The organism is Bradyrhizobium sp. USDA 4454 (genome assembly GCF_054822705.1).
This window is the reverse complement of record NZ_JBTRCN010000001.1, coordinates 5,840,348-6,745,821: the sequence shown is the minus strand read 5'-3', so window position 1 is coordinate 6,745,821 and position 905,474 is coordinate 5,840,348. Positions and strand designations below refer to the sequence as shown.

Below are 905,474 nucleotides of genomic sequence, written 5' to 3'. Positions count from 1 at the left end.
GCGTCCGGTGACGGCGGATGTCGCCGCTGCGTTCCACGCGAGCCTCGACCGGCTGGCCGGCCTTGGCGCGGAGTTGGAGGAATTTTCCGGTGACGGCTTTGACATCGAGCCGATTTGGCGTGCCATCAATCATACGGTCTGGCGCACCCGCTTCGAGAAGCTCGCAGCCGACCATCCCGACGACCTCAGCCCGACCTTCCTGAAACAGCTCGCGCTCGCCGCTCGGGTCAGCGGCGTTGACTACCAGCAGGCGATGTTCGACCGCACCGCGCTGTTCCGCCGGGTGCAGTCGCTGCTCGCGCGCGGCGACTGGCTTGCGATGCCGACCCTGACCCGCACGGCGCTGCCGATCGACCAGGATCTGTTCGGCAGCATCGACATCGACGGGCAGAGCTTCGACAGCGTGCGGCCGCATTGGTTTCCCTGGACCATGCTGTTCAACATGACCGGGCATCCCGCGGTCAGCATCCCTGCAGGCTTCGGCCGCGATGGCCTGCCGATCGGCCTGCATCTGGTCGGCCGCTTCCGGGACGATGCGGAACTGCTGCGCGTCGCGGCGCTGTTCGAAGAGGCGAGCGACCTGCTCGGGCGCTGGCCGACCGTCGCGTCGTGAACGGCGCTCTTCCACCAGCGATGCCGTCGCTTGACGCTTAGTCTCATTTTGCGTGCTGCGCCTGCGAAGGCGAATGTGGTCCGCGATCCGTGAAAGCTCCGGAAGCTCCCGATATAGCTTGGATTGATGTCAGCCTGCGTTCGCCGCATGCGGCTGCGCGAACGCCTCCAGTTGCGGCTTCGCATTCAGCGCATCGGTTGTCTTTGTGAAGGACGGCGCTAACATGGAAGCCATCCATCGATACCTGTCGTCGTCTTTTTTGATTCATCTATTGCAGCGCAACCAGGCCACGCGACGGTTCCGCGCTCGCTCCGGCGGCCAGGCCTCGAGGGGAAAGTAGCAAACACCCATCCCTGACATCGCAACCAAGAAATAACGGGGGAAGACATGTATGTGAATGGGCTTGCGGCATTTGCCGCCGCGGTCGGCGTTGGCCTGTTGTCGGGCGCCGCCATCGCACAGGAAGTCAAGCAGGAGAAGCAGTCGGTCCTCGGTAACGCCAATGTTTCACCGGTGACCCAGGAGCAGCTCAACGCCGCCGACAAGAACAGCAAGGACTTCCTGCTCACCAACGGCAATTATGCGCAGACCCGGTTTTATCCAGGCAAGCAGATCAGTCGCGACAATGTGAAGAATTTGCACGTCGCCTGGATCTTCCAGACCGACGTCAAGGAATCGCTCGAGACATCGCCGATCGTCGTCGACGGCGTGATGTATGTCACGACCTCGTTCAGCCATGTCTATGCGCTCGACGCCAAGACCGGCCAGCAGCTCTGGCACTACGCTCACAAGATGGGCCCGATCACCGTCTATTGCTGCGGTCCCAACAATCGCGGCGTCCAGGTGCTGGGCGATCGGGTCTATCTAGCGACGCTGGATTCCAAGCTGCTGGCGCTGAATGCCAAGACCGGCGAGGTGGTGTGGACCACCAATATCGCCGATCCTGAGCTCGGCTACAGCGAGACGATGGCGCCGACCGTGGTCAAGGACAAGGTGCTGATCGGCACCAATGGCGGTGAATACGGCATCCGCGGCTTCGTGCGCGCCTATGACGCCAAGACCGGCAAGCAGCTGTGGAATTTCAACACCATTCCGGAGAACTCGGTCGGCGTCTGGGCGACCAAGGACGCCACCGGCCGCGACATGCATCGCAATATCCAGGCCGAGAAGGACACGCTCGCCAAGATCGGCGATCCCTATGCCAAGCTCGGCGGCGGCGTGTGGCAGAACCCTTCGGTCGATCTCGCGACCAACCGGATCTACTTCGTTGTCGGCAATCCGTCGCCCGACCTCGACGGCTCGAACCGGCCCGGCGACAACCTCTACACCAACTCGATGGTCTCGCTCGATCTCGATACCGGCAAGTATGTCTGCCACTTCCAGTACATCGCCCATGACGTCTGGGACCTCGACGCGGTCAGCCCGACGGTGCTGGTCGACGTCAAGAACAAGGACGGCAAGACCATTCCCGGCGTCATCCATGCCGGCAAGACCGGGCACATCTATGTGCACGATCGCAAGGACTGCAGCCTGATCCGCTTCTCCGAGGCGATGGTGCCGCAGGAGAACATGTGGGTGCTGCCGACCAAGGAGGGTGCGCGCATGCTGCCCGGCGCCAATGGCGGAGTCGAATGGTCGCCGATCGCGACCGACCCGGGGCAGGAGCTGGCCTATGCCATCAACCTGCACCAGCCGATGACCTACCACGTCGAAAGCTCGGCCTATCCAAACGGCAAGCTTTGGCTGGGCGGCGCCTTCAAGGTGATCCCGAGCGAGAAGCAGTCGGGCAACATCACCGCGGTGAACTACAACAACGGCAAGATCAAGTGGCAGGTCAATACGCCCGAGCCGATGATCGGCGGCATCCTCGCCACCGCCGGCGGCCTGGTGTTCACCGGCGAAGGCAACGGCAAGTTCGCGGCGTATAATTCGTCGAACGGCAAGGAATTGTGGAGCTTCCGCGCCGGCGCCGGCGTCAACGCGCCGCCGTCGAGCTACATGGTCGGCGGCAAGCAATATGTCGTGGTCGGCGCGGGCGGCAACACCCAGCTCGACTACAAGCGTGGCAACAACATCATCGCCTTCACGCTCGACTGAGCGAGAGACAAACAATGGTGGCGAAGCGGGACCCGTCTGGTCCCGCTTCTGTTTCTTCGGACGAGCGATCAGGCCGCGTCATTGCGAGCACAGCGAAGCAATCCATCGCGCCGCATATGTGGAAGGATGGATTGCTTCGTCGCTGTCGCTCCTCGCAATGACGACTGCGCTTCAGGATGAGTGGATGTCTTGTAAATTATTGATCTGCGCTACCGCGCTGCTGTTGCTCGCAGCACAGGCGCGCGCCGAGACGATCGAGGACAAGGTCGCGGTCTGCGCCGGCTGTCACGGCGCGGACGGCAAGCCGGTCGACAAGACCATTCCGACGATCTGGGGCCAGCAGGCCGGCTACCTCTACATCCAGCTCCGCGACTTCAAGCGCGGCGATCGCAAGAGCGACATCATGCAGCCGATCGCAACCCAGTTCGAGCGCGACGACATGCTGGCGATCGCGGAATATTTCTCGCAGAAGCCGTGGCCTGACCTCGGCCAGCCGCGCGCGCCGAAGGACGTCGCAGCGAAGGCGATGACGGCCAGCGCTTCGGTCGGCTGCCCGGCCTGCCATCTCGATCGCTTCCAGGGCGACGGCACGGTGCCGCGGCTTGCCGGGTTGGGGCGGGATTATCTCGCGAAAACCATCGCCGATTTCCGCAGCCGCGCGCGCGGCAACAATCCCGGCATGTCCGATCTGATGCTGGCGACGTCGCCCGACGACCTCGCCGCGCTGGTGGAGTATCTGGCGGGGTTGTGAGCGGAGCGCCGTCTCAGCGCGGCGTCAGCTCTTCACGCAGCGCCGACAGGATGGTGAGGTCGGCGGCGTGCTTGCCGGACTTGTCGGCCAATGCGGCATCGGCGCCGCGGGCCAGCAGTGCCTTCGCGATCGCCGAGTGGTTGCCTTCGGCGGCGATCATCAGCGCGGTGCGGCCGCGCGCGTCGCGCTCGTCGACCCTGGCGCCGGCGTCCAGCAGATACGAGACGACCTCGAGCGCCTGCGCTTCCGGCACGGCCTCGTCCGGCCCGGCCGCCCACATCAACAGCGTCAGATCGTTGGCGTAGCGCGCGTTGACGTCGATCTCGCGCGCGAGCAGCTGCTTGACGATGCCGAGCTGACCGCCGGCGGCGGCATACACGACCGGCGGCTTGCCGGTGTCGTCAGCCTTGCGGCCGTCGGCACCATGCGCCAGCAGCATGCGCACCACCATGTCCCGGCCGGCATAGGCGGCGGCCGCGACCGGCGAGGCGCCGCTGCGTCCGGTGAGATTGACATCTGCACCGCGCTCGATCAGCCGCTGCACGATCGCGACATGGCCGCGTTCGGCGGCAAGATACAGCGCGGTCGATCCCGCGAGGTTGCGGGCGTTGACCGGCGCGCCGCGCGCCAGCAGCAGGTCGACCATATCGAGATGGCCGGAGCGGGCGGCATGGCTCAGCGGCCTGGCGCCGAGCCGGTCCCGCGCGTCGACCGAGGCGCCGTGGTCGAGCAGCTCGGTGGCAAGGTTGATGCAGTCGGCATTGGCGGCCGCGAACAAGGTCAGCGAGATCTCGATTGCGCTGAGCTGGGCCTTGTCGGTCTCATATTTGCGGATCAGTTCGCGGCACCGCGCCGGGTCGGGCGCCGCAAGGCTGCTGTGGACGTGGCCTGCGACAAGCAGCGCGGCGAGGGCGATGCGACGAACCAAGACGAGTACTCCGGATGGCTTGCCGAGCGCATCGCCATTCGATCGAGCCTGGCATGAACCTGCGTCGCTGCCAAGCCGCGGCCTAGGTGTGCCGCTAGCCGCTCTGCCCGCTGCTGGCATTGGCGACGGCGCGGGCGACGTTGGCGATCACCTCGTTGCACGTCTCCACCGAAGCGCTGGCTCCGGTCAGATAGACCGTCACCACGATCGGCTTGCGGCCGGGCGGCCAGAACACGCCGATATCGTTATAGGTGCCGCGCTCGCCGGTGCCGGTCTTGTCGCCGACCCGCCAGTCGCGCGGCACGCCGGCGCGCAGCCGGGCATTGCCGGTCTTGTTAGCGACCATCCAGTCCACTAGCCTCTCACGCGAGGCCGCCTGCAACACGTCGCCGAGCACGACGCGCTGCAGATCCTTCAGCATCGCGACCGGGCTGGTCGTGTCGCGCGGATCGCCGGGCACGGCTTCGTTCAGCGCCACCTCCCAGCGGTCCAGCCGGCTGACATTGTCGCCGATGGTGCGAAAGAAGCTCGTGAAGCCGGCAGGCCCGCCGATCTCGCGCAGCAGCAAATTGGCGGCGGTATTGTCGCTCAGCGTGATGGCGGCCTCGCAGAGTTCGGACAGCGTCATGCTCGATCCGACGTGTTGTTTGGCCACGGGCGCGTAGGCCAAGATATCCTTGGCCTCGATCTGCACGCGCTGGTCGAGGCTGGATTCGCCGCGGTCGACCCGGTGCAGCACGGCCGCCGAGGCCAGCGCCTTGAAGGTGCTGCACATCGGGAACCGCTCGTCGCCGCGCTGGCTTGCGCGCAACCCCGTTTCCGTGTCGAGCGCAGCGATGCCGAGCCGGCCGGTGGTCGCCAGCTCGATGCGCGCAAATTCCTGCTGCAGCCGTCGCGCCGCCTCGCTTGCTCCCGCCACGCTCTGTTCTGCCGCGGCGCTCTCTCCGGCCGCGGCGCTTGGCCGCGGCAGGGTGCACGACACCGCAAGGCCCAGCGCGCGCCATCCAAATGTCCGTCTCGTCAGCATGTCCATACTCCCGTTGGCGGCGCGAACCTGCCGAACGGCGTGACGGCCGACAAACAATCATTTATACAATGAGCCATGAGAAAAACTTGGTCATGACGCCGTGCGCCGGCATCTCCCGTTGAACGCGTTGCGTGCCTTCGAGGCCTCCGCGCGGCTGCTCAGCTTCACCCGCGCGGGGATGGAGTTGCGCGTGACCCAGACCGCGATCAGCCATCAGGTCAAGCAGCTCGAGGACACGCTCGGCGCGAGCCTGTTCCGCCGGCTGCCGCGTGGCCTCGTGCTCACCGACGAGGGGCTGGCGTTGTTGCCAATACTGTCGGACGCGCTCGACCGGATCGGGGCTGCTATCGACCGCATCGAGGCCAAGGGCACGCGCGAGGTCGTCACCGTCGGCTGCGTCACGACGTTCGCGACCGGATGGCTGTTGCAACGGGTCGATCGCTTCAAGCGCGCGCACCCCTATATCGACCTGCGGCTGCTCACCAACAACAACCGCGTCGACATCGCGGGCGACGGGCTCGACCTCGCACTGCGCTTCGGTGACGGCTCCTGGCACGGCACCGAGGCGATCCATCTGCTGTCGGCGCCGCTGTCGCCGGTGTGCTGCCCCGATGTCGCGGGCCGGCTGCGCAAGCCGTCCGATCTCGCGCAGGAATTCCTGTTGCGCTCCTATCGCGCCGAGGAGTGGCCGCTGTGGTTTGCGGTTGCCGGCGCGCCGTGTCCGAAGATCCAGGGCCCGATCTTCGACAGTTCGGTGGCGATGGCCGAGGCCGCCGCACGCGGCATCGGCGTCGGGCTGGTGCCGATCGCGATGTTCAACAACGAACTCGGGTCCGGCCGGCTCAGGCGGCCATTCGCGGCCGAGGTCCCGGCGGGGTCGTACTGGCTGACCTGGCTGAAGTCGCGCGAGGTGACGCCGGGCATGCGCGCGTTTCGCGACTGGTTGCTCGAGACGTTGCGGGCGGAAGTGAGTGAGGGGGAGGAGAAAGTGGATTCATCCGCTTCACGACCGAAGGCAAACACCAAGGCCAAACCGACGGCCAAGACGAAGGCCGCGAAGAAGCGGAGGCGTTAGTCTTCCGAGTAATGCTCTCTTTACCGTCATCCTGAGGAGCGCGCAGCGCGTCTCGAAGGATGCACGGCCCGGCTGGTGGCCGTCGACCCTTCGAGACGCGCTGCGCGCTCCTCAGGGTGACGGTGAGGGAGCGGAGTGCACGGCATGCAGTGTTCGCCGTTGTCGTGCGGTGCGATCCATCCTACGCCAGATGGCACGCCACCGCGTGCCCGTCGCTGCCTTCGCGCAGCTCCGGCGCCGATTGGCGGCAGCGCGCTTCGGCGATTGGGCATCTGGTGTGGAAGTGGCAGCCCTGCGGCGGATTCATCGGGCTCGGCACGTCGCCCTTCAGGCGGATGCGATCGCGCTTCGCCTTGGGATCGGCCACCGGCACCGCCGAAAGCAGCGCCTTGGTGTAGGGATGCTGCGGGTTGCGGTAGAGATCGCTGGCCTTCGCGAGCTCGACGATGCGGCCAAGATACATCACCGCGACGCGGTCGGAGATGTGCTCCACGACCGAGAGATCGTGAGCCACGAATAGGTAGGTCAGGTTCAGCTCGGCCTGCAAGTCCTCGAGCAGGTTGATCACCTGGGCCTGGATCGAGACGTCGAGCGCCGAGACCGGTTCGTCGCACACGATCAGCTTCGGCTCCAGCGTCAGTGCGCGGGCGATCGCGATGCGCTGGCGCTGGCCGCCGGAGAATTCATGCGGGTAGCGCCGCATGTGGTCGGCCTTCAGCCCGACCTTGACGAGCAATTTTGCGACGCGGTCCTCACGCTCGCTGGCCGAACTCACGAGATTATGGATGATGAAGGGCTCGCCGAGGATCGCGCCGACCGTCATGCGCGGATTGAGCGAGGCGAACGGATCCTGGAACACCAGCTGCATGTTGCGCCGCATGGCGCGCAAATCGCCGCCGCCGAGGCCCGTCACGCTCTGACCGTCGAACACGACGTCGCCGGAGGTCGGCTCGATCAGCCGCAGCACGCAGCGGCCGGTGGTCGACTTGCCGCAGCCGGATTCGCCGACCAACCCCAGTGTTTCGCCGCGGTTGACCGAAAACGACACGCCGTCGACCGCATAGACCTGGCCGACCTCGCGCGACAGCAGGCCGCCCAGCACCGGAAAGTGCTTCTTCAGATTGGACACGCGCAGCAGCGGTTCGCTCATGACGCGTCTCCGAGATGGCAGGCGATGCGATGGCCGGGCGCGATCTCGCGCAGCCGCGGCTCCTTTTCGGTGCAGATGCTCATGGCGTGCTTGCAGCGGGGCGCAAACCGGCAGCCGGGCGGCGGGTTGATCAGGATCGGCACCGAGCCGCCGATCGCCTCCAGCCTCGTCTTGTGCTCGGCGTCGAGGTCAATGCGCGGGATCGAGCGGATCAGGCCTTGGGTGTAGGGATGGCCGGGATTGCCGAACAATTCGTGGACCGGCGCCTCTTCCACCACCTTGCCGGCATACATCACGACGACGCGCTGCGCGGTCTCGGCGACCACGCCCATCGCGTGCGTGATCAGCATCACCGCCATGCCGAAGCGTTCCTTCATGTCCTGCAAGAGGTCGAGGATCTGCGCCTGGATGGTGACGTCGAGCGCGGTGGTCGGCTCGTCCGCGATCACGAGCTTGGGCCGGCACGCCAGCGCCATCGCGATCATCACACGCTGGCGCATGCCGCCGGAGAACTGGTGCGGATAGTGATGCACGCGGCCCGCGGCATTGGGGATCTGCACCAGCTTCAGCATCTCGATGGTGCGTTCCAGCGCCTGCTTCTTAGTTACCGCCTCGTGGCGGCGCAGGCTCTCGCTAATCTGCTCGCCGATGGTCAGCACCGGATTGAGCGAGGTCATCGGCTCCTGGAAGATGAAGCCGATTTCCTTGGCCCTGATCTCATCGAGCTGATGACTGGTCAGCGGCACCAGATCGCGACCCTCGAACATGATCTCGCCCGCGACGATTTTGCCCGGCGGCATTGCGATCAGCTTCAGGATCGACATCGCGGTGACGGTCTTGCCGCAGCCGGATTCGCCGACCACGCACAGCGTCTCGCCGCGCTTGATGCTGATATCGACGCCGTCGACCGCCTGCAGGATGCCGTCGTCGGTGGTGAAGTGGGTCTTCAGGCCCTTGATGTCGAGCAGTGCCATCAGATCACCTTGCGTGCATCGAGCGCATCGCGCAGCCCGTCGCCGATGAAGTTGATGGCGACCACCGCGATGAAGATGGCGCCGCCGGGAAACAGCGCCCAATGCGGGCCGATGTCGAGAAAATCCTTGGCGTCATAGAGGATGCGGCCCCAGGTCGGCGTATCCGGCGGGAAGCCGAGGCCGAGGAACGAGAGTGTCGATTCGGCGATGATCGCGGCGGCGACGTCGATCGTGCCGGCGATGATCACCGGGCCCAGTGCATTGGGCAGGATGTGGCGGATCACCTGGCGCACCGGGCTTGCGCCGAGCGCGCGCGCGGCCTCGACGAATTCCTTCTCGCGCAGCGACAGGAACTGGGCGCGCACCAGCCGCGCCACCGGCATCCAGCGCAGCCCGCCGATGACGAGCACGATCAGGATGAAGATGCCGCCCTCGGGCCCGAACGCCGCCTTCAGCCCGTCGCGGAACAAATAGATCAGCAGCAGCAGCAGCGGCAGCTGCGGCAGCGACAGAAATAAATCGGTGAGCCACATCAGCAGATAGCCGAGCGCGCCGCGCGACATGCCGGCGAGCGCGCCGATCAGCGTGCCGACGAACACCGAGACCAGCATCGCCGCCAGGCCGACTGCGAGCGAGATGCGGCCGCCATAGATCATGCGGGCGAGCAGGTCCTGGCCGAGATCGTCGGTGCCGAACGGATGCGCCAGCGACGGCCCCTGCAGGCCGGCGACGACGTCGACGTCGTTGATCGCGACGCGCCAGACCAGCGGCCCGATCACGACGGCCGCGATCAACAGCAGCAGCAGCACGGCGCTGATCACGGCCGGCCGGTGCCGGCGATAGCGCCGCCAGGTCTCGCGCCAGGGCGAGTAGGTGCGCCGCTCAGCGGAAGGAGATGCGAGGGTCAAGCCAGCCATAGAGGATGTCTGCGATCAGGTTGAAGAGCACGACGAGGCACGCGAAGACGAAGGTGACGGCCATGATGACCGGCGTGTCGTTGGCGAGGATGGAGGAAATCAGCAGCGAGCCGATGCCGGGGATCCGGAATATCTGCTCGGTGACGATGGCGCCGCCGAACACGGCGGGCATTTGCAGCGCGATCAGCGTGACCACCGGGATCATCGCATTGCGCATCACATGCTTGACGATCACCTTGGCCTGCCCGAGTCCCTTGGCGCGGGCGGTGGTGACATAGTCGAGCCGGATCACGTCGAGCATCGCCGAGCGCACGAAGCGGGTCATCGACGCGGCCTGGAACAGGCCCAGCACCATCACCGGCATGATGGCCTGGCGGATCGTCTCGAGCGCCCATTTGATGCCGCTGCCCGGCACGTCGGTGTAGACGAAGGGCAGCCAGTCCAGCTTCACGGAGAACACCAGGATGAACAGGATGCCGGTGAAGAAGGTCGGCAGCGAGAAGCCGATGAAGGCGAGGGTGTTGGCGAGCTGGTCGAACAGAGAATAGGGCCGGGTGGCGGCATAGACGCCGACCGGGATCGCGATCAGGAGCGCCAGCAGCTGCGAGGAGCCGACCACATAGAGCGTCGCCGGCAGCCGCTGCAGGATCAGGGTGTCGACGTTGACCCGGCTGACAAAGGAAAAGCCCCAGTCGCCATGCGCCATCGCCGCGAGCCAGTGCAAATAGCGGATGTAGATCGGGTCATCGAGCCCGAACTGCGTGCGCAGCGCGGCCTGCACTTCGGGCGGCACGTTCGGGTTGGTCGCCAGCTCCGAGAACGGGTCGCCCGGCGCGAGCGCCAGCACGACGAACAGCACGAGCGAGATGCCGAGCAGGCTCGGGATCGCGATCATCAGACGGCGCAGGATATATTGACTCATCGGGAGATCATCTGACTAGCGGTCTCGCGCGGGGCACGTTGAATTCACTTCCAATCGAAAGGCGATCTGCACCTCGCCCCAGGTGCGGGGAAAGGCCGGAATTCAGGCGTCCCTGAATTCCGGGTAAGGTCAGAGTGGGCTCTGCTGATCCCGCCCCCGCAGGCACGGGAGAGGGAAGAGCAAATCTCAAGCCAGTTACGGCTCAGACTTCCCGGTACCAGTCCTGGATATTGTCGAGGTCGTTGGCCCAGCCGCTCATCACCGGGCGCAGATTGTTGGCCGCCGCGCCCACCTTGATGCGATGCATGACGGCGATCATGGCGTTGTCCTGCCAGATCAGGTCGTTGCACTTGATGTAGAGGTCGGCGCGCTTGAGCGGATCGATCTCGATTTCGGCGGCGTCGACCGCGGCGTCATAGTCCTTGTTGACCCAGCGCGGGAAATTGTTTCCCTGCCACTTGTTCTCCTTGGTCGCGACATAGCGCGAATGGTAGCGCCGCATCGACAGCGCCGGATCGGGCTGCGTCATCGGGATCTGGAACATCTCGATGTCGGCATAGAAGTGGGCGTAGGTGTCGGGGTTGGCGACGTCGGAGGAGAAGAACACCGACGCGACGACCGATTTCAGCTCCATGTCGATGCCGGCCTTCTGGCAGGCCTGCTTGACGATCGCCTGGGTCTTCTGCCGCGGTCCGTTGATCGAGGTCTGGTACAGCAGCTTCAGCTTCTTGCCGTCCTTCTCGCGGATGCCGTCGGAGCCGACCTTCCAGCCGGCCTCATCGAGCAGCGCGCTGGCCTTCTCGATCGAGAACTCCCATTTGGTGTTCTTGGAAACGAACTCCTCGGGGCCGTTCAGATAATTGGCGGTGGTTCGCCCGGCACGGCCGTAGATCGCCTTCTTGATCGAGTCGCGATCAACCAGCAGCGCCAGCGCCTGGCGCACGCGCGGATCGGACAGGATCGGATGCTTGGTCTTCATCGAGGAGCGCTCGCCGTCGACCTCGGTGTTGGGATCGGTGAAGTTGATGGCGATGAATTCGATGTCGCCGCCGACGGCGTAGATGGTCTTGCCCTTGCCGCCCTTCTCGAGGCGCAGCAGCACCTCGTCCTCGACCTGCATGTTCCAGGCATAGTCGTATTCGCCGGTCTGGATAATGGCGCGCGCCGCCGAGACCGCATCGCCGCCACCCTTCAGCTCGATCGTGTCGAAATAGGGCCGGTTGGCCATGTGGTAATCGGGATTGATCTCGCCGCGGATCAGGTCACCCGGCTTGAACTCGACGAACTTGTAGGGACCGGTGCCGACCGGCTTGAGATTGTTCGGCGCCTCGCGCGACTTGCTGCCCTTGTAGTCCGCGAACAGATGCTTCGGGATGATGCAGCCATAGGCCCCGACAAAGGCGTTGGCCCAGAACGGGGTCACCTTCTTGAACAGGATCCGAACGGTGTAGTCGTCGACCTTCTCGATCTTGTCGACGTCAGTGTAGCTGGCGCCGCTGACGGCCGCGGTTGCGGTGTCGGTGGCGTATTCCCAGGTGAAGATGAGGTCGTCGGCGGTGAACGGTTTGCCGTCATGCCATTTGACGCCCTGCTTGAGCTTCCATGTCACCGATTTGGCGTCGGCGGTCAATCCGCCGTTCTGCAGCGAGGGGATTTCGGCGGCGAGGATCGGATTGAGGTGGCCGTCGAGATCCCAGCTCGCGAGCGGTTCGTAGAAGATGCGCGAGGCGTCCTGATCCTTGGTGCCGGTGGCAAAGTGCGGATTGAGCAAGGTCGGGCCCTGCCACCACAACAGCTTCAGCGGACCGCCGCCGCCGCGCTTGGTTGGCTTGTAGGGATTGGGGCTCTGCGCCATCGCGACGCCGCCGAGGCTGAGGATCTGGTTCGCCATCGGGGCGGAGAGGCCGACGGCAATCATTCGCTTGACGAAGGCGCGGCGATCCATCCGCCCGTCCTTCACGTCCTCGATCATGCCACGCAGATTGTTGTCGAACATTGTCCCCTCGGTCCGGCTCAAATGGTATTGCGGCGGGCCGTGGAACCGGCCGCCGTGTTGGCGGCAGATGGCACACCGAATGACCGCCGAGGTCAACGCCTCCCGGGGGTCGGCGCCTAGGTCTTTTGGCTATCGCTTGTGCAGAAGTTCTCCCGGTCGCCCAGGAGTTCGGCATTTCGGCCCCAAACCGTGGCTTAGGTCCCTCGCAGCTGCGGAAAATTTGCTCGTTATCCTTTGTTCTGAGATGCTTTTTTGCCGCGCATCCGCGTTTTCCCGCGTAGTGGCAGGTTCTTCGTGTGATGCAAAGGCCTCAAAAATCGAGAGCCCCGCTTCGATCGGAACGAGGCTCCCGCCGGATTTCGCGTCGAAAAAAGAGGCCGCCCTCAGGCGATAGACATGTCCAACGGCGGTGCAACATTGGCCGGCAGCGGGCTGACATAGGGCGTTCTTGCGGTCCGCTTCTTGAGGTCAGCCTTGGCGGCCGCGATCAGCTCCGGCTCCAGCAGCGCCTTGACACCGAGACCGGCCATCGCCTTGGCGGCCTGCACCATCGCCTTGTGCGCGGCCGGGGTCTTGCCCTGCGCCACAACCTGCCAGGTGTGGAACGGGGTGCCGATTGCAACTGTCGGTGCGTGAACCTGCACGGTCGGCACCACCCAGCTGACGTCGCCGACATCGGTCGAGCCGATCAGCGGATTGCGCTTGGCATCGATCGGCACCAGGAAATCGGCCAGCGGCCGGTCGGTCGGCTCCATGCCGATCGCGTAATACACCGAGGCGATGTCCTTGTCGGTCAGCGTCGCGCGGATCTTGCCGGCGAAATCCTTGTCGGCATCGTCGAAATGCGGCGGGCCGAGATCTTCCATGATCCGGTGCAGCGTCGCTTCCAGCGGCGTGTTGGGCAGGATGTTGGAGACCGCCGAGATGATCTTCATCTCGACCTTGGTCTCGGTCATCAGCGCTGCGCCCTGCGCGATCTTGTGCACGCGCTCGACCAGCTCGTTCATGCCGGGCAGGTCGCGGGCGCGGATCGAATAGCGCACGCGGGCATGGGCCTGCACCACGTTGGGTGCAATGCCGCCGGTGTCGAGCAGCGCGTAATGCACCCGGGCATCGCTCGGCATGTGCTCGCGCATGTAGTTGACGCCGACATTCATCAATTCCACCGCATCGAGCGCGCTGCGGCCGAGATGCGGCGAGGCAGCGGCATGCGAAGTTCGCCCGGTGAAGATGAAATCGGCGCGGGTGTTGGCGAGCGACGGCGTCACCGCGACTTCCCAGAAGCTGTGCGGATGCCAGGTGATGGCTATGTCGGCATCCTCGAACGCGCCACAGCGCACCATGAAGGCCTTGGCCGCGCCGCCTTCCTCGGCGGGACAGCCGTAATAGCGCACCCGGCCCGGCGCCTTGTTGGCGGCGAGCCAGTCCTTCACCGCGGTGGCGGCGAGCAGCGCGGAGGAGCCGAGCAGATTATGGCCGCAGCCATGGCCGTGGCCGCCGCTCTCCACCGGGCGGTGCTCGGCGATGCCGGCCTCCTGGCTGAGGCCGGGCAGGGCGTCATATTCGCCGAGGAACGCGATCACCGGACCGCCTTCGCCCCATTCGCCCATCACCGCGGTCGGAATGTCGGCGACGTTCTCGGTGATGCGGAAACCCTGATGGCGCAGTTCGGCCAGATGTTCGGCGGACGACCGCGCCTCGGTGTAGCAGACCTCGGGCATCGCCCAGACCCGGTCGCTCAATTCGATGAAACGCGGCTTGATCGCGTCGACGCCGCGCCAAACATCACTACGGTTGTCCATTTGCTCCGATCCTCGAGTAAGGCAATCTGAAGCGCGAAACGCTAGCAGTTTGCCGTGGAGCCGCCTAGCGTGTGCCGACAGACCTGCTTTTCCGAAAGTCACGTCTTGGTGTGCAGAAATATTTCTGCGTCAGGCGGCGCTGAGCCGCTCCAGGCCCTTCCAGTCGAAGGCGATGCCGTGTCCCGGCCGATCCGGCGCAATCGCCATGCCCTGCTCCAGAACTAGCGGATGCTCGATGTAACGATCAAGGCCGAAACCATGCGCCTCGAGATACGACCGGTTCGGGCACGCAGCCAGCAGATGCACGGTGATGTCATGTGCGCCATGGCTGGTTACCGGGATGTTGAAGGCCTCGGCGAGCCGCGCGATCTTCATGAAACTGGTCACGCCGCCGCAATTGGTGACATCCGGCTCGGCATAGGACAGCGCGCCGCCGGCAATATAGGACTTGAACTCCCATAGGCTGCGCAGATTCTCGCCCGCCGCGATCGGCACGCCGCCGGCTTGCAGGATGCGGGCGTGACCTGCGATGTCGTCAGGTATGGTTGGCTCCTCAAGCCAGGTCAGGTCGAACGGTTGCAGGGCGCGCGCGGCGCGGATCGCTTCCTCGACGCTCCATTTCATGTTGGCGTCGGCCATCAGCGGAAACCCGTCGCCGAGATGGCCGCGCATCGCTTTCACGCGTGCTACGTCGGATGCGAGCTGAGGGCGGCCGACCTTCATCTTGATGGCGCGAAAACCCTTGGCAAGATTGTCGTCGGTCTGCTTGAGCAAGCCATCCAGCGCCAGATCGAGATCGATGCCGCCGGCATAGCAGGGCACGCGGCGGTCGAAGCCGCCGAGCAACCGCCACAGCGGCAGCGACGCCCGGCGTGCCTTGAGATCCCACAGCGCGATATCGAGTGCGGACAGCGCAAGCACCGCCGGCCCGCCGCGGCCGCCATAATGCAACGCCCACCACACTTTGTGCCAAAGCTGCTCGGTGTCGTCGGCCTCCATCTCGCGCGCGATGTCGGGGATCTCGCGGCGCAGGATGTCGGCGACGGCGCCGCCATTGCGGCCCACCGTGTAAGTATAGCCGGTGCCCTCCGCGCCCTCGGCGTCGCGGACGCGGATCGTGACGAGCTCGAATGCCGTGATCTCGCCATGCGTACTGTCGCTCAACACCACCGGAAGCGGGATCTTGTAGAATCCGATGCTGAAGTCCTTGAGGATGGCCACGCCGGAACTCCTTGTCGTCGCGATGCAATGATCGACGCGACCTAGAATTCCAAAACCCATTGAACGCTGCAACCGTTTCCGGTGGAATAGCTGCGTTGAGGGATCATCTTGTCTTAGCCGGGCGCGCGCCTTTGTGCATGCTCCGTGCCGCGCTCAGTCGCGCTTTTTCGGCTTCTCCCGTCCCGCGCGCTTCAATGCGCGATCGATCAGCGTGCAGACCCGGCGCTGCGCCAGCAGGTCGAGCCGCGCGCGCGTGACGCCCTGCCTGGTCTTGCCGTCGATCTCGAATGACCAATTCCAGAGATCGGGTTCGATATTGGCGAGTGAGTATTCAATGTCCCGGTGACGATAGATCAGCTTCTTCATGCCGCTTCTTTTTGTGAGCTGAGCTTGCATAGCCAGATCGGCAACGCGTCAGTATCCGGTCGACTACTTACGCATTTGGTCTAAGCCTGGTCCGCAAGGCGGAATTTTCGCAAAGCTCGCGCAGATCATGTCGCGAGAATGCGAGTTATGCCACACATGGTGCGACACATTCACCGTCGTCCCGGGCTTGACCCGGGACCCATAACCACAAGGTGAAATTGTTGTGTGACGCCGTGGCCCCAGCGAAATCCGCTACACAGGGCGGTGGTTATCGGTCCCTTGCTTTCGCAGGGACTACGCGAGGAGAAACCGCGCCTGACCATCGATGACCCGCAGCCATCCCTCACAAATTAATCACCCCGCGGCGCGCGGCATGCGCGACTGCGTCGGTGCGGCCGGTGGCGTCGAGCTTGTCGAGCAGGGAGCCGACATGAAACTTGGCGGTGTGGACGGAAATCCCGAGCCGCTGCGCGATCATCTTGTTAGATGCGCCTTCGGCCAGCAGCGCCAGCACGTCGAGTTCGCGCGGCGTCAGCTCGAAGTCGCCGCCACCCGCGGCCTCGCGGTTGCGCGCGACGACTGCCGCTGTGGCCGGCTCGCCCGGTGCGGCAAGCCGCAGGCCGGCGACGCTGCCGAGCAGGGTCGCCAGCCGGTCGGCCAGCACGGGATCGTCGATCTCGAGCGCGATGACGATATCGGAGGCAGGCTCGCTGCTCACGTCTCGGGCCTCTCGCCGACCGTCACCTTGAAGCTCAACGGCTCGCCGCCGCGATGCACCGTCAGCTCGACGCCGCTGCCGACACTCTGCGGCCCGAGGCCGCGCGACAGCGCCCGCACGCCGGACAGTTTCTTGCCGTTGACGGCGACGATCACGTCACCCTGGCGGATGCCGGCGGCAGCCGAGGGCCCGGCCTTGTCGACATTCATCACCATCGCGCCGAGGCCGTCGTCGAGCCGGATCGGCTGCAACCCGACGCCCAGATATCCGCGCGCGATGCGGCCGCTCTTCTCGAGCTGGGCTGCGACCCGCTCGATGGTGACAGACGGAATCGTCAGCACGCGGCGCGGGCCGAGCACGGCCATGCCGAACGGCTCGCCCGCGGCATTCAGCGCCAGCCCGCCCTGCTGGCTGTGCCGCAGCCGGACGTCGAGCTCGATCCGCGCGTCGATCTCGCCGCCGCGCAGGCTGCGCCAGGACGGGCCCGACAGCGCGACCATGCCGAGCCGCGCGCTTGCCGCGCCGCGGTCGGCCGCGACGATCACCGCGAGCGATCCGAGCGGCGGGATTTCCGTCGACAGCTTGACCGGCGCGACATCGCCATCGACGCGCAGCAAGGCGATGTCGGTGGTGTGGTCGCGTCCGGCGACGGTGGCCGGCTTGCGGCTGCCGTCGGCGAACTGGATTTCGATCTCGCCCTCGTCGGCGAGCGCCTCGTCGGCGGTGACGATAAGGCCCGACTTCCAGATGAAGCCGGATGCACGGGCGCGATGCGAATCTACGGAGACGATCGCGGGCGCAGCGCGCGCGATGGTGTCCGCAAGGGCTGATGACAGCGAGGCGAGAATGTTCGGTTCGGTCATGGGAAACTCCGTTGGCTTCCCTCAATCTGGAATGATGCGGCTGGCTGCGAAACTGGCCGGATGGGCAGGGCCGGGACGCGCCGATCGGAACTGCCGCTCAGCTCAGCCGCTGCAGGGTCGCCTTCGGACTCTCGCCGAACTTGGTGCGATAGGCGCTCGCCATCCGGCTCAGATGGGTAAAGCCGAGGTCGAATGCAATATCGACGATGCGTTCGCCCGGCCGCGCCGTCTTGAGGCGGGCGTTGAGATGGGCGAGGCGGATGTCGAGCAGCATCTCGGAGACCGTGGTGCCGAAGTGGCGGCGGAAGCCGAGCTGCAGCGCGCGGATGCCGGTGCCCGCGATCTCCGCAAGCTCGGCGAGATCCAGCGGCTCGGTCGCGCGGCTCTCCAGATAGGCGCGCACGCGCTTCAGCGCCGCGGGCTGGGCCTCGGTGCGGCCGTTGAAGACACCGATCGCCGAACTCAGGCTGTGGCGCTGCTCGTTGAGCAGGGCGTTGAGAAACTGCTCGCGCCAGTCGGCTGCCGCGAGCGCAGACAGCGTGCGGCGTGGCCCGAGCTGCTCGGCTGTCGTCACGAGATGTTCGATCCTGGCCGAGAGCGTTTGCCCGAGCGGTCCGTTCAGCGCGACGGCGGGATCGAACTCGACCGGCCGGACCGCCACGCCGCCCAGCGCGGCGGCGCGATGCTCGACCAGCTTGCGATCGAGCAGCACGATGAGCTGGGCGCAGTCGCCGCGCCAGGTCATTTCGGTCGGAATGGTGGGCGACAGCAGCGAGGCGCAGTGTTGCGGCTCGGTGGTCAGCTCGCGCGCGGCGGTGCGCACCGAGGCTGAGCCGGACAGCGGCATCTGCAACAGGAAGAAGCGGTCCAGGCAACCGGGATTGATCGCGACCGATCCGCCATAGGCGACATAGTTGACGGAGAAGCCGTCGAAATCAGCGCAATTGTGGTGTGCGGAGAAATCGCGCTCGGAATGGTCGACCGGCGTCAGATCGTGCGGACAGAAGATACGGCCGATCGCTTCGGCCGCGTCGTCGACCCGCGCGGTCGCGACGCGCGCGAAATCCGTCAGCCTTGCCTTTGCAGGATTTACCCGGGCAGGATTTGCCCTTGCCGAAACCTCGTTGCCAACAGCAGTCACGCCGGCCGTCCGAGTTGTTTGAGGTCTAAAATATCTGGCAGCGTAATCCATTCGCCGGCAAAGGGGAACGCTGTTTTGTCGCGCAAACTGCCCGATCGGCGCGCAGGGGATGCGACCCCCTTGGGCAGAAGGCGCTCCCGCATTGCAGCATGATCGTATCAGGTGCGGATTCGTTTATCGGCTAGACAGCCCCACCGGCTGGCGACAGGCTCCGTGTCCGCAAGACGCATCCACACTGGAGAGGCTGCCATGGGCACGCTCGAAAAAGGCATTACCCGCACCGGCACCGGCTACGGCGGCAAGACCTGGAATATCCTGGGCCAGGTCTATTACCCGAAGGCGGTCACCGACTCGACCTTCGCGTTCGAGACCAACAGCGATCCCGGCCAGTTCGTGCCGGTGCATGTCCACCCGACCCAGGACGAGTTCATCCTGGTGCAGGAAGGCGTCCTCGATCTCAAGCTCGACGGCGTCTGGGTGCAGGCCAAGGCCGGCGACCTCGTGCGCATGCCGCGCGGCATTCCGCACGGCTATTTCAACAAGTCCGACAAGCCGGCACGTGCGCTGTTCTGGGTGTCGCCGATGCAGAAGCTCGAGGCGCTGTTCGAGAAGCTGGACAATCTGACGGACCCCGCCGAGGTGGTGCGGATTTCAGCGCAGCACGAGGTGGATTTCCTGCCGCCGGAGGCCAACGACTAGAGCATGATCCGGACCCGGAGGGCCGCGTTAGCGCAAAGTGCGACGCGGTTTTCTGAAAAGATCATGCTCAAACAAAAGAGCTAAAGCGAGCTGACGCTACGCATGCGAAGCGGCAATCGCCGGAGGAGGCTCCGGCGATGACGGTGACGTGTGCGCCCAAGGAAAATTGGATCGGTTCATTCATCGCGGAGGCGTTTCATGGTCAAGCAGAAGCATGTGTGCGTCATCGGCGCCGGCATTTCCGGGCTCGCCGCCGGCAAGGCCTTTGCCGGTCGCGGTCACCGGGTGACCATCATCGAGCGCAGCGGCGATCTCGGCGGCGTCTGGGAGCCGGCGCGCTCCTATCCCGACGTGCAGACCCAGAGCCCGAAGGAGCTCTATCGCTACACCGACAAAGCGATGCCGGAATCCTATCCGGAATGGCCGAAGGGCCCGCAGGTTCATGCCTACCTGCGCGACTACGCGCGCAGCCATGGGCTCGACGGCGCGATGCGCTTCAATACAAAGGTCGAGGGCATGACGCGCCGGGCCGACGGCCGGCCAGGCTGGACGCTGGCGCTGCGCTCGACCGATGGCGCCACCGGCCACGAGGATTTCGACTTCGTCGCGGTCTGCACCGGGCAATTCAACGAGCCGCAGTCGCTGCCGCTTCCCGGCGAGGATGGTTTCAAGGCGCAGGGCGGCCAGATCCTGCACTCGTCACAATATGGCGACCCTGATCTTGCCAAGGGCCGCAAGGTCGTGGTGCTCGGCGGCTCCAAATCGGCGACCGATATCGCGGTGAACGCGGTCAATTCCGGTGCCAGCGAAGTCACCATCGTGTTTCGCGAGCCGGTGTGGCGGATCCCTTATTTCATCGGCGGCCTCGTCAACTTCAAGCGCATCCTCTACATCCGCGCCCAGGAGCAGATGTTCGCGAGCTGGGGCATCGGGCCGATGGCCCGCCTCGCGCATGCCGTCGCCAAGCCGTTCGTCTGGGCGAACTGGCGCGGGCTCGAGAGCATGCTGAAGATGCAGCTCAAGCTGAAGCAGTGCGGCATGGTGCCGAAGGAGCGGATCGAGGACGGCGTCAATTGCTCGGTGCCGATCGCAACCCCCGGCTTCTACCCGATGGTGGCCGACGGCCGGATCAAGGCGGTGCTCGGCACCTTCGACCATTATGACGGCAACACCATCGTGATGCGCGGCGGCCAGCGTGTCGCGGCCGACGTCGCGGTGCTCGCGATCGGCTACAAGCTCGGCGTGCCGTTCCTGCCCGCGGAGTATCAGAACAAGCTGGTCGAGCCCGACGGGCAGTACCGGCTCTACCGGCTGATCGCCAATCCCGATCTGCCCGACATGGGCTTTGTCGGCTTCAATTCGAGCTTCTGCACCGTGCTGTGCGCGGATCTCGCCGCGAACTGGCTGGTGCGCTATGCCGACGGCCAGCTCGCGCGGCAGCCGAGCGCGGCCGAGATGCATGACAACATCGCGATGATGCTGAACTTCAAACGGGTCGAGCGGCCGGCAGCGGGCGTCTATGGCGGGTTGTGCGTTGCGCCCTACCACTTCAAGCATTTCGACGAACTGCTGGCGGACATCGGCACCAAGGCGTCGCGCCGCAACCCGCTCGTCGAAAAGTTCACGCCGCCTGACGCGGACGCCTATGCGCGCTTCCTGGCGACCGCGCCCGTGTACCAGGCGGCGGTCGCCTAGCGCATAATGAGCTTTGATTGGATCGGCTTGGCGGCCTTGCTTCACCTCTCCCCATCGGGGAGAGGTCGGATTGCGCTGGCGATGCGAAGCATCGTCCAGTGCAATCCGGGTGAGGGCTCTTGCTCTCTCGATAGACCGTAATCCCTCACCCGATTTGCTGCGCAAATCGACCTCTCCCAAGGGAGAGGTGAAGCCTCGGCGCCGTTCCAGCTCCGGCTAATCCCATCATGAGCTAATCGCGGCCTGCGTCGAGGAAGGCCTGCGCCAGGCGCTCCGGGTTGGAGAAGCACAGCTCGTGGCTGCCCGGCACCTGGACCAGGCGGAACAGCCCGAGCTTCTCCGACAGCCGCGGATGCCAGGGCAGGCCATGCGGCAACGCAGTGTCCTCGGTGCAGTTGACGTAGGACTTCGCGATCGGCATCTCGGCCGGGTTGGTCCGCAGCACGATCTTGTCCTGGAAGGTCTTCAGCGGATGCGGGTTGAGCACGTCATAGGCGCGCTGCGCGGTCGCGAGGTCGGCGTCGTTGATGAACGCCTCCCGCCAGATCGGGAACGGCAGCACCACCGAGCCATCGCCGCGCTCGGCATGGATGGCGTCGAACAGGCCGACATAATGCGGCGGCACCATGTCGTTTAGGGACTCGCCATTGTTCGGCACGAACGCGTTCCAGTAGACGAGGCGGCGGATGCGATTGGCGGCGGCATCGGCGACGCCGGTGATGACCATGCCGCCATAGCTGTGGCCGACCAGCACCACGTCCTTCAGATCGTGCTCGCCAAGATAATCCACGATCGACTGGATCGCCTCGGTGAGGCCGGAGTCCTTGCGGTCGCCGGGCCGGTTGCCCTTGATGGTCGGGGTGTGGACCACATGCCCTGCCTTGCGGATCGCAGCCGCAACCGGTTCGAACTCGGCGCCGGTATGCCAGGCGCCATGGACGAGAACATAGGTCGACATGGTGTGCTTCTCCAATTGTGCTTGTTCAAGCGGTTTGGTTAGATCGACGCTCGCTTCCTGTGATGGCGCGACGTTCGTGCGGCGGTTTTGTCGGATATTGCGGTAGCCGGACCGGCCGCGCTTGGCTGAGACTGCACTGGACTAGGCTCGGAGTGAACTGATGCAACAAATCGCTCGCCCGGACCGCGCGCCGGGTCTCGCCTGGAATACCGAGGATGTGCGGCCTGCCGAGCAGTTCGCCTACTACCGGGAGGCGATCTGCCAGGTGTTCATGAAGCTGACGCCCGAGCCGACGGACAGGTCCAGCTTTCCCGCGCGGATCGAACGCATCGGACTGGGCGCGGGCGCCATCAATCGGGTCACGTTTCCCGGTCACCTGGTGCGCCGCTCGGCGAGCGATATCGCGGCCTCGAGCAGCAGCTGCTTCTACCTCAATCTGAAACTTGCCGGACGCTGCCGGATCGATCAGGACGGGCAGGCCGTCGAATTGTCGCCGGGACAGGTCGGCATCTTCGACAGCGCGCGACTGTTCGCGCTGCATCACAGTCAAGGGCCTGCGCTGCAGGTCGCGTCGTTCTGGGTCCCGACGCAATTGCTCCGGGATCGCCTGCCGCCATCGTTCGAATTCGGGCCGGCGCGGGTGTCCGACGATCCGCTGGTCGGCCACCTCATCGTGGAGACCGCGCACGCCCTCAACTCGGCGGCGTCCGCCATGCCGGAAGCGGAAAGCGCGCGGCTGCTCGGCGTGCTGCTCGACCTCGTGGCGCTAAGCCTGTCGCGCGACGGCCGGCGCCGCGCGGACCCGATCAGCCTGGTGGAGGCGACCTGGATCGCGTTGCGCCGTGCGGTCGATAGCCGGCTGCGCGAGCCCGGGCTTAGCGTTGCCGCCGTCGCGGCCGCGATCGGCATCAGCGAGCGCTATGTCCACAAGCTGTTCGAGCGCGCCGGCACCACGTTCGCGAGCTACGTGATGGACCGCCGGCTCGATGGCGCGGCGCGCGATCTGAAGGACCCGGCGATCGCCGCGCGTGCGATCGGCGACATCGCGTTCGACTGGGGCTTCTCCGATCTGTCGCACTTCACCCGGCGCTTCCGGCATCGCTTCGGCTGCACGCCGCGCGACTGGCGCCGCGGCTGACCAACGGTTTCGGACGTCGCCATGCCGCAGTCCTCCACCTATCAGGTCAGCCCGATGCGGGTCGTGTTCGGGGTCGGCACCGTCGCGCAGCTGGCGGACGAGCTCGACCGCCTCGGCATCGCCCGCGCGCTGGTGCTGGCGAGCCGGCGGCAGCAGGCCGAGATCGGCGACCTCTCGGGCCTGACCGGTGGCCGCATGGCCGGCGTGTTCGATGGCGCGGTCGTGCACACGCCGGTTGCGGTCACTGAACGTGCCATGGAGAGGGTCCGCGAGTTGAAGCCCGACGGCGTGGTCGCGATCGGCGCGGGCGCCGCGACCGGCCTCAGCAAGGCGATCGCGCTGCGCACCGACCTGCCGCAGCTGATCGTGCCGACCAGCTATGCCGGCTCCGAGATGACGCCGGTGCTCGGCGAGACCGTCGATGGTGTCAAGACCACGCAGTCGTCGCCGAAGATATTGCCCGAGGCCGTGATCTACGACGTCAACCTGACGCTCTCGATGCCGGCAAAATTCTCGGCCATATCGGGCCTCAACGCGATCGCGCATGCGGCCGAGGCGCTGTATGCCCGCGATGGCAACCCGATCACCTCGCTGATGGCGGAGGAGGCGATCGCAAAGCTCGCGTCATCGCTGCCGGACGTGATCGCGCGGCCGCGCGACCTCGACGCGCGGTCCGATGCGCTCTATGGTGCATGGCTGTGCGCGGTCTGTCTCGGCACCGTCGGCATGGCGCTGCATCACAAGCTCTGCCACACCGTCGGCGCGCTGTTCGATCTGCCGCATGCGGAGACCCACGCGGTGCTGCTGCCGCACACCATCGCCTACAACACGCCAGCCGCGCGCGAGGCGATCGGCCGCGCCGCACGGGCGCTCGGCGCATCTGACGCAGCCGACGGCCTGTTCGATCTGTCGGCCAGGCTCGGCGCGCCGTGCTCGCTTGCCGAGATCGGCATGCCCGAGGACGGCATCGCAAAGGCGGCCGCGCTCGCAACCAAAAATCCTTACTGGAATCCTCGGCCGATTGAAGAGGAAGGAATTCGCGATCTGCTCCGGCGCGCCTGGTCCGGTGCGCGACCGCAGGCCGGTTAGATTACACCCTGATCGCGTTGCGCGCGATCACGTCACGGTAGAACGCCGCGCTCAGTTTCGGCACGCGGACCTGGGTCTCGAAGTCGACACGGTAGAGACCAAAACGCTTCTCGTAACCAAAAATCCATTCGAAATTGTCCATCAGGCTCCACAGGAAATAGCCGTGGACCGGGACGCCGTCGGCGGTCGCGCGCTGCAACTGGGCGAGGTAGTTGCGCAGGAACATGATGCGGTCGAGGTCGTAGATCTGGCCGTCCGGCTGCACCTTGTCCTCGCCGGACGTGCCATTCTCGGTGATATAGATGCTCTTGATGTTCCAGAGCTTGGCGGCGATCCGCGGTGCCCAGTAGATCGTCTCCGGCGCGATTCGCAACCAATCCGAATTCATGTGCGGGAACGAAGCCGGCATCGGCAGCGGCTTCCAGCCGGGCGCGCTGTCGGTGGCGAGGACATAGCAGTGCGGCGCGTAGATGTTGAGCCCGACGAAATCGTTGGGCTGCGCAATGATCTTCAGCTCCTCGGCGGTGAATTTGGGCGCGTCGGCGCCGGCATATTGCAGGAAGCCCTCGGTGTATTTGCCTTCGAGAACAACGCCGAGAAAGCCCGCGTTGAGCTCGCGCGTCGCGATCTCGGTGGCGCGAATGTGCTCCGGCGTGTTGATCGCTGGCACGCAGGCCGTGATGTTCTCGGCGGGACCGACCCGCGTGCCGGCGCGGCCCTTGGCGCGGATCGCCTGCACCGCAAGGCCGTGCGCCAGCGCGACGTGGTGGCGCGCCTGGTTCACCTCAGCCGGCGGCAGCTTCAGCCCCGGTGCGTCGACACCGAGCGCATAGCCGAAGGGCAGGAAACGCCCGACTTCGTTGAGGGTGAAGATGGTCTTGACCCGGTCGCTCAACCGCTGCGCCACATAGCCGGCATAGTCGCCGAACGCCTTCGAGGTGTCGCGCGAGCGCCAGCCGCCGACGCGGTCCTGCAGCGCCTGCGGCAGGTCCCAGTGATAGAGCGTGGCGTAGGCCTCGATGCCGTTCGCCAGCAACTCGTCGACCAGGCGGTTGTAGAAGTCGAGGCCTTTCGGGTTCGGCGTGCCGGCGCCATCAGGAAACACCCGCGGCCAGGCGATCGAGAACCGATAGGCTTTCGCGCCGAGATCCTTGATGAGGCGGACATCCTCCTTGTAGCGGTGATAGTGCTCGTTGGCGCGGTCGCCGGTCGAGCCGTCCTCGATCTTGCCCGATGTATGGGTGAAGGTGTCCCAGATCGATGGGCCGCGACCGTCTTCATTGACCGCGCCCTCGACCTGGTAGGACGAGGTCGCGGTGCCCCAGACGAAGCCGGCGGGGAAGTTCGCGCCGTCCGGCCGCGGCGCCCGGTTCGCGGCCTCGACAGGCGCCGACAGGCCGAGTGCCGAGAGGCCTGCAAGGCCCGCAAATTGCCGGCGCGAGAATTTTTCGAGCATTGTTGTCTCCGTCGCCGGTCGTCTCGGCTGGAATGCCGGCCGCAGGTTAGCCTCGCACTGCGCCGTTGAGCAACAAGGCCGGTGGAAGCAGCGCGGCGCGTGCGCGTCAATCGCCGCAAGTCGCTGCGACGTCAATGTCGCGGAGTTGTCAGTTTTGTGGTGACATTTTCTCTACTAGATTGCCTGCGAGGTCCGTCCGGAATGCCCTCCGAAAATCCCAGCGATCCCTGTGAGCCGCGCGATGAACAAGCCTGCAACCCATGTCCGAACCGCGCTGCTGCGTCGTCTTGCCACGGCAATCGGGGTGTTGTTGGTGGCGGCCGCTGCCGCGCAGGCCGAGCAAACGTTCTCGTTTGACGGCACACCGGGAAAGCTGCCCAAGACGGTCATCCCGCTGAGCTACGCGATCGAGCTGACGCCGGATTTCACAAGCCTCGCGCTTCCTGGTGTCGAGACCATCGACATCGAGGTGCGCGAAACCACCACGCGGCTGACGCTGAATGCGATCAACACGACCTTCAATGAGACCACGATCGATGACGGCGCGCAGCGCGCGGAGGTCGTGACCGACGCTGCTGCGCAGACCGCGACGCTGACCTTTGCCAAACCGCTTGCGGTCGGGCCGCACAGGCTGCGCATCGCCTTCACCGCCCAGATCAACAAATTCGGCACCGGCCTGTTCTCGGTCGACTATCCGACCCCGAAGGGAATCAAGCGGCTGATCTCCAGCAAGCTGGAGCCGGCCGATGCAAGGCGGATCTTCCCGTGCTGGGACGAACCGTCGTTCAAGGCGAGTTTTGCGCTGACCGTCGTGATCCCGCGCACCCTGCTCGCGGTCGGCAACATGCCTGTAACGAGCGAGCAGCCGATTGGTGGCGATCTCAAGAACGTCGTGTTCGCGCCGACGCCGAAGATGTCGAGCTATTTGTTCGTGCTCACGGTCGGCGAGCTCGAGCGGATCACGGCGGAGACCGGCGGCGTCACGGTCGGCGTGGTGACGACGGAGGGCAAGAGCGGGCAGGGCCGGTTTGCGCTCGACAGCGCGGTGAAGCTGCTCGGCTATTACAACGACTATTTCGGCGTGACATATCCGCTGCCGAAGCTCGACCTGATCGCGGTTCCCGGCGGGTTCGGCGGCGCGATGGAGAACTGGGGCGGCATCACCTTCTTCGAGAGCCGGCTCTTGTTCGATCCCGCGACCAATCCGGAGACCGCGCGGCGCGGCATCTTCGCCATCATCGCGCATGAGATGGCGCATATGTGGTTCGGCGATCTCGTCACCATGGCGTGGTGGGACAATCTCTGGCTCAACGAGGGGTTTGCCAGCTGGATGGCAACCAAGGCCTCGGAGCAGTTCTACCCGCAATGGCAGAACTGGCTGAATGGCTACGGTGCCAAGCAATTCGCCATGGCGCTCGATGCGCGCCGCACCTCGCATCCGGTGCAGCAGCCGATCGCCGATCACAGCGAGGCGATCACGGCGTTCGATGCCATCACCTACAACAAGGGACAGGCGTTGATCCGGATGCTCGAGACCTATCTCGGCGAACAGCCGTTCCGCGACGGTATCCGCAAATACATGGCCGCGCATGCCTACAGCAATTCCACCACGGCCGATCTCTGGCAGGCACTGGAAAGCGCCGGCGGCAAGCCGATCACCGGTATCGCCGCCTCCTTCACCGAGCAGAATGGCGTGCCGCTGGTCCTGGCCGAGACGGTCTGCGATGGCGCGGCACAGCGTCTGACCTTGCAGCAGGATCGCTTCGTGATCGCGCCCGCCAACGATCCGCCGCTGCCGGCGCACGGCTGGCAGATTCCGGTTGCGGTCGGGCCCGCGCATGGCAAGCCGTTCGAGGAAATCCTGCTGAAGGGGAGCGCCAAGATCCCGGCCGGTGCCTGCGGCGATGCGATCAAGGTCAACCTCGGCGACGTCGGCTACTTCAGGGTCGAATACGGCCCGAAGAACCGCGCCGCGTTGCTCAACGCATTCCCGCAGATGCCGGTCGTCGACCGGCTCAATGTCGTCACCGACAGCTGGGCGCTGGTGCAGGCCGGTCGCGCCGAGGCGCCGTCCTATCTCGCGCTGCTCGACGCGCTCGATGTCGGTGACCACCGTGCGGTGTGGGACCAGGTGATCTCGACATTCGCCACGCTCAACCGCCTGTCGCGCGACCGCGCCGAGCGGCCGGTGATCCAGGCCTATGCCCGCGCCAAGCTGCGCCCGGTGTTCGATCGGATCGGATGGGAAGGCGGCGGCTCGGGCGACGATGACACCGCGCTGTTGCGCGCAAGCCTGATCTCCGCGCTTGGCGACCTCGGTGACGCAGATATTGTGGCCGAGGCGAAGCGCCGTTTTGCGGCATTCCTCGATGACCCCAATTCGCTGCCGACCACGCTGCGTGATGCCGTCACCCACGTCGTCGGCATCACTGCCGATCGGAAAACCTATGATCAGCTACTGGCGCTCGCGCGCAAGAGCGCGGCGACCAATGAGCGGCTGCGCTACTATTTCGCGGTGGCGAGCGCCCGCGATGCCGAGCTGGCCCGCGCGACGCTGGCCCTGACGCTGACCAACGAACTGCCCGACACGATCATCACCGGGATGTTCAACGCGGTGGCGGGCGCGGCCGAGCAGCCGCAGCTCGCCTGGGACTTCGTCCGGACCAATTTCGATACGCTGCTGGCGAGGCAGGGGCCGAGCTTCCGCGATCAGTTCGTGCCGAATGTCATGACCAATTTTACCGATCAGGCCCACGCGGCGGAACTGGCCGCATTTGCGCCGTCGCAATCCACCACGGGCGGGCGGGTGATGGTGGCGCGATCCGTGCAGGCGATCGCGATCTCGGCCGATCTCGCCGCGCGCGTGCTGCCGGCCGCCGACGCCTGGATCAGGGCACACAAGCCGTGAGCTCGCGAGGGAGTTTCCGGCGGGGCGCGATGCGGCTATGCTCGGTGCGCGGCATGCAATCAACGAGGCGAGGCTGATATGGTCAAAGGTTCCGATTTGCTGGTCGCGGCCCTCGAGAATGAGGGTGTGGAACGGGTGTTCGGCGTCCCCGGCGAGGAGAATCTCGACGTCGTCGAGAGCCTGCGCAAATCCTCGATCAAGCTGATCGTGACCCGCCACGAACAGGCCGCTGCCTTCATGGCGGCGACCTATGGCCGGCTCACCGGAAAGCCCGGCGTCTGCATCACGACGCTCGGCCCCGGCGCGCTCAATCTGACCACCGGCGCGGCTTACGCGCTGCTCGGCGCGATGCCCATGGTGATGCTGACGGGCCAGAAAGGCATCCTGAGCAGCCGGCAGGCCAAGTTCCAGATCGTCGACATCGTCAACACGTTCCGTCCGCTGACCAAGCTGTCGCTGCAGATCGTCAGCGGCGCCACCATCCCGACCCTGGTCCGCGATGCGTTCCGGATCGCGACCCAAGAACGGCCGGGACCGGTGCTTCTCGAATTGCCGGAGGACATCGCCGGCGAGGAGATCGCGCCGGTCGAAATGATACCACCGCATCCGATCGAAATCCCGATCGCGCACGCCGCAGCGCTCGACCGCGCCGCCGACATGATCCTGAAGGCACAACGTCCGCTGATCATGCTCGGTGCCGCGGCTTCGCGCCCGCGCTCGACCGCCGGGATCGGCGACTTCGTGCGCCGCACGAAAATTCCGTTCTTCACCACTCAGATGGGCAAGGGCACGGTCTCCGGCGGCACCAACCAGTACATGGGGACCGCGGCGCTGAGCGAGCGCGACTACGTGCATGAGGCGATCGACCGCGCCGATCTCATCATCGCGATCGGCCACGACACGATCGAGAAGCCACCTTTCATCATGGGCCCGAAGGGGCCGCAGGTGATCCATGTCAGCTACACGCCGGCCAACGTCGAGCAGGTCTATTTCCCGCAATGCGAGGTGATCGGCGATGTCGGGCCGAGCCTCGAACTGCTCGCTGACCGGGTCGAGGGCAAGCTGCCGCATGCCAGCGCGCTGCTCAGCCTGCGCGAGAGCATTTTGGCGAAAATCACCGATCGCGCCACCGAGGGCCGCTGGCCGCCGACGCCGCAGCGCATCGTGCATGACGTGCGGCAGGTCATCCCTGAGGACGGCATCGTCGCGCTCGACAATGGCATGTACAAGATCTGGTTCGCGCGCAACTACCGCACGCTGCTGGCGAACTCGCTGCTGCTCGATAACGCGCTCGCCACCATGGGCGCCGGCCTGCCGTCGGCGATGATGGCGGCCATGCTCTATCCGAAGAGCCGCGTGCTCGCGGTGTGCGGCGACGGCGGCTTCATGATGAACTCGCAGGAGATGGAGACCGCGGTCCGCCTCAAGCTCAATCTGGTGATCCTGATCCTGGAAGATTCCGCCTACGGCATGATCCGCTGGAAGCAGGCGGTCGACAATTTCCCGGATTTCGGCCTGACCTTCGGCAATCCGGATTTCGTCAAATACGCCGAAAGCTATGGCGCCAAGGGCTCGCGGATCGAGAGCACGGAGGCGATCGTGCCGACGCTGGAGCGGGCGTTCTCCGGTGGCGGCGTGCATCTCGTCGTGGTGCCGATCGACTACACCGAGAACAAGCGGGTGCTGGTCGACGAGCTGCGTGAGAGGGTGCAGCAGATCGACGTCGAATAGAGATTGCCGCTGACGGCAGGGAACGAAAAGCCCTCGGCTTGATTGAACGTAAACCGCCATGGTAGCACGCTGCAACATCACCCGTTGTGCTGATGGTCGGCGATACCAGATCTGAGAGGCCATGTGACTGCACCAAATCCTGCCGCCGGCAAACCCATCGATCCCTCCCAGCTCGCCAATGTGCCGCGGCTGGTCACGGCCTATTTCGCCGGCAAGCCCGACCCCGGCGATCCCGCCCAGCGGGTTGCGTTCGGCACCTCGGGCCATCGCGGCTCGTCGCTGAAGAATTCCTTCAACGAGGACCACATCCTCGCCACCACGCAGGCGATTTGCGATTACCGGCGCGAGAAGGGTCTAACCGGTCCGCTGTTCATCGGCATCGACACCCATGCGCTGGCCGAACCGGCGCTAGCGAGCGCAGTCGAGGTGTTCGCGGCGAACGGCGTCGAGATCATGATCGACGCGCAGGGCGGCTACACCCCGACGCCTGTGATCTCGCACGCGATCCTGAGCTACAACAAGGGCCGCAGCACCGGCCTTGCCGACGGCGTCGTCATCACGCCCTCACACAATCCGCCGGAGGATGGCGGCTACAAATACAATCCGCCGCATGGCGGCCCGGCCGACACCGACGTCACCGCCGTGGTCGAGAAGAACGCCAACCGGTACATCGAGGCCGGCCTCAAGGGTGTCGCGCGGATGCCGTATGACCGCGCGCTCAAGGCCGCGACCACGCATCTGCACGACTACATCACGCCCTATGTCGCCGATCTCGGCAACACCGTCGATCTCGCGCTGATCAAATCCGCCGGCGTCAAGATCGGCATCGATCCGCTCGGCGGCGCGGCGGTACATTACTGGCAGCCGATCATCGCGCGCTACGGCATCAACGCGTCCGTCGTCAACACTGCGGTCGATCCGACCTTCCGCTTCATGACCGCAGATTGGGACGGCAAGATCCGGATGGACTGCTCGTCGCCCTATGCGATGGCGAGCCTGATCGGCATGCGCGACCGCTTCGACGTCGCCTTTGCCAACGACACCGACGCCGACCGCCACGGCATCGTCACCCGCTCGAACGGGCTGATGAACCCGAACCACTTCCTCGCCACCGCAATCGCTTATCTGTTCGCGCACCGGCCGCAATGGAGCGGGAATGCTGCGATCGGCAAGACCATCGTGTCGAGCTCGATCATCGATCGCGTGGCGAAGAAGCTGGCCCGCAGACTGGTCGAGACGCCGGTCGGCTTCAAATGGTTCGTCGACGGGCTCGGCAGCGGCGGCTTCGGCTTTGCCGGCGAGGAAAGCGCCGGCGCGTCGTTCCTCAAGCGCGACGGCTCGGCCTGGACCACCGACAAGGACGGCATCATCCTTGGCCTCTTGGCGGCGGAGATCATCGCCAGGACCGGCCGCGATCCAAGCGAATTGTTTGGCGAGCTGACCGCCGAGCTTGGCGTGCCCTATTACGAGCGCATCGACGTGGCGGCGACGCCGAAGCAGAAGAACGCATTGAAAGCGCTCGGGCCCGAGCAGCTCAACATGACGCAGCTTGCCGGCGATGCCGTGCGCGCGGTCCGCACCAAGGCGCCCGGCAACGATCAGCCGTTCGGCGGCATCAAGGTCGAGAGCGAAGCGGGCTGGTTTGCCGCACGACCGTCCGGCACCGAAGACGTCTACAAGATCTACGCCGAGAGCTTCCGCGGGCCGGATCATCTGAAAAGGATCCAAAGCGACGCGCAGGCCGCGATCGCCAAGGTGTTCTGAAGGCGCGGGGCGGGGCGGAATTCATGCGTGTATTGTTGACCGGCTCCTCCGGCTGGCTCGGCCGTTTCCTCGCGCCACGGCTTCGGCAGGCCGGCCATGATGTGACTGGCCTCGATATCGTCCCGGGCGAGGCAACCGATGTGGTCGGCTCGGTGGCCGACCGATCGGTGGTCGAGCGCGTGTTCGCCGATCACGGCATCGAGGCCGTGATTCATGGCGGCGCGCTGCACAAGCCCGATATCGCGCGGTTCGCGCCGCAGGCCTTTGTCGACGTCAATGTGTCAGGTACGCACAATCTGCTGCAGGCGGCCGTGGCCGCCGGCCACAAGCAGTTAGTCTTCACCTCGACCACCTCGCTGATGATCTCGCAGGCGATCCGCGACGAGGAGGGCCATGCGGCGGTGTGGCTCGACGAGGCGACGGGGCCGCTCGAACCGCGCAACATCTACGGCGTGACAAAACTCGCCGCCGAAAACTTGTGCCGGCTCTACAGCCGCGAGCATGGCCTGAATTGTGCGGTGCTGCGCACCAGCCGGTTCTTCCCCGAGGACGACGACACGATCGTTGACATTCACGGCGAGAACCTGAAGGCGATCGAGCTGCTGTATCGCCGGCTCACGGTCGAGGACGCCGCCGAGGCCCATATCGTGGCGCTGGAGAAGATCCGCGGCTTCGAGGTCTTTGTGATCAGCGCGCCGACGCCGTTCGCACGCAGCGACGTCGCCGACCTGAAGACCGACGCGGCCGCCGTGATCGCGCGCATTTTCCCGGATGCACCGGCGCTGTTCGCCCGGCGGGGCTGGCATCTGCCGACATCGATCGGCCGGATCTACGATGCCGGCAAGGCCGAACGGCTGCTCGGTTTCCGCGCAGTAACCGATTTTGCGGCGGTGCTCGGCGCCTTGCGCCGCGGCCAAGCGCTTCCCTTTGCGCACGATCCCGATTATGTCTCGCCGTCAACGAGGCTCGCAAATGGCTGACTTCCACGGCGTCTTCCCCTATCTGGTGTCCCCGGTCGATCCCGCAGGCCATGTCCGCACCGAGGTGCTGGGCCGGCTCTGCGATGATCTGATCAAGGCCGGCGTCCATGGGCTGACGCCGCTCGGCTCGACTGGCGAATTCGCCTATCTCAACAATGCGCAGCGCATGCAGGTGGTGGCGACCACGATCGAGGCCGCGCAGGGCCGCGTGCCGGTCGTCGCCGGCGTCGCCTCGACCTCGACGGCGGATGCCGTAGCGCAGGCCAAGGCCTATCAGAAGCGCGGCGCTGCCGGCATTCTCGCGATCCTGGAGGCGTATTTTCCGCTCGATGATGTCCAGGTGGAATCCTATTTTCGCGCCATCGCCGACGCCGTCGACATTCCGGTGGTGATCTACACCAATCCGAACTTCCAGCGCTCCGACCTGACGCTCGACGTCATCGCGCGGCTCGCCGAGCATCCGCGCATCGGCTACATCAAGGACGCCTCGACCAACACCGGCCGGTTGCTGTCGATCATGAACCGCTGCGGCGATGGCCTGAAAGTGTTCTCGGCATCAGCCCATATTCCCGCCGCGGTGATGCTGATCGGCGGCCATGGCTGGATGGCGGGTCCGGCCTGCATCATCCCGCGGCAGAGCGTCGAGCTCTACAATCTCTGCCGCCGCGCCCGCTGGGACGAGGCGATGGTGCTGCAGCGCAAGCTCTGGCGCATCAACGAGGCCTTTGCCCGCTTCAACCTTGCCGCCTGCATCAAGGCCGGGCTTGCGAGCCAAGGCTACGATGTCGGCGACCCCGTGCCGCCGCAGGCGCCGCTGACCGCCGAGCAGCGCAAGGTGGTCGAGACGGCGCTGGGCGATTTGGCCTGAGACGGGGGGCGAAACCGCACTCGCGCCGCGCTGCGATCGGTTCACTCTTTGCCACGATAGGCGCACCTCGCGTTGCGCCTACACGACTCTCAGGCCTTCCGGCGCTGTGTCGCGGATCAGACTCTCCAGATCGCTCCGTTCGAGCGTCTCCTTTTCCAACAGGTGCTTGGCGGCGCGGTCGAGGATGCCGCGGCGCGCAGTCAGAATGCCCTCGGTGCGCTGGAACACGTGGTCAACGATCGCGCGCACCTCATCGTCGATCGCGGCGGCGGTGTCCTCCGCATAGTCGCGCTCGCGCACCGGATAGGGCCGATCGGCGCCGGCCAGGAGGTTGCCGGGCTCGCGGTCATAGGCGACGCTGCCGAGCCTTTCGGACATGCCATAGCGCGTCACCATGCTGCGGGCGATGTCGGTGACGCGGCGCAGGTCGTCCGCCGCGCCGGTCGAGAGATGCCCGAACACGATCAACTCCGCGGCGCGGCCGCCGAGCAGGACCGCCATCTTGTTCTCCAGCTCCTCCTTCGTCATCAGGAAGCGATCCTCGATCGGCCGCTGGATGGTGTAGCCGAGCGCGCCGACGCCACGCGGGATGATCGAGACCTTGTGCACGGGATCGACGCCCGGCAGCGACAGCGCGACCAGCGCATGGCCCATCTCGTGGTAGGCCACGATCTCCCGCTCCTTCGGATTGAGCAGGCGGTTGCGCTTCTCGAGGCCGGCGACCATGCGCTCGACGGCGTGGCTGAAGTCGCGCATGCCGACGGCCTCGGCGCCGCGCCGGGTCGCCAGCAACGCCGCCTCGTTGACGAGATTGGCAAGGTCGGCGCCGGTAAATCCGGGAGTCAGCGCCGCCACCGCGTCGAGATCCACGTCGGCAGCGGTGCGGACCTTCGTCATGTGCACGCCGAGGATCGCAATTCGTCCTTTCTTGTCGGGACGGTCGACCAGCACCTGGCGGTCGAAACGGCCGGCGCGCAGCAGTGCGGGATCGAGGATTTCCGGCCTGTTGGTCGCGGCCAGGATGACAAGGCCGGTACGCGAGTCGAAGCCGTCGAGCTCGACCAGGAGCTGGTTCAGCGTCTGCTCCTTCTCGTCATGCCCCCCGGCGAACGCGCCGATGCCGCGGGCGCGGCCGAGCGCATCGAGCTCGTCGATGAAGATGATCGCCGGCGCCTTCTCGCTTGCCTGCTGGAACAGGTCACGCACCCGCGCCGCGCCCACGCCGACGAACATCTCTACGAACTCCGATCCCGAGATCGAGAAGAACGGCACACGTGCTTCGCCGGCTACCGCCTTCGCCAGCAGGGTCTTGCCGGTGCCGGGAGGTCCGACCAGCAGCACGCCCTTCGGCATCCGCCCGCCGAGCCGGCCATAATCGGTCGGGTTCTTCAGGAAGTCGACGACCTCGCGAAGCTCGTCCTTGGCCTCGTCGACGCCGGCGACATCGCCGAAGGTCACGCCGGTGTTGGACTCGACGTAGATCTTGGCCTTGCTCTTGCCGATCGCCATCAACCCGCCACCGAGACCGCCGCTCTCTGCGGCGCGCTTGCCGATGTACCACCACACGCCGAAGAACAGCAGCACCGGCATGATCCATGACAGCAGATCGCGCAGGAAAGTGCTCTCGATCTGCCCGGTGAAGCGGACGTGGTACTTGTCGAGCTCCTGTGCCACATCCTGGTCGACCCGCGTGGTGACGAACTGCTTCTGCCCGCCGGGCAGCGGCTCCTTCAGACTGCCCTGCACGGTACGGTCGGAGATTCCGACGGCGTCGACCTTCCCCTGGCGCAGCAGTTGCTGGTATTCGCTGTAGGGAATCACCGCGGTCCGGTTCACGGTCGAGATCATGTACTGGATCAGGAAGACCGCGACGACCGCCATGACGGCATATCCGATATTGAACCGGGTCTGTTTGGTCATGCCGAAAGCTCCGGTCAATACGTGATGGATTGCCGCTTGGGGCCGGGACGACCCGGCCGAAGCCGGCACAGCGGAGTGCGAGTCATGACGGAACAACTCAAAACCGGTCCCTCGGTTTCAATGGCCGTTTGCGCGACAAATCGCGCCTGGCCTTGTCATGGCCGCAAACAGTGGCATTTGTCGCACGGCGAGCCCAGCAACTTCCGACGCGTGGGTGCGTTTTCTGAGCGCATTTATCGGCGCAACCGAGTGAAGGCTCCATGAACCGACGTCATCTTGTGGTCCTTGCCATCGTCGCAGCCATCCTGCTGATCTTCGCGGCCGGCAACATCCGCCAGGCGCCGTGGAGCGGCTCGCCGGCGCGCGCGGTTGCAGAGCGCGGCGCGCTATCCGATCCCGAGAAGGCCAATGTCGAAATCTTCGCGAAGGCCTCGCCGTCGGTCGTACAGGTGGTGGCGCAAACCGCGGCCAATCCCCTGAGCGAGGAGCGGGAAGGTGGCGAGAGCGGCGCGGCCTCCGGCACCGGCATCGTCTGGGACAATGACGGCCACGTCGTCACCAACAACCACGTGGTGCAGAACGCGAGCCAAGTCGCGATCCGCTTTGCCTCCGGTGAGGCGGTGCGCGCCGAGATCGTAGGCACCGCCCCGAATTACGACTTGGCCGTGCTGCGCATCCGCAGCGCGCGCAACCTGCCGCCGCCACTGGCGCTCGGCAGCTCGGCCGATCTCAAGGTCGGCCAGTTTGCCTATGCGATCGGCAATCCGTTCGGGCTCGACCAGTCGATGTCGAGCGGCATCATCAGCGCGCTCAAGCGCAGACTGCCGACGTCCAACGGGCGCGAGATCTCGAACGTGATCCAGACCGACACCGCGATCAATCCTGGCAATTCCGGCGGCCCGTTGCTCGATTCCGCGGGCCGGTTGATCGGCGTGACCACGGCGATCCTGTCGCCGTCGGGCTCGAATGCCGGCATCGGCTTTGCGATCCCTGTCGACATCGTCAATCGCGTGGTCCCCGAGCTGATCCGCAACGGCCGCGTACCGACGCCGGGGATCGGCATCGTGACCGCGAATGAGGCGGTTGCCACGCGGATCGGTGCGGAAGGGTTGATCGTCGTGCGCACGACGCCGGGCTCGCCGGCCGAGCGCGCAGGGCTGCGTGGGGTCGATATGTCGACCGGTGAGCTCGGCGACGTGATCACCGCCGTCGATGGCAAGCCGGTCCATCGGCTCTCCGATCTGGCCGATCAGCTCGAGCAAATCGGCGTCGGCAGGAAAGTGCGCTTGAGCGTCAATCGCGACGGTTCGGCACGCGACGTCGAGGTCGCCGTCGTCGATATCGGCAGGACGCAATAATGTAGTCACTTGCTGGTCGAGTGCCACCGCTACGCGCTTGCGCCGTGGGACGGATGGACGTCCTCGGCGCACGGTTGTCAGGCGGCCAAAATCCGCTAAAACCCCCGCCAAATTCTTGCAAGCTCGAAGGACCCTCTGATGAACATTCTTCCCGGCAGTATGCGTTTTGGTGCGGGCCAGCCGGTCAAGCGTCTGGAAGACCAGCGGCTGGTCACCGGGAAGGGGCATTTCATCGACGACAAGCCGCAGGACGGTGCGCTCTGGCTGCACGTGCTGCGCTCGCCGCATGCCCACGCCAACATCAAGTCGATCGACGCCAAGGCGGCGCTTGAGATGCCCGGCGTCAAGGCGGTCTATACCGGTGCCGACCTCGTCAAGGACGATATCGGCACGCTGCCGACGCTCGCGATCTTCAAGCGGCCCGACGGCTCGCCGATGACGGTGCCGCCGCGGCGCCTGCTGGCGCATGAGGTCGTGCGCTACGCCGGCGAGGGTGTCGTGGCCGTGGTCGCGACCTCGCGCGTGCTGGCACAGACCGCGGCGGAGGCGATCGAGGTCGACTACGAGGTGCTGCCCTCGGTGGTCGATCCGGTCGAGGCGATCAAGCCGGGTGCACCCGTGGTCTGGCCGGAGGCGCCCGACAACATCGTCGCCGCGATGAGCTATGGCGATGCCGCCAAGGTCGAGGAAGCGTTCGCCAATGCCGCGCATAAGGTGTCGCTCGACCTCGTCAGCCAGCGCCTGGTGCCGTCGGCGATGGAGCCGCGCTCGACCATTGCCGAGATCGAGAAGAAGACCGGCCGGCTCATTCTCCACGTGCAGTCGCAGACCCCGGGCTCAACCCGCGATCTGCTCGCGGAATCGATCCTGAAGCGGCCGAAGGACAGCGTGCGCGTGCTGGTCGGCGATATCGGCGGCGGCTTCGGCCAGAAGACCAGCCTGTATCCGGAAGACGGCATCGTCGCCTATGCCGCGACCAAGCTGAACGAGAAGATCCGCTGGCGCGGCGATCGCACCGACGAGTTCGTCGGCGGCACCCATGGCCGCGACCTGACCTCGACCGGCGAGTTCGCGCTCGATGCCAAGGGCCGCGTGCTGGCCTATCGGGTGCGCTCGATCGGCGGCACCGGCGCTTACTCGTCGGGCACCGCCAACATCATCCCGCTGGTGCTCGGCCCGTTCGTGCAGACCGGCGTCTACGATCTGCCGCTGGTGCATTTCGAGGTGAAGTCGGTGATGACCCACACCGCGCCGGTCGGCGCCTATCGCGGCGCCGGCAGGCCCGAGGCGGTGTTCATCGTCGAGCGGTTGTTCGATGCCGCCGCGCGCCAGATCGGCATGGACCCGCGCACCATCCGCAAGGTCAACTACATCAAGCCGGCGCAACTGCCATACACCAACGCGGTCGGGCAGGTGTACGATTCCGGCGCCTTCGCCCACATGCTGGAGCGCGCGTCTGATTTGGCCGACTGGAACGGCTTTGCCGCGCGCAAGAAGGCGGCGAAGAAGAAGGGCCTGCTCTACGGCCGCGGCCTCACCAGCTACATCGAATGGACCGGTGGCCGCGCCCACACCGAGAACGTCTCCCTGCATGCGACCGCCGAAGGCCGCGTCATCCTGCATTCCGGCACCATGGCGATGGGCCAGGGCCTCGCCACCACCTACACCCAGATGATATCGGATACGCTCGGCATCGCCATGGACAAGATCGACGTCATCCAGGGCGACACCGATCTTGCCACCGGCTTCGGCAGCGTCGGCTCGCGCTCGCTGTTCGTCGGCGGCACCGCGGTTGCAGTCTCCAGCAACGACATGATCAACAAGGCGCGCGACAAGGCCTCCAATTTGCTGGAAGCATCCGTCGAGGACATCGAGTATCGCGACGGCTTCCTCACCGTGGTCGGCACCGACAAGCGCATCAGCCTGTTCGAGATCGCGGCTAAGGAAAAAGGCGCAAAACTCTCGGTCGAGAGCGAGGGCAATGTCGACGGGCCGAGCTGGCCGAACGGCACCCATATCTGCGAGGTCGAGATCGATCCCGAGACCGGCGTCACCCGCGTGGTGCGCTACACCACGGTCGACGACGTCGGCGTCGCCGTCAATCCGATGCTGGTGACCGGGCAGATACATGGCGGTGTCGTCCAGGGCATCGGCCAGGCGCTGTACGAGGGCGTGGCCTACAGCGAGGAAGGTCAGCTTCTGACCGCGAGCTATCAGGATTATTGCATCCCGCGCGCTTCGGATATTCCGCCGATCACGGTGACGCTCGATCCCTCCGCGCCCTGCAAGACCAATCCGCTCGGCGCCAAGGGCTGCGGCGAGTCCGGCGCGATCGGCGGTCCGCCCTGCATCACTAACGGCGTGATGGATGCGCTGAGCGAGCTCGGTATCACCCAGCTCAAAACGCCGCTGACGCCGGTGAAGATCTGGCAGGCGATCCGGGACGCGAAGGCGGGGGCTTAGGCCGCGCGTACTCTCTCACCACGTCATTCCGGGGCGCGCGTAAGCGCGAGCCCGGAATCCATCGTGCCTCAGAACACGCGGCTCGATGGATTCCGGGCTCATCGCTTCGCGATGCCCCGGAATGACGGCAAGAGAGAATTTACAACCCCAGCACCATCTTCGCGATGATGTCGCGCTGGATCTCCGACGAGCCGCCGAAGATCGTATACGCCCGCCCGTTGAGATATTCCGGCACCACCGGCAATAACTGCTCCGGGATCGGCGGCTCGTGATTGAGCCGGTAGAACGGCCGCGCCGGCTCGACGGCAAGCCCGTCCTGGCCGATCACGTCGACGCCGAGCCGCGTCACCGCTTGGCGGATCTCGCTGACCCTGAGCTTGATCAGCGACGACACCGCGCCGGGATTTTGCCCGGTCTGTAGCGCCGACAGCACCCGCAGCTCGGTCATCTCGAGCGCGTCGATGTCGACCTCGGCTTCCGACATCCGGATCGCAATGTCGGGATCGTCGATGGCGCGGCCGGTGACATCGGACGCCGCGAGATCGGCGATCGTCTTCAGCGCCTCCCGCAGTTTTGCCGACGCGATGCCGGAGCCACGCTCGAATTCGAGCAGGTATTTGCCGTAGGTCCAGCCCTTGCCTTCCTCGCCGACGCGGTTGGCGACGGGCACGCGGACGTCGTCGAAGAAGACCTGGTTGACCTCATGATCGCCGCCGATGGTCAGAATTGGCCTCGTCGTGATGCCTGATGTCTTCATGTCGATGAGGATAAAACTGATGCCGTCCTGCTGCCGCTCGCCGTCGCTGGTGCGCACCAGCGCGAACATCCGGTTGGCGTGATGCGCATGGGTGGTCCAGATCTTGGTGCCGTTGATGACGTAGTCGTCGCCGTCGCGCACCGCCCGGGTCTTCAGTGACGCCAGATCGGAGCCCGAACCTGGTTCGGAATAACCCTGGCACCAATAGTCTTCACCCGAGAGGATTCGCGGCAGGTAAAAGTTCTTCTGCTCCGGCGAGCCGAAGCCGATGATGACGGGGCCGACCATCTTCACGCCCATTACGTTGACATTGGGCACGCCGGCGCGGGCGCATTCGGCCTCGAAGATCCAGCGCTGTGCCGGCGTCCAGTCCGGCCCGCCATGCTCGACCGGCCAGCCCGGTGCGCCCCAGCCCTTCCGGTGCAGCGCGCGCTGCCAGGCCATGCCGATATCGGGGTCGGAGAACACCGACGGCGTCAGCGCGGTGGCGCGCTTCATTTCCGGCGTCAGGCTCTCGGCGATGAAGTCGCGGACTTCCTGCTCGAAGGCGCGTTCCTCGGCACTGAAGCTAAGATCCATGGGCGCTCTCCGTCAGGCGTGGACGCGGCCGCTCAACGCGGCGTGGCGGCGATAATGATGGGCGCTGCCGCCGAACAGTGTGTCGAAGGCCAGCAGCCGCTTGAAATAGGCGCCGATGTCGAGCTCCTCGGTGACGCCCATGGCACCGTGCAACTGCACCGCCTGCTCGGCGACAAAGCGCGCGCATTTGCCGATCTTCGCCTTGGCCCCGGACGCCGCGCGGCTGCGCGCCACAGGCTCGGCATTCGCCATCAGCGCCGCGCGCAACGCCATCGAGCGCGCCTCGTCGACCTGCATCGCGACGTCGGCGAGGCGATGGCGGATCACCTGGTTGGCCGACAGCGGCCGGCCGAACTGTTTTCGGATTTTGGTGTATGCGAGCGTGGTGTCGAGCAGCGTCTGCATGATGCCGACTGCCTCGGCGCCGAGTGCAGCCATCGCGCGGTCGACCACGGTTTCGATTCCCGGCAGCGCATCCTGGCCGTCGCCGAGCAGCGCGTCGGCGGGCAGTTGCACATTGCTGAGATCGAGATTGCAGCCGCGCCCGCCGCCGAGCCGCGCGTAGTCGCGCAAGCTGAGGCCCGCCGTTCCCGCCGGCACCAGGAACAGCGCAAGCTTGCCGGATGCGCCATTGGCATTGGCAAGGCGTGCCGAGACGATGATCTGGTTAGCGGCAGCGCCGTCGAGCACCGCGATCTTGCTGCCGTTCAGCCGCCAGCCATCGGCAGTTTTAGTGGCGGTCGTGTCGACATGGGTGAGGTCGAAGCGCGCGGCGCGCTCCGAATGCGCGAAGGCGAGCGTCAGCGCGCCCTCGGCAATCTTGGGCAGGATTGCCTGCTGCTGTGCCTCGGTGCCGCATTCGGCGACCAGCGCAGCGCCGATCACGACCGTGGAGAGGAACGGCTCGGACACCAGGCCACGGCCGAATGCTTCCATCAACAGCCCGACCTCGATCGCGCCACCGCCGAGCCCGCCATGGGCTTCGGCGATCGGCAGCGCCAGCCAGCCGAGCTCGGCGAATTGCTTCCAGATCGCCGGCGAATAGCCCAGCGGATCGTTCGCTGCCTTATTGCGATGCTCCGATGTGAAGGTCTCCGCCACGAAGCGGTCGGCACTTTCGCGCAGCAGGCGCTGCTCGTCGCTAAGAGTGAGGTCCATCTGGCCTTCTACACGTTGGCGGTTTTCTTGACGGAGGGATGCAGGCCCGCGGGGTCCACCACCATGCCGAATTCCTGCAGATTGTGGGCGTGGCAGAGCTGATGCAGCGCGAAAGCCTGATCGATTGCCGCGGGCTGCCCCATGATATCGATGGAGCGGTTCACCGCCTCCTTGCTGAGCTTCAGCGCAAAGGCGGGCTTGGCGGCGATCCGCCGTGCCAGAGCGAGAGTGAAGGAGGAGAGGTCGCCGCGCGGCACCACATGGTTGACCATGCCGAGGCGATGCGCCTCGTCAGCGCTCCAGGCGTCGGCGGTGAACAGCATCTCCTTGGCCTTGCGCGCGCCGAGCTCCCAGGGATGCACGAACCATTCGACACCGCAGACGCCCATCGTCACCACGGGATCGCAGAACTCGGCATCATTGCTCGCGACGATCAGGTCGCAGGCCCAGGCCAGCATCAGCCCGCCCGCGATGCACTTGCCGTGCACCTCGGCGATCGTCGGTTTTGCCAGATTGCGCCAGCGCCGCGTGATTTGCAGATAGATCTCCTGTTCGCGCGCGAAGCGGCCGTGGGCATTGGGTTCGGCAAAGCCGCCCCAATTTCCGACTGGCGGAAAATCGACGCCGGCCTGGTTCTTGGCCCCTGGCCTGAGATCGTGACCGGCCGAGAAATGCGGGCCGTTGCCGGCGAGGATGATGACCTTGACCGCGTCGTCCTGCACCGCCTGGTCGAAGGCCGCGTTGAGGTCGTAGGTCATTTGCAGGTTTTGGGCGTTGCGGGCCTCGGGGCGGTTCATCACGATCCGCGCGATCGCGGGCTCCGGCCGCTCGACAACAATCGTCTCGAATTGTTCAGACACCATGGATCCCTCCCAGGATCGATTTTTGCGCCATGATGAACGGCGCGGGGAGGGAGTGGCAAGGGCTATCGCCTGCAAAAGCGAGCGCGAAATCCGCCGTGCGGGATTATCGGGCGAAAATCTGCTACCTTGACGAGAGAATCCACCGGGAGGAGACCATCTTCATGCGCAAGCTTTGGACCGTGCTGGCAGCGCTGGCGACCTTGAGCCTGACCAACTGCGGCTACAACGCGATCCAGACCAATGACGAGCAGGTCAAGTCGAGCTGGTCGGAGGTGGTGAATCAGTACCAGCGGCGCGCCGATCTGGTGCCGAACCTCGTCAACTCGGTGAAGGGCTTTGCGCAGCAGGAGAAGGACGTACTGCTCGGCGTCACCAACGCACGTGCCAAGAGTCGGCAGCATCCAGGCAACGCCCGAGGTGCTCAACGATCCCGCGGCGTTCCAGAAGTTCACGCAGGCGCAAGGCGAATTGACCAGCGCGCTGTCGCGGCTCTTGGTCGTCACCGAAAATTATCCGCAGCTGAAATCGGATGCCTTGTTCCGCGACCTGATGGCCCAGCTCGAAGGCACCGAGAACCGCATCACGGTGGCGCGCAACCGCTACATCAAGTCGGTGCAGGACTATAACGTCGGCATCCGCACCTTCCCGAACAATCTGACGGCGATGGTGTTCGGCTACAAGGAGAAGCCCAACTTCACGGTCGACAATGAAAAGGAGATATCGACCGCGCCGAAGGTCGATTTCAATCCGGCGCCGTCGCCATCCCCCGCGCCGTCGAAGTAACGCCGGCTGCGCCTGTCGCGATGACTGCCGCACGCGTCATCCTGCTCGCCTTCCTGCTGGGCTTCATGTGCCCGGCGTGGGCCGAGGTCGCGGTGCCGCCGCTCGCCGGCCGCGTCGTCGACCAGACCGGGACGCTGTCGGCTGGCGACGTCGCGTCGCTCTCCGACCGGCTGAAGGATCTGGAGACCCGCAAGGGCAGCCAGATCGCCGTCCTGATCGTGCCGACCACGGGCGAGGAGACCATCGAGCAGTTCGCCATCCGCGTCGCGGAGGCCTGGAAGATTGGGCGCAAGAAGGTCGATGACGGCGCGCTGCTGGTGGTCGCCAAGAACGACAGGCATTTGCGCATCGAGGTCGGCTACGGCCTCGAAGGCGTGCTGAGCGACGCCGTCACCCACCGCATCATCGACGAGGACATCACGCCGAAATTCAAGGCCGGCGATTTCGCCGGCGGCATTTCCGCTGGCGTCGGCCGGATGATCCGGCTGGTCAATGGCGAGCAATTGCCGGCGCCGGAACCCGAGCATTGGCAGGCGCCCAATGTCGTCGACTTTGCCAATCCGGTGGTGATCTTTGGTGTCATCATCGTGGCGGGCTTCCTGCGCGGCCTGCTGGGACGGCTGCTGGGCTCGGTCGCGACCGGCGGCATCGTCGGCGTCTTCACCTGGATGGTGGCCGGCTCGCTTGCCACCGCGTTGGTGGTCGGGCTGTTCGCCGGTGTTGCGGCGCTGATCTTCGGCGGTTTGAATTTCGGCGGTCCGGCGGCCGGCTCGGGGCCGTACCGGCGCGGCGGCGGTTATTCCGGGGGCTGGTCCGGCGGCGGGGGTTGGAGCAGCGGCTCGAGTTCGGGCGACAGCGGCGGCTTCAGCGGCGGAGGCGGCACCTTCGGCGGCGGCGGGGCCTCGGGGAGCTGGTAGGCACATGAGCATCAAGCGCATCGGCAAGCATCTGCTCGAACACCGCTGGCGCGTGCGGCGCGAGTTTCCGCCGCGCGTGCTCGACGCCATCGAGCGGGCGATCAAGGCTGGCGAGGCCACGCATTCGGGCCAGATCCGCTTTGTCGTCGAGGGCGCGCTCGACGGCGTGCCGCTTTTCCGCAACCAGCCGGCGCGGGAACGGGCGCTGGACGTGTTCTCGCATTTGCGGATCTGGGACACCCATCACAACAATGGTGTTCTGATCTATCTGTTGCTCGCCGACCGCGACGTCGAGATCGTCGCCGACCGCGGCATCGACGCCAAGGTCGGTCACGCCGGCTGGGAGGCGATCTGCCGCGCGATGGAGATCGATTTCCGGGCAGGCCGGTTCGAGCAGGGCGTGATCAACGGCATCGCGGCGGTGTCGCGCGAGCTGGCGAAATATTTCCCGCGGGCCGACGGTGGCCCGAACGAGCTGCCGGACAAGCCGGTGGTGATTTGATGATCGTCATTCCGGGGCTCGCGAAGCGAGAACCCGGAATCTCACGCCATGATCTCTAGATTCCGGGTTCGCGCTGCGCGCGCCGCTGAATGACGATGCAAAGGCTGGCCTTACGCCTTCACCGACGGCCGCTCGGCGACACGGTTGAACCAGGCGACGATGTTGGCGTTCGAGGGGTCCAGCGGCTGGCCGACCTGGTTGCCGAAATCGATCCAGCAATACAGCAGCATGTCGGCAAGCGTGAAGCGCTGGCCGCAGATGTAGTCGCGGCCGTCGGCCATCTGGTCGTTGAGCCATTTGATGCGGTTGGCGGCGATCATCTTCAGCCCCGGCGAGGCCTCCGGCGCGACCGGGATGCGCTTCTCGAAGAACTTCAGCGCCTCGCCGAAGCGATAGCCATTGGCGAGCGGCTCGGCGATGTTGAGATCGACCCGGCGGGTCCACATCCGGCATTCCGCGCGCTCTTCCGGCGTGCTGCCGATCATCGCGGGCGAGGGGTGCTTCTCCTCGAGATATTCGCAGATCGCGGTGATCTCGGAGAGGTAGTTGCCGCAGTCGAGTTGGAGCGCCGGCATCTGGCCGTGCGGATTGCGCTTTAGATGTTCCGCCTCGCGGTTTTCGCCCTTGCGCAGGTCGACGGTCTGTTTGGGGATCTCGATGCCCTTCTCGGCCATGAACATGCGCACGATGCGCGGATTGGGCCCGATCGAGTCGTATAGCTTCATGGTCCTCGCTCCCTGTTGTTTTAAGCGTTGTTGTTGCCGCTGTTGAACAGGCCGCGCGGGGATTTGTCAAATGTGACGGCGAGCGAAGCTCAATCGTCGAGCTTGTTGAGGTCGCGCACCGACTGCATGATCGGCTCGAAATTCGAGCGCGCGTCGAGTGCATCGAACAGCTGCGCGGTATCCTCGAGCAGGCCATGCGAGCGTTGCAGCGCGATGCGCACATCGTCCTGCGGCGTGTCGGACAGCCGGCCATGGCCGGACAGCAGGATCTTCGAATTGAGCCCCTTGATCCGCTCCAGCGACTGGATGTAGTCGGCAATCGAGCCGGAGCCGAACACGCCGCCCATCACGCCGCCGGGCATCAGCGTGTCGGCGGCGAACAACAGGCCCTTGTCCTGGTCGAACAGCGTGATGCAGGCCGAGGTATGGCCCGGCGTGTACATCACGTTGAGACGGAAATTGCCGAGGTCGATCAGATTGCCTTCCTCGAGCCAGATGTCGATCTCGATCGGCACGTTCGGTTCGTTGAACATCTTGCGCAGCATCGAGAAGTCGTCGCGCAGCATGATCTTGTTGGCGGCGAGCCGGTGCGCGGCGATATAGGCCGAGCCGTGAAAATAATGGGCCGCGCCGATGTGATCGAGATGCTCGTGGCTCAGCACGACCATGTCGATCATCTCGGGCGTCACCCCGAGATGATTGAGGCAGGCGACCAGCGACGGATAATTGGTCGACAGCCCGACGTCGATCATGATGGTGCGCTTGCTGCCGCGCACGAGATAGGCGTTCGCGGCGCGGTTCTTGAAACGGATCTGGTAGACGTCGTCCGCCGCCTGGATCAGCGTCGCGACCTCGGCCTCGAACAGCGTCTTGAACGGGCTCGGCTTCCGGTCGCTCATGGCGCGCCTGCGGTTCGGTAAGTGACGGCGTTGGAGGCGCGCAGGCGTTTCGAGAGCGCATCCATCACCATCAGCGCGAAGGCCGGCTGCTGGCTGACCAGATAGACGAAGCGGGCGTGGTTGATCCGCATCACCCGTGTCGCCGGCGCCGAGGCGATCGCGGTTGCCGAGCGCGCCGAGCCGTCGATCACCGCCATCTCGCCGAAGAACTCGCCCTTGCCGAGGCTGACGATGACCGTTTTGTTTCCGCCATCGATCTTGGCGATGTCGACCTTGCCGTCGAGCACGACAAACAGCTCGCGGCCGGTCGAGCCTTCCTCAAAAATGACGTCATCGACACCAAATTCATTGATGCATTTCTCGATCGTCATAGCACTCCCCTGCCTTCTGGCTGGAAGATGGCGGTATGTTAATCGGGAAAGCGCTGCGCGCAAACGGAGCTGACGCAGATTGCCGCAGCGCCGCATCGCCCAAATCCGGCCCGGAAAACTCCCTAAAATTTAGGTAATGGCGGAGCGGGGTAACCATTTCGCAAGCAATAAAAGTTACCGAATTCTCAACCCAGTCTGGAGACTTTGAACGTGAGTGAGCAGCAGAGCGAGCCGGTCAGCGGTCAAACCGGCGCCGAAATGGCGGCGAAGAGCGAGCCCGCGATGGCCGCGGCCGGTGTCGAGGCTCCGCGGCTGGCGCCCGAGCAGGAAGAGACGTCGCCAAAGGCCGAAGCGCCCAGGATGGATGCGCCGAAGGTTGATGCCCCGAAGGTCGAGCCGTCCCGGCTTGATCCGGTGATCGAGGCCAGGATCGATGCGAAGATCGACCCCAAGATGGACGGCAAGGTCGAGCCGACCAAGATGGAAGTGCCTGAGGTCGAGACCGGCAAGCGCGAAGAGCCGCGCTTCCCGGGCAAGCTGATGATCATGGCGCCCGGTGACCGGAACTGGGACCACGAGGCGAGCGCATCCAGGCCGGGTGCCGAGCAGACCGCCAAACCGGCCGGCACGCGCCGGCTCGGGGCGATGGCCGCGGTGATTGCGCTGGCGACCGTGGCCGGCGCCATCGGCGGCGCGCTCGCGACCGCAGGCCTCGGCCATTTCGCCTCCCCCGCGGCTGCTTCCATTAGGGATGTGGCTGCCAAGGACGCCGCGGCCAAGGAGGCGGCCGATGCCGCGCTCGCCCGCATCGACTCCGAGATCGCAGCCCTGAAGGCCAGCGTCGAGCAGACCGCCAAGGCCGGCCAGGCCCAGTTCAGCAAGGCGACCGACCGCATCGAGAAGGTCGAGAAGGCCCAGGCCGAGCCGATCGCCAAGCTCAACAAGCTCAGCGAGACCGTCGAGAAGCTGCGCGCCCCGCAGACGACCGTCGCTGCCGTGACGCCCGCCCGCGAGGTCACGGGTTCGATCCCGCCGGCAACCGCGGCGGCTGCGCCGGCCGCGCCCAAGCCTGAGATCGGCCGCCTGCCAGTGGTCGACGGTTGGGCGCTGCGCGACGTCGGCAATGGCGGCGCGCTGATCGAGGGCCGCGGCGGCATCTACGAGGTTTATGCCGGCGATCCCGTCCCCGGCCTTGGCCGCGTCGACGCGATCCGCAAGCAGGACGGCCGCTGGGTGGTCGTCACCAGCAAGGGCCTGATCGTTTCGCGCTGATCTACGAAACCTGACAACAGCAAGGCGCTTCACCGCGATGTGAAGCGCCTTTTTTCTTGAATAGGATTTGCCGCGCGGTGTTAGTGGGGGCATGGGCCGCGTACTGAAATGCCTCCTGCTGATCTCCGTCCTGCTTGGCGGTGCCGTGCCGGCACATGCCGCCGAGGATCGCGCGCTCGAGCGCGGAACGGCGGTGATCGATCCCGCGCTCCTGCGCGAACTCGATCACAGCCGATTCAGTCTCGGCCGGATGCTGGCGCCGGAGCGTTCCTCCGATACGCCGCTGTCCAATCGAGAGCTGTTCGCCTTGGCTGCGCTGGTGCCGGTGCGCGAGGCGCTCGACCGTGAATTCGATCGCTATGTCGCAAGGCACAAGGCAAGCCTGCCGAACGAGAGCATCGGCGTCGGCGACGGTTTTGCGTTTCAGCTGTTCGATCGCGCGCTGTTCGAATCCCCTGATGTTCGCTTCGTGCTGGCCGGCATCGTCAACCGCATGGACCGCGCCTATGTGGCGCCCAAGGACTGCGGCGAGGTCCGGCTGATCTATCGGCTGACCCGCACCGACGTGCCGACAATTGGCGAGAACGCGGTGTCGCAGCGGCTGCCGATGACGCTGAACCTGGTGCTGAAGGCGAAGGGCGATGGCAACGACGCATCGCTGTCCTGCCGCGAGATCGCGCGGCGCTGGCTGGCAACCGGAAACGCTCAGCCTGCGTTGGAGAAATTGTTCGGCAAGGACGGCCCGCTCGAACTGGTCGATGCGCGCAATATCGATCGGATCGAGACCAACCTGCAGATCGCGCACGCGCCGAAATCCGCGGTGCGCGACTTCCGCACCGACTATCTGTTGAAGGTGTTCGACTATGACAGCGCGGCGAAACGCTTTGCCGAAGCGCCGCTGGAGAACCAGATCGATCGCGAGCGTATTTTCGCCGACGAGGCGCTGAAGCGCGACTTCAAGGCATGGCTGCTCGATCCCGGGCATTTTGCCGAGCTCGATCGCGGCACCTTGCTGATCCCCGATCGCTTTCTTGCGACATCAGCGCTCGCGCCGACGCCGACCGGTTTTGACGTCAGTGACCTGGAGCCCGAGTTCGGCCTGGTGCAGGGCGAGGAGATGGCCGGCACTGCGGTGTTCTCGGGGGATGACGTCGTCGGAGCCTTGAAGAAGGCCGCCGCTGACGGGACGAAGCTGCAAAATATCCAGTCGCTGGCCGGCTTCGAGCGGCGGCTCAACGACGTCACCTGCGCCGGCTGCCACCAGACCCGCGGCATCGGCGGCTTCCATCTCCCGGGCGTCGACTGGATGGCGGCAAAGCCGTCGAACTCCACGGTGGCGCCGGCCTCGCCGCATTTCTTCGGTGACCAGCCTCGCCGCCGCGACATCCTGACCAGCTTCCGCGACGGCAAAACCCCGGACTTCTCGCGCGGCTTCTCCAACCGGCCGCAGGTACGGGCCAGCGCCGAGCTTGCCGGCACCGAATACAGCGACGGCTGGGGCGCGCATTGCTATCTGCCGGGCGCGCGGCCGGCCGAAACCGACCGCAGCTTCCGCAGCTGGACCTGCGCCGAGGGGCTTGCCTGCCAGGTCGCGGGCAAGACCTCGCGGATGGGCATGTGCTTCGTGAAAGGGAGGTAGCTCCCGACTGGAACCGAAGCGTCTCCGCGTCATTATTTGACGCTACACTTGAGGTTGCTTAAAGCGCGACGAGATTTCGATACGCGCCTTAGCTTCTTGTTTGACCGGAGACCGGCCCGATGAGTGCTTCCGAGGACAACAAGCAACGCAACCGCGAGATCGCGGCCAACGAGGCCGAGCGTCAGGCGGTGAGCGCCGTCCGCGTCTCTAGCTGGGCGATCGGGCTTGCGGTCATCATCGGCATCGTCGTTGTGGCCATCGTCTGGGCCTGGATGAAACGCTGATCCGGATTTCGCTTCGCTTCATCATCGGGCTACAGAGGTTACGCCACCGCGCCGGATGCGCGCAGCTTCCGGATCGCGGCCTCGTCGTAGCCGGCCTGGCGCAGGATCTCGTCGGAATGCTCGCCGACCTCGGGTGGCTTGCGCGGCTGCACCTTCTTCGTGCCGTCGATGAAGATCGGGCTGTTGACGGTCAGCATGGTGTCGTTCTCGAAGCGCACCAGCACCTCGTTCTCGATCATCTGCTTGTCGTTCGGGATGTCGTCGAGGATGCCGACGACGCCGAACACCAGGCCGTTGCCGTCGAGGATCTTGCGCCACTCGGCGAGGTCCTTGCCGGCGAACACTTCGTCGAAAATCTTGATCAGCTCGACAGAACGCGCATGGCGATCCGCCTTGGTGGCGAAGCGCGCGTCGGCGACCAGGTCCTCGCGGCCCATGCAGCGCGCCAGCGTCGGCCATTGCCGATCTTCGTTGAGCAGTGACAGGATCAGCCAGCGGCCGTCCTTGCACTTGTAGTGGTTGGTGACGGCGTTGAGCGCCTGTTCGCGCGGCTTGCGCTTCTTGAACTTGGCGCCGGCGAGCTTGGCCTGCGCCAGCACCCCGTTGGCCCAAACGCCGTTGGCCATCAGGTTGGTCGAGACGTGCGAGCCCTTGCCGGTCTTCTCGCGCTGGAACAGCGCGGTGACGATCGCGCCGTAGAATGCCATCGCACAGGGATGGTCACCCATGCCGGCGACCGAACGGACCGGCGTGGTATCCTCGTCGGCGCGCACCAGGTCCATCAGGCCGGAGCGGGCCCAATAGGCGTTGGAATCGAAGCCGGACTTGTTGGCTTCCTCGCCCTTTTCGCCGTAGCCGGTGAAGGAGGCGTAGATCAGCCGGTCGTTGAGATGGGCGAGATGATCGTGGGTGATGCCGAGCTTGGCGCGCACCTGCGGCGGCATGTTGGTGATGAACACGTCGGCCTCGGCGACCAACTTGTAGAGCACCTCGCGTGCTTCGGGCTTGGTGAGGTCGAGCGCGAGGCTCTTCTTGTTGCGGGCCTCCAGCATCCACGCGAAATTGTGCTCGCTTGCGGGATAGCCGGGCAGATTGGGCAGGTTGCGGTAGGGGTCGCCGGCGCCGGGCGGCTCGATCTTGATGACGTCGGCGCCGAAGTCGGACAGCACGGTGGCGGCCGCGGGCGCCGCGATGAAGCTCGCGCAGTCCAGGACCTTGAGCCCGTCAAAAATGCCTTTTTCCATCGTGCCGTCGCTCCCGTGGCGCTTGTTGGTGTTTTTCCGGTAGCTGGAATTATCGCGTGTCGATCAATCCCGTTGAGCGGCCATTTGACCTATGTCCGGGGCACGATGCAACGGGTCGTTGGACCGTCATTGCGAGGAGCTAAGCGATGAAGCAATCCATGCCTTAGCTTGGCTCGCAATGACGGGCGCGTTACCCAACCCCCGCCATCAGCGCCGCGTTGCCGCCCGCAGCCGCGGTGTTGATCGTGATCGTTTGCTCGGTGGCGAAGCGCGTGAGGTAATGCGGGCCGCCGGCCTTGGGGCCGGTGCCGGAGAGACCGCTGCCGCCGAACGGCTGCACGCCGACCACGGCGCCGATCATGTTGCGGTTGACATAGATGTTGCCGACCTGGAGGCGGTCGATCACGTGCTCGATGGTGTCGTCGATGCGCGAGTGGATGCCGAGCGTCAGGCCGAAGCCGGTCGCTTCGATCGCAGCCAGCACGTCGCCGAGCCGCTCGGCGCGGTAGCGCACGACATGCAAGATCGGGCCGAACACCTCTTCGGTGAGCTGGCTTGCCGCCGACAGTTCGAAGATATGCGGCGCGACGAAATTGCCTGCCGGCGCCTCGCCGGCGAGATGCGCCCGCGCCTCCCTCTTCATCCGCGCGATATGCGCGTCGAGCCGCCGCTTGGCCTCGGCATCGATCACCGGACCGATATGCGTCGACGGCTCCGAAGGATCGCCGATCTTCAGTTCGCGGGCGGCGCCGGCGATCATCTCGATCATGCGGTCGGCGACCTCGTCCTGCACGAACAACAGCCGCAGCGCCGAGCAGCGCTGGCCGGCGGAGCGGAACGCCGAGGTCACGACGTCGTCGGCGACCTGCTCGGGCAGCGCGGTGGCGTCGACGATCATCGCATTGATGCCACCGGTCTCGGCGATCAGCGGCACGATCGGGCCGTCCTTGGCCGCGAGCGTGCGGTTGATCGACCGCGCCACCTCGGTCGAGCCGGTGAAGACCACGCCGGCAATCGCAGGATGGCTGACCAGCGCCGCACCGACCGCGCCGTCGCCCTGGACCAGATGCAGCGCCGACGCCGGGACGCCGGCCTGATGCAACAATGCGACCGCCTCGGCCGCGATTCGCGGGGTCTGCTCGGCCGGCTTGGCGATCACTGCATTGCCGGCCATCAGCGCCGCCGTCACCTGGCCGAGGAAGATCGCGAGCGGAAAATTCCATGGCGAGATCGCGACGAACGCGCCGCGGCCGTGCAGCTCCAGCACGTTGCTCTCGCCGGTCGGTCCCGGCATCGTCTCGCCCCTGCCGAACAGTTTTTCGCCAAGCGCCGCATAATAGCGGCAGAAATCGATCGCCTCGCGCACCTCCGAGAGCGCATCGTCGAGCGTCTTGCCGCCTTCGCTCTGCAGCAGGGCGAGGAAGCGTGCGCGACGCTGTTCGAGCAGGTCGGCGGCCTTGTCGAGGATCGCCGCACGTTGTGCGGCCGGCGTGGCGTTCCAGCCCCTGAAGCCACGGCGCGCAGCGGCGACGGCGGCATTCGCCTGCTCGGTAGCTGATGTGCTGACGACAGCAAAGATTTTCGGCTCGGCCGCGATCGCCGAGGTCAGCGCGTCCAGCGCTTTTCGCTCGCCGAATTCGATGCCGTGGGAATTCTCGCGCTGCGGCCGATAGAGATCGGCCGGCAGCGGAATCCCGGAGTGCACGGCATTGTTGTCGGCGCCGATGATCTCGGCCGGGCGGCGCAAGAGGTCGGTGATCGACACGCGATTGTCGGCGGCCAGCGCGACGAACGACGAGTTGGCGCCGTTCTCGAGCAGGCGCCGCACCAGATAGGCAAGCAGGTCGCGGTGGCTGCCGACCGGCGCATAGGTGCGGTGGGCGATCTCGGGCCAGTCCTCGCCGAGCTGGGCGTAGAGCGCCTCGCCCATGCCGTGCAGCCGCTGAAATTCGAAGCTTGTGGGATCGTCTGACAGTTCAAGGATGGTCGCGACCGTCAGCGCGTTGTGGGTGGCGAATTGCGGAAACAGTCGCGGCCGCAATGCCAGCAGCCTGCGCGCGCAGGCGATGTAGTTCAGGTCGGTCATCGCCTTGCGGGTGAACACCGGATAGCCGTCGAGGCCCCGCTCCTGCGCGCGCTTGATCTCGGTGTCCCAATAGGCGCCCTTGACCAGGCGCACCATCATCCGACGGTCGAGCGCGCGCGTCAGTGCATCGACATAGTCGATCACGTCGGCAGCGCGCTTCTGATAGGCCTGGATCGCAAGGCCAAAGCCGCTCCAGCCGGCGAGCGACGGGTCGGCGAAGGCCGCTGCTATGACGTCGAGCGACAGCTCCAGCCGGTCGGCTTCCTCGGCATCGACGGTGAAGTTGAGGTCGAACGCCTTGGCGCGGCGCGCCAGATCGATCAGCTGCGGCACCAGCTCGGTCATCACCCGCGCGCGGCTAATCGCCTCGAAGCGCGGATGCAGCGCAGAGAGTTTGACCGAGATGCCGGGCCGGTCGGGCAGGGGCTGATCGCCGGCCGCCCTTCCGATCGCCTCGATCGCGCGGGCGTAGGATTCGAAATAGCGGCGGGCGTCGTCGGCCGTACGCGCGCCTTCGCCGAGCATGTCGAAGGAATAGCGCGAGCCGCGCGCAGTGTGCGCTTGCGCGCGTGACAGCGCCGCCTCGATGGTCTCGCCGAGCACGAAATGACTGCCCATCAGCCGCATCGCCTGCCGCGTCGCGGCGCGCACCGCCGGCGCACCGAGCCGCTTGGTCAGCCGGCCTATCGTTCCCTGCGGTGTTTCACCGGGCTGGATCACGCGCGCCGACATGCCGAGCGCCCAGGCCGAGGCGTTGACCAGAAATGCGCTGGATTTGGTCTCGTGGTTGACGAAGTCGCCCTGGCCGAGCTTGTCCTCGATGAACTGGTCGGCGGTGCGCGCGTCGGGCACCCGCAGCAGCGCCTCCGCCAGCACCATCAGCGCCAAGCCCTCCTTGGTCGAGAGCGCGAACTCCCGCAGCATGTCCTCGACCCCACCGAGCGGATCGTCGTTCGCCCTGATCGCCTCGATCAGGCGGGTCGCGGTGCGGTCGATGCGGGCCTCCGCCTCCGCGCCGAGCCTAGCGTCCTGGCGCAGGCGGCCGGCGATGACGCCGTCATCCGGGGCATAGGGCGGGCTGAACGACGGCGGGAGCGGGGACGGATCTGGCATGGCGGTGGTTCCTGCGGGGTTGCACGGGAACACCTACGCGCCCGTGGACCGTAGTTCGATAGACAAATTAGCAGATTTGCCTTAGAAAATCAGGATCACTTCTAGTATTTCCGTAGATATGACAGAGATCGACAAGACAGACCGTAAAATCCTCTCGATCCTGCAAGGGGATGGAAGGATTGCCAATGTGGAACTGGCCGAGCGGATCGGCTTGTCGCCGACCTCGGTCGGCGAGCGGCTGAAGCGGTTGCAGCGCGACGGCTTCGTCGAGGGCTATGGCGCGCGGCTCAACCCGCACCGGCTCGGGCTCGGTCTGCTGGTGTTCGTCGAAGTGTTGCTCGACAAGACCACGCCCGATGTGTTCGAGCGCTTCGCCAAGGCGGTCCAGACCGCGCCGGAAGTGCTGGAGTGTCACATGGTGGCCGGCGGCTTCGACTATCTGGTCAAGGCGCGAGTCGCCAACATGACCGCCTATCGCCGCTTCCTGGGCGAGACGCTGCTGGCGCTGCCGGGCGTGCGCGAGACGCGAACCTACGCGGTGATGGAGGAAGTCAAGCGCGATGCGCCGCTGCCGGTCGGTTGAAGGCGGTTTGATGTGATCCACAGCCATGCGCCGGATGTATTGGCATCGTGACGCACCCGCGATAATCCTGTCGTGCAGCGTGGGGCAGTAGTTCATGAAAGACGCCGATCAGCCGATACGAACCAAGCGGGCCGGGTTTGCCGGTGCGCTTGCTGGGCTTATGCTGGCGCTGCCATCAGCGGCACCGGCCCGGGCGGCCGAACTCAGCTCCGGCATTATGCAACTCTATACCTCGGTCTCGATCTATCCACCTTCGGCGTCGACGATGACCGTTTGCTACGGCTTCGTCTGCCGGCGCCGCGAGATGCTCGACTTCAACGCATCCGACAGGGCGGCGCTGAGCAAGATCATGGCCACCGGCCGCGCTAACGCGGCCGCCGAACGTGCGGCCGTGCAAAAGGCGGTGATCTGGTTCGACCGCCGGATGGGGCCGATCCTCGGCACCGACAAGCGTGTGGCGAAAGCGGACTTCCGCGCCAACGACGACAAGCACAATTACGATTGCTGGGACACGACGCGCAACACGACCAGCCTGATGCTGGTGATGCAGTCATGGAATCTGTTCAAGTTCCATGACGTCGGCGATCCCCACTACCGCGGGTTTTCGCTGGGGCAGACGCCGCACAACACCGCCGTTCTGGTCGAGCGCGCCACCAAGGTGGAATGGGCCGTCGATCTCTGGCCGCGCGGCTATCTGCAGCCGCCAGACGTCATGACCGTCGCCAAATGGGTGACGGAAGATTGAACGGCCGAATGTTTTTGCCGCAGCTGTTCCGTTGCGTTCCATCCCATTCATTTGCAGGGATGCGCTGGAACCGGATACCCGTGGTTCCAAAAATACGTTCGGCCCCATCACCATAAGAACCAAGTGACGCGTTAACACGGGCCGCATTCGGTCAACCCGAGGCTACGATATGCGTTCACGTTCGACTTGCACCGCTGCCGCCAACGGCGGCATGCGTTTTCCTCCGTTGCTCGTGCTTGCGCTGCTGCTGTGGCCAGTGCTTGCCGGCCCGGCTCGCGCCGGTGATGTCGAGGATTGCAGCGGTCCGCCGACCGACAAGGCCGAGGCGGCGTGCTCTGATATCATCAATGATGCTGCACGCTCGGCGGAGGACCGTACCAAGGCTTTTGCGGGCCGCTCGCGGTTCTACATCGCCCGCAACAAGATCGATCAGGCCTTCAACGATGCCGATGCTGCGGTGCAATTGAGCCCGCAATTCGTGCCGGCGCTGATCGCGCGCGGCTATGTGCAGCAGCGCAGGGGCAGCCTCGATCAGGCGCGCGCGGATTTCGATCGCGCGATCGAGCTCGAGCCGAAGAACCCGTTCGGCTTCCTGGCACGCGGCAATCTGCGCGCCGACCAGCGCGCCTGGGCCGATGCGATCTCGGACTACAGCCAGGCGATCATGCTGCGGCAGGATCTGCCCGCCGCTCATGTCGGGCGGGCGCGGGCCTATGTCGAATCCGGACAGCCCGATGCGGCGCTGGCCGATGCCAACACCGCGATTGCCATCAACGCGAGCACGCCGAACGCGTTCTATTGGCGCGGCCAAGCCTACCGGCGCAAGGGCGACATCGATCACGCGATCGAGGATTTCTCGCGCGCGATCGCGCAGGCGCCGCAGACCGAGCGCAACGCCTATTTCGCCCGCGCCCAGCTCTACAGCGCCAAGGGCGACTACGTCCGCGCCATTGGCGACTTCGATTGGCTGTTGAAGGTTCTTCCCGACAACAAGGAGATCCAGCAGCAGCGCCAGCAGGCGCTCGCGATGCAGGCCGAGTTGGCGAAGGCCGGCGCGGCTCCGCAATCGCCGGCGGCTCCGGCCGGACCCCCAGCGCGGCCGTCCGCTCCGGTCGCGGCTTCGAGCAGTCAGCAGATCGAGCAGGCAAAGCAATTCATCGCGCAGGGCAATTTCGCCGGCGCCATCAGCAATCTCAGCCAGGTGCTCGGCGGCGATCCGCGCAACGAGGCGGCGCTGCGGCTGCGCGCGATGGCCTATTCACGGCTCAGCCGGCTGGCGGAGGCGCGCAACGACTTCAACGATCTGCTCAAGCTCAAGCCGAACGATCCCCAACTGCTGGCCTCCCGCGCGCTCAATGCCGCAGGCTTGCGGCAGTTCGACGAAGCCAGCGCCGACGCCAGCCGCGCCATCACGCTCAATCCGAACAATTCGCTGGCCTACCTGGCGCGCGGCCTCGTCAAGGCCAGCACCGGCAAGGTGCAGGACGCGCTTGCCGACTACGATCATTCGATTTCGCTCAATGCCAAGGAGACGCTCGCCTTCACCGAACGCGGGCTCGCCTATATCGGTCTCAACCAGCTCGACAAGGCGCTGTTGGATTTCGATCAGGCACTGGCGCTGGTGCCGACCAATCTGGTCGCCAAATCGTGGCGTGGACTTGCGCTGATGCTCAAGGGCCGCGCCGACGAGGGGTTGGTCGATATCAATGCCGTGCTGGACCGCAGCCCCAGCAATCCCACGGCGCAGCTCGGCCGCGGGCTCGCGATGCTGACCTCGTCCCAGTTCGACCGCGCCATCGCCGCCTTAGACCAGATCATCACGCGGGCGCCGAACGATGCCTTCCCCCGCGTGCTGCGCGCACGGGCCTATCTCGGGCTGAAGAAGCCGGATGATGCGATGAAGGATCTCGACTTCGTCCTCGCCGCGCGGCCCGATTTTCAGCCGGCGCTGACGCTGCGCGGCATCACCTGGTCGGCGCTGCGCAACTACGACAAGGCGGTCGAGGATCTTGACCGGGCAATCGCGCAGAAGGAGACCGTGGAGGGCGTATTCGCCCGCGCCAAGGCGCACGAGGCGCTCAACCATGCCGACAAGGCGGCCGAGGATTTCCGCAAGGCCACCCAGCTCACGCCGTCGAGCGTGTTCGACGTGCTCGCACAGGCCGAGTCGAAGCGGAAGATCGAGCAGCTGTCGAAGCGGGTGCCGTGCGGCAGCGGCCAGGGCGGCACCTGCCTGTGACGCGGCGGCCCGGCAGCCGCGGCGTCCTCAACGGGAAACAGCGAAGCGCGCGATCGATCGAGGCCGAAAAAGCTCAACCGCGGCGCGCGGGCATCGTGCCCGCCCCGCCGAACGTCACGCCGTGCAATGTTGGATCGGCCCCCACTCCCGGATGGCGTCCGAGAGTGCGCCGCCGGATCGATCTGGCGCTGACGCGCTAGACCTTGAGATTCTCGGCGGATGTCTTGCCGCGATTTGCAATTTCTTCGTATTCAACCGACTGGCCTTCGTTGAGGCTTTGAAGGCCGGCCTTCTGAACTGCTGAAATATGCACGAAAATGTCCTTGCCGCCCGATGCGGGCTGGATGAATCCATAGCCTTTGGTCGGGTTGAACCACTTCACGGTACCTTTGGGCATTCCAGTCGTCTCCGCGGAATCAATCGAAAACAGACCAGCCGGCCCCCGCACAAACCGGCTTGTCCGTACCGCACAGGATAGCAGTTTGAAAAAAGCTGGGTAGATCAAACCACGGTGTGTTTTTGCCCGGAAACAACCGGCTTTTAGGGGGTTTGGTGCCGGATTGCCTGTTTCGTGGTCAATTGATGCGCTGCAAAACGGTCGGTTCCGCCGAACCCGTATGGACACGGCTGCCCTGCGCGCGGGGGATCGATCGACCGCCTCTCAATAGGTCACGGAGAGATACTCGACGATCTTGCCGACGTCCGCTTGGTCGATCGGCGCGCCGTAGACCTTGATCATCTTGGTCACCTCGGCCTGCCAGAAGTCCTTCTTGAACTTCTCGCCCTGCGGCTGGGTCTTGACGTAGTCAGCCGAGTGGCAGCCGGTGCAATTGCTCTGCACCATTTCGAGGTTGGGGCCCGGCTTGAATGCCGCGGTTTCCTCGGGAAGCGTGTAGTTGACGGGCGCCGCCATCGTAGCCCCGATCGACAGCATCGCGATCGCGGCGAGGAAGGCAAGCAGCTTGCTGGTCATGATGCTTCTCCTCACGCCGCGGTGACACGCACGGTTTCGACGACGTTGCGCAGATAGCCGGCCGGATTCCACAGCGGATCCATCGGCTGGGTGTCGCCGGCATTGTTGGTGGCGCGCACTTTCAGCTCCGAGGGGCCGGCCGCGAGTTTCACGGGCAGCTTCCATTCACGGAACGCGTATTTGCCGAGGTCCTTGCCGAGCTTGGCCGATGTCCAGCTGTTGCCGCCGTCGGTCGAGACCATGACCTCCTTGATACCCTTGCCGCCGTCGAAGGCAATCCCGCGCAGCATGGTGCGGCCGGCCTTGACCTTGGCGCCGTCGGCTACGCTGGTGATGAACGAGCGTACCGTGAAACGGTTGATCGGGATCGTCGCCTTCGGCGCCGTGCCGGGCTCGACCGCGTTGTTTGGCGTGTCCGGTATCCGGTAGGCGGACTTCATCCAGAAGCCGTCGAACACGCTGTCGATCACGGTGATCTCGTTGAGGTGCTTGACCCAATAGGTGCCGTAATAGCCGGGCACCACGAGGCGGAGCGGGAAGCCGTTGAGGAACGGCAGATCCTCGCCGTTCATGCCCCAGGCCAGCATCACCTCGCCGTCGCGCGCATGGTCGATGTCGAGCGCCTTCACGAAGTCGGGCGTCGTCTCCATCACAGGCCCGTCCATGCCGTTGAAGGTGACCTGCTTGGCGCCGGCCTGCACGCCGGCCATGTCGAGCACGGTTTTCAGCGACACACCGTGCCAGCGCGCGCAGCCCATCGCGCCGTTGCCGAGCTGGCCGCCGGCGACGCGCGGATTGAAGAAGCCGCGGCTGTTGCCGGAGCATTGGTTGACGGCGACGAGCTCGGTGGCCTTCAGCTTGCGGATATCCTTCAGCGACAGCTTCAGCGGCTTGTCGACCTTGCCCTTGATCTCGAGCGTGAACTTGTCCGGATCGAGGTCGTAGGGGATGCCGGCAAGGTGATAACGGACGAAGAACGCATTGTTCGGCGTCAGCGGACCGTCGTTGAAGATCGCAAACGGCGTTTCCAGCTGCGGCGGCCGGCTGGTCAGGCCGATCATCGGGCGCTTCTGCGGGTAGCGCACCAGCGGCCGCTCGCCATTGCCGAACGGCAGCGTCACGGTGTCGAGCGCCAACGCGCCCCTTGATCCCAGCCCCGCCGCCAGCGCGGCCAAACCGGCGCGCTTCATCAAGTCTCGTCGATCGAGCATTCCGCTTGCTCCGAAGCTGTTTTGTCCCCGGCCGGTCATCACCAGGCCCGGATTGCCTTGCTTACCTTTGCGCGCCTTCACATCATGGACTGCGCGCGGCGACAAATGTCGCACCTGACAACTCCGAGTCAATTGAGCTTTCGCCGTGCTTACCGGCGTTGCGTCGCAACAACGAAAAGCCCCGATCGCATCAGGCGACCGGGGCATTTCGATTCCAGCTGGTCGGGTCGATCAGTAGCAGACGTTCACGGTGCGATAGCGATAACCGTAGGGCGTCAGCACCAGGCGGGTGACGTAGCAGCCGGAATCGACGAAGCCGACCGAGATGCCGGGGCCACCCCAGAAGTGGTGATGGTAGGGATGCCACAAGAACGGCTTGGCGGAGGCCGCAGTCGGCGCCAGCGCGGCGGCGGCAAGCGTTGCGGCGGTAGCGAGAGCAAGCGTGACTTTGCGAAGCATGGTCGTCTCCTTCAGATGCGCGTTGAACGCTGTCGCGGCGCGGTTGCAGTGTTACCCATCGCCAGTCAGTCGCGTCCGGCACCGGGCACGTTCGAGCATCGCCGCTGAACGCGCGTTCGGATGTGCGGAAAGTCACACTCGGAGTGGAAGCGATGGAGCCGGTCAGGCGGCGACGGCGCGGCGGTCGTCGACCAGCGCGGACAGCACGCGCGTCGTCTCGACCGTTCGCACCGTCATCGGCTCGTTGCGGCCGCGGATCGCGACCTCCTGCGCCGGCAGGGCATCGTCGGCGAGGCCCGCGGTAACACGCACCTCGTCGGAGATCACAGCCTCGCAGGCCAGCGCTTTCGTCATGTCCTGCAGCCTTGCCGCGACGTTGACGGCATCGCCGAGCGCGGTGAACACCATATGGTCGCGATAGCCGATATCGCCAACGATCACCTCACCGCCATGGATGCCGATGCCGAAGCGGATCGGCTCGCGCAGATCGTGGCTGAGGAACTGGTTCAGCTCGTCGATATTGGCCGAGATCAGCGCCGCCGCGCGCAGCGCCTGGCGGCAGGCCTCGTGCCGCTCGGTGCTGAGCCCGAACAGCGCCAGCATGCCGTCGCCGATGAACTGGTTGGGCCGCCCGCCGGCTTCCAGCACCGCCTGCGACACCGCGCCGAGGAAGCGGTTGACGATGAACACGGTGTCGAACGGCAGCCGCTTCTCGGCAAGCTGGGTCGAGCCGCGCATGTCGACGAACATGCTGACGAGATAACGCTCCTGGCCGACCCGTGTCGGATTGGCGGCGTTCGCCGACATCGTGCTCGGCAGGAACAGCTGGAAGAACGTCAGGTCGCAGGTCGGCCGCAGCTGACAGGCGAGCCGGATCGACGGATCGTCGGTGCCGACCCGGTGCAGCACGAAGGCCTCGCGCGGCGATGGCTCGGGCAAGGCGGCGTGATCGCCGATGATGCGGATGCGGCAGGTCGAGCAGCGCGCCCGGCCGCCGCAGACGCTGGCATGCGGCACGTTGTAGCGCAGGCTCGCTTCCAGCACGCTCAGCCCTTTCGGCACCCGCAGCGTGCGGCCGTTGCCGTAGGACAGCGCGATCATGCCGCCGCGGCGCTCCAGCAGCGCACGCGCGCCGCGCGCCAGCAGCACGAGGCCGAGCAGGCCGACATAGCCGATCGACAGCCCACCGGTGATCTTCTCGAGCATGGCCCCCTGCGCGGCCGTGCCGAGTTTCTGCACCGACAGCTCCTCGCGCCGCCAGTCGGGATCCTGATAGTCGGCCATGGTGGCGCGGCCGGCCTGATAGATGCCGAGCATGGCCAGCGTCGGGATCAGCACGGCGCCGGCAAGCAGGAACGGCGCGGCGCGCTTGAAGAATGTGCGCAGCCGCAGCCAGAAATACAGGCCGATGCAGCCATGCACCCAGGCGATGACAAGCACCGCCAGCATCAGCCACAGCCGGACCGGCGAGGCGATGAAGAACGTGTACAGCTCCTGCGGGTAGAGCTTCTCGTGCCCGTACAGAGTCTGGCCCAGCCGCACGCCGACGATGTGCACGATGATCAGCATCGGGATGCTGAGGCCGAGCACCAGCTGCAGCGGCTCGATCGCCTTCCAGTGGAACTCGCGGCGCTGATAGAGCGCCCAGATGCCGAGCGCGGTGTGCACCAGGCAGGCGGTGTAGAACACGATCGCGACCGGCAGGAACTGCCAGAACTCGGTGTGGTAGTGCACCCCGATCGCCATCGCCTCGGTCGAGATATTGCCGAGCGCGTGGTTGAGGAAATGGCTGATCAGGTAGGCGAACATGATCGCCCCCGTGACCAGCCGGACCTGCCGCAGGCCGACGCCGCGGGCCAAATCCTGGAGATCCTGCAGGTGCTCGCGCGAGGGAGAGGCCATGTGATTCATGATCGGCAAGTCTAGTGCTTAATTCCCGCGCTGAACACCACCGCGGGGCCGGTCGCACGCATGAGCGGGCCGTGCCGAATGTTGACACTCCGTTAAGAGTCGAACAAAAAGCGCGCCGTGACGATAGCCCCTCCCGATAACATCCGCGTCAAGCCGGCCCGTTCGCGCGCGCCGGACTGGCGTGGCGTCATTGCCGTGATCGTTGCGATGACCGTGATGCGGCTGATCTATGCCCACGCGCTGGATCTGCGCACCGACGAGGCCTATTACTGGACCTGGTCGAAGGAGAACGTGCTGTCCTTCCTCGACCATCCCCCGATGGTCGCCTGGTTCATCCGCTTCGGCACCGCCGTTCTCGGCGACTCCAATCTCGGTGTCCGGCTCGGTGGCATCGTGGCGATGCTGGCGACCCAGCTGCTGCTCGCCGACATCGTCCGCCGCGTCACGTCGAACAATGTCCGCGCCGTGATGCTGGCGCTGCTGCTGCCGGAGGCGGCGCTGTACTACGGGCTGCTGATGGCCAAGGTCGCGCCCGACACGGCGCTGATCCCGTTTTCGGTGGCGATGCTGTGGTCGCTGGTGCGGCTCGCGCAGAGCAACGACGGACGCTGGTGGCTCGCCGCGGGGCTGTTCGCCGGGCTGGCGCTGCTGTCGAAATTCACCACGATCATGTTCGCGCCGGCGGTGCTCGCCTTCGCGCTGCTGCCGGACTGGCGCCGGCGCTGGCTGCGCAGCCCGTATCCGTATCTCGCCGCGCTGATCGCGATCATCGTGTTCTCGCCGGTGCTGATCTGGAATGCCGAGCACGACTGGGCCTCGTTCCGCTTCCAGGCGGTGCGCGCCACCGCCGAGCGCGATCTCACCTTGCGTACCCTCGGCGAGTTCATCGGCATGCAGTTCGGCCTGGTCGGCTTCGTGCTGCTACCGGTGACGCTGTTCGCAACAGTGCTGACCGCATGGCGCGGCTATCGCAAGCGCGAGCCGGTCGCGATCCTGCTCGCGACCGCGGTGCTGGTGCCGTTTGGCTACTTCCTCTGGAAGTCGCTGACGCTCCGGGTCGGCGACACCTGGCCGATGTTTCTGTGGCCGGCGGGCTTTGCCGCGGTCGCCATCAATGTCACGCGGATGCCGTTCGAGGGCTGGTCCGTCGGGCTCGTCAAATCGACGGTGTATTGGGCAAGGACTGCGATTTCGACCGGCATCGTGTTCGTCGTCTGCGTCTTCCTCTACTACATGTTCGCGCCGTGGAATCTGATCGGTCGTACCGATCCGATCGGCACCGAAGCGGGCTACGACAAGGTGGCGGCGCGCACGCTGGCGCAAGTGCAGGCCGCCGGCGCGACCTGGGTCGCGACCACGGATTACCGCACCTATGCGATGCTGCGCTGGTTGCTGCACGGGAAGGTGCCGGTGATCGAGGTCAACGAGCGCGGCCGCTTCCAGGGCTTTGCCGATCCCGGCATGGACAAGATCCGCGATCACATCGGCATCTATGTCGGACGCGAACCCGAGAACAATCTGCCGCTATGGAGCGAGACATCAGCGGTGCGGCAGCCGCTGGAGCGCGTGACGCGGAGCTGGCGTGGCATGGTGATGGACACCTATGCGCTGGAGAAGGTCACCGGCTGGACTCCCGATCTATCGCCGCCGCCGGACACCACCTTCTTCCGCTGGCGCGTGCTGGCGATGCATCTTCCTTCTCCCCTGGCCAGGACGGACAGAAACGTGCACCCGTCTCTCACCCCGTCATCCTGAGGTGCGAGCGGAGCGAGCCTCGAAGGATCGACGGCCACCAGCCGGGCCGTGCATCCTTCGAGACGCCGCTTCGCGGCTCCTCAGGATGACGGTACGTGTAGCCGCGGGCGATGTGCTTGCGGAGAGAGACCACTTGCCCAAGCGAGTTCGTGGCGGACAGCTGGGCCGCCCTTTCGCACAACGGGAGAGGGCGCAATAGCGAGCGCCGTCGTGCTCTCGAAGAAGCCCCTGCTACTCCTCTTCCTCGCGCTTGCGGATCAGGTCTTTTGCCAGATCGGTCAGCGCGGGGCGCGGCAGGGCATTGAACGGCAGCGGGCGGGTGACGTCGATCGCGGCGAGGCCGAGGCGGGCGGTCAGCAGGCCGTTGAGCATGCCTTCGCCGAGCCGCTGCGAGAGCTTTGCCGCGATGCCGTGGCCGAGCATCTGCTGGATCAGGCTGTCGCTCGCGGCCATGCCGCCGGTGATCGCCAGATGCGCGATGACGTGACGTAGCAGGCGGATCATGCCGAGCGCGCCGGGCCGGCCCCCATAGAGCCGGGCCAGCTGCCGGATCATCCGCAGGCTCGCCACGAACACGAACAGCACGTCGAACAGCGCACGCGGGCTAACCGCGGTGACGACCGAGACGCGCTGTGCGGCTGACGACACCAGCCGCCGCGCCTCGTCGTCGAGCGGTGTCATCAGCTCGCGCTCGGCGAGGCGGATCATGTCGGCGCCGTCAATGATATCATCGGTGTGGCTCTGCAACGCGCTGCGGGCGCGGGCGAGCTGCGGGGTTTGGTGCGCGAGCTTGAGCAGGTCGGCGACAACAGCCCGGCTCGCGGCGCGGTCGTCGCTGATCAGCACCTCGCTAGCGCGCAGATGCAGCTTCTCGATGGTCGCAAGCCGCGCCAGGCCGACCAGTTCGCGAGTGGTGACGACGGCCAGCGCCACCGCCGCGATGACGGCGAGCGCCAGCCCGAGGACACCGAGGCCTTCGTTGCGCGCGAACAGATCCTCGACCAGGTTGAGGACGCCGAGCCCGGTACCGAGCACCACGAGGCCGGCGACGGCGCTCCAGAACAGCGTGCCCCAGCGGAAGCCGCGCCGCGCCGGCAGCAGCGGCGTGTCTGTCGGCACCGGCAATTGTGCCGGTTCGGCCTCGCGCACGATCTGGATCGTGCCGCGGGTGAGGCGGCCGGATTCGTCCGGATCCATCACGACCACGCTGGGATCGTCGAGCTTGAACGTCGCCGGCCGCCGCGGGGGCGTCTTCTCGTTCATTGCAGTCTGTCTCCGATCAGGAACTGGAGGGCGCGGTCAAGGCGGATGTGAGGCAGCGCCGGCTCCGCGTCGCCGTTCCGTTCCAGCTTCGGCGGGCGAAAGCGCAGGAAACGATAATCGGCCGCCTCGGCGTCTGAACTGGAGAGGCCGCGGAAGCCGCCATTGAACAGCTCCTCCGGATTGTCGGGCAGGTCGCCGGGAAAGGTCGCGACCTCGGTCTCGCCGTCGAGCCGCTCGCCGTTGGCGACCTCGCCGAGGGCCGGGGTGCCGATGATCGACGGCAGCCGGTCGCGGCCGCGTGCGACCTGCGCTTCGCGCGTGGCGCGCACCGCGGCGAGCGCCACCACGTCGATGCCGGCGCCGGCATATTCGGCACGCTCGGCGGCTTTCGCCACGATCCGCCGCAGCACGGCTTCGAGGCGGTCGTGGCTCTGATGGTGCAGATGGTCGGCCTTGGTCGCCGCGAACAGGATGCGGTCGATGCGCGGCCGGAACAGCGCGCTCAGGATCGTGCTGCGGCCGATCCGGAAGCAGTCGAGGATGCCGGCGAGCGCGGCCTCGAGGTCGTGCAACGCCTCAGGGCCGGCGTTGAATGCGGCGAGCGCATCGGCCAGCACGATCTGGCGATCGAGCCGCGCGAAGTGGTCGCGGAAGAACGGCCGCACCACGACGGCCTTGTAGGCCTCGTAACGCCGCCGCATCATTGCCCACAGCGAGCCGTCCGGCGCGCTGCCGTCGATGGGCACGTCGAGCGGCGCAAAGGTCAGCGCCGGCGTGTTGGCGAGGTTGCCCGGCATCAGGAAACGGCCGGGCGGCAGCAGGCTCATCGCAAAACATTCGTCGCGGCAGGCGCGCAGATAGTCGGTGAACAGCTTTGCTTCGGCGAGCGCGGCCTGCTCGTCCTCTTTGTCTTCGGGCTTCAGCGTCGCGAGATGCGCGTGCCATGGCGCGGCGAGCTTGGCGCGCAGCGGCTCGCGCGACAGCGCAAGGCTCTCCGCCGACCATTGCTCGTAGCTCTTGTTGAGCAGCGGCAGGTCGAGCAGCCACTCGCCGGGATAGTCGACGATGTCGAGGGTCAGTTTGCGGTCCGCGCCATTTTGCCGCTGATACTCGATGACCAGGCGGAGCTCCGAGATGTCGCTGGTCGAGCTCGGCCATGTCAGCTCCTCGATCAGGGTGCGGACATGGTTCTCATAGGCAAAGCGCGGCACCGCATCGTCCGGCTGCGGGGCGAGATAGGCGCGCGCGATCCGCCCCGAGGCGTAGGCCTCGAACACCGGGAAGCGGCCGCCGCGGGTCAGGCCGTGCACCAGCGCGGTGATGAATACCGTCTTGCCGGCCCGCGACAGGCCGGTGACGCCGAGCCGCAGCGTCGGGTTGAACAAACCCCCGCCATAGTCGCGCAGCGCCCGCGCCGAGAGACGGGCTTCCTCGACGATATCTCGAAACCTGGGGGGCATGGAGGGTAGACGAAAGACCCGGCAAGAGGAGCCAAAAGAGGCGGAGATCACCCCGCAAGGTGGCGATTATCGGGCCAAAATCAAGCTTCACATTTCCGGCGCCTTTGCAGGCGAGGGATTGAACGCGTCACGATCCCCGCGCTACCCATATTCTATCGGCACACAGGAAAGCCTGCATGACGGTCTTTCGCCTGAAGCAACTCGCCTCGAGCTCGATCCACGCGGCCGGCGCCGCACTGCGGAACTACGATCGTGCCGAGCTGATTGCCGACGGCGTCGTTCATCTCGTCGGCGTCGCTTTCGGGCTGGTGGCCGCCACTGCGCTGATCGTGCTGACCGCGGTCTATGCCGGCCCGTTCGACGTTGTCGTGGTGTCGGTCTATGTCGCCGGCCTGCTCGCGATGCTGACGCTGTCGGCGACCTATAACCTTTGGCCGGTGTCGCGCGCCAAATGGATGCTGCGGCGCTTCGATCACTCCGCGATCTATCTCTTGATCGCCGCGACCTATACGCCGTTCATCGTGGAACTGAAGGAAAGCTATTTTGCGATCGCGCTGCTGGTCGGTGTGTGGTGCGTCGCGATCGTCGGGATCTGGCTCAAGCTGCGTTATCCCGGCCGTTTCGACCGGCTCGCGGTCGGGCTTTACCTCGCGATGGGCTGGAGCGGCGTCATGCTCTACGACCGCGTCGTCAAGGCGCTGCCGGCGATGGCGCTCGGCTTCGTGCTGGCCGGCGGCATTCTCTACAGCCTCGGCGTGATCTTCCACTCCTGGCGCCGGCTCCGCTTCCAGAACGCGATCTGGCACTGCTTCGTGTTGTGTGGAGCCGCCTGCCACTATACCGCGGTGTTCGACATCGTGCTGGCGAGCTGAAGTTCTCGCCATCTGCGGTGGATGGGCTATCATGTTCTCGATAGGCCCATTCAGCCCCTCACCGTCACCCTGAGGAGCCGCGTAGCGGCGTCTCGAAGGGTCGACGGCCACCAGCCGGGCCGTGCATCCTTCGAGACGCGCGGAGCCTGTCATCGGGCCGCGCTTCGCGCGGACCCGGTGGCGCTCCTCAGGATGACGGGAGGCGCAGGGTTGGGTGAGCAATCGATAGTGTGCAAGCAAAGATATCGGGAGGATGGCCATGCAGGTGGCAGGTAAAGTGGTGGTGGTCACCGGCGGTGGCAATGGCATCGGCAAGGCGCTGTGCGAGGTATTCCACGCCGCCGGCGCATCCAAGGTCGTGGTGGTCGACCTCGATCATGCCGCGGCCGAGAAGGTCGCGGCCTCGGTCGGCGGCGCCGCTTTCAAATGCGATGTCGGGCAGGAGAAGAACGTCCTGCATGTGATCGAGGAGACCGAGCGCATGTTCGGCCCGATCGCGCTGTTCTGCTCCAATGCCGGCATCGGCGGCGGCTTCGATCCGCTGTCGAAAAACGCCGGTGGCACCTCGGACGAGCCGTGGTCGCGCAGCTGGGCGATCCATGTGATGGCGCATGTCTATGCCGCGCGGCATCTGGTGCCGCGCATGAAGGCGCGCGGCGAAGGCTACTTCCTCAACACGATCTCGGCGGCCGGTCTGCTGTCGCAGGTCGGCAGCCCGGCCTATTCGACCACCAAGCACGCCGCGGTCGGCTTTGCTGAAAACCTCGCGATCTCGCACCGCGCCGACAACATCAAGGTCTCGATCCTCTGCCCGCAGGGCGTCGACACCAACATGCTGCGCTCGATCCCGAAGGGTCCGCAATCCGGCGATGGCGACCTCACCGCCGAGCAGGTCGCGCAGGATGCGCTGAAGGGCATCGAGCAGGAGACCTTCCTGATCCTGCCGCACCCGCAGGTGCTCGGCTACATGCGCAAGAAGACCGAGAACTACGACCGCTGGATCGGCGGCATGGCCAAGATCCAGGCCAAGATGCGCGAGGCTTACGGGAAGTGAGCCTGTAGCCCGGATGGAGCGCAGCGGGTCGAACGTCGTGGCGTGAATCCCGGATCTCGCTGCGCTCCATCCGGGCTAAAGATTGATCGCGCAACTCGTCGCGACGTGAGGTGGGCACGCCCGTCAGGCTCCCTCCCCCCTTGCGGGGGAGGGTGGGGAGAGGGGTAGCCCCGGGCGAGATCATCGCCGCAAACCTTGCTATCGCAATTCCAGTCGCGCGCCCGTCCAGGCACAGCGAGAGAGCACCCGCGTGGCACCCCTCTCCCTAACCTTCCCCCGCAAGGGGCGAGGGAACCCTTCCACCGGTGGTCTCCTCACTGCCAATGCTGGAGTCCGCCACCTGATCGACGCGATCCTCATCCCTTCTGCGTGTAGAGCAGCGGCACCGCCGAATCGACCATCACCTCGATCAGGCTCGTGCCCTGATGCGACAGCGCGCGCTGGTAGGCGCCCGGAAGCTCGGCTGATTTCGTCACCCGCACCGCGTCGCAGCCCATGCCTTCGGCGAGCTTGACGAAATCGATACCGGGCAAATCGAGGCCCGGCACGTTGCGCACCTGCATCACCTGGCTGAACGAGCGCATCGCGCCGTAGCCGGAATTGTTCATCACGACGACGGTCAGCGGCAGCTTGCGCTGCGCAGCCGTCCATAGCGCCTGGATCGAATACATCGCCGAGCCGTCGCCGATCAGGCAGACCGTGCGTCCCTGGTGGCGGCCGAGCGCCATGCCGACCGCGGCCGGCAGGCTGTAGCCGAGGCCGCCGCTCGCCATGGTGTAGAAGCTGTCCTGGCCGCGCATCGGCATCGCCTTCTGCATCAGCGGGCGATGCGACGGCACTTCCTCGACCAGCGTATCATGCGGGCCCATCGCGGCCGAGAGCGCGTGCAGCGCGTATTCGGCCGGGATCGGGTCGCCAGCCGCGGGCGCCGGCGGCAGGATGCGGCCGGCCGGTGCGGTGCGCTTCGTCTCCGGCAGCAGTTCGAGCAGCGCCGTCAGCGCCGGCTTCATCGTCGCGACGATGCTGTGGCCGGTCGGCGTCATCGCGGCGGCATCGGGATCGTCGGTGATCTGGAAGATCGCGGTCGCGCCGTCGAAGATCGCGGCGTGGCCCTCGACATGGAAGGTAAACACGGGTGCGCCCACCACGACGACAAGGTCGTGCTCGCGCAGCGCATCGGAAAGCTGGCTAGGGGCGGCATGCAGGAAGCCGGCGAATTGCGGATGGCGTTCCGGAAACGAGCAGCGCGCCGAGAACGGACTGGCCCAGACCGCAGCCTTGGTCTTCTCGGCGACGTCAACCATGAGATCGACGGCTTGCGCGCGATCGACGGCGGGGCCGACAACGAGGGCAGGGCGCTTGGCCTCGCCAAGCGCGGCCACCAGCGCCTGCATCGCGGCCGCATCCGGGCCGATTTCGCGGCTGACCTGGCGCGCGTCGAGCGGCTGTGTCGCATGTCCCCAGTCGTCGATCGGCACCGAGACAAAGGTCGGCCCGCAGGGCGGCTGCATCGCGACGTAATAGGCGCGCGCGATCGCGGCTGGAACGTCTTCGGCGCGCGCTGGCTCGACCGCGAACTTCACGTAAGGCCGCGGAAACTCCGAGGCGCGCTCGGCATAGAGGAAGGCCTGCAGCGGCATGATCGAGCGCGCCTGCTGGCCCGCGGTGATCACCAGCGGGGTCTGGTTGCGATAGGCGTTGTAGATGTTGCCGAGCGCGTTGCCGACGCCGGCGGCCGAATGCAGATTGACGAAGCCAGCATTGCGGGTCGCCAGCGCATAGCCGTCGGCCATACCGACCACGGAAGCCTCCTGCAGGCCGAGCACGTAATCGATGTCGTCGGGCCAGTCGCTCAGGAACGGCAGCTCGGTCGAGCCGGGATTGCCGAACACGCGTCTGATGCCCCACGCGCGCAGCAGGCCGAAGGTGGCGTCCTTGACGGTGACGGTCTTGCCTTTGGCGGCGGGTTTGCGCGACGACATCGGGCGGCTCCCATTTCTGTCTTGTTTGGTTCCGTCATTGCGGGCAGCAAGTGCGGCCAGGCAATCCACCTGTCGATGGATTGCCTGGCGATGTCAAGCCGCCCGTCCATGGTTGCCGCGGCAACGGCTGAAAGGATGCTCAGCCCGCTAACCCACGTCATCCTGAGATGCGAGCGAAGCGAGCCTCGAAGGATGCCGTGGCCCGAGTGGGGCCGTCGATCCTTCGAGACGCGCGCCGTGCGCGCTCCTCAGGATGACGGGTTCCCCTTTCGCTGTATTCCTTAATTGGCCTTCTGCAACGCCGCGGTCTGCTTGGCGAGCTGCTTGTCGAAATCCTGCTCCAGCCCGGCCACATAGCTGGCGTTCTCGCCCGGCTTGACGAACGGGTTCGGCGCGCCGTCCTTCATCTGCGCGCGCTTGGCCTGCATGTCGTAGACCTCCGGATGCGGGCCGAGCAGCACGTCGACCTTCATCGCCTTGACCTTGGCGAAGGTCGCGCGGTAGTCGTCGACGATGCCGGGATAGGTCGGGCGGCCGATCAGCCGGTTCAGCGCCACCGTTCCGCTGCAGAAGAACAGCACGTTGCGCGTCTCGTTGCCGTCCTTCGCCGTCATCTCCCAGCTGGTGCAGCCGGGCGAATGGCCGGGCGTGGCGTGTGCGGTCAGCGTCACGTCGCCGAGCGTTACCTTGTCGCCTTCCTTGACGGTGCGATCGACCTTGACCGGCGTAAAGGCAAGATCGGCGTTGCTCTCGTCGCCCGGGTAATAGCCGCCCTCGAGCAGCGGCTTGTCACGCTCGCCGGCGATCATTTGCGCGCCGGTCTCCTGCTTGATCTCGGCAAAGCCGCCGGTGTGGTCGAGATGGGCGTGGCTGTTGAGAATGATCTTGATGTCGCCTTCCTTGAAGCCGAGCTTGGCGATGTTGTCCTTGATCATGCCGGTCGACTGCTGCATCGCCGTATCCATCAGGATCAGCCCCTGCGACGTCTTGATGATGTAGACCGCGATCCCGTCGGTGCCGACATAATAGATATTGTCGATCAGCTGGAACGGTTCGAAGGGCGCGGTCCATTTCTTCATGACCGTGGCCATGAAATCCTTCAGCGTCTGTGCTTGCGCACCGGTTGCGATCAGCGCGAGCGCGCACAGCGCGGCTGCGATCATCCTCATGGTTGCCTCCCTGCTTGTTGTTGTTCGTGCACGGGCGGCACTATGCGTGCGGGCAACGCGGATCGCAAGCCATGGACGGCAGGGTCCCAGTCAAGGCGCCCCGCCGCCCGGTGCATGCCTGTTCGGCGTTAGCTCGCGTATTGCGCGATGCCGTTGCCGAACGACCAGTTCTCCTTGGCGACCTCGACCAGGTTGATGAAGATGTCGTCCGGCCGGCCCTGCAACTGGCTCTGATAGTCGTCCACGATCCGCTTGTAGAACGCCTTCTTCATCTCGACCGTACGCCCGGCATTCATAGTGATCTGGATGAAAATGAGATCGTCGCTGTAGCTGTTGCCGAGATAGTTGTCGGCGTGGTTCAGGTCGCCGCGGTCATGCTCGGTGATGACCTGAAACTTGTCATTCTCGGGCACGTTGATCACCTCGCGCATCGCCTTGTAGACGATTTCGCCCAGGGTCTTGCGATAGTCGGCGGACTTGCCGCGCTTCAGGTCGATACGAACGAATGGCATGGTGGTCTCCTGTGTTGTGCGGGGTAGGCCCGCGTGATCGAAGTGCTCCGGCGGTGTGACAGCGATCGGCGGCCCGATGGGTTAGCGGCTCGCCTTGAAGGCCTCCCATCGCGCGTCGCGCTCTTTCTGGTATTTGGGCGCCCGCTCTCCGATCATGTCGTTGCGACGGACCGGCTCGCCGCAGGATTCGCAGACCGGTCCCAGTCCGGCCGGTTTGCCGCAGGTGAGGTGCGTGTAATTCATGGCGCGGCCTTCCTTGGGTGACTTGCACCAGGTCTCGCCCCACGCGCGCAGCGCCATCAGCACCGGAAAGAACGCCTCGCCCTTCTCGGTGAGATGATATTCGTGGCGCAGCGGCCGCTTGTTGTAGACCCGCCGCATTAGCAACCCGTCCGCTTCCAGCTTCTTCAGCCGCGCCGTGATCATTTGCGGCGTGCCTCCGGTTTGCGCCTGGATCTCCTCGAAGCGATGATTTCGCGCGAACAGTTCGCGCAGAACCAGTACGGTCCAGCGGTCGCCCACAACGGTTTCGGCACGGGCGACCGGACAGAGCGTTTGGTCAGTCATGTTGTCCTTGATTTTCGCCATCACGTTTTCTTCATCAGGCTTGTTACTATGATTTTCATAGCAATATGGCCTGCCATCATCGCGAATGCAATGGGGCCGTTCGGTCCGGTCCATCAGCGAAAGGGAGCGAGCCATGACCACGGAAAGCAAAGGTCAAGCGACAGCATCAGTCGATCTGAAGCTCGAGGTCGTCGTCATTCCCGTTTCGGACGTCGACCGCGCCAAGCGCTTCTACCAGGATCTCGGCTGGCGGCTTGATGCCGACTTCGTCAGGCCCGACGGCTCGCGCGCGGTCCAGCTGACGCCTCAGGGCTCGCCGACCTCGATCCATCTCGGCTCGGGACCCGCGCTGCCGCGCTTCCTGATCGTCAATGATATCGAAGCGGCGCGCGCCGAGCTGATCGCGCGCGGCGTGGATGTCAGCGAGGTGTTTCATCGCGGGCCGGAAGGCCGCATCAAGGGACCGGATCCGGAGCGGCCGAGTTACGGCTCGCTTGCGACGTTCAGCGATCCCGACGGCAATGTCTGGCTTTTACAGCAGGTGACGCAACGCCTGCCCGGGCGCGTCGACGGCAACAGCACGAACTTCTCCTCATCGGCGGACCTCGCTGCCGCGCTGATCCGCGCAGCCAAAGCCCACGGCGAGCACGAGAAGCGGACCGGTGGGCACGATGCCAACTGGCCCGATTGGTACGCTGACTACATTGTCCGCGAGCAGGCCGGCAAGCCGCTGCCGGAGTGAACCGAGCGCCATTGCAGTAAATCCAACCGGCCGGCTTATGGCCAGGGAGTGATCGATGTCCGAGTCCGTCTATCCACGCGAGCGAACCGCGCTGCTTCTGGTTGACCCCTACAATGATTTTCTGTCCGAGGGCGGCAAGGTGTTTCCGCGCATCAAGCCGATCGCGGACGAGGTCGGGCTGCTGGACAATCTGCGCCAGCTCGATCGTGCGGTCAGGGCCGCGGATATCCAGGTGGTGATCGTGCCGCACCGGCGCTGGGAGCCGGGTGATTATGAGGACTGGGATCATCCCAATCCCAGCCAGCGCGTGATCATGCAGCGTCACAGTTTCGCGCGCGGCGAATGGGGCGGGGAATGGCATCCGGATTTCGCACCGAAGCCCGGCGATCTGATCGCCCAGGAACATTGGGGGCAGAGCGGCTTCGCCAACACCAATCTCGATTTCCTGCTGAAGCAGAAGGGCATCACGCACGTGATCGTGGTCGGGCTCTTGGCCAACACCTGCATCGAATCGACCGCGCGCTTTGCGATGGAGCTCGGCTATCACGTGACGCTGGTGCGCGACGCCACCGCCGCCTTCTCGCACGACATGATGCATGCCGCGCACGAACTCAACGGCCCGACTTTTGCCCATTCCATTCAGACAACCGCGGAGGTGATCGCGGCCTTGCCGGCGGCCTCCGCATCCAAAGACGGTCAAATGACCACGACATCGAAGACAGCGGTTGCGATCGCGATGAGCCAACCGACCACGGAAGCGATCGACCACGACCGACGCAAGCTGCTCACGGGTGCGGCGTTGCGCCTTGCCGCGGTTGGAGCTGCCAGCCTGCTCCTGTACTGGCTGACCAATATCGCGATTTCCTCGGGGCGCCTGTACTGGGAAAACAAGACCAACCTTTATCTGCCCGCCAAATGTTGATATCCCCGCCGCCGTCACCGCGTTCCCCGGCGAGAGCTTTGTGGCGCCGCGGAGCTGGGCGGAGAAGGCTTATCACAAGTTGATCTACTACCATCAGGCCGAGGCCGGCGGTCACTTCGCGGCGTGGGAGCAGCCCGACATCTTCAGCAGGGAGGTCCGGGACGCGTTCCGGCCGCTCCGCAAGCTGACCTGAGAACCCAAGCCAAAAAGGAGCATCCGTCATGCCCAAACTTGCACTCATCGCCACTGTCGAGGTCGCGCCGGAGAAACGGGACCAGGTGCAGTCGCTGCTGTCGGCGCATGGGGCCCGCTCGCTCAGGGATGAGCCGGGCACGTTGCATTTCGAAATCCTGGTGCCGCGCGAGGATGCCGCAAAGCTCCTGATCTACGAGGTTTATCACGACGACGCCGCATTCGAGGCGCATCGCAATGCGCGATCGATCACGCAGTTCCGCGAGGAGAGCGCGGGGCTCGGCGTCAAGATCGGCGCGACGCGGTGCACGCCCGCTGCATAAGCGTCGCCACGCGCGGCGTCATGCCTGTTTGAGGCTGGCGCCCCGTTCGGACAAGACCTTCTCGGCTTTTGGCGTCAGCTCGTAGAGGTCGCCGTCCTTTGCGACGTATCCTTCCTTGATGAGCCGTTCGATTTCGCCCTGTACGTCGTCGGCAAAGGCAATCGATTGCGCGATGTCGCAGAGAACCGCGACCTGTTCGTCTCTAAGCATGGCGTCCTCCGTGGGCGGGGGAACGCGCAGGCCGGCTTTCGGTTCCAGCGGGTCGAACGATATGCCCGGTCTGTGACGCTCAGCCGCAACGCGCGGGTCACGTGAGCCCGGGAGTCACCGAGGACTGGTGTCGAACACCGGCGCGTAGCCACCGCCGTCTCGACGGATATGGGCGCAGCGGGCGCCGCGGAAGTGGGCGGGAACGACGAGCCGGCCGCTGTCCGCGGCCTCTGCCAGGATATTCGTACGTGTCTCACGCGCGAGTTGCTGGTCGACACAAGTTGATGTCGAAAGGCCGGGCTGAAAAACCTGCAGCGGGTTGTGTATGGCATCCCCGCAAAAGACCGCGCGATGCTGTGCGTAGTCCACCATCAGTCCCATTTGGCCACTGGTGTGGCCCGGCAAGGGGACGAGCCGCAGGCCCGGCCCCAATTCATGGCCATCGTCGACCAGATCGACGCGTCCTGCCTCGACGATCGGAATGACGCTCTGCTCCAGCGCGCGGTCGTGGATCGGTGCTGCGCGGCCCGTGTCGTGCAGCATCATCCAATCGGCAAGCTCGCGGCGGCCGAACAGATAGCGCGCGTTGGCAAAGGTCGGCTTCCAGCGGCCTTTGTCGTGGCGCGTATTCCAGCCGACATGGTCGACATGCAGATGGGTGCAGAATACGACGTCGATGGCGGCCGGATCGACGCCGCACGCATGTAACCGATCGAGGTAGTTGCTGTTACGCCGATGATGCCAGGCCGGAATCTCGGGGATATCCTTGTGCTCGCCGATGCAAGCGTCGACCAGCAGCGTTCGTCCGCCCGCTCGCACGACGAAGCTCTGGATCGCGAATTTGGCGAGACCCCGGGCGAGATCGATGAATTCCGGCTCCAGAGTATCGCGATGCGTGTCGATCAAGTCGCGATCGTATCCGGGAAAATACTCCGAGAGCCGAAGCGTAAAATCGTCGTCGTCGACGATGACGTCGACCGTTGCGTCACCGATCGCAAATCGCATGACCGCTCCTCCCCGGAGAACCGTGCATCTTGCCGCGCGGTCACTATGCAGGTTGGCGCCATTGATCGCAAGTTGTGAGTGTATGAGTATCCGGTCAGACGATGTCGCGCAGCAGGGCGATCAGGCGGCCGCACTCGTCGTCGGTGCCGACGGTGATGCGCAGGAAATCCTCGATCCGCGGCTTCTGGAAATGCCGGACCAGCACGCCGCGCTCGCGCAGCTTGGCGGCGAGATCGGCGCCGCGATCGCCGCCATGGCGGGCGAACACGAAATTCGCATGCGATGGCAGCACCTCGAAGCCGAGCCCAGTGAGCCCGCGGGTCAGCGCGTCGCGGCTTCGGATAATGCGTTGCCGGGTCTCGTCAAACCACGCCTCGTCCTCGATCGAGGCAACCGCGCCCGCGATCGCAAAGCAATCCAGCGGATAGGAGTTGAAGCTGTCCTTGACCCGCTCCAGCGCGTCGATCAGCGGGCGCCGGCCGATGGCGAAGCCGACGCGCAGGCCCGCCAGCGCGCGCGACTTCGACAGTGTCTGGATCACCAGCAGATTGTCGTGGTGCGCGACCAGCGGCACCGCGCTCTCGGCGCCGAAGTCGACATAGGCCTCGTCGACCACCACCAGCCGGTCCGGCTGCTCGGCCACCAGCGCCTCGATCGCGGCGCGAGGCAGCGCGATGCCGGTCGGCGCGTTCGGATTGCACAGCAGGATGGCGCTGCCCGGCCGCCGGTAGTCGGCGAGGTTGATCCGCATCGCGGCATCGAGCGGCACCACCTCGTAGTTGATGCTATAGAGGCGGCAATAGACCGGGTAGAAGCTGTAGGTGATGTCGGGGAACAGCAGCGGCTTGTCGTGCTTCAGCAGCGCCGGAAAGGCGTGGGCCAGTACCTCGTCCGAGCCGTTGCCGACGAACACCTCGTCCGCCGTCACACCGTACAGGCGCGCGATCGCCTCGCGCAGCGCGGTTGCGCGCGGATCCGGATAGAGCCGCAGCCGATCCGTGGTCGCGGTGATCGCCGCGATTGCGCGCGGCGACGGCGGGTAGGGGTTCTCGTTTGTGTTGAGCTTGACGAGGCCGTCGATCTTCGGCTGCTCGCCGGGAACGTAGGGCGACAGATTATGGACGACCGAACTCCAGAAGCGACTCATGATCCCGTAATCCGTGGCTGAATGCGATCACAGTAGAGGATGCGGGACGCTGGCGAAAGCGCGCCGTTCATCTTGTGTCGCAATCAGACTGCGCTCCGCACGGGCCTTACCAGGTCGCCGTGCCCTTCATGGTCGGCTGGCCCTCGGCATTCGCCGTCCACAGCTCCATGCCGCCGTCCTTGTCGTTGGCATTGATCGAGAACTCGCTGCCCTCGAACAGCGGCTGCAGGCCGCGATAGGTGAGCTTCTTCGGCGGCTTGCCGCCGCGGAGCTTCGCGGCGAGCTCGACGATGAAGGAGGCCTGCAGCGGGCCGTGGAAGATCAGGCCCGGATAGCCCTCGACCTTGGTGACATAGTCGCGATCGTAGTGAATGCGGTGGCCGTTGAAGGTCAGGGCCGAATAACGGAACAGCAGCACCGGGTCGGACACATGGCTCTCGCGGTACTGGGCGACCGGGGGAGGCGGCGGCGCCTTGGCGGGCGCAGCCGTCGATGTGCTCGTCATCTCGCGATAGACGATGTCCTGCCGCTCGCGCACCGCAAGCCCGCGCGGCGTCGTCACCTCGTGGTTGACCGAGACGAAGCACAGCGTGCCGGTCGAGCCGGACTTCACCGTGACGTCGGCAATCCTGGAAGTCCGCTTCGCCTCGTCGCCGATCCGCAAGTTGTCGAAGAATTCGAGCTCGCCGCCGGCCCACATCCGGCGCGGCAACGGCACCGGCGGCAGGAAGCCGCCGCGGGTCGGGTGGCCGTCGGGGCCGAGTTGCGACATCGGAAACACCGGCTGCGCCAGGCACCAATGCGTGGTCCACGGCGCGGCATCGCCGGCCTTCGGCTCGCCGATCTCCTGGAACAGCGTCGCGCGCAGCCCCATCACGAGATATTTGGTGACGACGTCGGAGGCCTCCGTGGTCTTGCCGATCCACTGGCGGAGATGATCGAGGTCGAGTTTGTCGGTCATGTCTGTGTTGCCCGGGCAGGAGAGATGTCAGGATCGTTTGGTGCGCTCGCCGATCGCGGGCACCTTGCCGTAGCGCCTGTCCTCGCCGACCACGATCGCGGCCGGCGCCGGATAGCTGACCTTGCCGTTCGGCGTGTCGACCTCGATGCGGCGCAGATGCGGATGCTTGGCAAGGTCGTCCATGCTGTTGACCTCGGCAAAGGCGATGTCGGCTTCCGCAAGCTTCGCCAGTAGCTCCTCGCGCGTCAGTCTGCCAAAACTGTCGCTGACGATTCCGTCGGTCTGCGCGCGGTTGCGCACGCGCTCGACCATGTTGGCGAAGCGCGGATCGTCGGGCAGGCCCGGCTGTCCCAGCACCTTGGCGCACAGCGTCTTCCACTCGCGCTCGCTCTGGATCGAGATCAGGATCTCCTTGCCATCCTTGGAGCGGAACACGCCATAGGGTGCGATCGAGGGGTGGGCGAGGCCGATGCGTTTCGGCGGCTTGCCGTCCTCGGCATTGAGCAGCGGTACGGTGAGCCAGTCGGCCATCACGTCGAACATCGAAATCCGGATATCGGCGCCCTGGCCGGTGCGGCCACGTCCGATCAGCGCTTCGAGGATCGCGGCATGCGCGGTGGCGCCGGTCGCGACATCGACGATCGACATGCCGACGCGCGAGGCGCCCTCGGGGCCGCCGGTGATCGAGGCAAGGCCGCTCTCGGCCTGGATCAGGAGATCATAGGCCTTGCGGTCGGCGTACGGGCCGGTGTCGCCATAGCCCGTGATCGTGCACATGATCAGGTCAGGATAATCCTTGCGCAGCCGCTCGCGCGAGAAGCCGAGCTTGTCCATCGAGCCCGGCTTCAGATTTTGCAGCAGCACGTCGGCGCCCGCGATCAGCTGTTCCAGCTGCGCGCGGCCTTCCCTGGTGGCGAGGTCGACGACGGCGGAATCCTTGCCGCGGTTGAGCCAGACGAAATAGCTGCTCTGGCCTCTCGCCGCGGCGTCGTAGCCGCGGGCGAAATCGCCCTCGGGCCGCTCGATCTTGATGACATGGGCGCCGGCATCGGCCAGGCGTGACGAGCAGAACGGCGCGGCGACCGCCTGTTCGACGGCGATCACGGTCAATCCCTCAAGCGGCAGCATGATCAGACAACTCAGTAGGAGCGGGGCATGCCGAGCACGTGCTCGGCGACGAACGACAGGATCAGATTGGTCGAGATCGGCGCCACCTGGTAGAGCCGGGTCTCGCGGAATTTGCGCTCGACGTCATACTCCTCGGCGAAGCCGAAGCCGCCATGGGTCTGCACGCAGGCATTGGCCGCTTCCCAGGAGGCGTCGGCCGCCAGCATCTTGGCCATGTTGGCCTCGGCGCCGCAATCGAGGCCTGCTTCATATTTGCGGGTCGCTTCCTTCACCATCAATTCCGCCGCGCGCATCGAGGCGTAGGCTTTCGCGATCGGGAACTGGATGCCTTGATTCTGGCCGATCGGCCGGCCGAACACGCTGCGCTCCTTGGCGTAGTTGGTGGCCTTGGCGATGAACCACTTGGCATCGCCGATGCATTCGGCGGCGATCAGGATGCGCTCGGCATTCATGCCGGAGAGGATGTAGCGGAAACCCTTGCCTTCCTCGCCGATCAGATTCTCCGCCGGCACCTTCATGTCGGTGAAGAACACCTCGGTGGTGGCGTGGTTCATCATGGTGCGGATCGGGCGAATTTCGAGGCCCTTGCCCTTCACCTCGCGCATGTCGACGATGAACACCGACAGCCCGTCGGTGCGCTTTCGCGATTGCTCCTTCGGCGTGGTGCGCGCCAAGAGGATCATCAGGTCGGAATATTCAGCGCGGCTGGTCCAGATCTTCTGGCCGTTGACGATGTAATGATCGCCGTCGCGGCGCGCGAAGGTCTTCAGCGAGGAGGTGTCGGTGCCACTGGTCGGCTCGGTGACGCCGAACGCCTGCAGCCGCAATTCGCCGGTTGCGACCTTCGGCAGATATTTCGCCTTCTGCGCGTCATTGCCATGCCGCAGCACGGTGCCCATCGTGTACATCTGGGCGTGGCAGCCGCCACCATTGCAGCCGGCGCGCTGGATCTCTTCCAGGATCGCCGCCGCGGCGGACAGCTTCAGGCCCGCGCCGCCATATTCCTCGGGAATCAGCACCGAGAGATAGCCGGCCTGCGTCAGCGCATCGACGAACTCCTTCGGATAGGCCATCTGGCGGTCGAGCTTGCGCCAGTACTCGCCGGGAAACTGGGCGCAGAGTTTTGCCACCGCGTCGCGGATGTCGGAGTGGTCGTCGGTGTGCTGTTCGTGTGCGGTCATTGTTTCGTCTTGCCGAGAGGTTGCGCCTGAGCATTTTCGCGCGAAACGGAAGCCGGTTCGCGTGAGGAAAACGCCCGCTGTTGTGGGGCCCCGGTTAACTCCCTATGCTGTTTTGTTATAGCGTATGAACCTGCCTTCCAGGATTGGCAAGTATGGATTTCCGCCAGCTTAGGACCTTTGCGTGCGTCGCGGAACTCGGGAGTCTGAGCAAGGCATCCGATACCTTGCGGGTCGCGCAGCCGGCGCTGAGCCGGCAGATCAAGCTCTTGGAGCACGAGCTGCGCACCGAATTGTTCACGCGCAACGGCCGCGGCATGGTGCTGACCGATGCCGGCCGGCTGCTGCTGGCGCGCACCAGCGGTATCGTGCGGCAGATCGACCAGATCCGCGATGATATCCAGTCCGCCGGCGGCGCGCCGTCCGGGCGCGTCGTGCTTGGCTTGGTGCCGACCGTGAGCTGCGTGCTGTCGGCGCGGCTGGCGCGGCGCACGGTGGAACGCTATCCCGGCATCTCGCTCTGCATCGTCGAGAGCTACAGCGGCCATCTGATCGAGTGGCTGCATCGCGGCGAGATGGACCTTGCGGTGATCTACGGACCGTCGGTCGATCTGCATCTGGCGGTGCAGAGCCTCGGCCGCGACTCGATCGTCGCGGTCGGCCCGCGCGGCAGCGGGCTGAGGCAGAAGAAGCAGGTGGATTTCGGCTGGCTGATGCGCCAGCGCCTGGTGCTGCCAAGTCATTCGCACGGCCTCCGCGCGCTGCTCGAACATGCCGCGGCGAGAAAGAAGATCGATCTCGACGTCAAGCTCGAGGCCGATTCGTTTCGGGTGCTGACCAGCCTGGTCGAGGAGGGGCTCGGATACACCATGCTGCCGCCGTCCTCGGTGCGCAGTGAGGTCGCGGAGGGCCGGCTCGAGACCGCCGCCATCGCGCGCCCGGCGCCGCGGCGCGAGCTGACCTTGGCTTCCCCGGTCGAGCATCCCGGCTCCAATGCGATGACGCTGATCGCAAAGCTGTTGCGCGACGAGGTCGCCGCGCTGCGCGCCGAGGGGCTCTGGGATATCCAGCTCGCCTGAGCGCGGTCTCGCATCAGCTCACCTTGAAGCCGAGATGGCCGCGGAACCGGTTCTTCAGATAGCTGCCGTCGCGCGGCGGCAGCGCTCGCTCGACTTCGCCGGCCGCGATCCGGATCCGTGCCAGCCGCGGGCCGCCGTTGAGATCGCGCAGGCCGTTGCGGAAGCTCTCGATGCCGGCCATTTCGGCGATCTCTGAGACATTGCGGATGCCCGCGCCATCAGCAATCACCTCGAGTTTCGCGCCGAGGCCGGAATGGCTGAGCTGCATGCCGGTCTCGCCGAAATGGCCGTTGTCGAGCACTGCGATCGAGAGGTTGCCGGGCTGCTTGGTTGCGATGGTCAAGAGGCTGCCGATCCCCATCAGCTGCTCGCCGTCGCCGGTGACGACCAGCACCGGCCGCTTCGGCTGCGCCAGCGCCAGCCCGAGCCCGACCATCGCGGCGCCGCCCATCGCGCCCCAGAGATAGAAATTGCCTGGGTGCTCGCCGGCATCGAACACGTCGTAGGAGGAGGAGCCGAGCCCGGAGATCACGAGCAAATCGCCGCGGTCGGCGAGCAATGCCTTCACGGCGGCGCGGCGGTCGAGGGTGCCTGTTGCTGCCGACATCAGTGCGTCTCCATGGTCCACTTCTTGCGGCCGATCATCCGCTGCGCGATCAGCACCGCGACCTGCTGGTCGCCGTCATAGGCGAGCGAGGCGGCGGCCGAGATTACCTCCTCGGCGTCATCGGGGTTCTCGAGCCGCAGCACCGACGTCCCCATGATCTCGAAGGCCTGCGGCGTCGCCCGGCCCATCGGGATCTGCCAGGGATTGAACTCGGCCCATTCGCCGCGCATCGTCACCAAGGTCAGCAGCGGAAAGCGGCAGCTCGCCATCAGCGACAGCATGTTGACGCAATTGCCGACGCCGCTCGATTGCATCAGCAGCACCGCGCGATCGCCGCCGAGCCAGGCGCCGGCGGATAGCGCCACGCCTTCCTCCTCGGTCGTCAGCACCGTGGTCTTGATGTCGGCATCGGCGTGCGACAGCTTGATCAGCCTGGAATGGCCGGCATCGGGCACGTAGGACACCTGCGCTACGCCAAAGCTCTTCAGCGTGCGGTAGATCGCAACCGGCCAGTCGGTGCTGGCGGCGCTGTCCTGGTGAACGGCAATCTGGTCCATGATGGCCTCGGCTCGGGGCGCGCAGTGGCGCGTCCTCACGCCGAAGGCTTAGCGCGCGAGCAGCCTTAACTCCCTTCGCATCTGGCTCGCGCAGCTATACCGGATTTGTATACCCGCGTCGCCGCGGCCGGCGACCTTCGAACTCAGGCATTCGGCTGCAGAAACGGGCCGTAGTGCTTCCTCGTGATGACCGCGGCGGCGGCCTCTCCGATGACGCGCATCGTGGCCATCATCGGCCAAGGCCCAAAGGTGATCCTGCGAACACCGACCCGGGTGAGCTCCGGGATTTCGGGAACGCCCCGCGTCACCATGATGTTGACCGGCAGCGGCGTGAGCTGAACGAATTTCTCGATCAGCGCGAGGTCGGTCAGTCCGGGTACGAAAATGCCGTCGGCGCCGGCATCGGCATAGACCTTCGCACGCCGCGCCGCCTCACTCAGGCATTGATCCGGCGAGCCGAACTTCAGCAGAAACGGGTCGGTGCGCGCATTGATGAAGAGACGGATTCCGAGCTGCTGCGCGGCGCTCCGCACCGCCTTGATCTTTGCGGCATGCTGCTCCGGGCTGACGAGTTGCCGTTTTCCGCCAACAAGCCCGTCCTCGATGTTGATGCCGATGGCGCCGGACTTCAGGATTCTGGCCGCTGAATGCGCGGCCGCCTCTGCCGTGTCGCCATATCCTGCCTCCAGATCGATCGATACTGGAACCGAGACAGCCGAGGTCATGCGTGAGACCAGGCCTTCGATCATCTCGAGCGGCGCATTTTCCCCGTCCGCATAGCCCAGTGCGGCTGCGACCGCGCCGCTGCTGGTCGCCACCGCCGGCGCGCTCTTTGCGATGGCCTTCGCGGTGGCGACGTCCCAGGCGTTGAACAGGACGAGCGGATCACCCTGTTTGTGAAGGGCATGAAATGCTTCGGCGTAGTGCCGCTGTGTCGTGGCGTCCATTGCGCGCACTCCTTTTGAAGGAAACGGAAAGATATCGGCTGACGTGGCCGCTGCTCGCGGTGCGCCAGTTCAATCGGCGTGGGTCTTGAACCAGTCCATGATCAGACTGGTGACCTCGGCCTCGCGCTCGAGGTGCGGGAAGTGCCCGACGTTGGGCAGGACAACGCGCCGATGCGGCCCCTTGAAGAGTGGCTCTTCCTTGATCGAATAGCGCGCTGTCGGGTCGTTGCCGCCATAGATCGTCAGCGTCGGCGTATGCATGTCGGTGATCGGCAGCCGGCCCGCAACTCCGGCATCGACCAGGCCGTTGTAGTATTTCAGCGCCGCCTTCATGGTACCGGGGGAGCTGAGCGTCTGCTTGACCGAGCGGATATGCGCGTCGTTCTCCAGGCTTGGCGACCACAACTTCCAAAGGTAGTCGATGAAGGGAAGTCCCTCGATGTTGACCGCCGCGTGCGCGCCGGGCACCGTGAAGAAATAGACATGGAAGACCGATCGAACCGCATCGGGATCGCTCCTGAGGCTCGGGATTGTGATCGGGTGCGCGGTGTTCATCACCACCGCGGCCTTGATCGCCGACGGCGCCGTGGCTAGCGCCTGGAAGGTCGACGTGCCGCCCCAATCCATGCCGACGACGCAGGCCCGTCCGTCGTCGCTCAGCGCCGCGATCAGCGCCTCGAGATCCCGGCCCAGCGCGATCGGGTCGAAGATGCCGTCGGCTGGAATCTCCGTCGGCGCGTAGCCGCGCAGAAACGGCGCAACCGCACGATAGCCGGCATCCGCGAACACCTGCAGCTGCTTGCGATACGACCAGGCATTGTCGGGGAAGCCGTGCATGAACATCACAAGCGGTCCGCTGCCCTGTTCGAGATAGGCAAATCGCACGCCGTTGGCTTGCACGTATCTCAGCACGGGTTCGCGGCCAGCGGCGTCCGGTGTTGCCTGCGCGGTGCTTCGGATCGTCATCGCTGCTCTCCATTTTCGTCGTCATTGCTCTCCCAAGTTAATATGTGCGCAGCGCACATATATGGTCAAGTTGTTTTTTGTGCGCAGCGCACATATTATTCTCGGCATGGAAAACGGAATCGCCAATCTGCTGGGCGCGCTGTCGCTCGCCGTCATGGATCGCATCGAGCAGGGTGCACGCGAGGTGGTCGGCCGCGGCGGCGAGACGCCTGCAGCGCTCATCGTGATCGGCTACGGCCAGGGCATGACCAACGACAAGCTGAGGCGGATCCTCGGCCTGTCGCATTCCGGAACGGTCCGGTTGGTCGACCGGCTGGTGTCGGACCGGCTGGTCGAACGCCGGGCGGGCAAGGACGGCCGTGAGGTCGCCTTGCATCTGACGGCGTCGGGCACCGCGTCCCGCAACGAATTGTTGGCGTCGCGAATATCAGCCGTGACGTCGTTGCTGGACGTGCTGTCGTCCGCCGAGCGAAAGCAGCTCGCAACGCTGATCCGCGAGCTGCTGGCAAGGCAGAACACGTCCGAGATGGATCGCTTCACGATCTGCCGGATGTGCGACGACCGAGTCTGCACCAATTGCCCGTTGCCGACCAACAAAGGTCAGCACGCGCGCTAGCGCCCTGCTGTCAAGGTGCGCTCTTTCGTGCCGTGAACACGTACATGTCCCAGAACGTCGCGGGATGGTCGATCTCGAAGCGGTGCCATTGATCGAGATTGGTCTCGTCGGCTGCGCCCGCGAACTGCTTGCGGAATTGGTCGAGCACTGACGGGTCGTCAAACGGCTCAAAGCCCTGGAACGTCAGGCTGTGGTCGTTGAGGAAGGCCGCGATCTCGGGGATCGTCAGGCGATGCTCCATGACGTTGAACATGAGATCGCGGCAGCCGCTCATGCTGTAGAAATCCCGGGCGCCGATCAGCGGCTTCCATTGCTCCGCCTCGCGGAAGATGTCCTGCCGGCACCGTCGGATGTCGTCGGCGGCGGCGCGATAATTGCGCCCGGTGATGCGGGCGCGAGCCTCGACGATGACGCGGCGCGCCAGCTCGCTGTACAGGCCGATGCGCATCGTGCCGCCCGGACGCAGCAGCGAGACCAGCACGCGCCAGCCGGCAAAGGGTTCGGCAAGGTGGTGCAGCACGCCGACCGATTCGATGCTGTCGAAGCTGCGATCGATCGAACCCAGTTCGAGGATATCCGCCTGGGCGTACTCGATGTTGCGCAAGCCGAGCTCGCGGGTCTTGCGCCGCGCATAGGCGAGGCTGGTCATGCTGATGTCGACCGCGAGCAGGCGCGCGTTCGGATAGACCTGCGCGATCTGGATCGCGTGCGAGCCGGTGCCGCAACCGGCGATCAGGATATCCCGCTCGGCCTGCTGCTCCGCCGTCGGCACGGATCGTCCCCGCGCCCGATCGGCCGCGAACGCCGTCAGCGGGTTGACGGTCCAGCGCGGATAGGGATTTTCCTCGTATTGCCGCATCACCTCAACGGAAACGTCGTTATGGATCGAGGTGAGCGTCGCAATGGCGCTGCGCTCGGCCATCTCTTCGCGCGGCTCGCGAAGCTGCACTCGCAACAGGCCGGAGATCGCCGCAGGCCAGTCCCGGCGCAGCAGCGCGTCCGCCGTGGGCAGGGTGTGAAGCGGGAAGTAGGCCGCAACCACCGCCAGCGTCAGTGGCGCGATCGCAGCGCCTGATGCAAGGTCTCGCAGCAACCGATCGCGCAATGCGGCCGCGCGTTCAGCTTCCGCCTCGGTCTGCCCGTAGACATATTCGTTGATGAAGCATTGCCGGGCGAGGGCGCAGGCAAAGGCAACGATGTCGTCCTCGACGTCGTCTTCGTTGTTCGCGAGCCGCAGCAGCTCGGCCCGCGCATGCCCCAGCAGCATCTCGAGCTGCATGCTGGCCAGCGTCGTCGCTTCCATCGCCGAACGCAGGAACAGATCGCTTGCAAGCGCGGCGATACCTTCGCTGCCGAACAATTCGGCGTTCGCGATCGGCAGCGGCCACTTGCCCGCAATCCGTTCGATATAGCGGCTGACGGTTGGGCTTTGCAGGATGAAGGCGACCGCCTTCGCATCCATGCCCAGCGCCAGCGCCTTGCCGAAATGCGCCGCCGCCTTGGTCCGGTTGCCCAGCGCCAGGTAGGAGTTGCCGGCATTGTAGTGGCAGGCGGCGTTCACCTCGTCTGACGCAATCGCCTTCGTGAACAGCTTCGCGGCGGCGCGGTGATCGCCGGCTGCCTGCGCCATCAGGCCGAGCAGGTTCAGGCTCTGCACATGGGCAGGCTCGCGCGCGAGGATTTGCCGACAGATCTCTTGCGCTTCGCCGAAGCGGCGCGTCGCGTAGAAGCGGCTGGCCTCGGCGGCAAGGCTGGCAATGCTGACGCCCGCGGAACCGAAAGCGGGTGCGTTCCTGGCGGAGGGGTCCCGCTGCTTACCGGCCGCGCGCCGTTCTTTTCGGTTCATGTTCCGTCAACTGGCCCCAACTGCAAGATGCGGCGCAAAGACATAGAGCCGATCGCATGTGTGGCCAAGGACAATCTCAGCTCAGCCTGGGATCCGCACCGGCAGGGTCTCGATGCCGCGGACGAAGCTGGAATAGACCCGCTTCGGTTCGCCGACCACCTCGATGCGGTCGAAGCGCTTCAGCATCTCTTGCCAGACGATCTTGAGCTGCAGCTCGGCGAGCCGCATGCCGACGCAGCGGTGGATGCCGAAGCCGAACGACAAATGTGTGCGCGGCCGGGCGCGGTCGATGATGAACTCGTTTGGACGCTCGATCACCTCGTCATCGCGGTTGCCCGAAACGTACCACATCACGACGCGGTCGCCCTTCCTGATCGTCTTGCCGCCGAGCTCGGTGTCGACAAGGGCGGTGCGCCGCATATGTGCCAGCGGCGTCTGCCAGCGGATCACCTCCGGCACCATGGTGTCGATCAGCGCTGGGTTTTCCTTCAGTTTCCTGAACTGCTCGGGATGCTCGTGCAGCGCCAGCACCGAGCCGCTCATGGTGTTGCGCGTGGTGTCGTTGCCGCCGACGATGAGCAGGATGATGTTGCCCATCAGATTGTCGGGGTCCATGTGCCGGGTGGCGTCGCTATGCGCCATCATCGACAGCAAATCGTTGCGCGGGGCCGAGTTGACGCGCTCGTTCCAGAGCCTGGAGAAATAGGCGTAGCACTCGTCCATCTCCCGCCGCCGCTGTTCCGGCGAGTCGACCACACCGCTCTTCGGCAGCGCGGTCGAGACGTCGGACCAGCGCGTCAGCTTGCGCCGCTCCTCCCAGGGGAAATCGAACAGCGTCGCCAGCATCTGGGTGGTCAGTTCGACCGAGACGCGCTCGACGAAGTTGAAGGTCTCGTTGCGCGGCAGATTGTCGAGCACGCTGGCCGAGCGCTGGCGGATCAATTTGGCCAGCTCGTCCAGATGATCGGGCGTGAACATCGGCGACACGGTCTTGCGCTGATGGGCGTGCTTCGGCTGGTCCATCGCGATGAAGCTCGGATAGTCGTAGCCGGGCGGCACGTCGCGGATCGAGATGCCGCCGAGCGTGGAATCGGAAGAGAAGATGCCGTGGCTGGTGTCGACATGCATGATGTCGTTGTACTTCACGACAGACCAGTAGGGCTCGATCGGGGCATTGGTGCAGTAGTGCACCGGCTCTTCCTTGCGCAGCCGTTCGAACCATGGCCACAGCGTGTCGTTCTGGAACAGCCGCGGCGCGCCGGGATGAAAGTCCTTCAGCGGGGTCGCATACGCTTCCTCGCGCGCCTGGCGCTCCAGTTCGGCCCGGTCGGCACGGATGGCAGTCTGGACGTTCATGGTCTCTCTCTACACGATTTTCCAAAGCCGCTCGGGAGGTAGTTGGGCTCTCTCCCCCCTTGCGGGGGAGAGTCCTCCCCCGCACACAAGTCGGGCCTGCCCGACTTGTGTAGATTGATGGTCCGCACCGGGGTAAACCCCGGTTGCGGAGGGGAGGGAACCCATCCGATCGTGCCACCCTAACTCAAGCCGAGCGGCGCAAATGTTTCAACACGACAGCCGACGCACCCTCACGCGGCGATGCGCACGGGCAGCGTCTCGTAGCCCTTGATGAAGCTGGAATACACCCGCTGCGGCTCCTCGACCACCTCGATGGTGTCGAAGCGCTTGAGGATCTCTTCCCAGATGATCTTGAGCTGCAACTCGGCGAGCCGCAGGCCGACGCAGCGGTGAATGCCGAAGCCGAACGAGATGTGGGTGCGCGGTCGGGCGCGGTCGATCAGGAACTCGTAGGGCTTCTCGATCGCCTCCTCGTCGCGGTTACCCGAGACGTACCACATCACGACCTTGTCGCCCTTCTTGATTTGGCGGCCGCGGAATTCGACGTCGGAGAGCGCGGTGCGCCGCATATGGGCGAGCGGCGTCTGCCAGCGAATCACCTCGGGCACGAAGCTGTCGATCAAGGCCGGGTTGTCGCGCAGCTTGCGGTACTGCTCCGGATGCTTGGCGAGCGCATAGATGCTGCCGGACAGCGTGTTGCGCGTGGTGTCGTTGCCGCCGACGATCAGCAGGATCAAATTGCCGAGGAAGTTCTTCGGATCCATGTTCCGCGTGGCGTCGCTGTGCGCCATCATCGAGAGCAGATCGCTCTTCGGCGGCTGGCTCGATCGCTCCTTCCAGAGTCGCGCGAAATAGCTCGCGCATTCCATCAGCTCGGCCTGCCGTTCGTCCTCGCTGGCGACGAGGCCGCCGGCGCCGGGCAGGGTAGTGGCGACATCGGACCAGCGCGTCAGCTTGCGGCGGTCCTCCCAGGGGAAGTCGAACAGCACCGCGAGCATCTGCGTCGTCAGCTCGATCGAGACCTTGTCGACCCAGTCGAACACCTCGCCGCGCGGCAAATTGTCGAGGCACTCGGTCGAGCGCTTGCGGATGTTGATGGCAAGCTCGTCGAGATGCGTCGGCGTGAACATCGGCGCCACCGTCTTGCGCTGCGCCGAATGGCGCGGCTGGTCCATCGCGATGAAGCTTTCGCGCCGCAGATCCGGCGGCACGTCGCGGATGGTGATGCCGCCGAGCGAAGCAGCCGAGGAGAACACCGAATGGTTGGTCTCGATGTCCATGATGTCGTTGTAGCGGGTGATCGACCAGTACGGACCGAACATCGAGTCCTTGCAATAGTGCACCGGATCCTCGCGGCGCAGCCGGTCGAAATACGGCCAGAACGTATCGGTCTTGAACAGTTCGGGATTGCCGGGATCGTAGTCCGCGAGCGGCAGCGTGTTGGCGCGTTCGCGCGCGGCGTCCAGATTCCTGTCGTCGACGAGATCGATGGTCCCGTGCATGGGCGGCTCCTCAACCGTTGCCGCGGCCGGGGCATCGCCGGCGCGGCATGTTTTACTGAATTACATTCCCATTCCGCCGTTCGCGCAAGGCCTGTCGACGCGCATTTGGCCGCATTGATGTCAGGCCAAGGCGGCCGAATCCGGACCTTATCCGGGGGCGGAACGTCAGTGCCGAGTGACCACGCCTGTTTGAAACGGTGTTTGATTCGGTTTCGATGGTATCGTGCGACGATGCCGCAGCCGCTTATTGACTGTCGTTTTTTTCGCTGCCGGCTTTCTCGCACGGGTAGGTGTCCTGCATGCCCCACAGCAGCAGGAGAGCGATCGCCATGTCGCCTTTCGCGGATCGCTTGTCGGCGGACTTGAGCATGATCTCTTCGACTTGCTCGCTGCTCAGTGCGAGGTCGCCGGGCATGCAGAACAGCATTTGGCCGCCATGCCGCTTCAGCCAGGCATTGGAGGCCATCAGGCCGCCCCTGACGCCGTCCAGGTACATATGATTGAAGATACGAAAGTTCTCGTTCTTCGGATTGCGATAGGACTCCAGCCGCACATCGACGGCGGCAGCGGGAGCTGCCGTCAGCGCAAAGAAGAACGTCGAGAAGCATGCCGACATGATCCACTTGTTCATCGCGACTTTCCTCGGTTGCGGCGACGTCTTGCTTGCAGCGCCTCATCCATAAGTCATCTGGTTCCCTCCTTGGGTTCGACGCTCACGCACGACGGGCGGGCAGGTGGCCCCCTTGCCCGACGGGGGATACCGGCGTCGGGGATCGCCCTGTTTCCGGCAATGCCGTTAAGGCATGGCCAACCGCATCCGGCCAAAAATCGCCCGGCGATCTCGACCTTGTGTGAAACCTGGATCACACTCGGAGCGACAAACCTGTGCTTTTGATGCGCAGAGATTGTCCCGTCCTGGAGCTGTCCCGTGAACGATATGAGTTGGACCCCGCTGGGGCCGCCCCCGCAACCGCCGCCGATGCCGGTGGCGTTTTCAGGGCACCGGAAGGAGTTCTTCCGCCTGGTGGCGCGTGGCGCCGGGCTCGAGATGATCACCGTCGGCTTCTATCGGTTCTGGCTCACCACCGACATCCGCCGTCACCTCTGGTCGAACACCCTGATCGACGGCGACGCGCCGGAATATACCGGCCGCGGCAAGGAGCTCTTGATCGGCTTCCTGGTCGCGCTGGCGATCCTGGTGCCGATCTATCTCGGCTACTTCCTGATCGGCATCGAGGCCGAACATCTCAAGGCGTTCGCCTCGCTGCCGCTGGTCGCCTTCTTCTACCTGTTCGGCCAGTTCGCGATCTACCGCGCGCGGCGTTACCGGCTGACCCGCACGGTGTGGCGCGGCGTCCGCTTCTGGATGAGCGGCTCGGGCTGGGTTTATGCGCTCAAGGCCTCGCTGTGGGGCCTGCTGGTCGTGATCACGATCGGCCTAGCGCTGCCCTGGCGCGAGGCGGCGCTCGAGCGCTACAAGATGCGGCATTCCTATTACGGCGACCTGCAGGGCTCCTTCGAGGGCCGCGGCTGGGAGTTCTTCAAACGCGGCTGGTGGCTGTGGTTGTTGATGCCGTTCGCGCTGTCGTCCTACGTCTTCGCGCCGTTCGCCTATGCCGCGTTCAAGGCGGTCGAGTGGCGCTGGTGGCTGTCCGGCATCCGCTTCGGCGAGGTGCGGGTCGAATCGACGCTGAGCCGCGGCGCGCTGGTCGGCCTCTACTGGAAGGTGATTGGCTGGATCCTGCTGCTTGTCGTGGTGTTTGCAGTCTACGCGGTGCTCTGCGTCTTCCTGGCCGCCAGCATCAACGGCTCTTCGATCGATGAGTTCTTCAAGACCGAGGCGTTCGCCAAGAGCATTCCCCTGATTGTCCTGCTCGCTATCGGCTATCTCGCCTTTGCGCTGGCGATGAATGTGGTGATGCGGGTCTATCTGATGCGCGATCTCTGGCTCCGGGTGCTGTCGTCGACCATCGTGCACGACATCGCTGCGGCGGCCAACGTCACCGCGCGCGGCGATCTCGCCAACGCGCTCGGCGAGGGCTTTGCCGACGGCCTCGATGTGGGCGGATTCTAGCATCATGGAATCCGATGCCGGCGCGACGAACTCTGCGGCGCTGCCTGATCCGGGCGGCGTCTTCTTCGACGGCCTGTCGAACCGGCGGCGCATCGTCGCGCTCAAACTGACCGATGCGCTGGAGATCAGGCAAGACGGTGACCTGCTGGCGCGCTGGGCGTTCCGCGACATCCGCCGCGCGGATAGCCCGTCCGGATTGTTGCGGCTGAGCTGCCAGAGCGCGCCGGCCTTGGCGCGGCTAGAGATCCGTGATCCTCAGCTGATCGCCGAGCTTGTCGCGCGCTGCGATACGCTCGAGGCCGATCTGCCGAACCGCAAGGGCGTCGCCGCGATCGTCGGCTGGTCGGTCGCGGCCGCGGTGTCGATCGTGCTGGTAGTGCTGTTCGGCGTGCCGCTCGCCGCCGAGCGGCTGACGCCGCTGGTGCCGGATTCCTTCGAACGCCGGCTCGGCGATGTCGCGGAGGCGCAGGTCAAGGTGGTGTTCGACGGCGAGCCGTGCAGCAACGCGGCGGGACAGGCGGCCTTCGCGAAGCTGGTCGGCAAATTGCGGGACAGCGCCGGCCTCGACAATTCGGTGCATTCGGGCGTGCTGGCGACGTCGGTGCCGAACGCCTTCGCGCTGCCGGGCGGCAAAGTCTATCTGTTCGACGGGCTGCTGGAGAAGGCGGAAAACCCCGACGAGATCGCAGGCGTGCTGGCGCATGAGCTCGGCCATCTCCGGCATCGCGACAGCATGCGCGAGCTGATCCACAATGGCGGCACGTCGTTCCTGATCGGGCTGTTGTTCGGCGACGTCACCGGCTCCGGCGCGCTGATCTTCGCCTCGCGCTCGCTGGTGACGTCGTCCTATTCGCGCGACGCCGAGACCAATGCCGACAGCTTTGCGATCGAGACCATGCACAGGCTCGGCCGTCCGGCGAAGCCGATGGGCGAACTGATGTTCCGCGTCACCGGCAAGGAAGGCGGCAAGGGCCTCTCGCTGGTCTCCAGCCACCCGCTGACCGAGGACCGCCTCGCGCGCATGGACAAGGCCGATGCCGGCAGCCGGCCGAGCGGCCCGCCGCTGCTGTCACCGGCCGAATGGCAGGCGCTGAAGGGCATCTGCGGATCCGGCAAGGGCAAGGTGTGAGGCAAGCTATCTCAGACCCGTAGCCCGGATGAAGCGCAGCGCAATCCGGGGCCGGTCCATCCGCGGAGAAGCGGATTGCGCTTTGCTCCATTCGGGCTACGTCTTTGCTGGCCGACGGCCGGTCGCGTCACTTCACCAGCCGGAACTTGCCGCCGTCGACCTTGATCACGAACGCCGACCGCTCGTCATAGCCGTTGTGGTCGGTCGGGCTCATGGTCGAGAGGCCGTTGTTCAGATAGACGTCCTTGCCGCGCTCGAGTTCATCGCGCAGCGCGGCGCGGAATTCCGGCGTGCCGGGCTTTGCCGTCTTCAGCGCGATGGCCGCCGCGCGCCTGAACAGCGTCACCGCGTCCCACAGATGCGCGCCGAAGATATTCGGCTTTTGCCCGTTGACCTTCTCATACGATGACACGAACTCGTCGCGCACCTGGCGGAACGGATCGTTCGCCGGCAGGTCGTCGGCGATGGTGAAGGCCTCGCCGGTGAATACAGCTCCTTCGACATTGGCGCCGCCGAGCTTGATGAATTCCTCCGACGCCACGCCATGGGTCTGGAAGATCTTGCCGGCATAGCCGCGGCTGCGCAGCGCCTCCTGCGGCAGCACGGCCGGCGTGCCGGCGGAGGCGATGAACACCGCCTCCGGGTTGGTCGCGATCACCTTCAGCGCCTGGCCCATCGCGCTGGTGTCGGCGCGCGCATAGACCTCGTGCGTGGTGAGGGTGAGGCCGAGCGACGGCGCCAGCCGCGACACCTCATTGTAATAGCCTTCGCCATAGCCGTCGGAGACGCCGATATAGCCCAGCGTCTTGATGCCGGATTTGGCGATGTATTTCAGGATCGCCGCCGCCATCAGATCGTCATTGGGCACCACCTTGAAGGCCCAGCGGCGGCGGTCGTCGATCGGTCGCACGATCGCGGTTGCCGCCGCGAGCGAGATGATCGGCGTCCTGGATTCGAAGGCGACGTCGAGCATCGGCATGGTCACGGGGGTGAGCGAGGAGCCGATCAGGATGTCGACGCCGTCCTGGATCACCAGGCGGCGGGCATTCTGCGTGCCCTTGGTGGGATCGGATTCGTCGTCGAGCGCGATATAGCTGACCTTCTCGCCGCCGATCTCCTTCGGCAGCGCCGCGATGGTGCGCATCTGCGGCTGGCCGAGCGCCGAGCCCGGTCCGGATGCCGACACCACGACGCCGACCTTGATGTCGGCCCGCGCATCCGGCGCAATCAGGACCGCACCCGCGAGTACCCAGAGTCCGGCCATGGCCAGCTTCATTGCAAATCCTCCCAGCAGGTTCTTTTTGTTTGATGCGCGGCCGATGATAGCCGACCGGCGTCCGGTCCCGCATCATATTGATTCCACTGGCTGTGTCTGTCCCCTTCGCGGGGGACATGATCGGCCGCGGCCCGGTTCTGAAACTTCGCGTTTACCACGTCCTTAAAGGCCGCGAGAACCAGTTTCCCTAATCGGGCGGCAACGACCTGCTGCTATTTATGGAGGAGAAGAGGGAGTACGAACCATGTTCACCATTGTTCGGATCCTGGTTTTGATCGCATGTGCGCATGCGGGATCCGCGTTCGCGGAAATGCCGTCTGACGGCTCGCGGCCTTTGCAAGCAATTGACGTCCAACTGGTCCGCGTCGATGCGTGAGCCTCATCCGATCGCGCCCGAGCACGCGCGCGCCATCTGCGAAGAGATCGGCGAGCGGCTGCGCCACGCCCTGCGCGGCGATTACGCCGATCTGCCGCCACGGCTGCAAGAACTCGTGGACCAGCTTGCTCTGCAGGATTGCGAGGCGCCGTCGCTGGTGCCGGCAATGGCTGATATGACGCGGCCGGTTGTCGTTGCGGCCTAGGACTGGCCGGCCGGCCGTTGCCGTGGTCTCGCGCGATCGAGACGTCAGCGACATTGAAAACCTTGACGACGCGCGCACGGCTGCGAAGTGCCGGCAGTCACATCGTGCCAGCCGCGGCGGGCACGGCAAGAGTATCATCCGCTACGCCTGGTAGGACGGCGCAGTGGTCGTTGCCGCCTAGCTCTGAATCGTGAAATCGCTCGCCGTCACGGTTGAGGCGGTCGCGCCGTTCAGCCACACCGCGGTCAGCGGATTGAGCTGGACCACGAAGTAGGCGCCGTTCTGGTAGGAGTGCGCGAGCACGTCGGCGAAGGACTGGAAGCCCGAGCCGTTGAGTGCCACGACATCCTGGCCTTCGGTCCAGTCCTGGATCACGTCGATGCCGCCGAGGCTGACATTGAACGTATTGGTGCCGAGGCCGGAACCCGGCCCGCCGCCATTGCCGCCGAAATAGTAGTTTACGCCGGTACCGCCGTCGAAATAGTCGTTGCCGGCGCCGCCGATCAGCACATCGGTGCCGTCGCCGCCGAACAGCGCGTCGTTGCCGGCGCCGCCATACAAATAGTCGTTGCCGCCATAGCCGTACTGAACATCATCTCCGGCGTCGCCGATCATGATGTCGTTGGCCAATGATCCCACGAACACGTCGCTGCCATCGCCGCCATAGGCGGTGCCGCCACCGGACGCCATGTAGAGATAGTCGTTGCCGCCGCCGCCTTCGAGCAAATCCACCCCAGCATCACCGACGAGAGTGTCCGCTGCGCCGCCGCCGAGGATCGTGTCGTTACCGGCCCCTCCGTACATGAGGTCGCCGTACACCCCGTATGGTCCGGTGATGAACAGAAGGTCCGCACCCTCGCCCCCGTAGAGGACGTCCCCGCCGTTTGCATAATAGGGGGTTGTGACCAGCTCGAGCGTATCGTTGCCATCGCCTCCGTAGAGGTACGAGCCCGTGGTTGTGTTCAGCCCGTCGATGACCTGAACGTAATCGTTTCCTGTGCCGCCGTCCGCATAGGCCGGCCCTCCGGTCCCATTGGGTGACTGCGCGATGCCTAGCAAGCTGTCATTGCCATCACCGCCATAGGCCCTGGCGGTCGACGAGATCAGATCGTTGCCGTTGCCGCCATAGGCGGTGGCGGCGAACCCGGAAAGCGTGTCGTTTCCTTCGCCGCCATAGATAACCGGATTTTTTGGTCCGTAGACCGCCGTCAGGCTGTCGTTGCCATCGAGCCCGTAATAGACGTCGTCGGAAGATGAAGAATACGTGTCGTCGCTGTTGGTCCCAACGTAAGTGGTCATGAAAAACTCCACAGCACATGGAGGCGCTCGGCGGGCTGTTAAAGAGCCGGCCAACCGCCAAAAATATCGGTTTCGGCAGCTCACTGACCAAAGCTCAAATGGGATATGGCCGGCGAGGTTCAGTCAAGACCCGGCGCGGAAGCATGACCAATGCGATTTGTTGCCAATTGTGTATCGAGACCGATCGCGTGGCGGCGGGCGGTTGAATCGTGCCTGTCCTGCAGCCCTGGATGGAATTGCTATGCCAATTTTTTGGTAGGATACAGGCATGAAGCGCTCGTCGCGCCGCGTCCCGAACTTCGCTCTCGCTCTGTTGCCGATCGTGCCGCTGTTGTGCGCATCAAGCGATCCGGCGCGGTCGCAACATCATTACCGGCCTCGCCAATCTCCGCAATGGTCCTGAGTGAATTGGCTATCCTTGGTCCGCCGACACGATCAAGGCGGCACAGCCGCGTCAGACGTTCTTCGCGACTTTCCTTGTCCGCGTCGGCCCGGCGCCGGCGATCGCCGGCTTGATATTCCACACCGCGCGCACCGCGGCGAACGCGTGGGCGATCACCGGCTCGTGGCGGCGGGCGGCGAGGCTGGCGAAGGAGAGATCGCAGGTCAGCTTCACTCGGTCGGCGACCACGAATTGATGCGGGCGCGCCATCCGTGGCGCCAGCACGCTATCGCGTGCGAGGCTGAGGCAGAGGCCGGATTCGACGAAGTCGATCATCGCCTCTTCCTGATCGGTATAGCCGACGCGCTTCGGCAATGCGCCGAGCGGGCGGAAGATGTCGTCGAGCAGCCGCCGGTGACCGGAATGCGGCGGTGTCGCAAGCCACGGCAGCTCGGCGAGTTCCGCCCAGCCCTTGCCGATCACCCGGTCCCGCCAGCCGATCGGCGCGATCACGCGGTAGTCGTAGCAGAGCAGCGGCGCCAGCTGATAGCGGCCGCCGGCGATGGTCCGTTCAGTGAAGCTGTGATGGACCAGCTGGTCCGCCGGCGTGGCGTCGACATAGTAGCCGACGTCGAGTTCGCCCCTGCCGATCTGGGCCAGTACGTCGTCGCTCACGCCATGGCGCAGGAACACTTCGGTGCGTTGCGAGGACATCGCAAGGCTGCGCACGAACGGTCCGAGCCGGGTGAATTCGGGGTCGAGGATGGTGCCGACACGCAAGGTGCCGCGCTGCGCCTCGTTCAGCTGATCCGCCATCGCCTTGAAGTCGGACGCCGCCGCCACCGCGCGGTGCGCCAGCGGCAGCAATGCGGCGCCGGCCTCGGTCAGCGTGAATCCGGCAGGTGTGCGGTTGAACAGCAGCAGCCCGGTGCTTTCCTCGAGCGCCTTCAGTTGCAAGCTGACCGCCGGCTGGGTCAGTTTCAGCATCGCGGCGGCGCGCGATACAGTGCCCTCACGGGCGACCGTGATGAAGCAACGCAAGGCCTGGGTACGGGGAAGCTCGGTCATTGTGTGAGCTTATAGCACAGTTTTTTGCCGCGCATCCGATCTGAGTCGTGCATTGTTGTATGATTATAATACAACTCATGCGAGAAATCAGGGCGGCCGCCACACGATCATGCCTTCGGTCCGCGCGCGCACCTCCGGCGAGGCGAGGCAGGTCGCGACCGCTTCATAGCCCACCGCGCCCGGAATGGGCGCGACGCAGATCGGCAGGCTGTGGTTGGCAGGGCACAGGATGATCGCGTCGTCGTCAGCGAGCGCGTCGAGGTCCAGGATCGCGTTGGAGCGCGTCAGGAAGAACAGCGGCCGCGCCTCCGGCCCACGCCGGCGCAGATGCGCGATCACGGCTTCCTGGCTCGAGGCATCGAGCCCGTGCTCGAGCATGTCGATCACGAGGATCGCGCCGTCGCAGGCCTCGAGCGCCGCGAGCAGGGTGATCAGCGCCGGTGAGTCCGTCGCGCCGTCGGCGAGCAGCACGGCAAGGCTCGCCTCGACCCGCGCTTTGTGCGCCGGGTCGGCATCGAGCCGTGCACGGACCGCCGCGCCGCCGTCGGCAGTGCGGTCGAGCCCCATGAAGCTGGCGCCCGGCAGCGCGTCCGCGAGCCGCTGCGCGAGGCGCGTCTTGCCGCTGCCGAGCGGGCCGACGATGTAGTTCAGCCCCTTGACGTCGCGCAGCTCGAAGCGCTCGCCGCCCCACGGCCACGGCAGATCGAACGCGACGCCGATCGCCGGCCGCGCTCTGACCGCACCGATCAGGTCGCGCGTCGCCGGCAGCTTGCCGCCGCCGAGGTCGGCGCGCAGCCGGCGTATTCTGGCGATGCTGTCGCTGCATTGGCGGATGCGCGCTTCGAGCGTGGCCTCGTGCGCGGCCAGGACGCGGCCGAGCACGACGGCGTCGCCGCCCAGGATCCGCGCCACGTCGCCGACGCTGAGGCCGAGCGCGCGCAGCTCGACGATTTCGGCGCCGCGCGCCATCTCGGCCGGACCATAGGCGCGCCATCCCGCCGGCGTGCGGCCGGGTGCGATCAGGCCGCGCTCCTCATAGAGGCGCAGCGCTTTCGCCGAGATGCCGAGCTGCCTCGCAGCTTCGGACGGGCTGAGGAAACGGGCGGCAGCAGCATTCATCGAATCATCTCGCGTCATCTGACCGCGCCTCTATGGAGGCGGCCGCAGGGACAAGGTCAAGCGCGGAGGGATGGTAATTCTCATGTCGCAGAATGACTGTGAGGGACGCACCAGTCGTGGGCTCCCTCTCCCATGCAACCGGGGTCTACCCCGGTTGCGCATCATAAATTCGCGCAAGTCGGGCAAGCCCGACTTCCGGCGGGAGAGGGTGGGGAGAGGGGTGGCCCCGGGCGAGATGAGCGATGAGGGCATAGCTCTCGCAATTTGGTTTGCTGGTCGCAGATGGAATACGGAGAGTGCACGTCGTGTGGCACCCCTCTCCCTAACCCTCTCCCGCAAGGGGAGAGGGAACCCTTCCGCCAGCGGCTCGCTCACGCGCGCATTGTCTGACATCCTGAAGCGAGAGCTATCCTCATCGTCGTCCCGGTGAAGGCCGGGACCCATTACCCCAAATGCGAATTGCTGCGCGACGCTGGGGCCACAATCTCGTTCACAATGAAAATGCGGTGATTACGGGCTTTTGCCAGGACGACAACGAAGAGTCCGGTCCACAACATCCGTCGCGAAGTATGGGTCCCGGCCTTCGCCGGGACGACAGTGGTGGGTGTGACGAGCATCTTGCGCCGAACGACCACGCCCTCACTCCAGATGGTTCACCTTCGCCACCCAGGCGCGGACGTCGGTGAGCACGGCGGGCAGAACGGCCTTGACCTCCTGCACGTTCATGCCGGGCTTGATGCGGGGGTCGTAGAGCAGGTTGAGCAGATATTGGTCGTAGACGTCGAAGAAGCCCATCGAGACGCTGTCGTTGAACATGGTCCACGGCACGGTCGCGGTGTCGTTGATCGGGCCGAGCGACTGCAACAGCTCCTCATAGGCGCAGTCGAGGAAAACGAAATCGCCGTTGTCGACGGTGAGGATCACGTCGGAATGCTCGATCTCGTAATTCTCGTTCTTGCGGAAGCCGGAGAGGCATTGCGGATCGAGCGAGGAGCGGATCTCCCTGGCGCGTTCCTGGCCGTAGAAGGTCGCGATGGTGCGGTAGAGCTCGCGGTCGCGCACCAGCTTGACCACGACATTGGCGGCATCCTGGTCGTCGGTCATCGCGATGTCGAGATGCTGCACCCTGGCGCGGATGTCGGCGATGACCTTGGCGAGCTGCGCCTTGCGGTCGGCGCGGCTGCCGTCGGCGAACACGCGCACCGGTCTGTCGTATTTGCGGATGCGGTCGACCCGTCCGGCAAGATGATACTCGGCGCCGAACGCGGTCTTCAGGAAGCCCTCGACGATCTCGGCGTCGGTGAAGACCTTCTTCTCGTTGCGCTGGCGCGCCGCGATCGCCGGCACCTCGGTGGCGGCCGCGGGCACGGTGGTGTCAGTGACGCATGCAGCGAGCGCTGCGGCGACAACGAGCAGGATCGAGAGGCGGGGCTGGGACATCGAGACAACGCTGCCGCAAGCTTTGCGGCAGCGCAAGGCGTGATCAAGGCGACGCCATCAACGATCGTGCCGGATCGCCGCGCCGGGTACCGGCGAAATCGGCGCGATCAGTTCTTGACCACCACGGTGGTACCGACCGAGACCCGATCATAGAGGTCCTGGACGTCCTCGTTGGTCATGCGGAAGCAGCCCGACGAGACCGCCTGGCCGATCGTCTCCGGCTCGTTCGAGCCGTGGATGCGGTAGAGCGTCGAGCCGAGATACATCGCGCGCGCGCCGAGCGGGTTCTCGATGCCGCCGTTCATGTGGCGCGGCAGGTCGGGGCGCCGGCGCAGCATCTGCGATGGCGGCGTCCAGGATGGCCATTCCTTCTTCGCGGAGATGCGGTGGACACCGCCCCAGCGGAAGCCGTCGCGGCCGACGCCGATGCCGTAGCGCAGCGCCGTGCCGTTGCCCTGCACCAGATAGAGCCGGCGCTCGGCCGTGTTCACCACAATGGTACCGGGAGCGTAGTTGGTCGGGTAGTTGACGATGGTGCGCGGGATCGGACCCGCGCCGCCACCGCCGCCGAAGAAGAAGGGCGAGTTGTCACCGTTGTAGCCCCGGGAGTCGAAGAACTGGGCCTGGGCCTGGCCGGCGGCTGCCAGGATCGTGAGCGCGGCAAACATCAAGGCAATCGGGCGCATGGTCGTCGTCCTCGCGAACAATCAAATATCTGCTCAGAGAGGCCACAATTGCCGGCGTTTCGCAAGCGACGATGCGGTGAGTTCAGGCACTTTCCGGCAACAGGGTTTAAAAAGGCAACAGACCGCAGGCGATACCTGCATTGTCCGGCCAAGCCTTTGACGAAGCGGATGAAGAATGGTTGATCTGGAGCGTTTTCAAGCGAAGTGTACCGGTTCGCGTCAAGAAAACGCGGCCAAACAAAAGGATAAGACCATGATCTGATTCAACGGATCGGATCATGATCTGGAGCGATCTCAAGAACACCGCGAAACGGGAGCGAGAGCATGAATGGTGCGGAAAGTCTGGTGCGGACATTGGTCGCAGGCGGCGTGGATGTCTGCTTTACCAATCCGGGCACCTCGGAGATGCATTTCGTCGCGGCGCTGGACAAGGTCCCGGGCATGCGCTGCGTGCTCGGGCTGTTCGAAGGCGTGGTGACGGGGGCTGCCGACGGCTATTTCCGCATGAAGGGAACGCCGGCCTCGACGCTGCTGCATCTCGGGCCCGGTCTCGCCAATGGCCTTGCCAATCTGCACAACGCCAAGAAGGCGCATTCGGGCATCGTCAACATCGTCGGCCAGCACGCCACCTACCACATCGGCTACAACGCACCGCTGACCTCTGACATCGAGGGCCTGGCACGGCCGATGTCGTCCTGGGTCCGCACCTCGCCGGATGCCAAGTCGGTCGCCGCCGACGGCGCGGCGGCGATTGCCGCGGCGAAGAGCGCGCCGCCGCAGATCGCAACCCTGATCTTGCCGGCCGACACCGCCTGGAACGAGGCCGACGGCACAGCCGAGGTGCCGGTTGATACGCAGCGCCCGAGCTACTCGCCACAGGCGGTCGACATCGCGGCGAAGATCCTGCACGGCGATGCCGCGCACACGCTGCTGCTGGTCACCGGCAGCGCGCTGAGCGAGCACGGGCTGGCGCTGGCCGAGCGCATCGCCGGCAAGACCGGCTGCACCGTGATGGGCCAGACCTATCACCCGCGGATGGCGCGCGGCCGCGGCCGCTTCTCGATCAACCGGATTCCCTATGTGATCGAGCAGGCGCTGCCGATCCTGAAGAATTTCCGTCACATTGTGCTGGTCGAGGCCAACGATCCGGTGGCGTTCTTCGCCTATCCGAACAAGCCAAGCATGCTGAAGGCGGAAGGCTGCGAGGTGCATCGCATGACCGCCTGGGGCGAGAATTCGGTCGCAGCCCTCGAGGCCCTGGCCAATGCGCTGCATGCGACGGCAAAGGACGTCAAGCCGCAGCAGCACCCGGAGCTGGTCAAGCCGACCGGCGCGCTCGACCACGCCACGATCGCGCAGGCGATCGCGTGCGCGATCCCCGACAACGCCATCATGGTGGACGAGTCCGTCACCACCGGCCGCGGCTTCTTCCCGCCGACGGCGGGCGCCGCGCCGCACGACTGGTTGCAGAACATGGGCGGCTCGATCGGCTTCTCGACCCCGGTGGCGACCGGCGCGGCCGTTGCCTGTCCGGACCGCAAGGTGATCTGCATGGTCGGCGACGGCAGCGCGATGTACACGATCCAGTCGCTGTGGACGCAGGCCCGCGAAGGGCTCAATGTCGTGACCATCGTGTTCGCCAACCGGATCTACCAGATCCTGCGCGGCGAGTTCGACGGTGTCGGCGCCGGCGAGCCGGGCAAGCGGGCGCAGGACATGCTGAAGATCGACCGGCCGACGCTCGACTTCGTCGCGCTCGCCAGGGGCATGGGCGTGCCGGCGGTGGCGGTCACCACGGCGGATGAGTTCAACAAGGCGTTGGCGAATGCCGTCGCCGAGCCGGGACCGCGGCTGATCGAAGTACAAATGTAGCAAGCGTTATCTCAAACGGCCGCGGCGGCGGTCTAAAGCGGGATGAGCTTTGATTGAATCGGCTTGGCAGAGTCTCGGTCCACCTCTCCCCGCCGGGGAGAGGTCGGATTGCGCCTGGCGATGCGAAGCATCGTCCAGTGCAATCCGGGTGAGGGCTCTTGCTCTCTCGATAGACCGTCACCCCTCACCCGATTTGCCACGCAAATCGACCTCTCCCAAGGGAGAGGTGAACTTTCGATGCCGCTCCAGCTCAACCTAATCTCATCAGGGTCCAGTCCAGTCGGAGGCGCCAATGCAGACCGAGCTGAACAAGGTGATCGCCGCCGTCGCGGAATTTTATGCGCAGGAGACCTTCCTGCTGGAGCGCGACCTTGGCGAGCGAACGCTTACTCACCGGCTGGCGGTCTATGTCGAGCGGCAGTTTCCGGGCTGGCAGGTCGACTGCAACTACGATCGGCTCGGCGAGCGCACGCTGCGACTGCCGCGCGGGTCGGGGAGTTCGACCGATGACCATCTCGGCAAGTCGATCTACCCGGATATCGTCGTGCATCAGCGCGACATCCCGAACAATCTGCTCGCCATCGAGCTGCGCAAGGACAGCAATCACCAGCCGCTCGAGCACGATCAGCGCAAGCTGCAGGCGCTGACCGACCCGAATGTCTGGTTTGCCTATGCGACGGGTGTTCTCGTGATCTTCGGGCCGAACGGCGTGAGCTCGTCCGAGGTCTATGCCGGCGGCGCCATCGACGGCGCCGCGTCCCGCTGGTTTGCGGAGCGGCTGCGAGAGAGCGGGCTTGCGGAGGGGCGCGACGGCGCGCCGCGTTAAGCCTGATCGATGAATCTTTCCGCGCATGGCAGTGATAGCCCGTTTGGATCATGCGCCGCCTCAGCACGCGCGGCAGAAATGAAGGTGCGGGAGGTGGAGCAATTCCTGGAGCCGGTGGTCATTTTTCAGAACGATCCGATGGCGGTGCGGATTATCGGCTCTGCGCCTCTTTCGCTCCCTCTCCCGCACCTCAATTTCGCTGGCCCAGCTCCCACTGGGCCGAGTTCTCCTGTTTCAAGCCGGCGGCGCAGTTGAATGCGACGTCACAGGCCGAGGCAGCATCCGCGCCGGGACAGTGAAAAGGCCGCCTTCGGGCGGCCTTTTCCTTGATCACTGGGTTTGCGATCAGCAATCGCGATTGTTTCTGTTTATTGCTTGGCGGCCGCATCGTCACCGGCCGCGGCGGCGCCGGCCTTGGTGCTCGATTTCTTGGCGGCTTTCTTGGCCTTCTTCTTCGGCGCCATTTTGGTCGCCTCGCCCTTGGCTGCCGTGTCACCGCTCTGTGCTGCGGGGGCCGGGCTGCTGCCTGCCTTGTCCTGCGCGAGCGCGGTGGACGAAACGAAGGCAAGCGCCGTGGCGGCGAGGATCAATGTTCGCATCGGATGGTTCTCCCAAGTTGGTTCCTATCGACGCCTCAACGAGACAGAATGTCGCAGGGTTCCGCTGGCCCGATCAGCAGTCCGTGAGCTGTGCGTGAACGGCGTGGCGGCCCGGAACCGGGAACCACGATGCGCGTTAGGCCGCCGGGCAGGAGTTCCGAGGAGAGACGCCATGCGCTGGCGGTCAATGACGGAAACCACCAACATCGTGCTCGACACCGCCCCGGAGAACACATTCTACGCGGTGGGCTGGACGGTCAGCGGCGTGGCGACGCTTGCCACCATCGTCGCGGTCTGGATGTTCGGGATCTGAGGCGGGCAGGTCCGTGCAGACGACCGGCTTGCCGCCGGCGGGCCAGGCGCGGCGCGCGGTGGCCGCTTACTTCCGCAGGATGGCCAGCGCTTCCCGGTAAAGCTGCGAGAAACTGACCAAGAGCGCGCTCGACAGCAAGAACATCGCCAGACTGTCGTAGTCGTCGGCGGTCGGCCAAGAAAACTCGAAATAAGGCGGCATGAACGCCCACCAAACGATCGGAACCGTGATGATCGTCGCAAAGGCGCCGGCGGGTGCGCCGCCCGCCAGGCCGGCGATCAGGATCGCCGGCACGAAGCCCGCGAAATAGAGCTGCATGCCGAAGCTTGCGAACATCTCCTGCGTCGCGGTGGCCAGCACCACGGCGAGCAATGCGACGATGAAGGTCGACAACGACCACGGCCGCAGCTGCAGAATGTAATCATTTCCCTTGCGCATCGAGACGTCCCGGCCTCCTAGCGAGTTCCGGGAAGGTAGCGGAGGAGGCCTGCAAACAAAACCCCGTATGACTCCGTGGGGCAGGGTTGTGCGCGATACAGTGATAAGGAACCGGCCCGGTCAAGTCGCTGCCGCATTGTCGCGCTTATTGCACTGCGGCAGGGTGATGGTGGGACAACACGATGCTCGAGCTCTTGATTGTCGTTCTCGTCGCCGGGATCGGGTTCGTATTGGGGTATGGCGTCCGCGCGCTGATCTCGCGCCGGAGGCGGCGGTCGCGTCCGCACGTTCGCACGCCGCGGCTTCGGGCCGCGAATGATGACGTGTCCGCCCGCGGCTGGCATCGGCCGACCAGCACGCAAGGCGCCGATCAAGCCACCCCGCCATCCGACGAGCTCGACGGCGCGGTGCGCGGCCTGCTCGGCGAACTCAGCCGAGGCACCGCCAACCCGTCATCCGCCCCGCACCGCCGCCGGCAATAAAACGGGGGCGAGCGGCGATCGGACGCCGGTATCTCGCGGATTGGTAGGAAGGGAATGGTGGACGCACAAGGGCCGAGCGTCATCGCTGCGAGTCATCGCCGTTACGCCACGGCTTTCTTCTTCGTCGTGCTCTTGGCCGGTTTTGCCGTAAGCCGGATTCCCATTGCCCCGATGATCCGCAAGATGGTTGCGAACTCACGTAGTCGTCCTGCCTTTTCCTCAGCACTGGCGCGTAATCCGATCGATGATCGGGCTTCGTAGGAGTTCTCGGACCGGACTATGGATCCGGTGCCCCCGTTTTGGCTCTAGACTAGGTCGTGTACTCACAAACGTCGGCTTCCGGCCACAAAGCAGAAGTCGCTCGGTTGGGCGGGCAAGGGCGGCCTTTTGACCCCGCGCAGAATTGGAAGCTGGTTAGCTCCCTAACTCGTTGGGTAGCTAAGGCTTAAATGGCCGGCTTCAGCGGAGGCGAGGCTTTTGCTATAATCGAAGTGGCGTCGGGCTAGAGAATGCTCGGGGCGGCCCCCGTGGAGGCGCGGGTTGGACGAAGTCAGATTTGAGCGACGGAAAACGGGAACCGGGTCGCACGCAATCAAGGTCGCGCGACAGCGACTCGTGCTCTGCCGTTTGATGATCGAGATAATGCGAAATCTGCATGGAGCTTACGCACCGAAGAGCGAGCCTTTTGGAAGCAGGCTCGAGACTTTCTTCATAGGCCTGTGCGTTGCTCTCGGGCAGTTCGATCAGAGGCCGTTTTCTGTAGCCAAGATAGCTGCTTTTATGAACGTTCCCCGCACGACGGTCATGAGAAGATTGGAACAGCTGCAGGGCTGGGGGCTCATTCAGCGACAGGGCACCAAATACTACATGGATGAGCAAGCCTTTAACTCGCTGCTCGCTTTGAAGAACTATCAGCTCATCCGAGGCCTGCTGGAAAAGGCGCGCGAAGAGCTAACCGTTTTGGACACTTTGCCGGATTGACCGAGCGGCCCTCGAAGGCGATGATTACCAAGTCGGGTAATGAGCGCCTCCCGGCCGAATTTGTCCCTCATCCTTTGCTCGTCGCAATCCGACAGCATCCAATCGGAGCCAGCCGATGCTGTTCGCGCGTGCGTTCTACAAAGCCAACTTGCTCAGCCACATTCGTCAATTTCGGCAAAATCGTCTCCGGGTATACGGCTCCGCATTCGGACTGGTTGCTGCCGCCAGCTTGGCGCGACTGGCGCTGCACCAAGAGCTATCCACCAGCGCACCATTTACGACCTATTCCTTGGCGGTGCTCTGCATGGCGCTCGCCGGCGGATTCTGGCCAGGCGTTGTGACGCTGGTCCTTTCGTTGGCCACGGGCTCAGTCCTGTTCCTTCCGCCTGCATTCAGTTTCGCTCTCGCGGATGGAGCGGGTTGGACCATGTTGATGTTTGCAGTGTTCGGGAGCATCAACGTCATTCTGGTTTCGGGCATGGTCGCCAGCATTTTGTTGCATGACGAGCATCAACAATTTCTGTTCGGAGAATTGCGACACAGGTCTAGGAATCTTTTTGCTGTCGTGCAGGGGATTGTTTCCCGAACCTTGATGGAAAGTCAGACGGTTTCGGAGGCAAAGCAGGCCGTCGAAATGCGTCTCGCAGCTCTGGCCCGCACACACGCGATGCTCGCAGATAACAGCTGGACCGGAGCGCCGCTCAATCAGATTGTTTCGGAAGAATTGGTAAGCTTTGTCAATCAAGTCAGCTGTGTCGGCTGCGATCTGGTTCTCAACACGCCTGCGGCACAGACGTTTTCACTCATCATCCATGAGCTTGCAACCAACGCGGTCAAGCACGGAGCGCTGGCACGACCGGAAGGTCGGGTCACTATCGAGGGCCACATTGACTCGTGCGAGGGAAATGACATGTTTAGGTTCGTATGGAGCGAGGCAGGAGGGCCTAAGGTCCAGCCGCCGCAACGAACCGGGTTCGGCAGTTCTATTTTGAACGGGATGGCTAAGCGATTTGCGCAGAATCTGGAACTGAATTATCGGCCGGAAGGTCTCATCTACGAACTTAAAGTCGTTCTCGCCTCGATCAAGGCAACTCCGACAACCGGATCAAATCCACGGCCTAGCAATCCCGCATTCCGCCAGCCGCAGAGACGAGTCGAGGCGACAATGGCAGCCGCGCCCGCAACGTCTGCACTGAGATAAAGACAGAGTCCGGAATTGGCCTTTATCGGATTAGTAAAATTCGGACATTGATTCACGCATGTGATTTCTGGAACCGCTACATGATTCGATCCTCTGAGAACTGGGCAGGCTTTTTCACTGAGATCGATTTTACTGGGCCCAGAGAGACGCCTAATTATTGCATCGGCGGTTCGGCAAAGCATAGGAATGGGAACGGCCCCAGCTAACCTCCTCGCTGGGGCCGTTTCTTTTGATGCACTCACGGGTCCGAACGACCGGGAGTAGATTAGGTCTACCGGTAGTTGCGGAATATTTATCTAGACGTCAATGCATCGTCGAATGCGCTTGGGTGAGCTGCTGTGAAGGAGTACCGCATCTACATTCTGGATAATGAAGGCCGCGTCGATGCTCCGTTAAAGAGGCCTTATCGGCCGCCCGCAAGTTCCTCGAAAAAACGTCGTCGAAGTTTGGCGAGGGGCGCATCGAGTCGATCGGCTCGTGCCAATTAAGCGCACCAGCCGCCATCTTTAGGGCATTGATGGGTTCGGCGGATCGGCTCATGTCGGAGACTCTAACCTAGGGACCACGCAGCCATTCGGTCATGCTTGCGCCAAGCTCAGCTTGCCGGGCCAGCTTCAAGAGCGCTTCCTTTTCGATACTTGGGGCTAGCATTGCGGCCTGATCGCGCAGCTCTTTGGCTCGCGCGATAAGACGCTCTTCAAGCGAATTGGTTTGTTTGACGCGACGACGTACTTGACCCATGCATTCCCCTCCCAGCTAGGTTCCTGCGCGGAACGGGAAGGTAAGTTCCATGTAAGCCGGAGGTTCCTCAATCTTTCGATCGAGCCGCCGCTTTTTATTCGGGCTCCCTTGCGCCGTTCCCATGATCCGAACAGCACCGGCGAGGCCCCGGATGGGGGTTCGAGACCTCGCCTTGCGGTAGGGGCAGCCGGCCTTGGAGGCGCCGGGCGGATGCTATCCCAAGCTTCTTTGGGCGCCCCGTCAAGAACTCGAAAGGATTCCACGAAGAGGTCGCTGCCCGGCTGGAGCATCCTCACGAACGTGCCGCTCTCGTGGTACTCGAGCCAGCCTTGCTCCCTGGCGTACTGCAAGCCGGCCCAATATTCGGCCGGCTTTGCCTTGTCCTGATAGATCATCGGATAGTTGATCTTCTCGATGTAGATCCGGCCGTCCTGGATCGGCTCGAACGCGCGGGCGTGCTCCATGATCCTGCGGGCGGCTTTCTCGGGGTCGGCGTAGGGACGCTCGCCCTTCATTTTCATCGGTGAATCCCAGCCCGCTTCGCGCGGCATAGATGTGTTGGCGGTGCGTGTAGCTTTCGGCCGGTCGGTGGCTATCAATGGTCGCGCCGCAGGGACAGCGCATCAGCGACGATGACTGTTGAGAGGGCAGCTTTTCGCCACGCTCCCACATCGCCTGCTTGCGCGCGGTCCAATCCCGGTGATCGCGCCAGGCCTGGAAGTCGTCCTCGGTCAGGGTCGGCCGCAATTCGGCCCATGCTTGTTCGAACCCGGCGCGCGCTTCATCGAAGGTGCCGGCCTGGCCGCCGGTCGCCCGACCGCAGCCGGGGTGGAAGCCGCATTTCCACTCCCACTGATCGACGTGGTTCGGTGCGCCGGCGCGCAGGCCGATCGATCCAACACGGACGTCGCCATAGAAATATTCCATCTTTCCCGGGCCGCCTCCTGATCGCGGCGGCGCGTCAGCTCTGCCATACTTCATCTCCGACCGGAGATCGGTGCCAGAGTTGCAGCAGCTCGGCTGATGGTCGCTTGCTGATCCTGGCGCACTTTTGGCAGCGGAGGCGTAGCCAGGTCGTGCACGCACGTCGTCGGCACACGGGGTAGCACAGCGAGATCGACCGCCCGGGGCATCTTACAGCGCGAGCAGCGGATCTCCAGCCACGGGTAGCCGGCGTTAATGGCCTGGTCGATCGACGGCGAGGGATCGACCGGACCCCCATCGGCCCACATGCGCTCGTTCCAGCTCTGGCAGAGCAGGTCGTCAGCCTCGCGGATCAGGGCTTCGCCGGCAGCGCGCTTCTCGGCCGATCGGGTGGCGAGGATCGTGGTGACCGCCCGGGCGCGCGCCACCTCTTTGGTCAGCGCCTTACGATCGTCGCCGGATAGCGGGGTGGGGTGGTGCTTGGGTGCCATGGATGGGCCTACTAAAGCCCAGAACGGGTGAAGAACAAATTCCCCGGGTTTTCCCCGGGCCTTGCCGCCATGTTCTGCCGTTTGGCGCCGCCCGACGCCGGTTCGACCTGGTTCGTAAAATGCAAAAAGCCCCGATTTGCGGGCTTTTGATGGTGGACGCACAAGGGATCGAACCTTGGACCTCTCCCGTGTGAACCACAATCCGTAGATCCAGGTTGACCCTGCGCGGCCATAGTATCGTCGAAATAATGCATTCTATTACATCGGCTTATAGTTGTTTTAGCCTCAAGGGGCCATAAGCGGCCATACCGCATTTTGTGTGCCCCGGTTGTGCCCGCCGCAGATTTTCCCTTGGGGCACACAAATCGGGGAGGGATCTGTGCGCCTCTATTCTTCAAGGCGCCGTCCTTCCATGACGGTGTGCCCCGGGGCGGAAAAGCGAAGGAAAGTCAATGCTAGTTTCCCGTCGCTTGGACGATCCGGGCGTCTACGGGGCACATCTCGATAAGGAGCGCAGAGACCATGCCGGAGCCGATCAATCAGCTAACACTCACCGACGCCGTGATCCGCAACGCTACGCTCCCGTCGGGCAAGGCACAGCATTATCTCCACGACGACAAGTTGCCCGGCCTCGCCCTGCGCATGCGCGTCACCGGCGGCCGGACCTGGGTCTACCTCTTCACCAAGCCGGGGGTGAGGGGAACCCAGCGTAAGACCCTCGGCCCCTGGCCCAAGTACAATGAGAAAGCCGCGCGCAAGGCCGCCACCATTGCCGCAGGCGAGGTGTTCAAGGGCATGGATCCTAACGACGCGAAACGCGAGGCGAGGCGACAACAGGCGGTTGAAAAGCAGCGCACCGTACTGGCTGACCTCATCGTTGAAGATGGTCCCTACCAGATGTCATTGACGGGACGGCAGGTCGTCAACTGGAAGCCGGCAATGTCGGCGCTGCGGCGCGGGCTCAAGGAGCACGCCGATAGTGGCGTCGGAGACCTGACGCGACGGCAAATCATGGCAGCGGTCGACAAGGTTACCAAGACCGGTAAGCGTGGCGCGGCAAAGGACCTGCGCAAACACACCCACACGTTCCTCGAATGGTGCGTCGGCGAGGGCTATGTCGACCACAATGTGCTTGCCGGTTATCGCGAGCCTAAGGAAACCCGTGCGCAAAGGGTCGGACGCCGAACGAAGGGCCGTGCCCTGACCGACGAAGAAATAATCAAATTCTGGCACGCATCCGGCAAGCTCGGGACCTTCGGGCTTCTGGCAAGGACGTGCCTGCTTGGTGGTCCGCGCCGGAGCGAGCCAACCATGATCGAGTGGTCGAAGCACGTCATGGAGGACCGCATTACCTTCGATGCGGCATGGACCAAGATGGGCCTACACCACGATGTACCGCGTACTCACCTCGTTGATGAGGTGCTCGCGGCCGCGAAACATTTCCAGCGGGCAACCTCAGACTATGTCTTCCCGTCATCGAAGACAGGCGGCCAGATGTCGGGCTTCACCAAGATGGTCAATCGTTTGGTTAAGGAAGCGGGGGTTGACAAGTTCACCATGCATGACCTGAGACGGAGTTTGCGCACCATCATGTCACGCTGCGGATACGACAACGAGATCCAGCGATTATGTGTCGGACAGAAGCCCGGCGGTATCGATCAGGTCTACAACCACGACGAACAGTGGATCATTCGCAAGATGGCGTTCGAAGCGGCGCATGACTACATCGCGGAACTGATCGGCGCGGCACGGGTCGGCAAGGTCGTGCGCTTACAGCGGACGAACCCCCTCGACCCCATCAAGGCTGAGCTGCTCGGTCGTCTTCGCGAGCACTATGCGGCTGGATCGGTTTAGAGATTTTATCGGAGCCGGCCAGATAATCCCGCACCGCATCCACGCGGTAAAGCGGGCGGCCGTCGACGTAGCGCCATTTCAGCGCGTGGTTCGGATCGCGCCGCCATTGCTCCAGAGCCCCGGGCGTGCGCCGGATAACCGCGGCCGCTTCCAGTGCCGTCAAATTTGAGCTGCCCGGCAGCGTATCGATATCGAACGTCGCGGGCGGTGGCATTCCACGGGTCTTGCGAGGGCGCTTCTTGCGACCGGGCCACTCGTTGCAAACTGTCTCATCATTGTGGCGCATGTTCCATCCCGCACCGTGACCGGTTTGAGCATTGAAATCGCGGGGCGATTCAAATTCAAGCGCATGGGATAGCGGTTGGGCGGCCGTGGCGTATAAATCGGACGAACTGCTTTGATAGGGCCGAGGAAGCACCCAGGACGGCCTATTTGCTTTCATCGGACCTTCGGCCTCATAACCTGAAGGTCGTAGGTTCAAATCCTATCCCCGCAACCAAACTTTTGATAAATCAATGAATTAGCCGCCTTCGGCGGGCTTTTTCATGTGGTACAAGCGATTTCCACGCCTTACGGCGAATTCCCTCATTTTACTAAGTAATATCAATATGTTGCGAGACGGCATTCCGATCGATTGCCGATCGTTACAATTTCCCACATGGCACATGTTTGGCACATGACGAGCAGTGGCACCGCGTCCGCCGTCGCCCCTTATCCCGGTGGATGTTCGGAGTAGACGCACTTTTGCGCCTTGTATTTTTCTAAAGACTCGGTCACGGTGTTCGCTAGTCAGAACTTTTTGTGACTCTTTAGAGGAGCCTCCCCTTGCCCCTGAACAACACAGAACTTCAGTATTACGATTCTAACGTGCTGCGCCTACCGGCCGACAAGCGAAAGGAATATCACGAGCAGGTTGACCGCCTGATCACCGAACTCAGCCGCACGGTACGCGAGAAGACCACGATCAAGATCACGAAGGTCGTAAAGGCGGGCTCCTTCGCAAAATTCACGATCCTGCGGAAGACCTCGACCGATCCGGTCGACGTCGATGTAGTCTTCTACATCTCGGGCCGCAGCATCGACCATGAGACGCTCCAGGGCCTGAACGACACCATCTACAAGCTGCTGATCGAGATCTATCCCAACAAGGATGTCGAGGACTTCGAGATTCAGCGCAAGGCCGCAACAGTCTCGTTCGTCGGCACGGGCCTGAGCGTGGACATCGTCCCCGTCATTGAAGACCCGCAGCGCGCCGGCTACGGCTGGCAGTTCGATTTGCAGGACGGCTCGAAGCTCCAGACCTGCGCGCCCTGCCAGATCAAGTTCGTGCGCGACCGGAAGAACAAGGACAAGGACTTCCGCACGCTGGTCCGCTTGATGAAGAAGTGGCGCAATCACGCCGAGCTGAAACCGCTCAAATCGTTCATCATCGAGCTGCTCGTCGCGCACGTGCTCGACACGGAGGGCAACACCGGGTCGATCGAGCAGCGGTTCCGGCGCATCCTTCTCTACATCGCGCAATCCGGTCTGAAGGAGCACATCCAGTTCGCCGAGAACACGCCGCCGTTCGGCACGTTCAACGACCCTGTCGTGATTATCGATCCGGTCTACAGCCTGAACAACGTCGCCAGCCGCATCACCGAGGCCGAGCGGCAGATGATCGTGGCAGCCGCGCAGAACGCCTGGGAAGCCGCGCACTTTGCTTCGGCAGAGGATGACACCGAGGTGTGGAAGGAAATCTTTGGACCCCGCTTCAAGATCGAGGAACCTGCATGACCCACTCTGCAACTGCCAGTCAGACCTATTCTTACACCAACGTCGACGTCGAGGCGGTGGCGCGGAGGTTTACGGCCGATCTCGTCATGATCGCCCAGAGCTCCGGCGCCATCACCGAAGCGAAGGCGCGGGAATATGCCCACGATGTCGAAGCCCTCGCCAAAAAGGGATTTCTTGAAAAGGTTGACGTCACCTTGCTCCGCGACTTCACGGTGGAAGTCTGTGCGGTGCAATACACCGTCAACACTGCCTCGGGCGATCTCACCATGAGCCGCCCTGGCGGAGTGATGTGGCCCAAGGTTGCCAACCCGTACTTGCGCATCATCCTCTATTACACCGACGACTACACCTCCGCCTGGAAGGTGGCGATGGGCCCCAAGCTGAAGATCAATTGGGGCCCTACAAGCGACGACACCAGTCACGCGACGCTGAAGTCGGCGGGCAACCGCGATTATGCCAGCAATGCATTCGGTATGCAGCGAAAGGACTTTGCCTCATGAACCAGCCTGCTCCCAAAGTTTTCGACAGCGAAACTCCGCTTCCGGACCCCGCACTAACCTCTAAAGCGAAGACGCTGCTCGGATTTGAGGAGCGATACAAGCGCGTTCACAACCAGCTTCGCCTCCTTTTGAGCCTCGATGAAATCGGCGCCTGGAACAAGAAGCATCATGGCGGCAAATTGCTGCTGTCCGAACTCGTCGCCGAACAGTATCCCCTCGCCATCTTTCACGGTGACGTGGGTACGGGAAAAACGGCAAACGCCGAATGCCTCGCCAACCGCATTGTTGCAGACGCGCGCGCAGAAGATTCGATCTTGTTTAAGCTCAGCAACCGCGTTCGCGGTACCGGCAAGGTCGGAGAGATGGGGACGCATCTCTCGGAAGCGTTTCACCGCGTGACACAGTCTGCGGGCCGCGGGCGGCGCGCGATCCTCATTATCGACGAGGGCGACTCGTTGGCCGCCTCACGATCTCAAGACCATAGCCACCACGAAGATAAAGTTGCCGTCAACACACTCATACAGGGGATCGACCATTTGCGCAGGTTCGGTGGCCGCGTCGTCACCTTCCTTTGCACAAACAGGCTTTCGATCCTTGATCCCGCCTTGCAAAGACGCGCGGCCATCGTCGAGGAATTCAAGAGGCCGACGGCCGACGAGCGCCGACAACTATTCAAGTTCGATCTGGCGGCCCTCGGTTTGCCGGACAGTCAAGTCGCGCAACTGGTAGCCGCGACCGAAGCAAAGAATGGGCAGCCGTCCTGGACGTACTCAGATATTCGCACGCGCCTTTATCCGAGTGCGCTGGCGCTGGCCTTTCCAGACCGCCCGCTCTCCTTCGACCATCTTAAGTCGGTCGTATTGGCCATGAAGCCATCGCCAACTCTGGAGGACCGCTGATGGTTAAATCGCCTCTGTTTGGACGTCGTATCCACATCGCGGGCAGCGTATCACTGGAGTTGGCCCATGCTTCGACGGCTGACGTGGCTCAGGCCCGCGAATTGCTGCAAGGTGTTGTGCGCGAGCTTGTCGCGCGGGGCGTAACCTTCGTGCTGCCGGTTGATGGCGATAAGCTTCGGCCAGTCGACAGCAAGCCGATCTGCTTCGATTGGTTGATCTTGGAGACAATACACAAGAATCTCGCCCGTCGCCCAACCGGCGCCCCAAATCCCCTCGTCGTTGCCGTGCAACACCACAAGACGGAAGAGCAAATCCCGGCAGAATTTCAGAGCCTTTGGGATGAATTGCGTTCTTCAGATCTCATCCAGATCGAGAACGTGTCCCACTGGAATATGAACAGTAAGCGGATGGAAGCGCAGGCCCGCTGGGGTGACATCCTCCTTACCGTTGGTGGTTCTGAGGGCGTGTTGTTCCTGGCTAACTTGTATCACGATGCGGGTAAACCGGTTGTACCCCTCGGCAACAAGATCACCCCGGCGGATCAAGGCTCGCGCCGGCTTTTTACCTTGGGTTTGTCAAGCAGCCAGGCTCCGCGCCTCTTTCGAACTGTGGCTCAAACCGCTCACACCTGGATGAATCGTATCAATTTCACGGCGCGTACCGATACGGCCGATCAGGTTAAGGGCATCATAGACCTTCTGGAAAATCTGGAACCGCCGCCCGCGTTCGTTGTTCGGCTTTTAAATCCAGGCCATGAGGACTTCGCCGATGTAGAGGCGTTTTTCCAGGTGGTGGTGCAGCCGGTAATTGAAGGAGAACTGGGTTACCGTATGGTTGTCGTGGACGGTCAGCAAAAATACGAGCACGCGCGCATCGATCAGGAAATCTTTGCTAAGCTGCACAGGAGCCGGATCGTCCTAGCCGACATTACGGGAATGCGACCCAATTGCTTTTTGGAGCTTGGCTATGCCTTTGGTCGGAGCCTTCCGACAATGCTGACCGTCAAGGAAGGGAGTGCTCATCCGTTCGACATCCACACCTTTGCGGGCCTGCATTGGAAAACGACAGGAACGATCGAAGAACGACGGCGAGCGTTTCGAGAGCATTGGGCTGCGATCCAAAGCCGACCACCCCTTGTCGCTACAGAGCCCCTAATCTCATGAACTCCAAACGCGAAATCTTCATTTCGATTGACGTAGAGGCGGCGGGTCCAATACCGGGAGAATACAGCCTTCTGTCAATCGGTGCCTGCGACGTGGACGAGCCGACGCGTGTATTTTCCTGTGAGCTACAACCGATCAACAGAAATGCCGACCCCAAGGCTTTGGAAGTCGGCGGTTTCTCGCTGGAGAAATTAGCTAAGACAGGTGTTCCTCCAAGGGAAGCGATGGCAAAGTTTGCGTCGTGGATTGAAAGCTTTGTGCACGAGGGGGATACGGCGGTGTTCGTAGGCTTTAATGCGCCGTTCGATTGGTCCTTCGTAAACTACTATTTTCACAAATTTCTTGGGAGGAATCCTTTCGGATTTACCGCGCTCGACATCAAAGCCTATTATATGGGCGCCACCGGATGTACATGGCGAGATACGCGCTCTAGCGCAATTGATAAGAAGCTAAGTCCCAAGTCAAAATCGGATCACAACGCCTTGCACGATGCTCAGTATCAAGCTGAACTGTTTCGTCTCATTCGTAAAAAGTTGGTATCTCGGTAGGCAGATAATGCCTGACAGTCACTCCAATTGTTACTCATAAAAGGAGAGACACAGATGTCCACAGCGCTCGGAGACAAGATCCGCCGCCTTCGAAAAGAGAAAGGCTTCAGCCTCGACAAGCTCGCCGAGCTTTCAGAGTCGAGTAAGAGCTACATATGGGAGCTAGAAAATAAGAATCCGCCTCGTCCATCGGCGGACAAGCTTGCGAAAATAGCGCATCAGCTTGATACGACGATAGAGTATCTTCTGGATGAAGGCGAGGCCCTCTCTACCGAAGATGCCGCGGACGCAAAATTCTATCGCCAGTACCGGCAGATGGATGACGTGACTAAGGCAAAGATACGGAAGATGGTGAAGCTCTGGGGTGATGACTCATGACCTCGCCGTTCTCTCCCGAGCGTTGGGCCTTTGAGATCACCCACGTTTTGAACGCGGTCTTGGGAGCAGAACACTTTCCAATTAACGTAACCGCGGTCGCCCAAGAATATAGTGCTCAGAAATTCCCGCGTGATCCGGTTTCACGGGTAGTCGGGGACAGTCTGCCCGGCTTCGATGGCGCTTTGTACAAAGCACCAGCAGGCAAGAAAGGTTGGGGTATCTTCTACAACAACCAAATCCGATCTGCAGGCCGGATAAATTTCACGCTCGCGCACGAATTCGGTCACTACCTTCTACATCGCCTTGCTTACCCCGACGGTATCCGATGTGGCGAGCAGGATTTCGTTCAATGGGATTCTGAGCACGGTCAGGTTGAGCACCAAGCCAACGTCTTCGCGGCCAATCTGCTTATGCCACTCGACGATTTTCGCCGCCTCGTTCCAACCAATGCCGCCATAGACCTAGATGTCATCTCAGACTGTGCTGAGCGTTACAGAGTCTCGCTGATTGCGGCCGCGCTTCGCTGGCTTTCCTACACGGAAAAGCGTGCCGTGCTCGTTGTCTCAAGAGACGGTTTTATTCTATGGGCTCGCTCAAGTGCAAAGGCACTCAGAACGGGAGCTTTTTTCCGTACCTCCCTTGGCCCAATCGCCATTCCGGTTGCTTCCTTGGCCGCACAGGGATTCACGGCAGAGCGCCAAACGACGCAGCAGCACGACGGCGGCATTTGGTTTTCAGAGCCTGTGCTCGAAATGACGGTGCTCTCGGAGCAATATGATTTTGCAATTTCGCTTCTTTTGCTCCCCAACGATCCTCCGCCCTTCGAGGATCGTTTCGGCAAATAGTTCTCTGGATTCGTGAATAGGCGACCAGACAACGGTCAATCACCGCGTATCGAGGGTAAAGTCATGCGTTGCATTTTTTGCCTGGAAGAGCGTCCGCCGAGTCAAGAACATGTCTTTCCTCGAGCGATTGGTGGATCCCTTACGATTCACCGGGTGTGTGATCAGTGCAATTCCGAACTTGGGACGCGCGTTGATGCTGCGCTGGGCGATTTTCTACCCGTTCGTGCTCGGCGAGCGAAACTCGGGTTGGCCGGCAATTCAGGGGTCGTGCCCAAGTGGTACGAGATATTTCTCGGCGATGCTACGCTCGTCGGAGAGGCGGCAGGGCGCATTCAGACAACATTCGACGAGGCTACGGGAAAACTCACTCACAGACAGCTTCACCGTGCAGAAAATGTCGAGCGGCCGGACGGCCAAAAGGTCCGTCAGATAACGTTGCACCCACGCGATAAAGACCAGATTCCCGAAGTCATCCGCCGCGAGCGGCTGCGCCACAAGTTGCGGCCGCTGTCCGATGAAGAACTTGAAGCGGAATCCAAGAATTTCACCGAGCGGACCGTTCAAACGCCAATCATCAAGAAAGATCCAGGTCAGCTTTGCCTACGTTCAACATGCGCTGCTTAAGATCATCTACGAGTTGGCGTTTCTCTGGCTGGGCGATGCCTATCTAGATGATCCTTGGGGCTCAAACTGCGGAATGCCGGAGCGTTGATCTCGACTCCACCAAGCCATGCGCGGGAAACGTTTTTGAAGCCAATAATTGCGCGATCTTTTCGAATTATTGGACGCCTCATGAGGCGCATCACATTGCATATAGTTCGGTCCTACCGGGCCAAATTGTCGTCGCCGTCCGACTGTTTGATCTTTACGCTGCCGCCGTCGTGGTAAGTGAAGAGACTGGCCGTTACTTCCGGTCGCAAGCCGATATGGCCAAACTCAAATTTCTGGCAATCGACTCCGTTTCCAAGAAGATGGTCCACACGGAGTTTGCAGAGGAGCGCCATCGTCTGGCGATGATGATGACAGCGGAGCGCCGCAGGCCGCCGTTTACAGATCCACTGTAGTCCTAGTCCCAGACCTTGGCTCCGCAACTGAATCGAAGATATTGCAAAATCGCCGCGCAAATGTCCGTATGGGAGCATTCTGATCGGGCTCCTCATCCCTTAGCCTATCCTTGGACGCTGCCCCATGCTCAGCACCGATGAACTTCTCAGTGGCCTGCCGGCCGACGAAACCTTGCGGCTCTTTGCGACGTTTGCCCGCTTTGAGTTCGCCATGAAGCAATGCGGCTACCCTCAAAGGACTGAGCAAGGAACGGTCGCGCTCGCATCTCGCGAGCGGTTGGCAGCGGACTTGCCCGCCGCCTTTTTCGTAACCATCCGGGATGCCGCCATCGCGCCGGTGCTCGTGGCGCGTCCGCCCAAGGATCTCTACGTGCAGGATGACGCGCAGCCGCAATTCGGCAATCAAGATCCTGCGCCCACGACGACGAGGAAATTGCTGAACGCCGTCTGGCGGGTTCGCAACAACCTATTTCACGGCAACAAGATGTATCCTTTCGACCGGGTCCGTGATGCAAACCTCATGCGCGATGCCCTCGCGGTCATCGACGCGATCATGCAACAGAGGGACGACTTGTCATCCGCCTTCCATGATCCACAGCAATTCTTTTGAGATGAGCGGTGTCGACTGACGGTGACTCTCACCGTACCGATGACACGGAAAATCCATTAGAGGCGATTTTCCGTTCGATGCGGATCAAGCGCGAGGAATACGAGAAGGAGACGCTGAATAACCGGCCGTTCCAGGATGGGTTGCGTTACCTTGAGGGTATCACGGCGGATTTACTGACGGCCCAGTCCTACATCCGCTTACAGGGCACGCGTTATGGCGCCGCCGAGGATTACCTCATGTTCCGCTTCGTCCCGCACCTTAGCGAGTCGGTCTTGGCGGTGACGATGAGCGCCAAGGAAGGCCTGCAGAACGCCGCGCGGCGGGAGTTGCGGTTCCTGCTGGAAGCCGCGGTCAAACTCTCTTCCCGCGATTTTCATACCGATGCAAAGACATTCGAGGCGCGGCTCGCCGGCCTTGCCGATCGGGGCAAGCGCTTCGAAGACTATGTCGGCGAATTGCGCTATTTCGACGAGTTCGAGAAGCCGCAGGAAGCCAACGGAGCCATCCTGTCGCTCTATGGCGATCTCTCGCTCTATGTGCATGCCGCTGTTCCGCAGTTCCAGCATGCGATGATCCGCACGGACAAGGGTGAAGATCCTGGCATGGAAAGTGTCGCCACGCTAAATCGCTTCAATAGCCTTGCTTTCCAGGTTTACGATCTCGTGCTGGTGCGGATGTTCTATGGCCTTGGCGTCAGCATGGCCGGCGACATCTTCACGACTGTGCTGGACGACGAGCCGAAGTGGCGTTTCCACAAAGGAAAGTTCGTGAGCCGCATGTCCCGCTGTTTCGACTACAAGCACGAGCGCCGGGTCCGGCGTGGTGAAATCTAGCGGATACGTTCTATGGCACTGCCTTGGCTAAATGATCAACTGGCGGCGTTTAAGCCGAAAGCACTCGATGATTTCTCGCGAACCACGATCACCGGTGCGCAGCACGCGCTTGGCGACTTCGACAATCCGCTGCGTCTCAATTTCTTCAGCACGGCCATGCGCATCCTGTTCGAGCACATGTTGGGAACGCTTGCGCCGGTCGAAGAAGTCGTTCAATCACAATGGTTCGTGTCCGAGCGTGAAGGAAATGTGCCGACCCGGGGCCAACGGATCGTGTTTGCGATTCAAGGCGGCTTGAGCGACGCCTTCGTTAGGGATACGCTTCAAATCGATATCGCGGCGATCCGGAAAAAGCTCATCAAGGCCGTCGATAATCTGAGCAAGCACGTTCACGGCCGCGAAGACACGATCATCGAGGGGCGCGACGAGCAGGACGCCGCAGCCTCAGGCGCGATCGAGGCGCTGGGAAACTTCCTCGATACCTATCACGAATGTCGAAAGACGCTTCTGGATGCCATCCAAGACGAATTAGACGATACGACCGTGAATGCGCTGATGACCGACACGATCCTGGAAGTAGATGAGCTGGCGACCCATCACTCCGTCGAAGAAGTCTATGTGGGGCGCGACATCGGTACGTTCGATCGGCGCGCACTTCATTACGTACCGCGCGACGGGGACGATCGCGGTGGGTCTGCAATGGGGATCGAATTCGGACATGAGGCGGGGCGACGGAGCCGAAGCCGATTTATCCTTTCCTTTCCATTGCGATATCCAAGTGTCGCTAGACGATCCGCTCAACATGGCCTTCAGCGAGACCGAGTACGCGGTCGATGTGAGTTCGTGGCGAGACGGCATGGCGCCGGACGACGACGATTTCGATGATTAGCTCGCCGCCCGCGTTCCCTCGTGCCTCGCAAAACGATCCATTCAAGCCTTCGGGGCAGCCGGAAAGGCTCGGTTCAATGCCTCGGTGAGCGCGCTAAGTCGCCTCTCGAAGTAAGCTAGGGATCGCCGTGTATGTCTCTCCCACTCGTCCCAGGCCATCGAATGGCCTGGCGGTCGCTCGGGATCATTTAGGATGGACGCGCGCGAGATGATCTGGGACCGCGTCGCGCGGATCATCTTAACCGTATCATCTAAGTTGATGTCGGGATCGGGTTTGAACGATTCGCTCAAAGTGTACTGGATGCTTTCCTCGTCCCGTGCTTCGGCCGCGTCCTCCATCGCCTGGAGCTTGCCTTCGGAAAGCAGCTCGAACGCCAGCGCATCAATGGCGCTAGCTTTCCGTCTCACTTCCCTTTCTTCCTCTCCATCTGGCAGCCAGCTTGCGGCCCTGCAAAGCGCACTGATGAACTGCAAACATTCGAAGAAGTTGGTTGGCTTATGTTCGGTCAAGGTCGGATGCGCGGCCATGAGTTCATTGATCGGCTCGCATAACCTGCCGAAATAAGACCGAAACAGCGCCGATTGGCCCGCCATGGGGGAGGGCATCCGGGCACCATCGAGCGCATTCATTTCCTCGATGTTGCTGGGGGACAGGATGCGTTGGCAGAGATCGTCGGTGACGTCATGGAAATGCGGGGATTTTTGCAGCCACGCGGGTGTCACCCTCATGGGGTTGACCGCCGGCGCGCCCGCGGTGCGAAAGGCGGCAGCGACAAGCGCCGAACAGAAGATACCGTCGTCCTTTGGCCGGAACCGCGGCGCATCCGGCAAGACAGATGCAATGGCGCGGGGCACCGAATAGCCCTTTGAAAAAAAATAGAAGCGCAGCGCTTGCGGCCGCCGCGCGATGGCGGGGTCAGAATACCGAAGGACGCGGATGTGCTTGAGGTCGTGAATGAAGCAGTTCTGCGCGTTCAAGTTCGTGACCCCGTCGCCGATCGCCTCGATGAGCGTCGGCGGCACCGTACACATCAACGCGTGGCTGTAGTTCCCGCGCGAGACGAACGCGATCAGGTCTGACGTGATTTTTCCTTTGCCGTCGCTGCCTCTGCGTTGCGGGTCAGGATGACGTCGCAAGGCTGCATCGCGCTCAAATCAAGTTTGAACACATGGAGCCCGTCATTTCGCGGATTCCTTTCAGTCATGCCCAACCTCCCGTATGGGGATGCCTCTCGTATGTCATCTCACTTATAGTATGTCGGAATACGTAACGGTCTTACAAGCGCTTGAGAGTTTCCTATAACCGGGACCCACGATCCGCGAACGAGCCTCAGTTGCTTGGTCGGCATGGTCTGTCTCAGAGGGTCGCTCGCCGGAGGCACCCGCGCAACGGGCTCGCCTTCATTTCATTCCGGCGCCGCTATCGCTGCCCGTTGCCCGGGTGCCTTCTTAACCGGTCTTCTCTAACCGGGGTCGGAACGTCAAGTAGCAAATCTGGTCTGATTACCCCATCGTCACTTGCCTTCCGAACCTCGCGTGGCGTCAAGCTATCCGGCGATCGCGCTTCTCTTCGAGGTCGGGATCCCCGCCTCATGATGATGTTCGTGAAGAAGTGGCGGGACCATCTCGGGAGCGCAGTCATGGAGCGATCGGCTCGCGCTGCAGACCGGTTAGGTTTGCGAGCTCATTAAGGCTGATGGGGCTCATGATGATAGCAACCTACCTCTAAGAGAGCGTAGCTGGTAGATGCTTAGCTCTCGGTGCCAAAGCGAAAGCCGCCTGACCTCAAGAGAAGGGCCACCTTCTCTTCAGCGATGCTGAGGATGCTCTTCCGCTCTACGCTTAACCGGACTGGAATCAGAAGCTTTGCCGGGCTTGTTAGGTTCTCGGCTTGGATCTCACACTCGAGCGCGCCTGAGACCATGTCCTGGTCAGGATTGAACCAAATATATCCCCAGAAACATTCAGGCGCACCCCCGTGCCGCCATTGCGCGCATTCGAAGATGAACTGAGGAACAGGAATTCCATTGTCCGGCCGCGGCTTCCAAAAGAACTTGTTTGGATCTCGTTTGTGATCTCGAAAATTGTGCAAGCTGTGTAAGCCTAATAGATCGAGCGGCCGTTGAGAAACCTCTGCCATTGCGGCAGCCCGTGTGAGAGCGGACAATGCGAAGCTGCCTTGAGGAATCCAGGTACCGACGGGCGCCGTGGGTGGTGGCTGGAACTCCGAGACTACTAGCGGTTCGTCATCATCCTTTTCGCGAGTGACGATTTCAAAGTTTCCCTTCGCTTTGACGGTCACGAGCACATCCTTAGCTGGTCGACTCCCGGTGTTGGATGCATAGAACGCAAACCTGTTGTCATTCAATTCAGCTTGCATGATGTGGTGCAGGCTTTTGAGAATGGATTCGCATTGTGAGATCCACGCCGGGTAGAGCTTATCTCTGTATCGCGCAACCGACGGCTTGCTCGGAGGTTCATATTGATACACCGAGTTGGAGAACGAGTGTCGCCCGACTTGCGGAAAGTTTGGCGTGGGCGTTGATGGTGTTGTAAAATCAGTGACCATAGGGAATTGCCGGCTAATTTTCCCCATCAATTCCGAAACTTCCGATGATGTGAGCGGCTGATAGACGATCACTTCGCCTTCAAGCCGCTTTAATTGCTGCTGATCGACATCAGCGCACGCGATTTTTATCTCCGGTTCTGATCGTTCGAGTTGCTTGATCTTGGTTTCCAGGGCCTTGATTATCTTGTCCTTCTCGGTCGACTCAGGTTCGAGCAGCCACTCGTCCGGAATAGGAGCGATCGTAACCCCTACCATTTTTGCGGATGCCATCGGGCCGGTATCGTGGGTGAGAACACGAACGTCCTCACCAGGATGTTCGTTGGCGAAGGCGTGAGCAATTCCGACGAGGACGTCGTCGTTATGCTCGTAGTCGAGCTGGTCCTTGAGAGTGGGATCCGGCTTTAGACTGTTGAGGATGAACAGCTTCACCGTAGGGGAGGGGCTGCCGACAACCTTATGATCTAACGGACTAAGAATAATCTCGCGGAACACGCTGGAGGTTGTTTTAGCGCGCCGCGCCAGGCGATCGCTGCCCTTGTTTTTTTGACGATCAATCTCAGCCTGAACCGGTCGGGAGACGATAAGACGAACTTCGTCGAAGTCTCCCCAGCGATTCCAATCTAGCTCTTCGAGTGCGCGGCATTGGGCAAAGAGATTGGTGTCCGGAAATAAATGTAGAGTCTTCGAAGTCATTTGAGTGTCCAGGCTCGGCGGGTGTCTCGCGATGAGCTACCGTTCGGTGCTACTTGGCGTTCGTGGGGCCCGTGTAGAGCCGCGGAAACCATCGATCCACAACGGCGAGCGGGAAGCCCAGTCTCACGGGTGCTCGTGAAGTCGGCGAGACAAGGAAGCCTTTTTCGATGAGCGTGTTAAGTACTGTCCTGGCTTGCCGTTCCTGATAGCCGGTGAGCTCGGAAGCCTTGCCACGGGCAAACTCGCCCGCAAGCAGGGCTTCGCGGAGGAGAGCCCAACTCTCTTTCGGGAGGCGGTCAGCCCGTGTCTCTTCCTCACACCAGATTTCCATGCGTCGCTGAAGCTCAGTGGGCTCAAACAGCGATTCCATGAACACGATCTGGTCGACGCAGCTCGACAGAAAGAACGTACAGAAATCCACCAGGCCAGCTTGAGTCAGGTTGCCTCGACCATCGAGATCGCCACGACGTGGCTCGTCGGCGGCTTGCAGGCCCGCCTTGTACTTGTCGACAGCCCGAGCAAGGCCGCGTGAAATTGACCAGAGGCTTGAACCGATGCCTAGCTCCCTAAGAAAGGCGTGTGAGAAGAGGCGCGTAACACGGCCGTTGCCGTCAGCGAACGGGTGAATCCACAACAGACGATGATGTGAGGCCGCTACACCGATGATGCGCTGGATTTTAGGAAGCTTGGTGTTTCCGTAGGCCTCCGCAAAGCGCGCCAGGAAGGGGGCCAAGTCTTCCGGTGCAGGTGGAATATGGCGCCCGACTTTTACGTGGACCTGCCGCAGTTCGCCCGGAATGACCTTCACTTCCTTGCCGGACTGGGGGTCTGACACGACAAGCAGGTTTTCCGGCAGTTGTTGGCAGAACTCCTTGTGCACCCAGCGGATGAACTCGGCGGAGGTGGAAGGCTGCGGCGCCAAGCCGAGGTCGATCTTTCGCTGCACGTCGATGTGCGCCCGGGCTTCAAGTTGCAGGTCGCGCTTTTCGGGCTCCGCGCTATAGTCGCCGGCCAGGGCCTTATCAATGTCGACTGGATGGGTGTGGTGACCCTCGATGAGATTGCTGTAGTAACAGTTCATTGAGCGGACCAGGTCGCCTATGCCCTCCTGAATGAGGGGATGGAGGCGTCCCGCCAGGGCATTGCTCTTTGCGACGAGATCTGTTGCAAGATCTGACAGCGCCTTGTTTTCCTCCGGAAAGAGAGGTTCCATCGCTGTAGGGGAAGTCATTTTTTTTGCCGCTTTCATTGCCGGTTATAATGTATACAAATCAATAGCTTATATAAAAATAAACTCTTGAAATTGCCGGTTATTTTGCCGGTTTCTTCGCCGGTTGGCAACGGGGATCGAACTGGCAGAGGGAGGAGGGCGCAAGCCCCGGCGGATGAGCTCGGTAGCGAGGCGATAGCAGACCATCCGTCCCGGCTAGGGACCTCGTCAAGATCGGTGCTTAAAAGTGTGACATATATCACACTCGGGTCGTCTAACTCGCTGATTTAGCACAAATGCTAGCACAAAAATAATTTCGGGCAGATTTAGTGAAGTATTATCAAACCATTGGTTCACTACCATCCGTCTCATAACCTGAACATCCTATCCTCCATTTGAACCTACGAGTTTGAGAGCCGGCTAGATGGAAACCCGGCGCTTCCAGGTCGAAACCGTCGAAACCGTACAGGCTGCGAAAGCAATCTGATTGCGGCCTGCTGTGCGATGGCGGCACCGAACATGCGCGGCTTTTCGAGTTTCCGCGAATTCAGCGGCTGCCGCCCCGATACTAAGATTCGTGGACTTTCAACGCACATCTCTAACAGCGAGCGTAAGAGCTGAGCCCGCTGCGACGCTCGTGAAATGCCTTATGCGAAGGATTGGATGAGATATCGCAGGTTTGGTTGGTGTGGGAAAAGGCGGTAGCGCTCCCCCGCTACCAATCCTGCGATTTTGTCGGCCAAGCTGCGATTTTCTGCGATTGTTCACTCCCGACGGCAGCGGACGGGTCCGGTGCAGGTAGTCCGGCCACGGACATACATCCCATGCGGGAGAAGGGAGACAGAAGCCGGCTGATCATTCGGAGCCTCAAGCCTTCCGTCGTCCTTCCGCATCAAAGCGGTGCTCGCGTCCAGCGTGCGGTGTTAGACGGACGCGGCTGCCGGCGGGGACCTCGGTATCGCCGTCGGCGCGCACGATCATCCGACCGACTTCCTCAACGCCCACACGTAGGAATGTGTCGTTACCGAGCCGCCCGGCGAAACACACGTCACTCATCCAGGCGCCGCCGGCGCCGACTTCGATGTGCTCCGGCCGGATGCCGTAGGTCACCGCGTCCTCGGATTCCGACACAGGCCTGGAGGTTCATCTTTTGGCGATCCGATGAAGCCGGCGACGAGCAGGGTCGCCGGATGATTGTGGAACTCGATCGGCGCGCTCTTGTTCAGCATGACGATCCGGTCGGTGAGCGTCATGGCCTCGACCTGGTCGTGCGTCACGTAGATCACGGTTGCGCCGAGGCGCTGGTGCATTTGAGCGAAGGCAATCCCGCCGTGTTGCTACTCGTTTGCCGGCGGCGCTGCTATGGCGGCTTCCCCCGGGCTTTGTTTGCCGCGGACCATCGCCTCTCGATTTCTTTGACTGCGACCTTCATGCTGGTCAGGTATTTCTTCGCGGCGGCTTCGGGCGTCATCGACGACGAGAAGAAGATCAGATTGATGCTGCCGAGCACGGGGCCACCGCCATGGATGGCGAGCGCGATGGCGCTGATGCCGGCCTCCGATCCACCGACCGACGAGGCGTATCCGTCCTCCTTCGTCTGCAATAGGATTTCATTGATGAAGCGACGGTCTTTCGCCAGGCCTGCGTCTTCCTCGACAAGTGAGGCCGTCAGCTCGAGCATCTCGCGACGCAGCGCAGGCGTCGAGGCGGCCAGGATGGCCTTGCCCAGGGCGCTCCGGATCAAGGATCTTCTGCGGCCCACCATCGAGCGGTGAACCGAGAAGGGGCTGAAGGGATGCGTGCTCTCCCGGATGAGGACCGAGCCGAGTTCGAAGACCCCGAAGTCGCTGGGCCACGAAACCTCGTCGAGCAGGCCGAACATCGCCGGCAGCGCAGCCTGGCTTGATAGGTCGCGTGAAGAAACGCCTTCGCTGAGGGTGCGCACTTGGGGCGTCAAACCGAACAAAGCGTTCGTTTCGTCGAACGTTACGTAGCCGTCTTCGCGCAGCGTATCGAGCAAGCGGTAGCAGGTCGTCCTGTTGAGGCCGGTCCTCTTCGCGAGCTGCACGACGTTCGATGGCCCGCTCGCATTGAGCTCATTGATCAGCGCCAACCCTCGGGAAAGGGCCCTGACGCTGCGGTGCATGATCGCCTCCGGACGTGTTCGCCTTGCGAACATTTCACAGACTCAGATGGAATCATAGTTCAATCGGCGGCAATCCATCGTCCGCACGCCCAAACAGGCGGCGAGGGGAGGAAACGATGGTTCATTCACGCTTTTATGTGTCCGCGGCCGTATGTCTTACCTTGGCTGCACCGGCGGCAGCGCAGAGTACCGGCGGCGCCCCGAACCTCAGCGATGGCAAGGTCAAGATCGGCGTTCTCACCGACATCGCCGGTCCGACATCCATGGCGAACGGGAAAGGCTCGGTCGTCGCCGCCCAGATGGCCGCCGAAGACTTCGGCGCCGGCCTGAACGTCGAAGTGATCTCGGCCGACCATTCCGGCAAGCCCGACATCGGATCCCAGATCGCTGGGCGCTGGTTCGACGTGGAAGGCGTCGATGCCGTTGCGGACATGCAGGGCTCGCCGATCGGCTTCGCCGTGCAGAACGTGGCCGCGCAGAAGAGCAAGATCATGCTGCTCTCGGGATCGACCTCGTCGGACTTCAGCGGCAAGGCCTGTTCACCGCTCACGGTCCAGTGGACGGTCGATACCTACAATCTGGCAAAGGGCGCTGCCAAGTCCGTGATCGAGGCAGGTGGAACCAAGTGGTACTTCCTGACTGTCGATCAGGCGTACGGCAATGCCCTCACGCGCGATACCTCGGAGCAAGTCAAGCTCAACGGCGGCCAGGTGGTGGGCAACTCCGTGTTTCCACCCAACACGTCCGACTTCGCATCCTTTCTGCTGACCGCCTCCAGCGCAGGCGCCAACGTCATCGGGATCGCGGCTTCCAGCGGGGATACCGTGACGGCGCTGAAGCAGGCCGATGAATTTGGGCTGAGCGCGAAAGCGAAGATCGTGCCGCTGCAATCGGTGCTCACGGACGTGCACGCGGTGGGCCTGAAGATCGCACACGATGCCTACGAAGTGTCCCCGTTTTACTGGGACCGGACGCCCGAAACGCGCGCCTGGGCCGAGAAATTCTTCGCGAAGGCGAAGCAAATGCCGACCAGCTTTCACGCCGGCGTCTACTCCTCGGTCGCGCACTACCTGAAGGCGGTCAAAGCGACGGGCACTGACGACGCACCGACGGTGATGAAGCAAATGGAAAAAGAGCGGGTGCACGACGTCTTCGCGGCCGATGGCTATATCCGCGAAGATCGCAAGATGATCCACGACATGTACCTGCTCCAGGTGAAGAAGCCCGGAGAGAACAAGGGCGCTTGGGATCTCTACAACGTCGTGCAGACGCTGCCAGGTGAATTCCTCAACCGCCCGCTTTCTGAAAGTCCATGCCCGCTGGTGAAGAAGTAGCCTGCCGCAGCCGTCGTTCGACAACTCAACTCGACGTTCGAAGGAATTCGACCATGTCAGCCGCCATCGTCTGCGCTTCCCATACTCCCCTGATGTACAAGGGGCCTGCCAGCAATGAGACCGAGCAACGTGTTCGAACCGCGTTCGGACGCCTCGGAAGCTTCGTGAAGGAGTTCGCGCCTGATTACATCATCCAGTTCGCGCCCGACCACTTCAATGGCTTCTTCTACGACCTGATGCCCTCGTTCTGCGTGGGAGCGGGAGCCGTCTCGCTGGGCGACTGGGGAGGCGGGACGGGCCCGCTGGACGTTCCGGAGAAGACGGCGCTCGAACTCATCGACCATTTGCGGGCCGAGGATTTCGACGTCGCGGTTTCCTACCGCATGCCGGTCGATCACGGCTTTGTCCAGTTGTGGGAGGCGATGCTCGGAGACTTCAAGTCGATTCCGATCTTGCCGATCTTCGTGAACGCCGCTGCGCCGCCGGTGCCTACCTACCGCCGCGCCCGCCAACTCGGTGAATCCGTCGGCCGCTTCGCGATGCGGTCCGGCAAACGGGTGCTGTTTGCCGCGTCCGGCGGACTCTCGCACGATCCACCGCTCCCGTCGATCAAGGATGCACCGCCCGAAATCCGCGAGCGGCTGATCAACGGCAGGAATCCGACCGCCGAGGCCAAGGAAGCTCGCGAGAAGCGCGTGCTCGAGGCAGGTGTTCTCGCCGAGGCGGGCAAGGGGCCGTGCCAGCCGCTCAATCCCAAGTGGGACGCGGAGTTCATGGAAATCCTTCGCAGCGGCCAGATATGGCGCGCCGACGCGCTCGATACCGGCAAGGTCTGCGAAGTCGCGGGACGCGGCGCCAACGAGGTCCTCGCATGGGTCGCCGCCTTCGGTGCCTTTTCGACAGGCGGTCACTTCAAGATGGACCAGGAATTCTACGAAGCGATTCCGGGCTGGATCGCCGGCATGGCGATGATGGCGGCCAAGCAGGCCGACGGCGCTCATTGATCGACTAACCCCGCGCGAATGCGGAAGCATCGCGGAGCAGGAAAATGGCATACGAAACGGACGTGCTCATCATCGGCGCCGGCCCCACCGGCTCGACGACCGCCCTGGCGCTCGCCAATTGCGGCGTTCGCAATCACATCGTGTCGCGTGGCAACTGGATGGCCGACAGCCCGCGCGCCCACATCACGAACCAGCGCGCCAACGAGGTTTTCCGCGATCTCGGGATCGCGGAGGACGTAGCCAGCTACGCGAGCCCCTGGGAGCTCATGGGCGACACGACCTTCACGACCAGCCTGGCCGGCTCCGAGCTGATCCGGATGCGGACGTGGGGGACCGGCGACGACCGCCGCGGCGATTATCTGCGCGCAAGCCCCTGCGGGATGGTTGACATCATCCAGCCGCTGCTTGAGCCAATACTGTTCCAGAAGGCGGCCGAGAAGGGCGCGACTTTTGCGTTCAACACCGAGTACGTCCGGCATGAGCAGGATGCGGACGGCGTGACGGCTACGCTGCGCGATCGCCTTGACGGGCGAGAGTACACCGTTCGCGCGCGTTACATGGTCGGCGCGGACGGCGCGCGCTCGATGGTCGTAGACCATCTGGGCCTACCGATCGAAGGACAGATGGCGCGCGCCGGCACCGTCTACACCGTCTTCAACTGTGACCTCACCAGATACAGCAAACACCGGCCGAGCATCCTGAACTGGATCGTGACGCCGGATGCGAGCTTCGGCGAGATCGGCATGGGCCTGCTACGCGCTGTGCATCCGTGGACGCAGTGGATCGCCGGTTGGGGCTTCGACATCAGCAAGGGCGAGCCGGACTTATCTCCGGAAGCGATCATTCCGAAGATAAAGGTTCTGATCGGCGATCCGTCCGTCGACATCGACATCGTGCGCACATCGATCTGGTACGTGAACCAAGCCTATGTGACCCAGTATTCGAAAGGCAGGGTGCACTGCGGCGGCGATGCGGTCCACCGGCACCCGCCATCGAGCGGATTGGGCAACAATACCTGCGTTCAGGACGCCCACAACCTCGGCTGGAAGCTCGCCTATTCGGTGAAGGGCTGGGCCGGTCCGAAGCTGTTGGAAAGCTACTCGCAGGAGCGCGCACCAGTCGGCAAGCAGATCGTGCTGCGAGCGAACCAGTCCCGGCTCGACTACGCCCCGCTGAACGCGTGCTTCAGGGTGCCGGGCGCGGAGAACCCGGTCGCCGCGGGTATCGCGCGTTTCCGCGATCCGGGGCCGGATGGCGTGGCCGCCCGAAAGGCGGTGCAAGCAGCGCTGGACCTGAAGCAGACGGAGTTCAATGCCCAGGGCACCGAGATGAACCAGCGGTACGAATCCTCGGCCGTGATTCCCGACGTCAATGCCAAGCCGGAGGAGTGGCGGCGAGATCGCGGCCTCTACAATCAACCGACGTCGCGCCCCGGTGCGAAGATCCCGCATGCATGGCTCGTCGATCGTGACGGCTTGCGCGTGTCGACGCTCGACGTGACCGGGAAGGGCCTGTTCACCATCGTGACCGGCCTCGCCGGCCGGGCGTGGAAGGAAGCGGCGCTGCGCCTCGATCTGCCATTCCTCCGCGTCGTGGTAACGGGCTCGCCGGATGCGCAGGACCTCTATTGCGAGTGGCAGCGCATTCGCGAGATCGAGGAAGCCGGAGTGCTGCTTGTTCGCCCGGATGGCGTGGTCGCCTGGCGCGACGTGGAGGGGACGTCCGACGCAAGCGCGGCGCTCGACCGGCTCAGTGCAGCCATCGGGACGGTCCTGGATCTTCCGGACCTCTCGGCGATCCCGCGGCAGAAACCATCTTCTGCGTCTAAGCCCAGCGGCACGCCGCTTTTCGCCTGACGTCAACGAACGAGATCCAGCTATGAGCGACAAAAGACCAGAGAACTTTTCCAGCGTCTGGGCCGATCTGAGGGGCGTTTCCTTCAAACAGCACTTCATCGACGCCGGCGGAATTCGGACCCGCTGCATCGAGTCGGGCGATCCGTCCAAGCCACTCGTCCTCGCGCTGCACGGCGTCGGCGGCCATGCCGAGGCATACTCCAGAAACTTCGGTCCACACGCCGATCACTTCTGGTTCGTGGCCATCGACATGCTGGGACACGGATGGACCGACAAGCCGGCCATCGACTACCAGGTCGCGGACTACGCCAATCATGTCCTCGCCGTCCTCAAGACGCTCGGCAGGGACAAGGCGATGATCAGCGGTGAATCGTTGGGCGGCTGGGTCGCCACCTATCTGGCCGTGCATCATCCCGCGACGGTCGAGAAGCTCGTCCTCAACACCGCCGGCGGCTGGACGGCGCATCCCCAGGTGATGGAGCGGTTGAAGAAGCTGTCCAACGAAGCTGCATCCGATCCCTCCTGGGAACGGATCAAGGCGCGTCTCGAATTCCTGATGTGCGACAAGAGCATGGTTTCGGACGATCTGATCGAGACCCGTCGCGCGATCCACGCGCAGCCCGGATTCGCCGACACGATGAAGCGGATCATGTGCCTGCAGGAGATGGAAATCCGCCGGCCCAACATGATCACCGCCGACCGATACCGGTCGATCGAGGCGCCGACCATGGTCGTGTGGACCTCGCATGATCCGACCGCGACGCCCGAGGAGGGGAAGCAGATCGCGGACATGATTCCGGGCTCGAAATTCGTGGTCATGAACCGCTGCGGCCACTGGCCCCAGTTCGAGGACGCCGAGCAGTTCAATCGGCTCCACATCGAATTCCTTCGGACCGGCAAATAAGGATCGTTCCGATGAACCAGCTAGCCAAGCAGAGCGAACTCGCCGCTCAGATCCGCGCCGCCTACGCGGGCAGGCCAATCGCGCCGATCCGGCCGCAGTTAGCGGACCTTGACGTCGATGGGGCCTACGCCATCCAGCAGGCGAACACCGCGCATTGGGAGAAGGAAGGTCGGCGCGTGGTCGGAAGCAAGATCGGGCTGACATCGCGCGCCGTGCAGAAGCAACTCGGGGTCGATCGTCCCGACTTCGGGGTTCTCTTCGCCGACATGATCGTGGGCGAGGACGAGCCCGTCGTTGCGGGGCGTGTTCTTCAGCCGAAGATCGAGGCGGAGGTGGCTTTCGTTCTTGATCGGGACGTCGAGGTCGAAGCGCCCACGATGGCCGACGTGCTGCGGGCGGTGGCCTACGCGATGCCCGCCCTCGAGATCGTCGGCAGCCGCATCACCAATTGGGACATCGGCATCGTCGATACCATCGCCGACAACGCGTCGTCCGGCCTCTTCGTTCTCGGAGGGCCCGCCCGCCGGCTGGATGGCCTGGATCTCCGTGCTCTCCAGATGCAGATGACGAGGAAGGACGAGGTCGTCTCGAAGGGGACCGGCGCGGCCTGTCTCGGCAATCCGCTCAACGCGATGGCCTGGCTCGCCGACGAACTGGCCCGCCGCAAGCGGCCGCTGCGCGCCGGCGACGTCGTGCTCTCCGGCGCGCTCGGCCCGATGGTACCGGTGAACCCAGGCGACACTTTCGAGGCCAACATCGCAGGGCTTGGCACCGTCTCGGCGCGGTTCGCCTGAGCACATCCGAAGGAACACAAATGAAGCTCGTCAGATTCGGCAATCCAGGCGCTGACAAGCCGGGGCTCGTCGACGATCAGGGGCGCCTGCGGGACCTGTCGAATGTCATCGCCGACCTCACCCCCGCCAACCTGTCGTGTTCGGCGCTACACAAGATCACTGTGCGATGGCCCCCGCAACGGTGCCGGTGAAGCTGCGTTGGACGAATGAGACACAGCAGACCCGCTGCAACGACTGGGTTTACCGTCGCAACCAACCGAAGAGAACGTCGTTGCCCTGCATCCGGCTACTATATCGCCATCTATCTCAATGCGGTGGAGCTGCTCGCGAAAGCGCTCTCGGCCAGCGATGCGAAGGCTGCGTGCCTCAAGCTGTGCGAACTCACCGATTGCATCGTCGTCGCGCCGCGGATCAGGCGCTTGATCGGTGTTCCGGGCGCCTTGCCCGACGCCCGCCTTCGTCACGGCATCGATGAACCGTCAATTTGGACAGGGTTGCCCGGCAGCGCCCCACAGGGCCATGTCTTTAACATGACCCTCGAAGGTACCCGGTGGCGTGGTGCGGCCTGCTCCGGGTGCCCATCCCCGCGGGATGAAGCCGTTTAGCGATGCATCGTGCCGCAAATGCTCGAGAAGACCGACGGCATCGCGACCGCCATTGCGTTTGGGATCCTTCAGTTGCGCACAAATCTCGGCACCGCTCTTGCCGAACCAGATGAACGCCACCGGGGCGAGCTGCCAGTCAATACCGGCGCGCGGCGGCGCCGGTGCCGGGTCGTTCGGTTGGCTGGAGGTCATGTGACAAGTCGAGCAGGAGATCGCCTCCGCCCCGATGCGGCTCTGTCCACCATGGATATTCATGCCGTGCACTCGGGGCTTTGATTCGCCCGCCGGCGTCCAGATCGGAATTGCATTGGCGTCGACATGGCAGTTGGCACAACGTGGATGCGTCACCACGGCTTCAATCCGTTTCCAGGCCCGCAGGCCCTCGGCGCGGCTGACGCTGCCCGGCGGAAGCGCATCCTTCGCCGGGTCCTTGGCGACGACAATTCCCGTGACGGCCACTGTCGATGAAGCGGCAAACGCAAGCGCGATCAGAGACATCTTCATGGCGCGCCCTCACACGAAATCGATGAACTTGTTGAAGGGCATTTCGCGGATGCGCTTTCCGGTCGCCGCGAAGATCGCGTTGGCGAGCGCGGGCGCGGCAGGAGGCACGGGCGGCTCGCCGACGCCTCTCACCTTGGGATCGTTCTCGAGCCCGCGCACCTCGATCACCGGACACTGATAGATCCGCATCGCTTCATGGTGATTGTAATTGGTCTGCTGTACGCCGCCCTTGGCATAAGTGAGTTCGCAATTGATCGCGTGGCCGAGCCCCCAGATCACGCCGCCCTGCACCTGGTTCTCGAAGTTGACGGGATCGACGACCTTGCCGACATCGACCGCGACCCAGACCTTGTCGATCCTGATGCCCTTGTCGGTCGCCGTGACCTCGACGACTTCGGCTGTCGGTGTCCCGAATGCTTCCACGAACGCGACGCCCCGGCCTTTGCCGTTGCCGAGCGGTCCCTTCCAGTCCGACATCTCCGCCAGCGTCTCCAAGAGCCTGCGGTAGGTCGGAACCGCGCACATCTCGATGCGTGCCTTCATGGGATCGAGCCCGGCCGCATGGATCATTTCGTCGATGAAGCTTTCGGTGAAGAAGCCGGCCGTCGAAGCGCCGACCGAGCGCCATGTGGTGCTTGGCGATAGCCCCCGCGCCTCATAGGTCGTGGCCCGGAAATTCGGGATGTCGTAATAGACGTTCCAGTGACCGGCGGCCAATTGGGCGTCGGGATCCTTCGAGGGGACGCCCGAACGCTCGAGCAGTCCGTTGAGCGGCGCAGTCGACGCCAATTTCAGGTCGGCCGCGACGATCTTGCCGTTCTCCACCTTGCCCTTGTGCCGGGCGATCGCAATCTGCCGCGGAATGTCCTGGATGAAATCCTCCTCGCGCGAGAACACCAGCTTAATCGGCGTTCCCCTCATTTGATTGGCGATCTCGGCGAGCACACGGACGTTCTCGTATTCGAGACGATGACCGAAACTTCCGCCGGTCCATTGATTGTGGAAGGTGACCTGTTCCGGCTTGAGGCCGATCGCATTCGCCGCGACCGACTGCACGAACCGAGGGCTCTGATGGCCGACCCAGATCTCCATGCCCTTGTCGGTGACGAGGCCGATCCCGTTGAGCGGCTCCAGCGGCTGATGCGCCACATAGGGGGCGCGATACTCCGCCTCGACCAGCTTGCCGGTCTTTAGCGCCGCATCGACATCGCCGATCTTCCGCCATTCCTTGCCGAGGAATTCCGGCTTGAACGAGTTCTCCAGCACCTTCCAGTGGCCGGCCTGTTCCGCGGGGTAGGTCGAAGGCGCCCATTTGCAATCGATCGCCGCGACCGCCTTCATCGCGTACCAGCTGTTGGTTGAGATGACAGCAACGCCATTCTTGATTTCGAGGACTTTCTTGACCCCCGGCATCTTCAGCGCCTTGCTGGCATCATACGATCGCAGCGGCTGCCCCTTGGCGGGGTTCAGCTTGACCGAGGCATAGAGCATGCCGTCCATCTTCTGATCGATGCCGAACTTCAGCTCGCCCATGACCTTCGATTTGATATCGAGGCGCATCATCGGCTTGCCGACCAGGCGCCATGTCGACGCCTCGCGCGGCTTCACATCAAGCACCGGCGGAATCGTCGCGGCTTCCGCGGCGAGCTGGACGTAGGGAATCTTCGTGCCGTCGGGCAGGATCACATCGCCGGACTGAGTGCGAATGTCGGCCACAGTAACGCCCGAACGTCTGGCCGCCGTCGCCTTCAGCGTCTCGCGCGCGACTGCGCCGGCTACCCGGCATTTTTCGTAGGTGTCTGGAATCGTGCTGGAGCCGCCTGTCATCTGCAGGCCGGTCTTTCTGAGATATTCGAGCGTCGCCGCGCGCGCTTCCTCAGCGGCAGGACTCTGGTCCGCCGCCAGGAACGGCGCGAACTCGTCCTTGAAACCGGTGTTGAAGTAGGCGGGCGAGGGCCCGGCAAAGCGGATTTCGAACTGACCGGGATCGAGATCCATCTCCTCGGCGATCAGGATCACCTGCGCGGAGCCGACGCCCTGGCCGATATCGGCGTGTTGTGCAATGAGCGTTATTTTTTCCGGGCTGATCTCGACCCAGGGATTGAAGGTCACGGAGTTGGGTCCAAGGCCAGCGGTCAATGGATTGCCGTTCGCGGTCTCGGCAGCCGCGGCGGCACTGTACGAGCCGAAAGCAATGCCGCCGGCTACGGCCGCGGAGCCGAAAACGAAGGCTCGGCGGGAAATGCGCGGTAAGTCGCCCATCCTACTTCTCCGCCATCTTTCTTGCGGCAGCCGCATGAATCGCAGCGCGAATGCGCGGGTAGGTGCCACAACGGCACAGATTGCCGGACATCACCTCGTTGATCTGCTCCTCCGTCGGCTTGGGGATCCTTTGAAGGAGCGAAATGGCCTGCATGATCTGGCCGGTCTGGCAATAGCCGCATTGCGGGACCTGATGCTCGATCCAGGCCTGCAGAACCGGGTGCTGGTCTCTGTTATCCAACCCTTCGATCGTGACGACCGACTTGTTCGCGACGTCGCCGATGCGCGATTGGCAGGAACGGACAGCCTTTCCGTCGATGTGAACCGTGCAGGCGCCACATTGCGCTACGCCGCAGCCGTATTTGGGGCTCGTGATGCCAAGCTCGTCGCGCAACACCCAAAGCAAAGGCATCTCAGGAACGACATCAACTTCGTGCCTGGTCCCGTTGACCGTGAGTTCGATCATGTCGATATGTCCCTTAGGGATGCTAACCCCAGCCTAGCTCAACTGTTTGCAGAGCGAAGGTAAAAGCAGGTTAAATCATTGTGGGCGTGCGACAGATGCGATCCCCGCTCCCTGCAGCTTGACGGCGCCGCGCTCTTTCGCGAGGGTTTTCGTCCGAAATCTTCCCGGGGGCTGAGGTCGGGAGAAGCGGCTTCGGGATTTGAAGGACAACGTTGCCAGCTGCCAACAAATTGCAGATCACGGCAACGCGCTCATCTCCTCAAATCTCTCGTGGAAGCGCCTTCGGCGAATCGCTTGAGGACCGGTCGCAGGAGCCGTGCCGCCTCTTTGTTGCGGCCCGAATCTGTGTAAAGAGACGCCAGATCGTTGACGATACGCAGTTCGAAAGAGACGGAGTTCATGCTGCGCGCCTCGTCTCGCGCAATTCTTAGCAAGCGTTCAGCATCGGAGTGCTTGCCGGATCGAACCAGCAGCAGGGCTTGAATTCGCTGTATTTCTGGTCGGCACCATCGCTCCCGCTGCTGCTCTTGGTGTCTCAGCGCTCTGATGATCGCTTCTTGAGCTTCGGGAATCTTGCCCTGCCGGGAAAGTACCTCAGCAAGATGCGCGAGATACATGCCGATGCGCATCAAGTAACGGCACTCTATCAACTCGGTGACGGCATCCCGCATCTCGAAAACGGCATCCCGATTGCCGTTCAAGTCTCGCACGACAGCCGCGAAAAATCTTTGAACGGGAACCCAGCGTGCGATATGTTCCCGCCTCAAGACGGATTGCAGTTGCAGGGTGTAGTTCTCGAGCGCATCGAGATCGCCTCTATAGAGCGAGACCGGGAGCGCGCCCAATCCCAACGCGTTGGCTTGCGAGACCAGGTGACCTGCGTTTGCGGACGCGACGACAGCCTCGCTGGCAACACTTGCGGCGTAATCTACATGCCCGCTCAGCCAGGCGACGATTGGCAGATAGAATCGTGTCGAGATGTAGCGATCGACATCCAGTTCCGCCATGCGGGTTCGCTTGTCGGGCTGACTGTAGGTCTTCGCTTGTCTCGAGAGGACGTCCCAGCTCCAAGTCAGATCTCCAGCATGCGCCTTTGCCCAGGCCAAAGCCCGATCGCCATCAGCCGCTCCAGGCCAATCCCCGTGAATTTGGCGTAGTGCGCGAAGTTCTTGGAGACGCTCAATGGCCTTGTCGATCTGTCCGATCTGCATCAGATAATAGGACAGTCCCAATAGGGCGCGCATTTGATAATCGGGACTGTTCGCGGAACGAGCATATGAAAGGGCGGTGATCCAGGCTTCCTCGTTCTCGTTCCGAAGTTTGCGCGCGTAGAACAAGCCCCACGCTCGGGAGCAGGCCAGTTTCGCCTTCGAAAGATCGTCGCATGGGACAGTGTCGGCCGCCTCGAGGGCCAAAGCCACCCATTGCTGCGACTCCGACAGCAAAGACATCTCCGACCACAGCGGGATCGCAGCCGCCGTGAGTTCGATGCCGAGTCCCTTTTCGTTTCCGTGGCCGAATGCCCACGACAAAGCCGCGCGCAAATCGGCGAGGCGCCCGCGGTACCGGGTCAACCAGTCGCGACCCTCACTCGATTCGCACTCATCTTCAGATCGTTTGAGCAGGGTCAGTATCCGACAGGCGTGGCAATGAAGAGCCGGTTTGTCGATCGAGTTCTCCTGCCGCCGCGCCGCCGCATAGCGCCGTGTGCTGTCGAGGAGTCTGTAGCTGAGTCCCTCTCCAATCACTTGTGCTGTGACGAGTGATTTGATGACCAAGCCGCCCAGGCCGGCAGCGACATGAACCGGCTTCAATCCGGCGACCGCTGCGATGGCGCCGATATCGTCCAGTTCGAAGGCGTCGGCGAAGACCGAGGTCAGCTGAAAGACCATTGCCTCGTTTTGCGATAGAAGCCTGAAGCTCCAGTCGATCGTTGCAAGTAGCGTTTCATGACGGGGCGTTGTGTCGCCAAGGTGAGGGTTTTGAAAACCCGCATGTTCATCCAGAATTGCAAGCAATTCGTCCGGGGCATAATGCTCCATTTTGGCTGCCACCAGCTCGATCGCGAGAGGAAGACCGTCGAGTGCGCGGCATATTTGTGTGATTGCGGCGCAATCTGAATCCACAAGTTCGTACCCGATCCACTCCGATGCCCGGCGTACGAACAGTTCGACAGCGGGAAAACATAGGGCTTGCTCACTCGTGATCGTGTCTACGACGTCGGGACATGCGAGTGGATCTATCCAAATGATGTGCTCGGCCGAGGTCTCAAGCGGTTCGCGACTTGTCGCGAGTAGCTTCGTGCTACCGCTGTCAGAGGCAAGCCCGCGAGCAAAGATCGTGACCGCTGGAAGTACATGCTCGCAGTTGTCCAGAATTACCAGCATCCGACGCTGCCGAACATAATCGAGAATTGCGCCGAGGGTATCTCCCGGATTACCGCGGAGCCCCAATGCGGCTGCAAGTGCGATGGGGACCAAGGATGGGTTGTCAATAATCGACAAATCGATAAAGCAGACGCCGTCCGGGTAATGCCGCTCAAGGGCGCGAGCAACGGCTATCGCGATAGTAGTCTTGCCGATTCCGCCGGCGCCGACCAATGTTACGTGATGCTTGTCGCGAAGTTCAGCCATGACGTTCGCAACTTCGGCTTCGCGTCCTACTATGTCGCGCTGCGCAGGGAGGCCGGATATGTCCTGCGACCTCTCAGGAATTCCCGGATCAGCGCGATCAGAAATGGTGGTCCGAACCGGAGCCACGAATCGGTAGCCATGACCGGCGATCGTCGCGATATAAATCGGGGCGGTCTGCACGTCGCCGAGGGAGCGACGCAGACTGCTCATGTTAACCTTCAAGTTGCTGTAATGAACGTAAACGTCGGGCCACGCGGCCGCGATCAACTCGGCCTTTCGAACCAATTGACCGCTGCGTTGCACCAGTAGATGCAGAAGTTCAAAGGAGCGGCCGCCGAGTTTGACGGGTTGGTCGCCGAGCAGCAACTGTTGGCGTTTCGGATAGAGACGAAATGGACCAAAGGAGAATACGAGTTCGTTCGGCATTGAACTATACCGGTTGTTCTTCGGTAGGCGCAGTCTGGTCATGCCAAGTCAAAAATCAGCATGCCTCCACAGGGCGATCTGCGACAATACGCTTGACGTTTTGCTGAATTGCTGGGGCACGATGCAGACATACCATGAAAACACTGGCGGAGCGATCTTTCCGACGCCTCGAGCTGCTGACCGCTTTGAGTGCAGCTAGACACGAAAATGATGCTTTCCGCGGCAGGAGGCCGCGCTTGCTGCGGGAACTCGGGACCATGTCGCATTGGTCGACGCCGGCGGAAGCCCGCCGACCGGGCTGTGCCGCCCTCCAATAAGGCGACAATCGAGCCTGCACTCGGCGCGCTGCCGTCAGCGCGCAACGCGGCCACCATCCCCGGCCGGCGCGATTGTCCACGCAGCGCCTTTTACATCTTTTAACTGGCCTGATTCCGACCAGACGCTTCTACTCGCGCCCAATCCCCCGCCGAATGAAGGAATGTAACTATGAAGTCCAGTAAAGGCGCATTGAGCCTGAGCCTTCTGACCGCGATGGTCGCGATCGGCCAACCTGCCCTGGCTGCCGAGCCGAAAGCCAAGACCGCAGTCCTCGTCCACGGCGCGTTCGCGGATGGATCGAGCTGGGAGAAAGTCATTCCATATCTCGAAAAGGCCGGGCTCAAGGTCCTCGCGGTCCAGAACCCGCTCGACTCACTGGACAACGACGTCGCCGCAACCAAGCGGGCAATCCGGAACGCGGACGGCCCGGTCGTCCTCGTCGGCCATTCATGGGGCGGTGCCGTCATTACCGAAGCTGGAAATGACGACAAGGTCAAATCGCTCGTGTACGTGGCGGCCTACGCGCCGGACAAGGGCGAGTCGGTAAAAAGCGCCACCTCGAAATATCCGGATCCGGAGAGCCTGAAAGCCTTCCTCAAGGACCCCGACGGGTACCTCACGATCAGCGAGGAAGGCATCAGGAAATATTTCGCGGCCGACCTTCCGCCCAAGGAACAGGCCGTCGTCGCTGCGACGCAGGGACCCTTCCACATCAGGACGCTTGCAGCTCCGATCAGCCGGGCGGCGTGGCGCGAGAAGCCGACCTTCATGGTCGTTGCGACGAATGACGCGATCATTCCGCCGCAAATGGAAAGAGACCAAGTCAAGGCCGCCAAGGCTACGGCGATCGAGGTGCTGTCGAGCCACGTCGCGATGTTGTCGTTCCCGAAGGAGGTCTCCGAGCTGATCATCAAGGCAGCGGAGTAACGCTGGCCGCAAGCGATCGGCCGAGCATGCATGACAGCCGTGTTGGTTGGTAGTCCAACGCGATCATCAACAAGGAGCAGTATCATGGCAATCAGAAACGTCGTTCTTGTGCATGGCGCGTTTGCCGACGGCTCTTGCTGGGCAAAGGTCATTCCGTTGCTCGTCAAGCGCGGGTTGAAGGCAATCGCCGTTCAGAATCCCTTGAGCTCGCTGGCTGACGATGTGACGGCTGCGCATCGAGTCATCAACGTGCAGGACGGCCCCGTTCTCCTGGTCGGCCACTCCTGGGGCGGCGCCGTCATCACCGAGGCCGGTAACCATCGACAGGTGAAGGGCCTCGTTTATATCGCTGCAGGCGCACCGGACGGCGGGCAGTCATTTGCGGATTGGTGGAAGGACTATACGCCCGCGCCCGGCGCGGCCGAAATAAAGCCGTACGGTGAGGGCTATGTCGCCTTGACGCCCGAGGGTGTTCGCAAGCACTTCGTGCAGGACATCCCGTCGGACGAGGCCGATATCGTATACGCGACCCAAGGACCGCTGGCGGTGAAATGCTTTGGCGACAAGGTCACCGAGGCTGCATGGCGCTCGAAACCGACCTGGTACATCGTCGCAGCCAAGGACGAGACCATTCCTCCCGATGTCGAGCGCGATTCTGCGGACCGGATGGGTGCCGAGACCCTCGTGCTGGAAAGCTCGCACGTCCCGATGCTGTCTCAGCCCGTGGTGGTAGCGGAGTTCATTGCCAAGGCGGCGGCGTCGCTCTGAGATGATCGAGATCGGGGCCGCTCAGGCGGCCCTCTTCCGTGCCGGATGGCATCGAGGCACCGCAGCCAGAGGCTTTCATCGAGTGGCGCAACGACTCGGCGCCGGATACGAGCCCACCAACCGAACCCCCATTCTCTGCGGACCTTGCTGAATGGCAGCCGTCGACGGCTCGCCAAGGGATCCCCAACATGTCCAGGCCGACCTGATTTCGGTGGAAGCGCAGAATCGCGACAGCGATCTTTGATGTCGTCGTGCTCAATCACGAACGGTGGGTTGGTGCGCTAAACTGGCGGGCATCATGGCTCGGCAGACCGCCTTTCGATTGGCGAACGCGAATGCGGGGGCGCTCACGCTCGCCTCGCGCAAGCTGCGTCAACCAGGACTCGACCTCTAGCTCCATCGACCGCTGCGGCATGGACGGCAGCATAAGACGAAGGCTGCCGTTCCCTCGGTGTCGAAAACACTCCTTGGCAATTGATCGCGTGGTCTGGATCGCGATGTGATGACTCTTGGCCGTGGGATCGGCTGTACGCCAGCCGTATGCGATGCGCCGCCGGCCCGCAGGGCGGTTTGCGCCAGGGCGCCGCGGCGGCGCAAGTGCCGGCGTCGGGCGCCTTCACGCATTTTGCGCGAAATGCGCAATAATTCTTGAATATTGCGCGATTTGGGCATATACGGCGCTTCACTTTATAGTAAAACGCGCAAAATGATCGGAAGTGCGCGTGCGCGGGAGGACGAAGAAATGCAGGTTCCAATTAAGCGGGCGATCGAGAGCGTGCCTGGTGGGATGATGGTGGTCCCTCTGTTGGTCGGCGCGCTTATTGCCACCTTCTTTCCCGATACCCCGAAGTTTTTTGGCTCCTTCACCGGCGCACTGTTCTCTGGCGCACTGACCATTCTCGCGGTGTTCTACGTTTGCATGGGCGCGAGCATCGACTTCCGCGCGACCCCCTACATTGTGAAGAAGGGCGGCACCCTGCTGATCGTGAAGGTTGGCGTGGCCGTTGTCCTCGGCCTGATCTTCGGCCGCATTTTGGGAGAGACGCCGGTCGCATCTGGCATGTTCGCGGGTGTCTCGACGCTCGCGATCGTCGCCGCCATGAACGACACCAATGGCGGGCTCTATATGGCGTTGATGGGCCAATATGGACGTCCGCGTGATGTCGGCGCCTACACCGTCATGTCGCTGGAGAGCGGTCCTTTCCTCACCATGATCACTTTGGGCGTCGCCGGCCTCTCGGCATTTCCATGGCAGACCCTCGTGGGCGCTATCCTGCCTCTGGTGGTGGGGATGATCATCGGCAATCTCGACAGAGAGATGCGCGACTTCCTGAGCCGCGCGGTGCCTGTGATGATCCCGTTCTTCGCTTTCGCGCTCGGCGCCGGCCTCGATCTGTCGAAGGTCTGGCAGGCCGGCCTGCTCGGCCTCGGCATGGGAGTGGCCGTGGTGGCTGTGACCGGCATCCCGCTGTTCCTCGCCGATCGCATCACTGGCGGGAATGGCGTCGCGGGTGTTGCTGCGGCCTCGACGGCCGGTAATGCGGCAGCCGTCCCGGCGATTGTCGCCGCGGCGAATCCGGCCTATGCGGACGCGGCGCGGCCTGCGACTATCCTCGTCGCGGCGTGCGTCGTGGTGACTGCGATCCTCGTGCCGATCGTCACGGCCTGGACAGCCCGCGTTGTTGGTCGCGACGTCGAGGAGCCTGCAGAAGAGAACAACGTGGCTTCTGCCGGCAAGATGCCTCCCGCGGCGCGCTCGGTTGTCACTAAGGCAAGTCACTGAAGCAAAGTCACTGAGGCAAAGTCACTGAAGCAGGTCGCTGAAGATGGCCCCTAAAGCGTTTTCGAGCGAAGTGGATACCGGTTCGCGTCAAGAAAACGCGTCGAGCCAAAGCTGGCTGATCGTTGCTGACGATCTCACCGGTGCCGCGGACTGTGCGATCGCCTTCGGCAGAAGGGGGCGTGCGGCTGCCGTGACATGGGGTGAGGTGACCGACGCGTCGGGCTACCAGCTGCCCGTCCTGGCCTACGATGCTGCGAGTCGAGGCCTTTCGGCCGGGGCCGCTGCAGCCCGCCATGCCGATGTGCTGGCGCGCCTGTGCGAAGGCGGACGTATTCTTTTCAAGAAGATTGACTCGACGCTGCGGGGGCAACCGGCAGCGGAGACTGCCGCCGCGCTTGCGCATCTCAAGTCACGTTCGGGTCCGGCCTTCGGCGTGTTCGCGCCGGCCTTTCCGGCCACCGGCCGCACCACCATCGACGGGCGTATTCTGGTCAAAGGCCGCCCGCTCGAGGAGGCCGAGCTCTGGCACCGCGACCACACCTACCCGAATGCCGATCTTGTCGACGTTCTTGCGACCGCGGGCGTTCGCGGTGAGAGGGTCAAGCTCGCTGCCGTGCGCGGTGGCGATCTCCAAGCCACGTTCGCGCGGCTCGCCTGGGAGGGCGACGTGGTCGCGGCCTGCGACGCCGAGACTGAACACGATCTGCGTTTGATCGCGGAGGCGAGCCTGCATGCATCGCCCGCAACCTTCTTCATCGGCAGCGCAGGCCTCGCGCACGCGCTGGCCGGCCTCGAAGTCGGCCATGCCGTCGAGCCGCTGCGCATTCCGACGAGCGCATCCGGTACCCTGATCGTGGTGGGCTCGCTCGCCGGCGCATCTCGCGCCGCCGCGCGCGAGCTGGAGGCGACCGGCACCGTGACGCATTTCCCGGTCGCGCCGGAGACGCTGCTCAACGATGGTGCCGGCCGGGCAGCGCTCGCCGCGGGCGTGATGAAACGACTTGCCGGCGGCGGCGACACGCTGGTTGAGATCATGATGGATGATCACCCCGACATGTCGCTCGGCCCGCAACTCGCCAAGGGACTCGCCGACGCTCTTGAGTCCGTCGCACCCGCGATCGGCGCCTTCGCTGCGACCGGCGGCGAAACTGCCGCCGCGATGCTGTCGCGCTTCGGCGTCAACGGCATCCGTCTTGCCGACGAAATCGAGCCGGGCGTGTCGCTCGGCCTTACTCTTGGCCGATTGTCTGTTCCGATCGCCACCAAAGCGGGCGCGTTCGGTGACGAGAACAGCCTCATCCGCATCAGCGAGCGGCTTCGCGCCGTCCGAACCAAAGGAAGTTTCAAATGACTCGTCCGACCATTGCGATCACCATGGGAGATCCGGCCGGTATCGGGCCCGAGGTGATCATGAAGGCACTGGCGCAGCCGCAGGTGCAGGCGATCTGCAATGCGCTGGTGATCGGCGACTCCAACCGACTGCGCAAGGCCGGTCAGATCGTCCGCGTGCCGCTTGAGGTCGATGCGTTGAGCGACGCGAAGCAAGCGAATTTTGCGTCGAAGGCCGTGCAGTGCATTGACCTGAAGCTGGTGCCGGACGACCTGCCGTTCGGCAAGGTGTCGGCGACGGCAGGCGAGGCCGCCTATCGCTATATCGAGAAAGCCGTGCAGGTGGTGCAGGCAGGGCTCGCGCAGGGCATCTGCACCGCGCCGCTCTCCAAAGAAGCGCTGCATGCGGCCGGCCACAAATATCCCGGCCATACCGAGCTCCTGGCGCATCTGACCGGCACGCCGGAAGTATCGATGATGCTGGTGTCGCCGAAACTCCGCGTCATTCACGTGACCACGCATATCGGCCTGCTCGATGCGATCGAGAAGATCGAGCCCGGCCTCGTCGAGCGTGTCATCGCACGCGGACATGACGTGCTGGTGCGCGCCGGCTTCGCCAATCCGAAGATCGGCGTCTGCGCCATCAATCCGCATGCCGGCGAGAATGGATTGTTCGGTCGCGGCGAGGAAGCCGCGAAGATCGCGCCGGCCGTGGAAGCCTGTCAGCGCAAGGGCTGGGACGTGCGCGGCCCCCTGCCTGCCGACACGCTGTTCTTCCTGGCCGGCCGCGGCGACTACGACATGGTGGTCGCGATGTATCACGATCAGGGCCATGGGCCCATCAAGGTGCTGGGACTGGAAGCCGGCGTGAACATCACTGTTGGTCTGCCGGTGATCCGAACCTCGGTCGATCACGGGACCGCCTTCGATATAGCGGGCAAAGGCATCGCCGACGAGCGCAGCCTGATCGAGGCGCTGCGGCAGGCGGTCGATCTCGCGCCGAAGAAGGCGGCTTGAGGGGCTGCGCGGGCTTCTCAGGACAAGGGGCGAGATGCGCGTTAAGTGCGGACATTGCGTGGCCGACGCATCGTGGTATCCATCGGCCGTGCTGCGAAGCCGATACGGTCGAGCTCGGCCGACGGCAATGAATCCGGGGGCTGAGGTTCAATGTCGATGCGCAGCAAGGAGCGTCACGCTCGTCTCTTGGAAGCACTGAACGCGGGGGAGATCGATGTCGACGATCTCGCGCGGCGCTTTGACGTCTCCGCCTCCACCGTGCGGCGCGACCTGCAGCATCTTTCCAGGAACAATGCCGTGCGCCGCACCTATGGCGGCGCCATTCTCACCGCCCACGCGAACGAGACGACGCTCGAGCAGCGCCTCGCGGTTCAGGGCAAACAGAAGCAGGCGATCGCGCGCGCGGCGATCGATCTAGTCGAGGATGGCGACACGCTGATTCTCGATGCCGGCTCGACGGTCGCAGCCTTCGGCCGACTGCTGCAGCAGCGGCGGCTACGCATCATCACCAACAATCTTGCGCTGCTGCCCTTCCTCGCCAAGGCTCCGACCATAGAGCTTGTGGTGCTGGGCGGCGCGCTGCGCACCACCAGCATGAGCACCATGGGGCCGCTCGCCAATGAGGCTCTGCGGCGCATGACCGCGGACCGCGCCGTCATGAGCGCCGACGGCGTGGTAAATGGCCGTGGCCTGTGCGAAGCGGACCTCGAACAGGTCGCGCTGAAGACGCTGATGATGCAGCAGTCGAAGGAAGTTATCGTTCTCGCCGATGCCAGCAAGCTCGGCCGCGCCGAACAGATGGCCTGGGCGCCGCTGCCGCCACGCTGGACTTTGGTGACTGATGTCGGCGCATCCGAGGAGCAGTGCAAGCGCCTCGCCGATGCGGGAGCGCGCGTGATCGTTGCCGGCGTTCGCTAAGCCGGCATCGCAATTTCACGTGACCTGAGAAAAATATTGACCAAGCAAGGCGGCCGGCGCTGAGGCGAAGCTTCGACAAGCTCGATCACCGACTGGAAACCGAGATCAAAGCGAAAGGTCGAGAGATATTCCTATAACTGCCTTCAGGTGCAGCAAGTGAATTTCGCAGAATTAGCGCCTCTGACACGATGGGCGGCACACCTTAGGGACGACCTTTCTTGGTCGGTACGACAACCAGTATGCTCCGAAGCTCATCGATCTGACGGGCGAAATCCAAGGCATTCGCTTTCAACATGTCCATGGCATGACCCCGGTGACCTTCATGTTCTAGTTCGGCGATCCGCTCGTTGAGTGCGTCCAGATCATCACTTAACTTTTGAATTGAACGTTGAATCGGAAAATTCCGACCAGGAAGCTTGGTAGTCTTCACTGGCCTCTCCGTCGGGGTTGCGAGCCGGTTGCCGATAGTTTGCCGCGGTGCCATGGCGCCTCTCAAATTACTCAGTCAACCTATTCCGAGTTGTGTGCTGAGTCGATTTCGGCGGCAAGCCCGCGCGGTCTGTTTCCGCAATTATCCTAAAAGAGTCAGCTTGGGGCGATGAGCTGGCGAAGTTTTCAGCAGCTCCACATTCTCCAATCTCTTCAAGACTTAAGACGCCAGCGCTGGACAAAGGAAATATATCCTAGTTGCAGCTTTGCCGGATTCCGTAGAATCGCGGTGTTTCGGGAGCTTCGCGTTTGACCACACTACTGTGATGGCGCCGAAGGCCCGCTATCGCGGAGAGCGCCCTCAACATTGTGGGTTGCTTCTCTCGGCTTGAGCGCGGTCGGAGATTCGGATTTCGCCATCGCGAATGCTCATTAGAGGCCCGGCAACTCCGGCTTCATCGAAGTCGATGACCGTCGGTCCGCCACTCGGACCTCTACTTTTCGCTGTCCCGTCAAAAGGCGGCCGCAGCCGATGCCCAGCAAAGGACTGGACCAGAAACCTATTAATATTTAGCATCTGGCATGGTCCACTGGCATTTTGGCTATGCTCCGGGAATGGAAGCTAAATCTTAAGCTCGGTCTGAGGCGCGGCGAGGGCGCCAGTCCGGTCTACCTTCAGATCGTCCATGGACTGATCGCGGAGATTCGCCGCGGCCGGCTGTCGCCGGGCGAGGTGCTGCCCGGATCGCGGGAGATGGCGGACGAGCTCGGCGTGAACCGCAAGACGGTGATCGTCGCCTATGACGAACTGATTGCGCAGGCCTGGCTGACATCGCGGGGGCACCAAGGGAACCTTTGTCTCGGAAAAACTGCCGGAATCCCGCAACCGGGCCAGCCGGCTCGCGCCCGACAGCTCCAGGGCACGCGCCGAGGGGCCGCAGTTCAGCCGCTTGGCCGCGCCGCTCGACGTCCCGGCGATCTTTCCGCAGCCGGGCATTGTGCTGATCGACGATGGCACACCCGATACAAGGCTGTTTCCCGCCGAGAGCTTTGCGCGGGCTTATCGGAGCGCGATGTCGCTCGCGGGCAAGGTCGGCAAGCTCGGCTATGCCGATCCCCGCGGCTCTCCGATGCTGCGGACCGCGATCTCGCGGATGCTGAACATGGACCGCGGCCTGGCAACCACGCCCGCGCGCGTCTGCCTGACGCGTGGAAGCCAGATGGCGATCTATCTCGCGTCCAGAATCTTGGTCAGGCCCGGCGATGCAGTGGTTGTCGATGAGCTGACCTATCCGCCGGCACGCGAAGCGTTTCGGGCCGCCGGCGCCACGATCGTGCGGGCGAAAGTAGATGAGGCGGGAACCGACATCGACAGCCTCGAGAAATTGTGCCGGCGTCATCGCGTCCGCGTTGTCTACCTGACGCCACATCACCATTTTCCGACCACGGTCCTGCTCAATCCGGACCGGCGCCTGCGCCTGCTCGCACTGTCCTCACAATTCGGCTTCACCGTCATCGAGGACGATTACGATCATGAATTCCATTTCCAGCATCAGCCGCTGCTGCCGTTGGCCTCGTTCGACCCGGCGGTACTCTACATCGGATCGATGTCAAAGCTGTTGTCGCCGAGCCTGCGGCTCGGTTACATCTCCGCCCCGCAGAAATTCATCGACCGCGCCACCCAGGAGATTCTGCTGATCGACCGGCAGGGTGACCAGGTCACCGAAGACGCGGTGGCCGAACTGGTCGATGCGGGAGAAGTCCGGCGGCATGCCAACCGCGCGCTGAAGATCTACGCCGGCCGCAGGGAAAAACTGGCCGTGATGCTCCGGGCGGAACTCGGTGGCATCGTCGATTTTCGCATGCCGGACGGAGGCCTGGCGTTCTGGCTGACCTTCGAAACGGCGTCGCATCTCGACCGGCTCGAGGCCAATGCATCTGTGTTCGGGTTGTCGTTTCTTCCAAGCCGGTGCTTCTCCGGACGGGACGACGGGCGACGCGGCATCCGAATGGGCTTTGCCGGACTCGACGATCAGGGCATTCGGGATACGGTCCGGCGCATCAAGGCTGCGATCGGCGCTTGACCGGACGGGCATTTGGCATCGTTCGGCAAAAAATCTGCCTGGACCACGCTGCTTCCCAAAACTGGATCACGTGCCGCCTTCGCCCGCCCCATACTGAGGAAGGATGAACCTGCGGCTGTCTTCACCCTCCGTCCGCTGCGCAACGGTTACGCTCGCCAGCGGGACCGTCTTCGAGGCGTCACCTGACGAGACCATCCTGCAAGCCGCCTCCAGGGCAGGCATCTGGTTGCCGAGCGCCTGCCGCACTGGGGTCTGCGGCAGTTGCCGGGCGAGCATATCATGCGGCGACTTCCAGCATATCGGGCCAACCCAGGCATTATCGGCAGCCCAACGTGACCGCGGGATAGCGCTGCTTTGCCGCGCGCACGCGACCGGTGACCTCCGGATTGATATCGCCGAGCTTCCCGAACCTCCACCAGGGGAACGCCCTGCGGTTCCCGCACGGGTGATCGGGCTGGTCCGGGAAAACGAGCAAGTTATGCGGCTGACATTGCGGCTGCCGTCGCTCGACCGACTCGAATTCATTTCCGGACAATTCGTCGGCATCCGCCACGCCGGCGGTTTCGATCGTCCGTTTTCTATCGCCAACGCGCCGCGGCAAGACGGAACCATCGAGCTCCACGTGGGCCGTGTGTCAGGTGGTGCCTTTACCGGGCACGTCTTCGACCACCTGCAACTGAACGATATTCTTCACGTCTCCGGACCGTTCGGCAATTTCACGTTTGCTGCAGAGCCTCGCGCATCGATCTTCATCGCGGGCGGCACCGGCATAGCACCGGTGCGGGCTATTCTCGAGGAGATCGCGGCAGGTTCATTCCATATCCCAATTACCGTCTATTGGGGCAGCCGGGCCCCCAGTGACTTCTACCTCGATCGCGAACTGCGCGAATTCTCGAGCACGCACGGCATCGGCTACGTTCCCGTGATATCCGGCCGCGACAAGACATGGGCCGGTCGCACCGGTCTGGTCCATGAGGCGGTGCTGCAGGACTTCGGCGATCTCTCCGGGTTCGACGTCTACGCCTGCGGCAATCCCGCGATGGTGGAGGCCGCTCGCGACGCGGCATGCAGCCGCGGTGCAAGCCCCGATCGCTTCTTCTCCGATAGCTTTTATCCGTCGGGACCTGCGGCGGACTCGCGGCTTGATGCAAGAAAGGAATCGTCATGATCAGGATCAAGGATCTCTATGTCTATCCGGTGAAATCCTGCAAGGGAGTTCGCGTAGACGAGACCACGCTTTCGCCGACGGGATTTCTCGGTGACCGGAACTGGATGGTCGTCAATGAACACGGCGTCTTCGTCAGCCAGCGCGAGCGGCCGAGGCTTGCATTGGTCGAGCCGAAGCTTGCGGACGACAGGCTCATCCTCAATGCGTCAGGCATGCCCGAACTGGTCATGTCACGCGAAGCGAAGGATGCCGAGCGGACCGAAGTCGAGCTGTTCGGTGAAAAGATTCCGGCGCTTGTCGCGAGCCATGCGGCTTCGTCGTGGTTCAGCAGCTATCTCGGCGACGACTATCGAGTCGTGACCTGCGACCCGGAATTCCTGCGCAAGGGCGGCGTCCAGTACCCTTCCCGCGACGATGCCCCGACAAGCTTTGTCGACAATTACGGGATCCTGGTGATCTCCGAGGCGTCGCACGAGGACCTCAACCGGCGGCTGGTGTCCGGCGTTCCCATGAACCGATTCCGTCCGAATATCGTGGTCGAGGGCGTCGATCCCTACGGCGAGGACTATTTCGCCTCGGCCAGCACGACCGACGTGACCCTCCGATTCATCGATATTTGCTATCGCTGCAACCTGACCACCGTCGATCAGGAGAAGGCCGAGTTCGGACAGGAGCCTCTCCAGACCCTGGGCCGGTACAGGAATTCGAAGGTCGGCGTCCGCTTCGGCAACTATGCCGCGGTGGCCGGCGGCGTCGGCAAGACGCTGCGCACCGGTAGTCCGCTCGAAATTGCGCTCAATTTCTGACGACGGACGAAGCCAGCGACCTGAATGCCGGCGACGGCACGGGCGCCGGCATGTCGGCTTGTCCGTGCTGGCCCAGTTGCCGGCGACATTTTGCTGGACCAGCAGGCCCGTTCAAACTGGAGGCCGATCAACCCTCATCATCGTGATGCAATCGCGGCAAAGCCGGGATCGAAACGCCCAAGGAACAACAGATCCGATTTTGCGCAACAAGGGGAAGATCCATGTACGACTCGACACTGAGAAAACACTGCCTGGGATTCGTGGAGTTGCTGGCACAGGGCATCGCGCTGATCTCGCCGACGATGACTGCCGCGCTGATCATTCCCGTGATGTATGGAAACACCGGCGACTGGAGTTGGCTTTCCTATGCCACGGGAACGGTCATGCTGGTCTTCGTCGCCCTCAATCTCAATCAGTTCGCGCGGCGTTCGACCACCGCCGGATCGATGTATCTCTATATCTGCCGAGGCCTCGGGCTGACCGCCGGTGCGGTCGGAGGCTGGTCGCTGATCTGGGCGTATCTTGGCATCTCGATGGCCGGCGTGACCGGCTTCTCGATCTTCGCCGACAAGCTGCTGGAGATGGCGGGGCTGCATCTGCCGTTCTCGCTGCTGTTTGCGATCTGTGTCGGCGCCGCGTGGTTCTGCGCATGGAAGAACGTACAGCTCTCGGCGATGCTGATGCTGTTGCTCGAGGGCGCATCGATGCTGCTGATCGCAATCCTCTGCGTTGTGACGCTCGCGCAGCACGGCTTCAAGATCGACCACGCCCAGTTCGACACCTCGTCTCTGCCGCTTTCGGGGCTCGGCCTGGGCGTCGTCGTCGCGATCTTCAGCTTGGTCGGCTTCGAATGCTGCACGGCGTTCGGCGAGGAGGCGCGCGACCCGCTTGTCACCATTCCGAAGGCGGTGGTGTGGAGCCTCGTGATTTCCGGCGGCTTCTTCGTGTTCGTGTCCTACGTCATGGTGATGGCAACCCATGGATCGGATCCGGCGCTGGACAAGATCGACGCGCCGCTCAACGTGATGGCGTCCCTCGCCCACCTGTCCGTGCTTCAGGCACCGCTCTCATTTGGAGCCATGGTAAGCTTCTTTGCACTCTGCCTGTCCTGCATCAATGCCGGAAGCCGGGTTCTGTTCGCGATGGGACGACATGGACTGTTCCATGAAAAGACCGCAGATTCCCACGAAACCAACGCCACCCCGCACGTGGCAGTGACGATCCTCGCCACGGTCGCCTTCATTGTTCCGGCGGTCTGCGTCGCGGTCGCCGGCCTGGCGCCGCTCGATCTCTTCAACTACGTCGGAACGCTGGCGGCGTTCGGCTTCATCGTCCCCTACATCATGATCACGATTGCCGCACCCGCCTATCTGAAAGAGATCGGCGAGCTTCGCGGTGTCGACCTCGCGGTCTGCGGTATCGCGCTGGTGCTGCTGATGATCCCGACGGTTGGCAGCGTCTACCCGGTTCCGGACGCTCCGATGTGCTACTTCCCGTACCTGTTCCTCGCCTATCTCGCCGTTGGCGCGGCGTGGATCCTGTTCGTCGGCTTCCGTAAGCCGGCGAACGCGATCATGATCCGGGAGCACATCGGCACGCTGTTGCCGACGGCTCAGCGCGCCGGCTGACCGCGGCGCCGTCCGAGTGGTTCTTCCGGGCCTCTCGGACGGCGCGTCGAGAGGGGATCTCCTGCACATGGTCATGGCATGGGTATCCCGTATCCAGATATTTCCGATCAAGGCGGGTAGGCGCCGAGCACACCGCCGCCCTGCAACAGCAGCGCCGATGCAGTCGAATGGAAGCTACGCTTGTGCGGATGAGAGCTGTGATGGAGGCTGGAAGTTCATGATGAGTTCGCTCTTTGATCCTTGATGGAAATGCTCGTGTTAATGGCGACTCGTGTCTTGCTTTCCGACCTTGAGAGGCTCGAGCAGAACCTCTTTCAAATGGTCCCCGGTGGCGACGACGATCACGAAATTGAGTTTGCCGTCCTGTCGGATCAGTCCGCCGGCCAGCGCGCTGCCGGCCGCCGCTTTCTCGGCAACCTGCACGGCATCCGACAATTCCTGCTTGATCCATCTCATAGCAAGGATCTTGGCGAGGTCTTCCCGATCGAGTTCCTTCAGTGAGGACGTCACCTCTCTGCCCGTGATGCTTCCGGTATTTGCGTCAATGGCGTTCTCCCACACATGTTCATTCCGGATCGTGCGAACACGGTAGACGGGTGGGCCGTCCACCTCGAAGCTGATGTCGGCGGTCTTCGAGCCATCATGCAGACGTTCCGCGATCGCCATCGCCCGACTGAGCGGGATGCGCGTGGTGCGGAATTCCGAGAGAACGCGCTGGATAGCTGCCTCCTCGGCATCGTTTTGCGCTCTCGCGCTGCGGCTGTCCGTCACCGCGGAATTTTGGACGTCCGCGACGGCGCCGGTGGCGGCGAGCGTGGCGGACCACATGATCAGGGCGAACAAATGCTGTCTGGACATCGGATCAGTCTCGGTCTGGTTGGTCGCCGGCAACGGGTGATGGGGCGACGACGGTCTCCTTATCGGCGGGCGCGGGCAGCGATTGGCTGGTATCGATCACCACGCGCTCCGGTAGCTTGACGTCGGAGTGAATGCGGATCTGAGGCCGCTCAGGATCCGGCTCCGCGGAGCGGCTTGTCAGTTGCGCCGGAAGCACCAAACCGGTCGCCCAAAGCAAGCCTAGCAGGGCGCCGCCGACCGACAGAAAATAGCCGCGCAAGGGAAGGGCGGTGTCGGTCGATCGGCTCGCGTGCACTGACATGACGGATCGGCGGCTCACGGCACGCGGCTCCCGACAAGGGCATCACTCTGTCGCATCGTCAGATACTCCAGGGGGCTCACCGCTGTTGGATCCACTTCCATCCCGTCAAAGACTTCGATGATCAGCATCTCGGTTCCAGTTCTCCCTCACGCCGTGTGGGTGAGGCGGTAGACTTCGTCGGGCGCAATGCCTCTGCGCGCGAGTTCGGACTCGATCACGTCGAACACGCATTCGACCGGCGCGATCCAGACGTTGACCCAATAGATGATGCAGTCGCGGGCGATCAGCAGGGCCAGCGTCATGCGACCGTCCTCCGGTCCAGCCGAACGGTGCCGGGCTGGCGCGTGGCGAGCGTATGAGCCCACGCGATCATCGCGATCGTGATGCCAAGCAGCACGCTCAGCGCCACGAGGCACACTGCGACAATGACGTTCAGCGATGCGACGGCGAGGCCGGGCAACGGATTTTCGCGCAACAAGGCGAACGGCAGGCTTGACATTCCGCGTCTCCTTAATAAAATACACCGTATAGTTCATATAAATCATGCGCCGTGATGGAAGTCAAGGCGAACGCCTCACAAGCGCGTGTGCGGATCGGGCGGGCAAGCTCCGCCAGCAAGCCAAAGTCTCACGCAGAGAAAGGAACTGACATGACGAGATTGATGCCGGCGTTGTTCGCAGCGGCCGTAGTCGCGCTTGGCAGCGCAGTAGCATTCGCGCAGGAGAACCAGGACACGGCAGAGCAGAGAGCGGCCTGCGCGCCCGACGCCTTTCGGCTGTGCAGCGCCTACATTCCCGATCCGTCGGGAGTCGAAGCCTGTCTGAGGCAGAGGAAGCCGAACCTGAGCGAAGGGTGCAAAGCGGTGTTTGACCAAGCCACCAGCGGCTTGGCCAGGGCCAGATAAGGATCGATGCTGCGACCGATGTGGCAGTGCTCCTGCTCTGAATTGCATCGGCATCGCGGTTAGGAGACAGGAGCGATCTTATGAGCACGGTCTATATCCCGGCCCTGGCTGCCTTCGGCGGCTCTGCCTTCGGCGCGCTCTCGACCATTGTCAGTGGATGGTTTAGCGGACGCCGAAGGCGTCGCGAGCTTCATCATGCCCGCTCGTTTTCGAAGCGCGAACAATTGTACCATTGCTTCATCGAGGAGGCGTCGCGGCTCTATGCCGAGGCTCTGGTCAATGATCAGGCCGAGATCCCGCAACTGGTCAGCCTCTATACCCTGGTCGGACGCATGCGGATCTTGTCGAGCAGCGAGGTCGTTCAGGCCGCCGAGCGAACCGGGCACCTGATCATCGAAACGTATCTGTCGCCAAATCGCACATTCGTCGATCTCCCAAGATTCATCGAGGAGATGGACCCCTTGCGCGATTTCGGAGAGGCCTGCCGCCGCGAGCTGATGAACATTCCGGCGCAATGAGAGACGTCATGCGCAAGCAGATTGATGATCGAACGAGGACCGCCCGCCGCAGGATCGTGCAGGCCGCCATCCATCTCTATGCCGAGATGGGTCACAGCAAGACCACCGTCACGGACATCGCGCAGAGCCTGTCGATGTCCTCAGCCAACGTCTATCGATTCTTTCCCTCGAGGCGGGCGATCGAGGAGGCTGTGGTGCAGGAGGTCCTCGAAGAGATGGTCGGTGCAGCGGCTGAGGCGGCCCGGAGCAGTGCGCCAGCGCTGCGGCGCCTGGCCGCAATCCTGAAGGCCATCGCCGACTGCAATGAGGCTCGACCGGCGAAGCATCGACGATTGCAAGACCTGATAACTCTGGCTGTCCGTCAGAACTGGACCGTCGCCCTCACCTACCACGACAAGATTCGAGGCCTGGTGCGACCGATCATCGGCACCGGGCAAGCACGTGGAGAGTTGCAGGGCGGCAGTCCGATGGTGCTGACCTGCTGCCTGCTGGAAGCCATGGATGTCCATCTCAATCCTTCGCGTGTCGGAGCCGCGACGCTGCGGCCAAGCTTCGACGAGATGTTGAGATTTTGTAGGGGTGCTTTGCGTCGCGCGCCATTCCTGCAGCCGGCCGAGATGACAGCTCGCGTGCAGCTCAAGGCCGCCGGCTAATGCTTCCAAGCCAACCGCCCAAAGCTGCTACGACCAGTCCGTCTCGCAGGCTGCCAGGAAAAAGCCGACGCGCTCGCGCACGAAGCCGGGAAGCTCCCTCTTCAAGTCCTTCTGAGTTTCACCGACGAGCGACCGAAACAGCATCGGCAGCAGGATCAGGTCGAGGAAGATCTGCGCGGTGGCGCGGCTTCGCTTGGCGCTGAAAGGGCCCCTCGGGGTGCGCGCGAGTTTCTGCGTGGCGTCGTCCAGCAGCTGGGACACTGCGGTCAGGGAGCGATCGCGCGCAGCGTCGTGAACGTTGCGGCTCAGTTCGGGAAAGCGCTGCGATTCCGCGATCGTCGCGCGCACCATGCCTAGCGAATCCTCGACCACTCGCTCGACGATGGCGGTCCCGAGGCTGATCAACTTGTCCTCGATGGTGCGGCCTTCGGGCGAGAAGCCCTCGAAGTCGGTCAAGCCGTCGATGGTGCGGGCCACCACCGCTGCGAACAGTGCTTCCTTGCCGGGGAAATGGGCGTAGATCGTCGGTTTGCTCGCGGGCGCGAGCTCGGAAATGTCGTCGATGCTGGCGCTACGAAAGCCCTTTTCCAGAAAAAGCTGCTGGGCCGCATCGAGAATGCGCGCCTGCGCGTCGCCGGCAAGATCCTTGGGCGGCCTGCCTCGCTTCGTCTTCTTCATTCTTGGTCCTCCGAAATCACGAGTCTGTGCGCCTCGCCTTCCCACTTGACATGGGCTGCGATGAAAGGCAATAAAAAGAAAATATACGGTATAGTTTATTAACTCGCCGAGCCGGCACAATCCACCAGCTTCGCGAGTGCTGCCAAACAATCGGGGCGCGAAGGTGAACGTTCGACCCCGATCGTCCGAGCCGAATGAGGAGAATGTCGTGATTGTTTTGAGCCCGGCCCCGTCCGGCTTGCAGGAGGGCGTGCTGCTGCGCGAGCTGAATCGCAGGGTCACCAACGGTGTTGCGTTCGCCATCGACCTTGTCTCCGCCGCGGCCATCCGGGTCGAGGGGACGGAAGCCAAGTGCGCGCTCAGCGATGTCGTCGAGCTGCTGCATGGCTACGCCGACGTGCATCGCGCGTTGGCCATGCCGGCGGGCGATACGCTGATCCACGCCGCGACCTACATTCGCAAGCTGGGCTGTGGCATGCGCCGGGCGGTCCTGGACCGGATGGGCATTCAATTGGCGTTCGCGACCCAGTCCCTCGCGCTTCAGCCGGAGCGCTGCTGGCACCTGGGGCTGATCGTCCATGAGCTCGTGATGCACGCGGCAAGACACGCCTGTTTCGACGCGCGGGCCGGGGAGATCAGGATCAAGCTGACGCGTACCGGTGCGCTGGTGAACTGCGTGATCCTGGACAACGGCTCGCGTCCCGCACGGGAGACTTCCGACCGCGAACTGCGAATTGCCAGGGATATTGCGCGGGCGCTCGGCGGTCGGATCGAGCAAGGTTTCGGCGCGGAATTCACCTCGATTGTCCTCTCGTTCCCGCTGACCGAGCGCGAACGGGACGTAAACTGGTCAATCGCAACGCGCCAGATGAGGGGCCCGCGCCGCACGAAAGCCAACGCTTCGAGCGAGGCGGTGCTCACGGGCGTAGCGACCGGTCAACGCCGGCCCACCGTTGAGATCGATTCCTTTGCGGGACGACTGCGCCAGCAAGAACGCGAATTGGTCGTCCCTCGCCAACCCGCCGATGCGCTTGGCGCGCTGTTGTCACCCTCCCTTCACACGGACGCGCCATGACAAGCCAATTCTCCAACCCCGTTCGAACGTCACATGTGGGGAAGGCCCTGGCCGCAGCGGCCGTGCTTGCCAGCATTGCGCTGACCGGTTGCAACGATCAAGTGGCACAGACGGCCACCAGGGCCGCGCTGGTCCGAACCACGATCGTGCAGCCGCGCGACCGGCAAGCCGCTATCACGTTGACGGGCGAGGTTCAGGCGCGCTTCCGCGCCGATCTTTCGTTCCGCGTCAGCGGACGTGTCGTTGCAAGGACCGTGGATGTCGGCGCTCACGTCAACAAGGGCGACGTCCTGGCCCGGCTCGATCCGGCCGAGCAACAGGCCGATGTGGATGCTGCGACGGCGGCAGTGGCTTCCGCGGAAGCCCAGCTGCGCGTGGCGAAGGCAACATTCGAGCGGCAGAAAGCGCTGATCGCAAGCGGCTTTACCACCCGGACCGTTTACGACCAGGCCCAGGAAGGCTTGCGAACGGCGGAGGGCGTGCTGGAAGCGGCCAAGGCGCAGCTCGGCACTTCGCGCGATGCGCTCGGCTATACCCTGCTGCGCGCCGAAGCGGACGGCGTCATCACCGCGCGAAATCTCGAGGTCGGCCAAGTGGTGCCGGCCGCGCAACCCGTGTTCTCGCTTGCGCAGGACGGCGAGCGTGATGCCGTCTTCGAGGTCTACGAATCTCTTTTCAATGGCCAGACAGACAGCCGTCGCGTGACGCTGGCGCTGGTCTCCGATGCCGGCGTGGCAGCAACGGGTGAGGTGAGAGAGATTTCACCGGCCATCGATGCGAAGAGTTCCACGATCCGCGTCAAAGTGTCCATCGAGAACCCGCCGGTTGCGATGTCGCTGGGCAGCGCCGTCTCGGGAACGGTCAAGGCGAAAGCTCAGAAGGAGATCACCTTGCCCTGGAGCGCGCTGATGGCCGCGGGCAGGAAGCCCGCCGTCTGGACCGTCGACCCGAAAACGCAGACAGCGTCGCTGAAACCCGTCGCGATCGGCGCCTATGAAGCTGGTCAGGTACTGATCAAGGGGGGCCTCGAGCCCGGCGAGCGCGTCGTCGTCGACGGCGGCAAGCTTCTGAGCGTGGGCCAGTCGGTCACTGAGGAGGGAGGTCGGTCATGAAGCGACAGGTCACGATGATCGCTGGCACGCTCGCGGCGGCCTCGTTGCTCACCGGCTGTCAGCAGGAGGCGAACGCGCCGGAGCCCGTGCGCCCCGTGCTCTCAATGGTGGCCAAGCCGAATAGCGGTGACAGCACGATGGCCGTGGGCGTCGTCGAGCCGCGCTACAAGACCAACCTTGGCTTTCGCGTACTCGGACGACTGACTTCGCGTCCGGTCTACGTTGGCGACATCGTCTCCGAAGGACAAATCATCGGGACGATCGATCCCACCGCGCTCGATCTCGCCGTTCGCGCGGCCAAAGCTCAGCTTGCGAAGGCTGAGGCGCAGCTTGCGACGGCAAAGGCCACGGAGGAGCGGCAACGCACGCTCATTACCAGCGATGCGACCACCAGGCAGGCGCTCGATAATGCCGAGCAGGCCCGCGCAGGCGCCGAAGCAAGCGTCGCGCGGGAGCAAGCGAGCCTGACCAAGGCGATCGAGCAGCTCGGCTATGCCCAGATCAAGGCCGACTTCGGCGGCGTCGTCACCGCCGTCGGTGCGGAAGTCGGTCAGGTGGTGTCGCCCGGTCAAACCGTGGTGACGGTCGCGCGCCCGGACATTCGCGAGGCGGTCGTCGATATCGGGGAGGACCTGCCTGTGCCGCTCGAAGTCGGTCTCCCGTTCACCATCAGCCTGCAGCTCCTCCCCACCGTTCACGTGGACGGCAGGATCCGCGAAATTGCGCCCCAAGCCGATGCGGTGACACGGCTGCGACGCGTCCGGATCGCGCTTGACAATCCGCCCGAAAGCTTCCGTCTCGGCGCGACCGTCACGGCAAAGCTCGGCAACGATCAGAGCAAGGTCTTGCGCCTGCCCGCATCGGCGGTGCTCGCCAGGGGTGGCGCCGATTTCGTCTGGGTGGTCGATCAGTCCGCCGGCACCGTGTCGCTGCAGAAGATCGATGGTGTCGCCGAACAGGCGGGCATCCGCATCACCGGCGGGCTTGCCGCAGGCACCCGCGTCGTCACTGCCGGAATTCACAGCCTCAAGCCGGGACAGCACGTCCGCATCCAACAGGATCAAGAGCCATGAAGTCGTTCAACCTCTCCGACTGGGCGTTGGGCCACCGCTCGCTCGTCTGGTATTTCATGATCGCCTTCATGGCGGCCGGCCTGTTTGCCTATCTCCAGCTCGGGCGCCAGGAGGATCCTGACTTCACGATCAAGACCATGGTGATCCAGGCGCAGTGGCCGGGCGCCTCGCCCGAGGAGATGACGCGCCAGGTCACCGACCGGATTGAGAAGAAGCTGGAGGAGCTCGAATCGCTCGACTACACCAAGAGCGTGACGGTCGCGGGTCAGACCACCGTCTTCGTTTACTTGCGCGATTCGACCAAGGCGGCCGACGTCAAGCCGACCTGGGTGCGCGTCCGCAACATGATCGCCGATATCAAGGGCGATTTCCCGCAAGGCGTGGTCGGACCCGGCTTCAATGACCGCTTCGGCGACGTTTTCGGCAATGTCTATGCCTTTACCAGCGACGGCCTGAGCCAGCGCCAGCTCCGCGACCAGGTCGAGGACATCCGCGCCAAGGTGCTGACCGTGCCCAACGTTGGCAAGGTCGACATTCTCGGCGCACAGGACGAGGTCATCTTTCTCGAATTCTCCACCCGCAAGACCGCGGCGCTCGGTCTCGACGTCCACGCCATCATGAACTCGCTGCAGGGCCAGAACGCGGTGGCACCCTCCGGCGTGTTGCAGGAGGGGCCGGAGCGGATCAGCGTCCGCGTCAACGGCCAGTTCACCTCGGAGGCGAGCCTGAGGGCGGTCAATCTGCGCATCAACGACCGCTTCTTCCCGCTGACTGATGTCGCGAGCATCACGCGCGGCTACGCCGATCCGCCGTCAACCCTGTTCCGATACAACGGTCAGCCCGCCATCGCGCTCGCAATCGGCATGAAGTCCGGTGCCAACCTGCTGCAGTTCGGCGAGGCGCTGAAGGAGGAGATGACGAAGATCGTCGCCGACCTGCCGATCGGCGTCGGCGTCCACCTGGTTGCCGACCAGCCCGTCGTCGTCGAACATGCGGTCTCGGGCTTCACCGAAGCCCTGTTCGAGGCCGTGATCATCGTGCTCGGCATCAGCTTCCTGAGCCTGGGCATGCGAGCCGGTCTGGTAGTTGCCATCGCAATTCCGCTCGTGCTTGCGATCACCTTCGTCGTGATGGCTTATTGCGGCATCTCGCTGCAGCGCATTTCGCTTGGGGCCCTGATCATCGCGCTTGGCCTGCTCGTCGACGATGCCATGATCGCGGTCGAGATGATGGTGGCGCGGCTCGAGATCGGCGATCCCCTCGAAAAGGCGGCAACCCACGTTTATACGTCGACCGCATTCCCGATGCTGACGGGAACGCTTGTCACGGTTGCTGGCTTCATCCCGATCGGGCTCAACAGCAGCAACGCCGGCGAGTTCACCTTCACGCTGTTCGTCGTGATCGCGGTGTCGCTGATCGTCTCCTGGGTCGTGGCCGTCTTGTTCACGCCGCTGCTCGGCGTCACCATTCTGCCGGCCAGGATGAAGGGACATCACGAGCAGAAGGGCCGCGTCGCGCAGATGTTCGCGCGCCTGCTGCTGTTCTGCATGCATCACCGTTGGAGCACCGTCGCTGTCACGGCCGGCGCCTTCCTGCTCGCCCTGTTCGGCTTGCAGTTCGTGCAGCAGCAGTTCTTCCCCTCGTCCGACCGTGCCGAACTCGTGATCGACTGGAACCTGCCACAGAACGCTTCGATCACCGAGACCAATACCCAGATGGCGCGCTTCGAGCGCGAGCAGTTGCAGGGCAATGACTCCATCGCGCACTGGTCCACCTATGTCGGCAACGGCGCGCCGCGCTTCGTTCTGTCATTCGACCTGCAGACCGCCAACACCTGGTTCGGTCAGCAGGTGATCGTGACCAAGGGCGGCATCGCCGCGCGCGACAAGCTCAAGTCGCAGTTCGAGGACTATTTGAGGAAGACGTTCCCGGGCACCGACACCTACGTCAAGCTGCTCGAGGTCGGCCCTCCCGTGGGTCGCCCGGTGCAGTACCGCCTCAGCGGCCCCGACATTGCTGTGGTCCGTGACCTCTCGCAGAAGCTTGCCGGCGTCATTCGCAGCAGTCCTGATCTTGGGAATGTGGTGTTTGACTGGATGGAACCGGCACGCGTCGTCAAGGTCGACGTGCTCCAGGACAAGGCGCGCCAGCTCGGCGTGACCTCGGAAGACATCGCAACCACCCTGAACTCGGTGCTGCAGGGCAGGCCGATCACACAGGTGCGCGACAGCATCTATCTCGTCGATGTCACGGGACGTGCGACCGCGTCGGAACGCGCCTCGATCGATACGCTGCGCGACCTGCAGATGACCGGGCTTGGCGGCCAATCGGTGCCGCTCGGGGCGGTCGCCAATCTGCGCTACGAGCTGGAGCAGCCCACGATCTGGCGACGCGCGCGGATTCCGACGATCACGCTGAAAGCCGGCGTCATCAGCAACGTTCAGCCGAAGACGATCGTCGACCGGCTTGCGCCGAGGGTGGCGGAATTTGCAAAGCAGCTGCCCGCGGGCTACGCGATCAAGATCGGCGGCTCAGTGGAAGAGAGCGCCAAGAGCCAAGGGCCGATCATCGCGGTCGTGCCCTTGATGCTGTTCGTCATGGCTACTGTGCTGATGGTACAGCTGCAGAGCTTCTCGCGCCTGTTCCTGGTGTTCGCGGTGGCGCCGCTCGCCTTGATCGGCGTCGTCATGGCCATGCTGCCGAGCGGAGCGCCGCTGGGCTTCGTCGCCATCCTCGGCGTGCTCGCCCTGATCGGCATCCTGGTCCGCAACTCCGTGATCCTGATCGTGCAGATCGAGGATCTCAAGAAGGAGGGCAGACCCGCCTGGGATGCCGTGGTGGAAGCAACCGAGCATCGCATGCGACCAATCTTGTTGACCGCGGCCGCCGCAAGTCTCGCGTTGATCCCAATCGCACGCGAGATTTTCTGGGGCCCGATGGCCTACGCCATGATGGGCGGCATTATCGTCGGCACCCTGTTGACGTTGCTGTTCCTGCCGGCGCTCTATGTGGCGTGGTTCAGGATTGAGCCTGAGCGCGGCGATGAATCAACGGCAACGGGGAGCGGGGAAGGGGAGCATGATGCCATTTGGCCACAGCCGGTTGCTGGGCAGCGCACGCCGACGCCCGTTCCGGAGCCGGCGCACGGTTGACGATCTCATCGCAAGCGCGGCATGGACATCGTAAGCGCCGGGTCATCCCGACCGGTTCGTTCTCGCCCGCGGCCTGCGAGCGCAGATGGCAACCGAATGTGTCAGTGTTGCGCCTCCTCGACGGAACTTCGATCGCTGGTCTTGTATTCGAACAAGGCGCATTCAAATGAGGGGCCGTCGGCGCGCAGATTGTCGATGCCATCCTTTCGCATCGGCGGCTCTCGAAACAGGAGGCGCGAGCCGAGGCCCTAAAGTTGCTGCGGGCGGTGCAGATCCGCGATCCGGAGCGGCGACTGGACGCCTATCCGCACGAGCTTTCCGGCGGCATGTGCCAACGCGTGATGATCGCGATCGCCATCTCCTGCAATCCATCGCTCCTGATTGCCGACGAGCCGACCACCGGCCTCGATGTCACGACCCAGAAGGTGGTGATGGACCTTTTGACGGGAATCGTCGCAGAGCGCGGCATGACGACAATCCTTATCACCCACGATCTCGGTCTCGCGGCACGCTACTGCCGGCGTGTGGTGGTGATGGAGCGGGGCCGGCTGGTGGAAGAGGGCGCGCCACAGACATTGTTTGGCGCGCCGCAGCACGCTTACACCAAGCGGCTCGTGACGGCATCGCCTACCGCGACATCGAGCGTTGCCGAGACCTCGTGCCTGTCGACGAAGCTCTGCCGGTTGTCGAGGTGAAAGAGCGGCCCGCGTCCATGCCGGGCACGCCGCCGCTACTGGATGTCCAGCACATCGTCAAGCGTTTTGACGCTGGCGCCGCCGCGGTGACGGATTTCTCGATGACCATGGCGGCAGGGGAGAGCGTCGGCCTGGTCGGAGAGTCCGGCTCGGGCAAGAGCACGACGGCACGAATGATCTGCCGGCTGATAGATCCCAGCGAAGGCGATATCCTGTTCGACGGCTATTCGATCGCACAAGTGCCGGCGCGCGATTTTCATCGCTCGCCGGTGCGAAAGGAGATCCAGATCGTGTTTCAGGATCCGCATGAGAGCCTCAATCCACGCTTTACCGCATTCGACTGCATTGCCCATCCGTTGCTGCGGCTTGCGGGCCTGCGTCCCGGCGACGCGCTGCGCTCGCGGGTCGAGGATGCGCCTCGCGCGTCGGCCTGCCGCGAGAATTTCTGTCGCGCTTTCCTCATCAATTATCGGGCGGCCAAAAGGCACGCGTCGGCATCGCCCGCGCAATTGCCTGCCGGCCGCGTTTGTTGGTGCTCGACGAGCCCACTGCGGCGCTCGATGTCTCGGTGCAGGCCGTGGTGCTGCAATTGCTCGACCGGCTTCGGCGCGAGGACAATCTCGCATTCCTGTTCGTCAGCCACGACCTCAACGTTGTGCGCATGATGTGCAGTCGTACCATCGTGCTGCGCGCCGGTGGCATCGTGGAGCAGGGCGAGAGCCAGGCGCTGTTCAGCAATCCGCGGAACGACTACACCCGCGAACTGCTCGACGCGATTCCGCAAATTGGCTCGCCGGCCTCGGTTGAGGGTGGTCAAAAGTTCCCTGCGTTCCTAAGAGCGGAGTGAAGATCGGTCAAATACCTCGTTCAAAGTCACCGCCGCTGTGCAGGATGTTTCGATTGATGAGCGCTCCAATTCAAGTTTGGGTGGCGGCGCGGTCAGCAATCTTGCCAGCAGCAGGAATCGATCCGTGAGCCTTGAGTGCCGTTGTGATGATGCGCAGTTTGGTGCTGCGAAAGGTTCGTGCCGACAGTTTTAGATATGAATTGCATGCCCGAGCGATTTCAGCGCGGCCTCGTGAAAGGCCTCGCTTTGGGTTGGATGCGCATGGATGGTCATGGCGACATCCTCCAGGCGCGCGCCCATCTCCAGCGCAAGACTGAAGGCGGCCGAAAGTTCGGCGATGCCGGCGCCTACGCCCTGTATCCCCAGCAAGAGATGGTTGTCGGCTCGCGCGACGGTCCGGATGAAGCCGTCTTCCCGATCGAGTGTCAGTGCGCGGCCGTTGGCCTTGAACGGAAAGAGGTCTATCTTGACATCGAAACCGTTTTCGATCGCCTCGCCCGGCGACTGGCCGACGGTCACGATTTCTGGATCGGTGAAGCAGATCGCCGGGATTGAAACCCGGTCCCAGGCGCGGCGTCGGCCGGCGATGATCTCGGCCACCATCTCGCCTTGCGCCATGGCGCGATGCGCGAGCATCGGCTCTCCCGTGACGTCGCCGATCGCCGAGATGCCGTGCATCGAGGTACGGCATCGGTCGTCGATGCGGATAAAGGGGCCGTCCATGTCGAGATCGAGTTGATCGAGGGCCAAACCGCCAGTCGCGGGTCTGCGGCCGACCGTCACCAGAATTCTTCTCGGCACCGAGCGTTGTCTGCTCGCCTGCAGTGGTCTCGATCGCGAGTGCCGTCCCGTCGGCGACGAGCGCATTTGCCTTCGCGCTGGTCAAAACTGTAACTCCGAGCGCGGCGAGGTGCCTGGCGACGGGCGCGCTCAGCTCAGCATCATATTGCGGCAGGATCTGCGGCGCGGCCTCGACGATGGTGACTGCCGCACCCATTTTCGCGAACGCTGTGCCGAGCTCGAGGCCGATATAACCGCCGCCGACCACGACCAGCCGCTTCGGGATGTCGGTAAGAGACAGCGCTTCGGTCGATGAGATCACGCGGCCGCCGTAGGGAAGAAACGGCAGCGGGACCGGCTCGGAGCCCGTCGCGATCACCACCATTTCGGCATGGATGGTTTGTGGGCCGGATTGGGTTGCGACCTCGACGGTCTTGCCGTCGCGAAACGAGGCGCGCCCCGTCACAGACCTGGCGCCGGCTCTTTTCAGCAGACCAGCCACACCGCCGTTTAGACGCCGAACGATATCGTCCTTCCAGGCGATGGTCTTGGCAAAGTCCAGCGTCGGCGTCGTCGTGGAAATGCCGAGCGCATTGTTGCCTTCTGCCGCGCGCGCGATGGATTCATATTCGCCGGCCGCATGGATCAGGGCCTTCGAAGGAATGCAGCCGACATTGAGGCAGGTTCCACCCGGCTTTTCGGCCTCGACGACGACCGTATCGATGCCGAGCTGGCTGGCGCGGATCGCACAGGTGTAGCCGCCGGGGCCGGCGCCGATGACGAGCAGCTTGCAGGTGATTTCGGTCATCGTCCTACGCGTCAATGAAAATCATGGCCGGCGTTTCCAGAAGCAGCTTGATGCGCTGTACGAATTGAGCCGCGTCGAACCCGTCGATGACACGATGATCGAAGCTCGACGACAGGTTCATGATCCGGCGCGGCACGAACGCCGTACCGTCCCAATGCGGCCGGATGGCGATTCGGTTGACGCCGATGATCGCGACCTCCGGATGATTGATGATGGGGGTCGTCGCAAGCCCGCCCAAGGCGCCGAGCGAAGTGATCGTGATGGTCGAGCCGGTGAGTTCGTCGCGGGTGGCGTTGCCGTTCCGGGCGGCTTCAGCGAGCCGGGCGACTTCGGCGGCGCAACGCCAGAGGTCGAGCGCTTCGGTGTGCCGGACCACGGGGACCACCAGGCCGGCCTGAGTCTGGGTGGCGACACCAATGTGCACGCCCGCGTGCTGATGTACGATCCCGGCCTCGTCGTCGAAATGTGCGTTCAGGATCGGCTGTTCGGCGATCGCGCGCACCATTGCGCGCATCAGGAATGGCAACAGCGTCAGCTTCGGCCGATCGGATCGTTGCTGGCCGTTGAGCTTGCTACGCAGATCCTCGAGCAACGTGACATCGATCTCCTCGACATAGGTGATGTGCGGGATCCGTGCGCTTGCAATCGACATCTTCTCGGCGATCTTGCGCCGTAAGCCGACGATCTTGATGTCTTCGACCGCGTTTTTCGCCTGATAGGCCGCCGCCATGGCGGCACGGCTGCGCGCCAGATGGCCATCGAGGTCATCGTGGGTGATCCGTCCAGCCGGGCCCGTGCCGCGAACCTGGCGCAGATCGACGCCTGCTTCGCGCGCACGAAGCCGGACCGCGGGAGCAGCCAACGGCCGTTCCCTTGCAGGCTCGAACGGCGTTGCGGCGGGTTGCGGCCGTAGCGGCACCGGCGGCGCGCTCGCCTGCGCGCGCAAGGCGCTTGCGGGATCGTCAGGCTGTTCGGCCGATAGGCGTGCTGTATGCGGCGTCGGCTCTTTTGTCTGCGTCACCGGCTCGCTGTTGCCCGTCACCTCGAGCCGAACGAAATCCGAGCCCACGGCCAGAACGTCGCCAACCTCGCCGGCGAGCCAGCTGACGCGGCCATCCGCGGGCGACGGAATTTCCACAGTCGCCTTGTCGGTCATCACGGCGCCGAGCACGGCGTCTTCCCGCACGACGTCACCGACCTTCACGTGCCATTCCACGAGTTCGGCTTCCGCAATGCCCTCGCCGACGTCGGGCAGCCTGACGACGCGCTCGGCCATCTCAGGCCTCCAGCGTTTCGATCAGCGCGCGTCCGATCCGCGCCGGTCCGGGGAAGTAGTCCCATTCCTGCGCATGCGGGTAGGGCGTGTCCCAGCCGGCGACCCGCACGATAGGGGCTTCCAGATGGTAGAAACACCGCGCCTGCACCAGTGCGCAGAGCTCCGCGCCAAAGCCCGAGGTCAACGTCGCCTCATGCACGATCACGCAGCGTCCCGTTTTCTTGACGGAAGCCTCGATGGTTTCGAGATCGAGCGGTAGCAGCGTGCGGAGGTCGATGATCTCGGCATCGATTTCCGTTTCGGTCACGGCGCTCTCGGCGACATGAACCATTGCGCCGTAGGCCAGGATGGTGACGGCGTTACCCTGTCGTCGAATCGCGGCGCTGCCGAGCGGAATTGCGAAATGTCCGTCGGCGACCTCGCCGAGATCGTGCTTGGACCATGGGGTCACCGGCCGGTCATGATGGCCGTCGAACGGACCATTATAAAGTCGCTTCGGCTCGAGAAAGATCACCGGATCCGGATCTTCGATTGCCGAGATCAGCAGACCCTTGGCGTCACTCGGGTTCGATGGCACCACCGTCTTGATGCCGCAGACATGGGTGAACAGCGCTTCCGGGCTCTGGCTGTGCGTCTGTCCGCCAAAGATGCCGCCGCCGGTCGGCATGCGCACGACGAGCGGGCAGGTGAACTGGCCGTTGGATCGGTAGCGCAACCGCGCGGCTTCGGACACGATCTGATCGTAGGCCGGGTACATGTAGTCGGCGAACTGGATTTCGACACAGGGTTTCAGGCCATAGGCGGCCATGCCGACCGCGACGCCGACGATGCCGAGCTCACTGATCGGCGTATCGAAGCAGCGGCTGGTTCCGTATTTGGCTTGCAGTCCCTGGCTTGCCCGAAACACGCCGCCGAAATAGCCGACGGTCCTCGCCGAACACGACGACATCGCCGTCGCGCGCCATCATGACGTCCATGGCGTCGCGGATCGCCTCGATCATGGTCCGTCGCGGCATGGTTCAGACTCCGGCCTCTTGGCGCTGTCGGCGCAGATGCGGGGGCATCTGCGAGAAAACGCCTTCGAACATGTCGCGCGCCGAAGGCCGCTGCTCGGAATGCAGCGTGCCGTAGGCTTCGGCTTCTTTCTGCGCCGCGACCACGGTGTCGAGGATCTCGGCTTCGGTCTGCTTGTGCCGCTCCTCCGACCAGGCGCCGCGGACGATCAGATGGTTCTTCAGCCGGATCACGGGATCTCCCAGTGGCCAGGCATCGGACTCTGTCTTCGGCCGATAGCCCGCTGGGTCGTCGGATGTGGAATGCGCGCCGACCCGATAGGTCACGTGCTCGATCAGGGTCGGCCCGAGATTGCGGCGCGCCCGCTCGCAGGCCCATTTCGCCACCGCATGAACCGCGAGGTAATCATTGCCGTCGACGCGTAGCGCCGGAATGCCGAAGCCGAGACCGCGCGCTGCGAACGTGCCGGAGCCGCCGCGCGCGATGCCCTGGAAGGTCGAGATGGCCCATTGATTGTTGACGATGTTGAGCACGACCGGCGCGCGGTAGGTCGAGGCGAACACCAACGCGGCGTGGAAGTCGGATTCGGCTGTTGCTCCATCACCGATCCAGCCGACTGCAATCTTGCAGTCGTTCTTGATCGCAGAGGCCATCGCCCAGCCGACGGCCTGGATATATTGGGTGGCGAGATTGCCCGAGATCGAGAAGAACCCGTGCTCCCTGGCGGAATAGAACACGGGAAGTTGACGCCCCTTGAGCGGATCGTGCGTGTTGGAGTAGATCTGACAGGCCATGTCGACCAGCGAATAGCCGCCGGCGATCAGGAGACCTGCCTGGCGGTAAGTCGGAAAATTCATGTCTCCCGGCAACAGGGCCTTGCGAAAGGCGCAGCTGACGGCCTCTTCGCCCATATGCTGCATATAAAACGACGTCTTGCCTTGGCGTTGCGCCATCTGCATGCGCGCATCGAACGCGCGCAACGTCATCATGTGGCGCAAGCCCTCGAGCAATTCGCTGTCCGAGAGCGAGCCGGCCCAAGGGCCGACGGCTTCGCCGTCGCGGTTGAGCACGCGAATGACGGAGAAGGCGAGGTCGCGGATCGTCTCCGCGTCGACGTCGACTTCGGGACGATCGACCTCGCCTGCGCTCGGGATTCGGATGTTCGAGAAATCCGGCGTGCCGCCGGGACGCACCGCGGGCTCCGGCACATGCAGTTGCAGCGGCGGGTGCTCCGCGGGTTGCGCCGCCTCGTGCTGCGGAATCATGGTGTCAGGCATGATGTTGGCGTCGGGCATTGGTGTTCGTCTCTCACCTCGATCGCATCGATGCAGAACAGCGCGCCGACGCGGCGGACGAGCCGTTCGATGACGTCGCGGTCCTTGACGTCTATGGAAGCCGAGATGCGGCATTCGTTCGCTTCCGCTCGAGCACTGACGGCCGCGAGCCGAAGCCCCGCAACGCGCGTCTGGTCGAGCAGGCGGCCGAGCGCAGCGTGCATATCGCTGGTCTGGAGTTCGAGAAGAAACACCGCAAAAATCTCGCTTTCTCAGCATATACGTACTGCTAAAGCTCGGGATTGTTGTTCCTTTTATCTGGGTGTATGTAGAATTCGCGATACGGAAATTCTGCATATGGGCTGCAGTCCCAGAATGGAGTTCTTGGTATGGTTCCGGTCGGACGTGCGGCAGCGCCGGTCAAGGCTTCGCGCAAGGACGCGCTTCGGCTCGATGAGATCGATCGCAAGATCCTGCGCGCCTTGCAGCAGGATGCGCGCCTGACGACGGCACAACTGGCCGGCAGGATCGGGCTCTCCACCACGCCGTGCTGGAACAGGCTGAAGCGCCTCGAGACCCAGGGTTACATCGATGGCTATGTCGCGCTGCTCAATCAGGACAAGCTCGGTCTGCCTGAAACGGTGATCCTGGAGGTGACGCTCGATCGCCACGACGAGGAGATGCTCGAGCGTTTCGGCCAACTGCTTGCCGAGTTGCCGGAGGTGATCGAAGCCTATCTCACCACAGGCGATTACGATTATCTGGTCAAGGTCGCGGTCGAAAGCACCGCCGGCTATGAACGCTTCCTGCGCGAAAAGCTCTATCGCATTCCGGGTATCCGCCACAGCCGGTCGTCGTTCGCACTGCGTTGCCTGAAGAAGCTGACGTCGGTTCAGGTATAAAGGTGCGGGAAGCGCCGCCTCAATGTGCCTGCGCCGCTGCGGGCAACACAGACGTCCGTGTTCCAGACTTGCACCTGTCCGCCGGATGGCCAAGCCAGAAAGGTATGCTCTCTGGCGCAAAGCGCCACGGTTACGCCGTCAGCGCTGCCCGTTGCGCCGGCCGATGCCCTTCGCGAGAGTCCACAATTGATGAAACAGGAGCGCAATGCCGTCGATTGGCTGCGCCGTCGCGTGCCCGGCTGCCCCCGAAAGCTGCTGCTCCAGATTGTGGGCAAAGTCTGCGGTCAGGCGTGCCGCGAGGTCTCGTACGAGCTTTTCACGCGCGATTTGAGCCAGGATGCCTTGCAGGCTGTAGCCGATCGATAATTCGACGCGGGTTGCGGCCCCGGCGTCGATCGGCACGAGACGGTAGCGGATCTCACCCTGGGTCGAGGAGCGGCTGCGCTGGTCGTCTCCCGTGCCGACGATCCGGCCAGTCATTGTCGCGGGATCACGCTCGATCCGGGCCGTGCCGCGGAAGGCCGCCGAAATCGGACCGAGCTTGACGCGAATCAGGCCTTCGACATGCTCCGCCGCCGGATTGCCGGTCAGCGAAACGCCGGGAAGGCAGGCCGCAACCTGCTCGATGTCGCCGAACATCGCAAAGACCTCGCCGGGCGGAGCGGCTATGGCGAAGCTCTGTTCGAACAGCTTGTCAGGGACGAAGTCCGCAATGGCAGCCTTGCGGCTCAGATCGTTCGGCAACTCGACGCGGGCTGCCGGTCGGGCCGCCTCCGAATCTGCAATGGCTGCGGCATTGCCCGAACCCACGGGTCCAAGCTGCTCGCGGCCCGCGCCCGACATGGGCCGAATGCCGCGCCTGCGCCGGTCCTCGATGACCGAACGCACGGCGCGGACGATCCCGACATAGCCGGTGCATCGGCAGAGATTGCCGCTCAATCCAACGCGGATTGCGTGGTCATCGGCGGCCGTGAGACGCAGCACGAGATCGCGTGCCGATATCAGCATCCCCGGCGTGCAATAGCCGCATTGCAGAGCGTGCTCGCGGGTGAAAGCGGCACGAAGCTCCGCCGCGATCTCATCCTCGTCGAGGCCCTCAATGGTCGTGATGCGCGCGCCGACGCAGGCGGCGGCCAACGTGATGCAGGACCGTGCCGGCATGTCGTCGATCAGCAGCGTACAGGCCCCGCAGACGCCATGCTCGCAACCCAGATGCGTGCCGGTGAGGTCGAGGTGATCGCGCAGGAAATCGGCAAGATGGGTGCGCGGCGCGACCGAGGCCTTCACGGGGCGCGTATTGACGGTGATGCCGATCGCCGTCACGCCGCGGCCTCATCGATCGCCCGGCGCAGTACCGTGACATGGATGTGGCGGTCGGCAGCGTTTGTCATCCCGGCCTGAGTCAGCAGCAGGTCGGCGGCGCGGGCATCGAACTGCTGCTTGAAATTGCGGCTGACGCGACCGCCGAACAGCTGCGTCGCGTCGCCCAGGACGATGGGGGCGGTCTCGATGGCGCCAATCACCACACGCGCCGTACCCGTCTCCGGATCGATCATCACGGCGGCGATCGCGTGCGCAAACTCACCCGGCTTGCGGCAAGCCTTGACGTAACCCCAGCGGGCCGACGCGCGCATCACCGGCACGCGCACGGCCGCGACGATCTCGCCCGCCTGCAGCGATGATTCAAGCGCGCCGGCGATGAAATCCTCGATCGCAAGGTCGCGGACGCCGTCTGTGCTGCGCAACGTCACCTTTGCGCCAAGGGCAGGCAGGGCCGAAACCCAGTCCGCGGCCGGATCGGCATGGCTCAGCGAGCCGCCGATCGTGCCGCGGTTGCGCACGGCGCGGTAGGCGATCGCGCTGGCCACGCGCTGCATGGCGCCGCGCGTGACGTCGGGGATGCGCCCGTCCTCGATGTCGCCGTGGGTTACGCAGGCGCCAATCACGAGTTCGTCGCCGCTGCGCTCCGCCTGTTTCAGCTCGGCAAGCCCGGAGATGTCGACGATCAGCTCCGGCTGGACAAGGCGGAGGTTCAGCAACGGGCCGAGCGACTGGCCGCCCGCCATGATTTTCGTCGATTCCGCCCCCTCCGCCATCAGGGCGATTGCCGATCTCAGGTCGGCGGGACGTTCGTAGGCAAAGGGGGCTGCCTTCATGCGGCCGGTCTTTCCGCCTCGCGCACGGCGAGAATGGCTTCCACGATCCGCCGTGGTGAGATCGGCGAGCGCAGAAGCTCGACGCCGAGCGGGCGCAACGCGTCGTTGATGGCGTTGGCGATCGCGGCCGGCGGCGCAATGGCGCCGCCTTCACCGATGCCCTTGACGCCGAACATGGTGTAAGGGGACGGGGTTTCCATGTGATCGAGCCGCGGCGCCGGGACTTCCGTCGCCCCGGGGAGCAGGTAATCAGCAAGCGTTGTCGCAAGCGGTTGGGCCGCACCGTCGAACGGCATTTCCTCGTAGAGCGCCGTGCCGATGCCTTGTGCGAGCCCGCCAAAGATCTGGCCGTCGACGATCATCGGATTGACCAGCACGCCGCCGTCCTCGACGATGACGTAGTCGAGCAGCTCGACTTCGCCGAGATCGGGGTCCACCGCAACGGCGACGGCATGCACGGCATAGCTGAAGGTGCCGCTGTCGCGCCGCGGCTTGTAGCCGCTGGTCGATTCCAGGCCTGCCGGATCGACATCGGGCGGCAGGTCTTGCGGCCGCCGATACCAGGTATGCGCGATCTCGGAAAGCGCGATGCTGCTGTTCGGTCCGCACACGCGGCCGTCGCGCAGCGAGACCGAGGCGGGATCAAGCTGCAAGAGCTTGGCGCCGATGCGTTTCGCACGCTCGGCGATTTCGGCGCAGGCCGTTCCGACCGCGCCGCCGGCCATCACCATCGAGCGCGAGCCCCACGTCCCGGTCGAATAGGGGGTCAGCGCGGTGTCGCCATGGATCACCCGCACTTTGGCCGTGTCGATGCCGAGAATTTCGTACGCCACCTGCGCCAGGGTGGTCTCGAGGCCCTGGCCGTGCGAATGCACGCCGACCCGGATCTCCAGCCCGCCGTCCGGAGTCATCCGCGCGGTGGCCTGCTCGTGGCCCGGCACCATCGGAATGCCCCAACCGGCATAGACGGAGGTGCCGTGCGCGGCCTGCTCGCAATAGACCGAAAGACCCAAGCCGATCAGCCTTCCGTCCGCTTCCTTAAGACGCTGGCGCTCGCGCCATGAAGCGACGTCGATTGTCGCAACGGCGCGCCTGACGGCTTGCGGATAATCGCCGCTGTCGAAGTGCTTCCTGGTGATATTGTCGAACGGCATTTCCTCGGGCCGGACCAGATTGCGCAGCCGCACTTCCGCGGGCTCCAGCCCTGCTTCCCGTGCCACCGCGTCGAGCATCAGCTCCAGCGCGAAGCAGACCCCGGTCCGGGCCACACCACGATAGGGCAGGATCGGGCACTTGTTGGTTGCGACCGAATATGTCCGGCAGCGATAGGCCGGCATGCGGTACGGCCCCGGCAGGATACTCGCGACTTGCGCGGCTTCGAGACAGGCGGAGAAGGGATAGGAGGAGTAGGCCCCGGAATCGACGATCGCCTCGCAATCAATGCCGCGCAAGGTGCCATCGCGGTCGGCATAGACGGTGATATTGTAGTGGTGTTCGCGGCAGTTGGCGCTCGCGGTCAAATGCTCGCGTCGATCCTCGATCCAGCGGACGGCAAGGCCCCGTTGCATTGCAAGCCATGCCAGGCACACTTCCTCGGGCAGCAGGATCCCCTTGTGTCCGAATCCTCCCCCGATATCGGGTGAGACAATCCGGATGCGTGCTTGCTCGATGCCGAGACAATCCGACAGGCCGTTACGCACGATATGCGGCATCTGCGCGCCGGTGTAGAGCGTAAGCTGATCGAGGCGATGATCGAAGGTGGCGACCACGCCGCGTCCTTCGAGCGGGGACATGCACTGCCGCGCCGTCGATATTTCGCGCGTCACCTTGATCGGGGCGTCGAGGGCAGGGGCGATGTCGACCTCGAACAGGGTTTCGAGGAAGACATTGTCGCCCCAATGCTCATGGACGAGCGCGGTTCCGGCGTCGCGCGCCTTGCACATGTCGTGCACGGCGGGCAGCGGTTCGAGCTCGAGGCCGACGGAGGCCGCGATATCTTCAGCTTCCGCCCTTGTCGGCGCCACGCACATGGCGACGAGCTCGCCAACATGCCGAACTTTTCCAGTCGCGAGCGCCGGCTGTTCCGAGATCTTGAATCCCGGCAGCCCGGACACGGCGCGGATCGGTGCGACGCCGGTGAGATCGGCGGCCGTGAACACGACATCGGAGAACCGCTCTGGCACGTGAATGGCCTTGATGCGTGCATGTGCCAGCGGACTGCGAACGAACGCGACGTCCTTCAGCCCGGCAATGCGGATATCGGCCACGTACTGGCCGCGCCCGCGCAGGAAGCGATCGTCCTCCTTGCGCGGCAATCGCGCTCCGACGCCCTGACCGGCGGTCACGCTCGAGGCGCATTCGACGTCGGACATTCGCGCTCGCCCCTGCTTGAGCTCGCTCGAAGCGGTCAGGCCGCCACGGCCTGCGGAAGGATAGGCGCGACCGCTTCATGGCGGACGCCGGCGCGCAGGCAGAACACCGGCTGCAGCAGCCGGTCCGCGACCACTTCGGTCTTCTCATTGTCGCGCAGGACATGGCGGCCGGGCTTCTCGGCGAGCACGCTGACATCGGCATCCATACCGGGCTTGAGCGCGCCGATCCGATCGGAAAGGCCGAGCATCTCGGCCGGATTCGAGGTCACCATGGGTACCACCTGCTCCAGCGTGAGGCCGAGCGCCATCATCGAGCTCATCGCCTGCACCAGGCTGAATTTCGCCTGACCCGCGAAAGGATGGTTCTCGTCGTCGGCGTGCTGATCGGGGGTGCCGGCCGGCGCCGGCACGTGGGTGTTGTAGCCGTGAATGTCGGCACCGAGCGTGGTCGGCACGATCCCGGACGCGATCGCCTTGCGCGCGAGGCGGTAGGAGAAGTGGCTGCCATGGCCGACATCGACGCGCAGCCCGCGGTCGAGCGCGGCCTGGATCACCGGATGCACCTCGCCCTCGCGATTGACGAAACCGCCGGGATGCCGCGTGAAGGGATGCGCCAGAATGTCGCCGGGCCGCAGCAGCGGGATGACGCGCTCCAGGATGGTGTCGACATCCTCGCCGTTGGTGCCGCTCTCCGGCAGGCCCCACAATTGTCCGAAGTGGACATAGACCGGAAGATCGGCGCGACGCCCGATCTCCGCCGCCATTTCGATGACGCGGATGCCCCAGCGCGCGAAGCCGCCGATCTCGGCATGGGCCTTGATGCCGCGGACGAGGTCGCGGTTCGCGGTCGCGGCCTTCACGGTGGCGTCGATATCGACGCAGTCGGGCCGGTAGAGGTTCGGGTAATAGTGTCCTTCCAGTCCGCCGACCAGATAGGCCGAGAGGAAGGCGTAGGTGCGCGACGACGATTTCTCGGCGATGAAGTAGCGGAAGCCGGGGAGCGTCATGCAGGAGGGGCCGCCCTGGTCGACCAGCGTGGTGACGCCGGACTGCACGCCGACCATGTCGGCGTTCATGCCGAAGCGGCCGGTGACATATTGATAGACATGGGCGTGGGTGTCGATCAGCCCCGGCAGCACGATCATGCCGCTCACATCGACGACTTCCCGCGCGCTGCTCGGCAGGATGTCGGATTGCACCGCGGCAATCTTGCCGTTGCGGATGGCGACGTCCTTCACGCCATCGACGGCGGAGGCGGGATCGATGACGCGGCCTCCGCGCAGAAGCAGGTCGAAGCTGGTGCTTACCGACATCGCCGATCTCCTCTCCCGCCGGCGGTGCCTGCCGCCGCAAAATTGCGAAGTATACTTCGTATTTTCTTACACCAGATTCCGTGGCATAGACAGCTTCAAATTCATGCAGGCGGCACAGCACCGCGCCGAGGAACGAACCGGATGGCAGCAAGAAGCGGGAAGACCAAAGGCCTGTGGCCGCTCGAGGAGCGACCGGGTTACCTGATCCGGCGGCTGCATCAGATCCACGTCGCCTTGTTCCAGGAAAGATGCGCGGCGTTCGAGATCACGCCATTGCAGTACAGCCTCCTTACCGCGCTCGCGAGGCGTGGAACCGCCGATCAGACGACGTTGGCGGCTGACATCGCGCTCGATCGCACGACGACGACAGGGGCGCTTAAGCGGCTGCAATCGCGTCGCTTTGTCGATCGAACGACCGCGGATCATGACCGTCGCTCGCAGGCCTGCCGCCTCACCCCGGCCGGGGCGGCGTTGCTCCGCAAGATCGAGCGGCCGGCGAGGCAAGCGCATCTGGAGACCGTGGCCGGTCTCGGCAAGGCGGACCAGAAGCGCTTCATTGCCATGATGCAGCGGATCGTGACGGCGCACGCGGGGTCTGTGGGCGCGCAAGGCGCGCTTGCCTGAGCCGATCGTCAAACGCGTCTCGCGATTATTATCTGTGCAGCTCCTGCCTAAAAAATCGCAATCGCGAGCCGTCGAGCAACTCCATCGCTCAAAGGTCATTCCGCAATTGCGAAGTATGCTTCGCATTGTTCCGCCTGTCAGTGATGCGGGAGGAAGATTTCCTCGCGATCTCCCTGCCTTTGGTCGAATGAGCCGCCGGGACGGCGCGCGATAAGTCGTCGCAGCCGTCGCGACCGATCTGGCATGTCCCTTGCTCCGCTGGTTACTTTGGCGGGAGGACCAGCTCAATGTCGGCCAGTTCGGAGGCGATCGCGCGACGGTTTGGCGATGGTGGTCCTTCGGGCGAGGGTGCCGAGGACAATGATCTGATCCGCCGTGTCTTGTCGCGGAAAACCGTGCGGCGCTACAGCGACAGGATGCCGGCCGAGGCGCTGCTCGACCTGCTCGTCGCCTGCGCCCTCAGCGCCTCGGCGAAATCCGATTTCCAGCAAGCCTCGATCCTGCGCGTGCGCGATCCCGAAAGGCGCGCCGCGATCGGCAAGCTGTTTCCGGCGATGCCGTGGATCGGGATCGCGCCGGTCTTCTTCGTCTTCCTCGGCGACGCCAGGCGGTTGCAACGCATCGGCGTGATGCGCGGCAAGCCGGTCGAGAACGGCACGCTGGAAGGCTTCTTCAACGCCAGCATCGACGCGGCGCTCGCGATGCAGACCATGATCCTCTCGGCTGAATCGGTCGGCCTCGGGGTCTGTCCAATCAGCGTGATCCGCAACGAGATCGACAAGGTCGCCGGCATTCTCGGCTTGCCGGACCTCGTCTTTCCCGTGGCCGGGCTCTGCCTCGGCTATCCGCAAGGCGAGGGCCATGTGAGTCTGCGGCTGCCGCGCGGCGTGACGGCGCATAGCGACCGCTATGATGACAGCGGGCTCGTGGCCGGCATCGACCATTACGACCGCAGGCGAGACGCGTTGCACGCGATCCCGAAGGAGCAGCAGCGCTCCAACGCCGAGTTCGGCGAGGCTGCCTTCTACGGCTGGTCGGAAGACAAGGCGCGTCAGGCGGCCAAAGCCGAAGGCGCGGCGTTTCCGCCTTATCTGCGCGCTCACGGATTTAGCTTCGACTGATACGCCAATGAAAGGGAGACTCATGATGACGACCTGTTCGCTCGCCCGCCTCAATCCGATCCCGGCACGCCTGGCGCTGGGCCTCCTGGCCGCACTCACTGTCATACCCCTGCTTGCCGGAACTGCGCAGGCAGGCAGCCTGGATGAGATCAAGAAGCGTGGACTGATCGTCGCGACCGAGGACGATTTCCGTCCCTTCGAGTTCGTGAAGGACGGCAAGCCGACCGGCTTCGACAATGAGCTGATCGAGGACCTGCGCAAATCTGCTCCGTTCGAGATCAAGCAGCAAATCCTGCCCTGGACCGGCATCCTCGCCGGCGTGAGCACCGGCAAATACGATGTGGCCATCACTGCCGCGATCATCACCAAGGAGCGCAAGCAATCCCTCGACTTCACGAGCCCGATCGCCGACGCCACGCACTATTACGTCAAACGCAAGGACGACAAGAGCATCTCCGCGATCAAGGACCTGAACGGCAAGACGGTGGGCGTCCAGGCCGGTAGCGCCCTGCTGGCGCGGTTGCCTGAACTCGGAACCATGCTGGAGAAGGAGGGCGGCAAGCTCGGCAAGGTCGTCGAGTATACATCCTATCCGGAGGCCTATCAGGATCTGGCGCTCGGCCGCGTCGATTATGTCGTCAACACGATCATCAATCTGCAGACGTTGGTTGCCGAGAAGCCCGGCGTCTTCGAACTTGGACAGGCCGTATCCGGAAAATCATTCCCGGCCTGGGCCGTGGCCAAGGGCAATACCGAACTCCTCGAATTCCTGAATGGCTTCATCGCCAAGGAGAAGGAGAGCGGCCGGTTCGCCGAGTTGCAGAAGAAGTGGTTCGGACAGTCGTTCCCCGATCTGCCGGTTTCGTTCCAGCCCGAGTTCTGACCCGTCCGGCGCGGATTGAGCGGACATGACCGGTGGCGACATATTGGCCATGCTTGGGGGTGCCGTGACCACAGTGACGTTGTCGCTCGTCGGCATCCTGATCGGTCTGCCGATCGGGCTTGGCCTCGCGGTGCTGCGCTGGGCCGACGTGCCGGTCATTGCACGCATCGTTGCCGTCTATGTCAGCATCCTGCGCGCGACCCCGCTCGTGACGCTGTTGCTTCTCCTGTTCTTCGCCCTACCCAACATCGGCATCGCCATCGGCCCGATCTCGGCCGCCATCCTCGCGCTGGTGATGAATACGGCGGCGTTCAACTGCGAGGTCTGGCGCGCGGGGCTGATGAATTTCCCGAAGGATCAATATGAGGCCGCGCAATCGGTCGGCATGGGTGCCGGATTGCGCTTCCGCCGCATCGTGTTGCCGCAGATCGCCCGCGTCAGTCTGCCGGGCCTCGTCAACGAGATGTCGCTCTTGATCAAGGTGACGCCGGTGCTCGCGGTGGTCGGCGTCGTCGACATCACGCGGGCGGCGGTCCGGATCGGGGCCGAGACCTACGATCCGCTGCCGCCGTTCCTGGTCGCAGTGGCGCTCTACGCGCCGATTGTGTTTGCGCTTGTCTCGCTGCAACGCTGGATCGAGCGACGCCAGCTCATGGCCGAGGCGGCTGCATGATCCACGATTTCGGCATTGTATGGAGCGAGCGCGAGCTTCTGCTCAGCGGGCTCGGCAACACCACGATCCTGTCGGTGCTGTCGGCAGTGGCCGCGCTGCTGGTCGGATTCGTCCTCACGCCGGCCTTGATGTCGAAGCAGCGCTGGCTTGCGGGCGTCGCGCGCGGCTTTGTCGACGGCATGCGCTGTGTCCCGTTCCTGCTGTTTGCCTATATCGTCTACTATGGGCTGCCGTCGCTCGGGATCAGGCTGGACAACTGGACCTCCGGCCTGATTGCCCTGACGATCTACAATGCCGCTTACATGGCCGAGATATTGCGCGGTGCCTGGATGGCCCAGCCGCGCGAGCCGGTCGAGGCGGGCGTGGCCTTCGGCTTCTCCTCCGTCGCGTTGTTCCGCCGCATCGTGCTGCCGCCGCTGCTGCTTGCCGCCGGGCCCGTGATCGGCAACCAGATGATCCAGATCATCAAGGACAGCGCATTCCTGACCATCATCGCATTGCCGGAGCTGACCCACGCCGCAAGCTCGATCCAGTCCCGGCACTATGTGCCGTTCGCGGCATTCATCACTGCCGTGTTTCTCTATTGGGCCCTGTGCCTCGTGATCGAGGCGGGCGTCGGCTCGATCGATCGCCTGGCCGCGGCGAGACGCTAGGTAACCGGGATGACAGAGGGGAGCAGGGTTCTCGATGTGGCCGGGGTGTCGAAGCGCTTTGGCGCGCTCGAGGTGCTCTCGGACATCAGCTTTCAGGTCGAGAAGGGCGAGACAGTCTGCGTGCTCGGTCCGTCCGGCTCGGGGAAATCGACACTGCTCCGCTGCATCAACTGGCTCGAGCGGCCCGACGCCGGGCAGATCTATCTGAACGGCACCCAGATCGGCATCAATGGCGCCGGGCTGGTGATGGGCGACCGCGAGCTGTCGCGGATCAGGACCCGGATCGGCATGGTGTTCCAGCATTTCGCGCTCTGGCCCCATCTCACGGTGCTGCAGAACCTGATGGAGGCGCCGGTGCAGGTCCAGAAGCGGCCCAAGGCCGAAGTGCGTGACGAGGCGCTGGAATTGCTCGCGAAGGTCGGCCTCGGCGACAAGCGCGATTCCTTTCCGGCGAAATTGTCGGGAGGGCAGAAGCAGCGCGTCGGAATCGCACGCGCGCTCGCGATGCGGCCCGATCTTCTCTTGTTCGACGAGCCCACCAGCGCGCTCGATCCGGAGCTTGTCGGCGAGGTGCTGGTGGTGATGCGCGAACTGGCCCGCGAGGGCAGGACCATGGTGGTCGTGACCCACGAGATGGGGTTTGCGCGCGATGCGGCGACGCGAATCCTGTTCCTCGACCGTGGGCGGGTCGTTGAGACGGCCGCGCCCGAGCCATTCTTCTCCAGTCCCGAGACCGAGCGCGCACGCCAATTCATCCAGCGCTACGCAGGACACGCCGCGAACGGCGGACGCTGAACCTTGATCAAGGAGGAAGGCCATGGATCCGATTTTCCATCGTTTGCCCGATGCACCGAAGCCGGTTGCACCCTATAGCCACGCGGTCGAGGCCGGACCGTTCGTGTTCGTGACGGGGCAACTTGCCACCGATCCCGATGATGACGACCGTCCGATTCCGCCGGGCATCGAGGCGCAGACGCGCAAGGTGATGGATAATCTGGCCCGTGTGCTCAAGGGCTGCGGGCTGACCTTCGCCAACGCCGTTTTCGTCCGCATCTACCTCACCGATTTCAAGCGCGACTACGCCGCGATGAACGCGATCTTCTCGAGCTACTTCAATGACGATCGCCGGCCGGGGCGGACCACGGTCGGTGTGACCGACCTGGCGCGTGGCGGGATCATCGAAATCGACATGATCGCCTTCAGGGCGTGAGGAGCCATTATGATGGAAACGCGCATCGAAATCCCGGCGCGCCGCGGCAAGGCTGCCTTTGTCGCTGCCGGGCAGACCATCACCGTCATCAACACCCATGGCGAACAGGTCGTCGACACCTGGGCCTTCAATCGCGGCGATCTCGCCGAATTCATGTCGAACGAGCACACCCGGGCCCATACGCTTCATCTGGTGCCGAAACCGGGAGATGTGCTGCGCACCAACAAGCGCCGGCCGATCCTGACCATGACTGAAGACACGTCGGGCGGCGTGCATGACACGTTGATCGCGGCCTGCGATCGCTATCGCTACAGCTTCCTCGGTGTCGAAGGCCACCACGACAACTGCACCGACAATCTCTTTGCCGGAATGGCGGAGCTCGGCCTCGTGCCGCCGGAGGTGCCGAGCCCGCTCAATCTTTTCATGAATATTCCCTGGAGCGCGGAGGGGACGCTCGGCTTTGCGGCGCCGCCACGGCCGGTGCCCGACGGCTATGTACGCCTGCGCGCCGAGATGGATCTGGTGATCGCTTTCTCGGCCTGTCCGCAGGACATCCTGCCGATCAACGGCAAGGCCGGAAGACCGGTCGAGGCACATTTCACGGTGACGCGCGAGCCAATCGGAGGCGGTTCGACGTGAGCCAGATGCAGCGGATCGAGGCCAATCGGCAGCGCTTGCTCGTGTCCGAAACGAGATAGTCCGGCAATGCAAGAGTGTCGCCAGTTTTGCAGACTGATCGATCCCGGAGCCATGGGAGCTCAAGTGAAGAAATCCTGCTCCTCCAGAAAGCGGGACGGCACGTTCCAGGTGATCCCGGAGATGTTGTTGTCATAGCCGTTGTGCGAGTGCGATTTGCACCAGGCGATCAACGACGTGCAGACCAGGCTCCGCCCGAAGCTGTCTCTCCGCAAGCCAGGTCGGCCTTCACGCGCGGCTTGACATCGGTTCCGGGTTCGGTGGCACGACGCCGAATTCCTCGTTGACGAGTAGCATCACCGGGGAAGGTCTATCGGAGGATCGCGTCGCGCTCAGCGGCACCCATTCGGGCGAAGCACGGGGCTGCCTCTGAAATGGTCAGTTGTGAATTCCGGGATGGCTCTCGTACTCTGGTCTAATCGGCAGAGAGAGGCTCACCGGTCAGGGTCCAGCTTGCTCCGTCAAATGTCGCGATCCGCAGCGTCCGGAACGGCGTGTAGTCGCCGGGCCGGGTGCTGATCGCGACGCCTGGCAGCATCATGGGCAATCGTTCGCCATTCAGCGATGTGGCCTGCTTCATGAGATTCTCGCGGGTCAGGTCGTCGCCGCATTTGCGCAATGCCAACTCCACGGCGTGCACGTTCATGTAGGCAACGAGCACAGAGTAGTCGTCCGGATTGGCTGAGGAGGCGTAGGTCTTCAGGAACTCCTTGTAGGCCCTGACTTCATCGTCATTGGCCCAGGCCGGGTCGCCTGGCTGCTTGAGGAATTGCGTTGTGACCAGTCCCTTCGATGCCTCGAGGCCTGCGGGCTTCAGGATGGTCTCGACCGACGCCGTCGAGCCGCCGATCACGTGCAGGGGTTTCCAGCCGAGCTCGTAGACCTTTCGGATCGATTGCGCGGCGGCCTTCGATGACGACTGCTCGATCAGCGCGTCGACGCCGGCGGCCTTGAGCTGGACGATTTGCGAGTCGATCGTCGGGTCGGCAAGTTCGTAGGAGGCCTGGGCAACGATTAACTCCGCCTTGGCGCCGAGGCCGGCGCGAAGCCCTTTGAGGTAATCCTTGCCGTAGTCGTCATTCTGGTAGAGCACGCCGATCCTGGCGTCGGGCTTTGCGGCCAGGATGTATTTGGCGACGACGCGGCCTTCGGTCTCGAAGTCCGGATAGAGCGGGATCGTCCACGGGAAGGTCTTGGGATCGTTGAACCGGCGTCCGCCCGCGGTGATGAAGAGCTGCGGTACCTGCTTGACGTTGAGGTATTTCTGGATCGCGACGTTGGGCGCAGTCCCGATCGTTCCGACCTCGGCCAACACGCCGACGTCTTCGATCAGCTTGCGCGACTGCTCAACCGCCTTCGGCGCGCTGTAGGCATTGTCGAGCTGGGTAAAGTTGATCTTTCGACCGTTGATGCCGCCCTTCGCGTTCAGCATCTCGAAATAGCCGACCACGGCGCGCCCGGCGCCGGCGCCGAACGCGGAAGCGGGGCCGCTCAGCGGCGTCGACTGGCCGAGCTTGATCTCGGTATCGCTGGCGCCGGGACCATAGGTCTTCTGCGCATAGGCAGGCGCTGCCAGCAGGGCGGACAACGTGACGGCCGCCAGCGCCCGATTGACGATATGGTTCAAGGTCGTTCCTCCGCGTCGTAATGGTTTGTTGTTGAAGTCGATCTCGGCTAGCGCAGCAGCTCGCGGGCGATCACCACGCGCTGAATCTGATTGGTGCCTTCAAAAATCTGGGTCAGCTTGGCGTCGCGCATCATGCGTTCAACCGGGTAGTCCATGGTGTAGCCATAGCCGCCGAAGATCTGGACCGCATCGGTCGTGACCTTCATGGCCATGTCGCTGCCGACGCATTTGGCCATGCTGGCAAGCACGTTGAGCCGCTTCCAGTCGCCGGCATCGCCGGCGCGGGCGCATTCGTAGACCAGCGCGCGCGCCGCCTCGATCTGCATCGCCATGTCGGCGAGCATGAACTGCACGCCCTGGAACTCGGCGATCGGCTGCTTGAACTGTCTGCGTTCCTTGGCGTAGGCGATGCAGGCGTCGAGCGCGCCTTGCGCGAGGCCGACCGACTGCGCGCCGATGGTCGGGCGGTTGAGGTCGAGCGCGCGCATCGAGGCGCGAAAGCCCTTGCCTTCCTCACCGACGAGGTTTTCGGCCGGAACCCGGACATTGTCGAAGAAGATCGGCGTGTTGGGGGCGCCGCGAAAGCCCATCTTGCGCTCGTGACGGCCGAAGGTGATGCCCGGCATTGTCTTCGGCTCGACAATGAACGCGCTGATGCCGTCGGCGCCGGCGCCGTCACTGGTTCGTGCCATCACGACGATGTAGTCGGCGACGACGCCATAGCTGCACCACTGTTTGCGGCCGTTCAGGACATAGCTGTCGCCGTCCTTGCGGGCGCGGGTGTTGAGCGCGGCGACGTCGGAGCCGGCCTGCGGCTCCGAGATCGCGATCGCAGTGACGACGCCGCCTTTTGCGATGATCGGCAGGTATTTCTGGCGCTGCTCTTCCGAGCCGAAATGCAGCAGCGGCATGATGAACATGGTATTGAGCGCGGCGATCGACGCGCAGGCAGGGGAAACCTTCGAGATCTCCTCGCGCGCGATGCAGGCCATGGTCAGGTTGCCGTTCGGGCCTCCATAGCGCTCCGGCACCCAGAGCTGCATCAGTCCCATCTCGCCGAACAGCTTGACCAGCTCCAGCGGGAAGCGGTCGGTCTCGTCGATCTCGGCAGCGATCGGCGCTACGTGCCTGGCGACCATCCTGCGCACGTTGTCGCGGAACGCGACCTGCTCTTCGGAAAAATTCATCCGGATTCCCCGTCTTTTCTTCTGCCGAAGCCCAAAAAGGGGCTTCCATTGAATGGGTGATCCATTTAATAATTCACCACATGAGCACCAAGTCAAGTCCTCGCGCGCCGCAGCGCTCCCGCACCGCCTCGCCGAACCGGCGGGAGCGGGCCACCGATCACCGTGCCGCCGGCTCCGCGGCCGCGCCGGCGTTCAAGCCGATCCACACCAGGCGGACCTTCGAGGAGATCTGCGAGCGGATTCGCGAGCAGCTGGCTCTCGGTGTGCTGAAGCCTGGCGACAAGCTGCCGGCCGAGCGCGAGCTGGCGCAGCAGCTCGGCGTCAGCCGCAACGTGCTGCGGGAAGCGCTGCGCAGCCTCGAAATGGCCGGCGTGCTGCGGCTGCAGAAGGGCGTCAAGGGCGGCGCCTTCATCCAGCAGGGCGACACCCGCCGCATGAACGAGGTGATGCGCGACATGCTGAGCCTCGGGACGATTTCGGTGCGGGAGCTGTCCGAGGCACGGGTCCACGTGCTCGATCTCGTAGTGCAGCTCGCATGCGCGAATGCGCGAAGGGCCGACCTCGATGCGCTGGAAGCCAATATCGAGCGTACGGAGCTTGCGACAAAAGAGGGCCGCTTGCTCGACCGGGTCGAGTGCTCGCGCGAGTTCTACAAGCTGCTCGCGGCCTCGACCCGCAACAAGGTGATTGCGATGATCGTGGACTCCGTCACCGAGATCCACATGCGCTTCGTCTACGCCAAGGTCGCCTCGAGCGGGGTCGCGATGGCGCGGCTGGCGGAGAAACGGCGGCAATTCCTGGCGGCGCTGAGTGAGCGAAACGTGGCGCTGGCGAGCCGGCTGCTGCGATCACACCTGGAATCCGTGCAGCGCATGCTGGAGCAGGATCCGGGGGCCATGTCGCTGCATGTCGCATTGGCCGACGTGCAGCCCGGGATGCGCCGCTAGCGCGCCGTTCTCGCGAACAGGTCAACACCCAAACGGCAATGACAATGGAGGCAAACGTGTCCAACTACGCCAAATATGAATGCCTGACGGTCGAGGTCGCGGACAAGGTTGCGACCGTGACCTTGAATCGCCCGCAGGCCCGCAATGCCATCAATCAGAAACTGATTCGTGAGTTGCGCACGATCTGGGACGACCTCGCTGACGATCACGCCGTCAATGCGGTGGTGCTGACCGGCGCCGGCGAGTTCTTCAGCGTCGGCGGCGACGTCAAGGCGATGTCGGAGCGACCGGGCGGCGACGTGCTCGAAGAGGGCGAAGTGCACGACCCCATGATCAGCCGGCGCGGCGTCACCCGCCAGCTCGAGCTGGACAAGCCGATCATCGCGGCGATCAACGGCGATGCCATCGGGCTTGCGGCGACCCATGCGCTGCTCTGCGACATCACCGTGATGGCGGAGGATGCGCGGATCGGCGACACCCACGTCTCGCGCGTCGGCCTGGTCGCGGGCGATGGCGGTACCGTGATCTGGCCGCTGCTGATAGGTATCAACAAGGCCAAGGAGTTCCTGATCCGCGGCACGCTCCTGAAAGGCACTGAGGCGGAGCGGATCGGGCTGGTCAACCATGTCGCGCCGCGCGCGGAGGTGTTGGCGAAGGCCCGCGCGATCGCGGTCGAACTTGCGAACGGTCCGACCTGGGCCATTCGCTGGACCAAGCTGTCGATCAACCAGATCGTCAAGGAGCGCGTGAACATGCTGCTGGAGGCCTCGATGGCGCTTGAGCAGGTGACGTTCGAGACCGCCGATCACAAGGAAGCGACCATGTCGTTCAAGGAGAAGCGCAAGCCCAGGTTTGGCCAGGCGTAGAGCGAGCAATGGCAGCGACAGGAGTGTCGGGCGACGATGTTACGGCGATGCTGCGCGACTCCTTGCGCGGTTTTCTCGACGAGCATTGGCGTCCGCGAGGGACGGCGGCGTTGTCTTCGCCGGACGAGATGTCCGCGATCTGGCGTAAGCTGGTCGGGCAGGGCGTGGCCGCGCTCGGTGCGGAGGCCGGCGAGGGCGGGCTTGCCGAGGTTTTCGTCGTCATGGCGGAGCTTGGCCGCGCCGGATGTCCCGCGCCGATGTGGTCTGCGGCGCTCGCCAATTTTGCGCTCGCCGGATTGCAGCTTGACGTCGTGGTGGATCTGCTGGAACGGCTGCATTCCGGGCAGGCGGTCGTCGCCTTCTCATTCGGCGCGCTGGATCCCGATCCCGGGACCAGTTCGATCGAGGTGGCGGACCTCAGGGCAAACGGCGTGCTCCGCTTTGTCGAAGCCGCGGGAAGCGCTACGCATCTTCTGGTCGCTCGCGATCGGTCTCACCTTGCGCTGATCGACCTCGGTGATCCCGGTGTCGAATGCGTCGCGACCCGCGCGCTGGGAGCGTGGGGGAGCTATGAGATCAGGCTGAACGCAGCGCCGCTCACACTGGTTCCCACTGGGGCGGTCGATCTGCACGATCTCCGCATCAAGGGCAAGGTCGCGCTGACTGCGCGTGCCTACGGCGCCGCCCGGCGAGCATTTGAGCTCGCCGTGGACTACGCCAAGGAACGGCATCAGTTCGGCCAACCGATCGGCAGGTTTCAGGCCATCCAGCACAAGCTGGCAAACTGCCTGATCGCGCTCGAGGGCGTCAGGCTCATCCTGGAGCATGTCGCCAGGCTGCATGACGGCGGAGACCACGACTGGCGCTACTTTGCGGATAGCGCATCGGCGTTCTCCGGCAATGCGCTGCTGCAGGTCTCGCTGGAGACCCATCACACATTCGGCGCGATTGGCTATGCCGAGGAGCATGAGGCACCGGTCCATTTCAAGCGTGTGCATCTGGATACGATTGCGCTCGGCGGTGCTTCGGATGCAAAGCGTCGACTGGCCGTGCAGCTGCTCGACGCCGGCGCAGGGCTGCCGCAATACGATCTTGGAGCGGCTGGAAATGCGTTGCGTGAGCAGGTCCGGCTCTGGCTCGCGCAAAACTGGAGCGGAGACGCGAAGGAAGCGTTCGACCAGAGGCCGTTCGCCAAGCGCGAGTTCGATGCGCCCTTCGCCCGCGCGATCGGCAAGACCGGCTGGATCGGCCTCGGATGGCCGGAGCAGTTCGGCGGCCAGGCACGCTCTCCGCTGGAGCAGATCGCCTTCATGGAGACGATGGAGCGGGCCGAGACACCGCGCATCGGCGCGGCGATCCAGGCCAATGCGCTGATGATGTTCGGTACTCCCGAGCAGCAGCAAAAATACCTTCCGGAGATCCTGCGCGGCGAAGCCATGCACGGCATGGGTTACAGCGAGCCGCAGGCGGGCTCGGACCTCGCGGCGCTGCGCACCAGCGCGATCAGGGACGGTGATCACTGGGTGATCAACGGCCAGAAGATCTGGACAACCACCTGGTGGGGCAAATACATGTTCCTCGCGGCGCGGACCGACAAGGATGCCAAGCCGCCGCACGCCGGCATCAGCATGTTCATCGTGCCGATGGATGCGCCGGGCATCACGATCCGTCCGTCTGTCACCATGTATGACGGCACGTTCGCTAACATCTTCTACGACAATGTCCGCATTCCCGCCGAGAACCTGGTCGGCGAGGTCAATGGCGGCTGGAAGGTGCTGACCGGCGCGCTGGCTTTCGAGCGCGGGCTGGTCGGCGGCGGGATTGTCCTGAAGGTCGCGCATGCCTTCGAGCAGTTGCGCGGCCATGTCATCGCTGGGGAAGGCGATCGGTCCCTGGCCGTTGATCCGATCGTCCGCGACAGGATGGCGACCTTGGCATCAGAGATCGAGATCGGCCGTCTCCTGATGATGCATTGCGCCGAGCTCGCTGCTGACGGCGTGACGCCGCCCGAATATGGCGCGATCAGCAAGGTGTTCTCCGGTGAGCTGATGGAGCGCTTCGGCGAGGCCGCGCTCGACATCCTCGGGATGCGCGCTGCGCTGTCCGAGCAGATGCCGGGTGCGATCGATAACGGCCGCTTCGAGCAGAACCTGCGGCATTCGCTGATGTGGGTGATCAGCATCGGGACCAATGAGATTCAGCGCAGCCTGATCGCGCAACGGGCGCTCGGGTTGCCGAGATAGGAGAAATCGGATGCAGAAGGATAACGACAGGGCGCCGCTCGCCGGCGTGCGGGTGCTGGACTTTTCCATCATGGTGGCGGGGCCCTATTGCGCACGGCTGCTCGCCGATGTCGGCGCCGAGGTCATCAAGATCGAGCCGCCGGATGGTGACGACATGCGGCTGCGGACGCCGCTGCGCGAAGGCCACAGCACATATTTCGGTCAACTCAATGCCGGCAAGCGCAGCCTGGCACTCGACCTGAAGAATGCCGATGCCATCAAGCTCGTGCATCGCATGGTGGCGGAGGCGGATATTCTCGTCGAGAATTTCCGCCCCGGTGTCATGGACCGCCTCGGCCTCGGCTACGAAGCGCTTCGCGAAATCAACCCGCGCCTGATCTATTGCTCGATCTCGGGTTATGGGCAGATGGGCCCCGCCGCCGAGCGTGCGGCGTACGCTATGATCGTGCATGCCGAGAGCGGATTCGATCACTCCCTGATGCGCTATGCAGGCGACCGCGAGCGTCCGGCCGCCGGCGCCATTTTTGTCGCCGACATCCTCGGTGGCATTTTCGGCTACTCCGCGATCCAGACCGCGCTGATCCAGCGTGCGCGCACCGGGAAGGGGCAGCGCGTCGATGTCGCGCTGATGGATTGCATGTTGAACCTGCTGGTCTACGAGCTCCAGGAAGCGCAATTCCCGATCCGCTCGCCGCGTCCGACCTATGGGCCGGTCCGCACCCGCGACGGTGATATCCTGATCGCCCCGGTCACGCCGCGCAATTTTGCGGCGTTGTGCGAGGTCACCGGGCAGGACGAGCTGGCGAACGATCCACGTTTCACCACCATTCCCGCGCGCGGCGCCAACTGGACCGCGATGATGCAGGTGATCGAGAAATGGACCGAGCGCCACACCTCCGCCGAATGTATCGCGGCGCTGGATCGCGCCGGTGTTCCCTGTGCCGAGTACCGAACGCCGGGCGCGGCGCTGAGCGATGCGCATTTGCGCCAGCGTGGCGTGTTCGGGACCGTCGCGGACGGCGCCGGCGAGTTCGTTGGCGTCAGTGCGCCGTGGCAGATGTCCGGGGCCGACACGCCGATCGGAAGCCACGTTCCCGGCATCGGCGCTCAGCGAGACGATGTGCTGTCGCGAATTCTCGGCCTGTCGCCGGACGCGATCGCAGCACTCGCCGCTTCGGGCACGTTCGGCAAGGCGCCGGCCTAGGCGGGCGTCGGCGATCTCAAGTATCGGATGGAGCATCCGGCGGCGGTGCCTTCGCGATCGCCAACAGGCATTTCAGGAAATGCGCGCGGTCTTCCTTGCGCAGCGGCGCCAGCATGATTTTTTGCAGCTCGGCCGCAGCCGGAATGACCGCCAGAAGGGCTTCCTCGCCCTTGGCTGTGATCTGCACCTGGAGCGAGCGGCGGTCGTCCGGGTTGTCCTTCTTGGAGACTAGCCGGCGCGCGACCATCCGCTTCAGCATTTCGCTGAGCGTGTTGCGGTCGCAACTGATCCGGTCCGCCAGCACCGAGGGGGTGAGAGGACCCAACTGATACAGTGCCATCAGCACGCCGAACTGTCGCGGCGTGATGTCGCTCTGCCGCGTCATGCTTTGATAGAGCCCGTCGTAGCGGGCCTCCAGCAGCCGCAGCAGAAATCCGACGCCGCCTTCCAGTTGCCAGTCGCGCGCAATGTCTGCGGCCGAACCAGTCTTCGTTGCCTTATCGGCTGCCATGCCGTCGTTGGACCCCAGCTGGAGTTTGCGAATTCGCGTTAGCCGTTAGCAGCTTGGCTGATTGACCTCAACCCCGCGGTGATCCGCCGCCCAAGCTTGCTGCCGAACGATGCGATCGCTCTCGGCTCTTGTCAGCCTCTTCATCATATAGTACGTATACGTATTATATGCGACGCGGAGACGTCGTGCAGGGAGGTTGAACTTGGACCTGCGTGAGCTGCTGTCGATTCCCTATCTGCTTGAGGCCGAGGCGGTTGAAACCGAACCCGGGCAGTGGCGGGTTCGTCTTGCGTATCCAGAGCTGCCCGGATGCACGGCCGAAGCCGCCATTGTTGAAGACGCTCTGTGCGAGCTCGAACGGCGACGCATCGAATTGATCATCGGCCTCGTGGAGGAGGGCAAGCAGCCTCCTGTTCCACGCAAGCCGCTCACCGCATCCGATCCGCTCTGGACCGCTCAGGATCTCGGGCTCTCCGACCGCGTCGCCGCGCTTCTCGGTGGCGCGGCGGGGCCGGCCACACGCAACTGAAGGAGGCAAACTCATGCTCTCGCGCGAGGACAATGAACGCCTTGTCAGGGTCGGCAAGGGCACGCCGCTCGGCGAGCTGTTTCGGCTCTATTGGATTCCCTTCCTGCCGTCGGCGGACCTCGCCAGGGACGGCCAGCCGAAGCGCATCCGGCTTCTCGGCGAGGATCTGGTCGCCTTTCGGGATTCCGAGGGCCGCATCGGATTGGTCGACCAGGCTTGCCCACATCGCGGCGCGCCGCTGATCTTTGCGCGAAACGAGGATTGCGGGCTGCGCTGCGTCTACCACGGCTGGAAATTCGACGTCACCGGCGCGGTGACCGACATGCCGGCGGAGCCGGTGCGCAGCCGCCTCAAGGAGCGGGTGCGGATCAAGGCCTATGCCTGCAAGGAACGCAACGGGATGATCTGGACCTATATGGGTCCCGACCAGGCCGAACTTCCGCCGCTGCCGAACCTCGAATGGAATCTGGTGCCGGCCGAGCAGGTGCACATCTCGGTTCGCGTCCAGGAATGCAACTGGCTGCAGGCGGTCGAGGGAGAGATCGACTCGGCGCACGCGCCGCTGCTGCACGGGCGGCTGGACGCCCACGGCACGACGAGCGCCTGGATCCAGAAGCGCGACCTGCGGCCGACCTTCGAATGCATCAAGCAGGACTTCGGCATGAGCATCGCCGCGCGGCGCAACTACGATGCCAACACGCTGTACTGGCGCGTCAACCAGTTCCTGCTGCCCTTCTACACGCTGGTGCCTCCGCTGTCGCCGTTCCCGGATCTGAGCGGGCACGCCTGGGTGCCGATCGACGACGCGAACACGCTCTGCATCATGTTTTCCTATCATCCGTCGGCGCCTCTGCCGGAGAAGACGCGGCAAGTGTTCGCCGAAGGACACAAGGGCCGCGAGAGCGGCCACGCCAGCCGCCACGCGCTTGTGCAACATCCGGTGACGGTCCCGTACGCGGGCTACTGGACCAGATACAATCCGCAGAACGGTTTCCAATTCGACTACGAGGCGCAGCGGACCACATGGTTCTCGGGCTTGCCCGGCCTTTGGGTGCAGGACGGCGCCTGCCAGAGCGGCGTCTCGCCGATCTTCGATCGCACCAGGGAGACGCTCTGCTCGAGCGACACCGGCATCGCGATGACGCGGCGCTTCATCCTGGAAGCGCTGGGCGCCTATCGTGATCACGCGATCAGGCCGAAGGGCGTGTCGGACCCCGACGTGTTCATGGTGCGGGCGGTGTCGCTGCGGTTGCCGCCGGAGAATTCCTGGGTCGACGTCGGCGCGCCGTTTATGCGGGCCAAGCTCGGTGCCGATTTCGGGTACGAGCTGTGAGCCCATCCAACCATATGGCTGACACGCAGCAGGTGCTGGTCAAGCGCATCTGCCTCGAGGCCGAGCGGATCAATTCCTACGAGCTGATCGCCCGAACGGGCACCGAATTGGTGCCCTTCACCGCCGGCAGTCATATCGACCTGCATCTGCCGAACGGCATGCTCCGCAGCTACTCGCTGGTCAACGATCAGCGCGAACGGCACCGGTATGTCATTGCGGTCAACAACGATGCTGAAAGCCGGGGCGGGTCCAGTTTTGTCCATGACACCGTCAGGGTCGGGGACATCATGACGATCTCGAAACCGAGCAACAATTTTGTGCTGCACGAGGACGCCGAGCATTCTATCCTGATCGCAGGCGGCATCGGCATCACGCCGCTGCTGTCGATGATCCGAAGGCTGGAGGCGCTTGGACGCAGCTGGGAGCTGTTTTACGCCGCGAGGACGCGCGCCGCCGCCGCATTCCTCGACGAGCTCGCGACGTTTCGATCCGATCGCTCGAAAGTGCAGGTCGATTTCGACGACGAGCGAGCGGGACGTCTCTTCGACCTGTCGGCAATTGTCAGCGGCGCGCCAGCCCACGTACATCTCTATTGCTGCGGTCCGGTACCCATGCTCGAGGCATTCGAGGCGGCGGCTGCCGGTCGCCCGGCCGATCACGTGCATGTGGAGTATTTCAAAGCGCGGGAAGCGCCCGCCGTCGAAGGCGGTTTCGACGTCAGGCTGGCGCGAAGCAACCGCACGATTGCAGTCGAGTCCGGCAAGACGATCCTCGATGCGTTGCTGGATGCCGGCGTTGCCGCGAACTACGCCTGCACGGAGGGCGTCTGCGGCACCTGCGAGACGCGCGTGCTCGAGGGCATCCCCGATCATCGTGACCAGTTTTTGAGCAAGGAAGAGCAGGCGACGAACCAGAGCGTCATGATCTGCTGCTCGGGCGCCAGGTCCCGCACGCTCGTGCTCGATCTCTAGAACAACGACATAACAAGGGTGGAAGCGATGAGGTATCTGTCGCGCATTGCCGGAATGACCATTCTGGCTATTTTGGCCTGTTCGTCCGCTTCGGCGGGCCTTGCGCGGTCCCTCAAGATCGGCGTGCTCAACGACGCGTCCGGCCCTTATTCGGACAATGCCGGCGAAGGACCGGTGACAGCGGCCAAAATGGCCGCGGAGGACTTGATGCGGCTGCATCCCGACTTCAAGGTCGCGCGGACGGCCGCGCTATCCACAACGTGTACATCTTCAAGGTGAAGAGCCCGAGTGCCTCGAAGAGCAAGTGGAATTTGATTGAGCAGGTCGGCGTGCTGTCCGGGCCAGAAGCGTTTCGGCCGCTCGATCAAGGCGGTTGCTCGATTGTCGAACCGTCGACGAGCAACTAACGACAGCCGCAGTCTCCGGATCAACACTTCTCAAACCAACGGACGTCCCGATGCTGGACCAGCTTGAAGCCGACTTTCCCGAGCACACGCCGCGTCCCTCCGATGCGCCAAAGGCGCTCGAGGGGATCCGCGTGATCGATTTCTCGCATTTCATTGCGGGACCGTTCGCGACCATGATCCTTGCCGACATGGGCGCCGAGGTGATCAAGATCGAGGCGCCGGGCCGTGGCGACGATCTGCGTCGCTATCCTCCGGTGCATCCCGATCTCGGGCACGGTGCGCCGTTCCTGTGGACCAATCGCAACAAGCGCAGCGTCGCCATCGATCTCAAGTCCCCCGAAGGCCTGAACGTCGCGCGCGAGCTGATCGCGACGGCCGACGTCGTGGTCGAGAATTTTTCGGCTGATGTGATGGCGCGGCTGGGTCTCGACTATGACAGCTGCCGCAAGATCAAGCCCGAGATCGTCTACTGCGCGGTGTCGGCCTATGGCCGTGACGGAGCGTTTTCAGACCGGCTCGGCTTCGACCCGATCGCGCAGGTCGAGAGCGGCTTTGTCTCGATGAACGGCTATGCCGATCGCGAGGGCGTGCGCGCATTGTCGCCGGTGATGGACATCAGCACCGCGATGATGGCGAGCAATGCGATCCTGGGCGCCTTGCTGGCGCGCGAGCGCAGCGGGCAGGGCCAGGCGATCGAGGTTTCCTTGTTTGAGAATGCGGTCGTGATGACCGGCTACGCGACCATGCAGTCGCTATTCAGCGGAGCCGATCCGAAGCGAAGCGGTAACACCAGCCCGGACACGTGCCCGTCCGGAGTGTTCCTTGCCAGCGATTGCTCGTTCTACATCAACTGCGGCAACGACAAGATCTTTCAACGCCTGATGGAGCAGGTGCTCGAGCGCAAAGACCTCGCGGCGGCCGAGATCTATGCAACCGGTCTCGATCGGATCCACCGACGGGAGGAGCTGTTCAAAATCCTCGGCGATGCCTTTGCCCAGCAGCCCTGGTCGCATTGGCAGTCGCGGATGCGGGCGGCCGGTGTGCCCTGCGGGCAGCTGCGCACCGTCGGCGAGGCGATCCGTTCACCCGAGGCAAGGGAGCGTGGGATCGTCACGCGGATCCCGCACGAGGCGGCCGGCTGGGTGCCGAATGTGAACCTGCCGATCCGCTATTCGCGGACGCCGATCGTCGATCCCGTTGCGGCGCCGGCGGTTGGGCAGCATACCGACAATGTTCTGCGTGAGGTGCTTGGCTATGACGAGGCGGAAATCGCGCGCCTTGCCGCAGGTGGCGCCTTCGGCAGCCGCACGGCGACATGGAAATAGGTGACGCCTTTGGGAAGATAACCGAGGGGTGGTGAGTGACGATACTCTTGCCGAAGCGGATAAGCCGGAACTGCTCGCGAACGCAAAGTATCTGAGCGAGATGGCCGCAAAAAATGAAGAACGAAACCCAAGCGTGCTGAAAAGCGTATTGCGCTCGATCTCCTGCGGTTCCGCATGCCAGAACGGCAAGCGTTGCGCGGCCGAAGCGCCATGATCGTTTCGGGCCTCGCGGCGCCGAACGCAGCAGCCGCAAATGCCGGCCGATCAGCCGCGGCACACCTTCAGGGACCAGCAAATCAGCACCTGCATCGGCTTTGGGCGTTAGTACGCCCGAACGCTGATCAATGAATTGCATCCGTCGTAGGCGGACTGCGCGCCGTGGGGCTGTCTTCAGCGCAGGTCTTGGACATCGCGCAGAGGCCCTGCCGCAAAATCGGTCAAAAACCACATTAGACAGGCTAATATTTACGGGGAATTCGGACTGGCACATCTCCTGCATGACCGTTTTGACCGATTCTCTGGTCATTGCAAAAAGAAGGGGAATGTCGATGCATCCGAAATTTGACCGCCGCCACTTTCTGAAGGGCGCGGCGGGAGCCGCGGTTGCTGCGGGCTACACGCAGATCAATCCAGACTTCTTCATCCGGCAAGCCCACGCGCAGGCCGGCAAGACCATGACCTTCCTGTCGGCCGAGAACATAACCGGCAATTGGGATCCGACCGCCCACACGACGCTGTCGCAGAAGAACATCGAAGGCTTCGTGATGGGCTTCCTCACCCGCACGCCGATGAAGCTCGAGAACCCCGGCGAGGTGGTCTATGAGCTCGCCACCGACATCAAGTTGCTCGATCCCAATCGCCTGCAGATCAAGCTGCGCCAGGGCGTGGTCTTCCACGACGGCAAGCCGTTCAAGGCGGAGGACGTCAAGGCCACGTTCGAATACGGCTCAAAGCCCGATCGCCCGGCGCAATGGTATCCCGGCCCGTCCGACACGCTGAAGATAGAGACGCCCGACGACTACACCGTCATCGTCGATACTTCGAAGGGCGGCTATCCGGCGCATCTCTTCATGTTCCTCGCGGCGTTCCTGCCGATCATGTCGGCGAAGGATATCGCGGCCGGCCCGGGCGGCGTGCTGTCGCAGCGGCTCAACGGCACTGGTCCGTTCAAGTTCGTCGAGCAGCGGGGCAACGATACCGTGATGAAGGCCTTCGACGGCTACTTCAAGGGCAAGCCGGCGATCGCCGGCATCAATTTCACCTTCACCGGCGACTCCACGACGCGCATGCTGTCGTTGATGAACGGCCAGGCCTCGATCGTCGAGCGCCTCGAGCCCGAGCAGGTCGATACCGTCAAGGGCAATCCCAACATCCACATCAACCGCGTGGTGTCCGTCGAAAACAAATATCTCTGGTTCCGTTGCTCGAAGCCGCCCTTCAACGATCCGCGCATTCGGCTCGCCGCCTGCCATGCCATCAACCGCGACCTCATTCTCGAGGTGCTGGGCTCGGCAGGGCATGCGTCGTCCAACTTCGTGTCGCCGGTCAAGTTCGGCTACATCGACCTCGAGAACTATCCGAAGTTCGACCCGAAGAAGAGCCAGGCGTTGCTCGCCGAGGCCGGCTTTCCGAACGGCAAGGGCCTGCCGCCGCTCGAATACATCACATCCGTGGGCTTCTATCCGAAGACCAAGGAGTATGGCGAGATCATCACCGCGATGCTCAACGAGCAGGGCTTCAATGTCAGCTTGACCGTGCTCGAGCCTGCCGCCTGGAACGAGCGGCTGTACCATCGCCCCGGCGGTGGCCCCGGCCACATGGTCGACTGCGGCTGGTCGACCGGCTCGCCCGAGCCCGACCTGATCCTGCGCACCCATTTCCACTCTTCCTCGCATCGGATCTGCGGCATCGAGGATCCGGCGATCGATGCCAGCCTCGACAAGGAACGCAGCGCCCCGACGCTCGAGGAGCGCAAGAAGATCCTCCAGACCGAGACGATGCCTTTGCTGGCTTCGAAGATGCCGGCGCTCGCGCTGTTCACGTCGGTGATGATCCACGCGATGCAGAAGGATTTCGAAGGCCTGTACATCTATCCGGACGGATCAATGGATGCCTCCAGGCCGGTCGCCTGATCACGCATGCTGGCCGCGTGCCGCGCTTGGCCGGCACGCGGTTTGCCTTGTCTCTTCCGGAGCTTGCGAATGTTCGTCCTGAATTTCCTGCTGCGGCGTCTGGCTCAGGGCGTCCTCATCATATTCCTGGTGTCGCTGCTGATCTTCACGCTGCTGCGAATCGTGCCGGGCGATCCGGTGCGCCTGATGGCGGGCGGCATGGCGCCGGAGGCGCTGATCGAGAAGATCGCGACCGACATGGGTCTGCGTGACCCGATCGTCGTCCAGTTCGGACGCTACATGGGCGGTGTCGTGCGCGGCGATCTCGGCCAGTCCTTCGTGCGGCCCGCCAACGGCGCCGCGACGGGCGGGGCGACCTTCAACGACACCACGCGCGGTGAGCGGGCAAAGGTCATGAGCCTGATCCTGGAAGCGCTGCCCATGACGCTGCAGCTCGCTGCCGTGACGCTGGTGATCGCGCTGATCTTCTCGGGTATCGTCGGAATTGCCGGTGGTCTCGCGATCGGACGATGGCCGGACAAGCTCGCATTCTACATTTCGTCGATTTTCATCTCGCTGCCGAACTTCTGGCTCGGAATCGTCCTCGCCTTGCTGTTCTCGGTCAAGCTCGGCTGGCTGCCGGCGATCGGCTACAAGGGGTTCGCCTATACGATCCTGCCGGCCATCGTGCTCGCCGTCGAACTGTCGCCGGTCCTGATCCGGACCCTCGTCAGCTCGGTGTCGGCGCAGATGACGGAGCCCTATGTGGCGGTGGGGCACGTTCGCGGCCTTGGCCGCGGCCGCATCATCGCAAACCATGCGCTACGCAATGCCTCGGTGCCGCTGCTCAATCTGCTCGGGATTCAGTTCTCGAGCCTGCTCGGCGGGGTGATCATCGTCGAGTACATCTTCGATTATCCGGGGCTTGGCCTCTTGACCATCAACGCGGTGCTGCAGCGCGACTTTCCGCTGATTCAGGGCATCGCCATCGTCACCAGCGCCATCTTCGTGCTGATCAACATCGTCGTCGATCTCGTCGCCACCACCATGGACCCACGGCTCGAATACTGAGGTTCGAATATTGATGTCAGTTGCAACTGCTGCCGATGCGCCGATCATGCGCAAACCGGCCCCCCGCTCCATCGCCCGACGCATCCTGGACAGAGCAGCGTCCACGCCCGGCTTCCGCGTCGGCCTCGGTATTTTCGTCGTGCTTGCGCTGGCGACGGCACTCTATCCGGAATTGAGCAGCCTCGATCCGACCAAGATGGACATCAAGGCCCGGCTTCTGCCGCCGCTGTTTCTCGGCAATAACTGGAGCTGGGCGCACCCGCTCGGCACCGATCAGATCGGCCGCGACATGCTGGTGCGCTCGCTGGTGGGCTTGCGCTACTCGTTCCTGATCGGCGTCGCGTCTGTCATCGTCATGCTGGTGATCGGCTGTGCGCTCGGCACGATCGCCGGCTATTTCGGTGGCCGAACCGACGCCGTCATCATGCGGTTGACCGACGCCCAGCTCTCGATCCCGATGATCATCCTCGCGATCTCAGTGCTTGGCGTCTCCCGGCCGACCATCCCCGCGATCATCCTGGTCCTCGGAGTGTCCAACTGGCCGGTCTATGCGCGCATCATGCGCAGCATCGTGATGACGGAACGACAGCGCGAATATGTCCGCGCCGCGAAGATCGGCGGCTCGACCGACCTTCGCATCATCCTCACTTTGCTGCTTCCCTTACTGCTGCCGCCGGTGCTGTTCACCTCCGTGCTCGACGTCGCCCGCATGATGATCTTCGAATCGACGCTCGGCTTTCTCGGGCTCGGCGTGCAGCCGCCGACCCCGACATTCGGCAATATCATCGCGGATGGACGCAAATACCTGCTGAACGCCTGGTGGATTGCCACCATGCCCGGCCTGTTCCTCGGATTGACCCTCACCAGCATCAACCTGATCGGGGCCTCGCTCGAACGCGCGCGCAACACGGTTCATGGAGGGGCGGAAGGATGACGCAGCCGCTGCTCGCACTCAGGAACGTCACAGTCGCCGCCGGCCGCGCGGGATCGGCGAAAATCATCCTCGACAGCGTGTCGCTGAGCCTTGCGCCGCGCGAGATCGTCGGCGTCGTCGGCGCCAGCGGATCGGGCAAGACCGTGCTGTCCAAGGCCGTGGTCAACTGGCTCGAGCCGCCACTGACCAAGCGATCCGGCGAGGTGCTGTTCGAGGGAGAGGACATCTACGCGATGCGCAGCACCGACATGCGCCTGTTGCGCCAGCGGGTATCCTATGTCGGCGCCAACCCGATGGGGGCGCTCGATCCGACCCTGCCGGTCGGCGTCCAGATCGTCGAGAAGATGCGCGCGGTCGTGCCCGGCGTGTCACGCCGGGAGGCCGAGGCGCGCGTCGTCGAGCTGCTCGATGCCGTGCGGATTCCCTCGGCGCGCAATCGTTTTCACGACTATCCCTCGCAATTCTCCGGCGGGATGATGCAGCGGGCGCTCATCGTGGACGCGCTGGTGACCAATCCCGCGCTGCTGGTGGCCGACAACGTCACGCAGCCGCTCGATGTTACCGTCGCGGCCCAGGTGATCCGGTTGATGAAGGAATTGACGGCGACGTTCAACACCGCTGTGCTGTTCGTCTCGTCGTCGCTGCCGGTGGCGCGCGAGGCCTGCTCGCGCATCCTGGTGATGGATGCAGGCCGCATCGTCGAGGAGCAGTCCAGCGAGGACCTGATCGACCGACCGGTCTATCCCTACACCCGCGAGCTGGTCCGGCAGACGCCGAGAATATGGGGTGAACCGGCAGCAATGCCGCGCCTCGACGCGCAGCGCGAGGTGGTGCTCAGCCTCCGCGACGCTTCGCAGATCTACAAGGTCAGGAAGAAGACCGGCTTCGGCGGGGTCAATCTGGTGCGCGCGGTGCGCAACGTCACCTTCGACATCCGCCGCGGCGACAGCTTCGCCATCGTCGGCGAATCCGGCTGCGGGAAGTCGACCCTGATGCGGCTGCTCAGCCGGCTCGAGCTGCCGAGCTCGGGGCAGATTCTCTGTGCGGACAAGGACATCGCGACGCTGAAGGGCAGGGCGCTGCTCGAGTTTCGTGGCAAGCTGCAGATGGTGCTGCAAGACCCCTTCGGTTCGTTGCCGCCGCGGACCGCGATCGGAACGATGCTGGAGGACCCGCTGCGCACGCACGGATGGCGCGACAAGGCCAAAATCCGCGAGCGCGTGTTGAAGGTGATGGCAGAGGTGGGGCTGCCGGCCGAGCTCTACGAGGAGCTGCCGCTGGGCTTGAGCGCGGGGCAGCGGCAACGGGTCAACGTTGCCCGTGCGCTGGTTCTCCAGCCGGAAATCCTGATCATGGACGAGACGCTGTCGGCGCTCGACCAGTCCGAGCAGTTCAAGCTGCTCGACCTGTTCCAGAAGCTGCAGAAGGAATACGACCTCACCTACATCTTCATCTCGCATGACCTCGCCATGGTGCGGAAGGCCTGCAATCGCGTGGCCGTGATGTATCTCGGCGAGGTCTTCGAACTGGCCGACAATGAGCGTCTCTTTTTGGATCCGGGACACCCCTATACGAAGGCGCTGCTGAGCGCGATGCCGACACTCGAACAGCGACGCTATCGGCCGGAGGAATGCCTGCTGGAGGGCGAGCCGCCGAGCCCGCTCGATATTCCCGTCGGCTGCAGCTTCAGGTCGCGCTGCCCGCAGGCCATGAACAAATGCGGCCGCCTTCAGCCGAGCCTGACGGTGCGCGAGCGGCAGGATTTCGCGGCCTGCCATCTGGTGGTGCCGTCGACGGCGTCCGGCAGCTTTGCCGAAGCGGGTGCCGCTGTGCCATGAGATGGGGCGTGAACGAAAACATGCATCGTGAAACGGCCGACAGTGCCGTGACAACCGGGGAACGGCCATGAGCTTTACGGAGCATCGGCTGGAGCTGATCCGCGATCTGCTGCGTCAGAAGCAGCGGGTTCACGTCAAGGATCTCGTCGATCAGTTCGAGGTTAGCGAGGAATCGATCCGGCGCGATCTCAGGGAGCTCGAGACCCAGGGCTTTGCCCGGCGCGTCTATGGCGGCGCGGTGCTCGACCGGCAGGAGAGCGACCAGCCGTTTGCCGAGCGTTTGCGCGTCGGCGCAAGGGAGAAGGCACGGATCGGCGAGGCCGCGGCTGCGCTGGTCAAGGACGGCATGAAGATCTTCGTCGACGAGGGCACCACAGCGCTCGCGTGCCTGAAGCATCTCGAAACCCGCAAGGATCTGACGATTGTGAGCAACTCGCTCGCGGTGGCGGCTCATTTCTACTATTCGTCGACTCCCAGCGTCCGCGTACTCGGCGGACGACTGCGGCCGGACTATCAGGCGACCTTCGGGCCGGAGACGGTGGCCGCAATGAAGGAGCATTTCTTCGATCTCGCGATCATCGCGATCAGCGCCGTTCATGCCGAACGCGGCTTCATGGACTACGACGAGGACGAGGCGATCATCCGCCGCGTTGCGCGTGGGCAGGCCAAGCGTTCGGTCATCGTTGCCGACGGCTCCAAATTCGGCCGCCTCGGCTCGATCCACACCTTCGGCCTGCACGACGTCGATGGGGTCATCACGGGCGGCACCCTGACCAAAGACTTCTCCGAGCAATTCCTCAAATCCAACGTGGAAATCATCTATGCCTGACATCGCCCCAAGCCGCGCTCCCATCAATCCATCGCGTCTCCAGGCGATGATGGACGAATTGTCGACGATCGGCGGCGGGCCGGACGGATCCATGACGCGGCTCGCGCTGTCCAAGGAAGACGGGGCGGCGCGCGACTGGCTTGGCCGCTGGTTCGCCCGCCACGGCTTTGCCGAGGCCGTCGACGCGATCGGCAATCAGTTCGGCAGCCTGTCGATGGCGGGCGCCAACGCGCCGGTCGTCATGGTCGGATCGCATATCGACAGCCAGCCCAATGGCGGCCGCTTTGATGGCGCCCTCGGCGTGGTCTCGGCCTGTGAAGCGGTGCTCGCCGTGTCCGAGCGATTGAAGGCGGAGAACAGGCTGCCGGTCTGCAATTTCCAGGTGGTGAACTGGACCAACGAGGAGGGCGCGCGGTTTCAGCCGAGCCTGCTGGGCAGCAGCGTGTTCGCCGGCGCGACGGAGCTCGAATGGGCGCTCGACCGCAAGGATGGCGACGGCGTGACCGTGCGCCAATCGCTGGCCGAGATCGGCTATGCCGGCAAGGACAGAGTGGCGATCCCCGGCGCGCTGATCGAGCTGCACATCGAAGGTGACAAGGCGCTGTTCGAGGCGGGCGAGAGCTTCGGAATCTTCACCCGCTTCTGGGGCGCAACCAAGTATCGTCTCGCCTTCCTCGGCCGGCAGGCCCACACCGGCGCCACGCCGATGGCGGAGCGCAAGGACGCGGTGCTCGCCGCCGCCTACCTTATTGCGGACCTGAAGCAGATCGCCGGTGAGCACGGCCTCGATTTGCACACATCCGTCGGCCGCCTCGAGGTGTTTCCGAATTCGCCCAACACAGTGCCGTCAGAGGCCGTTCTGTTCATCGAATTGCGTTCGGGATCGCCGCAGGTTCTCGCCGAAGCCGAACGCAAGATGAAGCTCCGGATCGAGGCCGCGGCGGAAAGGGCCGGCGTGACCTATCAGGTCAGGGCGGTCGACCGCCGCAAGGCCGGCGGATTTGCGCAAGGGCTGATCTCGCTGGCCGAGCGGACGGCGGCCGCACACGGCGAGACGGCGCGCCATCTCGATACGATCGGCGGCCACGATGCCGTGGCGATGTCCGATGTCTGTCACTCGGTGGTGATGGCCGTGCGCTCGCGCGACGGCGTCATCCATCATCCGACCGAGTTCACCGATGCTTCCGACCAGGCGACCGGAACGCAGATCCTGGCGGACATGCTCTACGCGATTGCCAGCGAAGGCCTGCAGGCGATCGATCCGATCGGTACGGCGGCATGAAAGCGCTCGGCGATCCCAACACGGCCCTTGAGCAGCGCGCCGAGCGCGCGATCAGGAGCTTGCCGGTCATCGATGCCGCGCGCGCGACCTATGCGGCGGCCGGGTTTCCGGTGGCCTCACCGTCCTACCATGCCGTCGAGTCGACCTCGTTCAACGTCGCCCCCGATGGCGGTGATGCGACGCTGTTCCTGCGGCTGGCAAACGACGAGGTGGCCGAGCTGGTCGACGACGAAGTGGCCTTTGCGGCGGCGCGCCGGCTTCACAGTCTCAATCTGTCGCCGCAGCCGATCGCGTGCGCGCCGGCGGAGAGAGCCATGCTGTTCGCGCGGCTGGGTGACGGCTGGCGCACGGCGAAGATCGACGATCTGATGCAGCAGGACGTGCTTGTCCGGCTCGTCGAGATGCAGAAGTTGATCGCCGCGGGCGAGCCATTCGGAAGGCCCTGGTCGGTTTTCGACGGCATCGACCGGCTGCGGTCGCTGGTCACCGCGGCGGGAGCCGTGCTTCCGGCCGATGCGGACTGGATGCTGGCATGGATGACCGCGATCCGCGAGGCGATTGCTGCTGCCGGGATCGAACTGAAGCCCGCGCATGGCGATCCGCATTCCTCCAACGTGATGCTCGGGCCGGACGGGGCGATGATCCTGGTCGATTTCGACATGGCCGGCGATCTCGATCCTTACTACCAGCTCGGCGTTCAAATGAACGAGCTGTTCCAATTCGAGAACCAGATGAAGCCGCTGCTGGAGATCCATGATGGGCGCTTCAGCGATCAGGCGTTCAGCCGATGCAGGCTCTATGCCGCAGCCGACGATCTGTATTGGGCATTGCGCAGCCTGCTGCAGCACGCGCGATCGCCGCTGCGCGGGGTCGAGTTCCTGAAATATGCGGAGTGGCGGTTCTTGCGCTGCCGGATGCTGCTCGGACATCCGGCGTTCGAGCAGCGCCTGCGATCGCTCTAGGGGAGGCAAGACAGCAACATGATCGAAATTGGCATGGGCCGGTCGGATTCGGAGCAGGCGCTCGAGGCCGCGATCGTTCAGGTCGGCGCCTGGCAAGGACGCCGCTTGTCGTATCAGCCGGTGTCGGGCGGCATCAGCAACACCAATTTCCGCGTCACGGTCGAGCACGATCCGGTCGGATATTTCGTGAAGATTCCGGGGCGTGGCACCGAGATGTTCATCGATCGGGAGGCGGCGCGAGCCGCCAGCAGGCAGGCCGAGATGATCGATGTCGGTCCCCGCACCTTCGATTTCCTCGACCATCTGGACATTGAGGTCTCCGAATTTCTCGACGACCGGCGGCCGTCGACCCATCGCGATTTCGTCGATCCGGCGTTCCGCGCCAATGTGGTGCAGATCTATCGCCGCTTCCACGAGGCGCCGCTGTTGCCGCTGACCAAGACCGTGTTCGACATGATCGAGGAACACTATGAGCAAGTGCGGCAACTCGGCGGTTACTGGCCCGAGGATCATGCCTGGCTCTATCGCCAGTATCAGCAGGCGCGCGCGGCGCTCGAGGCGGCCGGGCTCGATCTCGTTCCCTGCTTCAACGATCCCATGCCCGGAAACTTCCTGGTCGGCGCGGACGGTTCGGTCAAACTGATCGACTTCGAATATGCGTCCAACAATGAGCGGCTCTACGATCTCGCGATCTGGAGCAGCGAGCACTTCTTTCCCGAAGATGTCGAGAAAGAGATCATCGAGGCGTATTTCGGCCGCTATGACAAGCGCTGGCATGCGCGCTTCGTCGTCCACAAGGCGCTCGCCGACATCAAGTGGAGCACCTGGGCAATGGTGCAGAACCGGATCTCGACGCTGGATTTCGATTTCTACAAATACGGTATCTGGAAGCATATGCGGGCGCGCTCCGTCATCCACGACCCGCGATGGCCGCTGTTCCTGAAGGCGCTGTAATGGCCCAGCATGCCGTCACGGCCGACGATGCCGAGGTCTTTCTCTCATTTGCTGCCGAGCTCGCGGATTCGGTCAGGCCCATCGTGCTGTCCTATTTCCGCACGCCGCTGGATGTTGCCGCCAAGTCCGATGCCAGCCCGGTGACGATTGCCGATCGGGTGGTCGAGCTACGACTCAGGGAAAGGATCCAGGCGCGGTTTCCGAAACATGGCATCATCGGTGAGGAGATCGGAGCCAAGCCGGGGGGCGCGTTCACCTGGATCGTGGATCCGATCGACGGCACCAAGAGCTTCATCAGCGGCTTCCCGTTGTTCGGCACCTTGATCGCGCTGACCTATCGGCAGCAACCGTTCTGCGGCCTGATCGACGTTCCCTTTACGGGCGAACGGTGGATGGCGAAGCCCGGCTTGGCGCGGTTCGGCGGTGGATTGGCGCGGACCAGCGCGTGCGCGAGCGTCGCGGATGCGCGTTTCTACACCACGTCACCCGATATGTTCGTCAGAGGCGAAGCGGAAGCATTCGAGCGGCTGTCGCGCGCTGCGCGGATGCGCCGTTTCGGCGGCGATTGCTACATCTATGGCCTGCTCGCGTCGGGACACTGCGACATCGTTCTCGAAACCGGGCTTCAGCCATATGACTACATGGCGCTGGTGCCGGTCGTGCAGGGCGCCGGCGGCTGCATCACCGATTGGGAGGGACGCCCGCTCTCGATTCATTCGGAAGGGCGCGTCCTGGCGACGGCAACGCCGCGGCTTCATGCCGAAGCGCTCGCCTTGATCCAGGGGTAGCCATCATGCCGTACAGGACGACCATCGAAGGAACGGTATACGGCTTTGCCGACCTCAGGGATCTGCTTGCCAAGGCCACGCCCGAGCGATCGGGCGATCAGCTCGCCGGCATTGCCGCGGAGGGACCGGTCGAGCGGCTTGCAGCGCAGATGGCGCTCGCCGATCTGCCGCTCAAGACCTTCCTGGCCGAGGAGCTGATTCCAGCCGAGATCGACGACGTCTCGCGCCTGATCATGGATCGCCACGATCCGGCGGCCTTTGCGGTGGTCTCGTCGCTGACGGTCGGTGAATTCCGCGAATGGCTGCTCAAGCCGGACACCGGCCAGCGGCAGCTCGAGGCGGTGGCGCCTGGCCTGACGCCTGAAATGGTGGCTGCGGTTTCGAAGATCATGCGGTTGCAGGATCTGATCTCGGTGGCGGCGAAGCGGGAAGTGGTCACGACCTTCCGCTCGACGATCGGGCTCAGCGGACGGCTTTCGACACGCAACCAGCCCAACCATCCGACCGATGATTCCTACGGCATTGCAGCTTCGGCGATCGATGGGCTGTTGATGGGATCGGGCGACGCGGTGATCGGGGTGAATCCGGCCACCGATACGGTCGAAGACTATATCCGGATCGTCTCTCTGCTCGACGAGTTGCGCAGCCGCCTGTCGATCCCGACGCAGACGTGCTGTCTGGGCCATGTGACGACGGCTTTGAAAGCCGTCGCGGCCAACGCGCCGGTCGATCTCGTGTTCCAATCGATCGCGGGCTCGCAGAAGGCCAATGAAGGGTTCGGCGTCAGCCTCGCTCTGTTGAACGAGGCCCATGAGGCGGTGCGCGGGCTGGGGCGTGGCGCGGTCGGCGCCAATCTGATGTATTTCGAAACCGGGCAGGGCGCAGCCCTGTCGGCCGAGGCAAATTTCGGCGTCGATCAGCAGACCATGGAGGCCCGCGCCTACGCGGTCGCGCGCGAGTTCAGGCCGCTGCTCGTCAACACCGTGGTCGGGTTCATCGGGCCGGAATATCTGTTCAACGGCAAGCAGATCATTCGCGCGGGGCTCGAGGATCATTTCTGTGGCAAGCTGCTCGGTCTGCCGATGGGCGTGGACGTCTGCTACACCAACCATGCGGACGCCGACCAGGAGGACATGGACGCGCTGCTGACGTTACTCTGCGCGGCCAATGTCAACTTCGTCATCACGGTGCCTGGCGCTGATGACGTGATGCTGAACTACCAGTCGCTCGCGCATCACGATGCCGTCTATTGCCGAGAAACGCTGAAGCGGCCGCCGGCGCCGGAGTTCGAACGCTGGCTTGTCGAGATCGGGCTGACCGATCGGGCCGGCCGTCTGCTGGAGACGCCGCCGCGGCTTGCGGACTACATGGCGAACGCGCAACTGCCCGGTGCCTGACATGACCGAAGACCACGAACCGCCAGTTCCGGTATCATTCGACCTGCACCAGATGACCGACGCGCGGGTGCTGCTCGGCCGGTTCGGTGCGGGATTGCCGACGCGGGCGGCGCAGTCATTCCTTCTCGATCATGCGCGCGCGCGGCAGGCGGTCTGGTCCGAGGTCGATTGGGCTTCGCTGCGGGGCGCGTTCGACGGACTGAAGCTCGGCATCGTCGAGGTCGAAAGCCAGGCCGTCGACCGTGCCAGCTATGTCCGCCGTCCGGATCTCGGCCGCAAGCTCTCGGCCGGCGCGGCGCAGCGCCTTGCCGGCGTCGGATCGGGCGGCGCGATCGCGATCGTGGTGGCGGACGGATTGTCCGCCAGCGCCATCGAGGTCAACGCCGTGCCGTTGGTGCGGGCTATCGTCGAGCGGCTCACGGCGCGGCGGCTTGCCATCGCGCCGCTTGTGCTCGCGTCGCAGGCGCGGGTGGCGCTCGGCGATCCCATTGCGGAAGCGCTTGGTGCGCAGATCTGCATCATGGTGATCGGCGAGCGTCCCGGCCTCTCCGCGGCCGACAGCGTCGGAATCTACGTCACTTGTTCGCCGAAGATCGGTACCCCGGATTCGCGGCGGAATTGCATCTCCAACATCCGTGACGGCGGCCTCGCAATCGACGACGCCGCGGACGCTGTGGTGTCGTTGGTTTCGGATATGCTCAAGACAGGCATCAGCGGAGTTGGACTGAAGGATGCCCTGGAGATCTATCGCCGGGCAGCGGTCGTGGATGTTGCGGAGGCGCGCCTTCCGGATCGTGTGCCGTGATGCATTCGCTGCACGGTGGTTGTGTGGGGAAGGGCGGTGTGCTGCCGCAGGCAAGTGCCACCACGAATGGCTGTCTACCCGCGTGCCGACGTTCTCGTCGATCCGCTCCTCGAGGATACGGAGGAAGCGATTGAGGATGCGCGCACGTGACAGCGGCGGCGACTTGGCCCGGTCGGGAAAAAGAGGTCCGTGCGGCCGCGACGTCGTCCTCGTCGAGCAGAATATCGATTTCGTTCGCTTCGCGTCTCGAGAAGGGGCAGATCGTTGCTTCCGGCCCAATCGCCACTCTCACCGAAACGCTCGTTCACGAGCACATGGCCGTTTGACGGCGCCTTCCGGAGTACACCAATGACGACACCTACGAGCTACCGCGCCGCGACGGTTCAGTTCGAGCCGACCATGTATGAGAAGGAGCGCAATATCGAACGTTTGCTCAAGCTCTGCGCCGAGGCTGCAGGAGAGGGAGCGCGCCTGATCGTCACGCCCGAGATGGGAACGACGGGGTACTGCTGGTATGACCGCGACGAGGTCAAGCCGTTCGTCGAGACCGTACCGGGCCCGTCGACGGACCGTTTCCAGCGGATTTGCGAGCAGCACAAGTGCTACATCGTGCTCGGGATGCCCGAAGTCGATCCGGCAACCGAGCTCTACTACAATACGGCCGTCCTGATCGGACCGAACGGGATCGTCGGCCGGCATCGCAAATCGCATCCCTATATCGCCGAACCGAAATGGGCGGCGAACGGTGACGTCGCGCACCAGGTCTTCGATACCGAGCTCGGCCGAATCGGAATGCTTGTGTGCATGGACCTGCACTTTTTCGAGACCGCACGCATCGAGGCGGTCGCGGGCGCCGACGTGATCTGCCACATCTCGAATTGGTTGCAGGAGCGCGCGCCTGCGCCTTACTGGATCAGCCGGGCGTTCGAGAATTCCTGCTACGTGATCGAGGCGAACCGTTGGGGATTGGAGCGCACGGTGCAGTTCTCGGGCGGCAGCTGCGTCATCGAGCCGGACGGTCGCGTGGCGGCGTCGATCGATGTCGGGGACGGCATCGCTTATGCGCAGGTCGATCTGAGCAGGTCGCGCAAGCGGGAGGTGCTCGGTGAAAGGGTGTTCGAGAAACGGCGCCCGGAGCTTTACCCCGAGCTGATGACCAACAGCTTCACCTGGAATCCGGGGGATTTTTTCAAGCTATATGGCTATCAGCCCATCCCGAAGGGGAAGCAGTCGCAGCTCGCCGTCGTGCAGTTTTCGCCGGCAGACGATGTCGCTGCAAATCTGGCGATCATCGAGCGTCGCGCCCACGATCTTGTCACAACTGCCAAGCCCGACATGATCGTCTTTCCCGAATTGTCATTGACCGGGTTGACCGATCCAGCCGCGCGCGCCCAGGCGTTGGAGGGGCCTGCCGTCAAGGCGCTTACCAGGCTCGCCATGAAGCTTCGGACGTATCTTGTTGCCGGTCTTGCCGAGCGCGATGGGAAGGCCGTCTACAACACGGCGGTCCTCGCGGGGCCCGAGGGCCTCGTCGGGAGCTATCGCAAGATTCACCTCGGCAACGCCGATGCGAGCTGGGCGACGGCGGGCGACAGATGGAAGGTCTTCGATCTTGCCGTGGGCCGGGTTGGCATCGCCATTGGACATGACGCACTCTATCCGGAGGCCATCCGTTCCCTGGCACTTCGCGGATGTGATATCGTCGCTTGCCCGTCAGCGATCGCGGGCGTCTTCACGGGATCACATGCAGGAACTGCCATTCCGCACAACTATCCGATTCCGAAAGGCGCCGATCCATATCATTGGCACGCCTTCCGCACGCGCGGCGGCGAGAACAACGTCTATCTGGCATTTGCGAATGTGATCGATCCCGCGCGCGGTTTCCTGGGGGCGAGTGCGGTGTTTGGTCCGGACAACTTCGTCTTCCCGCGGCAAGAGTCTGCAATCCTCGATCAGGAGGAGGGGGCTGTCACGACCATCGATACGAGCAATCTCGATACGCCTTATCCAACCAACGTCGTGCGACGGAAGGATCTCGTCGCGATGCGCTTGCCGCATCACTACCTGCCCCTGGTGACCTGGCATCAGTAGCAGAGCGGAAATGCCCCCGTGTCGTGTGGCCATCGCTTGTCCTGCCGCCGACATGGGTAGCAGATCGTACCATGAGGCGTGGGTGACAGCCTCGTGCCGAACAGGTTGTCAGTGCACTTGTACGGAGGATGTGCGGCCGCAAGCGCAACCGGTCGGGCCCGTTGGCGCGGCGAGGCGGTGCCTGCGTGATTTCGGAATATTGGAAATATATTCCTGAGTTGCCCGACATGTCAAGCGGCCTCGTCGAACGCCGGCCGCCGTCCGCTCCTTTGCATGGGGTTGTTTTCAATATTTTGGCGGCACGCACCCCGCGCTGGCAATATCCCGAAGGACATGCCGTTCTGTCAAACTGTCGCGCGAGGAGTTCGAGCGGCGGTCCCGCAGCTGACGGGACGTCCGGGCCACGGTTTCGGCGCAACAGATCGGCCGTCACCAAGACAGGCTGGGCGATAGCAGGTTTGGCGATGTAGCGGACCTCGGCCAGCATGGGCTCGGAAGCTCCGAGCCCATGCGTGATTTCTCTCCGCGAAACTGCGGCGCCGGATCGGGCACCCGGACCTACTTCAACATCGCCGCGACGTTGTCCTTGGTCACGATGTCGAGACCGGTGTGGATGATCTGCGGCACCTTCTGCCCCTTCTTGATGGCAAGCAGCGTATCCATCGCCTTCTCGCCCATCTCGAACGGTCGTTGGCCGACCAGTGCATTGGCGTAACCTTCATTCAGCAATTCGAGCTGCATCCGGAGGGTGTCGGCGACAACAAGCGTGAACTTGCCGGCGTCGATGTCCTTCTTGCTCTTGCTGGCGAACGCCTTGAAGCCTTCCGGCGCGAACATCGGCCAGCCGCCGATCGGGACGATCGCCGCGAGATCGGGGGTCGCGGTGCGCAGGTCGGTCATCTGCTGGACGCCGAGCGCGGGGTCGTCATTGCAAAAGGTCGGCGAGCCCCCGACTTCGGTCCACTTCGAGCCCTTGAGCGCTTCACGGACGCCGTCGACGCGCTCGGCGAGGTTTTTCGCACCCGGCCCGCCGGAGATCATGGCGTATTTGCCGCCATCGGGCCGCAGCTTCAGCAATTGCTTGCCGAGCGCGACACCGAACTCCTTGTTGTCGGTGCCGATATAGGCAATCCGCTTCGAGTCCGGCGCGTCCGCATCGAAGGTGATGACGGCAATGCCGGCCGCCGTTGCCGCCTCGATCGACTTGGTCATCGCGGCAACGTCGGCGACCGAGATGGCGAGGCCGTCGACCTTCTGAGTGATGAAATCCTGGATGATCTGCGCCTGCGTCGCCGGCTCGTGCTCGACCGGGCCCTTGTAGATGCATTCGATCTTGCCGAGCTCCTTGGCGCGCTTCTGGCAGCCGTCGCGCGCGAAATCGAAGAACGGATTGTTCATCGCCTTGGGCACGATCACGAATTTGTAGTTCTGGGCAAAGCCGGGCGTCGCCATCATGGCGAGGACCGCGGCGGCAAGAAATGCCTTCCTCATTGCTTCCCTCCACATTGTTTTTGTGCCCATCCTTGAATAGCGCGACTCCCGGAGGCGGACGGGCGGACATTCATGATCCTCCGGGACGAACTTGTCAGGCCATGCGCGAGCGGAGGCGATCCACCAGCACCGCCGCGATGATGATCACGCCGACCAGGGTTTGTTGCCAGTAGGAGTTGACCTGCGCGAGCACGAGGCCGTTGCGGATCACCTCGAGCAGCACGCAGCCGACAATGGCTCCGAGCGGGCCGCCGATGCCGCCGGCGAGATTGGCGCCGCCGATCACCGCGGCGGCAATCACGTTGAGCTCGTAGGATGTCGCCATGTTGGCCGGCGCCGATCCCAGCCAGCCGCAGACGATGATGCCCTGCAGACCCGCCGCGAGCGCGCAGATCACGTATATCTCGATCTTTACCCGTATGACCGGAATGCCGGTGAGGGCCGCCGCCTTCTCGTTGCCGCCGACGGCGAAGACGTGGCGGCCGAAACCGGTGTGGTGCAGCACCACCGCCATCGCCAGCGCGAGGAGCACGAGATAGATGAACGGCACCGGCATGCCGAACACGACGCCGGACGTCAGTGTGTAGAAATAACTGGCCTCGGGGCCGCTCGGAAAGCTGCCGCGGCCGTTGGAGACGACATAGCCGAGACCGCGCACGATCGAGAGCATGCCGAGCGTGGTGACGAACGGCGACAATCCAAGCACCGCGATGCAGAAGCCGTTGACCAGGCCGACGATCAGCGCGACGCCGAGCCCGGCCAGCACCGAGACGAGCAGGATCAGCCCGGGCAGATTGGCGACCACGGTCTTGCCGTCGTCGGCCAGGTGCACGAACCACTCCGCGCCCGGCATGCCCGGTGTCGAGATCGAGGTCATGACCATCGAGGTGATCATCGCGGAAAAGCACATCACCGAGCCGACCGAGAGATCGATGCCGCCCGTGATGATGACGAAGGTGACGCCGAGCGTCGCGATGGCGATGAAGGAGAAGTTCTTCGCCACGTTCTGCAGATTGCCCTCGGTGAGGAAGTAGGGGCTGGCGAAGTTCATCACCACGAACAGCGCCAGCAGCGCCAGCAGCACGTAGCCGGTCTGCGACGCGAACAGGCCGCTCCGCCACCATTTGGCCTTGCCGATATTGCTGAAGGTGATGGGAGATTCCATCGGCGTTTCCATCACGCGGCCTCCTTCGCTCCCGTGATGAGGGAGGTGACTTCCTCGGGACTGGTGTCGCCGATCGGCTTATCGGCGCGCTTCTCGCCGCGGCGCATGACGACGACGCGGTCGCAGACCGCGAACACGTCGGGCATGCGGTGCGAGATCAGCATGACGGCGACGCCCTGTTCCTTCAGGCGATGGATCAGGCCCAGCACCTGCTCGACCTGGCGGACCGAGATCGCGGCCGTCGGCTCGTCCATCATGACGAGCTTGGCATTGGAGAGCCGCGTCCGCGCGATCGCGACGGCCTGACGCTGGCCGCCCGACATCTGCTTGACGAGATCATGCGGACGAGTCTCGGAGCGCAACTCGCCGAACAACTCCAGTGCGCGCGCCGCCATCGCCTTGTGGTCGAGCAAGGCGAATGGACCGAGCTTGCGCTTGAGCTCGCGGCCAAGGAAGACATTGGCCGCGGCCGTGAGATTGTCGGCGAGCGCAAGGTCCTGGTAGACCACTTCGATGCCGACCGCACGGGCATCGATCGGACGGGCGAAGTGGACCGGCTTGCCGTCAAAGCGGATCTCGCCGTGACTCGGCGGGAAGTTGCCGGCGATGATCTTGACGAGCGTCGACTTGCCGGCGCCGTTGTCGCCCATCAGGCCGACCACTTCGCCGGGCGAAATGCGCAGGTCGACGCCATGCAACGCGCGAATGGCGCCGAACTCCTTGCCGATGCCCTTCAACTCCAGGACCGCCAGCCCGGCGTCGTGAGGAGTTACCATGGCTGGCCTCCGTTCGGACATATGCTGCCAGCTCAGAAGTGCACCAGGGTGCGCAGGCCAAGGACCCAGGCATTGTCGGTCTTCACGCCGGCGCCGTTATAGCCACGCCCGCCCGGATTGATCACGTACTGGGCGTCGAACTTGAGGTTCATCCAGCCGGTCGCCTGCCAGCCGTACCAGGCTTCGATCGGAACTTCGTTGCCTCCGGCATTGGGCGTGAGCGCAGCCGAATTCACGTGGGTCGTACCCACGGCGATGCCGATCTCGTCTTCCGGACGCCAGGAGAATGTTCCGGTGTGCCTGAAGCCCAACGCGACCTGATAGTCCTGGTACGACGTCCGGTGATCGGCGACGGTCGTGTTGAGGAACATGTACCAGCCTTGCGCCTTTGCGCCCTCGACGGTCAGGCGCTGCAGGATCGATTCATAGACGCCATAGCGGCCGCGTGAATCCCCCAGATTCTGATCCGAGACACCGCCGATGCCCGGTGCGATCGCAATGATCCCCGGCAGGCCGCCGTCAATGGTCGATGCGCTGTCATACCAGCCGCCGAAGCGCCAGGTCCCGTTCAACGGACCGCTCGGCGCCCAGACCACCTCGACCGGCACCAGCACGCCGGAGGCCCGGCTAGAGTCGGGGACGCCCGGCAGGAAGTAGACGCTCGAGTCCGACGTCGTCAGATAATTCGGATTGGCGTCGTAGACGCCGACCGACAGCTGCCATTCCTTGGCGAAGTTGTAGTGGACCACGCCGGCCCATTGGCTCACCGGCCAGTTGTAGATGTAGCCACCCTGGATGTTGCCGGGCTGGCCGCCGCAGAACGTCAGGTTGATGAACTCGCACAGACCGAAGAAGAAGTCGGAGCCGACCGGGAGGCGGCCACCCTTGAGCTCAAGGCGATCATCGAACAGCTTCTGCGACCAGTAGAGTTCGGTGAGGCGCAGAATGTTGCCGCGGCCGAACACTTCGTTGGTCAGCTGCAGGGCCGGAATGCCTGCCTCGTCATTCAGGTTGCGGCCGAAGCGGTCGACCAGCGTGAGGCCGACGGTGGCGCCCTGGATGCCGGCGAGCTTTGCCATGTCGAACTTGGCCTGAAAGAACAGCTGACCGGCCTGGGTCGCGGTGTTCCTGTTGCCGCCCGACAAGTTACCGACGGCTTCGTCACCCAGCGTCAGGGCGAGCGAGATACCGCGTTCCTTCAGCTGCGTCCTGCCGAGATCGCCGAACAGATAGGGTCTGGTCCAGAAATCATCGGTCTCGACATAAGGCACAGGCGGAGCCTTCGTTAAGAGCTCGGCCGCATGCGCGCCGCCGCCGAATAGAGATGACAAGGCGATCCCCATGCCGCACGCCCACGCGGTGCTCACAGACCTTAGTGACATTTTCTGCACTCCCAGCGTCCCCGGCTTTGTCTGTTTGTGTCGTGTTCCGGCCCAAAGCCCTTCAGCCGGAACACCCCGTGTATCGATCCGTCAACTTGAGATAGAAACGGCGCGCACAGCAAAAGCGACCTTGTGCGTCAAATTCCCCCGCAAGCTCCTCTCCTCAAGTCGCCGCGACCATGTTTGCCGCTCCCCGGTCGCGGCATTTGCCTATCGTCCCGTCATACCTGCTCGCCCGTACCCGTCCGCACCGCGGCCGCGCTGAGCGTCGATGTGCTCGGCTTTCCCTGCCCGGATGGCGCTTTCGGCGCCGTGCGGGCGAGGCCGGCCAGCGCAGCCTTGCGCCGTCGGCGGGCCTGCAATTGCTGATCCGCCAGCACGCCGATCAGGATCACGGTCCCCATCACCGCGAAGTTCAGCGAATTGGGAATACCAAGGATGTTCACCAGATTCTGCAGCACCTGCAGCAACGCCGTGCCCAGCACGATGCCGAGAATCGAGCCTTCGCCGCCGCGCAGGCTGCAGCCGCCGAGAACCGCCGCCGCGATCGCATAGAGCTCGTAGAAATTGCCGAACGAGCTCGGCGAGACCGAGTTGGTATAGAAGACGAACATCACGGTCGACACGCCGGCGAGCACGCCGCTGATGACGTAGGCGGTTGCGATCACGAGGTTGGTGTTGATGCCGGAGAAGCGCGCCGCTTCCTCGTTCTTGCCCACGGCATAGAGCCAGCGCCCGTAGACCGAACGGTGCAGCAGCACGCCGAGGATCAGCGCAAGCACGATCAGGAAGATGAAGGTGTTCGGAATCCCCGCGACGTTGCCGGAGGCGATGTTGCTCAGCGTGCTGGCCTCGTCACCGTAGCCGAAGCCGCGGGTCGAATCGCTGGTGTAGTAGCGCGCCGCGCCGCGATAGATCAAAAGCCCGCATAGCGTCACGATGAAGGGCTGCATCTTCAGCCGCGTGATCAGGAAGCCCTGGATGCCGCCGAGCGCCAGCCCGCCCATCAGGACCAGCAGCAACGCGAACGGCCAGGGCACCTGATAGGTCGTCAGCAGATCGATGAAGACGACGCCGAGCAGCGCGAACATCGAGCCGAGCGAGAGATCGATGCCGCCGGTGATGATGACGAGCCCTTCCCCCAGTGCGAACACGCCGAACAGACCGATCAGATTGGCCATGTTCAGCAGGTTCACGAACGACAGGAAGGCCGGATTGATCGCGCCGGTGATGGCGGAGATCACCGCCAGCAGCAAGAATAGGCCGAGTTCCTTCTTCATCATGGCGCCGCGGCCTCCTGGATTTCGAGCGCCTGGCCGACCGCCAGCCTCAACACGTTGTATTCGCTGAACTGGTCGCGCTCGAGCACGCCGCTGACACTGCCCTCGTGCATCACCGCCACCCGGTCGGAGACGCCGATGACCTCCTCCATGTCCGAGGAGATCATCACGATCGCGACGCCCTGGTCGGCGAGGCTGCGCATCAGCGCGTAGATCTCGCTCTTGGCGCCGACGTCGATGCCGCGGGTCGGCTCGTCGAAGAACATCACGCGTGGCTGCATCGAGAGCCACTTGCCCAGCACCACCTTCTGCTGGTTGCCGCCGGAGAGCGTCACGGCTTCGATGTCGACACTCGGTGCCTTGATCGACAACCGCCTGGCCTGGTCATTTGCGATCTTGCGTTCGGCCGCGCCGTTGACCAGCCACATCCGCGCGTGATCAAGCAGGCTCGCGAGCGTCACGTTTTCCCGGATCGGCAATTCGAGCACCAGTCCGGATTTCTTGCGATCCTCCGGCACCAGGTAGATCCCTTGCCTGATCGCGTCCCGCGGCGAGCCGATGCCGACCGGCGCGTTGTCGATCCTGATTTCGCCACCCAGCAGTGCGTCGACGCCGAACACCGCGCGGGCCAGCGAGGTCCGGCCGGCGCCGACCAGGCCAGCGAGGCCAAGGATCTCGCCGCGCCGTACCGACAGGTTGACCTGCCGGTCGGGAAAGGCCGATGTCACGACGCCCTCGATGTCGCAGCCGCCGGGCTGCGGGGCGTGCGCCGGCGGCGTATACAACGCCTTCAGGTCGCGGCCGATCATCAGCCGGATCATCGCGGCATGGCTGAGCTCGTGCCGCGCCAGTTCGCCCACCGTGCGGCCGTCGCGCAGCACCACGACGCGATCGGCGCAGCTCATGATCTCGCCGAGCCGGTGGGAGATATAGATCACCGAAATGCCGTGCGCCTTCAGGTCGGCAATCACCTCGAGCAGCCGCTCGGTCTCGGAAATGGTCAGGCTGGAGGTCGGCTCGTCCATGATGATCACGCGGGCGTCGATCGAGAGCGCCTTGGCGATCTCCACCATCTGACGCTCCGCGATCGACAAATCCTCGACCAGTGTGTTCGGCGTGAAATCGGCGCCCAGCCGCTCCAGCAGCGGCGTCACGCGGGCGCGCATCTCGGCATTGTCCACCAGCTTCAGCGGGCCGCCGGCAAGCTTCTCGCGCCCGATGAAGACGTTGGCGGCGACGTCGAGATTCTCGAACAGATTCAGCTCCTGGTGCACGAAGGCGATGCCGCATTGCGTGGCCTCGGTCACCGTCATCCTTGCGTGCTCGTTGCCGCCGATCCGGATCACGCCCGCGCTCGGTTCGATCACGCCGGCTAGCACGCGCATCAGCGTTGATTTGCCGGCGCCGTTCTCGCCGATCAGGCCAAGCACCTCGCCGCGGCCGACGCGCAGATTGACGTCGTCCAGCGCCCGTACGCCGGGATAGGTCTTGCTGATTCCGCTGAGTTCGAGCAGCGTCTCCGCCATTCAGCATGTCCTCCTGCATCCGCCCGGCGGCCTGTAGCGACCGGGCGGTGATGCCGACTGAAGTTATTTCTTCAGCAATTCCTTCATCTGTCCGGCAAACTCCGCGACATTGGTCTTGCTGATGACCTTGGTCGGAACGATCAGTTTGCTGTCCTTCGGAATCCAGGACTTGTCGCCGTTGAGCGTCTTGATGATGTTGGTGGCTGAGAGATAGCCGAACTCGTAGGGCTGCTGCACGACCGTGGATTCGATCGTGCCGTCGGAAATACCGCGCAGCGTGCGCTGATCCTCGTCGAAGCCGACGATCTTCACCTTGCCGGCCTTGCCCGCGGCCTTGACCGCGTCATAGATCAGCGGCGTCTCGTAGCTCCACAGCCCGGACAACAACGCGATGTCGGGATATTTGACGAGCACGTTCTCCATGTTCGCCTTGGCCTTGGCGAAGTCCACCTGGTCGGTGAACACGTCGACCAGCTCGACCTTGGTGCCGGCAATCGCTTCCTTGATGCCCTGCACGCGCTCGCGGGCGTTGTCGGCATCCATCGTGCCGACGAACAGCGCGATCTTGCCGCCGTTCGGCAGCGCCTTCTTGATCTCCTCGCCGGCCTGCCGCCCGGCCGCGACGTTGTCGGTTCCGATATAGGCCAGGCGATTGCTCTGCGGCGCGTCGCTGTCGGTCGTGATCAGCACGGTCTTGGCCGCGACCTTGTTGAGCTCTTCGGTTGCATGCGGCGCATCGTCGACCGAGATCGAGATGCCGGCGACGCCACGCACCAGCAGATCGTCGAGTTCGCGGCGCTGGCCAGCCGCCGTCCCTTCATTGGTGACGATCAGCTCGATATTGTATTCCGGGTGCTCCTTCTGCGCCTTCTCGAGCCCGCGGCCCGCGATGGTCCAGAAGTCGGCGGCCACATTGGTCACCAGGGCGATGGTCTTTTTTTGCTGCGCCTGTGCTACCCCTGTTGCCATTGCGAGCGCGGCTGCGCCCGCGAGCAGCGGCACGATCAATCTTTTCATCGAGTCATTCATATGCACCTCCCTGACGACACCCCCTGTGAGGGGATTTCACGCTCGGCGCTTTTCACGCCTTATTTTATTCACGTAACTAATAAATTATCGCAACAAAATGTCCAGTCAAGGATGTTAATTCCGGCGTCTTCAAGCAAAAATAGTATGATGGTGATGTATTTTCGCCGCTATCTGCCATTTTTGACCAACTCCTGAGCCGCATACGTTGAATAATTTTATCAAGCGAATTAAAAAAGCCGGCATGAACGAGCAGTCTGAACCGCTGAGACGTGCTTCAAGTGTGGCTCGCGGATCGAGCCGCGGTCGTCTCGTCGAGGTCCTGCGGCGTCAGGGGCCATTGCCCCGCGTCGAGCTCGCACGCAGCACCGGGCTGAGCTTCCCGGCGATTTCGGCGATCACCTCGAAACTTATGGCGGAAGACCTGCTCTGCGAAGCCGAGCCGGATGCGGCGACGCTGTGGACCGACGATAGCGACGAGGACGACGCGGACGGGCTGAACGGCCGCCGCCGTGGCCGGCCGGCGGTGCTGCTTACCCTCAATCCCGAGTTCGGCCGGATCATCGCGGTCTCGCTGCGCATGAACCTGATCGAAACATTGATCGCCGATTTCAGCGGCTCGGCCCTGGCGCAATCGCGGCTTGAGCTGACGACGCGCGGCCTCGATGCCGGCGCGTTGTGCGATCTCGTGATCGCCCAGATCGAAGCCATGCTCGATGAGACGGCCACGCCGCGAGATCGGCTGCTCGGAATCGGGATCGCGTTGCAGGGGATCGTCGACGCCGACAGCGGCCGGCATTTGTGGAGCCCGGCGCTGTCGATCACTGACGTCGATCTGGCGAAGCCCGTGCGCGAGGCATTCGGCGTCCAAGTCGTGATGGCGAACGACGCGGTGGCCGTTGCGCTGGCGCTTGTGGCCGCCGAACCCGCACTGGCACAGGGCCTCACCGCCACGATCATGGTGGGCCATGGTGTCGGCATGGGCATCGTTGTCGATGGCGAAGCGAGCTGGAGAGCCGGCGCGGGCAGCGAGATTGGCCATGTCAAGTTGGCGATGAACGGTCCGCAATGCCGCTGCGGTCAACGCGGCTGCATCGAGGCCCATCTTGCCGATTATGCGCTCTACCGCGACGCCCGCACCTTTCTCGACCTGCCGCCGGCGGTGTCGCAGCAGCCGTCCGAAGCTCAGATGGCGCTGTTGCGGGCGCGGGCACGCGCCGGCGACCCCCGTCTCGAGCAGCTGTTCCGGCAGGCCGGCCATGCGCTTGCCGAGGCGGTCGCCACGACGATTTCGGTGCTGCGCCCGGATCATCTCATCCTCGCAGGTCCCGGCCTGGAGGCATTCGACATGATGCGCGGCGCCTATGAGGAGCGGCTCGACCGGGCGGTGTTGCCGTCGCTGCTCAAGTCCACGACGATCCATGTGCGTCCCAGCGAATCGGCGACGATTGTCGACGGCATGGTGCGGCGGACGCTGCGGGTCGTGGATCGATACCAGATGGAAACAACCGAGTGAAATCTCGGGAGCTGTGGCCATAGGTTTGAGCCGCGGCAACAACGCAACCGACGCGCTTCGGGCGTCCAATCGAGAGTATGCCAATGCAGGGTGCCATCTATCCAAGCCTCAAGGACCGGACCGTCCTGGTAACCGGTGGCGGTTCCGGCATCGGCGAGGCGATCGTCCGTCAGTTCGTCAATCAGGGCGCGCGGGTCGGCTTTATCGACATCGACGAGGCGGCATCAAAACAGCTGCTTGCCAGCCTGCCGGCGCAATCCCGCGTGCATTTCGAGCACGCCGACCTGCGCGACATCGCGGCCCTGCGACGCGCGGTCGCCGGCATCCGCGAGGCGCTCGGGCCGATCACCATCCTGGTCAACAACGCGGCGCGCGACGACCGCCACGCGATCGAGGACGTCACGCCGGAATATTGGGACGAGCGGTTCGCCACCAATTTGAAGCATCAGTTCTTTGCCGCCCAGGCCGTTGCACCCGACATGAAGCAAGCCGGCGTCGGTTCGATCATCAACATGGGCTCGGTGAGCTGGGTGATCGGCCAGGGCAACATGCCCTGCTACACGACCGCCAAGTCCGCGGTGCAGGGACTTACCCGTGCATTGGCCCGTGATCTCGGGCCGAACAATGTACGGGTCAATTCCATCCTGCCTGGATGGATCATGACGCAACGGCAACAGGATAATTGGTTGACGCCCGAAGGCGTCGCCGAGCTGATGCAGCGCCAGTGCCTCAAGCGCAAGCTGGTGCCCGATGACATCGCCCGCGTCGTGCTGTTCTTCGCCGCCGACGACAGCGGCGCCTGCACCAATCAGAACTACATCGTCGACGGCGGCTGGGTCTGACGCCTCAATGGGGACGGATCAGGTTATCCGTCCATTTGTCGGCAATGTGGGGAAGGGTCAGCCCTTGCTTTCGATCAAGCAGGAGTTCGAGCACGTGTGGCGGCGTCAAAGGTAGCGCCTGGACGCGCTTGCCTGTGGCGTTCGCAACAGCGCAGGCGACGGCGGCTGCGACATTCAGGATCGGCACCTCGCCGGCACCCTTGGTGCCGAGCGGTCCGATTGACGGCGCCCCTTCGTACAGACTGATCTCGACCGGCACGACGTCGAGCGCCAGCGGCACACGATAGGTCTCGAAGCCGTTCTGGCAGACGCGGCCGTTGTCGCCGATCGTGACCTCCTCGTGCAGCGCATAACCCAGCCCCTGCACGACACCGCCCTGGATCTGGCCATGGATGGCGCGCGGATTTAGCGCCCGGCCGACGTCCTGCACCACGCGATAGCTGAGCACCTCGACATGTCCGGTTTCCGCATCGACGGCGACCTCGCAGTCGTGGACGGCGAATACGGGGATGTCGATCGCGTCGATGAAATGACCTGCGACGCAGCCGGGCATCGCCGGCACGCCCGCACCGGTAAAGGCGCCGGTGCCGGAAACCGGGCCCGCGAGCGCCTGGGCGCGGGTCGCGACCTCGGCGACGGTGCGGCCGGAGCCCGGCGCGCCCGCGATCTCGATCCGCCCGTCGCGCATGACGAGATCGTCGGGCGCGGCCTCGATCATGTCGGCGGCGACCTTCAGGAGCTTGGTGCGCACCTCCTGCGCGGCCGACAGGCTGGCGGCGCCGAGCGAGACGGTGGTGCGGCCGCCCCCGACGCCGACATCGTAGCCGGCCGCATCTGTATCCGCGGCGCGGACGATGACGTGCTCGGGTGCGATGCCGAGCGTGCTGGCGACGATCTGCGGCAGGCTCTGCATCATCGAGCCGGATCCGATCTCGACGCCCGACGTGACCAGCGTCGCCGTGCCGTCGGCATTCATGTTCACGGCTGCCGCCGACGGGCCGACGAAGACGAACCAGGTGCCGACGGTGGTTGCGCGTCCATGGAGCCGGCCGTCGGTGCGCGCCGGCCGTCGCGTCGCCGCATCGCGCAGCGTATCCATCCGTTCGAGCATCGGGCCGAGCACGTTGCCTTCGAACGCCTGGCCGGTGGCGCCGAGATCCTTGTCGCCGAGCACATTGCGGCGGCGGAAGGCCAGCGGATCCATGCCGATCCGTGCCGCGATCTCGTCCGTGTGCCGCTCCAGCGCAAAGGTGTTGTAGACGCCGTTGCAGCAGCGGAAGGCGCCGTTCGGCGTCGTGTTGGTGTAGACCGCGCGTGAGACCATGCGCACGCTGCCGAGCTTGTAGTTTCCACCCAGCGTGTGCGCGGTCATGGTAGTCAGAAAGATCTGTTCGCCGCCATAGGCGCCGCAATCCATCAGCACGACCGCCTCGCGGCCCACGATGTCGCCCTCGTGCGTCACTGCCGAGCGGATCCGGATGTCGGCGTTCTCGCGGAACAGGCAGGTCAGCATCTCCTCCTCGCGCGAATTGACCAGGCGCACCGGCCGGCCGCTGGCGCGGGCGAGCAGGGCAGCGAAGGGCTCGACCGCCAGATCGAACTTGAGACCGAAGCCGCCGCCGACCGGCGGCACGGTGACGCGGACCTGCGATGCCGGCACGCCGAGCAGGCGCGCGGTCGCGTTGCGGATGCTCCAGGGAACCTGTGTCGACGTCTCGATGTGGAAGCGGCCGTCCTCATAGTTCGCGACCACCGCGCGCGGCTCGAAGGCGACATGGTTCTGCCGACCGACGCGAAAGCAGCTTTCGACGATCTCGACGTCAGGCCGGGCAAAGGCGGCATCGACGTCGCCGCGCACGACGGTCGCCTCCCAGGCGACGTTGCCGCCACGTGCGCCGCCTTCGAGCAGGACCTCGTAGCTGCGCCAGTCCGGATGGACCAGCGGTGCAGCCGGTGCCAGCGCATCCGCCATGGTCAGTACCGCGGGCAGCGGTTCGATCTCCACGTCGATCGCCGCCAGCGCGGCCTGCGCCTGGGCCAATGTGACGGCGGCGACCGCGGCGAGTGGTTCGCCGTCGTAGCGGACGATGTCGCGGGCGAACAGCGGGTGGTCGGCGATGCCGATCCCGATCATGCCGGGCGCATCCGCTGCCGTGACGATCGCGCGGACCCCCGGCATGCGGGCGGCCCGTGACGTATCGAGACGAACGATCCGTCCCGACGGCACACTGGCGCGCAGCACCGCGGCATGCAACATGCCCGGCAGATAGCGATCGATCGTGTAGCGCGTGCGGCCACGCAGCTTGTCGGCGGCGTCACGCCGGCGCAAATCCATGGTCGCGGAAACATCGGACATTTCTGCGTCTCCCGATCATCTCGTGGCCAAGGCGAGCAGGGCCGCCTCGACGATGCGTTCATATCCGGTGCAGCGGCAGATGTTTCCAGTCAGCGCGGCCCGGACGTCGTCACGGGTCGCGTCAGGCCGGGTCGTCAGGAGATGTGTCAAACTCACCACCATGCCGGGAAAGCACATGCCGCATTGGACGGCGTCGCTGGCCTCGAGCGCTATCTGGATACGGTTCAGTGCACCGTGCGGCGCGAGGCCTTCCACCGTGTGGATCTCGCGGCCATCGGCCAACGCTGCCGGCAGCAGGCAGGATGGCGTGGGCTCGCCGTCGACCAGCACCATGCAGGCGCCGCAAAAGCCCTCGCGACAGACCGGTTTCGCGCCGGTCAGATGCATCTCCTCGCGCAGGATGTCGACCAGCGGCGTGGCGGGGTCCGCCGCGCAGGAGAGACGATCGCCGTTGACGGTGAGGTTAAATGCCATGTCGATCCCCGCGGGTTCAGGAGCTGAGCGCCGCGATCGCCGCGCGGCGGACGAGGCCGGGCAGCACGCTGACGCGATACCAGGCCGGCGCATCGACGCTGTCGCGGCCGGCGAACTCGTCGCTCAGTTCGGCCGCTCCCCGAGCGGCTTCTGCGGCGTCGAGTGGACGTCCGAGCAGCGCCGCTTCCAGCCGTGGCCATCGCCGCGCGGTTGCCTCGATCGAGCCGACGGCGATCCGCGCGGCCTGGACACGGCTTGCCGCATCGAGGCTGACCGACATGCTGACGATGGCGACCGGGTAGTCGCCTGATCTGCGCAGCGGCAGCCGGACATGGGCCGTCTTGCGCTCGATCCGGGGCAGGATGATCCGTGTCACCAGGCGGCCGGGCGCGAGCGTTGACCTGATATTGAGGAAATCCGTCAGGCTGAGATACTCGCGACCGCCCCGGTCGGAGATCTCGACATCGGCATCGAGACAGAGCAGCGCCGGCACGCAATCTGCCGCCGCAAATTCCGATGTCGCAAGGTTGCCGCCGATCGTTGCCATCGCGCGGATCGCGGGATTGGCAGAGTGTCCGGCCGCCGCTGCGAGGCCGGCCAACTCCGGATGACCGGCGAGGGCCGCCGCCAAGGCGGCATGCGTGACGGCCGCGCCGATCTCGATGGCATCGCTGCCGATCCGGACCGCCGTCATCTCGGCTATTCTTCCGATAGCGACGTAATGCGTCTTGAGCGGCTGGTGCCGGAGCGGCGACCGCATGATCCAAGTGCCGCCGGCGAAGGGGGCGCCGGCTGCACCGTGTTCACTCAGCGCATCGAGCGCAGCGGTGAGCGAGGGGGCGACGTAAATCGATGTCGACGCATCGCGTGTCCCGACTGCGCTGTTCTGGACGGGTGATCCCGACATCATTGGCGTCGCTCCTGCCGCAGGCGATCCAGCAGGACGCCGATGATGACGATCGCGCCGAGCACGACCATCTGGACGTATCCGTCGATCCGGGTGAGGTTCATGCCGTTGGAGAGAATGGTGATGAACAGCGCACCGAGCACGGCGGTGCCGACCCCGCCGCGACCGCCTGCCAGGCTGGTTCCGCCGACCACGGCGCCGGCGATCGCCTGCAGCGAGAGCGCGCCGCCGAGGTTCGGTTCGCCCGAGCCGGTCCGCGCCGTCATCATGATCGCGCCCAGCGCGGCTAGTCCCGAGCACAGCACATAGGTCGCGACCAGAATGCGCTTGACCGGCAGGCCGGCGACCGCCGCGGCGCGCGGGTTGGTGCCGATCAGGTAAAGCGAGCGGCCGAACACGGTGCGCGCCAGCAACAGATGAAGCAAGACGCCGATCGCAACGGTGATCGCGATCGCCGCCGGCACACCGAACAGGCTGCCGCCGTAGAAGATCTGCGAGAACAGCGGCGGCACGCCCTGCACCGGACGTCCGGACGAAAGGGTGGTCGCGATCCCGATCGCGATATTGTAGCTGCCGAGCGTCGCGACGAACGGATTGACCCCGAGCAGCGCGATGACCACGCCGTTGAACAGGCCGCACGCGATGCCGAGCGCGAAACCGGCCGCGAGCCCGGCGAGCAGCACGGCAGCCGCGCCATGGCCCGACGCGGTGGCGCCGGCCATCGCCAGCGCAGTGCCGACGCTGACCATCGATACGGTGGGGCCAAGGGCGAGGTCGAAGCCGCGGGTCAGGATGACGACGGTCTGCGCCATCGCGAACAGGGCGAGGTAACTGGTTTGCTGCGCGATGTTGAGCAGGTTGGCCGATGACAGCACGCCGTGGTCGACCGTAGCAAAGCCGAGCAGCAGCACCACCAGGGCAACCGGCAGGATCGCGCTCCAGAACCGGCGGCTCACCGTCAGTTGCGGGCGATCGGGGTCCTTGGCACCGACAGCCAATTCGAGATCAGACACGCGGCTTGCTCCGTCGGCTGAGTTCGTCGAGCGCCACGGCTGCGACCATGATGACGCCGAGGAAGACCGGCTGAAGGCGGGAGTCGACGTGCAGCAGGTTGAGTGCGTTGCCGAGGATCGTCAGGAACAGCGCACTGACGGCGACAATCTCGACGCGCCCGAGGCCGCCGCGCAGGCTGACGCCGCCGATCACGGCGGCAGCGATCGACTGCAGCATCATCCGGTCGCCGCCGAAGCTGGCCTGGCCGGAGCCGACCTGCGCGGTCAGCAGGATGCCGGTCAATGCCGCAAGCACGCTTGAGACGACGTAGGTGCCGACGATATGGCGCTGAATCGTCACGCCCGACACCACGGCGGCATCGACATTGCCGCCGATCGCGTAGACGTAACGGCCGAACAGGGTGCGCCGCTGTGCGAACACCATCACGAGGATCACGATCAGCGCGACATGCACCGCGGTCGGCAGTCCGAGCGCCTGGGCGCGGCCAAAGCCTTTCACGAAGCTCTCCGGCATGCCGTAGATCGGGATGCCATTGGTGATCATCAAGCCGACGCCCGCCGTCGCCGACATCGTGCCGAGCGTCACCACGAAGCCGGAGACCTTGAGCTTTGCCACACAGAAGCCGTTGACGAGCCCGACCACGGCCCCCGAGCCGAGCCCGGTGACAACACCGCTTGCAATGATCAGGGCGTTGTTGCCGGGAAACGCGTTAGCCGTCGCCGCCATGGCTTTTGCGGTGACGACGCTCGCCAGCGCGACGACAGCGCCGACCGAAAGATCGAAGCCGCCGGCGATGATGACCAATGCCTGGCCGCAGGCGACGATCGCGAGCAGGGAGGCGTTGCGCAGGATGTTGAGGATGTTGATGATGCCGTAGAACTGCGGATCGACCGCCGACATGCCGGCCACGAGCATCACCAGCAAAGCCGGCAAGAATCCGATCCGGCTGGCGATTGATCGCAGGTTGAGCGTGCCATGCGGATTGGCGGTGACCAGCGCCGTAGTCATGCGACCTCCGCGGTGAGGTGATCGCGGAAGAAGCTCGACAGCACGTTCTGCTCGGTCTTCTCGGCTCCCTTGAGTTCGGCGGCGATGCGGCCGTGATGCATGACGTAGAGCCGGTTCGACAGCGCCAGCACCTCCGGCAATTCCGACGACACCACGATCACGGCGGCGCCGACCTCGATCAGGCGCTTCATGAATTCGTAGACTTCGAGCTTGGCGCCGACGTCGATCCCGACGCTCGGCTCGTCGAACAGGAACACGGTCAGTTCGCGCGTCAGCGCGCGTCCCAGCATCACCTTCTGGCGGTTGCCGCCGGACAATGCGCCGGCGCTGCGTTCGATGTTCAACGGCCGTAGCTGCAGCTGCTCCATGATGCCCGAAATCGTCATGCGCTCGGCGGCTTGCCGCAAGATGCCGAAGCGGGCGAAGGCGGGCAAATCGAGCCCGGTCATCGACGCGTTCTCGCGGATCGGTCGCGACAGCGCGAGGCCCTCGGCGATCCGGTTGGCAGGGAAATAGGCGATGCCGCGTTTGAGGCTTCGCCTGGGCGTCGGAAATTCGTAAGGCAAGCCGTCGATCCGGATCACGCCCGCCGCCGCGGGTTCGATGCCGTAGATCGCGCGGATCAACTCCGACTTGCCGCAGCCGACGAGACCCGCGATGCCGGTGATCTCGCCGGCGCAGGCATGGAAATTCACCTCCTGCACGCTGCCGTCGGCGAGCGTCAGGCCTTCGATGTCGACCATCACCTTGTCGGGGCGATGCGCGATGGTCGGAAACAGCAGGTCGATCTTGCGGCCGGTCATCAATTCCACCAGTTCGCCGTCCGTCGACCCCGCCGCGTCGAGGGTCTGGATATGACGGCCGTCGCGCAGCACCGTGACGCGGTCGGCAAGCGCGCGGATCTCGCGCATGCGGTGCGAGACGTAGATCAGCCCGACATTCTGGCTCTTCAGGCGCGCGATCAGCTCGAACAGCCGTCCCGTCTCGCGCTCGGTCAACGAGGCGGTCGGCTCGTCGAGGATCAAAAGGCGGACACGGCCGAGCAACGCCTTGGCGATCTCGGCCATCTGCTGGTGCGCGCGGGAGAGGTCATCGACCCGTTGCGACGGATCGAGGTCGAAGCCGAGCTCGTCGATCAGCGCCCTGGCGCGCTTGCGCATCTCGCGTGAGCGCAGCACCCCGCCATGGGTGATCTCGCGGCCAAGGAACAGGTTCTCTTCGACGGTAAGACTCGGGATCAGCGAGAATTCCTGAAACACCGGACTGATGCCGATCTCGCGGGCCCGTTGCGGCGTCAGATGGTGGATCTGCTCGCCGCCGAAATGGAAGGTGCCTTCGTCGGGTGGAAAGGTACCCGATATGACGTTGATCAGGGTCGACTTGCCAGCGCCGTTCTCGCCGAACAGCACGTGAAGTTCGCCGGCGTGGACATCGAGGTCGACGCGGTCGAGCGCACGGACGCCGGTGAATCGCTTCGATATCCCCCGCAATCGCAGCAGAGGCTCGGCCGGCTTCGGGGCGATCTCGACGTCCATCCGCTTCTCCGTGGGGTGGGTCGTGGGCGAAGGCGAGGGCGTTGCTCCCGCCTTAGGCCGGCTTACTTGAGCAGTTACTTGATCAGTTATTTGGCCTTGACCGAGTAGACCGGCGTCCAGCTTGCCGGCGCCAGCACGAGATCCATCTGCAATTTCGGCACGGTGGTCTTGTCGATCACTGCGGCCACCGGCTGGACCAGGCTCATGACCGGCTTCTTCTCGATGAGACGCACCGCCTGGTCGATGGCGATAGCGCCTTCGCCGACCGGATATTGGGTTGCGAAGGCGAGGATGTCGCCGCGGTTCAGCGCGTCGAGCATGGCCTGGTTCTCGTAGGACGACACGATCTTCAGATCGCTTCGGCCGGCCTCGGCCACCGCGCCGATGGCGGCCTCGGCGGTCGGCGCGGTACCCCAGATCACGTTCATGCCGGGATAGGCCTGCAACGCGTCCTGAATCAGCTGAAGCTGCACGGCGACGCCGGAGTCGCCGAACTTCTCAGCCAGGATCTTGGCGTTCGGGTTCTTGGCGACCGCCTTTTTGAACCCCTCATTGAACGACTCCGCCCAGCCCGAGCCGGCCGGACCGGGGAACGTCACGATGTTGAGCTTGTCGCCGGGCTTGGTCTGCGCCAGCAGGCCGTCGCCGGTGACCTCGCCCATGGCGACGAAGTCGACATAGTTGGCCGCAGGCAGCGCGTTGGGCGGCAGCGGGTTGGTGACCCCGACCACCGGCACGCCCTTGGCCTTGGCCTCCTCGAACTTCTTGCTGAGGCCCGCGCCGGAGATCGCGCCGACGATGATCGCGTCCGGTCCGCTCGCCATGCAGTCATCGAATTGCGACAGCTGCTTGGGCAGGTTCTCGTAACCTCCGGCCTCGTAGAGGTTCATGTTGACGTTCATCGTCTCGGCCTGTTTCACGATGCCGTAGGCGACCGCGACCCAGAAACTGTCCTTCATGTGCGGAAACAGCACACAGAGCTTGTAGGGCTTCTCGGCCTTCGGCAGCGGCGTGTATTCGGCCGGCTTCGGTGTCCCGGATGAGGTGTCATAAACCTTCATTGGAAACCAGGGCGTCTCGGCTGCCGCCAGTGCCGGAGTGGTGGCGCTGGCAAGCGCGAGGCCGGCGGCGATGCCGAGCACGGAGCGGATCGGCCGTTGTCGGTTGGGAGAAAGGCACGTCGTGATCGTCGTCATAGCGCAATCCTCATGGTTCGAATGAATTTGCAGGGGGCGGTGATTTCGAATCCTCTCTCGATAGACGGTCCGCGCCGCTGATGGCGGCGCGGACGTCGATGGCAATTAGCCCGGTCTCCACATCGCGACCGAGCGCCGCTCGAATGCCTCGCGGAATTGACGGGTGGACTCGGGAAGCAAGGCGCCGGTGCCCCAGTCGAGGATCACCGCGTGGCTGCGGATCACGTCGAGCGCGTCGATCTCGCCGCTCCGGTAGCGCTGCGCCACCTGCTCGGGATCGAGCCGGACATTGGCAACGCGCTCGGCGCGGATTTTTGCGCGCAGCGCCGCGGTCGCGACCTTGTCGACCTCGTAATTGCAGAGCTCGGCGTCGATGGTGTGCACCACGACGCCGTAGTCCTTGGCGGCGCGCGCGACCGAGACATAATCGTCCTTGATGTCCTCGATCACGAGGTTCGGATCGCGCTCCAGCGGGTCGCCAAAGCCGCCGCCGCCGGCAGTCGGACGCGAGAAGACGTCGCCTTCGCCGATCGGCACATCCGAGAAGATCGAGCCGAGCCGTTCCTCGGCCGTGCTGCCCGCGCGCTTCAAGGTGAGGCCGTGCGGCATCGACGGCAAGCCACCCTCGATGCCCCACACGATGGCGCGCTCGCGGTCGCAGATATAGGAGATCACGGTCTTCTCGGCCTGCAGCATCCGCGACGTCTTCATGACGCCAGCGCCGCCGCGCCATTTGCCGGGGCCGGGCGAGTCCCTGAGGATCTCGCATTCGGTGGTCAGGATCGGATTGGCGCGCTCCTGGCCCTCGACCGGTTGCGACATCAACCCGGTGCCGAAGCAGGCGGTCGTGACGTTGCTGCCGTCCTTGCCGTTGCGTCCGCCCCAGCCGCCGGGCAGCCAGTCGTAGAACATGAAGATCGGCTTGTCGGAGCTGCGCGCATCGAGGCCGCCGGTGAGCAGATATTCGAGATTGAAGGCGCAGGCGAGTGCGCGCTCCGGCATCAGCTTCGACCACATTTCGTAGATCGAGTTCATGATCTTCTCGAACGGCATCAGAAAGCCGGTGACCGCGATCGGCCATTTGGCGTCGACGATCGAGCCTTCGGGCGCGATGATCTCGAAGCAGCGGTAGAAGCCGGAATTGAGCGGCAGATCCGGGAAGAAGGTCTTCATGCCGGCGGCGACGGCGGAAAACGTCGCGCCGAACGCCGAGTTGTAGATCGAGCCGATGGTCGGATGGCTGCCGGTGAAGTCGTAGATCGCGCGGTCGCCCTTGATCGTCAGCTTGATGCGGATCGGGATCATGCCTTCGCCGCCGGCCGGGTCGCGGTCGATGAAGTCGACCGTCTCCCATTCGCCGTCGGGGAGTGCTGCGATGCGCTGGCGCGCCGAGCGCTCGACATAGTCCTGCACGGCGGCGAGCCCGGTCTCGACGGTATCGCGGCCGTATTTGCCGACCAGGCGCAGGATCTCGCGTTCGCAAACCGCCGTCGCCTCGGCCTGGGCCTGGATGTCGCCGATGATCGAGGCCGGATCGCGTGTGTTGGAGGCGATCAGATGCGCGACATCCTTGCGCAGCCCATTTTTGTCGAACAGGCGGACCGGCGTGATGCGCAGGCCCTCGCGGAACATCTCGCGGGCGGCGACGTCGAACGATCCCGGCACGCTGCCGCCGACATCAGACCAGTGTCCGTTGGACTGGCTGAAAGCGATGATCTTGCCGTCGGCGAAGATCGGACGGATGAGCCGCACGTCGGAGAAGTGCGTGCCGCCGGCATAGGGGTCGTTGATGGCGAAGACGTCGCCTTCATGCATGTCGCCCTCGAAATGGCGCATGACGTCCTTGCAGGTGAAATGCAGCGTGCCGACGTGGACGGCGATATCCTGGTTGCCTTGCGCGGCGCATTCGCCATTGGCGTCATGTAGCGCGCTCGAGAAATCGCGGTTGTAGATCACGAAGGAGTAGCAGGTCCGCAACACCTGCTCGCCCATCTGGTCGACGCTGGTGATGAAGGAGTTTTTCAGAACCTCGAAGGTCACGGGGTCGAGCGGGAGAGCTCCGGTCATGGCTCACTCCTTCACGCGGATGATGATGTTGAGATATTTGTCGACCTCGGCGCTGGCACCGGGCGGCACGACGGTGGTGGCATCGACCTGCTCGATGATCGCGGGGCCTTGAAAGGAGAAGCCGCAGGGCAGGTCGTCGCGCTGATAGACGGGCGTATCGAGCCCGCTGCCCTCGAACCAGACCCTGCGGCGGCTGACCGGCCCGGGGCTAGCGCCAGTCGGCGTGTGAATGGCGAACTCGGCCTTGGGCACCACGCCCACGGCCTTCAGATTGAGGCGGAAGAAGCTGACCGGCGCGCTGTCGCGGCGGAAGTTGTATTCGCGCTGGTGTTCGGCGTGGAAGCTTTGCACCAGATCGGAAATCGCTGCGATCGGACGCAGCGCGTTCACCGCGAGCGAACGCCACTGGCCGCGATACATCATGTCGATCGACCGCTGCAGCACGATGTCCTGCTGGGCGACGCCCTCATGGGTCAGACGTGCCAGCGCCGCTTTCTCGAGCTCGGCGAATTGCGCCTCGATCTCGGCAGCGTCGGCGTCGGCCGCATCGACCATGCAGCTCTGCGAGAAATCGTGCTGCACGTCGACAAGCAGGCATCCGAGCGCGGAGGTCACGCCGGGATTGGGCGGCACGATCACGACGGGAATCGCCAGCTCGCGCGCGACATCGACGCCATGCAGGGCGCCGGCGCCGCCGAACGCGACCAACGCAAAGTCGCGCGGATCGTAGCCGCGGCTGATCGAGATCAGCCGCACCGCATCCGACATGTTGGCATTGGCGACCTTGACGATCGCGTCCGCGGCCTCATGCAGGCCGAGGCCGAACGGCTTGGCAACGCCGTCTTCGACTGCCTGCGCGGCCAATGCGGGGTCGAGCTTGACCTTGCCGCCGGCGAGATCGGTGCCGAGGCGCCCCAGCGTCACATTGGCGTCGGTGTTGGTCGGCTGCGTGTTGCCGTTGCCATAGCAGGCCGGTCCCGGGTGCGCGCCGGCCGATTGCGGGCCGTTGCGCAGCGAACCGGCCGGATCCGTCCACGCCAGCGAGCCGCCGCCGGCGCCGATGGTGAGCACTTCGATCGAGGCAAAGCGGATCGGATAGCCGAATTCGATGTGCCAGTCCTTGGTGATGCGCGACTGCCCCTCATAAGCCAGCGACACGTCGGTGGAGGTGCCGCCCATGTCGAGGCCGATCGAGTTCGGAAAGCCGCAGAGGCCGGCGATATAGCGGCTGGCGATGGCGCCCGCGGCGATGCCGGAGCCGGCCAGGCGCGCCGCAAAATCCTTGACGCTTGCCGGCGTCATCACGCCGCCGCCGGTGTGCAGCAGCAGCAGATCGCGGCTGTAGCCTTCCTGCGCCAGGCGCTCGCCAAGCCGGCTCGTGTAGGTGACGACGACCGGGCTCACGACGGCATTGGCCACCGTGGTCGAGAACCGCTCGTGCTCGAAGATCTCGGGAAGCACCTGCGAGGAGATCGAGATCGGAATATCGGGCATTTCCGCCAGCAGGATGTCGCGCATGGCGCGCTCGTTGGTGCCGTTGAGATAGGCGTTCATGAAACAGACGGCGACCGCGGCGACGCCGCGACGCTTCAGGATGCGGGCGACGTTGCGCGCGGCGTCGACGTCGAGCGGCTCGATCACGGTGCCTGCGGCATCGACGCGCTCGGGGACGGTCAGACGGTCGCGTCGCGGCACATAGGGTCGGACCACGTCCTTGTAGGTGTCCCAGAGGTCTTCCTTGTTGGCGCGGCGGATCTCGATGACGTCGCGGAACCCTTTGGTGGTAACGACGGCGGTGCGCGGCAGGCGGCGCGTGATCAGCGCGTTGGTGGCAACCGTCGTGCCGTGCGAGAACAGCGCCACCCTGGACAGGTCGATCCCGGCCTTGGACACGCCGCCCATGATGCCGTCGATCGGATCGCGCGTGGAGGAGGTCTTTTCGATGCGGATGAGACCGGTGGTCTCGTCCATAATGCAGATGTCGGTGAACGTGCCACCGACATCGACAGCAACACGAAGGTCCTGCACCATGCGTCTTCCTTTCGAACAAGCGTTTCGCCGATCTTAGGCAGAGCGGCGGCTTGTCTTCTTGACGCTGAGCGCAGGAAGATTTGTGCGAGAGAGCGCACCCGCACCGGGGGCAGGGCTATCGCATATAGCCCGCCGCGCGCAGGGGCGCACTGCAAAACATCGAAAACAACCCCATGCAAAGGAGCCGGCGGCGTGCCGGCACTCGACGCCGCAACTTGACATGTCGGGCAAATCAGTGGCATAATTCTATTATTCAGAAGATTCGGATTGCCTGCACGGGGGCATCCGTGCCCGGAGCGGCTGCGGTTTGCCTAGGAAACGATCAGGCGGAGGCCGATGCCGCCGTCAGGCATTGGCGGTGCGCGAGGTGGCGCGTGCCTCGCTCGGGGTGCAGCCGAACCGGCTCCGATAGTTGCGGCTGAACTGCGCCTGGTCGGCAAAGCCCCATTGATAGGCGATTTCCGAAATGCTCTTGCGGCAGCTCGCATCGCGCAGCAGGGCGTCGCACATCGAAAGCCGCTGGTTGCGGATATAGGCGCAGACGGTCAGGCCTTCGCCCTCGAAGATCTGGTGCAGATAGCGCAGCGAAATGCCGCAGCCATCGGCGATCATCTGCGGCGTCAGCCGCATGTCGTCGAGGCGCGTGCGAATGAACTGCTCGCAGCGCAGCAGATGGCCGTTGCGCACCGAGGACGAATGGCCGGTCAGCACGCGGTCGTCGGATTCGATGGCCATCGCAAGCAGTTCGATCAGGTGCTTGCCCATCATCGCGCGCGCCGTCTCGTCCATTTCCTCGATGCGCTCGGCGGAGAGCCGCAGCGTGTCGACGAACAGCGCGCCGACGCTGCGGCTGGCGTCGAATTGCAGCGTGGCAAGGCGCTCGGGGCGGCTGATGCGGGCGCGCAGCACGGCGCTCGGGATCTTCAGGCACCACAGCGCCGTCGGATCCTGATGGCTGAACTCGTAGGGCAAGTGGCTGCGCTCGATCAGGAATGCGCCGGGACGGCAGTGCACGACCTTGCCGTCCTGCTCGAAGCGGATTTCGGCAAGTTCGGGCACCGTGATCAGGAAGGATTCCTCCCGCTCGCTCAGGAGGTGCCGCTCATGGCGCTTGTACAGCAGGCCATTGGCGATGTTGCGCGAGACCGACAGGGGACCCATCGACCAGGCGCCGAGGCGCGCATTGAAGTCGCGTGTGCTCGGGAAGCGCAGGTCGAGCGAGTAATAGGTTCGCGACACCACCTCCTGCCAGTACTGGCGGCGGCTCTGCAACGGGATGTCGTTGGTGGTGTAGGTGACTTGCATCTCTCACTCCCCGCCGCCGGCTGAGCCTCCGGTCGTCGTGTCCCCGGACAAAGTTTGGCGAGGACTGCCGGATCGCGTCAAGTCGAATAAAACGGAAACAGGTATTCTAGATTTCGATTGCCTCCTCGGCCTGGTGCCGGTGGTCGATGCTGACCGGCGGTCGGCCCGGGCCCACGCCGGCAACCGCAAAGCGCATGAAATCGCGGAATGCCATCGCGGCGTCCGACGGCTTAGTGTCGCGACGCCAGGCCAGGCCGATGTCCATGCTGGGCACCTCGTCCTCGACGACGCGGGTCTCGATCCGCTGCCCTTCCAGCGACCAGGGCCGGTAGATCAGGTCGGAGAGGATGGCGATCCCCATGCCGCCGGCGACCATCGAGCGCACGGCTTCGACTGAGGACGTGCGGAAGATCGTCTTCGGCTCGAGCGAGGCGTTGCTCCAGTAGCGCATCGAGGTGTGCTTGGCCTCGTCGACGGTGAGCATGACGTACGGATAGGTCGCGATCTCGGCGAGATGAACCCGCTCGGCGCGGGTCAGCGGATGTTCCGGCGCGAGCCACAGCCGGCGTGGTGATCGCAGCAACGTCTCGCTGGTGAGTTTGGCGTTATCGCGCAAATTGGAAACCAGCATCACCGCGAGATCGAGCGCGCCATCGACCAGCGCGCGTTCGAGCACGTCGCGCGGTGCTTCGAACAGCTCGATCGTGATGCCCGGGAAACTCGCCTGGAAGCGCTTCTGATGGCGCGGCAGGAAGTAGCCCGACACGGTATAGGTGACGCCGATGCGGATCGTCCCGAACAAGGGCCCGGCGGACATCTGCGTGCTGCGCACCGCTTCGGCGACGGTGGCGAGGATTTGACGGCCCTGTGACAGGAACCGGCTGCCCTCCATGGTGACGGTCACGCCGTTCGGCGTGCGTTCCAGCAGGCGCGCGCAGACGGTCGCTTCGAGCTGCTGAATGGCCGCGGTGACCGCGGATTGCGAGACATTGAGGTCGATCGCCGCCTGGCTGATCCGCCCGGTCTCGGCGGCGGCGACAAAGTAGCGGATTTGTTTCAGAGAAACGGACATCGCGGTTGTTCCGATGTTGCCTAACCCATGAGCGGTGTTCCTCAGCCCATCGGTATTCATTGCAACTCTCGTGCCGACAGGCCGGGAAATCGCAGTGATGCCGATTTCAGACGTGAGAGGCCGCAACCGACGGCAGAAGCGCAGGACGTCACCATGCGCGGTCACCGATCGATGACCGCGGGCGTTGGCGAACAGGGCAGTTGACTGGCGATTATGCCAGTGCGCTGTGCAGCCTGCCGAGCAACTCCGAGCGGCTTTTGCGGGCCGCGAGCGCCTCGTTCATGTCGACCTTGACGAATTTCACCGGCGTGTTGGGTTGCAACTGGCCGATCAGATCCATATCGGCGGCAATCACGGTGCCGACCATGAAGTAGCCGCCGCCGGAGACGGCATCACGATGCAGCACGATCGGCTCGGTGCCGCCGGGAACCTGGATCGAGCCGTAAGGATAGCAGGCGTCGGTGATGTTGGATGGATCGGAGCCCGCGCCGAACGGCGGTTCGCGCGGAACGAATTCGAGCGGCTTGCCGCCCTTGAAGCGGTAGCCGATCCGGTCCGCTTCCGGCGCGACCTTCCAGGTGTCGGAGAAGAACCCCGTGCCGGCCGCCTCGGTGATGCGGTGCCAATAGAGGCCAGGCATGGCGCGCAGTTCCGTAGGCATTCCCGCCGGTTGTCCGCGCAATTCCCTGGCAACAACGCGGCCGTCCTTGATGGTCGCAGCCGCCCTGCCGACCGGCAGCTCGTCGCCGGCCTCGAGCTTGCGGCCCTTGAACCCGCCGAGCGCGCCGAGCGCATAGGTCGAGCGCGAGCCGAGCACCACGGGCACATCGATGCCGCCGGCGACGGCGATGTAGCCGCGCGCGCCCTGCTTGAGGAAGTCGAAGGAGAGAATCTGGCCGCGCTTCACCCTGAAGCTGGTCCAGGTCTCGCGCGGCTCGCCGTCGAGCTTCGGCGGCAGCTCCGCGCCGGTGACTGCGACGATCGCGTCCTCGGTGAACTCGAGCTCGGGTCCCATGAACACGGCTTCGAGCACCGCCGCGCCCGCCTCGTTGCCGACCAGGAGGTTGGCTGCGACCAGTGCGTGACGGTCCATGCCGCCGGAGAGCGGAATGCCGATGTGATAATAGCCGGGACGTCCGAGGTCCTGCACGGTGGTGGCAAGACCCGGCTTCAAAACCTTAACGGCCATGGAGAACTCCATCGAGCTTGCTGTTGTAGCCATCGATGTCGCGGTTGAACTCGGTCAGCGAGAACGAGACATCACGGATGATTGGAGCAAAACGCCCGGCGTCGACGTCGGCGACCGCGGCGTCATAGGCCGGCCGGTCGATCGGCTTCCACTTCACGATGTCGCCCGGTTTGAACAGGCACATGAAGTCGCGCAGATAGCTGATGCTCTGGTTGGGATCGTAGATCGGCATCGGCGTGATGCCGAACATCTGATAGCCGCCGGCGCCGCGCACCGAGTAGATGCAGCTGAAGCAGCCGCCATGCCCGACAGTGAGTTTCGGCGTGTCGGTGCGCGGGCGAAGATATTTCGGGGCTTGCAGTTGCCGCTTGCGCTCGACCATCTGGTAGAGGAACGGAAGTCCGGCGACGAAACCGACCATCGAGACGAACCAGGGCGCGCTGGAATGCGCCTTGATGAAGGCGTCGACGCTGTCGAGGCCGTTGATGCGCGCGGCGTATTCGAGGTCGGTGCCTTCGGGATTCTGATGCCGCTCGCGGAAGCGCATCAGGGTCTCGTGCGTCCAGGGATCGTTGTAGAGCACGGGAATCTCGATGATCCGCGTCTTGATCACCGGCTCCGATTTCTCGGATGCGGAATCCAGCCGCTTCAGCTCGGCAAGCAGATCGTCGGGCTTGATCTGGTCGGGATCGAACTTGACCTGATAGGACGCGTTAGCCGGACAGATTTCCGTGACGCCCTTGATCTTGGCGTCGCGCACCGCATTGGTGATGAAGAGGCTCTTGAAAAAGGCCTCGAGCGACATCGCCTCGCCGACCTCGGCGAAGATGTGCTCGTCGCCGCCGAAGGAAAATCGGGTTTGCATGACTAGCGGCCTCCTGTTGCTGGCGGGGCGGATTGTCTCGTGATCATGAGGCGGCCTTTGCGGCCGATGGCGGTGGGGTGGTGGCAAGGGCTGCGGCATGGGACTCCAGCCACGGCTCGAGCCACGCCGTGTGGAAGCGTCCGGCCTTGACGTCGGCGTCGCGCGCCAGTGCCTGATGCAGCGGCTTGGTCGTGAAAATGCCGTCGACATCGAGCCCGGCCAGCGCGCGCTCGAGCTTGGCGATGGCGCTCGGCCGGTCCTTGTCGTGCACGATCAGCTTGCCGAGCAGGCTGTCGTAGAACGGAGGCACCGTGTAGCCCTGATAGAGCATGCTATCGAAGCGCACGCCGTCGCCGCCGGGCACGCCGAGCCCGCTCACCGTGCCCGGATTGGGCAGGAAATTCCTGGCCGGGTCCTCGGCATTGATGCGGACCTCGATCGAATGGCCGCTGACGCGCACCTCGTCCTGACGGATGCGCAACGGCTCGCCGCCGGCGATCCGGATCATCTCGCGCACGAGGTCGATGCCGGTGATCATTTCGGTGACGGGATGCTCGACTTGGATGCGGGTGTTCATTTCCAGGAAGTAGAATTCGCCGGTCGTTTCGTCGTAGAGATATTCAAGCGTCCCGGCGCCGCGGTAATGGACCGCCTTGGCCAGCGCCACGGCGGAGGTGCAGAGCTTTTCGCGCACGGCCTGGGTGAGCGAGGGCGAGGGGGCCTCTTCCCAGACCTTCTGGCGGCGCCGCTGCAACGAGCATTCACGCTCGAAGCAATGGATCACGTCGCGGCCGTCGCCCAGCACCTGGACCTCGATATGCCGCGCGCCTTCGATCAGCTTCTCGACGTAGAGCCCGCCATCGCCAAACGCCGCGAGCGCCTCGGCCTGCGCCTGCGGCATCAGATGATGGAATTCCTCCGTGGAGCGCGCGATGCGAATGCCGCGCCCGCCACCGCCAGCGGCGGCCTTGATCATGACGGGGAAACCGGTTGTCTCGACCAGCGCGAAGGCTGCGTCCGCCGACTCCAGCCGTCCCTCGCTGCCGGGGACCGTTGGCACGCCGGCCGCGGCGGCGGCCTTGCGTGCCGCGACCTTGTCACCCATCAGCCGGATCGATTGCGCGGTCGGGCCGACGAAGACCAGTCCGGCCGCTTCGACCGCGGCCGCGAACTCGGCATTCTCGGCCAGGAAGCCGTAGCCGGGATGGATGGCATCGGCGCCGGTGCTCTGCGCCGCGGCGAGGATAGCCGCCTGGTTGAGATACGATTTCGACGCCTGCGGCGGACCGATATCGATCGCTTCGTCGGCGAGCCGGACCGCGAGCGAGTCCTTGTCGGCCTTGCTGTAGACCTGGACGGTTGCAATGCCGAGATCGCGCGCTGCGCGAATGATGCGCACCGCGATCTCGCCGCGATTGGCTATGAGGAGCTTCTTGATCGCCATGGCTGGTCGGAATGCCCTAGACGTCGATTTCGGCGATCGGCTGGCCGGCCATCACGGCGTCCTCGTTCTCGACCAGGAAGCCGATGATCTTGCCGGTGACGCCGGCCTTCACCTCGTTGAACGATTTCATCACCTCAATAAGCCCGATCGTGTCGCTCTCGGCGACGACGTCGCCGTCGTTCTTGTAGACCGGCTTGTCGGGTGCGGGCTTGCGATAGAAGATGCCCGGGAGCGGCGAGAAGATCTGCTGGGTGGCCATGGTTTCCTCTTTGAGAATCTTTGGTTCGTTGCCGCGACCGTTCAGCGCGCGGTGAGATAGGGACGGACCGCCTCGCGGACGGCCTCCGCGATCGCGACCGCATTCGGCGTGTCGGAATGGATGCAGATCGAATCGGCGCCGACCACGATATCGTTTCCCGCCACCGTGCGCGTCTTGCCTTCATTGACGGCCCTCGCGCACCTTGTAGCGGCGTCGGCCGGATCCTTGGCCTCATGCTCGCGGGTGATGATCAGGCTGCCGTCGCCATTGTAGTCGAGGTCGGCATAATACTCGGCGACGAAAGCGTGGCCGCGCCGCTCGTAGATCTTCTGGTGCAGCGTTCCCTTCATGCCGAGGAGCGGCACCTTGTAGACATCAGCGGCGTCCGCGATGGCTTCGGCGATCTCCTCGTTGCGCGACGCCATGCCGTAGAGCGCGCCGTGCGGCTTGATATGATTGAGCGGCATGCTCTCGGCATCGAGGAACGCCTTGAGCGCGCCGATCTGATAGAGCAGGCAATTGGCCAGCTCCTCGCGGCCGATCTTCATCTCTCGACGACCAAATCCCTGGAGATCCGGCAGCGAGGGATGCGCACCGACCTTGACGCCGAACTGCTTGGCGAGCTGCACGGTCTTGCGCATGTGATTGAAGTCGGAGGCATGAAAGCCACACGCGACGTTCGCGACGTCGATATGGGGCATCAGCGCCTTGTCGTCGCCCATCTTGTAGAGGCCATAGGCCTCGCCCATGTCGCAGTTGATCACGACCATCTCCTTGGTTCCTTCCAGCAGCATTGCAAAAGTACGAAGGCTGCGCCGCCCCGGTTCGCAGCAGGTGCGGCCGGGCGCGGCGCGTTGCCGGCTTATTTCGACACCAGATAATCGAGTGGGATCTTCTCCGAGATCGTCCACTGGTCGATCACTTTCGGCTTGCCGGCCTCGGTGTCGACGATCAGGTAACGGCCCTGGTTCTGGTGGTGGATGTCCTTGCTGAAGGTGCGCGGCCCGAACAGCGTGGCCTCGTTGTTCATCTTCTCGAGCTCAGCCACGACGGCTGCCGCATCGGTCGACTTGGCGCGTTCGACCGCCTTGGCCCAGACGTCGATCAGGACGTAACCCGGATAGACGTACTGGCTGGACGGGTCGCCGCCGGTGACCTCCTTGTACTTCTTGTTGAACTCGTTGACCTTCGGGTTGGGATCGTCGCCATAGACCGAGCCCTGCACCGGAACATAGAAGTTCGACAGGTCCGGCACGGCGTTCATCCAGTAGCTGCCGTCGACGCCCGAGCCGTTGAGGATCATCGACTTGATACCGGCGGCGCGGATCTGCTTGATGGCGGAGACGGCGCCCGGCATCATCGTGCAGAGCATGATGGCGTCAGGTTCCGTCGGCAGGCTCTTGATCCGCGTGATCTGCGAGGCGATCGAGGCATCGTCGTTCTTGAAGGTATCGCTGCCCACCAGCTTGGCCTCCTTCAGGCGCGGCAGCATCCAGTCGAAGCCGTCGCAAATGCCCTTGTTGTAGACTGTCCAACTGTCAAGCAGCCGATAGAAGCTGCGCGCGTTCTTCTTGGTGTAGGCCCATTCCGACATCGTTGCGCCCTGCACCGCCGCCAGCACCGAGGCCGAGAACGAGAACGGGCCGACGCCGGGGATGCCGGCCTTGATCGACTCGGCGCAAAGGAAGAAGGAAACCTTGCCGGCGGCTTGCGCCTGCAGCGCCGCGGGCGCGCCGAAATCGTAGTCGCAGGAGACGATCACGAGATCGGCGCCCTGATCGAGCACCGCAAGACCGGCCTTGGCGCCTTCGGCCTGGTCGGTCTTGGTGTCGGCAAACACCGGCTTGATCTTCTTGCCGAGCAGGCCACCGGCCTTGTTGATCTCGTCGATCCGGATCAGCGCCGCGTCCTGCGCCGGCTTGTCGTAGGCCTGCATGAAGCCGGATGCCGCAGTGGCAAATCCGACGACGATCTCGTCGGCCGCCTGTGCCGGTGTGAACCAGAGCGTGGCTGCTCCGGCCAAGATGCCAAGTAATGTCGTAATGCGCATAACCCCACTCCTCCAGTTGTACAAACAAGCGTCAGTGCAGTTCCTTCAGTGCGGTCTGGACCGGCCGTGTCAGGCGCCGCTGCAACGGCCATCGACGCCAGGAGAACTCCCGGTTGCGGGTCAATCCCGTCGGCAGGTACATCAGGATCGCGATGGTGATGATGCCGATTGCGATTTCCTGGACGCCGTTCGGCAGGCCGATGGTGTGCCCGCCGAGGCTGACGCCCTTCTCGAGATCGCGGAACAGCTCGATCAGCACCGATATCGCGACCACGCCCGAGACGGCTCCGCTGAGGCTGTACATGCCGCCGACCACCAGCATCGACAGCGTGATGAAGGTGGTCCGCAGATAGAATGCGCCGGGATTGACGATGCTCAGGAAATGCGCATACAGCGCGCCGGCGAGCCCGATGATGAAGGCGCTGACGACGAAGGCGATCAGCCGCTCGCGGACGATATCAATGCCGGAGGCGCTGGCCGCGACCGATTCGTCGCGGGTGGCGCGCAGCGCGAGGCCCGAGCGCGAGATCGAATAGAGATAGGCGATCGCGATCGCCACCGCGCCACCGATCCATCCGGTCCAGACGTTCATGGTGGGCGGAATGCCGACAATCGAACCTTGCCCGCCCGTCACCGAGTCCCAGTTCGAATAAACGTTGTTGATGACGCCGAGCAGGCCGAAGGTCGCGATCGAGGCGGCAATGCCCGACAGGCGCATGATGACGCGCCCGACGATCAGCGCGAACAGTGCCGCAAACAGACCGGAGATCGGCGTTGCCACCCACATCGGCAGCTGGGTGTGGAGCAGCCATGTCGGCAGGCCCTTGAGCGTGATCGACTTCATGACCGGCGGAATGGTGAGCCAGGCGGTCATATAGGCGCCGAGGCACATGAAGCTGATATGGCCGAACGACAGCAGGCCGGAATTGCCGACGAAGACGTAGAGCCCGACCACCACCATGATGTTGATGAACATCTCGACCATGGTGCGGTTGAAGGCGCGACTGCCGAATTGATAGGACAGGGCGGCCATGATGAGCAGCGCCACGATCAGCACGATCGGCGTGATGATCGTTTGCCGGATGACGGACGGCCGCTGCGACATCGATCAGACCCTCTGCTTAGCGGATTTCGGTGCGAACAGGCCCTGCGGTCGCACCAGAAGGACGACGATGACGGCGCCGTAAACGAAGGCGTCGCGGAACACACGGGCATCATGCGGCAGGGTCGCCTGGAATACGACGCTGGCCGCACCGATCAGGAAGCCGGCCGCAACGGCGCCGGGAATGCTGCCGAGGCCGCCGATCACGGTCGCGATGAACGCGATCAGCATCACGTTGGCGCCCATGCTGATGTCGGCGGTGCCGGAATTGGTCGCCAGGATCAGGCCGATCGCCGCCGCCAGCATGCCGCTGATGGCAAAAGCCAGCAGGATCACGCCGTTGGCGCGAACCCCGAGCATGCGTGCCATGGTGAAATTGTCGGCGGCCGCGCGCATCTCGAGACCGTAGCGCGTGCGCTTGAGGAACAGAACGAGGATCACCAGCACGGCCAGCGTGATGATGATGGTCACAACCTGGAGCATCGGGATGTGGGCGCCGAGGAACTCGACCGGCAGGCCGAGGCTCGGCCACAGCGTGATCGACTTCGGCCGGCTGGAAAACAGCATCAGCAGGAGATGGCGGATGACGAAGCCGAGCGCGAAGGATGCGATCATCATCGTCGCCGGATTGGCGTTGCGGAAGCGGCGGAACACGACGATCTCCGACAGGATCGACAGCGCGGCGCCGATCAAGAGCAGAAGCGGGATCAGCAGGTAGAACGGCAGCTGGCCGGCAAACACGATCGCTGCCGCATCGATCGACGGCCACAGCATGGCGAAGACGCAAAAGGCGATGAAATCGCCGTGGGCGAAATTGACCAGCCGCATCACGCCGAAGATCAGGGCGATGCCGAGCGCGCCGAGGGCATAGAGGCTGCCGAGGCTCAGGGCGTCGAAGATGATCTGGAGCAGCTCGCGCATCTCAGTGATCTCCGAAGCCGAAATAGGTCTGCCTCAGGCGATCGTCCCTGACCATCTCGGCCGCGGGGCCTTCGAGTACGATGCGTCCGCCGCGGATCAGGACCATCCGTCCGCCCGTCATCAAGGCGCGCGTCGAGCTCTGTTCGACGATCAGGAGCGTGAGCTTGCGCTGGGCCCGCAACCGCAGCAGGATCTCATAGACCTGGTCGATGATCTTCGGCGCAAGGCCGAGCGACGGCTCATCGATCGCCATGATGCGGGGCGCCGCCATCAACGCGCGGCCGATCACCAGCATCTGCTGCTGGCCGCCGGATAGCATGCCCGCCGGAGTGTGGCGGCGCTCCGCCAGCATCGGGAATTCCTGGTAGACCCGATCGAGATCGCCGTCGATCTTCCTGCGGTCGGCCCGCATGCCGGTGCCGACCTTCAGATTTTCCTCGATCGTCAGCGCCCCGAAGACGTTGCGTCCCTCCGGCACCAGCGAAAAGCCGCGCCGGGCAATGTCCTCGGGCGCGGCACCCGTGATCTCCATGCCATCGATCATGATGGAACCGGACCCCGGCGGTACGACGCCCGCGATGGCGTTGAGCAGCGTCGACTTGCCGGCGCCGTTCGGGCCGGTCACAAACAGGATCTCGCCCTCGTCGACGGTCAATGTCACGCCGCGGAGCGCCGTGAGGCGCCCATAGCTGACCGTGATGTCGTCGACGGCGAGGGCGGTCATGATGCGACGGCCACTTCGGCAGTCACCTGCGCAATCAACTCGTCGCGTTGCGTGCCCATATAGGCATGCCGCACCGCGTCGCTGTCGCGGATCTGGGCCGGTGGGCCGACTTCGATGACCTCGCCGGAGTCGAGCACGAAGATGCGCTCGCAGAGCTCGAGCACGAGGCCGATATTGTGCTCGATCAGCAGCACGCCGACATTGAGCTCGCCCGCGATCCGGCGGATGATGGCGGCGAGCTCGTGGCTCTCGAGTTCCGACATTCCCGCCGCCGGTTCGTCGAGCAGCAGATATCGCGGCGTGCACATGATGGCGCGGCCGATCGCAACACGGCGCTCGTCCGTATAGGGCAGCGCGCCCGCAATGGTGTTGGCGAGATGCGAAATGCCGAGCCATGCCATGACCCGCTCGGCTTCGCTGATCGCGTCGGGCCGGCCCTGGCCAAGGCCGACGCCGGTCACTTCCAGGTTGTCCATGACCGGCAGGTCGCGGAATAGTCGACCCGACTGGAACGTCCGCGCCACCCCTTTGTGCCGCAATTTGTGCGCCGCAATGCCGTTGAGGGTCTCGCCCTCGAGCTCCACGGTGCCGGCGCCGACCGGCTGGAAACCGGTCAACACATTAATAAGGGTGGTTTTGCCGGCCCCGTTGGGGCCGATCAGCCCGGTTATGCGCCCGCGCGGCACGGCCAGTGTAACGTCGGACAGCGCCTTCAGGCCTTCGAATTGGACGCTGACATCGCGCGCGACCAACTCCAAACCGTCCGCCATCATCTCAACGCCTTTTCGCCCGCACCCAACAGATTGATCTTTCCGTTACGTCGGGGGATTGTAAAATTCGAAATATCGTTCGCTGATATCGGAAAATTTTATGTCTCTGACGTTCCGTCAGGTTCGGCATTTTATTGCGACGGCGGAGAGCGGCCGCGTTTCGGCGGCCGCGGCCGCGTTGAGCGTGACGCAGTCGGCCGTCACCTCGTCGATCAAGGCCCTCGAGGCCGAGCTCGGCCGCAAGCTGTTCGACCGCCACTCCAATGGCGTGACGCTGACCTTTGACGGCCACGAATTCCTGCAGCGCGCCCGCGCCATCGAGGCGAGCGTGTCAGATGCGATCCGGGGACCGCATCGCTGGGGAACTCAGGTTGACGGCACGGTCGACGTCGCCGTGAGCTACACCGTCGCCGGATATTTCCTGCCGCCGCTGCTGTCGCGGTTCTGGCGGTCCTTTCCGGGCATCACGGTCCGGCTGCACGAGTTTCAACGCGATGCGATCGAGCAGAGCCTGATCAGCGGCAGCGTCGATGCGGCGATCATGCTGATCGCGAACCTGCACGACCGCAACTCGATTCGCTCGCGGCTGCTGCTGCGCTCGCCGCGCCGGCTGTGGACATGCGTCAATCATCCGCTGCTGCGCAAGGACAGCATCAAGCTGTCCGACCTGGCGAGCGAGCCCTATTTGATGCTGACAGTCGATGAAGCCGAACGCTCGGCGATGCGTTACTGGCAACATACGGCGCATGTGCCGAACGTCATCTTCCGCACCCTGTCGGTCGAAGCGGTTCGCAGCATGGTCGCGACCGGCATGGGCATCACCATCCTTTCCGACATGGTCTACCGTCCCTGGTCGCTGGAGGGACATCGCATCGACCTCAAGACGCTCGACGACGATGTCCACACCATGGATGTCGGGCTGGCCTGGAAGAACGAGGCGAAGCTGTCTCCGGCGGCGCGCGCGTTCTGCGAGTTCGTCGCCCATTCCTATCCTGGCGCCGAGCCGGTCGAGTTCGACTGACGTCCGCGCTACGGCGGGTAACGGCTGCTCGCGGGGCCGTCACAACTCTCGGACGGTCATTTCAGGTAATCCGGCAGCGTAAACCCGTCATAGAACCGATCCGACAGGATCGCGGTCTTGAAGGTCTGCGATTTGTAGCCGGCAACGATATCCTGCGCCCACGCAGAATCCGCATTGGCCTTCTTCACCGCGACCACGTTGACATAGGGCGTCGTCATCTTTTCCAGCGCGAATGCATTGGTCAACTTCAAGCCGCTGTAGATCGCGAAGTTGCCCTGGATGGCGGCGAAGTCGACGTCGTCGAGTGCGCGGGGCGCTTGTGCCGCTTCGAGCGGCACGATCTTGATGCCGCCGGGATTCTTGATGACGTCGAGTTCGCTGACGTCGACTGGCTTGGAGTCGCGGATCTCGACGAGGCCGAGGTCGCGCAGGATCCAGAGCGCGCGCTGCAGATTGACGGGATCGTTGGGTACGGCCACGGTCGAGCCGGGCTTGATCGGCGAGCCCACCGCGTGCTTCTTCGAGTAGAGTCCCATCGGCGGCGTCGGGACGTGGACGATGCCGACGAGGTCGGTCCGCTGCCGTTCGTTGTAGGAGTTCAGGAAGATCGTGTGCTGCATGACATTGGCGTCGATCTCACCCTTGAACACGGCATTGTTGGCCTCCAATCCGGTCGAGAACTCGACATAGCGGATATGGTAGCCCTTCTTCTCTAGCTCCGGCGCGACGCCGACCTTGAACTCGTCGATGTAGGGGCCCGGCACAAAGCCCACCTTCAAATCTGACCTCGCTGATGTCTCAGCGTGCAGGGCTGTGCCGGACAGCACGATGAAGGTGGCGAGGGCCGACAGGAAACGGGTAAGCGCGGTGGTCATTGGAATCGTCAAATCCTTGGTTTCTGGGCAAATATCAACGCGACTCACGGACGCGTCAGGCGATCGCCTTGATCGATCCGGAGAACAGGCTTTCCGGCCGGTCCAGGCCGTAATGGTCACGCAGCGTCGTGCCGCGCATACTCGTCGCGGAACAGGCCGCGCTTGCGCAGGATCGGCACCACCTGCTCGGCGAAGAGATCGAAGCCGCCAGGCAGCCAGGGCGGCATCACGTTGAAGCCGTCGGCCGCGCCATTCTCGAACCAGGCCTGGATGTTGTCGGCGATCTTCTCCGGCGGACCCGCGATCACCCAGTGACCGCGCGCGCCCGCCAGCCGCTGCACCAGCTGACGGATGGTCGGCTTCTCGCGATCGACGATGTCGACCACGAGCTTGAAGCGGCTCGCCACCCCGCGGGCGCTGCCGGTGTCGATCAGATGGCGCGGGAAGGGCCCGTCGAGATCGAAGCCGGAGAGGTCGAGCCCGATCATCTGGCGCAGCTGGGTCAGTGAATATTCCGGCTGGATCAGCTCGTTGAACTCGTCCTGCAGCCGGTCGGCCTCGACCTGCGTGCTGGCGATGAACGGGCTGATGCCGGGCAGGATCTTGACCTGGTCGGGGTTGCGGTCGAAAGCGCGGGCCTGTCGCTTGATGTCGGCATAGAATTCCTGGGCGCTGGCCCGCGTCTGATGCGCGGTGAAGATCGCCTCGGCAAAGCGCGCGGCAAAGGCGCGTCCATCATCGGACGAGCCGGCCTGGACATAGACCGGCCGTCCCTGCGGCGTCCGCGAGATGTTGAGCGGACCGCGCACCCGGAAATGCTTTCCGACGTGGTCGATCGGGTGAATTTTGCCGGTGTCGGCGAATACGCCCGACGCGGGATCGTTCACCACGGCGTCGTCTTCCCAACTGTCCCACAGCCGCGTGATGACATCGAGATATTCCCGCGCCCGCTCGTAGCGTTCGTGATGCGGCGGGTGCTCGGGCAGGCCGAAGTTCTGCGCCGCCTGCGCCGTGCTCGTGGTGACGATGTTCCAGCCGGCGCGGCCGCCGCTGAGATGATCGAGCGACGCGAACAGGCGCGCAAGGTTGTACGGCTCGGTGTAGGTCGTCGATGCGGTCGCGATCAGGCCGATGCGTTTGGTCGCGACCGCGATCGCGGCCAGCCAGGTGATCGGCTCGAAGCGGAAGCGTTGCGCATAGCGGACATTGTCGGCGAGCGCCGGTCCGTCGGCGAAGAAGATCGCGTCGAATTTCTGGGCCTCGGCGCGCTGCGCCAGTTCCTGGTAGTAGGTGACGTCGAGGACGCGATCCGCGGCAGACCCCTTGTAGCGCCAGGCCGCCTCGTGATGCCCGCCGGGATAGATGAAGAGGTTGAGGGAAAGCTGCCGTTTGCTCATGTCGGTGCTCGCAGGTTCTGCTTGGTGTATCGGAGGGGGCGGCTCAGGCGCCGCTCGAGCTGTTTCGTGCGGTGGCCTGCGTCACAATGCTGTTGGGCGGCACGTCCTTGGTCAGCCAGACGTTGCCGCCGATGGTCGACCCGCGGCCGATCGTGATCCGGCCGAGAATGGTTGCGCCGGCATAGATCACGACGTCGTCTTCGACGATCGGGTGACGCGCGTCGCCCTTGATCACAAGGCCTTCGTCGTCGGTCGGGAAGTGCCGCGCGCCGAGCGTGACCGCCTGATAGACCCGGACGTTGTTGCCGATGATGGCGGTCTCGCCGATCACGACGCCGGTGCCGTGATCGATGAAGAAGCCCGAGCCGATCCGGGCGCCGGGATGAATATCGATGCCGGTCCTGGTGTGGGCGATCTCCGACATCAGCCGCGCCACCAGCCGGGCACCGATCTGGTAGAGCAGGTGGGCAAGGCGATGGTGGATGATGGCGGTCATCCCGGGATAGCCGATCAGGATTTCGGGAAAATTCCGTGCCGCCGGATCGCCGACGAACGCCGCCCGCAGATCGTTGATCAGGAGCCCGCGCACCTGCGGCAGCTGGGCGGCGAAGCCGCGCGTCAGTTCGATCGCCTCCTCTTGCACAAAGCCCGGCTCAAGCTCGTCGCCGACAAACAATGCGCCGCGATGAATCTGCGCACTGAGCGAATCCAGCGCCGTGCTCAGCGTGTTGCCGACGAAATAATCGATGTTCTCGCCGTCGAGATCCGATTGGCCGTAGTGACGTGGAAACAGCGCCTCGGTGAGGCCGTCGAGGATCAGCTCCAGCGCGTCGCGCGAGGGCGCACGGCGAGGCTCGCCGTCGCGCCGGATGCTGTGGGTCTCCTCGCGCGACGTGCGCAGCTCGGCCACGATCCGGTCGAGCTGCCAGCGACCCGGTGCTCTGCCGACCGTGCCGGCTGACGACGGAGGCGACGGTGGTGGTGTTTCGCGCTTCATGCGGTGCCCCTTCCTGCCCTAACGGACATGCGCCAAGGGAATGCTGACCTCGGCCAACAGGTCGAGATCGGCTTCGTGATCGATCTGGACATACTGTCCATTCCAGTAGGTGAGGCCGGATAGCCGATGCGACAGCTCCATGCTGGAGAGGCGGCCGACGATGATGCCGTGGGAGTGCCGCTCGATGATCTCCTCGACCTGGCATTCGACGACGGCAAGCGACCGCAGCAGCAGCGGCACGCCGGAGGCTCCATGCGTCCAGTCGGTGCCGTCGAAGCGCTCACGGCCTCTCAGCTGGCTGTTGCTGAAGCGCTCGGCCAGGGCCTGCTGGTCCGAGCCGAGGATGTTGACGCCAAACAGCCGATGGCGGGCGATCGGTGCGAACGACGAGGCCTGCCGGTTGATGCTGACCAGGAGCCGGGGCGGACTGGCGCTGAGCGAGGTCAGCGAGGTCACGGTCATGCCGGTGATGTCCTCGCCCTGTCCGGCGGTGATGATGCAGACGCCGCCGGGGAGGCGGCGCATGACAAGGCGGAATTGACGCTCGATCTCGTGGTCGGCGTCGACGAGATGGATATCCGGCTTGCTCATCGGGTGACTCCCTTGTCTTGCCGCGCCGGATCGGGCCTCGCTAGAAGAAGCCCTTGGCGGGCAGCGGCGTGCCGCTGATCTCGTATTGTCCGATCGAACGCGTCTTGAAGGTGTTCGGATTGTGCGACGCCAGCGTGCGCGCGTTGCGCCAGTGGCGGTCGTAGTTGGTCGCCTTCTTGGTGGCGGATGCCCCGCCGACGTCGAACAGCAGGCTGCCGCTCCGGATCGCGAACTCATCCGCGACGATCTTGGCCTTGGCCGACAGCAGCGCGGCCCTGTGCGCGGCATCGACGGCGTTCGCCTCGCCGGCATCGAAGGCGTCGGTGGCGGCATCGAGCGCTTCGGCGGCCGCCAGCACGACCGTCTCGGCCGCGAACGCGCCGCTCGCGATCTGGCCGACGGTTTGTTGCAGCAGCGGATCGTCCGCCGGAACCTCGCTCGGCGCGTAGTAGAAGGTCCGCTTGCGGGTCCGCACCAGGGCGGTGGCGTCCCGCAGCACGGCGCGCGCGATGCCGGCATTGATCGCGGTCAGGAACAGCTGGGCAAACGTGTTGGAGTAGGGGATGCCGTAGCCGGCATCCGGTGCATCGAACACGACTTCCTGCCGCTTGACGCGCACATTGCGGAAATGCGTGGTGCCGGTCGCCGTCAGCCGTTGCCCGAGGCCATCCCAGTCGTCGACCAGCTCGATGCCGTCGCGCGTGACCGGAATCAGCACGGCCGCGTTGGTCGCGGATGCATCGGCGGTGCGGACCAGCACGTAGTCCGAATACAGCGTCCCGGTGCTGTAGTATTTGGTGCCGTTGAGCAGGTAATCGTCGCCGTCGGCGGTGAGCGTCGTGTTCGGTGTGACATTGCCGACCTTTGGCGTGTCGAGCTCGGTCGCTGCAAGGCCGATGATCGCACCCTCGGCGACCGCTTTCTGCCACTGCCTGTGCTGCTCGTCCTTCGGCCGGCGCACCAGCCGTTCGACGACGCTGAAATGGTTGCGCAGGATATGCGCGACATTGGCGTCGGCTTCGCCGAGGCGTATGACGATCTCGAACAGGGCTCGGATCGACAGGCCGGCGCCGCCGGCCTCGAGCGGAAGCCGCAATGCGCCAAGGCGGGCCTTGCGAATGAGGTCGATCTCCGCAAACGGCAGCACGCGTTCGCGCTCGCGGTCGCTGGCTCCTTCCGCGATACGGCCGAGCAACGCGTCGATATCGCGCGCATGATTGCCGAGGCGGCCGGCGGGCTCCAGCGAAGTGGCGGTGACGGGCTTGTTCATGGATCTTTTCCGAATGGTGGTGATCGAGTTGACGGTCGTTGATCAGACCTGGGCCAGGTGGTCGGTGACCTTGATCGGCTCCGTGAGCACCTTGCGTGCGACCAGCCAGTCGGCAGCGCGTTGCAGCTCGGCAAGGAAGCTCTCGTCGTTGGCGGCGAAGTAGCGATACTGCCGGTTCAGCGCGATGAACCGGTCGCGGACCTGGTCGCTGTACTTGCCGGCCTTCTGCGCGATGTATTCGGCGTCCTTGCTGTTCTCGGAGATCCATTTGCCTTCGGCGCGGAAGGCATCATTGACGGCGCGGACCAGCGCGGGATTCTCTGTCGCGAATTTCCTCGTGGTCAGATAGGACGTGTAGTCGATCTGGAACTCGAGATCGCGGCCTTCCAGGAAGATGTCGTGCGCCTTGTATTCGAGCCGGGCGATATCGACGCCGGGGCTCCACATCGACCAGGCGTCGACCTTGCCGGAGGCCAGCGCCGGCGCTGCATCCGGCGGATTGAGATAGACGAACTTCACCTTGGAGCGGTCGACGTTGTGCTTCTCGAGTGCTGCGACCAGCAGGAATTCGCCGAGACCGGAGCGGTTCACCGCCACCGACTTGCCGACCAGGTCCTCGACCTTGGTGATGCCGGAGTCATCCCGCGCGATGATCGCGGTGGTGCGGGGCTCGTAGACCACGAACTGGGTGAACACCAGCGGCGAGCCGGCAATGATCGCGGCGAGCGCCGGCGTCGTGCTGCCGCCAAAGCTGAAATCGGCGCTGCCGCCGGTCACCGCCTGCAGCGTCGGGGCATGATTCGGAAACGGTCCCAGCCACTCGACCTTGATGCCATCCTTGGCCAGCAGCTTCTCGAACTCGCCGCGTTCCTTGGCGATCAGATTGAGCCCGCTCAGGCCCCAGGTCAGGCGGACCGTGTCGATGACGCGGCCGTTCGCCGCCTGCGCGGACTCGCAGAAGTCGAATCCGGCGAGCGCGCCGATGCCGAAGGCCGCGCCGCCAAGGAAGCTGCGACGAGTGGGCTTGGTGAGCTGGGAGGGAGACATCAAGTGATCCTCAAGCAGGGATGGGGTGAGCGGCGCCGACGCCGAGCTCCGCGAGCAGGTCGGTGCGTGCGATCGGTGCTGCGCCGTTGCGTTTCATGCGGTGCTCGAACGCGATCCGGCCTTCGCGCATCACCAGGATGCGGTCGGCAAGCGCGATCGCCTCGTCGACGTCGTGGGTGACCAGGAGAACGCCGGGCCGATGCGCGTCGACCAGCTCGCGCACCAGATCGTGCATGCGAATCCGGGTCAGCGCGTCGAGCGCGGCAAAGGGCTCGTCGAGCAGAAGCAGCTCGGGCTCCTGCACCAGCGCGCGTGCCAGCGCCACGCGCTGCGCCTGTCCGCCGGAGAGATTGCGCGGCCAGTCATCGAGCCGGTCGCCGAGCCCGACCTCGGTAAGTGCGGTCGCGGCACGCTGCCGGGCGTCGGTGGCGTTGAGGCCGAGCGAGACATTGCGCCACAGGCTGTCCCACGGCAGCAGCCGGTGCTCCTGGAACACGACGGCCGGCCGCCGCGGCGCCGTGATGCGCCCGCCGTCGATCGGATCGAGGCCGGCCAGCGCCCGCAGCAGCGTGGTCTTGCCGCAGCCGCTCTCGCCGAGCAGGACGACGAACTCGCCGCGCTCGATGCGCAGATTGAGGTTCTCGATCACGACGCGATTGCCGTAGGCGCGATGCAGGCCGGTCACCACGACGGCCGGCGCGGCCGCGCTCAATGAGGGCGCCACGTGCACGGTCATCGCGTGCCCCCATAGTTCGGATGCCAGGCCAGCAGCCGTCGCTCCAGGGCGCGCGCGATGCCGTCGGCGGCGACGCCGATCAGCGCGTAGACCACGATGGTCAACACGATCACGTCGGTACGCAGGAATTCGCGCGCATCCATCGCGAGGAAGCCGATGCCGGATTGGGCGCCGATGGTCTCCGCGACCACCAGCGCCAGCCACGCGGTCGCCAGCGCATAGCGGACGCCGGTCAGGATCGAGGGCAGGGCGCCGGGCAGGACAACGCGCCGGATCAGCTCAAATGTGCCGAGGCCCTGGACGCGGCCGAGCTCGACCAGTTTTGGGTCGACCTGCCGGATGCCAAGCGTGGTGTTGATATAGATCGGGAAGGCGACGCCGAGCGCGACCAGGAAGATCTTCTGCGCTTCGCCGACGCCGAGCCAGACGATCACCAGCGGCAGCGCGGCGAGGAACGGGATCGCGCGGATCATCTGAATGCTGCGGTCGATCGCAGCCTCCGCGATCCGCGAGAAGCCAACGAGGATGCCGAGCGCAAACCCGATGCTGCCGCCGATCGCAAACCCGGACACGGCGCGCAGCAGGCTGACGCCGAGATCGTTCAGCAGGCTCCCCGATGTTGCGAGCTTGAATGCCGTCCGGACCACCTTGCTTGGAGCCGGCAGCACCTGCGGCGAAAGCCAGCCGGCCTGCGCCAGCGATTCCCAGACGATGAGAAGCACGAGCGGAGCAAGCCACGACAGCAGCAGCATGCCGCGCCGGCCGATCTCGAATCGTGCCGTCCGCGCCGTCGACGCGGAGCGATCGCTGCGTTGCGCGGTATCGAAGGCAATCGATGCCGCGGCCTGTTCGAGGTTGCTCAAGTCTGTTCCGTCCTCGTTTCAACGCGCGCGAACATCATCGATCTCGCGCGGCGCGGCTCATCGTTCTCTCGCTCGACGGTTTGCCGTCGTTCGAAAGAGAGCGCCGCTATGCGACGCAAACTGTCCCACGATTTTTCGCGGACAGAAATAGAGCCGTATTCCAATTGTCGCTGCGTTCGGAGTTTTCTCGTTTCCCGGTGCGCGCGGCACGGCAAGGAAAATCTTTTGATGCGCCGCTGCTTGATCTGCGGGCATGCTTCTTCGAAAACACGGCGGTGTAACTGGAGATATCGGAGAGACGGCATGTCGGCACGACCGCTTCGCTTTGGCATCTGGGCGCTGGTCCATGGTTCGCGCGGTGCCTATCAGGATCCGGAGGAGCCGTATGATGCATCATGGGAGCGCAATCGCGATCTCGTGCTTGCAGCCGAGGCGCTGGGCTATGATTCCACGTTGATCGCGCAGCACACGATCAATCCGCATCAGGAGGATTTCGATCAGCTCGAGGCCTGGAGCGCGGCGGCGGCCGTTGCCGCATTGACGAGCCGGATCGAGATCATTGCGGCTATCAAGCCCTATCTCTATCACCCGGTGGTGCTCGCCAAGCTTGCGCTCGGGATCGAGAACATCAGCCGCGGACGCTTTGCGATCAACCTGGTCAATGCCTGGAACCGGCCCGAACTCGACAAGGCCGGCATCGGCTTTGCCGAGCATGATGCCCGTTACGCCTATGGACGGGAGTGGATCACGATCGTCTCGCGCCTGATGCAGGGCGAAAGGTTGACCTACAAGGGCGAGCATTTCGACGTCCGTGACTATCTGTTGCGCCCGACGAGCCGCTATCGGCCGCGGGCGTTGATCTATGTCGGCGGCGAGTCGGAGCCGGCGCGCGCGCTGGTCGCCGACCATGGCGATGTCTGGTTCATCAATGGGCAACCGCTCGAGGATGTCGCCGGCCTGATTGCCGATGTCGCCGCGCGGCCGCGGACGTCAGCGCCGCTCCGTTTCGGGCTGTCGGCCTTCGTCGTCGCGCGCCAGACGCAGGCCGAGGCGCAGGCTGCCTATCAGCGGCTGCTCGAGCTGTCGCGGCGGGACGCGCCGGTGAAGGCGATCCAGCGTCAGAACACCGATCCGAAGGTCGTGATGATGCAGACCATGCAGAAGTCGGAACGGGTCGGCAGCAATGGCGGCACCGCCGCGGGGCTGGTCGGCAGCTATGACGAGGTGGCGGCTCGGATCGGGGCGTTCCATGCCGCCGGGATCGAGTTGTTCATGCTGCAATTCCAGCCTTTCGAGGCTGAGATGGAGCGCTTTGCGAAGGAGATCATCCCGCGCGTTCGCGCCGCGTCATCTGTTGCAGCGACCGACACTCCGCCGCTGGCGGCCGGATCGCGCTAGCTGCGTTACGCGGTGGCCACAGTCCCGATCCGCCGCGCAAAGCGGCTGATCGGCCGCGGCAAGCCGAAATGCTCACGCAGGGTGGTGCCTGCATAATCGGTTCGGAACAGGCCGCGCCGCTGCAGGATCGGCACCACGCTATCGACGAAGACCTCGAGCCCGGTCGGCAGCACGTCCGGCATCAGGTTGAAGCCGTCCGCCGCGCCCGCCCTGAACCAGGATTCGATATCATCGGCGATCAGTTCCGGCGTGCCGACGATGATGCGGTGTCCGACACCGCCGCCGAGTGCGCGCAGCAGCTGGCGGACCGTGAGGTTGCCGCGCCGCGCGATGTTCACGGTACCCTGGAACATGGTGTGGTTGGCGTTGGCCGGCAGCGGCAGCGGATCGGGCAGCGGTTTGTCGAGCTCGAGGATGTCTGGATCGACCTGCAATGTGCCGGCGAGACGAGCGAGGCTGTATTCGATCGGGACCAGCTCCCACAGCTCATCCTGCCGCCGCTTCGCTTCGGCTTCGGTGCTGCCGATCACGGTGGCAAGTCCTGGCAGGATGACGATGCAGTCGCCGGTGCGGCCATAAGCTGCGGCGCGGGCGCGCAGATCGCGCGCATAGGCGACGCCTTCGTCGATCGTCTGCGCCAGCGTGAACACGGCTTCGGCCTGCGCGGCGGCCAGATCGCGGCCGTCGCTCGAGCCGCCGGCCTGCACGGTCACCGGGCGGCCCTGCGGCGAACGCGGCACGTTGAGCGGACCGGCCACGGCGTAATGGGCGCCGCGATGGGCGATCGGATGCACCTTCGACGTATCGACAAACCGGGCGGTGGTCTTGTCGCCGACAAAGGCGCCATCCTCCCAGCTGTCCCACAGCGCATGGACGACTTCGGCGAACTCCTTGGCGCGCTCATAGCGGGCCCTGTGCTCGAGCACGTTGTTGAGGCCGAAATTGCGGCCGGCCGCCGCGTCGGCGGTGGTCACCGCATTCCAGCCGACGCGGCCGCCGCTTGCGAGGTCCAGCGTCGCGAAGCGGCGCGCGATGTTGTAGGGCTCGTTATAGGTGGTCGAGGCGGTCGCGATCAGCCCGATATGGCTGGTCGCCGCGGCGACCGTTGCCAGCACGATGGTCGGCTCCATCGACATGAACGATCGATAGTCGATGCGGTCGGTGATCGCCGGCGTGTCCGCCAGGAAGATCGCGTCGAGCTTGCCGCGCTCGGCTATCTTTGCGACGCGCACGTAATGGCCGACGTCGAAGCAGGCGCGCGGATCGCTTTCCGGCAGCCGCCAGGCCGACGCATAGACGCCGGAGTGCAGCAGATTGACGTTGAGATGAAGCTGACGATCGGACATGGCTGCCACGCGGTGAATGAGATGGATTCCGAAATATCGCCTGTCGCGCGACAAGGGAACGAACGGCTGGCGCGTGCATGCAAAAAGAAATATCCGCCTCCGCCGCGTGGTTTGCGGACAAAACTCGTTTTCCTCTCCGGCGTTGGACGAAACGTCCGCCGCGCCGGTGCATGATTATTCTTCCCTGAGCTGCGGCAGGGGAAGCTTCGTCCAAGTCCGTTCAAATATCTGAAATTGCCAGAGCCGCACGCGCGCGTAAGCATATTGCTGCGGCGCATCGTAAGCGATCGGTGCCGCGTGGAGAGGCTGGACGATGACTTCCAACGATCGACGCGCCGAACGGCGGGCCGCAACGGACGGCTCGGTTGAGTTCGACGCCGATGTTCTGGTGATCGGCGGCGGGCCGGCGGGCACCTGGGCTGCGGTAAGCGCCGCTGAGCGCGGCGCGCGCGTTGTGCTCGCCGACAAGGGGTTTTGCGGCACGTCGGGCGCGACCGCGGCCGCCGGCACCGGTGTCTGGTATGTCGATCCTGATCCGGCGCTGCGCGAAGCCGCGATGGCCAATCGCGAAAAGCTGGGCGGGTATCTGCAGGATCGCCGCTGGATGGCGCGGGTGCTCGACCAGACCTATGAAGACAGCAATCGTTTGGCGGCCTGGGGCTATCCTTACCCGGTCGATGACAGCGGCAGGTCGCAACGCAATTCGTTGCAGGGGCCGGAATACATGCGCCTGATGCGCAGGCGCACCAAGCAGGCCGGCGTCACCATTCTCGATCACAGCCCGGCGCTCGAGCTGCTGGTCGACGATGACGGCGCGGTTGCCGGTGCCAGCGGCGTGCGCCGGCAGAAGCACGATCGCTGGATCGTGCGCGCCAGGGCCGTCGTGATCGCGACCGGCGGCTGTGCATTCCTGAGCAAGACGCTGGGCTCGAACGTGCTGACCGGCGATGGCTATCTGATGGCCGCGGAGGTCGGTGCCGAATTCAGCAGCATGGAGTTCTCCAATCCTTACGCGATCTCGCCGGCATTCGGCTCGGTGACCAAGACGCTGTTCTACGGCTGGGCGACCTTCAGCTACGAGGACGGCAGCGTGGTTCCCGGCGCGGCATCCAAGGGCGGCCGATCGGCGATCGCGCGCGCATTGCTGCAAGGGCCGGTCTACGCCCGCCTCGACAAGGCCGATGACGAGGTGCAGCGCGACATGCGCGCATCGCAGCCAAATTTCTTCCTGCCATTCGATCGCACCGGCATCGATCCCTTCAGTGAGCGGTTTCCGGTGACGTTGCGGCTCGAAGGCACCGTGCGCGGCACCGGCGGCCTTCGCATCGTCGACGACAGCTGCGCCACCAGCGTGCCGGGGCTCTACGCCGCCGGCGATGCGGCGACGCGCGAACTGATCTGCGGCGGCTTCACCGGCGGCGGCAGCCACAATGCCGCCTGGGCGATGTCGTCGGGGAGCTGGGCCGGCTGGGGCGCTGCCGGCTACGCCCGGCAGCTCGGCCCGGCACGCCAGCGCCGCCTGGCCTCCGCCGGCGCCGTCGCGTTCCGGAGTCGATCGCGCCGTCCGTTTGAGCCGGCTGCACTGGCGCGGGCGGTTCAGGACGAAGTCTATCCGTATGAGCTGAATTACTTCCGGCACGCGTCGCGGCTCGAGGGCGCGCTGGCGCGGCTCGATGCGGCGTGGGCCAATGCGTCGGCGGCCGACGCCGCGAGCAAGGATGATCTGCTGCGCGCCCGCGAGAGCGCGGCCATGCTAGCGACGTCGCGCTGGATGTATCGCAGCGCGCTGGCGCGTACCGAAAGCCGCGGCATGCATCGCCGCGACGACTATCCCGATCAGGACGATCGGCAACGCTACTATTTGACGAGCGGCGGGCTGGATGAGGTCTGGACCGCGGTCCGGCCGCACGCCGACGCCACTTACGCCGAGGCCGCGGAATGATCGAGGTGATCGACGCCGAACGCTGCACGTCCTGCGACATCTGCGTGAATGTCTGCCCGACCAATGTGTTTGACAAGACGGATGGAATTCCGGTGATCGCCCGCCAGAGCGATTGCCAGACCTGTTTCCTCTGCGAACTCTATTGTCCCGAGGACGCACTTTACGTCTCGCCTTATGCGGATACCCCTTGCCCGACGGATGTAGTCGCGCTACGGCAGACTGCCGCATTGGGCAGTTACCGGCGCGCGGTCGGCTGGACCGACGAGACGCGCGATCTCCGCGGCATCGACCGCAGCTATCTGCTCTTCGGTCATTGACTCCGGGCTGGGCCCGGCGACCGAAGCCATCTGCCAATTGGACCGATTGAATGAATGTACATCAATCCCTGACGACGGCGCAGCCCGTTGCGCCGCTGCCGTCGATATCGCCCGCATCGGGCACGAACGATGCGATGATCCGCTTCGAGGGCGTATCGAAGGTCTATCCGGCCTATCGTGACAAGCCGAGCGTGCATGCCTTGCAGGCGATCGATTTCGCGATCGCGCGCGGCTCGATCACCGGCGTGATCGGTCGCTCCGGTGCCGGCAAGTCGAGCCTGGTTCGCCTCATCAACGGGCTTGAGAAGCCGTCGACCGGCCGCGTCGTCGTTGATGGCAGCGAGATCTCCGCGCTGGCCGGCCGCGAACTGCGCCTGGCGCAGCGCTCGATCGGCATGATCTTCCAGCATTTCAACCTGCTGTCGTCGCGTACGGCGGCGGATAATATCGCGCTGCCGCTCGAGATCGCCGGCTGGTCCAGGGCCGACATTGCGGTTCGCGTGGAAGAGCTGCTCGCGCTCGTCGGCATCGCCGACAAGTCCGACCGCTATCCCTCCGAACTATCCGGCGGCCAGAAGCAGCGCATCGGCATCGCGCGCGCGCTGGCGACGCGGCCGAACGTGCTGCTGTCCGACGAGGCGACCTCGGCGCTCGACCCGCAGACCACGCGCGCGATCCTGGACCTGCTTGCCAATATCAATCGCGAGCTCGGTGTCACGATCGTGCTGATCACCCACGAGATGTCGGTGGTCCGCCAGCTCGCCAAGGAGGTCGCGGTGATCGACGGCGGCCATGTCGTCGAGCGCGGCCACGTCGCCGACATCTTCACGCATCCCCGGCATCCGGTGACGCAGGCCTTCCTGTCCGAGGCGATCGGCGACAGCGTTCCGGTCTCCCTGGCAAGCCGGCTGTCGCCACAGCCGATTGCCGGCAGCAAGGCGGTTCTGCGCGTACAGGTGCGCGGCACCGAAGCCGGCGACACGGTGGTGGCGCGTCTGTCGCGCGAGCTGTCTCATGACGTGGCACTGCTGTCGGCCCGGATCGACGAGATCGGCGGCCAGCATGTCGGCTCGTTGATCCTGGGCATTCCCGGCGGTGAAGCCGCAGCCAGGCAAGCCCTGGCCTATCTGTCTCAGCATGACATTCTGGTGGAGCGTCTCGGCTATGTCGCGTGAACTCTTCAACCTGATCGTTCAGGCTACCGGCGAGAGCCTGTTCATGGTCTCGGTCGCAGCCCTGGTTGCGACCGTATTGGGCCTGCCGCTCGGGATCTTTCTCGCCACCAGCGGGAAGGGCGAGTTGTTCGCGGCCCCACCCGTCAACGGCATTCTCGGCGTGATCGTCAATGCCACGCGCTCGACGCCGTTCATCATCCTGGTGGTCGCGATCATCCCGTTCACGCGCCTGATCGCCGGCACCTCGATCGGTTCGGGTGCCGCGATCGTGCCGCTCACCATCGCGGCGACGCCGTTCATCGCCCGTCTGGTCGAGGCGGCGATCCGCGAGGTCGACGCCGGCCTGATCGAGACGGCATCCTCTTTCGGTGCGAGCCCATTGCAGATCGTGTTCAAGGTCCTGATCCCGGAGGCGTTGCCGGGCCTGGTGCTGGCCCTGACGCTCGCCGTCGTCAGCCTGCTCGGCTACTCCGCGATGGTCGGAGCGGTCGGCGGCGGAGGTCTCGGCGACCTCGGCATTCGCTACGGCTATCAGCGCTTCATGCCTGAGATGATGCTCGCGGTCGTCGTCGTTCTGATCGCGCTGGTGCAGACCGTGCAGACCGCCGGCGACTATCTGGCGCGCCGCGTCAACCGCCGGCTGCGCAATCGCTGAGGAAACGGGCCGTCACGATCCCTTCGGCGCCCAGATCTTGACGTCGCTGGTATCCACCTTGCGCGGCAGCAGGGCTTCAGCCGTGAACGTATCGGCGATTGTCTGCTGCTCGGAAAGGCCGGCCGCGGTAACGATGCCGACCTTGTAGGAGCGGTGGCTGTTGGCCTCTTCCACCGTGGCGGCGTCGATACCCCAGAGGCTTGCGAGCTGCGCGGCGGCGTCTTTCGGATTGGCTTTGACCCAGGTGCCGGTCTCGACCAACTTGGCAAAAATGACGTTCAGCGCGTCGGCGCGCTTGTTGGCGAAGGCAGCTGAAGCGAGGTAGTAGCGCTTGTAGCTCGCAAGCCCCCCGCTGCCGTCGATCAGGATGCGCGCGCCGGACTGGCGTTGTGCGCTGCTCAGGAACGGATCCCAGGCGACCCAGGCGTCGACATTGCCGCTGACGAATGCCGCGCGGCCATCGGCGGGCGTTAGATAGGCCGGCGTGATGTCCTTGAAGGTCAGTCCCGCTTTGGCGAGCACCGCCAGCAGCAAGAAGTGACTGCCCGCGCCCTTCGTCACCGCAACCTTCTTGCCCTTGAGGTCGGCCGGCGATTTGATTGCGGAATCCTTCGGCACCAGGATCGCCTGTGCCGACGGCGAGGCGGCCTCTTCGGCGATGTAGGCGAGCCTGGCGCCAGCGGCCTGAGCGAAGATCGGCACGGTGTCGGCGACATCGGCGCCAAAATCGACGCTGCCGACATTGATGGCCTCGAGCAGCGGCAGGCCGCTGGTGAATTCATGCCACGACACGGTGATGCCGAGCGGCGCCAAGGCCTTCTCCAACGCGCCATTGGTCTTCAAGATCGCGGTCAGCGTCGACGATTTCTGGTAGCCGATGCGGATTTCCTCGGCGGCCGCCCGGCCGAACCAGCGAGGTCATCGCCAAAAGCCCGATAGCGGCAACCGCTAGGCGGCGCGATATCGCGGTCGGCGAGGGTACGGCCTGCGCTCGCAGGATGGGGCGGGTGAAGATGGGCATGGCAAGGCGTCCTGAACCGGTTCGATCTATTGCCATTTGTGTGCAGTCGGCGTGCTGGAGGCAATTGCGCAGAATGTGACTGAACGAGTGCAATTTTCTCTTCCAGCGAGGTCATCGAGAAAAGTATTTTCGGCTTGAACATCGCGCCCGGCCTGACCGGTTCCATTCTCTTTTCAACGCCGCCACGGCAGCGGCGCTTCGCGATTGAGAGAAAATTTGGATTCTCATTTCATTGATTTCGTCCCCGGCGCGGGCGATGAGCTTGAAAGCGTTTTTCAGTTCCATGGAGACCAAGATGTTGGTTCGAACCTTTCTCACGCTGGCGGGCGTTGTCGCGGTCTGGTCGGCCGCAGCGGCGGCTGAAACGATCAAGATCGGCGTGACGCCCGGGCCGCATGCGCAGATCCTCGAAGCCGTGAAGCCGATCGCGGCCAAGAGCGGGCTCGACCTCCAGCTCATCGAGTTCTCGGACTATGTCGTGCCCAACGCCGCGCTCGACGCCGGCGACATCCAGGCCAATTCGTTTCAGAACCAGCCTTATCTCGACAACCAGAAAGCCGATCGCGGCTACAAGATCGAGCAGGTGGGGCTGACGGTCAATTTTCCGATCGGCATCTATTCACGCAAGCACAAGAGCTGGGCCGACCTGCCTGAGGGCGCCAAGGTCTCGATTCCGAACGATCCGACCAACGGCGGCCGGGCGCTGCTCCTGCTGCGCGACAAGAGTGCGATCAAGCTGAAGAGCGATGTCGGGTTCAAGCCGACCGTCATCGACATCACCGACAATCCCAAGAAGCTGAAATTCATCGAGGTCGACGCCGCCCAGGCGCCGCGTGCGCTCGACGACGTCGATGCGGCCGTCATCAACACGAACTACGCGACGCAGGCCGGCCTCGATCCGGTCAAGGATCCGATCCTGCGCGAGGATCCGAAGGGGCCCTATGTCAATCTGATCGCGGTCCGCTCCGCCGACAAGGACAAGCCGTGGGTCAAGATCCTGGTCGATAGCTATCACACGCCGGAGATCAAGGAATTCGTCCTGACCAAGTTCAAGGGCGCGGTGTTGCCGAGCTGGTAATCGCCGGTCCAATTATCGAGGACAGACTGATGCGTATCGTGATGACCGCGCTCGCGGTTGCAGCGCTTTTGACCGGCGCGGCCAGGGCGGACACCATCCGGGTCGGCGTCACGGCCGGGCCCCATGCCGAGATCCTGGATGTCGTGAAGAAGGTGGCCGCCGGCCGCGGGCTCGACATCAAGGTGGTCGAATTCACCGACTATGTGATCCCGAACCAGGCGCTCGCGCTCGGCGATCTCGAAGCCAATTCGTTCCAGCACGAGCCCTATCTGAAGAACCAGCTCTCCAAGACCGGCTGGAAGATCGTCAAGGTCGCCAACACGATCGCCTCGCCGCAGGGCGTCTACTCCCTGAAGTACAAGAAGCTTGCTGATCTGCCGGATGGCGCCCGGGTGGCGATCGCCAACGATCCGTCCAACGGCGCGCGCGGGCTGATGATCCTGGCGCTGCACGGCGTGATCAAGCTGAAGGATCCGAACAACGTCGCCTCGACCATAGCCGATATCACCGACAATCCGAAGCAGTTGCGCTTCGTCGAATTGGATGCCGCGCAGCTGCCGCGCGCGTTGCAGGACGTCGACCTGGTCTCGATCAACAACAATTATGCGATTCAGGCCGGGCTCAATCCCGCCACAGACGCAATTGCGCGCGAGGCGGCGGATGGCCCCTGGGTCAACATCCTTGCCGTGCGTGAAGAGGACAAGGACAAGCCCTGGGTCAGGCAACTGACCGACGCCTATCACTCCGACGAGGTGAAGGCGTTCCTCGAGAAGCGCTTCAAGGGCACCTATATCGCAACCTGGTGACGGGCGCTGATTGCCGGTCACCGAGGGGTTCGTAAGCCGCGCTATTCGGCGGCGTCGGCGCGCGTGGCCGAGGGCGAGCGACGGAAGCCAGCGCCGGGATGCGTGGCGTCAAGATAGGGCCCGCGTCCCGGAAACAGCTTTTCGCGCAGCGTGCCTTCGCGATAGGCCGTCTTGTAGACCCCGCGTGACTGCAGTTCCGGCACCACCAGGTCGACGAACGACGTCAGCGATTCCGGCGCCACCAGGCGGAACAGGTTGAAGCCGTCGACATCGGTTTCGTCGACCCAGGCGATCAGCTCGTCCGCCACGTCCTGCGGCGAGCCGACCACGAATGGCGACCGCGCGCCAACCCGGCTCAGGGTGGCGAGATCGCCGACCTTGACCGGCCGGTCGCTGCGCACCGTGAAATTCTCGACCATCGACTGGATCGCGTTGCTCTCGACATATTGCACCGCCTGGTCCGGGCGATATTTCGAGAAATCGATGCCGGTCCATCCCGAGAGCAAGGCGAGCTGACCGGCCTGATCGACATGCTCCGCGTACTCCGCGAGCAGATCGTTGGCCTCGGCGCGCGTCGGTGCGACGATCACGGTCGCGCCGGCGAACAGGCGGATGTCATAAGGATCGCGTCCGAAGTCCCGGGCCGCCTCCCTGATCTCGCGCACGGCGCGGGCCAGGATCGGCTTGGTCTGGCCGTTGAGGAAGATCGCTTCCGCATGCCGGGCCGCAAAGGCGCGCCCGCGCTTTGAGGTTCCGGCCTGATAGAGCAGCGGGGTGCGCTGCGGCGATGGTTCGGCGAGGTGGATGCCGTCGATCTGATAGTGACGCCCCTGATGCCGCACGGGATGGATCCTGGCCGGATCGGTGAAAATCCGTGCCGCGCGGTCGCGGCGGACTGCGCCGTCCTCCCAGCTGCCCTCCCACAGCTTGTAGCTTGCCGTGAGAAATTCTTCGGCCGCCTCATAGCGCTCGTCATGCACGCGATTGGCCGCAAGGCCCATGCCGCGGGCACCGCTGTCGAGATAGCCGGTGACGATGTTCCAGCCGATCCGGCCACGCGAGAGGTGATCGAGCGTCGAGAAGCGGCGGGCGAGCTGGTAGGGATGCTCGTAGGTGAGGTTGGAGGTGATGCCGAAGCCGAGATGCCTTGTGGCGTGTGCCATGGCGGAGACGAGCAGGGTCGGCTCGGCGTTCGGCAGCTGAACGGCGTGGCGCAGCGCGGTCTCGGGGCTGTCGCCATAGACGTCGTAGATGCCGAACACGTCGGCCAGGAAAATGCCGTCGAGCAGGCCGCGTTCGGCCGTGCGGGCGTAGTCCACCCAATAGTCGAGCGTGTTGTAGTCGAGCGAGGTGTCGCGCGGATGCGACCACAGACCCGCCCAGTTGTGGCTCGGCGCCATCATGTTGAACGCGTTGAAGCGAAGCTCTCTCGGTCTGGTCATCGCGCAATTTCCGGCAATTGAGGACAGGGAGGTGATTTATCACGTCACCAGCGTGGCTTTATTTTCTATTCTGCGAAGCAGGATCAAAATCGTGCTCCGTCTCTGGTCCGGCGCAGCAGGGATGGTTCGCTCGACCTAGCCACGTTGTTCGGAATGACCGGCATGTCCGGCATTGCGCGCTGATTTGCGAACGCGATCGACGGGAAGATGAATGTGCCGCTGGTCTGCCGAACACGTGGGCGTAGCGAAAAAAATGCAATGTGAGCGGGGCACGGGCTGAAAAATTCGCGACGCCATCCGGCGTACCGCCAGCACGCGCATCGCTATTTTCTCCGACGTCTCGACAGCCACGGTGTCGCTGCGCATCATCCGCTTCCTTTGATGCTGGGTCCACGGATTTCGGGAGATTTGGAAATGCCGATCGAAACCAAGAATGTCGAGACGCTCGCCCTGCATGGCGGTTCATACCGGTCGGACCTGGCGACCGGCGCGGTGGCGGTTCCGATCTATCAGACGACATCCTATCAATTCGAGAGCACCGATCACGCATCGCGCGCTGTTCGCGCTGGAGGCGCTCGGGCAGATCTACACCAGGATCAAGAACCCGACGGCTGACGCGTTCGAGGAACGGCTGGCTGCGCTGGAGGGCGGCGTGGCCGCGCTCGCCGTGGCGTCAGGCCAGTCGGCGACGGCCTACGCGATCTTCAACATCGCGCAAGCCGGCGACAACATCGTCTCGTCGACCGATCTCTATGGCGGCACCTGGACGCTGCTGTCGCAGACGCTGAAGCAGTTCGGCATCGACGTCCGTTTCGTCGATCCGAGCGATCCGGAGAATTTCCGCCGCGCCACCGATGCGAAGACCCGCGCCTATTTTGCCGAGACCCTGCCGAACCCGAAGCTCAACGTATTTCCGATCCGGGAGGTTGCGGATATCGGCCGTTCGCTCGGCGTACCGCTCATTCTCGACAATACGGCCGTGCCGCTGATCGCGCGCCCGTTCGATCATGGTGCGGCGATCGTGGTCTATTCCACCACGAAATATATCGGCGGCCACGGCACCTCGATCGGCGGTGCGATCATCGACGGCGGCAATTTCGACTGGGCGGCACATGCCGAGCGCTTCCCGCTGCTGACGCAGCCGGACGATGCCTATCACGGCGCGATCTGGACCGAAGCCGCCAAGCCGCTCGGCCCGATCGCCTATATTCTCCGCGCGCGCGTAAAACTGCTGCGCGATCTCGGCGCCGCGATCGCCCCGCAAAACGCATTCCAGTTCATCCAGGGGCTGGAGACGCTGCCGCTGCGGCTGCGCCAGCACAATGAGAACGCGATCAAGGTCGCGAACTTCCTGGCCCGGCATCCCGCGATCTCGCATGTGATCTTCCCCGGGCTGCAAAGCGGGGAGAACCGGCGCCGCGCCGATCTCTATCTCAACGGCGGCTATGGTGCGCTGGTCGGGTTCGAGCTGAAGGGCGGCGTCGAGGCCGGCCGTCGCTTCATCGATGCGCTGAAACTGTTCTATCACGTCGCCAATATCGGCGATGCACGGTCGCTGGCGATCCATCCGGCGTCGACCACCCATCAGCAGCTCAGCGCCGAGGAACAGCTCTCGGCCGGCGTGACGCCCGGCTACGTCAGGCTTTCAGTCGGCATCGAGCATCCCGACGACATCCTCGCCGATCTCACCCAGGCATTGGCCCAGGCCGAGGCCGGCGGCAGCAGCCGCAAGGCGGCCTGATCGATCCCTGACAGGAGTTGAAACCGAGACCATGAGAACATTGTTGCGCCTGGTGCAGGCGGCCGGCGTGCTGCTTGCCATGACTGCGGCCGCTGTTGCCGACGAACCGCTCAAGATCGCGACCAGCGCGGGGCCGGTCGGTCAGCTGGCGGCGTTTGCCGCCAAGCTCGCCAAGGACAAGGGCCAGGACGTCAAGATCGTCGAGCTGTCGGACTGGGTCGCGCTGAACGAGGTGGTGAACAGCGGCGATGTCGACGCCAACCTGTTCCAGCACGCGACGTATCTCGCGATCCAGAACAAGCAGCGCGGCTTCAATCTGATCCAGGTCGACAAGGTCGGCGTGATTGCGCCGGTCGGGCTGTTCTCGAAGAAGATCAAATCGCTCGACGAGATCAAGTCCGGCGATAGCGTCGCGATCCCGAACGAGCCGCTCAACGGCGCGCGGGGCCTGATCCTGCTCGAACGTGCCGGGCTGATCAAGCTGACTCCGGGCAAGGGCTTTTCGGTGAGCCGGTTCGACATCATCGACAACCCGAAGAACCTGAAGGTCGTCGAGCTCGATCCGGCGCAGACCTACCGGTCGCTCGACGACGTCACGCTGGCGCTGGTCAACATCACCTATCTGATCCCGGCCGGCGGCGACCCGAAGTCGGCGCTGGTGATCGACCGCACCGTGGACGACGGCCTCGTGCTGCGCTTCACCGCGCGACCGGACAAGAAGGACGATCCGCGCCTGAAGGCCTTCATCCAGGTCTTCAACTCGCCGGAGGTCAAGCGCTTCATCGAGGAGAAGCTGCCGGCGTTCATCCCGGCCGGCTTCAGCAGCTAGAGGCGTGTGAGAGGCGGGGACGCGGCCAGGCCCTCAATGCGTTTTGCATTGGGGGCTTTCGCGCGTCCTGCAGCGTTTTCAAGCGAAGGGGATACCGGTTCGCGTGAAGAAAAGGCGTCAAACAAGAATTTGGGACCGCGAGACGGCGGCGCCATTCCAACTCAGCCATGGAATTCTCCGACCGGTTGGTCAATAAATGATCGTTCGGGATGCGGCCCGGTGCAAGCCGGACCGTGGTTCCAGAACTTTCACGGCGACTGGTGGAACGGAACGACATGGCCCGATCGCGCGCCAAGGACTATGACGACAAGCGCCTCTCGATGCTGCACCGCGCAGCCGAGCTGTTTGCCGCATCGGGATATGTCGGCACCTCGATGAACACGATCGCCGATGCCTGCGGGGTCTCGAAGGCGCTGCTGTATCACTATTATCCCGACAAGGAGGCGATCCTTTTCGATCTCCTGTCCTCGCATCTTGAAAAGCTGGTGGCGGCGGTTCGCAAGGCGAGCGCGTCGGCCGGCGATCCGGTCGAGCGATTCAGGGCGATCGTTGCGACCCTGCTCGAGCTCTACCGGCATGCCGACGCCGAGCATCAGGTGCAGATCGCAAGTCTCAGGCTGCTGCCGACGGACAAGCAGCAGCCGCTGCTTGCGAGCGAGCGGATCCTGGTCGGGATCATGTCGGATGCACTCGCCGCGGCGGTACCGGCGGCGAAGCAGAAGCGCGTGCTGAAGCCGCTGACGATGAGCGTCTTCGGCATGCTGAACTGGCATTACATGTGGTTTCGCGAGGGCGGGCCGATGACCCGCGCCGAATATGCCGACTTCGTCGCGCAGCTGGTGTTGGCCGGCGCGCAGGAGGCGGCCGCCAGCCGGCCGCGCAGCAAAGTGAAACCGGCCGGCCGCAGCCGGCAGGCCGAGTTGCGCTGAAGCAAGGATTTAAGCGCGCATCGCGTTCATCGTCAGCAGCTCGTAGGTCGCGGCGATCTCGCCGGTGCCGGTCGTGATCTCGACGTCCCAGCGCACCTCGCCATACTGCTTGTTGCGCGGCGTTTTCTCCTTCGCGGTCAGCCGCACCTGAATCGATTCACCCGGCTGGACCGGCTTCACGAAGCGCAGCGTATCGAGGCCGTAATTGGCCAGCACCGGGCCGTAGTCGGGATCGACGAACAGGCCGGCCGCAAACGACAGCAGCAGATAGCCATGCGCGACCCGGCCCGGGAAGAATGGGTGCCCCTTGGTCGCTTCCTCGTCCATATGGGCGTAGAAGGTGTCGCCGGTGAAATGTGCGAAGTGCTCGATGTCGTCGAGCGTGATCTGCCGCGACTTCGAGACCAGCGTGCGGCCGATCTCGAGATCGTCGTAGTGATAGCGGAACGGGTGCAGGTCGCCCTCGAGCACCGGACTGCCCTTGAACCAGCGGCCGCTGACGCCGCTCAGCATGCGAGGGGAGCCCTGCAACGCGGTGCGCTGCATGTAGTGCTGCAGGCTGCGGATGCCGCCGAGCTCCTCGCCGCCGCCGGCGCGGCCCGGGCCGCCGTGAACCATCTGCGGCATCGGCGAGCCGTGTCCGGTGTGCTCGGTCGCGCAATCGCGGTCGATGATCGCAATACGGCCGTGGAAACTGCCGATGCCGAACGCGAGTTCGGTCGCAGTCGGAATGTCGTGCGTGTAGACCGAGGCGACCAGGCTGCCGCCGCCGCGATTGGTCAGCGCGATGGCCTGGTCGAGATCGTCATAGCCCATCACGGTGCTGACAGGCCCGAATGCCTCGATCTCGTGCACCGCCGTTGCAGCGAGCGGTTTCGCGCAGTGCAGCAGCAGCGGCGGAACGAAGGCACCACGCCTCGCGTCTGCGTCGACCAGCAGGAAATTGTCGGCATCGCCGGCCACCAGCTCGGCCTCGGCGCGCAGCCGGGCCACATGGGCAAGCACATCGCTGCGCTGGGCGAGACCAACCAGCGGTCCCATCCTGACCTTGTCGTTTGCGGGATTGCCGATCGCGACCTTGGCTAGGCGGTCGCGCAGCGCGGTGATCACGGCGTCGAGCTGCGCTGATGGCGCCAGCGCGCGGCGGATCGCGGTGCATTTCTGCCCGGCCTTGACCGTCATCTCCTTCGCCACTTCCTTGATGAAGAGGTCGAACTCCGGGCTTCCCGGCACCGCGTCCGGCGCGAGGATCGCCGCGTTGAGCGAATCCCGCTCGGCGATGAACCTGACGGCCTCGCGCGCAATCACCGGATGGCGCTGCAGCTTTTGCGAGGTGTCGGCCGAGCCCGTGAACGATACCACATCCTGGCAGGTCAGGTGGTCGAACAGGTCGCCGGTCGATCCGACGATGAATTGCAGCACGCCTTCGGGTAGCACGCCGGATTCGGTGATCATCCGCACCAGCTCGTAGGCGACATAGGAGGTGACGGTTGCGGGCTTGGTGACGACGGGAACGCCGGCGAGCAGCGCGGGCGCCAGCTTCTCCAGCATGCCCCAGCAGGGGAAGTTGAACGCGTTGATGTGCACGGCGACGCCTTGCAATGGCGCCACGATATGCTGGCCGGCGAACGCACCGCCCTTGGAGAGCCCTTCGACGTTGCCGTCGAGCAGGAATTTGCTGTTCGGAAGCTCGCGGCGGCCCTTGCTGGCATAGGCGAACAAGGTGCCGATACCGCCATCGACGTCGATCATCGCGTCGGTGCGGGTCGCGCCCGCATGCACCGACAATTTGTAGAGCCGGTCCTTGTGCTGGCTCAGCGTGTCGGCCAGCGCTTTCAGCAGGCCTGCACGCTGGTGGAACGACAATTTGCGGAGGTTCTTGCCGCCGACCGTGCGGCCATAGGCCAGGATCTCGCGCATGTCGAGATCGCTCCGGGTCGTGAGCGCCACCACGTCGCCGGTCACGGCACTGTGAATCTCGGTGGCGGGCTCGCCCGCGCCGGACCACTTTCCGTGAACGAAGCTGTCGAGCTTCATGACGCTGTCTGCGTCGCTGGATTCAGGCTGTGTCATCGAACTGGACCCTTCTGACTCATGATCAATGTTGCGTCTTGCCTTGCCGGCGGAACGTTCAATCTAGACTCGTCCGCTGAAACGAGGCGCGCGCTTTTCAAGAAAGGCAGTAAACGCCTTCGGCATAGTCCGCCGACCGGCCTGCAGGTCGTGCTCGCGTTCGAACTGAGCGTCGAGCGTGTTGGTCGCGGATATCGGTCAACCAAATCGCTAACCATGATGACCTCCCGTTGCGCCTTCTAGGAACGAAGGACGCATGATCTGCGACCGGATTACTATTGACCGTCCGGTCAGTCAATTATAATGATCCGTGCTGCGGTGTGGACAGCCTCTTCGGCCTTATCGGAGCCACGACAATTTTAGTCCCGATCGCGAATTCGCGCGCGACAAACCCACATTCATGATCGAAGCAATTTTCGCTCGCTACACCAGGGCGCGTATTTGAGATGCTAATGCGCGACGCTTGACACTTGTCAGATCGAGCTATCGGCGGAACCCGGGACAGGTTCACGTTTACAGCCGCGCTGCATGGCCACCATGATCGGTGTGCACTGCCACAAATCGGCCTTATATGCCCGGCGATTTCCGCCGCCATGAGGGCGAGCCGATGACAATGCAGTCGGGCGACATGACGGGGTTCAGGTTCTCGACCGCGCACTTCGGCCCGCGCGACCGCTTGCCGATCTTCCGCGAGCAGATCGGGCGGATGATCGTGAAGCTCGATCCGGAACCGCTCGACGACGGCGTATTCCATGCCGAAGCGAATGTGCGTGAGTTGCAGGGGCTCGGCATCGGATCCTGGGCATGCAGCAATCTCAGGATTGCGCGGCCGCGCGAGCTGCTCGACGGCAATGACGATCTCGTGCTGACGATCATTACCAGCGGCAACGTGCGCGCGTCACAGCGCGGCCGCGACATCGAGCTCAGCCCGGGTCAGGCCGTGCTGCAGTCGAGCGCGGAAGCCGGCAACATGGTGGTCCCGGTGGCGCCGAGCCGCTTCGTCGGGCTCCGGCTGCCGCGCAAGGCGCTCGCCTCGCTGGTTCGCGATCCCGAAGGCATGCTGATCCGCCCGTTGCCGGCGAACACCGAAGCAATGCGGCTGCTTGCGCTCTACATCAGGGAGCTCGACGACAGCTACCAGCTTTCGACGGAGGAGCTGCGGCACGCGATCGTCAAGCATCTGAACGATCTCGGCGCGCTGATCATCGGTGCCAATCGCGATGCGGCGGTCGCCGCGGCAGATGGCGGGCTGGCGGCCGCGCGGCTTGCCGCGATCAAGGCCGACATCAATGCCAATCTCGGCTATGGCGATCTCACGCTGTCTGCGGTGGCTGCGCGGCTGAAGCTGACGCCGCGCCATATCCAGCGGCTGTTCGAGAGCGCCGGCTCGACATTCTCGGAATTCGTGCTCGGCCAACGCCTGGCGCGCGCGCATCATTTGCTGACTGATCCCCGCCACAGCCGCAGCACCATCGGCACGATTGCGTTCGAAGTCGGGTTCGGCGATCTCTCCTACTTCAACCGCACCTTCCGCCGGCACTATGGCGCGACGCCGTCGGATATCCGTGCGGTGCCCCGGCGTTCCTGACCGGACGTCGCTGGTCCTGGCCGCGCTCGCGCGGTGTGCATCCTAGGGCTCGCCACATCCGGGCACCCGCCGGATCCGTTCGATCAACCGCCCGTGGCGCTCCGCGGACAGCGCCCGCTCATTCGCGCACATCAACATGGCGACGCACGCGGCCTCCGGTTCGGCAGGCCAGGCGATGCTGCCGTCGATTGCGCCGTCGCATTTGAGATAGGCGTTCTTCGCATCCCAGCGCATCGCGCGCTTCAAGCAGGACCCCGATATCGAGATGCGCTCCGAGGATCTGTTCATCTCCGAAAAGCAGATCCGGATCGTCTATCGCTTCTTCAACACCTCGGCCGCCGACAAGACCATCATGATCGCGTTCCCGATGCCCGACATCGCAGGCAAGCAGGATGACGAGAACATCGGGCTCCCGACCGACGATCCAGAAAACATCTTTGATTTCCACGTCGCTGTCGACGGCAAGCCGGCCGCGCCTCATCTTGAGCAGACGGCGCTGGCGAACGACGTCGACCAGACCGCGTTGTTGCGGAAGCTTGGAATTCCGCTGATGCCGATCAGGGGGCGCGCCGGCGAGCTGCTCGACAAACTGCCGAAATCGAACTGGCCGGAACTTGTCAAGCTCGGTGTCGGTGCCATCGAAAACTACGGATCGGGCGGCCCGATGCAGGATCATCTGGTGCCGACCTGGACGTTGCGCTCGGCCTATGCCTGGACCCAGACCTTTCCCGCGGGCCGGGAGATCACGTTCGAGCAGACCTACCGTCCGAGCGTCGGCGGGTCCGTGCAGACCATCATCGGCGCCGACAACTGGCGCAGCAATCCGGAGGCGCCGGCGTTGCTTGCTTCATACTGCATCGACGATGATCTGATCCGCACCATCGAGCGGGCGCGTGCGACACGACGCGCGCCCTATCCGCCGTTCAGCGAGCGGTCGATCGCCTATGTGCTCTCGACCGGCGCCAACTGGGCGGCACCGATCGGCGACTTTCACCTCACCATCGACAAGGGCGAGCCGAATAATCTCGTCAGCTTCTGTGCCGACGGCGTCAAGAAGACGGGACCAACCCGCTTCGAGGTCCGCCATTCGAACTTCAGGCCGTCACGAGACCTGAAGATTGTCATCTTCGTTCCGAATCCGAATTAGCGCGGGCGCGGTCCAACCATGACGAAGCTGCTCGAATGGGTGTGAATCAGACCCTCTGCCTGCTGCTCTGGATCGGCGCCCTGGCCGACCCGGCATCGGCGCAGTCGATCGACCCGCATCGTCCGACGGTGCTCGGCCTTGGCGTCAATCGCGCCAACATCACCAATGATGTCCGTGGCCATTATTATACCTTCATGGCGGGGCCGGGCCATGTCGATGTCGAGCTCGCCTGGTGCGGCCGTGATCGAACGACCGTCAGCTATGTGCTGTCGCGCACACAGGATGATTCTATGCGGCAATGCACGGCAACGTGTTTCACATTGTTGTCCGATGTCGCATATGTCCAATCCCCCGTCGCCCCAGTCCGAGCCTGCTTGCCATCGCGCGCATAAAAGGCAGCCCCCGGTGATCGTCGCAGCCGGCGACCTGAGTCGATTGCGATGCATTGAGGCGACTTGAGACCATCGAGGAGAATGTGATGAAGTTTGCACTTCGAGAATATTTTCTTGCGCTCGGCGCGAGCCTGGCCTTGTCCAGTGCCGCCCTGGCGCAGGATATCAGCGTTGCCGTGGTCGGGCCGATGACCGGCTCGGAGGCGAGCTTCGGCCAGCAGTTCAAGAACGGGGCCGATCTCGCCATTGCCGACATCAACGCGGCGGGCGGCGTGCTCGGCAAGAAGCTGAAGCTGGAAGTCGGCGACGATGCCTGCGATCCGAAGCAGGCGGTGTCGGTTGCCGAGAAGATGGCAGGCGCGAAGATTCCGTTCGTCGTCGGGCACTTCTGCTCGTCGACCTCGATCCCTGCTTCGGACGCGTATGCCGAGGGCAATGTGCTGGAGATCACGCCCGGCTCGACCAACCCGCTGTTCACCGAGCGCGGGCTCTGGAACACGTTTCGCGTCTGCGGCCGGGACGACCAGCAGGGCATGGTCGCGGCCGCCTACATCATCAAGAACTACAAGACAAAGAACGTCGCGATCATCCACGACAAGACGACCTACGGCAAAGGGCTGGCTGACGAGACCAAGAACGCCATCAACGCGGCGGGCGTGAAGGAAAAGCTCTACGAGGCGTACACCAAGGGCGACAAGGATTTTGCCGCGCTGGTGTCCCGCTTCAAGAAGGAATCGATCGATTTCGTCTATGTCGGCGGCTACTACGCCGAGGCCGCGCTGATCCTGCGCCAGATGCGCGAGCAGGGCGTCAATGCGGTGCTGATGGGCGGCGACGCCCTGGTCGACAAGCAGTTCGCCGCGATCGCGGGTCCCCTTGCCGAGGGCTCGCTGTTCACTTTCTCGCCGGATCCGCGCAAGAAGGTGACCGCGGCGGCGACCCTGAAGAAGTTCAAGGACAAGGGCATCGATCCGGACGGCTACACGCTCTACAGCTATGCCGCGTTCCAGATCTGGAGCCAGGCCGCCACCCGCGCCCAGACCACGGATGCCAAGAAGGTCGCGGCCGCCATCAAGGCCGGAAGCTGGGACACCGTGCTCGGCAACATCAGCTACACGCCGAAGGGTGACATCACGCTGATCGACTACGTCGTGTACCGCCGCGACAAGGACGGCAACTACGCCGAGTTGCCGGCCGCCGGCCAATGATCGCTGGCCGCGACATCGGCGCACCTCCCTGATCGATGTCGCGGCCATGCCGGCTCACAGCGCCAACGGACCAACCCTCTGCCAGCCCCGGAGGTGTTGGCGCTGTGACGCCAGGCGGGACCACTCCCGATTGATTGACCCAACGACTGCCAACGCCGGACGTCGTTCGACGGCAACGGAAGAGAGCAACACGTGTCTGACATGAGTCTGAGCAATGGCGGCGGTCGTTCTGGCGAATGGCGCGCCGCGGGGCAATCCCCGGGATATTCCGAGGGATCACCTCAGGGGCCGTCGCATTCCTATCCGCTGTTGGTGCGCGATCACGGTCTTGGTACCGCGCTGAAGCTGCTGCTCGAGACTCTGCCTTACGCCCTGGCGCGATGGGGCGTGTTGCTGGGTTTCGCCGCGGCCTGCGCGATCTGGGCCATTGTCGCGGTCGGTGGCGCGGTATGGCTCGGCACCCACGTTGCCAGCGTGTTCGGCTATTGCTGGCTGCTCGGCATCCTGCTGCTCGGCGGATGGATCTGGGGTGCCATCCTGCGCTACACGCTGCACATGATCGCCTGCGGCCACGTCGCTGTGCTGACCGAGCTGATCACGCATGGCCGTGTCGGCAACGGCAGCGAAGGGCAGTTCGCCTATGGCCGCCGGATCGTGATGGACCGTTTCGGCGAGGTCGCGGTGTTGTTCGGGCTCAACGCGCTGATCCGCGCCGTGCTCCGCGCGTTCCACAATGCGCTCGATACGATTGGAGAATGGCTGCCGGCGCCGGGCATGAAGGCGATCGTCGGTCTGCTCAACACCATCCTGTCGGCCGCGACGCGCTATCTGGACAAGGTGGTGCTGTCCTACGATCTGGCGCGCGGCGGCGATGATCCCAGGCGCAACATCCAGGACGGGCTGGTCTATTATTGCCAGAACGCGAAGCCGATCCTGACCACGTCGGTCTGGATGGTCATCGTCGAGCGGATCCTGAGCATCCTGCTCTGCCTGCTGCTGCTGGTCCCCGCCGGCGTGGTGACGGTCTGGCTGCCGGAGGCGGTCAGGGAATATGGCGCCTTGGTCACCGTGTTCATCGCTGCCCTACTGGCGGTGACGGTGCGCGCGGCGTTCATCCAGCCGTTGTTCCTGATCTGCATGATGATCCGCTTCCACGCGCTGATCGAGAGCCAGCCGATCAATTCGACCTGGGTCGGTTATCTCGATGGCTTGTCCGACAAGTTCCGGCAGATCGCGCGCTGAGATCGGTCGGACCCGGGCGGGCCGAGCTGATGCTGATCGAATGTTGCAACGGAGAGTTCTGGTGACCGATATCGCGCTCGACAATGCCGGCGTCAGGCTTGCTGCTTCGGTTGACGGCCCTGTGGACGGTGAGCCGATCCTGTTCCTGCACGGATTGTCGTTGAGCCGGGATACATGGCAGGAGATAGGCGATCGGCTCAGCGATCGATACCGGGTCTGGACCCTGGACTTCCGGGGACATGGCCACTCGGACCGGGCCGCAAGCTACGCCCTCGCCGACTATGTTTCGGACGCGCAGACCGCGTTGGCCGCGATCGGGCGCCCGGCAGTGATCGTCGGGCACTCGCTCGGCGGCTGCGTTGCCGGTGTGATGGCGCAGCGCGGCGATGCCAATGTCCGCGCCGTCTTCCTCGAGGATCCGCCGTGGTATCTCGGGCAGCCCGGCGAGTGGGAGAAGTCGGCGTTTCCAAAGCTGTTCTCGATCGTCAGCGCGCGTCAGGCCGCATGGCAGCAGGCCCACGCGCCGCTCGGCACCTACCTTGCATTCCTTGCCGACTCGCCGACCCCGATGGGCGGGATCGGCCGCGATCATTTCGGTCCCCGTCATCTGTTGAGTCATGCGTCTGCGTTGCAGCGGCAGGACGGGCGGTGCTGGGCGGACGGCAACGTCGCGGGCTCCGTCCTTGCGGCGATTCCGACTGAGCGGGAATTCCTGTGCCCGGTCAAGATTGTTCAGGCCGATCCCGGATGCGGGGCGGCCTTTCTGCCGGACCATGATGCCCGGCTCGCGCACGCCAATCCGCGTGCCGACATCGTTCGCTACGCGGGTTGCGGCCATTCACCCCATCGCGCCATCGCGTTCGAGCAGCGCTTTGCGGCGGATCTGCAAGGCTTCCTTTCGAGCTTGTAGTCGCAGCGAGCAGGGGCGCAACAATCACAAACCGAAGGCGGGTACGCCCATGCAAGAGACGTCCGGCTACGATCCGAACTACGTGATGGGACGCTCGACCGCGGAGACCGACAGGCTCAAGCGGCAATCGCAGCTCTACGATGCCTCGACATGGCAGCTCCTGCGCGAGGCCGGGGTCTCGCACGGCATGAAGGTGCTCGATGTCGGCAGCGGAGCCGGCAACGTGTCCTTCATTGCGGCAAACCTGGTCGGGCCGAGCGGGGCGGTCGTCGGCGTCGACAGCAATCCGGCCATCGTCGCGGAGGCCGCGAGCACGGCGCGCGCGCTCGGCTTGAGTCAGCTCTCGTTCCGGGTCGGCGACATCAACTCGATCGCGCTGGAGCACGATTTCGATGCGGTCGTCGGCCGGCTGGTGCTGATCTATGTGAAGGATCCCGCGGCACTGCTCCGGCATCTGCTCGGGCACGTCAAGCCTGGCGGCATCGTGGCGTTCCAGGACCTCGACTGGGGCGAGGGGCCGATCGCCAATCCACCGTCGCCGCTGCTGTCGCAGGCATGGGCCACCGTGAAGGAGATGTTTCAGCGGGCCGGTCTCAACAACCGGATGGGATTGTCGTTGCACGGCGCCCTGGTGGCGGCCGGGCTTCCCGCGCCGCGCATGAGCCTGTTCGCGCCGGTAGGCGGCGGGGTAGATTTCGACGGCTACGACTACATGGCGAGCGGCCTGCGCAGCAACCTGCCGCACATCGTCAAGCTCGGTGTCGCCACCGAGGCCGAACTGGCGCTGGACAGTTTTGCCGAACGCCTGCGCGCGCAAGTGGTCGCCATGGATGGCGTGTTTGCGCTGCCGACCTTTGTCGGCGCGTGGTCGCGCAAGCCGCCGGGTTGAACCCTGGCTCAGCGAGGGCTGGTCACCGCCTCGATGAACGTCGCGGCTAAGTCCCGCAGCTGCTTGCGGCTGTAGCCGGCGCGCTCCATGACGGCCAGTCCGCGCGTGAACGTCACGATGACGCGCGCCAGCCGGGTCGCATCGACCGCGCTCCGTTTGTCCGGCGCCCGGCCGATGGCCTCGCCGATCAACTGTTCGAGCCGAGTGAGCACGCCCTGCACGCGCTGGCGCACATCCGCGCTTGAGATCGCCGCATCGAGTGCGGTGCGCGTGGTCAGGCAGCCCCTGGGCGGCGAACCATCCGTCATGTTGACGATGATCATGTCGAACAAGGTCTTGAGCCCGGTCGCTGCATCGCCCTGCGCCAGCGCGCTGCCGGCCACGTCCAGGAATTGCTCGGCATAGCGATCGAAGGCGCGCAGGAAGATCGCTTCCTTATCGCCATAGGCGTTGTAGAGGCTGCCGCGCTGCACCCCGGTGGCGGCGGCGAGATCCTGCATGGTCGCGTCGTGCAGGCCCTTGCGCCAGAACACGTCGAGCGCGGTCGCGACCACCTCGTCCTCGTCGAACTGACGTACGCCGACCATATCTGCTCGCTCCACCAATCATTCTTGACATCATCGTCAAGAATGACAATCATGTCAAGAATGATGTCACAGGAGATCAACATGATTACTGCCGTCACGTCGTTCAAATTGCCGAAGCCGATCACGCGCGAGGAAGCGCGCGCCATCTTCCTGAGCACCGCGCCGATCTATCGCGGCGTCCAGGGGCTGTTTCGTAAGACCTATCTGCTGTCCGAGGACGGCATGACCGCCGGCGGGATCTATTTCTGGAATTCGAGGGAGGAGGCGGAAGCGCTGTACACCAATGCGTGGCGCGGCCGCGCCCGCGACAAGTACGGCGCCGATCCGACGGTCAGCTATTTCGAGAGCCCCGTGGTGGTCGACAACGTCGCCGAGCAGGTTCTTTCGGACGCGTAGCCAAGGCGTTGTGGCGCGGGACTTTCGGCCGTTGTGGAACCTTCGGCCACCGGCCTGATCACGAGCGTCGCTCACGTGAGGCGCCGCGCGCTTCGGCTTGTGTGTGGCGTGGCCGCGAGGCTACTCTCTCTGCAAGCAAGAAGACTGCAGGGAGCCACCATGGTGAACCAATACCAATCTTCAGATCCAGCACAGGCACTGCCACGCCGCAGGCTTGGCCGCACCGGGCTTGACGTTTCCATCCTCGGTTTCGGTACTGCGCCGCTTGGCGATCTGTTCGCGCGGCTCGACGACAATGCGGCGATCGCGGCGGCGGAGCGGGCGTTTGCGCTCGGGGTCAATCTGCTGGATTCCTCGCCGCTCTATGGCCACGGCCTCGCCGAGCACCGCAGCGGCACCGCGCTGCGCCGGGTGGCGCGCGACGATATTGTCGTCTGCACCAAGGTCGGGCGCTGGATGGACCCGTTCCGCGGCCGCGGCGACGGTTCGAATTTCGTCGGCGGCGCGCCGCATCGTGCGGTAGTCGATTATTCCTATGACGGCACCATGCGCTCGGTGGAGCAGTCGTTGCTGCGGCTCGGCACCGATCGCATCGACCTGCTGCTGATCCACGACGTCGACGTCTGGACCCATGGCGCCGATGCCATCGAGGCGCGGTTTCGCGAAGCCATGGAGGGCGCCTATGTCGCGCTCGACAAGCTTCGCGCCGAGCGCGTGGTCAAGGGCATCGGGATTGGCGTCAACGAGGCCGACATGTGCGTGCGCTTCGCCAAGGCGGGAACGTTCGACACCATGCTGCTTGCCGGCCGCTACTCGCTGCTGGAGCAGCCGGCGCTGGCCGAATTCCTGCCGCTGGCGGAGCAGCAGGGCATCGGCATGATGCTGGGCGGCGTGTTCAATTCCGGCATCCTGGCGACCGGCGCGGTGGCCGGCGCCAAGTACAATTACAAGGACGCCCAGCCGGACGTGATGCAGAAGGTCGCCGCGATCGAGCGCGTCTGCCGCGCCCATGGCGTGGCGCTGCCGACCGCCGCGTTGCATTTCGCGGTTGGCCATCCGGCGGTCGCGAGCCTCGTGCTCGGCGCGCAGACCCCGCAGGAGGTCGAGCGCAACGTCGCCGCGCTGTCGTCACCGGTGCCCGCGGCCTTGTGGCGCGACCTGAAAAGTGAGGGGCTGCTCGACCAGCACGCGCCGGTAACGGCATGATGCGGATCGACGCCCATCACCATGTCTGGACCTTGGCGCGCGCCGACTATGGCTGGCTGACGCCGGAGCGCGGGCCGATCTACCGCGACTTCGGCCTGGCCGATCTCGCGCCGCATCTTGCCGCCGCCGGGATCGACGGCACCATCCTGGTGCAGTCCGCGCCGACCGAAGCCGAGACCGCATTCATGCTTGACGTCGCCAAGGGCGCCGAGCAGGTGCGCGGCGTGGTCGGCTGGATCGACTTCGACGCGCCCGATGCCGCGGCGCGCGTCGACGCCGTCGCCGGGCGCGAGCTGCTGGTCGGCCTGCGGCCGATGGTGCAGGACATCGCCGACGACGACTGGCTGTTGCGGCCGGAGCTGGCGGCGCCGCTCGAGGCCATGGCACGGCATGATCTGGTGTTCGACGCGCTGGTGCTGCCGCGCCATTTTTCGCGGCTCATCCAGCTGGTCGATCGGCATCCGGATCTGCAATTCGTGCTCGATCATTTCGGCAAGCCGCAGCTTGCCACCGGCGAGATCGCGGGCTGGAAGGACGACATCGCAAAGCTGGCAAGTCGATCCAACGTCGTCTGCAAGCTGTCGGGGCTGGCAACCGAGGCGGCGGCGAACTGGCAGATCAAGGATTTGCGCGAGGCCGTCGATCATGCGCTGGCCTGCTTCGGGCCGCAGCGGATGCTGTGGGGCAGCGACTGGCCGGTGGTCAATCTCGCCGGCGGCTATGCGCAATGGTTCGCGGCCGCAGAGAGCCTGCTGGCTGATTTGTCAAGCGACGCGAGGGCTGCGATTTTCGGCGGCAATGCGGCGCGCATCTATTTGTCAAGCCGCGGGCGGCCGGCATCCCTGAAATAGATTGCCGGGCGCGCCTCATTTGATCCACAGCGCGCCTTGATGAATCAATCCAGGATGGTTCATAAGCGGCGTCCGCGCCATATGCGGCGCGACGATTCAGAGAGACGAGCGTGGCAAAGATTCATCATCAGATTGCGCAGGAGCTTGGCGTTCGCGACGAGCAGGTCGAGGCGGCGGTCACGCTGCTCGACGGCGGCGCCACGGTGCCGTTCATCGCGCGCTACCGCAAGGAGCTCACCGGCGCGCTCGATGACGCGCAGCTGCGCACGCTGGAAGAGCGGCTGACCTATCTGCGCGAGCTCGAGGAGCGCCGCACCGCGGTGCTCAATTCGATCCGCGAGCAGGGTAAGCTCGATGCCGCGCTTGAGGCCCAGATCATGGCCGCCGACAGCAAGGGCCGGCTGGAAGACATCTATCTGCCGTACAAGCCGAAGCGCCGCACCAAGGCCGAGATCGCCAAGGAAGCCGGCCTCGAACCGCTCGCCGATCAGCTGCTGACGCAGCCGCAAAACGATCCGAACGAGGCCGCCGCGCCCTTCGTCAACGCCGAGAAGCAGGTCGCCGACGTCGCCGCCGCGCTGGACGGTGCCCGGGCCATCCTGGTCGAGCGCTTCGCCGAGGATGCCGACCTGATCGGCGCGCTGCGCGAGGAGATGTGGTCGAACGGCATCATGGTCTCGACCGTCCGCACCGGCAAGAAGACCGAAGGCGAGAAGTTCAAGGACTATTTCGATTTCTCCGAGCCGCTGACGAAGCTGCCGTCGCACCGCATCCTGGCGCTGTTCCGCGGCGAGAAGGAGGAGATCCTCGACCTCGCGATCAAGCCGGAGGCCGAGGCGCCGGCCGTAGGCCAGCCCGGTCTCTACGAGCTCCGGATCATGAACCGCTTTGCGATCTCCAACCAGGGCCGCAAGGGCGACAAATGGCTGACCGAGACGGTGCGCTGGGCCTGGCGCACCAAGATCCAGATCCATCTCAATATCGATCTGCGGCTGCGGCTGTGGACTGCGGCCGAGACCGAGGCGGTGCGCGTGTTCGCCTCCAACCTGCGCGATCTCTTGCTCGCGGCGCCGGCCGGCCCGCGCGCCACCATGGGGCTCGATCCCGGCTATCGTACCGGTGTCAAGGTCGCGGTGATCGATGCGACCGGCAAGGTGGTGGCGCACACCGCGATCTTCCCGCACGAGCCGCAACGGCGCTGGGACGAGGCGCTCGCCATTCTCGGCAAGCTTGCGATCGAGCATGGCGTCGAGCTGATCGCGATCGGCAACGGCACCGCCTCGCGCGAGACCGACAAGCTCGCGGCCGAGCTCGTGAAACGGCTGCCCGAGCGCAAGATAACCAAGATCGTGGTCTCCGAAGCCGGCGCGTCGGTCTATTCGGCCTCCGCCTTCGCCTCGAACGAATTGCCCGATCTTGACGTTACCATTCGCGGCGCGGTCTCGATCGCGCGGCGCCTGCAGGATCCCTTGGCCGAGCTGGTCAAGATCGATCCGAAGGCGATCGGCGTCGGCCAGTACCAGCACGATCTCGGCGAGGCCAAGCTGGCGCGCTCGCTCGATGCGGTGGTGGAAGATTGCGTGAACGCGGTCGGCGTCGATGCCAATACCGCCTCGGTGCCGCTGCTCTCGCGGGTCTCGGGCATCGGCGCGGGACTGGCGCAAAGCATCGTGCAGCACCGCGATGCCAACGGCCCGTTCAAGTCGCGCAAGGCGCTGAAGGACGTGCCGCGGCTCGGGCCGAAGGCGTTCGAACAATGCGCCGGCTTCCTGCGCATCAGCAATGGCGAGGACCCGCTCGATTCGTCCGGCGTGCATCCGGAAGCCTATCCGGTGGTGCGCCGCATCCTCGAGGCGACCAAGAGCGACATCAAGGCGCTGATCGGCAATGCCGACGTGGTGCGCGGGCTGAAGCCGCAATCCTTTGTCGACGACACCTTCGGTCTGCCGACCGTCACCGACATTTTGCGCGAATTGGAAAAGCCCGGCCGCGATCCGCGTCCGGCGTTCAAGGCGGCGGTGTTCAAGGAAGGTGTCGAGGAGGTCAAGGACCTCAAGAAGGGCATGATCCTCGAGGGCACCGTGACCAACGTCGCCGCGTTCGGCGCCTTCGTCGACATCGGCGTGCATCAGGACGGGTTGGTGCACATCTCGGCAATGTCCCGCAATTTCATCAAGGACCCGCGCGAGGTGGTGAAGCCGGGCGATATCGTCAAGGTCAAGGTCCTGGACGTCGAGGTTGCGCGCAAGCGCATCGCGCTGACGCTCAGGCTCGACGACGAGATCGGGCCGAAGAAGGACAATGCGGGACCGTCGCGCGATTTCTCGCGCGGCTCGGCCAAGATGACATCGTCCGCACCGCGCCGCCCGCAGGAACAGTCCGGGGGCGGCGCGCTCGCCGACGCGCTGCGCCGCGCCGCCGAGAAGAGCGGGCGCGGCAAGCCGACCTGAGCCGCGTTGGCGCCATCGGCCATCTCACGGCGATCGCAGAACGGTGGCGGATCACGCTTCGCGGATCCGCCACCGTTGTCTGCCCTGGAACGCCACAGCACTGCTGGTGACCTGCCGGCTACATCAGGCCGCGCGAGAGCCATGTGTGCGCGGTGCTATCCCTGAGCCTTTCGAGAGCTCGGTGAGCCGCGATGTGGTCGATCTCGCTGGGCGTCAGGCCGATATCCATCAGTTGCCTGTCGCTCAGGCCGCGCAAACTCACGCGTAACCTCTTGCGTTGCCTCCAGATGCGGAACGCACGCCAGCACCGCTGAAGCAAGCCCGGGACGCTCTCCGTCGCTGCGACCGGTGGTCCAGCCGCTTGCTTTTCCGAGAAAGCGTCTCTCCGCGCTGCGATGGAGGCATCCGGGCATGGCTCGGCCACAGCATCGCCCGTGGCGTCTATCGCCAAGGCGATGGCGCGGCCGAGCCCGGCGGCGTCGCGCCCGACTTCGGATGTGAAGTTCGTCTGTTGTGGTGGCATCGCATGCTCCTGCTGGTGTGCCGACAGGAGTGTGGCCAAACAAAAGGCCCCGTCCGATGCCGGCGGGGCCTGGTGAAAGATCGCGTCGTCGAATTCCTAGCGCACGACTCCTCCCACGGCCCAGCAAGAGTGGGTCATGTTTTTGCGGTTCGCGGTGCGCACGACGTTGATCATGCCGCTTGGCTATCACGGGGATCGCGCAAAATCAAGGGCTGTGCCTGCGCCACGCGCAGCCTGAAGGCGAGCGCGCCGGACTGACGCGAAGATCGTACGGGAGTTTGAACCGGACGCGCGGGGCTTGCCGCAAGCAGAAAACCTCGTGCCGATCCTAACTCCGCTGTCAGAATCTGGCGCATTTGTCAGTTGAAGTCGGCCTCACGCTTGCGTCTTCTGAGCATCCTCTGCTTGCGGCGACGAGAGTTCGCCGCGGTCCCAATCAGGGAGGATATCTCGATGACCAAGAGGCTTCTCAAATGTCTCGCGGCGGCGACGCTCGCGGTCGGCGTTGCGCTTGCACCCGCAGCCCTTGCCAGAGGCGGCGGTGGTGGCGGCGGCGGACATGGCGGTGGTGGTTTCGGCGGCGGCCACGGCGGTGGTGGCTTTGCTGGCGCCATGGGCGGCGGCATGCATGGTGGCGGCTTTGGCGGCGGCGGTATGCGTGGCGGCGGCATGGCGTTCGCGGCCATGGGCGGCGGCGGGCACTTTGCCGGCGGACACTTTGGCGGTCCCCGCTTCGTAGGTGCACCGGCAATTGGCCCGCGGTTTGCCGGCGCCGGATTCCACGGCGGACGCTTCTTCCATCACGGCGGCCCCTTCCATCATCACCGCTTCCATCGCTTCGCATTCTTCGGCGGGCCTTATGTCTATGCCGATTACTACGGCGGCTGCTACCGCAGGGTATGGACGGCTTACGGGCTGCAATGGGTCAATGTGTGCGGGGACTATTGGTGATCGCCCAACCAACCGCACCGTTGTCGCGGTCGTCGCCAGGCGTTCCATCCAGCCCCGGAATGGGATAGTCTGGCGGCGGCTGTCGCGGGGCACGCGCGCTCGGAGAGTTTGCGAACTCGACAGGGTTCAAGACAACTCGGAGAGTTTTGCACAATGACCGGTGCTCACCGCCGCATTCTCGTCGTCGAGGACGATCCGGAAACCGCAGGTCAACTCGTCGAGGAGCTCACCACCAGCGGCTATGAGGTGGATCTGGCTGCGAACGGCCGCGAGGCGCTGAGCCAGGGCGCGGCGCGTGACTATGCGGTGATCACGATCGATCGCATGCTTCCCGATATCGATGGCATCGCGGTGATGCGCCAGATGCGCGACGACGGCATCGCGGTGCCGTTCCTGATCATCAGCGCGCTCGGCGAGATCGACGACCGCGTTCGCGGCCTGCGCGCCGGCGGCGACGACTATCTGGTCAAACCGTTCTCCTTTGTCGAATTGCTGGCGCGGCTGGAGGCGCTGGGCCGCCGCAGCGAGACCGTAGCCAAGGAGACCATCCTGCGGGTCGGCGATCTCGCGGTCGATCTGATTGCGCGGACGGCCAGCCGCCGCGGCCGCAAGATTCCGTTGCTGCCGAAGGAATTCCAGCTGCTCGAATACCTCGCGCGCAACGAGGGCCGCGTGGTGTCGCGCGCCATGCTGTTGCAGCATGTCTGGGACCTGCACTTCGATCCCTCGACCAACATCATCGACGTCTACGTCGGACGGGTGCGCCGCAAGGTCGACGACCAGCAAGCTTATCCGCTGATCCACACCATCCGCGGCATCGGGTACTGCCTCCGTGCTCCTGGCTAAGACCCTCCGCTCATCGACATTCCGCCTGGCCTTGATCGCCATCGGCGTCTTCGGCCTGATCGTGTCCGCGATCTTCGCCTACGTCTACGGGTCGACGCTGTCCTATGTGCGCGACCGGTCCGACCGCGCCATCATGACCGAGCGGGCGAGCCTCGATGGGGCCTATGCGCGGTCCGGCCGCGATGGCCTGATCGCGTTGATCGCGCAACGCATCGCGGACAAGACCTTTGCCGACCACGTTTATCTGCTGGCCGGTCCCGGCTCCGTGGTCCTTGCCGGGAATCTCAAACAATGGCCGGCGGACACCGCCGGGCAAGGATGGGCCGAATTTCGCACCTCGCTGCCGGAGCTTGCCTCGGGACCCGCGATGGTGCGCGGCGTGACCGAGACCTTGTCAAACGGCGATCGGCTGCTGGTCGGCCGCGACATCAGCGATCTCGACGGCTTCATGACGCAGATCAGGGCGGCCGGCATCGCCGTCGTGTTGCTGATCATCGGCCTTGCGGCCGCGGCCAGCATCGGCGTCACGCGGCGAACGGTCGGCCGGATCGAGCAGATCAATGCGACCAGCCGCGCCATCATGCTCTCCGGCCTCGACCAGCGCATCCCGCTCCGCGGCAGTCACGACGAATGGGATCGCGTCGCCGAGAATCTCAATCTGATGCTGGACCGGATCCAGAGGCTGATGGGAGACGTCAAGCAGGTCGGCGAGAACATCGCCCACGACCTGCGCACGCCTTTGACCCGGATGCGCGGCCGGCTGGAGAAGGCCTATCACGCCCCGCGCAACCAGGAGGCCGACGCGGCGCTGATCGGCGATACGATTGCGGATCTCGACACGGTGCTCGGGATGTTCGCGTCGATCACGCGGATCTCCGAGATCGAGACGCGGGCCCGCAAGGGCGCGTTCCGCACCGTCAATCTGGTCGAGATCGCAGGCGAGGTGGTCGAGCTCTACGATGCCGCGGCCGAGGAGGTCACCACCCATCTCGATCTCGCCGGTGATCCCGCGGTGCCGGTCACCGGCGACCGCGACCTGTTGTTCGATGCCATCGCCAATCTCGTCGACAACGCCATCAAGCATGGCCGCCCGGGGGGACGGGTGACCGTGACCTGCGAGAACGACGAAGGTGGGCCGTTGATTTCGATCGCCGACGACGGGCCCGGCATCCCGGCCGGGCAACACGATCATGTCTTCAAGCGCTTCTACCGGCTCGAGCAGAGCCGCTACACGCCAGGCAACGGCCTCGGCCTCAGCCTGGTGGCGGCGGTCGCAAGCCTGCACGGCGCACGGATCGAACTGCGCGACAACGCGCCGGGATTGCTGTGCCGGCTGGTGTTTCCTGCGGCGGAGGCGTAGTTCGTTTGTCATTCCCGGTGCGCAATTGCGCACCTGAGGGCCCGCGAAGCGGGAGCCCGGAATCCATTTCGCCACGCGTGATGCGGTTCAATGGATTCCGGGCTCAGCCCTTCGGGCTCCCCCGGAATGACGAGGCACAAGAACGCCTCCAGCCATTTGCCCGATGGCGCAGGCGTTTGCCTTCAAAACCACCCCGCTATCTCCGCCAATCGCCGATGCGCGGCGTCGCGCGCGGTGCGGATCGGCTCGGCGGGCCCGGTGGTTGGGCCGATCGGCACGAAGCGCACGTCGCTGATGCCGATGAAGCGCAGCACCTCGCGCAAGTACGGCGTCGCCATGTCGATGCGGCCGCGGTTCATGCCGGTGACGAAGTCGCTGCCGCTGGCCAGGATCACGGCCGTCGGGCGGTCCTTGAGCAGCGGCAGGTAGCCCAGCGCCGGATCGAAGCGGAAGGTCAGGCCGGGCTGGATGATGACGTCGAGCCACTGCTTCAGTCTGTAGGGAATCGAAAAATTCCACATCGGCGTCGAGATCAGCACGCGGTCGGCCAGCGCGAGCCGCAGCGCGAGGCGCTCGGCGACTGCGAAGGCGTCGTGCTGGGAATTGGTGAAGCTCTTGCCGCCAATCCGGGCGTATTTCGCCTCGAGCAGATAACCCTCGAACTCCGGCAGCGGCTCGCGCCACAGGTTCATCGCGTCGATCTCCCAATCCGGCCGCGCCTCGCGGAATCGGTCGAGAAAGACGCGCGCGCCGGCCGCCGATTCCGAATCGGCGCGGGGAGAGCAGGCAAGATGCAGCAGCTTCGGCACCGCGCCTCCTCAGCCGAGTGCCTTGATGACGGTGTCGGCGTTGGTCACGACCGAGACGTTCTGCAGCGCGAAATTGATCGCGGCATTGTGCCAGTCGGCATTCATGGTCGAGCAGCAATCCTCGGGCACGATCATGAAATAGCCCTTGTCGGCGCCGGTGCGTGCGGTGTGCTCGACCGACATGTTGGTCCAGGCCCCGGTGTTGATGATCATGTCGCGGCCGGTCGCCTTCAGGATGGTTTCCAGCTTGGTGCCTTCCCAAGCGCTCATCCGCATCTTTTCGACCACGAAATCGCCCGGGCGCGGCTCGAGCCCGGAGACCGGTGCCGCGCCCCAGCTGCCGCGCACCATCGCCTTGCTGTCGACCAGCCCCTCGAACAGCGGTGCGTTCAGGGTGACACCGGGAGCGCCCGGCTCGACGACGAACCAGACATGGATGATGGCGACGCCGCGTGCTCGCGCGGCCTCGGCAACGCGGCGGACATTCTCGACGACATGCTGCTGGCGGGCGTGTGCCGGCGCGCCGGACTCCGCAAACGCGCCGCCATCCATGATGACGTCGTTCTGCATGTCCTGGATGATCATCGCGCAACGCTGCGGATCGATCTGCATCTCGCCGGCGGCGAGATTAGGCGCAGGCGTGGAGGACGATGCGCTGCCGCGCTTGCCGCTCATATAGGGTTCGTGGCGTGGCCCGACCTTGGTCGGGATTGCGTAGACCGAATGGGTCGCTGTCAGATAAAGCGTGCGGAAATCGGCGCCGCCCCAGGCGAGGTTGGCGACGAGCTCGGGGAGGCGGACCTTGCCGAGCAGATTGCCGCCGGGCGAATAGACCCAGACGCCGCCGGGCGCGGTGACCCAGACATTGCCGCGCTGGTCGCACTTCATGCCATCGGGCAAGCCGGGCTCGATCTCGGAGCGGATGCCCGAGGCGAACACGCGCGGATTGGTAAGCGCACCGTCGGCGCCGACGTCGAAGGCGCGGATCAGCGCCTGCACGGTGTCGTTGACATAGAGGATGCGTTCGTCCGGAGAGAAGCACAGCCCGTTCGGTTGCTCGAACAAATAGCGGTCGACCAGCAGCTTCGGCGCGCCTCCGCCCGGCGGCACGCGATAGACGCCCTGGAATCCGAGCTGCCGCGGCCGCTCGACGCCATAGACAGGCATCCGGCCGTACCAGGGGTCGGAGAAATAGATCGCGCCGGAAGAATGCACGCAGACGTCGTTCGGACTGTTGAGCTCCTGATTCTCGTAATGCGAGGCCAGCACCTCGCGCCGCCCGTCGGGACGCTCGCGGATCAGCGACGATGTCGCATGCTCGCAGACGATCAGATTGAGGTCGGCGTCATAGGTCATGCCGTTGCATTTGTTCGACGGCCGCTTGACCTCGACCACGCCGCGCCGCGCATCCCAGCGCCGGCGCACGTCGCCCGGCATGTCGGAGAACAGCAGGAAGTGATCGACCGGATGCCAGATCGGTCCTTCCGTGAAATCGAAGCCGGTGCCGACCTGGCCGACCGGCGCATAGGGATCGATCAGATCTTCGAACTCGCTACGCAGCGTGACATGCGTCATCGCATTCGTCCTCGCTATTACGCCGGGAACCAGTTGCGCTGCGGCAAGCTCTGCACGACAGGCCCCGGCACCTGATCATGCAGGCGGCCGACCACTATGCCGCCCTCGACCTTGGCCGGGCGATCATGCACCGGCAGCAGATAGCGCGAGCTGGAGAGCAGCTTCTTGATCGCGGCCTTCTCGGCGCGCTTGCTGGTGCCATGATTGCCTGTCGTGCGTGGCTCCCAATCGTGGATCTCGTTGAAGGGTGTGACGATCTGGTCGTTGAAATCGTAGATCACGTCGCCGCAGATCGTCGCGATCCCGTCGGCGGTGTGGACGTGGATGTTCATCGAGCCTTCCGTATGTGCGTTGGCGGCGTCGCAATAGACGCCCGGCATCAGCTCGACGGGGCCTGTGATCTCGAGGTCGAGAAAGCGCAACGCGCTCTTGGTGTGCAGCCGGTCGATCAGATGCTTGATGTCGGGCGCGGGATATTGCGGATGCATCAGTCCCGAGACGGAATATTCCAACTCCTTGCGGTTGAGGACGACCGTCGTGTTCATCGGGAACAGATCGTCCTTGCCGGCATGGTCGATGTGCAGATGGGTGTGGCAGACGAAGCGGACGTCGCCCATCCGCACGCCGTGGCGGGCAAGCTGGTTCTCGATCATGTTTTCGTGGAACTGGAGCCCGCGCATGCCGAGCGTCTCCATGATCTGGTTGGAGCGGTAGCCGGTGTCGACTACCACGGGGTAGGGGCCGCCGAGGATCAAGAAGCCGAGCGTCAGCACGCGCCGGGTGCGGCCGCAGTCGCGCCCGAGCACCAGAAAGCTCGATTCCAGCTCGATATCGCCATAGTCCAGGACCTTGATCTCCAGCGGCATCTCTCTCCCTCCAATTCATATTCGTTGTTGTGTTCGTGTCTGCGTCGCGTCTACGGCCCCAACCGATAGACCCGCGCCGCCGTGGCGCTGAAGATCGCCTCGCGTTGCTCCGCGCTGAGCCGCTCAGTGGCCGCCTTGAAGGCGTCGATGAGATCGCGGTAGCTGGTCCACAGCTTCTCGATCGGAAAATTCGAGCCGAACAGGCAACGATCGGCGCCGAAGATCGCGACCGTATCCATCACGACCCCGGCGATGTGTGCGGGATCGTTGCGATGGATGAAGGTGCCGAGCCCGGACAGTTTCGAAACCACGTTGGGGCATTGCGCGAGCCGTGCCATGCCGGTGCGCCACGCGGCGCGGCCCTGCGGCGACAGGTCCTCCAGCATGCCGGCATGCTGCAGGATGAAGATCACGCCGGGGTACGCTTCGGCGAGGCCTGCCGCATCGGCCATCTGCGGCGCGAACACCTGCAGGTCGAAACTCCAGCCATAGTCGGCAAGGTGACCGACATTGCGCCGGATCACCGGGTCGGTGCAGAGATCCGGACGCGCCGCGAAGCGATACAGCGGGTTGTCGTGCCAGTGCAGCTGCATGCGCACGCCGCGCACCAGCGGATAGCGCTGCAGGCGATCGAGCTGCGGCCGGACGTCGTCGACGGAAAAATCGGCATAGGCGACGAGCGCGTGCGGCCAGCCGTGCGTATCGGCGGTCTGCTGCACCCAGGCAGCCTCGTCCTCGAACCGGCCGTTCGGCCAGTTGGTCTGGACATACACCGAGCGGCTAACGCCGGTGTCCTTGAGGTCGTCGAGATATTCCTCGATCGGGTAGTCGCGGCGGATCGGCTCATAGGGGCCGAAGATGCGCGGCTGCATCGGGCCGGACAGCCAGGCGAGATCGGCCTGACGCCAGATATGATGATGCCCGTCGACAATGCCGGTCACGCAGCTCTCCTTGTTGCAAGCGACAGCAGATGCGCGACCACGGCCGCGCTCGATCCGCCGTCCACGAGATCATCGACGAAGCGCTGGATTGCGATCAGCGCCTCGGTCTGCGGCTTGAAGCCGGGCCAGGTCGCAAGCGGCGTCAGCCAGCTCACCCGCCAGGCCCGGCGCGACAGTTTTGCCACCGCATCGCGCAGCCCCGCCGGATCGCCGCGTTCGAGGCCGTCCGAGACGATCACGACCGCCGCGCCGCGGGCATAGCCGCCGAATCGCGGCACCGCGAGGAACGCCTGCAATGCGTCGCCGATGCGCGTGCCGCCGTCCCAGTCGCTGACCAGCAGCGAGGCCGCATTCAGCGCCTGTTCGCGCCGTTTCGGCCGCAGCGCAGGCGTGACGCGTGTCAGCCTCGTGCCGAAGGTGAATACCTCGACATTGCTCGCGGCCTGTACCAGCGCGTGCGCCAACCGCATGTTCTCCTCGGTGCGCGCCTTCATCGAGCCGGAGACGTCGATCAGCAACAGCATCTTGCGCGGGCGCTGGCGGCGGCGCATCCGGCCGAGCCGCAGCACCTCGCCGTCATTGCGCACGCTGTCACGCAAGGTGCGGCGCAAGTCAGCGAATGGGCCGCTGCGTGCGCGGCGGCGGCGGTGACCGCGCCGCCGCGGCAGCCGCCGCGCGGCCTCGCGCGACAATTGCCGCAGCGGATCGCTGGTTGGGACTTGCGCAAAGCGGCGTTCGACCAGCGCCTCGGCCCGCGCCGCGGCGAGGCCGGATTCGTTGGCCTCGTCGGCCAGCGGCGGCTCGTCCTCGCCACGGCCCTCCTCCTGCAGGAGGACGGTCTCCTCGTCCTCGCCTTCGGCCTGCTCGATCGCATCAGTGCCACGGAAATGGATGTCGAACAGCCGGTCATAGGTCGCGCGGCGCTCCGGCGGCGGCGCCAGCGTCGCGAGCCCAGCCTGACGGATATGCGCCAGGCTTCTTGGCCCGAGCAATTCAATTGCGGCGAGGAAGCTCGTGGTCTGCTCCGGCGCGACCGAGAAGCCGTTGGCGCGCAGCAGCGCGACAAAGGACACGAAGATCCACGCGGCGTGCGGCAGCTTAAGATCGTCGCTCATGCGGCCGCCTCCGCGATGATGGCATCGAGCCGCGGCGAGATGAAATGCAGATCCTCCTCGTCCTTCAGCGCGACGCCGATCGAGCGCTTGAACGCGTCAGGCCAGCGTGCGCCGCCCTTGTTGAGCAGGGTTGCGGCCTCCGCCCAGTCGACCGCTTCGGCGATTCCCGGCGCCTTGCTCAGCGGCTCGCGGCGCAGCCGGCCGACGGCGGCGACCACCGCGCGGGCGGTGGCTTCCGCAACGCTGGAGGCGCGCATCATCACGATCCGCGCCTCGCGCTCGGCATTCGGATAGTCAATCCAGTGATAAACGCAGCGCCGTCGCAGCGCTTCATGCAGGTCGCGCGTCCGGTTCGATGTCAGCACCACGACGGGATGTTCAGTGGCGCGGATGGTGCCGCGCTCCGGGATCGAGATCTGGAAATCGGAGAGGAATTCGAGCAGGAAGGCTTCGAACTCCTGATCGGCGCGATCGATCTCGTCGATCAGCAGCACCGTTGCGTCGGGCGCGCGCAGCGCCGCCAGCATCGGGCGTTCGATCAGGAACGACTCGCCATAGATGTCGATGCTCTCCTCGCCAGCCTGCCGGATCGCCAGCATCTGGCGCGGATAGTTCCACTCGTAGAGTGCCGCCGAAGCGTCGATGCCCTCATAGCATTGCAGGCGGATCAGTCGGCGTCCGAGCACGGCGGCGATCGCCTTTGCGGCCTCGGTCTTGCCGACACCCGGCGCGCCCTCCAGCAGCAGCGGCTTGCCGAGCGCGAGCGAGAGATAGGAGGCCGTCGCGATGCCGTCGTCGGCGAGATAATAAGCCGCACGCAGCGCTTTCTCCAGCGCTTCAGGACTGTCGATGCCGACGATGTTGCTGCGGACCGGCATGAAGCGACCTCAGCGCCGCGGCTGCGGCCGCGCGCCGCCCTGCGCCTTGATCGCGCGCAGCACCTTCTCCGGCGTGATCGGCAGATCGTCGATCCGCACCCCGACCGCATTGAAGATCGCGTTTGCGACAGCCGGCAGCACCGGATTGGCGCACATCTCGCCCGGCCCCTTGGCGCCGAACGGGCCGTCCGGCGCCGGACGTTCCAGCACCGCGATGTCGTGCGGGCAGATGTCGCCCGGTCCCGGCATCAGATATTCGACGAAGTCGCGCGGGCCGTGCACCGGCTCCGGATAGTAAGGCTCCGGCGTCTCGTAGAGCGCGTGGCTCACGCCCATCCAGGCGCCGCCGACCAGCTGCTGCTCGACCAGCCGCGGATTGAGCGCGCGGCCGAGTTCGTAAGCGGAATCCATCCTGACCATGTCGACCTCGCCGGTCTCGTCGTCGACCTCGACCTCGGCGACCAGGCAGGCATGCGCGTAACAGGTCGCCGGCGACATCTCGCCGGTCTCTGGATCGACATCGGACAGCGGCACCAGGAAAATGCCGCGGCCGGAGATCGTCTTGCCCTGCTTGAACTGGGCGGCGATCGCGACGTCCTTGGTCGAGATCGAGCGATGCGGCGCGCCCTTGACATGGATGTTACCGCGGCCGTCGGTCTCGAGATCGGCAGCGTTGACCTCGAGCTCCTCGGCGGCCGCCTCCATCATCACGCCGCGCGCCTCCCGCGCTGCCGCCATCACCGCGTTGCCGACGCGATGCGTGCCGCGCGAGGCGAACGAGCCCATGCAGTGCGGCCCGGTGTCGGAATCCGCCGTATCGACATAGACGTCCTCGACCGGCACGCCGAGCGTCTCGGCGCAGATCTGCCGGATCACCGACTTCATGCCCTGGCCGAGGTCGATCGAGGACAGTGCCACGGTGAATTTGCCGCTCGGGTTGGAATGCACCAGCGCCTGGCTCGGATCGCCGCCGAGATTCATGCCGATGGGATAATTGACCGACGCGATGCCGCGTCCGCGATGCCTGGTCATGGTCAGCGCCTCCTGGTGCCGAAGACAGAAGAGAAGCGGGTGGCGCCATGCGACGGCGCGCTCGGCCGTGGCGATGGCGATGATGGCGACGGCGAAGAAGGCGGGGGTGGCGTCGGCTCGCGGGTGGCGGCCGGCGCGCGGTCATATGTCGTGCGCTGCTGCGACGGTGCGGCCGCCGGCGCATGCGGCTCGCGCGGTGTCGGCGTTACGGCGGCACGCGCGCCGCCACCATCCTTGCACGACGACATCCGCTTGAACTCCTCGCGAAGCGGCCATTTGGCCTTCTCCGCGGCAACCTGCACGCATTCGATCAACGCCGTGTTCTTGGCCTCGCGGCGGTGCGCCTTCATGTCGCCGTCGCGATACGCATTGAGGATGCGGAACTCCATCGGGTCCATGCCGACGAGATGGGCGAGCTTGTCCATCTGGCATTCGATCGCGAAATCCATCGCCGTGACGCCGAAGCCGCGCATCGCGGTTGCGGGCGTGCGGTTGGTGAAGACGCAATAGACGTCGCCATGCACGTTCGGGATCGTGTAGGGGCCGGGCAGATGTGCGGCGCATTTCACCGCGGCATAGCTCGACAGTCGCGTATAGGCGCCGCTGTCGAAATAGGCCCGCACCTTGCGGGCGACGACCCGGCCGTCGCGCATCACGCCGTCCTTGATGTAGATGCGCTCGGCGCCGCGCGGCGGGCCATATTGCATCTCCTCCTCGCGCCCGAACACGTAGCGTACCGGGCGCCCGGTCAGCATCGCACCGAGAATGCAGAGCGGCTCGGTCAGCGTATCGACCTTGCCGCCGAACCCGCCGCCGACCGTGCCACCGATGAAGTGCAAGGTGTTGGAGGGCACGTCGAGGATCTTTGCGCAGGTGTCGACCGAGAAGAACAGTGCCTGCGTCGAGGTGTAGACGACATAGCGGCCGTTGGTGTCCGGTGCCGCGATCGAGCCGTTGGTCTCGGTCGGCGCGTGCTCGATCGGCGACATCTGGTAGCGCTGCTCCAGGACATGGTCGGCGGTAGCCAGCGCCCGGTCCGCATCGCCGAAGCGCAACTGCTGGCGATCATAGGTCTCGTGATAGGTGAAGGTGTTCTTGGGATAGACCTCGTTGACCACGGGCGCACCCGGCTTCAGCGCGTCCTCGACGTCGAACACCGCCGGCAGCGGTTCATAGTCGATCTTGACCTTCGCGATCGCCTCATAGGCCTCGCGCGGGCTGTCGGCGATGATAGCGACGATCGGCTCGCCCTTGTAGCGCACCTTGTCGACAGCCAGCGACGGCTCGTCGTCCTTGCCGAAATTGATCAGCGAGAGCAGCGTGTTCAGATTGCGCGGAACATCGGAGGCACGGATCACGCGCCGCACGCCCTGCGACCGTTCGGCCTCGGAGGTGTCGATCCGACGCAGCCTTGCGTGCGAATGCACACTGCGGACCACCTTCAGATGCAGCATGCCCTGCAGCTTATGGTCGTCGAAATAGGGCGAGGTGCCGGTGACATGACCGAGCATGTCCTGGCGCTGCGTACCCTTGCCGATCTCCTTCAGGTTGTCGTCGCGCTCGTCGGCGAAGATGTCCTTGCGCAATTCCAGCATGGCACTGTTCCCTTACGCGCGAGCCCGGCTGCCGGAAGCGGCAGCCAGCACGGCGTTGATGATCGGCTCATAGCCGGTGCAGCGGCAGATATTGCCCGAGATCGCCTCGACCACCTCGGCGCGGCTCGGCTGCGGATTGCGGTCGAGCAGCGCCTTGGCGGCCATCAGCATGCCCGGCGTGCAATAGCCGCACTGCGCGGCGAAATTGTCGGCGAAGGCGCGCTGCAGCGGGTGCAGATTGGGGCCGTCCTTGATGCCGTCGAGCGTTTCGACCGAGCGGCCGGCGACCGTTTCCGCGAGCGTCAGGCAGGAGAGGTGCAGTTCGCCGTCGATCAAGACGCTGCAGGCGCCGCAGCCGCCCTGGCCGCAGCCGAATTTCGGCGTCATGTCGCCGATCAGCTCGCGCAATGCGACCAGCAAATTGGTGCCGCCGTCGACGAAGATCGCGACGTCGCGGCCATTATGGCTGAATTGCAGAGGGGTCTTGGCCATGGCGCTCTATTCCTGACCGGACAGCAGGCGGCGAAGATGCACGCCGACGATCTCGCGGCGATACCAGGCGCTGGCGAGCGCATTGTCGCCGGGCGACGTTCCCTCGACGGCTGCCGTTGCCGCTGCGCCGATCGTGGAGGCGTCGAGCGCGCGACCTTCCAGCGCACGCTCGGCGCTGTGGGCCCGGATCGGCGTCGGCGCCATCGAGCCGAGCGCGACACGTGCGCCGACGATCCGGCCGCCGTTGACCGGCAGATGCGCTGCCAGCGTGATCACCGCGCCGCCCTTGGGCTTGATGCGCGCGATCTTGCGGTAGCGGAACGCATCGGCGCTGCCGGGTTTGGCAAGGGAGATCGCCAGAACGAGCGCGCCGGTCTGCCGGTCGCGCGATTGCAGGAATTCGTCGATCGGGATCTCGCGGCCGCCGAGGCCGCCCTGCACCGACACCATGGCGTCGAGCGCGAGCATCGCGACGGTGAAGTCGCCATAGGGCACCGGCGCGAACAAATTGCCGCCGACCGTGCCCATGTTGCGCACCGCCGGCCCGCCGATCGAGCGGGCAGGGCCGTGCAGGAAGGCGAGATCGCGTTCGGCCAGAATGCGGGCAAAGGTGACGCCGGCGCCGAGCGTGATGCGCGAGCCCGTGGCGTCGATCCGCGTCATCGCCTGGTCGCTGGCGCGCACGACGGTCGAGATCGAGATGTCGCCCTCGTTCAGCGCCCGCATCACCAGCGTGCCGCCGCCGAGATAGCGCGCGCTGCGATCCGACGACAGCGCTGCTGCTGCGTCGTGGGTGCTGGTAAAAGTCCTCACCGTGACTGGCATGATGTTTGTCCCCGCTTACGCGGCCTCCTTCAGATGCCGGCGGATGGCTTCGAAGCCGGCCTGGTAGATCTCTTCCGAGACCATCTGCGTGATCCGGTCCCTGTCCTCGGTCCGCGTCGTGAAGCGCGATTCCCAGTGCCAGAAGGTGCGGTCGCCGTCGGTGACCGGGAGCAGGCGGACATGCGCCACATAGTTGAACATCGGGATCGGCGTATCGAGCAGGCAATAGCTGAACGACTGCTCCAGATCGGACAGCGCCAGCAGCTGCTCGCGCAGCTCGGCGCCGTCCTTCAGCTTGAAGCGCCTGACGCAGCCGATCTTGTCGGAGGGCTGCGCGCGCTCGATGCCGCTGCTCGCGACCGCCGGGTGCCAGCGGTCATGGCCGTTGAAATCGCGCAGCACGGCCCACACCGCATCGGTCGGTGCATTCAGGATTGTGCTTTTGACGATATGCGGCACGGTCAGTGTCCAACGTCTGTCGTTTGCATCGATGTTGCCGCGTGCACCACGTCTCCCCAACGGGGAGAGGTCGGCATGCAGCGCCGGGTGAGGGGGCTCAGGCCCCACCAGGGACCACAACCCCTCACCCGGATCGCATCTGGCGATGCGATCCGACCTCTCCCACAAGGGGTGAGGTGCACTGTCTGCGCGGCGAAATTTGACAGAAGCATTTCGTCAGCCCCCAAACGCCCGCTTCAGCGCGTCGAAGCCGCCCTGGAACACGCCGCCGCCGATATTGTTGACGAGCTCGGTCTCGCGCTCCGGCGCGCAGTCGAACTCGGCGGTCCATTCCATGAACGTCTGATCGCCATCGGTGACCGGCGTCAGCCGCAAGGTCGCGACATAGTTCTCGACGCCCATCGGCGATTCCAGGATCGAGTAGGTGCAGAACATGTCGTAGTCGGACAGCCCCAGCAGCTTCTCCCTGATCCGGTCGCCGTTGCGCAGGCGAAAGTCCCTGATGCAGCCGATCTTGTCGGAGGGCTCGCCGCCCTCGATCCGGCTCTCGGCGATCGCGGGGTGCCAGTTCGGCAGGCCGTTGAAGTCGCGCACGCGGGCCCAGACCCGGTCATTGCGGGCGTTGACGACGGTGGAGACGTAAACCCGTGCCATGGCGTCAGCTCAGTCCTTCTTGCGCGGCGCGCGCTCAGGGCGCGGCGGCTCGCCGCCGGCCTCGGTTGCTGCCGGCTTGGCGTCGCCGCCGCCCTTGCGTGCGGAATCCTTGATGCCCTGCATGTCGCGGGCCTCGCGAATCAGGCCGGGCATTTTGGCGAGGCTGCCGCCCTCGACACCGATATCCGACAGGATCGAGTCGATCAGCGGCGCCTGCACGCGGTAGCGCAGTGCCGAATCGATCACCTCGTCGGTGGCGCTGCGGCCAGAACCACCGCCATTTCCATTGCCGTTGAGGCCGTCGACCTGGAGGATACGAATGCCTTCGATCTTCTCCATCGGCTTGACGCTCTCGCGCACGATGCCCTCGATCCGGTCGAGCAGCTTGCGGCGGAACAGCGAGTAGCGCGCCTGGTCGGTCAGGACGTTCTCGGCCTCGTTGAGCAGCCGCTGTGCCTCGGCCTCGACCGCGGCGCGGACGCGTTCGGCTTCGGCAGCGATCCTGGTCTCCTCCGCCTGCTTCTCGGCGAGCAGCACCTCGACCGTCTTGCGCCGCTTCGCGATCTCGCTCTCGCGGGCGGTCACGACGCGTTCGGCTGCTTCGGTGGCACGAATTCGCGCGTCCTCGGCCGCGGCGCGCGCCGCGGACTCTTCCAACGACTTCTGATGCAGCGCGATGGCCTTCTCCATCAGCGCGGTCTCGACGTCCTTTTCCCTGTTGACTTCGAGCTTGCGCAGCTCGCGTTCGCGGCCGATGCGGGCCTCGTCGAGACCACGGTCCGATGCGATCCGGGCGCGTTCGACCTCCTCGCGCGCGGCGATCTCGGCTTCCTGCAGCGACTGATTGCGGGCGACCTCGAGCTGCTCGATCGCGCGGCGCCGCGCGATCCGGGCTGCCTCCAGTGCCTGCTCGCGAGAGACGTCGGTGGTGTCGACTTCCTTGCGCGCCGTGATCTCTGCCTGCCGGACCTGCCGGTCGGCATCGATCCGCTCGGAACGCTTGGCGGCGAGCGCGATCACGCGCTCCTCGTCGGCAAGCTCGATCGTCTTCTTCTGGTCGATATTGAGCACTTCGCGGGTGCGCGACGAGGCGATCCGCTCGCTCTCCAGTGCCAGTTCGACATCGATGCGCTGCCGCTCGATGGCGTCGCGGCGCTTCAGCTCGGCGGCCTCGATCGCCTCGGTGCGCGCGACCTCGAGCTCGCGGGTCTCGCGCTCGGCCCGGATGCGTTGCGCGGCGACCGACTTCTCCTGTGAGATCCGCGCCGCCTCGATCGCTTCGCGTGAGGCGATGTCGGCTTCCTCGATCGCGCGGTTGCGGTCGATTTCGAGCGCGCGGACGTGCTCCTCCTGGGCAATCCGCGACGCCTCGGTGGCCTCGCGCGCGCTGATGCCTGCGATCTCGACGGCCTGGTTGCGCTCGATCTCGAGCTTGCGGGTGCTGTGGTCGGCCGCGATGCGCTCGGCAGCCAGCGTCTTCTCGCGGGCAATGCGGGCGGCCTCGACCGTCTTCTGCGCCTCGATCTCGGCTTCCTGGATGGTGCGCACCTGCTGGATCTCAAGTGCCCGGGTGCGTTCGTCGGAGGAGATGCGCTCGACATTGACCGTCATGGTTTGCGCGATGCGCGCCTTCTCGGTGGCCTCGCGGGCCGCGATCTCGGCCTCGTCGACGGCGCGGGTGCGCTCGATCTCGCGGGCGGCGGGTCTCTTCTTCATTAGCGATGCGGGCGTCGGTGACGACGCGGTCCTGCTGGATGCGGGCTTTCTCGATCGCCTCGCGGGCGGCGATCTCGGCTTCCTCGACCGTGCGCATCCGCTCGATCTCGCGCTGACGCACCTCGCGCTCCGACGCGATCCGCGTGGTATCGACCGAGCGCTGGTTGGCGATCCGGACCTTCTCGATCTCCTCGCGGGCCAGCAGCTCCTTTTCTTCGACCGCGCGGGTCCGCTCGATCTCCTTGTGCCTTGTCTCGCGCTCCGAAGCGATCCGGGCTTCGGTGATCGCCTGCTCATTGGCGATCCGCGCCTTCTCGATCGCTTCGCGGGCGGCGATCTGGGCCTGCTCGGACTCGGTCTCGCGCAGCGCGCGCTCGCGGGCGACTTCGGTGCGCTGCAGGGCGCGGCGCATCTCGATGTCGCGCTCCTGCTCGAGGCGGGCGGTCTCGCTCTCGCGCTCGATCTCCAGGGCCTGCCGCTCGGCTTCGAGATTGCGGGAACGGATCTTGATCATCGAGTCCTGCTCGATGTCGTTGCGCAGCTTGCGCTTGGCCTCGATATCCTCCATCAGGCGGGTCAAGCCTTCGGCGTCGAAGCGGTTCGAGGGGTTGAAATATTCGAGGTCGGTCTGATCGAGATCGGTGATCGCGACGGATTCCAGCTCGAGGCCGTTCTGCGCCAGCGCTTCGGCGGCATTGGCCTTGACCCGCGCGACATAGTCGCCGCGCTGCTCGTGCATCTGCTCCATCGTCATCTCGGAGGCGACCGAGCGGATCGCGGAGATGAACTTGCCGGAGAGCAGGGTATGAAGCTGCCCGGGCTCCATGGTGCGGCGGCCGAGCGTGGCGGCGGCGATCGAGACCGCCTCGCGGGTCGGCTGGACCCGGACGTAGAAATCGGCCTCGATGTCGACCCGCATCCGGTCGCGGGTGATCACGGCGTCCTGGCGCGAGCGCACGATCCCCATCGGCAGCACGTTCATGTTGACAGGCGTGTAGTCGTGGATGAACGGCAGCACGAAGGCGCCGCCATTGATCACCACGCGTTCGCCGAGGAAGCCGGTGCGGACGAAGGAAACCTCCTTCGACGAGCGGTGATACAGCCAGTTCACGACATAGACGATGATGACGATCGCGACGATTGCGACGATGAGCCAGAGGATCAATTCACCGACCAGCATCCCCGACATCTCTTCCTCCCTTGGTCACGGCGGCTCTAGCGCGCACCGATCGCCTTGAATTTGCGAACCTGGTCCGTCAGCGCCCGTTCCACCGGCAGACGCTCCATCGAGGAGGCGCCGTAGAAGCCGTGGCAGTTGCGGGTCTGCTTCATGATGAAATCGGCATCCGCCGGGTCCGCGATCGGACCGCCATGCGCGAGCACGATGATGTTCGAATTGACGCTGAGTGCGGCCTCGGCCCAGGCCTCGATGCGGGCAGGGCAGTCTTCAAGCTTCAACGCAGTCTGCGCGCCGATCGTGCCGCCGGTGGTCAGGCCCATGTGGCAGACGATGATGTCGGCGCCGGCGATCGCCATCGCGGTCGCTTCCTGCTCGCTGAACACGTAGGGCGTCGTCAGCATGTTCTTGTCATGCGCCTTCGCGATCATGTCGATCTCGAGCGCGTAGGACATGCCGGTTTCTTCAAGGTTGGCGCGGAAGGTGCCGTCGATCAGGCCGACGGTCGGGAAGTTCTGCACGCCGGCGAAGCCGAGCGCCTTGAGCTGGTCGAGGAACACATCCATGTCGCGGAACGGGTCGGTGCCGTTGACCCCGGCGAGCACCGGCGTATTGGTAACGACCGGCAAGACCTCGCCGGCCATCTCGACGACGATGGCGTTGGCGTCGCCATAGGGCATCAGGCCGGCGAGCGAGCCGCGCCCGGCCATGCGGTAGCGGCCCGAATTGTAGATCACGATCAGGTCGACGCCGCCGGCTTCCTCGCATTTCGCCGACAGTCCGGTGCCGGCGCCGCCGCCGACGATCGGCTCGCCGCGTGTGATCATGGCGTGAAACTTCTTCAGCAGTGCCGCGCGTTCAAACCGGGCCATGGGTTACCTCGCCACTCTCCGCCGGCCACCGGCGCGTCCGAGCAGCGGACGGAATGCGCTGACGATGGCGGCGGTGAACTCGGGATCGTTGATGTTGCGCTTGATGCGGATGATCTGCCGGTTGCCGGTCTGACGTACGGTGCGCTCCAGCGCGCCGAACAAGGCCGCGTCGGCATCGGGATCCCAGAACGGCTGGCCGGGCGCATCGAGCGCAGAGACGCCGCCTTCGGCCAGGAAGAAACGCACCGGCCCGTCCATCTGGTTGAGGCGCTCGCCGATCCAGCGGCCGATGCGCTCATTTTCTACCGGCGTGGTCCGCATCAACGTGACTTGCGGATTGTGGACGTGGAATTTGCGCTGCCGGTAGCGCTCCGGGATGGTGTCGGGTGCGCCGAAGTTCACCATGTCCAGCGCGCCGACCGAGCCGACATAGGGTACGCGGCTGCGGATGATGGCGCCGAAGCGATCCTCGGTCGCCGGGAACACGCCGCCCATCAGCAGGTCGCAGACCTCGGTCGTGGTGAGGTCGATGACGCCGGCGAGCTGGCCGGACTCGACCAGTTTCTCCATCGAGCGGCCGCCGACGCCGGTAGCGTGGAACACGAGGCATTCGAAATCCTCGCGCAGCTCGGCCGCGATCTTCTGCACCGCCGGCGTGGTGACGCCGAACATGGTGATGCCGATGGAGGGAAGCCGCACGCCTGTGTCGCGCTGCTTGCTCGCCTGTTCATCGAGCCGCGCCTTGACCATGCCGACCAGCGCGTGAGCGCCGTTGCCGAGCACCGTGCGCGAGATCGAGTTGAGGCCCTGCACGTCGGTCACCGAATACATCATGGTGATGTCGGCGGGGCCGACGTAGGGACCGACATCGCCTGACGCGACCGAGGAGATGATGAGTTTCGGCACGCCGACCGGCAGCGCGCGCATTCCGGGCGCGACCAGTGACGCGCCGCCGGAGCCGCCGGCGGAGATGATCCCGGCGACATCACCCTGACGGCGCAGCCATCGCTCGAAGGCGTCTGCCATCGCCGTCACGGAAGCGCCGCGATCGGTGCCGAACACACCAGCGCCGCCGCGGCCATGGTTCAGCGCAATCTCCTGCGCGGTGACGTCGCAGCTCGCCGCCTTGCCGCTGGTCGAGATGTCGACCAGCCGGGTGCGCAGGCCGCTGCCGGCAATGATATCGCGGATGAAGCGCAGCTCGGCACCCTTGGTGTCGAGCGTGCCGACAACCAGCACGACCGGTGGCCCCGCTGTCCTGGACGTCGCGGGTTCGCGCCGCGTACGGGTGGCCTCTTCAAGCCGCGTCACTCCGGCGGACTGCGTCCGCGCTGCCGCTTCGATGCGGGCGATCGACACCGGCTGCGACCAGCGCGTCGGCAGCACGGGATTGGAGACGTAGATGCGGGTCGGACCCCTGCGCTCCGGCTGCGGCGCGCCGGGTGCGTCAGCTTTCGCCGGTGCCGTCTCTGCATCGGTCTCATCCGAGCCGTGGGTGCCGACACCCAGCAACCGCTGTTGCAACTCGCGGTCGGTCGCAAGACGCGCGGAGTCGATGATGCGGTTGATCCGGCCATTGACCATGATGGCGACGTTGCGCGACACCGCAGTCGCTACGCCGATGTTCTGCTCGATGACCAGCACGGAGATGTCGCCCTCGTCGCCGAGGCGCAGCAGCATCTCCTCGACCTGCGCGACGATCACGGGCGCAAGACCCTCGGTCGGCTCGTCCATGATCAGAAGCTGCGGATTGGTCAACAATGCGCGGGAGATCGCGAGCATCTGCTGCTCGCCGCCGGAGAGCTGGTTGCCGCCGTTGGTCTTGCGCTCGGCGAGGCGCGGGAAGGTGTCGTAGATGCGCTCGATGGTCCAGGCGCCTCGACGCAGGCCGGCGGCCAGCGCCAGGTGTTCGTCGACGGTGAGCGAGCGCCACAGCCGGCGGCCCTGCGGCACGTAGCCGACGCCGAGCCGGGCGATCCGCGCCGGATTCAGCCGCGTGACTTCCTCGCCGCGAATCCGGATCGAGCCGCCGCTGGCGCGCGCCAGCCCCATGATGGCCTTGCACAGCGTGGTCTTGCCCATGCCGTTGCGGCCGACCACCGAGAACACGCCGGAGTCCAGCGTGAGATCGACGCCCTGCAGCGCGTGCGAATGGCCGTAATAGACGTCGAGGCCCTTGACCTCGAGCGCGGGCGCAGTGCGGCGGTCATTCATGGCCGCCTCCGAGATAAAGCTCCTGCACCTCGGGATCGGACTCGATCTCGCGCGGCAGGCCTTCCTTGAAGATGCGGCCGTTATGCATCATCGTCACGCTCTCGACCACGCGCAGCGCGACGTCCATGTCGTGCTCGATGATGATGTAGCCGATATGCGCGGGCAGCGACGTCAGGATCTCGATCAGCTCGCGCCGCTCGGTCGGCGACAGTCCGGCCGCGGGCTCGTCGAACAGGATGAAGCGCGGCGCGCCAGCGAGCGCCAGCGCGATCTCGAGCTGCCGCTGCTGGCCATGCGCCAGCTCGGCGACGCGCTGGTCCTTCACGTTCGCGAGATGCACCGCCTGCACCAGCGTTTCGGTCGCGTGCATCAGCGCATCGTTCTGCCCCGGACGGAGGAACGAGAAGCGGCCGCGGGAGACGCCGCGGCAGGCGAGATAGACATTGTCCTGCACCGTGAGGCCGGGAAACAGCGCCGAGATCTGGTAGGTGCGGCGCAGGCCGCGGCGGATGCGCTCATAGGGCGGGAACTGGGTGATGTCCTCGCCGAAGAAGCGGATGGTGCCCGAGGAGGGCGGGAAGTCGCCGGTGATGCAGTTGAACAGGGTGGTCTTGCCGGCGCCGTTCGAGCCGAGCACCGCGCGGCGTTCGCCGGGTCGCACGGTGATGGTGACGTCGGTCAACGCCGCCAACGCGCCGAACAGCCGGGTCACGCCGCGCAGCTCGAGCGCTGCGCCGGCGCCGACCACGGACAGCCGCTGCGCGACGCTATCCATGGCGGCCTCCGCCGGAACGTTGCGTCGCGGATGCATGGCGCCGCCGCCAGCGTTCCCACAGGCCGATCACGCCGTCGGACGACCAGAACACGATGGCGAGGAAGCCGAGCCCGATCAGCAATCGGAAGCGGTTGCCGTCGAGCCCGAACTTGATCAGCACGTCGAGCGCGAAGGTGCGCAGCAGCACGAAGATCAGCGCACCGATGAACGGGCCGATCGGCCGCGTTATGCCGCCGACCACGGCGATGATCAGCACGTCGATGCAGGCGCCGACGCTGACCGAGCCGGGTGAGATCTGCCGGTAATTCCAGACCTGCAGCACGCCGCCGAGTGCAGCGATGAAGGCGGCGAAGGCGTAGGCGGCGATGCGGTGCGCATTGGGATTGAAGCCGAGCGCCGCCATGCGGCGCGAATTGTCGCGCACGCCCTGCAGCGCGAGGCCGAATGGCGCGCGCGAGACATACTGGACGGCGAAGTAGCAGATCGCGGCGACGCCGAGCGTCACATAGTAGAAGGCGATATCGCTGCGCCAGTCGACGCCCCAAAACTGCGGTGTCGCGACGGTGTTGATGCCGGTGTGGCCGTTGAAGATCGCCCAGTTCTGGTTGGTGAAATAGTAGAACGCGGCGCCGATCGCCAGCGTGATCATGATGGTGTAGATGCCTTCGGTGCGCACCGCCAGCGCACCGCCGAGCGTGCCGAACAGCGTCGCCAGTGCCAGCGCCATCGGCGTTGCCAGCCACCACGGCCAGCCGAGGCTGATATTGGCGTTGCCGCTGATGCCGAACACCGCGACCATGTAGCCGGCGAAGCCCGCGATGGTGAGCTGCATCAGGCTGACCATGCCGCCATAGCCGGCGAGGAACATCAGGCTGAGCGCGATGATGCCGAGGATCAGCGTGGTGGCGAAGATCTCGATCAGGAAGAAGCCGTTGGCGATCAGCGGCATGATGACGAGGATCAGCGCCACCAGCCAGGCTGCCGGGTTCTGGAATTCCGGCCAGGCGCGGACCAGGCCGCGGCGGGTCGTGCTGGCGGATGGATCGGGGCGGAACTGGGTGCTCTGCAGCAACGACATCTCATCGCCTCGCGAGCAGGCCCTGCGGCCGCAGCGCCAGCACCAGCACCATGATCAGGAAGGTGACGACGATGGCGTAGGTCGGGATGTAGACCGAGCCGAGCTGCTCGGCGAGGCCAATGATGATGGCGCCGAGCGCGGCTCCCGGGATCGAGCCCATGCCGCCCACGATCACGACCACCAGCGACGCCAGCAGGAAGCGGGTGTCCTCGCCCGGCGACAGCGACTGGAAGGTGCCGCCGACCACGCCGGCGATGCCGGCAAGCCCCGCGCCTAGCGCGAACACCAGCACGAACACGAGCTGGATCCGCACCCCGGTCGCGGCCAGGATGTCGCGGTCGTCGACCCCGGCGCGCACGATCATGCCGATCCGCGTCCGATTGAGCGCCAGCCACATCGCGATCCCGATCACGACCGAGGCCAAGAAGATCACCAGCCGCACCAGCGGATATTGCAGATAGACGGGCTCGCCGGATGACTTGATCGCGGTGAGCAGCGGCAGCTGCACCGGGCCGATCAGCCAGCTCGGGGTCTGGACCTGGTAGAAGTCGCCGCCGAACACCCAGAGCATCAGGTCGGCGAACACGATCGAGAGCCCGATCGTGACCATGGTCTGCCGGAGGTCCTGTCCCTCCATGCGGCGGAACACGACGAGTTGCAGGATCACACCGACCAGCGCCACCGCGACGAACGCGACGATGAAGGAGAGTATCCACGACCCGGTCCAGGTGCTGATCGCGTAGCCGATATAGCCGCCGAACAGATAGAGCGAGCCGTGCGCGAGGTTGACGTTGCGCATCAACCCGAAGATCAGCGTGAAGCCGCTGGCGACCAGGAAATACAGCCCGCCGAGCGTGATGCCGTTCAGCACGGCATTGAGGAACACGCGCTTGCGGCCGATCGCGGCCTCCAGCCCCGGCGGCCAGATCGCGAACACCAGCCACGCGAGCACCGCGACCGCGATGATCACGATCAGCGCCCAGGCCGGATGGCGTTCGATGAACCTGGCCATCTCCGTCGCGTTCCCTCAACTGGTCGCGACCGTCTGCCGGGCCGCGTGTCCGGTATCCTATCGAGGGCGAAGGCTGCGGATTTGATCGAGAGTATCTTTTATCGTGTGGCGGGAACTCCCTTCACGGCCGCAACACCTTGGCGGCGCGGCGATAGTCGGTCGGCGCCATGCCGACATTGGCGGCGAAGAAGCGGGTGAAGCCGCTCTGCGAGGAGAAGCCGAGATCGAAGCCGATATCGGCGATCGGCGTCTCGGTCGCGACCAGCGCATCCAGCGCCTGCTCCATGATCAGCGTGTTCATGTAGAGGTGAGGGGTCACGCCGGTCTGGGTCCGGAACAGTCGGTAGAAATGCGGCCGCGACAACCCCGCCTCGCGCGCGATTGCGTCGAGCTCGATCTCGGCGCCGGGGCTTTCCGACATCAGCTTGATCGATTTGCGGACCCGGAAGTCGGTCACGGCGGCGGCGGCTGGCGCGCCCTCGGCGGCCTGCCAGCTCTCCTCGTAGCAGGAATCGATCAGCTGCCGGAGCTCGCAATCGAGGCTGCGCAGCGACGGCGCGCCGCACACCAGTGCTGCGGTGCGGCGGATCAGCCGGTCGAGTGCCTCGGTGCGGGGAAAGAAGGTGCGTCCGAACCGCATCGCCTGCGCGTTGGCGGGCTGCGCCGTGAACCATTCGGCGTTGACATAGAGCACGAAGAAGATCGCGCCGTGATCCATGTCGGTCGGCAGAAAATTGTGCGGCTCCCACGGGTTGACCGCGACCACGGTGTCGTCCTTGAGCAGCCAGCGCTGCTCGGCGACATCGATCTGCGCCGGCGTGCCGCCGACATGAAATATCAAGTGCCCTTCGCGGTGCGCATGCACGTTGAAGGGACGGTTCAACTGATAGACCGTCGCGCGGCCGAACCGGCCGTGGAAGACGGCAAGCGCCCTGCTCATGCCTCCCCTCCCGCGGGATGTTCTTGTCTTTTCGACAAGCGTTCATCATCCGCCCGCGGAAAGCAAGGGCGAGCAGGGCTCTCGATGCAACCGCGCGCCACGCCGCTGCCGTCTTGCCTGCACTGCAACAAATACGTCAGTACTTCTTGCACTCCGGAACCGTGCGGCTCGGCAGGCCGATCTTGGCGAACACCGCCGGATCGTAGCCCAGCGTCTGGTTGACGTTCGGGATCACCTTCACGACCTTGGAGAACAGCGCGCCCTTGCCGTCATCGACCACCTCGGTGACGAAATTGGTGCCAATCGCCTGGCGGTTGGCATCGAGCTTGATCTTGCCGTTCGGCGCGTCGATCTCGATCTTGGCCAGCGCCTCCTTCAGCTTGGCCTGGTTGTTGGAGAGATCGCCATTGACCTGCCGCAGCGCCAGGATCAGCGCCATGGTCGAGCCGTAATAGTTGGTGGCGAGCAGCGACGGGCTCGGGAAGCGTTTGCTCTCCGGGAACGAGTCCTGATAGGCCTTCACGAACTTCTGCCAATTCGGATCCTCCCAGGTATCGGCCTGGCCGCTGGCTGCGATGGTGCCGACCAGCGCGTTCTTGGCGCTGCCCTTTGAGGACAGGATGGTCTGGTCGATCATGATCGAGCCGCCCATCAGGTGCGCCTTGCCGCCGGCCTGCTGATACTGGTTGAGGAAGTTGACCGCGTCGGCGCCGCCGAGGCCGAGATAGATCGCATCGACATCGTCGGGCAGTGCGGCGATCACCGAGGCGAAATCCTTGGTGCCGAGCGGCACCCATTGCCGGTTGGTGACCTGGCCGCCGGCGGCGCAGAATTCCAGCACCAGGCCGAACACCTGGGTGTAGATGAAGGAATAGTCCTCGCCGACGGTCGCGATCTTGCGATAGCCCTTGGTCTCATAGGCGTACTTGCCAAGGCCGACCTGCCACTGCGCGCCGTCCATGTTGTAGCGGAAGAAGTTCGGCGCCGGATCGACATAGGTCGTCTCCTGCGCGCCGGAGGCGGCGTTGACGAAGGTCAGCTCCGGATGGGTTTTTGCAAAATTCTTCACCGCGATGCCTTCGTCGCCGGACAGCGGCGACAGCAGGATCTGCACCTTGTCCTGCTCGATCAGCTTGCGCACCGCGCGCACCGCGGAGTCCGGCGTCGCGTCGGTCGACGCGACGATGAACTCGAGCTCCTTGTCGCCGACCTTCTTGCCGAGCACGTTGAGCGCGGTCTGGTGGCCGCGCATGCCGTCCTCGCCGAGCACCGTATAGGTGCCCTCGAGCGTGGCGGTGACGCCGACCTTGATCTTCTCCTGGGCGAATGCCGTGTCCGAAAGCAACAGGCTGCTCAACGCAATCAGTCCCAAACTGCCCTTCAACATCGCTGTCCTCCCTCTGTGTTGTCGCCGGAATCCACCTGGCCTCGCATCTGGCGCGCGAAGGCCGATCGGCGTCCGGTTGTTGGCGGCAAAGCTAGCCGAAGGCGGGCGCGCCGCGGATGTCGTCGCTGCCGTCTGGCTTAACGGGCAGTCTCATTTTGATTGTTGCGCCGCAGCGCGGTTCACGGCGCAATGCTGCGGTGTCGTAACCATACCAACCCCGTCATCCTGAGAGGATGTGAAGCTTTGTCCTCATCCACTGTTGTCGTCGCCCGACTCGACCGGGCGACCCAGTACGGCGCGGCCTATCGGCTCAAGCACGGCCGTCTCCGTAATACTGGATCACCCGCATATGCGCGGGTGATGACACTGAGCAAGCTGAGTAAGCCAATTCCGTCATCCTGAGGAGCCGCGGAACGCGCGTCTCGAAGGATCGACGGCCACCAGCCGGGCCGTGCATCCTTCGAGACGCCGCTTCGCGGCTCCTCAGGATGACGGGGATACGTTTGCGCAAACATCCGCATTCTCGCGACATGATTTGCCCGAGCTTTGCATTTCGTTTCGCCGCTCCGGAAGACAGAGGGCGCAGGGAAAGCCGGGTGCCGATCGCACCCATGGGTCCGGTGCAATAAAAAAGCACCGGAGGTCGGACCACAGGTGTAACCGGAAACATCCCGGCTTTCCCTGCGCGATGGTTTTACGGCTTATACGTGCTCGCCCCGGTGAGACTGGGCTTGTTTGTCACCGTCGCTGCGAAACGCTTGCGCGTTCCGCTAGGAGACACCTGCCGCTAGGGCGTCAGGTCTGCACGACTTCGCCGTCCGCCACATCGCGCACGTCGTCAGTGCGCAACAGCGGCCACCGCATCTCACCGCAACACTCCTGACGATGCGCAGCGCCCCTCGATCGGGTGAGACGCGCATATTGAACATCTGAGTTGGGTGGCTTGTCAAGACAAATTCGGAAAAAACGAAGCGTCGTGATCGTGCGGTATGTGTGTCGTACGCGCAACGTCACAAGAGTTTCGTCGATCGGTGGGCCTGTTCGCGCTTCACAGCGTGGCCAATTCTCGGTCTAATCATGGCGGACCTGAGATGACTATTTTTATCCCAGAGACGTTCATTTGAGACCAGGTTCAAGAGGTCGCTGACCAGCGCCAGCGACCTCTTCGTGCTGCGTCAATGATTGCTGTCCGATGCCGATGCAGGTATGGGCTGTTGCGGCGTCGATCGGTTGGACGGCCGTCGTGGGCGTGACGCTGCTCTACATGATCTTCGGGCCTGGCTAACGCCGCGAGGGCGCGCCTTACTTCGCGCTTGCTTACTTCAGCGCTTGCCTACTTGGGTGCTTGGAGTCCCTTCGACGCAGCCCAGTCGTCCAGGTGCGAGGCCGTATCAGCCTGCCGTGCCTTCTTCAGAAGTGCGTCACGTTCTGCGCCGGGAGCGAGCTTCGCCGCTTCCGCGCGCGCCGCTTCGGCGAACGCGGCGAGCCGTTGCTGAAGGGATTCTGTCTGCGTAAACCGCCGTCGTTTCATGTTCTGAACTCCCTGTGGAGTGGTCGGGAGCGCAACCGGCGTCCTCATCACCGATGAAAGCCAGGGTCGTGCGGTGATGGAACCAGTATGGCAGGTCACCATGGAAAGGTATGTCCAATAGTGAACACAGGGCGAGGGTTTCTTCGTCGATCAGTTTCTGAACCGATCGTACCCGAAGACGCATTTCGCGCGGAAGATCGTGCCGCGCTCGTCTCTGACGCTCACCGAGAGCTCGCGGCCCGACTTGGCGCCAACCGCATCGGCCAGCGTGTCTCGTGCAAAATCGGCGAGGGCAAGCGCAGCCTCTTCCTGCGCCTCCATGACGTTGCGCAGGTCTATCCCTTCCTGGTCCAGGGACGCTGCCTCATCGTCTCGAAAATCGAAATAGTACCGGGGCATGAACCATCAACAGGTCATGTCGCGTACCGTTCCAATCGAAGTCCGTCTGGTACCGAGAGGTCGAGCCGGTATCGCCGCCGCTACGGCATGTGATGGCCGGCCGCCTGACCGCCGTCGACGTGCAGCACTTCGCCGGTGACGAATCCCGCGCCGTCGAGATAAAGCACCGCGTCGACGATGTCGGATATGTCGCCCATCCGGCCGACCGGGTGCAGCGCGGCCAACGCCGGGTGGGCCTCGCCCGGGTGCATCGGGGTCTTGATGATCCCGGGCGACACCGCGTTGACGCGAATGCCGCTCCTTGCATATTCGATGGCGAGCGCGCGGGTCGCGGCGTTCAGCCCGCCCTTGGTGAGCGAGGCGAGGGCGGCCGGCACACTGCTCATCGGCTGGTCGACCAGGCTTGTCGTAATCGTGACGACGTGGCCGTGACCCTGCTTGCTCATCAGTTCCAGCGCGCGCTGGGTCATGTGGAAGAAGCCGGTCACGTTGGTCGAGATGTAGCCGGCGTAATCATCCTGCGAGTAGGCCGTGAACGGCTTGGCCATGAAGATGCCGGCGTTGTTGACCAGTGTGTCGACGCGGCCAAAACGATCCAGCGCCGCCTTGAACACCTGCTCCGCCGTCTCGGGTGCGCCGACGTCGCCTGGCACCGCAACGAGATCCGCGTCGGTGCCCGGCTTGATCGAGCGCGATGTCGCAACGACCCGGCAGCCTCGATCCCTGAAGGCTTGGACGAGGCCGGCGCCGATGCCCTGCGATGCCCCGGTGATGACCGCGACTTTGCGCTCCGTGCTCATGATCGCACTCCTCTTAAAATGCAGGCTACGCTGCGCCGCTCGCCGCGAGCGGGCTGTAGTCGTTGCTCCCAAGCATCGTGTGCAGCTGCCGGCGTCGGATGCCGAGATTGCCGCCGTCGAAGATCGGCAGCGCCAGCGCGTCCTGGAGCAGGCGGCCGAACGGCGCTTCGTGGTCATAGCTGTCGATGCCGACGACGCGCATCAGATCGGTGATGACGCGCACCGCGGACTCCGAGCCGAAGATCTTGGCCTGCACCGAAAGCTCCTCGGCGGCCGGCGACTGGGTGTCGAGCGCATGGCAGGCGCGCCAGCTAAGAGTGCGCGCCGCCTCGATCGTGGTCTTGGCATCGGCGAGCGCGTATCCGACCGCCTGATGTTCGATGATCGGGTGAACGCCGCCGCGCTTTTCGGTGCGGGCAAAATCGAGTGCAAAGGAAAAGGCCGCGCGCATCAGCGCGACGCCGAAGATCCCGACCAGCGCCGCGGTGCCGGTGAACGCGGCTGCGGTCAGCGCGAGACCTGCGCCCTGCTGGCCGAGCAGATTGTGCAGCGGGGCTTTGACATTGTGCAGGCCGAACTGCGGGACCAGATGCGCCCGGTGACCGATGCTGTCGATCGCGCGTTCGAACACCAGCCCGCTCACCGGTCCCTGCACGGCAATGATCGAGATCGCGGCGTCGGCCGCGGCTGCGGGATCAGTGCGGCACACGATGGTCAGCAGATCGGCGCCATCGCGATTCCAGCCGGTGGCCGAGGACACCCATTTCTTGCGGCCGTTGATCACCCAATGATCGCCCTCGCGCCGCGCCGTGGTGCGGACGCCTTCGCCGGGCGGCGGCGAAGCGGCGTTGGCGCTGCCGCCCGGCTCGCTGGAGCAGAACGCGGCCAGCGGCGCGCCGCTGGTCTTCAGGAATGGTGCCAGCAGCCGCTGGCATTGCTCCGGCGTGCCGCCGAGCAGCAGCGGCAGCAGGCCGAGCACGCTGCCGAGCATGGTGAGCGTCACGCTCGGGTTCACGCTGTAGAATTCCTCGGCCAGGATCGCCATGTCGATCATGCCGGCATTGTCGCCGCCGGCCGGCGCCGGAATGCACTTGCGCAAATAGCCGGCCGCGACCATCGCCTCGTAGGTCGGCCTAGTGGCGAGAAAGCGCTGCTCCGGCGTTGCCAGCAACTCGGCCGACCTGGCCTCGGCCAGCACCTCCCGGGCGAATTTGCGGGACGCGAGTTGCAGCTCGCGCTGCGGCGCCGTGAGCGTGAAATCGATCGCCATGCCAATGCCTCCGTGTCGGCCGTTTGGGCAATGGCTATCGTGGTGCGGTCGGGAAATCTTGGACGGCAGCGCCAGATTTCTTGGCGCGGAGTGAACCGGGAAGCTGGATGCGATTGAGCGGAAACGTCATCGCGACGGCGCTGCGCTCCCTCGCCCCGTTCTTAGGGGAGAGGGTGCGGTGAGGGGCCGCACGCGGGGCGAGGTGAACCAGGTCGCGCTTCAGTGCGCGGCGCTGCGGCGGAATTCGCGCGGCGCGAGGCCGTTGCAGCGCTTGAACAGGCGGTTGAAATGCGAGATGTCGCGGAAGCCCGCGGCAAAGGCGATCTCGGCAATGGTCCTGTGGGCGGCGTTGCGGTCGAGCAGGGCACGCGTGCATGCGGCGATCCGCTGCTCGTTGACGTGCTCGCCGACGGAGCGGCCGGTGGCCGCAAACAGGCGGTGCACGTAGCGCTCGGAGCAGCGGAATTTTTTCGCCAGCGCCGGCGCGCCGAGCTCGGGGTCGTCGCTGTGGCGGGCGATATGGTCCAGCATGACAGACAGCAGCACCGGCGTATGCACGCGCTCGGCCGATAGATCGGCGAGGATATCGGGCGCGTGCGCGATCAATTCTGCGATATGCGTGCCGAGCATCGCCGAGGTTGTCGCGGGTTGGCGGCCGCCCAGGCAGAGCTCGGCATAGCTCGCCAGCGTCCGCGACAGCGCGCGGCCGGTTTCGGTCGCCGACAGGCTGAGCCGCGGACGATCGAACAGGGTGTCCGGCAACAGGCGCCGCGGCACCGCAAAGCAGAACAGCTCGAAGTGGTGCCGGTGGGCGATCTCGAACGGCCGCGTCGTATCGGCAACCGCAAGATCGCCGGGGGCGGAGATCTGCTCGTGGCCGCGCTGCGAGGTGCGCCCCAGGCCTTCGAGCTGGAGGTTGACGAAGCAGATGTCATCGGTGCTTGCAGCGATATGCGAGGCGAGCCGGTGCACGATGTGTCCGCTCGCCGTGACCCGCGATATCTGCAACGGCGCGGCATCGACCTTGCAGATCGCGCCGGCAAAGGACTCCTCGGCAATCCTGCGCGGCTCCAGCCGCACGAAGGCGGCTGCGAGGTCGTCTGCCCAACTGCCGAAGGGCTGATCCGGACGGGCCGGCCTGGTCGACCATTCCATGTGCGCCTCGTCACTGCGAAGGGCCCAGCCGGCGAAAGATATCGCCGGCCAAACCGGCGGTCAAATGCCGCCGGCGGCTGTTTCCCCTGCAAGGCGGAGGGCGATCGCATATGCAAAGCTCAGTGTCGTCCCGGCGTAGGCCGGGACCCATAACCACAGGGCCTTGTTGTTGAACAAGGCTGTGGCCCCAGCCCGCTTTTATCACCACGCCCTGTGGTTATGGGTCCCGGATCTGCGCTCCGCATCGCTGCGCTTGTCCGGGACGACGAAGTTCTTTTGCCATATGCGATTGCCCTGCTGGAAGGCGTGGCGCGTTCATGCGCGATCGGCGAAGTCACTTCGTGGTGTAGCCGCCGTTGACCAGGATGGTCTGCCCGGCCGCGGACGTAACTTGGCCTCGTGGTTCGAGACGCGCCGCAAGCGGCGCTCCTCACCATGAGGGTCTACCATTGTGCAGCAAAACAAGCCGTCATCCTGAGAGAGTGTGAATGAATTCAGTGTCGTCCTGGCGAAAGCCAGGACCCATTACCCCAATCGCCTGCTGTTGTGCGACGCTGGGGCCACTATCGCACTCTCAACGAACGCGGTGGTTATGGGTCCCCTGAGTTCACAAACGAAGTGCAACACTTCCTTGAGGAGGTGTTGCGATGGGGCGGAGTTACGAGCAGCTATCCCTGGACGAGCGATGCGAGATTGCCCGACTTTCAGCCAATGGCAGCTCGGTGCGGCAAATCGCGGCAGCTCTGGATCGCTCGCCATCAACGATCTCTCGGGAGCTGAACCGCAATTCTGGCGCCCAGGTCGGCTACAAACCCAACTATGCCCAGCAACAGATGCGAGCGCGGCGCTGGACGGGCGTACGCCTCGAACGGGAGCCCGGCCTGCGCCGCGCGGTCTTGGAGCGCCTTGGTCGGGGCTGGTCGCCCGAGCAGGTCGCGGGCCGGCTGGCCCGCGAACACGGCCGCAAGGTGATCTCCCACGAGACCATCTACCGCTTCATTTACGCCCAGATCCGACGCACCTCGGACTTCAGCTGGCGGCGTTATCTGCCACGCGGCAAGAGCAAACGCGGCTACCGCGGCAAGAAGGGCGGCAGTCCCGCAAGCTTCATCGAAGGCCGTGTTTCCTTGGATAAACGGCCCATCGAGGCCGACGATCGCAGCACCCCCGGTCATTGGGAAGCCGACCTGATGATGTTCTCCAAATACGGTCAGGCGATCCTGACCGTGCATGAGCGCACCTCGCGCCTGCTGCTCGGCATCCGCATCGCCAGCAAGCTCGCGCGCGGTATCGCCCGCCATCTCGTCCGCTTGTTTGCTGCCTTGCCGGAAGGCCTGTGCCAGACCGTTACCTTCGACAATGGCACCGAGTTCGCCTGTCACCTGGAGCTGCACCGCCTCGCGATCGAGACCTTCTTCTGCGATCCGCACGCGCCCTGGCAGAAGGGCGGCATCGAGAATGCGATCGGTCGGATGCGCCGCTTCATTCCGCGCAAAACCGATCTCGCGACCTTCCCGACGCGCCGCCTCCGCCAGTCCATCAACGCCTACAACAACACCCCGCGCAAATGCCTTGACTTCCAAACCCCTCTCGAGGCCTTCTCTCAAGTGTTGCACTTCGAGTGTGAATCCACCTCCTGGCTTTCGCCAGGACGACGGCGTGGGAAGGCCGCTCGCTACAATTTCTCAAACCGTCGTCCAGAGGAGCCCGCCAGAGGCCGGCGTCTCGAAGGATGGCCGCAGGGACGCTCCTCGCCAGATTATTCCCAAACGCGGTAGCCCCCGGGTCATCCACCAGCCCTCTGAGACCAGGAGATGAATCCAGATTCCCCGAGCCTGGCGATGTCACCTTACCGACAACGGGCTTCAGGAAGGTGGGCCGGATAGGAACGATCCACTGCTCGTCGCCTTATGCAGCGATGGATGATCTGCTCAAGCGAGCCGACCAGGCTATTGAGGACGGCTACCGCGTCAAGGAAGAGGCGATAGAGCACCTACTACGGGCCAGAAGGGCGGCCCGTGAGGTGAGAGCCACTATCGCTTGCGCCGCAAGCCATAGTCATCATCAGCTTGGGCTGGAAAAGCCTGAGGGGCAGGACGCTTTTCAGGAAAATCCTGCGGATATCTTACCGGCCGATCAGCGGCACTGAATTCGAAAAGTCGTCTCGCGGATATCAGATCCAGCAGGCGTTTACGCGCTGCAGCAACAGCCTCCGCCAGCTGTTTGGAACGCTGCATGGCGGCCTCGGCACGTGCGAAGAGTGTCTCCAGGTCCTGTGCCATGACGCCGGATAACGCGGGGGGGGGGTGCGGTTCCCGCGAAGGCGCCTTAAGCGCTTCGCTGTTTTCAGTCGCCCTAATTCCAATAATATGTCTTTGTCGCTTGCGGTTCCGCGTCCCCGCAACGGGCTTCCGCCGGTCACGAAGGCGCCCGCTATGGTGTTGCCAGCTTTTCGTATTTTCCGTCTCTCGTCTCTCGACAAAGAGCACGACAATCGTCGCTTGGCGTTTGGACGGGCGGCCATTGCGCTGGGCCGCAAAGTGCTTTCGGAAAATCCTAGACCTAACATTCCAAAGGCCCCGCAGCACGAGATCAAAAGACCATCCCCTCTGCACCCTGACGCCTTTCAGGTGCAAGCAACTGCCGAGAGAAAAAGGAAGGCGCAGGAGGAGCGGCAATCTTTTGAGCGGCAACAGCTATCTATTGCCGACGAGCACGTAGCGAAAGCTGAACGCGTGATCGGGGAGCAGGTGGCCTTGATCGAGAACCTACGACGCGACGGCCAAGATACGAAGCTCGCGGAGCAAACGTTGCGGGTATTCGAGGCCAATCTGCAGGTCATGCGCGAACACCGAGAGCTTATCGTTGGGGCCATCGAGGGGCTTCAAGGTGGGCACGTTTGGACTCAGTGGAGCTAAAACATGGATCGACAAGCCGAAGTCGAACGCCTCGCGCAGTCCGACAGGCATATCGCGACTGCCGAGCAAAACATCACGAAGCAACGACTTTTACTCGATAACTTGCGGAGGGACGGTCACGACACCAAAGTTGCGGAGGAGATGCTCACGGGCTTTGAGCACAATCTAAAGACACTGCGTGAGCATCGTGAGATCATTGTCAAAACGATTGAGCAGATCGACAACGGCCTTGCTTGATCACTGGACGTTGCTGGTCAGAGCAACCCGAAGGTTTAGCCGTTGTTCTCGATAAAGCTACCGATGCCGTTGTTCGCGATCCGCCCTTTGATCTAGATCACGGAATTTAATCTTGAGAGAACAGCACGGGCAGTGGAACGTGATACGATGCCACCATCACCGGCCAAGGCTCTGCCCGTAGGCGTCGGTGGCTGAGAGACCGAGCGCGCTCCCGCCTGCACAGGGAAGGGAGCGCGTCCATGCCGGATCACCTTCAATCCGCCCATCGCGAAAAACAGCTTCGTCATTTGGAGGAAGCCGAACGGCACGTTGCTCAAGGCGAGCGACACATCGTCGAGCAACAGGAACGCATTGAGGGGCTCGCCAGTCGTGGTCACGACCTGACCGAAGCTAAGAGGCTGCTGGATAACTTCTACTCTTTCCAAGCTCTGCACGTCCTGCACCGAGACCGCATCCTCAAAGAGCTAGCTCGGTAAGGCCGCCAGGCTGAGATGGCTTTCTTTTCGGGCTGTCGGAAGCCGACCCTCACTTCGGCGTCGTTCGACGCCTGCTTTGGAAGGTGATCCGGACCCCGCGATCCCACGCGCACGCGGGAAGCGGATTTATGAGTAGACGCCCAGAACCTCTGCCTGATGCCGGCGCAGAAGCCGCGGCGCATCATCGCTCGCTGCTAGCGGCGGTTCGAGCCCGTCCTCGTTGCGCGCTTGGCCTCGACCTTGGGTTGGAAGAACAGGCGGGGCGCCACCGAGACCAGTCCGATGGTCATTCCGAGGAATGCCAGGAACGTATCGAGAAAATTCATCTCCATTTCAGTTGTCTCCATTCAGCAAGCACTGGCCCTGGGCTTGGCCCAGTTCAATGCGTTCGATGAATTGGATATGGTGCGCGACACTGCTCGGTACAATGGAAAACATTGCTCTCGGAGCAATACTCTCATTGCTCCGCATCCGGGCGGCAATCTGGCCTCGCTAGAACTTCTGCGTGATGCCGGCATAGAAGCCGCGGCGCGGGCCGTATTGCGGCGCGAACACGCCGATGCCGGAGCCGTCGCGGATCTGGTAGACGGTGTCGAACAGATTGACGACGTCGAAGCGCAGCGTGGTCGGCTTGTTCGGCGCGACGATGGTGAAGTCGTGCGAGACACCGAGATTGACCTGCGTATAGGCCGGCACCGTGCCGGTGTTGGCGAAGCCGTCGCGCAGGCCCGATCCGTAGATCATCGAGGCGCTGAACTTGGTGTCGTGCCACTGGTACCAGCCGCCGACCGATGCGGTCAGCGTCTGGGCGTGGTCGGTGTTGACGTAATTGTTGGCGATATAGGCGAGCTCGTCGGGATCGAACAGATACTGGTTCGACACGACCTGGGTGGCGACTTGCCGTGCGATCGCGACATTGCCGTAGAGATGCAGATTGTCGTGGTCGTAGCTCGCCTTCAGCTCGACGCCTTCGTTGGTGCCCTTGGCATAGTTGAAGGCGGTCAGGACGTAGGCCTGGCCGAACTGGCCGTCGTCGAGCAGGTCGGTCGCGATCTTGTAATAGGCGTCCATGCCGACCTCGAGGCCGGGGATCGCATCAACCCTTTGCGTGACGCCGATGTCGAACACGTGCGAGCGCTCCGGCAGCACGGGATCGTTGGCGGTGACGCCCGGCTGCGCCGTCGTGTTCTGCACCAGCGAAAGATTGGTCGGCGCCGCCAGCACCTGCTCGGGCGGCGTGAAGTTGCGCGCATAGCCGGCATGGAAGGTGGTGCCATCAAAAGGCTTCCAGCTCAGGCTGATCCGCGGGCTGAGCTGGTTGGCATCGACATATTGCCACATCTGGTCGAAGCGCAGGCCTGCGTTGAGCGTGAGCTGGTTGGTGATCTTCCACTCGTCGGCAACGTAGGTGGAGAACAGGTAGCCGGTCTTGGCGCTGGAATCGAACACCGATATCGGCGCATCGATCGGGTTTCCGGAATCGTCGAGCGGCAGCACGGTCGAGCCGTTGTTGACCAGCGTGCGCTCGGCGCTGAACGACATGCCGAACTTCAGCGTGTGCGCGAAGCCCAGCCTGTAGGACGTATCCTCCTGGATGCCGTTGACGAGGCTCTGGCGATAGACGTCGGAGGCGACGCCGTTGAAGACGAGGTCGCCGACCGGATCGGGCATGAAGTGCAGCTGGCTGTAGCGGTTGAAATAGGCGACCTGGTAGTCGAAGCCGTCGCCGGATTTCTGATAGGCCACGACGTTGAACTGGTTGAACTCCTGCTGCCGCTCGTTAAGCAGCGCGGAATCGAAGTTGGAGACGCCGTAGGCGGTGAAGGCGGGAGCCTGGCCCGGATTGTTGGGGATCTGATAGGCGCCGTTGGAGACGCCGCCGATATAGGTCAGCCGGCTGGTCGGGTCGATCGCGGTCGAGACATAGGCAAAGCCCTTCTCCTGATCGGTGCGGTCGTGGATGGCGCCGTAGGCCGGCGTCGGGTTCTCGATGCCGACGTCGCTGCCGAAATAGCGGCCGGAGACGTAGTACTGGGTCTGTCCGACCGTGCCGCCATAGTCGAAGCTGGTGGTGAAATTGCCGTGGCTGCCGCCATAGACGCTAACGCTGCCGGAATTGTTGAAGGCGTCGGTCTTGGTCTGGATGTCGAGCACGCCGGCGGTGCGCAGGCCGTATTGCGCGGGCAGCGCCCCCGTGATCAGCGCCATGCTGCCGACGATGCCGGTGTCGATGATCTGGCCGAAGGCGCCGACGCCGTCCGGCAGCATGATGCCGTTGATGCGGTATTGCAGATTGGCGTGCTCGTTGCGGACATGCAATTCGCCGCTGGCGGCCGAATCCTGCGACACGCCGGGTGCCTGCAGCAGCGCCTTGTCGAGCGTGGTGTTGGTGCCCTGCGGCAGCGACTCGAGGGCTTGCTGGCTCATCTGGTAGCTGCCGGCGCCGGTCGGCGCGAGCAGCGCGGCACGGGCCTGGTCGAGCCGGTCGTTCTGGCCTGCGATGGCCTGCGCCTGGGTCCGCTCGGGGGATTCCGGCGTCGCCGAGACCGCGCCGGTTCGTCGCGCGCGATGGCCGCCACCGGCAGCTAAGCGGGTGTTCGGCTTTTTCGGCCCGGATGGCGCGTTGTGGTGCTGCGGCGCCGTCACCGTGATGTCCGGCAGGCTGGTGGTCGGCGCCGTCGTCTGCGCGAATGCGCCATTGATCCCGCAGGCGATCAGCGAAGCCGCACCGGCGGCCGCGTGTCGTCGGATAGTGCCTGACATATTGATTCCCGATCTCATGAGGCCGCGATCCGATCCGTCCGAGCAGGACGCGGTCGAACCCGCCGTCGCTCTGCGACGGCCCAATTCCGATGGATCAAACGCCAGCCGATCCGTGGCCGCGTTCGACGTTCAGTCGTGCAGGGAATTCAGGCGACCGGAGGCGCGCGCGGCTGATAGTGAAGCCGGCCGATCTCGACCGGCGCCGCATAATTGTCGATCTGCCAGCAGAGCAGAGTTGCGGCGTCCGGCAGTTGCAGCGCCGGCAATGCCGGTGCCGGCACCGCCGAGTTGACCATCGCCACGACGGCGCAGATCGCGCAAAGGTCCGTGGCCTGGTCGGAATCCGGATTCGAAGGCGGCGCGTCGCGCGCGGCGCGCTCGACATGCGCTGCGAATGGTGTCGTCGCCTGAGCCGCTGCAATGGCATCGAAATGTCCGAACGACAGCACGAACTGGATCGACAGCGCGAGCAGCGCCAGCCGAGTCCCATGCCTGATGTTCGAACGAATCCACTTCATGTCGACGCCATTGCCGCGTCGAGGGTCACAAGTCCGACGGACGGCACATGCGACGCGGTGTCGCACAGTTTCGAAAACGTGCTGGGCTGTCAATCCGCATTGCTGGGCGAGCTGATCAATTTCCAGGCGATCGGACGATTTTGCAACATCGCGGTGTCGGCACGAACACTGGTCCATGACCACGTCTCTGACGTGATCGCGCTGAAGTGTAAGGTGACTGTCAGGTTCGCGATGTCCCGCGACCAGGCCAGACGAGCCATGTCCGATCAGGCGGCGCGCTGGCATTGTCGATGTCCAAAGCGTATAGTTTCTGATCACGCGACGGTAACCTGATGTCCACTTTGGCAAGCAAGCTCGGTCTCGCGATCTTCCTCTCGGCGCTGTGCCTCGGCGGTCAGCAGGCCCATGCCCAGGCCGGCCCGGTGCGCTACTGGACGCCGGGGTCGCTGTTCGGCTTCGGCGGCAGCCTGGCTGATGGCCAGAAGGCGGACACCTACGGAAATTTTCCCGGTTTTGACGCGACAAGCGCGCAGGGCGACGCCGCCTATCTGAACGGCCGGCCGGACGGCTGGTTCGTCGGCAGCGAAGGCGGCCGCGCCGGCTGGAGCGCGCTCGGCCAATCGGCGGCGTTCGGCTCGCTGGAATATTCGGGCGCGCAGGTCGGCTACAATTTCAAGGGCGTCGGCAACACGCCCGTGACCTTCTTCGCCGGCTTCGACAGCCTGAAATACAATCCGCCCGGTGCCGGCGGGCCGGTGGCGCCGTTCAGCGGCAATCCCGGCGTCAGCGCCGGTTATTCGGCGCGCGCGGGCGTCGAGTTCCGCCCGACCTCGAATGTCACGCTGTCGCTGGGAGCGAGCTTCACCCAGCAAGGGGCGGAGCGGATGGACAGCGACATTCATTCGCAATTGCTGCCCGGCCAGTCTCCGGTTCTGTTCGGCGGCCGCTAGCGCTTCAGCGCAAGACGGCCGCGCTGCGGTCCTGATCCAACCAGAACTTCAACCAGAACGAAGAAGTCAGGATCGAAACATGGACATGCAGGGCAAGATCGCACTCGTCACCGCGAGCGCCTCGGGCGCCGGCCGCGCCGGCGCGCTCATCCTCGCGCGCGAGGGTGCGGCGGTCGCGGTCGTCGACCAGAACGAGCCCGGCGCGAAGGCGGTGGTCGACGAGATCAGGAGAGGCGGCGGACGCGCCCTGGCGCTGGCCGGCGATCTCCGCGACGACAAGTTTTCGCGCGAGATCGTCGCAGCGACCGTGAAGGAATTCGGCGCGCTCGACTGCGTGTGGAATCATCTCGGCATCCCCGGTCCGTCGGTGATCGACGATCTCGAGGGCTGGGATCTCAGCGTGGATCTCAATCTGCGCTCGCAACTGATCACGACCAATGCGGCGCTCGCTCAGATGACGGCGCGGCGCAAAGGCAGCATCCTGTTCACCGCATCGACCTCGGGCCTGGTCGGCTCGCCCTGGAGCCCGACCTATTCGGCGGCCAAGGCCGGCGTGATCGGCCTGGCGCGGGCGCTCGCCAAGCGCCACGCCAAGGACGGCGTCCGCGTCAACGCGATCTGCCCCGGCGCGATCGACACCCCGATGCTGCGGGTGTTCGTCAACCGGCCCGACCAGCCGGGCCACAACGAGGCCGATCCGGAGGAACTGATCAAGGCCGCGGTGACCCGCAATCCGATGGGCCGCGCGGCACGCCCGGAGGAGATCGCCGAGGTGGCGGTGTTCCTGCTGTCGGACAAGGCCTCGTTCGTCACCGGGATCGCGATGCCGGTCGATGGCGGCACGGTGGCGTAGGTGCAGTACGATTAGGCCGTGTACCCATAAAGCCAGGCGCGAGGCGATAGACGCAATGTCTGTTTTGCCTCCGAGCTTGTGCCGCAGCTCAATCGGTCGTGTCGGGCCATTGCGGACCGCTGATCGAGAGGTCAATCGGCCATCGTCGGAAAGCGCACCGTGGCAAAAAAGAAACGGCCCCAGCACCCTTGGAGGTGATGCTGAGGCCGTTCCTCATTCCAGCCTTGCCGAGCCGCCGATGCAATAATTAGGCGCCCTCTGGGCCATCGGTAAAATTGATCTTAATGAAAGGGCTGCCCAGTCCCGAGAGGATCGAATCAACAGCCGGTTCCAGAAATCACATGTGTGAATCAAACGTAAATAAATTTGCTACTTATTCCCGAGTGTCTGACAAGTGTCCTAATGCCCGGCTGCGAGTGTCCTAGTTAGGACAGCACCCGACATTGATGGCCCATGCGAGTGTCAGAGCCCCGATCAATGAGAACACCAGAGCGGTAAGCATGCTCCATCGCCTCCCGACAAGATCCGAGAGATCGTCCAGGAGGATCAGCGTGCCGACAACGAACAACGGACAGATCGCGAAGACGCTTGTCGTCTGTATAGGGGACAGCTCGTGCGTTCCATCATGACGATCCTCTCGCGTCTTGTCGCTCAAAGCTTCGAGCCGCCGTCCACCCGCAGAGTGTCTCCGGACACCCAGCGCGCGGCGTCGGAGGCGAGGAACGCGATGGCGCCCGCGATGTCGTCGGGCTGCGCCACCCGCTTTAGTGCCTGCATGGAGAGGGTGAACTCGCGGCCGGATTCGGTCCTTGCGAAGCTGGACATGTCGGTGTCGACGACGCCCGGCGCCACGGCGTTGACGCGCACGCCCCTGGCTCCGAGGATCAGGGCGAAGTGCTTGACCAGAGTATCGACGGCTCCCTTGGTGGCGGCATAGGCGGAAAGATTCCCGACCGCCGCGTGCGCTGCGAGCGAGGACGTGAAGATCACGCTGGACCCATCTTTCAGGATCGGCAGCAGTTGCTGAACCAGAAAATATGGCGCGCGGACATTGACGGCGAACAGCGCGTCGAAGTCCTCGACCGTGGTCTCCTCGATCGTTGCGGCTTTCGACACGCCGGCATTGGCGACCAGAATGTCGAGCCGTTCGCCGACGATGTCGCGTACCTTGGCGGCGAGCTTATGCGCGCCTTGAGCATCCGAGAGATCGAAGCCGATCGCCTCGGCCCTTCCTCCCGCGCTCTTGATCTGGTCGACCACCGAACGCGCGTCCGCGGCACCGCGTGCGTAGTGGACAAGGACCTGGGCTCCCGCCTTGGAGAGAGCCAGGGCGGCGGCGCGGCCGATGCCGCGCGAAGCTCCGGTGACAATCGCTGTCTTTCCGTTGCACGGCGTCATTGAATCACTCATGACCGCTCCTTACGCGTTGGTGCCGCCATCCACGGTAAGGCTTGCGCCCGTGATGTAGCTTGCATCGGGGCTGGCAACGAACGCGACCAGCGCGGCGACTTCATCGACCTTGCCATACCGCTTCAGAGCGGTGTTCGCGGTTTGAGGCTCGGCCCAATCGCCCGCAGCCGGATTGAGATCGGTGTCGATCGGACCCGGCTGCACGTTGTTGACGGTGATACTGCGGTCTCCGACTTCGCGCGCCAGGCTCTGCGTGAACATCTTCACGGCGCCCTTAGTCGCGGCGTAGGCCACCAGGCCCGGCGTTCCGTTGCGTTCGCCGACACAGGATCCGATGGTGATGATGCGTCCATCTTTGCGCAAGTGCTTGAGCGCGGCCTGAGTGGCGATGAACACGCCGCGAAGGTTGAGGTCGATGACGCGATCCATCTCTTCGAGAGTCGTCTCTTCGAAGGGCTTCGGGATCGCGGTACCGGCATTGTTCACCAGCACATCGAGAGACCCGAAGGTCGAGACGGCTTTGCCGATAGCCGCCTCGACGGCCTTCGGGTCGGTGGCGTCTGCCTGAAGGGCAATCGCCTTGCCGCCGGCCTTCTCGATGTCCTTCACCACCTGAGCGGCGGCATCGGCGCCCTGGGTGTAGGTGATGGCGACGCTGGCGCCGTCAGCGGCCAGACGCTTGGCGATGGCGGCTCCAATGCCGCGGGATGCGCCGGTGACGAATGCAGTCTTGTTGGCGAGCTTGGACATGATCAAATTCCTTATGGATGGTGGGTTTCGGTAATCGGCTGGACGATCAGGCTTGGTCGAGAAACATGGCGGTGTGGGCCACGAAGAGCTCCGGGTACTGGTTCTGAGGCCCGTGGCTCGAATCCGGATAGACGATGAGTTGCGCGTTCGGCAGACGCTGCTGCAACGTGAATCCGTTTATCGTGGGGATGATCAGATCGTTGCTGCCGTCGACCACCAGGGCCGGATGATGGATGTCGGCCAGGTAATCCCACACGCCGTGGGTCTTCTCGTTCGACTGGACGATCGCCGCGTATTGCGCCGTGGCGGACGCCTCCCTCACTTCGGGGCTGCGATCCTTGCGGCGGAGCTTGCGTTCGAGGTACTTCAGACCGGCCGCGCGGCCGGCTGCATTGGGCAGGAAATGCGCGGCGATCCAAAGATGTTCGGGAGGGTCGTAGGTCGTAGAGAATATCTCTGCGGATTTGCTGGCGGCGGTGTCGGCGCCACGCGGCCCGGTGCCCACCAGCACCAGCTTGCGCACCAGGTCGGGCGCCTGCACGGCGATCTCCTGAGCGACCTTGCCGCCGATCGAATAGCCGAGGATGTCGGCCTTGCCGATCCCGAGCGCCCTGATGAAGGCGATGGCATCCGTCGCCATGCCCGGGATGGTCGCCGGCGTCTGGCCCGAGCTGGCGCCGATGCCCGCATTGTCGAACAGGATGACTTCGCGTTGCGCTGCCAACCCGTCGGTCACGGCCGGATCCCAATGGTCCATGGTGCCGCGGAAATGGATGTTCATGACGATCGGCACGCCGCCTGTCTTGCCGAAACGTCGATAGGCGAAGCGGATTCCGTTGGCGTCGACGAACTGGGTGGGCGCAGTTTGGTGTGTATGGGTGGTCATGGCAGAACTCCTTATCCCTGAGACGATGTGATCGATCGGATTCAGCTCGCGGTCTTGCCGCCGTTGACCCGTACGATCTGGCCTGTGATGAAAGAGGCCTTCTCCGAAGCCACGAAAGCGACGGCCTCCGCGATTTCCTCTGGTCTCGCGCCACGCTTGAGCGGCACGGCGGCGTAGAAGGCAGTCTTCTTGTCCGGCGAGCCGGTCAAACGATCGAGCATCGCAGTCTCTGTCGGCCCCGGCGCCACCGCGTTGACGCGGACGCCGAATGCGGCCGCTTCGAGTGCCGCGGATTTGGTGAGGCCTTCCACGGCATGCTTGCTCGCCACGTAGAGCGACAGGTTGGCAGCGCCGCGCTCGCCCATGGTTGACGAGATGTTGACGATGCTGCCGGCGCCCTGCGGCTGCATGACCCTGAGTTCGTGCTTGAGGCTGAGCAGGGTGCCGAGCACGTTGGTGTCGAACATCGCGGCATAGCTTTCCAGCGCCGTGGAGGTCACCGGTCCAGGCGTGCCCTCTGTGCCGGCGTTGTTGACGGCGACATCCAGCCGGCCGAAGCGCGCGACCGTCTGGTCGACCAGGCGACGGATATCGTCCTCGCGGCGCACGTCGGCGAAAATGAACGCGGCCTCCGTGCCGAGGCCCCGGAGCTCGGTCTCCAGGGACCGGCCTTCGGCCTCTCGGCGGCCGGAGACGACCACGGTCGCGCCCTGTTTGGCGAAGGCGACCGCGGTGGCGCGGCCAATGCCGGTCAGCGCGCCGGTGATGAGGACTATGGGACTGGACATACGACGCTCCCCGATTCAGGCAAAAACCTTCCGTTCCCTGCCACGTAGGCATGGTCTCAGGTCATTGGCCGTTCAGCGTTGGGAGCTACTTATGGGGTGCTGGCCTATTCGAAAAAGACTTTGTAAGTTCCCTTCCCATACCTGAGGGGCATGGAATGGAGCTTCGTCATCTCCGTTATTTCGTCGCCGTTGCCGAAGAAGGCAGTCTCACCGTGGCTGCCGAGAAGCGACTGCACACGGCGCAACCGTCCCTAAGTCGGCAAATCCGCGATCTGGAATACGAAGTCGGCGTGCCGCTCCTGACCCGGAGCGTGCACGGCGTACAACTGACGGAGTCTGGTCGGGTCTTCCTCGATCACGCTCGATTGGCACTGATGCAAGCCGAAGCGGCCACCGAAGGCGCTCGGCGCGCGGCACAGCCGAGCAAGCAGGTTTTTGCGATCGGTTTCACCACCGGGCAGGAGGTCGACTGGCTACCACGTGCCACCAGCTTGTTGCGCAACGAACTGGCGGACATCGAAATTCGCGTATCCAGCGACCATTCGGCGACGCTGGCAGAGGAACTCGCGCATGGCAGGCTGGACGTCGCATTTCTGCGCGGTGAAAAGATGCCGGGCATCGAATTCAAGGTCGTGGCGCAGGAGCCGCTGGTCGCGGTTCTGCCCAGCGATCACAGGCTCGCGCAGCGAGAGACTTTCGATCCGAAGGATCTCGTCGGCGAAACCTATATCGGCATTTCGAAAGTGCCGCGCGTGCTGCGCGCGCTGATTGCCGAATACCTCGATCGCTGCGGCATCGAGATCACGCCGGCATTCGAGATCGACAACTATGCGATGGCGATCTCGCTGGTGGCCTCCAACCGCGGCGTGGCGATCTTGCCGGCATCAGCCAAGAATTTTCTGCCGTGGTCGGTCATAAGCCGCCCGCTCGACGGTGATGCGCCTACGATCGATGTTACCGTCGGTTTTCGTCGAGACAACGCATCGCCTATCCTGAAGACCTTTCTCTCGAGAATCGATGGCCTGAATGCGGCATAGACTTGCTTAGGCCAGGAGCGAGATGGCCTCTCGCTTCCAGGCGTCGGGCTTAGCAGTCGATTGTCAGAGACGGGTCGCCTCACTCGGAACGCATCTGGCGATGCGTCATAGCCGAAGCTCCGCTTCGGCGTTCTTGAGAACGGCCGCCGAAGGCGGCCTGCGCCGCTTCCCGCACGCGGCGCGAGTGAAGCGGAGTCCGCGCTACGCAGCTCGCGAGGTTACCCTAGAACTTCGCCCTGATACCCGCATACGCGGCGAGCGGCATGCCGGGCACGAAGGTGCGGGGATCGCTTAGCTGCGCCATCAAATTGGGGCCGCCGCCGGCGCTGACAAAGCCGCCGGTCTGATAGAACGCGCCGCTCAGATAATAACGCTGGTTGAACACATTGTTGATCAGGCCGAACACCTCGATGTTCTTCGTGACCTGGTACGACGTGTGCAGATTGACGACCGAGTAGGCCGGCACCTTCGGGCTCTGGTTGGTGTAGTCATGGATCAGCCACTGGCTGCCGACGACGTTGAGGTCGGCGCCGACCTTCCACGCATCGGTGACGTTGTAGTCGACGCCGGCCTTGAAGCGGTGCGCGGGAATGCCGGGGATGTGGTCGCCCGGAGTGACGTTGACATATTGCACGCCGCCGTCGCTGACCAGCGCGTTCGGATTGTTCGGCGAGGACAGCGTGATCGCGCTTTGATAGGTCGCGTTGACATAGGTGTAGTTGGCGTAGGCGTTCCAGCGATCGACGCGATAGTCGAGCTTGGCCTCGATGCCCTGGCGCAAGGTCTGTCCAGCGTTCTGGAAATATCCGAAATTGTTGACGCCGAGCGGGCTCGCCACCTGGATGATGTCGTCGTCGGACAAAGTGTGGAACGCGCCCAGCCCCCAGCTCAGCACGCCGGTCTTGACATCGCGGCCCCAGCTGCCGCGCAGGCCGGCCTCGACGGTGTGCGACACCACCTGCTTGAGCGGCGGGTCGGCCACCAGGAAGGTGTCGATCATGCAGGGATGGTTGGGATCGGAGCAGCCGAGCTCCAGCGGCGTCGGCGTGCGGTTGGCTTCCGAATAGCCGGCATAGGCGGTGAGGTTCGGCGTGATCTTGTAGGTGCCGCCGATCACCGGATTGAAGCGCTGGAAGCGGTTGCTGCTGTTGAGCAGGTCATTGGTCCCGGTCTGGTCCTGCAAATCGATTTGGGCGTAGTTGAATCGCCCGCCGGCGGTCACCGAGAACCTGTTGGTCACATCGAACGTATCGGTGAGGTAGACGCCGGTATAGGTGTTCGTGGCGCGCAGATCGACCGGGCTGAGACCGGCGTCAGGCTGGTTGATGAAGACCCCGGTGCCGGTGACGAACAAATTGTTGGGATCGATCGTGCCGAGCTCGCTGCTCGCCGTGAATTTCGTGTTGCCGTGGTCGACGCTGACGCCCATCACGACGTGGTTGTCGTGCCCGAACAACCGGCCCGAATTGGTCAACTGCGCGGTGCCGCCGAAGCTGTTGGTGGCGGCCCGGTTGCGATCGAGTTCGCCGAGGAAGGCATTGCCCAGCGTGTTCGGAGTCGCCGGGCCGTCGGTTGGACCGAACACCGGAAGGCCGTTGCCGATGCACAAGGTGGTGGGATCGTCGCAGGGTGCGACGTCAGTGCCGTTGCCGTCGGTGTGAGTCTGCCGGAAGCCGCGGAAGTAGGCGTTACCCTGGAACGACCAGGTGTCCGAGAAATTGTGGCTCAAGGTGGCGTTGACGAAGGCGAGTTGCAGCAGGGTCGATTGCGGCCAGGTGTAGACGCTCGACCAGCGCTGGCTGAGCAGCTCGACCGGCGTTGCCGCGACATTGCCGAGCAGGTTGCTGGCGCCGGTGAAGTTGACGTGGAATTCGGTCTGGTCGTTGCGCGCGCCGACGTCGATATACATCCGGTTGATGTGCGAGGAATTCGCATAGTCGCGCCAACCGCGATCGTAGGCGGATTCGAACGCCGCATAGGCGGAGATGTTGTCCCGCTGGCCGCCGGCCTGCACGCTACCCTGCACACGCCCGTAGGAGCCGCCGAACAGTTCGGCCTCCGAGCCCTGATAGGTGAATCCATTCTTCATCTGGATGCTGAGCGCGCCGCCGATCGCGTTCAGGCCGAAGATCGGGTTGTTGGGCACCAGCGAAACCCGATCGATCGCCTTCTCCGGGATGAAATCCCAGTTGACCACGTCGCCCCAGGATTCGTTGATGCGCACGCCGTTCTGATAGACCGCGATGCCCTGCGGCGTGCCCTGAACCGGCGAGGCGACGAAGCCGCGATAATCGAGGGTGCGCTGGAACGGATTCCCGGTCTGGTCGGTGAGCGTGACGCCTGGCAGCTTGCGGTTCACCGAGTCGAGGAAGTTGGTCGAATAGTTGCGGCTGAAATCCGCCGAGGTCAGCACCTCGGTGTTGGACGGAATCTTGTCGCGGTCGAGCAGGCTTGAGTCGCGGTCGGAGGGGCCGGGGACCCAGGCGCCGCCCTCCGGCGCCGCTGCGGTTTGCACCGGTGCGGCCCGGGTCCGCGCTGTCCGCGAGGGCCGCACCACCGGCCGGGCGGCCGGCTTGATGCTGCGGGTGCCCGACAGCGGCGAGGGGGCAATCACATTGACCGGCGGCAGTTCGGCCGGGGCGGGGGTCTGGGCATGCACCAGCGTCAGCGGCGCTGCGGCCCCGATGGCGGTGAGCATGGCCGCAGCGCCGCGCGGATAGACCGACGACGACAAAAACCGTGTTGCCGTACGCAACAACGTACCAGCCATGACGCCCACCCCGTTGTCCCGGTTCGAGTTTTATCCCCGACGAACCTCGCGACGAACCTCGCTACGAACCTTGGCTTCGAGACTGCGGGAGCGCTGGGGCTTTGGCAAACAAGATGTGTCCCGGGAGGGCGGGATTCTTTTCCATTTGTGATCGGGAAAAATTCCCGATGCCGATGCATCGGCGCGGTCATGACCGCCTAACCGCGCCAGCTCGACGGCTTTTTGCCGATGAATGCCCAAGAAGCGGGCATTCCCGCTCCCTGGGCCGCGGCAACGCGTCAGTCCTTGAACTCGCAGCCGAGGCGCTGCAGGGCCTCATCGACCCAGCGGCGGTCGCTGGTGCCGGCCAGGATCTGCTGGATCGCCTTCTCCTCGGTCGCCTTCTTGGCCTCGGTCAGCTTGCAGATGGCCTCGACGTCTTCATAGGGCACGCAGAGCACGCCGTCGTCGTCGGCGACGATGAGATCGCCCGGCTCGACGATCATGCCGTCGATCGAGATGGTGCAATTGATCTCGCCCGGGCCGTCCTTGTAGGGACCGCGATGGGCGACGCCGGCGGCGAACACCGGGAACGCACCGGTGCGGATCGCGCCGGCATCGCGGATCGAGCCGTCGATGACGAAGCCCGCGACGCCCTTCTTCTCGGCCAGCGTCGACATGATCTCGCCGATGATGGCGTTGACCAGCACGCCGCCGGCGTCGACCACAACCACGTCGCCCGGCTGCGCCAGGTCGATCGCCTTGTGCACCATCAGATTGTCGCCGGGGCGGGTCTTCACGGTCAGCGCCGGGCCGCCGAGCCAGCCACCTTTATGCATCGGCCGCAGCCGGTTGGTGCCCGCGATCCGCGACATCGAATCGCTGATATTGGCGACCGGCAGCGTGCGGTAGCGCGCGACGAGGTCGGGCGACACTTTCCGCTTCGCCTTGTGAATTGCAAATCCTATGGCCATCGGTTTTCTCCGGGAGATTGATTGCTTGAAGTCGGTTGTCGGTCTTACTGCTTGGTTAGATCCTCATGGTGAGGAGCGCGGAACGCGCGTCTCGAACCATGAGGGCCCGTCGGTGGCCTGCATCCTTCGAGACGCCGCTTCGCGACACCTCAGGATGACGGTCTGAGAAAATTGTAGCGAGCGGCCCCCCACGCCGTCGCCCTGGCGAAAGCCAGGACCCATAACCACCGAGTTCGATTGAGAGGGTGATAGTGGCCCCAGCGTCGCACAACAGCAAGCGGTTGGGGTAATGGGTCCTGGCTTTCGCCAGGACGACACTGAATACATTCACATCCTCTCAGGATGAGGGGTTAGAGGAAAGTGTGCCGCGTCCGTTCAATGCGCGCGGCGGTCGAGATGGGCGTTGAGGCGAGGATAGACGCGGCGGGCGTTGCCTTCAAAGATCTTGGCCTTGTCCGCAGCGCTGAGCGGCAATGCATCGATGTAGCGGCGGGTGTCGTCGAAGTGATGGCCGGTCTCGGGATCGATGCCGCGCACCGCGCCGACCATCTCCGAGGCAAACAGGATGTTCTCGACGGGGATCACCCGGGTCAAGAGCTCGATGCCGGGAAGATGATAGACGCAGGTGTCGAAGAACACGTTCTTGAGCAGATGCTCCGACAGCGGCGGCAGCTTCATGTCCTGCGCCAGGCCGCGGTAGCGGCCCCAATGATAGGGCACCGCGCCGCCGCCATGCGGGATGATGAAGCGCAGGGTCGGGAAGTGCTTGAACAGGTCCGAGGTCAGGAACTGCATGAAGGCGGTGGTGTCGCCGTTGAGATAATGCGCGCCGGTGCCGTGGAAGCAGGGATTGCAGGACGAGGAGACATGGACCATCGCCGGCACGTCGAGCTCGACCATCTTCTCGTAGAGCGGATACCACCACTCGTCGGTCAACGGCGGATCGCACCAATAGCCGCCGGCGGGATCGGGGTTGAGGTTGCAGCCGACGAAGCCGAGCTGGGTCACGCAGCGCTCCAGCTCCTCGATGCAGTTCGCGGGCTTGACGCCGGGACTCTGCGGCAGCTGGCAGACGGGGACGAAGTTCTGCGGGAACAGGGTGCAGACCCGGTGCACGAGGTCGTTGCAGATCGTGGTCCATTCCCGGCTGGTGGCTTCCTTGCCGACGTGATGCGCCATGCCGGCGGCGCGCGGCGAGAAGATGGTGACGTCGGTGCCGCGCTCCTTCTGCAAACGGAGCTGCGCGCCCTCGACGCTCGAGCGGATCTCGTCGTCGGTGATGCCGAGATTGGTGGTGAGCGGCCGGCGCGATTTGTCGGCGAGGCCGGCGAGCTGCTTGTCGCGGAAGATCTGCAGCTTGGCCGGCTCGGTGGTGTAGTGGCCGTGGCAATCGATGATCATGGTTGTTTCCTTATTGTCCCCTCGGCAGTGTCATGCGTGGGCGACGGATGACGGGATCGGCCAGCCCGCCCTGGCTGAGCGATCGGTCAGATAATAGAGCGTGAAGAGGCCGAGCAGAATGGTCGGCACGCCCCTGGCGATGAACATCCATTGCCAGCCATGGTGGCGATGCGGTCGAACGCCTCGCTGCTGCCGCGCCGGTTCGTGGAATGTGCGTTGCAGGCGGCCTCGCGCAGCGCACCGCCGCTGCTGCCCGAGGTGGCGGCAGTGGGCCGCTGATCGTGCCGCACGACCTATACTTTCGTCGGCGGTAGTCTTCCGGTACCCCGTCTGGCCCTGCTCTTGCATCGTTCGATCTCAGGTGCTGGGGCGCGCCAGCCCGTGTTCTCGCCCGCGGCGGTGATGTCGCGTGCGAACGATGCGTGACGCGCGCCCGCAGCGATTTGACATCTGCGGAGACGAGACGACATGCACGTCATCACACGTGCGGCACTGCTGCTTGGAGCGTTATTGCTGACATCGCCAACCCTGGCTCGCGACGACGGCCGCTACGCCAATTCACCCCTGAAACCCTGGTTCGAAAGCCTGCGCAGCGGCTACGGGCAGTGCTGCTCGGATGCCGACGGATATGTGGTCGCCGATCCCGATTGGGAGTCTGATCACGGCCACTACCGCGTGCTGATCGACAGTGAGTGGGTTGTGGTGCCTGACGAGGCCCTGATCACCGAGCCGAACAAGATCGGGCGAACCATGGTGTGGAAGCACTATATCGACGGCCATCCACGCGTGCGCTGCTTCATGCCGGGCAGCATGACCTGAGACGCGCTCACGCGGGCGTACGGCGCGTGAGAAAGCGCGTGACCACGCCGCCGAGCGCGGCGTGGTCGAGCGGCGCGGTGAGCGATGCCTTGGCGGTGTCGACCACGGCGTCCGGCGCGGGGCCGCGGCGCAGGTCGCACAGCGCGTCGGCGTAATCGGCGGTGAATTCCGGATGCGGCTGCACCGACAGCGTGGTGCCGTTGGCATAGAGCAGCCCGGCATGCGGCGTGAAGTCCGACGCCATGATGGTGCGCGCGGAGGCGGGCGGGGTGATCACCTGGTCCTGATGCGAGGCGGCCACTGCGATCGTCTCGCCGTCGAGCAGCCCGTTGTCCGGCGCTAACAGATAGACGTGGCGGCCGATGCCCCAGCCTTTTTCCGACTTGCGCACCGTGCCGCCGAGCGCCTGGGCGATCAGCTGATGGCCGAAGCAGACGCCGACCATCGGAACGCACTTGTCGTGGGCGGTACGCACGAAACCTTCGAGCGGCGCGATCCAGGCGACATCGTCATAGACGCCGGCCGCCGATCCCGTGATCAGGATCGCATCCAGTTTGGACGGATCCGGCAGCGCCTCGCCCGTGGCGAAGCTCACGACGTCGCAGGTCACGGACGGATCGGCTGAGGCCACCATCCGCTGAAACATCTGTGGATAGCTGCCGTGGCGCTCGCGGAATTGCGGGCTGACGAGCCCGGTTTCGATGATGGTGATGCGGGGCATGGCTGACGGTTGAGCAGTGATGATCCAGCCTTTACTCCGAAAGCGCTGAGGATCACAACCCGCTCGCGGCCGCCGCCGGTCAATTCCGCGGTGGCGCTTCCGCGTCGATCGTTGCGGTGTGCTGTGGCGCCGGCGTCGTCGCGACGATCGCAGCCTCGGTGCGGTAGTTCGGCAGCTGATCGGTAAGCGAATAGCCGACGCAGAGCGCGAGGCTCGACCACACCGCCATGCTGAAATACAGCGACATCCAGGCGATTTCCTCGCGCCATTCGGCGATGTCGTGGGTCACGATCCAGCGCCGGCTGACGTCGCGCAGGCCGTCGAGCGGATGCAGCAGCGTGCCGCCGGCGGCGCGGTTGGCGCGCCAGCGGTTCAGGTACATCGGAACGTCGACGGTCATCAGGAAGGCGAGGAACGCGGCGATGCCGACGATCGCGACGATGAAGGCCCAGCGCACCGGGCCGTGAAACTCCGGCAGCAGCCGGCACAGCGCGATCCCGACCAGGAAGAACACCACGGCCCAGATCGAGTTCTCGATCGCGTTGCAGAGATAGTGCGTGGTCAACACCGCATACCAGGAGAAGCATTCCGCGATCACGATCAGCGGCACGATGATCCAGGCGATATTCATCGTGGTCTCGGCGCCGGTCATGGTGCCGAGCTGATGCAGGATGATCGCCCATTGCGCGGCAAAGCAGACCTCGGCGACGGTGGCGACGCTGCGGCCGACCATCACGCTCGACAGCCAGTGATCGAACAGGCAGATGCGCTGCACGTCGGCGCGCGGCAGCACCGAACGGAAGGCGCAACCGAACACATAGGCCGCGCACAGCAGCATCATCAGGCCGATGCCCGAGGTGTTGCTGAAGCTGCCGTTGGCCTGCTCATGGAACTGGCGGTAGAGCGCGAACCAGACCGCGATGTTGGCGCCGCTGACGAGGCTCAGGAAGCCCCACCACCGGACCACTGGATTTGACCAAGCCAGCGAAACCGGCCGCGCCCGCCACTCCATGCTCATTCACCGCTCCGCGTGTAACCGAATTGATATCGAACTGTAGCAATTCTGTCATAGACGGCGGCGAATCACGACTAAAAAATGCGTGTGGCGCGGGCTCCGATTGTGACAGCGCGCGTGGACCGGGGGTTTTGTCACAGTGCGTCGCTCGGCGTTTGTGACAGTGAGCGCTTGGCGCGCGGCAACCTCTTTCGTCATTCCGGGATGCGCCGAAGGCGCAGGCCCGGAATCCATCGGGCCGCCGTGTTGCGGTTGAATGGATTCCGGGCTCGCGCTTCGCGCGCCCCGGAATGACGAGGGGAGAGAGTCGGGGTCCTCCCGCCTTCGCGATCGTGATCGAATATGACGCCGGCGCCGGTAGGCAGCTCGCTTCGATCCTCGATTGACCGCTTAGCGCAGCGCTGTCTCCGGAATGGTCCGGCGAACCACCTCGCGCATCGCGAAGCTGGAATGGATGCGGGCGACGCCCGGCATTCGCGACAGATGCTGCTTGTGGATGCGCTCGAAGTCGGCGATGTCGCGGGCGATGACCTGCAGATGATAATCGTCGCTGCCCGACATCAGATGGCAGGACACCACGTCGGGACAGCGCGCGATCGCGGCCTCGAACGCCGCGAGATAATCCTCGCTCTGCTTCTCCAAGGTGATGGTGACGACGACGGTCGTCACGAGCCCGAGCGCTGATGGTTCGAGGTCGACGCGGTAGCCGCGGATCACGCCGATCTCTTCGAGATGACGGATGCGCCGCGCGCAGGCGGTCGGCGACAGCCCGACCTTCTCGGCAAGCTCGATCTGGCTGGCACGGGCGTCAGTGACCAGCTCGGCGAGGATTCTGAGGTCGATACGATCGAGACCGTCCACGCAGTTTTCCTTCAAGAGCCGAGCCGAAAGTGAAGGATATGAGCGTGTCCTGCTGTGGGCAAGCCGGAATTCGCTGAGAAACGCCGTGTGACGGGGAATAGCCTTGAAGCCGGGAAACGAGTCTTCAAGGAGCGGACCATGCGCGTCGGGGTGCCCAAGGAAATCAAGGTCGAGGAATATCGGGTCGGGCTGACGCCCGCCTCGGTGCGGGAATACGTGGCCCACGGCCACGAGGTCGTGGTCCAGCGCGGCGCCGGTGACGGCATCGGTGCAGGCGACGACGCCTACATCCAGGCGGGCGCGCGGATCGCCGACACCGCCGAAGAGGTGTTCTCCGTCGCCGAGATGATCGTGAAGGTGAAGGAGCCGCAACCGTCGGAATGGATCAGGCTGCGCGAGGGCCAGATCCTGTTCACCTATCTGCATCTGGCGCCCGACGTGCCGCAGACTGCGGGGCTGATCGCCTGCGGCTGCACCGCGGTCGCCTATGAGACCGTGACCGACGCGCATGGCGGGCTGCCGCTGCTCGCGCCGATGAGCGAGGTCGCCGGCCGGCTCGCGATCGAGGCCGCGGGCGCCGCGCTGCGCAAATCCGCCGACGGCATGGGCAAGCTGCTCGGCGGCGTGCCCGGCGTGCCGCCCGCGCGCGTCGCGATCATCGGCGGCGGCGTGGTCGGTACCCATGCGGCGCGGATGGCCGCAGGCCTCGGCAGCGACGTCACCATCCTCGACCGCTCATTGCCGCGGCTGCGCGCGCTCGACGATCTCTTCATCGGCCGCGTCCGCACCCGCTACGCCACGCTGGAAGCGATCGAGCAGGAAGCCTTTGCGGCGGACGTGGTGATCGGCGCCGTGCTGGTGCCCGGCGCCGCCGCACCGAAACTGGTGTCGCGCGCACAGCTCGCCGGCATGAAGCGCCGCGCGGTGCTGGTCGACGTCGCGATCGACCAGGGCGGCTGCTTCGAGACCTCGAAGCCAACCACGCATCAGGCGCCGACCTATCTGGTCGACGACATCGTGCATTATTGCGTCGCCAACATGCCGGGCGCGGTGCCCGTGACCTCGAGCCACGCGCTCAACCACGCCACCCTGCCGTTTGGCCTGGCGCTGGCGTCGAAGGGATTGCGCGCGCTGGTCGAGGATCCGCATCTGCGCGCCGGCCTCAACGTCCATCGCGGCCGCGTCACCAACCGCGCCGTCGCCGAGAGCCAGCATCTCGCGGCGGTGATGCCGGAGGAAGCGCTGGCGTCGTAGGCGGGGCCCTTATATCCGATTGCGGTGCTGGTCTAACCTCCCCTTGAAAAGGGGAGGTCGCTTTGCTCGCCAGAGCAAAGCGGGTGGGGATCTGCTCTCTCCAGATAGAGCGTCGTGTGGCTGACCCCATCCCGACCTTCCCCTTTCAGTAGGGCAATCGCATATGACCCTTCGGCGGCCGCGGAGGTAACTGGGCCTCGTGGTTCGAGACGCGCCGCAAGCGGCGCTCCTCACCATGAGGGTCTACTATTGTGCAGCAAAACAAGCCGTCATCCTGAGGGGCCCGCCAGAGGGCGGGCGTCTCGAAGGATGGCCGGATGGCCGCAGGGACGCTCCTCGCCAGATTATTCCCAAATGCGAAAGCCTTCCCCCTTTCAGGGGAAGGAGAAGTGATCTCGTAGCCCGGATGCAGCGAAGCGAAATCCAGGGCCGATCTCCGCGGAGGGATTGACCCGGATTTCGCTTCGCTTCATCCAGGCTACGGCGCTCCGGCTACGGAGCTGCGTCTGTCAGCTCTTTCAGCCGGCTCTGCATCACTTCGATGATCTGCGCGCGCTTTGCCGCGATGCGTTCGATCGGGCCGCCGATGCCGATCGCGAGCGGCGCGCGTCGCTTCGGCAGCGGAACAAGCATGCCGATCGTGCTTGCGCCCGGCGTGGTGCGGCCGCCTGTCTCGGAGAAGCCGCGGCGGCGAATGCGCTCGATTTCTTCGAGAAACGCCGCTTCGCGAACCCGCGCCGATTGAATAGGCTCCTCGGCATTGTTGCGCCGGATAATGCCGCGAATCTTGGCGTTCGGCATTTGGCTCAGCAGCACGTGTCCGAGCGCGGTCCGAACCATCGGTCGTATTTGACCGGCATGTGCCGTGTACTGAAGCTGAGAGCCGCCGGGGACAACGTGCAGATATCGCATCCCGGCGGCGCCGGCCTGTTGCCCGAGCATGACGGTTTCGCCGCCCGTTGCGGTCCAGAGCTCCTCCATCAGGTCGGTGAGCTTTTTGTCACGGAACGGAGAACGACGGATCCAGTCGCCCAGCAGATTGACCCGGTAGCTCGGGATGAAGCGACGGGTCTTTCGTTCGTATTCGAGGTAGTTCAATTCAACCAGACTGCGGAGCAGCATCGACGTGCTCGATTGCGGCATCTGCAGCGCGGAAGCAATTTCGGTCACGGACGCTGCCCGCTTGGTTTCCCGAAAGAACTCCAGAACTGCAAACACCCGCATGGCCGATTTGACGATCGCCGTCTTATTCGCGTTCGGCATGGCTGTCTCCGACGCGGGTCATACCGCGCCTCCATCACATATGTGATGTTAGGCCGAAACTGCTTCACTTGACGACAACTTTGGCACAGATTGGCGCCAACAAGACCAAGACGCATGGAAACGCAGAGAGCAGGGGAAGGCGGATGCCCGGCCGAAGTTTGCTCGAGAAGATCTGGGACCAGCATGTCATTGCTCGTTTGAGCGAGGACACGGACCTCCTTCATATCGACCGCCATCTGCTGCACGATCTCGGCGGCTCGCGCGGCCTGCTCGATCTCAAGAGCCGTGGCCTCAGGGTTCACAATCCCGAACTGACATTCGCGACGCCGGATCACGCGCTGTCCACCGCGCCCGGCCGCGCCGGGACCAGCAAGATAGGCATGGAATTGCTGGCCGCGCTGCGGGTCGAGACCGCGGCGAGTGGCATCAAACTGTTCGATGTCGATCAGCCCGGCCAGGGCATCGTCCACGTCATCGGGCCTGAACTCGGCCTCAGCCTGCCGGGCGCGACGATCGTCTGCGGCGACAGCCACACCTGCACCCATGGCGGCTTAGGGGCGCTCGCCTTCGGCATCGGATCGAGCGAGCTCACCCATGTGCTGGCGACGCAGGCGCTGATCCAGAAGCGTCCGAAGACGCTGCGCGCGCGCTTCGAGGGCAAATTGCCGCTCGGCGTCACCGCCAAGGACATGATCCTGGCGCTGATCGGCCATATCGGCGCCGCCGGCGGCACCGGCTATGCGGTCGAATATGCGGGGAGTGCGATCCGCGCGCTGCCGATCGAGGGCAGGCTGACGATTTGCAACCTCTCGATCGAGCTCGGCGCCAAGATCGGCATGGTGGCGCCGGACGAAAAGACCTTCGAATTCCTGCGCGGCCGTCCCTATGCGCCGCAAGGCGAGATGTGGGATCTCGCGGTCAAAGCGTGGCGCGAACTGCCGAGCGATCCTGACGCGGTGTTCGACCGCGAGGTCGTGATCGATGTCGAAAAGATCATCCCGCAGGTGACCTGGGGCATCAGCCCCGAGCACGTCGTCGGCGTCGATGGCATGATTCCCGATCCGAAGGCGGTCGACGATCCCGCACGCCGCGCCGCGATCGAGACCGCGCTGGAATATATGGGCCTGCAAGGCGGCACGCCGATCGCCGGCACGCCGGTCGACTGGGTGTTCATCGGCTCCTGCACCAACAGCCGCTTGAGCGATCTGCGCGCCGCAGCCGAGGTCGCGCGCGGCCGCAAGGTCGCCGCAGGGGTCCGCGCCTGGGTGGTGCCAGGCTCGGAGAACGTCAAGCGCGAGGCGGTCGCCGAAGGGCTCGACAAGATCTTCATCGATGCCGGCTTCGAATGGCGCGAGCCCGGCTGCTCGATGTGCCTTGCCGCCAATGGCGAGGTGGTGGCGCCCGGGCAGCGCTCGGTTTCGACCTCGAACCGCAATTTCGTCGGCCGGCAGGGGCCGCGGGCGCGGACCCATCTGGCGAGCCCTGCGAGCGCGGCGGCGTCGGCGATTGCCGGCGCGATCGCCGATGTCAGGATGATGGGGCGCTAAGATGCCAAAACCGTTCGACAAGCTCACCGCAACTGCTGCGCCGATCATGCGCAGCAATATCGACACCGACGTGATCATCCGCATCGAGCGTTTGGTCGGCAACGGCATCCGCGGCACGCTCGGCAAATGGGCGTTCGGCTCGCTGCGCTATCTGCCCGATGGCTCCGAGAATCCGGACTTCATCCTCAATCGCGAGCCGTACCGGGAGGCGGAGATTCTAGTGACCGGACCGAATTTCGGCTGCGGCTCGTCGCGCGAAGGCGCGGTGTGGTCGCTGCAGGAGCGCGGCATCCGCGCCATCATCGGCTCCGGCTTCGGCGACATCTTCTTCGCCAACTGCTTCCAGAACGGAATTTTGCCTGTTGTCCTCGACAAGGCGGTGGTCGATCAGCTCGCCGCCGATATCGAGGCGACACAGGGCGCGGGCAAGGTCTCGATCGACCTCGAGGCGCAAATCATCGTGTCGCCGTCGGGCGCGCGGCATTCGTTCGAGATCGACCCACGGCGGCGCGAGGGGCTGTTGAAAGGGCTCGACGAGGTGGCGCTGACATTGCAGCGCGACGACGAGATCCACGCGTTCCAGGCTGCCGACCGCACCGCGCGGCCCTGGATTCATTCGACAAGGACACCCGTTTCAAGGACATCCGCATGAGCGCGCAATCCAACATGGTCAAGGTCGCCGTGGTCGGCGGCGAGGGCATCGGCCCCGAGGTCACCGCGCAGTCGCGCCGCGTGCTCGACTGGTTCGCGGCGAATCGTAACGTGCCGATGACCCTGCGCGAGGCGCAATACGGCCTGATCCCGTATCTGGCGACCGGCAAGGTGCTGCCCGAGGACACCGCAGAAGCGATGGACGAGGCCGACGCCATCCTGTGGGGTGCGACCGGCGGGCCCGAGACCACTGAAGTGCCGGCGGCCGCGCGCAAGGCCGGCAGCCTGCTGGGGCTGCGCAGCAAATACGATCTCTACGCCAACTTAAGGCCGATCGTGGCGAGCCCGGCGCTGTCGGCATCGGCGCCGCTGAAAGCCGACGTGCTCGACGGCGTCGACTTCGTCATCATCCGCGAATTGACCAGCGGCATCTATTTCGGCGAGCCGCGCGGCATCGAGACCTTGCCGGACGGCCAGCGCCGCGGCTTCAACACCGAGCAATATACCACGAACCAGATCCGCCGCGTGGCGCGCTCTGCGTTCGAGCTGGCGCGGACCCGGCGCAACAAGGTCTGCTCGGTCGACAAGGCCAATGTGCTGGAGACCAGTGTGGTGTGGCGCGAGGAGGTCATCAGGCTGCACAAGGAGGAGTTCTCCGACGTCGAGCTCACGCACCTCTATGTCGACAATGCCGCGATGCAGATCGTGCGCGAGCCGCGGCAGTTCGACGTGATGGTGACGGGCAACATCTTCGGCGACATCCTGTCCGACTGCGCGGCGATGGCATCGGGCTCGCTCGGCATGCTGCCGTCGGCCTCGCTCGGCCCGGTCGACCGCTTCGGCCGGCGCAAGGCGCTGTATGAGCCGGTGCATGGCAGCGCGCCCGATATCGCGGGCAAGGGCATCGCCAATCCGCTCGGCTCGATCCTCAGCGTCGCGATGCTGCTGCGCCTGACCTTGAACCGTCCCGAGGATGCGGACCTGCTGGAGCAGGCGGTGCAGACCGCGCTTGCTTCCGGCGCCCGAACGGCCGACATTGCGGAAGCGGGTGCGAAGAGGCTGTCGACCGTCCAGATGGGCGATGCGGTGCTCAGCGCGCTCGACAAGATTGCGGCCAGGGAGCACGCCTGATGGTGGATGTCGCCATGCCCCACATTTCGCGGCGGTCCGCCCTGACGGTGATCGCGGCGGGTGGCGTGGCGCTGGCGACGGGGCGGGCATGGGCGCAGCCGGCCGCGGGACGGGCGATCTATCCGGTCGCGGTGCCGGTCTATCAGACGCAGTTCGTCGCCGACCGCGTCGGCTTCTTCAAGGAGGCCGGGCTCGACTGCAAGCTGGTGCAGGGCGGCAGCGGCGTGAAGACCCGCGAGATCATCGCCTCGTCGCAGGGCGACATCGGCATCGGCGACGTCACCCATCCGATGCAGCTGACCAATCATGGCCGCGCCGCGCGCGTGCTGCTGCCGGTCGACACACGGTCGAACTCGGTGATGTTCATCCTGCGCAAGGACCTCAAGGACCAGGGCATCAACACGCTGGAGGCGTTCGCGCAATGGAAGCGGCCCGACGGCCGCAAGCCGATCGTGTCGGTGTCCTCGCTCGGCGGCACCAACCATGTCTGGTCGTCCTACTACATGGAAACCATGGGGCTCGACGACAAGGTGACCTGGATCGGCACCGGCAATGTCGACACCATGCTGGGGTCGCTGAAGTCGAAGCAGGTCGATATCCTGGTCTCGTCGCTGTCGCTGTTGAACGAGGCGCAGCAGCAGGGCTGGGGCGAACTGCTGTTCGACGGCACCGACGAGGCAATCTGGAACAAGCATATCGGCGGCAAGGTGCCGGTGACGGCGCATTTCACGCTGCAGGCGACCATCGACAAGGACCCGGCCAAGATGCAGGCCTATGTCACCGCGCTGTGGCGCGCCTCGCAATGGATCAAGGCGCACAAGCCGGCCGAGGTTTATGAGGCCATCGAGCCCTATGTCGGCAGCACCTCGCGCGATGCCAATCTGCTGGAGATCGCTGCGATCCAGAAGGTCGCGGACTATGAGGGCGTTGTCGACGCGGCGAGCTTCGCGCGCGGCGAAAAAGTCTGGTTCCGCGAGATGACCGGGATCAAGCCGCTCAAGATCGCCGACGTGATCAACTCGAGCCTGATCGAAGCGGCGCGAAAGGCTTATCCGGGTTGAGCGCGCTCGAGACGAGCGCAACCGTGTCGCCGCGCGCCGCGGCCGAGCGCCGCGTCGAGGTCAAGCGCCTGAGCAAGTCGTTCCAGCTTGCCGGCACCACGATCGAGGCGGTGCGCGACGTCAGCTTCGATGTGCGCCGCGGCGAGTTCGTCGCGCTGCTCGGGCCGTCCGGCTCCGGCAAGAGCACCGTGCTCAACATGATCGCCTCGCTGATCCGCCCCACCGGCGGCGAAATCCTGATCGACGGCAACCGCGTCGTCCCCGGCAGGGCGACGCCGGATGTCGGCTATGTCTTCCAACGCGACACGCTGTTTCCGTGGCGGACCGTCGGCGACAATATCGGCTACGGGCTGGAGTTGTCCGGCGTGCCGGCTCACGAACGGCGAGAACGCATCGCCGAATGCGTCGCGCAGGCGGGTTTGAAGGGATTCGAGAACGCCTATCCGTCGGCGCTGTCGGGCGGCATGCGGCAGCGCGCGGCGCTGATGCGGACCCTGATCGTCGAGCCGCAGATCCTCCTGATGGATGAGCCATTCGGCGCGCTCGACACCCACACCAAGATCGACATGCACGAGGTGCTGCTGCGGATCTGGGAGCGCGAGCAGCAGACCGTGCTGTTCGTGACCCACGATCTCGGCGAGGCGCTGACCCTGGCCGACCGCATCATCCTGTTCTCGGCGCGGCCGGGCCAAATCAAGGACATGTTCGCGGTCGATTTCGCGCGCCCGCGCGATGCGGTCAAGGTGCGCGAGACACCGCATTATGCCGAGCTGTTCCAGCACATCTGGCATTCGCTCGGCGAGGAGTTCGTCAAGGGTCGCAGCGCATGAAGAGGTACGGCACGCTCGGCACCGTCGGCTGGCAGGCCCTGATCTGCGCGGTGGTGCTGTCGGTCTGGCAATGGGGTTACGACCTGCGCGGAAAATTGCCGTGGCTGGTGCCGGATCTGCTCGATCCCTATTTCATCTCAAGACCGTCGATGATCTACGAGAATTTCCTGATCCAGAGCTGCCTGACCTCGAAGCTCGGCGCCTTCAATGGCTGGTTCAATGGCGAATTCGGCAAGTGCCTGGCGCGCAACGAGAACAATCTCTGGGCGGCGACGGCGATCACGCTGAAGAACACCTTCTTCGGCTTCGTCACCGGCGTGATCTCAGGCTTCGTCGCCGGGCTGATCCTCGGGCGATCCGACCGGCTCAGCGCGATCTTCCAGCCCTTCATCACCGCGGTGAATTCGATCCCGCGGATCGCGCTGGCGCCGATCATCGTGCTGGCGTTCGGGATCGGCGACATGTCGAAGATCGTGACCTCCTGGATCGTCGTCGTGTTCCTGGTGTTCTTCAACACCTTCGAGGGCGCGCGCTCGATCGACGAGGGCTTCACCAACGCCGCGCGACTGCTCGGCGCCAGCGAATGGCAGATCACCCGCACCGTGGTGATCCCCTCGACCATGGCCTGGGTGTTCGCCTCGCTGACGCCTGCGATCTCCTTCGCGCTGATCGGCGTGATCGTCGGTGAATTCATCGGCGCCGAGCGCGGTATCGGCCGGCTGATCATCGAGTCCGAGGCGCGCGGCGAGGCCTCGGGCATGATGGTCGCGGTCGTGGTCTTGATGCTGGTCGGCGTCGTGCTGTCGGCGCTCATCTGGCGGCTGCAGGCCTATCTGCTGCGCTGGCAGCGGCAGCGCAGCGCCGAATAGCAGAGGCCCGCGGCGGGGTCTGTCGCCACGGGCCTTCATTTAAGCTGCGGTTTCCGACGGCGAGGTCTCGCCGTCGAGCCAATCCTGCTCCTTGGCCAGCGCCCGCCAGGCTGCTTCCATGCGCTTGAAGCGGTTGTAGGTCGGGTCGTCGTTGGCGCGCTCGGCAAGCTGCGCGCAGTTCTCCGCATTGTCGAGGAATTGCTGCGATTGCTTCATGGAACGTCCTCCTGTTGATAAGGACGTGGGACATCAAATCCGGCAATTCAACGTGGGGAACTATGAGCATTTCGCCACACAGGTGAATGCCTGTTCAGCGGAGTTCCTTGCGCCGAAATCCGCATCCAAAATCCACACCGACGTGAGCATCTGCGGCAGCACCGACATAGGAACACTATGTCGCACCCGGCGTTCGTCTCTCGTCGCAACTGGAGGAGGAGAGACATCATGAGGAAATATCTGTTCGCCGCGGCCATGGTGACCGCCATCGCATCGCCTGCGCTTGCCGATGAAATCGGTGTTCGTGCAGGTCCCGTCGGCGCCGGCGTGACCGTCGGCCAGGCGCCCGAGTATCGCGACCGCGATCGTGACCGCACCACCGTGATCAAGGAGCGCGAGCCGCGCAGTGACCGCACCACCGTCATCAAGAAGCAGGACGAGTTCGGTAACCGCAGCAAGACCGTCATTCATCACGACGACGACTGACGACGATCGAAGCGATTTGGAACGAAGATGAAAATCCGCCGCCGACCTCGTCGCGGCGGATTTTTTCGTGTCCTGGTGAGAGGTCTAGCTCGCGGACAGGACGGCCGTCCGATCGTCCCGGCGTTCGGTGGCGATGCGGCTGCGGCATTCGGCGGCGAATGCGCGCAATCGCTCAACGGTCAGCGGATCCATAGCCGTGCGCGCCAGACGTTCGGCGCGGTCGGCTTCATCCTTGAGATGGTCAATTGTCCGGCTCATGGTTGCCTCCATGCCCAGACAATTTGAATCGAATTGCGGCGTTCCCCGGCCTCTGGAGACGTGGCTAACGGACGGTTAATTCGCCTTCCGAGCGTGCCTCAGGTCACCGGCGCGGGATTGAACAGCGTCAGATCGTTGTGGATGCCCCACCTGTCCGACCATGGCTTGGTGCGTCCGCTGGCGACGTCGAGGATCAGGCGGAACAGGTCCCAGCCGGTCTCCTCGATGGTCTTCTCGCCGGTCGCGATGCAGCCAGCGTCGAAATCGATCAGGTCCTTCCAGCGCCGCGCCAGCTCGCTGCGGGTCGCGACCTTGATGACGGGGGCGGCGGCCAGACCATAGGGCGTGCCGCGGCCGGTGGTGAACACCTGCAAGGTCATGCCGGAGGCGAGCTGCAAGGTGCCGCAGATGAAATCGCTGGCAGGGGTCGCCGCAAACAGCATGCCCTTCTGCCGCGCCTTTTCGCCGGGCGACAGCACGCCCGCGATCGGGCCCGAGCCCGACTTGACGATCGAGCCCAGCGACTTCTCGACGATGTTGGCAAGCCCGCCCTTCTTGTTGCCCGGCGTGGTGTTGGCGCTGCGGTCGGCGCCGCCGCGGGCTAGATAGGCGTCGTACCACGCCATCTCGCGGATCAGCGCGCGGCCGACATCCTCATTGACGGCGCGGCGGGTCAGCAGCTGGATCGCGTCGCGCACTTCGGTGACTTCCGAGAACATCACGGTCGCGCCGGCGCGCACCAGCAGGTCCGCGGCGAAGCCGACCGCGGGGTTGGCGGTGACGCCGGAGAACGCATCGCTGCCGCCGCATTGCAGGCCGACCACAAGATCGGCCGCCGGGCAGGTCTCGCGCGTGCGGGCGTTGAGCACTTTCAGCCGGGCCTCGGCCTGGGTCATGATCGCATCGACGATGGCGCCGAAGCCGTCGAAGGCTTCGTCCTGCATCCGCACGATGGCATCGCCGACGCCCTCCGGCACCAGCCGTTCCGGCGCGAGCTTCTCGCAGCCGAGGCCGATGACCAGGATCTCGCCGCCGAAATTCGGATTGAGCGCGAGGTTCTGCAAGGTGCGGATCGGCACTACGGCATCGGGCGCGGTAATCGCAACGCCGCAGCCGTAGGCGTGGGTCAGCGCCACGACGTCGTCGACGTTCGGATATTTCGGCAACAGCTCGGCGCGGATGCGCTTCACCGCATATTCCATCGTGCCTTTGACGCATTGCACGGAGGAGGAGATGCCAAGGATGTTCTTGGTGCCGACCGAGCCGTCGGGGTTGCGAAAGCCCTCGAAGGTAAAACCTTCGAGCGGCGGCAGCGCCGGCGGCACCGCGGTCGATATCTCAAGTTGATCGAGCGGCGGCGCGTCCGGCATGCGGATGCGCGCCTCGTCGACCCATTCGCCGGCCAGGATCGGCGAGATCGCATGACCGATCACCTCGCCATAGCGGATGATCGGCGCGCCCTCGGCGATGTCTTCGAGCGCGGTCTTGTGGCCCTGCGGCACGAAAGCGCGCAAGGTCAGGCCAGAGGCGAAACGGGAGCCTTTGGGCAGGCCGAAATCATTCACGACGATCGCGACATTGTCGCGCGCGTTGAGCTTGATGTAGCGGGGCTGCTCCTGCGCGCCGATCGACTGGTCCATGGGGGTTCCCTAAATTGTAGCGTGGGTTAGCCGAAGGCGTAACCCACCATGCTTGTTCGGTGGTCGTGACGGTGGGTTACGCTTGCGCTAACCCACCCTACGAACGTCATCTCAGCCCGGGAACGTGTAGGCCGTCTTCACCGTGGTGTAGAATTCGCGGGCATAGGCGCCCTGTTCGCGTGCGCCGTAGCTCGAGCCTTTGCGGCCGCCGAACGGCACGTGGTAGTCGACGCCGGCGGTCGGCAGGTTGACCATCACCATGCCGGCCTCGCTGTTGCGCTTGTAATGCGAGGCGTATTTCAGGCTGGTGGTGCAGATGCCCGAGGCGAGGCCGAATTCGGTGTCGTTGGAGATCGCCAGCGCCTCCTCGTAGTCCTTGGCGCGGATCACACAGGCGACCGGGCCGAAGATCTCCTCGCGGGCGATGCGCATCTGGTTGGTCGCCCCGGTGAACAGCGCCGGCTGCAGATAGAAGCCGGGTGCCTCGCGGTTCAACAGCTCGCCGCCCCAATGCAGGCGGGCGCCTTCGTCCTGGCCGCATCTTGATGTAGCGCAGGTCCTGATCGAGCTGGCTCTGGTCGACCACCGGGCCGACATGCACGCCGCTCTTCAGCGCGTCGTCGACCGAAAGCCCCTTCATGCGCTCGGTCATCGCATCGACGAAGCGGTCATGAATGCCTGATGTGACGATCAGGCGCGAGGACGCCGTGCAGCGCTGGCCGGTCGAGAAATAGGCTCCGTTGACGGCGACTTCGACCGCAACCTTGACGTCGGCGTCGTCGAGCACGACCAGCGGGTTCTTGCCGCCCATCTCGAGCTGAAACTTCTTCATCGGGTTGGAGAGCACGCAGGCCTGCGCGATCTTGCGGCCGGTCTGCACCGAGCCGGTGAAGGAGATTGCGGCGACGTCGGGATGATCGAGCAGGGTTTGGCCGACCACCGAGCCCGAACCGACCACGAGGTTGAACACACCCGCCGGAATGCCGGAGCGGGCGATGATCTCGCTCAATGCATGCGCGGTGCCCGGCACCAGCTCGGCCGGCTTGAACACGACCGTGTTGCCGTAGCACAGCGCCGGCGCGATCTTCCAGGCCGGGATCGCGATCGGGAAATTCCACGGCGTGATCATGCCGACGACGCCGACCGGCTCGCGGGTGATCTCGACGTCGAGGCCCGGGCGCACCGATGCGCCCTTTTCGCCCATCAGCCGCAGCGCTTCGCCGGCGAAGAAGGCAAAAATCTGTCCGGCGCGCGCCACCTCGCCGATGCCCTCGGGGAGCGTCTTGCCTTCCTCGCGCGCGAGCAGGCGGCCGAGCTCTTCCTTGCGGGCGAGGATTTCGACCGAGATCTTGGTCAGCGCGTCAAAGCGCTCCTGCGGCGTCGAGCGCGCCCAGGCCGGGAAGGCGGCCTTCGCCGCGGCGATCGCCTTTTCGGTCTGCGCCTTGTCGGCCTTGGCGTATTCGCCGACCACGTCCTTCGTATTGGAGGGATTGATATCCCGCGTGATGCTGGTTCCGTCGACCCATTCGCCGGCGATGAAGTTCTTCTGGTGAGCGGTCATGTTTCTCTCCAACTTTCTTGTTAGCGCACGAGGCAGGGACGCTTGTCGTCGAAGGTCCAGCCCGGGATCAGGAACTGCATGGCCAGCGCGTCGTCGCGGGCGCCGAGACCATGCTGCTTGTATAGCGCGTTCGCGGCGTCAATGGCACCGCGATCGAGCTCGATGCCGAGGCCCGGCCGATCCGGGATCGCGACCTTGCCGCCCTTGATCTGCAGCGGCTCCCGCGTCAACGCCTGGCCGTCCTGCCAGATCCAGTGGGTATCGATCGCGGTTACCTTGCCCGGCGCTGCGGCACCGACATGGGTGAACATCGCCAGCGAAATGTCGAAATGGTTGTTGGAGTGCGAGCCCCAGGTCAGGCCGTTGTCGCGGCAGGTCTGCGCCACCCGCACCGAACCCTGCATGGTCCAGAAATGCGGATCGGCAAGCGGAATGTCGACCGCGCCGAGTCGCAGCGCGTGGGAGAGCTGGCGCCAGTCGGTGGCGATCATGTTGGTCGCGGTCGGCAACCCGGTGGCACGGCGGAACTCGGCCATGATCTCGCGGCCGGAGAAGCCGGCCTCGGCGCCGCAGGGATCCTCGGCATAGGCGAGCACGCCATGCACGTTGCTGCAGAGACGGATCGCCTCGTCGAGCGACCAGGCGCCGTTCGGGTCGAGGGTGACGCGCGCTCTGGGGAAGCGTTTTGCGATCGCGGTGACCGCCTCGATCTCGGCTTCGCCCTTGAGCACGCCGCCCTTGAGCTTGAAATCGGCGAAGCCGTAATGCGCCTGCGTCGCCTCGGCGAGGGGCACGATCGTCTCCGGCGTCATCGCGGCCTGATGGCGCAGATTGAACCAGTCGGGCTTGCCGGTCTCGCCCTCGACATAGGGCAGGCTGGTCTTGCTGCGATCACCGACGAAGAAGAGATAGCCGAGCGTCTCGACTTCGGCGCGCTGCTGGCCTTCGCCGAGCAGCGCCGCGACCGGGAGGTTGAGATGCTGGCCGAGCAGATCGAGCAGCGCTGATTCAACCGCGGTGACCGCGTGGATGGTGACGCGCAGGTCGAAGGTCTGCTTGCCGCGGCCGCCGGCGTCGCGATCGGCGAAGGCCTGGCGCATCGAGGCCAGGATGTTGTTGCACCCTCCGATGGTCTGTCCGACCACGAGGTCGCGTGCGTCCTCGAGCGTCTTCCTGATCTTCTCGCCGCCCGGCACCTCGCCGACGCCGGTGTGGCCGGAATTGTCTGTGAGGATGACGAGGTTGCGGGTGAAGAACGGCGCATGCGCGCCGCTTAAGTTGAGGAGCATGCTGTCGCGGCCGGCGACCGGGATCACCTCCATCGCCGTGACGACGGGGGCGCCGGCAAAGCCGGTGCGGATCGTGTCTTGAATCATCTGCTCCTCCCTGCGTGCTTTGCGTTGTTATTCTGCCGCCTGCCGGGTCGCGGCCAGCGGCAACTTCGCCACCAGCGCCGCGAGTTCGGCGATCTCCTGCGCAGTGAGATCGGTGAGCGGCGGACGCACCGGGCCGGAATCGCGGCCGATCACCTTCATGCCGGCCTTGATGATCGACACCGCATAGCCCTTCTTGCGGTTGCGTATCGCGATCAGCGGCAGGATGAAATCCTTCAAGCCTGCATGGATGGTCTGATGATCGCGCCGGCGCACCGCGGCGTAAAACCTGGTGGCGAATTCCGGCACGAAGTTGAACACCGCCGACGAATAAGTCGTGACGCCCATGTCGAGATAGGGCAGCGCGAAGGTTTCCGCGGTCGGCAGGCCGCCGATATAGGTCAGGCGGTCGCCGAGCTTGGTGTAGACCCGGGTCATCAGCTCGATGTCGCCGATGCCGTCCTTGTAGCCGACCAGGTTCGGGCAGCGCTCGCAAAGGCGCGCCAGCGTATCCGGCTGCAGGATCGCATTGTCGCGGTTGTAGACGATGACGCCGATCTTCACTGATGAACACACCGCCTCGACATGCGCGGCGAGGCCGTCCTGCTCGGCATGGGTGAGATAGGGCGGCAGCAGCAAGAGGCCGTCGGCGCCGGCCTTCTCGGCGCCAACGGCGATCTCGCGCGCGATCGCGGTGCCGTAGCCGGTGCCGGCCAGCACGGGAACGCGGCCATTGGTCTCGTCGACGGCGATCTTCACGACATGGGGAACTTCAGCCGGGGTCAGCGAGAAGAACTCGCCGGTGCCGCCGGCGGCGAACAGGCCAGCGACGTCATAGCCGCACAGCCAGTCCATGTTGGCGCGATAGGTCGCCTCGTCGAACGAGTAGTCAGGCTTGAACGGGGTCACGGGGAAAGACAGGAGGCCGCCACCGATTCTCGCGGCCATCTCCTGAGGGGTCATCTTGCTCATGGCGCCACTCCTTGAATGATGTTGGGAAGGATGCGCGAGCAGCGCGCGTCCATGGCCGAATTTCTAGGAAATGCTTCGATGCGCGTCCAAGCCAAACGCGGTATCGAGCGATGCTAACTCTGCATCAATCGCCGCGCAGCTGCGGCGCTGCGATTTCGGTTGCGATCTCGATCAGGGACGGCAGCAGCTGGTTCTCGTGATCGCGCCGCCACACCATGAACAGCTCGACCGGCACCGCCGTGCGCAGCTTCAGCGGCTTCAGCCGGACATCCGATATCTTCAGGCTGGCGGCGGCCTCCGGCACGATCGCGATGCCGAGCCCGGCGCGCACCATGGCGAGGATCGAGTGGATCTGGCTGAGGTGCTGGACATAGCGCGGCAGCACGTCGGCGCGCGTGAACAGCGACACCAAGAGATCGTGGAAGTAGCGCGCCTCATAGGGCGAATACATCACGAAGGGCTGGTCGTCGAAATCCTTAATGCTGACGGCCTCGACTGCTGCCAGCGGATGCTTCTTCGGGATCGCCGCCAGCAGCGGCTCCGCGACAACGCGGCGGCTGGCGAATTCCGGCCGCGCGATCGGCGGGCGCAACAGGCCGACATCGATCTGGCCGGTCGTGAGCGCCTCGAACTGTTCGCCGGAGACCATCTCCTTCAGCGAGAAATCCACCTCGGGCAGGCGCGAGCGGGCGGCGGCGATCAAATCGGGCAGGAAGCCGTAGGCGGCCGCCGCCGTGAAGCCGATCTTGAGCGAGCCGGTCTTGCCGAGCGCGATGCGGCGGGCGACCTGCGAGGCCGACTCGGCGAGCTTGAGGATCCGACGCGCTTCCGGCAGGAAGCTGCGTCCCGCCGGCGTCAGCCGCACCGAACGGCTGGTGCGCTCCAGGAGCGGCGCGTCGATGATGTGTTCCAGCACCTGGATCTGCCGGCTCAGCGGCGGCTGCGTCATGTTGAGCCGCGTCGCGGCACGGCCGAAGTGCAATTCCTCGGCCACCGCGACGAAACAGCGGAGCTGGTTCAGGTCGAACATCGATGCTGGCCTGGAATGGATCGCCCTGGGATCTGTCCGTTCTAGCATCGATGCCTCCCACTGGCCAACGAGACAAACAAGAAGACATGCGGCCGCAGCCGCCGTTTGAGCTCTTTCAGTCCCTCATGGTGAGGAGGCGCGGCAGCGCCGTCTCGAACCATGCAGGCCCGACTGTGGCCTCATCCTTCGAGACGCGGCCGAAAGGCCGCTCCTCAGGATGAGGAGATCGGCTGTTCATCGCGGCCTGGCTCAGGCCGCGTTCAGCTGCACCCGCTTGATCTCGCCGACGATGAACAGATAGGCGATCGCCGCGACCAGCGCGTTGGCGCCGACGAACACCAGCGCGCCGTTGAACGAGCCGGTGGCGGCGAGGATGTAGCCGATGATGATCGGCGTGGTGATCGAGGAGAGATTGCCGAAGGTGTTGAACAAGCCGCCGGAGACGCCGCCGGCTTCCTTCGGCGAGGTGTCGGAGACCACGGCCCAGCCGAGCGCGCCGATGCCCTTGCCGAAGAAGGCGAGCGCCATGAAGCCGACCACCAGCGCCTGGCTGTCGACGTAGTTACAGGCGATGATTGCCATCGACAGCAGCATGCCGCCGACGATCGGGACCTTGCGCGCCATGGTCAGCGAGCCGGTGCGGCGCAGCAGATAGTCCGAGATCACGCCACCGAGCACGCCGCCGACGAAGCCGCACAGCGCCGGCAAGGTCGCGACGAAGCCGGCTTGCAGGATCGAGAGCCCGCGCTCCTTCACCAGATAGACCGGGAACCAGGTCAGGAAGAAGTAAGTCAGTGTGTTGATGCAGTACTGGCCGATATAGACGCCGAGCATCATGCGGTTGGCGAGCAGCTGGCGGATGTGGTCCCAGCCCGGGCCGGAGGCCTGCGTCTTGCCGGCCTTCGCCGCATCCATGTCGACCAGCGCGCCGCCCTCATTGATATAGTCGAACTCGGCCTCGTTGATCCCAGGATGGTCCTTCGGCTCGTAGATCGTCTTGATCCAGACGATCCCCATGACGATCCCGAGCCCACCCATCACGTAGAAGACGTGGCTCCAACCATAATTGTGCGCGATCCAGCCCATCAGCGGCGCGAAGATCACGGTGGCGAAATACTGCCCGGAATTGAAGAAGGCCGATGCGGTGCCGCGCTCATTGCCGGGGAACCAGGAGGCGACGATGCGGGCATTGGCCGGAAATGACGGCGCCTCGGCGATGCCGACCAGGAAGCGCAGCGCGAACAGCAGCACCACGGCGGCGCCGGCGGAGAGGAACCCGACCAGGCCCTGCATCGCGGTGAAGATCGACCACACGATGATGCTGATCGCATAGACCCATTTGGAGCCGAAGCGATCGAGCAGCCAGCCGCACGGCACCTGGGCGATTACATAGGACCAGCCGAAGGCCGAGAACACGTAGCCCATCGCGACGGGGTCGAGATGCAGTTCCTTGGAGAGAGCGGGGCCGGCGATCGAGAGCGTGGCGCGGTCGGCGTAGTTCACGGTGGTGACGAGAAACAGCATCGTCACGATCAGCAGCCGGACGCGGGATCGCCGCGCATCCGTGGCGGACACAATTGCGCTCATTCGCGCCTCCTTGGAAATTTCCTCGGGGTCTGTCCTAGAGAGATGACGGCAATGGGTCCAAGCCGAAACGGGTATTGATCCATACCGATTTTGAATGGATCGGTCCCGGTGTCATTCCACCTTCGTTGCTCTTGCTTCGGTTCCAAATTAGTGTACTATTCGTACAGTTATTGAGGGCGCACCGTCGCGTCCGCCGTTCGAGGTCGAATGCGCATGACTACGCCGCGCGACTATCAGGTGTTCGAGGCAGGTGACGTGACGCTGCAGGGCGGCGCCGTGTTTCCGCAGCTCAGCCTCGCCTACAAGACCTACGGCACGCTGAATGCGGCCAGAGACAACGTCATCCTGTATCCGACGTCGTTCGCTGCACAGCACACTGATATCGAATGGCTGGTGCAGCCGGGCGGCGCGCTCGATCCCGCGCGCTACTTCATCATCATCGCGAATCTGTTCGGCAACGGGCTGTCATCTTCGCCGTCGAATTCGACTGAAACGCTCGGCGGCGCGCCGTTTCCGGCCTTCACCTATCATGATGCGGTCGCCATCCAGTGGCGGCTGCTGGTCGAGCGGTTCGGCGTGACGAACCTTGCGCTGGTCTACGGCTGGTCGATGGGCGGCATGCAGGCCTATCACTGGGCCGCGCGTTATCCCGACATGGTGGAGCGCGCAGCGGTGGTCTGCGGCAGCGCACGATGCTCGCCGTACAATTATGTCTTCCTCGAAGCTGTGAAGGCTGCGCTCACCGCCGATCCGGCCTACCGGGATGGCCGCTTTGTCGCCAAGCCGACCGCGGGCCTTCGCGCGATGGGACGCGTCTATGCCGGTTGGGCGATGTCGCATGAGTTTTATCGCGAGGAAGTCTGGCGCGCGGCCGGCTTCAACTCGTTGGAAGACTACCTCGCGGGCTCATGGGATGGCGCCTTCGCGCGGCGCGATGCGAATGATCTGCTGGCGCAGGTTGCGATCTGGCAGGCCGGCGACATCAGCCGCTGCGATGAATTCGGCGGCGACTTCGACCGCGCGCTCGCCGCGATCAAGGCGCATGTGCTGCTGATGCCGGGACGTACCGACCGCTATTTCGACCCGCGCGACAATGAGGATGAACTCGACCGCCTGGTCAATGCGCATTCGGCGGTGCTGCATGCGATCCCATCGATCCACGGCCACCGCGCCGGCAATCCGATCAACAACGCCGAAGACCGTGCCTTCATTAACGCCGAGATCTCGGCGCTGCTGCAACGCTGACATGTGAGACGACCATGAGCACCGCAGAGACCACTGATACCGGACCCCGCTTCAAGCCGCTCAGCCCACTGGCCTTGCGCGACCTGTCGACCAAGTCGAATTTTGCCGGCGCAGTGCGCGCGGCAAGCCATTACGGGATGATCCTGATCGTCGGCACGCTGATCTGGCTGGTCGCGTCGCGCCATGGTCTCGCATGGGCGCTGCCGCTGATTGCCATCCAGGGCTACTTCGTCGCGTTCCTGTTCATGGTGGTGCATGAGACCGCGCACAAGACCGCGTTCCGCAGCCCGGCGCTCAATCTCGTCGTCGGCAATCTCTCGGCCTTCATGATCGGATTGCCCTACCAATATTACTGCCTGTTCCATTGGGACCATCACCGCTACACCCAGGATCCGGAAAAGGACCCGGAGCTGATCGTCGGTCCGAAGCCCGCGTCCGATACCCAGCTCGCGATCGCCTATTCGGGACTGCTGCAGGTGCTGGTTCGGATTCGGCTGATGTTTCGGCACGCGCTCACCGGAGAGGTGATTGTGCCATGGATTCCGAAGACCAAGCGCGCGGCGATCGTGCGGGAGGCGAGGTTCTATCTCGCCGGCTATCTGCTGCTGCTCGCGGCATCGCTCGCGCTGCACAGCACGATCCTGCTTTGGGTGTGGCTCGTGCCGCTGCTGGCCGGTCAGCTGATCCTGCGCCCCTATCTTTATGCCGAGCATACCGGTTGCGAGCGTACGCGGAGTGCATTCGAGAACACCCGCACCACCATGACCGGCCGGGTCATGAAATGGTTCGCCTGGAACATGCCGTACCATGTCGAGCATCACGCTTATCCGACGGTGCCGTTCCATGCGCTGCCGAAGCTGAATGCGATCGTCGATGGCCACATCGTCTATCGCGGCCGCAACTACCGCGCGGTGACGCGCGAGACCTGGGCCTGGTTTCGCCGCCAGCGGCAGCGCGCGGTCTAAGCGTCGGCGCGCGGCCGCAGCACCATGTTGACGAGGTTGCGGGCATAGGCCGCCGAGAGCGGCTTGATGCCGAAGACATAGCGATAGAACAGGCTGCCGTAGATCGCATCATAGATATCGCCGGGCACGCCAGGTGCCCCGATGCTGCCGTCGTTCTGGCCGGCGCTGATGATCTCAAGCATTCGCGCGCGGCGCAGGCCGAGATAGCGCTCGTAGAACAGCTCCGCCGTGCCGGTCTTGGAGATGCACTCCGAGATCACCGCAAGCTGCACCCGTCCGAACTCGCCCTGCAACGCCTCGACATAGGTCGCGACATGGCGGCGGATGCGCGCCACCGCACTGCCTGTCTCAGGCAGCGGCACGGCCCGCGAGGCCTGGTCGAGGAAGGCATCGATCAGCAAAGCTTCGCGCGACGGCCACCATTTGTAGATCGTCATCTTGGAGACGTTGGAGTGTTTGGCGATCGCATCGATGGTGGTGGCGGCGAGGCCGGTGGTCGCCATCAGCGTATAGGCGCTTTGCAGGATCGCGGCGGTGGTCGCGGCCGAGCGCGGCCGGCCGCGCCGCCCAATTGCCGCCTCCTCTGTCTCCGCCTTGCCCCTCGCCATGGCCTGATTGACGTCCCGCGTTTGAATCATCGTTTGGTGCACCGGCATAGCACGGAATCGAATCCTGGATGAGATCATCGCCGACGCTGGGCCGTCATGGCGGGACGCGGCGAGCTTGCGCGCTTGCAACCAAAGTCAGATCATGTAGTTGGCATTCGGCATCCCGCGTTGTACCGTCGTTTTATCGCGCTGACATCGGACGGAAAGTCCGATGTCGATCTCGGGCCCTTGCGGCTGGTCACCGATAGCTTCATGCTGGGGCGACGGCGCTTCGTCGAGGCGTTCGAGGACTGAACATGACATCAGCCAATATTGCGCGCGCGACCTACGGCGCATTGCACGACGGCACGGTGGTCGAGCGCGTGACGCTGCGCGGCGAACACGGCTTCGAGGCCGCCATCCTCACCTTCGGCGCCACGCTGCAAGCGTTGCTTGCGCCCGATCGCGACGGACAATGCGACGACATCGTGCTCGGCCATGACGAGTTCGACGGTTATCTCGCGCAGCGTAAATTCTTCGGCGCGACCATCGGGCGCTATGCCAACCGGATCGCCGGCGGGCGGTTCGTGCTCGACGGGGAGGCGGTGACGCTCGAGGCCAACAACGGGCCCAATGCGCTGCACGGCGGGCCAGAGGGCTTTGATCGCAGACTGTGGCGGATCGTCGAACTTTCAGACGATCCGGGGCCGACGCTGGTGCTCGAGCGCGAGAGCCCGCATGGCGAGGAGGGCTATCCGGGCAACCTTTCGACGCGGGTGACCTATCGCGTGCGCAGCGCGATGGAGCTTTCGGTCACCTATGAGGCGACGACCGACCGGCCGACCTGCCTCAACCTCACCAATCACAGCTTCTTCAATCTCGAGGGCGCGCGCTCGGGCGCGCAGATCCTCGATCACCGCCTGACGATTGCCTCAGATCATTTCCTCGCGGTCGACGCCACCGCGATCCCGCTGCCGGAGCCGCCGCGGCCGGTCGACGGCACGCCGTTCGATTTCCGCAATCCCACCGCGATTGGCGCGCGGATCAGGATGAATGACGAGCAGCTGCGGCTCGGGCGCGGCTATGACCACAATTTCTGCCTGGCGTCAGGCACCGGCCTTCGCCTCGCCGCGCGGCTCGAGGCACCGCTCAGCGGCCGCGTCCTGGAGCTGTTCACCGATCAGCCGGGGCTGCAGTTCTATTCCGGCAATTTCCTCGACGGCTCGACCGCCGGCAAGGGTGACCGGCTGTACCGGCAATCCGACGCGCTGTGTCTCGAACCGCATGCCTGGCCGGACACCCCGAACCGGCCCGACTTTCCGTCGGCGCGGCTCGATCCCGGCCAGATCTATCGACGCAGCATCGTCTACCGCTTTTCAACGGTGTGAGTGACGCCATGACCGATCGTGCCGCCGAGCCGCTTCTCGAAGAGGTGCCGACCTCCGTGCTGTCAGCCGAGCGCTGTCATCTCGGCGAAGGCCCGACCTATGACGCATCAACCGACACCGCCTGGTGGTTCGACATCCGCGAGCGGCGCCTGTTCGAACATCGTTTTGCAGGCGGCAACACTGTCATCCACGAGCTGCCGAGAATGGCGAGCGCGTTGGCGCGGATCGACGGCGAGCGGCAGCTGATGCTGACTGATGATGGGCTGTATGTCCGGCACGTCGACGATGGCCGCCTCGAGCTGTTCGCCGCGCTGGAGGCCGACAATCCGGTGACGCGCTCCAATGATGCGCGGGTGCATCCGTCCGGCACGTTCTGGCTCGGCACCATGGGACGCAACGCCGAGCCGGGCGCCGGCGCGATCTACGCGCTGCACCAGGGCCGCATCACACGGCTTTATCCCGGGATCACGATCCCGAATGCGATCTGCTTCTCGCCCGCGGGCGACATCGGCTATTTCGCCGACACCGCAACCAACGTGCTGCATCGGGTGCCGCTCGATCCGGCAACCGGGCTGCCGACGGGCGAGCCAACCGAATTGATCAGGCATCGCGGCGTCGGCGGGCTCGACGGCGCGGTCGTCGATGCCGACGGGCTGATCTGGAACGCACGCTGGGGCGACGGTTGCGTCGACATCTATGATCCGAGCGGCCGCCATTTGCGTTCGCTGAAAGTGCCGGCGAAGCAGTCGAGCTGCCCTTGCTTTGTCGGCCGCGATTTCTCGCGCGTGCTGGTGACCTCGGCCTGGCAGGACATGGACGCAGCGCAGCGCGTGTCCGATCCGAGGCACGGCCAAACCTTCTTGCTCGAGGCTAGCGCGCGCGGACGTGCCGAGCCGGACGTCAAATTGTCCTGACGGACGCGGGTGCGGGCCACCTTGTTGACGTGACCTGATGATTTGGACGATAGTACAAATATGGTCCGCAAGCCCGCCAAAAACGATATGAAGGCCGACGTGAAGGCCGCCGCCAGCACCCGCAAGCCGAACATGCGCGAGGCGATCCTCGCCGCGGCGGAGGAGTTGTTCTCGACCTACGGCTTCAACGCCGTCTCGGTGCGTGACATCGCGCAGGCTGCCGGCGCCAATCCGGGCAGCGTCACCTATCACTTCAAGACCAAGGACGGGCTGCTGCTGGAAATCTATCGGCGGCATTGCGGCCCGATGAACCGGCGGCGTTCCGAGCTGCTGGCGGCGGCGCGCCGGGTGCGCGACGTGCAGGACCGGCTGGAGGCGATCGTGCGCGCCTATGTGCTGCCGGCCTTCACCTCGGGCAGCGATCTCGCCGGCGGCGGCACGCGGTTCACACGGTTGCGCGCCATCATGTCGGCCGAGGGCAACGAGGTGGTGCGCAAGATCATCGCGCAGACCTTCGACGATACCAGCCATGCCTTCATCGACGCGATCCATGAGAGCTTGCCGCACATTCCGCGCACCGATCTGGTCTGGCGCGGCCACTTCCTGCTCGGCGCGCTCTACTACACACTGGTGACGCCGGAGCGCGTCTCTCGGCTGTCGCGCGGCAGCGCCGACGGCACCGACGCCGGCCATGCCATCGAGCAGCTGGTGCGCGCCACCGTCGCCGCGCTGCAGGCCGCGCCGCTCGATCAAGCCGCGCCTGCGCCGCGCAAGGCTGCCAGTGCGACTCCAGGACAAGCGCTGAGCTGACCCTGCGGAGTTGGTCACCATGGAGAAGCTTCGGCTGCGTACGGTGCTCGGCAATCACCCGCACATCCAGGCGGTGAAGAGCGGTGAGCTGCGCTCCGAGCTGTTCGACCTCGAATTCACCGAATTCACGCCGACCAATGCCGCGTTCAAGCCGATGGTGCGCGAGCAGGCGTTCGACGTCTGCGAGATGGCGATCGTGACCTATCTGATGGCGCGCGCGCACGGCAAGCCGCTGGTGCTGCTGCCGGCCGCGATGGTCGGCCGCTTCCAGCATGGCCATGCGCTTTGTCGCGCCGACCGTGGTACGCTCAAGCCCGCCGATCTCGAAGGCAAGCGGGTCGGTATCCGCTCGTTCACGACCACGACCGGCGCATGGATGCGCGGCATCCTCGCCAACGACCATGGCGTCAACCTCGACCGCATCAACTGGGTCACGTTCGAGGATCCGCACGTCGCCGAATATGTCGACAATACCGAGCGTGCGCCGAAGGGCAAAACCCTTATCCAGATGTTGAAGGACGGCGAGCTCGACGCCGTGCTGGGCGAGATCTCGAGCGATCCGGCGCTCAAGCCATTGTTCGCCGATCCGGCCGCAGCGGCGGCGCAGTGGTACGCAAAGCACGGCGTCGTGCCGGTCAATCATCTGGTCGTGGTGACCGAGCGGCTCGCGACCTCGCGGCCCGATGTGGTGCAGAGCCTCTACGATCTGCTGAAGCGCGCCAAGGCCGAGGCCGGCCCGCCCGGCGTGCCGGACATGGTGCCGTTCGGCGTCGAGGCGAACCGCAAGCCGCTCGCATTGATGATCGACTATTGCGCCCAGCAGGCACTGATCCGCCGGCGCGTCACGGTCGACGAACTGTTCGATGGCACAACACGGGACTTGAACTGATGACAATCTCCGGCGATCCCAGGCAATGGCAGGTCGGCATGCTCGGCTATGGCGAGGTTGGCCGCATCCTGGCGGAAGACCTGCGCCAGCAAGGCGTCAAGGTCTCCGCCTACGATATCAAGCTCGACCGCGGGCAAGGCGCGCCGCTGCGCGCCCATGCGGCGGAGATCGGCGTCGCGCTCGCGCAATCCCATACCGATCTCGCGGCGCGAGCCGATTTCATCATCTCGGCGGTGACGGCGAGCCAGGCGGTGCCGGTGGCGGAGGCCTGCGCGCCGGCAATCCGCAACGGCGCCTGGTTTCTCGATTTCAATTCGGCCTCGCCGGGTGCCAAGCAGCGCGCGGCGGCTCACATCGATGGCGCCGGCGGCCGCTATGTCGAGGGCGCGGTGATGACCTCGCTGCCGCCGTACCGGATCAAGGTGCCGCTGCTGCTCGGCGGCCGCGGCGCGCGGGAGCTTGCGCCGCTGCTGGTCGCGCTCGGCTTCGCGGCGAAGGTTGCGAGTGACGAGCTTGGCGTGTCCTCGGCCGTGAAGATGTGCCGCAGCATCATGATCAAGGGGCTGGAGGCGATGGTGATCGAAAGCTTCACCACCGCGCGCGCCTATGGCGTCGAGGATTCGGTGCTCGCCTCGCTCAAGGAGACATTTCCGGGCATCGACTGGGAGAAGCAGGGCGCCTATTTCTTCCAGCGGGTGATCGAGCACGGCCGCCGCCGCGCCGAGGAGGTCCGCGAGGTGGCGGAGACGGTGCGTGAGGCCCACCTCACACCGTGGTCGGCATCGGGCACCGCCGAGCGGCAGGGTTGGATTGCGGATCTTGCCGACGAGGGCGTGTTCGGCATCAAGGGAACGCCGGAGTTCGCCCGCAGTGCCGACTGGCGCACCGAAGCCGACCGGATTCTCGCGCACGTCAAGTCCTGAGGCCTCGCGCGGAGAATCCGCCGCGTTCCCTGCCGGCGCGCAATGCGCTATTGCTCCGTGAACAGTTTTGTTCTGGAGGCATTCCCATGAAGAATTCCGGCAAGGTCGTCGCCATCACGGGGGCGGCGCGCGGCATCGGCAAGGCCTGCGCGGCGCGTTTCCTGTCCGATGGCGCCAGGGTCGTCATCTCCGACGTCGATGCTGCCGGGCTGGTCCACGCCGCCCAGGACCTCGGACATGAAGACCGGCTGCGGGCCGTCGAAGCCGATGTCAGCAAGCGCGCCGACGTCGATCGCATCGTCGCTCACGCGGTGAAGGAGTTCGGCCGGCTCGACGTCATGGTCAACAATGCCGGCGTCGCGCGCAACCGCGACTTCCTCGACATCAGCGAGGCCGAGTTCGACGACGTGATGGGGATCAACCTCAAGAGCGCGTTCTTCGGCGTCCAGGCCGCGGCGCGCCAGATGATCGCGCAGGGCGGCGGCGGCGTGGTGGTCAACATGTCCTCGGTCAACGCGCTGCTCGCGATCCCCTCGCTTGCGACCTATGCGATGTCCAAGGGCGCGATGAAGCAGCTCACTTCGGTCGCCGCGGTGGCGCTGGCGCCGCACGGCATCCGCGTCGTGGCGGTCGGGCCCGGCACGATCCTGACCGAGATGGTGGCAACCGCGATCTTCTCGTCGGAGGACGCGCGGCGCGGCGTGCTGTCGCGGACGCCCGCCGGCCGCTGCGGCGAACCGAGCGAGGTCGCCTCCGTCGTGGCCTTCCTCGCCAGCGACGATGCCTCCTACATCACGGGACAAACCATCTATCCGGACGGCGGCCGGTTGATCCTCAACTACACGGTGCCGGTCACCGAGAAGAAGTAGGGCGCTGCCAAATATCGAGGAACAACCCCATGCAAAGGAGCCGCCGGTAACCGGCTGCCGAAGTTCGGTCGGGCTGGCATCGTCTCCCTTCGTCATTCCCCGGTGCGCAATTGCGCACCTGAGGGCGTGCGAAGCACGAGCCCGGAATCCATCGCGCGGCATCAATTGTGGTGGAATGGATTCCGGGCTCTCGCGGAGCCTGTCATCGGGCCGCGCTTTGCGCGGACCCGTTGGCGAGCCCCGGGAATGACGGGCGGATGGAGGAGCGCCATTTCTGCGACTACCACCGTCGTCATCCGGTTGAACAGGCGGTGACAAGCGAGGATGAGGCGCCGCTAGCGGCCCTCGAACCTTGGCTTGCGCTTTTCCATGAAGGCGTTGCGGCCTTCGCGGAAGTCCGCGCTGTCCATGCAGTCGATGCCGATCTGCCTGATCGCGGCCATGTCGCGGTCGGCGGGATCCTTCAGCACCTGTGCGATGGTGATCTTGGCGGCCTTGATCGCCAGCGGAGCGTTGCCGGAGATGGTGCGGGCGATCTCCATGGTCGCATCCCACAGTTCGGTATCCGGCAGCACGCGGTCGACCAGGCCGATCCGCAGCGCTTCCGCGGAGTCGATCCGCATGCCGGTATACATGAGCAGCCGCGCCCAGGACGGCCCGACCAGCGATACCAGATGGCGCAAGCCGTCATAGCCATAGGCGATGCCGAGCTTGGCGGCGGGAATGCCGAACTGGCCGCTCGAGCCGGAGATGCGGATATCGGTCAGCATCGCGACCTGCATGCCGCCGCCGAGGCAGAAGCCGCGGATGCAGGCGATCGTCGGCTTCGGATAGTCGGCGAGCAAGGCGCGCTGGGCGGCGCTGCGCCGCGAATAGTCCTCGGAAGCCGCGGCATTGTGCCTGGTCTTCTCGAACTGGCTGATATCGGCGCCCGACACGAACGCCTTGTCGCCGGCGCCGACCAGGATCACGACGCGGACCGCCGGATCGTCGCGCAAGGCGGTCAGCGCTTCGCCAAGCCCCTCCCACATCTCCAGCGACATCGCATTGCGCTTGTCCGGGTTGTTGAAGGTGATGACGCCGACGCCGTCGACCACGCTTTGCAGGATCTTGCCGTCGGCTAGCGATCGATCCGAGCTGTTTGGCATATGAGGGTCCAGTCTGATTTCAGTCAAAGCTAGCACCCGGTCGGGCGCCGGGGCAGGCGGTCCAGGGCACGGCGCGATTGCACCGGCGTGCGGCGATTCCTCCGGTAGTTGTACGGCTCGCAAAATAAACTGTCGAGAAAGGGTTGCGCGATTAGAGTGCGCCGCCCGCGTTCCGTGCCGGCTTAACGTTTTCCTAGTCTTTCGACGGTACGACCATACGCACCTGCGCGCAGGGATCACCCCGCGGCGCGCTGGGGCGCGTGCCACAGCCTTCCCGCTGCCGTCGCGTCGGTAGCGGATGTCCCACCACCGGACCGGCAGGGACGCCGGTCAACCCCGACCTCCGTGCACTCAGATCGCCCTGGGGCGAGGTCCAGTCGTGTCTGTCGAAAAGTTTCTCAAGCAACGCGGTGTCAGGATCACGGTCAACGGCAGCTACACGCTGCCGAACTGGTACGATGCGCAGGGCAAATTGCGCACCTTCGCCTGCCGCACCACGCGGGTGTCGCCATTCCGCATGATCGTCGACGTGCCCGTCGTCGGCAAGATCGGCGACCGGCTGACCTCGTATTTCGAGGAGTTCGGCAAGTTCCAGGGCTGCATCACCGACACGATGAGCGGCAGCTTCTTGCTCGAGCTCGAGATGACGCATGCGATGCGGGAGAAGTTCGCCGACAAGCTGACCTGGATCGAGAAGAAGCAGAAGGATCCGAGCGTCCGCGAGACGCGCAACAATCCGCGTTTCGTCCCCGCGGCGCCGCATGCCATGCTGACCTTGGCGGACGGCACCATGCAGAGCTGCTTCATCATCGACATGTCGCTGTCGGGCGCGGCGGTGTCGTCCGCGGTGCAGCCGCCGGTCGGCATGCCGCTTGCGATCGGCGCCTGCGTCGGGCGCGTGGTCCGGCATCTGCCGAACGGATTCGCCATCAAGTTCGTCGAGACCTACAAGCAGAGCGAGCTAGCGCGCCTGATCGCGCGCAAGTCCAAGGAGCTGCTGGTGGTGTCGGCGGAGACGGATCCGGTTGCTTAGGGCGAGTACTCACAAATCGGGGGCGTGCGTGCGGCAATAGCGAGCTCTCATCACCTTGGGAGGCCGGTCAGCAATGAAATCATTCATACCAAGACTGCGGTCTGCGGTGCTTGCTTCAATCGTGCTCAATGTTCTTATCAGCCTACAGGCCCCCGCTGACACGGTCTTCGTACAATCGACGTCCGTATTTGGGAGTATGAATGCGAAACTTCGATTGCAGTTTTCAACTTCACCAGCCCAGAAGGAAAATCTCCGCAACATTCTAAGGCAGTTTGCCCAGGATGAGGGATTCGATCTTGAAGATATCGGAGCCCAGATGCCCCCGAAAAGCGGGCGGCGCGTGTTCTGGATGAAACTGAGCAAAATGTCGAATGAGATTGAAGTACTAAACATTCGAAGAGAAGAGTTGATGTTCATTTGGGTATACGAACTTAAATCGAATGTGGGCCTCGAAGTCGACGTCTCCAAACTCAAAGAAGTTTTGCGGAAGGAATGGCCCGACCTCGCTCCCTATGAAGGCCAATAGGTCTTCGTCACGGTTAGCCGTCTCATTCGAGCCGCTACAAGCCGAATAGTAGCCAAGTTCCGAGGCGAAAGCGTTCAACGACGCGAAGTCCGCTTCGGGTCAAAAGCGGATGTCCGGCGCACCCGGCGGACACGTCAGCTATGGGCCAGAAGCTGACCCCACGATTTGAGATGAAGGCACGGCACTACCCCGGGAAACCAAAGCCACCATAGTCACTCCGGAAGAGGTAGGCGGTTGAACCAGGCGTCCATTTTCGCCTGATGCTCGGACTTTCGGAAGCTGGGATACATGGCGCGCAGTCGCCTACGGCTTAGGCCAGGGTAAGCGGATTGCACTCGCTCAAGCAACTTTTGGCCATCGTCGTTTCGTCCCTGTTGGCGGGCTATGTCGATCGCATCCAAGAGGGCGGCCAGATTGTTAGGGTCCAGCGCGAGCAATCGATTGACGCACCCCTGCCATTGATCTTGCCGCCCCAATAGAAAGGACGCCACGCTGATGCCGGGCAGGATTTGGGCTACGAGCATAACCTGGTCGAGAGGATTAAGCCTTACTGCGCGATCGAAGTCCTCGCAAGCCTGCTCTGGATCTCCCAATAGATTGTTGATCCAGCCCAGGCTTGCCCAACTGAAGGCGAGGTTTGGATTGAGACTGAGTGCCCGTTCTGTCAGAATCTTTGCGCTATCCAGATCGTCACTTAGAAGAGCGAGGGTGAGACCACACCGCGAGAGTATGGCGCCGTCATCGGGCGCGAGCTGGGCGGCTCGGACTGAGAGCTCAAGCGCCGTCGCTCGCTCGCTTTCATCAAGGACCCGACCATACCAATATTGCTGGACAACGAAGCAAATTGAGAGTGACGCGATGGCTGGAGCAAAGTCGGCGTCAAGCGACAGGGCCTCCTGATACTCTGCCTTGGCTTGTTCGAGTGCGGTCGCCGAAAACGTAAAAAGCAGCGAGTTGCCGCGAAGATATCTATCGTAGCAGCTCCATGTACTCGGTGGTTTTTGGATCGCAAGACTTATCTCGGACTGCAGAACTTTCGGCAGAATGGCGCCCACAACACTCTGCGTTACCCGATCCTGCAGCTCGAAAACGTCATCGAGAGCGCCATCAATCTGGTCTGCCCAAAGATGAGCACCCGTAACGGCCTCGATAAGCTGACCGGTGATGCGAACGCGCGCGCCCGACCTCCGAACGCTGCCCTCGAGCAGGTAGCGTACGCCAAGTTCGCGCCCGACCCTTTTAACGTCAGCTGCTCTCCCCTTGTAGGTGAAGCTGGAGTTGCGTGCGATCACGAAGAGCGACTTAAATCGCGACAACGCCGTGATGATATCCTCGACCATGCCATCCGCGAAATATTCCTGCTCGGGATCACCGGACATGTTCTGGAAAGGCAGGACCGCAATGGAAGGTTTGTCCGGGAGCGCAAGCAGTCTTGTTTCGGCAGCGCCTTTGACGCTTATGCCCGCAGGCGTCGATGACGACCTCGCAGCATAGAGCCGCACGGGACGGTCAATGTTCTTGAGCTGTCGCTCACCCAGGTCATCAAAGTCACACGACGTTTTCCCTCGGACATGCCGGAAGGCATCGTCTGATAGCCAAACCCCGCCCGGCTCGCATTCGTTCTCAACTCGGGCGGCTACATTGACGCCATCTCCGAAGATGTCGTCGCTGTCAACGATGATGTCGCCGACATTGATACCGATACGAAATGCAATCTTGGATCCGGTCTCATTGCGCCCATCCATCTGCTTCTGAACCGCCATGGCACAGGTTACGGCATCCACGGCACTGGCGAACTCAACCAGCATGCCGTCGCCGGTCGTCTTCACGATGCGGCCCTTATGGTTCCCGATGGCGGGATCGACGATGTCGCGGCGGATGGCTTTGAGCTCCTGCAGGGTGCCTATCTCATCGGCGGCCATGAGTCGGCTATAGCCAGCCACGTCAGCCGCCAAGATTGCTGCAAGTCGCCGCTCGACGCGCCCGCTCGTCACACTAACCCCCGGGGCCGACCTGAACCATCTCCATCAAACCATGGAACCTTTGAGGCTACCAGCCCGCCTGCCGGTTCCAAGCGCTCTCAATGTCCGAGTTGGGTCAAAGGCTGCTCCCGGCAGTCAGCATGCCCTTGGTCGGGTCACCTCTCGGAAGCGGACTTCGCCGCGCTCTGGGCTAAGGTCAGCGACGGGCCAAAAGTGGACATGATGTGCTAAAAGGTCGAGCCTCAGTCGGAGCAATTAAATGCACCAATTTCCGCCAAGTGCCGATCTACAATTTCTCTTGGGAGAGACGTTTGGCCACATCGCTTTAGACCCTTGGTCAATCCAATTTCGGTTTGCTGCTGGAGGCCAAATAACAGTGGAGGGGCGGATAGAACATATTGATGAGGGAGGTTCGATACATCCGCACGACTGTGAAAACCGTACCGGCGATGCGGTCTATCTGCACCAACTTCTCGAACATCCGATCACGGCCGTCGACGCTGAGCCACTTTGCTTGTCTCTGACGTTCGCCACCGGTGCGATCCTTCGTATCTTCACCGAAGTCGGCGGCTTCGAATGCGGGCAGATTTACCCGCCGAAAGGGAGCGGCCGAGGGTTCATCGTTTTCTAAACGGATCGGACTTCTCCAACACTACCCAACCCAGCAACAAATGACCCACCGCATGTCCGCTTCGGGTCAAGAGCGGATGTCCGGCGCCCCGGTGGACACGTCAGCTATGGGCCAACAGGCGACATTCCCTGGTTGCCCTGATATGAAAGAGGCCGGCAACTGAGGCGGACGAGCTGATGGCAGACGATACGTGGTGGCAAGGACTGCTGTGCGTTACGCACCCGATTAACGGGCGCCGTATCTTCGGCGCATGCCATGATAATCAGTGGCGTTGGATGACGTATATTAACGGACCGGCATGGCGGGATACTCATCTTCAAGTCATGTTCCATGCTGGCGAGACAGTCCAGCACGCGAGAGAGTTGGCCGAGATGCTCGGCCCAATTCGAGCGGATGAAGATGAAAGCGAGCGCGCGGAGCTGCTCGCCAGCCAACTTAGGACATCAGCTAGGTAGCGGGACATTCCGAGATACTGCGGTCTGCAAGGGGGGGCAAAAGCCGTCCATGGCGGCCGAGCCGAGGGACTTCCGGTTACCCTCGAAGAGCCGACTTTCCTGGTGGCCATGCAGACTGCCAGCTTAGGGCCATAAGCGGTCATAAGACTTTCCGCCCCCGCATGGATCACTGCGCGAAAACGATCAAATCTACCAAGTAATGCGCGAATGCCACCGGCCATAGCGCACCCGACCGCCGCAGCATTAGCATGAGGAAAACGCCTATTACCGTGGCGAGAAGAACATTGCCGAACCCGGCCCACCAATGATAGGCGCCGAATAGAATTGACGTGGTCAGGACGGCGAACATGCCGTTACCGACGAAGGGCTGGAATGCTTGCCGGATGTATTGGCGGAATATGATTTCTTCGCTGCCAGCGACCAGCGCCAGGCCAAAAACAAGATCGAATGCGTTTAGCCATCCAGTCGGCTGCGGATACGCACCGAGCACAGTTGCTGGGAATGCTGCATTGAGGAGCTGTCGCGGCCACTGGCCAAAACGGGCTAACAAGCAAATTACGACAATCCAGGCGACAATCTCAAAAAGGGAAATTTGACGTTTATCTGATCGGAAGGCTGCGGCACGCGCAGAAGGGACCGTCGCCAAAACGGTGAGTGCAATGATCCGACCCGCATAGTCCCAGAGAAGCCAACTTGCCGCTTGATGTTGATGCAGCCGCATAACCTGCGACGCAACTAGCGCCATAAGGGCCAGGACGAACCACCAAATCAACGGGCGCGTATCGGAGCGATTATTCCCACGCTCTTTGGACACGACGAAGGAGTGTTCTTCCATGCTCGCCTGTAGATTACCTTGGACTTGAACTTAGGACAGTTGGAACGAAGCGTCCATGTCGGCAATCGTTGGTTGCCGTCCCTGATGACCGCTTAGGCTCAAAAGCAGATGTCCGGCGCACCCGGCGGACGCGTCAGCTATGGGCCACAAACGGACCTTCATACGGACGCAGCTCGCTCTGTGTATAGGTCGAAATCAAGCTCGATGTTTCGGTCGGCCGCGAACCTGAGGATATCAGCAGGTATCGAAAATCCTTGATTTCTAGTTTCTAGATGGAGACCAAAGCTCAAACGAACTTGTGCCCCCGCAGGTAGCTGTTCCCAGACAGCGGGCGCTTGGGGGAAGCGGGCGATAAGCAGTCTAACGGCTTCCGCAATGTCCCATTCGTCGGTCTCTTCCGACGTTAGACGAACCGTCCAGGAACCGAACGTGGCGGGAGAAGCATTTGCCCTCGCCGAACGCGGTAGGCCTTTGACTTGTGAATGAGTCGGCTCAACAGCGAAGAGATGGGTGACGTGCTCCGGATGGAGATCATCGGCCCGAACGGTCAGCGAGATCGAGAACCAAGAAATCGGCCCCCCAAACCAAACCGCGTCTGGAGGCGCGTCTTTTGGGGGTTGCGGACGTGGTTGCTTCATTCGGCTACGGGTCCCAAGCGTCACACCCCGGTTGCATAACGCGAATTTATCTACTCTGCGTGCCGCGAAACGTTCAACTTTGAATAACCGATAAGAGGACCGCTTTGGGTCAAAAGGCGACATTCCTGTGGTCGGACCGCGAATCCGCTTTCTTGCGCCTCTGCAGACATGATCTAGGACTGCTCGCCCTGGCGTGTGGCCGCGCGTCCGTTCCGCGGGTTACATCAACTGTTCCGGATCGTCGGCCGCGCGCATCTGCGCGATAAGGTCTTCCGTCGCTGCGCTGCCTGCCGCCGCGATCGCGATCTCGCGGGCGAGATTGGTGCATTCAGCCCACAGCAGGAAGAACACCAGCGGCGGCCGCTCGCGTGCCTCCAGCAGCTGCCGGCAGCGTTCCACCGCGCCGTCGAGCGCCCACCACTGCCGCGCGACCACCATGACCTTGCGGAAGCTGCGCAGCGTGCCGGAGAATTTCTGCGGATCGGCCCCCACGATGGCGCCGCAATGGTTCAGCCAGTTCAGTGCCGCGTAGATCGCGATCCCGTAGTCCTCGATCGTGGTGCCGGTGAAATCGACGACGGTCTTGTCATGCGCACGTTGGCGCAGGAAGGCGTCGATCATCTCCGGTTGACGGGCCGGATCGACCAGCAGCGACGTGTCCTGCCGCGGCACCATCGGAACGTAGCGCATCGCTTCGAGCCGTGTGTGCTCCCAGATCGCCCTGCTATCGCCGAGCAGGTCGCCGGGCTTGCGCTTGCAGGCCGGATAGACCAGCACGCCGTTGTCGGAGAGATCGAGATAGCGCGGCACCACCTTGTCGAGCGCGGCGAGAAACGCCGATGGATCGGTCAGGCCGCGCAGGTCGCTGGCGGCATCCTCCGTTTCTGCAGGCTTGTTGCCGCGTGTCCAGCCGAAATTGGCCATCCCCGGACGCCCCGATCTCAACCTTGCCCGTCAGGTTAGATGGAAAATGCGACGAAGCAAATGCGGCATTTGCTGCTGCGCCGTCGTGCCTGTCCGTCGCTGCAGGTTGACGCCGAACTGCGCCGCGCCTAGCTGATGGTTAACAGGGCGCAACGCTAGTTGCTGCCGCCTTCGGGGCCGATGCCATGACCTCTTCTGATCGCCAATCGCATTGGCAGACCGTCTACCTGACCAAGGGCGAGCAGCAGGTGAGCTGGTCGCAGGCCGATCCGCAGCCATCGCTGCGCCTGATCGAATCGGTCGCGCCCAGCCGCGACGCGTCGATCATCGATGTCGGGGGCGGGGCCTCGCGCCTCGCCGACGCGCTGCTTGCGCGCGGATTCCACGATCTGACGGTGCTCGATCTCTCCGAGGCGGCACTGGCGAGCGCCCGGGAACGAATCGGCGCGGCAGGCGACGCGGTGCGCTGGATCGCCGACGATGCCACGGTCTGGCAACCGCCACAGGCGTTCGACATCTGGCATGATCGTGCGGCGTTTCATTTTCTCGTCGAGGCGACGGAGCGCGCGGCCTATCTGGACAGACTGCATCGCGGCGTCACGGCCGGCGGCCACGCCGTGATCGGCACCTTTGCGCCGGACGGTCCGGAGAAGTGCAGTGGCCTGCCGGTGCAACGCTATGATCCGACAGTGCTCAGCCGGATCGTCGGACCGGCATTCGAACTGATCGCGCAAGAGGCGCACCGCCACGTCACGCCCTGGGGCACGACGCAGTCGTTCCAATTCAGTGTGCTGCGGCGGACGTGACCGGCCGCGGAAGGAGAGGTGAGATGACGGACATGCCACGGACGATCGGCGAGATCGCGAGCTACCACGCCCATGTCTATTACGATCCGACCACCAGGCGCGGCGAAGCGGAACGGCTGCGCAACTGGCTGGGCGAACGGTTTCTGGTCACACTCGGGCGCTGGCACGACGTCAAGGTCGGTCCGCACGACCAGGCGATGTACCAGGTGGCGTTCGCGGCCGAGCTGTTTCCAACCCTGGTGCCGTGGCTGATGCTCAACCATGGCAGCCTGAGCATCCTGGTCCATCCCAACACCACCAATCCGCGCCGCGATCATCGCGACGATCCGCTCTGGATCGGCACGCCGCTCGCCGTCCATGCCGACAAGCTGCCCGAAGAGGCCGAGATGGAGCAGGCGCCGGCACCGAACACACAGCCGACATTGCGTCCCTGAGCGTCAGCGAGACGAGTCTCGAAGGATCGACGTCGTCCCGGCCTTCGCCGGCACGACACTGAATGTTTGGTGCCGCTCCTCTGTGAAGGCCGAGCACTCACAGCCTTCAGGGGCATATGCATTGCCATGCCGGTTGCCGGCTTGCGTAAAGTTTGAAGCGATTGTGTTACGACCAAGTCGTTTCAAACTCATCGCGTTTTGCAACGTGAGGTTAAGTCGCGATTCCTAGGCTGACCCGACAATTTCAGAGTCGGGCGCATTGGGCATGTTCTTTTCGTTTCGAAGCTGGTCGCTGTGGCGGGTGGTGGGGCCGCTGCTGGCGATCGTGCTGCTGCTGGCCGGCCTGTCGGCCGGGAGCCTGCAGGTGATGTCCGCGGTGCGGGCCTATGTGGCGGGCGAAAGCCTGTGGTCGAAGGGGCAGAAGGACGCCATTCACGCTCTTCAGATCTATGTCTCGACCGGCGCGCCGCTCTATTTGCAGAAGTTCGATGCCGCGATCGCGGTGCCGCTGGCGGATCGCACCGCACGGCGCGCGCTGGAATCGCCCGGCAACAATGACGCCGTGGCCCGCGCCGGCTTCGCCGCGGGAGGCAATCATGATGACGACATTGGCGGCCTGATCTGGCTGTTCAAATATTTCCGCACGATGCACCACGTCGCCGGCGCGGTGACGGCCTGGCGCAATTCGGATGCGTTGCTCGATCAGTTGATCGAAATCAGGAACGAGGCCGCCAACGATGTCGCGCTGCATGATCCGTCGGCTGCGACGATCAGGCGCTGGATCGAGCGGATCGGTGTGGTCGACGCGGCGCTGAGCACGCTGGCGGTCGATTTCTCCGATCATCTAGGCAAGGCGTCGCGCCAGGTCTCCGCGCTGCTGCTGCTGGTCAATCTCGTGATCGCGGCCTGCCTGGCCGGCATCGTGCTGTTCCACACAAGGCGGATGCTGTGGCGGCGCTGGCTCGCCGAGACCGCGCTTGCCGTCGAGAAGGAGCGCGCCCAGCTCACGCTGGCCTCGATCGGCGATGCCGTCATCGTGACCACGCAGGACGATCGCGTCGGCTACATGAACGCCGCCGCGCAGCGGCTGATCACGTCGGGCCAGGACGTCACCGGCTGGCAGCTCTCGTCGCTGTTCAGCATCGCCGAGCAGCCGGTGCGGGGATCGTTCCGGAGCGCGGAGGCCGACGATGAAAGCCGCCCGCAGCAGCGGCTGCTGGTGCGGCCGGACCATTCCAGCGTGCCGGTTTCGGTGGTCGAGACGGCGATCGTGCATGAAGGCGAACCGGCCGGCCGTGTCATGATCATTCACGACATGACCGCCGAGCGGCGGCTGGTCGAGGAACTGGCCTGGGCCGCCTCGCACGACGCGCTGACCGGGCTTGCGAACCGGCGGCAGTTCGAGTTCGAGCTGCACAGGGCGATGTCGGGTGTGCCGGCCGCGGGCGCCGATCTGATGCTGATCGACCTCGATCAGTTCAAGATCGTCAACGACACCTGCGGCCACATGGCGGGCGACCGACTGCTGAGGCAGGTGGCGCGACTGCTGGCTGCGGAGGTCGGCGACAGCGGGCTGGTGGCGCGGCTCGGCGGCGACGAGTTCGGCATCCTGCTGCGCGACGACGGCTCTGCCACGCACGATGTTGCGGCCGACGTCGCGGAGCGGATCAGGGCGGTGGTCGAGCAGTCGAGCTTCATCCATGAGGGCTCGAGCTTCCGGATCAGCGCGAGCATCGGCCTGGTCGGGCTTGCCGACAGCGCCGGGGTGCAGGACGCGTTGCGCCTTGCCGACGTCGCCTGCTTCCTCGCCAAGGACAAGGGACGCAACCGCGTCCAGGAGCACCGTCCGTCCGATACCGGCATGGCGGTGCGGGTCGCCGAGATGAGCTGGGTCAATCGTATCCGCAAGGGATTGGACGAGGAGCGCTTCTGCCTCTACGAGCAGGAGATCCGCCCGGTCGACGGCATGCTGAAGGGCAACGACCGGCGCGAGCTGTTGCTGCGGCTGCGCGACGAAAGCGGCGCCCTGGTGCCGCCCGGCAGCTTCCTGCCGGCGGCCGAGCGCTATGGGCTGATGCCGCTGATCGATCGCTGGGTGGTTCGCCGCGCCTTCGAGCTCATTGCCGAGCGCAAGCACCACGCGCGCAAGATCGCGAGCTATGCGATCAATCTGTCCGGTGCCACCATCGGCGACAGCGACTTCGTCGATTTCGTCGCCGCCCTGTTTGCCGAGCTTGATGTGCCACCGGCCGTGGTGTGTTTCGAGATCACCGAGACCAGCGCAATCTCCAATCTCGACGAGGCCCAGAAATTCATCGCGCGGCTGCGCGAGATCGGCTGCAGCTTCTCGCTCGACGATTTCGGCACCGGCATGTCCTCGATCGCCTATCTCAAGCACCTGCCGGTCGACATCATCAAGATCGACGGCTCGTTCGTGAAGGAGATCCTGAACAGCAAGGTCGATCGCGCGATGGTCGAGATGATCACCAAGACAGCCAAGATCATGCAGAAGCAGGTGGTCGCGGAGTTCGTCGAGAGCCTCGCGATCCTGGACGAACTGCGCCAGATCGGGGTCGATTACGTCCAGGGCTACGCCATCGGGAAGCCGGTGCCGGTCCTCACGCTTCGCGAGGAAAAGATCGCCTGAGCCGCCGAAATTGTCCCGAATCGGGACCTTTTCGGCCGTTTTGGCCGTCCAAAGCTGATTCTTCGGCACTTTCCATCCGAAAAACGTTTAAAAATCCTGTCGTTGCCCGCTTCGTCTCGATTATGCCTTACTCTAATTCCCTGATATGATGAGTGATCGGTGAATCCCATGTGGGCCGGCTAACAGGCTCCAGAGCACCGTACTTGGGGATGATGGGTCAACGTACGACGAAAGCTGCCGCGCGTCGGTCGAACCGCGGCATGTCAGTGGTGGGCAGCACGGCGTTCGCCGTGACGGCGCTCGTCCTGTCGTCTGGCTGTGCCGCCTGGGTGGTCGGCATCGACCCGACCGCATGGCTGCACGGACCCGCGTTCGCCAACACCACCGCATCGCTGAACTTCGACGATCGCTTCGGCTCGCGCTCCACGATCAACACGGCTTCACTGTATTACCCCCTCCGCCGCGGATTCCGTTCGAGCCGCGGCGATTTCAATTCCGAGTTCGGTCAGATCGAGGACGCGCTGGCCGGCCAGCTGCGCGACACCCAGACCGAGCTGCCGGTCAGCCAGCCGGCGACAGCGTCCGTCGCTGCCGCGACGCCGACCCCATCGACGTCTGCGGTGCCGATGCCGCGGTCGCGGCCGGCCGAAGCCAATCTGCTGGCGCGGAACGATCAGCCGCCGCCACCTTCGCAGGCGCCGCAGGGCGACAACCGGACCTTCCTGCAGAAGATCGCCGACATGATGCCGGGCAAGATCCAGCTTGCCTCGATCGATCCGAACGACGGCCTGCTGTCCGGACCGAGCCCCGACCTCGGCGCGCTCGGCTACGACAGCACCACGGCGGTCTACGACATCACCGGCCGCATCGTGTACATGCCCGACGGCACCAAATTCGAGGCGCATTCGGGTCTCGGCAATCTGCTCGACGACCCCGCGCATGTGAATGCCCGCAACGCCGGTGCGACCCCGCCCGGCATCTACGAGATGAAGCCGCGCGAAAAGCTGTTCCACGGCGTGCCCGCGCTGCGCATGACCCCGGTCGATGGCAGCGATACGTTTGGTCGTGTCGGCCTGCTGGTCCACAGCTACATGCTCGGGCCGAACGGCGACTCCAACGGCTGCATCTCGGTCAAGCACTACGACCGCTTCCTGCAGGCCTACCGCAACGGCACGATCAAGCGCATCGCCGTCGTGATCAGCATCAAGGACGTCAAGTCGGCCTCGACGCGCTCCGCGTCGAACTCGTAAGCCGCCAGTAGCGTCGCTGGCGACCGATCCATTTCTGCCTTTGTCGGTGTGGGCAGCTCGAGCGTGGTTGGACCACCGCCGTTACCACACGCTCGATTGTCATCACCCGCGAAAGCGGGTGATCCAGTACGCCGCGGCCTCTCGATTCAAGTACTGGCGCCTCTGGAATACTGGATCGCCCGGTCCCGTCTCCGCCAAGGCTTCGACGAGGCTCTCGCTTTCAGGCGCGCCGAAGCTTTAGCGGAGGCGGCGAGCCGGGCGATGACAGCGCGTTGTGCGGAGATGCTGCCCTGCATTTCTCCGGCCCATTCCTTAGCCGATCTCTTTCCTGACCACGGCAGCCGCGTCGCACATCGCCTTCAGCTTTCCGAACGCGACCTGCCGCGGCATGTACTTCATGCCGCAGTCCGGCGCGACCACCAGCCGCTCCGCCGGCACGTGCTTCAGGCCGTTGCGAATCCGGTCGGCGACGACAGTCGCGGGTTCGATCTCGGGATTGCCGAGGTCGAGCACGCCGAGCATGATCTTCTTCGATGATAGATCCTTGAGCACGCCGAGATCGAGCTTCGGCTGGGCCGCCTCGATCGAGATCTGGTCGGCGATGGTGTCGTCGAGCTCGGCGAGGAAGGAATAGCCGGCCGGCTTGGTCGAGCCCGGCACCACGGCCGCATAGCCGAAGCAGAGATGCACCACGGTCGGGATGGTGATGCCCTGCAGTGCGCGATTGATCGCCTTCACCGCATAGCGCTTCGCCAGCTCCGGATTGTTGCGCACCCAGGGCTCGTCGAGCTGGATCACGTCGGCGCCGGCCTTTTCGAGGTCGCGCGCCTCGGCATTGACGGCCTCGGCGAAGGCCATCGCGAGCTCCTCGTCGTCCTTGTAGAACTCGTTCTTGGCCTGCTGGCTCATCGTGAACGGGCCGGGCAGGGTGATCTTGGCGGCACGGTCGGTGTTCTTGCGCAGGAACTGCATGTCGTGGAGCTCGACCGGCCCCTTGCGCTTCACCGGGCCGACCACGCGCGGCACCGGCGTCTGCGTGTTGCCGGTGCGTGCGGTAATGACAGCGGGATTGTCGGCATCGACGCCGTCAAGCGCGGTAGAGAACCGATTGGAGTAGCTCTCGCGCCGGATCTCGCCATCGGTGACGATGTCGATGCCGGCGCGCTCCATGTCCCGGATCGCCACGATCGTCGCGTCGTCCTGCGCCTCCTCGAGATGCTCGGCCGGCAGGCGCCACATCGCGTGCATGCGGGTGCGCGGCACTGATTTCGACAGCATCGCGCGGTCGACCAGCCATTCCGGTTGCGGGTAGCTGCCGACGACGGTGGTCGGCAGCAGGTGCGTGGGCAGGTTCATGATGTCCTCCTTCTTGTTGGTGGTGCGGCCGGATCAGGCCGCGCGCGTCGCGCTTGCCGCGGTTTCGTCCTTCACCGGATTGCGCAGCACGCCGATGCCGGAAATCTCGACCTCGACGACGTCGCCGTCCTTCATCCACAGCGGCGGCGTGCGATAGGCGCCGACGCCGCCGGTGGTGCCGGTGACGATGACATCGCCCGGCACCAGCTCGGTGAAGGTCGAGCAATAGGCGATCAGGGTGGCGACGTCGAACACGAGGTCCGAGATCGGCGCGGCCTGCACCTCGACGCCGTTGAGCCGGGTCGCGATGTGCTGCTGGCTGATGTCGGTCAACTCGTCCGATGTCACCATCCACGGTCCGAAACTGCCGGTGCCGACGAAATTCTTGCCCGGCGCGAATTGCGAGGTGTGGCGCTGCCAGTCGCGGATGCTGCCGTCATTGTAGCAGGCATAGCCCGCGATATGAGCGAGCGCCGCCTCGCGCGGGATGCGGCGGCCGGCCTTGCCGATGATCACGGCCATTTCGCCCTCATAGTCGAAGCGTTCGGATTCCAGCGGCCGGATCATCGGCTGGCCGGCGCCGACCTGGCTGTTGGCGAAACGGGTGAAGATCATCGGATGCGGCGGCGTCGGATGGCCGCTCTCGGCGAGATGCGTCGCATAGTTGACGCCGATGCAGAAGATTTTGTCCGGATCGGGCACGGTCGGCAGCAGCTCGACATCGCTGAGCGCGTGATCGGCCGGCTCGCTTTGCAATGTCTTCAGCTCATCCAGCGAGCCCGTCGTCAGCAGCGCCTTCAGCGTCGGATATGCCTTCAGCCGCTTGCCGGCGTCGATCACCCCCGCATCGGTCACGATGCCGTAGCTTGTGGTGCCCGCCGCCTTGAAACTTGCGATCTTCATGGTCTCTCACTCTGTTCGATGGAGGAAACATAGGTCTGGATGGGAAGCGCGATCTCGCCGTTGCGGATCGGGACGCATTGCGGCGGAAAATCCTGCCGGAAGCGGGCGCCGTTCGCCGCGGCGCGATCGAGGAAGCGGCCGAGATGCGCCATCGCGCCGGTCGGCAGATCGTGCAGCACCAGCAGCGTCCATGGTTGCGCGCGGCATTGCCCGAGCGCGCGCTCGGTCCAGCCGTCGGGATCCTCCCAGTCGTGCGGGATCGCGTTCCAGAGCACGCAGCTATGCTTGTGGTGCGCGAGATAGTCGACCACGGAAGGCTTGAGCAGCCGCTCGTCGAGATTGCCGCCGCCGCCGAACGGCCGGAACCAGCGGTTGGGATGAGCGAGCTCGCCGATTGCGTCCTGAGTCCGGCCGATCTCGCGCTGCGCGGTGTCCGCGCCAGCTTGCAGGCCGAGCGGCGTGCTGTGCGTGAAGGTGTGATTGCCGATCCAGTGGCCGTCGTCGTGCGCACGGGCTGCGAGGCGGCGACGTGCGGGATCGGCGAGCTTCTCGCCGATCACGAAGAAGGTGGTCTTGATGCCGCGCTCGCCCAGGATATCGAGCACACGTGGCGTCACCTCGGGCTCGGGTCCATTGTCGAACGTCAGGGTGAGGTCGAACATTTCAGCGATCCGCTTACGTCGCCGGCTGCATCGCGCCGGAGCCGACCTCGTCGGCGGCACTCTGGCCGGCGCGCGTGCCGGTCTGCCAGATCGCGGCCTTGCTTTCGACCCATCGGATCGCGGTGTTGAAGGCGATCGCCATGAACAGCACCAGCAGCACGCCGGCGAACACGTGGGGGCTGTCGAGGATGGTGCGGTAGCGCGAGATCAGATAGCCGATGCCCGCCGATGAGATCAGCATCTCCGACACCACCACGCCGACGATGACCAGCGCGCCGCCGATCCGCAGGCCCGACAGCACGGTCGGAATCGCGGCGGGGATGATGACGCGAAGCAGCCGCTGGCTCAACGTTGCGCCCATGCTGCGGGCGGCGAGCAGCAGCTGTGGGTCGATGGTCTGGATCCCGGCCGCGGTCGCCAGCATGGTCGGCAGAAAACCGTAGATCGAGGCGAAGGCGATCTTCGACTCCGAGCCGATGCCGAACCACACCGTGAACACCGGATAAAGGATCACGAGCGGCACCGCATAGAGGCTCGAGACCATCGGCATGATCAGGAGCCGCGGGCGCGGCAGGCTGCCGACGACGGCGCCGAGCAGGATGCCGCCGCCGCAGGCAAACGCCATCGAGACCGCGACTTCGTAGACCGTCACCGCCAGCGCGTGGCCATATTCGGCCGCCTCGTTCCAGCCGGCGAGCAGCGTCGAGGACAGCGACGGCAGAAACAACTCGGGGATCAGGCCGGCGCGCGGCAACAGCTCCCAGAGCACGAGCAGGCCGATGATGATCAGATGGCGAAGGGTTTTCGCGCTCATCGCGGTCTCACGCCGATTTGCGGATGTGCCGCCAGATGCGGTCGCGCAGCGCACCGAAGGCATCGCCGCTCAGCATCTCGTAGGTCCGCGGCCGCGGCAGGTTGACCTGCAGCTGATCGACGATGCGGCCCGGCCGCGGCGACATCACGATCACCTCGTCGGCGAGATAGACCGCCTCAGTCAGGCTGTGGGTGACGAACACGACGGTCTTGCCGGTCGCGGCCCAGATCCGCAGCAGCTCGTCGCCCATCGTCATGCGGGTTTGCTCGTCGAGCGCGGCGAACGGCTCGTCCATCAGCAGCACCGGCGGATCCTGCACCAGGCCGCGGGCGATCGAGACGCGTTGCTTCATGCCGCCGGAAAGTTCATGAGGATGACGCTTCTTTAAGGTATGTCTTGCCGAAGCCTTCGAGGCCGACCAGCTTGAGCGCGTCCTGCGCCTTGGCCCGGCGCTCCGCCTTGGCGACGCCGCGCAGCGCCAGCGGAAACTCGACATTGTCCTCGGCCGTCAGCCACGGAAACAGGCTCGCTTCCTGGAACACGACGCCGACGCGGTTGGGGTCGGGCTGCGGAATCGGCGCGCCGTTGATGGTGATCGTGCCCGAGGTCTGCGCACGCAGGCCGGCCATCATCATCAGGAGCGTCGACTTGCCGCAGCCGCTCGGGCCGACCAGTACGACGAAGCGCCCCGGCTTGATGTCGAGCGAGACATCCTCCAGCGCGACGACGTCCTGCGACCTGGTCCGGAACACCTGGCCGACATTCCGCACCTCGATCGCGCCGGCGCGCGGCGCAGGCTTCAACGGTGTCACGTTCGCCAATGGCTGCATCGTGTTTCCACCCATCTGATCAGTTCGTTGAAGGTCATGGCGATCGCGGCGACCATCACGACGCCGGCGAGCAGCTGCTTCATCTGGAAGTTCTCGCCCCAGGTCGCGATCTGGTGGCCGATGCCGTCGCGCGAGGCGTACATCTCGGCGAGGATCACGCCGGTGAGGTTGAAGATCATCGAAATCCGCAGCGCTTCCAACAGCACCGGCAGCATGCTCGGCAGATAGACGCGGAACGCGGTTTGCGCGCGCGTGGCGCCGTAGGAGCGGGCCACCGTCAGGTGCTCGACCTTGACCGATTCCACCGCCGTCGTGGTCGACATGATCACGATGAAGATGGTCGAGAAGAAGCCGAACCCGACCTTCTGAGCGAAGCCGACCCCGAACACCAGGATGAACATCGGCAGGAAGATCGACTTCGGGATGCTGAAGGCGAAGAACAGCAGCGGCTTGGCGACATCGGCAAAATAGCGGTTCTCCGCGATCAGGAAGCCGATCAGCGCCCCCATCGGCACCGCGAGCGCGAAGGCAGCCAGCACCTCGGTCGCGGTCACCATCAGGTCGGTCCGGACGCTCGCGCGTTGCAGGAGATCGCCGAGCGTTGCGAGCGTGTCCGATGCCGAGGGCAGCAGGCGCGGATTGACGAGGCCGGTCCGCGACAGCAATTCCCACAGCGCGAAGATCGCGATCACGATCGCGACCCGCGCGAGCTTGATGGTGAGGGTAGCCTGCATCTTACGGCTTGGTCGGAACCGGCTTGAATTTGGTCGAGATCACGTCCTCGACCGGAACGATGTCCTTCAGTCCGCCGAGCTTGGCGAGGTCGAGCGACAGCTGCACCGCCGCCGGCACATTTGCCGCGCCCATGTCGCCGTCGGTCTCGAGCTTCATGATGGTGTTGTCGTATTCCATCGCGGCGATCTCGGGCGGCATCTCATAGAGGTCGGCGATCAGCTTCACGGTGACGTCGCGGTTGGCGCGCATGAACTGCACGGCGCCATAGAGCGCGTTGACGGCCTTCTGCACCACCTCCGGCTTGGCCTCGGCGAACTTGTCGAGCACGATCCAGCCCGCGGTGAGGTTCGGCGGTGCGGCGGTCGCATAGTCGAGGATGGTCTTGGCTTCGCCCGACTTGGCGACCTGGAAGCTGAGCGGCGAATAGACCACGGCGGCATCGACATTGCCGGCGAGCAGGTTCGGCACCAGCCCGCCGCCGCCGACCGGCACGCGGGTGAAGTCGATCTTCCTGTCCTGGATGGTCCAGAGCGCGAGCAGGTCGGAGCCGGAGCCCGCCGCGGTGATCCCAACCTTCTTGCCGTTGAGATCCTTGACCTCGAGCGTCGACTTGGCCGGCACCATCAGCTGCCAGCCGAAATTGCCCATCGCGGCATTGGCGACGATCCGCGACATCACGCCTTTCTTGCGGCCGGCCGATACCAGCGACGGCGGATCGAGGATGATGTCGGCGGCGCCTGCCGCCATGCCCTCGAAGGTCTCGGCGCCGCTGCGATAGACCGTGAGCTCCGCCTTGATGCCTTCCTTCTCGAACAGCTTCTGCCGCACCGCGGTCTCGGCGATCGTGGTCGGCCAATAGGTCTTGGTCGGCAAGCCGACGCGGATCGTGTCGGCGGCGATGGCCGGGCCGGCCAGCAGGGTGACGATCAGGGTTGCCAGCGCGCGGCGGCGCGTGATGCTCATGGTTCTGTTTCTCCCGGATATCGATTGTTATTGTTTGCGGCGCCTTGCGCGCCGTGGATCACGATGTGCCGTTGACCTCCGCGATGCGCGAAGCCGCGAGCTCGACGAAATCCCGGGTGGTGCCGAAGTGCTTTGACAATGCGCGAACTGCCGCATCCGCGTCGCGCGCGAACACCGCATCCACGATCGCGGCGTGCTCGGCCTCGACGTCGCGCGCTCTGCCGACCTCGCGGCGGATCGAAAGCCGCCGGTAGCGCTCGCTCTGCTCATGCAGCACGTCGCGGAAGCCGAGCAGCCATTGCGAGCCGCAGGCATTGACCAGCGCGCGATGGAAGACGCGGTGGCGGACCACCCATTCCTCGTAATGCACGGTAGGGTCGTCGGGATAGCGATGCGGCACGGCCTTCAGCGATTCCCAGGCCGTCGCGACCGACGACAGCCAGGCCTCGTCGCCGCGCTCGATCGAGCGCCGCAACGCAAGGCCCTCGATGTCGATCCGGGTCTGCGTGACATCGGCGAGATCGGCGAGCGAGACCGGGCAGACGCGAAAGCCGCGCTGGTCGGAAGCCTGCACCAGACCGTCGGCCACCAGGCGCGACAATGCCTCGCGGACGGCGGCGAGGCTGACCGAGAACTGCTTGGCGAGGCCTGCGATGTGCAGCTTCTGGCCGGGAAGCAGCCGGGTCGAGAGGATGTCGGCCCGCAGCCGCTCCTGAACCGCCGATGTCAGGCTTCGCGGCCCATCGCCGGCCAAGCCCTCGCGAAAACTCAACCCAATGTTCATGGCAGGGCAAGACTGGCGGACGCCCTTGTCGGCGTCAATCGAAAATCGATTTTATTTGGAGTCTGGTTCAGTATCACTGTTTATGTATACTGAGATGGCTCAAGCGGACGGAGTTATCTTGGATCTCACCGAAAATGCGGTAGCAATGTATACAATCAGAATGCAGAAATAGGGAGGATCTCGTGCCAAAGCCCTTTCCAATGAACGCCTGGTACGCGGCCGGCTGGGACGCCGAGATCAAGCACGCGCTGCTGCCGCGCACGATCTGCGGCAAGCGTGTCGTGATGTACCGGAAGGGCGATGGCGAGGTGGTGGCGCTCGAGGATGCCTGCTGGCATCGCCTGGTGCCGCTCTCCAAGGGCCGGCTCGAGGGCGACACCGTGGTCTGCGGCTATCACGGCCTGAAATACAATGCGCAGGGCCGCTGCACCTTCATGCCCTCGCAGGAGACGATCAATCCGTCGGCCTGCGTGCGCGCCTATCCCGTCGTCGAGCGCCATCGCTTCATCTGGCTCTGGATGGGCGATCCCGCGCTCGCCGATCCGGCGCTGGTGCCCGACATGCACTGGAACCACGATCCGGCCTGGGCCGGCGACGGCAAGACCATTCACGTCAAATGCGACTATCGCCTCGTCGTCGACAATCTGATGGACCTGACCCACGAGACCTTCGTGCACGGCTCGAGCATCGGCAATGACGCAGTCGCCGAAGCGCCGTTCGACGTCACTCATGGCGAGAAGACCGTCACCGTGACGCGCTGGATGCAGGGCATCGAGGCGCCGCCGTTCTGGGCCAAACAGTTGCAAAAGCCGGGTCCGGTCGACCGCTGGCAGATCATCCGCTTCGAGGCGCCGTGCACCGTCAATATCGATGTCGGCGTCGCGCCGGCCGGATCCGGCGCGCTGGAGGGCGATCGCTCGCAGGGCGTCAATGGCTATGTGCTCAACACCATCACGCCGGAGACCGAGAAGACCTGTCATTACTTCTGGGCCTTCGTCCGCAACCACCGCATCACCGAGCAGCGCCTGACCAGCGAAATCCGCGACGGCGTCGCCGGCATCTTCCACGAGGACGAGATCATCCTGGAAGCGCAGCAGCGCGCGATGGACGAGAATCCGGACCGCGTGTTCTACAATCTCAACATCGATGCCGGTGCGATGTGGGCGCGCCGCGTCATCGACCGCATGGTGGCGAAGGAGAATCCGCCGCCGCAGTTGCAGGCAGCGGAGTAGGCGGCATGGCGGAGCGCGAGGCCGATCGTGCAGTGTCGCAGACCGTGCGGGCGCAACTTGCGCTGCGCGAGCTGATCGTGTCCGGCGGCCTGCGGCCGGGGGAGCGCATCTCGGAATTGCAGGCGGTCGAGGTCACCGGGGTGTCGCGCACGCCGGTGCGGATGGCCCTGGTCCGGCTGGAAGAGGAAGGCCTGCTGGAGGTGATCCCGTCCGGCGGCTTCATGGTCAAGGCATTCTCCGAGCGCGACATCCTCGATTCGATCGAGCTGCGCGGCACGCTGGAGGGATTGGCCGCGCGCTTTGCCGCCGAGCGCGGCGTCTCGTCGCGCGATCTCGAGCCGCTGAAGCAATGCCTCGACGAGATCGACGGCCTGGTGCGGCAGGAGCCGATCTCGATCGAGGCGTTTTCGTCTTATGTCGCGCTCAACGCCCGCTTCCACGTGCTGCTGGCCGAGCTGTCGCGCAGCCCGCCGCTGATCCGGCAGATCGACCGCGCCTCGGCGCTGCCGTTCGCCTCGCCGAGCGGCTTCGTGATGGCGCAATATGCCTTGCCCGAGGCGCGCCAGATCCTGCTGATCGCGCAGGACCATCACCGCGTGGTGGTCGACGCCATCGAGAACCGCGAGGGCGCGCGCGCCGAGGCTGTTATGCGCGAGCATGCAAGGCTTGCGGCGCGCAATCTGCGGCTGGCGCTGCGCAACCGCACCCATCTCGATCTGCTGCCGGCGCTGGCGCTGATCTCGGCCGGCTGAACGGAGCGCGCCATGCGATTCATCGAAACCTGGACATCGGCCACGCTGCTTGCTGTGCGCGATCTCACGCCCGGCATCCGCGAATTCCTGCTGCGGCCCGACGATTTCACCGCCGCGCCCTATCCGGTCGGCAGCCATATCGATGTCGGCGTCACCATCGACGGCCAGCCGCAGACCAGATCCTATTCGCTGGTCGGCGAGGTCGATCCGCAGGGGTTCCGGATCGCGGTGCGGCATGCAGCGGATTCCCGGGGCGGCTCGCGCTACATGTGGTCGCTCGCGCCGGGGGCGCGGCTCAACATCACGCAGCCCGCCTCGCTGGTGCAGCTCGACTGGACCCGGCGGCAGTTCTGCTTGATCGCAGGCGGCGTCGGCATCACGCCGATCGTTGGCGCGGCGCAGGTGCTGGCCCGCCGCGACGCCGGGCTGACGCTGCACTATGCCGTGCGGACGCGCGGCGATGCGGCCTATCTCGATGCGCTCGAACGCCTGCTCGGCGACCGCCTCGTCGTCCATACCGGCGACGAGGGCCGGCGGCTCGACCTCGACGGCGTCTTCGCAAGTCTGCCGCAGGATACGATGACGTTGTTCTGCGGCCCGATGCGGATGCTCGATGCGGCGCGGCGGGCCTGGGAAGCGTCCGGCCGCCCGATGACCGATCTGCGTTACGAGACCTTCGGATCGAGCGGGCTGCTGCCGACCGAGGCGTTCCGAGTCCGGCTCAGGGACGAGGGCACCGAGTTCGTGATCCCGCACGACCGCTCGATGCTGGACGTGCTGAACGAAGCAGGTCACGAGGTGATGAGCGACTGCCGGCGCGGTGAATGCGGCGTTTGCGCGCTCGACGTGATCGATGTCGACGGCGAGATCGACCATCGCGACGTGTTCTTCAGCGATCATCAGAGGCGGGAGAGCCGCAAGATCTGCGCCTGCGTGTCGCGCGCCCGCGGCACCATCACGGTGGACACGCTGCATCGCGCCGACGCGCTGTAATGCGCAGGCGCGGCGCGGCCGTTCGATCGGGGCTAAAGCGTGATCAGATTAGGTTGAGCTGGAATGGCGTCGAAGGATCACCTCTCCCGTGGGAGAGGTCGATTTGCGTAACAAATCGGGTGAGGGGCTACGGTCTAACGAGAGAGCAAGAGCCCTCACTCGGATTGCTTCGCAATCCGACCTCTCCCAAATGGGGAGAGGTGAACCAAGACCGCGCCAAGCCGATTCAACCAAACCTCATCGCGCTTTACGCCGCGTGCACCGCGTGGAGCGGATCGTGGTCGAGCAGGGCGGTGATCTCACCGGCCGACATCGGCCGGCCGATCAGATAGCCTTGCACCTCGTCGCAGCTGGTCTGGCGCAGATATTCGAGCTGGTCCGCGGTCTCGACGCCTTCTGCGACAACGCCGATCCGCAGGTCCTGCGCGAGGCCGATCACTGATTTGACGATCGCGGCGCAATCCGGCTGGGTCAGCATGTCGCGGATGAACGACTGATCGATCTTGATGCGGCTGAACGGCAGCTTGCGCAGATAGGTCAGCGACGAGAAGCCGGTGCCGAAATCGTCGAGCGCGACCGTCAGGCCAAGCTCGAGCAGCCCGTTGAGGATCGCGGGCGCCGAACCGTATTTCGAGATCAGCATCGATTCGGTGATTTCGATCTCGAGCCGGTTCGGCGCGACGTTGGCTTTGGCGAGCGCCTCGACGATGGTCTGCAGGATGCCGACGTTCTGGAACTGGACCGCCGAGAAGTTCACCGCGATCCTGATGTCGTCGGGCCAGCGCGACAGCATCGCGCAGGCGCGGCGGATCACCCACTCGCCGAGCTGGTGGATCAACCCGCTCTCCTCGGCGATCGGGATGAACACGCTCGGCGGGATCAGGCCGCGCGTCGGGTGCTGCCAGCGCAGCAGCGCCTCGAAACCGGTGACGCGGCCTTTGCGGATGTCGAGAAATGGCTGATAGACCAGGAACAGTTGGTCCGCTTCGATCGCCTGTTCCAGATCGCGCTGCAAAGCGCGGCGGTCGCGCGCCGACCGGTCGTCGCTCGCCTCGAAGAAGCAGATCGTGCCGGGACCGGATCTCTTGGCCCGGTAGAGCGCGATGTCGACATGCTTGAGCAGATCGTGGGAGGTGTTACCGTCGCGTGGCGCCAGCACGATGCCGATGCTGATCGCGCTGGTGATCTCAAAACCGTCGATCGGGAACGGATCGGCGAAGGCCGCGACGAACCGTTCGGCGATCGCGAGCGCGTCCTCGGGTCGCGTCAAATTGGACATGATCAGCGCGAACTCGTCGCCACCGATCCGCGCGACATGCTCCGCCGCGCGGGTGCAGCGCTGCAACCGCGCCGCGACCTGCACCAGGAATTGGTCGCCGGCCGGATGGCCGTACCTGTCGTTGATCTCCTTGAAGCGATCGAGATCGAGCAGCAGCACGGCGAACTCCTCGCCCGAGCGCGTCAGGCGGCTCAGCGCGCCATTGAACGCCTCGTTGAAGGCAACGCGGTTCGGCAGATGCGTCAGCGGATCCTGCCGCACCGTCCGCTCGGCCTCATGCTGGGCGATGACCCGCCGCCTGAACTCGAAGGCATTGACGAACACGCCGCGCAGCAGCACGGAGCCGTAGACCAGCACCAGCACCGCCATCAGGAGATAGATGAAGTCGCCGTCCCGGCCGAGACAGATCGCGATTCCGACGAAGATCGGCGCAGTGAACGCGATCGCCGCGATCGGGATCGTCGAGAAGGCGAAGGCGCCGCCGGCGAGCATTCCGGCGCAAAGACACGTGATCACCAATTGCCCACCGCTCGATGCGCCGGCGAAGAAGGCGACCGGCACGACGCCCCAGGCCGCGCCGAGCGCCAGCGCATTGCACACCAGGCGGTACATGGTTCGGCGCGACACGAATTGCGGCTTGGCGATGCGGCGCGATGCGCGCGCCTGCAGCCCGAAGAACAGTGCAGCGCTGCTGACGGCGGCCGCCCATATCAGCGCAAAGAGCCAGTCCGGCGATTGCCAGAGCGCGGCCGCGAGCACCAGCGCGTTGCAGGCGTTGGCCAGCATGATGCCGAAGGAATAGCCGAGCACCAGCGACACCTGCTCGGCGCGGATGTGGCCGGCAAGCGCGTCATCCGTCGGTGGTGCGCCGAAGGCCGCGAGGTCACCCGCGAACAGGGCCGCGAAATATGATCTGAGATAGGTACGCATCTCACTACGCTGTCTGCGCGTCACTACGTCGCCTGCGCGGTTGGCCACGGCGCAGCAGCGAAGAATTCTCCGCAAACCTTTGACAAACTATGAACTATTGGAACCGACCGTGCCATCGCGGGCGCCGCTCAGGTTCCACCGGCGGGCATTGCTAACAAATCGATACAAATGCGTGACGCGAGGTCACGGACCGGCAAAGGTTGCCGCGCCGCTTGATCCCCCGATGCCAACGGTATCCTGACCGTGGTCGAGCGCGATCGCCGATTGGATGCGGCACCACGACGTTGCTGCGGTAATCGTGCGGCCCGACCGTTGCGTGTTCGGTGCAGCCGGCAACGCCGACCAGTTCAATATGCTTGTCGGGCAACTGCTCCAGAACCTCAGCGCAGGGCACTCGTCTTTTCAAGCCAGCGCTTTGTCTGTACCACCGGAACAAAAGACATTCCGGGGGAAACCAGTGAACACGAAGAATGATGCGGCCGAGTATGATTACGTCATCGTCGGTGCCGGCTCGGCCGGTTGCGTGCTTGCCAATCGCCTGAGCGCCGACGGCAAGCATTCGGTGCTGCTGCTCGAGGCCGGTCCGAAGGACTCCAACATCTGGATCCATGTGCCGCTCGGCTACGGCAAGCTGTTCAAGGAAAAATCCGTCAACTGGATGTATCAGACCGAGCCGGAGCCTGGCCTGAACGGCCGGCAGGTGTTCCAGCCGCGCGGCAAGGTGCTCGGCGGCTCGAGCTCGATCAACGGTCTGCTCTATGTGCGCGGCCAGCACGAGGACTACGACCGCTGGCGGCAGCGCGGCAATGCCGGCTGGGGCTATGACGACGTGCTGCCCTATTTCAGAAAGGCCGAGGATCAGCAGCGCGGCAGCGACAAATATCACGGCACCGGCGGTCCGCTGCCGGTGTCGGACTGGCGGCATCACGATCCGCTGTCGGAAGCCTTCGTGCACGCCGCGGCCGAGATCGGCATTCCGACCAACCCGGATTTCAACGGCGCCACCCAGGAGGGTGCTGGCTTCTTCCAGACCACGACGCGGCGCGGCCGGCGCGCCTCGACGGCGCGGTCCTATCTGCGGCCGGCGCTGACCCGCGGCAATCTGCATGTCGAGACCTCGGCGCTGGCGCAGCGCATCCTGTTCGACGGCAGGCGCGCGAGCGGCGTCGCCTACAAGCAGGACGGCCAGTTGCGCACAGCCAGGGCGCGCAAGGAGGTGCTGGTGTCGAGCGGCGCGTACAACTCGCCGCAATTGTTGCAGCTCTCCGGTGTCGGCCCGGCCGAGCTGTTGAAGCAGCACGGCATCGAGGTTCTGCTCGATGCGCCCGGCGTCGGCAACGATTTGCAGGACCACATGCAGGTGCGCATCGTCACACGCTGCGCGCAGAGCGTGACGCTGAACGACATCGTCAACCATCCGGTGCGCCGCGTCATGGCCGGCTTGCGCTACGCGGCGCTGCGCAAGGGGCCGCTGACGATTGCCGCAGGCACGTCGGGTGCGTTCTTCAAGACCAGCGCGCGGCTGGCCTCGCCCGACATCCAGATCCACTTCCTGCCGTTCTCGACCGACAGGATGGGCGAGAAGCTGCATCCGTTCTCGGGCTTCACGGCATCGGTCTGCCAGCTGCGTCCGGAGAGCCGCGGCTCGCTGAAGATCCGAAGCGCGGACCCCAGCGTGGCGCCGGAAATCCGCATCAATTATCTCGCGACCGAGGCCGATCGCCGCGCCTTCATCGACGGCATCCGCATCCTACGGAAGATTCTGGCCGCGCCGGCGCTGAAGTCGTACTCCGTCGGCGAGGTCGATCCCGGCGCCAAGGTGGTCAGCGACGACGACCTGCTGGATTTCTGCCGCCGCACCGGCAGCACGGTCTATCATCCGACCTCGACCTGCCGGATGGGCAACGATCCGCTCGCGGTGGTCGACAACAGGCTCAAGGTGCGCGGCATCGACGGCCTGCGCGTGGTCGACGCGTCGGTGATGCCGGACCTGATGTCGGGCAATACCAACGCGCCGACGATCATGATCGCGGAGAAGGCGTCCGACATGATTTTGGAGGATGCAAGGTAATAACTTGAACCGTCATCCCCGCGCAAAGGCTTCGCCTTTGTCGCTGGAGGTGCGAGCCTCGCGGCGCAATTGCGCCGCTGGGCGAGCCTCGAAGGATGCACGGCCACAGACGGGCCGTCGACCCTTCGAGACGACCGCTACGCGGTCTCCTCAGGGTGACGGTGATGGAGTGGGGCGTAGCCCGCAATGAAGTGGCGTAGCCCGGATGAAGCGAAGCGTAATCCGGGGCCGTCTATCTGGGCGAGAGACCCGGATTGCGCTGCGCTCCATCCGGGCTACGGCCTTAGCCCTTATACGCCCGCACCCGCGCGGCCATCTGCTCGACATGGGCGATCGGCGTCTCCGGCAGGATGCCGTGGCCGAGATTGAAGATCAGCCGCCCCTTGCCGAAATTCTCCAGCACGTCGTCCACCGCGCGGTCGAGTGCGGCGCCGCCGGCGATCAGGGCCAGCGGATCGAGATTGCCCTGCACCGCGACGCGGCCCTGCACGCGCTCGCGGATCATCGACGGCTCGGTCGCCCAATCGATCGAGACGGCATCGACGCCGGTCGCTTCGACATAGGCCGGCAGCATGCCCGCCGCGCCGCGCGGAAAGCCGATGATCCTGGCGCCGGGGACTTGCTTGCGCACGCCGGCGACGATGCGCCGGGTCGGCTCGATCGACCAGCGGGCGAATTCGCGCGGCGGCAGCACGCCGGCCCAGGTGTCGAATATCTGCAGGCAGTCGGCGCCGGCCTTCAACTGGCCGACCAGATAGTGGATCGAGTTTTCGACCAGCACGTCGATGATCCCAGCGAAGGCGTCGGGATGGCGATAGGCGAGCATCCGTGCCGGGGCCTGGTCCGGCGTGCCCTGTCCGGCCACCATGTAGGTCGCGACCGTCCATGGTGCGCCGCAAAAGCCGATCAGCGCGATCTCGGGCGCAAGCTCGCGCCGAACCCGGCGCAGCGCCTCGAACACCGGCTCGAGCTGGTCGAAATTGGCCTGCGCGGCCAGCGCGGCGATCTCGCCGGGCGTTGCCAGCGGATCGAGCCGCGGCCCTTCGCCGGCCTCGAAGCGCACCGATCGGCCGAGCGCATAGGGGATCACCAGGATGTCGGAGAAGATGATCGCGGCATCGAAATTGAACCTGCGGATCGGCTGCAGCGTCACCTCGGTGGCGAATTCGGGCGTGAAGCAGAGATCGAGGAAGCCGCCGGCCTTGGCGCGCAGCTCACGATATTCCGGCAAATAGCGGCCGGCCTGCCGCATCATCCAGAGCGGCGGCACGGCCTGGCGGTGGCCCGACAGGACCTCGATGAACGGCTTCTTGGTGTCATCCTGGGGCACGTGGCTAGTTCCTGAGCACGGTCAAATTTGCGCCCCTGATACACGCTGCGGCGCAATGGGCCAAGGCGGTTCTGGAACCCCCCTCTGCATCGGCCGTTGCCCTTAGAATGGAGGGACGAGATGACCGAGAAATTCGATCCTGCCCCGCATGACAAGCACGCCGAGAAGCCGCACGAGGCGCAGGCTGCCGACCGCAAGGCGCGCTCCCGGCTCAAGGAGGGACTGGAGGATACCTTCCCGGCGTCCGATCCGGTCAGCGTGACGCAGCCCGCGCCGTCGAAGCACGACGGCAATCGGGACAATTAGCTGGTATATCCCAGCGCTTGCTAACCACGATGCAAGATGAAGGCGACCACGCGGGGAACGATTGGCCGCGCAGCGGCGGCTCGACGCGCGCCGCGCTGGCGGTCCGGCGCCCAATGGTCGCGCGCGAATTGCCGTGATGCTGAGCCGACGCGGTATGCATGACGTGTTTGCGGGCGGCTTCGACTGGCGAAGCCGCCCGCATGTCGTGATCGTCGGGACAGGCTAGACCGGGCCGCTTTCGGGGCGCTGGATCCGGTCGAATTCGTAGGTCACGCCAAGCCGGCGCTCGAGACGCCAGACCAGAATGCAGTGCCGTCGGATCGGCTCACTCTCGATCGCGAGATCGAACGCGAACGGGATGGCCTCGTCGCTTTCCAGCGCGAGCCCGGCGCCGTCGGTCGAGATGTTGAGCACCAGGCATCCGACGCTGGCGCTGCGGAAGAGGATCGTTCCGCGCTTCATCAGGGGCGTCCGCTGGCTGTCGGTCTTGTATCTTCTTGTTGTTGTACTCACGGCAGTCTCCCTACCCCGACCTGATGCTCGGTTGCGATCGTTCCCCTCAGCGCATTAGTTCACCAGCACGGCACCGTCGCAGCGGATGCCCAGCACCCAAACGTCGACCTGGCCGAGCCCAATGCCGAGTGCCGAGAGCAGCGTCGCCAGCACCTGATCGATCGGGCCCGTCACGGCGCTCAGGATGCTCATCACCAGCGCGCCCAATCCCGGGAGCGGAATGCCCGCGATGTTGAGCGAGAGGTCGCCGAGCAGGGTGCTGGTCAACGACGTCAGGAAGTTTGTCGTCGTCACCGTCTTCTTGGTCCCCGCCTGGATGTCGCTGTAGCTGAAATTGACGTTGGTCGGCGTGGGGTTGCCCATGCCGGCATGGGCCAAGCCGGTGATCGGGATGCCCAGCACAGTGGCCAGCGTCGCCGGCGGCGGATTGGGTTTGGTCGTGAAGTTGGTCATGTCGGCAACCGTGACATTGCCGATCCAGGCATCCACGATCCCCGGCGTCACGCCGATCGTGACCTGCGAGGTGTTGATATTCGGATGGCCGCACGACACCGCATTGAGCGTCGCGGTCCCCGAGGCGACCTCGACATAGACCGGCAGATTGATCGACGCGATGCTGCCGGAGCCGAGCACATTGATGGTCGCCAGGATCCTGGTCTGCGCGGTGTGCACGCTCACGCCCTGGGTGCCCATCGCGATCCAGCTCGAACCGACCGGGCGTTCGCCGATCGTTGCGATCACGGAGACATTGGCGATGCCGGGCAGGCCGAGATTGACCGAAGTTGCAATCTGATGGTTGCCATTGGCGATCTGAGCCACCGTGTTGACGAGATCGAATACCGAAACGCTGGCGCCGACCTTCGGCTTCTGGCCCACCGTGAGGTTGGCAAAGGGGCCGAGGTCGATCAGGGTGCCGGGCGATATCTTGGTCGAGGAGCCGGTGACGGCCTGGGAGATCGTCGACAGCGCGGTCGTCGCGGCGTTCGCGCCGTTGGTGATCTGCTGCGTCGTCAGCGCGGCCGCGATGATGTCGCCGACCTTGATGTTGCTGCTCAGCAGGTCGCTATAGGTGACGCCGGTCAGGTTGACCCGGGTTGCCAGCGCCGACAGGAAATCCAGGGCGTCGATCTTGGCGCTGATCAGCGAGTTGTAGTCCATCACCGAGAGCGACAGCGTGGTGCCGAGCATCGAGCCGAGCAGCCCGTTGAGCACGCCGCCATTGACCGAAAGCAGCCTCGAGCCGATCGCGAACGAGGCCATTTCGGTCGATGTCGCGGTGGCGGTGGTCGTGATGTTGAAGCTGCTGGCGCCGGTCAAATAGCGCGCGAAATAGAGCGGGGTCTTGGTCGTCAGCGTGACGCGCGCGGCATTGGCAATGCCGACCGCCGGGGTCACGAAGCGGGACTGTGGCGCGATCGCGCTGTTTGCGCTGTAAGTCCCTGTCTCGACCTTGACCAGCGCGCTGGCTGGATAGTTGTTCTGTGTCACCGTCGCGGTGGCGGCGTTGACCGGATTGCTCAGATTGGCGGCGGCGACGATCGCGGCGAGGTCCGCGGTGCTCTGGGTCTTGCGCCGGTCGGCGAAGATCGTGCCGAGATCGATTGCAAGCCCGGCGCACCCGATCAGCAGCGTCATCAGGCCGGCCGAGATCATCGCGAAGTTTCCGCGTTCGTCGGCGCCCGAAGCGTCGCATCAGCATGAGGATGCCCGTCATGCTAGAACCCCCCGTACTGGATGGCCGCGGAGCGGACGATGGTGCTCGCCGGCGCGGGGACGAACGGCAGCTTGTAGATGAAGTTGCCGGCCGCGTTGTAGTTGACCGTCACGACGTAGACGTTGGCATTCGATGGCGACGGCGCCGCATTGACCGTGAGATTGCTGGCAACGAGCAACGGATAGGTCGCGGCGTTGGCGGTGACGTAGTTGGTCGCGAGGCTGTTGCGTTCGGTATCGGTCATGCCAGCGATCGACGATCGCGCCGCCTCGGCGGCGAGTTGCTGAACGCCATGCACCATGGCGAGATAGGAGCCGAATACGATGATGCCGAAAATGAAGGCAAGAAACAGCGGCAGCATCAGCGCAAATTCGACAGCAGAAGCGCCGCTTCGACAGCGAAAAAAACTGGTCATAGCAAACCTCGACACGCAAACTACGGCGTCACGTTGCGAGGCTTTGATTAAGGAAAACTATGAAAACGCTTTCGCGAATCGGTGACGTCAATTCAGATCAATGACTGCGTCGGTAGTTATTGGGTGCGCGATTTCTTATGAGGCGATCAAAATGTTTGATGCAGTGCCCGTAAAAATCCGGGTGTCGGTATCCCCCGATCACGCACGTGCGTGCAGATGTAACAGCCCCGATACCCGCGGCTATGCGGTGTAATGCACGTAACGATACATATGTGCTGCAATTGCAGTGGGTTGGCCGTTTATTGTGGCTAAACGAAAGTGCAACCAAATGTTAGTATAGCTGAATCACATACTATGGAGATCGTACTGCGTCCCGTGCTGAGATTGGAGCGCCCGCGATGCACAGAGCACGTCAGCATTTGAATATTCCTACTGAAATTGTTCGTACCGTCGTTGCGATTGCGGAGACGGGAAGCCTGTCGAAAGCTGGTGAACGTCTTGGCCTCAGTCAGCCGGCGATCAGTTCCCAGGTCAAGCGGCTGCAAAGCCTGATTGGCGGCGCGCTGTTCGTCAGAACTGCAAACGGCACCACGACCACTGAGCTCGGCAAGGTTGCCGTGCAGCAGGCCAGGCGAATCCTCGAAGCCAACGATCAGCTGCTTCGACTTGGCGGCAGTCATGAAGGGCCCCAGCCATTGCGACTGGGAATGAGCACGATGCTTGCCGAGGAATTCCTCAAGCTCCATCCGGCCGATGCGCTCACCGACGTGCTGGTTCACGCCGACATGTCGCCGATCGTCATCAGGGGATTGATCGACGGGTACATTGACATCGCCTTCGTCTACAGCAACCCTTCGCTCGAGAACGAAGACGAGGTGACCATCGCCGCCGAGGCCGACGAGCGTTCGGTCTGGGTACGGTCAAGGGATTTTGTGCTGCGGCCGGGCGCCCCGATCCCGATCCTGGCGTGGCCGGGTGACGATTGGATGATCCGGACGCTCACCAAGCACAACATCTCGTACAAGATCGTGTTCAGGAGCCCGAACCACCAGCTGCGACTCGAAGCCGCACGGGCCGGGTACGGCCTGACGGCATGCCCCGAGCGGATCATGCCGTCCTCGCTGGTCTCGGCGAAGGACTATTATCTTCCGGAGCTGCCGATCCAGAAGCGCCTGCTGTGTGTTCGCCCGGGCCTCGAAGGCAGCCGCGCAACGGCGATGGTGCAGCGTTTGTCCAGCCTATTCTTCAGCGGCGCGAAGCCGATGCGTCAGGTGAGCAACATGTAGTCCGGTGCCGCAGCAATCCTGCGGCACCGATCAATAGTGCGGTGGGCGCTCGTTGGCGGGCCCCGGCGCCTGGCGTTCGGCGTCCTGAAGCCGGTCGCGCAATTCGGCGAGTTGGCGTGTCAGCGCGTCGATCTGCTTCCATTGCGCTGTGATGGTCTGGTTCAGCGTCTCGATGGTTTCGTCCTGGTAGGTCAGGCGGACCTCCAGCGCGTCGATCCGTTCGCTCAGTCTAGCGTCACTCATGGACGGCGTCCCCGTATCCATGTTGGTGCAGGCCATGGCCGAGCGCGACACGCTCGTCGAACACAAAGCAGCCGCCGCGCCAGCGGCTGTCCTCTCGCGGAATGTCCTCGAGATATCTGAGGATGCCGCCCTTGAGGTGATAGACCTCGGTGAAGCCTTGCGCGAGCAGATAGGCGCTGGCCTTCTCGCAACGGATGCCGCCGGTGCAGAACATCGCAATCCTGCGGTGCTTCGCGGGATCGAGTTGGCGCGCGGCAAAGGCCTTGAATTGTCCGAAGCTCGCGATCTTGGGATCCACCGCGCCCTCGAAAGTGCCCATCGCGACCTCGAATGCGTTGCGCGTGTCGAGCACCATGACGTCAGGCGAGGTGATGAGTGCGTTCCAGTCGCTGGCGTCGACATAGGTGCCGACCTGCCGGGTCGGATCGACCGTGCCGTCGCCGAGCGTCACGATCTCCTTCTTCAACCGCACCTTCAGCCGTTGAAACGGCATCTTGGCGGCTTCGGAGAATTTCAGCTCGAGATTGCCGAGACGCCCGCCGAACAGCGGCCCGTCTCTGAGCTCCGCGACGAAGGCATCGATGCCGTCGCAGCTGCCTGCAACGGTGCCGTTGATGCCCTCATGCGCGAGTAGCACGCTGCCTTTGAGATCGAGGCCTGCGCAGAGCGCGCGCAGCGGCTCGCGCAGTGCGCGGAAATCCGGCAGCGCGGCGAATTGGTAGAAGGCGGCGACCTTGAGCGGCATGGTCCGGGGGTTTATCAGGCCGATCAGACCGGCGAAACCCCGCAAAGCCATGCATAATCGGGATAATTCCTCTGGCATGCCAGGCATTGCCCTGTCGGGGATGAATGTGCCATGTACTCTGCATCCCTTGCCAGCCATCCGCCGGGAAACACCTGACCCTCACGATCAAGCGAGCACTCCGTTATGAGGAATTTCCATTTCGCCGGCCGTTCCACGGTCCATGCCCAGAACGCGATGGTGGCGACCTCCCATCCGGAGGCGGCGCTGGTGGCCATCGAGGTGATGCGCGAGGGCGGCACGGCGGCCGACGCTGCGGTCGCGGCCTGCGCGCTGCTCGGCGTCATCGAGCCGCAATCGACCGGCATTGGCGGCGACTGCTTTGCGCTGATCCAGCCGAAGGGCGAGGGCAAGATCACGGCCTATAACGGCAGCGGCCGGGCGCCGATGGCAGCTACCGCCGAGTGGTATCTCGAACGCAAGATCCATTCGGTGCCGCTGACCTCCGCACATGCCGTCAGCATTCCCGGCGCCATCGATGCCTGGGACGTGATCCTCAGGGATCACGGCAAGTTCGGTTTCGACCGCCTGTTGCAGCCCGCCATCAAGGCCGCCGAAGAGGGCTACGTGGTCGCGCCGCGCATCGCCTTCGACTGGAAGAACGGCTTCGAGAAGCTGAAGAACGGCACCAATACCGAGCGCTATCTGCTGCCGCACGGCAAGCCCGCGGTCGCCGGCGACGTCATCCGCCAGCCCGAGCTCGGCAAGACCTTGCGCGCGATCGCGCAAAAGGGCCGCGACGCTTTTTATAGCGGCGAGATCGCCGCCGACATGGTCGACACGCTGCGCGGCATCGGCGGCCTGCACACGCTGGAAGACTTCGCGGCGCATTCGACCGAGACCACCGCGCCGATCGGCACCATGTACAAAGGCCACGACGTCTGGCAGTGCCCGCCGAACGGCCCCGGCATCACCATGCTTGTGATGCTCAACATCCTGTCGCGTTTCGACCTGACCAAATTCAAGCCGCTCAGCGTCGAGCGTTTCCATCTCGAGGCCGAGGCCGCGCGCATCGCCTACATGATGCGCGAGCAGCATATCGGCGATCCCCAGCAGGTGCATGTCGATGTCGCCGGCATCCTCGCCCGCGAATTCGCCGACGAGCACATCAAGAACATCCGGATGGACGGCCTGCTCGACCTGCCGAACGTGGCTCCGCCGATGAATCCGTCGACGGTCTACATCACGGTGGTCGACAAGGATCGCAACGTCTGCTCCTTCATCAACTCGATCGCGCATTCGTTCGGCTCGGCGATTGTCTCGAACAAGACCGGCGTCCTGCTGCAGAACCGCGCCGGCGGCTTCCGCATCCAGCCCGGCCATCCGAACTGCATCGCGCCGGGCAAGCGTCCGCTGCACACCATCATCCCGGCACTGGCGACCAAGAACGGCCGCTCCATGATGTCGTTCGGCGTGATGGGCGGACAGTATCAGCCGGTCGGCCAGACCCATGTGCTGACCAACATGCTGGACTATGGCTGCGACGTGCAGGAGGCGATCGACATGCCGCGCGGCCTGCATTACGAGGGCGTCTACCAGCTCGAGGACTCGGTGCCGGCGGAGATCGTCGAGGGCCTGAAGAAGATCGGCCACAAGACCACCAGCGTGGTCGCCCCGCTCGGCGGCGGCCAGGGCATCTGGATCGACTGGGACAAGGGCACGCTGACCGGCGGCTCCGATCCGCGCAAGGACGGCTGCGCGCTCGGCTATTAATATCAATCAGGGAAGGACGCCCCGGATGCAATCTTCACGACGCACGATCATCAGGACTGCGTTCGCCGGCCTTGCGGCGGCAGTCTCCACGTCCGTTGCCGGCGGAACGGCAACGGCTCAAACCGCAGGAAAGCCCATGACCACAGCCTCAGGCCTCCAGATCATCGACAGCAAGGTCGGCAGCGGTGCTTCGCCGAAGACCGGCCAGACCTGCGTCATGCATTACACCGGCTGGCTCTACGAGAACGGCCAGAAGGGCAAGAAATTCGATTCCTCCGTCGACCGCAACGAGCCATTCGAGTTTCCGATCGGCCAGGGCCGCGTCATCAAGGGCTGGGATGAAGGCGTCGCCACCATGAAGGTCGGCGGCAAGCGCACGCTGATCATCCCGCCGAACCTCGGCTATGGCGCGCGCGGCGCCGGCGGCGTGATCCCGCCGAATGCCACGCTGATGTTCGACGTCGAACTGCTTGGTGTAAAGTAAGCCACCGGCCGCCAAGTAACCGGCCCACGACAAGAGGGCGCAGCGATGAAGATCTCGATCCTCGACGATTATTTCGACACGCTGCGCACTCTCAATTGTTTCCACAAGCTCGACGGCCACGACGTCACGATCTGGAACGATCATGTCCAGGACGTCGACGCGCTTGCCGAGCGGCTCTCCGACACCGACGTGCTGGTGCTGATCCGCGAACGCACCCAGATCCGCACGCCGCTGCTCGAACGGCTGCCGAAGCTGAGGCTGATCAGCCAGCGCAGCGTCTATCCGCATATCGACATCGACACCTGCACGCGGCTCGGCATCATCGTGTCGTCGAGCCAGCATGCCGATACCCCGTCCTATGCGACCGCCGAGTTCACCTGGGGCCTGATCCTGGCGGCGATGCGCGCGATCCCGCAGCAGATGGTGGCGCTGAAGGCCGGCAAGTGGCAGATCGGTGTCGGCCATACGCTGCGCGGCAAGACGCTCGGCATCTACGGTTACGGGCGTATCGGCGCCGTGGTCGCGGGCTATGGCAGGGCGTTCGGCATGAACGTGCTGGTCTGGGCGCGCGAGGGCGCGCTCGCGAAGGCGCGCGCCGACGGCTACGAAACCGCGGCCAGCAAGGCCGATTTCTTCGCCCGCTGCGACGTGCTGTCGTTGCATATGCGGCTGGTCGACGCGACGCGCGGCATCGTCAAGGCGGAAGACCTCGCGCGGATGAAGGAGACGGCGCTGATCGTCAACACCAGCCGCGCGCCGCTGATCGAGCCGGGCGCGCTGGTCGACGCGCTGCGCGCCGGCCGTCCCGGCATGGCCGCGATCGACGTCTACGAGAAGGAGCCGCTGCGCGACACGGCCGACCCGCTGCTCAACATGGACAATGTGGTCTGCACGCCGCATCTCGGCTACGTCTCGCGCGACGAATACGAGATCCAGTTCACCGATATCTTCGATCAGATCGTAGCCTATGCGGCCGGTGCGCCGACCAATGTGGTCAACCCGGATGTTCTGGCACACCCGCATGTGCTGGCACATCCGGGCCCGCGCGGCTGACCAGCGTCGCGAATGCTCGAACGGCCGGCTCAACGGGCCGGCCGTCTCATCGTTCAGCGAGTCCGATGGGTCGCTGCGGTCACCCTGTCGACGGCATGTCTGACGATGTTCTTGATGCCGCCGAGCGCCTTCTGTCCCTTGCCCTTGGCTTCCAGGATCACGCCTCTGCCCTGCATCGCCGGAGAGCCGGTGAGCTTGCCAAGACGCCGCTTGAACCTGCCGACCGCCTCGTTGGCGGTACCCTTGATCTTGTAAGTCGTGCTACCCATGAAATGACTCCTTTGGAATACGCTGACCTAACGCGGGAATACGCCGACCTAACGCGCCGAGACATGGCGATGTTCCGGTTCGGCATTGTTCCGATTTTGCGCTCGCCTGTGCGCGTGGTTTTCGGTAGCGTTCCGGCCACGATATCTGGCCAATGAAAGCAAGAATGATGAGCGGTTCCCACGATCACACCCATTCCCACGACCACGGTCATCACCATCATGACGACGAGCGCTGGAAGCACGACGGCGTCCGCGTGATTCCGGGCAACCAGCTCGATCCGAACGTGCCGTCGACCGCCGGCATGGACCGCAAGGCCGCGATCAATTTCGCCCGGGTCGGCGCGCAGAAACTGTGGGCGGGCACCGTCAGCATCAAGCCGGACGCCAAGACCGGCGCGCATCATCACGGCCATCTCGAAAGCATCATCTATGTCGTGAAGGGCAAGGCGCGGATGCGCTGGGGCGAGAAGCTGCAATTCACCGCCGAGGCCGGGCCCGGCGATTTCATCTTCGTGCCGCCCTACGTCCCACATCAGGAGATCAACGCCAGCCCCGACGAGGTGCTGGAATGCGTGCTGGTGCGCTCCGACGGCGAGGCGGTCGCGATCAATCTCGACATCGAGCCGGTCGAGAAGCCCGAGAACGTGCTGTGGGTCGATCCGGTGCACCGGCATCCCGACGAAAAAAAATAATAAACCAGTAGTGTCATTCCGGGACGATGCGCAGCATCGAACCTCAGGTGCGCAATCGCGCACCGGGGAACGTCGGTGCCGAGAGGAGGCCAGCATGACGCTCGTTCGCTACGAGAGTGCCGACCATGTCGCGACCATCACGATGGATCGCCGCGACAAGCACAATGCGCTGAACAACGCGTTGTGTACGGAGCTCCGTGACGCCTGGCTACGGTTTCGGGACAGCGACGATCGCGTCGCGGTGCTGGCGTCCGCCGAGGAGAAGTACTTTTCCGTCGGCGCCGATGTCGCCGACCTTCCCGTCAATATGTGGCACGCGGTACCTGGCCTCGGCGTCGAGCTCGACAAGCCGGTCATTGCGGCGACGTCGGGCTGGGTGGTCGGCGGGGCCTTCGTGCTGGTCCAGATGGCCGATCTGTGCGTGGCGTCGGAGACCACGCGCTTCATCTATCCCGAGGGCAAGATCGGCACGACCGCCGGCGGCGTCTCATCGGTGATGGCACGGATGCCGCACAAGATCGCCATGGAGTTTCTGCTGGTCGGCGAGGAGATGTCGGCGGAACGCGCCTTCCAGATCGGTTTCGTCAACAAGGTCGCGCCGAAGGGGCAGCACGTCGCCATGGCGCAGGAGATGGCCGCCAAGATTGCGGGCAACGCGCCGCTGGTGGTGCGCGCGCTGAAGAAGCTCGCCCGTGACGCCATGCCGAAGGGGCCGCTGGAGACGGTCGCCGACGTGCGGCGGCTGCTCGATGAGGTCAAGGACAGCGAAGATCTCAGGGAGGGCGTCAAGGCCTTCGCTGAGAAGCGCAAGCCGAGGTTTACGGGGAAGTAGCGCTTTTTCCTTTCGTCATTCCGGGGCGTGCGAAGCACGAGCCCGGAATCCATTTCACGACAGAGTGTGCGGCCAGATGGACTCCGGGTTCTCGCTGCGCGAGCCCCGGAATGACGGGTGGAGAGACTACGCAAACACCGTGTGATCGATCGGCCTGTTCGGCACCACATAGCCGTAGCGCGTGTTCGACGGCTCTGGGCCGGCCTTCTCATACTGCGCCTTCATCATCGCGAAGCGATCGCCCTTGATGTCAAGCATCGCGCGCTTCGGCTGGATGTTGTAGAGCCGGGCGTTGTTGTCGCCGAAGATCGCGGTCTTCACCGGCCCGTCGGCGGGCCCGAGCGGCGCATAGCCGAACTTCTTCTGCATCATCTCGGGGATCTCCAGCCGCCGCAGGCCCTCGATCTGCCATTGCGGTGCGCCGGTCCACAGCGCGTCGGTGCCCCAGCAGACATGGTCGACGCCGAGCCCCTTGATCAGGGTGCCCATCAGCGCGGCGCAGACATTGGGCTCGGCGACCAGCGTGGTCGCGAACAACTGCCCGACATCGCCATAGACATTGTTGACGCCGTACTGCGCCGGGATGTCGGCGAGGTCGCTCGTCCAGGCGATCCGGCCGGTGCGTTCGAACTCGGCGAGCGCGACCTTCGGATCGCCGCCGACATGGCGATAGGCCGAGTGATAGATGATGAAGTTGAGCCGCGGCCAGTCCTTGGCCGCCTGGCCCACGTCGGCGACATCGGCGAAGCCGCGCAGGTTCGGATATTGCTTTTCGATCCCGGGCGGGAACAGTCCCTTGTGGACGCAGACATTCTTGATTCCCGCCTTCACCATCTTCTCATAGCCCTTGTAGGCGACCTTCTCGTCGTCCAGCCGCCACGGGTAGCGGCTGATCTCCTTGTGGGTGTTGTCGCCGATCGTGTAGCCCTTGCAGGATTCCGGCCTCAAGGCCAGGGCCGCATCGAGCTTGTCGAGCCAGCCGGGCTGTCCGGGCGTGAAGATCGCGTGACAGAACACGCGCCGCGAGCCGGCCTCGTCGTTCATCTTCTTGCGCGCGTCGGCCATCTGCTCGTTGGTCAGGAACCAGTCCTGCTCGATGTCCGAGGGCGCCGAGGAGATCAGCGCGATCTTGGTGTCGGAATCGAGAAACATCTCCTTCTTGTAGTTGTTGAACTTGAGATCCTCGACGGTCTGCTCGTGATCGTTGAGCTCCTTGTTCCAGCCGGCCTTGCCGACCGCCTTGCGCATTTCCACAAAGCCCATGATGCGGGTGTCGTCGCGCAGGAAATGCGTGTGCATGTCCATGATGAACTGGTCTTTCAGGGTGTTGGCGCGCTCCTGCGCCATCGCCGGCGTCGCGGCCTCGGCCGGCGTCACGTCGAACAGCTGCCCATAAACCTGGTTCATCGCGACGAAGGAGGCGGCCATGCCGGCGGCGGTCTGGAAGAATTTTCGGCGATCGAGGCCCTGCCTGCCGCCGAGATCGTCGGCCATCTCGAGCAGCCGCGCCTCGACCTCGCGCTGCCGTTCGTTCTGCGGATCGGGATAGAACTCGTCGCTGGAGACAATCTGGGTCGGGATCGGGGTCTGGTACCGGCACAGTTCGGAGGGCATCAAGGCGGCAAGTTCTTCGTCGGTGAGATTGCTGCTCATTCTTCACTCCCGCGTCTCGCCGGATATTTCCGGTCGGATCGCTGCGGAGACTAGGACCAAGTCCGTCCGCCGTCCGCGCCGATTGCCGCAAGCCGCTTTCACAAAATCGTGCATCGAATTTGTCATGGTGAGATACCGGCATCGCGTTTGCTCGCCGCGCCGCGCGCACGCTGCTATGTTCGATCGCACCGGATCGATAAGAAGAAATCCGGAAGGGAGGCGAACCATGACGTCGTCAGATCATTCGCGGCGCTTGCCGCCAATCGCGACCTGTTCTGGCACGTCGCGCGGGCGTTCCTGACCATGCCGGCGCCGATCGTGACCTGATAACACACCGTCGTTCCGGGGCGTGCGGAGCACGAACCCGGAACCTCGAGATTCCGGGTTCGATGCTCCGCATCGCCCCGGAATGACGGGCTAAAATTTCTTACAGCGGATGTCGGGATCCGGCTATCCGGTTCGTCCTCGGGGTACAACAACCCCGCCAACAGGAGTTCTTCTCGTGGCCAATCCCAAAATGATCTTCGTCAACCTGCCGGTCAGCAATCTCGCCCGTGCCACGGCGTTCTACGAGGCGATCGGCGCGACCAAGAACCCGCAGTTCTCCGACGACACCGCCTCCTGCATGGTGATTTCGGAGACGATTTTCGTCATGCTGCTGACCAACGACAAATTCCGGCAGTTCACGCCGAAGACCATCGCCGACGCCAGGACCAGCAGCGAAGTGCTGATCTGCCTCTCCGCCGAGAACCGCGACGCCGTCGACGGCTACGTGACCAAGGCGAAGGGCGCGGGCGGCAGCGCCGATCCGTCGCCGAAGCAGGATTACGGCTTCATGTATGGCCGCAGCTTCGAGGATCCCGACGGGCATATCTGGGAAGTGATGTGGATGGACCTCGAAGCCGCAACGAAGGGGCAGGCCGCAGCGGCCACCGCCTGATCGCTTCCCGCCATCACACGGAGCTCACGCATGTCCAAAGTATCTCCTTGCCTGTGGTTCAACGGCGAGGCCGAGGAGGCCGCGAACCTCTATGTCTCGCTGCTGCCCGGTTCCCGGATCGAGACGGTCCAGAAGAATGTCATCGACAGCCCCGGCGGAAAGGCCGGTACGGTGCTGTTGGTCGAATTCACGCTCGCTGGTCAGCGCTTCATGGCGCTGAACGGCGGGATGCGGATGGAACACACCCACGCGGTCTCGTTCGCGATCGACTGCGTCGATCAGGCCGAGGTCGATCGGCTCTGGGCCGCGCTGCTGGCGAATGGCGGCAAGGAGGAGCAATGCGGCTGGCTGCGCGATCGCTACGGCGTGGCCTGGCAGATCGTGCCGGCGGCGGTCCGCCAGTATCTCGGCGGGTCCGACGCCGCAGGCGCCGCGCGCGTGATGCAGGCCGTGCTCGGCATGATCAAGCTCGATGTCGAAGCGCTGCGGCGGGCCTATGAAGGCGAAGCGGCGGCCTAAGGCCACGCTGTTGGATCCGTCATCCCGCGCAATGGCTTTGCCATTGTCGCTGCAGGAGCGCCGACGGGGCCGCGCGAAGCGCGGCCCGATGGGCGCCTTTCGAAGGATGCACGGCCGGGCTGGTGGCCGTCGATCCTTCGAGACGGCCGCCTTGCGGCCTCCTCAGGATGACGGGTCCGATATGGTCGAGGCGGCAAGCTTGCCCACCTTCTCCTCTGGTGGGAAAGGTGGCGAGCCGGGCGATCGATGGTTCCATCACGTGACCGTGGCGACGGATCGCGGATGGAGCCGATATCGTATAAGTGTCGCAAGCTGCGTTCCTCTCGCACCGTGCTTGCCCTTTGAGTATCGTATCCAAATCTCCGCCCGTTCTGCTTCGTCCCGCCGCGCGCACCGCAATCGTTGCGGCCATCATCTTCGTCGTTGCCCATGTCGTGCTGCTGCTCGGGATCACGACGCCCGACAAGCTCTATTTCGACGAGGTGCATTACGTGCCGGCGGCGCGGCAGATGCTGTTGCCGGTGACCGAGGACCCGATCCTCAACCCGATGCATCCGCCGCTTGCCAAGGAGATCATCGCGCTCTCGATCAAGACGTTTGGCGACGGGCCGCTTGGATGGCGTTATCCGGCCGCGTTGTTCGGGGCGCTGGCGCTGGTCGCGGTCTATCTCGGCGCGCTTGCGCTGTTCGCATCGCAGGAGCGCGCGGTTGCGGCGGTGCTGCTCGCCGTCTTCAACCAGATGCTGTTCGTGCAGGCGCGGATTGCGATGCTGGATATTTTCGCGCTCGCTTTCTGCCTGTTCGCGGTCGCCGCCTTCATCCATGGCTTCAGGCAGCAACGGCCGCACACCGCGTTCGCGCTGGCGGGACTGGCCGCGGGGCTTGCGAGTGCGTGCAAATGGAGTGGCCTGTTCGGGCTCGCGACCTGCATCGCCATCGTCGCGGTGATCCGCCTGATGCAGGGCTGGCGCACCCGCTTTGCCGACGCCGGCGCGGAGGACTGGTACCGGCCGGACCTGTGGCCGGATTTCCGTCTTGCGCACTTCATCGCCTGTTTCGTGCTGGTCCCATCAGCGGTCTATCTGGCGACGTTCGTGCCGCTCTACGGTCTCTCATGGTCCGGCCTCATCGAAGCGCAGCGCCGCATCTTTGCCGACAACACCACGACCGCGATCGCAGGCCATACCTATATGAGCGCATGGCCGTCCTGGCCGTTGCTGGTGCGCCCGGTCTGGTTTCTGTTCGAGAAGGTTGGTGACGACGCCTTCGCCGCGATCGTGTGTCTCGGCAACCCGCTGGTGCTGTGGCCGGCATTGATCGCGCTGATCGTCGCGCTGCGCGACTGGATCGTCGGGCGCGGCCGTACTGCGTTTCTCGTGCTGGCGTTCTACCTCGGCCCGTATCTCGCCTGGGCGCTGCTGCCGCGCACGCTCGGCTTCATCTACTACTATCTTCCGGCGGCGACCACCGCGAGCTTCGTGCTGGTCTACGCCCTGACGCGGAAGGGCGCGCCGCGCTGGCTGTTATGGGCTTTCGTGGCGGTCGCGTGCGCAGGTTTCGTCGCTATGCTGCCGGTCACGGCCGCCGGTATCGGGACGTCGATGGCGACCTTCAATCGGCTGATGCTGTTCCAGAACTGGATTTGAACGCGTGGGATCAATCGATCCGCCTGCCGGGAAGCAGGCGGATCGCGCGCGGGTGATTATTGCTGCGCCGTCTTGGTATCCATGTTGACGACCTGCACGCGGCGGTTGGTCGGGTCCATTGGTGCGTTCGGGTCCTTCGGCCGGGTCTTGCCGTAGCCGACGGTCACGAGATCCGAGCCGTTCAGGCCGTAGTGCTCGACCAGATATTTCTTGATGGTGTCTGCGCGGCGCTCCGACAGGTCCTGATTGTAGGCCTCGCTGCCGATCGCGTCGGTGTGGCCGGCGACGACGAAGGTCGAGCCCCTCATGCTGGCATCCGACAGCGCCTTGCCGAGCTCCTGGACCGCCTGGGTCGAGCCCTTGGCAATGTCGGCCGAGTTGTAGTCGAAGCGAATCTCCAGATCGATCTTCGGCTTGTTGGCGGCGATGTCGGCGATCTCCTGACGCTCGCCCAGCGACAGCGAACGGGTCTGCCGGTTGCGGACGGTGTTGAGGAAGCTCGTCTCCCTGGCCATCGAGGCCGGGTCGGCCGGCGCGCCGGAGAGGCTGCGGGTGGCCGACTTCGGCTTCAGCGCATTGAGGATCTGGGCGGCCGGAACGGTGTCGCTGCCGGCCAGTGCAACGCCCGCCGTCATCGACAGCGCAGCGCCGATTGTCAAAAGAGACAAGGAAAAGGAGCGGGTCATGGGTTTTCGTCCTTAAATACGCGGCCAGCCGGTCTCGGCTTGCTGTCGTTTTGATGCCGGGAACCTAGGGCCGGTTCAAAGTCCCGTATGTGACGTAGGTCACGGTTCGATTTGCTGGAGCCCCTGCAGGCAGGTGGCAACGGAGAGGGCGAGCAACATGGCACAGCTCAATCGCGTGCTTCGCTCGATCAATGACGAGGATGCCGCGCGCTGCGTCGATATCTTCCTGCGCCCGGACGGGACCATTGGTTTCGAGGAGTATCGGCGGGACGTCGAAGACGGCAGCGGCTGGTTTCCGGTCGGCGGTCATGCATCCCGGGTCTTCAATCAGGAGGGCGCCGCGCTCGCGGCGGCGATACGCGACGTTCCCTGGTTGCGGCGGGTCGTCGGACCGGCATAGCCGGTCCTGCCGCGCGGCTGATTTCCCTCGCGCGGCTCTCCACAGCGCCGCGAATCTCACTACATTGCCGGGGCAATGCCCCGCGCCGCCGAACCGTTATCGCTGAACAACGCTGCCGCCCGCCACATCTGGCTGCGTGCGCAGCGGCTCGATATACAGGCGCCATTCGGCGTGGGGCCCTCAGCCGTGGCTGCCGCGGTCGACCATCTCGGCTATGTGCAGATCGACACCATCAACGTGATCGAGCGCTGCCATCACCACATCCTGTTCACCCGGATTCCGGACTATCGCCGCGCCGACCTCAAGCAGGCGCAGAGCCGGGACAAGAGCGTGTTCGAATACTGGACTCACGCGTTGTCCTACGTGCCGTCGAAGGACATCAAGATCTTCCTGCCGGCGATGAGGGCGCACAAGCGCGACGGCCATAAATGGTTCTCGTCGGTGACCCCGGCGGACACCCGCAAGATCATGCGGCTGCTGCGCGAGGGGCCGCTGACCATCCGCGACATCGACGACGACGTGCTGACCGAGAAGGAGCATCTCTGGCAGAGCCGGAAACCCTCCAAACGGGCGTTGCAACTCGCCTTCTATGGCGGCGTGGTGACGATCAGCGAGCGCAACGGCATGCTGAAGACCTATGAGCTGATGGGCAGGCATTTCGGCTGGGACAAGCCGCCGACGCCGGCGCCGGCCTCGGCCCGGACGGCCTATCTGCTCGACCGCGCGCTGCGCTCGCAAGGCATCGTCAGCCTGGATTCGATCTGCCACCTGGACGCGCCGAGCAAGAAGCCGGTGCGCAGCCTGATCGAGGCGAGGGTGCGCCGCAAGGAGTTGGTCCAGATCGCGCTCGATGGCGCCGGCAAGCAGGAGCATTGGGCGCAGCCCGAGGTGCTGGACGCGACCGGCGAGGGGGATCCGTCCCTGGTGCACGTCCTCTCGCCGTTCGACCCGCTGATCATCCAGCGTAAGCGCACCGAGCTGTTCTTCGGCTATGGCCACCGCTTCGAGGCCTATGTGCCGAAGGAGAAGCGCCTGTTCGGCTATTTCGCGCTGCCGGTGCTGGTCGGCGACGACATCGTCGCCGCGCTCGACCTCAAGACCGACCGGCAGAACAAGAAGCTCCTGATGCAGAAATGGAGCTGGGTCGGCAACGGCAAGAAGCAGGCCTCGCGCAAGGAGCTGAAGCGCCGCATCGAGGAAGAGCTCGACCGCTTCGAGCGTTTCCAGCTGGCGGATTGAGATCTGTTGCATCGCATCATTGCGAGCCAGCAGGACGCACGAAACGTGCTGCGGCCTCGACGAGGCGCAATGTTGCATGATGAATTGCGTCTTCGCGGCATCAATCGCAACGACGTTGCGCAATCCTACGCGTTCCTGCGCCGTTTATTGCGTCCTTGATCGGCGCGATTTTTTCGATTGCTCAAGCCGCTGCCAATCAATAATCGTCAAGGCAAGCAATATTTCGGGGGGATACAGATGAGCCAGACCGCGACCATCGTGCCTAGCAGCGGCGCCCGCAGCGAAGTCGAGACGTCGACGATCCGCGCGATTTCCTGGCGGCTGATCCCGTTCCTGATCCTGGCCTACTTCTTCTCCTATCTCGACCGCGTCAATCTCAGCTTCGCCGCCCTCACCATGAACGCGGAGCTGAAGTTCTCGCCGCTGGTGTTCTCGTTCGGCGCCGGCATCTTCTTCATCGGTTATTTCATCTTCGAGGTGCCGAGCAATCTGGCGCTGGAGCGGTTCGGCGCCAGCAAATGGATCGCCCGCATCATGGTGAGCTGGGGCATTCTCTCGGCCTTGATGGCGGCGGTCTATGACGAGCACAGCTTCTACGCGCTGCGCTTCTTCCTCGGCGTGGCCGAGGCCGGCTTCTTCCCCGGCATCATTCTCTATCTCACCTACTGGTATCCGGCCGAATATCGTGCGCGGTTCCTTGCCGCCTTCGCGATCGCCGTCCCGGTCTCGACCGCGATCGGCGCGCCGATCTCCGGGCTTCTGCTCGGGCTCGACGGTGTCATGGGCCTGAAGGGCTGGCAGTGGCTGTTCATCATCGAGGGCGTGCCCTCGGTGCTGCTCGGCATCGTCACCTGGTTCTATCTCACCGACCGGCCGGAACGGGCCGACTGGCTCTCGGCCGAGCAGAAAGCGTGGCTGAAGGCGAAGCTCGATGCCGAGCTCGCGGCCAAGCAGGCCGCCAAGCACTTCACGCTGTTCGAAGCGCTGGCCTCGCCGAAGGTGCTGGCACTCAGCGCGATCTATTTCGGCTTCGTCGGCTCGCTCTACGGCATGCAGTTCTGGCTGCCGCAGATCGTGAAAGCGTTCGGTCTCACCAACGCGCAGACCGGCTTCGTCACTGCAATCCCCTATGCGTTCGGCACGGTCGCGATGATCCTGTGGGCGCGGCGTTCGGACGCCACGCGCGAGCGCGTATTCCATGTCGGCGCGCCGCTCTTGCTGACCGCGCTGGCGCTCGGCGTCTCCAGCTACATCACCGATCCAACCACGACCATGGTCGTGCTGACGGTCGCCGCGATCGGCGTGTTCTGCACCTTTGCGGTGTTCTGGACGCTGCCGACCGCCTGGCTGTCCGGCACCGCGGCCGCCGGCGCGATCGCGCTGATCAACTCGATCGGCAACCTCGCCGGGTTCCTCGGACCCTATCTGATCGGCTGGGTGAAGGAGGCAACCGGCAGCATGTCGACCGGGTTGCTGGTGCTGGCGCTGCTGCCGCTCGCAGCGGGGCTGCTGGTGTTCCTGGGCAGCCACGAAACCAAGACTGAGTTCGCAGGCGCGAAGTAGCGACGCACCAATCCGGGACCGGCACCCTCGTCGCCGGCTCGAACAAAAAATCGAAAACAACCCCATGCACAGTGCGTAGCCGGATGGAGCGCGGCGTAATCCGGGGCCGCTCTCGCGTGGCATGAACCCCGGATTACGCTGCGCTCCATCCGGGCTACGCCGGACTTGCCCAGTCGCTTCGCCCATCCGCGCGAGATCCCCTTAAGTCCCGGCCGATCCCGGGCCCATCCTGGCCAACCTCACGAATTGGTTATCACTGACGAATATTGACATTCATCAGTGATAAATCGATACTCTTCATCAATCGTCAGCCCGATGGAGATTTCAGATGTTCGTTCGTTCCGTTTTGTCGAGCTACTACAGGCTCTTAACCGGAGCGGCGCTGGCTTTCGCGGTGTTCGCGCTGGCCGGCTGCAACGAAAAAGCGGCCGAAACCGCCGATCCGGGACGCCCCGTTCTGGTGGCGACCGTGCATTACGAAGCTGAAACCCCCGCGCGCAGCTTTGTCGGCACCATCAAGCCCCGTATCGAAGCCGATATGGGCTTTCGGGTTGCCGGCAAGGTGGCCAAGCGGCTGGTCGAGGTCGGACAGACAGTCGACGTCGACCAGCCCTTGGCCACCCTCGACGAGGTGGATCTGAAGCTGCAGGCCGAGCAGGCGGAGGCCGAATTCCGCGCCGCCACCGGCGTGCTGGCGCAGGCCGCGGCCGCCGAGCAGCGCGCCAAGGACCTGAAGGCCAAGGGCTGGACCACCGATGCCGCGCTCGATTCCGCCAAGGCGGCCGGCGACGAGGCCCGCGCGCGGCTGAACCGCGCCGAGCGTTCGGTCGAGCTGACCAAGAACTCTCTCTCTTATGCAACGCTGGTGGCCGACACCCGGGGTGTCGTCACCGCGACCATGATCGAGCCCGGCCAGGTGGTTGCCGCGGGCCAGGCCTCGATCCGTGTCGCCCGACTTGGCGAGAAGGAAGCTGTCGTCGCGATCCCAGAGACGCTTCTCGCTCGTGCCAGGTCGGGCGTTGCCACGGTGACGCTATGGTCGGACGCGAAGAAGACCTACGCCGCGAAGCTGCGCGAGGTCGCGCCGCAGGCCGATCCCGCCACCCGCACCTATCTCGCGAAATTCTCGCTGCCGGACGCCGACGACGCCGTCTCGCTCGGCATGACCGCAACCCTGACCCTGGCCGACAAGGCGAGCGAGCGCGTCGCCAAATTGCCGCTGTCGGCGCTGTACAGCCAGGGCGGCGATCCCTCGCTCTACATCGTCGACGACAAGGGCGACATCGCGCTGAAGCCGGTCAAGGTGAAGGCCTATGAGAGCAACAATGTCGTGATCACCGGCGGTGTCGACGACGGCGCCAAGGTGGTCGCCCTCGGTGTGCAGAAACTCGATCCGAGCCAGAAGGTCCGGGTCGTGTCGTCGCTGTCGTTCTAGTCCCGCGTCATTGCGAGGGGCCCGCGACAGAATTGCAAAGCAATTTTGCGCTGAAGCGACGAAGCAATCCACGTCGCCACATGCTGAGGAATGGATTGCTTCGCTTCGCTCGCAATGACGATTGAAGTCGAGACGATTTGGACCTGGAGAGTTCGATGAAGCGCTTCAACCTTTCGGCCTGGGCGGTCAGCCATCCGACGCTGGTACTGTTCCTGATGATCATCCTCGGCGTCGCCGGCTTCTTCTCCTATGAGAAGCTCGGCCGCGCCGAGGACCCGTTCTTCACCGTCAAGGTGGTGAACGTCTCGGTGATGTGGCCGGGCGCGACCTCGCAGGAAATGCAGATGCAGGTCGCCGATCCGGTCGAGAAGAAGCTGCAGGAGCTGCCGTTCTTCGACAAGGTGCAGACCTATTCCAAGCCGGGCTTCACCGCGATGCAGGTCTCCTTCAAGGATTCGACCTCGCCGAAGGACGTGCCCTATTACTTCTATCTGCTGCGCAAGAAGCTCGCCGACGCGCAGGGCGATCTGCCGTCCGGCATCCTCGGTCCCGTGGTCAACGACGAGTTCTCCGACGTCGATTCGATTCTCTATATGATGACGGGCGACGGCGCCGACTATGCGCAGCTCAAGAAGGTCGCGGAAGGTTTCCGCCAGCGCCTGCTGAAGGTGCCCGGCGTCACCAAGATCGACCTGTACGGCATCCAGGACGAGCGCATCTTCGTCGAGTTCTCGCATGCCAAGCTGGCGACGCTCGGCATCACGCCCCAGGCACTGTTCGATTCGCTCGCCAAGCAGAACAACGTCACGCCGGCCGGCACGGTCGAGACCTCCTCGCAGCGCGTGCCGCTGCGCGTCACCGGCGCGCTTGACGGCGTCAAGGCGGTTTCCGAAACCCCGGTCGAGAGCAACGGCCGCGTGTTCCGGCTCGGCGATATCGCAACCGTGAGCCACGGCTATGTCGATCCGCCGAGCTTCAAGGTGCGTCAGGAAGGCAAGCCCGCGCTCGGCATCGGCGTCGTCACCACCAAGGGCGCCAACATCCTGGAGCTCGGCAAGCAGGTCCAGCAGGCCACCGCCGAATTCCTGAAGGCGGTGCCGCAGGGCATCGACATCCAGCAGATCGCCGACCAGCCCAAAGTGGTCGAGCACGCCGTCGGCGAGTTCGTGCACTCGTTCGTCGAGGCGCTCGCGATCGTGCTGTTCGTCTCATTCGTCGCGCTCGGCTGGCGCACCGGCATCGTAGTGGCACTGTCGGTGCCGCTGGTGCTCGGCATCGTCTTCATCGTGATGAACGCGATGTCGCTGGACCTGCACCGCATCACGCTCGGCGCGCTGATCATCGCGCTCGGCCTTCTGGTCGACGACGCCATCATCGCGGTCGAGATGATGGTGGTGAAAATGGAGCAGGGCTGGGACCGCATGAAGGCGGCGTCCTTTGCCTGGGAATCGACTGCGTTTCCGATGCTCACGGGGACGCTGGTCACGGCCGCTGGCTTCCTCCCCATCGGCTTTGCCAATTCGGCGGTCGGCGAATATGCCGGCGGCATCTTCTGGATCGTGGCGATCGCGCTGGTTGCCTCCTGGTTCGTCGCGGTGATCTTCACGCCCTATATCGGCGTCAAGCTGCTGCCCAACATCAAGGTGCATCAGAACCACGATCCGCACGCGATCTACGAGACGCGGATGTATCGGGCCTTGCGCAGCGTGGTGCAGTGGTGCGTCGATCACCGCATCAAGGTGGTGGTCGCGACGGTCGGCGTGTTCGTCGCCGCGATCGTGGGCTTCGGCCACGTCCAGCAGCAGTTCTTCCCGCTGTCGGAGCGGCCCGAGCTGTTCCTGCAACTGCGCCTGCCGGAAGGCACTGCCTTCAACGTCACCGAAAAGGCGGTGAAGAAGGCCGAAGCGCTCTTGAAGGACGACCAGGACATCCAGACCTACACCGCCTATGTCGGCCAGGGCTCGCCGCGCTTCTGGCTCGGCCTCAACCCGCAGCTGCCCAACGAGGCATTCGCCGAGATCGTGATCCTCGCCAAGAACGTCGACGCCCGCGAGCGCGTCAAGGCGAAGATCGAGCAGGCCGCCGCCGATGGCGCGTTGAACGAGGCGCGGGTCCGGGTCGACCGCTTCAACTTCGGTCCGCCGGTCGGCTTCCCGGTCCAGTTCCGCGTGATCGGGCCCGACGCCAACAAGGTGCGCGACATCGCCTACCAGGTCCGCGACGTCATGCGTCAGAACAAGAACGTCAAGGACGTTCAGCTCGACTGGAACGAGCAGTCGCCCTACCTGAAGCTCGCCGTCGACCAGGATCGGGCGCGCGCGCTCGGCCTGACCCCGCAGGACGTCTCGCAGGCGCTGGCGATGCTGATCTCGGGCGCGCCGGTCACTACGATCCGCGACGGCATCGAGAAGGTCGGCGTGGTCGCCCGCGCGGTGCCGTCCGAGCGGCTCGATCTCGGCCGGGTCGGCGATCTCACCATCACGTCACGCAATGGTGTGGCGGTCCCGCTGCAGCAAATTGCGAAAATCGAATATGCGCATGAGGAGCCGATCCTGTGGCGGCGCAACCGCGACATGGCGATCACGGTGCGCTCGGATGTGGTCGACGGCGTGCAGGCGCCCGACGTCACCAACCAGATCTCGCCGAAGCTCAGGGATATCCAGGCCCATCTCGAGCCGGCCTACCGGATCGAGCCGGGTGGGGCGTTCGAGGAATCCGCCAAGGGCAATGCGTCGATCTTCATCCTCTTCCCTGTGATGGTGATGGTGATGCTGACGCTCCTGATGATCCAGCTGCAGAGCTTCTCGCGCCTGACCTTGGTGTTCCTGACCGCGCCGCTCGGCATCGTCGGGGCCTCGCTGGGGCTCAATGTCGCCAACCAGCCGTTCGGCTTCGTGGCGCTGCTCGGCCTGATCGCGCTCGCCGGCATGATCATGCGCAACACGGTGATCCTGGTCGATCAGATCGAGAGCGACGTGGCCTCCGGCCTGACCCGGCGCGAGGCGATCGTCGAGGCCACCGTCCGGCGCGCCCGGCCGGTGGTGCTGACCGCACTCGCGGCCATCCTCGCCATGATCCCGCTGTCGCGCTCGGCGTTCTGGGGCCCGATGGCGATCACCATCATGGGCGGTTTGTTTGTTGCGACTTTCCTGACCTTGCTGTATCTGCCGGGCCTTTACGCCCTCTGGTTCCGCAAGACCCTCGAGGAGAGCGGCCCCGAGCAAACCGATACTGCGCCGCAGCATGCGGGTCAGGGAGAACCCGCATTTCCGCTTGCTGAGGCGGCCGAATAATTGAAGATTGAGCAGGCCAACATGACATTGATCTCGGAACATAGCGAAACCGACACCCGCGAACGGATTCTCGTGGTGGCGGAGCGCTTGTTCCGGCAGATCGGCTACCAGAAGACCACGGTCGCCGACATCGCCAAAGAGCTGCGGATGAGCCCCGCCAACGTGTACCGCTTCTTCGATTCGAAGAAGTCGATCCACGAGGGCGTGGCACGCACCCTGATGGGCGGGGTCGAGGTCGAGGCGCAGCGCATCGCCCGGTCGGAAGGGCCGGCGGCGGCGCGCCTGCGCCAGATGATGACGACCATCAATCGGATGAACACCGAGCGCTATGTCGCTGATTCCAAGCTGCACGAGATGGTCGAGGTCGCGATGCAGGAGGATTGGGACGTCTGCGTCGCCCACATGCAACTGATCGGCCAGACTATCGGCGAGGTGATCGCGCAGGGCGTGGCCTCGGGTGAGTTCGAGGTCGGGGACCTTGAGGTCGCGGCGCTCTGCGCTTGCACGGCGATGATGCGGTTCTTCCACCCGCAGATGATCGCGCAATGCGCGACCAAGCCGGGCCCGACCATCGACCAGATGATCGATTTCGTGATCGCCGGCCTGTCGCCGCGCGCCCGCGCCCATTGAGCGCCAGGGCTGACATTTTCGTCAGTTGACTCCGTCGTCATTCCGGGGCGATGCGTAAGCATCGAACCCGGAATCCCGAGATTCCGGGTCTGGTCCTCACGGACCATCCCGGAATGAAGACGGAGAGATTCCCCCGTGACCGACAAAGACCTGCATTTCTACGAGCCGAAGAACGGCCATGGCCTGAAGCACGATCCGTTCAACGCCATCGTGGCGCCGCGGCCGATCGGCTGGATCTCGTCGCGTGACGCGGGCGGCAACGTCAACCTCGCGCCCTACAGCTTCTTCAACGCCTTCTGCTACGTGCCGCCGATCATCGGCTTCTCCTCCACCAACTGGAAGGACAGCGTCGCCAACATCAAGGACACCGGCGAGTTCGTCTGGAATCTGGCGACGATGGATCTGGCCAGGCACATGAACGCGACCGCCGCGCATGTCGCGCGCGATGTCGACGAGTTCAAGCTCGCGGGTCTGACGCAGGTACCCGGCAAGCTCGTCAATGTGCCGCGCGTCGCCGAGAGTCCGGTGTCGTTCGAATGCAAGGTCAGCCAGATCATCCAGCTCCAGGGCGCCGACGGCAAGAAGGCCGAGGCCTGGCTGACGCTCGGCGAGGTCGTCGCGGTCCATATCGACAAGGCCTTCATCAAGGACGGCGTCTACCAGACCGGTCTCGCGCACCCGATCGTCCGCGCCGGGCGGAGAGGCGACTATTTCGAGATCAAGCCGGAAAACATGTTCGAGATGATCCGGCCGGATTAGGTCTCTCGTTTTTGCCACTGCCAGTATTTCGTCATGCCGCCGGGCATGACGAGTTCGTGGAACCACGCGGCACCACAACAATGTGAAATTTCCGCCCGTGGTGATGAAAAACGGTCACTCGCAACCTCGGGGCGAGCAGTCTAACCTCCCGCGCGCCAGGCCGGATCAACGGCCGGCCAACAGAGTGGGAGGATGCGATGACGCGTCACGAGCAGAGCGGTCAGAAAGAAGACCGGCGCGATCCGAACGTTTCACGACGAACACTTGTCCAGGGGCTTGCGGCCGGGGCGGCCGCTGCCGCAGCCGGCGTCGGCAGCGCACTGGCCCAGAACCCACCGGCTCCGGTCGGGCCGCCGACCACGATCACCAGCCCGCCGCGCGACTTCAGCCCGCGGGGTGCGCCGACCACCTATTTCTGGGACCCGGACATCATCGCAGTCGATCCGTCCTTCAACGATCTGGCCCAGCCCAACACGTCGATCAAGCGTCTCCACACCGGGCTGCTATGGGCGGAGGGCCCGGCATGGAGTTCGCAGGGCCGCTATCTCCTCTGGAGCGACATCCCGAACAACCGCCAGATGCGCTGGTCGGAGGATGACGGCCATGTCAGCGTGTTCCGGACGCCGTCGAACTACTCGAACGGCAATTCGTTCGACTTCCAAGGCCGCCAATTGTCCTGCGAACATCTCACCCGCCGCGTCACGCGTTACGAAAATGACGGCACCGCGACGGTGCTTGCCGACAACTATCAAGGCAAGCGGCTGAACTCGCCGAACGATATCGTCGCGCATCCCGACGGCAGCTACTGGTTCACCGATCCGCCCTATGGCGGCCAGCTCTATGAGGGCGAGCCGGATGCGGCCGGCGGCCCGAGCAACTCCGCCGGCAAGCTCAATCCGCGGATCGGCCAGCCGGCGGGCTTCGTGCCGGCCAAGCGCGAGCTGCCGACCAATTGCTATCGCATCGATCCCTCCGGCCGCGTCGATCTCGTGGTCAGCGAGGACCAGGTGCCGGACCCGAACGGCCTCTGCTTCTCGCCCGACTACAAGAAGCTCTACGTGGTCTCGACCGGCAAGGGACCGGGCGATACCGGCGCGGGCGGCAAGGGCGACGTCTTCGTGTTCGATGTCGGCGCCGACAACAAGCTCTCCAACGGCAAGCGGTTCAGCGATTTCACGATCGACGGCGTGAAGTGCGGACCGGACGGCATCCGCTGCGACGTCAACGGCAATGTCTGGTGTTCGAGCAATGCCGGCCGCGCGGTCGGCTACAACGGCGTGACGGTGTGGTCGCCGGACGGCAAGCTGCTCGGCCGCATCCGGCTGCCTGAGGTCTGCGGCAACATCACCTTCGGCGGTCCCAAGCGCAACCGCCTGTTCATGGCCGCAAGCCAGTCGCTCTACGCGGTCTATACCGCGACCCAGGGGGCAGGACCCGCCTAGCACGCGCATGCAGGGCGCCGGCACGATCTGCCGGCGCCATCCTCCCGCTACCTCTTTGTCGCAGCTCAGCTTTCGGAACTGAACGCGCGGCCTGCCGTTAACAAACGGCGGCTGGGCCGCGTCAATTTCGCTTTATTTGAACAGCGAAGTGTTCACCGGTGAACGGCACTTTCCGATAAGGTCACCTATCCGCGCCGCCGTTTCATGAGGACCCGCCATGAGCTTCCGCCGCGACTATATTACAAAGCCGATCTTCTCCTGGGCGCGCGGCGTGCTGCCGACGATGTCGGACACCGAGCGCGAGGCACTGGAAGCCGGCGACCTCTGGTGGGACGCCGATCTCTTCACTGGCAATCCCGACTGGTCGAAATTGCTGGCGTTCGCGCCGGCCAGACTGACCGACGAGGAGACCGCCTTCCTGCACGGTCCGGTCGACGAGCTCTGCACCATGCTCGACGAGTGGAAGATCAACTGGGAATGGCGCGATCTGCCGCCCGAGGTCTGGGCCTTCATCAAGGCCAAGAAATTCTTCGGCATGATCATCCCCAAGGAATTCGGCGGCCTCGGCTTCTCGCCCTACGCGCATTCCGAAGTGGTGCGCAAGATCTCGTCGCGCTCGCTGACCGCAGCCGTCACCGTGATGGTGCCGAACTCGCTTGGGCCGGGCGAACTGTTGATGCGCTTCGGCACACGGGAGCAACAGGACAAATGGCTGCCGCGGCTTGCCTCCGGCCAGGACATTCCCTGCTTCGGCCTCACCAGCCCGGAGGCCGGCTCGGATGCCGCCTCGATGATCGACAGCGGCATCATCTGCAAGGGCAATTTCGAAGGCCGCGAGGTGATCGGGCTCAAGCTGAACTGGCACAAGCGCTACATCACGCTTGGCCCGGTCGCGACGCTGCTCGGTCTTGCCTTCAAGGCCTATGACCCCGATCACCTCGTCGGCAATCAGGACGAACTCGGCATCACAGTCGCGCTGATCCCGACCCATCTGCCCGGAGTCTCGATCGGCCATCGGCATCTGCCGGCGATGCAGGTGTTCCAGAACGGCCCGAACTGGGGCAAGGATGTCTTCATCCCGCTCGACTACATCATCGGCGGCAAGGAGCGGCTCGGCCAGGGCTGGAAGATGCTGATGACGGCGCTTGCTGCCGGCCGCGGCATCTCGCTGCCGTCGCTGTCGGCCGCGGGTGCCGCCTATGCCGCGCGCACCACCGGCGCCTATGCCCGCATCCGCGAGCAGTTCGGCATTTCGATCTCGAAATTCGAAGGCATCGAGGAGCCGCTGGCGCGGATCGCTGCGACCTCCTATCTGCTCGACGCCGCGCGGCGGCTGACCTGCGCGGCGCTGAACGAGGGGCATCATCCCGCCGTCATCTCGGGGATCATGAAGCTGCACGCCACCGAGCGGATGCGGATCGCGATCGACGACGCCATGGACATCCATGGCGGCAAGGCCGTCATCGACGGACCGCAGAATTATCTCGGCGGACTCTACCGCTCGGTGCCGGTCGGCATCACGGTCGAGGGCGCCAACGTCCTGACCCGCAATCTGATCGTGTTCGGGCAGGGCGCGATCCGCGCGCATCCCTTTCTGTTGCAGGAAATGAACGCGCTCGGCGAGCCCGATCGCGACAAGGGCCTGACTGCGTTCGACACCGCATTCTGGAAGCACGTCGGTCACAGCTTTGCGACCATGTTCCGCGCCTGGGGCCGCAACTGGAGCTTCGGCTTGTTCGCCCCGGCGCCGGATGCCGGCGATGCGACGGAATTCTATCGCCAGCTCTCGCGCTACTCGTCGGCGTTCGCGCTGTGCGCCGACATGGCGCTGCTCACCCTCGGCGGCGCGCTGAAGCGCAAGGAAATGCTCTCGGCGCGCTTCGGCGACATCCTCTCCGAACTCTATCTGCTCTCTGCCGCGCTGAAGCGCTGGCAGGACGAGGGACGACAGAAGGAGGATCTGCCCGCGCTCGAATGGTGCATGGCATCCGGCTTCAAGACCATCGAGAACCGCTTTGCCGAAATCCTCGCGAACTTGCCGAACCGGCCGGTGGCATGGCTGCTGAAATTCCTGATCCAGCCGTTCGGCGCCCGCGTCACCGGTCCGTCGGATCGCGTCGTGCATCTCTGCGCGCAGCTCGTGCTGTCGCCCTCAGCGGCGCGCGACCGCCTGACGCCGGACCTCGCCTTTGTCGAGGACGACGGCGGCATTGCGCGGCTCGAAAAGGCCTTCCGTCTCGTCACCGAGGCCGAGGACGCGGCCAGGCAGCTGCGCGCGGCGCGACTGCATGACTGGAGGGAAGGCGTGAAGAAAGGCGTCATCACCGAGGCCGACGGCGAGAAGCTCGCCGCCGCGCACGAGGCCGTCACAAAAGTCATCGAGGTCGATGATTTTGCGCCGGAGGCGTTGTCCCCGATTTACAAGAAATCCGCCGACGTGCATCAGTTCTTCCAGGAGCTTGGTGAGCAGAGGGCGGCGAGCTGATGGCGCGACCAGTCTTTATCGTCGACGGCAGCCGGACGCCGTTCCTGAAGGCGCGCTCCGGTCCCGGCCCGTTCACTCCCGTGGATCTCGCCGTGCAATGCGGCCGGCCGCTGCTGGCCCGGCAACCCTTCGCACCCACTGCCTTCGACCAGGTGATCCTCGGCTGCGTCAACGTGATCGCCGACGAGATGAACCCGGCGCGGATCGCGGCGCTGCGGCTCGGCATGGGCGAGCAGATGGTCGCCTTCACGGTGCAGATCAATTGCGGCTCCGGCATGCAGTCGATCGACACCGGCTATCGCTACATCCGCGAGGGCATCTCCGATCTGATCCTTGCCGGCGGCGCCGAAGCGTTGAGCCACGCGCCGCTGGTCTGGCCGAATTCCGGCGTGCGCTGGTTTGCCGGCTTTGCCGGAGCCAAGGGGTTGGGCGCCAAGATCGCCGCGGCGCTGAAGGTGAAGCCGAGCTACTTCAAGCCGATCATCGGGCTGGAGCGTGGGCTGACCGACCCGATCACCGAGCTCAATATGGGGCAGACCGCCGAGAAGGTCGGCCATCTCTTCGGCATCACCCGCGCGCAGTCCGATGCCTACGCCGCCGAGAGCCATCAGCGGCTCGCCAACGCGCAGAAGCAGGGTTTTCTGAAGGGCGAGGTCGAGACCGCGTTCTCGCGCGACGGCAAGTTCTACGATTTTGACGACGGCGTTCGCCCGGATTCCTCACCGGAGACGCTGGCCAAGCTGAAGCCGGTGTTCGAGCGTCCGTGGGGCCAGGTCACCGCCGGCAATTCCTCGCAGATCACCGATGGAGCCTCCTGGGTGATCCTGGCGTCGGAGACGGCGGTCGCAAAGCACGGGCTGACGCCGAAGGCCGTCATCCTCGACAGCCAGTGGTCGGCGCTCGATCCCTCGATCATGGGGCTTGGTCCGGTGCTGTCGGCGAGCGCACTACTCAAGCGCAACAGCATGACCCTGCAGGATGTCGAGACCTGGGAGCTCAACGAGGCCTTTGCGACGCAGGTGCTCGGCTGTCTTGCAGCCTGGAACGATGAAAAATTCTGCCGCGAGATCCTCGGGCTCGACGGCGCGGCCGGCGAGATCGACCGCGCCAAGTTGAACGTCGACGGCGGCGCGATCAGCCTCGGCCATCCCGTAGGCTGCAGCGGCAACCGCATCGTGCTGCATCTGGTCAATGCAATGAAGCGGCTCGGCACCAGACGCGGCGTCGCCACCGAATGCATCGGTGGCGGGCAGGGCGGCGCGATGTTGATCGAGACGGTGTGATCATGGATTCACGGATCATGGACCTTCTCGCCGACCGCGTGCCCGAGCTGGGGCCGACCCCGGCCGCGGACAGCCCGTACAGGAATTTCAAGCTGACGCGCGACGAGGACGGCATTGCCTGGCTGCTGTTCGACCGCGCCGGCGCCAGCGCCAACACGCTGTCCGCCGACCTGCTCGAGGAGCTCGATGCCATCGTCACGGCGCTGGAGACCCAGCGGCCGACCGGCCTCGTGGTGCGCTCGGCGAAAAAAAGCGGCTTCATCGCCGGTGCCGACGTCAACGAGTTTCGCGGCGCCACCGATTCCAGCGCAGTCGAGACCGCGATCGGACGCGCGCATGCGGTGATCGATCGGCTCGAGGCGTTGCGTGTGCCCTCGGTCGCGGTCATTCACGGCTTCTGCCTCGGTGGCGGCCTCGAGGTCGCGCTGGCCTGCCAGATGCGGATCGCGATCGACGATGCCCGGTTCGGTTTCCCCGAGGTGATGCTCGGCCTGCATCCCGGCCTCGGCGGCACGGTGCGCCTCACCGAGCTGGTCAATCCGATGCAGGCGATGACCCTGATGCTGACCGGCAAGACGATCGATGCGCGCCGCGCCAAGTCGCTCGGCCTGGTCGATGCCGTGACGCAGGAGCGCCATGTCCGCAACGCGGTGAAGGATGCGGTGTTCGGCCGTCTCAAGCGCGCCAGGCCCGGCGCGCTCAATACGCTGCTCAATCTTGCTCCGGTCAGGGGCTTTCTCGCCTCGCGGATGCGCAACGAGGCCGGGAAGGCGGCGCCGCGCAAGCATTATCCGGCGCCCTATGCGCTGATCGATCTCTGGGAAAAGCACGCCGGCAACCGCTCGGCGATGCTGAATGCGGAGAAGGCCTCGTTCGCCAATCTGATGGTGACGCCATCAGCGCAGAATTTGATCCGCGTGTTCTTCCTGCGCGAGCAGATGAAGAAGGTGGCAGGCTCCGGCAACAAGGTTGCGCACGTCCATGTCATCGGCGCCGGCGCAATGGGCGGCGATATCGCGGCCTGGTGCGCCAACCAGGACATGCGGGTCACACTCGCCGATATGAAGGCCGAGCCGATCGCGGGCGCGATGAAGCGCGCCGCGGATTTATTCGGCAAGATCATGCGCAAGAAGATCGACCAGCGCGACGCGCTGGACCGGCTGATCCCCGATATGGACGGCGAGGGCGTCCGCAATGCGGATGTGATCATCGAGGCGGTGCCAGAAAAGCTCGAGCTGAAGCAGAAAGTCTATGCCTCGCTGGAGCCGAAGATGAAACAGGGCGCGATCCTTGCAACCAACACCTCGAGCATACCGCTGCAGGATCTGCGCACCACGCTGGCACGACCGGAGCGGCTGCTCGGCCTGCACTTCTTCAATCCGGTGTCGCGGCTGCAGCTCGTCGAAGTGGTCAGCCATGACGGCACCGATGCCGCGATGCTGAAGCAGGCGCTGGCCTTTGTCGGGGCCATCGATCGCCTGCCGCTGCCGGTGAAGAGCTCGCCGGGCTTCCTCGTCAACCGCGCGCTGACGCCCTACATGCTGGAAGCGATGATGATGCTGGACGAGAAGACCGACCAGCGCCTGATCGATGCGGCGGCGATCGAGTTCGGCATGCCGATGGGCCCGATCGAGCTTGCCGACCAGGTCGGCCTCGATATCTGCCTCGATGTCGGCGACATGCTGCGCTCGAAGTTCGGCGACGCCTTGCCGCCGACGCCGGCTTGGCTGCGCGAGAAGGTCGCCAAGGGTGAGCTTGGCCGCAAGACCGGCAAGGGTTTCTACACCTGGAAGGACGGCAAGGCGGAGAAGGCGCCGTTGCCGGAGACCGGCCCGAAGGTCAGCGACGAGATGATCGACCGCCTGGTGCTGCCGATCTCGAATGTCTGCGTCGCCGCCTTGCGCGAAGGCATCGTCGACAATGCCGACATGGTTGACGGCGCGATGATCTTTGGCACCGGCTATGCCCCGTTCCGCGGCGGCCCGCTCAACTATGCGCGCAGCCGCGGCGTCGATGATGTCGTGTCGACGATGCAGACGCTGATGCGCAAGTTCGGCGGACGCTTTGCGCCGGATCCAGGCTGGGAGGCTTTCAAGTGACTGACTCGCAAGCGACTGGCACGCATGTTCATGCGCCGCCGATCAGCGGCAACGAGCCGCTGGGCGATCTCTGCATCCGCACGCTGGCGATGCCGGCCGACACCAACGCCAATGGCGATATCTTCGGCGGCTGGCTGCTGAGCCAGATGGACCTCGGCGGCGGCGTGTTCGCGGGCAAGGTTGCGAAGTCCCGCACCGTGACGGTTGCGATCGAGGCGATGAATTTTCGCAAGGCCGTCTATGTCGGCGACCTCGTGTCGGTGCACGCCAACCTGGTGCGCGTCGGCCGCACCTCGATCACAGTGCATCTCGAAGCCTGGGTGCTGCGCCGCCGCGAGCAGCAATCGATCCTCGTCACCGACGGCAATTTCACCTACGTCTCGATCGACGACCAGGGCCATCCGCAGCCGATCCAGCGCGATGGTGCGACGATCGCCACGTGACGCGGTCCAGGGGACGCCGACTCATCCACACGACCCCGCCAAATCAGGACTGAAGGCAGTATTGGATCGCCTCAGAACTATTACGCCGCAGCGCATGGCGCCGCAGCAGCGACCAGGAACAAATCCGTATCGCCTCGGTTATCGGCCCGGAATAAGAACCGAGGCTAACAATGTCCGACAGTTACGTGATCGAAGTGAGTTCGAAGACCGCGGGTATCGTGGTGCGCGATAAACGCGGCTATCAGTTCTTTGCTGCATCGCAACTTTTTTCCCGGCTTGAGGGCCATATCTTCCGCAACGCGCGTGAGGCCGAGCGCGCGGCGCGCCGGCTCCTCGCCGGCGACAGGTTGCAACTGGCGTCGTAGCCGCTACGCTGCGGCGCAATGACTCTGCCGCGGCCGCGCCGGTTCCCCGCACGTTGACCTCCGCGCCGAACGGTCGCACCATGGGCGGATCGCCGTTTCAAGGGGGCCGCCGTGGCCGGACTCTCCCACCGCCAGACTGAAATCCTCAACATCGCGCGCGCTTTCGGCCGGGTCATGGTCGAAGACCTCGCCAAGCGATTCGAGGTGTCGGCGCAGACCATCCGCAAGGACCTCAACGATCTCTGCGACGAGCGCTCGCTGACCCGAATCCATGGCGGCGCGATCATTGCCTCCGGTGTCGAGAACCTCGCCTATGAGGCGCGCCGCTTCGTCGCCGCCGAGGAGAAGAAGGCGATCGGCGCCGCCGCGGCGGCGCGGATACCGAACGGCTGCTCGCTGTTCATCAACATCGGCACCACGACGGAAGAGGTCGCGAGCGCGCTGACCTCGCATGAGGACCTGCTCGTCATCACCAACAACCTCAATGTCGCGATGCTGCTGTACCGCCATCCGCGCATCGAGGTGGTGGTTGCCGGCGGCACGGTGCGCCGCGCCGACGGTGCCGTGGTCGGCTCCACCGCGACTCAGCTGATCGGCCAGTTCAAGGTCGATTACGCCATCATCGGCGCATCGGCGATCGACGAGGAGGGCGCGCTGCTCGACTTCGACTATCGCGAGGTGCAGGTCGCGCAGGCGATCATCGCCAATGCGCGCAACGTCATGCTGGTGTCGGATGCGACCAAGCTCCGCCGCAGCGCGCCGGTGCGCATCGCGCATATGAGCCAGATCCAGACCTTCGTCACCGATTCACCGCTGCCCGCGGGCCTCGCCAATATCTGCCACAGCCGCGGGATCGAAGTGGTCGTCGCGATGGACAAGCCGGCCGTCGATATCGACGACAACGCAGACGCGGCACCGGCAACGCTGCGCAGCGCGTAGTTCCAAACTCTCTGATCGAAGTTTTCGCCATCAGACCCGTCACCCTGAACTATCAGACCGGTCACCCTGAGGAGCGCATAGCCCGTCTCGAAGGGTCGACGGCCAGTGGGGCCGTGCACCCTTCGAGACGCCGCTGCGCGGCTCCTCAAGGGTGACGGGTCAGGCAAGTCTTGGCGCATGACGGCGAGAGACTCTGGACCCTGCCCCTGTCGCGAGCATTCCGCCCAAAAAATCCCCAGCTAAAGTTCCCTGTTTTCGCTTTGCTTTCGTTTTTGGTTGTGATCTACTCCAATCCGAAAGTAAAACCGTCAAAGCGAAGGCGGTTGCCGGGGGAAGCGTTCTTTGGATCGAATTTACGAGCTCGCCATCATCGGAGGCGGCGTTAATGGCTGCGGCATCGCGCGCGATGCGGCGGGCCGGGGTAACTCCGTTTTCCTTTGTGAAATGAATGACTTGGCTAGCGGGACGTCGTCCTGGTCGACCAAGCTCGTGCATGGCGGTCTGCGCTATCTCGAATATTACGAGTTTCGTTTGGTGCGCGAGGCGCTGATCGAGCGCGAGATCCTCTGGCAGATCGCGCCCCACATCATTCGGCCGCTGCGTTTCGTCTTGCCGCACCACGCAGGGCTGCGTCCGGCCTGGCTGCTGCGGCTCGGCCTCTTTCTCTACGATCATATCGGCGGCCGGCACCTGCTGCCCGCGACGCGCTCGCTCGATCTGTCGCGCGACGTGGTCGGCAAGCCGCTGATCCCGGGCCGCTACACCAAGGGTTTCGAATATTCCGACTGCTTCGTCGACGACGCGCGGCTGGTGGCGCTGACCGCGCGCGATGCCGCCGATCGCGGCGCCGAGATCCGCACCCGCACCCGCGCGGTCGAGATCAGGCAGGTCGACGGCATCTGGCACGTCACGGTCGAGGACACGACCAACGGTTCGCGCGAGACGATCAAGGCCCGCGTGCTGGTCAATGCCGGGGGTCCCTGGGTCGAACAGGTGCTGGCGTCAGGCGTCGGCGTCAATGCGCGCGCCAAGGTGCGGCTGGTGCAGGGCTCGCACATCGTGGTGCCCAAGCTCTACGATCACGACCGCGCCTACATCTTCCAGAACGCCGACGGCCGCATCATCTTCGTGATCCCCTATCAGAACGACTTCTCGCTGATCGGCACCACCGATCGCGACTATGACGGCGATCCGGCCAAGGTGAAGGCGACGCAGGAGGAGATCGCGTATCTCTGCGCCTCCGCCAGCGAGTATCTCGCCAAGCCGGTGAAGCCCGAGGACGTGGTCTGGAATTACTCCGGCGTACGTCCGCTCTATGACGATGGCGCGAGCGAGGCCAAGGCCGCGACCCGCGACTATGTGTTCGAGCTCGATACGCCCGGCGGTGCGCCGCTGCTCTCGATCTACGGCGGCAAGATCACGACGTATCGCCGCCTCTCCGAAGAGGCGCTGGAGCGGCTGTCGCCCTATCTCCGCGGCACCAAGGCGCAGGAAGGCTGGACCGGCAAGGCGCCGCTGCCCGGCGGCGACATGGACGTGTCGGCGGTCGCCGCGCTGAGCGCCGAACTGGTGCGCAATTATCCGTTCCTCGCGCCGTCGCACGCCAATCGTCTCGCGCATGCCTACGGCACGCGCGCCAGCAAACTCTTGGGCAATGCAGCATCGGCAGCCGATCTCGGCCGATCCTTCGGCGCCACCTTGACGGAAAGTGAAGTCCGGTACCTGATGGCAAACGAATGGGCTCGGACTGCGGACGATGTCGTCTGGCGACGATCGAAGCTGGGCTTGCGGATGACGGCGGGTGAAATCGCCGCGCTCGACGAGTGGATGGCCGCCAATCGCGTGTCCGGTGAACGCCCCCTCCGCGAAGCGGGAGGACGGGCATGAGCGTTACACTGCAGAATGTCACGCGCACCGTGGATGGCGTTCCGACCATCCGCGATGTGTCGCTGACGCTGGAGCGTGGCACGCTCAGTGTGCTGCTCGGGCCGACGCTGTCGGGCAAGACCTCGATCATGCGGCTGCTCGCCGGCCTCGACAAGCCGGCCTCCGGCCGCGTGCTGGTCGACGGCAAGGACGTCACCGGCGCCGACGTGCGGCAGCGCTCGGTCGCGATGGTCTATCAGCAGTTCATCAACTATCCCTCGCTGACGGTCTACGAGAACATCGCTTCGCCGTTGCGCGTACAGGGCAAGCCCAAGGCCGAGATCGAGAAGCGGGTGGCGGAGGCGGCCGCCCTGCTGCGGCTCGAGCCCTTCCTGAAGCGCACGCCGCTGCAACTCTCCGGCGGCCAGCAGCAGCGTACCGCGATCGCGCGCGCGCTGGTCAAGGGCGCCGACCTCGTGCTGCTCGACGAGCCGCTCGCCAACCTCGATTACAAGCTGCGCGAGGAGCTGCGCGCCGAGCTGCCGCGAATCTTCGAGGCCTCGGGCGCGATCTTCGTCTATGCCACCACCGAACCGTCGGAAGCGCTGCTGCTCGGCGGCGACACCGTCTGCATGTGGGAAGGCCAGGCGCTGCAGATCGGCGCGACGCCGCAGGTCTACCGCCACCCCGGCACGCTGCGCGTCGCGCAGGTGTTCTCCGATCCGCCGCTCAACGTCATCGGTATCGAGAAGAAGGGCGACCTCGTGATCTATGCCGGCGGCGAGCAGGCGCCTGCGACCGGGCTCTATGCCGGTCTGCCCGACGGCGTCTACCGGACCGGTTTCCGCGCGCACCAGCTCGAGGTCGGCAGCGCCGCGGCCGGCCGCCACAAATTTTCCGCCACCGTGACGGTGACCGAGATCACCGGGTCGGAGAGCTTCGTGCATGTCCATGTCCATGACTCGAACTGGGTCGCGGTGCTGCATGGCGTGCATGAATATGAACCTGGGCAGGTGCTCGACGCCGCGCTCGATCCCGACGACATCTTCGTGTTCGACGCGGCCGATCGCCTCGTCGCTTCACCCGCAACCAATTTCTCGAAGTGAGGGAGATGCTTCATGGCCCGCATTGACCTCGTCGACCTCGCGCAGTCCTACAACGGCAATGACGCGCCGCTGGAGTCCTTCGCGCTGAAGCCGGTCACCATGACCTGGCGGCAGGGCGGCGCCTATGCGCTGCTCGGGCCGTCCGGCTGCGGCAAGACCACGCTGCTCAATCTGATTTCCGGCATCGTGACGCCGTCGCGCGGCCAGATCCTGTTCGACGGCCGTGACATCACGCCGCTGTCGACGCAGAAGCGCAACATCGCGCAGGTGTTCCAGTTCCCGGTGATCTACGACACCATGACGGTCGGCGAGAACCTGGCCTTCCCGCTGAAGAACCGCGGCGTCGCCAAGGCCGAGGTCGATGCCCGGGTCAGGCAGATCGCCGACCTGCTCGACCTCACGCCGCATCTGAACCGCAAGGCGACGCGGCTCACCGCCGACGCCAAGCAGAAGATCTCGCTCGGCCGCGGCCTGGTGCGCTCCGACGTCGCCGCCGTGCTGTTCGACGAGCCGCTGACGGTGATCGATCCCGAGCTGAAATGGCAGTTGCGCTCCAAACTGAAGGCGCTGCATCGCGAGCTCGACCTCACGATGATCTACGTCACCCACGACCAGACCGAAGCGCTGACCTTCGCCGATACCGTCGTCGTCATGCATGACGGCCGCGTGGTGCAGAGCGGCACGCCGGCCGAATTGTTCGACAAGCCGCAGCACACTTTCGTCGGCTATTTCATCGGCTCGCCCGGCATGAACATCGTGCCTGCCGAGGTCTCGGGGCACGAGGCGCGGATCGACGGCCATGTCATCGGCCTGCATCGCAACTATGGTGTGCTGCCGAAGGCTGCGAAGATCGAGATCGGCGTGCGGCCTGAATTCGTCGATGTCGCGGCGCCCGCCTCGGGGCTGCTGTCGGCGAAGATCGAGCGGATCGACGATCTCGGCCGGATCCAGTTCGCCCGCGTTCGGGTCGGCAACACCAAACTCGCGGCGCGCGTGCCGCCGGGCTTCTCGGTCTCCGGCGATACCGCCGGCCTGATCTTCAATCCAGCCTACGTTCACGTCTATGCCGACAGCCATTTGGTGGAAGGGATCGCCTGATGGACAAGACCATCAACCAAAAAGCCTGGTTCCTGGTGCTGCCGGTGTTCCTGGTCGTGGCGTTCTCGGCGGTGCTGCCGCTGATGACCGTCGTGAACTATTCGATGCAGGACACCTTCGGCAACAACCAGTTCTTCTGGAACGGCGTCGGCTGGTTCAAGGAGCTGCTCGATCCCTCGACCGATCTCGGTGGCCGCTTCCTGGCCTCGCTCGGCCGCAATTTGTTCTTCTCAGCCGTGATCCTGGCGATCGAGGTGCCGCTCGGTATCGTCGTCGCGCTGTCGATGCCGCGCGAGGGCTGGAGCGTCGCAGCCTGCCTCGTCATCCTCGCGCTGCCGCTTCTGATTCCGTGGAACGTGGTCGGCACCATCTGGCAGATCTTCGGCCGGCCCGATATCGGCCTGCTCGGCTATGTGCTGAACCATCTCGGCTTCAACTATAACTACGTGTCCAATGAGGTCGACGCCTGGGTCACGGTCATCGTGATGGACGTCTGGCACTGGACCAGCTTGGTCGCGCTGCTGTGCTACGCCGGCCTGAAGTCGATCCCCGACGCCTATTACCAGGCGGCGCAGATCGACGGCGCCTCGCGCTGGGCAGTGTTCAAGGCGATCCAGCTGCCGAAGATGAACCGCGTGCTCCTGATCGCGGTGCTGCTGCGCTTCATGGATAGTTTCATGATCTACACCGAGCCGTTCGTGGTCACCGGCGGCGGTCCGGGCAATTCCACCACCTTCGTGTCGATCGAGCTGGTCAAGATCGCGCTCGGCCAGTTCGACCTCGGCAAGGCCGCGGCATTGTCGCTGGTCTACAATCTGATCATCCTGATCGTGTGCTGGGTGTTCTACACCGTGATGGTCAATGCCGGCTCCGAGCGCCCGGTCAAGGAAGGAGCCGCGTGATGCATTCGATCCCCGGCCGCCGCCTGATCATGGCGCTGTTCCTGATCTTCCTGCTGTTGCCGATCTACTGGCTGGTCAACATGAGCTTCAAGACCAACGCCGAGATCGTCTCGACGATGACGCTGTGGCCGCATACCCCGACGCTGCAGCACTACAAGCGCATCTTCACCGACGAGAGCTGGTATTCGGGCTACATCAATTCGCTCGAATATGTCGTGCTCAACACCATCATCTCGATCGCGGTGGCGCTGCCGGCGGCCTATGCGTTCTCGCGCTACCGTTTCCTCGGCGACAAGCACCTGTTCTTCTGGCTGCTGTCGAACCGCATGGCGCCGGCGGCAGTCTACGCGCTGCCGTTCTTCAACCTGTATTCGGCGATCAGCCTGTTCGATACGCCGTGGGCGGTCGCGCTGGCGCATTGCATCTTCAACGTGCCGCTGGCGGTGTGGATCCTCGAAGGCTTCGTCTCCGGCGTGCCGCGCGAGATCGACGAGACCGCCTTTCTCGACGGCTATTCGTTCCCGCGCTTCTTCATCAAGATCCTGGTGCCGCTGATCGCGAGCGGCATCGGCGTCGCGGCCTTCTTCTGCTTCATGTTCTCCTGGGTCGAGCTGCTGCTGGCGCGCACGCTGACCTCGGTGCAGGCCAAGCCGATCGCGGCGATCATGACGCGCACGGTCTCGGCCGCGGGCATGGACTGGGGCCTGCTCGCCGCCGCCGGCGTGCTCACCATCATTCCGGGCGCGCTGGTGATCTGGTTCGTCCGCAACTACATCGCGCGCGGCTTCGCGCTCGGCCGGGTCTAGCGTCATGACGAAGCAACCAGGCACCATCTCGGCGTCGCGCTTCACCTCTCCCAAGGGGAGAGGTCGGATTTGGCGCGAAGCGGCAAATCCGGGTGAGGGGTGCCGCTCGATCGATGGACCGTACCCCCTCACCCCAGCCCTCTCCCCATGGGAGAGGGAGCGCACCGCATCGTGTGGAGGGATTTGAGCTATGGAATCCATCGCATGGATGGCCTGGACGCTGCCGACCGCGATCTTCTTCGTGCTGCTGGCCTCGACGCTCGGCGTCATGACCTGGCTCGCGGCTGCCTATCCCGAGGCCGAGCGGGTCGGGGTGCTGCGCATTCCGACCACGCGCGGCGATCGCTTGTTCATTTCGCTGGTGCTGGCGGCGGTGATCCACCTGGTGTGGATCGGCCTCGTCGGCACCGATCCGATCCTCACCCTGCCGATTGGGGAGGGTGTGGAAATTTCGAGCCTGTGGCTCGCAACGCTGATTTCGCTTCTTTCAGCCGTGGCGATCTTTCGCACCGTCTGACGCAAGCGAAGAAGAGCAGATCCGGGGTCTACCCGGACCTGGGGTTTTGTTTGTCGCTGCAACCGGAGGAATCATAATGCGACATTTGAGAACGACAAAGGATAGTCTTTTGACTATGACCAGCGCCGCCGCGCTGATCGCGGCCTCGCTCGCGATCGCCGTGCCGGCCCGCGCGGCCGACGACGCCGTGATCCAGAAGTGGATCGCGGAATTCCAGCCTTCGACGCTGTCGAAGGAAGACCAGAAGAAGGAGCTCGAATGGTTCGCCAAGGCCGCCGAGCCGTTCAAGGGCATGGAGATCAACGTCGTCTCGGAAACGATCACGACGCACGAATACGAATCGCAGACGCTTGCGAAGGCGTTCTCCGAACTGACCGGCATCAAGCTCAAGCACGACATCATCCAGGAAGGCGACGTCGTCGAGAAGCTGCAGACCCAGATGCAGTCCGGCAAGAACGTCTATGACGGCTGGATCAACGATTCCGACCTGATCGGCACCCACTTCCGCTACGGCCAGACCATCATCCTGTCGGACTACATGAAGGGTGAGGGCAAGGACGTCACCGATCCGATGCTCGACGTCGACGACTTCATCGGCAAGTCGTTCACCACGGCGCCGGACGGCAAGCTCTACCAGCTGCCCGACCAGCAGTTCGCGAACCTCTATTGGTTCCGCTACGACTGGTTCACCAATCCCGAGTACAAGGCCAAGTTCAAGGCCAAGTATGGCTACGAGCTCGGCGTGCCCGTGAACTGGTCGGCCTATGAGGACATCGCCGAGTTCTTCACCAACGACATCAAGGAGATCAACGGCGTCAAGGTCTACGGCCATATGGACTATGGCAAGAAGGATCCCTCGCTCGGCTGGCGGTTCACCGACGCCTGGCTGTCGATGGCCGGCAACGGCGACAAGGGCATCCCGAACGGCCTGCCGGTCGACGAGTGGGGCATCCGCATGGAAGGCTGCCGCCCGGTCGGCTCCTCGGTCGAGCGTGGCGGCGACACCAACGGTCCGGCCGCGGTCTACTCGATCACCAAGTATCTCGACTGGCTGAAGAAGTATGCCCCGCCGCAGGCCCAGGGCATGACCTTCTCGGAAGCAGGCCCGGTGCCGGCGCAGGGCAATATCGCCCAGCAGATCTTCTGGTACACCGCCTTCACCGCCGACATGGTGAAGCCGGGCATCGCCGTGATGAACGCGGACGGTACGCCCAAGTGGCGTATGGCTCCGTCGCCGCACGGCGCCTACTGGAAGGACGGCATGAAGCTCGGCTACCAGGACGCCGGCTCGGTGACGCTTCTGAAGTCGACCCCGCCGGATCGCCGCAAGGCAGCCTGGCTCTATCTGCAGTTCATCATCTCCAAGTCGGTGTCGCTGAAGAAGAGCCATGTCGGCCTCACCTTCATTCGTGAGTCCGATATCTGGGACAAGTCGTTCACCGAGCGTGCGCCGAAGCTCGGCGGCCTGATCGAGTTCTACCGCTCGCCCGCCCGCGTGCAGTGGACCCCGACCGGCAACAACGTGCCCGACTATCCGAAGCTGGCGCAGCTCTGGTGGCAGAACATCGGCGATGCGTCGTCCGGTACCAAGACGCCGCAAGCTGCGATGGACGCGCTGGCCGCGGCCCAGGATTCGGTGATGGAGCGTCTTGAGAAGTCTGGTGTGCAGGGTGCCTGCGGACCGAAGCTGAACAAGAAGGAAACCGCCGAGTTCTGGTACAAGAAGGCCGAGAAGGACGGCACCATCGCTCCGCAGCGCAAGCTCGCGAACGAGAAGCCGAAGGGCGAGACCGTCGACTACGACACGCTGATCAAGTCGTGGCCGGCCAACCCGCCGAAGCGCGCCGAAGCCAAGTAAGGCGTAGCACGATCCGAAAATGCAGAAGGCCGGGAGCGATCCCGGCCTTTTGTCGTTCCCAAGTCATTCCGGGATGGTGCGCAAGCACCAGACCCGGAATCTCGAGATTCCGGGTTCGATGCTTCGCATCGCCCCGGAATGACAGTAATGAGGAATCGGCTCCGTTACTCCGCCGCTTCGGTCGCCTTCAGCGTCGGATAGTCCGTGTAGCCCTTGGCACCGCCGCCGTAGAAGGTCGCCTTGTCCCACTCGTTGAGCGGAGCGCCGGCCTTCAACCGCTCGACCAGGTCGGGGTTGGAGATGAACGGCTTGCCGAACGCGATCAGGTCGGCCGCACCGGCCTCCAGCACCTTCTCGGCGAGAGCGAAGTCGTAGCCGTTGTTGGCGATATAGGTCTGCTTGAAGCGCTTGCGCAGCGAGGCGTAGTCGAACGGCGCGTTGTCGCGCGGGCCGCCGGTCGCGCCTTCGATGACGTGGATATAGGTCAGCTTCAGCGCGTTGAGCTGGTCGACGATGTGGTCGAACAGCGGCTGCGGGTTGGAATCGGAGACGTCGTTGGCCGGCGTCACCGGCGAGATGCGGATGCCGGTGCGATCGCCGCCGGCTTCGCCGACAACCGCCTTGGACACTTCCAGCATCAGCCTGGCGCGGTTCTCGATCGAACCGCCATAGGCGTCGGTGCGCTTGTTGGTGCCGTCCTTGGCGAACTGGTCGAGCAGATAGCCGTTGGCGCCGTGGATCTCGACGCCGTCGAAGCCGGCGGCGATCGCGTTCGCGGTGCCGCGCTTGAAATCATCAATGATGCCCGGGATCTCCGACAGCTCGAGCGCGCGCGGCTCGGAGACGTCGGCGAAGGTGCCGTTGACGAAGGTCTTGGTCTTGGCGCGGATCGCGCTCGGCGCCACCGGTGCTCCGCCGTTCGGCTGCAGCGCGACATGCGAGATGCGGCCGACATGCCATAGCTGGATGAAGATGTGGCCGCCGCGCTCATGCACGCGATCGGTGACCTTGCGCCAGGCCTCGATCTGCTCCTTCGAATAGATGCCGGGCGTGTCCTGATAGCCCTGGCCCTGCTGCGAGACTTGGCTCGCTTCGGTGATCAGAAGGCCAGCGGAGGCGCGCTGGCCGTAATAGTCCACCGCGAGCGGACCCGGCGCGAAGCTCGGTGCCGGTGCGCGGTTGCGCGTCAGCGGCGCCATCACCAGGCGGTTCGACAGGGTTACGGGGCCAAGCTTGAACGGCTCGAAAAGTTTGGTCGATTGGCTCATGAGGCAATGTTCCAGGAAATGACGGATGGACCAGACTTGTGCATTGCGGCGAGAAGCGCAATGGCCGGGCCATGCGTACCGTGCGGGCTAACCACGCACGATCCCGCCCATGTGGCCGGCATCGAGGAACAAGGTGTGCGCGTTCACATAGGAGGATTCATTCGAAATCAGGAACAGCGCAGTATTGGCGACCTCCCAGCCGGTGCCCTGGCGGCCGAAAGGCACTGTCACGGCGCGGTCCGACCGCCTGCGGCTGGCATCGCGGCCCACCCGCGATGATGTGCCGGCCGGTGAGGCGGCCGTGATTTTCGCGAGTCAGGCAGCAGCAGCATGGCAGGGAGCGTGGGGCGAAAATGCCGCGGCGGGGAATATTGATTGGAGCCCGTCATTCCGGGGCTCGCGAAGCGAGAACCCGGAATCTCGAGCCGTATAACCTCTGGATTCCGGGTTCGATGCTGCGCGTCGCCCCGGAATGACGCGCTAAGCGCGTCAGCTCACGCCGAGGAAGTCGCGCTTGCCGATCTCGACGCCGTTGTGGCGCAGGATGCCGTGCGCGGTGACGGCGTGGAAGTAGAAGTTCGGGAACGAGAATGCGTTGAGGAATTGCTGGCCCTTCAAGGTCATGGTGCGTTCGGGGCCGATCGGGAAGGTGACGTCCTTGGCTTCGCCGCCCTCGAACTGCTCCGGCTTGAACGACTTCACATAGCTGATCGTGTTGGCCAGCCGCTGCTTCAGTTCACCGAAGGTCGTCTCGGTGTCGGGCGTCGACGGCACCGCGCTGTGGGTCAGCCGCGCGCAACCCCTGGAGGCATGGTCGCAGACCAGCTGGATCTGCTTGGCCAGCGGCAGCATGTCCGGATAGAGCCGCGATCCCAGCAACACCTCGGGCGCGATCTTCTTGGCCTCGCAATGCGCCTCGGCCTTGGTCAGCTCGCCGGTGAGGCTGTTGAGGATCTGCAAATAGGCCGGGACGACGGCGTCATAAAAGGACATGTGATGCTCCCTATTTTGATGAAATCCGGATGTTACCGAACGACGATGCTGCAGGTGGGGGCGCAAAGGGAAGAATACAACTGTGGGGGGCTACAACAGTTGGTCAAATATTTTCTGCGGCGCGCGCCCTCTCAATCCCGTCATCCCCGCGCAAAGGCTTCGCCTTTGTCGCTGGAGGAGCCGCGAAGCGGCGTCTCGAAGGATGCACGGCCACCAGCCGGGCCGTCGACCCTTCGAGACGGCCGCGTTGCGGCCTCCTCAGGATGACGGATCGCTTGAGGTGCGTAGTCCGGATGGAGCGCAGCGCAATCCGGGATTCTGCGCGATCGAGTGAGCGGTCCCGGATTTCGCTTTCGCTCCACCCGGGCTACGGAACATGGGCGGCGCCTACCGTGCCGGCACCGTTGCATCCGCGGCCGGCTGCATGCGGCCGCCGCCGCGCATCCGCGCCAACAGCTCCGCGGTCGGCCAGGAATCCGCGGGCAGGCCGTATTTGATCTGCATCGCTTTCACCGCGCTGCGGCTCGCCTGTCCGAGCACGCCGTCGATCTTGCCGACATCATAGCCGGCGCGCGCCAACAATCCCTGCAGCTCCTTGATCTCGCCAAACGGCAATTGCGCGACCGGGCCGTGCGGCCGCTGCATCGGCGGCGCGCCGGCGATGCGGCCGGCGAGATAGCCGGCGGTGGTCGAATAGATCAGCGAGTTGTTCCATTCGGTGTAGGCAGTGAAATTCGGGTAGGCCAGAAACGCCGGACCCATCCGGCCCATCGGCAGCAGCAGCGACGCCGGTAGCTGGTCATCGGCGAGCGGCTTGCCGTCGGTCAGGGTGACGCCGAGCGCCGCCCATTTCGAGCGCGGCAGCTTGATGGTGAGGTCGGCCTGATCCCAAGGGAAGTTCGCGGCCTGCGGCACGCGCACCTCCTGCAGCCACGGCTCGCCGCGCCGCCACTTCAATCCGTTGGCGATGTAGTTCGCGGTCGAGCCGATCACGTCCGGTCCGCTCTGCAGCAGATTGCGATGGCCGTCGCCATCATAGTCGACGGCATAGTTGAAATAGTGCGTCGGCAGGAATTGCGTCTGGCCGAGCTCGCCGGCCCATGAACCGATCATCTCGTCGGGCGAGAGATCGCCGCGCTCGATGATCTTCAGCGCCGCGATCGTCTCGCCCTGGAACATCTCCGAGCGGCGGCAGTCATAGGCCAGCGACACCAGCGATTTCAGCGTCGGCAGATTGCCCATCTGGACGCCGAAATCGCTTTCCAGTCCCCAGAACGCGGCGATCACCGCCGGCGGCACGCCGTACTCCTTCTCGGCGCGCGCGAACGCGGCCGCATAGGTTCGGATGTATTGCTGGCCCTGCTGCATGCGGTAGTTCGCGGCCATGCGGCCGGCGAACTGGGTAAAGATCTGCCCGAACACGCGCTGGCCGCGGTCGCGGTTGACGATACCCTGGTCGTAGACCAGGTAGGGCGCGGCTTCCGCGATCGTGCGCTGCGACACGCCGGCGGCGACCGCCTTCTGCTTCAACTCGGCAAGGAAGCGATCAAAGCTCTGTCCGTTGTGGCAGGACGCTGCGCGCGGCGAAGCGACCGTGGCCGGGCGCGCCCGGACCGGGGCGGTGCCTGCGGGATTGGGCAGCGGCTGCTGTGCCGAGGCCAGCTGGGAGAGCACCAGCGCGCCTGCGATCGCTGCGATCGTGATCGGGGCGCGGAGGGGAGATGCTGGCATCGATGTCACCGGCTTGAATAGGGGATAAAACCGATCCTGCATACACCATGGCGACACCGGGCAACAACGGGGGTGCGCCTGTTAGACCAATTGGGCTTCGGCAGGTTGATTAGCCGCCGCTATGATCGGGCCAAGTGATTCGCGGGCAGGGGTGTCGGCGGATCGATCACGCCCGGAGGGACCCATGTGGAGTTTTCTCGAGCGTCTGTTGGATTCGTCGACGTTTTCACCACACGGCATCTGCCTGTTGTGGGAGCCGGAACTGATCTGGCTCCATGTGATTTCAGACGCACTGATTGCCGCTTCCTATTTCTCGATCCCGTTTGCGCTGGCGATCCTGGTCTCCAAGCGGCGCGATTTCCAGTTCGGCTGGATGGCCTGGCCGTTCGCCACCTTCATCCTCGCCTGCGGCCTCACCCATGTGCTCTCGATCTACACGCTGTGGGTGCCGATCTACGGCCTCGAAGGCCTGCTCAAGGCGCTGACCGCGGTCGCCTCGATCTTCACCGCGGTGCTGCTGTGGCCGCTGATCCCGAAGATCCTGGCGATCCCGAGCGAAGCGCAGCTGCGCGAGGCGCATGTCGCGCTCGCCGAAGAGGGACGGCAGCGCCAGCGCTCGGAATTCCTGCTCGAGCGGTTCCGCGAGGCCGAGGCCAATGAGAGCAAGATCCGCCAGGCGCAGAAGATGGAAGCGGTCGGCCAGCTCACCGGCGGCATCGCGCACGACTTCAACAACATCCTCACCGTCATCACCGGCACCATCGATATCCTGTCCGATGCGGTGACCCACAACCGGCAGCTGACCGAGATCACCGGCCTGATCCGCGACGCCGCCGATCGCGGCGCCTCGCTGACGCGGCATCTGCTGGCGTTCGCGCGCAAGCAGCCGCTGCAACCGAGCGACGTCGACGTCAACGCGCTGATGGTCGACACCATCGAGCTGCTGCGGCCGACCATCGGGGACCATGTCGACATCAACTTTTGCCCGATGCCCAATCTGCCGCGCGCGCTGGTCGATTCCAACCAGCTCGTCACCGCGATCATCAATTTGGCGCTGAACGCCCGCGATGCGATGCCGAAGGGCGGCCGGCTCCGGATCGAGACCCGCACCGCCGAGCTGAAGCCTTCAGACGTGCACGGTCATGACGGGCTTGCTGCCGGCGACTATGTCGCGATCGCGCTGATCGACAATGGCCAAGGCATCGCGGAGGCCGATCTGGCAAAGGTGTTCGAGCCGTTCTTCACCACCAAGGATGTCGGCAAGGGCACCGGTCTCGGGCTCAGCATGGTCTACGGCTTCGTCAAGCAGTCCAACGGCCACATCGCCCTCGACAGCGAGGTTGGTCGCGGCACCAGGGTGATGCTCTATCTGCCGCGCGCGGCAGTGGCCTCGCCCGCGGCGGTGCCCGAGCGACGACAGCCGGACGTGCGCGGCGCGCAGGAGATCGTGCTCGTCGTCGAGGACGACAGACTGGTGCGCTCCTACGTGCTGACGCAGATCGAGAGCCTCGGCTACACGACGCTGTCGGCCAACAACGGCTCTGAAGCGCTCGCCGTGCTCGACAGCGGCACGCCGATCGATCTGTTGTTCACCGACGTCATCATGCCCGGCGCGATGAACGGGCGCGATCTCGCCACCGAGGCGCAAAAGCGCCGCCCCGGCCTGCGCGTGCTGTTCACCTCGGGCTACACCGATGACGCGATCGATCAGGACGGCAAGCTGGAGCAGGGCATCCTGTTCCTGGCCAAACCCTACAGCCGCGCCCAGCTCGCCCGCATGCTGCGCATTGCGCTGCGCGAGGAGCAGACGCAGCTCGCGCAGCAGGAGCCGGCGGAGTAGGGCACGATGCCGTAGCCCGGATGAAGCGAAGCGCAATCCGGGAACTGCTCCGCGGCGGGACTACCCCGGATTTCGCTACGCTCCATCCGGGCTACAGTCGACTACCTATAGGATGACCAGTCGTTAATCCGCGCCGCGTCGCTGCGACGCACGCGGCTCCCCTTGCGACCGCAGCGGCAAAATCCCTACCTCAGCGGCGTCGATTGTGGCAGCATTCCGTCTGCCGTCAGGGAACCACGATGAACTATTTTCGTACCGCGCTCCTGCTTGCCGGCCTCACCGCTCTGTTCATGGGGGTCGGCTATCTGATCGGCGGCGGCACCGGCGCCGTGATCGCGCTGATCGTCGCGGCTGCGACAAATCTGTTCGCCTACTGGAATTCAGATCGCATGGTGCTGTCGATGTACGGCGCCCATCAGGTCGATGCGCGCTCGGCGCCAGAGCTCTATAATCTTGTCGCCGAGCTGGCGCAGCGCGCCAGCCTGCCGATGCCGCGCGTGTTCGTGATGGACGAGGCGCAGCCCAATGCGTTCGCGACCGGCCGCAATCCGCAGAATGCGGCCGTTGCCGTCACCACAGGCCTGATGCAGCAGCTCAGCCACGAGGAGCTCGCCGGCGTGGTCGCGCACGAGCTTGCGCATATCAAGCACCATGACACGCTGACCATGACGATCACGGCGACGATCGCCGGCGCGATCTCGATGCTGGCGCAGTTCGGCATGTTCTTCGGCGGCAACCGCAACAACAACGGCCCCGGCATCATCGGCTCGATCGCGATGATGATCCTGGCGCCGCTCGGCGCCATGCTGGTGCAGATGGCGATCAGCCGCACCCGCGAATATGCCGCCGACAATTTCGGCGCGCGCATCGTCGGCCAGCCGATGTGGCTGGCGTCCGCGCTCGCCAAGATCGAGAACGCTTCGCATCAGGTGCCGAACATGGAGGCCGAGCGCAATCCGGCCACGGCGCACATGTTCATCATCAACCCGCTGTCGGGCCACGGCGTCGACAATCTGTTCGCCACCCATCCCTCGACCGCGAACCGCATCGCCGCACTCCAGCAACTCGCCGCCGAACTCGGTACCCAGACCGCGCCGCGCCCGGCTGGGGCTGCGCCGCGCAGCCCGTGGGGCAGATCACAGGGCTCATCGAGCCCGCGCGGCCCTTGGGGTTAGGGATCCTGAGGCTGAAGATGCGGCGAGGTCACGCCGTCAGCACCACGTCGTCCATGACCAGTGCGTCGATGCCGGACTTGCGGAACGTGACGATTGCATCCATGGGGGTGCAGACGATCGGCTCGCTGTCATTGAAGGACGTGTTGACGACGAGGGGCACGCCGGTCTTGGCGTGGAAGCAGGAGATCAGTTCGTGAAAGCGCGGATTTGATCTGCGGCTGACGATCTGGACCCGGGCGCTGCCGTCGCGATGCACGACTGCCGGGATGAGATCGCGCCGATCCGGCTTGACGGGACACGCAAACAGCATGAATGCGTGACTGGCCGTGGGCGCGCCGATCTCGAACCATTCCTCGGCCTGCTCGGCCAGCACGCTCGGCGCGAACGGCCGGAAATCCTCGCGGTGCTTGACCTTCTGATTGAGGATATCGCGCATGTCCGGCCGCCTCGGGTCGGCGAGCAGGGAGCGGTTGCCCAGCGCGCGTGGTCCGAACTCCATGCGGCCCTGGAACCAGGCGACGATCTTGCCGCCGGCGATCATCTCGGCGGCATCGCGCGCCGGAGATCTGCTGCGCGCCGCCTTGAGCCCGGCCGATTTGACCGCTGCCAGAATGTCGCGTCCCTTGAATGCGGGGCCGAGATAAGGGGTGTCGTTGCCGCGCTCGGGCGGACGCTTGTGCTTCGCGCAATGCACGGCAAAGGCGGCGCCGATCGCCGTGCCGGCGTCATGCGGCGCGGAGGGGATGAACACATTCCTGAATTCGCCGGAACGCCTCACCCGTTCGTTGGTCACGCAATTGAGTGCGACGCCCCCGGCAAGACACAGATTGTCCGATGGCACCCTGCGCTTGAGACGCCGGACGGCGGCGATGACCGCGGCGTCCGTCGCCTCCTGCAACGCCGCCGCCATGTCGGCGTGCCGCGGCAGGATTTCGCCGTCCTCATAGCGCGCCGGGCCGAACACGGCTTCCATTCTGGCGTAGCGCGCCGGGCTGTTGCCGAGATAGGCCGGCGACACCCCGTAGTTCACTTCGTCGGAACGCATGATCGACTGGAACTGCCGACGATAGACCTCCGGATCGCCGTAGGCCGCCAGGCCCATGACTTTCGACGCATCGTAATGCGAGAAGCCGAGGTAGCCGCTGAACACCTCCCAGATGAAGCCGATCGAATGCGGATATTCGAAGGTCTCGACATTCTGGATGCGACTGCCAGTTGCCTTCGCCAGCGAGGTGCCCGCGGTCTCGCCGATCCCGTCGATGGTCAGGATGGCCGCGCGGTCGAAGCCCGACGGGAAGTAGGCGGATGCAGCGTGCGCCATATGATGGGGCACGAAATGCAGTCGCTGCCGCAGCGAGCGTCCAAGCAGGTCGTCGATGGCGCCCGGCACTTGACCAAGCCGGAGCCGAAAGGTCTCCTCCAGTCGCGGATCCCACCATTCGGCGCGATATCGCTTGCGGCGCTGAGCGGGATCGAACGAGTAGGCGACGTGATCGATGTCGCGCGCGGTGAGCCCGGCGTGGTTCAGGCAAAACCGGATCGCGCGTTCGGGGAGCTGATGCGGATTGTCGAACTCGGCCGGCTTGCCGTGCTTGATGCGATTGAACCGCTCTTCCTCGACAGCCACGACGAGCCTGCCGTCAACCAGCAGCGCGGCGGCGGACTCGTGATACACCGAGTTGATCCCAAGGATGTTCACCAGCGTCTCCCCCTACGCCTGGAGCCGTCTTCCGTTCCGATCACATCGGAACGGAGCAGACGGCGCAAGCTGTCCGGAATAGTAAGGCGATATCGAGGCTGCGCGTTGAAGGCCAAAAGCCGCAGTTCACGCCGCTTGAGAACGCGCTACGCGCTCGCGGCATCCAGCCGTTCGACCTGGGCCTTGCTCAGCCCGAGCCTGGTCGCGGCGACGAGCGTTCCGACCTGCTCGGGCCTGGTCGCGCTGGCAATCGGCGCGGTGATCGAGGGTTTCGCCATCAGCCAGGCGAGCGCGACCGCGGCAGGCTCGGCACCGGTTTCCGCGGCGACCTCATCGAGGCCGGCCAGGATGCGCATGCCGCGCGGGTTCATGTATTTTGGAATGCTGCGTGCGCCGCGCGGGCTCTTGGCGAAGTCGGCCTCCGAGCGATATTTGCCGGTGAGGAAGCCGGCGGCCAGCGAGAAGAACGTGATCACGCCGACGTCGTTGTCCTCGCAAACCTGTTGCAGCGCGCCTTCGTAGCCCGACCGCTCCGCCAGGCTGTATTCGGGCTGCATGCTCTCGTAACGGGGCAGCCCGTTCGCCTTGGAAATATCGAGAGCGGCCTTGAGCCGCGCCGGCGAGAAGTTCGAGGCGCCGATCGCCCTGACCTTGCCGGCCCTGATCAGTTTATCGTAGGCCGCGAGCGTCTCTTCCTGCGGCGTCGTCTCGTCGTCCTTGTGTGACTGGTAGAGGTCGATGAAATCGGTCTGCAACCGCCGCAGCGAGTCCTCGATCGCACGCGCGATATAGTCCGGCTTCAGCCCGACATTGCCGCCGCCCATGTCCATGCCGACCTTGGTGGCGAGGATGATGCGATTGCGGTTGCCGCGCGTCTTCATCCATTTGCCGATGATCGTCTCGGACTCGCCGCCGCTGTGGCCCGGCACCCAGCGCGAATACACGTCCGCCGTATCCAGGAATGTCAGCCCCTGATCCAGCACGGTGTCGAGCAGCCGGAACGACGAGGCCTCGTCCACCGTCCAGCCGAACACATTGCAGCCGAAGCACAAGGGAGGGACGGTGAGGCCGGAACGGCCGAGCGCACGATGCTTCATGAGTTTTCTTTCGCTTGTTCTTGGCGGGAGGCACCGACACTGAGGCAGATCGCCCACGTTTGCAAGACGCCGAGGCCGTGCGTCAGGTCAGGTACGCTGCCCCTCAGTGCGCATCGTCGCGCAGGAATGCGATTTCATTTGCGCGGCGGTTGATGTAGATTGCGCGGCGAGCTGCCACCGGTCACGCCGAATTCCGGAGAATGCGCGGCAGCGTCAATGGCCATCGGCAGGCCTTATGGTCTCATTTTCAGTACGAAAACTCTTCTGCCTGGGCCGCGCCCGGGTGAGTGTCATTTCCATTCCAGCCAAACGGAGCAATTGCCATGCATTTCTGCTTCTCTGGTGAATACACCCCGCGTGCGCTCAACAACATCATGGAGAACCCGAACACCAATCGCTACGAGGCCGCAAGGAAGCTGATCGAGGCGGCCGGCGGCAAATTGATTTCGATGTACAGCATGGCGGTCGATGGCCCCAGCGTGATGGTGATCTTCGACGTGCCGGATCCGAGCTTCGCGCCTGCGATCAGCGGCGTGGTCGTTGCCGCGGGCACCATGCAGAACGTGAAGCTGACCCGGCTGTTCACCCAGGACGAGATCAAGGTGGTACGTCAGCACGCGGCCAAGCTCAAGGCCGCCTACTCGCCGCCCGGCAGCTGACAGGGCGGACGATCAAGAACCGCAAGTGGTCTGACGACTGCTGTCACTCGCGCGCGGCGCCGCTTTCCAGCGTGCCGCGCGGAGACGGGGGCCGTTGCGCGCCACTGATCCGGGGCGCCGTCAACGGATGGGCGGTAGCTCAGGCGGATGTCGCGCGCGCATGCCGGCTCGCATAGCCCCGGCCGGTTGTGCCGTCGCACGACGTCCGCCGCCTCGTACGGCAAGCCGGGTCCGCCGGCAGATCCTGGCCGCGAGCAAGGCGTGGTCGACCGCTCGCGGTGCGCGCCTGGCTCAATCCGGACGGCACCGTCGAGCGCGTCACGTCTCCCGCCTTCAATGACGCCGGCGCGACCGAGGGCCTGCGCACCATCTTGAAATGGTGGGCACGCTGGCGCTTTGCCCACCCTACGCGTTACGCTCGCCTACAGCTCCCGCGCATTCGAGAACGCGAACGACGACACCCGCCGCGTGGTCTCGTCCAGGATCAGGGTGCGGGTGATCGGCGGCTCGGCGCGCTGGCTGCAATTCTCACGCTCGCATAGCCGGCAGTTGACGCCGATCGGCGTGCCCTCGACCTTCTCCAGGTCCATGCCCGTCGCATAGACGAGCTTGGACGCATGGCGGATCTCGCAGCCGAGCCCGATCGCAAAGCGCGGCTGCGGCTGCGGATAGGGCGCCACCGGCCGGCGCACCATCTGCGCGATCGAGAAATAGCGCGTGCCGTCGGGCAGCTCGATCACCTGGCTGAGCAGGCGGTCCGGCATGTCGAAGGTGGAATGCACGTTCCAGAGCGGGCAGGTGCCGCCGAACTTGGAGAACGGGAAGGTGCCGGAGGAAAACCGCTTCGACACGTTGCCGGCATTGTCGACGCGCAGCAGGAAGAACGGCACGCCGCGCGCGTTCGGCCGCTGCAGCGTGGTGAGGCGATGGCAAACCTGCTCGAAGCCGGCGTTGAAGCGCTGCGCCAGGACGTGGACATCGTAGCTCAGGGCTTCGGCGGCGGAATGAAATGCCTGGTACGGCATCATCGCGGCCGCCGCGAAGTAGTTGGCGAGCGTGATGCGGTAGAGCCGGCGCGCGGTATCGTCGAGCGGGCCGGCGCGGCTGACGATCGTATCGATCGCGGCGCCGCATTCGACAAAGCCGATCTGCAGCGCGAGCTGGAAGCTGCGGCCGGAACTGTCCACGAGCTCGGAGATCAGCAGTTGCCGGCGATGCCGGTCGAAACGGCGCAGCGTCTCGCGCATCACGTCGACCGGCATCACGCGGCAAACGATCGAATGCTTTTCCCGCAGCCGCGTGGCCAGCGCCGTGAACAGGCCCTCGGTCGGCACGTTGAGCTCGTCGCGCAGATTTTCCGCCGCGGTCTCGAGCTCCGGAAAATAGTTGCGGTTGGCCTCGATCAGGTCGCGCACCCGCTCGATCGGGTTGGCGTCGAACTGCGAGCCTTCACGATCGGCCATCTGCGCCGCCACCAGCGTCTCGCCGCGGCGCGCCTCGGTATAGGCGGCGTAGAGCCGTTGCAGCGCGTGGGTCACGCCGGGGCAGAGCTCGGCGAGGTCGCGCAGCTCCTGTTTCGGCAAATCGATCTGGCGAAACAGCGGATCGGAGAAGATCTCGTTGAGCTCCGCGAAGAAGCGGTCCTCGTCGGCGGTGGCAAGGTCGCGCAGGTCCAGGTCGTACGTCTCGGCCAGCCGCAACAGGATCTGCGCCGTCACCGGGCGCTGGTTGCGCTCGATCAGGTTGATGTAGGAGGGCGAGATGCCGAGCCCTTCGGCGATCTGGGTCTGCGACAGCCCCAATTGCTGGCGGATCCGCCGGAACCGCGGGCCGACGAACAGCTTTTTTCCGGACTCGCCCGGCATGGCAGCTTTCCTGACCTATATTGTGACAAAATTTACAAATCGACATTTATTACAAGTTCAGATGTTACATGACATCACCAATAAAAAACAAGGCATCTATCCGAACTTCGCCTTTTGGCGTTTATCTCCTGACACGCACTTCGGGATGATCTGTCAAGAATGTCGATCTGACGAACAGGCTGCGGAGATCAGAATTCAGGCGGCCGGGCCAAGGCAGCCTTATCTTTTGAAGGAGACTGACGATGAGCAAGGGCAGCAATTTCTGGGTGATCGGCGGCGAGTTCGGCTCGATGAACTTCCACAAACTCGTCGAAGGCTCGGCTCAGGTGCGCGGTCCGTTCAAGACCCGCAAGGAAGCCGAAGAGTGCTGGAAGGAAGTCTCCGAAGAGAGCCGTCACAAGGCCGGCGTGCGCTTCTCGATCGTCGAGGAGCCGTCGCGGGTTTCGGCGTAACGGCCAAAATCACCAGAGCTAAGAAAACGTCCAAGGACGGCGGCCCCATCCGGTTCATCCGGGTGGGGCCGACCGTTTTTGGCACACTGCCAGGGCTTTTGAACTGGGGATAAGTGGCAGCCTAAGTGCTTGGGAACCAACGTCCTTTGCGGACGTCATGGTTGCTGATAGGTTAATGCATAGGAACCATCAGTACGAGGCCGCAAGGCATGTCCGATCCGCAGAACACCGGCAGCGAGGCGCGCGAGATGCGGCCGACCCTGCGAGAGGCGCTGCGGCGGGCGCGGATCGAGGCGGCCGACCGCACCGGCGTCGTCGTCGAATTGCGCGATGCCGAGGTGGCGCGGCTCGAGATTCTCAACGATGCGCTCGATCCGCTGTTCGCGCAGGTGCCGGAGAAGGTCGATCTGTTCGACCGCGGCATCAGCCAGGGCGAGACGCCGCGGCTGTGGATCGACGTCGTCGCCCATGTGCTGATGGGGCGCGACAAGCGGATCTACCGCTTCGTGCAGGACACCCGCTTCGGCCGCATCGTGCTCGCCGAATCGCACGACGTGGCTGCGATCGTCGATGCGGTCACCGACTATGTCGCGCGCCGCATGATCGAGCGCGAGCATGCGATGGTGGCAACGCCGCTTCCGGTGGCCGAGCCGGCGGCGCCGCCGCCCATGCCGGTGGCGCCGCCGAAGCGTCGCGGCGGGTTCGGCATGTTCGTGCTCGGCTTCGTCCTCGGGGCACTCGCGCTGTTCGGTTTCGCGCTGCTGGCGAGCTTGCAGAACTACTGAAGCATGATCCGGAAAAGTGCGAAGCGGCTTTCCCTGCGGCAAACGCGAAGCGTTTGCGCGGAGATCATGCTCAAATAATGGAAGGGGCGGGGGCATCGTGGTCATAACACCCGCCTCGGCATTTTTCGGCGTGCTGGCCGCGGCCGCGGTGGTCGGCAGCGCGGTGCTGTTCGGCAAGTGGCAGACGTTGCGCCGCGCCGAATACATCCGCACCTTCAAATGGCCGGCGGGCCTGTTGGCCCGGCTGGAGAAGCATCACCCCGGCTTCTCCCGCAAGGACAGCGCGCTGGTGTCGCGCGGCCTGCGGCAGTTCTTCCTCGCCCATCTGATGAGCGGCAAGCGTTACGTCTCGATGCCGTCGCAGGCGGCCGACGACCTCTGGCACGAATTCATTCTCTACACCCGCGAATACGACGCGTTCTGCCGCCGCGCCTTCGGCACCTTCCTGCATCACACGCCCGCGGTCGTGCTGGTGAAGGAGCGGCGCCGGAGCAATGAAGGACTGCGGCGGGTCTGGTGGTACTGCTGCAAATACGAGAACATCGATCCGGTCCGGCCGACACGGCTGCCGCTGCTGTTCGCGCTCGATGCCAAGCTGAACATCGCGAACGGCTTTATCTATCACACCGACTGCGAGGCCCTTGCGCCGCAGCGGCATCGGCGGCAGCAGCCCGTATTGCGGCGGCGATTTCTCGGACTCATCGATCGACGGCTCGTCGGCGGGCTTTGGCGATGCCGGCAGCGATGGCAGTGGCGGCGGCGATGGAGGTGGCGGCGACGGTGGAGGCGGCGGCGACAGCGGAGGCGGCTGCGGCGGTGGTTGTGGTGGTGGCGGTGGAGACTAAAGCGCGATGAGATTGGGTTGAATCGTCATCGCGCTTTAGCTCCTTGTTTGAGCATGATCTTTCCGGAAAACCGCTTCGCACTTTTCCGGATCATGCTTTAGGACAGCCGCACTTGCTTGATCTCGCGAATGCCGTCGTGATTGCCGAGTCCGCGCACGATCTGCTCGCAGCGCCAGCCATTGCCGTCGCGCTCGATCGCGAACAAATTATAGGCCGCCGCCGGATAGTGCTTGCGCGCCAGCGCCGATGCCGACGGCACGCCGATCGCCGGAATCTTCCGCTCCGGGCCGTCGAACCACATCGTCGAATGGACGTGGTCGTGGCCGTGCAGCACCAGCTCGACGCCGTGCCGCTTGAGCAGCGCCAAGAGCTGATGCGAATCGGTCAGCCGCTTGGCGCGGCCTTCGGAGTGCAGCGGGTGATGCACCAGCAGGACGCGGAAGGCGTCCTCCCGCGATAATTGTCCGAGGATCGCATCAAGCGCGTCGAGCTGGGCATGGCCGAGCCATCCGGTCGCCATCAGTGGCGGCGTCGGCACCGCCGAGGAGACGCCGATCAGCGCCACCGGGCCGCGGCGGCGCACGAACGGAAAATGCGTCGCGGCGCCATCGGCGTCGCCGCGCAGATAGTCGCCGAAGTGACTGACGAAGCGATGCCTTGTCGCGCGCACATAGGCGTCGTGATTGCCGGGGACGACCGTCACACCGACGGGATCGCCGAGGCCTTCCAGCCATTGCCGTGCCGGATTGAACTCGGCATCGAGTGCCAGGTTGACGAGGTCGCCGGTGACGGCGACATGGTCCGGCTGCTGCGCCTGCATGTCCGATACCAGTGCGTCGAGCACGTCGCGGCGGTGGTATTTGTGACGGTTGCGCGTCCAGTTCAGATAGCCGAGGGCGCGCTTGCCGGCCAGATCGCGCAGCGGCGCCGCCGGCAGCGGCGGCAGATGCGGATCCGACAGATGCGCGAGACGGAACGCCGCCATCAGGCAATTTCCTTCGGATTGTCCGCGAAAAGTGGCCGGCAGCCGGTCATGTCGTGCTATCCCGAACGTGCTGCCTTTGTATTGGCAAGAGCTGCGCGGCCGCGCAAGGATCAAGTCAAGCATCAATGCAAGGATCAAGGCACGGATCAAACGCCATGATGTCGAGGGTTCAGTGACGATCCTTGAGGACTTACGCAAGCGCTACGAGCCGCAGATCAGGTGGGTGTTTCATTTCTACTGGCGGTTGGTCCGCAGCATGACGCTCGGCGTCCGTGCCGTGGTGCTCGATGCCGACAACAGGGTGTTTCTGGTCAAGCACAGCTACGTCCACGGCTGGTATCTGCCCGGCGGCGGGGTCGAGGTCGGCGAGAGCTTTATCGAATCGCTGCGGCGCGAGCTGGTGGAGGAGGGGCGGATCGAGCTCGTCGGCGAGCCGGTGCTGCACGGCATCTTCCACAACAGCCACGTCTCGCCGCGCGATCATGTCGCGGTCTATGTCGTCAGGAACTACCGCCAGGACCGCCTGCCGGAGCCGAATCGCGAGATCGTGGCCTGCGGGTTCTTCGATCCGGCCGATCTGCCCGAGGAGACCACCCCCGGGACGCGGCTGCGGATATCAGAGGTGCTGGAGGGCAAGCCGCCGCCGGCGACATGGCGGTGATGTCGCCGACGGCGAAGTGGCGGTGATGGACCGCGCCCGCGCCAGATGCTATCCCGCGCCCCACAATGACCGAACTGTCCCTGACCATCCTGCCCGAGACCCCGAAAGACGCCCAGGCGATCGAGCGCCTGCACGAGCGGACCTTCGGGCCCGGCCGTTTCGTGCTCAGCGCGTACCGGCTGCGCGAGCATGTCGATCATCTGCTCGATGTCTCGTTCACGGCGCGGATCGGCACGCTGCTGGTCGGCTCGGTGCGCCAGCTGCCGATCACGATCGGCGACACGCCGGCCCTGATGCTCGGGCCGTTGACGGTGGAGCCGCCGTTCCGCAGCCGCGGCGTCGGCCGGGCGCTGCTCGAGCGTGCGATCAATGATGCCCGCGCCAAGGGCCACCGGTTGATCGTGCTGGTCGGCGACGAGCCGTATTACGCGCGGGTCGGCTTCAAGCCGGTCCCGAAGGGGCGGATGACGATGCCGGGCCCTGTCGACTACAGTCGCCTGCTCGTCATGGAGCTGGTCGACGGCGCGTTCGAGGGCGTATCCGGGGCGATCCAGCCGGACTGGAGCAAGGCAATCTGACGTTCCCGCTGATGTCGCGGGAACGGTTGCGCGCTATCGGAAACTGAAGCACAGTTGAGGCAAGCGCCGGGACAAGACCGGCGCATGTCATATCAACAGGGAGAGTGCGCGCCATGATCAAGGTCAGTGTGATGTATCCGAACAACCCCGGCGCGCGATTTGATCACGACTATTATCGCGACAAGCACATGCCCCTGTTGAAGGCGCGGCTCGGCGACAAGTGCAAATACTACACCATCGACAAGGGCCTTGCCGGCGGCGCGCCCGGCGCACCCGCCACCTATGTCGGGATGTGCCACATCTTCTGCGACTCGGTTGAGGACTTCCAGACCGGTTTCGGGCCGCACGCCCAGGAGATCTTGGGCGACATCCCGAACTACACCGATCTGCAGCCCGTGATTCAGATCAGCGAAGTCGTCGTCGGGCACTGAAGCCTGTACACAGAAACCCGTAGCCCGGATGGAGCGAAGCGCAATCCGGGGAAAGTGTTCCAAGCCGATTCAGATCCCGGATTGCGCTGCGCTTCATCCGGGCTACGTGACCATAAATCCCTCTGCCGCTGACGGCAGAGGGATGCGCTTGTCTCAGAACTTCAAGTTCGCAAAAGCCCGCACGCCGAGACCCGGCATCAGCACCTCGTCCTTGGTGTAGGACACGGAGTTGCGGATGTTCTGGTTGAGAAGGTTGTTGCCGACCAGCCCAAGCGTCATCTCGCGCGCGCCGATCCACGACGAATTCAGCTTGGTGTTATAGGTCACCTCCGCGTTCAAGAGATTGTAGCCCGCGGTCGGGGTCTCGCCGATGACCGCGATGTCGTTCTGCGCGAAGGCGTGCACCAGGTTGACGCGGGTGAACCAGTTGCTGTCGCGCCAGTAGACGCCGCCGCCGAGCCGCACTGGTGGAATCCGTGGCACGTTGCTGCCGTCGGTGAAGGTGGCGCGCACCACGTCGAACTGGTTCTCGATGCCCCAGATGCCGCCGTTGAGCGGGCCGACATCGAACTGGCTCTGGAACTCGGCACCGCGGAAGATCGCGTCACGCTGCGCGTATCTCGCCTGGTTCAGCTCAAGCTGGTCCGGATTGGCTATGTCCACGCAAGCCGCACTGTCGCACGTGTTGCCGGTCAATTGGCGGTAGATAAAGCCGTTAAACTTCGTGTAGTAGCCGGTGAGTTCGAATCGCAACGGCCCCGTCGCCCGCCGCAATCCCACTTCGATCGACTTTGCCGTTTCAATGCCGAGATTGGGATTGCCGATGTCGAAGGTGGCAGTCGCGTCATGAGCGCCGCGCGAAAACAGCTCTGCCGGTTTCGGGGCACGTTCGACGTATTGACCGGTAATGCTCGCAACCAGATCCCACGGCAGGTTCTGGATCAGGCCAATGCTCGCGCTTTTCGGCGTGAAGCGCGGATTGCGCGGAGTAGCGGGACCAACACTGGCAGGATCGATGTTGACGTCGAACACGTCAGGTATGAATGCCGGCGTTGTCCCGGAGAGGTTGACGTGTTCGATGCGCCCGGCGATCTGCGCCTTGGTGGTCTCGCTGAATTTCAGCTCATTGAAGACGTAACCGGCGACTCTGTTGTTGTTGTTTGGGTCCCACAACCCGTTGAGCGGGCTGCCTGGATCGTCCGGACTTGGGGCTGTCAATTCCTGGTGCCCGCCCTGCATGCCGAATGCTGTGGTCACGGTTGCAAAACGTGCGTTGAACGGCATCATCTGCACCTCGACGCGGGCTTCCTGCTCCTTGTTGGTGAACGTCTGCCGCACGCCATCGCTGGTCAGGTCGGCCGGATCGGCGAGCCCGAGCTCGTTGTGGCGATAGTCGGTCGCGCCGACCCAGAACCGCACCGCGTCGATCGCAGCCGCATCGGGCCGGTACTCACCCTTGATGGCGATCTTGGTCTGGTGCGCATCGATCCGGGTCTGGTGATCGGCGCCGTCGATGCCGGGGATGTGGTAGAGCGAGTCGTTCTGGGTGATCGCCGCGCCGATATAGCCGCCCTGGAAGAAGTACGACGCGCCGACCGAGGCGCCGTCCGACTGCGTCGCGGAGTTCGGCTGGCGGCCGCCCACCGGCCGGGTCTGGTCGAACAGATACGGATAGCTCGGGATGCTGTAGTCGCTGGTGGTGCGGCCATAGACGTCGGCATGTACGGCGACATTGTTGCCGCCGGCGTCGAGCAGCATGCCGCCTTCGACGCCGCGATTGACCGAGCTGACCGAGGTGCGGGTCTCGACATTGAGGCAACCCGGGCCGCCGGCATCGGCCAGCGGCGCTTTCACCGGCAACCCGTAAGTCTGGAACGGCGTCGCCGCGCAGGTCGGCATCGCGTCCGGGATGCGGTTGTTGGTGGCGCTGACCACACCGCCGATCGAGGTCGAGCCGTAGCGCAGCGCGGCAGGTCCCCGCACCACTTCGATCTGGTTGGTCGAGAATGGATCGATCGGGACGAAATGATCCTCGCCGAGATCCGAGGCGCCGCCGCCGGCGAGACCGTTCTCGACGATGCCGACGCGGTTGACGTCGAGGCCGCGGATGATCGGCCGGCTCGAGGCGCCGGGCGCGAAGCTCGAGCCGGTGATGCCGGGCTTGGAGAACAGGAGATCGCCGAGCGTGGCGCCGCCGGAGCGCCGCAGTTCCTCGTTCGGCACCACGGTGACGGTCGCGAACTGGTCGGTGACGACCGGCAGCACGCCCTGCTGCGGCGCCGGCGCCGTTGCGACAGGCGCCGGTTGGGCCGCGGCAGCGCGTTCGCGGTTGCGGCTCGGCGCGGCCCGGACCACGTGGGTCGGCGTGCGTGTCGGCACGGTGCGGTGGCGCTGGATCGGGCTCGGTGCCGTCACGGTAATGTCGGGCAGTTGCGCCGGCGGGTCGTCGGCCAGTGCGGCGCTGTTCATTGCGCCAAGCAGCAGCCAGCTCGCGCCTCCGATGTGAAGTGCTCGTTTCGTCTGAAGTGTCATTGTCCTGGTCCAGCCCCGTCGAAATGACGGATCGATTCCGATTTGCCCTGTTGGAGCTGGCTGCAATCGTGGCGCGGCCGTCCGCTCAGGGCGTGCAATCAGTCGATGTCAGGACAGAGGAGGTGCGCGGGAATGGAACGCCGCAGGCGCCGGCTTCAGATGGATGAATTCGGCATTGGTGGTGCGGAACAGGAGCTCGACGGCGTCCGGCAGCAGCAAGACCGCCGGCGCCGTGAACAGCATGCTGCTCGCGAGCGAGATGGCGGCGCAGATCGCGCAATTGTCCGCCGGATGCCGATCGTTGTCGTGCCGCGTGGGCGCCTCGGGCGCGGTGACCTGGGCCGCGAGATCGGGCGTTGCCGAGGTCCCGACATAGGCGAGATCGAGCAGCGACAGGCCGCTCTGGACCGCGGGCGCGGCTTGCGCGGCCGCGATCGGGTGGAAATGTCCGAACGACAGCACGAACTGGACGGCGAGCGCGAACAGCGCCAGCCGCGAACCCGTCCTGATGTGTCTCCGGAACCAGTTCATGCCGATTGAGCCACCCGATCGGGACGGCGCTCATCCCCGGCCGCCCGATGTTACATTATAACATCGGAGGGAGACCACGATGTCAACGGTGGTTCAGACACACTGTGTCGATCCGTTGCTGGTGTGTGATTGAAGCAACGGGGGCGATCGGACATCGCGCGATATCGGGCTCAGCGTCCCTCACGCAGCCAGGTCGCTGCGAATGCGCCGAGCAACAGCAGCAGGCCTACCAGGCCGGCGAACATCGGCAGCACGCCGACGCCCTTGACCACGCTGGCGTCGCGCATCTTGACGCCGAGCCAGCCGTCGCCGCGGAAGATCGTGGAGGCGCGCACCGGCACGACGCGCGGCATGTCGAGACTTGATCCGTCGACGATGCGGCGTGCGTCGCCGCCGGTTGCCTGCGCCAGCGGCTTCAGCATGTCGGTGGTCGAGGTGACCTCGGAGAATTCCTTCGGGTTGGTCGGGCCGACATTGATCAGCGCTTTCAGCGTGCCGTCGGTGGCCTGCCACAAGCCGAGTTCGTTCGCGGGCAGCGTGGCGCGCCATTCGCCGGGATCGCCGGCGGTCAAGCTCAGTTCATGGGTGGCGCCGCTCGGCGACGTCACGGTGACCGGCGCGACGGTGTCGGCCATGGTCTGGCGCACCACCATCAGGTCCTTGCCCTGCACCCGCATGCGCAGCGCCTCTTCGTCGAGATCGGGCTGCTTCATCAGCCAGTGCGACACCCGCCGCAACAGGTCGAGATGCGGGCCGCCGCCTTCATAGCCGCGCGCCCACAGCCAGATCTGGTCGGACAGCAAGAGCGCGACGCGGCCTTCGCCGAACCGCGACAGCAGCAGCAGCGGCTTGCCGTCGGCGCCGGTCATGACCGGCGGGTTGATCGCGTTGCGGGTGTCGACGGTGCGGAAGAACCGGCTCCAATGCGGCGGCTCGGCGCTCGAGCCTTCCAGCCCGCGGGTCACCGGATGGCGTTTCCCGGCATCGCTGAGGTGCGCATAGAACGGCTTCTCCGTGACGCCGACCGGCTCGGCCGGCAGCACCGAATCCAGCGGCGTGCGCCAGATGCTGGTGGTCGAGGCGTAGTCCGGGCCGGCCGACACCAGTACCGCGCCGCCGGCACGGACATAGCGCGCGATGTTGTCGAAATAGGCGATCGGCAGCACGCCCTGGCGGGCATAGCGGTCGAAGATGATCAGCTGGAATTCGTTGATCTTCTGCTGGAACAGCTCGCGGGTCGGAAATGCGATCAGCGACAGCTCGTTGATCGGCGTGCCGTCCTGCTTCTCCGGTGGACGCAGGATGGTGAAGTGCACGAGATCGACGCTGGGGTCGGACTTCAACAGGTTGCGCCAGGTGCGCTCGCCGGCATGCGGCTCGCCGGACACCAGCAGCACGCGCAGCTTGTCGCGCACGCCGTCGATCGCGACGACGGCGCGGTTGTTGACCGGGGTCAGCTCGTTCTCGAGCGGCGAGGCCTCGATCTCGACGATGTTCGGACCGGCATGCTTGATGTCGATGTCGACGCTCGAGGTCTGGCCCGAGGTCAGCGTGCGCTCGTTGATCACCTCGCCGTCGCGGCGGATCGTGACCTTGGCGCGCTCGCCGGTGACGCCCTGGTCGTCGAGCCGGTAGGTGATGGTCTGGGTCTGGCCGACGATGCCGAAGCGCGGCGCCGCCGTGATCGCGATGCGGCGGTCGCGCTCGTCCTTACGGCCGGTGATCAGGGCGTGCACCGGTGCCTGGAAGCCGAGTGCCTGGGCGTTGGCGGGAATGTCGTGCACGCGGCCGTCGGTGATCATGAACGCGCCGGCGACGCGCTCGACCGGAACATCCGACAGCGCCGACGTCAGCGCGCCGAACAGTTTGGTGCCGTCGGTTTCGCCATCGGCCTGGCCGGCCTCGACGACGCGGACCTCGAGGCCCTTGATCTGCTTCAGGCTGTCGACCAGCGCCTGCTTGGCTTTCTCGGATTCCTGGTTGCGCGTGCCGAAATTCTGGCTCGGGCTCTTGTCGACCACGATGGCCGCGACCGAGCTTAGCGGCTCGTGGTCCTCGCGGGTGAAGGAGGGATTGGCCAGCGCCAGCAGGATCAGCGCCAGCGCGGCGACACGCACCGCGGCGCCGCGGGCGCGCGACAGCAGCAGTAGCGCCGCGATCACGACGATCGCGCCGAGCCCTAGCCACAGCACGATCGAAGGAACCAGCGGTGTGAACGCGATACCGTAGTTCATCTTATTGCCCCAGCCGCTCGATCAAGGCAGGCGCGTGCACCTGGTCGGCCTTGTAGTTGCCGGTCAGCGTGTACATCACGATGTTGACGCCGGCGCGGAAGGCGAATTCGCGCTGCCGCGGCTCGCCCGGCGTCAGCGGCAGCATCGGCTGCCCGTCGGGGCGGATCGCCCAGGCGCCGGCAAGGTCATTCGATGTGATGATGATCGGCGAGACGCCGTCGCCGCCGCGCGCCGGGCGCTGCGCGGCTTCGTCGTCGTCCTCGCGCGGCAGCGTCTCGACCCAGGTCTGGCCCGAGTTGAAGCGGCCGGGGAAGTCGCGCAGCAGATAGAAGGTCTTGGTCAGCACGTGCTCGCGCGGCACCGGCTCGAGCTCGGGCACGTCGAGGGTCGACAGCAATTCGCGCAGCGCCTGCATGCCCGGGGTCTGCGACGAGCCGTTGTCGCCGGGCGGCGCCTCGACGGCGTCACGGGTGTCGAAGATGACGGTGCCGCCCTGCTTCATGTAGGCATCGATCTTGTTGAGGGCGTCCTGCGGCGGCTTCGGCGCGCCGGGCACGATCGGCCAGTAGATCAGCGGGAAGAACGCCAGCTCGTCGCGCGCGGGATCGATGCCGACGGGGTCGCCGGCCTCCAGCGCGGTGCGCTGCCCGAGGAACAGCGTCAGGCCGGACAGCCCGGCCTTGACGATGGAATCGACGTCGGCATTGCCGGTCACGACATAGGCCAGCCGCGTCTGCGTGACGGCCTTGATCGCGAACTCATCGCTGGTCTCGGCCCGCGTCGAGGACGGTGCGATCGACACCAGCGTGAACGCGGAGGCGAACATCAAGGCGAGCACGGCCGGCGCGGCGCGCCGCCGGATTAGCGCGGCGAGTCCGCCGCCGAGCATCGCCACCACGATGGCATCGAGCAGGAACAGCGCGAGCGCGGTCGACAGCATGATGCCGCGGAGATCGCGCGGCTCGGCGTTGGTATAGGTCGCGCGTTTGGCGCGCAGTCCTGAGGTGTCGAGCGGCGCGATGCGGTCGGCCGAGGCCAGCGTGTTGACCGCGATCGGGCTCTCGGCGGTGCCGTAGAAGCCGGGTGGATGATCCGCGGTGCCGCGATCGCGATAATCCGCCGGCATCGGCTTGGCGGTCGAGGGCGGCGGGCCGAACGCGCCGAAGCCGTCGAGTGTGCGCAGCGGCGCAACCATCTCGGCGGTGGGATCGCTGGCGACGCCGGGGCCGGGCTTCGAGGTATAGCCGGACATGTCGATCAGCCGGCGCAGCATCTCGACGAAGGTGCCGGACATCGGCAGATCCGACCAGCGCATGTCGGCGCCGACATGGAACAGGCTGACCACGCCCTTGCCGCGATGCTCGCCGGTGACGAGCGGTGTGCCGTCTTCGAGCGAGGCCCAGCTCTTGGTCGCGAGCACGGCGTCGGGCTCGGCCAGCACCTGACGGCTCACGGTGATGTCCTTCGGCAAGGTGAGGCCCGCGAACGGACCGTCGGCGGCGAATGAGGCCATGTGTTGCGGCTTCTCCCAGGTCAGGCTGCCGCCGAGCGTGCGTCCGCCGCGGCGCAGCTTGACGGGAACGAGGTCGTCATCGGCCTGGGCGAGGCGGGGACCGGCGAAGCGCACCAGCACGCCCCCCTGTTCGATCCAGGCGTTGAGCCGGTCGCGAATCTCCGGCGACAGCGTGCCGACATCGGCCATCACGATCATCGGCAGCCGTTGATCGAGGAATTGCCCGATCACCTGCTGCGGCGCGCCGCGATCGCCGAGCCTGACATCGGCGAACGGCGACAGCGCGCGGGAGAGATAGAAGGTCGAGGCCAAGAGCGGCTGCGCGGTGTCGTTGCTCGCACCCGAGACCACGCCGATCGCGCGGCGGCGCCAGCGCCGGTCGAGCAGCTGCACGGCGCCGGCGGAGTGCTCGCCGGAGATTTCGAGCCGCGCAATGTCGTTGCGCAGTTCGACCGGAAGATCGAATGCCGCCTCGGTCTCGCGCTCCTGCGGGCCGAATGTGTAGCGGGCCTCGCCGATCGGCGAGCCCTTGGCGTCGACTGCGCGCACCGTACCCGCCGCGATACCGGTCTCGGTGCGCAGCACCTTCACCGTCATCTTGGCGGCGGCATTCTCGGCGGCGACCAGCGCCTGCGCAGATTGCGCGCCACCGGCATAGATCGTCAGATTGCGGCTCTCGATCACCTTGCCGAGACCTTCGGTGAATTCGCTGCCGCGGCCGGTGTCGACTCCGTCGGACAGCCAGGCGATGTCGCAGTCGCCGGTCGATTTGAGGAAACGCTCGAGCGCAGCCAGGGTTTCAACGCGATCGACCGAGTAGGGTTTCGGCGCGAGCTGGCGCAGCGCGACGCGCGCGGCACCGGCCGGCATCAGCGTGATGTCGCGCGCAGGCTCCGACAGCGGCACCAGCGCGACGCCGCGGCGGTCGCTGTCAGCATTGGTGATCAGTTCGTCCGCAGCCTTGATCCGCGCATCCCAGCTCGAAGCCGCGCTCCAGCCGTCGTCGAGCAGGATCACCAGCGGCTGCTTGCCGGCGGCAACGCCGGTCTGCGGATTCCAGATCGGCCCGGCGGCGGCGAAGATGACGAGCGCGGCGGCGGCGAGCCGCAGCAGGGTCAGCCACCATGGCGTGCGCGACGGCGTCTCTTCCCTCGGCGCAATGTCGAACAGCAGCCGGGTCGGCGGGAATTCGACCCGGCGCGGCCGCGGCGGCATCACGCGGAGCAGCCACCACAGCACCGGCAGGCTGACCAGTCCCAGCAGCAGCAGCGGTTCGGCGAAGGAGAGGGGGAGGCCTGCGATCATGCGCTGCGTCCCACCTTGACGGTTGAGCGGCCGCCGCCCTTGCTCACCATCATGCCGGCATGCAGGAACAGCAGCAGCTCGGCCGCGGAGCGGCTGGTGGTGTGGGTCGAGAACAGCCAGTCGAGCCGGTTGGTTTCGGCGCGGATCTGGTCGCGATGCAGCGCGACGCGGGCGACATAGTCGCTCGCCCAGCTCTCGGCGCGGCCCGCAGTGATGACGCTGCCAATCTCCGGCTCGACGAACTCGACGCGGCCCGAATAAGGGAAGCTCTCTTCAGCCGGATCGACGACCTGGATCATGGTGCCGTGCGCGCCCGAGGAGGAAAGCCCGGCCAACATCGTCGTGATCTCCGCGATCGGCGACCAGAAATCCGACAGCACGACGACTTCGGCCAGCGACGATGGCACGAAGGACGGCGGCAGGCTCGCGCGCGTCTTGTCGTCGTGCAACATCGCTTCCGCCATCTTGTCGATCACGTTGAGGCTTGCGGTCGGGTTCAGCAGGCCGGGAATGCCGACGCGTTCGCCGCCGGCAACCAGCAGCTCGGCCAGCGCGAAAGCCACGATCAGTCCGCGCTCCAGCTTGCTGTCGCGCGCCTCGCGCGAGGCAAAGGCCATCGAGGGCGAGCGGTCGGGCCAGATCCACACGGTGTGCGCGGCCTCCCATTCCTGTTCGCGGACATAGAGATGATCGTCGCGCGCCGAGCGGCGCCAGTCGACGCGCTGCGCCGGCTCGCCGGAGACGAAGCGACGGTACTGCCAGAAATTCTCGCCTGCGCCGGCGCGGCGGCGGCCGTGCAGGCCATGGATGACGTTGGCGGCGACGCGGCGAGCCTCAAGCACCAGGCGCGGCAACGATGCGGCGAGCGTTCGGCTTTCGCCATCGGCACGTCGAACCGCCAGGATTTCCTCGTTCTGGTGCCTGTTGTCTGCCGCCATCAACCAATCCGCGTCTTCAATTGCTTGATCACGTCCGGAATTGTGCGGCCCTCGGCGCGCGCCGAGAAGGTCAGCGCCATGCGATGCTTGAGCACGGGCTCGGCGAGATCGAGCACGTCGTCGATCGACGGCGCGAGGCGGCCGTCGAGCAGCGCGCGGGCGCGCACCGCGAGCATCAAGGCCTGGCTGGCGCGGGGACCGGGTCCCCAGGCGATCAGCTTGCCGGCTTCGCCGCCTTCGGTGCCGGGGCGCGCGGCGCGGACCAGCGTCAGGATCGCCTCGACCACGGAATCGCCGACCGGCAGGCGCCGCACCAGGCGTTGCGCCGACAGCAGCGTCTCGGCGTCCATCGACGGCTTGGCATGCGCCTCCTCGGCGCCGGTGGTTTCGAACAGGATGCGCCGCTCAGCGTCGCGATCGGGATAGTCGACGTCGATTTCCATCAGGAAGCGGTCGAGCTGCGCTTCGGGCAGCGGATAGGTGCCTTCCTGCTCGAGCGGGTTCTGCGTCGCGAGCACGTGGAACGGCTTCGGCAAATCGTGCCGTGCGCCGGCAATGGTGATGTGCTGCTCCTGCATGGCTTGCAGCAGCGCCGATTGCGTGCGCGGGCTGGCGCGGTTGATCTCGTCGGCCATCAACAGCTGCGCGAACACCGGACCCGAGATGAAGCGGAACGAGCGCTTGCCCGCCGAACTCTCGTCGAGCACTTCGGCGCCGAGGATGTCGGAAGGCATCAAGTCGGGCGTGAACTGGATGCGCTTGGCGTCGAGCCCGAGCGTGACGCCGAGCGTCTCGACCAGCTTGGTCTTGGCGAGACCGGGGACGCCGATCAGCAGCGCGTGGCCCCCGGACAGGATCGTCACCAGGGTGTTTTCGATCACCTGGCCCTGACCGAAGATGACCGTGGACACCGCTTCCTTGGCGGCCTTGATCTGGCCCGCGACCTGCTCGGCCGAACGGACGATCACATCCTCCAGTTTCTCGACGCTGTCTGCACCAGCCATTCGATCCGCTCCTTCTCGACGATTGCGCGATTCCCGCGTCGTCATCTCATGACCCTCATGCTAAACCTGCACGAAGGCCATGTATTCGTTGAATTAAACTATCCCCACCTTATCGGTATTTCAGGGTATGAACGGCATCACGATGTGGCGAGAATGTCATCCCGACCACATCTCAGGATACGTGCACCAAACGTGCCAGATTGAAGGTAGGAAACTTTAAGGCAAACAATGGCGAAGCAAGGGCAGAGCGATTCCGGCAGTGAAACTAAGGGGCTCGGAAGCAGCGGCCTCGAAGGGCTCACCACCGCTGCCAATCAAGCTGCGACATCGGGTCCTGCCGGCCGCAAGGGCCTGCCGCCGGTTCATTTGTGGAATCCGCCGTTTTGCGGCGATCTCGACATGCGAATCGCAGCCGACGGCACCTGGTTCTACCTGGGAACGCCGATCGGCCGCCCCGCGCTGGTGCGGCTGTTTTCCACCATCCTGAAGCGCGAGGACGGCAAGCACTTTCTCGTGACACCGGTGGAGAAGGTCGGCATCCGCGTCGACGACGCGCCGTTCCTTGCCGTGGAAATGCGGACCGAGCAGGACGCACGCGGCCGGTTGCTCAGGTTCCGCACCAATGTCGACGACTGGGTCGACTGCGAGAAGGGCCACGGCCTCAGATTCGAGGCCGCCGACGATGGCGGGCTGACGCCCTATCTGCATGTCCGCGCCGATCTATGGGCGAAGGTGACACGTGCGCTCTACTACGATCTGGTTGACATGGGCGAGGAGCGGATGGTCGATGGTCGGGAGATGTTCGGCATCGAATCCGGTGGCGAGTTTTTCGCGATGGCCGATGCCAGTCAGGTGAGGGGCGCACTTTGAACGAGCCGTTGCTGAAGGTGAAGTCGGCGACGATCAGCTCGACGGAATTCTTCGCGCGAGCCCGCACGCGGCTCAATTTCGAAGTGCCGCCGGGCCTGGTCGATCCGCATATCATTCCGCGCACCGGAGATTCCGGCAACGACCGCATGCTGGAGATCGTCGCCCAGGAGCAGCCGGTGCGGCCGGCAGCGGTGCTGATCCCGGTGGTCGATCATCCCGAGCCGACCGTGCTGTTGACGCAGCGCTCGCCGCATCTGTCGAGCCATGCCGGCCAGATCTCGTTCCCCGGCGGCAAGATCGACGCCACCGATGCCTCGCCGCTCGATGCCGCGCTGCGCGAGGCCCGCGAAGAAGTCGGGCTGAAGCGGGAATTCATCGACCCGGTCGGCTATCTCGACCTCTATGGCACTGCGTTCGGCTTCCGCATCCTGCCGACGGTTGCCAAGGTGCAGCCCGGCTTCACACTTGAGATCAACGAGGCCGAGGTCGTCGATGCCTTCGAAGTGCCGCTCGCCTTCCTGATGAATCCCGAGAATCATCAGATCCACACCAAGGAATTCCGCGGCATGGACCGGTCCTATTATGCGATGCCGTTCGCCGAGCGCTACATCTGGGGCGCGACCGCGGGCATCCTGCGGGTACTGTATGAGCGGATCTATCTGTCATGATCCGCACGGTGTTGACCGAGATCGGAATCTTTCTGATCCCTTTCGCGGTCTATGCCATCTTCCTGATCGCGACGCGGTCCGGCGTGACGCTGCCGGCGTCCTGGCCGCTCCATATGATCGCGAAGCTGACGCTGGCGGCGCTGGTGATGGTCATCGTGAGTTTCGTGCTGCTGGCCGAATTGACCGGGGCGCCGCCGAACTCGACTTACGTTCCCGCCCATATCGAGAATGGCAGGCTGGTGCCCGGAGTTGAGCGATGAGCGAGGTGCGCCTGCTGTCCGACGCGCCATGGCTCGCTTCGGGGCCGGCGGCGCGCGTGCTCGGTTTGCTCAATGCCGATGGCGAGGAGGCGCGGGTGATCGGCGGCGCTGTGCGCAACGCGCTGATGCGAATTCCGCTCGCCGATATCGACATCGCCACCACGGCGCCGCCGGAGGAGGTGATCCGCCGTGCCAAGCGGGCTTCCATCAAGAGCGTGCCGACCGGCATCGAGCACGGCACGGTGACGCTGGTCGTCGACGGCCAGCCGTTCGAGGTGACGACGCTGCGCGAAGACACCGAAACCTATGGTCGCAAGGCCAAGGTGGCGTTCGGGCGCGATTGGGTGCGCGACGCCGAGCGGCGCGACTTCACCATCAACGGTCTGTCGGTCGACGCCTCGGGCGTGGTGCACGATCATGTCGGCGGCCTCGCCGATATCGAGGCACGGCGGGTGCGCTTCATCGGCGATCCCGCGCAGCGGATTGCCGAGGATTATCTGCGCATCCTGCGCTTCTTCCGCTTCCATGCTGCCTATGCTGCCGGCGAGGTCGATCGCCTAGGCTATCTCGCCTGCATCAGTGGGCGTGCCGGCCTGACCGGTCTCTCGGCCGAGCGCATCCGCATGGAGATGCTCAAGCTCGTGGTTGCGCCCGGCGCAGCGGGCGCGGTGGTCGCGATGGGCGATGGCGGGTTGCTGCAGCCGCTGTTCGGCGGCATCGCCTATACCGGTCCGTTCGCGGCGATGATCGAGATCGAGCAGCTCATGGCGCTTGCGCCGAGCGCGATGCGCAGGCTTGCCGCACTGACGGTTGCGGTGACCGAGGACGCGCGGCGCATCGCAAGCCGGCTGCGGCTCTCCAACGCCGAGGCCAAGGCGCTCGATTCGATGGGCCATCGCTGGTGGCGCCTGCCCGGCATGGACGAGGCCCATGCCAAGCGCAGGCTCTACCGGCTCGACGAGCAGCCCTATCGCGATCGGCTGCTGCTCGCCTGGGCGCGCAGCGGCGCGGGCCGCGCTGTCGAGCAGTGGCGCGCGCTCGCCACGCTGCCGCAACGCTGGCGCGCGCCTCACTTTCCCTTGAGGGCGTCGGATTTCATCGCGCGCGGGATTGCCGAGGGGCCGGCATTGGGGCATGTCCTGACCTTGGCCGAGGATGCTTGGCTAGCCGCGGATTTCCCGCTCGATCCGCAGGTGTTGTCCGGCATCGCCGACCAGACCGTAGCCCGTTTCACCCGCGATCATCGGCTTTGAATTTCCTCTCCGGCTTCGCAGACATCTCGCTCCTTCAAATTCTGCTTGTCGCGGTCGTTGCGCTGTTTGCTTCCGTGATCGGCGGTCTCGCCGGCTATGGCACCGGCGCCTTGATGCCGCTGGTGCTGGTGCCGATGGTCGGCGCCGAGCCGGTGGTGCCGATCATCGCGATCTCGTCGATCTTCACCAATTCCAGCCGCTTCATCGCCTTCGTCAGGTTTGCCGACCGCCGAAAGGCGATCATCGTGATCGCGGCGGCGCTGTTCTCCACGGCGCTCGGCGCCTACGGCTATACGCGGCTGACCAGCGCCGGCGCGTCACTCGTGATCGGAAGCATGCTGATCCTGAGCGTGCCGCTGCGGCGGCTGCTGCGCAGGCACAGCGTCAGGATCGGCGAGCGCGGACTAGCCGCGGGCGCGGTCGGTTATGGCGTCGTGGTCGGCGGCACCGCGGGCTCCGGCGTCATCCTGCTGTCGCTGTTGATGGCAGCGGGCCTCGAGGGGGCGGCCGTGGTCGCAACCGATGCGGTGATTTCGCTGACCAGTGCCGCGGTCAAGATGACGGTGTTCGGCCTGACCGGCGTCATCACCGCGCAGGTGCTGGCGCTTGCGCTTCTGATCGGCCTGGTCGCGATTCCCGGCGCGTTTCTCGCCAAGGCCTTTGTCCAGCGGATGCCGGTGCATATCCACACCGCGATCCTCGATGCCGCCGTGATCACCGGCGGTGCGGTGATGATAACGAGCGCGTTGCGCGCGCTCTGAGTGGAAGCGGAGACGATGCTGCCGGCGCTTCGCCAGACAGCATCGCCTGAGAAATCTGACGCAGCCCTGTCAAGCGGCTTTGCGCTTCTTGCGGCCGCCGTGATCGTCGTCGTTCTCTTCTTCCTCGTCGTCCTCTTCCTCATCATCCTCTTCGTCGTCGTCGCCTTCCTCGTCATCTTCCGGATCGATCTCGGTCGATTCGAGCGCGACGAGCGGCAAGGTCTCGCGAAACAGGTCGCCGTCCGTGCCCATCCACAAACACTCGACCTTGTCTTCCTCGACTTCGACGACCGTGATCGGATGGCCGCCGGACTTCAGCATGACGACATCGCCTGGTTTCAGTTCCATGATTTTCCCTCCGCGCTGGATGACGCGGCGGCAGGCTAGCGACCGGCGAATGACAGTCCGATCACGGCCGGCGCCAGATTCGATGGAATGGACGTGGAAAACAGCCGTGATGTTTGTTTGAGCATGATCTTTTCGGAAAACCGGCTTCCACTTTTCCGGATCATGCTCTACTGCGCAGCGGGAACCAGCTCGCTCAACGAGCGGATGATGCGGTCCGGCTTGATGGTCGATCCCGGCGGCAGCCCGGCACCGTGCACATCCATCCAGATCGCATAGATGCCGAGCCGCTGCGGCGCCACGACTTCCCATTCGAGATTGTCGCCGATCATCCAGGTGTCGGCTGCGGTGACGCCGAGTGCCTGCATCGCGTGCAGGTAGGCGCGCTCCTCCGGCTTGCCGAAGCCGTGCTCGCCCTCGATCTGGATGTGATCGAAGCGATGGCCGAGGGCGAAGCGTTCGACCTTGGCGCGCTGCATGTCGGCGGCGCCGTTGGTGACCAGGGCGAGCTTGATGCCGAGCGCCTTGAACGCATCGATCGCTTCATGCGCGCCGGGGAAGACGAACATCTCCTCCTCGCGATAGGCGGTGAAGCGATCGGCGATGCGGTCCGCAAGTTCGTCCGGCAGCGCGCGGTGGCCGGCTGCCGCAAGCTGAGCGAAGCCGCCCCTCACCGTGAGTCGCCGTGCCTCGCCGAGCTTGATCCGCCAGATCGGCTCGGCGGTCGACCAGAATTGCCGGGCAGAGGCGAGCAGCGCAGTCGCGACCTGACCCGGTGGCAGCGGCGCGAGCTCGGCGGCGAATTCGGTGGCGATCGTGTTCCAGGCGATCTCGGGGCGTCCATAGGCCGACAGGATGGTGTCATCCATGTCGATCAGCATCGCGCGCGGCAGTTTCATTACGGCCATTTCACCTCCGGCGGCAGCGACGACAGGATCGAATCGACATTGCCGCCGGTCTTCAGGCCGAAGATGGTGCCGCGATCGTAGAGCAGGTTGAACTCGACATAGCGTCCGCGGCGGACCAGCTGCTCGTCGCGGTCCTCCGCGCTCCAGGCACTTGCGAAATTGCGCCGTACCAGGTCAGGATAGATTTTCAGGAAGCCGCGCCCGACGTCCTGGGTGAAGGCGAGATCGGCCTCCCAGTCGCCGCTGTCGTGCCAGTCATAGAAGATGCCGCCGACGCCGCGGGCTTCCTTGCGGTGGGGCAGATAGAAATACTCGTCGCACCACTTCTTGTACTTGTCGTAGTCGGCGACGCCGTTCGGCCCGCTGCACGCTTCCTTCATCGCGGCATGGAAGGCGACCGTATCCGGATCGTCCTGGGTGCGCCGCCGGTTCAGCACCGGCGTCAGATCGGCGCCGCCGCCGAACCATGCCTTGGTGGTGACGACGAAGCGGGTGTTCATATGCACGGCGGGCACGTTCGGATTGCGCAAATGCGCAATCAGCGAAATACCCGAGGCCCAGAACCTCGGATCGTCGGCGGCGCCGGGGATCTGGGCGCGGAATTCAGGGGCGAACTCGCCATGCACGGTCGAGCAGTGCACGCCGACCTTCTCGAACAGCCGGCCCTTCATGATCGACATCACGCCGCCGCCACCGGGCTTGCCGGTGTGGTCGGTGCGATCCCACGGGGTGCGCACGAAACGGCCGGCATCGCCGGGATAGAGCGCGGAGGGGGCGTCGTCCTCGAGCTTCTCGAAGGCCGCGCAGATCTCGTTGCGCAGCGCCTCGAACCAGCCGCGCGCGCGCGCCTTGCGGTCCTCGATGATGGCGGGGTCTGTTGGCAGCATGACTAACCTTGCGGGCCGAAATAGGTGCAGCTCTCGTTGCAGCTGTCGCGATGGACGCTGACGCGGGTCAGCCTGCCGGCGTGCTGCAAGCGCTCCCAGATGAAGCGCGACAGATTTTCCAGCGTCGGCACGCCGATCGCCTCGATCTTGTTGAGGAACTTGTGGTCGAGCGTCTTCTGCACCTCGGCCATCGCGCGCTCGAGCAGGCCGAGATCGATCACCATTCCGGTTTTCGGGTCGGGCGTGCCGCGGACGGTCACCTCGGCTCGAAAGGAGTGACCGTGAATCTCCTCGCTGGCGGTGCCAAAGGTCGTTCCGGACAGCGCATGCGCAGCCTCGAACCGAAACGCTTTCGTCAATTCCCACATCTCGTTCAACTATCCAGTTCAGCTTAGGTCGGGTTCATCGAATGCCGAGCGTCTTGTGCGTCTGCACGCTTAGCCGCCATTGCGGGTGCTTCAGGCAATAGGCGATGGCCCGCTCGGTGTTCTCGATCACGTCGGGTCCGTCCATCGGCTGCAGCGAGAAGCGCTCGAAGGAAAGCCCCGCAAAGTCCTCCGGCGCATTCTCCGGTTGCGGATAGACCAGCTTGAGCTCGTGTCCCTTGCGCACCACGAGCTCGGAGCCGGCCTTGGGGCTGACGCAGATCCAGTCGAGCCCGTCGGGCGGGGCGATGGTGCCGTTGGTCTCGATCGCGATCGCAAAGCTGTGGCGGTGCAGGGCCTCGATCAGGGCGGTATCGACCTGCAGCAGCGGCTCGCCGCCGGTCAGCACCACGTAGCGGTCGGCCTCGCGCCCGGTCCATTGCGCGGCGATGGTGCCGGCGAGCTGTTCGGCGGTCGCGTAGCGGCCGCCGAGGGTGCCGTCGGTGCCGACGAAATCGGTGTCGCAGAACCGGCAGACGGCGCCGGCGCGGTCCTGCTCGCGGCCGCTCCACAGGTTGCAGCCGGCAAAGCGGCAGAACACGGATGCGCGGCCCGCATGGGCGCCTTCGCCCTGCAGGGTGAGAAAGATCTCCTTGACCGCGTAGCTCACCAAAAATCCCTTAAGTTACCGAACCGGCGATTCCTGAACCGGCAAATCCTGAACCCGTCTGCCGCAGTGCCTCACCGACGGCCATGGCTGCCGTGACCGCCACATTGAGCGAACGCATGGTCGGCCTGATCGGAATCACCAGCCGCGCATCGGCAGCCGCCACCACCGCGTCCGTGACCCCCGCCGTTTCGCGCCCGAACAGCAGCACATCGGAGGCCGTATAGGCGAAATCAAGGTAGGATTTCGCTGCCTTGGTCGTGAACAGCACCAGGCGGCATCCGGCCGCAGCCCGCCAGTCCTCGAATTTCGACCATGAGTCGTGACGCTTCAACCGCACATGGTCCAGATAGTCCATACCCGCCCGGCGGAAATTCCGGTCGGACGTGTCAAATCCCGCCGGTTCGATGATATGGGCCGACACGTCGAGGCAAGCACAGAGACGCAGAATCGTCCCGGTATTCTGGGGGATGTCGGGCTGGAACAGCGCGATCTGCATGGTGCGGACGACCCGTGAAATCCGGATGAAATTGTCTCAATAAAACATCGCTCGGCGGGGATTTCGCGCATTGCACGTTTGCGAGCCGATAGCGGGCTTGCGCTCGTCCGGCAAGGGTGCCAATAGAACGATTCTGGACTGCTGTTCCGCCATTTGGGGTGGGGAATAGCGGTTTTCTGCCGCCGCGGGGGCCGCGGGCGCCGGCAGCCTTTCTTGGGGCGCTTCCCGGCGTCTCTGGGGCGGTTCCACCGGCTGCAGAAAAGAAAGGGCTAGGAATCGTGACGACAGCGTCTTCGGCGGACCATCCGACACGCCGTGATTTTCTCTTTGTTGCAACCGGAGCCGCCGCCGTTGTCGGCGCAGCCGCCACTGTCTGGCCGCTGGTTGCCCAGATGAACCCGGATGCCGCGACGATCGCGGCCGGCGCGCCGATCCAGGTCGATCTGACCCCGATCGCCGAGGGCCAGGACATCAAGGTGTTCTGGCGCGGTAAGCCGATCTACATCAGCCACCGCACCAAGAAGCAGATCGAGGAGGCCCAGAAGGTGCCGCTCTCGAGCCTGCCCGATCCGCAGCCCGACTCGGCCCGCGTCAAGGCCGGCCACGACCAGTGGCTGGTCGTGATCGGCATCTGCACCCATCTCGGCTGTATCCCGATCGCCCATGAGGGCAATTACGACGGTTTCTTCTGCCCCTGCCACGGGTCCCAGTACGACTCCTCCGGTCGTATCCGCCAGGGGCCGGCGCCCGCCAACCTGGCGGTGCCGCCTTACGCCTTCCTTTCCGACACCAAAATCCAGATCGGCTAAGTCCCGGACCCGCCGGGACTTCGGCTTCCCCTTGGACCCATCGCGTCGTTTTTCTTCTCAGGATCGCATCAATGAGCGGACCATCTGATTTCCAGCCGAGCAACCCCGCCTTGAAGTGGATCGAACGGCGCCTTCCGATCTTCGGCCTGATCCACTCCTCCTTCGTGGCCTATCCGACGCCGCGCAACCTGAACTACTGGTGGACGTTCGGCGCCATCCTCTCGATGATGCTGGGCTTGCAGATCCTGACCGGCGTGATCCTGGCGATGCACTACACGCCGCATGCCGACCTCGCCTTCAAATCGGTCGAGCTGATCGTCCGCGACGTCAATTACGGCTGGCTGCTGCGCAACATGCATGCCTGCGGCGCGTCGATGTTCTTCTTCGCCGTCTACATCCACATGTTCCGCGGCCTCTATTACGGGTCGTACAAGGAGCCGCGCGAGGTGCTGTGGATCCTCGGCGTCATCATCTACCTCCTGATGATGGCGACCGGCTTCATGGGCTACGTGCTGCCGTGGGGCCAGATGAGCTTCTGGGGCGCCACCGTCATCACCAATCTGTTCTCGGCCGTGCCGTATTTCGGCGAGAGCATCGTGACCCTGCTGTGGGGCGGTTATTCGGTCGGCAACCCGACGCTGAACCGCTTCTTCTCGCTGCATTACCTGCTGCCGTTCGTGATCGCCGGCGTGGTCGTGCTGCACGTCTGGGCGCTGCACGTCGCGGGTCAGAACAACCCGGCCGGCGTCGAGGCCAAGACCGAGAAGGACACCGTTCCGTTCACGCCCTATGCGACCATCAAGGACGCGTTCGGTGTGTCGTGCTTCCTGATCTTCTTCGCCTGGTTCATCTTCTACATGCCGAACTATCTCGGCGACGCCGACAACTACATCCCGGCGAACCCCGGCGTGACCCCGGCGCACATCGTGCCCGAATGGTACTACCTGCCATTCTACGCGATCCTGCGCTCGATCCCGAACAAGCTCGCCGGCGTGGTGGCGATGTTCTCGGCGATCATCATCCTGTGCTTCCTGCCCTGGCTCGACAGCGCACGGACCCGGTCGTCGAAGTATCGTCCGCTGGCCAAGCAGTTCTTCTGGATCTTCGTGGTGGTCTGCATCCTGCTCGGCTATCTCGGCTCGCAGCCGCCGGAAGGCATCTATGTGATCGCCGGCCGCATCCTGACGGTCTGCTACTTCGCCTACTTCCTGATCGTGTTGCCGCTGCTGGCCCGTATCGAGACGCCGCGCCCGGTGCCGAACTCGATCGCCGACGACGTGCTGGCGAAGAGCAAGGGCCGACCGCAGCCAATGGTCTCGACCATGATCGCCATCATGGTTGCAGGCGGCCTCGTGTTCGCCGGCAGCATCCAGAGCGCCAAGGCCGAGGAGGGCGGCGACGCCCCGCCGGCACAGAGCTGGTCGTTCTCCGGCCCTTTCGGCAAGTATGACCGCGGCTCGCTGCAGCGTGGCCTGAAGGTCTACAAGGAAGTCTGCTCGGCCTGCCACGGCCTGTCCTATGTCGCGTTCCGCAACCTCGCCGATGCCGGCGGCCCTGGTTACTCTGAAGCGCAGGCGGCCGCGTTCGCCTCCGAGTACAAGATCAAGGACGGCCCGAACGATCAGGGCGAGATGTTCGAGCGTCCTGGCCGCCCGGCGGATTACTTCCCGTCGCCGTTCCCGAACGAGCAGGCCGCGCGCGCAGCCAATGGCGGCGCGGCGCCGCCGGATCTGTCGCTGATCACTAAGGCTCGGTCCTACAAGCGCGGCTTCCCGCGGTTCGTGATCGACTTCTTCAGCCAGTATCAGGAGCAGGGGCCGGACTATGTCGACGCCATTCTGCAGGGCTTCGAGGACAAGGCCCCGGCCGGCGTGACGATCCCGGAAGGCTCGTACTACAACAAGTACTTCCCCGGCCACGCCATCAAGATGCCGAAGCCGCTGTCCGACGGCCAGGTGACCTTCGACGACGGCTCGCCGGCGACGGTCAAGCAATACGCGCATGATGTCACCACTTTCCTGATGTGGGCCGCGGAGCCGCACATGGAGGAGCGCAAGCGGATCGGCATGCAGGTGTTCTTCTTCCTGGTCGTGTTCGCGATCCTGATGTACTTCACCAAGCGCAAGGTCTGGGCCGACGCCCACTGAGCTCAGCCATCGCGCGTTTGAGAAAGCCCCTTCGGGGGCTTTTTTGCTTCATAAGGTCAGCCCGGGTTCTGGTGCTGACGCACCATCCCGGAATGACGGTGTCGTCAATTGCGTCCGCCACCGAGTACGGACAAGATGCCGGCCAATCAGCCGGCAAACATTGCGGAGGAACTCATGGGTACCAGCATCACCTTCAAGCGCCCGGACGGCAAGGAAGCCTCGGGCTATCTCGCCAATGCGGCGCGCGGCAACGCGCCGGGCGTGGTCGTGATCCAGGAATGGTGGGGCCTGCAGGACCAGATCAAGGGCATGTGCGACCGCTTCGCGCGGGCCGGTTTCGATGCGCTGGCGCCCGATCTCTACAAGGGCAAGGTGGTGCCGTATCACGACACCGACGCCGCCGCCAAAGAGATGAACTCGCTCGACTTCATGGACGCCACCACGCAGACGGTGCGCGGTGCCGCGCAATATCTCGCCAAGAACGGCGCCAAGGTCGGCCTGACCGGCTTCTGCCTCGGCGGCGCGGTGACCATCATCGGCGCCACCAAGATCCCGGAATTGACGGCCGGTGTGGTGTTCTACGGCATCCCGCCGGAGCAGGCCGCCAAGCCGGCGGACGTCAAGATTCCGCTGCAGGGCCATTTTGCCACCAAGGACGACTGGTGCACGCCGGCGCTGGTCGACGGCTTCGAGAAAGCGATGAAGGCCGCCGGCAAATCGCTGGAGCTGTACCGCTACGACGCCGACCACGGCTTCGGCAATGAGCAGCGCCTGTCGGTGCACGACCGGCAGTGTGCCGAACTCGCGTGGGACCGGGCGACGGAGTTCTTCAGGAAGCATCTGGGGTAACCTGTAGCCCGGATGGAGCGCACGCTCCATCCGGGCTACGTGTTTCAATTCTTGTCGCGCACCCCGTCCCACCACGGGCAGGTCCCCGACATCAGCCTGAAATTGCCTTCCAGCACCTGCACCGGTGCGCGCTTGCCCTCGGCGGCGGCGCGCATTCGCATCTCGCGCGCGACGGCGCGGTCCGCCGGCGACAGCCAGACCCGTTCGTGGCCCCACAGGCTCGGGCCGTCAACCATCTCGAACGGCGTCCAGTTCGCAGGGTCGATCTCGCGACCGCCCCAGCCGCACTCGACCATGAAGGCCGACGGCGACTTGGCGTAGAACGACGTCATCAAATCGTTGGTGTGGCGGCCGAGCGTGACGTTGATCCGGTCCTCCTGCTGCGCGATGTCGTAGGCTTGGCCGACATCGTCAAGCGAGAACAACTCCACCATCAGATGATGCATGCCGTTGGTGCCGGTCTCGATCAGCGCCAGCGAGTGGTGGCGGGCATTGACGTGGAAGAAGTAGGCGCGGAACGGCTTTTCGATGTAGTCGCTGAGGCCGAAGCCGAGCACGTCGACATAGAAGCTCATGACTGGAACGAGATTCTCGACTGTCAGCACCGCGTGGCCGAGGCCGAGTGCGCCGGTGCGGAAGCCGGAGATCGAGCGTCCTGGCTTGAACGGCGTGTCGTCGATCTCGGAGCCGTGAAACGCCTCGAGACGGTTGCCGCCCGGATCCCGGAACGAGATCAGCCCGCGCACCCGCCGGCTATCTGCCAGCGCCTGCGGCTCTGATGTCACGGCGACACCGGCGCGCTCCAGCCGCGCCGCCAGCGCGTCGAGAGCAGCGGCATCCGCGACCTCCCAGCCGAAGAACCTGGTGCCTTCGCCTTGGGCGCGGTCGATCACGATGCGTTGCTTGCGGTCGTCCATCCGGAACGCGAGCAGCGAGTTGCCGCGCTCGATGGCCTGCAGCCCGACCAGCCCGGTGCCGAACTGCCGCCAGTCGTCGAGCGCATCCGAGCCGAAGCCGGCATATCCGAGACCCAAAATCGCCATCTGCGCCTCCGCCATCTGTCTGTTTTTTCGAGCGGCCGCCATTTCCGCAAATCCTACGCGGATTCCCGGCCGCTCAAAGCCCCAAGATGCCGTCCAAGGGGCGTCCCGCCTTGGGGCGGGGCTGCCGGGCCGTCCCTTGACACGGCCCGCGCCGGGTGGTGTGTAGCGCCCATGAGCACCGTTTCCAGTCCATCCCGTCGTTGGTGGCCCACCTTCTCATAGGTGGCCGGTGCGTTTTCATTTTCTCAAAAACGTCGAAGGTCGCCATCGCAGTGCGACGGTCCCCTTCGTTTGTCCTGTGTGGCGCTCTCTTCCCAAGTCTCGTAAGAGGATCACATGAACAGGACAGTCTTCTCCCTGCCGGCTCGAAGCGAATACCTGACCAATGGCGGCCTTGCGGTCGCGCGGGTGGTCGAGCAGTTCACCGGCGGCGCGAACCGCCTCGACGACCTGATCGCGCTGCTCGACCGCCGCCGCGGCGTGGTGCTGTCCTCGGGCACCACCGTGCCGGGCCGCTACGAGAGCTTCGACCTCGGCTTTGCCGATCCGCCGCTGGTGCTGGAAACCTCAGGCACCGATTTCGCGTTGCAGGCGCTGAACTCGCGCGGCGAGGTGCTGATCGCTTTCCTCGGCGACGTGCTGCGCGAGCCCTGCGTCGTGATCTCGGAGCGCAGCGCGACGAAGCTCTCCGGCCACATCATCCGCGGCGCCGCGCCGGTCGAGGAAGACCAGCGCACCCGCCGGGCCAGCGTGATGTCGCTGGTGCGCGACATGGTGGCGGCGTTCGCCTCGAATGCCGATCCGCTGCTCGGCCTGTTCGGTGCCTTCGCCTACGACCTCGTGTTCCAGATCGAGGACCTGGTGCAGAAGCGCGCCCGCGAGGCCGACCAGCGCGACATCGTGCTCTACGTGCCGGACCGGCTGCTGGCCTATGACCGCGCCACCGGCCGTGGCGTCGCGCTCAGTTACGAGTTCTCGTGGAAGGGCAAATCCACGGCTGGCCTGCCGCACGAGACCGCGCCGAGCCTCTACGCCAAGACCGGGCGGCAGGGCTTTGCCGATCACGCCCCCGGCGAATACCAGGCGACGGTCGAAGTGGCGCGCGCGGCCTTCGCCCGCGGCGATTTGTTCGAGGCGGTGCCCGGGCAGCTGTTCGCCGAGCCTTGCGAGCGCTCGCCGGCGGAAGTGTTCCAGCGGCTCTGCCGCATCAATCCGTCGCCCTATGGCGCGCTGATTAATCTCGGTGACGGCGAATTCCTGGTTTCGGCGTCGCCGGAGATGTTCGTGCGCTCCGACGGCCGCCGGGTCGAGACCTGCCCGATCTCGGGCACCATCGCGCGCGGCTCGGATTCGATCGGCGATGCCGAGCAGATCCGCAAGCTCCTGAACTCGGAGAAGGACGAGTTCGAGCTCAACATGTGCACCGACGTCGATCGCAACGACAAGGCACGGGTCTGCGTGCCCGGCACGATCAAGGTGCTGGCGCGGCGGCAGATCGAGACCTACTCAAAGCTGTTCCACACCGTCGATCACGTCGAGGGCATGCTGCGGCCGGGCTTCGATTCGCTCGACGCGTTCCTGACCCATGCCTGGGCGGTGACGGTGACCGGCGCGCCGAAGCTGTGGGCGATGCAGTTCGTCGAGGACCATGAGCGGTCGCCGCGGCGCTGGTATGCCGGCGCGATCGGCTGCGTCAATTTCGATGGCAGCATCAACACCGGCCTCACCATCCGCACCATCCGCATGAAGGATGGTCTCGCCGAGGTGCGGGTCGGCGCGACCTGCCTGTTCGATTCCGATCCGGCGGCCGAGGACCGCGAGTGCCAGGTCAAGGCGGCGGCGCTGTTCCAGGCGCTGCGCGGCGATCCGCCGAAGCCGCTGTCGGATTTCGCGCCTGACGCCACCGGCTCGGGCAAGAACGTGCTCTTGATCGATCACGACGACAGTTTCGTGCACATGCTGGCGGATTACTTCCGGCAGGTCGGCGCCACCGTCACCGTGGTCCGGCACGTCCATGCACAGGACATGCTGAAGAAGCAGGGCTGGGACCTCTTGGTGCTGTCGCCCGGGCCGGGCCGTCCGGAGGATTTCGGCATCGCCAAGACCATCGACACTGCGCTCGAGAAGAAGCTGCCGGTCTTCGGCGTCTGCCTCGGCGTGCAGGCGATCGGCGAATATTTCGGCGGCGAGCTCGGCCAGCTCGGCCAGCCCGCACATGGCCGTCCCTCGCGCGTCCAGGTGCGCGGCGGCCGGCTGATGCACAATCTGCCGAATGAGATCGTGATCGGCCGCTACCACTCGCTCTATGTCGAGCGCGACAGCGTGCCCGACGTGCTGACGGTGACCGCGACCACCGAAGACGGCGTCGCGATGGTGATCGAGCACAAGACCCTGCCGGTCGGCGGCGTGCAATTCCATCCGGAATCGCTGATGTCGCTCGGCAACGAGGTCGGCCTGCGCATTGTCGAGAATGCATTCCGGCTTAACGTGAGTAGGAATTGAAGGCAAAGTTTAACCATCGTCATTCCGGGATGGTGCGCGAGCACCAGACCCGGAATCTCGAGATTCCGGGTTCGATGCTTCGCATCGCCCCGGAATGACAGCCAGAGCGAGACCAATGACCTTCGACCACGACATCAAGGCGACCGTTCGCACCATCCCGGACTACCCGAAGAAGGGCATCCTGTTCCGCGACATCACGACCCTGCTCGCGGACGCCCGGGCCTTCCGCCGGGCGGTCGATGAGCTGGTGCATCCCTGGGCTGGTGCGAAGGTCGACAAGGTCGCGGGCATCGAGGCCCGCGGCTTCATCCTCGGCGGCGCGGTGGCGCATCAGCTTTCCGCCGGCTTCGTGCCGATCCGCAAGAAGGGCAAGCTGCCGCACACCACGGTGCGGATCGCTTACTCCTTGGAATACGGCCTCGACGAGATGGAGATGCATGCCGACGCCGTGCTGCCCGGCGAGCGCGTGATCCTGGTCGACGATCTGATCGCGACCGGCGGCACCGCGGAGGGCGCGGTGAAGCTGCTGCGCCAGATCGGCGCCAATGTGGTCGCCGCTTGCTTCATCATCGACCTGCCCGATCTCGGCGGCGCCGCGAAACTGCGCGCGATGGATGTTCCCGTGCGCACGCTGATGGCGTTCGAGGGGCATTAAGCGCAAATCCCACCACTCGTCGTCCCGGCGAAAGCCGGGACCCATAACCACGAATGGTGGTCGTGGAGCGACGCCGCGGCCCCAGCCTTCGCCAAACGCGCTGCGGTGGTTATGGGTCCCGGCCTTCTGCCGGGACGACATTCATCCCCGCTGCAACAGCACGCTCAGCTCGAGATCCCGGAACGTCGTGTAGTTCTTCCGGATCCACTGATGCAGCTCGGTCGATGAATCCTTTTCCTGGCGCAGATAGCCGGTGAAGGAGAAGTTCAGCCGGTCGATATAGGTTTTCAGGAACACCGGCAGCGCGCGGAAGCGCAGCACCCGGCTGGCGGTCATCACCGGCGGCAGCTCGCCACGCACCACGAATTCATTGTCGATCACGACGAGCCCGTTCGGCGGGATTATGCCGGCCAGCGTCTGGTAGCCGCGCACCGAGGCGCGGTCGGTATCGGCGACGTACAGGATGACCGGCGCGACGCGGCGGCGCAGCGCCTCCTTCATCAGTCCGATCTGGTCGCACATCTTGAAGAATTCGTCGAAGGCGTGATAGCCGAGGTCGATCACCTTGGCGACGCCGTCATTGACGATGACGCGGTCCATCAGCTGCATCTTGCCGTAGGTGTCGATCACATCAGCGGTTTCCGTGACCCGCGGCAGATAGTCGAGCAGCGACGGCTCTTTCAGGTTGATGTCGTAGCAGACCACATCGCCGTTCTTGAGCACCAGGAATTCGCCGAGCAGCCGCGCGATCAGCGTCTTGCCGACCTGCGGGCGGGGCGAGCAGATGATGTAAACGGGCGTGGATGACATCGCCCGCTATATCAGGCCAAATTTTCGCCTAATCCAGCCCCATCGCTGCCCCCAAGGCGCGATTTTTTCGCTGCCGGGCGCGACTTTTTCGCTGCCTGGCGGCGACTATTTTTCGCCCTTGGCCGACTTGGCGCCGACCAGGTCGGTCAGCTTGATCCGGTCGTACTCGCTCCAGACATTGGCGAGCCAGTGCCGGACATAGCCGCGCAGCACGAAGGAGTAGTTGGCGGCGTCGTCGTTGATGCCCTTGTTGGCGACGAATTTCAGGAACGGCACCGAGGAGACCTCGACCTGCTCGTAAGCCATTTCGTTCAGCTTGGGGATCGTGAGGTCGGTCGCATCCTTGATGCGGTGGAAGTAGGAATTGTAGGTCGCCTGGTCCCACTGGAAGAACTGGGTGTCGTTGATGAAGTTCTTCACCAGGAAGTATTTCGCGCCGCCCATGAAGCCGGCGGTCTCGGCGATCTCGTCCAGCGAGGCGATCGACGGGCCGAGGATATGGAACACGGCGAAGGTGATCTGGCCGGAGCGCGCCGCGTCGAGGAAGCCGATGTCGCGCAGCGAGGCCAGCGCCGGCGACAGCAGGCCGGCGCGGACGTCGATCACGGTGACCGAGGGCCCCGAGTTCAGCGTATCGAAGATCTTCATCTGGTCCGCGGTCGTCGTCATGTCGACGATCTCGGTGATGTCGGGGTGGAAGCGCTTCAGCGTGCCACGCGGCGATTCGGTGTCGAACGCCCGGGTCTGCACGTTGTTGGCACTGAAATAGTCCAGGAGCGTCCGCGAGACGGTGGTCTTGCCGACCCCGCCCTTGTCAGCGCCCACCACGATCACAACCGGCTTTGCCATGGAAATCCCTTGAAAGCGCGCTCCCGACCGCGACGGCGATCGGCAAGTCCCCACACTGCTTTGGGCGCGAACATGGCAGAAACGAGGGAGAATTCAATTCCTTAAGGCGAACATGACCGGTTTGGTGGGGATTTCCTTAATGGATTGAGGTGCCTAGCGCGCCATCAGCGGTGCCTGCCCCAAGGTCCTTGAAGCGGTCCTTGCAGCGGGCCCTGGAGCGGCCCGAACGGTCCCTGCGCGGGGCCCGTGCCCGGCAGCGGCGGCGGACTGTTCGGCTGCGCGGGCGGATCGCCCCACGGGCCATGGGTGACCGGCGGGGGCTGGCCGCCCGGCGCGGACGGTTGGTCCTCCGATGTCTCGTCCGGCAGCGCCAGCGGTCCGGGATCGCGGCCGCCGGCATATTTCACCAGGGCATCGACCCGGGACTTCACCGAGGGATGGGTGGCAAACAGGTCGGCAAAGCCCTCGCGCGGGTTGTCGACGCAAAGTTCCATCACCGCCGAGGTGGCGTCGGGCAGCTCGCCGCGGTTCTCGATCTTGCGCAGTGCCGAGATCATCGCATCGGGGTTCTTAGTCAGCTCCACCGAGCCGGCATCGGCGAGAAATTCGCGCGACCGCGACAGCGCAAGCTTGACCACCTGCGACATCAGCCAGGCCAGCACGATTAGCGCGACCGCGATGATGATGACGACGATCGCGCCGCCGCCCGAGCCCTTGCTGTCGCGGTCCGAGGAAGACGACGACCGGGAGGATGACGAGGACGACCAGCCGCCTCCGCCGCCGCTCGAGTTCCACGACAGGTTTGTAAACAGGCGGAAGAACAGCTCACCGAAGAAGCCGACCACGCCGGCGATGATCACCGCGATCACCATCAGCTGCACGTCGCCGTTCCTGATATGGGTGAGCTCGTGGCCGAGCACGGCCTCGATCTCCTGATCGTTCAGCGCCTTCAACAGCCCCGTGGTGACGGTGACGGCGTATTGGCTTTGGTTCAGTCCGGTCGCGAACGCATTCAGCGCCGGACTGTCCATCACCTTCAGCTTCGGCATCGGGATGCCGCGCGAAATGCAGAGATTTTCCAGGAGATTGTAGAGCCGCGGCTGCTGCTGCCGCGTCACGCTCTCGCCGCCGGTGACGGCGTCGATCATCCTCTGGTGGAAGAAATAGGCGATCACGATCCAGGCCGCCGCCGCGATCGTCGCCCACGGGAACGCCGACACCAGGTCGCGCGACGCCCGCGTCAGGTAGTCGTCGACCGTGCGGCCGCTATCGATCATCACCTCCGCGACCAGCGCGCCGGCATAGACCAGCACGTAGATCAGCAGGAACAGGCCGGCGAGCAGCAGCATCGAACGAAACTTGTTCGATGCGATATGTGTGTAGAGACCATAGGCGGCCATGACTAACCATCGTCATTCCGGGGCACGCCAGACAAGTCGGCTGTAGCCGACTTGGCCAACAAATCTGCCGAACTCAGGTAAACCTGAGTTCGGGCGGCGTGAACCCGGAATCCAGAGGTTTCTTGGTCGATCGAGATTCCGGGTTCGATGCTTCGCATCGCCCCGGAACGACGGGGCTGGCCTGATGTCATGCGATCAGAACTTCACGCTCGGTGCCGCCTCGACCTCCGTGCGGCTGGCGCCGAGGTCGAAGAAATCCTTGCGGGTGAAACCGAACATGCCGGCGAACAGCGCGGCCGGCATCTGCTGGATGCCGGTGTTGTATTCCTGGACCGCATTGTTGAAGAAGCGGCGGCTGGCGGCGATCTTGTTTTCGAGGTCGGACAGCTCGGAGGCGAGCTGCTGGAAATTGGCGTTGGCCTTGAGGTCCGGATAGGCCTCCGACAGTGCGATCAGCCGGCCGAGCGCGCCGGAGAGCTGGTTCTCGGCCGCCGAGACCTGGGCCGGACCTTGCGCCGAGATCGCCGAATTGCGCGCCTTGATGACGTCGTCGAGGGTGCCGCGCTCGTGCGCGGCATAGCCCTTCACGGTCTCGACCAGGTTCGGAATCAGGTCGTGGCGCTGTTTGAGCTGCACGTCGATGTCGGCAAAGGCCTGGCTGACCCGCTGACCGAGCGCAACGAGGCGGTTGTAGGCGCCGAACGCAAACAGCACGAGAAGGACGATGACGCCGATAACGATCCAGCTGGTCGACATGACAGGGCAACTCCTGATGGACGAGACGGCGCCACCGTAGCCCAGGATCGGGGCGCAGCGCAGCCCGCCGCGAAAAGGTGGGCACGTGTTGGTCGGGGAAAGCCACGAACTGGTTCAACAATCGTCGTCCCGGCGAAGGCCGGGACCCATACGCCGCGGCCCGTGGAAAGGGCACAAGCGGCGTCGGCTTTGCTTCACAATTGTGATCGGTGACTATGGGTCCCGGCCTTCGCCGGGACGACCCGCATCGGATGTCATGACGCCATCACCCCAGCGCCATTTGCGGGCGCGGGCGTAATCGGCCTTGGCGCGGCGCGGCACCCTGGTGACGACGATGCCCTCGGGCGTGCAGAGCTTGGCCGCTATCTCGACCTTGCCGACATCCGGCTGCGCCAGCACGCGGGATGGACGCGCCGCGACCTCGGTGCGGCTCAGCGCGACATAGGCGAAGCGTTCGTCCTCGAACGGGGCGTCGGCGCCCTTGACCTGCTTGTGCGCGCGCGAGCGTTGCAAGCGCTGCGAGAAATGGCACCAGTCCGGGGCAACCAGCGGACAGCTGCCGTCATGCGGGCAGGGGGCCGCGACATGCGCGCCGGCGGAGATCAATCGTGCGCGCAACGCGATGATCCGCGCATAGCCCGCGGGCGTGCCGGGTTCGACGACCAACAGCGTGTCCCGGGTTTTTGACCACAGCGCATCGGCCAGCGCCGCGCGCTCGGCGTCGCCGAGCTCGCCGATCATGTAGCTGGCAACGACGAGATCGGCGGGCTCGGCCTTGTCGAGCAGGGCGCGAGCCTGGCCGAGTTGGTAGCTGATGTCGTGCAGGCGAATGCTGCCGTCAAACAGCCCCTCGGCCAGCGTCCGCAGCGCGCCATTGGCGTCGAGCAGGGTAAAACTCCTGAGCGAAGTGAATGTCTCCGCGGCGGCCCAGGTCGCGGTTCCCGGCCCGGCGCCGACATCGAGCAGACTTGCCGGCACGAACTCCGGCCTGATCTCGGTCAGCGCATTGAGGCTCGCCACCACGGCGGCGTAGGTCGCCGGCATCCGCGCCAGCGCGTAAGCCAGCGCATCGGTCTCGGTCCTGATCGTCCCGGAGCCGCCGCCGTCGCGGTAGGTCTGCGAGATCACCGCGGCGCGGCCGGCGGCGTCGCTGCGCGACAGCCCTTCGAGCTTTGCGTTGAGCGCGGCGCGCAGCTCGGCGGGAAGATCGGGTGAGGTCATCGTTTGCCGTCATTTGCACGTCATTCCGGGGCGGCGAAGCCGAGCCCGGAATCTCGAGATTCCGGGTTCGGTGCTACGCACCGCCCCGGAATGACGGCACGGTACCCTACGCCACGTTCTGGTCGAGGATATCGACCGCGCCCTGCAGGTCGACCGAGACCAGCTGCGACACGCCGCGCTCGGCCATGGTGACGCCGAACAGCCGGTTCATCCGCGCCATCGTGATCGGGTTGTGCGTGATGATGATGAAGCGGGTGTCGGTCGAGCCGGTCATTTCGTGCAGCAGGGTGCAGAACCGTTCGACGTTGTGGTCGTCGAGCGGCGCGTCGACTTCGTCCAGCACGCAGATCGGCGACGGGTTGGTGAGGAAGACCGCGAAGATCAGCGAGAGTGCGGTCAGCGCCTGCTCGCCGCCCGAGAGCAGCGACAGTGTCTGCGGCTTCTTGCCCGGCGGCTTGGCGATGATCTCGAGGCCGGCCTCGAGCGGATCGTCGCTCTCGATCAGATGCAGCGCGGCTTCGCCACCGCCGAACAGCTCGGTGAACAGCCGCTTGAAGTGGTTGTTGACGGTCTCGAACGAGGTCAACAGCCGCTCGCGCGCTTCGCGGTTGAGGCTCTGGATGCCTTGGCGCAGCCGCTTGATCGCCTCGACGAGGTCGTCGCGTTCGGTGGTCAGCGCGGTGTGCTGGGTCTCGACTTCCTTGAGCTCTTCTTCGGCGCGCAGATTGACGGCGCCGAGCCGCTCGCGGTCGCGGCGCAGCTTTTCAAGCTCCTCCTCGACCTGCGCGACCGGCGGCAGCTCCGCGCCGGGCTCGATCTCGGCCATGCCGACCACCGCGCTGGGCTCGACCTCGAGCATGTCGTGGATCTCGCGCTCGATATCGGCGAGGCGGCGGCGGGTGCCTTCCATGCGCTCTTCGGCGCGGGCGGTGGCTTCGCGGGACGACGACAGCGCTTCGAGCGTGGCCTTGGCGACCCGATCGGTTTCCGCCATCGCGGCTTCCGCCGTCGCCAGCGCGTCGGCGGCGATGCGGCGATCGCTTTCGGCGTGCTCGATCTCCGAGATCAGCGCGCTGCGCTTCTCGGCGAACACTTCCGGCGCATTGGCCAGCTCCTCGCGCTCGGCCGACACCTCGGCGATGCGGGCCTCGACGGTCTCGACCTGCGAGGCGGCGCTGGTCTTGCGGTTCTGCCACTCATTGCGCTCGGCAACGATCGCCTGCACGCGGCGGTCGGCCAGCTCGGCCTCGCGGGCGAGTGCCTGCGCCTCGGCGCGGACCTGCGCCGCGGCACGGCGCTGGTTGTCGATCTCGGAGCGAACCGCGGCGAGCTGGGCTTCGGTCTCCACGCCCGGCGGCAATTCGGCCAGCGCGGCGACCGCGCTCTCATGCGCGGCCTCGGCCTCGGCGCGATCGGCGGCGACACGGCTGTGCGCCTCGGTCAAAGCCGATTTGCGCGCCGAGTGACGGTTGATCTCGCGCTCGGTCGCGGCATGGCGCTCGCGCGCGGCGTCGGCCTCGCGGCGGGCGGTGCGCACGGCCTCGCGCGCGGCACCCTCGGCGGCGGACGCCGAGCGCAGTTCTTCTTCGGCCGTCTCCAGCGCCTGGCGCTTGGCAGCGGCATCGATGCGGGCCTGTTCCAGCTCATGCTCGATATCGACCAGGCGGGCGCGCTCGGCGAGCCGGCGCGCGGCGCCGGTCGGGGCGTGCGCGTCGGCGACAAAGCCGTCCCAACGCCAGACGTCGCCTTCGAGCGACACCAGCCGCTGGCCGGTCTTCAGCTGTGCCACCAGGGCTGCGCCGCGTTCCTTGGCGACGACGCCGATCTGGGCCAGGCGGCGCGCCAGTTCCGGCGGTGCCTGGACGTGATCGGCCAGCCGCTCGACACCGTCGGGCAGCGAAGGATCGCCGGGGGCCTCACCGACATTGGTCCAGCGCATCGGCGCAGAGGAATCCACCGGAGCATCGAGGTCGTCGCCGAGCACGGCGCCGATCGCCTTCTCATAGCCCTTGGCGACCGTGATGCCGTCGATGATCGGCGGCCACAGATTCTTGGTCTCGCTGGTGACCAGCTTGGAGATGGTGCGGGCTTCGGTCTCGAGCCGCTGCACGCGCTTCTCGGCCTCGACCAGCGGATTGCGCGAGGCTTCCAGCGTCTGCCGCGCGGCGGCGTGATGCGCCTCGCTCTCCTGCACCGCCGCCTCGGATTCGGCGAGCGTCTGCTGCGCCATGTCCATGGCGGCGGCGAGCGCGTCGATGTCGCCGAGATTGCCGGTCTCCTGCGCGAGCTTGGATTCCTCGGCCTGGACGTTGGCGATCTCCTGGTCGAGCCGGGCCAGCCGGTCGCGATGGGTGCGGACGCCGGCCTCGAGCTGGTTGCGCTTGGCGGTGAGGTCGGCGAGCTGCGTGGTCAGCTCGGAGAACTGGCGCTCGGTCGCGGCCAGGATCTCCTCGGCCTCGGCGACGCGCTCGTCGACGCCGGAGCGCTTCTCGACCCGCGACTTGATCTCTTCCTTCAGCTCGGCGTCTTCGGTGTCGAGCCGCTGCAGCGCGATGTCGGCATCGGAGGTCTGCTGCTGCTCGCGCGCGATGTCCTGGGCAAACTGGGTCAGGCGGCGATCGAGTTCGCCGACGCGTTCCTTGGCGCGCTGCTCCTCGCGGTCGAGCATCTCGCGCGCATTGGTCAGGCGCTGCAGGCCGGCGGCGGCGCGCGCCTCGGCGTCGCGCAGCGCGGGCAGTTCGGTGGCGCGGATCGCCTGGATGCGCGCGGCTTCCGCCTGATGCTGGGTGCGCTCCGCCATCTCGCGCACAGCGAGATCGTGGGTGTGCGCGGCGTCGTTGACGTCGGCATTGGCCTCGATCCAGCGCAGGTGGAACAGCATGGCCTCGGACTTGCGCACCTTGGCCGCGACCTCGCGGTAGCGGATCGCCTGGCGCGCCTGCTTCTTCAGGCCTTCCATCTGGCCGGTGAGCTGACCGATCACGTCCTCGACGCGGGTGAGGTTGGTTTCGGCCGCCTTGAGCCGCAGTTCCGCCTCGTGGCGGCGGGCATGCAGGCCGGCGACGCCGGCGGCGTCTTCCAGCACGCGGCGGCGCTGCTCCGGCTTGGCCTGGATGATCTCGCCGATCTTGCCCTGGTGGACCAGCGCCGGCGAACGCGCGCCGGTGGCGGCGTCGGCGAACAGGATCTGCACGTCGCGGGCGCGCACATCGCGGCCGTTGATGCGGTAGACCGAGCCGGCCTCGCGCTCGATGCGGCGCGAGATTTCCAGGATCTGGCTGTCATTGACCGCGGCCGGCGCCGAGCGATCGGAATTGTCGATCGTCATCACGACTTCGGCGTGGTTGCGCGCCGGACGATTGCCGGAACCGGCGAAGATCACCGCGTCCATGTCGGCGGCACGCAGCGATTTGTGCGAGGTCTCGCCCATTGCCCAGCGCAGCGCTTCGACGAGATTGGATTTGCCGCAGCCGTTCGGTCCGACGACGCCGGTCAGGCCCGGCTCGATCATGAAATCGGTGGGTTCAACGAACGATTTGAAACCGTGCAGGCGGAGGCGCGTGAGCTTCATGTACACAAATCTCGTTTGGCCGGGCGCGAATCTCCCTGCCGTGACAATACCATGGATGGCAATGTCGGTGTCTGGGTTGAATAGCTGCGTGCAGCTCTCATGAGCGGCGACAATGGCGATGCCTGTGCGTCAGGGCAACCGCTTGACCAAGCTTTTCCCAAGGGATTTACATGGGTTTTACAAGGGATTTGCAGGGGTTTTGCGGCCTCTGCATGTCCTCGGAGATTCGCATCACGCGAATCAGGTTTTCAACAACCAATTCATGCGACGGTCGCGTGCCGTGACCGCAAGTCATCCACAACTATCGTGCCCGACTCGGAGGGGCACGACGTCGTCAGGCATCGAAGACGCGCGATCAGCTCTTCAGCAGCGGATCGATGTGCTTGCTGAAGTCCTCGAACGAGGTCTCGCCCTTCAGCATCTCGCCATTGACGAAGAAGGTCGGCGTCGAGTTCACCTTCAGCACGTCGTTGGCGTATTTCTGGTCGGCGGCGATCTTGTCGAGCAGCTTCTGATCCTTCAGGCAGTCCTCGACCTGCTGCTGGCTGAGGCCGGCCTGCTTGCCGATCCGCGTCAGCGTCTCGGTGGTGTTCTTGACCACCCAGTCGTTCTGCTGGCGGAACAACAGGTCGATCACGGCGAAGAACTTCGGTGCGTCGTCCTTGGCGATGCAGCGCGCCAGCATCGAGCCGGCGGCGGCCTTGATGTCGAGCGGGAATTCACGGAACACGTAACGGACCTTGCCGCTGTCGATGTAGGTCGACTTGATCTTCGGGAACACGGTCTCGTTGAAATTGGCGCAGTGCGGGCAGGTCATCGAGGCGTATTCGACGATCGTCACCCTGGCGTCCTGCGGGCCGAGGCCCATGTCCGGCAGCGACTGCGGCTTGGCGACCTCGGCGGCGGTCTGCGCGAAAGCCTCAGAGACCAGGCGCAACGGCGACAGGCCGGCGAGGGCGGCAAGCCCGGTCAGCGAGAGAGCAGTGGTGAAAGCGCGGCGCGTGATGATCAAGGTCAGCTCCCGGATTGGCGCATGCGCGCCAGAATGAAGGGGTCCCGAAAAGAAGCCTTCGCTAGCTTGAAACCACCATTGTGGCAATGCCGCGGTCTCGCGGCCGCCCCCGCGAAAAGCGTCAATTTCGCTTGATCGTGGCGCCCAGCCGGGCCAGCGCCGCGCGCAGATCGTCGTCCTCGACGGCTGCGAGATTTGCCGCCTCCCGGGCCACGAGTTTGGCGTCGGGCGGGCGCGGCCGTGCTGGGCGGCTGCGGCGCGACAGCGGAGCCTGGCGGATGGTCAGGCGGCCGACTGCGTGCCAGCCGAAGAAGCGGTTCACCCGCTCCAGGATGACGTCGGAGGAATGCTGGATCTCCAGCGCCATCGGCCCCTCGACCCGCAGCACCAGGGTGGCCGGCTCCTGCGGCTGCCCGTCCACGGGCCGTGGCCACTGGATCTTCATCGGCTCGCAATAGGGCGCGATCCGGTCGCCCGCGATCTCGGACCAGCGCGTCACCAGTTCGCGCGCGGCAAAGCCCTGCTTGGCATAGGCGTCCTTGAAGACGTCGCTGAGCAGGATCGACAGGGGCTTTGCGCTGATCGGGCCGGGTTTGGACATAAGAGGGTTATAGCAGCGGTGGCGACGTGGCTGAAACCTTGTTCATCATTGTGGCCGCGCTTCGGTCTGGACAAAGAAAGACGTGGATGCCCGGGTCAAGCCCAGGCATGACGTGCCGGGATTTGCCTTAAGATACATTCATGAGCTCGCGCACGGCCGCCAAAACCAAATCGATCGACCACCAGACCGACCGCCCGGCGCGGCTGCTCGCCTGGTATGACCGGCATCGCCGGCAGTTGCCGTGGCGTGCGGCGGCGGGGGAGCTCGCCGATCCGTACCGCGTGTGGCTGTCGGAGATCATGCTGCAGCAGACCACGGTGCGGGCGGTCGGGCCTTATTTCGAGAAGTTCGTGTCGCGCTGGCCCGATGTGACTGCGCTCGGCCGCGCCTCGCTCGACGACGTGCTCAGGATGTGGGCCGGGCTCGGCTATTATTCGCGGGCGCGCAATTTGCACGCCTGTGCGGTCGCTGTGCTCCGCGACCATGGCGGAGCCTTTCCGGACACCGAGGAGGGCCTGCGGGGGCTGCCCGGCATCGGGCCGTACACGGCGGCGGCCATTGCGGCGATCGCGTTCGACCGCCGCACCATGCCGGTCGACGGCAATATCGAGCGCGTGGTCACGCGGCTCTACGCCATCGAGGAGGCGCTGCCGCAGGCCAAGCCGCTGATCAAGGCGATGGCGGCGACCTTGCTTGGCCCGTCCCGCGGCGGCGACGAGACGTCTCGCGCCGGCGACAGCGCGCAAGCCCTGATGGATCTCGGCGCCACCATCTGCACGCCGAAGAAGCCGGCCTGCGCATTGTGTCCGCTGAGTGACGATTGCGCGGCCCGCAGCCGCGGCGATCAGGAGACCTTTCCGCGCAAGGTGCCGAAGAAGAGCGGTACCCTGCGCCGCGGCGCCGCCTTTGTGGTCACGCGGGGCAGTGAGCTCCTGGTGCGCTCTCGCCCGGAAAAGGGGCTGCTTGGCGGCATGACCGAAGTGCCGGGATCAGAGTGGCTTGCCGGGCAGGAGGATGCGGCCGCGCTGGCGCAGGCGCCGGAACTCAAGGGCGTCACCCGCTGGCACCGCAAGACGGGCGTCGTGACTCACGTGTTCACGCATTTTCCGCTCGAGCTGGTGGTCTACACCGCCAGCGTTCCGCCGCGGAGCCGGGCGCCGGCCGGCATGCGCTGGGTGCCGGTGGCGACGCTGGATGGCGAGGCGTTGCCGAACGTGATGCGCAAGGTCGTGGCGCACGGGCTGGATCTCTAGGAGATGATGACCTGCTGACACCATGCTGGCAGCAGCGCTCGGCTACGACTTCCGGAACAACGAGGCCGCCATGACCGCAACCGCGCTCGACCGCATCCCGAAGCCGCCTGTCGCCAAACTGCTCGGCTGGCGCCTGATCGATGCGCGTCCGCAGGACGGCTGGATCAGGATGGCCTTCGACGGCAAGCCGGAGTTTTGCAATCCGGCCGGCTTCATCCAGGGCGGCATGCTGTCTTCGATGCTCGACGACACGATGGGGCCGGCGGTGTTCGTGATGACCGAAGGCCGGCTGTTCACCACGACGATCACGATGACCGTGAATTTTCTCGCGCCGGCCAGGCCCGGGCCGATCACCGGCGAGGCGACCGTCACGCAGCTCGGCAAGACCATCGCGTTTGTCGAGGGCCGGCTCGCCTCTGAAGATGGCGCGCTGCTCGCGACGGCGAGCAGCAGCATCCGCCTCGTTGAAGCGTCGCGGGCGCTGCGCTGATGCTGCTTGCGCTCAAGTTTATTCCGTCATGCTGAGGAGCGCGTATCTCGCGCGCGTCTCGAAGCATCGACGGCCACCGGCCGGGCCGTGCACCCTTCGAGACGCCGCTGCGCGGCTCCTCAGGGTGACGGATCGGCTTCGCGTTCAGCTCACCTCAGCCCGCCCGCTGCACGATCGGCGGCTTGGCGTTCAGGCCCTCGACCTGGAAGCCGGCGACGCGCTTGTAGTTGGCGGCGATGTCTTCCAGCTCCTGCTGCGACAGCACCTCGGTGACGACGCCGAAGCCGTTGGGTGCGCGCTCCTCGACCAGCTGCATCACCTGTTCCGGGCCGTTGCGGCGGTTCAGCATCACGAGATCCGTGGTCGCGGGCCGCCGCTCAGCCTCATAAGCCGCAAGCGCCGCCTGCGCCGGGCCATGCGCCAAAATCTCGCGCGTCAGCGTGCGCGCATCCAAAATCGCCTGCGAGGCGCCGTTGGAGCCGATCGGGTACATCGGGTGCGCGGCATCGCCGATCAGCGTGACGCGGCCGAAGGTCCATTGCGGGATCGGGTCGCGATCGACCAGCGGATACTCATAGGCATGCGGGCAGTTGCGGATCAGGCCGGGCACGTCGAGCCAGTCGAAATTCCAGCTCTCGAACCACGGCAGGAACTCGTCGAGCTTGGCGGTGCGGTTGTAGTCCTCGCGGCGCCACTGATAGGTCGGCGGCATGTGCCGCTCGGCGACCCAGTTGATGTCGAACTTGCCGTCGGCGCCAGCCTCTTGCGAGATCGGATAGCAGACGAATTTCAGGACCTCGTGGCCGGCCATGATCATGGTGCGGCCGGTCAGGAACGAGTTCGCCCGCGTGATGCCGCGCCACAGAATGCGGCCGTTCCAGATCGGCGGCCCCTCCTGCGGATAAAGCTTCTCACGCACCGCCGAATGGATGCCGTCGGCGGCGATCAGCACCGCGCCGTCATAGCTTCCGGCGGGCTTGCCGGTGGCCTTGTCGATGAAGTCGGCGCGGACGCCGTCGGCGGTCTCGGTCCAGCCGGTGAGGTGGTGGCTGGTCAGGATGTTGTCGGCGCCCAGCCGCTCGGTCGCGGCATCGAGCAGCAACTGCTGCAGCCGGCCGCGATGGATCGAGAACTGCGGCCATTTGTAGCCGGCCTCGAGCCCGCGCGGCTCGCTCCAGATCGGCTTGCCGTGCTTGGAGAAATAGGCGAGCTCGCGGGTTCGCACCGCTGAGGCGTCGAGCACGTCGTGGAGGCCGAGCTCGATCAGTTCGCGTACCGCATGCGGCAGCACGTTGATGCCGACGCCGAGCGGTTTTAGTTCGGGCACGCTTTCGAACACGCGGCAGGGCACGCCGATCTGGTGCAGGCTGAGCGCCAGCGTCAGCCCGCCAATTCCGCCACCTGCAATGAGCACCGTCATGAAAAGCCCCTCTCGATTGGCCATGGTCATCGCATGGCGGCGGTGCCGCGGGCAAGGTCTGCGGCACCGCGCGGGGTGGACGGCAAGGGGGGCTGCCGCTAACGTCCGCTGCATCTCATAAAAAGCGAGGGCCGGGTTCGCCACGAACCGACAAGGCCCGCAGAGGACATCGACATGTTCAAGCTCTATACCGCCCCCGGCACCTGTGCGCTTGCGTTCCACATCGCGCTGGCCGAGGCCGGCGCGCCCTACACGGTCGAGCGGCTCGATTTCAAGGTCAACCAGCAGAACAGCCCGGAATATCTCAAGATCAATCCGAAGGGCCGCGTGCCGTCGCTGGTGACCGACCGCGGCGTGCTGACCGAGACCCCGGCGATGCTGGCCTACATCGCGCAGACCTATCCGCAGGCGAAGCTCGCGCCGCTCGACGATGCCTTCGAATTCGCCAGGCTGCAGGCCTTCAATTCCTATCTCTGCTCGACCGTGCATATCTGCCACGCCCACAAGATGCGCGGCGCGCGCTGGGCGACCCAGGAGACCTCGTTTGCCGACATGAAGACCATGGTCCCGAAGACCATGGGCGCCTGCTTCAACCTGATCGAGCGCGACATGCTCAGGGGACCATGGGTGATGGGCGAGAATTACACGGTCGGCGATGCCTATCTCTACACGCTCACCCTCTGGCTCGACGGCGACGGCGTCGACATCGCGACCCTGCCCAAGGTGAAGGCGCATCGCGCGGCGATGGAACAGCGGCCTGCTGTGCAGAAGGTGCTGGCCGAGGTGAAGGCGTAGGGCACCAAAAACTTGGTGTCGCAAAAAATCGGTGTCGTCCCGGCGAAGGCCGGGACCCATAACCACAAATCTCAATTGTGGCGCGACGCTGGGGCCACGGCCCTTCATCTCCAATTCACAACTGTGGTTATGGGTCCGGGCCTGCGCCGGGACGACGTGGGGTGAGAGCGTGCGCTACACCTTCCGCGTCTCTAGCTCGCGCCCCGTTTCCAGCATCAGCTTGCGCAGCCAGATCGAGCCCGGATCCATCTGCGCCCGGGTCGGATAGAACATGTGCTGCTCGTCGATCCCGGGATCGAGCGGCGGGGTCACGATCGCCAGCGACAATTGCTTCGCCAGCGCCGCGATCAGCCGGCGCGGCACGAAGGCGACGAGGTCGGTGCGCGCGGTGACGTGCAGCGCCTCGATATAGCCCGGCACCACCAGCGCGATCCGCCGCTCGATGCCCTTGGCGCGCAGCCAGGTGTCGATCAGATCCTCGTTGTGGCCGCGGATGATCACGGCGACGTGGCGCGCGGCGAGGAACGCCTCGCGTTTCCTCAACTTCGCCCCGGCGGGGTGGCCGCGCCGCACCGCGAGCGCATCGATGTCGGTGTAGAGCCGCTGGCGGTGAAAGCCCTTGAAGGAATTGCCGATCGAGATCACGAGATCGATGGTGCGGGCGAAGTCCGGCGTGAAGATCGTGGAGCTCCGCCATGGCACCACGTCGATGGTGACATGAGGCGCGAGCCGCGTCACCTTCTCCATCAGCGGCGGCATCAACAGCTCGACCGCGAGGTCAGGCATCATCAGGCGGAAATGCCGCTCGCTGCGGGCGGCGTCGAAATCGTCCGCCACGAACAGCGTGCGCACCTGGTCGAGCGCCTGCGCCAGCGGCGAACGCAGCGCCTGCGCCCGTGGCGTCAGCTCCATCCGCGCGCCGTTGCGCACCAGCAAGGGATCGCCGATCAGGTCGCGCAGCCGTTGCAGCGCATGGCTGGTCGCCGGCTGCGACAGATTGAGCCGCAGCGCGGCGCGGCTGACGCTGCCGTCGCGCAGCAGCGCGTCGAGCGCGACCAGCAGATTGAGGTCAAGCGAATTCAAATTCATCAGGTGAATATATATCATACAACCTATCGATTGGAAGAATGGCTGTCGCGGTCGCAGGATTGGAAGGCAAGGCGATCTCATGCGAAGCGGACGGCGTTTCGCGTGCGGAACGCTGCACGTCAAAGCCAACCCATCGCAAGGAGACGCGCCATGAGCGCAGCCGACAACAAGAAACTGGTGCAGGAGATGTTCGTGATCGCGGGCAGCCCCGATCCCGCGGTGCGCGAGAAATCGCTGTTCATGGCAAGGCTTGCCGACGACGCGACCTGGACCGTGACCGGGCAATATTCCTGGTCGCGTACCTTCACCGGCAAGCAATCGATCATGACCGATCTGCACGGCCATGTCCGGTCAAGGCTGGTCGAGCGTGGCCGCACCATCGCGCATCGCATCATCGCTGACGGCGACATCGTCGTGGTCGAAGCCAAGGGCAACAACCTCACCAAGGAAGGGCAGCGCTACGACAACGATTATTGCCTGGTGTTCCGCTTCGACGGCGGCAGGATCAAGGAGGTGAGGGAATATTGCGACTCGGTGCTGACCGAGAAAGCCCTCGGTCCGTTTCCGGCCGCTGAGGTTCGCGCCGCGGGTTGAAACACCCATGGCCGCATTCGCAGCGGCGTGGATCCGGTTCAGGCAGTGGCGTGAGAACCGGCGTGCATGGCGGCAACTCGCCGCCATGAGCGAGCGCGAGCTGCAGGACATCGGCGTCTGCCGTGCCGATATCTGCCAGCGCCGCAGCGACGATAGGCGCAGGCTCTACTGGCCGCCGTAACAAGAATTCTCGTCATTCCGGGGTGCGCGCCAGCGCGAACCCCAGATGCGCATCGCTCATCGGGGAATCTCGAGATGATGGATAAAGATTCCGGGTTCACGCGCGTTGCGCGTGCCCCGGAATGACGACCCGCGCTACGCCACCTTGGTCTTGAGATGACCGAACATGATGTCGCGTGCCGCGTCATCCATCTCGGCCTTGAAGGTGTGCTTGTCCTTCAGCGCGAGCGCGCGCGCCGCCGCCGGGCGCGCCGAGATCTCGTCGACCAGCCGCTTGACGTTAGGATATTTGGCGTAGCCTTCCTCGCCGAGGATGAAGGTCGCCATCCGCGCCCAGCCCCAGAACGCCATGTCGACGATGGTGTAGCTGTCGCCGACCATGTAGCGCGACTTGGCCAGATGATCGTCGAGGATCTTGTAGTGACGATGCGCCTCGTACTGGTAGCGGTTGTTGGCGTAGTCGAGGTCCTTCGGCGCGAAATGCTTGAAGTGCACGGCCTGGCCGGAATACGGGCCGAGGCCGGTCGCGATGAACATCAGCCAGGACAGCGTCGCGGCGCGGTTGGCCGGGGTGTTGGCGGGCAGGAACTTGCCGTGCTCCTCGGCGAGGTAAAGCAGGATGGCGTTCGAATCGAACACCTGCACGCCATCATCGTCGATCGCCGGCACCTTGCCGTTCGGGTTGATCTTCAGGAATTCCGGCGCGAACTGCTCGCCCTTGCGGGTGTCGACCGGGATCGCCTCGAACGGCAGGCCGGATTCCTCCAGGAACAGGGCGACCTTGGTCGGGTTCGGCGCGCCATTGAAATAGAATTTGATCATGAAGGGACTCCCTTGATTCTTGTGGCCGGCGAGTTCGGGACGCGGCGGGGAAGGCCGCACGGCCCCTCATGCGCAAACTTTGCTGCGATGCGCAAGCGACGAGTTCGTGAGTCAGGGTCGCGTGGCGCGCTGGTCAGCGGGCCGGGTTCAAGAGGGCGTCATCTCTCTATCTGTCATTCCGGGGCTCGCGCAGCGAGAACCCGGAATCCATTAGGCCGCGGAGCAAGTGGAGCAATGGATTCCGGGCTCGCGCCAAGAGGCGCGCCCTCAGATGCGCAATTGCGCATCGGGGAACGACGAAGCAAAGATTGTTCGCTAGCTCAGCCCACCGCCATCTCGGAGCGGATCTCGGCGCGCAGCTCGTCGATCAGCTTGAGGCCGTTCTTGGTCTCGACGTGCCAGAAGGTCCAGCCGTTGCAGGCGCCGGAGCCTTGGGCCACCGCGCCGATGCGGTGGATCGAGCCGACCTTGTCACCGAGCATGATGGCGCCGTCGGCGCGCACCAGGGCGCCGTGGCGTTTCTTGGCGTCGACCAGTCTGGCGCCGGGTACGATCATGCCGCGCTCGATCAGCTCGGAGAATGCGACGCGCGGCGCCTCGCGCGCGGTCATGAACGGCGCCAGCGTTGCCTCCGGCAGCGGCTCGATCGCGGCGATGCGGGCTTCGGCGGCGGCAGCATAGGTCTTGTCGCGCTCGAAGCCGATATAATTGCGGCCGAGACGCTTGGCGACGGCGCCGGTGGTGCCGGTGCCGTTGAACGGATCGATCACGAGATCGCCCACCTTCGACGACGACAGCAGAACGCGGGCGAGCAGCTGCTCGGGCTTCTGGGTGGGATGTACTTTCTTGCCGTCATCGCCCTTCAGGCGCTCCTCGCCGGTGCACAGCGGGATCAGCCAATCGGAGCGCGCCTGGACGTCCTCATTGGAGGCCTTCAGCGCTTCATAATTGAAGGTGTAACCCTTGGCCTTCTCGTCGCGCGCGGCCCAGATCATGGTCTCGTGCGCGTTGGTGAAGCGGCGGCCGCGGAAATTCGGCATCGGATTCGACTTGCGCCACACGATGTCGTTCAGGAGCCAGAAGCCGAGGTCCTGCATGATGGCGCCGACGCGGAAGATATTGTGATAGGAGCCGATCACCCACAGCGTGGCCGACGGCTTCATCACGCGGCGGCAGGCCAAGAGCCATGCGCGGGTGAAATCATCATAGGCAGCGAACGAGGAGAACTTGTCCCAATCGTCGTCGACGGCATCGACATGCGATTCGTCGGGACGCTTGAGATCGCCCTTGAGCTGCAGATTGTAGGGAGGATCCGCGAAGACCAGGTCGACCGAGCCGGCCTGAAGCTTCGACAACTCGGCCACGCAATCGCCAACGACGATGTGGCTCGACGGGGCACTCTCAAATTTAGTGCGGGGCGCCCTTGCAGACGCCCCGCGACGCGACACTACCATGACTCAAGAACTCTGACTCAGGCGACGCTGTCGGCGACGCGGGACTAAACAACCGACTGGCGTCACATTGACCCGGCAAAGTAAAAATCGACTTAATTGGAAATCTTCATGCAAAAGATTGCAGCATCTTTTGAACGGTGTGGCGCATCGTCATCCGCGTTGTGCTGCAACATCAGCGCGTTCGGCGAAAAATTTGCGGATCATCAAACCGGCACGATTCAGCCGGTAGATTCGGTCTCATCCGCAGCCGTTTGCACGGCAGGCGATGCGCGTCTTCCGGACTAGGCAATTATTGCCGGGCAGGATATTGATTAACAGAATGGAAATTTTAAGTTGGTGTGTCCCACGTTGGGTCGCCGGCTGGAATGAAGGGAAACCGCCATGCGCTATGATGATTTCCGTCGCAGCGACGACATTGAAGACCGTCGCGACGACAGCGGCATAGGCGGCGGTGGCGGCGGCTTCGGCATTCCGATGGGCGGCGGTGGCGGCCTCGGCATCGGCACCATCATCGTGCTCGGTCTGCTCGGCTACGCCTTTGGCATCGATCCGCGCATCCTGATCGGAGGCGCCGAGATTCTCACCGGCGGTGGCCAGGCGCCGACCTACCAGACCGACCGGCAGGCGTCGGGCGGCCAGGTCAAGCGCGGCGCCCCGACCGACGAGATGGGCAGCATGATATCAGGCATCCTGGGTGAGATCGACGATCGCTGGAGCGAGATCTTCCAGGCCTCGGGCCAGAGCTACACCGGTCCGAAGATCGTGCTGTTCCGCAACGCCACCAATGGCGGGCGCTGCGGCATGGCGCAGTCGGCGATGGGGCCGTTCTACTGTCCGCCGGACAAGACCATCTTCCTCGACACCGGCTTCTTCCGCGAGGTCGAGACCCGCTTCCGCGGCTGCTCGGGCAACGCCTGCAAGTTCACTGCGGCCTATATCATCGCGCACGAGGCCGGCCATCACATCCAGAACCTGCTCGGCATCATCCCGCGCGTGAACCGTCTGCAGCAGCAGGCCGGCAGCAAGGCCGAAGCCAACGCTTTGCAGGTCAAGGTCGAGCTGCAGGCCGATTGTCTCTCCGGCGTCTGGGTCAACCGCGAGGAGAAGAAGCGGCCGGGCTTCCTCGAGGCCGGCGATATCGATGCCGCGCTGACCACGGCGAACGCGATCGGCGACGACACGCTGCAACGGCAGGCGACGGGCAGGGTGGTGCCGGATTCCTTCACCCACGGCTCCGCCGCGCAGCGCAAGCAATGGTTCATGACCGGCTACCAGCAGGGTACCGTGCAGGCCTGCAACACGTTCGGCGGTGGATAGTCGCCGACCGCCGGCGGGGCGAGGGGCAATGGTGCTCCGCTAGCAATGGCGTCATCCTGAGGTGCTCGCCTCTTGGCGAGCCTCGAAGGGTGACGGAGCCCGTGGCCCATCCTTCGAGGCGCGCTGCGCGCGCACCTCAGGATGACGTCAGTGTATGAGGTACACGATGTCTTCGATTGACGAGACCAAAACTTTCGTCCCGCTCAACATCGCGGTGCTGACGATCTCCGACACCCGCTCGCTGGCGGATGACAAGTCGGGTACCACGCTGGCCGATCGTCTCACCGCCGCCGGCCACAAGCTTGCCGTGCGCGAGATCGTGACCGACGACGTCGAGGCGATCCGTGCGGTGATCCGGCGCTGGATCGCGGACCCGGGCGTCGATGCCGTCATTACCACCGGCGGCACCGGCTTCACCGGCCGCGACGTGACGCCGGAGGCGGTCGAGCCGCTGTTCGAGAAGCGGATGGACGGCTTCTCGATCGCTTTCCACATGCTGAGCCACGCCAAGATCGGCGCATCGACGATCCAGAGCCGCGCCACCGCGGGCGTCGCCGGCGCGACCTTCATCTTCTGCCTGCCCGGCTCGCCGGGCGCGTGCCGCGACGGCTGGGACGGCATCCTGGCCGCGCAGCTCGACTACCGCACGCGGCCCTGCAATTTCGTCGAGATCATGCCGCGGCTGGATGAGCATCTGCGCCGCCCAAAGGCGAAGGGCGCGAGCGTGTAGATGTCTCCGTCATTCCGGGGCGTGCGAAGCAAGAGCCCGGAATCCGTTGCGCCGCAGGTTATGTTGCCTGATGGATTCCGGGCTCGCGCTGCGCGCGCCCCGGAATGACGAGGAGAAGGTGTGACGCCCTACAGCTCCAGCTCCCAGGTCTCGCCGACCAGGTCGACGCCGAAGCTGTGATGCTTCTCTTCCTTCACCTTGCGGAATCCGGCGCGGGCGTAGATGCCGCGTGCGGCGACCAGAATGCTCTGGGTCCACAGTGTCATTTTCTTGTAGCCCATGTCGCGGGCGGCGCGGATGCATTGCTCGACCAGCGCGCGGCCGACGCCACGTCCGCGCGCCGCCTCCTCGACCAGCAACAGCCGCAGCTTGGCGACCCCGTCGCCGCCGTTGACCAGGAAGATCGAGCCGGCCGGCTCGCCGTCGACCTCGGCGATCCAGCAATGCTCGCGGGCCGGATCGAACGATCGGATGAATTGCGCGCAGATCTCGGCCACCAGTGCCTCGTAGCTGATGTCCCAGCCATATTCCTCGGCGTAGACGCGTCCCTGCCGCGAAATGACCCAGCCGATGTCGCCGACGCGATGGCTGCGCAGCAGGAAGCCGGCCGGCTTGTTCGCCGGCGGCTCCAGCGCGTGCTCGATCGTGCCCATCGCACGCACCACGGCGGCGCGGCGCTTGCCGTCGATCTGCCTGAGCAGCGCCCCGACCTCGTTGCGCGAGCGGCGGTCGAGGTCTGCGGCGGCAGCCCGGCCCTTGGCGGTGAGCGCCACCTGATTGGCGCGCCTGTCGGCCTTCGACGGCTTGCGCGTCACGATCTGGCGGCGTTGCAGCGCCGCCAGCATGCGGCTGACGAAGCCGGCATCGAGGTCGAGATCGCGCACCAGATCGGTCGCGATGCAGCCGGGGCGATGCGCGAGCTCGTAGATGATGCGGGCTTCCTGCAGCGTGAACGGGGAATGCAGCAGCTTCGGCTCGATGATGCCGAGCTTGCGGGTATAGAACCGGCTGAAGCCGCGAACCGCGGCGACCTGGCTCGCCAGCGAAGCGTCGTGGGAATTTGATGTCATCAAACAGATTATTTGACGCAATCAAGTAAATCGCAAGCGCCGTCCGCGAGGCGCTACGCCACCATGATCCGGCTGCGCAGCATTGTGCGCGAGGAGCGGCCGAGCCGGCGCAACAGCCGCGCCTCGGATCGGCGTGCATCGGGCCGGTAGCCGCCGATCCGCTCGTAATGCTCGCGCGCGATCAGGAGGCCCTGTTCGGCTGAGGGCCCGGTGATCATGCGGGCGACGAATTTGAGGCCGTCGCGCAGGCCGGGGTCGGTGTAGGGCGCGCGGGCGTACCGGAAGATGCCGGCGCGGTCCTTGCCGCTGGCCGCCACCATCTGGATGAACTGGGTGGTCTCCTCGATCCAGCCGGCATCGAGCACTGCGCCCGGATGCAGGAACATCAGCCAGGGCGAGCGCGCCTGCTTGGCACCGGCGGCCAGCGCCGCGGCGCGCGTGCCCTCGAACCGCAGGAAGCCGCAGCCGGCCACGTCGGCGACGCGCTCAATCACGTCGCTGTCGGAACGGTCGACCAGCAGCACCTCGCGGACGACGCCGGCGGCCGCGCCCGGCACCAGCGCCGCCAATGTCGCGACCGCGGTGCGCTCGATGCCGTCGGTTGGAATGATCACGCTCAGCATGATTTGAGGCTTCGGTGGCTCAAACGTTCTGGAAACTCCGGCCGTGTTATCACCTTGTCATATTCAAAGCAGCCTGTTCGCTTGCAGAATTTTGCAGCAAGGTTCTGTGGAATTTCTCCGATCGCGTTCTTGATTTGTTCTCACGCTGTGCTAGCTTCACAGCATGAGCCGAGCATCCTCTCATGCCCTCAAGCACCCGCCGGTAACGGCGCCCTCCGATAACCCGGCGGGTGCACCTTCACCTGTCCCTGCCCCTTTTCCCGAGCTTGCGGTCGCGATCGAGCGCGAGCGGCGGCGCGGCCGCGGCGCGCAGTCCAACGCCAGCGGCCGTTATGAAGCCGAGGCGCGGGTCGCCTTCGATGACGGCTGGCAGAGCCTCGACGACCTGCCGCCGTTCACCACCAGCGTGACGCTCGACACCTCACGCAAGGTGATCACCCGCAACGACTCGCCCGATATCGGCTTCGACCGTTCGATCAATCCCTATCGCGGCTGCGAGCATGGCTGCGTCTACTGCTTCGCGCGGCCGACCCACGCCTATCTCGGCCTGTCGCCGGGGCTCGACTTCGAGTCCAAGCTATTCGCCAAGCCGGACGCGCCGGCGCTGCTCGAGAAGGAACTGGCGGCCCCGGGCTATGAGGCGCGGATGATCGCGATAGGCACCAACACCGATCCCTACCAGCCGATCGAGCGCGAGCGGAAAATTATGCGCGGCATCCTCGAGGTACTCGAGCGCGCCGGGCATCCGGTCGGCATCGTCACCAAGTCGGCGCTGGTGACCCGCGACATCGATATCCTGGCGCGGATGGCCAAGCGCAACCTCGCCAAGGTCGCGTTGTCGGTGACGACGCTCGACCCGAAGCTCGCCCGCACTATGGAGCCGCGCGCCTCGACCCCGCCCAAGCGGCTCGAGGCGATCAAGCGGCTGACCGATGCCGGCATCCCGACCACGGTGATGGTCGCGCCCGTGATCCCGGCGCTGAACGACTCCGAGATCGAGCGCATCCTCGATGCCGCCGTGCATGCCGGCGCCAAGGAGGCGAGTTATGTGCTGTTGCGGCTGCCGCTCGAGGTCCGCGATCTCTTTCGCGAATGGCTGATGGCCAATTATCCCGACCGTTATCGCCACGTTTTCACGCTGATCCGCGATATGCGCGGCGGCCGCGACTACGACTCGCAATGGGGCACGCGGATGAAGGGCACCGGCCCGATGGCCTGGATGATTGGCCGCCGCTTCGAGATCGCCTGCGAAAAGCTCGGCCTCAACAAGCGGCGCACCAAGCTGACCACCGATCATTTCGCCAAGCCGAAGCGCAACGGACAGCAGCTCAGCCTGTTTTAGGCGAGGGCGCGTAGCCCGGATGCAGCGCAGCGAAATCCGGGAAATCTGTGGCCGCGGATAGAGATCCCGGATTGCGCTTCGCTGCATCCGGGCTACGAAGATAACAATGAGTGAGTGCAACAAATGAGTAACGCCCCGACCGCACGCTTCACCGTCCTCACGCTCGGCGTCGGCGACATGCGCGCCAGCATCGCCTTCTACGAGAAGCTCGGCTTCACCAGGAAGATGCGCGCGACCGGCGAGGAGGTCGCCTTCTTCGAGACCGGCGGCACCGTGCTGGGGTTGTTCCCGTGGCATCTGCTCGCGGCCGATGCCGGGCTGCCGGATCAGCCGCGGCCGTCAGCCTTCCGCGGCGTCGCGATCGCCTGGAACTGCAACGACGATGCCGAGGTCGATCGTGTGATGGCGTTCGCGCTGTCGAAAGGCGCCACATTGCTGAAGCCGGCGCAGCCGACCAGCTATGGCGGTTATTGCGGTTATTTCGCCGATCCCGACGGCCACGCCTGGGAAGTGGTGCGCGCGCCGGGTTTTGCGGTGCTCGAGAACGGGCTTGTGTCGATCCCGGACTAGTGTGCTGAATGCGATCGTGCGATCTCGCGGCAGCCACCTTCACGAACTTCGCATTCATAAAGCACACTAGAATCATGAGTTTGCTAGTGTCCTTATCGAATCTGAAGTTCGCTCCAAAGGTGCGGCAAATGATGCGAACTTCAGATTCGGGACACTAGCTCCGGCCGAAATTGAATAGTGGGGACGGCCGGTTGGTTCCTGGTTGCGCTGCGGGGCTTGCTTGATCACGATCCCCCGCATGATTCGGGACAAATCCAAAAGCGCATCAGAGACCTCGTCGAAGCAGGCGCCGGCCAAGTCAGCCGTGCCGGCCAAGCGCGTCATCGCCGTGACCCGGCCGAGCTTCCGGCGGGAGCGCGCGCTGATCAAGCGCGGCGTCTGGCCGGTCGCCGGCTGCGACGAGGCGGGGCGCGGTCCGCTGGCAGGGCCCGTGGTGGCCGCCGCCGTCGTGCTCGATCCCGCCCGCGTTCCAAAAGGCCTCGATGATTCCAAGCGGCTGACCGCCGAGCGCCGCGAGGAGCTGTTCGAGGAGATCTGCGCCACCGCTGCATTCTCGGTCGCGGTGGCCTCGCCGGCGCGAATCGACCGCGACAACATCCTGCGCGCCTCGCTGTGGGCGCTGGCGCGCGCGGTGCATGCGCTGCCGGAGATGCCGAAGCACGTCTTCGTCGACGGCCGCGACAAGCTTGCCACGCCTTGTGACTGCGACGCCGTGATCGGCGGTGACGGCATCGTGGCCTCGATCGCGGCCGCCTCGATCATCGCCAAGGTGACGCGCGACCGCCTGATGTGCGCGCTGGCGCTGGATTGTCCCGGCTACGGCTTCGAGCAGCACAAGGGCTATGCCGTCCCCGAGCACCTCGAGGCGCTGGACCGGCTCGGGCCGAGCAGCCATCACCGCAGCTTCTTCGCCCCCGTCGTCGCGGCGCGGCTGAAGCACTTTCCGGTCCCGGGCGAGCCCGACCTGTTCACGGTGGATGCGGAGAGCGAAGCCGCGGCATCCGAAGCGGCGTAGCGCGACGGCGCCGATCATCCCCGCTGGTCATCCCCGCGTATATGCGGGAATCCAGTATTCCAGAGGCAGTCGTTTTCGATCGAGAGGTCGCGGCGTGCTGGATGCCCCGCCTTCGCGGGGCATGACGGCTGTGTGTGGCTTTGCACCGCCGACTCATCCGGCGCCGGTTGCCTCCACCGTCGTCGCCGTTTATCAAAACCTTCGGGATCAGATGACGCCGCTGACATGGTGGCTGGGGCATTTCAGGCGTTTCATGCGGTTTACCTCCCTGGTTGTCGAACTGATCCGCGCCCGGCCGCGCCTCGTGGTGTGGGTCGTGGTGCTGGTGCAGGCCGCGATCTGGCTGCTGCTGCCGCTGATCGTCTACGGCAGCCCGCCCGGCAATCTCGCCACCATCCTCGCCTTCGGCCGCGAATATCAGGTCGGCACCGACATGGGGCCGCCGCTGGCATTCTGGCTTGCCGACATCGCCTTCCGCGCCGCCGGCAATCACGTGTTCGGCGTCTATCTCTTGGCGCAAATCTGCGAGATCGCCACCTTCATCGCCTTCTACCGGCTGGCGCGCGCCATTGTCGGCGGCCCGCAGGGCGTGCTGGCGGTCTTGCTGTCGATGACGGTGGTGGTGTTTTCCTCGCCGAGCGTCGAGTTCGGCCCGCTGATCCTGGCCCGTCCGCTGTGGGCGCTGCTGCTGCTGCATTCCTGGCAGTTGATCGGGCAGAACCGGCGCAGCGCCTGGTTCGCCTGGTCGATCGATTGCGGGCTGCTGCTGCTGACGACGCCGGCGGCGATCGGCATGATCCTGCTCGTGGTCGGCTTTGCGCTGGCGACCGAGCGTGGGCGGCGCACGCTGCGCGCGGTCGATCCGCTCTATGCGGTGCTGGTTGTCATCGTGCTGGCGCTGCCCTATCTGATCTGGCTGGTCCGCGCCGATGCGCTGGCGCTGCCGGCCTTGCCTGGGATCGCCGACCTCAGGGAGCGGGCGCTGCGCTGGGGCGTCGTGCTCGGCGGGCTGATCGTGGCGACGGCCGCGATCGCGGTGCTCGCGATTCTCAATTCGCGTTGGTTCGCCCGCGCCGCCGAGGACGCGCCGATCATCTACCGTCCGCGGGTCAGTCCGCTGGCGCAGCAATTCGTCTATTTCTTCGCGTTCGCGCCGGCGATTTTGAGCAGCTTCGTCTCCGGCCTGTTCGATCTCGACCGTGCCTTCGGCGGCGCCGGCGTGGCGCTGTTGATGTCCGGGCTCGCCGCCGTCGTGGCGACCGGCGACCTGATCCCGCTCAGGCGGCAGCGGCTGTTGCGTTCGGTGTGGGCTTTCGCGGTTGCGGCGCCCGCCGCCGCCGCGCTGGCGGCGGCACTGTTCCTGCCGTGGATCAGCGCGACCGAGGCGCCGACCTCGCTGCCGGCAGCCGCGATCGGTCGCTTCTTCGACGACAGTTATGAGCGCCGCACCAACCAGCGCCTGCGCGCAGTTGCCGGCGATCCCGAGATCGCCAGCCTGATCGCGATGAACGGCCGCCGTCCGCATCTGCTGCTCGACGCCGCGCCGCAGCGGACACCCTGGCTGTCGATCGCGAAGTTCAACGAGACCGGCGGCGTCGTGGTCTGGCGCGCGCAGGATACCGCCGGCACGCCGCCGCCCGAACTCGCACAGCGCTTCCCGGGCCTCGTGCCGGAAGTGCCGCGCGCGTTCGACCGCCTGATCAATGGCCGGCAGCCGGTGCTGCGGATCGGCTGGGCGATCGTGCGGCCGAAGGGGTAAGGTCAGATCCGTAGGGCGGGTTAGCCGAAGGCGTAACCCGCCGTTCTTTCCGTGATGAACAAAGTCGGCGGGTTACGCTTCGCTAACCCGCCCTACGAAGCGACGCTACGCCGCCGCCGCTTGCAGCACCTTCGCGATCGCGCGCAGATCCTGCCACGACAGCCGCTTGTACGACGGCGAGCGCAACAGATAGGCCGGATGGAAGGTCGCGACGGCGCGGATCGTGCGCGTGCCGGTGTCGTAATCGACCCATTTGCCGCGGGTGCGCATGATGCCTTCGCGGGTGCCGAGCAGCGCCTGCGTCGAGGGATTGCCGAGCGTCACCAGCACGTCGGGATTGACCAGCTCGATATGGCGCTGGATGAAGGGCAGGCACACCTGCGTTTCCTGCGGCGTCGGCGTGCGGTTGCCCGGCGGCCGCCACGGGATCACGTTGGCGATATAGGCCGTGCTGCGATCGAGCCCGATCGCGGCGATCATGCGGTCAAGCAGCTTGCCGGAGCGGCCGACGAACGGCAGCCCCTCGATGTCCTCGTCGCGGCCCGGCGCTTCGCCTACGAACATCACCCGCGCCTGCGGGTTACCATCGGCGAATACCAGCCGGGTCGCGGTGTGCTTCAGCGCGCAGCCGTCGAACGTCTCCATCAGCGTGCGCAAGGCTTCGAGCGTCGGCGCGGTGCGTGCGGCCTCGCGTGCGGAGGCGATCGCGGCCTCCGGCGCCACGGTGATTTCGCTGCGCGGAACTGAAGGCATCGGCGGCGGGCGCAGCGGGTTGAGCGCGACCAGCGGCCGCGGCGGCGCGGGCGCGGGAACTGGCTCTATCTCTTCCAGCCGGTTGATCGGCGCATCGCCAAGCGCGCAATCGACCCCGGCCTCGAGGTAAAAGGCCAACAATTGCTGCAGTGTAGGGGAGGGCTCGGGCATCATGATGGGGGCAATTTAGAGCATGGACGGGAAAAGTGGAGGCTCGATTTCGGAAAAGACCATGCCCCTGCGTCCTCGGAGCCGCGCCAAACCTCGCCGAGCGCAATTCCATGGTTGTCCTTCTCCGAAAAATCGGAAACAACGACCCCTGAAAAGCTTAGAAGCGTTCTCGATGGGCTGAGATCAAAGATCATGAGTGCTGAAGACCTAAATGCCGAAGGCCTGCCTCCGCGCGAGTCTATGGAATTCGACGTCGTCATCGTCGGTGCCGGCCCGTCGGGCCTGTCGGCCGCGATCCGGCTCAAGCAGCTCAATCCCGAGCTCTCTGTTGTCGTGGTGGAGAAGGGCTCCGAGGTCGGCGCGCACATCCTCTCGGGTGCGGTGATCGATCCGTCCGGGCTCGACAAGCTGGTGCCCGACTGGCGCGAGGATGCCGATTGTCCGCTGAAGACGCAGGTCACGAGCGACCGCTTCTATTGGGCAACGTCGCAAGGCTGGTTCCGCATTCCGAACTTCATCATGCCGCCGCTGATGAACAATCATCACTGCTACATCGGCTCGCTCGGCAATGTCTGCCGCTGGCTGGCGCCGAAGGCGGAAGCGCTCGGCGTCGAGATCTATCCGGGCTTTGCCGCGGCCGAAGTGCTCTATGACGACAAGGGCGCGGTGCGCGGCATCGCGACCGGCGACATGGGCATCGCCAAGGACGGCAGCCACAAGGATTCCTACACCCGCGGCATGGAGCTGCTCGGCAAGTACACGCTGTTCGCCGAGGGCGCGCGCGGCTCGCTGTCCAAGCAGCTGATCGCCAAGTTCAAGCTCGACGCCAACTCCGAGCCGCCGAAATTCGGCATCGGCCTCAAGGAGGTCTGGCAGATCGATCCGGCGAAGCACAAGAAGGGCCGGGTGCAGCACACGCTCGGCTGGCCGCTGAACGACAAGACCGGCGGCGGCTCGTTCCTCTATCATTACGACGACAACCGCGTCGCGGTCGGCTTCGTCGTCCACCTGAACTACAACGATCCCTATCTGTCGCCGTTCGACGAATTCCAGCGGATGAAGACGCATCCCGATATCCGCGAGCTGTTCGAGGGCGGCAAGCGGCTGGCCTACGGCGCGCGCGCCATCACCGAGGGCGGCTACCAGTCGGTGCCGCGGCTGACCTTCCCGGGCGGCGCGCTGATCGGCTGCGCCGCGGGCTTCGTCAACGTGCCGCGGATCAAGGGCGTCCACAATGCGATGGGCTCCGGCATGCTCGCCGCCGAGCATGTCGCCGCCGCGCTCGGCGCCGGCCGCGCCAATGACGAAGTCATCGAATACGAGAACACCTGGCGTTCGTCGGCGATCGGCAAGGACCTGTTCAAGGTCCGCAACGCCAAGCCGTTGCTGTCGAAGTTCGGTAATCTGCTCGGGATGGCGCTGTCCGGCTTCGACATGTGGTGCAACACGCTCGGCTTCTCGCTGTTCGGCACCCAGTCGCACGCCAAGCCGGACCGCAAGACGCTGGATCCGGCCAAGCAGCACCAGCCGATCGCCTATCCGAAGCCGGACGGCAAGATCACGTTCGACAAGCTGTCGTCGGTGTTCCTGTCCAACACCAACCATGAGGAGGACCAGCCGGTCCATCTCAAGGTCGCCGACATGAACCTGCAGAAGACCTCGGAGCACGACGTGTTCGCCGGTCCCTCCAATCGCTATTGCCCGGCCGGCGTCTATGAGTGGGTCGAGGAATCCTCAGGCCCGCGCTTCCAGATCAACGCCCAGAATTGCGTCCACTGCAAAACCTGCGACGTGAAGGATCCGAACGGCAACATCACCTGGGTTCCTCCGGAGGGCGGCGGCGGTCCGAACTACGAGGCGATGTAAGGTGAGGGTGGGGCGAAGGCGGCCGACCACATTTGCGTGAGGTAGATTCCGTCTGCGCCGCAACCAGCGCTGTGCCTCTCCCCTTAGATTGCACCGACAGATGCAATCCGGGTGAGGGGTACCGGTCCATCGAGGGACTTCGATCGACGGATAGACCTGAACCCCTCACCCGGAATTCAAGCTTTCGCTTGAATTCCGACCTCTCACACAAGGGGAGAGGTGGAACTGGCCGCGTGGCGAACCTCCCCAGGGCTCTTTTTGCTTCTGTACGCGAATATGCGCGGCCCGGTCACGATACCGCCATAGTGGAAGCGTCTTGCGGGGGTTGGCTGATCGGCGGGTCTAAAGGCCTAATCTGCCAAATGATTCGTCATGGGTACCGGTTGAGCGATCCTTGCGAATAAACGCCAAAAGCGGCATTGTCGCCCCGCCGTGATGCCGACGCTTGGGTTCGCATTTTGAGACGGATCGCAAGATCTTGGCCGTAAAATCCATCTTGGCGTAAATCCCTGGAGCAAGGCGACCGTGATGCTGTCCACCCGATTCCACCGCCTGACGATTGCCGTTCTCGCTGCGGCGGCGCTTGCCGTGCCTGCGCAGCTTGCAGCGCAAACGCCGGACCATCCGACCGACAATACCGCGCAATTCCCGTCCAAGACCGACCTGAAGTCGCTGACCACTGCCGGCAGCTACCTGGCGGCCCGCCACGCCAGCGTCGAGCGCGATGCGTCCTCGGCGGCAGCGTTCTACCGTTCGGCCCTGCGCACCGACCCGAAGAATTCCGAGCTGCTCGACCGCGCCTTCATCTCCTCGCTCGCCGACGGCGACATCGAGGAGGCGGTCAAGCTCGCCGACCGCATCCTGACCCAGGACAAGTCCAACCGCGTCGCCCGCCTCGTCGTCGGCGTGCGCGACCTCAAGCTGAAGAAATACGCCGCCGCGCAGTCCAACATCAACCAGTCGGTGCGCGGCCCGATCACCGACCTGGTGGCCACGCTGCTGTCGGCCTGGGCGGCCTATGGCGCCGGCGACAAGGGCGCGGTCGCCTCGATCGACAAGCTGACCGGCCCGGAATGGTATCCGATCTTCAAGGATCTGCATGCCGGCATGATCTACGAGCTGTCAGGCAAGGAGAAGGATGCCGGCGCCCGCTTCGAGAAGGTCTACAAGCTCGACGATTCGATGCTGCGCACGGTCGACGAATATGCGCGCTGGACCTCGCGCAACAAGGACGCCGCCGCTGCGACCGCGATGTACGAGGCGTTCGACAAGAAGCTGCCGCGCCATCCGCTGGTGCTGGAAGGCATCAAGGAGACCAAGGCCGGCAAGAAGCTGCCGCCGCTGGTCGATAGCCCGCAGGCCGGCGCCGCCGAGGCGCTGTACGGCATCGGCGCGACGCTGACCCGCCGCGGCGGCGAGGACCTCGCGCTGGTCTATCTGCAACTCGCGCTCTATCTGCAGCCGAACCATCCGCTGGCGCTGCTCTCGCTCGCCGATCTCTACGAGTCGGTGAAGAAGCCGCAGATGGCGATCAAGGTCTATGAGCGGATGCCGGCGTCCTCGCCGCTGAAGCGCAACGCGCAGATCCAGCTCGCGACCAATCTCGACGCCGCCGACCGCAGCGACGAGGCAATCAAGATCCTGAAGGAAGTGACGTCAGATCAGCCGAAGGACATCGAGGCGATCCTGGCGCTCGGCAATATCGAGCGCGGCCGCAAGAAGTTCGCCGACTGCGCCACCACCTATTCCCAGGCGATCGATGCGCTGCCGGCCGGTAGCGGCGACAAGAATGCCTGGGTCACCTATTACTACCGCGGCATTTGCGAGGAGCGCTCCAAGCAGTGGAACAAGGCCGAGGCGGACATGCGCAAGGCGCTCGAGCTGCAGCCCGAGCAGCCGCATGTGCTGAACTATCTCGGCTATTCCTGGATCGACCAGGGCATCAACCTCGACGAAGGCATGAAGATGATCAAGCGTGCCGTCGATCAGCGCCCTGACGACGGCTACATCGTCGATTCCCTCGGCTGGGCCTATTACCGGATCGGCAATTACGACGAGGCGGTGAAGAACCTCGAGCGCGCGATCGATCTGAAGCCGGAAGATCCGACCATCAACGACCATCTCGGCGACGCCTATTGGCGCGTCGGCCGCACCCTGGAGGCCAAGTTCCAGTGGGCGCATGCGCGCGACCTCAAGCCCGAGCCGGAAGAGCTGCCGAAGATCCAGGCCAAGATCGACAACGGCCTGCCGGATGACACCTCGAACGCCGCCGCGGCCGACAAGAAAAAGGACGATGACGGCAAGGGCGGCTAGGCCGCCTTCCGCTTGCTGAGCTGCCTCCATTCCCTCTCCCGCTTGCGGGGGAGGGCCAGGGTGGGGTATCTCCGCGAAGAGAAGTCTTTCGGTGGGTAGAGCCCCCACCCGGATCGCATCGTTCGATGCGATCCGACCTCCCCCGCAAGCGGGAGAGGTGAAGGCAGGGTGATGTGCGGCACCCCAACTCCCGGAATTTCCATCCAAACAAAGGGATAGGATCGTGCGGCGATTTACGCTAATCGCAGCACCAGTTTGTTTTTTAGGGGGTTACTCGCCGTGCCGGCGCTGATTGAAGAAGGGCGTGCCAAGGTCAACCTGACGCTCAGGGTTGTCGGACGGCGCGTCGACGGGTTTCACGACCTGGAGAGCGTCGTCGCGTTTGCCGATTGCGCCGATCGTCTGACGCTGGAGCCGGGGCCCGAATTGTCGCTCTCGATGTCGGGGCCGCTGGCCGATGCCTGTGGCGATACCTCGGACAATCTGGTGCTCAAGGCGGCGCGGCTGCTCGGCGAGCGCGTCGTCGACCTCGAGGTCGGCCACTTCACCCTGGAGAAGGTGCTGCCGGTCGCGGCCGGCATCGGCGGCGGCTCGGCGGATGCCGCGGCCGCGCTGCGACTCCTGGCGCGGCTCAACGAGCTCGCGCTCGACGACAGCAGGATCATGGAGGTCGCGCTGGCGACCGGCGCCGACGTGCCGGTGTGCGTCGCCTCGCGCGCCTGCGACATGACCGGCGTCGGCGAAGGCCTGCTGCCGCTCGATCTGCCGAAGATGCCCGCCGTGCTGGTCAATCCGCGCGTGCCGGTTGCGACCAGGGATGTCTTCAATGCGCTCGGCCTGCGCCATGGCGAACTCCTGATCGGCGCCACCGATGTCATGATGCAGGCGCCGTCCTGGCCGGAGGCCGGCCGCGCTGTCGACGACTGGATCGCGGCACTGTCGCGCGGCACCAACGATCTCGAAGCCCCCGCGGCGCGCATCGAGCCTGTCATCAGCGACGTCTTGTCCGCGCTGCGCGCGACCGCGGGCGTCCGCCTGGTGCGCATGTCGGGCTCCGGCGCGACCTGCTTTGCCGTGTTCGCCACCGACGCCGACGCCGAGGCCGCCGGCGAGAAGCTCCGCGCCGCGCATCCCGGCTGGTGGGTGCATGCGGGCTCGCTGAGCTAGCGCGTGGCGCGCGTTCCCAACTTCAACTGTCATCGCCCGGCTCGCGGGTGATGACACCGTTGGCTATTCGGCACGATTCCGAGCGATGTTGCCGCGCCATCCCACCCCAACGCCGGGCAGCCTTGCACCCCCGGTTGCTTGGCAAGCCAAACCCCGTTTGCCATAACAGATTGAAACAACACGTTGCGCGTGCGGGGCCGTTCGGAGACCGCCGGCAGCCAAAGAGCCGGGAGGATGCCATGGCCAATATCCGAGTTCTCGCCACCGATCTGGAATTTCCCGAGGGTCCGGTCGTGATGCCCGACGGCTCGGTCGTGCTGGTCGAAATCCGCGGCCAGCGGCTGACGCGGGTTTATCCCGACGGGCGCAAGGAGATCGTCGCCAAGGTGCCGGGCGGCCCGAACGGCGCGGCGCTCGGTCCCGACGGCAAGATCTACATCTGCAACAATGGCGGCTTCTCCTGGATCCCGACCAGGAACATGATCATGCCGGGACCGCAGCCGGAGGATTATCTCGGCGGCTCGATCCAGCGGGTCGATTTGCAATCCGGCAAGGTCGAGACCGTGGTGACGAAGTGCGGCGAGCATGAGCTGCGCGGGCCGAACGACCTGGTGTTCGACAGACAGGGCGGCCTGTGGTTCTCCGATCTCGGCAAGCGCCGCGCCCGCGACATGGATGTCGGCGCGTTCTATTACCTGAAGCCCGGCATGAACGAGATCGTCGAGGCCGTGCACGGCATCCTGCCGGCCAACGGCATCGGCCTGTCGCCGGACGAGAAGACCGTCTACATCGCGGAGACGCCGACGGCGCGGCTGTGGGCCTATGAGGTGTCCGAGCCCGGCACCATCAAGCCGCGCGACGTGATCTATCGCGGCGAGCGGGGAAAGCCGATCGCCGGCCTCGGCGGCTACCAGATGTTCGACTCGCTTGCGGTCGAAGCCAGCGGCAACGTTTGCGTCGCGACCTTGGTCTCAGGCTGCATCTCGGTGATCGCGCCCGACGGCACGGTGGTCGAGCAGGTGCCGACCGGCGACCGCGTCACCACCAACATCGCCTTCGGCGGCCCCGACCTGAAGACCGCCTACATCACGCTGTCGGGCAAGGGCGAGCTGATCGCGATGGACTGGCCGCGGCCCGGATTGCCGCTGAACTTTCTGAACAAGTGACGATTGCGCGAACGCGCAATCGTCACTTGTCATTCCGGGATGGTGCGAAGCACCAGACCCGGAATCTCGAGATTCCCCGATGCGCAATTGCGCATCTGCGGTTCGATGCTTGCGCATCGCCCCGGAATGACAACAACGGAGAGATCTTGAATGCCCTGGCTTGAACCGGTCACCCTTCGCGGCGCGCATGCACGGCTCGAACCGCTGTCGCATGATCACGCCGGCGGCCTGGTCGAGGCCGCGAAGGACGGTGATCTCTCGAAGATCTGGTACACTGCCATTCCGCAGCCGGAGAACATGGCCAAGGAGATCGACCGCAGGCTCGGCTTGCAGAAGGCCGGATCGATGCTGCCCTTCACGGTGTTCGACGCCGAGGGCCGGGTCGCCGGCATGACCACCTACATGAATGTCGACGCGCCGAACCGTCGCGTCGAGATCGGTTCGACCTGGTACGCCAAGCGTGTGCAGCGCAGCGCGCTCAATACGCAGTGCAAACTGCTGCTGCTGACGCACGCCTTCGAGACGCTGGATTGCATCGCGGTCGAGTTCCGCACGCACTTCTTCAATCACCAGAGCCGGCGCGCCATCGAGCGCCTGGGTGCAAAGCAGGATGGCATCCTGCGCAGCCATCAGATCGCGCCCAACGGCACGTTGCGCGACACCGTGGTTTACAGCATCATCGCCAGCGAATGGCCGACGGTGAAGGCGCATCTCAACTACCAACTCAATGAAAAGCCGCGCTGACATCTTGGTCGGCGCCAGAAACGAGACGATGGAAACGTTCGATTATGTGATCATCGGCGCCGGCTCCGCCGGGAGCGTGCTGACCAATCGGTTGAGTGAGGATGCGGGCACGAGGGTGTGCGTGCTCGAGGCGGGGCCGAGCGACTGGCATCCCTACATCCATCTGCCCGCCGGCTTCATCAAGACCTTCCACATGAAGAGCGTGAACTGGGCCTACCAGCAGGAGGTGGGTCCCTACACCGGCGGGCGCAGCATCTACGCACCGCGCGGCAAGACGCTCGGCGGCTCGTCCTCGATCAACGGCCACATCTACAACCGCGGCCAGCGCCAGGATTTCGACACCTGGGCGCAACTCGGCAATCGCGGCTGGGGCTATCCCGACGTGCTGCCGTATTTCCGGCGGATGGAGCGAAGGATCGGCGAGGGCGACGACACCTATCGTGGTCGCAATGGCAATCTCACCGTCACCACGATGGACTGGCAGGATCCGCTCTGCGAGGCTTTCATGGCGGGCGCGGTCTCGCTCGGCATTCCGCGCAACCCCGACTACAACGGCCAGATCCAGGAGGGCGTGTCGTACTGCCAGCGCACCATCCTGAACGGCCGCCGCGTCAGTGCCGCGACCGCGTTCCTACATCCGGCGCGGAAGCGGCCGAATGTCGATGTGCGCACGCATGCCCATGTCACCGGCATCATCTTCGAGGGCAAGCGCGCGGTCGGCGTGCGCTATAACCGCGGCGGCAAGCACGGCGATCCCTTGGAGATCCGCGCCACCAGGGAGGTCATCCTCTCGGGCGGCGCCTACAACTCGCCGCAGCTGTTGCAGCTCTCCGGCGTCGGCTCGCCCGATCTGTTGCGGTCGCACGGCATCGAGGTGCGCCACGCGCTGCCGGGTGTCGGCGAAGGCCTGCAGGATCACTACGCGCCGCGCTCGGTGGCGCGGGTCAAGAACATCCGGACCATCAACGAAATGCGCCGCGGCCTCAGCCTGTGGGGCGAGGCGATCAAATGGGCGACGACGCGGCGCGGTCTGCTGTCGCTGTCGCCGACGATGGTCTACTGCTTCTGGCATTCCGGCGAGACCACCGAGAGCTCCGACTTGCAGCTCACCTTCACGCCGGCGAGCTACAAGGAAGGCGTGCAGGGCCAGCTCGAGGACGAGCCCGGCATGACGGTGGCCTCATGGCAGCAGCGGCCGGAGAGCCGCGGCTATGTCCGCATCCGCTCCGCCGATCCGTTCGCGCCGCCGATCATCCAGACCAACTACCTCGCCGAGGAGATCGACCGCCGCGTCGTGGTCGCCGGCATGAAGCTGGCGCGCCGGCTGCTCGCCTCCGAGCCGCTCGCACCGTATTACGCCTATGAGGATTTTCCGGGCCCGAAGGTGCAAAGCGACGACGAGCTGCTCGCGGCCGCGACCCAGCGCGGCACCACCACCTTCCATCCCGGCTGCACCTGCCGGATGGGACCGGCCGATGCACCGTGGGCCGTGGTCGACGACCAGCTTCGGGTCCACGGTATGGAGGGCCTGCGCGTGATCGACGCCTCGATCATGCCGCGGATGATCTCCGCCAATCTCAATGCCTCGACCCTGATGATCGCCGACAAGGCCTCCGACATGATCCGCGGCAAGACGCCCGAGGCGGCCGCGAAACTGCCGGAGTATGCGTGAGGGAAGAGGTGCGCGCGTCGCTCGGTTTCGGTCAGCGCGCTTATCCATCACCGTCATGCTGAGGAGGCCGCGAAGCGGCCGTCTCGAAGCACGACGGCCCGACTGGGGCCGTGCATCCTTCGAGACGCGCTGCGCGGGCACCTCAGGATGACGGGATCGCCACTCCTCAGCCGTAGACGAACGCCTTGTCCTTGAGGTCGATCGCCGGAAATTCGTCCTTCTCGGCCCAGTAGTCCTGATTGTGTTGCCACTCCGGCTTGTCGCCGCGTTTCGGCAGCAGATGCATGCCGCGCATCATGTAGCTGGGGTTGAAGTTCTCCGGATCGATCCACGGCAGCAGCGGCATGTTGTGGTCTTCGGGGCGCAACTGCGGCGTCACCTTCTTCGCGCCGGTTGCCTTCATGTGGCTGAGCAGGCGGCAGACGAAATCGGCGACCAGGTCGACGCGCAGCGTCCAGCTGGCGCGGAAATAGCCGAATACCCAGACCAGGTTGGGCACGCCGGTGAACATCATGCCGCGATAGGTCACGGTGTCCTTGAAGTCGAGCGGCTTGCCGTCGATCTCGAAGTCGATGCCGCCATTGGCGGAGAGATGGAAGCCGGTCGCGGTGATGATGATGTCGGCCGCGAGCTCCTTGCCGGATTTGAGCAGGATGCCGGTCTCGGTGAAGCGCTCGATCTCGTCGGTGACCACAGAGGCCTTGCCGCCCTTGATGGCCTGGAACAGGTCGGCGTCCGGAACGAAGGCGATGCGCTGCCGCCACGGCCGGTAGCTCGGCGTGAAGTGCGTGGCGATGTCGTAGTCCTTGCCGAGAACGGCCTCTACCGCGGCCAGCAGATCCTTCTTGGCGCCCTCGGGGTCGGCAAAGGTCCGCTTGGTGAACGCATCCTGCTCGAACAGGATCTTGCGGCGCGTGATCTCGTGGATCCAGTGCTCGTCGACCTGCAGCTTGCGCAATTCCTCGGCGATCTCGATCGCGTTGCGCCCGGTGCGGAAATAGGTCGGCGACCGCTGCAGCATGGTGACATGCCCGGCGTCATTGGCCATTGCCGGAATCAATGTCGCAGCGGTGGCGCCGGAGCCGATCACGATCACCCGCTTGCCCTTGTAGTCGAGATCGTCGGGCCAGGTCTGCGGATGCACCACCGTGCCCTTGAACTTCGCCATGTCGGTCCATTCCGGCGTATAGCCCGCGTCGTGGCGGTAGTAGCCCTGGCACATCCAGAAGAAGTTGGTGGTGAAGCGCAGCCGCTCGCCGGTGTCGATCCGCGTCGCATCGATGGTCCAGAGATTGGTCTCGTTCGACCATCTCGCCGCGGTGATGGTGTGGCGATAGCGGATGTGGCGGGCGAGGTCGTTCTCGTCGATCACCTCGCCCATGTATTTCAGGATCTCCTCGGCGCTGGCGATCGGCGCGCTGGTCCACGGCTTGAAGCGATAGCCGAAGGTGTGCAGGTCGCTGTCGGAGCGGATGCCGGGATAGCGGTGGGTCGACCAGGTGCCGCCGAAGGTCTTCTGCGTCTCCAGCACCACGAAGCTGGTGCCCGGACATTGTGTGGTGAGATGGTAGGCGGCACCGACGCCGGAGATGCCGGCGCCTGCGATCAAGACGTCGAAATGCTCAGTGGTGACGGGCTCGGCGGCACGGATCTGGGTCTGGACGTTCATCTTCCCTGGTCTTCTTGTTGGTTGAGGCTGAGAAGCAAAACGCCGGAGCCATCGCCCCGGCGCTTGTCGATATCGAATTTTAGACTTCGCGGCGGCTGAGGAACGCCAGCCGCTCGAACAGGTGCACGTCCTGCTCGTTCTTGAGCAGCGCGCCGTGCAGCGGCGGGATCAGCTTGCGCGGGTCGCGCTCCCTGAGCATCTCGGGCGTGATGTCCTCGTTAAGCAGCAGCTTGAGCCAGTCGAGCAACTCGGAGGTCGAGGGCTTCTTCTTCAGGCCCGGCACCTCGCGGACCTCGAAGAAGATTCGCAGCGCCTCTTCCACCAGGCGCTTCTTGATGCCGGGGAAGTGCACGTCGACGATCTTGCCCATGGTGTCGGCGTCGGGAAACTTGATGTAGTGGAAGAAGCAGCGGCGCAGGAAGGCGTCCGGCAGCTCCTTCTCGTTGTTCGACGTGATCATCACGATCGGGCGCAGCTTCGCCTTGATGGTCTCGCCGGTCTCGTAGACGTGGAACTCCATGCGGTCGAGTTCGAGCAGGAGGTCGTTGGGGAATTCGATGTCGGCCTTGTCGATCTCGTCGATCAGCAGCACCGGGCGCTTCTCGTGGGTGAAGGCCTCCCACAGCTTGCCGCGCTTGATGTAGTTCTTGATGTCGGACACGCGCGCATCGCCGAGCTGGCTGTCGCGCAGCCGCGACACCGCGTCGTATTCGTAGAGACCCTGCTGCGCCTTGGTGGTCGACTTGATGTGCCAGGTCAGAAGCGGCGCGTCGATCGCCTTGGCGACTTCCTCGGCCAGCACGGTCTTGCCGGTGCCGGGCTCGCCCTTCACCAGCAGCGGGCGCTCCAGCACGATGGCGGCATTGACGGCGACCTTGAGGTCATCGGTGGCGACGTAGTCCTTGGTACCCGTGAATTTCATCTATCTGTTTGCCTTGCTTGATTCGTCGGCGGCCCGCGCCCCCACACGAAACGACCGCTCTCGCAGCGGTCGCATGTCCTGCCCAATGTCTTGTCCGGCACAATTCTAGTTGAAAAAGCCGGGCGGTCTAGCGTGGATTCCGCAGCGCAGCGGTGTCGGATGCGGGCTTTCGCATGGAATGTCAGGCGTCATCTTTCCGCGCAGCGGAATGATCGCCGACGCGGTGCGACCTCGCGGTGACGGTGCTGGCGCCGCCATAGGGCGCGCTGGCAGGGCAACCGGGTGAAAGTGGATGGCTGATCTCGGGATCAAGCACGGCTGGGGGCCCTTGACGCCACCGGCCCCGCGGGCGATCTAGGTGGGTATGTTCCTGCAGTTCTTCACATCGCTGCGCGACGCCCAGGTCCCCGTGACGCTACGGGAATATCTGACCTTGATGGAAGCGCTTGACGCCGATCTCGCCGAACAGACCGTCGAGAACTTCTACTATTTGTCGCGCGCCGCCCTGGTGAAGGACGAGCGCAATCTCGACAAGTTCGATCGCGTGTTCGGCACCGTGTTCAAGGGGCTCGAGAGCCTGCTCGACGCCATGGGCAAGGCGGAGATCCCCGAGGAGTGGCTGAAGAAGCTCGCCGAGAAATATCTCACCGAGGAAGAGAAGAAGCAGATCGAGGCCATGGGCTGGGACAAGCTCATGGAGACCTTGAAGAAGCGCCTCGAGGAACAGAAGGGCCGCCACCAGGGCGGCAGCAAATGGATCGGCACCGCCGGCACCTCTCCCTTTGGTGCTCATGGCTACAATCCCGAAGGCGTCCGGATCGGCCAGGAGAAGAACCGCAACAACCGCGCCGTGAAGGTGTGGGACAAGCGCGAGTTCAAGGATCTCGACGGCAATGTCGAGCTCGGCATCCGCAACATCAAGGTCGCGCTGCGGCGGCTGCGCAAGTTCGCCCGCACCGGCGCGCCCGACGAGCTCGATCTCGACACCACGATCAAGGAGACCGCCAACCACGGCTATCTCGACGTGCACATGCGCCCCGAGCGGCGCAATGCGGTCAAGGTGCTGGTGTTCTTCGATATCGGCGGCTCGATGGATTCGCATATCGAGCAGGTCGAGGAGCTGTTCTCGGCCGCCAAGAGCGAATTCAAGCACATGGAGTATTTCTACTTCCACAACTGCCTCTATGAGGGCGTCTGGAAGCAGAACAAGCGGCGCTTCACCGATCGCACGCCGACCTGGGACGTGCTGCACAAGTACCCGCACGACTACAAGGTGGTGTTCGTCGGCGACGCCTCGATGTCGCCTTACGAGATCATGGTGCCCGGCGGCTCGGTCGAGCACGTCAATGAAGAGGCCGGCTCGGTCTGGCTCGATCGCGTCATCCGCACCTATCCGCATGCGGTGTGGCTCAATCCAGTGGCGCAGAAGCACTGGGACTATTCGGAATCGACCACCATCATCCGTCGCCTGTTCTCCGAGCGCATGTATCCGATCACGATCGAGGGTCTGGAGAACGCGATGCGGGAGCTGGTGCGCTAGACTGCGCCCGTCATTCCGGGGCGATGCGAAGCATCGAACCTCAGATGCGCAATTGCGCATCGGGGAATCTCGAGGTTCCGGATCAGCCGCTTCGCGTCTGTCAGGAATGACGGTGGCGAAACACAAAGACAAACGGAGAGCCCCATGCCCCAGACCATCCACCGCGGCATCAAGGTGATGATCGACGAGGCCAATGCCGAGATCGAGACCATCAGCGCGACTGACGCGATCACGATGATCGGCAAGAATGACGTCGTCATCGTCGACATCCGCGATCCCCGCGAGATCGAGCGCGATGGCAAGATCCCCGGCGCGTTCTCCTGCACCCGCGGCATGCTGGAGTTCTGGATCGATCCGAACAGCCCCTACGCCAAGCCGATCTTCCAGGAAGACAAGAAATTTATCTTCCACTGCGCCGGCGGCATGCGCTCAGCGCTCGCTGCAAAGACCGCGCAGGACATGGGCCTCAAGCCGGTTGCCCATATGGGTGGCGGCTTCGCGGCCTGGCGCGAGGCCGGCGGGCCGATCGAGGCCTGGGAGGCGAAGAAGAAGGGCTGACAATCGTACCTCTGTCGTCATTCCGGGGCGCGACGCAGTCGCGAACCCGGAATCTCGCAAGACAACCTCTGGATTCCGGGTTCTCGCTGCGCGAGCCCCGGAATGACGAAGGAAATAGGGAATGACCACAACCGACGATCCGCTCGTTTCGACCGAATGGCTGGCCGCACATCTCGGCGATGCCAATGTCAAGGTGCTCGACGCGACCTTCAAGCTGCCCGGCGTGCTGCCGCTGCCGAAGGATGATTATCTTGCCGCGCATCTGCCCGGAGCGGTGTTCTTCGATGTCGACGCGGTGTCGGATCATGCCAATCCGCTGCCGCATATGTTTCCGAGCGCCGAGCAGTTCGGCCGCGACGTCGGCGGGCTCGGCATCGGCAATGCCGATACCGTCGTGATCTATGATGCCGGCGGCTGGGTTGCCGCGCCGCGGGCCTGGTGGATGTTCCTGTCCTTTGGACATCGCAATGTGAGGATCCTCAACGGCGGTCTGAAGAAATGGCGCGCCGAGGGCAGGGCGGTCGAAAGCGGTGAAGTGAGGCCGAAGCCCGCAACGTTCAAGGCGAGCTACGATCCGAAGCGCGTGCGCAGCATCGAGCAGATGATCGCCAATGTCGAAAGTCGCGCCGAGCAGGTGATCGATGCGCGCGCCGCCGATCGCTTCGAGGGCCGCGCGCCGGAGCCGCGGCCGGGCATCCGTGCCGGCCACATCCCGGGCGCCCGCAACGTGCCCTACAACCAACTGTTCGATGCCGCGACCGGCGAGATGAAGCCGCTCGACGCGCTGCGCGAGTCGTTCAGTAGCGCCGGCGTCAAGCTCGATGCGCCTGTTGTGACAAGCTGCGGCTCGGGCGTCTCGGCCGGCGTGCTGACGCTGGCGCTGTACCGGCTCGGCGTCACCGACAGCGCGCTCTATGACGGCTCGTGGTCGGAATGGGGCCAGGCCGGCGGCCCGCCAATCGCGACCGGGCCGGCCTGATAAATATCCTTTAGCGCCGCGTGACCGGCACCGGGATCGGGTTGCCGAACGGGTCGAGCTGTTGCTGCTGTACGACCGGCCGAACCGGGCGCGCGCGGACAATCCGCCGTCGCTCCTTGCGGTGTGCCGGCTTGCTGGCCGCACTCCGCTGCGGCTTCTTCGCCTTGCTGGCCTTTGGCACAGTCGGTGCTTCGACGACGACTTCAGGTCCGCCCAGCGTCGCGATCCTTGTCGCGGCCGCGATCGCTTCCTGTGACGGCGGCGGGGCGGCCTCCGCCGCAACCATCGCTGGTGCCGGTGTGGCAGGCGCGGGTTCGCTGGTTGTGGTGGGATCAGCGACCGCAGCGACCTTGGTATCCGCGGACGCTTGTGTCGCTTCGGCGGCAGCGGGTGTCGGCTCCGATGCCGGCGCGGGATCCGGGGTCGGAGGTTGCACTGCCGCGTCGGCGGATTGAGCTGGCGCGGAGGTCTCCGCAGTTTGGGTTTGGGCTTCCGGCTTCGGCGGGGCTGATGGCACCGGATCATCGGCCTTCACGGCGGCGACCTGCTCCGCTTGGGCCGGAGCAGCAGCCTCGGCGGGAGTTGCCGGCTCGGCCGCGGCGGGCTCGGTCGCGGTCGAAGGTGGCGGAGTATTGGTCACCGCCTTGTCCGCAGCGGGCGGATCGACCCGTACCATCGCGAGCACCGGCAGTGCCTCGGATGGCTGCGCGAATTGCGGCTCCGCCGGCGCGCGGCGGGCCGGAATGCTGGCAAATTCCTCATGCGCCGCGCGGAACAGCGCGGCCGCCCCGAGCCCAAACACCAGAAGCGAGATCGCCAGCACGGTCGCAGCGAACAGGAAACGAAGGCCGGGGAGCATGGGCGCGGGTTCCCCCTTCTACGGGAGGGTGCAGATTCAAGGGAACGCGGTGACCACACGAGAAAGCCGGCATCGCGAGCGCGAATCAGGCCGATTCGAGAATATCGCAACGCCCTGAGACTGTTTGTTACAAAATGCGGGCGATTGATGACTTTGGCCACGTAGACAGAGTTTGCCGGGCCATGAGACATCTTTGCCGCAGCGCTGGCTGACATCACAAATGCCCGAAATCACCCGGGTTTCGCGGATTTGTCTTGAATGCGCCGCTATCTTCCTGCATTGGGCCGTTAACGGTCCGGTGTGGCTTGGGGACTATAACAGAGCAATGATGATCAACCGCATTCTGACGATTTGCGCTGCCGCGGCTCTCGGCTCGGCAGGAACCTCGCTCGCGCATGCGCAGCAGGCTTATCCGGCGCCGGGGCAGGTCTATTCGGCCGCGCCGCAGCCCTATCCGCAGGGCAGCATGCCGGATTTCGATGCGATCGACGATGACGACGCGCCACGCAATTCGGCCGCGCTGCCGCCGCCCGGCCCGGTGATGTCGCCGGACGACCCGCGTTATGGCCGGCCGATGAATGCGCCGCCGGTCTACTCTGAACGTGCCCCGACCGGCCCGGTGATGTCGCCGGACGATCCGCGCTACGGCCGCCCCATGAATTCCCAGCCGGTCTATTCCGACCGCGGCGCGCCGACGGGCCCGGTGATGTCGCCGGATGATCCGCGCTATGGCCGGCCGATGGGGCCGCCGCCGGTGATTTATGGTGATCGTCCGGGCACGCAGCAAGCCAGTCGCGACAATGGCGTTCCCGCGGCCGGCGTTTCCTATGGCGACGACCGCGGCGGCATGCGTCCGCCCGAGGGCGTGACTGGAGCCGTGCCGCAGCAGCAGGCGCCGGTCGACGCCAGTGGCAAGCCGGTGCAGATCGCAGCGCTGCCGCCGGACGAGCAGCCCGAAGCCGGTCCGGCGCAACTGGCGCCGAACCTGCGCCGCCAGGAAGTGGCGTTCGCGACCAAGGAGCCGGCCGGCACCATCGTCGTCGACACGCCGAACACCTACCTCTATTACATTCTCGGCAATGGCCGGGCGATCCGTTACGGCGTCCGCGTCGGCCGCGACGGCTTCACCTGGACCGGCGTGCAGAAGATCACCCGCAAGGCCGAGTGGCCGGATTGGCATCCCCCGACGGAAATGATCGAGCGCCAGCCCTATCTGCCGCGCTTCATGGCCGGCGGTCCCGGCAACCCGCTCGGTGCCCGCGCGATGTATCTCGGCTCGACCGTGTATCGCATCCACGGCACCAACCAGCCGTCGACCATCGGCAAGTTCGTCTCGTCCGGCTGCATCGGCATGCTGAACGAGGACGTCTCGGATCTGTTCGATCGCGCCAAGGTCGGCACCCGCGTGGTCGTGCTGCCCGGCGGTGCCGCTCCGGGAACCACGACGGCTTCCGCGGCGCCGCCGCCGAACCCAATGGCGCCGGCTCAGGCCGCGCCGCTGCCCGGCGCGCAGCCGACCTCGGTGCAGCCGCTGCCCGCGCCGGTCACGGTGCGCTAGGTCAAGGGCAATTCATCATGAAAAAGGCGCGCCAACGGCGCGCTTTTTTGTTGCCGGTGTTGCACGACAAATTCGGATCGAATCGGTTCGGCCACGGATTCGGTTCACCTCTCGCAGTGGGGAGAGGTCGATTTGCGCAGCAAATCGGGTGAGGGGCCGCGGCGCCAACGAGAGACCTCCGTAATCCCTCACCCGGCGCTGCGCGCCGACCTCTCCCAAGGGAGAGGTGAAACTCCGCCAACTCGACCTAATCTCATCACCTCTCAGACCAACCGCCGCGGCGGCTCGTCGCCCTTGGTGAAGGCGTCGATGCACGCGACCATCTGCTGATAGTGCGTTTGCAGGCCCTCGCGGGTCGCGTAGCCGAGATGCGGAGTGATCACGACATTGTCGAGCTTGCGCAGCGGGTGATCCGACGGCAGCGGCTCGACCGCAAACACGTCGATGCCGGCGCCCGCGATCTTTTTCTCGCGCAGCGCCGCGAGCAGGGCGTCTTCGTCCACGATCGGCCCGCGCGCGGTGTTGACGAGATACGCCGACGGCTTCATGCGGGCGAGATCGGCGGCGCCGACCAGCCCGCGCGAGCGCGGGCTCAGCACGACATGGATGGTGATGATGTCCGATGTCGCAAACAGTTCGTCCTTGCTGGCGTAGCCGACGCCGGCTTCCTTGCACTTTTCCGGAGTCAGATTGGGGCTCCAGGCGATCACGTTCATGCCGAACACCTTGGCCATGCCGGCGACCTTGCTGCCGAGCTTGCCGAGGCCGATGATGCCGAGCGTCTTGCCCTCGATCTCGGTGCCGGCAAAGCTCTGCCAGGCTTCGCCGGCATGCATGCGCGCATTCTCGCGGCCGATGCCGCGGGTCAGTTCCAGGATCAGGCCCATGGTCAGCGGCGCGGTCGGATCGCGGCTATATTGGGTGCCGCACAGCACCACCTTGTGGTCCTTGGCGGCCTCCATGTCGATCGCGGCATTGCGCATGCCCGACGTGATCAGGAGCTTCAGTTGGGGCAGCGCATCGAACAGGCTGCGCGGGAACGCCGTACGCTCGCGCATCGCGCAGATGATCTCGAAATCCTTCAACTTCGCGGCGGCGTCTGGCTCGCTCGTGAACGGCTTGTCGAACACGGTGACCTCGACGCGATCTTCGATCGCCGGCCAATCGGCGAGCGAAAGCGCGATGTCGAAATAGTCGTCGAGGATTGCACAGCGGAGCCGCGTCATCGGAAAGGTCCATTCAGGGTGAGGACGACGGCGGGAGATCAACCGTCAGGATACCCGTTATGGTCGCGCGCATTCGGCAGGCGCGCAAGCGGCCGCGCTTTCACATCGGGGCGATTGTCACGCCGGCCGGGATGGCTGCTGTGCCTTCGCGGTGCGGATATCGGCGAGCATCGATCGGACCGCCGGCGACAGCGCCATCTGCTTGGCGCGGCAGGCCGGACCCGGGCCGCGCATATAGTGCAGTTCCGGACGGTAGGGATTGAAAGCCCTGGCAACGAAGGCCCGCCAGAAGGCGCGGAATTCGGCAAATAGCGTTGCCTCGCCTTTGATCGCCGGGCGCGAAAGGGGAGCTGAAATGATGCTAGCCATGACGTGGCCTCAACTGTTCTGGTCGCGGATTTGCCGCGAAAATCGCCGTTTTCGGCGTTGCGAACGAGTTTTGGCCTGATTTATTAAAAGATGGTTTCAATTGTCGTGATTCCGCGCACGGATGGCGGCCAACCCGTAATGACCCGTGGTGAATGGCCGCAACGTGGTGAACGGATGGAAAACGCCGGCGCTGCGGTTGCGCTTTCGGAGACCGGCCGTTACATCGGCGGCAGCAAAATTTCCTCTAAATCGGATCAATTCCAGGGACAGCGGATGGCTCGCCAGTTCATCTATTTCATGCAGGGTCTGACCAAGGCGTACCCGACCCGCAAGGTGCTCGATAACATCCATCTGAGCTTCTACCCGGACGCCAAGATCGGCGTGCTCGGCGTCAACGGCTCGGGCAAGTCGACCCTGCTCAAGATCATGGCCGGCCTCGACAAGGAGTATAGCGGCGAGGCCTGGGTCGCCGAGGGTGCCCGCGTCGGCTACCTCGAGCAGGAACCGCACCTCGATCCGAACCTCTCGGTCCGCGAAAACGTCATGCAAGGCGTCGCCAAGCAGAAGGCGATCCTCGACCGCTACAACGAACTCGCGGTCAACTATTCCGATGAAACCGCCGATGAGATGACCAAGCTGCAGGACGAGATCGAGGCCCAGGGCCTGTGGGATCTCGACAGCAAGGTCGACCAGGCAATGGACGCGTTGCGCTGCCCGCCCGACGACGCCGATGTCACAAAACTGTCGGGCGGTGAACGCCGCCGCGTCGCGCTGTGCCGCCTGCTCCTCGACCAGCCGGAACTGCTGCTGCTGGACGAACCGACCAACCATCTCGACGCCGAGTCGGTGTCGTGGCTGGAAGGCCATCTGCGCAACTATCCGGGCGCGATCCTGATCGTGACCCACGACCGCTACTTCCTCGACAACGTCACCGGCTGGATCCTCGAGCTCGACCGCGGCCGCGGCATTCCCTATGAGGGCAACTACTCGTCCTGGCTGGTGCAGAAGCAGAAGCGGCTCGAGCAGGAGGGCCGCGAGGAGGCCGCGCACCAGAAGACGCTGGCGCGCGAGCAGGAATGGGTGGCGTCCTCGCCGAAGGCGCGCCAGGCCAAGTCGAAGGCGCGCTACCAGCGCTATGAGGAACTGCTCAAGCAGGCGAGCGAGAAGCAGACCCAGACCGCGCAGATCATCATCCCAGTCGCCGAGCGGCTCGGCGCCAACGTCGTCGACTTCGAGGGGCTGAGCAAGGGCTTTGGCGATCGGCTTTTGATCGACGACCTCAGCTTCAAGCTGCCGCCCGGCGGCATCGTCGGCGTGATCGGCGCCAACGGCGCCGGCAAGACCACGCTGTTCAAGATGATCACGGGGCAGGAGGCCCCTGACAAGGGCACCATCACGATCGGCGAGACCGTGCATCTCGGCTACGTCGACCAGTCGCGCGACGCGCTCGACGGCAAGAAGACGGTGTGGGAGGAGATCTCCGGCGGCAACGAGCTGATCCTGCTCGGCAAGAAAGAAGTCAATTCGCGCGGCTATTGCTCGTCGTTCAACTTCAAGGGCGCCGACCAGCAGAAGAAGGTCGGTGCGCTGTCGGGCGGTGAGCGCAACCGCGTGCATCTCGCCAAGATGCTGAAGTCCGGCGCCAACGTACTGCTGCTCGACGAACCGACCAACGACCTCGACGTCGACACACTGCGCGCGCTGGAAGAGGCGCTGGAGGATTTCGCCGGCTGCGCCGTCATCATCAGCCACGATCGCTGGTTCCTCGACCGCATCGCGACCCACATCCTGGCCTTCGAGGGCGACAGCCATGTCGAATGGTTCGAGGGCAACTTCCAGGACTACGAAAAGGACAAGATGCGCCGGCTCGGCCAGGACAGCATCATTCCGCACCGCGTGAAGTACAAGAAGCTGACGCGGTGATTTGATTGCGCGCCCGGACGCGGCCCATCGCGCCGCGTTCGAACGTCTCCTCATTTGCAAGATCGTGACGGGATCGCGGCGCAATCTGCGGCCAGTTGTCGCTTTTCAAGAGCGTGGGAATGCGTAGATAGGGTGCTCCGCAATTTCAATCCTGCGAGCACTCCAACATGTCCGCTATTTCCGAGGCGCGCGTCCCCGCGAAGGGCCGGTCGCTGCGTCCCGTTCCCATGCTGATCTTCGGGTCGCGCTGGCTGCAATTGCCGCTTTATGTCGGCCTGATCATTGCCCAGGGCGTCTATGTCGTGCTGTTCCTGAAGGAGCTGTGGCACCTGTTCGCCCATGCCTTCGATTTCAGCGAGCAGCAGATCATGCTGGCGGTGCTCGGCCTGATCGACGTCGTCATGATCTCGAACCTCTTGGTGATGGTGATCGTCGGCGGCTACGAGACCTTCGTGTCGCGGCTCAATCTGCAGGGACATCCGGACGAGCCGGAATGGCTCAGCCATGTCAACGCCAGCGTGCTGAAGATCAAGCTGGCGATGGCGATCATCGGCATCTCCTCGATCCATCTGCTGCGCACCTTCATCGAGGCCGGCGCGTTGTCATCCGGAAAAAGCACTTACACCGAGACCGGCGTGATGTGGCAGACCATCATCCACTGCGTCTTCATCCTGTCTGCGATCGGCATCGCCCTCGTCGACAAGCTGTCGAACGATTCGATCGAGGGCGCCAAGCAGCAGGCGGGGCACTAGAGAAGGCGCAGCGTCAGCGCGCCGCGCGCGAGCCGAACAATGCCGGGGCGGATCTGCCGAGCCATTCGGGGATCTGCGCCGCGCCGCGCGGAAATCCGCGGGCCATGGCAAGGATGAATGCGGTCTGCCAGACGCCAAACAGAAGAAGCCAGACCAGCAGGGTCGGCAATCTGACGATCGCGCCGTAAATGGCACCGGCCGCGATGACTGCGATCCAGGTCACCACGACGCTGTCGATCCGCCGGAATCCGGGATTGGTCAGGAGCACGCCGAGAATGGTGATGGCGCCGCCGACGCCGCCACCAATGGCGCCGATCAGATAACCCATCATCGGGTTGTTGCCGAGTGTCTCGGTGACCTGGGCCGGGTTCGCGGCATTGCCGTCGATCGGGACCGTCTTCGCATATTGGCCGAGCGCCTGCAGCGTAACGGCGCTGGCATCGTAGGCCGCAATCCACGCCGCCGTCGTGATCGCGACCACCAGCGCTAGCTGAAACTTGTCCTTGGCGCCAAACATCACATTGCAGGTCGCAACCGCCACGCCGAATATAGCGCCGGGCACGATCGATATGCCGCCGGCATCGGAGACGACGAACGAATATTGCAGAAGGTTGAACGCAAAGGTCATCACCAGGCTGCACAGGATGGCCGACGCGAGCGCCAACGCGATGAACGGCAAACTGGATCGGCCACGCGACTGCGCGCGTTCGGCCGCCAGCATCCGATCCACTGCGGCGCGCGTTTCGGCCGCCGCGCTGCCCTGCGGCTCGAGGATCGTGACCGCCTTGAGATAGGTCGGAACCTGGTCGAGCGGGGTCGGCGCCATCATCACCGGCAGCACGCGATTGCTCGGGTTCGGCCATTTGGTTTTGGCAAACGCAAGCTCGCTCAAAGTGTAGCGTCCCCTGGTCACCGATTCCGGTGAGATCAGGAACACCATAAAATCGCTGCTTTCGATGGCTTTTTCGACCCGCGCATCGAAGCTGTCGCCCGGCGGAAGATCGTCGTGCGAAAAGAAAACCTCATGGTCGCAATTGCGCAGGGACTGGGCGATGCTGTCAGCCTGCGATTCCAGTTCGGAGGGAAATGACAAAAATATGCGCATGGCAAAACTTACCACCCAGAATTGAATTCTGACAATCGCCGAATCCGCTTCGCAAGGCGTGTTTCCGCAGGATGAGACCGATCATGAAAAGGCCCGCCACCATTGTCGCACTGGCGCTGCTGTTGTGTGTGCCGTTGCTGCGGCCCGCCTACGCCGCCGACGCCGCGTTCACGGAGTTCATTGCCTCGCTATGGCCGGAGGCGAAAGCGGCCGGCGTGTCGCGTGACACCTTCGATCGGGAAACGCACTCCCTCGAGCCCGACTACAAATTGCCTGATCTGATCCTGCCCGGACGTCCCAAGACCGGCGCGCCGGCGCAGGCCGAGTTCGTGCAGGTGCCGGCCGATTACATCAAGGAAGCCTCGATCGCGCGGCTTGCCGCGGAGGGGCAGCGGCTGCTGCAGAAGTATCGTTCCTCGCTCGATGCGATCGAGAAGCGGTTCGGCGTTCCCGCAACCATCGTGCTGGCGATCTGGGGCCGCGAGACCGATTACGGCCGCTATTCGCTGCCCTACGACACGCTGCGCGTGGTGGCGACGCAGGCCTATGTCGGCCGCCGCAGGGATCAGTACCGCACCGAATTCATCCTCGCGCTGAAGATCCTCGGCGAGGGCGTGGTGACGCGCAAGGAGATGCGCTCGTCCTGGGCGGGGGCGACCGGCTACACCCAGTTCCTGCCGTCGGAATATTACAAGCACGGCGTCGACCTCGATGGCGACGGCAAGGTCGACATCTGGCACTCGGTGCCGGATGCGCTCGCTTCCGCCGCGCAGCAATTGGTCAACAAGGGCTGGCAGCCTGGCGTGCGCTGGGCCTATGAGGTCGCGGCACCCGCCAATGTCGATTGCACGATCGGTGTGCCCGAGGTGACAAAGCCGATCAGCCAGTGGCTGCGGGCGGGCTTCGTGCCGGTGCGCGGGCAGAAGCTCAGCGCCAACGAGCAGGCGCAATCGGCTTCGCTGCTACAGCCGGAGGGCATTTACGGTCCGGCCTTCCTGACCACGCCGAACTACTTCGTGATCAAGGAATATAATTTCTCCGACCTCTACGTGCTGTTCGTCGGCCATCTCGCCGACCGCATGACCAGCCCGCAGCCGTTCGCGACGCCGTGGTCGGCGTCGAAGCAACTCCGCTCCGCCGATGTCGAGGCGATGCAGCAGCAGCTGACGAAGCTCGGGCTCTACAAGGACAAGCTCGACGGCAAGGCCGGGATGCAGACCCGCGCGGCGCTCGGCGCCTATCAGAAGCAGGCCGGGCTGAAGGTCGATTGCTGGCCGAGCGAAGCAGTGCTGCGTGCGATGCACGGGCAGCGCTAACCCAAGTAGGCCCGCACAGTGACGCAAACAAAAACCCGGCCGCAAGGCCGGGTTTTCGAGTGTGATGCTGAACCCGTCGGTCGATCAGTCGCAAACCTGGATGCGACGGAAGCGCCAGCCGTAGCCGTCCCAGAAGCGCTCACGAACCCAGCGGCACGGAGCTTCTTCGACATAGGTCGGGGCCGGTGCAACATAGACCGGAGCCGGGCGAGCGCCGGCGATCGCGCCGCCGCCGAGCAGGGCGCCGCCGATCAGGCCGCCGGCAACGCCGGCCGCGACGGCGCCGCCGTCACCAGCCTTGGCAGCCGGAGCAACGGCCAGCGAACCGGCAATCGTGGTAACGGCGACAAGGGCAGCTAAAGTCTTCTTCATGTCTTTGGCTCTCCTGGAAAGGTGGTGGCGCCGTGGCTCGACGCCGGGTTTAGGTGACTCGCACGCTGATCTCGAACTGCTGTCTTGCTAAACAGCGCAGAACAGTCAACCGAAAGTAAACGTCCGGAGGCTCATCGCGCAGAAAAGCGGTTTTTTCTGGCCATCTACAGCTGACGTCCCGGAGAACAGTCGGTTTTCCCGGACGTTTGGTTCGATTTAATCGAGATGAACGGCGATCAATTGCAAACGCGGACGCTGCGGACGCGCCATGTGTAGCCGTCCCAGAAGCGCTGGCGCTGCCAGAAGCAGTCGGGGCCGTAGCCGGGTTCGGCGACATAGGCCGGGCCGGGCGCGTAGTAGCCATAGCCGGGACCGTAATAATAGCGGTTCTGCGAAGCGATCGCGCCGCCGACGATGGCGCCACCGATCAATCCCGCAGCGACGCCAGCGGCGACACCGCGTTGGGCCTGGGCGGGGGCGGGCACCGCCACAGCGGAAAGCGCCAGCGCGGCGACGGCGCAAAGCGCCAGCAATGTCTTCTTCATGACCTCACCTTTCTCACGGGAGCAGCGACAGTGTGCGTGGGCGATCTGTCTCGCCTGAAGGGTTCCATATTCCGCTTGAATGATCAATGAACGACGCTGCCGTATTGGCGTCCAAATGCTTGCAGCTTTTGCAATATCTTGCAACGCACAGCTGATTGTGGCGATCGGGTTGAGGGGGGTCAGCGCGGCAGGACCCCGGCGGGCTTGGTAGTCCCGAAAGCGCTAGCCTGTCGATTTAGATTCATTCCAGAATGAATCCCGCATCAGTTTGGAATTGCTACAAGAACCGCTTTTTCCTTTTGCATCCCGCCGGGGCCGACAATATCCATATCGGCAAGCATCACCCGTTGGACCCCGCCTCTTCTGATGATTGTCTGTTCCTGTAACGTCCTCAGCGACCAAGATGTCCGCAATGCCGTCAACGGCGGCGGGGCCGTGACCCGAAATGCCAAGCAGGTGTATGGCTGCCTCGGCTGCAGTGCCGAATGCGGCCGCTGCGCGCGCACCATCAAGGCGATCATCGACGAGGCGCTCGGTCCCTGCGCCAAGGCCTGCTGCTCCGGCTGCCCCCACAGCGACCATCCGCACGCCGCCAACGAAGATGCCGAGCCCGCCACCGAGTTCGCGCTCGCGGCCTGCTGACGACGCCAAATCCCCCCGAATCCGGTTATCCACGCGCTGCTTCCGCGAAGGGTTGCCCTTGCCGGTAATCTGATTTAGAAGCGTTCTAAATTCAGGCCGGCCACGGTGGCCGCGACAGGTGGAGTGGATCATGCAAGGCGACCCGAAGGTCATCGATTATCTGAACAAGGGGCTGCGCAGTGAACTGACCGCCATCAATCAGTACTGGCTGCATTACCGGATGCTCAACAATTGGGGCCTCCTGGAGATGGCCAAGGTCTGGCGCAAGGAATCCATCGAGGAGATGGAGCACGCCGACAAATTCGTCGATCGCATCCTGTTCCTCGACGGCTTCCCGAACCTGCAGGTGCTCGATCCCCTCAAGATCGGCCAGGACGTCAAGGAGATCATCGAGGCTGACCTGGCCGCCGAGATCGGCGCCCGTGCGCTGTACCAGGAGGCGGCGACCTACTGCCACGGCGTCAAGGACTATGTCAGCCGCGACCTGTTCGAAGAGCTGATGAAGGACGAGGAACACCACATCGACTTCCTCGAGACCCAGCTCGACCTGATCAAGCGCATCGGCCTCGAGCTCTACACCCAGAAGCACGTCGGGCATCTGCAAGGCGAGGATCACTGAGCCGCGGCTTCGCGCGCGGAGAGGCTTGCCAAAAATACGAGAGGCCGTCCTTGCGGGCGGCCTCTTTGTTTTCCCGATCCAATGGCGCGCTCGGTCAGTAGCACCGCGTGATGTTGATGGTGCGGTCGCCGCCGCGTCCGGGCACCGTCACGCTCTCGGTGGGGCAGCTCGACACATAGGGACGATCCGACGGCACCACGGCGGGCGGATAGCGATGCGCCCAGTCCCAGGGCACGTCCTGGGTGTAGGTGTAATGGACGTCGTTCGAGGCCGGCGCCGGCACTTCGGTGGCGAGCGGCGCGGCAGCCAATGCATCATCGTAATATCCGCCCGTTCCGGGCAACACGATGCCGGGCACCCGCAGGTGGTGGCGGAAGGCGGGGTGATGCGCGGAGAATGTGCCGCGCGGCGCCGCTCCGGATGCCGTTCCGGATCTCGCATAGGTCTCGGTGGAGCACGCAAGCAGCAGCGCTGCAACGCCAAGGGACGCCATCAGCGCCCCACTCATTTTACAGGCCATTGTTGGAAGGGGCATGGCACGCACCAACTCGCGGTTACGGAGCACTGTGCGGACGCTAGGCCGGCCCGCGCTGCGCCCGCAAACTCATCCTTAACACTTGGTTAAAAAGTAAGGTTAACAGGGAGTAATTGTTTCAAATTGACGCGATCGCGCCCGCAGGTCCGCGCGCGCCGCTCAGACCGCGTCGGCGGGGACGAAGCAGCTGATGACGATGTTGCCGCGGTGATGCACGTACCACACCACGGCCTCGCCGACCGGATTGCCGCGATCGCGGATGATCGCGCGTTCCGGCACCATCATCCATTCGCCCTCGATCGGCACCCAATAGGCGCCGCCCCGAACGTCATAGCTCGTCCGATGGCCGTCGGCGATGTCGCAGCACGGCACGCCGTTCGGCGCCATCACGCTCTTGAACCAGGCGCGGATATCGGGCGGCACGTTCTCGTACTGGCCGTTGTCGAACGCCAGGGCTGCGCCCGCCAACGTGACGAGCGACGCAAGCACTGCGACATGCGCGAGCCTTCGCATTGCCTTCCTCCGGCGAAAACTTCTGCGTGATCCGCGCAACGTCCCTCGCGCGAATCCGGTGTTGGCGCGATTAGGCACGAACCGCGCGCGGGATGCATGCTCAAAGAATCGGCGAAGCGGCGGCGTGCGTCATGATGCAGTGCGGGATCGCGATGCTCAGGACGGCGGCCGGCGAAGATGTGTCCGGCTAAGGTCTGATGGGATCAGTCGCGCACTTATAAATTTGTCGCGTCCGCTCTTGTCCCCGAAGCTGACGTTGAAGCCGACGTCACTGCATGTCGGCCTCGGGCCATGAGCCGACATATTTCGCAATTCGTGTGCTACGCGATACGATGCGGCAGTTTACCGGCATCGGTACGACCATGCCGTCGGGACACGCGAGATTCTATCATTGCGAGGGAGCTTGTGCATGTCAGCGGATTCGACAAACGCGCGTCAGGTGCAAGGGTATTGCAGTCTTTGTATCGCCCGCTGCGGAACAGTCGCGACGTTGACAGATGGCAAGTTCACACGTCTCGATCCCGATCCGACACACCCCACCGGCGCGGCGATCTGCGCAAAGGGCCGAGCGGCGCCTGAACTGGTCTACCATAAGGACAGGCTGACAAGACCACTGCGTCGGACCCGGCCGAAAGGTGATTCCGATCCGGGTTGGGAGGAAATCACATGGGATGCGGCGCTCGACCAAATCGCCGCCGCGATGCGTCGCATCGCCGAGGAGCACGGACCAGAAGCGGTAGTCTTTAGCCAATCCTCCGCCTCAACAACTGCTATCGCCGATTCGGCTGTTTATGTCCGGAGACTGATGAACGCATTTGGTACGCCAAATTTAGTATCTGGGCTCGACCTATGCGGTTGGGGACGCGGGTTCGCCACACGCTATGTGTTCGGCGTTGGCACCGTTGCGACGAACCTTGGCGGCGCAATGCCCGACATCGCCGAATCCGGCTGCCTTATCCTGTGGGGCTATAACCCGTCATTTTCACGCATCACGCACGCGACAGCGACCGTTGCGGCCCTGAAGCGCGGAATGAAGCTGATCGTGATCGATCCGCGCAACGTTGGGCTGGCCAACAAAGCCGACGTCTGGTTGCGCGTGCGCCCAGGAACTGACGGAGCGCTCGCATTGGGTCTGGCCAACATTATGATCGAGCGAGGTTGGTACGATGATGAATTCGTGCGCGCATGGAGCAACGGACCTCTTTTGGTGCGGTCGGATACCAACAGATTGCTTACGGCAAACGAACTGGCTTCCGGGGGTGGCTCAGACCAGTTTGTGGCCTGGGATTCATTGGCCAATCGCACCGTAAGCTATGATCCGTCGGCCGGTTGCTACGAGGCGACCGCCGGGCATCTTGCCCTGCGAGGCGAATTCACTGTCGCAACCATCCATGGCGTCGTCAGCTGCCGGCCGGTCTTTGATCGCTACGCAGAGCTATGCAGGAAATATTCGCCCGAAGCGATTGAGCGTACCTGCTGGATTGCACCGGGGCAATTGGAAGAAGCCGCACGCACGATCTGGCAGGCCCGGCCGGTCTCTTACTACGCCTGGAGCGGGCACGAACATCACGCCAACAGCACGGAGACGGCGCGGGCGATTGCGATGCTCTATGCGTTGACCGGCAGTTTCGATGTGGCTGGTGGTAACGTCCTGCTGCCAGCCGTGCCTGCCGCTTCTATGACCGGGGAAGACCTGCCTGCGGCAAAGCGCCTGGCTCCCGCAATCGGCTTTGTCGAACGCCCGCTGGGACCGCCGCGCTGGAACAATGTCTCCGCTCGAGACTTTTGCAGCGCTGTCCTGGAGGGTACTCCCTATCCTGTGCGCGGACTGGTTGGGTTCGGCAACAATCTACTGCTCGCTTATGGCGATCCCGCTCGTGGACGGGCCGCCCTGGCAGCGCTCGAATTTTATGCCCATGCCGATCTGTTCATGACGCCGACGGCTGCGCTCGCCGACATTGTACTGCCCGTCGCATCCTGCTTCGAACGCGAGGCTCTCAAAATCGGATTCGATATCAACGCCGACGCGCAATCGCACGTTCAACTTCGGCAAGCGATTGTTGATCCGCCCGGTCAGGCGCGTTCCGACACGGATATTATCTTTGACCTTGCCACGCGCCTTGGCCTTGGCGAGCATTTCTGGGACGGCAAAGTCGAAGCCAGTTACCGACAGCAGCTCGGCCCAAGCGGCATCACACTGGAGCAACTTCGCGCGGAGCCGGCCGGGTTGCGGAAACCGCTGACCACGCGATACCGCAAGCACGCCGAACGCAATGTCAAGGGAAACCCACAAGGATTTCCGACGCCTTCGCGAAAAATTGAATTCTGGTCCGAGACGTTTCTCGATCGCGGCTACTCGGCCATGCCGGACTTCGTCGAGCCACCGGTCGGCCCTGCCACTCGCCCTGATCTGACGGCATCCTTCCCCTTGATCCTGACCTGCGCCAAACCCAGTCTGTTTTGTCAGACTCAACATCGTGCCCTGCCGAGCCTGCGCAAGCGTGCATTGCACCCCGAGATCGAACTGAATCCCACGACCGCTGCGGCTCGCGGGATCAAGAACGGAGACTGGGTTGACTTGCGGACCCCCGCAGGCGGAATGCGCGCCAAGGCGCGCTTCAGCGAAGAACTCGATCCGCGTGTCGTCGTCGGCGAGCACGGCTGGTGGCAGGGTTGCGATGAGCTCGGGATCTCAGCGACCGATCCGTTCGATGCAACCGGCACCAATTTCAATCTGACAGTCGACGCTGCGGTCCGCGACCCGGTCAGCGGCACGCCAGCCCATCGATCCAATCTTTGCGAGGTTCAGCTGGTGCGGGAATTTCGTTGAGGCGAGTTTCGGAACGGCGATTCCAACTTAGGCAGAAGACCAGCGCCTCCGGTCGAAGTCCGCTCTGGGTCCAAAAGCCGCCCCCAGCGGCCAGACTGGGCGACTTCTGCTTTTTGGTCGCAAGCCGAAGTTTATAAGTACACGACCTAGGTTGAGCTTGAGCAGCGTCGAAAGTTCACCTCTCCTTTGGGAGAGCTCGATTTGCGAGAGGGGTGACGGTCTATCGAGAGCGCAAGAGCCCTCGTCTGCGCCGGGCCAATTCAACTCAATCTCATCGCGCTTCAGCGCCCGTCCTCGACCTCGGTCTCCGGGCGGTCGTTGCCCGAGGCGGTTTCGGTCAGCCATTTGCCGTCCGAGGTCTCGTACTGGATCGCCTCGGTGCGCCCGGGAACACGCTGCTCGTTGGCGGCGCGCCGGGCGGCAGCGAGCGCCGCGGCATGGGTTGGAAACGGTTCCGAGAACACCCCGTTGACGGTATAGGCCCAGCCGCCATCGTGCTGGACCACCTTGTAGATCACGTGGCTCATCCGGAACCTCGCTTCCGTCGTGAACGATGAGGCTGCCAGAATAGACCACGATGTCGTATTTTGCAGCAGCCGATCGTCCTCGAGCATGATCCGGAAAAGTGGAGGCCGGTTTGCCGAGAAGATCATGCTCAGACATCGAGACAGACGCCCCGCTGCCGCGGGCGAGGGAGACCTATATGTGCCGTAATATCAAGACGCTGTTCAACTTCGAGCCGCCTGCCACCGAGGACGAGATCCACGCCTCGGCGCTGCAATACGTGCGCAAACTGAGTGGCTTCAACAAGCCGTCGCAGTCCAATGAGGCGGCCTTCAATCTTGCCGTGACCGAGGTCTCCGACGCCGCGCGCAAGCTGCTGATCTCGTTGCAGACCACCGCGCCCGCGCGCGCCCGCGAGATCGAGGCGGAGAAGGCGAGGGAGCGTTCGCGGCTGCGGTTCGGCTGAGGCCCAAGAAAGATACAAGAGGCGAAGTCCAGGATAAACCGTGACGCAGGTCACGGTACCGCGTCGCCCGTCCGGGCAACATGGTCGTTCAGCCGACCTGGAGCCGCGCCATGAAGCCTGCCGTCCTGCTTCCATTCTGTTCGATTGCGTTCGCCATACTCTGGACTTGCGGCATGCTGTGGTCGAGCGGCACGATCGACGTTGCCAATATCATCATCCTGTCGGCCTGCGGCGCGTTCGGCGGCGTCGCCTGGTACTACGCGATGCCCTGGGTGTTCCAGTTGATGCAGCTCGCCCGGCCGTCCGATCCTCCGACCACGCCGGGCGCAGAGCGCTGAGCTGCGCGCACGACACGAATTTCGCTGGCCGTGTCATCGCGCGAGAACAAGAAGGATTACTTCTTATCCTTCTTGCGGTGCTTCTTCTTTTTCTTGCGATCGCCGTCTTCGTCGTCTTCATCGGCGAAGTCGACCGCGTCGACGTCGAGCGCAATCGCCTCCGCAGCCGCGCGCTCGGCGCGCTCCGCGGCTTCTCGTTCGGCGAGCTCGGCCGCTTCACGCTCCCTGGTGCGCTTGTAGTCTTCCCAGGCGTCGAAGATCATGTGTAGCCACGGCATCACCTGCTCGATCGACGGCAACTGGCCGGGCGGGCCGGCTTCACCGCGCGGCCCGGCCGGACCTTGCGGTCCCTGCGGACCGGCTTCGCCGCGCGGACCCTGCGCGCCTGGCTTGCCCTGCGCGCCCGGCTTGCCCTGAGGGCCTGCCTTGCCTTGCGCGCCCGCCTTGCCCTGCGGCCCCGGCTTGCCGCGCGGACCTTCCGGCCCCGGCCGCCCCGGATGTCCCTGCGGACCAGGCTTTCCCGGCTCGCCCTGACGGCCCTGCGGTCCCGGTGCCCCTCGTGCCCCCCGGCGGGAAGTTGTCTCGTCAGCCACTGACATGCTCCGTCGCGATGTGAAGCCGCTTGTAACAGAGGTTGGACGACGGCTTCAATTCTGCCTGACGGCACCGATGCGAGCGATCAACAGTCATAATTCGATGGGCATTGTGACGATGGAGGACGCATTGCGGGTTCTTGACGGCAGCTATGGCGACGGACCGCAAGCGCTCGACATCGTCGTGACGCGACACGATGTGCTCGAAGAAGCGAGCTTTTGCAGCAGCGGCGCGCTCGAGCTCTATGAGCAGTTGTTTTCCGCGCGCGAGCGCGACAGCACCGACGACATCGTGCGCTGGCTGTTGTCGGATGATGTCGGCGAGCCGAGGCGACAATTCAGCGCCGGTTGCTGCGAGATGTCCCGTCGTCTAGAACCGCGCCGCTTCATCCTGCGTGCTGCGGCGGATCGCGGCAACCGACGTGCATTTGGCACGCTGTCGCGGTGACGATGACTGCACGTGGTTGTCGCGCCGGCGATGTCTTGCGATCGACCCGCCGATCCAGGACATGATCTGCAAAACTGCGCAACGGTCGTCCTCCGCGGCAAGCGCAAAGCGTTGCGCGGAGACCATTCCCAAACAAGACGCTAAAGCGCGATGATGATCCGACCCGACCTCATCACGCTTTAGTGCGCTACGCCGCGGCGTGCTCGCTCAAAGGCACGTCGATGCCGTCGGCCGAATATTCGCGGATCTTGTTCCGCAAGGTGCGGACCGACAGGCCGAGCACGCGCGCGGCGCGGGTGCGATTGCCGTCGCAGCGCGCGAGCGTTTGCAGCACAAGTTCCCGCTCGACTTCATCGACGGTCGCGCCGATCAGCAATGGAACGATTTCATTTGGAGCCAGCGACGGCAGCAGTGCTTCCGGCGACGGTACGGTGGACGCGTATGACATGAACTCCTCCCGATCAACGCCCGCTTCGTCGATGAAGCGTAGACATCGAGAACCAACTACCCCGTAGATCCACGGTGTGCCGGTTTGGTTAACAAGACCTTAACGCGCCGCTAACTCCCTGCCTTGTAAGCAAAATACCCAGAAATCGCCACGATTGCGGTTCCATCGTTCACAATGTCCGGTAGCCGCCATCGACCATCACGATCGATCCCGAGACATAGGCCGAGAGATCCGAGGCGAGGAAGATCGCAGGCCCGACGATGTCTTCTGGCTTGCCGGGGCGGCCGAGCGGGGTGTGGTCCATGAAGGCCTTGACGAGGTCCGGATTGGTGGCGCGCACCTTTTCGTTCAACGGGGTCTCGATGAAGCCGGGGCCGATCGCATTGACGCGCACGCCGTCCTTGCCGAGCTCGGCCGCCAGCGCCTTGGTGAAGCCGAGCACGCCGTGCTTGGAGGCGGTGTAGGCCGGCGAGCTCGGGGTGCGCAGATGCACAAAGGACTGGATCGAACCGATATTGACGATGCGCCCCTTGTTCTGACGCAGGGCTGCGAGGAAGGAATGCGTCACGTTGAAGACGCCGGTGAGATTGATCGAGATGATGTCTTCCCAATCCTTGATCACGGCTTCCTCGGCGCCGAGCATGCCGTTGCGGCGCGCGATGCCGGCATTGTTGACCAGGATCGAGACCGGCCCGACCTTGGCGGCGACCTGCTTGGCGATCGCGACGCAGGCGCCGCGATCGGTCACGTCGAGCGCGAAGCTGTCCGCCTTGCCGCCGGCGCCCCTGATCTCCTTGGCCGATTCCGCCGCCGCATCGCCGTTCATGTCGAGCAGCACCACGCGCGCGCCCTCGCGGCCGTAGCCCAGTGCGATGGCGCGCCCGATGCCGGAGCCCGCACCCGTGATGACGGCGATGTGATTGTCGAGAAGGGCCATGGTGTTTCCTCGTTCTGATTGTTGATGTTGTCGACAGCACTATTCAAAACTGCGCCAAGCGAAACGCCAAGCCGTGTTTGCGCGTTGCTGTCATCCGGATTCGGATGACAGCACGGACCGATCATGGACCCGCAGATCAGACAATGGAAAGTTGCGATCGCGCGGTTCTGCGCTGCGCCGGATCCTGATTATCGCGAGATCGCCAAATTGGTCGCCGAGATCGCCGCGACCGAGATCGACGAGACGCTGCGGCATGCGGCCGCACAGGTGCTGCCGATCCTGCGCCAAGCGGCGCAGAAATCGGCCGACCGCCGCACCAGATCGATGGCGCTGCGTCGTCTCGGCATCGTTGCCGACGCGCTGCACATGCTGTCGGTGCCGCGGTTCGGCCGGCGCGGCTTGACGCCGAAGCCGCTGACGGAGGACGAGCGCCACCGGCAATTGCTCGGCCTGCCGTTCGGCCGCCATCTCGCAGCGACCGAAATCCACCAGGCATTCAAGCGCGCCGCCAAGACGGTGCATCCCGATCGCGGCGGCAACGGCGCGGCGTTCCTCGAACTTGCCGCCGCGCGCGACGCCCTGATCAAGCACCACTGATGCATCAAGCATCACTGAGCGCGATCGCGTAACGCCCGACAGCACAAGGGCGGACGACGCGTTGTTGCCGCGTGCCCGCCCGCGCGCGTGATCGGCGATCGCTCAGAACGAGCAGGTGCCGTTGTTCAGGAGACCGGTCTTGTAGCTGAAGGCGGCGTCGAAGGTCGGCAGCTCTTCGCTGACGACGGCGAAGTTCGCGGGCCATGGCGTGGTCGGGATGCCCTGGTCCCAGATCTGGCAGAAGCCGGTGTCCTGCCAGCGGATCAGATGATACGGGTTGGCGCTGGCGGGGCTTGCCGCGGCAAGCACGGACACGGTGGCAGCAATGGTGGCGCAGGCAATCGCAAGACGACGCATGGGAAATCTCCGCTTTGAATGTGTGAATGCTCCGCGGGGCAATCCTGGAGCTCAGGGGCCGATCGCCCCGGACATGCAGTGAGTGTTGCAACCCCGGGAACAGGTTCAACGCCGGTACTGTGTCAAATTGCGCCGGATCGTGTGCTTGCTACAGTCGGCGCGTTGCGATTCGTGGCTGCGTCGCGCCGCGAGCCGATCGACGCGAGTGAGCCGCTGTGAGCCAATCGCTGTGAGTAAACCTTGGGGAGACCGCACATGAAACTTTCATCCACCCTTCGCGCCGGGCTGGTCGCGCTGATGGCGTTCACCGGACTTGCGTTCTCTTCGGCGGCCCGCGCCGACAGCGGCTTCGTGACGCTCACGATCTACAAGGCCGGCTGGATCATCGGCGGTTCCGGCGGCGGCGGCGTGCTGACGTTTCGCGGTCGCTCCTACCGGCTGTCCACCGGCGGTCTCGATTACGGCCTGGTGTTCGGCGGCTCCAAGACCGTGCTGCGCGGCCGCGTCAGCAACATCAATCGTCCGTCCGATGTTGCCGGCGTCTACGGCGCAGCGGGCGCGGGACTTGCCCTCGGTCGCGGCGCCCGCGCGATCGTGCTCACCAATCAGAAGGGCGCGGTGCTCGAGCTGACCGGCCACCAGGTCGGCCTGATGGCCAACGCCGATCTGAGCGGACTTGCGATCACGATGCAGTAGGGCATTCAGTGTGTTCAACCTATCCCCGTCAACCTGAGAGATGCGAATGTATTCAGCGTCGTCCTGGCGAAAGCCAGGACCCATTACCCCAACCGCTTGCGGTTGTGCGACGCTGGGGCCACTATCGCACTCTCAATCGAACTCGGTGGTTATGGGTCCCCTGGCTTTCGCCAGGACGACAGCGTGGGGACCGCTCGCCACAAATTCTCAGACCGTCATCCTGAGGAGCCGCGAAGTGGCGTCTCGAAGGATGCACGGCCCGGCTGGTGGCCGATTCATCCTTCGAGGCTCGCCAAAGAGGCTCGCACCTCAGATGACGGGGCTTAGCGCAGGCGCGCGCCGTGAGACTTCTGAATATTAGAAGCGTATCCCTGAGTTGCCCGACGTGTCAAGTCAAGCGCTGGGCACCGCCGGCTCCTTTGCATGGGGTTGTTTTCGACATTTTGGTTAGCGGACGCCTGCGGGAGGCAGGCTATCAGCCTGATCGCGCGTCCGGGCACAAGCCGAGGGCGGCGGTGCTTACCTGAACAGATACAGCGCGGCGTATTGCAGCAGCATGATGGTCTTGGCGTCGACGATGCGGCCGTCGCTGATCATGGCGAGCGCGTCGTCGATCGCAAGCTCCAGCACCTCGATGTCCTCGCCCTCGTCGGCGAGCCCGCCGCCGTCAGCGATGCGCATCGCGGCGTCGTATTCGGCGACGAAGAAATGCAGCTTCTCGGTCACCGCGCCCGGCGTCATGAAGGCTTCGAACACCTTGCGCACGTGGTCGAGCCGGTAGCCGATCTCTTCTTCCGCCTCGGCGCGGATGCGTGCTTCGGGCTCGGCGTCATCGAGCATGCCGGCGGCGGCCTCGATCAGCAGGTCGTCATAGCCGTTGGCGAACGCGGGGTATCGGAACTGGCGCGCCAGCACCACGCTGCGGGCCTTCAGATTGTACGGCAACAGCACCGCGCCATTGCCGCGGTCGTAGACCTCGCGTACCTGGGTCTGCCACTCGCCATTGCTGCGGCGATAGTCGAACGTGGTGCTGGTGAGCAGGTAACGGGCCTTGGAGAGGACGCGGACGTCCTTGACGCGAACGCGGTCGGCGATGCTCATGCGTTACCCTTGAACTCCCCTTACGGTGTCGCCTCGCGGCCGTCGAGCCATTTCGCCAGCATGACCGAGGTCGATTCCTCATAGCCGAGCGTTTGGTAGAATGCGCTGGCCTTGGCGTTCTCCCGCCGCACCAGCAACTGCAGCTTCGGCACGCCGGCCGCACGCAGCCAATTCTCGACCGCTTCCATCATGGTGCGGCCGAGGCCCTTGCCCTGGCGGCTGGGGTCGACCGCGACGTAATAGACCCAGCCGCGATGGCCGTCATGACCGACCATCGCGGTCGCGACGATCGCGCCGGCATCGCGGCCGACCAGCACGGCCGAATTCTGTCCGCGCCGCGCCAGCGCGATATCGGAGGCGGGATCGTTCCATGGCCGCGTCAGGCCGCAGGCCTGCCACAGCGCGATGACGTCGGCGACGTCCGTATCGGTGATCTCTGCAATGGCGAGGATGGCGGAGGGCATTGTCGCTTGCACGATCACAGCACCTTGCCCGGGTTCATGATGCCGAGCGGATCGAGCATCGCCTTGATCTGCCGCATCAGCTCGATGGCGACCTTGTCCTTGACGTCGGGCAGCTCGTCGCGCTTGAGCACGCCGATGCCGTGCTCGGCCGAGATCGAGCCGCCCATCCGCAGCACGATCTCGAACACGACGGCGTTGACGTCGTGCCAGCGCGCCAGGAAGTCGGCCGCGTTGGCGCCGACCGGCTGGCTGACATTGTAGTGGATGTTGCCGTCGCCGAGATGGCCGAACGGCACCGGCCGCGCGCCCGGGATCAGCTTCACGACCGCCGCATTGGCCTCCGCGATGAAGGCCGGTACGGCCGCGACCGGCACCGAGATGTCGTGCTTGATCGAGCCGCCCTCCGGCTTCTGCGCCGCCGACATCTCGTCGCGCAGTTTCCAGAACGCCTGGCGCTGGCTCAGATTGGCGGCGATGACGGCGTCATCGACGATGCCGTCCTCCATGCCCTGGGCCAGGATCGCCTCCAGCGTGTCGCGGGCGTCGTCGCGCGACGACGACAATTCCATCAGCACGAACCAGGGGTGCTTGCTGGTCAAGGGATCGCGGATATCGATGCCGTGGCGGATCGAGAAATCGACGGCGATGTCGGCGAGCAGCTCGAAGCTCGTCAGCGCACCTGCGGCCTGATTGCGCGAGATCGACAGCAGCTTGAGCGCCGCCGCCGGCGAGGCCAGGCCGACATAGGCGGTCTCGACGGCACGCGGCCGCGGAAACAGTTTCAGCGTCGCCGCGGTGATGATGCCGAGCGTGCCCTCGGCGCCGATGAACAGGTTGCGCAGATCGTAACCGGTATTGTCCTTCTTCAGCTTCGACAGCGCGTTCAGCACGCGGCCGTCGGCCAGCACGACTTCGACCCCGAGCGCCATTTCGCGCGCCACGCCATAGGCGAGCGCGCCGGTGCCGCCGGCATTGGTCGAGAGATTGCCGCCGATGGTGCAGCTGCCTTCGGCGCCGAGCGACAGCGGAAACAGCCGGTCGACGTCGGCGGCCTTCTGCTGGGCGATCTGCAGCACCACGCCGGCCTCGCAGGTCATGGTGTTGGATTCGACGTCGATGTCGCGGATCTTGTCGAGCCGGCGCAGCGACACCACGACCTCGCCATTGTGCGGCGTCTGGCCGCCGACTAGGCCGGTGTTGCCGCCCTGCGGCACCAGCGCGATCCTGTGCTCGCTCGCAAGCTTGCAGATATCAGCGACTTCGGCGGTCGAGCCCGGGCGCAGCACCAGCGGCGAGCGGCCGTGAAACAGGTCGCGCTCCTCGGTGACGTAGGGCTCGATGTCCGCGGCGTCGGTCACCGCATATTTTTCGCCGACGATGGCGCGGAATTTTGCAAGCAATTCGGGTGGAAGCGGCGGCACCGCGGACTGGACGATGTTCATTTTTTCTTGGTCTTTCACGTGGGTCGGGATTTACCGCCCAACCGCTGCGCGGCGCAGCCGGTCATTGATGGCTTCGCCCAGCCCGTCCTCGGGAATGGGCGTCACTGCAATAGCATCCGCGTTTCTCTTGTCGAGCGTGCGAAGATAGCCGAACAGATTTGCGGCGGCTTCGGCGAGATCGCCGCGCTCGGACAGGTTCATCTCCACCGAGGCGCATTCGCGCCGTGCCACCTTGGCCGGTCCGAACGTCAGCAAGGCTTCGCCGACATGGACATCGCTGGCATTGAGCCGGACCGGGGTTCGCGGCGCATAATGCGAGGCGAGCATGCCGGGGGCGACCGGCTGGGCGTCGCTCTCGGCGTCCTGCGGCGGCGACTGCAGGGGATGGCCGAGCACGCGCTCGATCTCGGCGCGCGTCAATCCGCCCGGCCGCAGCAGCACCGGATCGGAGAAGCAGCCGACGATGGTGGATTCGACGCCGACCTCGACCGGGCCGCCGTCGACGATCAAATCGATCCGGCCGTCGAGATCGCCGTTCACATGCTCGGCGGTGGTCGGCGAGACATGGCCGGACAGATTGGCCGATGGCGCTACCACGGCACCACCGAAGGCCTTGATGATGTCGCGCGCCACCTTGTGGGCCGGAATGCGGATGGCGACCGTATCGAGCCCTGCGGTCGCGAGTTCCGCGACCGGGCACGACAGCGCCTTCGGCAGCACCAGGGTCAGCGGACCCGGCCAGAACGCGTCCGCCAGCCGCAAAGCCTCCCCGTTGAACAGGGCGATCCGGCGCGCGGCGCCGAGATCGGCGACATGGGCAATCAGCGGATTGAAGGCCGGCCGGCCCTTGGCTTGGTAGAGCCGGGCGATTGCAGACGCGTTGCCGGCGTCGGCGCCGAGGCCGTAGACCGTCTCGGTCGGAAACGCGACCAGGCCGCCCTCGGCCAGCACACCGGCGGCGGTGGCCGTGGCGGCGGCGCCGGCAGGCAGAATGTGCGTTTTCAGGCCTGTATCCACTGTGACTAGATTCCTCAATTGGGTGCCTTGTCGTCCCTTGCAGTCCCCGAAACCCGACGCTATAAGCCCGGCTCTTAGTCGGAGTGTGGCTCAGCCCGGTAGAGCACTGCGTTCGGGACGCAGGGGTCGCAGGTTCGAATCCTGCCACTCCGACCAGATTTCCTTAGGTTTTTTCTTCTCATCGGTGGCTGTTCCCAAGTCAACCACCGATTTGACCAGCGAAACATACCGCGCTTTCTGGCCAATGGCTGCCGCGGCCCCATGCAAATGATCGGGATGGTGATGGCCATAGGTTTCCTGCAGGACCCTCCGCCGACATGCCGAGGAACCCGGCTGCCTCCCAAGTCGGCACGCCGCGCTGCATCAACCAGGTCGCTGCCGTGTGGCGCAACGTGTGCGGAGTGACTTTCCCGGGTAACCTGGCCAGATCCACGGCAGATTTGAAGCCTTTCTTGACGGAAGCGACCGGCTTGCCATTGAACTCGACGAAGCAGGTGTTGATCAGCTTCCGGTCTTGCCAACGACGCAAATGAGCCAATAGCCGGGTGGGAGCGGGGCTGGCGTCTGACGCTTCTTGGTGGCTCGCTTCCCGATCGGCCTTCGGTAGAAGATACCACGCTCGAGATCGACGTACGAGTGTCCAAGCTCGGGGTAAGGCGATGCCGCCGCGATTGCCCCGGCCCTGGTGCCGGTGTAGAGGCCGATCAGGATAAATCTGGCCACGTGTCGCAGCGCCCGGCGGTCTATCCGGACCGGGTCGCCCTCTGAGCTGCCGGCATGGACGGTCTGCTTTTCGCGATAGCGCCAACATTGCCAAATCAGGGCCGCCGCCTCGCTGCGTGTCAGCCATCGGTCGCGTGCCTCACCTTTTGCCGGGAGGGAAACGCGACCGTGCCCCGGTGAAAGCCCTCTTTTGCATGATGGTTGATCGCGGCACGAAAAGTCTCGAGGTCACGACGCGCGCCGCCCCGGCTGCCGCGATGTTTAACGTAACCGGCACAGGTTTGCGCGTCGACTGCTGCCAGCTTCTTGCCGCCCCAGAAATCGTTGAGCCGATCGATCCTCGCTTCAATTTCAAACTGATCACCGGGCTCACCGATATCGGTCAGATAGATCGACAGCACGTCGGCGCAAATCGATGTCGTCGATATCTCGTCGGCTGCGCTCCGGTTGGTATTTTTGCGCTATGTAGTTTGCTAGCGCTTGCTCTGCTTTCTGCGGAGGCTTTGTTTCAGACGCGCTCGCAATGCATCCTGTGGCGATATGCCGGTCGCCGTCTTTGATAATCCAAACGGACTGGGCGACGAGGTCGCCTCCGCGATACCGTGCTTTGCGTCTGTAGAGCCGGGCTCCTTTGCTTGGACGCGGCATAATTCCCTCATTCTCTCTATATGAGAGAGTGTCGTGTAATCCTTGCCTGCAATGCGCTCGATGACGAGCCTTCCGCGAGAACTCTCTCTGCGCAACCCGGGGGCGGTCATCGAACCATCGGGAAATGCCACGGCCGCTGCTACAGAAAGCCGAAGCGGATCGTGAAGGCCGATGCTCTCGGGGCGATTTGACGCGTCGATCATATTAGCGAAATCGTGATCTGCGAAGCACTAAAGATGATTGGGTTTTCAGCGAACGACTTCGGCGCGTTCTATTCGTCCGAAGGCGGGCTCATTGTGAAGTTCCGTGCGGGTACGAGGATGAAGGGGAGCCAGGGTGACGCTGATCATGGATAAGAACTCTGCTTAGCGCAGCCGCTTTTAGAAATCGTTCGAGGTCCGAACGGCTCGTCAGTGCCCATTGGCACATACAATCAAGCCGCGGACGATCGTTCAATTGTGATGAGCTGCTGTTTGGGCTGGCATGGTCGGGCGCGGAGAATAACCAGAGCAAGCGCGCCAACGACATCATAGGTGCGGATATCGATCACTTTTGCGATATGCCTCATAGCGCTTGGGCTGCGTCAAACTTGCCCACGTCAGACTTCCTCACATTCGAGTGCTCGATAGCCGGGGCCTGGGTACGGTTGCCTAGTTCGCAAGCAACGACGGGTATTTTGTCGTGCATGGCTTTGAGATAGTTCGACCTGTTTCATCAATCCTTGCAAGCGGTAAACCGGGTGGGCGTTTCGTGATGCTGCGCTCCTGACTAAGCTGCTTGAGCCCGTCATTGGAAGGTCGGAGATAGGACTCCCGAGCACGCTTCAGTGCCATGGAAGGAAGCCAGCATCATATGAACAGAGATGATAATTCCGGCGGTTGGTGTCAGGTCGGTCGATTGCCATCACAGATGAGCCCGACCGGTCGCTTGACGGGTGGCGAGAGGCGGGGTGGGATTCATAGCCGAGCCAACACCAAGCATTTCAGACGTCGACATATCCGGGCGTGTGATTGCCCCTTGGCTGAATTGTTTGGGATGCGGCTCGGGCAGCCGTCTGCTCGGGATCCGCGTGGCGAATTTGAACCGCTCTGCCATTCATGGCACATTCTGCCGATATCGGAGGTTACGATGCGCTGGATGATGTCAATCGGAGCCGTGCTCGTTGCCGGAGCTCTCTCGGCAGGCGCGGCTGCCCCGCGCTATCTTAGCCTTCAAGGGAGCGATGGAAAGGGACGCGTCCTCATCGGTGGACCTCGAGCTTGTTATTGCCGTTGATGTTTCTTATTCGATGGATTTGGACGAATTGGCCGTTCAGCGCGATGGATATGCCGAGGCGATCTGCTCGAAGGAATTCCTTCAAGCCCTTAAACAGGGGCCGATCGGCAAGATAGCCATCACCTACTTTGAGTGGTCGTCATCGAGCGACCAGAAAGCTATTTTTCCTTGGCGAGTAATTGATGGGCCAGAATCCGCGTATGCAGTCGCGGACGAAATTATGAAAGCCCCACTGCACCGCGGTTCACGCACATCAATCTCTGGTGCGATCAATTTTGCCGTCCCTCTATTCGACCTCAACACGTACATGGGGTTGCGACGCGTGATCGACATTTCTGGCGATGGCCCCAATAACAATGGTGCGACGGTCACAAGTGCACGCAATGCCGCACTTGAGAAAGGCATCGTCATCAACCGCCTTCCAATCATGATCAAGGAGCCGTCGACGAACGCAATGGATATCAACAATCTCGATTGGTACTACGAAGATTGCGTGATTGGAGGGCCGGGTTCGTTTGTGGTTTCGATCAAGGCGCGAGACGAGATGAAAGAGGCTATTCGAACCAAGTTGGTCTTTGAAGTAGCGGGTCGGATGCCAAAACGGCTCGTTGTTCCGGTGATAGAGGACGAGCCGCGTGTACCTAGTTGGATTGGAGAGAAAATTTGGCAAGACCGTTGGGGGCGATAGATCGGTGCCGAGCCCGGTCCGTTACCGCGTAGTCGTAGCCTGATTAATGCCACTTAGGGAGAGGTGATGGGCTGCGAGCCTGCCGAAGCAAGGCGCCGCCCGACCAACTGTTCGATTTTGCTGGACTAAGCATTAGTTCAGTGGAAACAGGAGATGAAGCAGATTGGATGGCCGCGATTGCGCTTTTTGCGGAATTTCGGCCCACTTGCCGTGCCTCATTGCAGCTTTCTGATCAAGTGGGTTCGTCGCTTGGGCGCGCAGCCAGATTCCACACATGCCAGCGCAACAGTCTGTCACGCTTTGTGCATCGGCTGCTCCGGTCAGCTCGATTGATCATAATTAATCCGGCACCAAATAATCTGGCGTGATGGCTTGGCCATCCGCCTGACCTGAATATCTTCTAGGCCAGGTTTGCGGTTCGCGATCCAGACGGCTGGGAGATCACGGAAGAGGGACGGCGATTCCTCTCCGCCCTTCAAACGGCGGCTTCCGTTCAAAGGTCGCCACTTCGCTCGGTCGCCGATCCGCCCACGAGCGAACCTGCCCTAATGAATGTGACGAAGATGTCTGATTGTCCTCGTCGAGACAGGCGCGGAGGGCCCCGGCGCGGCCGCGGGAAGGGTCGATCCGGTCGACGTACAGCTTGAAAGGGCATGGCTAGCTTTCCGGTTAGTAGAAGCATTCTCACGCCGAATCGATCTTTGCGCGGACCTTGCAGGCCTCGCCGAGCTAAGCCGATCCCCTCATGGCGTCTGTTGCAGTTGCAGATCACAAGGCGCGACGCGCCGTTGTTCAGCCGAAAACGCGGATCGCGATCGCATTGGCCTGCCGGCGATACGTTCGCCGATTCGTCCGTTGTGTCCTGTTCGTCGATCGATAGACCGCACCAATGCGCCGCAGATCAGGGATAATTGACGGAACAGGACGAAGCTGGTCGCAATGTGCAGCGGCCTCGCACATTGAGGTTCCTGTTGCGGTCTGTCCGGCTCCTGAGGTCCATCCGTAAACCACCGGATGTAGTTATCGGTAGTCGTCGTCAAAGTTGCTGGTCCCGTGCGGTCGTCTCCGCACGCGCCCTCGTTACCCATCTGCACCGCGTCGCGGCATTGGCCTTCGACCCATTGCGCAAAAGATTAGTTTATAATTGAGTCGCTCGCCGGAGGCACTCGCCCGCAGGCCCCGCCGTCATTGCATGCCGGCGTCGCTATCACTGTCCCGCGTTCGGGTGCCTTGTTAACCGGTCTCGCGACTGCAGTCGCCTCGGTGCCCGCGGGCATTGCATGCCCGCGTCGCTATCACTGCCCTCCGCGGATAAGAGGCGAACAGGTTCAGCTCCAGCAAGTGATGGTGAATTTGATTACGAACGCAATTGACTCCATGGCCACGAAGAATGGGGAGCGAGTCCTATCCATAAGGTCTGAAGTCCATCACTCCAGATACGTGATGGTATCGGTAGAAGACACGGGGGAAGGTCTAGAGCCCAGCGGCGCCGTGGATCGGATATTCAACCCGATGTTCACGACCAAAACGGACGGCATGGGCATGGGGCTGTCAATCTGCCGGTCGATCATTGAGGCGCATGAAGGGCAAGTATGGGTGACCGCCGATAAGGGCCGCGGCGCCATTTTTCACTTCACGGTGCCGGTAGACTCGGAGAGCCGATCCTAAATGGCCGCCTGAGTCCGACTTTGGCCCGAGGCCGCCCTTTGCTCAGAAAGCCGCGATGTCCGCTTCCGGGAGGCAAGCCGACCAAGGTCAAGTGGGGCCACCGCGGTCGGCTTTTGGCCATAGCGGGCATCAGATGGGACCAGTTTCACGTCCACTTACAGAGGTTGTGCGGACGAGGGAAGGGAGACAGCCACTAACCCAACCGAGGTTGGGTTTGGAAGTATAGGTCGCCTAGGCCGTATCCTGCGAGCGCTGCCCCGCCCGGATCGGCTCGCCTCGTCGAGAGTGAGCCAGCCGGACGTCTACCAGCACCTGCTCGTCGTCCTACTGAACTCCCACCAGCAGGCCCGTCCGCTGGGCAGCTGGTTCCGTGGTGTGGTTGGTTTGCGTACGGAAAAGCTCAGCTAGCTCAGCCCCTTGCGCCTTTAGCCACGCCTTGAATAAGGTAATGCAAGTCCGTCGTGTGTGGGGAAAGGCGGTAGCGTCCCCCGCTACCATTCGCCGTCTTGCTGGATTGGCGGGTCGGTAATGCTCAACGAAAATTTTGGACTGATGCCGCGTCCGCCCCAGCACTTCCCTTCAGTTTAGAAGCTGACTGGCCGCGAGCCTCTGGGAGCGAGCGACAAAAGACGCCCGGTCCGCTCACCGTCTCGGAAGCGATCTGTTGACATCGTCGGATAGCCTGCGCACGAACGAAAAGTGGACGTATCTGGTGCGGTTTCTGGTGCGGTGGTCGTTCTGCGGGCAACGAGGGCCCAGTAAGATATTGATCTCATTGGTGGGCCCGGCAGAACTCGAACCTGCCACCAGACCGTTATGAGCGTTCCTTAGGTGCCCATCAACCCGCGAGTTCGAATGCTCGACAGGTTTAACGCTCGTCGGATCACTGATAAGGTTGGCTGCAAATCTTATCAATCGCCGGGATCCCACGCGCAATACGGGCAGAGATCGTACGGCGTAGACGCGGACGGATTTTTGCACCTCCACATTTGGCACGAAGCCGAATTTTCAGGCGGTTCGCCTCTCGTCGCCCAATAACCTAACGGCGACATTCGACGCCTGGAGTGATCTCCAGGTTCCGTCATGGTCTTCGGATGCTAGCCGGGGAAGTCGCGGAACTCCTTGACCAGATTGAACGGAATTTTCCACCCGGCGCCTCCCCTGCGCATCAGCATCTTGATGTCTTCCGCCCTGTCTTCTTTTCTGGTTTTTGGATCAATCTCCAGGGTGTGGCCTTCACTGTCCCAGGGCTTGGTCGCGCTCTTCGAGTAGTAGCCGAGAAAATGCCCGGCTTCATGGGCAGACGTGTTGGGCCCGCGTTGCGAGCTGATGAAGGCAAGGTCCAGCGATCGAGCAAACGAGCCGTTGGGAAAGCCGTCATTGGACTTAAGCTTATCGACGCAGAAAATGGTGAGATGGGCGCCCGGCACTTTGTGTTTGACAAAGAAGCTCTTCAGTTTTTCGACCTCGATCACATCGGGAAAGGTCGCCAGGCTCGCATCCTTCATGCCTGTGGCATTGGCGAGCTCCTGTTTGACAGCAGCCTGCGAGTCGTCGATGACGAGCCAGTCGCTTGGCACCCGCTCGAATCGGATGTTGGCCTGCGGCCTCCATATGTTGTTCATCGTCAGCAACTCATCTTGCTCGTTGCAGGGCTTCTTGGCGTGAAACGCCGGAGCGTCACCGCTCCCCGGAACCATGACGTTGCGGAATGCCACCTTGATGGTGATTTCTCGCAGCACGGCGACATGGAGCTTGGCTTCGATCTTCCGGCCAGCCGACCAAGCCAGCACTTCCAGGCCGGGAAAGCCAATCGGCTTGATCCGGCCATTGATTTCGAAGAAGCGCGCATCGCCATTGAAGGTGGCGGGAAGTGACGCCGCCCTGAGCTGGGGATCGATATCGGGTGCGGAGAAGGTTTCTCTAGCTTGCATGAGGCGTCTAAGGGTGTCGGCGCCATCGATCTCCTTGATTCCGAGAGCATGGGGGTTGGGATCGACTTTGAGCCGTCTTCCGGGATCGATCAGCGCCACGATGTTGGAGCCGCCGAACGGCACCACCATGCCCGGCGGGCTGCGGCGCTCATCGATGCCGGAGCGGCGGAAAACCTCTTGAAAGGCGGCCATGTCTTGTTCTCCAAGGCCATGAGTTCGCGGCTACCTGGATCCGGATATTGAGACCGTTAGCGTACGCCTTTCGGCTTGGAGCCGAGCAGATCGTGCGTCCCGCTGACGCTTAACGTCCCCGAGCACTCGAATCCTCCAAAGATTCCGCAAGACCCGGTGACGGTAACGCGCAGGTCCTTGCGCTGATACAGGTCGACCGAAACGCCAAATCGCGAAAAATCATTCGTGCTGTTCGGCAGGATGAGGTCGATGTGATCGATCGCCCAGCGCGGCAAATGAGGGTTGCTCTTCCAGAACAGTTCATTGATGGCATGGTGCCCGAAATTTGGTCCGACGGTGAGGGCGCCGTCTGCGCCCTCGAACACGAAGCCCGTCTCGTCGATGTGAACGTTGACGCGGTCGGGCGCTACTGCGAAATGTAGCGACGTGATGTCTTGCGGCTGCGGGTCCTTGCCGAACTGGGCACTATAGTCGTCGCTCCACTGCCCTCGGCCGCGGCCGAGCCCGAATCCGTGCCGGCCCGGAAGGTCTCGCGTCGAGAGCGGCCGATCGGATAGCTTTGGGCGCCAGATCTCGCGAAATCCTTTGCCGATCGTGGCTGCCATCGACAGATCGAGCGCCCAATGCGACGGTTTCTCCGGGCTTTTGCCTTCGGCGAAGGCGTCGAATCCATCTGACGTCTTGGCAATGCGCAGCGTCTTGATCAGGTCTTCCCAGTTCTTCGGCAGGAACGTGACACCGTCGAGGGTGCTGGTCGCGGCCGCCACGCCATATTTCTCGAGCTGGCGTCGGATGTAGGGCTTTTCGTCGTAGAGTCTGACGTCCGGATTCGGACCCGCGAAATATTTCGACAGATCGATCTGTGGTCGGAGCATGGTTAGCCGCGCAGCGATCTTCCGGTAGGTGTCGGTCGTGGTGGGATTGGTGGTCGTCACGGGGCGCCTCCGGGTGTAAAACCTGCCTTCGATTGGTCTGATCCGGGCAGGGGCGGGTTCAATGAACCTCCTGACTGGAAACGCCGACCACCATCCGTGGAGCAGTCTCAAGAGCAAGGACGATCCGATGTCACTCCGGAGCAGGGTGCTGGATGTACTCAACGGCTCGGCGGTCGGACGCATTCGTTTCCGTTTTCCGATCCGGGGCAGCCACGTGACGATTGCGCCGCAAACGTTCCACCACGTCGCACGCGCGATCCGGTTGGGACAGGTCAGCGTGAGAGTTCCGACGGACCTCGCGGCAGGTGTTGCGGCCCAATATAACGATGTCGCGCGAACGCGGGCGGATGGCACGGTCGTCGCGGCAAATACTTTGGAAGTGGTGTCGGCGACGGGGCGCCTTGACGAAGCCTATATCGTCCACGAGGCCTTGCATGCGGCTTACGACCTGCTGCGCACCGGCCTTGACGGGAATGCGGAGGAGGCGTCCGCTTATGTCTGCACTGCGCTCTACTGCCGCATGACGGGTCTGCCGCGACCCCGCTGGGCGAATGGCCCGATCTACGCCAATGCCGCGGAGGTCGCCCGGACGTTGCTGTCGCAATATCAGAAGGGCGATCCCGGCATTCCCTGGGTCGGCGAGCATGAATGGCGGATGCTGCGCGCCGGTGTGGGCCTTAGTGCGGTCTATGCCAGTGGACCCGGCGGCATTTTCACCGGTTGGCTCCTCGGCCAGCAATATACCCACGATGGCTGACGCGACGGGGGCATGCCCGTGCCACAAAACTCCGCTGGCGGCTATCTGCCGGCTCGTGCTTGCCGAGGTCGACGCCGATGAAAGCGTCAGGCAACCAGCAAGCCCAGTTTGCCGACCGTTGCGAGCGAACGATCAACGCCTTGTCGGGTTGAGAGCAGCAGCGGCTCGGCAGGCCGCCCGGCATCATCCATTTGCTTGACTTCGATAGCCGGCCCGAATGTTTCGGTCATTTCGGCGGCAATCTGCTCGAGCGTCCGGGAGCCGTCGAGCAACTGCAGGAAGTGGCGCGTCCGATCGTCGTCCAACTGCACGGTCTGGTGGAGCAAATTGGTGACCAACGATCCTGTCTGCGCCTGTCTGCGGGCGAGCAAGCTCGCCTGCGGGCGATCCGTGACTTCTTTCACGAGAAAGGGCCGTGATTTCAGAAAGGAGATCTCGCCGCTGCAAGCCAGGATATACAGCGCTTCCGTCAATAGCCGTTGGTCATCGCCTGTTTGCCGGCCCTCCAGCAGCGTCCGGGCACCATCGAGCAGTTCACTGAATGAGAGTGCGCGCGGCCAGGCCCGGCCGAGACAAAGATGGGCAGCCTTCAACAGTGAATTGGAAACCGTAACCCGGCTGCCGTTCTGATTCTCGTACTCCATCCTGGAATCATCGGTCAGGCAGAAGTCAGGTCGGAGTGGGCTGGTGCTGCTGAGCAGATAGAACTGCGTGACGAAGTCGAGCGCGACCGTGCGGTTAAGGGCGATGCTTTCGTGGCAAAATAGAGTGCGCCGAAAACCATTGCCGTCGATGAAGTCCTGGTACTGATCGCGCGCCATGAACTCGCTTTCCGGGAAGCCCTGTAGCGTGGCGCGGACCTCCTCGGAGTAGCCGGCCAGGTAACGCCGCGAGAAATCGGCGTCGCTCAGATACTGCAGGCCGTGTCGGCCAGCATCTTCGACGACTTCATGCAACAGGAAGGCCGTCGCGCCCTGGTCAAGATCGTCGTGAAACAGCAATTCGTCAGGGGCCTTGAGGACGCGGTTGCACTGGTCGCGCATGACCGCGCCGTGCACCGTATCGGACTTCGATCCCTCGCTGAGAAATTTCAAGATCGCGCGCGCTTGTCCCACTTTCTCCTTCATCCCGCTGATGCGCCGCGTGTGGTAGCGCATCATGTCGCGGACCATGTCGCGAAGATGCGAGAACGGGTGCGCGTTGTAGCTGACGTAGCAGATCCCCTGCGGGGCCAAATTCTGCTTGAAGATCGTCAGCATCTTCTCGCGCACGCTCGGCGGCACCCACGAATATACGCCGTGCGCGATGATGTAGTCGAACTGGCCGAAGCTCGGGTCGACATCCATGATGTCGCAATGCAGAAGCCTGATGTTGGTCAGCCCCAACGCGGCGATGTTTCGCCGGCCGCGCTCGATCGTAACGCTACTGAGGTCGATGCCGATGAACTCGCTGTCTCGATATTGGAAAGCCATCGGCAGCAGGTTGCCACCGACACCGCACCCGAGCTCAAGCACCCGGCAGCGCTCGACAGCGGCCGGGCGCATGCCGTAGACAGTCCCGATCGTCGCGAGGTGGTTTGGATGCGTGAGTCCGTAGACATGGCCGGGATAGTACACCTCGTCGTAAGGCGTGGTGCCGGTGGTCGGCTGGCCGTGCTCGGTCTGGATGTTCATCGCAATCAATTCCACGAATAAGCAAACTTGTCGTTCAGAACCGAAACGTGGGTCTGCTTGACTTCCTCCTTGGCGAGAGACTTTCTGAGGAATTCACGTGAGAGTTCGGGCAGCAGCGTGTTGGTAATGATATTGTCGATCATACGTCCGCCGGAATCCGGGTCGTTGCAACGGGATACGATATGCTCCACGACAGCATCATCGTAGCCAAAGGCGGCGTTGTGATTGTCGCGCAGGCGCTGTCCGATCCGGTTGAGCTGCAACCTGACAATGCCGGCCAGCATCTCGTCCGATAGCGGAAAGTAGGGGATCGAAACGATGCGCCCGAGCAGGGCCGCGGGGAATACTTTCAGCAATTCCGGCCGTAGCAGCTTGGCGAGTTCTTCCGGCTCATTGCGATACTTCGGATCGCGAGCCAGGCCCATGATGAGGTCGGTGCCGACGTTGGTGGTCAGAATGATCAAGGTGTTCTTGAAGTCGATTCTTCGGCCGTTGCCGTCCTCCATGACCCCTTTGTCGAACACTTGGAAAAAGATCTCATGGACGTCGGGATGGGCCTTTTCCACCTCGTCCAGCAGGATGACGCTGTAGGGCTTGCGCCGGACCGCTTCCGTGAGGCGACCGCCTTCACCATAGCCGACGTAGCCCGGAGGCGCACCCTTCAGGGTCGAGACCGTATGCGCCTCCTGAAACTCGGACATATTGATCGTGATCATGTTCTGCTCGCCGCCGTAAAGAGTTTCGGCAAGCGCCAAGGCAGTTTCCGTCTTGCCCACTCCGGACGGCCCGGCCAGCATGAATACGCCGATCGGCTTCGACGGGTTGTCCAGCTTGGCCCGGCTGGTTTCGATTCTCTTGGCGATCATCGTCAGGCCATGCGATTGGCCGACGACGCGGCGATTGAGAATTTCCGGCAGCTTCAGCACGGTTTCGATTTCGTCCCGCATCATTCTGCCGACCGGGATGCCGGTCCAGTCGGACACGACTGATGCCACCGACTGCTGATCGACGTGAGCATAGATCATCCGCTTTTCCGGATTGATGCTCTCGAGCGTCTCGAACTTGCCGCGCAGCTCGGCGCGCTTTGCCGCTGGATCTTGCTCACCCTTCTCGGACAAGATTTCGCGAATGCTACGGATGTCCTTGACGATCTCCTGCTCCTTGGCCCAATCGGCCTCGAGACTGGTCAGCTTGTCCTTGAGCGTTGCGATGTTGGCTTCGATCGCAGTGACGCGGTCGGTATTCTCGTCCCCGAGCTCGCCGTCGCTGACCAACGCTGTTCTTTCGGCCTCGCGTGCCGCGATGGCAACGCGCGCGTCCTCGATCAGAGCCGGCGTCGCGCTTTGGCTGATGGCCACGCGCGCCGAGGCCGTATCCAGCAGGCTGACCGCCTTATCCGGCAGCTGTCTCGACGGAATGTAGCGATGCGACAGGTTGACGGCGGTCACGATCGCGGCGTCCGAGATGCGGACGCCGTGGTGCTTTTCCATCGGACCGAGCAGCCCGCGCAGCATAATGCAGCAGGTCTCGACATCCGGCTCATCGACCTGGATCGGCTGGAAGCGCCGGGTCAGCGCGGGGTCCTTCTCGATGTACTGACGATACTCTGCCCACGTCGTGGCCGCGATCGTGCGCAGCGTGCCGCGGGCGAGGGGCGGTTTCAGTAGATTGGCCGCATCGCCGGTCCCAGCCGTGCCACCGGCTCCGATCAGGGTGTGGGCTTCGTCGATGAACAGGATAATGGGGGTAGGCGAGCTCTGGACCTCGTCGATCACGGAGCGGAGGCGCTGCTCGAACTCGCCCTTCATCGAGGCGCCGGCCTGCATCAGACCAATGTCGAGAGCACAGAGCCTGACGTTGCGCAACGGCGGCGGTACCTCACCGGCAGCAATGCGCTGCGCGAATCCTTCGACCACGGCGGTCTTGCCGACGCCGGCTTCGCCGGTGAGAATTGGATTGTTTTGCCGCCGGCGCATCAGCACGTCGATCAATTGGCGGATTTCGTCGTCTCGACCCAGGATCGGGTCCATGTCGCCCGACCTGGCCTTGGCCGTGATATCCTGGGAGAAGCGGTCGAGCGGCGTGGTACCCTTGGGACCTGCCCGGTCCGCGCCGTCGGTGCCGGCACCGGGCAAGCCGGAGCCGTCCATCGGACGCATGGTCTCCTCCTCGGAGCCGGCCCAGATGGCGCGGTGCTCCGCGGCCAATACGTCCACGTTTATCTTGGCGAATTCCTGCGAGATGTTATTGAGCGCCCGACGAAGATCGTTCGACTTCAAGCCCGCGACCAGCAGGTGGCCGGTGCGGATCTGTGTTTCGCCAAAGAAAAGCGTGGCGTAATGCCAGCCGCGGTCCAGGATGTCGATGACCGAGTTGGCGACGCCCGGCATGTCGGTCTCGTTCTTGCGGAAGCCGTTGATGACGCCGGCGAGGTCGGACAGCAGTCGCGCGCGGTCGAGCTTGTAGTGATCCACCGCCAGGCCGAGATCAGTCCTTTCCTGCTGCAGGATGTGAAACAGCCAGTGTGCGAGCTCGACGTTACGGTTACCGGCGCTCTTGGCGTGGCGAAGGGCCTGTATGAAAGCATCGTAGCCAGCGCGATTCAGCTTCCCGGTTACGGATTCAAGGCTGATGTCGGTCACGGTGCTGCCTCCTGGTCACTTCGCTCGGCGATGCCCGGCTCATCGTGGAAATCGGCTCGAATTCCATGATGTTAGGACAATCGGAGCGGTGCATAGGTTCAAAGCGGCGCGGCGTCAGTTGTGGCGCTGCGCCGAGCTCTCAGGCGCTCGGCGAGGTGAAAGCGCGCGTCCCGCCGATACTCCTCGGTGGAGGCCCAGTTGGGTGAGATCCAGCCGGTCCAGCCAAGGCGCCCGCTCTGTCCGAGCCTCATCGGGACGACCGCTCCTGCGGGAATGGCGAGTTCCACCTCCCACTCGAACTCGTCACCAGTATAGAAGTAGACGGCGTCGGCCAGGGGCTCTGACAGGTTGGGCACTTCGGTGGGCAGGAACTGTTGGTATTGCGCAAAATCCTTGACGTAAACCCGAACCCTGATCTTGTCTTCGACACTGAACACGCGCGAGCCCAGAAGTGCGTCGTGGCCAAGCCTCGCGTGCGCCGCGCCAAGGCGGCTGCAATGGCTGGCATCGAACGCCAGCCATGTGCCGACGAACTCGTCGATCTCGACCCTGACATCGAACAGGCCTTGCAGCAGCCGCTCCAGTCGCGACGCGGATTTCGCCTTGGGCGAAACCAGCCCGGCGAAGCTCAGCTTCGCCATGTCCGGCACGGTATCCCGATCGCCAAAAATGGCGGAGCCGAGGCCGGCGAAGGAGCCGACATAGGCGATGAAGCGGTCTTCCGATGGCCGATCATGCTGGGCGATCGGCCGTGCGTCGGCCCAGGCCCGAAAAAACAATTGGAGGAAGCGTCCATTAAGGAGGTCGAGAAAGCGCGGAAAGGCGTCGTCTCGCATTAACTGCCAGCCGACGCTCTCATCGGTGGTGGCCAGCGGCAGTGCTCCCTGCGGGCCGAGCAGACCGAGGAATTTGACCAGAATTCTGAGTCTGCCGTCCCGGTCGTCGACAGAGCTGAGATTGGACGCGGGAAACTCCAGATAGGGAGCCTGCCCGAGGTCGACGAATTCCTCGCGACGCGCAGCACTGTCGCCGATCCGCGGCCGGCCCGGATTGGATCGCTCGAGCTGGCGCAGGGTCTGGAAGAAATCGAACCGCCAGGGCTCGGCTTTCATCTGGTCGATCAGCGTCACAGCGGCCTCCTTGTGCCCATGCGCGCCGGCCAGCGCATGATCTCCCCGCGTTCCGGAGTCGAGATGACGGTCTGGGTGAAGGTGTTGAAGCCCGAATAGTCGGCGAAGAAGCGCTCCAGCACGGCCCCGAGCAGGAACGCGCCGCTGCCTTCGAACGCCTTCTCGTCGAGCGTGACGGTGATCTCGAGACCGCGCGCAGCACCACTGCCGGTACGCTCGCGGACCCGCCGAACCACAGGCCTGCTCTCGACGCTGCGCACGCCGCGAATCTTCCGCTCCGTCGCATCGTCGAACTGGTCGGCGAATAGCGACAGCATTTCGCGCAAGGCTCCGGCGTTCCTGCCGCCGCCCCGTTCGACAAGGCCGAGATAGTTCAGGCTCAGCATGTTGATCAGCCGCCAGCTGACGATGCCGCTATTGGCGATTTCGCTGCGGCTGCGCAACTGCGCCACCACCGGCTCGCGCGGCCGGGTGGGGCCGGCGATGCACATCAGCTCGAGCGAGGTGTCGTCCAGCAGACGGAAATCGGCTCCGCCCTGGCCGACCGGAAGATGCTCCGTGAGATGCCGGTTTGAGCACAACGCGCGGACACTTAGTTCAGCGGCGGATTTGTCGCCGCTCAGGTCGCCCGGCTCGAGCAGGGAAAGGAACATGTCCGTCCCGGTGTAGTCGGAGGCGGCGCCATATGTCTTCTCCTCCACGGTACGGCGCCGCGGCAGCCGACGAACGGTAAAGTAAAGCCCCTCGACCGACTGGGTTGTCCGGTCGACCGCGGCGGAGTACAGCGGACGAACGTGCCGCTTGTCCTTTTCTGCCGGAAAATGTGCGTAGACCTCCAGCACCTGATGGGGCTCGTATTCGAGATAACGGCTCCGGTCAGGCACCACGTGGTACTCGTGGGTATTCGATTTGACCGGGATGCGATCGCTCGTCTTCTCGAACAGGTTGATTGCCGGGGCGGTGTAGAGGCTGAAAGTCTCCGCCCGAACCGAGGCGGCAAGGCGCGAGTTGTGCTCATTGAATGCGAATACGATGTCGACCGACCTGCTGCGCAACCGCGGCATCACGGCGCGAAGTGCCGTCAGGTTGACGCCGAGGAACTTGCGCGGAAACACGAAGTATTCCCGCAGTAACTCCGAGCCGCGAAACACCCGGTTGTCGTTTGGAAACAGGGATTCGTTCTCGCTGAAGCCGACTTGCTGTACGCAGTCGTTCGGAGCCCTGATGACCACCGGATCGCCGAAATTGTCGAGATAACGAAAATAGATGCCGGCGCAGTTCGAAATCAGTTGCTCGTAGAGCGCGATGGCGTCGGATTCAGCGCCGGTCAGATAGATCGGCAGTTCGCTGGTGCGGCAACCGGCGAACCAGGTTTCCGGCTTGTTGCGAGCCGCCGCGTCCGCCGGCTCTTCGTCCAGCCGAGCGGCGATGCGATGGGTCAGGGAGAGCCTGAGGCCCGCGATAACCTCCCCGCCGACCGGAATTCCAAGCGCCTGCAATGCACCTGCCGTCGCGAAATATTCCGCGCCGGTGACGTCAAAGGGCCAAAGGACGATGTCGCGACAAAGCCGGAATCGGCAGGCAAGGCTTCGCTCCCTTTCGCGATAGGTCGCATCGAAATAGGCTCCCCGCGCAATCTTCCTGCCGTCGCGTAACGCCGGATCGGCATAGGGCGGCTCGGCCTTGACCAGCATGGCAGACGGAGTTGGCGCCAGATAATTCGGAACCAGCTGCTCGAGCAGGTTCGCCGTGAACTCTGGAAACTCGTGCTTGAGTTTGAGCTGAACGCGAGCGGCAAGGAACGCGGCGCCTTCCAGCAGGCCCGAAATCATCGGGTCGGATCGATCGCGGATCAGGCCACCCAAGCGCTCAGCGATGCCAGGATATTCCTCGGCGAAATCCTCCGCATGCTCGTAGAGCAGCGACAGTTCGCGGTTGTATAAGTCGAGAAACTCGCGATTCATGCTACATTCGATTGATCTGGATATCGCCGCTATCGAGATCGACGTCGGCGACGAACTCCACGGGAACGTTGAGCGGCTCGCACTTCAGTTCGGTATGAACGATGAAGCGCAGCTTGAGCTGCTCGGGGCCGACCGAGGTGTCGCGCCGGACCCGGATGGATTTGCGATCAAGCCTGGGCTCATACCTCGTGAGCGCCGTGCGCAGGCCGTCGCTGAGCTCTTCGTCCGTGACCTCGTCGATCGAACGGTTTGCGATATCGGGAAATCCGTAGTTCAGGATCGAGGTCCGGACACAGTCGCGGCCGGTCAGGTCCAGGCTCGATTCGAGAGCAATGGTATTAAACAGGGTTTCGAGATCCTGCGAGACCTCTCGCCTCAGCAACGTTTCAGAGATCGGAAAACGACCGGCACTGCGCCGACCCGCTATGACGCGCTCGCCAAACTGATCGCGCAGTTCGATCTTCTTGCGCGCATCGCGGGCCTCGTGGGCCGCCCGAAAGGCCAGCATCAATGGTGGTGAAAGCCGGTCCTTTTTTTGCGTCGGAGTCATAAGCGGTCCCCGCACGAACCGGTGCCGATTGCCGAGACAGGCAATCGACACCGGACACGAGATTGGTGATCAGGCCCATTCCTTGTTGGCCGGAACGTCCCAGCCGAAGGTCGGCGATGCGCCGGCGCCGCCCTTCTCCGTCTGGGTCTTGTAGATCATCTTCACCTTGGCGAAGTTCAGGCTCACGTTTTCAGTAAGACGATCTTCGCCGTGCGATCCGCCGGTCGATACGCTGGAGACCAGGACGTGCTTCATCTCGATCTTGAGATATTCCAGAGGATTTTCGCCGGCCTTGCGGACAGTGAGGATCGCGGTGTCGATGTGCTTGCCGTTGGCGCAAACCTTGAAGAGTTCAGGCGTTGCCTTGTCAACGAAGTGCGTGAAGTGGAGATCCTGCATGTTGACCTTGCCGGCGCCGCCGCCCGAGCCGCTGTGAAAGGTGCCGCTTTGGCTCTCGCCAAACGACCAACTCAAGATGTCAATCTCGTCCTTGTGTTTGTCGTCGAGCGATTCGCCCTTGATGGGATCGAGCTTCAGAAAGATGTCGACGGCCATAGGATAGTCCTTTCAGAAAAAGTCTGGATGTTTGACGGTCGCGATAACGTGGGATCAGGAACTTGGGCCTGGCAGGCGCGAAACAAGGCTGAGGCCGACGTCCATCGCTTCCAGTTGAAAATGTGGACGGAGAAAGAAGCGCGCGTTGTAGTATCCCGGGTTCTCCTCGTTTGCTATAACCTCGACTTTCGCAGCGGCGAGCGGCTTGCGCGCTTTCTGCGCCTCTGAAGAAAGCGCTGGGTTGGCATCAACGTACTCGTTGATCCAGGTCTGCAGCCAGACCGTCAGCTCATCCTTCTCCTTCATGGATCCGATTTTGTCGCGAACCATGCACTTCAGGTAGTGCGCGAAGCGGGACACTGCGAACATGTAGGGCAGGCGTGACGACAGATTGTCGGATGCGGTTGCATCGACACCCTTTTCACCGAAGTATTTCTTCGGCTTGTAGACCGACTGGGCACCGATGAACGCTGCCTTGTCGGTGTTTTTGCGATGGATCAGCGGGATCAGACCCGCCTTTGCCAGTTCGTGCTCGCGGCGGTCACTGATGGCAATCTCGGTCGGACACTTCAGGTCTACTCCGCCATCGTCGGTCGGGAAGGTGTGTGTCGGCAGATTGATCACCTCGCCGCCGGACTGGACGCCGCGAATGCGCGTGCACCAACCGAATTCCTTGAAGGCCCGATTGATGTTGACGGCCATCGCGTAGGCCGCGTTGATCCAGCCGTATTTGTCGCCGGTGTGTCCGTCGGTTTCCTCTTCGAACGCGAATTCCTCGACAGGTTCTGACTTCGCGCCGTAGGGGAGGCGACCCAGCACGCGCGGCATGCACAGGCCGACATAGCGGGAGTCGTCCTGGTCGCGCAGTCCCTTCCAGGCGGCATACTCCGGCGTGTCGAAAACCTTGCCGATGTCGCGTGGATTGGACAATTCGGTCCACGAGTCCATTCCCATCAGGGTCGGCTCGGCGCCGGCAAAGAACGGAGCGTGTGCGGCGCCGGCGATCTTGCTGAGATCACGCATCAACTGCACGTCGGTCGGAAGGTGACTGAAATAGTAGTCGCCGATCAGGCAGCCGAACGGCTCGCCGCCCAGCTGTCCGAACTCGTATTCGTAGATCTGCTTGAACAGCGGACTCTGATCCCACCGCGCGTCGGGATAGAGTCGCAGGTTGCGATAAAGTTCGGTCTTGGAGATATTCATCACGCGAATCTTGAGCGTGGCGTCGGTCTCGGAGTTGAAGACCAGGTAGCTCAGCCCACGCCAAGCGCTTTCGATCGCCTGGAACTCCGGCGCATGGAGGATCTCGTTCATCTGCGCGGTCAGTTTTTGATCGATCCTCGCGATCATTTCCTCGATGGTGTCGAGCACGTCGGACTTGATGACGCTGGTGTCCTTTAGCGCCTCTTGAACCAGCGTTGAGACCGCATTTTCGACTTCGGTCGCGGCGCGTTCGGTCCGCGGCTTGAAACTCTGCTTGAGGAGAGCCGAAAACTCGTCGGCCTCGACGGTCGCTACCTGGGTGGTGGTTTCTTTCTGTGTGACTTCCTTTGCCATGGTCCCCGCTCCTTCCTCAGCTCTCGGCATCCGGTTCAGCAGATTGGGTCGTTGCCCGCTCGCGCAGCGCGGCCATCAGCTGCGGATCGCTAAGAAGCTTCTTGAGTTGATCCTCGGCGGCTACTTTGCCGTCCATATAGCGCAGCAGGTTCGCAAGCTGTTCGCGTGCCTGGAGCAGCTTGGCCGTCGCCGGCACCTGGCGGGCGATTGCGACGGGCGTGAGGTCGGCCATCTTGTTGAAGCGCAAGTTGACGGACATCTTTTCGTCGGAGTTCTCGCCGAGTCGATTGGCGACGCGCATCGTGACGCCGGGTTGGATCGCGGCCATGCGGCTGTCGAAATTATCCATGTCGAACTCGAGGAACTTGCGCTCCTCGACCTTGGGCTTCTCGACACCGGGATTATTACCGGAAAGATCCGACAGAACGCCCATGACGAACGGCAATTCAACCAGCCGGTCCGCATCGTAGGGATCTTCGTAAGTGATATGCACGCGCGGTGCGCGATTTCGCCGAATGAATTTTTGACCGCTGTCGGTTGCCATTGGTTGCCCTCTCCAAAAAATCTCTTCGGAAGCCGGCTTGCGCGACGCAGGCTAGTAAGGTGCTTCGGTCTTTCGTCAGCGGAGCTGCCTTCTGCTTCCTTAGTCCCGTCGAACGGAGGGCGGGTTCAATTCGATTTATCGATCGTTTTCAGAGCGCCCTCCGGCAGGACTTCATTCAGCAAACTGAGGAAGTCCCGTTGCGCGAGTTCGCGTGCGCGATCGACCAGGAACGGGATCGGACTGGACGGCTCAGCGGCTCGGAAGAAGGATGCAACCTTGCTCAACAGGTCCAGCGCCTGGGCTCTGTTTTCTGCTGTGAAAACAAAATCTTGAGTGGCCTCTTCGGCAGCGGTCGGGAGCGCTGCGGCGAGTTCCGCCATGCGCTCGATCGGCAGGTCGAACACTTTGTCGCGACCAATATTGATGGCGGCGCTCTCCACGTGTGAAGGCACCAGCATCCGCATCACTTCGATAAACGATTTGCCAACCATGTCCTGCGCCTGCCGTACAAGCAAGAGCGCCGGACTCGACGGTTCCCTTCGCGCCAAATAGTCGGCCGCGGCAGCGAGCGCCGCGGACGCCTGTCCGGGCGAGGTCACTGCGCCGCTCGTTTCAATCGGCAGTTGCGGATCATCGTGAGCAGTGTCGTCCCGGGGCAGGATGGCCGCGGCCGGATCGCGTGCGCTGACCAGACCCGCGAGCCATCCGGCCATGCCGTTGGCGACGGCGGCAAGCCTGTCGAGGTGGATGGGCTGCCCCGAGTTCAACTTTTCGTGCCAGATCGATTTGATGGCCGCAATCTCGGCGGCGACGGCGGAACAGCGTGCACTCACCGATTTGAGGGTGTCGAGGTCGGTCTCGCTGATGATCCGCTCGATAGTTCCGATGTCCGGTACGTCGGCGTCGGCGGCCGGAATCTCGCCTTTGGCAATCTGATAGGCACGGTAGTTGAGGGTGCCGTGCCTGCGATTTTCGATCAGGGGAAGGAATTGGAGTGGGTTGATCACCGTTGGAAACACGTCGATCGCTTCGACGGTGACGGCTCGAAAGGCATAGTCACCGCCTTCGCCCCTCGGATGAACCGTCTCCCATCGTTCGCGCAGCAGTTGGGTGGTCGCCTTCAGGCAGCTGAGAAAGCCGTCCAGATCGCGGTTCAGGATGGAAAACTTGGCGAGTAGCATGGTCAGCCGCAGATCGCGGGTGCGAGCCAGGAGCGGCTGCGCTGCGGCGAGCTGGCCGGCAATATCGATGGCCTTTGGATCGAAGCGTCCGCGCTCTCCGTTCGCGTTGACCACCTCGAAATACGACATCGGGAGCAGCGATTCCGCAGCTGCGAAGAAATTCAAGTATTGGACATCGCCGGTGGCATCGAGGTCCGGCCCGCAGGGATCGTCCGGGTCTATGGGCTGGGTCAGAGATGTTACGTCGAGCATACGAGGATGATCCGTCTGGGAGGCCCCTGTCCCTCTGCCAGGTCCGTGACCTCTGGCGGATCACGCGGGGGATCATGATCCGCTTACCAGTTAGGTCAGATCAACGCGGGCCTCGGTTCATTCCCGGCGATGATGGCAGTTTCCCGTGAACCAGCAAGCGCTTGGGGCCGACTACATGAGTGCTGCGGTGGTTCCGTCGGCCGCGCACTTTGGCGCGTCAGGATGGGACAACATCGGGCGGACCTCTCGGTCATTTCCCGACGGCCGGCCGGCGCGGTTTCGGTTGTTCTTGCTTGACGGCCTGATCTGCCGGTTGCGCAGACCTTGCGGTCAACGAAGGAGATTGGCGCTCACATGGGCCAGCTTACCCAGGATACCCGCCTCTGCGAGCTCAAGACCCCCCTTGGCAAGGACGTTCTGGTTTTTGCCGGGTTCGAGGCCTCGGAAGGCCTGAGCGAACTTTTCGAATACCGCATCGAGTGTCTCAGCGAGGACGCCGATCTCGACTTCGATCGGGCCATCGGCCAGCAGTGCACGCTCACCATCAAACTGCACGAAAAGGAGCGTGAGTTCAGCGGCATTCTCACGGAGGCCCAATGGGTCGGGGTCAAGAACGACTATTTCAGCTACCGGATCGTGCTGAGGCCATGGTTGTGGCTGCTGTCGCGCACGACCGACTGCCGGATCTTTCAGGACAAGAAGGCGCCCGACATCATCAAGGAAGTCTTCAACGAGCGCGGCTTCACCGATCATGAGTTCAAGCTTACCGAAGAGGGCTCGTGCCCAAAGCTTGAATATTGCGTTCAGTACCGCGAGACCGACCTGAATTTCGTTTGCCGCTTGATGGAGCAGCATGGCATCTACTACTTCTTCAAGCACGAAGGGGGCAAACACACGCTGGTGCTGGCGGACTCCAAATCGTCTCACAAACCGATCGACGGCCTCGCCAAGATCCCCTACATCCCGCTGACCGGTGCCGACCGTCGCGGCGAGCAGCACATCTATGAATGGGTATCCGAGCGCCGGTTTCGTACTGGAAAGATCGAGCTCAACGACTACAACTACCTCAAGCCCAACGCGAAGATGATTAGCGACGCCAAGGGCTCCGAGAGCTACACGCGATCGGAGATGGAGTTCTACGACTATCCGGGCAAGTTCAAGGAAAAATCCGACGGCGAGCGATACGCCAAGATCCAACTCGAGGCGGAACAGGCGATGGATCGGCGCCGCCGGGGCAACGGCGATGCCATCAACCTGTTTCCGGGTGGACTAACCAAGCTCGAGAAGCACTCGAAAGATTCGCAGAACGTCGAGTATCTGGTGGTGCGGGCGGCTCACTCGTTTTCCATCGAGTCCTACCGCACAGGCGGTCCCAGCGACGCCGGCCAGCACGTCTACTTCGGCAGCTACGAATTTCTGCCCAGTGATCGGCCGTTTCGCGCTCCGATGATGACGCCGAAGCCAAGGATCAACGGAATTCAAACAGCGAAGGTCGTGACCAAGGACGACAATTCGAGCGAGGAAATCGACGTCGAGTCGTTAGGCGAGATCTATGTTCGCTTTTTCTGGGATCGAAGGAAGAAGCGGTCGTGCCGGTTGCGCGTAGCTCAAGTCTGGTCGGGCAAGCGTTGGGGCGGGCAGATCATCCCGCGCGTCGGGCAGGAAGTCGTGGTGGAATTCCTGGAGGGAGACCCCGATCGGCCCCTGGTGATAGGGACCGTCTATAACGATGAATACAAGCTGCCCTACGATCTGCCGTCCAAAAAGACGATTGCGGGATTGAAGTCCGACTCGACCAAGGGAGGAGGCGGCTATAACGAGTGGAACTTCGAGGACAAGAAGGGGTCCGAGAAGATCACCCTACATGCTGAGAAAGACTACGATGTCACGGTCCGCGACACCGAGACGCGGACCATCGGCGAGGCCGCATTCGGTGGCGATACCCGCAAGACCACGCTCAAGAACGGCAATGACAAGCTCGATATCGAACTGGGCGGTCAGCACATCAAGCTGGCGATGGATCAATCCGTCGATGCAGGCCTGAGCATTACCTTGGCGGCCAACGTCAATATTACTCTGCAGGTCGGTCCAAGCCAGATCATCATGTCCCCCGCCGGCATCGTCATCAACGCGCCGACGATTACCATGACTGCGCAAGCAACCATGGCGCTCGCTGCCGGCGGCCCGTTGGTCGCCCACGGCACGCCAACGCTTGTCGGCTGACGGCCATGACACAGGTTCGGTTCAGCACAGTCCGCGATTTGTTCGAAGCCTATCCGCTGGCGCGCTACGACATCGGCAAGGCGGCCCCGGAGAAGCCGTCGCTGGATTTCCTGCAGGACGCCGCCAATGCAGGCAACTGGCACCAGGCCGTGTCCTTCTGCGCGTATCTGTTGCCGCGGCGCGTGGCCGTCGCTTGGGGATGCCGTTCGTTGCGGCAGATGTTCGACCATTTCGATGCCAACGAAGACAGGTCGCTCAGCTTTACGGAGACCTGGGTCCGGCAGCCGGACGAGCAATCACGAAACAAGGCGCTGGCAGCCGGAAACGCCAACGATCCCGAGCAGCCGGCGACATGGCTGGCGCTGGCCGCCGGCTGGTCCGGCGGAAGCGTGGTTCCGGCGGAATTCGCTCCGGTCGAAGCCAAGCCCGATCAAACGGCAAGGGCAGTACGCGCAGCCTTGCTGATCGGTCTTTGCCAGCTGTCCCACGCCTCCCGGGACAGGATAATGACGGCATGCCTGGAGGATGGTATTCAATTGGCACGCGGCGAACCGCGCCCTCCGCGCTGACGAGACGAGGTGATGGTGCTTCGCTTCAATATCGAGAACGAGCCGAATCTCCCCGACGGTGGTCCCGTGTCGTTTACGGTTACCGGGAGGCGTTCCGTCGACATTGGTCGCGACCGTCATCTCGACTGGACCTTGCCCGATCCGGCACGGATGATTTCGGGAAAGCATTGCGAGGTGCACTATCGCGATGGCGGCTACTGGTTGCACGACGTCTCGACCAATGGCACGTTTCTCAACGGCGCCGATCAGCGCATGCGCGGGGCGCATCTGCTGCGCAACGGCGATCGGCTCGTCATCGGCCATTATGTCATAAGTGTCTCGGTGGACCCGAATGAGCCGGGCGAGGCCATGCCGGACCTTGGCGCGCAGCGGCAAGCGCCCGCCGCGCAGCAGCATGCCGATTACCAGCAATTGTGGGCTTCCGATGGCGACGTGCCGCCGCCGATCGACCCGCAGCAGTTGAGAAAGTCGCGCGAGGCTGCGCGACCTGTCAATCCGGAATTTCTGGACTGGGCGGCGAGCGTTCCGCCGGCGGGCGTCGACCCGTTCCGGCATTCGTCGCAGATGCCTCGACGCGAGGCGCCTGTGCATGACGACATGAGCTGGGCGGCCGGTCCGGTCGCAACGCCGAAGCCGGCAGTCGACGCACCGCACGCGATGCCGACGCCGCGTCGTCCATCGGTATGGACTGACGATGAAGCAGCTGTCGCGCCAATGCCATCGTCGGTACCGGCAGGGCATGCGGAGACGCCGCGGCAGCAGGCGGCGGGCCCACCGCCGGTTGCGTCGGCCAGCAACGGCGAATTTGCGCGTCTGGTGGCACGCGCGGCCGGACTCCCAGACAACGTCTTTGCCGACAAGACCGAGGCCGAACTCGCGCAGCAATTGGGCATCCTTCTGCGCATGACCGTGGAAAACCTGATGGCCCTGCTGCAGGCACGCACGCAGGCCAAGCAGCTGACGCGCAGCACGAATCAAACCACCATCCAGGCCATCGAGAACAACCCGCTGAAATTCTCGCCGACCGCGGAGGATGCGATGCGCATCCTGTTTGGACCGCCGACGCGCAGTTACCTCGATGCGCCGCACGCATTCGCTCAGGGTTTCAACGATCTCAAATCCCATCAGTTAAAGACCTACACTGCGATGCAACACGCAGTCAGGGTGCTTGTCGCCAGTGTTGATCCAATTTTGATGGCGCGCGAGCTTGAGCTTCAACGCGGCGCAAGATCCCTGTTCGGCTCGAACAAGAGCAAGCTGTGGGACGAGTTTTTGTCGCGCTGGAAGGCGCATCTCGGTCGCGACGAGAGCGCGCCGATCGATACCTTCATGCTGCATTTCTCGGAATATTACGACCGCGCCGACAAGGCTGGTTCAAAATGAACTCTCGGTGACGACCCCGTCGCCGACCATTGTATGTGGATACAGGAATGTCTTGGTACAGCAAGGTTTTCTGGTCGGAAGGTCTGTTTCTGCGGCCGCATCATCTGCAGCAGAACGATCGCTATCTCGAGCACCTGCTGGAAAAGCGCGTTCGCTATACGACGCCCTACCCCTGGGGCTTTGCGCAGCTCGAGATCGATAACGATCTCACCCATCAGAGCAAGTTCGCCGTGCGCAATGCAAGCGGCGTCATGCCCGATGGAACGCCGTTCGACATCCCGGCGGACAGTCCAATCCCGGAGGCGATCGAAGTGCCGGATTCGGCCGCCGGCCAGATCATATGGCTGATGATGCCGGTGGCGGCGCCGAACACACGCGAGGTGGACGAGGATCGCACTGACAGCGCCAGTCGTTACGTGCGCACGTCCGAGACGTTCATCGATTCGACGTCAGCTCTCCGCATCGAGGAAGAGATCGACATCGTCTACCCGCGGCTGTCGTTCGAGCTGCGCAAGACGGCCAAGCCAGGATACATGGGTCTCGGCATCGCCCGCATCCTTGAGGTGCGCGACAAGAATATCCTGTTCGACGACAAGTTCGTGCCGCCGATGCTGGTCTGCGCCGCGCATCCGGTTGTCGATGGCTGGCTCAATCGCATCATCGGCTGGGTCGAAACCAAGCTTGACGAGCTTGCGCGCTACGCGGTCGATCCTTCGTCCGGCGGCGGGTTGCAGAGCGTCGACTATCTAGTGCTGCAGGTGCTGAACCGGACAATTCCCGTACTGATGCATTTCAAGCGGTCCGGCAGCGTCCATCCCGAGCGGCTGTACGAAGAATTACTCAGGTTTGCTGGCGAGCTTGCGACCTTTGCGACGACGGAACGACGCGCGCGGGACTACCCGGCATACGATCACGACAATCTCGAGTACGTCTTCACGCCACTGGTGCGCGACATCCAGGACTTCCTGAGCGCGCGGCTTGGCAGGCGTGCGATTCGTCTCGAGATCATCGAACGGGCCCAGAATGCATTCGTATCGCCGATCCGCGACCGGGCGCTGTTCCGGAACGCGACCTTGGTGCTGGAGGTCGCCGCGCGGCGGCCTCTTGTGGAGATTCAGAACGAATTCCCCCATTTGTTTAAGGTCGGGCCCAACACCAAGATGACCGAGATCGTGCACGCGAACCTGCCGGGCTTGACGCTGGTGCATCTGCCGACGCCGCCCGCCTCACATCCGCGCCATCACGGACCACGTCTATTTCTATCTCGATCGCAAGTCGGCGCTGTGGCCCGAGTTCAGCACGGCGGCCTCGATCGGAATGCATTTTTCCGGCGACTGGCCGGAGCTTGAGTTGTATCTTTGGGCCATCCTGGAAGAGCGGCCATGACCGACAGGGACAAGCCGGTTAATCCTTTCGGTCGGGGTGAACGGACGATCATCCGTCCGAATCCTGGCGGGAGGGTGCCGTCGGCTCCGCCTCCTCAATCTCCTGCGGGCGAGGGGCCCGCGCTGCGGCCGGCCTACTCGCCGTCGCCGGTGGCATCGCCCGGTACCGCTTCGCCACCACCGTTTGCTCCTGTGCCGCCAGCTCCGAGCTACGCCGCCCCGCCGACCAGCCAGCCGTCCGAGGATTGGATCTCGACACCGGCGCAGGCCCCGGCGCCGCAAGCAATGTTGCCGCCCGGACCGCCCCTGCGGGTCGACGATCTGGTTGCGCCGAACGCCAATCCGGTGATGCGCGCCGGCGGCCCGTTGCTGCAGTTGCTTGGCCGGCTGCGCGTCGCGCTGATGCGGGCGTCGTTCGCCAGCCTGATGGAACAGGTTGCCGACGCCATCAAGTTTTTCGAGAAGGACATCCGCTCGGCCGGGATTTCCGAGCACCAGGCCAATACGGCAAAATATATCCTGTGCGCTACCGCCGACGATATCGTGCAGCACATCCCGACCGACGATCGTCACGTCTGGGCCCAATACTCGATGCTCAGCCGTTTCTTCGGCGAGCGCGTCGGCGGCGTCCGCTTCTTCGAAATCCTCGACCATTTGAAGGCCGATCCGCTGGTCAATTATCCGGTGCTCGAGCTGCAGCACGCCTGCCTGGCACTTGGGTTCCAGGGTATTCACCGGACCTCGGCGGGCGGACTTGCGAACCTGCAACTGATCCAGCGCAATCTCTATGAAACGCTGCGCCGGGTTCGTCCCAAGCCGACCAACGATCTGTCGCCACACTGGCGCGGGCAGGCGCTGGCCGGTCGGCGCAAGCACCTGCGTGTTCCCGTCTGGCTGGTGGCGGCGGTGGTCGCCGCGCTGCTGACCGGATCCTATTTCGTTCTGCGGACGTTGCTCGCTGGCCGTGCAGAGAGTGCTGCGCAACTCGCGCTGGCATTGCATCCCAGCGATCCGATCGAGCTCAAGCGCCGCGTCGTTGCGCCGCCACCGCCGCCACCTCCGCCGCCGCCGCCGGACCGCATCACCCAGCTGCAGCGCATCCGCAATGCGCTGGCAAAGGAGAAGACCCCCTGCGACATGACCGCGGACCAGACGGCGAGCTTCATCGTCATCAGGGTCTGCGATCTCGCCTTGTTCGCCTCGGGCCAGGCAACCATCCTCGACGGCTTCAAGCCGATTGCGGCCCGCGTTGCGGCGACGCTCGACAAGGAGCCCGGCCGAATCCGGGTGGTCGGCCACACCGACAGCTCGCCCATCCGCACCGTGCGTTTCCCCTCGAATTTCGAATTGTCGGTCGAACGCGCCAAGGCGGTTGCCGCCGCACTGAAGCCCGGTCTGGCCGATGGTTCGCGCGTCGACGTCGAGGGCAAGGGCTCGGATGCACCGATTGGCAGCAATTCGACGCCCGAGGGGCGCGCCAAGAACCGTCGGGTCGAGATCTTCATCGAACGCAGCGAATAGGCACGCGCCACTGCTCACGCGATAGGCGACAGGTAGGGTCAATGCTCGCTAAGGACATTCTACGCATCGTTCTCTATGGAATCGGGCTCAGCTCGCTCGGAGCGGTGATCTACCTTGCTGGTCCCTTCGTTGCCTTCGGCGACTGGAGGCCGCTGGAGAACCACATCATCCGCCAGATCGCGATCCTGCTGCTCGGCGCGGCCGCAGCTGGCATCGCCGGGCTTCATTTCTTCAGACGGCGCAAGAATACCAATCAGATCGCCGAAGGCATCAGCGGTACGGATCAGCCTGTCAGCGACGAGCCCGTGCTCAAGGAGCGTATGAAGGACGCTCTCGCGACGCTCAAGACCGCAAGCGGCAACAAATCCGGCTATCTCTACGATTTGCCCTGGTACGTCATCATCGGTCCGCCCGGTGCCGGAAAAACCACCGCGCTGATCAATTCGGGGCTCAAATTTCCGCTCGCGCGAGGGGCAACGCCTTCGGCTATCGCGGGCGTCGGCGGTACCCGCTACTGCGATTGGTGGTTTACCGACGAAGCTGTACTGATCGATACGGCCGGTCGGTACACGACCCAGGATTCGAATAGCAAGGCCGACAAGGAAAGCTGGCTGTCCTTCCTGGATATCCTGAAGAAAAACCGGGCGCGCCAGCCGATCAACGGTGTTCTCGTCGCGATCAGCCTGGAAGACGTGCTGACGCTGCCGAAGCAGGAACTCGCGCTTCATGCCGATGCCATCAGGATGCGGCTTCTCGAGCTTCATCAACGGCTGAAAGTGAGCTTCCCGGTCTATGCGCTGTTCACCAAAGCCGACCTCGTCGCCGGCTTCACCGAGTATTTCGCGTATCTCGACGAGGCCGGGCGGCGCCAGGTCTGGGGCGCCACTTTCCAGACCGGCGACAAGACCCAGAATCTGGTGGGACAGATCCCGGTCGAGTTCGATCGCCTGCTGGAGCGGCTGAGCGAGGAAACGCTCGACCGTCTGCAGGACGAGCCGACGCCGCAGCATCGCGTGCAGTTGTTTGGTTTCCCGGCGCAGATGGCGCGGCTCAAGCCGCAGATCCACGATTTCCTCAACCAGATTTTCGAGCCGACGCGTTATCATGTGAATGCCAATCTGCGCGGATTCTACTTCACGTCGGGTACCCAGCAGGGCACGCCGATCGATCAATTGATCGGATCGCTGGCACGCACATTTGGCGCGGAGGAGGTGGGTGCAGGATCCTACTCGGGGACTGGCAAGAGCTTCTTCCTCGGCGATTTGATCTCGAAAGTCATCATCGGCGAGGCCGACTGGGTTTCGACTGACCGCGCCGCGGTGCGTCGGGCCTTGATTCTCAAGACCGCGGCGTTGTCGGTAATCGGTCTGGTAGCGATCGGACTGATCGGCGCGTGGCTGACCAGCTACAAGCGCAACTCCGATCTGATCGAGCAGAGCCTGCAGGCGGATAGCGAGTATGCCGCCGCCGGTGCGCCGCTCATCAAGCAGACATTGATCGCCGATCATGATCTCGACAAGGTGCTGCCGCTGCTCTACCGGCTGCGAAACGCCCCTGCCGGCTATACCTCGCGGAATGAACCGGTGGCACTCTCGGCGCGCTACGGTCTCAGCCAGCACGCCCGCCTGCTCTCGCCCACAAAGGCGGCCTACCACATCGCGCTCGAGCGCATGTTCAGGCCTCGCTTGCTGTACCGCCTGGAAGAGCAGCTCAATGCGCGCATCAATGAGCCTGCCTTCGTCTATGAGGCGTTGAAGGTCTACCTGATGCTCGGCGGCCTGCAGTCACCGGACCGGGAGCTCATCCGCTCCTGGATGCAGCGCGACTGGGCGGACAACCTCTATCCTGGCGCCACCAATGCGGAAGGCCGGCGTCTGCTCGATGAAAATCTCGTGGCAATGTTCGACCTCGAAACCGAGCAGCCGCCGCTGGTCGAACTCGACGGCCGTTTGATCAAGCAAGCCCAGAACTCACTGGCGCGGCTTAGCGTGTCGCAACGCGCCTACGAATTCCTGAAGTCGGAGGCGCGCGGGTCGGCTGGCGGCGACTGGGTTGTCAGCCGCCGCGGCGGACCGGACGTGGCGATCGTGTTCGAAACCAGCAATGGGCAGCCGCTTGACAACGTGCGGGTGCCTGAGTTCTTCACCTACAACGGCTTCCATCAAGAATTCATCGCCCGGCTGCCCGGCTTGTCTGATCGCATGAAGCGGGAGCGGTGGGTGCTGGGTGACGCCGGGCAACAGTCGGCGATCGACCAGCAATATGACAACCTGGCCGGCGATCTGCTCAGCATCTATTCGAATGATTTCGTCACGACGTGGCGCACTGCGCTCGGCAGCCTGCGTCTAAGAAAATTGCTGGCCGACAAGCCGAAGTACGAGGTGCTGCGCGCGCTTTCGGCGCCGACCTCGCCGATGCGGCAGATCCTGGAATCGGTACGCGACGAGACGATGCTGACCAAGGAACGTCCCAAGCCGGCAAGCGCCGGCGCACCCGCAGCGGCGCCTGCAGGGACGACGCCGGCGCTGTTCAACAATGCCCAAGACGGGACGCCCGGCACGTCGATCGAGTCGCAGTTCAAACCGTACCATGCGGTGCTTGAAGGGGAGAGTACGCGCCGGCCGATCGACTCAACGATAGCAAACCTGAACGACATCGCACAGAACCTGACGCTGATCGTCGAGAATCCGCAGTTGACAGCACAGGCAACCGCGGGGCTGCAGACCCAGGTTGCGGCGCTGCGCAACAATGCCTCGCGCATGCCGCCGCCCTTCTCCGACATGCTGCGAGCCGCGGCCGGTGAGTTCGAGGGAAGCATCGCCGCGTCCACGGCGGGACAGATCCTGCAGTCATTGCGCGATCAGGTCACGCCGGCCTGTCAGCAGACGGTGACGAACCGCTACCCGTTTGTCCGGAGCAGTAGTCAGGAAGTCCCGCTCGCCGACTTTGCCAAGCTGTTCAGTCCGAATGGCATCATGGACAAGTTCTTCGCTCAGTTCCTGGCGCCTTATGCCGATACGTCGCGCTCGGAGTGGGTCTGGCGCAAGGAGAGTCCCGTGGGACGATCGTTCTCGCCCGATACGCTGAAGCAGTTCCAGAATGCCGCCTATATCCGCGACGCCTTCTTCCAAACCGGTGGCGCTGTGCCGGCGGTATCCTTCGCGATCCGGCCGCCCGGTGCGAGCGGGCCCGGCATTACAGTCAAGACCGAGATCGGCGGCACGACGATTACGAGCCCCACCACGCCCGGACCGGCCGCCGCTCCCTCTGCGTTCGGCACGCCGCCGCCCGCCCCACCGCCGCCGCCACAGAGCAACTCGCCGACCACGGTCCTCTGGCCGGGTGCATCGCCGCGAACCGCAATCTCGGTCAGTAACGAAGCCGGATCGCCGTCTGTCCTTGAGCGCACCGGGCCATGGTCGTTGTTCCGGATGCTGGAGGCGGGCTCGCTGGTCGCGAAGGCGGAAACTGCCAGCGCGACTTTCATCGTCGCCGGACGAGAACTCAATTATCAGATTTCTACCGGATCGCTGCGCAATCCGCTGAACTTGTCAGTGCTCCGCGAGTTTCGTTGCCCGACCGGAATATGACCATGCGATGCGGCTTATTCGGCAAGATCGGCGCCAAACGTGATTTCATTGCGATTGCGACGCCGCGCAGCTTCCTGGAGGCTTGGGAGCCGTGGGTGCAGGCAAGCATCTCTGCGAGCCGACATCAACTTGGTCCGGCGTGGCAGCAGGCATTCCTGACCGCGCCGGTTTGGCGATTCTGGCTCGGCGCCGCGATCTGCGGCACCGCCGTTACTGGAGCGATCATGCCGTCGCTTGACGGCGTCGGGCGTTATTATCCGTTGACGCTTCACGCAGTGACGGATGCTGACGCCGCGTTGCCGCCGCCTCACATCGATTCACAGGACGAATGGTTTGGACAAGTGGAGACGTTTCTTCTTTCGACCCTGGACCGGGCTGCGACGTTCGAGCAGATATCCGACGCGCTGGATCGTCTCGTACCCCCGCGTCTGCGGACGTCGGCGACCGACGGACGGTCAATCGTATCGCTGGGCGACGGCGCGCTGGGGATGGTCCCGGCGGGCGATGAATTTTCTGCCTCGTTTGGCACGCTTTGCGGTGCGAATCCGCAAATCTATGCTGCGGCTAGTTTCTGGTGGACCGCCGGCGGCGAGGGGTTCTCTCCTATCGCGCTCTGTTGCCGCGGATTGCCGGATCCATTTCACTATTCCACGCTGCTGACCGGCGACGTCGGTCGTGCGGCATCCGCGACCGGATGACCGCAATGGTACACATCTCATCCTTGTTCGATGTCGGCAGCGTCACCCATGCCGGACGGGCGCGAGCCCGGAACGAGGATTCGTGCTTGGTTCGAACCGACGTCGGCTTGTGGGCCGTCGCCGATGGTATGGGCGGTCATGAGGCGGGCGATCTTGCTAGCCGCATTGTGGTACAATCGCTTGATGCAATCGTCGCACCTGCCTCCGCGGCGGACCTGTTGGAGCAATGCGAGGCGCGTCTGTTCAGCGCCAACCAGCAGATCCTGGCACTGAGCGCAGCAAGACAGGGCGCCACTGTCGGGACTACGGCGGCGGTCTTGCTTATACGCGACGGACATTATGCCTGCATATGGGCCGGTGACAGCCGTGTGTATCTGATCAGCCGCGAAGGTATCACGCAAGTCTCGCATGATCACAGCGAGCTTGAGGAGTTGATCGCCGGCGGCGCGCTCTCGCGCGAAGAGGTCCAGGACTGGCCTAGCAATGCCATCACCCGGGCCGTCGGCGTTGTCGCCGAGCCGGAATTTGAGGTGGTCACCGGTCCGGCCGAGCCGCAAGACATCTTCGTGATTTGCAGTGATGGCTTGACCCGGCACGTGCAGGATGACGAGATCCAGGAGCATGCGGCTACGCGGAGTGCCCAGGCGGCCTGCGACGACATGCTCGCGCTTGCTCTCGATCGCGGCGGGCTCGACAATGTGACGATCGTGATCGTTCGTCTGCTGGCAGCCCGATCCTCGGAGACCACAAGGACACCGCTCGATCGGGAGCCGCGCGCATGACCGCGAACGATCCATTCCGATCATCCTATCGCGGAGTGCCGGCCGGAACGCGGCTCAACGGCATCTACGAGATCGAAGCCATGATCGGGGCGGGCGGCATGGGCGAGGTCTACCGATGTCGCGAAATCCAGACCGGATCGCCGGTCGCGGTGAAAATGTTGTTACCCGAGATGGTCGACAACGAGGCGGCGCTTGCCCTGTTTCGCCGGGAGGCGGCGGCGCTTCACAACCTTCCGCATGAAGCGATCGTTCGCTACTTTCTCTTCACGATCGAGCCTGTGCTGCAACGCCCCTATCTCGCAATGGAATTCGTGAATGGGCGCTCGCTCTCGAGTATGCTCGACGATGGCCCGCTGACCTTTGAAGCCCTGATTAAGCTGATGCAGCGGGTCGCCTCCGGCCTGCATGCTGCTCACGAGCATGGCATTATCCATCGTGATGTGTCCCCCGACAACATCATCGTGCCGCTGGATGACGTGAGGCGGGCGAAGATCATCGATTTCGGGATCGCCCGGTCGACCCAAATGGCCGACAAGACCATCATCGGCTCGGGTTTCGCCGGCAAGGACAATTATGCGTCACCGGAACAGGTCGGCCTGTACGGCAATGACGTCACTGCAAAGTCGGACGTCTACAGCTTCGGCCTCGTGCTGTTCCATGCCTTGACCGGGCAGAAGCTCGACATGGGCGGGAGCCAGTTTCAACTGGTCGAGAAACGTCGGCGCGTGCCGGATCTCGGCGCAGCAGACATGCGCATCAGACCCCTTCTCGAGAGAATGCTGCAGCCAGACCCGGCCTTGCGTCCGACCATGGCGGAGGTCGCCAGCTGGTCGCCGACGGCCTCGGCCGGGGCGTTTGCAGCACCGCTGCACGGCTTCGATCCGTTGGCACAGCCGGAGGCGGAAACGTCAGCGCAGCAGGCGCGAGCGCCATCGACCACGCGGAGTTGGCGCGGCATCTGGTTCGGCGTCGGCATCGCAGGGCTGCTGCTTCTGCTGGGGGGAGGAGGGTATAGCCTCTATAGATTCGTCTGGTCGACCTCGGGCTCAGCGGCCTTGCCCCCGCCTCCGAAACTTGCCGGCACGCCAGTGCCACCAAAGATCGAGCCGGCGCCGCCACAACCCGGGCGTCAGGAGCCGCCGACGCTGTCGCCTCAGCCGACCGCGACGCCGTCTCCGCCGGATGGTCCTGGCCGCGCCGAGCGTATCAGGAAATATGTCGCGCAATATGCGGGGGGCGACTGTTTCTTCATCCTGCCTGTTGCGGTGAGCTCAAACGCGGCCGTCATCGAAGGATTTGGCGCCTCCACCGCCCCGTTCGATACGTTCGACAAGGCGTTTCGAAAGGAGCAGGGATTTGAGGCGTCGGTCGGTGTCCGGCAGGTGACGCAGGCCCAATGCCCGGCTGTCAAGTTCCTGGGTCAGGTCGGGAGCGATCAAGCCCGTGCGCCGCGCATCAACCTGTCGGCGACGGAGCTGAAGGCGGGCGAAACCCTGAACGGTACCATCGAGAATTTTGCAAACCGGGTGGTGGAACTGCTCATGGTCTCGGATCGCGGCGAGGTGCAAAGCCTGTCCTATCTTCTGAAGCCGGGCATCGATTCGCTTTCCTTTGCGCTGCCGATGGCGCGTGCCGGCGGCCCGCAACTGCTGTTGGTCGTGGCGGCCCCGCGGGTCCTGGACTCGTTGCGCCAGCCACGACCGATGGCGGCCGACACATTCTTCCTGCAGGCGATGAGCGAGGCCCAGCGCGGCAATGTGACCCTCACCGCAGCCGCGCGCTATGTCATGCTCACGAATTGAGCGCATTCAGAACTTGCCGATGATCAGGATTTTCAGGTCGGCATCCGGCCTGAAGTCGCTTGCCGTGAATTGACGCGCGTTGCCGGCAGAGGACGGCTTGAGCCGCCCGGAACAGAAGCTGACGAGCCGGTCGTCGCCGCCCGAATCGATCGTCAGCGTGAAGGACCTGATCGGGCCCGCCCAGTTCGCGCCCGTCTTGAGCACATAGGAAATCCGCCGTTCCTGCAGCTTCGCCACATTGTCCTGGCTGTTGCCCGTGCGTCTGTCCAATTCGGCAAGGAACATATCGGTGACGCAATACTGCTTCCTGTACCGCTCGACTTCCGAAGCCAGCGCTGCGCTGCCGCGCAGGCCCAAGCGCAGCACCGTGTCCGGGCTGGAGCCGACGCTCGGGCGATACTGGTGTTCGACCATGACGGGGCGGGCGGGTGGAAACACCTGCTCGCGGACGGCAGAAGTTCGGGTTATCCAGCCGGGCGTGTATTGCTGGCGACCGTTGTCGCTCATGCCGGCAGGCATCAGAAGGCCGGCATCGATCAGCTTCGTCCGGGTGGTCGCCGGCAACTCGGCCACGCGAATCTCCCGATCGCCGAGCGGCAGCAGCGGCAGCTTGAGCTGACGCAGAAGTGCTGTGACGTCCTTATCGCCGACCATGGCGCGCTGGTCGATGGTCAGCGGCGCCGGGTTGCCGTCGATCTTGGTCTCGAACTCGACGAAGTTGACTGGATTGCTTGAGGGAAGGGCGATGTTCTCGGCTTCGGACAAATCGATGTCGGGCAGCGGAAAGGCGACGGTGAGCGCAACCGGCTTGCTCGTCTGGTTCACGAATTGATAAGTCACTCTGACTCTGTCCAGCCCGATATGAAGTTCCTCGCTCGCCATGGCCACATCCTTGGTGCGAACGAGCTGCAGTCCGCCGATGGACAATTCGGCGGCGGAATCATTTGCCCGTGCGGACGAGCCGGTCGCGGCCAGCAGTGCAATCATCAAGGCTAGCGACCTCGACGACGGTCCGCTTAACGCTCCCTTTACCATGCCGGTCTCCATGTGGGGTTGCGGCGTCTCAGGTCCGGGGTCAATCGATCGCCTGGTAGAGCTCTCCCCACTCCGCCTTCCAGATGCCATCCGGGTCGCAAACCACGATTGCGAGCTTCATGTCATTGGCGAGCCGGATTGCGCCACGGAAGGCATCCTGAGCCGGCATCTGGGCGCTGACCTGGTCGCTGCTCAGCCGTCCGCCGCTTGCGGCGGCCGGCAATACGATCGATCCGGAGGCGCCCCCTTCTTCGCTCCTCAACACCAGGGTAATGGCGTCGGGCTGGATTTCGTCGACCTGCTCAAATCTGTTCTTGGTCATGATTTTGCACTGCAAGCTGAGAGGGTTCGGACCATCACCGTCCAGTGAAGAATTGAACGGGATCGGGGTTGCTCGCCACTAATTGACGCCGCATTTCGCGCGGTCCTGGATTAGTCGGACTGACGCTGCATTCGGTTCGGTACACAGAGGCGGGATATGCTGCTTCGATCTTGCTGGATCTGGCCCTTCATCGTCGCCACAACCGTCGCCGCCACCGGCGCAAAGGCCGACGATGCCGTCGTGCGGAGCTTTGCCGGCGGTTCGGCTGCCGCCATGGTTGGGATCGTTCCGGCGAGCGAAGACGTCGAGCTCGCGGGCCCGCAAGCGCTCAGCGCCGACGGGCAGGGAAACCTGTTCGTACTCGATCAGATCAACGGGCGTATTCTGCAGTTCGACCCCAAACAACCGAACACGGCGCCAGACATCCTGAAGATGCCGGGTGATGTCCAACCCACCGATCTCGTCGTGCATAATGACGACATCATGGTTTGGGACGGCGGCGTGCGGGTCCTGAAGGCGGCACCGGGGCAATCCACACGCGGCCTTGGCGGAGACGTTATCCAGCTCGAGGAGGTCTCGTCCCGCGGTGCGGACGACCAGATCGCCATTTCCGCGTTCGCCCAGATGGGTTCGCAGGCCCTTAGCAGTCCGACCGAGCTGCTCGATCAGAATACGCGCGCGGCCATCGTGAGGACGACGCGACAGTCCGACCGCCAGTACATCGCCTCGCGCAGCAAGGGATCGGTGATCGCCGATATTATTCCCGACAAAGGCAATACCAGCGTCCGGATCGAGATCCAGACCATGGTCACCAACGAGACCATCGGCCAGCTCGGCCTGCGTGTCCGCAACCAGCTCGGCACCGTCGAGTTCCTCGAGATCGACAACAGTGACCGCTTCTACGTGCTGGCCGAGGATATTCCGCCGTCGGGCAAGAATGCCGCCACGTTCGTTGCGCGCTTTGCGGCGAACGGGCGCCTTGAAGGCATCTATGAGTTGCCCCTGGAGAACACCCCCGTGACCCGGCGGTTCGTGACCGTCTCGGGCGACGGCGACGTCTATTTTCTCCGGACCAAGCCGGAGGGAATCGAGGTGGTCGGCGTCGGCTTCCGGCCCTTGGAAAGGGTATCCGTCATTGACGTCAGGCCATCGCGTACGGCGGCCACTCCGGCGGCGAGGGCTCGGCCGGACACCAAATTCAATGCGACCGCGGCTGTGCGTCCGTCCAACCGACAGCAGGCGATCGAGACCGCGTTTGCCTTCGAGGGCATTCAGTGGCGCTTGACGCCGGCGAATTACGGCAGCGATCCCGACAGTCAGTGCTCCGGTTTCAGCCGCATTCGCCGGCCCTGGTATCTGCAGGGAAAAGTCAACCAGGAAGTGCGCGGCGTGCCCTACTGCTGGGGCTGCCACGGTTCGCTGGCGAACTTCCGACAGCGGATCGAAAGCGGGACGCTGGCGGGCAATGTCTGCACCCGCAACGCGCCACGGCCGGATGTGGCCGGTGTCGACTGTTCGGCATTCGTGAGCGCCACCTGGGGACTTTCCGTCCACTACACCACTGCGGCGATCCCCGCGATCGCCTCACCCGTCGGTAACCCATGGGACCTTAGGCCCGGCGATGCCCTGAACAAGCCGGGTTCCCACGTGATGTTGTTCCTGCGGTTCACGCCGGATCGCAAGGCCGAGGTGATGGAATCCTCGACGGGAGGCTGCAACGGCCGGGTCTGCCGCAATGTGTACCCGCTGGCGAGCCTGCTCGCGCGGGGTTACGTTCCGGTCCGGTTTCGCGCCTTTGCCGACGATCAGACGACTGTTTCGGCCAATGCCTATCAAGAGACCGAGGCGCCTGCCGGTCGAAAGGCAGCGACCAAACGGCGCTGAACCTGGGGTCTTGCCGGGGCTACAGATGAACATGGCTTTCCGCCTGCAAGCTGCGCTCCGCCCGGTCTGGACGGCATTTCGCCAACTTGCCTCACCGGCGCGGCTCGGGGCCCGGTTTCCTGTTTGATGTCGAGGTGAACGACGATGCGAAGGCTCAGGGGCTTTGATCAAAAGACCGGTTGGCTGTTTGCCATCCTTCTGCTCGCTATGCTGCCGCTGCAGCGCGCGGATGCGGCGGAAGAATTGTCAATCAGCAATCCGGATGGTGCTTCCTTCCGGGCGCTCGTCATCGGCATCGACGACTACCAGAACGTACGCAAATTGAAGGGGGCGGTCGCGGACGCCAATGACATCGTGTCCAGCCTGAGGACGATGGGCGTAAGCGACGTGGTCGAGCTGACCAACGCACAGGCCGACCGGGACAGCGTGCTGCGTGAGATCAGCTCATTGGTGGAGCGGACCAGGAGCAACGATGTGATCTTCCTGTCAATCGCCGGTCACGGCACGCAGGAGCCGGAACGCATCAAGGGCTCCGAACCGGATGGTATGGAAAACGTGTTCCTGCTGCCCCAGTTCGCCACCACGCCGGCCGGATCGGCCCAGCGCATTCTGGGCAGCGAATTCAACCATTTCATCCGGCAGTTCGAATTGCGCGGCGCGAAAGTGATCTTCGTTGCCGATACCTGCCACGGCGGCGGAATGGTGCGCGACATCGATCCGCGTGCGGCGGAGATGAGCTTTCGGCAGGTGCCGCGCTACACGCTGCTGGTCGACGAATTAAAACCGGTGGCGAGCAGCGATGATCCGAAGTCCGAGTTCGACTTCGACCACACCGCGTTCCTTGCGGCGGTCGATCGTTACACTAAGGCCCCGGAAGTGCGGATCCCCGGGATCGACAGCCTGCGGGGCGCTCTGAGCTATGCGGTGGCCCGGGCCATGGAGGGCAGCGCGGACATCAATCACGATGGCAAGGTGACCCTGAAGGAGCTCTTTAGCAATGTTCGGCAGGTGGTCTATCAGCTGTCCGACCAGCGCCAGAACATCGTAACAATCTCGTCGCAGGCCCAGACGCCGGAAACCGAAATTGCCTTTGAATTGACGCGGGGCGTGGTGCTGATCCAAGGGACCACTGCGAGAGCGGCATCCGGTCAGGTTGCGACCGCCGCCGAGGGAAAACCGCCGGCCACGCCGGCCGTTACGGCGACATCACCGACTGCTCCGACCAGCGCCGCTGCGACCAGTCCGGCCGCGCCCAATGCCGCGCTCCCGCCCTTCCGCCTCACCGCGCCGATCCGTTTGGCGGCCCTTGACGGCAACATGGACTACTTTACGAGCGTCAAGCCGCAGGATGCCACCGTGCAGGCCGTGCAGCCGACCGACAATCCCGATCTGATCTGGGACCCCGTGTCCCATGACGTGATCGCCTGGGGCGATGTGGTCGCCTACGGGATCGAGGTTGCCGGATTGAACACAGTCATCAACAGAACTGCGGCCATCCGGGAGCTCAAGCGCATGGCGACGCGGTCGCCGCAGCTGATGCGCATCTGGCCGGACGATCGGCAGCAGCGCAGCGGCCAGACCGTCGAGGTCGAGCTGTCCGATGTCAGTTCGCGGGCGGTGCTGCTGTTCAACGTGTCCGGTGATGGAACCATCCAGATGCTGTATCCGGTGGGATCTGACGCCGCGCTGGCTCGATCGGCGAATTTGCGGCTGCCGCTTCGGGTGGGCGAGCCGTTCGGCGCCGAGCAGATCGTTGCAGTGACCTCGCAGCAGCGCATGATCGATCTCGAGACGGTCCTGATGCAGCTCAACCGGCGCCGCGCTTCGGGGCAAGTGATCAAGAGCCTCGAGCGCTACCTGCCGGCGGACGCGCGGATCGCGTCGATCGGCTTCTTCAGCGTTCCCTGACGATCCCGGAACGGCGGACCATGGCGCCAGCGAAACCGGTTTGCGGCAAGCAATCATGGCTCGCACTCGTGCTGTTGCTGGCGGGAAGCGGGGCCACGTCCGCAGCGCCGCTGCCGCCGGCATTGCCATCTGCAAGCGGCACGGGCGCTGCATTGGCCTGGCCGGTGCAGGCCTCGCGCGGCCAGTCCAATGCCGCCAGCGTGTCGCTTGAAATTCTGCCGGGCCCGACCGTCAGCATCGGCGGCAAGATATCGTTCGGCGTAACCACCAGGAAGCTGGGCTATCTTATGCTGGTGGATGTCGATCCGGACGGACGCATGTCCCAGATCTTTCCGACCGTCGAGCTATTGGCGCAGTCGGACGGGCGCGACGTGAACCTCGTCAAGCCCGGCGTACAGTTTGTCGTTCCGACCCCGGCGGCGCAGCAACGCGGCTTTGAGTACGTTGTCGCGCCACCGGCGGGATCCGCTGTCATCGTCGCGATCCTGAGCGAGCGGCGCGTGCAATTGCTCGACCTGCCTGACGTGCGGCGCAAGCTGCAGGGGCCGGCCGAGACCTTGAACTATCTGTCGGATTGGACCAGTCAGCTGCGTGTACCGGACGGCGGCGGCGGAAAGCTGGCGCCGAACAAATGGTCGTTCGACATCAAATCATACTCCATCAAGTAGCTCGGCGAGGTTACAGCTTGCTCAGGCGGCTGTAGAAGCCGCCCCGCGCGATCATGTAGTGGATGTCCTTCGGGAAGGGAAAGGCTTCGCGAACGTTGGAAATGGCCTGCTGCAGAAACTCCCCGTGCTGGGGCACCGGCTTGTGGCCCAGCCGGGGTTGATCGGCGACTTGCGGGATCATGAAGCGATCGACGAAAGCAGTGTCCAGATCGTTGACCCGGACCATCTGCCCGAAGGCAGGAAATACGTCGTAATGGCCGAGGCTGACGTTCAGATCCTTCAATGCAGGGCGCTGCGTCTGAGTTCTATTGCCGTCAATCGTCGCCAGGCCGCGCCCGATCAGGTCGAGCTTGACGGATTGCGGGAGTGTCGACGGGCCGTACACGATCTCGAGCGCACAACCGCTGTGTCCTGATAGCCAATTGTACCAGAATGTAGCGTCATCCGGCTGCGCCTTGGCGCCGTAGAGGCAGTCGAATCCCCAGCATGCGCTCAGCTTTGACTGATACTTTCCGAGGGTCCCGACGAGATTGCGCATGGCGCCCCCGCCGCCGGAATGGCAGGCAATGATGAGCCTGCCGACCTGTAGCTGCGGAAGTGAGACCGAGCCACCCAAGAAGTTGGCAAGGGCTCCAAGAACTTCTTCAAGGTATCGCTCACCCCATTTCGGGGTTGCAAGATCCTTTACGCTGTAGTTTCCAGCAAAGCTGTCGCCAACCGCATATTCGTAGCCCAGGAACGGTGCAATGAGCACCACATCCTTGCCGGAGTCCCGAACCTGTTCGCGCAGCCGCGCAGGATCATTGCGGAACAGGAACTCATGGTTCCTGACGTAGAAGCCGTGCAGCCAGATCACGATATCGAATTTGGTGGCGGTGGTTACGTGCTTCGGCGGCAGATAGACCGCGGTCGGCTTCATGCCGGGTGCCGTCTGTTTCGTGAACAGCGTCACGCCCGGGAAAGTGTTGTCCTTCTGCTCCAGCTCACTCGCCACGCAGGTCGCTCCGCTGCAGCCAGGCCCGACTCGCGCACAGCCGATCCGAGATTGACCCTGCCTTGCCGTGCCTTGTCAGTCGCAGACCTCGACATTGCCGGTGCCGCCGCCGGGGCCTCCGCCGCCACGGTAGTCGAGACGGCATCCGCGGCGGACCGGGCGGCACAGATAGGCATCGCAAACGATCTGGCCGGACGGTTTGGCTGTCGCCTGTCGGCGGGGAACGTCGGCTTGCGGCGCGGGCCTCTCGCGCACCGGACGTTCGGTTCGCGACGGCCGTTCTTCCGCATCGCGCTTTGCGACCGGTTTTTTCGCACGGCGCTTCTCGCATTGGTTGTCGTCGTTCAGGAACGAACCTTCTGCGCAAGTGATCTTGCTGCACTGATCGCCGTTCGGCTTGTAGCCATGTTCGCAGATCAGCGGACAGACCCGCGACGGCTTCAGCTTGATGGCGTCGAGGGCATCGAGGCTGGCAAGCTTGGCGTCAAACTTGGTTCCGGCGTGCCGGTTGAACAGCGTCAGGGAGCGACGGGATGCCGCGTTCCATTCGCCGTCGATTGCCCCGGTAAAGCAGCCGACGCGGCTCAATTCAGTCTGCACCGACTTGGCAAGGTCGACTTGTGGCGCTTCCGTGCTCAAGGCGGCGACCTTTGCGTTGTCGCTATTCTGGACAGGAGCTGCGACGGCAACACTATCCGGCGTAGCGCTGTCGACGACGGGGGAGTTGGCTGAGAGCGCAGCGACCGCCGAGGACTGGGATGCAATCCGCTTCCGTTCGGCCTCGCTCGCCTGTTGCTGCGCTACCTGCTTCGTCTGTTCGGCCGCAATGCGGGCGTCTTCCGCAGCCTTCAAATCTGCGGCCGCTTTTTCCTGTTCGGCGCGGTGGGCACCTTCGGAGGCCAGCCGGGCGCGCTGCTGCTCCGCTTCCTGCGCCTTTTGGGTTGCAGCAACACGGGCGTCCTCCGCATCGATCTGGTTGAGCTGAAGCTTGGCCAGATTTGAGTAATAGCCGTCGGGATGCTGGGCGAGAAAGGCGCTAATCGCGGCCTTGTTGCCGAGCTGCAGGGCCAGCTCGTAGTCGCGACGGATCTCCGCCGATGCATTGGCGGGCGGCGGCGCCGGCTGTGCAGCAATTGGCACGAGCGCAATGTCGTCGCCGCCCAGCGAGCCGTAAACGTAAGGCTCCTGCCGATTACCCGTCGCCTGCAACACATCATCGCGGATGAAGCCGAACGCCCTGCGCAAGTCGAGGCCGGGCTTTGCGATGTATTTTACCAGCGCCGTCGCGTACGGGCTATTCTTGCTGTTGCCATCGAGTGCCGTCAGTCCGGCTTTCGCGGCAAATGCGATCAGCGTATTGGACATCGCGGGCTCCACCCGCGCCAGCCCGCGGCTGATCGCGCGCGAGGCGACGGTCCGCTTCATCGAATCGGCGAAAGGGTTGTTGCGGCAGGCGTCGACGATCACGACACGCAGTTGCCGCGCGGGCTCGATCGCCAGCAGGACGCGATCGAGCGAGAAGGCTTCGTCATAGATGTCGGTGTCGCGTTCAAGTCTGGCGTCCGTCGGGATCAGATAGTTCGTCCCGTCGATCTCGATTCCATGGCCTGCGTAGTACACCACGGCGATATCTGCATCACGGACTTGGTCGGCGAAATCTCTCAGGGTTCGCCGCATGTCGGTGGCGGCCAAGTTCAGCCGAGACTCCACCACATCGAATCCGGCGCCCTTCAGGGTTGAAGCGATAGCGGCGGCGTCATTGGCGGGATTTGGAAGCAGCGGTGCGTTTTGATAGCTCGAGTTCCCGACCACCAGCGCCACGCGCTTCGTTGCCCAGGCTGGCTGGGAAGCCAGGAGAAGTGAAGCGGCGAGGAGAACACAAACTCTGAGGTGCGTGTACAAGCTCATGGTGAACGTCCAGCATCTGCCTAAGACAACAGTCGCTTCATCGCGGAGGGCTGCGCAAAAACTCCAGAGCAATCAAACGGTATGGCGCCCGGTTGCTTCGGTGCAGTATCAAGCTCGAACCCTATCCATTCCTCTTGTTGTCGTTCAGCGGACCGGAGACGTTCAACCGTGCACGGAAGAGTGCCGGGGCGTATGGTAGGTCGCCGGGGAGCCTAGCAAGGAATTAAATTATTGATATAATTGATCTTATTTATGTCATGGCGTCCGGACCGGCGCTTGCTGGGCAAAGGTTCCATCGCTCGATAGTGAACGTCACTGCGGGATGACGTCAAAACGGTCGTGGTTACGGCGGGCGGCCGGCATCGTCGCCCCGACGAATCAGCGGCGCGCTAGGGCTTCGCGGCGACGTACCCGTAATAGTTTTCGAGGAACTGGCCGACCGTCAGCGGATCGCCTTGCGGTACCTTGTAGTCCCCATCGCCCCAGGTGAAGATGCTCATCTTCACGTTCCCGCCGGAGCGATCGATCTTCGACCGGAGCACGACCCAGTGACGATCCCTGAGCACGGCCGAGCCCGACTTGGTCTGTTTGCTGGCGTAGAGCATGGGGTCATCGATCAGCAAGCAGACACGGTATCCCGCGGAATAGAGCCGGCTGGCTTCATCCATGTTGTCGGTGTCCCGCTGGTGGCGGGTCAAATTCGCGTCCTCCCTGATATCGGTATAGCCGGCCTGGTCGAACCACCATGCCATTTCCATCTGGGTCGTCGCACCGGAAAGTGTTCCGTCGGTCGAGTCGAAATGGATGAACCAGTCTTCCGAGTTGCGCAGGCTCGACATCGTCAGCCAGTCAACCGGATCGGTGGCGCCGGCGGGAAGCGCATATGAGCGCAGCGCGCCGCTCGGCTTGATCAGGAAGCGATGGATTTTCGCTGCTCCGTTTTCATACATATCGAGCGCATACTTGGTGTATTCGCCGGGTTGATCCAACAAGAGATTGAAAAGGTAGGCGGCTGGCCCGCACAGGTTTGCATCGCCCTGACGAAGCAGCGATGGCTTCGCCAGCCGCAGCAGCAAACCAATACCGACTTCGTCACGATCAAGATGCGGCCAGTAGCCATTTCCGCGCCGCCTGAGGAAATCGCAGACCATGCCGGACGCGAACACATGCACCGCGGACGGCAGCTTGTAAGGCCCGTATTTGGTGATCTTGGATCTGGCCTGATCGACGAACAATTTCAGCATCGCCTTTGGCCGGTCCGCAATGGTGTTGGATTTCTCCGCCACCATCTCGAGGTCATCTAGTTCGCTCGTGCTCACGGTTCCATTGATGAGGGTTGCGCGCAAAACCTCCACCGCCTCGGTGTGGTCGAGGGAGTGGTCGACCGCCACAGCCTTGGCGAGCGCGCGCGGCACCGACCCGCTCCTGAACTCCCCCCAGGGACCCGTCTTCGGCGGCGGTGTCGGTGCAGGTGCCGGGCGCGCTGCGAGTTGCTCCAGTCTGGCGAGGACGACGCCGCCGGGATCGACGAAGCCCGATTTCTGCTTCGGAAAATGCTGTTCCTGAAAGCGCAGGATTGCCTTGTAAAGGCTGTCGCTCGAGACCCCGGGGACGACGCGACCAGCAATGCTGGCGCTGGCGCCGCCATCGGTAGTGGGGATCAGGTTCAAGAGCGCGATCACCGTCTGCTGGTCATCCGCCCAATTCTGGCACTGAGCGCCCGTCGTGGCGTGCCGACCGACTCGTCCACGCAGCGGCATAGGCAACCCCTGAGCTCCAACAGTGGTGCGTTGTTGGTCGCTGCGGCGGCGAAAAGGTTCAAGCCGATCTTCTCGGCTGTTTGTCGCAGTCGCGAGCCTTCCATGGCACTGCAGAGTGCGGCTATCTGAGCCCGGAGACATCTCATTCGTTGAGTGGAACGACGCGAGTCCAAAAGAGCATCGACTGCTCCTCCGGGATACCGTGCGTGATTTGCAGTCGCGCATCGGAGCTGTCGTGAAATGTCTGGAATTGGAGATGGACATGCCTATCCCGCTGAAAGTCTACATCACGCCCTTTGCCGAGAAGGGTGTCGCTGAACCCGCAAAATGGAGCAACGATAGCGCCAAGAAGGCGCTGGACGTGGTCAACAAGATCTGGGCGCCGGCCAAGATCACGTTCGCGATCAATGAATACCTGACCGACAAGCCGCTCGATATGGCAAAGAGCGCGCGCAACAATGATCAGCGCGTCTTGGATGTTCTTAGTTTCCGACATGCCCCTGACAACGCGGTTCACGTCTACCTCGTCAATCCGATCACCAACCTGGCGGCCGGCGGCGGCTCCTACCTTCATAGCGATCCCGAGCCGGCAAGCTTTGTCCAGTGGTACGGCAACGACTTCGCCAACGGACGCGCCTGGGCCCATGAACTTGGTCATCTGATGAGTGTTGACCACCTCGAAGTGGACTATTCCAACGAGAAAGAAGCCACACAGCGCAGCAAGAACTTGATGACGAAAGGGTTGAGCTTAGGGAGCGATCTGACCAGTCAGCAGATCAGTACCGCCAAAGGCTCGAAGCTGGTGAAACGATTTGGCGGCTGACGATCTTCTTAGGCCCTGATGGAGCTTGTAACCAAACGTGGCTGATAATTTGGCCGAATTAATCTCGCCATCGGCGCAGAACCGAGCTGTGTGGCTCCATACCGGTATCGCCGGCTGGCTCGCCGAACTTCCAATTAGCATCGAAGAGGCCTCCGTTTGGGAATAGTCTGCCGACGATTGTGCCTCGCACGCGCGGAGTCGCATGGCCCATCGCTTGTCGCCGATCAGAACTCCTGTCTGGAATGCGGCAGCACAATCGTCAGGGCAGGAAGAAGGGCATGAAGGGCACCGCGCCGCCCTCGCCCTTCTTGGATGCGCTGGCCTCGGCCCTCGGCCTTGCGGGTCTTGCCGGGGTCTCCTCCTCAGGATCCCTGGTCCGGCGTTCAACCCTGGCGGACGGAGCACGACGCGCCTTGCGCTTCTCGCATTCGTCGTCGTCATTGAGGAAATAGCCAGCAGCACAGGTGATCTTGACACAGTGATCGCCATCTCGCCTGAGACCGGATCCGCAAGTCAATGGGCAAACGCGCGCCGTCTTGAGCTTGATCGCATCAAGTGCGTCGGCGCTGGCAGCCTTGGCGTCGAACTTGGTGCCGGCGTTCTGGTTGTACCGTTCAAGGGAGCGCCGTGATGCCGCATCCCAATCGCCATCGGTTGATCCCGCGAAGCAACCGACGCGGCGCAATTCGGTCTGAAGGGATTTTGCAAGCTCAGCCGGCGCTACCGTCGGTACGGGGGCTTGCGGACTCGGCAGCGCGGCCACCTTCGTACCGGCATTTGAATCGGCATCCAGCGGCCGGTTTTGCGCGAAGGGAGCGGGCGCGCTGGTCTTTGCGGCACCCTCAGCTGCAAGACGCCGCTGTTCGGCCTGAGCCGCCTGCTGTTGCGCGGCTTCCTTGGCGGCTTCGGCTGTGGCTCGAGCTTCCTGCGCGGCCTTCAACTCCGCGGCGGCCTTCGCGAGCTGCGCTTGTTGAGCGCCCTGGTTGACGAGCCGGGCCTGCTCCTGTTCGGCCTGGCGTGCTTTTTCGGCCGCCGCGGCACGCTTCTCCTCCGCCTCGATCTTGGCGAGCTGAAGCTTTGCCAGATTGGCGTAGTAGCTATCCGGATACTGGGCGATGAAATAGTTCAATGCGTCCCTGTTGCCGACCTGCAGCGCGAGTTCGTAGTCGTGCCGCATTTCGGCACGTGGCATCACTGCTGGCGGAGCTTCTCGGGCAACTTCCTTGATCGCTTCCTTGGCGGTATCCTTGGCCGGCACCAGCGGCACGTCTTCGCCGCCAAGCGTCCCGTAGACGTACGGCTCCTGCCGATTACCGGTCGCTTTCATCACATCGTCGCGAACGAAACCGAACACCCTGCGCAGATCCAGGCCGGGAGTTCCGATGTATTTCACCAGTGCGGCTGCGTAGGGACTATTCTTGCTGTTGCCGTCCGATGCGGTCGAGCCGGCCTTGGCGGCGAAGGCCACCAGCGTGTTCGAGCTTGCCGGTTCAATGCGGGCAAGGCCGCGGCTGATCGCCCGCGAGCCCACCGTTCGTTTCATCTTGTCCGAGAAGGGATTGTTGCGGCAAGCATCGAGAATCACAAGCCGCAGTTGCCTTGCCGGTTCAACGGCCAGCAGGACGCGCTCGAGCGAAAACGCCTCGTCGTAGACGTCGGTATCGCGCTCGAGCGTAGCGTCGACGGGGATCAAATAGTTCGTGCCTTCGATTTCGATGCCGTGACCGGCGTAATAGACGACAGCGACGTCAGCGTCGCGAGACTGGTCGGCAAAATCGCGCAGCGCGCGCCGCATCTCGGCGGCTTGAAGATCCAGGCGAGTCTGGACCACGTCAAAACCTGCGTCCTTCAGGCTCGTCTCAACCATCTGGGCGTCGTTAACGGGGTTTAAAAGGGGCGCCGCGTTCTTGTATGCGGAGTTGCCTATGATGAGCGCGACGCGGTTTCCAGCCGATGCCGGCTGACAGCACAGCAGCACGGAAAGAAAAATGGAAATTTGGCCCGCTCTGAAAAAGCCGTGTGCGTGCATGGCGACACTACTGTTCAAAATGAATACCCTTTATGTGCGTGTCGCGACCGCCAAAACGGTTCAATCAGGTATCGGTGATCCGCGCGGCTCCCGCGGAAACCGGAACGAACGTGTCGGCAGGAGGGGATGAGATGTCGGCCAATTGACCTCCCCGGAGGCATGGCCTTTAGTAGTCCTGATATTTGAACGGGCGAGATCAGTGCGGTGACTGACGGGAAGCTCGGCCAGGTACCCACAGGCAGTAACGGGATCGCCAGTTCCGGCATCGATCCTTGGTTGGATTGGACCGCCAGAGCTGCACTCATCTTGATCTATGGCGGGGCCGCCCTTCTGGGCGTCGCAGGCATTCCTCAGCTATTCCCACTGGAGAGCTTTCGCGAACTGGTGATGGCAGCTGCCCACATGGCAAACGTGCTCTTCCTTGGCCTGGTTGCAGTGACGGCCGTGACCCGGCTGGTCCCCATCATGAAGTCGAAGGGCATTGAAACGCGAATTTCGGCGCTGCTGGGGACTTTTCTGAGTATTGTGCTCGCCTTTCTGCCAAAGGCAGAACTCGATCCGGTTTGGTCGATCCTGTCTACGGCGTTGGTCCTGGTGGCGACCTCGCTGTGCATTGTGGTCCTGCGCTGGTTGGGCAAATCCTTCAGTATTCTGGCGGAGGCAAGGCAGCTGGTAACGGACGGGCCTTACCGGATTGTACGGCATCCCCTTTACCTTTGTGAGATGGTCGCCCTGGCCGGCGTGACACTGCAGGTACTTTCACCGCTTGCCGTGCTGGTCGCGATTGCAGTCGTGTCGATTCAATGCCGGCGCATGTTCAACGAAGAGCGGATTCTTCGGCTGGCTTTCCCTGAATACGAAGCTTACGCGGAGCGAACGCCCTTTCTGATTCCGGCATGGCTGATCCCCGCAGGGATAGGGCGATTGGCTCATCGGGTGACGCAGAAGCTGAGCAAGGGTGCTGATCCGCGACGCTGACGCCGCGCGGGCGGGATCAGATGCCGGCCCCTGGGGCCGGCGCAACCGAGGAATTTTCCAACCACCGATTGACCACCGAAACCCTGCGAATAGACGGCAAAAAAGGTGGTCGAAGACAGGCAACCTTCATTGTTTTTGTTGAATTTTTCGCTCCCTACTTACGTTCGGGACGCAGGGGTCGCAGGTTCGAATCCTGCCACTCCGACCAGATTTCCTTGGGTTTTTTCTTCTCATCGATGGCTGTTCCCAAGTCAACCACCGATTTGACCAGCGAAACATACCGCGCTTTCTGGCCAATGGCTGCCGCGGCCCCATGCAAATGATCGGGATGGTGATGGCCATAGGTTTCCTGCAGGACCTCCGCCGACATGCCGAGGAACCCGGTTGCCTCCCAAATCGGCACGCGCGCCGCATCAACCAGGTCGCTGCCGTGTGGCGCAACGTGTGCGGAGTGACTTTCCCGGGTAACCTGGCCAGATCCACGGCAGATTTGAAGCCTTTCTTGACGGAAGCGACCGGCTTGCCATTGAACTCGACGAAGCAGGTGTTGATCAGCTTCCGGTCTTGCCAACGACGCAAATGAGCCAATAGCCGGGTGGGAGCGGGGCTGGCGTCTGACGCTTCTTGGTGGCTCGCTTCCCGATCGGCCTTCGGTAGAAGATACCACGCTCGAGATCGACGTACGAGTGTCCAAGCTCGGGGTAAGGCGATGCCGCCGCGATTGCCCCGGCCCTGGTGCCGGTGTAGAGGCCGATCAGGATAAATCTGGCCACGTGTCGCAGCGGCCGGCGGTCTGTCCGGACCGGGTCGCCCTCTGAGCTGCCGGCATGGACGGTCTGTTTTCGCGATAGCGCCAACATTGCCAAATCAGCCGCCGCCTCGCTGCGTGTCAGCCATCGGTCGCGTGCCTCACCTTTTGCCGGGAGGGAAACGCGAACCGTGCCCCGGTGAAAGCCCTGTTTTGCATGATGGTTGATCGCGGCACGAAAAGTCTCGAGGTCACGACGCGCGCCGCCCCGGCTGCCGCGATGTTTAACGTAACCGGCACAGGTTTGCGCGTTGACTGCTGCCAGCTTCTTGCCGCCCCAGAAATCGTTGAGCCGATCGATCCTCGCTTCAATTTCAAACTGATCACCGGGCTCACCGATATCGGTCAGATAGATCGACAGCACGTCGGCGCAAATCGATGTCGTCGATATCTCGTCGGCTGCGCTCCGGTTGGTATTGTTGCGCTATGTAGTTTGCTAGCGCTTGCTCTGCTTTCTGCGGAGGCTTTGTTTCAGACGCGCTCGCAATGCATCCTGTGGCGATATGCCGGTCGCCGTCTTTGATAATCCAAACGGACTGGGCGACGAGGTCGCCTCCGCGATACCGTGCTTTGCGTCTGTAGAGCCGGGCTCCTTTGCTTGGACGCGGCATAATTCCCTCATTCTCTCTATATGAGAGAGTGTCGTGTAATCCTTGCCTGCAATGCGCTCGATGACGAGCCTTCCGCGAGAACTCTCTCTGCGCAACCCGGAGGCGGTCATCGAACCATCGGGAAATGCCACGGCCGCTGCTACAGAAAGCCGAAGCGGATCGTGCAGACCAACAGCTTCGCGGTGCTTTGTGTCGATCATGTCAGCGGCATCGCAAAATCGCGAACGCACTGACGATGATCGGGCCTTAGGCGAGTGACATTCTTGTTTCTCTGATTGTTTAGAGCGTGTGTTTGTCGCGTGGGTGACGGGAGCCGGACACGTGATCCTGCATTGATCAAAGCTGCGGTCCTGATCAGCGTTGCCGCTTTTGATCAGCCGCCCCGTGGTGCTGGACGTCTCGGGATTGTCAGAGCCCATCGGCACACACAATCAACCCGTGGACGGCAACTCAATTGCGACGAGCCGCAGTTTGGGCCGACATGAGCGGGCAGGAAGAATGCCTGGGACGGAAGCGCCAGCGTTATCTTAGGTGCGGATATCGATCACTTTTGCGAAAGGCCTCATTTTCACGTTGTTCGCTTCGGCTAAATTCTCAGCTGGTCAATCTTTGCTACCGTCAACAGTGCGGGCGAAACAGGCTCGACGAAGTTGGCCGCTGACCTGGCTATGCGGAGCGATTCACACGCCGGCCGATAGGTCTATCCGGTTCAACTAGATTCTATCGGGTCGGATGTTTTGCCGCTACTGGTAGATTTGACAGGTGGAGCTCGGCCTGACGAACCTATGAGTGCGCTTCGATTCGGGATCCCGGTGCGCTCGATGTCTGTCTTGCCGCTGCTTCAGGGACGATTTCCCTGCTCATGGCAGTACGACCTATGGCAACCGTCTCGCCGCCCGAAAACCCTCGCATGCTTCTTTTTTCCCCGCCGGCAAGCCGGCTCCTCGCGGCCGCTTCGCTGCAAAAAAGGCGCGAGCTCGGGTGCGCCGCTGACGCTTCGCCCCAGGGGTTCGGCGGCGTTCTGGCCGCCACAATGCAGGTAGGAAGATGTAGAGCTGAGCTGTTTCCAACTTAAGAACCGCCCTATGCGCAAACTTGAGGAAGGCATGGTAGGTTTGGTTGCTGTGGGAAAAGGCGGTAGCGCCCCCCTGACTTGACCCCCCGGCTATTCAGGGTCCGCTTTCCTCGCGCGGGCTGATCAACCAAGGCCCGTCATTCCGACAAAGGAAGAATCCATTGAAGGGTCAATGCAGGTCTGGCGGTTCAGTTGTCGGAATGGACGTTGATTTTCCTGCCAAATCATCGGGCTCTTAATCAGCGGCTATAGCAGAATCCTTCTCGCGTGACCGGTCAGAGCCGGCGTGTGCGCGCCGGCCGATAGTCGACATCTTCGACGTTGTCGCGATCCGGGCGGCGGGCCTCCGTTGAATAAGCGTTGTTCGAACTGGGTAGATCGTCTGAGCGAAAACCTGGGAGCGCTCATCGAGCAGGCCGGCAAAGGACGAAGTCGCAGGACTTGCGAGCTTGCGCCGGCGCCTTGGCCGATCGAGCTTACCGCTTCGCTTCCAGCCGATCCCACCGGCGTTGGATCGTCCCTTGGACGACAGCGCAAGCTCCATTCAATCTCTAAGCGAATTAAGGCAACCGGATATTTACGGGGCGACCGTTAACGCTGGTGCGCGGCACAAAGGCGGGGGTCTTGCCATGGAGCCATTTGGTCAGTTTACTTGAAAGATTGCAGTTACGTTAATTGTTTGAGAGCGCATTTCTGATGAAGGCCAAAGAGCCGATTGTTGCGGGCACCGTTTTGTTGAAGCATCGCCAGGCCCTGGAAAAGCTGAGGCACCATCGTCAGCACTTGCTGGATGATGTCCGGATGTGCAGCCTGCCAGGGTTCAAGCCGTCGATCATGAGCGACATCCTCTACGAGGAGATCGCCTTCATCGAAGACACGCCAGCGCGTGTAGATGAGGATCGACCATAGTCATGAGCAGAAACTTCGATGAGATCGAGACATTGAGACCAATGACCTGCGGTGCCATCACCGATGCCAGCCTGAGGATGATATACGAAACCATCCGTAGCGCGCTCGAGGCCGACGATGAATGCGAGGCAAGCGGCGAAGATCCGAAATTCAAAGTCCGGTCGACGGCCGAATGGAAGCGGCATGCCGGCGATCTTGAGGCGGAGATGCTGAAGCGAGGACTCGCGTTCGACGCTATCGATTGGACGAACAGTCAGAGTGAGCGGCGAGGAATTCAGTGAAGGTACCGGCAAGGTGGCGAGTTCCTACGTCGTCCAGGCCGATACACTACCGTTCTTCATTTGTAGACGCCGTTGCGGTGGCACCAACGGACAAACGCGTAGATGGACCAGACGCGCGACCAGTACATGCCGGGCGCTCCGTCGAGAAAGGCCCGCCACAGTCGCTCGACCGCGGCGGGATTTAGGCCTGTTGGTGCGATCGCCTGCGGATCGCGCATGGTCCGATCCATGGCATCCTTCAATCCGCGGCGAATCCACCGGTCAAAGGGCATGACGAAGCCGGTCTTTGGGCGCTCGAAGATCGCGGGATCGAGCCCGCGCAATCCGCTCCGCCGAAGCACATCTTTGCGCCCCAGGGGCTGATATCGCGCCTGGTCCGAAAGGGCATCGACGCTTTCAAACAAGACGTGATCGACCAGGGGTACGCGCTGCTCGAGCGAACTCGCCATGCTTGCTGCATCATTGTCGCGCAGGAGTCGTTCACCCAGAAAGAGGCGTTGTTCCATTACGCTAATGGCTGAAACAGCGGTGCGGCCTGACGTTTCGGCCATCAACCGCCGGCGCATCGCGTCGGGAAGGCCGTCCGCAAGCGCGCCTGCGAAATCTGGTGCGAGCAGTTCGCCCTGAAAGCCAGGCAGAAAGAGCGCGTAGGCCATCTGGTATAGCGCCAGCAAATCTTCGCTACGCTCGACCATGTCCGGAAGCTTCGCCCAGCGCGTCTGAGGCGGCACGGGGTGAGAGGATCGTCGCATGGGCCAAGTCAACATGGCTGCAGCCTTGGCTTGCCATTTTCTGGGAAACGCGCGGGCGCGGTGACACCACTGCTGCAAGATCGGAAGTTGGCGATAGGTCGGATAACCGCCGAACAGTTCGTCGCCACCAGTTCCTGACAGCGCGACGGTGAAGCCCGCTTCGCGAATAGCCCGCGAAATGAAATAGGCGTTCAGTCCATCGAACGTGGGCTGATCAAGACTATCGAGGGCGTCGTCTAGGCTGTCGACGAACCGCTGCTCAGACAACATCACCTCATGATGCTGGGTGCCGATTGCCGCCGCGGTCCGCTTTGCGAACGGCGCTTCGTTGAACCGCTGATCCTCAAACGCGAGTGTGAAAGTATGAACCGGAGCGTCAGCTGTCAATTGCGCGAGATTCGCCATCGCGGAAGAATCGATGCCGCCCGACAGGAAAACAGCAAGTGGGACGTCACTGGCGAGATGAAGCTTCATCCCCTCTTCGAGGATCGAGGCAAGCATCGCTTCGTCCATTGTCGGTTTGGGCGACTCTCCAGGGATGCGCCAGAAATCGTCCTCACCTACTTTACGGCCTGTCCCGTCAAACTCGACGTAGTGGCCTGGCGCAAGTAGTTCAACACTCTGAACGGCGGTGCAAGGGCCGACCACAAAGCCGTTCCAAACGCTGCTCGCAACCGCCTGCGGATCAAGGCGCGGCGTTCCAAGCAAGCCTGAGGCCAGCAATGCACGCAGTTCAGATGCGAATATCAGCGACCACTTTGCGTTCGGATCGCTGGACTGTGCAATATAGAGCGGCTTGATACCGAGTTGGTCGCGCGCAAGCAGAAGTCGCCGCTGCAGTGGGTCCCAGCTTGCAAATGCGAACATGCCGCGCAGCCATCCAACTGCCTTCAGGCCATGCAAGCCGAGTGCGCGCAACATGACCGCGGTATCGCCGCTGGATCGAAAAGATTGCCCTTCGTTCTCGAGCCGTTTGCGCAGGGCGATGTAATTGTAGATTTCACCGTTGAACGAAATGACGTGTCCGGTAGTGTCGTCCAGCATCGGTTGAGCGCCGGCCGTGGAGAGATCAAGGATCGAGAGGCGGCGGTGATCGAGCATGACACCCCAGCCGCGAGCATCCGGCGTCGAGGTCCATGTGCCATGGCCGTCCGGCCCACGATGGATCATCGCCTTGCTCATCCGAGCGAGCGCAGCCCGGTTGTTGTCGTCAAGCCGGCCGATGATACCCGAGATACCGCACATTCAGTCGTCGCCTTTGCGCCTTGGGCTGGCCCGCACGAGGTGACGCCGCGGGGAGCTACCAAGACTGCTTCGGCAATGCTTTTACGTCGAAAGCCTATCCGGATAAATGGACGTCTCACCTTTCTATCATTGTTTCGTTAAGACGAACGGCCAACCGTTAACGCTAAACTCCGCTTAAGCATTGAGTAATTCGAGCTATGAGAATGTGGGCTCCCAGCGAGCATCTCAGCGCCAGCCGACGGCGGCAGGCAGGTTTGGATCGATGCACTCAGACCGCTTAAACGTTCTTTTTGTCTCACAGATGCCTGCGAGCCCGCCGCGCATAGGCGCGCAGGCGCGCATGCACGGTTTGATGACAGAACTGGCCCAGCGCCATGATCTGACGGCAGTCATGCTCGTGGATGCCGAGCACGACATCGAAGAATGCCGGACTGCCATGCAAGCCTACTGCCGCAGGGTGGTGCTCGTGCGCAATCCGCTTGGTCGCGATGGGATGCCGAAGCGCCTGCTTCAGCTGCGCTCTCTGGTGTCGCCCCTCAGCTTCGAGCGCTTGCGAATCACGGCAGACGTAGTGCGGCAGACGTTGGACGACTTGCTCGGGTCGACGCGCTTCGACGTGGTTAATCTCGAGTTTACATTTCTTGGTCACTACGAACTGCGCAAGGCGCCAGCCGGAGAGAAGCTCCCGGTGTTGGTCGTGGACTCTCACAACATCGATTACGACCTCGCTCGCCAGTACGCTCAAGGTGGCGACAGCCTGCTTCGTCGCGCTTATTCCGAAGTCAATTGGCGCAAGCTTCGGAAGGAAGAGCTCGGGACCTATCGTGACGCAGATGGCGTCTATCTGTGCAGCGTTGCCGACGAACGACGCCTGCTCGAAGAAGTGCCGGAAGTCACCACTGCCGTCATTCCCAACGCGGCGGATATCGAGTTCTATCGCCCGCGTGCCAACGATCCGAAGCCCGACGGGCGCACTGTCGTGTTCTTCGGCCTTTTGTCGTATGCACCGAACGTCGACGGTGTAATCCACTTCGTCAATGATATATGGCCGCGCATCGCGGCCAGTCACCCGAATGCGCGTTGCAAGATCATCGGCGGGTCGCCGCCCCCCGCTTTATTGGCACTGGCAAGTCCCCGCATCGAATTCACTGGATTCGTGCCGGATCTGAGACCGCATCTTGCCGAGGCCGCGGTAGTCGTCGTCCCTCTGCGACTAGGAGGCGGGACGCGGCTCAAGATTGTCGAGGCAATGGCTATGGCCAAGGCAATCGTCTCAACAACCTTGGGCGCCGAGGGGATTGAGGCCGTGCCGGATCGTGACATCGTGATCGCGGACGATGTCGAGAGCTTTGCCGCCCGTGTCGGCGATCTGCTGAGCGATACCGATCGCGCCGTAGATCTCGGACGGGCTGCGAGGCGTTTGGCGGAAAGCAAATATGCCTGGAGTTCAGCAGCTCGCGCGCTGGAGAGCTTTTACCGGGCGAGACTGGCCATCAGCCGCGGTGCGGATGAGAAGGCGCCAGGGCATCGCCAGTAGCAACGGGGCGCCGAGCGTTGAAGAACCGCTTCAGTTCCAGGAAGCGCTTTTCGAACAATTCATAGCTCAGATAGGCGATCAGCAGTGAGACGAGCACGCCCGCCGTTGCCTGTATTGCAACGGCTGCGCTGTGAGATCCCAGCCGTTCGCCGAGTACCAGTTCGGTTCGATGAGTCACGAGGTAGTATGAAATGAAATGATGGTAGACGTACAGACCGTAGCTATAGGTCCCGAGAAGCATGAGTGGCCGGCTGCAGAACAGGCGCGATACCAGCGAATGCTTTGGAGCAACAAGCACCCACATGAGGAGACAGGCCAGCAGCACAGTGATGATGGAGGACCGAACCGGAAGGACGAAAGTGTTACCTTGGTCAGTCACCAGGCGCGTCCAGATGAAAGTCAGGGAAAGCAAGGCAAATGCAGTAATTGCGACGTAGGGGAGAGCGCCTACGATTCGCTGAAGTCCGCGCGGCAGTCGGACGACAACGGCCAGAAAGGCGCCAAGGGCCAGACCGTCCAAGCGAAATGGTGTCAGAACATAAGTTGTCCACCAGCTAAGCCCGGCCAGGGAGCCGCCCAGGCGAGCGAGCATCGCGGCAGCAGATAGGCCAAGGCTGACCGCAATCAACTTTTTGGGGTGCTTGGCGACCAAATATACGACGAGCGGCCAGAAGAGATAGAAATGTTCTTCGATACAGAGCGACCAGAGATGCTCCAGATACGAGAATGACCAGTCACCGCTCCATGCGATGTAGATGTTGACGCCGTACAGCCAGGCCCAGGCCTGACGATCCATCAGGTAGTCGAGGCTCGGACCGCGCAGTGGGGCCAGCAGCGGAGCGACGAAGAAGACGAGGGCGAGCACGCCATAGTAGAGCGGAAAAATCCGCAGCACGCGCCGTATATAGAAATTGCGAAAGAAGCTGGGATCCTCCCGTGAATCATAGAGGATGCCGGTAATGAGAAAGCCGGACAGGACGAAGAACAATTCGACGCCGTAGGAGCCGTAGTTGGTGATTCCGACAACGATTTTTTCGACAGCGTTCGTGGGCAACGCGTTGCCGACGAAGTGCAGCAGCATCACCATGACGATGGCAAGCCCCCGTACTCCGTCGAGCGCAGGAATGTGTCCCTGAAGGCGGGGCCACTGGTCGCGGGCAGTTGCCTCGGCGGATTCGGTCGCCGGCAGCACACGTGCCGCGGGAGCCGGTTCCGCCAGGCCGATGGTTGTCATCGGGTCGACGTAACGACGGTGGTCGCGCCGGAGATGGTGCCGGTGGCGAGCCCCTTGAGCGTGTAGACATCGATACCGGTTACGATTGGATCGCTCACGGTGCCGATGATCATTCGAAGGTAAGTCATGAACTTGGTCGCTTCGACAGAGTTTGCATTGGATGCGAAGATGACATCTTTATTCCGCATCTCGAATTGTGTCGCGATGAAGTAGCCGCCGGGATCTCTCAAATCGAGAATATAGATAACGGGGACGAGGGGCCCGCTGTAGGGCGTGCAGTCGACGCCGAGCTGCTTGGCGACTTCGGGCGGTTCACCACGGTAAATAAACACGGACCCGGGGTCGGCGTGATCATCCTTGAGACCGCCGGCCTTCGCCATAGCTTCGGCCAGTGACAGGCGCCAGGCTCCAAACGAGAACTGTCCCTGTTGCCCGGAGGCGCCCATCGCGAGGAAGGTTTGCGGCTGCGTATATACGTAGACCGTATCCTGTGGACGAACAAAGATGTTGTTTGCCGGTTGGCTGAGCAGCGATCCGAACGGTGCGGTACCGTGCCGTCCTTCGCGTTCGAGGGCCACCCAGGTATCGAAGCCGGGATTTTTGGGGCCGCCTGCGCGCGTGATGATGTCGAGCAGCCGCTCGCCGCTGGCGCTTGCCGGCAAGCGCGAAGGCGTGTTGACCTCGCCCAATACGCTGATGGAAGTTGCCTTCTGGTCCACCAGCGCAACCACCGCCTGTGGCTCGATCGCCCGGTCCTCCAGCGACTTCACGATGGCATTCTGGACTTCATCCGGGGTGCGGCCCGCAGCGCGGATGGAGCCACCGTACGGCACCGTGATGTTGCCTTTGTAGTTCACGGCCTGATTGGGCAACGTAACGTAATTTCCCTGACGTGTTCCGGCTTCGGTCGGCGTAAACAGGCCGCCGGCCATCGATTCAAACAGCGTCACGCTGACCGTGTCGCCGACGCCAAAGCGAATCTCGGGCGGGGGGCGGCGATCCGTGAAAACGCGGTCGATCCGCGTGGAGTTGCGCACCAACACCTTCTCGGTATCGGCCGTCAGGCGCACCAGAGCATAGTGCACGCTATCAGGGTCGGTCTGTCCCGCGCGAACATAGGAGCTTGCCGGTCCCGAGGTCGGCATGGTCGAGCAGCCGGCGAGCGCGATGGTCGTTGTGACGACCAGGGCGGCCAACAGGCGGCCACCGAAACGCGAGGAATTGCCAGGCGAACGCACCGACGCCACTTCGCGAGTGGTCAGGCACGACGTTCGTCGACTGCTCTCGCCTGCGGTTTTCGGCACGACATTGAGCCCTGGTTAACGAAGATTCATGAATGCGGTCTTGGTAAACGTCGGTTTGCTCGTCGAGCTTGCCTGTCCGCAGCTTGCAATCGGCGCCGGTTCGTCTGTGCAGCCGTACCGCCGGGCACGGGCCCGGAAGAAATCTGCGCGGGCAAACATGGACTTGCGTGGCATCTGCAATTCCCGGAATATCAAGTGACCAGACGAAACAGCCCGCTCCGTGCGCCACGCTAGGGGACAAGCGTTAACGAAGCGTTTACTATAAAAATTCAGGAAGTTTGACGGATTCCTTGGTGTTCGGAGCCGCCTGAGGACATGTTGCCGCCAGTGCCGTCGAGAAGCTGCTCGTATCGCTGCGCGGCCCCGCGATTGGGTAAGACAGGCGATTAACGATCGGCGTGCTAGGACGGCCTTCGCGACCGGAGTTGACGGGCACCGAGCATGTACGAAGCCGTATTGCGTTCGCAGCGACCAGGCTTGGCGGCTCCGTCCGGCCGGGTCGACGGATACGCGATCATCCCGCTGCTGGCCTGCATCTATGCCACGATCGCCTTTCCGCTGATCCTCGTGACCTGTAGTCCGACGGACTCGGCTTGTCTCCTGGAAGCTCGACCGGAGAGCAAGATCTTTTGGCCGATCCTGTCCGCAGTGGCGCTCGTCGTTGCGCTGCGCAATCGGCCGCGACTCTGCTTTCCGCCGATCCTGATCACGCTGTTCGTCTATCTCGCGCTGGCGGGGGCAAGCGTTGCCTGGGCATTCAAGCCGGAGGCTTCGTTGATCAGGTTTTTGCAGCAGGCCATGATCATTGCCTCGATCGCGCTCCCGGCGATCGTCGCAACGCGATCGACCGACCTGCTGCGCGGTCTGTTCTGGTGCTTTTTCATCGCTGCCGTCCTGAACGTGCTATTCGTCATGGGCAGGCCGCCGATCGACGTGAAGTTCGCCACATGGGGCTACCCGGGCTATTTCTCGGGCAAGAACTATCTGGGTGAATGCGCCGCCGTGGCCTTCCTGCTCGCGCTCCATGAGTTGCTTCATTTCGGACGGCGGCGGATTCTCGGCATCGTTACCGCGCTCATGTCCGTTGCGCTGCTGCTACTGAGCAATTCAAAGACGGCGCTTGCCCTTGCGGTGGCTGTTCCGGCGTTAGCCTGGATATTGCTCAAGCTTTCCAAAGCTACCGGCGTTCCGGTGTGGGTGATTGTCGTATCGTTACCGATCTGCTGGATGGTCTTTTCGTTCGTCAGCGGCTTCAGCATGAATCGCGTATCTTACATTCTGTATGGCGATTCGACCTTCACTGGCCGTACCATCATCTGGGATTTTGCAAATCTACAAATCGCCAAGAAGCCGCTGCTGGGCTGGGGTTATCAATCGTTCTGGCTGGTTGGGCCCGACGCTCCGAGCATCGTGGAAGCGCCCGGTTGGGTAAAGGACATGCCCAACGCCCATAATGGGTATGAAGACACATTGCTCGAGCTTGGCTATGCGGGATTTTTGCTGCTTATCGCTTTCATCCTTGCGACGATAAGCGGCATTGGTCGCCTTGCGCGCTTTGATTTTTCGCGGGCATGGATCCTGCTGTCGATCGTTCTCTACGTAGCCATTACCAACGGTCTCGAGAGCACGTGGATGCGTGGCTTTGAAATGCTCTGGATCGTGTTCGTCATCGCTGCGGTCGAAGCCGCCAGATATTGGGGGCAGACGCATCCCGCGGTCGCCCTGGGTAGGGCGCGGCATCCGGCAATACGTCGCATCCAGGGGCCGCGGCCAAGCCGCCGTCCACACCCGTCAATCGTCGTGAGGTCACGCTAGCGCGCGCGAAGCCAACCGGCTCGGCACTGCAAGTCAGAGGATGCATGTTCAACAGGAAGGTCATCGCGACGCGGCGCAACCCTGGTCGCCAGACGCTGCGAACGGCCAAGCGACGGCCTTGGCAGTGCTTGGCTGCAACGATGATCTTCGTTGCTTGCTCAAGCCATTCGTCCGCACTTGCTCTCGATTCGATGGCAATACTGCCCTCGGATCGCGCGACGACCTGGCAGCCCGGCCTGATCGCCGAGGGTGGGATACCCTTCCGAAAAACCATCTGCGCCACGCTGTCGCCTCGTGGCGGCACACTCGATGACGCCGCGGCAATCCAGGGCGCAATCAATGCATGTCCTTTAGGGCAGGTCGTGCAATTGGCTCCGGGACGGTTTCTGATCAATGGCGGCAATTTCCTGCTGCTCAACAAGGCAATCACGCTGCGCGGCTCCGGTCCTGATCGGACGACACTCGAAAAGCAGGACGGCGCGAAACCTTTCAATGCGGCAGTCGGTGCCAAGCCGTCGCCGCTCGTCTTGGTAGGGCCGTCGCTATTTTCCAGCACGAGCGATACGGTCAATGCCGTGCGATCGGCGAACCTTCGCAATGATGCAATCAAGGGCGAAAGAACCGTCGAGGTCGACGACGCTGCGGGCTTCCTGCCTGGACAGATCGTGCTGCTTGACGAGGCGTCGGGCGCTGATTGGCGTCTCGACCCGCAGGGACGAGGCGAGGTCTGGGCATCGGAAGACTTCATGGTTGTGTGGCAAAAGCACAAACCTGCAATTCAGTTTGTCGATGACTTTGCTCCCGCTGCGTTTCCATCGACGCCACAAAGCGCAGGATCGTGGTTCGGGAGACCCGATCGGCCCGTCGCAGAGGTCAAGGAAATCAGGGCAGTCTCAGGCTCCGCCATCACCTTCACGACTCCAATTCACATCAGTTATCGGAAAGCAAACGCCGCTCAACTATCACGGTTCGCGCAGCCGCATGTGAAGCACGCGGGCGTCGAAGATCTGGCGCTCAAGGGGGGCGACGTGGGCAATCTTCGCTTCAATTGGGCTGCTTCGTCGTGGGCGAAAAACGTCGACAATTCGGTTTGGCACGGCGAAGGCTTCGCAGTTCACAGTTCCTTTCGAGTCGAACTGCGCGAGTTCTACGTTCATGACGCGGCCTGGGCCCAGCCGGGCGGAGGCGGCTACGCCATCAGCCTTTCCGCGGGATCCTCGGAAGTTCTGATCGAGAATGGAATTGCCGTGAGGGCCAACAAGCTGATCGTGGCGCGTTCCGCCGGGGCCGGGTCGGTGGTCGGCTACAACTACATGGACATGGGCTACATCAATACGAATGGAGCCTGGATCGAAACGGGGCTCAACGCCAGCCACATGGTGGGCGCCCATCACGTCTTGTTCGAGGGCAACTACGCACAGAACGCCGACAGCGACGACACGCACGGCAACAGCATCTATCATACGTTCTTCCGGAATTATCTACGCGGCACCCGCGCCGCGTTCGACAATCAGGCCGGCGGGACGATCGATGACATGTCGCAGCCGCGCAATGGGCCGCGTCGCGCCGCCGGCCTGATGGCATATTCGTACTGGATGTCGTTCATCGGAAATGTGCTTGGGGCGCCCGGTCAGATGGACGGCTGGTCGTATGAAACCCACTTCACCGATGCAAAGCCCGGCGTCTGGATGCTCGGCTGGGACGCCGTGAAGCCGTATCCGACGGACGCGAAGGTTGCGATGTCCACGATTCGGTACGGCAATTTTGATTACCTCACCAACACAACGCATTGGGATTCCGGAAGCGAAGATCGCGCTTTGCCTGCGTCGATGTACCTCACAGGCCGCCCCGCGTTCTTCGATGCCGGGCGCGGATACGCCTGGCCCTGGGTGGACCCGGTCGGAGAGACAAAGCTTCACGTGCTTCCGGCCAAAGCGCGCTATGACGCCGGTACGCCGTTTGTGCAGCCGAACTTGGATGAATTAGTCCGCAAAAATTCGCAGTGAATACATGGCGTAAGACTATGATTAAATATGTTTCGAACAGGTGCGACATTGCGTCAATGCGTCACCTGACCAGCGGACGGGTTCCAGAGCTAACTAGGCGGGCGCCTCGATAGTTCAAATACCGTCGTTAACTACAGCAGAGGCCGTTCCCGCGCGGATGTTGGGCATTCCGCATTTTTGGTTTAATCGAGGTAATATTTCGCTGTCCGGTTGTCTCCGGAAGAGGAATTTGATGCGCAAGTCGGTCTTCCACGAGGATTGGTGGCTGAACGCGTTGGCTCCGGGTAGCTGGCGCGAAGTCACGTGTTCGCGCGGCGGGCGCGTCGTGGGTTCTCTTCGGTTCGTCGCGCGTACTGAAGGCGGGATGAATATCTGTGAGATGCCTCACATTACGCGCTTTCTCGGACCGACGGTCACGCTGCAGTCCGGAAAGACGGAAGCGCGCATGCGGTTGGCCCATGCGGTCATCACTGACTTGCTGAAGCAGGTCGCGGATTTTGATCACGTCGAGATGACGCTCGACACCGGATTCAGCAATGTGGCCGCTTTCCTCGCGTGCGGCTACGAGGTGCGCGCACATCCGACCTTCATGCTGAAATGCTCGGTCCCTCGGGACGAGCTTTGGTCCGGATTGCGCGACAAGACGAAGAACGTGATACGACGCGCACGTGAGCGGCTCGCCATTCGCGAGGTCACGTCCCCAAAATACTTCGTGAAGTACTACCAGGCCAATCTGGAGGGGACGAAGTCGTATTTCGACCTCTCTGGATTGGAAGCTGTTTATGCCGCCGCCAGCGAGCGACAGCAATGCAGGATCCTCGCGGCGGTGGACCCGAACAACAACGTCCACGCCCAGGTCTTCTTCGTCTGGGACCACCAGTTCGTGCACTATTTCCTGTCGTCACGGGACAGGAGCATTGCGCATCCAGGCGCAGTAAGTCTGCTGCTCTGGAGTGGCATCGAGCTGGCGCACGAGCGTGGCCTTCATTTCGATTTCGATGGCGGAATTGAAAACGAGGCGCGATACAAGTTCGTGGTGGCCTTCGGCGGAGAACTGGCCAATCGCTTCGACGTCAGCCGTTCCACCGCTCGCTACCGGCTTCACCGGCAACTACGCAGAGTACCCCAAGCGCTCCTGCGGCGCTTCTCGGCTGGCGTTGGCGCCAGCGACATCAACGATCGTGGTGTACGGCTTAACCATTTTCCGTCTTCTTGAGCCGATAACTCCTGCAATTTCAAAGCGCACCATTAACTAAAGTTTTACAAACGCGTGCCTCCGCGGACGATTTTGAAATAGGTTGTCGGCCGAAAACAGAACAAATTCGGAGGCGTTAAGATGCGTGTTCTCGTGAGCGGACATCTCGGTTATATCGGAACGGTACTTACTCCGATGCTGCAACGTGCCGGGCACGATGTCGTGGGTCTCGACAGCGATCTGTATTCCCGCTGCACATTTGCAGAGGGCGGCTCGATCGTCGATGTGCCCTCCATCCGCAAGGATACGCGAGACGTCGAGCTTGCGGACCTCAAGGCTTTCGACGCAGTCCTGCATCTTGCCGCGCTATCAAACGACCCGCTTGGCAATCTGAGGCCTGGGCTTACCGACCAGATCAATCACGTAGCCAGCGTGCGCCTCGCACAACTGGCCAAGCAAGCCGGCGTGCAGCGGTTCGTGTTTGCATCCTCCTGCAGCAACTATGGCAAGGCGGGCGAGGGGATGATCGACGAAACCGGAGCGCTCAACCCGGTGACCGCCTATGGTGAATCCAAGGTGCAGTCCGAGCGGGATATCGCCGGCCTCGCCGGCGACGGATTCTGCCCGGTCTACCTGCGGCCCGCTACGGCTTATGGAGTATCTCCCCGGCTCCGATTCGACGTCGTGCTGAACAATCTCGTCGCCTGGGCGGTGACAACGCGAAAGATCTTCTTGAAGTCGGACGGCACGCCCTGGCGGCCTATCGTTCACATCGAGGACATTTCGCGCGCCTTCATCGCGGCGATGGAAGCTCCCGAGGCCGCGGTGTTCAACGAGGCGTTCAACGTAGGCCAGACGGCACACAACTACCAGATCCGCGATCTCGCGAAGATTGTCGCCGGTGTTGTCCCCGGCTGTCAGATCGAGTTTGCCGATGACGCCGGTCCCGACACCCGGTCCTATCGCGTGAGCTTCGAAAAGATCCGAACCCGGCTGCCGGCGTTCAAGCCGCAATGGGATGCGAAGATGGGCGCGGAGCAGCTCTATAAGGTCTACCAGGCCTCGAGCATCACGCTCGAGCAGTTCGAAGGTCCGAGATATCAGCGCATCGGTCACATCAAAAAGCTGCTGGCGGACGGCATTCTGGATGCGGATCTCCGCCATGCAAACGTCGAGCAGTCGGCCCTGGCCGCGTCCTGATACCCGCAGGCGCCGATCGGTTTGACGCACCAGGAGGACGGCGTGCCTGCGGCAAACGATCTCGCAAGTTCGGGCGCGAAGATTTTCGCGCTTGCTGAGAAGATCTACCCGATCTGCCGCAGCATTACCGGCAACGGTGTGCGGCAGACGCTTCGGGAGATCGGCGCGCAGATTCCTCTTGATATCCACGAGGTGCCCACCGGTACTCCCGTCCTCGATTGGGTCGTGCCGCGTGAATGGAACATCCGGGACGCGTACATCAAGGACCAGCGAGGCCGGAAGGTCGTCGATTTCAATGAATCGAACCTGCACGTGATGAGCTACAGCGTGCCGGTGAGCCGCACGATGCCGCTGGACGAGCTGAAGTCCCATATCTTCACGTCGCCCGATCAGCCGGACCTTGTCCCGTACCGCACGTCCTACTACCAGGAGAACTGGGCGTTTTGCATGGCCCACCGACAGTTGGAGCAACTGCGGGACAATACCTACGAGGTCGTGATCGACGCGACTCTCGCTGACGGACACTTGACCTATGGTGAGTATTTTCACCGAGGAGAGTCAGAAGACGAGGTGCTTCTGTCGGCCCATGTCTGCCATCCCTCGCTCGCCAATGACAATTGTTCGGGCCTTGCACTGCTTGCGGAGCTCCTGAACCACATCGCCCAGATGCGAACGCGATACAGCTATCGGTTTTTGTTTGCGCCAGGAACGATCGGCGCGATCACCTGGCTCGCCCGCAATGAGCACCGTGTGCACCATATCAAGCATGGTCTCGTGGTATCAATGGTCGGAGACGGCGCTGGTCCGACATACAAGAAGAGCAGGCGGGGCGATGCTGAAATCGACCGTGCGATGATACACACGCTGCAGCATTCTGGACTAACGCCGACGATATTGGAGTTTTCGCCCTACGGATATGATGAGCGGCAATACTGTTCGCCCGGGTTCAACCTGCCGGTCGGATTGTTTCAGCGCAGCCGCTTCGGCGCGATCCCCCAGTATCACACCTCGGCTGACGACCTGAGTTTTATTCGGCCGGAGCACCTCGGGGAGTCCTTCCGCATCATTTGCGAAGTCATTGACCTGCTTGAAGGCAACCGCAGCTACCGTAACACGTATCCGAAGGGTGAACCGCAGCTCGGCAGACGCGGGCTCTATGGCGCGATCGGCGGCGACAAGGATGCCGCTGCAGCCAACATGGCGATGCTCTGGATTCTAAACCTGTCCGATGGACATCATTCACTGCTTGATATCGCCAGGCGAGCCGACCTGCCGTTCCCGGTCATTCTGAAGACAGCCAAAGTGCTCGAGCGCCACGAGCTCCTCGCGCCGATATGCTAGGCGCGATCATGCGCCCTGAAGCGGCCAGTTTTGGTCCTTGTCGGAGATCGTACTTACGGCCAGAGGCCAGCTGATGCCGAACATCGGGTCGTTGTATCGGACGCCGCTGGCAGCCAAGGGCTGGTAGAATTCCGAAATCAGGTAGCTGACCTGAACGTTGTCGCTCAAGGTTTGAAAGCCGTGTGCGAACCCCTTGGGGATATAGAGCTGCGATCCGTTCTCCGCTGAGAGCTCGAAGCCACGCCACTGACGAAAGGTGGACGAGTTCGCACGTAGATCGATGATGACGTCCCAAATCGATCCGTTGAGGCAGCGCACAAGTTTGACCTCGCCGTGCGGATCTTTCTGGAAGTGCATGCCTCGCAATGTCCCCTTACGCGAGGAACTGGAGATGCTGTGCTGGGGGAATCTGGTCTCGATCCCCTGCGCGCGAAACTCGTCTTCGCAGAAAGTGCGCGCAAAAAAGCCGCGCTCATCGCGCGCAGGGTCGAGCTTGACCAGCCATGCTCCGTCTAGTCCCGTTGCTTCAAATCGCATTTAACGTCTGAGCTCCCGAGGCAATCTCCGATGGCTGTTTCTATACAATTTTATTAAAATTGTCAGCATTTAGTGTGGTTTACCTTGTTGCTCGATATCGCTTCATATTGTTCGCTTTCATACGATAGAACTCGATCCTGCAAGCGCAGCTTAAGCGTCCGAAAATCTCATATTCGACCAATCTATATTCATGGTGCGGCTCCAATGAACGCGCATTCGAAGTTTGAATCGATCCGATCGAGATCTTCCCACGGCAATTGTCGTCTGTGCAGCGCGACGTTGAAGTCGACGTTTGTCGATCTGGGAATGTCGCCCCTATGCGAAAGCTTTCTCACGGTCGACCAGACCGACGCCATGGAGCAGTATTATCCGCTGCACACCGTGGTTTGCGAGTCCTGCTTCCTGGTGCAGCTCCAGGAATATGTCAAACCGGAGCACATCTTTAGCGAATATGCCTACTTCTCGTCCTATTCGACATCGTGGGTAGAACATGCGCGGCGCTACTGTGAGATGATCAAGGACAGGCTAAACCTTGGTGCCGGGAGCCGCGTCTATGAGATCGCAAGCAACGATGGCTACCTGCTGCAGCACTTCCTGCCGCTTGGCGTGCCGGTCACGGGAATCGAGCCGGCGGCCAACGTGGCCGAAGTCGCTAGGCAGAAGAACGTCCCGACAATGGTCGAGTTCTTTGGCCTCGAACTCGCGCGCAAGCTGGTGTCGGATGGCAAGCGGGCCGATCTGATCATCGGCAACAACGTACTGGCCCAGGTTCCGGATCTGAACGACTTTACCGCCGGAATGGCGTTCCTGCTTGCGCCGCAGGGCGTGATTACGCTCGAATTTCCGCACCTTGAGCGGCTCATCGACGAAAATCAGTTCGATACTATCTACCACGAGCACTTCTCCTATTTCTCGCTGGTGACGATCGATCGCCTGGCGCGACGGCACGATCTGAAGGTCTTCGACGTCGAGCAGATCCCAACCCATGGCGGCTCGCTGCGCGTCTACCTTTGCCGCGCCGATGCCGGTCACGCCGCATCCGCCGCCGTGACCGCACTGCTGACGCATGAGCGCCGGATCGGCCTGGAAGACATCGGTCAGTACGAGCAGTTTACATCGCGTGTTCATCACACCAAGCGCGAATTGTTGTCGTTCCTGATCGAGAGCAAGAACAAGGGGGCGCGGATCTGCGGCTACGGCGCTCCCGGCAAGGGCAACACGCTGCTGAACTACTGCGGCATCGGTACCGACTTCCTCGACTTCACGGTGGACCGCAACCCCTACAAGCACGGCCGCTATACGCCGGGGATGCACATTCCGATCCTCCCGGTCGAAGCCATCGACGAGGCCCGTCCCGACTACCTGTTCATTCTTCCCTGGAATCTGAAGAAGGAAATTGTCGCGCAGATGCGGCATGTCGGAGAGTGGGGCTGCAAGTTCATCATCCCGATTCCCAACGTCGAGATCATTGACCCGCGTGAGGTTGCGCCATGAAGGTTGTCCTTTTCTGCGGCGGCCTTGGCACGCGGATCCGCGAGTATTCGGAGAGCATACCGAAGCCGATGGTCCCGATCGGCCATCAGCCGATCCTCTGGCATGTGATGCAGTACTACAGCCAATACGGCCACAGTGATTTCGTGCTGTGCCTCGGCTACAAGGCGAACGTGATCAAGGACTACTTTCTCAATTATCGTGCCACGGCAAACAGCGACTGCGTGATTTCGGAGTACGGCAAGAAGGTCGAGCTGATCGGCGAGCATCAGCCGGACTGGCGGGTTTCGCTGGTGGATACCGGGACGTGGCGCAATATCGGGCAGCGCTTGTTGGCTGTCCGACATCTCGTCCAGGACGAGGAAATTTTCCTTGCAAACTACAGCGATGGACTGACCGACGCGCCGCTGCCCGACATGATCCAGAAGTTCAAGGAAAGCGGAAAGATCGGCTGCTTCGTGGCGATCCATCCGCCGATCAGCTTCCATCTTGCCGAGTTCGATGCGCAGGGATCGGTGCAGCGGATTCGCTCCAGCCAGGAATCCGAGATCTGGATCAACGGCGGATACTTCATCTTCCGCAACGAGATCTTCGACTACATCAAGGAAGGTGAAGAACTCGTCCAGGAGCCGTTCAGCCGCCTGATCGAGGGCGGTCACCTTATGGCCTATCGCTATGAAGGTTTCTGGCGCGCCATGGATACCCTGCGCGATCGTCAAGTGCTGGAAGACATGGTGGAGCGCGGCGACACGCCCTGGCGATTGAGCCATACGTCGGTGGCCAGCGCGGCGTAACGGACATGAAAGCATTGCAGCTTGCCGGGCCCGGGGATCATCTATCGATCCTGTGCCTTGGCGCACATTCGGATGATATCGAAATCGGCGCGGGAGCGACGCTGCTGGGTCTGATCGAGCGCGGTATCAAACTGAACGTGCAGTGGTGCGTTCTGAGTGGTGGCGCCATACGGGAGGCCGAGGCCAGAGCATCGGCCGCCGACTTCCTGTGCGAGGCTGCATCCGCGAATGTCGAGGTGCTGTCGTTTCCCGACGGATTTTTCCCGGAGAGGGGAGAGGCCATCAAGGAATGGTTCGAATCGCTGAAAAGGCGGATCGAACCGGACGTCATTCTGACGCATCGCAGGGATGATGCCCATCAAGACCATCGTCAGGTCTGCCGTCTGACCTGGAACACGTTTCGCGATCATCAGATCCTGGAATACGAGATTCCGAAGTGGGATGGCGATTTCGGTCAACCCAACGTTTACATGCCGGTGTCGGCGGCCGCGCTCGACCGCAAGATTGAACTGCTGCTCAAGCATTTCGGGACGCAGCGATCCAAGCAGTGGTTCGATGCAGACACCTTTCGCGGCCTCGCACGGATTCGGGGCATGGAGTGCAGGGCTACGGAACGCTTCGCCGAGGCATTTTTCGGGCGAAAGTTGACATTGATTTGACCATGGTTGCGCGGACGTCGCGCAACCGGTTCCTAATTGCAGGATGGATCTGAAGGCGCACGATATGAGCACGCTATTCTCAAGTGTCTTTCGCGCTGGCGACCTGGTGGAGGTCAGAAGCAAGGAGGAGATCCTCGCGACGCTCGATGCCAACGGTCGCCTGGACGAAATGCCCTTCATGCCCGAGATGCTGAAGCATTGCGGCAAGACACTTCGCGTCGGCAAACGAGCTCACAAGACCTGTGATCCCGCTCTCGGAATCGGCGGGCGCAAGATGCTGAATGCGGTGCATCTGGAGAACATCCGCTGCAGCGGCGCGGCTCATGATGGCTGCGAGGCGGCCTGTCTGATCTTCTGGAAGGACGCCTGGTTGAAGCCGGCGGGAGAGATAAGTCCATCGCCAAACGGCGCAGCCAAGCCGTCCAGCTCCGGTGGCTGCAGCGAAGCAACGCTGTGGAGCACGGTCAAGCATCCGCCGAAGGCCGGCGAAACCGAGCCGACCTACGTTTGCCAGAACACGCAGGTAAAATTCGCCACGCAACCCCTGAAGTGGTGGGATCCGCGCCAGTATGTCGAGGACTACGCTTCCGGTAACGTTCGGCTGCAGGAGCTTGTCGCCGGATTGACGTTCTCGGTCTGGCGTACGGTCACTGAAGCGGGGCTCGGTATTGGTACCGCGATGCGCTGGATCTACGACAGGTTCCAGCGCATGAGAGGTGGCGCACCATATCCGATCAGGCCCTTCGGTGTCCCGGAGGGTGCCAAGGTCCCGCAGTCCCGGCTTGATCTGCAGGTGGGCGACGTCGTGCGCGTCAAGCCGTACAAGGACATCCTCGAGACCCTGGACTGCAACTACCGCAATCGAGGCTTGTATTTCGATCCGGAGATGGTCCCGTTCACCGAACGCGAATACGAGGTCGAGAGGCGTCAAAAGCAGATCATCGACGAGGGGTCTTGCAAGATGGTCCGTTTCAAGACGGACGCGATCATCCTGAAAGACGTCGTGTGTGAGGCGCGCTACGCCATCTGCCGCCGGTTCTGCCCTCGGGCCATCTATCCTTACTGGCGGGAAATCTGGCTTGAGCGAGTACCGCAAGGCCAGAATCCGGCGAATTGAACGGAACGACGCGTGCATCGGGACCAGCGCACCAATCAGTATTTTGCGGATAACAAGCCATACTCTGGCCTTGGCCGCAGGTCGCTGCACAGCGGCGTCGCGTTCATTGCTGCGCGCGGATTGAATATCTTCGTTCAATTGGCCTCGACGATCGTGCTCGCGCGACTGCTCGGACCGCATGATTTCGGGTTGGTGGCGATGATGCTGGCCCTGATCGGCTTCGCGCCCCTCTTCGTCGATCTCGGGATGAGCGAGGCTTCCGCCCAGCGGAGCAGCATCTCGCGTGCCGAAGTCAGCACGTTGTTCTGGTTGAATGTTCTGATCGGCGTCGTGCTGGCCGTCGTGCTGGCTGCGTCCGGTCGATGGATCGCGCGTGCCTTCGGTGAGCCATCGCTTGCGGGTATGGCGTTGGCATTGTCAGTGACCTTCCTGATGATGGCTTTGTCGACGCAGCATTATGCGCTGATGCGTCGGGCAATGCAGTTTCGCCGCATCGCGATCATCGACATATCGGCAAACATCATCGGAAGCGCCGCAAGCGTCGGACTTGCGCTTTCGGGCTGGGGCTACTGGGCGCTGATCGCCAAGCCGATCATAACGTCGGCCTTGACCGTCGCCGGAGCATGGACTGCCTGTCGATGGATACCGGGCAGGCCCAGGCTTACGCCGATGGTCAAGGAACTGATGCGGTTCGGGCTCGGAGTTACCGGCTTCACCATGACGGACTATTTCGCCCGTGCGGCGGACAGGATCGCCATGGGCTATTTCCTCGGTGCAGGGCCGCTTGGCTATTTTCAGAACGCCTTCACGATCTACAGCAACTTGCTGTCGATTCTCAGTGAGCCGCTGCATAACATCGCGGTTTCCGGACTGAGTAAACTCCAGAACAATGCGGCCGAACTGAAGCGCGCCTGGGAAGGCGCGCTGTCACTGCTTAGCTATTTTTCGGGGCCTGCCTTCGCGGCCCTGGCCGTGAGCGCTCATGACATCGTGATCTTGCTGCTCGGAGAGAAATGGTCTCCCGCGGGCCCCTTGCTTTGCATCCTTGCAATTCGGGGCATTGCCGATTGCATCGAGCGAACTCTTGGCTGGGTCCACGTTGCTGTCGGACGTCCCGATCGATGGATGCGATGGGGTATCTTCAGTGCGGTCTGCCAATTGATCGCGCTTGCGGCCGGATTGCCGTTCGGCGTGATCGGAGTGACGATCGCCTATACCGTCACCATGTTTGCGCTGTTCGTTCCCGCGCTCGTCTATGCCGGCAGGCCGGTCGGGATCACAATCGGGGACGTCCTGCGCGCGACGGCGCCGCAAACGACTGCTGCACTCGTTGCCGTCGTGGTCGCCTTCTCGATCCAGGAAGCGTTCTTGCAGGAGTGGCCACCGCTGCTGCGAATCCCGGCCTCGAGCTTGATCTGTGTGACAGCCCACCTGACCGTCGTAGTTGGGGTCTTCAGGATCACGCGGCCGCTGCAGCTCGCCTGGTCTGTCCTACGCGATTTCGGCATCGTACGACGACTGCAAGTCAACTCCTGATTACTGGATATACCGATGACGGCCTTTGAGCGCTTCCTGATCAACTTGGACACCTGGCCCGCCGGGGCATTCCTCAGGATCGGCCTTGGTCTTTGCATTCTGCCTGTCTTCCGGCTGCTGTCGGGCGGTGACGATCGCATCGCGGTCGCGTTGACGATGTTTCTTGCCCTGCTGCTCGCGCTTCGCCTTGTGCCGGCGGTGTGCCGACGCATTCTTCCGTTTTCTCGCAAAGCGAAGGACCTGTGGTTCAAGCGTCGCAATCTTGGCAAGAGGTACGATTCCTGCCAGTGGCAGAAGCTCTTCTGGATCGGTCTGGGTATGCTGCCTTACGCGATGATCTCTCGTGGATTGGGACGTGGAGAAATCGTGCTGCTCGCGATCTGCATGATTGGCGGCGGAGCGGGATTGCTGCTTTGGCGCAAGACCGACCAGCCGGGTGTCGGTGCCGCCACTGCGAAGGCTGCGAAGTTGCCGCGGACCGCAATCGCGTCAACGCCGCAGTGAAGCCGGGTCACTCCTACATTACGGGAGCTTGCGGCACTCGCTGAACTTTTCGCCGTCCTCCGTTTCCGCCCTCTCGAGGCAATGAGCTTTGTCGGTCACCGCGCCGGCTACGACAAAGCCGTAGGCCTGGTTCTTGAAGACCAGCAGATAACGGCCGGGCGAGAGAACGAGATCGGGGTTCTCCGGCTGCAACTCGACCATTTCGCGGTTTTCAGGGACCGGGGCTACGGTGAGGTCGACGGAAACGGATCGGATCGCCCAGGTATTATTGGCCGCCAGTTTGCCGCTCGCCGGTGACGACGGTGCCCGCGCCACTTCGGCGACGATGCGCAGTTGCGCGTTGTCGGGCGCGCTTGTCATCAGCTCTCGCTGATATGCGACAAACGAAAGCGGGCCGTGCGGCACCACAACGGTGGGTGGCTTGGTGATCAATCCCACGGCGATCCGGCTGTCGGGAAGGCGGATATTCATCGGTTCGAGCCGGATCATTCGCCCGCCGCTTGACGCAAAAATTCCATATGTCGTCGGCAGCGTACGTGTAGGCGGTGCGGTTGGGGCCGCTTCGATCGACGCCCTATGCACGAACGTCGGAGCTGCCGGTTTCAGCTTGCGTCTAATTTGTGGCGGCGACTGAACGGGCGCCGCCTCCCCATTGGTGATGACTACGTGGGATCTAGCGTTGAACAAGGATACGAGATTGCCGCACAACAGTAGTCCGGCTCCGACCGCTAACAGAATCGTTATCGGAGCGAGGAGCCCAACAGGGTTGCGCACCTTCCATGCGTTGGTGACGGAGTGTCGGTCCGACGGCGTATCCTGAAGGTCGTCCGCGATCCGCCTCTCGATCAGTGTGGTCCGCGGATCTTGCACTACGAAGCCTACCCCGGCGGCACTGGTGTGCATGGGCGGTTGCAGTTGCGGCGGCGCTGCGGGAGGAGTCGATTCCGGCGGCCTCGAGTCCGGCGTGCTCAAGTCCGAACGTTGATCCGCAGCCGGACTCAATCCCTCTCCTTCATCTGTCCCAGACGCGTACGCAGCCGTGGCAGGCTCTGGTCCCGTGTGCCAGTCCGATGGCGCTGGTTGCGTGTGGTTGCCGCATTCCGTCGCCCGAACATCGCCTGGCTGGAACGCAGGATCGACGGACCCTGTATCCGGTCCTGCACCGGGCCGGTCCACATTCGACTTGCGCCCGATGCTCTCTGCGGCCTCATTCAGGCGCCGACTGACGTCATCCTGTGGCCACGCGATCGGCTGGGGGGAATCCTCCGGGACGAGGAGCGGATGAACCTCATTCGTCGGCTCTCCGCTCGGCAAGCTCGGAGCGTCGGCGGGGCCTGCCGGTTGGTCGTCGATCGGACTGCTCGGCGGCTCGGCGAGATCTTGCTCTGGAAATACGGGCTCGCGCAGCCGGGCTTCGACGAATTGCGTCCAGGCGCCACGCCGTCGCAGCGGTGCAGCAAGTCGATCCGCCTGACGTAGCGACGGGGACGCATTCAGGATGACCGCCTGAGCCGAGGGGAGCTGATTGGAGCGTTTCATGCCTAGATACGCAGCTTTGCGTCGGTCTGCAGTTGCAAACGTTCGCGACGACCCGGGCGATCATTTGATCCGGGATCGCCTACTGCAGGGATGTAGCAGCCGTGGCTTAACAGGCCGTTAACCATAAAATGGCGGAAATGCCCGCATTGATCCGCATCACGTGAGACGACGTTTTTAAGCGGCTGCCGGGAGATCGAAGGATTCGGCCATCTGGCGCAGGCGGTCGGCTCGCGCGCTCATCTGGTCGGTGTGAGCAATGCCGAGGACGTCGAAGACCGTCTGTATCCGGTAGAGCCAATCATGCCTGAGCGCGGCTTCCCGCACGTTAGCGACCTGAACCGCGCGCAGTCGCGCAGGGTCTGTGTTGAGCTCTTCGAGGATCCGACAGATGTCAGGCGAATCGAACGGCACATGAATGACAGCATCGGGCCAGTCGAACTGGCGCGCAAACTCTTCGGTGCGCGGCGCTTCACCAATCATCACCGCTCCGGCTGCTGCTCCTTCATAATAGCGTGCGGAGATCTCGTCATGGCCAGCCGTGAACTCCGGGTTGTTGACGTGGCTGCGATTGGCAATGAAATAGCGGCTGCGCTGCAGGATATTCGCAATCATGATGCGATGCTCTCCCGGATTGTCGACCCGGAATGTCCTTTCCTTCCGGTTCGAACCGCTCGCGGCCACAGTGTCGTAGTAGTAGAAGAAGCGCTCTCGCTCGGCGCCGGCCAGCAACGCGGCGTGAGTCGTCTCCGAACGGCGTCCGATGTTGCACACAGCAATCGATCGCGGTTGCGCGGGCTTCGGCGCAAACCGCTCCACGTCGACCGCCAGCGGCAGATAGCTGCACGGTCGGCCCGCTATCCGCGCGATGCGTGGAACGCAGTGATGCAGTCCGACGAATATATGATCAAATCCGGACAGGAGCTCGACCAGATACTCCGGGATGTCGTCCGCCCAGACTTCAGTGATAAAGCATGCCGCTTTGCGACACCGTTTGCGCCAGTCGGGTATCGCGGCGAGCGCGTGAAGTTGATAGGCATTGCTGAAGACCGGGAAAAACAGTTCGTAATCGCGTTGCAGCCGCAGCCGCGGCGGATACAGCGCCAGCGTACTTGCCAGCTTGGCCGATCCCGAGGTGAAGCGTGCCAGTTTGTAGATTCGTCGCGCGAATTCCAGTGCCGCGCGATCCTGAACATCGAAACGATCGGCACCCGTCATCGCCGCCAGATTGTCCTCGAATTCATAGCTGAGGCAAAACGCGACCAGGTCGGAAATCCGACGCTGCGAGAGGAGTAGAACCTTGCCTTCCACGAGGCGTTGTCTCCGACTTGCTAGATGCCGGGGCGTGCCGGCAACACAACCTCCGCATTTCCTCGACCGGGAGCGGATCGCCACGTCCAATGGCGCCAAATGAACATAGTCCACATACGCCCATTCAATTACGTTGAGTCCAAGTTTTATTGAAATTGGCTAATGCGAGTGGGCTCATTGCGCGCCTCTTGGCATTCGGGCCAAGCGGTAGCGAACGCTAGTGCGGGATTGCTCGACGAAGACTGTGAGCAGGACAACCACTGAGTGCGCGTTAACTCGAAAAAGTTAAATCTGGAACCGCACGATAGCGCTCAGCAGTTCCGACAATTAGCTATAAAGTTCATTAAATCTGCCTGCAGCCCAAGTGGGCGATGAATGCGTCGGGAAATTCCGGTAGCGTGCCGCATCATTTCGGAACGGAAAAGATTTTCAACAAAGCAAATTCTTGAACACGGGCAGCGTTGGGCGTGATGCGTATTCTTAGCGTGTTTGGTACTCGTCCGGAGGCGATCAAAATGGCGCCGCTTGTGCTGGCGCTGGGCGAAGCAGCGGGAATCGATGCGCGCGTCTGCGTAACGGGCCAGCATCGTCAGATGCTCGACGATGTGATGTCGGCCTTCTCGTTGAGCGCCGACTACGACTTGAACATCATGCGACCCAACCAGTCGTTGAGCGAAGTGTTCAGTGCGGTCATGGCTGGAATCGATCCGATCATCGCTGACTACAATCCGGACTTCGTTCTTGTACAGGGCGACACCGCAACCAGTACGGCGGCCGCGCTAGCCGCCTTTTTCCGGTCGGTCAGTGTCGGACACGTCGAGGCGGGATTACGAACTGGCAATCTCATGAGCCCATGGCCGGAGGAGGCCAATCGGCGGGTCACTGCCGTCGTTACGACGCGGCATTATGCACCGACGCTGCGGGCACGTGCGGCGCTACTGAAGGAAGGTTATTCGCCGGACGCCGTCATAGTCACCGGCAATACCGTGATCGACGGACTGCTTCGCATGGCCGCAAATATCTCTCAACCGGGCACGCTTCGACGGTCGCTTGAGAGGAAATACTCATGGCTCGATACCTCCAAGCGACTTGTTCTCGTGACTGGACACCGGCGCGAGAGCTTTGGATCCGGGTTTCGGCAAATTTGCGAGGCATTAAAGACGATCAGTCGGCGGGATGATATCCAGATCGTGTATCCCGTTCATCTGAATCCCAACGTACGCGGGCCGGTATTCGATCATCTGCGCGATGCGCGTAATGTCTTCCTGATCGAACCGCTTAACTATCCCGAGTTCGTCTACCTCATGACGTGCTCGTATCTCATACTTACCGATTCCGGAGGAATTCAAGAGGAAGCGCCGGCGCTTCGCAAACCTGTGCTCGTCATGCGGGATACGAGCGAGCGCATGGAGGCAGTCGACGCCGGCGTAGCCCGCCTGGTTACCACTGATCCGGCTCGCATCGTCGCAGGCGTAGAGCGCTTGCTCGATGTGCCGGCGGAACACGAAGCCATGTCTCGCGGCGCCAACCCGTTCGGTGACGGTCGTGCAAGCAAACTCATCGTGCATGATCTTCTGAATGTCGGTCGGCCGAAGCATCCGGTCGAACAATTAGCGAGCGTCAGTATCTTGTCCGATGCCGAGATGCATTCGCGGGCGGTATCACCGCTCTCTCAACCGACGCACTGAACAAACGAAGCCATGGACACAAGAAGCAATCAATTGGCCATTCCTGAATACGGCAAGCTGCTTGCTGAAGAGTACGCTGCGCCTGCGGCAGGCCGCCCCGCGTTCGGCTTGTGGGAGATTATCGACGTTCTGCGCCGCGAATGGCGGTTGCCCCTTGTCGGACTGCTGATCGGACTGACGGTGGCCGTCTCTGCTCTTTTCGTCATGAAAGCGCCTTACAAGAGCAGTGCCCGTATCCTTATCGATCGGAGTCTCAATCGTTATCTGCAGACCAACAAGATCGTAGATCAGCCGACGATGGACGAGGTTGAGGTCGGCAGTCAGCTCTATGTCCTTTCATCCGACAAAGTGTTGCTTCCGGTCATTCGCTCGCTGGGATTGGCCGACGATAGCGAGTTTGGTGGCCGCTCTGCGCTTGCGAGCTCCGCCGACGGGAGCACCGGCACGGCGGCTTCGACGGCGGCCGCTGAGCGGGCGGCTCTCGAGACTCTGTTGAGACGCGTGACAATTGCACGTGAGGATGTTGCGAACGTCATCAATGTGACGGTCGAGTCGCAGAGCGCGGAGAAGGCCGCCAAAATCGCCAACGGCATCGTGGATAGCTATCTCGCCTCCTTGCAAGACGCAAAATTCAAATCAACGCAGAAGGTCAGTGCGTGGCTGCAGGAGCGGCTGATCGAATTGAAGAAGCAGGTGGCCGATGCGGACAAGGCCCTCCAGGACTTCAAGACGGCCAACAGCCTCAGCAGCACCGGCGCGCAGGATACCGAACTCCTGGCAAGTCTGAATACCCAGCTGATGAATGCCAAGTTCGCCGCCGTCGAGGCAAAGGAACGCCTCGACCGTATCAAGCGGACCGAGGCGAACGGAATTCCGTCTGCCGTGTCGACGGATGCACTGTTCAATGACAAGCGAGCGGCTGTCATCAACTTCGCGCTAAATAACAGCGAGCTTGCCCGCCTCCGTACGCAGAAGCGCGATCTTGCGTCTCGCCTTGCGGAAATGGAAGCTCGCGTTGGGAAGAAGCACTCGGCGGTCGTCAAGCTTCGGGCGCAACTCAACAGCATCGAAGCCGCCATCCAATCCGATGAGGGGCGAATTACCGATTCCTACGCCAGCGAATACGAGGTGGCCAAGGCACGGCAGACGGAACTCGAAGGCACGGCCGCAAAGCTTTCCGCGGAAACTGGAAGCCAGCTGCGTGAACTCGAAAGCGCCGCCGAGGCGCTGCGTAATCTTTATAGCGGCTTCCTGCAAAAGCATAAGGAGATCGAAGCGGCGCAGGCGGAGACTCTTCCAGCCCAGAGTGCGCAGATCATCACAAGAGCAGTTCCGCCGCTGACAAAGAGTTCAAAGAAGACCCTAATCGTAGCGGCAGGCAGCACGTTTCTCGGTCTGCTTCTCGGTATGGGCTGTGCCTTCGGTCGTGAGTGGATGGCGGACGTGCTCCGTACGCCAAAGGCCGTCGAACAAGTGACAGAAACGCCTTGCGTCGGGCTACCGTTTGTCTACGCCGGTCAATTGCCAATCGAGGAGCACGTCCTTGCTGCCCCGTTCTCGCGTTTCGCGGAAGGTCTTCGCAATGTGAAGGCGATGCTCGATCGGTCACCCGCCTCGGCCGGGAGCAAAGTTATCGGTGTCGTGTCGGCGGTTGCGAAAGAGGGAAAGACGGTGGTTGCCGCCAATCTTGCCGCACTCATATTGTCCTCCTCCGGAGCCCGCACGCTGCTGATCGACGCCGACCTTCATCTGAGGAATCTCACGACTGCACTGCTCCCCGATGCGAAGGTTGGGCTTTTCGAGGCGCTGGAAGAGCCCTCCCGCCTTAGTGAGTTTGTTTCCAAGCGGCCGCATTCGGGGCTGGATGTCCTGCCAAGTGCGTGCGCCGTCAGAATTCCAAATGCCGCCGAACTCCTGGGTTCGCAAGAAATGGAAAATCTGCTTGCCGTTGCGCGGAAATCCTATGACTACATTGTTGTGGAAGTGGCGCCGATCATGTCGGTCGTCGACGCAAAGCTGATCGAGCGGTTCATCGACGAGTTTGTCTTCGTTGTAGAATGCGGGCAGACCAAGCGTACGAGCGTGCTCGAAGCCTTGTCGGTAACGCAGCTGATCCGCGACCGCGTGTCGACAATCGTGCTCAACCAGATTGATCCTCTCGAGCTTAAAACCATCGAGGCGAGAAATGGGGTCAGGTCTGAAGGATATTACCGTGAGTAGACCTGTGGACGAGCTTAACACCACCTCGGGGGCTCCGCGCAGGTATGTGCTGGTTTCGCCGTGCCGTGATGAGGGGGCCTACCTCCGACGCACGCTGGACAGCGTGGCTGCACAATCGGTGCCGCCGGGGCTGTGGATTGTCGTTGATGATGGATCCACTGACGAGACGCCACAAATTCTGGAAGAGTACGCGGCGCGGTTGCCCTATCTGCGTGTCGTGCGCCGGCAAGACCGAGGCCACCGGCGTGTAGGGCCTGGGGTGATTGAGGCGTTTTATGATGGTCTTGATCATGTGTCCCTCGGCGACTTCGGCTATTTGTGCAAGCTTGATATGGATCTCGACTTGCCGCCTCGCTACTTCGAACTGCTGATGCAGCGGATGGAAGGCAACCCACGGATCGGGACCACTTCCGGCAAACCCTGGTTCGTCCATCCGCAGACCGGCGATCTTGTGCCCGAGGTCTGCGGCGACGAAATGTCGGTTGGGATGACGAAATTCTACCGGGTCGAGTGCTTTCAGCAGATCGGGGGGTTCGTACGACAGGTCATGTGGGATGGTATCGATTGCCACCGCGCCAGGATGCTGGGTTGGATCGCCGAGAGCGTCGATTCAGAACCAGTTCGATTCGTCCATCTTCGTCCGCAAGGGGCCAGTCACAAGAGCATCTGGACCGGCCGAATTCGGGCTGGTTTCGGCCAGTATTTCATGGGGACCTCGCCGCTCTATTATCTGGCGGTGGCGGCCTCTCGTCTTCGCGCGCACCCAATGTTCATCGGAAGCGTCGCGATGCTTTGGGGATACTTCAGCAGCTGGGTGAAAGGATTGCCGCGCTATAACGACCCCGAATTCAGGCGTTTTCTTCGCACCTACCAGCACGCGTGCCTGAGACTCGGTAAGCGGGCTGCTACGGCTCGGCTGGACGCCGAGCAGATGGCTCGGTGGCAAGCCAATCGGCGATCGCCGCAAGGGGAGCTGAGCAGATGAAGGCGAGCCTGCTGGGCGTCGAATTTGATGCGGTTACGCTGGATGAGGCGGCGAGGCGTTGTATCGATATTTGTCGCCGCTCCAACAATTCTCACGTCGTCATGACGATCAATGCATCGCATCTCTGCATGATGCGGCGGGATGCTGAATTGGCGCAGGCATGTTCCGCGGCCGACATGACGGTAGCTGACGGCATGCCGGTGGTTTGGGCAATACGCGCGTCAGGCCAGCATATGCCGGAACGCGTGGCCGGCATCGATCTGATGGAAGCGCTTTTGAGGGGTGCGGCTTTAAACGGACTTGCTGTCTATTTTCTGGGAGCACGACAGGAGGTCGTAGAAAAGCTCGCTCTCGACTGCGAGACGCGCTTCGCGCAGCTGAAGATCGCTGGTCTCCGGAATGGTTACTTCGGTCCGGACGAGCACGAAGCTATCGTCGACGAGATACGAGCGAGCGGCGCCCATATTCTCTTTATCGGCCTACCATCCCCGTTCAAGGAAGTTTGGAGCGAGCGCTATCGAGATCGGCTGGAAGTCCCCGTCATTCTGGGGGTTGGCGGCAGCTTCGACGTCTTGGCCGGCTTCGTCAGGCGCGCTCCTCGGCTATTCCAATCGCTCGGTCTCGAGTGGTTCTGGCGGCTGATGATGGAGCCGCGCAAATTATGGCGGCGATATCTATCCACCAACAGCGAGTTCATCTGGCTTGCGCTCCGCGAAGTCGTGGTGCGTAGGGCTTATGCCGCCCGGCGGCACGGACGACCAATTGCCGGATCGGCAAGCTCAGTGCGCAGCGACGGCCGAATAGTGAAGTCAAAACGCAGTGGGGCAGATCGGAGAGTTCTTGTTAGGCGAAGGAGTAACGTGCGGAATTTGCAGGTTCCGATACCCGATCGCCGCCGCGGTACAGAGCGACGTGTCTCTGAGCGTCGGGTGCGGACGTCTCTAGGGGATTGAGAAATAGTCGAATGACCAGTCATGATCAATCATCCGAAGCGGGCAGCTAAGCGAGTTGCTTCATGGCGCAGGCGCGGAAGGCATTAAAGTGATTAGACCGCCAAGCTGCACCGATTCTTTCGGGTACGATAAGGCAGACCAGCCTATAGTCGTTAAGCTGAAGCCTGATGTGTATGTATTCGGGTACGAGTTTTGCCACGTCCTGCAAACGCTTATTAAACACGGGTGCGTGCCCGTCGAACTCATCTATGAGGATGGGAGCGCGTTGATCTTTATTTTTGATCCCGATGAGAAGAAGACGGAACTTTGGTCAGGATCGTGGAGGTACGACAAGCCCAACATTTACTCCATCATGGATCCGGAGCATCGCGGGCTCGTGCGTCAATTATTTGAGACCACGGAAGCTTTTATTGAGTTTTCCAGGTCTCAATCCCCCCGAATTGAGCTGATCCCGGGGCAGATCCAAAAGATTTAAATGCACGACGCGGCGTTCTCCACGGCAACGGGTGATCATCGGGCCTACATCATAGGCGGGGCGCCGAAAAATCACTCGAGATCATCTGATACCAAGGTACTCCGTGACCTACGGTTTGGAGCAACCAGCCGGGGGAGACAGCTGACTGGTAGGCTTTCAGACGTTATCGGTCGCCTCTGGCTGATCTGAGGCCGCGCCGGAGTGCTGGACATCCGCTTTTGACCCTGGCTGTGTGAAAACGCCGTGCCGCTGTTATGATTCTCCTGTGATTCTTTTGTGGAATCGATGAGGCGCTTCGTTGAGGAGGCGGATCGTGGGCAATGGACGTTGTTTCCCGAATGCCTCGATGATTTCGTTGACGAGGGCACCCCAGTTCGGGTGATTGACGTATGTAAGCGTGAGGTCGCAGGTTCAATCCCATGCTGCGGGCACCACTCAACCAGCAAGTTTTCCTTGCCGGTTCGCTGTCATGGCTCATCGGGTAGAGCGCGTCCAGGCGCCCGGTTCGAGCCCTGGTGAACGCCCCCGCTAGCTGAACTTGAACATGCTCGCGTCGAGCTGCCCCGGCGCCACCCCGATCAGCCAGACGGCGCTGCCGGCTGCATCGGTGATGATCGTGGTGTTGATGCCAGCCGCATAGAACTCGGCCGCCTGCACATCGGCAAACGAATGCAGCGATGTGGCGACGAAGTTCATGAGGTCGTTGACGCCGTCGGCGTTGAAGTCCTGGACGACCATAACCTCCGGGATGGGAGTGCTGTCGCTGATCTTGAAAGTGTCGGAGCCGCCGCCACCCCACGCGTAGTCGACGCCGCCGCCGCCGCTGATGAGGTCGGCTCCGCTCCCCATCAGGAACACATCGACGTTACGGCCGCCGGTGACGGTGTCGCCCCCATTGGAGCCATAGACGTAGTTCTGGCCCCAGCCGCCGTAGATGACGTCGCCATCGGTCTCGCCGGAGGAAATGAAGATGTTGAGATCTTCGCCACCTGCCATGATGTCAGTGCCGGCGCCGCCGTAGAAGTAAATCGTGCCCTGGCCACCGTAGAGGTCATCGTCACCATTGCCGCCATACATGACGTTGACGTCGGAGCTTGTTGTGTCCACCCCGTCTCCTAAGAGAACGTCAGTGCCGTCTCCGCCGAACAGATAGTTGAAACCGGAGTCACCCCTGATGGTGTCGTTGCCGGCTTCACCTAGCAGAACGTCCGCGCCATGGTCGCCGAACAGCACATCATTGCCGCTCCCCGCATAGACGTAATCGTTGCCATCGTCGCCGGAGATGGTGTCGTTACCGTCTTCACCGAGCAGTACATCCGCGCCGGCGCCGCCGGACAACCAATCATTGCCGCTGCCCGCGTAGACATAATCGTCGCCGTCACCGCCATCGCAGTCATCATTGCCGGCGAAGCCGACGAGAACGTCATTACCGGCAAAGCCGGTAAGGGAATCGTCGGCGAGGCCGCCATAAATCAGGTCGTTGCCTGGGGTCCCGCGACCAATGATTGGCAGGTCGCTGGCGTTCAGAGTCATGTCCGCAAATTGCAGATGTTCGACGTTGGTCAGATCATCGAAAGAGGCGCCAAACACCCGGATATCAGTGCTGAAGTCCTCGACGATATAGTCGTTTCGGTTGCCCGAGAACACGACGGTGTCGTCCCCGGCGCCGCCGTCGATGCTATCGGGACCGGCTCCGCCGGCGATGGTGTCGTTGCCCGCGCCGCTCGACAAATGATCAGCATCGGACGAGCCGGTGATGCCGTCGGCACCCCCGAGGATGCCGGCGAAGAAGTGTCCGGGCTGGTATCCGAGGGTGATGTTAGTGATGCTTTCGAGCACTGTGGTCCCGTCGGCCGCGACATGATCGACCGATGTCAGCGTCGCCCAGGTCGGGTCGCTTGAAATCGTCAGGCCGGTCCCGTTGAGATAGGTAAAGGTGCCGTCGGCATTGGTGAAAATCAGCCGGGTCGATGTGGAGTTGACCGGGTCGATTGTACCAAGGGCATCGGCGCCCCAGAATAAATCCGTTGTTCCATGAAAAGCAGTCCAAATCGCCACGATCAACCTCGCGCCGCGCCTTCAATCTCAAGATGTAGTTACTGTGTCAACACAACGCGATCAAGTCGAATGTTGTCGTTCTGCCGGGCGCACGGCAAATGATGCCCGGGTCGCGTTCTCTGTGTCACCGAAAATTGGCAGTCCAACGGGTCCGCCACAGGGCGGCCCGAGTGGGACGATCGAGCGGAGGAGAGAATGGACTGATAAGCTTTCATACAAAAGCTTATCAGCGCCAAAATCGTCACGGCTGTTCGCCCATCGCATTTGCGTCCAAGCTATGGCGGTGACAACTGACCATGCGTTGTGGCGCCCTAGCCGCGCTGAAGATTGGCACGGTAGGTGTCATCAGGTTTGGCAGGAAAATGCGCAAAGTAACCTCTCGACTGATGGGCTTAAAAAAGGCCTATCAGTCGATGCCTGCGCTTGGCACGTGAGCGTCAGCCTGATCGACCGTCAACGATCAAACGTGCTGCTAGACGGGCACAAGCGGCGGTGATGCCATGACGCCATTTACGGAGATAGCGGGTGCAGACGCCGCGTCTGAGTCGGCTGTAGAAACCGCGTAGTTGTCCCATCGGCCTAGATCGAACGAGCTCGTAGTGCCAATTCGGTAATAAAGCTTGCTACTGTTGCGCAATGCCGCCCAAGCGTAGGATGGCAAGCTATATGTGGCACCAGTAAATCGCGACTTGACTTGTGGGTCGTTCCATGAGCCATAAAAGTTGTTGGCAGTTCGTTGTGCAGGATAACCAAAGCAGTTTGGATCGCTTGCAATCTCAAATACGTAGTACGGGTTTGCGCCTGGCTTCACGTTGAACACGGGACCGCGACTCTGCAAACGATCATAGGCCTGGGGGCCGATTACCACCGGACCTTGCTGCCCGGTCGGCGGTTTGGCTGGCTGACCCGTCGCCGACGTGCGCTCGTCTACCACAACGGTGAGTGGCTTTGAGTTGGTGAAGACATCATCGTCGACGCCGACCGTAAAGTAATTCGGTGTCTGTTCGGGCGGCATCAGCGCCAGGATCGCTTGATGGAACTGCGGCAGCGAGCCGCTGAAATTGCCGCCGTCCCAGACTGACAAGAGCTTCTCGGTAAAGAGCCCGTTGCTCTGGCCGTCCTGCGATTCCTGATTGTCCTGACAGCCCGAGATCAGGATCACCGAAGCGGTAATCTCGCCTCGCTTGCGGGTCCACTGCGCAGCTTCGTACATCGGCATGTCGCGCTCGAAGACATCGAGTGCGACCGAGGGAGGAATCGACCGCTTTCGCATCGCTGCAACGTCAGGGGCGGGACCGCGCGCACGCGTATTGGCAGCACGACCGTAAACGGACTTGAGGTTCTGTAGTCCGCGGCCCTGTGGGAAGATTGGAACCGCCTTGCGTTTCGACTGCGGCCATCGGATGCCGGTCGGGATGAACAACTCGCGAATGACGGTGCCGCTGTGGCAACTGTCCGAATAGACCTCGATGCGCACGTTGGCCGCAAATTGGCCCCACAGATTGTAGAGTTCGTGTCCCAGGACCATGCGGTCGTAAGCCACCCAGGTGTCGTCAAGACCGGTGGGCGAGTCTCCGGTCGTGTCCGGGACCTGGCCGCCGTGACCGGAATAGGAAATGACGCAGGTATCTCCGGACTGCAAATTGTACGCAGCCTGGCCGATGGCTCCGAGAATGGCGTCGGCGGTGGCCTCACCGTCGAGAAGCTTTTGCGTCGTGAAACCCTGCGACTGACAAATCGTCTCCATCGCATTGGCATCGTTGATGCAGCCGGCCAGCGTGCCCGCCCAGCCGTTGTACTTCGATGCATCGACGCCGTTCAAACCAATATGTAGCGAAAAGCCCTGACTCATAACACTCTCCATCTTAAAGAAGATCAGCGGTAATTCCGATGACGCTACCCTTGTTAAGGTCCCAACTGCGCCAGGCGGTCGTAAGCGTGCCGCTTGCTCGGGTCTCGACCAGCGCAAACTGCAGCGTCTGATGTGCCAGGTAGTCGTTGATCGGCAGCGTAAATGAAACGTCGGCCGTGCTGGCTTCGGCCAGACTGACAGTTTCGATGTGGCTGCTTCCCTCGAGGCGTGCCTGGACCGCAAGAGCAGTCAATTGGTGGTTAGAAAAATTGAGTTGATTGATGAATGTCACGGTGCTTGAGACGTCCTCGACAAACACATCAAGCTCCTCGATTGACGTCGCGGCGACCGCAGTGGCGTTGGCAAACGCCCGCGTGGTCGCCGGATCGACCTTCGCGGTCACGGTTGTCCCTGGCGCCAGCGTGGTGTTCACGGCGACAACCGTGTTTGTCCCGTTTGCTGTCGACGTCACGAGGTCAGTGACGTTCATGGCCTGCTGTGTAAGATTCGTAAGTGTCGTGGTATCGCCGTGCAGCGCCACTGTGACCGGTCCGGATTCGGGAGGTCCGATCACATTGCTGTCGACGATCAGCGCGGCGTTGACGCTGCTGCCGTCCGGCAGGGTGAAGGTAACGCCGCCCTGAATGCCGCTGCGATCGAGCACGGCGGTAAGCAGCGCGGCATTCGCCAACGGCAGGCTGAGGGTGATGGTAATTGCGTCGAGAACGGTGAGTGCTTGCGGCGTGCCCAATTCGGCCGGCAGCGCCCACGAATAGCTGGCGGTGGCCGCGACGAATGGATCCGTCGGATAAACGATCGTTGGTATGCTGCCCGACGGTGTCAAGGTAACAAGCTTCGCGCCGAGCTGCAGCAACGCCCCGGGAGAGACGTCCGGAATCAGTGTCGTGGTCAGGGCGTACCGGTTGTTCGCCGGATCGACGTCGAGCAGGCCGTACAGCATGATCATCGGCCGGAAGGCCTTGCTGCCGCTTCCAGCGCCGAAACGCCCGACCCGGTACGCGATCGGCGCGACCATGAACCGCCCTGGCTGTTGCAGCGAGCGAAACACGCGGAACGCCGGATCACGCAGCGCGGTAACTTCATCGAACGCCTTCAGGGCGGTTTCACCGAGCTTCAGGGAATCCTGGCAGCCGATCGCGGTAACAACCCCGGCGTCATAGCGCTGGAGATAGAAGTTCCCGTAGCTCGCACACGGTAGCGAAGCATCCGTGTTCTCCTCGCGTACCACCGAACGCGTCACCAGCGTCCGGTGCGGGCTGGTTGTTGCCGGGATGAGATGTGGCTGAATGTCCGCAGGCGGTATTGGCGTGACGCCAAGATGCGGAATGGCCGGTGTCGCTGGGGCCCGTCCACCAATCGAAGGACTCTCGCGGTCGAACTGCACCGACCCCGTCGGACTCACGATCTTGAGGTCCTGCTTGACCAGCGTCGGCCCGCGCACCTGCGCCGGCAGATCGTTGACGGTGGCCACCTTGGCAATCTGGTGGACCAGGCCGCCTCCGATCACGTGCAACGCCAGGGAGCTGTCAAAGATGTACTGGTAGGAGGTGAAAGCGTAGGAGACGACGACGAGCGGCGGCTCGCCGGTTCCGGGAAATGCCAATGCCGCATAGGTCAGCCGCACCCAGTCGTCGAGCAACGCGACCGTGATCGTGATCCGGTCGCCGGTCTGCGACACCGTCCCGGGAAATCGCTGGGATAGAGCCTCGCTGCTGCCGGCACGGCGATACGGGATCTGCAGCGCGCATGACAGATTCTGCAGCGGGACCGCTTGCAGCTTGCGTTCCGGATTGGCGGCGGCGGCGGCGGCCGTCTCTGGTGTCATCGCGGCCTTGACGGTGAGCCGCACGGTGGCAGTCAGTCCGGTTCTTGCGGTGCCGTCCGAGCCGAGCACCGAGCCGGTTTTTGCCAGCACGAAGGAAAACGTCGCGCTCGCGGCATTGTCGCTGGCCGCGGGCTTCATCAAGGTGAAGGTTGGCGCATACCAGCCGGCCTTCGGGTCGAGCGCATCGGGCCACCAATACGCGGCGACGTCGGACACCAGCGGGTAGTTCTGGGTAGGCGACTGGGTATCATCGAGGTGCAGCGGCAGCACGTGCATGTCGTTACCAATGAACGTATGCGCGTGCGCATTGAGAGCGATGCCCTGGCTCGTGGCGCCGCCCGATATCAGTGCGGCCGCCGAAGGCTGGGCCATGTGGCTTGGTGTCATGGCGAACGGTAGAGAGGTGAGCCGGTTGTTCATTGCAACAAGTGGCACCGCCGCCGGCGCCGCCCGCAATGCCGTATCGGCTCCCGGCAGGTTCTTCCGCAACGGCGGCACCCGGTTCGCGGTGCCGTCGGCATTCACGACCAGCAGGGACAAATAAACGTTGCGATCTAGGCCATCGAGAATCCCGCCCAGCAAAAGGTCGAGCGGCACGTCGTCGATCGGCGGACCGTCGACGATCTCGGTCATCAGCCGAAGCCGCGACGACCGCCGGTCGAACGCGTAGAGCACATCGAGCGCGGCTTCTGAAGGCAGAGACGTCGCGATGACGCCCTCCACCCGTGTCCCGAACAGATCGGCTCCGGCATATCGTGCGCGACCGGCACGCAGGCAGCACCGGCCGGCACGCACGAACAGCCTCCGGCAGGGTGCGTCGAGCCGCGAGGCGAGGGCCGCGATGTCCTGATCCGGGGTATCGAACGCAATCACCAGCGACAGTGAACCGCATGTCACCAGTGGCGCGATGGAGGCATCGTCGAGCGTCGGCATGCGCGACAACACCAGCGTCAATGCGACCCGCGGGCGGTCAGCAGCGTCGCGCGCCACTCGCGGATAGCCCGAGAGATGGTCGTAACCATCTCTCGTGCGCCGGACCAGGACCGATGCTGGACCAGGCAAATCAAGCCTGCTCCAGCCGGATGTCGTGCTCGCCGCGACGCGTGACCCAAGGGCAGACATGGCTGCTCCGCCCGACTAGACTGGTTCGAAGCTCGAGAACACAACATCGTCCTTTGGAGCGGGTGCGCCCTTCGATGCGCCGCCATCTCCGGGGGACGCCGCCCAGCCGCCGACTTCGCCATATCTGCCGGATCCAGGCGCGCCCTTGCCAGTCGGCGCAGGCTCCGTTGGTTTCAACGTACTGGGCGGCGGTACGGCGTGACCGGTCGAGGGCGGCGGCGTTGCGGGCGCGCCTTGTTGAGGTGTCGTTGATGCGATCGCAGACAATGGGACATCCTTCTTCGTGACGTTGGGATCGTCCGGCGTTGGTACCGTCACCATCAGGCCGCCGCTGCCGCCCGTCGAGATCGGAGTCGTCGTCGACCATTCCTGTCCGTGGGTGAACAGCGTGCCCTTGACCACGACGCGAACCGAATATTGGAACTTCGGCACGAAATTCTTCTGCCCAGTGTAAATCAACCAATAGCGCGGCACGTTTTGATCTGCGAACTTGAAAGTGAACTTGACCGGGTCCCGGTCATTGCCGTCGTCGCGCTTGCCCAGCGCCTGCATAGTCACTTCGACGTATTGGGTGTCGTCGGTCAGATTGGCGCCAAGTAGGATCGGGCCGACAGAGAGTGTGCCGGCTTCCTCGACGCGGATTTCGACAGCGATTGTGTTGTCAGGCGTTCCGAGGGGGCTTGGATCGAGATCGACGATGTCCTTCTCGACCTGCACGCGCGCATAGGGATTCTCGAATTCGCTCGGCGGCTCGGTAAAATGGATCTGCCGCTTCAGGAACATCTTGTCCGGCTCCCAGCCCGCCGGCGGATGGGCAACATCGCTCTTCTGCTTCATGAACGTCGCGGTATCGAAATGAGCGTCCGGCCCGTCGGACGGATTGAATACGTGTCCATCCCATTGCAGGGCGCCGTCCGCGTTGGGATAGCCGACCTGACAGGACAGGAAGGCTACGGGTTCGCCCACCCACTTCTGCGTCCGGTCCGGCCAGTTCACCACCGGCTTGAAGACGCGCGCGACCTTGCGGTCCCAGTCGCCGATATCGACCGTAAGGAAGTAGACCTTGTCCTTGGCGGGGTTGGCCCGGATCTCATCGGCCACGCCGTCGAGCGTGCCGCCGACCTGATAGTTCTGCAGGTAGGCGATCTCCTTGGTCTCGTGATACTCCAGATCGAGGTTGGTGCGCTGCTCGCGCAGTTTGAATGCGGCGCCGCCGCCAAAGCCGAGGAAGCCGCCACTGGCCTGCGCCGGTTGCTCGTTGAAAGGCGCCGGGTCGAAGATCACCTGCTTCGCCAGATCCATGAACTTCTGGAAGATCAAGTCGCTCCGCTTGTCCATGTATTCCTGCAGCTTGTCCGCGCCAGGCAGCGACTGGTCGACGAATGTATGGACCTCGATGTCGCCGGATTCGCGGAGGCTGTCGTATTGGGCTTGAATGTCGGCGCTCCAGAACAGACCGCCGGCGTGCGCGGCACCTGAGAAGTGATCCTGGATCCTCGACCAATGACCGGTGATATCGATCGTCATCAGCGGACTGACCACCCGGACCATCATGTTCTGCGTCACGTTCATCACGCCGGTGCCAAGATTATGAAAGCCGTTATAGGCGACTGCCGCCGGAATGCTGCCGAGCAGCGCGCTGTAAGCTTTCTCCGCGCCCGGATCGATGGTGCCGGGGCCTTGCCCTGACAGCTTCACGAACATCGGGTCGATGTTGGTGCCGCGATAGCTCTGCGGCACCGTGCGGGGCATAACTCCCGTCGGCAGATAGGAGCGGTTGAGTCCGATCGTCGGTGCGGCTCCTGCGATTGGGCTCTTGCTCGACATCACGGCCGGAATGCCCCGGCTGTCGCCCGGCAAGGTGTTGGAGAGCACGCACTGATTGCTGACGATGGGAATGAAGGTAAACCAGGGCCTTTGATTCGAGGTGTATCGCCACAGCGGGTTGTCGTGGCTGCGAACCTGATCGATCAGCGCCGCATGGGCGTCAGCCAACACGTTGTCCGGCGGCGCCGCTGTCGTGGCGAAATTGATCAGCCCACCTGCCACCTCGTTATCGGAACTGGTTTCACCGACGGTGGTGCCGCTCGATCGCACGCCGGCGAAGTGGATCATGCTGAACTTGTAGTCGCCGTTGGGCTTCCGCGCGAGATTGACCTGCTCGGGTAGCCAGTAGTACACCGGCGCTTGCCCGGCTGCCTGCAGTTGCTGGTTGTGCGCATCAACCCAATAGCTGATGCGCCACCCGGACTTTGTCACGACCTGATTGCCAACTGCGAATAGTGGTCCAACTGGCGTTACCATTACAGTGCTCCGCTTGGTTGCGGCGAGCGACGGCAACGAGAGAGGTGTCAAAACCGCCTCGCCGTATGAAATGTGCCTAGTTCTTCCCAGAAGTGCAGGTGCTTAGAAAATGCGATGTACGCTCAGTTTCTCGGCGCTGCGAACATACGGATAGTCGGTCGAAGCTGCAGTTCGTGCGGTGAGAAGGTCGAAGAATTTCGTACGATTGACAATTGCGATTCGCGGTTTGGCGGCGTGGTGTCACGAAGCAACGGAAACAATAAAAGTATGTTCGAATTGTTCGCCTTGCATGCCCCTCGGGCCCTACCACTGGCCTTCGGAATGGATGAGACTATTACAACAGTTTTCTCGATTGTTGCTCAAGCATGCTAGACCCGCTGTGATCGTTCGGTTGTGATATCGTTCACCGTTGTAGCGACGACCTGAGGATTTGGTAAACAGTTGCCGATTTAATCCGATCCACTTCGTCGAGCATGGAGTTCACATTTGACCTCTATCTTGAACTAAATCTGATGTGCTAGAGTTCGTTTGGGAAAAGTCACTGGATCATCACGACAGTGTTGGTCGATCGTGACCTCTCAACCATCCTGGAATTTTCTGGAGATCGGCTGGAAGCCCACTGTCGGATGCAAACACTCGTTGTCAGGCCGAATTGAGCTGGTTCGCTGCTGATAAGGACTGTGCGAAACCTTATCAGTTCGATCTACGGTCCGAGGACTGCCGAGCTCACCAAGCTATTCGGAGAGCGTCGTACTCGGCCCGAAAGGTCAGCCCTCGTGAATACGGCGCGAGCGTTCCTCGAAGGCAGCGACTTCACTTTGCGGGAGCCTCTCCAATCGAACTGCTACATGCTTGTGGTACGGCGTCGCCGCGATCGGATCGCAATTGCCGCTGTCGGTTAGGGCGTTGACGCGGGGGCCGTTGCTGAGCCGTTGGCCATCGCGGGTCGGGTGGCTCTGGCCGTAGCCATGCGGCAGCGCGAGCTGACCCTGGCGCAAGCTGTCGTCGGCCTTGCAACGGACCACGACCCGGCCCGCCGCCGACTCCACGGCTATCCACTCACCGTCGCTCGCGCCGAGCTCGTCGAGGTCACGTTTATTGATCAACAGTGCGCCATCGGGATCGTCACGCCGCCAAGCTGGGTCGCGGAAGATCTGATTGGCGTTGAACATGCGCCGCTGGCCAGCGGCGAGCACGAAAGGATAGTGTTTAGGTCGTTGCGTCGCCGCCGGATCGAGTCCGCCGAGCCATTCGAGAAGTGGTGCAATGGCAAGATGCACCTTGCGATCGGGATGGCTGATCAGCGACCACACGTCTTCATAACCGTGCTCGGTGATGGCAACGCCGCTCCGCGCGCTGACGATGGCATCGAACAAGGCGTCGCCAAGACCGGCGTCCGGTATCTCGCCACGTGGTCCGAGCGCGCGTCGAACCGCCTCGGGCGAGCGCTTGGCGCAGGCTTGCGCCGCCTGCCAGAGCGGCGCCGCGGCCGCCGTACCGTCCGGCAAGGTGGCCCCTATGGTATGATAGAGAACGAGCGCGCCGACTGCGGAGCTTTGTGGATTGGCAGCCATGAAGGCGCGAAATGCTTGCGCGAACGCGGGCCGCGAATGGAAGGCGGCTTCGCGGAGCGGCGCCAGAGCGTTGTCGCCGGGCAGGAGTCCGAGCGCGCGGGCGAGCCGCGTATAGATTTCCGGCTCGGGCAGGGTGCCTTGCAGCGGTGGCACCGCGCCTGAACGGACGTGAAAGAAGTTCTTGGGGAATTCGAAATTGAACAATGTGAACTCTGTCTTCTCATACTGTGAGGCTGCGGGCAACACGTAATGGGCGAGCCGGGCCGTTTCGGTCATGGCCACGTCGACGACGACGCAAAGGTCAAGCGCATCAAGCGCCTTTTCCACTTCGGCCGTATTCGCCGCGGTGTTCGCCGGGTTGGAGCTGTCGATCCATACCGCGCGCAGCCGGTCGGGATGGTCGTTGAGCACCGCCCTCGGAAAGATGTTTGGCGGCAAGAGCCCGCCGATCACTTCGGTATCGGTCGCGGCGAATTTCTGGTTCGGCGAGTTGCCCCAGAGCGGCATGAGCCAGCTATGGAGCTGGTTGGTGCCTGGCCTGCCGAAGCTTCCGGTCAGCATGATCAGGAGCTTTTCCAGATAGGAGTTGAGCGTCGAATTGACGCCCTGCTGTATGCCGAGCTCGACACGGACCGTCATCGCCTTGGCCTCGCCGATCATGTCGGCGCAGCGTTCGATCTGGTCGAGCGGAATGTCAGCTGCCGCGGCCCACTCCATGACAGGAATGCGGAGCAGGGCGTCCTCGACCTCGGCGAAGCCCGTCGTATGCGCGGCGATGAATTCATGGTCCAGCGCGTCGCGTCGCAGCAGGGTGGCGAGGATCGCTCCTAGCAGGAACGCATCCGTCCCGGGCCGCACCGCGAGATGCAGATCGGCCATCTCGGCGGTCTCGGTTCGACGTGGATCGATCACGATCAGCTTGCGGGCTGGGTCCTTCCTGATCTGGTTCAGATGGTCGCGCGCATTAGGGAAGCCGTGGGCGATCCAGGGGTTGGCGCCGATCACGAATAGGAGATCGCAGTGATGCACGTCCTCTGCGGTGTGGCAAGTCTGGCTGCCGAACAGAAAGCCGTTGACCCAGAAATCGCCGGTCTTCTCCTGTGACAGCGCGTTGAATACGTGGCGCGAGCCGAGTGCGCGCAGGAAGCCAGTTGCGTAGGCGCCGCCGGCGTGATTGCCCTGACCGCCGCCACCATAGAGGGCGATGCTCTTGCCGCCGTGGCGGTCGACGACATCCTGGAGCCGACTTGCGATCTCGGTGATCGCAGTATCCCAATCGATGGGGTCAAAGCCTCCATCGGGACGTCGCCGCAATGGCGCCGTCAACCGGTCTCGATGATGAACATAGAAGGGAATGCGTGCCGCCTTGTTGCAGAGGTAGCCTTGCGACTTCGGATTGTCGCGATCGCCTCGCACCTTAACGATGCGATCGTCCTCGACAAGGACCTCGACTCCGCAATTGACGTAGCAGATGTTGCAAGCGGTTTTCTTCCACCCTGCGTTCGGCATCGCACCTTCCTTCCGGATCGGTTGACGCGGGATATTATATGATAGGTGTAATAAAACAACTTGGAAAGCGTGGCTTAGGGGATTGGATATAGCGAGCCTGCGCATGGCACCGATCTCGACAAGTGCCCTTCCGGAAAGATACAAATCCGCCACCATAAGCGTCCTCAAACGACGTTTCTATATTTCTGCGGCTCTGATTGAATGACCGCCCCTAGTGCAGACGCGCCAGCTACCCGATTTCCGTCAACGTCGCTGTTTCGCAGGCGAAGTGCATCTGCGTCGTGGTCGCATCGCCGGACCTGTTCGAGGCCGACCGGACACCTCGCCAGATGCAACTACAAATTCGTTCTATCGGTATATCGAGCTAGCACCGGCGCCTTGATACACCGCCGCGCCTAGAGGCTCCGTCCTTCTTGATCAAGCGACGGAAGCGCTTAGTCGGGTGCGCCCTCACAACCGCTAAGCCTTTGGACTGGTTCTCGGGTGCGGAACTTGAGCTCCGGCAAAATTTTAAGGGGCGAGCCCTTCAAAGGTCCCGTTGCGTTCGAAACGAACGGTATTCTTCGACGAAGCTTTCGCTGAAATCGCTGCAGATGCGACTGCCGTCCGAGCGCACCATAAGCTAGCCGCGCGGCGCCCCCGTCGCCGGCTAGCTTTTCGATCGAAACCTGCTCACCTTCAGGACTCAACGGCACCGTCGTGGACCTGCCTGCGTAGTTGTCGGTTTGATTCAGATCAAGCTACAGCGGGCTTCCATGTACTGTCTTTCGTGCGAGATCCCGGGTCGATGGGGGAGCGCCGTGGAAGCCAAGATGCACGCTTTGAGAGTCCTCAGCGCGCTATTTTCCGATGCCCGCGTAAAGAGCCGGAATGCCCCGCAGTGCTGTCTGGATCTGCTCGGATTGGCGATGCGGCCTTGTCGTGGTCCCTCGACGCCGGCTACCGCCCTCGTCTTGAACATCGCGGTCGCATTGCTCGCGACGAACTGTCTCGCGATGGAATTTTCCCGTGTCCCTGGGTGCTTCGGCGATGTCTTGAAACTCAGGGATGACATTCGGGATGGGGACTTTGTCCATTTCCGCGGTTACCTTGGTGCAGAGCGGCGGATCGTCGGCCTTGATCTCGATTCCGGCGGAGGCTCTCTCTACGAGGGTTTCCGGATCGCCATGCTTGTGCACCAGAAACAGATCGCCACTTACGTTTCGGGAGAATGCGACTCGGCATGCGCTTTTATCTTCCTCGCGGGCGCGAAGCGTTACGTGGCGCCGGACGGCAAGATCGGCGTCCATTCGGTTTCCAACATGCATGGCAACGAAGACACTGGTACGCTTCGGGACACGATCAAGCTGGCAAGGCTATCGGCCAAGCTCCGTGTTCCTCCGTCGGTGATTGGAAAGATGGTGATGACCCCGCCAGGAAGGATGGCGTATTTGAATAGGGAAGAGCTCGCTTCGCTGAAGGTTGTAGAACGGAACCCGTTTGATCGCGTCGCTCGCACGGCGACCTCTGGATCAAAGAGCTCCATGTGTGGCGCGATGCCCTCGAAGAGCGCATCGCAAGAGAAACGTCCGACGCGGATTACCGCAGACTCGAAAGGAAGTTAGAGACGGACCTCCGTCAAGCGAGAAGCGAGATGTCCCGAGATCTGGCGTTCCGGCTTGAGCGATCCGGCTCTGGTGGTGGGCCGCCACCCCTAATGCATTGTCTCAGCATGTTGCGCCGGCGCCAGGCCGCCCGCATAGCCAAATTGGGTCATCGAATCTGCCGCATCTGGGCTTGATGGATTGGCACAAGCTGCACTGGTCATCCTGTTGCACCATGATCTACAGTGGCAATCATGGGGTGCGACCGCGATATGTTTTGGCGAGTGCATGGCGCAGGCCGGCAGGCTGGCGTTCGCAACCGGCTGCGTGCTTGGTTCAACGTGGTCGACGGTGATATTGCTTTCATGGTCGTGGTCATGACCGCCGGGATGCTGTCGAGTGTGGCGATCGCCTTTGGATTGCTGTCATCCTGAACGCTACCTTATTTGAAGTTGAGCGACCTGATGTCAGCGACGAAATGCGCATCATAGCCGATCTGGTCAATCATCGGGGCGATCATGCCGATCAGGATGTCGACCGGCCGGCGCTTGCCGCGATCGCCTCATCGATAACCGCGTCGCTTCGCAAGCTGCGCATAATCCGTGCGTGATGCTGAAATCGCCGTATTCAGGTGCTTCGCCCGCGAAGCTCCGGCAATATGAGCAGCATTTCAGCACGACACGGATCACTCCCGGCGGCAAGGGATGCGCTTCAGATTAGCTGCAAATTCGATCGGACGTCGAGGTTGGCCGGTCGCAAGTTTAAACGTCAGGGCTTGGGCCGCAATCGTCCTGCTTTGCTGCGCACAACAGGCGATTGCGCTGCCGCTGACGCCTTTCCGGTATGAGGCTCAGGCCCAGCGGCATTGCCCCGGCGATAGCGTGGTCTGGCTCGATTTTCGCCGCGGTCGTTATTATCTCAAAGAGCAGCGACGCTATGCCAAGGGCTTTGGTGGCAGCTTCGTGTGCAGGAATGAAGCGCGCGAGAGCGGCTATCGGCGTTCGCTGCTCGGCCTTCGGTGACATCACCGAAGGGCCGGATGCGCTGGCCTACCAGCCGTAGTAATGCGGTTGGTAGTAGCCGTAGCCTCCGCCGGGCGGGCAATAGCCGTATCCGGAGCCATAGCCGTAACCATATCCGGTGCCGTAATAGGGATATCCACCGTAATAGGCCGAGCTTGCGATGGCTCCGCCGACGATCGCGCCAGCAGCAGCCGCGCCCCAACCGCGATAACCCCATCCTCGATATCCGCCCCAGCCGCCATAGCCGCGCCAACCGCGGTAGCCCCAGCCGCTGCCCCAGCCACCCCAGCGAACCTGAACGGTGGCATTGTCGACCGCGCCCTTCATCGCGGCGATGTTGGTCGGTAGCGGGGCCGCCTGGCCCGCGCCAATACTGATCGTGCTCGCGAGCAGGGTGAAGGCCAGCAAGGTTCTGGTGTTCATCATGACGTCCTCCACATCGGGTGACACAGGCAGTCGTGATCGCATGGTAGCCGAAACGAAAGCCGGCTTTTCGATCATGCGCCCCAAGCATCGCAGCCTAGCGCGAGCCCGCGCTTGATCTGGATCAAGCCGTACGTGGCAGGGCGATGGCACCGATTCCTGCGTGCCTGCTGACGCTCAATCGAAAGCACGCTCTTGAAAACCCTTCGCCAGCTCGTGGCCGGAGACGAGTTCATCCAGCTCGCAATTCGCCTCGGATTGCTGGCGCTGCTGATCACCTGGTCGTTCGTCCTGGTTCGGCCGTTCGTGCCGATCCTGGCCTGGAGCGTGGTGCTGGCGGTCGCGCTCTATCCTGTCTTCAATTGGCTTGCGGGCATGCTCGGCGGCCGCGCCGGCATCGCGGCTCTCGTCTTGACCTTGACCTCGCTGGGTGTCGTCATCGGGCCGGCGACCTGGCTCGGTATTGGAGCCGTCGAGGGGGTGAGGGAGCTCGCCGGGCAATTGAGCGCCGGGAACGTTGTTGTGCCGTCGCCGCCGCCTGAGGTGAAGGATTGGCCGCTGGTCGGCGGCCCGCTTTATGATGTCTGGGATCGGGCATCGACCAATCTGCGCGCCGTGCTGCGCGAGGTTGTTCCGCATCTGAAGCCGTTAGCCGGGACCCTGTTTGCGTTTGCGAGCAATGCCGGGGTCGGTATGCTGAAGTTTCTGCTGGCGGTCGTGCTCGCAGGGTTTCTGTTTCCGCATGGCTTGCAGCTTGCCGCGGCGTGCCGAAGCTTCCTGTCCCGCATCGTGCCGGAACAGAGCGAGCACTTCCTCGACCTTGCAGGCACGACCATTCGGGCGGTCTCCCGGGGCGTCATCGGCATCGCCGTCCTGCAGTCACTGCTGGCCGGTATTGGCTTCAAGCTGGCCGGAATTCCGAGTGCGGGACTGCTGGCGTTTGTCGTGATGCTGCTGGCGATCGTGCAGATCGGGGCGGCGATCGTGCTCGTTCCAGTCATCATCTGGCTGTGGTCGGCCAAGGACTTCACGACGGCGCTTGCCTTGACGTTGTTCTTCCTGGTTGTCGGTGTCCTCGACAATGTGCTGAAGCCGCTGGTGATGGGGCGGGGCCTGACCACACCGGCACCCGTCATCCTCGTCGGGGTGATCGGCGGCACACTGGCCCATGGCATCGTCGGCCTGTTCATCGGTCCAATCATTCTCGCGGTCGCCTGGGAGTTGATCACGGCGTGGATACGGGACGATCGCGCCCGGCTGCTGGGAGAGCGGTGATGCTGTTTCAGCTCCTCGTGGGATCGGCGGTGAGTGCGATCAACATCGTGATCCATTCGCTGTGGACCGTTGCGGCCATCCGATGGCTCCGCAACGTCGGCTTGACTGCGTCTGGCCGGGCGTGGCTACAGCTCAGCGGCGTGATGGTCGCAACCGCGCTTGCGCTGATGCTGGCTCACACGCTTGAGATCGTGGTGTGGACTTTGGCTTATTGGCTGCTCGGCGCAGCACCCGACGGCAGCAACCTGCTCTATTTCGCCTTCGTGAATTACACTACGCTTGGCTATGGCGACATCACCCCGGTCAAGCAGTGGCAGCTCGTCGGGCCGATGGCGGCCATGAATGGCATCCTGATGTTCGGCTGGTCGACGGCGGTCCTGTTCGAAGTGCTGCAAAAGACCATCGAACGCCAGGGGATGCTCGCGAAATCCTCGTAACGCCGCGCTCAGTTGTCCAGCCTGGCCAGCTGGTCACGGTCGACCAGCATGATTTCGCGCTGGTTCGAGCCGAGGAAGTCGAGTGCTCCATAGCTGTGCAACTTGGACAGCGCACGCGATACCGTCTCCAGGGTGAGCCCGAGGTAGTCGGCGATATCGCGCCGGCACATCGGCAAGGCGACGACGCCGACCCCGGTCAGCCGGCGGTCCATTTCGAGCAGGAACGCGGCAACCCGCTCCAACGCGGTCTTGCGGCCGAGCAGCAGCATGTGATCCTCGGCGTGCCGCAGGTTGCTGGTGGTCATGATCAGCAGGTTGCGCGTGAGGTTCGAGTCGAAATGAGCCACGCGCTCGAGGCTCATCCGCTTGATCAGGCGCACATCAGTGTCGACGATGGCCTCGGCCGTGAACCGGTGGGTTTCGGCATTCTCAAGGCCGAAAATGTCTCCGACGAGGTGGAAGGCGCCGATCTGGCGGCGTCCGTCGGACAGGAGCTTGTAGCTACGGACTGCCCCTGAAACGACCTGGTAGACGTACTCCGCCGGCTCCTTCTCCCCGTAGATCTCCGTGCCCTTCCGGTAATGGAATTCGCTGGTGATGCATTTGGTGTGCTGGGTGGTCAGCCCGCCGAGGATGCTCGGTATATTGGCCGGTCTGACATTAACGCGAGCGAACATGGACCAACTCTCTTGGGTAACGACTGTTGCAGCGTCCGTGGCAGCTCGAAATGCTTGCCCGCGCGCAATCTCTACGACAGGGCCCGGCCAGTCTCTATTGGTCCTGAGGTCATTGTCCCAAAGGACAGGGTGCGCGAAATGCGGCAATTTTCTCGTAATTGATGCGCGCCGTTCTAGACTACTTTTTTAATTTTCACGCCGATAACCGGGTGCTAGGTTTTCAATCCGTTGGTCTCCGGCTCCGAGCGCCATGGGCAGTGCAATTCGGGTCTCTGGACTGATCATCCTGCTGGCTATGTTGTTGGCGCCGGCCGGTCTGCGGGCGCAACAGATGCGCCCACATTCCATGCTGGTGCTGGACCAGTCCGATCGGCGTGGGCCCTTCTATTACCAGGTGTTCGTTGGGCTGAGGGACGCGGTGAGCGCCCACGGTCACGCGTCGACTACGGTCTACACCGAGAGCCTCGACCTCAATCGCTTCGGTGGTGAAGCCTATCAGGAGGATTTCCGGCGGTTTCTCGAGGCGAAGTATCGCGATCGGCCGATCGGCGTCGTGGTCGCGGTTGGCGCGGCGGCGCTGGAGCTTGCGATCCGCTGGCGCTCGCAGCTTTGGCCCGACACCCCGATCGTGTTCGCACTGGTCGAAGAGGCTGATTTCAAGCGATTGCGGCCGCCGGCCTATGTCACCGGCGGGATCGTGACCTCGAAGCTCAGGGACGCCGTCACGGTCGCCCGCGCCGTGGTGCCGGGTCTCAGGTCTGTGGTGCTGATTGGTGCGGAATGGGATAGGCAGGTTCTATTCCGGAATTGGAAGGACGAGGCTACGGCCGGCATTCCGGGTCTCGACATCATCGAGATTGTCGGCCATCCGATGTCTGACGTCGTTGAGCGCGTCAAGGCGCTCCCCGATCATAGTGCGATCATCTACACGGGCCTCTATAGCGACGGCAAAGGCAATTACTATCCGCCCTCGGACGCCCTCGCGTTTGTCGCAGCAAGAGCAAATCGGCCGATCATCGTTGCATCGGAAACTTTCCTCGACGCAGGCGGCATCGGCGGATTCACCATTGTCCCCTCGCTGATCGGCGCCGAGGCGGCGCGGCGATCGCTACGAATTCTGGATGGTGAGGCGCCGGAAAGCCTGCCCCCGTCGGTGGTCGATGCCGTGAAGCCGATCTTCAACTGGCGGCAGATGCAGCGCTGGAATGTCAGCGAAGCGAAGCTGCCAAAAGGCAGCGATATTCGCTTTCGTGAGCCGACCTTCCTGGAAAAATACCGCTGGCGGGCGATCGCCCTTACCACTGCACTCGTGGTTCAAACCACACTGATTGCATTCCTGCTGCACGAGCGGTTCATGCGGCGCAAGGCCGAGGTCGAATCCCGCAATCGTCTGTCTGACCTCGCCCATATCAACCGACAGGCAACTGCGGGAGAACTTTCGTCCTCGATCGCCCATGAGCTGAACCAGCCGCTGGGCTCGATCCTGACCAATGCCGAGAGCGCGGAGTTGATCCTGGCCTCGCCAGCGCCCGACCTCCAGGAGGTGCGGGAGATCATTTCCGATATCAAGCGCGACGATCTCCGTGCAAGCGAGGTGATCCGCAGGATGCGCAGCTTGCTGAAGCGTGCGCCATTTGAGAAAAAAGAGATCGATCTCAACCAGACCATGCGGGAAGCATTCGATTTCCTCAAGTTGCAGGCCTCAGCGCGCAACGTCGCAATCTATTTGCAGACTTCACCGCAGCCGCTGCGGGTGAAGGGGGACCCGGTTCAGTTGCAGCAGGTCATTCTCAATCTGGTGGTCAATAGCATGGACGCGATGGCCACGATGCCGTACGGGCGCACGATCATCGGGCGCACCGAGGTCAACGGGGACGCGTCGGCCGTGATTTCCATCTGCGATTCCGGCCCGGGAATTCCCCAGGACAGGCTGAACGAGGTCTTCGATCCGTTCTTTACCACGAAGGAGCAGGGCATGGGGGTCGGCCTGTCCATCGCGCGGACGATCGTTCTGGCGCATAGCGGCCAGATTTGGGCCGAGAACCAGTCCGGAGGAGGAGCGGCATTTCACCTCTCGCTGCCACTGGCAGCGTAGTGTGTTTGGGTCTTGCTTGTCTGGTTGCAAGGTTCAATTTACGACGAACGCAGCATTTTCAGATTGCCGCTGATCATCATTCTACAGATAGCGGCGATCATCCGGCGGTGGAGCAGTAATGCACGCTTACGTGCACATAGTCGATGACGATGCCTCGTTTCGCGCAGCGCTCGAGCGTCGGCTCAAGCTCGCGGGCTATCGCGTTGCGGCGTATGCATCGGCGCGGGAATTGCTCGACCGATTGCCCGACGACGAGAAGACCGGCTGTATCCTGCTCGACGTCCGCATTCCCGGAATCAGTGGCCCGGAGTTGCAGCGTCGTTTGAACGAGCTGGGGTCGACGCTTCCGATCGTATTCCTGACCGGACATGCCGACACCGCGACGACTGTCCAGGCCATCAAGGCCGGTGCCGAGGATTTCCTGACCAAGCCGATCGCCTCCGACCAGCTGATCGAGGCAATCAATCGTGCCGTCGCGCGGCATGAACGAGCGCTTGGCCAGCGAAACAGGCTCGATTCACTCCGCGCGCTGCTCGCGAAGCTGACCCCGCGCGAGCGGCAGGTGTTCGATCTGATCGTGTGCGGCCGGATCAACAAGCAGGTTGCGCACGAGCTTGGCACCACCGAACGCACGATCAAGGCGCATCGTCACCAGGTCATGGAGAAGATGCAGGTGCAGTCTTTGGCCGAGCTGGTTTCGATCGCGGAGCGGCTCGGCACGCGCGCATCCGGTGATGAAATCAAGGCTTGATCTAGCGGGAGCTCTGCCCGTCCCTGTCCCACGGTACAATATGAAAGCTCTGTGACGGAGTGTATCTCCGCCATTGGCGGCGACGATGTTGCACGCCGATAGCCGCTTGACATGTCCCTCGTCCAAGGGAGGACGAAGGTCATTCAGCGATCAGGACGAGGCCTCAGGATTTGCCGACCGCGAAATTCGTCTTCGTCGTGGATGATAATCCCTCGATGCTCCGTGGAATCGGACGGCTTCTGCGGCAGTATGGATTTGCATCCAGGCTGTTCGAGACCGGGAGCGCCTTGCTGAGGGATGGCGGCCTTGAAAGCGCAGTGTGTCTGGTCCTGGACATCAATCTCAGCGATGGGTCCGGGATCGAGCTGCGGCACCGACTGGCGGATCTGGGCATCGACGTCCCGGTCATCTACATCACCGGAAACGACAACCCGGCGACTCGCATGGCCGCGATGGCATCGGGATGCGTGGCCTATCTGACCAAGCCGTTCACCGCCAATTCGCTCATTCAGCCGATCGAGCGGCTGTTGGCGGGCGTCGCCTAGCGATTGCGGGTCACGATCACTCATCAATGGCCTGATCGAGCGTCAGCGCCGGGGCGCCCTTGTGCACGGTCGCAAAGCGGTCAAGCGGCACCGAGGTCGTCATCGTCAGAATGCTGCTGTCGACGACCTCGATCGAGAGCGCCTTTCCGCGATCCATGTCCTCGAGCAGCTTGGGATCGGCGACATCTGCCGCAATGCACATGTTGCTCACGCACCAGGTATAGGGCACGCGATAGACCTGCTTCTGGTCGACCGATAGTTTGACCCCTGCCTGCAAATACATCCCGACCGGGATGAAGAGCTGGACGCGGTCACTGCCGTCTTCGCGCTCGACCAGATCGACGCGAACGGCGGTCTGTCCGGTGGCGAAGGTGCCGGTGATCGTCGTTCGGCATAACGTCTTGGCGCCGGCGGCGTTGAAGCAGATCTTTCGCCACTCGCCGTACTTGATGTCCCGGACCGGCGAGCGCGTTCCCCGCGGAGCCACCTCGCCACCGTCCTTGACCGCAGCGGGCGGTGAAGGCGCCTGTTGGCCGAGAGCCGCACTGATACCGGCCGCGAACAGCGCCAACTTGGCCAAGACTCCATATCGGACCATGGATGCTTCTCCGGCGGGGGCGTGGCTAGCTAGCGAACGTTGCCCAGAAATCGTTCGACCAATGGCGACCAGGTGGGAATGGAATCGGGAGAACCGATCAGGAAGTGCCCTTCGTCCCCGAACGGCGGTAACAGATGGTACTCGGCACGGCCGCCGGCGGTCGTGAAGGCCTCGTACATTCGCTTCGACAGGGCCGGCCCGAAGAACGTATCGTTCTCGATGTAGAGCCACAGCATGGGCACCCGCGAGGTGTGGCCGAACGTGCCGGTCGCCTCGACCAGTTTGTCGGGATTGCAATTGTTGTTGGGTTTGCCGTCGACGCGGCCGCCGCGGCCCGCCGCGAAGGTGATAATGGCCTTGACCTGCGGCGGATTGAGGCTCGACAGTGCGATCGCCGCCCAGCCGCCGGCCGATTGTCCGACGACGATGACGTCTTTCGGCACGACGCGCTGCTCGGCGGCCATATAGTCGATGATCCAGAGATCGACCTGCGCGACGGCGAGGCCCGCATCGTGAAAATTCGGATTGCTGCATTTGCCGATCTTGGAGAAGAACGGGCCATAGATCCCGCGTTCGGGAATATCGATCGCCGCCGCGCCATACCCGGTCCCGACCGGCGCCACCACGAGGTAGCCGCGCCGTGCGAACCACATCGCGGCATCGCGGAATTCGACCAGCGGGAAGAAGCTGCGATCCCTTGGATTCAGCGAGACGCCATGGTTCATGATGACCAGCGGGAACGGGCCGTCGCCGATCGGACGAACCAGATAAGCAAACATCGGCAGCGGAAGCGGCAACACCCAGATCTCTTCCTGGAGGCGCTGGGATGAGCCCTGGTCGTCGACGCGCGCAGGAGAGGTCAGGCCGAGCAGCAGAAGCGCGCCGATTGCGAGGGTCCGTAAGCGGTGCTGACGCATGCCACCTCATCCAACGGTCATCGAGCTGGGCACGATAGCAGCCACGTCACCGACCGCGAGGCCTTGACCTAAATCAACGCGTATCGGCTTCGCCGGCGCAACCGCATGCAGTCACTGCGGCTTCATACGGCGGGCTTGATGTCGATCCAGGGGAAGGCGAGTGGGTGCACTGATTTCCGCCGGCGAACTAGCTCGCTAACCATCGTGCATTCTGGCTTGGGCCCGATCCGGCTGCGGCTTGACTTGGATCAAAGAGCACGATGAGCGCGGTTCTTACGATGGGACAGCACCAGCGCTAAGATCGGGAGACAATAATGGCAAACGAGGCGAAGCCGGCACAGCAGCGCATCGACCAGTTCTTCTCTGGACCCGGCGGGCGAGCCGACAATTGGCGCGATCTCGTCGAGGCGGCCAAGATGTGGAGAAGCGGTGGCGACCGTGCGGCGTATGAGGCCGCGCTCTCGGCGCTTGCGGTGACGGAGGAATTTCACGGCTACCCGGGCTTGCGTTTGATGGCCGCGCTGAAGGAAGCCGCGGTAGCAGGCGACGCCGCTACGTCGCATATGCTCGTGGCGCGGATCGCCCAAGCGCTGCAGACCAAATCCTTCCGCCAGCACGCCAGCGACTGGAGCACGCAGGATGACGGCAACGGCGACGTCCCCGATCTGCTTCCGCCAACGCTCGGGCAATCCGCGGCGCGCCGGCCGTATTTCGAGACCCTGATCGTGACCGGGGTGCCGGCCAGCAATTGGCCGGGACTGCTGGCGGAGTGGCGCAAGCTGCGGCGTCCGGTCGATGCCTTCATCTATGAGCCCGTCGTGGTGGGCAGCCTCGAGGACGCCTTCTGTGCAGCCATGCTCAACCCCAACATCGCGGCTGTGGTGATCAATGACGGCTTCGGCTTGCGCTCGCGCCACGATGCGCCCGTGCTTCGCGCCATGACGGCCGCGATGGGGCTTGCCGACGAGCCGGATGCGTCCGCGCTGCGGCTGGCCCACATCCTGAAGCGGGTTCGTCCCGAGCTTGACCTCTACCTGATGTCCAACCGCGACGTCGAGGAGCTGGCAGGTAATCCCGAGGCGGACGTTGTGCGCCGGGTGTTCTACTCGGTCGAGGATATCCTCGAATTGCACCTTTCAATTCTGGAAGGCGTCCAGGACCGCTTCGACACGCCGTTCTTCGACAATCTGAAGAAATACGCGCAGCGGCCGATCGGCACTTTCCACGCGTTGCCGATCGCGCGCGGCAAGTCCGTGTTCAAGTCGGACTGGATCCGCGACATGGGCGAATTTTACGGGCTAAACCTGTTCCTCGCGGAGAGCAGCGCCACCACCGGCGGCCTCGACAGCATGCTGGAGCCGACCGGCAACATCAAGAAGGCGCAGGAGAAAGCCGCGCGCGCGCTCGGCGCCGACCGCGTCTACTTCGTCACCAACGGCACCTCTACGTCGAACAAGATGGCGGTGCAGGCGCTGCTGGGTCCCGGCGACATCGCGATCGTCGATCGCAACTGCCACAAGTCGCACCACTACGGCATGGTGCTGGCCGGCGCGCAGCCGCTCTACGTCGAGGCATTCCCGATGACGGAATATTCGATGTACGGCGCGGTGCCGCTGCAGACGATCAAGCAGGCGCTGCTGAACGCCAAGGCCGATGGCCGCCTGGACCGGGTCAAGATGATCGACCTGACCAACTGCACGTTCGACGGTCACATCTACAACACGCGGCGGGTGATGGAGGAATGCCTCGCCATCAAGCCGGACCTGATCTTCCTGTGGGACGAGGCCTGGTTCGGCTTCGCGCGGTTCTCACCGTTCCTGCGGCGACGAACCGCGATGGGGGCGGCGAACGAGATCGAAGCCTGGATGCGCGATCCGAAGTCGGTCGCCGCCTACGAGAAGCAGCAGGCCGAGCTCGGCAAGAACCCGTCCGACGAGGTTCTGCTCAAGACCAGACTGATCCCCGATCCGCGCCAGATCCGGTTGCGGGTCTATCAGACCAACTCGACGCATAAGTCGATGTCTGCGATCCGGCAGGGCTCGATGCTGGCCGTCAAGGATATCGAATTCCACACCGTCGAGGCGCAGTTCAAGGAGGCGGTCTTCACCCACGCTTCGACCAGCCCGAACCAGCAGCTGATCGCGAGCCTCGACGTCTCGCGGCGGCAGATGGAGCTCGAGGGCTATGGACTGGTGGCCAACGCCATGGAGATCGCGTTCGCGATCCGCAATGCGGTCAACACCAATCCGCTGATCTCGAGGTATTTCCGCGTGCTCGGCGCCGATGCCATGGTGCCGAAGCAGTATCGCCAGAGCGGCTTCACCGACTATCTCACAGCCGGCACGAACTGGGCGAGTGCGCTGAAGAGCCTGAACGACGACGAGTTCTGCCTCGATCCGACCCGCATGACGCTGGTCTGCGGCACGGCCGGCTACGACGGCACGTCCTTCAAGGGGCTGCTTGCCAGCCGCTATAACATCCAGGTCAACAAGACCTCGCGCAACTCGGTCCTGATCCAGTCCAACATCAACAATACGCGGAGCGATGTCGCGCATCTGGTCCGGGTGCTGGCTGAAATAGCCGGTGAGATCGATCGCGGGCTTGCCAAGGGCGGCGCGACCGCCAGGGTTGACTTCGACATGCGGGTCAACAGTCTGATGAAGGACGTGCCCGACCTGCCGAACTTCTCGCATTTCCATGCCGCCTATCGCAGCAATGCCGGCACGAAGACAAACGAGGGCGACATCCGCTCCGGATTCTACGCGGCCTATGATGCCGCGGGATGCGAATACATTCGCCTGAACGATCCCGAGATCGACAGGCGTCTGAAGAACGGGCCCGATCTCGTCTCCGCGAGCTTCGTGATTCCCTATCCGCCGGGCTTCCCGATCATGGTGCCCGGCCAGGTGATCACGCAGGAAACCATCGATTTCATGCGCAAGCTGGATGTGAAGGAGATCCATGGCTACGACGCGGCCGAGGGCCTGAAGCTGGTGAAGACCGAGGCTTTGGCCAGGATGGGCAAGCCGAAGGCGACAGCACCGAAGCTCAAGGCTGCGTCATAGAGTGTCAACACAACAGGTCCCTGGAGGGAACATGAGGAAAGCGGGTTTGATCGGAGCTCTTGCTGCACTGGCGATCGGCGTGGCCGGATTCAGCGCGCCAGCGCTGGCTGAAACCGGCTCGGTCGCTGTGATCTTCACCAAGGGTGGTTTCATCGTTGGTGTCGGAGGCGGCGAGGGCGTCCTGACGCTGCGCGGCAAGCATTATCCGTTCACGGTGTCGGGCATGAGCGTCGGCTTCACGATCGGCGCCTCGACGACAAAGCTTGTCGGACGGGCCCTCAACCTCCGGGGGCCGGCCTCGATCGAAGGCTCCTACAGCGCCGCGGGTGCCGGTGGGGCGATCGCCGCCGGCGCAGGAGGCGTGCAGTTGCAGAACGCCAATGGCGTGATCCTGCAGCTCAGCGGCCCGAAGGTCGGCGCCGAAGTCTCAGCCGCCGTGGGCGGCGTTTCGATCCGCTTGAAATAGGTCTGAAGGATCCAGGCCGCGCATCCCGCGTGGCCTGGCCTTTCAGTAGGCTTCCTCGACGAATTTCATCCCGCGCAGACCGGCCTGATCGTTGTAGCGGCCCTTGGTTGAGCGCTTGGGCAGCTTGACCTTGTCGCGCTTGATCCGTCCGTGCGGAATGTTCTTCAGCAGGAACGAGATGCAGTTCAACCGCGCCCGCCGCTTGTCGTCGGACCGGATCACGTTCCAGGGCGCGTGCTTCGAGCTCGTGGCCTTGAACATCAGGTCGCGCGCGCGCGAGTAGTCGTACCAGCGCCGGTAGGATTCGGTGTCCATCGGGCTCAGTTTCCACTGCCGCATCGGATCGTCGATCCGCGCCCTGAAGCGCCGTTCCTGCTCGTCCATCCCGACCTCGAGCCACAGCTTGATCAGAATGATGCCGCCCTCGATGATGTATTGCTCCATCTGCGGGCAAAGCGACAGAAACCGCTTGTGCTCCGCCGGCGTGCAGAACCCCATAACATATTCGACGCCGGCGCGGTTGTACCAGCTGCGATCGAAGATCACGATTTCCCCGCCGGCCGGAAAGTGCTGCATGTAGCGCTGGATGAACAGCTGGGACTTCTCGCGATCGGACGGGGCCGGGAGGGCGACCACGCGAAACACGCGCGGGCTGACCTTCTCGGTCAGGGCCTTGATCGTCCCGCCCTTGCCGGCGGCGTCGCGCCCCTCGAATAGGATGATGACCCTGAGCTTGTTCGCCTGCACCCAATCCTGGAGACGGCAGAGCTCGACCTGTAGCTTCTGCAGCTCTTCTTCATACTCCTTGCGCTTCATCTTCTCGGCGGATTTGTCTTTCGCCATGGATATGCCGTCCATCGTTTGAGCTAGTCGCCCCAGGCAATGACGATGCCGATGTCGCCGGGCATGCCGCCGGGGTAATCGACGACCTGGTAGAGGATGCGATAGCCGCGCGGCTGCAGGTAGTCCGCCCAAAGCTGGTATATCTCCTTGGGGATTCCTGTCAGCGTCTTCTCCCAGCCGGCCTCCATCTGATTGATGGCCCGCCCCTTGTCGGTGCACAGCGAGTTCGGGAAACGATAGACCTGCACTTGGCTGAGGCCGTTGCGCACCGCGCGCTGAATCACTGTCGATGCCAGCTTGACCTTCTCGTCCTCGGTGAGCCCGGACGGCTTGCTCAGCCGCTCGATCAAGGCGAGTTTCTCGGCTTCGATGATGGCCGCACGTTTGGCGTGCTCCTCGGCCTTCTCGGCGTCCTTGAGCGCGGCCTGCTTTTGGATCTCGTGCGCGTTCGGGATCAGGTCATCGATCTTGTCTCGCATGGCTGGGACTCCTAGGGCCCGATCTTCCACCTTGCGCTTAAAAAAGTAGGGACCAGCCAACCGCCATCCTTGATCCAGATCAAATCGGGGCGATAGGAGGGCACCCAATGTCGCTCAAGGGTAGCGGCGATTTGATCGCCGCAGGGAGGCTTGGCTTGAGCGAACAGATGCATCCGCTGGCTCCACACCATCTGCCGTTCTTCATTCCCGGCGCCGACGGCTCGGACACTCTGACGGTCGTGATGGGCATTTTCCTTGTCGCCACGGTATTATGGGTCGGCACCCTCTACTGGAAGCTGCACAGCCTGCCGGAGCGCATGGCGCACAAGTCTCAGAAGCTTCAGTTCGAGATCGTCGGCGTTCTCGGCCTGATTTCGCTTTTCACCCATATGCATATCTTCTGGATCGCCGGCCTGCTGCTGGCGCTCATCGACCTGCCGGATTTCGGCACGCCGATCCGCAGCATAGCCGACTCCGTCGAGCGCATCGCCGACGCCGCTCCGGGCACGCCCGCTGTCGAATCCGACGCCGAGGTACCCGGCGGCGGTCCCGACGTCCGAGCATCGGCAAAGCAGGAGGTGCTCAACCATGCTTGAGCTCATGATCTGCTCGCTGGTGACGATCCTGCCGGATTACCTCTACCGTCGCTATCGGCAGGGCAAGCGGTTCGGCAAGGAGATCACGTTCTTCTCCATCTGGTACGAACTTCGGTGGGGTATCACCGGCTGCCTGATGCTCACGATCTCGCTGATCACGATGATCTTTTACTTCCATCCCTCGACTACCAACGCAGCGATCTATTTCAGGACCGTGCCGATCTTGCCTGAGGGTTCCGGCCGCGTCGTCGAAGTCAACGTCGACTTCACCGCGGCGGTGAAGAAGGGAGACGTTCTGTTCCGGCTCGATGGTTCGAAGCAAGAGGCTGCCGTCGAGACCGCCAAGCGAAAGATCGCCGAGGTGGATGCGTCGTTGATCGCGGCGCAGGCTGACGTCGTGAAAGCGGACGCTCAGATCGGCGAGGCGAAAGCCTCCCTGCAGCAGGCCAAGGACGAGCTGGACGTGAAGAGCGAATTGCAGCGCCGCAATCCCGGCATCGTGCCGCAACGTGACATCGAGAAGCTACAGGTTCTGGTTGATCAGCGGCAGGCGGGCGTCGATGCCGCCAGCGCCGCGAAGGAGTCGGCGACGTTGCGCGTCTCCACACTGCTGCCGGCCGAGAAGGCGAGCGCCGAGGCCGCGCGCGCACAGGCGCAGGTTGATCTTGACAAGACCTTCGTCCGGGCCGGCGTTGACGGCCGCGTCGAGCAATTCCTCGTTCGTCCCGGAGATCTCGTCGCCCAGATCATGCGGCCGGCCGGAGTCATGATACCCGAGGAAGCAGGCCGCAACAGGCTGCAGGCTGGGTTCGGGCAGATCGAGGCCCAGGTGATGAAGCCCGGTATGGTCGCGGAAGCCACTTGCATGTCGAAGCCCTGGGTTATCATTCCGCTGGTCGTCACCAGCGTGCAGGATTTCATCGCCGCCGGACAGTTTCGCGCCAGCGAGTTATTGATCGACCCGCAGAACCTGCAACAACCAGGTTCGATCCTCGTGTTCCTCGAGCCGCTCTACAAGAACGGCCTCGACGGCGTGACGCCGGGCAGCACTTGCATCGTCAATGCCTACACGAGCAACCACGACCAGATTGCCGATCCGAAAACCGGCGCGTTGAAGGGCTTCGCCCTGCACGCCGTCGATGCGACAGCCCTCGTTCATGCGTTGCTTCTTCGGATCCAGGCTCTGCTGCTGCCGATCAAGACGCTAGTGCTCAGTGGTCACTGACGGGGCGAGAACAGGGAGACGCCAGATGAAGCCGGGCCGCAAGCTTCGCGCAATCGTGGCGACGGGCATGACCTTCGCACAGCCGGATCATGCGCTGGCGTTCGATCTTACAGGAGCCTGGGCGACGAGTGCCGAGCAGTGCCGGAAAGTGTTCGCGCACAAGGGCAGGGCGAACCAGCTGACTTTCTCGAACTTCTCGGGCGTCTACGGCGGAGGATTCATCGCCGAGCCGGACCGCCTGAGAGGCAAGTTCGAGAACTGCAAGATCAAATCGCGCAAGGACGACGGCCAGAACATCAACATCATCGTCGGTTGTGCGTCTGGAATCATGGTATCGAATGTGCAGTTCTTCCTGAAGGCTGTCGACGACGATACGATCACGCGCCAATTCCCGGGCATCGAGGGGATGGAGGTCAACTATCACCGGTGCAAGTTCTAGAGACGTCCGGCCCCCGCACCGACTCAGTCTATAAGACCGTTGTTGGCTGACACCGAACCGATGGGGTGACGCGACATGGATCCGAGCAGGTTGCCGAGGTCATTGCGCATCGCCCTTGTAATTGGGCTTGTCCTTTTGGCAGCCGGCGCCGGCCTGCTGGGCTACCGCTGGTATGAGCAGCCGACCACCCTGACGATCGCGGTGGGGTCGCTGGATGGCGAAGCCGGCAGGCTGGTCTCGGCGATTGCCGCAAAGTTCACGCAGTCGAAAGCGCCGGTCCGCCTCAGCCTGGTTCAGACCCCGGGACCGCTCGAGTCCGCCACAGCCTTCGCATCCGGAAAGGTCGACCTCGCCGTCGTCCGCGGCGATGTCGGTGATCTCTCGCAAGCTCAGGCAGTCATCGTGTTGGCGCACGCCACCGTGCTGATGATCGCGCCGCCCGGCGCGTCGACGTCCGATGTGGCGGAGCTGAAGCGCACCTCGATCGGCGTGATCGGTGCCGAAGCCAATCAGAAGCTGATCAAGGTGCTGACCGATGAGTACGACCTGACGCGCGCGGGCGTGACGTTCAAGCCGCTGGCCCCCGCGGACGCGCGCCGGGCGCTCGAGACCAAGGAGGTGCGGGCGATCCTGCTCGTGCTGCCCTTGACCGAGAAATACCTCGCGCTGCTGCGCAATGTCTTCCCGCATACCGGGAAAGCCGGCCCAGTCATGATCGCGATCGAGTCCGCGGGTGCGATCGCCGAAAAGGAGCGCGCATATGAGAGCTTCGATGTACCGAAGGGAACCTTGCGCGGCTCGCCGCCAATTCCTGCTGACGACCTGACGACGCTGCAGACATCGTTCTATCTGGTGGCGCAGAAGAAGCTCGGGAACGACGTAATCGGCGACCTCACGCAGTCGATCATGAACGCGCGGCGGGACTTGCTCGCCGAACTGCCGGCGCTTTCCCAGATCGCCACGCCCGATACTGACGCGGGTGCGTATATCCCCGTGCATCCTGGGGCGGCCGCGGTCTACGAGGGGACCAGGGAGAGTTTCCTGGACCAATGGGGCAATGCGATCTTCCTGGCACCGATGATCGCAGGTGCCCTTGCGTCCGTGCTCGCGGCGGCATGGAAATTCCTCCGCTCGAGCGAAGCTCCGAGCCGCAAGGAGGCGCTCGATACACTTTATGCACTGGCGGCACGGATTCGGGTGGCCGGGCAGGAGGCGGAACTGACAGAGATCGAACGCGAAATCGACCAGGTATTGCGGACGCAGCGCGAGGAGCCGGTCGCTGACGACAAGGCCGAGCGCGCAGTGACGGCGGTCAACGTTGCGGCTCATCGGCTCGAGAACCTGATCCACGATCGCCGCATCCACCTCGCGTCGCAGCAACCCGGCCAGATCGGAAGCTGAGCGGACCGACACTTCCTTGATCTCGATCAAAGAGGGCGCATGGCCGTGGCCGATGCTGTCGACCGTTGGTGTCGATGGAGGTCGCGATGGTCCGTTGGGGCACGAGTCTGCTCGCAGTTGTGCTGGTCTCGATGACGTCAGTCGCCGCATTGGCGCAGACGGCTGACAAACCGACCGCCCAAACCAGTCAGCCCGTTCAGGCCAACCAGCCGGCCGCGGCGGCGACACAACCGGCCGACCAGCTGTTGAAGCCTGAACAGCTGGAAGCGCTGGTCGCACCCATCGCTCTCTATCCGGATTCGCTGCTGGCCAACGTGCTGGCGGCATCGACCTATCCGCTCGAAGTCGTGCAGGCCGATCGCTGGCTGAAGGAGCGCAAGAGCCTGAAAGGAGACGCGCTGAAGAACGAGGTCGACAAGCAGGCCTGGGACGACAGCGTCAAGGCACTCGCAAGCACCGCCGATGTGCTCGCGATGATGAGCGACAAGATCGATTGGACCAAAAATCTCGGCGATGCCGTGTTGGCCCAGCAGGCCGACGTCATGGATGCGATCCAGCGGCTGCGCAGCAAGGCGCAGGCCAACAACAAGCTGGTGACGACCAAGCAGCAGAAGGTCAGCGTCCAGACCCAGGAGAACAAGCAGGTCATCGTCATCGAGCAGACCGATCCGAACACGATCTACGTACCCTATTACGATCCGGCTACGGTCTATGGCGCGTGGCCCTATGCGGCCTACCCGCCGTATTATTTCGGCTATCCGTCCTACATCGGCGCCGGCGTCGTCGCGGCAGGCCTTGCCTTCGGCGCGGGATGGGCGATCGGGCGCTGGGGCAACTACTGGGGCGGCGGCTGCAACTGGGGCAATCGCAACGTCTATGTCAATCACCGGACCACCAACATCGGAAATGGCTGGCAGCACAATCCCACGCATCGGCAGGGCGTTCGCTACAACAACAGCAACGTGCAGCAGCGCTTCGGCGGCAACAACAACCGGGCCGGTGTCAGCGACCGGATGAATTATCGCGGCCGCGACGGTCAACAGGTCCTCAATCCGGGCGGTGATCGCCAAGGTGCAGATCGTGCAGGTGACCGGGCGGGCGACCGCGGTGGCGACCGTGCAGGTGATCGCGGCGGAGACCGCGCCGGAGATCGTGCCGGTGATCGTGCCGGTGATCGTGGAGGCGACCGCGCCGGTGATCGCGGCCGAGGTGGCGACCGGGCCGGTGCGGGCGATCGCGCCAAGGGTGGCGACCGCGCGGGTGCGGGCAACAGGGGCGGTGGCGATCGCGCAAAGGCCGCCAACCGCGGCAATGCAGGTAACCGCGCGGCTGCGGCGAATCGTGGCGGCGGCAATCGCGGTGGCGCGATGAATGTGTCATCCGGGCGGGCAGCCGCGGCGGCATCGGCGCGCGGGCGATCGAGTATGGCCAGCATGCCGCGCGGCGGCGGCGCCAGTTTCGCCGGCCGTGGTGGCGGTGGCTTCGGTGGAGGTGGCGGTGGCTTCCGCGGCGGAGGCGGAGGTGGTTTCCGCGGCGGTGGCGGAGGTGGCGGTTTCCGTGGCGGCGGCGGAGGCCGACGTTCCGACATCGCGCTCAAGCATGACATCGAGCTGCTTGGGTATCTCGCCAACGGGCTCGGCTATTACCGCTTCAGTTATCTCGGCAGCAGCAAGGCCTATGTCGGCGTGATGGCGCAGGAGGTCGAGCAGGTGATGCCGGCGGCGGTAAAACGCGGCGGCGACGGCTATCTCAGGGTCTATTACGACAAGCTCGGGATCAAGTTCCGCAGCTATCACGACTGGCTGGTCGGCGGCGCGAAGATTCCATCCTGGTCGGAGACATCACGATGACAAGCGCTTCGCGATTGAATCGTATTGCTGCCATCAGCATGGCTGCAGTCACGGCGCTTGCCGTGCTGCTGTCTCCGGCTCGTGCCCAGCAGGGCTTCCCCAACCCTGAAGACGCGGCGTCTGCCCTGGCAGCCGCTGTCAAGGCCGGCACGAGCCGGGCCATGCTGAAAGTATTGGGCCGCGATGCTACCGACATCATCGAGTCCGGCGACGATGTTGCAGACGCCAATGCGCGAGCGAGCTTTCTTTCAGCCTACGACGCCAGGCATTCGATCAAGGCCGACGGCAACAAGAGGGCTATCCTGATTCTGGGCACGGACGATTTCCCGTTCCCGATCCCACTCGTCAACAACGCCGACGGCTGGAGTTTCGACGCCGATGCAGGTCGGCGCGAAATCCTCTACCGCAGGATCGGCCGCAACGAGCTGGCCGCGATCCAGACCTGCCTGGCCTATGTCGACGCCCAGAACGAGTACGCTGAGAAGGATCGCGGCGAGGGCGTCGGCGCCTATGCCCAGCGCATCGTCAGCAGGCCGGGCAAGACCGACGGATTGTTCTGGCGTGACGACAAGGACCCGAGCCCGCTCGGTGCGTTGGCGGCCCAGGCCGCGGCGGAAGGCTACAAGGTCGGCGAACAGCCCGAGCCGTACCACGGATACTACTATCGCATCCTGAAGGCGCAGGGCTCCGACGCTCCGGGCGGTGCGCTGAACTATGTCGTCAAGGGCAAGATGATCGGCGGATTTGCGCTGGTCGCCTGGCCTGCCGAATACGGCAATTCCGGTGTCATGACCTTCCTGGTCAATCACGCAGGCACGGTCTACCAGAAGGATCTCGGCTCACGCACCGATTTCCTCGCCAAGCGCATGATCGTGTTCGATCCGGATCACACCTGGAAGAAAGTCGAGCCGACAAATCCTTGAGAAGGGCCGCAACGATGCGAGGCATTCGTCCCGTCATAATTGCGCTTGTCGCGATGGTCCTGCTGATCGCGCCGTGCTTCGCGCAAGCGACCGGCCACGTCCAGGTCAAGTTCGTGAAGGCCGCGCTCGTCTTGGGTGGTGGCGGCGGGACCGGCACGTTGATCTACCGCGGCCGCCATTATCCGTTCATCGCGTCAGGCTTCAGTCTCGGCGTATCCGCCGGCACCTCCGTGAGCTGGCTGGAAGGGACCGCCTCCGGCATCAGGGACGTCAACGATTTCGCCGGCAGCTACGCGCTGGTCGGCGCAGGCGGTGCATGGGCCGCCGGCGTCGGCGGGGTAACGCTGCGAAACGAGCACGGCGTGGTGCTGGTGCTCAAGGGACCGAAAGCAGGCCTGGAATTTGCGGCCAATCTGGGCGGGCTGACGATCTCGCTGAGGTGAATTCAGGCTCCGCTTGCCTCAATATCGAATGCTATTTCGGAAGACATTCCACATTGTACGCAATGATGATCTGCGCCGGGTCAGCCTTGCCGATGCTTTTCAAGTCTTCCATGCCGCTTCTTAGCTTGGCTCCCGCCTCCTTAAGGCTGCCCTCGAGCGTAGACTTGGCGGTGCGGCATCGCTCCTCACTTGTGAACTCTTGAAAGACCACGGTTGGCAGGAGCCTCCATTCCGCCTTGTCGCTGGTAGCAGCCGGGTTGACCGAATAGGAGAACACATACATCAGCACCCACATCTGCGTGCGCCCGTTCTGATGCGAGACCGCTACGGCTCGCGAGCCTTCGCTGTCGTAATCTCGCGACCAAACTCCATGCGGACCATGACCTAGATCAAGTGTCCGAGCCGATCTGCGTGATTTGGCGACCGGAGTTGCTTTGGCTTTGGGTCCATTGAAGGCATCCGGCGGCCGCGTGCCGGGCAATCGATTGATCTATCTCAAGACCAAGTCTGAAGCAGAGGCTCAGCCTACATTTTGGTAGGCAGTAATAATCGGGAGGTGGAGGCATGTACCGGCACATTCTCATTCCGACAACGGGTCGGAACTGGCGGAGCGCGGGGTGACGAGGGCTGGCGCTGGCGAAATCCGTCGGTGCCAAAGCATCGGTCATCTTCGTTGTGGAGCCGCTCTCGGAAATCGGAGGCCAGTACCGTGAATTGCTCGCGAGGTACACCGAGATGCGCAAGGAAGAGGCCACGAGCGCGCTGGATAGCGCCGCGCGCGCGGCCAAAGAAGCCGGTGTTTCCTGCGAGACGAGCCAGGTGGAGAGCGGGCGACCCGATCAAGCCATCATCGCAGCGGCCAAGGACAAGGGCTGCGACCTCATTGCCATGTCGTCGCACGGACGCAGCGGGCTTTCCGCCATTCTCATCGGCAGTGTGACCAACAAGGTGCTCACGCAAGCGAAAATCCCGGTCCTTGTTTGCCAGTGAACGTGCCCGCTTACGCCTGCCACATTGCATGAAATTTGGGAGCAATTCATGAAGAAGACCGCGGTGTGTCTGGGGGAGAGACAACAATGAAGCCATCAATCTCTGCTGTTGCGATCGTTGCACTCCTCGCCACGACCGATTTGGCCAAGGCCCAAGTCGTCGTCGATCTGTCCCTCATCACCTGCAAGCAACTGCTGGAATCGGATAAGGACAGACAAACGCTGATCAGCTCCTGGATGTCGGGATATTTCAGCGCATCGAAGAACCTGAGCGTGGTCGATTTTCGCTACGTCGAGCGGAACGGCAAGGTCGTCGGCAATTACTGCAAGTCGCACAAGTCGGACACCGTCATGAACGCGATGCAGAAGAACTGGCGCTGAATACCGCCTCTGCGAACGTGCTGGCTTTGGACAGCCTTCTTGTCCTACTCGCGTCGGTGATGACATCGGCAACGCCAGTCGTCGCCAGGCTCGCCGCGCATGTCCGGCGAGGCGCTTCCATCTCAAGCGAGTCCGTCTCGTCTCCCGTATTTCTACGGATGGAGTGGTCTTGACCAAGATCAAGAGGTGATCAGCGGCGAGATGGTGTGTCGCCTGAGGAGTCCGTTCTCTTCGGTGTCGCCGTGTCGGCCATCTGGTATGTGACTTTCGAAATCCGCCAGCGCGGCCTGCTGCATCAACGGACGCGCAGCCCTCGCGAGACCAGAACATTTGCCACCGAAGCGGAGGCAAAGGAGTTCGCACGGTCGAAACTGGACGAAGGGCTGGTCGTGTTCGCCGGCACGCTCAATCCGTATCTTCCAAGGCAATTGATTCCTTCGCAGCGCATTGCCGATTGGCTCGTCGAACCGTGAACCTGTCCCGGCGACCTCGCGTCGGGGGTATTGGCGGTACGCGCTACCCTTAACCAGGACGCTCCAGCAACAATTTGGACACGCTGTATTTGATTGCCCTTGAGTGTTGCCATTTTGGCACGCGCTTTTTCGTGGCTCGCATCTAGGCTTCGATCTGTGCCCGATTGGGTGAGCGTATTGACTGCTGCTTTCGATTGATGCGAAGAGACCGGGAGATCATTCCATGAAGAAACTTTTGCTTTCCGTCGCCGTGCTTCTTGGCATGGCCACGCCGGCGTTGTCGGCTGACATGGCCGTCAAGGCGGCACCCGTACCGCTTCCTCCGCCGGTCTACAATTGGACTGGTTTCTATATCGGTGCCAATGGCGGTTGGGGCGAGAGCCGCACCTGCTGGGATTTCATCCCCGTCGCTGGTGGTGTTGTGCCTGGCGGCTGCAGTTCGCGCTCGGGCGGCGTTTTCGGCGGTCAGCTCGGTTATCGGTGGCAGGCGGGCCAGTTCGTTTTCGGCCTGGAAGGACAGGGCGATTGGGCGGATTTGAAGAGCTCGCGCCTCAGCCTGATCAATCCGGCGTTCTCGACGACGACGAAGACCGATGGGCTCGGCCTTTTCACCGGCCAGCTCGGCTGGGCCTGGGATGCCGCATTGTTCTACGTGAAGGGCGGTGCAGCGGTCACCAGCAATCGCTATGACATCTGGACCACGCTCGGCGGAATCGGGGTGGCGTCGGCAACGTCGACCCGTTGGGGCGGCACCATCGGCGTGGGCTTCGAATATGGCTTCACCCCGAACTGGTCGGTTGGGCTCGAATATGACCGTCTTTTCATGGGTGATGCGAACAACACGTTCTCGGTGGTCAATCCGATCGTAGCCGGGGCTGCCAACCGGATCGGGCAAGATGTGGATCTGCTGACGATACGGCTGAACTATCGGTTCGGCGGACCGGTCGTCGCGAGATACTGATTTCGTAGAGCATGTCAAAAAAGCCCCGGCACGGTCGCCGGGGCTTTTCTTTGGCTTCAGCGCTGCCGGAACAGCCTCCTGGCGTGCGTCAAAGCATCGCAGCGTCACCGCTTCGCGGCTCCGCCCTTCGCGGCGTCGTAGGCGTCGCGATAGCCCCTGGCGATGGTCCGGACGCCGCGTCCGATGTCGTCATAGACATCGTCAGGCAGGTTCGCGAGCGACACGCGAAGCGACCATTCTGGCGCGTCGAATCCGCCTCCGTTCAGCAGCACGATCCCGTGGGCTTCGGCCAGCCTGAACGCGAGGTCCAGCGGGTGAACGTTCTTCTTCAGATATTCGACGGCATCGTCGCCGATGTTCTTGCGGGCCCAGAATTCGAAATCGATCAGGGCGTAATAGGCATCATAGTTCGGATTCGGGCTCAGCTTGTCGGCCAGCCCGAGCCCGTCGAGCATCGACCACAGGCGCTTGTTGACGATTTCCATGCAGGCTGCCTGATAGGCCTTGTTCACGTCTATCATCTCCGCGAGCGAAAACAGGCTCATCATCACCTGCTGCGGCAACGACAATCCGGCGGTGTGATTGAGCGCCACGTCGCGGCTGTCGGCGACGATGCGGTCGATCAGCTTCAGCTTGCGCGGCTCGAGCGTGAGCGGCCCGTAGCGCTTGTCGAGCGCCTTCACGGCCTCGTCCGGGAGATTGGCGATCTTCTTGTCGAAGATGTTGTCTTCGTGGATCGCAATGGCCCCTAACCGCCATCCCGTGCAGCCGAAATACTTCGAATAGGAGTAGACGCCGATGGTGTTGTGCGGCAGCTCGCCGAGCAGCGAACGGAAATTGTGCACGAAGGTTCCGTAGACGTCGTCGGTGAGGATCATCAGGTCGGGACGCTTGGTCCTGACCAGATTGGCCAGCTTGGCAACCGTCTCCTTGCTCAACGCCATCCCCGGCGGGTTGGATGGATTGACGACGAAGAAGGCCTTGATCTTCGGGTCTTCAAGCTTCCTGATTTCCTCGTCGGTGAATTGGAATTTGTTTTCCTGCGGCGCCCTGATCTGAACGACCTTCAGGTCGTAGTCCTCAAGGTGCGTCATCTCGATGTAGGGCGTGAAGATCGGCGTCGCCAGCGCAATCGTATCGCCGGGCACCAGCAGCCGATTGGCCTTCAGCGACTTGAACAGGTAGCACATCGCCGCGGTGCCGCCCTCGACCGCATAGATGTCGAACTTGCCGGCGGGCCGCGGCTCGCCACAGACCGCCCACATCAGGTATTCGTGCACGATCCTCTCGTTGTGTACCAGCATGCGGTCCGGCACCGGGTAATTGTCGCCGATGATCGAATCGACAAGTTCATGGACGAACGCATCGGGATCGAAGCAAAATTTCTTGACCGTAAAGGCCAGCATTTCGGTCAGGAAGCTCGCGCCGGGCATGTCGTGGTGCTGCTTGAGCCAAGCCTCGAACCGTCCGGCGATGCCTTTTGCCTGAGGCATACCGCCGATGCCCGCGGGGTGTTCCATCACCCGCTTGCTCTCGGTGATGGCGAATTGCCCCAGCAAGAAGAAGCCTTCGCGCGGCGTCGTGGCGACCCAGTTCGGATTGCCGCGCCCGGCGTTCAGGAAGGGCATCTGACTTCGCTTCGAATTGGTCTTGGCGAGGTTGATCAGCTCGTCCTTGATCTCGAAGGGGCTCAGCGCCTCGAATTTCTTTAAGGTCAGAAGATCGGCCATTTTGACACTCCCGGGGCGATGCAGGCTGCTGGATTGGAAGCGACAGGCTCTGTTGCCTGCGCGATCGCGCGCAGCATGATCGGCAGCCGGTGACGGCCCTTGATCTATGTCAACGGTCTCGCGAGCGTCATGCACGCACCGAAGGACGGTCGCGTCGGGCTGCACGGAGAATCCATGCCTGTGACAAGACGATGGAGCTGCAAGGTAATCGCCCGTTGTGATTGACATAGATCAACATCCGTCTTGCCGGCCGTTGCCTGATGTCCCCGACACGATCGCTTCGCCCTGCTTCGGCGCGCCCCGCGCTGGATCGAAGCGGGCGCAAGCCGAGGCTCCGGGACAGCATCAACGGGTGACATCATGATCGATTGGCTTTTCCAGACTCTCCGCACCTATCCCGAAATCGCGATCTTCCTCTCGCTGGCGCTGGGCTATTATTTCGGATCCTTCACCTATAGAGGCCTCGGACTCGGCGCGGTCACCGCGACGCTGATCGCTGCCGTCATCATCGGCCAGATCGGAATCACGATTTCAGGTCCGCTGAAGCCGTTCTTCTTTCTGATGTTCCTGTTCGCCATCGGTTATGGCGTCGGACCGCAATTCGTGCGGGGCATCGCGCAGGACGGCGTTCCGCAGGCGATTTTCGCGGCCGTGGTCTGCGTCTTCTGTCTGCTGTCCGCCTATCTCGGCGCCAAGATCGCCGGCTACGACGTTGGATCAGCGATCGGGCTCTACGCCGGCTCGCAGACGATCTCCGCGTCGATGGGGCTCGCAACCGACGCCATCAACCGTCTTGGTCTGCCGGCGGACGAAGCCAAGAAGCTGCTCGATGCCATGCCGGTCGCCTATGCCGTGACCTATATCTTCGGCACGGTCGGCTCGGCGATCGTCCTGGCCCTGCTCGGACCGATGCTGCTCGGGATCGATCTCGAGAGCGCTTGCAAGAAATATGAGGAGGAGCATGGCGGCAAGAAACAGCTGGGCGGCCCCGGCACGGCCTGGCACCAGTTCGATGTGCGCGCCTATCGCGTTCATGAGCGCGGACCGGTCGCCGGCAAGACGGTCGGGCAGGCCGAGGCGTTGCTTCCCGACCATCGTATCTTCGTCCTCCGGCTGCGGCAAGGCGGCAAAATCGTTGAGGCAACCTCGGACACTGTCATTCATGCCGGCGACATCGTCGCCGTTGCCGGCCGCCGCGACGTGCTCGTGCAACTAATCGGCGAGCAGGCCGAGGAAGTCGACGATCGCGAGCTATTGGCGGTGCCGATCGAGGGCGTCGATGTCTACGTGACCAGCAAGGACGTCGATGGCAAGACGCTCGAGGAGCTGGCGAAGGAGCCGGCTGCCCGGGGCGTCTTCCTGCGCAAGATCGCCCGCGGCGCGATCGCCGTCGAGATTCCGATCCTGCCGAACACCAAGATCAACCGGGGCGACATTGTCACCCTGGTGGGGCGCACGTCCGATGTCGCTGCCACCACGAAGATGCTGGGCCGGCCGGACCGCGCGACCGACGTTTCCGACGTCGCCTTCATCGGGGCCGCCATTGCGATCGGCGCCCTGGTCGGCGCCTTCGTCTACAAGATCGGAAGCGTGCCGCTCACGCTGTCCACCTCCGGCGGTGCGCTGATTTCCGGCCTGTTCTTTGGCTGGCTCCGATCGGTGCACCCGACCTTCGGCCGCATCCCGTCGCCCACCGTGTGGTTCATGAACTCGGTCGGCTTGAACGTCTTTATTGCCATTGTCGGCATCTCCTCGGGCCCGGGATTTGTCGCCGGCCTGCAGAAACTCGGCTTCAGCCTATTCCTCTGGGGCGTCGTCGTGACCACGGTGCCTTTGATCCTGGCGATGTTCGTCGGCAAGTACGTATTTAGATTCCACGACGCGATCCTGCTGGGATGCTGCTCCGGCGCGCGCACGACGACTGCTTCGCTTGGCATGATCAACGACCGGGCAAAGAGCCAGATTCCCGGCCTCGGCTATACCGTCACCTATGCGGTCGGAAACACGCTGCTGACGATCTGGGGCATGGTGCTGGTCATGATGATGACATAGCCGCGGCTCGACGATGTTGGAGTGGCTGCAGCAGTTTCTCGTCCGCTATCCGGAGCTCGCGCTGTTCCTGGTGATCGCGGCCGGCTACTGGATCGGAAGCTTCAGGATCGGCGCTTTCAGCCTTGGACCGGTGACGGGCGCGCTGTTCGCCGGCCTCGCGATCGGCGATTTCGCGCACGTCCCCGTCTCCGGCATGACCAAATCGTTCCTGTTCCTGCTGTTCCTGTTCGGCGTTGGCTATTCGGTCGGCCCGCAATTCGTGCTGGCGATGAAGCGCGATGGGCTGAAGCCGATGCTGATGGCCGTCGTCGTGAGCCTCACCGGCCTGGCGGCAGCAATCGTCGTGGCACGCGTGCTGCGACTTGACCCGGGCTTTGCTGCCGGGCTGATGTCCGGGGCCCTGAGCCAGAGCGCGGCAATGGGAACGGCGACCGACGCAGTCAATTCACTACCGGTGTCCGAAGCGCAGCGCGCGCTGTTTGTCTCGCACATCGCAGTGGCCGATGCGGTCTGCTACATCTTCGGCTATGCCGGCGTGATTACATTCTGCACCCTGATCGTGCCGGCACTTCTGAAGATCGACCTGAAGACCGAAGCACTCAAGCTGGAACAGACCCTCGGCATCACGCGCGCTAAGCCTGGCCTGGCGTCGGCCTGGCGCAAATTCGAGATGCGTGCCTACCGGCTGGATGCTCGGGCGGGGATCGTCGGACTGACGGTTGCTGCCGCCGAAGCCCGCGTGCCCGGGCAACGCGTGTTCATTCACCGCATTCGTCGCGGCGAGCGCGTCATCGAGACGGAGCCCGCAACGAGGCTTGCCGTCGGCGATGTCATCGCGTTGTCGGCGCCGCGCCAGACCATCGTCGAGCTGATCGGGCCGCATGGTGAGGAGGTGGAGGACCGGGAACTGCTCGACATCGCGCTGATCTCGGTAGACATATTCCTGATCAACCCAGAGCTCGCGGGCAGCAGCCTCCAACAGGCGTCGGAGCAGAGCTGGGCTCGCGGCGTCTATTTGCGCTCGTTGAGCCGGGGTAGCGAACCACTCCCGGTCGCGGCCGGCATTGTCCTGCAGCGCGGCGATATGCTTCGCATTGTCGGCCCTGAAACCGCGGTGCAAAACGCGGCCAAGAGCATCGGCGTCATTGTCGCGCCGAGCACAACCATCGACTTCGTGGTGCTGGGGCTTGCGATCTTCTTCGGCGGCCTGGTCGGCGTTCTCCTGAGTTTTTCGGTTGGCGGCATCACGATCTCGCTGAGCACCAGCGTCGGCACGCTGCTCGCCGGACTTCTGGTCGGTTATCTCCGCACGCGTTTGCCGTATTTCGGACGGATCCCCGACGGCGCCATCAGCCTAATGACGTCGCTCGGACTGGCGGCGTTCGTCGGCCTGACCGGAATTCATGCCGGGCCGATCTTCCTTTCCGCGATACGGGAGTCGGGCATCGGCCTCCTTCTGGGCGGCATGATCGTCACGCTGCTGCCGCAGGTCGTCGGCTTCTGCTTCGGCCATTTCGTGCTGCGTATGAGCCCGATCCTCTTGCTTGGCGCATTGACCGGAGCACAGACGGTAACGGCCGCGATGGCCGCCATTCAGGAGCGCTCGGGCAGCTCCGTGGTGGTGCTTGGCTACACGCCCGCCTATCCGATTTCGAACATTCTGCTGACGACCTGGGGATCCGTCATGGTCGTCGTCTTCGCTGGTTGAAGCGCCAGGCATGCCCGGCCTTGTTTTGTAATCGCAGCGAAAGGCGATCGCCTCCCGTCGTCCCGCAAACCATAGCTGAGAAACACGCTGCATTAGCCTGCGGTTCGCCGATCCCATCCACTCCGCAGGCCAACCAAACTTCAGCCGCCTCCGTCTCCCGAACGGACGACTCCCGAGATTCGTTACCTAGTCCTCCCAATCTTCCCATTCGACCTTGTTGATTTCCAAATAGCCGGAAACCGCCGAGCCGATCGTCGGGAAGAAGTAGCCTTCGCCGAGCTGCGCGAACAGTCCAAATCGCTTCAGCTTGTCTTTGACCGGGTCCTTGAGTTCAGCAAAGCAAAGTTCGATCCCTTTCTCGTGCAAGGCTTCGTCCAGTTCAGCAACGGTATCGCAGGCCGTGACGTCGACGCTGGTGACTGGCTCTGCCGCGACGACCAGCCAGCGAACCGGCGTGGGCGACGTCGCCACCGCGTGCAGGACGCGTTCCTTGAAGAACTCGGCATTGGCAAAGAACAGCGGCGCATCCCACCGGAATAGGACCAGCCCCGGGATTCGGCGCGCATCGGGGTATCGGGTGATGTCGTGATAGCCCTTGACGCCGTGGGCACGGCCCAGCACCGCGGAATGCGGTCGCCATCCGTCCCACAGGAACTCCGCGATGGCCACGGCGATTGCAAGACCGATTCCTGGAATCGCGCCGAACACAGCCACGCCAACGAAGCACAGCACGATCAACCAGAACTCCCATCTCTGGATGCGATAAATTCGCTTGAGGTCGGTGATCTCGAACAGGCCGATCGCCGCGGCGATGACGACGGCGGCCAATGCAGCGTTGGGCAAATGCTGCAGAAGGTTAGGCGCCACGACGAGAAGGAATGCGATGGCGAGCGCGCCGACGACGCTGGTCAGTTGGGTGCGAGCACCGGCGGCCTCCGCCACCGGAGTGCGAGAAGAGCTGCTGCTGATCGGGAAGCCCTGAAAAAAGCCGGTTGCCAGGTTGGCGGCGCCGAGCCCCACCATCTCCTGGTTCGGATCGACCTTGTCGCCCAGTCGCGCGGCGTAGGTTCGCGACAGCACACTGGTGTCGGCAAATGAGACGAGCGCGACGGCGCTTCCGCCGATCAGTACCGGAACCAGATCGCCGTAGCTGATCCAGGGAACGGCAAGCGCCGGCAGACCTTGCGGAAGGGGGCCCAGGACCTTCACGCCGTAGCTGGCCCCCAGATCGAGCGCACCGACGACGAGAGTTGCCCCGACAACGGCAATCAGAATACCCGGCAGCCGCTTGTTGTCCTTGAGCAGCAGGATGACGATCAGCGTTGCGAGCCCAACCGCGAAAGCAACCCAGTTTGTCCTGCCGTCGAGGATCGCGCCGCCGATTCTCCACAGGTCCCGCAATGGTCCTTCGTTCTCAATCGAGAATCCGAGGAGCTTTGGCAGTTGGCTGATCAATACGGTCAGCGCAATTCCGTTCATGTAGCCGTAGCGGATCGGCTTGGAAAGAAGCTCGGTCACGAAACCAAGCCTCGCGAAGCCTGTCAGCATGAGCACTGTTCCAGAAACGAGGGCCATCATGGCGCCGAGTGTTGCCGCGCGAAGGGGATCGCCACCGGACAGTGGGGCGACCACACCGAGAATGACAGCTGCGAGGGCCGAGTCCGGTCCGAGCACGATTATGCGGCTTGGGCCGAACACCGCGTAGGCCAGGAGCGGGATGATGGTCGCGTAGAGACCGTGGATGCCCGGCAGGCCCGATGCCGCCGCATAGGCGATACCAACTGGGACCAGCATTGTTGCAAGGACCAGGCCGGCAAAGATGTCGTGCGGCAGCCACGCCGCCTCGTATCGGCGGAGGGTGCCGACGCCGGGCATCCAGCATATCCAACGGCTCATTTGGCGAGCACTTCCGGGCTCGGTCGAGCGCATGGCAAACACTCCCAGTCCGGCCGGAGTAGCCGCGCTGTTAGGCAATCGGCCGGCGAATTGACCGGAAGGCCAATTTGCACCAGCGTTTGCCAGGCTGAGCGTTGATCTATCTCAAGCCGGCTCGCCACGGACACGGCGGGTCTCGCTCAGCAGAACGTCGAGGAGCTGTTCGTCCGCCGGCATTGCGTGCAGCACACCCATGACGAACTGGACATGGGGGAACGCCTCGTACGTCGATTCGATCTGTTCGGTGGGTGTCACCGGCAAAGCCGGATTATCACTCTTGCGCGGCACTGAGGCGGTGATGGTGACCGCAACGACGACGGGTTTGCCAGACAAAATGATCAACGCGTGCACGGCTTGCATATGTGTTTCTGCACCGCGCCTCGCACAATTCATCATTTTCTTTTCGCGCAGCTTAGAGACACTCCAAGCAATGATGGCTGGCGCGACGACTGCAGTTTGCTGGGCTCGCGGTTTGCGCACTATCGCTTCTGGGAGAAACTCCATGTCGATGATGACCCGCCGCAATTCGCTGGCCGCCGGCGCGGCGCTTCTGGTTGGGCCGAACGCCGCAAGGGCCGAGCCGGCGCATATCTGGAATTTGGAAGGCGCGGAGTGGGGTATTTTTTGAGGAGCGTCGGCCTAGCTCTGAGCACTGGAGCAGCCACGGAATCAGGACGTAACCAATCTCGAGCCGCTCGATGTCCGCCTGGCGCAGGACTGGACCGCGGGCCACCCCAATTCGGGCCCCGTCGCCGCGATCTCCCATTGACAGGGCGCCTGATGTGATAGAATTATAACACAATAAGTTGTAAAAATAACAACATGTCATCATCGTACCAGCGCCTGGCGCGGGTAACGGGAGGAAATTGTGGAATTGCCCGGTTCGAACGCCGCAGAGCCTCGGCCGTCGACGGCGCTTCTGTTGGTCGATGGCATCAACAAGCGCTTCGGCGGCGTGCGCGCGTTGCGCGATGTCAACCTCGAGGTCCGCCCCGGCGAGGTGCACGCGCTGCTGGGCGAGAACGGGGCCGGAAAATCCACGCTGATCAAGATCCTCAGCGGGGTTCATGCGGCCGACAGCGGCACCATCGAGATCGCCGGCAAGCCGGTCGCGTTCGACAGCCCGGCACGATCGCGCGAGGCGGGGATCGCGGTCGTGTATCAGGATCTCAGCCTCGTTGAATCGCTCAGCGTCGCCGACAATCTGTTGCTCGGGCGCGAGCCGCGCGCGCGGTTCGGCTTTGTCCGGAAGCGCGAATTGATGGCCAGGGCCGAAGCGTTCCTGGGCGAGCTCGGCATTTCCCTCGACCCGAAAGCTGCGGTCGGCTCGCTGCCGTTCGCCTACCGCCAGATGACCGAGATCGCCAAGGCGTTGATGGGCGAGGTGCGGCTGTTGATCCTCGACGAGCCGACATCCTCGCTGACGTCGGATGAAGTCCGCATCCTGTTCGACGCGATCGGCAAGGCGACACGCCGCGGCATCGGCGTGATCTATGTGACGCATCGGCTCAACGAGGTGTTCGAGATTTCGCAGCGTGTCACGGTGCTGCGCGACGGCGCCAATGCCGGCACCTTCGTCACCGCCGAGACCGACATGAAGCGGCTGGTCAACGCCATCATCGGAACCGATCGATCGGCGCCGGCCGCGTCGCGCGCCGCGCCCGCGCGTGCGTTCGATTCGTCGCCGGTTCTATCGCTTTCGGGCGTTTCCAATGATTGGCTATCGGCCGTCGACATGTCCGTGATTAAGGGCGAGATCCACGGCCTCGCCGGATTGATCGGCAGCGGACGCACCGAGATTCTGGAGACCATTTTCGGACTGCGGCCGGTCGAGAGCGGCACCCTCGAGATCGAGAGCCGGCCGTGGCTGCCGAAGGGCGCGGCCGATGCGATCGATCACGGCGTCGCGCTGGTGCCGGAAGATCGGCACGTGCAGGGTCTGGTGCTGGACCATTCGATCGAGCGCAACATCACGCTGCCACGGATTCCGCATTTCTCGCGCTGGGGCTTCATGCAGCAGGGCGCTGCCGCCAGGCGCGCGGAAACGGCGGTCGCGCGGCTTTCAGTGAAGGCGCAGGGCGCCTCCAGCCTGGTCCGGACCTTGTCCGGCGGCAACCAGCAGAAGGTCGTGTTCGGAAAATGGAATGATCCGCGGCCGCGCGTGCTGCTGCTCGACGAACCGACGGTCGGCGTCGACGTCGGCGCGCGCGAGGAAATCTATGGCGTGATCCGCAACGCCGCCCGCGACGGCAGTGGCGTGCTGGTCGTCTCGTCGGATCTCGTCGAGCTGATCGCGCTGTGCGACCGCATCTCCGTGATCGTGGATGGTCGCGTGGCGCGAACGCTTCAACGCGGCGAGATCGATGATGCCGAAGAGCTGCATCATCTGCTGCAGATGTACCAGGCTTCAGAACAAGGCGTATTGCAAGAGCTGCCCGCATGACCGAACTGACCGCGCCCAATGTCGTCGCCGCGCCGACCCGATCCGATCGACGCCGCAAGCTGCTGCAGAACCTGCTGCGCGGCGAGCGGCCCTACATGCTGTACATCGCCTTTATGGTGCTCTTGGTGGTGTTCAGCCTGTCCTCGCCCTGGTTCCTATCGGTCGACAATTTCATCAACATCGGGCGCCAGACGACGCTGGTGTCGATCATCGCGGTCGGCATGACCTTCGTGATCATCGCGCGCCAGATCGATCTCTCGGTCGCATCGACACTCGCGTTGTCGGGCATGGCCGCCGCGCTGGCCATGAGCCAGATCAACAACAGCTGGATCGTCGGCGCTGTCGCAGGCCTCGGCACCGGCGCGCTGGTCGGGCTGCTCAACGGCATCCTGACCACGCAGCTTTCGATCCCGTCCTTCCTGGTCACGCTCGGCTCGCTCAGCATGGCGCGCGGTCTCGCGATGATGGTGACCAACACCAAGCCCGTCATCATCACCAACGAGACCTACTTTGCGATCTTCGGCGAAGGATCATTTCTCGGCATCCCGGTGCCGATCGCCTGGACGCTGGTGGCGATGATCGTCGGCATCCTGCTGCTGCATTACAACGTGTTCGGCCGCCGCATCTATGCGGTCGGCGGCAATCCGACCGCGGCGCTCTATTCCGGCATCAACACCAAATGGGTGACGACCGCGGCCTTCGTGCTGACCGGCACGCTGGCCGGGCTTGCGGCGCTGGTGCTGTCCGCGCGCTCGCATGCCGCGCGGCCCGACGTCGTGCAGGGCATGGAGCTCGACGTGATCGCCGCCGTGATCCTTGGCGGCTGCAGCCTGTTCGGCGGGCGCGGCTACATCCTGGGGACGCTGTTCGGCAGCCTGATCATCGGCACGCTCAACAACGGCCTCGTGCTGCTCGGCGTCAGCTCGCCGCTGCAGCTCGTCATCAAGGGAGCGATCATCGTGGCCGCGGTCGCGTTCACGAAACGCTAGAGCATGATCCGAAAAAGTGTGAAGCGGTTTTTCGAAAGATCATGCTCCAGCAACAAGCCAGATCCGATGCGGCGCCGGGGCCGGAGGGCCCCTGCATTGCGGCAGTAGGGGCAAGGTCGCCGGCCTCCGGTCAATCGGCGACCACAAAGGGAGGAAAACAATGAAGCCAATCTTGCGACAAACCCTGCCGTTGACTGCGCTAATCGCGGCGACGGCCATCTCGATCGCGACCTCGGCCCGTGCCGAACTGCCGGCAAGCTGCGTCAAGGGCGTCGATCTCGCGACGCTTGGACCGAAATCGATCGTCGGCCAGGGGCCCCACGGCGAGAAGGCCGCATCGCCCGAAGTGCTGGCGCTGTCGGATGCCGAAGCCGCCAAGATCAAGGAGAAGAACTTCAAGGTCGGCATCTCGATGCAGACCGTCAACCTCGACTGGGCGCAATTGCAGATCCAGGGCATCACCGACACGTTGAAGAAATACGGCGTGACGGTGACCGGCGTCGCGTCGGCCGAATATCAGGTCGACAAGCAGATCGCCGATATCGAGAACACCATCCAGCAGCATCCGGACGGCATCATCTCGATCCCGGTCGATTTCACTGCGACCGCGCCGACCTACAAGAAGGTCGCCAAGGCCGGTATCAAGCTGGTGCTGATGGACAGCATCCCGACCGGCCTCAAGCATCCCGAGGAATACGCCTCGATGATTTCGGCGGACAACCTGGGCAACGGGCAGATCGCGGCGCAGATCCTGGCGTCCTGCATGGCGCAGGGCGCAACCATTGGTCTGGTCAATTTCGGCGTCGACTATTTCAGCACCAACGAGCGCACCAAGGGCGTTCGCGAATGGATGCAGAAGAACCGGCCGGACATCAAGATGAAGCAAGTCGACTTCACCGACCCGCCGAAAGTGTCGCAGATCGCGGGCGACTTCCTCACCGGCAATCCCGACGTCAAGGGCGTGTTCGCGGTCTGGGACCAGCCGGCGCTGGATACGCTGAGCTCGATGCGCGCGCAGGGCATCGATATTCCGGTCACGACCGTCGATCTCGGCCTGCAATCGGCGATCGAGATCGCAAAGGGCGGACCGCTGAAGGCGACCGGCTCGCAGCGTCCCTATGATCAAGGCGTCGCGGAGGCGATGGCGATGATGAACGCGCTGCTTGGCAAGGAAACGCCGGCCTGGGTCGGTGTGCAGTCGCTGCCGGTGACGCAGTCCAACGTGCTGGAATCCTACAAGACGGTGTTCAAGAAGGAGCCGCCGCCGGAACTGACCGACGCCTGCAACAAGGCGAAGCCGGCCTGCAACTGATCTTTGGCCAGCGATGCGCGGCGTCGCAACGGCGTGCATCATGGACGAAGCTGACCGGGCGAGCCAGCCCCCGTCCGGGTCAGAGCGTTTTCGAGCGAACAACCGTTCCGATTCAATCGGAAAGAAAAGGCTCCGGTGTTATGTCTCTGACAGCCTATTCCGTCATTCCGGGGCGCGACGAAGTCGCGAACCTCAGATGCGAATAGCGCATCGGGGAATCCAGAGATCGTGGATCGAGATTCCGGGTTCTCGCTTCGCGAGCCCCGGAATGACACTGAGTGAATCACTCTAGCTTGCGCTGGTCACATATTCGACCGGAAGGCTGCGGAAGTGCTTGCGCATGTCCGATGACGCCGCGCCGCCGACGATGATCCGCGAGAACGCGCCGATGTCGGAGAAGAATGCCGATTTGAGACTGCCGAGCTTGCTGGCGTCGATCACCAGGATGCTCTCCATCGCGGTCTCGATGACGGCCTGCTTGACCGCGACCTCGTGAAAATTCGAGCAGCTCGCGCCGCGGGTCCAGTGCACGCCGCCGGCGGAAATGAAGGCCTTGTTGATCCCGAGCCGCCGCAGATAGGACAGCCCGTCGTCCGATGCAAAGGACTGCGACGACGGATGGTAGAGGCCGCCCATCAGCATCACCTGCGTGGCGGGCCGCCGCGTGACGATCGAGGCCACGTTCATCGAATAGCAGATCACCGAAAGCGGCAGGTCCTCGGGCAGGCAGTCCGCCAGCGACTGCATCGTGGTGCCGCAGTCGATGAAGATCGTATCGCCTTCCCTGATCGAGGCGGCGGCAGCGCGGCAGGCGAGCCGCTTGTCCTGGGTGTGCTGGTCGATCTCCTGCTCGAACGCGTATTTGATGCCGGTCGGCGACGCTGCATTGACCACATAGCCGCCGAGCAAAGCGAGGGCGGCCTCCGGACCGGCAAGGTCGCGCCGCACCGTCATTTCCGAAACCCTGAGAAGCTCGGCGGCGTCCTTCAGATGCAGCGCGCCACTCGATTCAACGGCGCGGCGCAGCCTCTGCAGGCGCTGGACGCGGGTCTCGCTTGGTCGTGCGTTCGAGGTTTCAGCCATTTTGATCGCCGAGTTTGCTTATCCGATTGACAATGATCTTACAATGTTGTGAGTTTATCAACGTCAGTTTGTTACAATAATAACATCGCGGTCTGAACCGGTGTCGGAACGATCCCGTTCCTCGGCAATCGGCAAACCCAGCGGCGAGGTCAGAGGAGGATCACATGTTGCGATCTGCACATTCAGTCTATCTGGCGATCTCGTCGATTCGCTAGGACCGCACGGCGCCTCCCATGACGCAGAGCGTCCTCGTCCAGAATCCGTCCCCATTGGCCGTGCAGACGCCTGCTCCCGGCGGCGAGCATCCGCATGCGATCCCGCGCAACAGCGGCCGTGCGCTCGAGATGGAATGGGTCGACGACATCAGGATCAATCTCTCGGCCGCCGAGCGGCGCGTCGCCAGCCTGCCCGGCCGGCGAACCGTCAAGAAGGACGCCCAGGCCGCATGGCTGCTCAAGGCGGTCACCTGCATCGACCTGACGACGCTCAATGGCGACGATACGACCGAGCGGGTGAAGCGCCTCTGCGCCAAAGCCAAGGCGCCGGTGCGCAGCGACGTCATCGAGAAGCTCGGCTTTGCCGGTCGCGATCTGCATACCGGAGCGGTCTGTGTCTACCATCGATTCGTCGCGACGGCGGTCGAGGCGCTCGGTGGATCCGGCATCCCTGTCGCTGCGGTCTCGACCGGATTTCCCGCGGGTCTCGTGCCGCACGATCTGAAGCTGAAGGAGATCGAGGCGTCGGTCCGCGACGGCGCGCAGGAGATCGACATCGTCATCACGCGTGAGCACGTGCTGACCGGTGATTGGCGTGCGCTTTACGCCGAGGTGCGGGATTTCCGCGCCGCCTGCGGCGACGCGCATCTCAAGACGATCCTGGCTACCGGCGACCTCAAGACGCTGCGCAATGTCGCCAAGGCCTCGATGGTCTGCATGATGGCCGGTGCCGACTTCATCAAGACCTCGACCGGCAAGGAAGGCGTCAACGCGACATTGCCGGTGACGCTGGCGATGCTGCGGATGATCCGCGTCTACCAGGAGCGCACCTGCTACCAGATCGGCTTCAAGCCGGCCGGCGGCATCTCGACGGCAAAGGACGTGCTCAACTACCAGTTCCTGATGAAGGAGGAGCTGGGACGCGACTGGCTCGAACCGGACCTGTTCCGCATCGGCGCCTCCAGCCTGCTCGCCGACATCGAGCGGCAGCTCGAGCATCACGTGACCGGCCACTACTCGGCTTTCAACCGCCACCCCGTGGGATGAGATGAGCGTCGCAAACTATTTCCAGACCATGGAGTATGGCCCCGCGCCCGAGGCGGACGGCGAGGCGCGCGCCTGGCTGGCGCGGCATGACGCCACGTTCGGCCATTTCATCGCCGGCAAGTTCACAGCGCCGCATGCCGGCGAGCATCTCACGACGAGCGAACCCGCCACCGGCAAGACGCTGGCGCGCATCGCGCAGGGCGCTGCGGCCGATGTTGAGGCCGCGGTCAGCGCCGCGCGCACCGCGCAGGCCGCGTGGGCCAAGCTTGGCGGTCACGGCCGCGCGCGTCATCTCTATGCATTGGCGCGCATGCTGCAGCGTCACGCCCGGTTGTTCGCCGTGCTGGAGGCGATCGACAACGGCAAGCCGATCCGGGAAACCCGCGATCTCGACGTGCCCCTCGCCGCGCGCCATTTCTACTATCACGCCGGCTGGGCGCAGTTGCAGGAGCGCGAATTCGCCGATCAGGTGCCGATCGGCGTGATCGGGCAGATCATCCCGTGGAATTTTCCGCTGCTGATGCTGGCCTGGAAGATCGCACCTGCGCTCGCGGCAGGCAACACGGTGGTGCTGAAGCCGGCGGAGTTCACCTCGCTCACCGCGCTGCTGTTCGCCGAACTCGCAGGCGAGGCCGGCCTGCCGCCCGGCGTGTTGAACGTCGTGACCGGCGACGGTGCGACCGGTGCGTTGCTGGTCGAAAGTCCCGGCGTCGACAAGATCGCCTTTACCGGGTCGACCGAGGTCGGGCGGCTGATCCGTCAGACGACCGCGGGCACCGGCAAATCGCTGACGCTGGAGCTCGGCGGCAAATCGCCGTTCATCGTGTTCGACGATGCCGATATCGATGGCGCCGTGGAAGGCGTGGTCGATGCGATCTGGTTCAACCAGGGCCAGGTGTGCTGCGCCGGATCGCGGCTGCTGTTGCAAGAAGGGATTGCGGAGACCTTCCGCCGGCGGCTGATCCGCCGCATGGAGACGCTGCGCGTCGGCATGCCGCTCGACAAGGCGATCGACATGGGCGCGGTGGTCGCCCCCGTGCAGCTTGAGCGGATCACGTCGCTGGTCGAGACCGGGGTGAAGGAAGGCGCGGAGAAATACCAGGCGTCCGGCGCGATCCCGGCGGAAGGATGCTTCTACCCGCCGACCCTGCTCTGGAACGTGCATCCATCCTCGACGGTTGCGACCGAGGAGATCTTCGGCCCCGTGCTGGTGGCGATGACGTTCCGCACGCCCGACGAGGCCGTCATGCTCGCCAACAACACGCGCTACGGCCTCGCCGCCAGCGTGTGGAGCGAGACGATTGGTCTTGCGCTCGACATCGCGCCGAAACTCCTGGCCGGCGTGGTCTGGGTCAACGCCACCAACCTGTTCGATGCCAGCGTCGGCTTCGGCGGCTATCGCGAGTCCGGCTTTGGCCGCGAGGGCGGCCGCGAAGGCATGTATGAATACCTCAAGCCGAAGGCTTGGAGCGGGCGCAAGGCACGGGCTAAGGCAGCGCCTCTTCCTACGGCGGAAGATGCCCGCAGCGGCTTCGATGTGCCGCCGATCGATCGAACCGCAAAGCTATTTGTCGGCGGCAAGCAGGTGCGTCCGGACGGCAACTATTCGCGTGCGGTGCTCTCGCCGAAGGGCCGGCGGCTCGGCGAGGCGGGCGAGGGCAATCGCAAGGACATCCGCAACGCGGTGGCCGCGGCACGCTCCGCCGAGTCCTGGGCGCGGGCGACGGCGCATAATCGCGCCCAGATCCTTTATTACCTCGCCGAGAATCTGTCCGCGCGCGGCGACGAATTCGCCCGCCGCATCGCCGACATGACCGGTGTATCAGGCGCAAAGGCGCGTACGGAAGTCGATGCCAGCATCGAGCGGCTGTTCAGCTATGGCGCCTGGGCCGATAAATTCGAGGGATCGATCCACGCGCCGCCGCTGCGCGGCGTGGCGCTGGCGATGCATGAGCCGATCGGGGTGGTCGGCGTTGTCTGTCCCGACGAGGCGCCGCTGCTCGCCTTCATCAGCCTGGTCGCGCCGTTGATTGCGATGGGCAACCGCGTCGTCGCGGTGCCGAGCGAGCGGCACCCGCTCGCGGCGACCGACTTCTATCAGGTGCTCGAGACCTCGGACGTACCGGGCGGTGTGGTCAACATCGTGACCGGTGACCGCAACGATCTGGTCAAGGTGCTTGCCGAGCATGACGACGTCGACGCGCTCTGGGCGTTCGGATCGCAGGAAGCTTCGGCGGCAGCCGAGCGGCTGTCGATCGGCAATCTCAAGCGCACGCTGGTCGATCATGGTCTCGCGCTCGATTGGTACGACAAGGCCGCGAGCGAGGGCCCGATCCTGCTCCGCCATGCCGTGCAGGTGAAGACCATCTGGATTCCGTATGGCGACTAAGAAGGTCACCTTGCGGTGATACGGATTGAGGATCCGGACCGACAGAGTCCGGCGAAGACGAGGGAGGGACGCAACATGCTCAAGGGCATCAATCCACTGCTCAATGCCGACGTGCTCTACGCCCTGCGGGCGATGGGGCACGGCGATCGCCTGGTGGCGTGTGACACCAATTTTCCGGCCGACTCGATCGCCCGGCAGACCGCGTTTGGCGAGCTGCTGCGCATCGACAATGTCAGCGCCGCCAGGGCGGTCGAGGCCGTGCTCTCGGTGATGCCGCTCGACACATTCGTCGACGATGCCGCGATCCGCATGGAGATCGTCGGCCAGCCGCAGGAATTGCCGCCGGTGCAGCACGAGGTGCAGGCTGCGATCGATCGCGCCGAGGGACGGTCCTGGCCGCTGGTCGGCGTCGAGCGTCACGCGTTCTACGAGAAGGCCAAGACGGCCTATTGCGTGATCGCAACCGGCGAGCGGCGCTTCTACGGCTGCTTCCTGTTCAGCAAGGGCGTCATCGCGCCGGACGGGGAGTGACGAGATGAGCAAGAATGGCGTCGCCGTCCTCGGCGTGTTCGTCGTCGACCTGGCGTTCCGCGCCGGCAACATGCCGGCGATCGGCGAGACCATCGCCGGATCGGGATTCGCGATGGGCCCCGGCGGCAAGGGCTCCAACCAGGCTGTCGCGGCCGCGCGGGCCGGCGCCAGCGTGAGCTTCATCTCGCGGATCGGCAGCGACGCCTTCGGCGAGCTCGCGCTGAAGACCTGGGAGACCGAGGGAATTCGTCCGCGCGTCGCCAGGACGGCCGAAGCACCGACCGGCGCGGCGTTCATCTATGTCCACGAGACCCGCGGCGACAACGCGATCATCGTGGTGCCGGGTGCGGCGGGCGGGATCAGCCCGGCCGATGTCGACGCCGTGGCGGACGCGATCCGTGACTCCCGCGTGTTCGTGACCCAGCTCGAGCAGCCGGTCGATGCGGCGCGGCGCGGGCTCGAGATCGCGCGCGCCGCCGGCAGCATCACGGTGTTCAATCCGGCGCCGGCGATCAAGTTCGACGATGATGGCCTGTTCGCGCTCTGCGATTACGTCGTTCCCAACGAGACCGAGGCCGAAGGGTTGACCGGCATCGCGGTCGGTGATCTCGCCGGCGCCCGCCGCGCCGGCGATGCGTTGCTGGCGAAAGGCGCCGGCACCGCTTTGATCACGCTCGGCGAGCGCGGCGCGCTGTTCCATGCGCGGGATCGCTCGCTGCACGTGCCGCCGTTCGCGGCCGGCAAGGTGGTGGAGACCACCGGCGCCGGCGATGCATTCGTCGGCGGCTTTGCCGCTGCGCTCGCTGATGGCGCCGATCCGCTGGAGGCCGCGCGGTTCGGATCGGCCACGGCCGGAATCTCGGTGACCCGACCGGGCACTGCGCCCGCGATGCCGCAGCGCGCGGAGATCGACGCGCTGCTGAAGGGATGACCGCGCGATGCTGCGGAACGATCCGATCAAGCATGTCTTCATCTGGCCGGCGGTGCTCGTCGTGCTGGCGATCTCGATCTTTCCACTGATCTATTCGCTGACCACGAGCTTCCTCAGCTATCGCCTGATTCCGCCGATCCCGCCGCGCGTCGTCTGGCTCGGCAATTATGCCACGCTGTTGCAGGAGCCGCGGTTCTGGAGCGCACTCTTCACCACGACGCTGATCGCCTTCATCGCGGTCGGGCTGCAATATGCGATCGGGTTCGGCGTCGCGCTGGCGCTGAACGCGCGGGTGCCGGGCGAGCGGCTGTTCCGCGTCGCCCTGCTGCTGCCGATGCTGCTGGCGCCGGTCGCGGTCGCGCTGGTGGCGCGGATGATCTTCAATCCGACGATGGGACCGCTCAACCAGTTCCTCTCGAAGTTCGGGCTGGCCAATCTGCCGTTCCTGACCAACGGCCATTGGGCGCTCGCCTGCATCATCGCGGTCGAGGTCTGGCAGTGGACCCCGTTCATCGTCCTGATGATGCTGGCCGGTTTGCAAACGCTTCCCGAGGATGTCTATGAGGCCGCCGAGCTCGAGAATGCCAGCGCCTGGCAGCAGTTCTGGGGAATCACCTTTCCGATGATGCTGCCGATCTCGGCCGCGGTCGTCTTCATCCGCCTGATCGAGAGCTACAAGATCATGGACACGGTGTTCGTGATGACCGGCGGCGGGCCGGGCGTCGACACCGAGACGCTGACCTTGTTCGCCTATCAGGAAGGCTTCAAGAAGTTCAATCTGGGCTATACCTCGGCGCTCAGCTTCCTGTTCCTGATCGCGATCACGATCATCGGCGTCACCTATCTGGCGCTGCTGCGGCCGCATCTGGAGAAGCGCCGATGAGTGGGCAGGGCTTGACCGGGTTGTCGCCGTGGAGCCGCCGCCTGGTCGCAGTCGGTGTCCTCGTCTGGTGCCTGATCACGGTGTTTCCGCTCTATTGGGTGGTGGTGACCGCGTTCAAGACGCCGCCAGGCGTCGTCGGCGGGCCGACCTACATTCCGTTCGTCGACTTCACGCCGACCTTGCAGCCCTTCATCGACCTCTATCAGGGGATCCGCGGCGAGTTCTTCCGCACCTTTCTGAACTCGACCATCGTCGGCCTGTCCGCAGCCGCGATCGCCACCGCGATCGGCGCAATGGCGGCCTATGCGCTGGTGCGGTTCGAATTCAAGGTGCGGCTTGGTGCGGGCCTGGTGTTCTTCCTGCTCGCGCTCGGCGGCTATCTGCTGTTCAACGCGACGTTGGGATTGACCCGGCCGCAGGCGCTGCTGCTCGCCTTTCCGATCGCGCTGATCGCGGCTGTGATCGCCAATCGCCTGCCGTTGCCCGGACCGATCCTCGGCAACGAGGACATCCTGTTCTGGTTCGTCAGCCAGCGCATGTTCCCGCCGATCGTCACCGCGTTCGCGCTGTATCTGCTCTACAGCGAGATCGGCCGGCTCGGCTTCCAGCTGATCGACAGCTTCGTCGGCTTAACGCTGTGCTACGTCGCGTTCTCGCTGCCGATCGTGGTCTGGCTGATGCGCGACTTCTTCGAGGCGGTGCCGATCGAGGTCGAGGAGGCCGCGATGGTCGACAACGTGCCGAGCTGGCGCATCTTCTTCGGCATCGTGGTGCCGATGTCGATGAACGGCTTGCTGGCGACGTTCATGATCACGCTGGCCTTCGTCTGGAACGAGTTTCTGTTCGCGCTGTTCCTGACCAATTCCAGATGGCAGACGCTGCCGATCCTGGTGGCGGGACAGAACAGCCAGCGCGGCGACGAATGGTGGGCGATCTCGGCCGCGGCGCTCGTCGCCATCGTTCCCATGATGATCATGGCGGGCCTGCTCAGCCGGATGATGCGATCGGGCCTGCTGCTCGGGGCCATCAAATAGCAAAAAACCTTTGTAGGGAGGACTAGACGATGTTGCGACGGACGTTCCTGATGTTGACCACTGCGCTTGCGATCGCGGGCGCTGCGAGCCAGGCGAATGCGGCCTGCAGCCCGGATTATATCGGCGTCACCCTGACGGTGGCGTCGCAGACCGGACCGTATATCGCGTCCGCGCTCAAGCTCGGCGCCGACGAATGGGCCAAGAAGACCTGCGGCAAGGTCAATGTGGTCGAGTTTCCCTGGTCCGAGCTCTATCCGAAGATCGCGACCTCGCTGACCGCGTCGGACGCGACATTCGACCTGGTCAGTTTCGCGCCGGCCTGGCTGCCGGACTTCGTGCCTTATCTCAGCGAGATGCCGAAGGAGATGCAGTCCGGCAAGGACTGGGACGATATCGAGCCGGCCTATCGCGAACGGTTGATGGTGTGGGAAGGCAAGATCTACTCGCAATCGATGGACGGCGACGTCCATACCTATACCTATCGCACCGACCTGTTCAGCGATCCCAAGGAGAAGGACGCGTTCAAGGCCAAATACGGCTACGACCTCGCGCCGCCGAAGACCTGGAAGCAGTATCTCGACATCGCGGAGTTCTTCCAGCGGCCCGACAAGGGCCTGTGGGGCACGGCGGAAGCCTTCCGTCGCGGCGGTCAGCAGTTCTGGTTCTTCTTCAGCCACGCGGCGGCCTACACCAACAATCCGAACTATCCGGGCGCGATGTTCTTCGACCCCGAGACGATGGACGCGCAAATCAACAACCCGGGCTGGGTGAAGGGCCTCGAGGAATATATCCGCGCGTCGAAGCTCGGGCCGCCGAACGCGCTGAACTTCTCGTTCGGCGAGGTGAACGCCGCGGTCGCCGGCGGCCAGGTGGCGGAATCGATCGGCTGGGGCGACACCGGCGTCATCGCGGCCGACCCGAAGCAGTCGAAGATCTCGGGAAAGGTCGGCTCGGCGATGCTGCCGGGCTCGGACGCGATCTGGAACGCCAAGACCAAGGCGTGGGACAAGTTCCCGAGCGCGCTGCCGGGGCCGTTCATGGCGTTCGGCGGCTGGCAGATCGCGGTGCCAAAGGCCGGCAGGAACCAGCAGGCGGCGTGGGACTTCGTCAAGACGCTGACCAGTCCCGACGTGTCGGGCCAGGCGGCGATCACCGGCGGCAGCGGCGTCAATCCCTATCGCAAATCGCACACCGCCAATTTGCAACTGTGGAGCAAGATCTTCTCGCCGCAAGAGGCCAAGGAATATCTCGGCGCGCAATCGGACTCCATCAACGCCAAGAACGTCGCGCTCGACATGCGTCTGCCCGGCTACTTCTCCTACACCGAGGTCGTGGAGATCGAGCTCGGCAAGGCGCTGGCCGGCCAGACCACGCCGCAGGCGGCGCTCGACGCGATGGCCAAGGAGTGGAATCGGCTGACCGACGAGTTCGGTCGGGCCAAGCAGCTCGCGGCCTATCGCGCGGCGATGGGCCTGCCGCCCAAGAACTAGCTTTCAACCGAGACGTCCCGGATGATGCGCAAGTGTCATCCGGGACTTTATCTGCCGTCGACGAAGGGACGGAAAAGGATTCCATGGCGCACGTCGAGATCGAGAACGTCAGCAAGGCATACGGGCCCTACAAGATCATCGAGGGGCTCGACCTCAACGTGGCCGACGAGGAGTTTGTCGTGCTGGTCGGCCCGTCCGGCTGCGGCAAGACCACGACATTGCGCATGATCGCGGGGCTGGAAGCCGTCACCAGCGGCACGATCCGCATCGGCAACCGCGACGTGACGCGGCTGCGCCCGGGCTTGCGCAATTGCGCGATGGTGTTCCAGAACTACGCGCTCTATCCGCATATGACGGTCGGTGAGAACATCGGCTACGGCATGAAGGTGCGCGGTGAATCGCGCGCCAGCATCGAGAAGGCGGTCAACGACGTCGCCCGCGTGCTTGACCTCGAGCAGTATTTGCAGCGGAGGCCCAAGCAGTTGTCCGGCGGCCAGCGCCAGCGGGTGGCGATCGGCCGTGCCATCGTGCGCAGCCCTGATGTGTTCCTGTTCGACGAGCCGCTGTCCAATCTCGACGCCAAGCTGCGCATCGAGATGCGGACCGAGATCAAGGCGCTGCACCGCCGCCTCGCCAAGACCATCGTCTATGTCACGCACGATCAGGTCGAAGCCATGACGATGGCCGACCGCGTCGTGGTGATGAACAAGGGCCGGATCGAGCAGGCGGCCGATCCGATCACGATCTACGAGAAGCCCAGCAATCTCTTTGTCGCCGGATTCATGGGCGCGCCCAGCATGAACTTCATCCATGGCGAGATTGTCGCCCGCGACGGCGCGCTCACCTTCACCGAGCCGTCCGGCACGGCGTTGCGATTTCCGAAGTCGCGTGAGGCAGCCTATGCCGGCAGCGTCGGCAAGCCGGTGGTGCTCGGTGTGCGGCCCGATCATGTGTTGCGCGAGGGCGCCCCGGTGGGCTCTTCCATCCGCATCCTTGTGAAGGATGTGGAGCCGCTCGGGCCGCACACGCTGGTGATCGGGACCGTCGGCGCATTCGCGTTCACGGCGCAAATGCCGGTTGGCGTCGCCGCCGAGCCGGATCATGCGATCGACGTCGCGCTCGATCTCGAGCGAACGCATCTGTTCGACAAGGCGTCGGGGATGGCGATTTGCTGATCGGCCGGGCTGCTCAACGGCTGCTTGCCTAGAGCGCATAAGATTAGGTTGAGTCGGCTTGGCGCGGTCTCGGTTAACCTCTCCCCGCGGGGAGAGGTCGGATTGCGAAGCAATCTGGGTGAGGGCTCTTGCTCTCTCGATAGACCATAACCCCTCACCCGATTTGCTGCGCAAATCGACCTCTCCCAAGGGAGAGGTGAACTTTCGATGCCGTTGCAGCTCAACCTAATCTCATCATGCGCTAGCTGCCGAAGCCTCGTATGCGCCGGACGGCATCGGACGGATACAGGCCGAAAGCCGAGCGGTACACCGCAGCGAAACGGCTCATATGGGTGAACCCCCACTTCAGGGCAACTTCGCTGACCGGAAGCATGTTCTCCGGCCGCGACAGCTCATCGTGGATTGCCTCGAGACGAATTTGCCGCAACTGTGTGAACGTCGACAAGAAACTCGGCACGATCACCACCCAGCAGGAGACCACCGGATCCGGCCGGCCACAACCGTTGCAAGTCGTCGTCCGCAAGGACGGCAAAGGCAGCCGCGTCGATGCGACCTTCATCTTGCCGCCTGGACAGCTGGCTCCAGGTGTCGGCGATAACCTCTGCCGCGTCGTGAATGCAGCAGGCCGATGAACTCCCCCCATCTGTGAAGCAAGGCTGACGCGCGAATCGCAACCGGCCACGCGTGCAAGGGTGTCGTCCGGTCCAGGACCGGGCGAGCCATCCATGTTGAGGGAGTTGGGACGCCGGTGCCGGCCTGCGCCCACAGCAATGAAGCAGGAGATATGATGCGTAGGGCTCGCTTTCTGAAAGTCGTTTTGACGGCCACCGCCGGCGCTATGATGTTGTCCGCCTCCGCGATCTCGGCTCCGCTCCGGCACGGCGCCGGTGTTGCGGCCGCGGTGTCGGCAGTGACCGAGAAGGTCTGGTGCCGTTACGGGAATTGCTACGACAATGGCGGCGGTGCGGCCGTCGGCGGACTGGTCGGAGGCCTGATCGGCGGCGTCATCGCGGCGGGAGCAGCCGATGCCGCCGCGCAGCAGGAAGCTGCTGCCGCCCAGCAGCACGCGGCGTCTTGCGCTCAGCGTTATCGCTCATACGATGCGGCGTCGAATACCTTCCATGCAAAGGACGGCCGGCGGTATCCCTGCCAGTAAGCGTTCAAGCTTTGGTCGCGACCCGTGCGGAGTCAGTCCGCCGAGAAGCCGAACGGAACGCTCGAGGTCCTGAAATCGTCGGGCAGGATCTCGCGCCCGATCGGGGGCGCCGACCGCGCCGCGCATCGCGGGCGATGGCAGACCCGGCAGGCGACGCCGATCGGGGTCGGCTCGTCCGCGTTCGGCCCCCGTCCATCGCGGGTGTAGATCAGCTGGCTGGCATGCTCGGCGGCGCAGCCGATCGCGATCGCCCGTTCGACTCGGATGGCGCCGAACGCGCCGCCGCCGGCGGTCACGGTGCGGGCGATCGAGAAGAATCGCTGACCGTCCGGCAATTCCAGCCATTGCGTGACGATCTGCCGTGGCGTCTTGAAGATGTCGTGGACCGACCACAGCGGACAGGCGCCGCCATGCTTCGCAAACGGGAAGCCGGCACCATCGAGCAGCTTGGAAATGTTGCCGGCCGGATCGACCCGGATCAGGAAGAACGGCACCTTCTCGAGACCCGGCCGCTGCAAGGTGGTGACGCGGTGCGCGGTCTGCTCGAAGCTGGTGCCGAATTGACGCGCCAGTGCCTCCAGATCGTAGCGCCGCGTCTCGACCGCTTTCGCAAACACGGAATAAGGCATGATGAGCGCTGCCGCGGCGTAGGCCGCGAGCGCACGGCGAGCCAGCAATTCGGCGCTCTTGCTGGTGAACTTGCCGTCTTCCACCGCCGCGCTGATCTCGCCTTCCAGTTCCAGATAGGCGAGTTGCTTGGCGAGCTGGAAATTGAGGCCTGCGGTATCGAGCGAGTCCTCGAGCAGCAATTGCCGGCGATGCAGGTCCAGCCGCCTGACCGAACCGAGCATGACGCTCGGCGGAAGATAGCGGACCTGGAGCTTGTGACGCTCGCGAAGCCGCTCGATAAATCCGGCTGGTCCGGCCGGTTCGTGGACCAGGCGCTCGGCGGCGTCGTCGAGGTTGGCGAAATTGTTGCGGCGTGCGGCGAGGAAGCGCCGGACTTCCGCAACGGGATCGTTGGCATCAAAATTCTCCTGACCCGGTGATGCGCCCGCCAGGTCCGGCGCCCGTCGCTCGGCCAGCGCCAACTGCTCTTCGCGATAGGCGGTGTAGAGGCGCAGGAACGCCTCGGTCATTCCGGGATAGCTGACCGCGAGGTCGCTGACCTCGAGCGCGGGGATATCGATGTCGGCAAACATCGGTTCCTTCAGGACCGACTGCATGCGCGCGGTGTGGTCGGCGCCGCCGTCGCCGGCGAGATCGGCCAGATCGATCTTGTAGGTGCGGGCGAGGCGAAGCAGCATGTCCGCCGTCACCGGCCGCTGGTTGCGTTCCAGCAGCGCGACGTAGGGGGCGGAGATTTCGAGATCGGCGGCCATATCCGCCTGGGTCAGCCCGAGGTCGCGCCGCAGCCGGCGCAGCCGGGGGCCCATGAAAACGGAACGGGCGGTTGAGGTGACCATCGCCTAATCCATGTAAGATTCTTACAACAATACAACGGTTTCTTGTAAGTTATGACAAGTTTTCCGCGCCGGGTCTAGCTCCCGATGACGCCGCGCGTCACAAACGGTGCAGTTATTTCGTCACCGAAGGGATCACGGACATGAACTTCCAACCGCGCGGGATCAGCGACCGGGCCATTCAGGGGCCGGCTTCCTATCAGAGCGAGATCGAGGCGGCCGAAGCGCTGCTGAAGACCAAGGACACCTGGAACGGCGTCACGGCCGAAGCCGTGGCGCGCATGCGCCTGCAGAACCGCTTCAAGACCGGTCTGGATGTCGCCCGCTACACGGCTGCGCTGATGCGCGCCGACATGGCCGCCTACGACGCCGACAGCACCAAGTACACCCAGTCGCTCGGCTGCTGGCACGGCTTCATCGCCCAGCAGAAGCTGATCTCGGTCAAGAAGCATTTTGGCAATACCGACCGCCGCTACCTCTACCTCTCCGGCTGGATGATCGCGGCGCTGCGCTCCGAGTTCGGCCCGCTGCCGGATCAGTCGATGCACGAGAAGACCTCGGTGCCGGCCCTGATCGAGGAGCTCTACACCTTCCTGCGTCAGGCGGATGCGCGTGAGCTCAACGACATCTTCCGCGCGCTCGATGCGGCGCGCAAGGAAGGCGACAAGGCCAAGGAAAAGGCGCTGATCGATAAGATCGACAACTTCAAGACCCACGTCGTGCCCGTCATCGCCGACATCGACGCCGGCTTCGGTAATGCCGAGGCGACCTATCTGCTCGCCAAGAAGATGATCGAGGCGGGTGCCTGCGCCCTGCAGATCGAGAACCAGGTCTCCGACGAGAAGCAGTGCGGCCACCAGGACGGCAAGGTTACCGTGCCGCATGAGGTGTTCATCGCAAAGATCCGCGCCTGCCGCCATGCGTTCCTCGAACTCGGCGTCGAAGACGGCATCATCGTGACCCGCACCGACTCGCTCGGTGCCGGCCTGACCCAGCAGATCGCCGTCAGCCACAAGCCCGGCGATATCGGCGACCAGTACAACAGCTTCCTCGATTGCGAGGAAGTGACGGCTGCCAATGCGCGCAACGGCGACGTCATCATCAACCAGAACGGCAAGATGATGCGTCCGAAGCGGCTGCCCAGCAATCTCTACCAGTTCCGTCCCGGCACCGGCGCGGATCGCTGCGTGCTCGACTGCATCACCTCGCTGCAGAACGGCGCGGACCTGCTGTGGATTGAGACCGAGAAGCCGCATATCGAGCAGATCGCCTCGATGGTCGACCGCATCCGCAAGGTCATTCCGAACGCCAAGCTCGCCTACAACAACTCGCCGTCGTTCAACTGGACCCTCAACTTCCGTTGGCAGGTCTACGACGCGATGAAGGAAGCGGGTCAGGATGTCAGCAAGTACAACCGCGCCGAGCTGATGAAGGCGGAGTATGACGACACGCCGCTGGCGAAGGAAGCCGACGAGCGGATCCGCACCTTCCAGGCGGATTCGGCCAAGCGCGCCGGAATCTTCCACCACCTGATCACGCTGCCGACCTATCACACGGCTGCGCTGTCGACCGACAATCTGGCGCGCGAGTATTTCGGCGAGCAGGGCATGCTCGGTTACGTCAAGAACGTGCAGCGCGCCGAGATCCGTCAGGGCATCGCCTGCGTCAAGCATCAGAACATGGCGGGCTCCGACATCGGCGACGATCACAAGGAATACTTCGCCGGTGAGGCCGCCCTCAAGGCAGGCGGTGCCCACAATACGATGAACCAGTTCGGCTAACCGAACGGATCATTCCGACCCTCGGCCGGACAGGCTGGCTTGCGAGCAGCCACCCGTCCGCCGGCTTGACGGGGCGATTTCGACGACTGGTCGAGATCGCCCCGCAATGTTTTGCAGAGCGGTTTAGTCGCGATCCGCGGCAGCATTCAAGGCTGTCGTCCCTGCGAAACTATCAAATCCGTCATCCTGAGAGGATGTGAATGTATTCAGTGTCGTCCTGGCGAAAGCCAGGACCCATTACCCCAACCGCTTGCTGTTGTGCGACGCTGGGGCCACTATCACACTCTCAATCGAACTCGGTGGCTATGGCTTTCGCCAGGACGACGGCGTGGGGGGGGGCGCTCGCTACAATTTCTCAGACTTCATCCTGAGGTGCGAGCGGAGCGAGCCTCGAAGGGTGAACCGGCCACAGGCGGGGCCTGCATCCTTCGAGACGCGCGGAGCCTGTCATCGGGCCGCGCTTCGCGCGGACCCGTTGGCGCTCCTCAGGATGACGGTATAGGATCTGATCTAAGCGCGTGTCCCGTGTTGGCAAGCGAAATAAGCTCATTCGCCCGGAACGAGGTGGCCGACCGGCGGCCGCGCGAGGCGGCGGTGCCTCCGGCGGGACAGATAGAGCAGCAGGCCGGTCACGGCGAACAGCGGCATCATCGCGGCCGCCAGCATGAAGGCGAGCTTGCCGGGCCAGCCCAGGACGGCGCCGCGGTGGATGTCGAGCACGCTGGCTAGCACGCGCTCGCCGAAGGTCTTGTCGGCGTAGCGATCCGAGGAGATGACGCGCCCGGTGACCGCATCGATGCGGAATTCGTCGCGCACGCTCTCGAGCGACGAATCCCGCGGCCAGGACCGCACACGCACCGCCGTGCCCGCGCCGGCTGGCAGGGTCAGCAGCGCCCGTCCGTAATCGTTGTTCTCCTGCTGCAGGAACGCTGACCAGACGTGATCGAACACGAGCGGTTTTGCCTCGGTCCTCGCTTCCGCCCTGGCTTCACCCTTGCCCTCGGCAGCCGCGCCGCGCGGTGATTTGGGCTGCATCGCTGCGGCCGTGGCCTGAGGCCGCGCCAACAGCCAATTGGCGCCGGCCTTGTACCATTCGAACGAGTACCAAAGCCCGGTCAACGTCATCACCAGATAGACCGGCAGCACCCAGGTGCCGACGACGGCGTGCAGCGAGCGGTGCAGGCCGCGCCCGCGCAGCCCGAGATTCGGCTTCAGCCACATCTTTACGCTGCGCGCGCGACGCGGCCAGCGCAGCACTAGGCCGGACATCAGCATTACGATCAGGCAGATTGCGGCCGTACCGGTGATTTTGCGGCCGACGCCATTGCCGTCGCCCGGCAGCAGCAGCCAGCGATGCAGCTTGCGGACGGTGGCGAAGAAGTCCTCGCCCCGCGGCGAGCCGAGCACATGTCCGTCATAGGGATCGACATAGACCGAAGACGGCCGCGCGCCGCCGTCGCTGCGGGCAAAGCGGATACGTGCCGCGGCCGACGGATCGCTGGACATGGTGACGGCCGAGACCTTGCCGAAGTCGCCGGCCGCTTGCAGCCGCGCGACCAGTTCGTCCGGCGTCAGCCGCCGTGCGGCGCTGGCGTCGACGTGCGTCATGTGGCTGTTCAGGCTGGCCTCGATCTCATCTTCGAAAGCCATGGTCGCGCCGGTCAGCCCGACCACGGCCCAGAGCAGGGCCAGCACAAGGCCAACGACGGAATGCACCTGCAACAGCGCGGCCTTGATCGGGCGTCGGAGGTCACTCATCGAATCCGGCCTTTTGAATCAGGGCGATGGCGGCCGCTTGCTGCGCGGCGATCTCATCGACAGGCAGCCCATCGGCGGAGAACGATCCGATTGCTTCGACGATTGGCGGCCGCTTTGCCGTCGCAAGCGCGGGATATTCCAGTTCGGCGGCTGCAAAGATCGTCTGCGCCTGGGGCGTGATGAGGAATTCGAGCAAGGCACGCGCGGCGGCCGGATGCGGTGCGTGCCGGGCGATCGCCGCGCCGGTCAGGTTGACGTGACTGCCGCCGTCCGTGAATGCGGTCGGCACCGCCTTCACGGCGTCCGCCCACACGCGCCGGTCATTGCCTTCGCGGCCGTCGCGGAGCTGTGCCAGCGCGACCGTGTTGCCGATGCCGATAACGCAGCGACCTTCGGCGATATCGCGGACCACGTCGTTGTCCTTGCCGGCCGGCTTGCGGGCGAGATTGGCATTCAGCCCCGCGAGCCAGGTCTCCGTTGCGTCCGTCCCGTGATGAGCGAGAAAGGCTGCGATCAGCGCGACATTGTTCTGATGCGTAGCCGGCCGCATGCATAATTTGCCGCGCCATTTGGCATCGGCGAGGTCTTCATAGGTGATTGCGGCGAGTGGATCGTCGTTGCGTGCGAACACCACGCGCGGGCGGATGGCAAGCGCGATCCACTGGCCGCTGCTACCGCGCAGGTTCGCCGGCACCGCCTGCTCAAACGTGGGCGATGCAAGCGCCTGCGTCAGCCCGCGCGCGGCAAGCTGGGTTGTCTTGTCGAGACCGATGGTGAGCAGCACATCCGCCGGCGAATGGTCGCCTTCCGATGTCAGGCGATTGACCAGGCTGTCTTCGATGAAGACGGTCTTGACGTTGATGCCGCTCGCTGCCGTGAAGGCCGCGATGACAGGCGCGACCAGATTGGCTTCCCGGGTCGAGTACAGCGTGAGCTCGTCGGCGCGGACGCTGGTGGCGAGCGCGGTCGTGGCCAGGACGGCGAGCAGTCCGATCGCTGTCCTAACTGCGCGCATGCTAGAATTTCACCGTCGCCGAGAGCGAGAAGCGCCGCGCGTCGCCCATCGCGACCGACAGGATGTTATTGGCGGACGGATAGTAGACGGTGTCGAACAGGTTCTTGACGTTGAACTGGTAGATCACCGGGAAGCTCTGGACCTTGGTCTCGTAGGTCGCAAACACATCCGCGACGGTGTAGGCCGGCGGCACGAAGCTGTTCGCTGCATCTCCGGGCCGGTCGCCGACATAGCGCGCACCGCCGCCGAGACGCAGCCGGCCGGGCAGGGTGGTGCCGAAATCATAGACCAGATAGAGCGAGGCGGTGTTGAGTGCGACGTTCTGCAGGGCGGTGCCGGCGAGCGTCGGATCCTCGGTGACGCGTGCATCGGTATAGGCATAACTGCCGATCATGCTCCAGCTGTCGGTCAGCCTGCCGGTGACGTCGAACTCGACGCCGCGCGAGCGCACCTTGCCGGCGGTGCGGTACTCGACGATGCCCGCCGTTGTGTTGAGCTGCGAGACCAGCACGTTCTTCTTGTCGATGTCGTAGAGCGCAAGCGTGCCGGAGATCCGCTTGTTGAAGTCGAACTTGACGCCGGTCTCCCACTGGGCGCCCTCTTCGGGCGCGATGTTGGAGCCGATCACGACACCGCCGGTGAGCGGCGCGATGGTCGAGGTTGGCTTCAGCGACTGCGTGTAGCTTGCATACAGCGAGACCTCGTCGGTCAGCTTGAGGATCGCGCCGCCGAGCGGGAGAACCTTGTCCGCCGACACGTTGGTGTTGGTGACAAAGGGCCGGCCCCTGCCGGCGATCTGGTCGTAGTCCATGTAGCGTACGCCGCCGACCAGCGCGAAGCGTTCGGTCAGGTGCAGCGTGTCCTGGAAGAACAGCGACCACTGGCCGAGCTTGTCGGTCTGGGCGCTGTCGCTGGCGGATACCGTGGTGCCCGGCGAGATCAGGCCGTAGACCGGGTTGTAGAAATTGAAGCTCGGCGTCGCCTGCCGGATCAGATTGTCGCGATAGATCGTGCGGTACTGGCCGTCGCCGCCGAACAGCACCTCGTTGCGGAAACCGCCGAGCCAGACATTGCCCAGCAGATAGGAAGTGCCGTAGCTGGCATTGCTGAGTGAGCCCTGCGTGCCGTCATTGCTGCGGGTCTCGACACCGGTCCTGGCGTTGACGCCGGTGATGCGGAGCTGATTGGCGCTGAAGCTCTCAGTGTTGTAGCTGTAGGCCGCGAACAGCTTCCAGTCCTGGTTCAGCCGGTGCTCGACCGAGGCCTGCATCAGGTCGGAGGTTCCCCACATGTTGTTGAAGGGCTCGTCGAGCCGGCGCGTCGGCGGGATCGCCAGCGGTGCCTTGGTCACGGGATCGAACGCGGTGCCACGGTCGAACGGCGTGATGAATTCGCGGTGCTCATAATTGAGCTGCACGGTGGTGTTGTCGCCGTACCAGGCCAGCGACGGCGCGACCAGCATCTCGCGATGCCGTCCGAAATTGCGCCAATAGTCTTCGCTCACGCCATAGCCGATGAAGCGGTAGGCGAGGCCGCCGTCGCCGATCGGGCCGGTGATGTCGACCGTGCCGTCGGCGCCGGTCTTGTTGTTGGCGTAGGTCGAGCCGAGCAGGGTCACCGAACCGTGCTGATAGAGCTCGGGGCGCTTGCTGATCGTGTTGACGATGCCGCCGGGATCCATGATGCCGTAGAGCAGCGACGCCGGGCCTTTCAGCACCTCGACGCTTTCGACCGCCGCGTTGAGGCTGCGGCCCTGCACCAGCGGCATGCCGTTGCGCATGATCGAGCCGTCGCGGTTGTCGCCGAAGCCGCGGCGCATCACCGCGTCCTGGGTGCCGGCCAGCGTGTTGCCCTGGGTGACGCCGCTGACATTGGCCAGCGCGTCATCGAGATTGCGCGGCAGCTGATCCTTCAATACCTGCTCGGGCACGACATTGACCGTCTGTGCGGTGTCGAGCGGCGAGGCACCGCTGCGCAGCGTGGTCGAGCTCGGCATCGCGCGATAATGCAGCTTGGCTTCGTTCAGCACCGCGGCGGCGGCTGCCGCGCGCTGCGAGGGAGTCGGTGCCGTTGGTTGGGCATTGCGGGCGCGCTGCCGTGCTGCGGCGGCCGCCTGCGTCCGTTGCGCCGACCGTGCCGAATTGGCTGCCGGCTTGCGCTTCTGCGTCGGCTGCTCTACCGTGACCGGCGGCAACGGCACGCTCGATTGCGCGCTCGCCGGGGTCGCCGCGGAAGAGACGTCGGCGAGCAGGAATGCTGCGCCGATCAGCAGGTGGGTGCGGCCCTTTTCGGCGGCATTTCGACGGTCGCCGACAACCCGGCGATCAGCATTCACAGGCACTGGACTTCCGATTCACGCGAAACTCATTCACGCCGCGCCTCTAGCAGTCGGCGCGCGCGAAAAGAACCGGAGCAGACTTGAATCCCTCTAACCGGGCTGGATTTGAATCGTTCTAAGACGCTGCGGGGCTCGCGTGTGCGCGAGCCCTGCACGTCATGACTTCGTTGTCGCGATGACCTGGTTGTCGCGTCAGCGCGTCAATTGGTCGCGCGAGTTTGGCGAGAACCGATCGTCGTCGTCCTGTCACGCCTCAAGCGTAGTGTAGCCCGTGTGGCGCGATGCGCCTCACGACATCGCCAGGCTGACCGACGTCTTGCCGACCATTCCCGTGCTGACGCCGCCGCGGGCCATCGATTCGATCTCGACCCAGTTCTCGCGGAAGATTCGCGCCGCCTCGTTGGCACTTTCCGCCTGGATCGTCAGACTGCACGCGCGTCGCGTGCCATTGCTCGCAAGCTGAAAGTAAAGGACGTAGCCGGATGAGTCCGCGGTCCGCGCGGCCAATGGTGCCTGCTGCATGTAGGTTTTCCCCAATAGTGTTCTTGTTGCGCCACCGGTAGTCAGCATTGGACCGCGATGCGGCACAGTCGTGGTCGCGGTCACGCCAGGCTGAACGTTTGTTCATTTTGTTCGCCGGTGTTGCCGGGATTCAACACGCGATGGAACCGGCGATGGCGGCGGCTGCAACTCAGACGCGATCGGGGCGCGGTCTGAAATCGTCGCCCGGCCTACCATCGTCGTCCGGATGCACCATCAGGGTTTCCTGGATCGAGCTCGCAAGCATCGACCCATTGCGATCGTGCACGCGTGCGATCGACAGCCCGCGGCCGCCATCGGCGCACGGGCTTTCGGTCTCGACATGCATCCAGGTGTCGGGCGAGAACGCGCGATGAAACCAAATGCAATGGTTGAGGCTCGATAGATAAAGCGGCGTCCGCGCCTGCAAGTCCTGGAGATGGCCGCCGACACTGGAGAAGTTGAGCCACCAATCCGAGAGATAGGCGAACACCGCAGCCTGGGCGCGGGAACCCGCGGCGAGCGGCTGCCGGCTTCTGATCCAGAAGCGCAGCCGCGGTTCTGCGGTCGCGGCCGAGAGCTGACGCTCGATCTCGGGGATGCGAAAATCCATGCTCGGCTTGATGTGCTGGGAATAGGGGCCGAGCGGCCGCAACTGTGCCATCAACGCGTCAGGGATCATGCTGAGATCCGGCAGGCTTTCGGGATCCTCCGAGCGTGCGAACGACGCGGCATGCCGCGGACCCGGTTGGGCTGCGCAGAACGTGGCCTGCGCACTCAATACGGTATGTCCGTCGACCTGGCTGCCGACAACGCGCCGCGAGGAGAAGCGCTTGCCGTCCTGGAGAACCTCCACGTCAAACGTGATGCGCCGGGCGGGATCGGCGCCGCGCAGGAACAAGAGCTGCAACATCGCGGCCGGACGATCCTCGGGCGCGCCGAGGGTCGCGGCCATCATGGCCTGGCCGAGGATCTGGCCGCCGTAAGAGCGGCCGTTGAGATTGCCGTCGCCGAAGCGGCTGCGATAGCGCAGAGGGGCGACGGTCTCGAGCGAGACCAGCGCCTCGGCCGCCTGGTTGTCCCACGACTCGCACGCGTCGTTATCCTCTGCGATGCGATCCTCTGCGATGCGGATGCCTTGCCCGTCCATCACATTGCCGGGAATTTCTGCGGTCCCGGATAGAGCGGATAGCCGGCGGCCACGCCATATTCGCTGATGCCAAAGCCGGTCTCGTTGCCGCTCTCGAGCCGGACGACGTGATCGGACAGCGTGCGCGCGATGGCGCGTGTCCCGGCATCGTCCAGGTTCCAGATGTCGTGCGCGGCATGGTTCTCGCCGCGGTCGTCGCCATGGGTCCAGCCCTGCAGGCCGCCATACATGCCGGCCTTGAGATAAAATCGCGTCGGCAACCCCAGCATCCTGACGTGACGCGGCTCGCCGTGCTCGAAGGTGAAGGTGAAATCGGCTGCCGCGATGGTCTGGCCGAGCGGATCGTCGGCCCACTCGATCTTGTGTTCGACCGAGGTGACCTCGCGATGAGACACCGATCCGTCCGCTTCGCGCCGGAACTCGGTGCCTGAGAGGTAATGCGGCTTGCCCGGCGTGCGCTCCTTGATGAAGATCGACAGCGCGGACTGATCAAACTGGAACATCGACCAGGTCCAGAAGAAATTGCGATGGGTCGCAACCGGGGGCCTGGTTTCGTCGGTGCGCATTTCGGAGCGCAGGCCCCAGGAACGGTCGCGCTGTCCCCACCACAACTCCGGCTCAATCTCGCTGCGCTTGCCATCGGCGACGATCCAGCCGCGCCAGCGGCCGAATTGCGAGACGCGGGCAAGGTCCTCCTCGACGACGCCATTGCGCTCGCGGAAATTCTGCTTCTCCTGCGCCGCCGGAAAGCTCGCCTTGAATTCGAGGTCAAAGCTGATGCCGGACGGGTTCTCGGCAAGCGACAGCCGATGCAGACCCATGCCCTCGACGACCTCGATCCTGAGCCCGCCGACCTCGGTCTCCAGCGGACGCGTCCCGAGCCGGCGCGAGGCGCGGAAATTGTGCTGGCGGCGGCCGATCGTGATGCCGGCAAAGCCGTCCATCACGTTGCGGTTCGGGTAGTAACCGAGCCCGATATCGATCAGCAGCTCGCTGCCGTCGATCGGATGCGCGGTGTACCAGTAACGCTCGGTGAAGCGGATATCGCCGCCGCCCGCCTTGGCAAACGGCTGGGGAGTCTGGTGGCCGATGAGATCGTCCTGGGCTGTCAGCATTGTTCTTGTCCTTGTGGTTGAGCCGGGGATACCAAGCGCGAGAGATCAGTCTTTGACCGGACCCGCGCCGACGATGTCGCCGAACAGCACCCAGGTCTTGCCGTCGAAGCGGGCGAAGCGGCGTTCGGTGATCGCCGCGTAATCCTGCGGCGTGGTCTGGATCGTGATCCCCGGGAGCAGCATCGGCAGCTCGATGCCGCTGAGGTTGGTAGCCTGCTTCAGTACGTTCTCCCGGCTGAGATTGTCGCCGCAGCGTTGCAGGATGATCGCGCCGAGCTGCGCCGTGGTGTAGCCGGTCACGGCGATCACGTCGTTCGGGTCCATCCCCGGCATGTATTTCGCGGCGAAGGCGAGATAGTCAGTCATGCCCTTATCGTTGGCCCACGCCGGATCGTTCGGCGTCTTGTAGGAAGTTGTGGTCAGGATGCCGGTCGAGGCTTCGATCCCTGCCGGCACTAGCACGCCGGCGATCGAATTGGCGGTCGAGCCGAGGAAGATCAGGGGCTTCCATCCGAGCTCATGGATCTTGCGGATCGCCATCGAGGCGAATTTGTTCTGCGCCGCGATCAGGATGGTGTCGGCGCCGGACGCTTTCAGGTTCACGATCTGCGAGTCGATCGTCGGCTCGGTCGACTGATACGTCGCTTCCTTGACGATCATGGTGTCGGCCTTGGCGCCGAGCCCTTCCTTCAGGCCAAGGACAAAGTCCTTGCCGATGTCATCGGCCTGCAAGAGCACGCCGATCTTTGCATCCGGCTTCTCGCGCAGCACATAGCGGGCGATGATCCGCGACTCGTTGACGTAGGTCGGCGAGTAGGGCGTCGTCCAGGGAAACTGCTTCGGATCGTTCCAGCGCGTGCCGCCGCTCTGCACCAGCAATTGCGGGACGCCGTTGCTGTTGAGGTATTTCTGGATCGCGGCGTTGGTCGGCGTGCCGAACGGCGCCATGATCGCGAGCACCTTGTCATTCTCGACCAGCGCGCGCGTCACCTCGACGGTCTTGGGCGGGCTATAGGCGTCGTCGCGGGTCAGGAAGGTGATGTGGCGGCCATTGATGCCGCCCTTCTCGTTCAGCATCGTGAAATAGGCGAGCATGGTCTTCGGGAAGCTCGCATAAATCGAGGCCGGCCCGCTGTAGGGCGCATTGGCGCCGAGCAGGATCTCGGTATCGCTGACCCCGGGACCATAGGCCTTCTGGGCGTTCGCTGGTCCGAGCGCGCCGGTGAGCGCGAACGCCCACACTGCAAGCGTGACGATTGGCTTCCGCATCTTCCCCTCCCATGACGCCCTCTTTTGCGGGGCTCGATGATCCCACCGGCGGTGCCATCACAGGCTTTACCCGTCGCGGCGGCTATGCAATAATAGACCGTCTGTCCGGATTATCAACCGGAATCTCCGGGCGGCAGATCGGCATCACGCAACGACGGAAACATCCGCAGGCGTGCGCGGCCGCGTGACGGCGAGGAGGAAACATGAAGCTGACGCAGGCGCTCATCTCGGCAGTGCAGTTGCGCAAGGATGCGCCGGGCACCATCCATGCCGGACGGTCGCGGAGCTGGAAGGAAATCGGCCGGCGCGTCGCCTGTGCCGCGGGCGGGTTGCGGCGGCTCGGCATCGAGGCCGGCGATCGTATTGCGATCCTCGCGCACAACAGCGATCTCTACATCGAGGCGCTCTATGCCATCGCCTGGGCTGGCGCAGTCGCGGTGCCGCTCAACACGCGCTGGGCGCTCGCCGAGAATGCCTACGCGATCGACGATTCCACGCCAAAACTGTTGCTGGTCGACAAGGCCTTTGCCGAGATCGCGTCGGGGCTGCGCGGCGCGAAATCACTCATCGCGATGGTCTATCTGGATGAGGGGCAGGTCCCCGATGGCATGCAGAGCTACGACGAGCTCGTTGCGCACGCGCCGGTCGAGGATGCCTCCGGCGCCTACAACGATCTCGCCGGCATCTTCTACACCGGCGGCACCACCGGCTTCCCCAAGGGCGTGATGCTGTCGCACGCCAACATCATCTATGAATCGCTGGTCTGGATCTATGCGCTGCGCTTCCGCGAAGACACCAGGTATCTGCACTCGGCCGGCATGTTCCATCTGGCCGGCACCTCGCCGATGATCGCGCTCACGCTCGTCGGCGGCACCCATGTCACGATCCCGAAATTCGAGCCGGAACTCGCGATGAAGACTATCGCCGAGCACCGAGTGGATTACTGCCTGTTCGTGCCGACCATGCTCAACATGATGCTCAATCATCCGTCCTTCGGTGCGTATGATCTGAGTAGCGTCAAGGATTGCGAATATGGCGCCTCGCCGATGCCGGATGCGCTGCTAGTCAAGCTGATGCGGGTGCTGCCGGGTTGGCGCTTCCATCAGGGCTACGGCATGACCGAGAGCGCCGCGCTGGCGACGATCCTGCCCTGGGAATACCACGCGCTGGAAGGGCCGCTGGCGAGCAAGCGCAAATCAGCGGGACGGGCGGCGCCCGGCGTCGAGATCCGCATCGTCGATCCCGCGGGCAACGAAGTGCCGCGCGGCACGGTCGGCGAGATCGCGATCCGCGGCGCCGGGGTGATGCTCGGCTATTGGCGCAAACCCGAGGAAAGCGCCCGCGTGCTGCGCAACGGCTGGCTGCGCACCGGCGACGGTGCCTGGATGGACGAGGACGGATTTGTCTATATCGTCGACCGGCTGAAGGACATGATCGTCTCCGGCGGCGAGAACGTCTATTCCGGCGAGGTGGAGAACGCGATCTTCCAGCATGAGCAGGTCAAGGAGTGCGCCGTCATCGCGGTGCCCGATCCGCAATGGGGCGAAGCGGTGCACGCCATCGTGGTGCCGAAGGATGGCGCGCGGCTGGATGCCGACATGGTCATTGCGCACTGCCGCACCTTGATCGCCGGCTACAAATGTCCGCGCTCGGTCGACATCCGTCTCGAACCTTTGCCGCTGACCGGCTCCGGTAAGATCATGAAGTCGGCGCTGCGCGAGGAGAAGTGGCAGGGCTATACGAGGTCGGTCAACTGATGCCGGAGGCCGCGAAACAATCCGACGACGTACGAGTTGTCGCTCGTCCCGTCGTGGTGAATGATGACGCGGTGCGGACGGCGCTCGCGCTGCATCTGTCGCGGATATCCGGAAGCCGGACCGAGATTGCAAGCTTCGGCCGTAAATCGTCGGGCTTCTCGTGGATCACTTACGCCTTCGCGGCGCGTTCCGCCGCTCAAGGAGATCGCAAGCTGATCCTGCGTGTCGGTCCGCCGAACGGGTTGTTTGCGCCGTATTCGGTGCTGCCGCAGGTTTATGCGCTGCAGGCGCTGCATGGCAGCGGCGTGCCGGTGCCGGCATTGGTGTCATCAGAACAGGACGGTGCCGAAATCGGCTTTCCCTTTTTTATCTGCGCACACATCGAGGGTGATGTTCCCGCGCCCTGGGCGGCGAGCGAGCTCGATCCGGACCACAAGCGCGCCATCGCCCGGCAGTTCGTCGAGATCCTCGCGTCGCTGCACCGGATCGATCCGGGCACAACCCCATTCGCCTCGCTGCAACAGGGCGAGCAACGCGCCGAGCTGCGCGCGATCGCCGGCTGGCGCGCGTCCCTGGCGCGTCCGACGGCACGTTACTATCCGTTGCTCGATTGGGGTGGGCGCTGGCTGCACGACAATTGTCCGCAACCACCGCGCCGTACCATCGTGCATGGTGACTACCGGATCGGGAATTTCATCGAGCACCAGCGGAGGATCGCCGCCATTCTCGATTGGGAACTGACTCACCTCGGCGATCCCCATGAAGATCTGGCCTGGGCAATGATGCCAACCTTCAACGCCAGGAGCCGGAAGCTATATGGCGTGCTCGAGCGTGCGGAGGTGATCGATCTCTATCAGCGCGTCTCCGGCATTGCTGTTTCGGACAAGAGCCTCGCCTTCTATGAGGCCTATGCGCTGTATCAGGCCGCCGCAATCCAGATGTGCGCGGTGCGAGCGTTCGAGGTTGACCGTTTCAACGATATGCGCCTTGCGGTGATGGCAAGCCAGATGCCCTCGATCGTGCGGGCCTTCGACCGTGCATTGGAGGCCGCGGCATGAGTGCATCCTTCGAGCGGCTGATCGACGGCATCATCGATGCGCTGCAGAGCCATGTCGTGCCGAACAGCAACGATGATTTCGTCCGTGGCCAGGTGTTCTCCGCAATCTACGCGCTGAACGGCCTGAAGCTCGCCGCCGATTGGAAGGCCGGGCCCCTGCTGGAGCAAGTGCGTCTGCAGGACGATAGTTTCGCGGCGGCCAGGCGATTTGCCGATGGCATGGCCTGTCCGGAGATCCCCGCCACACCACGCATCCAGGCCGACATACCCAACGTTGCCGCGATCGAGGCGTTGCGCGACGATGGCGATCGTCGGCTGGGGCAGCTTCTGCTGTGGGTGAGCGGCGAAGAAGCACGTGCGGCCAATCCCAACGCTGCTGCCGAGATCGAGCGCCTGCTGCGCCGGGCGATCTGCGACCAGCTCAAGATCGAGCTCGCAACGACGCCGAAATCGATGTTGCAGCAGATCGCCGGCGGCGAACGCGAGGGTGGCGCGGCGCACGGCTGAGACGGTTGCGCCGCCGGCTACCCGGAATTGCATCTTTGCACGCTGCTCCGGATCCGCCTCGACGTTCGGAAAGAAGCTTGCCGCCCCGCGGAGCCCGTGCTATTAATTCACCGAACGGTCGTTCGGATTATTATTTGAACGGTCAGCAAAGACATCCGCGGCAAGCGGCCGGCCAGGGAGACGGAACGATGAACATGATGACCGGCGTCTCGCCATGGGAGCGGCTGATCCGGCCCGACCGGGTGCATGGCTCGCTCTACACCGATCCGGAGATCTTCGAGGCCGAGCTCAAGAACATCTGGTACCGGACCTGGGTCTATGTCGGGCACGAGAGCGAGGTGCCCAACGCCAACGACTACGTCGTCAAGTCGATCGGCCCGCAATCCGTGATCATGACACGTGACGAGCAGGGCAGGGTCAATCTGCTGCTCAACCGCTGCTCGCATCGCGGCAACCAGGTCTGCTCGTATGAGCGCGGCAATGCGCGCTCTTTCACCTGTCCGTTCCACTCCTGGACCTTCGCCAATGACGGCCGCCTGGTCGGCTACGCCTTCCCCGACGGTTACGAGGGGCAGGACAAGTCACACCTTGCGCTCGGGCGGGTGACCCGCGTCGAGTCCTATCGCGGCTTCGTGTTCGGCTCGTTCGCGGCCGAAGGGCCGACCCTGAAGGAGCATCTCGGCGGCGCGGCCGAGACCATCGATCGGCTGGTGCGGACCTCGCCGGAGGGCGAGGTCGAGATCACCGCGGGCTTCCTCAAGCATCGCGTCAAGGCGAACTGGAAGTTCATCCTGGAGAACGAGTGCGACGGCTATCACCCGGCGTTCGTGCACAGCTCGATCTTCGGTGTCGCCGACAGCATGATCGGCAAGCTCTATGGCGGGGCGTCGACCGCGCTGACCCGTGACTACGGCAACGGCCATACCGAGATCGACCTCCGGCCCGAGTTCCGCAAGCGCGATGCGCCGATGAGCTGGTTCGGCACCAGCGAGGAGCGGCTGCCCGACTACACCGCGCGGATGAAGACGGCCTACGGCGACACCGCGGCGCGGGAGATCATGGTCGACGGCACGCCGCATGTGATGATCTTCCCGAACCTGTTCATCGCCGAGATCCAGATGTTCGTGATCCAGCCGCTCGGCGTCGACGACAGCGTGCAGCACGTCACCGCGCTGCAATTCAAGGGCGCGCCGGATCTGAACCGGAGGCTGCGCCAGCAGACCATGGGCTCGGTCGGCCCGGCCGGCTTCCTGCTCGCGGATGATTCCGAGATGTACGAGCGCTGCCATCGCGGCGTGCTGGCGCGCAATCCGGAATGGATATTCCTCGGCCGCGGCGAGAAGCGCGAGCGGCAGGACGAACTCGGCTTTACGGTCGGCCACGTCACCGACGAGGTGCCGTCGCGCGGCATCTGGACCCATTATCGTAAGCTGATGGAGCCTAACTGATGCTGTCGCGCGAGAGCAGCGCCACCTTGATGAACGCCATCACCGCCTTCCTCTACCGTGAGGCGCGGCTGCAGGACGAGCATCAATACGAGGCCTGGGAAAAGCTCTGGACCGATGACGGCGTCTATTGGGTGCCGGCCAACGGCGCCGACATCGACCCGGAGCGGCAGATGTCGATCATCTACGACAACCGCTCGCGGATCGCGCTCCGCGTCCGCCAGTTGATGACCGGCAAGCACTTCACCCAGACGCCGCAGTCGAATTTGCGCCGGCTGATCTCCAACATCGAATTGATGGACGAGCAGCCCGACGATGGCGACATCGCGGTCGCCAGCAACAGTCTTATTTTCGAGTCGAGCCTGCGCGACGACACGCTGTGGGCGGCGCGCAATGAATACCGGCTGCGCCATGTCGATGACGAATTGCGGATGGCCAGCAAGAAGGTCATCCTCGTCAACAACGACAAGGCGATCTACACGCTGTCATTCCTGGTTTAGGGAAGGTCTCGCCATGATCGACAAGGGCCCCGTCCTGCTCGACATCACCGACGGCATCGCGCGGTTGCGGCTCAACCGCCCCGACGCGGCCAACGGCATGAGCGCCGAATTGCTCAGCGCGCTGTGCGACGCCATCATGGTCTGCCACGGCCATCCGGATTTGCGGGTGGTGCTGCTGAGCGGCGAGGGCATCAACTTCTGCGCCGGCGGCGACGTTCGCGCCTTCGCTTCCAAGGGCGAGAAGCTGCCGGACTATATCCGGCAAGCCACCGCGTATCTGCAGAATGCGGTGACCGGCCTGCTGCGGCTGGAGGCGCCGGTCATCGCTTCGGTGCAGGGTTTTGCGGCGGGCGGCGGCGGCTTCGGCCTGGTCTGCGCCTCCGACATCGTGATCGCGGCCGACTCGGCAAAATTCCTCGCCGGTGCGACGCGGGTGGCGATGGCGCCGGATGCCGGCGTTTCCGTGACGCTGTCGCGGCTGGTCGGCCTGCGCCGGGCGATGTCGATCCTGCTGACCAACCCGGTGATATCAGCGGCCGAAGCGCTGCAGATGGGCATCGTCACCAAGGTGGTGCCCGATACCGAGCTCGCCGATGCATCGTTCGCCATGGCGCGTGAGCTCGCGGCCGGTGCGCCGAAGGCACTGGCGGCGACCAAGCGATTGGTCTGGGCCGGCACCGGCACCAGCATCGAGCAATGCCTGTCGGAAGAGGCGCGCACCGTTGCCGAGCTCTCGGGGATGGCCGACGCCCGCGAAGGGCTTGCCGCCGTGATTGAGCGGCGCAAGCCGGTCTTCACGGGGCGCTGAGGTGGCGACCTTGCCATTCGGGCGTCTCGACGGCCGCCGTGCCTTCGTCTCCGGCGGCGCGCGCGGCATCGGTGCCGCGATCGTGCGCAGCTTTGCCGGGGCCGGCGCCAGGGTCGTGATCGCCGATCTCGACGTCGCCGCAGCCTCCGAGCTTGCGCATGAGACCGGTGCTGTCGTCGCCGGGCTCGACGTCAGCGATGCCACCGCGGTGCAGACGCTGATGGCGCAGGACGGTCCGTTCGACATTGTCGTCAACAATGCCGGCATCGATCAGCACGCCTTCTTCACCGACACGACGGCGGAGGATTGGGCGCGGCTGATCGCTGTCAATCTCACCTCGGTGCTGGCCTGCACCCACGCCGCATTGCCGGCGATGCAGGCGGCGCGCTTCGGCCGCATCATCAACATCACGTCGGAAGCAGCACGGCTCGGCTCCAGGGGCGGCGCGGTCTATTCCGCGGCCAAGGGCGGTGTGATCTCCTTCACCCGCAGCATCGCGCGGGAGAACGCACGCTTTCGAATCACCGCGAACGCGATCGCGCCCGGTCCGATCCGCACGCCGATGCTGGAGCAGGCGGTGGCAAGCGGCGGCGACAGGATCTTGCAGGCGATGACCGGCGCGACGCTGCTTGGCCGGCTTGGCGAGCCGGAGGAGGTCGCGGCGGCCGCGCTGTTCCTGGCCTCCGACCAGGCCGGCTATATCACCGGCGAGACGCTCGGCGTGTCCGGCGGCATGGGCATCGGCGGCTGAGATGGCGGGCGCGAGCGACGATATCGCCCCCACGCCGGTCGATCGCGCCATCGCGCGCCTGCGCGCGATCTATCGCGGCTGGTCCCGCGAGACATCGCTGGCGCAGATGCGCAGCGACTGGGACAAAGCCTTTGCCGCCTGCTCGGTGCCGGTGAGCTGCCGGCCGGTTTCCGCCGGCGGGGTCGACGGCGAATGGCTCGAACCGGCGGGCGCGCCGCGCGACAAGACGATCCTCTATTTTCACGGCGGCGGCTTCCGCATCGGCTCGGTGGCGTCGCACCGTGATCTGGCTGCGCGGATTGCCGATGCATCCGGCTGCCGCCTGCTCTCGATCAATTATCGTCTCGCGCCGGAGCATCGCTTCCCTGCGGCGCTCGACGATGCGCTGATCGCCTACCAGTTTCTGCGCGATCAGGGACTGCGTCCGGCGGATATCGCTTTCGCCGGCGACTCTGTCGGTGGCAATCTCGTGCTCGGTACAATGCTGGCGGCGAGGGACCGCGGTGTGCCGTTGCCTGCGGCCGGCGCACTGATGTCGCCCTGGACCGATCTCGCTGCGACCGGCGCAAGTTACGAGAGCCGGGCCGAAGCCGATCCGATCCACCAGCGTGCGATGATCCTGGTGCTGGCGAAGAATTATCTCGGCAAGGATGGCGATCCCCGTGATCCATTGGCCTCGCCGCTCTATGCCGATCTCGCTGGCCTGCCGCCGCTGCTCCTGCAGGTCGGCGACCGCGAAACCGTGCGTGATGACTCGACGGAATTGGCGGCAAAGGCGAAAGCGGCCGGCGTCGACGTCGAGCTGGAGGTTTGGGGCGGCATGATCCACGTGTTCCAGATGTTCCCGGAAATTCCGCAGGCTGGGGAGGCGATCGCATCTCTGGCGAATTTTCTGCGCAAGCATCTTCACATCGGCCATGAGAGGGCGCCACAATGAATGTCATGACCTCGGATCCGCGCCAGCTCTCTGAGACCGAATTCCACTTCACGGAGCAGCCCAATCTGCCCGAGGAGCTGCGCATGCTGCGCGAGCAGGTCCGCCGCTTCATCGAGAAAGAGGTGGTGCCGCATGCCGAGGCCTGGGAGCGCGACGGCAAGATCCCGCGCGAGATCTATCGCCGCATGGGCGCACTCGGTTTTCTCGGCATGCGCCACGCGGCCGAATATGGCGGCACCGACATGGGGCCGCTGGCTTCGATGGTGTTCGCCGAGGAGCTCGGCCGCTCGAGCTTTGGCGGCTTCACCTCATCGATCCTGGTTCATACCGACATGTCGGCAGTGCACATCAGCCTGCGCGGCACGCCCGAGCAGAAGCGGAAATACTTGCCGGCGATTATCAGCGGCGAGACGGTCTGCTCGATCGCGGTGACCGAGCCCGACGCCGGCTCCGACGTCGCCGGCCTGAAGACGCGCGCACGGCGCGATGGCGATCATTGGGTGATCAACGGCGCCAAGATGTTCATCACAAACGCGGTCTATGGGGACATCCTGATCGTCGCCGCGCGTACCGATCCGCACGCCAAGGGCAGCCGCGGCATCTCGCTGTTCATCGTCGAACGCAACACGCCCGGCATCACGGCGACCAAACTCGACAAGCACGGCTGGCTCTGCTCGGACACCGCCGAGCTCGGCTTCCAGGACGTGCGCGTGCCGGCAGAGAATTTGCTCGGCGAGGCGAACAGGGGCTTCTACGGCATCATGGAGACCTTCCAGAACGAGCGCATCTGCATCGGCGGCATCTGTGCCGGCGAGTCGGCCAAGGCGATCGAGCTGACGACGAACTATGTGAAGACCCGGCAGGCGTTCGGCGGCCCGCTCTGGAACCAGCAGGGCGTGCGGCTGAAGCTCGCCCAGCTCGCCGCCAAGGCCGCCGCCGCGCGCGCACTGGCCTATCAGGCCGCCGAGCTCGCCGCGGCCGGAAAGGACTGCTTGCGCGAAGTGTCGATGGTCAAGGCGCTGTCGCCGGAGGTGCTGCACGAGGTCGTCCACGGCTGCCTGCAATTGCACGGCGGCTCGGGCTTCATGCGCGGCACGCCGATCGAGCGCATGGTGCGCGACGCCCGGGTACTGACGATCGGCGGCGGCGCCACCGAAGTGATGCTGGAGGAGGTCGCCAAGCGGATGTGAGGGCTCGCGCTTACGGCGCTACCGGTTTGCTTTGGCCGACCGTCCGCGCCGCGATCCCCGGCTTCAGTCGCCAGTCCGCGCCAAAGTCCGCCAGCGGATGAAAGAACAACGGCTCGGTGCTCTCGATCTGCCGCAGCCGCTCCGTGTAGTCGTCGAGATAACGGTGCCGTGTGGCCTCGTCGACGAAGTTCACCGAATACGACACGAAGGGCGGCAGCACCTTGCAGCCGGCATAGGCCAGCATGCCGTTCTGGATCGGCCACAGCACCACATCGAGCGCGCCGACCAGCCCGTCGGGCGCGCACATGCCGGGATAGGCGGCGGTCGAGGTCACGACCATCGCGCGGCGGCCGGTGAGGCCGCCGGTGTCGTAGCGGCGTCCGCTGCCATAAATCGCGCCGTTGACGAACACGCGGTCGATCCAGCCCTTCATGATGGCGGGGACGGAGAACCACCACAGCGGAAACTGCAGGATCAGGAGGTCGCACCACAATAGCTTCTCGATCTCGGCGGCGATGTCGCGGCTGAGCGTGCCCTGTTGCAGGTTGAATTTCTGCTCGCGGTCATATTGCAGCCGGCCGGGAAACCGCCGTTCGCCGAAGTCGCTGGCGGTCGCCACCGGATTGAAGCCCATGGCGTAGAGATCGGAGATCCTGACCGTATGCCCGAGCGCGGCAAGCTCCGCCACCGACCGCGCCAGCAGCGCTGCGTTGAAGGATTGCGGCTCCTGATGGGCAAAGACGATCAGGACCTTCATGTTCTCTCTCCGCGAATTTGAAGCTACATATCGCCGCGACGTTGCTCTGCCCGCTCTCCCGCTTGCGGGGGAGGGCGGACGTGGGGGTATTTCCACAAGCGACAGCTTTGCGTGGAGAGAGCCCCCACCCGGATCGCATCTTCGATGCGATCCGACCTCCCCCGCAAGCGGGAGAGGTGAGTTCACGGAGGCGGCTCACTTCACCGGCTTGAAGCTGAGCGTCGCGGCATCGGCCTGCATGATCTGCAGCTTCTGGTTCGAGAAGCGGACGCCGGGGCCGAAGCTGATCGGCGCCATCACGCCGGTCTCGACATTTTTGGTCTTCTCCAGCTCCGAGATGGTGCAGGCCCAGGTCGGCTGCTTGCCGCAGCGCTCGATCGCCGCGATCAACACTTTCGCCGCGGCGTAGCCGGTCATGGTGTAGCGGTTGATGCCCTTGAACTCGGCCTCCGAGACCAGCGGCTTGGCCTTCTCCAGGAATGCCTTGCCGGCGGAGCCTGCGAACGGCTCGACATAGTCGACGGCATAGATGCCGTCGCCGGCCGGACCCATCAGCTTCAGCACCGGCTCGATGCGGCCGGGCCAGAAGATGCCGGTCACCGGCTTGATGCTGAGCTTTTCGAGCTCCTTCATCATCGCGATGTTCTCGGCGATGATGCCGCCGGCCAGAAACACCTCGGCGCCGGATTCCTTCAGCTGCAGCATGTCGGACGAGAAGTCCTGCTGGCCCTTCTTGTAATTGCCACTGTAGACGACGTTGAGCTTCTTGGCCTTGACCACGGAATCGAATCCGTCGCGGACCGTTATGCCGTAGTCGTCGTCCTGGGTGATTAGCCCCCATTTCTTGCCGGGGTTCTTGTCGGCGAGAAAGTTGACGAGGTGAATGATGCCCTCCTCGTAGGACTGCCCGACCACGAACACGTTCTTGCGCGCCGGCTCCCACAGGAATTTCACCGGCGCGACGTCGATCACGGTCGGGATGCCGGATTTCTCCAGCACCGGCATCACCGCGATCGATTGCCCCGAGCCGGAGATGCCGAGCATCGCAAACACCTTGTCGACGTCGATCACCTTCTTGACGCCCTGAATGGTGCGCGCGGTGACATAGCCGTCGTCTTCCAGCACATATTTGATCTTGCGGCCGTTGATGCCGCCGGCGGCGTTGGCTTCGGCGATCGCGATCTTGTGGCCGATCGAGGCGGCGACGCCGAGCAGGGCCGGTGGGCCGGTCAGCGGCTCGACGTCGCCGATCAGGATCTCGCTGTCGGTGATCCCGGGGTCGGCGGCCGCGGCGGGGCCACTGGCAAGACAGGCCACAGTGAATAGCAGCGAGGCCGCCGCCAGATGTTTGATCATCGTCTCCTCCTCATGGTGTGTTTCTTTTTTTGTTAGTAGCGCAGCGGCCAGTGCACCCAGGTCCGCTTGATGTCGTGCCAGGCACCGACCAGCCCCCTCGGCTGGAAACGCAGGAACAGGATGATGACGAGGCCGTAGAGCATGCTCTTCAGCTCCTGCGCGCCGGTCGTGAAGACAGCGTCCATCTGCGTGCTGAACAGGCTGAAGACGAGCCGTGTCGCCTCCGGCAGCAGCACGATCAGGATGGTGCCGAGCACCGCGCCGAGCGCCGAGCCGAGGCCGCCGACGATCAGGATCGCCAGCGCCTCGATCGAGAGCAGGAATGGAAAGCCCTCGACGCTGACGAAGGAGAGGTAAATGCCGTAGAGCGCGCCGGCGATGCCGGTGATGAAGGCCGAGGTGACGAAGGCGAGCAGCTTGTAGGCGTGCAGGTTGATGCCCATCACGCGGGCTGCGGTGTCGTTGTCCCGGATCGCGACGAAGGCGCGGCCGACCCGGCTGCGGCGGATGTTGAGGGTGGCGAACAGCGCCAGCGCTGCGACGGCGAGGCAGAGATAGGTGAAGGCGGCATCGCTGTCGAAGCTGATGCCGAAAATCTCCGGCCGCGGCACCTGGATGCCGCGGGCGCCATTGGTGAGCCAGCGCATTTCCAGGATCACAGTGTTGATGATGAAGGAGAACGCGAGCGTGGTGATCGCGAGATAGAGCCCCTTGAGCCGCAGCGACGGCGCGCCGACGATCAGGCTCGCCAGCGCTGAAACCACGCCGGCGCCGAGGAAGCCGACCAGCGGCGGCGTGTGATACTTCGACACCAGCACCGCATAGGCATAGGCGCCGGTGACAAGGAAGCCGACATGGCCGAGCGAGATCAGGCCGGTGTAACCGGTCAGGATGTTGAGCCCGAGCGCGCCGGTCCCCGTGATCAGGATGATCATCAGAAACGACAGCGCGTAGGAGTTCAAGGCAAAGGGCGCCACGATCAGCGCCAGCAGCAGCACCGCCGACCACAGCCACACCGGCGGGGAATCGATCAGCGCGACCAGCTCGCCATAGCTCTGCTTGTAATCGCCCGTGCGCATCAGACCCTCTCGATGTCGCGTTCGCCGAAGATGCCGAACGGGCGGACCATCAGCACGACGATGATCATGGCAAAGCCCGCGACTTCCTTCATGCCGGAGCCGAGATAGCCGCCCGCCAGGTTCTCGGTGATGCCGATCAGGAGGCCGCCGAGGCCGGAGCCGAGCACCGCGTCGAGCCCGCCCAGAATGGTGGCCGGAAACGCCTTCAGCCCGAGCTGGAACATCGCCGGCGACAGATCGTAAGACAACGCGAAGAACACGCCGCCGATGCCGGCGATCACCGAGGACGCGGCCCAGGCCAGCGCATGGACCTTTGTGGCGCTGATGCCCATCAACAGCGCGGTGCGGTCATCGGCTGCGACCGCGCGCATCGCCACGCCGACCTTGCTGTAGCGGAAGAAGGCCCAGATCGCGGCGAGCAGCAAAAGCAGCGTCGCGATCACCGCCAGCTGGCCGGTGCGCACGCCGATGCCGCCGAGATAGACGATACCGCGGCCGATGCCGAGTTCGAGGCCGTGCGGATAGGCATCCCAGATGAAGTTGATCGCCGAGCGCAGGATCACCGCGAGCCCGATGGTCACCATCACGGTCGCGAACACCGGCTCGCCCAGCATCGGCCGCATCACCAGCCGCTCGACGATGAGCCCGAGCAGGACCGCGGCGCCGATCGCGCCGATCGCAACCACGAACACATTGCCGCTGACCGTGGTCGAGATCGTCCAGGCGATATAGGCCGTGATCATGGTCATTTCGCCCTGCGCGAAATTGACCAGCCCGGTCGACTTGTAGATCATCGCAAAGCCCATCGCGATCAGGCCGTAGATCGCGCCGATCGCGAGCCCCGAGATCAGGAGCTGGATGAGATACTGCATTCAGCCCTCCGCCTGGTAGATGATCGCGAGCTCGCGCGCGAACTTCTTCTCGATCATGGCGCGGCGCACCTTTTGCGTCGCGGTCAGCTCGCCGTCGTCATGATCGAGCTCCTTCGCGAGGATGGCGAAGCGCCTGATGTTCTCGACCCGGGCGAAGCGCTTGTTGGTTTCATTGACGATGCGCTCGACCAGCTCGTGCACTTCCGGCAGCTGCGACAGCGACTTGTAGTTGGTGTAGGCCAGCGCCCGGTCGCGCGCCCAGCGGCCCACATTGTCGTAATCGACCTGGATGATGGCACCGAGATACTTCCTGGCCTCGCCGACCACGATCGCTTCCTTGATGAATTCGGAATCCTTCAGCGCGTTCTCGATCTCGGACGGGGCGATGTTCTTGCCGCCGGCGGTGATGATGATCGCCTTCTTGCGGTCGACCACGGCGATCTCGCCATTGTCGAGCACGTCGACGATATCGCCGGTGCGTAGCCAGCCGCCCTGCTCCAGCGATGCGGTGGAGGCCTTCTCATCGAGGAAGTAGCCTTTGAAGACGCCGGGATTGCGCAGCAGGATCTCGCCGTCGCTGTCGAGTTTCCATTCGGTCTGGGGCAGCGGCACGCCGCAGCCGCCGATCCGGTGATGGCTCTCGGTCTGAATGAAGGCGACGCCGCCGCTCTCGGTGAGGCCATAGCCCTGCGACACCGGACGGCCGATGATGTCGAAGAACCGCAGCGTTTCCGGCGAGATCGAGGCGCCGGCACAGAGCCGATGCCGGCTATAGGCGAAGCCGAGATGACGCTGCAAGTTGCGGAACAGCAGGAGATAGAGCAGTCCGTAGGCCACGCGATCGAGTACGTTGGCCTTGCCGGCCTGCCGGCGGTCGGACAGCGTACGGCCCCAGGCAAGGCAGGCTTTGGTGAAGCCTTGTCGCAGCCGGCCGCTTTCGCCGAGCCGGAACAGAAAGCCCTGCTGCAGCTTTTCGTAGATGCGCGGCACGCCGACAAAGAAAGTCGGCGCGATCTCGCGGATGTTGATCGCGACCGTGTCGATCGATTCGGCGAACGAGACGGTGCCGCCGAGCACGAGGTGAGTCACCGTGCCGTAGCAGCGCTCGGCGACGTGGCACAGCGGCAGATAGCTCACCGCCTCGAACGGCTTGTCGGCGATCCCGACGGTCCTGGCGTAGGCATAGGCCGCGTAGACCAGATTGCGATGGGTCAGCATCGCGCCCTTGGGCGGACCGGTTGTGCCCGAGGTGTAGACCAGGATGCAGACATCGTCGGGCGCGCCCTGGGTGATCAGGCGGTCGAGCGTTGCGTTGGCCTCCGGGTTCGTCTCGGCATAAGCCTTGCCGCGCGCGCATAGTGCGTCAAACGAAATCAGCTCGGACTGGCGGTAGTGCCGCAGGCCCTTCATGTCGATGCAGACGATGGCCTCGAGATCCGGCAGGCCGCCATTGCCCACCATCGCATCCAGCACCTTGTCGGTCTGCTCCTGATCGCCGGTGACGACGACGCGTGCGCCGGAATGCTTGACGATATATTGCAGCTCGACCCAGGGATTGGTCGGATAGATGCCGACCGCCACCGCGCCGATCATCTGGGCGCCAAGATCGGCATAGAACCATTCCGGCGTGTTCTCGCCGGCGATGGCGACGCGGTCGCCCGGCTTGATGCCGAGCGAGAGCAGGCCGAGCGCGACCGCACGCGCGGTCTCGTAATAGTGCCGCCAGGAATACGGGTTCCAGATGCCGTAGTCCTTCTCGCGCAGCGCCAGCGCATCGCCATGCACGGCGGCGCGCTGCCGCAGCAGTTGCGGGATGGTGATGGCGGCATCCGCAAGCGCGGCCTGGAACGCGTCGGCGCTCGTTGCCGGCGGGTTGCGCGGCGTGCTCGCCTGCAACGGCGGATGAGCGGTGCGGAAACTGTCCAGCGTCGACATCATGCGCCCACCTTCATAGCTTCGGCGCGCTGCCCGCCAAGATAGGCCTCCGCCACGGCGGGATCGCGCCTGATCTCGTCGGGCGTGCCTTCGGCGATCTTGCGGCCGAAATTCAGCACATGAATGCGGTCGGAAATGTCCATTACGATGCGCATCTCGTGCTCGATCATCACGACCGTGATGCCGAGCTCGTCACGGATATCGAGCACGAAGCGGGCGATGTCCTCGGTCTCCTCCTGGTTCATGCCCGACACCATTTCGTCAAGCAGCAGCAGCTTCGGCTCGCAGGCCAATGCGCGGCCAAGCTCGACCCGTTTCTGCTGGCCATAGGACAACGTGCCGACCACGGCGTCCCTGATATGCTCTATCTCGAGGAATTCGATGATGTGCTCGACGCGCTGTCGGGCCGCGATCTCCTCGTTCCGGGTGCGGCCGAAGAACACCACGGCATCGAGCACGGTCGAGCGCAGATGGGTGTGGCGGCCGGTCAGGATGTTCTCGACCACGGTGCCGTACTTGAACAGCGCCAGATTCTGGAAGGTGCGGCCGATGCCGACGGCGGCGAACTTCCACGGAGAGATGGTCGCAAGGTCGATGCCATCGAAGACGATGCGGCCGCCGCTCGGCCGCAGCACGCCCGAGATCATGTTGAACAGCGTGGTCTTGCCGGCGCCGTTCGGGCCGATCACGCTGCAAATCTCGCCCGGCGAGACTTCGAGGCTGACATCGGCGACCGCCTGCAGGCCGCCGAAGCGCTTTGACAGGTTGTCGACCCTGAGCAACGCGGTCACGACAGCCACCGCTTGCGACGCTTGTAGTGCTTGACGTCGCGCAGGCTCTTGCGTCCGCCGGAGGAGACGCCGAGGTAGAATTCCTGAACGTCCTCGTTGGCGGAGAGCTTCTTGGCCGTGCCATCGAGCACGACACGCCCGGTCTCCAGGATGTAGCCATAGTCGGCGATGTCGAGCGCGCGCTGCGCGTTCTGCTCGACCAGCAGCACGGTCATCTTCAGCTCGTTGCGCAGCCGGACGATCACCTCGTAGATCCGGTCGATGATCAGCGGCGCGAGGCCGAGCGACGGCTCGTCGAGCGCCAGCAGCACGGGATCGGTCATCAGCGCGCGGCCGATCGCGAGCATCTGTTGCTCGCCGCCCGACATGTAGCCGGCGATCTGGTGGCGCCGCTCATGCAGCCGCGGAAACAGCGCGAACACCTTGTCGCGGCGTTCGCGTGCCGCGGCGCCGGTCCTGGTGTAGCCGCCCATCTGCAGGTTCTCGTCGATGGTCAACGCCGCGAATACGCGGCGGCCCTCCGGCACCTGCACGATGCCGCGGCGGACCAACTCGTCCGGCGCAAGGTGATGCACTTCGTCATTGCGGAAGCGGATGCTGCCGTTCTCGATCACGCCTTCCTCGGTATAGAGGATGCCGGACATCGCTTTGAGCAGCGTCGACTTGCCAGCGCCGTTGGAGCCGAGCAGGGCGACGATGTTGCCTTCGGGAACCGCGATCGAGACGTCGCGGATCGCCTCGATCGCGTTGTCGTAGACGATCCGGATGTTGCGGAATTCGAGCAGGGCATCCTGCGCCGGCTTGGCCTGCGGCGTCGGATGCGGGATCGTCGTCGGCATCGTGCTCAGCCCCGGCCGGCCGAGCGGCGCGGCCGCGCAGCGAGGATCGTGTCGGTGACGATCTTGGCGGTCTCGGCGCAAGCTTGCGTGCCGCCATTGCCGTATTGCTTCACCGCGTCGCCGACGCACCACAGGCCCTCGATGCCGGTCTCGCGCGGCAGATCGTAGCCGGCGCAACTGCGTTGTGCCGGCCAGTCGTCGCGCATCACCCGGATCGACAGGATTTTTGCCTGGTCGAAATTGGCGAACTGCTCGCGCAGATCCTCGAGCGCCAGCGCGACCTCGGCATCGCCATCGAAATCGCCGAGCGCGGGCACCGGCACCGCATAGGCGACGTAGAGGTGCCAGCCGGGCGGAGCCAGCTCCGGACAGGTCGCGGAGAGGTTGGCCATGTTGCAGAGCCGGCGCGTCTTGCCGAAGGTGACGATGCCGGGATGGTTGATCAGCGGCTCGCGGCTCGCGATATTGATGACGATGTTGGCGGCCGGGCGAAGCTCGTTCTTGACCTTTGCGATATAGTCCGCCGGAAAAGCCTCACTGCCGGCGAGCGCGACGGTCGCCTTCGGACCGGCATTGCTGATGACGAGGTCGGTGTCGATCCGCACCTTCTCGCCGTTCCTGAGCACGGTGACGCCCTCGACCTTGCCATTGCTCGCGTGGATCGCCGTCGCCGGTGTTTCCAGCCAGATGTCGCCATTGCGCCGGACAGCGCCGCCCAGGCTGTTCCAGACACCGATCGTGCCCTGCGGGCAGAAGCCGAACTTCTTGAATGCGCCCTTGCTGGTGAAATAGGTCAGGAAGGCGCGGGCCGGCAGCTCGGCGGCGTTGCAGGCGAAGATCGCGGCGCAGAGGTTGCGGAACAGCGCATGCACCGTGGCGTTGCTGGTGTAGCCTTTCAGCCAGTCCTCGGTCGACTGCCGCCCGTCAGGCAGATTGCCGGAGCGGGCGTCGGCGAATTTCTCCAGGATGCGCGATGCCTGCTTTGTGAGCTGCCCGAGCAGCAGCGACCAGCCGCCGCGGCCGACATCGATCACCTTGCCGTCGATGAAGAACGAACTCGCGGGCTCCGGCGCGCGAATGTCCAGCGGTGCGCCCACGGTTTGGAAGGTCTCCTCGAACACGCCGCCGAACTCGATCGCGATCGCGCCGATATTGACCTTGAAGCCGTCGATCTCCTCGGTCGAGGCGCGGCCGCCGAGCCGGTCCTTGTCGTCGACAACCAGCGTATGCAGCCCGCCATGGGCGAGGCGCGCCGCGGCGCACAGCCCGCCGGCGCCGGCCCCGATCACGACAGCATCGACCTTGTGAGCATCCACGTGCAACCTCCCTCGATGCCGCCGGGTTTGTCCCGGCGTGCGCAATCCGCTTGCTTGACGGCAGGCACCCTAATATAATCCGACTGGTCGTTCAATTTATTTTTTGACGCACGCCGCCGCACGGCGCGCGATAGAAGAGTTCTGGTGGATGGTTCCCGCAAAGGGGAGGAGGGCGCGGGGCGGCCGTAGTATAGAGAGACAGGTGTCGCCCGATTCCGGCGATGCCGATGGTGCACGAAAGAGACGGGTATGGCGCGGACGCGCTCGGAAAATTACGACGAGATCCAGCAGGGCATTCTCACCACCGCCTGCGGCCTGTTCGCGCGGCAGGGCTATATGCGTGCCTCGATCGCCGACCTTGCGGATGCCTGCAAGCTGTCGCGCGGCGCGCTGTATCACTATTTCGATTCGAAGGAAGCGATCCTGTTCGCGATCCTCGATGCGCATATCCGCGAGATGATCGCTGACGTCGACGCCGCGATGGCCGGCAAGGCGACGACGCTGGAGCAGTTCCGCGCCGCGATCCAGGCCATCGTCGCGCTCAATGCGCGCTCGAGCGACGAGCAGCGGGTGATCCTCAACGACCTCTCGTTCCTCGGCGAGACCGAGCAGGACGCGATCAAGGCGCTGGAGCGCCAACTGGTCGACACGATCGCTGATCTTCTGGTCAGGCTCGACAGGGAAGGCAAGATCGTCAAGCGCACCAAGAAGATCTACAGCATGATGCTGTTCGGCATCTTGAACTTCAGCCACACCTGGTACGACCCGAAGGGCGGGATCGATCCCACCGAATTCGCCGACATGGTGGTGGACCTGTTCCTGTACGGTTTCACTATGCCGGTGCCTGCAAAAGACGCCGCGCGGCCGCTGCGCCAGCGCGCGTAGCGCCGTCACGGCGCCTGGCGACAGCCTCCATCACGTCACCCGCACATCCTTGTGAAGGCGGTGACCGCGTCCCTCGCGTAACGCACGCGCGGCGCGCTGCGTAGTCCTGCCACGAGCGCCGCAACAGCGGCCGACGATGGCAACGCAGCGAGGGAAGAAGCATCCACATGAATCTGTCGTTCAACATCGCCGAACGAGGCGAGGGGTCTTTTCGTCTGCTCGCGATCCTGCGCTGGGTCATGGTGCTGATCTTCGTGTCGTTCGGCATGCAGAAGTTCACGCTGCAATCGGCACAGGGCATCGTGCAGTTCATCAGGAACAGCCCGTTCATCTCGTGGCTGTCGGTGTTCGGTCTCCGTGGCGAGGCCTATGTGCTCGGCGTGGCCGAGTTCGGCATCGCCGTGCTGCTTGCCGCCGGCATTCAGCCCGATGCTGTCCGCGATCGGCGCGCTGATGGGCGTGATCACCTTCGCGGTGACGTGGTCGTTCTTCTTCACCACGCCGGGCGTGGTCACGTGGAGCCTGTCGACCGATCCGATGGCTTGGAACCTGGCCGGCGAGTTCCTGTTCAAGGACATCGTGCTGCTCTGCGTCTGCCTCGTGCTGCTGCTGGCGTCGTTACCGGGGCGGATGGTGCGTTCGCGCGCGGCATAGCCCCGTCCTCGCGCGGCCGATGGTTAACCCATGCTTAATCATGGCATCGCGCGCATCGGGCATCTGGAACAGGACAATTCGTCGCGGGCAGCAATGTCTTGTCGCTCGAATCCGATGCGGCTATGCAACCGTTGATTGACTAATTGTTGCTAGGAGGAAACGGTCCCCGGTTGGGAGCTGAATGTGACGAAATCAGACATGTCGACGGGCGACCCGGCAAGCGTTGATCTTGTCCGTCTGTCGAATCCAACTCCCGGCATTTTCAAACGCCCTGCATTTTTTGATGTGATTGCAGTTCCCGCGCCGTGGCTGGAGTGGGAGGGCGGTCGCGATCGCGACGTCCGGCAGTGACCGCCGGAACCACGATCGGGCCGCCCGTTCCCCAGCCAGGGCGGATCACGGTGGAATGCGCGTAATCGTGAATGCAGACCGATCGGTTCCATCGCTAGAATCGCGATGTCGCCATCTCTTGATGGCTGAATGAGTCCGCCTGCGGATCACATCGCAACATCGTCCCGATTTCAGTTTTTATGAGACAATGGCTTCTCGTCCGGATCGTCACCGTCCTGCTTGCCGCAGCTGTTAGCGCGCTTGCGACGGCGCGCGCGGATTCCGACATGGATGCGCAGATCAGGGATATCGTCACGTCGGAACTCGCGCCGACCGCGAGGGCCGCCGATCCCGGTGGGCTGGCCGCGGCGGTCTATGCTGGCGGCCAGGTCTCCTTCTTCAATTACGGTTTCGCCGAGCTTGCACGCAAGCAGCCGGTCACCCCGGACACGCTGTTCAACCTCGCCTCGCTGCGCAAGCTGTTCGAGGCGGCGCTGGTCGCGCTCGGCACCGTGCGCGGCGAATTGCGGCTCGACGATCCCGTCGACAAGTATCTGCCCGAGTTGCGCGGCGACTATATCAGCCGCGTCACCGTCGGCGAACTCGTCAACCATACGTCCGGGCTGCTGCTGCCGACTGATCATCCGCCATGGCCGAACGCGACTTTTGACCGCGATCAGTTCGTCGCGATGCTCAATGCCTGGACGCCGCCTGACGGCGTAGCGCCCGGCAAGCAACGCATCTACAGTCACGCCGGGTATGTGCTGCTGCAACTGGTGCTGGAGCGGCGCTACGGCATGCCGATCGCAACGCTGATCGAGAGCCGCATCCTCACGCCGCTCGGCATGACCTCGACCTTCGTTCCCAAGCGTGCCGAGGACAACCGCGCGGTGCTGGCGCCTGAGATCATGCGGCGCATGGTCCAGGGCTACTCGCATGACGGCACGCCGATCGGGCCGCCCGGCGATCAGCAGAGCTATTACGATTTTGCGGGGACCGGCCAGATGTTCTCGTCGGCACGCGATCTCGGCATCCTGCTCGGCGCCTGCCTCGATGGCACGGCGATCGATCCGGAATTGCGCGCGGCATTGCAGACGACCATGCGCGAGAGTTTTCGTATCGATGCGAGGTTCGGCCAGGCGATGGCGTGGGAGCATGTGCGGCTCGACGGCGTCACCGTCATCGACAAGCCCGGTGGTCTCAACAATGCTTCCGCCTATATCGGACTGGTGCCGGCGCGCAGGTTCGGCATCGTGCTGCTTGCCAATCGGGGCGACTATCCGCACGAGATCGCGCGCTACAGGATCCTGCCGGCGCTCGCGCGGCTCTGATCAAACCACGATGTGCTAGCAACGCTGCGTGCCAGCCCGATGACATGGCCTGCGCGGCAGCGTAGGGGGATGCATGCAAAAATCGTCATGGCACGGAACCATGATCGGCTGTATAAGCCGGTAGCTTCTTCTCCATTCTGAAGAGGCTGCTATGACTGATCTGCAAAATTCCGATTTGCACGCTCCTGATCTTCAAATTCCCGATTTGCATACTTGGCTTTCGCGACAGCCGCACGGCTTGCGAACCTACCGAACCCTCCAGGACAAGCTCGAGACCTTGAGCAGGCATCAGCCCGAGCAGCGGGCGATGTGCCGGCTGCTGAGCGGCCTCGTCGGCAATTACGTCGAGGCGTTCGATGAGGAGCCATTGCCGGTGGCGGTCGCCGACCGCGCCTATGGCCGGCTGCTCGATCTGGTCGCGAGCCTTGATTTCAAGGGGAATTCCGACCGCCGCCTGGCCGACATCAACCGCATCGCGTCCTGCGATCTCTTGAACTGATCGCGGCTCGCGTTACTCGAGCATGATCTCGGCGCAAACGCTTCGCGCTTTGTCGCGGGAAAACCGCTTCGCACTTTTCCGGATCATGCTCTAGCTGCGCGCCGCGGCGAGCTCGCGATAGAGCGCGGCGTAGTGGCCGGCGCGATTGCGCCACGACACATCGGTGGCCATGCCGGCCTGTTGCAGCCGGCGCCATGTCACCTTGTCGTTGAACAGCAGGTTCGCCGTGCGCAAGCCATGGGCGAGCGCTTCCGAGGTGACGGGGGCGAACTTGACGCCGGTCGCGGCATTGCCTGTGATAGCGGCTTCGTCGAAGCCATGCACGGTGTCGGCAAGGCCGCCGACATTGGCAACGATCGGCACGGCGCCATAGCGCAGCGCGCAGAGCTGGGTGAGGCCGCACGGCTCGAACCGCGACGGCACCGCGAGCGCATCGGAGCCGGCCTGGATCAGATGCGCCAGCGCCTCGTCATAGCCGATCACGACGGCAATCCGTCCGGGATTGTCGTGCGCCAGCGCCGTGAAGCGGTCCTGCAAATCGCGATCGCCGCTGCCAAGCAGCGCGAGCTGGATGCCCTCGCCGAGCAAGGTCGGAATGTTCTCGAGCAAGAGGTCGAGGCCCTTCTGCCACGACAGCCGGCTGATGACGCCGAGCAGCATTGCCTCCGGTGCTGGATCGAGCCCGAAGCGCCGCTGCAGCGCCGCCTTGTTGGCGGCGCGCTCGGCGATCTGCCCGGCGCTGAAGCGTGCCGCGATATCGGGATCGGTGGCCGGATTCCAGACGTCGATATCGATGCCGTTGAGGATGCCGCTCAGCACGTCGGCGCGTTCGCGGAGCAGGCCGCCGAGCCCCATGCCGCCTTCGTCGCGCTGGATCTCCTGCGCATAGGTCGGCGACACCGTGGTGATCCGGTCGGCGAATTGCAGTCCGGCCTTCAACAGGCTGATCGTGCCGTAATATTCGACGCCGTGCAGCGAATAGGCTTCGTCCGGCAGGCCGAATGCGGCGAGCATGTCCGGCGAGAACTGTCCCTGATAGGCGAGGTTGTGCACGGTCATCACCGTGCCCGGCTGCTTCGGTCCAGCATAGTGCAGATAGGCCGGCGCGAGGCCGGCCTGCCAGTCATGCGCATGCACGATGTCGGGCACGAAGGAGGCGATCGCACCGCGGCCGATTTCGGCCGCCATCCGCGACAGCGCTGCGAAGCGGATGCCGTTGTCGGGCCAGTCGCGTCCGTCGGGGCCGACATAGGGATTGCCGGGGCGGGCATAGAGATGCGGCGCGTCGAGCGCGAACAGGTCGAGGCCGCCATGGCTGCCGCCGAGCACGCGGATCGGCCCGCCGTAGAATTCCTCCCGGTGCAGTAGCGGCTCCGCGGAGGCCAGCCCGTCGAGCACGGCGGGATAGCCGGGCACCAGCGTCCGCGTCGCCACGCCATGCTCTCGCAGCGCCGCCGGCAGCGCGCCGACCACGTCGGCGAGGCCGCCGGTCTTGACGATCGGATAGACTTCCGAGGCGACCGCGAGGACGCGCAGCTGCGTCATGTCCCGAGCCTGTCGATCATCGATTGGGTGATCAGCGTGATGCCGTGCTCGGTGGTGCGGAAGCGCTTGCCGTCGAACTCGGGATCCTCGCCGACCACGAGCCCCTCCGGAATCCGCACGCCGCGATCGATCACGACGTTCTTCAGGCGGGCGCCGCGGCCGACATTGACATAGGGCATGATCACCGCGTTCTCGACATTGGCGTAGGAGTTGACGTGGACGCCGGTGAACAGCAGCGAGCGGCGCAGCGCCGCGCCGGAGATGATGCAGCCGCCCGAGACCAGCGAGGTCACCGCCTGTCCGCGCCGGCCGTCCTCGTCATGGACGAATTTGGCGGGCGGCGTGATCTCGGCATAGGTCCAGATCGGCCACGCGCGATCGTAGAGATCGAGCTCCGGCACCACGTCGGTGAGATCGATATTGGCGGCCCAATAGGCATCGACGGTGCCGGCATCGCGCCAATAGGCGCGCGGATCGTCGCCGGAGCGGACGCAGGAATCGTTGTACTGATGCGCAATCGCGCGGCCGTGCTTCACAATGTAGGGAATGATGTCCTTGCCGAAATCGTGGGCCGAGTTCGGGTCGGCGGCATCGCGGCGCAGTTCGTCGAACAGGAATTCCGAATTGAAGACATAGATGCCCATGCTGGCGAGCGACTTGTCCGGCTTGCCCGGCATCGGCGGCGGGTCGGCCGGCTTCTCCAGGAAGGACTGGATCAGGCCGTTCTCGTCGACATGCATGATGCCGAAGCCGGAAGATTCCGCCCGCGGCATTTCCAGGCAGCCGACGGTGACGTCGGCGCCGCTCTCGACATGCTGCTTCAGCATGATCTCGTAGTCCATCTTGTAGACGTGGTCGCCGGCCAGCACCAGGATGTACTTGGTGCCGTGCGCCTCGATGATGTCGATGTTCTGGTAGACGGCATCCGCCGTGCCGACATACCACATCGTCTCCGAGACGCGCTGGCTTGCGGGCAGGATGTCAAAGCTCTCGTTTCGTTCCGGGCGGAAGAAGTTCCAGCCGCCCTGCAGGTGCCGGATCAGGCTATGCGCCTTGTACTGGGTCGCCACCGCGATGCGGCGGATGCCGGAATTCACCGCATTGGAGAGCGCGAAATCGATGATGCGCGACTTGCCGCCGAAATACACCGCCGGCTTGGCGCGTCGGTCAGTGAGCTCCTGAAGTCTGCTGCCGCGTCCGCCGGCCAGCACGAAGGCGAGGGCGTGACGCGACAAGGGTTCATTTCCAACGGTTCTCATGGTCTCCTCCCAGAACTTCAGGCGTGGCCCCGCTGCCTTCTCTTGTCCGGAAGGCCTGATCGGGCGCCAACGGGGCCGATTGGGAACGTAGCAAGCGCGCCACGGTTGAGCAAAGCGGATGATCAACTTTCGTTCCCCTGACCCGGCTCGTGAAGATCGGGGTTGCAGGCGGGTGAAGCCTATTGACGAGGCGCGATTTCGGCCTAGAGCAGGTCTGCGCATATCCCGCCCAAGGTCCGCATCTCATGACAGTTTCTTCGGTGACGCCCCAGACCGTCCGTGCAACGCTGCTGCTGCGCAGGGAGATCGCGCTGCTCGACGTCCGGCACGAGGCGGAGTTCGCCACTGGCCATCCGCTGTTCGCCGCCAACATGGCCGCGGGCCGGATCGCGCTCGAAGCCGGGCTGCGCTTGCCGCGCAAGGACGTGCCGATCGTGCTCTACGACAATGGCGAGGAGCTGGTCGCCGCCGCGGCCGAGCAGCTGCGGGCGCTGGGCTACAGTAACGTCGCCGCGCTCGCGGGCGGCTTGCAGGACTGGAAGGCCGCCGGCTACGAGGTGTTCGAGGACGTCAATTCCTATGCCAAGGCGTTCGGCGAGCTGGTCGAGGCGCGCCGGCATACGCCGTCGCTGAGCGCCGACGAGGTCGCGGCGCTGATCTCGGACAAGGCCAACATCGCGATCCTCGATGTGCGTCGGTTCGACGAATACGCCACCATGAACATCCCTGGCTCGGTCAGCGTGCCAGGCGCGGAGCTGGTGCTGCGCGCAGGGAGCGCGGCACCCGATCCCGACACCACCATCATCGTCAACTGTGCCGGCCGCACCCGCTCGATCATCGGCACGCAATCGCTGATCAACGCCGGGCTGCCGAACGAGGTGCGGGCGCTGCGCAACGGCACGATCGGCTGGACGCTGGCGAAGCACGATCTCGAGCACGGCGCCGGCAAGCGCGGCGCGGTCGGGCCGTTCGAGGGCGCCGCCGACAATGCACGCGACGTCGCCTATCGCGCCGGCGTGCGCCATATCGGTCCGGCCGAACTCGCCGCGCTGGAAGGCGACGCGCAGCGCACGCTCTATCGCTTCGACGTACGCGACGCCGAGGAATATGCGGCCGGCCACCTGGCCGGCTTCCGGCACTACGCGGGCGGCCAGCTGGTGCAGGAGATCGACATGGCCGCGCCGGTGCGCGGCGCGCGCATCGTGCTGACCGACGACAAAAGCATCCGCGCCGACATGACGGCGTCCTGGCTCGCGCAGATGGCGTGGGAGGTCTACGTGCTCGAAGGCGGCTATGACGGCCGGCTCGAAGTCGGACCGCCGCGCGTCGTGCCGCGGCCCGATCCCGCGCATCGCTATCGGCGCCCCTATGAGGGCACCGGCGTCGCCGAGCAGGCGATGCAGGCCTATCTCGATTGGGAGTACGGTCTGGTCGAGCAGCTGCGCCGCGACGGCACGCACGGGTTTTATGTGATCTAAGGAGCGGTGAGATGCGGTCGAGCTTTGACCGCAAAGAGAGCCCCGTCATTGCGAGCGCAAGCGAAGCAATCCATCTATCCGCGAGCAAACGGATCGATTTGCTTCGTCGTATCAGCGCAAAATTGCTTTGCAACTTTGTCGCGATCTCCTCGCAATGACGGAATGACTAACGACGGGACTCAATCCGGGCTGAACGCGTCGTAGACCAGCTTGCGGAATGCCGGCGTGATGCGCTGGCGCTCGTTCTGGGTCTGCTCCAGCATGATGTAGATCATGTCGAGTTTCGGATCGACGCCGAAATAGGTGCCGCTGCCGCTGTCCCATTTCAATTCGCCGATCGAGCCGGGCGGCGGCGGCTTGGCGATGCCGGGATCGGTGCGCACCGCGATGCCGTAACCATAACCGAAGCCGTCGCCTGGAAAATACCAGTAGTCGCGGCCGACGCCCGAGCCCGGCCCGATATGATCCGTCGTCATGGTCTTGAAGGCCGCGGGGCTGAGGTAGCGCTTGCCGTCGAGCTCGCCGCCGTTGAGCAGCATCTGCGCGAAGCGCGCATAGTCGAGGATGGTCGACACCAGGCCGCCGCCGCCGGATTCCCATTCCGGATGCGCGCGCCGGTCGTTCTCGCCGTCGATCAGGATCGTGTCTGACGGCAGCGGCTCGGCCAGCCGCGTCCGTTCCGTCTCCGCATCGAGCACGTATCTGGTGTCGGTCATCCCAAGGGGATCGAAGATGCGCTCCTTCTCGAATTGATAGAGCGTCTTGCCCGAGACGATCTCGATCACCCGGCCGAGCACGTCTGTGGAATGACCGTAGCGCCACAGTGTGCCGGGCTGCCGCGACAGCGGCAGCTTGGCTAGCCTTGCTGTGAATTCCCTGTTGTCGAATTTGCCGTCGAACAGATGGCCCGCGTGGTAGATCTTCTGGATCCAGTCGGCGCCGATATATTCGTAGGTGATGCCCGAGGTGTGCCGCATGATGTCTTCGATTGTCACCGGGCGGATCGGCGGCACCAGCTCCACCTTGTCCGGATCGTTGCCGCCATCCGGTTCGATCGCGACCTTCACGTCGGCGAACGCCGGAATGTATTTCGACAGCGGATCCTGCGGCGACAGTCTGCCCTCGTCGACCAGCATCATCGCCGCGGTGTTGGTGATCGGCTTGGTCATCGAATGCAGCGCGAACATCGTGTCGGGCCGCATCGGCGATTTGGTCGTGACGTCGCGATAGCCGAAGGTTTTCAGATAGACCGGCTTGCCGTGCTGCTGGATCAGGATGACCGCGCCGGGCAGCTTGCCGCTGTTGACCTCATTGTTGAAGAATTCGGTGATGCGCTCGAGCTTCTCCGGTGACGGGGCAGGGGCATCGTTGGCACGCGCGGCGCCCGATATGACAAACGCAAGACACGCGATCGCGGTCATTACCCCCCGAGGCGTCCGCACGGCAGGGAGGATCGCCCGATCAGATCCACATGACATTGATAAGCCTGCCCCTGCCTGATGTCCTGAACGCCGCATGTCTAGCGCAGGCGCCCCCGCACCATAATCATTTTTGCACGAGTTTATTCCCGAACGATGGTCGAATTTTAAACAATCTGCGTGGCGCCGACCGGCGTGCGCACGGCATTCGACAGCACCTGCAGCGCCTGGCTCAGTTCGGCGCGGTTGCGTGCGGCGCCGAGCGAGACGCGCAGGCCGCGCGGCGCGGCATCGCTGGCCGCAAACGCATCTTCGCCGACCACGGCAAGCCCGTTGCGCATCAGATGCGACAGCAAATCGGTGCCGTCGAAATGTTTCGGCAGCGGCATCCAGAGATGGTGGCTCGCCGGCCGCGCCGCGTAGCTGACGCCCTTGAGGAAGCGGGCGGCGAGCTGCTGGCGCGCGGCGGCTTCGTTGCGGATGGCGCGGATGATATCGGCGGCGACGCCGGAGCGCAGCCATTGCGTCACCAGCGCGACCATCAGCGACGGCGGCATCTGCATGGTGGCCTGCATCCCGGCGCGCATGCGCTGCTCGGCGCCTGCATCAGGCGCCAGCAGATAGGCGACGCGCAGGGCCGGCGCGATGCATTTGGCGATGCTCGCGGCATAGTAGGTGTGCTCGGGGATCAGGGTCGCGATCGGCGCCATTTGCGGTTCGAGCGGACCGTAGACGTCGTCCTCGATCAGGACAGAGCCGCGCTTTCGGATGATGTCGGCGATCGCCTTGCGCCGTGCCGAGCTCATCGTCGCGGTGGTCGGGTTCTGCTGTGTCGGCACCAGATAGACCGCCTTCGGTCTGTGCTTGCGGCAGGCCTCGTCCAGCGCCTCGGGCCTTGCGCCCTCCGCGTCCATCGCCACGCCGATGAGGCGAACATCGAGCCGTGCCGCCGCGGCCTTGATGCCGGGAAACGTCAACGCCTCCGTCAGCACCACGTCGCCGGGGGATGTCAGCGCCAGCAGGGCGTTGAAGATGATCGCCTGCGAGCCCGGATAGATCACGATGCGCTCGGCCGATGCATGCGGCACGCGCGGCTGTAGCCATGCGGCGCCGACCTCGCGCTCCTCGGCAGTGCCGCCGGGACGCGTATAGCCGAGATAGGCGGAGAACCCGGCGTCTGAGCGGATGGTCGCAAGTCCCTGCGCGATGCGCAGGTCGAGATTGGCCTCGACCGGCTGCGGCGGCAGGTTCATCGACAGGTCGATGTTGACGGGGTTAGGCAGGTCGGACGCTGCGCGCGCGGTGGTCTCCGAGACGAAGGTGCCCTGGCCGACGCGGGCGTCGAGCAGCCCGCGCCGCCGCGCCTCGCCATAGGCGCGCGTCACCGTAGTCAGATCGATGCCGAGCGCGGTCGCCAGCGCGCGATGGGTCGGCAGCCGCTGGCCGCGCACCAGCCGGCCGCTTGCGATGTCGGCGGCCAGCGCATCGACAATGCGCAGGAACATCGGGCCGTGCCATTCCGAAACTGTAGGGATCCAATCCATGCAATTCGGCGCTTTGTCTTTGATTGTATGCTATTCGAGGCATATTGTATGGATCATCAGATCAGGTCAAGGACGACGACCAAGGACGACTACGATGACCGAGACGGTTTCCCTGCCAAAGGCAATGTTGCGCGGCTTCACCATGAGATGCCCGAACTGCGGGCGCGGCCATCTGTTCGGCCGCTTCCTCAAGGTGGCGGATCATTGTGAGGTGTGCGGCGAGGACTTCACCCCGCAGCGCGCCGACGATTTCCCGGCCTATCTCGTCATCGTCGTGGTCGGCCACGTCGTGGTGCCAGCGCTGCTCTGGATGGAGATGACCTACTCGCCGCCGGCCTGGCTGCAACTGGCGATCTGGCTGCCGGTGACATTGTTCAGCGCGCTCGCGCTGTTGCAGCCGACCAAGGGCGCGATCGTCGGCCTGCAGTGGCAACTCGGCATGGAGGGGTTTGCGGCGACGCGGCGTGCGGTGGCGCGGGCGCGGAGCGCCGTTGGGCGAACTCGCCAAGCCTGACGTGATGTCGTAGCCCGGATGGAGCGAAGCGAAATCCGGGGCTCATGCCGCGGGCAACACTGTCCCGGATTGCGCTTCGCTGCATCCGGGCACGGATCATCAAATCGGATGGTGGTGGGGCCGGAACACGCGGCCCTTCTCTGTGACAAGCACCACCGCGAGCGCGGCCAGCGTGCAGAGAAGGAATCCGGTCGCGAATGGCAGCAGCGTGCCGTCGTAGTCCTGGCCGATCGTGGTGCCGATGCCGATCCCAAGCAAGGTGGTGATGGTGCCGTAAAGCGAGGAGGCGGTGCCGGCGATCTTGCCCTGCGGCTCCATCGCCAATGCGGTGAAGTTCGCCATCATCAGCCCGAACGCGAACATCATCAGGACCGACAGCACCATGAACAGTGGCAGCGACAGCGTGTCGGTCTTCACGACGATGAACAGTGCCGCGGCGACCACGGCGAAGCCGGTCAGCGCGGCGTGCGAGATCACCCGCATGCCGATGCGGCCGACGATGCGTGAATTGAGGAAGCCGGCGATTGCGACGCCGACCGCGCAGGCGGCGAACGCGACCGGGAAGTAATGTCCGAGCTTGAAGACCTCGGTGAAGATCTGCTGCGACGAGAACACGAAGGCGAACAGCGAGCCCTGCACGCCGCCCGCGGCGAGCGCATAGCCGAGCGTCTGGCGGTTGGTCACGGTCTGACGGAACGCGGACAGCACCTCGGGGATCGCCAGCGACTTGCGCAGCTCCTTCGGCAGCGTCTCCGGCATCCGCATCGCGCTCCAGGCCAGCGCGATCACGCCGTAGATCATCAAGAGCACGAAGATGCCGCGCCAGTGCGTCATCAGCATCACGGCCTGGCCGAAGGACGGCGCGATCACGGGCACTGCGATGAACACCATCATCGCAAGCGACATCACGCTCGCCATCCGCCGTCCGGCGTAGCAGTCGCGCACGATCGAGGTGGCGATCACGCGGGTTGCCGCGGTGCCGAGCCCTTGCAGCGCGCGCGCCAACAGCAGCGTCTCGAACGAGGGCGCCATGATCGCGAGCAGGCCGGCGATGGTGTAGACGGTCATGCCGCCGAGCAGCACCGGGCGGCGGCCGAAGCGGTCCGACAGCGGGCCCATCACGAACTGGCCGACCCCGAAGCCGACCAGGAAGATCGACAGCACCATCTGCGGCCGGTTGGCGTCGGCGATCTGGAACGCGGAGCGGATGTTCGGCAGCGCCGGCAGCATCATATCCATCGCTAGCGGGTTCAGCGCCATGATGGAGGCGATAACGACGACGAATTCCGGAAAACCCATCGGGCGGTGGCCTGAGGACACCCAGGCATCGGCATTGATGTCAGACACTTACGACCTCGTGGAGAGCCCGGATCATAATGCCCTTGCTGCAATGCACAATCGGCATTTTGGGATGGGAGACCGTCGGCGACGGGTGAGGTAACGGGGTCATGGAACCGGCCGCGCAGGGCGTCGGTCGTGGCTACACCGTTGCTCCTGCAACTATTTTGCTCGTGCCGCACGGCAAGCTCTGCTATCCCGGCACCAGCACCCGTGCGGGGCAGGCGCAACGCGGCCGATCACCCCACACGGTAAAGACGTTTGGGGAGGCCACATGTCCATCGAACTATCCGCGCGCTCGCGCGGCGCTGACCTGTCGGACGAGGAACGCAAGGTCCTCACCGCAACGCTCGTCGGCACCACCATCGAGTGGTACGACTTCTTCGTCTACGCCCAGGCCGCCGGCCTGGTGTTCGGCGCGCTGTTCTTCGCGCCGATGAACGCCAACAATCCGCTGCTGGCGCAGATCGTCTCGTTCGCGACGCTCGGCCTTTCCTTCCTGTTCCGCCCGCTCGGAGCCATCGTCTGCGGCCATCTCGGCGACCGCTTCGGGCGCAAGAACATGCTGGTCGTCACGCTGCTGTTGATGGGCGCCGCGACCGCGCTGGTCGGCCTGCTGCCGACCTATGCTCAGATCGGCGCCTGGGCGCCGGCATTGCTTGTTGTTCTGCGCATCCTGCAGGGCTTCTCGGCCGGTGGCGAGTGGGGCGGCGCGGCGCTGATGGCGGTGGAATCGGCGCCGGTCGACAAGCGCAGCTTCTTCGGCTCGTTCCCGCAGGTCGGCACGCCGCTCGGCATGATCCTGGCGACCGGCGTGCTGTGGGTGCTCACGGCGACGCTCGGCAAGCAGGCGATGATCGAATGGGGCTGGCGGATTCCGTTCCTGCTGTCGATCCTCCTGATCGTGGTTGGTATCGTGATCCGCCGCACCGTGGAGGAATCGCCGGTGTTCCAGGCGATGCAGCGGCGGCACAAGGAATCCTCCGCGCCGCTGCGCGAGTTGATGCGCAATCATGCCAAGGAGATTCTGCGCACCGCCTTGATCTTCATGGCCAACAATGCGGCCGGTTATATCCTGATCGCGTTCATCATCAGCTACGGCGCCAACACGCTGAAGCTGCCGTCCGAACAGCTGCTGCTGGTCGGCACGCTGGCTGCGGTGAGCTGGTTCATCTTCACGCTGCTCGGCGGCATCCTCGGCGATAGAATAGGCCGCGTGCGCTGCTTCCAGATCGGCTACACGCTGATGGTGCTGTGGGCGGTGCCGATGTGGTTCTTGATCGACAGCAAGAACTTGCTGCTGTTCTTCATCAGTGCCGTCGGCCTCACCATCGCGCTCGGCCTGTCCTATGGCCCGCAGGCGGCGCTCTATGCCGAGCTGTTCCCGGCCAAGGTGCGCTATTCCGGCGTCTCGATCGGCTACGCGCTCGGAGCCATCTTCGGCGGCGCCTTCGCGCCGATGATCGCGCAATGGATCATCGGCACCTATGGCGAGTCCTGGCGGGTCGGCGTCTATATCGGCCTGCTGGCGCTGATCTCGCTGATCACGGTGTCGACGATCAGGGATCCGCAGGGCGTTGATCTCAACGTGAAGGACGGGAATGCGTAGGCGAAGGACATGCGTAGGTCGGATTAGCCGCAAGGCGTAATCCGCCACGGTCCTCCCGTTTTGGTGGATTACGTCCACCGCGCTCCACGCTTCGCGCGGACCCGATGGGCTAATCCACCCTACGCGGCGGTGCTCACTTAGATCCGGGCGCCGCGGTTGTAGCCGTCGACGAGCTGATTGTAATCGCGCATCAGCCGCGCTGGCGATCCTTCCACCATCCAGCCGGCGCCGGCATTGCTCAGCATCATCTTCTCCCCGGAGCTGTAGGGCAGCTTGTCGCGCATGCGGCGCATCAGCTGCTTGGCGGTGGTGAGGAATGATTTGGCGCTGCCGATGAACATCGAGCCGAGCTTGACGTCGCCGTCCTTGCCCGAGGCGTCCTCGGTTGCCTTCACCGTCGCTTCATAGTCGTTGAGCGCCTGGGTGATCGCGTCGAGGTCGGGCTTGTCGGCCTGCTCCGCGCGAAGCACGCGCTTGGCCTGAATCATCAGGGCCTCGACATAATAATGCGACTTGCGGCCTTCGCCCGCCTCGATCGCGGCCAGCTGCTCGGCTGAACGCTTGTCATTGATCGCCTCGACGCCGGCGCGCAGCGCCTTGTCGGCGCCGGCGAATGCTTCCCATGCCGCGACCAGGCGCGGATGCAGCGCCTTGCCCTTGGCCATCTTGTCGTCCTTGTAGTTCTCCTGGGTGTAGTACTCGTCAGCCTCCTTCAACAGCGGCTCGAGCGTGGTCACGGCGGCAACATAGGCATTCGCAGCCGCCTCAAGCCCGGCATCGTGCGGGGCCGCCGCATTGGCGGCCGCGACGCTCGTCTTGCAGTCGGAGGTGTCGTAGATCGTGTAGGTGCCGTAGATGATCCGCTCCTTGCCGGTGGGACCGCTCCTGGCGGCCCAGGAAAAGTAGCGGTCGCGGGATTCGTAGGATCGCGACGACAGACGGTTGATGCACCCGACATAGGCGTTCATCTTGTGCGTCAGTTGCGCGGAAGCGGCGCTCTCCGATGACGCAGGCGGGGCCTGTTGGGCGGCGGCCGGTTCGAGAAAAGCAGCGATAGCTGCAATCACAAGGAAACGGGTCTTTCGCATCGGGAGTTTGCCCTCATCTCGGCCGCAAGTTGGCCGCCCCCGCTTGGAACGATTGTGTGACGGCAGACGGTGACGTCACACGCGCCTTCGCCGAGGCCGCGCCGCACACTATCGATAGACTGGTTTGTCGGCTACGGCCAGAAGCCCGCCTTGCGGACCGTGCGCCGTGCGCGCAGCCGATGCTTTCCCTTCGTGCTCGATGAGACCGGCTCCGTCGGGCGTGTGATCGGAAACGTCTCGCGCATATGCTCCGCGAGCATTGCACAATAGTCGGTCGCGAAACGAGGCAAGGGACGTCGTTTGTCCCACGAGATGGTCAGGGGCTCCTGCAACATCCGGCGCCTATGCGTGAGACCGACGATTCTCAATTCGTAACGCTGGCATTGCAGCTGGGAGGGAACGATTGCTACGCCGTGCCCCGCTTCGGCAAGTGCCAGCAAAGTGTGCGGGTTCCTGCTCTCGAACATGATCGCGGGCTTCAGTCCGGCCATTCGGCTCGCCGCATCGAAAGCACGGCGAAATCCGAACCCGCTATCCATCAGCAGCAGCGGAAACTCAGCAAGGTCAGCGACCTCGATCGTCGTCTGAGGCCCGAGCCGCATTGAGGGATGGCAGGCAGCCAGCAGCTCTACGGATCCAAGCGAAAGACTGCCGAAGTGCTGCTCGTTCAGCTTGACTGCATGCAGCAGGTTTTGGCCGAGATGAATTTCACCACGTTCGAGCATCGCCAATATTTCGTTGCCCGTCCCCTCCCTGATCCTTACTTCAACCCGGGGATAGCGCTTCGCATACCGATGCAGGAATCGGGACAGGACACTTTCGATGTGTTGCGGCGACCCGGCTATCTTGAGAACTCCGGGGTCTCCCCGGCGGAGCAACTGAGCCTGCTCTTTCAGTGAGCTGGCGCTGTTGAGCAGCAGCCGGCAGCCTGCGATCAACTGCTCGCCTTCGCCGGTCAGCAAAAGGCGGCGCCCGACACGATCAAACAGCCGCAGCCCGAGCTCCTGCTCAAGTGCGATGATTTGCCTGGACAGCGCCGGCTGGGCGACCCGCAACCGCAATGCGGCCTTTGAGACGGTGCCGAGCTCGGCCACGGTCAGGAACGTGAGGGCCTGTCGCAGGTTCATGCCCGCTTATACCACTTTGGCATGAACTTTCAGAAGATATATGCATTGGACACATTTTGGGCCGAGGCGGAGAGTCCGGTGCAGCAGCGGTTCGCGACAGCAGCGAAACATGGAGGGAGGCCCGCATGAACGCCCGAAGCAAGATCGGTCTGGTTGTGCTGACATGCGCGACGTTGTGTGCTCTGGGCTGGGAGGCATTGCATGGCGAACCCGGGCCTCCCGCCTATCTGATCGGCCAGATCGACGTCGTCGATCCCGATGGCTATGCCAGGGAATATTTGCCCAGGGCGCGCGAGATCATCAAGGCGCACGGCGGGAAGCTGGTTGCGGCCGCGGGCGCGGCGGCGGCCGGTTCGCAGGTCGTTGCCGTCGACGGAGAGCCGCCGAGACGCGTGGTCATCTACATGTATCCGAGCATGGCAGCGCTTCTGGCTTGGCGAAACGATCCAGCCTACGTGCAGGTCCGAGCCATTGGCGAAAAATACGCCAAGTATCGCACATTCGCTGTCGAGGGCTCGGTGGCCAATTAGTCCCGATCGTCTCGCGCAACGGGATCAGGAAAGCAAAAGTTCTGCGCGATGGATGTGGCGACATAACCTGGCAGCGTCCCATTCCCACGCGGCCACACATGCGAGTATCAGCCTAGCTGGCTCCGAGCATCGCCTTCAGCTTCTTGACCGCGCTGTCGGGCGTCGTCAGCACCTCGCGGCCGGTGATTTCGGCGACGCGTGCGGCGGCCGGGGCCATGCTGTACTGGGCGAGCGCGATCAGGTCGCAGTCGCGCAAATCGCGGCTGGCCTCGACCACGATGCGGTCGTGCTCGGCGCGGTCGCCGCGATCGAGCGCGGCCAGCGCGCCGTCCGCGAGCTTCGGCACCAGCGTCACCGACGACGGAAATTCCGGCGGCATCGACGCCAGCGTCGGCGGGAAGGTCGAGAGCAGGCCGATGCGTTTTCCCTTGGCGACCGCCTGTTCGATCATCGCCTCGTTCGGCTTCAAGACCGGCATCGGCGCCAGCGCGCGCGCCACCGCCTCGATGCAGGGTCCGAACGCCGAGCAGGTGAAGAGGATGCCGTCGGCGCCGGTGCTGGCCGCATAGTGCCCCATGGCAAGGAAGCGCTCGGTCATCCGGTCGGTCAGCTTGCCGTCGCGCGCGAGATCGGCCGAGAGAGAGTCGTCGAGCAGGTTCATCAGCCGCGCTTCCGGCCAATGTTTTGTGAATGACGCCTCGATCGGGACGATCGAATGCTTCAGGGCGTGAATGAGGGTGATGCGCATGATGCGATCTCTCTCGGGTAGGGTGGGCAAAGCGAAGCGCGCCCACCATCACGTGCACGAGCAAGAATGGTGGGCACGTCGCTAACGCTCCATTGCCCACCCTACAGCTCCCGCAGGGTGAGTTGACTTCGATTACTTGAACGGGATCGCGTACATCAGGCCGCCCTTGCTCCAGGTGCCGTTGAGGCCGCGCTCGAGCTTCAGGGGGCTTGCCTTGCCGACATTGCGCTCGAAGATCTCGCCGTAATTGCCGCCGGCCTTGATCGCCGCGACCAGCCATTTGTTGTCGAGGCCGAGCCGCGAGCCGAGATCGCCGGATGCGCCGAGCAGGCGCTGGATCGCCGGCACCTGCGACTTCGTCATCTCGTCGACATTGGCTTGCGTCACGCCGAGATCTTCGGCCTCGACCAAGCCGTAATGCAGCCAGGTGATGATGTCGCTCCAGACCTCGTCGCCGTTGCGGGTGAACGGGCCGAGCGGCTCCTTGCTGATGGTTTGCGGCAGCACGACATAGTCGTCGGCCTTCGGTGCCGCGGTTGCGACCGCGCCGGCGAGCGCCGAGGCGTCCTGGGTCATGGCATCGCAGCGGCCGCCGAAGAAGGTCTGGTACATCGTGTCGGGACGATCGAACACCAGCGGCTTCCAGTCGATGCCGTTGGCGCGGCCGTAATCGCCGAGCGTCACTTCATGCGTGGTGCCCTGCGCGACGCAGACGGTGGCGCCCTTGAGGTCCTTCAGCTCCTTCACGCCGAGGTCCTTCTTCACCACGAAGCCCTGGCCGTCGTAGAAATTGACCGGGCCCTGGCGCAGCCCGAGCGTGGTGCCGCGCAGATAGGTCTGGGTCGAGTTGCGGTAGAGCACGTCGATCTCGCCGGATTGCAGCGCGGTGAAGCGGTTCTGCGCGGTCAGCGCGACGTAGCGCACCTTGGCTGGATCGCCGAGCACGCCGGCGGCAAGCGCCCGGCAATAGTCGACGTCGAGGCCCTTGAAATTGCCCTGCGAGTCCGGCGCCGAGAAGCCGGCAAAGCCGGTCGAGACGCCGCACACCAGCGTGCCGCGCTGCTTGACGGTGTCGAGCGTCGCCGCGCTTGCGGTTGAAAGCCCTGCGACGAGCAGGCTCGCCGCGATCAATACGTGCTTCATTCTGTCCTCCTCCTAATTTTTGAGCATGATCTTCTCGGAAAACCGGTGCCCACTTTTCCGGATCTGCTCAGTGACCGATGTCCTTCAACGCGCTGTCGACCGCAGCGCCGAGCCTTTCGACGATCATGTCGATGTCGCCGGACGTCGCGATATAGGGCGGGGCGAGCAGCACATGGTCGCCGCGCTGGCCGTCGGCGGTACCGCCCGACGGATAGCAGCCGAGGCCGCCGGCAAACGCTGCGGACTTGATCCGCTGATGCAGCTTCAGCTTGGGATCGAATGCCTGCCGCGTGCCGCGGTCGGCGACCAGCTCGATCCCCCAGAACAGGCCGCGGCCCCTGATGTCGCCGACATGGCGGTGATTGCCGAAGCGCTCGATCAGCCGCTGTTCGAGCTGGCGGCCGCGCTCCTTGACCTGGTCGAGCAGTCTTTCCTCGGCGATTGTCTTCTGCACCTCGAGCGCTGCGGCGCAGGCCAGCGGATGCGCCAGATAGGTGTGGCCGTGCTGAAACGCGCCGGAGCCGTTGCGCACGGTGTCGACGATATTGCCGCTCGCGAGCATCGCGCCGATCGGCTGATAGCCGCCGCCGAGGCCCTTGGCGATCGCCTGGATGTCGGGCGAGACGCCTTCCTGCTCCCACGCATGCAGCGTGCCGGTGCGGCCCATGCCGCACATCACCTCGTCGAGGATAAGAAGCGCGCCGTGGCGATTGCAGATCTCGCGCACCGCCTTGAAGTAGCCCTCCGGCGCCGGCACGCAGCCTGCGGTGGCGCCGACCACGGGTTCGGCGATGAAGGCGGCGACATTCTCGGGGCCGAGCCGCTGGAATTCAGCCTCCAGCTCGGCGGCGAGCCGGCCGACGAACGCGGCCTCCGATTCATCGTCGCGCTTCTCGTGATAGGCGAAGGCGGGGGTGACATGGCTGAACGAGGGCGACAGCAGCGGCGCGTAGGGCTCGCGGCGCCAGGCATTGCCGCCGGCCGACAGCGCGCCGAGCGTGTTGCCGTGATAGCTCTGGCGGCGGGCGATGAAGCGGGCGCGCTGCGGCTCGCCGCGCTCGATGAAATATTGCCGCGCCAGCTTGATCGAGGCCTCGATCGCCTCCGATCCGCCGCTGACGAAGTAGACATAGCCGAGCCCGCCGGGCTCGTGCCCGACCAGCCGCTCGGCGAGCTCTTCGGCGGGCTCCGACGAGAAGAAGCCGGTATGCGCATAGGCGATCTTCGACGCCTGCTTGGCGATCGCGGCAAGAATGCGTGGATGCTGATGGCCGAGGCAGGACACCGCGGCGCCGCCGGAGGAATCCAGAATGCGGTGGCCATCCTCCGCGATCAGCCAGACGCCTTCGCCGCCGATTGCCTTGGGCGGGGTCTCGCGCAGGCTACGGTGCATCACGCGGCTCTTGGAGGCGGCTGTCATGACACTCATCCTTTCTCGACGGTATTTGCCTATTGCGACATCCTGGCAAGCCGGCTTTCAGTCTCTTCCAGCGTGCGTTTTGCCCCGGCGCCGCCCAGCGTGAAGGCGACCGCGGCGAGCGACTGGGCGACTGCGATCGCGCCGGTGAGGCTCGGGAAAAAGCCGGGCGAGGCGGCGGCCTCGAACAGCAGCAAATGATCGGCCCCCTCGGCCATCGGAGCTGTGATGGTGTCGGCGATCGCGATCAGCGCGGCGCGCGCCTGATGCGCCGCGCGCGCGGTCTCGACGCTGACCAGCGTGTAGGGTGCAAAGCCGATCACGACCACGGCGTCGTCAGTGTGGAAGGCGCCATGATCGAGATCGAACGGGCCGGAACCGCCGACCAGATGCACCGCATCGGGGCGGAATAGGCGAAGCTGATAGGTCAGCAGTTCCGCGACGCTGCGGCAGCTGCGAAAGCCGGATATCCAGATCCGGTTCGCCGAATGCAGCGCACGCGCGGCGTCCGCAATCGCGTTCGCGGAGATGCGCGCGAGCCCCGCGGCTTCGGCTTCCAGCTTGTCGTGCACCAGTTTGACGTCGGCATTCGGCCCGCCGCGGCGGCTCTTGGCGCGGCCGGAGAACGGCGAGCCCTGCGCGGGCCGTCGCGCCTCGGTGAGTGCGGCGCGCAATTCGTCCCAGCCGGAATAGCCGAGCGCCTTTGCCAGGCGCGTAAAGGAAGCTGGGTCGGCGCCGGCGACGGCGGCGAGCTCGCGCATCGAGCGGGTGGTGGCGTCGTAATCATTGGCTGCGACAAACCGCCCAACCTCCTGCAAACGCGTTGGCAGCGACGGCAATGCGCTGCACAATTCGTTGAGGGGCGATGGTTTCGGCTGAGCCTGGGCCATGAAACATATGTTGCATGAATCTTAATTTGGTGCAACATATGATGTGCGCATCCTCGAATAGACGCCTGCGCATGGCAGAAGATCGCTTCTGAGGGGATCCTGTGCTGTGACGACATCGACGCCGAAACGCCCTCCCGCCCGCAACTGGCGGCTCTCGCTCAGCGATCCCCGCGTCGCCGGCCTGTTCTGGCAGGTCCTGGTGGTCGGTATCGCGGTCGCCATCGTCGCCTTCCTGTGGTCGAACGCGCTGCATAATCTCTCGGCGCGGCGGATCTCGACCGGCTTTGCCTTCCTCGGCCGCGAGGCCGGCATGCCGATCGCGGATTCGTGGATCGACTACACGCCGAAGGACACTTACCTGCGCGCCTTCATTGTCGGCGTCGTCAACACGCTGCGCGTTGCCGTGATCGGCATCGTGCTGGCGACCGTGATCGGCACGCTGGTCGGCATTGCGCGGCTGTCGTCGAACTGGCTGTTGGCGCGGCTCGCCGCCGTCTATGTCGAGGTACTGCGCGACCTGCCGCTCTTGCTGCAGTTGTTGTTCTGGTACGTGCTGATGCAGGGCCTGCCGGCGGCGCGCCAGGCGTTCAAGCCGGTCGAAGGCGTCTATCTCTCCAATCGCGGCCTGATCCTGCCGTCGGTCCCGCTGCACGAGGCCAATTGGTGGACCATCCTCGCGCTGATCGCAGGCTTGGTCGTGTTCACTTTCGTCAGGCGCGGCCTGATCGCGCGGCAGATGCGCGACGGCCGGGCGCGGCCGGCCTGGCCTTACGCGCTCGGTCTCGTCGTCGCGTGGCCTGCGCTGGTGTCGTTCCTCTCGGGCGCGAGCTGGGGCATCACGCTGCCGGAGCTGCGCGGCTTCAACTTCGTCGGCGGGCTGACCCTGGCGCCGGAATACTTCGCGCTCCTGATCGCGCTCGTCACCTACACCTCGGCCTTCATCGCCGAGATCGTGCGCAGCGGCATCCAGGCGGTGCCGCGCGGCCAGTCCGAGGCCGCCAAGGCGCTCGGGCTGAAACGCGGTTTCGTGCTGCAGCACATCGTGCTACCGCAGGCCCTGCGCGTCATAATCCCGCCGATGACCAGCCAGTATCTCAACCTGACCAAGAACTCCTCGCTCGCGGTCGCGGTCGGTTACCAGGACATCGTTTCGATCGCCAACACCACGCTGAATCAGACCGGGCAGGCGATCGAGTCGATCGCGCTGATCATGATGGTGTTCCTCACCATCAGCCTCGGCATCAGCCTGTTCATGAACTGGTACAATGCGCGGATCGCGCTGGTGGAGCGCTGACATGAGCTCGGTCGCCCACCTCCCGCAGGATCCGCTACCGATCGGCCCGCGCCCCGCGCCGCGCGCGCTCGGCGGTCATCTCACCGCCTGGCTGCGCGCCAATTTGTTCGCCTCGATCCCGTCCGGCATCATGACCTTGCTGCTGCTGTTCGTGCTCGGCAAGGCCGGCATCGCGTTTTGGCAATGGGGCATTGCCAACGCGGTCTGGATCGTCTCCGGCAACGACACTGCCGCCTGCCGCGCGCTGCGCGGCGTCGGCGCCTGCTGGGCCGTCGTGCCCGAGAAGTACCGCTTCATCCTGTTCGGCACCTATCCGTATAGCGAGCAGTGGCGGCCGGCGCTCGCGGTCGTGATCTTCATCGCGCTGTTCGTGGTGTCGAGCCGCCGCAGCTTCTGGCGCAAGGAATTGTTCCTGCTGTGGGCGGCGGCGCTGATCGTGATCGGCTGCCTGATGTGGGGCGGCTTCCTTGGCCTCACCTTCGTTACCCAGGACCGCTGGGGCGGGCTGCCGGTGACGCTGATCCTCGCGACCTTCGGATTGGCGCTCGGCTTCCCGCTCGGCATCCTGGTCGCGCTCGGCCGCCGCTCGAAATTGCCGGCGATCCGCTCGCTCTGCGTGCTCTATGTCGAATTGATCCGCGGCGTGCCGCTGATCAGCCTGCTGTTCATGGCGAGCGTGATGTTCCCGCTGTTCATGCCCGACGGCGTCAACATCGACAAGCTGTTGCGCGCCCAGATCGCCTTCATCCTCTATGCCGGCGCCTATCTCGCCGAAGTCGTGCGCGGCGGCCTGCAAGCGGTGCCGCGCGGACAATATGAGGCGGCTGATGCGCTCGGCCTGTCCTATTGGGAGAAGCACGCGCTGATCGTGCTGCCGCAGGCGATCCGCCACGTCATCCCGCCGCTGGTCAACACCTTCATCGCCTTCTTCAAGGACACCAGCCTGGTCCTGATCATCGGCATCTTCGATCTCTTGACGACCGCCAAGACCGCGATCGTCGATCCGGCCTGGCAGTCCTTCAGCGTCGAGGTCTACGTGTTCGTCGGCGTGATCTATTTCGTGTTCTGCTTTGCGATGTCACGCTACAGCCGCGGCCTCGAGGCGCAACGCACGCACGGCTGAGCGATCGTCGCTCGCCAATTCCTGAACATTCGGTCCTGCCGTCCTCCCCAGGATAAGCCCCCGGGGTAGGCGACCCATGGGGGCGATCGCCCCTTGCCAAGCCGGCTCGATCCTATTTATGATCATAAAATGGATAAATCGGCTTTGCCCACCCTCGACCCCTCGCGGCGCGCGGCGATCAAGCGCAAGCGCTCGGACGCGGTCGCCGATCTGATCCGCAGCCACATCTTCCAGGCCGGCTTGCAGCCCGACGACCGGCTGCCGCAGGAGGGCGAGCTGATCGCGATGTTCGGCTGCAGCCGCTCGACCATCCGCGAGGCACTCAAGTCGCTGGAAGTGCAGGGGCTGGTGCAGAACACCACCGGTCCCGGCGGCGGTGCCCGGGTGGCGCCGGTGTCGATCAACCGGATCGTCGGCCTGCTCAGCAACTACTTCTATTTCCAGTCGGTCAATGCCGCGCAGATCTACCAGATCCGCCGCCTGATCGAGCCGGAGCTCGCCTTCAGCGTGGTCGGCCACCTCACCGCGGCGCATTTGGCCGCGCTCGACAATGCGATCGCGGTTCAGGAGCATCACCCCGGCGGTGAAGCCGATTGGGACCATCATCGCCACGCCGAGATCGATTTCCACGACATCCTGATCGAGGCCTGTCCCAATCCGCTGCTCGGCCTGATGTGCCGGTTCGTCAACGAGGCGATCCGCCATCTGATCGGCAAATTCGGCGCGCAGGAGTTCTCGTCGCGCTTCACCTGCGAGAACATCGAATTTCACAAGCGCCTGATGGCCGCGTTCCGCTCCGGCAACGCGGCGCGTGCCCGGCGCGTGATGCTCGATCATGTGCTGAGCGCCGAGGCGGTCGTCGTTCCCAGAGAGGACCGGCGGATGGATCAGCCGGTCTTCTACGAGCCGTTGCGGCTCGACTGAACCCAACCAGCGAGAACCAGTGGAGGACAACACGTGACGAATGCACCGATCTGGCAATGGTCGGCCGTGGAGACGGCTGCGGCGATCAGGAACGGCGAGGCGACCTCGGAGCAGGTCGTCCGCGCCCATCTCGACCGCATGCACCAGGCCAACCCGGCACTGAACGCCGTCGTCGTCGATCTCGGTGACGCCGCGATGAAGACGGCGAAGGCCGCGGACGAGGCGCTGGCTGCCAGCAAGCGCGGCGGCGGTGCCGTCGGGCCGCTGCACGGCGTGCCGGTCACGATCAAGATCAACATCGACGTCGAGGGCCAGGCCAATTCGAACGGCGTGGTCGCCTTCAAGGACAATATCGCGCCGGGCGACTCGCCGGTGACGGCCAACCTCAAGAAGGCCGGCGCCGTCATCATCGGCCTCACCAACACGCCGGAATTCTCGCTGCGCGGCTTCACCGACAATCCGCTGCACGGCCTGACGCGTAATCCCTGGAATGCCGAGGTCACCTGCGGCGGCTCCTCGGGCGGCGCCGGCGCGTCGATCGCGGCCGGCATCGGCACCATCGCGCATGGCAACGACATCGGCGGTTCGCTGCGCTGGCCGGCGCATTGCAACGGCATCGCCACCATCAAGCCGACCCAGGGCCGGATTCCGGCGTTCAATCCCTCGGCCACCGCGGAGCGGCCGCTGATGGCCCAGTTCATGTCGTCGCAGGGCCCGCTCGCACGCCAGGTCGCCGACGTCCGTCTCGGGCTTGAAGTGATGGCGCAGCGCGATCCGCGCGATCCCTGGTATGTGCCGGCGCCGCTGACGGGGCCGAAGCCCGCCGCGCCGGTCAAGGTCGCGCTGGCGAAGATCCCCGAGGACATGGTGACCGATCGCGGCGTGATCGCGCTTCAGCGCAAGGCGGCCGATCATCTGGCCGATGCCGGCTATGCGGTCAGCGAGGTCGAGGTCCCCGAGCTCAACAAGGTCTGGCAGCTCTGGTGCGACCTGATCATGACCGAGACGCGGGTGTTGCAGCAGGACCAGATGCTGGCGACATCAAGCGCCGACTTCCAGAAGACGTTCCACGGCTTCATGGCGCTGGCCAACCCGCTCGATCAGGCCGGCTACATGAAGGCGATCGCCGAGCGGTCGCGTCACATCCGGGCCTGGATGGGCTTCCTCGAGCAATATCCTGTCGTGCTGATGCCGACCACGGTGCGCAAGACGCCGGAGGTCAATGCCGATCTCGGCGGCGACCAGCGCATCAAGGATTTGTTCTGGAACGACCTGCGCTTCATCTCGTCGATCAACGTGCTCGGCCTGCCGGCGGCCGTGGTGCCGGTCGGCCTGCATGAAGGGGTGCCGGTCGGCGTCCAGATCGTCGGCTCGCGCTATCGCGAGGACATGTGCCTCGACGCCGCCGAAGCGATCGAGCGCAAGGTCGGTATCCTCACAAGGCAATTGTGGGAGCGGCGCTGAGGCGATCGCGACCTCATCCTTCAGTCGTATGATCTAGAGCAGGATGAGTTTGAATCGGATTCTCGGACTCGGTTTACCTCTCCCCATTGGGGAGAGGTCGATTTGCGCAGCAAATCGGGTGAGGGGCCGCGGCGCCAACGAGAGAGCGTAACCCCTCACCCGGCGCGGAGCCTGTACTCGGACGGCGCGAAGCGCCGATCCGGGTGCGCCGACCTCTCCCAAGGGAGAGGTGAACCGCCGTCGTCAGATCAACCTTCTCTCATCATGCTTCAGGGCACGCCGCGGCGAAATCTCGTCGCGGCGTTCGCATGACCTGCGATGCGCGAGCCGACGCATGCGTCGCGTTCCTCCTCCCGGAATTTTGCCGCGGAATCGCAGAGCGCCATGCCGGCGAACGGGGTTGTCGGTGATCCCTGATTGCTTCAGGAGTTCGTCGAACCATCCGAACTATCCGAAACCTTTGGGAATGAAATGTCCATCACGAAACGCTCGCCCGTCCTTGCCGCCATTGCCGCCGCGTGTCTGTCATTTGCTGTCGGCGCGGCCCGCGCGGAGGATAGTGTGCTGCGCGTCGGCATCATCACCGACATGAGCGGGCAATATTCCGACGGCAACGGGCCGGGATCGGTGATCGCGGCGCAAATGGCCGCGGAGGAGATCGGCGGCACGGTCGCCGGACGCAAGATCGAGATCATCTCGGCCGATCACCAGAACAAGCCTGACGTGGCGACCGGCATCGTGCGCAACTGGATCGACACCAAGGGCGTCGACGTGATCGCCGAAGGCGTCAACTCGGCGGTGGCGCTCGCGGTCCAGACCGTGACGCGCGACCGCAAGAAGCTGTTCCTGATCTCGGGCGCCGGTTCGTCCGATCTCACCGGCAAACAATGCTCGCCGACCAGCGTGCAGTGGACCTACGACACCTATGCCTCCTCGAACGCGACGGCGAAGGCGGTGGTCGCGCGCGGCGGCACGCCGTGGTTCTTCCTCACCGCGGACTACGCGTTCGGCCAGGCGCTGGAGCGCGATGCCAGCAAGGCCGTGACGTCGGCCGGCGGCAAGGTGCTGGGCGCGGTCCGTCATCCCTTCGATACCGCCGACTTCTCGTCCTTCCTGCTGCAGGCGCAGTCCTCCGGCGCAAAAATCCTGGCGCTTGCCAATGCCGGCTCCGACTTCCGCAATGCGGTGTCGCAAGCCGACGAGTTCAACATCCGCGCCAGCATGCAGCTCGTCGCGCTGCAGGTGACGCTCACCGACGTGCCGGCGCTCGGGCTGGCGCATGCGCATGATCTCCTGTTCACCGATTCCTTCTATTGGGATCGCACGCCCGAGACCCGCGCCTTCGCCCAGGAATTCTTCAAGCGGCACGGCGCCATGCCGACCGCCTACCAGGCCGGCGTCAACTCGGCGCTCAGGCACTATTTCAAGGCGGTCGCCGCCACCAACTCGGTGGATTCGGAGACCGTGATCGCGCAGATGCGCAAGACCCCGGTCAATGACTTCTTCGCCCAGAACGGCGTCGTGCGCGAGGACGGCCGCATGGTGCACGACATGTACCTGATGCGCATCAAGAAGCCGGACGAGTCCAAGAGCAAGTGGGACCTCTACGAATATCTCGCGACCGTGCCGGGCGACCAGGCCTTCCGTCCGCTCGATGATGGCGGCTGCCCCTACGTCGCCAAGGCGCATTAGGAGTGAGGCGACCGAGGCCGACGTTCTGGTGCGGTTATTGTGGAAGCGGCGTTGAGGTGAGCACACTTCCCGGGCTCCCTCTCCCCTTGCGGGAGAGGGTGGGGAGAGGGGTGGCCCCGGGCGAGTTGATCGATGGACTGCACATCCTCGCAAGTTGCTTCCTTACCGTTGCGCGGTATTCGGAGAGCTCACGTCGTGTGGTACCCCTCTCCCCAACCCTGCCCCGCAAGGGGGAGGGAGCCCTGCCGCCGGTGCCCGCCTCACGCGCGCGCGTGCCACTGAGTTGCCCGACGGCGCAAGCCCTCGTGACAAAAATATTTCGCTTTATCCGAAGCGCAACGCGGTGTATAAATCTCCCCGTCTCACCCGATACGAGGGGCGCTTCGCGGTCGTCACGAACGCGGGTCGAGATGCGGTGGACGCCGATTGCGCAGTTGACGAACGCGCATGAGGCGGACGGCGAAGTCGTGCAGGCCTGACGCCCTAGCGGTAGGTGTCTTTTCGGATTGCGCAGATGCGCGTCGCGAAGACGGTGACAACAAAGCCAAGTCTCGCCGGGGAGAGCACGTATAAGCCGTAACCCGTCGCGCAGGGAAAGCCGGATTGCTCCGGTTACACCTGTGGTCCTACCCCCGAGCTTTCTACCCTTTTGCTCGGGGCCCATGGGTGCGATCGGCACCCGGCTTTCCCTGCGCCCTCTGCTTTCAGAGCGGCGAGACGAAGAGCAAGACTCGGGCAGGTCATGCCGCGAGAATGCAAAACTGCGTCCTCATCTACAACTGTCATCGCCCGGCCTCGACCGGGCGATCCAGTACGCCGCGGCTTCTCGGCTCAAGCACAGCCGTCTCTGGACACGGCCTGTTTCGCCGGGACGACGATTGTGGCCGGTCGCGTGACGCATCAAAAGCGCGTGTGGCTGGATGTGGAAGCGTGCGGCCTTTCTTGACACGGATCGCGTCAACCGTTTCCCTTCGCCATCGACGTCAGCGGCTGGGTGGGCGCGGGTGCAGAACGAATCTGTGATCAGGCGGCGGGACCTGCTGACGCTGATCGGGACCATTGCCGGCAGCTCGGCGATGTATCACGCGATGACGAGCCTCGGCTTCGCATCGGAATCCGCCTACAAGGGGCCGGTCAGGCTCGCCGGCGATGTCAAGGGCGCCTCGGTGCTGATCCTCGGCGCCGGGCTTGCCGGCATGACGGCGGCGCTGGAATTGCGCAAGGCCGGCTACAAGGTCCAGATCCTCGAATTCAACAGCCGCGCCGGCGGCCGCAACTGGTCGATCCGCGGCGGTGACAGCTTGACCGAGCTCGGCGGCTTCAGGCAGACCTGCCAGTTCGAGCAGGGGCTCTACCTCAATCCCGGCCCGTGGCGGATTCCCTATCATCACCGCGCGCTGCTCGATTACTGCCGCAGGCTCAATGTGACGCTGGAACCCTTCATCCAGCTCAACCACAATGCCTATCTGCACGCGACGCGCGCATTCGACGGCAAGCCGCAACGCTTTCGCAGCATCAAGGCGGATTTCCAGGGCGGCGTGTCGGAGCTGCTCGCAAAAGTCAGCCAGCAGGGCAGGCTCGACGAGTTCGTCGGCAAGGAAGACCAGGAGATCCTGTTGCAGGCGCTGCGCGACTGGGGCGCGCTGGATCGCGATTACAAATACAATGCCAACCTCGGCTCCGCCGAGTTTCGCGGTTATGCCCACGATCCCGGCGGCGGCCTGATGCCCGATCCGTTGCCCAGCGAGCCGGTCTCGCTGCAGGAGCTGCTGCGGTCGCGGATGTGGCGCTATCTGCAGACCTTTGCGCGCTACGACTTCCAGACCACGATGTTCCAGCCGGTCGGCGGCATGGACATGATCGGCAAGGCGTTCGCGCGCGAGGTCGGCGATCTCATCCGCACTAACGCCAAGGTGACGCAGATCCAGCAGAACGGCTCCGGCGTCACCGTGAGCTATGTCGACACCGCCAATCCGTCCGCGGTGCAGCAGGCGACCGCCGACTGGTGCATCTGCACCATCCCGTTGCCGATCCTGAGCCAGCTGCCGATTGATGTCGGCGCACCGATGAAGAGCGCGATCGAGGCCGTGCCCTATGCCGCCTCGGTGAAGATCGGGCTGCAGTTCAAGCGGCGGTTCTGGGAAGAGGACGAGGCGATCTATGGCGGCATCAGCTACACCGATCTGCCGATCCGGCAGATCGCCTATCCGAACACTGGCTTCAACCGTGGCGGCCGCGGCATCCTGCTCGGTGCCTACATGTATGGCGGCGCCAATTCGTTCGAGTTCACCGCGATGACGCCGGCCGAGCGGGTCGCGAGCGCGGTCGAGTTCGGCTCGGCGATCCATTCGCAATACCGAAGCGAATTCGAGAACGGCGTCGCGGTGGCCTGGCATCGCGTGCCGTTCACGCTCGGCTGCGCCGGCGAATGGACCGAGGCCGCGCGGGCGCAGCACTACCGCAATCTCTGCCAGATCGACGGGCGCATCGCGCTGGCCGGCGAGCATGCCTCGCTGCTGCCAGCCTGGCAGGAGGGCGCGATTCTGTCCGCGCTCGACGTGATCTCCCGGCTGCACGAACGCGTGGTGAAGACGTGACGATGCGGACGGGACCATCTGCCATCGCCCTGTTGGCGCTGCTCGCGGCGTCCGCCGCCGCTGCGCAGGACGGTATAGCGGGCAAGCGCACCTTCTCCTCGGGCTACCGCTTCGTGGAGATGACCGGCGAAGAGCTGTTCGCCAATGTCTGCCAGGGCTGCCACATGCCGGACGCGACGGGCGCGAGCGGCGCCGGCACCTATCCCTCGCTCGCCGGCAACAAGAATCTCGAATCCGGCAGCTATCCGATCTTCCTAGTCGTCAACGGCCGCCGCGGCATGCCGGCATTCGGCGACATGATGACCGATGGTCAGGTCGCCGCCGTTGTGAATTATCTGCGGACGCATTTCGGCAACAGCTATCAGGACGCGGTGACGACCAAGGACGTCCAGGACGCCCGCCGCTGACAGCGTCGTCTCGTCATTCCGGGGCGCGGGCAAAGCCCGCGAACCCGGAATCCAGAGCTGGTGTAGTCGGAGTTCCGCAACTTCGAGATTCCGGGTTCGCGCTGCGCGCGCCCCGGAATGACGGATTGAACGATGTGTGCCACGCGAGCGGCTATCAAGTCATGGGAGATATTATGAGATTAGCAACTATCGTGTTGGGCGCCGCGCTGTCGGCGATGGCGAGCGCCGCCTCGGCCGACGTGGTCAGGCATCCGATTCCCAACTCGACATTCCCGATCGCGCAGGCTGTGACGGTCACCGGCAACACCACGACGGTTTATGTCAGCGGCCAGGTGCCGCCGGTCGTCAGCAAGGATGCCGATCCGTCGAGCCCTCAGGCCTATGGCGACACCAAGACCCAGACCGTCGGCGTGCTCAACCGGATCAAGGCGATCCTGGAAGGCCAGGGGCTCGGCATGGGCGACGTCGTCAAGATGCAGGTGTTCCTGGTGCACAGCACGGCGGCGCCGATGGACTTCAAGGCCTTCATGGAGGGCTACACCCAGTTCTTCGGCGGCAGCCAGCCGAACCTGCCGGCGCGCTCGGTGGTCGGCGTCGCGGCGCTGGCCAATCCCGGCTTCCTGGTCGAGATCGAGGTGATTGCGGCCAAAGACGCCAAATAAGCACTCCAAATGGCGTGCGCGAAACTGCGGAGCATGCGCGCGGAAATTGAAGGGCTTGCCGTCTTGCCAAAGCGCGTGTCGCCTGTCTGAATTCGTTGCAGTGGAATTCTGGGAGAGCACGATGTCGTACGAGGTGAAAGACATGGTTCGATCGCTGCGGCTCGCGGTGGCGCTCGGCGCGCTGCTCGCAACAGGCGCCGCGGCGGAGGGATTGACCGAGCAACAGCAATTTGCCCGCGGCATCTACCAGGAACTGGTCGAGATCAACACCACCACCGCGACCGGCGACACCCAGAAGGCGGCGGAGGCGATGGGCGCGCGGCTCCGCGCCGCCGGCTTCCCCGAGGCCGACGTGCATGTGTTCTCGCCGGCGCCGCACAAGGGCAATCTGGTGGCGCGGCTGCGCGGTTCCGGCGCGCGCAAGCCGATCCTGCTGGTCGCCCATATCGATGTGGTCCCCGCGCTGCGGGAAGACTGGACGGTCGATCCGTTCAAGCTCACCGAGCAGGACGGCTATTTCTACGGCCGCGGCTCGAGCGACGATAAATACATGGCCGCCTCCTTCGTCACCAATCTGATCCGCTACAAGAAGGAAGGCTACAAGCCGGACCGCGACATCATCGTAGCGCTCGAGACCGACGAGGAGATCCTCGATTCCAACGGCCTCGGCATGCAGTGGCTGATCAAGAACCACCGCGATCTGATCGATGCCGAGTTCGCGCTCAACGAAGGCGGCGGCGTAGGCCTGAAGAACGGCAAGGCGATCCGCAACAGCGTGCAGACCAGCGAGAAGGTCTCGGTCGGCTACCAGCTCACCGTGAAGGATCGTGGCGGCCATTCGTCGCTGCCGCGCAAGGACAATGCGATCTACCGGCTCGCCGAAGGCCTGGTTCGTCTCTCCAAATACGACTTCCCCATGAATCTCAACGAGACGACGCGGATCTATTTTGCAAAGACCGCCGAGACCGAGAGCAAGGAGAACGCCGACGACATCAAGGCGATCCTGGCGCCGCAGCCCGATCCGGCGGCCTTGGCGCGATTGTCGGACAAGCCCGGCTACAACGCCCAGCTCCGAACCACCTGTGTCGCGACCATGCTGGAGGGCGGCCATGCCATCAACGCGCTGCCGCAGCTGGCGAGCGCCAAGGTGAATTGCCGGATCCTTCCCGGCGAGCCGGTCGACGGTGTCCAGGCGGCGATCGAGCGCGTGCTCGCCGATAAGCAGATCGAGGTGACGGCGACCGGAAAGGCGGTGCTGAGCCCGCCGTCGCCCTTGAACGAGGAGATCATGGGTTCGATCGAGAAGCTGTCGAAGGAGTTCTGGCCGGATGCGGCGATCGTCCCGGTCATGAGCACCGGCGCGACCGACGGCAGCTATCTGCGCAATGCCGGAATCCCGACCTACGGCCATTCCGGGCTCGGCGCCGATGTCGACGACAACCGTAACCACGGCAAGGACGAGCGCGTGCTGGTCAAATCGTTCTACGAGGGCCAGGAGTACCTCTATCGCCTGGTCAAGATGCTCGCTGGCGGGAAATGATGGCTGACAGCGAGACAAGGACACGGGTTGCGGTCGCCGGCCTCGGCGCGATCGGCGCCGAAATCGTCAAGGCGCTCGATCAGGGCATCGAGGGACTGACGCTGGTTGCGGTGTCGGCGAACAGTCCGGACAAGCATCGCGGCTGGGTCGCGGAGCTCGAGTCCGCGCCAGAGCTGGTGCCGATCGAACAGCTCGCCGATGTTGCCGACATCGTGGTCGAGTGCGCGCCGAGCAAGGTGGTGCGCGCGATCGTGGCGCCGGTGCTCGAGCGCGGCAAGACCGCGGTCGTGCTCAGCGTCGGCGCGCTGTTGCAGAACGAGGACCTGGTCGATCTCGCGCGGGCCCATGGCGGCCAGATCATCGTGCCGACCGGCGCGCTGATCGGGCTCGACGCCGTGACCGCGGCTGCGGTCGGGACCATTCATTCGGCGAAGCTCGTGACGCGGAAGCCGGTCGCGGGCCTGCTCGGCGCGCCGCATCTGGTCGAGAACAACATCGAGATCGAAGGGATCACCGAGCCGCTGCGCATCTTCGAAGGCAGCGCGCGCGATGCCGCAAAGGGCTTTCCGGCCAATCTCAACGTCGCGGTGGCGCTGTCGCTCGCCGGCATCGGCCCCGACCGGACCCGGGTCGAGATCTGGGCGGATCCGAGGGTGACGCGCAACACCCACCGCATCGAGGTCGATTCCGATTCCGCGCGGTTCTCGATGACGATCGAGAACATCCCCTCGGAAAATCCCAAGACCGGCCGCATCACCGCGCTGTCGGTGATCGCCTGCCTGCGCAAATTGCGCGCGTCGTTACGGATCGGTACCTGATGAAGATTGAGCCCGACGATCTCCTGCTGATTATCGACGTGCAGAACGATTTCTGCCCCGGCGGCGCGCTGGCGGTTGCCGACGGCGATGCCGTCGTGCCGGTGATTAACCGGCTCGCGGCGCTGTTCGACCATGTCGTGCTGACCCAGGACTGGCACCCGGCGGGCCACAGCTCGTTTGCGACCTCGCATCCGGGCGCGGCGCCGTTCTCCTCGATCACCATGCCCTATGGGCCGCAGACGCTGTGGCCGGATCATTGCATCCAGGGCACCGCGGGCGCGGCGTTTCATCCAGGCCTCGCCACCGATCGCGCCGAGCTCGTGATCCGCAAGGGGTTCCGGTCGGCGATCGATTCCTATTCGGCGTTCTTCGAAAACGACCGCACAACCCCGACGGGGCTCTGCGCGAGCGCGGCCTCACGCGCGTCCTGATGGCGGGGCTGGCGACGGATTTTTGCGTGCAGTATTCGGCGCTCGATGCGCGGCGGCTCGGCATCGAGACGGTGGTCTTGTTGCCGGGCTGCCGGGCCATCGACCTCGGCGGTTCGCTTGCAGCCGCCATCGCAGCGATGCGCGAGGCCGGCGTGGCGCTTGTCGAGGAGATCGTCTGAGCCTCGCCAGGCGGGGCAAAAACCATTGTTTTGACTGGCCTTTTGTTCTAATCCCCAGCCGTTGATGATCACGCGCAGCGGAGCTTTCGTGTCGGGACAGGTTTTGCGGATCGGGACGCGCAAAAGCGCGATGGCGCTCGCGCAGACGGACGAGGTCGCGCGGCTGCTGCGCGCCTCGGCGGGCGACCTTGCCGTCGACATCGTCAAGCTCGAGACCCGCGGCGACCAGGACCAGACCAGCAAGCTGCTGCGTCACGGCGGCAAGGGCGGCGCCTTCGTCGCCGAGATTCGCGAGGCGATGCGCGCGGGCACCTTGCAGGCCGCGATGCATTCGCTGAAGGACGTGCCGGGCAACGAGGAGACGCCGGGTCTCGTCCTCGCGGCGATGCTGGCGCGCGATGCCGCCAATGACAGCCTGGTGCTGCGGCCCGGCCTGTCGCTGGAGACGCTGCGCGCCGCTCGCGGCAAGGGCTTCATGATCGGCACCAACGCGGTGCGCCGCGCCGCCTATCTCCGCCGGCTGTTTCCGGAGGCGACCGTGATCCATTATCGCGGCGCCGCCGACACGCGCGTTGCAAAACTCGATCGCGGCGACAAGCAGCGGCTGCCGGACGGTGGCGAGGTCGGTCCGGCGGATGCGCTGGTGATGGCGCGCTCGGGACTCGAGCGCATCGGCATGACCGCGCGCATCGCGCATGATTTCTCGGTCGACGAAATGCTGCCGGCGGTTGGCCAGGGCATCGTCGCGGTCGAATGCGTCGCGACCGACTGGACGACGCGCGCGCGTCTTGCCGCGATCGACAATGCGCCGTCGCGGTTTGCCGCCGAGGCCGAGCGCGAGGTGCTGTGGGTGCTCAATGGTCATTGCAACTCGCCGATCGCCGGCCACGCCACGTTCGCCGGAGGCGAGATGACGCTGCGCGCCTCGGTGCTCGACGAGCTAGGTGCCGGCTTCATTGAGGTGACGCGGCGCGGACCTTCGGATCGGCCGCGCGAACTCGGCCGCGCCGTCGGGATGGAGCTGTTGGAAAAGGGCGCCGCCGAGATCATCGCCCGCACAAGGGTGGAGGAATAGCGTCCGTTAGCGCGCGCGCAAGGGCCAGCTGCCGATGATCCGGAACCGGGATGTGCTATCGGCTTGCTTGAACAGCGCGATGCGGTCGATGGCGAGTGTCGCGAGATCGATCGCCGTGAACCGTTCGCGCAAACGCGCCACGATCGGGCCGCGCCGTTCGTCGCTCAACCGCCCGGTCAGCGTCATGTGGAAACGGAATTCCTCCATGACGTAAGGATAGCCCCAGCGGTCGAGATAGTCGCGCTGCCGCTCCGTGAGACGTTCGGGCTTGCGCCGCGCGCGATCGTCCGGTGTCAGCGGCGCGCGAAACGTGTCGAATTCGGTGACGCAGTCGGCGGCAAGCTGCTGCAATTCGCCCGAGTGGCTGGCCGGGATCACCGCAATGAAGCCACTGATGGCATCGACCACCGGTTCGATCACGGGAATGCGCCGCGCGCGGCCGGCGAAGGCGGCGCAGGCGTCAAGAAGTTCGGACTCGCTCCTGCCGTCGGCGAGTGCGGTGGGCGCCTTCAGCGTGGCGTGAAAACCGTATTTGCGCGGATCCGCGGTCACCTCGCGCCAGTCGGGCGCGACGCCATCGGGCAACGGCAGGTCGTTGCCATCGACGGCATCGTAGCCGAGCAGCATCGAGCCGAAGCGATGCAAGGTGCTGTCGGGGGATGGCGCGTAGTAGATCGCGTAGCGTGGAGTGTCGGCCATGGCAGCAATACGGGTCCGGTTACACCGCCGCAACCGTCTTGCGCGGCGCGAGCGAATGAACGAGGCAGCTCGCGTCTGCCAGATGCACCAGCCGCCCGGCCGCGATCACCGCGACGATGCGCGGCCGCAGCGGCACCTTGTCGTCGACGACGATGATGTCGGCGCGGCGGCCGGCGGCGAGCACGCCGCGATCGGCGAGCCCGGCGGCGCGCGCCGGCGCCGACGAGATCAGGTCCCATGCCTTGGCGAGCGGCAGGATGCCGTCGGCGGCGAGCCGGAACGCCGCGAGCAGCTGCGCCGGATAGTAATAATCGGACGCCAGCACCGAGCAGAGGCCCTGCGCGATCATGTCGGAGGCTTTGGTCCAGCCGGTGTGGCTGCCGCCGCGCACCACGTTGGGCGCGCCGAACACGATGAAGTCCCCCGCCGCCGCGGCATCGCGCGCGGTCTCCTCGTTGACGGGGAATTCGGCGATCGTGGCGCCCAGCGCGCGAAACTCCTGACGCATCGCCGGGCTGTTGTCGTCATGCGAGAGCATGCGGATATCAGCCGCGCGTGCAGCCGTGGCCAGCCGCGTGATCGAGGCCGGCACCTCGGGACGGCGCGCCACGATCCGATCGAGCATGTCGTTGACGGCGTCGAGGGAGAGTCCGGTGCGTTCGGCGAGCTGGTTGCGCTTCTTCGGCTTGACGTTGCTGTGGTCGTTGAAGGCGAAAAGGTCGATGCGGCCTTCGGTGAGCCATTGAATGATCTCGGCCTCGGCGTCGAGATTGTGGGTCTCGTGACGCAGATGGAAACGGGTGTCGGCGGCGAGCTGCGGCCGCAGCGCCTCGATCGCATCGAGCAGCTTGCGCGCATTCGCCGCGCTGCGCAGGCCGGGCTCCCACGACCAGGTCGTGCCGTGGAACACGGTGGTGATGCCGTTGGCGATCGCCTGCCGGTCGCTGTCAACAATCGCCACGTCGGTCGGGAAGTCGACACCCGGGCGCGGCATCATCTGCCGCTCGAACGCATCGCCGTGCAGGTCGATGATGCCGGGCAGCACCAGCAGGCCCCTGGCATCGACATGGAGCGCGGCGCGACCCTGCTCGGCGTCGAGTGCGCCGATGTCGCGGCCGGCGGTCCGCAGCGAGGTCTCGACCAATGCCCCGTCAACCAGCGCGCGTCCGCCTTCGATGAAGATATCCGTCACGATGCGGCGCTCCGATGTTTGTCCTCTGATTGGGATACGGCCTAGGCCTCATACTTGTCGAGGAATTCTTCGGCCGCGAGCTTGCGAAAATCGGGTAGCACACGACGAAGTGTTTCGTGATCCCAGTCCCACCACCCGAGCGTCGTGAGGCGCTCCGCCGTGGTCTCGGAGAAGCGCCGCTTGACCGGGCGCGCCGGATTGCCGGCAACGATCGTATAGGCGGGGACATCCTTGGTCACGATCGCGCCGGCGGCGACCACAGCGCCGGTTCCGACGTTTCGTCCCGGCAGCAGGATCGCGCCGTGACCGATCCAGACGTCATGGCCGATATGCACGTGATGCGCACGTCGCCAGTTGAAGAAATCGATGTCGTCGCTCTCTCCGGGGAAATAGGCGCTGGCGCGGTAGGTGAAGTGCGCCTGCGTCGCGCGATGCATCGGGTGGTTGCCGGGGTTGATCCGGGTCATCGCCGCGATCGAGCAGAACTTGCCGATCGAGGTGCAGGTGATCTGGCTGTCGTTCACGACGTAGGAATAGTCATCCATGCTGACTTCAAGCAGGATCGTGCGCGCGCCGACCTCGGTGTATTTGCCGAGCTTGCTCTCGCGCACCGACGCAGTCGGGTCGACAGTCGGTACAACCGAGAGTGTTTTTCCGGCCATCAGGGCCTCCGCAAATATCGAAGAATCTTGGGCTTCCGGAGGACGCACGCTCGTCATCGGGTCGCTTGATGACAACATCATGACGTTGCGATGACAGCAAGGGAGCGACGAGCGAGGGTGTGGACGATTGCCGCAGCGCAGCGCAACCGTCACATAACTGTAAAACGCCGGGGATAGCGATGGCCCAACGAGACGCGGTTGGAGCATTGCATGCTGGTGGTGGAAGGTTTGACGTGCCGCTTCGGCACGAAAGCCGCAGTCGACGACGCGTCGTTTTCGATCGCGCCGGGCAGCTTTGTCGGCGTGATCGGCCGCTCCGGCGCCGGAAAGTCGACCCTGCTGCGGATGATCAACCGTCTCGCCGATCCGACCTCCGGCCGCATCCTGTTCCAAGGCACCGATGTCACCGCGCTGCGCGGCAAGGAGCTGCGGCAATGGCGGGCGCGTTCGGCGATGATCTTCCAGCAGTTCAATCTGGTCGGGCGGCTCGACGTGCTGACCAATGTGTTGATGGGCCGGCTCGCGCAGATTCCGTCCTGGCGCTCGCTGGCGCAGGTGTGGCCGGAGCAGGACAGGGCGCTCGCGATGTCCGCGCTCGATCAGTTCGACATTGCCCAGCTCGCGTCGCAGCGCGCCGACCAGCTCTCCGGTGGCCAGCAGCAGCGCGTCGCGATCGCCCGCGCGCTGGTGCAGGAGCCCGACATCATCCTCGCCGACGAGCCGATCGCCTCGCTCGATCCGCGCAACACCAAGATCGTGATGGATGCGCTGCTGCGCATCAACAAGCATTTCGGCATCACGGTGCTCTGCAACCTGCACTCGCTCGAGCTCGCGCGAACCTATTGCGACCGCCTGGTCGGCATGGCGGCCGGCCGCGTGGTGTTCGACGGCGCGCCGGCAGCGCTGACCGACCATATCGCCCGCGAGCTTTATGACCTCGAGGCCAATGACGTCATCGGCGCGGCGCCGCTGCCCGCGCCCGACGGTGAAACCGCGCCGGCGCTCGGCACCGCAGCCGCGGCCTGAGCGTCGCGCATTTTTCTCTGCGAGGCTGGGCGTTTTGCCCGGCCAACAGGTGTAACCACAAAGAGGGGTAGTCATGTTCACTCGTCGCATCGTTCTGGCCGGCGCCGCCATACTGGCGTTCACCGGTTCGGCATTCGCGCAGGATTGGAAAGCAAAGTATCCGGAGCTCACCTTCGCAGTGGTGCCGGCCGAGAACGCCTCGGGCGTCACCGAGCGCTGGACGCCGTTCGTGGCGTATCTGTCGAAGGAGCTCGGCGTGAAGGTCACGCTGCGCATTGCCAATGACTATGCCGCCGTCATCGAAGGTCAGCGCGCCGGCAACATCCAGATCGCCAGCTACGGTTCGGCGTCGTTCGCCCGCGCCCGCCTCACCGGCGTCAAGACCGACGCCTTCGCCAACGACATGAACCAGGACGGTTCGACCGGCTACTATTCGGTGTTCTACGTGAAGGCGTCGAGCCCCTACAAGAAGGTCGAGGATCTGAAGGGCAAGAATCTCGGCCTGGTCGATCCGAATTCGACATCGGGCAACAACGTGCCGCGCTTCGAGCTCGACAAGATGGGCATCCCCGATGCCGAGGGTTATTTCGGCAAGGTCGTGTTCACGGGCAGCCACGAGAACGCCGTACTGGCGCTGGCGCAGGGTACCGTCGACATGGCGGCCAATCAGTGGACCAACGACGACGATTCGACGCTCGCCCAGATGCTGACCAAGGGCATGCTGAAGAACGCCGACGGTTCGGCGATGAAGAAGGACGACTTCCGCATCATCAACAAGTCGTCGCCGATCATCAACGGCCCCTACGCATATAACTCCGACCTTCCGGAAGACCTGAAGGCGGCGATCGCCAAGGCCTTCTTCGACGCGCCGACCAAGGACAAGGCCGCTTTCGACCGTCTCTCCGACGGCCAGAAGAAGGGCTTCCATCCCGCCACGACCAAGGACTGGGACAGCACGATCGAGCTGATCAAGTTCGTCGACAGGCTGCGCAAGAAGGCGAGCTGATTGCACCACGGAGACACGCGGGGCCGGGTTTCATAACCCGGCTCTTTCCGTTGAACCTCCAGCCCGACTGATCAACACGATGGCAACTGCCGTATCCATTCTTCCGGCTCAGCAACTGGCGGTGCTGGAAGACGCCTACCGCAAGGCGGTTGCACGCAAGCGGCTCAGGAGCGCGCTGGCGACCGCAGCGTTCTGCGTCGTCCTGGTCGTCGCCGCGTTCGGCGCCGAGGTGAACCTGCGCACGCTGTTCACCTATTTCGGCAACTTCGTCAGCTATTTCGATCGCATCCTCACGCTCGATTCGGACGCGCGGGTCTGGACCGACCCAGCCGAATGGTTCTGGGGCTGGCACAAATGGCTGAGGATGCTCGGCGAGACGATCCTGATCAGCTATGTCGGCACGTTGACCGGCGCGGTGTTCGCCTTCGCGCTGAATTTCTTCGCTGCCCAAAATACCTCGCCGGGACCCCGGGTGCGCTTCATCATCCGCCGCCTGCTGGAATTCGCCCGCACCGTGCCCGGCATCGTGTTCGCGCTGATCTTCGTGATCGCGTTCGGCCTCGGGCCGATGGCCGGCGTGCTGGCGATCGCGATCCACACCACAGGCGCGCTCGGCAAGCTGTTTGCCGAGATCGTCGAAAATGCCGACATGAAGCCGGTTGAGGGCATCCGCTCGACCGGCGCGAGCTGGCTGTCCTGCATGCGCTTTGCCGTGCTGCCGCAGGTCTCGGCCGGATACGCCAGCTATGCGCTGCTGCGCTTTGAGATCAATGTCCGCGAGGCGTCGGTGATGGGTTTCGTCGGCGCCGGCGGCATCGGCCAGGAGCTCGTGGTCGCGATCCGCAAGTTCTATTACTCGGACGTCAGCGCCATCCTGGTCACCATCATCCTCACCGTCTTCATTATCGACATCTCGACCGGCTGGCTGCGCGGCCGGCTGTTCGGCGAGGAGACGCGCCGATGAGCCAGATGCCGAAGCCGGATGCCGCCGAACTCCGTGCGAAATATCCCGATGCCTTCGAGCGGCCGGCATCAGCGCGGCTGGCATTGCCCGCGATGATCGCGGTCGCGTTCGCGATCTTCGTGTTCGGCCTGGTCGATCTCGACTTCTCGCCGTCCAAGCTGATCTCGGGCGTCGGCCAGCTCGGCTGGATTACCATGCTGATGATCCCGCCGAATCCCGGCGCATCATTCCCGCTCTACATGCAGGCGCTCGGCGAGACGCTGTCGATCGCGCTGCTCGGCACCACGCTTGCGGCGCTGCTGGCGCTGCCGGTCAGCCTGCTGGCGGCGCGCAACATCATCCCGTCGAACTTGATCCGCTTCCCGGTGCGGCGCTTCCTGGACACGATCCGCGGCGTCGATACGCTGATCTGGGCGCTGGTCTGGATCAACGTCGTCGGGCTCGGCCCGTTCGCCGGCGTGCTCGCGATCATGGTCTCCGACTTCGGCGCATTCGGAAAACTGTTCTCCGAGGCGATCGAGGCGGCCGACCGCAAGCAGGTCGAGGGAATCCGCGCCGCCGGCGGCAATGCGCTGCATGAGATTCGTTTCGGGCTGCTGCCGCAGGTGCTGCCTGTCATCGCCGGGCAGGTGCTCTATTTCATCGAGTCGAACACGCGCTCGGCCACCATCATCGGCATCGTCGGCGCCGGCGGCATCGGCCTGCAACTCGCCGAGCAGATCCGCATGCTGGAATGGCAGAAGGTGTCGTTCCTGATCCTGATGATCCTGATCGCGGTCGCCGCGATCGACTTCATATCGAGCAAGCTGCGGTTTGCGATCATCGGCCAGCGTGCCGTGATCTAGCTAGAGCGTTTTCGAGCGAAGCGGACACCGGTTCGCCTGAAGAAAACGCGTCAAGACAAGAATCCGGAGCTTCGGTTCTGATTCAATCCGAACCGAAGCTGCTCTGGAATCGCCTCGCGCCGGCCGTTCGATTCCGCTGATCAGTTCGATCCGAACCGGGACACCAGGCCTGGAACAGGAAAAGCGCGGCACACCTCGACACACTCCGACCTGAGCCGCGCGACGACCGCATCGTCTGCTTTCGCCTGCAGGGCTGCGGCAATGAATTCGCCGATGCGATGCATTTCCGCGCCTCCCATGCCACGCGTGGTCGCCGCGGGTGTGCCGAGGCGGATACCGCTCGGCCTGAGCGGCGGGCGCGGATCGTCGGGAATAATTTGCTTGTTTGTGGTGATGGCGATGGCGTCGAGCAGGTCCTCGGCTGCTCGCCCGTCCAGTCCGGTATCGATGACCATCATGTGATTGTCGGTCCCATCCGTGACCAGCTTCATTCCGCGTTCCATCAGCGTTGCTGCCAGAACCTTGGCGTTGCGCAAAACCTGCCGCGCGTAGGTCTGGAAATCCGAGGTCGCTGCCTTGTTCAGAGTCACCGCGATACCGGCCACGACGTTCATGTGAGGTCCGCCCTGCAGGCCGGGAAAGACGGAAGCATCGATCCGACCGGCATGTTCCCTCCGGCACAGAATGATTCCGCCACGGGGGCCGCGCAACGTCTTGTGCGATGTCGTCGTCATAACGTCGAACCCGGCATCAAGCGGATTGCGCATGACATTCGCGGCGACCAGTCCGCCATAGTGGCTCACGTCGGCCATCGTGAGCGCGCCAACCTCGTCGGCGATGCTCTTGAATGCTGCATAGTCAAGGTCGCGCGGATAGGAACTGTAGCCGCACAACACCATTTTCGGACGCGCTTCACGCGCTGTCGCGCGCAACCCGTCGAAATCGATTGCTCCGCTCTTTGACGGGGCCGTCTTGTAGCGAATGAAGTTGAACAGACGTCCCATATGGGACACCGGCGCGCCGTGGGTGAGATGGCCGCCATGCGACAGGTCCATGGCGAGAATGGTGTCGCCCGGATTCAACAGGCCGAGATAGACGGCCTGATTCATCGGCGACCCGGAAAGAGGCTGAACATTGGCGTGCTCGGCGCGAAACAGCGAGCAGGCCCGCTGCCGCGCGAGGTTCTCGATCTGGTCCGTGAACTGCTGACCGCCGTAGTACCGGCGTCCCGGATAGCCCTCGGAATATTTGTTGGTGAAGACGGATCCGAGCAGTTCAAGCACCTCCGGGTAGGTGTAATTCTCGGATGGAATCAGTTCGACGCCGTCTTGCTGACGGCGCTCTTCCCCCGCAAGGGCGGCGGCGATCTCTTGATCGTTGATGGAAAGTTCATCGCGAAATGACGGCATGCTCGGGCTCCTCAACACGCTGTTGTTTCAGCAGATTGGTGCCCAGGCGATCGGCGCTAAAACCTTCGCGCTTCCCCGTGGTCGATTCCACGTCAGCTCGCCAGTCGCGCGACAGGACGAATGAGCACAGCGGCTCCTCGCGATGCAGCTTTTAGCCGATCTGCCGATCTTCCGCAACGGCCGTTGGCGTGGACTTTGTTGAGAGGCTTGACGTCGCACCTCGGATTGTAGAGGGGATCGTCAGCCGTTCTCGACCAGAAACTCGACGCGCTCGGCGGCGAACCGCGAGCGCTTGGTCACGAGCGGCTGGTCCAGCATGTCGACATCGGTTGCATCGACCACCAGCACCGGCCGTCCCAGCGGCAGGTCGAGCCGCGCCGCATCGGTGGCATCGGCAATCGCCGCGGTGATCCGGGTCGAGGCGCGGTGATAATCCTTCACGCCGTAATGTCCGAGCAGCTTCGTCATCGAATGAACGTTGGCGAACACGTTGCCGGCATCGGGAAATCGCTCGGCTGACAGCCATGTGGTGGAGACGCAGATCGGTGTCCGGTCGGCAAGCCGCACCGCTTCGATGCGGATCAGCGGCGCACCGATCTTCAGGCCCAGCTCGCGCGCGATGTCGCGGTTGGCAATATCCTCGCCGGCCTCGATCAACTGGCCGCGCGGCTCGTGGCCGCCGGCGCCGACGATTTCCGAGAAGCGCGTGCGCGAGCGCAGCGGATAGGCGAGGCGCTGGGCTTCGACATAGGTGCCGCTGCCGCGCTCGGCGCGCACCAGTCCGCGCTCCGCCAATGCGGCGAGCGCCCGCCGCACGGTGTGGCGATTGACGCGGTAAGTCTCGGCGATCTCCATTTCGCCGGGCAGCTTTTCGCCCGCGGTAAAGCGGCCGTCAGCGATGCCGCGCTCGATGCCGTCGGCGACCTGCCGCCACAAGGCGACGCCGGAACTTTCCTGCATGCTCATCGCGCGGTGATATCAGAAATCTTCAGTTTGTCACGAAACAGTCATGGCGCTCCGCTATCAAGTTGTCTAGTATCATAGACAACTTGATACAAGCAAGGTTGCCAATGAGTTCGATCGGACTAAACAGCAAACAAGCCCAGCGCAAGGCTGCGATGACGGTGCTGGCGCACTCAGCGGCTGCGGATATCGCAGGCCGGCTGGCGGCGATCGCAATGCCTGCGCACGAGAACCTCCGCGAGCCGGAAAACGGACTGGTGATGCTGCGCGGGCGGATCGGCGGCGACGGCGCGCCGTTCAATCTCGGCGAGGCGACGGTGTCGCGCGCGGCGGTGCAGCTTGCCACCGGCGAGGTCGGCTTCGGCTACACGCTCGGCCGCGATGCTGAGAAGGCGCGGATGATCGCGCTCTGCGACGCGATGGTGCAATCGGCGGCGTTGTCCGGCGAGGTGGAGACCAAGGTGATTGCGCCGCTGCGTGCCGGGATGAATGCCGAACGCGCCCGCAAGGCCGCCGAGACCGCGGCGACGCGGGTCGATTTCTACACGATGGTGCGCGGTGAGGGGTGATGCAATGACGACGATTGCCGAAATGCCCGCAGGCTTTGCCGACAAAGTGCTGTCGGCGCAATCCACCTTCCGTTCCGTGATGGATGCGATGGCGCGCCCGGGCAGCGTGCAGCGCGTCGCAGCAAGCGTCGGGGTGCCCGCCGGCATGATGCGCGGCGCGGCCGCGATCGCGCTGACGCTGTTCGATCACGACACGCCGATCTGGCTCGACAGTGCAATGTCGGCGACGCCGGACGTCGCCCGCTGGCTGAAATTTCACGCCGGCGCACCGGTGGTTGGGGACTCCTCGATCGCAAGCTTCGCGCTGATCGGCGAAGCCGCGAACCTGCCGGCGCTGGAGCGCTTCGCGTTCGGCAGCAGCGAATATCCGGACCGCTCGACCACGCTGATTCTCCAGGTCGACAGCCTGACGCAGGGGCCGGCCTTCGAGCTGAAAGGGCCCGGCATCGACGGCAGCGCGCTGCTGCAGGCGATGTTCAAGCCGCGTGACCTGTTCCAGCGGCTTGCAATCAACGAAGCCCTGTTCCCGCGCGGCATCGATGTCGTGCTGGTCCATGACGATGCCATTGTGGCGATCCCGCGCACCACGCGGCTGATCGCAAGCGGAGTGTGAGCGATGTATGTAGCCGTCAAGGGAGGCGAACGCGCCATCGAGAACGCTCATCGCCTGCTCGCGCACGAGCGGCGCGGCGATCGCGATGTGCCCGAGGTGACGCTGGCGCAGATCTCCGAGCAGCTCGCGCTCGGTGTCGATCGCGTGATGACCGAAGGCTCGCTGTACGACCGCGAGCTTGCGGCGCTGGCGATCAAGCAGGCGCGCGGCGATATGATCGAGGCGATCTTCCTGGTCCGCGCCTTCCGCGCCACGCTGCCGCGCTTCGGCGCCACCGAGCCGGTCAACACCGGCGAGATGCAGGTGCGGCGCCGGATCTCCTCGACCTTCAAGGACGTTCCGGGCGGCCAGATCCTGGGGCCGACCTTCGACTACACCCATCGCCTGCTCGATCCGCAGCTCGCGGAAGGTTTTGTGCCGGAGCAGCCGGCCACAGCGGAGGCCTCGTCGGCGGCGACGCCGCGGGTCACCGATATCCTCGGCCGCGATGGCCTGATCGAATCCTCGCCGCAGGCAGATAGCAACGCGCCGGTCGGCGACCTCACGCGCGAGCCGCTGAGCTTCCCGGCCGATCGCGATCTGCGGCTGCAGAACCTGGCGCGCGGCGACGAGGGCTTCCTGCTCGCGCTCGGCTATTCGACGCAGCGTGGCTATGGCCGTAATCACCCCTTCGCCGGCGAGATTCGCTTCGGCGAGGTCGAGGTCGAGCTGTTCGCCGAGGACGTCGGCTTCGCGGTGCCGCTCGGCTCGATCGAATTAACCGAATGCCAGATGGTCAACCAGTTCAAGGGCTCGACATCAGAGGCACCGTGCTTCACCCGCGGCTATGGCCTCGCCTTCGGCCAGAGCGAGCGCAAGACCATGTCGATGGCGCTGGTCGACCGCGCGCTGCGGGCACGCGAGCTCGGCGAGGAATCGGCGGCGCCGGCGCAGGACGAGGAGTTCGTGATGTCGCACTCCGACAATGTGCAGTCGACCGGCTTCGTCGAGCATCTCAAACTGCCGCACTATGTCGACTTCCAGTCCGAGCTCGGCCTGCTGCGCAAGCTGCGGCAGGAATTCGCCGAGGCCAATCAGGCGCTCGAACTGCAGGAGGCCGCGGAATGAACGCGCCGACATACAATTTCGCCTATCTCGACGAGCAGACCAAGCGGATGATCCGCCGCGCGATCCTCAAGGCGATCGCGATCCCCGGCTATCAGGTGCCGTTCGCCAGTCGCGAGATGCCGATGCCGTATGGCTGGGGCACCGGCGGCGTGCAGGTGACGGCCTCGATCCTCGGTCCTGACGACGTGCTGAAGGTGATCGACCAAGGCTCGGACGACACCACCAATGCGATCTCGATCCGCAAGTTCTTCGGCAAGACCGCTGATGTCGCGACCACGACCTCGACCACGGACGCGACCGTGATCCAGACCAGGCACCGCATTCCCGAGGCAACGCTGCACGCCGGACAGGTGCTGGTCTATCAGGTGCCGATCCCCGAGCCGTTGCGCTTCCTGGAGCCGCGCGAGACCGAGACGCGGCGGATGCACGCGCTCGCCGAATACGGGCTGATGCACGTCAAGCTCTACGAGGACATCGCGCGCTTCGGCCACATCGCGACCGCCTACGCCTATCCGGTGAAGGTGAACGCACGCTACGTGATGGATCCGTCGCCGACGCCGAAATTCGACAATCCGAAGATGGACAATTGCGCGGCGCTGCAGCTGTTCGGCGCCGGCCGCGAAAAGCGCATCTACGCGATCCCGCCCTACACTACGGTGGTGTCGCTGGATTTCGAGGATCACCCGTTCACGCGCTACCGCTTCAACGCGCCCTGCGCGCTGTGCGGCGCCGACAATTCCTATCTTGACGAGATCGTCACCGACGACAGAGGCGGGCGGATGTTCGTCTGCTCCGACACCGACTTCTGCGAGCAGCGCCAGGCCGCCGGCCATCACGGCACCGAGAGCGCCGCGCCGCACAAGGAGAAGGCGCATGTCTGAGCTCGCAAGCCTCGACAACGACCAGCCGCTGCTGGTGGCCGAAGGGCTCGCCAAGAATTACGGCCGGCTTCCTGCCTGCCGCGACGTCTCGTTCGCGCTCTATCCCGGCGAGGTGCTGGCGATCGTCGGCGAATCCGGTTCGGGCAAATCGACCTTGCTGCAACTGCTCTCGGCGCAGCTCGCGCCCAGCGCGGGCCGGGTGTCGTACCGGATGCGCGACGGGGTGCTGCGCGATCTCGCCGAACTCGGCGAGGCCGAGCGGCGCTTCCTGTTCCGCACCGACTGGGGTTTTGTGCATCAGGATCCGGCGCAGGGCCTGCGCATGGGCGTTTCGGCCGGCGCCAATGTCGGCGAACGGCTGATGGCTGTGGGGTGGAATCACTACGGCCGGATCCGCGACACCGCATCGACCTGGCTGGAGCGGGTCGAGATCGATGTCGGCCGCATCGACGATGCGCCGAAGACCTATTCCGGCGGCATGCGGCAGCGATTGCAGATCGCGCGCAACCTCGTCACCGAGCCGCGGCTGGTGTTCATGGACGAGCCGACCGGCGGCCTTGATGTCTCGGTGCAGGCGCGCCTGCTCGACCTGATGCGCAACCTGGTCAGCGAGCTCGGGCTGGCCGCCATCGTGGTCACCCATGATCTTGCCGTTGCGCGCCTGCTGTCGCATCGCGTGATGGTGATGAAGGGCGGCCGCGTCATCGAGACCGGTCTCACCGACCAGGTGCTCGACGATCCGCGCGAGCCCTATACGCAGCTGCTCGTCTCCTCGATTCTGCCGCCATGAGCTTGCCAATGACCGCGATGATCGAACTTGCCAACGCCGAGAAGACCTTCACCATGCATCTGCAGGGTGGTGTCGAGTTGCCCGTGGTGCGCGGCGTCTCCTTCCACGTCGAGCCAGGCGAATGCGTGGTGCTGTCGGGCCCGTCGGGCGCCGGCAAATCCTCGATCCTGAAGATGATCTTCGGCAACTATCGCTGCGACAGCGGCCGGATCGGCATCCGCCACCACGGCAAGGTGATCGACCTTGCCACTGCCGAGCCGCGCCAGGTGCTGAGCATCCGCCGCTCGACCATCGGCTATGTCAGCCAGTTTCTGCGCGCGGTGCCGCGGGTGGCGACCATCGACGTCGTCGCCGAGCCGCTGATCGTCAACGGCGTGACGCGCGAGGAGGCCCGCGAGCGCGCCGGCCGGCTGTTGCGCCGGCTCAACATCCCGGAGCGGCTGTGGACCCTGCCGCCCTCGACCTTTTCCGGGGGCGAGCAGCAGCGCGTCAACATCGCGCGCGGCTTCATCTCGGACCTGCCGATCCTGCTGCTGGACGAACCAACCGCTTCGCTCGATGCCGCGAACCGCGCCGTGGTGGTCGAGCTGATTGCGGAGAAAAAGACCAAGGGCGTCGCGATGGTCGCTATTGTCCATGACGACGAAATTCGTCATCTGATCGCCGACCGGATCGTCGACGTCACCTCGTTCGCCGCTGCCGCCTGAAGGACTGTTTGAAATGACCGCCAAGCAAGACGCCATCATCGGCAACGCCCGGTTGGTCCTCGCCGATCGCGTGATCGAGCAGGGCTGGGTCGCGATCGTGGATGGCAAGATCGCCGAGTACGGCGAGGGCAGGGCGCCGGATGCTGCCGAGGATGCCGGCGGCGATCTGCTGATGCCCGGGCTGATCGAGCTGCACACCGACCATCTCGAGATGCACTACGTGCCGCGGCCCAAGGTGTTCTGGAATCCGGTCGCCGCCGTGATCTCCTATGACGGGCAGCTCGCGACCTCGGGCATCACCACGGTGCTGGATTCGCTGCGCGTCTGGCGCGAGGACGGCGCCGAGGATGTCGACGGCCGTGCTGGCGTGCTGGCGGCGGCGATCTCGGCCGCGCGCGAGGAGAATCTGCTGCGCGCCGATCACTTCCTGCATCTGCGCTGCGAGGTGCCGATGCCGGACGTCGTCGCCGAAGCCAAGGAGCTGATCGACCGGCCGGACGTGCGGCTGATGTCGCTGATGGACCATACGCCGGGGCAGCGCCAGTTCCGCGACGAGGTCAAGCTGCGCGACTACTACCGCGGCAAGGGCGGCGGCATGACCGACGCCCAGCTCGACGTGCTGTTCGCGCGGCGCTTCGCCTACCAGAAGGAATATGCCGTCGCCAACACCCGCGCGATTGTCGCACTGGCGCATGCGTACAAGATTCCGCTGGCGAGTCATGACGACACCACGGACGAGAACGTGGTCGACGCCGTCAACGACAAGGTCGCGGTCGCGGAATTCCCGACCACGATGGAAGCCGCGCGGGGCTTGCACGCCGCCGGCATCGATATCCTGATGGGCGCGCCCAACGTGGTGCGCGGCGGCTCGCACTCCGGCAATATCGCCGCGGTCGATCTCGCCAATGAGGGCATGCTCGACATCCTGTCGTCGGATTACATCCCGTCGAGCCTGTTGATGGCGGCGTTGCAATTGCCGCGGCATGTGCCGGCGATCGATCTCGCCTCTGCCGTCCGCACCGTGACCAAGACGCCGGCGGAAGCCGTCGGGCTCACCGATCGCGGCGAGATCGCGGTCGGCCGGCGCGCCGACCTGATCCGCGTGCATGTCGCGCGCGACCTGCCGGTGGTGCGCAGCGTCTGGCGCGAAGGGGGGAGGGTGGCGTGACCGACGTGTCCGTCCTCGCCGGGCAACATGCCAGCACGATCGGTCCCGGCCGGTTGATCCTGGTGGTCGGCCCGAGCGGTGCGGGCAAGGATACGCTGCTGGGACTCGCGAAAACGGCCTGCGCCGGTGATCGCGACATCGTGTTTCCTCGCCGCCTGATCACTCGCCAGGCTTCGGCGTCGGAAGACAATGAAGAAGTCAGCGCGGACGCCTTCCAGCGCGCGGTTGCCGCCGGCGACTACGCGATGCATTGGGAAGCGCACGGCCATCGCTATGCGCTGTCGCGGGCGATCGATGATGAGATCCGCGCGGGGCGCACCGTGATCGCGAACGTCTCGCGCACCGTGATCGCGGCGGCGCGGCGCAACTATGCCAACGCGACCGTGGTGTCGATCACGGCGCCGCCGGACGTGCTCGCGGCGAGGCTGGCTGCGCGGGCGCGCAGCAGCGACGGCCTGCTCGCACAGCGGCTGGCTCGTACCGTCGACGAGAGCACCGCGACGCCCGATTTCACCATCGTCAATTCCGGCACCGCCGAATACCACGCGCGACAGCTGGTCCGCATCATCAAGGGCGAGCGCTGGGACGAGTAGCAGCAGAGGAGAACAACACGAATGTCGGTGATCACTACGATCGAGCAGCTTGAGGCGATCTACGGCTTCCCGAACGACGCGTCGACCGTCAAGGTCGCCGATCACGTGACGCCGCTCTATCGTGTGCTGATCGAGAAATCGCCATTCGTGTCGCTTGCGACCTCGGGCCCCGAGGGGCTCGATTGCTCGCCGCGCGGCGACCTGCCGGGTTTTGTCCGCATCCATGATCCGAAGACGCTGATGATGCCGGACCGCCGCGGCAACAATCGCTGCGATTCGCTGCGCAACATCGTGCGCGACCCCCGTGTCGGGCTGCTGTTCCTGATTCCGGGCTCGGGCAGCACGCTGCGCGTCAACGGCCGCGCCCATGTCACCGCCGAGCCGGAGCTGATGACCTCCTTCAAGATGGAAGGCAAGGCGCCGCGCACCGTGATCGTGATGACCGTGGACGAGATCTACTTCCAGTGTGCCCGCGCGATCGTGCGCTCCGACCTCTGGAATCCCGACAAGCGGGTCAATCCGAGCGCCTTGCCGACGCCGGGCCAGATCCTCGCCGAGATGAGCGAGCACACGGTCGGCGGCGAGAAATATGATCGCGAGTGGCCGGAGCGCGCGCGGCAGACGATGTGGTGACATTTTTCTCCCTCGCCCCGCTCTCTTGTCCGCCGAAACCCGCCTTCGGGCGAAGGCGGATGCGGGGAGAGGGTTGGGGCGAGGGGCCGTGCCGCCGTGATGGTGAGAGTTGTGCTCGCGGCAACTCCCCTCACCCGAATTCGAGCCAGGCTCGAATTCGACCTCTCCCCGCAAGCGGGGCGAGGTGACTTCCGACGGCTGCGCCGAAGTTGCTGCTGAAACAGCTTAGCCCTTCGTCTGCTCGTCGAAGGCCTTCAGCGACACCGCTGCGATCTCGCGCAGCGCGTTGCGGTCGGCACCCGAGGAGGCCATCACGCACATGCCTGATGTCACCGCGGAGAGATAGCGCGCAAGCGTGGCTGGATCGACGCTCTCGCCCAGATCACCTTTGGCCTTGGCGCGGACGAAGCGCTCGCGCAGCTGGTCCTCGGTTCGGGTGCGACGCGCAGCCAGTTCAAACGGAACGTTCTCCGAGCCGGTGCCGCAGGCAAGGCCGCCCTGCACCAGCAGACAGCCGGGCGGGTTGGCGGGGTCGGTCTGGGCGTCCGCGTGCTCCATCAGGAATCGTTCGGCCACCTCGTGCGCGGTCGGGGCATCGAGCACCCGGTCCATCCAGGCGTCGCGCTTCTCGGTGTAGCGGTCGAGCGCGGCCTTCAGCAGGCCTTCCTTGCTGCCAAAGGCGGCATAAAGGCTCGGCGGATTAATGCTCATCGCCTCGGTGAGCTGCGCGATCGTCGCGCCCTCGTAGCCGTGGCGCCAGAACACATCCATGGCCCGGTCCAAAGCGGCGTCCGCGTCGAAGGCGCGGGGGCGTCCCATTCCCATTTGTCGTTGCTCCGTAAGCCGGGTGCCGTTCTGTGACGGATTGTCCCTGGCTTATCCTTTTGTTGCACCTGATGTTTTTCCGCGTCTTCCCATTTCCCCACGAATGAGATAAGAAATTCATAGTGCTCGATACATAAGTATCTTGCGAACCGGCGTCCAGCTCCACATCTGTAGCGAACACTACAGATATCTGGAGCGCGTGAATGCCCTCGTCAACCCAAAATCCCCGTTCCGGCCGTTTCCGACGCGTCATCGGCGGTGTCGTGATCCTTGGCGCCGTCGCGGTGGCCGGTTCGATCGCGACCGGCCATTATTTCCATGCCGCCCAGGCGACCGCGACTGCCGCCGCCGCCGCTGAACCGGCGGTGCCGGTCACCGTGGCCGTGATCCAGCCGCGGCCGACCACCCTGTTCGATGATTTCTCGGGCCGGCTCGAGGCCGTCGACCGCGTCCAGCTGCGTCCGCGGGTGGCGGGCGCGATCCAGTCGACCAACTTCACCGAGGGCGCGCTGGTGAAAGCCGGCGACATCCTGTTCAAGATCGACCCCGCGCCCTATGCGGCCGAGGTCGACCGGGCCCAGGCCCAGCTTGAGGCCGCCAAGGCCCGCGCGGTCTTTGCCGCCAACGAGGTTGAGCGCGGCGCGCAACTGGTCGGCAACAACATCGTGACCAAGCGCGATTTCGACCAGCGCGACAACACCAATCGCGAGGCGATCGCCAACGTCAAGGCCGCCGAAGCCGCGTTGCAGACCGCAAAGCTCAACCTCGATTACACCGAGGTACGCGCGCCGGTCGATGGCCGGGTCGGCCGGATCGAGGTCACGGTCGGCAATCTCGTCGCAGCGGGGACATCTTCGCCGGTGCTGACCTCGCTGGTCTCGGTCAATCCGATCTATGCGAGCTTCGATGCCGACGAGGAGGTGGTGCTGCGCGCGCTCAACTCGATCGCGGATGCCTCCGGCAAGCGCGGCAATCTCGACCAGATCCCGGTCGACATGGTCACTTCAGGCGGCCTCAGCGCCAAGGGGCACATCCAGCTGATCGACAACCAGGTCAACGGGCAGAGCGGCACCATCCGCGTCCGCGCAGTGTTCAAGAACGATGACGGACGATTGATCCCGGGGCAGTTCGCGCGGGTGCGCATGGGCCAGCCCAAGCAGCAGACGCTGGTCTTGATCGACGAGCGTGCCATCGGCACCGACCAGGACAAGAAGTTCGTGATGGCGGTCGGCGACGACGGCCGCGCGGTCTATCGCCCGGTCACGCTCGGCGGCGCGGTCGATGGCCTGCGGGTCGTCACCGGCGGCCTGAAATCCGGCGACCGCATCGTCGTCAACGGCCTGCAGCGCGTGCGTCCCGGTGCGCTTCTGAAGATGGAAGTCGCCGAAATGGGCGCGCGCGGCATGCAGCAGGCATCCACTGAAACCAACCAGCACGTCGTGCAGCGCTAGGCGCTGCACGCGGGGGCGAAGCCATGAATCTCTCCAAATTCTTCATCGACCGGCCGATCTTCGCCGGCGTGCTGTCGATCGTGATCTTCCTGGCCGGCCTGATCTCGCTGCTGGCGATGCCGATCTCGGAATATCCGGATGTGGTGCCGCCGTCGGTCGTGGTGCGTGCGACCTATCCCGGCGCCAATCCGAAGGTGATCGCGGAGACGGTGGCCACGCCGATCGAGGAGCAGATCAACGGCGTCGAGGGCATGCTCTATATGTCGAGCCAGGCGACCACCGATGGCGCGATGACGCTGACGGTGACGTTCCGGCTCGGCACCGATCCCGACAAGGCCACCCAGCTCGTGCAGAACCGGGTGCAGCAGGCCGAGCCCCGCCTGCCGGCCGTGGTGCGCCAGCTCGGCATCATCACCAAGAAGAGCTCGCCCGACCTCACCATGGTCGTGCATCTGCTGTCGCCGAACAACCGCTACGACATGACGTATCTGCGCAACTACGCGGTGCTCAACGTCAAGGACCGATTGGCGCGGATCGACGGCGTCGGCGACGTCCAGCTCTATGGCGCCGGCGACTATTCGATGCGGGTCTGGGTCGATCCGCAGAAGGCGGCCGAACATAGCCTGACCGCGAGCGACGTGGTGCGCGCGATCCAGGCGCAGAACGTCGAGGCCGCCGCTGGCGTGGTCGGCTCCTCGCCGAGCGTCAAGGGCCTCGACCTGCAGCTCTCCGTCAACGCAGAGGGGCGGCTGTCGACCGAGGAGCAGTTCGGCGACATCGTGGTCAAGACCGGTGCGGCCGGCGAAGTGGTGCGGCTGCGCGACGTCGCGCGGATCGAGCTCGGCGCCTCCGAATACGGCCTGCGCTCGCTGCTCGACAACAAGCAGGCGGTCGCGATCCCGATCTTCCAGGCGCCGGGATCGAACGCGCTGGAGATCTCCGACCATGTCCGCGCCACCATGGCCGAGATCAAGAAGAACATGCCGGAAGGCGTGTCCTACCAGATCGTCTACGATCCGACCCAGTTCGTGCGTTCCTCGATCGAGGCCGTGATCCACACCCTGCTCGAGGCGATCGCACTCGTCGTGCTGGTCGTGATCCTGTTCCTGCAGACCTGGCGCGCCTCGATCATCCCGCTGATCGCGGTTCCGGTGTCGATCGTCGGCACCTTCGCGGTGATGCATGTGTTCGGCTTCTCGATCAACGCGCTCAGCCTGTTCGGCCTGGTGCTGGCGATCGGCATCGTGGTCGACGATGCCATCGTCGTGGTCGAGAACGTCGAGCGCAACATCGAATCCGGGCTGTCGCCGCGCGACGCCACCAACCAGGCGATGCGCGAAGTGTCCGGCCCGATCATCGCGATCGCGCTGGTCCTGATCGCGGTGTTCGTGCCGCTCGCCTTCATCTCCGGCCTCACCGGCCAGTTCTACAAGCAGTTCGCGCTGACCATTGCGATCTCGACCGTGATCTCGGCGATCAACTCGCTGACGCTGTCGCCGGCGCTGTCGGCGCTGCTGCTGAAGGGCCATCACGAGCCGAAGGACTGGCTGACCCGGATCATGGAAAAGTCGCTGGGCTGGTTCTTCCGCGGCTTCAACAAGGTCTTCACCAAGTCCTCGGAGAACTACGGCCGCACCGTCACCAAGGTGATCTACGGCAAGGCCGTGGTGATCGGCCTCTACGTGCTCTTGATCGGCGTGACCGGCGTGCTGTTCAAGCAGGTGCCGTCGGGCTTCGTGCCGGGTCAGGACAAGCAGTACCTGGTCGGCTTTGCCCGGCTGCCCGATGGCGCGACGCTCGACCGCACCGAGGAAGTGATCCGCAAGATGAGCGACATCGCGCTGACCCAGCCCGGCGTCGAGAGCTCGGTGGCGTTCCCCGGCCTGTCGATCTCCGGCTTCACCAACTCCTCCAACGCCGGCATCGTGTTCTCGACCCTGAAGCCCTTCGACGAGCGCAAGGATCCGTCGCTCTCGGGACCCGCGATCGCGATGGAGCTGAACAAGAAGTATGCCGGCATCCAGGACGCCTTCATCGCCATGTTCCCGCCGCCGCCGGTCAACGGCCTCGGCACCATCGGCGGCTTCAAGCTGCAGATCGAGGATCGTGCCGGTCTTGGCTATGAGGCGTTGAACGACGCCACCAGGGCGTTCATGGCGGCGATGCAGAAGGCACCGGAGATCGCCGGCGTGTTCTCGAGCTTCCAGGTCAACGTGCCGCAGCTGTTCGCCGACATCGACCGCACCAAGGCGTTGCAGCTCGGCGTGCCCGTCACGGAGGTCTTCAACACGCTGCAGATCTATCTCGGCTCCTACTACGTCAACGACTTCAACAAATTCGGCCGCACCTATTCGGTCTATGTACAGGCCGACGCGCCGTTCCGCGCCCGTGCCGACGATATCAGGCAGTTGAAGGTGCGCTCGTCGTCCGGCGACATGGTGCCGCTGTCGGCGCTGCTGAAGGTCCGCCAGAGCGCAGGCCCGGAGCGTGCGATCCGCTACAACGGCTTCCTGTCGTCGGACATCAACGCAGCGGCCGCGCCCGGGTACTCCTCAGGCCAGGCGCAGGAGGCGGCGACGCGGATCGCGGCCGAGGTGCTGCCGCCGGGCTTCGCCTTTGAATGGACCGACCTGACCTATCAGGAGTTCATCGCCGGCAATTCCGGGCTCTGGGTGTTCCCGCTGGCGATCCTGTTGGTGTTCCTGGTGCTCGCCGCGCTCTATGAGAGCCTGGCGTTGCCGCTCTCGATCATCATGATCGTGCCGATGGGCCTGTTGGCGGCGATGTTCGGCGTCTGGCTGTCGAAGGGCGACAACAACGTCTTCACCCAGATCGGCCTGATCGTGCTGGTCGGATTGTCGGCCAAGAACGCCATCCTGATCGTCGAATTCGCGCGCGAGCTCGAATTCGCCGGGCGGTCACCGATCCGCGCTGCGATCGAGGCGAGCCGCTTAAGGCTGCGGCCGATCCTGATGACCTCGATGGCCTTCATCATGGGCGTGCTGCCGCTGGTGCTGTCGACCGGGGCGGGCTCGGAGATGCGGCGCGCGATGGGTGTCGCGGTGTTCTCCGGCATGATCGGCGTCACGGTGTTCGGCCTGTTCCTGACGCCGGTGTTCTATGTACTGCTGCGCAGCCTCACCGGCATGAAGCCGCTGACGCAGCACGGCGAGGCGACGATCCCCGGAAAGGCACACGCGGCATGATGCCGCGTGTGTAACTTCTAGTGAGTTTCAAGAGGTCAGGCTGCGATATCGAGCAGCAGCAGCGACGAACCGCGGACCAGCACCTTGCGGCCCGCGGGCGTCAGCTCAAACGAGTCGCCGCGCACGGCGACATAGCCGAGCGTGATCAGGCTTTCCACGGCAAATCGATTCAGCCGTGACGGGTTTGCTGCGGGAGCCCGCAGCGCCTTCAGCGCATCCCACTGATCGGGTCTGAGTTCGAATTCTTCGCTCATCGTTCCTGGCACTCCAGAAGTTCTTGGCGTGCGAGATACCGAGCGCAGATGAATTTCGTGCGACCACAACGAGTCAGGATTTCGATTTATGTGGACGCGCCGTCACATCGCCGTGTCATTGGAATACTTCAATTTTTTCGAATCATTGCGGCGCAATAACGCGTGATTGCGTCACAGAGATTAACTGCACGTGGTCACATAGGTTAATCATCGGGGTTAACCGCGCCGCACGCTTGCACCGCCGTCGACCGGCAACGTGACACCGGTCACGAAATTCGCCTCATCAGAGGCGAGAAACAGCGCGGCGTTGGCAACATCCCAGCCGGTGCCCATCTTGTGACGCAGCGGTACCTTGCTGTCACGCTCGGCCTCGACCTCGGCGCGGCTCTTGTTGAATTCGCGCGCCCGCGTGTCCACCGCCATCGGCGTGTTCATCAATCCTGGCAGGATCACGTTTGCGCGAATGCCATATTGCGCATTCTGGTAGGCGAGCTGTTCGGTGAAGGCGATCATCGCCGCCTTGGTCGCCTTGTAGGCGACGTAGGGATAGGTCGTGATCGCGGCCATCGACGAGATGTTGATGATCGAGCCGCGCTGCTGCTGGCGCATGATCGGGATCACGTGCTTGGCGGCGAGGATGCAGCTCTTCAGGTTGATCGCCACGCAACGGTCGAAGGCTTCCTCTGTGATATCGAGCAGCTCGGCGTCGCCGCCGGACAGGCTGACGCCGACATTGTTGTGCAGGATATCGACGCTGCCCCAGCGGCCATGCGCTTCCGCCACCATCGCCTTGATGTCGGCATTCCTGGTGACGTCGGCCTTGACGGCAACTGACGTGCCGCCCTTGGCCGCGATCAGGTCGACGGTCTCCTGCGCCGAAGCCAGATTGTGATCGACGCACAGCACCTTGGCGCCTTCGCGGGCGAAGGTCAGCGCGGTGGCGCGGCCGTTGCCCATGCCCTCGCCGGGGCTCTGGCCGGCGCCGACGACGATGGCGACGCGATCTTTGAGGCGCATCTCACTTCACTCCCGGGATCGGGTACTGTTGCAGTACCTCTTTGTAGGTCGGCTCGTTGTCGATCTGCATTGTGGCGAGCACCCGCACCACGGCGCAGTAGAACGCGATGGTCAGTACCAAATCGGTCATGTGCTCGTCGGACAGCTCCCGCTTGATCTCGGCGAAGGTCGCCTCCGACATTGCGAGCTCGCGCACCATCTCGCGGGCGCCCCTGAGGACCGCTTTCGCCAGCGGTTCGAGCGAACGATGGCTGGCCGTCGGTCTCGGCGATCAGGCCCTTGATGTCCTCGTCGGTGACGCCGAACTCCTTGCCGATCTTCACATGATGGGTGAACTCGTACTCCGACTTCTCGAGCCAGCCGACCTGCAGGATCGCGAGCTCGCGCAAGCGCGGGTCGAGCTTGCTCTTGAAGCGGATGTAGCCGCCGACGCCGTTGAAGGCGCGCGCCATCTCGGGCGAGTTCACCAAGAGCTTGTGCAAATTGGTGTTGCGCTTGAGCATGTCGCGGTATTCTGACGCGACCTGGTTGGCGAGATAGGGCAGGCGGGCCATTGTTGTTGTCCTTGGTTCGGCGGCTTGCGAAACAGGCGGCTACTGCCTCAGCCGTAGAGGGCTTTGTGCTCGCGCTCGTAGTTGGCGTAGGAATCCTTCATGCTGGCGCCGTTGAGCAGCATGGTGGCGACGACGGCGTTGTCGGCATCGAACACCGTCGAGCGCACCCACATGCTCTCGGTGCGCTTGCTGCCCGAGAGCGCCACGACCTCGCGCTCGACCCAATAGGTCTCGCCCGGGAATAGCGGCCCGCGCACAAGCCGGATCTCCTGGTCCGCGAACAGCCCGACCGCGGGACCCCGGACCGGCAGCCGGTCCTCGCGGGCGCGGTACTGGAACAGCACGCTCAGCATCTCCATCGGGATGATGGCGCGGCCCCACGGATTGTGCTCCAGCGAATAATAGTCCGATGGTTCGGTGATCACCTTGAGCTTGTCGGTCAGCGAGAACGGATAGAGGTCGCCCATGTTCTGGTCGAAATCCATCCTGATCGCCTGCCGCTGCGTCTTCATGCCGACCTTGATGTCGGCGAGGATCACCGGATCGGCCAGCGGCTTCAGTTCGCCGAGCCGATGGCTCAGCGCGGTCTCCGTGCCGTCGCCGTCGATCGAGGCGGTGCCGCGCAGGATCTCGGTGCCGTCGCGCTTGATCATCCCAATTGTGCAAACGGTCTGCGCCGGCTTCGGCTTCTCGATCTGGGCCTGCACCTCCTCGCCCTCGAACACCGGGTTGCGGTAATGCGCCGACAGACAGCCGGTGATGAACCAGGCGCGGCCCCAGATCCGCTCGCACAGCGGCGCGAACTGGCTGAAATGGGTCGGTCCCTCGATCGTGCCGCCGCGGAAGCCGAGCTTCTGCGCGGTTGCGTCGTCGTGGATCGACGCGTGGGAGTCGTAGGTCTGGGCCTGCAGCATCTGCTTCGGGCTGCGCCAGGGACCCACCAGCAGACCGTCCTTCTCCACGATTTCCGTCGTGAATGCGGTTTCGACTGTAATCATCCTTGGTCTCCCTTGTCCGCCACCGTTTCAAAGATGCCGGGGTTCGGCAAGCCTCGCAGAGCAATAAGGCTCGGTATGAGCAACAAGGCCTCGCACGCGCAGCACGAGATATGTGCTGCGGCCATGGAACAGGGCTGTTCATGCATAACAAAATCAGTGCATGCTGATGCATGATCATTCGCAGAAAAGACCGGTTCGGACCGGCATGACTTAACCGACGGGGAGCCTGATGGCGTTGATGGAAGTTGGACTGGACGACAAGTACCGGTTGGACACCAAGCGAATCTTCCTCTCCGGTACCCAGGCGTTGGTCCGATTGCCCATGTTGCAGCGCGAACGCGACCGCGCGCACGGGCTGAACACCGCCGGCTTCATCTCCGGTTACCGCGGCTCGCCGCTCGGCATGTACGACCACGCGCTATGGCGGGCGAAATCCTTCCTGAAACAGCATGACATCGCCTTCGTTCCCGGCCTCAACGAGGACCTGGCGGCGACCGCGGTCTGGGGCAGCCAACAGGTCGGCATGTTCCCCGGCGCCAAGGTCGATGGCGTGTTCGGCATCTGGTACGGCAAGGGCCCCGGCGTCGACCGCTCGCTCGATGCGCTCAAGCACGCCAATTCGGCAGGCACCTCGCCGAATGGCGGCGTGATCGCGCTCGCCGGCGACGACCATGGCTGCCAGTCCTCCACGCTCGCGCATCAGAGCGAGCAGGTGTTCGCCTCGGCGCTGATGCCGGTGGTCAATCCGGCCACGCTGCAGGATTATCTCGATCTCGGCATCCTTGGTTTCGCACTGTCGCGCTATTCCGGCTGCTGGGTCGGCTTCAAGGCGATCTCCGAGACGGTGGAAAGCTCGGCCTCGATCGTCAGCGATCCCGACCGCATCAGGATCATCATGCCCGGTGATTTCGAGATGCCGCCGGGCGGGCTCTCGATCCGCTGGCCGGATCCGCCGCTGGAGGCCGAACGTCGTCTGCACGGACCCAAGATGGAGGCCATCGCGGCTTTCGCCCGCGCCAACCGGTTCGACCGCATCGTGCTGGATTCCAAGCCGGCGCGGCTCGGCATCATGGCGACCGGCAAGGCCTATCTCGACCTGCGCCAGGCGCTCGCCGATCTCGGCATCACCGATGCCGAGGCGCAGGCGCTGGGCCTGCGCATCTACAAGGTGGCGCTGACCTGGCCGCTCGAAGCCAACGGCGCGCGCGCCTTCGCCGAGGGCTTGCAGGACGTGCTCGTGGTCGAGGAAAAGCGCGGCTTCATCGAGGACCAGCTGGTCCGCATCCTCTACAACATGGACGCTGCGAGGCGTCCGTCGGTGGTCGGCAAGCGCGACGAGAGCGGCGCGCCGCTGCTGCCGAGCGAGGGCGAGCTGACGCCGACCATGGTCGCCGCCGCCGTCGTGGCACGGCTGCGCAAGCTCGGCCATCGCAGTCCGCTGCTGGAGCAGCGTTTGGCAAAACTCGAGGCGTTCGATCGCCCGGCCGAGGGCACCGGCACCGCGAAGCTGCAACGCACACCGTATTTCTGCTCGGGCTGCCCGCACAATTCGTCGACCAAGATTCCCGAGGGCAGCCGCGCCATGGCCGGCATCGGTTGTCACGGCATGGCGTTGTCAGTGCCGAACCGCAACACCCAGACCATCTCGCATATGGGCGCGGAGGGCGTGAGCTGGATCGGGCAGGCGCCGTTCACCAGCGAACAGCACGTGTTCCAGAATCTCGGCGACGGCACCTATACGCATTCGGGCCTTCTGGCGCTGCGCGCGGCCGCGGCCGCCGGCGTCAACATCACCTACAAGATCCTCTACAACGATGCGGTGGCGATGACCGGCGGCCAGCCCGCCGAAGGCGGCTTCACGGTATCGCAGATCGCGCATCAGGTCTGGGCGGAGGGCACCAAGAAACTTGCGATCGTCTCCGACGATCCGGACAAATATCCCGCCAATTATTTCCCGCCGGGCGCCACCATCCACCATCGCCGCGAGCTCGATGCCGTGCAGCGCACCTTGCGCGAGATCGAAGGCCTCACCGTCCTGATCTACGACCAGACCTGCGCCGCCGAGAAGCGACGCCGCCGCAAGCGCGGGCTGTTTCCCGATCCGGCCAAGCGCGTCTTCATCAACGAGCGCGTCTGCGAAGGCTGCGGCGATTGCTCGGTGGCGTCGAACTGCGTCTCGGTGCAGCCGCTGGAGACCGAGCTCGGCCGCAAGCGCCGCATCGACCAGTCGAACTGCAACAAGGATTTCTCCTGCATCGAGGGCTTCTGCCCGAGCTTCGTGATGGTGCAGGATCCCAAGCTGCGCAAGGCCGACCGCACCGCGGCCGATCCGAAGGCGTTGTTCGCCGACCTGCCGACGCCGACTGTGGCCGCGTTGAGCAACCCCTACAACATCCTGATCACCGGCATCGGCGGCACCGGCGTTATCACCATCGGCGCGCTGCTCGGCATGGCCGCACATGTCGAGGGGCTGGCCTGCTCGACGCTCGACTTCACCGGCCTGTCACAGAAGAACGGCGCGGTCGTGAGCCATGTCCGGCTGGCGCCGACCTCGGACATGCTGACCACGGTCCGCATCGCGCCGGGCAATGCCAATCTGATCCTCGGCTGCGATCTCGTCGTGGCCACCAGCGTGCCGGCGCTGAGCCGCGCCGAACGCGGCGTCACCCGCGCCGTCGTCAACGCCGATCTGCTGCCGACGGCGAGCTTCGTGATCGATCCCGATATCGATTTCGAGGCCGGCTCGATGCGCGATGCGCTGAACGGCGCCGTGACGCCCGGCGATCTCGACATCCTCGACGCCACGGGGCTTGCCACCGCGCTGATGGGCGACAGCATCGCGACCAACGCCTTCATGCTCGGCTTCGCGTTCCAGCGCGGCGCGATCCCGCTGTCGCTGGAGGCGATCCTGAAGGCAATCGAGCTCAACGGCGCCGCGATCGAGATGAACAAGACCGCGTTCTCGTGGGGGCGGCTTGCCGCGCATGACCTGCAGCGCGTGGTCAGCGCCGCGCGCTTCAAGAATGCGGGCACAGCTCCTGCCAAGAAGACGCTCGATGAGGCGATCGCGTTCCGCGCCAAATTCCTCACCGACTACCAGGACGCGGCCTACGCCAAGCGCTATCTCGACGACGTCGCGCGCGTCCGCACGGCCGAGGCCGCGGCGGCGCCGGGCTCGCAGCACCTGACCGAGGCATTTGCAAAAGGCCTGTTCAAGCTGATGGCCTACAAGGACGAATATGAGGTCGCGCGGCTCTATTCGGATGGCGAGTTTTCGAAGGCCTTGAGGGAGCAGTTCGAGGGCAATTCGGGTTTGAAGGTCTTGCTGGCGCCGCCGCTGCTGGCGCAGCGCGATCCCGTCACCGGGCGGTTGCAGAAGCGCGAATTCGGCCCGTGGATCTTCAAGGCGTTCGGCTTGCTGGCCGGCCTGAAGGGCCTGCGCGGCACCGCATTCGACATCTTCGGCTACACCGCCGAGCGCAAGATGGAGCGCGCGCTGCCGGTCGAGTATTCGGCGATGATCCTGCGTCATCTCGACGGCAACAAGCCGCTCGATCTGCCGCGGCTGGTAGCGCTGGCCAAGGCTGCGGACCTCGTGCGCGGCTACGGCCACATCAAGGAAGGCAACGTCGCCCGCTACCGCACCGAATGCGCGCGGCTGGAGCGTGCGATCGGCCAGCCGCTGGCGCAGGCGGCCGAATAGGGGAACTTTCCCCGGCCGCCCTGGTTGACCGGTAACCCTGCCCGCAACCAGCGGCTGGATTCGCGCGGCCGGGTTCCTACATGATGGCTGTTCTGTTCGAGTGATTTCAGGAGGCCCTTTTGACGGTCCTGAAAAACGTTTTGGTTGCAACTGTTTGCGCTGCGTGCCTGGCATGGGGTGGTGTGGCGCTGGCCGATGACTACCGCCCGAGCGAGTTCTTCAGCCTCGATCTCTCCCGGGCCGTGCTGTCGCCGAAGCCGCTTGGCCCGCCGGCGCAGTTCGAGCCGGTTCCGGTCGAGGCGAAGGCCGACCATGGTCCGGATCAGCGTGCAGCCGCCGAACCGAAGGTTGAGGAGCCGAAGGTCGAGCGGCAGAAGCCGGTGTGGACCACCAAGGTGACGACGCCGCGCGAGACGGCACCGCGAGAGCGGAAGCGCGCAGTCGCGCACGTTCCTGCTCGCGCCAAGCTCGCGCGTCGGCATTCCAACCCGCTCGATGCCGAAGCCCGCGATACGCGAATCCAGACCTGGCCGTGCCGCACCGGCGGCATCTGCAACTGGCAGCGGTGAGAGGCGGCGGCGCTTCTGGTTGTCTCATTCGCCTGGACAGCTATCCCGTCATCCTGAGGTGCAGCGGAGCGAGCCTCGAAGGATGCACGGCCCCGATCTAGTAGCCGGGCGCCGGGCCGTCGATCCTTCGAGACGGCGCGACGCGCCTCCTCAGGATGACGGGTTTGGCGCGTGAGCGCTCGTTGCTCGATGCCATTCCCAGAATCCCCTAAGTCATCCCGCCGTCGTAAAACCGTCGGCCGAGAGTCAAGAAACCGTCAGGGCGGAGTCAAACGGCGCAGGCAAAACCTTCGTTGCGATTCGACGAAGGTTGTTCGATGCCGACAGCGATCTCCGCAAGGGGGCGAGGCCTTACAAGGCGTCAACTTCTGGTGCGCTCGGCGTCGACGGCTGCGCTCGCTGGATTGGGCGCGCTGGCAAGGCCCTATCTGAGCCGGGCCGTGGATCGGCCCGTGATCGCGGGGATCCAGTCCGGCGACGTCGCCGGCGATTCCGCTGTGATCTGGGCCCGCGCCGATCGCGCTGCGCGCATGCGGATCGAATGCGCTTCCGTCGAGAGCTTTGGCAGCATCCTGCGCAGCGCGACCGCCGACGCGCTGCCGGAACGCGACTTCACCGCAAAACTGCTGCTGGATGGCCTGCCGCCGGGGCAGGACCTGTTCTATCGCGTCAGCTTCGAGGATCGCGACGGCCTTGTCGGCGAAAGCCGCATCGGCCATTTCCGCACCGCGCCTGTCGACCGCCGCTCGGTCTCGTTCGTCTGGTCCGGCGACGTCGTCGGCCAGGGCTGGGGCATCGACCCCGCGCGCGGCGGCCTGCGGAGCTATCGCACCATGCTGAACGAGCGGGCGGACTTCTTCATCCATTCCGGCGATCACATCTATGCGGATTGCACGGTGCCGTCGGAGCAGGCGCTGCCGAACGGCGAGATCTGGCGCAACATCGTCACCCCTGAGAAATCCGTCGTCGCGCAGACTCTTGAGCAGTTTCGCGGCAACTACAAATACAACTGGCTCGACGAGAATTTCCGCGCCTTCCATGCCGAGGTGCCCGTGTTCGCGCAGTGGGACGACCATGAGGTGGCGGACGACTGGTCGCCGATCGGCACCGCCGACGCGACCGGCTACGACGCCGACGGCAATGCGAAGCTGGTGGCGCGGGCGCGGCGTGCGTTCCACGAATTCATGCCGATGCGGCTGATGCCGGAGCGCGATGGCCGGGTATATCGCAAGATCGCTTACGGGCCGCTGCTCGACGTCTTCGTCATCGACATGCGCTCCTACCGCGATTCGAGCTGGAACAAGCAGGGCGATCCAGAGCAGACCTTTATTCTCGGCGAAAGCCAGCTTGCCTGGCTGAAGCGCGAGCTGGCGGCATCGGACGCTGTCTGGAAGGTGATCGCGGCCGATCTGCCGATCGGCCTCATCAGCCTCGATGCGGTTGCGCTCGGCGACGGGCCGCCCGAGCGGCGCGAGCACGAGATCGCCGATCTGCTGTCTTTCATGAAGCGCGCCGGCATCCGCAACACGGTGTGGCTCACGGCGGACATGCACTACACCGCGGCGCATTACTATGATCCGAACCGCGCCGTGTTCCAGGAGTTCGAGCCGTTCTGGGAGTTCGTCTCCGGCCCGCTGCATGCAGGCACCTGGTCGCCGGGCGCGCTCGACAACACCTTCGGCCCGAAGGCGATTTACCAGAAGGGCTGCACCGCCGAGCAGGGCGACAATCTCGCGCCCTGCTTCGGCCTGCAATTCTTCGGCCGCGTCGACATCGACGGCAAGACCGGTGTGATGACGGTGACGCTGAAGGACGTCGACAACCACGATCTCTGGTCGGTCGTCATCGAGCCAAGGCCGGACGCGCGGCCCGGCCAGATCATGGCGCAGCACATCTAGTGTGCTGAATGCGAAGTTCATACGGTCTCGCGGCAGCCACTTTCACGAACTTCGCATTCATAAAGCACACTAGAATCATAAGTTTGCTAGTGTCCCTATCGAATCCGCAGTTCGCTCCGAAGGTGCGGCAAGTGATGCGAACTTCAGATTCGGGACACTAGCCCCACCACCAGTCCCGTCGCGACATCTTGATTGCTTGCGCCCTTGCCCGAAGGGGCGGTTTGCGGGCAGACTGTGCGCTGGCAGTCCTGCCAATTTCATTCCCACGAAACGATTTGCTGGCGTGACGTCGTCGATTTCTTCGGCGTCCCACGCGTCAGGAGCTATCCATGGAAAATCTGCAGACACAGGGCATCAGCCTGCCGCGGCTCGGGCTCGGCACTTTCCGCATGCAGGGCGATGCCTGCCGCGCGGCGGTCGAGAGCGCACTCGGGCTCGGTTACCGGCACATCGACACCGCCGAGATGTACGCCAATGAAGAGCCGATCGGCGCGGCGATCACTGCCTCAAATGTCCCGCGCAAGGACCTGCATGTCACCACCAAGGTCTGGCACGAGAATTTGGCGCCGGATGCGATCCGGACCGCGTTCGACGCCAGCCTGAAGAAGCTGCGGCTCGACCATGTCGATCTCTATCTGGTGCACTGGCCGTCGAAGAATATGAAGCTGCCGGCGGTGTTCGAGACACTGATGCGACTGAAGCAGGAGGGCCGCGTCCGTGCCATCGGCGTCGCCAATTTCACCACCGCGCTGCTCAAGACCGTGGTCGAAGAGATCAAGGCGCCGATCGCCTGCAACCAGATCGAATATCACGCGATGCTGGACCAGACCCCGGTGCGGACATATCTCGCCGCGAAATCGATCCCGCTGGTGGCCTATTGCCCGCTGGCGCAGGGCCGTTTCGCGACCGACGAGACGCTGGCGAAAATCGGTAGGAAGCATGATGCGACCGCAGCCCAGGTGGCGCTGAAATGGCTGCTCGATCAGGACGGCGTCGCGGCGATCCCGAAAGCCTCGCGTGCCGAAAGCCAGCAGGCCAATCTCGACGCGCTGAAGGTCAGACTCGACGACGACGATCGCAAGGCGATTGCGGCATTGCGCAAGGACATGCGCTGCGTCAATCCGGGATTTGCCCCGGCGTGGGACTGAACCCGTCGACCACCGAACAAGAAAGCTGAAAAAGAAAATGGCTCCGCGAGGAGCCATTTTCCGTTGTGTCGGACTCTTGGATGTGTCGGTGATTAGTAGCGATCGCGCCGGATCACGACCGTGCGGTCATGGTCGTGATGCCAGCCGCGATGCCAACCACGGTCATGGCGCATCTCGGCGCGCGCACCCCAGCCGCGATCCCAGTGATGGTGATGGCCGCGCTTGATCACGACGGTCTCGGCGCTCGCGATCGACGGAACGGCCACTGCAAGCGTGCCAATCGCCGCAAGAACAAAACCAATCTTTTTCATGTCATCCTCCTCAAATGATGTGACGAGAAAACCGTGCAGGCATCGAAACGTTCCTCCGGAACTGGACGAGTTTTCTGAACGCTTGTTCAGCAACTCTTGCGGTGCAGCGCTCGCCTTGCGATCGCTGCACAACCGATAGGTAAGCGTCATCGCCTCCTTCGGCGGCCTTGCCTAACTACTGCGTCCGACGCATCATCGCACCAGAAAATCAATGTTCGGGGGGACGTTGCGGTGAGCGAATTTTCACGCCGGGATTTCTTGAAGGGTACGGGATCGGCGGCTGCTGCCGCCATTGCTGGGCCGGCCGCAGCCGCGATGGGGCCGGACGACAAGTTCGACCTCGTGATCAAGAGTGGCGACGTGATCGATCCCAGCCAGTCGCTGCGCGGCAAGCGCGACATCGGCATCCGCTGGGGCCTGATCGAGGGGATCGAGGACGAGATTCCGGCCGCGCGCGCCAGCAAGATCATCGACGCGTCGGGCAAGCTCGTGATGCCGGGCCTCGTCGATCTGCACTGCCACGTCTACCCCTATGGATCCGCGATCGGCATTCCCGCCGACGAGCTGGTGCAATTCCAGGGCACCACTACCGTGGTCTCGGCTGGCGACGCCGGCGTCAACAACCTCGCGGCGCTGCGACGCTTCATCGTGGCGCAGTCGCGGACGCGGATCTATGCTTTCGTCCACATCGCCAATAACGGCCTGTCGGCGTTCCCGGTGGCCGAGCTCTACAACATCGACAACGCCCAGGTCGAAGCCTGCGCGATGGCGCTGGCCGAGAACCCGGACTTCCTGATCGGGGTCAAGGTGCGGATGTCGGAGAACGTCATCTTCAAGCACGGCATCGAGCCGCTGAAGCGCGGCATCCAGGCGTGCGAGATGTGCGGCTGGCCGGCGCGGATGATGGTGCATATCGGCGGCGTCGAGACCAAGGAGCTGATGTCCGACATTCTCGATCTGCTGCGGCCGGGCGATATCCTCACCCATGCCTATTCCGGCGCGCCGAACATGTCCGGCGCCTTCACCAACATCGTGCAGGACGGCAAGCTGTTGCCCGCAGCGCTCGCGGCGAAGCAGCGCGGCGTGCTGTTCGACGTCGGCCATGGCGGCGGCAGTTTTGACTTTACGGTGGCCGAGATCGCAATTCCGGCGGGCTGCACACCCGACACGATCTCTTCCGACATCCACGTCTTCTCCGGCAATTCGCCCGGCATCCCGTTCCTGCCGAACGTGATGAGCAAGTTCTTGGCGATGGGCTCCTCGCTGGATCAGGTCGTCGCGATGGCGACCTCGGCGCCGGCGCGGATCATCAACCGGGCGCCCAAGATCGGCACGCTGCAGCGCGGCGCGCCCGGCGACGTCGCGATCATGGATCTCGTCGAAGGTCCCGTCACCTTCGTCGACACCCGCAACAACAGGCGCGACGGCAATCAGCACCTGAAGCCGGTGCAAACCGTGGTCAACGGCGTGCCGTTCGGAAGGCCCTATCAGGCGCCGTTTTCGGTGAGGTGAGCGCGGATCATGAGCCGCGCTTCTCGACATTGCTGCTACGCGCGGGCACGCCGAATTCCTTGCGGCACACCTCGGCCAGCACCGCGACACCCTCGCGAATTTGCTCGTGCGAGGGGCTCGCGAAGCAGAGCCGCAGCCGGCTGCCGGAATGCGCCTTGCTGGTCGACCATTCCGGTCCCGGATTGATCGAGACGCCGGCCGCAAGTGCGGCCTGATAGAGCTTCAACGTGTCGACATTGTCGGGCAGCTTGACCCAGAGGAAAATGCCGCCCTTCGGTGCCTCGAACTCGGCCGCAGTGCCGAACTGCTCGTTGAGCGCCTCCATTAGCGTGTCGAGTTTTGCGCGCAGTCCTCGCGTCAGTTTGGGCACGTGGGTCGCGAAATGCGGCGCGCAATATTCCGCGAGCACCATCTGCTCCAGCGCGCCGGAGCCGGCATCGGTCTTCAGCGGCAGCATCCGCGACATGATTTCCCACGGCGCGACGATGAAGCCGACCCGCAGCGCCGGCGCGATCGATTTCGAGAACGAGCCGATATGGATCACGCCGCCATGCGTGCTCATGGCGTAGATCGCGGGCGGCCGCTGACCGTTCCAGATCAGATCGGCATAGCAATCGTCCTCGAAGATCGGCACGCCGTATTCCTTCGACAGCTTCAGCATCTCGGCGCGTCGGCTTTCGGGCAGGATCGAGCCGGTCGGGTTCTGCACGGTCGGGATGGTGTAGATGTATTTCGGCGTGATGCCGCGCTGCTTGTGATCGGCGAGCGCGGCCGCCAACGCATCGATCCTGATGCCATCGGCGTCGAGGGGAATGCCGACCGCGTTGACGCCGAGCCGCGTGAGCCGGTTCAGCGAGCCCTGATAGGTCTCCTGCTCGATCAGCACGGTGTCGCCCTTTGCGAGCAGGGTTTGATTGACCAGATCGAGCGCCTGCAGCGAGCCGGAGACGATCATGATCTCGTCCGGCGTGCAGGCAATTCCCGCATCGCGCTTCAGCTTCTCGGTGAGGAACTGGCGCAGCGGCAGATAGCCTTGCGGCCCGTGCGCGAGGTTGTAGGTCGCGAGATTCCGCCCCTCGCGCTTCAGCACGGCGTTGACCGCCTCCAATAGTCCGTCGACCGGGACCTGGTCGGGATCGTTGTTGCCGCCGACGAAGCTGTATTTGGCGAGCCCGGTCCAGCGCGCGGACGGTGCAGGCAGGCCAGCCGGGAGCAGTGATGCAAAATCGAACTGGGCTGAGGTGGACATGGGACGTTTCGCTCCGTGTTGTTATCGTTGAGAAGGCCGCACGTCGGCGGCCGTCCGTGAAGTCAATTCTTGCCGGTCAGTCTGATCGGGCGGCCCTGGCTGATGAAGGCATAGTGCCCGGCGCCGACGCTGCCGACCATCAGGGCCTCGACTGCCGGTTCCGCGATCTCGCCGGCGGCGGCCCAATCGACCACGAAATTCGCGCCGGTGCCGCCGCGGGTATCGGTGGTCGCGATCGCGACCTCGACGGTCGCAAACGGTTTTAGCGCGATCGGCGATTTGAGGTAGCTCTCCACCATCTTGCCTGATGTGTCGAAATAGGCGATCCGCTTCAGCACCAGCGGCTTGGTCTCGGAGGCGTTGTGCACGCTCAGCGTCACCGAGAAATCGGCCCTGAGCTTGCCCTGGCTCATCGACACGCTGGAATACACCGGCACGTAGAACGCACCGCCGGCAGTAAGGCCTTCCGGCACCGCCGTCAGCGAGTTCGCAAAATTTTGTTCAAGACCCGCCGAGGATTGTGCTAGCGCCTCCGTCACCCGCACGGTGAGCAGGCAGAGCAGAACTGCCAGAAAAATGCCGCCTGCGCGGATGTGACACATTGCTAGGTTGATCCTCACGCCCGGCCCTCTAGGTTGCGGCAAAGGAAGTCTTTGACGCATGCATGAACTGATTCCCGATATCACGCTCTGTATCCTGTTTGCCTGGGGAATTGGGCTATTGGCCCATTTCTCCAGGCAACCGCTGATACTGGCTTACCTTATCGCCGGCTTTTTCATTGGTCCATTCGGCATGGGCTGGGTCAAGTCCCAGGAATCGATCAGCGTCATCTCCGAGCTAGGCCTGATCTTCATGCTGTTCATGATCGGGCTGGAAATCGACCTCAAGAAGATCATCCGTGCCGGAAAGGTCATCCTGTTCGCCGGCGCCGGCGAGCTGATCGGCGGCTGCCTGATCGGCGCCGCGTTCTTTGCCGGAATCGGCCTTGCGATCGGCGGCGGCAAGTTCGACGCGGTGTATCTCTGCGTCGCCTGCGCGCTGTCCTCGACCGTCATCATCGTCAAGGTGCTCTACGAGAAGCGCGAGCTCGATACGCTGCCGGGCCGCATCACGCTCGGCGTGCTGGTGCTGCAGGACATCTTTGCGATCCTGTTCCTGGCAGTGCAACCGAGTCTCGACAATCTGCAGATCAGCGTCGTGCTGCTGTCGATCGCCCGCGTTGCGGTGCTGGTCGCGACTGCGCTCGTGCTGAGCCGCTATGTGCTGCCGCGGCTGTTCCACCAGATCGCGCGCCGGCCCGAGCTCGTGCTGCTCGGCGCGCTTGCGTGGTGCTTCCTGATCGGCGAGATCGCCGAGCGGCTGCATCTGTCGCGCGAGATGGGCTCGCTGGTCGCGGGCGTCTCGATCTCGACCTTTCCCTACGCGCTCGACGTCACCGCCAAGGTCACGACGCTCAGGGATTTCTTCATCACGCTGTTTTTCGTCGCGCTCGGCATGACGATCCCGATCCCGGGCTTGCAGGTGATCGGGCTTGCGCTTGTGATCGCGGCGTTCACGGTGGTGAGCCGCCTGGTCACGACATTCACGCCGCTCTACCTGATGAAGCAGGGGCTGCGCGCCAGCCTGCTGCCGGCGATCAATCTGGCGCAGATCTCCGAATTCTCGCTGGTGGTGATCCAGACCGGTATCGCCGCCAACCATATCGGGACCGCGACCGCGAGCGCGGCCTCGTTCGCCTTCGTGGTGCTGGCGGTGCTCTCAACCTTCGCGATGGGGCGCAGCGACCAGATCGTGCGCGGCCTGATCGGGCCCTTGAAGCGGATCGGGCTGCGCGATCTCGACCATGTGGGCGAAGGCCGCGGCGAGGGCGGCCAGGAGGGTGGACATGGCGAGATCCGGCGCATCGTGATCCTCGGCTTTTTCCGCGCGGCGAGCGCGCTGATCAGCCAGATCGAGCGGCAGAACCAGTCGCTGCTCGAGCAAATCAGCGTCATCGACTTCAATCCGCTGGTGTTCCGCACGCTGTCCGACCGCGGCATGCACGTGATCTATGGCGACATCAGCAATGTCGACACGCTGGTCCATGCCGGCATCGGCAAGGCCGAGATCATCATCCTGAGCGTGCCGGATTTCCTCTTGGTCGGCGCCGACAATGAGAAGCTGGTGCGCCATGTCCGCGCGCTCAATCCGACCGCGCGGATTGTCGCCACCGCGGATCTCCTGAGCGGCGTCGACGACCTCTACGCGGCCGGCGCCGACTACGTGACCGTGACCCGGCTCAGCGACGCTGCCGAGCTCTATTCGGTGATCGAGGCGGCCGATGCCGGCCTGCTCGACGACAAGCGCGCCGAGCTGGACGCCCAGCTCGCCGATCGGCGCGAAGTGCTGCCGTAAGGGAGCTTTCTCTTACCTCTCCCCATCGGGGAGAGGTCGCGCTGAAAGCGCGGGTGAGGGGCTCAGGTCCCACGAGGGTGCGCGGTCCCTCACCCGGATTGCATCTGACGATGCAATCCGACCTCTCCCTTTGGGAGAGGTGAAGCGGCGTGGTATGCCTGCCAAACGCATGGCGGGTTGCATAATGATACTGGCGCTGCCATCGGAACCCGGCTAATCCACTGCCTGCATAAAGCGAGATGTCAGGACAATGGCCGATACGATCCAGGAAGTGCTGCAAGCCTTTGCGAAAGGTGAACTCGTCGTTGTCACCGACGACGACGATCGGGAAGGCGAGGGCGATCTGATCGTCGCGGCGTCGTTCTGCACGGCGGAAAAGATGGCTTTCATCATCCGCCACACCTCCGGCATCGTCTGCGCGCCGATCACCACCGAGGATGCCCGCCGGCTGCGGCTCGACCCGATGGTGGCGCACAACGAATCCAATCACACCACGGCCTTCACCGTCTCGATCGACTACAAGCCCGATGGCGGCACCGGCATTTCGGCCGAGGAACGCGCTTCCTGCTGCCGCGCGCTCGCCAATCCCAATGCCGGCGCCAACGACTTCGCGCGCCCCGGCCACATCTTCCCGCTGATCGCTCGCGACGGCGGCGTGCTGCTGCGCTCAGGCCATACCGAAGCCGCGGTCGATCTGTGCCGGCTCTCGGGCCTGCCGCCGGTCGGCGTCATCAGCGAGCTGATGAACGACGACGGAACCGTGATGAAGGGCGAGCAGGTGGCGAAATTCGCCGCCCGCCACAAGCTCAAGCACGTCACGATCGCCGACATGATCGCCTACCGCCAGGCGCGCGAGAAGCTGATCGAGCGGGTCGCGACCTTCACCACCGAGAGCCCGATCGGCCCGCTGCAGGGCTATGCCTATCGCTCGCCGTTCGACGAGATCATGCATGCCGCCTTCGTCTATAACGGCATCGGCGACGGCCGGGACGTGCTGACGCGGCTCCACAAGCCCAACATCGTCAAGGACCTGTTCACCGGGCCGGCGCGCATGGAAGCCGTGTTGCGACACTTCGAGGCTGCCGGCCGCGGCGTGTTGGTCTATCTGCGCGACGGTGCCGCCGGTGTTCCGGTCGAGCCGGTCGGCGAGCAGAAGTCGGCGGAAGCCGATCGCAACAAGCAATGGCGCGAGGTCGGCGTCGGCGCCCAGATCCTGCGCGATCTCGGCATCACCTCGATCCGGCACCTGACCTCGTCGGTGCACGACTACAAGGGGTTGTCCGGTTTCGGCATCGAGATCGTGTCGAATGAGAAGCTGGAGACCTAGCACGCGTCATTCCGGGGCTCGCGAAGCGAGAACCCGGAATCTCAAGCCTCCTAACCGCTGGATTCCGGGTTCACGCTGTCACGTGCCCCGGAATGACGGTGAGAGGATCACCAATTGCGCTCCGCAGCTGAGCGCTTTAATTTATCCGCCAATTTCCGAGTGATCATGCGAAAGGATGTTTCATGAGCGTGCGCCCCCAGTCCAAGGACAAGCCGGCTGCCGCCAGCTTCCAGTGGGATGATCCCTTCCTGCTTGACGACCAGCTCACCGAAGACGAGCGCCTGATCCGCGACACCGCGCGGGCCTATGCGCAGGACAAGCTGCTGCCGCGGGTCACCAAGGCCTATCTGGAAGAGAAGACCGACCGCGAGATCTTCAACGAGATGGGCGAGCTCGGCCTGATCGGCGTGACGCTGCCCGAGGAATATGGCTGCGCCAATGCGAGCTACGTGGCCTACGGCCTCGTCGCCCGCGAGATCGAGCGCGTCGACTCTGGCTATCGCTCGATGAACTCGGTGCAGTCGTCGCTCGTGATGTATCCGATCTACGCCTATGGCGACGAAAGCCAGCGCAAGAAATATCTCCCCAAGCTCGCGACCGGAGAATGGGTCGGCTGTTTCGGCCTGACCGAGCCGGATGCCGGTTCCGATCCCGGCGGCATGAAGACCCGCGCCGAGAAGGTCGCCGACGGCTACAAGCTGAACGGCGCCAAGATGTGGATCTCGAACGCGCCGATCGCCGACGTGTTCGTGGTGTGGGCCAAGTCGGCCGCGCACGACAACCAGATCCGCGGCTTCATCCTCGAGAAGGGCATGAAGGGCCTGTCGGCGCCGAAGGTCGGCGGCAAGCTCTCGTTGCGCGCCTCGATCACCGGCGAGATCGTGCTCGATAACGTCGTGGTGCCGGAAAGTGCGCTGCTGCCCAACGTCTCCGGCCTCAAGGGCCCGTTCGGCTGCCTCAACCGCGCCCGCTACGGCATCTCCTGGGGCGCGCTCGGCGCCGCCGAGGACTGCATGCACCGCGCCCGCCAGTACACGCTCGACCGCAAGCAGTTCAACCGGCCGCTCGCCGCCACCCAGCTGGTGCAGAAAAAGCTCGCCGACATGGAGACCGAGATCGCGCTCGGCCTGCAGGCCTCGTTGCGCGTCGGCCGCCTGATGGACGAGGGCAAGATGGCGCCCGAGATGATCTCGATCGTCAAGCGCAACAATTGCGGCAAGTCGCTCGACATCGCCCGCATGGCGCGCGACATGCACGGCGGCAACGGCATCCAGATCGAGTATCACGTGATGCGGCACGCCGCGAACCTCGAGACGGTGAACACCTATGAGGGCACGCACGACGTCCACGCGCTGATCCTCGGCCGCGCGATCACCGGCATCCAGGCGTTCTCGTAAGGAATCAAGTCGTCATTCCGGGGCGCGCATAAGCGCGAACCCGGAATCTCGAGCCGTATTCTTTTCCCTCACTTCGGGATTCCGGGTCTGGCCCTGACGGGCCATCCCGGAATGACGCCAAGAGGTCCCCATGGCCGACAACGACGACATCCCGTTCAACCGCGATTTTCCGCTGAAGCCCGGCGTGGTCGAGCACGTCCGCCCCGGCGTGCGCCGCGTCCTCTGCAACAATCCGAGCCCGTTCACCTTCACCGGCACGGTCAGCTACATCGTGGGCGAAGGCAAGGTCGCGATCATCGATCCCGGTCCCGACGACGAGGCGCATGCCAGGGCGCTGCTCGATGCGGTCAAGGGCGAGACCGTGACCCATATCCTGGTCACCCATACCCACCGCGACCATTCGCCGAACACGCCGCGGATCAAGGCCGCGACCGGCGCGCCGGTCTACGCCGAGGGGCCGCACCGCGCCTCGCGGCCGCGCTTCGAGAGCGAGAAGCATAATCCGGAATCCGGCGCTGACCGCGATTTCCGGCCCGATGTGCAGGTCAAGCACGGCGACGTCATCGAAGGCAGTGGTTTCACGCTGGAAGCCGTCGCCACCCCCGGCCACACCGCCAATCACCTGGCCTTCGCATGGACCGAGCGCAGCATCAATTTCGTCGGCGACCATGTGATGGGCTGGTCGACCTCGATCGTGGCGCCGCCCGACGGTTCGATGATCGACTACATGGCCTCGCTGGAGCGGCTGGAGCAGCGCCCCGAGCAGCTCTATTTCTCCGGTCATGGCCCGGAGATCCCGGAAGGCCCGCGCTACGTCCGCTTCCTGGCGCGGCATCGCCGGGCGCGCGAGGCGTCGATCCTGCATCGGCTCGGCAAGGGCGAGGCCGACATCCCGACCATGGTGCGGGCGATCTATATCGGGCTCGATCCGCGCCTCGCCAACGCCGCCGGCTATTCGGTGCTGGCGCATCTGGAGGATCTGGTCGCGCGCGGTGTCGTGGCGACCGACGGCGATCCGGTGATCGGCGGCACGTACCGGTTGGCGTAGCCGTCATTCCGAGGCGTGCGAAGCACGAACCCGGAATCCATCAGGCCGCAAACTCTTTGGTGAAATGGATTCCGGGCTCGCGCGGAGCCTGTCATCGGGCCGCGCTTTGCGCGGACCCGTTGGCGCGCTCCGGAATGACGCTATCGCGTCACTTCTTCACCGTCTTCGCCGGCGGCGCCTTGGGTGCGACCGGAACCGCCTTCTTCGCCGGCTTGTCCTTGTCGTTTTCGGCGGCGGTGTTGAGGTCCTCGATCAGCTTCTTGACCCGCGCGGCGTTGCTGCCGAGATCGGTGTCGAAATAGCGCGAGGCCGAGCGGATATCGACACGTGAATCCTCGTCGTCGGGCGTCACGCGGATCGCGACGTCCTCGCGAAAGCCCATGATCGGCGTGCGCGCCACCGCCTCGATACGACCGATATTGCGCGGCGGCTGCGGGGCGCGGGCGTCGATGACCAGCCATTTACGGCGGTTGACCAGCCGCAGCGCCAGCTCGTAGGCGCGGTCGGCCGGGACCTCGAGCTCGACAGTCTCAATGTCCGGATAGGCGGCGCGCTGCCGCTCGGCCGAAGCGAGGCCGGCGTAGGCGGCGGGATTGGTGCCTTCCCCGGTGCGCAGCCGCGCCAGCGCCTCGAATCTCGGCGGGTCGATCGCGTCGGTGGTGACGTCGTAGAGCCGCGGCAGCTTGCGGTACTGATAGGTCAGGTAGGCCGGGTAGGCGAGGATCGCGGCGTCGATCAGGAACGCGAGCAGGATCCGGCCCATGCCGCGGGTGCCGTTCTGCCAGATCGCGGCGAAGGCGGCCAGCCCGAGCAGGACCGACAGGCCGGCCAGGCCCAGCGCGCCGAAGAAGGTCGCCAGCGCCGGCTTGACCTCCAGGAACCCGAAGCGGACGATCAGGATCGAGACCACCACCGCGACGACGGAGAAGATCGCAAGGTTGCGCGACCAGGTGGCAAGACCGGACACGGGCTCCTGCTGGTAGGGAGCGGAAAACCTGCGCGCCATCGTCGGTAAATCTGCCGGTTGATGTCCTCGGGCGACCTCAGCCGCCGCCAATCATCGTGTGAGACCACGGAGCTGCGGCGAATTCAAGGGACTTGGGCGGTGTTCTTGTCTCCCCTGGAATGGGCGCTATCGCGTCTAGCCTGCCTCCGCGGGGGCGCACCGCCAAAATATCGAAAACAACCCCATGCAAAGGAGCCGGCGGCGTGCCGGCCCAACCTCGGTCCGCACTCCGCTGCGGGTCATGCGACCCGATCCCGGTGCGAGCTTCGCTCGTCTCGTCCCCCTCCAGGGAGGGTGAAGCATCACGCCGCGGCGGTCGGGAAGGTATAGTCCTTGAACTGGTCGCGCAGCGCGGTCTTCAGGATCTTGCCGGTCGCGGTGTGGGGAATGCCGTCGACGAAGGCGACGTCGTCGGGCATCCACCATTTGGCGATCTTGCCGTCCATGAACTTCAGGATGTCCTCGCGGGTGGCGCTCTGGCCCTGCTTGAGCTGCACGATCAGGAGCGGCCGCTCGTCCCATTTGGGGTGATGAACGCCGATCACGGCGGCTTCCGCGACCGCGGGATGGCCGACCGCAAGGTTTTCCAGATCGATCGAGGAAATCCATTCGCCGCCGGACTTGATCACGTCCTTGGAGCGGTCGGTGATCCGCATGTAGCCGTGCTCGTCCATCGTGGAGACGTCGCCGGTGTCGAAGAAGCCGGCCTCGTCGAGGATGTTGGCGTCGACCCGGAAATAGGCCTTGGCGATCGCGGGACCGGAGACCTTGAGGCGGCCGAAAGTCTTGCCGTCCCAAGGCAGCTCCTTGCCGGCATCGTCGGTGATCTTCATCTCGACGCCGAACGGCGGATAGCCCTGGGTCTGCAGGATGTCGAGCCGCTCCTCGCCAGTGCGCTCCGTGAACGGCGGCTTCAGCGTCGCCAGCGTACCGAGCGGGCTCATCTCGGTCATGCCCCAGGCGTGGCGCACCTGGCTGCCCATGTCGAGGAACGCCTTGATCATCGAGCGCGGCATCGCCGAGCCGCCGCAGATCACCATCTGGAGGTCAGGCAGCTTGAGATTGTTGGCGGCCATGTATTGCAGCAGCATCAGCCACACCGTCGGCACGCCGGCGGTATGGGTCACCTTCTCGGTCGACAGCAATTCGTAGACCGAGGCGCCGTCGAGCTTCGGACCGGGCATCACGAGCTTGGTGCCCATCGACGGGGCCGAGAAGGCGATGCCCCAGCTGTTGGCATGGAACAAGGGCACCACCGGAAGCATTGTGTCCGATGCGGAGGTGCCAAGCGCGTCCTTTGAGTTGGCCATCAGCGCGTGCAACACGTTGGAGCGGTGCGAGTACAGCACACCCTTTGGATCGCCCGTCGTGCCGGAGGTGTAGCACATCGCCGCCGCGGTGTTCTCGTCGAAGGTCTTCCACGCGAACTTGCCGTCGGATGCCGCGATCCAGTCCTCATAGGCGACCGCGTTCTTCAGCGTGGTCTGCGGCATGTGCGCCTTGTCGGTCAGCACCACGTAGCGCTCGACGCTCGGCAGCTGGCTTGCGATCTTCTCCAGCACCGGAACGAAGGTGAGGTCGGTGATGACGATGCGATCCTGGGCGTGGTTGACGATCCAGGCGATCTGTTCCGGAAACAGTCGTGGGTTGACCGTATGGCAGATCGCGCCGATCCCCATGATGCCGTACCAGACCTCGAGGTGGCGCCAGGTGTTCCAGGCGATGGTGGCAACGCGGTCGCCGAGCTTGATGCCGTCGCGCTCCAGGCTCTGCGACACCTTCAGCGCGCGGGCATGGATCTGGGCGTAGGTGGTGCGATGGATCGGGCCTTCGACCGACCGCGTCACGACTTCCTGCGTGCCGTGATATTTCGCGGCGTGCTCAATAATCTTGTGGCACAGCAACGGCCAATCTTGCATCAAGCCAAGCATACGCAAATCCCTCCTCGATCCTCACGCATGATCTGCCGGCATCTTGGACGGCCGGCAGTAAAATCATGGAACTGACATGAACTGTAGCGCGGAGAAAGCAAGCCGAAAATGGCCTGGTGGCGCGTTTAGTCGCGGCTGCGCGGCAATGGTTACCGCTGCCGCCGCGCTGCTGTGCCTTGGCATGCAAGCGGGCCCCGCGGCGGCCGCCCGCGGCGCGCCGAGCTTCCCGTGGGACGATTTGTTCGGCACCCGGCCGCACCGGGCGCACAAGGCCGTGCGCCGTTCCGCAGCGGTGCCGCTGCCGAAGCCGCGTCCCGCCGAGGCGCCGGCGACCGCTGAGCCTGAACAGCCTGCGGCGGCGACGCAGCGGCCTGCCGCACCTGCCGAAGCCGCCAAGCCTACTGAAGCCGCCAAGCCTGCCGAAGCGGCCAGACCGGCCGAGCCGCCTAGGCCGCAGTTCTCGGCCTGCCGGCAGGCGCTCACCGAGGAGATCGCGATCGCGCCGAGCATTCCCGATATCCACGGCGCCGGCGGTTGCGGCGGCGAGGATCTGGTGCGGCTCGAGGCCATCGTGCTGGCGGACAAGCGCAAGGTCACGGTCAAGCCCGCGGCGATCCTTCGCTGCAAGATGGCCGCCGCGGTGGCGGACTGGGTCCGCACCGATATCGCCCCGCTGGCGCAGAGCCTCGGCGGCGGGATCAGCGAGCTCGACAATTTCGACTCGTTCGAATGCCGCGGCCGCAATCGCGTCGTCGGCGCACAACTTTCCGAACATGCCCGCGCCAATGCGCTCGACGTGCGCGCATTCGGTCTCGCCAACGGCAAGTCGATTTCGCTGACCGACCGCAGCGTGCCGCGCGATCTGCGCGAGACCGTGCTGCATTCGGTCTGCGCCCGCTTCTCCACCGTGCTAGGTCCGGGCTCGGACTGGTACCACGAGGACCACATCCATCTCGACCTGATCGAGCGTCGCAACGATTACCGGATCTGCCAGTGGAACGTATACGACCCGCTGCCGCAGGTCGCGCCGCTGTTGCCGGCCGAGCGGCCCGAGGAGGCGCCGCCGCGCGAGGTCGCCGCAAAATCGGACGTGTCCAAGCCGGACGCATCGAAGGCCGACCGCGGCAAGGCCGATGAGCCGGATGCGGCGAAATCAGACGATGCGGCCGCGCCCGATCGCGCAGCCGAGACCAAGCCGCAACCGCAGCCAACAAAAAAGCGCCGGCACAGCCGGCGCTTTTGATCTCGTCCTCGTATCTGGTGCGTTTCAGTAGGTGACGTTGCCGCCACCCTGCAGCGCCATTTGCGGCTTGTAGGGCGAGTCGCCATGCTTCGGCTCCAGCACCACGACGATGGTGCCGAGCTTGACGCGGTTGTAGAGGTCGATGACGTCCTCGTTGGTCATGCGGATGCAGCCCGAGGAGATCGACGAACCGATGTATTCCGGCTGGTTGGTGCCGTGGATGCGGAACAGCGTGTCCTTGCCGCCCGAGTAGAGATACATCGCGCGCGAGCCCATCGGATTGTCCGGCCCCGGGGCCACGAAGGTCGGAACGCCGAGGCGCGAGATCTCGCCGGGGGTGGGGTGCCAGGCCGGCCATTCGGTCATGCTGCCGACCTTGGCGATGCCGGACCAGGCCATGGCTTCTTCGCCGACGGTGATACCGTAGCGGATCGCCTTGCCGTCGTTCAGCACGTAGTAGAGGTAGTGATTGTCGGAATCGACCACGATGGAACCGGGTGCTTCCTTGCGGTGATACTCGACGATCGCGCGGCGGAACGGTTCGGCGACCGGCGTCTTCACGTAGGTGGTCTTGGCCAGCAGTTCCTTGTCACGCGGCTTGAACGCAGCGGTATTAGTTGCCTCGTAGGTCGTGGCCTGCATGCAGCCCGACAACATCAGGCCCGCGGTCAGGATCCCGAGGGTAACTTTGAGCGACGACATGATTACATTCCAATCGAAAATCCGCGCCCGAAAGCGCTAACATTACGCCTCAAACGCCACGATTCCATGAACGGCAGTATCGCTGAAACCCGCCGTTCTTCCCAGACTTTAGATGGCTTTCCCGCATCGCGGGATGTGATCTGTGGCTTTTTTGCCGCAACTGTTCTGGTGTGGGTCGGTTTTTTGTGCAAACAGGCAACGGTCGTCGAGTCGAAGCCTTCCTCACTGCCACCCGGCCGCCACAAATATGGACGCCCGGTTAATGCCCCGGTCATGAAGCGCCAGCCAGAATCGCGCTAAGTCGGCGGGTCCTGCCCAATCCTGTTCCCAGCCCTGTATCTCGGAGTTCGTGATGCTGTCGGTGTTCGTCCCCTCCGATTTCTCCCTCAAGAAGGCCGCCACCAACGACCTCGACGCGCTGCCCGAGGGCGCAGTCTGGGTCGATCTGGTGAACCCGACGGTGGAGGAGGACCGGGCCGTCGAGAAGCTCGCGGGGATCGCGGTGCCGACCCGGGAAGACATGCAGGAGATCGAGATCTCCAGCCGGCTCTATATCGAGAACAGCGCGCGCTACATGACCGCGACGCTGATGTGCCAATCCGACACCGACATGCCGCGCACCACGGCGGTCACCTTCATCCTGACCAGCCATCGCCTGGTCACGGTGCGCTACGACCTGCCGAAACCGTTCGCGCTGGTCGAGAACAAGCTGGCCCGCGCCTGTTCCCCCGGCATCACCGGCGAGCAGGTGCTGATGGAACTGCTGGACGCCGTGATCGACCGTTGCGCCGACCTGCTGGAGCGCTGCGGCGCCGACATCGACCAGGTCTCGCACGACATCTTCGAGCCGGAGAGCGAGCGCCACGGCCACGCCAAGCAATATTCCCAAATCCTGATCGCGATCGGCCGCAAGGGCGACCTGACCTCGAAGGTTCGCGAAAGCCTGGTCTCGATCGGACGCCTCGTCACCTTCCTCTCTGCGGTCGTGGAAGGGGTGAAATGGTCCAAGGACATGCGCGAGCAACTCAAGACCATGCAGCGTGACGTGGCCTCATTGACCGACCACGCCTCCTATCTCTCCAACAAAATTACTTTCGTGCTCGACGCCATGCTCGGCGTGGTCAATTTGGAACAGAACAACATCATCAAGCTGTTCTCGGTGATGGCGGTGGTCTTGATGCCGCCGACGCTGATCGCCTCGATCTACGGCATGAATTTCAAGATCATGCCGGAACTCGAATGGACGCACGGCTATCCGTTCGCGCTGATGCTGATGCTGATCGCGGCGATCGTTCCGTACTGGATTTTCAAGTGGAAGAAGTGGCTGTAGCGCTTGTTCCATCGTCGCGTTTTGGGACGCGCTTTTCTGCCTTATTTCCTCTCCTAAAATTTGATCGTTGCGCTGAACGTTTGGGCGAAACTTGTCTGCGATAACGCCCGCCTCGAAGCCGGAGGACAGCAATGGTTGAGAAGATCATAACGCCACGGCGTAACGTCATCGACTTTGCGCGCTATCAACAGGACCGCGCAGCAGGCAAGGTGCAGGCGATCTCGCCGAGACTTTGCCGATACTGTGGCGCTGCGCTGCTTGATGGCGAGGACGAAGACGACTGCTCCAGCGCGTTGAACGACATCACGCTGCGGCAGACTGAGAAGAAGTCACGTCGGTTCTATGCGGACTGAGGGCCAGCGCCCTTTTGGAGGCAGAAGCCTCGTCTGCGTGTTAGGCCTGCACCTGAAGCAATCCCAGAACGGCCGCGGCGGCGGCCGGGATCGCCTCGAAGCTTCCTTCCCCGAAATGTCGATTTGTGTTCGCCTTTAGGATGGCGGCGAATTGTGCCGCACGATCCCCGTCATTGCGAGCGAGGCGAAGCAATCCATCACGCGGCAAGCACAGACATGGATTGCTTCGTCGCTATCGCTCCTCGCAATGACGACGCGGCATAGATTGACAGCCCCTCAGACGTGCTGGCCACCATTGATGTGGATCTCGGCGCCGTTCACGTAGGAGCTGGTCTCCGTGCACAGCACGTAGATGATCTTGGCGACCTCGTCGGGGGTGCCGAGGCGATGCATCGGGATTTGCTGGTCGACGATCTTCTCGGTGCCGGGCGACAGGATCGAGGTGTCGATCTCGCCCGGCGCGATCGCGTTGACGCGAACGCCGACGCGGCCGAAGTCCGATGCCATCTCGCGTGTCAGCGACGCAAGCGCTGCCTTCGAGGTCGCATAGGCGGCTCCCGCGAACGGATGCACGCGCGAGCCGGCGATCGAGGTGACGTTCACCACGGCGCCCTTGGCGTGCTTCAGCTCCTCGATCAGCCCGCGCGCGATCATGACGGGTGCGAAGAAGTTGACGTGGAAAACATGGGTCCAGGTCTCGATGTCGGTGTCCATGGTGCCGAGCCGGCTGCCGTCGGGCGCCTTCGGCGAGATCGCGGCATTGTTGACCAGCGCGTGCAGTTCGTCGTTGTCGAGCCGCCGCCGGATCTCGGAGATCGCGCGCACCGTGTCGTCATGGCTGCCGAGATCGACCTCGATGTGGTCTTCCGGCCCGGCGCCCCAGGGACAGACCTCCGGGAACGCATGCCGCGACAGGGTGATGACGCGCCAGCCGGCGGACGAGAATCGGATCGCCGTGGCATGGCCGATGCCGCGGCTCGCGCCGGTCAGGAGCAGCGTGCGCCGGGGCGCATTGGAAGGGCGGGTCATCGACGGGTTTCTTTCGTTTTCGTCATGCGCGGCATCGTGCCGGGCATCGACGTCCTTGAACGATGGAAGATCAAGCCGTCGATGGCCGGGGTCATCTTACACGAAGACGTGCTTCGTACTTTCGCCCTGCCATGACGGTCGCGGTTTTTCAGGGATAGAGCCGCACCTTCGACCAGGCGCTGCCGGCGCCATCGCGGCGGAATTCGATGCGGTCGTGCAGGCGATACGGGCGGTCGTGCCAGAACTCGATGCGCTGCGGCGTGATCCGCCAGCCGCTCCAGCCCGGCGGCCGCGGCACCTCGCCGATGACGTATTTCGCGCCGACCTTGGCGATCGCCTGCTCGAAGGCGAAGCGGCTCTCCAGCGGCTGCGACTGCTTGCTGGCCCAGGCGCCGATCTGGGCCTGCTTCGGCCGTGTGGCGAAATAGGCGTCGGCCTCGGCATCGGTGACCGGCGTCACGGGGCCGCGGATGCGCACCTGGCGACGCAATGATTTCCAATGGAAGAGTAAAGCCGCCTTAGGATTTGCGGCCAATTCGCGGCCCTTGGCACTGGCGATGTGGCTGTAGAACACGAAGCCATCGGCATCGAAGCCCTTCATCAGCACCATCCGCACGTCGGGCAGGCCGTCGGGATCGACGGTTGCGAGCGCCATCGCGTTCGGATCGTTCGGCTCGGACTTGACCGCTTCCGCAAACCATTCGCCGAACAGGGCGAACGGCTCCTCCGCCGCGGTGAAATCACCCGATGTTAACGGTGTCGGGTGTTTGATGGAGGTCGTGTCGGTCATGTCAGGAGTCCCGATTTGCATCCGCCCGCGTCACAGAGCGCGTTACTGGCCCTATATAGGGCATGGGGGCGCGTTGGCCTATCGGTGATCCGCCCCGCGGGCGCGGTGGTGACATTGATCGTGGTCGGCGGTTGCAGCCTGTCGCGCACCGATGCCTTCACCAAGATGGACGACAAGGATATGACGGGCTCGATCAGCCCGACCTTGGTCAACGCGCCGACCGACAGCGATCTCGCCTTCGCCCGCAACGCTGCCTCCGACGTGCTGACCAAGGGCGACAAGGATTCCAGCCAGCCCTGGGAAAATCCCGAGACCGGCGCGCGCGGCTCAGTGACGCCGCTGGCCCAGGCCTATTCGGGCGAGGACGGCAAGACCTGCCGGGATTTCCTCGCCAGCTATGTCAACGGAGCCACCGAAAGCTGGTTGCAGGGCGCCGCCTGCAAGGCTGGACAGGGGCGGTGGGAAATCCATAGTTTGAAGCCGTGGAGAAAGTCCTGAGGTTCCGGCGGATACCGGTCCAGGACTAGTTGCAAAAATGCCACTGAGCCCCCACATCAAGGCCGGGTGGGCCCCGGATGGGTTCCCGGCCAGAACCGATATTCCCGTGAAGGAGACGTGACGGATGCGCGACCCCTATGAGGTCTTGGGGGTGCAGCGGAGCGCCAGCGCTGCGACGATCAAGAGCGCCTATCGCAAGCTCGCCAAGAAGCATCACCCCGACAACAACAAGAACGACCCGAAGGCGGCGGCCCGCTTTGCGGAGATCAACGCGGCCAACGAGATCGTCGGTGACGAGGACAAGCGCAAGCAGTTCGATCGCGGCGAGATCGATGCCGACGGCAAGCCGCGCTTCCAGGGCTTCCCGGGCGGCAGCGCCGGCGGGCGTGCTGGTCCGGGTGGCTTCGAGTACAGCTTCCGCAGCGGCCCTGGCGGCGGCATGGGTGGCGGCAGCTTCGAGGACATCCTCAACAGCATGTTCGGCAACGCCGCGCGCGGCGGCGGGGCCCGCGCGGGTCGCGCCAGCCCGTTCGAGTTTGATGGCGGGGTCGGCGTCGACCTCGATCTGTCGGTCGCGATGACGGTCTCGCTGGAAGAATCGGTCAGGGGCGGCGACAAGCGCGTCCGCCTGCCGACCGGCCGCGAGCTCAACGTCAAGATTCCGCCCGGCGTCACCGCCGGCCAGCAGATCCGGCTGAAGGGGCAGGGCGACACCGCCCAAGGCCATCCGCCCGGCGATCTTCTGATCACGATCTCGATCGCGCCGCATCCGTTCTTCAAGGTCGACGGCAACGATCTCCGGATCGATCTGCCGGTGACGCTCTACGAGGCGGTGCTGGGCGGCAAGGTCCGCGTGCCGACGCTCGGCAGCGCGGTCGAACTGTCGATCCCGAAGAACACCTCGAGCGGCCGCACCTTCCGCCTCAAGGGCAAGGGGCTGCCGAAAGCGGGCGCAGTCGGCGACCTCTATGTCACCACCCGGATCATCCTCCCCGATGGGAACGATGCCGAGCTTGAGGCATTGATGCAGACGTGGCGGGAGCGTAACCCCTATAATCCGCGCAGCGATCTCGGCTGACCGCCGAGGGCGCGCCCCAGAGACGCGAAGACGCGAAACTGCAACTACCCCGGACTCTATCGGGGTAGACGCCGGGCCGTGGGCGCGTCAAAGGATGACCGGCCGTCCGAACTCCCGGTCTGCGGCGTGCAGACCGGATGGCGGAAAAAGGAGTGCGGCCTCGAGAGGGGGACCAGCGCGGTACACAAAACCCCAATCGAGGCCGCGTGCGCCGATCGGCGGATCGGGCGCACATCATCTTCGCGTGAGCATCCGGTGCGATAATGAGACGCGTCGATGACGCGAATCGAAGTTTTCAATGTCGGAATTGGGACGCTGAGTGAGGCTGGATTCACTTACTCGAAACGACACAATTTTCGCGCCGCGATCTCCCGTAGAATTACGGGAGATCAGCTTTTCTCCATCTGATCGTACACGGCCTGCGCGACCTGGTTCAGCCGGCTGCGGTCGGTGCCGCCGCTGACGACATAGGCGACGCCGCGATCGGCCCAGAACAGCGCGCCGTCGCTGCCCTGGACGGCATAACGCATCTGCGTCGCCTCGGTCTTGGCCTTGGCGGTGTAGACCGTGAAGCGTTCGCCGGACGTGCTCTCATACATCAGGAACGACGCCGGCCCGCTCGGCCCCGGCAGCAGGCGGCCGCCGACCAGCTTCAGCCCGCTAAGCTCCGGCGCGCGGACGTCCCAGCCGCAGCGCTTGGTCAGCCATTGCTGCAGATGGTCGCGCTCGCTGCCGGGCACCTCGACGGGGTGGCGGACCTCGACCACGTAGAGCCGGTGCGCATCGAGCGCATCGAGCGTGAAGCTCTGGAAGGTCGACGGTGCAGCCGAAGCGCCGCGCGCGATCCAGCCGACGCCGGCGCCGGCGACGAAGGCGACCAGCGTTGCCGCCACCGCGCCATAGACCCAGCGGCGCGGCTGGCGCACCAGCCGCTCGAGCTCGAGCCGCTTCGGCACCGCCTCGTCCAGCACGCTGTCGTAGCGCGCATGCAGCGTCTCGGCCATCGCGCGCCATGACTGCACCCGCGCCGCGTCGTCAGGATGGGTGGCGAGCCAGGCCTCGACATCGCCGCGGCGTTCGGTCGGCAGCTCGTTGTCGACGTAAGCGTGCAGCTCGTCTTCAGTGACGGGGATGTTCGGGTCGGTCATATCAGTCGTCTCTGCCAAATCCTGTTCGAAAATCGTTCAAGCGAAACACCTGCCATCGCGCGCATTATCATTTCACCCGCCTGAGCGCCGGGCGCTGGCCCTCGATCGAGGCCCGCACATGGGCGCGTGCGCGGGCGAGGCGGGACATCACCGTGCCGATCGGCACGCCCTGGATGTCGGCGACCTCGCGGTAGCTCATGCCCTCCAGCATCACGAGCAGCAGCACCGAGCGTTGCTCCTCGACCAGCGTCGACAGTGCGCGCTCGATGTCGCGTCCCTCCGCCTCGGTGCCGCTGGCGTCGGCATTGTTATCGAGCAGCGGCATCAAAGGCGGCCGCCGCGCCAGCGAGCGCCTGCGGTTCTTGTTGAGATTGGTCAGGATCGTGTAGAGCCAGCTCCTGACGTCGCCGCCGAGGAACAGCCGCTCCGAGCGCAGCGCCCGCACCAGCGTGTCCTGCACCAGATCGTCGGCGATGTCGGTGTCGCGCGTCAGCGCCCGCGCATAGCGGCGGAGCGCCGGAATCATGGCTTCGACACTTTGGCGAAACGCGGTCATGCATCCAGTCTTCGATGATCTCGGCGATGGTCTGCCTTGTCCAGCATAACACCCTAGCGGCGTGGCTATTCCGGTTGCAGCGGTCTGCGCGCAGAGCGCCTCAGCTGCGGCGGATTTGGGCTTGTCGCCCGCCGAAGCGCTGGTGTACCTCGAAGCCTTAAAATTCGAGGCGTGGAAGCCTGTGGTGAGGCGCCCGACAGCTCAGGATCAGCCGTTACGGGAATGCCGGTGCCAACCATCTACTACATCCGCCACGGCGAGACCGCGTGGAACGCCGAAGGCCGGCTTCAGGGCGTGCAGGACATCGCGCTCAACGAGCGCGGCCGCGCCCAAGCGGCGCACGCCGGACGCATCCTCGGCGATCTCCTGGCGCGCGACGGCCGTGACAAGACGACGCTGCCGTTCGTCGCGAGCCCGCTGATCCGCGCGCGCGCCACCATGGAGCTGGTGCGCGCCGAGCTGGGCCTGCCGCCGGGCGACTACGCGCTCGACGCGCGGCTGCGCGAGATCGGTTACGGGACGTGGGAGGGCTCGACCTTGGCGCAGGCGCAGGCCGCCGACCCCGTCGTCTATGCCCGCCGCCTGGCCGAGAAGTGGCAGGTCGCGCCGGAGGGCGGCGAGAGCTATGTCGAGGTGCAGGCGCGGATGACCGACTGGTACGGTTCGGTGACCGCAGACACCGTCGCCGTCGCCCATGGCGGCACGGCGCGGGCGCTGATGGTGGCGCTCGGCTTCGAGACACCGGCCTCGGCCGCCGAGCTCTATATCGAGCAGGGTGCGGTTTACGTGTTCGGCCCCGCGGGGCTGCGGAAATATAGTTAAAGCCTGCAATTCTCTCCACCGTCATTCCGGGGCGACGCGTAAGCGTCGAGCCCGGAATCCATCAGGCCACGTGTCGCGTGGGCCAATGGATTCCGGGCTCTCGCTTCGCGAGCCCCGGAATGACGAGTTGGATGGCTATGCCCGGCCGTGACGAAGTCGAGGTTTGACCCCGCTGCCTCCGCGCGTTACGACACGCCATGTCCTTCAACACTTTCGGCCATATGTTCCGCGTCACGACCTTCGGCGAGAGCCATGGGGTCGCGATCGGCTGCGTGGTGGACGGCTGCCCGCCGATGATCCCCCTGACGGTGGAGGAGATCCAGCGCGACCTCGACCGCCGCCGGCCCGGCCAGTCGCGCTTCACCACCCAGCGCCAGGAGCCGGACGCGGTGAAGATCCTGTCCGGCGTGATGGCGCATCCGGAAACCGGTGTGCAGGTGACGACCGGCACGCCGATCGCGCTGTTGATCGAGAACACCGACCAGCGCTCGAAGGATTATTCCGAGATCAAGGACAAGTTCCGTCCCGGCCATGCCGACTTCACCTATGAGGCGAAATACGGCCTGCGCGACTATCGCGGCGGCGGCCGCTCTTCGGCGCGCGAGACTGCGACCCGCGTCGCGGCCGGCGCGATCGCGCGCAAGGTGCTGCCCGACGTGAAGGTGCGCGGCGCGCTGGTGCAGATGGGCCCGCACAAGATCGACCGCGAGAAGTGGGACTGGGACGAGATCGCCAACAACCCGTTCTTCTGTCCCGACAAGGACAAGGCGGCGTTCTTCGAGAGCTATCTCGACGGCATCAGGAAGAGCGGCTCCTCGATCGGTGCCGTGATTGAGGTGGTCGCCGAGGGCGTGCCGGCCGGGCTCGGCGCGCCGATCTATGCCAAGCTCGACAGCGATCTGGCGTCGGCGATGATGAGCATCAACGCGGTCAAGGGCGTCGAGATCGGTGCCGGCTTCGGCGCCGCCGAACTGTCAGGCGAGGAGAACGCGGACGAGATGCGGACCGGCAACAACGGCACGCGCTTCCTGTCCAACCATGCCGGCGGCGTGCTCGGCGGCATCTCGACCGGCCAGCCGGTGGTGGTGCGCTTTGCGGTCAAGCCGACGTCCTCGATCCTGACCCCGCGCCGCACGGTGGATCGCAAGGGCGCCGACACCGACATCCTGACCAAGGGCCGCCACGATCCCTGCGTCGGCATCCGCGCGGTGCCGGTCGGCGAGGCGATGATGGCCTGCGTGCTGGCGGATCATTTTCTGCGCGACCGCGGGCAGACCGGGCGCTGATCCCCTATATCCTATATAATGGCGGTACCAGACCGCCTTGGGGACTGCCATGAACGCGTCGGAGCTTCGGGATATCATCGCATGGATGATCGGCGGCGCGCGATCGGCGCCGACCCCGGTGCAGATGATGGCGGAATGCTGCGAACGGCTGACGCGGGCCGGCCTGCCGCTGTGGCGCATCGGCGTCTTCGTGCGCACGCTGCATCCCGAGATCTACGGCCGGCATTTCCTGTGGAGGCCGGGTGCCGAGGTCGAGACCGGCACCGTCGCTCACAACATCGAGGAGTCCCCGGACTTTGCCGTCAGCCCGCTGCGGATCGTCTTCAAGCAGGGAATTGAAGTGCGTGCGCGGCTCGATGACCCCTCGAGCAAACGCTTTCCGATCGTCCAGGACCTGCAGGCGGAAGGCGTCACCGACTACATCGCGGTACCGCTGATCAACACCGACGGCCGCCCCAATGCGTCGAGCTGGACCACCAAGCAGCCGGGCGGCTTCACCGACGAGCAGCTCGATGCGATCCGCTCGATCGCCGTGCCGCTGGCGCGCTACATCGAGATCGTGACGCTGCGCCGCACCGCCTCGCTGCTGCTTGATACTTACGTCGGCAACCGGGCCGGCGAGCGCATCATGGGCGGCCAGATCCGGCGTGGCCATGCCGACACGATGGATGCCGCGATCTGGCTGTCAGACCTGCGCGGCTTCACCGCGCTGTCGGACCGCTTGCCGGCCGAGACTGTCGTCGAGATCCTCAATCTTTATTTCGATTGCCAGGTCACCGCGATCCGCGACCATGGCGGCGAGGTGCTCAAATTCATGGGCGACGGCCTGCTCGCGGTGTTTCCGGTCGACGAATATCTCGGCGATGAGGTGCAGGTCTGCTCGCGGGTGCTGGATGCCGCGCGCGCCTCCCGCGCCGGGGTCGAGGCGCTGCAATTCCCCAATGGCGATGCGGTCGAGCGTTTCCGCTTCGGCGTCGCGCTGCATCTCGGCCGCGTGCTCTATGGCAATATCGGCGGCGGCAACCGGCTCGATTTCACCTGCATCGGTCCGGCGGTCAATCTCGCCGCGCGGCTCGAGAAGATCGCCGGCCGTCTCGGCCGCACCGTGGTCGCCTCCGAGCGCTTCGCCGGCATCCACGACGGCGGCTGGAGCGATCTCGGCGAATTTCCGATCGCGGGATTTGCCAAGGCCGAACGGGTCTACGGGCTGTTCGACGAGGCGCCGGTCGCCGCCGCGAGCTAGCCGCCGCGGGCGTAGGACTGCTTCAGGCCGAAGGTCAGGATCGACAGCGTGATCCACAGCCGCAGCATCGCGAAGCCAAAGATGAAGACGACGTAGATCACGCTCTTGAAGGGCTGGCTCGTCGTCGAGGTCTGCCAGAACTGCCAGATCGCGTTGCGGACGACCTCCTGGCCGTAGCCGAGCGCGATATTGACGGTGCCGAGCACCAGCACCGCGGCGCCAAGCCAGACGGCGTGCCGGCCAAAATCCTTGGCGGCGGCAAGCAGCGCGACACGGCCGCCATTGCTTTCGGCATTGACGATGATCAAGAGCACCAGTGCCGCGATCGCTGCACTCCAGAACCGGCCGAGATGGGTGAACTGATCGAAGGCCATGCCGTCGAGTCCCGACATCAAATGCGGTGCGAACGAGGTGAAGCCGATCGCGGCGGTGCCGAGTGCGGCTGCGATCATCACGAGCGCGATCCGCCACAGGATCGACATCGACAGTCTGATCTGCTCTGCCAGCGTCAGCTCGCCGAGCGAGGATTGGCCTCCGGCAGCCTGGATCGAGTCCCGCGCGGTCGCGAAGAAGGCGAGCAGCACGCAGATGTCGGCCAGCACCAGCGTGGGCAGGATCAGGCCGGGCTTGTTATAGCCGACGATCCGCAGCGCCGCCGCCATGACGAGCCAGGGCAAGGCGGGCAAGGGACGAAACGGCCCGAACGAGGTTTCCGGGCGGGTCTTCCGCAGTGAAAGCTGTTGGCGCAGTGCGACGGTCATGCCGCGTTGGTGCCATGCGATCCCTAAAGCAGGCGTGGCTGCGATCGATAAAATGCGCGGCAAGGTCTGCGGCAAACTGGCGCTGGCGCCGCGCTATTCCTCGGGCTCGGTGGTGAACAGCAGCGGATAGCCCTTGGCGCGGCCGGCGTCGGTGGCGCGCGTCGCCTTGGTCTCGGCGACGTCCCTGGTGAACACGGCGACCACGCAGACGCCGCGCTGATGTGCGGTCAGCATCACCTTGTAGGCCTGGTCGTCGGTCATGCGGAATTCACCCTTCAGCACAGTGACGACGAACTCGCGCGGCGTGTAGTCGTCGTTGACCAGGATCACCTTGTGCAGGCGCGGCCGTTCGACCTTGGTCTTGGTTCGGGTTTTCGGCTTGACGACAGTATCTGGCATCGCACTCCCTCGCGATTGCCCCGTAAGACTACCGTCTTCCGGCAGATGTTGGAACCGTTCGAATTGCACGGCGTCATTGCGGCAACGGCACGGCGCGTGCTGCAGCATTCGCGGCAAGTCGCGTCGAACTTGCAACGCCTAACTCGAATGTGAAGGACAGATGATATCAGCGCTTTGCGCCGCCTGATTTGCGTGTCACCATGACGGGACACGACGGGAGGGCCGCAATGCGCTGGTATGTCTCGATCGGAGCGGTGCTCGTCGCGGGCATGCTGGCCAGCGGCGATGTGGCCGGTGTTGCCGCGCCCGGCCCGGGACCGCAGACCGGCCGGCTGGCCGAAAAGGAATCGACGCCGAGCGTCGACATCGAGCTGATCATCGCGGTCGACGTCTCCTATTCGATGGACATGGACGAGCTCGCGATCCAGCGCGAGGGCTATGCGCAGGCGATCGTTTCCAAGGATTTCCTGCAGGCGCTGAAGGCCGGCCCGAACGGCAAGATCTCGATCACCTATTTCGAATGGGCCGCCTCCAACGACCAGAAGGTCATCATTCCCTGGCGGGTGATCGACGGTCCCGAATCCGCCGATGCGGTCGCCGCCGAGATCATGAAGACGCCGGTGCGGCGCGCCTCGCGCACCTCGATCTCGGGCGCGATCTATTTCGCGATCCCGATGTTCGACGAGAATCCGCATCGTGGCCTGCGCCGCGTGATCGATATTTCCGGCGACGGCCCCAACAACAACGGCGCACCGATCACGCCGGCGCGCGATGCGGCGCTGGACAAGGGCATCGTCATCAACGGCCTGCCGATCATGGTGAAGGAGCCGTCCTATTCGACGATGGATATCGAGAATCTCGATTACTATTACGAGGATTGCGTGATCGGCGGACCCGGCTCCTTCGTGGTCACGATCAAGGATCGCGAGAAATTCAAGGAGGCGATCCGCACCAAGCTATTGCTCGAGGTCGCCGGCCGCACCCCCGAGCGCCCGGTGGTGCGGACCGCCGAGAAGGAGCCGCGGGTCAGTTGCATGATCGGCGAGAAGATCTGGCAGGACCGCTGGGGGCGGTAGCGATCATATCGATCTCGTAGGATGGGTAGAGCGAAGCGAAACCCATCAATTCGTATCCGCGGCAAAAACGATGGGTTTCGCTGCGCCTACCCATCCTACGGCTCTGCCGATATCTCGCCTACATCATGCTCAAGTTCGCGCAGCGTCTGCAACGCTGCCGCGACGCGCGCGAGCAGCGGATCGTGGGACATGCTGGCGCGGATTATAGCGGGGCCACGAAGCGCTGCGATAGTCGCAGCGCCGTCTCAGCGCGCAAACCGTGCCACCAGCTCGATATGCGGCGTGTGGCGGAACTGATCGACCGGGGTGACACCGGCGAGCTTGTAGCCGCCATCGATCAGGATCTTCGCGTCGCGGGCAAACGTCGCGGCGTTGCAGGACACCGCGACGATCACCGGCACCTTGCTGGCCGCAAGCTGGGTGACCTGCGCTTGCGCGCCCTGCCGCGGCGGATCGAACACGACGGCATCATAGTCGCGCAATTCCTGCGGCATCAGGGGGCGGCGGAACAGGTCGCGCGTCTCGGCCTTAAGTGGCTTCAGCCCCGGCGTCGTCTGCGCGGCCTTCTGCAGCGCCGCGATCGCACCGGCGTCGCTGTCGAACGCCGCGATCCGCGCCTTTTCCGCGAGGCGCAGCGCGAACGGGCCGACGCCGCAAAACAGGTCGGCGATGTGCCTGGCGCGGCCGCACTGCGCGCGAACCAGCGCCGCCAGCGTCTCCTCGCCCTTGACGGTCGCCTGCAGGAACGAGCCCGGCGGCAGCACCACCTTCGGCTTGCCGATCGCAATCTCGGGAGAGCCGCGTTGCAGCACCAGCTCGCCGTGCCGGGTCAGCCGCGCCAGCCGGTGTTTCTCCGCGACGCGCGACAAGGTGGTGATCAGGCTGGTCGGCAGGGAGCCGGAGCCGCGCACGTCGATGTCGAGGCCGTTGAGCGTCGCCGTCACCTGGATGTCGAGCGGCTTGCCGATTGCGATCAGCGGCTCGGCGACCGCCCAGGCGGCCTCGAGCGCGCCGTCGAGCGCGGGATCGAGGATCGGGCAGCGGTCGACCGGGACGATGTCGTGCGAACCGGCAGCGGCGAAGCCGACCTTGAGGACCTCATGGGTGCCCATGCGTCCGTGCAGCGTGATGCGGCGGCGGCCGGCGCCATGGGCGTCGAGCAGCGGCGCAACCTCGGCTGCGATCCTGGCCTGCGCCAGCGTCTCCACCACGATGTTGCGCTTCCAGGCGTGGTACGGCTCCTCGCTCCAGTGCTGGATCGCACAGCCGCCGCAGACGCCGAAATGCGGGCAGAACGGCGCGATCCGCTCGCGGCTTTGCTCCCTGACCCGCAGCAGCCGCCGCCGGTCGGGATGATGGCCGGGGACGTCCTCGACCTCGACGGTTTCGCCCGTCAGCGTGTACGGCACGAAGACCGACTGCGTGCCGTCGATCGCGACGCCGTCGCCGCGATGGCCGACATGGTCGATGGTGAGATGCTCAGCCACGGCGGGCGCCGAGGAAGAATTCGATGTTGCCGTCGCCGCCCGGGATCGACGACGGGAACACCTCGATATCGGTGCAGCCCTGCGAGGCGGCAAAGGCGGCGATATCGTCGCAGATCTGCTGGTGCACTATGGCGTTGCGGATGACGCCGCGCTTGGAGTGTTTGCGCGCCGCCTCGAATTGCGGCTTGATCAGCGCCAGCAGATGCATGGGTGCTGTCGCCAGCGACAGCGCCACCGGCAGCACCAGCTTCAGCGAGATGAAGCTGACGTCGATCACCACGACATCCGGCCGCGCCGGCAGGCGCTTGCCCTCGAAATTCCTGATGTCGGTCTCTTCCATGGAGACGATCTTCGGATGCCCCTGCAGCGACGGATGCAACTGGCCGTGGCCGACATCGATGGCAAAGACCAGGCTTGCGCCATTGGCGAGCAGCACTTCGGTGAAGCCGCCGGTCGAGGCGCCGACATCGAGGCAGACATGGCCCTCGATGTCGATCGGATAATGCTCGAGCGCGCCGGCAAGCTTGACGCCGCCGCGCGAGACATAGGGATGCGCCGGTTCGGCCGAGAGTTCCGCGCCCGGCGCGACGATTTCGGACGCTTTTGCAATCTGTTTGCCGTCGGCGGTCACGAGGCCGGCATCGATCGCGGCGCGCGCCCGCGCCCGGCTCTCGAACAGGCCGCGTTCGACCAGCAGCACGTCGATGCGCTTGCCGGCCGATGCATTGTTGTCGTTGTCGCCCGCCTTGGTCACTTGGCGCCCTGACGGCGCTGCGCGGCGGCGAGCCGCACGCAGGCCTCGAAGGAGGTGAGGTCGTGCCAGAGGTCGGCCGCAGGCTCGCGCGGGGTGACCAGCGGGCTGCCGTGCAGATCGAGCGCGTGCATCATCATCAGGTTGTCCGGCAGTCCAAACTCTTCCACCGTCAGCCCCTCCGCGTCGATCAGGCGTCCGTCGGATGCAGGCACGACCTGGCCCAGCCGCGCCACGCGATTGGCATAGGACGTGGGGTCGTTCGAATAGGCGAGGCACAGCTTGCCGCGTCCCGCCATGTAACCGAGTTCGTAGACGGTGCCTGCGTCGGCACTGGGGCCGCGAAACGGCGTCAAATTGGCGATGATGGCGTCGGCCGATTCCATCATCGCCTCGTTGCTCTTGAAGATGCTGAGCGACGCGCCGGCGGCGGTGGGATCGATGCTGTTGTCGAGCGGGTACAGCCCGGTCAGCCCGTGATAGCCGCAAACCTCCGCTTTGCGGCGGCCGATCTCCACGGCATCCGGCAGGAATACGTCAGGACCTGCCAGATAGATTCTCATGGACTTGCCCAAGACACGGTCGACTTGAAACCTCTCCCCGGTGGGGAGAGGTGGAAGGCGATTACGCGAGCTTGACGGTCTCGGTCTTGTAGTCCTTGCCGAGGGTTTCGAACACCTTGGCAACGATGCTCTTGGCGTCGAGACCGGCGCGGGCGTACATCGCCGCCGGCGTGTCGTGGTCGAGGAACACGTCGGGCAGGATCATCGAGCGGAACTTGAGCATGCCGCTGTCGAGCATCGCGTTGTCGGACAGGAACTGCATGACATGCGAGCCGAAGCCGCCGATCGAGCCTTCCTCGATCGTGATCAGGATCTCGTGGTCGCGGGCGAGCTTCATGATCATCTCTTCGTCGAGCGGCTTCATGAAGCGCGCGTCGGCGATGGTGGCGGAGAGGCCGTGGGCGGCGAGTTCGTCGGCCGCCTTTTCGCACTCGGCGAGGCGGGTGCCGAACGACAGCAGCGCCACCTTCTTGCCCTCGCGGATGATGCGGCCCTTGCCGATCGGCAGGGGAACGCCGACTTCCGGCATCTCGACGCCGCGGCCTTCGCCGCGCGGATAGCGCACTGCGCTCGGGCGGTCGTTGATCGCCACCTGGGTGGCCACCATGTGGACGAGTTCGGCCTCGTCGGAGGCCGCCATGATCACGAAGTTCGGCAGGCAGCCGAGATAGGCATTGTCGAACGAACCGGCATGGGTGGCGCCGTCGGCACCGACCAGGCCGGCGCGGTCGATCGCGAAGCGGACCGGAAGGCTCTGGATCGCGACGTCATGGACCACCTGGTCATAGCCACGCTGCAGGAAGGTCGAGTAGATCGCGCAGAACGGCTTGTAGCCTTCGGTGGCGAGGCCTGCGGCGAAGGTCACCGCATGCTGCTCGGCGATGCCGACGTCGAAGGTGCGCTCCGGGAACGCCTTGTTGAAGATGTCGACGCCGGTGCCCGACGGCATCGCCGCGGTGATGGCGACGATCTTGTCGTCCTTCTGCGCTTCTTTGACTAGGCTCTGGCCGAACACGTTCTGGTAGGCCGGCGCATTCGGCTTGGCCTTGGCCTGGGTGCCGGTCGCGACGTCGAACTTGACCACGGCGTGGTACTTGTCGGCGGAGGCTTCGGCCGGGCCGTAGCCCTTGCCCTTCTGGGTCACGACGTGAACCAGGATCGGTCCGGTCTCCATGTCGCGGACGTTCTTCAGCACCGGCAGCAGATGGTCGAGGTTATGACCGTCGATCGGGCCGACATAGTAGAAGCCGAGCTCCTCGAACAGCGTGCCGCCATCCATCATGAAGCCGCGGGAATATTCCTCGACGCGGTTGGCGCGATTGGCGAGGATCTTCGGCAGGCGCTTGTTGATCTGCTTGGCCGCCTCGCGCAGCGAGCGGTAGGTCTTGCCCGAGTAGAGGCGGGACAGATAGGCGCTCATCGCGCCGACCGGCGGCGCGATCGACATGTCGTTGTCGTTGAGGATCACGATCAGGCGCGAGTTCATCGCGCCGGCATTGTTCATGGCCTCATAGGCCATGCCCGCTGACATCGCGCCGTCACCGATCACGGCGATAACGTTGTTCTTGCCGCCGGAGAGGTCGCGCGCCACGGCCATGCCAAGGCCGGCCGAGATCGAGGTGGAGGAATGCGCGGCGCCGAACGGATCGTAGTCGCTCTCGGTGCGCTTGGTGAAGCCGGAGAGGCCGCCGCCGGTGCGCAGGGTGCGGATGCGGTCGCGGCGGCCGGTCAGGATCTTGTGGGGATAGGCCTGGTGGCCGACGTCCCAGATCAGGCGGTCGCGCGGGGTGTCGAAGATGTAGTGAATGGCAGTGGTCAGTTCGACGACGCCGAGGCCGGCGCCGAAATGGCCGCCGGTCACCGACACGGCATCGATGGTTTCCTGGCGGAGCTCGTCGGCAACCTGCCGCACCTGCTCGACCTTCAGCTTGCGCAGGTCATCGGGCGTGTGAATCGTGTCAAGAAGCGGCGTTTTACTAAATGTGGTCACAGCGAATTTCCAATTTTTGCCTGTCGGAACGAACCGCCCGACGCGAGATGGGTTGGCGCGCACATCGCGCAGCGAATGCCAGACACTGGGTGCCGCCCCGGCAGACCGTGCCTGGTTGTAAGCCTCAATTCACTCCGGATTGGACCACGTGATATGCATCACCTTGGTCGCTCTTCACCCGTCCCGGTTCAGTTTTGTCGAACCATTTGAGGTGCATGCCGCCCGGAAAATCCGGGCCGCCCGCCACCCTCAAATGCCCATAGAACTGGAAGCATTACACCAAAGCCGTAGCCAAAGCCAACCCGATCGGGGGTGCAGGGTTCGTATGCGCCGCGTTGAAAAACCTAGTCTTTTCAATGCTTGCCTCGGGTTCCGGTTCCGCTTCGCCCATTTTAGTGGCAGCCGGACGGTCCGGATCGGCCTGATTTGCGGCCGCGTCCGGCCGCCGCGGCTCACCCCCGCGTCGTCACGGATTGCTGGAAATGTTCAGCAACAATCGGCCGCCGCGGCGGACATCGTGTCGCATGATCGGCGGTGCGAAACGCTCGCGGCGCTACTGCACGTCGAGCGGCTCGGTGCCGTTCGGCTGGCCCGAGGCGTCGGTGGTGATCTTGTCGACGCGGGCTTCGGCCTGGCGCAGCAATTCCTCGCAGCGCCTCTTCAGCGCTTCGCCGCGCTCGTAGATCGCGACCGATTCCTCAAGCGGGACCTTGCCGTCCTCGAGCCGCTTGACGATCGATTCGAGCTCCTCGATCGCGCGTTCGAAGGACAGCTTCTTGACGTCGGCTTGAGTGTTTTCGGCCATTCTTGCGTTCCCGATTGCGTGGATCAGATCGCAACCTGATCTTGTCGTCCAAACATGACCCGTCGCGGGCCATGCTTGCCCGGCGCAGAATCAATCGAATTTTTGCGGACGTATTGTGGCGGGTATCTACGCGCCCATCAATGCGGTGACATGAGATGCCACCGACTCTTTCAAGCCCTCGAGGTCGTAGCCGCCTTCCAGCACGGAGATGACCCGGCCGCCCGCGCTTTTGTCGGCGAGATCCATCAGCTTGCGTGTGACCCAGCCGAAATCCTCAGCCGTGAGGTTGATTGAGGCCAAGGGATCGCGGTGATGCGCGTCGAAGCCGGCCGAGATGACGACGAGTTCGGGCGAGAATTTTTCGAGCTGCGGCAGGATCAGGTTCTCGAAGGCGGCGCGGAACTTGACGCCGCCGTCGCCCGGCGCCAGCGGCGCGTTGACGACGGTGTCGTGCTCGCCGCGCTCGCCTGACGCGCCAGTGCCGGGGAACAGCGGCATCTGGTGGGTCGAGCAGTACATCACCGTCGGGTCGGCCCAGAAGATATCCTGCGTGCCGTTGCCGTGATGGACGTCGAAATCGACGATCGCGGCGCGCTTGATGCCGTATTTGCGCTGCGCATGGCGCGCGGCGATCGCGACATTGTCAAAGAAGCAGAAGCCCATCGGCGTCGACTTCTCGGCATGATGCCCGGGCGGGCGCACTGCGACGAAGGCGTTCTGGTGGGCGCCGGTCATCACCGCTTCGGTCGCCGCCACCGCGCCGCCGACGCCGCGCATCACGGCTTCCCAGGTGCCCGGCGACATCGAGGTGTCGCCGTCGATATAGATCATGCCCGAGGTCGGCGCGATGTGACGCAGCTCGCCGACATAATGCTCGCCGTGACAGAGCAGCACGGTGTCGAGGTCGCCTTCCGGCGCGAGGTCGCGTACCAGCGCCTTGAAGCGATCCTCACCGAGCACGTCGGCAACCGCGCGCAACCGGTCGGGGCGTTCGGGATGTCCGGGCGGGGTGAGATGGTTGAGGCAGGCGGTGTGCGTCAGAAGCAGTGTCATGCAAATTCCCGGCGCAACGGAGGCGCGTGCGAGGAAAGCTCTAATCTAGGCCGTTAGCGGCGTTCCGGAAAGGGCCCGCACTGAGCCGGTCCTCACCTTTTCGGGACAGCGACCGAGCGTGGAGGCAAAAGCCGAACTCATTCCACGTCATTGCGAGGAGCGAAGCGACGAAGCAATCCATGCAGCCACATGCGCGGACGGATGGATTGCTTCGCGGAGCCTGTCATCCGGCGGCGCTGCGCGCCGACCGGGTGGCTCGCAATGACGAAGGATGCAAGGGTGTTCCATGCCCGCGCGTTGCTCAATTGATCCGCTCGATCCGCCTTCCGGCCGCCGGGCCGACCGGGCTGTTGGCCTTGAAGTAGGCATAGAGCGCATCGACGTCGTAGATGCCGAACTGCTGCGCTGTTCCTTCCTTGAACACCGTGAAGCCGTCACCGCCCTCGGCGAGATAATTGTTCACGGTGACGCGATAGCTCGCGGCCGGGTCGATCGGCTTGCCGTCGAGCGACATCCGCGCCGCGATGATGCGTGCGCCGTCCCCCTTGCTCGCATCCCATGCGTAGGCAAAGCCCTTCGAGACCTGCAGCGCGCGCGGCCGTTTCGGGTCCGCCCATTGCTGCTCCAGCACGTCCTTGAGCTGCTTGCCGGTCAGCGTCATCGTCACCAGCTGGTTGCGGAACGGCTGGCTTGCGAAGATATCGGCATAGGTGACCGCGCCGTCCTCGCGCTTGACGATGTCGGTGCGTACGCCGCCGGGATTGGTGAAGGCGATCACCGCCCCGCCATTCGGCTCCGAAGCGGTCGCAGCGAGCTGCGCGTCGGCGACGATATCGCCAAGCACGCTCTCGCCGGTCTCAGTGGGGGTCCGCGACAATGTTTCGGTGACCGAGCCCGCGGCGCGATTGGCGATCGGCGCAGCCAGCCGATCATAGGATTCCAGCAGCGCGCTCTGCTCCGCGTCCTTGGCCGTGCCGCCGTTCTTGACGATGGTGTTTTCGGCCTTGGCGCTGATCACGTCATGGCTCTTCGGATCGAGCTTGAGATCGATCGCGGTGACCAGCGTGCCGTATTTGTCGCCCGATGTGACGAGACGTCCGTCGATCTCGCAGACATAGGCCTGGTGGGTATGCCCTGAGATCACGACGTCGACCGCGCGATCGAATTTCTTGACGATGTCGACGATCGGGCCGGAGATCCCGGGGCATTCATTGTAGTCGCCGGTCGGGAAGCCGCCCTCGTGGATCAGCACCACGATGGCCTCGACGCCCTTCGCCTTCAGCTCGGGGACCAGCGCATTGACGGTGTCGGCCTCGTCGCGGAAGTCGAGGCTCGCGACGCCGGCCGGCGACACCAGGTTCGGGGTGTTCTTCAGCGTCAGCCCGATGAAAGCCACCGGAATGCCGTCGAATTCCCTGATCTCGTAGGGCGGAAAAACGGTCTTGCCGGTGGTCTTGTCGAAGGTGCTCGCCGCCAGATAATGGAATTTCGCGCCGGTGAAGGGATGCGGGCCCCGGCACTGGTCGACCGGGTGACAGCCGCCATTCTGCATCCGCAGCAACTCATCCTTGCCCTCGTCGAATTCGTGATTGCCGACGGAGGAGATCGCAAGCCCCATCATCGAGAGCGACTCGATGGTCGGCTCGTCGTGAAACATTGCCGACAAAAACGGGCTCGCGCCGATCAGATCGCCGGCGGCAACGAAGATGTTGTTCTTGTGTCCTTCGCGCAGCTGCTTGACGACGGTCGCCATCCGCTCGGAACCGCCGGCGGGCACCATGATCTTCTTGGTCGCGTCGGTGGGATCGCTGATGCGGATGCCGCCCGGTGGCGGCCGCAGATAGCCGTGGAAGTCGTTGATCGCGAGAATTCGCAGGTTTACCGGCGCTGCGTCCTGCGCCAGGCAGGAGCTGGCTGCGGCGAGGCCAAGCGCGCAGAGCGCGGCGAGGGGCGTGAGGCGGGGCTGTCTCATGATCTGTCCATGGCGTGTGCACAATCATGGAGCACACGATCATGGCGCGACGCCACTACAATTTTGCGACGCTTCGTTTCAATGCCGACGCTTCGCTTCAATCCTTCGGGCGCCCCATGAACGCCTTGAAGGCGGCGATCGCCTCCGTCGAGCGCATCCGCTCGCCGAACAGATGGTTCTCCTGCTCGATGCGGCGGGTGACGTCCTCCGGCGGCGGCCGGATCAGGCGGCGCGAGATCGCCACCGACTCGGCCGGCAGCGCGCAAATCTCGCGCGCCACCTTGTGCGCTTCGACCTCGGCATGTCCCGGCGCCACCACGGTGTTGACGAAGCCGGCGACGCGGGCGTCGTCGGCCGACATGGTGCGGCCCATCACCAGCATGGCGAAGGCGCGCTGCTGGCCCATCATCCGCGGCATCAGCAGGCTGGAGGCGCCCTCCGGCACCAGCCCGAAATTGGAGAACGGCGTCGAGAACAGCGCGGTCTTGCTCGCCAGCACGTAGTCGCAGTGAAACAGCATGGTGGTGCCGATGCCCATCGCGACGCCGTCGACGGCGGCGATGATCGGCTTCACATTGTGAGCCAGCGAATACAGGAACTTGACCAGGTCCGACGCCGGCGGCGCCGCTGCGGCCGAGGTGCCCTGCGCAAGCAGGTCCTCGATGTCGTTGCCCGCGGTGAACACGCCGGAGCCGCCGGTGATGATCAGGCAGCGGATCTTCGGATTGTTCTGCGCCTTGTCGATCGCATCGCTGATCGCGCGAAACATCTCCTGGGTGATCGCGTTCTTCTTCTCGGGCCTGCGTAGCCGGATCACGCGTGTGGCGGCTTCGTCGGTCACTATGACATGCGCGGTCATCAAGCGGTCCCAGGGTCGGCCGGCGTCATCGCCGGGCTCTAGTCATGCCGCCATCCTACATGATCCGCTGCAAGCCCCAAGGGCTGCAGCGCGTTCCCGGCCGCTTTTCCCCGCGGGCGACCATGAGAACGGCGCAAGGCAGTTAACCGGATTTTCGCGATTCCGGGGCGGGGGACGTTGGTCGTAGGCCGGTTGCGCGCGATGAGGCTGCGAGAGGGACCGCGCCATAATGGCGCCGCGGCCGGCCTGCAGCAGCGTACCGCGCTCACGACGAGTTTGAGCTCGGGCGAGAAACATTCCGCTGCCCGCGGCATTCCCCTCAAATCCAGCCGGAGCCGACCTGGTGGTTCCGCATTCGGCTGATGTGTGAGGAGGAGAGCGGCATGCAGATCTCCGGACATTTGGAACTATCCCGGCGCCATCTGTTGATTGTTGGAGCCGCCTCGCTGGCAGCGTCGTCGGTCACCGCGCCGCCGCCTGCGGCTGCCCAATCTGCCCCGACCGGAGCGCCCGTGATGACGCGAGTATCCTTTGACGTGAACGGCGAAACCCATCAGCTCGAGCTCGACACCAGGACCACGCTGCTCGATGCCCTGCGCGAGCACCTACACCTGACCGGTACCAAGAAGGGCTGCGACCACGGCCAGTGCGGGGCATGCACGGTGATCGTCGACGGGCGGAGGATCAATTCCTGCCTGACGCTGGCCGTGATGCATCAGGGCGACGAGATCACCACGATCGAGGGGCTCGGCACGCCGGACGGGCTGCATCCGCTGCAGGCGGCGTTCGTCGAGCACGATGGCTACCAATGCGGCTATTGCACACCGGGGCAGATCTGTTCGGCGGTCGCGGTGCTGGCCGAGGTCAAGGCCGGTATCCCGAGCCATGTCACCGATGACCTCAATGCGCCGGTGCGATTGACCAATGCCGAACTCCGCGAGCGCATGAGCGGCAACATCTGCCGCTGCGGCGCCTATTCCAACATCGCCGAGGCGATCAGCGAGGTCGCTGGGAGGAGCGCATGAGATCATTCAGCTATGAGCGCGCCACTTCGCCGCGCGACGCGGCAGCGGCAGCTGCCGGCACCGCGCACGCGAGATTCATCGCCGGCGGCACCAATCTGCTCGACCTGATGAAGCTCGAGATCGAGACGCCGGCGCACCTCATCGACGTCAATGACCTTGCGCTCGACCGGATCGAGGCGACCGCGGACGGCGGCTTGCGCATCGGTGCGCTGGTGCGCAACACCGATCTCGCCGCGGATCGGCGCGTGCGGCGCGACTACGCCGTGCTGTCGCGCGCGCTGCTCGCCGGCGCCTCCGGCCAGTTGCGCAACAAGGCGACCACCGCCGGCAATCTGTTGCAGCGGACGCGCTGTCCGTACTTCTATGACACCAATCTGCCCTGCAACAAGCGCAAGCCCGGCAGCGGCTGCGCCGCGATCGGCGGCTTCAGCCGCCAGCATGCGGTCGTGGGTGCGAGCGACGCCTGTATCGCGACCCATCCGAGCGACATGGCGGTGGCAATGCGCGCGCTCGACGCTGTGGTCGAGACGGTGCGGCCCGATGGCACCACGCGCAACATCCCGATCGCCGAGTTGCATCGTCTGCCCGGCGACAGCCCCGAGATCGAGACTACCCTGCAGCCCGGTGAATTGATCACGGCGGTGACGCTGCCCAAGCCGATCGGCGGCGCGCAGGCCTATCGCAAGGTCCGCGACCGCGCCTCCTATGCCTTCGCATTGGTCTCGGTCGCCGCGATCGTGCAGCGCGACGGCAGTGGCCGCGTCGCGCTCGGCGGCGTCGCGCACAAGCCATGGCGTATCGAGGCGGCGGAAGCGGAATTGCCTCGCGGCGCCAAGGCCGTCACCGCGCGGCTCTTCGCCGATGCAAAACCAACCAGGGACAATGCGTACAAGCTGCCGCTCGCGGAGCGAACGCTTGCGGCGGTGTTGCGCGAGGCCAAGTCTTGAGGTGAGGGCTTTAGATCATGCGTTTTGAACATCCCGCGACCTTCAATCCGATCGACCAGCTCAAGGTGATCGGCCATCCGACCAGCCGGATCGAGGGACCGCTGAAGACCACCGGCACCGCGCCTTATGCCTATGAGCGGCACGACGTCGTGCCCAACCAGGCCTATGGCTACGTGGTCGGCGCGGCGATCGGCAAGGGCCGGATCGCTGCGATCGATCTCGAGGCCGCGAAGGCTGCGCCCGGCGTGCTCGCGATCGTCACGGCAGACAATGCCGGCAAGCTTGGCAAGGGCGAACGCAATGCGGCGCCGCTGCTCGGCGGACCCGAGATCGTGCATTACCATCAGGCTGTCGCCGTCGTGGTTGCGGGCACCTTCGAGCAAGCGCGCGCCGCGGCACAACTGGTCCGGATTGACTACGTCAAGGGTGACGGCAAATTCGATCTGGCCGCGCAGCGCGACAATGTGAGCGTCCCGGACCCAAAGATCGCCGGCCCCGCCGACACGGCCGTCGGCGATTTCGCTTCTGCCTTCGCGGCGGCGCCCGTGCAGCTCGACGCCACCTACACCACGCCCGATCAGGGCCACGCGATGATGGAGCCGCACGCGTCCATCGCGGCCTGGGACGGCGACAAGCTCACGGTCTGGACCTCCAACCAGATGATCGCCTGGGGCGTCGAGGACATGGCGAAGACGCTCGGTATTCCCAAGGAGAATGTTCGCCTCATGTCGCCCTATATCGGCGGCGGCTTCGGCGGAAAACTGTTCCTGCGCGCCGACGTCCTGCTCGCCGCGCTCGGTGCCCGCGCGGCCGGCCGGCCGGTCAAGGTCGCGCTGCAACGGGCGCTGATGTTCAACAACACCACGCACCGTCCGGCGACGATCCAGCGCATCCGCATCGGCGCGGAGCGCGACGGCAGGATCACCGCGATAGGTCACGAAAGCTGGTCCGGCAATGTCAGCGAGGGCGAGCCCGACATGGCGGTGAGCCAGACCCGGTTGCTCTACGCAGGGGCCAACCGGATGACGGCGACGCGGCTCGCGGCGCTCGATCTTCCCGAAGGCAACGCGATGCGCGCGCCGGGAGAAGCCTCCGGCATGATGGCGCTCGAGATCGCGATCGACGAGCTTGCCGATGAGCTCGGCATCGACCCGGTCGCGCTGCGTACCGCCAATGACACCCAGGTCGATCCGGAGCACCCGCAGCGGCGCTTTTCGCAGCGGCAGCTTGTGCAGTGCCTGAACGAGGGTGCCGCACGGTTCGGCTGGAGCAAGCGCAATCCGAAACCGGGCCAGGTGCGCGACGGGCGCTGGCTGGTCGGTATGGGCGTTGCTGCGGCCTTCCGCAACAATCTCGTCACCAAATCGGCGGCACGCGTCCGCCTCGACCAGCAGGGAAGGGTGACGGTCGAGACCGACATGACCGACATCGGCACCGGCTCCTACACCATCATCGCGCAGACCGCGGCCGAGATGATGGGCGTTCCGCTGGAGAAGGTCGTGGTGCGGCTCGGCGATTCAGATTTTCCGGTGTCGTGCGGCTCGGGCGGGCAGTGGGGCGGCAACAATTCCACGGCCGGCGTCTATGCCGCCTGCACCAAGCTGCGGGAGACCATTGCGCAGAAGCTCGGCTTCAACTCCGAAGAGGCGGTATTTGCCGACGGCGCGGTCCGATCGGGCAATCGCAGCGTGCCGCTGGCGCAGGCCGCCGGCGCGGGTGATCTGGTGGCGGAGGATGCCATCGAATATGGCGATCTCGCCAAGACTTACCAGCAATCGACCTTCGGCGCGCATTTCGTCGAGGTCGGCGTCGATGCCGACACGGCGGAGATCCGCGTCCGGCGGATGCTGGCCGTGTGCGCCGCGGGCCGCATCCTCAATCCGAAGGCGGCGCGCAGCCAGGTAATCGGTGCAATGACGATGGGCGTCGGCGCCGCGCTGATGGAGGATCTCGTGGTCGACAAGCGGCACGGCCTGTTCGTCAATCACGACCTCGCCGGGTACGAGGTGCCGGTCCACGCCGACATCCCGCATCAGGACATGATCTTCCTCGACGAGACCGATCCGATCTCGTCGCCGATGAAGGCCAAGGGTGTCGCCGAGCTCGGCATCTGCGGCGTCGCCGCCGCGGTCGCCAATGCGGTCCACAACGCGACCGGCGTGCGGGTGCGCGACTACCCGATCACGCTCGACAAGCTGCTCGCAGGGATGCCGGAGCCCGCCTAACCGCGCCCGACGAACGAGCCGATGGCCCGGCCGATCGCGGCGCCGTGCTGAAACAGCGCGCCGAGATGATCGCCCGGGACCGACATCGCGGACAGGCCGTTCTCTGCGGCAAAGCGCTGCATCGGCGCGTGCGGTCCGTCGTCCTGCCCGTTCCACAGCAGCACCGGCACGCGCGAGGACAGCACGGCGTCCCTGGCGCCGTCGATCTGGCCGAGCGCATTGAAGCAGGCACGCACCCCGCCTTCAAGATCGGACGTCACCCATTCGGCGAGCTCCGGCACGGTGCGGCGCGCGAAGGTGATGAAGGCGGCATAGGTCAGCGGGCCGGCATTGCCGCGCGGCAATCCGCTGAGAAAATCCCAGCCGCCGATCGAAAGCGACGCCAGCCGCGCCGGGAAAAACCGGGCGACGCCGACGGCGACCCAGCCGCCCATCGAATGTCCCACCACGTGGGCGCGCTCGCCGCCGAGATCGTCGATCACGGCGACGATGTCGCCGGCGCGCTGTTCCTGATCATAGAGTTCGGGATCGGCGGGCTTGTCGCTCGCGCCGTGTCCGAGCGAGTCGACGCAGACGACCTGAAAGCGATCGGCAAGCGCGTCGACCACGCCGCATTGCTTCCAGCTCGCGGCGTCGAGCAGCAGGCCGTGTTGCAGCACGATCAGCGGTCCGGATCCTTCGACGGTGTAATGGATGCGCTGGCCCCGATGATTGGCGAAAGGCATAGATGGAGTTCCCCACGTTTCACCAGAGGTGAGTGCGGACTTCGGCGACTTCAAGGCCCGTTTCAAGATCGGGAACCGTTGCCATTGCCCGCTCGCGGGCGGAACTGGGCGCTCAATCGTCCCACACGGTGGCTTCCGTCCATCCGAGCTCCTTGAACTCGGCCGCGCGAAGCGGCGCTTCGCCGGCGGCGAAGAATTCGTCGAGTTGCGGCGGCTTCACGGTGGTTTCGGACAGCATCGCGTGGGCCTGGCCGCGATGATGGATTTGATGCTGGAACAGATGCATCAGCAGGCGGTCGCGGCGCTCGGTCTGCACGGACGTGTCGCGATTGACCTTGACCAATTCGTCGAGCCGCTCAGCCGTCAGCCCATCGCAGTGAGCGATCAGCCGCTGGTCGACCGCGCGCTGCGCGCTCTTCAACGCGGCGACCGCAGGGTGGGGCACCTCGTTCGCCCATGCCTTCGGCCCGAGCCAACCGCCTTCGAGCGCGTCGACATAGAAGAGATCGATGACATGGATGTGGTTGAGCGTCGCCTGCAGGCTCGGGAAGAACCCGGTGCGCGCGGCGGCGAACTCCGCCTGGCTGAGACCGGCGCAGGCCGTCAGCAGGCGATGGTTGGCCCAGGCATTGTTGTAGGCAAAGGCGCGAAAGGTCTGAACCAGGCCTGCTTGCATGGTAGTCCTCACTGATTGACTGTGTCAGGCGGCCGCAGCGGCCGGGCGGCCGACCCGCGATAGTGATCGTGGTGCTTGCGTCGGTGACCTGATCCTCGCATAGCTAGTCCATCGTGGTGCACTTCATCCGAGGACAGCAGCAGATGCAACTGGCAAAGACAGCGATCGACGTCGGGCTTTCCTTCAACGATCTCGAGCCGATGCTGCGGTTCTGGCAGCAGGACGCCGGCCTTCGCTTCGATCATGTGCAGCCGATCCGCCGCGGGCAGAAGCAATACCGGCACGACGCGCATGGTTCGGTGATCAAGCTCAATCATCATGTCGAGTTGCTGCCGGATGCGCCGCCGAGCGGCTATCGCGAGCTGATCGTTGCGCGCGAGGGCATCGCGGCGCCGCAGCGTATGGTCGATCCCGATGGCAACCGTGTTTGCCTGGTGGCGCCCGGACATGACGGCGTCACGCAGATCGCGGTCTTGATGGCGGTGCGCGACCTTGCCGCGCATCGCAGGTTCTATGGCGAGCTCCTCGGCTTTGCCGAGCATTCATGGTCGGGCGGCCCGGCGTTTCGCCTTGGCGACAGCCTGATCCTGCTCACGGAAGATCACGCGGCGACCATCGATCCGGTCCGGTCGGCGCGCGGCTGGCGCTATATCACGCTGCAAGTCGCCGACATCGACACGGTGCATCACGCGCTGCGCGCCAAGGGCGTGCGCGAGGGCCTTGCGCCGGTGACGCTCGGCGAGGTGGCGCGAATTTCCATGATCCTCGATCCCGACGGCAACTGGATCGAACTGTCCCGCCGCGCGTCGATCGTCGGCAGCCTGACCGACCACAAGACGCCGCGGCCGGACGCCTGAGGCGAATCTCGGCCAAATTTCTGCCCGCCAGATGGCGCCAGATGCTATGATCTGGCGAACGCATTTTCCATTTTGACGATCGCGCTCATGCAGTCGATTTTCGGGCCGCGGCGGGTTTATCGATCGATCTCGCGGGCCGCTGTCGGCTCGATCTGCCTGTTGCTGCTCGTCCATATCGCAGGCGCCGAGCCCGATCATATCGGGGCAGCTCAGACGGAGACACCGCAAACAGAAGCGTCGCATGCGAATGCGGGCTCCGGAGAGAACAACGCTGAGGCCAACCGGCCGGCGCCGGACCGATCATCCTCATCCACTCCGTCTCTGCCACAAGCGCCGGCGCCTGCAAAGCTCGACGGGCCGCAGCAATATTGCAAGGCGCTGGAGGAGACGGCACTGGAGAACGGCCTGCCGCCGGATTTCTTCGTGCGGTTGATCTGGCAGGAAAGCAATTTCGATCCCCGTTCAGTCAGTCCGGCCGGGGCCCAGGGTATCGCGCAGTTCATGCCGGGGACCGCGCGATGGCGTGGCCTGGCGGATCCGTTCGAGCCATTGCCTGCTTTGCAGGAATCGGCGCGCTGGCTCCGCGAGCTGCGCGCGCAGTTCGGCAATCTCGGCCTTGCGGCGGCGGCCTATAATGGCGGGCCCCGGCGGGTTCAGGATTGGCTGGCGGGACGAGGCATTCTGCCGGGCGAAACGCGCGCCTATGTCAGGATCATCACCGGCAAGTCGGCCGAGGAATGGGCACAGGGCACGGTCGAGGATCGGGTCCACACCGACGCCGCGATGGCTTGCAGCGACATCGTGCGCGGCATGCTGATCAGGGCGCTTCCGGCGGCCGCAAAGGACTCCGTGACGATTGCGCAGCAGGCTGCGTGGGGACCCTGGGGATTGCAATTGGCCGGCGGCCCGTCGCAATCCAGGGTGCTCGCCGACTACCAGCAGCTGCAGAAACGGTTTGCATCGGTGCTCGGCGATCGCGCGCCGCTTGTTCTGAGATCGCACATGGCCGGCCCTGGCTCGGCAACCTGGTATCTGCTCCGGGTCGCCGAGACGACGCGTGAGCGGGCCAATCAGCTGTGCGCGCGGCTCGAAGCCATCGGCGGGCGCTGCCTGGTGTTTCGAAACTAGCCGGCACCCGCTGCGCCTGCTGTGCATGCGCTCGCTCGCCATTGCGAGCCAGCGGGTCGCGCGAACGCGCACCCGATGACAGGCTCCGCAAAGCAATCCATCTCGCTGCGTAGGCGGAGCCATGAATTGCTTCGTCGCTTCAGCGCAAAATTGCTTTGCAATTTTGTCGCGAGCTCCTCGCAATGACGGCCGAGCGAGACGGGGAGCTTTACCCCGCCAGCACCGCATCGGCCCCGGTCACCGCCTCCGCGCTCTCCGTCACCGTCTTCTCCAGCGACGGCGCCTGCACGGCGATGTTCTCGGCAAAGAAGCGCGCCAGAGCGACGTAGCGTTGCGGTTCGGCTTCGCCATTGGCCTTGGCGGCGAGCGCTTCGCTGGCAAGCATGCAGCCGCCGAGCGTTGCACCGAACAGCCGCAAGTAAGGCGTCGCGCCGGCGAGCGCCTCGTTCGGTGCCGAGGCAAGCCGCACGAGCAGCCATTTGCTGGTGCGCTCCAGCGCGGCGTGGGCGTCGCGGAGCTTGGTGCCCGTGGTGCCGAACGCCGGATCGTTCGAGGTCTCGACCTGCTTGATGGTGGTGGCGAGCTCGTCGAGCAGTGCCCACACCGAGGCGCCGCCATTGGCGCCGAGCTTGCGGGTGACAAGGTCGATCGACTGGATGCCGTTGGTGCCTTCATAGATCGAGGTGATGCGGGCATCGCGATAATGCTGCGCGGCGCCGGTCTCCTCGATGAAGCCCATGCCGCCATGGATCTGCACGCCGAGATAGGCGACCTCGTTGCCGATGTCGGTGGAGAAGGCTTTCGCAATCGGGGTCAGCAACGCGCCGCGCGCAGCGGCCTCGCTGCGGACCTTGGCATCCCCAGCGCGCGCCGAGACGTCGAGCGCGACCGCGGTGGCGTAGCAGATCGTGCGCGCCGCCGCCGTCATGCTGCGCATCTGCATCAGCATGCGCTTGACGTCGGGATGCACGATGATCGGATCCATGCCGTCGCCCTTGTGGCCGACCGCCTTGCCCTGCTTGCGCTCCTGCGCATAGGCCAGCGCCTGCTGGTAGGCGCGGTCGGCAATGCCGACGCCTTCGAGGCCGACGCCGAGGCGCGCCTGGTTCATCATCGTGAACATGCAGCGCATGCCGGCGTTTTCCTCGCCGATCAGAAAGCCGATCGCGCCGCCCTTGTCGCCCATCGTCATGGTGCAGGTCGGCGAAGCGTGCATGCCGAGCTTGTGCTCGACGCCGGAGGCGTGGATGTCGTTGCGCGCGCCGAGCGAGCCGTCGGCGTTGACCAGGAATTTCGGAACAAGAAAGAGAGAGATTCCCTTGGTGCCGGCAGGCGCATCGGGCAATCGTGCGAGCACGAAATGCACGATGTTGTCGGTCATGTCGTGCTCGCCATAGGTGATGAAGATCTTGGTGCCCTTGATGCGGTAGGTGCCGTCTCCGGCGCGCTCGGCGCGGGTGCGCAGCGCGCCGACGTCGGAGCCGGCATTGGGCTCGGTGAGCTGCATCGTGCCGGTCCATTCGCCGGTGACGAGCTTCTCGAGATAGAGCTTTTTCAGCTCGTCGCTGCCATGGGCATCGAGCGCCTCGATCGCGGACAGCGTCAGCAAGGGGCAGAGGCCGAAGGCGACGTTCGATGCGCTCCAGATCTCGGTGCAGGCGGCGTTGATCGCGAGCGGCAGGCCCTGGCCGCCGAACGCTTCCGGCCCCGACACCGCGTTCCATCCGGCAGCGGTCCAGCGTTGATAGGCATCGGGCCAGCCGGGCGCGGTGGTCACCTTGCCGTTGTCGAGCTTGATGCCGTGCTCGTCGCCGACCTTGTTCAGCGGCGCCAGCACGTCGGAGGCGAACTTGCCGGCTTCCTCCAGCACCGCAGCGGTAATATCGCCGTCGAAATCGCCGTAGTGGCCGGCCGCCACGGCGGCCGCGAGCCCGGCACCGTGGTTGAGGGACAGCAGGATATCGTTGATCGGCGCACGGTAGGTCATGGCGTTACTCCCGACGAGCGTTTGGGACGTTTGGGAATTGTCTTCCCATGAAACCGGCGGCCTCTCAACAGTCCGAGCGGACATGGTGCGGTCCGTTTCGGCCACCGCATCGTCACTCTATATTAGAGGGGACATATTAGGGGGACCGGCATCACCCTGCGGCTTTCGTGCCTTTTCGACCGCCGCGCTGTTGAAATGGCGGGACTCACCCTATAGACCGACGTGGCCGTCGATCGGCACGTTGGGGCGTAGCCAAGCGGTAAGGCAGCGGATTTTGATTCCGCCATTCGGAGGTTCGATCCCTCCCGCCCCAGCCATCATAACACTTTGATTAATCAGGATATTTTCGAGAGTTCTTGTTCTGTGTTCTGAACGTCGTCCGCGGTCGCATTCTGAATGTCTGTTGCCGTTTGGTTCGCAAGCAGGTGCGCATGCCGTTTCCGAGTCGCGGACAGCAGGCGGGCTTCGGTCCGTTTAGCGTAGCCGGCATAGCTCTCTTTGGTGCGGTGCGCGGATAGGGCGCGGCCCTGTCCCTCGGTCAGTTCCGCTTCCTCGAGTTCGGTCATCCCGCCGTGTCGGCAGGCGTCCAAGGTGAACTCTTTGGGCAGACCGATATCCTTCCTCATCCGCTGGACAATCTTTTGCATGCCGGAGAACGAGTAGGGCTTCGAGACGGATTTTTGATCCTCGTCCGAGCCGCGGTGCCGGTGGGGCACGATCTCGCGTAGGATCATCGGTACGCCGCGACGCGTCAGCCTAGCCAGCACTCCCTCAGCTTCCTCATAGAATTTGACGACTTCACCGTTGGCCAAACGTTCTTCCAGGGGATGGTCGATCACCGCTCCGGTCTTGTGATGCTCAATCCGAATCGTCGGCTTGTGCCCGGTTCGATACCCGCTCCATTTGATGTGGCCGGCAATCACGTTTTCCGGGCGCTGCAACCACTCGAAACAGATGACAGCTGCCGCTGCGCATTCAGGCTCGCCACGCTCGACGCAGCCGTTCGCGAATGTGTAGACCTGCTCACGCGTCACCGCGTGCTTCACCAATTTGACCCGGGTCGCCATGGTAACCCCCAGCCAAGGATTAGGAATGTCCTGGGGAAACTCGGCAGGGTGCAGGCGATGAACGACGCGCCAGGCCTTGCGGCAGAGTACGATCAGCTTCTCGGCAGTCCGGAGCCGGTTGCCCTTCCCTCCCTTGACGAACGTGTCGTACAGCTTGTCGGCGCTGAGGGGCGTCACTGACTTGATTGGCCTGCCGCCGACGCGATCGCCGCGCTTGGTCAGCGTGTCGCAGATCTCGCGCATGTTCCATTCGTAGTTTCGGCGCGACCGTGGCTTGACCTTCTCCAGGTACGCGCGGCTCTGCCGATACTCACGGAAGAGCCAGTCGATTGTACCGATCCGTGGCGCTGCTTCGCTCGAGACCGGGAGTCCCTTGCGGGCATCCATCCATTCATCGAAAAGGCCATTCAACGTTTCGGCCCGGCCGCCTTCTCCGCAAGCCTTGGCATAGTCAGTGCCCAAAGGCTCATTCGGCACCGGGCAGCCCATTTTCCGATAGCGTGTCGGGACATTGTAATAGAACGCCGTCCGACCGGTCGCCAGCACCTTCGGGATAACGTGACGAGGCAGTTCCACGCTCACAAATCCTCGGCGAGGTCGCCGGGAACGAGGTGCGGAGCTATCGCCCGGTCCAGATCGTCTCTCAACCACAGCTGGCGTCGTCCTTCTTTGATCCGTGGTTGAGGATACTCGATGCCGACTCGTTTGAGAAATGCTTCGACGGAAGATTCTCCGCAGTATCCAGCTGCGATTGCCGCAGGCATGCGGCGGGGCCAAGAACCGATCGGAATGAGGGCAGAGCGTCGCATCGCGCAAACCAAAACGCTGACGTCACATGAAGTAGATTATGGGTGGCGACGGGAATGACGACGATTTCGCGCCCATGGAAGAGTCTATTCGGTGCTTGTTCTACGGTCGAGCTGTTGATCGCAATTAAACATCGCGCAGGGAAATTGCTCAACTGCTGGCAAAGCTAAGTTGCTGCATCTTCCGCCCAAGTCAGGCCGCTTGCGGCGCCCCGGTATCACTAGCCGCTGCTAGGTCAAGCCGATCATATTCGTGTCATCTCTCTGCTGCTTCGGATTGGTTGCGTGGGCGCGTGCGGCTGTCGCCCCAGCGGGCTCTCGTAAACCAAGCCGCACGGTGTCTCGGCATTCGGCTTCGATTCCTCGCGCAAGTAAGAGAGTATAATGTGTCGCTCGCCGGAGGCACTCGCCCGCGGGCCCGCCGTCATTGCATGCCGGCGTCGTTATCACTGTCCCGCGCTCGGGTACCTTGTTAACCGGTCTCGCGACTGCAGTCGCCTCGGTGCCCGCGGGCATTGCATGCCCGCGTCGCTATCACTGCCCTGTCGTCGGCTGCCCTCTTTGATTTTGTCCACTCTTGGCTTGATTTCACTTCTTCCGGGTTGCGCAGCGTTCTCATGATCGAGGCTACGGGGCGCTGCCCCTCGCGCGCGCCAGGGTGAAGCGCCGGCTTATGCCGGCGCCGACCCGGGCGGTCTCCCCGGTCTTCCGCGCTGTTTTCATTCTGCCGACCTTGGACGGCATGGCATGCGCTTGTGCAGACCCGCTTCTTGCGAAGCGGCCCTTCGGGCGGGCGATCCCCCTCCGCCCGGGTCGCCCTGGCACTTGCTACCCCCGGTCTCGCCGACGGGCAGGGGCGCAGGCGCGGAGTGCGCCCTGCACCCATGGAAGCAAAAGGAAGAATGATCATGTCGGCCAAATCAATTGGAATACCCGATGGAACTGAGGTTCGCATTCCGCTCGGCAAGCTCAAGAAGTCGCCGAAGAACGCGCGCAAGACGCCGCACAGTGAGGCAGCGATCGAGGCGTTGGCGGCGAGCATCGCCGTCAAGGGCATCCTGCAGAATCTGGTTGTTGAACCGGAGGTCGATGGCGAGGGAGCGGCGACGGGGTTCTTTTGCGTGACCATCGGCGAGGGCCGGCGGCTGGCTCAGCTGCTGCGGGTCAAGCGCAAGGAGATCAAGAAAAACGAACCGATCCGCTGCGTCATCGATACCGCGAACGACCCCCACGAAATCAGCTTGGACGAGAATGTCACGCGGGAGAGGATGCATCCGGCCGACGAGTTCGAGGCGTTCAGGAAGCTTGCGGACGAGCGCGGCCTCTGTGCGGAGGAGATCGCGGCTCGCTTTGGCGTCACCGCGCATGTGGTGCGGCAACGCCTGCGGCTGGGCGCGGTTTCGCCCAAATTGGTGCAGCTCTATCGCGGTGACAAGCTGACGCTTGAGCAATTGATGGCGTTTGCCATCACCGATGATCATGCCCGGCAGGAAGCCGTCTATGAGCGCCTGCCCTTCGACCCGGATGCTGCCACCATCCGTCGTCTGCTCACCGAAACCCATGTCGCGGCCACGGATCGGCGCGCGCGTTTCGTCGGGCTCGAGGCCTATGCGCAGGCGGGCGGCACCGTGCTGCGCGACCTCTTTACCGAGGATCGCGGCGGCTATCTGGAAGACGTTGCGCTGCTCGATCTCTTGGTGACCGCAAGGCTCGGCCGCGAGGCTGATAGCCTGCGGGCAGCCGAGGGATGGCGATGGACGGAAGCCCATCTCGACTTCCCGCATGCCCACGGCATGCGCCGGGTCTATCCGCATCCGGTCGAGCTTTCGGCGGAAGATCAGACCGTCCTCCAGGCGGTTCAGGCCGAGTTCGACCGGCTGACCGAGCAGCATCAGACGGCCGAGGAACTGCCCGACGACGTTGATGCGCGGTTCGGTGAACTGGAGGCTGAGATCGAGCGGCTGGAGGCAAAGCGGCAGGCCTACGATCCCGCCGACGTTGCGCGCGGCGGCGCCTTCGTGGTCCTCAGTCACGACGGTACGGTGCGGGTCGAGCGGGGTTTTATCCGCCTGGAGGACGAGAAGCGCGGGGCCGAGACCGGCCCGGAGAGCGGCGCCGAGGCGCGGGATGAAGAGGATGGAGGAGGCGAGGAGGGCGCGCCGGATGACGAGGGCGACGAGGGCGCGAGCGACGAGGAAGACGAGAACCACCGGCTATCCGACGCCCTTGTTCGCGACCTGACCGCGCACCGGACCTTGGGGCTGCGCCTCAATTTGAGTGAGCAGCCTGATGTTGCCATCGTGGCGGTCACCCATGCGCTCGCCGCGCAAATCTTCTATCTCGGAGCGAACGCGCATGTGGTCGGCATCCAGCCGGTGCGGACCGATCTGGCTGCGCATGCGGACGGGATCGAGGACACGCCGGCCGGCAAAACTTGGTCGGATCGCCATGCCAATTGGGCGCGGCAGATGCCCAGAGACGTCGCCGGACTGTGGGAGTTCGTGGCCGAGCTCGACCACGACAGCCGCATGGCGCTGTTCGCGCATTGCGTCGCTCTGACGGTCAATGCGGTCAAATTGCCGTTCGACCGCAGGCCGCGTGCGCTGGCGGCGGGCCGCCGTTTGGCCGAGGCCGTGGCCCTCGACATGACCGCCTACTGGCGCCCGACGGTGCGCAGTTATCTCGGCCGCGTCACCAAGGCGGCCATTCTGGAAGCTGTCCGCGAAGGCGTCGGCGGGGAGGCGGCCGAGCGGCTGATGGCGCTGAAGAAGGCCGACATGGCGCAGGCTGCGGAGCAGCTGTTGGCGGCGACCGGCTGGCTGCCGTCGCTGCTGCGGATGGCCGTGCCGCAGGCGCAAGCCGACGCGCAGAGTGAGGTGGAAGGCAGCGAATTCGGAGCGGAAGCTGCGGAGTGAAACCAACGCCGGGGCCGCTTAGGCGGCCCCGGGGGGCTCAAAAATTTCGGCCGCGCACCTGACGGCGCGCGGCCGGTTCGACGTGTGCAAAGCGGCAATTTTCCACGCAAGGGCTCCCTCCGATTGGGGGCCGATGACCCGTCCGATCTACGCCGATTGCTGTAGCCAGGGCGGCTGTATCGCGCCTCCTTCGACCTTCACCAGCGAGGCATAGATCGGGGCCGGGAAGCACGGATCGTGCCTTGATTCCGATTGTCGAGGATGCAGTCGGGCGGACCATTCCAGCGGTGCGACCGGTGTCCTATGCAAACATGTGGCCCGGTTCTTCGCTTTGATCCCGATGCGCCCTCCTTACATTTGATGGGCGGACATCGGCTTATCTTCCACCGATTCAGCCGTTGTCTAATGCTGTGACGTGGGGCGATCGCCATGAAAATCTCCGTCAGTCCGGTCATGGGCTCGCGTCCAACGCAGTCACGATTGGGCTGATCAAGCCCGGGAGACGGCAAGCGCCTCGATCGCCTTCCCGCAACAGCTCACGCCTGCTTTTTTCCCCTGCCGCGAAGGGGGCGGCATTCCTCGCGGGAAGACAAAAAAGCAGGCTTTCGCCGTCCTCCGCTGCGCTGCAGGCCCCAAAAAGGCTGCGGGCCGATCGCTCCCCGGGCAAGGGATCGCCATCGAGGCTGCGATGGACGCGGCCCGAGCAAAACAGACGGAGATTATCATGGCGACCATCGGCACTTTCACCGCTTCCGATAGCGGCTACACCGGCTCGATCAAGACGCTGACGCTCAACATCAAGGCCAAGTTCACGGCATCCGAAAAGGACAACGACAAGGCTCCCGACTACCGCATCTTCGCCGGCGCGACCGAGTTCGGCGCCGCCTGGAAGAAGACCGTGCGCGACAGCGAGCGGGAATATCTCTCGGTCAAGCTCGACGATCCGAGCTTCCCGGCCCCGATCTACGCCTCGCTGGTGAAGGTCGAAGGTGAGGAAGGTTTCAGCCTGATCTGGTCCCGTCGCAGCGGCGACTGATCGGCCGCCACCATCGGCCCCGCCTCCTCGGAGGCGGGGCTTTTTTGTGTTTGTTGCGCCGCTTTTTGGGAGAGTGGAAGGGGCATTTTGCGATCGGAAAGGCTTCGCCGTTGGCCAAAATGCGATTGATGGAAGGGTTTTGGCGTAGCGTTTTGGATCGATCGCTTGAAATTTCGCGGCGGATCGGGCTGTGATTTTCGATCTAAAGGCGTGTTAGTTCGTTCGTCTCGCAGCCAGGAATGACGTCTCTGCGCGTGCTCTCAGAGCTCGAACTGCCGTCCGTTTGTTGAGTGAAAAGGCTGTATTTCAAGCCGTTCCTAGAAACGCGCTACGGCAGAGAGAGGAAGCGAGAAGGGGTGAGGTGAAGCGCAGATAGCAAGCGATTGCGAAGGCAAGATAAAAGCACTGTAGCCGGAAGGCGGCTAAGTGGTTGTCTGTACATCCAAGATTTTGCCGCTAGTGTTAGGCGCGGTGTTGCTACAATATCGCTAACCGCCCAGTCTCGCTGACGAAAGACGTCTGCATCGCGGCCGCTGTTGTTTCTAATGAGTGAGTGCAGGGGCTCGGAGCCCTCGGCCCAGACACGAAACCAGGCTGTAGCTGCCTGAAGCGCAGCGAGTCGAGCCATCCGTTAGACCGCTCAAACGAACCCCGCGACCTTGCGCTGACGATAGTGATGTCGGATGGGATCGACAGTGACCCAGTGACTAGCACAGGATCGTTGCCCAAGTTGGTTAAGGAAATCACACCACAGGTTCAATGTGGTCTGTGGGCTGTCCCTTACCAAGCGTAGCGTGACATCGGTAATACTTCTTGGGTCCTATGCAACCTCGATCACGCTCACGATCACGCGGGGCTCTGACACCCGGGAAAAGCTCGCTTCCCAGGCGGTCTTGTCGATGTCCGAAGCCTTGCGAGCATAAACGATGAACAAGAGAATGCGGACGTTAGGGTGTTGGCGATAGAAGTCCGCAAGTCCACTCAGCGTTTTGGCAATCTCGCGCGCATCATCTTTATCTTTGGCAAACTTCATCTCCACGATGAATCGCGAGTGCATCAGGCTGAAATCGGATTTCTTCCTCTGTCCGTCAAACACGATTTCAACTCGTTCCCTCGCGGCCTGCCCGATCCAAGGCTTCGTCGCAATCCAAAAGAGGTCCTGGAAGTCGTACTCGCTCTGAGGAGCCACTACGAATGACCCTCGCGCCGATCCTTTGCCCGGGAAGTCAGACAAAGTAAACGTAGCAGTGACGCGCGCAGTTTCAATCAGCCGACGTGCAATTTCCTCTTCGTCCTCGCCGATCACAGGAGCGGTCGGAAGTCCTTGTTGGTCGAGGCGAGTCTTCAGGCTGTCAAGGGATCTTACCAGACGAACATTGGGAAGAATGGTATCCCTAAAGTTCACGTGATCTGCGTACTCTTGGATCCACGAAATGTCCGGGTCGCTGGAGTCACCATCATCTTTACACCATAGCTTGACGGCCCTCGTCACATCGATGACCGCATCGTCATCATCAAGTTGGATATAGCTATCATTGACGGCGCTGGTCGCGCGGCCATGCTCAAGCAGAAAGATGTCAAGCGCTAGGCACGTCTCCTCTCGGAAACGTCGCAGATCGCTCGGCTTGATGTAAGACTCGGGCACAAGGAATACGTCGATGTCGGAGCGCAGGCTGAGTGTCTTGAATCGTCGTGAACCGAACAGGTAGATGGCCTTCAGCTGAAATTGTTCGTTCGCTCTTGCAACGAACTCGTGCAGGTCATAGGAAATCTTTTTCCACTGTACGTATTCGTCAGCCGGCACGAGGGTCTCCTCCCTAATAAGAAATTTCGTGGCTCGGGCCGTCGACCTAGCCCTTCCTTGGTCGCGGTTAAGGCAGGGGTCCGGAAGAGCCGCGTGCGACACAATTCGCATAAGACCTTATTGTAACCCCACTCGCGGTGGTAGCAAGACGGAGTTGACGGCTTGGCGGCAAACGATCCTGGTACTCGATCGACCGAGTTCGGCAGTGCCTTTAACGTGGATGTCGTCAGGGTTCTGCCGGGCGCGCGCAGCAAGAACGACACTTCGTGGAGCCAGTGTGTCCCGCTCAATCAAAACCACGACGGGTCGCCAGTTAACAAGCTTTATGAGGGTACACTGCCCGTCGCTTTAGCTCGATTGGCGAAAGAACATCACTTCGGATTTTGGACTGGCTGATCTGACAAGTGCAGTATGGCTTCTTGTACGAGAGCAACAGAACGCCGAAGCCGTTGCAAAAGGGAATTCAGATCGGCAGAGGTCATCTCTACCAAGTGTAAATTGTCGATCGCGACTGACTGAGCGATGAGTTGGTCAATCGATTCAATGATCGAGGGTAGACCTTCGCATGTGTCTTCGTGGGCGATTCCGCGCACGCTGAATCGAACGTGTCCGTCCGGCGCTACGGTGGCGGTGAGCTTCGCATCTCTTAGTATCGTCGCCTCGACAATCGAGGCGGGAAGCTCCACGGCACAAACCACGTTTCCGGTCTCACCGCAGCGATAGCCGGCCCGGTACCAGGTCGGACCCAGTGGCCCCCCGCTTTCAGCGGCCAAGAATGCTTCGAACGTATCGGCCATCTCGTCCTTCGTTTCCGCAAGATGCACAGGACAGGTGGAATTTGGTTTAGGAGGTCGTACTGAAGCGGTCAGGCTGACCGCTTATACATATTATAGTTGATAAACTTAAATTGTGTAATCGATTTTGTTTCCGCGCATGGATATGCGCAGGCTGGTTGGCCAAAATGTCAGAAGGATTCGACTTGAAAAGAAGCTGACTCAGGAGCAGTTCAGCGATATGTCCGGCTTTAGCCAGCAGTATCTTAGCGGACTTGAGTCTGGGCGCCGTAACCCGACCGTTGTGACCCTGTACGAGATTGCAAAAGCATTGGGGGTTAGCCACTTAGACTTATTGGCACCGTCACCGTCTCGACAGAAGCGCGGCAATTGAGGTCGTCTACCCTGAAGAGCTTGGAACTCGTCCTGTAACAGCTCACGTTTTATTGTACAGTTTCGCCACACGCGTCCAAACTTGCCGGGGCTTGATCTACAAGTAATGGGGTGGATTGAAATTGCCGTAGCTGATCTGCGTCTTTTTCCGCATCCATTGAAAGTTTCTTCGTTGTCCCGCACGGTAGCGCTCCAATGAGCCCTAACCGAGAATGATGGATGGCACGAGCAACAATCTCCGTCAGAGTCATCGCCGCGGCTCCCACTAGCGCATCGTTTGTACGTGCTCTGGCCAAAATCTGCAGCATGGGTGTAAGCGAAAGTCACCTCTTCAGGAACGTCCCGCTGAACGCCGGTATCCTCTCGAGTAAGTGCCATTCTCCGTCCACTGCTGTGCTGGGGAGAGTGCATTTCAAGCCAATCCGTTCGGCGTGCGCCGCGTTGGCGAAGATTGGAAAAGCTAAAGCAAGAAATTTCGCCGAGGCTCCTTTAATTCGAGGAGCTTCGCGGCGAACCTCGTATTTGTTGTGGACCGGTCGTCGGGCTCTCGATTCGGAGCGAGCGAACATATCTGAATCAGAAACGTGACGAACCGGGCGGGCAAACTCCCGCGTCACGCTCTGGGCCAGTTGTCCGCCGCGATATTCCTCAACCAACAAAGTCCAGTCACGTGTGCCCACTTCCAGATAGAAGCCGAGCTGATAACCACAGACGTAAACCGGCGCGACAAGTACGTTATAAGCGGCTTCAGCGGCGTTGTGCGTCGGAGCATTTCCTGGACAAAAGTAGATGTGTATAGGCAGCGCTTTGTGGCCATAAGTCTCCTAGCAAAAAGCCCCGATTGGTTACGGGGCATGTTGGGCGCCTGGGGGTGGGGGAGGATGCGCCGGACCTTGTTAGCGTAGCGCCTATTTGAGCAGCGGCACAAGATGACCCAGCGCGAGAAGCACATACAGAGGAATAGCGATGAAGAACGTAATCGCGTTTGGTGCCGTCATGATCTTAGCCTTTGTCGTACCGATGGTGGCTTGGGTCGCAAGGTTCGCTGATAGCCTCTAGGCCCCCACTGGAAAGCTGGGTGTTAGCCCAATTTAGGGCTTGCAATGGCCCCTTGCACAACTACGAAGGGAATAAGGGCTCAAAATCAATGGAGCCTTTTATTGTTGGGGGCTTCCATGGGGAAAAAACCGGCCGCGCCGCTCGTCAAGATTCCGGACGTGCTTGTTGAGGCGGTCAAAAGCAAGCGGGTTATTCCCTTCCTAGGAGCGGGTGCCTCGAAGGAATCTCGTAATTCTACCGGCAAGATGCCACCTGATGCCGACCAGCTCAGGGACGTCCTGGCCCAGAAGTTCTTCGGCAAGCTTATCCCAAACAGGGACGTGATGGCCGTGTCCGACATGGCGATCTCGTCGGCTGGGGGGACTGGTCTGGTCTACGATGCGGTGCGGCAAGCTTTCGACGGCTACCCGCCATCTCAGGCGCACATCGCTCTCAGCGCCTTCAACTGGCGCATGATCGCGACCACCAACTACGACACCCTTGTCGAGCAAGCCTACAGCAGCTCGCCAAAGCGCATGCAGTCCCTCGTACGGTTTATCAAGGACGATGAGCCTGTTGAGGAGCGGATGCAGGCGGTCCCTAATCCCGTGGCATATTTGAAACTGCATGGCTGTCTCGATCATGTCTACGACCGCGACGTGCCTCTCGTCCTGGCCAAGGAGCAGTACGCAACGTATTCGGCCAACCGCACCCACCTGTTTGAAAGGCTGAGGCAGCTCGCCCGAGAGTCGACGTTGCTCTTTATCGGCTATCGGCTTGATGATCCCCACATCCGGGAACTGATTTACAAGCTGGAGACCAACCGACGACCGCGCTGGTACATCGTCACGCCCGATGCTGAGGACTACGATATCAATTACTGGGCCTCGAAGAACATCGAGGTTATCAAGGCGCGGTTCGGGGAGTTCATGCAATCGCTCGATGCGGCCATCCCGCCGCTCTGGCGATCCCTGGCCGTCAGTGATGCGGTATCTGAGTTGCCGCTTCGCAAGTTTTACGTCCAGCGAACCGAGGAATCCGACAAAGTCAAGCTGGCGCTGCAGAACGACCTTACCCACGTCCATGCCGGCATGTCATCTGCACCGCAGACCGCGGAACGATTTTACTCGGGGTATGACACCGGCTGGGGCAGCATTGTCCAGAGATTCGACGCTCGCAGAAAGATCGAAGACGACCTCCTTTTCACGATCCTGCTCGAAAATGAGAACCTGAAGGGACCTTTTCTGGTCGTCGCGCGCGGGCCTGGCGGTGCGGGCAAATCGATTGTTCTCAAGCGAACCGCATTCGAGGCCGCCACTGCTTCAAACGCGCTCGTACTGTGGCTGAAGGAGGATGGCGCCCTCCGGCCGGAGGTGTTCGCAGAAATCTACGAGCTGACCAACGCGACGATGTACCTGTTCGTCGACCAACTCGCGCTTCACGTCGACAAGCTTCTGGCGCTCCACAAACACGCCCAGCAAAAACAAATCCCGTTGGTCATCGTCGGTGCCGAGAGAGATTCCGATTGGAACACGTACTGTGGTGCTCTTGAGGATCTGGAGCCGGTTGAAAAGCGGGTCGGCAACCTGTCCGCCGACGAAACAGTCTCGCTGCTCGATTTGCTCGAAAAGCACTCCTGCTTGGGACTGCTGAAGGAGAAGAACTACGAGGAGCGTATCGAAGCGTTCATGGGCCGCGCCGATAGGCAGCTCTTAGTGGCTTTGCACGAACTGACGCAAGGCAAACCCTTCGAGGAGATTGTCTTCTCCGAGCACCAGAATGTGAACCCGGAACAAGCTCGCCAGCTTTACCTCGATATCGCGACCATGCACCAATTCGGGGTGAACATCAGGGCCGGTACGATTTCACGTATCTCGGGCATCGATTTCGAGGACTACAAGAACAACTTCTTCCACCCCCTCGAAAACATCGTACGGGTCACAACCGATAGCTATTCGGGCGACTATGTATACCGGACCCGCCACTCCCGCGTTGCCCAGCTCGTGTTTAGGCAGGTGTGTCCTACTGACGAAGCAAAATCGCGCCAGTTCATCAGGATTCTGGACGGCATGGATGTCGGATATTCCTCCGACCGCCGTGCCTTGGAGGAGATGACGAAGGGGCGTGGTCTGGCCGAAAACTTCAACAAGCCAGATGAAGTTCGAGGAATCTACGAAGCCGCAATCAAAGCAGCCCCCACTCAGGCCTTCCTGCATCAGCAGTGGGCAGTGTTCGAGCTGAACCATCCGCATGGATCGATTACCGACGCAGAGCGACACGCCGCGGACGCCCACGACCTCGACCCCAAGAACAAAAGTATCGTTCACACCCAGGCCGAAATCGATCGCCGAAGAGCGAACGACGAACCCTCGGTCATTTTGAAGGAATCCCTCCGCAGGCGGGTGAGGGCGCGGCTAGCTGAACTGCCGCAGAACGACAGGTTCACGGTGTCGAGCCGGTGCAAGCTGCTGGTGGACGAGGTCGAGGACATCGGGCGGGCCCTGGCGGAGGACGCCAAACCCCACGACGCCATCTTCTTCGCGGAGAAGGTGAAGGACGCCGAGACCGCCCTTATCAAAGCCCAGCAAGAGTTTCCTGACGACTCCGACATCATCCAAGTTGAAGCCCGTCTCAGGAGTGAGCTGGACCAGAAGGACAAGGCATTGTGGGCGCTCGAAAGGGCGTGGGCAGCCGGTCCCCGTGGTTCCGGCCTGGCCATCCGTGTGGCTCGAATCTATCAGGCTAGAAAGCGGGACGTCGACGCCGAAAAGATATTGAAGGAAGCGTTGACCCGGAATTCAGACGACAAGCAAGCACACCAGATGCTTGCCCTGCATTACCTGCGTCAGCCAAACTTCGACGCTGGTCTCGTCGAGCAACATTTGAGGAACAGCTTTTCGGCCGGTGATGCGAACTACGAAGAGCGTTACGTCCTGGGCGAGTTCTTGTTTTATCGCGGGCAGCCGCAGCGGGCGTCGGAGCTGTTCGATTACATCAACTCGAAGGCGCCGCCGAGCTTCAGAAAAGTCGCACCCCGCAAGGAATCTGCGGTGACCGCTTTGCTCGGCCGCTATTCGGGAACGGTTGAGGGCATGAAGCCGCAATTCTTCTTCATCCGGTCGGGAAGCTATCCAAGCAGCATCTTCGCGCACAACTCGCTTGTGGAGCCTGACGTGCTGTCGGAGTTGTCGGTTGGGTCGGACGTGAACTTCAGGATCAGGTTCAATCGGAGTGGACCCTGTGCGGTTGACCTGAAGCTTGGCCGGTCGACTAAGTAGGATTGGCCGTAGGATGAACTTCGTTGGTCGACCCAAGGTTCTGGCTGATGCTGTGACCAGCGCAACAGAGCTGAAAGGCCCTCTTGAGGGCTGAAAGAACCGTTTCGATCCTCGTCATCGGCACAAGCCGTTGAACCCGCAGCAAATGCGAACGCCCTCCGAGCGCAGTATCAGCCCACGAGACTGCTTGCCGTATTCGTAAGTGTTCACGGTGCCATTATAGCTTGCGCCTTATGTTCGCATTGCGCCAATTGCGGACGCTCGAGCAATCGGGACCGCAGACTTAGGAGGTTTGGATAGGCTTTGCAGGCCGTCGCAGCGTTGAGGCGTACTTCGGCTACGTAAGCGGAAGTGAAGGTGCTGTCTCAGGATAGCAGCCAAACAATTGATGCCAGCACCCCGACGAGGATCACCGTCGTTCCAATCGCTCCTGTAATTAACCAAGGGCGAACTTGGGTGAGAGTGTACGAAGCCATCCAGTCGACCCACCACGGGAGCGGCTTTGCCTTCGCACCCAGACAAGGCGGCAGTCCGTCTAGGATTGGGATCCACCAATCTCGGCAGAATTGAGCCGTTAGATAATCTCCGTGCCCGAAGTCTGTATGCCAGCGGTCGATGACGCCGGGATCCTTGAAGCCGTAGGTTCCGGGTGCGCCGAACTTGTGATCGGAGACGAAGCGAGCGATAGCCGGCCAAAAATCCCTCGTGCCGACCTCGTTGACGACCTTTCCTTGAAACTGGTCAGCGTGGTTCGCAAACTGGAAATTTGCATCAGCTACACTCCCGCAAAAGATCAGTCGTCCATCGAAAAAGTGGGTATAGGCACTAAGTGGGGCTGTCATACGACTGCGCTCTTGCAGAAGAAGCGTGACTAGGTAGCTGCCGAAGCTATGTGCTATCACATGGATCGGCTTATCCGGAAACTCGTCCCGAACACGAATGAACTGGCTCGACAACTTATCTTTCGCTATTCGAGTCGGTTCGTCCCCATTCCCCAAGAAGTCGAACAAGCCAAAGCGCCCATAGTTGGCATAACGAACCTCGTAGCCCTTTTTTTGTAACTCGGGCGCTAGCTCGGTAAGCCACAACGCCAAGTCGCGGATACCGTGCACCAGGACGACAACGTCACCTTTCATGACAAACCCGTAAAACAGGACCAGATGGGTTAGGCGGCTGCGCTCCCTGAAGCGCGGTATTTCCAAACTAGCTGGCCGCAGTTCATATCGTCATTGAACGAGCTCATGAATGGATAGGCGTCGAACCCGCGTTCGGCGAACCACGAGGCGGCCTCGAGGACGCGCTCCCGCGGCGCCGGAGCTATCCCATTGCGACGGCTGACATTGGTCTCATTGAGGTAGGAAACGCGGACGGAAATATTCTTTTCCAAACCTGAGAACACACGACCCAGTCCGCGCCAGACATCAGGCGAATCATTGAACCCGGCCATTAGAACGATGTTAAAGCGTACATGCACTCGCTGCGTAACCCTCACCCGCTCCATGAGAGCATCAATATCGTAGCGAGCAAAAGCTCGTCCCATGAAAGCCCTCACCGACTCAGTTTGCGCATGAAACAGCGATATCTGAAGGCGTTTCACCGGGATGTCTCGCGCCAGGATATCGACAGCATCAACGAAGGCGGGGCGTACACCAACTGTCGTGAGCGTGAAGTCCGCAGGTTCGCGCCGCGAAATGGAACGGGCAAATGCGAAAACTCCACGCTCATTTAGCGAACATTCGCCGATCCCGGAAAATGCAACAAGGCGAGGCCCCTCGATACCCCGAGAGGCGATGTCATAGACACCCTCCAGATCCACTGGAGTGAGCTGGCGTATCATTCCGATATCGCCGGAGGCGCAATGAGGGCACCGAACCTGGCAGCCGAAAGAGGTCGGCAGCTCAACCACCGTCTTGACAGGCTGCCCGCGAAGCGAATGACGGAAAATGCTAGCTTCAACGATTCGTCGACCGTCACCAATGACCAGGCGCTGACCGACCTCGAAGTCCCAATTTCGGGATAGATAGGCTTGCTCGCTCGTCCTACGGTCGAGCAGACACCACTCGGCTAGACCCAAGGGCGCGATTGGTACGGTTGTCACGCCGTCGTCTCCCGCGGCTTTAGGTTCCACATCTCATCGACGTCCTTGATTAGGGCCACCGCGACTGGTGACCTGTGGCCGCAGGCAATTGCCAGATTAGAACTCGTATCGATGATAGACAGATAAGGCGAAACCCACACCAGCGTGTCTGACCGAAACATCGTGAATGTAAGCGGAACTTCCTTCGTCTGGCGCCTGTCCAGTCTCTTCCACTGAGCTGGACTAACGTTCGGTCGCACCCGACGTTCGATGAACGTATCGACTTTCTCAATGCCCCTAGCCAAGTCCTTCCTAGCGGAATTTTGCAAATACATTTTGCCCGCCTCGCCGTTGGGGTCCAGGGTAAGCATTCGAACCGTTCCGCCAGCCCTCAGTATCGATATAACGGCATTTGCAAAGAGTTCGGAGAATGGCTGCTCCACCCACTTCTCCAACGTCCTTCCCACCAGAACAAGATCGGTTTTGGCCGACGAATTTCGAGCAACTGCTTCAATCTGTTCTTTCCAATAATCGTCATTGAAGTCGTCACGTTGCGAAAATCTGTATATTTCGAGCTTCTTAATTTCCGATATTTTCCTTCCAAGCTTGCTTGTCTCTTGCTCGATTGTTGCGGCGGCTTCGGAAACCCTCTTCTCAAGCGTTTTTGCGGTGTCCAAAATCCGAACTACGGCAATGGCTACGAAAATGGCGACGACCACCATCCCGATGGCGGTAGTAAACATTGGGACGGCGGGATTGTGGGCAAAGATCAAAAATGCCGCGAACAGACCGCCCCCCAAGAGTGACGCCAAAACCTTCCAAGACCACATTGCTCCTCCAAATAACTCAATGAAATCAAGCGCTAACTCGACCGTTCTCCGCGGCGCGGCGCTCAAAAGCTTCGCCTTGGCGCTCCGGTGGCCCCATCGCACGCCTCAAAGCGAGGTCAAGTATAGACCCAACCAACGAATCCAACCTACAGTACTCTAGGGGAAGAAATGCACTCGTTGAAGAAGAAAGGGCTGAGACGCCCTGGGTTTGCCTCACTTCCTTGAAACGCAAAAAAAGCGGGGATCTTGATGTGCAGCCACGGTCGCGCCGGGAGTGTGATTACCTTAGTCTGCCGTACGGAGTTTAAAGTCGGGGTTGGGGCACGGCGACGCCTTTGGCCAAAGACCGAAATGACGAACGGCCGCTAGCGGCCCACAGCTTCTATCCCAAGGGTCTGAGGCGATGATCATAAAATTCGACGGCGTTGACGGCTGTGGGAAGTCGACCCTCAGCAAAGCTGTGGCCGAAGCGCTCAAGAGGAAGGGAGCTAGGGTTGCTCTCGTGAGCGAATTCTCTTCGCCGGCCCTCTATCCCGCCGGGTCTTCGGAGCCTGTCCCAATCGGTACGATGCTGATCCGAGAGACAGTGCTCGCTCCCGCTTTCGATTGCGACGACGTCGAGCGTCAGTTGCTACTTCACTTTTTGAGCAGACGAAAGAATCGCTTGGAGATTCCTTATCTTGCTACGCTCAATGACTTCGTGGTCGTGGATCGATCGACCTTAAGCAATTACGCCTATGCCGAAGCCCTGAGCCCGAAGTTCGCGCCTCTAACGAAACTCGCTGTCAGCGACGTGGAGACGGCTGACCAGATCTTCTGGATTGATACCCCAATCGACCTTTGCATTGAGCGCATGTCGATTCGAATGAGCGATGCGGTAGAACGAAAAGGAAGGGTCTACTTGGAATCTGTTCGCACGCTATTCGAACGGTGCGTAACCGGAACGATCCGAAGGCTGGACGGGCGTGCCGAGATCTCAGCTCTCGTCGAGGAGGTTCTCGCGACGATTGAAGACTAGTGCAGCACAATTAGCTGCCATGGCGTGTCTTGCCAAACCAGAGCGATTGCCGCACTTGAGGCATTCTCGTCGTCGACTTCGGTTTAGCCGCCATCTCGTCGATGCGCCTCCTAGTCTCCATGACCAAAAACGAGGACTAAAGACGGAGGGAACCGGTACGTGGTCCGCATGCACAGAGCGTCGGTAGGTGACCGCATCCGAAGCCAAAGCCCAAGCCGTCTCACATGGCCGGACGAGCCAATATGCTAACACTGACCTTTCGAAGACCTGCTGTCGGATGGTTGACGACGAAATATGAGCAAAGCTGCACGCCTGTTTGTCGGGGACAAGGTTGGCCAGTGGACCCTGGAAGAGGAAATCGGGGGCGGCGGAAACGGTGTCGTTTGGCGCGTTTCGCGTCCCGGAGAGCCGGATCGGGCGTTGAAAAAGCTAAAAAGGCTCAGTGCCACCACTTTGGCCCGGCTTACTGCAGAAATCACAGCGCTCAAGATGGCCGACGATATCGAAGGGATCGTGCCGCTGCTCGAAGCCGAGCTGCCACACAACCCCGACAAAGGGCCACGCTGGTTTGTGATGCCGCTCGCACAACCCACTTCGTCGGTACTTCGCGATCGGAAAGCTGATGAAATCGTCGCGGCTTTCGTCCCCTTGGCACAAACGCTCGCGGAGCTCCACGACCGTGGCATTCATCACCGCGACATCAAGCCTCCCAACCTTTTGGTGTTGAACGGCCGTCTATGCTTTTCCGACTTCGGTCTCGTCAAGTATCCGGCGCGCGAGGACATCACGCCGCCGCGCGGCGATGTCGGCCCAAAATATACAATGGCCCCCGAGATGCGCCGTGAGCCATCAAAAGCGCTCGGTGGCCCGGCAGACGTCTATTCCTTTGCGAAGACCCTGTGGATCATCTTGACAGGGCAGGCCTACGGCTTCGACGGGCAATACTCAGCCGCGGGTCCGCTCGCACTGAGCCTCTATTATCGCGATATCTTTAGCCCCCCGCTCGACGGACTTCTCGCCGAATGCGCCGACAACGACCCGGCCGTACGCCCGTCGATGTTGGCCGTGAGGTCGTGCCTGGCCGATTGGCTGGCCATGGCGGAGGACTTCCACCGCCGCAATCTGCAGGAATGGGTTGAAATCCAGACCCAGCTCTTCCCGCACGGTTCGCCGAACCGAGCGAGCTGGAGCGGCATTGACGACATTTGCAGCGCGCTGCGTCTGGCCTCTCGCACGCCGTCTCTCAACCACATGTTTTTTTCCGACGGCGGCGGCATGACGGTGAGCGGGATCTCTCTCTCTCTCCGCAGAGCCCGGTTTCATCAAGCTCTATTCCGGCATTCCAACCATCCTGCGACCGAAGAAGTTGACCTTTGAGTCCTTTGGTAATGGATCGCTCTGGAACTATTTTCGGCTTGAGGCTGAAAGTATCAGCGCATCGGGTACCAATGGTGCTTACGTTTCATCCAATGGCTATCACGAACAACTCTGTGAGATCAGAGCGGGAGAATATGTGACACCAGATGCTTGGGAGAATGGCGAGTTCAACGGCCGTCCGCTTCCACCCGGCGCCAAGCGCCTACTGCGTTATCTCAAGGGCTCATTCGTGATTTTCAGCACGCGCTCGCCCTACAACCTTGCTCCGGAAACCTATGATGCTCGCCACGAGAAAGTGGGCGAGGAGGTGTTCCGAGATTACATTCCGCGCCACGCCGACCGGGTCGTTGATGGCGACGATGACGACTAGCCCGGAGGTGATATTCAGGACGAACCGACTATTCTCGCAGGGGTGCTTGCGCGACGATAGCTTTTGGGGGACAGGATGGCTCGCCGGAGTGATTGGGGGCACGGCATCGGTGTCACGTCGCTACTCTAAGAAGGCGCTCAATGTCCAGCTGACGTTCCCGACGAGCCCCGGAGGCTTTATGCTGCACTGACCGCCGGGCGGGCTTCATCAAGCTTGATTGGCTCCCAGATGAGCTCACTTCTGCCCCCGACTTTCACGGCCCCGCCGCCACAGCGGGCTGACGCCTGAGAGGTTCGGCGCCCGCCGTCGCCGGTTGCACCGCGCGAGCCCCTGCTCGGATGCCGTTAGAGGGTCGGTTAGCAAAACATTAAGTTGTTGCGTTCCGGATACAGCCAGAGCGTGTGCTGTCTGCTATGTTCTCCCTTATTTTAGGGAGTGATTTCATGAAGGACGGGCGCATTTTGAGCGCCGGGCGAAGCTTTGCCTCGCTCGGTATAGTGCTGGGCTTGATGGGGTGTGCGATCCATCCGGTGCCGGATGACGTGACGGGCGCCACCACCTATCAGATCGCTCGGCAGATCCGCTGCGAAACTCGCACGGCCGCCAAAGCGCATGTGATCGGCTTCCTGCGGCAGTTCGGCAGCGACAGTCCTTACGCGGCGGGCGACCCCAGGGCCAAGCAGCTGCTGGCGCTCTATGACGAAGGCGGCTCCCAAGACATCAGCACGTTCCGGCCGGGCCTGTTTGCGGGGCCGTATTATGCCGAGGTGCGCAACTATCTCACGATGATCTACACGACCGCGGTCGCCTACAGCTTTGATCTCACCGGCGATGTGCAAAACAATATCGGCACCACCGTGAACCTGGTTGGGCCATGGGCTAACAACTTCACGCTCGGGATCTCGGCCGACGCCAATCGCGAGCGGCAGAACGAACGGGTGTTCACTCTGACCGATACGCTTGGCGACTTGCTGATGAGCCTGAGCAAGCCGCAATATGGCGTCCCTTATTGCGGAGCCGAGCAGCTGGTTGGCCCGAACTATCTCTATCCCGCCGCGGGCAATATCGGCGTCTACGAGACGCTCAAGACATTCTTCGAACTGAACTCCTTCACGAACGTCACGGCGACCGACGGTTCAAAAGCCGGTAACGTCGCCGCAACGGCGCCGACCTTCACCGACAAGCTGACATTCACGACGACCGTCGACTTCTCGGGCACGCCAAAGGTGACCTTCGCGCCGGTCGGCAGCCGCTTCCAGTTCGCGGACGCGATGGTGAAAGGCTCTGTGCAGCGCACCGATACCCACAAGGTGTATGTCGCCTTGGCGCTGGAGCCGGCAGGCGTGGTGAGCTCGGCCGCGCTGCATAATTTCCAGTTTCCGTCTCCCGTGGTCGTGACTGCGGGAGGCAAGCGAATTGCGAAGTCCAAGACCATTGTCGGAACGACCGTGACAGCCCAGATCCGCACCCGGGCCCAAGAAATTGCCGTTTCTGCGGTCGATCAGCTGCAGAGCAGGGAAGTTCAATTCATTCTGTCTCGATAGTGGAGAAGAGATATGGCGCGAACGCCCAAGACTGCCGCCAAGTGGGCTGCGATCAGCAAAGGTAGATTTCCAACAATCGCGTTCGTCAACAAGGCCACTACTCCGCTAGGCGTACCGCTCGACAAGCTTGTTGCGGCGCTCACGAGGCAATTGGAGGAGCATTTCGTACCCGTCTGGGGCTATCCTGCCGAGCTGTATGTCACTGCCGAGCCGAAAGCCGGCGAATGGCAGATCATCTTCCTGGACGATGCGGATGCCGCCAATGCGCTCGGCTATCACGACCTCACGAAGGATGGTCAGCCGATCTCCAAGGTGTTCGTCAACACGACGCTGGCGGCCGGCCAAAAGGTCAGCACGACGGCGTCCCACGAACTCCTCGAAATGCTGATCGATCCCGGCGCCACGCTCTGGGCGCAGGGCGGCGACGGCAGGTTCTACGCTTATGAGATGTGCGACGCCGTCGAAGGCGAGGAATACGAGATCGACGATATTGCCGTCAGCAACTTCGTCTATCCATCATTTTTTGAAGCCTGGCGTCAGCCGCGATCGGTCCCGTTCGATCATCTCAACAAGGTGTCGCAGCCGTTCGAGACCCTGCAGAACGGGTACCAGATCATCAACGATGGCGTGTCGGTCCGTGAAATATTCGTCTCGCGCGCCAAGGAGCGGGATTTCCGCACGGTCGAGGTCCGCACCCAGCATCGCAGCGAATACCGGAAGATGATGGCCGCAGATGGCAACGCAGCGCAACCACCATCTCCGGACATGGAGGACCATGCCGCGGTGCTCTACCATGCCGGGCAATTTCTGACGGCCTTGGCGGTGAGCAAAAAACGAGGACCCGTCAGCCCGTTCAATTGGCCTTGGAATCTTTATCCGCCGGGTCCCCCGTGGCGCTTTCCTTGATCGACTCTGCCTGACAACTAGTGTCAACAGCCGGTTTCGGCGAAAGCGATGGTATTGGCACCCTCCCGTCGTGGGGCCGCCGGACACTAAGATCGCTCTTCGACCTGCAGAGACCTTCGTCCACTCCGCTAAATGGTGCCAAGTAAGGTTGTGGCCCGAAGCCGAAGGTCCACTCGCCGGTTAGCACATTTGGGTAGAGCGGACGACATCCGGTTTCGCCGCCATAGACCGTGTGGAAAGCGCCTGCCGCCCGCCATTTCTCCGTTGGCGGGAAAGCAATCGATATTCCAGGTACTGTGCGAATTTGCCCGACGCCCTCGCAAACTTTGCGCACGAACGAAAAGCGCACGTATCTGGTGCGGCCGCCGCGCTAGGAGCAATGAGAACTCAGTAAGCTATTGATCCTCTTGGTGGGCCCGGCAGGACTCGAACCTGCAACGAGACCGTTATGAGCGGTTGACTGTCAAGCGCTTCGTCTCGGCGACCTCGTCCAGCTGTTCACGTCCATTTGTACTGCTTCATCACACGTGTGGTAGCTTGCCCAAGTGTGACGTGCACCTGGGCGGGCTGGATTGCAATGGCCTCAAGTGCTCCGGGCGATTTTCCAGATCCGTTGAAGCTTCGTCGTTGTTCGCTTTGTATCAACCCGAAGCGATCCTCGCGGCGCGCTGTAGTCTTACGTCTGCTCTCGCGACATAGAAGACTATAAGGAGTAGCAAATTGAAGAACGATGAAGGAAGACTAACGAAGGCCGCACCACCGCCGGCGAGTCATCGAGAGGGGAGGACTTTCCCGTTTGCTGAGCGCCTCAGCTGTACGATCGACGAAGCTTGCGAAGTAACCGGCTTGGGGCGCACAAAGGTCTACGAGCTAATAGGATCCGGCGAGCTCGTCACCACAACGGTTGGTCGCCGACGTCTGGTGATTGTGCGATCGCTCATCGCGCTCTTGGGTACGACTATGTCAGTCTAACCGCTACTTTCCGCGAGCCCTTTGCCACGTGTTGTTGGAGAGCGTTGAAGCGTTGAATCTCGGGCTGTGGGCGGTCGATTCGGTCTTATTGTCAGGATCGTACGAACGGAAATGGATACCTGACCCGCAGCTGATCTCTCGCAGCTTGCAAACGCCGAGGGCTGCCCGAAGCGCCGCTGGCACCCGGCGCGGTGCTTCCGATCGTCACCCATTTTCCGGTGGTCAGTTCGCCTAGCGACGTGGAACTTCGCAGTCTCGACCTACTTTTCCGGGCTGTGACACCCCCAAAAGGGCCGGCTAACCGGGAGACTGGTCTGCCCAGAGGTGGGGCGGATGGTGGGGCGGAGCGATTTGCCTTCAAAATGCCCGGGAAAAAAGCAGGGCGCGACCGGCATCACCGTGTTCGCCGTGCCATTCAGGTTGTTTCGATGACGTCGCGCCGGTCCGAATCCTGCATCTCGAGGAGCGGCATCCAGCGCTGGATAGCCGCGTTGGCAACGACGATATCGATCTTGCCGTAGTCCCGCTCGATGCGGTCTGCAATCTGCCGCAACGCGCCGATATCGCGAATGTCAGCTCTGATCCCCTCGCTGCGCCTCCCGAATTGCTTGACCATCCGCACGGTCGTGTCGAGATCTTCCGGCGTCGCCGGCGCGGCGTTCGAAGCCGGTGAAACTGGTCCCGAGATGTCCCGGGCGGCCCCGGTAACGACGGCGACCTTTTCCTGCAGCACTGAGCCTCGCCCAGCTCTGATCGGACCGGCATTGCGCTCTGCAGGCGGTTCCGGCATCGCCTTACCCTCCAGCTCTCGCGGGCCGTCGTCCGTCCGGTCTTGAGCGGCAGCGGAAGAGGCGACGGCAAACGCTGTCGCTGCGGCGGCGACCTTCATGAATCCGCGTCGAACATGGTCGGCCATTGAACATCTCCCGTGCTGGCGGAGGCCAAACTGGCAAGCACGAACGCCGTTCCTGTCGCCGCAGTGTTTGGTCCCGGGCGCGCCATCCGACGATCACCCGACCGGATAGTGCGTCCTACTTGAATACGTTGTAGCGACTTGGCCTTTGGACCTCCGACGCCTCTCTGCCGCTCTGAGCTAATAGCCTCGGCAGATGCTCTTGATCTTCTTTTCTAAAGCAATGTCGGATGGATCGCGCGACGGCGCGCCGGTCGCCTTATCCATCGTCCGCTGCTCGACCGCTGGCATCGCCGAGGGATGGTTGTGTCCTTTGCTCTTGGCCTCTGCAGAATAAACCAGCGCGAGCGCGGCTACTAAGACAGCCGATGTTGACGACATGACCTTCAGCAATTTTTGCAAATCTTTCCCACTGTCTTGTCGGCCTTGTTATTCTCGCGATCGATCTTGGCGTCGCTGTCCCGCTCGTTCGTAGTTGTGGGCTTGCCGATACCGCCCGCAGGCGCGGCGTTCTGTGGGTTGGTGCCAGAAGCGCCTGACGGCGCCGCCGTGCCGACCGTATTCGTCCCCGGCGTTGGTCCTGTGCTGAGCCCGTTCCCTGTCGGCAGATTGGGGAGTTGGCCGGTAGCGAGACCATTCGTGTTGCCGGTCGTCTGGTTGTTGGTGTTGCCGGTCGCCGCGTTTCCACTAGGTCCTGGGCTTCCGGTCGCCCCTGTCGCGGGCTGCGCATTTCCGTTCGTTCCTGTCGCGGACATGCCCGCAGATCCTGCCCCAGCAGATGTTGAGCCCGTTCCTGCAGCACCTGAAGTGGCGCCACCGCTGGTACCACCGCCAGCGGATCCGCCACCGCCACCGCCGCCTCCACCTCCGCCTTGGGCGAATGCGGCGATGGGAACGAGAACAGCGGCGAGTAGGGCAAATCGGAAGAGCTTCATGTCGTCACTCCTTTTGCGATCAAGCCACCTCCGGACCTTTCGTTCCTACGTCCTAGCCTCCAATGAGGAACCGGTAGAGTTCACCCCCGTTCAGGTCGATGATATTTTGGGATGCCCAGCGCAGCGAGGTTTTCGATCGCATGCAGGCCGGTGGTGGGGCGTGCTGATCCGCCAAATCATCGAGCTCGTTGCCGGCATCGGGATCGTCAGTCTCTCGCTGCGGGACGTCTTCGACACCGTGGTGGTGCCCGGCGAATCAAGAGGCACCTTGCGCGTCGGGCGGCGACTTCTCTTCGCGATGCTCCCACTATGGAAGCGGCTGCGGCGCGGCAAAACGGGAGTCTCGACCAGCTTCGCTCCGTCCGTGCTGATGGCGTCCTTCGTTACCTGGATGTCTTTGCTGCTGATCGGCTTCGGCCTTATCGCTCACGGCCTCGGGAACTGGTTCTCGCCGCCCGCCGACAGTTTCGAACAGGCCGCCTTCATCGCGGGCAGTGCGCTCGCCACCGTCGGTTTGTCGGGCATTGAGGCGTACGGGCCCGCGCACTGGGTGCTGGTCGCTGCGGGAATCTGCGGTCTGGCGGTGCTCACCATGGCGGTGACATACTTGATCGAGGTGCAGGACGGCATTTCCCGGCGTGATCGCGGCGTCCTCAAGATCACCACCACCTCCGGTCAGCCGCCCTCGGCGCTCGGGATGTTGGAGCGCTACGCGGAACTCGATGCTCCCGAGGAGATGCAGCGAACCTTGTACGACGGACGGGACTGGTGCGCCTCCATACTACAGAGCCACGCTTCCCATCCCTCGCTGATCTACTTCCGGTCGGTCGGCACCGGCGCCGGCTGGCCAGGCGCGCTGGGCACCCTCATGGACCTCGCGCTGATCTTCGAACTTCTGATTGACGATCCGAAGAGCCGGGCAGCTGCCGTCCTGTTGCGCGACGAGGGACTGCGTCTCGTCCGAGCTATTGCTGGGCTGATCGGCCTCGAGCCAAGAAGCGCCCGACCGACCACGTTCGAGGTCGACGCTGTCTGCAGGCGGCTTTCTGCGGCCGGATACAGGCTCAAGTCGGATCCCGACCTTGGGGCCTTCGCGGCGAGACGGGCAGAGCACGCCCGCTGCATTGAGGCGATCGCCGCCCACCTTGGCACGCCGGCTGCGCCGCTGCTGCCTCCGTCCGGGTCTATCGCAGGCAAAGCTTAACATGTCTGAATCCCAAACCCGGACAAACCGGTTACGATGGGGCTTTCCTGGACGGGGAGCCCATGTTTGACTCGGCAACCACCGCGCTTTTACGCGCGGTCCTCGATGAAGTCTGTGAATGCGTCTCGCAGCGCGAGATCGGTGTACGTACCCACGTTGCCTCGAAGATTTTGGAGGCTGCAACCAGGGGCGAGGTTGCTCCGGAGCTCTCAAGCGGGTCGGTCGCGATGCCCTCTCGCACGCGCCAACGATGTGGCGCTGATCCGGAGGAGCGGGCGTGAACTTCCAGGTGACAGTCCTCAAGATCCTGGCGGCTTATCCGGAAGGGTTTGCCGTGATGGAGGACCTCAAGAGGGACATGGCGATTATGACGACCAGCGGTCGCGATTGGGCGGATCGGACCAGGCGCCTTGCGGCGCGGGTCCCGGATCTCGACATCTGGTCGCAAGGGCTGGTCGAACACATCAGCGGCGGATGGAGGCTGACTTCCAAGGGGCGGGAAGTGCTGGGTTCATGGAAGCCGGGCCGATGCCGGAGCCAATCCAAGGGATGGCTATCAGCGAGATCACCCTACCGAATATAGAACAAATGCCGGTTCCTCCGCTGCGGCAGGCGGCCGAGCGTGCCAAGCGGCGGCGCGAGCGCAGAGGACGCCGCCGCGAGGCCCGTGAACGAGCGAGGGCTAACGCCTCGTGAGGTCAGTTCGGCCAAAAAAGGCGCAAGGACGAATACATGAGTTCGTTCCGCTAATAGGTCGGTGGTAGCGCAAAATATCCGAAGCTTAGTGAGAGCGGATCGGGTTCCTTTCGAAGGGGCTCTTCGCGGATAATGGGGCGGTAAGCTACCAGACAATCGCCACAAAGTTCACCGACACGATCCTCGACAGTCAGGCTTTCACCAAGTCCGCTATGACCCAATATTCCCTCGACGTCTTGCGTCAGCGCTATGTCGTCGAGAAAAGGCCACTCGAGGCTAACGTGGAGCAGATCTTGCGCGCCGACAGCCGCGCGGGAGCGCGTGCCATCTTGGCTGCAATCGATAAACGCCGCTTCGGAAATAGATCCGAAGGGCAGCGCCTCCGCAAGATGTTTCGCTTCGAGACCTCTCTCTGGGAAAGCGGCCATTTCGCCGTGGCAGGCGTGGACGAGGCCGGAATGAGTCCTCTCGCCGGACCGGTCTCCGCTGGCGCCGTGATCCTGAAACCCGGCACGCGCATAGTTGGGATCGACGACTCGAAAAAACTTGACCCTGCGGCTCGCGAAGAACTCGCGAAGGAGCTCAAGGAAAAGGCAGTCAGTTGGTGTGTGGCGTTCGTCGAGGTCGAGGAGATCGACGCGATCAACATCTATTGGGCAGGCATCCAAGCCATGCAGCGCGCAGTCCGGGGACTAGGGGTGACGCCGCAGCACTTGCTGATCGATGCGAAGCGGTTGAAGGAAATTGATATTCCTCAGCAGGCTATCATCAAAGGCGATGCCAAGTCCGCCAGCATCGCCGCCGCCTCCATTCTCGCGAAAGTCGAGCGCGACGCAGTTATGCGGACGCTCGACGTGCGTCACCCCGGCTACGGATTTGCGGATCACAAGGGCTACCCGGTGCCGGCCCATTATGAAGCGCTTGCTAGGCTTGGCGCATGCGCTGCTCACCGGCGGTCGTTCGGACCTGTACGCAAGGCTCTCGGCTTGCCGCCCCTGCCGCCATGGCCTTCGGCATCCGAGCGCGAAGCCGGCTGAATTCCAAGTCGTCCGCTTCTCTCGGAGTTATTTTCGCGACCAGCTCTTTTCGCGAACGACGTCCGCGGCCTTTTTGTCAGACCGCAGTCCGAGATAGACCGGCTGGCGCAACTCGCCCTTGCTGGTCCACTCCGCGAACTTCACTTCTGCGACCAACGCAGGACGCACCCAAGTCGTGACCCGCTCATCCTTCACCTTGGCTGGGAACGGCGACTTTGCCGTTTTGAGCTTCATGAGCTTGGCGTGAAGCTCTTCCAGAGCCTGGTGGCTGAAGCCGGTGCCGACGTGGCCTATGTACCGCCATGCATCGTCTTCGCGTACCGCTAGCACGAGAGCGCCGAAGAAGGGCCGGGTTCTCCTCGGCGCCGTGAAGCCAGCTATCACAACCTCCTGCCGCTGCGCGGTCTTCACCTTCAGCCAGTCGGCGGTCCGGCGTCCAGACGCGTATTGGCTGTCGGCGCGCTTGGCCATGATGCCTTCGAGATGTCTCCGTTCGGCTTCTGCGAAGAACTTTGTGCCATTACCTTTGCGATGGTTGCTGAACGCGATCAGCTTGTGACGCGGCAGGATTGCCTTGAGCCGCTTCTTGCGCTCGAGGAGCGGCAGCGCACGCAGATCCTCGCCGTCTGTGAACATGAGGTCGAACGCACAGTACAAGAGCTTAGCCTCATGGCGCAGGGCGTTCTGAAGCAACTGGAAATGGCATACGCCGTCCTTTCCGATCGCGACCAACTCGCCGTCGATGACAGCGTCCGCCTTCACGCCTTCAAGTGCTTTCGCGACCTCGACATAGGAGTGGCTGATGATCTTCCCGTTGCGACTGTAGAGTGCGACCCGACCACCCCGGATTTCCGCGACCATGCGGAAACCATCGAATTTGTCCTCGAAGACCCAATTGGGATCGTCGAAGGGCGAATCTGTCAGCGTGGCCAGCATGGGCTGCAGGCGGCGAGGCAGAGTTGATTTGCGGGCCATGGCTGGACGACGGGAAGAGAGATGGGCAGGAACGAGTGGAATGTATCGTGAGTTCCGTGCGACACTTGAAGAAGATGGCCGAGCCCAGGTCCCAAAGCCAGGGCGTGCAACGCCACCGGCTGCGCTGCCCGCGCTCTGAGCGACCGTTGTGACAATTCTGCTCGCCAGTTCGAAGCTGTACTTGCCGCGAAGTTTAACATTCCTGAATCCACAAGCCGGCAAGACCGGTTAGGATGGGACTTTCCTCTTGGGGGCACCTCATGTTCGACACGGCAACCACCGCGCTTTTGCGCGCGGTCCTCGATGAAGTCTGCGAATGCGTCTCGCAGCGCGAGATCGGTGCACGTACCCACGTCGCCTCGAAAATTCTGGAGGCCGCTACCAGGGGCAAGATTTCTCCGGAGGCGCTAAGCAGGTCGGTCGCGATGCCCTCTCGCACGCGCCCACGATGTGGCGCTGATCCGGAGGAGCGGGCGTGAACTTCCAGGTGACCGTCCTCAAGATCCTGGTGGCATATCCGGATGGGTTTGCCGCGATGGAGGACCTCAAGAGGGACATGGCCATCCTGGCGACCAGCGGACGCGATTGGGCGGACCGGACCAGACGCCTCGCGGCGCGGGTTCCGGATCTCGACATCTGGTCACAAGGGCTGGTCGAACGCAGCAGGGGCGGTTGGAAGATCACGTCCAAAGGACGGGCGGCGCTTGAGTTCATGGAAGCCCCTCCTGCTGCACCCGACCCGAGCCAGCCGTCGGTGTTCGAGGAGACTACAGCTGCAATGGAGGTCGCGACGGACGTTCCTCCTCTGCGGCAGCCCGCTGATCGTGCCAAGCGTCGCCGTGAGCGCCGGAGCGTCGCCGTGAGGCCCGTGAACGAGCCAGGGCGAATGCCTCTTGAGGGATGGTCGAGCCAAAGAAAAAGCCGCCAGCGAAGCTGGGCGGCTTGATAGTCCCGGACCGTCGATTGCTCCCCCAGCCCCAAGCGTACCGCCGTTACCTTGTTTGCGGCCATGTCAGCCCGACTTACCGGGCGTTTTTCGATTCGGCCATCGATCGGCCGAGTTGTGCACCGGGCTCCTACAGCGCCGGCAAGGTTTCAAAAGAGGTGGACGGGAGGCGAACCCGCGCGCTGTCGCCGGCCGCTACCGCTCCACCGGCCCGAACCACTCCCAGTACCCCGCATTTGAATGGAGACCTCGTTTCCGCCGACGACAGCACGTGCCGTTTCAGGCCAGCTCGGAAGCGGTCGATCAGGACACAGGGCGTGCGGAGGCCTGTCAACTCGATAATCGCCGTGGGCCCGAACTCGATCAGCGTCCCTAGCGGCATCAGTTCGAGGTCCAGTCCGGCCGTGGTGATATTCTCGCCGAGGTCTCCCGCTGCGACCGCGAAGCCAGCTTCCCGGAGGTACGCAAATCGCTCCGATGCGATCAGGTGAACCTGCCGCAAATTGGGAAGCCGGGGGCGACGACGGGCGAGGTATCGGTGCCTGACAAACGGACCGGCGTGGGCGTCACCTTCGACACCATGACCTTCCACCAGAACGATCTGATCCCGTGGCGGCTTGCTGAAGTGGTGCCCGCGATCGGCAGCCACCGCAATCACCCTTCCCTCAAGCGCAAGGTCGAGCGCGTTCGACATCAGGCAGCGCGCGCGAGCGCACGCCGCTTCTGGCGAAGGTAGCGCGTGATCTCGGGTAGCGTCATCGCGTTCAGGACCCGGTCGGCCGGGACGCCGCCCTTGCGGGCCATGTCGACGCCCCAGTGCATGTGGTCGAGCTCGGGAATGGAGTGCGCATCCGGATTGATGCTCAGCATGCAGCCAAATTCGAGGGCGGCCTGGTGCCAGCGCCAATCCAGGTCGAGTCGCCATGGGTGGGCGTTGATCTCCACGACAACGTCATGCTTGGCGCAGGCTCGAAGCACCTTCTCGACATCGATTTCATATCCCGGCCGTCGCTGAAGCTGCCGCCCGGTCATGTGGCCGATGATGGTCGTGTGAGGATCGGAAATGGCCCGCAGAAGGCGCTGCGTCTGCGCCTTGCGGTCCAGCCTGAAGCGACCGTGGATGCTGGCGACGACGAAGTCGAAACGTTCAAGTACCTCGTCGTCGTAGTCGAGCGACCCGTCAGCCAGAATGTCGGACTCGATGCCTTTGAGGATCCGCAAGTCCTTGCCGAAGCGTTTGTTCAGCCGGTCGGCTTCGAGGTGCTGCTGCGCGATTTCCTCCAAGGAGAGACCGCCGGCGTAGTGCGCAGACTTGGAATGGTCGGCAACACCGAAATACTCAAACCCGCGCTGGCGCGTCGCCTTCGCCATGGTCTCTAGCGTCTCTGTCCCATCGGAAGCATCGGTGTGGCAGTGCAGGATTCCGCGCAGGTCCTTGTCGGTCACAAGCTTTGGCAACTTGCCCTTTAAGGCCAGCTCGACCTCGCCGCGGCCCTCCCTGAGCTCGGGATCGATGAAGGGCAGCCCGAGAGCCTGGTAGATTTCGGCCTCCTCGCTGGCGACCAGCGTGCGGCCCTTGTGCAGGCCGTCAGCGTCCAACCGCATCTCCTTCTCGGCGGCTAAGGCTTGGAGCTGCTCGATGTGAGCGGCGGAGCCGGTGGCGAAGAGAAGGGCGGCACCGAAATGTTCGCGGTCGGACACCCGGACTTGCAGTCCTTCGGCCGACGGGATCGACGTCTTGTCCGGCTTGGGAGCCTCCGCAACGATTGCGAGGTGGCCGACGAGTTCGCAGCCGCGACGGAAATCACCGGCGATCGTTATGCGCTTGAGCTCAGGCCGGGCCTTGCGGATGGATTCCTTTGCGTGCGCGAGCAGGGCGGCGGCTCGGTGCAGGTGAAGGCGGCCTTCTCCGCTTTTCGCAATCGCCAGGTTCTGCAGGATCTTGGCCTGCAGCGCGGCGCCGAGGCCCTTGGCCTTCTTGATGCGGTCGTCCTTCGCCGCGGCTTCCAATTCCGCGAGCGAGGTGATGCCGAGATCCTGGTAGAGCCGTAGCACCTTCTCGGGCCGCAAACCCGGTACAGCCAGCAGTCCAAGCACGCCAGCGGGTATTTCCTTGCGAAGCTTTTCCAGGCTCGGATGAGTGCCCGTCTTGTGAAGCTTGGTGATGATGTCGGCTATCGCGTCGCCGACGCCAGGGATCTCCGTAAGACGGTCTTCGGCGATGAGCATGTCCAGAGGGACGGCAAGAGCCGCCAGACTGTCGGCAGCCCGCGAGTAGGCTTTTGCCCGGTAGGGATTACCGCCTCGCAAGGCGGTGCGCTGCGCGTACTCTCGCAGGAGACTTGCCACACCGCGAGCGTCGAGCGCTGGCATTCAGCGAGCCTCCCGGTCCGCGCTTTGGGTCGCCATTGGAGCAAGGCGACCGCCGGGGCGGTCACTTGGCTGGCGATCGAGAGAGCTCTCAAGCTCCTGGGCTGCGCGGAAATCGTTCAGGTGCTGGATATTGGGTCCGTAGGCAGCTTCCTTTTTGAGGACATTGTAGATCCGTCCGGCCACCAGCTGCAGATGCTTCGTCCTGCCCCGCGGCATGGATCTAGCTTTGCAGAGAGCTCGCACCGCGTAGGCCCGAAAGTAATCGAATGCGTCTGACATACTGGGTAAACGCCCGCTATCGACCGGAGTTCGATACGGTAGGGATGGGCCTTTTCGGCACTGCACCGTGATAACGCGTGCCCGGCCGCGATATTCGAAAGCGGGGGTCGGAACTCCTCCCAGCCTGCGAAGTTGCGAGACTCGTTGAGTAAGGTAGGTAGACTGCCCGCTGTCGGCCCCATTCCGGCGGCGGGTTTTTTGTGAGTGGCGTAGCGTGGCAAAAGCGTACGAAGGCGTCTGGGGCCTCAGAGCCGGAGGTCCCTACAATGCCGGGTTTTATCGGGCTCCAGCTGGCGACCCTGAAGATGAAGGCACCTTCGGGATCTCGATGGATTCACGAAGTCAAATACGACGGCTACCGCATCTAGCTCCGGATCGACGGGGACGATCGCCGTGCCTACACCCGCAACGGCTACAACTGGATCAGCAAGTTTTCGAGGATTGCCACCGCCTTCGATATCGAAGGCCAAGCCATCGTCGACGGCGAGGTCGTTGTCATACATGAGGGTCGCACCAATTTCTCCGAGCTACAGGCAGACCTAGGCAGAGGCGATCAGGACCGGCTGATCTACTTCGCGTTCGATCTGCTGTGGCTGGACGGCAAGGATTTGCGCGGGGAGCCTCAGCTTGAGCGGAAGAGGCTGCTCAAGGAACTAATCGACGGTCACAGCTCGAGGAGCCCATCTTCTTCAGCGAGCACCACGAAGGGGACGGGCCGACCTGTTCGTCGCCGTCAGCAAGTTGAACTATGAGGGCATCGTCTCAAAGCGCGTGGACGCGCCATACCGATCGGAGCGGGTCGAAGCCTGGCAGAAGATCAAGGTCGTTCAGAAGGGCAAGTTTCCCGTGGTCGGCTTCATCAAGGACCCATCCGGCGTCGCCGCCCTCTATCTGGGCAAGCAGGAAGGTAAGGACCTCGTCTACATGGGGAAGGTCGGCACGGGATGGAGCCGGACCACCTCGGCGCAGATCCGCAAGGCGCTGGATACCGTAGTCAGCCCGAAGCAGAGGCTGACGAAGACCATCAGAAAGCCGAAGGCGACGTGGGTCGAACCAAAGTTCTATGCTGACGTCGAGTACCGCGACTTCACCTCCGAAGGGCTCCTCCGGGCCAGTTCGTTCAAGGGGCTGAGCAAAGGAACGGGCCGTTCATAGCGGCGTTTTCCCGTGAGTATGTGGAGTACCGGTCATGGATCCGGAACAACGAATTGCGAAGGCGTTGGAAGACGCTCAGGGCATCCTGGCCCGGTATGTCGAGCCTGGCCCCAGAGATTGCGAGCAAACCATAAACCAGCTGCTGGATGTGCTCGACGACAAGGCAGTCGTGCGGGCACTCAAGGATTCGAAGATGGAAAAACCGACTGCAGAACAACTCGCCGAGCTCAAGAGGCTCAGCGCGATCGCACGGGTGCCGGATGAATCAGAGATTGTCACCTCGAAGGAAGAGGCCGAGACCCGAATCCGTGACCTGAAAGACAAGGCGCGGATGGAATGATGCCTGAGAAGTCCACGACTGGCGTGGAGCCCCAACGCTCCGAGGACGACATTCAGCGCGATCAACTGGGTCCGCGCGGCGTACCCGGCAAGGAAAGTCCGGCGACGATGACACCTCAGCGGGAGAAGAAGACGCCCAAGGACGTCGATCCTGGGCATCCGGCATGAACTCGATGGACACGTTCGATCCCGATATGCCGTGTCGCGTGCACGATGGTCTCAACGACCAGATCATCGAATGGAGCCCTCATTGGGGTCGGATGTACCGCGAGCACGCGTCGAAATGGGATGTTGGGGGGTCGTTTCGTGGGACGGTCTGCTGCTCGACGGATGGGCTCCCATCGTTTCTCGTCATCCTTATGGCGACTGATCCGCGTACTGCAGCTGACGCACGGAACCCGCGATCCTTCCGGCGTTGCAACGTCATCAGTTCAACAGGAGTAAGCCGATGGCCGCAGCGAAGAAGACGGCGCGTGGACGCAAACAGGATCGCGCCCGGGTCGCGAAGGGGCAGGACTACGAAGTCCGGTACGAAGCCAAGAAGACCGGGCGCTCGGCCTCGGCGGTGAAGAAGACCGTCAAGAAGGTCGGCAACAGCCGCAAGCGGGTCGAGAAGCGTTTCGGCCGGCAGGTCGTCTCAGATGCGGCCGGAGAACCGTGTAAATGCGGTCAGCCTCTGCACGGTTGGCTAAACGTCTTGCATGTAGATCTCGGTCCGCAGAAACGCGAGCTCGTCGTCGAGCGCGGTCTCGTCGACGTCTCTGAACCAAGACTTCGGCCTGCCGTCGCTGCCGTCGTCGAGCGATAGCCGCGCCTCTTCAGCGAGTCCTTGAGTTCGAATGCGGTCTGCTCCGCCCAGACGCACAGCGTCGGCCTGGTCACGGCGTGGTGCGGTCGCCTCGGTCGCAAACTGGGAGCGGAGCCCGGAGTGCCTAGGAGTCCGGGTCTCTGCAACCGTAACAGCACCGGCGCGCGCACGCCGCTAGGTATGGAATCAACTATACGACCGGTGCATTGGTTCGCTATGAGGCGTCTCAACTTCCCGTGGTCTATGCGACAATGCCTCGCAGCCGTCGGCTTAGGCGACCGACGTCCCGAACTGCTGCACGAGTGAGGGAACTTCACCTTTCCGTCGGCGGTTTCAAATCCATGAACAGGCTATATCCGCTTGTACTGGAGCATCGGCTTCCGATCCTCGTCCGGTACGGCATCTCGGCCTGCATCATGCTCGTCTGCGCCGTCCTGCAGATCGCGCTTCAGATGCAGACGGGCGCGCCGGGGTACTTCCTGTTGCTTCCCGGCGTGTTCCTGTCCGGCCTGATCTTCGATCGGGGTCGGGAATCTTCGCCGCCGTGATCGCCGTCGGGGTCGGCGCCTACGTCAGCTACGCGGGCGGCATCGGCCTCGATTTCCTGGCCACGAATTCGCTCTTCGCCATTACCGCGGCGGGGACCGCCACCGTCGCCGAATTCCAGCGGGCGGAGCTTCGGCGCGTGATGCTGGCCGACAAGACCAAAGCCCTGCTACTGCAGGAGATGGCGCACCGGACCAAGAACAACCTGGCGATCCTCGGCGGGATGATCCGGCTGGAGGCGAGGCACGGTGGACCCGAGGCCGCCGCCGCGCTGGAGGCGACCAGGCTGCAGGTGATGGCCGAGGTCTACGACCACCTCTCGGTCAAGCAGGACTCCCGCTTGGTCAACATGCGATACTTCCTGAACGACGTCGTCGAAAAGGTCTTCCAGTCTCTGGCATCATCTGGGCCCGTCGCCTTCCAGGTGGTTTGCGGCGACTTCTCCTTGCCGCACAACAAAGCGCTCGCGATCGGCATCATCGCCAACGAGCTCGTCACCAACGCGCTCAAGTACGCTTTTCCGAACGAGGCTGCGGGTCACGTCACCATCGAGCTCTCGAAGACCGATGGCATAGAACTCCTGGTCTCCGACAACGGGGTTGGACTTTTGGCCGCCGGCGAACCGGGAGGACTTGGCTCGCGCATCGTCCAGCTTCCCACCGAACAGCTCGAGGGGGAGATCACCTATGAACGGCTCGACGCCGGTCTGCGCGTCCGAGTTCGGGCGAAGCCTCGCTAGTTGCAGGCCTGTTCCGACCTGCGCAGTAGCGAATAGCGAGCACAGTTCTCTTGGTCACAGGCCGCAAGGGGCGGCGAGGAGGCCTCGCCGCTCGTAGCGAGTGATAGAAGCGCTCGCCGGCGAAACTATTCCGTCCTACCGAAGTTTTTCCGTTGAGGTTACGCCATGGAAAACTCAGCCGATCTGGATCACCGGCACACCCTTGCGATCGTTCGGGAGATCGGCGACCGCCTTCGTTCGAATGTCGTCCCAGATCCGCAGCTGCCGGATTTTCTGGAATCCTTGATCGAGCGTCTGCGCGATCTCGACAGGCCGACGGAGCAACGGTCGTAGTCGGGAAGGACGTCGGAATTGGCAATGGAGCCGGCGTGAGACCTTCATTCCCCGGAGGCGGGGAACTCGCCGGGCGCGCGGCCACCGCGCGAGGTCAGGGCCGCGGCCAACAATCGTTTTAGCGCCACCTCCACAATGTTCACTTTTGAATAGTTCCAAGGGAACCTGGTCGTCCGCGCTGCGTAGGCTCCGCGATCCGAGGCAGGGCGCAAGTTGACCCAATCTCTCACCATCCTCGTCGCCGAGGACGACTACCAGATCCAGGAAATGCTGGAGGTGGCGCTGACCGACGCCGGCTTCCGGCCGCAGATTCTGTCGTCGGCGGAAGAAGCGGCGACCGTTCTGAAAAGCGGCCTGTACGAATTCCCGGGCATTGGTCACGGACGTGAACTTGGAGGGCATGACGAGCGGCTGGGACCTCGCGCGTCTTGTTCGGGAGCAGGATCCGGAGTTTCCCGTCGTCTACATGACCGGGGCGGCCGCCGACGAATGGGCGAGGCTCGGAGTGCCCAACAGCGTTCTGCTGACCAAGTCCTTCGCCCCCGCCCAGCTCGTCACCGCTGTCTCGCAGCTTCTCAACAAGGGACAGGCCCCTCTCTGACGGAGCAGTCTTGCCCCCGCTCAGAGCAGAGCAACGACCGCGACCATGGCGACCAGACCCGCCGCGGTTACGCACCAGCATGATAGTTCAAGGAATCGCATCCAGCGCCCCCGCTCGATTCCTGCCCCACGCGGACCCTATATCCGCAACCGGCCTCCCGGAACCGAAACTTTTTCATGCCCTCATGAATTCAGGTCAGGGGCTGCAACAGGAGCCGCAGCCAATGCCCAGCATGCCAATCGGCGACATGGTTCTCACGGTCGCCGTCATGACCATCGCCTTCCGGCGAGGTCGTGGTTTTTGTCCTCCTGGGAATCTTCTGAGAGGAAGCGCACCGGCGGGACGAGGCGCGCCAGTGCACAACCTTGAAGAAGCCTGCTGGAGGACGTGGATGTCGATGGTGGCAAACCTGCTTGCGCAAAAGCAACAGCTGCTCGAGCGCCTGGAGAACGATCCGGGTCCGAACGAGCCCGGATGAAATCGAGAGGTTGATCGCCAAGATCGAGACCGCCTTGACGTGGCTCGAGTCGAACGACCCGGTCGAGGAAGATGGACCGCTGTAGTGCTTCGACAGCCTGTCTACGGGAACGGAGTTGGCCGTTCACCTTTTTTAAGGAACGGCAACAGCGCAATGCTGGGGAAGGTCGGAGGAAGATTTCGATGAGAGCTACGGCACGGGCGATCGCTTTTGCATTGGCAGCTTCCGCATGGGCCGTCTCGGCGCAACCGGTCCGGTGGACGACCTACAGCATCCCTCAGACCGGCACCTCCGTCGATTTCCCGTCCTCGATATTTACCGAGGAGGCGGGCCGACCGGATGGATATGGGCAGCGCTTCCGGACCGCCGACGGGCGCGCCGATATCACGGTACAAGCCGCCCCCAACGTCGCCAACGATTCGCCAGCTGCATTCCTCGCGAAAAAGGGGCCACCGTCGCGCATTCAGTACAAGCGAGTGACGCCGCGGTTCTTCGCGGTTTCCAGCTACAAAGGCGACAAGGTCTGGTACGACCGCTGCAACTTCGTCGGCCAGATGGTTCATTGCGTGCTGATCAATTACCCTGCCAGCGAAGAGCACGACTGGGACGACATCGTCACGCGCATCAGCCTGTCGCTTCGCAGCAAGTAGTCCGAATCGGCAGGCGCTCTGATCGGAGCGACTATGCCAGCGCAGGGCCGATGCTGCACAGGATGGCCTGACGCTTTCGGAGACTTGGGGAGTCATCAGCCTTCATGACCCCGGATTCCTACGGTTGGAGCGCCTCCGGGATCGTTTACGATCCGCGATTATATTTTAGCCCATGAACGTCGAGTACGACCCCGAGCGTGAGGCGTTGGCGGCGATGAAGCTCGCCGTGGAGGCCGATGGAGCGAACGGCAGAGATGGATCATGCCGCGTTGGCGTGGATCGAACTCACGCCTGCGCGCGCCGTTTGGCTGCAGGTCGAGAGAAGAGAGGGTCTAGTCGTCGGAGGGGCACTCCGGACAGGAATCGCCGATCGAATCCAGAACATCGCGGATCTCGGCGACAGCCGCCTCCGGAGACAAGCCGGTCGGCGAATCCTGACGTGCGATGTCGAAGGCTCGCTCGCGCGCGTACGGGTCCGCACGGTCCTGCATCCACCCGTGCTCCTCGCACTCGCGGACGGCGCCTGCCTCTTGCAGCACTTGGATCGCCCAGCCGCGCAGCGTCCTGATCGCCGGTCGTCGTTCCTTCGTCATCAGCATCGAGATCGCTCCTGCCGGACGAATCCTTCCGCCCGCCTGCTCGTTCCGGCCGGTTAGCACGGGTCAGGGATTCGCGATCCGCGGGACTGGAGTTTGTCCCCGTGTTCCGTATTTGCCTGTGAAAAACGCCAGGATCTGCGCCGGCCGCGACGTTCGTTGTTCCAGAAACGATCGAACAACACCTGAAAGGAAGCCTCCTGGGTTGGATGAAGGATTCCACCAACAGGGGTAGCCCTAATGCAACTTGCCGCGGAGCTTCTTGATGATCTCACGCAGCTCGGCAGCGTACTCCTCGATTATCCGGCGCGCCTCGGTCAAGCGCGACGGTCTGACATCCCTGTTATCGGTCTGTTGGTAGGAGTCGGACATACCCTACGTTCTGCCATGCAATTTCGTTGCGGTTGACGCAGATCAAGGTCGCGCGCCAACCGAGCAGATTAGATCCCCAGCTCTCTGCGGATCGTATCTCTGTGCTCGACATGAGAAGCCCGAAGCAGCCGAAACGTGGCGAGTAGGTCCGAGGCTAAGTCGGTCCTTCATGTGGGTGATCTCGCGCGGCGTCAGGAACTGCAGGGCGTCCCTTGTGCCGGCGTCCTCGGTGAAATTGATCAGCCGCTCATAGACGATCTTGGCCCGGGCCTCGGCGGCGATGTTGCTGCGCAGGTCGACGTCGAGCTCGCCCGTGATCTTGAGGTAGTCGGCGGTCCAGGCGTTGCCTTGGGAGTTGAACAGGTTCACCCCGCCGCCGCCCGCGATCGGGGGATCGGCCTCCGCGGCCTGCCGGTCGAACTTCGACGGCTTGAGGTGCATCCTGGCCAGCGTGCCTACGACTTCCAGATGGCTCAGTTCCTCGGTGCCGATGTCCATCAGCAGGTCCTTGCGATCGGGATCCTCGCAGTTGAGGCCCTGGATGGAATATTGCATCGCGGCGGCGAGTTCGCCGTTGGCGCCACCGAATAGTTCGAGAAGCATGTTGCCGAAGCGGGGGTCCGGCTCATCGACCCGGACGGTGAACATCAGCTTCTTGACGTGGTGGTGCATGGAGGAACTCCGCTTCATCAAACGTGGGTCAGGCCGCGAACGGCGGCCTCGCGTGGCTTGTTTCCTATGCGGCACAAGGATTCGGCGTGCGGGGACTGCGTACAGACGCCGCAGCCGCGCGCGATTAGGAACGTAGCTCCGCAGGCGATGTTCTCGCCTTTCAGCAAACCAGCGGAGGAACACATGACACAGACAGCGCGCGACATATTCGTGGTCGGCTTGAGGAACGCGCATGCCATGGAGACCCAGGCGCGCGAACTGATGGAACGGCAATCGGAGCGGCTGGACGAGTACCCGGAGGTGAAGCAGAAGGTCGCCGCCCACCTTCAGGAGACGAACGAGCAGTTGAAGAGGCTGGAGCAATGTCTGGAAGCATGCGGCGAGAGCACGTCCACCCTCAAGGATACGGCCCAGTCGCTCGCGGCAAATGCGATGGCGATGGCTCATTCGATGGCGGGCGATGAGATCCTGAAGAATACCTTCGCCAACAACGCGTTCGAGCATTTCGAGATCGCCGCCTACAAGTCGCTGCTGGCCCTCTGCCCGGCGGCCGGCATGGATTCCGCACGCGCTCCGCTCGAGGCGTCGTTGAGGGAAGAGGAGCGCATGGCCGCCTGGATCGACGCCAATGTGGCGAAGGTCACGATGGATTACGTCGCGCACGAACAGGCGGCGTAATTAGCGTCGCGGAAAGGACCTTGGCGGCGGGCGGCGCGTTGGGAGGTACTTACCTTCCGATGCGGCGAGCCCATGTTGAAGGTTGAATCGGCAAAGCGTCGCCTCATCGCGAGGCGGAGATTTCCGGTGAAGGTCCGGCCGACCAAACCGGATGTTGCGATTGCACGGTCCATCGCCTGCAGCACTGCACCGGTACCGGAGGTGGTCGCCCGCACCCTGACCTGGGGCGCTGATGAGAAGGTTCTTCTGGCGCTGGCAGGCGTCGCTTGGCTTGCCTCGCGCGGCCGCAACGAGACGCTGCGACGCGCCGGCAACCATGCTCTGCTCGTTACCGTCGCCGCCTCGCTGCTGCCCCATGCCCTGAAAGGGTTCTTCGACCAGACGCGGCCAGACCGTCGGACCGTGGTTGGGCACTCCGCGGCATCCCATTCTCCGGGAAACGGGTGGACGCGTTCCCCTCCGGACACGCGCTGCACATGGGAGCCTTGGCATCGGCGGCCGGCTCCTTGCCCGCCGGTTGATCCGCGCGCTCGCGCTCGCACTTTCGCTGACACGCATAGTGGTCCTGGCGCACTGGGCGAGTGATGTCGTCGCCGGATTCGCGCTCGGGGCGGTTCTCGAACGGACCCTTCGGCTTTGGACCGGTTATGTCGGTAATGACTTTCGATAGACGATCCGCCGACCCTTGAAAACTGACGGCGGACGCGTCCGGCTTGCCGATTGGGACAGCGACAAAGGAACGATTCAATGAAGCGTGAGTTCGTCCCGAAAGAAGCGAACAAAGATCCAAGAGGGTAACGCCATGACGCGATCAGTGGACGAGCTGAGGCGCGAGTCCGAGCGCAGCCGCGCAGAACTTGCCGTCACGGTCGATCGGTTGAGGGAGCGGATATCGGGCACCGCCGAAGACCTCCGCCACAAGGTGTCGCCGCAACACATCAAGTCCGAAGTCTCCGGGTACATCAGTGACAAGACCACCAGTTGGGTCGAGGCGCTGAAGCAATACGCCATGGAGAATCCGATGCAGGCGGTGGCGGCGGGCACTGCGGTCACCGTCCCCCTGCTGCGTCTGGCACGGGGATTTCCGCTGCCTCTCCTGATGATCGGCGCAGGCCTTGCTCTGACCTCGAAGACGGTGCGCGATCGAGCCGCGGAAGCAGCCGCGCCCGTGATGGAAAAGGCGGGAGGAATGTTCGATCAGGCCGGTGACGGCTTCGTTTCGGCCCCGAGGCAAACCAGCGGCATGGCCGAGGAAGTGCAAGATGCTGTCTCGAGCACGACGGACGATCTGCGGAGGCGAGCGGCGCAGGCCACCGGCACCCTCGGCGACAAGTTGAAAAGCGGGATGGATGCAGTCAAGGATAAGGCGGACGCCGCCAAGGACGCAGCGACCGTCGCGCCTGCAAAGGCCCGTCAGGTCATCGGCGACAACGCCGCCCTGATCGGGGGTCTCGGCATCGCGATCGGCGCCATCCTTGCCGCGGCTCTTCCCAAGACCAAAGCCGAAGCCAAGGCGATGGGCCCGGCGAGCGACAGCGTGAGACGGGCTGCGGGCGAGGCCGCGCAATCCAGATTCGAGGCGGCCAAAGAGGCGACGATGTCGGCGGCCGACGCGGCGGCGAGAAGCGTCGGCGAGGCCGATCTCGGGGGGCATGCCAGCCGCGTGACGGAAAACCTGAGCGAGAGGCTCAAGGAGGCTGCCGACGACGTCGTGAGGGCAGCCTTCACTCCTTCCCCGAACCCGAACTCCTGAAAGACACCGTCATGAGCGATTTGGACCTGACCAAAGAGACGAATTTCACGCAAAACCAGAATACCGGCTCCTCGCAGAGCCTGAAGGAGCAGATGGCGGACGCCGGCGCCGAGTTGAAACAGCGCGTCGGCGATGCCATCCACACGTCGACTGATATGGCGCGCGACAAGTTCAAGGAGGCGGCTGATGCCGCCAAGGACGTGGCGTCCGGGACGGTGGACCAGATCGGGAGCCAGGCGCGCGACAAGCAGCAGTCCGGTGCGGACTTCATCGGCCGCCTTGCCGACGACATTCGCGAAGCAGCCCGCGCCTTCGAGACCAATGCGCCGTTCGCCGCCCGCGGCATCAATTCCGCCGCCGAATATGTCGACGAGGCCGCCGAGAAAATCCGCGACGGCAGTTTCCGGGACCTCGTCGACGCCGCGACCGATTTCGCGAAGCGGCAGCCGTCCGCGTTCCTGGGGATCTCCGTGCTTGCCGGCTTCGCGGCAGTCCGCTTCCTCAGGGCCTCCGACGCACAGCCATCGTCGACTAGGCCGGGCAATGAGCAATCGTCGTCCTCACAACGAAGCAACGTGCCATGAGCATCCAGAACGATATAAGAACCAGCCAGAACGATCTTCGGACCATCTCGACGCTGGTCGGGGACGCGCTGTCCCAGTTCGCCAAGCTCTTCCAGAACGAAGTGGATCTCGCCAAGGCAGAGTTCGGCGAGAAGGTCCAGAAGGTCGGCGGCGCGATGGTGTTCATGGCGGGAGGCGCCGTCCTGGTGATCCCCGCCCTGGTCATGGCGCTGTTCGCGTTGTCGGCGGCGCTGATAGCTGCAGGTTGGTCGCAGGCGCTCGCCTATCTGGCGTCGGCGATTCTGGCCATGGTGATCGCCGGCGTGCTGTTCGCGATCGGCATCAACCGGCTGGATGCCCGCAATCTCGCGCCGCAGGAGACCATCCGGCAGCTTGAGAAGGACAAGGATACGGTGAAGGGAATGGTGCGATGAGCAGCACGCCGGCAGGTTTTTTCGATAGTCTGGTGGCGGCGGTGCGGGACAATCCGCTGGCCGCGGCGCTCATCGGCGGCGGCGCGCTGTGGCTGTTGGCCAGCGACGAGAAACTGAAGAGCGCGGCGCGTTCCGCGACGGCTTCTCCGATCGTCGATGCCGGCGCTCGTGATGTTCGCGCGGCCGCTTCCGGCCTCCGAGAGACGGCGGCGCCGCCGACCGCGCCCGAAATGGATCACGACGGATCCATGGGCTTCAGTGAAACCGTGCGCGAGGCGCGTAGCGCAGCTTCCGACGCCATGTCCGGGGCTGCCGACACGATCAAAGACCGGTTCGACGAAGGCCTCGCCTATGCGCGGGAGAACCTCGGCAACCCGGGAAAAGAGGCCCTCACGAAGGCGCAATCATCGCTGGCCGACATGCTCGACCGGCAACCGCTCGTCCTCGGCGCGGTTGGCCTGGCGATCGGCGCGGCCATCGCGGGTGCGTTTCGGCCTTCCGACCTCGAGAACGAATGGGTGGGCGAGCTCAGCGACGACGTCAAAGCCGATCTGAACACGCGCGCCGGCGCGGTCTCGCAAAGCCTGCGCGAAGCCTCCGATACGCTTCAGGCCGAACTCGGCGCGGTCGGCGCCGAAGCCGCCGATCGGGCGAAGCAGGCCGGCATGGATGCCGCGGATGCGGCACGGGAAAAGGTGAAGTCGCCCTAAGCAGGGACGAAATCGGAGAAGTCCCGATGTGGTGGACGGTCGCGAAAGAGGCGGCGACCAGTTGGTCGAGCCACAAGGATGGGCGACAGGGCGCAGCGCTCGCATACTACTCGGTGTTCTCCCTGGGGCCCATCATCGTGATCGCGATCGCGATCGCTGGCCTCTTCTTCGGCCACGACGCGGTCACCTCGCAGGTCACCTCCTCCCTGAAGGACATGCTCGGAGACACGGGAGCCAAGGCTATCGAAGCCATGCTGGCGGGAGCCAGCCGTCCCGCCGAAGGAGTGCTCGCGACGATCCTCGGCATCGGCGCGCTGCTGTTCGCGGCGATCGGCGTCGTCATACAGTTGAAGGATGCCCTAAACGTGGTGTGGGAGGTGGAGGAATCGGAGGAAAGCGGCATCTGGCATTTCGCCCGCAACTACGTGCTGTCGTTCGCCGCCGTCCTGGCCCTCGGCTTTCTGCTCCTCGTCTCGTTGCTGGTGACGGCGGCACTGGCCGCGGCCGGCAAGTTCCTGGCGCCGTACATGCCGGAAGCCGTGCTGCACGTCGTGAGCACGCTGCTTTCGTTCGCGGTCGTGACGGTGCTCTTCGCGATGATGTTCAAGTGGCTGCCGGACGTCTCGGTCGGCTGGCGGGACGTTTGGCTTGGGGCCCTCCTGACCGCTTTGTTCTTCGAGGTCGGAAAGGCCGCCATCGGCTTCTACATCGGCAAGCAAGGCCTGGAATCGACCTACGGTGCGGCCGCCTCGATCGTCGCCGTGCTGATCTGGGTCTACTACACCTCGCAAATCATCTTGATGGGCGCGGAGATCACGCACGCCTACGCAAAGCACCAGGGTTCGCTCAAGCAGCGAGGACAGGAGCGCGAAAACGTGCGGCCCCTCTTGCAGTCGGCACGTCGGCCAGGCGAAGGATCCAGGCGATCCAAAGGCCCCTGAAAAGCTCGAAAGGTGTTTCGAAATGCGGGGGCGCCTATGAGCGATTCCATACAAACCGGGAGCGCCTGAAGGCGGAGCGGCTGGCTCGCGAGGCACAAGCCCAAGACTTGATCGTTGCGTCCGCGTGAGGCCTAGTTTCGTCTCCGCTGCAGGGAATGTTCAAAGAAGAAACGCGGCATCTCTCTCGTCGCGTCCGGTCCGTCCGGATCGGTGACGAGCCGCAGGGCTGCCTCCTGACCATGTGTGTGCGGCTCCGTGGATTTCCCAGTGTTCGAGGATTTCGCGCCCGCCGGCGTCCGACTGCCTTGCTGCATGACCATCAGCGCGGAGGGAAGGCCACTGACTGCTCCGCAGGCCAGTCCGGAATGAATGCAGATCGCCGCGTACAGATCGCCATACGTCGATCCCATAACGGCGGCGGCCGCGGCCCCGGCTGACAGTCCGGCGACGTAGACGCGTTCCGGTTCGACCGAATGGTCGCGCATGATCTGGGGGGTGATGCCGGCAACGAGCGAGGGCTCGCCTCCGCCGCGCTGCTGGTCGGCCGGCCGAAACCAATTCCAGCATTTCGCCTGGTTCGCTTCCGGCCGTTGCGCGGGATATGCCAAGAAGCAGGTCTGTTCTTCGGCGATGAATTTCATCCGCGTTTCGCTGATTTGAGATCCTACCTTAACCACCGATTGACCACCGAAACCCCGTGAACAATCAGCGACAAGGTGGCCAATCAGGATCGAGCTTCATTGTCTTTGTTGATTTTTTCGGCCGCTGATTACGTTCGGGACCAGGACTACCGGGTCGTTAACGCGAGCTGAAAAGCTCCTTTGAGGTTGATGTTAACCTTTTGATCCTCATTATTGGGATAAGCGACTGAGATCGCAGCAAATGCGAACGCCTCCGAGCGCACCATAAGCAGACGTCCAGATGGGCTCCGTCCGTCGATCGGGCGGACCCAATAGCGCCTGGCAGTTGCGGCCGCAGTTAACGGGCGCGAAGTAGACGCAATGCGTCTTTGGAAGTTGCTATCAAGATTCGTGTTCGGGCGTGTTGAGCTGCGGTGCGCGTCCCATAATCACGTGCAACAGATTCCCGCATGGCTGGCGACCTCGCCGCGCCACCCCGAGGGGCGACATCCATCTCAGCTTGACAGCCCTCACGCTCGGCTCGGCTGCCAATCAAATGTATCCAATCCGTCCATTTTGGCTCTGCACGGCCGGAATTGAACCGCGCGAAGGATGTTGCGAATACGCGATTGTCGGCGTAAGGAGCTGAAAATATGTTATAATTCTCTATCTGTTAGCGCATATTCCTAAGCTTGACCAATGTGTTTGGATGCAAGCGTTGACTTTTGGATACATTCCGTTCAGTTTCATCCAGAATAAAAACTAACTTGGGAGGATCCCGTGACCGGCAGTTCGGGAGCGCGGGGGCCGAAATTGACACAGACAACGGCCGTCTTGGCGATGTGCGCGGTTCTGATTGTCGTTTTTTCGATTTTCCTGAACGGCTTCCTGACGCTCGGCAATCTGTTTGCGCTGGCGCGCAACATTTCGCTACTCGGCATTCTCGCGCTCGGCATGGCCGTCGTTGTGATTGGACGCGGACTCGACCTGTCACAGGTCGCCTCGTTTGCCGCTTCCACCGCGATAGCGATCATTCTGATGAATTCGGGCTATGCGACGTCGGTTGCACTGCTGATCGGCTTCGTGATGGCGATCGCGATCGGCGTCTTGAACGGGTTTCTGATCTCGGTCATCGAGATGCCGCCGCTGCTCACGACGCTGGCGTCGAGTCTTGCGGTGTTGGGGATCGTGCGCACCACGGCGGTGCAGCACTATGTCGTGTATCTTTCCAAAGAGCACGACGAATTCCTGCGGCTCGGCGGAAATGTCTGGGGCGGCGTCCCGATCTCGATACTGATCTTCGCGGCCACTGCGGTCGTCGTGCATCTTTTCCTGTCGCGCATCGTGATCGGGCGCTTCGTCTATGCTCATGGCGATAATCCCGACGCCGCGCGTCAGACCGGTCTACCGACCCGTCCGCTGACTATGATTGAATACGCGCTGTGCGCTGCGATCGGCTACATCGGTGGCGTCGTGATGGTCGCGCAGACGGCGCTGATGCATCTCCAGGTCGCGGAATCGACCATCATTTTCGACGTCATCATGGTTGTCGTGCTCGGTGGCGTCAGCCTCGTCGGCGGCCGCGGCAACGTGATGAGCGTCATCGCCGGAACCTTGCTGATCGGCGTGCTGCTGAACGGCATGACCATCATGGATATGGACGTGCAGACCCAGAACATCGTCAAGGGAATCGTGCTGCTGATCGCGATCCTGCTCGATTCCCGACTGCATCCGCGCGACGAGGAGACGTCGAAGCAGGGCGATTGACGCTCGGCTTCCATCAACAGGCCGCAACAGTCGGCCGATATAAAAGGGGAGGAATAGACATGACGAAAGCAGGGCACAGGAAGGCGCTTTCCGGCATCGGACTGGCGGCGATCGTGGCCACCGCCGCCCTGGTGGCCGCGCCATCGCAGGCGGCCGGGCCGCGCGACCAGTTGCGCGAGAAATTCGACAAGGCGCTCAAAGGCAAGACGGTCGCCTGGTCGCCGGTCTGGATGGGCGTTCTGGAATCCGAATGGACGCGCGTGATGAAGGATCGTTTCGACGATTACGGGATCAAGCTCGTCACGCGCGATGCAAATTTCAAGTCCGACGTCCAGCTTCAGACCGTCAGCGACTACATCAACGAAAAGCCCGACGTGATCGTGGTGCAAAATCCGAACGTCACGCTGCTTGCAAAGGAGCTCAAGCGTGCGATGGACGCGGGCATCTATGTTGTGCAGGTCAACATGGCGTCCAATACGCTGACCGACGCCTATGTCGGCGTCGATGCCAAGGATCTCGGCACCAAGATCGCGCGCGAGGCTATCAATCAGTGCGGCGGCGGCAAGGGCTCAGGCGAAATCGCAATCCTCGAAGGTGAGGCGACTGCAGCTTATTCACTCGACATGAAGAACGGCGCCATGGAGGTGTTCAAGACCGATCCGTCGATCAAGGTCGTGTCGTCGCAGCCGACCAGCTGGGACGCCAACAAGGCCGGCGATATCACGACCACTGTGTTGCAGCAGCACCCCAAGCTGTGCGGGATCCTCAGCGTCTGGGGACCGCAGACGGCCGGCGCGGCGCAGGCGCTCAAGGCGGCCAACATGGGCGACAAGGTGAAGGTGTTCGTCGCCAGCGACGGCCAGCCCGCCGATTGCGATCTTCTGGAGCAGGGCGCGTTCTCCGCGAACCTGTCGTATCGCGCTGACGTGCAGGGCCAGACCATCGCCGATGCGGTGATCGCGCTCTTGCAGAGCGGCGATAAGCCGGGTTCGAAGAACACCGCCTATTACACAACCCCCGCCTGGGTCAAGTCGAAGGACGACCGCATGTACTGCTTCAGCATCCCGAAGGGCGCGAAGTAAGTCGTTTCGGCGCCCGCGCCCACTGCGGCGCGGGCAGGCCGGAGGTGCCAATCCCATTTTCTGCCTCGTCCCGCTGTTCGGCCGCACCCGCGCCGAACCCGCCGGAGTCTGTCGATGAAGAGCATGCAACGAGCCTGGCATCGCCATTCGCCCCAGCTATTCCTGGGCGAATTGCTTGAGAAGCGTTGGATGGAGCCGATCATTCCATTTACGCTAACGATCGCGGTTTTCCTGGGTTTCGCGGTGATGATCCCTCGCTACCTGACGGCGGGCAGCCTTCAGGAATTGATGCGGAATTTCGCGGAACAGGGAATGGTTGCGGTCGCGATGGCATTCTCTGTGCTGTCGGGCGGCATCGATCTGTCGGTCGGCGCGGTGTTCGCGATGTCGAACTTCCTCGCGCTCTATCTGTATCTCATTGTTGGGCTGCCGCTACCGGTGACGATCGTGCTTGTCGTTCTGTTCGGGGCGGCGATGGGTGCGATCAACGGCGGTCTGATTGCTTACGGAAAGACCCGGCCGTTCCTGACGACCCTGGTTGTCCTCATCATCGTTCGCGCTGCCTATAACAAGGTTACGGTCGCGTTCACGGACGAGCTTGCGAGCATCGATAGTGGATCCAGTACGTGGGATTTCATGGGGTCGGGCAGAATCCTTGGCCTTCCGTTCAACATGCTGGTGTTGATTCTGCTCGCTGCCGGCACGCACTTCTTTCTCACCCGTATCAAGCCCGGCGTCCACATCATGGCGGTCGGGTCGAGCCGCAAGGCGGCCCGCCACGCCGGCGTCAACGTCAAGCGGGTGCTGTTCTCGGCCTATGTGATGTCAGGGTCGATCGCGGCGCTGGCCGGGATCCTCTATGCCGCGCGGCAGAGCAGCTCGGGCACCGATACCGGCGTCGGCTGGGAGATCAACGCGCTGGCCGCGGTGGTTCTCGGCGGCATCAGCCTGGCCGGCGGCCGCGGCACCATCGCGCGCGCCGTCATGGGCGCGGCAATCATCTTCATGCTCACCAGTGGCATGGTGCGGCTCGGCATTTCCGGCAACCTGACGACCGCCATCATCGGCATCATCCTGCTGCTCGCAGTGGGCTTCAACGTGAAGTGGGTCAAGAACAAGGGCAAGGTGCTGCAAAAGGTCTACGTCACCCCGAGCTGGGTTGATTTTGAGCCGCCACCGTCGGTCGAGCGTGGCAGCGGCACGCCGTTCGCGGAGAATGACCGCCTGAAGCACGCGGAGGCGATCGCGCTCAACATGATCGAGGGCCCGGAAGACATCATCCTCGACCGCAGGGACAATCTCTACACCGTCAACCGCAACGGCTCGATCATCCGTTTTCTCGCGCCGGACTATGCCGTCCGCGAGGAGTTCGCGCGCATCGGCGGCCGGCCGCTCGGGCTGGCGTTCGATCGGGACCAGAACCTTCTCGTGTGCATCGCGGGCATGGGTGTGTACGGTGTGAAGCCGGACCGCTCGGTCTTCAAGGTCACTGACCGCACCACGCGCACGCGCACGCGCCTCAAGGACGACTCGCGGCTCTATCTCGCTGACGATCTCGACGTTGCGCCCGACGGCAGGATCTATTTCAGTGAGGCCTCGACCCGTTACGAGCTGACTGACTGGGCACTTGACGGCTTCGAGGGGCGCGGCAACGGCCGGTTGATCTGCCACGACCCGAAAACCGGCGCGACCAAGACGGTTCTCAAGAACCTGACCTTCCCCAATGGGATCTGCATCTCGCATGACGGTCAGTCTGTGCTGTGGGCCAGCACCTGGCTGTGCCAGATCAACCGCTACTGGATCGCCGGCCCGAAGGCAGGCACCAGCGAAATCCTGATCGACAACCTTCCGGGCTATTGCGACAACATCAACCGTGCCTCCGACGGCAAGTACTGGCTTGCCTTCGTCGGCCTGCGCACGCCGGTCTATGACCTTGCGATGCGCAACCCTGTCTTCCGCACCCGCATGGTCAAGCAAATTCCACCGGACGAGTGGCTGTGTCCGGGCATCAACTACGGCTGCGTGGTCAAGTTCGACGACAATGGCGTGGTGACGGAATCGCTCTGGGATCCAGGCGGGCTTTCGCATCCGACCATCACGTCGGTCCGCGAGCACAAGGGTTATCTCTATATCGGCGGTCTCGAGAACAACCGCATTGGCCGTGTCCGCCTGCAGGACGCTGATCCGACCTGGGAAGCGCACAAGTCTTATTGGGGAAGGGCCTGAGCCATGTCTCTGCTCGGCGATATCATCGATCGCGTGTTGTTTCCGAACCGGGAGCTTCACGGCATTCCGGTGCTCGACGGCGCGTTCTCCCCGAACCAGCGGCTCGATCAGGCCCGGCAGCTCGGTGACGAAATCGAAAGACCGGACGACATTGTGCTTGGGCAGGAGGGCGCGCTCTACGTCTCGACAGGCAACCGCATCCTGCGTTGCACCGGGGACGATTTCAACAAGCGCGCGGTGTTCGCAACGCTCGATGGTCCGGTCGGCGGCATTGCCTGCACGCCGGGCGGCAGGTTGCTCGCATGCGTCTCCGGCGCGGGTTTGGTGGCGCTCTCTCCAGCCGGAGAGATCACCGGCAAGCTCGAAAGTGTCGCCGGAGAGAAGATCGCCTGTCCATTGTCGGTGACGGTCGCGTCCGACGGCGCGATCTACCTGACCGACGGCTCGCGCAACAACAGACCTGACCTCTGGCTCGCCGACCTGATGCAAAACCGAGCCCCGTCGGGTCGCCTCATTGTGTGCAATCCCTCGCTCGGTGATGCGAGCGTGCGGGCGGACAAGCTCGCCTGGCCACTCGGTGTGGCTTTGTCCCCCGACGGCGGCGAGGTGTGGGTCGCGGAGTCCTGGGCTCACCGCTTGAGCGCTTTTTCGCGCGAAGGCGAAGACAAGCGCGTGATCGTCAAGAATTATACCGGCTATCCGGCGCGTCTCGGCTGCGGCCCGGACGGAGAGGTCTGGATGGCTTTCCTCGCGCTCCGCACGCAATTGACCGAATTCGTTCTGCGCGAACGGGCATTCTGCGACGAGATGATGCGGACGGTACCGCCAGAGCTTTGGATCGGGCCGGTGCTGGACGGTCGCCTTAATCCGCGCGAGCCGACCCAGATCGGGCGTATCAAGAAGCTCGGCATCCAGAAGCCGTGGGCGCCGCCGCGCTCCTATGGCCTGGTCGCCCGGCTCGACAACACAGGACTTGCGGTAGAGACGTTGCACAGCCGGGTTGATGGCCGTGTCCACGGCGTCACGACCGTCCGCCCGATCGGCTCGCGCGTGCTGGCAGTGTCCAAGGGACGCGATTGCCTCGTCGAACTGCCGGTCGGTCGCGGCGCGGAACAAGGATGAACATCATGCCGGCGCAACAACAGACGGAAATCCCGCTGCTCCAGGTCGTCAACGGCAGCAAGGTCTACGGCGGCCTGCACGCGATCGATGGCGTCAACTTCGATCTGCGGCCGGGCGAAATCCACGCATTGCTTGGTGAGAACGGCGCGGGAAAATCGACGCTCTGCAAGGCGATTGCCGGTGCGATCGTGCTGACCTCGGGCGGACTATATGATCCGGGGCCGCAAGGTCTCGTTCGCATCGCCAAAGGAAGCGCTCGAGGGCGGTGTCGCAATGGTCTATCAGGAATCGAGTCTGGTGCCCTCGATGACCGTGGCGCAAAATCTCGAACTCGGCATGGAGAAGTGGGTTACGGTCTACAGCAAGATCAACATCGCTGCGACCCAGTCGCTGCAATCGATGAACTTCAACGTTGATCCGCTGGTGCTGGTGGAGAACCTCGGAACGGCCAAGCGGCAGATGGTCGAGATCGTGCGGGCTGTCCGCCACAACGCCCAGGTCTTCATTTTCGACGAGCCGACCGCATCGCTCACCCCCGAAGAGACGCAGCATCTGTTTCATCTTCTCAATACCCTGAAAGAGAAGGGCGCGGGCATCATCTTCATCTCGCACGCGTTGGAAGAGGCACTGAACATCGCCGATCGCATCACCGTGCTGCGGGACGGCAAGCTGGTTGCCACTGTCCGGGCGAAGGACGTCACTCGGGACTCGCTGGTGCGGATGATGGTCGGCCGCGAGGAAACGGCAGCGCAGTACGCGACCCACGGCGCTGATCCGGATGCGCCGAAGCCCCATTCAGCTCCTGGCGAAAAGGTGCTTTCGGTCGAGAACGTGACGATGGGGAGCATCGTCAAGAACATGTCGTTTTCGGTGTTCAACGGAGAAGTCGTAGGTATTTTCGGGCTGGTCGGAGCAGGACGGTCCGAGATCGCGCAAATCGTCAGCGGTGCGCGCAAGCGCAACTTCCTGCGCGGCGGGATGATCTATCTGCGGAACAAGCCGGTCCGCTACCGGGTGCCGCGGCAGGCGGTGCGCGATGGAATCGCCTATATTACCGAGGACCGCAAGGTCGACGGGTTCTTCGAGACGATGACGGTGGATCAGAATATCTATCTTGGCTATCTGGCGTCGCCACGCATCAAGCGGTTTCTTTATTCTACGCGCGAGATGAAGCGGATTGCCGATCGATGGATCTCGGCGCTCTCGATCTCGGCGTTGAAGCGAACGCTGAAGATCGTGGAATATTCCGGCGGCAATCAGCAGAAGGTCGTGGTGGCAAAGTCTCTGGCCCAGGAACCGACGGTGGTCATTTTCGATGAGCCGACGCGCGGTGTCGACGTCAGCGCCATCCCGCAAATCCATCAGGCCATTCGCAAGCTGGCGCGGGAGAACAAGGCGGTCGTGGTGATATCTTCCTATCTGCCGGAGATCTTGGCTATCTCGGATCGGATCCTGGTCGCGCGTGGCGGGCGAATCGTTGAGGAAATGGCACGTGCTGATGCGACCGAGGACAAGATCATGTACGCGGCCATTCACTGATCAGGAGGCCTTTCATGAGTGCCTATCAGCGACCTCCTCATTGGAAGGACGTGGCGCGGGACGCCAATGAAGACGATCCTGATGCCGGCCGCCTGATGAGCGAGCGGATCGCAAGCGAGATTCGCAGTGCGGTCCTGAGCGGCGAGATGCGGCCTGGCACGCGGATTCGGCAGGAACTTCTTGCAGCTCACTTCGGAGCGAGCCGCATTCCCGTGCGCGAGGCGCTGAAGCAGCTCGAGAACGAGGGGCTGGTCGTAATGGCGCCGAACCGTGGCGCCTGGATTGCCGACGTCAATTCGGAGGAATCGATCGAGATCTACAAGATCCGCGAAGCGGTCGAGCCGCTCGCGATCGGCGAAAGCGTTTCCAACCTGACCGACGAGGATATCGAGGCGCTTGATCGCATTGTGCGCGAACTCGAGCAGGTGACAACGCTCGAGGAATACATCCAGCTTGATCGGGAGTTTCATCTGCGGACCTATTCGCGCGCGCGGATGCCGCAACTGCTGGCGATGGTCGAACGCTTCTGGAACAGCACGCAGCACTTTCGGCGGCAGTTTGTGAGCGAGACCTACGCCAAGGATGGCTTTCCGTTCTCCGATCCCCAGCACGTTCTGATCATGGACGCGATCCGGGCGCGCGACGTCGATGCTGCGCAGGTGTTGGTGCGCCTCCACATTCGGCGGACGCGCGTCGTCATTCAAGCGAAAGAGAGTGGGGCGGCCCAACCGCGCATCGCGAGCCGCGTCGCGTTGCCGCGCGCGCGTCTCGGCTCGGTCTATCGAGGGAAGAGTACCAATGAGTGACTTCGAGGAGATCGGCATTGTCGGCGCCGGGGTGATGGGCACGGAGTTGGCCGCGGGTTCCAATGAGCGCAAGGACGGATGCGGCTGGCATCGTTACGACAGCGATGGCAAGCGGCAATGACCGCCGGCTCGGATTCCGCGTCGCGCGTGGGCGCCTATGAGGAAGCCGCAGGTCGGCTGCGAAGGCGGCTCGGGGAAACGCCTGTGGCTCCTCCTGATCCCGGAAAGCTGACGGCGCTCGATCTATTTCATGCCGCGCCGGGCGGGGCGCCGGCGGTGTTCTATTTTGATGCGGCGCTGACCTATGCCGATCTAGATCGGTTCAGCGACCGGCTCGCCAGCCTGTTCGCGCGCAAGCGGGTCGGGCGCGGCGACCGGGTCGCCGTCATTCTTCAGAATGTGCCGCAATCCGTCATAGCCAGCGTTGCGGCCTGGAAGGTGGGGGCCATCGTCGTCAGCCTCAACCCGATGTACCGGACACCGGAGCTTCGGAAACTGTTTGCGGACTGCGAACCGAAGGTGGTGATCTGCCACGATGATCAATGGGACAATGTTTTCCCCGCGGCCCATTCTCTTGATCCTGAACTGGTGCTCTGGACCAGCGCGCGGGAATTCCAGACGCGAAACGATGTCCGCGTGCTGCCTGAACCGGGCGAGGCGTCGCCGGCTCATGCGCTGGCGACGATTTTCGCTGGAAATGCACCCGCGGCGCCGCCGCCGGGTTTGACGTCCGACCACATCGGCCTGCTGCTGTACACGTCCGGAACCACGGGCGTTCCCAAAGGCGCCATGCTCACCCATCGCAATCTGGTGGCGACCGCGCAGATCTGCCGCGATCATTTCGAACTGAACGACACGTCGCGCATTTTCGGCGTTGCGCCTCTGTTCCATATCACCGGCTTTGAAATCCAGATGGTTACCGCCTTCGCCGCACGCGCGGCGATGGTGCTGACCTATCGTTTCCAGCCGCGGGTCGCGCTCGATGCCTTCCTCGAATGGCGGCCGACATTCATCGTAGGTGCGATCACCGTATACATCGCGTTCATGAACCAGGCCGAGGCGACCAGCCGCCATTTCGACAGCTTTGTACATATCTATTCGGGCGGCGCGCCGATTGCTCCCTCGGTCATCGATGCCTTTGCGAAGCGGTTTGGACGGGCCATCCGCAGTTCCTATGGAATGACCGAGTTGACGTCTGCAAGTCACCTTGCACCCAACGAAGGTCAGATTCCCGTCGATCCCGAGTCGGGCGCGCTGTCGATCGGCAGGCCGACGCCGGGCGTCGATGCGATCATTGTTGACGACGATCGCCGCCCGCTCGGACCGGGCGAGCATGGCGAGGTGGTTGTGCACGGCTCGGGCGTGATGGCCGGCTATTGGCGAAAACCGGCGGAAACCGATGAGGTGCTGACGAACGGCTGGCTGCATAGCGGCGATATCGGCTTCTTTGACGAGAGCGGCTGGTTCTATCTCGTGGATCGCAAGAAGGACATGATCTCCGCTTCCGGATACAAGGTCTGGCCGCGCGAAGTGGAAGACGTGATCTATGGCTTTCCGGGGGTGCGCGAGGCCGCCGTTGTCGGCGTTGCCGATCCGTATCGCGGCGAGACGGTCGTGGCCTTCGTCTCCGCGCAACCGGATGCCACAATCGACGTCGCCGCGCTGACGCGGTTTTGCCGCGAGCGGCTGGCGGCCTACAAATGCCCCGCCGACATTCGCGTGCTGGTGGATTTGCCGAAGACGGAATCCGGGAAAATCACCCGAAACACGCTCAGGGACGGCTTGCGCAGCTAGTAAGGAGTATTCACGTGGACATCACCCAAAGCGAACGCAGCCGGGAACTGGTCGAGCGCATCCAGCGCTTCATGATGGAGCACATCTACCCGAATGAGCGCCGATACTATCAGGAGGCGGAGCGACTCGGGCCCTGGGCTGTGCATCCGGTTGTCGAGGAGCTGAAGCCGCTGGCACAACAGGCCGGCTTGTGGAACCTGTTTCTGCCTGCTCACGAGGACGGACTGACGAACCTTGAGTATGCGCCGCTATGCGAGATCATGGGACGTTCGCACCTTGCTCCTGAAGTGTTCAATTGCAGTGCGCCGGACACCGGCAACATGGAGACAATCCTGCGCTACGGCACGGAGGCGCAGAAAGAACGCTGGCTGAAGCCGCTGCTCGCCGGCGAGATTCGCTCCTCGTTTGCGATGACGGAGCCCGACGTTGCCTCATCCGACGCGACCAATGTGGCCAGTTCGATCGTGCGTGACGGCGACGATTACGTGATCAACGGTCGCAAATGGTACACGACCGGTGCCACCGATCCGCGATGCAAGATCATCATCTTCATGGGGCAGACCGCCCCTGAGCATCCGGACCGTCACAAGCGTCAATCGATGGTCCTGGTGCCCAAGGATACGCCCGGCGTGCATGTCATCCGGTCGCTGCCAGTGCTCGGATTTTACGGCGTACCGGATCGCGCATCTGAGGTGATGTTCACCAATGTGCGCGTGCCGGCCGCCAATATGCTGCTTGGCGAGGGACGGGGATTCGAGATCGCGCAAGGACGGTTGGGGCCTGGACGCATCCATCATTGCATGCGGTTGATCGGCCTGTCCGAGCGCGTGCTTGAGCGCATGTGCCGGCGGGCACTGAAACGTATCGCGTTCGGCAAGCCTCTCGCCGAGCAAACGGTGACGCTCGAGCGCGTGGCCGAAGCGCGCATGAAGATCGAACAGGCGAGGCTGCTGACTCTCAAGGCGGCCTATATGATGGATACCGTCGGCAACAAGGCCGCGCGGCAGGAAATCGCGATGATCAAGGTCGTCGCGCCGAACATGGCACAGACGATCGTCGACTGGGCGATACAGGCATTTGGTGGCGGTGGAACCAACAATGACCATTTCCTTTCTGCAGCGCTCGCTACGACTCGCTTGCTGCGACTGGCTGACGGACCCGACGAGGTCCACCGCAACCAGATAGGCAGGCTCGAGTTGCACCGTTGGCTTAATTCCGATCCTGCACGGACTGGTGGCGGAGCCGATCCAATGTCCCCAGAAGAATCTGAATCATGGTCCGCAGGAGGCCTGTGGCCACGTCCCAGGAGTCGATCCTAAGCGGGTTCGGAAGGTGAGGGGTCCTGGCGACCGCGTGTCGAAACTGCCGGGTCCACGTGCGCTTGCCGCAGGCCAACAGCACGGTATTGGAAATTCCCAATGTTGCCGATTTGTCGATTTTCGCCACGATGAAGCGGGGGCGATCGCCAGCAGCTGGCTCGTTCCTTCTCTCGATTTGGCTAATAGCGGCGGAATGCGAGTGACCCCCGAACGAAAAGTGCACGTATCTGGTGCGGTTTCTGGTGCGGTCGTCGCGCTGCAGGCAACGAGGATCCAGTAAGATATTGATCTCATTGGTGGGCCCGGCAGGACTCGACTTGCTACCAGACCGTTATGAGCGGCGGACTATCGAATAGCTTCGTGATTTTGTTGTGATTTCGCGTTCGTTCGATCGTGTCCGTTGTGGTCCGCTAAGGTCGTTTCTTTCTGGTGCGAACCTGGTGCGCTAACTATTACGAACTCTATGTCCGAAAGTCGCCCGACCGCCAACTGCGCCTTTGGCATTGAGAGCCAACAGGTCGCAGACCGACCGGCATGTGCGCCTTCCGAATTGCGCGGGACTCATCACCGCGAACGCTGGTCCTTGTGAACGGTCAAACGCGAAGGTTTGGGAACTCACCGTCATTGATGATCTCCTCGTTGCCTTTGCATTGCAGTTCAGCGCTGACGACAGGTCCTGTTCTCCTGTTTTGCGAGGTTCAGGAGAGAGAAAAATTGAATGATAGCGATCACGAGCGGACCGATCGCTTTGCCGACGTCGTGTTGAACAAGACCGACACCTGTATCGAACAGCTGCACCATACCCGCCAGCGTTCCCAGAGGCAGCATCCACGTAATTCGCCTGAGTGTTGCCAGGATGATCAGCGTTAGTGGAACGGTTCGAGCGGCCGCATACAGCGCAAAAAAGACCAGTCCGAGGGTCGCCGCGCAAACTATCAATGGCTTGAGGCGCGGAACAAGAAGCGGCTATAGCGCGACATGGCTGTGGAGAAGTGGATGCGTCGTAGTCAGCCGATCACCCAGGAAGCTTGTGTTCCTGCCGTTGTCGACTCGATCTAGCGCTGAATGCAGGCAACCGAGTGCCGCGCCCATCGATAGTACTGGCCGCAGGGCGGAGTGGGCCGGGAAGTAGCAGGACACTCATTACGAACTGGTCGAGCTTCTTGCCAGCCGTCACGCACGCACGCGCCAAAGACCGACGCATGACAGCCGACGCCGCAGGCGTCGGCGTCCTTAGCGGCAGTCAAAACAACCAAAATTAAGCTGATACCGAGCAATAAGCGCACCATGAACCTTCCTCGCGATGACTTCGCTAAAAATCGAACTCATGACAAGCTTCTATTCGCAACTAGGTCCCAGCGCTCCGGGGAAAGAACACTGGGACTTTAGCGCATGGCAATGCGGGAGGGTCCGCGCCAATTGGTTGCATAATTTTCCCGACGCTGAATCGTTCCTATTCAGCCGGCGGTTCTGATTTGACGGGTGGCGAACCAGACGGGTCTAGCCGCTTATGGGAAAGTTTTTTTCGGCATCCTTTTTGCTGACGCTGCGCCATTATCGTCGCCATGTACTTCTATGTTATTGGTCTTGGATAACCCCGCTGGTGTCGGGCTCCGATACCCTCGTCTGCATCCTTGCTCGCACGGCATACCGGCACCTTGGTAGTCCGCTTCTGTCCAACCCGGGTGCGAATGGCTCTCAAGCCAGACGTGGCGGATCGGGCAATCGGGGTCGACTCACAGGGTATCCGGTGTCCGCAAGGGCGAGGACTTATCCTCGTTGATCAGCTCCTGCTCGGCGAGGTGCCAGAACTCTTCATCCCGGCCCTCCGGCTTTCCGGCCTTCTCCCAGAGCTCATATGCGCGAGCCGCTACAGCTTCATCGATACGCTTGTTCATGCGGCTTGGGGTCTCCTTTCCCGGTAAGCGTTGATGGCTCGGTTTGCGAGCAAGAGCTTACGTCGCTCACCGGCTAGTGCCATTTTCCCGATGGTGGCAACAAGGAAGCGGCTCGTTTCGTATCCATCGATAATCTCGCCCGACCCTTCGAGGAAATCCCATGCGATCTGGACGGCGTTCTCTACAAGGACGTGCACACTCTCACTCATGGGCATTAAACGTCGGAATGAACAGGTACGTTCCTACAGCGAAGGGCCCCACGGATACGGGGGCCCTTGAACAGCCTGGAGAGAGGAGATACCCCAAGACCCTATGTCAGCGGCTGAAGGCCCGGCGAACTCATTCACTCATCCAGATAAGCGTGGTCTCAACCTGCCGAGCTTTCTTCCCTAGCTGCTCGCGCTCGGCGCGGGCAGGATCTCTGATCGCAAATTGCGCTGTTTGGCGGCCCATGCCGAATCGGTGCGAATGCGGGGCCGTCTACCGCAGAATTCACCTAGGCCGTGTACCTAAGAGCCCGCTGTCGCCTGATGTCAGCGTAAGCCCAATAGCGGCCGAGAAGCAGCAATCTTCCGATGTCGCTGTAGAGTCACAACCGGACCTGGAACCATTCGGTGGAGTGGACGAGGCGGCCCTACGGACGGCATGGTGGCTTCTTTTCGCTCGCCGCGGGTGTTTCCTTTCTATGGCGGAGAAGAGCATGCAGGGATCGCTGGAAGAAAAGGTTGGTGAAGGCGCCTTCTCGGAAGCCTACGCCTCGGCGCCCGGTCGGGTTGAGAAGCTGTTCAAGGCTGGCGTCTCTCATCTGGTCGGCCAGCACGAAGTACGCATGCTCCGCGTCGTGCACGCCGCCGGCGTCCCGGTTCCGCCGGTGTTCGGAGAAGTGACGCTACACGGGCGGTTCGGCATCGTGCTGGAGCGCCTCGACGGACCGACCTTGTGGCATCTTTCGCGGACCGGCGCCGTGACGTTCGAACAGGCGGGCGCCATCGTCCCGGCTCTGCCCATGTCTCTTCACAAGACGTCGCCGCCACCTGAGGTCGTCTCCATGCGCGAGTGCGACAAGGTGCCGAAGAACATCGCCGCCGAAATCCTCGCGCTGATCGATCGCCTATCGCCCGGCGGCAGGCTTTGCCATTGCGACCTGAGCCCGGCAACGTGATCAACGGAAGGTCCAAATCGTCGACTGGAGTTTCGCGATGCGCGCGCCCGTCGCCGTCAAATTGTGCTTGAGACCCCGACTGGTCCTTAAACCGCCTGACCGACATCGGCGATAGATCGACAGGCGATGGGCCATCCGCGATCCTGGCCGTGAGCGCCTCGCCGACGGTCGGCGAGATCGACAGCCCGGCAACATTGCAGCCGCTTGCGAAATAGAAGCCGGTCGCGCAGCTTGGCTTCGACCTCGATGAAGGACATGCCGCTCGACATCGGCGTGCCTCATGCAGCCGCCGATGAGGTGTGAAGGATCAGCTCCTGTACCAGTGGCCTGCTTGATTTGGGTCGCCTCTTTTGGCCAGTACTGTAGCGCGACTTCACCGCAGTCGACGGCCAGTGCTCTTGAGGGCGCCAGAGCGCTCCGCGACACAGGAACAATGCGATCTTCGCTCGGTTTGATGAACATGGATCAGTTCTGGCTTATGCTCATTGTCAGCAGCCTCTGCGTGCTCGTCATTTCAGGCATCGCGGCGCTGCAGATTGCCATGGCGGTCTAGCGCGGAGCGCTTCGCTCCATCCACGGGAAATGTGCAGCCTCTGTAAGGCTGAGATTCGATCGCCACAAAGGCGAGACCCGGCGCGTCGGTGGCATCAAGCGCTTGCGCTGCCCTTCAGACGGGCAATTGCTTTTTCATGTGCAGATAATCTGGATTGAAGTCTCCTAATCGCTGGAGTTCTCGCCATTTTAGAACGACGAGTTCACCGTCGCGGAAATCCATCGTGCCCGACGCCCGCAGCTCATGAAGCGCGCGATTGACGGAGGCGATCGCCATCGCGAGGGTGTCTCCAAGCTGACCGAGCGTCAGCGGTACCGCGCACTTGTTGCCCTTGTTGAGCCGAGAGACACGTGCGCGATAGAACAATTCGCAAAATAGATGAGCCATTCGGGTCGGCATTGCTCTTGCACTGTTGTTCGTGATGGCCTCGCGAAAGATGGCGGCATCCAACAGAGTCTCCCGCCAGATTGCGATTCCCAGCGTGGGGCGACGCTCAAAAGCCTTTAAGGCCACCGCAGCAGCGCCAACCGCACAAAGGGCATGATCCATCCTTTCGATGAAGAGGCCCTGAGCATCGGGTAGATCGCCCGACATGTGGAAGGAAAGGAATTGCCGGCGTCCTCCCTTCAGAAGGTGATAGCGTGCAACCATTCCTGAGACGACCAGCACCGCGTGTTCTGGTTCATCTCCTTGACGGATAATGTCCTCGTCCGGCGCGACCTCCTTAGTTGCCATAGACAGATCGCAGATCTCTGCAATGTCTTCGTGCGGAAGACGAGAATGCTCCTGCAGATTGCGTATGAGAGTCTGGTGGGGTTTATCCAATGACGATCCGATTTTTTCGATTTGCGTATCAATTGATACGCCAAGGTGGTCATTGCCCCCTAAACTCAATGCGGCCAACAAGGTTTCAATTATTGAGGTGTCATCGGGCAGGACTACACGAAAGCAAGTAGGTCGCGCGGGCACCGCCTCGACCTCTACATTGGAGACCTCATGAGAAAAGTCCTGGCGCGGGCGCTGGATCTCCTGCGAGGAAGGCGGCATCGTCCTCCTGGCGCCTATTTAACCCTACCGATGTCCGATGGGGAATTGGCGGTCGAACTCCGCAAAATTCAGCGCGCGGCCTTGTCGCTCGCGCGAGCGTCGGTGCAACACCCACAGCACCTGAAAGAGCTGGCGCAACAAGATGCGCAGAGCGCCGAACGAGCGCGCAAGTTGGTGAGCAAGTCTCTCGCGATATTGCGCGAGCCTATGCCCGATACGTTTCTGGGCCGTCGGGGCCCCGGGCCGGGTCTTCCCAAATTGGACAACGAGTAAGTCTAACCACCCTAAGTTCGTTAACCGAAGCTGCAGGGCCGCAGTGATGTTTCTAGGCGGTCTTATATCAGGGGCTTAGATGCGTTGATCGCTTTTGGACCTCGTCGGCCAGCCTGCGGTGATGCGCAGCCAACTCGGCGAATATTTTTGGTCGCGTTGCCGAGAGCGACAGTCGGCAAAGTCGTCGGGTTAGCCGGTGATCTTTGCGAGAGGGCCCGCAGAAGACGAGGAGGCTGAATTATCGACCGTGCTAGATCAGATCGGCCAACTGTTCGCGAAGCGGAAGTGGCCTAGAATTGTGAGGCCTTGGTAGTAGCTAACTTAGAGTGCGGAGACGGTAATTGAGAAAAGGCCGTAGAGTACTGTCTTTGGCGCTATTCCGGGGCCCGCGCCCTGGCCGAATGGCGGGAATCGGGGATAGGTGCGCGTCACCCCGCGCGCTGCGGAGCGTAGCCCGGCAGGCCATGCTTAGGCTGATCGGAAACCAGGCTGCGTAATCCCCGCTGTTTGCAGATGAGCGGCGTCTTATCCGAGCCGAGGTGACGCCTGACACGTTCGGTGGGTCGCGCTTCAGACAGCCCGAGCCAAGCGGCCGTCCGCACGTCGTCGAAGCGAACGCGGTTCTGCCGGGGTACGCAGCCCGAAAGCGACGAAAGACCGGCCCGTGAGCTCATACGGGTCGCCCATGGGAAAATCGGAAAGCTCGGTGTCGGGCTGATTGGTATCGACCAGCCCTTCCCAACGCACGCCCACGGGAACAACAGGTAAGGTGAAATTCACCACATCGTAGTGCGCGTTGTAAAGCAACAGAACCGTGGCGTCCTCGCCGCGGCGTCGAACACCGGACTCCTGCGCACGCCCGTCGAGAAGCATCCCGAGGCATTTCGCATTGCCGTCGTCCCATTGTGCCTGTGTCATTTCTTCACCGGTGGGCGAAAGCCAGGTGACGTCCTTCACCTCCAAGTCCTCATTGTACGTGCCGACGACGAAGCGCGAACGCGAGAGGATTGGAAACGCTCTCCGGATCTCGATCAGCTTGCGCGTGAAGTCGCGAAGGGCGACGCCCTTCCGGTCGATGGCCAGCCAGTCAAGCCAAGTCGTTTCGTTATCTTGTGCATAGGCGTTGTTGTTGCCGCCTTGAGAATGTCCGAACTCGTCCCCAGCGAGAAGCATCGGAGTGCCGTGCGACAGAAACATCGTGGCGAGGAGGTTGCGCTTCTGCCTCTCGCGAAGTGCGGATATCTCGGGATCGTCGGTCGGCCCTTCGACGCCATGATTCCAGGAGTGATTGTTCGAATGGCCGTCACGATTGTCTTCGCCGTTGGCCTCGTTGTGCTTGTCGTTGTAGGATACGAGGTCGTTGAGATTAAACCCGTCGTGCGCGGTGACGAAATTCACGCTGGCCCAGGGTTTTCGGCCGCGCTTGTTGAACAGGTCTCCCGAACCGGAAATCCTTTTGGCGAGATCAGGCAGCATGCCGGCATCGCCCTTCCAGAAGCAGCGGACCGTGTCCCTGAACTTGTCGTTCCACTCCGCCCACCCGGGCGGAAATTGGCCTACCTGATAGCCACCCGGGCCTATGTCCCACGGCTCCGCGATCAGCTTGACGCTCGACAGCACCGGGTCTTGGCGGCACGCATCAAGGAACCCGCCTCCCTCGTCGAAGCCATAGGGCTCCCGGCCCAGAATTGTCGCAAGGTCGAACCGAAAGCCGTCGACACGCATCTCGGTCGCCCAGTATCGGAGCGAGTCCGCCACCAGTTGCAGAACGCGCTGGTGTGAAAGGTTGACCGTGTTGCCGGTTCCCGTATCGTTAATGTAGTAGCGCTTATTTTCCGGCAGCAGCCGATAGTAGCTCGCGTTGTCGATGCCCTTGAAAGATAACGTCGGTCCGAGCTCGTTGCCCTCGGCAGTATGATTGTAGACGACGTCGAGGATGACTTCGATACCTGCGGCATGGAATTGGTTGACCATGGTCTTGAATTCGTTTGCCGAACCCGTTTGTAGGTATCGGGGCTCCGGCGCAAAGAACGCCAGGGAATTGTAGCCCCAATAGTTCTTCAGGCCTTTTTGCACGAGATAGCTGTCGTCGACGAATGCGTGAACCGGCAGCAATTCAGCGCTCGTTACTCCAAGGGAGCGCAGATATCCGGGCATCTGCGAGTTTGCCAGACCAGCTAATGTGCCTCGCTCTGTCTCGGGCACCAGGAGATGAAGCTTGGTGAAGCCTTTGACGTGCATTTCGTAGAGGATCGTGCGTTCCCACGGCGTCTCCGGCTTGCGCGCCGAGCCCCAGGTGAAGGCGGGGTCGATGACGCGGCACTTCTGCATCAACGTAGCACTGTCGCTATCTTCGAAAGACTTGTCCTTGTCAGGATGATCGAACTTGTACGCGAAAAGCTCGGGTCCCCACTTCAGTTGGCCAACCAGCTGCTTGGCGTAAGGGTCGATAACGAGCTTGTTCGAATTGAAGCGATGTCCGGCATCAGGTTCGAAGGGGCCGTGAACACGATACCCATAAACCGTGCCGGGACGAGCCGATGGAAGATACCCATGCCATACTTCGTCCGTGTACTCCGGTAATTCGATGCGTTCCAGCTCACGCTCACCGCGTGCGTCGAAGATGCAAAGCTCGACCTTGGTCGCGTTGGCCGAGAACAGCGCGAAATTTACGCCGAGACCGTCCCAGGTCGAGCCGAGAGGAAAGGGTTTGCCCTCTCGGACGCTCGTGCGCTTGAGCCATCGTGCGGCCCGCGCCAACGTGTCCGTCGTATTATTGTCCATCGGAAAGCCCATCCCAACGGGCAACAACGGCTTCGCTGGCCTAAGAGTTCCAGCCGACTAATGGACAATTGCGCATTGCGTTAAAGCGAACTCGCGGAAAAGACCGCACGGGGCGAGCACGCTAGACGCCCGCGGAACTGTTATCGCCAGTGTTGATGGTCGGCGCTGGCACTTGTTCGGAATACCGGCAGCTTACAGATATCATCTCCGCTGCGAGCGAAGCAGCCATCGCGGCTTCGCAGGAAGTGGAAAAGAAACTGAACAATCGGCGCGACTAGCCGAACCCTTCAGCGTCATAGGTCGCGTTACTCCGCCTTCGGATGATAGTCAGCCGGGCGCTGACCGCCGCCTCGGTACGGCCGAGCTTCTGGGCGATCTCGCGCCGTGTCATCCCGGTCTCCCGGATCAATTGCAATAGCTCCGTTCTCTTCTTCAGCGGACCACGATCCTGCTGACATGAACCCCTCCAACTTGTTCCGTGATGAAATGCCAGTAGTAATTGCAGATTCTTGGAGCCGCGTCCGCCCGGTCCGTGGGCCGATCGGGAACCAGTTACGGCATCTGCGTGTAGTCCAGGACGAAAGCCGCGAAGGGATTGTTAGATGCAACTCGCAACGCTACCGGCCACAGCCTTCAAGTCGCCGGCCATTAGCCTCTCGGGCATTGTCGACTACAACATGTACACCGCCTTTCGAACGCAGTTCGACAACGCGGCCGATAAAGACCTTGTCGTGATCGAACTGTCGACCTTGGGCGGCGACCCCGAGGTCGCCCGAATGATGGGGGAGGACGTGCGGTTCGCGAGTGAGACGGAGCCGCAACGTCGCTTCGTGTTCCTCGGTAAGGCTGTGATCTATTCGGCGGGCGTTACGTTCATGAGCTTCTTTGCGCGGCCGAACAGGTACCTCGCGCGGGGCACGCGACTGATGATCCATGAACGCAAGCTTTCGAAGAGCTTGGTGATCGATGGCCCTTTAACAACATGCATTGCGGTTGTGAGAGCGACGCTCAACGAAATCGAATGCTCGATCGCCATACAGAACGAGGGCTTTCAAAATCTAATCCTGGGATCGAACGTAACGATCGATGAGGTCATGCAGAAGGCGCCGTCAAACTGGTATTTGGAGGCGCAGGAGGCGAAGACGTTGGGTCTGATCGAGACGGTTCTGTAACGCCCCGACACGATGCGACAACGCGGTAGCAGCGAGGTCCCCGAGTAGGGACTTCGCCCGTCGTTTGCTCCGCGGGAGACGCTGCGATGAAATCCTGTCGCTCACCAATCGAATCGGACCGAGTACCGCTGCTTCAGCCTCAGTTCGGTGGTCTTTGCCGAGATGAGGACCTGCGCTTGATCAGTGCCATCACGCATGACGGGCACCAAAGTCCAATCAGTACCGGAGGGGATGATTTCGACGTGGCAGACATGCTCTCCGCCCGGGAGACTGCGCAGCTCGCGCAGAGCGATGAGTTCGAGATCTTTGGCGCATGCCATTGTGATGGGCACGGGAGTGCTCCTGGGCTCTCATCCCAGCATGAACTCGGGCAGCTCCGTGCTGTTCCTAAGGCAATGGGCCAGCGCGAAAGGGGGAATTGCCATATGCGCGCACTCCTATGCGAGACAGCAAAACGGCTCCCCGACCATGCTAAAGACGGAGCCGCAGCGTGGTCGGTTGAGGTTCGCTGGAGTTGTTGGTTGTCCGGCCGCAACAGCCGGTGCCGACCGCGGCTCTGCACCGGCGAGGCCCTGGATGGGGACCTCGAGGCCTCGCCTTGCGGTATGGGCGCCCGGCCTTGGAGGAGCCGGGCAGATGCTATCCCAAGCTTCCTTCGGCGCGCCGTCAAGAACTCGAAGGATTAGGCGAGCAGGTCCTTGCCCGGCTGGAGCATCCTCACGAACGTTCCGCTCTCGTGATACTCGAGCCAGCCTTAGGCGATCGCATGCTGTAGGCTAGTCCAATACTCAGCCGGCGTTGCCTCGTCCTGGTAGATCATCGGATAATTGATCTTCTCGATGTAAATCCTGCCGTTCTGGATTGGCTCAAATGCCCGGGCGTGTTCCATGATCCTGCGGGCAGCTTTCTCGGGGTCGGAGTAGGGGCGGTCGCCGACGTGCTTCATGCTCCCTTGGCTTTAGTTGACGGGAGCATCGAAGCGATCCTCCATTCGATATAGTCGTAGAGCCCAGCCCAGTGGTGAACAAGCTTTCCGCATCGCTGGCAAGCAAATGACCCGGACGTGTTGGTGTGCGTCGCGCTCCGCTCCTGGACCGCTGAATAGAGGATGCCGCAGCCGGTACAGCTAAAATGAATGGTGACAAGGGGTGCCATAATGGCTGCAAAACTAGCGAACTCACTTAGGGTTCCTCAAAGCCGGCCGAAGCGTCGCTTGCCCCGTTGCTCTTCATCTAGAGTGAGCATGAAGCGCTGGAGTGGGCAGGGAGATATCAAGGCCGGCTGTTAGAGAACCGAAACAAAAAGTCAGGCTGAACCCGTGTCTATTCGGTATGCGATACTTCTAGAAACGTTCTAAGCTTGCCTTTTTGGGGCACTGAGGTGAGGGACATGTCCTTTGACCAGATGGCCGCTACAGTGGACTGGCTTGATGCTTACCGCGCTGGCGACCTTGAAGAGATACTTGGCATGTTTGCCGACAACGCGGTGATCCATTGTGATTGCGGAGGCCAAAAGACCCTGACGGGTAAGAACGCGCTCCGAGCTTATTGGATCGATCGTCTGAAGCGCTACCCGGCCTTCGGTCTGAATGACATGAAGCCAAAGCACGGTGATGTGGCGATATCGTACATTACCACCAGCGGCATTGTTGGTGCCGTCCTGACGTTCGACACAACTGGGCAGATTAAGTCGGTTAGCTGCGGTCCAAAACTCCGAGAGTGACCACGAGACCTTTTTTCGGGGGCAGTCGACAATCTGTACGTAACGACGCACGCTACGCGCTTGCGGTGTTTTTACTGAGCATAGCTATTAGGATCTAAAGGGCTCTGTCCGCAATCCTCTTGAACCCAATGGACGAACTGAGAGAGCGGGGCGCGCCTGCCTTCCTGGATGGTCGTCGATAGTCCTCTTTGCTGCAGCTATCGCTTGCCGCGTGCTTTGATAGGTCATCGTTCTAATGGTTTGACCGCCCGCCAGAGGCGCGATTTCAACCAAGAACCCGCCGCCGGGTTGCTCGACGACCACCAGCCGGTTCGCTGAATATTCGAGATTGTCACTCACGTCCGTGGTCCCGTTCCGTGTCGAACAAACAATTGTGACGGGCGCAGGGTTCCTGCCGAGTGAGCATGCTTCGTTGCGGCGCCGCCGCAATTTGGCAACTAGGTCGACGGCGGGTTCATGGTCGAGATCTTCGTCGTCATCAATGCCACCATGGCTGCGCTTGCACGGATGGCCGCCCTGGCGTGAGCACTCCTTGCAGCGCATGTAGCGATAGCTGGCGCTCAGGGCCTCGCCGAGGGTAGGACGGTTGGCCCGGCCTTGGAAGGCGAGCATCCCGCCGCGCCTCCCCAGCCCGATCGGTTAGATGCCGGACGGTGGCGCCGAACATCTACTCCCGAGACTTCCTGCCCATGGTACGCGTCCGGTGACGGCCGCCTTGCCGAATGAGGCGCGGTGTTGAGAACTGTCCTTATGGACAGTGATAAGGTCAGCACCAAGTCGGACGCCTCGAAGTGGTCGAGACAGGTCGGCGACGACGTTGGTCCGAGGATGAGAAGCTCAGGATCGTCCTGGAGAGCTTACAGGCACCGCGCCAGGTGACCGCGACAGCACGGCGATATGGTATTTCTCGCTCATTGCTGCTGCGAGGGCGGCAGTTGTTTCGGCCCGAGAGGCTGACGGCGGGACGATTGAGATCGAGTTTGCGACCGGGGCTCGGATGCGGATTACGGGTGCGGTCGATGCGGCCACGCGGACGGCCGCGGTCGCGGCGCTGGCTGATGGGCAGCGGTGATGATCCCCATTGCGTCGGGCGTGCGGGTGTGGATTGCGACCGGCCACACTGATATGCGTCGCGGCATGAACTCGCTGGCGTTGCTGGTGCAGGAACCCTTGCACCGTGACCCGCACGGCGGCGACCTCTATGTGTTCCGTGGCAAAAGCGGCAACCTGATCAAAATTCTTTGGCATGATGGGCTGGGCATGTCGCTCTACGCCAAGCGGCTGGAGCGCGGCCGCTTTCTCTGGCCGTCGTCGGCTGATGGCGTGGTGAGAATCACCCCAGCCCAGCTTGGCTATCTGCTGGAGGCTATCGACTGGCGGATGCCGCAACATACCTGGTGACCGCAGGCGGCGGGCTAATCGCTGGGATTTGAATCGGTGGCACGATCAGCGGTTCGGACAGAGATCGCGTCTTGTGATTCTCTGGTCGGCGATGGGTGCCGATGATTCTCTTCCCGACGATGTGACCACGCTGCAAGCGATGCTGCGCGCCGAGCGAGCGGCCTGGTTGGTCGCGGAAGCCGAGGCACAGGCGGGGACCTTGCTGATCGAGAAGCTCAAGCTCACGATCAAGAAGCTCCGGCACGAACAGTTCGGACAGTCCTCCGAGCGAGGCGCATTGCTGGACCAACTCGAGCTACAGCTCGCCGACCTGGAGGAGAACGCGGCGTAAGCTGAGACTGCGGCGCAGATGGCAGTCGAGAAGATAGCGGTGCCGTCGTTCGAGCGCCGCAAGCCAGCCCGCCGGCCGCTGCCGGAGCATTTGCCGCGGGAGCGCATTGTCTATCCAATGCCTGCCACCTGCCCATGCTGCGGCGACAGCCGATTGCAAGATTGGCGAGGACGTGACCGAGACGCTGGAGCTCGTTCCGCGCCATTGGAAGGTGATCCAGCACGTGCGCGAGAAGCTCGTCTGCCGGGCCTGCGAAGCGATCGCCCAGCCGCCGGCCCCCTCGCATCCGATTGCGCGCGGGCGTGCAGGACCCAAGCTGCTGGCCCATGTTCTGTTTGCCAAGTAGGTCTGCACCTGCCGCTCAATCGTCAGAGCGACGTCTACCAGCGTGAAGGCGTCGACCTCGACGTGTCGACGCTCGCGGACTGGGTAGGTGCCTCTGCGGCAACCCTGATGCCTCTCGTCGATACGATCCGCAGCCACGTCATCGCAGCCGAGCGCATCCATGCGGATGACCCCACGGTGCCGGTCCTGGCCAAGGGCAAGACCCGGACCGGCCCCCCAGGAGCAATGACACGAGCAAGGCGATCAATTACTGCCTCAGCCGCTGGGATGCATTTAGCCGCTTACTTGATGACGGACGGCTTTGCATGTCGAACGATGCTGCTGAGCGTGAGCTACGGGCGGTCGCCGTAGGAAGAAGGAACTGGACCTTCGCTGGCTCCGATGAGGGTGGCCGGCGCGCTGCTGCCATCTACACCCTCATTGCCACCGCCATCTCAACGACATCGATCCACAGGCCTGGCTTGCCAACGTGCTGGCCCGCCTGCCAGATCACCCAACCAAGCGCGTTCACGAACTGCTGCCTTGGAACTGGAGTCGGCGCACGCGCGAAGCAGCCTGATAGTGCAGCCGCTCCGTCTGGATCAATCTAGCCAGACCATCTCAATTTGAAGGGACACTGGCATGAAGTTGCACGCAAATGCTCAGACCTGCCCGCGCTGCCGCTTTCTTATCGTTTCAAGGGTCATCAACGGCGAGAAGCCTGCATCGGTGGCCCGGGATTTCCAGGTCAGCGCCAAGACCATCTTCAAGTGGGTTGCGCGGTTTCGCTCAGAGGGGTCAGTGGGTCTCGATGATCGAAGCTCTCGGCCACACCGTATTGCGCGCCGCCATTTGCAACCCGGGAAAGAGCTGAATGACGCCGTTTTCGCTCTGCTGCACACGCCGCCTCGTGATAGTGGCTTCAACCGGACGACATGGCGATTAGTCGATCTCCACTCCACTCTGCGAGCGAAGGGAGTGTTGACGACGATGAACAACCTCAGCGCAGTGATCAAGCAGGCGGGATATCAATGGAAGAAGGCGCGGGTTACGCTGACTAGCTCAGATCCGCACTACAGTGAGAGGGTGGATGCGATCAAAAAGGTGCTCTCAGAGCTCAAGGATGACGAAGCATTCTTCTCAATCGACGAATTCGGGCCCTTTGCCGTTAAGATGCGTGGAGGCAAGGCTCTTCAGCCGCCTGGCAAGGTTCGGCATGTACCCCAGTGGCAGAAGTCAAAAGGCACACTAATTGTGACAGCTGCGCTTGAACTGTCGTGCAATCAAATTACCCATTTCTATTCTGATCGAAAGAACAGCACCGAGACCTGCAAGCTGATCGACCAGTTGAGGCGCCAGTACAAGGCTTATCGTCATATTTACCTCTCCTGGGATGCTGCGCCATGGCACTCATCCGAGCAGCTCGTCAACCACATTGAGTTCCTTAACGGCTGGGCTGACTACGAGGGAGCGCCTCGCATTGAGATACTACCGCTGCCCGCGCAGGCCCAGTTCCTAAACGTAATCGAGTCAGTGTTCAGTGGAATGGCGCGCGCAGTCATCCACAATAGCGATTATGCCACCGTGACTGATGCTCAAGCCGCGATTACGCGGTACCTTGAGGACCGAAACCGCTCGTTCGCCCTCGCACCTCGAAAGGCTGGCCGTACAATCTGGGGACCGGAGCGAGTGCCCGCCACGTTCACGACGACGAATAACTGCAAGGACGTCCGATATCGCTAGAGATAGCAAGTTCAATGCAGACCGGATGCTTACAGCCCATGCCGTAGGCCTTCCGGTCCGCTGGTCGCCCTCGCCGTGCAGCCCAGAGGCGGCGCCGATATTCATTTGGTCCGGATCGTCGGGGCAGTGCGCCGACCAGATCGCAAAAGTACGCCGCCGGGCTCGGAATGGTTTGTCCCGGCGGCGCCCTGTCATTCCCAGCGCTGAGGCCCTGAAATTCCCAGTATCCGTTACCTAGCAGGCTTACAGCCAAACAGCTGTTGCCTAACTCACACAGGCTACAAGCGAGGAGCCGACGCCAGGGCCGACACGCCAGCTCCTCCCGAAACGAGACCATACTCAACTATTCCCCAGTACCAGTCCCGTCCCAGGTAGGGGAGTAAGGCACTCTGTTTTCGAGCGAGCGCGTTCCGTTGGTGAGCCCCTCCGTGGGAGCGTAGACGCGCGCTCCCCGGCGTTTAGGACTTTAACCGCGATCAATCCTATGAACGTCACCCGGCTTCAGATGCAGATTCGCGAACATTTTCTGCTGCTCTGGCGTCAGTGGAATGTCCAACACGTCCGCGGTCCAGCCCTCTGGGACGGCGGCAAGCACGAGGGTGGTCGCTTGGCTTGGCTTTGCCAGCGCTATCCAAATTTGCGTTCGCCTGTCGTCGCCAGTTACCTCGACGACGGTGAAGGATGTACCGAACGATTGGGCCATTTCGTTCAATACACTAACGTTCGCCTTGTTTCTATTCCGAGGCGCCGTCCCTTAGACCGCGATTCACCTTTAAACCTTCATGCAAAGTGCCCAGCGTCTTGGGCGGCTGTAGTCCTGGCGATCTCAGCCACTCATTGATGTGCGAGGCCGTTTCGGCCTGACGGGCGCGTCTAAGATATAGCTCGCGCTGGGTGCCTGGAGGCAGTTCTGCTGCAGCTTCTTTGAACTTCGTGGCCTCTTCAGCCAATCGCTCTTCGAATGTCTTGGTGTGCTTGGTTCGGTTGCGACGCTTGATCACGCTGCACCTTTCTGTTGGAGAAGGCGGGAGCGCAAAGCGGCGATCTCATCACCGATAGGAGCCACGGGTCGGGCGGTGGTGGTCCACAACTAACGAATGAGCAGTTTGGCTGCTATAACGTGCGTTAAGTTGTTGAAATTTATTGAGAACCACTCAAGTTGGGCGAATTACTCATTTCACTCAGAGCCGCGCAGGCGCAGCTATCAGAAAGTTTAGCCAGCTCTACTTCGCGCTGCTGCAATACTCCGCTCACTCATCCATCAGCTTGCGTCGCTTTTCCCAAGTGCGACGCCGATAGGCTCTCACAGTCTCGTTTCCGACCTGCCTGATCGGTGCGAGGCCTGTGGACGCGTGCGCGGCAAGTGTTGAAGCCCGTTGAGCAAATCGCCCCGGAGCTGCTGTGGATTTGCTGCGGACAAGCAGGGGATATTCTGTGGACTCGCGGTACTGTCTCAGTCTGAAATTTTCGCCAGATTCGCAGCCACCATATCCTCGTTTTCCGCTAACTGGTCGTAGTCCTTTGCCAGCGCCAGATATTGCTCTCGCAAGGCCACATGGGGTGTAGTGGCGGCCATCATCGGGAACTCCTCCGCCACTTTCCGGTGCCGAGCTGCCTCGGCAGCATAGTGAAGGCTGTCCATGGCGCCCTCCCTGGGAAGCTTACCGCCGGCCCTTCTTCCTGTTCAGACCACGCGCAAGCTCAGCTGCCGTCGATCGCTGATGTGCCGGTCAATGAAGCCCAGCAGCCGCGCCGGCACCTCGGTCTGCTGCAGGTCGCAGCGGCGCTGGATCTCGCGGGCGACGTCTTCGGAGACGTCCTCGGACCAGCGTTCGGCGGTGTTGAAGCCGATGACGGCGTACTCGCCGGCCATCAGGTCCTGGATGACCCTCGAGGTCGGTGGCCTCCAGGTCGGCCTCCCGCCATGCCCGGCCGATCGGGCCG

Annotated in this window: 817 protein-coding genes, 3 tRNA genes, 31 pseudogenes and 1 riboswitch (1 of these 852 cut by a window edge); of the genes and pseudogenes, 456 read left to right on the top strand and 395 right to left on the bottom strand. The window is 63.9% G+C overall.

Annotated features, from left to right (window positions below):
* From ACVIW0_RS31365 to ACVIW0_RS31355, 3 genes are all read left to right on the top strand, one after another.
* A protein-coding gene (locus ACVIW0_RS31365) for an amidase (RefSeq protein WP_461355875.1) crosses the window boundary here: on the top strand, positions 1 to 613 show its 3' portion. The gene continues 818 nt to the left of window position 1, outside the view; the window shows 613 of its 1,431 coding nt (coding positions 819-1,431); its start codon lies off the left edge, out of view; the stop codon is at positions 611 to 613.
* A 387-nt stretch (positions 614 to 1,000) separates the two neighbouring features.
* Positions 1,001 to 2,710, top strand: a complete 1,710-nt coding sequence (locus ACVIW0_RS31360) for an outer membrane protein assembly factor BamB family protein (RefSeq protein ID WP_461355874.1) — start codon at positions 1,001 to 1,003, stop codon at positions 2,708 to 2,710.
* A gap of 184 nt (positions 2,711 to 2,894) precedes the next feature.
* Positions 2,895 to 3,461 carry a c-type cytochrome gene (locus ACVIW0_RS31355; protein WP_461355873.1) on the top strand — a complete coding sequence of 189 codons (567 nt, stop codon included), beginning with the start codon at positions 2,895 to 2,897 and terminating at the stop codon, positions 3,459 to 3,461.
* 13 nt (positions 3,462 to 3,474) lie between these two features.
* Here the strand turns inward: ACVIW0_RS31355 and ACVIW0_RS31350 are convergent, their stop codons facing one another.
* On the bottom strand, positions 3,475 to 4,389 hold the full coding sequence (locus tag ACVIW0_RS31350) for an ankyrin repeat domain-containing protein (RefSeq protein WP_461355872.1): 915 nt from the start codon (positions 4,387 to 4,389) through the stop codon (positions 3,475 to 3,477).
* Between the two features lie 94 nt (positions 4,390 to 4,483).
* The gene (gene bla, locus ACVIW0_RS31345; protein ID WP_461355871.1) at positions 4,484 to 5,422 is read right to left on the bottom strand and encodes a class A beta-lactamase; all 939 of its coding nucleotides are present in this window, start codon (positions 5,420 to 5,422) and stop codon (positions 4,484 to 4,486) included.
* Positions 5,423 to 5,516: 94 nt separating this feature from the next.
* On the opposite strand from bla, the gene ACVIW0_RS31340 reads away from it, so the two are divergent.
* Positions 5,517 to 6,491: a LysR substrate-binding domain-containing protein gene (locus tag ACVIW0_RS31340; protein ID WP_461355870.1), complete on the top strand. Its 975-nt coding sequence runs from the start codon at positions 5,517 to 5,519 to the stop codon at positions 6,489 to 6,491.
* Positions 6,492 to 6,672: 181 nt separating this feature from the next.
* On the opposite strand, the gene ACVIW0_RS31335 is transcribed toward ACVIW0_RS31340, so the two are convergent.
* The 11 genes from ACVIW0_RS31335 to ACVIW0_RS31285 form a co-directional block, all read right to left on the bottom strand.
* Positions 6,673 to 7,641, bottom strand: coding sequence for an ABC transporter ATP-binding protein (locus ACVIW0_RS31335; protein WP_461355869.1), 969 nt, complete (start codon positions 7,639 to 7,641; stop codon positions 6,673 to 6,675).
* Entirely contained in the window at positions 7,638 to 8,618 is a 981-nt protein-coding gene (locus ACVIW0_RS31330) for an ABC transporter ATP-binding protein (protein ID WP_461357479.1), read from the bottom strand. The genes ACVIW0_RS31335 and ACVIW0_RS31330 overlap by 4 nt, the downstream gene beginning before the upstream one ends.
* Positions 8,615 to 9,532 carry an ABC transporter permease gene (locus ACVIW0_RS31325; RefSeq protein WP_461355868.1) on the bottom strand — a complete coding sequence of 306 codons (918 nt, stop codon included), beginning with the start codon at positions 9,530 to 9,532 and terminating at the stop codon, positions 8,615 to 8,617. The genes ACVIW0_RS31330 and ACVIW0_RS31325 overlap by 4 nt, the downstream gene beginning before the upstream one ends.
* Positions 9,498 to 10,454, bottom strand: coding sequence for an ABC transporter permease (locus tag ACVIW0_RS31320; protein ID WP_461355867.1), 957 nt, complete (start codon positions 10,452 to 10,454; stop codon positions 9,498 to 9,500). Before ACVIW0_RS31320 ends, ACVIW0_RS31325 begins: the two co-directional genes overlap by 35 nt.
* A gap of 202 nt (positions 10,455 to 10,656) precedes the next feature.
* Positions 10,657 to 12,450, bottom strand: a complete 1,794-nt coding sequence (locus ACVIW0_RS31315; protein ID WP_461355866.1) for a peptide ABC transporter substrate-binding protein — start codon at positions 12,448 to 12,450, stop codon at positions 10,657 to 10,659.
* A gap of 383 nt (positions 12,451 to 12,833) precedes the next feature.
* Complete coding sequence (locus tag ACVIW0_RS31310; RefSeq protein ID WP_461355865.1) at positions 12,834 to 14,252, bottom strand: M20 family metallopeptidase; 1,419 nt, start codon at positions 14,250 to 14,252, stop codon at positions 12,834 to 12,836.
* 129 nt (positions 14,253 to 14,381) lie between these two features.
* Complete coding sequence (locus tag ACVIW0_RS31305; protein ID WP_461355864.1) at positions 14,382 to 15,473, bottom strand: mandelate racemase/muconate lactonizing enzyme family protein; 1,092 nt, start codon at positions 15,471 to 15,473, stop codon at positions 14,382 to 14,384.
* A gap of 153 nt (positions 15,474 to 15,626) precedes the next feature.
* Positions 15,627 to 15,839: a hypothetical protein gene (locus ACVIW0_RS31300; RefSeq protein WP_461355863.1), complete on the bottom strand. Its 213-nt coding sequence runs from the start codon at positions 15,837 to 15,839 to the stop codon at positions 15,627 to 15,629.
* A 343-nt stretch (positions 15,840 to 16,182) separates the two neighbouring features.
* The gene (locus tag ACVIW0_RS31295; protein WP_461355862.1) at positions 16,183 to 16,557 is read right to left on the bottom strand and encodes a response regulator transcription factor; all 375 of its coding nucleotides are present in this window, start codon (positions 16,555 to 16,557) and stop codon (positions 16,183 to 16,185) included.
* Complete coding sequence (locus tag ACVIW0_RS31290; RefSeq protein ID WP_461355861.1) at positions 16,554 to 17,420, bottom strand: S1C family serine protease; 867 nt, start codon at positions 17,418 to 17,420, stop codon at positions 16,554 to 16,556. Before ACVIW0_RS31290 ends, ACVIW0_RS31295 begins: the two co-directional genes overlap by 4 nt.
* Positions 17,421 to 17,517: 97 nt before the next feature.
* On the bottom strand, positions 17,518 to 18,561 hold the full coding sequence (locus ACVIW0_RS31285) for an AraC family transcriptional regulator (RefSeq protein ID WP_461355860.1): 1,044 nt from the start codon (positions 18,559 to 18,561) through the stop codon (positions 17,518 to 17,520).
* Between the two features lie 249 nt (positions 18,562 to 18,810).
* Between ACVIW0_RS31285 and ACVIW0_RS31280 the strand changes: the two genes are divergently transcribed.
* Both ACVIW0_RS31280 and ACVIW0_RS31275 read left to right on the top strand, forming a co-directional pair.
* Entirely contained in the window at positions 18,811 to 19,260 is a 450-nt protein-coding gene (locus ACVIW0_RS31280) for a cupin domain-containing protein (RefSeq protein ID WP_461355859.1), read from the top strand.
* A 198-nt stretch (positions 19,261 to 19,458) separates the two neighbouring features.
* On the top strand, positions 19,459 to 20,955 hold the full coding sequence (locus ACVIW0_RS31275) for a flavin-containing monooxygenase (protein WP_461355858.1): 1,497 nt from the start codon (positions 19,459 to 19,461) through the stop codon (positions 20,953 to 20,955).
* A 232-nt stretch (positions 20,956 to 21,187) separates the two neighbouring features.
* Here ACVIW0_RS31275 and ACVIW0_RS31270 read toward each other — a convergent pair whose 3' ends face one another.
* A complete protein-coding gene (locus ACVIW0_RS31270; RefSeq protein ID WP_461355857.1) occupies positions 21,188 to 21,913 on the bottom strand; it encodes an alpha/beta hydrolase in 726 nt (241 codons plus the stop codon).
* Positions 21,914 to 22,073: 160 nt separating this feature from the next.
* Between ACVIW0_RS31270 and ACVIW0_RS31265 the strand changes: the two genes are divergently transcribed.
* A complete protein-coding gene (locus tag ACVIW0_RS31265) occupies positions 22,074 to 23,051 on the top strand; it encodes a helix-turn-helix domain-containing protein (RefSeq protein ID WP_461355856.1) in 978 nt (325 codons plus the stop codon).
* A 21-nt stretch (positions 23,052 to 23,072) separates the two neighbouring features.
* Positions 23,073 to 24,140 carry a maleylacetate reductase gene (locus ACVIW0_RS31260; protein WP_461355855.1) on the top strand — a complete coding sequence of 356 codons (1,068 nt, stop codon included), beginning with the start codon at positions 23,073 to 23,075 and terminating at the stop codon, positions 24,138 to 24,140.
* Position 24,141: 1 nt separating this feature from the next.
* Here ACVIW0_RS31260 and ACVIW0_RS31255 read toward each other — a convergent pair whose 3' ends face one another.
* Entirely contained in the window at positions 24,142 to 25,596 is a 1,455-nt protein-coding gene (locus ACVIW0_RS31255) for a GH1 family beta-glucosidase (RefSeq protein WP_461355854.1), read from the bottom strand.
* A 241-nt stretch (positions 25,597 to 25,837) separates the two neighbouring features.
* Between ACVIW0_RS31255 and ACVIW0_RS31250 the strand changes: the two genes are divergently transcribed.
* The 5 genes from ACVIW0_RS31250 to ACVIW0_RS31230 all read left to right on the top strand — a co-directional run bounded on the left by ACVIW0_RS31250 (position 25,838) and on the right by ACVIW0_RS31230 (position 33,847).
* Positions 25,838 to 28,504: a M1 family metallopeptidase gene (locus ACVIW0_RS31250; RefSeq protein WP_461355853.1), complete on the top strand. Its 2,667-nt coding sequence runs from the start codon at positions 25,838 to 25,840 to the stop codon at positions 28,502 to 28,504.
* Positions 28,505 to 28,582: 78 nt separating this feature from the next.
* Positions 28,583 to 30,235 (top strand): acetolactate synthase large subunit, encoded by a 1,653-nt coding sequence (locus ACVIW0_RS31245; RefSeq protein ID WP_461355852.1) that lies wholly within the window; start codon positions 28,583 to 28,585, stop codon positions 30,233 to 30,235.
* Between the two features lie 123 nt (positions 30,236 to 30,358).
* The gene (pgm, locus tag ACVIW0_RS31240; protein ID WP_461355851.1) at positions 30,359 to 31,999 is read left to right on the top strand and encodes a phosphoglucomutase (alpha-D-glucose-1,6-bisphosphate-dependent); all 1,641 of its coding nucleotides are present in this window, start codon (positions 30,359 to 30,361) and stop codon (positions 31,997 to 31,999) included.
* 23 nt (positions 32,000 to 32,022) lie between these two features.
* Positions 32,023 to 32,979: an NAD-dependent epimerase/dehydratase family protein gene (locus ACVIW0_RS31235; RefSeq protein ID WP_461355850.1), complete on the top strand. Its 957-nt coding sequence runs from the start codon at positions 32,023 to 32,025 to the stop codon at positions 32,977 to 32,979.
* Positions 32,972 to 33,847, top strand: a complete 876-nt coding sequence (locus ACVIW0_RS31230; RefSeq protein ID WP_461355849.1) for a dihydrodipicolinate synthase family protein — start codon at positions 32,972 to 32,974, stop codon at positions 33,845 to 33,847. The genes ACVIW0_RS31235 and ACVIW0_RS31230 overlap by 8 nt, the downstream gene beginning before the upstream one ends.
* Before the next feature lie 78 nt (positions 33,848 to 33,925).
* Here the strand turns inward: ACVIW0_RS31230 and ftsH are convergent, their stop codons facing one another.
* Entirely contained in the window at positions 33,926 to 35,767 is a 1,842-nt protein-coding gene (gene ftsH / locus ACVIW0_RS31225; RefSeq protein WP_461355848.1) for an ATP-dependent zinc metalloprotease FtsH, read from the bottom strand.
* A gap of 260 nt (positions 35,768 to 36,027) precedes the next feature.
* On the opposite strand from ftsH, the gene ACVIW0_RS31220 reads away from it, so the two are divergent.
* The gene (locus ACVIW0_RS31220; RefSeq protein WP_461355847.1) at positions 36,028 to 37,125 is read left to right on the top strand and encodes a S1C family serine protease; all 1,098 of its coding nucleotides are present in this window, start codon (positions 36,028 to 36,030) and stop codon (positions 37,123 to 37,125) included.
* A 138-nt stretch (positions 37,126 to 37,263) separates the two neighbouring features.
* On the top strand, positions 37,264 to 39,588 hold the full coding sequence (locus ACVIW0_RS31215; RefSeq protein WP_461355846.1) for a xanthine dehydrogenase family protein molybdopterin-binding subunit: 2,325 nt from the start codon (positions 37,264 to 37,266) through the stop codon (positions 39,586 to 39,588).
* Between the two features lie 139 nt (positions 39,589 to 39,727).
* On the opposite strand, the gene ACVIW0_RS31210 is transcribed toward ACVIW0_RS31215, so the two are convergent.
* From ACVIW0_RS31210 to ACVIW0_RS31200, 3 genes are read right to left on the bottom strand one after another with little or no spacing between them, the layout of a single operon-like run.
* Entirely contained in the window at positions 39,728 to 40,924 is a 1,197-nt protein-coding gene (locus ACVIW0_RS31210) for an acyl-CoA dehydrogenase family protein (RefSeq protein WP_461355845.1), read from the bottom strand.
* A gap of 12 nt (positions 40,925 to 40,936) precedes the next feature.
* The gene (locus ACVIW0_RS31205; RefSeq protein WP_461355844.1) at positions 40,937 to 42,082 is read right to left on the bottom strand and encodes an acyl-CoA dehydrogenase family protein; all 1,146 of its coding nucleotides are present in this window, start codon (positions 42,080 to 42,082) and stop codon (positions 40,937 to 40,939) included.
* A gap of 8 nt (positions 42,083 to 42,090) precedes the next feature.
* Entirely contained in the window at positions 42,091 to 42,945 is an 855-nt protein-coding gene (locus tag ACVIW0_RS31200) for an enoyl-CoA hydratase (RefSeq protein ID WP_461355843.1), read from the bottom strand.
* Positions 42,946 to 43,106: 161 nt separating this feature from the next.
* Here ACVIW0_RS31200 and ACVIW0_RS31195 point away from each other — a divergent pair.
* From ACVIW0_RS31195 to ACVIW0_RS31185, 3 genes and pseudogenes are all read left to right on the top strand, one after another.
* Positions 43,107 to 43,728 (top strand): annotated as a pseudogene (locus tag ACVIW0_RS31195) (LemA family protein).
* Between the two features lie 20 nt (positions 43,729 to 43,748).
* Positions 43,749 to 44,645 (top strand): TPM domain-containing protein, encoded by an 897-nt coding sequence (locus ACVIW0_RS31190; protein ID WP_461355842.1) that lies wholly within the window; start codon positions 43,749 to 43,751, stop codon positions 44,643 to 44,645.
* Positions 44,646 to 44,649: 4 nt separating this feature from the next.
* Positions 44,650 to 45,147 carry a TPM domain-containing protein gene (locus ACVIW0_RS31185; protein WP_461355841.1) on the top strand — a complete coding sequence of 166 codons (498 nt, stop codon included), beginning with the start codon at positions 44,650 to 44,652 and terminating at the stop codon, positions 45,145 to 45,147.
* Positions 45,148 to 45,257: 110 nt separating this feature from the next.
* Here the strand turns inward: ACVIW0_RS31185 and ACVIW0_RS31180 are convergent, their stop codons facing one another.
* The 3 genes from ACVIW0_RS31180 to ACVIW0_RS31170 all read right to left on the bottom strand — a co-directional run bounded on the left by ACVIW0_RS31180 (position 45,258) and on the right by ACVIW0_RS31170 (position 47,142).
* Positions 45,258 to 45,872, bottom strand: coding sequence for a glutathione S-transferase family protein (locus ACVIW0_RS31180; protein WP_461355840.1), 615 nt, complete (start codon positions 45,870 to 45,872; stop codon positions 45,258 to 45,260).
* An 89-nt stretch (positions 45,873 to 45,961) separates the two neighbouring features.
* Complete coding sequence (locus tag ACVIW0_RS31175; protein WP_461355839.1) at positions 45,962 to 46,771, bottom strand: MBL fold metallo-hydrolase; 810 nt, start codon at positions 46,769 to 46,771, stop codon at positions 45,962 to 45,964.
* Entirely contained in the window at positions 46,768 to 47,142 is a 375-nt protein-coding gene (locus ACVIW0_RS31170; protein ID WP_461346872.1) for a Crp/Fnr family transcriptional regulator, read from the bottom strand. Before ACVIW0_RS31170 ends, ACVIW0_RS31175 begins: the two co-directional genes overlap by 4 nt.
* A gap of 204 nt (positions 47,143 to 47,346) precedes the next feature.
* On the opposite strand from ACVIW0_RS31170, the gene ACVIW0_RS31165 reads away from it, so the two are divergent.
* The 3 genes from ACVIW0_RS31165 to ACVIW0_RS31155 all read left to right on the top strand — a co-directional run bounded on the left by ACVIW0_RS31165 (position 47,347) and on the right by ACVIW0_RS31155 (position 50,337).
* The gene (locus ACVIW0_RS31165) at positions 47,347 to 48,414 is read left to right on the top strand and encodes a hypothetical protein (RefSeq protein ID WP_461355838.1); all 1,068 of its coding nucleotides are present in this window, start codon (positions 47,347 to 47,349) and stop codon (positions 48,412 to 48,414) included.
* A 91-nt stretch (positions 48,415 to 48,505) separates the two neighbouring features.
* Entirely contained in the window at positions 48,506 to 50,053 is a 1,548-nt protein-coding gene (locus ACVIW0_RS31160) for a hypothetical protein (protein ID WP_461355837.1), read from the top strand.
* A 119-nt stretch (positions 50,054 to 50,172) separates the two neighbouring features.
* Positions 50,173 to 50,337 (top strand): hypothetical protein, encoded by a 165-nt coding sequence (locus ACVIW0_RS31155; protein ID WP_461355836.1) that lies wholly within the window; start codon positions 50,173 to 50,175, stop codon positions 50,335 to 50,337.
* Positions 50,338 to 50,375: 38 nt separating this feature from the next.
* On the opposite strand, the gene ACVIW0_RS31150 is transcribed toward ACVIW0_RS31155, so the two are convergent.
* Together ACVIW0_RS31150 and putA are read right to left on the bottom strand one after the other, a co-directional pair.
* Positions 50,376 to 51,581 carry a CaiB/BaiF CoA transferase family protein gene (locus ACVIW0_RS31150; RefSeq protein WP_461355835.1) on the bottom strand — a complete coding sequence of 402 codons (1,206 nt, stop codon included), beginning with the start codon at positions 51,579 to 51,581 and terminating at the stop codon, positions 50,376 to 50,378.
* Between the two features lie 190 nt (positions 51,582 to 51,771).
* Positions 51,772 to 54,780 (bottom strand): bifunctional proline dehydrogenase/L-glutamate gamma-semialdehyde dehydrogenase PutA, encoded by a 3,009-nt coding sequence (gene putA / locus ACVIW0_RS31145; protein WP_461355834.1) that lies wholly within the window; start codon positions 54,778 to 54,780, stop codon positions 51,772 to 51,774.
* 118 nt (positions 54,781 to 54,898) lie between these two features.
* On the opposite strand from putA, the gene ACVIW0_RS31140 reads away from it, so the two are divergent.
* The 3 genes from ACVIW0_RS31140 (at position 54,899) to ACVIW0_RS31130 (ending at position 58,347) form a co-directional block, all read left to right on the top strand.
* Positions 54,899 to 55,363 carry an Lrp/AsnC ligand binding domain-containing protein gene (locus ACVIW0_RS31140; RefSeq protein WP_050423774.1) on the top strand — a complete coding sequence of 155 codons (465 nt, stop codon included), beginning with the start codon at positions 54,899 to 54,901 and terminating at the stop codon, positions 55,361 to 55,363.
* A 94-nt stretch (positions 55,364 to 55,457) separates the two neighbouring features.
* Entirely contained in the window at positions 55,458 to 56,108 is a 651-nt protein-coding gene (locus ACVIW0_RS31135) for a hypothetical protein (protein WP_461355833.1), read from the top strand.
* Positions 56,109 to 56,277: 169 nt separating this feature from the next.
* Positions 56,278 to 58,347, top strand: coding sequence for a tetratricopeptide repeat protein (locus ACVIW0_RS31130; protein WP_461355832.1), 2,070 nt, complete (start codon positions 56,278 to 56,280; stop codon positions 58,345 to 58,347).
* 196 nt (positions 58,348 to 58,543) lie between these two features.
* Here the strand turns inward: ACVIW0_RS31130 and ACVIW0_RS31125 are convergent, their stop codons facing one another.
* The 5 genes from ACVIW0_RS31125 to ACVIW0_RS31105 form a co-directional block, all read right to left on the bottom strand.
* Positions 58,544 to 58,744, bottom strand: coding sequence for a cold-shock protein (locus ACVIW0_RS31125; protein ID WP_163149424.1), 201 nt, complete (start codon positions 58,742 to 58,744; stop codon positions 58,544 to 58,546).
* Between the two features lie 264 nt (positions 58,745 to 59,008).
* Positions 59,009 to 59,320 (bottom strand): SorB family sulfite dehydrogenase c-type cytochrome subunit, encoded by a 312-nt coding sequence (sorB, locus tag ACVIW0_RS31120; protein ID WP_461355831.1) that lies wholly within the window; start codon positions 59,318 to 59,320, stop codon positions 59,009 to 59,011.
* Between the two features lie 11 nt (positions 59,321 to 59,331).
* Positions 59,332 to 60,531, bottom strand: coding sequence for a SorA family sulfite dehydrogenase catalytic subunit (gene sorA, locus ACVIW0_RS31115; protein WP_461355830.1), 1,200 nt, complete (start codon positions 60,529 to 60,531; stop codon positions 59,332 to 59,334).
* A gap of 231 nt (positions 60,532 to 60,762) precedes the next feature.
* Positions 60,763 to 60,990, bottom strand: coding sequence for a hypothetical protein (locus ACVIW0_RS31110; RefSeq protein WP_461355829.1), 228 nt, complete (start codon positions 60,988 to 60,990; stop codon positions 60,763 to 60,765).
* Positions 60,991 to 61,152: 162 nt separating this feature from the next.
* Complete coding sequence (locus ACVIW0_RS31105) at positions 61,153 to 62,901, bottom strand: adenylate/guanylate cyclase domain-containing protein (RefSeq protein WP_461355828.1); 1,749 nt, start codon at positions 62,899 to 62,901, stop codon at positions 61,153 to 61,155.
* A 207-nt stretch (positions 62,902 to 63,108) separates the two neighbouring features.
* On the opposite strand from ACVIW0_RS31105, the gene ACVIW0_RS31100 reads away from it, so the two are divergent.
* Positions 63,109 to 64,656, top strand: a complete 1,548-nt coding sequence (locus tag ACVIW0_RS31100) for a glycosyltransferase family 39 protein (RefSeq protein WP_461357478.1) — start codon at positions 63,109 to 63,111, stop codon at positions 64,654 to 64,656.
* A gap of 231 nt (positions 64,657 to 64,887) precedes the next feature.
* Here ACVIW0_RS31100 and ACVIW0_RS31095 read toward each other — a convergent pair whose 3' ends face one another.
* On the bottom strand, positions 64,888 to 65,919 hold the full coding sequence (locus ACVIW0_RS31095; protein WP_461355827.1) for a YcjF family protein: 1,032 nt from the start codon (positions 65,917 to 65,919) through the stop codon (positions 64,888 to 64,890).
* Positions 65,916 to 67,379, bottom strand: coding sequence for a YcjX family GTP-binding protein (locus ACVIW0_RS31090; protein WP_461355826.1), 1,464 nt, complete (start codon positions 67,377 to 67,379; stop codon positions 65,916 to 65,918). The genes ACVIW0_RS31095 and ACVIW0_RS31090 overlap by 4 nt, the downstream gene beginning before the upstream one ends.
* 176 nt (positions 67,380 to 67,555) lie before the next feature.
* On the opposite strand from ACVIW0_RS31090, the gene trhA reads away from it, so the two are divergent.
* On the top strand, positions 67,556 to 68,251 hold the full coding sequence (gene trhA, locus ACVIW0_RS31085; protein WP_461355825.1) for a PAQR family membrane homeostasis protein TrhA: 696 nt from the start codon (positions 67,556 to 67,558) through the stop codon (positions 68,249 to 68,251).
* A 259-nt stretch (positions 68,252 to 68,510) separates the two neighbouring features.
* The gene (locus ACVIW0_RS31080; protein ID WP_461355824.1) at positions 68,511 to 69,305 is read left to right on the top strand and encodes an SDR family oxidoreductase; all 795 of its coding nucleotides are present in this window, start codon (positions 68,511 to 68,513) and stop codon (positions 69,303 to 69,305) included.
* Positions 69,306 to 69,661: 356 nt separating this feature from the next.
* Here the strand turns inward: ACVIW0_RS31080 and mdlC are convergent, their stop codons facing one another.
* The 4 genes from mdlC to ACVIW0_RS31060 all read right to left on the bottom strand — a co-directional run bounded on the left by mdlC (position 69,662) and on the right by ACVIW0_RS31060 (position 73,556).
* Positions 69,662 to 71,287, bottom strand: coding sequence for a benzoylformate decarboxylase (gene mdlC / locus ACVIW0_RS31075; RefSeq protein WP_461355823.1), 1,626 nt, complete (start codon positions 71,285 to 71,287; stop codon positions 69,662 to 69,664).
* 281 nt (positions 71,288 to 71,568) lie between these two features.
* The gene (gene blaBJP, locus ACVIW0_RS31070) at positions 71,569 to 72,456 is read right to left on the bottom strand and encodes a BJP family subclass B3 metallo-beta-lactamase (RefSeq protein ID WP_461355822.1); all 888 of its coding nucleotides are present in this window, start codon (positions 72,454 to 72,456) and stop codon (positions 71,569 to 71,571) included.
* Positions 72,457 to 72,584: 128 nt separating this feature from the next.
* Positions 72,585 to 72,968, bottom strand: a complete 384-nt coding sequence (locus ACVIW0_RS31065) for a tautomerase family protein (protein ID WP_461355821.1) — start codon at positions 72,966 to 72,968, stop codon at positions 72,585 to 72,587.
* 81 nt (positions 72,969 to 73,049) lie between these two features.
* Positions 73,050 to 73,556, bottom strand: coding sequence for a winged helix-turn-helix transcriptional regulator (locus ACVIW0_RS31060; protein ID WP_461357477.1), 507 nt, complete (start codon positions 73,554 to 73,556; stop codon positions 73,050 to 73,052).
* 112 nt (positions 73,557 to 73,668) lie between these two features.
* Here ACVIW0_RS31060 and ACVIW0_RS31055 point away from each other — a divergent pair, with 112 nt between their 5' ends.
* The 4 genes and pseudogenes from ACVIW0_RS31055 to ACVIW0_RS31040 all read left to right on the top strand — a co-directional run bounded on the left by ACVIW0_RS31055 (position 73,669) and on the right by ACVIW0_RS31040 (position 75,714).
* The gene (locus ACVIW0_RS31055) at positions 73,669 to 74,277 is read left to right on the top strand and encodes a VOC family protein (RefSeq protein WP_461355820.1); all 609 of its coding nucleotides are present in this window, start codon (positions 73,669 to 73,671) and stop codon (positions 74,275 to 74,277) included.
* Positions 74,278 to 74,332: 55 nt separating this feature from the next.
* Positions 74,333 to 74,956 (top strand): annotated as a pseudogene (locus ACVIW0_RS31050) (cysteine hydrolase family protein); the annotation flags it as partial.
* Between the two features lie 283 nt (positions 74,957 to 75,239).
* On the top strand, positions 75,240 to 75,392 hold the full coding sequence (locus tag ACVIW0_RS31045) for a hypothetical protein (RefSeq protein WP_461355819.1): 153 nt from the start codon (positions 75,240 to 75,242) through the stop codon (positions 75,390 to 75,392).
* A 28-nt stretch (positions 75,393 to 75,420) separates the two neighbouring features.
* Positions 75,421 to 75,714: a putative quinol monooxygenase gene (locus ACVIW0_RS31040; protein WP_461355818.1), complete on the top strand. Its 294-nt coding sequence runs from the start codon at positions 75,421 to 75,423 to the stop codon at positions 75,712 to 75,714.
* An 18-nt stretch (positions 75,715 to 75,732) separates the two neighbouring features.
* On the opposite strand, the gene ACVIW0_RS31035 is transcribed toward ACVIW0_RS31040, so the two are convergent.
* From ACVIW0_RS31035 to ACVIW0_RS31010, 6 genes are all read right to left on the bottom strand, one after another.
* Entirely contained in the window at positions 75,733 to 75,924 is a 192-nt protein-coding gene (locus ACVIW0_RS31035; protein WP_461355817.1) for a hypothetical protein, read from the bottom strand.
* 114 nt (positions 75,925 to 76,038) lie between these two features.
* Positions 76,039 to 76,929, bottom strand: coding sequence for an MBL fold metallo-hydrolase (locus tag ACVIW0_RS31030; protein ID WP_461355816.1), 891 nt, complete (start codon positions 76,927 to 76,929; stop codon positions 76,039 to 76,041).
* A gap of 94 nt (positions 76,930 to 77,023) precedes the next feature.
* The gene (hisC, locus tag ACVIW0_RS31025; RefSeq protein ID WP_461355815.1) at positions 77,024 to 78,076 is read right to left on the bottom strand and encodes a histidinol-phosphate transaminase; all 1,053 of its coding nucleotides are present in this window, start codon (positions 78,074 to 78,076) and stop codon (positions 77,024 to 77,026) included.
* A 106-nt stretch (positions 78,077 to 78,182) separates the two neighbouring features.
* Complete coding sequence (locus ACVIW0_RS31020) at positions 78,183 to 79,037, bottom strand: HTD2 family dehydratase (RefSeq protein ID WP_461355814.1); 855 nt, start codon at positions 79,035 to 79,037, stop codon at positions 78,183 to 78,185.
* Positions 79,038 to 79,064: 27 nt separating this feature from the next.
* Positions 79,065 to 80,165 carry a CaiB/BaiF CoA transferase family protein gene (locus ACVIW0_RS31015; RefSeq protein WP_461355813.1) on the bottom strand — a complete coding sequence of 367 codons (1,101 nt, stop codon included), beginning with the start codon at positions 80,163 to 80,165 and terminating at the stop codon, positions 79,065 to 79,067.
* 11 nt (positions 80,166 to 80,176) lie between these two features.
* A complete protein-coding gene (locus ACVIW0_RS31010; protein WP_461355812.1) occupies positions 80,177 to 81,346 on the bottom strand; it encodes an acyl-CoA dehydrogenase family protein in 1,170 nt (389 codons plus the stop codon).
* Positions 81,347 to 81,498: 152 nt separating this feature from the next.
* On the opposite strand from ACVIW0_RS31010, the gene ACVIW0_RS31005 reads away from it, so the two are divergent.
* Positions 81,499 to 82,422 (top strand): LysR family transcriptional regulator, encoded by a 924-nt coding sequence (locus ACVIW0_RS31005; protein WP_461355811.1) that lies wholly within the window; start codon positions 81,499 to 81,501, stop codon positions 82,420 to 82,422.
* A gap of 13 nt (positions 82,423 to 82,435) precedes the next feature.
* Here the strand turns inward: ACVIW0_RS31005 and ACVIW0_RS31000 are convergent, their stop codons facing one another.
* The 4 genes from ACVIW0_RS31000 to ACVIW0_RS30985 form a co-directional block, all read right to left on the bottom strand.
* Entirely contained in the window at positions 82,436 to 83,029 is a 594-nt protein-coding gene (locus tag ACVIW0_RS31000) for a thiamine pyrophosphate-dependent enzyme (RefSeq protein ID WP_461355810.1), read from the bottom strand.
* The gene (locus ACVIW0_RS30995; RefSeq protein WP_461355809.1) at positions 83,029 to 83,586 is read right to left on the bottom strand and encodes a phosphonopyruvate decarboxylase; all 558 of its coding nucleotides are present in this window, start codon (positions 83,584 to 83,586) and stop codon (positions 83,029 to 83,031) included. Before ACVIW0_RS30995 ends, ACVIW0_RS31000 begins: the two co-directional genes overlap by 1 nt.
* 143 nt (positions 83,587 to 83,729) lie before the next feature.
* Positions 83,730 to 84,533: an isocitrate lyase/PEP mutase family protein gene (locus ACVIW0_RS30990; protein ID WP_461355808.1), complete on the bottom strand. Its 804-nt coding sequence runs from the start codon at positions 84,531 to 84,533 to the stop codon at positions 83,730 to 83,732.
* A gap of 69 nt (positions 84,534 to 84,602) precedes the next feature.
* Positions 84,603 to 85,499 (bottom strand): alpha/beta fold hydrolase, encoded by an 897-nt coding sequence (locus tag ACVIW0_RS30985; RefSeq protein WP_461355807.1) that lies wholly within the window; start codon positions 85,497 to 85,499, stop codon positions 84,603 to 84,605.
* Between ACVIW0_RS30985 and ACVIW0_RS30980 the strand changes: the two genes are divergently transcribed.
* Complete coding sequence (locus ACVIW0_RS30980; RefSeq protein WP_461355806.1) at positions 85,483 to 86,115, top strand: MarR family winged helix-turn-helix transcriptional regulator; 633 nt, start codon at positions 85,483 to 85,485, stop codon at positions 86,113 to 86,115. The genes ACVIW0_RS30985 and ACVIW0_RS30980 overlap by 17 nt on opposite strands.
* Before the next feature lie 10 nt (positions 86,116 to 86,125).
* Here the strand turns inward: ACVIW0_RS30980 and ACVIW0_RS30975 are convergent, their stop codons facing one another.
* The 4 genes from ACVIW0_RS30975 to ACVIW0_RS30960 form a co-directional block, all read right to left on the bottom strand.
* Positions 86,126 to 87,961 carry a class I SAM-dependent methyltransferase gene (locus ACVIW0_RS30975; RefSeq protein WP_461355805.1) on the bottom strand — a complete coding sequence of 612 codons (1,836 nt, stop codon included), beginning with the start codon at positions 87,959 to 87,961 and terminating at the stop codon, positions 86,126 to 86,128.
* Positions 87,962 to 88,042: 81 nt separating this feature from the next.
* The gene (locus ACVIW0_RS30970; protein ID WP_461355804.1) at positions 88,043 to 89,317 is read right to left on the bottom strand and encodes a cytochrome P450; all 1,275 of its coding nucleotides are present in this window, start codon (positions 89,315 to 89,317) and stop codon (positions 88,043 to 88,045) included.
* Between the two features lie 230 nt (positions 89,318 to 89,547).
* Positions 89,548 to 90,819 (bottom strand): cytochrome P450, encoded by a 1,272-nt coding sequence (locus ACVIW0_RS30965; protein ID WP_461355803.1) that lies wholly within the window; start codon positions 90,817 to 90,819, stop codon positions 89,548 to 89,550.
* Positions 90,820 to 91,063: 244 nt separating this feature from the next.
* Positions 91,064 to 91,450, bottom strand: a complete 387-nt coding sequence (locus ACVIW0_RS30960) for a hypothetical protein (protein WP_461355802.1) — start codon at positions 91,448 to 91,450, stop codon at positions 91,064 to 91,066.
* A gap of 297 nt (positions 91,451 to 91,747) precedes the next feature.
* Here ACVIW0_RS30960 and ACVIW0_RS30955 point away from each other — a divergent pair, with 297 nt between their 5' ends.
* Both ACVIW0_RS30955 and ACVIW0_RS30950 read left to right on the top strand, forming a co-directional pair.
* Positions 91,748 to 92,893 carry a DUF898 family protein gene (locus ACVIW0_RS30955; RefSeq protein WP_461355801.1) on the top strand — a complete coding sequence of 382 codons (1,146 nt, stop codon included), beginning with the start codon at positions 91,748 to 91,750 and terminating at the stop codon, positions 92,891 to 92,893.
* 4 nt (positions 92,894 to 92,897) lie between these two features.
* Positions 92,898 to 94,022, top strand: coding sequence for a M48 family metallopeptidase (locus tag ACVIW0_RS30950; RefSeq protein WP_461355800.1), 1,125 nt, complete (start codon positions 92,898 to 92,900; stop codon positions 94,020 to 94,022).
* A 127-nt stretch (positions 94,023 to 94,149) separates the two neighbouring features.
* On the opposite strand, the gene ACVIW0_RS30945 is transcribed toward ACVIW0_RS30950, so the two are convergent.
* Positions 94,150 to 95,298 carry an ABC transporter substrate-binding protein gene (locus ACVIW0_RS30945; RefSeq protein WP_461355799.1) on the bottom strand — a complete coding sequence of 383 codons (1,149 nt, stop codon included), beginning with the start codon at positions 95,296 to 95,298 and terminating at the stop codon, positions 94,150 to 94,152.
* Between the two features lie 244 nt (positions 95,299 to 95,542).
* On the opposite strand from ACVIW0_RS30945, the gene ACVIW0_RS30940 reads away from it, so the two are divergent.
* Positions 95,543 to 95,674, top strand: coding sequence for a hypothetical protein (locus ACVIW0_RS30940; RefSeq protein ID WP_461355798.1), 132 nt, complete (start codon positions 95,543 to 95,545; stop codon positions 95,672 to 95,674).
* The gene (locus ACVIW0_RS30935; protein WP_461355797.1) at positions 95,667 to 95,879 is read left to right on the top strand and encodes a hypothetical protein; all 213 of its coding nucleotides are present in this window, start codon (positions 95,667 to 95,669) and stop codon (positions 95,877 to 95,879) included. Before ACVIW0_RS30940 ends, ACVIW0_RS30935 begins: the two co-directional genes overlap by 8 nt.
* A 177-nt stretch (positions 95,880 to 96,056) precedes the next feature.
* Here ACVIW0_RS30935 and ACVIW0_RS30930 read toward each other — a convergent pair whose 3' ends face one another.
* From ACVIW0_RS30930 to ACVIW0_RS30910, 5 genes are all read right to left on the bottom strand, one after another.
* Positions 96,057 to 97,178 carry a calcium-binding protein gene (locus ACVIW0_RS30930; RefSeq protein WP_461355796.1) on the bottom strand — a complete coding sequence of 374 codons (1,122 nt, stop codon included), beginning with the start codon at positions 97,176 to 97,178 and terminating at the stop codon, positions 96,057 to 96,059.
* A gap of 454 nt (positions 97,179 to 97,632) precedes the next feature.
* Positions 97,633 to 98,628, bottom strand: a complete 996-nt coding sequence (locus tag ACVIW0_RS30925) for a LysR family transcriptional regulator (RefSeq protein ID WP_461355795.1) — start codon at positions 98,626 to 98,628, stop codon at positions 97,633 to 97,635.
* An 87-nt stretch (positions 98,629 to 98,715) separates the two neighbouring features.
* Entirely contained in the window at positions 98,716 to 99,747 is a 1,032-nt protein-coding gene (locus ACVIW0_RS30920) for a MerR family transcriptional regulator (RefSeq protein WP_461355794.1), read from the bottom strand.
* 639 nt (positions 99,748 to 100,386) lie between these two features.
* Positions 100,387 to 101,187, bottom strand: coding sequence for a DUF2927 domain-containing protein (locus ACVIW0_RS30915; protein WP_461355793.1), 801 nt, complete (start codon positions 101,185 to 101,187; stop codon positions 100,387 to 100,389).
* A 107-nt stretch (positions 101,188 to 101,294) separates the two neighbouring features.
* Positions 101,295 to 101,873, bottom strand: a complete 579-nt coding sequence (locus ACVIW0_RS30910) for a L,D-transpeptidase (protein WP_461355792.1) — start codon at positions 101,871 to 101,873, stop codon at positions 101,295 to 101,297.
* 324 nt (positions 101,874 to 102,197) lie between these two features.
* Between ACVIW0_RS30910 and ACVIW0_RS30905 the strand changes: the two genes are divergently transcribed.
* Complete coding sequence (locus tag ACVIW0_RS30905) at positions 102,198 to 103,745, top strand: acetolactate synthase large subunit (protein ID WP_461355791.1); 1,548 nt, start codon at positions 102,198 to 102,200, stop codon at positions 103,743 to 103,745.
* A gap of 292 nt (positions 103,746 to 104,037) precedes the next feature.
* Positions 104,038 to 104,571 carry a hypothetical protein gene (locus ACVIW0_RS30900; protein ID WP_461355790.1) on the top strand — a complete coding sequence of 178 codons (534 nt, stop codon included), beginning with the start codon at positions 104,038 to 104,040 and terminating at the stop codon, positions 104,569 to 104,571.
* 368 nt (positions 104,572 to 104,939) lie between these two features.
* Here the strand turns inward: ACVIW0_RS30900 and ACVIW0_RS30895 are convergent, their stop codons facing one another.
* Positions 104,940 to 105,170, bottom strand: a complete 231-nt coding sequence (locus tag ACVIW0_RS30895; protein ID WP_461355789.1) for a hypothetical protein — start codon at positions 105,168 to 105,170, stop codon at positions 104,940 to 104,942.
* Positions 105,171 to 105,342: 172 nt separating this feature from the next.
* On the opposite strand from ACVIW0_RS30895, the gene ACVIW0_RS30890 reads away from it, so the two are divergent.
* The gene (locus ACVIW0_RS30890) at positions 105,343 to 105,483 is read left to right on the top strand and encodes a hypothetical protein (RefSeq protein ID WP_461355788.1); all 141 of its coding nucleotides are present in this window, start codon (positions 105,343 to 105,345) and stop codon (positions 105,481 to 105,483) included.
* Between the two features lie 66 nt (positions 105,484 to 105,549).
* Here the strand turns inward: ACVIW0_RS30890 and ACVIW0_RS30885 are convergent, their stop codons facing one another.
* Positions 105,550 to 105,921: a DUF4118 domain-containing protein gene (locus tag ACVIW0_RS30885; protein WP_461355787.1), complete on the bottom strand. Its 372-nt coding sequence runs from the start codon at positions 105,919 to 105,921 to the stop codon at positions 105,550 to 105,552.
* A gap of 182 nt (positions 105,922 to 106,103) precedes the next feature.
* Here ACVIW0_RS30885 and ACVIW0_RS30880 point away from each other — a divergent pair, with 182 nt between their 5' ends.
* From ACVIW0_RS30880 to ACVIW0_RS30865, 4 genes are all read left to right on the top strand, one after another.
* Positions 106,104 to 106,403 (top strand): hypothetical protein, encoded by a 300-nt coding sequence (locus tag ACVIW0_RS30880; protein WP_461355786.1) that lies wholly within the window; start codon positions 106,104 to 106,106, stop codon positions 106,401 to 106,403.
* 54 nt (positions 106,404 to 106,457) lie between these two features.
* A complete protein-coding gene (locus ACVIW0_RS30875; protein ID WP_461355785.1) occupies positions 106,458 to 106,664 on the top strand; it encodes a hypothetical protein in 207 nt (68 codons plus the stop codon).
* Positions 106,665 to 106,943: 279 nt separating this feature from the next.
* Positions 106,944 to 107,384, top strand: a complete 441-nt coding sequence (locus ACVIW0_RS30870) for a hypothetical protein (RefSeq protein WP_461355784.1) — start codon at positions 106,944 to 106,946, stop codon at positions 107,382 to 107,384.
* Positions 107,385 to 107,499: 115 nt separating this feature from the next.
* Positions 107,500 to 108,585: an HWE histidine kinase domain-containing protein gene (locus ACVIW0_RS30865; RefSeq protein ID WP_461355783.1), complete on the top strand. Its 1,086-nt coding sequence runs from the start codon at positions 107,500 to 107,502 to the stop codon at positions 108,583 to 108,585.
* Positions 108,586 to 109,229: 644 nt separating this feature from the next.
* On the opposite strand, the gene ACVIW0_RS30860 is transcribed toward ACVIW0_RS30865, so the two are convergent.
* Together ACVIW0_RS30860 and ACVIW0_RS30855 are read right to left on the bottom strand one after the other, a co-directional pair.
* A complete protein-coding gene (locus ACVIW0_RS30860; protein WP_461355782.1) occupies positions 109,230 to 109,847 on the bottom strand; it encodes a hypothetical protein in 618 nt (205 codons plus the stop codon).
* Positions 109,848 to 110,287: 440 nt separating this feature from the next.
* Positions 110,288 to 110,741, bottom strand: a pseudogene (locus ACVIW0_RS30855) (hypothetical protein).
* Positions 110,742 to 111,263: 522 nt separating this feature from the next.
* Between ACVIW0_RS30855 and ACVIW0_RS30850 the strand changes: the two are divergent.
* Positions 111,264 to 112,595, top strand: a complete 1,332-nt coding sequence (locus ACVIW0_RS30850) for a tyrosine-type recombinase/integrase (RefSeq protein WP_461355781.1) — start codon at positions 111,264 to 111,266, stop codon at positions 112,593 to 112,595.
* On the opposite strand, the gene ACVIW0_RS30845 is transcribed toward ACVIW0_RS30850, so the two are convergent.
* Positions 112,540 to 112,881, bottom strand: a complete 342-nt coding sequence (locus ACVIW0_RS30845; protein WP_461355780.1) for a hypothetical protein — start codon at positions 112,879 to 112,881, stop codon at positions 112,540 to 112,542. The two genes, ACVIW0_RS30850 and ACVIW0_RS30845, sit on opposite strands and share 56 nt — an antisense overlap.
* A 539-nt stretch (positions 112,882 to 113,420) precedes the next feature.
* Between ACVIW0_RS30845 and ACVIW0_RS30840 the strand changes: the two genes are divergently transcribed.
* The 13 genes and pseudogenes from ACVIW0_RS30840 to ACVIW0_RS30780 all read left to right on the top strand — a co-directional run bounded on the left by ACVIW0_RS30840 (position 113,421) and on the right by ACVIW0_RS30780 (position 122,100).
* Positions 113,421 to 114,371: a CBASS oligonucleotide cyclase gene (locus ACVIW0_RS30840; RefSeq protein ID WP_461355779.1), complete on the top strand. Its 951-nt coding sequence runs from the start codon at positions 113,421 to 113,423 to the stop codon at positions 114,369 to 114,371.
* Positions 114,368 to 114,871, top strand: a complete 504-nt coding sequence (locus ACVIW0_RS30835; protein ID WP_461355778.1) for an HORMA-1 domain-containing protein — start codon at positions 114,368 to 114,370, stop codon at positions 114,869 to 114,871. The genes ACVIW0_RS30840 and ACVIW0_RS30835 overlap by 4 nt, the downstream gene beginning before the upstream one ends.
* Positions 114,868 to 115,770 (top strand): AAA family ATPase, encoded by a 903-nt coding sequence (locus ACVIW0_RS30830; RefSeq protein ID WP_461355777.1) that lies wholly within the window; start codon positions 114,868 to 114,870, stop codon positions 115,768 to 115,770. The genes ACVIW0_RS30835 and ACVIW0_RS30830 overlap by 4 nt, the downstream gene beginning before the upstream one ends.
* A complete protein-coding gene (locus ACVIW0_RS30825; RefSeq protein WP_461355776.1) occupies positions 115,770 to 116,933 on the top strand; it encodes a hypothetical protein in 1,164 nt (387 codons plus the stop codon). Before ACVIW0_RS30830 ends, ACVIW0_RS30825 begins: the two co-directional genes overlap by 1 nt.
* On the top strand, positions 116,930 to 117,481 hold the full coding sequence (locus ACVIW0_RS30820) for a 3'-5' exonuclease (RefSeq protein ID WP_461355775.1): 552 nt from the start codon (positions 116,930 to 116,932) through the stop codon (positions 117,479 to 117,481). The genes ACVIW0_RS30825 and ACVIW0_RS30820 overlap by 4 nt, the downstream gene beginning before the upstream one ends.
* A gap of 54 nt (positions 117,482 to 117,535) precedes the next feature.
* Positions 117,536 to 117,859: a helix-turn-helix domain-containing protein gene (locus tag ACVIW0_RS30815; RefSeq protein ID WP_461355774.1), complete on the top strand. Its 324-nt coding sequence runs from the start codon at positions 117,536 to 117,538 to the stop codon at positions 117,857 to 117,859.
* Positions 117,856 to 118,704, top strand: coding sequence for an ImmA/IrrE family metallo-endopeptidase (locus ACVIW0_RS30810; protein ID WP_461355773.1), 849 nt, complete (start codon positions 117,856 to 117,858; stop codon positions 118,702 to 118,704). The genes ACVIW0_RS30815 and ACVIW0_RS30810 overlap by 4 nt, the downstream gene beginning before the upstream one ends.
* Before the next feature lie 63 nt (positions 118,705 to 118,767).
* Positions 118,768 to 119,328: an HNH endonuclease gene (locus tag ACVIW0_RS30805; protein WP_461355772.1), complete on the top strand. Its 561-nt coding sequence runs from the start codon at positions 118,768 to 118,770 to the stop codon at positions 119,326 to 119,328.
* A gap of 47 nt (positions 119,329 to 119,375) precedes the next feature.
* Positions 119,376 to 119,768, top strand: a complete 393-nt coding sequence (locus ACVIW0_RS30800; RefSeq protein WP_461355771.1) for a hypothetical protein — start codon at positions 119,376 to 119,378, stop codon at positions 119,766 to 119,768.
* 124 nt (positions 119,769 to 119,892) lie between these two features.
* The gene (locus ACVIW0_RS30795; protein WP_461355770.1) at positions 119,893 to 120,378 is read left to right on the top strand and encodes a hypothetical protein; all 486 of its coding nucleotides are present in this window, start codon (positions 119,893 to 119,895) and stop codon (positions 120,376 to 120,378) included.
* Positions 120,379 to 120,386: 8 nt separating this feature from the next.
* Positions 120,387 to 121,211 (top strand): hypothetical protein, encoded by an 825-nt coding sequence (locus tag ACVIW0_RS30790; RefSeq protein ID WP_461355769.1) that lies wholly within the window; start codon positions 120,387 to 120,389, stop codon positions 121,209 to 121,211.
* A 12-nt stretch (positions 121,212 to 121,223) separates the two neighbouring features.
* Positions 121,224 to 121,823: pseudogene (locus ACVIW0_RS30785) on the top strand (pPIWI-associating nuclease domain-containing protein); the annotation flags it as partial.
* Complete coding sequence (locus ACVIW0_RS30780; RefSeq protein WP_461357476.1) at positions 121,792 to 122,100, top strand: pPIWI-associating nuclease domain-containing protein; 309 nt, start codon at positions 121,792 to 121,794, stop codon at positions 122,098 to 122,100. The pseudogene ACVIW0_RS30785 and the gene ACVIW0_RS30780, both read left to right, overlap by 32 nt.
* A 41-nt stretch (positions 122,101 to 122,141) precedes the next feature.
* Here ACVIW0_RS30780 and ACVIW0_RS30775 read toward each other — a convergent pair whose 3' ends face one another.
* From ACVIW0_RS30775 to ACVIW0_RS30750, 6 genes are all read right to left on the bottom strand, one after another.
* Entirely contained in the window at positions 122,142 to 123,236 is a 1,095-nt protein-coding gene (locus ACVIW0_RS30775) for a hypothetical protein (RefSeq protein ID WP_461355768.1), read from the bottom strand.
* A 613-nt stretch (positions 123,237 to 123,849) separates the two neighbouring features.
* A complete protein-coding gene (locus ACVIW0_RS30770; protein WP_461355767.1) occupies positions 123,850 to 125,361 on the bottom strand; it encodes a PIN domain-containing protein in 1,512 nt (503 codons plus the stop codon).
* Positions 125,362 to 125,410: 49 nt separating this feature from the next.
* Positions 125,411 to 126,610, bottom strand: a complete 1,200-nt coding sequence (locus ACVIW0_RS30765) for a Fic family protein (RefSeq protein WP_461355766.1) — start codon at positions 126,608 to 126,610, stop codon at positions 125,411 to 125,413.
* An 828-nt stretch (positions 126,611 to 127,438) separates the two neighbouring features.
* Positions 127,439 to 127,681 carry a TOBE domain-containing protein gene (locus ACVIW0_RS30760; RefSeq protein WP_461355765.1) on the bottom strand — a complete coding sequence of 81 codons (243 nt, stop codon included), beginning with the start codon at positions 127,679 to 127,681 and terminating at the stop codon, positions 127,439 to 127,441.
* Positions 127,678 to 127,881, bottom strand: a complete 204-nt coding sequence (locus ACVIW0_RS30755) for a hypothetical protein (protein ID WP_461355764.1) — start codon at positions 127,879 to 127,881, stop codon at positions 127,678 to 127,680. Before ACVIW0_RS30755 ends, ACVIW0_RS30760 begins: the two co-directional genes overlap by 4 nt.
* Positions 127,882 to 127,931: 50 nt before the next feature.
* Positions 127,932 to 128,717: an IclR family transcriptional regulator domain-containing protein gene (locus ACVIW0_RS30750; RefSeq protein WP_461355763.1), complete on the bottom strand. Its 786-nt coding sequence runs from the start codon at positions 128,715 to 128,717 to the stop codon at positions 127,932 to 127,934.
* Positions 128,718 to 128,833: 116 nt separating this feature from the next.
* On the opposite strand from ACVIW0_RS30750, the gene ACVIW0_RS30745 reads away from it, so the two are divergent.
* The 6 genes from ACVIW0_RS30745 to ACVIW0_RS30720 are packed head-to-tail and all read left to right on the top strand — an operon-like array spanning position 128,834 to position 134,800.
* On the top strand, positions 128,834 to 130,051 hold the full coding sequence (locus tag ACVIW0_RS30745; protein ID WP_461355762.1) for an ABC transporter substrate-binding protein: 1,218 nt from the start codon (positions 128,834 to 128,836) through the stop codon (positions 130,049 to 130,051).
* Between the two features lie 53 nt (positions 130,052 to 130,104).
* On the top strand, positions 130,105 to 131,055 hold the full coding sequence (locus tag ACVIW0_RS30740; protein WP_461355761.1) for a 3-carboxyethylcatechol 2,3-dioxygenase: 951 nt from the start codon (positions 130,105 to 130,107) through the stop codon (positions 131,053 to 131,055).
* 44 nt (positions 131,056 to 131,099) lie between these two features.
* The gene (locus tag ACVIW0_RS30735) at positions 131,100 to 132,911 is read left to right on the top strand and encodes an FAD-dependent monooxygenase (RefSeq protein ID WP_461355760.1); all 1,812 of its coding nucleotides are present in this window, start codon (positions 131,100 to 131,102) and stop codon (positions 132,909 to 132,911) included.
* Between the two features lie 22 nt (positions 132,912 to 132,933).
* Complete coding sequence (locus ACVIW0_RS30730; RefSeq protein WP_461355759.1) at positions 132,934 to 133,815, top strand: alpha/beta fold hydrolase; 882 nt, start codon at positions 132,934 to 132,936, stop codon at positions 133,813 to 133,815.
* Positions 133,816 to 133,826: 11 nt separating this feature from the next.
* A complete protein-coding gene (gene mhpD, locus ACVIW0_RS30725) occupies positions 133,827 to 134,609 on the top strand; it encodes a 2-keto-4-pentenoate hydratase (RefSeq protein ID WP_461355758.1) in 783 nt (260 codons plus the stop codon).
* A gap of 20 nt (positions 134,610 to 134,629) precedes the next feature.
* Complete coding sequence (locus ACVIW0_RS30720) at positions 134,630 to 134,800, top strand: hypothetical protein (protein ID WP_461355757.1); 171 nt, start codon at positions 134,630 to 134,632, stop codon at positions 134,798 to 134,800.
* 288 nt (positions 134,801 to 135,088) lie between these two features.
* On the opposite strand, the gene ACVIW0_RS30715 is transcribed toward ACVIW0_RS30720, so the two are convergent.
* The 4 genes from ACVIW0_RS30715 to ACVIW0_RS30700 form a co-directional block, all read right to left on the bottom strand.
* A complete protein-coding gene (locus ACVIW0_RS30715; RefSeq protein ID WP_461355756.1) occupies positions 135,089 to 135,718 on the bottom strand; it encodes a hypothetical protein in 630 nt (209 codons plus the stop codon).
* A gap of 9 nt (positions 135,719 to 135,727) precedes the next feature.
* Positions 135,728 to 137,980 (bottom strand): xanthine dehydrogenase family protein molybdopterin-binding subunit, encoded by a 2,253-nt coding sequence (locus tag ACVIW0_RS30710; protein ID WP_461355755.1) that lies wholly within the window; start codon positions 137,978 to 137,980, stop codon positions 135,728 to 135,730.
* Position 137,981: 1 nt separating this feature from the next.
* Positions 137,982 to 138,446, bottom strand: a complete 465-nt coding sequence (locus ACVIW0_RS30705) for a (2Fe-2S)-binding protein (RefSeq protein ID WP_461355754.1) — start codon at positions 138,444 to 138,446, stop codon at positions 137,982 to 137,984.
* Positions 138,447 to 138,697: 251 nt separating this feature from the next.
* The gene (locus tag ACVIW0_RS30700; protein WP_461355753.1) at positions 138,698 to 141,505 is read right to left on the bottom strand and encodes an ATP-binding protein; all 2,808 of its coding nucleotides are present in this window, start codon (positions 141,503 to 141,505) and stop codon (positions 138,698 to 138,700) included.
* Positions 141,506 to 141,991: 486 nt separating this feature from the next.
* Here ACVIW0_RS30700 and ACVIW0_RS30695 point away from each other — a divergent pair, with 486 nt between their 5' ends.
* From ACVIW0_RS30695 to ACVIW0_RS30670, 6 genes are all read left to right on the top strand, one after another.
* Positions 141,992 to 142,750 carry an alpha/beta fold hydrolase gene (locus tag ACVIW0_RS30695; protein WP_461355752.1) on the top strand — a complete coding sequence of 253 codons (759 nt, stop codon included), beginning with the start codon at positions 141,992 to 141,994 and terminating at the stop codon, positions 142,748 to 142,750.
* 84 nt (positions 142,751 to 142,834) lie between these two features.
* Positions 142,835 to 143,518 carry an alpha/beta fold hydrolase gene (locus tag ACVIW0_RS30690; RefSeq protein WP_461355751.1) on the top strand — a complete coding sequence of 228 codons (684 nt, stop codon included), beginning with the start codon at positions 142,835 to 142,837 and terminating at the stop codon, positions 143,516 to 143,518.
* 742 nt (positions 143,519 to 144,260) lie between these two features.
* Positions 144,261 to 145,301 carry a 2-keto-3-deoxygluconate permease gene (locus ACVIW0_RS30685; RefSeq protein WP_461357475.1) on the top strand — a complete coding sequence of 347 codons (1,041 nt, stop codon included), beginning with the start codon at positions 144,261 to 144,263 and terminating at the stop codon, positions 145,299 to 145,301.
* A 43-nt stretch (positions 145,302 to 145,344) separates the two neighbouring features.
* Positions 145,345 to 146,652: a four-carbon acid sugar kinase family protein gene (locus ACVIW0_RS30680; RefSeq protein WP_461355750.1), complete on the top strand. Its 1,308-nt coding sequence runs from the start codon at positions 145,345 to 145,347 to the stop codon at positions 146,650 to 146,652.
* A complete protein-coding gene (gene pdxA / locus ACVIW0_RS30675; protein WP_461355749.1) occupies positions 146,649 to 147,647 on the top strand; it encodes a 4-hydroxythreonine-4-phosphate dehydrogenase PdxA in 999 nt (332 codons plus the stop codon). Before ACVIW0_RS30680 ends, pdxA begins: the two co-directional genes overlap by 4 nt.
* Positions 147,648 to 147,797: 150 nt before the next feature.
* Positions 147,798 to 148,565, top strand: a complete 768-nt coding sequence (locus ACVIW0_RS30670; protein WP_461355748.1) for a DeoR/GlpR family DNA-binding transcription regulator — start codon at positions 147,798 to 147,800, stop codon at positions 148,563 to 148,565.
* A 202-nt stretch (positions 148,566 to 148,767) separates the two neighbouring features.
* Here ACVIW0_RS30670 and ACVIW0_RS30665 read toward each other — a convergent pair whose 3' ends face one another.
* Positions 148,768 to 148,995 (bottom strand): hypothetical protein, encoded by a 228-nt coding sequence (locus ACVIW0_RS30665; RefSeq protein WP_461355747.1) that lies wholly within the window; start codon positions 148,993 to 148,995, stop codon positions 148,768 to 148,770.
* Positions 148,996 to 149,598: 603 nt separating this feature from the next.
* On the opposite strand from ACVIW0_RS30665, the pseudogene ACVIW0_RS30660 reads away from it, so the two are divergent.
* The 5 genes and pseudogenes from ACVIW0_RS30660 to ACVIW0_RS30640 form a co-directional block, all read left to right on the top strand.
* Positions 149,599 to 149,784: pseudogene (locus tag ACVIW0_RS30660) on the top strand (GntR family transcriptional regulator); the annotation flags it as partial.
* Positions 149,785 to 149,944: 160 nt separating this feature from the next.
* The gene (locus ACVIW0_RS30655) at positions 149,945 to 151,078 is read left to right on the top strand and encodes an aminotransferase-like domain-containing protein (RefSeq protein WP_461355746.1); all 1,134 of its coding nucleotides are present in this window, start codon (positions 149,945 to 149,947) and stop codon (positions 151,076 to 151,078) included.
* Between the two features lie 103 nt (positions 151,079 to 151,181).
* Complete coding sequence (locus ACVIW0_RS30650) at positions 151,182 to 152,246, top strand: 2Fe-2S iron-sulfur cluster-binding protein (RefSeq protein ID WP_461355745.1); 1,065 nt, start codon at positions 151,182 to 151,184, stop codon at positions 152,244 to 152,246.
* Complete coding sequence (locus tag ACVIW0_RS30645) at positions 152,243 to 153,052, top strand: MOSC domain-containing protein (RefSeq protein WP_461355744.1); 810 nt, start codon at positions 152,243 to 152,245, stop codon at positions 153,050 to 153,052. Before ACVIW0_RS30650 ends, ACVIW0_RS30645 begins: the two co-directional genes overlap by 4 nt.
* Before the next feature lie 221 nt (positions 153,053 to 153,273).
* Entirely contained in the window at positions 153,274 to 154,680 is a 1,407-nt protein-coding gene (locus tag ACVIW0_RS30640; protein ID WP_461355743.1) for an APC family permease, read from the top strand.
* A 258-nt stretch (positions 154,681 to 154,938) separates the two neighbouring features.
* Here the strand turns inward: ACVIW0_RS30640 and ACVIW0_RS30635 are convergent, their stop codons facing one another.
* The 4 genes from ACVIW0_RS30635 to ACVIW0_RS30620 all read right to left on the bottom strand — a co-directional run bounded on the left by ACVIW0_RS30635 (position 154,939) and on the right by ACVIW0_RS30620 (position 156,338).
* Positions 154,939 to 155,538 carry a PepSY domain-containing protein gene (locus ACVIW0_RS30635; RefSeq protein WP_461355742.1) on the bottom strand — a complete coding sequence of 200 codons (600 nt, stop codon included), beginning with the start codon at positions 155,536 to 155,538 and terminating at the stop codon, positions 154,939 to 154,941.
* Between the two features lie 4 nt (positions 155,539 to 155,542).
* Positions 155,543 to 155,839: a hypothetical protein gene (locus ACVIW0_RS30630; protein ID WP_461355741.1), complete on the bottom strand. Its 297-nt coding sequence runs from the start codon at positions 155,837 to 155,839 to the stop codon at positions 155,543 to 155,545.
* 146 nt (positions 155,840 to 155,985) lie between these two features.
* Complete coding sequence (locus ACVIW0_RS30625; RefSeq protein ID WP_461355740.1) at positions 155,986 to 156,141, bottom strand: hypothetical protein; 156 nt, start codon at positions 156,139 to 156,141, stop codon at positions 155,986 to 155,988.
* Positions 156,138 to 156,338: a hypothetical protein gene (locus tag ACVIW0_RS30620; protein WP_461355739.1), complete on the bottom strand. Its 201-nt coding sequence runs from the start codon at positions 156,336 to 156,338 to the stop codon at positions 156,138 to 156,140. The genes ACVIW0_RS30625 and ACVIW0_RS30620 overlap by 4 nt, the downstream gene beginning before the upstream one ends.
* A gap of 485 nt (positions 156,339 to 156,823) precedes the next feature.
* Between ACVIW0_RS30620 and ACVIW0_RS30615 the strand changes: the two genes are divergently transcribed.
* Positions 156,824 to 157,261 carry a hypothetical protein gene (locus ACVIW0_RS30615; RefSeq protein ID WP_461355738.1) on the top strand — a complete coding sequence of 146 codons (438 nt, stop codon included), beginning with the start codon at positions 156,824 to 156,826 and terminating at the stop codon, positions 157,259 to 157,261.
* A gap of 8 nt (positions 157,262 to 157,269) precedes the next feature.
* The gene (locus ACVIW0_RS30610) at positions 157,270 to 157,914 is read left to right on the top strand and encodes a TetR/AcrR family transcriptional regulator (RefSeq protein WP_461355737.1); all 645 of its coding nucleotides are present in this window, start codon (positions 157,270 to 157,272) and stop codon (positions 157,912 to 157,914) included.
* Between the two features lie 27 nt (positions 157,915 to 157,941).
* Here ACVIW0_RS30610 and ACVIW0_RS30605 read toward each other — a convergent pair whose 3' ends face one another.
* On the bottom strand, positions 157,942 to 158,592 hold the full coding sequence (locus ACVIW0_RS30605; protein WP_461355736.1) for a TetR/AcrR family transcriptional regulator: 651 nt from the start codon (positions 158,590 to 158,592) through the stop codon (positions 157,942 to 157,944).
* A 208-nt stretch (positions 158,593 to 158,800) separates the two neighbouring features.
* Here ACVIW0_RS30605 and ACVIW0_RS30600 point away from each other — a divergent pair, with 208 nt between their 5' ends.
* The 5 genes and pseudogenes from ACVIW0_RS30600 to ACVIW0_RS30580 all read left to right on the top strand — a co-directional run.
* Complete coding sequence (locus ACVIW0_RS30600) at positions 158,801 to 159,667, top strand: ATP-binding protein (protein ID WP_461355735.1); 867 nt, start codon at positions 158,801 to 158,803, stop codon at positions 159,665 to 159,667.
* Positions 159,664 to 160,779: an efflux RND transporter periplasmic adaptor subunit gene (locus tag ACVIW0_RS30595; protein WP_461355734.1), complete on the top strand. Its 1,116-nt coding sequence runs from the start codon at positions 159,664 to 159,666 to the stop codon at positions 160,777 to 160,779. The genes ACVIW0_RS30600 and ACVIW0_RS30595 overlap by 4 nt, the downstream gene beginning before the upstream one ends.
* A complete protein-coding gene (locus ACVIW0_RS30590) occupies positions 160,776 to 161,852 on the top strand; it encodes an efflux RND transporter periplasmic adaptor subunit (RefSeq protein WP_461355733.1) in 1,077 nt (358 codons plus the stop codon). The genes ACVIW0_RS30595 and ACVIW0_RS30590 overlap by 4 nt, the downstream gene beginning before the upstream one ends.
* Positions 161,849 to 165,004, top strand: a complete 3,156-nt coding sequence (locus ACVIW0_RS30585) for an efflux RND transporter permease subunit (RefSeq protein WP_461355732.1) — start codon at positions 161,849 to 161,851, stop codon at positions 165,002 to 165,004. Before ACVIW0_RS30590 ends, ACVIW0_RS30585 begins: the two co-directional genes overlap by 4 nt.
* Before the next feature lie 173 nt (positions 165,005 to 165,177).
* A pseudogene (locus tag ACVIW0_RS30580) lies at positions 165,178 to 166,546 on the top strand (ATP-binding cassette domain-containing protein); the annotation flags it as partial.
* A gap of 189 nt (positions 166,547 to 166,735) precedes the next feature.
* Here ACVIW0_RS30580 and lpdA read toward each other — a convergent pair.
* The 4 genes and pseudogenes from lpdA to ACVIW0_RS30560 all read right to left on the bottom strand — a co-directional run bounded on the left by lpdA (position 166,736) and on the right by ACVIW0_RS30560 (position 171,689).
* Positions 166,736 to 168,134: pseudogene (gene lpdA, locus ACVIW0_RS30575) on the bottom strand (dihydrolipoyl dehydrogenase).
* Between the two features lie 4 nt (positions 168,135 to 168,138).
* Complete coding sequence (locus ACVIW0_RS30570; protein WP_461355731.1) at positions 168,139 to 169,410, bottom strand: dihydrolipoamide acetyltransferase family protein; 1,272 nt, start codon at positions 169,408 to 169,410, stop codon at positions 168,139 to 168,141.
* A gap of 1 nt (position 169,411) precedes the next feature.
* Positions 169,412 to 170,426: pseudogene (locus ACVIW0_RS30565) on the bottom strand (alpha-ketoacid dehydrogenase subunit beta).
* 3 nt (positions 170,427 to 170,429) lie between these two features.
* On the bottom strand, positions 170,430 to 171,689 hold the full coding sequence (locus ACVIW0_RS30560; RefSeq protein WP_461357474.1) for a thiamine pyrophosphate-dependent enzyme: 1,260 nt from the start codon (positions 171,687 to 171,689) through the stop codon (positions 170,430 to 170,432).
* Between the two features lie 29 nt (positions 171,690 to 171,718).
* Between ACVIW0_RS30560 and ACVIW0_RS30555 the strand changes: the two genes are divergently transcribed.
* Positions 171,719 to 171,991, top strand: a complete 273-nt coding sequence (locus ACVIW0_RS30555) for a hypothetical protein (protein WP_461355730.1) — start codon at positions 171,719 to 171,721, stop codon at positions 171,989 to 171,991.
* A 96-nt stretch (positions 171,992 to 172,087) separates the two neighbouring features.
* Positions 172,088 to 172,600 carry an Lrp/AsnC family transcriptional regulator gene (locus ACVIW0_RS30550; protein WP_461355729.1) on the top strand — a complete coding sequence of 171 codons (513 nt, stop codon included), beginning with the start codon at positions 172,088 to 172,090 and terminating at the stop codon, positions 172,598 to 172,600.
* A gap of 138 nt (positions 172,601 to 172,738) precedes the next feature.
* Here the strand turns inward: ACVIW0_RS30550 and ACVIW0_RS30545 are convergent, their stop codons facing one another.
* From ACVIW0_RS30545 to ACVIW0_RS30530, 4 genes are read right to left on the bottom strand one after another with little or no spacing between them, the layout of a single operon-like run.
* Entirely contained in the window at positions 172,739 to 173,923 is a 1,185-nt protein-coding gene (locus ACVIW0_RS30545) for a xanthine dehydrogenase family Fe-S subunit (protein WP_461355728.1), read from the bottom strand.
* Positions 173,920 to 174,756 carry an FAD binding domain-containing protein gene (locus ACVIW0_RS30540; RefSeq protein WP_461355727.1) on the bottom strand — a complete coding sequence of 279 codons (837 nt, stop codon included), beginning with the start codon at positions 174,754 to 174,756 and terminating at the stop codon, positions 173,920 to 173,922. The genes ACVIW0_RS30545 and ACVIW0_RS30540 overlap by 4 nt, the downstream gene beginning before the upstream one ends.
* A complete protein-coding gene (locus ACVIW0_RS30535; protein WP_461355726.1) occupies positions 174,753 to 177,128 on the bottom strand; it encodes a xanthine dehydrogenase family protein molybdopterin-binding subunit in 2,376 nt (791 codons plus the stop codon). The genes ACVIW0_RS30540 and ACVIW0_RS30535 overlap by 4 nt, the downstream gene beginning before the upstream one ends.
* A 35-nt stretch (positions 177,129 to 177,163) precedes the next feature.
* Positions 177,164 to 178,441 carry an amidohydrolase/deacetylase family metallohydrolase gene (locus ACVIW0_RS30530; protein ID WP_461355725.1) on the bottom strand — a complete coding sequence of 426 codons (1,278 nt, stop codon included), beginning with the start codon at positions 178,439 to 178,441 and terminating at the stop codon, positions 177,164 to 177,166.
* 141 nt (positions 178,442 to 178,582) lie between these two features.
* Here ACVIW0_RS30530 and ACVIW0_RS30525 point away from each other — a divergent pair, with 141 nt between their 5' ends.
* From ACVIW0_RS30525 to ACVIW0_RS30490, 8 genes are all read left to right on the top strand, one after another.
* Positions 178,583 to 179,065 (top strand): MarR family winged helix-turn-helix transcriptional regulator, encoded by a 483-nt coding sequence (locus ACVIW0_RS30525; protein ID WP_461355724.1) that lies wholly within the window; start codon positions 178,583 to 178,585, stop codon positions 179,063 to 179,065.
* Between the two features lie 287 nt (positions 179,066 to 179,352).
* Positions 179,353 to 180,186: a nitroreductase family protein gene (locus ACVIW0_RS30520; protein ID WP_461355723.1), complete on the top strand. Its 834-nt coding sequence runs from the start codon at positions 179,353 to 179,355 to the stop codon at positions 180,184 to 180,186.
* A 25-nt stretch (positions 180,187 to 180,211) separates the two neighbouring features.
* Positions 180,212 to 181,069, top strand: coding sequence for a transporter substrate-binding domain-containing protein (locus ACVIW0_RS30515; protein WP_461355722.1), 858 nt, complete (start codon positions 180,212 to 180,214; stop codon positions 181,067 to 181,069).
* Positions 181,070 to 181,094: 25 nt separating this feature from the next.
* Positions 181,095 to 181,742, top strand: coding sequence for an amino acid ABC transporter permease (locus ACVIW0_RS30510; protein WP_461355721.1), 648 nt, complete (start codon positions 181,095 to 181,097; stop codon positions 181,740 to 181,742).
* Entirely contained in the window at positions 181,739 to 182,395 is a 657-nt protein-coding gene (locus ACVIW0_RS30505; RefSeq protein ID WP_461355720.1) for an amino acid ABC transporter permease, read from the top strand. The genes ACVIW0_RS30510 and ACVIW0_RS30505 overlap by 4 nt, the downstream gene beginning before the upstream one ends.
* A 9-nt stretch (positions 182,396 to 182,404) precedes the next feature.
* On the top strand, positions 182,405 to 183,190 hold the full coding sequence (locus ACVIW0_RS30500; RefSeq protein WP_461355719.1) for an amino acid ABC transporter ATP-binding protein: 786 nt from the start codon (positions 182,405 to 182,407) through the stop codon (positions 183,188 to 183,190).
* 22 nt (positions 183,191 to 183,212) lie between these two features.
* The gene (locus ACVIW0_RS30495) at positions 183,213 to 183,605 is read left to right on the top strand and encodes a RidA family protein (protein ID WP_461355718.1); all 393 of its coding nucleotides are present in this window, start codon (positions 183,213 to 183,215) and stop codon (positions 183,603 to 183,605) included.
* 12 nt (positions 183,606 to 183,617) lie between these two features.
* Positions 183,618 to 184,244, top strand: a complete 627-nt coding sequence (locus ACVIW0_RS30490; protein ID WP_461355717.1) for a DUF1989 domain-containing protein — start codon at positions 183,618 to 183,620, stop codon at positions 184,242 to 184,244.
* Between the two features lie 472 nt (positions 184,245 to 184,716).
* On the opposite strand, the gene ACVIW0_RS30485 is transcribed toward ACVIW0_RS30490, so the two are convergent.
* Entirely contained in the window at positions 184,717 to 185,928 is a 1,212-nt protein-coding gene (locus tag ACVIW0_RS30485) for an ABC transporter substrate-binding protein (RefSeq protein ID WP_461355716.1), read from the bottom strand.
* A gap of 47 nt (positions 185,929 to 185,975) precedes the next feature.
* Positions 185,976 to 187,115 carry an acyl-CoA dehydrogenase family protein gene (locus ACVIW0_RS30480; protein WP_461355715.1) on the bottom strand — a complete coding sequence of 380 codons (1,140 nt, stop codon included), beginning with the start codon at positions 187,113 to 187,115 and terminating at the stop codon, positions 185,976 to 185,978.
* Between the two features lie 80 nt (positions 187,116 to 187,195).
* Between ACVIW0_RS30480 and ACVIW0_RS30475 the strand changes: the two genes are divergently transcribed.
* The 4 genes from ACVIW0_RS30475 to ACVIW0_RS30460 are packed head-to-tail and all read left to right on the top strand — an operon-like array spanning position 187,196 to position 192,375.
* Complete coding sequence (locus ACVIW0_RS30475; protein ID WP_461355714.1) at positions 187,196 to 188,062, top strand: FadR/GntR family transcriptional regulator; 867 nt, start codon at positions 187,196 to 187,198, stop codon at positions 188,060 to 188,062.
* A gap of 56 nt (positions 188,063 to 188,118) precedes the next feature.
* Entirely contained in the window at positions 188,119 to 188,928 is an 810-nt protein-coding gene (locus tag ACVIW0_RS30470; RefSeq protein WP_461355713.1) for an enoyl-CoA hydratase/isomerase family protein, read from the top strand.
* An 8-nt stretch (positions 188,929 to 188,936) separates the two neighbouring features.
* Positions 188,937 to 191,171: an acyl-CoA dehydrogenase family protein gene (locus tag ACVIW0_RS30465; RefSeq protein ID WP_461355712.1), complete on the top strand. Its 2,235-nt coding sequence runs from the start codon at positions 188,937 to 188,939 to the stop codon at positions 191,169 to 191,171.
* 10 nt (positions 191,172 to 191,181) lie between these two features.
* Entirely contained in the window at positions 191,182 to 192,375 is a 1,194-nt protein-coding gene (locus ACVIW0_RS30460; RefSeq protein ID WP_461355711.1) for a CaiB/BaiF CoA transferase family protein, read from the top strand.
* 16 nt (positions 192,376 to 192,391) lie between these two features.
* On the opposite strand, the gene ACVIW0_RS30455 is transcribed toward ACVIW0_RS30460, so the two are convergent.
* A complete protein-coding gene (locus ACVIW0_RS30455; RefSeq protein ID WP_461355710.1) occupies positions 192,392 to 192,886 on the bottom strand; it encodes a MarR family winged helix-turn-helix transcriptional regulator in 495 nt (164 codons plus the stop codon).
* Between the two features lie 202 nt (positions 192,887 to 193,088).
* Here ACVIW0_RS30455 and ACVIW0_RS30450 point away from each other — a divergent pair, with 202 nt between their 5' ends.
* The 18 genes from ACVIW0_RS30450 (at position 193,089) to ACVIW0_RS30365 (ending at position 212,513) form a co-directional block, all read left to right on the top strand.
* Positions 193,089 to 193,415: a hypothetical protein gene (locus ACVIW0_RS30450; RefSeq protein ID WP_461355709.1), complete on the top strand. Its 327-nt coding sequence runs from the start codon at positions 193,089 to 193,091 to the stop codon at positions 193,413 to 193,415.
* Positions 193,416 to 193,428: 13 nt separating this feature from the next.
* Positions 193,429 to 194,748 carry a Rieske 2Fe-2S domain-containing protein gene (locus tag ACVIW0_RS30445; RefSeq protein WP_461355708.1) on the top strand — a complete coding sequence of 440 codons (1,320 nt, stop codon included), beginning with the start codon at positions 193,429 to 193,431 and terminating at the stop codon, positions 194,746 to 194,748.
* A 14-nt stretch (positions 194,749 to 194,762) separates the two neighbouring features.
* The gene (locus tag ACVIW0_RS30440) at positions 194,763 to 195,719 is read left to right on the top strand and encodes a PDR/VanB family oxidoreductase (protein WP_461355707.1); all 957 of its coding nucleotides are present in this window, start codon (positions 194,763 to 194,765) and stop codon (positions 195,717 to 195,719) included.
* A gap of 27 nt (positions 195,720 to 195,746) precedes the next feature.
* On the top strand, positions 195,747 to 195,998 hold the full coding sequence (locus tag ACVIW0_RS30435; RefSeq protein WP_461355706.1) for a hypothetical protein: 252 nt from the start codon (positions 195,747 to 195,749) through the stop codon (positions 195,996 to 195,998).
* Between the two features lie 178 nt (positions 195,999 to 196,176).
* Complete coding sequence (locus ACVIW0_RS30430; RefSeq protein ID WP_461355705.1) at positions 196,177 to 197,451, top strand: CaiB/BaiF CoA transferase family protein; 1,275 nt, start codon at positions 196,177 to 196,179, stop codon at positions 197,449 to 197,451.
* A 31-nt stretch (positions 197,452 to 197,482) separates the two neighbouring features.
* Complete coding sequence (locus ACVIW0_RS30425; protein ID WP_461355704.1) at positions 197,483 to 197,665, top strand: hypothetical protein; 183 nt, start codon at positions 197,483 to 197,485, stop codon at positions 197,663 to 197,665.
* 334 nt (positions 197,666 to 197,999) lie between these two features.
* Entirely contained in the window at positions 198,000 to 199,583 is a 1,584-nt protein-coding gene (locus tag ACVIW0_RS30420) for an ABC transporter substrate-binding protein (RefSeq protein ID WP_461355703.1), read from the top strand.
* Positions 199,584 to 199,652: 69 nt separating this feature from the next.
* Complete coding sequence (locus ACVIW0_RS30415) at positions 199,653 to 200,633, top strand: ABC transporter permease (RefSeq protein WP_461355702.1); 981 nt, start codon at positions 199,653 to 199,655, stop codon at positions 200,631 to 200,633.
* A 13-nt stretch (positions 200,634 to 200,646) separates the two neighbouring features.
* Positions 200,647 to 201,567, top strand: a complete 921-nt coding sequence (locus ACVIW0_RS30410; protein ID WP_461355701.1) for an ABC transporter permease — start codon at positions 200,647 to 200,649, stop codon at positions 201,565 to 201,567.
* On the top strand, positions 201,564 to 203,405 hold the full coding sequence (locus tag ACVIW0_RS30405) for an ABC transporter ATP-binding protein (protein ID WP_461355700.1): 1,842 nt from the start codon (positions 201,564 to 201,566) through the stop codon (positions 203,403 to 203,405). The genes ACVIW0_RS30410 and ACVIW0_RS30405 overlap by 4 nt, the downstream gene beginning before the upstream one ends.
* 67 nt (positions 203,406 to 203,472) lie before the next feature.
* Positions 203,473 to 204,234, top strand: coding sequence for a DeoR/GlpR family DNA-binding transcription regulator (locus ACVIW0_RS30400; RefSeq protein WP_461355699.1), 762 nt, complete (start codon positions 203,473 to 203,475; stop codon positions 204,232 to 204,234).
* On the top strand, positions 204,227 to 205,516 hold the full coding sequence (locus ACVIW0_RS30395) for an allantoate amidohydrolase (RefSeq protein WP_461355698.1): 1,290 nt from the start codon (positions 204,227 to 204,229) through the stop codon (positions 205,514 to 205,516). Before ACVIW0_RS30400 ends, ACVIW0_RS30395 begins: the two co-directional genes overlap by 8 nt.
* The gene (locus tag ACVIW0_RS30390) at positions 205,513 to 206,478 is read left to right on the top strand and encodes a phosphotransferase family protein (RefSeq protein ID WP_461355697.1); all 966 of its coding nucleotides are present in this window, start codon (positions 205,513 to 205,515) and stop codon (positions 206,476 to 206,478) included. The genes ACVIW0_RS30395 and ACVIW0_RS30390 overlap by 4 nt, the downstream gene beginning before the upstream one ends.
* Before the next feature lie 18 nt (positions 206,479 to 206,496).
* A complete protein-coding gene (locus ACVIW0_RS30385) occupies positions 206,497 to 207,432 on the top strand; it encodes a phosphotransferase (RefSeq protein ID WP_461355696.1) in 936 nt (311 codons plus the stop codon).
* A complete protein-coding gene (hisN, locus tag ACVIW0_RS30380) occupies positions 207,432 to 208,220 on the top strand; it encodes a histidinol-phosphatase (protein ID WP_461355695.1) in 789 nt (262 codons plus the stop codon). The genes ACVIW0_RS30385 and hisN overlap by 1 nt, the downstream gene beginning before the upstream one ends.
* Positions 208,221 to 208,225: 5 nt before the next feature.
* On the top strand, positions 208,226 to 209,617 hold the full coding sequence (locus tag ACVIW0_RS30375; RefSeq protein ID WP_461355694.1) for an ethanolamine ammonia-lyase subunit EutB: 1,392 nt from the start codon (positions 208,226 to 208,228) through the stop codon (positions 209,615 to 209,617).
* A gap of 1 nt (position 209,618) precedes the next feature.
* Positions 209,619 to 210,422: an ethanolamine ammonia-lyase subunit EutC gene (gene eutC, locus ACVIW0_RS30370; protein WP_461355693.1), complete on the top strand. Its 804-nt coding sequence runs from the start codon at positions 209,619 to 209,621 to the stop codon at positions 210,420 to 210,422.
* A 348-nt stretch (positions 210,423 to 210,770) separates the two neighbouring features.
* Positions 210,771 to 212,513 (top strand): nitrilase-related carbon-nitrogen hydrolase, encoded by a 1,743-nt coding sequence (locus tag ACVIW0_RS30365; RefSeq protein WP_461357473.1) that lies wholly within the window; start codon positions 210,771 to 210,773, stop codon positions 212,511 to 212,513.
* A gap of 558 nt (positions 212,514 to 213,071) precedes the next feature.
* Here the strand turns inward: ACVIW0_RS30365 and ACVIW0_RS30360 are convergent.
* The 7 genes from ACVIW0_RS30360 to ACVIW0_RS30330 form a co-directional block, all read right to left on the bottom strand.
* Positions 213,072 to 214,004: a sugar-binding protein gene (locus tag ACVIW0_RS30360; protein ID WP_461355692.1), complete on the bottom strand. Its 933-nt coding sequence runs from the start codon at positions 214,002 to 214,004 to the stop codon at positions 213,072 to 213,074.
* 94 nt (positions 214,005 to 214,098) lie between these two features.
* On the bottom strand, positions 214,099 to 215,181 hold the full coding sequence (locus tag ACVIW0_RS30355) for an ABC transporter permease (RefSeq protein ID WP_461355691.1): 1,083 nt from the start codon (positions 215,179 to 215,181) through the stop codon (positions 214,099 to 214,101).
* Positions 215,181 to 215,945: an ATP-binding cassette domain-containing protein gene (locus ACVIW0_RS30350; protein ID WP_461355690.1), complete on the bottom strand. Its 765-nt coding sequence runs from the start codon at positions 215,943 to 215,945 to the stop codon at positions 215,181 to 215,183. Before ACVIW0_RS30350 ends, ACVIW0_RS30355 begins: the two co-directional genes overlap by 1 nt.
* Before the next feature lie 32 nt (positions 215,946 to 215,977).
* Positions 215,978 to 217,327 (bottom strand): carbohydrate porin, encoded by a 1,350-nt coding sequence (locus ACVIW0_RS30345; RefSeq protein ID WP_461355689.1) that lies wholly within the window; start codon positions 217,325 to 217,327, stop codon positions 215,978 to 215,980.
* A 221-nt stretch (positions 217,328 to 217,548) separates the two neighbouring features.
* Positions 217,549 to 218,610 carry an ABC transporter permease gene (locus ACVIW0_RS30340; RefSeq protein WP_461355688.1) on the bottom strand — a complete coding sequence of 354 codons (1,062 nt, stop codon included), beginning with the start codon at positions 218,608 to 218,610 and terminating at the stop codon, positions 217,549 to 217,551.
* Positions 218,607 to 220,133 carry a sugar ABC transporter ATP-binding protein gene (locus ACVIW0_RS30335; protein ID WP_461355687.1) on the bottom strand — a complete coding sequence of 509 codons (1,527 nt, stop codon included), beginning with the start codon at positions 220,131 to 220,133 and terminating at the stop codon, positions 218,607 to 218,609. Before ACVIW0_RS30335 ends, ACVIW0_RS30340 begins: the two co-directional genes overlap by 4 nt.
* Positions 220,134 to 220,196: 63 nt before the next feature.
* Positions 220,197 to 221,162, bottom strand: a complete 966-nt coding sequence (locus ACVIW0_RS30330; protein ID WP_456749879.1) for a sugar-binding protein — start codon at positions 221,160 to 221,162, stop codon at positions 220,197 to 220,199.
* A gap of 241 nt (positions 221,163 to 221,403) precedes the next feature.
* Between ACVIW0_RS30330 and ACVIW0_RS30325 the strand changes: the two genes are divergently transcribed.
* Together ACVIW0_RS30325 and ACVIW0_RS30320 are read left to right on the top strand one after the other, a co-directional pair.
* The gene (locus tag ACVIW0_RS30325) at positions 221,404 to 222,675 is read left to right on the top strand and encodes an ROK family protein (RefSeq protein ID WP_461355686.1); all 1,272 of its coding nucleotides are present in this window, start codon (positions 221,404 to 221,406) and stop codon (positions 222,673 to 222,675) included.
* 83 nt (positions 222,676 to 222,758) lie between these two features.
* Positions 222,759 to 223,517, top strand: coding sequence for an SDR family NAD(P)-dependent oxidoreductase (locus ACVIW0_RS30320; RefSeq protein WP_461355685.1), 759 nt, complete (start codon positions 222,759 to 222,761; stop codon positions 223,515 to 223,517).
* Between the two features lie 4 nt (positions 223,518 to 223,521).
* On the opposite strand, the gene ACVIW0_RS30315 is transcribed toward ACVIW0_RS30320, so the two are convergent.
* The 21 genes from ACVIW0_RS30315 to ACVIW0_RS30215 form a co-directional block, all read right to left on the bottom strand.
* On the bottom strand, positions 223,522 to 225,873 hold the full coding sequence (locus ACVIW0_RS30315; RefSeq protein WP_461355684.1) for a xanthine dehydrogenase family protein molybdopterin-binding subunit: 2,352 nt from the start codon (positions 225,871 to 225,873) through the stop codon (positions 223,522 to 223,524).
* A gap of 15 nt (positions 225,874 to 225,888) precedes the next feature.
* Positions 225,889 to 226,347 carry a (2Fe-2S)-binding protein gene (locus ACVIW0_RS30310; protein WP_461355683.1) on the bottom strand — a complete coding sequence of 153 codons (459 nt, stop codon included), beginning with the start codon at positions 226,345 to 226,347 and terminating at the stop codon, positions 225,889 to 225,891.
* Positions 226,348 to 226,363: 16 nt separating this feature from the next.
* On the bottom strand, positions 226,364 to 227,257 hold the full coding sequence (locus ACVIW0_RS30305) for an FAD binding domain-containing protein (protein ID WP_461355682.1): 894 nt from the start codon (positions 227,255 to 227,257) through the stop codon (positions 226,364 to 226,366).
* Complete coding sequence (locus tag ACVIW0_RS30300; RefSeq protein ID WP_461355681.1) at positions 227,254 to 228,267, bottom strand: ABC transporter permease; 1,014 nt, start codon at positions 228,265 to 228,267, stop codon at positions 227,254 to 227,256. The genes ACVIW0_RS30305 and ACVIW0_RS30300 overlap by 4 nt, the downstream gene beginning before the upstream one ends.
* Entirely contained in the window at positions 228,260 to 229,276 is a 1,017-nt protein-coding gene (locus ACVIW0_RS30295) for an ABC transporter permease (RefSeq protein WP_461355680.1), read from the bottom strand. The genes ACVIW0_RS30300 and ACVIW0_RS30295 overlap by 8 nt, the downstream gene beginning before the upstream one ends.
* Positions 229,273 to 230,811: a sugar ABC transporter ATP-binding protein gene (locus ACVIW0_RS30290; RefSeq protein ID WP_461355679.1), complete on the bottom strand. Its 1,539-nt coding sequence runs from the start codon at positions 230,809 to 230,811 to the stop codon at positions 229,273 to 229,275. The genes ACVIW0_RS30295 and ACVIW0_RS30290 overlap by 4 nt, the downstream gene beginning before the upstream one ends.
* An 86-nt stretch (positions 230,812 to 230,897) precedes the next feature.
* Complete coding sequence (gene torT, locus ACVIW0_RS30285; RefSeq protein ID WP_461355678.1) at positions 230,898 to 232,007, bottom strand: TMAO reductase system periplasmic protein TorT; 1,110 nt, start codon at positions 232,005 to 232,007, stop codon at positions 230,898 to 230,900.
* A 105-nt stretch (positions 232,008 to 232,112) separates the two neighbouring features.
* Entirely contained in the window at positions 232,113 to 234,074 is a 1,962-nt protein-coding gene (locus tag ACVIW0_RS30280; RefSeq protein ID WP_461355677.1) for a hydantoinase B/oxoprolinase family protein, read from the bottom strand.
* Between the two features lie 3 nt (positions 234,075 to 234,077).
* Complete coding sequence (locus ACVIW0_RS30275; RefSeq protein ID WP_461357472.1) at positions 234,078 to 236,102, bottom strand: hydantoinase/oxoprolinase family protein; 2,025 nt, start codon at positions 236,100 to 236,102, stop codon at positions 234,078 to 234,080.
* Between the two features lie 348 nt (positions 236,103 to 236,450).
* Positions 236,451 to 237,410, bottom strand: a complete 960-nt coding sequence (locus tag ACVIW0_RS30270; protein WP_461355676.1) for an AraC-like ligand-binding domain-containing protein — start codon at positions 237,408 to 237,410, stop codon at positions 236,451 to 236,453.
* A gap of 106 nt (positions 237,411 to 237,516) precedes the next feature.
* Positions 237,517 to 238,482, bottom strand: coding sequence for a LysR family transcriptional regulator (locus ACVIW0_RS30265; protein WP_461355675.1), 966 nt, complete (start codon positions 238,480 to 238,482; stop codon positions 237,517 to 237,519).
* A 211-nt stretch (positions 238,483 to 238,693) separates the two neighbouring features.
* On the bottom strand, positions 238,694 to 239,671 hold the full coding sequence (locus tag ACVIW0_RS30260; RefSeq protein WP_461355674.1) for a 5-oxoprolinase subunit C family protein: 978 nt from the start codon (positions 239,669 to 239,671) through the stop codon (positions 238,694 to 238,696).
* Entirely contained in the window at positions 239,661 to 240,536 is an 876-nt protein-coding gene (locus ACVIW0_RS30255; protein ID WP_461355673.1) for a 5-oxoprolinase subunit B family protein, read from the bottom strand. Before ACVIW0_RS30255 ends, ACVIW0_RS30260 begins: the two co-directional genes overlap by 11 nt.
* Positions 240,537 to 240,579: 43 nt before the next feature.
* Positions 240,580 to 241,980, bottom strand: a complete 1,401-nt coding sequence (locus ACVIW0_RS30250) for an acetyl-CoA carboxylase biotin carboxylase subunit (protein WP_461355672.1) — start codon at positions 241,978 to 241,980, stop codon at positions 240,580 to 240,582.
* A gap of 16 nt (positions 241,981 to 241,996) precedes the next feature.
* Positions 241,997 to 242,239 (bottom strand): acetyl-CoA carboxylase, encoded by a 243-nt coding sequence (locus ACVIW0_RS30245; protein WP_456798898.1) that lies wholly within the window; start codon positions 242,237 to 242,239, stop codon positions 241,997 to 241,999.
* Positions 242,240 to 242,280: 41 nt separating this feature from the next.
* A complete protein-coding gene (gene pxpA, locus ACVIW0_RS30240; RefSeq protein WP_461355671.1) occupies positions 242,281 to 243,009 on the bottom strand; it encodes a 5-oxoprolinase subunit PxpA in 729 nt (242 codons plus the stop codon).
* A 92-nt stretch (positions 243,010 to 243,101) separates the two neighbouring features.
* Positions 243,102 to 244,289 (bottom strand): ABC transporter substrate-binding protein, encoded by a 1,188-nt coding sequence (locus ACVIW0_RS30235; RefSeq protein WP_461355670.1) that lies wholly within the window; start codon positions 244,287 to 244,289, stop codon positions 243,102 to 243,104.
* Between the two features lie 31 nt (positions 244,290 to 244,320).
* Positions 244,321 to 245,394, bottom strand: coding sequence for a branched-chain amino acid ABC transporter permease (locus tag ACVIW0_RS30230; RefSeq protein ID WP_461355669.1), 1,074 nt, complete (start codon positions 245,392 to 245,394; stop codon positions 244,321 to 244,323).
* Between the two features lie 3 nt (positions 245,395 to 245,397).
* Complete coding sequence (locus ACVIW0_RS30225; RefSeq protein ID WP_461355668.1) at positions 245,398 to 246,312, bottom strand: branched-chain amino acid ABC transporter permease; 915 nt, start codon at positions 246,310 to 246,312, stop codon at positions 245,398 to 245,400.
* Between the two features lies 1 nt (position 246,313).
* Positions 246,314 to 247,036: an ABC transporter ATP-binding protein gene (locus ACVIW0_RS30220; protein WP_461355667.1), complete on the bottom strand. Its 723-nt coding sequence runs from the start codon at positions 247,034 to 247,036 to the stop codon at positions 246,314 to 246,316.
* Complete coding sequence (locus tag ACVIW0_RS30215; RefSeq protein WP_461355666.1) at positions 247,033 to 247,806, bottom strand: ABC transporter ATP-binding protein; 774 nt, start codon at positions 247,804 to 247,806, stop codon at positions 247,033 to 247,035. The genes ACVIW0_RS30220 and ACVIW0_RS30215 overlap by 4 nt, the downstream gene beginning before the upstream one ends.
* Positions 247,807 to 247,906: 100 nt before the next feature.
* Here ACVIW0_RS30215 and ACVIW0_RS30210 point away from each other — a divergent pair, with 100 nt between their 5' ends.
* A complete protein-coding gene (locus ACVIW0_RS30210; protein ID WP_461355665.1) occupies positions 247,907 to 248,827 on the top strand; it encodes a LysR substrate-binding domain-containing protein in 921 nt (306 codons plus the stop codon).
* Positions 248,828 to 248,883: 56 nt separating this feature from the next.
* On the opposite strand, the gene ACVIW0_RS30205 is transcribed toward ACVIW0_RS30210, so the two are convergent.
* From ACVIW0_RS30205 to ACVIW0_RS30170, 8 genes and pseudogenes are all read right to left on the bottom strand, one after another.
* Complete coding sequence (locus tag ACVIW0_RS30205; protein ID WP_461355664.1) at positions 248,884 to 249,702, bottom strand: MetQ/NlpA family ABC transporter substrate-binding protein; 819 nt, start codon at positions 249,700 to 249,702, stop codon at positions 248,884 to 248,886.
* 55 nt (positions 249,703 to 249,757) lie between these two features.
* Positions 249,758 to 251,099, bottom strand: a pseudogene (locus ACVIW0_RS30200) (LLM class flavin-dependent oxidoreductase).
* Positions 251,100 to 251,142: 43 nt separating this feature from the next.
* Positions 251,143 to 252,096, bottom strand: coding sequence for a serine O-acetyltransferase EpsC (epsC, locus tag ACVIW0_RS30195; RefSeq protein WP_456798890.1), 954 nt, complete (start codon positions 252,094 to 252,096; stop codon positions 251,143 to 251,145).
* A gap of 18 nt (positions 252,097 to 252,114) precedes the next feature.
* A complete protein-coding gene (locus ACVIW0_RS30190; RefSeq protein ID WP_461355663.1) occupies positions 252,115 to 252,687 on the bottom strand; it encodes a flavin reductase family protein in 573 nt (190 codons plus the stop codon).
* A 40-nt stretch (positions 252,688 to 252,727) separates the two neighbouring features.
* The gene (locus ACVIW0_RS30185; protein WP_461355662.1) at positions 252,728 to 253,957 is read right to left on the bottom strand and encodes an acyl-CoA dehydrogenase family protein; all 1,230 of its coding nucleotides are present in this window, start codon (positions 253,955 to 253,957) and stop codon (positions 252,728 to 252,730) included.
* Between the two features lie 42 nt (positions 253,958 to 253,999).
* Positions 254,000 to 255,004, bottom strand: coding sequence for an NrtA/SsuA/CpmA family ABC transporter substrate-binding protein (locus tag ACVIW0_RS30180; protein ID WP_461355661.1), 1,005 nt, complete (start codon positions 255,002 to 255,004; stop codon positions 254,000 to 254,002).
* A 10-nt stretch (positions 255,005 to 255,014) separates the two neighbouring features.
* A complete protein-coding gene (locus tag ACVIW0_RS30175) occupies positions 255,015 to 255,740 on the bottom strand; it encodes an ABC transporter ATP-binding protein (protein ID WP_461355660.1) in 726 nt (241 codons plus the stop codon).
* Positions 255,737 to 256,492 (bottom strand): ABC transporter permease subunit, encoded by a 756-nt coding sequence (locus ACVIW0_RS30170; protein ID WP_461357471.1) that lies wholly within the window; start codon positions 256,490 to 256,492, stop codon positions 255,737 to 255,739. The genes ACVIW0_RS30175 and ACVIW0_RS30170 overlap by 4 nt, the downstream gene beginning before the upstream one ends.
* Before the next feature lie 83 nt (positions 256,493 to 256,575).
* Here ACVIW0_RS30170 and ACVIW0_RS30165 point away from each other — a divergent pair, with 83 nt between their 5' ends.
* Together ACVIW0_RS30165 and ACVIW0_RS30160 are read left to right on the top strand one after the other, a co-directional pair.
* On the top strand, positions 256,576 to 256,884 hold the full coding sequence (locus ACVIW0_RS30165) for a hypothetical protein (protein WP_461355659.1): 309 nt from the start codon (positions 256,576 to 256,578) through the stop codon (positions 256,882 to 256,884).
* Between the two features lie 22 nt (positions 256,885 to 256,906).
* Positions 256,907 to 258,001, top strand: a complete 1,095-nt coding sequence (locus ACVIW0_RS30160; protein WP_461355658.1) for an LLM class flavin-dependent oxidoreductase — start codon at positions 256,907 to 256,909, stop codon at positions 257,999 to 258,001.
* 5 nt (positions 258,002 to 258,006) lie between these two features.
* Here ACVIW0_RS30160 and ACVIW0_RS30155 read toward each other — a convergent pair whose 3' ends face one another.
* Positions 258,007 to 259,347 (bottom strand): LLM class flavin-dependent oxidoreductase, encoded by a 1,341-nt coding sequence (locus ACVIW0_RS30155; protein ID WP_461355657.1) that lies wholly within the window; start codon positions 259,345 to 259,347, stop codon positions 258,007 to 258,009.
* A gap of 313 nt (positions 259,348 to 259,660) precedes the next feature.
* On the opposite strand from ACVIW0_RS30155, the gene ACVIW0_RS30150 reads away from it, so the two are divergent.
* The 4 genes from ACVIW0_RS30150 to ACVIW0_RS30135 are packed head-to-tail and all read left to right on the top strand — an operon-like array spanning position 259,661 to position 263,436.
* On the top strand, positions 259,661 to 261,289 hold the full coding sequence (locus ACVIW0_RS30150; protein WP_461355656.1) for an FAD-dependent oxidoreductase: 1,629 nt from the start codon (positions 259,661 to 259,663) through the stop codon (positions 261,287 to 261,289).
* On the top strand, positions 261,286 to 261,606 hold the full coding sequence (locus ACVIW0_RS30145) for a 4Fe-4S binding protein (protein ID WP_461355655.1): 321 nt from the start codon (positions 261,286 to 261,288) through the stop codon (positions 261,604 to 261,606). Before ACVIW0_RS30150 ends, ACVIW0_RS30145 begins: the two co-directional genes overlap by 4 nt.
* Positions 261,607 to 261,656: 50 nt before the next feature.
* Positions 261,657 to 262,781 (top strand): methionine ABC transporter ATP-binding protein, encoded by a 1,125-nt coding sequence (locus tag ACVIW0_RS30140; protein WP_461355654.1) that lies wholly within the window; start codon positions 261,657 to 261,659, stop codon positions 262,779 to 262,781.
* Positions 262,771 to 263,436, top strand: a complete 666-nt coding sequence (locus ACVIW0_RS30135) for a methionine ABC transporter permease (protein ID WP_461355653.1) — start codon at positions 262,771 to 262,773, stop codon at positions 263,434 to 263,436. The genes ACVIW0_RS30140 and ACVIW0_RS30135 overlap by 11 nt, the downstream gene beginning before the upstream one ends.
* Before the next feature lie 12 nt (positions 263,437 to 263,448).
* Here the strand turns inward: ACVIW0_RS30135 and ACVIW0_RS30130 are convergent.
* Positions 263,449 to 264,457: pseudogene (locus ACVIW0_RS30130) on the bottom strand (aliphatic sulfonate ABC transporter substrate-binding protein).
* A 283-nt stretch (positions 264,458 to 264,740) separates the two neighbouring features.
* Between ACVIW0_RS30130 and ACVIW0_RS30125 the strand changes: the two are divergent.
* Positions 264,741 to 265,535, top strand: a complete 795-nt coding sequence (locus ACVIW0_RS30125; protein WP_461357470.1) for a MetQ/NlpA family ABC transporter substrate-binding protein — start codon at positions 264,741 to 264,743, stop codon at positions 265,533 to 265,535.
* 29 nt (positions 265,536 to 265,564) lie between these two features.
* Positions 265,565 to 266,341, top strand: a complete 777-nt coding sequence (locus tag ACVIW0_RS30120; RefSeq protein WP_461355652.1) for a MetQ/NlpA family ABC transporter substrate-binding protein — start codon at positions 265,565 to 265,567, stop codon at positions 266,339 to 266,341.
* A 41-nt stretch (positions 266,342 to 266,382) separates the two neighbouring features.
* Here the strand turns inward: ACVIW0_RS30120 and ACVIW0_RS30115 are convergent, their stop codons facing one another.
* Complete coding sequence (locus ACVIW0_RS30115; protein ID WP_461355651.1) at positions 266,383 to 267,783, bottom strand: LLM class flavin-dependent oxidoreductase; 1,401 nt, start codon at positions 267,781 to 267,783, stop codon at positions 266,383 to 266,385.
* Between the two features lie 135 nt (positions 267,784 to 267,918).
* A complete protein-coding gene (locus tag ACVIW0_RS30110) occupies positions 267,919 to 268,239 on the bottom strand; it encodes a hypothetical protein (RefSeq protein WP_461357565.1) in 321 nt (106 codons plus the stop codon).
* Between ACVIW0_RS30110 and ACVIW0_RS30105 the strand changes: the two are divergent.
* The 3 genes and pseudogenes from ACVIW0_RS30105 to ACVIW0_RS30095 all read left to right on the top strand — a co-directional run bounded on the left by ACVIW0_RS30105 (position 268,198) and on the right by ACVIW0_RS30095 (position 271,282).
* Positions 268,198 to 269,524: pseudogene (locus tag ACVIW0_RS30105) on the top strand (O-acetylhomoserine aminocarboxypropyltransferase/cysteine synthase family protein). The gene ACVIW0_RS30110 and the pseudogene ACVIW0_RS30105 sit on opposite strands and share 42 nt — an antisense overlap.
* 31 nt (positions 269,525 to 269,555) lie before the next feature.
* Positions 269,556 to 270,353 (top strand): MetQ/NlpA family ABC transporter substrate-binding protein, encoded by a 798-nt coding sequence (locus ACVIW0_RS30100; protein ID WP_461355650.1) that lies wholly within the window; start codon positions 269,556 to 269,558, stop codon positions 270,351 to 270,353.
* 275 nt (positions 270,354 to 270,628) lie between these two features.
* A complete protein-coding gene (locus ACVIW0_RS30095; RefSeq protein WP_461355649.1) occupies positions 270,629 to 271,282 on the top strand; it encodes a TetR family transcriptional regulator in 654 nt (217 codons plus the stop codon).
* Positions 271,283 to 271,291: 9 nt separating this feature from the next.
* Here the strand turns inward: ACVIW0_RS30095 and paaZ are convergent, their stop codons facing one another.
* Positions 271,292 to 273,319, bottom strand: a complete 2,028-nt coding sequence (paaZ, locus tag ACVIW0_RS30090) for a phenylacetic acid degradation bifunctional protein PaaZ (protein ID WP_461357469.1) — start codon at positions 273,317 to 273,319, stop codon at positions 271,292 to 271,294.
* Between the two features lie 643 nt (positions 273,320 to 273,962).
* On the opposite strand from paaZ, the gene ACVIW0_RS30085 reads away from it, so the two are divergent.
* Positions 273,963 to 274,943, top strand: coding sequence for an AraC family transcriptional regulator (locus tag ACVIW0_RS30085; RefSeq protein WP_461355648.1), 981 nt, complete (start codon positions 273,963 to 273,965; stop codon positions 274,941 to 274,943).
* A gap of 42 nt (positions 274,944 to 274,985) precedes the next feature.
* Here ACVIW0_RS30085 and ACVIW0_RS30080 read toward each other — a convergent pair whose 3' ends face one another.
* Positions 274,986 to 275,189, bottom strand: a complete 204-nt coding sequence (locus ACVIW0_RS30080; protein WP_461355647.1) for a hypothetical protein — start codon at positions 275,187 to 275,189, stop codon at positions 274,986 to 274,988.
* A gap of 19 nt (positions 275,190 to 275,208) precedes the next feature.
* Between ACVIW0_RS30080 and ACVIW0_RS30075 the strand changes: the two genes are divergently transcribed.
* The 6 genes from ACVIW0_RS30075 (at position 275,209) to ACVIW0_RS30050 (ending at position 280,731) form a co-directional block, all read left to right on the top strand.
* On the top strand, positions 275,209 to 276,090 hold the full coding sequence (locus tag ACVIW0_RS30075) for a DUF4424 family protein (protein ID WP_461355646.1): 882 nt from the start codon (positions 275,209 to 275,211) through the stop codon (positions 276,088 to 276,090).
* A gap of 35 nt (positions 276,091 to 276,125) precedes the next feature.
* Positions 276,126 to 276,482: a hypothetical protein gene (locus tag ACVIW0_RS30070; protein ID WP_461355645.1), complete on the top strand. Its 357-nt coding sequence runs from the start codon at positions 276,126 to 276,128 to the stop codon at positions 276,480 to 276,482.
* 86 nt (positions 276,483 to 276,568) lie between these two features.
* Positions 276,569 to 277,690: a branched-chain amino acid ABC transporter substrate-binding protein gene (locus ACVIW0_RS30065; protein WP_461355644.1), complete on the top strand. Its 1,122-nt coding sequence runs from the start codon at positions 276,569 to 276,571 to the stop codon at positions 277,688 to 277,690.
* Positions 277,691 to 277,882: 192 nt separating this feature from the next.
* Entirely contained in the window at positions 277,883 to 278,932 is a 1,050-nt protein-coding gene (locus tag ACVIW0_RS30060) for a hypothetical protein (protein WP_461355643.1), read from the top strand.
* A 61-nt stretch (positions 278,933 to 278,993) separates the two neighbouring features.
* On the top strand, positions 278,994 to 279,842 hold the full coding sequence (locus ACVIW0_RS30055; protein WP_461355642.1) for an alpha/beta fold hydrolase: 849 nt from the start codon (positions 278,994 to 278,996) through the stop codon (positions 279,840 to 279,842).
* 49 nt (positions 279,843 to 279,891) lie between these two features.
* Positions 279,892 to 280,731 carry a class I SAM-dependent methyltransferase gene (locus ACVIW0_RS30050; protein WP_461355641.1) on the top strand — a complete coding sequence of 280 codons (840 nt, stop codon included), beginning with the start codon at positions 279,892 to 279,894 and terminating at the stop codon, positions 280,729 to 280,731.
* 8 nt (positions 280,732 to 280,739) lie between these two features.
* Here ACVIW0_RS30050 and ACVIW0_RS30045 read toward each other — a convergent pair whose 3' ends face one another.
* On the bottom strand, positions 280,740 to 281,318 hold the full coding sequence (locus tag ACVIW0_RS30045) for a TetR/AcrR family transcriptional regulator (protein WP_461355640.1): 579 nt from the start codon (positions 281,316 to 281,318) through the stop codon (positions 280,740 to 280,742).
* 81 nt (positions 281,319 to 281,399) lie between these two features.
* On the opposite strand from ACVIW0_RS30045, the gene ACVIW0_RS30040 reads away from it, so the two are divergent.
* The 4 genes from ACVIW0_RS30040 (at position 281,400) to ACVIW0_RS30025 (ending at position 286,221) form a co-directional block, all read left to right on the top strand.
* Entirely contained in the window at positions 281,400 to 281,714 is a 315-nt protein-coding gene (locus ACVIW0_RS30040) for a monooxygenase (RefSeq protein ID WP_461355639.1), read from the top strand.
* A gap of 159 nt (positions 281,715 to 281,873) precedes the next feature.
* Complete coding sequence (locus ACVIW0_RS30035; protein WP_461355638.1) at positions 281,874 to 282,920, top strand: aldo/keto reductase; 1,047 nt, start codon at positions 281,874 to 281,876, stop codon at positions 282,918 to 282,920.
* The gene (locus ACVIW0_RS30030) at positions 282,917 to 283,771 is read left to right on the top strand and encodes an amidohydrolase family protein (protein ID WP_461355637.1); all 855 of its coding nucleotides are present in this window, start codon (positions 282,917 to 282,919) and stop codon (positions 283,769 to 283,771) included. Before ACVIW0_RS30035 ends, ACVIW0_RS30030 begins: the two co-directional genes overlap by 4 nt.
* Before the next feature lie 110 nt (positions 283,772 to 283,881).
* The gene (locus ACVIW0_RS30025) at positions 283,882 to 286,221 is read left to right on the top strand and encodes a Tex family protein (protein WP_461355636.1); all 2,340 of its coding nucleotides are present in this window, start codon (positions 283,882 to 283,884) and stop codon (positions 286,219 to 286,221) included.
* 118 nt (positions 286,222 to 286,339) lie between these two features.
* Here ACVIW0_RS30025 and ACVIW0_RS30020 read toward each other — a convergent pair whose 3' ends face one another.
* Positions 286,340 to 286,744 carry a DUF1127 domain-containing protein gene (locus ACVIW0_RS30020; protein ID WP_461355635.1) on the bottom strand — a complete coding sequence of 135 codons (405 nt, stop codon included), beginning with the start codon at positions 286,742 to 286,744 and terminating at the stop codon, positions 286,340 to 286,342.
* Positions 286,745 to 287,197: 453 nt separating this feature from the next.
* Between ACVIW0_RS30020 and ACVIW0_RS30015 the strand changes: the two genes are divergently transcribed.
* From ACVIW0_RS30015 to ACVIW0_RS30005, 3 genes are all read left to right on the top strand, one after another.
* A complete protein-coding gene (locus ACVIW0_RS30015) occupies positions 287,198 to 287,695 on the top strand; it encodes a hypothetical protein (RefSeq protein WP_461355634.1) in 498 nt (165 codons plus the stop codon).
* Between the two features lie 153 nt (positions 287,696 to 287,848).
* Positions 287,849 to 288,541: a response regulator transcription factor gene (locus ACVIW0_RS30010; RefSeq protein ID WP_461355633.1), complete on the top strand. Its 693-nt coding sequence runs from the start codon at positions 287,849 to 287,851 to the stop codon at positions 288,539 to 288,541.
* A 340-nt stretch (positions 288,542 to 288,881) separates the two neighbouring features.
* Entirely contained in the window at positions 288,882 to 289,901 is a 1,020-nt protein-coding gene (locus tag ACVIW0_RS30005) for a sensor histidine kinase (protein ID WP_461357468.1), read from the top strand.
* Between the two features lie 182 nt (positions 289,902 to 290,083).
* On the opposite strand, the gene ACVIW0_RS30000 is transcribed toward ACVIW0_RS30005, so the two are convergent.
* From ACVIW0_RS30000 to ACVIW0_RS29880, 25 genes and pseudogenes are all read right to left on the bottom strand, one after another.
* Positions 290,084 to 290,710 (bottom strand): FMN-dependent NADH-azoreductase, encoded by a 627-nt coding sequence (locus ACVIW0_RS30000; protein WP_461355632.1) that lies wholly within the window; start codon positions 290,708 to 290,710, stop codon positions 290,084 to 290,086.
* Between the two features lie 9 nt (positions 290,711 to 290,719).
* A complete protein-coding gene (locus tag ACVIW0_RS29995; protein ID WP_461355631.1) occupies positions 290,720 to 292,285 on the bottom strand; it encodes an isochorismatase family protein in 1,566 nt (521 codons plus the stop codon).
* 17 nt (positions 292,286 to 292,302) lie between these two features.
* Complete coding sequence (locus ACVIW0_RS29990; RefSeq protein WP_461355630.1) at positions 292,303 to 293,151, bottom strand: MBL fold metallo-hydrolase; 849 nt, start codon at positions 293,149 to 293,151, stop codon at positions 292,303 to 292,305.
* A 50-nt stretch (positions 293,152 to 293,201) separates the two neighbouring features.
* Positions 293,202 to 294,092: an amidohydrolase family protein gene (locus ACVIW0_RS29985; RefSeq protein ID WP_461355629.1), complete on the bottom strand. Its 891-nt coding sequence runs from the start codon at positions 294,090 to 294,092 to the stop codon at positions 293,202 to 293,204.
* On the bottom strand, positions 294,089 to 295,207 hold the full coding sequence (locus ACVIW0_RS29980) for a vWA domain-containing protein (protein WP_461355628.1): 1,119 nt from the start codon (positions 295,205 to 295,207) through the stop codon (positions 294,089 to 294,091). The genes ACVIW0_RS29985 and ACVIW0_RS29980 overlap by 4 nt, the downstream gene beginning before the upstream one ends.
* Positions 295,204 to 296,085 (bottom strand): AAA family ATPase, encoded by an 882-nt coding sequence (locus ACVIW0_RS29975; protein WP_461355627.1) that lies wholly within the window; start codon positions 296,083 to 296,085, stop codon positions 295,204 to 295,206. The genes ACVIW0_RS29980 and ACVIW0_RS29975 overlap by 4 nt, the downstream gene beginning before the upstream one ends.
* A gap of 9 nt (positions 296,086 to 296,094) precedes the next feature.
* Positions 296,095 to 297,117 (bottom strand): xanthine dehydrogenase family protein molybdopterin-binding subunit, encoded by a 1,023-nt coding sequence (locus ACVIW0_RS29970; protein WP_461355626.1) that lies wholly within the window; start codon positions 297,115 to 297,117, stop codon positions 296,095 to 296,097.
* Between the two features lie 2 nt (positions 297,118 to 297,119).
* Positions 297,120 to 298,712: a xanthine dehydrogenase family protein molybdopterin-binding subunit gene (locus ACVIW0_RS29965; protein ID WP_461355625.1), complete on the bottom strand. Its 1,593-nt coding sequence runs from the start codon at positions 298,710 to 298,712 to the stop codon at positions 297,120 to 297,122.
* Positions 298,713 to 298,724: 12 nt separating this feature from the next.
* The gene (locus tag ACVIW0_RS29960; protein ID WP_461355624.1) at positions 298,725 to 299,204 is read right to left on the bottom strand and encodes a (2Fe-2S)-binding protein; all 480 of its coding nucleotides are present in this window, start codon (positions 299,202 to 299,204) and stop codon (positions 298,725 to 298,727) included.
* Positions 299,205 to 299,210: 6 nt separating this feature from the next.
* On the bottom strand, positions 299,211 to 300,029 hold the full coding sequence (locus tag ACVIW0_RS29955) for an FAD binding domain-containing protein (RefSeq protein WP_461355623.1): 819 nt from the start codon (positions 300,027 to 300,029) through the stop codon (positions 299,211 to 299,213).
* 15 nt (positions 300,030 to 300,044) lie between these two features.
* Positions 300,045 to 300,488: an SRPBCC family protein gene (locus ACVIW0_RS29950; RefSeq protein WP_461355622.1), complete on the bottom strand. Its 444-nt coding sequence runs from the start codon at positions 300,486 to 300,488 to the stop codon at positions 300,045 to 300,047.
* 216 nt (positions 300,489 to 300,704) lie between these two features.
* A complete protein-coding gene (locus ACVIW0_RS29945) occupies positions 300,705 to 301,142 on the bottom strand; it encodes an SRPBCC family protein (RefSeq protein WP_298375193.1) in 438 nt (145 codons plus the stop codon).
* Positions 301,143 to 301,151: 9 nt separating this feature from the next.
* Positions 301,152 to 304,047 (bottom strand): annotated as a pseudogene (locus ACVIW0_RS29940) (flotillin family protein).
* Positions 304,048 to 304,073: 26 nt separating this feature from the next.
* Positions 304,074 to 304,907: a phosphoenolpyruvate hydrolase family protein gene (locus tag ACVIW0_RS29935; protein WP_461355621.1), complete on the bottom strand. Its 834-nt coding sequence runs from the start codon at positions 304,905 to 304,907 to the stop codon at positions 304,074 to 304,076.
* Positions 304,908 to 304,910: 3 nt separating this feature from the next.
* The gene (locus tag ACVIW0_RS29930) at positions 304,911 to 307,121 is read right to left on the bottom strand and encodes a Tm-1-like ATP-binding domain-containing protein (protein ID WP_461355620.1); all 2,211 of its coding nucleotides are present in this window, start codon (positions 307,119 to 307,121) and stop codon (positions 304,911 to 304,913) included.
* The gene (locus ACVIW0_RS29925) at positions 307,114 to 307,896 is read right to left on the bottom strand and encodes an ABC transporter ATP-binding protein (protein ID WP_028338492.1); all 783 of its coding nucleotides are present in this window, start codon (positions 307,894 to 307,896) and stop codon (positions 307,114 to 307,116) included. The genes ACVIW0_RS29930 and ACVIW0_RS29925 overlap by 8 nt, the downstream gene beginning before the upstream one ends.
* Positions 307,889 to 308,974, bottom strand: a complete 1,086-nt coding sequence (locus ACVIW0_RS29920) for a branched-chain amino acid ABC transporter permease (protein WP_461355619.1) — start codon at positions 308,972 to 308,974, stop codon at positions 307,889 to 307,891. The genes ACVIW0_RS29925 and ACVIW0_RS29920 overlap by 8 nt, the downstream gene beginning before the upstream one ends.
* 1 nt (position 308,975) lies before the next feature.
* Positions 308,976 to 309,986 carry a branched-chain amino acid ABC transporter permease gene (locus ACVIW0_RS29915; protein ID WP_461355618.1) on the bottom strand — a complete coding sequence of 337 codons (1,011 nt, stop codon included), beginning with the start codon at positions 309,984 to 309,986 and terminating at the stop codon, positions 308,976 to 308,978.
* A gap of 121 nt (positions 309,987 to 310,107) precedes the next feature.
* Positions 310,108 to 310,926: an AraC family transcriptional regulator gene (locus ACVIW0_RS29910; RefSeq protein ID WP_461355617.1), complete on the bottom strand. Its 819-nt coding sequence runs from the start codon at positions 310,924 to 310,926 to the stop codon at positions 310,108 to 310,110.
* Between the two features lie 136 nt (positions 310,927 to 311,062).
* Positions 311,063 to 312,313 carry an ABC transporter substrate-binding protein gene (locus tag ACVIW0_RS29905; protein WP_461355616.1) on the bottom strand — a complete coding sequence of 417 codons (1,251 nt, stop codon included), beginning with the start codon at positions 312,311 to 312,313 and terminating at the stop codon, positions 311,063 to 311,065.
* 1,333 nt (positions 312,314 to 313,646) lie between these two features.
* On the bottom strand, positions 313,647 to 313,844 hold the full coding sequence (locus ACVIW0_RS29900) for a hypothetical protein (protein WP_461355615.1): 198 nt from the start codon (positions 313,842 to 313,844) through the stop codon (positions 313,647 to 313,649).
* A 150-nt stretch (positions 313,845 to 313,994) separates the two neighbouring features.
* A complete protein-coding gene (locus ACVIW0_RS29895) occupies positions 313,995 to 314,243 on the bottom strand; it encodes a DUF6894 family protein (protein ID WP_461355614.1) in 249 nt (82 codons plus the stop codon).
* Between the two features lie 80 nt (positions 314,244 to 314,323).
* A complete protein-coding gene (locus tag ACVIW0_RS29890; RefSeq protein ID WP_461355613.1) occupies positions 314,324 to 315,043 on the bottom strand; it encodes an SDR family NAD(P)-dependent oxidoreductase in 720 nt (239 codons plus the stop codon).
* A gap of 25 nt (positions 315,044 to 315,068) precedes the next feature.
* Positions 315,069 to 316,313, bottom strand: a complete 1,245-nt coding sequence (locus ACVIW0_RS29885; protein ID WP_461355612.1) for an acyl-CoA dehydrogenase family protein — start codon at positions 316,311 to 316,313, stop codon at positions 315,069 to 315,071.
* Positions 316,314 to 316,532: 219 nt separating this feature from the next.
* Positions 316,533 to 317,468 carry a helix-turn-helix domain-containing protein gene (locus ACVIW0_RS29880; RefSeq protein ID WP_461355611.1) on the bottom strand — a complete coding sequence of 312 codons (936 nt, stop codon included), beginning with the start codon at positions 317,466 to 317,468 and terminating at the stop codon, positions 316,533 to 316,535.
* A 647-nt stretch (positions 317,469 to 318,115) separates the two neighbouring features.
* Here ACVIW0_RS29880 and ACVIW0_RS29875 point away from each other — a divergent pair.
* Positions 318,116 to 319,102 (top strand): annotated as a pseudogene (locus ACVIW0_RS29875) (IS30 family transposase); the annotation flags it as partial.
* A 399-nt stretch (positions 319,103 to 319,501) separates the two neighbouring features.
* On the opposite strand, the gene ACVIW0_RS29870 reads toward ACVIW0_RS29875, so the two are convergent.
* Positions 319,502 to 319,750 carry a hypothetical protein gene (locus ACVIW0_RS29870; RefSeq protein WP_461355610.1) on the bottom strand — a complete coding sequence of 83 codons (249 nt, stop codon included), beginning with the start codon at positions 319,748 to 319,750 and terminating at the stop codon, positions 319,502 to 319,504.
* 153 nt (positions 319,751 to 319,903) lie between these two features.
* On the opposite strand from ACVIW0_RS29870, the gene ACVIW0_RS29865 reads away from it, so the two are divergent.
* The 3 genes from ACVIW0_RS29865 to ACVIW0_RS29855 all read left to right on the top strand — a co-directional run bounded on the left by ACVIW0_RS29865 (position 319,904) and on the right by ACVIW0_RS29855 (position 321,099).
* The gene (locus ACVIW0_RS29865) at positions 319,904 to 320,386 is read left to right on the top strand and encodes a hypothetical protein (protein WP_461355609.1); all 483 of its coding nucleotides are present in this window, start codon (positions 319,904 to 319,906) and stop codon (positions 320,384 to 320,386) included.
* A gap of 3 nt (positions 320,387 to 320,389) precedes the next feature.
* Positions 320,390 to 320,623: a hypothetical protein gene (locus ACVIW0_RS29860; protein WP_461355608.1), complete on the top strand. Its 234-nt coding sequence runs from the start codon at positions 320,390 to 320,392 to the stop codon at positions 320,621 to 320,623.
* 239 nt (positions 320,624 to 320,862) lie between these two features.
* A complete protein-coding gene (locus tag ACVIW0_RS29855; RefSeq protein WP_461355607.1) occupies positions 320,863 to 321,099 on the top strand; it encodes a hypothetical protein in 237 nt (78 codons plus the stop codon).
* A 194-nt stretch (positions 321,100 to 321,293) separates the two neighbouring features.
* Here ACVIW0_RS29855 and ACVIW0_RS29850 read toward each other — a convergent pair whose 3' ends face one another.
* From ACVIW0_RS29850 to ACVIW0_RS29840, 3 genes are all read right to left on the bottom strand, one after another.
* Positions 321,294 to 321,431: a hypothetical protein gene (locus ACVIW0_RS29850; RefSeq protein WP_461355606.1), complete on the bottom strand. Its 138-nt coding sequence runs from the start codon at positions 321,429 to 321,431 to the stop codon at positions 321,294 to 321,296.
* A 160-nt stretch (positions 321,432 to 321,591) separates the two neighbouring features.
* Entirely contained in the window at positions 321,592 to 323,862 is a 2,271-nt protein-coding gene (locus tag ACVIW0_RS29845; protein ID WP_461355605.1) for a TonB-dependent receptor, read from the bottom strand.
* 146 nt (positions 323,863 to 324,008) lie between these two features.
* Positions 324,009 to 324,380 (bottom strand): hypothetical protein, encoded by a 372-nt coding sequence (locus ACVIW0_RS29840; protein ID WP_461355604.1) that lies wholly within the window; start codon positions 324,378 to 324,380, stop codon positions 324,009 to 324,011.
* A gap of 332 nt (positions 324,381 to 324,712) precedes the next feature.
* Here ACVIW0_RS29840 and ACVIW0_RS29835 point away from each other — a divergent pair, with 332 nt between their 5' ends.
* Positions 324,713 to 325,330 carry a hypothetical protein gene (locus tag ACVIW0_RS29835; RefSeq protein WP_461355603.1) on the top strand — a complete coding sequence of 206 codons (618 nt, stop codon included), beginning with the start codon at positions 324,713 to 324,715 and terminating at the stop codon, positions 325,328 to 325,330.
* Between the two features lie 79 nt (positions 325,331 to 325,409).
* Positions 325,410 to 326,183 (top strand): SDR family NAD(P)-dependent oxidoreductase, encoded by a 774-nt coding sequence (locus tag ACVIW0_RS29830; protein WP_461355602.1) that lies wholly within the window; start codon positions 325,410 to 325,412, stop codon positions 326,181 to 326,183.
* A gap of 651 nt (positions 326,184 to 326,834) precedes the next feature.
* On the opposite strand, the gene ACVIW0_RS29825 is transcribed toward ACVIW0_RS29830, so the two are convergent.
* From ACVIW0_RS29825 to ACVIW0_RS29810, 4 genes are read right to left on the bottom strand one after another with little or no spacing between them, the layout of a single operon-like run.
* Positions 326,835 to 327,593: an SDR family NAD(P)-dependent oxidoreductase gene (locus ACVIW0_RS29825; RefSeq protein WP_461355601.1), complete on the bottom strand. Its 759-nt coding sequence runs from the start codon at positions 327,591 to 327,593 to the stop codon at positions 326,835 to 326,837.
* A 9-nt stretch (positions 327,594 to 327,602) separates the two neighbouring features.
* Entirely contained in the window at positions 327,603 to 328,343 is a 741-nt protein-coding gene (locus ACVIW0_RS29820; RefSeq protein ID WP_461355600.1) for an SDR family NAD(P)-dependent oxidoreductase, read from the bottom strand.
* Positions 328,344 to 328,389: 46 nt separating this feature from the next.
* Positions 328,390 to 329,229: an alpha/beta fold hydrolase gene (locus ACVIW0_RS29815; RefSeq protein ID WP_461355599.1), complete on the bottom strand. Its 840-nt coding sequence runs from the start codon at positions 329,227 to 329,229 to the stop codon at positions 328,390 to 328,392.
* 41 nt (positions 329,230 to 329,270) lie between these two features.
* Positions 329,271 to 330,017 carry an SDR family NAD(P)-dependent oxidoreductase gene (locus ACVIW0_RS29810; RefSeq protein WP_461355598.1) on the bottom strand — a complete coding sequence of 249 codons (747 nt, stop codon included), beginning with the start codon at positions 330,015 to 330,017 and terminating at the stop codon, positions 329,271 to 329,273.
* 155 nt (positions 330,018 to 330,172) lie between these two features.
* Here ACVIW0_RS29810 and ACVIW0_RS29805 point away from each other — a divergent pair, with 155 nt between their 5' ends.
* Complete coding sequence (locus ACVIW0_RS29805) at positions 330,173 to 331,054, top strand: LysR family transcriptional regulator (RefSeq protein ID WP_461355597.1); 882 nt, start codon at positions 330,173 to 330,175, stop codon at positions 331,052 to 331,054.
* A 223-nt stretch (positions 331,055 to 331,277) separates the two neighbouring features.
* Here the strand turns inward: ACVIW0_RS29805 and ACVIW0_RS29800 are convergent, their stop codons facing one another.
* From ACVIW0_RS29800 to ACVIW0_RS29790, 3 genes are all read right to left on the bottom strand, one after another.
* Positions 331,278 to 333,824 (bottom strand): TonB-dependent receptor, encoded by a 2,547-nt coding sequence (locus tag ACVIW0_RS29800; RefSeq protein WP_461355596.1) that lies wholly within the window; start codon positions 333,822 to 333,824, stop codon positions 331,278 to 331,280.
* A 278-nt stretch (positions 333,825 to 334,102) separates the two neighbouring features.
* Positions 334,103 to 334,777, bottom strand: coding sequence for an RraA family protein (locus ACVIW0_RS29795; RefSeq protein WP_461355595.1), 675 nt, complete (start codon positions 334,775 to 334,777; stop codon positions 334,103 to 334,105).
* 375 nt (positions 334,778 to 335,152) lie between these two features.
* Complete coding sequence (locus ACVIW0_RS29790; protein WP_461355594.1) at positions 335,153 to 336,178, bottom strand: amidohydrolase family protein; 1,026 nt, start codon at positions 336,176 to 336,178, stop codon at positions 335,153 to 335,155.
* A 150-nt stretch (positions 336,179 to 336,328) separates the two neighbouring features.
* Between ACVIW0_RS29790 and ACVIW0_RS29785 the strand changes: the two genes are divergently transcribed.
* Together ACVIW0_RS29785 and ACVIW0_RS29780 are read left to right on the top strand one after the other, a co-directional pair.
* The gene (locus ACVIW0_RS29785; RefSeq protein WP_461355593.1) at positions 336,329 to 336,457 is read left to right on the top strand and encodes a hypothetical protein; all 129 of its coding nucleotides are present in this window, start codon (positions 336,329 to 336,331) and stop codon (positions 336,455 to 336,457) included.
* A 189-nt stretch (positions 336,458 to 336,646) separates the two neighbouring features.
* Positions 336,647 to 336,997, top strand: a complete 351-nt coding sequence (locus ACVIW0_RS29780; RefSeq protein ID WP_461355592.1) for a hypothetical protein — start codon at positions 336,647 to 336,649, stop codon at positions 336,995 to 336,997.
* Positions 336,998 to 337,004: 7 nt separating this feature from the next.
* On the opposite strand, the gene ACVIW0_RS29775 is transcribed toward ACVIW0_RS29780, so the two are convergent.
* The 3 genes from ACVIW0_RS29775 to ACVIW0_RS29765 all read right to left on the bottom strand — a co-directional run bounded on the left by ACVIW0_RS29775 (position 337,005) and on the right by ACVIW0_RS29765 (position 339,609).
* Complete coding sequence (locus ACVIW0_RS29775; protein WP_461355591.1) at positions 337,005 to 337,718, bottom strand: type 1 glutamine amidotransferase; 714 nt, start codon at positions 337,716 to 337,718, stop codon at positions 337,005 to 337,007.
* A gap of 79 nt (positions 337,719 to 337,797) precedes the next feature.
* Positions 337,798 to 338,730 (bottom strand): hypothetical protein, encoded by a 933-nt coding sequence (locus tag ACVIW0_RS29770; protein ID WP_461357467.1) that lies wholly within the window; start codon positions 338,728 to 338,730, stop codon positions 337,798 to 337,800.
* 393 nt (positions 338,731 to 339,123) lie between these two features.
* A complete protein-coding gene (locus ACVIW0_RS29765) occupies positions 339,124 to 339,609 on the bottom strand; it encodes an Lrp/AsnC family transcriptional regulator (RefSeq protein ID WP_456749770.1) in 486 nt (161 codons plus the stop codon).
* 123 nt (positions 339,610 to 339,732) lie between these two features.
* Here ACVIW0_RS29765 and ald point away from each other — a divergent pair, with 123 nt between their 5' ends.
* Positions 339,733 to 340,848: an alanine dehydrogenase gene (gene ald / locus ACVIW0_RS29760; protein WP_461355590.1), complete on the top strand. Its 1,116-nt coding sequence runs from the start codon at positions 339,733 to 339,735 to the stop codon at positions 340,846 to 340,848.
* Positions 340,849 to 341,340: 492 nt separating this feature from the next.
* Here the strand turns inward: ald and ACVIW0_RS29755 are convergent, their stop codons facing one another.
* On the bottom strand, positions 341,341 to 342,111 hold the full coding sequence (locus ACVIW0_RS29755; protein ID WP_461355589.1) for an IclR family transcriptional regulator: 771 nt from the start codon (positions 342,109 to 342,111) through the stop codon (positions 341,341 to 341,343).
* 143 nt (positions 342,112 to 342,254) lie between these two features.
* Between ACVIW0_RS29755 and leuC the strand changes: the two genes are divergently transcribed.
* Genes leuC through ACVIW0_RS29725 form a run of 6 tightly spaced genes read left to right on the top strand, consistent with a single transcriptional unit; the run spans position 342,255 to position 348,200 of the window.
* A complete protein-coding gene (gene leuC, locus ACVIW0_RS29750) occupies positions 342,255 to 343,658 on the top strand; it encodes a 3-isopropylmalate dehydratase large subunit (protein ID WP_461355588.1) in 1,404 nt (467 codons plus the stop codon).
* Position 343,659: 1 nt separating this feature from the next.
* A complete protein-coding gene (gene leuD / locus ACVIW0_RS29745) occupies positions 343,660 to 344,310 on the top strand; it encodes a 3-isopropylmalate dehydratase small subunit (RefSeq protein WP_461355587.1) in 651 nt (216 codons plus the stop codon).
* Positions 344,307 to 345,440, top strand: coding sequence for a 3-isopropylmalate dehydrogenase (gene leuB, locus ACVIW0_RS29740; protein ID WP_461355586.1), 1,134 nt, complete (start codon positions 344,307 to 344,309; stop codon positions 345,438 to 345,440). The genes leuD and leuB overlap by 4 nt, the downstream gene beginning before the upstream one ends.
* Positions 345,441 to 345,454: 14 nt before the next feature.
* Positions 345,455 to 346,501, top strand: coding sequence for an ABC transporter substrate-binding protein (locus tag ACVIW0_RS29735; RefSeq protein ID WP_461355585.1), 1,047 nt, complete (start codon positions 345,455 to 345,457; stop codon positions 346,499 to 346,501).
* Between the two features lie 23 nt (positions 346,502 to 346,524).
* Positions 346,525 to 347,331: an ABC transporter ATP-binding protein gene (locus ACVIW0_RS29730; protein ID WP_461355584.1), complete on the top strand. Its 807-nt coding sequence runs from the start codon at positions 346,525 to 346,527 to the stop codon at positions 347,329 to 347,331.
* Positions 347,328 to 348,200 carry an ABC transporter permease gene (locus tag ACVIW0_RS29725; protein ID WP_461355583.1) on the top strand — a complete coding sequence of 291 codons (873 nt, stop codon included), beginning with the start codon at positions 347,328 to 347,330 and terminating at the stop codon, positions 348,198 to 348,200. The genes ACVIW0_RS29730 and ACVIW0_RS29725 overlap by 4 nt, the downstream gene beginning before the upstream one ends.
* Before the next feature lie 39 nt (positions 348,201 to 348,239).
* On the opposite strand, the gene ACVIW0_RS29720 is transcribed toward ACVIW0_RS29725, so the two are convergent.
* Positions 348,240 to 348,416, bottom strand: a complete 177-nt coding sequence (locus ACVIW0_RS29720) for a hypothetical protein (RefSeq protein WP_461355582.1) — start codon at positions 348,414 to 348,416, stop codon at positions 348,240 to 348,242.
* Positions 348,417 to 348,644: 228 nt separating this feature from the next.
* Here ACVIW0_RS29720 and ACVIW0_RS29715 point away from each other — a divergent pair, with 228 nt between their 5' ends.
* A complete protein-coding gene (locus tag ACVIW0_RS29715) occupies positions 348,645 to 348,902 on the top strand; it encodes a hypothetical protein (protein ID WP_461355581.1) in 258 nt (85 codons plus the stop codon).
* 84 nt (positions 348,903 to 348,986) lie between these two features.
* Here the strand turns inward: ACVIW0_RS29715 and ACVIW0_RS29710 are convergent, their stop codons facing one another.
* From ACVIW0_RS29710 to ACVIW0_RS29680, 7 genes and pseudogenes are all read right to left on the bottom strand, one after another.
* Positions 348,987 to 349,160: a hypothetical protein gene (locus ACVIW0_RS29710; RefSeq protein WP_461355580.1), complete on the bottom strand. Its 174-nt coding sequence runs from the start codon at positions 349,158 to 349,160 to the stop codon at positions 348,987 to 348,989.
* Positions 349,161 to 349,258: 98 nt separating this feature from the next.
* Entirely contained in the window at positions 349,259 to 350,800 is a 1,542-nt protein-coding gene (garD, locus tag ACVIW0_RS29705) for a galactarate dehydratase (RefSeq protein WP_461355579.1), read from the bottom strand.
* A 111-nt stretch (positions 350,801 to 350,911) separates the two neighbouring features.
* Positions 350,912 to 352,361, bottom strand: a pseudogene (locus ACVIW0_RS29700) (aldehyde dehydrogenase family protein).
* Between the two features lie 20 nt (positions 352,362 to 352,381).
* Positions 352,382 to 353,737, bottom strand: coding sequence for a glucarate dehydratase (gene gudD, locus ACVIW0_RS29695; RefSeq protein ID WP_461355578.1), 1,356 nt, complete (start codon positions 353,735 to 353,737; stop codon positions 352,382 to 352,384).
* 27 nt (positions 353,738 to 353,764) lie between these two features.
* Positions 353,765 to 354,706, bottom strand: a complete 942-nt coding sequence (gene kdgD / locus ACVIW0_RS29690; protein WP_461355577.1) for a 5-dehydro-4-deoxyglucarate dehydratase — start codon at positions 354,704 to 354,706, stop codon at positions 353,765 to 353,767.
* A 124-nt stretch (positions 354,707 to 354,830) separates the two neighbouring features.
* The gene (locus tag ACVIW0_RS29685; RefSeq protein ID WP_461357466.1) at positions 354,831 to 355,736 is read right to left on the bottom strand and encodes a LysR family transcriptional regulator; all 906 of its coding nucleotides are present in this window, start codon (positions 355,734 to 355,736) and stop codon (positions 354,831 to 354,833) included.
* A gap of 249 nt (positions 355,737 to 355,985) precedes the next feature.
* Positions 355,986 to 357,323 carry an MFS transporter gene (locus ACVIW0_RS29680; RefSeq protein ID WP_461355576.1) on the bottom strand — a complete coding sequence of 446 codons (1,338 nt, stop codon included), beginning with the start codon at positions 357,321 to 357,323 and terminating at the stop codon, positions 355,986 to 355,988.
* Positions 357,324 to 357,536: 213 nt separating this feature from the next.
* Here ACVIW0_RS29680 and ACVIW0_RS29675 point away from each other — a divergent pair, with 213 nt between their 5' ends.
* Entirely contained in the window at positions 357,537 to 358,568 is a 1,032-nt protein-coding gene (locus ACVIW0_RS29675; RefSeq protein WP_461357465.1) for an alpha/beta fold hydrolase, read from the top strand.
* A 14-nt stretch (positions 358,569 to 358,582) separates the two neighbouring features.
* Positions 358,583 to 359,533: a fatty acid desaturase gene (locus tag ACVIW0_RS29670; RefSeq protein WP_461355575.1), complete on the top strand. Its 951-nt coding sequence runs from the start codon at positions 358,583 to 358,585 to the stop codon at positions 359,531 to 359,533.
* Here ACVIW0_RS29670 and ACVIW0_RS29665 read toward each other — a convergent pair.
* Entirely contained in the window at positions 359,530 to 360,141 is a 612-nt protein-coding gene (locus tag ACVIW0_RS29665; RefSeq protein WP_461357464.1) for a TetR/AcrR family transcriptional regulator, read from the bottom strand. The genes ACVIW0_RS29670 and ACVIW0_RS29665 overlap by 4 nt on opposite strands.
* 159 nt (positions 360,142 to 360,300) lie before the next feature.
* Here ACVIW0_RS29665 and ACVIW0_RS29660 point away from each other — a divergent pair.
* The 7 genes and pseudogenes from ACVIW0_RS29660 to ACVIW0_RS29630 form a co-directional block, all read left to right on the top strand.
* Positions 360,301 to 360,435, top strand: a pseudogene (locus tag ACVIW0_RS29660) (gfo/Idh/MocA family oxidoreductase); the annotation flags it as partial.
* A 2-nt stretch (positions 360,436 to 360,437) separates the two neighbouring features.
* Positions 360,438 to 361,508: an aldose epimerase family protein gene (locus ACVIW0_RS29655; protein WP_461355574.1), complete on the top strand. Its 1,071-nt coding sequence runs from the start codon at positions 360,438 to 360,440 to the stop codon at positions 361,506 to 361,508.
* Between the two features lie 8 nt (positions 361,509 to 361,516).
* Positions 361,517 to 362,422, top strand: coding sequence for an SMP-30/gluconolactonase/LRE family protein (locus ACVIW0_RS29650; protein WP_461355573.1), 906 nt, complete (start codon positions 361,517 to 361,519; stop codon positions 362,420 to 362,422).
* A gap of 60 nt (positions 362,423 to 362,482) precedes the next feature.
* Positions 362,483 to 363,232, top strand: a complete 750-nt coding sequence (locus tag ACVIW0_RS29645; RefSeq protein WP_461355572.1) for a TetR/AcrR family transcriptional regulator — start codon at positions 362,483 to 362,485, stop codon at positions 363,230 to 363,232.
* Positions 363,233 to 363,251: 19 nt separating this feature from the next.
* The gene (locus ACVIW0_RS29640; RefSeq protein ID WP_461355571.1) at positions 363,252 to 364,121 is read left to right on the top strand and encodes an ABC transporter substrate-binding protein; all 870 of its coding nucleotides are present in this window, start codon (positions 363,252 to 363,254) and stop codon (positions 364,119 to 364,121) included.
* Between the two features lie 5 nt (positions 364,122 to 364,126).
* The gene (locus tag ACVIW0_RS29635) at positions 364,127 to 365,044 is read left to right on the top strand and encodes a DUF1932 domain-containing protein (RefSeq protein WP_461357463.1); all 918 of its coding nucleotides are present in this window, start codon (positions 364,127 to 364,129) and stop codon (positions 365,042 to 365,044) included.
* Between the two features lie 86 nt (positions 365,045 to 365,130).
* A complete protein-coding gene (locus ACVIW0_RS29630; protein ID WP_461355570.1) occupies positions 365,131 to 365,913 on the top strand; it encodes an SDR family NAD(P)-dependent oxidoreductase in 783 nt (260 codons plus the stop codon).
* A 335-nt stretch (positions 365,914 to 366,248) separates the two neighbouring features.
* On the opposite strand, the gene ACVIW0_RS29625 is transcribed toward ACVIW0_RS29630, so the two are convergent.
* Positions 366,249 to 367,061, bottom strand: a complete 813-nt coding sequence (locus tag ACVIW0_RS29625; protein WP_461355569.1) for an enoyl-CoA hydratase — start codon at positions 367,059 to 367,061, stop codon at positions 366,249 to 366,251.
* A 379-nt stretch (positions 367,062 to 367,440) separates the two neighbouring features.
* Here ACVIW0_RS29625 and ACVIW0_RS29620 point away from each other — a divergent pair, with 379 nt between their 5' ends.
* Positions 367,441 to 368,094: a PilZ domain-containing protein gene (locus ACVIW0_RS29620; protein ID WP_461355568.1), complete on the top strand. Its 654-nt coding sequence runs from the start codon at positions 367,441 to 367,443 to the stop codon at positions 368,092 to 368,094.
* 73 nt (positions 368,095 to 368,167) lie between these two features.
* Positions 368,168 to 368,620, top strand: a complete 453-nt coding sequence (locus tag ACVIW0_RS29615; RefSeq protein ID WP_461355567.1) for a hypothetical protein — start codon at positions 368,168 to 368,170, stop codon at positions 368,618 to 368,620.
* Between the two features lie 212 nt (positions 368,621 to 368,832).
* Here the strand turns inward: ACVIW0_RS29615 and ACVIW0_RS29610 are convergent, their stop codons facing one another.
* A complete protein-coding gene (locus tag ACVIW0_RS29610) occupies positions 368,833 to 370,614 on the bottom strand; it encodes an adenylate/guanylate cyclase domain-containing protein (protein ID WP_461355566.1) in 1,782 nt (593 codons plus the stop codon).
* A gap of 247 nt (positions 370,615 to 370,861) precedes the next feature.
* Here ACVIW0_RS29610 and ACVIW0_RS29605 point away from each other — a divergent pair, with 247 nt between their 5' ends.
* Complete coding sequence (locus ACVIW0_RS29605; RefSeq protein ID WP_461355565.1) at positions 370,862 to 371,233, top strand: hypothetical protein; 372 nt, start codon at positions 370,862 to 370,864, stop codon at positions 371,231 to 371,233.
* A 621-nt stretch (positions 371,234 to 371,854) separates the two neighbouring features.
* On the opposite strand, the gene ACVIW0_RS29600 is transcribed toward ACVIW0_RS29605, so the two are convergent.
* The 3 genes from ACVIW0_RS29600 to ACVIW0_RS29590 all read right to left on the bottom strand — a co-directional run bounded on the left by ACVIW0_RS29600 (position 371,855) and on the right by ACVIW0_RS29590 (position 374,085).
* Complete coding sequence (locus tag ACVIW0_RS29600; protein WP_461355564.1) at positions 371,855 to 372,523, bottom strand: CPBP family intramembrane glutamic endopeptidase; 669 nt, start codon at positions 372,521 to 372,523, stop codon at positions 371,855 to 371,857.
* A 158-nt stretch (positions 372,524 to 372,681) separates the two neighbouring features.
* Positions 372,682 to 373,161, bottom strand: a complete 480-nt coding sequence (locus tag ACVIW0_RS29595) for a DUF4279 domain-containing protein (protein WP_461355563.1) — start codon at positions 373,159 to 373,161, stop codon at positions 372,682 to 372,684.
* A gap of 219 nt (positions 373,162 to 373,380) precedes the next feature.
* The gene (locus ACVIW0_RS29590) at positions 373,381 to 374,085 is read right to left on the bottom strand and encodes a hypothetical protein (protein ID WP_461355562.1); all 705 of its coding nucleotides are present in this window, start codon (positions 374,083 to 374,085) and stop codon (positions 373,381 to 373,383) included.
* A 185-nt stretch (positions 374,086 to 374,270) separates the two neighbouring features.
* Between ACVIW0_RS29590 and ACVIW0_RS29585 the strand changes: the two genes are divergently transcribed.
* The 4 genes from ACVIW0_RS29585 to ACVIW0_RS29570 all read left to right on the top strand — a co-directional run bounded on the left by ACVIW0_RS29585 (position 374,271) and on the right by ACVIW0_RS29570 (position 379,222).
* The gene (locus ACVIW0_RS29585) at positions 374,271 to 374,891 is read left to right on the top strand and encodes a class I SAM-dependent methyltransferase (RefSeq protein ID WP_461355561.1); all 621 of its coding nucleotides are present in this window, start codon (positions 374,271 to 374,273) and stop codon (positions 374,889 to 374,891) included.
* Between the two features lie 23 nt (positions 374,892 to 374,914).
* Positions 374,915 to 375,325 (top strand): DOPA 4,5-dioxygenase family protein, encoded by a 411-nt coding sequence (locus ACVIW0_RS29580; RefSeq protein ID WP_461355560.1) that lies wholly within the window; start codon positions 374,915 to 374,917, stop codon positions 375,323 to 375,325.
* A gap of 265 nt (positions 375,326 to 375,590) precedes the next feature.
* Entirely contained in the window at positions 375,591 to 377,972 is a 2,382-nt protein-coding gene (locus ACVIW0_RS29575; protein WP_461355559.1) for a putative bifunctional diguanylate cyclase/phosphodiesterase, read from the top strand.
* Between the two features lie 260 nt (positions 377,973 to 378,232).
* Positions 378,233 to 379,222, top strand: a complete 990-nt coding sequence (locus ACVIW0_RS29570; protein WP_461355558.1) for a DUF2778 domain-containing protein — start codon at positions 378,233 to 378,235, stop codon at positions 379,220 to 379,222.
* 312 nt (positions 379,223 to 379,534) lie between these two features.
* Here the strand turns inward: ACVIW0_RS29570 and ACVIW0_RS29565 are convergent, their stop codons facing one another.
* From ACVIW0_RS29565 to ACVIW0_RS29525, 9 genes are read right to left on the bottom strand one after another with little or no spacing between them, the layout of a single operon-like run.
* On the bottom strand, positions 379,535 to 380,578 hold the full coding sequence (locus tag ACVIW0_RS29565) for a 5-methyltetrahydropteroyltriglutamate--homocysteine methyltransferase (protein ID WP_461355557.1): 1,044 nt from the start codon (positions 380,576 to 380,578) through the stop codon (positions 379,535 to 379,537).
* Positions 380,579 to 380,611: 33 nt separating this feature from the next.
* Complete coding sequence (locus ACVIW0_RS29560) at positions 380,612 to 381,481, bottom strand: fumarylacetoacetate hydrolase family protein (RefSeq protein ID WP_461355556.1); 870 nt, start codon at positions 381,479 to 381,481, stop codon at positions 380,612 to 380,614.
* Positions 381,478 to 382,143, bottom strand: coding sequence for a polysaccharide deacetylase family protein (locus ACVIW0_RS29555; RefSeq protein ID WP_461355555.1), 666 nt, complete (start codon positions 382,141 to 382,143; stop codon positions 381,478 to 381,480). Before ACVIW0_RS29555 ends, ACVIW0_RS29560 begins: the two co-directional genes overlap by 4 nt.
* A gap of 13 nt (positions 382,144 to 382,156) precedes the next feature.
* Positions 382,157 to 382,957, bottom strand: a complete 801-nt coding sequence (locus ACVIW0_RS29550; RefSeq protein WP_461355554.1) for an ABC transporter permease — start codon at positions 382,955 to 382,957, stop codon at positions 382,157 to 382,159.
* A gap of 7 nt (positions 382,958 to 382,964) precedes the next feature.
* Positions 382,965 to 383,309, bottom strand: coding sequence for an ABC transporter ATP-binding protein (locus ACVIW0_RS29545; protein ID WP_461355553.1), 345 nt, complete (start codon positions 383,307 to 383,309; stop codon positions 382,965 to 382,967).
* A gap of 13 nt (positions 383,310 to 383,322) precedes the next feature.
* On the bottom strand, positions 383,323 to 383,787 hold the full coding sequence (locus ACVIW0_RS29540; RefSeq protein WP_461355552.1) for an ABC transporter ATP-binding protein: 465 nt from the start codon (positions 383,785 to 383,787) through the stop codon (positions 383,323 to 383,325).
* The gene (locus tag ACVIW0_RS29535; RefSeq protein ID WP_461355551.1) at positions 383,766 to 384,521 is read right to left on the bottom strand and encodes an ABC transporter permease; all 756 of its coding nucleotides are present in this window, start codon (positions 384,519 to 384,521) and stop codon (positions 383,766 to 383,768) included. The genes ACVIW0_RS29540 and ACVIW0_RS29535 overlap by 22 nt, the downstream gene beginning before the upstream one ends.
* A 1-nt stretch (position 384,522) precedes the next feature.
* Positions 384,523 to 385,485 carry an ABC transporter substrate-binding protein gene (locus ACVIW0_RS29530; RefSeq protein ID WP_461355550.1) on the bottom strand — a complete coding sequence of 321 codons (963 nt, stop codon included), beginning with the start codon at positions 385,483 to 385,485 and terminating at the stop codon, positions 384,523 to 384,525.
* A gap of 58 nt (positions 385,486 to 385,543) precedes the next feature.
* Positions 385,544 to 386,257, bottom strand: coding sequence for a GntR family transcriptional regulator (locus ACVIW0_RS29525; protein ID WP_461355549.1), 714 nt, complete (start codon positions 386,255 to 386,257; stop codon positions 385,544 to 385,546).
* Between the two features lie 212 nt (positions 386,258 to 386,469).
* Between ACVIW0_RS29525 and ACVIW0_RS29520 the strand changes: the two genes are divergently transcribed.
* The 3 genes from ACVIW0_RS29520 to ACVIW0_RS29510 are packed head-to-tail and all read left to right on the top strand — an operon-like array spanning position 386,470 to position 389,246.
* Complete coding sequence (locus ACVIW0_RS29520; protein ID WP_461357462.1) at positions 386,470 to 387,501, top strand: aromatic ring-hydroxylating dioxygenase subunit alpha; 1,032 nt, start codon at positions 386,470 to 386,472, stop codon at positions 387,499 to 387,501.
* Positions 387,502 to 387,506: 5 nt separating this feature from the next.
* Positions 387,507 to 388,253 carry a GntR family transcriptional regulator gene (locus ACVIW0_RS29515; RefSeq protein WP_461355548.1) on the top strand — a complete coding sequence of 249 codons (747 nt, stop codon included), beginning with the start codon at positions 387,507 to 387,509 and terminating at the stop codon, positions 388,251 to 388,253.
* A 12-nt stretch (positions 388,254 to 388,265) separates the two neighbouring features.
* Positions 388,266 to 389,246, top strand: a complete 981-nt coding sequence (locus ACVIW0_RS29510; protein ID WP_461355547.1) for a PDR/VanB family oxidoreductase — start codon at positions 388,266 to 388,268, stop codon at positions 389,244 to 389,246.
* A 247-nt stretch (positions 389,247 to 389,493) separates the two neighbouring features.
* Here the strand turns inward: ACVIW0_RS29510 and ACVIW0_RS29505 are convergent, their stop codons facing one another.
* The gene (locus tag ACVIW0_RS29505) at positions 389,494 to 391,455 is read right to left on the bottom strand and encodes a putative bifunctional diguanylate cyclase/phosphodiesterase (protein ID WP_461355546.1); all 1,962 of its coding nucleotides are present in this window, start codon (positions 391,453 to 391,455) and stop codon (positions 389,494 to 389,496) included.
* 457 nt (positions 391,456 to 391,912) lie between these two features.
* On the opposite strand from ACVIW0_RS29505, the gene ACVIW0_RS29500 reads away from it, so the two are divergent.
* Complete coding sequence (locus ACVIW0_RS29500) at positions 391,913 to 393,526, top strand: GMC family oxidoreductase (RefSeq protein ID WP_461355545.1); 1,614 nt, start codon at positions 391,913 to 391,915, stop codon at positions 393,524 to 393,526.
* A 283-nt stretch (positions 393,527 to 393,809) separates the two neighbouring features.
* On the opposite strand, the gene hemE is transcribed toward ACVIW0_RS29500, so the two are convergent.
* Positions 393,810 to 394,856 carry a uroporphyrinogen decarboxylase gene (gene hemE, locus ACVIW0_RS29495; protein WP_461355544.1) on the bottom strand — a complete coding sequence of 349 codons (1,047 nt, stop codon included), beginning with the start codon at positions 394,854 to 394,856 and terminating at the stop codon, positions 393,810 to 393,812.
* 120 nt (positions 394,857 to 394,976) lie between these two features.
* On the opposite strand from hemE, the gene ACVIW0_RS29490 reads away from it, so the two are divergent.
* Positions 394,977 to 395,162, top strand: coding sequence for a hypothetical protein (locus ACVIW0_RS29490; protein ID WP_212017518.1), 186 nt, complete (start codon positions 394,977 to 394,979; stop codon positions 395,160 to 395,162).
* A 222-nt stretch (positions 395,163 to 395,384) separates the two neighbouring features.
* On the opposite strand, the gene ACVIW0_RS29485 is transcribed toward ACVIW0_RS29490, so the two are convergent.
* From ACVIW0_RS29485 to ACVIW0_RS29475, 3 genes are all read right to left on the bottom strand, one after another.
* A complete protein-coding gene (locus ACVIW0_RS29485) occupies positions 395,385 to 395,675 on the bottom strand; it encodes a PilZ domain-containing protein (RefSeq protein WP_461355543.1) in 291 nt (96 codons plus the stop codon).
* Positions 395,676 to 395,729: 54 nt separating this feature from the next.
* Positions 395,730 to 397,328 carry a TadG family pilus assembly protein gene (locus tag ACVIW0_RS29480; protein WP_461355542.1) on the bottom strand — a complete coding sequence of 533 codons (1,599 nt, stop codon included), beginning with the start codon at positions 397,326 to 397,328 and terminating at the stop codon, positions 395,730 to 395,732.
* A 62-nt stretch (positions 397,329 to 397,390) separates the two neighbouring features.
* On the bottom strand, positions 397,391 to 397,804 hold the full coding sequence (locus tag ACVIW0_RS29475; RefSeq protein WP_456798826.1) for a TadE/TadG family type IV pilus assembly protein: 414 nt from the start codon (positions 397,802 to 397,804) through the stop codon (positions 397,391 to 397,393).
* A 398-nt stretch (positions 397,805 to 398,202) separates the two neighbouring features.
* Here ACVIW0_RS29475 and ACVIW0_RS29470 point away from each other — a divergent pair, with 398 nt between their 5' ends.
* The gene (locus ACVIW0_RS29470; protein ID WP_461355541.1) at positions 398,203 to 399,090 is read left to right on the top strand and encodes a LysR family transcriptional regulator; all 888 of its coding nucleotides are present in this window, start codon (positions 398,203 to 398,205) and stop codon (positions 399,088 to 399,090) included.
* Positions 399,091 to 399,120: 30 nt separating this feature from the next.
* Here ACVIW0_RS29470 and ACVIW0_RS29465 read toward each other — a convergent pair whose 3' ends face one another.
* Together ACVIW0_RS29465 and trhO are read right to left on the bottom strand one after the other, a co-directional pair.
* Complete coding sequence (locus ACVIW0_RS29465; RefSeq protein WP_461355540.1) at positions 399,121 to 399,333, bottom strand: SlyX family protein; 213 nt, start codon at positions 399,331 to 399,333, stop codon at positions 399,121 to 399,123.
* The gene (gene trhO / locus ACVIW0_RS29460; protein WP_461357461.1) at positions 399,326 to 400,078 is read right to left on the bottom strand and encodes an oxygen-dependent tRNA uridine(34) hydroxylase TrhO; all 753 of its coding nucleotides are present in this window, start codon (positions 400,076 to 400,078) and stop codon (positions 399,326 to 399,328) included. The genes ACVIW0_RS29465 and trhO overlap by 8 nt, the downstream gene beginning before the upstream one ends.
* Before the next feature lie 183 nt (positions 400,079 to 400,261).
* On the opposite strand from trhO, the gene ggt reads away from it, so the two are divergent.
* The 3 genes from ggt to ACVIW0_RS29445 are packed head-to-tail and all read left to right on the top strand — an operon-like array spanning position 400,262 to position 403,385.
* Positions 400,262 to 401,848 (top strand): gamma-glutamyltransferase, encoded by a 1,587-nt coding sequence (gene ggt, locus ACVIW0_RS29455; protein ID WP_461355539.1) that lies wholly within the window; start codon positions 400,262 to 400,264, stop codon positions 401,846 to 401,848.
* Between the two features lie 25 nt (positions 401,849 to 401,873).
* Complete coding sequence (locus ACVIW0_RS29450) at positions 401,874 to 402,332, top strand: FKBP-type peptidyl-prolyl cis-trans isomerase (RefSeq protein WP_461355538.1); 459 nt, start codon at positions 401,874 to 401,876, stop codon at positions 402,330 to 402,332.
* Positions 402,333 to 402,377: 45 nt separating this feature from the next.
* Positions 402,378 to 403,385 carry a D-2-hydroxyacid dehydrogenase family protein gene (locus ACVIW0_RS29445; protein WP_461355537.1) on the top strand — a complete coding sequence of 336 codons (1,008 nt, stop codon included), beginning with the start codon at positions 402,378 to 402,380 and terminating at the stop codon, positions 403,383 to 403,385.
* Positions 403,386 to 403,438: 53 nt separating this feature from the next.
* Here the strand turns inward: ACVIW0_RS29445 and ACVIW0_RS29440 are convergent, their stop codons facing one another.
* Positions 403,439 to 403,654, bottom strand: coding sequence for a CsbD family protein (locus ACVIW0_RS29440; RefSeq protein ID WP_461355536.1), 216 nt, complete (start codon positions 403,652 to 403,654; stop codon positions 403,439 to 403,441).
* 167 nt (positions 403,655 to 403,821) lie between these two features.
* On the opposite strand from ACVIW0_RS29440, the gene ACVIW0_RS29435 reads away from it, so the two are divergent.
* Positions 403,822 to 404,346 carry a cupin domain-containing protein gene (locus ACVIW0_RS29435; RefSeq protein WP_050424019.1) on the top strand — a complete coding sequence of 175 codons (525 nt, stop codon included), beginning with the start codon at positions 403,822 to 403,824 and terminating at the stop codon, positions 404,344 to 404,346.
* Between the two features lie 94 nt (positions 404,347 to 404,440).
* Positions 404,441 to 405,178 carry an enoyl-CoA hydratase/isomerase family protein gene (locus tag ACVIW0_RS29430; RefSeq protein ID WP_461355535.1) on the top strand — a complete coding sequence of 246 codons (738 nt, stop codon included), beginning with the start codon at positions 404,441 to 404,443 and terminating at the stop codon, positions 405,176 to 405,178.
* 126 nt (positions 405,179 to 405,304) lie between these two features.
* Here ACVIW0_RS29430 and ACVIW0_RS29425 read toward each other — a convergent pair whose 3' ends face one another.
* Positions 405,305 to 406,831 (bottom strand): amidohydrolase family protein, encoded by a 1,527-nt coding sequence (locus tag ACVIW0_RS29425; protein ID WP_461355534.1) that lies wholly within the window; start codon positions 406,829 to 406,831, stop codon positions 405,305 to 405,307.
* Between the two features lie 517 nt (positions 406,832 to 407,348).
* Between ACVIW0_RS29425 and ACVIW0_RS29420 the strand changes: the two genes are divergently transcribed.
* The 3 genes from ACVIW0_RS29420 to ACVIW0_RS29410 all read left to right on the top strand — a co-directional run bounded on the left by ACVIW0_RS29420 (position 407,349) and on the right by ACVIW0_RS29410 (position 409,936).
* Positions 407,349 to 407,771 carry a VOC family protein gene (locus tag ACVIW0_RS29420; protein WP_461357460.1) on the top strand — a complete coding sequence of 141 codons (423 nt, stop codon included), beginning with the start codon at positions 407,349 to 407,351 and terminating at the stop codon, positions 407,769 to 407,771.
* A gap of 30 nt (positions 407,772 to 407,801) precedes the next feature.
* Positions 407,802 to 408,290, top strand: a complete 489-nt coding sequence (locus ACVIW0_RS29415; protein ID WP_461355533.1) for a VOC family protein — start codon at positions 407,802 to 407,804, stop codon at positions 408,288 to 408,290.
* Between the two features lie 341 nt (positions 408,291 to 408,631).
* Positions 408,632 to 409,936: a phospholipid carrier-dependent glycosyltransferase gene (locus ACVIW0_RS29410; RefSeq protein ID WP_461355532.1), complete on the top strand. Its 1,305-nt coding sequence runs from the start codon at positions 408,632 to 408,634 to the stop codon at positions 409,934 to 409,936.
* A 56-nt stretch (positions 409,937 to 409,992) separates the two neighbouring features.
* Here the strand turns inward: ACVIW0_RS29410 and ACVIW0_RS29405 are convergent, their stop codons facing one another.
* Positions 409,993 to 410,622 (bottom strand): OmpA family protein, encoded by a 630-nt coding sequence (locus ACVIW0_RS29405; RefSeq protein ID WP_461355531.1) that lies wholly within the window; start codon positions 410,620 to 410,622, stop codon positions 409,993 to 409,995.
* 157 nt (positions 410,623 to 410,779) lie between these two features.
* Here ACVIW0_RS29405 and ACVIW0_RS29400 point away from each other — a divergent pair, with 157 nt between their 5' ends.
* From ACVIW0_RS29400 to ACVIW0_RS29300, 21 genes are all read left to right on the top strand, one after another.
* Positions 410,780 to 411,022, top strand: a complete 243-nt coding sequence (locus tag ACVIW0_RS29400; RefSeq protein ID WP_461355530.1) for a hypothetical protein — start codon at positions 410,780 to 410,782, stop codon at positions 411,020 to 411,022.
* A gap of 75 nt (positions 411,023 to 411,097) precedes the next feature.
* The gene (locus tag ACVIW0_RS29395; protein WP_461355529.1) at positions 411,098 to 412,261 is read left to right on the top strand and encodes a winged helix-turn-helix domain-containing protein; all 1,164 of its coding nucleotides are present in this window, start codon (positions 411,098 to 411,100) and stop codon (positions 412,259 to 412,261) included.
* A 237-nt stretch (positions 412,262 to 412,498) separates the two neighbouring features.
* Positions 412,499 to 413,824, top strand: coding sequence for an MFS transporter (locus tag ACVIW0_RS29390; protein WP_461355528.1), 1,326 nt, complete (start codon positions 412,499 to 412,501; stop codon positions 413,822 to 413,824).
* Positions 413,825 to 414,152: 328 nt separating this feature from the next.
* The gene (locus ACVIW0_RS29385; protein WP_461355527.1) at positions 414,153 to 415,259 is read left to right on the top strand and encodes an efflux RND transporter periplasmic adaptor subunit; all 1,107 of its coding nucleotides are present in this window, start codon (positions 414,153 to 414,155) and stop codon (positions 415,257 to 415,259) included.
* 155 nt (positions 415,260 to 415,414) lie between these two features.
* Positions 415,415 to 418,552: an efflux RND transporter permease subunit gene (locus ACVIW0_RS29380; protein ID WP_461355526.1), complete on the top strand. Its 3,138-nt coding sequence runs from the start codon at positions 415,415 to 415,417 to the stop codon at positions 418,550 to 418,552.
* Between the two features lie 21 nt (positions 418,553 to 418,573).
* Positions 418,574 to 419,182, top strand: a complete 609-nt coding sequence (locus ACVIW0_RS29375) for a TetR/AcrR family transcriptional regulator (protein WP_461355525.1) — start codon at positions 418,574 to 418,576, stop codon at positions 419,180 to 419,182.
* Positions 419,183 to 419,317: 135 nt separating this feature from the next.
* The gene (locus ACVIW0_RS29370) at positions 419,318 to 419,941 is read left to right on the top strand and encodes a flavin reductase family protein (RefSeq protein WP_461355524.1); all 624 of its coding nucleotides are present in this window, start codon (positions 419,318 to 419,320) and stop codon (positions 419,939 to 419,941) included.
* A gap of 197 nt (positions 419,942 to 420,138) precedes the next feature.
* Positions 420,139 to 421,383, top strand: coding sequence for an SMP-30/gluconolactonase/LRE family protein (locus ACVIW0_RS29365; protein WP_461355523.1), 1,245 nt, complete (start codon positions 420,139 to 420,141; stop codon positions 421,381 to 421,383).
* Positions 421,384 to 421,600: 217 nt separating this feature from the next.
* The gene (locus ACVIW0_RS29360) at positions 421,601 to 423,868 is read left to right on the top strand and encodes an acyl-CoA dehydrogenase (protein ID WP_461355522.1); all 2,268 of its coding nucleotides are present in this window, start codon (positions 421,601 to 421,603) and stop codon (positions 423,866 to 423,868) included.
* Positions 423,868 to 425,151: an acetyl-CoA C-acetyltransferase gene (locus tag ACVIW0_RS29355; protein ID WP_461355521.1), complete on the top strand. Its 1,284-nt coding sequence runs from the start codon at positions 423,868 to 423,870 to the stop codon at positions 425,149 to 425,151. The genes ACVIW0_RS29360 and ACVIW0_RS29355 overlap by 1 nt, the downstream gene beginning before the upstream one ends.
* A 2-nt stretch (positions 425,152 to 425,153) precedes the next feature.
* Positions 425,154 to 427,250 (top strand): 3-hydroxyacyl-CoA dehydrogenase NAD-binding domain-containing protein, encoded by a 2,097-nt coding sequence (locus ACVIW0_RS29350; RefSeq protein WP_461355520.1) that lies wholly within the window; start codon positions 425,154 to 425,156, stop codon positions 427,248 to 427,250.
* Positions 427,251 to 427,339: 89 nt separating this feature from the next.
* Positions 427,340 to 427,693, top strand: coding sequence for an acyl-CoA thioesterase (locus ACVIW0_RS29345; protein ID WP_456756270.1), 354 nt, complete (start codon positions 427,340 to 427,342; stop codon positions 427,691 to 427,693).
* A 170-nt stretch (positions 427,694 to 427,863) separates the two neighbouring features.
* On the top strand, positions 427,864 to 428,058 hold the full coding sequence (locus tag ACVIW0_RS29340; protein WP_461355519.1) for a hypothetical protein: 195 nt from the start codon (positions 427,864 to 427,866) through the stop codon (positions 428,056 to 428,058).
* Positions 428,059 to 428,169: 111 nt separating this feature from the next.
* Entirely contained in the window at positions 428,170 to 428,997 is an 828-nt protein-coding gene (locus ACVIW0_RS29335) for a DeoR/GlpR family DNA-binding transcription regulator (protein WP_456749687.1), read from the top strand.
* A 342-nt stretch (positions 428,998 to 429,339) separates the two neighbouring features.
* Positions 429,340 to 430,884 (top strand): glycerol-3-phosphate dehydrogenase, encoded by a 1,545-nt coding sequence (glpD, locus tag ACVIW0_RS29330; RefSeq protein WP_461355518.1) that lies wholly within the window; start codon positions 429,340 to 429,342, stop codon positions 430,882 to 430,884.
* The gene (locus ACVIW0_RS29325) at positions 430,881 to 431,969 is read left to right on the top strand and encodes an ABC transporter ATP-binding protein (protein ID WP_461355517.1); all 1,089 of its coding nucleotides are present in this window, start codon (positions 430,881 to 430,883) and stop codon (positions 431,967 to 431,969) included. The genes glpD and ACVIW0_RS29325 overlap by 4 nt, the downstream gene beginning before the upstream one ends.
* Before the next feature lie 12 nt (positions 431,970 to 431,981).
* Positions 431,982 to 433,067 (top strand): ABC transporter ATP-binding protein, encoded by a 1,086-nt coding sequence (locus ACVIW0_RS29320; RefSeq protein WP_461355516.1) that lies wholly within the window; start codon positions 431,982 to 431,984, stop codon positions 433,065 to 433,067.
* Positions 433,067 to 433,969, top strand: a complete 903-nt coding sequence (locus ACVIW0_RS29315; protein ID WP_461355515.1) for a carbohydrate ABC transporter permease — start codon at positions 433,067 to 433,069, stop codon at positions 433,967 to 433,969. The genes ACVIW0_RS29320 and ACVIW0_RS29315 overlap by 1 nt, the downstream gene beginning before the upstream one ends.
* The gene (locus ACVIW0_RS29310) at positions 433,969 to 434,775 is read left to right on the top strand and encodes a carbohydrate ABC transporter permease (protein WP_438078536.1); all 807 of its coding nucleotides are present in this window, start codon (positions 433,969 to 433,971) and stop codon (positions 434,773 to 434,775) included. The genes ACVIW0_RS29315 and ACVIW0_RS29310 overlap by 1 nt, the downstream gene beginning before the upstream one ends.
* A 190-nt stretch (positions 434,776 to 434,965) precedes the next feature.
* A complete protein-coding gene (locus ACVIW0_RS29305) occupies positions 434,966 to 435,292 on the top strand; it encodes a DUF2160 domain-containing protein (protein ID WP_461355514.1) in 327 nt (108 codons plus the stop codon).
* A gap of 115 nt (positions 435,293 to 435,407) precedes the next feature.
* Positions 435,408 to 437,150 (top strand): ABC transporter substrate-binding protein, encoded by a 1,743-nt coding sequence (locus ACVIW0_RS29300; RefSeq protein ID WP_461357459.1) that lies wholly within the window; start codon positions 435,408 to 435,410, stop codon positions 437,148 to 437,150.
* A 164-nt stretch (positions 437,151 to 437,314) separates the two neighbouring features.
* Here the strand turns inward: ACVIW0_RS29300 and ACVIW0_RS29295 are convergent, their stop codons facing one another.
* The 4 genes from ACVIW0_RS29295 to ACVIW0_RS29280 form a co-directional block, all read right to left on the bottom strand.
* Complete coding sequence (locus ACVIW0_RS29295) at positions 437,315 to 438,418, bottom strand: alkene reductase (protein ID WP_461355513.1); 1,104 nt, start codon at positions 438,416 to 438,418, stop codon at positions 437,315 to 437,317.
* An 87-nt stretch (positions 438,419 to 438,505) separates the two neighbouring features.
* Complete coding sequence (locus tag ACVIW0_RS29290) at positions 438,506 to 438,688, bottom strand: SDR family oxidoreductase (protein WP_461355512.1); 183 nt, start codon at positions 438,686 to 438,688, stop codon at positions 438,506 to 438,508.
* Positions 438,689 to 438,907: 219 nt separating this feature from the next.
* Positions 438,908 to 439,411, bottom strand: a complete 504-nt coding sequence (locus tag ACVIW0_RS29285) for a DUF1993 domain-containing protein (protein WP_461355511.1) — start codon at positions 439,409 to 439,411, stop codon at positions 438,908 to 438,910.
* Between the two features lie 387 nt (positions 439,412 to 439,798).
* Positions 439,799 to 441,142, bottom strand: coding sequence for a lytic murein transglycosylase (locus ACVIW0_RS29280; protein WP_461355510.1), 1,344 nt, complete (start codon positions 441,140 to 441,142; stop codon positions 439,799 to 439,801).
* A 184-nt stretch (positions 441,143 to 441,326) separates the two neighbouring features.
* Here ACVIW0_RS29280 and ACVIW0_RS29275 point away from each other — a divergent pair, with 184 nt between their 5' ends.
* Positions 441,327 to 442,982: an ATP-binding protein gene (locus ACVIW0_RS29275; protein WP_461355509.1), complete on the top strand. Its 1,656-nt coding sequence runs from the start codon at positions 441,327 to 441,329 to the stop codon at positions 442,980 to 442,982.
* 239 nt (positions 442,983 to 443,221) lie between these two features.
* Complete coding sequence (htpX, locus tag ACVIW0_RS29270; protein ID WP_461355508.1) at positions 443,222 to 444,157, top strand: zinc metalloprotease HtpX; 936 nt, start codon at positions 443,222 to 443,224, stop codon at positions 444,155 to 444,157.
* Positions 444,158 to 444,185: 28 nt separating this feature from the next.
* Here the strand turns inward: htpX and ACVIW0_RS29265 are convergent, their stop codons facing one another.
* Positions 444,186 to 445,856, bottom strand: coding sequence for a carbamoyltransferase family protein (locus tag ACVIW0_RS29265; RefSeq protein ID WP_461355507.1), 1,671 nt, complete (start codon positions 445,854 to 445,856; stop codon positions 444,186 to 444,188).
* Between the two features lie 146 nt (positions 445,857 to 446,002).
* Positions 446,003 to 446,953, bottom strand: a complete 951-nt coding sequence (locus tag ACVIW0_RS29260) for an aldo/keto reductase (protein ID WP_461355506.1) — start codon at positions 446,951 to 446,953, stop codon at positions 446,003 to 446,005.
* Between the two features lie 323 nt (positions 446,954 to 447,276).
* Here ACVIW0_RS29260 and ACVIW0_RS29255 point away from each other — a divergent pair, with 323 nt between their 5' ends.
* Positions 447,277 to 447,612 (top strand): GYD domain-containing protein, encoded by a 336-nt coding sequence (locus tag ACVIW0_RS29255; protein ID WP_461355505.1) that lies wholly within the window; start codon positions 447,277 to 447,279, stop codon positions 447,610 to 447,612.
* A 422-nt stretch (positions 447,613 to 448,034) separates the two neighbouring features.
* Here the strand turns inward: ACVIW0_RS29255 and ACVIW0_RS29250 are convergent, their stop codons facing one another.
* Positions 448,035 to 449,477, bottom strand: a complete 1,443-nt coding sequence (locus ACVIW0_RS29250; RefSeq protein WP_461355504.1) for a helix-turn-helix domain-containing protein — start codon at positions 449,475 to 449,477, stop codon at positions 448,035 to 448,037.
* 242 nt (positions 449,478 to 449,719) lie between these two features.
* Between ACVIW0_RS29250 and ACVIW0_RS29245 the strand changes: the two genes are divergently transcribed.
* The 3 genes from ACVIW0_RS29245 (at position 449,720) to ACVIW0_RS29235 (ending at position 451,660) form a co-directional block, all read left to right on the top strand.
* The gene (locus ACVIW0_RS29245; protein ID WP_016839740.1) at positions 449,720 to 449,929 is read left to right on the top strand and encodes a DUF4170 domain-containing protein; all 210 of its coding nucleotides are present in this window, start codon (positions 449,720 to 449,722) and stop codon (positions 449,927 to 449,929) included.
* A gap of 209 nt (positions 449,930 to 450,138) precedes the next feature.
* Complete coding sequence (locus ACVIW0_RS29240; RefSeq protein ID WP_461355503.1) at positions 450,139 to 450,714, top strand: hypothetical protein; 576 nt, start codon at positions 450,139 to 450,141, stop codon at positions 450,712 to 450,714.
* A gap of 130 nt (positions 450,715 to 450,844) precedes the next feature.
* Positions 450,845 to 451,660 (top strand): glycine-rich domain-containing protein, encoded by an 816-nt coding sequence (locus ACVIW0_RS29235; protein ID WP_461355502.1) that lies wholly within the window; start codon positions 450,845 to 450,847, stop codon positions 451,658 to 451,660.
* On the opposite strand, the gene ACVIW0_RS29230 is transcribed toward ACVIW0_RS29235, so the two are convergent.
* Complete coding sequence (locus ACVIW0_RS29230) at positions 451,657 to 452,544, bottom strand: metallophosphoesterase family protein (protein ID WP_461355501.1); 888 nt, start codon at positions 452,542 to 452,544, stop codon at positions 451,657 to 451,659. The two genes, ACVIW0_RS29235 and ACVIW0_RS29230, sit on opposite strands and share 4 nt — an antisense overlap.
* A gap of 256 nt (positions 452,545 to 452,800) precedes the next feature.
* Here ACVIW0_RS29230 and ACVIW0_RS29225 point away from each other — a divergent pair, with 256 nt between their 5' ends.
* The 3 genes from ACVIW0_RS29225 (at position 452,801) to ACVIW0_RS29215 (ending at position 454,214) form a co-directional block, all read left to right on the top strand.
* Complete coding sequence (locus ACVIW0_RS29225; protein ID WP_461357458.1) at positions 452,801 to 453,205, top strand: NUDIX domain-containing protein; 405 nt, start codon at positions 452,801 to 452,803, stop codon at positions 453,203 to 453,205.
* Positions 453,206 to 453,270: 65 nt separating this feature from the next.
* Positions 453,271 to 453,783 (top strand): GNAT family N-acetyltransferase, encoded by a 513-nt coding sequence (locus tag ACVIW0_RS29220; RefSeq protein WP_461355500.1) that lies wholly within the window; start codon positions 453,271 to 453,273, stop codon positions 453,781 to 453,783.
* A 113-nt stretch (positions 453,784 to 453,896) separates the two neighbouring features.
* Complete coding sequence (locus tag ACVIW0_RS29215) at positions 453,897 to 454,214, top strand: EthD family reductase (protein ID WP_194459090.1); 318 nt, start codon at positions 453,897 to 453,899, stop codon at positions 454,212 to 454,214.
* Positions 454,215 to 454,367: 153 nt separating this feature from the next.
* Here the strand turns inward: ACVIW0_RS29215 and ACVIW0_RS29210 are convergent, their stop codons facing one another.
* The 6 genes from ACVIW0_RS29210 to ACVIW0_RS29185 form a co-directional block, all read right to left on the bottom strand.
* A complete protein-coding gene (locus tag ACVIW0_RS29210) occupies positions 454,368 to 456,746 on the bottom strand; it encodes a TonB-dependent receptor (protein WP_461355499.1) in 2,379 nt (792 codons plus the stop codon).
* Between the two features lie 108 nt (positions 456,747 to 456,854).
* On the bottom strand, positions 456,855 to 457,277 hold the full coding sequence (locus ACVIW0_RS29205) for a DUF2946 family protein (RefSeq protein ID WP_461355498.1): 423 nt from the start codon (positions 457,275 to 457,277) through the stop codon (positions 456,855 to 456,857).
* Positions 457,278 to 457,447: 170 nt separating this feature from the next.
* Positions 457,448 to 459,511 (bottom strand): hypothetical protein, encoded by a 2,064-nt coding sequence (locus ACVIW0_RS29200; RefSeq protein ID WP_461355497.1) that lies wholly within the window; start codon positions 459,509 to 459,511, stop codon positions 457,448 to 457,450.
* 1 nt (position 459,512) lies between these two features.
* The gene (locus ACVIW0_RS29195) at positions 459,513 to 462,326 is read right to left on the bottom strand and encodes a DUF4159 domain-containing protein (RefSeq protein ID WP_461357457.1); all 2,814 of its coding nucleotides are present in this window, start codon (positions 462,324 to 462,326) and stop codon (positions 459,513 to 459,515) included.
* Positions 462,326 to 463,267, bottom strand: coding sequence for a DUF58 domain-containing protein (locus ACVIW0_RS29190; protein ID WP_461355496.1), 942 nt, complete (start codon positions 463,265 to 463,267; stop codon positions 462,326 to 462,328). The genes ACVIW0_RS29195 and ACVIW0_RS29190 overlap by 1 nt, the downstream gene beginning before the upstream one ends.
* Positions 463,267 to 464,271 (bottom strand): AAA family ATPase, encoded by a 1,005-nt coding sequence (locus ACVIW0_RS29185; RefSeq protein WP_461355495.1) that lies wholly within the window; start codon positions 464,269 to 464,271, stop codon positions 463,267 to 463,269. Before ACVIW0_RS29185 ends, ACVIW0_RS29190 begins: the two co-directional genes overlap by 1 nt.
* A gap of 228 nt (positions 464,272 to 464,499) precedes the next feature.
* On the opposite strand from ACVIW0_RS29185, the gene ACVIW0_RS29180 reads away from it, so the two are divergent.
* The 5 genes from ACVIW0_RS29180 to ACVIW0_RS29160 are packed head-to-tail and all read left to right on the top strand — an operon-like array spanning position 464,500 to position 468,083.
* On the top strand, positions 464,500 to 465,141 hold the full coding sequence (locus ACVIW0_RS29180; protein ID WP_461355494.1) for a DUF1285 domain-containing protein: 642 nt from the start codon (positions 464,500 to 464,502) through the stop codon (positions 465,139 to 465,141).
* A 32-nt stretch (positions 465,142 to 465,173) separates the two neighbouring features.
* Complete coding sequence (locus ACVIW0_RS29175) at positions 465,174 to 465,809, top strand: CoA pyrophosphatase (protein WP_461357456.1); 636 nt, start codon at positions 465,174 to 465,176, stop codon at positions 465,807 to 465,809.
* Entirely contained in the window at positions 465,806 to 466,069 is a 264-nt protein-coding gene (locus ACVIW0_RS29170; RefSeq protein ID WP_461355493.1) for a DUF6111 family protein, read from the top strand. The genes ACVIW0_RS29175 and ACVIW0_RS29170 overlap by 4 nt, the downstream gene beginning before the upstream one ends.
* On the top strand, positions 466,066 to 467,322 hold the full coding sequence (locus ACVIW0_RS29165; RefSeq protein WP_461355492.1) for a CCA tRNA nucleotidyltransferase: 1,257 nt from the start codon (positions 466,066 to 466,068) through the stop codon (positions 467,320 to 467,322). Before ACVIW0_RS29170 ends, ACVIW0_RS29165 begins: the two co-directional genes overlap by 4 nt.
* On the top strand, positions 467,319 to 468,083 hold the full coding sequence (locus ACVIW0_RS29160) for a TSUP family transporter (protein WP_461355491.1): 765 nt from the start codon (positions 467,319 to 467,321) through the stop codon (positions 468,081 to 468,083). Before ACVIW0_RS29165 ends, ACVIW0_RS29160 begins: the two co-directional genes overlap by 4 nt.
* A 69-nt stretch (positions 468,084 to 468,152) precedes the next feature.
* Here the strand turns inward: ACVIW0_RS29160 and ACVIW0_RS29155 are convergent, their stop codons facing one another.
* From ACVIW0_RS29155 to ACVIW0_RS29130, 6 genes are all read right to left on the bottom strand, one after another.
* Complete coding sequence (locus ACVIW0_RS29155; RefSeq protein ID WP_461355490.1) at positions 468,153 to 468,404, bottom strand: DUF2158 domain-containing protein; 252 nt, start codon at positions 468,402 to 468,404, stop codon at positions 468,153 to 468,155.
* A 194-nt stretch (positions 468,405 to 468,598) separates the two neighbouring features.
* On the bottom strand, positions 468,599 to 469,336 hold the full coding sequence (locus ACVIW0_RS29150) for an HAD family hydrolase (protein WP_461355489.1): 738 nt from the start codon (positions 469,334 to 469,336) through the stop codon (positions 468,599 to 468,601).
* Complete coding sequence (gene hemF / locus ACVIW0_RS29145) at positions 469,327 to 470,223, bottom strand: oxygen-dependent coproporphyrinogen oxidase (protein WP_461355488.1); 897 nt, start codon at positions 470,221 to 470,223, stop codon at positions 469,327 to 469,329. Before hemF ends, ACVIW0_RS29150 begins: the two co-directional genes overlap by 10 nt.
* A gap of 2 nt (positions 470,224 to 470,225) precedes the next feature.
* A complete protein-coding gene (locus ACVIW0_RS29140; protein WP_016839716.1) occupies positions 470,226 to 470,591 on the bottom strand; it encodes a 6-pyruvoyl trahydropterin synthase family protein in 366 nt (121 codons plus the stop codon).
* A gap of 34 nt (positions 470,592 to 470,625) precedes the next feature.
* Positions 470,626 to 471,258 (bottom strand): 7-carboxy-7-deazaguanine synthase, encoded by a 633-nt coding sequence (gene queE, locus ACVIW0_RS29135; RefSeq protein ID WP_461355487.1) that lies wholly within the window; start codon positions 471,256 to 471,258, stop codon positions 470,626 to 470,628.
* A 10-nt stretch (positions 471,259 to 471,268) separates the two neighbouring features.
* Positions 471,269 to 471,754, bottom strand: a complete 486-nt coding sequence (locus tag ACVIW0_RS29130) for a tRNA (cytidine(34)-2'-O)-methyltransferase (protein WP_461355486.1) — start codon at positions 471,752 to 471,754, stop codon at positions 471,269 to 471,271.
* Between the two features lie 278 nt (positions 471,755 to 472,032).
* Here ACVIW0_RS29130 and petA point away from each other — a divergent pair, with 278 nt between their 5' ends.
* The 3 genes from petA to ACVIW0_RS29115 all read left to right on the top strand — a co-directional run bounded on the left by petA (position 472,033) and on the right by ACVIW0_RS29115 (position 475,559).
* Positions 472,033 to 472,563, top strand: a complete 531-nt coding sequence (gene petA, locus ACVIW0_RS29125; protein WP_461355485.1) for a ubiquinol-cytochrome c reductase iron-sulfur subunit — start codon at positions 472,033 to 472,035, stop codon at positions 472,561 to 472,563.
* A 71-nt stretch (positions 472,564 to 472,634) separates the two neighbouring features.
* A complete protein-coding gene (locus ACVIW0_RS29120; RefSeq protein ID WP_461355484.1) occupies positions 472,635 to 474,710 on the top strand; it encodes a cytochrome c1 in 2,076 nt (691 codons plus the stop codon).
* Positions 474,711 to 474,884: 174 nt separating this feature from the next.
* A complete protein-coding gene (locus ACVIW0_RS29115) occupies positions 474,885 to 475,559 on the top strand; it encodes a dienelactone hydrolase family protein (protein ID WP_461355483.1) in 675 nt (224 codons plus the stop codon).
* A 44-nt stretch (positions 475,560 to 475,603) separates the two neighbouring features.
* Here ACVIW0_RS29115 and ACVIW0_RS29110 read toward each other — a convergent pair whose 3' ends face one another.
* The gene (locus ACVIW0_RS29110; protein ID WP_461355482.1) at positions 475,604 to 476,602 is read right to left on the bottom strand and encodes a VOC family protein; all 999 of its coding nucleotides are present in this window, start codon (positions 476,600 to 476,602) and stop codon (positions 475,604 to 475,606) included.
* Positions 476,603 to 476,938: 336 nt separating this feature from the next.
* Between ACVIW0_RS29110 and ACVIW0_RS29105 the strand changes: the two genes are divergently transcribed.
* Entirely contained in the window at positions 476,939 to 479,104 is a 2,166-nt protein-coding gene (locus ACVIW0_RS29105) for an anthranilate synthase component I (RefSeq protein ID WP_461355481.1), read from the top strand.
* 115 nt (positions 479,105 to 479,219) lie between these two features.
* Positions 479,220 to 479,759 (top strand): adenine phosphoribosyltransferase, encoded by a 540-nt coding sequence (locus ACVIW0_RS29100; RefSeq protein WP_461355480.1) that lies wholly within the window; start codon positions 479,220 to 479,222, stop codon positions 479,757 to 479,759.
* A gap of 141 nt (positions 479,760 to 479,900) precedes the next feature.
* Here ACVIW0_RS29100 and ACVIW0_RS29095 read toward each other — a convergent pair whose 3' ends face one another.
* From ACVIW0_RS29095 to ACVIW0_RS29060, 8 genes are all read right to left on the bottom strand, one after another.
* Positions 479,901 to 480,569, bottom strand: a complete 669-nt coding sequence (locus ACVIW0_RS29095) for a P-loop NTPase family protein (protein ID WP_461355479.1) — start codon at positions 480,567 to 480,569, stop codon at positions 479,901 to 479,903.
* 105 nt (positions 480,570 to 480,674) lie between these two features.
* Positions 480,675 to 481,418, bottom strand: a complete 744-nt coding sequence (locus tag ACVIW0_RS29090) for a P-loop NTPase family protein (protein ID WP_229196334.1) — start codon at positions 481,416 to 481,418, stop codon at positions 480,675 to 480,677.
* Positions 481,419 to 481,582: 164 nt separating this feature from the next.
* Positions 481,583 to 482,818 (bottom strand): M48 family metallopeptidase, encoded by a 1,236-nt coding sequence (locus ACVIW0_RS29085; protein ID WP_461355478.1) that lies wholly within the window; start codon positions 482,816 to 482,818, stop codon positions 481,583 to 481,585.
* A 195-nt stretch (positions 482,819 to 483,013) separates the two neighbouring features.
* Positions 483,014 to 483,574, bottom strand: coding sequence for a LemA family protein (locus ACVIW0_RS29080; RefSeq protein WP_092124555.1), 561 nt, complete (start codon positions 483,572 to 483,574; stop codon positions 483,014 to 483,016).
* Between the two features lie 213 nt (positions 483,575 to 483,787).
* On the bottom strand, positions 483,788 to 484,795 hold the full coding sequence (locus tag ACVIW0_RS29075) for a small ribosomal subunit Rsm22 family protein (protein ID WP_461355477.1): 1,008 nt from the start codon (positions 484,793 to 484,795) through the stop codon (positions 483,788 to 483,790).
* Between the two features lie 106 nt (positions 484,796 to 484,901).
* The gene (gene smc / locus ACVIW0_RS29070; RefSeq protein WP_461355476.1) at positions 484,902 to 488,366 is read right to left on the bottom strand and encodes a chromosome segregation protein SMC; all 3,465 of its coding nucleotides are present in this window, start codon (positions 488,364 to 488,366) and stop codon (positions 484,902 to 484,904) included.
* 355 nt (positions 488,367 to 488,721) lie between these two features.
* Positions 488,722 to 489,378: a DsbA family protein gene (locus ACVIW0_RS29065; RefSeq protein WP_461355475.1), complete on the bottom strand. Its 657-nt coding sequence runs from the start codon at positions 489,376 to 489,378 to the stop codon at positions 488,722 to 488,724.
* Positions 489,379 to 489,499: 121 nt separating this feature from the next.
* Entirely contained in the window at positions 489,500 to 489,979 is a 480-nt protein-coding gene (locus ACVIW0_RS29060; RefSeq protein ID WP_461355474.1) for a DUF721 domain-containing protein, read from the bottom strand.
* A 140-nt stretch (positions 489,980 to 490,119) separates the two neighbouring features.
* Here ACVIW0_RS29060 and mutY point away from each other — a divergent pair, with 140 nt between their 5' ends.
* Both mutY and ACVIW0_RS29050 read left to right on the top strand, forming a co-directional pair.
* Complete coding sequence (gene mutY / locus ACVIW0_RS29055; protein WP_461355473.1) at positions 490,120 to 491,232, top strand: A/G-specific adenine glycosylase; 1,113 nt, start codon at positions 490,120 to 490,122, stop codon at positions 491,230 to 491,232.
* 70 nt (positions 491,233 to 491,302) lie between these two features.
* Positions 491,303 to 491,722 (top strand): PaaI family thioesterase, encoded by a 420-nt coding sequence (locus ACVIW0_RS29050; protein WP_461357455.1) that lies wholly within the window; start codon positions 491,303 to 491,305, stop codon positions 491,720 to 491,722.
* Between the two features lie 154 nt (positions 491,723 to 491,876).
* Here ACVIW0_RS29050 and ACVIW0_RS29045 read toward each other — a convergent pair whose 3' ends face one another.
* Complete coding sequence (locus ACVIW0_RS29045; protein ID WP_461355472.1) at positions 491,877 to 493,142, bottom strand: flavin-dependent oxidoreductase; 1,266 nt, start codon at positions 493,140 to 493,142, stop codon at positions 491,877 to 491,879.
* Between the two features lie 174 nt (positions 493,143 to 493,316).
* On the opposite strand from ACVIW0_RS29045, the gene ACVIW0_RS29040 reads away from it, so the two are divergent.
* Positions 493,317 to 493,937, top strand: coding sequence for a glutathione S-transferase family protein (locus ACVIW0_RS29040; RefSeq protein WP_461355471.1), 621 nt, complete (start codon positions 493,317 to 493,319; stop codon positions 493,935 to 493,937).
* A gap of 174 nt (positions 493,938 to 494,111) precedes the next feature.
* Here ACVIW0_RS29040 and ACVIW0_RS29035 read toward each other — a convergent pair whose 3' ends face one another.
* Positions 494,112 to 495,026 (bottom strand): LysR family transcriptional regulator, encoded by a 915-nt coding sequence (locus ACVIW0_RS29035; RefSeq protein ID WP_461357454.1) that lies wholly within the window; start codon positions 495,024 to 495,026, stop codon positions 494,112 to 494,114.
* Between the two features lie 150 nt (positions 495,027 to 495,176).
* Here ACVIW0_RS29035 and ACVIW0_RS29030 point away from each other — a divergent pair, with 150 nt between their 5' ends.
* Positions 495,177 to 495,620, top strand: a complete 444-nt coding sequence (locus ACVIW0_RS29030; protein ID WP_461355470.1) for a nuclear transport factor 2 family protein — start codon at positions 495,177 to 495,179, stop codon at positions 495,618 to 495,620.
* Positions 495,621 to 495,627: 7 nt separating this feature from the next.
* Positions 495,628 to 495,801 carry a DUF1127 domain-containing protein gene (locus ACVIW0_RS29025; protein WP_461355469.1) on the top strand — a complete coding sequence of 58 codons (174 nt, stop codon included), beginning with the start codon at positions 495,628 to 495,630 and terminating at the stop codon, positions 495,799 to 495,801.
* A gap of 134 nt (positions 495,802 to 495,935) precedes the next feature.
* Here the strand turns inward: ACVIW0_RS29025 and ACVIW0_RS29020 are convergent, their stop codons facing one another.
* Both ACVIW0_RS29020 and ACVIW0_RS29015 read right to left on the bottom strand, forming a co-directional pair.
* The gene (locus ACVIW0_RS29020; protein ID WP_461355468.1) at positions 495,936 to 496,622 is read right to left on the bottom strand and encodes a glutathione S-transferase family protein; all 687 of its coding nucleotides are present in this window, start codon (positions 496,620 to 496,622) and stop codon (positions 495,936 to 495,938) included.
* 320 nt (positions 496,623 to 496,942) lie between these two features.
* Positions 496,943 to 498,076, bottom strand: coding sequence for a DNA methyltransferase (locus ACVIW0_RS29015; RefSeq protein ID WP_461355467.1), 1,134 nt, complete (start codon positions 498,074 to 498,076; stop codon positions 496,943 to 496,945).
* Positions 498,077 to 498,184: 108 nt separating this feature from the next.
* On the opposite strand from ACVIW0_RS29015, the gene ACVIW0_RS29010 reads away from it, so the two are divergent.
* The 3 genes from ACVIW0_RS29010 to moaB all read left to right on the top strand — a co-directional run bounded on the left by ACVIW0_RS29010 (position 498,185) and on the right by moaB (position 500,123).
* Positions 498,185 to 498,361, top strand: coding sequence for a hypothetical protein (locus ACVIW0_RS29010; RefSeq protein WP_461355466.1), 177 nt, complete (start codon positions 498,185 to 498,187; stop codon positions 498,359 to 498,361).
* 96 nt (positions 498,362 to 498,457) lie between these two features.
* Complete coding sequence (gene ypfJ / locus ACVIW0_RS29005) at positions 498,458 to 499,393, top strand: KPN_02809 family neutral zinc metallopeptidase (protein ID WP_461355465.1); 936 nt, start codon at positions 498,458 to 498,460, stop codon at positions 499,391 to 499,393.
* A gap of 166 nt (positions 499,394 to 499,559) precedes the next feature.
* Positions 499,560 to 500,123: a molybdenum cofactor biosynthesis protein B gene (moaB, locus tag ACVIW0_RS29000; protein WP_461355464.1), complete on the top strand. Its 564-nt coding sequence runs from the start codon at positions 499,560 to 499,562 to the stop codon at positions 500,121 to 500,123.
* 128 nt (positions 500,124 to 500,251) lie between these two features.
* On the opposite strand, the gene ACVIW0_RS28995 is transcribed toward moaB, so the two are convergent.
* Together ACVIW0_RS28995 and ACVIW0_RS28990 are read right to left on the bottom strand one after the other, a co-directional pair.
* Positions 500,252 to 501,193, bottom strand: coding sequence for a bifunctional helix-turn-helix transcriptional regulator/GNAT family N-acetyltransferase (locus tag ACVIW0_RS28995; RefSeq protein ID WP_461355463.1), 942 nt, complete (start codon positions 501,191 to 501,193; stop codon positions 500,252 to 500,254).
* Between the two features lie 53 nt (positions 501,194 to 501,246).
* Positions 501,247 to 501,816: a glycosyltransferase family protein gene (locus ACVIW0_RS28990; RefSeq protein WP_461355462.1), complete on the bottom strand. Its 570-nt coding sequence runs from the start codon at positions 501,814 to 501,816 to the stop codon at positions 501,247 to 501,249.
* 163 nt (positions 501,817 to 501,979) lie between these two features.
* On the opposite strand from ACVIW0_RS28990, the gene ACVIW0_RS28985 reads away from it, so the two are divergent.
* The 4 genes from ACVIW0_RS28985 (at position 501,980) to ACVIW0_RS28970 (ending at position 506,502) form a co-directional block, all read left to right on the top strand.
* Entirely contained in the window at positions 501,980 to 503,158 is a 1,179-nt protein-coding gene (locus ACVIW0_RS28985) for a PA0069 family radical SAM protein (RefSeq protein ID WP_461355461.1), read from the top strand.
* A 123-nt stretch (positions 503,159 to 503,281) separates the two neighbouring features.
* Entirely contained in the window at positions 503,282 to 503,728 is a 447-nt protein-coding gene (locus ACVIW0_RS28980) for a VOC family protein (RefSeq protein ID WP_461355460.1), read from the top strand.
* 238 nt (positions 503,729 to 503,966) lie between these two features.
* Positions 503,967 to 504,743, top strand: a complete 777-nt coding sequence (locus tag ACVIW0_RS28975) for a ribonuclease HII (RefSeq protein WP_461355459.1) — start codon at positions 503,967 to 503,969, stop codon at positions 504,741 to 504,743.
* Between the two features lie 253 nt (positions 504,744 to 504,996).
* Positions 504,997 to 506,502, top strand: coding sequence for a glycosyltransferase family 39 protein (locus ACVIW0_RS28970; protein WP_461355458.1), 1,506 nt, complete (start codon positions 504,997 to 504,999; stop codon positions 506,500 to 506,502).
* 105 nt (positions 506,503 to 506,607) lie between these two features.
* On the opposite strand, the gene ACVIW0_RS28965 is transcribed toward ACVIW0_RS28970, so the two are convergent.
* Positions 506,608 to 507,429, bottom strand: coding sequence for a uracil-DNA glycosylase (locus ACVIW0_RS28965; protein WP_461355457.1), 822 nt, complete (start codon positions 507,427 to 507,429; stop codon positions 506,608 to 506,610).
* A 189-nt stretch (positions 507,430 to 507,618) separates the two neighbouring features.
* Between ACVIW0_RS28965 and ACVIW0_RS28960 the strand changes: the two genes are divergently transcribed.
* From ACVIW0_RS28960 to ACVIW0_RS28935, 6 genes are all read left to right on the top strand, one after another.
* Positions 507,619 to 509,292, top strand: coding sequence for an electron transfer flavoprotein-ubiquinone oxidoreductase (locus ACVIW0_RS28960; RefSeq protein WP_461355456.1), 1,674 nt, complete (start codon positions 507,619 to 507,621; stop codon positions 509,290 to 509,292).
* Positions 509,293 to 509,820: 528 nt separating this feature from the next.
* Positions 509,821 to 511,605 carry a tetratricopeptide repeat protein gene (locus ACVIW0_RS28955; protein ID WP_461355455.1) on the top strand — a complete coding sequence of 595 codons (1,785 nt, stop codon included), beginning with the start codon at positions 509,821 to 509,823 and terminating at the stop codon, positions 511,603 to 511,605.
* Between the two features lie 279 nt (positions 511,606 to 511,884).
* Complete coding sequence (locus ACVIW0_RS28950; RefSeq protein WP_461355454.1) at positions 511,885 to 512,772, top strand: 4-(cytidine 5'-diphospho)-2-C-methyl-D-erythritol kinase; 888 nt, start codon at positions 511,885 to 511,887, stop codon at positions 512,770 to 512,772.
* 239 nt (positions 512,773 to 513,011) lie between these two features.
* Positions 513,012 to 513,938 (top strand): SMP-30/gluconolactonase/LRE family protein, encoded by a 927-nt coding sequence (locus ACVIW0_RS28945; RefSeq protein WP_461355453.1) that lies wholly within the window; start codon positions 513,012 to 513,014, stop codon positions 513,936 to 513,938.
* A 150-nt stretch (positions 513,939 to 514,088) separates the two neighbouring features.
* A complete protein-coding gene (locus ACVIW0_RS28940) occupies positions 514,089 to 514,682 on the top strand; it encodes a GNAT family N-acetyltransferase (protein WP_461355452.1) in 594 nt (197 codons plus the stop codon).
* A gap of 28 nt (positions 514,683 to 514,710) precedes the next feature.
* Complete coding sequence (locus ACVIW0_RS28935) at positions 514,711 to 516,354, top strand: GMC family oxidoreductase (RefSeq protein WP_461355451.1); 1,644 nt, start codon at positions 514,711 to 514,713, stop codon at positions 516,352 to 516,354.
* Between the two features lie 166 nt (positions 516,355 to 516,520).
* Here ACVIW0_RS28935 and ACVIW0_RS28930 read toward each other — a convergent pair whose 3' ends face one another.
* Positions 516,521 to 518,023 carry a flavin-containing monooxygenase gene (locus ACVIW0_RS28930; RefSeq protein WP_461355450.1) on the bottom strand — a complete coding sequence of 501 codons (1,503 nt, stop codon included), beginning with the start codon at positions 518,021 to 518,023 and terminating at the stop codon, positions 516,521 to 516,523.
* A 79-nt stretch (positions 518,024 to 518,102) separates the two neighbouring features.
* Positions 518,103 to 518,945, bottom strand: coding sequence for an AAA family ATPase (locus ACVIW0_RS28925; protein ID WP_456749614.1), 843 nt, complete (start codon positions 518,943 to 518,945; stop codon positions 518,103 to 518,105).
* Positions 518,946 to 519,309: 364 nt separating this feature from the next.
* On the opposite strand from ACVIW0_RS28925, the gene ACVIW0_RS28920 reads away from it, so the two are divergent.
* The 3 genes from ACVIW0_RS28920 to sseA all read left to right on the top strand — a co-directional run bounded on the left by ACVIW0_RS28920 (position 519,310) and on the right by sseA (position 522,022).
* Positions 519,310 to 520,485: a vWA domain-containing protein gene (locus ACVIW0_RS28920; protein WP_461357453.1), complete on the top strand. Its 1,176-nt coding sequence runs from the start codon at positions 519,310 to 519,312 to the stop codon at positions 520,483 to 520,485.
* A 144-nt stretch (positions 520,486 to 520,629) separates the two neighbouring features.
* Positions 520,630 to 521,043: a rhodanese-like domain-containing protein gene (locus ACVIW0_RS28915; protein WP_461355449.1), complete on the top strand. Its 414-nt coding sequence runs from the start codon at positions 520,630 to 520,632 to the stop codon at positions 521,041 to 521,043.
* 121 nt (positions 521,044 to 521,164) lie between these two features.
* A complete protein-coding gene (gene sseA / locus ACVIW0_RS28910; RefSeq protein WP_461355448.1) occupies positions 521,165 to 522,022 on the top strand; it encodes a 3-mercaptopyruvate sulfurtransferase in 858 nt (285 codons plus the stop codon).
* Positions 522,023 to 522,032: 10 nt separating this feature from the next.
* On the opposite strand, the gene ACVIW0_RS28905 is transcribed toward sseA, so the two are convergent.
* Positions 522,033 to 522,881 carry a hypothetical protein gene (locus tag ACVIW0_RS28905; RefSeq protein WP_461355447.1) on the bottom strand — a complete coding sequence of 283 codons (849 nt, stop codon included), beginning with the start codon at positions 522,879 to 522,881 and terminating at the stop codon, positions 522,033 to 522,035.
* 325 nt (positions 522,882 to 523,206) lie between these two features.
* Here ACVIW0_RS28905 and ACVIW0_RS28900 point away from each other — a divergent pair, with 325 nt between their 5' ends.
* A complete protein-coding gene (locus ACVIW0_RS28900; protein ID WP_461355446.1) occupies positions 523,207 to 524,439 on the top strand; it encodes a L,D-transpeptidase in 1,233 nt (410 codons plus the stop codon).
* Between the two features lie 263 nt (positions 524,440 to 524,702).
* Here ACVIW0_RS28900 and ACVIW0_RS28895 read toward each other — a convergent pair whose 3' ends face one another.
* Both ACVIW0_RS28895 and ACVIW0_RS28890 read right to left on the bottom strand, forming a co-directional pair.
* The gene (locus ACVIW0_RS28895) at positions 524,703 to 525,665 is read right to left on the bottom strand and encodes a D-2-hydroxyacid dehydrogenase family protein (RefSeq protein ID WP_461355445.1); all 963 of its coding nucleotides are present in this window, start codon (positions 525,663 to 525,665) and stop codon (positions 524,703 to 524,705) included.
* A 117-nt stretch (positions 525,666 to 525,782) separates the two neighbouring features.
* Complete coding sequence (locus ACVIW0_RS28890) at positions 525,783 to 526,034, bottom strand: hypothetical protein (RefSeq protein ID WP_461355444.1); 252 nt, start codon at positions 526,032 to 526,034, stop codon at positions 525,783 to 525,785.
* Between the two features lie 273 nt (positions 526,035 to 526,307).
* On the opposite strand from ACVIW0_RS28890, the gene ettA reads away from it, so the two are divergent.
* Both ettA and ACVIW0_RS28880 read left to right on the top strand, forming a co-directional pair.
* Entirely contained in the window at positions 526,308 to 527,957 is a 1,650-nt protein-coding gene (gene ettA / locus ACVIW0_RS28885) for an energy-dependent translational throttle protein EttA (RefSeq protein ID WP_461355443.1), read from the top strand.
* A 167-nt stretch (positions 527,958 to 528,124) separates the two neighbouring features.
* Positions 528,125 to 528,709: a TIGR00645 family protein gene (locus ACVIW0_RS28880; protein WP_461355442.1), complete on the top strand. Its 585-nt coding sequence runs from the start codon at positions 528,125 to 528,127 to the stop codon at positions 528,707 to 528,709.
* Between the two features lie 13 nt (positions 528,710 to 528,722).
* Here ACVIW0_RS28880 and ACVIW0_RS28875 read toward each other — a convergent pair whose 3' ends face one another.
* The gene (locus tag ACVIW0_RS28875; RefSeq protein ID WP_461355441.1) at positions 528,723 to 529,814 is read right to left on the bottom strand and encodes a toll/interleukin-1 receptor domain-containing protein; all 1,092 of its coding nucleotides are present in this window, start codon (positions 529,812 to 529,814) and stop codon (positions 528,723 to 528,725) included.
* A gap of 83 nt (positions 529,815 to 529,897) precedes the next feature.
* On the opposite strand from ACVIW0_RS28875, the gene ACVIW0_RS28870 reads away from it, so the two are divergent.
* Positions 529,898 to 531,130 carry a lytic murein transglycosylase gene (locus tag ACVIW0_RS28870; protein WP_461355440.1) on the top strand — a complete coding sequence of 411 codons (1,233 nt, stop codon included), beginning with the start codon at positions 529,898 to 529,900 and terminating at the stop codon, positions 531,128 to 531,130.
* An 84-nt stretch (positions 531,131 to 531,214) separates the two neighbouring features.
* On the opposite strand, the gene ACVIW0_RS28865 is transcribed toward ACVIW0_RS28870, so the two are convergent.
* Together ACVIW0_RS28865 and ACVIW0_RS28860 are read right to left on the bottom strand one after the other, a co-directional pair.
* Positions 531,215 to 531,502 carry a hypothetical protein gene (locus tag ACVIW0_RS28865; RefSeq protein WP_461355439.1) on the bottom strand — a complete coding sequence of 96 codons (288 nt, stop codon included), beginning with the start codon at positions 531,500 to 531,502 and terminating at the stop codon, positions 531,215 to 531,217.
* Positions 531,503 to 531,738: 236 nt separating this feature from the next.
* Positions 531,739 to 532,047 carry a hypothetical protein gene (locus ACVIW0_RS28860; RefSeq protein WP_461355438.1) on the bottom strand — a complete coding sequence of 103 codons (309 nt, stop codon included), beginning with the start codon at positions 532,045 to 532,047 and terminating at the stop codon, positions 531,739 to 531,741.
* Between the two features lie 366 nt (positions 532,048 to 532,413).
* On the opposite strand from ACVIW0_RS28860, the gene ACVIW0_RS28855 reads away from it, so the two are divergent.
* On the top strand, positions 532,414 to 532,689 hold the full coding sequence (locus tag ACVIW0_RS28855; RefSeq protein ID WP_461355437.1) for a (2Fe-2S)-binding protein: 276 nt from the start codon (positions 532,414 to 532,416) through the stop codon (positions 532,687 to 532,689).
* Positions 532,690 to 532,819: 130 nt separating this feature from the next.
* Complete coding sequence (gene bfr / locus ACVIW0_RS28850; protein WP_461355436.1) at positions 532,820 to 533,308, top strand: bacterioferritin; 489 nt, start codon at positions 532,820 to 532,822, stop codon at positions 533,306 to 533,308.
* 94 nt (positions 533,309 to 533,402) lie between these two features.
* On the opposite strand, the gene ACVIW0_RS28845 is transcribed toward bfr, so the two are convergent.
* Positions 533,403 to 533,828 (bottom strand): hypothetical protein, encoded by a 426-nt coding sequence (locus ACVIW0_RS28845; RefSeq protein ID WP_461357452.1) that lies wholly within the window; start codon positions 533,826 to 533,828, stop codon positions 533,403 to 533,405.
* A gap of 174 nt (positions 533,829 to 534,002) precedes the next feature.
* Positions 534,003 to 534,356 carry a hypothetical protein gene (locus tag ACVIW0_RS28840; protein WP_461355435.1) on the bottom strand — a complete coding sequence of 118 codons (354 nt, stop codon included), beginning with the start codon at positions 534,354 to 534,356 and terminating at the stop codon, positions 534,003 to 534,005.
* 409 nt (positions 534,357 to 534,765) lie between these two features.
* On the opposite strand from ACVIW0_RS28840, the gene ACVIW0_RS28835 reads away from it, so the two are divergent.
* Entirely contained in the window at positions 534,766 to 537,186 is a 2,421-nt protein-coding gene (locus tag ACVIW0_RS28835) for a molybdopterin-containing oxidoreductase family protein (RefSeq protein ID WP_461355434.1), read from the top strand.
* A 281-nt stretch (positions 537,187 to 537,467) separates the two neighbouring features.
* On the opposite strand, the gene ACVIW0_RS28830 is transcribed toward ACVIW0_RS28835, so the two are convergent.
* A complete protein-coding gene (locus ACVIW0_RS28830; RefSeq protein ID WP_016840968.1) occupies positions 537,468 to 537,713 on the bottom strand; it encodes a DUF2188 domain-containing protein in 246 nt (81 codons plus the stop codon).
* 176 nt (positions 537,714 to 537,889) lie between these two features.
* Here ACVIW0_RS28830 and ACVIW0_RS28825 point away from each other — a divergent pair, with 176 nt between their 5' ends.
* On the top strand, positions 537,890 to 538,156 hold the full coding sequence (locus ACVIW0_RS28825; RefSeq protein ID WP_461355433.1) for a DUF2277 domain-containing protein: 267 nt from the start codon (positions 537,890 to 537,892) through the stop codon (positions 538,154 to 538,156).
* Positions 538,157 to 538,266: 110 nt separating this feature from the next.
* The gene (locus tag ACVIW0_RS28820; RefSeq protein ID WP_461355432.1) at positions 538,267 to 538,494 is read left to right on the top strand and encodes a hypothetical protein; all 228 of its coding nucleotides are present in this window, start codon (positions 538,267 to 538,269) and stop codon (positions 538,492 to 538,494) included.
* A gap of 56 nt (positions 538,495 to 538,550) precedes the next feature.
* Here the strand turns inward: ACVIW0_RS28820 and ACVIW0_RS28815 are convergent, their stop codons facing one another.
* Positions 538,551 to 539,093, bottom strand: coding sequence for a collagen-like protein (locus tag ACVIW0_RS28815; protein ID WP_461355431.1), 543 nt, complete (start codon positions 539,091 to 539,093; stop codon positions 538,551 to 538,553).
* Between the two features lie 124 nt (positions 539,094 to 539,217).
* On the opposite strand from ACVIW0_RS28815, the gene ACVIW0_RS28810 reads away from it, so the two are divergent.
* Positions 539,218 to 539,535 (top strand): hypothetical protein, encoded by a 318-nt coding sequence (locus tag ACVIW0_RS28810; protein WP_461355430.1) that lies wholly within the window; start codon positions 539,218 to 539,220, stop codon positions 539,533 to 539,535.
* 187 nt (positions 539,536 to 539,722) lie between these two features.
* Here ACVIW0_RS28810 and ACVIW0_RS28805 read toward each other — a convergent pair whose 3' ends face one another.
* Positions 539,723 to 539,983, bottom strand: a complete 261-nt coding sequence (locus ACVIW0_RS28805; RefSeq protein WP_016840962.1) for a helix-turn-helix domain-containing protein — start codon at positions 539,981 to 539,983, stop codon at positions 539,723 to 539,725.
* 169 nt (positions 539,984 to 540,152) lie between these two features.
* Positions 540,153 to 540,920 (bottom strand): SDR family NAD(P)-dependent oxidoreductase, encoded by a 768-nt coding sequence (locus tag ACVIW0_RS28800; RefSeq protein ID WP_461355429.1) that lies wholly within the window; start codon positions 540,918 to 540,920, stop codon positions 540,153 to 540,155.
* A gap of 123 nt (positions 540,921 to 541,043) precedes the next feature.
* On the opposite strand from ACVIW0_RS28800, the gene ACVIW0_RS28795 reads away from it, so the two are divergent.
* Positions 541,044 to 541,517, top strand: coding sequence for a hypothetical protein (locus ACVIW0_RS28795; protein WP_461355428.1), 474 nt, complete (start codon positions 541,044 to 541,046; stop codon positions 541,515 to 541,517).
* A gap of 102 nt (positions 541,518 to 541,619) precedes the next feature.
* Here ACVIW0_RS28795 and ACVIW0_RS28790 read toward each other — a convergent pair whose 3' ends face one another.
* Positions 541,620 to 541,874 carry a hypothetical protein gene (locus ACVIW0_RS28790; protein ID WP_461355427.1) on the bottom strand — a complete coding sequence of 85 codons (255 nt, stop codon included), beginning with the start codon at positions 541,872 to 541,874 and terminating at the stop codon, positions 541,620 to 541,622.
* A gap of 255 nt (positions 541,875 to 542,129) precedes the next feature.
* Here ACVIW0_RS28790 and ACVIW0_RS28785 point away from each other — a divergent pair, with 255 nt between their 5' ends.
* Complete coding sequence (locus tag ACVIW0_RS28785) at positions 542,130 to 542,570, top strand: hypothetical protein (RefSeq protein ID WP_461355426.1); 441 nt, start codon at positions 542,130 to 542,132, stop codon at positions 542,568 to 542,570.
* A 519-nt stretch (positions 542,571 to 543,089) separates the two neighbouring features.
* Here ACVIW0_RS28785 and ACVIW0_RS28780 read toward each other — a convergent pair.
* From ACVIW0_RS28780 to ACVIW0_RS28765, 4 genes are read right to left on the bottom strand one after another with little or no spacing between them, the layout of a single operon-like run.
* On the bottom strand, positions 543,090 to 543,671 hold the full coding sequence (locus tag ACVIW0_RS28780; protein ID WP_461355425.1) for a GDP-mannose pyrophosphatase: 582 nt from the start codon (positions 543,669 to 543,671) through the stop codon (positions 543,090 to 543,092).
* Between the two features lie 20 nt (positions 543,672 to 543,691).
* Positions 543,692 to 544,135: a GNAT family acetyltransferase gene (locus ACVIW0_RS28775; RefSeq protein WP_461355424.1), complete on the bottom strand. Its 444-nt coding sequence runs from the start codon at positions 544,133 to 544,135 to the stop codon at positions 543,692 to 543,694.
* A 14-nt stretch (positions 544,136 to 544,149) separates the two neighbouring features.
* Positions 544,150 to 545,577 carry an FAD-binding oxidoreductase gene (locus ACVIW0_RS28770; protein WP_461355423.1) on the bottom strand — a complete coding sequence of 476 codons (1,428 nt, stop codon included), beginning with the start codon at positions 545,575 to 545,577 and terminating at the stop codon, positions 544,150 to 544,152.
* A gap of 30 nt (positions 545,578 to 545,607) precedes the next feature.
* Positions 545,608 to 546,594: an L-threonylcarbamoyladenylate synthase gene (locus ACVIW0_RS28765; protein WP_461355422.1), complete on the bottom strand. Its 987-nt coding sequence runs from the start codon at positions 546,592 to 546,594 to the stop codon at positions 545,608 to 545,610.
* A gap of 79 nt (positions 546,595 to 546,673) precedes the next feature.
* Between ACVIW0_RS28765 and ACVIW0_RS28760 the strand changes: the two genes are divergently transcribed.
* Positions 546,674 to 546,750: transfer RNA gene (locus ACVIW0_RS28760), tRNA-Pro, on the top strand.
* 43 nt (positions 546,751 to 546,793) lie between these two features.
* Here ACVIW0_RS28760 and ACVIW0_RS28755 read toward each other — a convergent pair.
* Complete coding sequence (locus ACVIW0_RS28755; protein ID WP_461357451.1) at positions 546,794 to 547,405, bottom strand: tyrosine-type recombinase/integrase; 612 nt, start codon at positions 547,403 to 547,405, stop codon at positions 546,794 to 546,796.
* A gap of 31 nt (positions 547,406 to 547,436) precedes the next feature.
* Positions 547,437 to 547,718, bottom strand: a complete 282-nt coding sequence (locus tag ACVIW0_RS28750; RefSeq protein ID WP_461355421.1) for a hypothetical protein — start codon at positions 547,716 to 547,718, stop codon at positions 547,437 to 547,439.
* Positions 547,719 to 549,093: 1,375 nt separating this feature from the next.
* Between ACVIW0_RS28750 and ACVIW0_RS28745 the strand changes: the two are divergent.
* Both ACVIW0_RS28745 and ACVIW0_RS28740 read left to right on the top strand, forming a co-directional pair.
* Positions 549,094 to 549,928, top strand: a pseudogene (locus ACVIW0_RS28745) (DUF1194 domain-containing protein).
* A gap of 1,263 nt (positions 549,929 to 551,191) precedes the next feature.
* Positions 551,192 to 551,596 (top strand): ATP-binding protein, encoded by a 405-nt coding sequence (locus tag ACVIW0_RS28740; RefSeq protein WP_461355420.1) that lies wholly within the window; start codon positions 551,192 to 551,194, stop codon positions 551,594 to 551,596.
* A 776-nt stretch (positions 551,597 to 552,372) separates the two neighbouring features.
* Here ACVIW0_RS28740 and ACVIW0_RS28735 read toward each other — a convergent pair.
* The 3 genes from ACVIW0_RS28735 to ACVIW0_RS28725 form a co-directional block, all read right to left on the bottom strand.
* Positions 552,373 to 552,441: transfer RNA gene (locus tag ACVIW0_RS28735), tRNA-Ser, on the bottom strand.
* A gap of 252 nt (positions 552,442 to 552,693) precedes the next feature.
* Positions 552,694 to 553,722, bottom strand: a complete 1,029-nt coding sequence (locus ACVIW0_RS28730) for a hypothetical protein (protein WP_461355419.1) — start codon at positions 553,720 to 553,722, stop codon at positions 552,694 to 552,696.
* Between the two features lie 56 nt (positions 553,723 to 553,778).
* Positions 553,779 to 554,489, bottom strand: coding sequence for a hypothetical protein (locus ACVIW0_RS28725; protein ID WP_461355418.1), 711 nt, complete (start codon positions 554,487 to 554,489; stop codon positions 553,779 to 553,781).
* A gap of 229 nt (positions 554,490 to 554,718) precedes the next feature.
* Between ACVIW0_RS28725 and ACVIW0_RS28720 the strand changes: the two genes are divergently transcribed.
* Positions 554,719 to 555,414, top strand: coding sequence for a hypothetical protein (locus ACVIW0_RS28720; protein ID WP_461355417.1), 696 nt, complete (start codon positions 554,719 to 554,721; stop codon positions 555,412 to 555,414).
* A gap of 86 nt (positions 555,415 to 555,500) precedes the next feature.
* Here ACVIW0_RS28720 and ACVIW0_RS28715 read toward each other — a convergent pair whose 3' ends face one another.
* From ACVIW0_RS28715 to ACVIW0_RS28675, 9 genes are all read right to left on the bottom strand, one after another.
* A complete protein-coding gene (locus ACVIW0_RS28715) occupies positions 555,501 to 557,087 on the bottom strand; it encodes a methyltransferase regulatory domain-containing protein (protein ID WP_461355416.1) in 1,587 nt (528 codons plus the stop codon).
* A gap of 5 nt (positions 557,088 to 557,092) precedes the next feature.
* A complete protein-coding gene (tssH, locus tag ACVIW0_RS28710) occupies positions 557,093 to 559,729 on the bottom strand; it encodes a type VI secretion system ATPase TssH (protein WP_461355415.1) in 2,637 nt (878 codons plus the stop codon).
* A gap of 98 nt (positions 559,730 to 559,827) precedes the next feature.
* Entirely contained in the window at positions 559,828 to 560,892 is a 1,065-nt protein-coding gene (tssG, locus tag ACVIW0_RS28705) for a type VI secretion system baseplate subunit TssG (protein ID WP_461357450.1), read from the bottom strand.
* A complete protein-coding gene (gene tssF / locus ACVIW0_RS28700; protein WP_461355414.1) occupies positions 560,856 to 562,823 on the bottom strand; it encodes a type VI secretion system baseplate subunit TssF in 1,968 nt (655 codons plus the stop codon). Before tssF ends, tssG begins: the two co-directional genes overlap by 37 nt.
* A 1-nt stretch (position 562,824) precedes the next feature.
* Positions 562,825 to 563,373 (bottom strand): type VI secretion system baseplate subunit TssE, encoded by a 549-nt coding sequence (gene tssE, locus ACVIW0_RS28695; protein ID WP_461355413.1) that lies wholly within the window; start codon positions 563,371 to 563,373, stop codon positions 562,825 to 562,827.
* Positions 563,374 to 563,442: 69 nt separating this feature from the next.
* Positions 563,443 to 563,928, bottom strand: coding sequence for an Hcp family type VI secretion system effector (locus ACVIW0_RS28690; protein WP_461355412.1), 486 nt, complete (start codon positions 563,926 to 563,928; stop codon positions 563,443 to 563,445).
* Positions 563,929 to 563,982: 54 nt separating this feature from the next.
* A complete protein-coding gene (gene tssC, locus ACVIW0_RS28685) occupies positions 563,983 to 565,485 on the bottom strand; it encodes a type VI secretion system contractile sheath large subunit (protein ID WP_461355411.1) in 1,503 nt (500 codons plus the stop codon).
* Between the two features lie 16 nt (positions 565,486 to 565,501).
* Positions 565,502 to 566,029 carry a type VI secretion system contractile sheath small subunit gene (gene tssB / locus ACVIW0_RS28680; RefSeq protein WP_461355410.1) on the bottom strand — a complete coding sequence of 176 codons (528 nt, stop codon included), beginning with the start codon at positions 566,027 to 566,029 and terminating at the stop codon, positions 565,502 to 565,504.
* Positions 566,030 to 566,154: 125 nt separating this feature from the next.
* On the bottom strand, positions 566,155 to 567,462 hold the full coding sequence (locus ACVIW0_RS28675; protein ID WP_461355409.1) for a type VI secretion system protein TssA: 1,308 nt from the start codon (positions 567,460 to 567,462) through the stop codon (positions 566,155 to 566,157).
* A 354-nt stretch (positions 567,463 to 567,816) separates the two neighbouring features.
* Here ACVIW0_RS28675 and ACVIW0_RS28670 point away from each other — a divergent pair, with 354 nt between their 5' ends.
* From ACVIW0_RS28670 to ACVIW0_RS28630, 9 genes and pseudogenes are all read left to right on the top strand, one after another.
* A complete protein-coding gene (locus ACVIW0_RS28670; protein WP_461355408.1) occupies positions 567,817 to 569,685 on the top strand; it encodes a type VI secretion system Vgr family protein in 1,869 nt (622 codons plus the stop codon).
* A gap of 5 nt (positions 569,686 to 569,690) precedes the next feature.
* Positions 569,691 to 570,254 (top strand): DUF6931 family protein, encoded by a 564-nt coding sequence (locus ACVIW0_RS28665; protein ID WP_461355407.1) that lies wholly within the window; start codon positions 569,691 to 569,693, stop codon positions 570,252 to 570,254.
* 12 nt (positions 570,255 to 570,266) lie between these two features.
* Complete coding sequence (gene tagH, locus ACVIW0_RS28660) at positions 570,267 to 571,637, top strand: type VI secretion system-associated FHA domain protein TagH (protein WP_461355406.1); 1,371 nt, start codon at positions 570,267 to 570,269, stop codon at positions 571,635 to 571,637.
* 47 nt (positions 571,638 to 571,684) lie between these two features.
* A pseudogene (gene tssK / locus ACVIW0_RS28655) lies at positions 571,685 to 573,023 on the top strand (type VI secretion system baseplate subunit TssK).
* A 284-nt stretch (positions 573,024 to 573,307) separates the two neighbouring features.
* Positions 573,308 to 574,543 carry a type VI secretion system protein TssL, long form gene (gene tssL / locus ACVIW0_RS28650; RefSeq protein ID WP_461355405.1) on the top strand — a complete coding sequence of 412 codons (1,236 nt, stop codon included), beginning with the start codon at positions 573,308 to 573,310 and terminating at the stop codon, positions 574,541 to 574,543.
* Positions 574,544 to 574,584: 41 nt separating this feature from the next.
* Positions 574,585 to 578,133, top strand: coding sequence for a type VI secretion system membrane subunit TssM (gene tssM / locus ACVIW0_RS28645; protein ID WP_461355404.1), 3,549 nt, complete (start codon positions 574,585 to 574,587; stop codon positions 578,131 to 578,133).
* Positions 578,130 to 578,831 (top strand): type VI secretion system-associated protein TagF, encoded by a 702-nt coding sequence (gene tagF, locus ACVIW0_RS28640; protein WP_461355403.1) that lies wholly within the window; start codon positions 578,130 to 578,132, stop codon positions 578,829 to 578,831. The genes tssM and tagF overlap by 4 nt, the downstream gene beginning before the upstream one ends.
* A gap of 5 nt (positions 578,832 to 578,836) precedes the next feature.
* Complete coding sequence (locus tag ACVIW0_RS28635; protein WP_461357449.1) at positions 578,837 to 579,613, top strand: PP2C family protein-serine/threonine phosphatase; 777 nt, start codon at positions 578,837 to 578,839, stop codon at positions 579,611 to 579,613.
* Positions 579,610 to 581,415, top strand: a complete 1,806-nt coding sequence (locus tag ACVIW0_RS28630; protein ID WP_461355402.1) for a serine/threonine-protein kinase — start codon at positions 579,610 to 579,612, stop codon at positions 581,413 to 581,415. Before ACVIW0_RS28635 ends, ACVIW0_RS28630 begins: the two co-directional genes overlap by 4 nt.
* Before the next feature lie 6 nt (positions 581,416 to 581,421).
* Here ACVIW0_RS28630 and ACVIW0_RS28625 read toward each other — a convergent pair whose 3' ends face one another.
* The 3 genes from ACVIW0_RS28625 to ACVIW0_RS28615 all read right to left on the bottom strand — a co-directional run bounded on the left by ACVIW0_RS28625 (position 581,422) and on the right by ACVIW0_RS28615 (position 583,047).
* Complete coding sequence (locus ACVIW0_RS28625) at positions 581,422 to 582,402, bottom strand: DUF4424 domain-containing protein (protein WP_461357448.1); 981 nt, start codon at positions 582,400 to 582,402, stop codon at positions 581,422 to 581,424.
* Positions 582,403 to 582,490: 88 nt separating this feature from the next.
* On the bottom strand, positions 582,491 to 582,772 hold the full coding sequence (locus tag ACVIW0_RS28620) for a hypothetical protein (protein ID WP_461355401.1): 282 nt from the start codon (positions 582,770 to 582,772) through the stop codon (positions 582,491 to 582,493).
* 110 nt (positions 582,773 to 582,882) lie between these two features.
* A complete protein-coding gene (locus tag ACVIW0_RS28615) occupies positions 582,883 to 583,047 on the bottom strand; it encodes a hypothetical protein (RefSeq protein ID WP_461355400.1) in 165 nt (54 codons plus the stop codon).
* Between ACVIW0_RS28615 and ACVIW0_RS28610 the strand changes: the two genes are divergently transcribed.
* The 3 genes from ACVIW0_RS28610 to ACVIW0_RS28600 all read left to right on the top strand — a co-directional run bounded on the left by ACVIW0_RS28610 (position 583,046) and on the right by ACVIW0_RS28600 (position 587,232).
* Positions 583,046 to 584,656: a hypothetical protein gene (locus tag ACVIW0_RS28610; protein WP_461355399.1), complete on the top strand. Its 1,611-nt coding sequence runs from the start codon at positions 583,046 to 583,048 to the stop codon at positions 584,654 to 584,656. The genes ACVIW0_RS28615 and ACVIW0_RS28610 overlap by 2 nt on opposite strands.
* A gap of 144 nt (positions 584,657 to 584,800) precedes the next feature.
* Complete coding sequence (locus ACVIW0_RS28605) at positions 584,801 to 586,564, top strand: caspase family protein (protein ID WP_461355398.1); 1,764 nt, start codon at positions 584,801 to 584,803, stop codon at positions 586,562 to 586,564.
* A gap of 68 nt (positions 586,565 to 586,632) precedes the next feature.
* Positions 586,633 to 587,232, top strand: coding sequence for a DUF4384 domain-containing protein (locus ACVIW0_RS28600; protein WP_461355397.1), 600 nt, complete (start codon positions 586,633 to 586,635; stop codon positions 587,230 to 587,232).
* Positions 587,233 to 587,242: 10 nt separating this feature from the next.
* Here the strand turns inward: ACVIW0_RS28600 and ACVIW0_RS28595 are convergent, their stop codons facing one another.
* The 3 genes from ACVIW0_RS28595 to ACVIW0_RS28585 form a co-directional block, all read right to left on the bottom strand.
* The gene (locus ACVIW0_RS28595) at positions 587,243 to 588,226 is read right to left on the bottom strand and encodes a hypothetical protein (RefSeq protein WP_461355396.1); all 984 of its coding nucleotides are present in this window, start codon (positions 588,224 to 588,226) and stop codon (positions 587,243 to 587,245) included.
* Between the two features lie 75 nt (positions 588,227 to 588,301).
* Complete coding sequence (locus ACVIW0_RS28590; RefSeq protein ID WP_461355395.1) at positions 588,302 to 590,134, bottom strand: caspase family protein; 1,833 nt, start codon at positions 590,132 to 590,134, stop codon at positions 588,302 to 588,304.
* A gap of 389 nt (positions 590,135 to 590,523) precedes the next feature.
* Positions 590,524 to 591,894 carry a hypothetical protein gene (locus tag ACVIW0_RS28585; RefSeq protein ID WP_461355394.1) on the bottom strand — a complete coding sequence of 457 codons (1,371 nt, stop codon included), beginning with the start codon at positions 591,892 to 591,894 and terminating at the stop codon, positions 590,524 to 590,526.
* 256 nt (positions 591,895 to 592,150) lie between these two features.
* Between ACVIW0_RS28585 and ACVIW0_RS28580 the strand changes: the two genes are divergently transcribed.
* Positions 592,151 to 592,717 carry a zinc metalloprotease gene (locus ACVIW0_RS28580; protein WP_461355393.1) on the top strand — a complete coding sequence of 189 codons (567 nt, stop codon included), beginning with the start codon at positions 592,151 to 592,153 and terminating at the stop codon, positions 592,715 to 592,717.
* Positions 592,718 to 592,976: 259 nt separating this feature from the next.
* On the opposite strand, the gene ACVIW0_RS28575 is transcribed toward ACVIW0_RS28580, so the two are convergent.
* Positions 592,977 to 594,746, bottom strand: coding sequence for a caspase family protein (locus ACVIW0_RS28575; protein WP_461355392.1), 1,770 nt, complete (start codon positions 594,744 to 594,746; stop codon positions 592,977 to 592,979).
* 204 nt (positions 594,747 to 594,950) lie between these two features.
* Between ACVIW0_RS28575 and ACVIW0_RS28570 the strand changes: the two genes are divergently transcribed.
* Complete coding sequence (locus ACVIW0_RS28570) at positions 594,951 to 595,724, top strand: methyltransferase family protein (RefSeq protein ID WP_461355391.1); 774 nt, start codon at positions 594,951 to 594,953, stop codon at positions 595,722 to 595,724.
* Positions 595,725 to 595,878: 154 nt separating this feature from the next.
* On the opposite strand, the gene ACVIW0_RS28565 is transcribed toward ACVIW0_RS28570, so the two are convergent.
* The 3 genes from ACVIW0_RS28565 to ACVIW0_RS28555 form a co-directional block, all read right to left on the bottom strand.
* Entirely contained in the window at positions 595,879 to 596,094 is a 216-nt protein-coding gene (locus tag ACVIW0_RS28565) for a hypothetical protein (protein ID WP_461355390.1), read from the bottom strand.
* A gap of 181 nt (positions 596,095 to 596,275) precedes the next feature.
* Positions 596,276 to 596,896 (bottom strand): hypothetical protein, encoded by a 621-nt coding sequence (locus ACVIW0_RS28560; RefSeq protein WP_461355389.1) that lies wholly within the window; start codon positions 596,894 to 596,896, stop codon positions 596,276 to 596,278.
* A 72-nt stretch (positions 596,897 to 596,968) separates the two neighbouring features.
* A complete protein-coding gene (locus ACVIW0_RS28555; protein WP_461355388.1) occupies positions 596,969 to 597,343 on the bottom strand; it encodes an excisionase in 375 nt (124 codons plus the stop codon).
* A gap of 1,571 nt (positions 597,344 to 598,914) precedes the next feature.
* Between ACVIW0_RS28555 and ACVIW0_RS28550 the strand changes: the two genes are divergently transcribed.
* Together ACVIW0_RS28550 and ACVIW0_RS28545 are read left to right on the top strand one after the other, a co-directional pair.
* On the top strand, positions 598,915 to 599,127 hold the full coding sequence (locus ACVIW0_RS28550; RefSeq protein ID WP_461355387.1) for a hypothetical protein: 213 nt from the start codon (positions 598,915 to 598,917) through the stop codon (positions 599,125 to 599,127).
* Positions 599,128 to 599,129: 2 nt separating this feature from the next.
* Positions 599,130 to 599,408: a hypothetical protein gene (locus ACVIW0_RS28545; protein WP_461355386.1), complete on the top strand. Its 279-nt coding sequence runs from the start codon at positions 599,130 to 599,132 to the stop codon at positions 599,406 to 599,408.
* Positions 599,409 to 599,464: 56 nt separating this feature from the next.
* Here the strand turns inward: ACVIW0_RS28545 and asnB are convergent, their stop codons facing one another.
* A complete protein-coding gene (gene asnB, locus ACVIW0_RS28540; protein ID WP_461355385.1) occupies positions 599,465 to 601,405 on the bottom strand; it encodes an asparagine synthase (glutamine-hydrolyzing) in 1,941 nt (646 codons plus the stop codon).
* Positions 601,406 to 601,667: 262 nt separating this feature from the next.
* Here asnB and ACVIW0_RS28535 point away from each other — a divergent pair, with 262 nt between their 5' ends.
* Positions 601,668 to 602,942, top strand: a complete 1,275-nt coding sequence (locus ACVIW0_RS28535) for a glycosyltransferase family 4 protein (protein WP_461355384.1) — start codon at positions 601,668 to 601,670, stop codon at positions 602,940 to 602,942.
* Here the strand turns inward: ACVIW0_RS28535 and ACVIW0_RS28530 are convergent.
* On the bottom strand, positions 602,899 to 604,176 hold the full coding sequence (locus ACVIW0_RS28530) for an acyltransferase family protein (protein WP_461355383.1): 1,278 nt from the start codon (positions 604,174 to 604,176) through the stop codon (positions 602,899 to 602,901). The two genes, ACVIW0_RS28535 and ACVIW0_RS28530, sit on opposite strands and share 44 nt — an antisense overlap.
* On the bottom strand, positions 604,173 to 605,372 hold the full coding sequence (locus ACVIW0_RS28525; RefSeq protein WP_461355382.1) for a polysaccharide biosynthesis/export family protein: 1,200 nt from the start codon (positions 605,370 to 605,372) through the stop codon (positions 604,173 to 604,175). The genes ACVIW0_RS28530 and ACVIW0_RS28525 overlap by 4 nt, the downstream gene beginning before the upstream one ends.
* 549 nt (positions 605,373 to 605,921) lie before the next feature.
* Here ACVIW0_RS28525 and ACVIW0_RS28520 point away from each other — a divergent pair.
* The 5 genes from ACVIW0_RS28520 (at position 605,922) to ACVIW0_RS28500 (ending at position 613,037) form a co-directional block, all read left to right on the top strand.
* Entirely contained in the window at positions 605,922 to 607,295 is a 1,374-nt protein-coding gene (locus tag ACVIW0_RS28520; protein ID WP_461355381.1) for an O-antigen ligase family protein, read from the top strand.
* A 44-nt stretch (positions 607,296 to 607,339) separates the two neighbouring features.
* The gene (locus ACVIW0_RS28515; protein ID WP_461355380.1) at positions 607,340 to 609,301 is read left to right on the top strand and encodes a hypothetical protein; all 1,962 of its coding nucleotides are present in this window, start codon (positions 607,340 to 607,342) and stop codon (positions 609,299 to 609,301) included.
* Positions 609,302 to 609,533: 232 nt separating this feature from the next.
* A complete protein-coding gene (locus ACVIW0_RS28510; RefSeq protein WP_461355379.1) occupies positions 609,534 to 610,517 on the top strand; it encodes a GNAT family N-acetyltransferase in 984 nt (327 codons plus the stop codon).
* Positions 610,518 to 610,637: 120 nt separating this feature from the next.
* Positions 610,638 to 611,696 (top strand): NAD-dependent epimerase/dehydratase family protein, encoded by a 1,059-nt coding sequence (locus ACVIW0_RS28505; RefSeq protein WP_461355378.1) that lies wholly within the window; start codon positions 610,638 to 610,640, stop codon positions 611,694 to 611,696.
* A 21-nt stretch (positions 611,697 to 611,717) separates the two neighbouring features.
* Positions 611,718 to 613,037 (top strand): DUF4910 domain-containing protein, encoded by a 1,320-nt coding sequence (locus tag ACVIW0_RS28500; protein ID WP_461355377.1) that lies wholly within the window; start codon positions 611,718 to 611,720, stop codon positions 613,035 to 613,037.
* 6 nt (positions 613,038 to 613,043) lie between these two features.
* Here ACVIW0_RS28500 and rfbC read toward each other — a convergent pair whose 3' ends face one another.
* Positions 613,044 to 613,574, bottom strand: a complete 531-nt coding sequence (gene rfbC / locus ACVIW0_RS28495; RefSeq protein ID WP_461355376.1) for a dTDP-4-dehydrorhamnose 3,5-epimerase — start codon at positions 613,572 to 613,574, stop codon at positions 613,044 to 613,046.
* Positions 613,575 to 613,778: 204 nt separating this feature from the next.
* On the opposite strand from rfbC, the gene ACVIW0_RS28490 reads away from it, so the two are divergent.
* From ACVIW0_RS28490 to ACVIW0_RS28465, 6 genes are all read left to right on the top strand, one after another.
* The gene (locus ACVIW0_RS28490; protein ID WP_461357447.1) at positions 613,779 to 615,068 is read left to right on the top strand and encodes a methyltransferase domain-containing protein; all 1,290 of its coding nucleotides are present in this window, start codon (positions 613,779 to 613,781) and stop codon (positions 615,066 to 615,068) included.
* Positions 615,065 to 615,859 carry a glucose-1-phosphate cytidylyltransferase gene (locus ACVIW0_RS28485; RefSeq protein ID WP_461355375.1) on the top strand — a complete coding sequence of 265 codons (795 nt, stop codon included), beginning with the start codon at positions 615,065 to 615,067 and terminating at the stop codon, positions 615,857 to 615,859. The genes ACVIW0_RS28490 and ACVIW0_RS28485 overlap by 4 nt, the downstream gene beginning before the upstream one ends.
* A 5-nt stretch (positions 615,860 to 615,864) precedes the next feature.
* Positions 615,865 to 616,518 carry a PIG-L deacetylase family protein gene (locus ACVIW0_RS28480; protein ID WP_461355374.1) on the top strand — a complete coding sequence of 218 codons (654 nt, stop codon included), beginning with the start codon at positions 615,865 to 615,867 and terminating at the stop codon, positions 616,516 to 616,518.
* Between the two features lie 64 nt (positions 616,519 to 616,582).
* Positions 616,583 to 617,635, top strand: coding sequence for a hypothetical protein (locus tag ACVIW0_RS28475; protein WP_461355373.1), 1,053 nt, complete (start codon positions 616,583 to 616,585; stop codon positions 617,633 to 617,635).
* Between the two features lie 12 nt (positions 617,636 to 617,647).
* Positions 617,648 to 619,171: a lipopolysaccharide biosynthesis protein gene (locus tag ACVIW0_RS28470; protein ID WP_461355372.1), complete on the top strand. Its 1,524-nt coding sequence runs from the start codon at positions 617,648 to 617,650 to the stop codon at positions 619,169 to 619,171.
* A gap of 15 nt (positions 619,172 to 619,186) precedes the next feature.
* On the top strand, positions 619,187 to 619,675 hold the full coding sequence (locus ACVIW0_RS28465; protein WP_461355371.1) for a hypothetical protein: 489 nt from the start codon (positions 619,187 to 619,189) through the stop codon (positions 619,673 to 619,675).
* A gap of 18 nt (positions 619,676 to 619,693) precedes the next feature.
* On the opposite strand, the gene ACVIW0_RS28460 is transcribed toward ACVIW0_RS28465, so the two are convergent.
* Positions 619,694 to 620,164: a hypothetical protein gene (locus tag ACVIW0_RS28460; RefSeq protein WP_461355370.1), complete on the bottom strand. Its 471-nt coding sequence runs from the start codon at positions 620,162 to 620,164 to the stop codon at positions 619,694 to 619,696.
* Between the two features lie 591 nt (positions 620,165 to 620,755).
* On the opposite strand from ACVIW0_RS28460, the gene ACVIW0_RS28455 reads away from it, so the two are divergent.
* On the top strand, positions 620,756 to 621,154 hold the full coding sequence (locus tag ACVIW0_RS28455; RefSeq protein ID WP_461355369.1) for a hypothetical protein: 399 nt from the start codon (positions 620,756 to 620,758) through the stop codon (positions 621,152 to 621,154).
* 234 nt (positions 621,155 to 621,388) lie between these two features.
* On the opposite strand, the gene ACVIW0_RS28450 is transcribed toward ACVIW0_RS28455, so the two are convergent.
* On the bottom strand, positions 621,389 to 622,522 hold the full coding sequence (locus tag ACVIW0_RS28450) for a glycosyltransferase family protein (protein ID WP_461355368.1): 1,134 nt from the start codon (positions 622,520 to 622,522) through the stop codon (positions 621,389 to 621,391).
* A 470-nt stretch (positions 622,523 to 622,992) separates the two neighbouring features.
* On the opposite strand from ACVIW0_RS28450, the gene wecB reads away from it, so the two are divergent.
* Genes wecB through ACVIW0_RS28430 form a run of 4 tightly spaced genes read left to right on the top strand, consistent with a single transcriptional unit; the run spans position 622,993 to position 628,368 of the window.
* Complete coding sequence (gene wecB, locus ACVIW0_RS28445) at positions 622,993 to 624,210, top strand: non-hydrolyzing UDP-N-acetylglucosamine 2-epimerase (protein ID WP_461357446.1); 1,218 nt, start codon at positions 622,993 to 622,995, stop codon at positions 624,208 to 624,210.
* Between the two features lie 33 nt (positions 624,211 to 624,243).
* A complete protein-coding gene (locus ACVIW0_RS28440) occupies positions 624,244 to 626,430 on the top strand; it encodes a GumC family protein (RefSeq protein WP_461355367.1) in 2,187 nt (728 codons plus the stop codon).
* Positions 626,423 to 627,415, top strand: coding sequence for a glycosyltransferase family 2 protein (locus ACVIW0_RS28435; RefSeq protein WP_461355366.1), 993 nt, complete (start codon positions 626,423 to 626,425; stop codon positions 627,413 to 627,415). Before ACVIW0_RS28440 ends, ACVIW0_RS28435 begins: the two co-directional genes overlap by 8 nt.
* Positions 627,412 to 628,368, top strand: a complete 957-nt coding sequence (locus ACVIW0_RS28430; protein WP_461355365.1) for a WecB/TagA/CpsF family glycosyltransferase — start codon at positions 627,412 to 627,414, stop codon at positions 628,366 to 628,368. The genes ACVIW0_RS28435 and ACVIW0_RS28430 overlap by 4 nt, the downstream gene beginning before the upstream one ends.
* 1,003 nt (positions 628,369 to 629,371) lie before the next feature.
* On the opposite strand, the gene ACVIW0_RS28425 is transcribed toward ACVIW0_RS28430, so the two are convergent.
* The 5 genes from ACVIW0_RS28425 to ACVIW0_RS28405 form a co-directional block, all read right to left on the bottom strand.
* A complete protein-coding gene (locus ACVIW0_RS28425) occupies positions 629,372 to 630,901 on the bottom strand; it encodes a calcium-binding protein (protein WP_461355364.1) in 1,530 nt (509 codons plus the stop codon).
* A gap of 472 nt (positions 630,902 to 631,373) precedes the next feature.
* Entirely contained in the window at positions 631,374 to 632,753 is a 1,380-nt protein-coding gene (locus tag ACVIW0_RS28420) for a caspase family protein (RefSeq protein ID WP_461355363.1), read from the bottom strand.
* A 13-nt stretch (positions 632,754 to 632,766) separates the two neighbouring features.
* Positions 632,767 to 635,721: a hypothetical protein gene (locus ACVIW0_RS28415; RefSeq protein WP_461355362.1), complete on the bottom strand. Its 2,955-nt coding sequence runs from the start codon at positions 635,719 to 635,721 to the stop codon at positions 632,767 to 632,769.
* 15 nt (positions 635,722 to 635,736) lie between these two features.
* A complete protein-coding gene (locus ACVIW0_RS28410) occupies positions 635,737 to 637,980 on the bottom strand; it encodes a hypothetical protein (RefSeq protein ID WP_461355361.1) in 2,244 nt (747 codons plus the stop codon).
* Between the two features lie 812 nt (positions 637,981 to 638,792).
* Entirely contained in the window at positions 638,793 to 641,261 is a 2,469-nt protein-coding gene (locus ACVIW0_RS28405) for a molybdopterin-dependent oxidoreductase (RefSeq protein ID WP_461355360.1), read from the bottom strand.
* Between the two features lie 647 nt (positions 641,262 to 641,908).
* Here ACVIW0_RS28405 and ACVIW0_RS28400 point away from each other — a divergent pair.
* From ACVIW0_RS28400 to ACVIW0_RS28390, 3 genes are all read left to right on the top strand, one after another.
* Positions 641,909 to 642,712: an ATP-dependent Clp protease proteolytic subunit gene (locus ACVIW0_RS28400; protein WP_461355359.1), complete on the top strand. Its 804-nt coding sequence runs from the start codon at positions 641,909 to 641,911 to the stop codon at positions 642,710 to 642,712.
* A 224-nt stretch (positions 642,713 to 642,936) separates the two neighbouring features.
* Positions 642,937 to 643,125 (top strand): hypothetical protein, encoded by a 189-nt coding sequence (locus ACVIW0_RS28395; protein WP_461355358.1) that lies wholly within the window; start codon positions 642,937 to 642,939, stop codon positions 643,123 to 643,125.
* Between the two features lie 270 nt (positions 643,126 to 643,395).
* The gene (locus ACVIW0_RS28390; protein WP_461355357.1) at positions 643,396 to 643,713 is read left to right on the top strand and encodes a hypothetical protein; all 318 of its coding nucleotides are present in this window, start codon (positions 643,396 to 643,398) and stop codon (positions 643,711 to 643,713) included.
* A gap of 27 nt (positions 643,714 to 643,740) precedes the next feature.
* Here the strand turns inward: ACVIW0_RS28390 and ACVIW0_RS28385 are convergent, their stop codons facing one another.
* A complete protein-coding gene (locus ACVIW0_RS28385) occupies positions 643,741 to 644,139 on the bottom strand; it encodes a hypothetical protein (RefSeq protein WP_461355356.1) in 399 nt (132 codons plus the stop codon).
* A 192-nt stretch (positions 644,140 to 644,331) separates the two neighbouring features.
* Here ACVIW0_RS28385 and ACVIW0_RS28380 point away from each other — a divergent pair, with 192 nt between their 5' ends.
* Positions 644,332 to 645,411: an AI-2E family transporter gene (locus tag ACVIW0_RS28380; protein ID WP_461355355.1), complete on the top strand. Its 1,080-nt coding sequence runs from the start codon at positions 644,332 to 644,334 to the stop codon at positions 645,409 to 645,411.
* Positions 645,411 to 645,848 carry a potassium channel family protein gene (locus tag ACVIW0_RS28375; RefSeq protein WP_461355354.1) on the top strand — a complete coding sequence of 146 codons (438 nt, stop codon included), beginning with the start codon at positions 645,411 to 645,413 and terminating at the stop codon, positions 645,846 to 645,848. The genes ACVIW0_RS28380 and ACVIW0_RS28375 overlap by 1 nt, the downstream gene beginning before the upstream one ends.
* Positions 645,849 to 645,856: 8 nt before the next feature.
* On the opposite strand, the gene ACVIW0_RS28370 is transcribed toward ACVIW0_RS28375, so the two are convergent.
* Positions 645,857 to 646,525: a helix-turn-helix domain-containing protein gene (locus ACVIW0_RS28370; RefSeq protein ID WP_461355353.1), complete on the bottom strand. Its 669-nt coding sequence runs from the start codon at positions 646,523 to 646,525 to the stop codon at positions 645,857 to 645,859.
* 628 nt (positions 646,526 to 647,153) lie between these two features.
* Here ACVIW0_RS28370 and ACVIW0_RS28365 point away from each other — a divergent pair.
* The 3 genes from ACVIW0_RS28365 (at position 647,154) to ACVIW0_RS28355 (ending at position 649,916) form a co-directional block, all read left to right on the top strand.
* Complete coding sequence (locus tag ACVIW0_RS28365) at positions 647,154 to 648,620, top strand: sensor histidine kinase (protein ID WP_461355352.1); 1,467 nt, start codon at positions 647,154 to 647,156, stop codon at positions 648,618 to 648,620.
* A 118-nt stretch (positions 648,621 to 648,738) separates the two neighbouring features.
* Positions 648,739 to 649,371 (top strand): response regulator transcription factor, encoded by a 633-nt coding sequence (locus tag ACVIW0_RS28360; RefSeq protein WP_461355351.1) that lies wholly within the window; start codon positions 648,739 to 648,741, stop codon positions 649,369 to 649,371.
* Positions 649,372 to 649,541: 170 nt separating this feature from the next.
* Positions 649,542 to 649,916, top strand: a complete 375-nt coding sequence (locus ACVIW0_RS28355) for a response regulator transcription factor (protein WP_461355350.1) — start codon at positions 649,542 to 649,544, stop codon at positions 649,914 to 649,916.
* A gap of 16 nt (positions 649,917 to 649,932) precedes the next feature.
* Here ACVIW0_RS28355 and ACVIW0_RS28350 read toward each other — a convergent pair whose 3' ends face one another.
* Both ACVIW0_RS28350 and ACVIW0_RS28345 read right to left on the bottom strand, forming a co-directional pair.
* Positions 649,933 to 650,514 (bottom strand): invasion associated locus B family protein, encoded by a 582-nt coding sequence (locus ACVIW0_RS28350; protein ID WP_461355349.1) that lies wholly within the window; start codon positions 650,512 to 650,514, stop codon positions 649,933 to 649,935.
* 29 nt (positions 650,515 to 650,543) lie between these two features.
* Positions 650,544 to 651,431 (bottom strand): alpha/beta hydrolase family protein, encoded by an 888-nt coding sequence (locus tag ACVIW0_RS28345; protein ID WP_461355348.1) that lies wholly within the window; start codon positions 651,429 to 651,431, stop codon positions 650,544 to 650,546.
* A 314-nt stretch (positions 651,432 to 651,745) separates the two neighbouring features.
* Between ACVIW0_RS28345 and ACVIW0_RS28340 the strand changes: the two genes are divergently transcribed.
* The gene (locus ACVIW0_RS28340; RefSeq protein ID WP_461355347.1) at positions 651,746 to 654,496 is read left to right on the top strand and encodes a decarboxylase; all 2,751 of its coding nucleotides are present in this window, start codon (positions 651,746 to 651,748) and stop codon (positions 654,494 to 654,496) included.
* Positions 654,497 to 654,527: 31 nt separating this feature from the next.
* Complete coding sequence (locus ACVIW0_RS28335; protein WP_461355346.1) at positions 654,528 to 654,962, top strand: hypothetical protein; 435 nt, start codon at positions 654,528 to 654,530, stop codon at positions 654,960 to 654,962.
* A gap of 42 nt (positions 654,963 to 655,004) precedes the next feature.
* On the opposite strand, the gene ppk2 is transcribed toward ACVIW0_RS28335, so the two are convergent.
* Positions 655,005 to 655,805, bottom strand: a complete 801-nt coding sequence (ppk2, locus tag ACVIW0_RS28330; RefSeq protein ID WP_461355345.1) for a polyphosphate kinase 2 — start codon at positions 655,803 to 655,805, stop codon at positions 655,005 to 655,007.
* A gap of 23 nt (positions 655,806 to 655,828) precedes the next feature.
* Entirely contained in the window at positions 655,829 to 656,284 is a 456-nt protein-coding gene (locus ACVIW0_RS28325; protein WP_461355344.1) for a hypothetical protein, read from the bottom strand.
* Between the two features lie 167 nt (positions 656,285 to 656,451).
* Between ACVIW0_RS28325 and ACVIW0_RS28320 the strand changes: the two genes are divergently transcribed.
* The 7 genes from ACVIW0_RS28320 (at position 656,452) to ACVIW0_RS28290 (ending at position 663,161) form a co-directional block, all read left to right on the top strand.
* Positions 656,452 to 656,880, top strand: coding sequence for a hypothetical protein (locus tag ACVIW0_RS28320; RefSeq protein WP_461355343.1), 429 nt, complete (start codon positions 656,452 to 656,454; stop codon positions 656,878 to 656,880).
* A complete protein-coding gene (locus ACVIW0_RS28315) occupies positions 656,873 to 658,105 on the top strand; it encodes an HlyD family secretion protein (RefSeq protein ID WP_461355342.1) in 1,233 nt (410 codons plus the stop codon). The genes ACVIW0_RS28320 and ACVIW0_RS28315 overlap by 8 nt, the downstream gene beginning before the upstream one ends.
* Before the next feature lie 25 nt (positions 658,106 to 658,130).
* Positions 658,131 to 658,544 (top strand): hypothetical protein, encoded by a 414-nt coding sequence (locus tag ACVIW0_RS28310; protein WP_461355341.1) that lies wholly within the window; start codon positions 658,131 to 658,133, stop codon positions 658,542 to 658,544.
* A 75-nt stretch (positions 658,545 to 658,619) separates the two neighbouring features.
* The gene (locus ACVIW0_RS28305; protein ID WP_461355340.1) at positions 658,620 to 659,945 is read left to right on the top strand and encodes a TAXI family TRAP transporter solute-binding subunit; all 1,326 of its coding nucleotides are present in this window, start codon (positions 658,620 to 658,622) and stop codon (positions 659,943 to 659,945) included.
* An 86-nt stretch (positions 659,946 to 660,031) separates the two neighbouring features.
* Positions 660,032 to 661,795, top strand: coding sequence for a DUF3300 domain-containing protein (locus ACVIW0_RS28300; RefSeq protein ID WP_461355339.1), 1,764 nt, complete (start codon positions 660,032 to 660,034; stop codon positions 661,793 to 661,795).
* A gap of 38 nt (positions 661,796 to 661,833) precedes the next feature.
* On the top strand, positions 661,834 to 662,718 hold the full coding sequence (locus ACVIW0_RS28295; protein ID WP_461355338.1) for a DUF2950 domain-containing protein: 885 nt from the start codon (positions 661,834 to 661,836) through the stop codon (positions 662,716 to 662,718).
* 14 nt (positions 662,719 to 662,732) lie between these two features.
* Positions 662,733 to 663,161: a hypothetical protein gene (locus ACVIW0_RS28290; protein WP_461355337.1), complete on the top strand. Its 429-nt coding sequence runs from the start codon at positions 662,733 to 662,735 to the stop codon at positions 663,159 to 663,161.
* A 31-nt stretch (positions 663,162 to 663,192) separates the two neighbouring features.
* Here ACVIW0_RS28290 and ACVIW0_RS28285 read toward each other — a convergent pair whose 3' ends face one another.
* Complete coding sequence (locus ACVIW0_RS28285; protein WP_461355336.1) at positions 663,193 to 663,456, bottom strand: hypothetical protein; 264 nt, start codon at positions 663,454 to 663,456, stop codon at positions 663,193 to 663,195.
* A gap of 380 nt (positions 663,457 to 663,836) precedes the next feature.
* Between ACVIW0_RS28285 and ACVIW0_RS28280 the strand changes: the two genes are divergently transcribed.
* The 4 genes from ACVIW0_RS28280 (at position 663,837) to ACVIW0_RS28265 (ending at position 665,965) form a co-directional block, all read left to right on the top strand.
* Positions 663,837 to 664,151, top strand: a complete 315-nt coding sequence (locus tag ACVIW0_RS28280) for a universal stress protein (RefSeq protein ID WP_461355335.1) — start codon at positions 663,837 to 663,839, stop codon at positions 664,149 to 664,151.
* A gap of 86 nt (positions 664,152 to 664,237) precedes the next feature.
* Positions 664,238 to 664,531 carry an HdeA/HdeB family chaperone gene (locus ACVIW0_RS28275; RefSeq protein WP_461355334.1) on the top strand — a complete coding sequence of 98 codons (294 nt, stop codon included), beginning with the start codon at positions 664,238 to 664,240 and terminating at the stop codon, positions 664,529 to 664,531.
* Between the two features lie 206 nt (positions 664,532 to 664,737).
* Positions 664,738 to 665,004: a hypothetical protein gene (locus ACVIW0_RS28270; protein WP_461355333.1), complete on the top strand. Its 267-nt coding sequence runs from the start codon at positions 664,738 to 664,740 to the stop codon at positions 665,002 to 665,004.
* A gap of 223 nt (positions 665,005 to 665,227) precedes the next feature.
* Positions 665,228 to 665,965, top strand: a complete 738-nt coding sequence (locus tag ACVIW0_RS28265) for an outer membrane protein (RefSeq protein ID WP_461355332.1) — start codon at positions 665,228 to 665,230, stop codon at positions 665,963 to 665,965.
* Between the two features lie 104 nt (positions 665,966 to 666,069).
* Here the strand turns inward: ACVIW0_RS28265 and aspD are convergent, their stop codons facing one another.
* Complete coding sequence (gene aspD / locus ACVIW0_RS28260) at positions 666,070 to 667,695, bottom strand: aspartate 4-decarboxylase (RefSeq protein ID WP_461355331.1); 1,626 nt, start codon at positions 667,693 to 667,695, stop codon at positions 666,070 to 666,072.
* A gap of 360 nt (positions 667,696 to 668,055) precedes the next feature.
* Here aspD and aspT (ACVIW0_RS28255) point away from each other — a divergent pair, with 360 nt between their 5' ends.
* Positions 668,056 to 669,747 (top strand): aspartate-alanine antiporter, encoded by a 1,692-nt coding sequence (aspT, locus tag ACVIW0_RS28255; protein ID WP_461355330.1) that lies wholly within the window; start codon positions 668,056 to 668,058, stop codon positions 669,745 to 669,747.
* A gap of 13 nt (positions 669,748 to 669,760) precedes the next feature.
* Entirely contained in the window at positions 669,761 to 671,455 is a 1,695-nt protein-coding gene (gene aspT, locus ACVIW0_RS28250) for an aspartate-alanine antiporter (protein WP_461355329.1), read from the top strand.
* Between the two features lie 186 nt (positions 671,456 to 671,641).
* On the opposite strand, the gene ACVIW0_RS28245 is transcribed toward aspT (ACVIW0_RS28250), so the two are convergent.
* Positions 671,642 to 673,351 carry a SulP family inorganic anion transporter gene (locus tag ACVIW0_RS28245; protein WP_461357445.1) on the bottom strand — a complete coding sequence of 570 codons (1,710 nt, stop codon included), beginning with the start codon at positions 673,349 to 673,351 and terminating at the stop codon, positions 671,642 to 671,644.
* A gap of 162 nt (positions 673,352 to 673,513) precedes the next feature.
* Positions 673,514 to 673,603, bottom strand: a pseudogene (locus ACVIW0_RS28240) (3-keto-5-aminohexanoate cleavage protein); the annotation flags it as partial.
* 289 nt (positions 673,604 to 673,892) lie between these two features.
* Here ACVIW0_RS28240 and ACVIW0_RS28235 point away from each other — a divergent pair.
* The 4 genes from ACVIW0_RS28235 to ACVIW0_RS28220 all read left to right on the top strand — a co-directional run bounded on the left by ACVIW0_RS28235 (position 673,893) and on the right by ACVIW0_RS28220 (position 678,134).
* Positions 673,893 to 674,018, top strand: a complete 126-nt coding sequence (locus ACVIW0_RS28235; RefSeq protein WP_461355328.1) for a hypothetical protein — start codon at positions 673,893 to 673,895, stop codon at positions 674,016 to 674,018.
* Between the two features lie 240 nt (positions 674,019 to 674,258).
* Positions 674,259 to 675,833 carry a sugar ABC transporter ATP-binding protein gene (locus tag ACVIW0_RS28230; protein WP_461355327.1) on the top strand — a complete coding sequence of 525 codons (1,575 nt, stop codon included), beginning with the start codon at positions 674,259 to 674,261 and terminating at the stop codon, positions 675,831 to 675,833.
* Positions 675,830 to 676,822 (top strand): ABC transporter permease, encoded by a 993-nt coding sequence (locus tag ACVIW0_RS28225; RefSeq protein ID WP_461355326.1) that lies wholly within the window; start codon positions 675,830 to 675,832, stop codon positions 676,820 to 676,822. Before ACVIW0_RS28230 ends, ACVIW0_RS28225 begins: the two co-directional genes overlap by 4 nt.
* Positions 676,823 to 676,982: 160 nt before the next feature.
* Positions 676,983 to 678,134, top strand: a complete 1,152-nt coding sequence (locus tag ACVIW0_RS28220; protein WP_461355325.1) for a substrate-binding domain-containing protein — start codon at positions 676,983 to 676,985, stop codon at positions 678,132 to 678,134.
* 288 nt (positions 678,135 to 678,422) lie between these two features.
* Here ACVIW0_RS28220 and ACVIW0_RS28215 read toward each other — a convergent pair whose 3' ends face one another.
* A complete protein-coding gene (locus ACVIW0_RS28215) occupies positions 678,423 to 679,217 on the bottom strand; it encodes a DeoR/GlpR family DNA-binding transcription regulator (protein ID WP_461355324.1) in 795 nt (264 codons plus the stop codon).
* A 344-nt stretch (positions 679,218 to 679,561) separates the two neighbouring features.
* On the opposite strand from ACVIW0_RS28215, the gene deoC reads away from it, so the two are divergent.
* From deoC to ACVIW0_RS28175, 8 genes are all read left to right on the top strand, one after another.
* A complete protein-coding gene (gene deoC / locus ACVIW0_RS28210) occupies positions 679,562 to 680,479 on the top strand; it encodes a deoxyribose-phosphate aldolase (RefSeq protein ID WP_461357444.1) in 918 nt (305 codons plus the stop codon).
* A 1-nt stretch (position 680,480) separates the two neighbouring features.
* Positions 680,481 to 682,868 (top strand): aldehyde dehydrogenase family protein, encoded by a 2,388-nt coding sequence (locus ACVIW0_RS28205; RefSeq protein ID WP_461355323.1) that lies wholly within the window; start codon positions 680,481 to 680,483, stop codon positions 682,866 to 682,868.
* 75 nt (positions 682,869 to 682,943) lie between these two features.
* Complete coding sequence (locus ACVIW0_RS28200; RefSeq protein WP_461355322.1) at positions 682,944 to 683,399, top strand: RbsD/FucU family protein; 456 nt, start codon at positions 682,944 to 682,946, stop codon at positions 683,397 to 683,399.
* A 4-nt stretch (positions 683,400 to 683,403) separates the two neighbouring features.
* On the top strand, positions 683,404 to 684,330 hold the full coding sequence (gene rbsK, locus ACVIW0_RS28195; protein ID WP_461355321.1) for a ribokinase: 927 nt from the start codon (positions 683,404 to 683,406) through the stop codon (positions 684,328 to 684,330).
* A 7-nt stretch (positions 684,331 to 684,337) separates the two neighbouring features.
* Positions 684,338 to 685,213, top strand: a complete 876-nt coding sequence (locus ACVIW0_RS28190) for a carbohydrate ABC transporter permease (protein WP_461355320.1) — start codon at positions 684,338 to 684,340, stop codon at positions 685,211 to 685,213.
* Positions 685,210 to 686,247, top strand: coding sequence for a carbohydrate ABC transporter permease (locus ACVIW0_RS28185; RefSeq protein WP_461355319.1), 1,038 nt, complete (start codon positions 685,210 to 685,212; stop codon positions 686,245 to 686,247). Before ACVIW0_RS28190 ends, ACVIW0_RS28185 begins: the two co-directional genes overlap by 4 nt.
* A gap of 32 nt (positions 686,248 to 686,279) precedes the next feature.
* Entirely contained in the window at positions 686,280 to 687,737 is a 1,458-nt protein-coding gene (locus ACVIW0_RS28180; RefSeq protein ID WP_461357443.1) for an extracellular solute-binding protein, read from the top strand.
* A gap of 83 nt (positions 687,738 to 687,820) precedes the next feature.
* Positions 687,821 to 688,912, top strand: a complete 1,092-nt coding sequence (locus tag ACVIW0_RS28175) for an ABC transporter ATP-binding protein (protein ID WP_461355318.1) — start codon at positions 687,821 to 687,823, stop codon at positions 688,910 to 688,912.
* Between the two features lie 241 nt (positions 688,913 to 689,153).
* On the opposite strand, the gene ACVIW0_RS28170 is transcribed toward ACVIW0_RS28175, so the two are convergent.
* Positions 689,154 to 689,471, bottom strand: a complete 318-nt coding sequence (locus ACVIW0_RS28170; protein ID WP_461355317.1) for a helix-turn-helix domain-containing protein — start codon at positions 689,469 to 689,471, stop codon at positions 689,154 to 689,156.
* A gap of 228 nt (positions 689,472 to 689,699) precedes the next feature.
* Here ACVIW0_RS28170 and ACVIW0_RS28165 point away from each other — a divergent pair, with 228 nt between their 5' ends.
* Positions 689,700 to 690,068 (top strand): BA14K family protein, encoded by a 369-nt coding sequence (locus tag ACVIW0_RS28165; RefSeq protein WP_461355316.1) that lies wholly within the window; start codon positions 689,700 to 689,702, stop codon positions 690,066 to 690,068.
* A 32-nt stretch (positions 690,069 to 690,100) separates the two neighbouring features.
* On the opposite strand, the gene ACVIW0_RS28160 is transcribed toward ACVIW0_RS28165, so the two are convergent.
* The gene (locus ACVIW0_RS28160) at positions 690,101 to 691,534 is read right to left on the bottom strand and encodes a helix-turn-helix domain-containing protein (protein WP_461355315.1); all 1,434 of its coding nucleotides are present in this window, start codon (positions 691,532 to 691,534) and stop codon (positions 690,101 to 690,103) included.
* A gap of 140 nt (positions 691,535 to 691,674) precedes the next feature.
* On the opposite strand from ACVIW0_RS28160, the gene ACVIW0_RS28155 reads away from it, so the two are divergent.
* Positions 691,675 to 693,312, top strand: coding sequence for an isocitrate lyase (locus ACVIW0_RS28155; RefSeq protein WP_461355314.1), 1,638 nt, complete (start codon positions 691,675 to 691,677; stop codon positions 693,310 to 693,312).
* Between the two features lie 546 nt (positions 693,313 to 693,858).
* On the opposite strand, the gene ACVIW0_RS28150 is transcribed toward ACVIW0_RS28155, so the two are convergent.
* The 7 genes from ACVIW0_RS28150 to ACVIW0_RS28120 all read right to left on the bottom strand — a co-directional run bounded on the left by ACVIW0_RS28150 (position 693,859) and on the right by ACVIW0_RS28120 (position 702,476).
* Complete coding sequence (locus ACVIW0_RS28150) at positions 693,859 to 695,070, bottom strand: PepSY-associated TM helix domain-containing protein (RefSeq protein WP_461355313.1); 1,212 nt, start codon at positions 695,068 to 695,070, stop codon at positions 693,859 to 693,861.
* On the bottom strand, positions 695,063 to 696,085 hold the full coding sequence (locus ACVIW0_RS28145; protein WP_461355312.1) for an extracellular solute-binding protein: 1,023 nt from the start codon (positions 696,083 to 696,085) through the stop codon (positions 695,063 to 695,065). Before ACVIW0_RS28145 ends, ACVIW0_RS28150 begins: the two co-directional genes overlap by 8 nt.
* 1 nt (position 696,086) lies before the next feature.
* Positions 696,087 to 698,420, bottom strand: coding sequence for a TonB-dependent siderophore receptor (locus ACVIW0_RS28140; protein WP_461357442.1), 2,334 nt, complete (start codon positions 698,418 to 698,420; stop codon positions 696,087 to 696,089).
* 291 nt (positions 698,421 to 698,711) lie between these two features.
* Complete coding sequence (locus ACVIW0_RS28135) at positions 698,712 to 698,945, bottom strand: hypothetical protein (protein WP_461355311.1); 234 nt, start codon at positions 698,943 to 698,945, stop codon at positions 698,712 to 698,714.
* 169 nt (positions 698,946 to 699,114) lie between these two features.
* On the bottom strand, positions 699,115 to 700,092 hold the full coding sequence (locus ACVIW0_RS28130; RefSeq protein WP_461355310.1) for an acyl-CoA thioesterase: 978 nt from the start codon (positions 700,090 to 700,092) through the stop codon (positions 699,115 to 699,117).
* Positions 700,092 to 701,207, bottom strand: a complete 1,116-nt coding sequence (locus ACVIW0_RS28125) for a hypothetical protein (RefSeq protein ID WP_461355309.1) — start codon at positions 701,205 to 701,207, stop codon at positions 700,092 to 700,094. Before ACVIW0_RS28125 ends, ACVIW0_RS28130 begins: the two co-directional genes overlap by 1 nt.
* A gap of 45 nt (positions 701,208 to 701,252) precedes the next feature.
* Positions 701,253 to 702,476, bottom strand: a complete 1,224-nt coding sequence (locus ACVIW0_RS28120; protein WP_461355308.1) for an ABC transporter substrate-binding protein — start codon at positions 702,474 to 702,476, stop codon at positions 701,253 to 701,255.
* A gap of 203 nt (positions 702,477 to 702,679) precedes the next feature.
* Between ACVIW0_RS28120 and ACVIW0_RS28115 the strand changes: the two genes are divergently transcribed.
* The 9 genes from ACVIW0_RS28115 (at position 702,680) to ACVIW0_RS28075 (ending at position 711,428) form a co-directional block, all read left to right on the top strand.
* Positions 702,680 to 704,233, top strand: a complete 1,554-nt coding sequence (locus ACVIW0_RS28115; protein WP_461355307.1) for a class I adenylate-forming enzyme family protein — start codon at positions 702,680 to 702,682, stop codon at positions 704,231 to 704,233.
* On the top strand, positions 704,233 to 705,291 hold the full coding sequence (locus tag ACVIW0_RS28110) for a phosphotransferase family protein (protein WP_461355306.1): 1,059 nt from the start codon (positions 704,233 to 704,235) through the stop codon (positions 705,289 to 705,291). Before ACVIW0_RS28115 ends, ACVIW0_RS28110 begins: the two co-directional genes overlap by 1 nt.
* Positions 705,288 to 705,797: a hypothetical protein gene (locus ACVIW0_RS28105; RefSeq protein WP_461355305.1), complete on the top strand. Its 510-nt coding sequence runs from the start codon at positions 705,288 to 705,290 to the stop codon at positions 705,795 to 705,797. The genes ACVIW0_RS28110 and ACVIW0_RS28105 overlap by 4 nt, the downstream gene beginning before the upstream one ends.
* 188 nt (positions 705,798 to 705,985) lie before the next feature.
* Positions 705,986 to 707,245: an aromatic ring-hydroxylating oxygenase subunit alpha gene (locus tag ACVIW0_RS28100; protein WP_461355304.1), complete on the top strand. Its 1,260-nt coding sequence runs from the start codon at positions 705,986 to 705,988 to the stop codon at positions 707,243 to 707,245.
* Positions 707,245 to 707,742, top strand: coding sequence for an aromatic-ring-hydroxylating dioxygenase subunit beta (locus tag ACVIW0_RS28095; protein WP_461355303.1), 498 nt, complete (start codon positions 707,245 to 707,247; stop codon positions 707,740 to 707,742). The genes ACVIW0_RS28100 and ACVIW0_RS28095 overlap by 1 nt, the downstream gene beginning before the upstream one ends.
* 13 nt (positions 707,743 to 707,755) lie before the next feature.
* Positions 707,756 to 708,550 (top strand): enoyl-CoA hydratase/isomerase family protein, encoded by a 795-nt coding sequence (locus ACVIW0_RS28090; RefSeq protein WP_461355302.1) that lies wholly within the window; start codon positions 707,756 to 707,758, stop codon positions 708,548 to 708,550.
* 1 nt (position 708,551) lies between these two features.
* Positions 708,552 to 709,301: an SDR family NAD(P)-dependent oxidoreductase gene (locus tag ACVIW0_RS28085; RefSeq protein ID WP_461355301.1), complete on the top strand. Its 750-nt coding sequence runs from the start codon at positions 708,552 to 708,554 to the stop codon at positions 709,299 to 709,301.
* A 1-nt stretch (position 709,302) separates the two neighbouring features.
* Positions 709,303 to 710,238: an alpha/beta hydrolase gene (locus ACVIW0_RS28080; RefSeq protein ID WP_461355300.1), complete on the top strand. Its 936-nt coding sequence runs from the start codon at positions 709,303 to 709,305 to the stop codon at positions 710,236 to 710,238.
* Positions 710,235 to 711,428, top strand: coding sequence for an acyl-CoA dehydrogenase family protein (locus tag ACVIW0_RS28075; protein ID WP_461355299.1), 1,194 nt, complete (start codon positions 710,235 to 710,237; stop codon positions 711,426 to 711,428). Before ACVIW0_RS28080 ends, ACVIW0_RS28075 begins: the two co-directional genes overlap by 4 nt.
* 10 nt (positions 711,429 to 711,438) lie before the next feature.
* Here the strand turns inward: ACVIW0_RS28075 and ACVIW0_RS28070 are convergent, their stop codons facing one another.
* From ACVIW0_RS28070 to ACVIW0_RS28035, 8 genes are all read right to left on the bottom strand, one after another.
* A complete protein-coding gene (locus ACVIW0_RS28070) occupies positions 711,439 to 712,185 on the bottom strand; it encodes an NAD(P)H-dependent oxidoreductase (RefSeq protein ID WP_461355298.1) in 747 nt (248 codons plus the stop codon).
* Between the two features lie 195 nt (positions 712,186 to 712,380).
* A complete protein-coding gene (locus tag ACVIW0_RS28065) occupies positions 712,381 to 713,541 on the bottom strand; it encodes an ABC transporter substrate-binding protein (protein WP_461355297.1) in 1,161 nt (386 codons plus the stop codon).
* Positions 713,542 to 713,573: 32 nt separating this feature from the next.
* A complete protein-coding gene (locus tag ACVIW0_RS28060) occupies positions 713,574 to 714,620 on the bottom strand; it encodes a branched-chain amino acid ABC transporter permease (protein ID WP_461355296.1) in 1,047 nt (348 codons plus the stop codon).
* Positions 714,620 to 715,492, bottom strand: a complete 873-nt coding sequence (locus tag ACVIW0_RS28055; RefSeq protein WP_461355295.1) for a branched-chain amino acid ABC transporter permease — start codon at positions 715,490 to 715,492, stop codon at positions 714,620 to 714,622. The genes ACVIW0_RS28060 and ACVIW0_RS28055 overlap by 1 nt, the downstream gene beginning before the upstream one ends.
* The gene (locus ACVIW0_RS28050; RefSeq protein WP_461355294.1) at positions 715,493 to 717,430 is read right to left on the bottom strand and encodes an AMP-dependent synthetase/ligase; all 1,938 of its coding nucleotides are present in this window, start codon (positions 717,428 to 717,430) and stop codon (positions 715,493 to 715,495) included.
* Positions 717,427 to 718,218, bottom strand: coding sequence for an ABC transporter ATP-binding protein (locus ACVIW0_RS28045; protein ID WP_461355293.1), 792 nt, complete (start codon positions 718,216 to 718,218; stop codon positions 717,427 to 717,429). Before ACVIW0_RS28045 ends, ACVIW0_RS28050 begins: the two co-directional genes overlap by 4 nt.
* Positions 718,215 to 719,057, bottom strand: a complete 843-nt coding sequence (locus ACVIW0_RS28040) for an ABC transporter ATP-binding protein (protein WP_461355292.1) — start codon at positions 719,055 to 719,057, stop codon at positions 718,215 to 718,217. The genes ACVIW0_RS28045 and ACVIW0_RS28040 overlap by 4 nt, the downstream gene beginning before the upstream one ends.
* A 5-nt stretch (positions 719,058 to 719,062) precedes the next feature.
* Entirely contained in the window at positions 719,063 to 720,373 is a 1,311-nt protein-coding gene (locus ACVIW0_RS28035) for a phytoene desaturase family protein (RefSeq protein WP_461355291.1), read from the bottom strand.
* A 249-nt stretch (positions 720,374 to 720,622) separates the two neighbouring features.
* Between ACVIW0_RS28035 and ACVIW0_RS28030 the strand changes: the two genes are divergently transcribed.
* The 5 genes from ACVIW0_RS28030 (at position 720,623) to ACVIW0_RS28010 (ending at position 724,072) form a co-directional block, all read left to right on the top strand.
* Positions 720,623 to 721,258: a TetR family transcriptional regulator gene (locus ACVIW0_RS28030; RefSeq protein WP_461355290.1), complete on the top strand. Its 636-nt coding sequence runs from the start codon at positions 720,623 to 720,625 to the stop codon at positions 721,256 to 721,258.
* 167 nt (positions 721,259 to 721,425) lie between these two features.
* Positions 721,426 to 721,950, top strand: coding sequence for a hypothetical protein (locus ACVIW0_RS28025; RefSeq protein WP_461355289.1), 525 nt, complete (start codon positions 721,426 to 721,428; stop codon positions 721,948 to 721,950).
* A gap of 145 nt (positions 721,951 to 722,095) precedes the next feature.
* On the top strand, positions 722,096 to 722,263 hold the full coding sequence (locus tag ACVIW0_RS28020) for a hypothetical protein (protein WP_461355288.1): 168 nt from the start codon (positions 722,096 to 722,098) through the stop codon (positions 722,261 to 722,263).
* A 179-nt stretch (positions 722,264 to 722,442) separates the two neighbouring features.
* On the top strand, positions 722,443 to 723,573 hold the full coding sequence (locus ACVIW0_RS28015; protein ID WP_461355287.1) for a serine hydrolase: 1,131 nt from the start codon (positions 722,443 to 722,445) through the stop codon (positions 723,571 to 723,573).
* Between the two features lie 196 nt (positions 723,574 to 723,769).
* Positions 723,770 to 724,072, top strand: a complete 303-nt coding sequence (locus ACVIW0_RS28010; RefSeq protein ID WP_461357441.1) for a hypothetical protein — start codon at positions 723,770 to 723,772, stop codon at positions 724,070 to 724,072.
* A 90-nt stretch (positions 724,073 to 724,162) separates the two neighbouring features.
* On the opposite strand, the gene glgA is transcribed toward ACVIW0_RS28010, so the two are convergent.
* Positions 724,163 to 725,617 (bottom strand): glycogen synthase GlgA, encoded by a 1,455-nt coding sequence (gene glgA / locus ACVIW0_RS28005; protein ID WP_461355286.1) that lies wholly within the window; start codon positions 725,615 to 725,617, stop codon positions 724,163 to 724,165.
* The gene (gene glgC, locus ACVIW0_RS28000; RefSeq protein WP_461355285.1) at positions 725,614 to 726,876 is read right to left on the bottom strand and encodes a glucose-1-phosphate adenylyltransferase; all 1,263 of its coding nucleotides are present in this window, start codon (positions 726,874 to 726,876) and stop codon (positions 725,614 to 725,616) included. Before glgC ends, glgA begins: the two co-directional genes overlap by 4 nt.
* A 245-nt stretch (positions 726,877 to 727,121) precedes the next feature.
* On the opposite strand from glgC, the gene ACVIW0_RS27995 reads away from it, so the two are divergent.
* Positions 727,122 to 728,354, top strand: coding sequence for a rhodanese-like domain-containing protein (locus tag ACVIW0_RS27995; RefSeq protein ID WP_461355284.1), 1,233 nt, complete (start codon positions 727,122 to 727,124; stop codon positions 728,352 to 728,354).
* A gap of 179 nt (positions 728,355 to 728,533) precedes the next feature.
* On the opposite strand, the gene ACVIW0_RS27990 is transcribed toward ACVIW0_RS27995, so the two are convergent.
* Both ACVIW0_RS27990 and ACVIW0_RS27985 read right to left on the bottom strand, forming a co-directional pair.
* Entirely contained in the window at positions 728,534 to 729,775 is a 1,242-nt protein-coding gene (locus tag ACVIW0_RS27990) for a serine hydrolase domain-containing protein (protein ID WP_461355283.1), read from the bottom strand.
* A gap of 164 nt (positions 729,776 to 729,939) precedes the next feature.
* Positions 729,940 to 731,277, bottom strand: coding sequence for an aminotransferase-like domain-containing protein (locus ACVIW0_RS27985; RefSeq protein WP_461355282.1), 1,338 nt, complete (start codon positions 731,275 to 731,277; stop codon positions 729,940 to 729,942).
* A gap of 133 nt (positions 731,278 to 731,410) precedes the next feature.
* Here ACVIW0_RS27985 and ACVIW0_RS27980 point away from each other — a divergent pair, with 133 nt between their 5' ends.
* Positions 731,411 to 731,830, top strand: coding sequence for a DUF983 domain-containing protein (locus tag ACVIW0_RS27980; RefSeq protein WP_461355281.1), 420 nt, complete (start codon positions 731,411 to 731,413; stop codon positions 731,828 to 731,830).
* A 99-nt stretch (positions 731,831 to 731,929) separates the two neighbouring features.
* Here ACVIW0_RS27980 and ACVIW0_RS27975 read toward each other — a convergent pair whose 3' ends face one another.
* Entirely contained in the window at positions 731,930 to 733,129 is a 1,200-nt protein-coding gene (locus ACVIW0_RS27975) for a multidrug effflux MFS transporter (protein WP_461357440.1), read from the bottom strand.
* 313 nt (positions 733,130 to 733,442) lie between these two features.
* Between ACVIW0_RS27975 and ACVIW0_RS27970 the strand changes: the two genes are divergently transcribed.
* The gene (locus ACVIW0_RS27970) at positions 733,443 to 734,777 is read left to right on the top strand and encodes an MFS transporter (RefSeq protein ID WP_461355280.1); all 1,335 of its coding nucleotides are present in this window, start codon (positions 733,443 to 733,445) and stop codon (positions 734,775 to 734,777) included.
* A 137-nt stretch (positions 734,778 to 734,914) separates the two neighbouring features.
* Here ACVIW0_RS27970 and ACVIW0_RS27965 read toward each other — a convergent pair whose 3' ends face one another.
* Positions 734,915 to 735,865 carry a YiiG family protein gene (locus ACVIW0_RS27965; RefSeq protein ID WP_461355279.1) on the bottom strand — a complete coding sequence of 317 codons (951 nt, stop codon included), beginning with the start codon at positions 735,863 to 735,865 and terminating at the stop codon, positions 734,915 to 734,917.
* A gap of 131 nt (positions 735,866 to 735,996) precedes the next feature.
* A complete protein-coding gene (locus tag ACVIW0_RS27960) occupies positions 735,997 to 736,992 on the bottom strand; it encodes a LysR family transcriptional regulator (RefSeq protein ID WP_461355278.1) in 996 nt (331 codons plus the stop codon).
* A gap of 125 nt (positions 736,993 to 737,117) precedes the next feature.
* On the opposite strand from ACVIW0_RS27960, the gene ACVIW0_RS27955 reads away from it, so the two are divergent.
* Positions 737,118 to 737,522: a DUF1330 domain-containing protein gene (locus tag ACVIW0_RS27955; protein WP_461355277.1), complete on the top strand. Its 405-nt coding sequence runs from the start codon at positions 737,118 to 737,120 to the stop codon at positions 737,520 to 737,522.
* A 112-nt stretch (positions 737,523 to 737,634) separates the two neighbouring features.
* On the opposite strand, the gene ACVIW0_RS27950 is transcribed toward ACVIW0_RS27955, so the two are convergent.
* The 4 genes from ACVIW0_RS27950 to ACVIW0_RS27935 form a co-directional block, all read right to left on the bottom strand.
* A complete protein-coding gene (locus ACVIW0_RS27950; protein ID WP_461355276.1) occupies positions 737,635 to 738,270 on the bottom strand; it encodes an aspartate/glutamate racemase family protein in 636 nt (211 codons plus the stop codon).
* Positions 738,271 to 738,402: 132 nt separating this feature from the next.
* The gene (locus tag ACVIW0_RS27945; RefSeq protein ID WP_461355275.1) at positions 738,403 to 739,413 is read right to left on the bottom strand and encodes an amino acid ABC transporter substrate-binding protein; all 1,011 of its coding nucleotides are present in this window, start codon (positions 739,411 to 739,413) and stop codon (positions 738,403 to 738,405) included.
* A 67-nt stretch (positions 739,414 to 739,480) separates the two neighbouring features.
* Positions 739,481 to 740,833 carry an aspartate aminotransferase family protein gene (locus tag ACVIW0_RS27940; protein WP_461355274.1) on the bottom strand — a complete coding sequence of 451 codons (1,353 nt, stop codon included), beginning with the start codon at positions 740,831 to 740,833 and terminating at the stop codon, positions 739,481 to 739,483.
* Positions 740,834 to 740,862: 29 nt separating this feature from the next.
* Complete coding sequence (locus ACVIW0_RS27935) at positions 740,863 to 741,720, bottom strand: MurR/RpiR family transcriptional regulator (RefSeq protein WP_461355273.1); 858 nt, start codon at positions 741,718 to 741,720, stop codon at positions 740,863 to 740,865.
* 106 nt (positions 741,721 to 741,826) lie between these two features.
* Between ACVIW0_RS27935 and ACVIW0_RS27930 the strand changes: the two genes are divergently transcribed.
* The 12 genes and pseudogenes from ACVIW0_RS27930 to hemC all read left to right on the top strand — a co-directional run bounded on the left by ACVIW0_RS27930 (position 741,827) and on the right by hemC (position 755,926).
* Positions 741,827 to 743,014: an amino acid ABC transporter permease gene (locus tag ACVIW0_RS27930; protein ID WP_461355272.1), complete on the top strand. Its 1,188-nt coding sequence runs from the start codon at positions 741,827 to 741,829 to the stop codon at positions 743,012 to 743,014.
* Between the two features lies 1 nt (position 743,015).
* The gene (locus tag ACVIW0_RS27925; RefSeq protein WP_461355271.1) at positions 743,016 to 744,137 is read left to right on the top strand and encodes an amino acid ABC transporter permease; all 1,122 of its coding nucleotides are present in this window, start codon (positions 743,016 to 743,018) and stop codon (positions 744,135 to 744,137) included.
* A gap of 129 nt (positions 744,138 to 744,266) precedes the next feature.
* Positions 744,267 to 745,061, top strand: coding sequence for a FadR/GntR family transcriptional regulator (locus ACVIW0_RS27920; RefSeq protein ID WP_461355270.1), 795 nt, complete (start codon positions 744,267 to 744,269; stop codon positions 745,059 to 745,061).
* A gap of 33 nt (positions 745,062 to 745,094) precedes the next feature.
* Positions 745,095 to 746,525 carry an amidase family protein gene (locus tag ACVIW0_RS27915; RefSeq protein WP_461355269.1) on the top strand — a complete coding sequence of 477 codons (1,431 nt, stop codon included), beginning with the start codon at positions 745,095 to 745,097 and terminating at the stop codon, positions 746,523 to 746,525.
* Positions 746,526 to 746,996: 471 nt separating this feature from the next.
* Positions 746,997 to 748,217, top strand: coding sequence for an ABC transporter substrate-binding protein (locus tag ACVIW0_RS27910; RefSeq protein WP_461355268.1), 1,221 nt, complete (start codon positions 746,997 to 746,999; stop codon positions 748,215 to 748,217).
* A 1,004-nt stretch (positions 748,218 to 749,221) separates the two neighbouring features.
* On the top strand, positions 749,222 to 750,814 hold the full coding sequence (locus ACVIW0_RS27905; protein ID WP_461355267.1) for a flavin monoamine oxidase family protein: 1,593 nt from the start codon (positions 749,222 to 749,224) through the stop codon (positions 750,812 to 750,814).
* A gap of 2 nt (positions 750,815 to 750,816) precedes the next feature.
* A complete protein-coding gene (locus ACVIW0_RS27900) occupies positions 750,817 to 751,221 on the top strand; it encodes a c-type cytochrome (RefSeq protein WP_461355266.1) in 405 nt (134 codons plus the stop codon).
* Positions 751,222 to 751,394: 173 nt separating this feature from the next.
* Positions 751,395 to 751,883 carry a Rid family hydrolase gene (locus tag ACVIW0_RS27895; RefSeq protein WP_461355265.1) on the top strand — a complete coding sequence of 163 codons (489 nt, stop codon included), beginning with the start codon at positions 751,395 to 751,397 and terminating at the stop codon, positions 751,881 to 751,883.
* A 121-nt stretch (positions 751,884 to 752,004) separates the two neighbouring features.
* The gene (locus tag ACVIW0_RS27890; RefSeq protein ID WP_461355264.1) at positions 752,005 to 753,423 is read left to right on the top strand and encodes a M20/M25/M40 family metallo-hydrolase; all 1,419 of its coding nucleotides are present in this window, start codon (positions 752,005 to 752,007) and stop codon (positions 753,421 to 753,423) included.
* Positions 753,423 to 754,241 (top strand): aspartate dehydrogenase, encoded by an 819-nt coding sequence (locus ACVIW0_RS27885; RefSeq protein WP_461355263.1) that lies wholly within the window; start codon positions 753,423 to 753,425, stop codon positions 754,239 to 754,241. The genes ACVIW0_RS27890 and ACVIW0_RS27885 overlap by 1 nt, the downstream gene beginning before the upstream one ends.
* Positions 754,241 to 754,851: pseudogene (pncA, locus tag ACVIW0_RS27880) on the top strand (bifunctional nicotinamidase/pyrazinamidase). The gene ACVIW0_RS27885 and the pseudogene pncA overlap by 1 nt, the downstream one beginning before the upstream one ends.
* Before the next feature lie 64 nt (positions 754,852 to 754,915).
* Positions 754,916 to 755,926 (top strand): hydroxymethylbilane synthase, encoded by a 1,011-nt coding sequence (gene hemC, locus ACVIW0_RS27875; RefSeq protein WP_461355262.1) that lies wholly within the window; start codon positions 754,916 to 754,918, stop codon positions 755,924 to 755,926.
* A gap of 6 nt (positions 755,927 to 755,932) precedes the next feature.
* Here the strand turns inward: hemC and ACVIW0_RS27870 are convergent, their stop codons facing one another.
* Genes ACVIW0_RS27870 through ACVIW0_RS27860 form a run of 3 tightly spaced genes read right to left on the bottom strand, consistent with a single transcriptional unit; the run spans position 755,933 to position 758,479 of the window.
* The gene (locus tag ACVIW0_RS27870; protein ID WP_461355261.1) at positions 755,933 to 756,625 is read right to left on the bottom strand and encodes a DUF1045 domain-containing protein; all 693 of its coding nucleotides are present in this window, start codon (positions 756,623 to 756,625) and stop codon (positions 755,933 to 755,935) included.
* Between the two features lie 19 nt (positions 756,626 to 756,644).
* A complete protein-coding gene (locus ACVIW0_RS27865) occupies positions 756,645 to 757,817 on the bottom strand; it encodes an alpha-D-ribose 1-methylphosphonate 5-triphosphate diphosphatase (protein ID WP_461355260.1) in 1,173 nt (390 codons plus the stop codon).
* Positions 757,818 to 757,858: 41 nt separating this feature from the next.
* Complete coding sequence (locus tag ACVIW0_RS27860; protein ID WP_461355259.1) at positions 757,859 to 758,479, bottom strand: LbetaH domain-containing protein; 621 nt, start codon at positions 758,477 to 758,479, stop codon at positions 757,859 to 757,861.
* Between the two features lie 210 nt (positions 758,480 to 758,689).
* Between ACVIW0_RS27860 and phnC the strand changes: the two genes are divergently transcribed.
* The 4 genes from phnC to phnE (ACVIW0_RS27840) all read left to right on the top strand — a co-directional run bounded on the left by phnC (position 758,690) and on the right by phnE (ACVIW0_RS27840) (position 762,320).
* Positions 758,690 to 759,505, top strand: coding sequence for a phosphonate ABC transporter ATP-binding protein (gene phnC, locus ACVIW0_RS27855; RefSeq protein WP_461355258.1), 816 nt, complete (start codon positions 758,690 to 758,692; stop codon positions 759,503 to 759,505).
* A gap of 73 nt (positions 759,506 to 759,578) precedes the next feature.
* The gene (gene phnD, locus ACVIW0_RS27850; RefSeq protein WP_461355257.1) at positions 759,579 to 760,511 is read left to right on the top strand and encodes a phosphonate ABC transporter substrate-binding protein; all 933 of its coding nucleotides are present in this window, start codon (positions 759,579 to 759,581) and stop codon (positions 760,509 to 760,511) included.
* Between the two features lie 79 nt (positions 760,512 to 760,590).
* Positions 760,591 to 761,475 carry a phosphonate ABC transporter, permease protein PhnE gene (gene phnE / locus ACVIW0_RS27845; protein ID WP_461355256.1) on the top strand — a complete coding sequence of 295 codons (885 nt, stop codon included), beginning with the start codon at positions 760,591 to 760,593 and terminating at the stop codon, positions 761,473 to 761,475.
* The gene (gene phnE / locus ACVIW0_RS27840) at positions 761,472 to 762,320 is read left to right on the top strand and encodes a phosphonate ABC transporter, permease protein PhnE (RefSeq protein ID WP_461355255.1); all 849 of its coding nucleotides are present in this window, start codon (positions 761,472 to 761,474) and stop codon (positions 762,318 to 762,320) included. Before phnE (ACVIW0_RS27845) ends, phnE (ACVIW0_RS27840) begins: the two co-directional genes overlap by 4 nt.
* Positions 762,321 to 762,460: 140 nt before the next feature.
* Here phnE (ACVIW0_RS27840) and ACVIW0_RS27835 read toward each other — a convergent pair whose 3' ends face one another.
* Both ACVIW0_RS27835 and phnF read right to left on the bottom strand, forming a co-directional pair.
* The gene (locus ACVIW0_RS27835) at positions 762,461 to 763,729 is read right to left on the bottom strand and encodes a serine hydroxymethyltransferase (RefSeq protein ID WP_461355254.1); all 1,269 of its coding nucleotides are present in this window, start codon (positions 763,727 to 763,729) and stop codon (positions 762,461 to 762,463) included.
* 33 nt (positions 763,730 to 763,762) lie between these two features.
* Positions 763,763 to 763,847: riboswitch (ZMP/ZTP riboswitch) on the bottom strand.
* A 122-nt stretch (positions 763,848 to 763,969) separates the two neighbouring features.
* Entirely contained in the window at positions 763,970 to 764,695 is a 726-nt protein-coding gene (gene phnF, locus ACVIW0_RS27830) for a phosphonate metabolism transcriptional regulator PhnF (RefSeq protein ID WP_461355253.1), read from the bottom strand.
* A 104-nt stretch (positions 764,696 to 764,799) separates the two neighbouring features.
* Here phnF and phnG point away from each other — a divergent pair, with 104 nt between their 5' ends.
* The 9 genes from phnG to ACVIW0_RS27785 are packed head-to-tail and all read left to right on the top strand — an operon-like array spanning position 764,800 to position 771,753.
* Positions 764,800 to 765,261 carry a phosphonate C-P lyase system protein PhnG gene (gene phnG / locus ACVIW0_RS27825; RefSeq protein WP_461355252.1) on the top strand — a complete coding sequence of 154 codons (462 nt, stop codon included), beginning with the start codon at positions 764,800 to 764,802 and terminating at the stop codon, positions 765,259 to 765,261.
* Positions 765,262 to 765,265: 4 nt separating this feature from the next.
* Positions 765,266 to 765,874: a phosphonate C-P lyase system protein PhnH gene (gene phnH, locus ACVIW0_RS27820; protein WP_461355251.1), complete on the top strand. Its 609-nt coding sequence runs from the start codon at positions 765,266 to 765,268 to the stop codon at positions 765,872 to 765,874.
* Positions 765,875 to 765,877: 3 nt separating this feature from the next.
* A complete protein-coding gene (locus tag ACVIW0_RS27815; protein ID WP_461355250.1) occupies positions 765,878 to 766,981 on the top strand; it encodes a carbon-phosphorus lyase complex subunit in 1,104 nt (367 codons plus the stop codon).
* Positions 766,978 to 767,862, top strand: coding sequence for an alpha-D-ribose 1-methylphosphonate 5-phosphate C-P-lyase PhnJ (locus tag ACVIW0_RS27810; protein WP_461355249.1), 885 nt, complete (start codon positions 766,978 to 766,980; stop codon positions 767,860 to 767,862). Before ACVIW0_RS27815 ends, ACVIW0_RS27810 begins: the two co-directional genes overlap by 4 nt.
* Positions 767,855 to 768,652, top strand: coding sequence for a phosphonate C-P lyase system protein PhnK (gene phnK / locus ACVIW0_RS27805; protein WP_212022914.1), 798 nt, complete (start codon positions 767,855 to 767,857; stop codon positions 768,650 to 768,652). Before ACVIW0_RS27810 ends, phnK begins: the two co-directional genes overlap by 8 nt.
* Positions 768,653 to 768,660: 8 nt before the next feature.
* On the top strand, positions 768,661 to 769,359 hold the full coding sequence (gene phnL, locus ACVIW0_RS27800) for a phosphonate C-P lyase system protein PhnL (RefSeq protein WP_461355248.1): 699 nt from the start codon (positions 768,661 to 768,663) through the stop codon (positions 769,357 to 769,359).
* Between the two features lie 13 nt (positions 769,360 to 769,372).
* On the top strand, positions 769,373 to 770,527 hold the full coding sequence (locus ACVIW0_RS27795) for an alpha-D-ribose 1-methylphosphonate 5-triphosphate diphosphatase (RefSeq protein WP_461355247.1): 1,155 nt from the start codon (positions 769,373 to 769,375) through the stop codon (positions 770,525 to 770,527).
* A complete protein-coding gene (phnN, locus tag ACVIW0_RS27790) occupies positions 770,524 to 771,120 on the top strand; it encodes a phosphonate metabolism protein/1,5-bisphosphokinase (PRPP-forming) PhnN (protein WP_461355246.1) in 597 nt (198 codons plus the stop codon). Before ACVIW0_RS27795 ends, phnN begins: the two co-directional genes overlap by 4 nt.
* A gap of 21 nt (positions 771,121 to 771,141) precedes the next feature.
* On the top strand, positions 771,142 to 771,753 hold the full coding sequence (locus ACVIW0_RS27785) for a pyridoxamine 5'-phosphate oxidase family protein (protein ID WP_461355245.1): 612 nt from the start codon (positions 771,142 to 771,144) through the stop codon (positions 771,751 to 771,753).
* A gap of 225 nt (positions 771,754 to 771,978) precedes the next feature.
* Here ACVIW0_RS27785 and ACVIW0_RS27780 read toward each other — a convergent pair whose 3' ends face one another.
* Entirely contained in the window at positions 771,979 to 772,578 is a 600-nt protein-coding gene (locus tag ACVIW0_RS27780; RefSeq protein ID WP_461355244.1) for a TetR/AcrR family transcriptional regulator, read from the bottom strand.
* 203 nt (positions 772,579 to 772,781) lie between these two features.
* Between ACVIW0_RS27780 and ACVIW0_RS27775 the strand changes: the two genes are divergently transcribed.
* A complete protein-coding gene (locus ACVIW0_RS27775; RefSeq protein WP_461355243.1) occupies positions 772,782 to 774,029 on the top strand; it encodes an efflux RND transporter periplasmic adaptor subunit in 1,248 nt (415 codons plus the stop codon).
* A 23-nt stretch (positions 774,030 to 774,052) separates the two neighbouring features.
* A complete protein-coding gene (locus tag ACVIW0_RS27770) occupies positions 774,053 to 777,235 on the top strand; it encodes an efflux RND transporter permease subunit (RefSeq protein ID WP_461355242.1) in 3,183 nt (1,060 codons plus the stop codon).
* Between the two features lie 35 nt (positions 777,236 to 777,270).
* Here the strand turns inward: ACVIW0_RS27770 and ACVIW0_RS27765 are convergent, their stop codons facing one another.
* From ACVIW0_RS27765 to ACVIW0_RS27745, 5 genes and pseudogenes are all read right to left on the bottom strand, one after another.
* Positions 777,271 to 777,489 (bottom strand): hypothetical protein, encoded by a 219-nt coding sequence (locus ACVIW0_RS27765; protein ID WP_028334528.1) that lies wholly within the window; start codon positions 777,487 to 777,489, stop codon positions 777,271 to 777,273.
* Positions 777,490 to 777,705: 216 nt separating this feature from the next.
* Positions 777,706 to 778,506 carry an SDR family NAD(P)-dependent oxidoreductase gene (locus ACVIW0_RS27760; RefSeq protein ID WP_461355241.1) on the bottom strand — a complete coding sequence of 267 codons (801 nt, stop codon included), beginning with the start codon at positions 778,504 to 778,506 and terminating at the stop codon, positions 777,706 to 777,708.
* Position 778,507: 1 nt separating this feature from the next.
* Positions 778,508 to 778,687, bottom strand: coding sequence for a hypothetical protein (locus ACVIW0_RS27755; RefSeq protein ID WP_461357564.1), 180 nt, complete (start codon positions 778,685 to 778,687; stop codon positions 778,508 to 778,510).
* A 145-nt stretch (positions 778,688 to 778,832) separates the two neighbouring features.
* Positions 778,833 to 778,958 (bottom strand): annotated as a pseudogene (locus ACVIW0_RS27750) (carboxymuconolactone decarboxylase family protein); the annotation flags it as partial.
* Positions 778,959 to 779,107: 149 nt separating this feature from the next.
* A complete protein-coding gene (locus ACVIW0_RS27745) occupies positions 779,108 to 780,058 on the bottom strand; it encodes a hypothetical protein (RefSeq protein WP_461355240.1) in 951 nt (316 codons plus the stop codon).
* A gap of 229 nt (positions 780,059 to 780,287) precedes the next feature.
* Between ACVIW0_RS27745 and ACVIW0_RS27740 the strand changes: the two genes are divergently transcribed.
* The 4 genes from ACVIW0_RS27740 (at position 780,288) to ACVIW0_RS27725 (ending at position 787,376) form a co-directional block, all read left to right on the top strand.
* Positions 780,288 to 783,761 carry an indolepyruvate ferredoxin oxidoreductase family protein gene (locus ACVIW0_RS27740; RefSeq protein ID WP_461355239.1) on the top strand — a complete coding sequence of 1,158 codons (3,474 nt, stop codon included), beginning with the start codon at positions 780,288 to 780,290 and terminating at the stop codon, positions 783,759 to 783,761.
* Between the two features lie 182 nt (positions 783,762 to 783,943).
* On the top strand, positions 783,944 to 784,330 hold the full coding sequence (locus ACVIW0_RS27735; protein WP_461355238.1) for a hypothetical protein: 387 nt from the start codon (positions 783,944 to 783,946) through the stop codon (positions 784,328 to 784,330).
* Positions 784,331 to 784,647: 317 nt separating this feature from the next.
* A complete protein-coding gene (locus ACVIW0_RS27730) occupies positions 784,648 to 786,228 on the top strand; it encodes an alkaline phosphatase D family protein (RefSeq protein ID WP_461355237.1) in 1,581 nt (526 codons plus the stop codon).
* Between the two features lie 329 nt (positions 786,229 to 786,557).
* On the top strand, positions 786,558 to 787,376 hold the full coding sequence (locus ACVIW0_RS27725) for an aldo/keto reductase (RefSeq protein ID WP_461355236.1): 819 nt from the start codon (positions 786,558 to 786,560) through the stop codon (positions 787,374 to 787,376).
* Positions 787,377 to 787,468: 92 nt separating this feature from the next.
* Here ACVIW0_RS27725 and ACVIW0_RS27720 read toward each other — a convergent pair whose 3' ends face one another.
* Entirely contained in the window at positions 787,469 to 787,687 is a 219-nt protein-coding gene (locus ACVIW0_RS27720; protein WP_050423087.1) for a hypothetical protein, read from the bottom strand.
* Positions 787,688 to 787,918: 231 nt separating this feature from the next.
* On the opposite strand from ACVIW0_RS27720, the gene ACVIW0_RS27715 reads away from it, so the two are divergent.
* Complete coding sequence (locus ACVIW0_RS27715) at positions 787,919 to 789,199, top strand: amidohydrolase family protein (RefSeq protein ID WP_461355235.1); 1,281 nt, start codon at positions 787,919 to 787,921, stop codon at positions 789,197 to 789,199.
* A gap of 7 nt (positions 789,200 to 789,206) precedes the next feature.
* Here the strand turns inward: ACVIW0_RS27715 and ACVIW0_RS27710 are convergent, their stop codons facing one another.
* Positions 789,207 to 790,448 carry an aminotransferase-like domain-containing protein gene (locus ACVIW0_RS27710; RefSeq protein ID WP_461355234.1) on the bottom strand — a complete coding sequence of 414 codons (1,242 nt, stop codon included), beginning with the start codon at positions 790,446 to 790,448 and terminating at the stop codon, positions 789,207 to 789,209.
* A gap of 62 nt (positions 790,449 to 790,510) precedes the next feature.
* Positions 790,511 to 791,050, bottom strand: a complete 540-nt coding sequence (locus ACVIW0_RS27705) for a DUF3124 domain-containing protein (RefSeq protein WP_461355233.1) — start codon at positions 791,048 to 791,050, stop codon at positions 790,511 to 790,513.
* Positions 791,051 to 791,108: 58 nt separating this feature from the next.
* On the opposite strand from ACVIW0_RS27705, the gene ACVIW0_RS27700 reads away from it, so the two are divergent.
* The 4 genes from ACVIW0_RS27700 (at position 791,109) to ACVIW0_RS27685 (ending at position 796,614) form a co-directional block, all read left to right on the top strand.
* The gene (locus tag ACVIW0_RS27700; RefSeq protein WP_461355232.1) at positions 791,109 to 792,842 is read left to right on the top strand and encodes a cation:proton antiporter domain-containing protein; all 1,734 of its coding nucleotides are present in this window, start codon (positions 791,109 to 791,111) and stop codon (positions 792,840 to 792,842) included.
* 250 nt (positions 792,843 to 793,092) lie between these two features.
* Positions 793,093 to 794,169 (top strand): 3,4-dihydroxy-2-butanone-4-phosphate synthase, encoded by a 1,077-nt coding sequence (gene ribB / locus ACVIW0_RS27695; protein ID WP_461355231.1) that lies wholly within the window; start codon positions 793,093 to 793,095, stop codon positions 794,167 to 794,169.
* A gap of 182 nt (positions 794,170 to 794,351) precedes the next feature.
* On the top strand, positions 794,352 to 795,566 hold the full coding sequence (locus ACVIW0_RS27690; protein ID WP_461355230.1) for an acyl-CoA dehydrogenase: 1,215 nt from the start codon (positions 794,352 to 794,354) through the stop codon (positions 795,564 to 795,566).
* A 130-nt stretch (positions 795,567 to 795,696) separates the two neighbouring features.
* Positions 795,697 to 796,614, top strand: coding sequence for an MBL fold metallo-hydrolase (locus tag ACVIW0_RS27685; RefSeq protein ID WP_461355229.1), 918 nt, complete (start codon positions 795,697 to 795,699; stop codon positions 796,612 to 796,614).
* A 148-nt stretch (positions 796,615 to 796,762) separates the two neighbouring features.
* On the opposite strand, the gene ACVIW0_RS27680 is transcribed toward ACVIW0_RS27685, so the two are convergent.
* Entirely contained in the window at positions 796,763 to 797,620 is an 858-nt protein-coding gene (locus ACVIW0_RS27680; RefSeq protein ID WP_461355228.1) for a DUF1499 domain-containing protein, read from the bottom strand.
* A 302-nt stretch (positions 797,621 to 797,922) separates the two neighbouring features.
* Positions 797,923 to 799,551, bottom strand: a complete 1,629-nt coding sequence (locus ACVIW0_RS27675) for a fatty-acid--CoA ligase (protein ID WP_461355227.1) — start codon at positions 799,549 to 799,551, stop codon at positions 797,923 to 797,925.
* 76 nt (positions 799,552 to 799,627) lie between these two features.
* Here ACVIW0_RS27675 and ACVIW0_RS27670 point away from each other — a divergent pair, with 76 nt between their 5' ends.
* Positions 799,628 to 800,794 carry an extensin family protein gene (locus ACVIW0_RS27670; protein WP_461355226.1) on the top strand — a complete coding sequence of 389 codons (1,167 nt, stop codon included), beginning with the start codon at positions 799,628 to 799,630 and terminating at the stop codon, positions 800,792 to 800,794.
* Between the two features lie 24 nt (positions 800,795 to 800,818).
* Here the strand turns inward: ACVIW0_RS27670 and ACVIW0_RS27665 are convergent, their stop codons facing one another.
* Positions 800,819 to 801,496, bottom strand: coding sequence for a L,D-transpeptidase (locus tag ACVIW0_RS27665; RefSeq protein ID WP_461355225.1), 678 nt, complete (start codon positions 801,494 to 801,496; stop codon positions 800,819 to 800,821).
* A gap of 66 nt (positions 801,497 to 801,562) precedes the next feature.
* Here ACVIW0_RS27665 and ACVIW0_RS27660 point away from each other — a divergent pair, with 66 nt between their 5' ends.
* The 3 genes from ACVIW0_RS27660 (at position 801,563) to ACVIW0_RS27650 (ending at position 803,179) form a co-directional block, all read left to right on the top strand.
* Positions 801,563 to 801,796 (top strand): hypothetical protein, encoded by a 234-nt coding sequence (locus ACVIW0_RS27660; RefSeq protein ID WP_461355224.1) that lies wholly within the window; start codon positions 801,563 to 801,565, stop codon positions 801,794 to 801,796.
* 52 nt (positions 801,797 to 801,848) lie between these two features.
* Positions 801,849 to 802,826 (top strand): magnesium transporter CorA family protein, encoded by a 978-nt coding sequence (locus ACVIW0_RS27655; RefSeq protein WP_461355223.1) that lies wholly within the window; start codon positions 801,849 to 801,851, stop codon positions 802,824 to 802,826.
* Between the two features lie 131 nt (positions 802,827 to 802,957).
* Positions 802,958 to 803,179, top strand: coding sequence for a hypothetical protein (locus ACVIW0_RS27650; RefSeq protein ID WP_461355222.1), 222 nt, complete (start codon positions 802,958 to 802,960; stop codon positions 803,177 to 803,179).
* Between the two features lie 276 nt (positions 803,180 to 803,455).
* On the opposite strand, the gene ACVIW0_RS27645 is transcribed toward ACVIW0_RS27650, so the two are convergent.
* Complete coding sequence (locus ACVIW0_RS27645) at positions 803,456 to 804,208, bottom strand: SDR family NAD(P)-dependent oxidoreductase (protein ID WP_461355221.1); 753 nt, start codon at positions 804,206 to 804,208, stop codon at positions 803,456 to 803,458.
* A 148-nt stretch (positions 804,209 to 804,356) separates the two neighbouring features.
* On the bottom strand, positions 804,357 to 804,998 hold the full coding sequence (pdxH, locus tag ACVIW0_RS27640) for a pyridoxamine 5'-phosphate oxidase (protein WP_461355220.1): 642 nt from the start codon (positions 804,996 to 804,998) through the stop codon (positions 804,357 to 804,359).
* Positions 804,999 to 805,082: 84 nt separating this feature from the next.
* Between pdxH and ACVIW0_RS27635 the strand changes: the two genes are divergently transcribed.
* On the top strand, positions 805,083 to 805,496 hold the full coding sequence (locus ACVIW0_RS27635; RefSeq protein WP_461355219.1) for an RT0821/Lpp0805 family surface protein: 414 nt from the start codon (positions 805,083 to 805,085) through the stop codon (positions 805,494 to 805,496).
* 124 nt (positions 805,497 to 805,620) lie between these two features.
* Positions 805,621 to 806,574 (top strand): DnaJ C-terminal domain-containing protein, encoded by a 954-nt coding sequence (locus ACVIW0_RS27630; RefSeq protein ID WP_461355218.1) that lies wholly within the window; start codon positions 805,621 to 805,623, stop codon positions 806,572 to 806,574.
* Between the two features lie 389 nt (positions 806,575 to 806,963).
* On the opposite strand, the gene ACVIW0_RS27625 is transcribed toward ACVIW0_RS27630, so the two are convergent.
* Both ACVIW0_RS27625 and ACVIW0_RS27620 read right to left on the bottom strand, forming a co-directional pair.
* Positions 806,964 to 807,722, bottom strand: a complete 759-nt coding sequence (locus ACVIW0_RS27625; protein ID WP_461355217.1) for an anti-sigma factor family protein — start codon at positions 807,720 to 807,722, stop codon at positions 806,964 to 806,966.
* Between the two features lie 67 nt (positions 807,723 to 807,789).
* A complete protein-coding gene (locus tag ACVIW0_RS27620) occupies positions 807,790 to 808,278 on the bottom strand; it encodes a sigma-70 family RNA polymerase sigma factor (protein ID WP_021076763.1) in 489 nt (162 codons plus the stop codon).
* Positions 808,279 to 808,500: 222 nt separating this feature from the next.
* Here ACVIW0_RS27620 and ACVIW0_RS27615 point away from each other — a divergent pair, with 222 nt between their 5' ends.
* From ACVIW0_RS27615 to ACVIW0_RS27605, 3 genes are all read left to right on the top strand, one after another.
* Entirely contained in the window at positions 808,501 to 809,100 is a 600-nt protein-coding gene (locus tag ACVIW0_RS27615; protein ID WP_461355216.1) for a histidine phosphatase family protein, read from the top strand.
* 197 nt (positions 809,101 to 809,297) lie between these two features.
* Entirely contained in the window at positions 809,298 to 810,386 is a 1,089-nt protein-coding gene (gene aroC, locus ACVIW0_RS27610; protein ID WP_461355215.1) for a chorismate synthase, read from the top strand.
* A gap of 49 nt (positions 810,387 to 810,435) precedes the next feature.
* Positions 810,436 to 811,629 (top strand): adenylate/guanylate cyclase domain-containing protein, encoded by a 1,194-nt coding sequence (locus tag ACVIW0_RS27605; protein WP_461355214.1) that lies wholly within the window; start codon positions 810,436 to 810,438, stop codon positions 811,627 to 811,629.
* On the opposite strand, the gene ACVIW0_RS27600 is transcribed toward ACVIW0_RS27605, so the two are convergent.
* Complete coding sequence (locus ACVIW0_RS27600) at positions 811,626 to 812,390, bottom strand: hypothetical protein (RefSeq protein ID WP_461355213.1); 765 nt, start codon at positions 812,388 to 812,390, stop codon at positions 811,626 to 811,628. The genes ACVIW0_RS27605 and ACVIW0_RS27600 overlap by 4 nt on opposite strands.
* A 93-nt stretch (positions 812,391 to 812,483) precedes the next feature.
* Positions 812,484 to 812,789: an ATP-dependent Clp protease adapter ClpS gene (gene clpS, locus ACVIW0_RS27595; RefSeq protein ID WP_021076758.1), complete on the bottom strand. Its 306-nt coding sequence runs from the start codon at positions 812,787 to 812,789 to the stop codon at positions 812,484 to 812,486.
* 227 nt (positions 812,790 to 813,016) lie between these two features.
* On the opposite strand from clpS, the gene ACVIW0_RS27590 reads away from it, so the two are divergent.
* Positions 813,017 to 813,865, top strand: a complete 849-nt coding sequence (locus ACVIW0_RS27590; protein ID WP_461355212.1) for a DUF1194 domain-containing protein — start codon at positions 813,017 to 813,019, stop codon at positions 813,863 to 813,865.
* Between the two features lie 245 nt (positions 813,866 to 814,110).
* On the opposite strand, the gene ACVIW0_RS27585 is transcribed toward ACVIW0_RS27590, so the two are convergent.
* From ACVIW0_RS27585 to ACVIW0_RS27550, 8 genes are all read right to left on the bottom strand, one after another.
* On the bottom strand, positions 814,111 to 815,352 hold the full coding sequence (locus tag ACVIW0_RS27585; RefSeq protein WP_461355211.1) for a class I SAM-dependent RNA methyltransferase: 1,242 nt from the start codon (positions 815,350 to 815,352) through the stop codon (positions 814,111 to 814,113).
* Positions 815,345 to 816,106 carry a TlyA family RNA methyltransferase gene (locus ACVIW0_RS27580; RefSeq protein WP_461355210.1) on the bottom strand — a complete coding sequence of 254 codons (762 nt, stop codon included), beginning with the start codon at positions 816,104 to 816,106 and terminating at the stop codon, positions 815,345 to 815,347. The genes ACVIW0_RS27585 and ACVIW0_RS27580 overlap by 8 nt, the downstream gene beginning before the upstream one ends.
* Positions 816,103 to 816,666 carry a nucleoside 2-deoxyribosyltransferase gene (locus ACVIW0_RS27575; RefSeq protein ID WP_461355209.1) on the bottom strand — a complete coding sequence of 188 codons (564 nt, stop codon included), beginning with the start codon at positions 816,664 to 816,666 and terminating at the stop codon, positions 816,103 to 816,105. The genes ACVIW0_RS27580 and ACVIW0_RS27575 overlap by 4 nt, the downstream gene beginning before the upstream one ends.
* A gap of 61 nt (positions 816,667 to 816,727) precedes the next feature.
* Positions 816,728 to 818,656, bottom strand: a complete 1,929-nt coding sequence (gene dxs / locus ACVIW0_RS27570; RefSeq protein ID WP_461355208.1) for a 1-deoxy-D-xylulose-5-phosphate synthase — start codon at positions 818,654 to 818,656, stop codon at positions 816,728 to 816,730.
* A 553-nt stretch (positions 818,657 to 819,209) separates the two neighbouring features.
* Positions 819,210 to 819,461 carry an exodeoxyribonuclease VII small subunit gene (locus tag ACVIW0_RS27565; RefSeq protein ID WP_050402357.1) on the bottom strand — a complete coding sequence of 84 codons (252 nt, stop codon included), beginning with the start codon at positions 819,459 to 819,461 and terminating at the stop codon, positions 819,210 to 819,212.
* Between the two features lie 126 nt (positions 819,462 to 819,587).
* Positions 819,588 to 820,514, bottom strand: a complete 927-nt coding sequence (locus ACVIW0_RS27560; RefSeq protein ID WP_461355207.1) for a histone deacetylase family protein — start codon at positions 820,512 to 820,514, stop codon at positions 819,588 to 819,590.
* A 301-nt stretch (positions 820,515 to 820,815) separates the two neighbouring features.
* Positions 820,816 to 822,486 (bottom strand): bifunctional metallophosphatase/5'-nucleotidase, encoded by a 1,671-nt coding sequence (locus tag ACVIW0_RS27555; protein WP_461355206.1) that lies wholly within the window; start codon positions 822,484 to 822,486, stop codon positions 820,816 to 820,818.
* 97 nt (positions 822,487 to 822,583) lie between these two features.
* Entirely contained in the window at positions 822,584 to 823,345 is a 762-nt protein-coding gene (locus ACVIW0_RS27550; protein ID WP_461355205.1) for an enoyl-CoA hydratase-related protein, read from the bottom strand.
* A 383-nt stretch (positions 823,346 to 823,728) separates the two neighbouring features.
* Between ACVIW0_RS27550 and paoA the strand changes: the two genes are divergently transcribed.
* Genes paoA through paoC form a run of 3 tightly spaced genes read left to right on the top strand, consistent with a single transcriptional unit; the run spans position 823,729 to position 827,542 of the window.
* Positions 823,729 to 824,370, top strand: a complete 642-nt coding sequence (gene paoA, locus ACVIW0_RS27545; RefSeq protein WP_461355204.1) for an aldehyde dehydrogenase iron-sulfur subunit PaoA — start codon at positions 823,729 to 823,731, stop codon at positions 824,368 to 824,370.
* The gene (locus ACVIW0_RS27540; protein WP_461355203.1) at positions 824,367 to 825,317 is read left to right on the top strand and encodes an FAD binding domain-containing protein; all 951 of its coding nucleotides are present in this window, start codon (positions 824,367 to 824,369) and stop codon (positions 825,315 to 825,317) included. The genes paoA and ACVIW0_RS27540 overlap by 4 nt, the downstream gene beginning before the upstream one ends.
* 17 nt (positions 825,318 to 825,334) lie before the next feature.
* Positions 825,335 to 827,542 carry an aldehyde oxidoreductase molybdenum-binding subunit PaoC gene (gene paoC, locus ACVIW0_RS27535; protein ID WP_461355202.1) on the top strand — a complete coding sequence of 736 codons (2,208 nt, stop codon included), beginning with the start codon at positions 825,335 to 825,337 and terminating at the stop codon, positions 827,540 to 827,542.
* Here the strand turns inward: paoC and ACVIW0_RS27530 are convergent.
* Together ACVIW0_RS27530 and ACVIW0_RS27525 are read right to left on the bottom strand one after the other, a co-directional pair.
* Complete coding sequence (locus tag ACVIW0_RS27530) at positions 827,539 to 828,267, bottom strand: alpha/beta fold hydrolase (protein ID WP_461355201.1); 729 nt, start codon at positions 828,265 to 828,267, stop codon at positions 827,539 to 827,541. The genes paoC and ACVIW0_RS27530 overlap by 4 nt on opposite strands.
* 112 nt (positions 828,268 to 828,379) lie before the next feature.
* Positions 828,380 to 828,943 carry a DinB family protein gene (locus ACVIW0_RS27525; RefSeq protein WP_461355200.1) on the bottom strand — a complete coding sequence of 188 codons (564 nt, stop codon included), beginning with the start codon at positions 828,941 to 828,943 and terminating at the stop codon, positions 828,380 to 828,382.
* A gap of 143 nt (positions 828,944 to 829,086) precedes the next feature.
* Here ACVIW0_RS27525 and ACVIW0_RS27520 point away from each other — a divergent pair, with 143 nt between their 5' ends.
* Positions 829,087 to 829,800: a VOC family protein gene (locus tag ACVIW0_RS27520; protein WP_461355199.1), complete on the top strand. Its 714-nt coding sequence runs from the start codon at positions 829,087 to 829,089 to the stop codon at positions 829,798 to 829,800.
* 87 nt (positions 829,801 to 829,887) lie between these two features.
* Positions 829,888 to 830,928, top strand: a complete 1,041-nt coding sequence (locus ACVIW0_RS27515; RefSeq protein ID WP_461355198.1) for a lytic transglycosylase domain-containing protein — start codon at positions 829,888 to 829,890, stop codon at positions 830,926 to 830,928.
* Positions 830,929 to 831,136: 208 nt separating this feature from the next.
* On the opposite strand, the gene ACVIW0_RS27510 is transcribed toward ACVIW0_RS27515, so the two are convergent.
* Positions 831,137 to 832,915: an acyl-CoA dehydrogenase gene (locus ACVIW0_RS27510; protein ID WP_461355197.1), complete on the bottom strand. Its 1,779-nt coding sequence runs from the start codon at positions 832,913 to 832,915 to the stop codon at positions 831,137 to 831,139.
* Between the two features lie 242 nt (positions 832,916 to 833,157).
* On the opposite strand from ACVIW0_RS27510, the gene ACVIW0_RS27505 reads away from it, so the two are divergent.
* Positions 833,158 to 833,232 (top strand) — tRNA-Gln (locus ACVIW0_RS27505).
* Between the two features lie 18 nt (positions 833,233 to 833,250).
* Here ACVIW0_RS27505 and ACVIW0_RS27500 read toward each other — a convergent pair.
* The gene (locus tag ACVIW0_RS27500; RefSeq protein WP_461355196.1) at positions 833,251 to 834,558 is read right to left on the bottom strand and encodes a hypothetical protein; all 1,308 of its coding nucleotides are present in this window, start codon (positions 834,556 to 834,558) and stop codon (positions 833,251 to 833,253) included.
* Between the two features lie 1,138 nt (positions 834,559 to 835,696).
* On the opposite strand from ACVIW0_RS27500, the gene ACVIW0_RS27495 reads away from it, so the two are divergent.
* Both ACVIW0_RS27495 and ACVIW0_RS27490 read left to right on the top strand, forming a co-directional pair.
* The gene (locus ACVIW0_RS27495; protein WP_461357439.1) at positions 835,697 to 837,703 is read left to right on the top strand and encodes a ParB/RepB/Spo0J family partition protein; all 2,007 of its coding nucleotides are present in this window, start codon (positions 835,697 to 835,699) and stop codon (positions 837,701 to 837,703) included.
* A gap of 724 nt (positions 837,704 to 838,427) precedes the next feature.
* Entirely contained in the window at positions 838,428 to 838,739 is a 312-nt protein-coding gene (locus ACVIW0_RS27490) for a DUF736 domain-containing protein (protein WP_461355195.1), read from the top strand.
* 820 nt (positions 838,740 to 839,559) lie between these two features.
* Here ACVIW0_RS27490 and ACVIW0_RS27485 read toward each other — a convergent pair.
* Complete coding sequence (locus ACVIW0_RS27485; protein ID WP_461355194.1) at positions 839,560 to 840,543, bottom strand: PD-(D/E)XK nuclease domain-containing protein; 984 nt, start codon at positions 840,541 to 840,543, stop codon at positions 839,560 to 839,562.
* Positions 840,544 to 840,914: 371 nt separating this feature from the next.
* Positions 840,915 to 841,340, bottom strand: a complete 426-nt coding sequence (locus tag ACVIW0_RS27480; RefSeq protein ID WP_461355193.1) for a hypothetical protein — start codon at positions 841,338 to 841,340, stop codon at positions 840,915 to 840,917.
* Positions 841,341 to 841,476: 136 nt separating this feature from the next.
* On the opposite strand from ACVIW0_RS27480, the gene ACVIW0_RS27475 reads away from it, so the two are divergent.
* Positions 841,477 to 841,710 carry a helix-turn-helix domain-containing protein gene (locus ACVIW0_RS27475; RefSeq protein WP_461355192.1) on the top strand — a complete coding sequence of 78 codons (234 nt, stop codon included), beginning with the start codon at positions 841,477 to 841,479 and terminating at the stop codon, positions 841,708 to 841,710.
* Between the two features lie 1,174 nt (positions 841,711 to 842,884).
* Positions 842,885 to 846,025 carry a P-loop NTPase gene (locus ACVIW0_RS27470; RefSeq protein WP_461355191.1) on the top strand — a complete coding sequence of 1,047 codons (3,141 nt, stop codon included), beginning with the start codon at positions 842,885 to 842,887 and terminating at the stop codon, positions 846,023 to 846,025.
* 365 nt (positions 846,026 to 846,390) lie between these two features.
* Here ACVIW0_RS27470 and ACVIW0_RS27465 read toward each other — a convergent pair whose 3' ends face one another.
* The 3 genes from ACVIW0_RS27465 to ACVIW0_RS27455 are packed head-to-tail and all read right to left on the bottom strand — an operon-like array spanning position 846,391 to position 848,998.
* Positions 846,391 to 847,161 carry an alpha/beta hydrolase gene (locus ACVIW0_RS27465; protein ID WP_461355190.1) on the bottom strand — a complete coding sequence of 257 codons (771 nt, stop codon included), beginning with the start codon at positions 847,159 to 847,161 and terminating at the stop codon, positions 846,391 to 846,393.
* Positions 847,162 to 847,190: 29 nt separating this feature from the next.
* Positions 847,191 to 848,123: a radical SAM protein gene (locus ACVIW0_RS27460; protein WP_461355189.1), complete on the bottom strand. Its 933-nt coding sequence runs from the start codon at positions 848,121 to 848,123 to the stop codon at positions 847,191 to 847,193.
* The gene (locus ACVIW0_RS27455) at positions 848,120 to 848,998 is read right to left on the bottom strand and encodes a hypothetical protein (RefSeq protein ID WP_461355188.1); all 879 of its coding nucleotides are present in this window, start codon (positions 848,996 to 848,998) and stop codon (positions 848,120 to 848,122) included. Before ACVIW0_RS27455 ends, ACVIW0_RS27460 begins: the two co-directional genes overlap by 4 nt.
* A gap of 337 nt (positions 848,999 to 849,335) precedes the next feature.
* Here ACVIW0_RS27455 and ACVIW0_RS27450 point away from each other — a divergent pair, with 337 nt between their 5' ends.
* From ACVIW0_RS27450 to ACVIW0_RS27425, 6 genes are all read left to right on the top strand, one after another.
* Positions 849,336 to 849,950: a dTMP kinase gene (locus ACVIW0_RS27450; protein ID WP_461355187.1), complete on the top strand. Its 615-nt coding sequence runs from the start codon at positions 849,336 to 849,338 to the stop codon at positions 849,948 to 849,950.
* Between the two features lie 294 nt (positions 849,951 to 850,244).
* Complete coding sequence (locus ACVIW0_RS27445; protein ID WP_461355186.1) at positions 850,245 to 851,327, top strand: protein kinase domain-containing protein; 1,083 nt, start codon at positions 850,245 to 850,247, stop codon at positions 851,325 to 851,327.
* Positions 851,317 to 851,697, top strand: a complete 381-nt coding sequence (locus tag ACVIW0_RS27440) for a hypothetical protein (protein ID WP_461355185.1) — start codon at positions 851,317 to 851,319, stop codon at positions 851,695 to 851,697. The genes ACVIW0_RS27445 and ACVIW0_RS27440 overlap by 11 nt, the downstream gene beginning before the upstream one ends.
* 443 nt (positions 851,698 to 852,140) lie before the next feature.
* On the top strand, positions 852,141 to 853,241 hold the full coding sequence (locus tag ACVIW0_RS27435) for a hypothetical protein (RefSeq protein WP_461355184.1): 1,101 nt from the start codon (positions 852,141 to 852,143) through the stop codon (positions 853,239 to 853,241).
* 12 nt (positions 853,242 to 853,253) lie between these two features.
* Positions 853,254 to 854,147, top strand: coding sequence for a hypothetical protein (locus tag ACVIW0_RS27430; protein ID WP_461355183.1), 894 nt, complete (start codon positions 853,254 to 853,256; stop codon positions 854,145 to 854,147).
* 720 nt (positions 854,148 to 854,867) lie between these two features.
* Complete coding sequence (locus ACVIW0_RS27425) at positions 854,868 to 855,119, top strand: helix-turn-helix domain-containing protein (RefSeq protein WP_461355182.1); 252 nt, start codon at positions 854,868 to 854,870, stop codon at positions 855,117 to 855,119.
* A 415-nt stretch (positions 855,120 to 855,534) separates the two neighbouring features.
* On the opposite strand, the gene ACVIW0_RS27420 is transcribed toward ACVIW0_RS27425, so the two are convergent.
* From ACVIW0_RS27420 to ACVIW0_RS27410, 3 genes are all read right to left on the bottom strand, one after another.
* Positions 855,535 to 856,035 carry an SDR family NAD(P)-dependent oxidoreductase gene (locus ACVIW0_RS27420; RefSeq protein WP_461355181.1) on the bottom strand — a complete coding sequence of 167 codons (501 nt, stop codon included), beginning with the start codon at positions 856,033 to 856,035 and terminating at the stop codon, positions 855,535 to 855,537.
* 177 nt (positions 856,036 to 856,212) lie between these two features.
* Positions 856,213 to 856,425, bottom strand: a complete 213-nt coding sequence (locus ACVIW0_RS27415) for a hypothetical protein (protein WP_461355180.1) — start codon at positions 856,423 to 856,425, stop codon at positions 856,213 to 856,215.
* Positions 856,419 to 856,787 carry a hypothetical protein gene (locus tag ACVIW0_RS27410; protein ID WP_461355179.1) on the bottom strand — a complete coding sequence of 123 codons (369 nt, stop codon included), beginning with the start codon at positions 856,785 to 856,787 and terminating at the stop codon, positions 856,419 to 856,421. Before ACVIW0_RS27410 ends, ACVIW0_RS27415 begins: the two co-directional genes overlap by 7 nt.
* 340 nt (positions 856,788 to 857,127) lie before the next feature.
* Here ACVIW0_RS27410 and ACVIW0_RS27405 point away from each other — a divergent pair, with 340 nt between their 5' ends.
* From ACVIW0_RS27405 to ACVIW0_RS27390, 4 genes and pseudogenes are all read left to right on the top strand, one after another.
* Positions 857,128 to 858,171 carry a hypothetical protein gene (locus ACVIW0_RS27405; protein ID WP_461355178.1) on the top strand — a complete coding sequence of 348 codons (1,044 nt, stop codon included), beginning with the start codon at positions 857,128 to 857,130 and terminating at the stop codon, positions 858,169 to 858,171.
* A gap of 62 nt (positions 858,172 to 858,233) precedes the next feature.
* Positions 858,234 to 858,433, top strand: a pseudogene (locus ACVIW0_RS27400) (hypothetical protein).
* 15 nt (positions 858,434 to 858,448) lie between these two features.
* Positions 858,449 to 858,867, top strand: a pseudogene (locus ACVIW0_RS27395) (hypothetical protein).
* A 212-nt stretch (positions 858,868 to 859,079) separates the two neighbouring features.
* Positions 859,080 to 859,904 carry a ribonuclease HII gene (locus ACVIW0_RS27390; protein ID WP_461355177.1) on the top strand — a complete coding sequence of 275 codons (825 nt, stop codon included), beginning with the start codon at positions 859,080 to 859,082 and terminating at the stop codon, positions 859,902 to 859,904.
* Between the two features lie 27 nt (positions 859,905 to 859,931).
* Here the strand turns inward: ACVIW0_RS27390 and ligD are convergent, their stop codons facing one another.
* Positions 859,932 to 860,879 carry a non-homologous end-joining DNA ligase gene (gene ligD, locus ACVIW0_RS27385; RefSeq protein ID WP_461355176.1) on the bottom strand — a complete coding sequence of 316 codons (948 nt, stop codon included), beginning with the start codon at positions 860,877 to 860,879 and terminating at the stop codon, positions 859,932 to 859,934.
* A 260-nt stretch (positions 860,880 to 861,139) separates the two neighbouring features.
* On the opposite strand from ligD, the pseudogene ACVIW0_RS27380 reads away from it, so the two are divergent.
* Positions 861,140 to 861,339, top strand: a pseudogene (locus tag ACVIW0_RS27380) (hypothetical protein).
* A gap of 15 nt (positions 861,340 to 861,354) precedes the next feature.
* A pseudogene (locus ACVIW0_RS27375) lies at positions 861,355 to 861,776 on the top strand (hypothetical protein).
* A gap of 179 nt (positions 861,777 to 861,955) precedes the next feature.
* Here ACVIW0_RS27375 and ACVIW0_RS27370 read toward each other — a convergent pair.
* From ACVIW0_RS27370 to ACVIW0_RS27360, 3 genes are all read right to left on the bottom strand, one after another.
* Positions 861,956 to 862,519: an MOSC domain-containing protein gene (locus ACVIW0_RS27370; protein WP_461355175.1), complete on the bottom strand. Its 564-nt coding sequence runs from the start codon at positions 862,517 to 862,519 to the stop codon at positions 861,956 to 861,958.
* Positions 862,519 to 864,198, bottom strand: coding sequence for a PHP domain-containing protein (locus ACVIW0_RS27365; protein WP_461355174.1), 1,680 nt, complete (start codon positions 864,196 to 864,198; stop codon positions 862,519 to 862,521). The genes ACVIW0_RS27370 and ACVIW0_RS27365 overlap by 1 nt, the downstream gene beginning before the upstream one ends.
* 524 nt (positions 864,199 to 864,722) lie before the next feature.
* Entirely contained in the window at positions 864,723 to 864,980 is a 258-nt protein-coding gene (locus ACVIW0_RS27360) for a hypothetical protein (RefSeq protein ID WP_461355173.1), read from the bottom strand.
* On the opposite strand from ACVIW0_RS27360, the gene ACVIW0_RS27355 reads away from it, so the two are divergent.
* The 5 genes and pseudogenes from ACVIW0_RS27355 to ACVIW0_RS27335 all read left to right on the top strand — a co-directional run.
* On the top strand, positions 864,900 to 865,229 hold the full coding sequence (locus ACVIW0_RS27355; protein ID WP_461357438.1) for an ATP-dependent DNA ligase: 330 nt from the start codon (positions 864,900 to 864,902) through the stop codon (positions 865,227 to 865,229). The two genes, ACVIW0_RS27360 and ACVIW0_RS27355, sit on opposite strands and share 81 nt — an antisense overlap.
* Entirely contained in the window at positions 865,219 to 865,632 is a 414-nt protein-coding gene (locus tag ACVIW0_RS27350) for an ATP dependent DNA ligase (protein ID WP_461355172.1), read from the top strand. Before ACVIW0_RS27355 ends, ACVIW0_RS27350 begins: the two co-directional genes overlap by 11 nt.
* A gap of 34 nt (positions 865,633 to 865,666) precedes the next feature.
* Complete coding sequence (locus ACVIW0_RS27345) at positions 865,667 to 865,972, top strand: hypothetical protein (RefSeq protein WP_461355171.1); 306 nt, start codon at positions 865,667 to 865,669, stop codon at positions 865,970 to 865,972.
* Positions 865,972 to 866,139 (top strand): hypothetical protein, encoded by a 168-nt coding sequence (locus ACVIW0_RS27340; RefSeq protein WP_461355170.1) that lies wholly within the window; start codon positions 865,972 to 865,974, stop codon positions 866,137 to 866,139. The genes ACVIW0_RS27345 and ACVIW0_RS27340 overlap by 1 nt, the downstream gene beginning before the upstream one ends.
* A gap of 280 nt (positions 866,140 to 866,419) precedes the next feature.
* Positions 866,420 to 866,599 (top strand): annotated as a pseudogene (locus ACVIW0_RS27335) (DUF3606 domain-containing protein); the annotation flags it as partial.
* A 60-nt stretch (positions 866,600 to 866,659) separates the two neighbouring features.
* Here ACVIW0_RS27335 and ACVIW0_RS27330 read toward each other — a convergent pair.
* Positions 866,660 to 866,847 (bottom strand): annotated as a pseudogene (locus ACVIW0_RS27330) (3'-5' exonuclease); the annotation flags it as partial.
* A gap of 273 nt (positions 866,848 to 867,120) precedes the next feature.
* Between ACVIW0_RS27330 and ACVIW0_RS27325 the strand changes: the two are divergent.
* From ACVIW0_RS27325 to ACVIW0_RS27300, 6 genes are all read left to right on the top strand, one after another.
* On the top strand, positions 867,121 to 867,327 hold the full coding sequence (locus ACVIW0_RS27325; RefSeq protein WP_461355169.1) for a hypothetical protein: 207 nt from the start codon (positions 867,121 to 867,123) through the stop codon (positions 867,325 to 867,327).
* A complete protein-coding gene (locus ACVIW0_RS27320) occupies positions 867,324 to 868,064 on the top strand; it encodes a sensor histidine kinase (RefSeq protein ID WP_461355168.1) in 741 nt (246 codons plus the stop codon). Before ACVIW0_RS27325 ends, ACVIW0_RS27320 begins: the two co-directional genes overlap by 4 nt.
* Positions 868,065 to 868,229: 165 nt before the next feature.
* Positions 868,230 to 868,397 (top strand): hypothetical protein, encoded by a 168-nt coding sequence (locus ACVIW0_RS27315; protein ID WP_461355167.1) that lies wholly within the window; start codon positions 868,230 to 868,232, stop codon positions 868,395 to 868,397.
* A 400-nt stretch (positions 868,398 to 868,797) separates the two neighbouring features.
* Positions 868,798 to 868,998 (top strand): response regulator, encoded by a 201-nt coding sequence (locus ACVIW0_RS27310; protein WP_461357437.1) that lies wholly within the window; start codon positions 868,798 to 868,800, stop codon positions 868,996 to 868,998.
* Between the two features lie 223 nt (positions 868,999 to 869,221).
* Entirely contained in the window at positions 869,222 to 869,476 is a 255-nt protein-coding gene (locus tag ACVIW0_RS27305; RefSeq protein WP_461355166.1) for a hypothetical protein, read from the top strand.
* A gap of 182 nt (positions 869,477 to 869,658) precedes the next feature.
* Positions 869,659 to 870,126, top strand: a complete 468-nt coding sequence (locus ACVIW0_RS27300) for a hypothetical protein (RefSeq protein WP_461357436.1) — start codon at positions 869,659 to 869,661, stop codon at positions 870,124 to 870,126.
* A gap of 332 nt (positions 870,127 to 870,458) precedes the next feature.
* Here ACVIW0_RS27300 and ACVIW0_RS27295 read toward each other — a convergent pair whose 3' ends face one another.
* Both ACVIW0_RS27295 and ACVIW0_RS27290 read right to left on the bottom strand, forming a co-directional pair.
* Positions 870,459 to 870,725 (bottom strand): hypothetical protein, encoded by a 267-nt coding sequence (locus ACVIW0_RS27295; protein WP_461355165.1) that lies wholly within the window; start codon positions 870,723 to 870,725, stop codon positions 870,459 to 870,461.
* 534 nt (positions 870,726 to 871,259) lie between these two features.
* Positions 871,260 to 871,766 (bottom strand): annotated as a pseudogene (locus tag ACVIW0_RS27290) (manganese catalase family protein); the annotation flags it as partial.
* Between the two features lie 183 nt (positions 871,767 to 871,949).
* Here ACVIW0_RS27290 and ACVIW0_RS27285 point away from each other — a divergent pair.
* The 7 genes and pseudogenes from ACVIW0_RS27285 (at position 871,950) to ACVIW0_RS27255 (ending at position 876,845) form a co-directional block, all read left to right on the top strand.
* Complete coding sequence (locus ACVIW0_RS27285; protein WP_461357435.1) at positions 871,950 to 872,444, top strand: ferritin-like domain-containing protein; 495 nt, start codon at positions 871,950 to 871,952, stop codon at positions 872,442 to 872,444.
* A gap of 72 nt (positions 872,445 to 872,516) precedes the next feature.
* Positions 872,517 to 873,114, top strand: a pseudogene (locus ACVIW0_RS27280) (phosphatase PAP2 family protein).
* A 132-nt stretch (positions 873,115 to 873,246) separates the two neighbouring features.
* Entirely contained in the window at positions 873,247 to 874,197 is a 951-nt protein-coding gene (locus ACVIW0_RS27275; protein ID WP_461355164.1) for a DUF3618 domain-containing protein, read from the top strand.
* Between the two features lie 11 nt (positions 874,198 to 874,208).
* Complete coding sequence (locus ACVIW0_RS27270; protein WP_461355163.1) at positions 874,209 to 874,781, top strand: hypothetical protein; 573 nt, start codon at positions 874,209 to 874,211, stop codon at positions 874,779 to 874,781.
* Positions 874,778 to 875,194, top strand: coding sequence for a phage holin family protein (locus ACVIW0_RS27265; RefSeq protein WP_461355162.1), 417 nt, complete (start codon positions 874,778 to 874,780; stop codon positions 875,192 to 875,194). Before ACVIW0_RS27270 ends, ACVIW0_RS27265 begins: the two co-directional genes overlap by 4 nt.
* Positions 875,191 to 875,904, top strand: coding sequence for a hypothetical protein (locus ACVIW0_RS27260; protein ID WP_461355161.1), 714 nt, complete (start codon positions 875,191 to 875,193; stop codon positions 875,902 to 875,904). The genes ACVIW0_RS27265 and ACVIW0_RS27260 overlap by 4 nt, the downstream gene beginning before the upstream one ends.
* A 26-nt stretch (positions 875,905 to 875,930) precedes the next feature.
* Positions 875,931 to 876,845, top strand: a complete 915-nt coding sequence (locus ACVIW0_RS27255) for a YihY/virulence factor BrkB family protein (protein ID WP_461355160.1) — start codon at positions 875,931 to 875,933, stop codon at positions 876,843 to 876,845.
* 131 nt (positions 876,846 to 876,976) lie between these two features.
* On the opposite strand, the pseudogene ACVIW0_RS27250 reads toward ACVIW0_RS27255, so the two are convergent.
* A pseudogene (locus ACVIW0_RS27250) lies at positions 876,977 to 877,492 on the bottom strand (CE1 family esterase); the annotation flags it as partial.
* A gap of 786 nt (positions 877,493 to 878,278) precedes the next feature.
* On the opposite strand from ACVIW0_RS27250, the gene ACVIW0_RS27245 reads away from it, so the two are divergent.
* From ACVIW0_RS27245 to ACVIW0_RS27205, 9 genes and pseudogenes are all read left to right on the top strand, one after another.
* Positions 878,279 to 879,232, top strand: coding sequence for an ABC transporter permease (locus ACVIW0_RS27245; RefSeq protein ID WP_461355159.1), 954 nt, complete (start codon positions 878,279 to 878,281; stop codon positions 879,230 to 879,232).
* A 59-nt stretch (positions 879,233 to 879,291) separates the two neighbouring features.
* Positions 879,292 to 880,314: a sugar ABC transporter substrate-binding protein gene (locus ACVIW0_RS27240; protein WP_461355158.1), complete on the top strand. Its 1,023-nt coding sequence runs from the start codon at positions 879,292 to 879,294 to the stop codon at positions 880,312 to 880,314.
* A gap of 114 nt (positions 880,315 to 880,428) precedes the next feature.
* Positions 880,429 to 882,540, top strand: coding sequence for an ABC transporter permease (locus tag ACVIW0_RS27235; RefSeq protein WP_461355157.1), 2,112 nt, complete (start codon positions 880,429 to 880,431; stop codon positions 882,538 to 882,540).
* Between the two features lie 3 nt (positions 882,541 to 882,543).
* A complete protein-coding gene (locus tag ACVIW0_RS27230) occupies positions 882,544 to 883,662 on the top strand; it encodes an SMP-30/gluconolactonase/LRE family protein (RefSeq protein WP_461355156.1) in 1,119 nt (372 codons plus the stop codon).
* A pseudogene (locus ACVIW0_RS27225) lies at positions 883,659 to 885,201 on the top strand (sugar ABC transporter ATP-binding protein). The gene ACVIW0_RS27230 and the pseudogene ACVIW0_RS27225 overlap by 4 nt, the downstream one beginning before the upstream one ends.
* 14 nt (positions 885,202 to 885,215) lie before the next feature.
* Entirely contained in the window at positions 885,216 to 886,007 is a 792-nt protein-coding gene (locus ACVIW0_RS27220; RefSeq protein WP_461355155.1) for a GntR family transcriptional regulator, read from the top strand.
* A complete protein-coding gene (locus tag ACVIW0_RS27215) occupies positions 886,000 to 886,128 on the top strand; it encodes a hypothetical protein (RefSeq protein ID WP_461355154.1) in 129 nt (42 codons plus the stop codon). Before ACVIW0_RS27220 ends, ACVIW0_RS27215 begins: the two co-directional genes overlap by 8 nt.
* Before the next feature lie 83 nt (positions 886,129 to 886,211).
* Positions 886,212 to 887,801 carry a class I adenylate-forming enzyme family protein gene (locus ACVIW0_RS27210; protein ID WP_461355153.1) on the top strand — a complete coding sequence of 530 codons (1,590 nt, stop codon included), beginning with the start codon at positions 886,212 to 886,214 and terminating at the stop codon, positions 887,799 to 887,801.
* Between the two features lie 14 nt (positions 887,802 to 887,815).
* The gene (locus ACVIW0_RS27205; RefSeq protein WP_461355152.1) at positions 887,816 to 889,120 is read left to right on the top strand and encodes an acyl-CoA dehydrogenase family protein; all 1,305 of its coding nucleotides are present in this window, start codon (positions 887,816 to 887,818) and stop codon (positions 889,118 to 889,120) included.
* A gap of 657 nt (positions 889,121 to 889,777) precedes the next feature.
* Here the strand turns inward: ACVIW0_RS27205 and ACVIW0_RS27200 are convergent.
* The gene (locus ACVIW0_RS27200) at positions 889,778 to 889,948 is read right to left on the bottom strand and encodes a hypothetical protein (RefSeq protein WP_461355151.1); all 171 of its coding nucleotides are present in this window, start codon (positions 889,946 to 889,948) and stop codon (positions 889,778 to 889,780) included.
* Between the two features lie 908 nt (positions 889,949 to 890,856).
* Positions 890,857 to 891,018, bottom strand: a complete 162-nt coding sequence (locus ACVIW0_RS27195; RefSeq protein WP_461355150.1) for a DUF2934 domain-containing protein — start codon at positions 891,016 to 891,018, stop codon at positions 890,857 to 890,859.
* 700 nt (positions 891,019 to 891,718) lie between these two features.
* On the opposite strand from ACVIW0_RS27195, the gene ACVIW0_RS27190 reads away from it, so the two are divergent.
* Positions 891,719 to 892,180, top strand: a complete 462-nt coding sequence (locus ACVIW0_RS27190; RefSeq protein WP_461355149.1) for a hypothetical protein — start codon at positions 891,719 to 891,721, stop codon at positions 892,178 to 892,180.
* An 86-nt stretch (positions 892,181 to 892,266) separates the two neighbouring features.
* On the opposite strand, the gene ACVIW0_RS27185 is transcribed toward ACVIW0_RS27190, so the two are convergent.
* The 3 genes from ACVIW0_RS27185 to glgX form a co-directional block, all read right to left on the bottom strand.
* Complete coding sequence (locus tag ACVIW0_RS27185) at positions 892,267 to 892,449, bottom strand: hypothetical protein (RefSeq protein ID WP_461355148.1); 183 nt, start codon at positions 892,447 to 892,449, stop codon at positions 892,267 to 892,269.
* Positions 892,450 to 892,847: 398 nt separating this feature from the next.
* Positions 892,848 to 893,558: a Crp/Fnr family transcriptional regulator gene (locus ACVIW0_RS27180; protein ID WP_461357434.1), complete on the bottom strand. Its 711-nt coding sequence runs from the start codon at positions 893,556 to 893,558 to the stop codon at positions 892,848 to 892,850.
* Between the two features lie 1,065 nt (positions 893,559 to 894,623).
* A complete protein-coding gene (gene glgX, locus ACVIW0_RS27175; protein ID WP_461355147.1) occupies positions 894,624 to 896,837 on the bottom strand; it encodes a glycogen debranching protein GlgX in 2,214 nt (737 codons plus the stop codon).
* Between the two features lie 602 nt (positions 896,838 to 897,439).
* Between glgX and ACVIW0_RS27170 the strand changes: the two genes are divergently transcribed.
* Complete coding sequence (locus ACVIW0_RS27170; protein WP_137479178.1) at positions 897,440 to 898,009, top strand: peptidase S14; 570 nt, start codon at positions 897,440 to 897,442, stop codon at positions 898,007 to 898,009.
* A gap of 101 nt (positions 898,010 to 898,110) precedes the next feature.
* Here the strand turns inward: ACVIW0_RS27170 and ACVIW0_RS27165 are convergent, their stop codons facing one another.
* Together ACVIW0_RS27165 and ACVIW0_RS27160 are read right to left on the bottom strand one after the other, a co-directional pair.
* On the bottom strand, positions 898,111 to 898,341 hold the full coding sequence (locus ACVIW0_RS27165; RefSeq protein WP_461355146.1) for a hypothetical protein: 231 nt from the start codon (positions 898,339 to 898,341) through the stop codon (positions 898,111 to 898,113).
* Between the two features lie 422 nt (positions 898,342 to 898,763).
* Positions 898,764 to 898,955, bottom strand: a complete 192-nt coding sequence (locus ACVIW0_RS27160; protein WP_461355145.1) for a hypothetical protein — start codon at positions 898,953 to 898,955, stop codon at positions 898,764 to 898,766.
* A 443-nt stretch (positions 898,956 to 899,398) separates the two neighbouring features.
* Here ACVIW0_RS27160 and ACVIW0_RS27155 point away from each other — a divergent pair, with 443 nt between their 5' ends.
* Positions 899,399 to 899,731: a nuclear transport factor 2 family protein gene (locus tag ACVIW0_RS27155; protein WP_461355144.1), complete on the top strand. Its 333-nt coding sequence runs from the start codon at positions 899,399 to 899,401 to the stop codon at positions 899,729 to 899,731.
* Positions 899,732 to 899,818: 87 nt separating this feature from the next.
* Here ACVIW0_RS27155 and ACVIW0_RS27150 read toward each other — a convergent pair whose 3' ends face one another.
* Complete coding sequence (locus ACVIW0_RS27150) at positions 899,819 to 900,343, bottom strand: hypothetical protein (protein ID WP_461355143.1); 525 nt, start codon at positions 900,341 to 900,343, stop codon at positions 899,819 to 899,821.
* A 179-nt stretch (positions 900,344 to 900,522) separates the two neighbouring features.
* Between ACVIW0_RS27150 and ACVIW0_RS27145 the strand changes: the two genes are divergently transcribed.
* The 4 genes and pseudogenes from ACVIW0_RS27145 (at position 900,523) to ACVIW0_RS27130 (ending at position 903,530) form a co-directional block, all read left to right on the top strand.
* Entirely contained in the window at positions 900,523 to 900,855 is a 333-nt protein-coding gene (locus tag ACVIW0_RS27145; RefSeq protein WP_461355142.1) for a transposase, read from the top strand.
* On the top strand, positions 900,803 to 901,132 hold the full coding sequence (gene tnpB, locus ACVIW0_RS27140) for an IS66 family insertion sequence element accessory protein TnpB (protein WP_461355141.1): 330 nt from the start codon (positions 900,803 to 900,805) through the stop codon (positions 901,130 to 901,132). Before ACVIW0_RS27145 ends, tnpB begins: the two co-directional genes overlap by 53 nt.
* A gap of 91 nt (positions 901,133 to 901,223) precedes the next feature.
* Positions 901,224 to 902,367: pseudogene (tnpC, locus tag ACVIW0_RS27135) on the top strand (IS66 family transposase).
* Between the two features lie 62 nt (positions 902,368 to 902,429).
* Positions 902,430 to 903,530 carry an IS630 family transposase gene (locus ACVIW0_RS27130; RefSeq protein WP_461355140.1) on the top strand — a complete coding sequence of 367 codons (1,101 nt, stop codon included), beginning with the start codon at positions 902,430 to 902,432 and terminating at the stop codon, positions 903,528 to 903,530.
* A gap of 734 nt (positions 903,531 to 904,264) precedes the next feature.
* On the opposite strand, the gene ACVIW0_RS27125 is transcribed toward ACVIW0_RS27130, so the two are convergent.
* The 3 genes from ACVIW0_RS27125 to ACVIW0_RS27115 form a co-directional block, all read right to left on the bottom strand.
* Positions 904,265 to 904,531: a hypothetical protein gene (locus ACVIW0_RS27125; protein ID WP_461355139.1), complete on the bottom strand. Its 267-nt coding sequence runs from the start codon at positions 904,529 to 904,531 to the stop codon at positions 904,265 to 904,267.
* Between the two features lie 452 nt (positions 904,532 to 904,983).
* On the bottom strand, positions 904,984 to 905,172 hold the full coding sequence (locus ACVIW0_RS27120; RefSeq protein WP_461355138.1) for a hypothetical protein: 189 nt from the start codon (positions 905,170 to 905,172) through the stop codon (positions 904,984 to 904,986).
* A 42-nt stretch (positions 905,173 to 905,214) separates the two neighbouring features.
* A complete protein-coding gene (locus tag ACVIW0_RS27115) occupies positions 905,215 to 905,403 on the bottom strand; it encodes a hypothetical protein (RefSeq protein ID WP_461355137.1) in 189 nt (62 codons plus the stop codon).
* Positions 905,404 to 905,474: the final 71 nt, after the last annotated feature.

Bases quoted from the DNA above. Each gene is read 5' to 3' on its own strand.
- ACVIW0_RS31360 (WP_461355874.1), top strand. From the start codon at position 1,001: ATGTATGTGAATGGGCTTGCGGCATTTGCCGCCGCGGTCGGCGTTGGC.
- ACVIW0_RS31355 (WP_461355873.1), top strand. From the start codon at position 2,895: ATGTCTTGTAAATTATTGATCTGCGCTACCGCGCTGCTGTTGCTCGCA.
- bla (WP_461355871.1), bottom strand. From the start codon at position 5,422: ATGGACATGCTGACGAGACGGACATTTGGATGGCGCGCGCTGGGCCTT.
- ACVIW0_RS31335 (WP_461355869.1), bottom strand. From the start codon at position 7,641: ATGAGCGAACCGCTGCTGCGCGTGTCCAATCTGAAGAAGCACTTTCCG.
- ACVIW0_RS31325 (WP_461355868.1), bottom strand. From the start codon at position 9,532: ATGGCTGGCTTGACCCTCGCATCTCCTTCCGCTGAGCGGCGCACCTAC.
- ACVIW0_RS31320 (WP_461355867.1), bottom strand. From the start codon at position 10,454: ATGAGTCAATATATCCTGCGCCGTCTGATGATCGCGATCCCGAGCCTG.
- ACVIW0_RS31315 (WP_461355866.1), bottom strand. From the start codon at position 12,450: ATGTTCGACAACAATCTGCGTGGCATGATCGAGGACGTGAAGGACGGG.
- ACVIW0_RS31310 (WP_461355865.1), bottom strand. From the start codon at position 14,252: ATGGACAACCGTAGTGATGTTTGGCGCGGCGTCGACGCGATCAAGCCG.
- ACVIW0_RS31300 (WP_461355863.1), bottom strand. From the start codon at position 15,839: ATGAAGAAGCTGATCTATCGTCACCGGGACATTGAATACTCACTCGCC.
- ACVIW0_RS31290 (WP_461355861.1), bottom strand. From the start codon at position 17,420: ATGACCGAACCGAACATTCTCGCCTCGCTGTCATCAGCCCTTGCGGAC.
- ACVIW0_RS31280 (WP_461355859.1), top strand. From the start codon at position 18,811: ATGGGCACGCTCGAAAAAGGCATTACCCGCACCGGCACCGGCTACGGC.
- ACVIW0_RS31275 (WP_461355858.1), top strand. From the start codon at position 19,459: ATGGTCAAGCAGAAGCATGTGTGCGTCATCGGCGCCGGCATTTCCGGG.
- ACVIW0_RS31270 (WP_461355857.1), bottom strand. From the start codon at position 21,913: ATGTCGACCTATGTTCTCGTCCATGGCGCCTGGCATACCGGCGCCGAG.
- ACVIW0_RS31265 (WP_461355856.1), top strand. From the start codon at position 22,074: ATGCAACAAATCGCTCGCCCGGACCGCGCGCCGGGTCTCGCCTGGAAT.
- ACVIW0_RS31260 (WP_461355855.1), top strand. From the start codon at position 23,073: ATGCCGCAGTCCTCCACCTATCAGGTCAGCCCGATGCGGGTCGTGTTC.
- ACVIW0_RS31255 (WP_461355854.1), bottom strand. From the start codon at position 25,596: ATGCTCGAAAAATTCTCGCGCCGGCAATTTGCGGGCCTTGCAGGCCTC.
- ACVIW0_RS31250 (WP_461355853.1), top strand. From the start codon at position 25,838: ATGAACAAGCCTGCAACCCATGTCCGAACCGCGCTGCTGCGTCGTCTT.
- ACVIW0_RS31245 (WP_461355852.1), top strand. From the start codon at position 28,583: ATGGTCAAAGGTTCCGATTTGCTGGTCGCGGCCCTCGAGAATGAGGGT.
- ACVIW0_RS31235 (WP_461355850.1), top strand. From the start codon at position 32,023: ATGCGTGTATTGTTGACCGGCTCCTCCGGCTGGCTCGGCCGTTTCCTC.
- ACVIW0_RS31230 (WP_461355849.1), top strand. From the start codon at position 32,972: ATGGCTGACTTCCACGGCGTCTTCCCCTATCTGGTGTCCCCGGTCGAT.
- ftsH (WP_461355848.1), bottom strand. From the start codon at position 35,767: ATGACCAAACAGACCCGGTTCAATATCGGATATGCCGTCATGGCGGTC.
- ACVIW0_RS31220 (WP_461355847.1), top strand. From the start codon at position 36,028: ATGAACCGACGTCATCTTGTGGTCCTTGCCATCGTCGCAGCCATCCTG.
- ACVIW0_RS31215 (WP_461355846.1), top strand. From the start codon at position 37,264: ATGAACATTCTTCCCGGCAGTATGCGTTTTGGTGCGGGCCAGCCGGTC.
- ACVIW0_RS31210 (WP_461355845.1), bottom strand. From the start codon at position 40,924: ATGGATCTTAGCTTCAGTGCCGAGGAACGCGCCTTCGAGCAGGAAGTC.
- ACVIW0_RS31205 (WP_461355844.1), bottom strand. From the start codon at position 42,082: ATGGACCTCACTCTTAGCGACGAGCAGCGCCTGCTGCGCGAAAGTGCC.
- ACVIW0_RS31200 (WP_461355843.1), bottom strand. From the start codon at position 42,945: ATGGTGTCTGAACAATTCGAGACGATTGTTGTCGAGCGGCCGGAGCCC.
- ACVIW0_RS31190 (WP_461355842.1), top strand. From the start codon at position 43,749: ATGACTGCCGCACGCGTCATCCTGCTCGCCTTCCTGCTGGGCTTCATG.
- ACVIW0_RS31185 (WP_461355841.1), top strand. From the start codon at position 44,650: ATGAGCATCAAGCGCATCGGCAAGCATCTGCTCGAACACCGCTGGCGC.
- ACVIW0_RS31180 (WP_461355840.1), bottom strand. From the start codon at position 45,872: ATGAAGCTATACGACTCGATCGGGCCCAATCCGCGCATCGTGCGCATG.
- ACVIW0_RS31175 (WP_461355839.1), bottom strand. From the start codon at position 46,771: ATGAGCGACCGGAAGCCGAGCCCGTTCAAGACGCTGTTCGAGGCCGAG.
- ACVIW0_RS31170 (WP_461346872.1), bottom strand. From the start codon at position 47,142: ATGACGATCGAGAAATGCATCAATGAATTTGGTGTCGATGACGTCATT.
- ACVIW0_RS31160 (WP_461355837.1), top strand. From the start codon at position 48,506: ATGGGCCGCGTACTGAAATGCCTCCTGCTGATCTCCGTCCTGCTTGGC.
- ACVIW0_RS31155 (WP_461355836.1), top strand. From the start codon at position 50,173: ATGAGTGCTTCCGAGGACAACAAGCAACGCAACCGCGAGATCGCGGCC.
- ACVIW0_RS31150 (WP_461355835.1), bottom strand. From the start codon at position 51,581: ATGGAAAAAGGCATTTTTGACGGGCTCAAGGTCCTGGACTGCGCGAGC.
- putA (WP_461355834.1), bottom strand. From the start codon at position 54,780: ATGCCAGATCCGTCCCCGCTCCCGCCGTCGTTCAGCCCGCCCTATGCC.
- ACVIW0_RS31140 (WP_050423774.1), top strand. From the start codon at position 54,899: ATGACAGAGATCGACAAGACAGACCGTAAAATCCTCTCGATCCTGCAA.
- ACVIW0_RS31135 (WP_461355833.1), top strand. From the start codon at position 55,458: ATGAAAGACGCCGATCAGCCGATACGAACCAAGCGGGCCGGGTTTGCC.
- ACVIW0_RS31130 (WP_461355832.1), top strand. From the start codon at position 56,278: ATGCGTTCACGTTCGACTTGCACCGCTGCCGCCAACGGCGGCATGCGT.
- ACVIW0_RS31125 (WP_163149424.1), bottom strand. From the start codon at position 58,744: ATGCCCAAAGGTACCGTGAAGTGGTTCAACCCGACCAAAGGCTATGGA.
- sorB (WP_461355831.1), bottom strand. From the start codon at position 59,320: ATGACCAGCAAGCTGCTTGCCTTCCTCGCCGCGATCGCGATGCTGTCG.
- sorA (WP_461355830.1), bottom strand. From the start codon at position 60,531: ATGCTCGATCGACGAGACTTGATGAAGCGCGCCGGTTTGGCCGCGCTG.
- ACVIW0_RS31110 (WP_461355829.1), bottom strand. From the start codon at position 60,990: ATGCTTCGCAAAGTCACGCTTGCTCTCGCTACCGCCGCAACGCTTGCC.
- ACVIW0_RS31105 (WP_461355828.1), bottom strand. From the start codon at position 62,901: ATGAATCACATGGCCTCTCCCTCGCGCGAGCACCTGCAGGATCTCCAG.
- ACVIW0_RS31100 (WP_461357478.1), top strand. From the start codon at position 63,109: ATGACCGTGATGCGGCTGATCTATGCCCACGCGCTGGATCTGCGCACC.
- ACVIW0_RS31095 (WP_461355827.1), bottom strand. From the start codon at position 65,919: ATGAACGAGAAGACGCCCCCGCGGCGGCCGGCGACGTTCAAGCTCGAC.
- ACVIW0_RS31090 (WP_461355826.1), bottom strand. From the start codon at position 67,379: ATGCCCCCCAGGTTTCGAGATATCGTCGAGGAAGCCCGTCTCTCGGCG.
- trhA (WP_461355825.1), top strand. From the start codon at position 67,556: ATGACGGTCTTTCGCCTGAAGCAACTCGCCTCGAGCTCGATCCACGCG.
- ACVIW0_RS31080 (WP_461355824.1), top strand. From the start codon at position 68,511: ATGCAGGTGGCAGGTAAAGTGGTGGTGGTCACCGGCGGTGGCAATGGC.
- mdlC (WP_461355823.1), bottom strand. From the start codon at position 71,287: ATGTCGTCGCGCAAACCCGCCGCCAAAGGCAAGACCGTCACCGTCAAG.
- blaBJP (WP_461355822.1), bottom strand. From the start codon at position 72,456: ATGAGGATGATCGCAGCCGCGCTGTGCGCGCTCGCGCTGATCGCAACC.
- ACVIW0_RS31065 (WP_461355821.1), bottom strand. From the start codon at position 72,968: ATGCCATTCGTTCGTATCGACCTGAAGCGCGGCAAGTCCGCCGACTAT.
- ACVIW0_RS31060 (WP_461357477.1), bottom strand. From the start codon at position 73,556: ATGGCGAAAATCAAGGACAACATGACTGACCAAACGCTCTGTCCGGTC.
- ACVIW0_RS31055 (WP_461355820.1), top strand. From the start codon at position 73,669: ATGACCACGGAAAGCAAAGGTCAAGCGACAGCATCAGTCGATCTGAAG.
- ACVIW0_RS31040 (WP_461355818.1), top strand. From the start codon at position 75,421: ATGCCCAAACTTGCACTCATCGCCACTGTCGAGGTCGCGCCGGAGAAA.
- ACVIW0_RS31035 (WP_461355817.1), bottom strand. From the start codon at position 75,924: ATGCTTAGAGACGAACAGGTCGCGGTTCTCTGCGACATCGCGCAATCG.
- ACVIW0_RS31030 (WP_461355816.1), bottom strand. From the start codon at position 76,929: ATGCGATTTGCGATCGGTGACGCAACGGTCGACGTCATCGTCGACGAC.
- hisC (WP_461355815.1), bottom strand. From the start codon at position 78,076: ATGAGTCGCTTCTGGAGTTCGGTCGTCCATAATCTGTCGCCCTACGTT.
- ACVIW0_RS31020 (WP_461355814.1), bottom strand. From the start codon at position 79,037: ATGACCGACAAACTCGACCTCGATCATCTCCGCCAGTGGATCGGCAAG.
- ACVIW0_RS31015 (WP_461355813.1), bottom strand. From the start codon at position 80,165: ATGCTGCCGCTTGAGGGATTGACCGTGATCGCCGTCGAACAGGCGGTC.
- ACVIW0_RS31010 (WP_461355812.1), bottom strand. From the start codon at position 81,346: ATGACCGCACACGAACAGCACACCGACGACCACTCCGACATCCGCGAC.
- ACVIW0_RS31005 (WP_461355811.1), top strand. From the start codon at position 81,499: ATGGATTTCCGCCAGCTTAGGACCTTTGCGTGCGTCGCGGAACTCGGG.
- ACVIW0_RS31000 (WP_461355810.1), bottom strand. From the start codon at position 83,029: ATGTCGGCAGCAACAGGCACCCTCGACCGCCGCGCCGCCGTGAAGGCA.
- ACVIW0_RS30995 (WP_461355809.1), bottom strand. From the start codon at position 83,586: ATGGACCAGATTGCCGTTCACCAGGACAGCGCCGCCAGCACCGACTGG.
- ACVIW0_RS30990 (WP_461355808.1), bottom strand. From the start codon at position 84,533: ATGGACGCCACGACACAGCGGCACTACGCCGAAGCATTTCATGCCCTT.
- ACVIW0_RS30985 (WP_461355807.1), bottom strand. From the start codon at position 85,499: ATGACGATCCGAAGCACCGCGCAGGCAACACCGGACGCCGCTGGCCGC.
- ACVIW0_RS30975 (WP_461355805.1), bottom strand. From the start codon at position 87,961: ATGAACCGAAAAGAACGGCGCGCGGCCGGTAAGCAGCGGGACCCCTCC.
- ACVIW0_RS30970 (WP_461355804.1), bottom strand. From the start codon at position 89,317: ATGAACGTCCAGACTGCCATCCGTGCCGACCGGGCCGAACTGGAGCGC.
- ACVIW0_RS30965 (WP_461355803.1), bottom strand. From the start codon at position 90,819: ATGCACGGGACCATCGATCTCGTCGACGACAGGAATCTGGACGCCGCG.
- ACVIW0_RS30960 (WP_461355802.1), bottom strand. From the start codon at position 91,450: ATGAACAAGTGGATCATGTCGGCATGCTTCTCGACGTTCTTCTTTGCG.
- ACVIW0_RS30950 (WP_461355800.1), top strand. From the start codon at position 92,898: ATGGAATCCGATGCCGGCGCGACGAACTCTGCGGCGCTGCCTGATCCG.
- ACVIW0_RS30945 (WP_461355799.1), bottom strand. From the start codon at position 95,298: ATGAAGCTGGCCATGGCCGGACTCTGGGTACTCGCGGGTGCGGTCCTG.
- ACVIW0_RS30940 (WP_461355798.1), top strand. From the start codon at position 95,543: ATGTTCACCATTGTTCGGATCCTGGTTTTGATCGCATGTGCGCATGCG.
- ACVIW0_RS30935 (WP_461355797.1), top strand. From the start codon at position 95,667: ATGCGTGAGCCTCATCCGATCGCGCCCGAGCACGCGCGCGCCATCTGC.
- ACVIW0_RS30930 (WP_461355796.1), bottom strand. From the start codon at position 97,178: ATGACCACTTACGTTGGGACCAACAGCGACGACACGTATTCTTCATCT.
- ACVIW0_RS30925 (WP_461355795.1), bottom strand. From the start codon at position 98,628: ATGACCGAGCTTCCCCGTACCCAGGCCTTGCGTTGCTTCATCACGGTC.
- ACVIW0_RS30920 (WP_461355794.1), bottom strand. From the start codon at position 99,747: ATGAATGCTGCTGCCGCCCGTTTCCTCAGCCCGTCCGAAGCTGCGAGG.
- ACVIW0_RS30915 (WP_461355793.1), bottom strand. From the start codon at position 101,187: ATGTCCCAGCCCCGCCTCTCGATCCTGCTCGTTGTCGCCGCAGCGCTC.
- ACVIW0_RS30910 (WP_461355792.1), bottom strand. From the start codon at position 101,873: ATGCGCCCGATTGCCTTGATGTTTGCCGCGCTCACGATCCTGGCAGCC.
- ACVIW0_RS30905 (WP_461355791.1), top strand. From the start codon at position 102,198: ATGAATGGTGCGGAAAGTCTGGTGCGGACATTGGTCGCAGGCGGCGTG.
- ACVIW0_RS30900 (WP_461355790.1), top strand. From the start codon at position 104,038: ATGCAGACCGAGCTGAACAAGGTGATCGCCGCCGTCGCGGAATTTTAT.
- ACVIW0_RS30895 (WP_461355789.1), bottom strand. From the start codon at position 105,170: ATGCGAACATTGATCCTCGCCGCCACGGCGCTTGCCTTCGTTTCGTCC.
- ACVIW0_RS30890 (WP_461355788.1), top strand. From the start codon at position 105,343: ATGCGCTGGCGGTCAATGACGGAAACCACCAACATCGTGCTCGACACC.
- ACVIW0_RS30885 (WP_461355787.1), bottom strand. From the start codon at position 105,921: ATGCGCAAGGGAAATGATTACATTCTGCAGCTGCGGCCGTGGTCGTTG.
- ACVIW0_RS30880 (WP_461355786.1), top strand. From the start codon at position 106,104: ATGCTCGAGCTCTTGATTGTCGTTCTCGTCGCCGGGATCGGGTTCGTA.
- ACVIW0_RS30875 (WP_461355785.1), top strand. From the start codon at position 106,458: ATGGTGGACGCACAAGGGCCGAGCGTCATCGCTGCGAGTCATCGCCGT.
- ACVIW0_RS30865 (WP_461355783.1), top strand. From the start codon at position 107,500: ATGCTGTTCGCGCGTGCGTTCTACAAAGCCAACTTGCTCAGCCACATT.
- ACVIW0_RS30860 (WP_461355782.1), bottom strand. From the start codon at position 109,847: ATGAAAATGAAGGGCGAGCGTCCCTACGCCGACCCCGAGAAAGCCGCC.
- ACVIW0_RS30850 (WP_461355781.1), top strand. From the start codon at position 111,264: ATGCCGGAGCCGATCAATCAGCTAACACTCACCGACGCCGTGATCCGC.
- ACVIW0_RS30845 (WP_461355780.1), bottom strand. From the start codon at position 112,881: ATGCGCCACAATGATGAGACAGTTTGCAACGAGTGGCCCGGTCGCAAG.
- ACVIW0_RS30835 (WP_461355778.1), top strand. From the start codon at position 114,368: ATGACCCACTCTGCAACTGCCAGTCAGACCTATTCTTACACCAACGTC.
- ACVIW0_RS30830 (WP_461355777.1), top strand. From the start codon at position 114,868: ATGAACCAGCCTGCTCCCAAAGTTTTCGACAGCGAAACTCCGCTTCCG.
- ACVIW0_RS30825 (WP_461355776.1), top strand. From the start codon at position 115,770: ATGGTTAAATCGCCTCTGTTTGGACGTCGTATCCACATCGCGGGCAGC.
- ACVIW0_RS30820 (WP_461355775.1), top strand. From the start codon at position 116,930: ATGAACTCCAAACGCGAAATCTTCATTTCGATTGACGTAGAGGCGGCG.
- ACVIW0_RS30815 (WP_461355774.1), top strand. From the start codon at position 117,536: ATGTCCACAGCGCTCGGAGACAAGATCCGCCGCCTTCGAAAAGAGAAA.
- ACVIW0_RS30810 (WP_461355773.1), top strand. From the start codon at position 117,856: ATGACCTCGCCGTTCTCTCCCGAGCGTTGGGCCTTTGAGATCACCCAC.
- ACVIW0_RS30805 (WP_461355772.1), top strand. From the start codon at position 118,768: ATGCGTTGCATTTTTTGCCTGGAAGAGCGTCCGCCGAGTCAAGAACAT.
- ACVIW0_RS30800 (WP_461355771.1), top strand. From the start codon at position 119,376: ATGATCCTTGGGGCTCAAACTGCGGAATGCCGGAGCGTTGATCTCGAC.
- ACVIW0_RS30795 (WP_461355770.1), top strand. From the start codon at position 119,893: ATGCTCAGCACCGATGAACTTCTCAGTGGCCTGCCGGCCGACGAAACC.
- ACVIW0_RS30780 (WP_461357476.1), top strand. From the start codon at position 121,792: ATGAGCTGGCGACCCATCACTCCGTCGAAGAAGTCTATGTGGGGCGCG.
- ACVIW0_RS30770 (WP_461355767.1), bottom strand. From the start codon at position 125,361: ATGACTTCGAAGACTCTACATTTATTTCCGGACACCAATCTCTTTGCC.
- ACVIW0_RS30765 (WP_461355766.1), bottom strand. From the start codon at position 126,610: ATGAAAGCGGCAAAAAAAATGACTTCCCCTACAGCGATGGAACCTCTC.
- ACVIW0_RS30755 (WP_461355764.1), bottom strand. From the start codon at position 127,881: ATGCACCAGCGCCTCGGCGCAACCGTGATCTACGTGACGCACGACCAG.
- ACVIW0_RS30750 (WP_461355763.1), bottom strand. From the start codon at position 128,717: ATGCACCGCAGCGTCAGGGCCCTTTCCCGAGGGTTGGCGCTGATCAAT.
- ACVIW0_RS30745 (WP_461355762.1), top strand. From the start codon at position 128,834: ATGGTTCATTCACGCTTTTATGTGTCCGCGGCCGTATGTCTTACCTTG.
- ACVIW0_RS30740 (WP_461355761.1), top strand. From the start codon at position 130,105: ATGTCAGCCGCCATCGTCTGCGCTTCCCATACTCCCCTGATGTACAAG.
- ACVIW0_RS30735 (WP_461355760.1), top strand. From the start codon at position 131,100: ATGGCATACGAAACGGACGTGCTCATCATCGGCGCCGGCCCCACCGGC.
- ACVIW0_RS30730 (WP_461355759.1), top strand. From the start codon at position 132,934: ATGAGCGACAAAAGACCAGAGAACTTTTCCAGCGTCTGGGCCGATCTG.
- mhpD (WP_461355758.1), top strand. From the start codon at position 133,827: ATGAACCAGCTAGCCAAGCAGAGCGAACTCGCCGCTCAGATCCGCGCC.
- ACVIW0_RS30720 (WP_461355757.1), top strand. From the start codon at position 134,630: ATGAAGCTCGTCAGATTCGGCAATCCAGGCGCTGACAAGCCGGGGCTC.
- ACVIW0_RS30715 (WP_461355756.1), bottom strand. From the start codon at position 135,718: ATGAAGATGTCTCTGATCGCGCTTGCGTTTGCCGCTTCATCGACAGTG.
- ACVIW0_RS30710 (WP_461355755.1), bottom strand. From the start codon at position 137,980: ATGGGCGACTTACCGCGCATTTCCCGCCGAGCCTTCGTTTTCGGCTCC.
- ACVIW0_RS30705 (WP_461355754.1), bottom strand. From the start codon at position 138,446: ATGATCGAACTCACGGTCAACGGGACCAGGCACGAAGTTGATGTCGTT.
- ACVIW0_RS30700 (WP_461355753.1), bottom strand. From the start codon at position 141,505: ATGCCGAACGAACTCGTATTCTCCTTTGGTCCATTTCGTCTCTATCCG.
- ACVIW0_RS30695 (WP_461355752.1), top strand. From the start codon at position 141,992: ATGAAGTCCAGTAAAGGCGCATTGAGCCTGAGCCTTCTGACCGCGATG.
- ACVIW0_RS30690 (WP_461355751.1), top strand. From the start codon at position 142,835: ATGGCAATCAGAAACGTCGTTCTTGTGCATGGCGCGTTTGCCGACGGC.
- ACVIW0_RS30685 (WP_461357475.1), top strand. From the start codon at position 144,261: ATGCAGGTTCCAATTAAGCGGGCGATCGAGAGCGTGCCTGGTGGGATG.
- ACVIW0_RS30680 (WP_461355750.1), top strand. From the start codon at position 145,345: ATGGCCCCTAAAGCGTTTTCGAGCGAAGTGGATACCGGTTCGCGTCAA.
- pdxA (WP_461355749.1), top strand. From the start codon at position 146,649: ATGACTCGTCCGACCATTGCGATCACCATGGGAGATCCGGCCGGTATC.
- ACVIW0_RS30670 (WP_461355748.1), top strand. From the start codon at position 147,798: ATGTCGATGCGCAGCAAGGAGCGTCACGCTCGTCTCTTGGAAGCACTG.
- ACVIW0_RS30650 (WP_461355745.1), top strand. From the start codon at position 151,182: ATGAACCTGCGGCTGTCTTCACCCTCCGTCCGCTGCGCAACGGTTACG.
- ACVIW0_RS30645 (WP_461355744.1), top strand. From the start codon at position 152,243: ATGATCAGGATCAAGGATCTCTATGTCTATCCGGTGAAATCCTGCAAG.
- ACVIW0_RS30640 (WP_461355743.1), top strand. From the start codon at position 153,274: ATGTACGACTCGACACTGAGAAAACACTGCCTGGGATTCGTGGAGTTG.
- ACVIW0_RS30635 (WP_461355742.1), bottom strand. From the start codon at position 155,538: ATGTCCAGACAGCATTTGTTCGCCCTGATCATGTGGTCCGCCACGCTC.
- ACVIW0_RS30630 (WP_461355741.1), bottom strand. From the start codon at position 155,839: ATGTCAGTGCACGCGAGCCGATCGACCGACACCGCCCTTCCCTTGCGC.
- ACVIW0_RS30625 (WP_461355740.1), bottom strand. From the start codon at position 156,141: ATGACGCTGGCCCTGCTGATCGCCCGCGACTGCATCATCTATTGGGTC.
- ACVIW0_RS30620 (WP_461355739.1), bottom strand. From the start codon at position 156,338: ATGTCAAGCCTGCCGTTCGCCTTGTTGCGCGAAAATCCGTTGCCCGGC.
- ACVIW0_RS30615 (WP_461355738.1), top strand. From the start codon at position 156,824: ATGAGCACGGTCTATATCCCGGCCCTGGCTGCCTTCGGCGGCTCTGCC.
- ACVIW0_RS30610 (WP_461355737.1), top strand. From the start codon at position 157,270: ATGCGCAAGCAGATTGATGATCGAACGAGGACCGCCCGCCGCAGGATC.
- ACVIW0_RS30605 (WP_461355736.1), bottom strand. From the start codon at position 158,592: ATGAAGAAGACGAAGCGAGGCAGGCCGCCCAAGGATCTTGCCGGCGAC.
- ACVIW0_RS30595 (WP_461355734.1), top strand. From the start codon at position 159,664: ATGACAAGCCAATTCTCCAACCCCGTTCGAACGTCACATGTGGGGAAG.
- ACVIW0_RS30590 (WP_461355733.1), top strand. From the start codon at position 160,776: ATGAAGCGACAGGTCACGATGATCGCTGGCACGCTCGCGGCGGCCTCG.
- ACVIW0_RS30585 (WP_461355732.1), top strand. From the start codon at position 161,849: ATGAAGTCGTTCAACCTCTCCGACTGGGCGTTGGGCCACCGCTCGCTC.
- ACVIW0_RS30570 (WP_461355731.1), bottom strand. From the start codon at position 169,410: ATGGCCGAGCGCGTCGTCAGGCTGCCCGACGTCGGCGAGGGCATTGCG.
- ACVIW0_RS30560 (WP_461357474.1), bottom strand. From the start codon at position 171,689: ATGATTCCGCAGCACGAGGCGGCGCAACCCGCGGAGCACCCGCCGCTG.
- ACVIW0_RS30550 (WP_461355729.1), top strand. From the start codon at position 172,088: ATGGTTCCGGTCGGACGTGCGGCAGCGCCGGTCAAGGCTTCGCGCAAG.
- ACVIW0_RS30540 (WP_461355727.1), bottom strand. From the start codon at position 174,756: ATGAAGGCAGCCCCCTTTGCCTACGAACGTCCCGCCGACCTGAGATCG.
- ACVIW0_RS30535 (WP_461355726.1), bottom strand. From the start codon at position 177,128: ATGTCCGACGTCGAATGCGCCTCGAGCGTGACCGCCGGTCAGGGCGTC.
- ACVIW0_RS30530 (WP_461355725.1), bottom strand. From the start codon at position 178,441: ATGTCGGTAAGCACCAGCTTCGACCTGCTTCTGCGCGGAGGCCGCGTC.
- ACVIW0_RS30525 (WP_461355724.1), top strand. From the start codon at position 178,583: ATGGCAGCAAGAAGCGGGAAGACCAAAGGCCTGTGGCCGCTCGAGGAG.
- ACVIW0_RS30520 (WP_461355723.1), top strand. From the start codon at position 179,353: ATGTCGGCCAGTTCGGAGGCGATCGCGCGACGGTTTGGCGATGGTGGT.
- ACVIW0_RS30515 (WP_461355722.1), top strand. From the start codon at position 180,212: ATGACGACCTGTTCGCTCGCCCGCCTCAATCCGATCCCGGCACGCCTG.
- ACVIW0_RS30510 (WP_461355721.1), top strand. From the start codon at position 181,095: ATGACCGGTGGCGACATATTGGCCATGCTTGGGGGTGCCGTGACCACA.
- ACVIW0_RS30505 (WP_461355720.1), top strand. From the start codon at position 181,739: ATGATCCACGATTTCGGCATTGTATGGAGCGAGCGCGAGCTTCTGCTC.
- ACVIW0_RS30500 (WP_461355719.1), top strand. From the start codon at position 182,405: ATGACAGAGGGGAGCAGGGTTCTCGATGTGGCCGGGGTGTCGAAGCGC.
- ACVIW0_RS30495 (WP_461355718.1), top strand. From the start codon at position 183,213: ATGGATCCGATTTTCCATCGTTTGCCCGATGCACCGAAGCCGGTTGCA.
- ACVIW0_RS30490 (WP_461355717.1), top strand. From the start codon at position 183,618: ATGGAAACGCGCATCGAAATCCCGGCGCGCCGCGGCAAGGCTGCCTTT.
- ACVIW0_RS30480 (WP_461355715.1), bottom strand. From the start codon at position 187,115: ATGAATTTTTCCGAAGAGCAGGTCGCGTTCCGCGACAACGTGCGCAGG.
- ACVIW0_RS30475 (WP_461355714.1), top strand. From the start codon at position 187,196: ATGAGCACCAAGTCAAGTCCTCGCGCGCCGCAGCGCTCCCGCACCGCC.
- ACVIW0_RS30465 (WP_461355712.1), top strand. From the start codon at position 188,937: ATGGCAGCGACAGGAGTGTCGGGCGACGATGTTACGGCGATGCTGCGC.
- ACVIW0_RS30460 (WP_461355711.1), top strand. From the start codon at position 191,182: ATGCAGAAGGATAACGACAGGGCGCCGCTCGCCGGCGTGCGGGTGCTG.
- ACVIW0_RS30455 (WP_461355710.1), bottom strand. From the start codon at position 192,886: ATGGCAGCCGATAAGGCAACGAAGACTGGTTCGGCCGCAGACATTGCG.
- ACVIW0_RS30445 (WP_461355708.1), top strand. From the start codon at position 193,429: ATGCTCTCGCGCGAGGACAATGAACGCCTTGTCAGGGTCGGCAAGGGC.
- ACVIW0_RS30440 (WP_461355707.1), top strand. From the start codon at position 194,763: ATGGCTGACACGCAGCAGGTGCTGGTCAAGCGCATCTGCCTCGAGGCC.
- ACVIW0_RS30435 (WP_461355706.1), top strand. From the start codon at position 195,747: ATGAGGTATCTGTCGCGCATTGCCGGAATGACCATTCTGGCTATTTTG.
- ACVIW0_RS30430 (WP_461355705.1), top strand. From the start codon at position 196,177: ATGCTGGACCAGCTTGAAGCCGACTTTCCCGAGCACACGCCGCGTCCC.
- ACVIW0_RS30420 (WP_461355703.1), top strand. From the start codon at position 198,000: ATGCATCCGAAATTTGACCGCCGCCACTTTCTGAAGGGCGCGGCGGGA.
- ACVIW0_RS30415 (WP_461355702.1), top strand. From the start codon at position 199,653: ATGTTCGTCCTGAATTTCCTGCTGCGGCGTCTGGCTCAGGGCGTCCTC.
- ACVIW0_RS30410 (WP_461355701.1), top strand. From the start codon at position 200,647: ATGTCAGTTGCAACTGCTGCCGATGCGCCGATCATGCGCAAACCGGCC.
- ACVIW0_RS30405 (WP_461355700.1), top strand. From the start codon at position 201,564: ATGACGCAGCCGCTGCTCGCACTCAGGAACGTCACAGTCGCCGCCGGC.
- ACVIW0_RS30400 (WP_461355699.1), top strand. From the start codon at position 203,473: ATGAGCTTTACGGAGCATCGGCTGGAGCTGATCCGCGATCTGCTGCGT.
- ACVIW0_RS30395 (WP_461355698.1), top strand. From the start codon at position 204,227: ATGCCTGACATCGCCCCAAGCCGCGCTCCCATCAATCCATCGCGTCTC.
- ACVIW0_RS30390 (WP_461355697.1), top strand. From the start codon at position 205,513: ATGAAAGCGCTCGGCGATCCCAACACGGCCCTTGAGCAGCGCGCCGAG.
- ACVIW0_RS30385 (WP_461355696.1), top strand. From the start codon at position 206,497: ATGATCGAAATTGGCATGGGCCGGTCGGATTCGGAGCAGGCGCTCGAG.
- hisN (WP_461355695.1), top strand. From the start codon at position 207,432: ATGGCCCAGCATGCCGTCACGGCCGACGATGCCGAGGTCTTTCTCTCA.
- ACVIW0_RS30375 (WP_461355694.1), top strand. From the start codon at position 208,226: ATGCCGTACAGGACGACCATCGAAGGAACGGTATACGGCTTTGCCGAC.
- eutC (WP_461355693.1), top strand. From the start codon at position 209,619: ATGACCGAAGACCACGAACCGCCAGTTCCGGTATCATTCGACCTGCAC.
- ACVIW0_RS30365 (WP_461357473.1), top strand. From the start codon at position 210,771: ATGACGACACCTACGAGCTACCGCGCCGCGACGGTTCAGTTCGAGCCG.
- ACVIW0_RS30360 (WP_461355692.1), bottom strand. From the start codon at position 214,004: ATGAGGAAGGCATTTCTTGCCGCCGCGGTCCTCGCCATGATGGCGACG.
- ACVIW0_RS30355 (WP_461355691.1), bottom strand. From the start codon at position 215,181: ATGGAAACGCCGATGGAATCTCCCATCACCTTCAGCAATATCGGCAAG.
- ACVIW0_RS30350 (WP_461355690.1), bottom strand. From the start codon at position 215,945: ATGGTAACTCCTCACGACGCCGGGCTGGCGGTCCTGGAGTTGAAGGGC.
- ACVIW0_RS30345 (WP_461355689.1), bottom strand. From the start codon at position 217,327: ATGTCACTAAGGTCTGTGAGCACCGCGTGGGCGTGCGGCATGGGGATC.
- ACVIW0_RS30340 (WP_461355688.1), bottom strand. From the start codon at position 218,610: ATGATGAAGAAGGAACTCGGCCTATTCTTGCTGCTGGCGGTGATCTCC.
- ACVIW0_RS30335 (WP_461355687.1), bottom strand. From the start codon at position 220,133: ATGGCGGAGACGCTGCTCGAACTCAGCGGAATCAGCAAGACCTATCCC.
- ACVIW0_RS30330 (WP_456749879.1), bottom strand. From the start codon at position 221,162: ATGAATGACTCGATGAAAAGATTGATCGTGCCGCTGCTCGCGGGCGCA.
- ACVIW0_RS30325 (WP_461355686.1), top strand. From the start codon at position 221,404: ATGAACGAGCAGTCTGAACCGCTGAGACGTGCTTCAAGTGTGGCTCGC.
- ACVIW0_RS30320 (WP_461355685.1), top strand. From the start codon at position 222,759: ATGCAGGGTGCCATCTATCCAAGCCTCAAGGACCGGACCGTCCTGGTA.
- ACVIW0_RS30315 (WP_461355684.1), bottom strand. From the start codon at position 225,873: ATGTCCGATGTTTCCGCGACCATGGATTTGCGCCGGCGTGACGCCGCC.
- ACVIW0_RS30310 (WP_461355683.1), bottom strand. From the start codon at position 226,347: ATGGCATTTAACCTCACCGTCAACGGCGATCGTCTCTCCTGCGCGGCG.
- ACVIW0_RS30305 (WP_461355682.1), bottom strand. From the start codon at position 227,257: ATGATGTCGGGATCACCCGTCCAGAACAGCGCAGTCGGGACACGCGAT.
- ACVIW0_RS30295 (WP_461355680.1), bottom strand. From the start codon at position 229,276: ATGACTACGGCGCTGGTCACCGCCAATCCGCATGGCACGCTCAACCTG.
- ACVIW0_RS30290 (WP_461355679.1), bottom strand. From the start codon at position 230,811: ATGGACGTCGAGATCGCCCCGAAGCCGGCCGAGCCTCTGCTGCGATTG.
- torT (WP_461355678.1), bottom strand. From the start codon at position 232,007: ATGACGACGATCACGACGTGCCTTTCTCCCAACCGACAACGGCCGATC.
- ACVIW0_RS30280 (WP_461355677.1), bottom strand. From the start codon at position 234,074: ATGACCGGAGCTCTCCCGCTCGACCCCGTGACCTTCGAGGTTCTGAAA.
- ACVIW0_RS30270 (WP_461355676.1), bottom strand. From the start codon at position 237,410: ATGCAAGTCACCTACACCACCAACGACATCCCGTTGCAGAGCCGCCGC.
- ACVIW0_RS30265 (WP_461355675.1), bottom strand. From the start codon at position 238,482: ATGTCCGTTTCTCTGAAACAAATCCGCTACTTTGTCGCCGCCGCCGAG.
- ACVIW0_RS30260 (WP_461355674.1), bottom strand. From the start codon at position 239,671: ATGGCCGTTAAGGTTTTGAAGCCGGGTCTTGCCACCACCGTGCAGGAC.
- ACVIW0_RS30255 (WP_461355673.1), bottom strand. From the start codon at position 240,536: ATGCAAACCCGATTTTCCTTCGGCGGCGACGAGCACATCTTCGCCGAG.
- ACVIW0_RS30250 (WP_461355672.1), bottom strand. From the start codon at position 241,980: ATGGCGATCAAGAAGCTCCTCATAGCCAATCGCGGCGAGATCGCGGTG.
- ACVIW0_RS30245 (WP_456798898.1), bottom strand. From the start codon at position 242,239: ATGGCCACCCAGCAGATCTTCTCGCCGCTCCCGGGCATCTTCTATCGC.
- pxpA (WP_461355671.1), bottom strand. From the start codon at position 243,009: ATGGTCGTGATCAACTGCGACATGGGCGAGGCCTATGGCCTCTACAAG.
- ACVIW0_RS30235 (WP_461355670.1), bottom strand. From the start codon at position 244,289: ATGCGCATTACGACATTACTTGGCATCTTGGCCGGAGCAGCCACGCTC.
- ACVIW0_RS30230 (WP_461355669.1), bottom strand. From the start codon at position 245,394: ATGTCGCAGCGGCCGTCCGTCATCCGGCAAACGATCATCACGCCGATC.
- ACVIW0_RS30225 (WP_461355668.1), bottom strand. From the start codon at position 246,312: ATGCGCGAGCTGCTCCAGATCATCTTCGACGCCCTGAGCCTCGGCAGC.
- ACVIW0_RS30220 (WP_461355667.1), bottom strand. From the start codon at position 247,036: ATGACCGCCCTCGCCGTCGACGACATCACGGTCAGCTATGGGCGCCTC.
- ACVIW0_RS30215 (WP_461355666.1), bottom strand. From the start codon at position 247,806: ATGGCGGACGGTTTGGAGTTGGTCGCGCGCGATGTCAGCGTCCAATTC.
- ACVIW0_RS30210 (WP_461355665.1), top strand. From the start codon at position 247,907: ATGTCTCTGACGTTCCGTCAGGTTCGGCATTTTATTGCGACGGCGGAG.
- ACVIW0_RS30205 (WP_461355664.1), bottom strand. From the start codon at position 249,702: ATGACCACCGCGCTTACCCGTTTCCTGTCGGCCCTCGCCACCTTCATC.
- epsC (WP_456798890.1), bottom strand. From the start codon at position 252,096: ATGAAGCGCGAAACACCACCACCGTCGCCTCCGTCGTCAGCCGGCACG.
- ACVIW0_RS30190 (WP_461355663.1), bottom strand. From the start codon at position 252,687: ATGAGCAAGCCGGATATCCATCTCGTCGACGCCGACCACGAGATCGAG.
- ACVIW0_RS30185 (WP_461355662.1), bottom strand. From the start codon at position 253,957: ATGAACAAGCCCGTCACCGCCACTTCGCTGGAGCCCGCCGGCCGCCTC.
- ACVIW0_RS30180 (WP_461355661.1), bottom strand. From the start codon at position 255,004: ATGTCTCCCTCCCAGCTCACCAAGCCCACTCGTCGCAGCTTCCTTGGC.
- ACVIW0_RS30175 (WP_461355660.1), bottom strand. From the start codon at position 255,740: ATGACCGTGCACGTGGCGCCCTCATTGAGCGCGGCCGCGCCGGCCGTC.
- ACVIW0_RS30170 (WP_461357471.1), bottom strand. From the start codon at position 256,492: ATGCTGCTGCTGTCGTGGCTTGCTCCGCTCGTGCTTCTCATCGTCTGG.
- ACVIW0_RS30165 (WP_461355659.1), top strand. From the start codon at position 256,576: ATGCCGCGGCCTGTTCGAGGTTGCTCAAGTCTGTTCCGTCCTCGTTTC.
- ACVIW0_RS30160 (WP_461355658.1), top strand. From the start codon at position 256,907: ATGTCGGCACGACCGCTTCGCTTTGGCATCTGGGCGCTGGTCCATGGT.
- ACVIW0_RS30155 (WP_461355657.1), bottom strand. From the start codon at position 259,347: ATGTCCGATCGTCAGCTTCATCTCAACGTCAATCTGCTGCACTCCGGC.
- ACVIW0_RS30150 (WP_461355656.1), top strand. From the start codon at position 259,661: ATGACTTCCAACGATCGACGCGCCGAACGGCGGGCCGCAACGGACGGC.
- ACVIW0_RS30145 (WP_461355655.1), top strand. From the start codon at position 261,286: ATGATCGAGGTGATCGACGCCGAACGCTGCACGTCCTGCGACATCTGC.
- ACVIW0_RS30140 (WP_461355654.1), top strand. From the start codon at position 261,657: ATGAATGTACATCAATCCCTGACGACGGCGCAGCCCGTTGCGCCGCTG.
- ACVIW0_RS30135 (WP_461355653.1), top strand. From the start codon at position 262,771: ATGTCGCGTGAACTCTTCAACCTGATCGTTCAGGCTACCGGCGAGAGC.
- ACVIW0_RS30125 (WP_461357470.1), top strand. From the start codon at position 264,741: ATGGAGACCAAGATGTTGGTTCGAACCTTTCTCACGCTGGCGGGCGTT.
- ACVIW0_RS30120 (WP_461355652.1), top strand. From the start codon at position 265,565: ATGCGTATCGTGATGACCGCGCTCGCGGTTGCAGCGCTTTTGACCGGC.
- ACVIW0_RS30115 (WP_461355651.1), bottom strand. From the start codon at position 267,783: ATGACCAGACCGAGAGAGCTTCGCTTCAACGCGTTCAACATGATGGCG.
- ACVIW0_RS30110 (WP_461357565.1), bottom strand. From the start codon at position 268,239: ATGCAGGGCGAGCGTCTCGACATTCTTGGTTTCGATCGGCATTTCCAA.
- ACVIW0_RS30100 (WP_461355650.1), top strand. From the start codon at position 269,556: ATGAGAACATTGTTGCGCCTGGTGCAGGCGGCCGGCGTGCTGCTTGCC.
- ACVIW0_RS30095 (WP_461355649.1), top strand. From the start codon at position 270,629: ATGGCCCGATCGCGCGCCAAGGACTATGACGACAAGCGCCTCTCGATG.
- paaZ (WP_461357469.1), bottom strand. From the start codon at position 273,319: ATGAAGCTCGACAGCTTCGTTCACGGAAAGTGGTCCGGCGCGGGCGAG.
- ACVIW0_RS30085 (WP_461355648.1), top strand. From the start codon at position 273,963: ATGACAATGCAGTCGGGCGACATGACGGGGTTCAGGTTCTCGACCGCG.
- ACVIW0_RS30075 (WP_461355646.1), top strand. From the start codon at position 275,209: ATGCGCTCCGAGGATCTGTTCATCTCCGAAAAGCAGATCCGGATCGTC.
- ACVIW0_RS30070 (WP_461355645.1), top strand. From the start codon at position 276,126: ATGGGTGTGAATCAGACCCTCTGCCTGCTGCTCTGGATCGGCGCCCTG.
- ACVIW0_RS30065 (WP_461355644.1), top strand. From the start codon at position 276,569: ATGAAGTTTGCACTTCGAGAATATTTTCTTGCGCTCGGCGCGAGCCTG.
- ACVIW0_RS30050 (WP_461355641.1), top strand. From the start codon at position 279,892: ATGCAAGAGACGTCCGGCTACGATCCGAACTACGTGATGGGACGCTCG.
- ACVIW0_RS30045 (WP_461355640.1), bottom strand. From the start codon at position 281,318: ATGGTCGGCGTACGTCAGTTCGACGAGGACGAGGTGGTCGCGACCGCG.
- ACVIW0_RS30040 (WP_461355639.1), top strand. From the start codon at position 281,400: ATGATTACTGCCGTCACGTCGTTCAAATTGCCGAAGCCGATCACGCGC.
- ACVIW0_RS30035 (WP_461355638.1), top strand. From the start codon at position 281,874: ATGGTGAACCAATACCAATCTTCAGATCCAGCACAGGCACTGCCACGC.
- ACVIW0_RS30030 (WP_461355637.1), top strand. From the start codon at position 282,917: ATGATGCGGATCGACGCCCATCACCATGTCTGGACCTTGGCGCGCGCC.
- ACVIW0_RS30020 (WP_461355635.1), bottom strand. From the start codon at position 286,744: ATGCCACCACAACAGACGAACTTCACATCCGAAGTCGGGCGCGACGCC.
- ACVIW0_RS30015 (WP_461355634.1), top strand. From the start codon at position 287,198: ATGACCAAGAGGCTTCTCAAATGTCTCGCGGCGGCGACGCTCGCGGTC.
- ACVIW0_RS30010 (WP_461355633.1), top strand. From the start codon at position 287,849: ATGACCGGTGCTCACCGCCGCATTCTCGTCGTCGAGGACGATCCGGAA.
- ACVIW0_RS29995 (WP_461355631.1), bottom strand. From the start codon at position 292,285: ATGACGCATGTCACGCTGCGTAGCGAGTTCGAAGATCTGATCGATCCC.
- ACVIW0_RS29990 (WP_461355630.1), bottom strand. From the start codon at position 293,151: ATGCCGCTGGAGATCAAGGTCCTGGACTATGGCGATATCGAGCTGGAA.
- ACVIW0_RS29980 (WP_461355628.1), bottom strand. From the start codon at position 295,207: ATGAGCGACGATCTTAAGCTGCCGCACGCCGCGTGGATCTTCGTGTCC.
- ACVIW0_RS29975 (WP_461355627.1), bottom strand. From the start codon at position 296,085: ATGCCGGTCCGCAGCAACATCGTCGGCATCGACAGTCCTGAAGCGCTG.
- ACVIW0_RS29970 (WP_461355626.1), bottom strand. From the start codon at position 297,117: ATGACCAGGCATCGCGGACGCGGCATCGCGTCGGTCAATTATCCCATC.
- ACVIW0_RS29965 (WP_461355625.1), bottom strand. From the start codon at position 298,712: ATGCTGGAATTGCGCAAGGACATCTTCGCCGACGAGCGCGACGACAAC.
- ACVIW0_RS29960 (WP_461355624.1), bottom strand. From the start codon at position 299,204: ATGGCCAAGACCCCTCTGCAATTCAGCCATAATGGCCGCGACGTCGCG.
- ACVIW0_RS29955 (WP_461355623.1), bottom strand. From the start codon at position 300,029: ATGCCAGTCACGGTGAGGACTTTTACCAGCACCCACGACGCAGCAGCA.
- ACVIW0_RS29945 (WP_298375193.1), bottom strand. From the start codon at position 301,142: ATGGCACGGGTTTACGTCTCCACCGTCGTCAACGCCCGCAATGACCGG.
- ACVIW0_RS29935 (WP_461355621.1), bottom strand. From the start codon at position 304,907: ATGGCCCGGTTTGAACGCGCGGCACTGCTGAAGAAGTTTCACGCCATG.
- ACVIW0_RS29930 (WP_461355620.1), bottom strand. From the start codon at position 307,121: ATGAATGACCGCCGCACTGCGCCCGCGCTCGAGGTCAAGGGCCTCGAC.
- ACVIW0_RS29925 (WP_028338492.1), bottom strand. From the start codon at position 307,896: ATGGATAGCGTCGCGCAGCGGCTGTCCGTGGTCGGCGCCGGCGCAGCG.
- ACVIW0_RS29920 (WP_461355619.1), bottom strand. From the start codon at position 308,974: ATGTCGTTGCTGCAGAGCACCCAGTTCCGCCCCGATCCATCCGCCAGC.
- ACVIW0_RS29915 (WP_461355618.1), bottom strand. From the start codon at position 309,986: ATGGCCAGGTTCATCGAACGCCATCCGGCCTGGGCGCTGATCGTGATC.
- ACVIW0_RS29910 (WP_461355617.1), bottom strand. From the start codon at position 310,926: ATGAGCAGGGCGCTTGCCGTCTTCCACGGCCGGTTCGGCCGCGCGACG.
- ACVIW0_RS29905 (WP_461355616.1), bottom strand. From the start codon at position 312,313: ATGTTGAAGGGCAGTTTGGGACTGATTGCGTTGAGCAGCCTGTTGCTT.
- ACVIW0_RS29900 (WP_461355615.1), bottom strand. From the start codon at position 313,844: ATGAAACGACGGCGGTTTACGCAGACAGAATCCCTTCAGCAACGGCTC.
- ACVIW0_RS29895 (WP_461355614.1), bottom strand. From the start codon at position 314,243: ATGCCCCGGTACTATTTCGATTTTCGAGACGATGAGGCAGCGTCCCTG.
- ACVIW0_RS29890 (WP_461355613.1), bottom strand. From the start codon at position 315,043: ATGAGCACGGAGCGCAAAGTCGCGGTCATCACCGGGGCATCGCAGGGC.
- ACVIW0_RS29885 (WP_461355612.1), bottom strand. From the start codon at position 316,313: ATGGCGATCGATTTCACGCTCACGGCGCCGCAGCGCGAGCTGCAACTC.
- ACVIW0_RS29880 (WP_461355611.1), bottom strand. From the start codon at position 317,468: ATGGAATGGTCGACCAGGCCGGCCCGTCCGGATCAGCCCTTCGGCAGT.
- ACVIW0_RS29870 (WP_461355610.1), bottom strand. From the start codon at position 319,750: ATGGCACAGGACCTGGAGACACTCTTCGCACGTGCCGAGGCCGCCATG.
- ACVIW0_RS29865 (WP_461355609.1), top strand. From the start codon at position 319,904: ATGGTGTTGCCAGCTTTTCGTATTTTCCGTCTCTCGTCTCTCGACAAA.
- ACVIW0_RS29860 (WP_461355608.1), top strand. From the start codon at position 320,390: ATGGATCGACAAGCCGAAGTCGAACGCCTCGCGCAGTCCGACAGGCAT.
- ACVIW0_RS29855 (WP_461355607.1), top strand. From the start codon at position 320,863: ATGCCGGATCACCTTCAATCCGCCCATCGCGAAAAACAGCTTCGTCAT.
- ACVIW0_RS29850 (WP_461355606.1), bottom strand. From the start codon at position 321,431: ATGGAGATGAATTTTCTCGATACGTTCCTGGCATTCCTCGGAATGACC.
- ACVIW0_RS29845 (WP_461355605.1), bottom strand. From the start codon at position 323,862: ATGTCAGGCACTATCCGACGACACGCGGCCGCCGGTGCGGCTTCGCTG.
- ACVIW0_RS29840 (WP_461355604.1), bottom strand. From the start codon at position 324,380: ATGAAGTGGATTCGTTCGAACATCAGGCATGGGACTCGGCTGGCGCTG.
- ACVIW0_RS29835 (WP_461355603.1), top strand. From the start codon at position 324,713: ATGTCCACTTTGGCAAGCAAGCTCGGTCTCGCGATCTTCCTCTCGGCG.
- ACVIW0_RS29830 (WP_461355602.1), top strand. From the start codon at position 325,410: ATGGACATGCAGGGCAAGATCGCACTCGTCACCGCGAGCGCCTCGGGC.
- ACVIW0_RS29825 (WP_461355601.1), bottom strand. From the start codon at position 327,593: ATGAGTGATTCAATGACGCCGTGCAACGGAAAGACAGCGATTGTCACC.
- ACVIW0_RS29820 (WP_461355600.1), bottom strand. From the start codon at position 328,343: ATGTCCAAGCTCGCCAACAAGACTGCATTCGTCACCGGCGCATCCCGC.
- ACVIW0_RS29815 (WP_461355599.1), bottom strand. From the start codon at position 329,229: ATGACCACCCATACACACCAAACTGCGCCCACCCAGTTCGTCGACGCC.
- ACVIW0_RS29810 (WP_461355598.1), bottom strand. From the start codon at position 330,017: ATGTCCAGTCCCATAGTCCTCATCACCGGCGCGCTGACCGGCATTGGC.
- ACVIW0_RS29805 (WP_461355597.1), top strand. From the start codon at position 330,173: ATGGAGCTTCGTCATCTCCGTTATTTCGTCGCCGTTGCCGAAGAAGGC.
- ACVIW0_RS29800 (WP_461355596.1), bottom strand. From the start codon at position 333,824: ATGGCTGGTACGTTGTTGCGTACGGCAACACGGTTTTTGTCGTCGTCG.
- ACVIW0_RS29795 (WP_461355595.1), bottom strand. From the start codon at position 334,777: ATGGCCATAGGATTTGCAATTCACAAGGCGAAGCGGAAAGTGTCGCCC.
- ACVIW0_RS29790 (WP_461355594.1), bottom strand. From the start codon at position 336,178: ATGATCATCGATTGCCACGGCCACTACACCACCGAGCCGGCCAAGCTG.
- ACVIW0_RS29780 (WP_461355592.1), top strand. From the start codon at position 336,647: ATGCACGTCATCACACGTGCGGCACTGCTGCTTGGAGCGTTATTGCTG.
- ACVIW0_RS29775 (WP_461355591.1), bottom strand. From the start codon at position 337,718: ATGCCCCGCATCACCATCATCGAAACCGGGCTCGTCAGCCCGCAATTC.
- ACVIW0_RS29770 (WP_461357467.1), bottom strand. From the start codon at position 338,730: ATGGAGTGGCGGGCGCGGCCGGTTTCGCTGGCTTGGTCAAATCCAGTG.
- ald (WP_461355590.1), top strand. From the start codon at position 339,733: ATGCGCGTCGGGGTGCCCAAGGAAATCAAGGTCGAGGAATATCGGGTC.
- ACVIW0_RS29755 (WP_461355589.1), bottom strand. From the start codon at position 342,111: ATGCCGAACGCGAATAAGACGGCGATCGTCAAATCGGCCATGCGGGTG.
- leuC (WP_461355588.1), top strand. From the start codon at position 342,255: ATGCCCGGCCGAAGTTTGCTCGAGAAGATCTGGGACCAGCATGTCATT.
- leuD (WP_461355587.1), top strand. From the start codon at position 343,660: ATGCCAAAACCGTTCGACAAGCTCACCGCAACTGCTGCGCCGATCATG.
- leuB (WP_461355586.1), top strand. From the start codon at position 344,307: ATGAGCGCGCAATCCAACATGGTCAAGGTCGCCGTGGTCGGCGGCGAG.
- ACVIW0_RS29735 (WP_461355585.1), top strand. From the start codon at position 345,455: ATGCCCCACATTTCGCGGCGGTCCGCCCTGACGGTGATCGCGGCGGGT.
- ACVIW0_RS29725 (WP_461355583.1), top strand. From the start codon at position 347,328: ATGAAGAGGTACGGCACGCTCGGCACCGTCGGCTGGCAGGCCCTGATC.
- ACVIW0_RS29720 (WP_461355582.1), bottom strand. From the start codon at position 348,416: ATGAAGCAATCGCAGCAATTCCTCGACAATGCGGAGAACTGCGCGCAG.
- ACVIW0_RS29715 (WP_461355581.1), top strand. From the start codon at position 348,645: ATGAGGAAATATCTGTTCGCCGCGGCCATGGTGACCGCCATCGCATCG.
- ACVIW0_RS29710 (WP_461355580.1), bottom strand. From the start codon at position 349,160: ATGAGCCGGACAATTGACCATCTCAAGGATGAAGCCGACCGCGCCGAA.
- garD (WP_461355579.1), bottom strand. From the start codon at position 350,800: ATGGACCAGTCGATCGGCGCGCAGGAGCAGCCCCGCTACATCAAGCTC.
- gudD (WP_461355578.1), bottom strand. From the start codon at position 353,737: ATGATTCAAGACACGATCCGCACCGGCTTTGCCGGCGCCCCCGTCGTC.
- kdgD (WP_461355577.1), bottom strand. From the start codon at position 354,706: ATGAGCAAGATGACCCCTCAGGAGATGGCCGCGAGAATCGGTGGCGGC.
- ACVIW0_RS29685 (WP_461357466.1), bottom strand. From the start codon at position 355,736: ATGTTCGACCTGAACCAGCTCCGCTGTTTCGTCGCGGTGGCCGAGGAA.
- ACVIW0_RS29680 (WP_461355576.1), bottom strand. From the start codon at position 357,323: ATGAGCGCAATTGTGTCCGCCACGGATGCGCGGCGATCCCGCGTCCGG.
- ACVIW0_RS29675 (WP_461357465.1), top strand. From the start codon at position 357,537: ATGACTACGCCGCGCGACTATCAGGTGTTCGAGGCAGGTGACGTGACG.
- ACVIW0_RS29670 (WP_461355575.1), top strand. From the start codon at position 358,583: ATGAGCACCGCAGAGACCACTGATACCGGACCCCGCTTCAAGCCGCTC.
- ACVIW0_RS29665 (WP_461357464.1), bottom strand. From the start codon at position 360,141: ATGGCGAGGGGCAAGGCGGAGACAGAGGAGGCGGCAATTGGGCGGCGC.
- ACVIW0_RS29655 (WP_461355574.1), top strand. From the start codon at position 360,438: ATGACATCAGCCAATATTGCGCGCGCGACCTACGGCGCATTGCACGAC.
- ACVIW0_RS29650 (WP_461355573.1), top strand. From the start codon at position 361,517: ATGACCGATCGTGCCGCCGAGCCGCTTCTCGAAGAGGTGCCGACCTCC.
- ACVIW0_RS29645 (WP_461355572.1), top strand. From the start codon at position 362,483: ATGGTCCGCAAGCCCGCCAAAAACGATATGAAGGCCGACGTGAAGGCC.
- ACVIW0_RS29640 (WP_461355571.1), top strand. From the start codon at position 363,252: ATGGAGAAGCTTCGGCTGCGTACGGTGCTCGGCAATCACCCGCACATC.
- ACVIW0_RS29630 (WP_461355570.1), top strand. From the start codon at position 365,131: ATGAAGAATTCCGGCAAGGTCGTCGCCATCACGGGGGCGGCGCGCGGC.
- ACVIW0_RS29625 (WP_461355569.1), bottom strand. From the start codon at position 367,061: ATGCCAAACAGCTCGGATCGATCGCTAGCCGACGGCAAGATCCTGCAA.
- ACVIW0_RS29615 (WP_461355567.1), top strand. From the start codon at position 368,168: ATGAAATCATTCATACCAAGACTGCGGTCTGCGGTGCTTGCTTCAATC.
- ACVIW0_RS29605 (WP_461355565.1), top strand. From the start codon at position 370,862: ATGCACCAATTTCCGCCAAGTGCCGATCTACAATTTCTCTTGGGAGAG.
- ACVIW0_RS29600 (WP_461355564.1), bottom strand. From the start codon at position 372,523: ATGGAAGAACACTCCTTCGTCGTGTCCAAAGAGCGTGGGAATAATCGC.
- ACVIW0_RS29595 (WP_461355563.1), bottom strand. From the start codon at position 373,161: ATGAAGCAACCACGTCCGCAACCCCCAAAAGACGCGCCTCCAGACGCG.
- ACVIW0_RS29590 (WP_461355562.1), bottom strand. From the start codon at position 374,085: ATGGCCAATTTCGGCTGGACACGCGGCAACAAGCCTGCAGAAACGGAG.
- ACVIW0_RS29585 (WP_461355561.1), top strand. From the start codon at position 374,271: ATGACCTCTTCTGATCGCCAATCGCATTGGCAGACCGTCTACCTGACC.
- ACVIW0_RS29580 (WP_461355560.1), top strand. From the start codon at position 374,915: ATGACGGACATGCCACGGACGATCGGCGAGATCGCGAGCTACCACGCC.
- ACVIW0_RS29575 (WP_461355559.1), top strand. From the start codon at position 375,591: ATGTTCTTTTCGTTTCGAAGCTGGTCGCTGTGGCGGGTGGTGGGGCCG.
- ACVIW0_RS29570 (WP_461355558.1), top strand. From the start codon at position 378,233: ATGTCAGTGGTGGGCAGCACGGCGTTCGCCGTGACGGCGCTCGTCCTG.
- ACVIW0_RS29565 (WP_461355557.1), bottom strand. From the start codon at position 380,578: ATGAACCTGCCCACGCACCTGCTGCCGACCACCGTCGTCGGCAGCTAC.
- ACVIW0_RS29560 (WP_461355556.1), bottom strand. From the start codon at position 381,481: ATGAAGATCGCAAGTTTCAAGGCGGCGGGCACCACAAGCTACGGCATC.
- ACVIW0_RS29555 (WP_461355555.1), bottom strand. From the start codon at position 382,143: ATGTTCGACCTCACCCTGACGTTCGACAATGGACCCGAGCCCGAGGTG.
- ACVIW0_RS29550 (WP_461355554.1), bottom strand. From the start codon at position 382,957: ATGAGCGCGAAAACCCTTCGCCATCTGATCATCATCGGCCTGCTCGTG.
- ACVIW0_RS29545 (WP_461355553.1), bottom strand. From the start codon at position 383,309: ATGAAGCAACGCGTCTCGATCGCCCGCGGCCTGGTGCAGGATCCGCCG.
- ACVIW0_RS29540 (WP_461355552.1), bottom strand. From the start codon at position 383,787: ATGCAGCCATTGGCGAACGTGACACCGTTGAAGCCTGCGCCGCGCGCC.
- ACVIW0_RS29535 (WP_461355551.1), bottom strand. From the start codon at position 384,521: ATGCAGGCTACCCTCACCATCAAGCTCGCGCGGGTCGCGATCGTGATC.
- ACVIW0_RS29530 (WP_461355550.1), bottom strand. From the start codon at position 385,485: ATGAGCATCACGCGCCGCCGCGCGCTGGCAACCCTGATCGTCACCCTG.
- ACVIW0_RS29520 (WP_461357462.1), top strand. From the start codon at position 386,470: ATGAACGCCTGGTACGCGGCCGGCTGGGACGCCGAGATCAAGCACGCG.
- ACVIW0_RS29515 (WP_461355548.1), top strand. From the start codon at position 387,507: ATGGCGGAGCGCGAGGCCGATCGTGCAGTGTCGCAGACCGTGCGGGCG.
- ACVIW0_RS29510 (WP_461355547.1), top strand. From the start codon at position 388,266: ATGCGATTCATCGAAACCTGGACATCGGCCACGCTGCTTGCTGTGCGC.
- ACVIW0_RS29505 (WP_461355546.1), bottom strand. From the start codon at position 391,455: ATGCGTACCTATCTCAGATCATATTTCGCGGCCCTGTTCGCGGGTGAC.
- ACVIW0_RS29490 (WP_212017518.1), top strand. From the start codon at position 394,977: ATGACCGAGAAATTCGATCCTGCCCCGCATGACAAGCACGCCGAGAAG.
- ACVIW0_RS29480 (WP_461355542.1), bottom strand. From the start codon at position 397,328: ATGATCTCGGCCGGCCTGATGACGCTGCTGATCGGGTGCGCCGGGCTT.
- ACVIW0_RS29475 (WP_456798826.1), bottom strand. From the start codon at position 397,804: ATGACCAGTTTTTTTCGCTGTCGAAGCGGCGCTTCTGCTGTCGAATTT.
- ACVIW0_RS29470 (WP_461355541.1), top strand. From the start codon at position 398,203: ATGCACAGAGCACGTCAGCATTTGAATATTCCTACTGAAATTGTTCGT.
- ACVIW0_RS29465 (WP_461355540.1), bottom strand. From the start codon at position 399,333: ATGAGTGACGCTAGACTGAGCGAACGGATCGACGCGCTGGAGGTCCGC.
- trhO (WP_461357461.1), bottom strand. From the start codon at position 400,078: ATGCCGCTCAAGGTCGCCGCCTTCTACCAATTCGCCGCGCTGCCGGAT.
- ggt (WP_461355539.1), top strand. From the start codon at position 400,262: ATGAGGAATTTCCATTTCGCCGGCCGTTCCACGGTCCATGCCCAGAAC.
- ACVIW0_RS29450 (WP_461355538.1), top strand. From the start codon at position 401,874: ATGCAATCTTCACGACGCACGATCATCAGGACTGCGTTCGCCGGCCTT.
- ACVIW0_RS29445 (WP_461355537.1), top strand. From the start codon at position 402,378: ATGAAGATCTCGATCCTCGACGATTATTTCGACACGCTGCGCACTCTC.
- ACVIW0_RS29440 (WP_461355536.1), bottom strand. From the start codon at position 403,654: ATGGGTAGCACGACTTACAAGATCAAGGGTACCGCCAACGAGGCGGTC.
- ACVIW0_RS29435 (WP_050424019.1), top strand. From the start codon at position 403,822: ATGAGCGGTTCCCACGATCACACCCATTCCCACGACCACGGTCATCAC.
- ACVIW0_RS29430 (WP_461355535.1), top strand. From the start codon at position 404,441: ATGACGCTCGTTCGCTACGAGAGTGCCGACCATGTCGCGACCATCACG.
- ACVIW0_RS29425 (WP_461355534.1), bottom strand. From the start codon at position 406,831: ATGAGCAGCAATCTCACCGACGAAGAACTTGCCGCCTTGATGCCCTCC.
- ACVIW0_RS29420 (WP_461357460.1), top strand. From the start codon at position 407,349: ATGATCTTCGTCAACCTGCCGGTCAGCAATCTCGCCCGTGCCACGGCG.
- ACVIW0_RS29415 (WP_461355533.1), top strand. From the start codon at position 407,802: ATGTCCAAAGTATCTCCTTGCCTGTGGTTCAACGGCGAGGCCGAGGAG.
- ACVIW0_RS29405 (WP_461355531.1), bottom strand. From the start codon at position 410,622: ATGACCCGCTCCTTTTCCTTGTCTCTTTTGACAATCGGCGCTGCGCTG.
- ACVIW0_RS29400 (WP_461355530.1), top strand. From the start codon at position 410,780: ATGGCACAGCTCAATCGCGTGCTTCGCTCGATCAATGACGAGGATGCC.
- ACVIW0_RS29395 (WP_461355529.1), top strand. From the start codon at position 411,098: ATGCCCCGCGCCGCCGAACCGTTATCGCTGAACAACGCTGCCGCCCGC.
- ACVIW0_RS29390 (WP_461355528.1), top strand. From the start codon at position 412,499: ATGAGCCAGACCGCGACCATCGTGCCTAGCAGCGGCGCCCGCAGCGAA.
- ACVIW0_RS29385 (WP_461355527.1), top strand. From the start codon at position 414,153: ATGTTCGTTCGTTCCGTTTTGTCGAGCTACTACAGGCTCTTAACCGGA.
- ACVIW0_RS29380 (WP_461355526.1), top strand. From the start codon at position 415,415: ATGAAGCGCTTCAACCTTTCGGCCTGGGCGGTCAGCCATCCGACGCTG.
- ACVIW0_RS29375 (WP_461355525.1), top strand. From the start codon at position 418,574: ATGACATTGATCTCGGAACATAGCGAAACCGACACCCGCGAACGGATT.
- ACVIW0_RS29365 (WP_461355523.1), top strand. From the start codon at position 420,139: ATGACGCGTCACGAGCAGAGCGGTCAGAAAGAAGACCGGCGCGATCCG.
- ACVIW0_RS29360 (WP_461355522.1), top strand. From the start codon at position 421,601: ATGAGCTTCCGCCGCGACTATATTACAAAGCCGATCTTCTCCTGGGCG.
- ACVIW0_RS29355 (WP_461355521.1), top strand. From the start codon at position 423,868: ATGGCGCGACCAGTCTTTATCGTCGACGGCAGCCGGACGCCGTTCCTG.
- ACVIW0_RS29350 (WP_461355520.1), top strand. From the start codon at position 425,154: ATGGATTCACGGATCATGGACCTTCTCGCCGACCGCGTGCCCGAGCTG.
- ACVIW0_RS29345 (WP_456756270.1), top strand. From the start codon at position 427,340: ATGCCGGCCGACACCAACGCCAATGGCGATATCTTCGGCGGCTGGCTG.
- ACVIW0_RS29340 (WP_461355519.1), top strand. From the start codon at position 427,864: ATGTCCGACAGTTACGTGATCGAAGTGAGTTCGAAGACCGCGGGTATC.
- ACVIW0_RS29325 (WP_461355517.1), top strand. From the start codon at position 430,881: ATGAGCGTTACACTGCAGAATGTCACGCGCACCGTGGATGGCGTTCCG.
- ACVIW0_RS29320 (WP_461355516.1), top strand. From the start codon at position 431,982: ATGGCCCGCATTGACCTCGTCGACCTCGCGCAGTCCTACAACGGCAAT.
- ACVIW0_RS29315 (WP_461355515.1), top strand. From the start codon at position 433,067: ATGGACAAGACCATCAACCAAAAAGCCTGGTTCCTGGTGCTGCCGGTG.
- ACVIW0_RS29310 (WP_438078536.1), top strand. From the start codon at position 433,969: ATGCATTCGATCCCCGGCCGCCGCCTGATCATGGCGCTGTTCCTGATC.
- ACVIW0_RS29305 (WP_461355514.1), top strand. From the start codon at position 434,966: ATGGAATCCATCGCATGGATGGCCTGGACGCTGCCGACCGCGATCTTC.
- ACVIW0_RS29300 (WP_461357459.1), top strand. From the start codon at position 435,408: ATGACCAGCGCCGCCGCGCTGATCGCGGCCTCGCTCGCGATCGCCGTG.
- ACVIW0_RS29295 (WP_461355513.1), bottom strand. From the start codon at position 438,418: ATGAGCCAATCGACCAAACTTTTCGAGCCGTTCAAGCTTGGCCCCGTA.
- ACVIW0_RS29285 (WP_461355511.1), bottom strand. From the start codon at position 439,411: ATGTCCTTTTATGACGCCGTCGTCCCGGCCTATTTGCAGATCCTCAAC.
- ACVIW0_RS29280 (WP_461355510.1), bottom strand. From the start codon at position 441,142: ATGCCAGCATCTCCCCTCCGCGCCCCGATCACGATCGCAGCGATCGCA.
- ACVIW0_RS29275 (WP_461355509.1), top strand. From the start codon at position 441,327: ATGTGGAGTTTTCTCGAGCGTCTGTTGGATTCGTCGACGTTTTCACCA.
- htpX (WP_461355508.1), top strand. From the start codon at position 443,222: ATGAACTATTTTCGTACCGCGCTCCTGCTTGCCGGCCTCACCGCTCTG.
- ACVIW0_RS29260 (WP_461355506.1), bottom strand. From the start codon at position 446,953: ATGAAGCATCGTGCGCTCGGCCGTTCCGGCCTCACCGTCCCTCCCTTG.
- ACVIW0_RS29255 (WP_461355505.1), top strand. From the start codon at position 447,277: ATGCATTTCTGCTTCTCTGGTGAATACACCCCGCGTGCGCTCAACAAC.
- ACVIW0_RS29250 (WP_461355504.1), bottom strand. From the start codon at position 449,477: ATGCCGGGCGAGTCCGGAAAAAAGCTGTTCGTCGGCCCGCGGTTCCGG.
- ACVIW0_RS29245 (WP_016839740.1), top strand. From the start codon at position 449,720: ATGAGCAAGGGCAGCAATTTCTGGGTGATCGGCGGCGAGTTCGGCTCG.
- ACVIW0_RS29240 (WP_461355503.1), top strand. From the start codon at position 450,139: ATGTCCGATCCGCAGAACACCGGCAGCGAGGCGCGCGAGATGCGGCCG.
- ACVIW0_RS29230 (WP_461355501.1), bottom strand. From the start codon at position 452,544: ATGGCGGCGTTCCGTCTCGCGCATCTGTCGGATCCGCATCTGCCGCCG.
- ACVIW0_RS29225 (WP_461357458.1), top strand. From the start codon at position 452,801: ATGACGCTCGGCGTCCGTGCCGTGGTGCTCGATGCCGACAACAGGGTG.
- ACVIW0_RS29220 (WP_461355500.1), top strand. From the start codon at position 453,271: ATGACCGAACTGTCCCTGACCATCCTGCCCGAGACCCCGAAAGACGCC.
- ACVIW0_RS29215 (WP_194459090.1), top strand. From the start codon at position 453,897: ATGATCAAGGTCAGTGTGATGTATCCGAACAACCCCGGCGCGCGATTT.
- ACVIW0_RS29210 (WP_461355499.1), bottom strand. From the start codon at position 456,746: ATGACACTTCAGACGAAACGAGCACTTCACATCGGAGGCGCGAGCTGG.
- ACVIW0_RS29205 (WP_461355498.1), bottom strand. From the start codon at position 457,277: ATGAACTGGTTCCGGAGACACATCAGGACGGGTTCGCGGCTGGCGCTG.
- ACVIW0_RS29200 (WP_461355497.1), bottom strand. From the start codon at position 459,511: ATGAACTACGGTATCGCGTTCACACCGCTGGTTCCTTCGATCGTGCTG.
- ACVIW0_RS29190 (WP_461355496.1), bottom strand. From the start codon at position 463,267: ATGGCGGCAGACAACAGGCACCAGAACGAGGAAATCCTGGCGGTTCGA.
- ACVIW0_RS29185 (WP_461355495.1), bottom strand. From the start codon at position 464,271: ATGGCTGGTGCAGACAGCGTCGAGAAACTGGAGGATGTGATCGTCCGT.
- ACVIW0_RS29180 (WP_461355494.1), top strand. From the start codon at position 464,500: ATGGCGAAGCAAGGGCAGAGCGATTCCGGCAGTGAAACTAAGGGGCTC.
- ACVIW0_RS29170 (WP_461355493.1), top strand. From the start codon at position 465,806: ATGATCCGCACGGTGTTGACCGAGATCGGAATCTTTCTGATCCCTTTC.
- ACVIW0_RS29165 (WP_461355492.1), top strand. From the start codon at position 466,066: ATGAGCGAGGTGCGCCTGCTGTCCGACGCGCCATGGCTCGCTTCGGGG.
- ACVIW0_RS29155 (WP_461355490.1), bottom strand. From the start codon at position 468,404: ATGCTGAAGTCCGGCGGCCATCCGATCACGGTCGTCGAAGTCGAGGAA.
- ACVIW0_RS29150 (WP_461355489.1), bottom strand. From the start codon at position 469,336: ATGGCCGTAATGAAACTGCCGCGCGCGATGCTGATCGACATGGATGAC.
- hemF (WP_461355488.1), bottom strand. From the start codon at position 470,223: ATGCTGCCAACAGACCCCGCCATCATCGAGGACCGCAAGGCGCGCGCG.
- ACVIW0_RS29140 (WP_016839716.1), bottom strand. From the start codon at position 470,591: ATGTGGGAATTGACGAAAGCGTTTCGGTTCGAGGCTGCGCATGCGCTG.
- ACVIW0_RS29130 (WP_461355486.1), bottom strand. From the start codon at position 471,754: ATGCAGATCGCGCTGTTCCAGCCCGACATCCCCCAGAATACCGGGACG.
- ACVIW0_RS29120 (WP_461355484.1), top strand. From the start codon at position 472,635: ATGAGCGGACCATCTGATTTCCAGCCGAGCAACCCCGCCTTGAAGTGG.
- ACVIW0_RS29115 (WP_461355483.1), top strand. From the start codon at position 474,885: ATGGGTACCAGCATCACCTTCAAGCGCCCGGACGGCAAGGAAGCCTCG.
- ACVIW0_RS29110 (WP_461355482.1), bottom strand. From the start codon at position 476,602: ATGGCGATTTTGGGTCTCGGATATGCCGGCTTCGGCTCGGATGCGCTC.
- ACVIW0_RS29105 (WP_461355481.1), top strand. From the start codon at position 476,939: ATGAACAGGACAGTCTTCTCCCTGCCGGCTCGAAGCGAATACCTGACC.
- ACVIW0_RS29100 (WP_461355480.1), top strand. From the start codon at position 479,220: ATGACCTTCGACCACGACATCAAGGCGACCGTTCGCACCATCCCGGAC.
- ACVIW0_RS29095 (WP_461355479.1), bottom strand. From the start codon at position 480,569: ATGTCATCCACGCCCGTTTACATCATCTGCTCGCCCCGCCCGCAGGTC.
- ACVIW0_RS29090 (WP_229196334.1), bottom strand. From the start codon at position 481,418: ATGGCAAAGCCGGTTGTGATCGTGGTGGGCGCTGACAAGGGCGGGGTC.
- ACVIW0_RS29085 (WP_461355478.1), bottom strand. From the start codon at position 482,818: ATGGCCGCCTATGGTCTCTACACACATATCGCATCGAACAAGTTTCGT.
- ACVIW0_RS29080 (WP_092124555.1), bottom strand. From the start codon at position 483,574: ATGTCGACCAGCTGGATCGTTATCGGCGTCATCGTCCTTCTCGTGCTG.
- ACVIW0_RS29075 (WP_461355477.1), bottom strand. From the start codon at position 484,795: ATGACCTCACCCGATCTTCCCGCCGAGCTGCGCGCCGCGCTCAACGCA.
- smc (WP_461355476.1), bottom strand. From the start codon at position 488,366: ATGAAGCTCACGCGCCTCCGCCTGCACGGTTTCAAATCGTTCGTTGAA.
- ACVIW0_RS29060 (WP_461355474.1), bottom strand. From the start codon at position 489,979: ATGTCCAAACCCGGCCCGATCAGCGCAAAGCCCCTGTCGATCCTGCTC.
- mutY (WP_461355473.1), top strand. From the start codon at position 490,120: ATGAGCTCGCGCACGGCCGCCAAAACCAAATCGATCGACCACCAGACC.
- ACVIW0_RS29050 (WP_461357455.1), top strand. From the start codon at position 491,303: ATGACCGCAACCGCGCTCGACCGCATCCCGAAGCCGCCTGTCGCCAAA.
- ACVIW0_RS29045 (WP_461355472.1), bottom strand. From the start codon at position 493,142: ATGACGGTGCTCATTGCAGGTGGCGGAATTGGCGGGCTGACGCTGGCG.
- ACVIW0_RS29040 (WP_461355471.1), top strand. From the start codon at position 493,317: ATGTTCAAGCTCTATACCGCCCCCGGCACCTGTGCGCTTGCGTTCCAC.
- ACVIW0_RS29035 (WP_461357454.1), bottom strand. From the start codon at position 495,026: ATGAATTTGAATTCGCTTGACCTCAATCTGCTGGTCGCGCTCGACGCG.
- ACVIW0_RS29030 (WP_461355470.1), top strand. From the start codon at position 495,177: ATGAGCGCAGCCGACAACAAGAAACTGGTGCAGGAGATGTTCGTGATC.
- ACVIW0_RS29025 (WP_461355469.1), top strand. From the start codon at position 495,628: ATGGCCGCATTCGCAGCGGCGTGGATCCGGTTCAGGCAGTGGCGTGAG.
- ACVIW0_RS29020 (WP_461355468.1), bottom strand. From the start codon at position 496,622: ATGATCAAATTCTATTTCAATGGCGCGCCGAACCCGACCAAGGTCGCC.
- ACVIW0_RS29015 (WP_461355467.1), bottom strand. From the start codon at position 498,076: ATGGTAGTGTCGCGTCGCGGGGCGTCTGCAAGGGCGCCCCGCACTAAA.
- ACVIW0_RS29010 (WP_461355466.1), top strand. From the start codon at position 498,185: ATGCAAAAGATTGCAGCATCTTTTGAACGGTGTGGCGCATCGTCATCC.
- ypfJ (WP_461355465.1), top strand. From the start codon at position 498,458: ATGCGCTATGATGATTTCCGTCGCAGCGACGACATTGAAGACCGTCGC.
- moaB (WP_461355464.1), top strand. From the start codon at position 499,560: ATGTCTTCGATTGACGAGACCAAAACTTTCGTCCCGCTCAACATCGCG.
- ACVIW0_RS28995 (WP_461355463.1), bottom strand. From the start codon at position 501,193: ATGACATCAAATTCCCACGACGCTTCGCTGGCGAGCCAGGTCGCCGCG.
- ACVIW0_RS28990 (WP_461355462.1), bottom strand. From the start codon at position 501,816: ATGCTGAGCGTGATCATTCCAACCGACGGCATCGAGCGCACCGCGGTC.
- ACVIW0_RS28985 (WP_461355461.1), top strand. From the start codon at position 501,980: ATGAGCCGAGCATCCTCTCATGCCCTCAAGCACCCGCCGGTAACGGCG.
- ACVIW0_RS28980 (WP_461355460.1), top strand. From the start codon at position 503,282: ATGAGTAACGCCCCGACCGCACGCTTCACCGTCCTCACGCTCGGCGTC.
- ACVIW0_RS28975 (WP_461355459.1), top strand. From the start codon at position 503,967: ATGATTCGGGACAAATCCAAAAGCGCATCAGAGACCTCGTCGAAGCAG.
- ACVIW0_RS28970 (WP_461355458.1), top strand. From the start codon at position 504,997: ATGCGGTTTACCTCCCTGGTTGTCGAACTGATCCGCGCCCGGCCGCGC.
- ACVIW0_RS28965 (WP_461355457.1), bottom strand. From the start codon at position 507,429: ATGATGCCCGAGCCCTCCCCTACACTGCAGCAATTGTTGGCCTTTTAC.
- ACVIW0_RS28960 (WP_461355456.1), top strand. From the start codon at position 507,619: ATGAGTGCTGAAGACCTAAATGCCGAAGGCCTGCCTCCGCGCGAGTCT.
- ACVIW0_RS28955 (WP_461355455.1), top strand. From the start codon at position 509,821: ATGCTGTCCACCCGATTCCACCGCCTGACGATTGCCGTTCTCGCTGCG.
- ACVIW0_RS28945 (WP_461355453.1), top strand. From the start codon at position 513,012: ATGGCCAATATCCGAGTTCTCGCCACCGATCTGGAATTTCCCGAGGGT.
- ACVIW0_RS28940 (WP_461355452.1), top strand. From the start codon at position 514,089: ATGCCCTGGCTTGAACCGGTCACCCTTCGCGGCGCGCATGCACGGCTC.
- ACVIW0_RS28935 (WP_461355451.1), top strand. From the start codon at position 514,711: ATGGAAACGTTCGATTATGTGATCATCGGCGCCGGCTCCGCCGGGAGC.
- ACVIW0_RS28930 (WP_461355450.1), bottom strand. From the start codon at position 518,023: ATGAACGTCCAGACCCAGATCCGTGCCGCCGAGCCCGTCACCACTGAG.
- ACVIW0_RS28925 (WP_456749614.1), bottom strand. From the start codon at position 518,945: ATGAAATTCACGGGTACCAAGGACTACGTCGCCACCGATGACCTCAAG.
- ACVIW0_RS28920 (WP_461357453.1), top strand. From the start codon at position 519,310: ATGTTCCTGCAGTTCTTCACATCGCTGCGCGACGCCCAGGTCCCCGTG.
- ACVIW0_RS28915 (WP_461355449.1), top strand. From the start codon at position 520,630: ATGCCCCAGACCATCCACCGCGGCATCAAGGTGATGATCGACGAGGCC.
- sseA (WP_461355448.1), top strand. From the start codon at position 521,165: ATGACCACAACCGACGATCCGCTCGTTTCGACCGAATGGCTGGCCGCA.
- ACVIW0_RS28905 (WP_461355447.1), bottom strand. From the start codon at position 522,881: ATGCTCCCCGGCCTTCGTTTCCTGTTCGCTGCGACCGTGCTGGCGATC.
- ACVIW0_RS28900 (WP_461355446.1), top strand. From the start codon at position 523,207: ATGATGATCAACCGCATTCTGACGATTTGCGCTGCCGCGGCTCTCGGC.
- ACVIW0_RS28895 (WP_461355445.1), bottom strand. From the start codon at position 525,665: ATGACGCGGCTCCGCTGTGCAATCCTCGACGACTATTTCGACATCGCG.
- ACVIW0_RS28890 (WP_461355444.1), bottom strand. From the start codon at position 526,034: ATGGCTAGCATCATTTCAGCTCCCCTTTCGCGCCCGGCGATCAAAGGC.
- ettA (WP_461355443.1), top strand. From the start codon at position 526,308: ATGGCTCGCCAGTTCATCTATTTCATGCAGGGTCTGACCAAGGCGTAC.
- ACVIW0_RS28880 (WP_461355442.1), top strand. From the start codon at position 528,125: ATGTCCGCTATTTCCGAGGCGCGCGTCCCCGCGAAGGGCCGGTCGCTG.
- ACVIW0_RS28875 (WP_461355441.1), bottom strand. From the start codon at position 529,814: ATGCGCATATTTTTGTCATTTCCCTCCGAACTGGAATCGCAGGCTGAC.
- ACVIW0_RS28870 (WP_461355440.1), top strand. From the start codon at position 529,898: ATGAAAAGGCCCGCCACCATTGTCGCACTGGCGCTGCTGTTGTGTGTG.
- ACVIW0_RS28865 (WP_461355439.1), bottom strand. From the start codon at position 531,502: ATGAAGAAGACTTTAGCTGCCCTTGTCGCCGTTACCACGATTGCCGGT.
- ACVIW0_RS28860 (WP_461355438.1), bottom strand. From the start codon at position 532,047: ATGAAGAAGACATTGCTGGCGCTTTGCGCCGTCGCCGCGCTGGCGCTT.
- ACVIW0_RS28855 (WP_461355437.1), top strand. From the start codon at position 532,414: ATGATTGTCTGTTCCTGTAACGTCCTCAGCGACCAAGATGTCCGCAAT.
- bfr (WP_461355436.1), top strand. From the start codon at position 532,820: ATGCAAGGCGACCCGAAGGTCATCGATTATCTGAACAAGGGGCTGCGC.
- ACVIW0_RS28845 (WP_461357452.1), bottom strand. From the start codon at position 533,828: ATGGCCTGTAAAATGAGTGGGGCGCTGATGGCGTCCCTTGGCGTTGCA.
- ACVIW0_RS28840 (WP_461355435.1), bottom strand. From the start codon at position 534,356: ATGCGAAGGCTCGCGCATGTCGCAGTGCTTGCGTCGCTCGTCACGTTG.
- ACVIW0_RS28835 (WP_461355434.1), top strand. From the start codon at position 534,766: ATGTCAGCGGATTCGACAAACGCGCGTCAGGTGCAAGGGTATTGCAGT.
- ACVIW0_RS28830 (WP_016840968.1), bottom strand. From the start codon at position 537,713: ATGAGCCACGTGATCTACAAGGTGGTCCAGCACGATGGCGGCTGGGCC.
- ACVIW0_RS28825 (WP_461355433.1), top strand. From the start codon at position 537,890: ATGTGCCGTAATATCAAGACGCTGTTCAACTTCGAGCCGCCTGCCACC.
- ACVIW0_RS28820 (WP_461355432.1), top strand. From the start codon at position 538,267: ATGAAGCCTGCCGTCCTGCTTCCATTCTGTTCGATTGCGTTCGCCATA.
- ACVIW0_RS28815 (WP_461355431.1), bottom strand. From the start codon at position 539,093: ATGTCAGTGGCTGACGAGACAACTTCCCGCCGGGGGGCACGAGGGGCA.
- ACVIW0_RS28805 (WP_016840962.1), bottom strand. From the start codon at position 539,983: ATGTCATACGCGTCCACCGTACCGTCGCCGGAAGCACTGCTGCCGTCG.
- ACVIW0_RS28800 (WP_461355429.1), bottom strand. From the start codon at position 540,920: ATGGCCCTTCTCGACAATCACATCGCCGTCATCACGGGTGCGGGCTCC.
- ACVIW0_RS28795 (WP_461355428.1), top strand. From the start codon at position 541,044: ATGGACCCGCAGATCAGACAATGGAAAGTTGCGATCGCGCGGTTCTGC.
- ACVIW0_RS28790 (WP_461355427.1), bottom strand. From the start codon at position 541,874: ATGCGTCGTCTTGCGATTGCCTGCGCCACCATTGCTGCCACCGTGTCC.
- ACVIW0_RS28785 (WP_461355426.1), top strand. From the start codon at position 542,130: ATGAAACTTTCATCCACCCTTCGCGCCGGGCTGGTCGCGCTGATGGCG.
- ACVIW0_RS28780 (WP_461355425.1), bottom strand. From the start codon at position 543,671: ATGAGCATCGCCGACCGCGTTCGCGTCAAGGACGTCCGCGTCCTCTCC.
- ACVIW0_RS28775 (WP_461355424.1), bottom strand. From the start codon at position 544,135: ATGCCCTCCGCCATCCTCGCCATTGCAGAGATCACCGATACGGACGTC.
- ACVIW0_RS28770 (WP_461355423.1), bottom strand. From the start codon at position 545,577: ATGAACATCGTCCAGTCCGCGGTGCCGCCGCTTCCACCCGAATTGCTT.
- ACVIW0_RS28755 (WP_461357451.1), bottom strand. From the start codon at position 547,405: ATGTTGGCGCTATCGCGAAAAGCAGACCGTCCATGCCGGCAGCTCAGA.
- ACVIW0_RS28730 (WP_461355419.1), bottom strand. From the start codon at position 553,722: ATGGCCGCCTTTCAAGAGGTTTTCCGCCGCTCCGGCATCGATGAGCGC.
- ACVIW0_RS28720 (WP_461355417.1), top strand. From the start codon at position 554,719: ATGAACCTCCTGACTGGAAACGCCGACCACCATCCGTGGAGCAGTCTC.
- ACVIW0_RS28715 (WP_461355416.1), bottom strand. From the start codon at position 557,087: ATGAACATCCAGACCGAGCACGGCCAGCCGACCACCGGCACCACGCCT.
- tssF (WP_461355414.1), bottom strand. From the start codon at position 562,823: ATGAATCGCGAGTTTCTCGACTTATACAACCGCGAACTGTCGCTGCTC.
- tssE (WP_461355413.1), bottom strand. From the start codon at position 563,373: ATGACTCCGACGCAAAAAAAGGACCGGCTTTCACCACCATTGATGCTG.
- ACVIW0_RS28690 (WP_461355412.1), bottom strand. From the start codon at position 563,928: ATGGCCGTCGACATCTTTCTGAAGCTCGATCCCATCAAGGGCGAATCG.
- tssC (WP_461355411.1), bottom strand. From the start codon at position 565,485: ATGGCAAAGGAAGTCACACAGAAAGAAACCACCACCCAGGTAGCGACC.
- tssB (WP_461355410.1), bottom strand. From the start codon at position 566,029: ATGGCAACCGACAGCGGTCAAAAATTCATTCGGCGAAATCGCGCACCG.
- ACVIW0_RS28675 (WP_461355409.1), bottom strand. From the start codon at position 567,462: ATGCTCGACGTAACATCTCTGACCCAGCCCATAGACCCGGACGATCCC.
- ACVIW0_RS28670 (WP_461355408.1), top strand. From the start codon at position 567,817: ATGGGCCAGCTTACCCAGGATACCCGCCTCTGCGAGCTCAAGACCCCC.
- ACVIW0_RS28665 (WP_461355407.1), top strand. From the start codon at position 569,691: ATGACACAGGTTCGGTTCAGCACAGTCCGCGATTTGTTCGAAGCCTAT.
- tagH (WP_461355406.1), top strand. From the start codon at position 570,267: ATGGTGCTTCGCTTCAATATCGAGAACGAGCCGAATCTCCCCGACGGT.
- tssL (WP_461355405.1), top strand. From the start codon at position 573,308: ATGTTGCCGCCCGGACCGCCCCTGCGGGTCGACGATCTGGTTGCGCCG.
- tssM (WP_461355404.1), top strand. From the start codon at position 574,585: ATGCTCGCTAAGGACATTCTACGCATCGTTCTCTATGGAATCGGGCTC.
- tagF (WP_461355403.1), top strand. From the start codon at position 578,130: ATGACCATGCGATGCGGCTTATTCGGCAAGATCGGCGCCAAACGTGAT.
- ACVIW0_RS28635 (WP_461357449.1), top strand. From the start codon at position 578,837: ATGGTACACATCTCATCCTTGTTCGATGTCGGCAGCGTCACCCATGCC.
- ACVIW0_RS28630 (WP_461355402.1), top strand. From the start codon at position 579,610: ATGACCGCGAACGATCCATTCCGATCATCCTATCGCGGAGTGCCGGCC.
- ACVIW0_RS28625 (WP_461357448.1), bottom strand. From the start codon at position 582,402: ATGATTGCACTGCTGGCCGCGACCGGCTCGTCCGCACGGGCAAATGAT.
- ACVIW0_RS28620 (WP_461355401.1), bottom strand. From the start codon at position 582,772: ATGACCAAGAACAGATTTGAGCAGGTCGACGAAATCCAGCCCGACGCC.
- ACVIW0_RS28610 (WP_461355399.1), top strand. From the start codon at position 583,046: ATGGTTGGGATCGTTCCGGCGAGCGAAGACGTCGAGCTCGCGGGCCCG.
- ACVIW0_RS28615 (WP_461355400.1), bottom strand. From the start codon at position 583,047: ATGGCGGCAGCCGAACCGCCGGCAAAGCTCCGCACGACGGCATCGTCG.
- ACVIW0_RS28605 (WP_461355398.1), top strand. From the start codon at position 584,801: ATGCGAAGGCTCAGGGGCTTTGATCAAAAGACCGGTTGGCTGTTTGCC.
- ACVIW0_RS28590 (WP_461355395.1), bottom strand. From the start codon at position 590,134: ATGAGCTTGTACACGCACCTCAGAGTTTGTGTTCTCCTCGCCGCTTCA.
- ACVIW0_RS28585 (WP_461355394.1), bottom strand. From the start codon at position 591,894: ATGCCGCTGCGTGGACGAGTCGGTCGGCACGCCACGACGGGCGCTCAG.
- ACVIW0_RS28580 (WP_461355393.1), top strand. From the start codon at position 592,151: ATGGACATGCCTATCCCGCTGAAAGTCTACATCACGCCCTTTGCCGAG.
- ACVIW0_RS28575 (WP_461355392.1), bottom strand. From the start codon at position 594,746: ATGCACGCACACGGCTTTTTCAGAGCGGGCCAAATTTCCATTTTTCTT.
- ACVIW0_RS28565 (WP_461355390.1), bottom strand. From the start codon at position 596,094: ATGTCGGCGGAGGTCCTGCAGGAAACCTATGGCCATCACCATCCCGAT.
- ACVIW0_RS28555 (WP_461355388.1), bottom strand. From the start codon at position 597,343: ATGATCGACACAAAGCACCGCGAAGCTGTTGGTCTGCACGATCCGCTT.
- ACVIW0_RS28550 (WP_461355387.1), top strand. From the start codon at position 598,915: ATGAAGGCCAAAGAGCCGATTGTTGCGGGCACCGTTTTGTTGAAGCAT.
- ACVIW0_RS28545 (WP_461355386.1), top strand. From the start codon at position 599,130: ATGAGCAGAAACTTCGATGAGATCGAGACATTGAGACCAATGACCTGC.
- asnB (WP_461355385.1), bottom strand. From the start codon at position 601,405: ATGTGCGGTATCTCGGGTATCATCGGCCGGCTTGACGACAACAACCGG.
- ACVIW0_RS28535 (WP_461355384.1), top strand. From the start codon at position 601,668: ATGCACTCAGACCGCTTAAACGTTCTTTTTGTCTCACAGATGCCTGCG.
- ACVIW0_RS28530 (WP_461355383.1), bottom strand. From the start codon at position 604,176: ATGACAACCATCGGCCTGGCGGAACCGGCTCCCGCGGCACGTGTGCTG.
- ACVIW0_RS28520 (WP_461355381.1), top strand. From the start codon at position 605,922: ATGTACGAAGCCGTATTGCGTTCGCAGCGACCAGGCTTGGCGGCTCCG.
- ACVIW0_RS28515 (WP_461355380.1), top strand. From the start codon at position 607,340: ATGTTCAACAGGAAGGTCATCGCGACGCGGCGCAACCCTGGTCGCCAG.
- ACVIW0_RS28510 (WP_461355379.1), top strand. From the start codon at position 609,534: ATGCGCAAGTCGGTCTTCCACGAGGATTGGTGGCTGAACGCGTTGGCT.
- ACVIW0_RS28505 (WP_461355378.1), top strand. From the start codon at position 610,638: ATGCGTGTTCTCGTGAGCGGACATCTCGGTTATATCGGAACGGTACTT.
- rfbC (WP_461355376.1), bottom strand. From the start codon at position 613,574: ATGCGATTTGAAGCAACGGGACTAGACGGAGCATGGCTGGTCAAGCTC.
- ACVIW0_RS28490 (WP_461357447.1), top strand. From the start codon at position 613,779: ATGAACGCGCATTCGAAGTTTGAATCGATCCGATCGAGATCTTCCCAC.
- ACVIW0_RS28485 (WP_461355375.1), top strand. From the start codon at position 615,065: ATGAAGGTTGTCCTTTTCTGCGGCGGCCTTGGCACGCGGATCCGCGAG.
- ACVIW0_RS28480 (WP_461355374.1), top strand. From the start codon at position 615,865: ATGAAAGCATTGCAGCTTGCCGGGCCCGGGGATCATCTATCGATCCTG.
- ACVIW0_RS28475 (WP_461355373.1), top strand. From the start codon at position 616,583: ATGAGCACGCTATTCTCAAGTGTCTTTCGCGCTGGCGACCTGGTGGAG.
- ACVIW0_RS28465 (WP_461355371.1), top strand. From the start codon at position 619,187: ATGACGGCCTTTGAGCGCTTCCTGATCAACTTGGACACCTGGCCCGCC.
- ACVIW0_RS28460 (WP_461355370.1), bottom strand. From the start codon at position 620,164: ATGATCCGGCTCGAACCGATGAATATCCGCCTTCCCGACAGCCGGATC.
- wecB (WP_461357446.1), top strand. From the start codon at position 622,993: ATGCGTATTCTTAGCGTGTTTGGTACTCGTCCGGAGGCGATCAAAATG.
- ACVIW0_RS28430 (WP_461355365.1), top strand. From the start codon at position 627,412: ATGAAGGCGAGCCTGCTGGGCGTCGAATTTGATGCGGTTACGCTGGAT.
- ACVIW0_RS28420 (WP_461355363.1), bottom strand. From the start codon at position 632,753: ATGAGTCAGGGCTTTTCGCTACATATTGGTTTGAACGGCGTCGATGCA.
- ACVIW0_RS28415 (WP_461355362.1), bottom strand. From the start codon at position 635,721: ATGTCTGCCCTTGGGTCACGCGTCGCGGCGAGCACGACATCCGGCTGG.
- ACVIW0_RS28390 (WP_461355357.1), top strand. From the start codon at position 643,396: ATGCGCTTCAGATTAGCTGCAAATTCGATCGGACGTCGAGGTTGGCCG.
- ACVIW0_RS28385 (WP_461355356.1), bottom strand. From the start codon at position 644,139: ATGATGAACACCAGAACCTTGCTGGCCTTCACCCTGCTCGCGAGCACG.
- ACVIW0_RS28375 (WP_461355354.1), top strand. From the start codon at position 645,411: ATGCTGTTTCAGCTCCTCGTGGGATCGGCGGTGAGTGCGATCAACATC.
- ACVIW0_RS28370 (WP_461355353.1), bottom strand. From the start codon at position 646,525: ATGTTCGCTCGCGTTAATGTCAGACCGGCCAATATACCGAGCATCCTC.
- ACVIW0_RS28360 (WP_461355351.1), top strand. From the start codon at position 648,739: ATGCACGCTTACGTGCACATAGTCGATGACGATGCCTCGTTTCGCGCA.
- ACVIW0_RS28350 (WP_461355349.1), bottom strand. From the start codon at position 650,514: ATGGTCCGATATGGAGTCTTGGCCAAGTTGGCGCTGTTCGCGGCCGGT.
- ACVIW0_RS28345 (WP_461355348.1), bottom strand. From the start codon at position 651,431: ATGCGTCAGCACCGCTTACGGACCCTCGCAATCGGCGCGCTTCTGCTG.
- ACVIW0_RS28340 (WP_461355347.1), top strand. From the start codon at position 651,746: ATGGCAAACGAGGCGAAGCCGGCACAGCAGCGCATCGACCAGTTCTTC.
- ACVIW0_RS28335 (WP_461355346.1), top strand. From the start codon at position 654,528: ATGAGGAAAGCGGGTTTGATCGGAGCTCTTGCTGCACTGGCGATCGGC.
- ppk2 (WP_461355345.1), bottom strand. From the start codon at position 655,805: ATGGCGAAAGACAAATCCGCCGAGAAGATGAAGCGCAAGGAGTATGAA.
- ACVIW0_RS28325 (WP_461355344.1), bottom strand. From the start codon at position 656,284: ATGCGAGACAAGATCGATGACCTGATCCCGAACGCGCACGAGATCCAA.
- ACVIW0_RS28320 (WP_461355343.1), top strand. From the start codon at position 656,452: ATGCATCCGCTGGCTCCACACCATCTGCCGTTCTTCATTCCCGGCGCC.
- ACVIW0_RS28315 (WP_461355342.1), top strand. From the start codon at position 656,873: ATGCTTGAGCTCATGATCTGCTCGCTGGTGACGATCCTGCCGGATTAC.
- ACVIW0_RS28310 (WP_461355341.1), top strand. From the start codon at position 658,131: ATGAAGCCGGGCCGCAAGCTTCGCGCAATCGTGGCGACGGGCATGACC.
- ACVIW0_RS28305 (WP_461355340.1), top strand. From the start codon at position 658,620: ATGGATCCGAGCAGGTTGCCGAGGTCATTGCGCATCGCCCTTGTAATT.
- ACVIW0_RS28300 (WP_461355339.1), top strand. From the start codon at position 660,032: ATGGTCCGTTGGGGCACGAGTCTGCTCGCAGTTGTGCTGGTCTCGATG.
- ACVIW0_RS28295 (WP_461355338.1), top strand. From the start codon at position 661,834: ATGGCTGCAGTCACGGCGCTTGCCGTGCTGCTGTCTCCGGCTCGTGCC.
- ACVIW0_RS28290 (WP_461355337.1), top strand. From the start codon at position 662,733: ATGCGAGGCATTCGTCCCGTCATAATTGCGCTTGTCGCGATGGTCCTG.
- ACVIW0_RS28285 (WP_461355336.1), bottom strand. From the start codon at position 663,456: ATGTGGGTGCTGATGTATGTGTTCTCCTATTCGGTCAACCCGGCTGCT.
- ACVIW0_RS28275 (WP_461355334.1), top strand. From the start codon at position 664,238: ATGAAGCCATCAATCTCTGCTGTTGCGATCGTTGCACTCCTCGCCACG.
- ACVIW0_RS28265 (WP_461355332.1), top strand. From the start codon at position 665,228: ATGAAGAAACTTTTGCTTTCCGTCGCCGTGCTTCTTGGCATGGCCACG.
- aspD (WP_461355331.1), bottom strand. From the start codon at position 667,695: ATGGCCGATCTTCTGACCTTAAAGAAATTCGAGGCGCTGAGCCCCTTC.
- aspT (WP_461355330.1), top strand. From the start codon at position 668,056: ATGATCGATTGGCTTTTCCAGACTCTCCGCACCTATCCCGAAATCGCG.
- aspT (WP_461355329.1), top strand. From the start codon at position 669,761: ATGTTGGAGTGGCTGCAGCAGTTTCTCGTCCGCTATCCGGAGCTCGCG.
- ACVIW0_RS28245 (WP_461357445.1), bottom strand. From the start codon at position 673,351: ATGAGCCGTTGGATATGCTGGATGCCCGGCGTCGGCACCCTCCGCCGA.
- ACVIW0_RS28235 (WP_461355328.1), top strand. From the start codon at position 673,893: ATGTCGATGATGACCCGCCGCAATTCGCTGGCCGCCGGCGCGGCGCTT.
- ACVIW0_RS28225 (WP_461355326.1), top strand. From the start codon at position 675,830: ATGACCGAACTGACCGCGCCCAATGTCGTCGCCGCGCCGACCCGATCC.
- ACVIW0_RS28220 (WP_461355325.1), top strand. From the start codon at position 676,983: ATGAAGCCAATCTTGCGACAAACCCTGCCGTTGACTGCGCTAATCGCG.
- ACVIW0_RS28215 (WP_461355324.1), bottom strand. From the start codon at position 679,217: ATGGCTGAAACCTCGAACGCACGACCAAGCGAGACCCGCGTCCAGCGC.
- deoC (WP_461357444.1), top strand. From the start codon at position 679,562: ATGGAATGGGTCGACGACATCAGGATCAATCTCTCGGCCGCCGAGCGG.
- ACVIW0_RS28205 (WP_461355323.1), top strand. From the start codon at position 680,481: ATGAGCGTCGCAAACTATTTCCAGACCATGGAGTATGGCCCCGCGCCC.
- ACVIW0_RS28200 (WP_461355322.1), top strand. From the start codon at position 682,944: ATGCTCAAGGGCATCAATCCACTGCTCAATGCCGACGTGCTCTACGCC.
- rbsK (WP_461355321.1), top strand. From the start codon at position 683,404: ATGAGCAAGAATGGCGTCGCCGTCCTCGGCGTGTTCGTCGTCGACCTG.
- ACVIW0_RS28190 (WP_461355320.1), top strand. From the start codon at position 684,338: ATGCTGCGGAACGATCCGATCAAGCATGTCTTCATCTGGCCGGCGGTG.
- ACVIW0_RS28185 (WP_461355319.1), top strand. From the start codon at position 685,210: ATGAGTGGGCAGGGCTTGACCGGGTTGTCGCCGTGGAGCCGCCGCCTG.
- ACVIW0_RS28175 (WP_461355318.1), top strand. From the start codon at position 687,821: ATGGCGCACGTCGAGATCGAGAACGTCAGCAAGGCATACGGGCCCTAC.
- ACVIW0_RS28170 (WP_461355317.1), bottom strand. From the start codon at position 689,471: ATGAAGGTCGCATCGACGCGGCTGCCTTTGCCGTCCTTGCGGACGACG.
- ACVIW0_RS28165 (WP_461355316.1), top strand. From the start codon at position 689,700: ATGCGTAGGGCTCGCTTTCTGAAAGTCGTTTTGACGGCCACCGCCGGC.
- ACVIW0_RS28160 (WP_461355315.1), bottom strand. From the start codon at position 691,534: ATGGTCACCTCAACCGCCCGTTCCGTTTTCATGGGCCCCCGGCTGCGC.
- ACVIW0_RS28155 (WP_461355314.1), top strand. From the start codon at position 691,675: ATGAACTTCCAACCGCGCGGGATCAGCGACCGGGCCATTCAGGGGCCG.
- ACVIW0_RS28150 (WP_461355313.1), bottom strand. From the start codon at position 695,070: ATGAGTGACCTCCGACGCCCGATCAAGGCCGCGCTGTTGCAGGTGCAT.
- ACVIW0_RS28145 (WP_461355312.1), bottom strand. From the start codon at position 696,085: ATGCGCGCAGTTAGGACAGCGATCGGACTGCTCGCCGTCCTGGCCACG.
- ACVIW0_RS28135 (WP_461355311.1), bottom strand. From the start codon at position 698,945: ATGCAGCAGGCACCATTGGCCGCGCGGACCGCGGACTCATCCGGCTAC.
- ACVIW0_RS28130 (WP_461355310.1), bottom strand. From the start codon at position 700,092: ATGGACGGGCAAGGCATCCGCATCGCAGAGGATCGCATCGCAGAGGAT.
- ACVIW0_RS28125 (WP_461355309.1), bottom strand. From the start codon at position 701,207: ATGCTGACAGCCCAGGACGATCTCATCGGCCACCAGACTCCCCAGCCG.
- ACVIW0_RS28120 (WP_461355308.1), bottom strand. From the start codon at position 702,476: ATGCGGAAGCCAATCGTCACGCTTGCAGTGTGGGCGTTCGCGCTCACC.
- ACVIW0_RS28115 (WP_461355307.1), top strand. From the start codon at position 702,680: ATGAAGCTGACGCAGGCGCTCATCTCGGCAGTGCAGTTGCGCAAGGAT.
- ACVIW0_RS28110 (WP_461355306.1), top strand. From the start codon at position 704,233: ATGCCGGAGGCCGCGAAACAATCCGACGACGTACGAGTTGTCGCTCGT.
- ACVIW0_RS28105 (WP_461355305.1), top strand. From the start codon at position 705,288: ATGAGTGCATCCTTCGAGCGGCTGATCGACGGCATCATCGATGCGCTG.
- ACVIW0_RS28100 (WP_461355304.1), top strand. From the start codon at position 705,986: ATGAACATGATGACCGGCGTCTCGCCATGGGAGCGGCTGATCCGGCCC.
- ACVIW0_RS28095 (WP_461355303.1), top strand. From the start codon at position 707,245: ATGCTGTCGCGCGAGAGCAGCGCCACCTTGATGAACGCCATCACCGCC.
- ACVIW0_RS28090 (WP_461355302.1), top strand. From the start codon at position 707,756: ATGATCGACAAGGGCCCCGTCCTGCTCGACATCACCGACGGCATCGCG.
- ACVIW0_RS28080 (WP_461355300.1), top strand. From the start codon at position 709,303: ATGGCGGGCGCGAGCGACGATATCGCCCCCACGCCGGTCGATCGCGCC.
- ACVIW0_RS28075 (WP_461355299.1), top strand. From the start codon at position 710,235: ATGAATGTCATGACCTCGGATCCGCGCCAGCTCTCTGAGACCGAATTC.
- ACVIW0_RS28070 (WP_461355298.1), bottom strand. From the start codon at position 712,185: ATGAAGGTCCTGATCGTCTTTGCCCATCAGGAGCCGCAATCCTTCAAC.
- ACVIW0_RS28065 (WP_461355297.1), bottom strand. From the start codon at position 713,541: ATGATCAAACATCTGGCGGCGGCCTCGCTGCTATTCACTGTGGCCTGT.
- ACVIW0_RS28060 (WP_461355296.1), bottom strand. From the start codon at position 714,620: ATGCGCACGGGCGATTACAAGCAGAGCTATGGCGAGCTGGTCGCGCTG.
- ACVIW0_RS28055 (WP_461355295.1), bottom strand. From the start codon at position 715,492: ATGCAGTATCTCATCCAGCTCCTGATCTCGGGGCTCGCGATCGGCGCG.
- ACVIW0_RS28050 (WP_461355294.1), bottom strand. From the start codon at position 717,430: ATGATGTCGACGCTGGACAGTTTCCGCACCGCTCATCCGCCGTTGCAG.
- ACVIW0_RS28040 (WP_461355292.1), bottom strand. From the start codon at position 719,057: ATGCCGACGACGATCCCGCATCCGACGCCGCAGGCCAAGCCGGCGCAG.
- ACVIW0_RS28030 (WP_461355290.1), top strand. From the start codon at position 720,623: ATGGCGCGGACGCGCTCGGAAAATTACGACGAGATCCAGCAGGGCATT.
- ACVIW0_RS28025 (WP_461355289.1), top strand. From the start codon at position 721,426: ATGAATCTGTCGTTCAACATCGCCGAACGAGGCGAGGGGTCTTTTCGT.
- ACVIW0_RS28015 (WP_461355287.1), top strand. From the start codon at position 722,443: ATGAGACAATGGCTTCTCGTCCGGATCGTCACCGTCCTGCTTGCCGCA.
- glgA (WP_461355286.1), bottom strand. From the start codon at position 725,617: ATGACGCAGCTGCGCGTCCTCGCGGTCGCCTCGGAAGTCTATCCGATC.
- glgC (WP_461355285.1), bottom strand. From the start codon at position 726,876: ATGAGAACCGTTGGAAATGAACCCTTGTCGCGTCACGCCCTCGCCTTC.
- ACVIW0_RS27995 (WP_461355284.1), top strand. From the start codon at position 727,122: ATGACAGTTTCTTCGGTGACGCCCCAGACCGTCCGTGCAACGCTGCTG.
- ACVIW0_RS27990 (WP_461355283.1), bottom strand. From the start codon at position 729,775: ATGACCGCGATCGCGTGTCTTGCGTTTGTCATATCGGGCGCCGCGCGT.
- ACVIW0_RS27985 (WP_461355282.1), bottom strand. From the start codon at position 731,277: ATGTTCCTGCGCATTGTCGATGCGCTGGCCGCCGACATCGCAAGCGGC.
- ACVIW0_RS27980 (WP_461355281.1), top strand. From the start codon at position 731,411: ATGACCGAGACGGTTTCCCTGCCAAAGGCAATGTTGCGCGGCTTCACC.
- ACVIW0_RS27975 (WP_461357440.1), bottom strand. From the start codon at position 733,129: ATGGGTTTTCCGGAATTCGTCGTCGTTATCGCCTCCATCATGGCGCTG.
- ACVIW0_RS27970 (WP_461355280.1), top strand. From the start codon at position 733,443: ATGTCCATCGAACTATCCGCGCGCTCGCGCGGCGCTGACCTGTCGGAC.
- ACVIW0_RS27965 (WP_461355279.1), bottom strand. From the start codon at position 735,865: ATGCGAAAGACCCGTTTCCTTGTGATTGCAGCTATCGCTGCTTTTCTC.
- ACVIW0_RS27960 (WP_461355278.1), bottom strand. From the start codon at position 736,992: ATGAACCTGCGACAGGCCCTCACGTTCCTGACCGTGGCCGAGCTCGGC.
- ACVIW0_RS27955 (WP_461355277.1), top strand. From the start codon at position 737,118: ATGAACGCCCGAAGCAAGATCGGTCTGGTTGTGCTGACATGCGCGACG.
- ACVIW0_RS27950 (WP_461355276.1), bottom strand. From the start codon at position 738,270: ATGCGCATCACCCTCATTCACGCCCTGAAGCATTCGATCGTCCCGATC.
- ACVIW0_RS27945 (WP_461355275.1), bottom strand. From the start codon at position 739,413: ATGAAGCACGTATTGATCGCGGCGAGCCTGCTCGTCGCAGGGCTTTCA.
- ACVIW0_RS27940 (WP_461355274.1), bottom strand. From the start codon at position 740,833: ATGACAGCCGCCTCCAAGAGCCGCGTGATGCACCGTAGCCTGCGCGAG.
- ACVIW0_RS27935 (WP_461355273.1), bottom strand. From the start codon at position 741,720: ATGGCCCAGGCTCAGCCGAAACCATCGCCCCTCAACGAATTGTGCAGC.
- ACVIW0_RS27925 (WP_461355271.1), top strand. From the start codon at position 743,016: ATGAGCTCGGTCGCCCACCTCCCGCAGGATCCGCTACCGATCGGCCCG.
- ACVIW0_RS27920 (WP_461355270.1), top strand. From the start codon at position 744,267: ATGGATAAATCGGCTTTGCCCACCCTCGACCCCTCGCGGCGCGCGGCG.
- ACVIW0_RS27910 (WP_461355268.1), top strand. From the start codon at position 746,997: ATGTCCATCACGAAACGCTCGCCCGTCCTTGCCGCCATTGCCGCCGCG.
- ACVIW0_RS27900 (WP_461355266.1), top strand. From the start codon at position 750,817: ATGCGGACGGGACCATCTGCCATCGCCCTGTTGGCGCTGCTCGCGGCG.
- ACVIW0_RS27895 (WP_461355265.1), top strand. From the start codon at position 751,395: ATGAGATTAGCAACTATCGTGTTGGGCGCCGCGCTGTCGGCGATGGCG.
- ACVIW0_RS27890 (WP_461355264.1), top strand. From the start codon at position 752,005: ATGTCGTACGAGGTGAAAGACATGGTTCGATCGCTGCGGCTCGCGGTG.
- ACVIW0_RS27885 (WP_461355263.1), top strand. From the start codon at position 753,423: ATGGCTGACAGCGAGACAAGGACACGGGTTGCGGTCGCCGGCCTCGGC.
- hemC (WP_461355262.1), top strand. From the start codon at position 754,916: ATGATCACGCGCAGCGGAGCTTTCGTGTCGGGACAGGTTTTGCGGATC.
- ACVIW0_RS27870 (WP_461355261.1), bottom strand. From the start codon at position 756,625: ATGGCCGACACTCCACGCTACGCGATCTACTACGCGCCATCCCCCGAC.
- ACVIW0_RS27860 (WP_461355259.1), bottom strand. From the start codon at position 758,479: ATGGCCGGAAAAACACTCTCGGTTGTACCGACTGTCGACCCGACTGCG.
- phnC (WP_461355258.1), top strand. From the start codon at position 758,690: ATGCTGGTGGTGGAAGGTTTGACGTGCCGCTTCGGCACGAAAGCCGCA.
- phnD (WP_461355257.1), top strand. From the start codon at position 759,579: ATGTTCACTCGTCGCATCGTTCTGGCCGGCGCCGCCATACTGGCGTTC.
- phnE (WP_461355256.1), top strand. From the start codon at position 760,591: ATGGCAACTGCCGTATCCATTCTTCCGGCTCAGCAACTGGCGGTGCTG.
- phnE (WP_461355255.1), top strand. From the start codon at position 761,472: ATGAGCCAGATGCCGAAGCCGGATGCCGCCGAACTCCGTGCGAAATAT.
- ACVIW0_RS27835 (WP_461355254.1), bottom strand. From the start codon at position 763,729: ATGCCGTCATTTCGCGATGAACTTTCCATCAACGATCAAGAGATCGCC.
- phnF (WP_461355253.1), bottom strand. From the start codon at position 764,695: ATGAGCATGCAGGAAAGTTCCGGCGTCGCCTTGTGGCGGCAGGTCGCC.
- phnG (WP_461355252.1), top strand. From the start codon at position 764,800: ATGAGTTCGATCGGACTAAACAGCAAACAAGCCCAGCGCAAGGCTGCG.
- phnH (WP_461355251.1), top strand. From the start codon at position 765,266: ATGACGACGATTGCCGAAATGCCCGCAGGCTTTGCCGACAAAGTGCTG.
- ACVIW0_RS27815 (WP_461355250.1), top strand. From the start codon at position 765,878: ATGTATGTAGCCGTCAAGGGAGGCGAACGCGCCATCGAGAACGCTCAT.
- ACVIW0_RS27810 (WP_461355249.1), top strand. From the start codon at position 766,978: ATGAACGCGCCGACATACAATTTCGCCTATCTCGACGAGCAGACCAAG.
- phnK (WP_212022914.1), top strand. From the start codon at position 767,855: ATGTCTGAGCTCGCAAGCCTCGACAACGACCAGCCGCTGCTGGTGGCC.
- phnL (WP_461355248.1), top strand. From the start codon at position 768,661: ATGACCGCGATGATCGAACTTGCCAACGCCGAGAAGACCTTCACCATG.
- ACVIW0_RS27795 (WP_461355247.1), top strand. From the start codon at position 769,373: ATGACCGCCAAGCAAGACGCCATCATCGGCAACGCCCGGTTGGTCCTC.
- ACVIW0_RS27785 (WP_461355245.1), top strand. From the start codon at position 771,142: ATGTCGGTGATCACTACGATCGAGCAGCTTGAGGCGATCTACGGCTTC.
- ACVIW0_RS27780 (WP_461355244.1), bottom strand. From the start codon at position 772,578: ATGGGAATGGGACGCCCCCGCGCCTTCGACGCGGACGCCGCTTTGGAC.
- ACVIW0_RS27775 (WP_461355243.1), top strand. From the start codon at position 772,782: ATGCCCTCGTCAACCCAAAATCCCCGTTCCGGCCGTTTCCGACGCGTC.
- ACVIW0_RS27770 (WP_461355242.1), top strand. From the start codon at position 774,053: ATGAATCTCTCCAAATTCTTCATCGACCGGCCGATCTTCGCCGGCGTG.
- ACVIW0_RS27765 (WP_028334528.1), bottom strand. From the start codon at position 777,489: ATGAGCGAAGAATTCGAACTCAGACCCGATCAGTGGGATGCGCTGAAG.
- ACVIW0_RS27760 (WP_461355241.1), bottom strand. From the start codon at position 778,506: ATGCGCCTCAAAGATCGCGTCGCCATCGTCGTCGGCGCCGGCCAGAGC.
- ACVIW0_RS27755 (WP_461357564.1), bottom strand. From the start codon at position 778,687: ATGTCGGAGGCGACCTTCGCCGAGATCAAGCGGGAGCTGTCCGACGAG.
- ACVIW0_RS27745 (WP_461355240.1), bottom strand. From the start codon at position 780,058: ATGATTACAGTCGAAACCGCATTCACGACGGAAATCGTGGAGAAGGAC.
- ACVIW0_RS27740 (WP_461355239.1), top strand. From the start codon at position 780,288: ATGGCGTTGATGGAAGTTGGACTGGACGACAAGTACCGGTTGGACACC.
- ACVIW0_RS27730 (WP_461355237.1), top strand. From the start codon at position 784,648: ATGCCGACAGCGATCTCCGCAAGGGGGCGAGGCCTTACAAGGCGTCAA.
- ACVIW0_RS27725 (WP_461355236.1), top strand. From the start codon at position 786,558: ATGGAAAATCTGCAGACACAGGGCATCAGCCTGCCGCGGCTCGGGCTC.
- ACVIW0_RS27720 (WP_050423087.1), bottom strand. From the start codon at position 787,687: ATGAAAAAGATTGGTTTTGTTCTTGCGGCGATTGGCACGCTTGCAGTG.
- ACVIW0_RS27710 (WP_461355234.1), bottom strand. From the start codon at position 790,448: ATGTCCACCTCAGCCCAGTTCGATTTTGCATCACTGCTCCCGGCTGGC.
- ACVIW0_RS27705 (WP_461355233.1), bottom strand. From the start codon at position 791,050: ATGTGTCACATCCGCGCAGGCGGCATTTTTCTGGCAGTTCTGCTCTGC.
- ACVIW0_RS27700 (WP_461355232.1), top strand. From the start codon at position 791,109: ATGCATGAACTGATTCCCGATATCACGCTCTGTATCCTGTTTGCCTGG.
- ribB (WP_461355231.1), top strand. From the start codon at position 793,093: ATGGCCGATACGATCCAGGAAGTGCTGCAAGCCTTTGCGAAAGGTGAA.
- ACVIW0_RS27690 (WP_461355230.1), top strand. From the start codon at position 794,352: ATGAGCGTGCGCCCCCAGTCCAAGGACAAGCCGGCTGCCGCCAGCTTC.
- ACVIW0_RS27685 (WP_461355229.1), top strand. From the start codon at position 795,697: ATGGCCGACAACGACGACATCCCGTTCAACCGCGATTTTCCGCTGAAG.
- ACVIW0_RS27680 (WP_461355228.1), bottom strand. From the start codon at position 797,620: ATGGCGCGCAGGTTTTCCGCTCCCTACCAGCAGGAGCCCGTGTCCGGT.
- ACVIW0_RS27675 (WP_461355227.1), bottom strand. From the start codon at position 799,551: ATGCTTGGCTTGATGCAAGATTGGCCGTTGCTGTGCCACAAGATTATT.
- ACVIW0_RS27670 (WP_461355226.1), top strand. From the start codon at position 799,628: ATGAACTGTAGCGCGGAGAAAGCAAGCCGAAAATGGCCTGGTGGCGCG.
- ACVIW0_RS27665 (WP_461355225.1), bottom strand. From the start codon at position 801,496: ATGTCGTCGCTCAAAGTTACCCTCGGGATCCTGACCGCGGGCCTGATG.
- ACVIW0_RS27660 (WP_461355224.1), top strand. From the start codon at position 801,563: ATGAACGGCAGTATCGCTGAAACCCGCCGTTCTTCCCAGACTTTAGAT.
- ACVIW0_RS27655 (WP_461355223.1), top strand. From the start codon at position 801,849: ATGCTGTCGGTGTTCGTCCCCTCCGATTTCTCCCTCAAGAAGGCCGCC.
- ACVIW0_RS27650 (WP_461355222.1), top strand. From the start codon at position 802,958: ATGGTTGAGAAGATCATAACGCCACGGCGTAACGTCATCGACTTTGCG.
- ACVIW0_RS27645 (WP_461355221.1), bottom strand. From the start codon at position 804,208: ATGACCCGCCCTTCCAATGCGCCCCGGCGCACGCTGCTCCTGACCGGC.
- pdxH (WP_461355220.1), bottom strand. From the start codon at position 804,998: ATGACCGACACGACCTCCATCAAACACCCGACACCGTTAACATCGGGT.
- ACVIW0_RS27630 (WP_461355218.1), top strand. From the start codon at position 805,621: ATGCGCGACCCCTATGAGGTCTTGGGGGTGCAGCGGAGCGCCAGCGCT.
- ACVIW0_RS27625 (WP_461355217.1), bottom strand. From the start codon at position 807,722: ATGACCGACCCGAACATCCCCGTCACTGAAGACGAGCTGCACGCTTAC.
- ACVIW0_RS27620 (WP_021076763.1), bottom strand. From the start codon at position 808,278: ATGACCGCGTTTCGCCAAAGTGTCGAAGCCATGATTCCGGCGCTCCGC.
- ACVIW0_RS27615 (WP_461355216.1), top strand. From the start codon at position 808,501: ATGCCGGTGCCAACCATCTACTACATCCGCCACGGCGAGACCGCGTGG.
- aroC (WP_461355215.1), top strand. From the start codon at position 809,298: ATGTCCTTCAACACTTTCGGCCATATGTTCCGCGTCACGACCTTCGGC.
- ACVIW0_RS27605 (WP_461355214.1), top strand. From the start codon at position 810,436: ATGAACGCGTCGGAGCTTCGGGATATCATCGCATGGATGATCGGCGGC.
- ACVIW0_RS27600 (WP_461355213.1), bottom strand. From the start codon at position 812,390: ATGACCGTCGCACTGCGCCAACAGCTTTCACTGCGGAAGACCCGCCCG.
- clpS (WP_021076758.1), bottom strand. From the start codon at position 812,789: ATGCCAGATACTGTCGTCAAGCCGAAAACCCGAACCAAGACCAAGGTC.
- ACVIW0_RS27590 (WP_461355212.1), top strand. From the start codon at position 813,017: ATGCGCTGGTATGTCTCGATCGGAGCGGTGCTCGTCGCGGGCATGCTG.
- ACVIW0_RS27575 (WP_461355209.1), bottom strand. From the start codon at position 816,666: ATGAGAATCTATCTGGCAGGTCCTGACGTATTCCTGCCGGATGCCGTG.
- ACVIW0_RS27565 (WP_050402357.1), bottom strand. From the start codon at position 819,461: ATGGCCGAAAACACTCAAGCCGACGTCAAGAAGCTGTCCTTCGAACGC.
- ACVIW0_RS27560 (WP_461355207.1), bottom strand. From the start codon at position 820,514: ATGACACTGCTTCTGACGCACACCGCCTGCCTCAACCATCTCACCCCG.
- ACVIW0_RS27555 (WP_461355206.1), bottom strand. From the start codon at position 822,486: ATGAGACAGCCCCGCCTCACGCCCCTCGCCGCGCTCTGCGCGCTTGGC.
- ACVIW0_RS27550 (WP_461355205.1), bottom strand. From the start codon at position 823,345: ATGACCGCGCATGTCATAGTGACCGACGAAGCCGCCACACGCGTGATC.
- paoA (WP_461355204.1), top strand. From the start codon at position 823,729: ATGCAGATCTCCGGACATTTGGAACTATCCCGGCGCCATCTGTTGATT.
- ACVIW0_RS27540 (WP_461355203.1), top strand. From the start codon at position 824,367: ATGAGATCATTCAGCTATGAGCGCGCCACTTCGCCGCGCGACGCGGCA.
- paoC (WP_461355202.1), top strand. From the start codon at position 825,335: ATGCGTTTTGAACATCCCGCGACCTTCAATCCGATCGACCAGCTCAAG.
- ACVIW0_RS27530 (WP_461355201.1), bottom strand. From the start codon at position 828,267: ATGCCTTTCGCCAATCATCGGGGCCAGCGCATCCATTACACCGTCGAA.
- ACVIW0_RS27525 (WP_461355200.1), bottom strand. From the start codon at position 828,943: ATGCAAGCAGGCCTGGTTCAGACCTTTCGCGCCTTTGCCTACAACAAT.
- ACVIW0_RS27520 (WP_461355199.1), top strand. From the start codon at position 829,087: ATGCAACTGGCAAAGACAGCGATCGACGTCGGGCTTTCCTTCAACGAT.
- ACVIW0_RS27515 (WP_461355198.1), top strand. From the start codon at position 829,888: ATGCAGTCGATTTTCGGGCCGCGGCGGGTTTATCGATCGATCTCGCGG.
- ACVIW0_RS27510 (WP_461355197.1), bottom strand. From the start codon at position 832,915: ATGACCTACCGTGCGCCGATCAACGATATCCTGCTGTCCCTCAACCAC.
- ACVIW0_RS27495 (WP_461357439.1), top strand. From the start codon at position 835,697: ATGTCGGCCAAATCAATTGGAATACCCGATGGAACTGAGGTTCGCATT.
- ACVIW0_RS27490 (WP_461355195.1), top strand. From the start codon at position 838,428: ATGGCGACCATCGGCACTTTCACCGCTTCCGATAGCGGCTACACCGGC.
- ACVIW0_RS27480 (WP_461355193.1), bottom strand. From the start codon at position 841,340: ATGGCCGATACGTTCGAAGCATTCTTGGCCGCTGAAAGCGGGGGGCCA.
- ACVIW0_RS27475 (WP_461355192.1), top strand. From the start codon at position 841,477: ATGGATATGCGCAGGCTGGTTGGCCAAAATGTCAGAAGGATTCGACTT.
- ACVIW0_RS27470 (WP_461355191.1), top strand. From the start codon at position 842,885: ATGGGGAAAAAACCGGCCGCGCCGCTCGTCAAGATTCCGGACGTGCTT.
- ACVIW0_RS27465 (WP_461355190.1), bottom strand. From the start codon at position 847,161: ATGAAAGGTGACGTTGTCGTCCTGGTGCACGGTATCCGCGACTTGGCG.
- ACVIW0_RS27450 (WP_461355187.1), top strand. From the start codon at position 849,336: ATGATCATAAAATTCGACGGCGTTGACGGCTGTGGGAAGTCGACCCTC.
- ACVIW0_RS27445 (WP_461355186.1), top strand. From the start codon at position 850,245: ATGAGCAAAGCTGCACGCCTGTTTGTCGGGGACAAGGTTGGCCAGTGG.
- ACVIW0_RS27435 (WP_461355184.1), top strand. From the start codon at position 852,141: ATGAAGGACGGGCGCATTTTGAGCGCCGGGCGAAGCTTTGCCTCGCTC.
- ACVIW0_RS27430 (WP_461355183.1), top strand. From the start codon at position 853,254: ATGGCGCGAACGCCCAAGACTGCCGCCAAGTGGGCTGCGATCAGCAAA.
- ACVIW0_RS27420 (WP_461355181.1), bottom strand. From the start codon at position 856,035: ATGGCCGACCATGTTCGACGCGGATTCATGAAGGTCGCCGCCGCAGCG.
- ACVIW0_RS27410 (WP_461355179.1), bottom strand. From the start codon at position 856,787: ATGTCCGCGACAGGAACGAACGGAAATGCGCAGCCCGCGACAGGGGCG.
- ACVIW0_RS27390 (WP_461355177.1), top strand. From the start codon at position 859,080: ATGACCCAATATTCCCTCGACGTCTTGCGTCAGCGCTATGTCGTCGAG.
- ligD (WP_461355176.1), bottom strand. From the start codon at position 860,879: ATGGCCCGCAAATCAACTCTGCCTCGCCGCCTGCAGCCCATGCTGGCC.
- ACVIW0_RS27370 (WP_461355175.1), bottom strand. From the start codon at position 862,519: ATGTCGAACGCGCTCGACCTTGCGCTTGAGGGAAGGGTGATTGCGGTG.
- ACVIW0_RS27365 (WP_461355174.1), bottom strand. From the start codon at position 864,198: ATGCCAGCGCTCGACGCTCGCGGTGTGGCAAGTCTCCTGCGAGAGTAC.
- ACVIW0_RS27360 (WP_461355173.1), bottom strand. From the start codon at position 864,980: ATGTATGACAACGACCTCGCCGTCGACGATGGCTTGGCCTTCGATATC.
- ACVIW0_RS27345 (WP_461355171.1), top strand. From the start codon at position 865,667: ATGGATCCGGAACAACGAATTGCGAAGGCGTTGGAAGACGCTCAGGGC.
- ACVIW0_RS27340 (WP_461355170.1), top strand. From the start codon at position 865,972: ATGCCTGAGAAGTCCACGACTGGCGTGGAGCCCCAACGCTCCGAGGAC.
- ACVIW0_RS27325 (WP_461355169.1), top strand. From the start codon at position 867,121: ATGAACAGGCTATATCCGCTTGTACTGGAGCATCGGCTTCCGATCCTC.
- ACVIW0_RS27315 (WP_461355167.1), top strand. From the start codon at position 868,230: ATGGAAAACTCAGCCGATCTGGATCACCGGCACACCCTTGCGATCGTT.
- ACVIW0_RS27310 (WP_461357437.1), top strand. From the start codon at position 868,798: ATGACGAGCGGCTGGGACCTCGCGCGTCTTGTTCGGGAGCAGGATCCG.
- ACVIW0_RS27305 (WP_461355166.1), top strand. From the start codon at position 869,222: ATGCCCAGCATGCCAATCGGCGACATGGTTCTCACGGTCGCCGTCATG.
- ACVIW0_RS27300 (WP_461357436.1), top strand. From the start codon at position 869,659: ATGAGAGCTACGGCACGGGCGATCGCTTTTGCATTGGCAGCTTCCGCA.
- ACVIW0_RS27295 (WP_461355165.1), bottom strand. From the start codon at position 870,725: ATGCTGATGACGAAGGAACGACGACCGGCGATCAGGACGCTGCGCGGC.
- ACVIW0_RS27285 (WP_461357435.1), top strand. From the start codon at position 871,950: ATGACACAGACAGCGCGCGACATATTCGTGGTCGGCTTGAGGAACGCG.
- ACVIW0_RS27275 (WP_461355164.1), top strand. From the start codon at position 873,247: ATGACGCGATCAGTGGACGAGCTGAGGCGCGAGTCCGAGCGCAGCCGC.
- ACVIW0_RS27270 (WP_461355163.1), top strand. From the start codon at position 874,209: ATGAGCGATTTGGACCTGACCAAAGAGACGAATTTCACGCAAAACCAG.
- ACVIW0_RS27265 (WP_461355162.1), top strand. From the start codon at position 874,778: ATGAGCATCCAGAACGATATAAGAACCAGCCAGAACGATCTTCGGACC.
- ACVIW0_RS27260 (WP_461355161.1), top strand. From the start codon at position 875,191: ATGAGCAGCACGCCGGCAGGTTTTTTCGATAGTCTGGTGGCGGCGGTG.
- ACVIW0_RS27255 (WP_461355160.1), top strand. From the start codon at position 875,931: ATGTGGTGGACGGTCGCGAAAGAGGCGGCGACCAGTTGGTCGAGCCAC.
- ACVIW0_RS27240 (WP_461355158.1), top strand. From the start codon at position 879,292: ATGACGAAAGCAGGGCACAGGAAGGCGCTTTCCGGCATCGGACTGGCG.
- ACVIW0_RS27235 (WP_461355157.1), top strand. From the start codon at position 880,429: ATGAAGAGCATGCAACGAGCCTGGCATCGCCATTCGCCCCAGCTATTC.
- ACVIW0_RS27230 (WP_461355156.1), top strand. From the start codon at position 882,544: ATGTCTCTGCTCGGCGATATCATCGATCGCGTGTTGTTTCCGAACCGG.
- ACVIW0_RS27220 (WP_461355155.1), top strand. From the start codon at position 885,216: ATGAGTGCCTATCAGCGACCTCCTCATTGGAAGGACGTGGCGCGGGAC.
- ACVIW0_RS27215 (WP_461355154.1), top strand. From the start codon at position 886,000: ATGAGTGACTTCGAGGAGATCGGCATTGTCGGCGCCGGGGTGATGGGC.
- ACVIW0_RS27200 (WP_461355151.1), bottom strand. From the start codon at position 889,948: ATGCTGCCTCTGGGAACGCTGGCGGGTATGGTGCAGCTGTTCGATACA.
- ACVIW0_RS27195 (WP_461355150.1), bottom strand. From the start codon at position 891,018: ATGAACAAGCGTATCGATGAAGCTGTAGCGGCTCGCGCATATGAGCTC.
- ACVIW0_RS27190 (WP_461355149.1), top strand. From the start codon at position 891,719: ATGCAGGGATCGCTGGAAGAAAAGGTTGGTGAAGGCGCCTTCTCGGAA.
- ACVIW0_RS27185 (WP_461355148.1), bottom strand. From the start codon at position 892,449: ATGTCGAGCGGCATGTCCTTCATCGAGGTCGAAGCCAAGCTGCGCGAC.
- glgX (WP_461355147.1), bottom strand. From the start codon at position 896,837: ATGGACAATAATACGACGGACACGTTGGCGCGGGCCGCACGATGGCTC.
- ACVIW0_RS27170 (WP_137479178.1), top strand. From the start codon at position 897,440: ATGCAACTCGCAACGCTACCGGCCACAGCCTTCAAGTCGCCGGCCATT.
- ACVIW0_RS27160 (WP_461355145.1), bottom strand. From the start codon at position 898,955: ATGAAGCACGTCGGCGACCGCCCCTACTCCGACCCCGAGAAAGCTGCC.
- ACVIW0_RS27155 (WP_461355144.1), top strand. From the start codon at position 899,399: ATGTCCTTTGACCAGATGGCCGCTACAGTGGACTGGCTTGATGCTTAC.
- ACVIW0_RS27150 (WP_461355143.1), bottom strand. From the start codon at position 900,343: ATGCTCGCCTTCCAAGGCCGGGCCAACCGTCCTACCCTCGGCGAGGCC.
- tnpB (WP_461355141.1), top strand. From the start codon at position 900,803: ATGATCCCCATTGCGTCGGGCGTGCGGGTGTGGATTGCGACCGGCCAC.
- ACVIW0_RS27130 (WP_461355140.1), top strand. From the start codon at position 902,430: ATGAAGTTGCACGCAAATGCTCAGACCTGCCCGCGCTGCCGCTTTCTT.
- ACVIW0_RS27120 (WP_461355138.1), bottom strand. From the start codon at position 905,172: ATGGACAGCCTTCACTATGCTGCCGAGGCAGCTCGGCACCGGAAAGTG.
- ACVIW0_RS27115 (WP_461355137.1), bottom strand. From the start codon at position 905,403: ATGGCCGGCGAGTACGCCGTCATCGGCTTCAACACCGCCGAACGCTGG.